This window comes from Sedimentibacter sp. MB35-C1 (assembly GCF_030913635.1).
Taxonomy (GTDB): domain Bacteria; phylum Bacillota; class Clostridia; order Tissierellales; family Sedimentibacteraceae; genus Sedimentibacter.
This window is the reverse complement of sequence record NZ_CP133188.1, coordinates 2,823,983-3,621,605: the sequence shown is the minus strand read 5'-3', so window position 1 is coordinate 3,621,605 and position 797,623 is coordinate 2,823,983. Positions and strand designations below refer to the sequence as shown.

The 797,623-nt window shown below is 35.6% G+C and carries 753 protein-coding genes, 15 tRNA genes, 3 rRNA genes, 10 pseudogenes, 5 riboswitches and 5 other annotated features (1 of these 791 only partly in view); of the genes and pseudogenes, 629 read left to right on the top strand and 152 right to left on the bottom strand.

The window, feature by feature from the left end; genetic code table 11:
- The first annotated feature begins 10 nt into the window (after nucleotides 1–10).
- The 8 genes and pseudogenes from RBQ61_RS17605 (at nucleotide 11) to RBQ61_RS17685 (ending at nucleotide 3,549) form a co-directional block, all read left to right on the top strand.
- Nucleotides 11–301 carry an FAD-binding protein gene (locus RBQ61_RS17605; RefSeq protein ID WP_308138507.1) on the top strand — a complete coding sequence of 97 codons (291 nt, stop codon included), beginning with the start codon at nucleotides 11–13 and terminating at the stop codon, nucleotides 299–301.
- A complete protein-coding gene (locus tag RBQ61_RS17600) occupies nucleotides 273–491 on the top strand; it encodes a hypothetical protein (protein WP_308138506.1) in 219 nt (72 codons plus the stop codon). The genes RBQ61_RS17605 and RBQ61_RS17600 overlap by 29 nt, the downstream gene beginning before the upstream one ends.
- A 70-nt stretch (nucleotides 492–561) precedes the next feature.
- Nucleotides 562–1,023, top strand: coding sequence for a hypothetical protein (locus RBQ61_RS17595; protein WP_308138505.1), 462 nt, complete (start codon nucleotides 562–564; stop codon nucleotides 1,021–1,023).
- Nucleotides 1,024–1,107: 84 nt separating this feature from the next.
- Complete coding sequence (locus RBQ61_RS17590) at nucleotides 1,108–1,233, top strand: hypothetical protein (RefSeq protein ID WP_308138504.1); 126 nt, start codon at nucleotides 1,108–1,110, stop codon at nucleotides 1,231–1,233.
- A gap of 71 nt (nucleotides 1,234–1,304) precedes the next feature.
- Nucleotides 1,305–1,502 (top strand): FAD-linked oxidase C-terminal domain-containing protein, encoded by a 198-nt coding sequence (locus tag RBQ61_RS17585; RefSeq protein WP_308138503.1) that lies wholly within the window; start codon nucleotides 1,305–1,307, stop codon nucleotides 1,500–1,502.
- A gap of 287 nt (nucleotides 1,503–1,789) precedes the next feature.
- Nucleotides 1,790–1,942, top strand: a complete 153-nt coding sequence (locus RBQ61_RS17690) for a hypothetical protein (RefSeq protein ID WP_374049923.1) — start codon at nucleotides 1,790–1,792, stop codon at nucleotides 1,940–1,942.
- 272 nt (nucleotides 1,943–2,214) lie between these two features.
- Complete coding sequence (locus tag RBQ61_RS17580) at nucleotides 2,215–2,454, top strand: 4Fe-4S binding protein (RefSeq protein ID WP_308138502.1); 240 nt, start codon at nucleotides 2,215–2,217, stop codon at nucleotides 2,452–2,454.
- 123 nt (nucleotides 2,455–2,577) lie between these two features.
- Nucleotides 2,578–3,549, top strand: a pseudogene (locus RBQ61_RS17685) (electron transfer flavoprotein subunit alpha/FixB family protein).
- Nucleotides 3,550–3,657: 108 nt separating this feature from the next.
- Here RBQ61_RS17685 and RBQ61_RS17560 read toward each other — a convergent pair.
- From RBQ61_RS17560 to RBQ61_RS17535, 6 genes and pseudogenes are all read right to left on the bottom strand, one after another.
- Entirely contained in the window at nucleotides 3,658–3,855 is a 198-nt protein-coding gene (locus RBQ61_RS17560; protein ID WP_308138500.1) for a hypothetical protein, read from the bottom strand.
- 47 nt (nucleotides 3,856–3,902) lie between these two features.
- Nucleotides 3,903–4,001 carry a hypothetical protein gene (locus RBQ61_RS17555; RefSeq protein WP_308138499.1) on the bottom strand — a complete coding sequence of 33 codons (99 nt, stop codon included), beginning with the start codon at nucleotides 3,999–4,001 and terminating at the stop codon, nucleotides 3,903–3,905.
- A gap of 46 nt (nucleotides 4,002–4,047) precedes the next feature.
- On the bottom strand, nucleotides 4,048–4,188 hold the full coding sequence (locus RBQ61_RS17550) for a hypothetical protein (protein WP_308138498.1): 141 nt from the start codon (nucleotides 4,186–4,188) through the stop codon (nucleotides 4,048–4,050).
- Between the two features lie 62 nt (nucleotides 4,189–4,250).
- Complete coding sequence (locus RBQ61_RS17545) at nucleotides 4,251–4,763, bottom strand: 4-(cytidine 5'-diphospho)-2-C-methyl-D-erythritol kinase (protein ID WP_308138497.1); 513 nt, start codon at nucleotides 4,761–4,763, stop codon at nucleotides 4,251–4,253.
- Entirely contained in the window at nucleotides 4,756–5,118 is a 363-nt protein-coding gene (locus RBQ61_RS17540; RefSeq protein ID WP_308138496.1) for a 4-(cytidine 5'-diphospho)-2-C-methyl-D-erythritol kinase, read from the bottom strand. Before RBQ61_RS17540 ends, RBQ61_RS17545 begins: the two co-directional genes overlap by 8 nt.
- Nucleotides 5,119–5,600: 482 nt before the next feature.
- Nucleotides 5,601–6,537 (bottom strand): annotated as a pseudogene (locus RBQ61_RS17535) (magnesium transporter CorA family protein).
- Between the two features lie 301 nt (nucleotides 6,538–6,838).
- Here RBQ61_RS17535 and RBQ61_RS17530 point away from each other — a divergent pair.
- From RBQ61_RS17530 to RBQ61_RS17520, 3 genes are all read left to right on the top strand, one after another.
- Nucleotides 6,839–7,096 (top strand): Veg family protein, encoded by a 258-nt coding sequence (locus tag RBQ61_RS17530; RefSeq protein ID WP_308138495.1) that lies wholly within the window; start codon nucleotides 6,839–6,841, stop codon nucleotides 7,094–7,096.
- A gap of 140 nt (nucleotides 7,097–7,236) precedes the next feature.
- On the top strand, nucleotides 7,237–7,650 hold the full coding sequence (locus tag RBQ61_RS17525) for a metallophosphoesterase (protein WP_308138494.1): 414 nt from the start codon (nucleotides 7,237–7,239) through the stop codon (nucleotides 7,648–7,650).
- Nucleotides 7,650–8,069, top strand: a complete 420-nt coding sequence (locus tag RBQ61_RS17520) for a hypothetical protein (RefSeq protein ID WP_308138493.1) — start codon at nucleotides 7,650–7,652, stop codon at nucleotides 8,067–8,069. Before RBQ61_RS17525 ends, RBQ61_RS17520 begins: the two co-directional genes overlap by 1 nt.
- A gap of 54 nt (nucleotides 8,070–8,123) precedes the next feature.
- Here the strand turns inward: RBQ61_RS17520 and RBQ61_RS17515 are convergent, their stop codons facing one another.
- Nucleotides 8,124–9,854 (bottom strand): 5'-nucleotidase C-terminal domain-containing protein, encoded by a 1,731-nt coding sequence (locus RBQ61_RS17515; protein ID WP_308140150.1) that lies wholly within the window; start codon nucleotides 9,852–9,854, stop codon nucleotides 8,124–8,126.
- 206 nt (nucleotides 9,855–10,060) lie between these two features.
- Nucleotides 10,061–10,261, top strand: a binding site (T-box leader).
- 142 nt (nucleotides 10,262–10,403) lie between these two features.
- Between RBQ61_RS17515 and proS the strand changes: the two genes are divergently transcribed.
- From proS to RBQ61_RS17475, 8 genes are all read left to right on the top strand, one after another.
- Nucleotides 10,404–11,849, top strand: coding sequence for a proline--tRNA ligase (proS, locus tag RBQ61_RS17510; protein WP_308138492.1), 1,446 nt, complete (start codon nucleotides 10,404–10,406; stop codon nucleotides 11,847–11,849).
- A gap of 229 nt (nucleotides 11,850–12,078) precedes the next feature.
- Nucleotides 12,079–12,705 carry a metallophosphoesterase gene (locus RBQ61_RS17505; protein ID WP_308138491.1) on the top strand — a complete coding sequence of 209 codons (627 nt, stop codon included), beginning with the start codon at nucleotides 12,079–12,081 and terminating at the stop codon, nucleotides 12,703–12,705.
- Between the two features lie 19 nt (nucleotides 12,706–12,724).
- On the top strand, nucleotides 12,725–13,774 hold the full coding sequence (locus RBQ61_RS17500) for a hypothetical protein (RefSeq protein ID WP_308138490.1): 1,050 nt from the start codon (nucleotides 12,725–12,727) through the stop codon (nucleotides 13,772–13,774).
- A gap of 222 nt (nucleotides 13,775–13,996) precedes the next feature.
- Nucleotides 13,997–15,103, top strand: a complete 1,107-nt coding sequence (locus tag RBQ61_RS17495; RefSeq protein WP_308138489.1) for an efflux RND transporter periplasmic adaptor subunit — start codon at nucleotides 13,997–13,999, stop codon at nucleotides 15,101–15,103.
- 2 nt (nucleotides 15,104–15,105) lie between these two features.
- Entirely contained in the window at nucleotides 15,106–18,186 is a 3,081-nt protein-coding gene (locus RBQ61_RS17490) for an efflux RND transporter permease subunit (protein WP_308138488.1), read from the top strand.
- A gap of 26 nt (nucleotides 18,187–18,212) precedes the next feature.
- Nucleotides 18,213–18,797 carry a TetR/AcrR family transcriptional regulator gene (locus tag RBQ61_RS17485; RefSeq protein ID WP_308138487.1) on the top strand — a complete coding sequence of 195 codons (585 nt, stop codon included), beginning with the start codon at nucleotides 18,213–18,215 and terminating at the stop codon, nucleotides 18,795–18,797.
- A gap of 51 nt (nucleotides 18,798–18,848) precedes the next feature.
- Nucleotides 18,849–20,057 (top strand): TolC family protein, encoded by a 1,209-nt coding sequence (locus tag RBQ61_RS17480; RefSeq protein WP_308138486.1) that lies wholly within the window; start codon nucleotides 18,849–18,851, stop codon nucleotides 20,055–20,057.
- 244 nt (nucleotides 20,058–20,301) lie between these two features.
- Entirely contained in the window at nucleotides 20,302–21,324 is a 1,023-nt protein-coding gene (locus RBQ61_RS17475; RefSeq protein WP_374049891.1) for a branched-chain amino acid aminotransferase, read from the top strand.
- Nucleotides 21,325–21,404: 80 nt separating this feature from the next.
- Here RBQ61_RS17475 and RBQ61_RS17470 read toward each other — a convergent pair whose 3' ends face one another.
- Nucleotides 21,405–25,496 (bottom strand): DUF445 family protein, encoded by a 4,092-nt coding sequence (locus tag RBQ61_RS17470; RefSeq protein WP_308138485.1) that lies wholly within the window; start codon nucleotides 25,494–25,496, stop codon nucleotides 21,405–21,407.
- 243 nt (nucleotides 25,497–25,739) lie between these two features.
- Here RBQ61_RS17470 and fusA point away from each other — a divergent pair, with 243 nt between their 5' ends.
- The 10 genes from fusA (at nucleotide 25,740) to RBQ61_RS17420 (ending at nucleotide 36,865) form a co-directional block, all read left to right on the top strand.
- The gene (fusA, locus tag RBQ61_RS17465) at nucleotides 25,740–27,761 is read left to right on the top strand and encodes an elongation factor G (RefSeq protein WP_308138484.1); all 2,022 of its coding nucleotides are present in this window, start codon (nucleotides 25,740–25,742) and stop codon (nucleotides 27,759–27,761) included.
- 794 nt (nucleotides 27,762–28,555) lie between these two features.
- Nucleotides 28,556–28,696: a hypothetical protein gene (locus RBQ61_RS17460; protein ID WP_308138483.1), complete on the top strand. Its 141-nt coding sequence runs from the start codon at nucleotides 28,556–28,558 to the stop codon at nucleotides 28,694–28,696.
- 145 nt (nucleotides 28,697–28,841) lie between these two features.
- Nucleotides 28,842–29,741, top strand: a complete 900-nt coding sequence (locus tag RBQ61_RS17455) for a hypothetical protein (protein WP_308138482.1) — start codon at nucleotides 28,842–28,844, stop codon at nucleotides 29,739–29,741.
- Between the two features lie 10 nt (nucleotides 29,742–29,751).
- The gene (locus tag RBQ61_RS17450) at nucleotides 29,752–30,825 is read left to right on the top strand and encodes a hypothetical protein (RefSeq protein WP_308138481.1); all 1,074 of its coding nucleotides are present in this window, start codon (nucleotides 29,752–29,754) and stop codon (nucleotides 30,823–30,825) included.
- A 1-nt stretch (nucleotide 30,826) separates the two neighbouring features.
- Nucleotides 30,827–31,144, top strand: coding sequence for a hypothetical protein (locus tag RBQ61_RS17445; protein ID WP_308138480.1), 318 nt, complete (start codon nucleotides 30,827–30,829; stop codon nucleotides 31,142–31,144).
- A 274-nt stretch (nucleotides 31,145–31,418) separates the two neighbouring features.
- Nucleotides 31,419–31,649, top strand: a complete 231-nt coding sequence (locus RBQ61_RS17440; protein ID WP_308138479.1) for a hypothetical protein — start codon at nucleotides 31,419–31,421, stop codon at nucleotides 31,647–31,649.
- A 236-nt stretch (nucleotides 31,650–31,885) separates the two neighbouring features.
- The gene (locus RBQ61_RS17435) at nucleotides 31,886–33,106 is read left to right on the top strand and encodes a HEPN-associated N-terminal domain-containing protein (RefSeq protein WP_308138478.1); all 1,221 of its coding nucleotides are present in this window, start codon (nucleotides 31,886–31,888) and stop codon (nucleotides 33,104–33,106) included.
- Nucleotides 33,107–33,377: 271 nt separating this feature from the next.
- A complete protein-coding gene (locus RBQ61_RS17430) occupies nucleotides 33,378–33,659 on the top strand; it encodes a hypothetical protein (RefSeq protein WP_308138477.1) in 282 nt (93 codons plus the stop codon).
- 82 nt (nucleotides 33,660–33,741) lie between these two features.
- Nucleotides 33,742–35,034: an IS110 family transposase gene (locus RBQ61_RS17425; protein ID WP_308137223.1), complete on the top strand. Its 1,293-nt coding sequence runs from the start codon at nucleotides 33,742–33,744 to the stop codon at nucleotides 35,032–35,034.
- Nucleotides 35,035–35,968: 934 nt separating this feature from the next.
- Entirely contained in the window at nucleotides 35,969–36,865 is an 897-nt protein-coding gene (locus tag RBQ61_RS17420) for a hypothetical protein (RefSeq protein ID WP_308138476.1), read from the top strand.
- 57 nt (nucleotides 36,866–36,922) lie between these two features.
- On the opposite strand, the pseudogene RBQ61_RS17415 reads toward RBQ61_RS17420, so the two are convergent.
- Nucleotides 36,923–37,657, bottom strand: a pseudogene (locus RBQ61_RS17415) (tyrosine-type recombinase/integrase).
- A 135-nt stretch (nucleotides 37,658–37,792) separates the two neighbouring features.
- On the opposite strand from RBQ61_RS17415, the gene RBQ61_RS17410 reads away from it, so the two are divergent.
- The 12 genes from RBQ61_RS17410 to RBQ61_RS17355 all read left to right on the top strand — a co-directional run bounded on the left by RBQ61_RS17410 (nucleotide 37,793) and on the right by RBQ61_RS17355 (nucleotide 56,856).
- Nucleotides 37,793–39,520: an ATP-dependent endonuclease gene (locus tag RBQ61_RS17410; protein WP_308138475.1), complete on the top strand. Its 1,728-nt coding sequence runs from the start codon at nucleotides 37,793–37,795 to the stop codon at nucleotides 39,518–39,520.
- On the top strand, nucleotides 39,517–41,277 hold the full coding sequence (locus RBQ61_RS17405; protein ID WP_308138474.1) for a UvrD-helicase domain-containing protein: 1,761 nt from the start codon (nucleotides 39,517–39,519) through the stop codon (nucleotides 41,275–41,277). Before RBQ61_RS17410 ends, RBQ61_RS17405 begins: the two co-directional genes overlap by 4 nt.
- Nucleotides 41,278–41,473: 196 nt before the next feature.
- On the top strand, nucleotides 41,474–44,239 hold the full coding sequence (locus RBQ61_RS17400; RefSeq protein WP_308138473.1) for a hypothetical protein: 2,766 nt from the start codon (nucleotides 41,474–41,476) through the stop codon (nucleotides 44,237–44,239).
- A 233-nt stretch (nucleotides 44,240–44,472) separates the two neighbouring features.
- Nucleotides 44,473–44,895, top strand: a complete 423-nt coding sequence (locus RBQ61_RS17395) for a hypothetical protein (RefSeq protein WP_308138472.1) — start codon at nucleotides 44,473–44,475, stop codon at nucleotides 44,893–44,895.
- 857 nt (nucleotides 44,896–45,752) lie between these two features.
- On the top strand, nucleotides 45,753–46,967 hold the full coding sequence (locus RBQ61_RS17390) for an RNA polymerase sigma factor RpoD/SigA (protein WP_308138471.1): 1,215 nt from the start codon (nucleotides 45,753–45,755) through the stop codon (nucleotides 46,965–46,967).
- Entirely contained in the window at nucleotides 46,960–50,250 is a 3,291-nt protein-coding gene (locus RBQ61_RS17385) for a DEAD/DEAH box helicase (protein WP_308138470.1), read from the top strand. The genes RBQ61_RS17390 and RBQ61_RS17385 overlap by 8 nt, the downstream gene beginning before the upstream one ends.
- Before the next feature lie 423 nt (nucleotides 50,251–50,673).
- Nucleotides 50,674–51,489, top strand: a complete 816-nt coding sequence (locus tag RBQ61_RS17380) for a hypothetical protein (protein WP_308138469.1) — start codon at nucleotides 50,674–50,676, stop codon at nucleotides 51,487–51,489.
- 586 nt (nucleotides 51,490–52,075) lie between these two features.
- The gene (locus RBQ61_RS17375) at nucleotides 52,076–52,513 is read left to right on the top strand and encodes an NUDIX domain-containing protein (protein ID WP_308138468.1); all 438 of its coding nucleotides are present in this window, start codon (nucleotides 52,076–52,078) and stop codon (nucleotides 52,511–52,513) included.
- 85 nt (nucleotides 52,514–52,598) lie between these two features.
- Nucleotides 52,599–53,873 carry a hypothetical protein gene (locus tag RBQ61_RS17370; protein ID WP_308138467.1) on the top strand — a complete coding sequence of 425 codons (1,275 nt, stop codon included), beginning with the start codon at nucleotides 52,599–52,601 and terminating at the stop codon, nucleotides 53,871–53,873.
- Nucleotides 53,874–54,096: 223 nt separating this feature from the next.
- Nucleotides 54,097–54,624 carry a GNAT family N-acetyltransferase gene (locus tag RBQ61_RS17365; protein WP_308138466.1) on the top strand — a complete coding sequence of 176 codons (528 nt, stop codon included), beginning with the start codon at nucleotides 54,097–54,099 and terminating at the stop codon, nucleotides 54,622–54,624.
- A gap of 56 nt (nucleotides 54,625–54,680) precedes the next feature.
- Nucleotides 54,681–55,208 carry a GNAT family N-acetyltransferase gene (locus RBQ61_RS17360; RefSeq protein WP_308138465.1) on the top strand — a complete coding sequence of 176 codons (528 nt, stop codon included), beginning with the start codon at nucleotides 54,681–54,683 and terminating at the stop codon, nucleotides 55,206–55,208.
- Between the two features lie 514 nt (nucleotides 55,209–55,722).
- Nucleotides 55,723–56,856: a hypothetical protein gene (locus RBQ61_RS17355; protein ID WP_308138464.1), complete on the top strand. Its 1,134-nt coding sequence runs from the start codon at nucleotides 55,723–55,725 to the stop codon at nucleotides 56,854–56,856.
- A 39-nt stretch (nucleotides 56,857–56,895) separates the two neighbouring features.
- On the opposite strand, the gene RBQ61_RS17350 is transcribed toward RBQ61_RS17355, so the two are convergent.
- A complete protein-coding gene (locus tag RBQ61_RS17350) occupies nucleotides 56,896–57,609 on the bottom strand; it encodes a hypothetical protein (RefSeq protein ID WP_308138463.1) in 714 nt (237 codons plus the stop codon).
- A 173-nt stretch (nucleotides 57,610–57,782) separates the two neighbouring features.
- Complete coding sequence (locus tag RBQ61_RS17345; protein WP_308138462.1) at nucleotides 57,783–58,328, bottom strand: hypothetical protein; 546 nt, start codon at nucleotides 58,326–58,328, stop codon at nucleotides 57,783–57,785.
- 203 nt (nucleotides 58,329–58,531) lie between these two features.
- Here RBQ61_RS17345 and RBQ61_RS17340 point away from each other — a divergent pair, with 203 nt between their 5' ends.
- The 25 genes from RBQ61_RS17340 (at nucleotide 58,532) to RBQ61_RS17225 (ending at nucleotide 78,309) form a co-directional block, all read left to right on the top strand.
- Complete coding sequence (locus RBQ61_RS17340) at nucleotides 58,532–58,834, top strand: hypothetical protein (RefSeq protein WP_308138461.1); 303 nt, start codon at nucleotides 58,532–58,534, stop codon at nucleotides 58,832–58,834.
- 467 nt (nucleotides 58,835–59,301) lie between these two features.
- Nucleotides 59,302–60,228, top strand: a complete 927-nt coding sequence (locus RBQ61_RS17335) for a DUF2935 domain-containing protein (protein ID WP_308138460.1) — start codon at nucleotides 59,302–59,304, stop codon at nucleotides 60,226–60,228.
- Between the two features lie 183 nt (nucleotides 60,229–60,411).
- Nucleotides 60,412–60,540, top strand: a complete 129-nt coding sequence (locus RBQ61_RS17330; protein WP_308138459.1) for a hypothetical protein — start codon at nucleotides 60,412–60,414, stop codon at nucleotides 60,538–60,540.
- Complete coding sequence (locus tag RBQ61_RS17680; protein ID WP_374049922.1) at nucleotides 60,522–60,584, top strand: SHOCT domain-containing protein; 63 nt, start codon at nucleotides 60,522–60,524, stop codon at nucleotides 60,582–60,584. The genes RBQ61_RS17330 and RBQ61_RS17680 overlap by 19 nt, the downstream gene beginning before the upstream one ends.
- A 644-nt stretch (nucleotides 60,585–61,228) precedes the next feature.
- The gene (locus RBQ61_RS17325; protein ID WP_308138458.1) at nucleotides 61,229–61,735 is read left to right on the top strand and encodes a GNAT family N-acetyltransferase; all 507 of its coding nucleotides are present in this window, start codon (nucleotides 61,229–61,231) and stop codon (nucleotides 61,733–61,735) included.
- 249 nt (nucleotides 61,736–61,984) lie between these two features.
- Nucleotides 61,985–62,164: a hypothetical protein gene (locus tag RBQ61_RS17320; protein WP_308138457.1), complete on the top strand. Its 180-nt coding sequence runs from the start codon at nucleotides 61,985–61,987 to the stop codon at nucleotides 62,162–62,164.
- Entirely contained in the window at nucleotides 62,139–62,612 is a 474-nt protein-coding gene (locus RBQ61_RS17315; protein WP_308138456.1) for a cupin domain-containing protein, read from the top strand. Before RBQ61_RS17320 ends, RBQ61_RS17315 begins: the two co-directional genes overlap by 26 nt.
- 132 nt (nucleotides 62,613–62,744) lie before the next feature.
- Nucleotides 62,745–63,509 carry an alpha/beta fold hydrolase gene (locus tag RBQ61_RS17310; protein WP_308140148.1) on the top strand — a complete coding sequence of 255 codons (765 nt, stop codon included), beginning with the start codon at nucleotides 62,745–62,747 and terminating at the stop codon, nucleotides 63,507–63,509.
- Nucleotides 63,510–63,606: 97 nt separating this feature from the next.
- Nucleotides 63,607–64,170, top strand: coding sequence for a hypothetical protein (locus tag RBQ61_RS17305; protein ID WP_308138455.1), 564 nt, complete (start codon nucleotides 63,607–63,609; stop codon nucleotides 64,168–64,170).
- 78 nt (nucleotides 64,171–64,248) lie between these two features.
- Nucleotides 64,249–64,479, top strand: a complete 231-nt coding sequence (locus RBQ61_RS17300; RefSeq protein ID WP_308138454.1) for a hypothetical protein — start codon at nucleotides 64,249–64,251, stop codon at nucleotides 64,477–64,479.
- A 147-nt stretch (nucleotides 64,480–64,626) separates the two neighbouring features.
- Nucleotides 64,627–65,091, top strand: a complete 465-nt coding sequence (locus tag RBQ61_RS17295) for a pyridoxamine 5'-phosphate oxidase family protein (protein ID WP_308138453.1) — start codon at nucleotides 64,627–64,629, stop codon at nucleotides 65,089–65,091.
- Nucleotides 65,092–65,279: 188 nt separating this feature from the next.
- Nucleotides 65,280–65,684 carry a FosX/FosE/FosI family fosfomycin resistance hydrolase gene (fosX, locus tag RBQ61_RS17290; RefSeq protein ID WP_308140147.1) on the top strand — a complete coding sequence of 135 codons (405 nt, stop codon included), beginning with the start codon at nucleotides 65,280–65,282 and terminating at the stop codon, nucleotides 65,682–65,684.
- 112 nt (nucleotides 65,685–65,796) lie between these two features.
- Nucleotides 65,797–66,324: a hypothetical protein gene (locus tag RBQ61_RS17285; protein ID WP_308138452.1), complete on the top strand. Its 528-nt coding sequence runs from the start codon at nucleotides 65,797–65,799 to the stop codon at nucleotides 66,322–66,324.
- A gap of 315 nt (nucleotides 66,325–66,639) precedes the next feature.
- A complete protein-coding gene (locus RBQ61_RS17280; RefSeq protein ID WP_308138451.1) occupies nucleotides 66,640–67,908 on the top strand; it encodes a hypothetical protein in 1,269 nt (422 codons plus the stop codon).
- 65 nt (nucleotides 67,909–67,973) lie between these two features.
- Nucleotides 67,974–68,684, top strand: coding sequence for an ABC transporter ATP-binding protein (locus RBQ61_RS17275; RefSeq protein ID WP_308138450.1), 711 nt, complete (start codon nucleotides 67,974–67,976; stop codon nucleotides 68,682–68,684).
- Complete coding sequence (locus RBQ61_RS17270) at nucleotides 68,685–69,428, top strand: ABC transporter permease (RefSeq protein ID WP_308138449.1); 744 nt, start codon at nucleotides 68,685–68,687, stop codon at nucleotides 69,426–69,428. It abuts the gene before it with no gap.
- 9 nt (nucleotides 69,429–69,437) lie between these two features.
- Entirely contained in the window at nucleotides 69,438–70,754 is a 1,317-nt protein-coding gene (locus RBQ61_RS17265) for a cell wall metabolism sensor histidine kinase WalK (protein ID WP_308138448.1), read from the top strand.
- Between the two features lies 1 nt (nucleotide 70,755).
- Nucleotides 70,756–71,439: a response regulator transcription factor gene (locus RBQ61_RS17260; protein ID WP_308138447.1), complete on the top strand. Its 684-nt coding sequence runs from the start codon at nucleotides 70,756–70,758 to the stop codon at nucleotides 71,437–71,439.
- A gap of 190 nt (nucleotides 71,440–71,629) precedes the next feature.
- Nucleotides 71,630–72,037 carry a DUF2809 domain-containing protein gene (locus tag RBQ61_RS17255; RefSeq protein WP_308138446.1) on the top strand — a complete coding sequence of 136 codons (408 nt, stop codon included), beginning with the start codon at nucleotides 71,630–71,632 and terminating at the stop codon, nucleotides 72,035–72,037.
- Between the two features lie 65 nt (nucleotides 72,038–72,102).
- A complete protein-coding gene (locus RBQ61_RS17250; RefSeq protein ID WP_308138445.1) occupies nucleotides 72,103–72,462 on the top strand; it encodes a helix-turn-helix domain-containing protein in 360 nt (119 codons plus the stop codon).
- Between the two features lie 162 nt (nucleotides 72,463–72,624).
- Nucleotides 72,625–72,945, top strand: coding sequence for a DUF3870 domain-containing protein (locus RBQ61_RS17245; protein WP_213924888.1), 321 nt, complete (start codon nucleotides 72,625–72,627; stop codon nucleotides 72,943–72,945).
- Between the two features lie 172 nt (nucleotides 72,946–73,117).
- Nucleotides 73,118–74,293 (top strand): DUF819 domain-containing protein, encoded by a 1,176-nt coding sequence (locus RBQ61_RS17240; protein ID WP_308138444.1) that lies wholly within the window; start codon nucleotides 73,118–73,120, stop codon nucleotides 74,291–74,293.
- A 286-nt stretch (nucleotides 74,294–74,579) separates the two neighbouring features.
- Nucleotides 74,580–75,953, top strand: coding sequence for a dipeptidase PepV (pepV, locus tag RBQ61_RS17235; protein ID WP_374049890.1), 1,374 nt, complete (start codon nucleotides 74,580–74,582; stop codon nucleotides 75,951–75,953).
- A 75-nt stretch (nucleotides 75,954–76,028) separates the two neighbouring features.
- Nucleotides 76,029–77,120 (top strand): dipeptide epimerase, encoded by a 1,092-nt coding sequence (locus RBQ61_RS17230; protein ID WP_308138442.1) that lies wholly within the window; start codon nucleotides 76,029–76,031, stop codon nucleotides 77,118–77,120.
- A gap of 157 nt (nucleotides 77,121–77,277) precedes the next feature.
- Complete coding sequence (locus RBQ61_RS17225) at nucleotides 77,278–78,309, top strand: acyltransferase (protein WP_308138441.1); 1,032 nt, start codon at nucleotides 77,278–77,280, stop codon at nucleotides 78,307–78,309.
- A gap of 78 nt (nucleotides 78,310–78,387) precedes the next feature.
- Here RBQ61_RS17225 and RBQ61_RS17220 read toward each other — a convergent pair whose 3' ends face one another.
- Entirely contained in the window at nucleotides 78,388–79,413 is a 1,026-nt protein-coding gene (locus RBQ61_RS17220) for a low specificity L-threonine aldolase (RefSeq protein ID WP_308138440.1), read from the bottom strand.
- A 225-nt stretch (nucleotides 79,414–79,638) separates the two neighbouring features.
- Between RBQ61_RS17220 and RBQ61_RS17215 the strand changes: the two genes are divergently transcribed.
- The 8 genes from RBQ61_RS17215 to RBQ61_RS17180 all read left to right on the top strand — a co-directional run bounded on the left by RBQ61_RS17215 (nucleotide 79,639) and on the right by RBQ61_RS17180 (nucleotide 85,957).
- On the top strand, nucleotides 79,639–80,331 hold the full coding sequence (locus tag RBQ61_RS17215) for a GNAT family N-acetyltransferase (protein ID WP_308138439.1): 693 nt from the start codon (nucleotides 79,639–79,641) through the stop codon (nucleotides 80,329–80,331).
- A gap of 476 nt (nucleotides 80,332–80,807) precedes the next feature.
- A complete protein-coding gene (locus RBQ61_RS17210; RefSeq protein WP_308138438.1) occupies nucleotides 80,808–81,914 on the top strand; it encodes a DUF362 domain-containing protein in 1,107 nt (368 codons plus the stop codon).
- A 48-nt stretch (nucleotides 81,915–81,962) separates the two neighbouring features.
- A riboswitch (TPP riboswitch) is annotated at nucleotides 81,963–82,093 on the top strand.
- 78 nt (nucleotides 82,094–82,171) lie between these two features.
- Nucleotides 82,172–82,468 (top strand): thiamine-binding protein, encoded by a 297-nt coding sequence (locus RBQ61_RS17205; protein WP_308138437.1) that lies wholly within the window; start codon nucleotides 82,172–82,174, stop codon nucleotides 82,466–82,468.
- Nucleotides 82,437–83,213: an ABC transporter permease gene (locus tag RBQ61_RS17200; protein ID WP_308138436.1), complete on the top strand. Its 777-nt coding sequence runs from the start codon at nucleotides 82,437–82,439 to the stop codon at nucleotides 83,211–83,213. Before RBQ61_RS17205 ends, RBQ61_RS17200 begins: the two co-directional genes overlap by 32 nt.
- A gap of 17 nt (nucleotides 83,214–83,230) precedes the next feature.
- Entirely contained in the window at nucleotides 83,231–84,256 is a 1,026-nt protein-coding gene (locus RBQ61_RS17195) for an ABC transporter substrate-binding protein (RefSeq protein WP_308138435.1), read from the top strand.
- Between the two features lie 26 nt (nucleotides 84,257–84,282).
- Nucleotides 84,283–85,023: an ABC transporter ATP-binding protein gene (locus tag RBQ61_RS17190; RefSeq protein WP_308140146.1), complete on the top strand. Its 741-nt coding sequence runs from the start codon at nucleotides 84,283–84,285 to the stop codon at nucleotides 85,021–85,023.
- A 20-nt stretch (nucleotides 85,024–85,043) separates the two neighbouring features.
- Nucleotides 85,044–85,715, top strand: a complete 672-nt coding sequence (locus RBQ61_RS17185) for a class I SAM-dependent methyltransferase (RefSeq protein ID WP_308138434.1) — start codon at nucleotides 85,044–85,046, stop codon at nucleotides 85,713–85,715.
- The gene (locus RBQ61_RS17180) at nucleotides 85,694–85,957 is read left to right on the top strand and encodes a YkoF family thiamine/hydroxymethylpyrimidine-binding protein (protein WP_308138433.1); all 264 of its coding nucleotides are present in this window, start codon (nucleotides 85,694–85,696) and stop codon (nucleotides 85,955–85,957) included. Before RBQ61_RS17185 ends, RBQ61_RS17180 begins: the two co-directional genes overlap by 22 nt.
- Nucleotides 85,958–86,041: 84 nt before the next feature.
- Here RBQ61_RS17180 and RBQ61_RS17175 read toward each other — a convergent pair whose 3' ends face one another.
- The gene (locus tag RBQ61_RS17175; protein ID WP_308138432.1) at nucleotides 86,042–86,815 is read right to left on the bottom strand and encodes an HpcH/HpaI aldolase/citrate lyase family protein; all 774 of its coding nucleotides are present in this window, start codon (nucleotides 86,813–86,815) and stop codon (nucleotides 86,042–86,044) included.
- Nucleotides 86,816–86,994: 179 nt separating this feature from the next.
- On the opposite strand from RBQ61_RS17175, the gene RBQ61_RS17170 reads away from it, so the two are divergent.
- A complete protein-coding gene (locus RBQ61_RS17170; protein ID WP_308138431.1) occupies nucleotides 86,995–88,365 on the top strand; it encodes an MATE family efflux transporter in 1,371 nt (456 codons plus the stop codon).
- Nucleotides 88,366–88,392: 27 nt separating this feature from the next.
- On the top strand, nucleotides 88,393–88,680 hold the full coding sequence (locus RBQ61_RS17165) for a helix-turn-helix transcriptional regulator (protein ID WP_308138430.1): 288 nt from the start codon (nucleotides 88,393–88,395) through the stop codon (nucleotides 88,678–88,680).
- A gap of 66 nt (nucleotides 88,681–88,746) precedes the next feature.
- Here the strand turns inward: RBQ61_RS17165 and RBQ61_RS17160 are convergent, their stop codons facing one another.
- The 3 genes from RBQ61_RS17160 to RBQ61_RS17150 form a co-directional block, all read right to left on the bottom strand.
- Nucleotides 88,747–88,986, bottom strand: a complete 240-nt coding sequence (locus RBQ61_RS17160; protein ID WP_308138429.1) for a thioredoxin family protein — start codon at nucleotides 88,984–88,986, stop codon at nucleotides 88,747–88,749.
- 15 nt (nucleotides 88,987–89,001) lie between these two features.
- Entirely contained in the window at nucleotides 89,002–90,003 is a 1,002-nt protein-coding gene (locus RBQ61_RS17155) for a permease (RefSeq protein WP_308138428.1), read from the bottom strand.
- A gap of 214 nt (nucleotides 90,004–90,217) precedes the next feature.
- A complete protein-coding gene (locus tag RBQ61_RS17150) occupies nucleotides 90,218–90,910 on the bottom strand; it encodes a helix-turn-helix domain-containing protein (RefSeq protein WP_308138427.1) in 693 nt (230 codons plus the stop codon).
- Nucleotides 90,911–91,312: 402 nt separating this feature from the next.
- Here RBQ61_RS17150 and RBQ61_RS17145 point away from each other — a divergent pair, with 402 nt between their 5' ends.
- The 7 genes from RBQ61_RS17145 (at nucleotide 91,313) to RBQ61_RS17115 (ending at nucleotide 99,277) form a co-directional block, all read left to right on the top strand.
- Complete coding sequence (locus tag RBQ61_RS17145) at nucleotides 91,313–91,783, top strand: CtsR family transcriptional regulator (RefSeq protein WP_308138426.1); 471 nt, start codon at nucleotides 91,313–91,315, stop codon at nucleotides 91,781–91,783.
- A gap of 23 nt (nucleotides 91,784–91,806) precedes the next feature.
- A complete protein-coding gene (locus RBQ61_RS17140; protein ID WP_308138425.1) occupies nucleotides 91,807–92,295 on the top strand; it encodes a UvrB/UvrC motif-containing protein in 489 nt (162 codons plus the stop codon).
- Nucleotides 92,296–92,307: 12 nt separating this feature from the next.
- Nucleotides 92,308–93,300, top strand: coding sequence for a protein arginine kinase (locus RBQ61_RS17135; protein WP_308138424.1), 993 nt, complete (start codon nucleotides 92,308–92,310; stop codon nucleotides 93,298–93,300).
- Nucleotides 93,301–93,331: 31 nt separating this feature from the next.
- A complete protein-coding gene (locus tag RBQ61_RS17130; RefSeq protein WP_308138423.1) occupies nucleotides 93,332–95,779 on the top strand; it encodes an ATP-dependent Clp protease ATP-binding subunit in 2,448 nt (815 codons plus the stop codon).
- A gap of 97 nt (nucleotides 95,780–95,876) precedes the next feature.
- Complete coding sequence (locus RBQ61_RS17125) at nucleotides 95,877–97,178, top strand: amidohydrolase (protein WP_308138422.1); 1,302 nt, start codon at nucleotides 95,877–95,879, stop codon at nucleotides 97,176–97,178.
- 224 nt (nucleotides 97,179–97,402) lie between these two features.
- Nucleotides 97,403–97,879: a sigma-70 family RNA polymerase sigma factor gene (locus RBQ61_RS17120; RefSeq protein ID WP_308138421.1), complete on the top strand. Its 477-nt coding sequence runs from the start codon at nucleotides 97,403–97,405 to the stop codon at nucleotides 97,877–97,879.
- A 12-nt stretch (nucleotides 97,880–97,891) separates the two neighbouring features.
- Nucleotides 97,892–99,277, top strand: a complete 1,386-nt coding sequence (locus tag RBQ61_RS17115) for a DUF4179 domain-containing protein (protein WP_308138420.1) — start codon at nucleotides 97,892–97,894, stop codon at nucleotides 99,275–99,277.
- Between the two features lie 128 nt (nucleotides 99,278–99,405).
- On the opposite strand, the gene RBQ61_RS17110 is transcribed toward RBQ61_RS17115, so the two are convergent.
- Nucleotides 99,406–99,759: a helix-turn-helix domain-containing protein gene (locus RBQ61_RS17110; RefSeq protein ID WP_308138419.1), complete on the bottom strand. Its 354-nt coding sequence runs from the start codon at nucleotides 99,757–99,759 to the stop codon at nucleotides 99,406–99,408.
- Between the two features lie 113 nt (nucleotides 99,760–99,872).
- Here RBQ61_RS17110 and RBQ61_RS17105 point away from each other — a divergent pair, with 113 nt between their 5' ends.
- From RBQ61_RS17105 to gatB, 5 genes are all read left to right on the top strand, one after another.
- Nucleotides 99,873–100,433: an SLOG family protein gene (locus RBQ61_RS17105; protein WP_308138418.1), complete on the top strand. Its 561-nt coding sequence runs from the start codon at nucleotides 99,873–99,875 to the stop codon at nucleotides 100,431–100,433.
- Nucleotides 100,434–100,582: 149 nt separating this feature from the next.
- Nucleotides 100,583–100,834: a binding site (T-box leader), on the top strand.
- A gap of 110 nt (nucleotides 100,835–100,944) precedes the next feature.
- Entirely contained in the window at nucleotides 100,945–102,693 is a 1,749-nt protein-coding gene (gene aspS / locus RBQ61_RS17100) for an aspartate--tRNA ligase (RefSeq protein ID WP_308140145.1), read from the top strand.
- A 9-nt stretch (nucleotides 102,694–102,702) separates the two neighbouring features.
- Nucleotides 102,703–102,990, top strand: coding sequence for an Asp-tRNA(Asn)/Glu-tRNA(Gln) amidotransferase subunit GatC (gene gatC, locus RBQ61_RS17095; protein WP_308138417.1), 288 nt, complete (start codon nucleotides 102,703–102,705; stop codon nucleotides 102,988–102,990).
- Between the two features lie 66 nt (nucleotides 102,991–103,056).
- Nucleotides 103,057–104,526: an Asp-tRNA(Asn)/Glu-tRNA(Gln) amidotransferase subunit GatA gene (gene gatA / locus RBQ61_RS17090; protein ID WP_308138416.1), complete on the top strand. Its 1,470-nt coding sequence runs from the start codon at nucleotides 103,057–103,059 to the stop codon at nucleotides 104,524–104,526.
- Nucleotides 104,523–105,947, top strand: coding sequence for an Asp-tRNA(Asn)/Glu-tRNA(Gln) amidotransferase subunit GatB (gene gatB, locus RBQ61_RS17085; protein ID WP_308138415.1), 1,425 nt, complete (start codon nucleotides 104,523–104,525; stop codon nucleotides 105,945–105,947). Before gatA ends, gatB begins: the two co-directional genes overlap by 4 nt.
- Before the next feature lie 630 nt (nucleotides 105,948–106,577).
- Here the strand turns inward: gatB and RBQ61_RS17080 are convergent.
- Genes RBQ61_RS17080 through RBQ61_RS17060 form a run of 5 tightly spaced genes read right to left on the bottom strand, consistent with a single transcriptional unit; the run spans nucleotide 106,578 to nucleotide 111,907 of the window.
- Nucleotides 106,578–107,147: an ANTAR domain-containing response regulator gene (locus RBQ61_RS17080; protein WP_308138414.1), complete on the bottom strand. Its 570-nt coding sequence runs from the start codon at nucleotides 107,145–107,147 to the stop codon at nucleotides 106,578–106,580.
- A 57-nt stretch (nucleotides 107,148–107,204) separates the two neighbouring features.
- Nucleotides 107,205–108,536 carry a glutamine synthetase family protein gene (locus RBQ61_RS17075; protein WP_308138413.1) on the bottom strand — a complete coding sequence of 444 codons (1,332 nt, stop codon included), beginning with the start codon at nucleotides 108,534–108,536 and terminating at the stop codon, nucleotides 107,205–107,207.
- Between the two features lie 39 nt (nucleotides 108,537–108,575).
- Nucleotides 108,576–109,298 (bottom strand): glutamate synthase, encoded by a 723-nt coding sequence (locus tag RBQ61_RS17070; RefSeq protein ID WP_308138412.1) that lies wholly within the window; start codon nucleotides 109,296–109,298, stop codon nucleotides 108,576–108,578.
- Between the two features lie 12 nt (nucleotides 109,299–109,310).
- Complete coding sequence (locus RBQ61_RS17065; protein WP_308138411.1) at nucleotides 109,311–110,816, bottom strand: glutamate synthase-related protein; 1,506 nt, start codon at nucleotides 110,814–110,816, stop codon at nucleotides 109,311–109,313.
- Nucleotides 110,813–111,907 (bottom strand): glutamine amidotransferase family protein, encoded by a 1,095-nt coding sequence (locus RBQ61_RS17060; RefSeq protein ID WP_308138410.1) that lies wholly within the window; start codon nucleotides 111,905–111,907, stop codon nucleotides 110,813–110,815. The genes RBQ61_RS17065 and RBQ61_RS17060 overlap by 4 nt, the downstream gene beginning before the upstream one ends.
- A gap of 350 nt (nucleotides 111,908–112,257) precedes the next feature.
- On the opposite strand from RBQ61_RS17060, the gene RBQ61_RS17055 reads away from it, so the two are divergent.
- The 18 genes from RBQ61_RS17055 (at nucleotide 112,258) to RBQ61_RS16970 (ending at nucleotide 133,861) form a co-directional block, all read left to right on the top strand.
- Nucleotides 112,258–114,348 carry a glutamine synthetase III gene (locus RBQ61_RS17055; RefSeq protein ID WP_308138409.1) on the top strand — a complete coding sequence of 697 codons (2,091 nt, stop codon included), beginning with the start codon at nucleotides 112,258–112,260 and terminating at the stop codon, nucleotides 114,346–114,348.
- Between the two features lie 238 nt (nucleotides 114,349–114,586).
- Nucleotides 114,587–115,870, top strand: a complete 1,284-nt coding sequence (locus RBQ61_RS17050; RefSeq protein ID WP_308138408.1) for a glycoside hydrolase family 18 protein — start codon at nucleotides 114,587–114,589, stop codon at nucleotides 115,868–115,870.
- Between the two features lie 80 nt (nucleotides 115,871–115,950).
- Nucleotides 115,951–117,201 (top strand): hypothetical protein, encoded by a 1,251-nt coding sequence (locus RBQ61_RS17045; protein WP_308138407.1) that lies wholly within the window; start codon nucleotides 115,951–115,953, stop codon nucleotides 117,199–117,201.
- Between the two features lie 71 nt (nucleotides 117,202–117,272).
- Nucleotides 117,273–117,866 carry a hypothetical protein gene (locus RBQ61_RS17040; protein ID WP_308138406.1) on the top strand — a complete coding sequence of 198 codons (594 nt, stop codon included), beginning with the start codon at nucleotides 117,273–117,275 and terminating at the stop codon, nucleotides 117,864–117,866.
- 145 nt (nucleotides 117,867–118,011) lie between these two features.
- A complete protein-coding gene (locus RBQ61_RS17035; protein ID WP_308138405.1) occupies nucleotides 118,012–118,641 on the top strand; it encodes an HAD-IA family hydrolase in 630 nt (209 codons plus the stop codon).
- A 129-nt stretch (nucleotides 118,642–118,770) separates the two neighbouring features.
- Nucleotides 118,771–120,660, top strand: coding sequence for a glutamine synthetase (locus tag RBQ61_RS17030; RefSeq protein WP_308138404.1), 1,890 nt, complete (start codon nucleotides 118,771–118,773; stop codon nucleotides 120,658–120,660).
- Between the two features lie 344 nt (nucleotides 120,661–121,004).
- Entirely contained in the window at nucleotides 121,005–122,501 is a 1,497-nt protein-coding gene (gene nhaC, locus RBQ61_RS17025) for a Na+/H+ antiporter NhaC (protein ID WP_308138403.1), read from the top strand.
- A 160-nt stretch (nucleotides 122,502–122,661) separates the two neighbouring features.
- Nucleotides 122,662–124,758 carry a sensor domain-containing diguanylate cyclase gene (locus tag RBQ61_RS17020; RefSeq protein ID WP_308138402.1) on the top strand — a complete coding sequence of 699 codons (2,097 nt, stop codon included), beginning with the start codon at nucleotides 122,662–122,664 and terminating at the stop codon, nucleotides 124,756–124,758.
- A gap of 136 nt (nucleotides 124,759–124,894) precedes the next feature.
- Entirely contained in the window at nucleotides 124,895–125,794 is a 900-nt protein-coding gene (pstC, locus tag RBQ61_RS17015) for a phosphate ABC transporter permease subunit PstC (RefSeq protein ID WP_374049889.1), read from the top strand.
- Between the two features lie 8 nt (nucleotides 125,795–125,802).
- Nucleotides 125,803–126,681: a phosphate ABC transporter permease PstA gene (pstA, locus tag RBQ61_RS17010; RefSeq protein ID WP_213924832.1), complete on the top strand. Its 879-nt coding sequence runs from the start codon at nucleotides 125,803–125,805 to the stop codon at nucleotides 126,679–126,681.
- Nucleotides 126,671–127,429, top strand: a complete 759-nt coding sequence (gene pstB / locus RBQ61_RS17005; protein ID WP_308138401.1) for a phosphate ABC transporter ATP-binding protein PstB — start codon at nucleotides 126,671–126,673, stop codon at nucleotides 127,427–127,429. The genes pstA and pstB overlap by 11 nt, the downstream gene beginning before the upstream one ends.
- An 11-nt stretch (nucleotides 127,430–127,440) precedes the next feature.
- Entirely contained in the window at nucleotides 127,441–128,088 is a 648-nt protein-coding gene (gene phoU, locus RBQ61_RS17000; RefSeq protein WP_308138400.1) for a phosphate signaling complex protein PhoU, read from the top strand.
- Between the two features lie 9 nt (nucleotides 128,089–128,097).
- A complete protein-coding gene (locus RBQ61_RS16995; protein ID WP_308138399.1) occupies nucleotides 128,098–128,793 on the top strand; it encodes a response regulator transcription factor in 696 nt (231 codons plus the stop codon).
- Nucleotides 128,790–130,511, top strand: a complete 1,722-nt coding sequence (locus RBQ61_RS16990; protein ID WP_308138398.1) for an ATP-binding protein — start codon at nucleotides 128,790–128,792, stop codon at nucleotides 130,509–130,511. The genes RBQ61_RS16995 and RBQ61_RS16990 overlap by 4 nt, the downstream gene beginning before the upstream one ends.
- Nucleotides 130,512–130,580: 69 nt before the next feature.
- Nucleotides 130,581–131,762, top strand: coding sequence for a M20 family metallopeptidase (locus RBQ61_RS16985; protein ID WP_308138397.1), 1,182 nt, complete (start codon nucleotides 130,581–130,583; stop codon nucleotides 131,760–131,762).
- Between the two features lie 197 nt (nucleotides 131,763–131,959).
- Complete coding sequence (locus RBQ61_RS16980; RefSeq protein WP_308138396.1) at nucleotides 131,960–132,787, top strand: DUF5685 family protein; 828 nt, start codon at nucleotides 131,960–131,962, stop codon at nucleotides 132,785–132,787.
- A complete protein-coding gene (locus tag RBQ61_RS16975) occupies nucleotides 132,771–133,370 on the top strand; it encodes a DnaJ domain-containing protein (protein WP_308138395.1) in 600 nt (199 codons plus the stop codon). The genes RBQ61_RS16980 and RBQ61_RS16975 overlap by 17 nt, the downstream gene beginning before the upstream one ends.
- A complete protein-coding gene (locus RBQ61_RS16970; RefSeq protein WP_308138394.1) occupies nucleotides 133,361–133,861 on the top strand; it encodes a hypothetical protein in 501 nt (166 codons plus the stop codon). Before RBQ61_RS16975 ends, RBQ61_RS16970 begins: the two co-directional genes overlap by 10 nt.
- 44 nt (nucleotides 133,862–133,905) lie before the next feature.
- On the opposite strand, the gene RBQ61_RS16965 is transcribed toward RBQ61_RS16970, so the two are convergent.
- A complete protein-coding gene (locus tag RBQ61_RS16965) occupies nucleotides 133,906–135,183 on the bottom strand; it encodes an adenylosuccinate synthase (protein ID WP_308138393.1) in 1,278 nt (425 codons plus the stop codon).
- A 259-nt stretch (nucleotides 135,184–135,442) separates the two neighbouring features.
- Here RBQ61_RS16965 and RBQ61_RS16960 point away from each other — a divergent pair, with 259 nt between their 5' ends.
- From RBQ61_RS16960 to RBQ61_RS16925, 8 genes are all read left to right on the top strand, one after another.
- Nucleotides 135,443–137,215: a putative glycoside hydrolase gene (locus RBQ61_RS16960; protein WP_308138392.1), complete on the top strand. Its 1,773-nt coding sequence runs from the start codon at nucleotides 135,443–135,445 to the stop codon at nucleotides 137,213–137,215.
- A gap of 198 nt (nucleotides 137,216–137,413) precedes the next feature.
- Nucleotides 137,414–138,430, top strand: coding sequence for an aspartate-semialdehyde dehydrogenase (locus tag RBQ61_RS16955; RefSeq protein ID WP_308138391.1), 1,017 nt, complete (start codon nucleotides 137,414–137,416; stop codon nucleotides 138,428–138,430).
- A 134-nt stretch (nucleotides 138,431–138,564) separates the two neighbouring features.
- Nucleotides 138,565–139,797 carry a DNA recombination protein RmuC gene (locus RBQ61_RS16950; protein ID WP_308138390.1) on the top strand — a complete coding sequence of 411 codons (1,233 nt, stop codon included), beginning with the start codon at nucleotides 138,565–138,567 and terminating at the stop codon, nucleotides 139,795–139,797.
- An 82-nt stretch (nucleotides 139,798–139,879) separates the two neighbouring features.
- A tRNA-Leu gene (locus RBQ61_RS16945) sits at nucleotides 139,880–139,962 on the top strand.
- Nucleotides 139,963–140,255: 293 nt separating this feature from the next.
- Complete coding sequence (gene recQ / locus RBQ61_RS16940) at nucleotides 140,256–142,445, top strand: DNA helicase RecQ (protein WP_308138389.1); 2,190 nt, start codon at nucleotides 140,256–140,258, stop codon at nucleotides 142,443–142,445.
- Nucleotides 142,438–143,301 (top strand): 16S rRNA (cytidine(1402)-2'-O)-methyltransferase, encoded by an 864-nt coding sequence (gene rsmI, locus RBQ61_RS16935; protein ID WP_308138388.1) that lies wholly within the window; start codon nucleotides 142,438–142,440, stop codon nucleotides 143,299–143,301. The genes recQ and rsmI overlap by 8 nt, the downstream gene beginning before the upstream one ends.
- A 10-nt stretch (nucleotides 143,302–143,311) precedes the next feature.
- A complete protein-coding gene (locus RBQ61_RS16930; RefSeq protein ID WP_308138387.1) occupies nucleotides 143,312–143,989 on the top strand; it encodes a DUF554 domain-containing protein in 678 nt (225 codons plus the stop codon).
- Between the two features lie 8 nt (nucleotides 143,990–143,997).
- A complete protein-coding gene (locus RBQ61_RS16925) occupies nucleotides 143,998–145,374 on the top strand; it encodes a Na+/H+ antiporter NhaC family protein (protein WP_308138386.1) in 1,377 nt (458 codons plus the stop codon).
- 134 nt (nucleotides 145,375–145,508) lie between these two features.
- On the opposite strand, the gene RBQ61_RS16920 is transcribed toward RBQ61_RS16925, so the two are convergent.
- Together RBQ61_RS16920 and RBQ61_RS16915 are read right to left on the bottom strand one after the other, a co-directional pair.
- On the bottom strand, nucleotides 145,509–146,720 hold the full coding sequence (locus RBQ61_RS16920; protein WP_374049888.1) for an MFS transporter: 1,212 nt from the start codon (nucleotides 146,718–146,720) through the stop codon (nucleotides 145,509–145,511).
- Nucleotides 146,710–147,204 (bottom strand): MarR family winged helix-turn-helix transcriptional regulator, encoded by a 495-nt coding sequence (locus RBQ61_RS16915; protein WP_308138385.1) that lies wholly within the window; start codon nucleotides 147,202–147,204, stop codon nucleotides 146,710–146,712. Before RBQ61_RS16915 ends, RBQ61_RS16920 begins: the two co-directional genes overlap by 11 nt.
- 431 nt (nucleotides 147,205–147,635) lie before the next feature.
- On the opposite strand from RBQ61_RS16915, the gene RBQ61_RS16910 reads away from it, so the two are divergent.
- Entirely contained in the window at nucleotides 147,636–149,429 is a 1,794-nt protein-coding gene (locus RBQ61_RS16910) for a phosphoenolpyruvate carboxykinase (GTP) (protein WP_308138384.1), read from the top strand.
- Between the two features lie 107 nt (nucleotides 149,430–149,536).
- On the opposite strand, the gene RBQ61_RS16905 is transcribed toward RBQ61_RS16910, so the two are convergent.
- Nucleotides 149,537–151,183 (bottom strand): SulP family inorganic anion transporter, encoded by a 1,647-nt coding sequence (locus tag RBQ61_RS16905; RefSeq protein ID WP_308138383.1) that lies wholly within the window; start codon nucleotides 151,181–151,183, stop codon nucleotides 149,537–149,539.
- A gap of 294 nt (nucleotides 151,184–151,477) precedes the next feature.
- On the opposite strand from RBQ61_RS16905, the gene truA reads away from it, so the two are divergent.
- The 15 genes from truA (at nucleotide 151,478) to RBQ61_RS16830 (ending at nucleotide 167,988) form a co-directional block, all read left to right on the top strand.
- Nucleotides 151,478–152,215, top strand: a complete 738-nt coding sequence (truA, locus tag RBQ61_RS16900) for a tRNA pseudouridine(38-40) synthase TruA (protein ID WP_308138382.1) — start codon at nucleotides 151,478–151,480, stop codon at nucleotides 152,213–152,215.
- A 36-nt stretch (nucleotides 152,216–152,251) separates the two neighbouring features.
- On the top strand, nucleotides 152,252–153,841 hold the full coding sequence (locus tag RBQ61_RS16895) for a sensor histidine kinase (RefSeq protein WP_308138381.1): 1,590 nt from the start codon (nucleotides 152,252–152,254) through the stop codon (nucleotides 153,839–153,841).
- Nucleotides 153,834–154,535, top strand: a complete 702-nt coding sequence (locus tag RBQ61_RS16890) for a response regulator (RefSeq protein WP_308140142.1) — start codon at nucleotides 153,834–153,836, stop codon at nucleotides 154,533–154,535. Before RBQ61_RS16895 ends, RBQ61_RS16890 begins: the two co-directional genes overlap by 8 nt.
- A gap of 244 nt (nucleotides 154,536–154,779) precedes the next feature.
- A complete protein-coding gene (locus tag RBQ61_RS16885) occupies nucleotides 154,780–155,952 on the top strand; it encodes an NADP-dependent malic enzyme (protein WP_308138380.1) in 1,173 nt (390 codons plus the stop codon).
- Between the two features lie 36 nt (nucleotides 155,953–155,988).
- The gene (locus RBQ61_RS16880) at nucleotides 155,989–157,275 is read left to right on the top strand and encodes a 2-hydroxycarboxylate transporter family protein (RefSeq protein ID WP_308138379.1); all 1,287 of its coding nucleotides are present in this window, start codon (nucleotides 155,989–155,991) and stop codon (nucleotides 157,273–157,275) included.
- Between the two features lie 101 nt (nucleotides 157,276–157,376).
- Nucleotides 157,377–158,651: a 3-isopropylmalate dehydratase large subunit gene (locus RBQ61_RS16875; RefSeq protein ID WP_308138378.1), complete on the top strand. Its 1,275-nt coding sequence runs from the start codon at nucleotides 157,377–157,379 to the stop codon at nucleotides 158,649–158,651.
- Complete coding sequence (locus RBQ61_RS16870; RefSeq protein WP_213926577.1) at nucleotides 158,636–159,142, top strand: 3-isopropylmalate dehydratase small subunit; 507 nt, start codon at nucleotides 158,636–158,638, stop codon at nucleotides 159,140–159,142. Before RBQ61_RS16875 ends, RBQ61_RS16870 begins: the two co-directional genes overlap by 16 nt.
- A gap of 107 nt (nucleotides 159,143–159,249) precedes the next feature.
- Nucleotides 159,250–159,522: a citrate lyase acyl carrier protein gene (citD, locus tag RBQ61_RS16865; RefSeq protein ID WP_308138377.1), complete on the top strand. Its 273-nt coding sequence runs from the start codon at nucleotides 159,250–159,252 to the stop codon at nucleotides 159,520–159,522.
- Nucleotides 159,522–160,388 carry a CoA ester lyase gene (locus RBQ61_RS16860; RefSeq protein ID WP_308138376.1) on the top strand — a complete coding sequence of 289 codons (867 nt, stop codon included), beginning with the start codon at nucleotides 159,522–159,524 and terminating at the stop codon, nucleotides 160,386–160,388. The genes citD and RBQ61_RS16860 overlap by 1 nt, the downstream gene beginning before the upstream one ends.
- Complete coding sequence (gene citF, locus RBQ61_RS16855) at nucleotides 160,388–161,794, top strand: citrate lyase subunit alpha (RefSeq protein WP_308138375.1); 1,407 nt, start codon at nucleotides 160,388–160,390, stop codon at nucleotides 161,792–161,794. Before RBQ61_RS16860 ends, citF begins: the two co-directional genes overlap by 1 nt.
- Before the next feature lie 13 nt (nucleotides 161,795–161,807).
- Nucleotides 161,808–162,878 (top strand): [citrate (pro-3S)-lyase] ligase, encoded by a 1,071-nt coding sequence (gene citC, locus RBQ61_RS16850; protein WP_308138374.1) that lies wholly within the window; start codon nucleotides 161,808–161,810, stop codon nucleotides 162,876–162,878.
- Entirely contained in the window at nucleotides 162,847–164,253 is a 1,407-nt protein-coding gene (gene citG, locus RBQ61_RS16845) for a triphosphoribosyl-dephospho-CoA synthase CitG (RefSeq protein WP_308138373.1), read from the top strand. The genes citC and citG overlap by 32 nt, the downstream gene beginning before the upstream one ends.
- 129 nt (nucleotides 164,254–164,382) lie before the next feature.
- Complete coding sequence (locus RBQ61_RS16840) at nucleotides 164,383–165,075, top strand: Crp/Fnr family transcriptional regulator (RefSeq protein WP_308138372.1); 693 nt, start codon at nucleotides 164,383–164,385, stop codon at nucleotides 165,073–165,075.
- A gap of 180 nt (nucleotides 165,076–165,255) precedes the next feature.
- Nucleotides 165,256–166,665 carry an ISLre2 family transposase gene (locus tag RBQ61_RS16835; RefSeq protein WP_308138371.1) on the top strand — a complete coding sequence of 470 codons (1,410 nt, stop codon included), beginning with the start codon at nucleotides 165,256–165,258 and terminating at the stop codon, nucleotides 166,663–166,665.
- Nucleotides 166,666–167,103: 438 nt separating this feature from the next.
- On the top strand, nucleotides 167,104–167,988 hold the full coding sequence (locus RBQ61_RS16830; protein ID WP_308138370.1) for a hypothetical protein: 885 nt from the start codon (nucleotides 167,104–167,106) through the stop codon (nucleotides 167,986–167,988).
- Nucleotides 167,989–168,302: 314 nt separating this feature from the next.
- On the opposite strand, the gene RBQ61_RS16825 is transcribed toward RBQ61_RS16830, so the two are convergent.
- Nucleotides 168,303–168,731 carry a DDE-type integrase/transposase/recombinase gene (locus RBQ61_RS16825; RefSeq protein ID WP_308138369.1) on the bottom strand — a complete coding sequence of 143 codons (429 nt, stop codon included), beginning with the start codon at nucleotides 168,729–168,731 and terminating at the stop codon, nucleotides 168,303–168,305.
- Between the two features lie 28 nt (nucleotides 168,732–168,759).
- Here RBQ61_RS16825 and RBQ61_RS16820 point away from each other — a divergent pair, with 28 nt between their 5' ends.
- The 10 genes from RBQ61_RS16820 to RBQ61_RS16775 all read left to right on the top strand — a co-directional run bounded on the left by RBQ61_RS16820 (nucleotide 168,760) and on the right by RBQ61_RS16775 (nucleotide 179,701).
- Nucleotides 168,760–169,242 carry an IS3 family transposase gene (locus RBQ61_RS16820; protein WP_308140141.1) on the top strand — a complete coding sequence of 161 codons (483 nt, stop codon included), beginning with the start codon at nucleotides 168,760–168,762 and terminating at the stop codon, nucleotides 169,240–169,242.
- A gap of 124 nt (nucleotides 169,243–169,366) precedes the next feature.
- Nucleotides 169,367–170,635, top strand: coding sequence for a helix-turn-helix transcriptional regulator (locus RBQ61_RS16815; protein WP_308138368.1), 1,269 nt, complete (start codon nucleotides 169,367–169,369; stop codon nucleotides 170,633–170,635).
- 98 nt (nucleotides 170,636–170,733) lie between these two features.
- Nucleotides 170,734–170,889: a hypothetical protein gene (locus tag RBQ61_RS16810; RefSeq protein ID WP_308138367.1), complete on the top strand. Its 156-nt coding sequence runs from the start codon at nucleotides 170,734–170,736 to the stop codon at nucleotides 170,887–170,889.
- 430 nt (nucleotides 170,890–171,319) lie between these two features.
- Complete coding sequence (locus tag RBQ61_RS16805) at nucleotides 171,320–171,568, top strand: hypothetical protein (protein ID WP_308138366.1); 249 nt, start codon at nucleotides 171,320–171,322, stop codon at nucleotides 171,566–171,568.
- A gap of 111 nt (nucleotides 171,569–171,679) precedes the next feature.
- Nucleotides 171,680–173,044, top strand: coding sequence for a radical SAM/SPASM domain-containing protein (locus RBQ61_RS16800; protein ID WP_308138365.1), 1,365 nt, complete (start codon nucleotides 171,680–171,682; stop codon nucleotides 173,042–173,044).
- A gap of 12 nt (nucleotides 173,045–173,056) precedes the next feature.
- A complete protein-coding gene (locus RBQ61_RS16795; RefSeq protein WP_308138364.1) occupies nucleotides 173,057–173,971 on the top strand; it encodes a hypothetical protein in 915 nt (304 codons plus the stop codon).
- 64 nt (nucleotides 173,972–174,035) lie between these two features.
- On the top strand, nucleotides 174,036–175,346 hold the full coding sequence (locus tag RBQ61_RS16790) for a YcaO-like family protein (protein WP_308138363.1): 1,311 nt from the start codon (nucleotides 174,036–174,038) through the stop codon (nucleotides 175,344–175,346).
- Between the two features lie 25 nt (nucleotides 175,347–175,371).
- Nucleotides 175,372–176,091 (top strand): SagB/ThcOx family dehydrogenase, encoded by a 720-nt coding sequence (locus RBQ61_RS16785; RefSeq protein ID WP_308138362.1) that lies wholly within the window; start codon nucleotides 175,372–175,374, stop codon nucleotides 176,089–176,091.
- A gap of 38 nt (nucleotides 176,092–176,129) precedes the next feature.
- A complete protein-coding gene (locus RBQ61_RS16780) occupies nucleotides 176,130–177,740 on the top strand; it encodes a peptide ABC transporter substrate-binding protein (RefSeq protein WP_308138361.1) in 1,611 nt (536 codons plus the stop codon).
- Nucleotides 177,741–177,886: 146 nt separating this feature from the next.
- Nucleotides 177,887–179,701 carry an ABC transporter ATP-binding protein gene (locus tag RBQ61_RS16775; RefSeq protein ID WP_308138360.1) on the top strand — a complete coding sequence of 605 codons (1,815 nt, stop codon included), beginning with the start codon at nucleotides 177,887–177,889 and terminating at the stop codon, nucleotides 179,699–179,701.
- A 401-nt stretch (nucleotides 179,702–180,102) separates the two neighbouring features.
- On the opposite strand, the gene RBQ61_RS16770 is transcribed toward RBQ61_RS16775, so the two are convergent.
- Nucleotides 180,103–180,243, bottom strand: a complete 141-nt coding sequence (locus RBQ61_RS16770; RefSeq protein WP_308138359.1) for a hypothetical protein — start codon at nucleotides 180,241–180,243, stop codon at nucleotides 180,103–180,105.
- 30 nt (nucleotides 180,244–180,273) lie between these two features.
- The gene (locus RBQ61_RS16765; protein WP_308138358.1) at nucleotides 180,274–180,531 is read right to left on the bottom strand and encodes a hypothetical protein; all 258 of its coding nucleotides are present in this window, start codon (nucleotides 180,529–180,531) and stop codon (nucleotides 180,274–180,276) included.
- 142 nt (nucleotides 180,532–180,673) lie between these two features.
- Between RBQ61_RS16765 and RBQ61_RS16760 the strand changes: the two genes are divergently transcribed.
- The 17 genes from RBQ61_RS16760 (at nucleotide 180,674) to RBQ61_RS16680 (ending at nucleotide 201,338) form a co-directional block, all read left to right on the top strand.
- The gene (locus RBQ61_RS16760; RefSeq protein WP_308138357.1) at nucleotides 180,674–181,642 is read left to right on the top strand and encodes an ISLre2 family transposase; all 969 of its coding nucleotides are present in this window, start codon (nucleotides 180,674–180,676) and stop codon (nucleotides 181,640–181,642) included.
- Nucleotides 181,643–181,807: 165 nt separating this feature from the next.
- Complete coding sequence (locus RBQ61_RS16755; protein WP_308138356.1) at nucleotides 181,808–182,488, top strand: GntR family transcriptional regulator; 681 nt, start codon at nucleotides 181,808–181,810, stop codon at nucleotides 182,486–182,488.
- A 595-nt stretch (nucleotides 182,489–183,083) separates the two neighbouring features.
- Nucleotides 183,084–184,136, top strand: a complete 1,053-nt coding sequence (locus RBQ61_RS16750) for a TRAP transporter substrate-binding protein (RefSeq protein ID WP_308138355.1) — start codon at nucleotides 183,084–183,086, stop codon at nucleotides 184,134–184,136.
- A gap of 120 nt (nucleotides 184,137–184,256) precedes the next feature.
- Entirely contained in the window at nucleotides 184,257–184,736 is a 480-nt protein-coding gene (locus tag RBQ61_RS16745) for a TRAP transporter small permease (RefSeq protein ID WP_308138354.1), read from the top strand.
- Nucleotides 184,736–186,019, top strand: coding sequence for a TRAP transporter large permease (locus tag RBQ61_RS16740; RefSeq protein WP_308138353.1), 1,284 nt, complete (start codon nucleotides 184,736–184,738; stop codon nucleotides 186,017–186,019). Before RBQ61_RS16745 ends, RBQ61_RS16740 begins: the two co-directional genes overlap by 1 nt.
- A gap of 100 nt (nucleotides 186,020–186,119) precedes the next feature.
- Nucleotides 186,120–186,293 carry a hypothetical protein gene (locus RBQ61_RS16735; protein WP_308138352.1) on the top strand — a complete coding sequence of 58 codons (174 nt, stop codon included), beginning with the start codon at nucleotides 186,120–186,122 and terminating at the stop codon, nucleotides 186,291–186,293.
- 46 nt (nucleotides 186,294–186,339) lie between these two features.
- Nucleotides 186,340–187,617, top strand: coding sequence for a lactate racemase domain-containing protein (locus RBQ61_RS16730; protein WP_308138351.1), 1,278 nt, complete (start codon nucleotides 186,340–186,342; stop codon nucleotides 187,615–187,617).
- Nucleotides 187,618–187,787: 170 nt separating this feature from the next.
- Nucleotides 187,788–188,957: a pyridoxal phosphate-dependent aminotransferase gene (locus RBQ61_RS16725; protein WP_308138350.1), complete on the top strand. Its 1,170-nt coding sequence runs from the start codon at nucleotides 187,788–187,790 to the stop codon at nucleotides 188,955–188,957.
- A 23-nt stretch (nucleotides 188,958–188,980) separates the two neighbouring features.
- Nucleotides 188,981–190,642, top strand: coding sequence for a M20/M25/M40 family metallo-hydrolase (locus RBQ61_RS16720; RefSeq protein ID WP_308138349.1), 1,662 nt, complete (start codon nucleotides 188,981–188,983; stop codon nucleotides 190,640–190,642).
- 14 nt (nucleotides 190,643–190,656) lie between these two features.
- Nucleotides 190,657–191,631: a C-terminal binding protein gene (locus RBQ61_RS16715; protein WP_308138348.1), complete on the top strand. Its 975-nt coding sequence runs from the start codon at nucleotides 190,657–190,659 to the stop codon at nucleotides 191,629–191,631.
- Nucleotides 191,632–192,094: 463 nt separating this feature from the next.
- Nucleotides 192,095–192,772 carry a GntR family transcriptional regulator gene (locus RBQ61_RS16710; protein ID WP_308138347.1) on the top strand — a complete coding sequence of 226 codons (678 nt, stop codon included), beginning with the start codon at nucleotides 192,095–192,097 and terminating at the stop codon, nucleotides 192,770–192,772.
- A 367-nt stretch (nucleotides 192,773–193,139) separates the two neighbouring features.
- Nucleotides 193,140–194,231: a metallophosphoesterase gene (locus tag RBQ61_RS16705; RefSeq protein WP_308138346.1), complete on the top strand. Its 1,092-nt coding sequence runs from the start codon at nucleotides 193,140–193,142 to the stop codon at nucleotides 194,229–194,231.
- 1 nt (nucleotide 194,232) lies between these two features.
- Entirely contained in the window at nucleotides 194,233–196,959 is a 2,727-nt protein-coding gene (locus RBQ61_RS16700; protein WP_308138345.1) for an ATP-binding protein, read from the top strand.
- 9 nt (nucleotides 196,960–196,968) lie between these two features.
- Entirely contained in the window at nucleotides 196,969–197,661 is a 693-nt protein-coding gene (locus tag RBQ61_RS16695; protein ID WP_308138344.1) for a metallophosphoesterase, read from the top strand.
- A gap of 252 nt (nucleotides 197,662–197,913) precedes the next feature.
- Nucleotides 197,914–198,948 (top strand): L-threonine 3-dehydrogenase, encoded by a 1,035-nt coding sequence (tdh, locus tag RBQ61_RS16690; protein WP_308140140.1) that lies wholly within the window; start codon nucleotides 197,914–197,916, stop codon nucleotides 198,946–198,948.
- Nucleotides 198,949–198,965: 17 nt separating this feature from the next.
- The gene (locus RBQ61_RS16685) at nucleotides 198,966–200,156 is read left to right on the top strand and encodes a glycine C-acetyltransferase (protein ID WP_308138343.1); all 1,191 of its coding nucleotides are present in this window, start codon (nucleotides 198,966–198,968) and stop codon (nucleotides 200,154–200,156) included.
- Between the two features lie 135 nt (nucleotides 200,157–200,291).
- The gene (locus RBQ61_RS16680; RefSeq protein ID WP_308140139.1) at nucleotides 200,292–201,338 is read left to right on the top strand and encodes a branched-chain amino acid aminotransferase; all 1,047 of its coding nucleotides are present in this window, start codon (nucleotides 200,292–200,294) and stop codon (nucleotides 201,336–201,338) included.
- A gap of 196 nt (nucleotides 201,339–201,534) precedes the next feature.
- Here RBQ61_RS16680 and RBQ61_RS16675 read toward each other — a convergent pair whose 3' ends face one another.
- The gene (locus tag RBQ61_RS16675; protein WP_308138342.1) at nucleotides 201,535–202,077 is read right to left on the bottom strand and encodes a nitroreductase family protein; all 543 of its coding nucleotides are present in this window, start codon (nucleotides 202,075–202,077) and stop codon (nucleotides 201,535–201,537) included.
- A 148-nt stretch (nucleotides 202,078–202,225) separates the two neighbouring features.
- Between RBQ61_RS16675 and RBQ61_RS16670 the strand changes: the two genes are divergently transcribed.
- The 10 genes from RBQ61_RS16670 (at nucleotide 202,226) to RBQ61_RS16625 (ending at nucleotide 212,371) form a co-directional block, all read left to right on the top strand.
- Nucleotides 202,226–202,825: a TetR/AcrR family transcriptional regulator gene (locus RBQ61_RS16670; RefSeq protein ID WP_308138341.1), complete on the top strand. Its 600-nt coding sequence runs from the start codon at nucleotides 202,226–202,228 to the stop codon at nucleotides 202,823–202,825.
- A 298-nt stretch (nucleotides 202,826–203,123) separates the two neighbouring features.
- Nucleotides 203,124–203,597, top strand: a complete 474-nt coding sequence (gene greA / locus RBQ61_RS16665) for a transcription elongation factor GreA (protein WP_308138340.1) — start codon at nucleotides 203,124–203,126, stop codon at nucleotides 203,595–203,597.
- A 204-nt stretch (nucleotides 203,598–203,801) separates the two neighbouring features.
- Nucleotides 203,802–204,746 (top strand): DUF1385 domain-containing protein, encoded by a 945-nt coding sequence (locus RBQ61_RS16660; RefSeq protein WP_308138339.1) that lies wholly within the window; start codon nucleotides 203,802–203,804, stop codon nucleotides 204,744–204,746.
- On the top strand, nucleotides 204,740–205,597 hold the full coding sequence (prmC, locus tag RBQ61_RS16655; RefSeq protein WP_308138338.1) for a peptide chain release factor N(5)-glutamine methyltransferase: 858 nt from the start codon (nucleotides 204,740–204,742) through the stop codon (nucleotides 205,595–205,597). The genes RBQ61_RS16660 and prmC overlap by 7 nt, the downstream gene beginning before the upstream one ends.
- Before the next feature lie 132 nt (nucleotides 205,598–205,729).
- Entirely contained in the window at nucleotides 205,730–206,800 is a 1,071-nt protein-coding gene (gene prfA / locus RBQ61_RS16650; RefSeq protein WP_308138337.1) for a peptide chain release factor 1, read from the top strand.
- A 66-nt stretch (nucleotides 206,801–206,866) separates the two neighbouring features.
- Nucleotides 206,867–207,112, top strand: a complete 246-nt coding sequence (locus tag RBQ61_RS16645; protein WP_213926615.1) for an RNA-binding S4 domain-containing protein — start codon at nucleotides 206,867–206,869, stop codon at nucleotides 207,110–207,112.
- Nucleotides 207,113–207,244: 132 nt separating this feature from the next.
- Nucleotides 207,245–207,781, top strand: coding sequence for a rubrerythrin (rbr, locus tag RBQ61_RS16640; RefSeq protein ID WP_308138336.1), 537 nt, complete (start codon nucleotides 207,245–207,247; stop codon nucleotides 207,779–207,781).
- Nucleotides 207,782–207,928: 147 nt separating this feature from the next.
- Entirely contained in the window at nucleotides 207,929–209,308 is a 1,380-nt protein-coding gene (gene argH, locus RBQ61_RS16635) for an argininosuccinate lyase (protein WP_308138335.1), read from the top strand.
- 101 nt (nucleotides 209,309–209,409) lie between these two features.
- Nucleotides 209,410–210,777: an amidohydrolase family protein gene (locus RBQ61_RS16630; RefSeq protein ID WP_308138334.1), complete on the top strand. Its 1,368-nt coding sequence runs from the start codon at nucleotides 209,410–209,412 to the stop codon at nucleotides 210,775–210,777.
- Between the two features lie 193 nt (nucleotides 210,778–210,970).
- Complete coding sequence (locus tag RBQ61_RS16625) at nucleotides 210,971–212,371, top strand: YfcC family protein (protein ID WP_308138333.1); 1,401 nt, start codon at nucleotides 210,971–210,973, stop codon at nucleotides 212,369–212,371.
- A gap of 68 nt (nucleotides 212,372–212,439) precedes the next feature.
- On the opposite strand, the gene RBQ61_RS16620 is transcribed toward RBQ61_RS16625, so the two are convergent.
- Nucleotides 212,440–213,606 (bottom strand): M20 family metallopeptidase, encoded by a 1,167-nt coding sequence (locus tag RBQ61_RS16620; RefSeq protein ID WP_308138332.1) that lies wholly within the window; start codon nucleotides 213,604–213,606, stop codon nucleotides 212,440–212,442.
- Nucleotides 213,607–213,823: 217 nt separating this feature from the next.
- Here RBQ61_RS16620 and murB point away from each other — a divergent pair, with 217 nt between their 5' ends.
- The 15 genes from murB (at nucleotide 213,824) to rbsK (ending at nucleotide 229,781) form a co-directional block, all read left to right on the top strand.
- On the top strand, nucleotides 213,824–214,750 hold the full coding sequence (gene murB / locus RBQ61_RS16615) for a UDP-N-acetylmuramate dehydrogenase (RefSeq protein WP_308138331.1): 927 nt from the start codon (nucleotides 213,824–213,826) through the stop codon (nucleotides 214,748–214,750).
- A 68-nt stretch (nucleotides 214,751–214,818) separates the two neighbouring features.
- A complete protein-coding gene (locus RBQ61_RS16610) occupies nucleotides 214,819–215,556 on the top strand; it encodes a PHP domain-containing protein (RefSeq protein ID WP_308138330.1) in 738 nt (245 codons plus the stop codon).
- A gap of 14 nt (nucleotides 215,557–215,570) precedes the next feature.
- A complete protein-coding gene (gene rapZ, locus RBQ61_RS16605) occupies nucleotides 215,571–216,425 on the top strand; it encodes an RNase adapter RapZ (RefSeq protein WP_308138329.1) in 855 nt (284 codons plus the stop codon).
- 11 nt (nucleotides 216,426–216,436) lie between these two features.
- Nucleotides 216,437–217,441, top strand: coding sequence for a uridine diphosphate-N-acetylglucosamine-binding protein YvcK (gene yvcK, locus RBQ61_RS16600; protein WP_308138328.1), 1,005 nt, complete (start codon nucleotides 216,437–216,439; stop codon nucleotides 217,439–217,441).
- Nucleotides 217,419–218,501: a SpoIIE family protein phosphatase gene (locus RBQ61_RS16595; RefSeq protein ID WP_308138327.1), complete on the top strand. Its 1,083-nt coding sequence runs from the start codon at nucleotides 217,419–217,421 to the stop codon at nucleotides 218,499–218,501. The genes yvcK and RBQ61_RS16595 overlap by 23 nt, the downstream gene beginning before the upstream one ends.
- 17 nt (nucleotides 218,502–218,518) lie before the next feature.
- A complete protein-coding gene (locus RBQ61_RS16590; RefSeq protein WP_308138326.1) occupies nucleotides 218,519–219,799 on the top strand; it encodes a glucose-6-phosphate isomerase in 1,281 nt (426 codons plus the stop codon).
- A 64-nt stretch (nucleotides 219,800–219,863) separates the two neighbouring features.
- Nucleotides 219,864–220,790, top strand: a complete 927-nt coding sequence (locus tag RBQ61_RS16585) for a S1 RNA-binding domain-containing protein (protein WP_308138325.1) — start codon at nucleotides 219,864–219,866, stop codon at nucleotides 220,788–220,790.
- A 104-nt stretch (nucleotides 220,791–220,894) separates the two neighbouring features.
- Nucleotides 220,895–221,596 (top strand): purine-nucleoside phosphorylase, encoded by a 702-nt coding sequence (gene deoD / locus RBQ61_RS16580; protein ID WP_308138324.1) that lies wholly within the window; start codon nucleotides 220,895–220,897, stop codon nucleotides 221,594–221,596.
- A 9-nt stretch (nucleotides 221,597–221,605) separates the two neighbouring features.
- Entirely contained in the window at nucleotides 221,606–223,012 is a 1,407-nt protein-coding gene (locus RBQ61_RS16575) for an ADP-ribosylglycohydrolase family protein (protein ID WP_308138323.1), read from the top strand.
- Between the two features lies 1 nt (nucleotide 223,013).
- A complete protein-coding gene (locus RBQ61_RS16570) occupies nucleotides 223,014–224,135 on the top strand; it encodes a BMP family ABC transporter substrate-binding protein (RefSeq protein ID WP_308138322.1) in 1,122 nt (373 codons plus the stop codon).
- Between the two features lie 177 nt (nucleotides 224,136–224,312).
- Nucleotides 224,313–225,860: an ABC transporter ATP-binding protein gene (locus RBQ61_RS16565; RefSeq protein ID WP_308138321.1), complete on the top strand. Its 1,548-nt coding sequence runs from the start codon at nucleotides 224,313–224,315 to the stop codon at nucleotides 225,858–225,860.
- Nucleotides 225,853–226,923, top strand: coding sequence for an ABC transporter permease (locus tag RBQ61_RS16560; protein ID WP_308138320.1), 1,071 nt, complete (start codon nucleotides 225,853–225,855; stop codon nucleotides 226,921–226,923). Before RBQ61_RS16565 ends, RBQ61_RS16560 begins: the two co-directional genes overlap by 8 nt.
- Nucleotides 226,923–227,843: an ABC transporter permease gene (locus RBQ61_RS16555; RefSeq protein ID WP_308138319.1), complete on the top strand. Its 921-nt coding sequence runs from the start codon at nucleotides 226,923–226,925 to the stop codon at nucleotides 227,841–227,843. The genes RBQ61_RS16560 and RBQ61_RS16555 overlap by 1 nt, the downstream gene beginning before the upstream one ends.
- Before the next feature lie 21 nt (nucleotides 227,844–227,864).
- Nucleotides 227,865–228,809: a nucleoside hydrolase gene (locus RBQ61_RS16550; RefSeq protein ID WP_308138318.1), complete on the top strand. Its 945-nt coding sequence runs from the start codon at nucleotides 227,865–227,867 to the stop codon at nucleotides 228,807–228,809.
- Between the two features lie 81 nt (nucleotides 228,810–228,890).
- Nucleotides 228,891–229,781 (top strand): ribokinase, encoded by an 891-nt coding sequence (rbsK, locus tag RBQ61_RS16545; protein ID WP_308138317.1) that lies wholly within the window; start codon nucleotides 228,891–228,893, stop codon nucleotides 229,779–229,781.
- Between the two features lie 45 nt (nucleotides 229,782–229,826).
- Here the strand turns inward: rbsK and RBQ61_RS16540 are convergent, their stop codons facing one another.
- Together RBQ61_RS16540 and RBQ61_RS16535 are read right to left on the bottom strand one after the other, a co-directional pair.
- Nucleotides 229,827–230,027 (bottom strand): cold-shock protein, encoded by a 201-nt coding sequence (locus tag RBQ61_RS16540; RefSeq protein ID WP_308138316.1) that lies wholly within the window; start codon nucleotides 230,025–230,027, stop codon nucleotides 229,827–229,829.
- Nucleotides 230,028–230,168: 141 nt separating this feature from the next.
- Nucleotides 230,169–230,369, bottom strand: coding sequence for a cold-shock protein (locus RBQ61_RS16535; protein WP_308138315.1), 201 nt, complete (start codon nucleotides 230,367–230,369; stop codon nucleotides 230,169–230,171).
- A 356-nt stretch (nucleotides 230,370–230,725) separates the two neighbouring features.
- Between RBQ61_RS16535 and RBQ61_RS16530 the strand changes: the two genes are divergently transcribed.
- The 8 genes from RBQ61_RS16530 (at nucleotide 230,726) to RBQ61_RS16495 (ending at nucleotide 239,015) form a co-directional block, all read left to right on the top strand.
- Nucleotides 230,726–231,688 carry an LCP family protein gene (locus tag RBQ61_RS16530; RefSeq protein WP_308138314.1) on the top strand — a complete coding sequence of 321 codons (963 nt, stop codon included), beginning with the start codon at nucleotides 230,726–230,728 and terminating at the stop codon, nucleotides 231,686–231,688.
- A gap of 31 nt (nucleotides 231,689–231,719) precedes the next feature.
- Nucleotides 231,720–232,715, top strand: coding sequence for an LCP family protein (locus RBQ61_RS16525; RefSeq protein WP_308138313.1), 996 nt, complete (start codon nucleotides 231,720–231,722; stop codon nucleotides 232,713–232,715).
- A gap of 74 nt (nucleotides 232,716–232,789) precedes the next feature.
- Entirely contained in the window at nucleotides 232,790–233,971 is a 1,182-nt protein-coding gene (locus RBQ61_RS16520) for a M20 family metallopeptidase (protein WP_308138312.1), read from the top strand.
- Between the two features lie 59 nt (nucleotides 233,972–234,030).
- Complete coding sequence (locus RBQ61_RS16515) at nucleotides 234,031–234,825, top strand: M55 family metallopeptidase (RefSeq protein ID WP_308138311.1); 795 nt, start codon at nucleotides 234,031–234,033, stop codon at nucleotides 234,823–234,825.
- A gap of 416 nt (nucleotides 234,826–235,241) precedes the next feature.
- Nucleotides 235,242–236,447, top strand: a complete 1,206-nt coding sequence (locus RBQ61_RS16510) for an EAL and HDOD domain-containing protein (protein WP_308138310.1) — start codon at nucleotides 235,242–235,244, stop codon at nucleotides 236,445–236,447.
- A 219-nt stretch (nucleotides 236,448–236,666) separates the two neighbouring features.
- Nucleotides 236,667–238,040, top strand: coding sequence for a 23S rRNA (uracil(1939)-C(5))-methyltransferase RlmD (gene rlmD / locus RBQ61_RS16505; protein ID WP_308138309.1), 1,374 nt, complete (start codon nucleotides 236,667–236,669; stop codon nucleotides 238,038–238,040).
- 187 nt (nucleotides 238,041–238,227) lie between these two features.
- On the top strand, nucleotides 238,228–238,491 hold the full coding sequence (locus tag RBQ61_RS16500; RefSeq protein ID WP_308138308.1) for a (2Fe-2S)-binding protein: 264 nt from the start codon (nucleotides 238,228–238,230) through the stop codon (nucleotides 238,489–238,491).
- A gap of 122 nt (nucleotides 238,492–238,613) precedes the next feature.
- Complete coding sequence (locus tag RBQ61_RS16495; RefSeq protein WP_308138307.1) at nucleotides 238,614–239,015, top strand: hypothetical protein; 402 nt, start codon at nucleotides 238,614–238,616, stop codon at nucleotides 239,013–239,015.
- 53 nt (nucleotides 239,016–239,068) lie between these two features.
- Here RBQ61_RS16495 and RBQ61_RS16490 read toward each other — a convergent pair.
- Nucleotides 239,069–239,242, bottom strand: a pseudogene (locus tag RBQ61_RS16490) (IS3 family transposase); the annotation flags it as partial.
- Nucleotides 239,243–239,560: 318 nt separating this feature from the next.
- Between RBQ61_RS16490 and RBQ61_RS16485 the strand changes: the two are divergent.
- From RBQ61_RS16485 to RBQ61_RS16355, 28 genes are all read left to right on the top strand, one after another.
- Complete coding sequence (locus RBQ61_RS16485) at nucleotides 239,561–240,205, top strand: hypothetical protein (protein WP_308138306.1); 645 nt, start codon at nucleotides 239,561–239,563, stop codon at nucleotides 240,203–240,205.
- A 157-nt stretch (nucleotides 240,206–240,362) separates the two neighbouring features.
- Nucleotides 240,363–241,382 carry a hypothetical protein gene (locus RBQ61_RS16480; protein WP_308138305.1) on the top strand — a complete coding sequence of 340 codons (1,020 nt, stop codon included), beginning with the start codon at nucleotides 240,363–240,365 and terminating at the stop codon, nucleotides 241,380–241,382.
- Between the two features lie 19 nt (nucleotides 241,383–241,401).
- Complete coding sequence (locus RBQ61_RS16475; RefSeq protein ID WP_308138304.1) at nucleotides 241,402–242,289, top strand: ABC transporter ATP-binding protein; 888 nt, start codon at nucleotides 241,402–241,404, stop codon at nucleotides 242,287–242,289.
- Entirely contained in the window at nucleotides 242,289–242,432 is a 144-nt protein-coding gene (locus tag RBQ61_RS16470) for a hypothetical protein (RefSeq protein WP_308138303.1), read from the top strand. Before RBQ61_RS16475 ends, RBQ61_RS16470 begins: the two co-directional genes overlap by 1 nt.
- Entirely contained in the window at nucleotides 242,386–243,063 is a 678-nt protein-coding gene (locus RBQ61_RS16465) for a hypothetical protein (RefSeq protein WP_308138302.1), read from the top strand. The genes RBQ61_RS16470 and RBQ61_RS16465 overlap by 47 nt, the downstream gene beginning before the upstream one ends.
- A gap of 29 nt (nucleotides 243,064–243,092) precedes the next feature.
- The gene (locus RBQ61_RS16460) at nucleotides 243,093–243,350 is read left to right on the top strand and encodes a hypothetical protein (RefSeq protein ID WP_308138301.1); all 258 of its coding nucleotides are present in this window, start codon (nucleotides 243,093–243,095) and stop codon (nucleotides 243,348–243,350) included.
- A 22-nt stretch (nucleotides 243,351–243,372) separates the two neighbouring features.
- Nucleotides 243,373–243,471 (top strand): 4Fe-4S binding protein, encoded by a 99-nt coding sequence (locus tag RBQ61_RS17675; RefSeq protein WP_374049887.1) that lies wholly within the window; start codon nucleotides 243,373–243,375, stop codon nucleotides 243,469–243,471.
- A gap of 150 nt (nucleotides 243,472–243,621) precedes the next feature.
- Entirely contained in the window at nucleotides 243,622–244,329 is a 708-nt protein-coding gene (locus tag RBQ61_RS16455) for a response regulator transcription factor (protein ID WP_308140138.1), read from the top strand.
- A gap of 3 nt (nucleotides 244,330–244,332) precedes the next feature.
- Complete coding sequence (locus RBQ61_RS16450; RefSeq protein WP_308138300.1) at nucleotides 244,333–245,745, top strand: sensor histidine kinase KdpD; 1,413 nt, start codon at nucleotides 244,333–244,335, stop codon at nucleotides 245,743–245,745.
- A 56-nt stretch (nucleotides 245,746–245,801) separates the two neighbouring features.
- Nucleotides 245,802–245,936, top strand: a complete 135-nt coding sequence (locus tag RBQ61_RS16445) for a nucleotidyltransferase family protein (protein WP_308138299.1) — start codon at nucleotides 245,802–245,804, stop codon at nucleotides 245,934–245,936.
- A gap of 355 nt (nucleotides 245,937–246,291) precedes the next feature.
- Entirely contained in the window at nucleotides 246,292–246,675 is a 384-nt protein-coding gene (locus RBQ61_RS16440) for a RidA family protein (RefSeq protein ID WP_308138298.1), read from the top strand.
- On the top strand, nucleotides 246,672–247,766 hold the full coding sequence (locus tag RBQ61_RS16435) for a threonine synthase (RefSeq protein ID WP_308138297.1): 1,095 nt from the start codon (nucleotides 246,672–246,674) through the stop codon (nucleotides 247,764–247,766). Before RBQ61_RS16440 ends, RBQ61_RS16435 begins: the two co-directional genes overlap by 4 nt.
- 76 nt (nucleotides 247,767–247,842) lie before the next feature.
- Nucleotides 247,843–248,733: an acetamidase/formamidase family protein gene (locus RBQ61_RS16430; RefSeq protein WP_308138296.1), complete on the top strand. Its 891-nt coding sequence runs from the start codon at nucleotides 247,843–247,845 to the stop codon at nucleotides 248,731–248,733.
- A 22-nt stretch (nucleotides 248,734–248,755) separates the two neighbouring features.
- The gene (locus RBQ61_RS16425; protein ID WP_308140137.1) at nucleotides 248,756–249,409 is read left to right on the top strand and encodes a transcriptional regulator; all 654 of its coding nucleotides are present in this window, start codon (nucleotides 248,756–248,758) and stop codon (nucleotides 249,407–249,409) included.
- Nucleotides 249,410–249,522: 113 nt separating this feature from the next.
- Nucleotides 249,523–249,669, top strand: coding sequence for a hypothetical protein (locus RBQ61_RS16420; RefSeq protein ID WP_308140136.1), 147 nt, complete (start codon nucleotides 249,523–249,525; stop codon nucleotides 249,667–249,669).
- Nucleotides 249,670–249,692: 23 nt separating this feature from the next.
- A complete protein-coding gene (locus RBQ61_RS16415; RefSeq protein WP_308138295.1) occupies nucleotides 249,693–250,562 on the top strand; it encodes a PhzF family phenazine biosynthesis protein in 870 nt (289 codons plus the stop codon).
- A gap of 75 nt (nucleotides 250,563–250,637) precedes the next feature.
- Nucleotides 250,638–251,117: a tetratricopeptide repeat protein gene (locus RBQ61_RS16410; protein WP_308138294.1), complete on the top strand. Its 480-nt coding sequence runs from the start codon at nucleotides 250,638–250,640 to the stop codon at nucleotides 251,115–251,117.
- 661 nt (nucleotides 251,118–251,778) lie between these two features.
- Complete coding sequence (locus RBQ61_RS16405; RefSeq protein WP_308138293.1) at nucleotides 251,779–252,048, top strand: hypothetical protein; 270 nt, start codon at nucleotides 251,779–251,781, stop codon at nucleotides 252,046–252,048.
- Nucleotides 252,049–252,069: 21 nt separating this feature from the next.
- A complete protein-coding gene (locus RBQ61_RS16400; protein ID WP_308138292.1) occupies nucleotides 252,070–252,294 on the top strand; it encodes a hypothetical protein in 225 nt (74 codons plus the stop codon).
- A 20-nt stretch (nucleotides 252,295–252,314) separates the two neighbouring features.
- Nucleotides 252,315–252,608, top strand: coding sequence for a hypothetical protein (locus RBQ61_RS16395; RefSeq protein ID WP_308138291.1), 294 nt, complete (start codon nucleotides 252,315–252,317; stop codon nucleotides 252,606–252,608).
- 53 nt (nucleotides 252,609–252,661) lie between these two features.
- Nucleotides 252,662–252,909, top strand: a binding site (T-box leader).
- 49 nt (nucleotides 252,910–252,958) lie between these two features.
- Nucleotides 252,959–254,734: an alanine--tRNA ligase gene (locus RBQ61_RS16390; RefSeq protein WP_308138290.1), complete on the top strand. Its 1,776-nt coding sequence runs from the start codon at nucleotides 252,959–252,961 to the stop codon at nucleotides 254,732–254,734.
- A 407-nt stretch (nucleotides 254,735–255,141) separates the two neighbouring features.
- Nucleotides 255,142–256,173 carry an NAD(P)/FAD-dependent oxidoreductase gene (locus RBQ61_RS16385; protein ID WP_308138289.1) on the top strand — a complete coding sequence of 344 codons (1,032 nt, stop codon included), beginning with the start codon at nucleotides 255,142–255,144 and terminating at the stop codon, nucleotides 256,171–256,173.
- A 106-nt stretch (nucleotides 256,174–256,279) separates the two neighbouring features.
- Nucleotides 256,280–256,423 carry a hypothetical protein gene (locus RBQ61_RS16380; protein ID WP_308138288.1) on the top strand — a complete coding sequence of 48 codons (144 nt, stop codon included), beginning with the start codon at nucleotides 256,280–256,282 and terminating at the stop codon, nucleotides 256,421–256,423.
- A complete protein-coding gene (locus tag RBQ61_RS16375; RefSeq protein WP_308138287.1) occupies nucleotides 256,420–256,761 on the top strand; it encodes a DUF5677 domain-containing protein in 342 nt (113 codons plus the stop codon). The genes RBQ61_RS16380 and RBQ61_RS16375 overlap by 4 nt, the downstream gene beginning before the upstream one ends.
- A gap of 122 nt (nucleotides 256,762–256,883) precedes the next feature.
- Complete coding sequence (locus RBQ61_RS16370; RefSeq protein ID WP_308138286.1) at nucleotides 256,884–257,870, top strand: DUF1294 domain-containing protein; 987 nt, start codon at nucleotides 256,884–256,886, stop codon at nucleotides 257,868–257,870.
- Nucleotides 257,871–258,171: 301 nt separating this feature from the next.
- On the top strand, nucleotides 258,172–258,654 hold the full coding sequence (locus RBQ61_RS16365; protein WP_308138285.1) for an RNA polymerase sigma factor: 483 nt from the start codon (nucleotides 258,172–258,174) through the stop codon (nucleotides 258,652–258,654).
- Nucleotides 258,654–259,547 (top strand): zf-HC2 domain-containing protein, encoded by an 894-nt coding sequence (locus tag RBQ61_RS16360; RefSeq protein WP_308138284.1) that lies wholly within the window; start codon nucleotides 258,654–258,656, stop codon nucleotides 259,545–259,547. Before RBQ61_RS16365 ends, RBQ61_RS16360 begins: the two co-directional genes overlap by 1 nt.
- Before the next feature lie 127 nt (nucleotides 259,548–259,674).
- Entirely contained in the window at nucleotides 259,675–259,959 is a 285-nt protein-coding gene (locus RBQ61_RS16355) for a hypothetical protein (RefSeq protein ID WP_308138283.1), read from the top strand.
- Between the two features lie 58 nt (nucleotides 259,960–260,017).
- Here the strand turns inward: RBQ61_RS16355 and bcrD are convergent, their stop codons facing one another.
- The 11 genes from bcrD to RBQ61_RS16300 form a co-directional block, all read right to left on the bottom strand.
- Complete coding sequence (bcrD, locus tag RBQ61_RS16350; protein ID WP_308138282.1) at nucleotides 260,018–260,851, bottom strand: bacitracin resistance undecaprenyl-diphosphatase BcrD; 834 nt, start codon at nucleotides 260,849–260,851, stop codon at nucleotides 260,018–260,020.
- A complete protein-coding gene (locus RBQ61_RS16345; protein ID WP_308138281.1) occupies nucleotides 260,851–261,600 on the bottom strand; it encodes an ABC transporter permease in 750 nt (249 codons plus the stop codon). The genes bcrD and RBQ61_RS16345 overlap by 1 nt, the downstream gene beginning before the upstream one ends.
- Entirely contained in the window at nucleotides 261,593–262,510 is a 918-nt protein-coding gene (locus RBQ61_RS16340; RefSeq protein WP_308138280.1) for an ATP-binding cassette domain-containing protein, read from the bottom strand. Before RBQ61_RS16340 ends, RBQ61_RS16345 begins: the two co-directional genes overlap by 8 nt.
- A gap of 153 nt (nucleotides 262,511–262,663) precedes the next feature.
- Nucleotides 262,664–263,278: a helix-turn-helix domain-containing protein gene (locus tag RBQ61_RS16335; RefSeq protein ID WP_308138279.1), complete on the bottom strand. Its 615-nt coding sequence runs from the start codon at nucleotides 263,276–263,278 to the stop codon at nucleotides 262,664–262,666.
- 299 nt (nucleotides 263,279–263,577) lie between these two features.
- Entirely contained in the window at nucleotides 263,578–264,204 is a 627-nt protein-coding gene (locus tag RBQ61_RS16330) for a GNAT family N-acetyltransferase (protein WP_308138278.1), read from the bottom strand.
- 409 nt (nucleotides 264,205–264,613) lie between these two features.
- On the bottom strand, nucleotides 264,614–265,495 hold the full coding sequence (locus RBQ61_RS16325; RefSeq protein WP_308138277.1) for a DUF2871 domain-containing protein: 882 nt from the start codon (nucleotides 265,493–265,495) through the stop codon (nucleotides 264,614–264,616).
- Nucleotides 265,495–266,160: a hypothetical protein gene (locus tag RBQ61_RS16320; RefSeq protein ID WP_308138276.1), complete on the bottom strand. Its 666-nt coding sequence runs from the start codon at nucleotides 266,158–266,160 to the stop codon at nucleotides 265,495–265,497. Before RBQ61_RS16320 ends, RBQ61_RS16325 begins: the two co-directional genes overlap by 1 nt.
- Before the next feature lie 81 nt (nucleotides 266,161–266,241).
- Complete coding sequence (locus tag RBQ61_RS16315) at nucleotides 266,242–266,799, bottom strand: TetR/AcrR family transcriptional regulator (RefSeq protein WP_308138275.1); 558 nt, start codon at nucleotides 266,797–266,799, stop codon at nucleotides 266,242–266,244.
- 319 nt (nucleotides 266,800–267,118) lie between these two features.
- Nucleotides 267,119–268,456, bottom strand: a complete 1,338-nt coding sequence (locus RBQ61_RS16310) for an MATE family efflux transporter (RefSeq protein WP_308138274.1) — start codon at nucleotides 268,454–268,456, stop codon at nucleotides 267,119–267,121.
- Nucleotides 268,457–268,531: 75 nt separating this feature from the next.
- Nucleotides 268,532–269,365 carry a GyrI-like domain-containing protein gene (locus RBQ61_RS16305; protein WP_308138273.1) on the bottom strand — a complete coding sequence of 278 codons (834 nt, stop codon included), beginning with the start codon at nucleotides 269,363–269,365 and terminating at the stop codon, nucleotides 268,532–268,534.
- Between the two features lie 253 nt (nucleotides 269,366–269,618).
- Nucleotides 269,619–270,272 (bottom strand): type 1 glutamine amidotransferase family protein, encoded by a 654-nt coding sequence (locus tag RBQ61_RS16300; RefSeq protein WP_308138272.1) that lies wholly within the window; start codon nucleotides 270,270–270,272, stop codon nucleotides 269,619–269,621.
- Between the two features lie 106 nt (nucleotides 270,273–270,378).
- Between RBQ61_RS16300 and RBQ61_RS16295 the strand changes: the two genes are divergently transcribed.
- Together RBQ61_RS16295 and RBQ61_RS16290 are read left to right on the top strand one after the other, a co-directional pair.
- On the top strand, nucleotides 270,379–271,308 hold the full coding sequence (locus RBQ61_RS16295) for a YafY family protein (RefSeq protein WP_308138271.1): 930 nt from the start codon (nucleotides 270,379–270,381) through the stop codon (nucleotides 271,306–271,308).
- 478 nt (nucleotides 271,309–271,786) lie between these two features.
- Entirely contained in the window at nucleotides 271,787–272,644 is an 858-nt protein-coding gene (locus RBQ61_RS16290; protein ID WP_308138270.1) for a class I SAM-dependent methyltransferase, read from the top strand.
- A 236-nt stretch (nucleotides 272,645–272,880) separates the two neighbouring features.
- Here RBQ61_RS16290 and RBQ61_RS16285 read toward each other — a convergent pair whose 3' ends face one another.
- The 3 genes from RBQ61_RS16285 to aspS (RBQ61_RS16275) form a co-directional block, all read right to left on the bottom strand.
- Nucleotides 272,881–273,804, bottom strand: a complete 924-nt coding sequence (locus RBQ61_RS16285; RefSeq protein WP_308138269.1) for a hypothetical protein — start codon at nucleotides 273,802–273,804, stop codon at nucleotides 272,881–272,883.
- Between the two features lie 350 nt (nucleotides 273,805–274,154).
- Entirely contained in the window at nucleotides 274,155–274,784 is a 630-nt protein-coding gene (locus RBQ61_RS16280; RefSeq protein ID WP_308138268.1) for a CatA-like O-acetyltransferase, family 2, read from the bottom strand.
- A gap of 299 nt (nucleotides 274,785–275,083) precedes the next feature.
- On the bottom strand, nucleotides 275,084–276,040 hold the full coding sequence (gene aspS, locus RBQ61_RS16275) for an aspartate--tRNA(Asn) ligase (RefSeq protein WP_308138267.1): 957 nt from the start codon (nucleotides 276,038–276,040) through the stop codon (nucleotides 275,084–275,086).
- Between the two features lie 17 nt (nucleotides 276,041–276,057).
- On the opposite strand from aspS (RBQ61_RS16275), the gene RBQ61_RS16270 reads away from it, so the two are divergent.
- From RBQ61_RS16270 to RBQ61_RS16240, 7 genes are all read left to right on the top strand, one after another.
- Nucleotides 276,058–276,558, top strand: coding sequence for a hypothetical protein (locus RBQ61_RS16270; RefSeq protein ID WP_308138266.1), 501 nt, complete (start codon nucleotides 276,058–276,060; stop codon nucleotides 276,556–276,558).
- Between the two features lie 200 nt (nucleotides 276,559–276,758).
- Nucleotides 276,759–277,310 (top strand): flavodoxin family protein, encoded by a 552-nt coding sequence (locus tag RBQ61_RS16265; protein WP_308138265.1) that lies wholly within the window; start codon nucleotides 276,759–276,761, stop codon nucleotides 277,308–277,310.
- Between the two features lie 618 nt (nucleotides 277,311–277,928).
- Entirely contained in the window at nucleotides 277,929–278,198 is a 270-nt protein-coding gene (locus RBQ61_RS16260; RefSeq protein ID WP_308138264.1) for a CD3324 family protein, read from the top strand.
- A 177-nt stretch (nucleotides 278,199–278,375) separates the two neighbouring features.
- Nucleotides 278,376–278,789 carry a RidA family protein gene (locus RBQ61_RS16255; protein ID WP_308138263.1) on the top strand — a complete coding sequence of 138 codons (414 nt, stop codon included), beginning with the start codon at nucleotides 278,376–278,378 and terminating at the stop codon, nucleotides 278,787–278,789.
- Between the two features lie 265 nt (nucleotides 278,790–279,054).
- Nucleotides 279,055–280,179 carry an aminotransferase class I/II-fold pyridoxal phosphate-dependent enzyme gene (locus RBQ61_RS16250; RefSeq protein WP_308138262.1) on the top strand — a complete coding sequence of 375 codons (1,125 nt, stop codon included), beginning with the start codon at nucleotides 279,055–279,057 and terminating at the stop codon, nucleotides 280,177–280,179.
- Between the two features lie 173 nt (nucleotides 280,180–280,352).
- Nucleotides 280,353–281,813: a PLP-dependent aminotransferase family protein gene (locus tag RBQ61_RS16245; RefSeq protein ID WP_308138261.1), complete on the top strand. Its 1,461-nt coding sequence runs from the start codon at nucleotides 280,353–280,355 to the stop codon at nucleotides 281,811–281,813.
- A 116-nt stretch (nucleotides 281,814–281,929) separates the two neighbouring features.
- Nucleotides 281,930–282,505, top strand: a complete 576-nt coding sequence (locus RBQ61_RS16240; protein WP_308138260.1) for a GNAT family N-acetyltransferase — start codon at nucleotides 281,930–281,932, stop codon at nucleotides 282,503–282,505.
- Between the two features lie 140 nt (nucleotides 282,506–282,645).
- Here RBQ61_RS16240 and RBQ61_RS16235 read toward each other — a convergent pair whose 3' ends face one another.
- From RBQ61_RS16235 to RBQ61_RS16215, 5 genes are all read right to left on the bottom strand, one after another.
- Complete coding sequence (locus RBQ61_RS16235; protein WP_308138259.1) at nucleotides 282,646–283,101, bottom strand: hypothetical protein; 456 nt, start codon at nucleotides 283,099–283,101, stop codon at nucleotides 282,646–282,648.
- A 430-nt stretch (nucleotides 283,102–283,531) separates the two neighbouring features.
- The gene (locus tag RBQ61_RS16230; protein ID WP_308138258.1) at nucleotides 283,532–285,064 is read right to left on the bottom strand and encodes a histidine kinase; all 1,533 of its coding nucleotides are present in this window, start codon (nucleotides 285,062–285,064) and stop codon (nucleotides 283,532–283,534) included.
- 17 nt (nucleotides 285,065–285,081) lie between these two features.
- The gene (locus RBQ61_RS16225; protein ID WP_308138257.1) at nucleotides 285,082–285,789 is read right to left on the bottom strand and encodes a helix-turn-helix domain-containing protein; all 708 of its coding nucleotides are present in this window, start codon (nucleotides 285,787–285,789) and stop codon (nucleotides 285,082–285,084) included.
- A 328-nt stretch (nucleotides 285,790–286,117) separates the two neighbouring features.
- Entirely contained in the window at nucleotides 286,118–287,968 is a 1,851-nt protein-coding gene (locus tag RBQ61_RS16220; RefSeq protein ID WP_308138256.1) for a molybdopterin-dependent oxidoreductase, read from the bottom strand.
- Nucleotides 287,969–288,064: 96 nt separating this feature from the next.
- Nucleotides 288,065–288,940 carry a MerR family transcriptional regulator gene (locus RBQ61_RS16215; protein WP_308138255.1) on the bottom strand — a complete coding sequence of 292 codons (876 nt, stop codon included), beginning with the start codon at nucleotides 288,938–288,940 and terminating at the stop codon, nucleotides 288,065–288,067.
- Between the two features lie 177 nt (nucleotides 288,941–289,117).
- Between RBQ61_RS16215 and RBQ61_RS16210 the strand changes: the two genes are divergently transcribed.
- From RBQ61_RS16210 to RBQ61_RS16165, 10 genes are all read left to right on the top strand, one after another.
- Nucleotides 289,118–289,996: a helix-turn-helix transcriptional regulator gene (locus RBQ61_RS16210; RefSeq protein WP_308138254.1), complete on the top strand. Its 879-nt coding sequence runs from the start codon at nucleotides 289,118–289,120 to the stop codon at nucleotides 289,994–289,996.
- 26 nt (nucleotides 289,997–290,022) lie between these two features.
- Complete coding sequence (locus tag RBQ61_RS16205) at nucleotides 290,023–291,282, top strand: cytochrome c biogenesis protein ResB (RefSeq protein ID WP_308138253.1); 1,260 nt, start codon at nucleotides 290,023–290,025, stop codon at nucleotides 291,280–291,282.
- Nucleotides 291,279–292,097 (top strand): c-type cytochrome biogenesis protein CcsB, encoded by an 819-nt coding sequence (ccsB, locus tag RBQ61_RS16200; protein WP_308138252.1) that lies wholly within the window; start codon nucleotides 291,279–291,281, stop codon nucleotides 292,095–292,097. The genes RBQ61_RS16205 and ccsB overlap by 4 nt, the downstream gene beginning before the upstream one ends.
- Nucleotides 292,098–292,176: 79 nt before the next feature.
- Nucleotides 292,177–293,187, top strand: a complete 1,011-nt coding sequence (locus RBQ61_RS16195; RefSeq protein ID WP_308138251.1) for a radical SAM/SPASM domain-containing protein — start codon at nucleotides 292,177–292,179, stop codon at nucleotides 293,185–293,187.
- Nucleotides 293,177–293,713 carry a hypothetical protein gene (locus RBQ61_RS16190; protein WP_308138250.1) on the top strand — a complete coding sequence of 179 codons (537 nt, stop codon included), beginning with the start codon at nucleotides 293,177–293,179 and terminating at the stop codon, nucleotides 293,711–293,713. The genes RBQ61_RS16195 and RBQ61_RS16190 overlap by 11 nt, the downstream gene beginning before the upstream one ends.
- Entirely contained in the window at nucleotides 293,698–294,123 is a 426-nt protein-coding gene (locus RBQ61_RS16185) for a staygreen family protein (protein WP_308138249.1), read from the top strand. Before RBQ61_RS16190 ends, RBQ61_RS16185 begins: the two co-directional genes overlap by 16 nt.
- A gap of 260 nt (nucleotides 294,124–294,383) precedes the next feature.
- On the top strand, nucleotides 294,384–295,865 hold the full coding sequence (locus tag RBQ61_RS16180) for a Na+/H+ antiporter NhaC family protein (RefSeq protein WP_308138248.1): 1,482 nt from the start codon (nucleotides 294,384–294,386) through the stop codon (nucleotides 295,863–295,865).
- 35 nt (nucleotides 295,866–295,900) lie between these two features.
- Nucleotides 295,901–296,971 carry an L-threonine 3-dehydrogenase gene (gene tdh, locus RBQ61_RS16175; RefSeq protein WP_308138247.1) on the top strand — a complete coding sequence of 357 codons (1,071 nt, stop codon included), beginning with the start codon at nucleotides 295,901–295,903 and terminating at the stop codon, nucleotides 296,969–296,971.
- A gap of 34 nt (nucleotides 296,972–297,005) precedes the next feature.
- Entirely contained in the window at nucleotides 297,006–298,187 is a 1,182-nt protein-coding gene (locus RBQ61_RS16170) for a glycine C-acetyltransferase (protein ID WP_308138246.1), read from the top strand.
- Between the two features lie 268 nt (nucleotides 298,188–298,455).
- Nucleotides 298,456–300,423, top strand: a complete 1,968-nt coding sequence (locus RBQ61_RS16165) for a translation factor GTPase family protein (protein ID WP_308138245.1) — start codon at nucleotides 298,456–298,458, stop codon at nucleotides 300,421–300,423.
- Between the two features lie 7 nt (nucleotides 300,424–300,430).
- On the opposite strand, the gene RBQ61_RS16160 is transcribed toward RBQ61_RS16165, so the two are convergent.
- Together RBQ61_RS16160 and RBQ61_RS16155 are read right to left on the bottom strand one after the other, a co-directional pair.
- Nucleotides 300,431–301,336 (bottom strand): cation diffusion facilitator family transporter, encoded by a 906-nt coding sequence (locus tag RBQ61_RS16160; protein ID WP_308138244.1) that lies wholly within the window; start codon nucleotides 301,334–301,336, stop codon nucleotides 300,431–300,433.
- 200 nt (nucleotides 301,337–301,536) lie between these two features.
- The gene (locus tag RBQ61_RS16155; RefSeq protein WP_308138243.1) at nucleotides 301,537–303,519 is read right to left on the bottom strand and encodes an FAD-dependent oxidoreductase; all 1,983 of its coding nucleotides are present in this window, start codon (nucleotides 303,517–303,519) and stop codon (nucleotides 301,537–301,539) included.
- Nucleotides 303,520–303,696: 177 nt separating this feature from the next.
- On the opposite strand from RBQ61_RS16155, the gene RBQ61_RS16150 reads away from it, so the two are divergent.
- Nucleotides 303,697–304,284 (top strand): TetR/AcrR family transcriptional regulator, encoded by a 588-nt coding sequence (locus RBQ61_RS16150; protein WP_308138242.1) that lies wholly within the window; start codon nucleotides 303,697–303,699, stop codon nucleotides 304,282–304,284.
- A gap of 99 nt (nucleotides 304,285–304,383) precedes the next feature.
- Here the strand turns inward: RBQ61_RS16150 and catA are convergent, their stop codons facing one another.
- The 5 genes from catA to RBQ61_RS16125 are packed head-to-tail and all read right to left on the bottom strand — an operon-like array spanning nucleotide 304,384 to nucleotide 306,900.
- Nucleotides 304,384–305,025, bottom strand: coding sequence for a type A chloramphenicol O-acetyltransferase (gene catA / locus RBQ61_RS16145; RefSeq protein WP_308138241.1), 642 nt, complete (start codon nucleotides 305,023–305,025; stop codon nucleotides 304,384–304,386).
- A 42-nt stretch (nucleotides 305,026–305,067) separates the two neighbouring features.
- Nucleotides 305,068–305,910 (bottom strand): 4Fe-4S binding protein, encoded by an 843-nt coding sequence (locus tag RBQ61_RS16140; RefSeq protein WP_308138240.1) that lies wholly within the window; start codon nucleotides 305,908–305,910, stop codon nucleotides 305,068–305,070.
- On the bottom strand, nucleotides 305,910–306,062 hold the full coding sequence (locus tag RBQ61_RS16135; RefSeq protein WP_308138239.1) for a CD1871A family CXXC motif-containing protein: 153 nt from the start codon (nucleotides 306,060–306,062) through the stop codon (nucleotides 305,910–305,912). Before RBQ61_RS16135 ends, RBQ61_RS16140 begins: the two co-directional genes overlap by 1 nt.
- A gap of 9 nt (nucleotides 306,063–306,071) precedes the next feature.
- On the bottom strand, nucleotides 306,072–306,692 hold the full coding sequence (locus RBQ61_RS16130; protein ID WP_308138238.1) for a TlpA disulfide reductase family protein: 621 nt from the start codon (nucleotides 306,690–306,692) through the stop codon (nucleotides 306,072–306,074).
- Complete coding sequence (locus RBQ61_RS16125; protein ID WP_308138237.1) at nucleotides 306,676–306,900, bottom strand: helix-turn-helix transcriptional regulator; 225 nt, start codon at nucleotides 306,898–306,900, stop codon at nucleotides 306,676–306,678. The genes RBQ61_RS16130 and RBQ61_RS16125 overlap by 17 nt, the downstream gene beginning before the upstream one ends.
- A 332-nt stretch (nucleotides 306,901–307,232) precedes the next feature.
- On the opposite strand from RBQ61_RS16125, the gene RBQ61_RS16120 reads away from it, so the two are divergent.
- The 4 genes from RBQ61_RS16120 to RBQ61_RS16105 all read left to right on the top strand — a co-directional run bounded on the left by RBQ61_RS16120 (nucleotide 307,233) and on the right by RBQ61_RS16105 (nucleotide 312,806).
- Entirely contained in the window at nucleotides 307,233–308,087 is an 855-nt protein-coding gene (locus RBQ61_RS16120) for an AAA family ATPase (protein WP_308140135.1), read from the top strand.
- 194 nt (nucleotides 308,088–308,281) lie between these two features.
- Nucleotides 308,282–309,682 carry a sigma-54-dependent Fis family transcriptional regulator gene (locus tag RBQ61_RS16115; protein ID WP_308138236.1) on the top strand — a complete coding sequence of 467 codons (1,401 nt, stop codon included), beginning with the start codon at nucleotides 308,282–308,284 and terminating at the stop codon, nucleotides 309,680–309,682.
- Between the two features lie 126 nt (nucleotides 309,683–309,808).
- Nucleotides 309,809–311,341, top strand: coding sequence for a Na+/H+ antiporter NhaC family protein (locus RBQ61_RS16110; protein ID WP_308138235.1), 1,533 nt, complete (start codon nucleotides 309,809–309,811; stop codon nucleotides 311,339–311,341).
- A 40-nt stretch (nucleotides 311,342–311,381) separates the two neighbouring features.
- Nucleotides 311,382–312,806: an amidohydrolase family protein gene (locus RBQ61_RS16105; RefSeq protein ID WP_308138234.1), complete on the top strand. Its 1,425-nt coding sequence runs from the start codon at nucleotides 311,382–311,384 to the stop codon at nucleotides 312,804–312,806.
- A gap of 110 nt (nucleotides 312,807–312,916) precedes the next feature.
- On the opposite strand, the gene RBQ61_RS16100 is transcribed toward RBQ61_RS16105, so the two are convergent.
- The 7 genes and pseudogenes from RBQ61_RS16100 to prdC form a co-directional block, all read right to left on the bottom strand.
- Complete coding sequence (locus RBQ61_RS16100; RefSeq protein ID WP_308138233.1) at nucleotides 312,917–314,317, bottom strand: sigma 54-interacting transcriptional regulator; 1,401 nt, start codon at nucleotides 314,315–314,317, stop codon at nucleotides 312,917–312,919.
- 133 nt (nucleotides 314,318–314,450) lie between these two features.
- Nucleotides 314,451–315,065 (bottom strand): proline reductase cluster protein PrdD, encoded by a 615-nt coding sequence (locus RBQ61_RS16095; RefSeq protein ID WP_308138231.1) that lies wholly within the window; start codon nucleotides 315,063–315,065, stop codon nucleotides 314,451–314,453.
- A 170-nt stretch (nucleotides 315,066–315,235) separates the two neighbouring features.
- Nucleotides 315,236–315,703, bottom strand: a pseudogene (locus RBQ61_RS16090) (glycine/sarcosine/betaine reductase component B subunit); the annotation flags it as partial.
- Nucleotides 315,704–315,814: 111 nt separating this feature from the next.
- Nucleotides 315,815–316,540, bottom strand: a complete 726-nt coding sequence (gene prdB, locus RBQ61_RS16085; protein ID WP_213926394.1) for a D-proline reductase (dithiol) protein PrdB — start codon at nucleotides 316,538–316,540, stop codon at nucleotides 315,815–315,817.
- A gap of 19 nt (nucleotides 316,541–316,559) precedes the next feature.
- Nucleotides 316,560–316,760: a CBO2463/CBO2479 domain-containing protein gene (locus tag RBQ61_RS16080; RefSeq protein ID WP_213926393.1), complete on the bottom strand. Its 201-nt coding sequence runs from the start codon at nucleotides 316,758–316,760 to the stop codon at nucleotides 316,560–316,562.
- Complete coding sequence (gene prdA / locus RBQ61_RS16075; RefSeq protein ID WP_308138230.1) at nucleotides 316,757–318,496, bottom strand: D-proline reductase (dithiol) proprotein PrdA; 1,740 nt, start codon at nucleotides 318,494–318,496, stop codon at nucleotides 316,757–316,759. Before prdA ends, RBQ61_RS16080 begins: the two co-directional genes overlap by 4 nt.
- A 56-nt stretch (nucleotides 318,497–318,552) precedes the next feature.
- Nucleotides 318,553–319,842, bottom strand: a complete 1,290-nt coding sequence (gene prdC / locus RBQ61_RS16070; protein ID WP_308138229.1) for a proline reductase-associated electron transfer protein PrdC — start codon at nucleotides 319,840–319,842, stop codon at nucleotides 318,553–318,555.
- Between the two features lie 443 nt (nucleotides 319,843–320,285).
- On the opposite strand from prdC, the gene RBQ61_RS16065 reads away from it, so the two are divergent.
- The 3 genes from RBQ61_RS16065 to RBQ61_RS16055 all read left to right on the top strand — a co-directional run bounded on the left by RBQ61_RS16065 (nucleotide 320,286) and on the right by RBQ61_RS16055 (nucleotide 322,474).
- On the top strand, nucleotides 320,286–320,600 hold the full coding sequence (locus RBQ61_RS16065) for a hypothetical protein (protein WP_213926390.1): 315 nt from the start codon (nucleotides 320,286–320,288) through the stop codon (nucleotides 320,598–320,600).
- Nucleotides 320,601–320,752: 152 nt separating this feature from the next.
- On the top strand, nucleotides 320,753–321,559 hold the full coding sequence (locus tag RBQ61_RS16060) for an MBL fold metallo-hydrolase (RefSeq protein WP_308138228.1): 807 nt from the start codon (nucleotides 320,753–320,755) through the stop codon (nucleotides 321,557–321,559).
- 93 nt (nucleotides 321,560–321,652) lie between these two features.
- Nucleotides 321,653–322,474 (top strand): 4Fe-4S binding protein, encoded by an 822-nt coding sequence (locus tag RBQ61_RS16055; protein ID WP_308138227.1) that lies wholly within the window; start codon nucleotides 321,653–321,655, stop codon nucleotides 322,472–322,474.
- Nucleotides 322,475–322,680: 206 nt separating this feature from the next.
- On the opposite strand, the gene RBQ61_RS16050 is transcribed toward RBQ61_RS16055, so the two are convergent.
- The 7 genes from RBQ61_RS16050 to RBQ61_RS16020 form a co-directional block, all read right to left on the bottom strand.
- The gene (locus RBQ61_RS16050; protein WP_308138226.1) at nucleotides 322,681–323,685 is read right to left on the bottom strand and encodes an ABC transporter permease; all 1,005 of its coding nucleotides are present in this window, start codon (nucleotides 323,683–323,685) and stop codon (nucleotides 322,681–322,683) included.
- Nucleotide 323,686: 1 nt separating this feature from the next.
- The gene (locus tag RBQ61_RS16045) at nucleotides 323,687–324,679 is read right to left on the bottom strand and encodes an ABC transporter permease (RefSeq protein ID WP_308138225.1); all 993 of its coding nucleotides are present in this window, start codon (nucleotides 324,677–324,679) and stop codon (nucleotides 323,687–323,689) included.
- Complete coding sequence (locus tag RBQ61_RS16040) at nucleotides 324,679–325,524, bottom strand: ABC transporter ATP-binding protein (protein ID WP_308138224.1); 846 nt, start codon at nucleotides 325,522–325,524, stop codon at nucleotides 324,679–324,681. Before RBQ61_RS16040 ends, RBQ61_RS16045 begins: the two co-directional genes overlap by 1 nt.
- The gene (locus RBQ61_RS16035; RefSeq protein ID WP_308138223.1) at nucleotides 325,521–325,673 is read right to left on the bottom strand and encodes a hypothetical protein; all 153 of its coding nucleotides are present in this window, start codon (nucleotides 325,671–325,673) and stop codon (nucleotides 325,521–325,523) included. Before RBQ61_RS16035 ends, RBQ61_RS16040 begins: the two co-directional genes overlap by 4 nt.
- 136 nt (nucleotides 325,674–325,809) lie before the next feature.
- Nucleotides 325,810–326,895, bottom strand: a complete 1,086-nt coding sequence (locus RBQ61_RS16030) for a HAMP domain-containing sensor histidine kinase (protein ID WP_308138222.1) — start codon at nucleotides 326,893–326,895, stop codon at nucleotides 325,810–325,812.
- A 2-nt stretch (nucleotides 326,896–326,897) separates the two neighbouring features.
- Nucleotides 326,898–327,563 (bottom strand): response regulator transcription factor, encoded by a 666-nt coding sequence (locus RBQ61_RS16025; RefSeq protein WP_308138220.1) that lies wholly within the window; start codon nucleotides 327,561–327,563, stop codon nucleotides 326,898–326,900.
- 6 nt (nucleotides 327,564–327,569) lie between these two features.
- Entirely contained in the window at nucleotides 327,570–327,755 is a 186-nt protein-coding gene (locus RBQ61_RS16020) for a helix-turn-helix domain-containing protein (RefSeq protein ID WP_308138218.1), read from the bottom strand.
- Nucleotides 327,756–328,163: 408 nt separating this feature from the next.
- On the opposite strand from RBQ61_RS16020, the gene RBQ61_RS16015 reads away from it, so the two are divergent.
- The 10 genes from RBQ61_RS16015 (at nucleotide 328,164) to RBQ61_RS15970 (ending at nucleotide 336,227) form a co-directional block, all read left to right on the top strand.
- Entirely contained in the window at nucleotides 328,164–328,604 is a 441-nt protein-coding gene (locus RBQ61_RS16015; RefSeq protein WP_308138217.1) for a hypothetical protein, read from the top strand.
- A complete protein-coding gene (locus tag RBQ61_RS16010) occupies nucleotides 328,589–329,122 on the top strand; it encodes an RNA polymerase sigma factor (protein WP_308138216.1) in 534 nt (177 codons plus the stop codon). The genes RBQ61_RS16015 and RBQ61_RS16010 overlap by 16 nt, the downstream gene beginning before the upstream one ends.
- Nucleotide 329,123: 1 nt before the next feature.
- Nucleotides 329,124–329,804 carry a DUF4367 domain-containing protein gene (locus RBQ61_RS16005; protein WP_308138215.1) on the top strand — a complete coding sequence of 227 codons (681 nt, stop codon included), beginning with the start codon at nucleotides 329,124–329,126 and terminating at the stop codon, nucleotides 329,802–329,804.
- Nucleotides 329,805–329,957: 153 nt separating this feature from the next.
- Nucleotides 329,958–330,446 (top strand): deaminase, encoded by a 489-nt coding sequence (locus RBQ61_RS16000; RefSeq protein WP_308138214.1) that lies wholly within the window; start codon nucleotides 329,958–329,960, stop codon nucleotides 330,444–330,446.
- A gap of 92 nt (nucleotides 330,447–330,538) precedes the next feature.
- A complete protein-coding gene (locus RBQ61_RS15995; RefSeq protein WP_308138213.1) occupies nucleotides 330,539–330,970 on the top strand; it encodes an NUDIX domain-containing protein in 432 nt (143 codons plus the stop codon).
- Nucleotides 330,971–331,010: 40 nt separating this feature from the next.
- Nucleotides 331,011–331,535 (top strand): nitroreductase family protein, encoded by a 525-nt coding sequence (locus RBQ61_RS15990; protein ID WP_308138212.1) that lies wholly within the window; start codon nucleotides 331,011–331,013, stop codon nucleotides 331,533–331,535.
- A 422-nt stretch (nucleotides 331,536–331,957) separates the two neighbouring features.
- Nucleotides 331,958–332,584: a methyltransferase type 11 gene (locus RBQ61_RS15985; protein WP_308138211.1), complete on the top strand. Its 627-nt coding sequence runs from the start codon at nucleotides 331,958–331,960 to the stop codon at nucleotides 332,582–332,584.
- A 54-nt stretch (nucleotides 332,585–332,638) separates the two neighbouring features.
- Nucleotides 332,639–333,826: a 23S rRNA (uracil(1939)-C(5))-methyltransferase RlmD gene (gene rlmD, locus RBQ61_RS15980; RefSeq protein WP_308138210.1), complete on the top strand. Its 1,188-nt coding sequence runs from the start codon at nucleotides 332,639–332,641 to the stop codon at nucleotides 333,824–333,826.
- 483 nt (nucleotides 333,827–334,309) lie between these two features.
- Nucleotides 334,310–335,962 (top strand): antirestriction protein ArdA, encoded by a 1,653-nt coding sequence (locus RBQ61_RS15975; RefSeq protein ID WP_308138209.1) that lies wholly within the window; start codon nucleotides 334,310–334,312, stop codon nucleotides 335,960–335,962.
- Nucleotides 335,949–336,227: a DUF4314 domain-containing protein gene (locus RBQ61_RS15970; protein WP_308138208.1), complete on the top strand. Its 279-nt coding sequence runs from the start codon at nucleotides 335,949–335,951 to the stop codon at nucleotides 336,225–336,227. The genes RBQ61_RS15975 and RBQ61_RS15970 overlap by 14 nt, the downstream gene beginning before the upstream one ends.
- 36 nt (nucleotides 336,228–336,263) lie before the next feature.
- Here the strand turns inward: RBQ61_RS15970 and RBQ61_RS15965 are convergent, their stop codons facing one another.
- Nucleotides 336,264–336,587, bottom strand: coding sequence for a helix-turn-helix domain-containing protein (locus RBQ61_RS15965; RefSeq protein ID WP_308140134.1), 324 nt, complete (start codon nucleotides 336,585–336,587; stop codon nucleotides 336,264–336,266).
- A 128-nt stretch (nucleotides 336,588–336,715) separates the two neighbouring features.
- On the opposite strand from RBQ61_RS15965, the gene RBQ61_RS15960 reads away from it, so the two are divergent.
- From RBQ61_RS15960 to RBQ61_RS15870, 19 genes are all read left to right on the top strand, one after another.
- Nucleotides 336,716–337,228: an SLOG family protein gene (locus RBQ61_RS15960; protein ID WP_308138207.1), complete on the top strand. Its 513-nt coding sequence runs from the start codon at nucleotides 336,716–336,718 to the stop codon at nucleotides 337,226–337,228.
- Nucleotides 337,229–337,454: 226 nt separating this feature from the next.
- Nucleotides 337,455–337,793: a hypothetical protein gene (locus tag RBQ61_RS15955; protein ID WP_291954771.1), complete on the top strand. Its 339-nt coding sequence runs from the start codon at nucleotides 337,455–337,457 to the stop codon at nucleotides 337,791–337,793.
- A gap of 4 nt (nucleotides 337,794–337,797) precedes the next feature.
- A complete protein-coding gene (locus RBQ61_RS15950) occupies nucleotides 337,798–338,643 on the top strand; it encodes a DNA adenine methylase (RefSeq protein WP_308138206.1) in 846 nt (281 codons plus the stop codon).
- 45 nt (nucleotides 338,644–338,688) lie between these two features.
- Nucleotides 338,689–339,300, top strand: coding sequence for a hypothetical protein (locus RBQ61_RS15945; protein ID WP_308138205.1), 612 nt, complete (start codon nucleotides 338,689–338,691; stop codon nucleotides 339,298–339,300).
- A 70-nt stretch (nucleotides 339,301–339,370) separates the two neighbouring features.
- Nucleotides 339,371–339,940: a YodL domain-containing protein gene (locus tag RBQ61_RS15940; protein WP_291954779.1), complete on the top strand. Its 570-nt coding sequence runs from the start codon at nucleotides 339,371–339,373 to the stop codon at nucleotides 339,938–339,940.
- A gap of 12 nt (nucleotides 339,941–339,952) precedes the next feature.
- Complete coding sequence (locus tag RBQ61_RS15935; protein ID WP_308138204.1) at nucleotides 339,953–340,333, top strand: SpoVG family protein; 381 nt, start codon at nucleotides 339,953–339,955, stop codon at nucleotides 340,331–340,333.
- Between the two features lie 11 nt (nucleotides 340,334–340,344).
- Nucleotides 340,345–344,034 (top strand): S-layer homology domain-containing protein, encoded by a 3,690-nt coding sequence (locus tag RBQ61_RS15930; RefSeq protein ID WP_308138203.1) that lies wholly within the window; start codon nucleotides 340,345–340,347, stop codon nucleotides 344,032–344,034.
- A gap of 41 nt (nucleotides 344,035–344,075) precedes the next feature.
- Complete coding sequence (locus tag RBQ61_RS15925; RefSeq protein ID WP_374049886.1) at nucleotides 344,076–344,363, top strand: DUF6133 family protein; 288 nt, start codon at nucleotides 344,076–344,078, stop codon at nucleotides 344,361–344,363.
- The gene (locus RBQ61_RS15920) at nucleotides 344,353–344,802 is read left to right on the top strand and encodes an A24 family peptidase (protein WP_308138202.1); all 450 of its coding nucleotides are present in this window, start codon (nucleotides 344,353–344,355) and stop codon (nucleotides 344,800–344,802) included. Before RBQ61_RS15925 ends, RBQ61_RS15920 begins: the two co-directional genes overlap by 11 nt.
- A 33-nt stretch (nucleotides 344,803–344,835) precedes the next feature.
- Nucleotides 344,836–345,654: a Flp pilus assembly protein CpaB gene (locus tag RBQ61_RS15915; protein WP_308138201.1), complete on the top strand. Its 819-nt coding sequence runs from the start codon at nucleotides 344,836–344,838 to the stop codon at nucleotides 345,652–345,654.
- Nucleotides 345,655–346,461, top strand: a complete 807-nt coding sequence (locus tag RBQ61_RS15910) for a ParA family protein (RefSeq protein WP_308138200.1) — start codon at nucleotides 345,655–345,657, stop codon at nucleotides 346,459–346,461. It begins immediately after the preceding gene.
- On the top strand, nucleotides 346,461–347,891 hold the full coding sequence (locus tag RBQ61_RS15905; RefSeq protein ID WP_308138199.1) for a type II/IV secretion system ATPase subunit: 1,431 nt from the start codon (nucleotides 346,461–346,463) through the stop codon (nucleotides 347,889–347,891). Before RBQ61_RS15910 ends, RBQ61_RS15905 begins: the two co-directional genes overlap by 1 nt.
- Nucleotides 347,888–348,817 carry a type II secretion system F family protein gene (locus tag RBQ61_RS15900; RefSeq protein WP_308138198.1) on the top strand — a complete coding sequence of 310 codons (930 nt, stop codon included), beginning with the start codon at nucleotides 347,888–347,890 and terminating at the stop codon, nucleotides 348,815–348,817. Before RBQ61_RS15905 ends, RBQ61_RS15900 begins: the two co-directional genes overlap by 4 nt.
- Nucleotides 348,818–348,820: 3 nt before the next feature.
- Nucleotides 348,821–349,693, top strand: a complete 873-nt coding sequence (locus RBQ61_RS15895) for a secretion protein F (RefSeq protein ID WP_308138197.1) — start codon at nucleotides 348,821–348,823, stop codon at nucleotides 349,691–349,693.
- A 12-nt stretch (nucleotides 349,694–349,705) separates the two neighbouring features.
- Nucleotides 349,706–350,113 carry a DUF4320 family protein gene (locus RBQ61_RS15890; protein WP_308138196.1) on the top strand — a complete coding sequence of 136 codons (408 nt, stop codon included), beginning with the start codon at nucleotides 349,706–349,708 and terminating at the stop codon, nucleotides 350,111–350,113.
- An 8-nt stretch (nucleotides 350,114–350,121) separates the two neighbouring features.
- Nucleotides 350,122–350,667: a hypothetical protein gene (locus tag RBQ61_RS15885; protein ID WP_308138195.1), complete on the top strand. Its 546-nt coding sequence runs from the start codon at nucleotides 350,122–350,124 to the stop codon at nucleotides 350,665–350,667.
- Between the two features lie 124 nt (nucleotides 350,668–350,791).
- Complete coding sequence (locus RBQ61_RS15880; protein ID WP_308138194.1) at nucleotides 350,792–351,355, top strand: DUF6550 family protein; 564 nt, start codon at nucleotides 350,792–350,794, stop codon at nucleotides 351,353–351,355.
- A gap of 64 nt (nucleotides 351,356–351,419) precedes the next feature.
- Nucleotides 351,420–353,105, top strand: coding sequence for a hypothetical protein (locus tag RBQ61_RS15875; protein WP_308138193.1), 1,686 nt, complete (start codon nucleotides 351,420–351,422; stop codon nucleotides 353,103–353,105).
- A gap of 104 nt (nucleotides 353,106–353,209) precedes the next feature.
- The gene (locus tag RBQ61_RS15870; protein ID WP_308138192.1) at nucleotides 353,210–353,551 is read left to right on the top strand and encodes a DUF3852 domain-containing protein; all 342 of its coding nucleotides are present in this window, start codon (nucleotides 353,210–353,212) and stop codon (nucleotides 353,549–353,551) included.
- A 45-nt stretch (nucleotides 353,552–353,596) separates the two neighbouring features.
- Here the strand turns inward: RBQ61_RS15870 and RBQ61_RS15865 are convergent, their stop codons facing one another.
- Complete coding sequence (locus RBQ61_RS15865; RefSeq protein ID WP_374049921.1) at nucleotides 353,597–354,436, bottom strand: helix-turn-helix transcriptional regulator; 840 nt, start codon at nucleotides 354,434–354,436, stop codon at nucleotides 353,597–353,599.
- A gap of 200 nt (nucleotides 354,437–354,636) precedes the next feature.
- Here RBQ61_RS15865 and RBQ61_RS15860 point away from each other — a divergent pair, with 200 nt between their 5' ends.
- From RBQ61_RS15860 to RBQ61_RS15770, 19 genes are all read left to right on the top strand, one after another.
- Nucleotides 354,637–355,077, top strand: coding sequence for a hypothetical protein (locus RBQ61_RS15860; protein WP_308138190.1), 441 nt, complete (start codon nucleotides 354,637–354,639; stop codon nucleotides 355,075–355,077).
- A gap of 162 nt (nucleotides 355,078–355,239) precedes the next feature.
- Nucleotides 355,240–356,142: a conjugal transfer protein TrbL family protein gene (locus RBQ61_RS15855; protein WP_308138189.1), complete on the top strand. Its 903-nt coding sequence runs from the start codon at nucleotides 355,240–355,242 to the stop codon at nucleotides 356,140–356,142.
- A 23-nt stretch (nucleotides 356,143–356,165) separates the two neighbouring features.
- Nucleotides 356,166–356,555, top strand: coding sequence for a DUF4406 domain-containing protein (locus RBQ61_RS15850; RefSeq protein WP_308138188.1), 390 nt, complete (start codon nucleotides 356,166–356,168; stop codon nucleotides 356,553–356,555).
- Complete coding sequence (dcm, locus tag RBQ61_RS15845) at nucleotides 356,555–358,696, top strand: DNA (cytosine-5-)-methyltransferase (protein WP_308138187.1); 2,142 nt, start codon at nucleotides 356,555–356,557, stop codon at nucleotides 358,694–358,696. Before RBQ61_RS15850 ends, dcm begins: the two co-directional genes overlap by 1 nt.
- Nucleotides 358,697–358,699: 3 nt before the next feature.
- Nucleotides 358,700–358,963, top strand: a complete 264-nt coding sequence (locus RBQ61_RS15840; protein WP_308138186.1) for a hypothetical protein — start codon at nucleotides 358,700–358,702, stop codon at nucleotides 358,961–358,963.
- A complete protein-coding gene (locus tag RBQ61_RS15835; RefSeq protein WP_308138185.1) occupies nucleotides 358,960–359,547 on the top strand; it encodes a hypothetical protein in 588 nt (195 codons plus the stop codon). Before RBQ61_RS15840 ends, RBQ61_RS15835 begins: the two co-directional genes overlap by 4 nt.
- Nucleotides 359,540–361,372, top strand: coding sequence for a VirB4 family type IV secretion system protein (locus RBQ61_RS15830; protein ID WP_374049920.1), 1,833 nt, complete (start codon nucleotides 359,540–359,542; stop codon nucleotides 361,370–361,372). Before RBQ61_RS15835 ends, RBQ61_RS15830 begins: the two co-directional genes overlap by 8 nt.
- Nucleotides 361,350–361,871 carry a hypothetical protein gene (locus tag RBQ61_RS15825; RefSeq protein WP_308138184.1) on the top strand — a complete coding sequence of 174 codons (522 nt, stop codon included), beginning with the start codon at nucleotides 361,350–361,352 and terminating at the stop codon, nucleotides 361,869–361,871. The genes RBQ61_RS15830 and RBQ61_RS15825 overlap by 23 nt, the downstream gene beginning before the upstream one ends.
- A gap of 13 nt (nucleotides 361,872–361,884) precedes the next feature.
- Nucleotides 361,885–362,922, top strand: a complete 1,038-nt coding sequence (locus tag RBQ61_RS15820) for an amidoligase family protein (protein ID WP_308138183.1) — start codon at nucleotides 361,885–361,887, stop codon at nucleotides 362,920–362,922.
- A 10-nt stretch (nucleotides 362,923–362,932) separates the two neighbouring features.
- Nucleotides 362,933–363,436 (top strand): gamma-glutamylcyclotransferase family protein, encoded by a 504-nt coding sequence (locus tag RBQ61_RS15815; protein ID WP_308138182.1) that lies wholly within the window; start codon nucleotides 362,933–362,935, stop codon nucleotides 363,434–363,436.
- A 4-nt stretch (nucleotides 363,437–363,440) separates the two neighbouring features.
- Nucleotides 363,441–364,541 carry a M23 family metallopeptidase gene (locus RBQ61_RS15810; protein WP_308138181.1) on the top strand — a complete coding sequence of 367 codons (1,101 nt, stop codon included), beginning with the start codon at nucleotides 363,441–363,443 and terminating at the stop codon, nucleotides 364,539–364,541.
- Between the two features lie 17 nt (nucleotides 364,542–364,558).
- A complete protein-coding gene (locus RBQ61_RS15805) occupies nucleotides 364,559–365,134 on the top strand; it encodes a DUF6329 domain-containing protein (protein ID WP_308138180.1) in 576 nt (191 codons plus the stop codon).
- A gap of 59 nt (nucleotides 365,135–365,193) precedes the next feature.
- Nucleotides 365,194–365,559 carry a DUF3846 domain-containing protein gene (locus RBQ61_RS15800; protein ID WP_308138179.1) on the top strand — a complete coding sequence of 122 codons (366 nt, stop codon included), beginning with the start codon at nucleotides 365,194–365,196 and terminating at the stop codon, nucleotides 365,557–365,559.
- 19 nt (nucleotides 365,560–365,578) lie between these two features.
- The gene (locus tag RBQ61_RS15795; protein WP_308138178.1) at nucleotides 365,579–365,833 is read left to right on the top strand and encodes a DUF6103 family protein; all 255 of its coding nucleotides are present in this window, start codon (nucleotides 365,579–365,581) and stop codon (nucleotides 365,831–365,833) included.
- Nucleotides 365,834–366,280: 447 nt separating this feature from the next.
- Nucleotides 366,281–366,703, top strand: coding sequence for a hypothetical protein (locus tag RBQ61_RS15790; RefSeq protein WP_308138177.1), 423 nt, complete (start codon nucleotides 366,281–366,283; stop codon nucleotides 366,701–366,703).
- Nucleotides 366,703–369,363 (top strand): MobP3 family relaxase, encoded by a 2,661-nt coding sequence (gene mobP3 / locus RBQ61_RS15785; protein ID WP_308138176.1) that lies wholly within the window; start codon nucleotides 366,703–366,705, stop codon nucleotides 369,361–369,363. Before RBQ61_RS15790 ends, mobP3 begins: the two co-directional genes overlap by 1 nt.
- A gap of 145 nt (nucleotides 369,364–369,508) precedes the next feature.
- Nucleotides 369,509–370,453, top strand: coding sequence for a DUF3991 and toprim domain-containing protein (locus RBQ61_RS15780; protein WP_308138175.1), 945 nt, complete (start codon nucleotides 369,509–369,511; stop codon nucleotides 370,451–370,453).
- Between the two features lie 17 nt (nucleotides 370,454–370,470).
- Nucleotides 370,471–372,300 (top strand): VirD4-like conjugal transfer protein, CD1115 family, encoded by a 1,830-nt coding sequence (locus RBQ61_RS15775; RefSeq protein WP_308138174.1) that lies wholly within the window; start codon nucleotides 370,471–370,473, stop codon nucleotides 372,298–372,300.
- A gap of 16 nt (nucleotides 372,301–372,316) precedes the next feature.
- Complete coding sequence (locus RBQ61_RS15770) at nucleotides 372,317–372,580, top strand: helix-turn-helix domain-containing protein (RefSeq protein ID WP_308138173.1); 264 nt, start codon at nucleotides 372,317–372,319, stop codon at nucleotides 372,578–372,580.
- Nucleotides 372,581–372,967: 387 nt separating this feature from the next.
- Here the strand turns inward: RBQ61_RS15770 and RBQ61_RS15765 are convergent, their stop codons facing one another.
- From RBQ61_RS15765 to RBQ61_RS15720, 10 genes are all read right to left on the bottom strand, one after another.
- Complete coding sequence (locus tag RBQ61_RS15765) at nucleotides 372,968–373,621, bottom strand: vWA domain-containing protein (RefSeq protein WP_308138172.1); 654 nt, start codon at nucleotides 373,619–373,621, stop codon at nucleotides 372,968–372,970.
- Between the two features lie 79 nt (nucleotides 373,622–373,700).
- Nucleotides 373,701–374,156, bottom strand: coding sequence for a hypothetical protein (locus tag RBQ61_RS15760; protein WP_308138171.1), 456 nt, complete (start codon nucleotides 374,154–374,156; stop codon nucleotides 373,701–373,703).
- A 4-nt stretch (nucleotides 374,157–374,160) separates the two neighbouring features.
- A complete protein-coding gene (locus tag RBQ61_RS15755) occupies nucleotides 374,161–375,183 on the bottom strand; it encodes a macro domain-containing protein (RefSeq protein ID WP_308138170.1) in 1,023 nt (340 codons plus the stop codon).
- A 17-nt stretch (nucleotides 375,184–375,200) separates the two neighbouring features.
- Nucleotides 375,201–376,970, bottom strand: a complete 1,770-nt coding sequence (locus RBQ61_RS15750) for a DUF262 domain-containing protein (RefSeq protein WP_308138169.1) — start codon at nucleotides 376,968–376,970, stop codon at nucleotides 375,201–375,203.
- 32 nt (nucleotides 376,971–377,002) lie between these two features.
- Nucleotides 377,003–379,519 carry a DEAD/DEAH box helicase gene (locus RBQ61_RS15745; RefSeq protein ID WP_308138168.1) on the bottom strand — a complete coding sequence of 839 codons (2,517 nt, stop codon included), beginning with the start codon at nucleotides 379,517–379,519 and terminating at the stop codon, nucleotides 377,003–377,005.
- Complete coding sequence (locus RBQ61_RS15740; RefSeq protein WP_308138167.1) at nucleotides 379,516–381,822, bottom strand: site-specific DNA-methyltransferase; 2,307 nt, start codon at nucleotides 381,820–381,822, stop codon at nucleotides 379,516–379,518. Before RBQ61_RS15740 ends, RBQ61_RS15745 begins: the two co-directional genes overlap by 4 nt.
- 32 nt (nucleotides 381,823–381,854) lie before the next feature.
- Entirely contained in the window at nucleotides 381,855–383,540 is a 1,686-nt protein-coding gene (locus RBQ61_RS15735; RefSeq protein WP_308138166.1) for a DUF2326 domain-containing protein, read from the bottom strand.
- Nucleotides 383,515–383,751 (bottom strand): ABC-three component system middle component 7, encoded by a 237-nt coding sequence (locus RBQ61_RS15730; RefSeq protein ID WP_308138165.1) that lies wholly within the window; start codon nucleotides 383,749–383,751, stop codon nucleotides 383,515–383,517. The genes RBQ61_RS15735 and RBQ61_RS15730 overlap by 26 nt, the downstream gene beginning before the upstream one ends.
- Nucleotides 383,735–385,168, bottom strand: coding sequence for an ABC-three component system protein (locus tag RBQ61_RS15725; protein ID WP_308138164.1), 1,434 nt, complete (start codon nucleotides 385,166–385,168; stop codon nucleotides 383,735–383,737). Before RBQ61_RS15725 ends, RBQ61_RS15730 begins: the two co-directional genes overlap by 17 nt.
- 31 nt (nucleotides 385,169–385,199) lie before the next feature.
- Entirely contained in the window at nucleotides 385,200–385,412 is a 213-nt protein-coding gene (locus tag RBQ61_RS15720) for a helix-turn-helix transcriptional regulator (RefSeq protein ID WP_308138163.1), read from the bottom strand.
- Between the two features lie 294 nt (nucleotides 385,413–385,706).
- On the opposite strand from RBQ61_RS15720, the gene RBQ61_RS15715 reads away from it, so the two are divergent.
- The 30 genes from RBQ61_RS15715 (at nucleotide 385,707) to RBQ61_RS15570 (ending at nucleotide 411,671) form a co-directional block, all read left to right on the top strand.
- Entirely contained in the window at nucleotides 385,707–385,865 is a 159-nt protein-coding gene (locus RBQ61_RS15715) for a hypothetical protein (RefSeq protein ID WP_308138162.1), read from the top strand.
- A 16-nt stretch (nucleotides 385,866–385,881) separates the two neighbouring features.
- Nucleotides 385,882–386,031: a hypothetical protein gene (locus tag RBQ61_RS15710; protein WP_308138161.1), complete on the top strand. Its 150-nt coding sequence runs from the start codon at nucleotides 385,882–385,884 to the stop codon at nucleotides 386,029–386,031.
- A complete protein-coding gene (locus RBQ61_RS15705; RefSeq protein WP_308138160.1) occupies nucleotides 386,018–386,467 on the top strand; it encodes a sigma-70 family RNA polymerase sigma factor in 450 nt (149 codons plus the stop codon). The genes RBQ61_RS15710 and RBQ61_RS15705 overlap by 14 nt, the downstream gene beginning before the upstream one ends.
- A gap of 363 nt (nucleotides 386,468–386,830) precedes the next feature.
- Nucleotides 386,831–387,040, top strand: coding sequence for a helix-turn-helix domain-containing protein (locus RBQ61_RS15700; RefSeq protein WP_308138159.1), 210 nt, complete (start codon nucleotides 386,831–386,833; stop codon nucleotides 387,038–387,040).
- On the top strand, nucleotides 387,037–388,449 hold the full coding sequence (locus tag RBQ61_RS15695) for a LuxR family transcriptional regulator (protein WP_308138158.1): 1,413 nt from the start codon (nucleotides 387,037–387,039) through the stop codon (nucleotides 388,447–388,449). The genes RBQ61_RS15700 and RBQ61_RS15695 overlap by 4 nt, the downstream gene beginning before the upstream one ends.
- Nucleotides 388,450–388,591: 142 nt before the next feature.
- The gene (locus tag RBQ61_RS15690) at nucleotides 388,592–389,101 is read left to right on the top strand and encodes a hypothetical protein (RefSeq protein ID WP_308140131.1); all 510 of its coding nucleotides are present in this window, start codon (nucleotides 388,592–388,594) and stop codon (nucleotides 389,099–389,101) included.
- Between the two features lie 21 nt (nucleotides 389,102–389,122).
- Nucleotides 389,123–390,091 carry a zinc ribbon domain-containing protein gene (locus tag RBQ61_RS15685; RefSeq protein WP_308138157.1) on the top strand — a complete coding sequence of 323 codons (969 nt, stop codon included), beginning with the start codon at nucleotides 389,123–389,125 and terminating at the stop codon, nucleotides 390,089–390,091.
- Nucleotides 390,088–391,971 carry a hypothetical protein gene (locus RBQ61_RS15680; protein ID WP_308138156.1) on the top strand — a complete coding sequence of 628 codons (1,884 nt, stop codon included), beginning with the start codon at nucleotides 390,088–390,090 and terminating at the stop codon, nucleotides 391,969–391,971. Before RBQ61_RS15685 ends, RBQ61_RS15680 begins: the two co-directional genes overlap by 4 nt.
- Nucleotides 391,972–391,984: 13 nt before the next feature.
- Nucleotides 391,985–392,476 carry a lipoprotein gene (locus RBQ61_RS15675; protein ID WP_308138155.1) on the top strand — a complete coding sequence of 164 codons (492 nt, stop codon included), beginning with the start codon at nucleotides 391,985–391,987 and terminating at the stop codon, nucleotides 392,474–392,476.
- 44 nt (nucleotides 392,477–392,520) lie between these two features.
- Nucleotides 392,521–393,111, top strand: a complete 591-nt coding sequence (locus RBQ61_RS15670) for a DUF4352 domain-containing protein (RefSeq protein WP_308138154.1) — start codon at nucleotides 392,521–392,523, stop codon at nucleotides 393,109–393,111.
- A gap of 24 nt (nucleotides 393,112–393,135) precedes the next feature.
- On the top strand, nucleotides 393,136–395,127 hold the full coding sequence (locus RBQ61_RS15665; RefSeq protein WP_308138153.1) for a hypothetical protein: 1,992 nt from the start codon (nucleotides 393,136–393,138) through the stop codon (nucleotides 395,125–395,127).
- 83 nt (nucleotides 395,128–395,210) lie between these two features.
- Nucleotides 395,211–395,915 (top strand): hypothetical protein, encoded by a 705-nt coding sequence (locus RBQ61_RS15660; RefSeq protein WP_308138152.1) that lies wholly within the window; start codon nucleotides 395,211–395,213, stop codon nucleotides 395,913–395,915.
- 12 nt (nucleotides 395,916–395,927) lie between these two features.
- Complete coding sequence (locus RBQ61_RS15655) at nucleotides 395,928–398,261, top strand: zinc ribbon domain-containing protein (protein WP_308138151.1); 2,334 nt, start codon at nucleotides 395,928–395,930, stop codon at nucleotides 398,259–398,261.
- A 66-nt stretch (nucleotides 398,262–398,327) separates the two neighbouring features.
- Entirely contained in the window at nucleotides 398,328–398,525 is a 198-nt protein-coding gene (locus RBQ61_RS15650) for a hypothetical protein (RefSeq protein ID WP_308138150.1), read from the top strand.
- Complete coding sequence (locus RBQ61_RS15645) at nucleotides 398,518–398,901, top strand: hypothetical protein (RefSeq protein ID WP_308138149.1); 384 nt, start codon at nucleotides 398,518–398,520, stop codon at nucleotides 398,899–398,901. The genes RBQ61_RS15650 and RBQ61_RS15645 overlap by 8 nt, the downstream gene beginning before the upstream one ends.
- Nucleotides 398,902–398,914: 13 nt before the next feature.
- Nucleotides 398,915–400,234 carry a zinc ribbon domain-containing protein gene (locus RBQ61_RS15640; protein ID WP_308138148.1) on the top strand — a complete coding sequence of 440 codons (1,320 nt, stop codon included), beginning with the start codon at nucleotides 398,915–398,917 and terminating at the stop codon, nucleotides 400,232–400,234.
- A 16-nt stretch (nucleotides 400,235–400,250) separates the two neighbouring features.
- Entirely contained in the window at nucleotides 400,251–400,613 is a 363-nt protein-coding gene (locus tag RBQ61_RS15635) for a zinc ribbon domain-containing protein (RefSeq protein ID WP_308138147.1), read from the top strand.
- Nucleotides 400,614–400,649: 36 nt separating this feature from the next.
- Nucleotides 400,650–400,799 carry a hypothetical protein gene (locus RBQ61_RS15630; RefSeq protein WP_308138146.1) on the top strand — a complete coding sequence of 50 codons (150 nt, stop codon included), beginning with the start codon at nucleotides 400,650–400,652 and terminating at the stop codon, nucleotides 400,797–400,799.
- An 868-nt stretch (nucleotides 400,800–401,667) separates the two neighbouring features.
- On the top strand, nucleotides 401,668–402,045 hold the full coding sequence (locus RBQ61_RS15625) for a type II toxin-antitoxin system PemK/MazF family toxin (protein WP_308138145.1): 378 nt from the start codon (nucleotides 401,668–401,670) through the stop codon (nucleotides 402,043–402,045).
- Nucleotides 402,046–402,094: 49 nt separating this feature from the next.
- Entirely contained in the window at nucleotides 402,095–402,256 is a 162-nt protein-coding gene (locus tag RBQ61_RS15620) for an SHOCT domain-containing protein (protein WP_308138144.1), read from the top strand.
- 80 nt (nucleotides 402,257–402,336) lie between these two features.
- Nucleotides 402,337–404,007, top strand: coding sequence for a recombinase family protein (locus tag RBQ61_RS15615; RefSeq protein ID WP_308138143.1), 1,671 nt, complete (start codon nucleotides 402,337–402,339; stop codon nucleotides 404,005–404,007).
- Nucleotides 403,952–404,875 (top strand): recombinase family protein, encoded by a 924-nt coding sequence (locus RBQ61_RS15610; protein WP_308138142.1) that lies wholly within the window; start codon nucleotides 403,952–403,954, stop codon nucleotides 404,873–404,875. Before RBQ61_RS15615 ends, RBQ61_RS15610 begins: the two co-directional genes overlap by 56 nt.
- Nucleotides 404,862–406,508, top strand: coding sequence for a recombinase family protein (locus RBQ61_RS15605; RefSeq protein WP_308138141.1), 1,647 nt, complete (start codon nucleotides 404,862–404,864; stop codon nucleotides 406,506–406,508). The genes RBQ61_RS15610 and RBQ61_RS15605 overlap by 14 nt, the downstream gene beginning before the upstream one ends.
- Before the next feature lie 319 nt (nucleotides 406,509–406,827).
- Complete coding sequence (locus tag RBQ61_RS15600; protein WP_308138140.1) at nucleotides 406,828–407,778, top strand: hypothetical protein; 951 nt, start codon at nucleotides 406,828–406,830, stop codon at nucleotides 407,776–407,778.
- A 33-nt stretch (nucleotides 407,779–407,811) separates the two neighbouring features.
- A complete protein-coding gene (locus RBQ61_RS15595) occupies nucleotides 407,812–408,483 on the top strand; it encodes a hypothetical protein (protein WP_308138139.1) in 672 nt (223 codons plus the stop codon).
- Nucleotides 408,484–408,499: 16 nt separating this feature from the next.
- Entirely contained in the window at nucleotides 408,500–408,733 is a 234-nt protein-coding gene (locus RBQ61_RS15590) for a hypothetical protein (RefSeq protein WP_308138138.1), read from the top strand.
- A gap of 568 nt (nucleotides 408,734–409,301) precedes the next feature.
- Nucleotides 409,302–409,931, top strand: a complete 630-nt coding sequence (locus RBQ61_RS15585) for a TetR/AcrR family transcriptional regulator (RefSeq protein WP_308138137.1) — start codon at nucleotides 409,302–409,304, stop codon at nucleotides 409,929–409,931.
- Nucleotides 409,932–409,946: 15 nt separating this feature from the next.
- Nucleotides 409,947–410,333 (top strand): FMN-binding protein, encoded by a 387-nt coding sequence (locus RBQ61_RS15580; RefSeq protein WP_308138136.1) that lies wholly within the window; start codon nucleotides 409,947–409,949, stop codon nucleotides 410,331–410,333.
- Nucleotides 410,334–410,390: 57 nt separating this feature from the next.
- The gene (locus RBQ61_RS15575) at nucleotides 410,391–410,924 is read left to right on the top strand and encodes a flavodoxin domain-containing protein (protein WP_308138135.1); all 534 of its coding nucleotides are present in this window, start codon (nucleotides 410,391–410,393) and stop codon (nucleotides 410,922–410,924) included.
- 267 nt (nucleotides 410,925–411,191) lie between these two features.
- Nucleotides 411,192–411,671: a GNAT family N-acetyltransferase gene (locus tag RBQ61_RS15570; RefSeq protein ID WP_308138134.1), complete on the top strand. Its 480-nt coding sequence runs from the start codon at nucleotides 411,192–411,194 to the stop codon at nucleotides 411,669–411,671.
- A 272-nt stretch (nucleotides 411,672–411,943) separates the two neighbouring features.
- Here RBQ61_RS15570 and RBQ61_RS15565 read toward each other — a convergent pair whose 3' ends face one another.
- From RBQ61_RS15565 to RBQ61_RS15555, 3 genes are read right to left on the bottom strand one after another with little or no spacing between them, the layout of a single operon-like run.
- Complete coding sequence (locus tag RBQ61_RS15565) at nucleotides 411,944–412,087, bottom strand: hypothetical protein (RefSeq protein ID WP_308138133.1); 144 nt, start codon at nucleotides 412,085–412,087, stop codon at nucleotides 411,944–411,946.
- The gene (locus RBQ61_RS15560; protein ID WP_308138132.1) at nucleotides 412,084–412,698 is read right to left on the bottom strand and encodes a class I SAM-dependent methyltransferase; all 615 of its coding nucleotides are present in this window, start codon (nucleotides 412,696–412,698) and stop codon (nucleotides 412,084–412,086) included. Before RBQ61_RS15560 ends, RBQ61_RS15565 begins: the two co-directional genes overlap by 4 nt.
- 16 nt (nucleotides 412,699–412,714) lie before the next feature.
- Nucleotides 412,715–412,807 carry a hypothetical protein gene (locus RBQ61_RS15555; RefSeq protein ID WP_308140130.1) on the bottom strand — a complete coding sequence of 31 codons (93 nt, stop codon included), beginning with the start codon at nucleotides 412,805–412,807 and terminating at the stop codon, nucleotides 412,715–412,717.
- A gap of 273 nt (nucleotides 412,808–413,080) precedes the next feature.
- On the opposite strand from RBQ61_RS15555, the gene RBQ61_RS15550 reads away from it, so the two are divergent.
- The 17 genes and pseudogenes from RBQ61_RS15550 to RBQ61_RS15470 all read left to right on the top strand — a co-directional run bounded on the left by RBQ61_RS15550 (nucleotide 413,081) and on the right by RBQ61_RS15470 (nucleotide 428,702).
- Entirely contained in the window at nucleotides 413,081–413,773 is a 693-nt protein-coding gene (locus RBQ61_RS15550; protein ID WP_308138131.1) for a Crp/Fnr family transcriptional regulator, read from the top strand.
- A gap of 284 nt (nucleotides 413,774–414,057) precedes the next feature.
- Nucleotides 414,058–414,720 carry a Crp/Fnr family transcriptional regulator gene (locus tag RBQ61_RS15545; protein ID WP_308138130.1) on the top strand — a complete coding sequence of 221 codons (663 nt, stop codon included), beginning with the start codon at nucleotides 414,058–414,060 and terminating at the stop codon, nucleotides 414,718–414,720.
- A gap of 175 nt (nucleotides 414,721–414,895) precedes the next feature.
- The gene (locus RBQ61_RS15540; RefSeq protein ID WP_308138129.1) at nucleotides 414,896–415,393 is read left to right on the top strand and encodes an OsmC family protein; all 498 of its coding nucleotides are present in this window, start codon (nucleotides 414,896–414,898) and stop codon (nucleotides 415,391–415,393) included.
- Between the two features lie 247 nt (nucleotides 415,394–415,640).
- A complete protein-coding gene (locus RBQ61_RS15535) occupies nucleotides 415,641–415,784 on the top strand; it encodes a hypothetical protein (protein WP_308138128.1) in 144 nt (47 codons plus the stop codon).
- 83 nt (nucleotides 415,785–415,867) lie between these two features.
- Nucleotides 415,868–416,848 (top strand): hypothetical protein, encoded by a 981-nt coding sequence (locus RBQ61_RS15530; protein ID WP_308138127.1) that lies wholly within the window; start codon nucleotides 415,868–415,870, stop codon nucleotides 416,846–416,848.
- Between the two features lie 142 nt (nucleotides 416,849–416,990).
- A pseudogene (rlmD, locus tag RBQ61_RS15525) lies at nucleotides 416,991–417,733 on the top strand (23S rRNA (uracil(1939)-C(5))-methyltransferase RlmD); the annotation flags it as partial.
- Nucleotides 417,734–417,785: 52 nt separating this feature from the next.
- Nucleotides 417,786–417,911, top strand: a complete 126-nt coding sequence (locus RBQ61_RS15520) for a hypothetical protein (protein ID WP_308138126.1) — start codon at nucleotides 417,786–417,788, stop codon at nucleotides 417,909–417,911.
- Between the two features lie 136 nt (nucleotides 417,912–418,047).
- Nucleotides 418,048–418,386 carry a recombinase family protein gene (locus RBQ61_RS15515; RefSeq protein ID WP_308138125.1) on the top strand — a complete coding sequence of 113 codons (339 nt, stop codon included), beginning with the start codon at nucleotides 418,048–418,050 and terminating at the stop codon, nucleotides 418,384–418,386.
- Nucleotides 418,387–418,571: 185 nt separating this feature from the next.
- On the top strand, nucleotides 418,572–419,318 hold the full coding sequence (locus RBQ61_RS15510) for a recombinase family protein (RefSeq protein WP_308138124.1): 747 nt from the start codon (nucleotides 418,572–418,574) through the stop codon (nucleotides 419,316–419,318).
- 88 nt (nucleotides 419,319–419,406) lie between these two features.
- Nucleotides 419,407–419,649 (top strand): single-stranded DNA-binding protein, encoded by a 243-nt coding sequence (locus RBQ61_RS15505; protein WP_308138123.1) that lies wholly within the window; start codon nucleotides 419,407–419,409, stop codon nucleotides 419,647–419,649.
- Between the two features lie 61 nt (nucleotides 419,650–419,710).
- Nucleotides 419,711–420,517, top strand: a complete 807-nt coding sequence (locus RBQ61_RS15500; protein ID WP_308138122.1) for a Dam family site-specific DNA-(adenine-N6)-methyltransferase — start codon at nucleotides 419,711–419,713, stop codon at nucleotides 420,515–420,517.
- A gap of 18 nt (nucleotides 420,518–420,535) precedes the next feature.
- Nucleotides 420,536–422,518 (top strand): ATP-binding protein, encoded by a 1,983-nt coding sequence (locus RBQ61_RS15495; protein ID WP_308138121.1) that lies wholly within the window; start codon nucleotides 420,536–420,538, stop codon nucleotides 422,516–422,518.
- Between the two features lie 3 nt (nucleotides 422,519–422,521).
- The gene (locus tag RBQ61_RS15490; protein ID WP_308138120.1) at nucleotides 422,522–423,850 is read left to right on the top strand and encodes a hypothetical protein; all 1,329 of its coding nucleotides are present in this window, start codon (nucleotides 422,522–422,524) and stop codon (nucleotides 423,848–423,850) included.
- 112 nt (nucleotides 423,851–423,962) lie between these two features.
- Nucleotides 423,963–424,556: an anti-phage protein KwaA gene (gene kwaA, locus RBQ61_RS15485; RefSeq protein WP_308138119.1), complete on the top strand. Its 594-nt coding sequence runs from the start codon at nucleotides 423,963–423,965 to the stop codon at nucleotides 424,554–424,556.
- A complete protein-coding gene (kwaB, locus tag RBQ61_RS15480; protein ID WP_308138118.1) occupies nucleotides 424,549–425,538 on the top strand; it encodes an anti-phage protein KwaB in 990 nt (329 codons plus the stop codon). Before kwaA ends, kwaB begins: the two co-directional genes overlap by 8 nt.
- 406 nt (nucleotides 425,539–425,944) lie before the next feature.
- Nucleotides 425,945–427,741, top strand: a complete 1,797-nt coding sequence (locus RBQ61_RS15475) for a DUF4365 domain-containing protein (protein WP_308138117.1) — start codon at nucleotides 425,945–425,947, stop codon at nucleotides 427,739–427,741.
- A gap of 571 nt (nucleotides 427,742–428,312) precedes the next feature.
- The gene (locus RBQ61_RS15470; RefSeq protein ID WP_308138116.1) at nucleotides 428,313–428,702 is read left to right on the top strand and encodes a class I SAM-dependent methyltransferase; all 390 of its coding nucleotides are present in this window, start codon (nucleotides 428,313–428,315) and stop codon (nucleotides 428,700–428,702) included.
- A 391-nt stretch (nucleotides 428,703–429,093) separates the two neighbouring features.
- On the opposite strand, the gene RBQ61_RS15465 is transcribed toward RBQ61_RS15470, so the two are convergent.
- Complete coding sequence (locus RBQ61_RS15465) at nucleotides 429,094–430,590, bottom strand: sigma-54-dependent Fis family transcriptional regulator (RefSeq protein WP_308138115.1); 1,497 nt, start codon at nucleotides 430,588–430,590, stop codon at nucleotides 429,094–429,096.
- A 275-nt stretch (nucleotides 430,591–430,865) separates the two neighbouring features.
- On the opposite strand from RBQ61_RS15465, the gene RBQ61_RS15460 reads away from it, so the two are divergent.
- The 22 genes and pseudogenes from RBQ61_RS15460 (at nucleotide 430,866) to RBQ61_RS15355 (ending at nucleotide 455,098) form a co-directional block, all read left to right on the top strand.
- Nucleotides 430,866–431,741 (top strand): DUF6282 family protein, encoded by an 876-nt coding sequence (locus RBQ61_RS15460; protein ID WP_308138114.1) that lies wholly within the window; start codon nucleotides 430,866–430,868, stop codon nucleotides 431,739–431,741.
- A 53-nt stretch (nucleotides 431,742–431,794) separates the two neighbouring features.
- Entirely contained in the window at nucleotides 431,795–432,187 is a 393-nt protein-coding gene (locus tag RBQ61_RS15455; RefSeq protein ID WP_308138113.1) for a cupin domain-containing protein, read from the top strand.
- A 7-nt stretch (nucleotides 432,188–432,194) separates the two neighbouring features.
- Nucleotides 432,195–433,391, top strand: coding sequence for a tRNA-dihydrouridine synthase (locus RBQ61_RS15450; protein ID WP_308138112.1), 1,197 nt, complete (start codon nucleotides 432,195–432,197; stop codon nucleotides 433,389–433,391).
- A gap of 14 nt (nucleotides 433,392–433,405) precedes the next feature.
- A complete protein-coding gene (locus tag RBQ61_RS15445; RefSeq protein ID WP_308138111.1) occupies nucleotides 433,406–434,404 on the top strand; it encodes a TAXI family TRAP transporter solute-binding subunit in 999 nt (332 codons plus the stop codon).
- Nucleotides 434,405–434,423: 19 nt separating this feature from the next.
- A complete protein-coding gene (locus RBQ61_RS15440) occupies nucleotides 434,424–436,313 on the top strand; it encodes a TRAP transporter permease (RefSeq protein ID WP_308138110.1) in 1,890 nt (629 codons plus the stop codon).
- A 22-nt stretch (nucleotides 436,314–436,335) separates the two neighbouring features.
- The gene (locus RBQ61_RS15435; protein WP_308138109.1) at nucleotides 436,336–436,539 is read left to right on the top strand and encodes a 2-hydroxymuconate tautomerase; all 204 of its coding nucleotides are present in this window, start codon (nucleotides 436,336–436,338) and stop codon (nucleotides 436,537–436,539) included.
- A 41-nt stretch (nucleotides 436,540–436,580) separates the two neighbouring features.
- Nucleotides 436,581–437,381 carry an HpcH/HpaI aldolase/citrate lyase family protein gene (locus RBQ61_RS15430; RefSeq protein ID WP_308138108.1) on the top strand — a complete coding sequence of 267 codons (801 nt, stop codon included), beginning with the start codon at nucleotides 436,581–436,583 and terminating at the stop codon, nucleotides 437,379–437,381.
- Nucleotides 437,382–437,873: 492 nt separating this feature from the next.
- Entirely contained in the window at nucleotides 437,874–438,428 is a 555-nt protein-coding gene (locus tag RBQ61_RS15425; protein WP_308138107.1) for a YdcF family protein, read from the top strand.
- Between the two features lie 369 nt (nucleotides 438,429–438,797).
- The gene (locus RBQ61_RS15420; protein ID WP_308138106.1) at nucleotides 438,798–439,373 is read left to right on the top strand and encodes a restriction endonuclease subunit S; all 576 of its coding nucleotides are present in this window, start codon (nucleotides 438,798–438,800) and stop codon (nucleotides 439,371–439,373) included.
- Nucleotides 439,370–442,579: a type I restriction endonuclease subunit R gene (locus tag RBQ61_RS15415; protein ID WP_308138105.1), complete on the top strand. Its 3,210-nt coding sequence runs from the start codon at nucleotides 439,370–439,372 to the stop codon at nucleotides 442,577–442,579. Before RBQ61_RS15420 ends, RBQ61_RS15415 begins: the two co-directional genes overlap by 4 nt.
- A gap of 76 nt (nucleotides 442,580–442,655) precedes the next feature.
- Nucleotides 442,656–443,792 (top strand): restriction endonuclease subunit S, encoded by a 1,137-nt coding sequence (locus RBQ61_RS15410; protein ID WP_308138104.1) that lies wholly within the window; start codon nucleotides 442,656–442,658, stop codon nucleotides 443,790–443,792.
- Between the two features lie 32 nt (nucleotides 443,793–443,824).
- On the top strand, nucleotides 443,825–445,414 hold the full coding sequence (locus RBQ61_RS15405; protein ID WP_308138103.1) for a type I restriction-modification system subunit M: 1,590 nt from the start codon (nucleotides 443,825–443,827) through the stop codon (nucleotides 445,412–445,414).
- A 439-nt stretch (nucleotides 445,415–445,853) separates the two neighbouring features.
- Entirely contained in the window at nucleotides 445,854–447,164 is a 1,311-nt protein-coding gene (locus RBQ61_RS15400; RefSeq protein ID WP_308138102.1) for a hypothetical protein, read from the top strand.
- Nucleotide 447,165: 1 nt separating this feature from the next.
- The gene (locus RBQ61_RS15395; protein WP_308138101.1) at nucleotides 447,166–447,801 is read left to right on the top strand and encodes a response regulator transcription factor; all 636 of its coding nucleotides are present in this window, start codon (nucleotides 447,166–447,168) and stop codon (nucleotides 447,799–447,801) included.
- Between the two features lie 2 nt (nucleotides 447,802–447,803).
- Entirely contained in the window at nucleotides 447,804–449,474 is a 1,671-nt protein-coding gene (locus RBQ61_RS15390) for a histidine kinase N-terminal 7TM domain-containing protein (protein WP_308138100.1), read from the top strand.
- A 193-nt stretch (nucleotides 449,475–449,667) separates the two neighbouring features.
- Nucleotides 449,668–450,480, top strand: a complete 813-nt coding sequence (locus RBQ61_RS15385; protein WP_308138099.1) for a TIGR00266 family protein — start codon at nucleotides 449,668–449,670, stop codon at nucleotides 450,478–450,480.
- Nucleotides 450,410–451,498: a DUF5067 domain-containing protein gene (locus tag RBQ61_RS15380; protein WP_308138098.1), complete on the top strand. Its 1,089-nt coding sequence runs from the start codon at nucleotides 450,410–450,412 to the stop codon at nucleotides 451,496–451,498. Before RBQ61_RS15385 ends, RBQ61_RS15380 begins: the two co-directional genes overlap by 71 nt.
- A 13-nt stretch (nucleotides 451,499–451,511) precedes the next feature.
- Complete coding sequence (locus RBQ61_RS15375) at nucleotides 451,512–452,297, top strand: hypothetical protein (protein ID WP_308138097.1); 786 nt, start codon at nucleotides 451,512–451,514, stop codon at nucleotides 452,295–452,297.
- A gap of 166 nt (nucleotides 452,298–452,463) precedes the next feature.
- Nucleotides 452,464–452,599, top strand: a pseudogene (locus RBQ61_RS15370) (DUF1016 N-terminal domain-containing protein); the annotation flags it as partial.
- Between the two features lie 316 nt (nucleotides 452,600–452,915).
- Nucleotides 452,916–453,695 (top strand): class D beta-lactamase, encoded by a 780-nt coding sequence (gene blaOXA, locus RBQ61_RS15365; protein WP_308138096.1) that lies wholly within the window; start codon nucleotides 452,916–452,918, stop codon nucleotides 453,693–453,695.
- A gap of 119 nt (nucleotides 453,696–453,814) precedes the next feature.
- Entirely contained in the window at nucleotides 453,815–453,943 is a 129-nt protein-coding gene (locus RBQ61_RS15360) for an IS3 family transposase (protein WP_374049919.1), read from the top strand.
- Between the two features lie 129 nt (nucleotides 453,944–454,072).
- On the top strand, nucleotides 454,073–455,098 hold the full coding sequence (locus RBQ61_RS15355; protein WP_308138095.1) for a DUF5050 domain-containing protein: 1,026 nt from the start codon (nucleotides 454,073–454,075) through the stop codon (nucleotides 455,096–455,098).
- 354 nt (nucleotides 455,099–455,452) lie between these two features.
- Here the strand turns inward: RBQ61_RS15355 and RBQ61_RS15350 are convergent, their stop codons facing one another.
- Entirely contained in the window at nucleotides 455,453–456,745 is a 1,293-nt protein-coding gene (locus RBQ61_RS15350) for an MATE family efflux transporter (RefSeq protein WP_308138094.1), read from the bottom strand.
- 98 nt (nucleotides 456,746–456,843) lie between these two features.
- On the opposite strand from RBQ61_RS15350, the gene RBQ61_RS15345 reads away from it, so the two are divergent.
- From RBQ61_RS15345 to RBQ61_RS15335, 3 genes are all read left to right on the top strand, one after another.
- Nucleotides 456,844–457,632 carry a helix-turn-helix domain-containing protein gene (locus tag RBQ61_RS15345; protein WP_308138093.1) on the top strand — a complete coding sequence of 263 codons (789 nt, stop codon included), beginning with the start codon at nucleotides 456,844–456,846 and terminating at the stop codon, nucleotides 457,630–457,632.
- 25 nt (nucleotides 457,633–457,657) lie between these two features.
- Complete coding sequence (locus RBQ61_RS15340) at nucleotides 457,658–458,152, top strand: GNAT family N-acetyltransferase (protein WP_308138092.1); 495 nt, start codon at nucleotides 457,658–457,660, stop codon at nucleotides 458,150–458,152.
- Nucleotides 458,153–458,584: 432 nt separating this feature from the next.
- Nucleotides 458,585–459,910, top strand: a complete 1,326-nt coding sequence (locus tag RBQ61_RS15335) for an MATE family efflux transporter (protein ID WP_308138091.1) — start codon at nucleotides 458,585–458,587, stop codon at nucleotides 459,908–459,910.
- Between the two features lie 128 nt (nucleotides 459,911–460,038).
- Here RBQ61_RS15335 and RBQ61_RS15330 read toward each other — a convergent pair whose 3' ends face one another.
- Both RBQ61_RS15330 and tnpB read right to left on the bottom strand, forming a co-directional pair.
- A complete protein-coding gene (locus RBQ61_RS15330; RefSeq protein WP_374049885.1) occupies nucleotides 460,039–460,257 on the bottom strand; it encodes a transposase in 219 nt (72 codons plus the stop codon).
- A gap of 220 nt (nucleotides 460,258–460,477) precedes the next feature.
- Nucleotides 460,478–460,714 (bottom strand): IS66 family insertion sequence element accessory protein TnpB, encoded by a 237-nt coding sequence (tnpB, locus tag RBQ61_RS15325; RefSeq protein ID WP_308138090.1) that lies wholly within the window; start codon nucleotides 460,712–460,714, stop codon nucleotides 460,478–460,480.
- Nucleotides 460,715–461,391: 677 nt separating this feature from the next.
- On the opposite strand from tnpB, the gene RBQ61_RS15320 reads away from it, so the two are divergent.
- The 5 genes from RBQ61_RS15320 (at nucleotide 461,392) to RBQ61_RS15300 (ending at nucleotide 470,461) form a co-directional block, all read left to right on the top strand.
- Complete coding sequence (locus RBQ61_RS15320) at nucleotides 461,392–464,310, top strand: S-layer homology domain-containing protein (RefSeq protein ID WP_308138089.1); 2,919 nt, start codon at nucleotides 461,392–461,394, stop codon at nucleotides 464,308–464,310.
- 91 nt (nucleotides 464,311–464,401) lie between these two features.
- Nucleotides 464,402–465,508 (top strand): TolC family protein, encoded by a 1,107-nt coding sequence (locus tag RBQ61_RS15315; RefSeq protein WP_308138088.1) that lies wholly within the window; start codon nucleotides 464,402–464,404, stop codon nucleotides 465,506–465,508.
- Between the two features lie 16 nt (nucleotides 465,509–465,524).
- Nucleotides 465,525–466,076: a TetR/AcrR family transcriptional regulator gene (locus RBQ61_RS15310; protein ID WP_308138087.1), complete on the top strand. Its 552-nt coding sequence runs from the start codon at nucleotides 465,525–465,527 to the stop codon at nucleotides 466,074–466,076.
- 18 nt (nucleotides 466,077–466,094) lie between these two features.
- Entirely contained in the window at nucleotides 466,095–467,360 is a 1,266-nt protein-coding gene (locus tag RBQ61_RS15305) for an efflux RND transporter periplasmic adaptor subunit (RefSeq protein ID WP_308138086.1), read from the top strand.
- On the top strand, nucleotides 467,360–470,461 hold the full coding sequence (locus RBQ61_RS15300; RefSeq protein WP_308138085.1) for an efflux RND transporter permease subunit: 3,102 nt from the start codon (nucleotides 467,360–467,362) through the stop codon (nucleotides 470,459–470,461). The genes RBQ61_RS15305 and RBQ61_RS15300 overlap by 1 nt, the downstream gene beginning before the upstream one ends.
- A gap of 74 nt (nucleotides 470,462–470,535) precedes the next feature.
- Here RBQ61_RS15300 and RBQ61_RS15295 read toward each other — a convergent pair whose 3' ends face one another.
- The 4 genes from RBQ61_RS15295 to RBQ61_RS15280 all read right to left on the bottom strand — a co-directional run bounded on the left by RBQ61_RS15295 (nucleotide 470,536) and on the right by RBQ61_RS15280 (nucleotide 474,514).
- Complete coding sequence (locus tag RBQ61_RS15295; protein ID WP_308138084.1) at nucleotides 470,536–471,108, bottom strand: TetR/AcrR family transcriptional regulator C-terminal domain-containing protein; 573 nt, start codon at nucleotides 471,106–471,108, stop codon at nucleotides 470,536–470,538.
- A 587-nt stretch (nucleotides 471,109–471,695) separates the two neighbouring features.
- Nucleotides 471,696–472,988 (bottom strand): IS110 family transposase, encoded by a 1,293-nt coding sequence (locus tag RBQ61_RS15290; RefSeq protein WP_308137223.1) that lies wholly within the window; start codon nucleotides 472,986–472,988, stop codon nucleotides 471,696–471,698.
- Nucleotides 472,989–473,135: 147 nt separating this feature from the next.
- Nucleotides 473,136–473,579, bottom strand: a complete 444-nt coding sequence (locus RBQ61_RS15285; protein WP_308138083.1) for a winged helix-turn-helix domain-containing protein — start codon at nucleotides 473,577–473,579, stop codon at nucleotides 473,136–473,138.
- Nucleotides 473,580–473,830: 251 nt separating this feature from the next.
- Nucleotides 473,831–474,514: a Crp/Fnr family transcriptional regulator gene (locus tag RBQ61_RS15280; RefSeq protein WP_308138082.1), complete on the bottom strand. Its 684-nt coding sequence runs from the start codon at nucleotides 474,512–474,514 to the stop codon at nucleotides 473,831–473,833.
- 146 nt (nucleotides 474,515–474,660) lie between these two features.
- Between RBQ61_RS15280 and RBQ61_RS15275 the strand changes: the two genes are divergently transcribed.
- Genes RBQ61_RS15275 through RBQ61_RS15250 form a run of 6 tightly spaced genes read left to right on the top strand, consistent with a single transcriptional unit; the run spans nucleotide 474,661 to nucleotide 479,939 of the window.
- Nucleotides 474,661–475,887: an HlyD family secretion protein gene (locus RBQ61_RS15275; protein WP_308138081.1), complete on the top strand. Its 1,227-nt coding sequence runs from the start codon at nucleotides 474,661–474,663 to the stop codon at nucleotides 475,885–475,887.
- 14 nt (nucleotides 475,888–475,901) lie between these two features.
- Nucleotides 475,902–476,825, top strand: a complete 924-nt coding sequence (locus RBQ61_RS15270; protein WP_308138080.1) for an ABC transporter ATP-binding protein — start codon at nucleotides 475,902–475,904, stop codon at nucleotides 476,823–476,825.
- Between the two features lie 7 nt (nucleotides 476,826–476,832).
- Entirely contained in the window at nucleotides 476,833–477,768 is a 936-nt protein-coding gene (locus RBQ61_RS15265) for an ABC transporter ATP-binding protein (RefSeq protein WP_308138079.1), read from the top strand.
- A 15-nt stretch (nucleotides 477,769–477,783) separates the two neighbouring features.
- Complete coding sequence (locus RBQ61_RS15260; RefSeq protein WP_308138078.1) at nucleotides 477,784–478,902, top strand: ABC transporter permease; 1,119 nt, start codon at nucleotides 477,784–477,786, stop codon at nucleotides 478,900–478,902.
- Between the two features lie 12 nt (nucleotides 478,903–478,914).
- Complete coding sequence (locus RBQ61_RS15255) at nucleotides 478,915–479,394, top strand: permease (RefSeq protein WP_308138077.1); 480 nt, start codon at nucleotides 478,915–478,917, stop codon at nucleotides 479,392–479,394.
- The gene (locus RBQ61_RS15250) at nucleotides 479,394–479,939 is read left to right on the top strand and encodes a permease (protein WP_308138076.1); all 546 of its coding nucleotides are present in this window, start codon (nucleotides 479,394–479,396) and stop codon (nucleotides 479,937–479,939) included. Before RBQ61_RS15255 ends, RBQ61_RS15250 begins: the two co-directional genes overlap by 1 nt.
- 138 nt (nucleotides 479,940–480,077) lie before the next feature.
- On the opposite strand, the pseudogene RBQ61_RS15245 reads toward RBQ61_RS15250, so the two are convergent.
- A pseudogene (locus tag RBQ61_RS15245) lies at nucleotides 480,078–480,363 on the bottom strand (integrase core domain-containing protein); the annotation flags it as partial.
- Nucleotides 480,364–480,559: 196 nt separating this feature from the next.
- Here RBQ61_RS15245 and RBQ61_RS15240 point away from each other — a divergent pair.
- From RBQ61_RS15240 to RBQ61_RS15215, 6 genes and pseudogenes are all read left to right on the top strand, one after another.
- Nucleotides 480,560–480,874: a cupin domain-containing protein gene (locus RBQ61_RS15240; protein WP_308138075.1), complete on the top strand. Its 315-nt coding sequence runs from the start codon at nucleotides 480,560–480,562 to the stop codon at nucleotides 480,872–480,874.
- Nucleotides 480,875–480,895: 21 nt separating this feature from the next.
- On the top strand, nucleotides 480,896–481,084 hold the full coding sequence (locus RBQ61_RS15235) for a ferredoxin (RefSeq protein WP_308138074.1): 189 nt from the start codon (nucleotides 480,896–480,898) through the stop codon (nucleotides 481,082–481,084).
- A 257-nt stretch (nucleotides 481,085–481,341) separates the two neighbouring features.
- Entirely contained in the window at nucleotides 481,342–481,533 is a 192-nt protein-coding gene (locus RBQ61_RS15230; protein WP_308138073.1) for a carbon monoxide dehydrogenase, read from the top strand.
- Nucleotides 481,523–481,999 (top strand): annotated as a pseudogene (locus RBQ61_RS15225) (hydroxylamine reductase); the annotation flags it as partial. The gene RBQ61_RS15230 and the pseudogene RBQ61_RS15225, both read left to right, overlap by 11 nt.
- 318 nt (nucleotides 482,000–482,317) lie before the next feature.
- Nucleotides 482,318–483,946 (top strand): hydroxylamine reductase, encoded by a 1,629-nt coding sequence (hcp, locus tag RBQ61_RS15220; RefSeq protein WP_308138072.1) that lies wholly within the window; start codon nucleotides 482,318–482,320, stop codon nucleotides 483,944–483,946.
- 109 nt (nucleotides 483,947–484,055) lie between these two features.
- Nucleotides 484,056–484,513, top strand: a pseudogene (locus RBQ61_RS15215) (HD domain-containing protein).
- A gap of 105 nt (nucleotides 484,514–484,618) precedes the next feature.
- Here the strand turns inward: RBQ61_RS15215 and RBQ61_RS15210 are convergent.
- The gene (locus tag RBQ61_RS15210) at nucleotides 484,619–485,326 is read right to left on the bottom strand and encodes an ATP-binding protein (protein ID WP_308138071.1); all 708 of its coding nucleotides are present in this window, start codon (nucleotides 485,324–485,326) and stop codon (nucleotides 484,619–484,621) included.
- A gap of 88 nt (nucleotides 485,327–485,414) precedes the next feature.
- On the opposite strand from RBQ61_RS15210, the gene RBQ61_RS15205 reads away from it, so the two are divergent.
- The 4 genes from RBQ61_RS15205 to RBQ61_RS15190 all read left to right on the top strand — a co-directional run bounded on the left by RBQ61_RS15205 (nucleotide 485,415) and on the right by RBQ61_RS15190 (nucleotide 491,417).
- Entirely contained in the window at nucleotides 485,415–486,074 is a 660-nt protein-coding gene (locus RBQ61_RS15205) for a Crp/Fnr family transcriptional regulator (protein ID WP_308138070.1), read from the top strand.
- Between the two features lie 308 nt (nucleotides 486,075–486,382).
- Entirely contained in the window at nucleotides 486,383–487,252 is an 870-nt protein-coding gene (locus RBQ61_RS15200) for an AraC family transcriptional regulator (protein WP_308138069.1), read from the top strand.
- Between the two features lie 376 nt (nucleotides 487,253–487,628).
- Complete coding sequence (locus tag RBQ61_RS15195) at nucleotides 487,629–489,140, top strand: diguanylate cyclase (RefSeq protein ID WP_308138068.1); 1,512 nt, start codon at nucleotides 487,629–487,631, stop codon at nucleotides 489,138–489,140.
- Between the two features lie 211 nt (nucleotides 489,141–489,351).
- Nucleotides 489,352–489,506: riboswitch (Lysine riboswitch) on the top strand.
- A gap of 291 nt (nucleotides 489,507–489,797) precedes the next feature.
- Nucleotides 489,798–491,417, top strand: coding sequence for a Na+/H+ antiporter NhaC family protein (locus tag RBQ61_RS15190; RefSeq protein ID WP_308138067.1), 1,620 nt, complete (start codon nucleotides 489,798–489,800; stop codon nucleotides 491,415–491,417).
- 199 nt (nucleotides 491,418–491,616) lie between these two features.
- Here RBQ61_RS15190 and RBQ61_RS15185 read toward each other — a convergent pair whose 3' ends face one another.
- From RBQ61_RS15185 to RBQ61_RS15175, 3 genes are read right to left on the bottom strand one after another with little or no spacing between them, the layout of a single operon-like run.
- Nucleotides 491,617–492,690: an NAD/NADP-dependent octopine/nopaline dehydrogenase family protein gene (locus tag RBQ61_RS15185; RefSeq protein ID WP_308138066.1), complete on the bottom strand. Its 1,074-nt coding sequence runs from the start codon at nucleotides 492,688–492,690 to the stop codon at nucleotides 491,617–491,619.
- A 32-nt stretch (nucleotides 492,691–492,722) separates the two neighbouring features.
- The gene (locus tag RBQ61_RS15180) at nucleotides 492,723–494,144 is read right to left on the bottom strand and encodes a sodium:solute symporter family protein (protein ID WP_308138065.1); all 1,422 of its coding nucleotides are present in this window, start codon (nucleotides 494,142–494,144) and stop codon (nucleotides 492,723–492,725) included.
- A gap of 12 nt (nucleotides 494,145–494,156) precedes the next feature.
- A complete protein-coding gene (locus RBQ61_RS15175) occupies nucleotides 494,157–495,287 on the bottom strand; it encodes a mandelate racemase/muconate lactonizing enzyme family protein (protein ID WP_308138064.1) in 1,131 nt (376 codons plus the stop codon).
- A gap of 360 nt (nucleotides 495,288–495,647) precedes the next feature.
- Here RBQ61_RS15175 and RBQ61_RS15170 point away from each other — a divergent pair, with 360 nt between their 5' ends.
- The 6 genes from RBQ61_RS15170 (at nucleotide 495,648) to RBQ61_RS15150 (ending at nucleotide 505,846) form a co-directional block, all read left to right on the top strand.
- Nucleotides 495,648–496,595: a LysR family transcriptional regulator gene (locus tag RBQ61_RS15170; RefSeq protein ID WP_308138063.1), complete on the top strand. Its 948-nt coding sequence runs from the start codon at nucleotides 495,648–495,650 to the stop codon at nucleotides 496,593–496,595.
- A gap of 277 nt (nucleotides 496,596–496,872) precedes the next feature.
- On the top strand, nucleotides 496,873–497,787 hold the full coding sequence (locus RBQ61_RS15165; RefSeq protein WP_308138062.1) for a class I SAM-dependent methyltransferase: 915 nt from the start codon (nucleotides 496,873–496,875) through the stop codon (nucleotides 497,785–497,787).
- Nucleotides 497,788–497,828: 41 nt separating this feature from the next.
- Nucleotides 497,829–497,999 carry a hypothetical protein gene (locus RBQ61_RS15160; protein ID WP_308138061.1) on the top strand — a complete coding sequence of 57 codons (171 nt, stop codon included), beginning with the start codon at nucleotides 497,829–497,831 and terminating at the stop codon, nucleotides 497,997–497,999.
- 73 nt (nucleotides 498,000–498,072) lie between these two features.
- The gene (locus RBQ61_RS17670) at nucleotides 498,073–498,249 is read left to right on the top strand and encodes an S-layer homology domain-containing protein (protein WP_374049918.1); all 177 of its coding nucleotides are present in this window, start codon (nucleotides 498,073–498,075) and stop codon (nucleotides 498,247–498,249) included.
- 195 nt (nucleotides 498,250–498,444) lie between these two features.
- Complete coding sequence (locus RBQ61_RS15155; protein ID WP_308138060.1) at nucleotides 498,445–499,653, top strand: helix-turn-helix domain-containing protein; 1,209 nt, start codon at nucleotides 498,445–498,447, stop codon at nucleotides 499,651–499,653.
- 109 nt (nucleotides 499,654–499,762) lie between these two features.
- Nucleotides 499,763–505,846 carry an S-layer homology domain-containing protein gene (locus tag RBQ61_RS15150; RefSeq protein ID WP_308138059.1) on the top strand — a complete coding sequence of 2,028 codons (6,084 nt, stop codon included), beginning with the start codon at nucleotides 499,763–499,765 and terminating at the stop codon, nucleotides 505,844–505,846.
- Nucleotides 505,847–506,384: 538 nt separating this feature from the next.
- On the opposite strand, the gene RBQ61_RS15145 is transcribed toward RBQ61_RS15150, so the two are convergent.
- The 3 genes from RBQ61_RS15145 to RBQ61_RS15135 are packed head-to-tail and all read right to left on the bottom strand — an operon-like array spanning nucleotide 506,385 to nucleotide 510,872.
- Nucleotides 506,385–508,319 carry a GHKL domain-containing protein gene (locus RBQ61_RS15145; protein ID WP_308138058.1) on the bottom strand — a complete coding sequence of 645 codons (1,935 nt, stop codon included), beginning with the start codon at nucleotides 508,317–508,319 and terminating at the stop codon, nucleotides 506,385–506,387.
- Nucleotides 508,312–510,111, bottom strand: coding sequence for a peptidase (locus RBQ61_RS15140; RefSeq protein ID WP_308138057.1), 1,800 nt, complete (start codon nucleotides 510,109–510,111; stop codon nucleotides 508,312–508,314). The genes RBQ61_RS15145 and RBQ61_RS15140 overlap by 8 nt, the downstream gene beginning before the upstream one ends.
- Nucleotides 510,108–510,872: a LytTR family DNA-binding domain-containing protein gene (locus RBQ61_RS15135; protein WP_308138056.1), complete on the bottom strand. Its 765-nt coding sequence runs from the start codon at nucleotides 510,870–510,872 to the stop codon at nucleotides 510,108–510,110. Before RBQ61_RS15135 ends, RBQ61_RS15140 begins: the two co-directional genes overlap by 4 nt.
- A 137-nt stretch (nucleotides 510,873–511,009) precedes the next feature.
- Here RBQ61_RS15135 and RBQ61_RS15130 point away from each other — a divergent pair, with 137 nt between their 5' ends.
- The 3 genes from RBQ61_RS15130 (at nucleotide 511,010) to RBQ61_RS15120 (ending at nucleotide 517,978) form a co-directional block, all read left to right on the top strand.
- On the top strand, nucleotides 511,010–516,370 hold the full coding sequence (locus RBQ61_RS15130; protein ID WP_308138055.1) for an S-layer homology domain-containing protein: 5,361 nt from the start codon (nucleotides 511,010–511,012) through the stop codon (nucleotides 516,368–516,370).
- A gap of 211 nt (nucleotides 516,371–516,581) precedes the next feature.
- Nucleotides 516,582–517,004, top strand: a complete 423-nt coding sequence (locus RBQ61_RS15125; protein WP_308138054.1) for a GNAT family N-acetyltransferase — start codon at nucleotides 516,582–516,584, stop codon at nucleotides 517,002–517,004.
- An 80-nt stretch (nucleotides 517,005–517,084) separates the two neighbouring features.
- Entirely contained in the window at nucleotides 517,085–517,978 is an 894-nt protein-coding gene (locus RBQ61_RS15120) for a DUF3658 domain-containing protein (protein WP_308138053.1), read from the top strand.
- A gap of 160 nt (nucleotides 517,979–518,138) precedes the next feature.
- Here the strand turns inward: RBQ61_RS15120 and RBQ61_RS15115 are convergent, their stop codons facing one another.
- Nucleotides 518,139–518,735, bottom strand: a complete 597-nt coding sequence (locus RBQ61_RS15115) for a flavodoxin family protein (protein ID WP_308138052.1) — start codon at nucleotides 518,733–518,735, stop codon at nucleotides 518,139–518,141.
- A 114-nt stretch (nucleotides 518,736–518,849) separates the two neighbouring features.
- On the opposite strand from RBQ61_RS15115, the gene RBQ61_RS15110 reads away from it, so the two are divergent.
- The 3 genes from RBQ61_RS15110 (at nucleotide 518,850) to RBQ61_RS15100 (ending at nucleotide 522,392) form a co-directional block, all read left to right on the top strand.
- A complete protein-coding gene (locus RBQ61_RS15110) occupies nucleotides 518,850–519,665 on the top strand; it encodes a MerR family transcriptional regulator (protein ID WP_308138051.1) in 816 nt (271 codons plus the stop codon).
- Nucleotides 519,666–520,258: 593 nt separating this feature from the next.
- Nucleotides 520,259–521,323 carry a hypothetical protein gene (locus RBQ61_RS15105; RefSeq protein ID WP_308138050.1) on the top strand — a complete coding sequence of 355 codons (1,065 nt, stop codon included), beginning with the start codon at nucleotides 520,259–520,261 and terminating at the stop codon, nucleotides 521,321–521,323.
- A 193-nt stretch (nucleotides 521,324–521,516) separates the two neighbouring features.
- Nucleotides 521,517–522,392, top strand: a complete 876-nt coding sequence (locus tag RBQ61_RS15100; RefSeq protein WP_308138049.1) for an AraC family transcriptional regulator — start codon at nucleotides 521,517–521,519, stop codon at nucleotides 522,390–522,392.
- A gap of 309 nt (nucleotides 522,393–522,701) precedes the next feature.
- Here RBQ61_RS15100 and RBQ61_RS15095 read toward each other — a convergent pair whose 3' ends face one another.
- Together RBQ61_RS15095 and RBQ61_RS15090 are read right to left on the bottom strand one after the other, a co-directional pair.
- Nucleotides 522,702–524,324, bottom strand: coding sequence for a M56 family metallopeptidase (locus RBQ61_RS15095; RefSeq protein WP_308138048.1), 1,623 nt, complete (start codon nucleotides 524,322–524,324; stop codon nucleotides 522,702–522,704).
- A complete protein-coding gene (locus RBQ61_RS15090; RefSeq protein ID WP_308138047.1) occupies nucleotides 524,317–524,709 on the bottom strand; it encodes a BlaI/MecI/CopY family transcriptional regulator in 393 nt (130 codons plus the stop codon). Before RBQ61_RS15090 ends, RBQ61_RS15095 begins: the two co-directional genes overlap by 8 nt.
- A 218-nt stretch (nucleotides 524,710–524,927) precedes the next feature.
- On the opposite strand from RBQ61_RS15090, the gene RBQ61_RS15085 reads away from it, so the two are divergent.
- The 15 genes from RBQ61_RS15085 (at nucleotide 524,928) to RBQ61_RS15015 (ending at nucleotide 540,141) form a co-directional block, all read left to right on the top strand.
- On the top strand, nucleotides 524,928–525,938 hold the full coding sequence (locus RBQ61_RS15085) for a tripartite tricarboxylate transporter substrate binding protein (protein ID WP_308138046.1): 1,011 nt from the start codon (nucleotides 524,928–524,930) through the stop codon (nucleotides 525,936–525,938).
- A 62-nt stretch (nucleotides 525,939–526,000) separates the two neighbouring features.
- Nucleotides 526,001–526,429 (top strand): tripartite tricarboxylate transporter TctB family protein, encoded by a 429-nt coding sequence (locus RBQ61_RS15080; protein WP_308138045.1) that lies wholly within the window; start codon nucleotides 526,001–526,003, stop codon nucleotides 526,427–526,429.
- A gap of 15 nt (nucleotides 526,430–526,444) precedes the next feature.
- Complete coding sequence (locus RBQ61_RS15075; RefSeq protein ID WP_308138044.1) at nucleotides 526,445–527,998, top strand: tripartite tricarboxylate transporter permease; 1,554 nt, start codon at nucleotides 526,445–526,447, stop codon at nucleotides 527,996–527,998.
- Complete coding sequence (locus RBQ61_RS15070) at nucleotides 527,991–528,668, top strand: RraA family protein (RefSeq protein WP_308138043.1); 678 nt, start codon at nucleotides 527,991–527,993, stop codon at nucleotides 528,666–528,668. Before RBQ61_RS15075 ends, RBQ61_RS15070 begins: the two co-directional genes overlap by 8 nt.
- Nucleotides 528,669–528,774: 106 nt before the next feature.
- The gene (locus RBQ61_RS15065; RefSeq protein WP_308138042.1) at nucleotides 528,775–530,415 is read left to right on the top strand and encodes a histidine kinase; all 1,641 of its coding nucleotides are present in this window, start codon (nucleotides 528,775–528,777) and stop codon (nucleotides 530,413–530,415) included.
- The gene (locus tag RBQ61_RS15060; RefSeq protein ID WP_308138041.1) at nucleotides 530,408–531,139 is read left to right on the top strand and encodes a LytTR family DNA-binding domain-containing protein; all 732 of its coding nucleotides are present in this window, start codon (nucleotides 530,408–530,410) and stop codon (nucleotides 531,137–531,139) included. The genes RBQ61_RS15065 and RBQ61_RS15060 overlap by 8 nt, the downstream gene beginning before the upstream one ends.
- 266 nt (nucleotides 531,140–531,405) lie before the next feature.
- Nucleotides 531,406–532,644 carry a sodium/glutamate symporter gene (gene gltS / locus RBQ61_RS15055; RefSeq protein ID WP_308138040.1) on the top strand — a complete coding sequence of 413 codons (1,239 nt, stop codon included), beginning with the start codon at nucleotides 531,406–531,408 and terminating at the stop codon, nucleotides 532,642–532,644.
- 18 nt (nucleotides 532,645–532,662) lie between these two features.
- The gene (gene ftcD, locus RBQ61_RS15050; RefSeq protein ID WP_308138039.1) at nucleotides 532,663–533,562 is read left to right on the top strand and encodes a glutamate formimidoyltransferase; all 900 of its coding nucleotides are present in this window, start codon (nucleotides 532,663–532,665) and stop codon (nucleotides 533,560–533,562) included.
- 96 nt (nucleotides 533,563–533,658) lie between these two features.
- Nucleotides 533,659–534,222, top strand: coding sequence for a cyclodeaminase/cyclohydrolase family protein (locus RBQ61_RS15045; RefSeq protein WP_308138038.1), 564 nt, complete (start codon nucleotides 533,659–533,661; stop codon nucleotides 534,220–534,222).
- A 42-nt stretch (nucleotides 534,223–534,264) separates the two neighbouring features.
- On the top strand, nucleotides 534,265–534,843 hold the full coding sequence (locus tag RBQ61_RS15040) for a HutD family protein (protein ID WP_308138037.1): 579 nt from the start codon (nucleotides 534,265–534,267) through the stop codon (nucleotides 534,841–534,843).
- Between the two features lie 111 nt (nucleotides 534,844–534,954).
- Nucleotides 534,955–536,562 carry a transporter substrate-binding domain-containing protein gene (locus RBQ61_RS15035; protein ID WP_308138036.1) on the top strand — a complete coding sequence of 536 codons (1,608 nt, stop codon included), beginning with the start codon at nucleotides 534,955–534,957 and terminating at the stop codon, nucleotides 536,560–536,562.
- Nucleotides 536,552–537,895, top strand: coding sequence for a sigma-54 dependent transcriptional regulator (locus RBQ61_RS15030; RefSeq protein ID WP_308138035.1), 1,344 nt, complete (start codon nucleotides 536,552–536,554; stop codon nucleotides 537,893–537,895). The genes RBQ61_RS15035 and RBQ61_RS15030 overlap by 11 nt, the downstream gene beginning before the upstream one ends.
- A 210-nt stretch (nucleotides 537,896–538,105) precedes the next feature.
- Nucleotides 538,106–538,561, top strand: a complete 456-nt coding sequence (locus RBQ61_RS15025; RefSeq protein ID WP_308138034.1) for an N-acetyltransferase — start codon at nucleotides 538,106–538,108, stop codon at nucleotides 538,559–538,561.
- Nucleotides 538,562–538,647: 86 nt separating this feature from the next.
- Complete coding sequence (locus RBQ61_RS15020; protein ID WP_308138033.1) at nucleotides 538,648–539,190, top strand: carbonic anhydrase; 543 nt, start codon at nucleotides 538,648–538,650, stop codon at nucleotides 539,188–539,190.
- Between the two features lie 93 nt (nucleotides 539,191–539,283).
- Nucleotides 539,284–540,141 carry an AraC family transcriptional regulator gene (locus RBQ61_RS15015; protein ID WP_308138032.1) on the top strand — a complete coding sequence of 286 codons (858 nt, stop codon included), beginning with the start codon at nucleotides 539,284–539,286 and terminating at the stop codon, nucleotides 540,139–540,141.
- A 90-nt stretch (nucleotides 540,142–540,231) separates the two neighbouring features.
- Here the strand turns inward: RBQ61_RS15015 and RBQ61_RS15010 are convergent, their stop codons facing one another.
- Together RBQ61_RS15010 and RBQ61_RS15005 are read right to left on the bottom strand one after the other, a co-directional pair.
- A complete protein-coding gene (locus RBQ61_RS15010) occupies nucleotides 540,232–540,666 on the bottom strand; it encodes a hypothetical protein (RefSeq protein WP_308138031.1) in 435 nt (144 codons plus the stop codon).
- A complete protein-coding gene (locus RBQ61_RS15005; protein ID WP_308138030.1) occupies nucleotides 540,647–541,729 on the bottom strand; it encodes a sulfurtransferase in 1,083 nt (360 codons plus the stop codon). Before RBQ61_RS15005 ends, RBQ61_RS15010 begins: the two co-directional genes overlap by 20 nt.
- 295 nt (nucleotides 541,730–542,024) lie before the next feature.
- Between RBQ61_RS15005 and RBQ61_RS15000 the strand changes: the two genes are divergently transcribed.
- The 33 genes from RBQ61_RS15000 to zupT all read left to right on the top strand — a co-directional run bounded on the left by RBQ61_RS15000 (nucleotide 542,025) and on the right by zupT (nucleotide 569,017).
- Nucleotides 542,025–542,699, top strand: coding sequence for a TVP38/TMEM64 family protein (locus tag RBQ61_RS15000; RefSeq protein ID WP_308138029.1), 675 nt, complete (start codon nucleotides 542,025–542,027; stop codon nucleotides 542,697–542,699).
- Nucleotides 542,700–542,745: 46 nt separating this feature from the next.
- Nucleotides 542,746–543,678, top strand: a complete 933-nt coding sequence (locus RBQ61_RS14995; protein WP_308138028.1) for a sulfurtransferase — start codon at nucleotides 542,746–542,748, stop codon at nucleotides 543,676–543,678.
- Between the two features lie 11 nt (nucleotides 543,679–543,689).
- On the top strand, nucleotides 543,690–544,406 hold the full coding sequence (locus tag RBQ61_RS14990) for a TVP38/TMEM64 family protein (protein WP_308138027.1): 717 nt from the start codon (nucleotides 543,690–543,692) through the stop codon (nucleotides 544,404–544,406).
- Between the two features lie 3 nt (nucleotides 544,407–544,409).
- Complete coding sequence (locus tag RBQ61_RS14985; protein WP_308138026.1) at nucleotides 544,410–545,201, top strand: (Fe-S)-binding protein; 792 nt, start codon at nucleotides 544,410–544,412, stop codon at nucleotides 545,199–545,201.
- Nucleotides 545,194–545,793: a CDP-alcohol phosphatidyltransferase family protein gene (locus RBQ61_RS14980; RefSeq protein WP_308138025.1), complete on the top strand. Its 600-nt coding sequence runs from the start codon at nucleotides 545,194–545,196 to the stop codon at nucleotides 545,791–545,793. The genes RBQ61_RS14985 and RBQ61_RS14980 overlap by 8 nt, the downstream gene beginning before the upstream one ends.
- A complete protein-coding gene (locus tag RBQ61_RS14975) occupies nucleotides 545,783–546,979 on the top strand; it encodes an ABC transporter substrate-binding protein (RefSeq protein WP_308138024.1) in 1,197 nt (398 codons plus the stop codon). The genes RBQ61_RS14980 and RBQ61_RS14975 overlap by 11 nt, the downstream gene beginning before the upstream one ends.
- Complete coding sequence (locus RBQ61_RS14970; protein WP_308138023.1) at nucleotides 546,966–547,817, top strand: ABC transporter permease; 852 nt, start codon at nucleotides 546,966–546,968, stop codon at nucleotides 547,815–547,817. The genes RBQ61_RS14975 and RBQ61_RS14970 overlap by 14 nt, the downstream gene beginning before the upstream one ends.
- Nucleotides 547,814–548,596, top strand: a complete 783-nt coding sequence (locus RBQ61_RS14965; protein ID WP_308138022.1) for an ABC transporter permease — start codon at nucleotides 547,814–547,816, stop codon at nucleotides 548,594–548,596. The genes RBQ61_RS14970 and RBQ61_RS14965 overlap by 4 nt, the downstream gene beginning before the upstream one ends.
- The gene (locus RBQ61_RS14960) at nucleotides 548,593–549,360 is read left to right on the top strand and encodes an ABC transporter ATP-binding protein (protein ID WP_308138021.1); all 768 of its coding nucleotides are present in this window, start codon (nucleotides 548,593–548,595) and stop codon (nucleotides 549,358–549,360) included. Before RBQ61_RS14965 ends, RBQ61_RS14960 begins: the two co-directional genes overlap by 4 nt.
- A gap of 267 nt (nucleotides 549,361–549,627) precedes the next feature.
- Nucleotides 549,628–550,062, top strand: a complete 435-nt coding sequence (locus RBQ61_RS14955; RefSeq protein WP_308138020.1) for a cytochrome b5 domain-containing protein — start codon at nucleotides 549,628–549,630, stop codon at nucleotides 550,060–550,062.
- Entirely contained in the window at nucleotides 550,059–550,946 is an 888-nt protein-coding gene (locus RBQ61_RS14950) for a hydrogenase small subunit (protein ID WP_308138019.1), read from the top strand. Before RBQ61_RS14955 ends, RBQ61_RS14950 begins: the two co-directional genes overlap by 4 nt.
- A 13-nt stretch (nucleotides 550,947–550,959) precedes the next feature.
- Complete coding sequence (locus RBQ61_RS14945) at nucleotides 550,960–552,369, top strand: nickel-dependent hydrogenase large subunit (protein WP_308138018.1); 1,410 nt, start codon at nucleotides 550,960–550,962, stop codon at nucleotides 552,367–552,369.
- Between the two features lie 5 nt (nucleotides 552,370–552,374).
- Nucleotides 552,375–552,830, top strand: coding sequence for a hydrogenase maturation protease (locus tag RBQ61_RS14940; RefSeq protein ID WP_308138017.1), 456 nt, complete (start codon nucleotides 552,375–552,377; stop codon nucleotides 552,828–552,830).
- Nucleotides 552,823–553,080, top strand: coding sequence for a hypothetical protein (locus tag RBQ61_RS14935; RefSeq protein ID WP_308138016.1), 258 nt, complete (start codon nucleotides 552,823–552,825; stop codon nucleotides 553,078–553,080). Before RBQ61_RS14940 ends, RBQ61_RS14935 begins: the two co-directional genes overlap by 8 nt.
- Complete coding sequence (hypF, locus tag RBQ61_RS14930) at nucleotides 553,073–555,373, top strand: carbamoyltransferase HypF (protein WP_308138015.1); 2,301 nt, start codon at nucleotides 553,073–553,075, stop codon at nucleotides 555,371–555,373. Before RBQ61_RS14935 ends, hypF begins: the two co-directional genes overlap by 8 nt.
- Complete coding sequence (locus tag RBQ61_RS14925; protein ID WP_308138014.1) at nucleotides 555,336–555,557, top strand: HypC/HybG/HupF family hydrogenase formation chaperone; 222 nt, start codon at nucleotides 555,336–555,338, stop codon at nucleotides 555,555–555,557. The genes hypF and RBQ61_RS14925 overlap by 38 nt, the downstream gene beginning before the upstream one ends.
- The gene (hypD, locus tag RBQ61_RS14920) at nucleotides 555,554–556,642 is read left to right on the top strand and encodes a hydrogenase formation protein HypD (RefSeq protein ID WP_308138013.1); all 1,089 of its coding nucleotides are present in this window, start codon (nucleotides 555,554–555,556) and stop codon (nucleotides 556,640–556,642) included. Before RBQ61_RS14925 ends, hypD begins: the two co-directional genes overlap by 4 nt.
- Nucleotides 556,639–557,637, top strand: coding sequence for a hydrogenase expression/formation protein HypE (gene hypE, locus RBQ61_RS14915; RefSeq protein WP_308138012.1), 999 nt, complete (start codon nucleotides 556,639–556,641; stop codon nucleotides 557,635–557,637). The genes hypD and hypE overlap by 4 nt, the downstream gene beginning before the upstream one ends.
- A gap of 30 nt (nucleotides 557,638–557,667) precedes the next feature.
- Nucleotides 557,668–558,084 (top strand): hypothetical protein, encoded by a 417-nt coding sequence (locus tag RBQ61_RS14910; protein ID WP_308138011.1) that lies wholly within the window; start codon nucleotides 557,668–557,670, stop codon nucleotides 558,082–558,084.
- 2 nt (nucleotides 558,085–558,086) lie between these two features.
- A complete protein-coding gene (locus tag RBQ61_RS14905; RefSeq protein WP_308138010.1) occupies nucleotides 558,087–558,371 on the top strand; it encodes a hypothetical protein in 285 nt (94 codons plus the stop codon).
- Between the two features lie 376 nt (nucleotides 558,372–558,747).
- Nucleotides 558,748–559,596, top strand: a complete 849-nt coding sequence (locus RBQ61_RS14900) for an AraC family transcriptional regulator (protein ID WP_308138009.1) — start codon at nucleotides 558,748–558,750, stop codon at nucleotides 559,594–559,596.
- Between the two features lie 13 nt (nucleotides 559,597–559,609).
- A complete protein-coding gene (locus RBQ61_RS14895) occupies nucleotides 559,610–560,080 on the top strand; it encodes a hypothetical protein (protein WP_308138008.1) in 471 nt (156 codons plus the stop codon).
- A 66-nt stretch (nucleotides 560,081–560,146) separates the two neighbouring features.
- On the top strand, nucleotides 560,147–560,794 hold the full coding sequence (locus tag RBQ61_RS14890; RefSeq protein ID WP_308138007.1) for a phage head-tail adapter protein: 648 nt from the start codon (nucleotides 560,147–560,149) through the stop codon (nucleotides 560,792–560,794).
- 254 nt (nucleotides 560,795–561,048) lie between these two features.
- Nucleotides 561,049–561,828 carry a 5'/3'-nucleotidase SurE gene (gene surE / locus RBQ61_RS14885; protein ID WP_308138006.1) on the top strand — a complete coding sequence of 260 codons (780 nt, stop codon included), beginning with the start codon at nucleotides 561,049–561,051 and terminating at the stop codon, nucleotides 561,826–561,828.
- A 150-nt stretch (nucleotides 561,829–561,978) separates the two neighbouring features.
- The gene (locus RBQ61_RS14880; RefSeq protein ID WP_308138005.1) at nucleotides 561,979–562,407 is read left to right on the top strand and encodes a bacteriohemerythrin; all 429 of its coding nucleotides are present in this window, start codon (nucleotides 561,979–561,981) and stop codon (nucleotides 562,405–562,407) included.
- Complete coding sequence (locus tag RBQ61_RS14875; RefSeq protein WP_308138004.1) at nucleotides 562,397–562,846, top strand: chemotaxis protein CheX; 450 nt, start codon at nucleotides 562,397–562,399, stop codon at nucleotides 562,844–562,846. The genes RBQ61_RS14880 and RBQ61_RS14875 overlap by 11 nt, the downstream gene beginning before the upstream one ends.
- A 297-nt stretch (nucleotides 562,847–563,143) precedes the next feature.
- Nucleotides 563,144–564,340, top strand: coding sequence for an MFS transporter (locus RBQ61_RS14870; RefSeq protein ID WP_308138003.1), 1,197 nt, complete (start codon nucleotides 563,144–563,146; stop codon nucleotides 564,338–564,340).
- Between the two features lie 87 nt (nucleotides 564,341–564,427).
- Nucleotides 564,428–565,264, top strand: a complete 837-nt coding sequence (locus RBQ61_RS14865; protein ID WP_308138002.1) for a DUF6544 family protein — start codon at nucleotides 564,428–564,430, stop codon at nucleotides 565,262–565,264.
- Between the two features lie 226 nt (nucleotides 565,265–565,490).
- The gene (locus tag RBQ61_RS14860) at nucleotides 565,491–565,862 is read left to right on the top strand and encodes a NifB/NifX family molybdenum-iron cluster-binding protein (RefSeq protein WP_308138001.1); all 372 of its coding nucleotides are present in this window, start codon (nucleotides 565,491–565,493) and stop codon (nucleotides 565,860–565,862) included.
- A 1-nt stretch (nucleotide 565,863) separates the two neighbouring features.
- Complete coding sequence (locus RBQ61_RS14855) at nucleotides 565,864–566,730, top strand: ATP-binding protein (protein WP_308138000.1); 867 nt, start codon at nucleotides 565,864–565,866, stop codon at nucleotides 566,728–566,730.
- On the top strand, nucleotides 566,702–567,568 hold the full coding sequence (locus tag RBQ61_RS14850; RefSeq protein WP_308137999.1) for an ATP-binding protein: 867 nt from the start codon (nucleotides 566,702–566,704) through the stop codon (nucleotides 567,566–567,568). Before RBQ61_RS14855 ends, RBQ61_RS14850 begins: the two co-directional genes overlap by 29 nt.
- A 77-nt stretch (nucleotides 567,569–567,645) precedes the next feature.
- A complete protein-coding gene (locus tag RBQ61_RS14845; protein ID WP_308137998.1) occupies nucleotides 567,646–568,005 on the top strand; it encodes a NifB/NifX family molybdenum-iron cluster-binding protein in 360 nt (119 codons plus the stop codon).
- Nucleotides 568,006–568,207: 202 nt separating this feature from the next.
- Nucleotides 568,208–569,017: a zinc transporter ZupT gene (gene zupT, locus RBQ61_RS14840; protein WP_308137997.1), complete on the top strand. Its 810-nt coding sequence runs from the start codon at nucleotides 568,208–568,210 to the stop codon at nucleotides 569,015–569,017.
- 90 nt (nucleotides 569,018–569,107) lie between these two features.
- Here zupT and RBQ61_RS14835 read toward each other — a convergent pair whose 3' ends face one another.
- From RBQ61_RS14835 to RBQ61_RS14825, 3 genes are read right to left on the bottom strand one after another with little or no spacing between them, the layout of a single operon-like run.
- Nucleotides 569,108–570,598, bottom strand: coding sequence for a BCCT family transporter (locus tag RBQ61_RS14835; RefSeq protein WP_308137996.1), 1,491 nt, complete (start codon nucleotides 570,596–570,598; stop codon nucleotides 569,108–569,110).
- 57 nt (nucleotides 570,599–570,655) lie between these two features.
- Complete coding sequence (grdH, locus tag RBQ61_RS14830) at nucleotides 570,656–571,972, bottom strand: betaine reductase selenoprotein B (protein WP_308137995.1); 1,317 nt, start codon at nucleotides 571,970–571,972, stop codon at nucleotides 570,656–570,658.
- An 11-nt stretch (nucleotides 571,973–571,983) separates the two neighbouring features.
- Nucleotides 571,984–573,309, bottom strand: coding sequence for a glycine/sarcosine/betaine reductase component B subunit (locus RBQ61_RS14825; RefSeq protein ID WP_308137994.1), 1,326 nt, complete (start codon nucleotides 573,307–573,309; stop codon nucleotides 571,984–571,986).
- 364 nt (nucleotides 573,310–573,673) lie between these two features.
- On the opposite strand from RBQ61_RS14825, the gene RBQ61_RS14820 reads away from it, so the two are divergent.
- Nucleotides 573,674–574,324: a TetR/AcrR family transcriptional regulator gene (locus RBQ61_RS14820; protein ID WP_308137993.1), complete on the top strand. Its 651-nt coding sequence runs from the start codon at nucleotides 573,674–573,676 to the stop codon at nucleotides 574,322–574,324.
- Nucleotides 574,325–574,419: 95 nt separating this feature from the next.
- Here RBQ61_RS14820 and RBQ61_RS14815 read toward each other — a convergent pair whose 3' ends face one another.
- Nucleotides 574,420–575,346 (bottom strand): LD-carboxypeptidase, encoded by a 927-nt coding sequence (locus tag RBQ61_RS14815; protein ID WP_308137992.1) that lies wholly within the window; start codon nucleotides 575,344–575,346, stop codon nucleotides 574,420–574,422.
- 95 nt (nucleotides 575,347–575,441) lie between these two features.
- Complete coding sequence (locus tag RBQ61_RS14810) at nucleotides 575,442–576,362, bottom strand: radical SAM protein (RefSeq protein ID WP_308137991.1); 921 nt, start codon at nucleotides 576,360–576,362, stop codon at nucleotides 575,442–575,444.
- A gap of 298 nt (nucleotides 576,363–576,660) precedes the next feature.
- On the opposite strand from RBQ61_RS14810, the gene RBQ61_RS14805 reads away from it, so the two are divergent.
- From RBQ61_RS14805 to RBQ61_RS14785, 5 genes are all read left to right on the top strand, one after another.
- On the top strand, nucleotides 576,661–577,449 hold the full coding sequence (locus RBQ61_RS14805) for a zinc dependent phospholipase C family protein (RefSeq protein WP_308137990.1): 789 nt from the start codon (nucleotides 576,661–576,663) through the stop codon (nucleotides 577,447–577,449).
- 86 nt (nucleotides 577,450–577,535) lie between these two features.
- Nucleotides 577,536–578,081: a rubrerythrin family protein gene (locus RBQ61_RS14800; RefSeq protein ID WP_308137989.1), complete on the top strand. Its 546-nt coding sequence runs from the start codon at nucleotides 577,536–577,538 to the stop codon at nucleotides 578,079–578,081.
- Between the two features lie 153 nt (nucleotides 578,082–578,234).
- Nucleotides 578,235–579,041, top strand: a complete 807-nt coding sequence (locus RBQ61_RS14795) for a DUF368 domain-containing protein (RefSeq protein WP_308137988.1) — start codon at nucleotides 578,235–578,237, stop codon at nucleotides 579,039–579,041.
- Nucleotides 579,042–579,089: 48 nt separating this feature from the next.
- A complete protein-coding gene (locus RBQ61_RS14790) occupies nucleotides 579,090–579,233 on the top strand; it encodes a hypothetical protein (protein WP_308137987.1) in 144 nt (47 codons plus the stop codon).
- 53 nt (nucleotides 579,234–579,286) lie between these two features.
- Nucleotides 579,287–579,553, top strand: a complete 267-nt coding sequence (locus tag RBQ61_RS14785; RefSeq protein ID WP_308140154.1) for an S-layer homology domain-containing protein — start codon at nucleotides 579,287–579,289, stop codon at nucleotides 579,551–579,553.
- A gap of 95 nt (nucleotides 579,554–579,648) precedes the next feature.
- On the opposite strand, the gene RBQ61_RS14780 is transcribed toward RBQ61_RS14785, so the two are convergent.
- Nucleotides 579,649–580,587 carry an ArsA family ATPase gene (locus tag RBQ61_RS14780; RefSeq protein WP_308137986.1) on the bottom strand — a complete coding sequence of 313 codons (939 nt, stop codon included), beginning with the start codon at nucleotides 580,585–580,587 and terminating at the stop codon, nucleotides 579,649–579,651.
- 8 nt (nucleotides 580,588–580,595) lie between these two features.
- Complete coding sequence (locus RBQ61_RS14775; protein WP_308137985.1) at nucleotides 580,596–580,889, bottom strand: hypothetical protein; 294 nt, start codon at nucleotides 580,887–580,889, stop codon at nucleotides 580,596–580,598.
- A 180-nt stretch (nucleotides 580,890–581,069) separates the two neighbouring features.
- Between RBQ61_RS14775 and RBQ61_RS14770 the strand changes: the two genes are divergently transcribed.
- The 6 genes from RBQ61_RS14770 to RBQ61_RS14745 all read left to right on the top strand — a co-directional run bounded on the left by RBQ61_RS14770 (nucleotide 581,070) and on the right by RBQ61_RS14745 (nucleotide 587,861).
- Nucleotides 581,070–581,573: a hypothetical protein gene (locus RBQ61_RS14770; protein ID WP_308137984.1), complete on the top strand. Its 504-nt coding sequence runs from the start codon at nucleotides 581,070–581,072 to the stop codon at nucleotides 581,571–581,573.
- Nucleotides 581,574–581,627: 54 nt separating this feature from the next.
- Nucleotides 581,628–583,241 (top strand): carbon starvation protein A, encoded by a 1,614-nt coding sequence (locus RBQ61_RS14765; RefSeq protein WP_308137983.1) that lies wholly within the window; start codon nucleotides 581,628–581,630, stop codon nucleotides 583,239–583,241.
- Nucleotides 583,242–583,525: 284 nt separating this feature from the next.
- On the top strand, nucleotides 583,526–585,010 hold the full coding sequence (locus tag RBQ61_RS14760; RefSeq protein WP_308137982.1) for a carbon starvation protein A: 1,485 nt from the start codon (nucleotides 583,526–583,528) through the stop codon (nucleotides 585,008–585,010).
- Nucleotides 585,011–585,148: 138 nt separating this feature from the next.
- Nucleotides 585,149–586,681 carry a cardiolipin synthase gene (cls, locus tag RBQ61_RS14755; protein ID WP_308137981.1) on the top strand — a complete coding sequence of 511 codons (1,533 nt, stop codon included), beginning with the start codon at nucleotides 585,149–585,151 and terminating at the stop codon, nucleotides 586,679–586,681.
- A gap of 41 nt (nucleotides 586,682–586,722) precedes the next feature.
- The gene (locus tag RBQ61_RS14750) at nucleotides 586,723–587,292 is read left to right on the top strand and encodes a chromate transporter (RefSeq protein ID WP_308137980.1); all 570 of its coding nucleotides are present in this window, start codon (nucleotides 586,723–586,725) and stop codon (nucleotides 587,290–587,292) included.
- Nucleotides 587,289–587,861: a chromate transporter gene (locus RBQ61_RS14745; protein WP_308137979.1), complete on the top strand. Its 573-nt coding sequence runs from the start codon at nucleotides 587,289–587,291 to the stop codon at nucleotides 587,859–587,861. Before RBQ61_RS14750 ends, RBQ61_RS14745 begins: the two co-directional genes overlap by 4 nt.
- Before the next feature lie 86 nt (nucleotides 587,862–587,947).
- On the opposite strand, the gene ymfI is transcribed toward RBQ61_RS14745, so the two are convergent.
- Nucleotides 587,948–588,688, bottom strand: coding sequence for an elongation factor P 5-aminopentanone reductase (gene ymfI, locus RBQ61_RS14740; protein ID WP_308137978.1), 741 nt, complete (start codon nucleotides 588,686–588,688; stop codon nucleotides 587,948–587,950).
- A gap of 263 nt (nucleotides 588,689–588,951) precedes the next feature.
- On the opposite strand from ymfI, the gene RBQ61_RS14735 reads away from it, so the two are divergent.
- The 4 genes from RBQ61_RS14735 (at nucleotide 588,952) to RBQ61_RS14720 (ending at nucleotide 596,441) form a co-directional block, all read left to right on the top strand.
- Complete coding sequence (locus RBQ61_RS14735; RefSeq protein WP_308137977.1) at nucleotides 588,952–592,431, top strand: DNA polymerase III subunit alpha; 3,480 nt, start codon at nucleotides 588,952–588,954, stop codon at nucleotides 592,429–592,431.
- A gap of 84 nt (nucleotides 592,432–592,515) precedes the next feature.
- On the top strand, nucleotides 592,516–593,475 hold the full coding sequence (pfkA, locus tag RBQ61_RS14730; RefSeq protein WP_308137976.1) for a 6-phosphofructokinase: 960 nt from the start codon (nucleotides 592,516–592,518) through the stop codon (nucleotides 593,473–593,475).
- 53 nt (nucleotides 593,476–593,528) lie between these two features.
- Nucleotides 593,529–595,286: a pyruvate kinase gene (pyk, locus tag RBQ61_RS14725; RefSeq protein ID WP_308137975.1), complete on the top strand. Its 1,758-nt coding sequence runs from the start codon at nucleotides 593,529–593,531 to the stop codon at nucleotides 595,284–595,286.
- Nucleotides 595,287–595,364: 78 nt separating this feature from the next.
- Nucleotides 595,365–596,441: an AI-2E family transporter gene (locus RBQ61_RS14720; RefSeq protein WP_308137974.1), complete on the top strand. Its 1,077-nt coding sequence runs from the start codon at nucleotides 595,365–595,367 to the stop codon at nucleotides 596,439–596,441.
- Between the two features lie 42 nt (nucleotides 596,442–596,483).
- Here the strand turns inward: RBQ61_RS14720 and RBQ61_RS14715 are convergent, their stop codons facing one another.
- Nucleotides 596,484–597,449, bottom strand: a complete 966-nt coding sequence (locus tag RBQ61_RS14715; RefSeq protein ID WP_308137973.1) for a hypothetical protein — start codon at nucleotides 597,447–597,449, stop codon at nucleotides 596,484–596,486.
- 205 nt (nucleotides 597,450–597,654) lie between these two features.
- Between RBQ61_RS14715 and RBQ61_RS14710 the strand changes: the two genes are divergently transcribed.
- The 7 genes from RBQ61_RS14710 (at nucleotide 597,655) to RBQ61_RS14680 (ending at nucleotide 604,525) form a co-directional block, all read left to right on the top strand.
- On the top strand, nucleotides 597,655–598,173 hold the full coding sequence (locus RBQ61_RS14710) for a peptidylprolyl isomerase (protein ID WP_308137972.1): 519 nt from the start codon (nucleotides 597,655–597,657) through the stop codon (nucleotides 598,171–598,173).
- 52 nt (nucleotides 598,174–598,225) lie between these two features.
- A riboswitch (cobalamin riboswitch) is annotated at nucleotides 598,226–598,430 on the top strand.
- A gap of 223 nt (nucleotides 598,431–598,653) precedes the next feature.
- Nucleotides 598,654–600,021, top strand: a complete 1,368-nt coding sequence (locus RBQ61_RS14705; RefSeq protein WP_308137971.1) for a sirohydrochlorin cobaltochelatase — start codon at nucleotides 598,654–598,656, stop codon at nucleotides 600,019–600,021.
- Entirely contained in the window at nucleotides 600,021–600,575 is a 555-nt protein-coding gene (locus RBQ61_RS14700) for a hypothetical protein (RefSeq protein WP_308137970.1), read from the top strand. The genes RBQ61_RS14705 and RBQ61_RS14700 overlap by 1 nt, the downstream gene beginning before the upstream one ends.
- Before the next feature lie 23 nt (nucleotides 600,576–600,598).
- Nucleotides 600,599–601,744 carry an ABC transporter substrate-binding protein gene (locus RBQ61_RS14695; RefSeq protein ID WP_308137969.1) on the top strand — a complete coding sequence of 382 codons (1,146 nt, stop codon included), beginning with the start codon at nucleotides 600,599–600,601 and terminating at the stop codon, nucleotides 601,742–601,744.
- Between the two features lie 21 nt (nucleotides 601,745–601,765).
- Entirely contained in the window at nucleotides 601,766–602,791 is a 1,026-nt protein-coding gene (locus RBQ61_RS14690; RefSeq protein ID WP_308137968.1) for an iron ABC transporter permease, read from the top strand.
- Nucleotides 602,788–603,936, top strand: coding sequence for an ABC transporter ATP-binding protein (locus RBQ61_RS14685; protein ID WP_308137967.1), 1,149 nt, complete (start codon nucleotides 602,788–602,790; stop codon nucleotides 603,934–603,936). The genes RBQ61_RS14690 and RBQ61_RS14685 overlap by 4 nt, the downstream gene beginning before the upstream one ends.
- A 97-nt stretch (nucleotides 603,937–604,033) precedes the next feature.
- A complete protein-coding gene (locus tag RBQ61_RS14680) occupies nucleotides 604,034–604,525 on the top strand; it encodes an N-acetyltransferase (protein WP_308137966.1) in 492 nt (163 codons plus the stop codon).
- Nucleotides 604,526–604,580: 55 nt separating this feature from the next.
- Here RBQ61_RS14680 and RBQ61_RS14675 read toward each other — a convergent pair whose 3' ends face one another.
- From RBQ61_RS14675 to RBQ61_RS14665, 3 genes are all read right to left on the bottom strand, one after another.
- The gene (locus RBQ61_RS14675) at nucleotides 604,581–607,619 is read right to left on the bottom strand and encodes an SMC family ATPase (protein ID WP_308137965.1); all 3,039 of its coding nucleotides are present in this window, start codon (nucleotides 607,617–607,619) and stop codon (nucleotides 604,581–604,583) included.
- Nucleotides 607,616–608,743 carry an exonuclease SbcCD subunit D gene (locus RBQ61_RS14670; protein WP_308137964.1) on the bottom strand — a complete coding sequence of 376 codons (1,128 nt, stop codon included), beginning with the start codon at nucleotides 608,741–608,743 and terminating at the stop codon, nucleotides 607,616–607,618. The genes RBQ61_RS14675 and RBQ61_RS14670 overlap by 4 nt, the downstream gene beginning before the upstream one ends.
- A gap of 116 nt (nucleotides 608,744–608,859) precedes the next feature.
- Nucleotides 608,860–609,495: a lactate utilization protein gene (locus RBQ61_RS14665; RefSeq protein WP_308137963.1), complete on the bottom strand. Its 636-nt coding sequence runs from the start codon at nucleotides 609,493–609,495 to the stop codon at nucleotides 608,860–608,862.
- A gap of 205 nt (nucleotides 609,496–609,700) precedes the next feature.
- Between RBQ61_RS14665 and pepT the strand changes: the two genes are divergently transcribed.
- Complete coding sequence (gene pepT, locus RBQ61_RS14660) at nucleotides 609,701–610,918, top strand: peptidase T (protein ID WP_308137962.1); 1,218 nt, start codon at nucleotides 609,701–609,703, stop codon at nucleotides 610,916–610,918.
- A 48-nt stretch (nucleotides 610,919–610,966) separates the two neighbouring features.
- Here the strand turns inward: pepT and RBQ61_RS14655 are convergent, their stop codons facing one another.
- Both RBQ61_RS14655 and RBQ61_RS14650 read right to left on the bottom strand, forming a co-directional pair.
- Nucleotides 610,967–612,595 (bottom strand): S-layer homology domain-containing protein, encoded by a 1,629-nt coding sequence (locus RBQ61_RS14655; protein WP_308137961.1) that lies wholly within the window; start codon nucleotides 612,593–612,595, stop codon nucleotides 610,967–610,969.
- 9 nt (nucleotides 612,596–612,604) lie between these two features.
- Nucleotides 612,605–614,479, bottom strand: a complete 1,875-nt coding sequence (locus RBQ61_RS14650) for an Eco57I restriction-modification methylase domain-containing protein (protein WP_308137960.1) — start codon at nucleotides 614,477–614,479, stop codon at nucleotides 612,605–612,607.
- A gap of 112 nt (nucleotides 614,480–614,591) precedes the next feature.
- Between RBQ61_RS14650 and RBQ61_RS14645 the strand changes: the two genes are divergently transcribed.
- The 4 genes from RBQ61_RS14645 to hisS all read left to right on the top strand — a co-directional run bounded on the left by RBQ61_RS14645 (nucleotide 614,592) and on the right by hisS (nucleotide 617,934).
- Complete coding sequence (locus RBQ61_RS14645) at nucleotides 614,592–614,822, top strand: DUF1659 domain-containing protein (protein ID WP_308137959.1); 231 nt, start codon at nucleotides 614,592–614,594, stop codon at nucleotides 614,820–614,822.
- Between the two features lie 75 nt (nucleotides 614,823–614,897).
- Entirely contained in the window at nucleotides 614,898–615,110 is a 213-nt protein-coding gene (locus RBQ61_RS14640; RefSeq protein WP_213926208.1) for a DUF2922 domain-containing protein, read from the top strand.
- A 166-nt stretch (nucleotides 615,111–615,276) separates the two neighbouring features.
- Complete coding sequence (gene dsdA / locus RBQ61_RS14635) at nucleotides 615,277–616,605, top strand: D-serine ammonia-lyase (RefSeq protein WP_374049917.1); 1,329 nt, start codon at nucleotides 615,277–615,279, stop codon at nucleotides 616,603–616,605.
- A gap of 69 nt (nucleotides 616,606–616,674) precedes the next feature.
- On the top strand, nucleotides 616,675–617,934 hold the full coding sequence (gene hisS / locus RBQ61_RS14630) for a histidine--tRNA ligase (protein WP_308137957.1): 1,260 nt from the start codon (nucleotides 616,675–616,677) through the stop codon (nucleotides 617,932–617,934).
- A 34-nt stretch (nucleotides 617,935–617,968) separates the two neighbouring features.
- On the opposite strand, the gene RBQ61_RS14625 is transcribed toward hisS, so the two are convergent.
- Both RBQ61_RS14625 and RBQ61_RS14620 read right to left on the bottom strand, forming a co-directional pair.
- A complete protein-coding gene (locus tag RBQ61_RS14625) occupies nucleotides 617,969–618,436 on the bottom strand; it encodes a nucleoside recognition domain-containing protein (RefSeq protein WP_308137956.1) in 468 nt (155 codons plus the stop codon).
- Nucleotides 618,436–618,864: a nucleoside recognition domain-containing protein gene (locus tag RBQ61_RS14620; RefSeq protein ID WP_308137955.1), complete on the bottom strand. Its 429-nt coding sequence runs from the start codon at nucleotides 618,862–618,864 to the stop codon at nucleotides 618,436–618,438. Before RBQ61_RS14620 ends, RBQ61_RS14625 begins: the two co-directional genes overlap by 1 nt.
- A 239-nt stretch (nucleotides 618,865–619,103) precedes the next feature.
- Between RBQ61_RS14620 and RBQ61_RS14615 the strand changes: the two genes are divergently transcribed.
- The gene (locus tag RBQ61_RS14615; protein WP_308137954.1) at nucleotides 619,104–620,624 is read left to right on the top strand and encodes a glycoside hydrolase family 26 protein; all 1,521 of its coding nucleotides are present in this window, start codon (nucleotides 619,104–619,106) and stop codon (nucleotides 620,622–620,624) included.
- On the opposite strand, the gene RBQ61_RS14610 is transcribed toward RBQ61_RS14615, so the two are convergent.
- Nucleotides 620,596–620,856 (bottom strand): hypothetical protein, encoded by a 261-nt coding sequence (locus tag RBQ61_RS14610; protein WP_308137953.1) that lies wholly within the window; start codon nucleotides 620,854–620,856, stop codon nucleotides 620,596–620,598. The two genes, RBQ61_RS14615 and RBQ61_RS14610, sit on opposite strands and share 29 nt — an antisense overlap.
- A gap of 57 nt (nucleotides 620,857–620,913) precedes the next feature.
- Here RBQ61_RS14610 and RBQ61_RS14605 point away from each other — a divergent pair, with 57 nt between their 5' ends.
- From RBQ61_RS14605 to RBQ61_RS14560, 10 genes are all read left to right on the top strand, one after another.
- Nucleotides 620,914–622,404 carry a hypothetical protein gene (locus RBQ61_RS14605; protein WP_308137952.1) on the top strand — a complete coding sequence of 497 codons (1,491 nt, stop codon included), beginning with the start codon at nucleotides 620,914–620,916 and terminating at the stop codon, nucleotides 622,402–622,404.
- Nucleotides 622,405–622,451: 47 nt separating this feature from the next.
- Complete coding sequence (locus RBQ61_RS14600) at nucleotides 622,452–622,796, top strand: DUF3221 domain-containing protein (protein ID WP_308137951.1); 345 nt, start codon at nucleotides 622,452–622,454, stop codon at nucleotides 622,794–622,796.
- A 134-nt stretch (nucleotides 622,797–622,930) separates the two neighbouring features.
- Nucleotides 622,931–623,623 carry a response regulator transcription factor gene (locus RBQ61_RS14595; RefSeq protein WP_308137950.1) on the top strand — a complete coding sequence of 231 codons (693 nt, stop codon included), beginning with the start codon at nucleotides 622,931–622,933 and terminating at the stop codon, nucleotides 623,621–623,623.
- The gene (locus tag RBQ61_RS14590) at nucleotides 623,595–625,694 is read left to right on the top strand and encodes a sensor histidine kinase (RefSeq protein WP_308137949.1); all 2,100 of its coding nucleotides are present in this window, start codon (nucleotides 623,595–623,597) and stop codon (nucleotides 625,692–625,694) included. The genes RBQ61_RS14595 and RBQ61_RS14590 overlap by 29 nt, the downstream gene beginning before the upstream one ends.
- Before the next feature lie 400 nt (nucleotides 625,695–626,094).
- Nucleotides 626,095–627,009 (top strand): LD-carboxypeptidase, encoded by a 915-nt coding sequence (locus RBQ61_RS14585; RefSeq protein WP_308137948.1) that lies wholly within the window; start codon nucleotides 626,095–626,097, stop codon nucleotides 627,007–627,009.
- Between the two features lie 195 nt (nucleotides 627,010–627,204).
- Complete coding sequence (gene murA / locus RBQ61_RS14580; RefSeq protein WP_308137947.1) at nucleotides 627,205–628,458, top strand: UDP-N-acetylglucosamine 1-carboxyvinyltransferase; 1,254 nt, start codon at nucleotides 627,205–627,207, stop codon at nucleotides 628,456–628,458.
- Entirely contained in the window at nucleotides 628,448–629,332 is an 885-nt protein-coding gene (locus RBQ61_RS14575; RefSeq protein ID WP_308137946.1) for a radical SAM protein, read from the top strand. Before murA (RBQ61_RS14580) ends, RBQ61_RS14575 begins: the two co-directional genes overlap by 11 nt.
- 182 nt (nucleotides 629,333–629,514) lie before the next feature.
- A complete protein-coding gene (locus tag RBQ61_RS14570; protein WP_308137945.1) occupies nucleotides 629,515–630,231 on the top strand; it encodes a pseudouridine synthase in 717 nt (238 codons plus the stop codon).
- Nucleotides 630,232–630,248: 17 nt separating this feature from the next.
- Nucleotides 630,249–631,037: a sugar phosphate isomerase/epimerase gene (locus tag RBQ61_RS14565; RefSeq protein ID WP_308137944.1), complete on the top strand. Its 789-nt coding sequence runs from the start codon at nucleotides 630,249–630,251 to the stop codon at nucleotides 631,035–631,037.
- 82 nt (nucleotides 631,038–631,119) lie between these two features.
- Nucleotides 631,120–631,701, top strand: a complete 582-nt coding sequence (locus tag RBQ61_RS14560) for an SGNH/GDSL hydrolase family protein (protein WP_308137943.1) — start codon at nucleotides 631,120–631,122, stop codon at nucleotides 631,699–631,701.
- Nucleotides 631,702–631,729: 28 nt separating this feature from the next.
- Here RBQ61_RS14560 and RBQ61_RS14555 read toward each other — a convergent pair whose 3' ends face one another.
- A complete protein-coding gene (locus RBQ61_RS14555) occupies nucleotides 631,730–633,007 on the bottom strand; it encodes a homoserine dehydrogenase (RefSeq protein WP_308137942.1) in 1,278 nt (425 codons plus the stop codon).
- A 493-nt stretch (nucleotides 633,008–633,500) separates the two neighbouring features.
- Nucleotides 633,501–634,055 carry a pyridoxamine 5'-phosphate oxidase family protein gene (locus RBQ61_RS14550; protein WP_308137941.1) on the bottom strand — a complete coding sequence of 185 codons (555 nt, stop codon included), beginning with the start codon at nucleotides 634,053–634,055 and terminating at the stop codon, nucleotides 633,501–633,503.
- Between the two features lie 416 nt (nucleotides 634,056–634,471).
- Here RBQ61_RS14550 and RBQ61_RS14545 point away from each other — a divergent pair, with 416 nt between their 5' ends.
- Nucleotides 634,472–635,722 carry a diguanylate cyclase gene (locus RBQ61_RS14545; protein ID WP_308137940.1) on the top strand — a complete coding sequence of 417 codons (1,251 nt, stop codon included), beginning with the start codon at nucleotides 634,472–634,474 and terminating at the stop codon, nucleotides 635,720–635,722.
- Between the two features lie 8 nt (nucleotides 635,723–635,730).
- Here RBQ61_RS14545 and RBQ61_RS14540 read toward each other — a convergent pair whose 3' ends face one another.
- Together RBQ61_RS14540 and RBQ61_RS14535 are read right to left on the bottom strand one after the other, a co-directional pair.
- A complete protein-coding gene (locus RBQ61_RS14540) occupies nucleotides 635,731–636,789 on the bottom strand; it encodes a hypothetical protein (protein ID WP_308137939.1) in 1,059 nt (352 codons plus the stop codon).
- A gap of 87 nt (nucleotides 636,790–636,876) precedes the next feature.
- On the bottom strand, nucleotides 636,877–637,839 hold the full coding sequence (locus tag RBQ61_RS14535) for a D-2-hydroxyacid dehydrogenase (protein ID WP_308137938.1): 963 nt from the start codon (nucleotides 637,837–637,839) through the stop codon (nucleotides 636,877–636,879).
- A 236-nt stretch (nucleotides 637,840–638,075) separates the two neighbouring features.
- Here RBQ61_RS14535 and RBQ61_RS14530 point away from each other — a divergent pair, with 236 nt between their 5' ends.
- The 9 genes from RBQ61_RS14530 (at nucleotide 638,076) to RBQ61_RS14490 (ending at nucleotide 646,741) form a co-directional block, all read left to right on the top strand.
- Nucleotides 638,076–638,996: an S-layer homology domain-containing protein gene (locus RBQ61_RS14530; protein ID WP_308137937.1), complete on the top strand. Its 921-nt coding sequence runs from the start codon at nucleotides 638,076–638,078 to the stop codon at nucleotides 638,994–638,996.
- Between the two features lie 114 nt (nucleotides 638,997–639,110).
- Complete coding sequence (locus tag RBQ61_RS14525) at nucleotides 639,111–639,845, top strand: zinc dependent phospholipase C family protein (protein ID WP_308137936.1); 735 nt, start codon at nucleotides 639,111–639,113, stop codon at nucleotides 639,843–639,845.
- A gap of 72 nt (nucleotides 639,846–639,917) precedes the next feature.
- Complete coding sequence (locus tag RBQ61_RS14520; protein WP_308137935.1) at nucleotides 639,918–640,886, top strand: D-glycerate dehydrogenase; 969 nt, start codon at nucleotides 639,918–639,920, stop codon at nucleotides 640,884–640,886.
- Between the two features lie 77 nt (nucleotides 640,887–640,963).
- Nucleotides 640,964–641,416, top strand: coding sequence for a YgaP-like transmembrane domain (locus tag RBQ61_RS14515; protein WP_308137934.1), 453 nt, complete (start codon nucleotides 640,964–640,966; stop codon nucleotides 641,414–641,416).
- A gap of 184 nt (nucleotides 641,417–641,600) precedes the next feature.
- Nucleotides 641,601–641,832: a binding site (T-box leader), on the top strand.
- 114 nt (nucleotides 641,833–641,946) lie between these two features.
- Nucleotides 641,947–643,110 (top strand): hypothetical protein, encoded by a 1,164-nt coding sequence (locus RBQ61_RS14510; RefSeq protein WP_308137933.1) that lies wholly within the window; start codon nucleotides 641,947–641,949, stop codon nucleotides 643,108–643,110.
- A 70-nt stretch (nucleotides 643,111–643,180) separates the two neighbouring features.
- Nucleotides 643,181–643,984 (top strand): electron transfer flavoprotein subunit beta/FixA family protein, encoded by an 804-nt coding sequence (locus RBQ61_RS14505; protein WP_308137932.1) that lies wholly within the window; start codon nucleotides 643,181–643,183, stop codon nucleotides 643,982–643,984.
- 1 nt (nucleotide 643,985) lies between these two features.
- A complete protein-coding gene (locus RBQ61_RS14500) occupies nucleotides 643,986–644,999 on the top strand; it encodes an electron transfer flavoprotein subunit alpha/FixB family protein (protein WP_308137931.1) in 1,014 nt (337 codons plus the stop codon).
- Nucleotides 645,000–645,060: 61 nt separating this feature from the next.
- Nucleotides 645,061–646,440 (top strand): FAD-binding oxidoreductase, encoded by a 1,380-nt coding sequence (locus RBQ61_RS14495; protein WP_308137930.1) that lies wholly within the window; start codon nucleotides 645,061–645,063, stop codon nucleotides 646,438–646,440.
- Between the two features lie 127 nt (nucleotides 646,441–646,567).
- On the top strand, nucleotides 646,568–646,741 hold the full coding sequence (locus RBQ61_RS14490; RefSeq protein ID WP_308137929.1) for a DUF1540 domain-containing protein: 174 nt from the start codon (nucleotides 646,568–646,570) through the stop codon (nucleotides 646,739–646,741).
- A 49-nt stretch (nucleotides 646,742–646,790) separates the two neighbouring features.
- On the opposite strand, the gene RBQ61_RS14485 is transcribed toward RBQ61_RS14490, so the two are convergent.
- Nucleotides 646,791–647,012 (bottom strand): hypothetical protein, encoded by a 222-nt coding sequence (locus RBQ61_RS14485; protein WP_308137928.1) that lies wholly within the window; start codon nucleotides 647,010–647,012, stop codon nucleotides 646,791–646,793.
- Between the two features lie 212 nt (nucleotides 647,013–647,224).
- On the opposite strand from RBQ61_RS14485, the gene RBQ61_RS14480 reads away from it, so the two are divergent.
- On the top strand, nucleotides 647,225–648,124 hold the full coding sequence (locus RBQ61_RS14480) for a metallophosphoesterase family protein (protein WP_308137927.1): 900 nt from the start codon (nucleotides 647,225–647,227) through the stop codon (nucleotides 648,122–648,124).
- 56 nt (nucleotides 648,125–648,180) lie between these two features.
- On the opposite strand, the gene RBQ61_RS14475 is transcribed toward RBQ61_RS14480, so the two are convergent.
- Entirely contained in the window at nucleotides 648,181–649,761 is a 1,581-nt protein-coding gene (locus tag RBQ61_RS14475) for an EAL domain-containing protein (protein WP_308137926.1), read from the bottom strand.
- A 189-nt stretch (nucleotides 649,762–649,950) separates the two neighbouring features.
- Between RBQ61_RS14475 and RBQ61_RS14470 the strand changes: the two genes are divergently transcribed.
- A complete protein-coding gene (locus RBQ61_RS14470) occupies nucleotides 649,951–650,421 on the top strand; it encodes a VanZ family protein (RefSeq protein WP_308137925.1) in 471 nt (156 codons plus the stop codon).
- Nucleotides 650,422–650,507: 86 nt separating this feature from the next.
- On the opposite strand, the gene RBQ61_RS14465 is transcribed toward RBQ61_RS14470, so the two are convergent.
- Nucleotides 650,508–651,443: a DMT family transporter gene (locus RBQ61_RS14465; protein ID WP_308137924.1), complete on the bottom strand. Its 936-nt coding sequence runs from the start codon at nucleotides 651,441–651,443 to the stop codon at nucleotides 650,508–650,510.
- A 172-nt stretch (nucleotides 651,444–651,615) separates the two neighbouring features.
- Complete coding sequence (locus tag RBQ61_RS14460) at nucleotides 651,616–652,134, bottom strand: sigma-70 family RNA polymerase sigma factor (protein ID WP_308137923.1); 519 nt, start codon at nucleotides 652,132–652,134, stop codon at nucleotides 651,616–651,618.
- Between the two features lie 190 nt (nucleotides 652,135–652,324).
- Between RBQ61_RS14460 and RBQ61_RS14455 the strand changes: the two genes are divergently transcribed.
- The 12 genes from RBQ61_RS14455 to mce all read left to right on the top strand — a co-directional run bounded on the left by RBQ61_RS14455 (nucleotide 652,325) and on the right by mce (nucleotide 663,967).
- Nucleotides 652,325–652,798, top strand: a complete 474-nt coding sequence (locus RBQ61_RS14455) for a competence protein ComK (protein ID WP_308137922.1) — start codon at nucleotides 652,325–652,327, stop codon at nucleotides 652,796–652,798.
- A 119-nt stretch (nucleotides 652,799–652,917) separates the two neighbouring features.
- Nucleotides 652,918–653,190: a sporulation protein YabP gene (gene yabP, locus RBQ61_RS14450; protein WP_308137921.1), complete on the top strand. Its 273-nt coding sequence runs from the start codon at nucleotides 652,918–652,920 to the stop codon at nucleotides 653,188–653,190.
- 6 nt (nucleotides 653,191–653,196) lie between these two features.
- On the top strand, nucleotides 653,197–653,808 hold the full coding sequence (gene yabQ / locus RBQ61_RS14445) for a spore cortex biosynthesis protein YabQ (protein ID WP_308137920.1): 612 nt from the start codon (nucleotides 653,197–653,199) through the stop codon (nucleotides 653,806–653,808).
- Nucleotides 653,762–654,223, top strand: a complete 462-nt coding sequence (locus RBQ61_RS14440; RefSeq protein WP_308137919.1) for a septum formation initiator family protein — start codon at nucleotides 653,762–653,764, stop codon at nucleotides 654,221–654,223. Before yabQ ends, RBQ61_RS14440 begins: the two co-directional genes overlap by 47 nt.
- 73 nt (nucleotides 654,224–654,296) lie before the next feature.
- Nucleotides 654,297–655,925 carry a PP2C family protein-serine/threonine phosphatase gene (locus RBQ61_RS14435; RefSeq protein WP_308137918.1) on the top strand — a complete coding sequence of 543 codons (1,629 nt, stop codon included), beginning with the start codon at nucleotides 654,297–654,299 and terminating at the stop codon, nucleotides 655,923–655,925.
- Nucleotides 655,926–656,254: 329 nt separating this feature from the next.
- Nucleotides 656,255–657,634 (top strand): tRNA lysidine(34) synthetase TilS, encoded by a 1,380-nt coding sequence (tilS, locus tag RBQ61_RS14430; protein WP_308137917.1) that lies wholly within the window; start codon nucleotides 656,255–656,257, stop codon nucleotides 657,632–657,634.
- A complete protein-coding gene (gene hpt, locus RBQ61_RS14425; protein ID WP_308137916.1) occupies nucleotides 657,634–658,170 on the top strand; it encodes a hypoxanthine phosphoribosyltransferase in 537 nt (178 codons plus the stop codon). Before tilS ends, hpt begins: the two co-directional genes overlap by 1 nt.
- Nucleotides 658,171–658,258: 88 nt before the next feature.
- Nucleotides 658,259–660,070, top strand: coding sequence for an ATP-dependent zinc metalloprotease FtsH (gene ftsH / locus RBQ61_RS14420; RefSeq protein WP_308140129.1), 1,812 nt, complete (start codon nucleotides 658,259–658,261; stop codon nucleotides 660,068–660,070).
- Between the two features lie 345 nt (nucleotides 660,071–660,415).
- A complete protein-coding gene (locus RBQ61_RS14415) occupies nucleotides 660,416–662,095 on the top strand; it encodes a methylmalonyl-CoA mutase (RefSeq protein WP_308137915.1) in 1,680 nt (559 codons plus the stop codon).
- A gap of 15 nt (nucleotides 662,096–662,110) precedes the next feature.
- Nucleotides 662,111–662,509, top strand: a complete 399-nt coding sequence (locus RBQ61_RS14410; RefSeq protein ID WP_308137914.1) for a cobalamin B12-binding domain-containing protein — start codon at nucleotides 662,111–662,113, stop codon at nucleotides 662,507–662,509.
- 46 nt (nucleotides 662,510–662,555) lie between these two features.
- Nucleotides 662,556–663,494, top strand: coding sequence for a methylmalonyl Co-A mutase-associated GTPase MeaB (meaB, locus tag RBQ61_RS14405; protein WP_308137913.1), 939 nt, complete (start codon nucleotides 662,556–662,558; stop codon nucleotides 663,492–663,494).
- Between the two features lie 71 nt (nucleotides 663,495–663,565).
- Nucleotides 663,566–663,967: a methylmalonyl-CoA epimerase gene (gene mce, locus RBQ61_RS14400; protein WP_308137912.1), complete on the top strand. Its 402-nt coding sequence runs from the start codon at nucleotides 663,566–663,568 to the stop codon at nucleotides 663,965–663,967.
- 94 nt (nucleotides 663,968–664,061) lie between these two features.
- Here mce and RBQ61_RS14395 read toward each other — a convergent pair whose 3' ends face one another.
- A complete protein-coding gene (locus RBQ61_RS14395) occupies nucleotides 664,062–664,454 on the bottom strand; it encodes a DUF1573 domain-containing protein (protein ID WP_308137911.1) in 393 nt (130 codons plus the stop codon).
- Between the two features lie 227 nt (nucleotides 664,455–664,681).
- Here RBQ61_RS14395 and RBQ61_RS14390 point away from each other — a divergent pair, with 227 nt between their 5' ends.
- The 4 genes from RBQ61_RS14390 to RBQ61_RS14375 all read left to right on the top strand — a co-directional run bounded on the left by RBQ61_RS14390 (nucleotide 664,682) and on the right by RBQ61_RS14375 (nucleotide 668,098).
- Nucleotides 664,682–665,119, top strand: coding sequence for a protease complex subunit PrcB family protein (locus RBQ61_RS14390; RefSeq protein WP_213926160.1), 438 nt, complete (start codon nucleotides 664,682–664,684; stop codon nucleotides 665,117–665,119).
- A gap of 263 nt (nucleotides 665,120–665,382) precedes the next feature.
- On the top strand, nucleotides 665,383–666,078 hold the full coding sequence (gene ftsE, locus RBQ61_RS14385) for a cell division ATP-binding protein FtsE (protein ID WP_308137910.1): 696 nt from the start codon (nucleotides 665,383–665,385) through the stop codon (nucleotides 666,076–666,078).
- Nucleotides 666,059–666,964, top strand: coding sequence for a permease-like cell division protein FtsX (gene ftsX, locus RBQ61_RS14380; RefSeq protein WP_308137909.1), 906 nt, complete (start codon nucleotides 666,059–666,061; stop codon nucleotides 666,962–666,964). Before ftsE ends, ftsX begins: the two co-directional genes overlap by 20 nt.
- Nucleotides 666,965–666,973: 9 nt before the next feature.
- Entirely contained in the window at nucleotides 666,974–668,098 is a 1,125-nt protein-coding gene (locus RBQ61_RS14375; protein WP_308137908.1) for a murein hydrolase activator EnvC, read from the top strand.
- 63 nt (nucleotides 668,099–668,161) lie between these two features.
- Here the strand turns inward: RBQ61_RS14375 and RBQ61_RS14370 are convergent, their stop codons facing one another.
- On the bottom strand, nucleotides 668,162–669,598 hold the full coding sequence (locus RBQ61_RS14370) for an ATP-dependent metallopeptidase FtsH/Yme1/Tma family protein (RefSeq protein ID WP_374049916.1): 1,437 nt from the start codon (nucleotides 669,596–669,598) through the stop codon (nucleotides 668,162–668,164).
- 426 nt (nucleotides 669,599–670,024) lie between these two features.
- Between RBQ61_RS14370 and infC the strand changes: the two genes are divergently transcribed.
- The 8 genes from infC to pheT all read left to right on the top strand — a co-directional run bounded on the left by infC (nucleotide 670,025) and on the right by pheT (nucleotide 677,941).
- Nucleotides 670,025–670,534, top strand: coding sequence for a translation initiation factor IF-3 (gene infC, locus RBQ61_RS14365; RefSeq protein ID WP_308140128.1), 510 nt, complete (start codon nucleotides 670,025–670,027; stop codon nucleotides 670,532–670,534).
- Nucleotides 670,535–670,552: 18 nt separating this feature from the next.
- The gene (gene rpmI / locus RBQ61_RS14360) at nucleotides 670,553–670,747 is read left to right on the top strand and encodes a 50S ribosomal protein L35 (protein WP_213926155.1); all 195 of its coding nucleotides are present in this window, start codon (nucleotides 670,553–670,555) and stop codon (nucleotides 670,745–670,747) included.
- A 28-nt stretch (nucleotides 670,748–670,775) separates the two neighbouring features.
- Nucleotides 670,776–671,126 carry a 50S ribosomal protein L20 gene (rplT, locus tag RBQ61_RS14355; RefSeq protein WP_213926154.1) on the top strand — a complete coding sequence of 117 codons (351 nt, stop codon included), beginning with the start codon at nucleotides 670,776–670,778 and terminating at the stop codon, nucleotides 671,124–671,126.
- A gap of 164 nt (nucleotides 671,127–671,290) precedes the next feature.
- Nucleotides 671,291–672,646, top strand: coding sequence for a TrkH family potassium uptake protein (locus RBQ61_RS14350; RefSeq protein ID WP_308137906.1), 1,356 nt, complete (start codon nucleotides 671,291–671,293; stop codon nucleotides 672,644–672,646).
- Between the two features lie 12 nt (nucleotides 672,647–672,658).
- Nucleotides 672,659–673,309: a TrkA family potassium uptake protein gene (locus RBQ61_RS14345; protein ID WP_308137905.1), complete on the top strand. Its 651-nt coding sequence runs from the start codon at nucleotides 672,659–672,661 to the stop codon at nucleotides 673,307–673,309.
- Between the two features lie 76 nt (nucleotides 673,310–673,385).
- Nucleotides 673,386–674,174, top strand: coding sequence for an RNA methyltransferase (locus RBQ61_RS14340; RefSeq protein WP_308137904.1), 789 nt, complete (start codon nucleotides 673,386–673,388; stop codon nucleotides 674,172–674,174).
- Between the two features lie 62 nt (nucleotides 674,175–674,236).
- Nucleotides 674,237–674,453 (top strand) — a binding site (T-box leader).
- Between the two features lie 62 nt (nucleotides 674,454–674,515).
- Nucleotides 674,516–675,538 carry a phenylalanine--tRNA ligase subunit alpha gene (gene pheS, locus RBQ61_RS14335; protein ID WP_308137903.1) on the top strand — a complete coding sequence of 341 codons (1,023 nt, stop codon included), beginning with the start codon at nucleotides 674,516–674,518 and terminating at the stop codon, nucleotides 675,536–675,538.
- Nucleotides 675,539–675,547: 9 nt separating this feature from the next.
- On the top strand, nucleotides 675,548–677,941 hold the full coding sequence (gene pheT, locus RBQ61_RS14330) for a phenylalanine--tRNA ligase subunit beta (protein WP_308137902.1): 2,394 nt from the start codon (nucleotides 675,548–675,550) through the stop codon (nucleotides 677,939–677,941).
- Between the two features lie 38 nt (nucleotides 677,942–677,979).
- On the opposite strand, the gene lgt is transcribed toward pheT, so the two are convergent.
- Nucleotides 677,980–678,717: a prolipoprotein diacylglyceryl transferase gene (lgt, locus tag RBQ61_RS14325; RefSeq protein WP_308137901.1), complete on the bottom strand. Its 738-nt coding sequence runs from the start codon at nucleotides 678,715–678,717 to the stop codon at nucleotides 677,980–677,982.
- A gap of 356 nt (nucleotides 678,718–679,073) precedes the next feature.
- Between lgt and mraZ the strand changes: the two genes are divergently transcribed.
- From mraZ to RBQ61_RS14220, 21 genes are all read left to right on the top strand, one after another.
- Nucleotides 679,074–679,511, top strand: coding sequence for a division/cell wall cluster transcriptional repressor MraZ (gene mraZ, locus RBQ61_RS14320; protein ID WP_308137900.1), 438 nt, complete (start codon nucleotides 679,074–679,076; stop codon nucleotides 679,509–679,511).
- Nucleotides 679,512–679,522: 11 nt separating this feature from the next.
- Complete coding sequence (rsmH, locus tag RBQ61_RS14315; RefSeq protein WP_308137899.1) at nucleotides 679,523–680,452, top strand: 16S rRNA (cytosine(1402)-N(4))-methyltransferase RsmH; 930 nt, start codon at nucleotides 679,523–679,525, stop codon at nucleotides 680,450–680,452.
- 3 nt (nucleotides 680,453–680,455) lie between these two features.
- Complete coding sequence (locus tag RBQ61_RS14310; RefSeq protein WP_308137898.1) at nucleotides 680,456–680,932, top strand: septum formation initiator family protein; 477 nt, start codon at nucleotides 680,456–680,458, stop codon at nucleotides 680,930–680,932.
- An 11-nt stretch (nucleotides 680,933–680,943) separates the two neighbouring features.
- A complete protein-coding gene (locus RBQ61_RS14305; RefSeq protein WP_308137897.1) occupies nucleotides 680,944–683,076 on the top strand; it encodes a penicillin-binding transpeptidase domain-containing protein in 2,133 nt (710 codons plus the stop codon).
- A 243-nt stretch (nucleotides 683,077–683,319) separates the two neighbouring features.
- Entirely contained in the window at nucleotides 683,320–684,801 is a 1,482-nt protein-coding gene (locus RBQ61_RS14300; RefSeq protein ID WP_308137896.1) for a UDP-N-acetylmuramoyl-L-alanyl-D-glutamate--2,6-diaminopimelate ligase, read from the top strand.
- An 18-nt stretch (nucleotides 684,802–684,819) separates the two neighbouring features.
- Nucleotides 684,820–685,794 (top strand): phospho-N-acetylmuramoyl-pentapeptide-transferase, encoded by a 975-nt coding sequence (gene mraY / locus RBQ61_RS14295; protein WP_308137895.1) that lies wholly within the window; start codon nucleotides 684,820–684,822, stop codon nucleotides 685,792–685,794.
- Nucleotides 685,795–685,830: 36 nt separating this feature from the next.
- A complete protein-coding gene (gene murD / locus RBQ61_RS14290; protein ID WP_308137894.1) occupies nucleotides 685,831–687,192 on the top strand; it encodes a UDP-N-acetylmuramoyl-L-alanine--D-glutamate ligase in 1,362 nt (453 codons plus the stop codon).
- Entirely contained in the window at nucleotides 687,176–688,297 is a 1,122-nt protein-coding gene (gene ftsW, locus RBQ61_RS14285; RefSeq protein WP_308137893.1) for a putative lipid II flippase FtsW, read from the top strand. Before murD ends, ftsW begins: the two co-directional genes overlap by 17 nt.
- Nucleotides 688,298–688,424: 127 nt before the next feature.
- Entirely contained in the window at nucleotides 688,425–689,549 is a 1,125-nt protein-coding gene (gene murG, locus RBQ61_RS14280) for an undecaprenyldiphospho-muramoylpentapeptide beta-N-acetylglucosaminyltransferase (protein WP_308137892.1), read from the top strand.
- 69 nt (nucleotides 689,550–689,618) lie between these two features.
- A complete protein-coding gene (murA, locus tag RBQ61_RS14275) occupies nucleotides 689,619–690,881 on the top strand; it encodes a UDP-N-acetylglucosamine 1-carboxyvinyltransferase (protein ID WP_308137891.1) in 1,263 nt (420 codons plus the stop codon).
- A 34-nt stretch (nucleotides 690,882–690,915) separates the two neighbouring features.
- Nucleotides 690,916–691,746 (top strand): cell division protein FtsQ/DivIB, encoded by an 831-nt coding sequence (locus RBQ61_RS14270; RefSeq protein ID WP_308137890.1) that lies wholly within the window; start codon nucleotides 690,916–690,918, stop codon nucleotides 691,744–691,746.
- Entirely contained in the window at nucleotides 691,739–692,467 is a 729-nt protein-coding gene (locus tag RBQ61_RS14265; RefSeq protein WP_308137889.1) for a DUF881 domain-containing protein, read from the top strand. Before RBQ61_RS14270 ends, RBQ61_RS14265 begins: the two co-directional genes overlap by 8 nt.
- A gap of 262 nt (nucleotides 692,468–692,729) precedes the next feature.
- The gene (locus RBQ61_RS14260) at nucleotides 692,730–693,182 is read left to right on the top strand and encodes a DUF881 domain-containing protein (protein ID WP_308137888.1); all 453 of its coding nucleotides are present in this window, start codon (nucleotides 692,730–692,732) and stop codon (nucleotides 693,180–693,182) included.
- Nucleotides 693,183–693,197: 15 nt separating this feature from the next.
- Nucleotides 693,198–693,542, top strand: a complete 345-nt coding sequence (locus RBQ61_RS14255) for a DUF1290 domain-containing protein (RefSeq protein WP_308137887.1) — start codon at nucleotides 693,198–693,200, stop codon at nucleotides 693,540–693,542.
- Nucleotides 693,543–693,636: 94 nt separating this feature from the next.
- A complete protein-coding gene (ftsZ, locus tag RBQ61_RS14250) occupies nucleotides 693,637–694,722 on the top strand; it encodes a cell division protein FtsZ (RefSeq protein WP_308137886.1) in 1,086 nt (361 codons plus the stop codon).
- A 127-nt stretch (nucleotides 694,723–694,849) separates the two neighbouring features.
- Nucleotides 694,850–696,454 (top strand): ABC-F family ATP-binding cassette domain-containing protein, encoded by a 1,605-nt coding sequence (locus RBQ61_RS14245; protein ID WP_308137885.1) that lies wholly within the window; start codon nucleotides 694,850–694,852, stop codon nucleotides 696,452–696,454.
- On the top strand, nucleotides 696,454–696,717 hold the full coding sequence (locus RBQ61_RS14240) for a hypothetical protein (protein ID WP_213926133.1): 264 nt from the start codon (nucleotides 696,454–696,456) through the stop codon (nucleotides 696,715–696,717). Before RBQ61_RS14245 ends, RBQ61_RS14240 begins: the two co-directional genes overlap by 1 nt.
- A gap of 335 nt (nucleotides 696,718–697,052) precedes the next feature.
- Entirely contained in the window at nucleotides 697,053–697,253 is a 201-nt protein-coding gene (locus tag RBQ61_RS14235) for a cold-shock protein (RefSeq protein WP_213926132.1), read from the top strand.
- A gap of 160 nt (nucleotides 697,254–697,413) precedes the next feature.
- Nucleotides 697,414–698,292, top strand: coding sequence for a methylenetetrahydrofolate reductase [NAD(P)H] (metF, locus tag RBQ61_RS14230; protein WP_308137884.1), 879 nt, complete (start codon nucleotides 697,414–697,416; stop codon nucleotides 698,290–698,292).
- Between the two features lie 39 nt (nucleotides 698,293–698,331).
- Nucleotides 698,332–700,725, top strand: a complete 2,394-nt coding sequence (locus tag RBQ61_RS14225; protein WP_308137883.1) for a homocysteine S-methyltransferase family protein — start codon at nucleotides 698,332–698,334, stop codon at nucleotides 700,723–700,725.
- A 65-nt stretch (nucleotides 700,726–700,790) separates the two neighbouring features.
- Nucleotides 700,791–701,678 (top strand): polyprenyl synthetase family protein, encoded by an 888-nt coding sequence (locus RBQ61_RS14220; RefSeq protein WP_308137882.1) that lies wholly within the window; start codon nucleotides 700,791–700,793, stop codon nucleotides 701,676–701,678.
- A 145-nt stretch (nucleotides 701,679–701,823) separates the two neighbouring features.
- Here the strand turns inward: RBQ61_RS14220 and murC are convergent, their stop codons facing one another.
- Nucleotides 701,824–703,167, bottom strand: coding sequence for a UDP-N-acetylmuramate--L-alanine ligase (gene murC, locus RBQ61_RS14215; RefSeq protein ID WP_308137881.1), 1,344 nt, complete (start codon nucleotides 703,165–703,167; stop codon nucleotides 701,824–701,826).
- 410 nt (nucleotides 703,168–703,577) lie between these two features.
- Between murC and tsaE the strand changes: the two genes are divergently transcribed.
- Genes tsaE through RBQ61_RS14195 form a run of 4 tightly spaced genes read left to right on the top strand, consistent with a single transcriptional unit; the run spans nucleotide 703,578 to nucleotide 706,058 of the window.
- A complete protein-coding gene (gene tsaE / locus RBQ61_RS14210; RefSeq protein WP_308137880.1) occupies nucleotides 703,578–704,048 on the top strand; it encodes a tRNA (adenosine(37)-N6)-threonylcarbamoyltransferase complex ATPase subunit type 1 TsaE in 471 nt (156 codons plus the stop codon).
- Nucleotides 704,029–704,718, top strand: a complete 690-nt coding sequence (tsaB, locus tag RBQ61_RS14205) for a tRNA (adenosine(37)-N6)-threonylcarbamoyltransferase complex dimerization subunit type 1 TsaB (protein ID WP_308137879.1) — start codon at nucleotides 704,029–704,031, stop codon at nucleotides 704,716–704,718. The genes tsaE and tsaB overlap by 20 nt, the downstream gene beginning before the upstream one ends.
- Before the next feature lie 9 nt (nucleotides 704,719–704,727).
- Nucleotides 704,728–705,165, top strand: coding sequence for a ribosomal protein S18-alanine N-acetyltransferase (rimI, locus tag RBQ61_RS14200; RefSeq protein WP_213926125.1), 438 nt, complete (start codon nucleotides 704,728–704,730; stop codon nucleotides 705,163–705,165).
- Nucleotides 705,150–706,058, top strand: a complete 909-nt coding sequence (locus tag RBQ61_RS14195) for a M15 family metallopeptidase (RefSeq protein ID WP_308137878.1) — start codon at nucleotides 705,150–705,152, stop codon at nucleotides 706,056–706,058. The genes rimI and RBQ61_RS14195 overlap by 16 nt, the downstream gene beginning before the upstream one ends.
- A gap of 215 nt (nucleotides 706,059–706,273) precedes the next feature.
- Here RBQ61_RS14195 and RBQ61_RS14190 read toward each other — a convergent pair whose 3' ends face one another.
- The 4 genes from RBQ61_RS14190 to RBQ61_RS14175 form a co-directional block, all read right to left on the bottom strand.
- Nucleotides 706,274–707,728 (bottom strand): peptidoglycan-binding protein, encoded by a 1,455-nt coding sequence (locus RBQ61_RS14190; protein WP_308137877.1) that lies wholly within the window; start codon nucleotides 707,726–707,728, stop codon nucleotides 706,274–706,276.
- Between the two features lie 235 nt (nucleotides 707,729–707,963).
- The gene (htpG, locus tag RBQ61_RS14185; protein ID WP_308137876.1) at nucleotides 707,964–709,841 is read right to left on the bottom strand and encodes a molecular chaperone HtpG; all 1,878 of its coding nucleotides are present in this window, start codon (nucleotides 709,839–709,841) and stop codon (nucleotides 707,964–707,966) included.
- Nucleotides 709,842–710,074: 233 nt separating this feature from the next.
- Complete coding sequence (locus RBQ61_RS14180; RefSeq protein ID WP_308137875.1) at nucleotides 710,075–711,484, bottom strand: peptidoglycan-binding protein; 1,410 nt, start codon at nucleotides 711,482–711,484, stop codon at nucleotides 710,075–710,077.
- A gap of 13 nt (nucleotides 711,485–711,497) precedes the next feature.
- Nucleotides 711,498–712,424 carry a peptidoglycan-binding protein gene (locus RBQ61_RS14175; protein ID WP_308137874.1) on the bottom strand — a complete coding sequence of 309 codons (927 nt, stop codon included), beginning with the start codon at nucleotides 712,422–712,424 and terminating at the stop codon, nucleotides 711,498–711,500.
- Nucleotides 712,425–712,830: 406 nt separating this feature from the next.
- On the opposite strand from RBQ61_RS14175, the gene RBQ61_RS14170 reads away from it, so the two are divergent.
- The 7 genes from RBQ61_RS14170 to RBQ61_RS14140 all read left to right on the top strand — a co-directional run bounded on the left by RBQ61_RS14170 (nucleotide 712,831) and on the right by RBQ61_RS14140 (nucleotide 717,975).
- Entirely contained in the window at nucleotides 712,831–714,330 is a 1,500-nt protein-coding gene (locus RBQ61_RS14170) for an acyl-CoA carboxylase subunit beta (protein ID WP_308140127.1), read from the top strand.
- Between the two features lie 13 nt (nucleotides 714,331–714,343).
- A complete protein-coding gene (locus tag RBQ61_RS14165; RefSeq protein WP_308137873.1) occupies nucleotides 714,344–714,616 on the top strand; it encodes a hypothetical protein in 273 nt (90 codons plus the stop codon).
- An 11-nt stretch (nucleotides 714,617–714,627) separates the two neighbouring features.
- On the top strand, nucleotides 714,628–715,032 hold the full coding sequence (locus RBQ61_RS14160; protein ID WP_308137872.1) for a biotin/lipoyl-containing protein: 405 nt from the start codon (nucleotides 714,628–714,630) through the stop codon (nucleotides 715,030–715,032).
- 132 nt (nucleotides 715,033–715,164) lie between these two features.
- Nucleotides 715,165–716,058 (top strand): DNA-processing protein DprA, encoded by an 894-nt coding sequence (locus tag RBQ61_RS14155; protein WP_308137871.1) that lies wholly within the window; start codon nucleotides 715,165–715,167, stop codon nucleotides 716,056–716,058.
- Between the two features lie 34 nt (nucleotides 716,059–716,092).
- A tRNA-Leu gene (locus RBQ61_RS14150) sits at nucleotides 716,093–716,172 on the top strand.
- 177 nt (nucleotides 716,173–716,349) lie between these two features.
- Nucleotides 716,350–716,856: a GNAT family N-acetyltransferase gene (locus RBQ61_RS14145; protein WP_308137870.1), complete on the top strand. Its 507-nt coding sequence runs from the start codon at nucleotides 716,350–716,352 to the stop codon at nucleotides 716,854–716,856.
- Nucleotides 716,857–716,921: 65 nt separating this feature from the next.
- A riboswitch (cyclic di-GMP riboswitch) is annotated at nucleotides 716,922–717,008 on the top strand.
- A gap of 97 nt (nucleotides 717,009–717,105) precedes the next feature.
- Nucleotides 717,106–717,975 carry a transglutaminase-like domain-containing protein gene (locus tag RBQ61_RS14140; RefSeq protein ID WP_308137869.1) on the top strand — a complete coding sequence of 290 codons (870 nt, stop codon included), beginning with the start codon at nucleotides 717,106–717,108 and terminating at the stop codon, nucleotides 717,973–717,975.
- 33 nt (nucleotides 717,976–718,008) lie between these two features.
- On the opposite strand, the gene RBQ61_RS14135 is transcribed toward RBQ61_RS14140, so the two are convergent.
- Genes RBQ61_RS14135 through RBQ61_RS14110 form a run of 6 tightly spaced genes read right to left on the bottom strand, consistent with a single transcriptional unit; the run spans nucleotide 718,009 to nucleotide 721,935 of the window.
- The gene (locus tag RBQ61_RS14135; RefSeq protein WP_308137868.1) at nucleotides 718,009–719,070 is read right to left on the bottom strand and encodes a type IV pilus twitching motility protein PilT; all 1,062 of its coding nucleotides are present in this window, start codon (nucleotides 719,068–719,070) and stop codon (nucleotides 718,009–718,011) included.
- A 2-nt stretch (nucleotides 719,071–719,072) separates the two neighbouring features.
- The gene (locus RBQ61_RS14130) at nucleotides 719,073–719,570 is read right to left on the bottom strand and encodes a hypothetical protein (RefSeq protein ID WP_308137867.1); all 498 of its coding nucleotides are present in this window, start codon (nucleotides 719,568–719,570) and stop codon (nucleotides 719,073–719,075) included.
- 2 nt (nucleotides 719,571–719,572) lie between these two features.
- The gene (locus RBQ61_RS14125; RefSeq protein ID WP_308137866.1) at nucleotides 719,573–720,070 is read right to left on the bottom strand and encodes a hypothetical protein; all 498 of its coding nucleotides are present in this window, start codon (nucleotides 720,068–720,070) and stop codon (nucleotides 719,573–719,575) included.
- Nucleotides 720,071–720,079: 9 nt separating this feature from the next.
- A complete protein-coding gene (locus RBQ61_RS14120; protein ID WP_308137865.1) occupies nucleotides 720,080–720,562 on the bottom strand; it encodes a DUF4860 domain-containing protein in 483 nt (160 codons plus the stop codon).
- Between the two features lie 11 nt (nucleotides 720,563–720,573).
- Nucleotides 720,574–720,873 (bottom strand): hypothetical protein, encoded by a 300-nt coding sequence (locus tag RBQ61_RS14115; RefSeq protein WP_308137864.1) that lies wholly within the window; start codon nucleotides 720,871–720,873, stop codon nucleotides 720,574–720,576.
- Nucleotides 720,874–720,885: 12 nt separating this feature from the next.
- Nucleotides 720,886–721,935 (bottom strand): type II secretion system F family protein, encoded by a 1,050-nt coding sequence (locus RBQ61_RS14110; RefSeq protein ID WP_308137863.1) that lies wholly within the window; start codon nucleotides 721,933–721,935, stop codon nucleotides 720,886–720,888.
- A 652-nt stretch (nucleotides 721,936–722,587) separates the two neighbouring features.
- Between RBQ61_RS14110 and RBQ61_RS14105 the strand changes: the two genes are divergently transcribed.
- The 51 genes from RBQ61_RS14105 (at nucleotide 722,588) to RBQ61_RS13855 (ending at nucleotide 765,057) form a co-directional block, all read left to right on the top strand.
- Nucleotides 722,588–724,235 (top strand): 16S ribosomal RNA (locus RBQ61_RS14105).
- Nucleotides 724,236–724,442: 207 nt separating this feature from the next.
- Nucleotides 724,443–727,502 (top strand): 23S ribosomal RNA (locus RBQ61_RS14100).
- Nucleotides 727,503–727,684: 182 nt separating this feature from the next.
- A 5S ribosomal RNA gene (rrf, locus tag RBQ61_RS14095) occupies nucleotides 727,685–727,801 on the top strand.
- Together the 16S, 23S and 5S rRNA genes with 12 tRNA genes alongside form the textbook arrangement of a ribosomal RNA operon.
- Before the next feature lie 3 nt (nucleotides 727,802–727,804).
- A tRNA-Asn gene (locus RBQ61_RS14090) sits at nucleotides 727,805–727,876 on the top strand.
- A gap of 55 nt (nucleotides 727,877–727,931) precedes the next feature.
- Nucleotides 727,932–728,007, top strand: a tRNA-Met gene (locus RBQ61_RS14085).
- An 11-nt stretch (nucleotides 728,008–728,018) separates the two neighbouring features.
- A tRNA-Glu gene (locus RBQ61_RS14080) sits at nucleotides 728,019–728,090 on the top strand.
- A gap of 7 nt (nucleotides 728,091–728,097) precedes the next feature.
- A tRNA-Val gene (locus RBQ61_RS14075) sits at nucleotides 728,098–728,170 on the top strand.
- 77 nt (nucleotides 728,171–728,247) lie between these two features.
- Nucleotides 728,248–728,324 (top strand) — tRNA-Asp (locus RBQ61_RS14070).
- 57 nt (nucleotides 728,325–728,381) lie between these two features.
- A tRNA-Thr gene (locus RBQ61_RS14065) sits at nucleotides 728,382–728,454 on the top strand.
- Between the two features lie 18 nt (nucleotides 728,455–728,472).
- Nucleotides 728,473–728,557 (top strand) — tRNA-Tyr (locus tag RBQ61_RS14060).
- 2 nt (nucleotides 728,558–728,559) lie between these two features.
- Nucleotides 728,560–728,634 (top strand) — tRNA-Gly (locus tag RBQ61_RS14055).
- Between the two features lie 15 nt (nucleotides 728,635–728,649).
- Nucleotides 728,650–728,723 (top strand) — tRNA-Gly (locus RBQ61_RS14050).
- A 12-nt stretch (nucleotides 728,724–728,735) separates the two neighbouring features.
- Nucleotides 728,736–728,812 (top strand) — tRNA-His (locus RBQ61_RS14045).
- Between the two features lie 15 nt (nucleotides 728,813–728,827).
- A tRNA-Cys gene (locus RBQ61_RS14040) sits at nucleotides 728,828–728,901 on the top strand.
- A 9-nt stretch (nucleotides 728,902–728,910) separates the two neighbouring features.
- Nucleotides 728,911–728,984: transfer RNA gene (locus RBQ61_RS14035), tRNA-Arg, on the top strand.
- Nucleotides 728,985–729,163: 179 nt separating this feature from the next.
- Complete coding sequence (locus tag RBQ61_RS14030; RefSeq protein WP_308137862.1) at nucleotides 729,164–730,054, top strand: PhzF family phenazine biosynthesis protein; 891 nt, start codon at nucleotides 729,164–729,166, stop codon at nucleotides 730,052–730,054.
- 42 nt (nucleotides 730,055–730,096) lie between these two features.
- Complete coding sequence (locus tag RBQ61_RS14025; protein ID WP_308137861.1) at nucleotides 730,097–730,276, top strand: 4Fe-4S binding protein; 180 nt, start codon at nucleotides 730,097–730,099, stop codon at nucleotides 730,274–730,276.
- A gap of 21 nt (nucleotides 730,277–730,297) precedes the next feature.
- Complete coding sequence (locus RBQ61_RS14020; protein ID WP_308137860.1) at nucleotides 730,298–730,498, top strand: hypothetical protein; 201 nt, start codon at nucleotides 730,298–730,300, stop codon at nucleotides 730,496–730,498.
- A gap of 167 nt (nucleotides 730,499–730,665) precedes the next feature.
- A complete protein-coding gene (locus tag RBQ61_RS14015; protein WP_308137859.1) occupies nucleotides 730,666–731,706 on the top strand; it encodes a tripartite tricarboxylate transporter substrate binding protein in 1,041 nt (346 codons plus the stop codon).
- A 49-nt stretch (nucleotides 731,707–731,755) separates the two neighbouring features.
- Complete coding sequence (locus RBQ61_RS14010; protein ID WP_308137858.1) at nucleotides 731,756–732,232, top strand: tripartite tricarboxylate transporter TctB family protein; 477 nt, start codon at nucleotides 731,756–731,758, stop codon at nucleotides 732,230–732,232.
- A gap of 12 nt (nucleotides 732,233–732,244) precedes the next feature.
- Nucleotides 732,245–733,720 (top strand): tripartite tricarboxylate transporter permease, encoded by a 1,476-nt coding sequence (locus RBQ61_RS14005; protein ID WP_308137857.1) that lies wholly within the window; start codon nucleotides 732,245–732,247, stop codon nucleotides 733,718–733,720.
- A 41-nt stretch (nucleotides 733,721–733,761) separates the two neighbouring features.
- Nucleotides 733,762–734,523 carry a type I 3-dehydroquinate dehydratase gene (aroD, locus tag RBQ61_RS14000; RefSeq protein ID WP_308137856.1) on the top strand — a complete coding sequence of 254 codons (762 nt, stop codon included), beginning with the start codon at nucleotides 733,762–733,764 and terminating at the stop codon, nucleotides 734,521–734,523.
- A gap of 123 nt (nucleotides 734,524–734,646) precedes the next feature.
- On the top strand, nucleotides 734,647–735,066 hold the full coding sequence (locus RBQ61_RS13995) for an OsmC family protein (RefSeq protein ID WP_308137855.1): 420 nt from the start codon (nucleotides 734,647–734,649) through the stop codon (nucleotides 735,064–735,066).
- A 132-nt stretch (nucleotides 735,067–735,198) separates the two neighbouring features.
- Nucleotides 735,199–736,173 (top strand): 50S ribosomal protein L11 methyltransferase, encoded by a 975-nt coding sequence (prmA, locus tag RBQ61_RS13990; protein ID WP_308137854.1) that lies wholly within the window; start codon nucleotides 735,199–735,201, stop codon nucleotides 736,171–736,173.
- A gap of 10 nt (nucleotides 736,174–736,183) precedes the next feature.
- Complete coding sequence (locus RBQ61_RS13985) at nucleotides 736,184–736,921, top strand: 16S rRNA (uracil(1498)-N(3))-methyltransferase (protein ID WP_308137853.1); 738 nt, start codon at nucleotides 736,184–736,186, stop codon at nucleotides 736,919–736,921.
- A 228-nt stretch (nucleotides 736,922–737,149) separates the two neighbouring features.
- Nucleotides 737,150–738,364: a dicarboxylate/amino acid:cation symporter gene (locus tag RBQ61_RS13980; protein WP_308140126.1), complete on the top strand. Its 1,215-nt coding sequence runs from the start codon at nucleotides 737,150–737,152 to the stop codon at nucleotides 738,362–738,364.
- A 109-nt stretch (nucleotides 738,365–738,473) separates the two neighbouring features.
- Nucleotides 738,474–739,613, top strand: a complete 1,140-nt coding sequence (hemW, locus tag RBQ61_RS13975; RefSeq protein ID WP_308137852.1) for a radical SAM family heme chaperone HemW — start codon at nucleotides 738,474–738,476, stop codon at nucleotides 739,611–739,613.
- A 205-nt stretch (nucleotides 739,614–739,818) separates the two neighbouring features.
- Complete coding sequence (hrcA, locus tag RBQ61_RS13970) at nucleotides 739,819–740,883, top strand: heat-inducible transcriptional repressor HrcA (protein WP_308137851.1); 1,065 nt, start codon at nucleotides 739,819–739,821, stop codon at nucleotides 740,881–740,883.
- Entirely contained in the window at nucleotides 740,867–741,487 is a 621-nt protein-coding gene (gene grpE / locus RBQ61_RS13965; protein ID WP_308137850.1) for a nucleotide exchange factor GrpE, read from the top strand. The genes hrcA and grpE overlap by 17 nt, the downstream gene beginning before the upstream one ends.
- 36 nt (nucleotides 741,488–741,523) lie before the next feature.
- Nucleotides 741,524–743,374 (top strand): molecular chaperone DnaK, encoded by a 1,851-nt coding sequence (gene dnaK / locus RBQ61_RS13960; RefSeq protein WP_308137849.1) that lies wholly within the window; start codon nucleotides 741,524–741,526, stop codon nucleotides 743,372–743,374.
- 240 nt (nucleotides 743,375–743,614) lie between these two features.
- Entirely contained in the window at nucleotides 743,615–744,760 is a 1,146-nt protein-coding gene (gene dnaJ, locus RBQ61_RS13955) for a molecular chaperone DnaJ (RefSeq protein WP_308137848.1), read from the top strand.
- A 257-nt stretch (nucleotides 744,761–745,017) separates the two neighbouring features.
- Nucleotides 745,018–745,404: a hotdog fold domain-containing protein gene (locus RBQ61_RS13950; protein ID WP_213924753.1), complete on the top strand. Its 387-nt coding sequence runs from the start codon at nucleotides 745,018–745,020 to the stop codon at nucleotides 745,402–745,404.
- 299 nt (nucleotides 745,405–745,703) lie between these two features.
- On the top strand, nucleotides 745,704–747,392 hold the full coding sequence (locus RBQ61_RS13945) for a GspE/PulE family protein (RefSeq protein ID WP_308137847.1): 1,689 nt from the start codon (nucleotides 745,704–745,706) through the stop codon (nucleotides 747,390–747,392).
- A 12-nt stretch (nucleotides 747,393–747,404) separates the two neighbouring features.
- Nucleotides 747,405–748,454, top strand: a complete 1,050-nt coding sequence (locus RBQ61_RS13940) for a type IV pilus twitching motility protein PilT (RefSeq protein ID WP_308137846.1) — start codon at nucleotides 747,405–747,407, stop codon at nucleotides 748,452–748,454.
- A 48-nt stretch (nucleotides 748,455–748,502) separates the two neighbouring features.
- Nucleotides 748,503–749,708, top strand: a complete 1,206-nt coding sequence (locus RBQ61_RS13935) for a type II secretion system F family protein (protein ID WP_308137845.1) — start codon at nucleotides 748,503–748,505, stop codon at nucleotides 749,706–749,708.
- A 143-nt stretch (nucleotides 749,709–749,851) separates the two neighbouring features.
- Nucleotides 749,852–750,214 carry a competence type IV pilus major pilin ComGC gene (locus RBQ61_RS13930; RefSeq protein ID WP_308137844.1) on the top strand — a complete coding sequence of 121 codons (363 nt, stop codon included), beginning with the start codon at nucleotides 749,852–749,854 and terminating at the stop codon, nucleotides 750,212–750,214.
- 22 nt (nucleotides 750,215–750,236) lie between these two features.
- Entirely contained in the window at nucleotides 750,237–750,971 is a 735-nt protein-coding gene (locus tag RBQ61_RS13925) for an A24 family peptidase (protein WP_308137843.1), read from the top strand.
- Nucleotides 750,972–751,031: 60 nt separating this feature from the next.
- Nucleotides 751,032–752,651, top strand: coding sequence for a pilus assembly protein PilM (pilM, locus tag RBQ61_RS13920; RefSeq protein ID WP_308137842.1), 1,620 nt, complete (start codon nucleotides 751,032–751,034; stop codon nucleotides 752,649–752,651).
- Nucleotides 752,638–753,858, top strand: coding sequence for a hypothetical protein (locus RBQ61_RS13915; RefSeq protein ID WP_308137841.1), 1,221 nt, complete (start codon nucleotides 752,638–752,640; stop codon nucleotides 753,856–753,858). Before pilM (RBQ61_RS13920) ends, RBQ61_RS13915 begins: the two co-directional genes overlap by 14 nt.
- 37 nt (nucleotides 753,859–753,895) lie before the next feature.
- The gene (locus tag RBQ61_RS13910) at nucleotides 753,896–754,576 is read left to right on the top strand and encodes a type II secretion system protein (RefSeq protein ID WP_308137840.1); all 681 of its coding nucleotides are present in this window, start codon (nucleotides 753,896–753,898) and stop codon (nucleotides 754,574–754,576) included.
- Between the two features lie 20 nt (nucleotides 754,577–754,596).
- Entirely contained in the window at nucleotides 754,597–756,672 is a 2,076-nt protein-coding gene (locus tag RBQ61_RS13905; protein ID WP_308137839.1) for a hypothetical protein, read from the top strand.
- A 12-nt stretch (nucleotides 756,673–756,684) separates the two neighbouring features.
- Nucleotides 756,685–759,207 carry a vWA domain-containing protein gene (locus RBQ61_RS13900; protein ID WP_308137838.1) on the top strand — a complete coding sequence of 841 codons (2,523 nt, stop codon included), beginning with the start codon at nucleotides 756,685–756,687 and terminating at the stop codon, nucleotides 759,205–759,207.
- A gap of 74 nt (nucleotides 759,208–759,281) precedes the next feature.
- On the top strand, nucleotides 759,282–759,734 hold the full coding sequence (locus RBQ61_RS13895; protein ID WP_308137837.1) for a PilW family protein: 453 nt from the start codon (nucleotides 759,282–759,284) through the stop codon (nucleotides 759,732–759,734).
- A gap of 181 nt (nucleotides 759,735–759,915) precedes the next feature.
- Nucleotides 759,916–761,490, top strand: coding sequence for a pilus assembly protein PilM (pilM, locus tag RBQ61_RS13890; protein WP_308137836.1), 1,575 nt, complete (start codon nucleotides 759,916–759,918; stop codon nucleotides 761,488–761,490).
- On the top strand, nucleotides 761,480–762,052 hold the full coding sequence (locus tag RBQ61_RS13885) for a hypothetical protein (RefSeq protein ID WP_308137835.1): 573 nt from the start codon (nucleotides 761,480–761,482) through the stop codon (nucleotides 762,050–762,052). Before pilM (RBQ61_RS13890) ends, RBQ61_RS13885 begins: the two co-directional genes overlap by 11 nt.
- Nucleotides 762,053–762,057: 5 nt before the next feature.
- Nucleotides 762,058–762,450 carry a prepilin-type N-terminal cleavage/methylation domain-containing protein gene (locus RBQ61_RS13880; RefSeq protein ID WP_308137834.1) on the top strand — a complete coding sequence of 131 codons (393 nt, stop codon included), beginning with the start codon at nucleotides 762,058–762,060 and terminating at the stop codon, nucleotides 762,448–762,450.
- A gap of 7 nt (nucleotides 762,451–762,457) precedes the next feature.
- Nucleotides 762,458–763,021, top strand: coding sequence for a hypothetical protein (locus tag RBQ61_RS13875; RefSeq protein ID WP_308137833.1), 564 nt, complete (start codon nucleotides 762,458–762,460; stop codon nucleotides 763,019–763,021).
- Nucleotides 763,022–763,033: 12 nt separating this feature from the next.
- Complete coding sequence (locus RBQ61_RS13870) at nucleotides 763,034–763,561, top strand: PilW family protein (protein WP_308137832.1); 528 nt, start codon at nucleotides 763,034–763,036, stop codon at nucleotides 763,559–763,561.
- 106 nt (nucleotides 763,562–763,667) lie between these two features.
- Nucleotides 763,668–764,093: a prepilin-type N-terminal cleavage/methylation domain-containing protein gene (locus RBQ61_RS13865; RefSeq protein WP_308137831.1), complete on the top strand. Its 426-nt coding sequence runs from the start codon at nucleotides 763,668–763,670 to the stop codon at nucleotides 764,091–764,093.
- A gap of 44 nt (nucleotides 764,094–764,137) precedes the next feature.
- Nucleotides 764,138–764,695: an elongation factor P gene (gene efp / locus RBQ61_RS13860; protein ID WP_308137830.1), complete on the top strand. Its 558-nt coding sequence runs from the start codon at nucleotides 764,138–764,140 to the stop codon at nucleotides 764,693–764,695.
- Nucleotides 764,696–764,706: 11 nt separating this feature from the next.
- A complete protein-coding gene (locus RBQ61_RS13855; RefSeq protein WP_308137829.1) occupies nucleotides 764,707–765,057 on the top strand; it encodes a CD1247 N-terminal domain-containing protein in 351 nt (116 codons plus the stop codon).
- 93 nt (nucleotides 765,058–765,150) lie between these two features.
- Here the strand turns inward: RBQ61_RS13855 and RBQ61_RS13850 are convergent, their stop codons facing one another.
- Nucleotides 765,151–766,023, bottom strand: coding sequence for a hypothetical protein (locus RBQ61_RS13850; protein WP_308137828.1), 873 nt, complete (start codon nucleotides 766,021–766,023; stop codon nucleotides 765,151–765,153).
- Between the two features lie 303 nt (nucleotides 766,024–766,326).
- Here RBQ61_RS13850 and RBQ61_RS13845 point away from each other — a divergent pair, with 303 nt between their 5' ends.
- The 10 genes from RBQ61_RS13845 (at nucleotide 766,327) to RBQ61_RS13800 (ending at nucleotide 783,409) form a co-directional block, all read left to right on the top strand.
- A complete protein-coding gene (locus tag RBQ61_RS13845) occupies nucleotides 766,327–766,758 on the top strand; it encodes a C-GCAxxG-C-C family protein (protein ID WP_308137827.1) in 432 nt (143 codons plus the stop codon).
- Nucleotides 766,759–766,817: 59 nt separating this feature from the next.
- The gene (locus RBQ61_RS13840; RefSeq protein WP_308137826.1) at nucleotides 766,818–768,695 is read left to right on the top strand and encodes an ATP-dependent helicase; all 1,878 of its coding nucleotides are present in this window, start codon (nucleotides 766,818–766,820) and stop codon (nucleotides 768,693–768,695) included.
- Nucleotides 768,696–768,776: 81 nt separating this feature from the next.
- Nucleotides 768,777–769,967, top strand: coding sequence for a bacterial transcriptional activator domain-containing protein (locus tag RBQ61_RS13835; protein ID WP_308137825.1), 1,191 nt, complete (start codon nucleotides 768,777–768,779; stop codon nucleotides 769,965–769,967).
- 300 nt (nucleotides 769,968–770,267) lie between these two features.
- On the top strand, nucleotides 770,268–771,707 hold the full coding sequence (locus tag RBQ61_RS13830; protein WP_308137824.1) for an HD-GYP domain-containing protein: 1,440 nt from the start codon (nucleotides 770,268–770,270) through the stop codon (nucleotides 771,705–771,707).
- Nucleotides 771,708–771,764: 57 nt separating this feature from the next.
- A riboswitch (cyclic di-GMP riboswitch) is annotated at nucleotides 771,765–771,852 on the top strand.
- A 220-nt stretch (nucleotides 771,853–772,072) separates the two neighbouring features.
- Nucleotides 772,073–778,792 carry a Cna B-type domain-containing protein gene (locus RBQ61_RS13825; protein ID WP_308137823.1) on the top strand — a complete coding sequence of 2,240 codons (6,720 nt, stop codon included), beginning with the start codon at nucleotides 772,073–772,075 and terminating at the stop codon, nucleotides 778,790–778,792.
- A 176-nt stretch (nucleotides 778,793–778,968) separates the two neighbouring features.
- Entirely contained in the window at nucleotides 778,969–780,321 is a 1,353-nt protein-coding gene (locus RBQ61_RS13820; protein WP_308137822.1) for an FAD-dependent oxidoreductase, read from the top strand.
- A gap of 262 nt (nucleotides 780,322–780,583) precedes the next feature.
- A complete protein-coding gene (locus tag RBQ61_RS13815; RefSeq protein ID WP_308137821.1) occupies nucleotides 780,584–781,477 on the top strand; it encodes a sigma-E processing peptidase SpoIIGA in 894 nt (297 codons plus the stop codon).
- Nucleotides 781,455–782,177 carry an RNA polymerase sporulation sigma factor SigE gene (gene sigE, locus RBQ61_RS13810; protein ID WP_308137820.1) on the top strand — a complete coding sequence of 241 codons (723 nt, stop codon included), beginning with the start codon at nucleotides 781,455–781,457 and terminating at the stop codon, nucleotides 782,175–782,177. The genes RBQ61_RS13815 and sigE overlap by 23 nt, the downstream gene beginning before the upstream one ends.
- A gap of 61 nt (nucleotides 782,178–782,238) precedes the next feature.
- On the top strand, nucleotides 782,239–783,012 hold the full coding sequence (sigG, locus tag RBQ61_RS13805) for an RNA polymerase sporulation sigma factor SigG (protein ID WP_308137819.1): 774 nt from the start codon (nucleotides 782,239–782,241) through the stop codon (nucleotides 783,010–783,012).
- 124 nt (nucleotides 783,013–783,136) lie between these two features.
- On the top strand, nucleotides 783,137–783,409 hold the full coding sequence (locus tag RBQ61_RS13800) for a YlmC/YmxH family sporulation protein (RefSeq protein ID WP_308137818.1): 273 nt from the start codon (nucleotides 783,137–783,139) through the stop codon (nucleotides 783,407–783,409).
- 175 nt (nucleotides 783,410–783,584) lie between these two features.
- Here RBQ61_RS13800 and RBQ61_RS13795 read toward each other — a convergent pair whose 3' ends face one another.
- Nucleotides 783,585–784,736 carry a 1-deoxy-D-xylulose-5-phosphate reductoisomerase gene (locus RBQ61_RS13795; protein ID WP_308137817.1) on the bottom strand — a complete coding sequence of 384 codons (1,152 nt, stop codon included), beginning with the start codon at nucleotides 784,734–784,736 and terminating at the stop codon, nucleotides 783,585–783,587.
- Nucleotides 784,737–784,945: 209 nt separating this feature from the next.
- Here RBQ61_RS13795 and thrC point away from each other — a divergent pair, with 209 nt between their 5' ends.
- The 4 genes from thrC (at nucleotide 784,946) to RBQ61_RS13775 (ending at nucleotide 789,070) form a co-directional block, all read left to right on the top strand.
- Entirely contained in the window at nucleotides 784,946–786,430 is a 1,485-nt protein-coding gene (gene thrC / locus RBQ61_RS13790) for a threonine synthase (protein ID WP_308137816.1), read from the top strand.
- Between the two features lie 73 nt (nucleotides 786,431–786,503).
- Nucleotides 786,504–787,382, top strand: coding sequence for a homoserine kinase (gene thrB / locus RBQ61_RS13785; protein ID WP_308137815.1), 879 nt, complete (start codon nucleotides 786,504–786,506; stop codon nucleotides 787,380–787,382).
- Nucleotides 787,383–787,411: 29 nt separating this feature from the next.
- Nucleotides 787,412–787,849 (top strand): ACT domain-containing protein, encoded by a 438-nt coding sequence (locus tag RBQ61_RS13780; RefSeq protein ID WP_308137814.1) that lies wholly within the window; start codon nucleotides 787,412–787,414, stop codon nucleotides 787,847–787,849.
- A gap of 9 nt (nucleotides 787,850–787,858) precedes the next feature.
- Nucleotides 787,859–789,070: a patatin-like phospholipase family protein gene (locus RBQ61_RS13775; RefSeq protein ID WP_308137813.1), complete on the top strand. Its 1,212-nt coding sequence runs from the start codon at nucleotides 787,859–787,861 to the stop codon at nucleotides 789,068–789,070.
- 67 nt (nucleotides 789,071–789,137) lie between these two features.
- Here RBQ61_RS13775 and RBQ61_RS13770 read toward each other — a convergent pair whose 3' ends face one another.
- Nucleotides 789,138–790,547, bottom strand: coding sequence for an N-acetylmuramoyl-L-alanine amidase (locus RBQ61_RS13770; RefSeq protein ID WP_308137812.1), 1,410 nt, complete (start codon nucleotides 790,545–790,547; stop codon nucleotides 789,138–789,140).
- A gap of 171 nt (nucleotides 790,548–790,718) precedes the next feature.
- Between RBQ61_RS13770 and cysS the strand changes: the two genes are divergently transcribed.
- The 11 genes from cysS to rplK all read left to right on the top strand — a co-directional run.
- Nucleotides 790,719–792,140: a cysteine--tRNA ligase gene (gene cysS / locus RBQ61_RS13765; RefSeq protein WP_308137811.1), complete on the top strand. Its 1,422-nt coding sequence runs from the start codon at nucleotides 790,719–790,721 to the stop codon at nucleotides 792,138–792,140.
- Nucleotides 792,122–792,592, top strand: a complete 471-nt coding sequence (locus RBQ61_RS13760) for a Mini-ribonuclease 3 (protein WP_374049884.1) — start codon at nucleotides 792,122–792,124, stop codon at nucleotides 792,590–792,592. Before cysS ends, RBQ61_RS13760 begins: the two co-directional genes overlap by 19 nt.
- On the top strand, nucleotides 792,579–793,307 hold the full coding sequence (gene rlmB / locus RBQ61_RS13755) for a 23S rRNA (guanosine(2251)-2'-O)-methyltransferase RlmB (RefSeq protein WP_374049883.1): 729 nt from the start codon (nucleotides 792,579–792,581) through the stop codon (nucleotides 793,305–793,307). Before RBQ61_RS13760 ends, rlmB begins: the two co-directional genes overlap by 14 nt.
- Nucleotide 793,308: 1 nt before the next feature.
- Nucleotides 793,309–793,827, top strand: coding sequence for an NYN domain-containing protein (locus RBQ61_RS13750; protein ID WP_308137810.1), 519 nt, complete (start codon nucleotides 793,309–793,311; stop codon nucleotides 793,825–793,827).
- 204 nt (nucleotides 793,828–794,031) lie between these two features.
- On the top strand, nucleotides 794,032–794,685 hold the full coding sequence (locus RBQ61_RS13745) for a sigma-70 family RNA polymerase sigma factor (protein ID WP_308137809.1): 654 nt from the start codon (nucleotides 794,032–794,034) through the stop codon (nucleotides 794,683–794,685).
- 131 nt (nucleotides 794,686–794,816) lie between these two features.
- Nucleotides 794,817–794,892, top strand: a tRNA-Thr gene (locus tag RBQ61_RS13740).
- 42 nt (nucleotides 794,893–794,934) lie between these two features.
- Nucleotides 794,935–796,128, top strand: a complete 1,194-nt coding sequence (gene tuf / locus RBQ61_RS13735; protein WP_308137803.1) for an elongation factor Tu — start codon at nucleotides 794,935–794,937, stop codon at nucleotides 796,126–796,128.
- Nucleotides 796,129–796,626: 498 nt separating this feature from the next.
- The gene (rpmG, locus tag RBQ61_RS13730) at nucleotides 796,627–796,776 is read left to right on the top strand and encodes a 50S ribosomal protein L33 (protein WP_019227378.1); all 150 of its coding nucleotides are present in this window, start codon (nucleotides 796,627–796,629) and stop codon (nucleotides 796,774–796,776) included.
- A gap of 20 nt (nucleotides 796,777–796,796) precedes the next feature.
- On the top strand, nucleotides 796,797–797,009 hold the full coding sequence (secE, locus tag RBQ61_RS13725) for a preprotein translocase subunit SecE (protein WP_213927182.1): 213 nt from the start codon (nucleotides 796,797–796,799) through the stop codon (nucleotides 797,007–797,009).
- A 17-nt stretch (nucleotides 797,010–797,026) separates the two neighbouring features.
- Complete coding sequence (gene nusG, locus RBQ61_RS13720) at nucleotides 797,027–797,554, top strand: transcription termination/antitermination protein NusG (protein WP_213927181.1); 528 nt, start codon at nucleotides 797,027–797,029, stop codon at nucleotides 797,552–797,554.
- Nucleotides 797,555–797,601: 47 nt separating this feature from the next.
- Nucleotides 797,602–797,623 carry the beginning of a 50S ribosomal protein L11 gene (gene rplK / locus RBQ61_RS13715; protein WP_213927180.1) on the top strand. The gene runs 404 nt beyond the window's last position, so 22 of the gene's 426 nt are visible here — the first part of the coding sequence; it begins with the start codon at nucleotides 797,602–797,604; the stop codon falls past the right edge of the window.

Below are 797,623 nucleotides of genomic sequence, written 5' to 3'. Positions count from 1 at the left end.
AGAAGAAATTATGGCATCGGTTAAAGAATGTGCTTCTAAATGTGTGCCTATAACTATACAAGGAGCGCGCACTGGGCTTGCCGCTTCTGCGGTTCCCATGGGAGGACATGTTATAAATCTGAGCAGGATGAACAGTGTAATTGGAGCAAGGTACGATAAAAAGCAGGACAGGTTCTTTTTAAGTGTACAGCCAGGTGTTCTTCTTGCCGAAATCAGAAAATACCTGCTTAACAAGTCATTTATAACGACGGATTGGGGCAAGGAATCAAAAGATGCCTTGGAACATATGGCGAAAAAATGAATGGTTTTATTCAACTGACCCTACCGAGGCGTCTGCATCCATAGGCGGTATGGTATCATGCAATGCTTCAGGTGCAAAAAGTTTTGGTGATACGGTTCCCTTTCAAGAGATCATGTGGACAGCCATAAGAGTGGTTCTTGCGAATGGAGATGTTTTAAGCCATGGCAAGAGGGAGAAATATTGTCTCTGAAGGCTGAGGGTTTACCCTTGTAACCGGAGAGCGGGAAAGGAAAATTTCGGGTGAACTTCCGAAATATAAAATGCCTGATGTGAAGAAGAATACTTCAGGATACTGCAACAAGCCTGCCATGGATATGATAGATTTATTTAGAGTAGGCTCTGACGGAACTCTGGGAGTAATAACGGAGATTGAAATTGAGCTAAACAGAACACATAAATCAAAACTGGGGCAAGTTACTATTTTTATGCCGGATGAGGACAAGGCTTTGGATCCGGGTGAGGGCATTGAGAGGGGAAAACTGTTCGACAACATGGAGCCGCTTAACATCAAACCTTCGGCCATCGAATTTTTTCAGCCCATAAGCGCATTGGAAATGCTTAAAGTGCAGCAGAAGACAAACCCGGCTTTTTCCTCTGTGCAAGAGATAAAGGAAGGCTACCATACGGCAGTGTACACAGAAATTGAAGGAGATTCAGACACAGAAATCTGGGCTGGAATTCGAAAAGCTGGGAGATGTTATTGCAAAGCTATGCGGCGATGAGGATGCAACGTGGGTTGCAAATAATCCTGTCAGTCTTGAGAAGCTGCACGCTTTCTCAGGCATGCATGTCCCGAGTGCGTAAATATGCAGATAGATGAAGTGAAAAAGATAGATCCAAATATAAGAAAGCTGGGAACAGATATGTCGGTTCCGGATGATAAACTTAAGGAAGTTATGGAAAATGTACAACGAAGATATAGAAAAGAATAAACTTCATGCTGCTGTTATATTTGGTCATATAGGGAATAATCATCTTCATGTAAACTTAATTCCGGAGAAATATGGACGAGTATAAAAGCGGAAAGGATTCATTCCTGTTGTGGGCTGAAAAAATTTCCGCAATGGGCGGCGCTGTGTCGGCCGAACATGGAGTCGGGAAGTTAAAGGTTCCTTTTCTTCAAAAAATGTACAGCCACAGTGAATTGAATGAAATGCGAAACATAAAGAAAATATTTCAGATCCGAAGCAGTTGTTTTTAATAGAGGAACAATATTTCCTATGAGAAAGAGGAGGGAAACATATGAAAATTATCGTATGCATTAAACAGTGTCCCCGGAACAAAACGAAGTAAAAATGGACCCCTGAAACAAATACTAACTCCATAAGAGAGAACGTTACCGGCACAATAATTAATCCTTTTGACACATATGCCATAGAAGAAGCTGTGAGAATAAAAGAGAAATACGGAGCGGAAGTTTTTCGGAATAAGCATGGGAATTCCCGCTGCGGCTGAAATGATGAGAGAAGCAGTATGCATTAAAAATCGATAAGGCTATGCTTCTTACGGACAGAAAAATTTGCAGGCTCTGATACTCTGGCAACGTCTTATGCTCTCAGCAAAGGTGTGGAAAAAATCGGTGACTATGATTTGATAATCTGCGGAAAGCAGGCAACAGACGGAGATACATGGCGCAGGTAGGGCCAAGCCTTGCAAAATCCTCTAGGGAATCGCACTTATGCAACAAATATCAGCAAAATAATTGAAATAAAAAAAAGATACCATGTGCTGCATGAAAATAACAGATGATGGATATGAAGAAATTGAAATTAAATTACCGGCGCTTATTACAGCTGTCAAAGAGATAAACATGCCGAGACTTCCTTCCATAAAAAGCTACCAAGAAGTCTAAGAAGGCGGAGATAGAAATTGTTACTTTTGGCGACATCGACGCTGATGAAGAGAGAGCAGGATTGAAAGGCTCTCCGACACAGGTAAGAAAGACATTTGTGCCTGTCTATGAAGTGAACAGCGTCGAAATAAATGGCAGTCCCGGGGGAGAAGGCAGAAAAACTGGCCGAGATACTGCTTTCCATAGAAGTTTAAGGACGGTGAAGATAATGGCAAGTATAAGCATCATAAAGGAAAAGTGTGTTGGCTGCAAAAGATGTATAGGAACATGTCCCTTCTGGAGCTATAGAATTAAAGGATAAAAAAGCTGTTATAGGGTCTAAGTGCACCCCTCTGTGGTTCCTGTGTGGAAAGCTGCAAATTTGGAGCAATTTTGAATTTATAAGAGATGAAAGTACAAAAAGGATTTAAGTGCATACGAGGGTATATGGGTTTTTGCTGAGCAGAGATACGGCAAACTAAAACCAGTTGCACTGGAGCTTCTGGGAAAGGCCGAGGAATTGGCAGCGGAATTAAATACTCATGTTACAGCTGTAATACTGGGTGTCAGACATAGGAAGCCTTCCGGGAGAGCTCATTGCATATGGAGCTGATGAAGTTATGATAATGGATGCTCCATGGTTTAAAGATTTCAATGACCACATTTACGGCGAGGTAATGCTTGATCTAGTAAAGAAATACAAGCCTGAAATAGTGCTCATAGGGAGAGCGACATCAAAACGGAAGGTCTCTTGCTCCTCATATTTCGTCGGCGCTTCGTACAGGACTTACTGCCGACTGTACATTATTAGAAATAGATAAAGAAGAAAGGTTGCTTCTCCAGACGAGACCGGCTTTTTGGTGGAAATTTGATGGGCGGACTATAGTGTGCCCCCAATAACCGACCTCAGATGGCCACCGTTCTGCCCCAAGGTTTTTAAACAAAAGGAACCTGACTATGAAAGAAAAGGCAGAATAACATTTTTGGATGTCCCGTCTCCCGTAGAAAGTTTTGTTAAAAAATAAGAGATATTGACAATGACGAGGGGTTAAATCTTTCTAAGATGCAGATATAATCGTAAGCGTAGGAAGAGGAATTAGGAAGCCAGAAAAACATTCATATGGCTCAGGAACTGGCAGATGCTCTGGGAGGTGCGCTGGGATCTTCCAGACCGGTTGTTGATTCAGGGTGGATGCCTTACAGCCAGCAAGTAGGACAGACGGGCAAGACAGTTGCTCCCAAAATATATATAGCCTGGTGGTATATCCGGTGCTATACAGCACCTTGCAGGTCTTGCAGATATAGAAACTATTGTGGCAATAAACAAATGACCCTGATGCACCAATATTTAAAGTCGCAAAATTACAAAATAGTAGGTGATATCAAAGAAATTCTTCCCATACTTACAGAAAAATAAAGGAAACGAAATAAATTTTTGCGAATAGGTATAAAATGCGGCTGCGATAAATTCGCAGCCGCATTTAAAAGTGTATTATGGATATTACATAATTTTGAATAATTTATATTATTCCTCAAAAAGCCATAAAGCTGTTCCATTTGCTCGTATGAAAGCATTCCTACATATCCTTTGTACGGCTTCGCCTTTTTTATTTATGGATATTGTTGTAGGGAAGGAGCGTACGCCGTATGTGCCTGCAACACTCATATCTTCATCCAGAACTACATTAATGTCAAGTCCATTTTCTTCAAGAAAGCCTTGCACAACCTCTTTGATTCTCCAACGTTGACAGTCAGTACCAAAGGTCGTCCTTATGTGCTTCCTGCAATTTTTTGCAAATCTGGCATTTCAATAACGCAAAAATCGCACCATGTTGCCCAGAAGTTCAGTATTACATTTTTATCTCTCAATTCACTTAATTTAACGGTAGTGCCATCCAGCGATTTAAGTTCGAAATCAGGGGCGATTAGTGCAGCACTTTTTTTCTTGTTCAGATTCGGTTTCTTGTCCGCCTATTTCTTCTTCATTGGGGATTTCTTCAATTTGTTTGGTGCAGCCCGTTGCCAGCAAAGCAATCAGTCCAATAATTAGCAGCAATTTTTTTCATAATTTACCTCAGTCTTTTTATTTATTATGCTGATACCCTCATATAAATTGCTCTAAACAATTATTTGATAACCTTTATTAATTGTTTTAGTTATAAATGTTTGAGGATATATGCTTGAAATGTTTTTATATGCCTCTTCAAGGCTCAATTTGTCAGCAAACAACCCGTACACTGCTGATCCGCTTCCTGTCATAAGTGAATTTATTGCTCCTTTTTGTATCATCATTTTTTTTATTTTATTTATTTCAGGATGAAATATTTCAACAACCTTCTCAAGAGAATTGCATGCAGATTGGGCAGTGCTACAGAAGTTGTTTGAATTAATATAATCTAATATTTTACTGTTTTTATGCAAGTTGTAATGGCGTGGTTCAGTATTGCTGTATACAAACTTCGTCGACATTGAGAAATCCGGCTTTACTACTAAAATATTATCCCAAGTAAAATCATTTAACTTAGCAAGCTTTTCGCCTGTACCTTCAGCCTTATAAGTTCCTCCTGTTAGGCAGAATGGAACATCAGATCCTACTTTGAGAGCTACTGCCTGCATTTCAAGTTCAGACATATTCAGATTCCAATAAATATTCAATCCTCTTATGACAGCTGCTGAATTGCCGCTTCCTGCCTGCCAGCCCGGCTTCGGAAGGTATTGTCTTATTAATTTGTATGACTATTCCTGAATTTATATGATATATTTCTTTTATAGCAGCTGCAGCTTTATAGCATGTATTCCTTTCATCAACCGGAATATTCGGAGTGCTGCATTGTATAATAATTTCATCTTTATCGTAATTACTTATTTGAATTTCATCATGCATGTCTATGGACTGCATGATTGTTTTTATAAGGTGATATCCGTTTTGTAGCTTTCCCTCTATATCTAAAAATAAATTTATTTTTCCATAAGAATAAATTTTCATCACTATAACCTCATCAGAATACAAAGTTAGTGTTTATTATATATTAACCAGCAAATTATAACAACTTAAAAATTTTTTTAATTATTTGAAAAACTGTGATTAATTAAAATTTAATTGGGTATATAATAAATACAGCAAATGTTTTATTTAAATTTATCGTTTAGATTATTTCAAATAAACTTTAAAAGACAGATTTTAGTTTATTGGTAAATGTATTGAGAAGTATGATAAAGATAATTATCTGATTTGTTTATGTAAGATTTAAAGTAAGAATGAGATGAGTTAATACTTTTAAACTAAATTTTGACTGAGTTTGAATTGAATGTATTCTCTACAGAATCTAAACGGTAGTAAATAAAACAGGCGTTAATGTATAGATTAACAGAAGAGGTGATTCCCCCAAAAACAGAAATAGATAATCAGAATGAATAGCACCCGATTTTCCAGTGTGTAATTGAAGAAAATCGGGTGCTATTCATTTGTTAAAATAAATTCTTTTTCAGCAGAACAACCCCAACGATTGCGGCTGTAACTACTGATACTCCTAATACGATCCAAAAGCCGAAAGGAGATGTAGCAAATGGTATGTTTGCAACGTTCATTCCAAAAAAACTTGAGAACATTGTTGGAATAGCCATCAATATTGTTATTGATGTTAACAGCTTCATTACAATGTTAAGATTGTTTGAAATAATTGATGCAAATGCATCCATTGTTCCGCTAAGTATTCCACTATATATGTTAGCCATTTCGATGGCCTGCTTGTTCTCGATTATTACATCTTCAAGAAGATCTTCATCCTCAGAGTACTTTTTAATTATGTTGATTCTAAGAATTTTTTCAAGCACCACTTGATTTGCCTTTAGCGCTGTGGTTATATAAACAAGTGATTTCTCAAGATCTAAAAGCTGAATAAGTTCTTTATTTTTCATCGACTGATGCAGCTGTTTTTCAACGTAATTGCTCATTCTGTCGATTTGTCTCAGATAGAGAAGATATCTCTGTGCATTTTTTGTAAAGTATTTGATACAAGAATCGATACTTTTTATAAGTGTAAAATGTTCGTATGCTGTTCTTTTCAAATTGGTCAAGGACAATAGAATTTTTCAGGCATACGGTAATAATGTTTTTTCCAGTTATAATAATTCCAAGAGGCAGCGTTTCATATATTATGTGATCATCAGTTTTTTCCACATAAGGTGTATCCACAAGTATTAAAACCTGATCATTTTCTGTTTCTAAACGTGCAGATTCTTCCTCATCAAGTGCTGCTCTTAAAAAATCTCTGTCTACTGAAAGTTCGTCTTCAATAAAATCCAGTTCTTCGGGTGTCGGATCAACCAGATTGATCCATGCTCCGTCTTCTATTTCTTCCAGTGTGAAAAGAGTGTCGTTAATAGATTTGAATATATCAAGCATTGTTCACCTCAATTTAATAATAGATTTCCTCTATTACCAAATTGATGATAAGTTCAGTAATAGAGAAGTATTAAGTTTATTTTGTGCAATCTGTTTGACCGTAGGGACCTCGTCCATTACATTCACTTCCTTTTTATATGTTTAATTGCCTTAATTATAATAGTCTATTTTCTTATTATTTGCAAGTTAAAAATAAGTAAATTAAAGAAAAAGCACATATTTTTCATTGTTATGGTAAAGATATTAATAAATGAATAAATTTTACCTGATTTTCATTTAATATAGTGTAGAAGGTGATTTTTTGACGGCAAATTCTGTAGCTAGGGTAAAAGGATTGGTAGAAGGATGTGTAGGCCAAAAAGTTAAATTTAAAGTAAGAAAAGGGAAAGCCAGGTCGCATATTAGTGAAGGGGTAATCGCTGACACGTATCCTTCAGTATTTACGGTTCACGTTGATAACAAAGGATTAAGAAGAGTGGTGTCATTTAATTATATTGATATTTTAACTAATTACGTTGAATTTTTCATATGTGATGAAGAGGAAACAAAAATCGTATAATAGTGTAAAAGATGAAACTCGAAAAATAAAGTAAACTTATATTCAATACATAAATTACTTTTTGTATGAATTAAGTTTCGCTTTATTTTTTTTGCCGAATTTGATATACTTCAACTTGAAATCTCTTATGGAGTGTTACAGTGAAAAAATTTTTAAGATTTATAAGTACTCTTTTGTTGATTGCTTTTGTTGTGTATATATACGCCCGATATGTTGAGACTAACCTATTAATGGTCCACTATATAAATGTAAAGGACAGTCGTATCAGTTCAAGCGATAAAGATTTAAAAATACTTCAGTTCTCCGATATGCATATATCGGAATATTTTGATGAAAAAGACATTAAGAAGGTCGCAGAAAAAATAAATGGCGAAAATCCTGACATAGTAGTTTTTACCGGAGATTTATTAGATGAGTACAGCAGCTACGAAGGTAAGGACAATATTGATGGAATAAGCAAAATACTTGGGTCGATCAAGGCTCCTATGGGTAAGTATGCTATTTACGGCAATCACGATTATGGAGGAGGAGCAGAATACGCATATAAAAAATAATGGAGAACAGCGGATTTGTTATATTGAAAAATGAGAAAATTGTTTTGGATGAGTATAATGTTAATATTATAGGAATGGACGACTCAATATTCGGAAAATTTGACAAAGAAATGCTCATAAGCCTGCTGGATGAGGAATGCTATAATGTGGTGCTGAGCCACGAGCCGGATGTGATTGATTATTTGCTGGAATATGAAATAGATTTGTATTTAGCAGGGCACAGCCACGGGTGTCAGGTTAATCTTCCCTTTATCAAATGGCTTCCGCTTCTGGCGAAAAAATACACGGGCGGAATATATACTTTTAATAATTTCAGACAGACCATGGTATATGTGAACACAGGGCTTGGGACATCACAATTACCTCTCAGGCTGATGGCTCCTCCGGAGCTGTCTGTATTTTTGCTGAATAATCAATAAACAAAAGGATTTGTGCACACTTGCACAAATCCTTTATTACATTTAGTCAGGTAATTATTTTACGGGAATCTTAATTGCCTGGTCAGGGAAAATCAGGTGAGGATTAGCTAAGTTGTTGTATTCAGTCAATATTTCCCATGTAGTGTCGTATTTTTCGGCTATTTTCCATAAAACGTCTCCTGAAACAACTATGTATGTTACTTCAGCTGCAGGTTCCGGAACTGTTTCAACGGGAGCAGGCTCCGGTTCGGGAACGGACTCCGGTTCTTCGGGCTCAACGGGTTCAACAGGAGCAGGTTCTTCAGCAACAGTTTCTTTAACAGTTATTCTTCCTGAAACTTCGCTTCCGGCAGTTCCGTTAGTGTTCAGATAATTTGCAAAAATTTCTTCATATGTACCAAATTCAGCTTCCACGTCATATTTTGACAGCATTTCATAACCGTCTCCACCCACTGATATAAAATCATTTATAGCAACAGTATATTCTGCTGTTAAATCAAGAGGGCTGTCACCGATTTTTACATCTATAACTCTCAGACCTGCAGGCTGTTCGGGATCAAACTCAAACGTCAATCCGCTGACATGAAGGAATGCTCCCTGCGGAGACGGATAACCACTTACTGAATGTTCCAGCATTGCCAATAAATCTTCACCGGTTATTTTCTTAATTTGTACTATATTTCCAAACGGGAATAGTTCTGCTATTCTTCCCAGGGTAATGTCGCCTGGTTGAATGTCTACTCTTATTCCTCCGCCGTTAACGAATGCCACATCTGCACCGGACTCTGCTCTTACGGCATCAGCGGATAAATTACCAAGGTTTGTCTCTTGAGCTCTTACATGCTCTCTTATACCGTCAAGATATACATCTGTTTTTGCAACAACCTGATCAAATGTTTCCTTATTTTTGGAATTTATTTCTTCAATAATAGCTGCTAACTCAGGATCAGCTTCAGTGTTTGCAGCAGCTTCAGCCGAAACAAGGCGAGCTGTTTTTTCTATAACTTCGCCGTCCTGAACACTTATATCAACATAGCCAAGATTCTTATCATAATTTCCGGACTGTGCAATCAGTGTATTGTTTACAATCATGCCTTCCTCTAAAAGAGTGTGGCTGTGTCCGTCTATTATTACATCAATTCCATCTACTTCTTGGGCTATTGCCTTGGAAGTAATAACAGAACTTTCATCAAGACCTATGTGTGCAAGAGCTATTATTACATCAGTCTGATCCTTTAATTCTTCAACCATTTCTTTTGAAATTTCAACTGGATCAGCAAATGTCAAACCCTCAACGTTTAACGGGCTGGTTTTATACATGGTTTCCGGAGTGGCTAATCCAAATATTCCTATTTTTACTCCGTCCATTTCTTCAATGGTGTATGGAGTGAAAACTGGTTTTCCTTCTTCATCTAAAACATTGGCACACAGCATGCCGATTCCGGACATATCTCTAAGTTCAAACAATCTTTCTTTTCCATAGTTAAAATCGTGATTGCCGATAGTCATATAATCATACCCTGCGGCTTCTAAAACATTTAAGGCATTTTCACCCTTGCTTATATTAACTATGGGCATTCCGTGGAGAACATCACCGGCATCTAGCACAAGAGTGTTAGGATTTGCTTCTTTGGCCTCTTTAATCAATGCAGCTATTTTAGCAAGGCCCATTACATTATTATAACTGTCTTCTTCAATCCTTCCGTGAATGTCATTAGTGTGGATAATAGTAATAGCAGTAATTCCTGTTTCGTCTGCAAATGCAAAGCTGAAGCTGCTTAGTATTAATAATGCTACTAAGACTAAACTTGTTACTCTTTTTTCATACTTACTTTCCTCCTAATTATATTATTGTTATGCTTTTACTTATTATAATAATAGTTGGAAACATTTTCAAGCACCTAAAAAATATTATACCCATATAAATATAAGAAAAATATCAAAAATGATTGACAAAACTAAACTTTTTCTATAATATGAGTTATAAATAAATATTTACGATGAAGAGAAGCAGTAGAACTTACATGGCAATAGAGAGAAAACTGATTGGTGAAAGGTTTTTGGCCCTCTGTATATCGAACCCGTCTCGGAGTATTTGGGAGTAACAACCCAAAGGGAAATCCCCTTATTTGAATGAGATGCTGCAAATAATTGCAGCAATTAGAGTGGTACCGCGGAAATCCGCCTCTTGATTTAGAGGCGGTTAATTTTTTTTATACCCTAAATCCATTTTTATTATGGATAACTGAGTAGGGTTACTTCAATAAGTTTCTGATTTACGGGAACTATAGTAATTATATTTTAATGCGAGACTGCAATGTGAAAGGAGAAATTATGGCTAAAAAAGAAAAAGATTTTGTAAAAGAAATAACACCAATGGAAGAAGACTTCAGCAGATGGTACACAGATGTTATACTAAAAAATGAATTAGTGGATTATTCACCAGTTAAAGGGTTCATGGTAATAAGGCCTTACGGATATGCTTTGTGGGAAAGAATACAGGAATTTGCCGACGAAAAATTTAAGGCAACAGGTCATAAAAATATGTATTTTCCTCTGTTGATTCCTGAAAGCTTATTGACAAAGGAAAAAGAGCATGTTGAGGGCTTTGCTCCTGAGGTGGCATGGGTTACTCACGGAGGAAGCCAGAAGCTGGGAGAGAGATTGGTTATCAGACCAACATCAGAGACAATCATATGTCATATGTACGCAAAATGGTTGAATTCATACAGGGATTTACCTTACCTTTATAATCAGTGGTGCAGTGTTGTAAGATGGGAAAAAGCCACAAGACCATTCTTAAGAACTTCGGAATTTTTATGGCAGGAAGGACATACACTTCATGAGACAAATGAAGAGGCTCAGGCTGAAACTCTTCAGATGCTTGATATTTACAGACAGGTGGCGGAAGATCTAATGGCTATACCTGTAATTACAGGACAAAAAAGCGAGAAAGAAAAATTTGCAGGTGCACATGCTACCTATACCATGGAAGCATTGATGCATGACGGTCAGGCTCTGCAGGCAGGAACTTCTCACAACCTGGGGCAGCATTTTACAAAAGCATTTGATATTAAATTCCAGGGAAGAAACGGACAGGAAGAGCATCCGTATCATACATCATGGGGAATATCAACAAGGCTTATAGGAGGACTTATAATGGTTCACTCTGACAACAGAGGGCTTGTGCTTCCTCCGAAGATGGCTCCGACTCAAGTTGTAATCATTCCTATTGCAATGAACAAAGAAGGAGTTATGGAAAAAGCAAACAATCTGTATGATTCTTTAAAGGCTGCCGGAATAAGAGTCGAGCTTGATGACAACAAGGAAAACTCAACAGGATGGAAATTTAATCAGTATGAAATGAAGGGATATCCAATTCGTATAGAAATAGGTCCGAGAGATATAGAAAACAATCAGGCAGTTGCTGTGAGAAGAGATAAGCTTGAAAAAGAAACATTGTCGCTTGACAATATTGAGGAAACTATTTCATCAATGCTTGATTCAATGCAGGTAGATATGTTTGAAAAAGCTAAGACTCACAGAGAGACACATACTTATGTAGTTGATGACTACGAACAGTATAAAAAAGATCTTCCAAACCGCCCGGGATTTGCAAAAATGATGTGGTGCGGAGACAGAGAGTGCGAAGACAAATTAAAAGATGAAACAGGCGCTTCGATCAGATGCATCCCGTTTGAGCAGGAGAATTTAGGGTGCAAATGCCACATTTGCGGCAAAGAGGCAAAGCATATGATTTACGTTGCCAGAGCATATTAAAATAGAAATCCGGCAATACAGGCCAACTAGCCACTAATAGGGATGTAGCAAAAGAACATATAAAAACAGATCATAACGACTTAAAGAACGGTCGCAAAGATCTGTTTTTTTATTTGATTTTAATATTTAAAAAGTAAATATTATGATATAATGAAAAAAATGTGATTTAACTAATACTGAGACAAAGTTATATTTTTCTGTATTTTAACTTGGGAGGTAGATAACTATAATGAAAAGCTTAAAGGATATATACAGAGAATTTCTATCACTGTTTAATTTTCCTTATATATCCGAGGAGATTTTAAAAGAATTAAAAGGGCCTATACTGCTTCATATAAGTGATACTCCTGTAGATATCTACGATTATATTTTTAGAATAATTAATATCATAAAGCCTCAATACGTTATACATACAGGAGATATGGCGGATAATATTAAGTTGGGAATTTATAAAAATAAAATTGATTGCTACTCTAGAGGTGTTACAAAGCTCATAGAAGGTTTAGAGAAGAATGAATTTTCAAAAATCTACTATGTGTTGGGTAACCACGATGATTATGAAACTGTAAGCCAACTGACTAAGAGAGGAACAATTCTTGAGGATGGTTTGCTGACAATAGAGGATTGTAAAATTACAGTGGGACACTACTACAAGGAATATTTTTATGAGGCAGATTTTAATCTTTATGGACATACTATTGAACCCGGACATTACAAGAAAAATAAAACGGTCTGTTTAAATGGGGTGTTGAATATAAATATAATTGATTTATCAAATAAAAATGTATTCCATTTAGAGTATCCTGTGGGGACAAATGAGTCAAGAGGCGTTGTATTAAAAAGAATCGGCTTATAAGTGAAAGGGGGCATGTACTATGCTGTTATTTAGGATGGGACCACGATATTTATTTATTAGAACTGAAGATATTGAAGGAACCACAAAGTTTTTAGAGAAAAGCCTTAATGGAGAAGTTATAGGCTTCCAGCAGGGCATGGGCAGGGCATCAGAGAATAGCACTCTTTGTTTTATAACAGGCATTAATTATGAAAAGACCTACATAGAGGATGCAAGAAAAATTGTGCTCATTAATGATGTTGCTTCAGTGATACTATCTACAATTATTAATAGTCGCGGATATAATCTTTTGCAAAAAATTGACATGGGTCCAACATCAATGATTATGCGTATAGCAGGTGATGAAAGCAAGCTAATAGATAGGGTTAAGGATCTATTTGACGGCAAAGAAGTTGATTGGATAGAGGGCATTGGAATGGGAGAAAAGGATGATACTATTCTGGCCTTTACCAAAAAGTCAATTAACGGTCCATTGGTTTCATCAGATATTTTGGATACAAAGATATTAGTCCCACGCCCATCCATAGAGGTTCGTGGAAAATTGCGATTAGAGGGATTGAGACTTATGACCCAAAGCTTAAAAGACAGCCAGTGGTATGAGCTTAGAATTAACATATATGATTCTATGGGCGAGTATCAGAAGCACTATGACAGGCTTATGTTCATACTGTCAAAGCTGGAAATGGGAATGGTTTTAGGAGAAAGCTGGACTAAGGATTATGCAGTGCTTCTATATTCAGTGATGACCTACCAGGTTAGATTATTTACATTTTTTACGCCCCAGGAGGTTAAACGAATTTTGGCGGCATTGGAATATACAATTGATGGCAAAAGGCTGGTAGATTTTGACTTATATCACAAAAATAAAAAAATTTCTTGGCTTGATGTTAGTCCGGCTAATAGAAAAGTAAAAAAAGCTGATGAAGTTAAAGCCTACAGACAAAGCATGTACGAAAAACTTACACCGGAAGATATTAACACTTTAGAGTCAATGGAAGAAGCAATTGTTTCAAGCCATACAAAGGCACCAACACATTCCGGCAGCAGAAGAAGAAAAGTTACCGATTAACGCTAAAGATACATTGTTCAATGCAATAAATAAATTAAGAGATTGTGGGTTAGTCAATTTAATGGCTTAGTCTAAAATCTCTTATTTTTTACATGATTATGACCTTATTTAATCAAAACATAATTATAATTTAAGAGAAATATAATTAATTGACTTTATAATAAAGCAGTGCTATAATTTTTATAGAACTGACCGGTCGGTCGGAAATTGAGGGAGGAAAACTTGAAGAAATTATTGACATTATTATTAATTACTGCATTCGTTTTAGCAGGATGCAGCGGCACAGGCAGCGAGTCTGCAACGGAAGAAGTATCTTATACGGCAGTAGAAGTTGAAACATTAAAGCCGATGGAACTATACATAGAAAATATCATGACAGCTAAAGCATATGCGGACAAAGATGTCTACGTAGTTCCTCTTACAGCGGGAAAAGTTGAAAAAATAAATGTCAGCGTAGGAGACAAAGTTCAAAAGAATCAGGTTCTATTCGTTATGGATAAAGATGATATTAACAAGCAGGTAAATCAGGCATATACCGCATATGAAGCCGCAAAGGCGGGGTATGATGTAAGCGCCGCTCAAATTCAGACGGCAAAGGATTCCTTTGAGAAGATGAAGAAGCTGTACGAAGAAGGCGCAGTAACCGAGACACAGTATGAACAGGCAAAGCTGGCGGCATCGGACGAATCGCTGGAAGCGGCGAGGATGGGAGCGGAGCAGGCAAGAGTAGCATATGAAAATGCAGCATCCATGCTTGAAAATGCGGAAGTAAAAGCTCCGATTTCAGGAGTTATTTCTAATATTAGCATTGTAGAAGGCGAATATGCAACATCAGCCAATCCACCTATAACAATTGTTGATTCCGACAGCATAACAATTGAGTTTGGTGTTCCGGGCAATATGATAAACAAGATAAAAAAAGGTGATGCAGCAACTGTGGAAATAAAAGCTGCCGAGTTTAAACAGGAATCCGTCATAAACAGTGTAAGTTCATCTGCTGATTTAATGACAAACTTGTATAATGTTGATATAATTCTTGACAATAACGGTATGATTAAGCCAGGGATGTTTGCCAAGGTCTACTTAGACACAGACAGAATAGAAAACGCACTTGCAGTTAAGACGGAAGCTGTAAAGGAAAATGGAGACAAAAAATACGTGTTTGTAGCTGAAGATGAAGCTGCGGTTGAGAGAGAAGTTACAACCGGACTTGACACTGGAGTTTATACAGAGATTATATCCGGTTTAAATGAAGGAGATCAAGTAATCGTAAAGGGCCAGGATTATGTAAGCGACGGCAGCAATATAAAGGTTGTAAGGGGTGAATAGTAATGCTTTCAAGATTTTCGGTTAAAAAACCCGTTACAATTACAATGATGATATTAATTGTCATTGTTTTGGGAGTGGTGTCATTAAGTAAATTGCAGATAGATTTGCTTCCGCAGATGGAACTGCCGTATGTTATGGTTCAAACAGGATATTCCGGCGCAGGACCGGAGGAAATTGAGAATTTAATTACGAAGCCGGTGGAACAGAGTGTGGCTACTGTTGAAAATATTGAAGGTATGATATCATATTCAAATGAAGGAAGCTCGTTGGTATTGATCCAATTTGCATTTGGAACGGATATGGATAATGCAATGCTTCAGCTTAGAGAAAACATTGATTTGATTGAAGGATTCCTGCCGGACGGTATAACATCACCCATAGTAGCGAAACTGGACCCAAGTGCAATGCCAATTATTCAGATGGCTGTTTCAAGCGGCGGAGATCTGTATAATGCTCAAAAAATGGCTGAGGATATTATAGCTCCGCGCCTTGAAAGAATTGAAGGAACGGCTTCAGCTTCTGTTTCCGGCGGTCTTGAAAAAGAGATTGAGGTAATGCTTAAAGAAGAGGCGCTAAAGGGCTTCAATCTTAGTCAGGCCTACGTGACACAAGTGATTCAGGCAGCAAATATCAATTTGCCGGGAGGCAGTGTCAAAAAAGGAAGTAATGAACTTACAGTCAGAACAATAGGGGAGTTTAAATCAATAGAAGACATAAGAAATCTGACAATTCCTCTTACTACAGGGGGAACAGTAAGGCTTCAGGATATTGCCGATGTTAAAATGGCTGATAAGGATCAATCTACTATAACGAAGATGGACGGCAAAGAAGTAGTTCAGATTTCCATTATGAAGCAGTCAGACGGAAATACAGTTAATGTTTCAAAAAAAGTAAACAAAGAATTGGAAAAAATAAAAAAAGAATATCCGGATTTAAATATGATATCCTTTTTTGATCAGGCAGATTATATAAATTTTGCAATTAAAAATATGATAAGAACAGCGATTTTAGGTGGAGTTTTTGCGGTAATCGTACTTATGATATTTTTAAGAAGCTTTAAAACGACACTTGTAATTGCGCTTTCTATACCTATTTCCGTAATTACTACATTTGTTATTTTATTCTTTACAAAGATAACACTCAATATGATGACCATAGGTGGGATTGCTCTCGGAATAGGTATGCTGGTAGATAACTCTATTGTTGTTCTTGAGAATATATATAGAAACAGAAGCCTGGGTATGGACAGAACAACGGCGTCTATAAACGGTGCAAATGAGGTTTCAATGGCAGTAACAGCTTCTTCACTCACCACTGTAGCAGTTTTCCTGCCGATTGTATTTACGGGAGGGTTGGCTGCAACCATATTCAAGGACTTTGCTCTTGCCATAGTAATAGCTCTTATGAGTTCATTGGTCATTGCACTTACACTGGTTCCTATGTTGTCATCCAAACTCGTTACAGTTAGAAACCTTGAATCTGAAGAAACTCAGGAAAAAAAGCATGGACCGCTGGTTGTGCTGTACAAAACTGTTTTAAGCTGGAGTTTAAGGCATCGCTTTATTACAATAGCGGCGAGTATAGGGCTGTTTGTTGCCAGCATTGCTATGCTTTCATCGGTGGGAGCGGAATTTTTTCCTGCCACAGACGAGGGGATAATAAATGTTAGTGTTAGCCTTCCAGCAGGATCTGAGACAGAACAGATTGATGAGACTCTAAAGGAAATCCAGTCATCAATACAGGAAATACCGGAAGTTGTTTCGATATTTACTCAGGCGGGCAGCTCCGGCATAATGAGTATGGGAGGTAGTTCAGGTACCGGTTCTATGACTGTTATTCTGAGCGAGCTGAATGAGAGAGACAGAAGTGCAAAAGATATAAGCGATGAGATTCGAAAAATGGTTAAGGATGTCCCCGGAGCCGAGATAAGTGTTTCGGAAGCATCAATGATGATGATGGGGATGAGTGTTGGTTCCATAAGTATCAGCATCAAGGGAGACGAAATAGATACTCTTAAGGATATTGGAGATGATTTCAAGGAAATAATCGAAAAAGTTGAAGGAACAAGAGAAGTAACTACAAGTTATGATGACGGAATACCGCAGGTTCAGATAAAAGCTGACAGGGGCATAGCTTCTCAGTATGGACTGACTACAGCACAGATAGGTTCGGAAGTAAATAATGTTTTATCAGGGTCAACCGTTACGAAGTTTAAAGTTGACGGTGACGAGCTGGACGTTATATTAAAGGGAGATAATATATACGGACAAAGTATTTCTTTGCTTGAGATGCTTCCAATACAAACACCGCAGGGAGGAAGTGTACCGCTTTCGGAAATAGCAGAAATCAGCATTGAAAAAGGTCCTATCAGCATTATGAGAGAAAATCAGACAAGAGTTCTGACAGTAAGCGGAAGTGTTTTGGGAAGAGATACTCAGTCTGTTTCAACAGAAATAGAAAGCTTGCTCAGCAAGTATGAAATGCCAAACGGATACAGCTATACTTTCGGAGGAGAGACGGAGCAGATGGAAGAGACATTTACAGATTTGGCAATGGTTATGCTTGTTGCAATCATTCTTGTGTACATGATTATCGCAGCGCAGTTTGAATCGCTCCTTCAGCCATTGTCCATAATGTTTTCGGTTCCACTTGCATTGTCTGGAGGATTTATAGGGCTGTTTTTAGCAGGTCTTCCTCTGAATGTAATAGGAATAATCGGGTTGATTATTCTTGTAGGTATAGTAGTTAACAATGCCATAGTTCTTGTAGACTATATAAATAACCGAAGAAACAGGGGTGAAGACAGAACAACCGCTATAATGAAAGCAGGACCCATAAGAATAAGGCCTATTATGATGACTGCCCTTACGACGATACTGGGGCTTGTACCTATGGCAATAGGTATAGGAGAAGGAGCGGAACTTACCAGATCCATGGGTATTGTAGTAATCGGAGGACTTTCATTATCAACTGCGCTGACATTGGTTGTTGTACCGATAATGTATACAATATTTGATGATATAGCGGCATTTTTCAAAAGAAAATTTAAGAAAAACAAAAATAAAACAATAGAGCGGGCATAACATAAAAAATATGAGCAGGAGGAAACATGGCGGGAAAAAATCAAAAGAGAAGCAGGATATTGTCAGCTGCCAGAGTTTTGTTCAGAGAGAAAGGCTACCATGATACAAAGATGGATGACATAGCACAAAGCGCAGGAGTGGGAAAAGGTACGCTGTATGAGTATTTTAAAAGCAAGCAGGATATTTTTGATGAAACATGCGTGGATTTTGTCAAAACACTCAGGGACAATATTGAGGAAATATCCTTAATGGACAGGAGTTTCAAGGAAAAAGCAATGTTGCTGTTTAAAAGGGGATGTGATTCGGGCAACGAGGATTTTGAAAAAAGTCCTCATGATTATATAATGTCTTATAAGAATTTAATCTCTGAGAAGGTACTCAAAACAATGTTTGATTATGTCTCGGAAATTAACAGGATAATAATAGAAATGATAGACCAGGGAAAAAATGAAGGGGTAGTCAATAAGGAAGTACCTTCATACCTGATTTCATGCCTTGTTCTGGGAACTATGAAAGAATATTTCAATTTGAAAATCACCAAGGAGGATAATATATTTAAAGAAGGAGATATAATCTTTGACTTGTTATTTAACGGTATTGGTGTAAAATAGTAATAGGCGGAAATTTTTAAAAACATAAAAAACGATAATCGGAGGTAAAACATGAAAAGAAAAATATCATTTCTGCTTGCAATGGCACTTATGCTTGGCACACTAACAAATGTTGCACTGGCTGAGGATGCTGTTCCGGCAGACACAGATGAGATAAACGAAGCAGTTGAGGAAGAAAGCGGTGTATTGGAGTTGTCTATGGATGAAGCCGTTAAGCTGGCAACTGAAAGTGACAGAGGAATGTGGAAAATAGATGATGGAATTAAACAGGCTCAAGATGCCAGAAGATCAGGCAAAAGCGCCAAAGATCAGGCAGAAATGCTTATGGGTATGTCTTTAGATACAATATCTGCTATGGGTGTTGACATAACAAGTAATTATATTGAAACTCTGCTTGCAAAAAACGGATACTACGTTACATATGCCGATACTCAGATGAAGCAACTTGAAAAAAATCGGGGATTGCTTTTGAAAGGAATTGAAATATCAACAAAATCACTGTATTACAACGTGCTGCTGGCTGAAAAATCAATTGAAATTAACGAGGCCAAGTTAGACAAAGCAAATGAGCAGCTCAGAGTTGTAAACCTGAAATTCGATAATGGCTCTGCTACAAAAGCGGAGGTGCTTAATGGGGAGATGGCAGTACAGCAGGCCAAGACTGATTTGGATTCAGCCATGGATGACTTAAATATGGCAAAGCTTGATTTGTTAAACAAGCTTGACCTGCCATTTGATCAGGAGATAGTGCTTACGGATACGGAACTGACCTATGTTCCCACAGCGGAAATAGATTTAGATGCTGTTATAGAAAAAGCTAAAGAGGAGAGACCTGAAATCCTTAAAGCTGAGAATGATCTGGAGCTTCAGGAAATAGAAACACATGCGTACAAAGCATATTACACTTCAAATCTCAGACAACACAAGGCAGCAGTAGAAAAGTTGAAAGATGCCGAATTAAACGTTCCTCAGGCTTATAAAGATGTTGAGCTGGATGTGAGAAAAGCTTATTTGAACCTGATAAAAGCTGAAAGAAGTCTTGTAAACATGGATAAAACAGTGGAGCTTGCAACAGAAGCTGCGCGCATAAACAAACTGCTGTATGACAACGGAATGGCAACATCACTTGAGGTAATAGATGCAGATACAAACCTTGCCCAGGCAGAAATCGGGCGATACCAGCTGCTGGCTGCGTACAATATCAGCAAGCTGATGTTTGACAATTCAAATTTGATGGGAAGTTCTGGTTTAGCTCAGTAGATAATAAAAAGGAATTCCCTTTTGGGAATTTCTTTTTATTATTGCAAAAAATTTCAAAAATGAACTATATTGCATGCAAAAGTATGCATAAATGATTTTGCGATTATTAAATTATTGATAAATGCAGTATTTATTACAGGTAGAAATTGGAATGAATTTTGCTATATATTAAAGGAGATGGCTGAAATTTATTGCTTGAAGGTATGATATTTGTTATTAATACGATATTATTTAGGAGGAAATTATGAAAAAGAAGGACATTAAATGGTCAGATTTGGGTTTTAGTTATATTAAAACAGACAAGAGATATATTTCTCACTGGAAAGACGGAAGCTGGGATGATGGACAGCTTGTTGAAGATAACAAAATATCCATAAGTGAAGGCTCTACATGCCTGCATTATGGCCAGGAGTGCTTTGAAGGCCTGAAGGCATACAGCACAAAGGACGGAGGAATTCAGCTCTTTAGACCTGATGAAAACGCTAAACGTATGCAGACGAGCTGTGAAAGAGTTATGATGCCTAAGGTTCCGGTGGAAAAGTTCGTAGATGCATGTATGCAAGTTGTTAAGGCAAACTCAGAATGGGTACCTCCTTACGGCTCAGGCGCAACATTCTATTTGAGACCGTATGTAATAGGCGTTGGAGATAACATAGGAGTAAAACCTGCACCAGAATATATTTTCGGCGTTTTCGGAATGCCTGTAGGACCTTACTTCAAAGGCGGTATGAAGCCTGTAAACTTTGCAACAACTCTTGAAGACAGGGCAGCACCTAACGGAACAGGAAAAATTAAAGTAGGCGGAAACTATGCAGCAAGCCTTCATTCACATCACGAAGCAGTAAAAAATGGCTTTGCGGATTGTATTTATTTGGATCCCGCAACACATACAAAAATTGATGAGGTCGGCGCAGCAAACTTCTTTGGAATTACAAAGGATGATAAATTTATAACTCCTAAATCTTCATCAATACTTCCAAGTATCACTAGAAGATCTTTGATGCAAGTTTCAAAAGAGTACCTGGGAATGGAAGCAATAGAAGATGATGTATTTATAGATAATCTGGACAGATTCAAAGAAGCTGGAGCGTGTGGTACAGCTGCTGTTATAACTCCAATAGGCGGTATTGACTATAAAGGAAAACTGCATGTATTCTACAGCGAAACAGAAGTAGGTCCTGTAACCAAAAAACTTTATGATACTCTGTACAAAATTCAGATGGGAGATGTAGAAGCTCCAAAAGGTTGGATATACAAGGTTTTATAATAATATAATGAAATCTGAACAATATAAAATCAAAAATCACGGCGATTGAAAACCGCCGTGATTTTTGATTATAAATGTATTTATTTTTTATCCTTATTTCTGCTTAAGTTAATTAGCTCGGTTAAAATCTTTAGCGATGCCAGTGCAAATCCCACATACATATTTATTCCGAATACAAAACCTCCCAAACCATAAAACATGAGTTTTTTGAAATAACCTCCGGCAAATGAATCAAACATTTCATGTATTTTTTCAGGTTCCATTTTTTCTATTTCTTCAAGGGCAATTTTGTCAAACTCTACAGATTTCAATATTTTATCCATGTTGCGTTTTAAACTGTTGATGCATGAAACAGTGAAAGTATTCAGGATGTAATCTTTAAAGTTCCCATCTATAAAATTAAAATTTTCCGAGACTGCTTCGTCAATTACTGAGCTGATATGACTGTTAACAGCATTTTCAAATTCAGGATTTTCCAGTAGCTTGTGAATGTATAATGCAGAAGAATTTACAAACTCATCTTTATTAAGAATGCTTCCTGCGTCTATATTTAGCTCTGAGATTAATTCAGATGATGCTGACTGAAGTATTTCATCAAATCCGTTTTTATCCAACTCTGCGAAGAGTTTTTTAAATGTATAAGTTATATTTGTTTCGGAAATTCCTTTGAATATTTCTCTAAACTCCGATTTCATGAACTCATCAACTGCCGAATCTGTAAGCTCGGTTATGCGTTCAATAATGCACTCTTTACTTTGGCTCATGCTTGAATGCAATGTATTAGAAAACGAGTTTATTTCATCGTGATAAACATTTTGAAGCTCTTCAAGATTCCCGGCTCTGAAAAATTTCAAAATTTCAGATAATTTTATATTTCCAATTTTGTCGGCTAAGTGATTCACTGAGATGGTTACTTGGCTTTCGGCTTTATCACTGTCAAAGTAATTGTCTGCCAGTTCATTCAACTTTACTGCGCTTAGATTTGAGTACACCTCTGCTGTCTTAACTGTGTAGAATTTTTCATTAAGAATACTGTAAAATACAGTTTGAAGCTCATCTCTTTTTTCTTCAAAAAACTGAGGAATTTTATCATCTATAAATTTCACAAGAAGTTCATCAACTATTACATCGCCGCCCATAACGGTATACATGCCTTTTTCAATAAACCCGAGGTTGTTTTTAATTTCAGACTGCACTGCAAAAGATATCTTTTCCTTGCTTTCTTTAATGCTTTTCACAATTAAGCCGGATACTTTGTTCAGGATCTTTGGCATATGGGAATCCATGTACTGTTTAAGCCTGCCGTCAAAGATTTCACCGAGGGTATTGCTGTCAGCATTGGTGTTAACTACTTCCATCACTCTATAGATTGCTTTGTGCCTTGAATCTTTGTTCAGAATAATACCGGCAGTTTTTTCGGAAACTTTCGTTTCAAGATTTCTTGTAGCCTCCGTGCCTATAATTTCCTTAACGCGCTTGTTTATAAGCAGTTTATACTTATCTTCGTGCTTCAAGATTTCCTTTGTAAGCAATGTATTGTCTGCTAATGTATTATTCAGTTTGTCATAGCAGTTGTTATTGAAGGTTACTAAATTATTCTTTACAAAATCGCCTGAAAATTTACTTTTTAGTGTGCTCTCTGAATTCACAAATGAGCTAGTGCTGCCGATTACTTTTTTAAATTCAAAGCTTATTTTTATTATTGTACTTTTATTTATCAAATCTGATAGCCGAACAGGTGCAATTTTGTTATATAAAAATTCTCCTAACTTGACTGCACTTTTTTCAAACATTCCTTTAAGATAAGAATAAATGTTGTTAGCAATATTGTTTTTATTATTAGTTAGAAGGCTACCTATTGTTTTGTAATTGTTGTCGGCAATTGATTTAGTGAACGCATTTGTGATGTCGTGCTCGTATTTGTCGAACAATTCGCTTATGCTTTTCTTGTTAAGCAGGTTTTTATCTATAAATTGTGCCGTCTTTTGAGCAAAGGTACTCTGGTTTTTTATTATGTATCCCAAAGAGAAATTGCGGAAAAATGGCAGTTTCGAAAGCAGCTTGTTTTTCCTGTAGGGTTTGAAAATCATATTTATTGCAATTACATTTGTCATATATCCTACCAGTGCATATGCTGCCATATTAGCTGTTCTGATTACCGTTGGCCCGGGAGAAACCGTATGGAAAGTGGCAAGAATTAAGCCGGCTACTATACCCAACATACCCCCAAAATACATTATCGGTTTTAACTCTCTGCCGATAAAATCATTTGCAAGGTTCACAAGAGCTTTGTCATCCAGTTTGTTTAAATTGTCCGAAACAATTGCTTTTATTGATCCGTTTAAAATTATTCCAGAATTATCAACTGCATATGTGCGCAGAGAATCTGAACTGTTTTCAACCAGGTCATCTATTGAATTTAATTTATCCAATACAAAAGAAACAGGTGCAGGTCTTACTTTTTCAGCGCCATTTATGTAGGCTTTGTATAAGCTGTCATTTAATGTATCAACAGTCTCCTGATTCAGGTTTTTTGATGTCAAATTTACCGCTAAATTTTCTGCATTTATACCAATCCATTTTTTTATGGAATCTTCCATGGAAGATATTGCTTTACCTATGAGAAGGCTAAGCTTTTCTGCCGAACATTCAGCCTGTTTTTCATTAACTAGGTGTCTTAATTCTTTATCTAATAAGCAGGATGCGCCATTAGCAGCAATCTGTGTCAGATAATTTTTTACAGTTTCAGATGGCAAAAATTCAGAAAATTGCTTCATAAGGCCGGGTAATACATCATCTCTTATTAATTCGGCAGAAAATATATCACCGGCTTTCTTTTCTGCAATATATTCGGTGAAAGAATTAATAAAGGATCGCGAATTTTGCCTGATGTAATTTCTTATGAATAAGCTGATTTTTTCGGGTGTTATATTATTTCTTTCTGCTTCCTCAAATATTTCTCGAATTGTAAGGCTCTCTAATAAATCAATAAGCTTATCACTAAGTATGTTTCCCAGTTTTTCAGAATTTGAAACTTTTCTAATGTAAGATATTATTTTGTCTGCCAGGCTGTATTTTTTGCTCAAATTATTTAAATACACAGTTTTAATTGTAGACAGCATCTTTGCTTTTAATCCGTCTGACTCTTTTACAACTTCATCCATTGACTGTTCAATCAGAGTATCTATCAAATTGCTGTTTTCTTTAATCCAGCCAATAATGTTTTCGGTTACGTAAGGAATGTTGTCTGTGAGGTAAATTTTAAGACTGCTTTCAAAAGATGTATCCAGGAGGTCAAACAGTGATTTATCACAATTTTTTCCAAATGAAAATATAGAACTTATAAGATTTCCGATACGTTCTGTTCCTTCCTTTGAATCCACATACGAAGATATTCTGTTATGCAAATTTTCCGGAATTTCATCAAGCATAACAATTTCTCCGATTTTTTTGTCATAAAACACCTTTTCCGCAGATTTGAAGGATTCATTAATTCCCAAGGAATCTAAAATTTCATCAATTATGGTCTTAAATTTTTCGGGATATTTATTTAAAAGTATTTCAATAATATTTCCTATGATATTTTCATATATATTACGGTCTATTATATTTCCGAGAACCAAGTTACTGTTATGCCTATATACGGACATAAGAGTATCTTTCAGTATATCGGAAGTATCTATTGTTTCATAAACTGCAGAATATATTGAGTTGCTTATACTGCTCAGCTGTTTTGGAGTTAAAAATACACCCGGGTCAAGTTTATCAAGCATAATTTCATATAAATCAGGCATGTATTTGTTAATAATATCTGATATGAAAGTGTCAGTTGATTCTAACGTTTCGTCAAAGCCTTCAATTTGCTGCAGGCGATTACTTCCAACTGCATCATATAGGCAGCTCTTATAAAAATCCGATGTCATTGCATCAAATTCTTTTTTTAAACATTCATCGTTGAGTATCTGCTGAAACTTTTCAGTGTTTATTATGTCGTTTTCAACCATACTGCTGAGATTATCAATAAATTCCGATCTTGTTTTTTTAATGACGCCTCCGATTTTAAGGGGGGTATATTCTTTAAAAAGCATGTTTATGGCATAGTCGTTAGTTATGTAACCTGACGCACCTCCCAAAACTGCCTGCGCTATGTAATTGAGTATTATTTCGTTCATAATGCTGTCCTTAATTGTACTTTTGAAAATTATATCACTGGCATTTGAAATTTGCAAAGTATTATTATGTACATAAATTCAATAATGGTTTAATTATGCATTGACTTATTTTTAACAATAAATTTTTAATATTGTTTGCATAATTTAACAAATAAGTCACATAATTAAAATTATATTGATTAATCATACTTTATAATGTAAAATATAATAAATAAGCAGAATCTATTAGGAGGAATAAAGCGAATGAAAACGTATAACACTGACCAAATTAGAAACGTTGCCTTGATTGGCCACAGTAGCTGTGGCAAAACATCATTAACCGAAGCATTTTTATTTGATACTAAAGTTATAAATCGTATAGGCAAAGTTGAAGACGGAAATACTGTTTCCGATTTCGATAAAGAAGAGAAAGATCGACAAGTTTCTATCAGCACATCAATCATACCTGTAGAGTATGATAATACTAAAATTAATTTCCTTGATACTCCTGGATATTTTGATTTCGTAGGTGAGGTATATGGAGCGTTAAGAGTTGCCAGCAGTGCAGTAATTGTAATAGATGCAAGTTCAGGAATTGAAGTTGGAACAGAAAAAGCGTGGAAATATGCTGAGCAGAGGAAGCTTCCAAGAATAATATTCGTTAATAAAATGGATAAAGAAAACGTTAAATTTGACGTATTGCTGGATAATTTAAGAGAAAAATTCGGAAAAAGAGTTGTGCCATTTGCAATTCCTCTCGGTAAAGGCGATAAATATGACGGATATATGGATATTTTGGAAAGACAATGCTACATCGGCACCGAACCTGTGGAAACATTACCAGATACTGCTGAAAAGGCTGAAAATTTCAGATCAATATTAATGGAGTCCGTTGCAGAGACAGACGAAGAAATGCTGGAAAAATTCTTTGAGGGCGAAGAATTCACCGATGAAGAAATTCATGATGGATTGAAAAAAGCTGTATTGGCGGGAGAACTTGTTCCCGTAGTTCTTGGCGCTGCATCGAAGGGTTTAGGAGCAAGCCTTCTTATGAGCGTTATAAAAGAATACATGCCGACGGAACAGGATGCAGAAGATGTGAAGGCGGATTCATCAGCACCGCTGTCAGCTTTTGTATTTAAAACAATCGTAGACCCGTTTGTTGGTAAAATTACATTATTTAAAGTTATGTCCGGAACAATTAAGAAGGATGCAGATATATACAACGCTAAAATTCAGGAATCTGAAAGGCTGGGAAATGTGTTCTACATGAGAGGTAAAGAACAGCTTGAAGCTTCGGAAATTAAGGCGGGAGATATTGGAGCCACATCAAAGCTGCAATATTTCGCTACGGGAGATACTATTTCTTTGAAAACAAACCTTGTTGAATATGACGAAATAGATTTTCCAAAACCTTGCTACTTTATGGCAGTAAGAGCTAAAACAAAAGATAATGATGAAAAAGTCGGACTGGGACTTCACAAACTCAACGAGGAAGACCCTACCTTTAGTATAGAAAGAAATTCTGAAACAAAAGAACAAGTATTGGGAGGACAGGGAAATATTCAGCTGGAAGTTATAGCAAGTAAACTTAAAAACAACTTCAAGGTTGAAGTGGAACTATCACCGCCTAAGGTTGCATACAGAGAAACAATCAGAGGTAAATCAGATGTACAGGGCAAGCATAAGAAACAGTCCGGAGGAGCAGGACAGTACGGCGATGTTCACATCAGATTTGAACCAAGCGATGAAGAATTCGTATTTTCAGAAGAAATATTTGGAGGATCTGTTCCGAGGAACTTCATACCAGCAGTTGAAAAAGGTCTGAGAGAATGTTTGGACAAAGGAACTCTGGCAGGTTGTAAGGTTGTGGGCATTAAAGCAACATTGTACGACGGTTCATACCACGATGTTGACTCTAACGAAATGGCATTTAAAATAGCCGCTTCATTAGCATTTAGGAAAGGTATGGCAGAAGCTAAACCAATACTACTTGAGCCGGTTGCAAAAGTTGAAATTAACATACCCGATGAATACCTGGGAGATATAATGGGTGACATGAACAAGCGAAGAGGAAGAATCCTCGGCATGGAGCAGCAGACAGACGGAAGCCAGCTTGTAATGGCTGAAGCACCTATGGCTGAAATGTACACCTACGCAATTGAACTTAAATCAATGACTCAAGCAAGAGGAAGCTTTACCATGGAATTCTTAAGATACGACGAAATGCCAACTAATATGGCTGAAAAGGTAGTAGCTGACTATAAAGCTAAGAATGAGAATTGATGATTTTGTGGTTTAAAACAAAAGTCTAAAAATTTAAAACAAAGTTAAAAATTTGCACCTCTCGGCTATAATACCGAGAGGTGTTTTTTGTAGTAAAAATAAATTCTAATTATGGTAAAAAATGCGTTTTATAAATTGTTGGGAATCTTAAATTCTAATATTGAATAAACCTTTTTAAGTTTTTAATGCCGTAAGAATTTCTTTTAAGAATAACAGAGTTCAATAGTGAAGGGTCATAAAATTTGTCGTTGGCATAGAATTGGGTATTAATTTATTATATACCATGCTGAACAAATGCCTAAATAAGTACAGATTATTCATAACAAAAAAAGTCGGTGGAGCAATTTAGAATAAGAGGGTTCAATCAAATAATTAAATCTTTTAGGGAAGATGAAAATCCAATACAATTATAGAAAGTTCAAAAAATATCTGGTGTTGATTCAGCTGATTTTATTATAAAACTAAGGTGCTTGTTTTTTATTAAATATACTAGTAAATATACTGAAATACATTTGAGCAAAATTAGAAATAATGTTATAATATAGTATAATTTGTAAATTTTCAAAGATATACTGGAATAGTTTCAAACTATATTCCAAATTGCCATTACAAAAGCAAAGCATTTAGTTAAAACTATTGGAGATTGTGATCTGTAAAAAAAGTTCTATTTTATGTAAAGAACTTTATGTGAATGTACATAGTATAAATATATTTTATAATTAAAGTACAATCAAAAATACATGATGTGATACTAAGATTGTAGGCTGAATTAGAGCACAAAGTAGGTGATTATAATGTCTAAGCCATTAGATGGAGCAAGAGAATCTAATGCAGGTGATATTTTTCATTTAGTATGGGCGGCGAAAAAAGCATTAGCTTTACTTGAACCAAATACAAATTTTAAGGCCATTTGCGTAGAAGGACCGATATTGTAAAATGTATTATTGTTTGTAAAAATACATAATGAACTTATGAAAAAAGTAATGAAGTTATTGTTTGTTTTGTAGAGAGTAATTTTAATGAATTATATAAGAGTTAATTTATTGTTTTTTTAAGGAGACGAGCACTATAAAAAATGTATTGATAATTACTAGTTCAATTGACTTTACAGTAGATTATATTATTGGAAAGTATAGTGGTATTGTGAATTTCTATAGAGTAAATGTAGATTGTTTAGATAAATACTTAATTTCAGTTGGAAGCGATTTTACATGGAGTATTCAAAATGATGAATGGAATACTATTTTATATAAGCAAGATGTATTTAGTATTTATTATAGAAAACCAAGGTTCCCTGATTTGAGCAAGTTTGAACCAGAATATAGAAATATGATAAATAATGATATTCTAGCTTTGATTAATGGGTTAGTTGATTCGTTTAATGGCAAAGTACTAACAAAACCATCAATTCTACGCAAATGTGAAAACAAGATATATCAACTTATGTATGCATTAAGCAATGACATAAATATTCCTAATTCATTTATTGGAAATAATTCAGAAAGCATGAAATTATTTGAAAAATATAAAACAATAATAAAGCCAATTACAACTGGAAAAATCTATAGGAAAACTGAGTGCGAAATCTATCAAACTAGTTATTTTAATGGATTTCAAGAAGAAATATTGTTAACTCCAATATATTTACAGGAGTACATTGTAAAACTATATGAAGTTAGAATAACAATAGTAAATGAAACAGTATTTCCAATCAAAATAGAGTCTGAAAATATTTTAGATTGGCGAAAAGGATATGATAGTAACTATTATTCAGTTATTGACGTTCCGGATTATGTGCTTAAAAAAAGCATAAAGATGATGGAAGATTTTAATTTAAAGTTTGGAGCGTTTGATTATATTGTTAATGATAAAAATGAATGGGTATTTCTTGAAGTTAACCCAAATGGTCAGTGGCAATGGTTGGAAAAAGAATTAAATTTAAATATTTCCAATGAAATAGTACAATATTTGATTGAATAAGGGGTTGCTTATGAAGGTTGTAAAATTTGCATTGCAAAAAATTGTAGCTTGTATTTTATATATATGGTCATATTTAGGTGTTTTGTTTTCTTTTACTGATGATTCAAATTATGGAACAGTAGAATATAGAAATAAATTTAAAGATGATATTAAAGAACCTAGGATAAGTTTGATCAATTTGATGCTAGGTAATATTTCTATATTTATTTTAACGTATAGTTTTAAATTGAAAAAGTTTAAATTGGTAACTAAAAAATCATTAGATAAAATGGAATTATTTAATCCCTCATCTGATTATATTAATGATATTGTAAATAGATATGAGCAACATTTGATTACAGAAGTATCAGAATTAGACATAGAATATGAAAAAGAATCTTTATGTTATCGAATAAATAATGAAGAGAGTAGGATTGAAAAGAGTAATGAAAAAGTAAATCTATACGCTACAATAATATTAACAGTAGTACCGATATTATTGGCATTCGTAGATTTGAAATATTTTTTTGCATTGAATATATGTGGCAAAATAATAGTTTGTTTAATTATATATAGCATTACAAATGCAATATTATATATTTTACAAGTCGTTAAAATACAGTCTATTGATAAAAGTAGTTTTTCGGAACTAAGAAAAAGTGCTAATCATAAAATTGAATTAAATAAACAATACCATTATGACTGGCAATATTTAAAACGCAAAGCTGATTTGTTTGTTAGCTATGTTAAGAATTTGCAAAATTGGATAGTTGCAAGCTTATTACTATCGTGCCTATTGGTGTTGAATGTATCAAATGTAGATTATATGAGTTTAAATAATAATGAAGTTATATCTCAACAGGTAATCAATGTCTTTACTGATGATATAAATAACCCCTATAGTATTTCTGCTATCAAAATAAGTGAATTAAAGCTTAAGATACAAAAAAATGAAGTAAGAAGACTTGTTGTTATTTCAAGTAATGACAAATGTGAAACTGATATTGCAAAAGAATTTGAAGAAAGATACAAAAATTTGACTATAAAATATTTTTATGATGAAACACTAAAATCAAATGAAGTTAAAATAATTGAGGAGGAATAATATGCTTAGAAAACACATATTAAGCAAATACGCTGAAGTTTGTGATTTGAAATTAAATTCAACAATTACGTCAAGAAATGAGGGCGCTACTCATAAAACTAATGCAATTGAAAATAGTGATCCTGATGAATTTTGCTTTGATTTAACAAGGGAAACTAGAACAATAGAAATATCTGATCCAGATGAATTTGTTTTTAGTGAAAAAACAAAATTAACGTTTGTAGTTGAAAATAGTGATCCTGATGAATTCTATATAAATTCTACAAGAATGACAAAAACTATAGAAATATCTGACCCAGATGAATTTTGCCTTAATTAGTTATGTTATAAGTGTCAAGGTAAAATTCAATTTATAACATGAGACAACCCAATTATATCTAATGTAACTAAAATTAAATTAAGTTTTACTGTAATTTGTAGCACTTTAAGCTAGATGCTCTAGCTTGTAAGATAATTATTCCATGTGAGATAAAAGCAGATATAAGAAATTATTTATAAAATTATGGGTAACATTAAATATATTATTAAAGAAGAATGTTAGAATAGAAGGGCAACATGATATACAACAAATATTTGAAGTAGTAAATGCTAGAGTGAATGAATTCGAATCTGAAAAGGAAAAAAAACAAAAGTTTAAAAATATGGCAGAAAATTTTAATATATATCTTGATGAATTATTTGATAATATTTCAAGTGATGATGGAAATAGAAAAAAGGACAATATGGATTTTTCAAGATATCCATTTGATCAAAAATATGTTTCTCATTTTTATATTAATGGACTTGATAATCTTGTAGTAGATTTCGCAAAATTTTTTGAATAGATTTCAGGAGATAGGAGACAATTCAAGATCTATATCAACGTACTATTTATATGACTGTTTGCAGTATGACGGTCAATAATAATAACATGTCATTCAAGAAAAAAATATTATTTGTCAAGCGATAAACAATATAAAAACAAATAAAATTGAATTCTAACTAAATTAATATTTGAAAAAACTAATTGAATGGAAATTATAACGAACTACATAAATTTTAGGAGGAAATTTTGTGAGTTATGCTTAAAAATAAAATGCTAGAATACAAAAAAAGTGAGTATAAAAGTATTAATAAAAAGGTTTGCTCAAATTGCGTGGGAGAAAGGTACCTTAAGCAATTTGTTATTGACAATGGAAAGTGTGACAAATGTGACTATTGTGGTAGTGATGAAATCTGCATATCAGTAGAAGACCTTATTAGTGAAATAATATCCGGAATTGAATATGAGTATGATAGAGCTGTAGATACAATGAGTTGGGATCATGGTGAATATGTTGGAGCAAAGACATGGGATACATACAACTTAATCTATGATAAATTAGGATGTGAATTGCCGTTAGAAGATGATTTGATAAAAGATATTTATGAAACTATTGATGATGATACGTGGTGTGAAAGAGATCCTTATCAGTTAAGGGAAAGCATAGATAAAGCATTACTATGGGATGATTTTTGCGAAATGGTAAAAACTAAAACAAGATATGTGTTTTTCAGAATGCCTAAAAAAGATGAATATAGAGAAGAAGCAAATTTCAATGTTCTTGATTACATTGGCAAAAAAGTTACTGAGTTGAATTTGATTACTAGTATTCCAGAAAATACAACATTTTTTAGAGGACGCATGCATAGCAGTTCAATGGTGTTAGACGAAGCTAAAAACCTCTGTTCTCCTCCTAGTCATTGTGCAAAATCAAACAGAATGAGTGCAGAAGGAATTTCAATCTTTTATGGTGCGAATGATGTGAAAACAGCAATTGCTGAGATATATAATTCTCAATACAAGTATGCAACAGTTGCACCGTTTGTAAATTTAAGAAATTTAATACTAGTTGATCTCACTAAAGTAGAAGATATAGAATTCCCAAGTCTATTTGATAAAGAAAAACGAAAATACAGACAAGCCTTAGATTTTTTTATAAAGTTAAACGAAAATCTTACTCAACCAATTGAGAATATGGTAAGCATAGAGTACATACCCGCTCAAATCATTGCAGAGTATTTTCGGTATATATATTGCTATAATGGTATTTCCATTGATGGAATAGCATATAGAAGTTCAAAAAATAGTGGAGGAATATGTTATTCATTGTTTTTTAATTATGAACAGTGCCTTGAAGTTGATAGAGATAAACGATGTAAAGAAGAACAAGAACTTAAAATAGATAAATCTGGGATAAACACTTATGCTGTCTCAGTTGATGTCTCATTTAGCCAAAGCTATAATCGATTATTTATATGAATTAATACAGAATGAAATAAAACTATATAGTCAAACTTTGTTTGAAAACGTAAAAAGTATTTAACGAAATTTCAACGTTTTTTGATTTTATATAGTCAAACTTTCTTTTAAAGCTACAATTGCAAGCACCTAATTATTAATAGAATAATTCGTGTAGATATACTTAATGGAATTGATTTAAGAAAGCATTATGTGCAATTCATCAAATAATAGGTTATTGAATAACAGATGGAATTTTAAATAGAATAAAAAGTGAAGGAGATTAGAATTTATGGCATTTAGATTTGATATGCAGGGTAAAACTTCCCAGCAGCAAATTATTGTGGCTAAAAGAGATTCGGAGAATAAGCGATTGCAGCAAGAGGCAGCAAAGAGAGAAGCAGAAAAGAAGATTCCTGATGATGTTAACATTAATATTCGGATATTAGCTATTGATAAAGACACTTGTCCAACTCAAGATAATATTATTATGAAAGAACAGTGCGTAGCTGTAAATATTATAAGGAGCTTCCTGTATAATTCAAATATAAGGAATTCCAAGAAAGAAGGTTGAGAAAAAAATACCTCAGTGTACAATAAGATTACTGACTTTGCCGGTTAGTAAAAAATCTTATTAAACAGAGAGGTATCTAGAAATGAATTATAACACACAGAACGCAAAATTAGGAACTATTACAGAAAAAACTTTAGTGGTTGGTATTGATGTCGGAAGTGAACTACACTATGCCAGAGCTTTTGACTGGAGAGGTTATGAGTACTCAAAGAAGGCCTTCTCATTCAGTAATACAGAAGCTGGATTTAACAGTTTTTTGGCATGGATGCATGAACTGGGAGAAAAGCATGAGAAACAGGCTGTACTTCCAGGGATGGAGCCAACAGGACACTACTGGTTTGCACTAGGAAAGTTCCTACAGGACAACGGCATGAGACCGGTGCTTGTCAATCCTCATCACGTAAAGAAATCCAAAGAACTAGATGATAACAATCCAACAAAGACTGATCGCAAGGATCCGAAAGTAATCGCAGGACTAATCAATGAGGGGCGATTCTCTTACCCTTACCTTCCGGAAGGTGTCTATGCAGAGCTTAGGACGGCTTCAAACCTGAGATTTCAGGCGCAGGAGGAACTTACAAGAGTTCTTAATAGGATTGCAAGATGGTTCAGCATTTACTTTCCAGAGTATAAAGACGTTTATGGGAAGAAAGATGCAAAAAGCGGATTGATGATTTTAGCACAGGCACCATTGCCAGCAGACATTGCAGCGTTAGGTGTGGAAGGAGTGAACAAAATCTGGCGGGACGCAAAGCTGAGAGGCGCTGGACGAAAGAGGGCAAAGACCTTGGTAGCAGCTGCAGAGCATAGCATTGGCAGTCAGGAAGGTTTGACAGCAGCACGTATGGAAATAAAAAATCTGCTCAGTGATTATGAGGTTTATAGTAAAAGAGTCAATGAACTAATGGCTCTAATAGAAGACTTGATGAGTGGAATTTCATACACAGATAAGTTGCTGGAAATTAAAGGTATTGGAAGTAAGACCGTATCTGGATTTATAGCTGAAGTGGGTGACATAAGACGTTTTGATAACCCAAAACAGATACAGAAGCTAGCAGGATATGCACTGGTGGAGAACAGTTCTGGAAAACATAAGGGCGAGACAACGATAAGCAGACGTGGTCGCAAGAGACTGAGATATCTGCTGTTTGAGGTTGCAATGTCATTAGTTGGAAAAAATAAAGAGTTCAGGGAACTGCACCATTATTATACGACCAGACAGAATAATCCATTGAAGAAGATGCAGTCGCTGATTGCAGTTGCCTGTAAGTTGCTTAGGGTGATTTACAAGATTCTAACAACAGGAGTCAGCTATGATCCTGTAAAAATGCTTGGAGACATCAAGAGACCACCGATATCAGCACAGGCAGCATAAAAAGTAAAGCAATAAGCTTAAACCTCTGTTGAAAGATATCGCGGTTGAATTTAATTATCAAGGGTACGTTAGTACCGCTAAAGCGGCAAGCCCTTGACAATTAAATCCAGCCACGATAAATAGTAAACAAGAGGTTAAGCTGGAAACTGCCACAAATGTGGCTATACAATAAACAGAAAGCAACAGGAAAACGTCCGTTGGAAACAACGCTGTTGTAGGAGCAAAATCAGTAATCAAAACAAAGAATGAGCCAGTAGTCGGCAGGAATATTTTCCATAGGGCATAGACCCTGTTAAGGAGCTAAGCTGACACCCTGGTTATGGATAGGCAGGACGAAGGTAGTTAGGACGCATGCGGAAACGGATGGAGATCCTGGTGGATACAGGAGGTTAGCTGCCATAGAGGGATGGGTATACACAAGGCCATGTAAAGCGAAAAACAAAGACGTTTTACTTCGTGTACCCTAATACCACTATTTTAGTACTCGATACAAGAAATATCCATGACTATGGCCATTTATCTGAGATAAAGAAACAAAAAACCTTGATTTTTCAAGGAAAAAAGCTTGACTATATGAGGAGTTTACTATGTATAATGGACAACCATGTATCAAATGTTCATATAAGTTAGGCAATGAAACCATGAATTAGCAGGAAAACAAATATTAATTCGTACAAATATTAACTTCCAATTATGTAATATTCATATTAATTGATTATAGAAATAATGGGAAGGTCAAGTATGTCCTGAGTTAACTAGGCAATCAGCAATTCAAACGATCAAATGAGTTACGTGGTGTTTATATAATACGTAGAGGAGAAAATATGGGGTATAGATTTTCGCTGGAAACTGCTGTAGCGAATCATGGAGACAAGCTGAATTATAAAGTCATATACGATTTATTAGTTTTAATGTATTTGAGGAGGATAAGAAAATGTCACAGATATGTATAAAGAAAAGTAAAATTATTAAATTGCAGTTGCCAACAGGATATAATCCAAAAAAAATTCAGATTGGAATACCTGTAACAGGTGACGAGGCAAAAAAAATAGGTCTTGTTAATGTTGGTGATAACATATTGCCTTCTATTAAATACGGTGTTAGCTGTAAGCGAAATGCAAATGGTTATTATTACGCGGATAAATCACAACCAAAGAAAAAACGTTATATTTCTACCAATTGGATACAACCTTTTGGCAATGAAAATGCTTCATCAATTGCGGTCGACATATATAAACCGTGTTATCCGCGAATCGAAGTCTCTCCTACAGGAATTGAAGTTGAATTATTTGAAGATTCAAGCGAAAACAAATACATAATTGCAAATTTGACTCCTGTAATACGTGAGAATTATTTAAAAGAGACTGTAAATATATTTCTCGAAATTTTTGGACTATGCTATATTTTCAGTAATGAAATTAAAATTAATGAAAATAGAAATAGACGCCGTTGCAATTGGGAAATACTCCCGCCAGGAGAAAAGCCAAGCATACACTTAACTCATATGCTAAAGAAGCAAAATCAAAGTGCTGATACTTTTGATGTAGCAAGATTAGAATTCATTGATAAATATAAGGCAGAACAAGTAGTAGAAGGATTAAATGGTTTTAGCGGATACTATGCATATGTTTTTAAAAATTATTGTGTTTTGGAGTCTGCAGTTTATGGAAATGCAACTTATATTATTCCTAAAGAAAACTGGGAAGTTTTGAGCCAAAAAACGAAACAAGATCTGATACATGATAACGTTGTTGTTGAGAAAATAAGACACACAGAGAAATGGAAAAAAACTATACGTGGAAGCTTTGATAGGCTAAAGATTAGTAAATAAAGATTTCTGATTTCCCATTATGTTTAGAATATGGCAAGCTTTGCGCTTGTCATAAGGCTAATTAAACATTAAAGCAAGTGGATTGGAATTCACAGCAGATTGCAATAATGAATCATCAACATATATTTCTGTTGTGGCAATACTTTCATGACCAAGAATTTGTTGTAGAGAACGGATATCGACATGTCTATATTTGTACATTAAAGTTGCAGATGTATGTCGTAATTTATGGGTAGAAATATTTTCAGAATTTAATCCAACTTTGATAACATGTTTTTTTATGGTATTTTGAATGTATCGTGTAGTTAGGCGTTTTTTATTTCTGGATATGAAAAGCGCATTAGTTGGCACATCCATGTTGTTTCGAATTTAAAGCCAAGTAGCTAAAGACTTTTGTTCTGCAGGTGTCAAAAATATTTTACGTTTTTTATTGCCTTTACCAATTACTGAAAGAATATTTGCATTAACTTGGTTAATATTTAGATTAGCAAGTTCGGATAAACGAAGAGCACAATTTAGAAAAATAGTAATAATACAATTGTCACGAGGAATAGATTTACATTCTATAAGTAAACGAACAGATTCTTCTAGTGTTAGATATTTTGGAATTCGTTTAGGAAGTTTAGGGGTTTCAAGTTCTTCTGCTATATTGCCATCTAGTAAATGAGCTTTTGAATTTAGGTATTTCCAAAATTGTCTTATGGATACTATTTTTCTAGCCCTGGTTCCTGCGGAAGAATTTAAATCGGTCTGGCAATAAGAGATAAAAGTACAAGTTTTATTAGATTGCATATTGATGGAACTCCTTTTATTAAAATTGTTACGAATGATTAAATATTTATGCAAAACTTAAATTTTGTATAATAGCAATAATGAGAAGTTGATTATAAAGATTAAATAAAGATAGTATAAAAGTGAGGCATAATAATGTATGTAAGCGAGATAAAGGAAATTTTAAATTACAGAAATCTATCGGGAAAAATAATCAAGTTTAATGAAACAATGAATTTTCTTATAGGAGAAAATAATATTGGAAAAACGAATGTGTTGGAGCTTATGAGTATATTTTTAGGAATTGGAAAGTTTGGAGAATCAGATTTCACGGATGTTTTGCAACCAATCCAGATAAAAATGACAGTAAATTATTCAGCTGATGAAGTTGGTTTCTTCGAAGATAACTTTGACGTTGATAACAGTAACTCAATTACTCTAATTGCATTACAAGATTCTGTAGATGAAAGAATTAATTATTTTCACGACACACCAAATAAGACGAAGATTAGTGCTGCCGTAATTAAAAAAATGAATATTCTTTATTATTACGCACAGCGTATGCCGTCTAAGGAAGTTGATTTTAGAAAAACCAGTGGATCAGGAAAGGTATTGAATTATCTTATTCAGCACAGCTTGGAATTATTTGGAATAAAAGAAAAGGATATCCTTAAGACAACAAAATTAAAAAGTATTGTAAAAGAAATTAATAAGCAGATTAATAGTTTAAATTCAATCACAGGAGATACAGTAAGCGCTTATCTTTATACAGAAACTGATAAAATAGTATGTAGAATGCTTGGATTGGGAGATGAAAATGGGCGAGAACTGGGATCGCTCGGCGAAGGAATCCAATATGCTTTTAATATTCTGTTACAGATTATTGAAATTATATACAATACAAGGACGACAAGAAAACTAGAAGATTTCGAAGAACGTTTAATCAATAAAAACGGAAAGAAACTGTTTCCATTATTTTTAGTGTTAGATGAGCCAGAAGTACATCAGCATCCATACAGACAGAGAAGCTTGATTAAGAAAATCGAAGCTCTTATGAAGAATGAGAATTTAGTTTTTATTGAATTATTAAAGTCCCTATTTGATATTGATGGTCTTATTGGACAGATATTTATTGCAACGCATTCACCAAATATTTTGTTGAATGATTATAAGCAATTTATTAGAATTTACAGACCTTCAAATGCAGCAACAAGTAATATAGAAATAGTATCTGGAAGTGGAATGACACTGGATGATACGTTGTATAAGCACTTACTCCGTAGCTTTTTGTATTTAAAAGAAGCTATGTTTAGTAAATGCATTCTTTTTGTAGAAGGGGATACTGAAAATGGTGCTATGCCAGTTTTTGCAAGAAGGATGAATCTTGATTTTGATGAATTAGGCATAGGTGTTGTAAAGCTGGATGGAGCGGATAGTGTTGAAAACTGTATGAAACTTTATCAAGAATTTCATATAAAATCCATTGCAATGATCGATCGGGATAAAAAGGCGAAATATGATCATATACCTGACGTTTCATTTACAAAAGGAAAAGATTTTGAAGAAGATATCTATGATAATTTTACCCTTCTTGATTATATGAAATACAATAATTGTGTCGGAAAAATAGGTGCTTTTGTGGGTATTTTAAGACCATATGGATTGTCACTGAATGTTTCAGCATACCGAGCAGATCCTAACAGCATAGTTATAGACAAGACATTACAAAAACAAATAATGTCGGATAAAAAAGCTAATGAATTAAATGTATTGAGAGATACTAAAAATGCATCTAAATCTGCATTACTTGCGGAATATGTTACAGTTATTCCACCAGCCTTTGAAAGAATCATTAAGAAACTTGCAAGAGAGGTAAAAAAATGACATTAGAAGAGATAATAAGAGAAAAACATTCTGGTGATGAAGACCAACTAGAATTTATCTTTTCAGATGATAAAAAGATAATTGTAACAGCTCCAGCTGGATGTGGTAAAACAACAGCTATGGTAAGTAAAATTGCAAGAGAATTAAGTACTGGACATATACCCGCTAATAAGAAAGTACTCGCTATGACCTTTAGCGTTAATGCAGCAATGAAAATAAAAGATTCACTTAAGACATTATTGCCTGATTTTGTTGAGAATACAGAAAAATACATATCTAAAGTAGATATTGCTAATTATCATAACTTTGCTATGAGATTACTTTTTAAGCATGGATATTCTCTTAATCCAGAGTTCTCGAATTTGTTTGAATTTAAAGTCGTAGATGATAGTAGCCACGTGCTCGATGCTTTTATTATTGGTTCTGACAGTGATAAATTAAAGGCTTTAGATGATGCTGTTAAAAAGTCTAATAAAGATAATCTAATGAATGCTTTAGATGATTATTGGGATATACTAAACAAAAAATTAATCACAAACCATGTTATAACATATAATGGAATTTTGGTATCGGCTATAAAACTACTTTGTAAGCGGCAAGTTTCGTCCTTCTATAAAGAATATTATCAGATGATTATTGTCGATGAGTTCCAAGACACAAACCTTCTTGGATATTTACTTATTAAGAAATTGATTGGTGATAATATTGTTGTTTTTTTAGGAGATGATGTTCAAAAAATATATGGTTTTTTAGGAGCTATTAATGGAATTTTCAGTATGTTTATAAAGTCCTATCCTGCCGTAGAGATAGAATTTCATAGTAATTACAGATTTAGAAATAATGAAAGAATGAAAAATCTGGACAGTCTTATTAGAGATTATTCTGAAAATTATGGTCCATCTAAATTAAAAGCGTCGGTTCTTTTGAAAAATTTAGATAGTGACGAAGAGGAAGATGAATTCATTGTTGAAGGAATTAACAGGATGATTTCTAATTTAGATGATAAAGTGGCAGTATTGGTTCGCGCTGGTTGGCAAGGAAATTCAATTGTTACAAAACTAGATCAAAAAGGAATTAAGTATTTTAATGCATTGTTTAGAGAGACAGATCCTGAATATTTAAAATTTTATAGTATAGCAATTGAAGAATTCCATAATACAACATCAGGAAGAGCCGTTCAAAGAGATTTGCAAAAATGTCTTGATGCTGTAAAAAGTAGAGAGCATGAGATATACCAGCAAAACGATAAGAAATTTATTTTTGACGCAATGTACAAATTATTAGAGGTGCTTTTCAATGAATCTAGAAACTGGGAAGGAACTTCAAAAGATAAATACGACAATATCGATTTCACACTTGGCAATAACGGATTAAAGCATATGATGGAGTTTATAGATGAATCTGTAGTATTGACATCAATACATTCAGCAAAAGGGCTTGAATGGGAATATGTTATTATTCCAAAATTAAATGGTTTTGCATTTCCTAGTTCTTATGTATGTAGACCATGCCGAAATGTTTATAGTTGCAACAGTGGATTTGATTATTGTGAATTTTTGTACGAAGAAACAATGGAAAAAGCATTTAAAGAAGAAATAAGTGTTTTGTATGTCGCAGTTACGAGAGCGAAGAAAGACGTTTTTATGACAGTAAATACGGGAATAAATCATTGGAATCATACAAAACAAACTAGCTGTCTACTTAATTTAAAAGGACTATCAACAGAAGATTATGATTGGGAGGATGTATTTGAATAGTTTCTCATTATGTTTATAATAAGTAGATCAAATAAGGAGAAATAATTATGCCAAAGCAATTACGTGATGAACCAATTTATCTTGCCCCTGATATCTAGGACATTTTCAGCGGGTGGTAGTAATAAGCCAATTTCAAGGTGGGCGATGAATTTGATGAAATCACACGTTTGTTAAAATAAATTTGGGGAGGTGTACTATGTTTACATCTGAGCAAAAAATACAAATATTTATAAGCTCTGCATGTGGTAATGAGCCTGAAAAACAAAAATATAATTTCGTGCGTGAAGCACTTAAAGTATTAATTGAATCAACTGGTTTTGCAAAAGCTTATGTTTTTGAATCCGAAGGAGCTTCCACGACTTCGGCGGGACAGCACTATACATGTGCATTAGAAGATTGCGATGTATGTATATTTCTGATCGATAATAACGATGGTGTTCCAACAGGAGTTCAAAAGGAAATTGATACAGCTAAAAAGCATGGTATCAAATCACTTTTCTATTTTTGTGACCAATTTTCAAAAGCAGAAACGCCACTGCAAAAAAGCTTGAAGGGCGCAAAATACGCAAAAAGTGAAACCATACATGATTTTAAAGACCTTATCAAAAGCGGTGCAATGGATTTAATTAACGATTTAATAATAATATATAAGCAATACTGTAAAGGACGCTTAATATGGCGTGAAAAGTCATTGACAGAACAATCTGCTGACATTTCAGATATTGAAACGTCTCTTTATTCAGACAGTATTGCACGAAAAAATGTGTTTGCAAATATGGACTGTTGTATTAAATATTTTACAGAAATGATTTTGGAGTATTCATATGATGAGGTGGAAAACACAGGGAATATGGATAAATTATGTGTTGCTTTTCTCCCCGTTTTATTTGAAGGTGCTACCGTCAATGAATATAACTTGAGTTCATTATTATTAGAAATTGAGAAACATCAAACTTCGAAGCATTTTACTGTAACAAAAAAGCGGTACGAGGCCATCAAGGAATATTATTCCGGAAATCAAGAAGCTTGTATAAACAAACTAGATGAAGCATTGCAAATAGCAAAGCAAAATTGCTTATCTGAATGGCTTATAAAAGATATACTCATTGATTTGCGGAATCAAGATATGTTCTTACAGGAAAGCCGAAATACTTACTCGCCAAAACCGAAATATCAAAACGAACTGGATAACAGTCAATCTATGCTTTATTACCCATTATTGGACAGGCTAGGCAGTAATTATTATGAAGGTATCATTCAACAGGATATTAAATATAAAACTGAAACTCCTGGCACTGTTACTTACGGTCACGGGCTAGGCACACATATTAAATCACTTACAGGCATTTATGTATTAGCGATGTATAATGGCTCACTTACTCATTTAGGGTTACTATACGAACGTATAAAACTTATTTCCTTTTATTGTGCAACCAGGTATTCAAATTGGAGCATAAAAAAACTTCTGCTAAAATCTACAATTATATTTGGCAATCAAAAAGAAACTGATGGAATAATTAGGTGTTTTGATGATTTGTTAAGTAAGATGAATGAAAATGATGCATATGAAATTTATTCTTTTTCGAACAATAGACCGATTGCATATCAACGGTTTATTAGCAGGCTAGATGCGTTTAGAACTACTTGCTATTATATGGATGACGAAAGATTTAGTTTTATTTGGTCTGAGTTATATAAACTTATTTCCAAATGGATTGAAGATGAAAATTCTGTAACTGTATTAGGTTACAAGATATTCCCTGCTCTTGAAGGGAGTTATTTGCGTATATCGCAGAACCAATTAATTGAAATCATATGTAAATGTATTCATAATAATAAACGTCGATTTTATGATGAAATATTTAACCTGATTCGGAAATGCGTAAATCTTGACCAAGTGTCTCCAGAAAATGCAACCCAGCTATTGGAAGCCATTATAAATATAGTGCGAAATCCGGTTGAAAGAAAACACATTCATAGTCTAGAAACATCGCTATTTACACTCAGGAAAAGGCATAGGGAGCTAACAGAAGAACTTGATAAAATAATTGCAGATGAAATGCCTGATTTTTATAACGGTACTTACCGATTGGAGACAACTGCCGAAGAGAACACGGATATGCCAGACTTTCTGAAGTCATATATAACTCAAGTGCAGAAAGACAATGAAGAACAAGGGAAAAATGGGACATTTTTTGGTCGAGGGAATCAGACACATATTATTATAAAGAATATCCTACAGCAAAGTACAGCAGAGTTCTCTAAGGAATTAATTGATTCTGCGTTTAAAGTCTCAATTGAAACTCTATTAAAGGAAAATCAGATAATTGAAACAAAAATGGATGCTATAGAACTATTAGTTTATTTGCTAAAATCTCGATCTAGCATAAAAGAGCGTAACAAAGATAAGATAATTGAATTATTGACGAACAAGCAGAAAGTGGAAATGGCACAGGCTATTATGACGAATTTAAGTGAAACAAATCTCAGATTTTCTTCACTTCTTTTGTATAATTGCTTAGGCGAAGACATAACAGTAGGTTTACTTGATACATTAGCAGATATTGGCGATGATATTTTATCAAATAGAAAAGCTAGTACAGCATTTTTGAATTATCTAGAAGCTGACAACGCCAATGTATCTGACATTTTGTTAGAACATATAATATTACAGCAGGCAATAAATTGGTCTGTGGAATCCGACTTGAATATTCGTTTGAATGCGGTTCAAATTCTGTTTTTATTATTGAAGAACATAGAGAATAAGAATGTTGTATGCAATCAATTAGTTAAGCTAATGGACACAGATAATGTATACATAAAGAATAAAATACTAAGAAATGTTCATCGGTTAAAAGATGTTGATCTTGAAACTTTAAAATACATTATTCAAAAAGCATCGGTAGATACAAACTATGTAGTACGTAAAGTTGTTGATGAAGTACAGGTGGAGCTTGGATAAATAATTATATTTACGTGTACTTGATGCTGAGCTGTCCATTAAGTTTATGATGGAGTGAACTTCACTTAATTATTATTAGTGAAAGACTTTTAATTTTTCAATAAAACAATTTTCTTATTTTTCATGTTAATCAAATATTATAAATGAGAATTTATGTAGCTAAAACACATTGTCGCTTCGTTTAAGCTTGAAGTAGATAAAATATAAGAATAAAAAAATATTGAGGTAAATATATGAGTAGAAATTCAAATTACCGTTCATCTTCGCTTTATCATATATTTAAGCTAATTAGTTATACTATAAGGGCATTTGTTTTGCCAAATCCATTTATTCCATTTATAAAAGTTTTAAGTGCTAAATTTAATTATACAGGAGATATAATTGGGCTTGCCATAGCATTTAATTTCTTATTAGGGAATTTTATATTGCATTATACAACATATGGAGTTGTAGGAACGGCTTATCGTAAAAGTGAAAATCCAATACTTGGTTCAGTTCTGTATTTTATAATATTTTGGTTGAACTCAATGGCTCTTATTGGTCTAGGAATGCTAAGTAGCTTGTTTAATTTATGGATAATGTTTATTGGATTTATTATAACATTATTAATAGAATCCTATATTCTATTAAAGCTTCGTGAAAGAATTATGATTTAGTAATAGGAAAAACTTTTTATTGTGACGTGTAAATCTGCGTTATACATTGAAAAAACAGTATTTATAAAATTTTTTAGTTGAACTTTATTTCGAGTTCATTTTATCTGTTCTTTAGTTTTGATATATGTTTTCTCAAGAAAACTGTTCTATATAAAACAATTAAGAAGAGCGTATTAATGTATTCATAAAAATTCAATTAATTAGTTTTGTTTATTGAGCAATATTATTGTATTTAGTCAAACTTTGTTTTAAAGCTACAGATTTTGTGGTAGCTTTTGAAAAAAGTTTGAAAATTTAAAATAAAGTTAAAAATTTACACCTCTCGGCTATAATACCGAGAGGTGTTTTTTGTAGTAAAAATAAATTCTAATTATGATAAAAAAGTACCATGATGAACAAATGCCTAAATAAGTACAGATTATTCATAACAAAAAAGAGTCGGTGGAGCAATTTAGAATAAGAGGGTTAATCAAATAATTAAATCTTTTAGGGAAGATAGAAAGCCAATGCAATTATAGAAAGTTCAAAGAATATCTGGTGTTGATTCAGCTGATTTTATTATAAAACTAAGGTGCTTATTTTTTATTAAATATACTAGTAAATATACTGAAATACATTTGAGCAAAATTAGAAATAATGTTATAATATAGTATAATTTGTAAAATTTTCGAAGAGCATAAATGAACTATAAGTAATTTTGATTAGGCGAATAATCAGATGTTAGTAAATGTACGTTATAGCAATAATACGAAATTGATAGGTATCATCTTATTGGACAAAGAATTTAACTATAAAATCTGACTGCTCTAACGAATGATAATCTTTATGGGGATGCACATATATGGAGGGGCTATGAGATGAGTAATAATTTGTTTAAAATTATTGAATACATAAACGATAATTATCGGTTTGGGAGTAATTTAAAAAATGACAAGGTGGAGGAATTGTTTAGTAGATATCCAGTATCAGAGAGTGAAAAGGAAACAGTATATAAGGAACTGGATTCGTTAGAAATAAAGATAATAGATGCAAATGGATTGTTTAAAGATAAAATCAATGAAACGGTTATATATATAGAAAAAAATGGAGAAGGCAGAGAATTAAGTTTTAAAGAATGGTATAAAAAAGAGAAAATAGATTCAGAAAAGAAAAGTGATGGGAATGATTTTGATTTTCTAGATGAATTACATTTTGATGATTTAGATTCTGTTTTAGAAGATGATACATTTAATAAAGAATTATCAAAATTTAGGGATATAGTAGATAAAAGTCATAATTTTGAGTATTTGATTGCTCTTCAGTCTAATAAAGAAAATTTTGAAAAGCGTCAAAAAGCTTTAGATAATTTAATTAATGCAAATCAAAAATTAGTATGGGATATTGTATCCAATTATCGACAAGTTTCAACTGTTTCGTTTGATGTGTATGATATGTTTCAAGTGGGTATGCAGGGATTAATGAAGGCAGCTGAAAAATTTGATGTAAATATGGGAAATCAATTTTCGACATATTCAACCTGGTGGATTAGACAAAGTATTACTAGGAATATAGCTGATTGCAGTACAACAATTAGAATTCCTGTTCATATGCGAGAAAAAATCATCAAATATATTAAAGTACAAAATGAGTTTTGGAATGAGGACGAACGTGCTGCAAACGGTGATGAAATTGCAAAGTTGCTTAATATTACTTTGGATGAGGTTAAAAAGCTACAATATTTTGAGCATATAGCAAATTTGACGAGTTTGGATATGCCTGTTGGGGAAGATGGTCAAAGTTGTGTGGGTGAATTTATACCTGATACAAAGCATCAATCGCCAGAAGAATATGTTGAAGAAGTTGCATTAAAGAAAGAAATAAAGGAACTATTTAAAAAAAAACTAACACCAAAAGAAGCAAAAATTTTAGATTCACGTTTTGGATTGACTGACAATCGAACACATACCCTGGAAGAAATAGGACAAGCTGGAAATCTAACGCGAGAACGAATAAGGCAAATTGAAGCAAAAGCAATTAAAAAGCTACAAAAGTCTATAAATACAGAAAGGCTAAAGGATTTTTATTATGATTGAAAATAAGATATTGGAAATAATCAAACAAACAGGTAATGCAATTATTATACTAAAAGGTTTTGATGTGTCTAATCTATCACGTGAAAATAAATACTTTTCATTTGATATGTACTATATAGACAAAGTTGACCTTAGTGAAATCCGAGAACAGGTGACAGATGAAATAATAGAAAATCGTAAATTTGACATTAACTATAAATGGATGACAATTGAGGAGTATCAGTTATTTAAAGAGCAGTCAAATATTAATAAGATGCCAATTGTTATACTAGAGAACAATCTATATGATAAGCAGTTTCCATATAGAGGTACATTATCGAACGTAGATAGTATTTATAATTATTTATACTATCAAGAAGATAATGAGCTAGAACTGGATCAAAAAAGTATTCTTGAGAATGTGTCCTTATTCTACGGTCAATTAGACTACTCAAAACAAAGCGGAAATTATTATGTCACATATCCTGAGCTTGAAGAAAAAATTAATATATTTAAATTTTATGAAGATGTACCATTAGAAGTTAATATTTCGGAAGATTATCCAACAGAAAACGTACAACAAATAGAACTATCTGATAATGAAACTCCTTTCTTGGATTTAGAATTTAATATACTTAATGAAAAAAACGAATCTAATATTGTAATGATACTGTCAGGGGATATCAAAAATTTACCAAACAGATACCTTGAACGTCTGAATATTTTAGAACAGTTAACAGATATAAATTTGTTTTTTACAACACTGTCCATAAGACGAAAAACTATTGAAAATGAAGAAGACTATGCGAAAATTCTAAAAAATGTTTACGGGTATACAGGTTTCAGACAAATTCCATTTTATAGAAATATAGAAAGCCATTCGAAAGAAATTATAGATATTTCACAGGCACAAATCATCGATGATATTGTAACACAAGCAGAAAAAGCAATGCATGGAGAACCGTTTAGAGATGTCTATATTACTGCATCTACAGGGGCAGGCAAGTCAGTGATGTTCCAAATTCCAGCATTATATTTATCTAAAAAGTATACAAATGATAAGCCACTTACTTTAGTGATTTCGCCCTTAATTGGATTGATGAATGACCAAGTTGATAATATGCGTCGTAAAGGGGTGATCTCATCTGCAACAATTAATGGGAATACTCCGCCTTTTGAAAAAGAGAATATTTTAGAGAGAGTCCAAAATCAAGAAGTTAATGTTTTGTATTTATCACCAGAAACATTACAAGCTAGAAGTGATATTAAAATGTTGATTGGGGATAGGAATATTGGCGTAGTAATTATCGATGAAGCACATATTGTTACAACTTGGGGAAAATCATTTAGAGCAGATTACTGGTATTTAGGTATATATCTTGCAAAGCTGAGAAAAGAACATAAATTCCCGATTGTTACATTTACAGCAACAGCTATTTATGGTGGTAGAGAGGATATGTATTTGGATACACGAAATAGTTTAAATATGATTAGTCCAATTTCTTATTTTGGGGATGTAAGACGTGATGATATTCTGATGAATGTTCGAAGTAGTGAAAAAGATTTTGATGCTGAGGGTAGGGATTATAGAAAAACAAAAAATGTATTAGCATTGAAGCATTTACAAAAGGCAACAAAGAATAAGCAGAAGTCATTGCTTTACTTTCCAACTGTAAAATTATTAATAAATTTTTATAATTTCCTAGCACAGAATGAGCCGGAAATTGCAAAAAAAACTGGTAAGTATTATGGTACATTACAGAAGGAAGAAAAAGATGAAGTTTTATCAGAGTATAAATCGGGGGAACTTCAATTTGTTCTTGCAACCAAAGCTTTTGGGATGGGAATTGATATTCCAGACATTACAAATGTGTATCACTACGCCCCAACAGGGAATGTAGTTGATTATATTCAGGAAATAGGGCGTGCTGCACGTGATAGATCAAAAGTCAAGAATGGTTTTGGATTTGGAATTATTGATTTTTTAAACCGTGATATGAATGAAGTTAAGCAACTTTATGGTATGTCAGCGATAAGAAAAACACAAATTCTTGAGGTAATGCGTAAAGTTTTGTCTATATATAAAGAAAAAGGGAATAATCGTAACTTAATTATCAGTCCAGAAGATTTTAAATATATTTTTGTTCAAAATAATCGAGATGAAGATTCTCTCGAAAACAAAGTTAAAACGGTATTATTGATGATTGAAAAAGATTTCGCCTCACCAAATAAATTGGGATATTCTCCATTTGTTGCCCGACCAAGGAGCTTATTTGGTAACGATTTGATTTTTGTAACTCCAGAGCTGCGGTCCCAAATTACTAAATCACGTTTAGGGAATTATTTTTCTAAACGAGTTGACCTCGAAAGTAAGACTTACGTTGCTGTTTATGAAGTGAATCTGTGTGGGATTTGGGAAAAGTATTATAAAAATATGTCGTTTCCAAGCTTCAAATTTGCTCTATTTAATCAAGGTGAACGTGAAAAGCTTCAACATAAAAATTTATTTGAGAAATTTGTATATACTTCTGGTGTAGAGGTTGCACTTAGTAATGATATTTCCGTTGAAAATCTTTTATCTCAGTACAGAATTATTTTAGAATCGTTTGAAAGCTTTGTAAATGAGCAAAAAATAGCAGGTAGTCAGTTTACTGTTGAAGACTTAGGAAATTACTTTATGCGAACATTGAAGATTTTTGATAAATTTGAAGCTAGAGCTTTTGCACAGACTGTTATTAATTCAGCCTTTGAGTTTGGGAAGATAAAAGAAATTAAGTTCATTTCTGAACGCACAAACAGTAATGCCGATAATCTGCGATATATTGTACATAAAGATGGTGATGTTTTTTCTGGATTTATAATGAGTTCAATCACTAATTCATTAAATCCAAGTGATAATTATGTGATGGGTTTAGATAAGATTACAACATTCCACTTTAGAGCGCATGGTGATGACATTGATGCAAAAATCGCCGCTTTAGGTATTGGGGAGGCACGAAAACTGTTAAGTTATCAAGTTATAGGTGGTAATAATCCGCAAATTTATTTACGCATGAACTCGGTTTATCCACTTGAAAAATCCGTGAAACAAGGGGATACTTATCAAAATAATATATTACTAGATATTCAGAAAAAACATTACATTAGTGTCGAAATGTTAAAGTTTTTGTTTGCCAAAGAGCAACCGGAAGCATCGGCAAAAGAAAAAATCCTCAATTACACAAAATGGTTTTGGGATAACATCGAGAATTACTTTATGGGAATCCTTCCAAATGAAGTAAAAGATAGACTATCAAAAAAGTAGAAAGATCATTATCAAGTAATGGAATTACTTTAAACTGAATTAATCAATTGTCAAATGCCGAAATATATGTTGCAGCACAATTAGCAGATGAAGTTGATTAAGAAGGAATGCTTTATCCATGAATTGCTAATATTCATAAGAGCGTATATGGATAATACAGTATAATGAAATATCTTGTCCAAATAAAACTAAACAAATAAGTCGGTAAAATTTCCTTCTAGGCTAAAATGTGGTAGCTATTCAGCAAATCCAAATTGCGCAATATGTTTATAATTTGTATAATCACATTATAGCAATAATACTAAACTTAAAAATAAGTATTAGTGAATTAAGTGGCTTGCATGTTATAGCTAAGGGATTGAAAGATTGTAATTTTAATTGAAGAAGAGATAAAATTCATTGTAGTATTTGTCAGGAGGCATTATGAAGATTTTTTTTAGCGAAAGCGAAATTAACTACAACAATAATCACAAGTATGCATTTTTAAATTGGCGTTTTGATAACGGGCAAGGTTCAAATGACAAACGCAACCCTAAGCAGTCTGTGTTTGACAATTTTGAAATGGGGAAAGCATATTTAGCAAATGCCATTCTGACTCTTTATTCGATCGTTTATACACGCAATGGCTTTGATCAGGCGGATTCGCTAATTTTTCCGGCACTATTTAATGCTTGGCATAGTATTGAATTGTTGCTCAAAAGTGGTATAAATGCTCTTGCAATATTAAGCGATGGAAATCCTGCGGCATTAAATCATGATATTTTTACATTAAAAAATGCCTTTGTCGATGCCCTTAATGGTATTGGAATGAATACCACCGTTACAAACGGACTCGTCAATGTCAATTATTTGCTGAGCGAATTCAGTAAAGTGGGTGCACGCTTCGATTTTGCCAGATACACTTTTGATCCAAAAGGCAATTACCAATTTTATAATTCACCATATTCAGACTCTGAACAGTGGCAGATTAAACCGCCATCAGCTAACAATAATACAATCGTACCTAATACTTGCGTGGACATTGAAGCACTCCTTGAATTGCTATGCAATATAAACTCTTCTTTTAGAGAGTTGATTTTTTATTTAACTTGCTGCATAAGTGAATATGAAAAGCCGTGCAATGCGGGTTTTGACCAATTTAAAAAAACTAAAGATTGCGTTAGTGACAGCGATGGCTTTGTTGAAGAAAAAGATCCAATGATGAAAATAATGAACTATATTTACATGCAAATCTTGTAGCTGAAAATATTGAAAGAATGATGATTATAATTGCAATACAGGGAGATATCACAAATCTGATTATATAGTATAACAGATAAAATTGTTTTTACATAGTACTTTTCAAGAATAAGCATAACCGGAAATTTGGATAAATCAAAACAGCTGCACATTATGTTTATAATATGAAAACTGAGGAGTTTCAATTATATTTCGTTATTAAGCGAATTTGTCCAATATGGACGGTTCTTTCCGGACAATTTTTTAAATACATATGCTATTATTAACGGTGTCTAAAAGGTGTTATTCCTATAAAATTTACCCTAAAATTGAACTTTTTATGATTTAAACCGTCTATTTAAACATAGGCTTCAATGTTTGATGTTTTAACGAGTACTTATTTAGTCAAACCTTGTTTTAAAGCTACAATTTGTAGTTTAAAACCTAAATTTAAATAATATAATTGACTTAATAGACACCTTTTGACTATAAAAACTGAGAGGTGTTTTTTATGGCAAAAGCAACTAAAGAGGTTATAGGGTATGCAAGGCGATACAACCTATAAGTTGGTTTTAATTGACAATAGATATTAAATGGAGGAACTTAATTGAAAGTAAGAAAATGTGCTCGAGCAGTAATTTTTAATGAAAAAAATGAAGTTTTACTAGAAAAATTTGAGTTTCCTAAAGTGAAAGGTAATAAGGTCTTATGGGTTACACCTGGTGGTGGATTGAAAGATGATGAAACATATGAAATGGCTTTAGAAAGAGAGTTATATGAGGAGCTTGGGCTGAAAGTGACAATAAATAGTGACCCTATATTAGTAAAAGATGTATTGATTAAAGGTAAAATTGAAATGTTTAATAGCCATGAAGTATACTATTTATTAAATTTAAATTCTAATCAAGTATTTAGCATAAAAAATATGACTAAAAATGAAATAGATACTTTACAGGGTATAAAATGGTGGGCTTTACAAGAGCTAAAAGAAATAACAAATTTTGCACCACCTGAGATTAAAGAAATACTGGAAAAAAACATTTAAAACCAGAATTGCAATAATATAATTATTTGAGATAAAGTTATTGCCCAATAGAGAGTTGAAATTATAATGAAATTCAGGAGCATTTATGAAAACAAATAATGCAAAATTAAAAACCATATTGATTATAGCAGCATTTTTAGGCGTATCAATTTATATGAAATTAAATCCAGATATATTGGTTTCTTCGGAATTTAAAGAAAGAATGTATTATGATTTCAAGTCTTATGAAGAAGAAATTGAAGGCCTAGATGAAAAATTATCAAGCATTATAATTGCAAATGAATATAATCCAAATAAATTGCTGTTAAATGTGAAAACGTTAAATAATTTTGTCAAATCAAAAAATAATGCTGCAAGGATTGGAAAATATAGTTTAAGTTATGAGTACTATGATATTTACGGCAGATACAACGATAATATAGAGTACATTTTCCAGGACGGTATTATTAATACATCAGAGCAGGAATACATAAATAATCTGTATGACTATAATAAAGAAATAATTCAGGAATTTAACATTATCATGGAGCCTCTGAACAGGGAGGACTATACTTCCAGACAATTCTATAAAAATATTATAAATATTTATGAAGAATTTTCACTTAATGCTGACGAAATTTTGAATGGTGAGAATTACAGCATGCTGAGGAATTATAGTGGTGACTTTTCTGATTTTGACACAGGAAGAGCTGAAAAATTTGTCAAAGACATTTTTTCCAAAGTCGTGCCCGGACGCAGGCTAACTTATAATAATATGGATGATTTAAATGATTACAGACTACTATTTGCAACATATGATGCTGAAGAAGAAATTAACGCTTCAGCAATAAATAATGATCCTCAATATGTAATAGAGTATGATAAGAGAAGCAGCGAGGTTTATTTAAGGTTAGTCGGTAGGGTTACTCCGACTTATGTACTTAAGGAAGATGAAGTTGATTCCATTGCTCAAGATATAATCAAAAGATTAAATTATCAAGGTGATTTATATGAGAAAACTGTTAGCAATTTTAATATTCCGCAGCTGGCAAGCATCAAGTATTCATACATTAATAAAAAAGATGACGTATGGGATAAGCGTCAAGATATGGAATTGGAATTGGATTCCTATGGACTAGTTATTCAATTACATATTTTTGACAATGATGGTAACGTAAAATTAGACTTCATCGAGATAAGTGACATTACTACCCTTATTCAAAAACAAGCAGACATAAATGATATTTATAAAACAAGAAATATTGACGGTGAGCTGGAATATATTATAAATGTTAATTATAAGGACACTGATTATAATTTGATAATTGACGGCACAACCGGAGAATTTAAAAGTTCTCAAATAGATAAGGCTGTGCAGTAATGTACTACAATTACAATAATAAAGAAGATGGATTTTTGAAAGTGATGGCAATGCCAGGGTCATTGACGCTGAAAGCTGTTTAGATGAATTAAGTATGGGTGTAATTAAAGATTATGTTTTCTACGTTGCTACAGGTGGGAAGCAATATTTAAACTTAAATGTTATTAATAAAGATGAACTATGATAGAATAGAAATGAATAATGATAATATTAGGAGGACAATATGGATTTTATAATCAGGCCAGTTGAAATTGCAGATGCTAAAGGAATAAATGCACTTCGCCGTATGCCGGGTGTATTTGAGAATATACTTGGTATACCATCTGAACGGGTAAAAAGCAGTGAAGACTTTCTTATGAATATGGACAGGAATCATCATCAATTAGTTGCAGTAGCTACGTCGCCGGAAGGCGTGGAAGTAATAATAGGTACTATCGGGCTTGAGACTAATGCAAATCCAAGAATGCGCCACAGCGGCGGAATTGGAATCATGATTCACAAGGATTATCAGAATGCCGGTGTTGGAACAGCATTAATGAAAGCTATAATAGACATTGCTGATAATTGGCTTATGCTTATTAGACTTGAGTTATCTGTGTTTGAAGATAACGAGAGAGCAATTCACTTATATGAAAAGTTCGGGTTTAAAAAAGAAGGACTTAAACGCCTTGCAGTTATACGAAATGGGAAATATGAAAATGAATACATCATGTCCAGAATTTTAGAGAATTTAGACAAAGCTTCACGATAACTCTGTAATAATTTTTATAAAGTGTTAAAGACCAAAAATGATTTAGAGGCAATGAAATGAATAGACTGAAATTAGTTTTACCGAATGTTACACATAAAGGAATTATATTGGATTACAAAGAAGAATTTATTATAAATAAAGATAGTATGGATGGGACAGCAGGGTTATCAACTTATAAAACTTTTGAAGAGTGGTATGAGGCTTTCAACGATAATTTACATGATGAAACAGTTAGGGAAGGGTTAGTTTCGGCAACAACATATCTTGCTTTAGATGAAAATGAAAAGTTAATTGGAATGATTGATATTAGACATAGGTTGAATGACAATTTGTTAAATTTTGGAGGCCACGTTGGGTATAGTGTTAGAAAATCAGAAAGAAGAAAAGGCTTTGCAACTGAAATGTTGAAATTGGCATTAGAAAAGTGTGTCGAATTAAATATAAAAGAAGTTCTTATTACTTGCGATAAAAACAATATTGCTTCTGCTAAGACTATTATTGCGAATGGCGGAATATTAGAGAATGAGGTATTTGACCAAAATGATAACACCATGACACAAAGGTATTGGGTAACATTATCATAATTAGACAAATTCTATTTAAGGATAAGTCGTTAGCATATTTACATAATAAATAAATTTACTTTTTCAATACTGGTGAAAATCCAGCCATGCTTACAAATTCAGAGGAGTTTTATCATATAAGTATGGACTTTTTTAAACAGTAAATTCCAATTTGTAATTGAATTGTTTTCTCATTCGTTACAAGTAAAAAGTAAGCTCCATAAAGGAACTTCAATAATATAATTTTAGGGTGTTAAAGTTATCAAGAATAAGAAATGGATTCTTGCAATAGGTATGATTCTTGTTTTGATAATATATGTTGTGATTATAATCGCCTTGTAGCATACGGATATTTATATTTTTACCCATATTTTGTACGAAAAACAATTCTTAGAAATGTAGTTGACGTAGATATCGGTTATCGTAGCGCAATGGCAGTCGATAAAAATGGAATTCTGTGGGGCTGGGGGAGTTTCCCTTATACAGTCAGATATAACCTTGCAGTCCAAACAAAGACATTAACGGAGGTTCGAAATTGAAGAAAAAATTTAACACCTTGACAAATTACTTTCTCATAGGAATTGCTTGTTTACATGTTATTTTATTTTTTATACCCATTGATATTAAACCGGGAGAATATAAAATGATGGCTGAATCAAATGGCAAAGCAGAAACATATTTCGTGATTTCACCAAATGGTACCTTGGTAGGATGGGGCGGAAATGATTATCGCCTTGTAGCAAAAGGGTATTTATATTTTTATCCATATTTTGCGCGAAAAACAATTCTTAGAGATGTTGTAGATATCGATATTGGATGGCGTAGTGCAATGGCAGTTGATAAAAATGGATCTCTTTGGGGATGGGGAGCTTATCCTAGCCCTCTACAGGAAAAGGACACTCTTTTAAGTCAATTAAATAGACATCCAGAGAAGATAATGGAAGATATTCTTGCGGTTGAACTTAATATTTTCACCGCTATTGTAATAAAAACAGATGGAAGCCTATGGACATGGAGTAGCAAAAGAGGAGAAGAGGCACATAATGGACCTACAATGATTATGCAAAATGTGAAATCCATTTACTCAAGTTCCGAAAACTCTTTTGCTATTCAAAATAACAATGACCTTTATGCCTTTACTTTCTCATTTGGTGATATGGTTCGTAATCCAACTCTCATTGCATCGGGGATAAAGGATATCTCTATTGTATTTCCGAATATATATCAGTTTTTGACAACTGAGGGGGAAGTCTTTCTTTATCATATTGAGCCTTTTTACTATGATGAGCCTACCGGATATAGTAATAATCATTTTGAAGTAGTTAAGATATCTCAGGATGCAGCAGTTGACAATGTTCGAAATTTGTGTGGTAGAGGATTAATTAAAAATGATGATTCATATTGGCGTTGGGAGAAGGATGAGATGGGAGAACCAGTATTAATAAAACAGCGAGAAAATGTAGCCTACATTGGGGGTACATACGGTGAAACTGTTATAACGATAACAAGAAACGGAAAGATGTACGCAGAGCCAATGTTTGATAATTTGCCAATGATTCCTCAGTCCATGCGCACAGTATCACCAACTCTAAGAAATTTATTTTTAATGATTGCTTTTATAAAGATAATCGTGAACAAATATTATTTTAAAAACAAGCTAATTGATTAAATAATGCACATAAAGGGCTGCACATGCAGCCCTTTATGTTTAGTTTTTGTTCTTTAGAGAAATAATTTGAGGCACTTCACGAGATAAAACAGAGACATACAGGTTAATGTCTTCTCCACGTAACTGAGTAGATCTACCACCATCAACCATCATGCCATGCCAGTAACCACTGGAACCTCCATCAGTAATACCGGCATATTCCATCATTGCTCTGCGCAAATCAAACACTGCAGTCGTAAGAATTCTACTTGCTATAAGATATACATCCTTGGTGTTGGTATTTATAAGGATACCTGCTCTAGCAGACCCTCCATCTAAATCCTTAACTTGGTCAGAATTGAGTTGTGCTTCGTACTTAGCCTTCCATGAAGTATCGCAGAGAAACAGCGCAACACCGCCTTGAGCCCATGAGCCGCTTGTTTTAGGAACATTGCTAGAAGAATCATAGATAACGTTAGTATAGTGTGCCAAAGAAGTTCCATTCCATGAAATAATGGATTTTCCTACTAGATTTGTAGTGCCCCCAGTAATTGAACCGACAGGATTACCATCTTGATAAGCAATGTTCTGAACATCTTTGTTGGTGGAAGTAGTATCGTAGAAGCTTGCATTCATTCCATAGTAGGTTGTATCACGAATCTTCTCTGGTGGATTAAAGCCTACTAGTTTGATATTGCTGGCTTTTGTTTTGATAATTTTGAAATCTCGACCAGCACTGTCTGTAAAATCTATGCAAGTATGATTAGTTGCCATAATAAATCACTCCTATTATTTTTAGTCCATAGCTTACTTGGACATATATTAAAGAGTGCTTTATAGCGAAGAAGTAAACCTGCAGTATATATTTTGTTATCTTAGTTGTGAAACTTAGAAATAATGAATTAATTATTGATATTAAAAGTACGATATTTAATACTAAAATATTCCTAAATATTGTTTTGGTGTTCTTCTACAAATTTTAATGCGATTCTTTTTTTTATTTTACCTACAGCTTGTTTACTTATTCCTATTAATTTTGATATTTCTGTGTTTGAGTAACCATTTAAGGAATATAAAAAAACTTTTTTTTGATTTCCAACTAAATTTTCAGCCATATAATTAATAAATTCTGAGCCTTCAGATGGTAGTTCCTCTTTATATTTATCGATATAATCAATGATATCTGTATTTATTAATACTTCATGGGAGTTAATATACGAATTTTTTTTTGATAAGCGAATATATTCGTGTTTTATACTGATTTGGATATACTTAACTGCAGTACGTTCTTCAAAATTTTTAAATTTTTCTAAATTCAATTTATTTATTAGTGTGAGCATAAATATAATTAGGTCCGTTTTTGCACAATAGTAATTTAATTTTCTTGCATAATAATCGATTGAATTTCTAAATTTTTCAAGTATTAATAGCTTGCTTTTTTCCTCATTGTTTTTTACAGCGTTTAATATTAACTCATATAAAGGTTGTTTCAATTCTATCAATCCTTTTTTATTCCAATACTAATTTTTATATGCAATATTTGTAAAAGGGGTTTGATATTTGAATAATTAAGGTAACTGTAATAAAGTACAGGAGTATGTATTTGGAGGAATATTATTAAGAGTATACTCCTAGGCAATTCTATAAAAATATTATAAATATTTATGAAGAGTTTTCACTTAATGCTGAAGAAATTTTGAATGGTGATAATTACAACATGCTGAGGGATTATAGTGGTGACTTTTCTGATTTTGACACAGAAAGAGCTGAAAAATTTGTCAAAGACATTTTTTCCAAAGTCGTGCCCGGACGCAGGCTAACTTATAATAATATGGATAATTTGAATGATTACAGACTACTATTTGCAACATATGATGCTGAAGAAGTTAATGCTTCAGCAATAAATAATGATCCTCAATATGAAATAGAGTATGACAAGAGAAGCAACGAGGTTTATTTAAGGTTAGTCGGTAGGGTTGCTCCGACTTTATGTACTTAAGGAAGAGGAAGTTGATTCCATTGCTCAAGATATAATCAAAAGATTAAATTATCAAGGCGATTTATCTGAGAAAACTGTCAGCAATTTTAATATCCCTTAGCTGGCAAGCATTAAATATTCATACGTTAATTTATCTTCTTGCTATGGAAATCCATGACGGAAGCTAAATAAGTCCAGCCATTTTTAATGATATAGTGTAGGGGATATCAGTCTACTGAGCTTCCTGAATTGTATAAATCTATAATCTGTTTTTTAAATTCTTCCGTATAACGGGTACCATTTTTGGACATTGTTTAACACGCACCTTTCATTGTATTTATATTTTATCGTGTCAAACTTTTCGTCTCCAAACTTATATACTAACACCAATACCAGATAGTATTTTAACTAAAAATTTATTCGCGTAACAGTTCATATGTAATAATCATAAAATATATTAAAAAATATATTTTAGGAGGAAATATAAAATGTCTTTAAATATAGACTTTGTCCGAAAATCATTAGAACTGCATCTTTTTTTTGCTCGAATAATGAAAGAACATTCATTTTTTCTTCAACTGGGATTTACGCCAAGGGATAGTATGTATACACAGGAAGCAAATATGTTTAGAAGAGAGTTTGATGATTTGTTAAGTGAAGTAATATTGCTTTCTGATGGTGTTGTAAGCAGTGGGGTTCTTCATTCTGGAGAAGTAGTAACTCCATATACTATGGATGCGGAAAAAGCTTCTTCGTTTTACACAGGAGTAAATATTCCCGTTGAACTAACGATGCAGGAATATGAATTAACGAGTAACTATAATAGAGTTACAAACCCATATTTAGAGGACAGAGTACACAATGTTAACAGAAAAGCAATAGTTTTAATTTCAAAATTAATTCAGTTTAAAAGTGAAATTTTATCAAATGTTTTATCATGCAAAATGTTTACAGTAAATTATCCTCTGTTAATAGACCATATAATGAGGGAAGCTAAGCTATATTTGCATATGGTTCAAAGACTCAACAACAGAGAAATTATTAATTTAGAGAATGAAGCTTTAGAACAGGAAGCATTTTGGAACAGAATTATGGCTGAACATTCTAAGTTTATTAGAGGGCTATTGGATCCTACCGAAGAAGAGTTATTTAAAACAGCCAATAATTTTGGTAATGAATTTGATAATTTAACAACCGAATCATTGGCTGCCATGAATAGAACTATTCCATTAGATAAAGTTACTAAGGACAGTTTGCAGGCAACTCAAGCAATCCGTGATTTCAAAGCACAGGGAACGGAAGGCTTACTTGATTGTAAAATCAAATCTATTATAATACCTCTGTTAGGTGACCACACATTGCGTGAAGCGAATCATTTCTTAAGATTATTAGCATCATATGAAAAAAATGTATAAAAATGTTTCGTTTTACAATACAAAGCTGCTGAATTATAAGGTAGTTTTGTATTGTATTGTTAAGGTTAGAAAAAAGAATCTTAAGGCACAAAATGTTTGTGTATGCTAACACAACTATTTTTTAAAAATTTACTTGACAATACTACTGATTAGTAGTAAAGATAATTTATTATAGGAGATAATATGACAGTTAATAAAGTATTAGGAATTGTAGCTCTGATTAATTATCTTCAGCTATCATCTAAGACTAATGGCCATTTAAATAACAGTGCTTTAAATATTCTAAATGAAAGATATGCCGAGGAGAAATAACAGAAGAAGAATACAATCAGAAAAAATCACAATTAAAAAAATAATATAATTAGTTTATAAAAAGGAAATACCCATATAGGCATTTCTTTTTTGTTGAATCAATTGGAAGTGCTTTATTATGAAAAAATTTCTATTTAAATTTTTAAATACATATACTGTTATATTTAAGTAATGGTGTCAAAAAGGAGCTATTACTATAAAATTTACCTGAAATTGAACTTTTTATAATTTAAACCGTCTATTTAAATATAGGTTTCAATGTTTGATGTACGAAAAAGGATACAATTTTGAAGTCAAATTAAACATTGTATCATACAAGATGAAACAGAAAAGGAAGATGTTGCTGAAGAAATAATTCAATTTACGGAAAAAACAAAGAATGGAAAGTTTCCGAATATAGAGATATCAAATTGCCTTAAGCCCTAACGGGAAATGACAATGGGACGGAGAGATTGTCATTTCAGAATTATTTGATATTTGAGAATGTGCTATAAAATGGATTGAGCATGGCGGCAATGCCCTGGCCATTAATGATAAAATATATTTAGATGAAGTGAGTATGGGTGTAATTAAAGATTATTTTTTCTACGTTGCTACAGGTGGGAAGCAATATTTAAACTTAAATGTTATTAATAAAGATGAACTATGATAGAATAGAAATTAATAATGATAATATTAGGAGGACAATATGGATTTTATAATCAGACCTGTCGAAATTGCAGATGCTAAAGGAATAAATGCACTTCGCCGTATGCCGGGTGTATTTGAGAATATACTTGGTATACCATCTGAACGGGTAAAAAGCAGTGAAGACTTTCTTATGAATATGGACAGGAATCATCATCAATTAGTTGCAGTAGCTACGTCCCCGGAAGGCGTGGAAGTAATAATAGGTACTATCGGGCTTGAGACTAATGCAAATCCAAGAATGCGCCACAGCGGCGGAATTGGAATCATGATTCACAAGGATTATCAGAATGCCGGTGTTGGAACAGCATTAATGAAAGCTATAATAGACATTGCTGATAATTGGCTTATGCTTATTAGACTTGAGTTATCTGTGTTTGAAGATAACGAGAGAGCAATTCACTTATATGAAAAGTTCGGGTTTAAAAAAGAAGGACTTAAACGCCTTGCAGTTATACGAAATGGGAAATATGAAAATGAATACATCATGTCCAGAATTTTAGAATAAGTAAAATTCAAATATTTATCTAGCACTGAACATGTAAAGGAGTGAATAATTATAATGAATTTTAGTACAATTAAATATACTATTACTCTTATTATACTTGGAATAGTATCTATCTCTACAGGAGAAATAGTAACTTTTGTAATGCTATGTTTTATAATAGTAATTTTAACTAATATACATAATGTATTAAAAAGAATTTTAGAGAATTTAGACAAAGCTTCACGATAACTCTGTGTTGTGAAGTGTTCTATGTTGAATATAAAAACCGCAACAAAAAGACCATTTATGATTCTATCTGATTTTATGGCGGTATATCAGTTCGTGATTGATATGGAATATGTGTTTTTTTCCGGGGGCTCAGATAAGACAATGAGTCACGGAAATATGATTTGGGAGGGAAAGTATGAGAGACAATATTTTAATTGTTAATGAAGAAGATATCGCGCAAAAATTCAAAAATGAACATGAACCTTATGCCTATTCAAAACGTGAAGTTGCATGTCGAAAAGATTTTGAACAATGTTGTGTTGCTGTTTATGAAATACCACCTAAAAAATCCAACTATCCGTTACACTACCATACAGCAAATACAGAAGTATTTTATATTATTCAAGGAAAAGGGGTATTAGTTACTACAGATGGTAAAAAAGCAATAAAACAAGGGGATTTTATTGTGTGTCCACCTACTGAAAAATCAGCACATAAAATAATTAACACATCAGAAAATGAAATATTGAAGTATATTGACTTTGATACAATTAATTCGCCTGATACAATATATTATCCGGATTCTGGGAAGGTTGGAATTGTTATTCACAATAAATCAAGTAATTTCTATAGAATTGCAGAAGAAGTAGACTATTACGATGGAGAATAAGTATTAACAGTATAGGAATCATGGAGGAAAGTTATCTTAAAATGGTATTAGTTGAAGGAAAAGTTTAATGCGCAAAGTAAAAGCTTTGCTTATAAATACGATAATGTATGCAATTTGGAAGGATTTAATTATATGGGATATTTTAATTTTAATAACAAGCAAGTATATTATAAGGAATTTGGTACAGGTATACCCTTACTATTTCTTCATGGGAATACAGCTTCCTCAAACATGTTTGCGGGAATTGCGGAGAAGTACAAAAATTGTTTTAAAGTGATTTTGATTGATTTTTTAGGACATGGAAAATCAGACAGATTGAATGAATTTCCCATTGATCTGTGGTTTAACGAAGCCGAGCAGGTTATTGAATTTTTGCGTAAAAGGCAATATTCAAAAGTAAACATTATCGGCAGTAGTGGCGGTGCGTTGGTTGCTATCAATGTTGCATTGGAAGCACCTGAACTTATTAATAAAGTAATTGCCGACAGTTTTGAGGGAGAAAAACCGATTAATGCATTCACAGAGAATGTTAAGGCGGATAGGGATTTTTCTAAGCATGATGAAAATACAAAAATGTTTTATGCCTGTATGCACGGTTCTGACTGGGAACAAGTTGTTGATAATGATACCAATGCCATTATCAGACATGAAAAAGAAATAGGTGTATTTTTTCATAAACCTCTACAATTCTTGAAAGCAGATATTCTATTGACTGGTAGTGAAGAAGATGAATTTGTATCTGCTCTATCTCCTGATTATTATAAAAAAGTTTATGGAGAGCTGATTGAAAAAATCGGACATGGTAAAATTCATTTGTTCAATACTGGTGGACATCCAGCCATGCTTACAAATTCAGAGGAGTTTTATCATATTAGTATGGACTTTTTTAAACAGTAAATTGCAATTTGGAATTGAATTGTTTTCTCATTCGTTACAAGTGAAAATTAAGCGTCGTAAAAGGAATTTAAATAATATAATTTTAGGGGTTAAAGTTATGAAGAATAAGAAATGGATTTTTGCAATAAGTATGATTCTTGTTTTGACAATATATGTTGTGATGTCTCGTCCTCAAGATGCTGTAACTTCAATGGAAAAACTAATCTCAAAAAATATTAATACCAATCAATCGATAACTATATATAATTCGATTGTTATTGATAACCATAGACTCGTGAGCTATATACTAAGTAGCAAAGATGAGTATCAAGGTGTTGGCTATGCACATTTCAAAGTAAATAATAAAGGCAAATATGAACTTCTTAATGTTATTGAACCAGACAAAATTACTGAAAAAGCAAGCAATATTACTATATATGAGTTTAATAAGGTAAGAGAAGAAATTTCGGAGCTCATAACTAATGAAGTTTCAATTAATAAAAGCTTATTTATTATCAGTAATAATCCCAATCTTAGCAGAATAGAGCGAATAATGGATAATGGAGAAATTAAAAGCAAAGAAATTAATGTTAACCCATCTATTAGCTTTTTTGACGATTTAGATGGTAATAATAAAGCTGAATACAATTTTTATAATGAGAGCGGAGATATTATTGAATGACAAGGTGATGGAAAAGTCTTTCTTTATTCGGATGATGGATACGAAAATAAAGCGTTTACAGTTGCAAATACTCCTTATATGACAGTAGTTGATAACGTTCGTACTCTATGCGATGGCGGTTTAATTAAAAATGATGATTCTTATTGGCGTTGGCAGGAATCTGAAAGCGGTGAAATGGTATTAATAAAACAGCAAGAAAATGTAGCCTATGCTATAGGATCTGTTATAATTATAACAACTGATGGTAAAATGTATGGAGCTGGACTATACCTTATATTGCAGGTGTATATGCACTATCTTGTCAGGTAAATCCGGATATTACATATGATGAATTTTGGAATATTGCAATAGAAACAGGTAATTCGGTTGATATGCAATTAAACGGACATGAATACACTATGAAAAAAATCATTAATCCGTCAGGAATAATTGATAGAATTTTAAAGGAGATTGATAATGACCAAATATGAAAAAAGTTTATATATTTTGGAAGAGTTATTTGCAAGAGATTATCAATTTGCTTTAGCAACATCAAATGATAATATTCCGTCGGTCAGGTTTGTTGATACTTTTTATGATGATTGTGCCTTTTATATTGTTACCTACGCAAAATCAAAGAAAGTAAAAGACATTGAAAAAAATCCTGAGATATCAATGTGCAATAAACTATATAGATTCAGTGGTATTGCTCGCAATATAGGGCATCCATTATTAGAAGAGAATCATGCAATCAGACAGAAATTGATAGAAGTGTTTGAACCATGGTATTTTGCGCACAATGACGAAAATGATGAAAATATGTGTTATGTAAAAATAGAATTAAAACAAGGTTTCTTTTATAAAGAAGATATCGGATATAAAGTTGATTTTGAAGAACGAAAAGCTGAAGAATTTCCATTTAAAGTTGATATAATCGATTAAATATTAGAAGGTTCATCAAATTTCATAAATAAGATTTTAGTAAAAAATTGTAAGAGATAATATTTTGATTGTTAATAAAGAAAATATCATGCAAGAACACAAAAATGAAAATGACTCTTATGCTTATTATAAACGTGAAATTTCATGTTGAAATCTGGTTTTATGTAGAAGAGAAAGGGGCATTAAATTTGATATCTGAAATTAGTCATATAACATTTATTGTTGAAGATTTAGATAAGGCAACAACCTTTTTTGAAAAAATATTTGAAGCTAAAGAAGTATATAATAGCGGAGAAAATAAATTTTCTATATCAAAAGAGAAGTTCTTTTTAATAAAAAATCTTTGGATAGCTGTTATGGAAGGCAACCAATGCGAAAGAAGTTATAACCATATAGCATTTAAAATAGATGAATCAGATTATGAAATGTATCTTAAGAGAATAGAAAAGCTCGGATTAGAGATAAAAAGAGGAAGGGACAGAGTTACAGAAGAGAGTCGTTCAATATATTTTTATGATTATGATAACCATCTTTTTGAACTGCATACAGGTACTCTAGAAAACAGACTTCTTCATTATAAGAAGTTTAACTAAAAATTGTTACTGCTGCATTATTACTGCTTGTCAGAGGTTATATTATAACTTTACAAAAATTAAGTGCAAATAGGGGAGTTATATTTGTTTAGTGTTATTTAGGAGGGCTTGTGTGAGAAGAACAGTGATTTCAATAATAATATTAGTATTACTTTCTATAAGCATATTTATATTTAGTTATGAAAAAATGTCCGAAGTAAATAATGAGGTATTTAAGTTCCATAAAGAAACAATAGCCGAAAAAGAAGGACATGATATAAATGATTTTTATATTAGTGAATTGACTATAGATGTGTATAGAGGGTTTTGGCTTGAAGATCAAATAGTAACTACTGATAATCCGGAAATTATAAATAATATTTTGAGTATTATAGAAAACATAGGGGTAAGGAAATCAGTGTTTTCAAATAATATGCAGACAACTTATCATCCTAAGGCTAAAGAGACCTATATATTGCATTTTAAAAGTAACTATGATACTTACTATGATATTTATATTTATGATAGAAAACAATTAGGTATCAGGGGAAGAAATTATGAAGTTTATAAAATTATATCAGGATATGCTTATGAAGAATTATTTAATATAATCACTGGAGAAATTCAAGAAATAAATATTATGACAGAACCAATGAGATAGCACATACTGTTGGCGAAAGTCACCAATGGCAAGGCTTTTGAAAATAAATTATATAAATATGAAGCAGGTAAGCTTATAGAGAAATAGAATTTTAGAGAACTTTTGGGACAGACCTTAGAGCGATATTTTTTTCATCACTCTAAGGTCTGTATTCAAAGTTACTCTCGGTCTTTTTATTTAATAGGAAAAACTTAAAATTAATAAATTGTTAATAATTAGTTTATAGTTATTCAAGACTGACAATGTATTATGTATATACAATTACATAAACGTTTATGATTATAGGGTGATTAATTATATATTGGAGGCAGGAAAATGAATTTTAATAAAAGATCAGCTATATTTGCTGTTTTTATTCTGGGTGTATTGGTTTTTGCAACATCAGCCTTTGCAGATATCATGCTTGGTTCGGGATATCACAGCTTGAAAGATTCTGCAAAGACAACAATGGAAAGATTGACAAACGAGGTTGATAACTTTAATGTTGATGTCATTATATCTTTAAAAGTTGATGGAGAAACTTTTATAGAATCAACTGATAATACAAAATTTGACATTGCAAATCAAGCTCAGGAAACAAGCGGAACAAATCTTGAAAAAGGTGAAATAAGGGATAGATATATGTACATTGATGAAAATCAGTATATATATAAAAATTTCGAGGATGGTTCATATAATGTTATAAAGAAACAAAAATCTGATAATAGTGACAGAAAAATATTTGAAAATCCCTTTGAAGAAGAACAAGTAATGGATGCAGAAAAAATTATGGATGCGTTTGTAGGAAGCCTAGAGGATATTATTCAAATCGAGGAATCAGGCGGAAAGAAAATGTATATGGGTAATATATCAAACACAGAAATCCCTCCTCTTGTGAATGCTGTTTCATCCTTTGCATTAAAATATTCAATAATTAGTGAATATACGGCGAAAAGGCTGGAGGTTCCATACCCTAAATCAAATATCTATGTTATAGAAGCATCAGGCAAGGCAATTGAAAATGAAGAGGGAATTATAGAAAGTGGTATTTTTACTGCAAGTATGTCAGCAGAGGACAATAGCGGTACTGAACACATTTATACTGTTGAATTTTCAATTGACATAAAAGATATTAATAATACAGTTGTCACAGCTCCAAACTTAGCCGGACAAAAAGTTACTTATACTAAAGAAGGCTTTGAATTTGATACGAAATATATCGGAAAATATAAAAACGACATTGTGAAAGAGGTGGATAATTCTTTTGTAAAACAAGGTGAAAGAATAATAGAGATAACCTCTGTTGATGACGACAGCATAAAAGGCAGATATTATGAGACTTATAATGAAGGATATGAACCTGATACGGTAAGAAACTTTGAGTTTACTTCAAAATATGGGGAGTCAAGACATTACACGGTACTGAATTATACGGACAGTAACGGCGAAAAGAAAAATGGAATTATCCATCGTGAAGGATTACAAAATATCAACGTATCATTTGACGTTGAATTTAGTGAAGATGATAATGGAAATGTGGATGGGTATTCATATTCAACTTATGATGATGATTTTGACAGTCGTTTCATCAAAATATTAGAATAACAGTATAATTAAAGGGCGTGAAGACTTTGATCTTTGCGTCCCTAAACCATTTGCGGGAGGTAATTTTGGATAAAGCAATTATAATCGAAAATCTTTCGAAAATTTATAAAAATAATCGCGGAATACAGGACATTAATCTGGAAATTGACCGTGGGGAAATATTCGGATTTTTAGGACCAAATGGAGCGGGGAAGACTACTGCAATGAAAGTTATGGTAGGCCTTATGAAAGCTGACAAGGGTGATGTTTTTTTAAACGGTTATAGAATTTCAAAGGACTATGAAAAGGCAATGAAAAAGGTCGGCTGCATTATAGAGAGCGTAACGCCCTTTCCTTATCTGACTGCATATGAAAATATGAAGCTGTGTGGACGGTTCCATGATGATGTGGATGGAGTGAGAATTGATGAATGTCTGGAGATTACAGGGCTTATTAAATATAAAAATGAGAAGATAAAGCACTATTCTTTGGGAATGAAGCAAAGAATCGGTATTGCTATGGCAATTATATCAAATCCTGAGATTTTAATTTTGGACGAGCCTTTAAATGGGTTAGATGTTGAAGGTATGGTAGAGATGAGGAAATTAATACTTAATTTGTCAGAACAGCACAAAACAACATTTTTCATATCCAGTCATTTAATACATGACATAGAGCTCACATGCAGTAAAGTTGGCATTCTGTATAATGGCAGGCTTTTAGGTGTAGACAGCACACATAGTATTCTAAAAAATTATTCTTCTTTGGAGAATTATTATTTAAGTGAGGTAATATGAATGCAGACTCTTAAAGCAATATACATAAACGAAATATTTAAAATATCTAAAAAGAAAAAGGTCATAGTAGCATTGATATTTTCTTTTTTATCAGTTATTGTTACAGCCATTGCAGTATATGCCTTGAATAATTTTGTAGGAATAGGTATAACGGGAAGCTCAGAATTTTCAATTATGGCTTTGACAGTTTTAAGCTACACATTTTTCCCTCTTTTTACTGTTTTTATCTGTGTTGATATGTTTGCCGGAGAATTTGCAGAGCATACGATTAAACTTACTATTACAGGACCTGCTTCAAGATTTAAGGTATTTTTGGGGAAAATTCTTGGAATTGCCGGATTTATTATGGCTAACCTCATTTTTGTAATGATTTTGTCCCTTATGATTTCTTTCTTTATAAACAGAAGTATGCCAAATTTTTTTAAAATATTAATTGCATATATCATGGAATTCTTTCCGATTTTTATCTTTGCATTGGCGGTTGTCTTGATTTCAAATATTACCAAGGGACCAACAAGTGCTTTTATGCTTTCTATTCTTGTGTTTTTGGTGTTTAATGGATTAGGCTTGGTTTTTCCGTACTTAAAAAGTTTATTATTTACATCCGCTTTTGATTGGTATAGATTGATATTAGGGAGCTATATAAATTTCAGCAAAATACTCAGGATATTTCTAATTTTGCTAGGTTACGGTATAATGTTATTTACAGCAGGATATTATCTGTTTGAAAATAAGGATATTTAGGACAATTTTATGGATTTAAAACAAAGATTTTTAACACAAAGTATGATGACGCTCATAGGCACAATTATTATTACCGGATGTGTCGGTTATGCCTATGTCTGCTTTTATAATTTATTAAACAAGTCTCCTATTTCCGGCGGCTTGGGGGAAACGGCCGTAATCGTTATGGAAGACGATAATATTATATATAATAATGAGGAATTCAGCAGACTGCAAATTAAAGAAATGCTGATGAATATAAGTGTTAAAAATAATTATTATGACAATGGGGATAGAAATTACAGCATAAATGCAGAAAGCTTTACAACATCAAATGGTGGCAAATATACGATAATAACTCTTAATCCTGTTATAAATGCAGATGATAATTATAGGTTCCTTATTGTGTTGGTTTTTATAACTTTTCTGATAGTCTTTGTTTCAGCAAGCACAGTTATACAAAAGCAAAATATGAAAAATATAATAAAGCCCATTACAAATTTAACAAGAGAAACTGAGAAGTTAAGAACCGGCGAGCTTGAAACAGCAATTACAGATTATGGCTATGGTGAGATTAGAGAGCTTGGAAGCGCTGTAGAACAGCTGCGTCTTCAGCTTAAAAATTCCATATACTATCAGCAAAAATATGACGAAAACAGGAAATTCCTAATATCAAGCATATCACATGATCTTAAAACCCCTGTTACATCCATAAGAGGATATATAGACGGAGTTCTGGACGGTGTTGCTGACACTGACGAAAAGAAGAAGTATTATTTATCAAAAGCCGTAGATAAAACAAAGCTGATAAACACCATGATAGAGGATTTGCTGCTATATTCCAAGCTGGATTTAAATCAAATGCCATTTGAAAAAGAAAAAGTTAATATTGTGAAATATATGGAAGGTTGTGTTGAGGATAGCTCAGCAGAATTTGAACGTGAAAATAAGAGTATAATTTTAGAGAATGAACTTTCAAATATATATTTCGTAACAATAGATAGTGAAAAATTTAAACGCGTGATACAAAATATATTAGATAATGCCAAGAGAAACATTGAAAAAGAATCCGGTCAACTGAAAATTATTTTAAGAGAAACAAATTCATCAGTTATAATAGAGTTTAAGGATAACGGCAAAGGAATCAGCAAGGATGACTTGCCCTATGTCTTTGACAGGTTTTACAGGGCAGATACTGCAAGGGCAGTTGAGGGTTCAAGCGGTTTGGGACTTGCAATTGCAAAGCAGATAGTGGAAGTCTCAGGTGGACGAATTTGGGCAATTTCTGAAATTGGCGAAGGTGCTTCCATTATTATTTCTTTAAAAAAGCTAATTGAGAGGAAATAGCATGAAAAGGATATTAATTATTGAAGATGATAAAAGCATATCAGAGCTGCAAAAGGATTATTTGGAAATGAGTGGCTATGAGGTTATTTGTGTTTTCGATGGTGACACCGGTCTTGAGTATATGAAAAATGATAGATTTGATTTGGTTATTTTGGACTTGATGCTTCCTCAAAAAGGTGGATTTGATATATTAAAAGAGATATACGATTCAAAACAAATACCGGTACTTATTGTGTCTGCAAAGTCCGATGAAATATATAAAATTAAAGGATTGAACTTAGGTGCTGATGATTACATAACTAAGCCTTTTAGCATGGGTGAATTGGTTGCAAGAGTAAACAGCCATCTGAAAACATATGAAAGGTTTAACAACAATTCAAAGAAAAAACTCATAAGAATAGGAGCGTTATATATTGATAAAGAGGACCGAAGAGTTTTTATGGAAGACACTGAAGTTTTTTTACCCCAGAAGGAATTTGATCTGCTTTTATTTTTAGCTGAAAATCCAAATAGAGTTTTTAGCAAAGAAGAGCTGTTTGAAAAGGTTTGGGGATATGATGCTTTGTCAGATACAACAACAGTAACCGTACATATAGCAAGAATAAGAGAAAAAATTAACACGAACCCTGAAGGATGCCAGTGTATTGAAACCGTATGGGGATCAGGATACAGATTTAAAATTTAGCATAATATTTTTCGATATAGGTGGAACTTATGAAACAAAAATATATTGATATTTATTACGTTTAAGTCTTGGTGTTTTATTCGCTGTTTACACGGCAAAATATTCATCACTGATCAAGCGTCTTAAAGAAGAAAGTAAAATTTTTGAATAAATAGGTAGGCCGAAAATGAGCTAGAGAAGAGGAAATACTGTGGATACTTATAGAAAAAACAAAGCTGGGAATAGAATAAAATATGCTGTGGCATTTATATTGCTTGTGTTAACAGAAATTTATATTGCGTTATATGTTCATGATGAATTTATTAGACCCTACGTAGGGGATATATTGGTTGTTGGTGTAATTTATTGTGCAATACGGATGGTTTTCTCAAAGAAATTTAAATTGCTGCCCCTTTGGATATTTTTATTTGCAGTGTTTGTTGAATTTCTGCAATATATTGGAATAGTTAATATTTTGGGACTGAATGGAAATGCGTTTTGTAGAGTGGCAATGGGTTCAGTATTTGACTGGAAAGACATTATATGCTACGGAGTAGGTTGCATATTATTGGCATTATATGAGAGAGCAGCAGACATTATCGATTTCAAAAATATTTAGGAACATATTTATTATAATAAGTATTTTTACACTATAAGTTAAATATTATAATGTAGGAGGATGTAATGCTAAAAGAAAAAACGTTTTTGATTGCAGTTATTTGTTTGTCCATATCTATTATTATAAGTTCTTTTATAATATATAAGGGTATGGAGCTCAATGGAATTTATGTTAGTAACGGTATGCATGATATTTCACAAAAGCTTGAGAGCGTAAATGATGCAGCTTACTATAATAAGAGTAACAATGATATTATGGACATCAATACTGCGGCCGAATATTTAGGATTAGATACCAATGATTTATTAAAAGTTATTAACGCAAAAGGTATAGACTTTCCATATGTAAAAGTTGGAAGTAATTTTATTATTAATAAAATTGCATTAGATAAATGGATGGAAAACGCAAGAATAGAAATACAATAGATTAATGTTAATGAGCAATATTATAATATAAACGGGGCAGACGGAGATATAAAAAAACATAGATGAACTCTGTTGAATTTACTAAATTAATAATTGAAATTTTTTTTAAGATAATATATAATGTCATAAGAAAATGATTTCATATAAAGTCGTGGTGATTTAATGAAAGAAACCGTCTATATAATTGGAGAATCCAGAACAAATATGGATAATGCCATTACAACAATTTACAATTCGTTTTATATAGCATTTGAAGTTGATGTAGATACAGATAAAATAGTTGATGTGGGATGTACTCATACAATTAATATAACAGAAGATTTCATCAAGAAAATATTTATAGGTAGAAATATCGGCGACTATTGTCATTTAGAACAGGAAATAAGAAGACGTTATCACGGTACTTCTCAAAAAGCCGTAATTGTATCTTACAAGGATGCCATAAAGAAATATCAAGGAGTTAAAAGCAAATTTTATATGTAGCTGCTTTATTTATATGATGTGGTAACAACTATATCGGAATAAATGAAACCCAGCCTGAGACCGGAAATTTGACGGTCTTTTGCTGGGTTTTGTTTTTTTATAGATGTTCTGCTGAGATCCCGGCTTTGTGGAACAAAAAATAAACGGGAATATAAATTTCTAGGAGGTTTTTATGATTACAAATGGTTTTACTTATTTTGCGGTTCTGTGTGCGCTTTGCGGAAGCCTGCTGGCAGCACAGAAGTACATCAAAAACAAGTATGTGCAAAAATTCTTTGGTCTTTTACCGCCTATAGTTCTTGTTTACCTAATCGGCATGATTCTTTGTACTATTAACTTCTGGGATTTGGCTGAAACTAAGCCGGCTTACAGCGCACTTAAGAATAACATTCTGTATGCGATGATTTTTCTGATGCTGCTGCGCTGCGATATCCGGAAAATGATCAAATTGGGCCCTAAAATGATTATAGGATTTTTTACCGGAAGCTTAACTATCATGATCGGATTCATCGTTACTTTTATTGTCATGAAAGGTGCTTTGGGTTCTGATGCATGGAAAGCAATGGGTGCTCTATGCGGCAGTTGGATAGGAGGGTCAGGCAATATGGCAACCCTGCAGGAAATTTTTAATGTAGGTGAAGTGGACTATGCATATGCACTGGTTGTTGATTCTATTGACTATTCTATCTGGGTTATGTTTCTGTTGTGGGCAACTCGCTTTGCACCCATGTTCAATAAGTGGACCAAAGCTGATACATCTCGCCTAGATGAAGTTAGCACACATCTGGGAGCAGAAATGAAAGAACAGAAGAGGGAAATAACCTTTGTCAGTTTAATGGTTCTGATTGGTTCTTCTCTTTTGGTATCTGCAATTGGGCAGAATATAGGAGCATTGCTCAACGAAAGCATGAGCTTTCTAGATAAAGCTACGTGGTGTGTTCTATTTATCACTGCATTGGGATTGATATGTGCGTTGACTCCTTTCGGTAAAATTGCCGGTACAGCGGAACTTTCAAATGTATTTCTTTATTCGGTAGTTGCTTTGCTGGCATCCCGTGCAAACTTTATGGAGTTAAATGATGCTCCTATGTGGATTTTGGCTGGATTTATGATACTTGCAATTCACTGCGTGCTGTTCGTGATTCTTGCCAAGCTTTTGAAAATGGATCTGTTTACATGCGGCGTTTCTTCTTTGGCCAACATTGGCGGTGTAGCTTCAGCACCGATTTTGGCAGGTACTTACAGTGGATCTTTGGTTCCTGTAGGGGTTTTAATGGCTCTGTTCGGAACTGTGTTCGGCACCTACCTGGGTATGATAACCGGCTATATTATGAAATTTCTTACTTAGTTGCTTATTAGGTCATCCTACTTGATATCTTGCGCTATAAATTGTACAATGATTTTGAATATGTGTATAATAAAAAACTTTTGTGCGTTGAGATATATAGGCGTCACAAAGAGTCTGGTAACAGAGAAACTTCTCTTTTACAGACTCTTAAATTTTCAAGGTAAATAAAGAAAATTTGGTGAAAAGTTACATAGAGGTATGTTTACAACAAAAGGTTATGTAATATTATATAATTTTTTATACATTACTATTAATTGTAAAAATTAAGACTAGGAGTGATGATAAATTGTTAAATGAAAAAATATTGAGTATGAAGGACGAAATTATTAAGAGCGTTCAGGGATGTGTCAAAATTAAAAGTGTTGAAGAGGAATCTAAGAAAGGCATGCCATTTGGTGAAGGTGCACACAAAGCGCTGGAATATTGTTTGCAACTTTCAGAAAATTTAGGATTTAAAACAGTTAATGTAGATAACATGATAGGTTATGCCGAGTATGGTTCAGGTGATGAAATGATTGCTGTTCTTGGTCATTTAGATGTTGTGCCTGAAGGAGACGGATGGACATATCCTCCTTATGCAGCTGAAATACACGACGGAAAAATTTACGGAAGAGGAACTATTGACGATAAAGGGCCTACAATAGGAGCATTATATGCATTAAAGGCTATCAAAGATTTAAACATTTCTTTAAAAAGAAGGGTCAGAATTTTCTTTGGGCTAAATGAGGAAACAGGGAGTAAATGTGTAAAGTACTATGTTGACAATGGTGGAGAAATTCCTGTTGCAGGATTTACCCCTGATGCCGATTATCCCATAATTAACGGAGAGAAAGGTATTGTTACCGGCAAATATACACGAAAATTAAATCAAGACGGTGATTTTATTTTAAAATCTATTAAAGGCGGTATTGCTGCAAATGTAGTTCCCGATTATGCAGAAGCTGTAATTATGGTCCCTGTAAATAAAAAAGAGCAAATAAAAGAAATTTCAGAAAAATTTGAAGAAATAAAAATTGAAGAAAAAGAAGATTTAATAATTGTAAAAAGCTATGGTATATCTGCTCATGGTAGCACTCCTGAAAATGGGAAAAACGCGATAACACATCTGATGATGTTCTTGGGAGAACTTGATTTCACAGGAGATTTAAAAGAATTTATTGATTATTTCAACAAATACATAGGAACAGATTTAAACGGAGAAAAATTAGGGGTTTATTTAGAGGATGATATATCGGGAAAACTCATATTTAACTTGGGAACAATGATTGGAAATAAAGATGAAATAAGCCTTGAAATAAATATCAGATATCCTGTTAAAAAGACATTTGAAGAATTCATAGATACTTTTAAAGAAAAAATCAGTCTGGGAAGATTGGAAGAAGTTTATTTAAGACATAAAAAAAGCCTATATGTGTCACCAGAAACTGAATTCATCAAAAAACTCCAAAAGGTTTATGAGGAACAATTCGGTGAAAAAGCAGAATTGATTTCCATAGGAGGAGGCACCTATGCAAAGGCTATGGAAAATATAGTTGCGTTTGGCCCTGTTTTAAAAGGGGAGCCAATGGTTGAACACAAGCCCGATGAATATATAGAAATTGACTCGCTGATGAAAAACATTAATGTAATGGCGGAAGCTATTAAAGAGCTTGCGAACTAGCAGTGCAATTCAGAATGCTGTTAAATATAGGAAATTTCAATTGCGCAAAATATTAATTCAAAATGGAGGGCGAAAATGAAAATTACAGATATAAGAATTGGCGAAATTTCAGTGCCTCTTAAGACCCCGTTTAAGACGGCTTTAAGGACAGTAAAAAGTGTGGAGGACATAATTGTTGAAATCCATACTGATACAGGAAATATAGGCTACGGTGAAGCACCTCCTACAGGTGTTATAACAGGAGATACAAAAGGAGCGATAGTAGGAGCATTAAAAGAACATATAATTAAAAATATCATAGGCATGGATATTGAAAATTTTGAAGATATTATGCTCAAACTTGACAAATGCGTAATAAAAAATTCCAGTGCAAAAGCTGCTGTAGATATAGCATTGTATGATTTGTACGGACAACTGTACAACGCTCCTCTTTACAAGCTGTTAGGAGGATACAGGAAAGAAATAATTACAGATATAACAATCAGCGTTAATGATCCTGAAGAAATGGCTAAAGACAGCATAGACGCCATAAACAGGGGCTTTAAAACCTTAAAAATAAAGGTTGGTAAGGATGCAGCCAGAGATATAGAGAGAATGAAAGCCATCAGAAAAGCAGTCGGCTATGATGTGAAGCTCAGGATAGATGCAAACCAGGGATGGAAGCCGAAGGAAGCCGTTAAAGCTCTGAGAAAAATGGAGGATGAAGGTCTGGATATAGAATTTGTTGAGCAGCCTGTTATTGCTCACGACATTGATGGACTGAAGTATGTAACAGACAATGTATCAATTCCGCTGCTTGCCGATGAATCAGTATTTTCACCGGAAGATGCTCTGACAATTCTTCAAAAGAGAGCTGCGGACTTCATTAATATAAAATTGATGAAAACAGGAGGCTTGCATAACGCCTTAAAAATTTGTTCGATTGCCGAAATATATGGAGTTGAATGCATGATTGGATGCATGCTGGAAGCAAAGGTAAGTGTAAATGCGGCAGTTCATTTGGCGGCTGCAAAAAGCATCATAACTAAAATAGATTTGGATGGACCTGTTCTTTGCAGCGAAGATCCTGTAGAAGGCGGAGCAGTATTCAATGAATCTAAAATTACATTGAATACCGAACCTGGTCTGGGAATTAAAAAAATAAATGGAATCAGATACCTGGATTAATCAAATCTAAATATAAAAAGTCCCTACTAATTTAATAAAAAAAGAAATAGCCGTTGTGCTGAGCACATTTAGTTAATGATTGCCGGCAGCGGCTATTTTATATTGTAAAATTTTAGAAATTTGTTATAATTAGTATATTAACTAAAGAGGGCAACAAATGAATAATCGTATAATATATGTTGATTTATTGAGAATAACTGCTACATTTTCCGTAGTGCTGCTCCATGTTGCAGCTGGTAACTGGGGTAATGCCGCATTAGGTACATATGAATGGAATGTATTTAATTTTTATGACAGTCTGGTAAGATTTGGAGTTCCTATATTTGTAATGATAAGCGGGATGTTTTTATTGAATCCTGCTAAAAATATTAGCTATAAAGATATTTATTCAAAATATATATTAAGAATTGTAATTGCTTTTATCTCATGGTCTCTGCTGTATGCTGCGTATGCAAATATATCAAACTATGATACTTTTAACAGGCAGGCATTTATAAAAAGTTTCATGTTCGGGCATTACCATTTATGGTATCTATATATGATTGTAGGGTTGTATGTTATTACGCCATTTTTGAGGAAGATTGCGGTGGATAAAAAAGCAGCCGAGTATTTTCTTTTACTTTCGGTGATTTTTACATCTGTCCTGCCCATAACAATAAAGATATTCAATTTAACCGGCTTAGATATATTTATAAATAAATTCGATTTGTTTTTCACATATGGCTATGTTGGATATTATGTAGGCGGATATTACTTGAGTAAGTATACATTTAATAAAAGCATAAGGAATATTATTTATATATTAGGAATTTTAGGACTTGTTTGTACATATGTATTCACCAATATCATTTCATTGCGGACGGGCAAGGCGGACAGTACATTTTACAGCTATTTTGCCCCTAACGTAATGGTTGTAAGCATTGCGGTATTTACTTTTTTTAAATATGAAGTCTCAAAAATAAAATTTAATCAAAACACTTCAAAATTTATATACATATTATCTGACTGTTCTTTTAGAATCTACCTTGTTCATGATTTTTTCAACATGTTTATATTAAAAGCAGGGATTAATACACTTAACTACAACCCTGCTTTATCAGTAATTTTTGTGGCAATAACAGTGTTTATGGGAAGTTTGGCAACAAGCTTCTTAATAGGCAGGACACCTTTGCTAAAAAGGATTTTATAGCATGAAACATCAATATGGTTAGGCTGACTTTAGCCGCCTATCCAAACATAATGTCGCTGTTGTTTATTCTACTTATATTTAGAGCAAAGAAACAAGAGCGTCAACATCTTCTTTTTTTGTTGCCCAGCTTGTGGCAAAACGCACAACTGTATGGTTTTCGTCTGCCTTTTCCCAAAAACTAAAGGAAATTTGTTCTTGCAGCTCTTTCATTTTGGAATTTTCCAAAACAATGAAGATTTGATTTGTAGGTGAGTTTAGATAAAAGGTATACCCTTTTTCTTCAAAAGCATTTTTTAGTATCTCAGCCATTTCAATTGCGTGGCGGCTGATTTTAAAATACAGGTCATCAGTAAACAGTGTATAAAACTGTATTCCAAGCAAACGTCCTTTTGCCAGCAGAGCACCATGCTGTTTTACAATTGTCATAAAATGTTTTGGTGTATTGTTATGAGTGAACATCACAGCTTCACCACACAAGGCTCCAACCTTTGTACCGCCAATATAAAAAGCATCACAGAGTTTAGCGATGTCAGGTAATGTAACATCTGTGTTTTTGCTCATTAGTCCATACCCTAAGCGTGCTCCGTCCAAATATAATGGTAAATCATATTTACTGCATATTTGAGAAATAGATTGAAGCTCTTTCAAACTGTAAAGAGTTCCGTATTCCGTAGGGTGTGAAATGTAAACCATGCCTGGGAAAACCATGTGTTCATGATTTTCGTCTGCGTAAAAAGTTTTGATGTAATTAAGAAGAGTGTCTGCTTGTAACTTGCCGTGCACGTGAGGAATTTCAAGGACCTTATGACCGGTAAATTCAATTGCGCCGGCTTCATGAACGCTTATGTGACCGGATGTAGCTGCAATTACTCCCTCATACTGTTGAAGGACGGCATCAATTACTGTCTGATTGGTTTGTGTACCTCCAACTAGGAAATAAATATCCGCACTAGGACATTGGCAAAGTGTTTTGATCTTTTCTTTTGCTTCAGTGCAGTATTTATCATTACCGTAACCGGATAGCTTTTCCATATTTGTTTCAAAGAGTCTTTGCAATACTTTTTCATGAGCGCCTTCGGTATAATCGCTTTCAAATGTCAACATATAATGTAATCCTCCTTGCAAGGTTTATAATTGGTTTGTATAAAATTTATTTTATCATATACAGGATAAATTATCAACCAAATGACTTGTGGCGCACTTTGCAAACTGAACTTTATGTGTTGTATAATGAATGACGGAAAATATTTCTTTTATAAAACAAAATAAAATATTATAATGATTTTAACAATATAACACAATAGATTAATTTTACACGAGGTACAAAATATGAATGATATAACAATTAAGTACTTAATGAAAAAACCATTGCTTCACATGGGCATGATTGAGGCTATACGAAGAAATACAGCTGACATAATACATTCAGATAATCATGGCATGCTTATAAAAGAGAAAAAGAGCAACGCCTATATGATAACTGCGGATAATTTTGATAAAGGAAAAGAATTGGTTGGGAAAATACCTAATTGCAGCCTTATAGTGTTACATCAGGGGTTTATGGTAGATTATATTATGAATAAGTTCGGCCTAACACACAAAATAGAAGTTGTTCAGGCTGTGTACATGAAAAAAGAAAAGATTCATGAAAATAATGTATTGGAAATAAGAAAGTTTACTCCAAGACAAATATCAGTGGTATTGGAAAACTACCACATGCTGTCTTATGATGAGATTAAAGAAATATTAGACAACGGCAATTTGTTTGGTGGATACAAAAATGGGACACTTGTAGGTTTTGTTGGGATCCACTTGGAAGGAAGCATTGGGCTGTTAGAAATATTTCCCCAATACCGACAGCTTGGCTATGGAACAATACTTGAAAGCTATCTGGTAAACAGAATGCTTGAAAAAGATTTGGTTCCTTTTGGACAAATTGAAAAAGACAATGTAAAATCAATAAACTTGCAAAGAAAACTTGGATTTGAAATATCCCAGGATGTGTTGTATTGGATGGAATAGACTAAAATAATTATTATTCATAAATACGCATATACTTTAGTCCGCATATCGAAAATATAAAACGTTGGAATTGGAATGAAAAGCCGTTTTGATTATTGCTTAAATCATCTAATTTTGCTCCTCGTGTATGTAAAGTATATGTTTTTGAGATTTGCTTTTTTTATTTTTTGAATATTTTTACAGTTTGTTTTCTTTATTTATTTTCAAGTACATACTATGCCATTATAATGGTTTTGTTACGATTGCCCTAAAACCCGGGGTAAAGTTCATTTTGCGGACGTACTTTATTAATAATAGAAGGGTTTAAATTATGGTTCAAATTAACTTTTATGATGGAAATAATTTACTTAATAATAAATAAATCGTTTATTTACTTGATAATATATGGTATTATTAATGTGTATCGGCCGTTGAATATGAATTAAATACAGCGGCTTATTTTACTGAATACAGAAAACTTGGATGGTGGTGCTTATATGGAAAAATCAAAGGTATATTTTACAAATATGCATACGACTTCGCATGAGAACCTGCAGCAGAAGTTGAAGCGTCTTATTGAGGCGGCTGGGATGAATAAAATTGATTTTGATAGAAAGTATGCGGCAATAAAGATACATTTCGGAGAACCTGGCAATCTTGCGTATTTGCGTCCTAATTACGCAAAGACTGTTGCGGATATGGTAAAAGAGCTTGGAGGCAAGCCGTTTTTAACAGATTGCAACACTCTGTATGTAGGAGGAAGGAAAAATGCGCTGGATCATTTAGAATCTGCATATATTAATGGATTTTCGCCGTTTTCAACAGGATGCCATGTAATTATAGCGGACGGCTTGAAAGGTACTGACGAGTCGCTTGTACCAGTAGAGGGAGCAGAATATGTAAAAGAGGCGAAAATAGGGCGTGCTGTAATGGATGCCGATGTGTTTATTTCGCTGAACCATTTTAAAGGGCATGAGCTTACAGGCTTTGGGGGAGCTATAAAAAACATAGGAATGGGTTGTGGTTCACGCGCTGGTAAGATGGAAATGCACAGCAGCGGAAAGCCTAGAATTTCTCAGAGAAAGTGTATAGGATGCGGTTCGTGTGCAAAGAACTGTGCTCACGGTGCTATTACGTTGACCGAGCGCAAGGCTTCCATCAATCATGATAAGTGCGTGGGTTGTGGCAGATGCATAGGCGTCTGTCCCGTTGATGCGGTTAAGTCTGCTTCGGATGAATCCAACTATATTCTTAACAAAAAAATTGCTGAATACACTGCAGCGGTTTTGAGGGGAAGACCTCATTTTCACATAAGCTTGGTTATTGACGTTTCACCTTATTGTGATTGTCACAGTGAGAATGATATACCCATAGTTCCTGATGTGGGAATGTTCGCATCTTTTGATCCGGTTGCTCTGGACGTGGCGTGTGCGGATGCAGTTAACCGTCAGACAGCTGTTGAAGGAAGCATGCTTGCTAAAAAAATACATGAACATCATGATCATTTCAAAAATATACATCCCGAAACAGACTGGATGTCTGCAATAGAACATTCTGTGAAGCTGAATCTGGGAAGCAGTGAATATGAACTGATTACTATATGATGTAAGCATAGAGTAAAAAAGGTTGACAATATTTTTTACATGTGCTAATATCATTCTGCGGGGAGCTTAAAGAATTAGGCTGAGATAGAACTACTCAAATGTTCAAAACCCTAAAACAGAACAACTGTTTGGAACCTGACCCAGGTAATGCTGGCGTAGGGATTGTATATATCATTAGGATATTAACCTTAAAGGTTGTTTACAAACCTCTCCGTTACCGGGGAGGTTTTTATTGTATATTATAAGGAGGATTTAAAATGAACGCAAATATTGCTATTCAAGTTTTACCGCATGTTGAATCAGACCAGGAAGTTATACGTATTGTTGACGAGGTAATTGCTTATATTAAAAGTACGGGATTAAATTACTACGTTGGGCCCAGCGAAACTTCAATAGAGGGAGACTATGACCAGCTAATGGAAATCGTAAAAAATTGCCAGTTGGTTGCAGCAAAGGCAGGAGCGCCTAAAGTATCAGCTTACGTTAAAATTGGTTTTGTTCCGGATGGCGGGGTGCTGACTATTGACCAAAAAGTTACAAAACATCATAAATAAAGTATCGCCTGTAATGGCTATAGCCGTTATTTTAGTACTATGGCAGTTTTTATCATCAGCGGGCATTGTACCTAAGTACATGTTGCCGTCTCCTTTTGATGTTGTACTGGCATTTGTAAATGACTTTGACTTGCTGATGGAACATGCCGAAACTACTTTAACTGAAGCATTTTTGGGACTTACGGCAGGGACTGCACTTGGATTTGTAATTGCTGTATTGATGGATAGATTTAATTTATTTTATAAATCTGTATATCCTGTTATTGTGCTGACGCAGACGGTGCCTACCGTTGCCATAGCGCCTCTTTTGGTTCTGTGGATGGGATATGGTATACTGCCTAAAATAACGCTGATTGTTATAATAACCTTTTTCCCAATAACTGTAAGCTTGTTGGAAGGTTTTCGCTCGGCAGATAACGATGCTCTGAATTTATTGAGGGCTATGGGAGCTAATAGGTTTCAATGCTTTATGCACATTAAACTTCCAAATGCTTTGAACCAGTTCTTTTCAGGGCTTAAAATATCGGTGTCCTATTCTGTGGTGGGTGCCGTAGTTTCCGAGTGGCTGGGAGGATTTACAGGCCTTGGGGTGTACATGACGAGGGTAAGAAAGTCATACTCATTTGACAAAATGTTTGCTGTGATATTTTTTATTTCTCTCATAAGCCTAATATTGATGCTTTTGGTATCGTATATGAGAAAACTTGCAATGCCATGGGAAAGAGCAAAAAAAGAAAATAATTAACTAGAAAGGAAAAACAAATGAAAAGCAAAAAAAGAATTGTATTTTGCATAATATCCATATTAATTTTATCAGCGTTGATGCTGACATCATGCAGCTCTAACGAACCTAAAAATGAGGTGGATAACGCTGGTAATGATGAAAAAACAAAATTGAAAATAGTGTTGGACTGGACACCTAATACAAATCACACCGGATTATATGTTGCTCAGTCAAAAGGCTACTTTGCAGAGCAGGGGCTTGAAGCAGAAATACTTCAGCCACCAGAAGGAGGAGCTGATACTTTGGTTGGAGGCGGCGGAGCCGAATTCGGAATTAGTTTTCAGGATACATTAGCTCCTAACAATGCTTCTGAAAATCCAATACCTGTTACAGCAGTTGCTTCTTTAATACAGCATAACACATCAGGTATTATTTCTCTGAAAGAGAACGGAATAGATTCCCCTGCAAAAATGTCAGGTCATACATATGCTACATGGGATATGCCGATAGAGCAAGCCATAATTAAAAAGATTGTAGAAGATGACGACGGAAATTTTGAAGATATAGAAATGGTTCCAAGCACAGTTACAGATGTTATCACTGCTTTGCAGACAGATATAGACACAGTGTGGATATTCTATGCATGGGATGGAATTGCAACAAAGGTTAAGGGACTGGATACAAATTACCTTAATTTTGCCGACTATGGAAAAGAGCTGGACTATTACTGCCCTGTTTTGATAGTTAACGACGAATTTGCAAAAAACAATCCTGAAACTGTTAAAAAAGCATTGACAGCCATTAAAAAAGGATATGAATTTGCTATAGAAAATCCAGAGGAAGCCGCTCAAATTTTATTAGATGCAGCTCCGGAGCTGGATTCAGAGATAGTTAACGAAAGCCAGAAATGGTTAGCTGATCAATATGTTGCAGACGCTGAAAAATGGGGATACATTGACCAGGAAAGATGGGATGCATTCTACGGATGGCTGGTTGAAAACAAATTGGTGGAAAATGAAATCCCTGAGGGAGCAGGATTTACAAACGAATATCTCCCAGAATAGAAAAATATGATTAAGAGGACTTAATGATGAAAAAACTGACTACTAATAACATAACTGTAAGTTATGGAGGCTCTAAAATAATTGAAGACATTTCAATAGAACTGAACGAAGGAGAGATAGTCAGTATATTAGGAGTAAGCGGTGTCGGAAAAACAACACTGTTCAATGTAGTGTCAGGACTGATAAATCCTGATTCGGGAACAGTTGAGATTGATGGGAAAAATATTACGGGAACCACAGGAAATGTAAGTTACATGCTTCAGAAGGATTTGCTGCTGCCGTATAAAACAATAATCGATAATGTTTCTCTCCCGTTGGTAATTAGAGGAGAAAAGAAATCCAAAGCCAGAGATGCCGCTTCTGTATATTTTGATGAGTTTGGGCTGGAAGGAACACAAAATAAGTATCCGAACCAGCTGTCCGGCGGAATGAGACAGAGGGCGGCATTGCTTCGAACATATTTGTTTTCTGATCAGGTTGCACTTTTGGATGAGCCTTTCAGTGCTCTTGACAGCATAACCAAGAGCAGCATGCACCAGTGGTATCTTGGTGTAATGGAGCAGATAAAGCTGTCAACATTTCTTATAACACACGACATTGATGAGGCTGTTTTATTATCCGACAGAATATACGTTATGGCAGGAAAACCAGGCAAGATAGCGGAAGAAATACTTATAGAGGACCCTAAACCCAGAAACAAGGATTTCGTGGTGAGCGAGAGTTTTATGAGATATAAGAAGCACATTCTTGAGAAATTAGAAAGTTAAAGTTATAAGGAGGGGATAAAATGGCTATTTTTGATAACAGTGCATCTGACTATGATGCATGGTATACAGATAAAAAAGGAAGCTTTGTTGACAAAGTGGAAACTGGGCTTGCGTTTGAAATGATGGAAATCAAAAAGGGAATGAAGATACTGGATGTAGGCTGTGGAACGGGAAACTTCAGCGTTAAGCTGGCGAAAAAAGGCTGCAGCGTAACAGGGATCGACGTTTCCGACGAAATGCTTTCCATAGCGAGAAAAAAAGCGTCGGATTTAAACCTTGACATTGAATTAATGAATATGGATGTAAATAATTTATCCTTTGATGACAATACATTTGACGGCGTAATTTCTATGACGGCTTTTGAATTTATTGAAGATGCTCCAAAAGCGTTAAAAGAACTGCTGAGAGTGGTCAAAAAAGGCGGTCAGGTTTTAATAGGCACCATTGCAGGTGAAAGCAGCTGGAGTGAGTTATATCTTTCCGAGCCTTTCAGGGAAAACACAGTATTTAAATATGCTAAATTCAGAACCGTTGAAGAAATTAAGGACTGGAACAGAGAAAAGCTTGTAGACACAGGCGAATGTCTGTTTGTTTCTCCTCTTGCAGAGGACTGTGATTACAACGATGAAACAGAAAAAAATCTATCAAAAACTACAAATGGAGGCTTCGTATGTGCGCTATGGAAAAAATAGCTTCCTGCCAGATTGCATTTACCCCCATAGTAAGTGATGACTACATGGAGGATGTAGACAAGGTTCTTAAAATCATAGATAATTCAGGATTGGAGTATGAGGTGGGCTCGCTGTCAACCTTTGTTAGAGGTGAAAAAAGCAGGGTTTTGAACCTGATTTCCCAAATATATGATACAATGGACGATATAACGAATTTTTCCATGGATATTAAAATCTCCAATATATGTGGATGTGGGAAATAAAACGACACGAAGTATTTTAATAATTTGCCATATCGATGGTTTTGCCATAAATTTGGGCTGCAGAATATCCTGCAGCCTTTAAGTTTATTTTGATTTTAATGAATTTGTAATGCTGATGAAACTGCTGGTGAGAATTGCAATATCGGAGCTTACTGCAACAGAATCAAATCCCATATCAAAATTTTTTGAAGCACTTTTCATATCATTTGCATATATCATTACCGGTTTATTAGCTTTTTTACACGCTGCAACTATTCTGATGAGCGCTTTTTTAAATTTGTCCGCATCAAATTGGCCTGGTATGCCCATACTTATGGATAAATCATAAGGACCTACAAAAATTGCATCTACTCCGTCAATAGACGCAATTTCTTCAATATTTTCAAGACATCCTAATGTTTCGCACTGAGGAATAATCATGGTTTCATTGTTGCACTTATTAAAATAATCCTCAAGAGGCGATGTGAAATCTTCAAAGCCGTAGCCTGTAGCTCTTCCGAAGAAAAAACCTCTTTCTCCTAAAGGGGCGTACTTGCCGTATTTAACCAGATGCTTAACTTGCTCAACAGTTTCGACGCAGGGTACAATCAAACCTTCTGCTCCTATATCCAGCATTTTGAGTACGGCAGCTCTTGAAATTTCCTTGATTCTTACAAACGGTGTCAATTTGCTCAGTTTAGCTGCCCGGATAAATTCCATTGTACTTTCTTCCGCAAAAGGTCCGTGCTCTGTATCGATTATAATATAATCCAGTCCGCTGTATCCCAACCCTTCAACAGCATTGGCCGTTCCCAGTTCAGAAAAAGTACCTATTGTTTTTTCTTTTTTAACCATTTTTTGTTTTGTGTAGTTAATCATTTATGTTCCTCTTTAATTTTATTTGTATTTCAATGAAGAATGTTATAACTATATACATTTTATCAGACAATAAGGTAAAATCAAATAAAAAATCACACTATATTTCCTTGAAAGACATAATGATGTGATGTACAATGAAATGGATGAATAAGCAGTATTTTTGTAATCATGAGGCGCATATGGCAGAAAAGGTTTACGATTCCAAAACCATAAGAAAACAGATTTTTTTTCTTATTATTCCTGTAATGCTGGAGAATATGTTTCAGATGTCTGCAGGGCTTATATCAGCTGCTATGATCGGAAGGCTTTCTCCCATGCTTATATCAGCACAGGGAATATGTTCAAGGATAACTGGCATACTTTGGTGCTTATTTAAAGGCATAGGGATTGGTGCAACCGTTGTTACCGCAAAAAACCGCAATGAAAATGACATGGCGAAGGCAAGGCAAACATTTGAGCAGACATGTGTGACAGGGTGCATTATTGCATTAGCATTAATCATAATTACCATGCTAAATTCAGGGAGGATAATATCATTTTTTACTTCCAGTCCTGATACATTTTATGCTGCGAGCCAATATTTAAAGATAGTAATTTTAACAGCCCCATTTCTTTTAATAATGTCGGCGGTTACTGCGGCCTTTCAAGCATGCGGCAATACAAAGACTCCTATGTACGTAGCAATAGTCGTTAACATAATAAATGTTGTAGTCGGGTATCTGCTTATATACGGAAAATTTGGATTCCCGAGGTTGTCTCTTCAGGGGGCTGCCATAGCATTGCTTCTTTCACAGGCGTGTGGATCATTTCTGGGAATTTATCTGCTGTACAATAAAAGATATGGGCTGTTCTGCACAGTTCCTGAAAAAAGCAATTTGATGAAAATAGACTTTCTACTTGTCAAAGAGATTTATTCTTTAGGAATTCCTGCTGCGTTTGAAAGTATATTTTGGCAACTTTCGGCCGTAGTAATGAGCAAGGCGATACTATCTTACGGAGAGGTGACATTTGCTGCTTACCAGCTGGGGCTTCAGGCTGAGCTTATGTCTGAGATGCCTGCGGTTGGAGTTGGAATTGCTGCTACATCCATGGCTGCTAACGCAATAGGAAAAAAAGACGGGGTGCTGCTTAAAATTTATTCAAAGCAGCTAATCAGAACATCTATTGCTATAAGTACCTTTACTTCGTTGCTTATAATTATATTTCCCGGTGTGTTTATGGATTTTTTTACAAACAACGCAGAGATAAAGGCAATAGGAATAAAATACCTCATAGTGATGGGATTTATACAGACTCCGCAGAATCTATCAAAGGTGTTAAATGGAATCATACGTTCTGCAGGGTACAAAAATATACCTATGGTGATTTCGTTCTTAGGGATATGGGTTGTAAGAGTTCCTTTGGCTCTTCTTTTTGCATATGTGCTAAAGCTTGATATATTCTTTATATGGCTTTGCATGGCAGCAGATCAGCTGTTTAAATGCCTTGCCAGCGGAATAGTATTTAAAACTAAGAATGTTGATGTTATAAAAGAAGAAAATATATTTTGAAATATAATAAACTGTCCGGAGTGAAATATGGAAAAAAAAGATTTTGAATACAATTATAAAAAAATAAAAGCACTGTCTGATGTTAATAGAATGATGATTTTAAACAGCCTTTCATCAGGCGAATTGTGCGCGTGCAAAATTTTAGAAAGGTTTGATATTACACAGCCTACGCTGTCTTATCATATGAAGGTGTTGTCGGAATGTGGTCTGGTGCATTCGAGAAAAGAAGGGAAATGGACGCATTATTCATTAAATATGGAAAGCGTAGAAAACTTCAAGAAATTTATTTCTGATTTGACTTCTTCTGAGGAGTAATAAGTGGATTGTTTTTATCATGTTAAAAATACGACCTACCATCTTGCTGGCAGGTCGTATTTGCATTTACTTTTGATTTTTTAGAATTTCTGCAATCTGACTTGGCTTTAGTACCTTGCCATATGAAACGACTTTTTCGTCAATGACGATGGCCGGCGTTTGCATCACTCCGTATGAGACAATATCTTTAATGTTTTCAACTTTTACAATCTCTGCCTCAATTCCTGTTTCGCTTATTGCAGCTTCAGTATTTTTTTTAAGTGCTTCACAATTTTTGCATCCTGATCCTAAAATTTTTACTATCATAATTAGCTCCTTTTATTAAAATAAATATCCAATGAAATTGAAACCATATCCTATTATAACTATTCCTACTACTACTATTGCAACAAATATAACCAATAATTTCTTTTTGACAACCTGATTTAGCATAATTATAGAGGGAAGTGATAAAGCAGTTACTCCCATCATAAATGTAAGAACTGTTCCTATACCGACACCTTTTGTAACTAATGCTTCTGCAATAGGCAAAGTTCCAAAAATATCTGCATACATTGGAACTCCCACAGCTGCCGCAATAATCACGGAGTACCATTTATCACTGCCAAGCACAGCAGATATAATTGATTCGGGAATCCAATTGTGAATTAAAGCGCCTATACCTACACCAATTAAAATATATTTCCATACTCTTTTTATTATTTCCAACACTTGATTTTTAGAAAAGTCAATTCTTTCATTTACTGTTAATGTGTATTGATCAGATTCCAGAGCTTTATTTCCGTACACGAAGGGTTCAACGTATTTTTCAAGCTTCATTTTGCTTATAAGAGTTCCTCCTGCAACCGCAAGAATTAATCCCACTACTACATACGCCGCTGCCAATTTCCAGTTAAATATGCTTGCCAGCAACAAAAATGAGGCTAAATCAACGAGAGGTGAAGATATTAAAAATGAAAAAGTTACTCCTAACGGCAATCCTGCGCTTGTAAATCCTATAAACAGCGGAATTGATGAGCACGAGCAAAAAGGAGTAACTGTTCCAAGCAGAGCTCCAAAGATATTGCCGGAAATTCCGTTGAATTTTCCTAATATTTTTTTTGTTCTCTCCGGAGGGAAGTAGCTTTGAATATATGATATAATAAAAATCAAGAAAGATAAAAGTATGAATATTTTTATGGTATCATATATAAAGAAGTGTACGCTTCCACCCAATTTTTCTTCGACATTAAGTCCAAGTACATTTTCCACCAGCATGTTTACAAGGTTTGACAGCCAGTTCATTTTCAAAAGTTGATCGTTAAAAAAGTCAAATATAACCATCTTATCTCCTTTATGGTGCTAAAATTAAAACTAATGCACTACAAAACTAATTATAATCGATATATAGATAGCCGTCAATATGAAAAATATGAAAATTATGAAAAATATGAAAATTTATAAAAAAACTGATATATAAGCGTTCAAATTAATGATAATTCATCAATCTGCAGGCTGTTAAAAAATATGCAGCCTGAACGCCCATATATCAGCATTCCTAGTCATCAACCATAAATATGTGCTCTGTTTTCAATCTTTTTATAGCTTCTTTAGATATCTGAAGAAGTTCCTTCTGTTCTTCAAAAGGCAGCGGGGATTTTGTCAAAATAACTTTGCAACTTGTTGGCCTAATAGAATCAGCGGACAGTCCACTTATAAGACCTGAAAGAGTATCTACCTTTTTCATGGGTACAAAAAAATTAATCAATACTGATTCTGATTCGTAAAGGCAGTTCTTAAGATTAAAGTTTATTATGTTGTCATGATGACTCATATATCCCTGGTATACACATTCACAATTTTTCAGGTCATCATTGTCGTCAACCTTGTAATACAGTGTTGCGGTTGTTTTTTTCTTTGTGTCATCATATTTAAGATGAATTACAGAGCTTGAAATATTTTTTCCAATTTGAAGATACATATGCAGTATGTTGGACTGCCATATGTGAACCTGTTCAATTTCTGCGTTCCCGCCGTAGTCATAATCAATCAGGTTAATAATATTTATATTTAAAGCTTTTGCTATGTCAAACAGTGTTACTATGTCCACGGTTATTTCACCAGATTCATATTTTGATACAGTGGACTTGCTTTTACTTATAACTTTTGCAAGATCATCAATGGTCATTTTTTTTATTTTTCGAAACATCTTTATTTGACTACCCACGTGTTGCAATATCTCGTTAGTCATATGCAGTCTCCTTTGCTAATGTTGCGTTAACTATATTAATATTCTTTAGATTCTAAGTATATAATATATAATTTTTGTTGTCAATAAACCGAAGGTAAAAATGACTATTATTTAACAAATAGAAAAATTGCGGTGACTCATTTATGTTTAATGGCTTTTATTGTATGTACTGGTGTGTTGAAAGATAAAATTCATTAGAGGAAACTTGTATTATTATGCAAAAATAGCAAAAAATAATGAAAAGATGATGCAAACATAATAAATAAACTAAATTTTACGGATTTTTGAGAATAATAAGGGAAATTTTTTGAAAAATAAGTATTGAAATTATTTTAAACAATGATATAATAAAACCAAGGTCAAAGAAAGTCAAAGTTAAAGTCAGACAAAGGAAGTGAGAAAATGTCTAATAATTTAAGTGATATAATAGAAGGTTTTATAAAGGAGCTTCTTGAGGCTAATAATTACAAAGCCGTAGAAATTCAGAGAAATATACTAGCTCAGCAGTTTGACTGTTCTCCTTCTCAGATAAATTATGTTCTGTCAACACGATTTAATAATGACAGAGGATATTTAGTTGAGAGCAGAAGAGGCGGCGGAGGATATATAAGAATTTTCAAAGTTCAGTCATCTATGGAAAATGAACTGGAGAGATTATTGAACGATAGTATCGGAAACAATATTACATTAAACAAGGCATTTGACCTTTTGCATGTTCTGTCAGACAGGGGAGTTATTTCTCAAAGAGAACTCAGAATAATGCAAAGTGTTTTAAGTGACCGCGCTCTAAGTAATGTATCCTATGATGACAGAAATAAATTAAGGGCGGATTTGTTGAAAGAAATGATTTTAACGTCAGTTGATGATGATTAATAGAAATAGAGGAGGGTGTAAAAATGTTGTGCAGTGAATGTGGAAAAAATGAAGCTAAGGTTCATGTAACGCAAATAATAAACGGAAAAAAGACTGAGAGTCATTTGTGCGAGGAGTGTGCAAAGAAAAATCAAACTTTATTAAACTCTAGTTTTTCAATGGAAAACTTATTTTCAGCAATGCTTAACAATGCATTTAATACAACAACATACCTGCCTGCCAAGGGATGTTCAAAGTGTGGAATGACATTTGATGAATTTAGGACTACAGGAAAATTCGGTTGCAGTGATTGCATTGAAACTTTTAAACCAAGGTTGATACCTGTTATTAAAAACATACAGGGATATGATAGACATACTGGAAAAATTCCAAAGAGGGCAGGAGGAAATTATAGAATTCAAAAAGATATTGAAAAGCTGAAGAATCAGTTAAAACAAGCCATAGAAAGCGAAGAATATGAAAAGGCTGCTGAACTTCGAGATAAAATACGACAAATGGAAGGAAGTATGTAGGGGGTGTGCGGTATGGAAAGTAAGGACATAGTAATAACAAGCAGAATAAGGCTTGCTAGAAATTTGAAGGATTACAGGTTTCCAATAAAAATGAGCCAGGAAGAATCAAGTAAGGTGATTCAGGAGGTAAATAAAGCTGTCAGTGGGACAGATTTAAATTACAACCTTATATACTTGAAAGATCTATCTGATATGCAGAGAAATGCGTTGGTTGAAAATCATCTTATCAGCCCTGCGCTTGCGAACAACAAGGACAGAGGAGCACTATTGCTAAGCTCTGATAAGAATGTTTCCGTAATGCTTAATGAAGAGGATCATGTTAGAATTCAGACTTTGGAAAAAGGCATGTCTTTGAAGAAATGCTGGGATTTAAGCAATAAAATTGATGATGTAATAGAAGATTCGGTTGAATATGCATTTGATAAAGAACTTGGATATGTAACTTCATGTCCTACAAATATAGGAACAGGTATGAGGGCATCTGTTATGATTCATTTGCCTGCACTTTCAATTACCAATCAAATTGAAAAATTATTGTACGGTGTTTCTCAGTTGGGTGTAGCTGTAAGAGGCGTGTACGGCGAAGGAACAAAATCACTTGGGCATCTTTACCAGGTTTCAAATCAAGGTACATTAGGAGCATCCGAGGAAACATTAATTGATAAAATTAACCAGATAGTCAAACAAATTGTAGAAAAAGAAGAAAAGATGAGAGAGCACCTGAAAAAAAATAACTTTGAAGATATTGAGGATGAATTTTACAGGGCATACGGGCTTCTTTCAAATGCCAGAAAAATGGCTACGGAAGAAGCGATGAGGCTTTTGTCGCTTATAAAACTTGGCAGAGAGATGGAAATGATAGATGTTGCAGATGGGAAAAATTTATACGATCTTATGGTCAGAATACAGCCCAACAACTTGCTTACGGCAGAGGATAATGAGCTTCTGCCTAATGAAAGAGACAGTAAAAGGGCAGAAATAATTAGAAAAGAATTATTAAGCTGATTAAGTCTATAATATAAAAGGAGATGAAATTATGATAAGTGGATTCAATAACTCTGCAAAAAAAGCAGTGGAATTAGCTAAGGAAGAAGTAAAAAGATTCAGACAGAATATTCTTGGAACAGAGCATATACTTATAGGACTTATGCTTGAGCAAGAAGGCATTGCAGGAAATATACTAAGAAGTAGATTAGATGTTGAAAAAATAAGAGAAATTATTAAAAATTCGACCGGAGTTGGAGAAACCGTACCTGAATATATAGCTATTAGTCCGAGAAGTAAGTATATTATGGAGCTTGCACGACAGTATTCATCGCAGATGGGCGTTCCATATGTAGGAACAGAGCACATTCTCCTAGGGCTGATAGATGAGGGAGAAGGAATAGGAGCTCAAATAATTAAATCAGTTGTGAGCCTGAAAGAAATTAAAAATGAAGTTATTGAAGCAATCAATCAGGGGAGCGGAAATGCAGACGGGAGTATCCCGAATTTTGGAGAAAATGCGTCTCAAACGCAGAACGACGGCAGTACAAAGACAATAGATAAGTACGGTACTGACTTGAACCAGAGAGCGCGTGAAGGAAAGCTTGATCCCGTAATAGGAAGAGAAGACGTTATAGAAAGAGTAATTCAGATATTGTCAAGAAGAACTAAGAACAATCCGTGCCTTATAGGAGAGCCAGGAGTAGGAAAGACAGCTATAGCCGAGGGTCTGGCTCAAGAAATTGTGAATGGAAATGTTCCTGAAACATTAAAAGATAAAAGGGTTATAACTTTGGATATGGCCGGAATGGTAGCAGGAGCAAAATATAGAGGAGAATTTGAAGAAAGATTAAAAAACGCCGTGGAGGAAATTAAACAGGCAGGTAATATAATATTGTTTATAGATGAACTTCACACAATTATAGGTGCAGGTGCAGCGGAAGGTGCTATCGACGCTTCCAACATATTAAAACCTACTTTAGCGAGAGGGGAATTGCAGATAGTCGGAGCCACAACACTTGACGAGTACAAGAAGCATATTGAAAAAGATGCCGCTCTTGAAAGAAGATTTCAGCCGGTAACAGTTGATGAACCGACTGTCGAAGATACAGTGAAAATATTAAAGGGATTAAGAGACAAGTACGAGGCCCATCACAAGGTTGCAATAACCGATGATGCCATAGATGCTGCCGCAAAGCTGTCGCACAGATATATATCTGACAGATTTTTGCCGGACAAGGCAATAGATTTGATTGACGAGGCTGCATCTAGAACGAGGCTTAAAGCTTCAACCACCCCAAAAGGATTAAAAGAAATAGAAGAAAAAATAAATGAGATAAAAACAGAAAAGAAAGCGGCAATAAACAATCAGGATTTTGAAAAAGCAGCATCCTTTAGAGACGAAGAGAAAAAGCTTGCTGAAGAGCTTGATAAGCAAAGAAAGATTTGGGCTGCAAAGAATTCAAAAGATGCTAAAATCGGTTATGAAGATATAGCGGATGTTGTGTCACAATGGACAGGAATACCTGTAAAGAAACTTCAGGGTGATGAATCAGAAAGGCTTCTTCACATGGAAGATATTCTGCATAAAAGAGTCGTGGGTCAGGAACAGGCCGTTGAAGCATTGTCAAAAGCTATAAGAAGATCCAGAGTAGGGCTCAAAGATCCTAAAAAGCCCATAGGTTCATTTATATTCTTAGGACCTACAGGTGTTGGAAAAACAGAATTGTCAAAGGCTTTAGCGGAATCAATGTTTGGTGACGAAAATTCCATGATAAGAGTTGACATGTCTGAATACATGGAAAAACATTCGGTTTCCAAGCTGGTAGGGTCGCCTCCAGGATATGTTGGATTTGATGACGGAGGACAATTAACTGAAAAGATAAGAAGAAAACCATATTCTGTAATATTGTTTGATGAGATTGAAAAGGCTCATCCGGATGTATTTAATATACTTCTTCAGATACTTGATGATGGAAGACTTACTGATGCCAAGGGCAGAACGGTTGACTTCAAGAATACAGTAATAATAATGACATCAAATGTTGGAGCAAGCACAATCAAGAAACAAAGAACGCTTGGATTCACATCAAATGCAACTGATGAAGAAAAAGATGAATATGAGAAAATGAAGGAAAATGTAATGTCTGAATTGAAGAGGACATTTAGACCTGAATTTTTAAATCGAATTGATGAAATAATTGTATTCCATTCATTAAACAAGGAACATATTAAGAACATTGTTTCATTGATGATAAAAGATCTTTCAAAACGTCTTGAGCAGATGAACATTAAAATAGATTTGGATGATAAAGCAAAGGAACTGCTTGCGGATGAAGGATTTGACCCAGTGTACGGCGCAAGACCTTTGCAAAGGGCAATAAGAAGAAAAATCGAAGACAAATTGTCAGAAGAGATTTTAAAAGGAAGTATAGAAAAATCAGATACAATAAAAATAAGTGCCAAAGATAAGGAACTTGTATTTTCTAATGATAAATAGCGATGGTTAACTGTAAAAGTGCCGGATATTCCGGCATTTTTATTTTAAAAAAATATTATTTATAGTATAATTAATAAAAAGCGTTGAAGAGGTGCATATGAATAGCGAAAAAATACTTTTGCGAAATGGCTGCATTATTGATGAAAACGGCAGTGTTTCTGAACAAAAAAACATATATGTTAATGAAGGCAGGATAGAAAAGATTACGGATGCTGAAAGTGTTGAAGGAGAATACAATGAAGTTGACTGCGAAGGACTATACATTACTCCCGGCTTTGTAAATCTCCATACACATTCACCGATGAATATATTGAAAGGAATAGCTGAAGATGTTTCAATTGGCGATTGGTTCAATGAGAAAATATTTCCCTATGAGAGCAAGCTTGAGGCGGAAGATGTTTATTGGGGAGCAGCAATGGCAGCCGCAGAAATGATCGACAATGGAGTAACGGCATTTGCAGACCATTACTTTGCTCAGGAATCCGTCTACAGAGCGGCTGAATATATGGGAATAAGAGCGGACATCGCTCCTACAATATTTGGATTGTCAGAGGATTACGAAAAACAGCTGTCAGATGCGGAGAGCTTTATACATAAATACAACGGGAAAAATTCAAGAATTAATTTAAGGTTTGGGCCTCACGCTCCATATACCTGTCCCGGCAAGCAACTTAAAGAAATAATAGACAGTGCAAAAAAACTTGGTGTAGGCATACACATCCATGCTTCTGAAACAAAGGAGCAGGTGGAGGACAGCGTAAAGCTTACAGGCAAGACACCGATTCAAATTCTTGACGAAAGTGGAGGCTTGGATATCAGTGCAATAATCGCTCACGGATTATGGACTACAGATGATGATGTCAGTCTGTTAAATGATAATGTTTTTTTTGCATTCTGCCCTAAAACTTATATGAAGCTCAGCATGGGCGAAGGAAACATATATAAGCTTAAAAATAAGCTAAACTATTCGTTCGGTACGGACGGAGCAGCCAGCTCAAATACTCTAAGCCCTTTGGAGCAAGCAAGGCTGTTTGCTTTGAACGGCAAGCTCATGCTTGGCGATGCTGCTGAATTTAAAATCCCTGAAATATGGAAAAGACTCATGAACGGACACGGGCCACTAGGATTCAATACAGGTAAAATCAAGGAAGGTTATGACGCGGATTTGCTTATATGGGACTTGAATCTTCCAAATACATTTCCTGTATATGATCCTCTTGCATCGATAATATACAGTTCTGATGCCCGAAACATAAAATGTACAATGGTACAAGGCGAGTTTTTGAAGTATGACGGGAAATTAAAGGCAGATATAAATCTTATAGCTGAGGAAACAGACAAAATATGCAAAAAAATCATAAGAAGAGGAAAAGGAATTAGCAAAGTGCAGTATAATTAGAACTTGAATTGTACACTTTATATAAGCTTAAATAGATTGAAGTGCAAAATAGGCTCGTATCTATGATAACGGGTTTATTTTGTATGCTCAATATTCAATAACCTTATTGTACATACTTTGCAACTTCTGTTGGGCGTATATTCCTTTTGAAAATTTTTTTTATTTATGAAATGAAAATGTCATGTTTCTTACTCTAATAAGTATAAAGGAAGGTAATTAGTGCAATGTTTAATCATAAAATTGACAAAGAAACTTATATCTCATTTATAACAGAAAATAAGGAAATGCTTTATAGGGTTGCATTTAGTTATCTCCATGATGAAACTAAATCGTTGGATGCAGTTGATGAGGCAGTGTATCAAGGGTATGCACACAGGCATGATTTGAAAGAACCCAAATATCTAAAAACGTGGGTTACCAGAATATTGATTAATGAATGCTTAAAAATTATTAGGAAAGGCAAGAGAGAATTAAGTGTGGATGTTCTGCCGGAAGATTCGCAAAATTCGGGAGAAGATTCAATTTATTTAAAAATTGCAGTTAACAATCTGCCGGAAGACCTAAGAAAAGTGATCATACTAAGATATTTTGTAGGCTTTACAATATCTGAAACAGCAGAAATATTGAGGATACCAGATGGTACAGTGTCTACACGCTCAAGAAAAGCATTGGAAATTTTGAAAATTGAGATATCTGATTAGAAAGGAGTTATTATGCTGGATAATAATGAAAAATGGGATGAATTAAGAAATAAATTATTTATATATCCAGATAATCTTTCTGGAGTAGAGGCAAGATTTGAAAATCGTGTTAAGAGAGAAAAAAGGAAAAAGAGAACTATATTAAGTTCTATTACTGCTTTTGCTGCTTCAATACTTTTTGTTTTCTTGATAAATATAAACCCGGCATTTGCTAATGCAGTATCGGATGTTCCTGTTATCGGCAGGCTTGCTGAATATGTTAAGTTTGATAAAAGTTTAAGTAAGGCAATTGAAAATGAATATGTACAAAGACTAGATCTTGTTTCCTGGGATGGTAATAACAGATTGCTTTTGCCATATGCTATAGCTGATGAAAAGAAATTAATTTTATTTTTTCAAATGCCTGAAGAATTTGAACAACAACCAAATCAATGGATTAATATTTTCTTGAAAAGTATGAAAAACAGCGACACAGGAGAGGAAGTTGAAGGATACGGCTATTCAGCCTCTGGTCTATCATCAGAAGGCAGAGATCAAAATTTTGGCTTTATTATGCAAGATTATCATTTCACGGAAGGGAAAATGCCAAGATCAATAGACTTAGAAGTAGAAGTTAAAATTGAAAATACATTGGATTCAGAGGAAGATGTAATATCGGAAAAACCCTATGATGCTAAATCAAATTCTTCATTTGAAACTATGGGAACCTTTAATTTTCACATAGAATTAGAAGATTTTGTTGAGCCAAAAACTTATGAAATAAATAAGAGCTATACAATACTTGATCAAAATATTATAGCTGAGGATATGAAAGTATACCCTACAGGAACAGAAGTGAACTTTTCATTCCCCAAAGAAAATTATGCTTTTATTAAAGGGCTTGAATTAGAAGTGGTTCAGGATAATTATAAAATTTTAAAAGGTAATATCAACGGCTTTAGTTCTACCAATGATGTTGAGAATACATGGATGCGCATTTTTATTGAATCTAGCTACTTTGATGCACCTAAAAAACAAGAGCTGCTGATTAAGGGAGTTCGTTTATTAAATAAAGATGAAGAATTTATAACCGTTGATATAGATAATAAAACAATAACTCCAAATATTGAAGGGTTAGAGTTAAAACAAGTTATTAAGAAGTCCGATGATGCAACATTAGTTTTTTCAACCCAAACAGTAAATGATGATAATTTTCAAATGTTTAATCGTGATTATAAAGATACAGATGGGAATGTTTATAGACTTGATAGCGAAGGGACTTCTTCATACAATTCTCAAATGGAAACATTAATTACAGTAAAATATCCTCAAAGCGGTAAAGTTGTTTTGCAAAGGTCTCTTGCTCCAATAATATTCTTGGATGAACCAATAAGAATTAAACTACCTATAAATGATTAAGTAAAATTAAAAAGCCGCATGTTATTTTTTAAAAATAATATGCGGCTTTTTATGAAAATATTGTTACAAAATGATGGCTGTAAAATAAACTAGCATCTCTTAACAAGCATCTGTTATATTTTAAATGGTTATTTTTTTCTATAGTTTCCCTGTGATTCATTTATTATATCATTTACGATTTCCATGATATCTTCTGTGTACGAGCGGTAAGGTTCAGATAGAATCGGTGAAGCTTCTTTTGTGGCATCTGATAAAGGCTTAGAAGATATTGTTCCGAATAATAAATAATCTGCAGAGATCCTAAAGTTATTGCATATTTTATAAAGTGTTGCCACGGACATTCCTTTTTTTCCGTTTTCTATCTCAGCTAAAAACTGAGGAGAAATTCCGGCTTTTTCTGCGAATACTTCTCTGGTCATATTCAATTTTTCTCGTCGCTTACGCAGGCGTTTGCCAATTTGAAGCGTGATATTTTCTTCCATTAAATCACCTCTTTTATATATTAGCTATTGCTATCAGCGTATTAAATAAGCTATAATTATATAATTACGCTGGTAGCGTATTTAAAAGTTATCTGAGAAATGAGGTGCATTACTTGAAAAATTTTAGTAAACTAGATACTTGCTGTATCATCGGAGGATGCAGTTCCAAAAAAATAGTTGGGCAAGAAGAGGCTTCTTACTATGAACTTATTAAGCCAAAAATTAAAAATAACATTATCGATTTAGTTGAAAATTCACATGTGTCACATTTTTTAAGCGGAATGAATATAGGTTTCGAGCAGTGTGCTGCTGAAGCTGTAATAGAGCTGAAAGAAAAATATCCGAAGCTGACGCTGGAAGGCATATTGCCATACGAAAACCATTCTATAAACTGGACAGGAGGGCAAAGAAATAAATATTATTCAATTATGAATAAGAGCGACAGAGAAGTTCTTCTGCAATACCACTACACCGATGACTGTATGAAAAAACGAAATCAATACATGATAAATAAATCTAAATATATCATATTTTTCGGGGAAGGTACAAGCTTTCTCGATAATTTAATCGAATATGCAAGAACAAAGGGAAGAATAGTAATAAATATGGATTATGACGAATCAGTATTTCCAAGAAAAAAATATATATTTAATGTCAATTTCAACGAACACTGACTATTGGAGTAGTTCAAACAAGCTGATAGCAATATATGTAATATTTATAATCAAGAGTGAAAATATTTTTTGATAGCAAAAATTACATAAAAAATTTACAATAACTCTTGACAAATGAAAAAAAATAAATATAATTAAATAAAAACAAATATCAGGCGATGACAGGAAGAGTAATTTAGAACTTAGGTTACAGAGAGATAGCGTCGGTGAGAGTCTATCACAATGGTTTTAAATGAAGAACATCCTTGAGCTTTTGACCCAAATTGCATATGCAAGAGTAGGCTCAAACGCATCCGAGCGTTAAAGCGGCAAAGACATGTTAGTGTCTTTCGAGTGAGCTTGTACGCAAGTATATGCTAATTAGGGTGGTACCGCGAATGATATACTCCTTCGTCCCTTTGGGATGAAGGAGTTTTTGTATGCCCGTAATATGTCAAGCGAAGAGATTTTGCGGGTCTGCCTGGACTCAAAAGATACGAAAAAATTAAGCATATTGAAAGGATTGAAAGTTATGACAAGAATTAATGAGTACCGTACACATACTTGCGGGGAAATAAGAGAAAGCCATATTGGCAAGGAAGTAAGAGTTGCAGGATGGTTTGAAAATGTAAGAGATCACGGAGGAGTAAAATTTATTGATTTAAGGGACCACTATGGAGTGGTACAGATTGTTGTAGAAGATGAATCTCTTATAGAAGGTATAAGCAAGGAAAGCACAATTTCTGTCTCAGGCAAAGTAGTAAGAAGAGACGATGATACAATAAACGAGAAGATAGAAACAGGAACTGTGGAGATTGAGGCTGACGTAATACGAGTTTTGGGAAAAATAAGATCACAGCTTCCGTTTGAAATTACTTTGGCAAAGGAAACGAAGGAGGAACTTCGCCTTAAATATAGATTTCTTGATTTAAGAAACAGAGAAGTACACAATAACATTGTTTTTCGTTCTAAAGTTATTTCGTACCTGCGAAATAAAATGAATGAACTTGGTTTTCTGGATATACAGACACCAATATTGACTGCCTCATCCCCGGAGGGAGCAAGAGATTATATTATACCAAGCAGAAAGCATCAGGGAAAGTTTTATGCTTTGCCTCAGGCACCTCAAATGTTTAAACAGCTTTTAATGGTATCGGGATTTGATAAATATTTTCAAATAGCTCCATGCTTTAGAGATGAGGATGCAAGAGCAGACCGTTCACCTGGAGAATTTTATCAGCTTGATTTTGAAATGGCATTTGCAACACAAGAGGACGTTCTTAACGTTGCAGAGGAAGTTTTGTATGATACATTCAAAGAATTTTCTGACAAAGAAGTTTCAAAACCTCCGTTTGCAAGAATACCGTACTCAGAAGCAATGCTTAAGTATGGAACTGACAAGCCGGATTTAAGAAATCCTCTTGAAATTATAGATATAAGCGATTTGTTCACGGAAACGGGCTTTGCTCCTTTCAGGAAAAAAACGGTGAGAGCGATAAATGTTCCGGGCTGTGCATCCCAGTCAAAGAGTTTTTTTGAAAAAATGCTGGATTTTGCTATGAAAATAGGAATGAAAGGCTTGGGGTATATTAAAGTTGACAATGAAATGAAGTATCAAGGGCCAATAGATAAATTTTTAACTGACGATGACAGAATGATTATTAGAGAAAGAGCTGGCTTGAAGCCTGGCGATGTAATGTTTTTCATTGCAGATGACAAAGAATATGCTCCGAAGCTGGCAGGTCAAATTAGAACAGAGCTGGCAAGCAGGTTGGGATTAATTGACGAAAATAAATTTGAGATGTGTTTCATAGTCGATTTCCCCATGTATGAAATTGATGAAGAAACAGGAAACATGAGCTTTACGCACAATCCTTTTTCAATGCCGCAGGGAGGACTTGAAGCGCTTACGGAGAAAGACCCTCTTGACATTTTGGCATATCAGTATGATATTGTATGTAATGGAGTTGAACTTTCCTCGGGTGCGGTGAGAAATCACGATACTGATATAATGATTAAGGCTTTTGAAATAGCAGGCTATACTGAAAATGATCTACAGACTAAATTCACCGCATTGTTTAATGCATTCAAGTATGGTGCGCCGCCTCATGCAGGCATGGCACCGGGGATAGACAGAATAATAATGCTTCTTACTGGAGAAGAAAACATAAGAGAGGTTATTGCATTTCCTATGAACAGCAATGCACAAGATTTGATGACAAATGCACCATGTGAGGTAACAGAGCAGCAGCTCAGAGAGGTTCACATAAAAATAAGGTAGGAGGTTACAATGGTTACTCGAGAAGATATTTTAAAAATCGCAAAACTTTCAAAGCTGTCGGTAGACGAAAATGAAATCGAGCAGATTACGAAGGATATGTCGGAAATAATAGGCTTTGCAGATACAATTAATTCTGCTGTGGAAGATGAAGATGTTGAATTCGATGACATTAATGATATAGTCAACGCATTTCATGAGGATGTGGTAGTTGATTCCTATGATAGGGAGGAAATACTTAAAAACAGAAGCGGCGGAGAAAACGGATATTTCATGATCAAAAGAAGGAAAGTCAAATAAATACGATATCTCAATTCTGAGATAATGTTCATATTACAGAAGAATACAGAAATGATGGGAGGTATCATGGAAAGAACATTCAGTAAAATTAAACATATAAAAAAGCTTTTTGAAACAAAGCAGGTATCATGCACTGAGTTAACGTCGGAATACTTAGACAGAATAGAAGAGGAAAATAAAGTTCTGAATGCCTATATAAGGATTACAGGCGAAGAAGCATTACAAACCGCAAAGAAAGTTGATGAAAAAATAGCAAGGGGAGAGAGCCTGATGCCTTTGGAAGGAATACCTATGTCGTTGAAGGATAATATATCGACAAATGGTATTGAGACAACATGCGGCTCCAACATTTTGAAAGGATATGTTCCCATTTATGATGCAACGGTATGGAATATATTAAAAAACCAAAATGCTGTATTGCTGGGGAAAACAAACATGGATGAGTTTGCCATGGGCTCGTCATGTGAGACGTCATGCTTCGGGGGTGCTCTGAACCCTCATGATACGAGGCACGTGGCCGGCGGAAGTTCAGGAGGAGCGGCCTCATCTGTGGCAGGAAATATTGCAGTGTACGGGCTTGGTTCTGATACTGGCGGCTCTGTTAGGCAGCCTGCAAGCTTCTGCGGGCTAGTGGGACTAAAGCCTACCTACGGAACTGTTTCAAGATATGGTCTCATAGCTTACGCATCAAGTCTGGATCAGATAGGCCCCATAGCTTCATGTGTTGAGGATGCGGCTTGTATTTATGATTCAATATCTGTTTATGACAGCAATGATGCAACATCCAGGGGGTCAAGGTCAAAGACTTCCGACAAATTGGATAGAAGCATAAAGGGCATGAAAATAGGAGTAGCAAAGGAATTTTTTGATGGAATAAGAGAAGATATAAAAAAATCTATTGAAAAAGCAATAAAGGTATATGAAGATTTAGGAGCTGAAATTGTATATTTCAATATGCCGCAAATCAAGAACGTGCTTCCGGTTTACTATATAATAGCATGTGCAGAAGCATCATCAAACTTGGGAAGATATGACGGAATACGCTATGGCTATAAGTCTGAGTTGTACAGTGATGTTAACGACATGATATGCAAAACGAGAAGTGAAGGCTTTGGCAAAGAAGTACAGAGACGTATTATGCTGGGAACTTATGTGCTCAGCGCAGGGTATTATGATGCTTACTACAAGAAAGCGCAGAAATTAAGGGGCTCAATAATCAGAGCGTTCAAAAGTGCATTTGAATCATGTGATGTGTTGCTTGCCCCCACAGTTCCTACGACTGCATTTGAATTGAATTTTACGTCAAAGGATCCCATTGAAACATATTTGACAGATATTTGCACTGTTTCGGCTAACATAGCCGGCCTGCCGGCATTGTCCATACCATGCGGCTTTGATGATAAGGGGCTTCCAATAGGAATGCAGCTAATAGCTGACAGCTTTGAGGATGCGAAAATATTAAATGCGGCATATCAGTATGAGCAGCAGATGAACGGAGAAATATATAAACATTGCAACGGAGGTGAGATAATATGAGTTGGGAAATGGTTGCAGGACTTGAAACTCATGTAGAGCTTTCAACTAAGACAAAAATATTTTGCCAGTGTACAACAGAGTTTGGCGGAGAGCCGAATACCCATTGCTGCCCTGTGTGCATAGGGCTACCGGGGACACTTCCGAAGCTGAACAAGGCAGTAGTTGAATATGCAGTTAAGGCCGGACTAGCCACAAACTGCAAAATAAGAAAAATTTCAAAGATGGACCGCAAGAATTATGTATATCCGGACCTTCCTAAGGCATATCAGATATCCCAGTATGACAAGCCGCTTTGCGAGCAAGGATTCATAACATTGTCATCAGGAAAAAACATCAATATTACCCGTATCCATATAGAGGAGGATGCAGGTAAGCTTGTGCATGAACGTGGAGATGTATACGTCGACTACAACAGAGGAGGAGTTCCGCTGATAGAAATAGTATCGGAGCCTGACATAAGGAGCATTGAAGAAGCGATTGAATATATAGAAAAGCTCAGACTCACAATGAAGTATATAGGTGTGTCGGATGTAAAAATGCAGGAAGGTTCTCTAAGGTGCGATGTAAATATTTCAGTGAGGAAAAAAGGTGATGAAAAATTCGGAACCAGGACTGAAATTAAAAATATGAATTCACTGAACTTTATTTCAAAGGCAATGGAATATGAGTTTAACAGGCAGATTGACATATTGGAAAGCGGAGGAGAAATAGAACAGGAAACAAGGAGATACAACTCCGATTTAAATATTACGGAAAGCATGCGCGGCAAGGAAGATGCTGATGATTACAGATATTTTAGGGACCCGGATTTGGTTACCATATCCATTTTGGATGAAGAAATACAAAAATATAAAGAAAGCCTTCCGGAGCTTCCGGGAGAAAAGCTGGCACGGTTCATTGATGAAATGGGCTTGTCACAGGATGATGCCGAACTGTTAACTAAATATAAAAAAGTAGCTGAATATTTTGAGAAAGCTTCAGATAATGTGGAAAACAAAAAGATAACGGCTAATTATATGTTGGGAAGCATATTCAGGCGTCTTTCAACGGATACCGAGAAGGAAGAATGCAATATTCCTATTCCTCCTGAATTTTTAAACGAGCTTGTTATTTTAACAGAAAAGAAAAAGATAAACTCAAGTATGGCCAGAAATGTATTGGAGCAAATGCTTGATACAGGAAAGCCTGCGAAATCATTTATTACTGAAAAGGATATGGAAGGTATAGATGAGGATGCTCTCAGGAGTATATGCGAAAAAGCTATTGAATCGAACGAAAAAGCGGCGATTCAGTATTTGGATGGCAAAGAAAAAGCCATAGGTGCAATAATGGGATACATTATGAGAGAAACTAAGGGCAGGGCAGATGCTGTTCTGGCCAAAGAACTGGTTAAACAGATAATAAACGACAAATACAAGTAATACCGGGTTTTTTAGCAGTGTAAAAAATATTTAAAGGAGTGTCGGATTTTCTGTAACTTACTGTCAGGACAAGAATAGTATATTGTAAGCATAAAAAAAGGATTGATGAATATGCTATGTAGAATAATACCCTGGCTATTGCTCGGATACGGTTTCGGAAGGTGCAGCTGTCCTCCTCCACCACCTCCGCCACCACCGCCGAAATGCGGCTGCCGAAACAGGAGATGCTAGATTTTTTTAGTGTAAAATAAAGTAAGATGCTGCAGTAATTTTATTTGCTGCAGCATCTGATTTTTATTTGAGGATTATAAAAATGGCCGCGGTTAATATATTGAAGGATAATATTTATGATGTTATAATTCTTTATAATATACAGTAAGTAGAAAACGTTATAAAGGAAAATCGCCATGCGTAATAAGAATAATTATAAAGATATTATTATCATAGATAAAGACGGTATAATTTTATATGCAGATATAGGAAACCTTCTTCGCCAACAATACTGTGGGTAATAGTATTTTCTATACTACTTACTGGGGTTAATTTTTTTAACGTAAAGCAGTATGGTAATGTATCATCATTTTGGCTGGCAAGTCCTGGTACTGGCAGCTCGTTTTATGCTGAAATAGTTCATGATTCATATGTTTTTAATATATTTTGGGCTATTACCTGTCTGGATGTTCTCATGTCCATGGCCTGCTTTTCTATATACCGGTGTGCCTGGCTTTCTGTCATGTTTAAATATTGAATGAGCACACACTTGGCTCTTGTCACAATACGTATTTCTTCTATTTTCTGCTGTAAGGAAATATTTTCGCTTTTCAGCCCCATTATTCGTCTATTAGATGCCAGTGCAAATTTCTGAGTCTGCGTAAAAACCTGTCTTATAATAGGTTTTGCAATGATAAGAACTCCATAATTTTCAACCTTTGCCGATATATCATCAACCATTTCGTTGTTAACAATCAATATAACCCCAGATGAACTGATTTCAGTAATAGTGACTGCAAGATTATCACCGAATTCATCGGGAAGAGGAGCATTAATAACAATAATGTCATAGTCTGAATCATTTATTAAACGCCTTGCCTCGGAGCTGCTTTTAGCAGAAGATGTCTGTGTTTTTGCATTGTCATTCATCAGCTTTGATATGACTTGGATTCCTTTATCAGAGCCGCATACAATAAGTGCACTATCCATGAAATCACCACCTCTCGTATTATTTAAGCAAAGTCAGGTGCATCTTTATTTCCGGCGTCATATTTTATAAAAATAAGTAACATGCTCGAAATCATCTTTGTTTTCTGCCATTTCATGCTGCTTGCACTCTTCTAATTTTGCAGCAATATATTTCCCGAGAGTTCTTTTAGGTATACATCTTGCGATAAACTGGCTGTTCATTGCACATTCTATTGCTTTCTCCAAAGATTCCGGAATTGTTTCATAGTTTTTCAGCGTTTCGTCACCCGCCTCAAACAAATTAATGTTTGACGGAGGTTTTAGTTTCATATTTTCATTGATTCCTTCCAGTCCCGCATATATCAGCAGGGAAAATGCATAGTAAGGGTTGCAGCTGGGATCTGATGAACGAAGTTCCATTCTCGAATATATGCCGTCTGCTGCCGGTATTCTTATAAGCTGTGACCTGTTCTGATATGACCATGTTACAAATCTCGGTGCAGAATAGCTTCCCAAACGGCTGTAGGAATTAGTGAGAGGGTTCAAAAATGCGGTGATTTCTCTTATCCTATTCAAAATACCGGCTATAAAGCTTTCTGCCTCATCGGACATAATGTTTTGTCCATCATCAAATAAATTGTCAAACAAATTATTGTTATTTTTAAGCAATGAAATATTAATATGAAGGCCGCTTCCACTGTAATTTTTAAGCGGCTTGGGCATGAAGGATGCGTACAGCCCGTTTAGATGCGCTATTGTCTTAACCACCGATTTGAATGTTACGAGATTGTCTGCCGCAGACATGGCATCGCTGTATTTAAAATCAATTTCATTTTGTCCAGGGCCCTGCTCGTGATGAGAACATTCAGGGTGTATTCCCATCTGCTCTAAAGTCAGACTTATGTCTCTTCGAACATTTTCACCTTTGTCAAGAGGAGCAAGATCAAAATATGCCGCATTATCATGAGGTATTTTTGTGGGGTATCCCTTTTCATCTTCTTCAAATAAATAAAATTCACATTCCGGTCCTATTTCTACACGATATCCTTGTTTCTTCGCAACATCAACAGCTCTTTGAAGTATTTCTCTTCCGTCGCCTTCAAAAGGTGTTCCGTCCTGATATTTTATGTTGCAGTAAAACCTGACTACTCTTCCCTGTTGCGGCCTCCAAGGCAATATAGACAATGTTGAAGGATCTGGATACAGAAAAAGATCAGATTCCTCCACATTCAGAAAGCCTCTTATGGAAGAAGCATCAAATGAAATTCCGCTTTCAAATGCTCTCGGCAGTTCTTCAGATAATATAGATATATTCTTTACAGTTCCAAATATATCGCAAAAAGACAATCGAACAAATTTAACATCATTGTCATCAATAAATTGTAAGACCTCATCCATTGTATATTTCATTGGTTCACCTCCGAATAACTTTTTATTATTATACAATATTTAATTGTCGATATAAAGCTGTTTATATTGATTTTGAGCATTTGGAGTAAGCACATAAAAGTTATGAGAAAAAATTTTATCTTTATTAAAATTAAACTCAACGCAGAATTCATCGATATAGCTTTCTATTTCTCTAAGGTCATTCTTATCTGCAATGTGTGCGTTGATTTGAGATGGAATATCCTTGGGAGGGTTATTGCATCTCAAGTATATTTTTCCTCCGTACATTCCGGCAGCGCAAAAATATCCAACCGGAGGGTCATAATCGGAATTAATGCCGAGAACAATAATAATTCCACCTGCTTGATATTCACCGAGAAAGCTGCCTGCTGATCCTCCTATTACAATGACAGGCAGCTTATCACGGTATGATTTCATATGAATGCCGGTTCTGTAGCCTGCATTGCCTTTTATAAATATTTTACCTCCTCTCATGGCATACCCTGCGGCATCTCCGCTTGAACCGTGAACATATATTTTACCTTCGTTCATTGTGTCGCCGACAGCATCCTGAACATTTGCAAGTACGGTTATATTAGAACCGTTCAAGTATGAACCAAGTGCATTTCCCGGAGTTCCTTTTATAAAAATATTTTTTTCGGATAAGCCGCTTGCAATGTATCTTTGACCTATACAGTCCGTTATATTAATAGTCTTGTCATCTGAATGCTTTATGATATTGTTTAAATCCTTAAAATTGAGTTTTTCAGCATTAATAATCATAGTTGGTCTCCTTTATTCTCCGGCGTGTTTTATTCCTAATATTTCTAATTCTTTTTCGTTTAAACCTATTCCTCTTAGCATAAGGCGGTTGCCCTTGAGGGCTTCAATTGAATTTATTCCCATTCCGCCCATCATTTCTTTTATTTCACTTTTCCATGCAGAAATTAAATTATAAAGTCTTTGACTGCCTTCATCTATATCAAGTCTTTTAACAAGCTCCGGGTTCTGTGTGGCTATACCCCAGTTACAGTTTCCTAAATGACAGCTTCTGCATACGTGGCACCCCATTGCTATCATAGGAGCTGTGGCTGCATATACAGCATCTGCTCCAAGGGCAATTGCCTTTACAATATCAGAGCTGTTTCGAATGCTTCCGCTTGCCAAAATTGAAATATTTCCGCGTATTCCTTCCTCTCTGAGTCTCTGATCCACGCATGCCAGTGCAAGTTCAATTGGTATCCCCACATTATCCCTTATTCTTGTGGGGGCAGCTCCCGTTCCTCCCCTGAAGCCGTCTATTGCAATAATATCTGCACCTGAGCGGGCGATACCGCTTGCAATAGCAGATATGTTGTGAACTGCAGCTACCTTTACTATAATTGGTTTTTTATAATCAGTTGCTTCCTTTAAAGAATAGATTAATTGTCTTAAATCTTCTATAGAATAAATGTCATGGTGCGGCGCTGGCGATATGGCGGCATTTCCTTCCGGTATCATTCTTGTATTTGAAATATCACCCACTATTTTGGAACCGGGCAGATGTCCGCCTATACCGGGTTTTGCTCCCTGACCCATTTTAATTTCTATGGCGGCTCCGATTTCAAGGTATTCTTTATGAACTCCAAAACGCCCGGAGGCAACCTGCACAATTGTATTGCCGCCGTATTTGTATAGATTTTTATGAAGACCTCCTTCGCCTGTGTTATAAAGTATTCCTAATTTTTCAGATGCCCTTGCAAGACATTCATGGGCATTGTAGCTTATGGAACCGTAGGACATTGCACTAAATAGTATGGGAACAGAAAGTTCAAGCTGAGGTTCCATATCTGTTTTTATGTTTCCGTTTTTATCTCTCAATATTTTATCCGGTTTTTTACCAAGAAAAACTTTTGTTTCCATCGGTTCTCTAAGTGAATCTATTGAAGGATTTGTTACTTGTGAAGCATTTATTAAGATCTTATCCCAATAAACAGGGTATTTGCTCGGAGTTCCCATAGAAGATAACAGTACACCACCGCTTTCAGCTTGCTTATATATTTCTTCAATTGCAGTTTCGTTCCAGTTGTTGTTAATTTTGAACGCATGATCAGTTTTCACTATTTTTAATGCTGTGACAGGACACGTGGCGACACATCTGTGACAGTTTACGCATTTTCTGTTGTCAGCGGTTATTTTATTTAGTTTTTCGTTATATACGTGCACATCATTTGAACACTGGTTTATGCAGATTTTACAGCTTATGCATTTGTTATCATCTCTTATGATTTCATAATCAGGGTAGAATAAATTTGTTTTCATTTTGATGCACCTTCCTTTAACGTTGCAATAACAGGCTCTCCGCCTGCAGGCGACCAAATTTTATCTGGATTTTGCTCAATGATTCTTATAGCACATTCTTCGCTGGCTGCATAAAACATATCATTTTTTTCTGCTACTACCATTGAGCGAAGTTTGAGTCTGTCATTAAGCGCCATAATGCCGTTTTCAAATCCGAGAAGTATTGAAAATGGTCCGGTAATCAAAAGGCTGCTGAATGCATTTCTCAAATATTTCAGCTTAGCTTTTTCATTCGAGTTTTTCATTTCTATTGTTGACCAGAATGGCGCAGCTATAACATTTGCCGTTTCAGTTAGCGTAAGGCCCTGGTTTCTGACAAGATAGTCGATTATATATGTGATTACTTCTGTGTCGGTTAACAGAGTGCATTTATAACCAAACATCTCCATAAACCTTCGGTTTGTGTCGTATGATGAAATTTCTCCGTTGTGAACAACAGAAAAATCAAGCAGTGCAAAAGGATGTGCTCCTCCCCACCAACCGGGAGTGTTTGTTGGATATCTGCCGTGTGAAGTCCAGCAGTAGCCATCATATTCTTCAAGCCTGTAGAAATATCCTACATCTTCAGGAAAGCCAACAGCCTTGAAAACACCCATGTTTTTTCCGCTGGAAAACACATAAGCTCCGTTAATGTCGGAATTAATCCTTATTACACAGCGTGCGGTAAATTCTTTTTCATCCAACTGAGAGTCCGCTAATTTAGAGTGCCTTGGATATAAGAAATACCGCCATATAAGCGGTTCATCGGTTATGGAAGAAGTTTTTCTTATAGGTATTTTAGAGAGGTTTTCTATATCAAAGTGATTTTCGAGAAAGTCCTCACATTCTTTTTTTGATGCTATATTTTCATAAAAGACATGAAAAGCATAAAGTTCCTTGTACTGAGGATAAATTCCGTATCCGGCGAATCCGCCTCCAAGTCCGTTGGAACGATCATGCATAGTAGAAATTGATTTAATAATTGTTTCGCCATTAATTTTTCTGTTGTCTTTAGAGAATATTCCGGATATAGCACAACCGGAAGGGATTCTGATCTGGCCTTCTTTTTTCATAATGTCCCTCCTGAGTATAAAAAAAGGCGCATTATAACTAATGGTTATAATGAACGCCTTTGTTCATCTTCATATCAAATACAAGGTTCGCCTGCGGCGGATATTTGTATTGTTGGAATTATAATCTAATTGATATTAAATGTCAAGTTTTTTTTATATATTTAGATGCAATTATTAGAGTAGTGTAGGAATTTTTATTACAGATATTAACTTTTTTATAAATATATTAATATTTTTTTGAAAAGTTATTGACAAATATTTTAGGGATGTATATAATGCATACATAATAAAACAGCAAAGGCGCTGTAGGACTATTCCTACGGCGTCTTTTTGCTTTTCGGGAGGAAATTATGAGCTATATATCAGAGATTTTTGGAAGTATGGTATTTAATGATGAAGTAATGAAGGAAAGATTACCGAAGGAAATATATAAAGCACTCAAAGAAACAATTCAGAATGGCAGCAGCCTGGACTTAAATGTTGCAAATGTTGTGGCAAACGCAATGAAAGACTGGGCCGTAGAGAAAGGAGCTACCCATTTTACACACTGGTTCCAGCCAATGACAGGAATTACTGCAGAAAAACACGACAGTTTTATTTCCGCAACGTCTGACGGAAAGGTAATAATGGAGTTTTCAGGAAAAGAGCTGATAAAAGGCGAGCCGGATGCATCCAGTTTTCCGTCTGGAGGACTTCGTTCAACATTTGAAGCAAGGGGATATACTGCTTGGGACCCAACTTCATTTGCGTTTATTAAAGATTCGGTGTTATGCATTCCAACAGCATTTTGTTCATATGGAGGGGAAGTTCTTGATAAAAAAACGCCGCTGCTAAGGTCAATGGAAGCATTAAATGTTCAGGCGCTCAGAATACTGAGATTATTCGGAGACAAGGATACAAAGAGAATCATTACAACAGTCGGGCCTGAGCAGGAATATTTTTTAATTGATACGGAATTATTCAACAAAAGAAGAGATTTAGTTTATACAGGAAGGACATTGTTTGGGGCAAAACCGCCAAAAGGGCAGGAATTGGAAGACCACTATTTTGGAACAATAAGACCTAGAGTAGCGGAGTATATGAAGGATTTGAATGAAGAATTGTGGAAGTTGGGGATATTGGCCAAAACAGAGCACAATGAGGTTGCACCTGCGCAGCATGAGCTTGCTCCAATATTTACGAATACAAATATTGCGTGCGACCATAATCAGATGACTATGGAATTAATGAAGAAGATTGCTTCGAAACACGGACTTACATGTCTTTTGCATGAAAAACCCTTTGCCGGCATAAACGGAAGCGGTAAGCACAATAACTGGTCTGTTTCCACAAATGAAGGCATAAATTTGCTTGAGCCGGGAAACTCACCGAGAGAGAATGCAAGGTTTTTACTATTCCTGTGCTCTGTTATCAAAGCAGTAGATGATTATCAGGACTTGCTTAAAGTATCTGTTTCCACTGCCGGAAATGATCACAGGCTTGGCGGAAATGAAGCTCCTCCGGCAATTATATCTATATTTTTAGGAGATGAACTGACTTCAGTGCTCGAATCAATAGAAGGCGGTGTGGTATATGATAAGGAATACAAAAGGGAAATGGCTGTAGGTGTGGATGCGATACCGGTATTTCCTATGGATACCACAGATCGAAACAGAACATCTCCTTTTGCCTTCACAGGGAACAAATTTGAATTTAGAATGGTAGGATCGAAACTTTCTATAGCAGGACCAAATATGGTTTTGAATACTATAGTTGCAGAGGTATTGTCTCAGTTTGCTGATGTTCTTGAAAAGGCGGATGATTTTAATGAAGCGTTAAATATTCTTTTGAAGAATACCATAAAGGCACATAAGAGGATTATATTTAACGGAAACAACTATACGGATGAATGGGTTGAGGAAGCGAAAAAAAGAGGGCTGCTCAATCTGAAATCAACACCTGAAAGCCTGCCGTATTTTACATCAGATAAAAATGTTAAATTGTTTGAGAAATTTAAAATACTATCAAAGAAGGAGATATATTCAAGAACTGAGATAGTGCTTGACGAATATTGTAAGGAAATATGTATTGAGGCTCTTACATTAATAGATATAGTAAAGAAATATATAATACCGGCAGTTAATTTATATATTAAGGAATTGAGCGATACTGCAAACTCTAAAAAAGTATTTTTAATAGATGTAGATTGCGAAACAGAAAAAGCTCTGGTGCTAAAATTATCTTTGCTGATGCGTTCGCTGTACAATAAGATAGAATTGCTTGAAAATAAGCTTATAGATATTAAAAATCTGGATAATTCGAATGAATGCGCAGACTTCACCAGGAGGCACATATTTGCAGCTATGCAGGAAGTGAGAGTGATTGTGGATGAACTTGAGACAAATACTGCAAAAAAATACTGGCCATTCCCAACCTACGGAGAGCTTTTATTCAGCGTTTAATAAGCCTATCCTCCTAAATAGGATCTATATAAGGCATGTGTGATGAGAAATCATTGCACATGTCATTTTTTTACCAATAAATTCTTTTCTCTAAATAAAACTAGGATTACAAAGTAAAGTATTCTTACTATCAATATGAAAGATATTAAGATTATTTTGTGTTTGCCAATGATGCTGAAATTTTAACAATTGTTTTTTTTGTGCATATACTAATGAAAGAAAAGAAAGGGGAGAAATTATGATAATTCATGTAGTAAAGCCAGGTGATACCATATATAGTATTGCAGAACAATACAACACTACGCCTCAACAAATAATTGCTTACAATGAACTTGCCAATCCTAATGAGCTGGTGGTAGGGCAGACAATAGTAATACTCGTTCCTGACCAGGTTCATACGGTGCAGCCGGGAGATACCTTAGAAAATATTGCTCAAAGATATGGCATATCGGTTATAAATTTATTGCAGTACAATCCTCAGATTATGTATGCCGATGATATATTTCCGGGGGAACAGATAATAATAAGTCTTGATCAGGAAAAGAGAGGGCCTATTCATGTCATAGGATATGCATATCCCAACATTGACAGAACAGTTCTTATGAAAACTCTTCCGTATTTAACGTATTTAACGCTTTTCACTTACGGCATAACGCCTGAAGGAAATCTAATAGATATAGATGATGAAGAGCTTATAAGGATAGCGAGAGATTTTGGAGTTGCGCCGCTGATGTTGATTTCAACACTGACAGAAGAAGGAAAATTCAGTAATGAGCTTGCACATAGATTACTAAATGACGAAAATATACAGAACAACCTTATAGAAAATGTAGTAAATACAATGAAGGAAAAAGGATATTACGGGCTTGATATAGATTTTGAATATGTATTGCCGGAAGACAGAGATAAATTCGTTGCATTTGTTCAAAAAATGACTGACAGATTAAATGAGGAAGGATTTACTGTATTGACGGCGCTTGCACCTAAAACTTCAGCTGACCAGCCAGGGTTGTTGTATGAAGCTCATGACTATCATGCCCTTGGTGATGCATCCAACAGAGCTCTGCTTATGACATATGAATGGGGGTACACTTACGGGCCTGCAATGGCGGTTTCACCTGTTAACAAGGTAAAAGAAGTTTTAGATTATGCTGTAACTGAAATACCAAGAGATAAAATTTACATGGGAATTCCTAATTATGGTTATGATTTTGAACTGCCTTATGTTCAGGGAGTTTCAAAAGCGAATTCTATTTCAAACGTACAGGCGGTAGAGCTGGCTGATGAAGTTGGGGCGCCCATAGAATACAATGAAGTATCTCAAGCTCCATACTTTATTTACTACGATGATCAGGGGAACCAGCATCAGGTGTGGTTTGAAGATGCCAGAAGCATAGAATCCAAGCTGGATATTTTTTCGGATTATGGCTTTGAAGGAGTAGGGTACTGGAATATCATGAGATATTTCCCTCAAAATTGGCTTGTGCTAAGCTCATTATATGACATTTCAAAACTAATATAATCAAAGCTTGCCATAAAAAAGTAATGTTACAGAAATTTTAGCATATATTTTTGTAACAGGTATTTTGTAGGAGGGAATTCATGAATAATAAAAACTATAGAGTAATGAAGTTTTTTGAACAGATAAATAAGAAGGACAGATCAAGGGGTTATGTTCGCCTTGACATAAGGGGCATAAGGGGAAATATAATTGTATCTGTGGAAAATTTAGGTGATGCAAAAACAAGCAGCGAAGTATATTTGTATAAGGATAGGGATAACAAAATAAAACTTGGCGAAATTAATAACAAAAAAGGTATGCTCAAAAAGCTGTTGACATTTGGAAATAACAATGCAATTGAAGATTACAATGTTTGTGCTGTAGTAAAGGACAAAAAAATATCTATGTACACAAACTTGTTTAATGCAACATCTGTCGAGCATATAAAAAAACTAGAACTGGATGAAGATGATATTGTTATTGAGGGAGATACCGTAGAAGAAAGCAAATCGATTTCTGAAAAAGCGGATGAAGATAAACTTTCCAATAAAACTGCAAATGAGAAAGTAGAAGTTCCTGACGTTGCAAACAAAACAGACGACAGAAAAAAACAAAACGAATTGACGGAAAAACAGAAAACAGAAGAAACCAAAGAAATAATAGAAAAACCAGATAAATTTGATGAAGAGCAATCAAAAATAGAAGAGGCTTCGCACAAAACAGAAGAAACCAAAGAAATAATAGAAAAATCAGATAAAGTTGATGGAGAGCAATCAAAAATAGAAGAAGCTTCACGTAAAAAAGACAATATGAAAAAGACAACCGTAAATTCTGCTATCAATATAGATGAAAATAGTAAGAAAGAAAAAGACATTCCGGCAGAAGCACAGTCGAGGAAGTACAGAAATAAATTTGACGAGAGCCTATATAATATTTTAAAAGAGTATAAACAGGTCGAGCCGTTATCTGTAAAAATAAAGAGCTTTTATTGGTGGTACATACCATATGATGAATCGGGAATTAAAAATGGATTCCTGCCGTATTATAATCAAATAGTCAGCTCGTACTATCCATATCCAATGTCAAATCGTGTAACCACGTGCAGCAGTCTCATGAAAAAATACGGGCATTATATTTTTGGTGTATATAAAGAAAAAGGTGATGTTATCAAGTTTGTATATGGAATTCCTGGCGAATTTTCCAAGGAAGAACAGCCTTACAAAGGGGTGACGGGTTTCAAAAATTGGTCATACAGCAATAAGGATAATTATGACAAACATGGTTACTGGCTTGCATTTGTTAATCCAAAAACCGGAGAAACCACAGAACCTCCTGAGATCGCATTATCATAAATATTACTGTACAAACTTTTATTATTTTGGTATAATATACGAGAATATTTTAAAAGGAGTTAAAAATACAAATGCCGCCAATAAGTACCAACATGCACTTTGGTAAATTGTTTATAGAAAATTTTAAAGCAGGTATTCATGTTCCCAGCTTTATCATAGGTATGATGTCGCCGGACACAATCACCGAAGATGATTTTGAGGAGATGCATACATTTGATGAGGATGGCAATATAGACGTTCGAGAATTTTATGAAAAGTTTAATCTAAATAAACTTAATAATGTTCAGAAGTCATTCATATTGGGATACTACTGTCACTTGTGGTTTGATGAATACTATAAATTTAATGCAAGCAAGCTCACTCTTCACAACAGTGTGGATTTGAGTGATGATGAACTGGGTGCGGCAGTAGGAACAATTTTGAGATATTATGATAATAAAGCTATAAATAACTTCTTTGAAAAGTATATTAAAGAAATAGTTGAATTTAACAGTAATATAAATTTAAAGGAGCTCGGCAGTATTAGTATCAAAAATTCTAAAGAAAAGATAATAGAATTTTTAAACGAGCATGTACCTGAGGTTACTTACCCAAATCTGATTGAAGAACAGGAATATATGAGCTTTATAAAAAACGGATGCAGTAAAATTATGAAATCATTGTAACATAAAAACTCCTTAACAAGGAGTTTTTTAAAATTGCAAAAAAATTTATAAATTAAAAATTGACTGGATAGATAAAATATAATATAGTTGAACAAGTACTTGTATTATGCTATTATTTATGGATAAATTAGATTAAGGATGGATTATGGTGAAATATAAATATGTATTATTTGATTTCGATGGAACGTTGGCAGATACTGAAGAAGTTAATTTTGTTATATATCAGAAGCTGGCGGAAAAATATAATTTGCGAAATATTACCATAGATGAATTAGGGCATATCAAGAAAATGAGCGCAAGAGAATTGATGGCTTATGTGGAGCTTAAGAAAAGATACCTGCCTTTTATTCTTAAAAGAGGGAAAAAACTTTTAAAACACGACATAAGGAACATTAAACCATGCAAGCACGATATATTCAATACAGTTTCAGTACTAAAGTCTATGGGAATAAGTACGGCAATTATTACCACTAATTCAAAGACAAACGTTCAGATGTTTTTAGAAGAACAAAATGCGGATATTTTTGATTTCATTGCAAGTTCATCCATGTTCGGAAAAGAATCTAAGTTGAAAAAAGTAATAAAAAAAGAAAAATTGGATTTGAAAGACGTTCTTTATGTGGGAGATGAAATAAGGGATATACATGCTGCAAAAAATACGGGGATAGATATAGCGTCAGTAGCGTGGGGTTACAATACTGTGGAAAGTTTGAAAAAACATAAGCCGGAATACTTGATATATGAGCCCTGCGAGTTGATAAACATATGTAGGTAAAAAGCAATAACACGAACTTTACTATATAAAAAAGATAAATATTTCGTATATATAACATACAATTTTGTTGCATTATGAAATTTCGTGTGCTAAAATACCTTATAAAAAACAAGGAGGAAATATATTTTTATGATTTATATAATTAAGCCCGAAAATCATGAAATACCGGAACTCACAAAAGTACTTGAAGAGCATCCGGAAATACAGTTTGTGTCGTTTATGGGCGTTGATATAGGCGGCAACGGAACAGATGAGAAAATACCTGTTAAGCTTTTCATAAAAGATATGAAGGAAATGCTGAAATTTGGAATTCAGACAGACGGATCAAGCGTTGAGCTTCAGGGTATCGCAGATTTAAATGATGCAAGAGTTGACATACTGCCTGACTTGGACTGTAACTGGTTTGTTGATTACAATTATGAACATTACAATGATGAAAACGGGCTTCCGGTAGGGACTTTAAAGATTCCTTCTTTTATAATACACGGCGGAAAACAGGTTTGCTCCAGATCAATTTTGAAAAGAGCAACAAATTATTTTAAAACTCAAATATTGGAAGTATTAAAGAAAAATTCAAGAATTCCCGAAAGTTTTGGATTTGAATATGAAGATATCGAAGATGTGCTTTTGACGTCAGCCACTGAGCTTGAAATGTGGGTTAAGACGCCTGAGCAAAGCGCTGATTTTGAAGAGCTTCATACATCACAGGTGCTGAAAGAACAATACTGGAAAAGAACCATGGGCACTGTGAGGACAGTGATTGAAAAAATAATGGAAATGCTTGAGCGCTACGATTTAAAACCTGAAATGGCTCATAAAGAAGTGGGTGGAATTCCAAACAGGATTGATGCAAAGGGAAGAATTACCCATGTTATGGAGCAGCTGGAAATAGATTGGAGATTTTCGGAATCTCTGCAGACTGCTGACAATGAAATATTTATAAGAGAGTTGATTGAAGATCAATTCAGACACCATGGTTTAGAAGTTTTGTTTAAGGCAAAACCCATAGAAGGCGTTGCCGGAAACGGGGAGCATACGCACCTTGGTGTTGCGGTTAAGCTAAAGAGCGGGAAAAGAATAAACCTGTTTGCACCGAAGGATATCAGAAAAGATTATCTGAGCGAAATAGGCTACGGTTCATTAATGGGTGTATTGAAAAATTATGAAGTAATCAATCCTATAGTAACTGCTACAAATGATGCTTTTAACAGGTTGAAACCTGGATTTGAAGCGCCTGTGTGCATAGTAACCTCATTAGGCGGAACTAAAGAGCAACCGTCAAGAAACAGATCCGTACTCGTTGGTGTCATAAGAGATATAAACAATCCTGGAGCTATAAGATTTGAACTGCGTTCGCCGAATCCATATACCAATACGTATCTTGTAATTGCTGCAGCTTATCAAGCTATGCTGGACGGAATAATTAAAGTTACAGATGCAGGATTAAGCTGCGAAGAACTGGAAAAAGAAATTTCCAAAAAATACGGAGAAGATGCGGTATACCTCGAAAAATTCAGAGAGTATAGGAGCGAAAAAGACGTATTTGAAAAGTACACAGAAGAAGAACGCAACAAGCTTTATGGAACTGCTCCTGCTACAGTATGGGAGAATTTAAGCGGTTTTAAATCAAACAGTCTCAAAGAGCAGGTATTGAAATCAGGAGATGTATTTACAGATGAGTTAATTAATTCATTTAAAGAGTCTACTCTCCAGAAGTGGAAAAATGAGCTTAGAGGTAGAATAATTCACGATAATATAATGCTCTTAAAAACATTTGTAAAGCTTCATAACGAACACGACCATGCAACTGACCTTGATGTTGTAAACTGGGAAAGAATAGTTTATTTAAAAACAAAGCTTATGAAGGATAGTATGTCGAAAAAGTGTATTTTTACTAAGATAAAGAATGCATTGAACGAGGGCGATTATGATTCCTCTTCAGATCTTCAGAAACAAATGAATGAAAAAATGACTGAAATACGAGCCTTATATATAGAGTATAAAAATAACATTTTTTAATAAATATTAATTTTTGGAAACCAGAGCCTCCAGCCCTGGTTTTTTCTTGTAATAATTTGTATTATACATTGAAAAATTATAAAATTAGCTAATAAGTAACAATTAGTTAACAAATTTCTGTTTACAAATGCCTGTTCATGTGCTACTATTATAATGCAGGAAATCGAATTCACGCATAAAAATTGTATGTTGTGAAAGCGTTTTATGCAAAAAGGTGTGTATTGTAGAGAGTATAAGGTTAGTAATGGGTTTTTTTAGGGTTTGTCTTAGATTTGTGGGGTTATCATTTATCATCCTTATATTAATACATGCTGCACACAAACAAATAATATTGGAGGATAACTATGAGTAAAGTTCCAAAACAAAAGAAGGAAGCGACTTTAGGAATTTCTATCATACCGGTAGTCATAACAGTGGCACTAATTGGGGTGGGCATCTTTAAGTATGGCGCAGACGTTCATATTCCGCTTGTAATGGGCTCTGCTATAGCAACGCTGATAGCAGTATATGGACTTGGTTTTACTTGGAAAGAGATTGAAGAAGGCATTGTTAATTCAATAAGTGGAACAATGCAGGCAATTTTAATACTTGCAATAATAGGTGTTCTTATCGGTACGTGGATAGGAGGAGGTATTGTACCTACAATGATTTATTACGGGCTGCAGATATTGTCTCCGACGTTTTTCCTGGCGGCATCAGTATTGCTCTGCAGTGTTGTTTCTCTGGCTACAGGAAGCTCGTGGACAACAGCCGGAACGGTTGGTGTTGCTCTTATAGGTGTTGCGCAAGGACTTGGTATTTCAGTCCCTTTAGCAGCGGGTGCGATAATATCCGGAGCATATTTTGGCGATAAAATTTCGCCGTTATCCGATACTACGAATCTTGCCCCTGGAATGGCAGGTGCTGAGCTATTTGACCACATTAAGCATATGCTTTACACAACATCGGTATCATACGCAATAACTTTAGTAATTTTTATATTTATAGGACTTCAGTACAGAGGTGCAGTTCTTGATACAACTGAAATCAACGGTATACTGAATGCAATATCTGAAGTATACATCATTAATCCGCTGTTGCTGCTTGTTCCTGTTATAGTTATTGTTCTTGTTGCTATGAGGGTTCCGGCACTTCCTGGACTTATAATCGGATGTGTTTTGGGTGCAATCTGTACTGCGTTCCAAGGCGGAGACTTAGGTTACATTTTAGATATAGCAGGCTATGGAACAGTTTCTGAAACAGGCCATGCTGTTGTTGACGAACTTTTGACAAACGGCGGTATGCAGAACATGATGTGGACTATTTCGTTAATTATGTGTGCGCTGACATTCGGTGGAATACTAGAAAAATCAGGCATGATGGCTGCAATAGCAAACAAGCTGCTGCTTCTTGCAAAAAGTACCGGTTCACTGGTTCTTGTTACTGCAATTACGTGTTTGTTTGTAAACTTCCTTTGCGGGGACCAGTACTTAGCTATAGCTCTTCCTGGTAAAATGTATAGAAATACTTATAGGGAAAGAGGGTTGTCTCCGAGAAACCTATCTCGTATACTTGAAGATTCAGGTACGGTTACATCGGCTCTTATTCCGTGGAATACATGCGGCGCAACAATGTCAACATTCCTTGGCGTGCCTACGATAAGTTATATTCCATACGCATTCTTTAATATTTTAAGTCCGATTATATCAGTTACATTTGCATTCTTGGGAATTACAATAATGACATTGGAAGAAGATCCTACTTCTGAGCAATATGTAAAACCTATGAAGTATAAAAAATCACCTAGAGAGCTTGAAGAGTATGTACAAAGCTATCAAAATACTCATGGAATGAATGCATAATAAAAAGCAATTAATAGCCCTGCAGTAAATCTTCAGGGCTGTTTTTTTCTTATAAATTTTTGATTAGTAATATCGTTTCGTTTGACATTATGATAAAATCATTATATCATATATATACATATAAATACATATTGCTCATTGATGTGCTAGGAGTGGAAGTATGAACTTTCGGCGAAAGTATGAAGATGAACTGAATAAACTCAAAGAAAATGAGAATAATATTGACTTTTTTCGCAACCTTTTATCTGCAAGACATAATAATTATTTCATGAAGGAAATAATTGAAGGGTTGCTTAAATTTTCGAAAGAACATAATCTTAATAGTGTAAATGCATGGGCTTATTATTTTTTAGGCTGGTATAATTTTGACAAATCCAATTATAATAAGTCTACAGAATGTTTTTTGACTTCATATGATGTATTTGAAAGGATAAAAAATAAAGACGGTTTGATATATGCTTGCAATGGGCTGACAAACGTTTACTGTCAAATTGGTCAATTTAAACTTGCAAATGAATGGGGACTTAAAGGTATTTCACTTTGTGAAGAAATGGATAACAAGGACGCACTGGTGATACTTCTTATAAACACAGGCATAAATTACATTGAGATGAAATATTTCGAAAAAGGCAGGGAAATTTTTCACAGTCTTGAGATAATGGATTATGAATTGAGCAGCACTCACCAAATTTCGTGTAATCTAGCCATGGCCGAGATAGAAATCAATATCGGAGAATCAAGCAAGGCCCTTTCATATATAGAAAAATCTCTGAAAATAGAGAGCGATATTAAATTAATTACTGATATGTGCGAAATATATAAGTTAACGGCAATGGCATACGTGAAACTTAATTTATATGATATGGCAGAAAAGTCATTCAAGAAATCATATGATTTCGCTGTAGATAATAATTTTGTTTATGAAAAATACAGCTCAATGGTTGAATGGTCAAAGCTGAATGTACTGGTGGGAAGGAAGCAGAAGGCGATATATCTTTTGAACGAGGTAATAGAAATATGCCGTTCTAAGGAACTTAATGTACTTCTGAGAGAATCCTACAATATTCTTTACGGAATATACAAGGAATCCGGAATGTTGGATAAAGCATTGGAATGCTTGGAGAATTATATATTGGTTGATGATAAGATGTACGATTATGAACAGAATCAGTTAATGGCAAAAATGAATTTTAAACATACCAAGAGAGAAGCAGATCAGTATAAATCACTTTATGGAAAGACAGAACTTTTGTCTACAATAGGCCAAAAGATAATTTCTAATTTAAATATTAAATCAATAGTTGACATAATTAATGAAGAAATAAATAAGTTGCTTGAGGCTGACTACTTTGGCATAGTTGTATATGATAATGAAAAGGATAAAGCTACATATTATTTTGCTGGCGAAGGATTTGAAATTAAGGAAGTTGTGAGCTACAAGGAATCTGCATATAATTTTTTTGGATATTATTGTGTAAAAAATAAGAAAGATATTATAATAGGAAATTTAGATAAAGAGTACAATCAGTATATTAATAATGAACCTATAGATGTTGGAAAAACATATGAAAACGGGAAGTCGTATATGAATTCTCTCATATATACACCAATGATTATTAACGATAAAGTTGTAGGCGTGATGACTGCTCAAAGCAAGGAACATAACGCGTATGACAGAAATGATTTGCACACGCTTAAAATACTCGCAAATTATTCCGCAATAGCTATAGAGAATGCTATTTCATATAAAAAAATAGAAGACTTAGCTACCTATGACAATCTGACCAGTTTTTTATCTAAATTTGAGATTATAAGGCTTGGTGAAATTATTTTTGATAAATATAAAGATAGCAATTTAGGTTTCAGTGTAACAATGATTGACATAGATAATTTCAAATCAGTAAATGATACGTATGGACATGTTGTGGGTGATAGTGTTCTTGCTATGGTTGCGAGAGTTATTTCCAGCTGTATTAGAAATACAGATTATATAGGGAGGTACGGCGGAGATGAGTTTCTTCTCATATGTCCCGGGCTGGGAGAGCCTGAAGCAGTTGATGTAGCAGAACGAATAAGGTATGCGGTTGAAAACAAGGTATTTGAATTGGGAAAAGGCATAGTTGTTTCGGTAACCATCAGTTTGGGAGTTCATGAATATAAAGAGAAAGATTTATCTTTTATAGATGTTTTGAATTTAGCAGATAAAAATTTATACTGCGCTAAAGGAAACAATAGAAATTTAGTTGTTTGCTGTTAAATTAAATATAAAAAGTACAAAAAATATGTAAAGTTTATATAAAATTTTACATATTTTTTACATTGCAGAGCATGTTTTTTTACTTTTGAAGATTATATTATGGACAGTATAAATGAATTAAAGGAGAAAGAAATAAATGCATAAAAATGAACCATCAGTGACAATGGCATCATATAGAATTAAAGAAAACTTAATGCAGGCAGTATTCTTTTTGTCTGCACTGGTTTCGGTTATTGCGGTAATAGCCATCTGTCTTTTCCTTTTACTAAGAGGAATACCTGCGATAGCTGAGATAGGATTTGTGGACTTTATATTAAATGAAAAGTGGGGTCCTACAAATACTCCGGCTTCTTACGGTATACTATCAATGATTGTCGGCAGTTTATATGTTACGGCAGGAGCAATAGTTATAGGCGTACCGATAGGCCTGATGTGCGCGGTTTTCATGGCTGAATTTTGTCCGCCGAAGGTTTATAAAATAGTAAAGCCTGCAGTTAACCTGCTGGCAGGGATACCATCAATAATATATGGATTTTTCGGAATGCAGATTGTTGTACCATACGTCAGAGAATACTTTGGAGGAAACGGATTCAGCATAATGTCCTCTTCAATTATTTTGGGCATAATGATACTCCCTACAATAATATCAATAAGTGAATCTTCCATAAAGGCTGTTCCTTATAGTTATAAGGAGGGGGCATTGGGACTTGGTGCTACAAAGGAAGAAACTGTCTTTAAGGTTGTGGTTCCGGCAGCAAAATCAGGGATACTAACATCCATAATTCTGGGAATAGGAAGGGCTGTCGGAGAAACTATGGCGGTTGTAATGGTTGCAGGAAATGCAGTTATGCCATTAGATAAAATCGAATTATTAAAACCAATAAGAACTCTTACAACAAACATAGTTACTGAAATGAGTTATGCTTCAGGTCTCCACGAATCTTCACTGATAGCTACAGGTGTTGTGCTGTTCGTATTTATAATAATTCTAAACACGGCACTGGCCCTTATAAAATCAAAATCTGTTAGAAATTAGGTGGGACTATGAAAGAAAAAATTAAAGCTGAGAAATATCTAAAGAAAAGAAAAATAGCATCAATGATTATGAAAGCAATGGTTTGGTTTTGTGGAATTCTGACTGTAGGAATATTAATTTATATACTTTTATTTATTCTTCTGAGAGGGATTCCAAATATTACTATGGAATTTTTATTCGGAGAATATAATTCCGAATCGCTTTCTGCATTTTCGTCAATAGTAACAACAATGGAAATGATTATCATATCGCTGGTGATTGCTGTTCCCATGGGAGTTTTCTGCGCAATATATCTTACGGAATATTCAAAAAGAGGAAACAAGGTGGTCAAGGTTATCAGGGTTGCAGTAGATACACTTGCCGGTATTCCATCAATAGTCTATGGTTTGTTTGGCATGATTTTATTTGTAAATCTGCTTGGATTCAGAGCATCTGTTCTGTCTGGAATATGCACTGTATCTATAATGATACTCCCTGTCATAATAAGTTCATCGGAGGAAGCTATTAAATCTGTTCCGGATACGTACAGAGAAGGAAGTCTCGGATTAGGAGCATCAAGGCTTAGAACAGTATTCAAAATTGTATTGCCTGCTGCGATGCCCGGAATATTATCCGGTGTAATATTGGCAATAGGGCGTATTGTCGGAGAAACTGCGGCGCTGATTTTTACGAGCGGTACGAATATATTCAAAAATCCTACATTTGATTTATTTGCATCCCAGCGAACTCTTTCAATTCACATGTATATGCTTGCAAGTGATGGGCTTCCGCATTCTAAAGATATGGCTTTTGCAACTGGAGCAATTCTAATATTGATAGTGTTTATGGTTAATTACGCAACGACAAAACTTGCGGGAAAAATAGGGAGGATGAGTAATGGCAAGTAAAAGCAAGATTAAAATAGAAAATGTAGATTTATACTACGGAGATTTTCATGCTCTTAAAAATATAAATATGCAAGTTCTTGAAAATGAAATAACTGCGTTTATAGGTCCTTCGGGATGCGGTAAATCAACTCTTTTAAAATCATTAAACAGAATGAATGATTTAATTGAAGGAGTTAAAATTACAGGAAAAATGAGCTTGGATGGTGTAGATATTTATAAGAGCATGGATCCGACTATACTAAGGAAGAGAGTCGGTATGGTTTTTCAAAAGCCTAATCCTTTTCCAATGAGCATTTATGAAAATGTAGCATATGGACCTAAAACACATGGGGTAAAGTCAAAGTCGAAGCTTGATGATATAGTTGAAGAAAGCCTTCGTTCGGCTGCAATGTGGGATGAGGTTAAGGACAGATTAAAGAAAAATGCATTGGGCCTTTCCGGAGGGCAGCAGCAAAGGCTGTGCATTGCCAGGGCTTTTTCGGTAAATCCTGAGGTTATTTTGCTTGATGAACCTACTTCGGCCTTGGATCCGATTTCGACAATGAAAATAGAAGATTTATTAGTTGATATTAAGAAAAATTATACTATAATTATAGTAACACATAATATGCAACAGGCAACCAGAATATCGGATAAGACGGGATTTTTTCTGCATGGTGAGGTTGTCGAGTTTGATAAAACGGAAAAACTGTTTTCTATGCCTAAAAACAAAAAAACAGAAGATTATATAACAGGAAGATTTGGCTAAAGGAGGTTAATATGAGAAACAGATTTGATGCAGAACTTGAAAAACTAAATCTTGAGCTTATAAAAATGGGAAGTCTTATTGAAACTTCTATTGAAGCAAGCGCAAAAGCGCTTATGCACCAAGATTTAGAGCAGATAAAAAAAGTAAAAGAACTAGAAGTAGAAATAGATGAAATGGAAAAGACTATTGAGAGCCATTGTTTAAAATTGCTGCTTCAACAGCAGCCGGTGGCATCTGATTTAAGAATCATAGGTACAGCTTTAAAAATGATAACAGATATGGAAAGAATCGGAGACAATGCGGAAGACATAGCTGAAATATCCGGATTCATGGTAAATCAGAAGTTTATAAAAGACCTCGTTCACATTCCGCAGATGGCTGATGCAACCATAGGAATGGTAAAAAAAAGTGTCGATGCATTTGTAGGCAAGGATAAAGAGCTGGCACTTGAAGTTTGCAGGGAAGATGATAAAGTAGATGAATTGTTCCGAATTATTAAGAAGGAACTAATTGAAAAGATTCAGGAAAAAGAAGAAAATGGAGAACAGGCTCTTGATCTTCTGATGATAGCGAAATATTTCGAAAGAATTGGGGACCATGCAGAAAATATTGCCGAATGGGTTATATTTTCAATAACAGGCGAACACAAGACAAGATAGGAGAGTAATATGAGGCTTGTATATTGCGTCGAAGATGACGCGGGAATAAGAGAATTAATTACACTGGCTTTAAAAACGGCAGATTTTGAGATAATAGGCTTTGAAGAAGCGGGAAGCTTTTATGCCCAAATGAAAAAAAAGACTCCTGATTTAATATTGCTCGACCTTATGCTGCCTAAAACAGATGGTATGACTATATTGAATGACTTGAAAAAAGACGCAAATTACAGTCATATTCCTGTTATAATAATTACGGCTAAATCTATGGAGCTTGATAAGGTAAAAGGGTTGGAGTCAGGAGCTGACGACTTTATAACAAAGCCTTTTGGAATTCTTGAGCTTTTAGCGCGCGTCAAAGCCGTCTTAAGACGCTCGGGAAAAAAAGATAATGAAGACTTAGTATCGGAATACAATGGGCTTGTCTTAGATTATAACAAGCGGACACTAAGCTACAACGATAATCCCATAACTCTGACATACAAAGAGTTTGAACTTCTTCATTATCTAATGCTCAACAGAGGAATTGTTTTGTCAAGAGATAGGATTCTTCAGGAAGTCTGGGGATATGATTATGAAGGCGAGACAAGAACTGTGGATATGCATGTTAAAACAATAAGGCAGAAGCTTGATGTTGCAGGATGCAGTAATTTTATAATTACGGTGAGAGGCGTAGGATATAAATTTGAGGAGACGGTTACCGAATGAAAAAACGACTGTTTCTAATTATAATGCTTCTATCTATCTCAGCTTCAGCAATGGCTTTTGTTTTTACAACTTTGATTCACCATGAATTTTATGTAAAAGATGCTGAAAACCAACTTAAAACAATAGTTAAACTATCCTCTGACAGTGCAAAGTGGAAAGATGAAGGCTCAATAAGAAAATCGGCAGCGGAAATATTAAGCGCTTCAGAATATAACATAAGGTTTACACTAATTAACAAACAGGGCACGGTGATATATGACAGCTGGGCAGAAGAGGATACGTTGGAGAACCACGTAGACAGACCTGAAATTAAGAAGGCATTTGCAGATGGATACGGAGAATATACAAGGTACTCGGATACCATATCTTCAGATATGTATTATTATGCCGTAAAAATAAATGATGAAACAGTATTGAGAGTATCAAGGGAAATTGACAGTATTAATGCAGCATTTGTTGGTGTAATGCCGATGCTTGTGATTTTATTCGTTGTGTTTGCTGTTATAAATTACGCTGCTGCAAGTGTATTTACAAGGAAAATTTTAAGTCCTGTTGATGAGATGGCATGGTCTCTTGATGATATGCTGGACGGAAGTGAAGGCAGCAGCTTGGAAATATATGATGAGTTTGAACCTCTGGCCCGCAAGATTCATGAGCAGAAAATGAAAATAAATCAATATATAGATGAGTTGAAGTATGAAAGAGATACAATAAACATCATTACCGAAAACATGAAGGAAGGCTTTCTGCTTTTAAATAAGGATAAGCAGATTCTTTCAATCAATACAAGCGGTAAACACATGATTAACAATGAAAAGTTTGATTTGAGCAAAAACAGAAATGTTATAGAACTTACAAGAAATGCAGAAATTCTAGATAAAATTGAAATTTCAATAAATGAAAATAAACATATAGTATATGATGTTGATACGGAAAGAAAACATTTCAGATATTATTTCAGCCCTGTAAAGGAGCAGAACAGTCTATCGGTTGACGGACTGCTGATATTAATTGAAGATGTAACAACTCAGAAAGATGCAGAAAAAATGAGAAGCGAATTTTCTGCTAATGTTTCTCATGAATTAAAGACACCTCTTACGACTATGATTGGGTTTGCGGAAATGATTAAAGAGGGGCTTATTACTGATTCTGAAAGTATAAAAAAATACTGCGGTATGATAAATAAAGAAGGTATGAGACTTATATCCGTTATCGAAGACATTATGAGACTTTCAAAAATTGAAGAAAAAATTAATGCGGATGTAAATAATGACATAAATTTAAAGGAAACTGCCCAAGACGTTATATCTCTCCTTAAATCAAAAGCAGATAGCTTAAATATTGGTATTAAGCTCCAGGCTCAGAACCTATCAATGAAGGCCAATGAAAATTATGTAAGTGAGCTTATGTATAACTTAATTGACAACAGTATAAAATATAATAAAAAGGGCGGTAATGTTTCTGTCTATATTGAGAGAGATGGCAAACATATAGTAATAAGAGTTGCTGACACGGGAGTAGGCATAGACGAAGAGCATCAGGGCAGAATATTTGAAAGGTTTTACAGGGTTGATAAAAGCCGATCAAAGGAAACCGGCGGTACAGGATTGGGACTATCTATTGTAAAACATATCGCTGAAATATATGATGGAGAAATTGAACTGAAAAGCAAAGAGAATGAGGGAACAGAGATAATAATCAAATTTCCTACAGTATAGACTCTTGAAGAATATAGTAAAAAATGATAGTATCAATTACTATCATTTTTTAATTTGAGAGGTGTAAGCATGTATGTTATCGATGGAAATGAACTAACAGCCCTAAGGAGAGAATTTCACAAATACCCGGAGCTTGGTGGATGTGAATATAAAACAATGGACAAAATATGTTCATATTTAGATTTATGGGGTGTAGAATATAAAAAAGGCGTTGCGGAAACAGGTGTAGTTGCAATAATAAGAGGTAAAAACAAATTAAAAGATGACTATAAATGCATAGGTATAAGAGCGGATATTGATGCCCTTCCAATAAAAGAAGAAACAGATGTGTGTTTTAAATCTGTTAATGAGGGAGTAATGCATGCTTGCGGTCATGACGCTCACACAGCTGTCGCACTTGGTGCGGTCAAAATTATTAAATCAATGGAGTCAAAACTAAAAGGCGATGTAAAGTTTTTCTTTCAGCCGGCTGAAGAAACTACAGGGGGTGCCGAAAGAATGATTGATGCAGGTTGCCTAAAAAATCCAGAGGTTGAATATGTGTTTGGACTTCATGTTGATCCAGGGCTCGAGACTGGAAAAGCAGGAATAAAATACGGAAAAATGATGGCATCATCTGATGAGATTTTTATTAACGTATTCGGAAAGTCTACACATGGAGCTCATCCCGAAAAAGGAATCGATCCGGTTGTTATTACATCAAATATTGTAGTTGCTCTTCAGTCACTCGTGAGCAGAAGTACGTCTCCGCTGAACTCGGTAGTTCTTACAATCGGGAGCATTCACGGTGGGACGGCGCAAAATATAATATCAGATTCAGTGGAAATGAAAGGAATATTGAGAACTTTGGATGAAGAGACACGCGGGGATATGAAAAAAAGAATTGCCGCAGTCGTTGAAAATATTTCTAAAGCAATGGGTGGAGAAGGAACTTTGGCTATCAGAGAGAGCTATGGAGCACTTATTAACAATGATGATGCTGTAGACAAACTTAAGGAAGCTGCCGAAAAGGTGCTTGGATCGGAAAATGTGGAGATTTTGGAATATCCCAATATGGGAACAGAAGACTTTTCATATTTCAGCCGCCACTCAAAAGCCTGTTTTTTTAATCTGGGATGCAGGAATGAAAACATAGGGGCCGTATATCCCATTCATTCAAGTAAATTTATGTTGGATGAAGGTTGCCTGGAAACGGGTGTGAAAATTCAGGTGGAAAACATATTGGGAATTTTAAATATGTCTCTGGATTAAGATGCAATTTTTATGAAAAGTGCTTGAACATAAAATATTGTAATAATTATAATTTCTTTTAGAATTTAGATAAAAAGGCAAAAATTCTTATTGATATTTTTGCTTTTCTTTTGATTTGAAGGATATAAATATATTGATAAATTGAAGATATATTGATACAATTATATTAATTGTAATTAATCAGAAATGAGTGCAATATGTTTGGATATGTGACTATAAATAAAATGGAACTGAAATTTAAAGAGTATTACAGCTACAAAGGGTTTTATTGCGGTCTTTGCAAGTGCCTTAAAGAAAAGTACAGCAACAAGGCAAGAATGACCTTGAATTATGATATGACGTTTCTTATATTGCTGTTAAGTTCTCTGTATGAACCCGAAAATAAAACATTCCGTGAAAGATGCGTGGTTCATCCAATAAAAGAACAGCTTCTTATACAAAACGAAATAACGGAATATGCAGCATCGATGAATATTATTCTTTCATATTACAATATGCTTGATAATTGGACGGATGATAGGGATTACAAGTCTTTTGCGGCGATGCAGGCCATTAGGGGAGAATTTAGGAAAGCAAGCGCAGAACTGCCTAAAAAAGCAGCAGTAATAAAAGAACGCTTGGATAACATATCTGAACTGGAAAAAAGCAATACAGATGATATTGATGCTGTTTCTAATGAGTTTGGACATCTAATGGAAGAAATAATACTGTACAAAAATGATCAATGGGAAAAAAACTTGAGAAAGATAGGATTTTACTTGGGCAAGTTTATATACTACCTTGATGCGTATGAAGATATGGAAAAAGATGAAGAAAACAGTTCGTACAACCCCTTCAACAATTTAAAATCTGAAGACAAGGAAAAATATGCGAAAGATTTAATAATGCTCAATCTCTCATTTTTAAGCCAGGAAATAGAAAAGCTCCCTCTTGTGCAGGATAAAGGAACAATAGACAATATTATATATTCCGGAGTATTGAATAAATTAGACAAAAGGAGAAATGCAAATGAAAGACCCATATGAAGTGCTCGGCCTTCAAAGAGGCGCAACAAAGGATGAAGTAAAGAGTGCATACAGAAAGCTTGCTAAAAAATACCACCCTGATATGAATGAAAACAACCCTCTTAAGGATTTGGCTGAGGAAAAATTCAAGGAAATTCAATGGGCATACGATGAGATTATGGACGGCGGCTCCGCAGGTTCATACCAGAGCAGTAATGGGAGCGGGAGTTCTTACGAAAATGGTTCAACCAGTTTATTTAATATTAGACAGCAAATACAAACGGGAAGATTCCAAGACGCAATAAGGATGCTGAATGGCATGTCTGTCAGAAATGCTGAATGGAATTATCTCATGGGTGTATGCTATGTAAACATGGGATCGTTAGGCCAGGGGATGAAGTTTGTGCAAACTGCTGTAAAGATGGATCCCGGCAATTTTGAATACAGAAATTTCTTGAATCAGATTTTAAGCACACAGAACATGTATCAACAAAGGACATATAATTACGGTAGAGGAAATTCAAGCGTTGATTGCTGCACTCAGCTTATTTGTGCAGATTGTTTATGTGAATGTCTGGGAGGAGACTTGATTTCATGCTGTTAAAAAGCAAAGATATTGCATATTTGGGAGTGCTTTTGGGATTAAACCAGCTTTTTATAATTCTTTCATCTGTGATCGAAACAAATACAATCATACTTTTTGCTGCGGCTGCTCTTTTAGTAGGCGTTGTGATTGTTGAATTTGGGTTTAAGAGCGGAATTTTGTTTTATGTAGCATCTTGTATACTCGGGTTTTTTTTGACATTCAACAAAGTTGAAATTATTACATATATTATATTTTTTGGGTTATACAGCATAGTAAAGTATGTAGAGGAAATAAAAATAAACAATGCAGTGCTGCTTTACGCAGCAAAGTTTTTGTATTTTAATACAGCCTTGATTGCTATGTATTTTACGGTGAAACTATTTATACCTCTTGAGCTGGCGTGGTGGATGATAATTGCGGCCCAAGTACTTTTTATTATTTATGACTATGCGTTTACCATGTTCATAACGACCTATGTGAACAGTATAAAACCAAAATTAAAACGGTAGGACAATCTGGTGTGTCCTGCCGTTTTAATATTTTTGTTATTTGTTTAGTCGTTCATGATTAGGTAATCTTCTCTGTTAGCTCCTACAGATACATATTTTATTGTGCATCCAACCTTTTTCTCAAGATATTTGACATAGTCATATGCTTTTTTTGGAAGGTCAGATTCTTTTCTGCATTTGCTTATATCACAATTCCAACCGTCAACATATTCTACTATAGGTTTTGCTTTGTCCAGCAAAACTCCCATTGGGAACTCTTCAGTAATTTTTCCGTCAACATCGTATCCGGTAACAACAGGAATCTTATCCAAGTATGATAATACATCAAGTTTTGTCAATGCAAGCACATCAGCTCCTTGCACTGTAACGCCGTACTTAGATGCCACAACATCAAACGGGCCGACTCTTCTCGGACGTCCTGTTGCTGCACCGTATTCTCCACCGGCCTCTCTTAGAGCATCAGCTTTTTCACCAAACATTTCGCAAGTAAACGGTCCTTCACCTACACATGAAGAATAAGCTTTCATAATTCCTATGGTGCTGCTCAGCTTCATGCCAGGCACACCGGCACCTATAGGTGCATAGGCGGCTATTGTCGATGATGAAGAAGTATAAGGATAAATTCCAAAATCTATATCTCTCAATGCACCAAGCTGTGCTTCAAACATAACCTTTTTTCCTTCTTTTACAGCTTCCTTAAGATACAAGCCCACATCGCATATGTATTCTTCAAATTCGGTACCGAATTTAATGAGCCAGTTGTACATGTCCTCACCACTGAATTCAACGGATTTATATCCGCCGGCAATTGTCAGGTTTTTCCATTCAACTACCTGTTCAATGCGTTCTTTAAGTGCTGTTTTGTTAAGCAAATCTCCCATTCGTATGCCTTTTTTAAGATACTTATCTCCATATACAGGAGCGATTCCTCTTCTTGTAGAACCGAATTTCATATCCTTAAGACGTTCTTCTTCCAATATGTCCTGTTTAACATGATAAGGAAGGCAGATAATTGCTCTGTCACTGATTTTTAAATTGTCAGGTGTTATTTTAACACCAGAGCTTCTAAGGTTGTTTAATTCTTTGTGGAGGTGTTCTAAGTCTATAACCATACCATTTCCCATTACATTTACTACATCAGGTCTCAGAATACCTGAAGGCGTAAGGTTAAGTATAAACTTACCTAAATGATTTACAACTGTGTGGCCAGCGTTGTTTCCTCCTTGGTAACGGCATACAACATCATAATTTTCGGCCAATAAATCAACCATTCTGCCTTTACCTTCATCTCCCCAATTTATTCCTACTATTGCAGTTAGCATAAAAACCTCCTTAAGTTTCGCTAAAAAAATTATATATTTTACGAATATTAATGTCAAGAAATACTTTTTTGTATGTATTTTTATATTGCATATTTTGCTAAAAATTACACTTGTCGAAAAAGCAAAAAACCTGTAATGTTTGTTGAACAAAGAATATATTTATGGTAGAATTGTTTTAAATTAGTCATATTTTTATGCCTTATTTTAATAACATATTATGGGTATGGTTTACATATCACAATTACATCAAGGAGGATTTATGATAAATAAATCAAAAAAAATAATATCTTTATTAATAATTGCAGCAGCGCTGGCTGGATGTGCAAATCAAGCCAACGCAAACACACCCATACCCGAGGATGAACCGAAACAGCAGGAAACGGAAGCTATTGCTACTCAAACAGATGAGGAAAGGGCTCAGATAGAGTTGGAAAGCAAACTGGCTGATAGAGAAAAGCTGGAAGAGCAGAGAAAAGAGGAATTGGGCGAATTTTATGTACCCCTTGTTTCAATAGGAAATGAGCAAGAAAAGAAAAGCGTTGAAGTTAAAGCACTGTATGCTACCGGTCATACTGCCGGTAATACTTTAAATAAGGAAAACATTGATACCTATGGAGCATATGTAAAGGCACTGTCCGAAGGAGATACATCAAAGATAAATGAATTTTCGCCTTCAGCCGAAAAAGCAAACAAATTTGAAAGAATTATTGGTATTGCCATAGGCACAGAGATAAACGGGCTTGTAATAAATGTGAAAGATGATAATGGATTTATAACTTATGACAGTGATATTGAAATTGTCCAAAAAATGAACGAAGAAACCCCGATACAAATTGATGATGTAAGTGGTATGCTTCAGATTTTGAAAGAATATGATATTTATACTATAGGAAGAATTGTTGCTTTTAAGGATAAAAATTTTGCAGTTAAAAGCCCGGAACATTCTATTCAATTGAAATCAGGTGGAACGTGGCTTGATCCCAACAGTGGAAACATACCGTGGGTCAATCCTTTTGACAAGTATGTTTGGGATTATAATGTTTCTATTGCAAAGGAAGCTGCACTTTTGGGATTTGATGAAATACAGTTTGACTACGTAAGATTTCCCGACGGCGCAAAAAGATATAATCCGATTACAGAATTCCCGGGAAGAGAAGGAAGGGATAAAGATGAAGCTATTGCCGATTTCTTGGAGTATGCTGAAAAAGAGCTAGAGCCTTACAATGTAAATTTAGGAGCTGATGTATTTGGAATCATCACAAGAACGTGGGATGATTATCCGGAAGATATAGGGCAAACATGGGTTCTTATGGGAGAATATGTGGACAATATGGCTCCTATGGTTTACCCAAGCCATTATTCAACCGGATGGTACAATCTTGATAATCCAAACGCTCATCCTTACCTTGTAGTTAAGGGAGCCATGGAAGAGGCAGTGGAAAAAAATTCTTCTATGGAAAAGCCACCTGTAATCAGGCCTTGGATTCAGGATTTTGATTGGGCAGGAATTGAATACGGCCCTGAAAAGGTGAGAGATCAGATTATAGCAGCAAAAGAGCTGGGTATAGCGGAATACATGATTTGGAACCCAAGCAACTCATATGATCCATATTCTTTCATGTTGACGTCTAAAGAAAAATCAGAAACATATCCTGCGGATAAAGGAGAAATGGACTACAGGGAAAAAACCCCGTCAGATGCTGCTGATAAATACCTGACAGGCATGCTTCAAGGGAGATACAGCTACATGTATTTAATGGAGCCGGTAAGCAAAAGAATACAGGATTTTGACGATTATGCAGAACTTCAGGCTACATCAAACATCAAGCTGTTAAACTATAAGGTTTACGGGTATGAAATGGATAAGGATAACAGTGATTTGGCTAAAGCTGAGGTATATTATAAAATAGAAGTGACAGAAAATGAAACTAAACATATAATAGAAAAAGATAATGTGAAGTGGGACGCTGTAAGAGAACACAACATATGGAAGATAAATGCCGAATTTGAAACTTCGGCCGATGAACTGTAGGAAATTGCAGAGCTGTCTTATAAAGAGACAGCTTTTGCTTTATTAGTTGCACGTATAAGTTATAAGATTTGTTCGCAATATAAAAACTTGTGTAACAAAAATATATACAAAATAGCTTGACAATGAATAATATCTTGTTATAATAAGTTTTATATATTTAAAAGCGTAATTAATTATAAAACGGAAGAAGGTATCATTATGAAATTATACAACTTAGCAATATTAGGAGCAACAGGAGCAGTAGGGCAGGAAATGCTGAAAATACTAGGCGAAAGAAATTTTCCATTCGGTGAATTAAAATTGCTGGCAAGCAAGAGAAGTGCAGGCGAAGAAATTGAGTTCAAGGGGAACAAATATATTGTAGAGGAAGCAACAGAAAATTCATTTAAAAATATTGATATTGTATTGTGTGCGGCAGAAAACAACATAAGCGAGGCCCTTTCGCCGGCAGCGGTAAAGGCGGGAGCAGTTGTAATAGACAATTCTTCTGCATTCAGATTGAATGACGATGTGCCTTTGGTTGTACCTGAGGTTAATGCGGAGGATGTTAAAAACAACAAGGGAATTATAGCAAACCCTAACTGTTCAACTATAATAGCATTAACAGCATTAAATGAGTTGAATAAATATTCTAAAATAAACCGCATGATTGTTTCAACATACCAAGCAGTTTCTGGTGCAGGCATCAACGGTATAAGAGAACTGAATCAGCAGGTAAAAGACATAAATGAAGGCAAGCCCGTGGAAATAAAAACATTCCAGCATCAGATCGCATATAATTTGATACCGCAGATTGGGGATTTCGATGAGATGGGATATTCTCAAGAAGAAATGAAGCTTCAAAATGAAGGAAGAAAGATACTGCATAATCCTGATTTGAAGGTTAACTGCACTTGTGTCAGAGTTCCCGTATACAGAAGTCATTCAGAATCAATTACCATAGAAACAGAAAAAGAAATAACTCCACAGAAAGCAAAAGATCTTTTAGCGAAAGCTGAAGGAGTAAAGCTGGTAGATGATTTGGCTGATAAAAAATACCCTATGCCTCTGGATACATCAGATCAGAACCTTATTTACGTTGGAAGAATCAGAAAAGACATCAGCAAAGACAATTCCTTGGCTCTCTGGTGCTGCGGAGACCAGATAAGAAAGGGAGCTGCAACAAATGCTGTTCAAATTGCTGAAGTTTTGATAAAAGATTGGGAAAACAAATAATATACAACTTTAAATCCCATTAAACTATGACACCATTCTAGTTTTATCTCAGAATGGTGTTTTTTATTTGTTAACTTTCGGCTGGACAAATGTTCGATTATGGTTTATTATTAACTAAGCGACAGGAGGGAATCATGGATTTATTTATAATTGTTATTCTTACAATATCAGTGATAATCAATATAGTTGTACTAATTAAGCTAGGGAGCAGGAATTCAGAAAAAAACATAATTTCTGAAATGAAGTTGAATATGAGCAACAACAACTTCCAACTAATTGATCAGATTTTAAAAAAAATATCTGAATCTGAGCAGAAACAGCTTAGAGAGATACTGACGAATAAGATTGAAACGGTTGAAAGGCTTGAAAAAAATACTGGAAAAATGAATCAGTCCTTTATGAACTTCAGTTCAGAGATATCAAAATCATTAAATGATAACTTTTCATCATTAAATGAAAAGGTCGGTACAAATCTTGAGAAGATTAATATGCGCGTTGAAGAAAGGCTTAATGAAGGATTTGAAAAAACTAACAAAACTTTTATCAGTATATTGGAGCGGCTCTCAAAAATAGATGAGGCACAGAAAAAAATCGACAGTCTTTCCACAAACATAGTATCACTTCAGGATGTTTTAACAGACAAAAAAAGCAGGGGAACCTTTGGAGAGGTTCAGCTGAATCATATATTGTCTTCTGTATTTGGCGAAAACAACAAAAAAGTTTATGAGCTTCAAAAAAAATTGAGCAACGGAACTATAGCTGACGCGGTGCTTTATATTCCGGAACCCGTAGGAATGTTGTGTGTGGATTCAAAGTTTCCTTTGGAAAATTACCAGCGAATGATTGATAAAAAAATTTCTGATGCTGATAGAAAAATATATGAACGGGATTTCAAAACAAATGTAAAAAAACATATTAATGATATTTCATCAAAATACATAATAGAAGGACTAACTTCGGAACAGGCGATAATGTTTCTGCCTGCAGAGGCAATATTTGCGGAAATTAATGCATATCATCAGGATTTAATTGATTATGCCGGAACTAAAAAAATCTGGATTGCTTCGCCTACGACACTTATGTCTGTTTTATCAACATTACAGGTTGTTCTAAGAAACATGGAAAGAGAAAAATATGCCGGCATTATTCATGAAGAACTCAGCAAACTTGGGAATGAATTTAGACTTTACAAACAAAGGTGGGATTCGCTGGCGAAGGACATAAGAAAAGTGTCCGATGATGTTGATAAGATACACATAACATCAAATAAAATCGAGAAAAGATTCGATAAGATATCAAAGGTTGAAATAAGTGATTTTGACTTCGACGAAAATGATGAATCAGAAGCTGTGCTGACGGAAAATTAAAAAATGCAAAAATTTCCACTAAAAATAGTGAAAAACCTCTTGATTTTTATTTTTAGATGTGTTAGTATTTTAAAGCAGTCAAGCCGTAGTGATGGAATGGCAGACGTGACGGACTCAAAATCCGTTGGTGGCAACACCGTGGGGGTTCAAGTCCCTTCTACGGCATTAATAAAAAATCATGTATGAGATTGGAACTCACACATGATTTTTTATTTTATTTATGATAAAATTAGAAAATACATTTTGACGATAATAAATCGATAAAATGTAGCTTTATATAATTTTGCTGCAGAATTTATTTAAAATGCTGCTAATATTTATTATGTTGATTTATAAAAATTATACAAGCGAAGAACCGCCATCAACAATTATATACTGACCTGTTATTGTACAATATATTATTTTATTATATAATTTTAAGAAATATGCTATAATTTAACATTAAAGGGTGTGTAAAATTGGATAAAGCAGTTGAAATATTAAAGAAGTACTTTGGATATGATTCGTTTAGAAATGGCCAAAGAGAAATTATAGAGAGCATATTGGCACGAAGAGATGTATTGGCAATAATGCCTACAGGAGGCGGGAAGTCTTTATGTTACCAGATACCTGCTATTATGATGGAGGGGACGGCGCTTGTAATTTCGCCTCTTATTTCATTGATGAAGGATCAGGTTGATTCACTTCGTCAAATAGGGATACCATCTGCATTTATAAATAGCTCATTATCAATGTCTCAATTCAGAGAAATAATCAATGACGCTCAAAACAATAAATTTAAACTTTTATACGTAGCTCCTGAGAGGCTTGAATCAGAAAGTTTTTTAGAACTGTTGAAAAAAATTAATATTTCTATGGTAGCTGTGGATGAAGCTCACTGTGTCTCGCAGTGGGGTCATGATTTCAGGCCAAGTTATTTAAAAATAAGAGACTTGAGAGGGCTGGCCGATAACGGCGTGAATATTTCTGCTTTTACAGCAACGGCAACACCTGAAGTAAAGCAGGATATAGTTAAGCTTATAGGATTAAATGAGCATTTTGAGATAACAACGGGGTTTGATAGAGAAAATTTAAAATTTGAAGTTGTGAGAAAAAATAAGAAGTTACCTTATTTATTGGAATTTGTGAAGGATCACAGAGATAATTCAGGAATAATATATTGCCTTACAAGAAGGTTGGTCGATGATGTTTGCAACAAACTTGTTGAATCAGGCTTCAATGCTGTAAAATATCATGCGGGTCTGAGTGATGCTCATAGAGAAAAAAATCAGGAGGATTTTCTGTATGATAAAGCTGATATAATGGTTGCAACCAATGCTTTTGGAATGGGAATTGATAAATTGGATATAAGGTATGTGGTTCATTACAATATGCCTAAGAATATTGAATCATACTATCAGGAAGCAGGAAGAGCAGGCAGGGACGGTGAACCCTCCCAATGTATTTTGTTGTTTTCTGCTCAGGATGTTGTTATGAATAATTATCTAATAGATAACAGTGCAGGTGACTCTGGTTCAAAATCAAATGATTATATTAAGCTTAGAGATATGGTTAATTACTGCAATACAGACAAGTGCCTCAGAAAACACCTCATAAGCTACTTTGATCCTTCATATACAAGGGAACAATGCGGAAATTGCGGCAATTGTCTAAGTGAAATTGAAAGACGGGATATAACTGTTGAGGCTCAAAAAATATTGTCTTGCATTTACAGAATGGGCGGAAGATTCGGAAGCGGGATGGTGACAGATGTGCTGAGGGGGAGCGGAAATAAAAGAATAAAATCATTTAATTTTAATAAATTAAGCACATATGGCATAATGAAGGAATATGACCGGAATACATTGACGGAAATAATTTCATTTCTTATTTCCGAAGGATATATTAATGTAGCAGGTGATAAATTTCCCGTGTTAGCTATATCTAATCTAGGTTATTCCGTTCTGAAGGGAAAACAGACTGTTACTATTAGAAAATTAATTTCAAAGGACAAAGAAGCTACAATTGAAAAAACGTATAATATAAACCTGCTTGATAAGCTGAAATCACTTAGAAAAGAAATAGCATCCAGCCTTAATGTTCCTGCCTTTATGGTGTTCTCGGACGCTTCTTTGAGAGATATGTGCATCAAGCTTCCCATAAACAGGAACGAATTTCTTAAGGTATCAGGTGTAGGAGAGATTAAAGCTGAAAAGTTCAGCAGCAAGTTCTGTGATGTAATAAAACACTACATTGAGGAAAACAATATAGAAAAGCCGATAGAAAACAACGAAAGTATAAAGACCAGTGCAGAAGATGAACAGCATCTGGGAACTCATGAAAATAATGCAGACGAATCAAAAAAGGAAGACACCAGGATTATGAGTTTAAGGCTTTACAAAGAAGGGAAAGGTATAGAGGAAATAGCAGCTGTCAGAAAACTGCTTCCTACCACTGTTGAGGGACACCTTGCAGATTGCATAAAACTTGGATATGAAATTAATATAAGAGATTTTATTTCTGAGGATGTTGAAAGACTTATAATTAATACATACAAAGAAATAGGCGGCGCAAAGCTTAAACCTATAAAGGAAGCACTTCCGCCGGAAATAACATATGGTGAAATAAAAATTGCTCTGGCAAACTTATCAGGAGAAAGAAATGAGTAAATTATATATAGTGCCTACACCTATAGGCAATTTAGGAGATATGACCGAAAGAGCTGTTGAGGCTTTGAAAGAAAGTGATTTGGTTTTAGCAGAGGATACCAGACATACACAGAAGCTTTTGAATTTTTTTGAAATCAAAACTCGTATGCTTTCATATCATAAATTTAATGAGAAAAGCAGAAGCGGCGAAATTATAAGCGATATTGCAGATAATGACAGAACTGTGTCGCTGGTAACCGATGCAGGAACACCGTGCATATCGGACCCAGGATATGAGCTTGTTAAAAGCGCAAGAGAGGCAGGTGTTGAGGTAATTGGACTTGCGGGAGCATCTGCTGTAACAATTGCACTGTCTGTATCGGGAATTGATACCTTTGAATTTGCCTTTTACGGATTTTTGCCGAGAAAGAAAAGCGAGCTTGAAGATGCGTTGAAAAAAGTAAAGAATAATCAGGTGAAGACATTTGTTTTTTATGAATCGCCGAAAAGGGTAGTTAATTTGGTTAAAAATATCAAGGAACAAATGCCTGATGCGACTCTGTGTGTATGCAAGGAGCTTACAAAGCTTCATGAAAATACATTTTACGGAAGCGTATCGTCCGTGGAGGAACAGCTTAAAAACCATGAAGATGTTGAAAGAGGCGAGTATGTGGTTGTAGGGTACAATAACAACTATGAGGAAAAAGAGCAAAGCTCTGCCGCTGTAAGCATTCACGGAATATTGTTTGACAAACTGTTTCATAAAGAGTATTCTTTAAAGGAAGCTGTCAGTGAAGTTGTAAGTGAAGGGTTGGCTTCAAAAAATGAAGCATATAAAGCTTCATTAGAAATAAAAAAATTTATAGAAAAATATTGACGGGGGAAATATGTTAGGCACACTAGTGAATTCATTAGCAGTAGCAGTCGGCGGACTGATAGGAGTCTTTTTCAGGAACGTGATACCCGAAAGAATATCAAATGCCATGATAAAGGCTGCCGGACTTGCTGTTATTACAGCTGGTATTAAGCTGAGCCTTACCGGCCAGAATCTTTCACTTTTGATAATGTCGGTAATAATAGGTACGGTAATAGGGGAAGTAATTGATATTGAGGGAAAGCTTGACAACCTCGGGGCAGCTGTGGAGCGTAAGATAAAAAGCAGGGAAAATAATATTGCTTTGGGTTTTGTTACATGCACTCTTATTTATTGTGTTGGCTCAATGGCAATAGTAGGGTCTATACAGAGTGGGTTGACCGGGAATCATGAAATACTATTTTCAAAAGCTCTTTTGGATGGCATAATGTCGGTTACAATGGCTGCATCATTAGGTGTAGGCGTAGTTTTCTCAAGTTTAAGCGTATTAATATATCAGGGGAGCATTACATTGCTTGCTCAGTTTATTCAGTCACTTTTGAGCGATGTTGTTATAACTGAAATGACGGCCGTAGGGGGAACACTAATTATGGCTATGGGGCTGAACTTCTTGGAAATCAAACGTGTTAAGGTTGGGAATATGCTTCCGGCTATATTTTTACCCATAATATATTTTGTTTTTTTTAGTTGAGGTGTAACGTGAATAATAAGAAATTAGCGCTTAATCCGGTAGTGATACTTATGATAAGCCTTGGATTTATAATTTGTTCAATCATATTATCAATTCCTTTATACGCTGCATTTATGGCTGGTCTGGTGTTTACTTCTATTATATTGGTCAAAAGCGGATATAAATTAAATGAATTAGTGAAAACAGTGATAGATTCTGTTCGTGAGATAAAAAATTTAATTGTTGTTATATTGTTTATTGGTGCTACTACATCAATTTGGCTTTCATCAGGAGTTGTTCCCACAATTATGTACTATGGATTCACATACATGGAGGGAGTGAATTTTTTATTTGCGGCATTTTTGATAATGTCTGCAGTGTCATTATTTATGGGTACAGCTATTGGCACAATAAGCACAGTTGGCATATGCCTGAGCGGTATAGGAATGGGATTGGGAATTCCGAAGAATTTAATTGTTGGAATGCTTGTTTCGGGAGCATTCGTTGCTGATAAGATTTCACCGCTGTCAGGTCTTGTCAATCTGCTGGTTACAACAACACACAAAAATTACAGGGAAATTTTCAAGAGTATGATAATAACGTTGCTACCCACAATAATTGTCACGGCGGCTATTTATTTTATTCTGGGACAGAAATATACCGGAGGAGATTACAGCAAGCTGTTGCTTTACAAGGAAGCAATAGCTTCGGGTTTTAACATAACACCGTTTATGCTGATGCTTCCAGTAATAATACTTGGGCTGTCAATAGCAGGATTAAATTCAATTGTGGTATTTTCTATAGGCATAGGCGTAGGTGCTGTGCTCAGCGCTGTATTCCAAGGGTCCTCCATTATGGAGATTGTAAGCTCCATGCTGTTTGGATACAAAGGAAATACGCCATCAGCTGAATTGAACCAGCTTCTTGTAAGCGGCGGAATGGTGTCAATATTAGAGGCTATATTTATAGTTGTGACTGCATACGTGCTTGTTCGAGTGTTTGAAAAAGGAAACATACTCGTGCCTGTTATGGAAAAGATGGTTAACGGAATAAATTCTAAAATGAGTCTTATACGCCGTACTGGACTTATGAGTATATTGCTGACTGTTGCAACTTGCGACCAGACTGCCGGAATTATACTTCCCGGCAAGATGCTTCAGGAAAAATACAAGGAGCTTGATTTGGATTATTCAATACTTGCAAGAACAATATCTGATACGGGGATAGTGGTTGCGCCATTGATGCCCTGGAATATAAATTCATTTTTAATTAAGCCCATTATGGGGATTACCGCTACCCAGTATGCTCCATATTCTGTGCTCTGCTATGTGTGTCCGGTAATCAGTATTCTGATTTCATACTTGGCTATAAACAAACAAAAGGCAAAATGTAAAAATTTAAAATAAAAATAAAACACAGTTAAGCAGGCTGTGCTTGAAAATATAACGTAATTCAAATGTCATTTGGACATATAGTCAAATCTAGACTATATGTCCATTGTTTTTATGGCAAATACAATTTTTGCTGGACTCGATTGATCTTATGATTCAGCGCTGGCATTATGGTTTTTCGAGGAATTTCGATTGAAGAAAACACATAGCAATAAAGCGGATGCTGATGATAGAGCTGCCCCAAAAATGAATGGTGCGTAGGAGCCGATATTATTCCATAGTATACCTGCAATTATGCTGGCAGGTAACAAGGCAATGCCTACAATTGTGGAATGAAGGCCAAGCATTGTTCCTTTTAATTCATGGGGTGATATCTCAGATATGAAGGCTCTTTCTACGCCTGTTACCATTGCAGTGTAGAAGCCGTAAATAATGAAAGAGATAACAAGCATCCACTTTTGAGATGCGAACGCAAAGCCTAGATATACGACTGCAAATAAAATATAACCTTTTATAAGAATTTTTTTCCTTCCAACTTTATCCGAGCGTTTACCAAAATGTATGGCAAGGGATGCAGCAGTTATGTTATAGATAAAGTATAAAAGAATAGTGTTTGTACTTGTAAACCCTATGTCAGTTGCCTTTAGCAATAGAAACGAATTGGAGGAGTTACCCAGTGTGAAAATAAAGGTAACAAGTAGGTAAAGTTTTAAATTGCTATCTAGTTTTCCTACGTTGTTCCAAAAATGTTCCTTCTGTTTTATTTCTCTGTTACCGCGCTTTTCTTCAATAAAGAAAAACATGGCAAGGGCAATCAGTACGGGGATAATTGAGAGCGCAAATACAGTTCTATAAGCATTATCTCCAACTTTTTTTAATAAAAAGAATGATAAAAGTATTCCAATTGCAGAGCCTGCCATATCCAATGCTTTGTGTATTCCAAAGGCCTTGCCCATATGCGATTCTTCTGCGCTTTCAGATACCATAACATCTCTTGGTGCTGTACGAATTCCTTTCCCAAGTCGGTCTATTACTCTTGCTCCCAGAATTCCCACCCATGAACCGGCGAAAATCAATGCCAACTTATAAAAAAGTCCTGACGCATATCCGCAAAATGCAATTGCTTTTTTATGATTGTATTTGTCGCTGAAATATCCGCTGAACACCTTTAAAAGACTTGCTACACTTTCGGCAATGCCTTCAATGATTCCAACCAAAACAGGTGTGGCACCAAATGATGTAGTCAGATACAAGGGTATGAGGGGATATACCATTTGACTGGAAATATCAGCAAAAAAGCTGACAAGGCCGAGAAAAACAATATTTCGCAGATGCTTTTTTGATGTGTTATTATTTTTCATTATTTTCTTTCTCCAATAAATTATTATCTTGCTCAATACGCTTTGTCATATTTGGAAAATCAGCTTTACTCTCTGTTTTTGAACGATGATAAAGAATATCCAGCAATCGCGCAAATTCATTTTGGTCGTCTTCGGTCAATACTTCTAAAAGCCATTCGTAAAACATAGTTTCTATTTCAGTTTTTGAATTTTTTAAGGCTTCAGCTTTTTCAGTTGCAAATAAAATTTGGCTGCGGCCATCATTTGGATTTTTCTTACGTGTCAAAAAACCTTTTGTTTCAAGGTTTGCAGTTTGTCTTGCTACAGCAGCTTTATCAATACCAAGAACCCTGCAAATTTCAGCTTGTGTAACTCCGGGCCGATGTCTAACAACATGAATTAAATCAAATTCAGATGAGCCTACTCCATAAGCTCTTAAAGTTCGTGTTGTAAATTTATTTATTTCACGTGCAATTTTTGTGAGTTTTCTTTTGGTTACATCCATTTAAACAGCCTCCTGCATTTAGTTGTATTATCAACTATTTAGATGATACTACAACTAGTTATACTTGTCAACTGGATGTCAGGCTCTATTTATATAACGTAAATAAGCTTAATTATAATTCTGGTATTAATTTTTGAATGATACATACTTAATGGCGCAAATTCTGCATAATACAGTGCAAATAATATACAAATTTATTTATTGTGTTATTATTAAAATATGATTGCTCATTATGTTAATTAACATTTTCTTTGCATATCCTTAAAAAAATAAGTATAACTTGCAAAAAGCTTAATTTGAAAGAATCTATTTTTAAATGTTGCAAATATAATTAAGAGAATATATAATTGTGTAGGTAGATAAATATTATAACACATATTCAAAAAACGAAGATATAATATAACATAATTAATAATTTTAGGAGTGCTAAAATGCAAAAACTAACTTCGAATGTAAATGTTCTAAAATGGGTAGACGATGTCGTATCATTGACAAAACCAGCTAAAGTTATGTGGATTGACGGAAGCGAGGAACAATTAGACATACTGCGCAGGGAAGGCTGCCAAACAGGAGAAATGATTGCTTTAAATAAGGAAAAATATCCCGGATGCTATTATCATCGTTCACAGAAGGATGATGTTGCCCGCATGGAGGACAAAACGTACATATGTACAAAAAGCAAAGAGAATGCGGGTCCTACTAATAATTGGAAAAGTCCAGAAGATGCATACAAGCTTGGCAGGGAGATCTTTGCAAATTCAATGAATGGTAGAACTATGTATATTATTCCATATTCAATGGGACCTATAGGTTCACCATTTTCAAAGATAGGATTTGAAATTACTGATTCAATCTATGTGGTTTTAAGTATGAATATAATGACGAGAGTAGGAAAGAAAGTATTGGATACATTGGGAGATTCCAATGACTTTGTAAGAGGACTCCACGGCAAGTGCACTCTTGATATAGACAAAAGATATATATTCCATTTTCCTGAGGATAATACAATCTGGTCATGCAATTCAGCATACGGAGGTAACGTATTGCTGGGGAAAAAATGTTTTGCTCTCAGAATTGCATCATTCCAGGGATGGAAAGAAGGATGGATGGCAGAACATATGCTGATCTTGGGAATTGAAAATCCTAAGAAAGAAGTAAAATATATAGCTGCTGCATTCCCTTCGGCATGCGGAAAAACGAACCTTGCTATGCTTATACCTCCAGAGTTGTACAGGAAAAAGGGATACAAGGTATGGACAGTTGGTGACGATATAGCTTGGCTTAAGATAAAAGAAGACGGTAGACTTTGGGCAATAAATCCTGAAGCCGGATTTTTCGGAGTTGCTCCGGGTACAAGCGAAAAATCAAATTATAATGCTTTAATGTCATCGAAGAAAAATTCAATATTTACAAATGTTGCCTATAATTTAGATGATGATACTGTATGGTGGGAAAGAATGGACAACAACCCGCCGGAAAATGCGTTGGATTGGCAGGGTAACCCATGGAACGGCAAGAAATCAGGGGAAAGAGGAGCTCATCCGAATTCAAGATTCACAGCTCCTGCTAAAAACTGCCCATGTATTTCAAAAGAATGGGAATCACCTGAAGGAGTGCCTATTTCTGCAGTAATATTCGGTGGAAGACGCGCTAAGACTGCTCCTCTGGTATATCAATCAAGAAGCTGGCAGCACGGCGTGTTTGTAGGATCAACACTTGCATCAGAAACAACTGCTGCAGCTGCAGGAAAAACAGGAGTTGTAAGAAGAGACCCTATGGCTATGCTTCCATTCTGTGGATACCATATGGGAGATTATTTCGAGCATTGGCTTGAAATAGGTAAAAAATTGAGCAACCCTCCTAAAATATTCCATGTTAATTGGTTTAGAACTAATGATAGAGGCGAATTTATGTGGCCAGGCTTTGGAGAAAACTTCAGAGTGCTTGAGTGGATAATTAGGAGATGCGAAAACAAGGTTGATGCAGAGGCTTCTTCCATAGGATACGTTCCGAAAGTAGAAGATATTAATAGAGAAGAACTGGGTATTTCAAATGAAGTGCTAGATGAATTGCTTACAATTGATATAGATTCATGGATGGATGATGTTAAGAGCATTGAAGAATTTTACAACAAAATAGGAAGCAGGCTTCCAGAGGAATTAAAAGCAGAGCTTAACACATTAAAGAAGAATTTGTCCAATTCAAGAGAACCATCTATCGCATAGTATTTAGAAATCCGGCAGGTACCTGCCGGATTTAGTTTATTGACTAAGTGAATATAAAAAAAGTGGAATGTACTGCATGTACTTTCCACTTTTTTATATTTTATACTTTATATTGCGATTTCGCTGTTCTGTATTATACTTAAATATCTGAGTGCTTCAATTGCGTCCCAGAAAAAACATTCTTCGCCTATGAGTTCTTTCATTCCAGAGCGTTGGAACATATCCATCACATTTTCTTGAACTCCGCAAAACATAATGCAGGCTCCATTTTCAGCTGCCTTTTTCACAACTTCCTTAAATTCTCCAACAGCAGACTCATCGATGCTGGTTACAGCTCTCATTGAAATTATAATGTTGTCTGCATTAAGAGAATTAAATGTAACTTGCTCAAGCTTATCCTTTGTCATAAAGAAAAGCGGCCCTGTAATGTACATAATTTTTGTGGTTTTGTGATCTGACATTATCTTGTGGCCTTTTATTCTGTCAAGATCCACGTCGCTTACATCAACTTTTAGCTGGCTGTTTTTTACTACAAATATCATTATCCCCATGAACACTCCTATTAAAATAGCAACGGTCAGGTCAAACATAACTGTTGCAACCATAGTTATGACAAATTCTAGAATAGCATTTGCAAATTTTTTGCTGAAGATATAATTTATTTCATTCCATTCGTTCATGCGCCAAGCAGTAACCATAAGAACTCCTGCAAGAGCAGACAGAGGAATTACAGACATTACTGAGCCCAGCAAAAACATTGACGCAAGAAGCCCGACAGAATGAATAATGCTTACCAGCCTTGTCTGTCCGCCTGATTTAATAGCGACGCTTGTACGGGCAATCGCTGCAGTTGCAGGAACACCTCCCAGAAAAGGGATAATGGCATTTCCTATACCCTGAGCAATAAGTTCTCTGTCAGCATTGAGCTTCTCGTTTTTCATCTTGCCGGCAGAGGCTCCGCAAAGAAGGCTTTCAATCATTCCAAGCATTGCGATGCTAATTGCAGGGCTTATCATGTTGGAAACATTTGATAAGGTTATGACGTCAAATGTAAGCCTGTTTTCAGACAACAAAGTTTTCGGTATATCACCAACAACAGCAACCGGCAATTTTAAAGCCCAGTTAACAGCCAGTGCAATTATAATACCTGCAAGAGAAGACGGAAATTTTGCATTCCATTTCTTAGGCCATGCAACCATTACTAAAATTACCAGCAACCCAAACATCACTGCGTAAAGATTTGGCGAAAATCCCAACTCTCCGTAAGATAAAAGCTTTTGCAATGCATTTTCTCCCTTGGAAACTGTGCCGAAGAAGTTATCCACCTGTCCCAGCGCTATTATTACGGCAATGCCTGAGGTAAATCCGGTTATAACCGGAGATGGTATGAATGACACAAGCTTTCCAAAACGAAAGGCGGCTGCAATGAGCAATATTACTCCGGATAAAAATCCGGCCAAGAAGACGCCATCCATTCCGTTTTTAACGGCAAGAGACATAAGTATTGCTGACATGGCTCCCGTAGGCCCGGAAATTTGATATGAAGCTCCGGAAAGTCCACCTATAAGAAGTCCGGCTATTATTGCCGTAATAAGCCCCGAAGCTGCATCCGCTCCGGAGCTTACACCAAAAGCCAGTGCCAAAGGAAGTGCCACAGCTGTTACTGTCAATCCTGCCATAATGTCTTGAGACAGTTTTTTGCCGTTGTATCCTTTGAACTCAAGCTTTAAATCTTGAAAATACTGTTTTAACATTTTTTTCTCCATTAGTTGTAATTAATATGATACTAGAATGAATGTTATCACTTAATCAACCTAAAGGCAACCAAAAAAGCTGATAGTTTCATGTTATTTTGCTAAAACGTTTTTTTATAGAGGCTTCCTAATCACTCCGAATCTTAAAGATATCTGCCTAATTTTTTATACATGTTAATAGTTCGAATGGTTTTCTTTGCTGTAGTAATTGATAAACAGTGATCCATCAAATTAGCTATTTGTATTTTTCGTAAAATAATATATAATAGGTGTTACTAAATGACGGAGAAAAATATGAGAAATGTAAAGATGATTATTCAGTATGATGGTTCACGTTACAAAGGATGGCAGAAGCAGAATAAAAATGTTAATACAATACAGGGGAGACTGGAAGATATACTATCTGATATGACAGGAGAAGATGTTCAGCTTATAGGCTGCGGAAGGACTGATGCGGGAGTACATGCTTTAAATTATACTGCAAATTTCCATACGCTTTCAAAACTGAGTGTAGATGAAATGCTGGTGTACATTAATGAGAAATTGCCTGATGATATAGCTCTACTATCTATTAAAAATGCAAGTGAAAGATTTCATTCAAGGTACAATATATTGTCAAAGACTTATATGTACAAAATTAATAACGGTGCATCTAAAAATGTATTTGAAAGAAGGTATGTGCATAATATTGACCAGAAGCTTGATTTGGGGAAAATGAGGGAGTGTTCTGAAGTATTAGTGGGAACCCATGATTTTCAAAGTTTTACAACTTTAAAATCAAAAACAAAATCAACAGTAAGGACTATTAATTATATTAATATAGAAGAACAAGACGGCAGTGTTGAAATAGATGTAAACGGGAACGGTTTTTTGTGGAATATGGTTAGAATTATCCTAGGTACGCTTATTGAAGCGGGAAAGGGTAAGTTAAACAGAGAAGATGTTGCATCCATTTTAGATGCCAAAAAAAGAGAGAAGGCAGGGCCGATGGCCCCTCCAAAAGCACTTTTTTTAAAATATGTAGAATATTAATTCCGGAAGATTAAATTACTAAAGGATGAACAATAAATGAAAATGAAATTAGGAACACAAATAACAATTTTCTTTGTGATAATATTGATTTTTTCATTAGGCAGTATGACATTTCTTTCTTATCACCAAATGAGAATAATTTTAACGGATGAGCTTGAAGAAAAGCTTATGAATATTGCTGTATATGCATCAGAGGACTATATGGTCATAGACTGTTTAGACGGATATGAAAATTTTACAAATGAGGAACTAAATGAGCATATTGAAGAAATTCGATCTGAAACCAATGTAGATTTTATTACTGTATTCGGAATGGACAGATTAAGGCTTACACATCCGGTTAAGGAGAAAATAGGAAAAGAATTTGAAGGGGGAGATGAAGGCAGAGTGCTGACAGAACCTTCTAGGTATATCTCCAGTGCTGTTGGGTCATTAGGCAAATCTTTGAGGGCTTTTTCACCTGTTTATAAAGATGGGATTCAGGTGGGGGCGGTTTGCGTAGGAAGTACTCTTGTTGAGATAAACAAGGAGACATTTGCCAAGACCGAGCAGTTTGTGCCTTTTATACTAATAGGGTTGGTTTTAGGCATATGCTGTGCTTACATATTAACTACCAATATAAAGTATGAAATTCTAGGCATGGAACCCAGAGAAATAACGTTGCTGCTAAAGCAGAATGATGCCATACTTGAAAATGTTAAAGAAGGCATTATAACTCTGGATGAAAAGGGAAATCTGATTCAATTCAATAAGGAGGCAGCAAAAATACTTGGGTTGACTCGAAAAGACATGAACAGAAATATTAATGTGTTTATCAACCTGGAAGATACAAACAGGTTAATGAACGATGAAAATAACATCGAGGATTTTGAAGTTAAAATAAGGCCTGGTGTGACTGTTTTATGCAAGTACAATGTATTGAAAGATGATAAAAATCATATAATAGGTCAGGTAATAAACTTCAGAGATTTGACGGCTGTGAAAAGAATAGCTGAAGAACTGACAGGAATACAAAAAATGGCATGGTCTCTGAGAGCTCAAAACCATGAGTTTATGAATAAACTACACACAATTTCCGGCTTAATTCAGCTTGAGGAATATGATGAGGCCATTAAATATATTTCCAATGCGTCAAGCAGAGGAAATGATGTGACCAGTACAATAACAGGAAGAATTAAAAATATAAATATTGCTGCAATTCTTCTTGCAAAATATTATAAAGCAGAAGAGCTAAGAATTAAATTAGAAATTGATAAGTCATCTTTTTTAAACAAGGTACCGGAACATTTAAATGATGATGATTTAAGCTCGGTAATCGGTAATTTAATTGAAAATTCTCTTGATGCAGTAAGTGTTGACGGAACCGGAAAAATACTTTTTAAAATGTCTGAGGATGATGATAGAGTAATCATTGACATAAAAGATAATGGGCCTGGAGTACCGGAGGATATAAAAGAAAAAATATACGAGAGAAACTTCAGTACTAAGTCTGGGCAGAGAGGGTTTGGACTTTATATAGTCAAAAATATTATTGAAAATGCAAATGGTGAAATAACTTTGTCAACAGATAAAGGCACTTCGTGGCACATAGAAATACCAACAAAAGATGGTGATGAAAATGATTGATGTTTTGATTTTAGAAGATGACCCTATGGTAAGGGACATAAATTCAAAATTCCTTTTAAAAATTAATGGATTTCATTTGGCTAAAGCTGCTGCAAACATATCAGAAGCTCAGGAATATGTTAGGCAAAGCAATGTGGATCTGGTTCTTCTGGATATTTACCTGCCTAAAGAAAATGGTATTGATTTTCTGAAGTGGCTGAGAAGAAAAGAAATGGAAGTTGATGTAATACTTATAACAGCTGATAAGACAAGTAATATGGTTCAAGAAGCATTCAGATACGGTGCTGTGGATTATCTTATTAAGCCTTTCACATTTGAACGATTTGAAGAGGCATTGAATAATTACAAACAAAGGTATAACAAAATAAATGACCTTGATACAATTGAACAAAAGATGCTTGATAGATATATATCAAAAAATGTTGCGTTGAATGATAATAAAAACAGTTGTGAAGAAAGGGAATACGAAAAGGGAATTAATAAATATACCTACAATATTATTTGGAAGGAGATATGTAGTTCATCAGCAGGAGAATTTTTAACGGCTGAAGAAGTATCAGAAAAATCAACAGTTGCAAGAGTTACCGTAAGAAAATATCTTGAGTATATGGAAAAGGAAGGAAAGGTTGAGAAGCTGATTGAGTACGGTAAAATTGGTCGGCCTCAGCATAAATATAAGTGTAAGAAAAAATAACATGATCACATAAAGTTAAAGGTCTGCTGTTCCTTTTGTAGGAACAGCAGACCTTTAACTTTATGTTGAAAATCATAAATTTGAATGCTCACTTAGCTAATATAAAGCATTGTGATAATTTGTCAATAATATATCAAAATTAACTTAATGAACAATACTTTTTAAAATACCGGAATATTTACAACAAGGAATTGGAATGTTAGTATTAGTAGTAATTTTTCATTGAAGGCAAGGAGGAAAACGGTTGAACTATTTTGAAGAAAGCTTAAAGTTACATGAAAAAACTAAAGGAAAAATTGAAGTTATCTCAAAAATTAAGGTTGAGACGAGAGAGGATCTTAGTCTTGCATACACTCCAGGCGTTGCTGAGCCGTGCAGGAAAATCCATGAAAACGAAGATGATGTATATAAATATACATCAAAGGGTAACATAGTTGCCGTAGTTACTGACGGTTCTGCGGTGCTTGGATTGGGGAATATCGGTCCTAAAGCAGCTCTTCCGGTTATGGAAGGAAAATCCATATTATTCAAGGAATTTGCCGATGTTGATGCATTTCCTATTTGTGTTGATTCCCAAGATGCAGATGAAATTGTTAAGACTGTAAAGCTTATTGCCCCTGGATTTGGAGGAATAAACCTAGAGGATATATCTGCTCCGAGATGTTTTGAAATAGAGGAAAGATTGAAAAAGGAACTGGATATTCCAGTGTTTCATGATGATCAGCACGGAACAGCAATAGTTGTTTTAGCAGGTTTAATAAATGCATTAAAAATTATAGGAAAAAAAATAGAGGACTTAAAAATTATAATAAACGGAGCGGGAGCTGCAGGCACTGCAATTGCAACACTGTTAACGGCAGCAGGCGCAAAAAATATTGTCGCTTGCGATAGAACAGGTGCGCTGTATATAGGACGTGAAAGAATGAATGATGCTAAAAATAGTTTAGCTAAGTTTACGAATCCTAAAAATGAAAAAGGAACATTGGCTGATGTTATGGTAAATGCAGATGTATTTATAGGAGTTTCTTCAGCAGATGTTGTTAAGCCTGAGATGGTTAAGTCTATGGCTGTTGACCCAATAATACTTGCAATGGCAAATCCTACACCGGAAATAATGCCAGACCTTGCAAAACAAGCAGGAGCAAGAGTAATAGGAACAGGACGCTCTGATTTTCCGAACCAAATTAATAATGTTCTTGTTTTCCCGGGAGTGTTTAGGGGAGCGCTGGATGTAAGAGCCAGAGAAATCAATCTTGAAATGAAGCTGGCTGCTGCACATGCTATTGCAGACTATATCGGAGCTGATGAACTAAACGAAGAAAACATAATTCCAAGTGCATTGGACAAAGGAGTTGCTTCTGTAGTTGCAAAGGCAATTCAAGAAGCAGCAAAAAAATCGGGATCAGCAAGAATATAATTATTTTTGTTATAAATAACTTAATAGGAGGATGTTATGAAAGAATACAAAATAATGGGAATGAACCTTCCGGTTTATTTTACATTACTTGCAGTAATTATTGTAGCTATAATTTTAGGCGTGCTGCCCAGCGGCATGATCGGAGCATTTGCATTTATGATGGTAGTTGGAGCTCTATTAGATGTAATCGGAAACAATACACCTATAGTTAAAACATTTTTTGGAGGAGGCCCGATTGTTATTATATTCGGTTCTGCAGCGATGGTGTATTACAATGTAATTCCTGAAGCTGTTACTGAAAATGTAACGACATTTATGAAAGGCGGCGGGTTCCTTAACTTCTATATAGCTGCACTTATAACAGGTTCTATTCTTGGAATGAATAAAAAACTTCTTATCAAAGCGGCAATAAGATACTTACCTTGTATACTAGGAGGAGTTCTTGTAGCCATGGGATTCGTTGCACTAGGAGGCCTTGCATTCGGCCAATCGCCGGCAGAATCAATTGCGTACATTGGTATTCCTATAATGGGCGGCGGCATGGGTGCCGGTGCTGTTCCTATAGCAGAAGTTTTCTCCGGAGGACTGGGAGTTCCATCTGAAACAATATTGTCAAAGCTTGTTCCGGCAGTTGCTCTGGGAAATGCTATAGCAATTGTATTCGGAGGACTTCTTAACAGATTAGGGAAAAAATATCCTAAACTCAGCGGCAACGGAAAGCTTATGGACATAGGAGAAGAAGAACTTAAATTCCAAGAAGAAAAAGTAGAGTTTACATTAAAGGATTTTGGAATTGGAGTTGTAATAGCAACAACATTTTTCACATTTGGACAGATAGTGGCATACCTGATGAAAAATTATGTAGGTCTGGATATACACCCATACGCATGGATGATAATTTCAGTTGCTATAGCAAAGATAATCAATCTTGTACCACAGGAATACGAAAAAGCATGTTCAACATGGTATAAATTTGTTGCAGCCAACTGGACTTCAGCATTACTTATGGGAATCGGTATAGCTTACACAGATTTAGGTCAGGTTATTTCAGCTTTCACACCTATTTACCTTGTTCTTTGCTTCTTAGTTATTTTAGGAGCTACAGTTGGAACAGCGCTGGTAGGAAAATTAGTTGGTTTCTATCCAATAGAAGCTGCTATTACAGCTGGATTATGTATGGCAAATATGGGAGGAACAGGAGACGTTGCAGTTTTAACAGCATCTGACAGAATGGAATTGATGCCATTTGCCCAGATTTCATCAAGGCTTGGAGGAGCATTCATAATACTCTTTGCGACATTCTTGATACCTATATTTTTCTAAATATCTACAAAACAATTTTATAATCAAGCTCACCTTTATGGTGGGCTTCTTGCATAGCTTAGAAGCGGTATATATTAACACAAATTAAAGGAGAAATTATTATGCATGCTATTGAAAAAATACTTGCAAAAAATAGTGGAAAGAACGTCGTGAAAACTGGCGAAATTGTGACTGCAAAAATTGATTTTGCGGAAGTAAACGACTTGTATCTTCAAACAATCTATTCGTTCAGAGAAATGAATGGGAAAAAAGTTTGGGATAAAGAGAGACTCGCCTTTGTATTCGACCATTATGCTCCTGCTCCGACTATTAAGTCAGCACAGATTCATAAGGAAATGAGAGAATTTGCAAATGAGAATGATCTGACTTATCATTTTGATATAAATGCCGGCGTGTGCCACCAAGTTATGCCCGAGGCAGGTTTAATATATCCGGGTGCAATTGTGGTAGCTACTGATTCACATACGACGACCCACGGGGCTTTTGGCGCCATGGGAACCGGTGTTGGAGCAACCGACATGGCAACAATTATGATTTCAGGCGAGCTGTGGTTTAGAGTGCCTGAAATAATTGAAATAAGAATTGACGGCACTCCGAAAGAAGGTGTCATGCCAAAAGATGTCGTGTTATATCTTATGGGAAAAATTAAGGCTGATGGAGCTGTTTACAAGGCAATAGATTTTACAGGAAGCTATATAGAGCAGCTGGATGTACCGGGTAGAATGGTTTTATGCAACATGGCTGTGGAAATGGGAGCCAAGACAGCATACATGCAGCCGAACCAAAAAGTTCTTGATTATGTGAACAAAAGAGCAGTAAGACCGTTTGAGGTTCAATGTACGGATGATGATTTCGTGTACAGCGAATGCCATAAATTTGATATTTCGGATTTAACTCCTCAGGTTGCAGTCCCGCACAGTGTTGATAATGTGTTTTCTGTAGATGAGGTGGAAAGAATTAAAGTTAACCAATGCTTCATTGGAACATGCACTGGGGGAAGAACAGAGGATATTAAGGCAGCGGCGGATATATTGAGAGGTAAAAAAATATCAGACAATATTAGACTTATCGTTATACCGGCATCCACGGAAGTTATGATGGAATGCATGAAAAATGGGTACCTGCAAGATTGCATAAATGCAGGTGCTGCAATTTCGACTCCCGGATGCGGTCCGTGTTTAAGTGCTCATGAAGGAGTGTTGGCCCCTGGCGAGGTGTGTGTTACTGCTTCAAACAGAAATTTTCCCGGACGTATGGGGAGCAACAAGTCAAAGGTATTTCTTGCGTCTCCGGCTACAGTCGCTGCAACGGCACTAACCGGATATCTGACTAATCCATGCAATTTAAAGCAGGAGGAATTATGGAAGATAAATTAAGAGGGAAAGTTATTGTTCTGGGAAACAACATAGACACAGACCAAATTTACCCTGGAAGATTTCTTGAACTTGTAAATCCTGAAGAAGTGGGATCTCATTGTCTTGCGGGTGTTGATGAAAATATAGCAAAAAATTTTAGAAAAGGTGATGTAATAGTTGCCGGTACAAATTTTGGATGCGGCTCAAGCAGAGAGCATGCGCCTATTTCGCTTTTGAATATGGGGGCAAGCTGTGTGATTGCAGATTCATTTGCGCGTATTTTTTTTAGAAATTCAATAAATCTTGGGCTTCCGCTGATTGTGTGCAAGGGTATTAGCAGCAGACTTAATGATGGAGACGAAATTGAAGTAAGCATCAAAGAAGGAACAGTTACGCTTGTGAGCAGCGGAGAGGTTCTTAACGGTGAAAAAATAGGGGAATATGCTATGAAAATATTGAATGCAGGCGGCATAAAACCTTTGTTTCGCGCAAAAATGAAAGAGCAGCAATAGCTTTTTTACATGCATGGATAATTTCCATGTGAATTATCATTATTAACAAGTATTTTAACGCATTGTTTTTTGAGTGAAATATAATACATATGAAGGAAGGCGATATTATGAAAATTAATAGAAGTGCTTCAGCTGGAACGCTGGAATCAAGCGATATATATGTAATGGTGGAGCCAAATGAGGATGGGATTGAACTTGAGCTTGAGTCAATTGTATACAACCAGTTTGGTGAGGAAATTGAAAAAACAGTAAGAGAAGTATTAAGCGATATGGATATTCAAAATATAAAAATTCAGCTTAAAGACAGAGGAGCTGTGGAATGTGCCATAAGAGCAAGAGTTGAAACAGCTTTAAGAAGAGCGGAAGGAGCGGATGACTAATGAGACGAAGTATGCTTTTTATGCCGGGAAATAATGCAGGTATGCTGTTAAATGCTGATACACTGGGAGCAGACAGCATAATTTTTGATCTGGAGGATGCAGTATCTCCGGCTGAAAAAGATTCGGCACGTATATTGGTGCGAAATGCAATGAAATATCTAAACTATGGAAATTGCGAGATAATAATAAGAATTAATTCTATTGATACGAATTTTTGGAAAGCTGATCTTGATGAAATAATTCCGCTAAGACCGCATATGATCATGCCTCCGAAGGTATGCAGTCATAAGGATATAGAGGTTGTTGAGGATTACATAAAAAAAGTTGAAAAAAAACACGGCATAGATAATCCTGTGTCTATTATTGCACTTATTGAAACTGCATTGGGTGTTGAAAATGCTTATGAAATAGCTGCTTCAAGCGACAGGGTTAAGGCTATTTTCTTAGGAGCAGAAGATTTGACAGCTGATCTAAGGTGTAAGCGCACAAAGAAGGGTGATGAGATTTTCTATAGCAGAGGAAGAATTGTTACTGCTGCAAGAGCTGCAGGTGTTGATGCATACGACACTCCTTTTACAGACGTGGAAGACGAGGAAGGCTTAAAAAAAGATGCAGAATTTGCTAAAAGCCTGGGATTCACAGGAAAGGCAGCAATTTCTCCAAGGCATGTAATGGCTATAAATGAAGTGTTCAGTCCTACTGTTGAAGAAATTGAATATTCGAAAGAAGTTATGGATATAATCAGAATTGCAAAAGAACAGGGAAAAGGTGCCATATCCCTCAGAGGAAAAATGATAGATGCTCCAATAGTTGAAAGAGCGCGTCAGACTTTGGAAGCGGCAAAGGCATTGGGAGGTGTTTTATAATGAACAAGATTGTAAGCAGCTTGAAGGAAGCGGTTAAATTAAGCGGACTAAAGGACGGAATGCGCATTTCTTTCCACCACCATTTAAGAAACGGAGATTATGTAATAAATATGGTTATGGATGAAATTGCGGACTTAGGCTTGAAAGATATTACTGTAAATGCAAGCTCAGTTTTTGATACACACGCACCGCTTGTGAAACACATTAAAAATAAAGTTGTTACAGGGCTTGAGGTAAACTACATGGGAGCTGTCGTAGGCAGAGAAATTTCATCAGGAATTATGGATAAACCGGTGAATTTCAGGAGCCATGGAGGAAGACCAAGCGATATTGAGACAGGAAAAACACCAATAGACGTAGCCTTTATAGCCGCTCCTACATCTGACTGCATGGGAAACTGTTCAGGAAAATACGGCAAATCAGCATGCGGTTCCTTAGGATATGCGTTTGCGGATGCAATGTATGCAGACAAGGTGGTTGTAATTACGGATAATCTTGTTGACTATCCTCTTTCAGACTTTTCAATATCTGAGACGTATGTAGATTATGTTGTGTGTGTAGATAAAATAGGTGATCCGTCGGGGATAGTATCTGGAACAACAAAAATTACCAAAGATCCGGTGGGACTTATGATGGCATCATACGCTACAAAGGTTATTCAGCATTCAGGGCTTTTGAAGGATGGATTTTCTTTTCAAACAGGGGCCGGAGGTGCATCACTGGCAGCTGCTAAATACCTTAAGGATCTTATGCTGAAAGAAAATATTAAGGGAAGTTTTGGAATGGGAGGAATAACAGGTTACCTGGTTGATATGCTTGAAGCAGGATGCTTCAAAGCATTGATGGATGTTCAGTGCTTTGATTTAAAAGCAGTACAGTCGTTGCGAGACAATCCTGCTCACAGAGAGGTAACGGCGTCCCATTATGCAAGCCCTACAACAAAAAGTGCCATAGTTGACAGTCTGGATGTTGTGATTCTGGGAGCAACACAAATTGACACGAATTTTAACGTTAATGTTCATACAGATTCAAACGGGTATATAATGGGAGGATCAGGCGGACACAGCGATACTGCAGCAGGGGCTAAATTAACCATGATTGTAGCGCCTCTTACTCGAGCAAGGCTGTCAATAGTTGTGGATAAGGTGCTTTGTGTTTCAACACCGGGAAATACTGTTGATGTACTGGTTACACAGCGCGGAATCGCCGTAAACCCACTAAGACAAGATCTAAAGACAAGGCTGGAGGAAGCAAATCTGCCTGTAGTTGACATACATGAGTTAAAGAATATAGCTGAAAAAATTACAGGTGTACCAAAGAATGTAGTAATGGGCGATAAAGTTGTGGGAAATGTAATTTACAGGGACGGAACAATAATTGACACCATTAAAAATACACTTAAATAAAAAAAGGTAAAGTATGAGTTCTGAAATGTTTTATGAAGAATACGGCTACCCTTTTAGTGGGAATAAGCTTTTAAAACTGAAGAAATTCCTAGCTACGGAGCAGCTTAGCTATGATGATGGCATAGAATACACCATAAATTTTTGCGACAGCAAGGGCAATATTGCCGCAACCGGCTCTGTTGAAGGCAATGTATTAAAATGCATAGCGGTTTCTCAAATGTATCAGGGAGAAGGACTGTCTGCCAAAGTTGTTACAAGCCTAGTGTCATATGCAATAAGTAAAAACCACGGCCATCTATTTTTGTTTACAAAGACAGGAAATAAGAGTATATTTAGAGACTTGGGATTTTATATTATAGCTGAGACAGAAGATGTTGTGCTGATGGAAAACAAGAAAAATGGGATTTCAGAGTATGTTAATTCTCTGAAATCCTCAGCTGGTGAAAAATTGGTTATGGATACAGGGGCGATAATAGTTAACTGTAACCCGTTCACCAAAGGTCATTTGTACTTGGTTGAAACTGCAGCGAAACAATGCGATAATCTCCATATTTTTGTTGTGTCCGAAGATAAAAGCGCATTTCCTTCAAGCATAAGGTATAAGCTGGTAAAAGAAGGAGTGAAGCATTTAAACAATGTAGTTGTTCATCCTACATCAGATTATTTAATTTCCTCAGCAACATTTCCCACATATTTTATAAAGGATAAATATAAGGCTGGAGATATTAATTGTATTTTGGATTTGACTATTTTTTGTGAATATTTTGCTAAAGAATTGAATATTAGTAAAAGATTTGTAGGTACGGAACCTTTTGATGTAGTGACGGCGTCATATAATACACAAATGAAGGAATTTCTTAGGAAGTATGGAATAGAAGTCATTGAAATAAAAAGATATGAAGAAAATAATCATCCTGTTAGTGCATCCGGAGTCAGAAAGCTCATGACAGAAGGAAGATATGAGGAGATTAAAAAAATTGTTCCTAAGTCCACATATGAATTTTTAATGAGTAAAAAAGGAATGGAGATTGCCGAAAGAATAAGGAGCGGAGATGTCGGGAATAAACCTCAAAGAAACAGTTAAATGCGAACAAGTTACTATGGCAGAAATGTTAGATGCGAGAGAAAGGAGAGTTTCAAGACAGCAGTATATTTTGGCTCGATACAATATGACTCTTGTCTCATTTACTCTTAATATACCAGGAGCAAATAAAACATTTCCCCTTGCGGCCAGAACATTTAAAGAAGGGAAAAAACTAATCAAAAATCATCTCAGGCGACACAATATAGAAATGAAATACCAAGAAGACTGTCTGTCTAAGACTGGGTTTGAATTTTTCGTTGCCGCAGAAGGAAACTCTGGTTACATTAAAGAACTTATGGTTGAAATTGAAAACTGCTGTGAGTTGGGGAGAATTTTTGACATTGACGTAATTGATAAAAATGGCTGCAAGTTATCAAGAGAAGATGTGGGTTATGAAAGCAGAAGCTGCATATTGTGCAACGACATTGCACATGCCTGTGCCAGGAGCAGAAAGCATTCAGGTAAAGATCTTTTATTAAGGATAATTGAAATAATGACGGAGTATTTCAACCTTCAATTTGCTGATTTGTGCTCAACTTTCGCCTGCCGTGCTTTAATGTACGAAGTTATTGCAACGCCTAAGCCGGGACTTGTAGACAGGGCAAATAACGGCTCTCATAAAGATATGGACTTATATTCCTTTATAGACAGTTCATCTGTGCTTATTCCGTTTTTCAGAGAATTTGTGTTGATGGGAGCTGAATATCATGGGGAAACTCCTCAAAAATTATTTGAAAGAATAAGATATATGGGAATGAGAGCCGAGGATCAGATGCTTGCAGCAACAAATAATGTTAATACTCATAAGGGAATTATATTTTCTATGGGTGTATTGTGTGCAGCCTTGGGATATATGTACGGTAACGGTTCTGCAATAGAAACTGAAGGTATTTTTGAAACTGCAAGGCAGATGACACAAAAAGTTATGGATGATTTTCAAAATATAACACCAGATAACGCAAGGACCTACGGAGAGCGGCTATATGCAAGATATAAAATATCCGGAATTAGAGGAGAAGCCGCGAACGGCTTCGCATCGGTGAGAAAATACGGCATACCTGTATTAAAAATATTAATAAACAATGGTTTTTCATCAAATGATGCAGGAGTTGTGGTATTGCTTAATCTGATTGCTAATGTGAAGGATACAAATATAATTTCAAGGGCAGACATTGAAACACAAAAAAGAGTTCAAATTATGGCAAGGAAATTGATCAGCGAAGGGATTGACAGCATTTCTATGTCTGATATAAATGAAATGGATGTGGAGTTTATGCGTTTAAACATAAGTCCGGGGGGATGCGCTGATTTGCTTGCAATAACATACTTTATTTATTTTATCGAAAAAGAAATGAATCAAAACACTAGTGTATAAGTGTTTTAGCATATAAGAGGTTTGTATAGTGCAAGCCTCTTATTTTTTATTTTCTAAAATACTCTTTACTTACTTAGTTTTATGTATTAAAATAAAAGTAAGATACGTAACATATGTTACGGAGGTGAAATGATGTACGAAGTAATAGATATAATTAAGGACAATCAGCTTTTTAATAATATAAGTAAAGCTGAGATAAGACAGATATTGAAATGCGGCAAAGCTAGAGTGGAGGAATACAAGGATAATCAGATTGTATTTCAAAAAGATGATAATGTAAAAAAGCTTGGTATAATTCTTGAGGGGCAGTTTAATCTGGTATCGTGGAAATTTAACGGAACAAGAGCCATTGTAACTACCCTTGAGCGAAATGATCTGTTCGGAGAAGCCCTAGCATTTTCGTCATCAAAGGAATTGCCCTATGACTTGGTAAGCTCAGGAAACAGCAAGGCCCTTATTTTACCGTACTACGTGTTTTTTACCATGTGCAGAGAGGTTTGCAATTTTCATAAAATCCTTATAAATAATATGCTTTCGATTCTTGCGGATAAAATTGTAGTGCTTAATAATAAAATGCATATATTGAATACGGAAACGCTTAGAGGAAGAATAGCCATGTATTTGTTGACGCTTCATAAAAAGAACAATTCAGTTATGTTTGACATGCCTATGAACAGGCAGGAGCTGGCAGATTTTCTTAATGTTAAAAGACCGTCACTGTCAAGGGAATTTTCGAAGATGCAACAAGAAAATATTATAGAGGTACATCGTTCGACAGTAAGAATAATTGATATGGATACGCTCAAGGAGCTTTCAGATTAAATAAGTGAACATATTAAACTATTATTATTGTGTTCACTTATTTAAAAAATGCTTACGAAAAAGTGACACTTTCCAATTGGTCCTTAGTGTAAAATTACTGTAGGAAAAAAACAAGAAAAGAATAGCCCTTATGTTAAGATTAAGTATCACGCAAAATCTAACAGAAGAAAGGACTATTCTATGGAAACCATTATACACGATATTACAAAAAAAATCACTGAAGAAACAATAAAAAATTTAGAAAATGTATTAACCGGAACTGATAAGATACCAGAATACATTGAAAATACAAAGCGCACACTAAATGATGTAGGAGTAAAATTAATAAAAGTTTTGTTTGATACATGTGAAGAAAGCATACGACAAACGGGGAAGCAAAAAAGAGAGTGGTATGTTGAAAAAAGGAACATGGAAAAAACATATAGCACAATATTTGGAGATGTAAAATATAAGAGGACCTATTACAAGAATAAAAAAACAGGAGAATACAAATATCTTTCAGATGATTTCTTAGGAATAGAAGTACATGAAAGAATGGATATGATGCTTCAATCCCAGCTTATTGAAAGAGCAATAGATGTTTCATACAGTAAAAGTGGAAGGAATAGCGTTCCAGATCAAGAGTTTAGCAATCAAACCGTTATGAACAACATAAGAAAACTAGATGAAATAGAAAATAGTGCTGTAGAAAAGACGGTTTATAAAAAGAAGGCAGATAAGAAATCGGAAGCGAAACTTCTGTATGTAGAAGCGGATGAAGATCATGTAGCAATGCAAGATGGAACTAACAAACAGATGAAATTGATTTATGTACATGAAGGGTTAAAAAACGAAGGTAAAAATAGAAATGCTCTAATAAATCCAAGATATTTTACAGGATTATATAACAATAATAATGAACAGCTTTGGTTAGAAGTAGCTGACTACATATACAAATATTATGATACAGATAAAATAGAAAGGGTGTATTTATCAGGAGATGGCGCTAATTGGATAAAAGAGGGCTTAAATTGGATAGACAAAAGTATCTATGTGTTAGATAGATTCCATTTATCAAAATATATAAAACAAGCTACAGCACATATACCCTATACAACACCTGTAATGTGGGGATACGTAAATAAAGGAAAGAAAGAATGGGTAAGTGATTTATTTGAAGAAATATTAGATTGTACAGAAAACGTAACGAAAAGAAATTCAGTACTTGAATCACGCAGATATATTATGAATAACTGGGAAGGAATAAGAAATCAATACAACCTAGATTATGTTGGCTGCAGTGCAGAAGGGCATGTGAGTCATATTCTATCAGATAGGCTTAGTTCTAGACCTATGGGTTGGAGTGAAGTTGGAGCTGATCAAATGGCCCGATTACGGGTTTACAAGAAGAATGGTGGCAAGGTTTATGACTTAATAAAACTCAAGAAACAATCGGAGTTTAAAGAAAGAAAAATCAAAGAACTTGATAAGCGTGTAGTGAAAAAGAAATTAAATGTTTCAATAAATGAGACACTTGATAATTTAGAAATTATTAATATAGGCAAAAGAACACAAATGAGTGAATTTCTTAAGTCTATTCGTGGTGCTTAATTTTACTAAGGGGATTTATTGTTTTTATTTTCCGAAAGTAACTTGACACTTTCATATTTTTATCAATATTTGCCAATTATTTAAAAATGAATTATAATTTAATGATATGGTAGATTCGTAATTATTATGGGAGGAGTTCATGAAAAGAGGTACTATCATATATTATATATTAATTATTACATGTAGTTGAACTTCCTAATGATAAAGCTAATATAAAAGCTATTCAATTTGGAACTAAGAGTAATGAAATAGAAGTTAAAGACGGAGATATTTTGGAAATAACAACAAAGTGGTACCGAATAAGTTTTTCTATTACGATAGTTCATTTCCTTTGACTAATTTGATTCCAGATTCAGCATATAGAAGGCAGTAATAATCAGGGGGATTTGCACTTAACATGCCTAATATATTGCGAACTAAAAAGAAGGGGATAAAAAGGTGAGTATAATTAAAAAAATGTTTTATTGTTTTTTAATATGTATTTTTATTTCAGGATGCAATTCTAAAAGTAGTAATTTTAATGAAGTAAATCAAGATGAAGGTATTAATAGTTATGATAATGTATATGGATATGACTACATAAATAAGCAAGAAGAAATTGATAAAAAAGGTTATTTTGAAGACAGAGCAGGCAATATATTTAATGAATATCTGGTAAGCGATCATTTTGAGGTGTACTACAACTCAAACAATCAATCGAATAAGTTATATGCATCTAATTCTATTAAAATATTGGAAGAAGAGTATTATAGAGTTTTGGAATTTTTAAATGTAGATGAAACAAAAATGCCTAAAGTAAAAATACATATGTATGATGAATATGAAAAGATTAGATTAGCAGTAATTGATGAATTAAAATTCGACCCTGATGATATGAACATAAACTTTATGGGGGTTTCAATAAAAAGTGATACTATTTATTTTACTATAAAAGATAAATCTGGTTATACAATTGACTTAAAAAGGGTTTTGGTACATGAGTTTACACATATTGCAACAATGGCTTTAACAGGCGGCAATGCCCAAATTGATTGGTTATGGGAAGGAACAGCCAAATACTTAGCTCAGGATAGGGATTATAGTAAAGCGTATTACAAGGAAATGATTGAAAAAGGATTGCCAGACTTATATATACTAAATTTGAGTGAAGGCAGATACACATACGGGTATAGCATGGTTGAATACATTATTAAAACATATGGAAGGGAAAAACTTATAGAACTATTAGTACATCAAGGCGATATTGATGGTGTATTAAATATTAAAGTAGATGACTTTAGAAATGGATGGAAAGTTTTTTTAGAAGAAAAGTTAAACTTTTAATAATGTGAAAAACTTGAAGAACATTGAGTGATAGGAACTTATAAGAGGGAATAAAAGACAGCAAAAATATTACGGCAAGCAGGTAAAGGATTGTATTCAAAATAAATTGATCTAAGTAGAGAAGCACTAGAGATAGAAGAACTTGAGATTATAAAAGATTAAAGGACATTAAGCAAGAGTAGTTTTAAGAGATAAGGAAATTAATTAAATGAAGAAGGTTCATATTGTAGCATACATGTTGGGACAGGGATAAAGAATTAGTTAAATGTTGTCCTAGTCAAGCAAAATTGTAACACCAGTGTATAAAATTTTTGTTAAGCGGCACAACGAGCAGCATAAGGGGTAAGCCCATTGTTATATGAATGAGGCCTTAGGTGGTTATATTTAACATAAATGAAATCATATATTCCTTTATCAAGTTCTGCCTGAGAGCGGAAGGAATACAAATTAAAATGTTCATTTTTAAGCGTATTATAAAACCGTTCCATAGGTGCATTGTCATATGGACAATCTGCACGGCTCATGCTTTGCTGAATATGATATTTTATGCAGAATTCATTAAAATCCTTTGAAGTAAATTGTGTTCCCTGATCGCTGTGAAGAATGATTCCTTTGCCGGGCTTATATCTTTTTAAAGCAATTTTAAGAGTATTAATTGCCAGACCTGCTGTAATATGGCTGTCATTGAGTGTTGCAACAACACTGCAGTCATATAAATCAATTATGGTGCAATTATAGCGCATCGTTCCATCTTTTTAAAAAGCTACCGCCATAAACCAGAAATGGTGCACTGATATAATCTATATATATACCATAAAAAATGGTTCGACCTATTTAGCTTCTGTTATGGATTTTCATAGTAAGAAAATTATTGGTTACGCATACGATACTTCTATGACAGCCGAATTAGCTGTAAAAGCAGTTAAATATGCTTGCTTAAATATTAAAAATACAAAAGGCATTATTCTGCACAGTGACTTAGGTACGCAGTACACAAGTCATTTATTTGAGGACTATTTATCCTCAAAAGAAATTATTCATTCCTTTAGTAGAAAAGGAAACCCCTACGATAATGCATGTATTGAATCTTTTCATTCCATACTTAAAAAGGAAGAAGTAAACCATCACAAATATTTTGATTTTAATGTTGCCCGCAAGGTAATATTTGAATATATTGAATCCTGGTACAACCGTAAAAGGATTCATGGTGCTATAAATTATATGACTCCACAGGCTGCTCATGATGCTGCATGAGTGGTGTCAAAAAAATTAAACTTTTTGTGTCTATTCTATTGACACAAGTCCATGTTTTATATAAAGTCATTAAGATGTGTTATAATATAATAATAAAAATCGCCAAAGATAGAAGGTGCTTACTATGAACGAATTTTTGACTCCTGGGCAGAGAATAAAAAAGATTAGAAAATTATTAAACTTAAAGCAATATGACTTGCAGGGTAAGAAGGTTAAAAGAAATTTTATTAGTATGATTGAAAATGGTAAAAGAGGATTAAGTATAGAGACGGCTAGATATTTAGCCGAGAAATTTAATAACAGAGCAAATGAGTTAAAAATAAATTTACATATTGATGAATCAAATTTATTAATGACTCAAGAAGAAGAGGCTAGGCAATATTGTTTAAACAAGTTAAAAGATAATCCGAATTTAGAAACTATTGATTTCGCCTTTGATGTTTCAGTTAAGTTTAATTTAATTGATGTTGGCATATGTGCTTGCATTAAAAAGGGAGACTATTATTTTAATTATAAGGAATATTCTAAAGCAGCAATTTACTATGTAAAAGCACTAAACAATATTAATATTACTGATAAGAAGAATGAATCTTATATATTTAATCGTTTAGGTTTATGTAAGATGAATGAATTGTATTATGCAGAGGCTTTAGAATTCTTTAATATGGCATACTCTTCAGCAATTTTAAATGATGATTTATTGACACGTAAAAATTCAATTTATAACATATCTTTATGTTATAGAAAGCTATATAATTTTAAATCATCGATTAAATATATTAATGAATTTTTAATTTTATGTGATAAAGACATAGAGGATACTAATTATGTGTATGCTAGCGTAATTAAGGCTAACAATTATAGGGATTTAAAAGAATTTGATAAAGCCTTAAATATTTATGAAAATTTGTTAGTATACTTAAATAATGATAAAAGTTCAGATGCAGCATATGTTTATGATAATATAGGTTTATTATATTGTGAATACTTTGAATATGAAAAAGCTTTAAAATGTTTAGAAGTATCCCAAAAAATTAGAACAGAAATAGATATTGAAAATTTAGCTAAGTCGTTAATTGATAAGGCTAATATTTTAATTATGCAAAATAAAAATGACGAAGCACTAATTTTAATAAACCTTGGAATTGATTTAGCTAAAAAACATAAGGATTTCGAATATGAGCTAAAGGGATATTATTTAATAATAGATATTCATAAAAAAACAGGAGATATAAAAAAACTAGAAAATATTTATTTAAAAGTTTTAAATATTGCAAAAGTAAGGAAGGATTATAAGGAAATAATTGACATATCGAGTAAGTTGTGCCTTATATACTTAGATGAAAACGACATAAAAAAAGCCAAAAATATTTTGACGGGTCACATAATATAATGCATAATTGTGACAAAAACTAGAAAATTATTGAATACAATAAGTGTTTATGTTATAATTTTAAATAATAAAAAAATATAATTTGGGGGATATGTTATATGTTCAAAAAAAAGCTAAAAACAGTAGGCTTAATTGTGATCTGCGCTGTATTGATTTGTTCTATAATTATTGGTAAGAATTCAAAAGAGATTGGAATATTTAGTGACCCACCAGGAATAGGTATAATAATCAATTCAATGAACATTAAAATTTAATATATTAATAAGTGAGCTGCCTAAAATAGGCAGTTTTTTTATCCCAACAATATTTTTGAACCTTTAATATATTATATATTTTGGTTTAATAATAAGTACAATTACATTTAATAAAAGTCACTAAAATGAAAATATATAGTGACAAAAAGTCAAAAGCATGCTACAATTATGAAAACGTTATTAATTCGTTTAGATAAAAGGCATAATTTTTTGGTGGAAACGTAAAAACAAGTAATGCCTAAATTTCAAAGTTAATTTATATAATAGAATTTGACTTCAACATAATGAAATTAAATGAATGTATAATTATTTTCTTAAAAATAAATAATCTCAATTAAAAACTTATTATATATAAGAATCTATTAATTGAAATTATTTAAATACTTTCAGTTTATCTGAAAGAAATTATATTTGAAAGGGGGTGAAGGTAATGAGTGTTAAAGATTATAACTCTAATAAATTAATAAACTTTACAATGGAATCGCTAAGTGAGAATATCAATAATTTGATTGGACCATTAAGTCATGATCCGGATCCATGTGGAGGAGGTTGTTCGGGTGCTTGTACTCCTGGTTGTTGTGATGTGCCGCCAGCATGTTGTGATGGATGTATAGAAGACTGGCCGCCATCAGTATGTCCAAATTCAATTGGAATAACACCAAATGCGCATACATATTAGGACTAATTAGCAGCTGTAAAATTACAGCTGCTAATTACAAATTAAGAAATAGTTAAAGAAGAGGTGATTTATATAAATACTATAGTTGAAACAAATCTGCATTTTTTTAATATGTTTAATAGAAAATATGCTTTTGATTATAATACTAATTTTATATTCAGTATTGATGAGCTTTCTGAGAAAATACTAAATAATACTTTAGATGAACATGATAAAGAAAGATTTGATATAGACATTGTTGAAAGAAAGAAAAAATTTATAAAATTCTTATGTGATAAAGGAATAATCTCTAATGGAAAACCTTCATTAAATAACCATAATTCAAAATTTCAGATTTCGACGATTTCTTTATTTTTGACAAACAATTGTAATTTAAGATGTAAATATTGCTATGAAAAAAATCTATATAAAACTAATAATATGAGTAAAGATGTTGTTAAATCATCAGTTGATTTATTATTTAATAATTTAGATGAAAAGACTGTTCCTACAATTTCATTGTTTGGTGGTGAACCTCTTTTAAATATAGAACTTATTGAATATATAAAGAGTTATGTAAAATTACAGAAGTTAAGTAATTGCAGATTTTCTATAACTACTAATGGTACTGTGATGAATAATAAAATATATTCATTATTAAATGATCTTGGAACTAAAATAATGTTAAGTTTAGATGGTAGTAAAGAAAAACAAGATTATAACCGAAAATTTGAGAATGGAATAGGTTCTTATGATAAAGTCAAAAGTAATATAGATGAATATTTACAGCAGGATATGTCTGATATTGTTATTAGAAACACTATTACAAAAAATGATGTTGATTATAAGAATACTTATGACTTTTTTAAAACAAGTGGTTATAAAAATTTGATTTCTATTCCGATTTCAACAAGTGATGAGGATGAAAAATTAAATAAAGATGATATTAATAAACTTATTGGTAATTGTAAAATGATTGCTGAAGATGTTTTAAATAATATACTGGCAGGAAAAGAGTTTCTAAATATAAACTTTTTTAATTATGGAAAAATATACAACAATATAGATAATTCATACTGTGGAGCTGGCCTGAGATCAATTGCAATAGACACTAATGGAGACATATACCATTGCCATAGATTTGTTGGTGACAGCACGTACAAATTAGGAAATGTAGTTAGAGGAGTAGATAATGATTTAATTACAACAATGCAAAGTTATTATTATAATAGATTAAATGATGTATTAATGAATTGTAAGGATTGTTGGGCATTTAATTTATGTAAGGGTGGATGTATGCATGAAAACTTGTTGGAAGGTAATTCGATAAATAAAACCAATCATGAGTTATGTAACTTAAGAAGGTCATGGTTTGAAATTACAATAGCATTATATGCAATGATATGTGAAAAAGAACCTACGTTAATTGAGAAAGTTTATGGTGAAAGTGTTTTTAACAATAAAATAAATAAATGGATCCCACTTAATATAAATTAATAGGAGGCAAAGATGAATTATATACTTAACAAATTTATTTCAGTTCGAGTTATTGAAGATAATAGAATTATTATTAAAACTCCGTTAGATGTTATTGAAATAAAAACTGAAAATATAGACATTATAGTAGATATTACTAATTTTTTTAAATTAGGAGCGACAAAAGAACAGTTTACAAAAAAGTATAATTACGAAGATATAAATGAATTATTTACTAAACTTGTAGATAAAAAGGTTTTAATTGAGCAAATTGAAGTAGATACAATTAATTCGGATGTGTATGAATTTATGCAACAATTTGCAAAGATTAATCATGATAACATTTTCAATGTGAATGAAATAAAGTTATTAATTCTAGGTAGTTCATTAACAGTTAATTTTTTAAATGAAGATTTAAGAGAAATCGGTTTTAATAATATAATAAATTTTGAATTGAAATATAACACTAATGATTTAGAAGATATATCAAGAATTATAGAAAACAATAAGATTGACTTAGTAATCTGTTATGATAGTGTTTTCAATATAAATTTATGTAAGTTTATTAATAAAAAATGTTTGGAGAATAATATATCCTTCCTCTTTAGTCATTTTAAAAATTTATACGCAATAATAGGTCCGATTATTATGCCACATGAAACACCTTGCCTAAATTGTTTGGAATTAAGAAAAATAAATAATTATGAATTTATTGATTTGGAAAAATATTATATGAAGGAGTATTATAATATAAATAATCAAAGAATATTGTATCCTACATTCTTTTATAAAATAACTAGCAAATTAATATCTTTAGAAATTTTTAAGTTTTACTTTGCTGATGAAAGTTGCAATTTGATAGGTAAAGAACTTGAAATTGATCTAAAAAATTATAAAACAAATTATAATAGAATATTATATAATCCACAATGTCAAATATGTAGTTAGCTAATATTTCAATAATAATTTAGGGAGTTATTTATTATCTAAACTATAAAGGAGACAAAGCGATATGGATATAATAGATAAATATGATTATATAGTAAATAGCAAAACGGGTATAGTAAAAAATGTATCTAGAAAAGTAAATGATGTAATTCCTGAATTTATTCATTACGTAGGAGTTATTAATAATCCAAAATTATTAGCGGATAATGAAGATAGGAATAAACGTTATACTGTAGTATGTGGTGGTACTAGTTTTGATGAAACTGTAGCATTGTCAAAATGCCTAGGTGAATGCTTAGAGAGATATGCAGCGCTTAACATAAATTATGATAATTTAATTCAAGGGAGCTATAATCAGCTTACTGAACAAGGTTATAAATGTACACATATTAAAGAATTCTCATTTTTTTCAGAAGAACAACTACAACAAAAGGATTTTCCATTTAAAAGGATTAATAAAAATACAACTCTTTATTGGATTTGGTGTAAGAATCTATTTAACAACGATGATGTATTAGTTCCAGCTGAATTAGTATATTTAAATCATGTTGAAAAGTTTAGCATTAACTATAATATTTCTACTGGTCAAGCTTGTGGGGAAACTCTTGAAGATGCAATTCTTACTGCTATTTATGAAGTAATAGAAAGAGATTCATTTATAATGACATGGAAAAAGAAGATATCATTTCCACACATAGACATTAGTACAATTGATGATGATGTAATTAGTAATATGTTAGAAAAGTTTTTTAAATCAAATATGGAAGTATGGCTAATTAAAGCTGAAATGGAGTACGGTATCCCAACAATAATTGGAGTGTTATACAATAGAAACTCAAATTATAAAAATATATTAATTGACTCATCAACAAAATCTACATATAGGAAAGCTATAATATCTGTATTAGACTCTTTAGCAAATTTGGTTATGATAAATTTAAAAAACTATAATAGGTTCAATGGCGATACAAATTATAATACAATTAACGAATTGCACGAACGAATTAAGATATTCATGAGTTCTAATGTATGGGATGAGGCTAATTTCTTAATTGCAGGAGATAAAATTAAATATAAAGATTTGAAATTGAGATACGAAGAAAATAATAATAAGAGTAATAAAAAATTAATTGATGAGTGTGTTGAAAAATTAAATATGCATGGCATAACATCTTATTATTGTGATATTACTACAAGAGATGTCAAACACCTTGGTTTCAATATTGTCCAAGCTATTATACCTGATTTGTTAAGTCTGGATATAAGCAGCAATTATATGTACCTTGGTGGTCGAAGATTATTCCAGGCAAATGAATTGTTTAGTAATTACAAACATATAAGTGGCATAAATTATTTTCCACATCCATTTTTATAATATTAAGTTGTTAGGGGGCTTATTAATGAACAATAATATTTGGCGAACATTTCATAAACATACATCTATTTCCGATTTTTACCTGGATTATGACCCAAGTGCTAACTACGAAAAAGAAATAAAAGAAAATTATTATAATTCTAAAGAAATAATTTATTTAAATCAAGACATTAATCATACTAAAGATGATCTAAAAGACGTATTATTAAAAAGAAAAAGTAAAAGAGATTTTGATAATAATTCAATACATTTAAAGGAATTATCAGATTTGTTAATTTGGGCATATAGTACTTTTGATTATAACTCTTCTTTAAATAATACAGTACCGTCAGCTGGAGCAAGATACCCTATTGAAATTCATATTATTAATAATAGTATTAAAGAATTAGAAAAGGGAGTATATCATTACAACCGAAAAAAAAAGTATTTAGAATATACTAATGATATTGAGATGACTATAGATGACATTGTTAATTACTGCTTAAATCAACCATTTATATATAATACATCTGCAATAATTTGTCTTTGTGCGGATTTTAATAGAACTATTTCTAAGTATGGTGATAGGGGATATAGATATGTTTTCATAGATGCTGGGCATATTGGTCAGAATTTATATTTGATGGCTACAAAAAATAAAATAGGTATTGTTGGAATTGGTGGTTTTAAAGATGAAAAGTTAAAAAGTGTTCTAAGGCTGCCAATAAATGAATATCCAATATATTTATTTGCAATTGGTAAATGAAAAAAATAAAAATATGGAAAGAGGAGTAAAAAGTTAATATGAAAAAGATAAAGATATTTTTACCTTTTTTATGTTCAATATTGAGTTTATTTATAACAAGTTGTAATAATAATTATTTTAAGGAAGTTAGTTCTGAATTAAATAATACTTTACTATGGAACTTAACATCAAGCAAGCTTACAACCTGGGATCCACATTTATCTAACAGTAGCGTTGTAGCAGATATCAATCGCCAATTATTTGAAGGATTAACTGTACTAGGTGAGAACGGTTATGAGTTAGGTGTAGCAAAAAAGATTTCAGTCTCTTCAAATTCTGAAGGAATAGAGAATACAATTTATACTTTTAAATTAAGAAAGGATGCAAGATGGTCTGATGGAAAGAATGTAACAGCATACGACTTTGAATATAGTTTGAAAAGAGCATGTGAACAAGATGATAATGTATCTAAATTGTTTGAAGTATATATCAAAGGTGCAGATAAATACATTAACGGAATAGGAAGTAAAGATGACATTAGAGTGAAAGCTATAGATGAATATACTCTAGAGATAGAACTTAATGAACCTGTACCATACTTTCTAGATATTTTAACCATGCCGCAATTTTTACCTGTAAGAAAAGATATAATTGAAAATGTAATAGAAGGATGGGAAACAAATCCAAAAACATGTATTTCAAATGGGCCATTTAAACTTTATTCTTATGAGCCTGATTCGCATGTTCTATTATCTAAGAATAATTACTATTATGATAAAGAAAATGTTAAATTGCAATTTATTAAGTGTTTAATCAATACACATGGTGGAAATTTAGATAAGATGTTTAATAATAATGAGGTTCATATAATGGAGATCTATCCAAATGGAATCATAGAAGGAGATGGAGTATTATACTCAAGATATATAGGAACTTCATATATAGTATTTAATACAAAAATTACTCCGTTTAATGATTTGAATTTACGGAAGGCCTTTTCTTACGCTATAGATCGTGAGTATTACTGTAACAATTTTTATTTGGATAGTGTACAGTCATATGGTATAATTCCACCAAATATGAAACTAAGTGATGACACTACCTTTGAAGAGAAACGTAAAAAAGCAGATTATCTAGATAATGTTGATTTAGAAAAAGCTAAGCAATTATTAAATATTACTAGAACTAGAAACATTAATGCTATTCAGATAGTTGAACTAACTACAGGTAATGAAAATTATGGGAATATCATAAAAAATATGCTTGAAAATAATTTGGATATAAAGGTTAATCTCAAAGTAGTTGAGTTTGAAGAGCTAATGAATATAGGTAACACCGGTAAGTTTGAATTGATTACGATGTCATATACAGCAGATTTTAATGACCCTATGACATTTTTTTTGAATTTTAGTAATAGTTCTAAAGATAAAAACAGGTGGTATAATGAATACTTTGAAAATGAGATAGCAAGTACTTTCATAACACAAGATGAGTTAAGAGACCAACATTTAATAAATGCAGAGAAGATTTTAATTGAAAAATTACCTGCAATACCAATTTATCATTATAGAAACTGTTATTTATTCAATGATAAAATAATAGGTAATTTAAAGTGCGATGCTCTGGGTAATTTAATTCTAAAAAATTGTATTTTAAATATTAATAACTGATTATTATGCTACAAAGTAATAAGTATATTGTAAAAAGAATATGACAGAAAATAAAATTTTTTATTAATGGAAAACTGTACCTATAATTAAAATCAATATGTAAATCAAACTTAAGCTAAATTAAATGAGGAGTAATAAATCTTTTTATGAATATATTAAATAATCTGAAAAATAACTTTTTTTACATGAAATATATTTATGAGTTCAGCAAATCATATATTATAGCACAATCTATTATTTCATTATTAAATGGTTTGTTACCATTAGCATCTATAGTTATACCTAAATTAATTATAGATGAATTGCTAATAAAGGGTAATTTTAGATTGATATTTCAATATATAATGTTTTATTTTATTATTTTAATGACTACATCATTTGTTATATCGGTATTACAAGAAAAATACATAAATGTAAATAATTATTTATATTCTTTACATTTTTTAATGTTAATTAATAAAAAAGTTGCGACTTTAGATATGGCGCAACTTGACCTACCTGAAACACATCAAAAAATTGCTTTAGCTAATGATATTATTAACAAAGGTATTGGTACTAATGCTGTAAATAGTTTTTTTAATTCTTTAACTAGTATAGTTTTAATTATATCTACATCAATTATCATATCAGGTGCAAATATATGGTTATCTTTTATTATAATAGTATTTGCATTACTCTCGGTATTTCTTAATCTTAAGACTGAGAACTGGTATATTTCACAAAGAGAAGATACGATGTATTTAATAAGATTATTAAATTATTACATTAGGCTAATTGGTGATAAGAATTGTGCTAAAGAAATACGATTATACAATTTTTCTAATTTCATTATAGAAAAGCATGGTAAATTATTTAATAAACTAAAAGAAAGATTAAGTAGAGTACACTCATGGAGTTTAAGGATTAAAATTATTAGTATATTGCTCGAAAATATAAAAAGTAATGGAATATTGCTATATTTAGCATTTTTAACTTTTAAAGGTCAAATTTCTATTGGAGGTTTTACACAATACTTTGCAGCCACAAATCAATTATCTGGTTCGATTTTAACATTTGTAAGTTTTTTTACACAATTAAATATAAATGGAAAATATATTGCGTCATTTAAGGAGTTTATGGAATTAGAAGGTAAAATAGAGAAATTAGATTTTAAGAAGGAAAAAAAGAGTTCTGATCAAGATTCACCAAAACTCGAAGCATTCAATAAAATTCGATTAGAAAATATTAATTTCGGGTATGAAGGGTCAAATTGTAAAATCCTCGAAGATATTAATTGTACTTTTGAGTCTGGAAAGTTATATGTTATAGTAGGGGAAAATGGCTCGGGAAAAACAACTTTAATCAATTTAATAAGTAGATTGTATGAACCAACAGAAGGGATCATATATTTAAATGATAAACCGATTAATGAAATTAATTGTATAGAATATAGAAAGAAATTTAGTATGGTTGTTCAAGATTTTAATCATTATGCTTTTACAATTGCCGAAAACATTATTTTAGATGAATATGATGAAAAAGATAAGTTCATTAATGATAAAATAAATAGTTGTCTTATAAGAGTTGGATTATATAAAAAAGTAAAAGCTCTTCCAAATGGACTAAAATCAAATTTAGAGAAAATATTTTATGATGATGGAATAATACTGTCTGGTGGTGAAAATCAAAAACTAGCATTAGCAAGAGCATTATATAAAGATACCGATATACTAATTATGGATGAGCCATCAGCAGCACTGGATCCGATAGCAGAAGATGAACTTTTGAGAAATTTAAAGAAAATATTCCCAAACAAGATTATTATATTTATTTCACATAGGTTGACTTGTGCCTCTTACGCAGATCAAATAGTTTATTTAAAAAACAATAAGGTACATGCGACAGGACTTCACAAAGATCTAATGTATAAGAATAGTGATTATGCCAAGTTTTACGAAGCACAAGCAAATTACTATAAATAAAGTTCGAATTTACAATGGAGCCTAAAAAACTATATTTGCACAAAAGTTGTTGTGGTCAAGCATTTTTGTAACACTTTAGCCTAGGGAGTGTAACAAATTACGTGTAAATGGATTTTTGGATTAAAAAATTCATAAGTGAAAATACTAAAGATACAGCATAAATAAAGGCAACGCAGGGGTGCGACCTAAACGCTTGCTGTTCTTTATACGGTGATTGGGCGGTCAAAAATTGATTGCCCAATTTTCTATTTATCACCGGTAAAGCCAAGCGTGATAAACTGTTGATTGTCAAGTAAAATTGACCCGCTTTTTCACTTAAATTTGACCCATCTTAGATTTGAACTAGGTGGATCAGATTTAGTTGTGATTTCTGTTGTTCACACTTAGAATTGACCCACATGCTAGTACATACTGATTTGATATCCATCTCTTTTTAATGAAGTCTGGTCAATTATCATTGACCTTGATGATGATTCCAATGTAATGTATCTGCTAAGCTCCAATAGGCGATCTCCCAGCAGGTCATGGATAAGTTTTTTCATTTCAGCAGGACGCCTATCAATTGGCGTTTTTTATGGTAAATTAGAATGCTGTGAAGCCATTGGGGAGCAGAGTTTCTCCATGCTCATGAAAACATCGTCAGTCTGTGATTCGTCATGCAGCAGATAGCGGTCATTTTCATTGTTGTACACGAATTTTGGATTCTTCTCGATTCTTTTCATTACGAAGTAGGGATTCTTTATCCCATATTGACTACGCAGCAAATTATATGCTGTAGCCCGTCCTCCATCATTGTATGCCTGAACAACGATTAGTTCTTCATCAGTCACTTTTTACATTAGGCTGTTCCTCCAATAGAATTGCTGTCTTTCCATCTATTCTTGTATTCATTCTGTATCCTTTTTCATATCAACACTGTTTTTCTTAGTGTAAAATTACTGTAGGAAAAAAACAAGAAAAGAATAGCCCTTTATGTTAAGATTAAGTATCACGCTGAACAACATAAGAAAGCTAGACAAAATAGAAAATAGTGCTGTAGAAAAGACGGTTTATAAAAAGAAGTTAGATAAGAAATCGGAATTGAAAATCCTGTATGTAGAAGCAGATGAAGATCATGTAGCAATGCAAGATGGAACTAACAAACAGATGAAATTGATTTATGTACATGAAGGTTTAAGAAGCGAAAGTAAAAATAGAAATGCTCTGATAAATCCAAGATATTTTACAGGGTTATATAACAACAATAATGAACAGCTTTGGTTAGAAGTAGCTGACTACATATACAAATATTATGATACAGATAAAATAGAAAAGGTGTATTTATCAGGAGATGGCGCTAATTGGATAAAAGATGGCTTAAATTGGATAGACAAAAGCATCTATGTGTTAGATAGATTTCATTTATCAAAATATATAAAACAAGCTACAGCGCACATACCCTATACAACACCTGTAATGTGGGGATACGTAAATAAGGGAAAGAAAGAATGGGTAAATGATCTATTTGAGGTAATATTAGATTGTACAGAAACCGGAAGAAAAAGAAAATCAGTACTTGAATCACGCAGATATATTATGAATAACTGGGAAGGAATAAGAAATCAATACAACCTAGATTATGTTGGCTGCAGTGCAGAAGGACACGTGAGCCATATCCTATCAAATAGACTTAGTTCTAGGCCTATGGGTTGGAGTGAAATTGGAGCTGACCAAATGGCCCGATTAAGGGCTTACAAGAAGAACGGTGGCAAGGTTTATGATTTAATGAAACTCAAGAAACAATCAGAAATTAAAGAAAGAAAAATCAAAGAACTTGATAAGCGTGTAGTGAAAAAGAAATTAAATGTTTCAATAAATGAGACACTTGATAATTTAGAAATTATTAATATAGGCAAAAGAACACAAATGAGTGAATTTCTTAAGTCTATTCGTGGTGCTTAATTTTACTAAGGGGATTTATTGTTTTTATTTTCCGAAAGTAACTTGACACTTTCCAATTGGTCTCATTAATTGACAATAGAATAAATTAATGTTATATTATTATAAATATAATATGGATTTTTAAAATTTTATAAAAATTTAGGAAAACATTTTATTGGTGGGGTTATGATTGATATTAAAATAAAAAAAAATAAGGTAAATAGTAATAATTTGTCGGTTACGGCTTATGACATTATAAAGGAGCTAATATTAACTCTTGAATTAAAACCGAAAGAAATTATTACAGAGACTGATTTAAGTGAATTACTTGGTATTAGTCGTACACCTATTAGGTCTGCCTTGCAGAGGCTTGCAATGGAATCACTAGTTGAAATTACTCCTAATAAGAGCACCTTTGTCGCAGATCTTTCAATAGATAACTATTTCGAAATATTTCAGGTAAGAGAAAGTTTAGAATTACTTTCCGTTAAGCTGGCAACATTAAATTGTACTGATAGTGAAATAGAAAAACTTAAAGATATGCTAGAAATGCAAGATTTAATGTCTCAAAATATGGAAGTATATACTAGAGATTTTATGATTATCGATAGAAGTTTTCACTTAGCAGTTGCTGAGTTCTCTCATAACAAGTTGTTAAAAAATGAAATTATGAAAATCAACGAGCTTTATTACCGCTATAACCATTATGCTTGTATAATAAACCGCATAAAATTGACTGTGTCTGAACATAGAAGCATTTTAGGTGCAATTGAAAAAAGAGACAGCATGGCGGCAGAAAAATATATGAAAGAACATTTAAATGTTATCAAGGATGGAATTGTGTTATCTTTAATAAATAGAAGTTAGAATAGCTGGAATCTAAATTGAATGTTTGCAAATTTACTTTATAGGTTTTATAAAATAAATTTGCAAACATTTTTTTATGCAAATATTTAAAAATTTGATAAAATGCATATTAGTATACATTAAAAAACTAAAAAAATAACCTAAATAATACTTATTTTAGAATTAAATGGCTATTTAAAGGAAAAATATGCAAATTTTTATTTAACTAAAAGATTGACATAAAGTACACAATGATTATGGTAATTTGAAACAAATAATAAAATATTAAACCCGTAATCTTAAAAAATAAGCATTTAATTGAAAAATGGAATATGTTAAATAAAAGATATACGTATACTTGTATACAATTGTTGTTGACAAATTATTTAAGCTGGACTATAATTAATGAAAATGTTGTCATAAATAAGTGTATTTATAATTAAAAGATGAAATATTTTTTTAAAAGCAGTAAGAAAACATTTACAAATAGAAAAGTTATATATTTAATTGGACAAGCTGCAGAAGGGAGGAGGAAATTTAATATACAAACGTTTAATAATATATAACTATAAACTATAATTGATAAATTTAAATTTTAAATATTTGGAGGGTTATCATGAAAAAAGTAATATCAATTTTGCTCGCACTTACAATGGTATTTTCTTTGGCTGCATGCAGTCAAGATGCAAAAACAGGTTCGGAGACAAAAAATGAAAGCCAAGAAATAAGCGCAGATGAACCTATAGTATTAAAGATAGCAACTACTGTCCCAGACAGTTCTCCAAGCGGCGCAGTGTTGCATGAAGTATTTAAACCTGAAGTTGAAAAAAGAACTAATGGAAAAGTTAAAGTGGAAGTTTATAACAACGGAGTTTTGGGTGGAGATCGTCAGCTGTTGGAAGCAATGCAGCTTGGTACACTTGAGGCGGATGTTGCACCGCTTTCTGTAGTGGCAAACTTTGATCCAGCATGTAATGCTTCAGAACTTCCATTTCTTTTTAGAAATAAGGAAACAGCATATGCAGCGTTGGATGGTGAATTTGGGCAGATGCTAGCTAAAAATTTACCAAGTAAAGGATTGAGAGTAATAACTTACATGGAAAATTCATTTAGAAACATAGCTACTGTTGATAAAAAGATTAACTCTTTAGAAGATATGAGTGGTGTTAAGATGAGAGTTATGGAATCTCCTATATATTTAAGCATGTTTAAATCGTTTGGATCTAATCCGACTCCAATGGCATTTTCAGAACTTTATACTGCATTACAGCAGAAAACAGTAGAAGGTCATGACAATGGTGTAGTGCTAACATACACAAACAAGCTTTATGAACCAATCAAGTATTATTTACGCTTGGAACAAAACTATGCAGCAACAGCAGTTATAGTGTCAGAGCAATGGTGGCAAGGGCTTCCTCCTGAAATTCAGCAAGCAATTACAGAAGCATCTCAAGTAGCAACAGAATGGCAGAGAGCTGAAAATACTAAATCCGAAAATGAACTAATAGAAGAAATTAAAAAAGCTGGTGTAGATGTTTACGAAGTTTCTGATGAAGAAAAGGCAAAATTTAAAGAAGCTGCAATGGTAGTATATGACGAAATGGAAGCTGTAGCTGGAAAAGAAATTATAGATGCAGCAAGAGAAGTTGACGCAAAATACGGAAAATAATATTCTAGTAAAAATTTAATCTTTTTATAATAGCTACAGCTTTATGTAGCTTGTAGCTATTATTTTATTAATCAAATCTTCTGCAAAGGCAGAGAGCAAAATTTAATTGAGGTGTATATCTTGAAAAAGTTTTTAAAAATATTAAATAATTTTGAAGAAATATTTTTATTACCATCCTTTTGCTTCAGTGTTGCATTGCTTTTTATGCAGGTTGTGTTTCGTTATGTGTTTAAAAATTCATTAACTTGGTCAGAAGAACTTGCAAGATACATATTTATATGGCAGCTTTGGATTGGCATCAGCTATTGTACAAAAAATGGTACACATATAAGAGTTACAGTGCTTAAAGATTTGTTAAGTGCTAAAGCAAATAGGATACTAGAAGTAGTTGTTATAGTTATTTGGTTTGCATTTGGATGCTTTGTAATTTATCAAGGATATGAAGTTGCAATGAGAATTGCTTCATTCGGCCAAAAGTCTCCTGCAATGCAACTTCCTATGGTGTATGCGTATATGGCTATACCGGTAGGGGCTACATTAATGAATATTAGACTCGTACAGAATCTAATTAAATTATTAAAAGAGGAGGTAGCAGTATAATGGAAACCGCATTATTATTTGTCCTTTTATTGGTTTTTGCTACTTTAACATTGCCGATAGGTGTATCGCTGGGCTTAGCTACATTGATAATAATGAAAGAATTTACTAACATACCATTATCTATGATTAGTCAAAATGTATTTGCCGGACTTGATTCTTTTGCATTACTGGCAATACCGTTCTTTATGTTAGCAGGGAATCTAATGGCTTTAGGCGGAATTGCCAAGAGAATTGTAAATTTAGCTGACTATGCTTTCGGTAAAATAACTGGAGGCTTAGCAATTGTAAATGTTGTGTCATGTATGTTCTTTGCAGCCATTTCAGGTTCGGGACCTGCAACAGTTTCTGCTATAGGCTCTATTATGATCCCAGAAATGGAAAATAGGGGATATGAGAAGAGCTTTTCAACAGGACTTACGGCCGTTGCTGGCACAATAGGGGTGGTTATTCCTCCAAGTATACCATTTGTTGTATACGGAGTTGTGGCAGGAGCTTCAATAGGGGACATATTTATTGCAGGAATTATTCCTGGTCTATTGATTGGAATAGCATTAGTAGCTGTAGCTTACTTCATAAGCAAAAAGCGAGGATACAGGGGAAAAGAGAGAGAAAAATCAGATTTGAGTTTCTTTAAAGTTTTTAAAGATTCTTTCTGGGCTCTGATGGCTCCTGTTATTATACTTGGCGGTATTTATGGTGGTGTGTTTACGCCTACAGAGGCATCTGTAGTGGCAATTGTATATTCGTTATTTGCCGGTATATTTATATACAAAGAACTTACATGGAAAATTTGGATTGATTCATTAAAAGCAACTGCAGATTTAAATGGTATGACTGGTCTTGCAATTGGTTTTTCAATGGCATTTGCATCATATCTCTCTGTTGAACAGATACCAGTTACAATTGGAGCGTTCTTAGGATCTGCTATTTCCAGCGATATAGTAATGAAACTGTTAATTCTTGTAATCCTTTTAGTCGTTGGGTGCTTTGTTGACAATATATCTTCATGCTTGATATTAACACCTGTATTTTTACCATTAGTAAAATCAATGGGAGTTGATCCTATTCATTTTGGTATTTTTATGACAGTAGCACTTGCAATAGGTTTTGTTACTCCTCCGTATGGGGCTAATTTGTTCGTAGCATCGGCAGTTGCAAATATGCGATATGAAAATATAGCAAAGGCAGCAATTCCGTTTCTGATTTCCATGGTTGTTTGTCTGTTACTTATTACATTTATCCCAGATATTTCAATGTTTTTAGTATATTTAATGAGAGGGTAAGCGCTGTATAATGTATGGTTAGTTGGAAAGCGGAGAGTTGCTGATCTCTGCTTTTCGTTGACAAAACAAACCAAAATTTTCATTTGTTAGAGGTATGTATATGAACGGAACAAAAAATACAAAACACAGATTTATCTATACTGATGTTTATAAAGATAGGGTAGTTCAATTGTATTATGGCGGAATGAAAAAGAAAGACATAACTGAAGAATATGAAGTTTCTATGTATTTATTGAATAAGTGGATAAAACAATACAATAGAGATATTAATTAAAAATTTTTGTAATTTGGATTTACGAATATATAAAACGGAGAAAACAATGAGTGTTGTATCTAAATTAGCTAGGGATGTAAAGCTACCTAAAATGGTGAAAGTGCAACAAATATTTAATTGTGAAAAGTTGGATACATCTAATATTTCTTCTGAAGTTGATAAGCTGCTTAGTCAGGATAAATTTAATAATTCTATTTCTGAAGGCAAAAGGATCTGTATAACTTGTGGAAGCCGCGGAATCTCCAATATAGCTTTGATTATAAAAAGCATAGTGGATTATTGCAAGAAAGTTGGGGCAAGGCCTTTTGTTATACCAGCAATGGGAAGTCACGGCGGTGCTACAGCAGAAGGCCAAAAGAAGTTAATTGAAGGATATGGCGTTACTGAAAAATATATAGGATGTCCAATTTATTCATCGATGGAAACCATTGAAATATGTAAAAATGAGGAAGGTGTAAGTGTTTTTATTGACAGATATGCAGCAGAATCTGATGGAATCATAGTATGCGGCAGGGTAAAGCCACACACTTGCTTTAGAGGTAATTATGAAAGTGGTTTAATGAAAATGATGGCAATTGGGCTTGGCAAGCAGCATGGTGCTGAGGTGTGCCATGAAAAAGGATTCAAAAATATGAAGAAAAATGTATATCTTTTTGGGAAATCAATTATAGCTAATGCTCCCATAATATGCGGGCTTGCTATTTTAGAGAATCCATATGATGAAACAAGGCGCTTAGTGGCCTTGGGTCCAGATGAAATTGAAGAAAAAGAGCCTGAATTGCTGAATGAGGCACGTAAAAACATGCCAAAAATTTATTTTGAAAAAACAGATGTTTTAGTAGTTGATAAAATTGGGAAAAACTTTAGTGGGGATGGAATGGATCCAAATATAACAGGTACTTTTGCAACACCTTATGCATCAGGAGGTATAAGCGCTGAAAATGTTGTTGTTCTTGATTTGTCAGATGAAAGTCATGGAAGTGCTGTTGGAATTGGAGGGGCTGATGCTATAACAAAGAGGCTTTTCGACAAGATAGATTTAGAAATGACATACCCAAATGCAATAACAGCTACAACAATTAAAGGAAGCAAAATTCCAATGATTTTAAAGTCAGATAAGGAAGCAATTCAAATTGCTCTTAGGACTACAGTTGACAGCGATAAGAATAATCCTAAAATTATTAGAATTAAAAACTCTTTGCAATTAGATGAAATTTATATTTCTGAAGCTCATCTCGATGAAGCTAAAATTAACCCTAATATAAAAATCTTAAGCGATCCAGAGGAATTTACTTTTGACGAAAATGGAAACTTATGTATATAAGTTGTGTGCATGTGAAGTAATTAATATACTGAAATTAATGTTAATGTTGATAAGCAACAGCTTCCTTAGCAAAACATTAGTATACATATCCATGTATACATGTATACAATAATTAATAAAATAGCATTTTCAAAAATATTAATCTATAAATAAAATTAGGAGGAAGTAAAATGATAGCTTGTAATGACAGGTTAGAAGCAATGCCTTTTGGAGGATTGTATGAAATCTTTGCAAAGGCGAACAGATTAGAAGAACAAGGTAAGAGAATAATACACATGGAAATAGGACGGCCGGATTTTGATTCTCCTGACTTTGCAAAGGAAGCAGTAAAGTTAGCATTAGATAAAGGGCAAGTACATTATACTGACATTAATGGGATAGAGCCTTTAAGAAAGGCTATTATAGAAAAGGAAGAAAGACGCTTTGGATTAAAATACGATTATGAAACTGAAATAAGTGTAACGAGTGGAGCTGCCGAGGCTATTGGAGTTATAATGCTTACAATGATGAATCCGGGTGACGAAATCATTTGTCCAAGCCCATACTTTTCAGCATATAAAGAGCAGGCAATTATTGCGGGAGTAAAGTTAGTAGAAGTTCCTGTACTTATGTCAGAAAATTGGGAATTAAATGTAGATAGAATTAAAGACAGAATTACACCTAAAACAAAGATGCTTTTAATTAATTCCCCTAACAATCCTGCAGGATATGTTTTGAATAAGGAAAATTTAGAAAAAATTGCTGATTTAGCAAAAGCAAATGATTTAATTGTTATATCTGATGAATGTTATGATGAGTTTATATATGGCGAAAAACATGTTTCTATTTCAACTTTAGAAGACATGAGGGACAGAACTTTAGTAGTTAAATCAACTTCTAAATCTTTTTCAATGACAGGTTGGAGAATAGGTTATGTATTAGGATCAGCAAATGCTATAAAATATATAAATAAAGTTCATCAAAATTTTTCAACTTGTGCAACAGCATTTGCTCAATGGGGTGCAGTAGAAGCTTTTAAAAATGGTGACGAGTTTATAGACAGCATGGTAAAGGAATTTAAAAGAAGAGGTGACTATTTATATGAAGCCTTTACAAAGATTGACGGATTAAAAATGATAAAACCAAAAGGTGCTTTTTATGCTTTCCCTGATATAACATCATTCGGAATGTCAGAAAAAGACTTCTGTAATTATTTAATGGAAGAAGCAGGTGTAGTAGGTGTACCGGGAACATCATTTGGTGATTATGGAAAAGGCCATGTTAGACTAGCATATTGCCGTTCCTATGAGGATATTATTGAAGCGTGTGATAAAATTAAGACAGCTTTGGGTAAACTATAATTTAAATAAGCGGGGTGCATTAAATGACTATTAATATAAATAATTTAAAAAATACAATTGAAACAAATTTATTAGATTTTGTAGGTACAAGAAGTGATACTAATTCCAAATTGGAATTAAACATAGAGAAATTTTATGAGAACTGGTTTAATAAAGTTGAATATTTTAAGGAAAATCCAGAGAACTGTGGTTTCTATGACATACCTGGTGACTACATAGGCAGAAAGGTTTCATGGTGCCTATTAAAAGGACAAGGTAACGACACTATTGTATTCATACATCACAATGATTGCGTTGAAACTAAGGATTATGGAGTTTTTGAACCGTTTTGCTTAAAGCCGTACGAGGTAGAAAAAGCATTCAAAAATACTACTATTGAGCTTCCTAAGAAAATGAAAGAAGATTTATTAAGTGATAAATGGATATTTGGTCGTGGCGTTGCCGACATGAAGGGCGGTGGAGCGATTCAGCTTTCATTAATAGAGGAATACAGCAAAGATAAAAACTTTAAGGGTAATATTGTTCTTCTCTCTGTGCCAGATGAAGAAAATTTATCAGCTGGTATGAGAGCTGGAGCACTTAAATTAAAAGAATTAAAAGATAAATATGGTTTAGATTATAAACTAATGATAAATTGTGAGCCGCATGAACGCGATGATGAATCAAAACCAACTTGGTACGATGGTTCAATAGGTAAAATAATGCCTGTAGTCTATGTTAGAGGTAAGCTTACTCATGTAGGATACGTTTATCAAGGAATTAACCCTATAAATATTCTTGCTGAAATAATCAGGAAAACTGAATTGAATCCTAATTTTCTTGAAAGAAAAGGAAATACAACAAATCCTGCTCCTACATGGTTATATCACAAGGATAGGAAGACTGTATACGATGTATCTTTACCAAAGGCTACATGCGGCTACATGAGTATTCTTCCATTGGAAAAAACTCCTATGGAATTAATGGGAGAGTTGAAGAAAATAAGCGTTAAGGCTTTTGAAACAGTAGTTGAAGAATTAAATGAAAGCTACAAAAAATATACTGAGATGTCTGGACTTGAGTATCAAAGATTAAATTGGGAGCCAAAAGTAAAATTCTATTCTGAGCTGTATAAAGATGCTTTAAGAGATTCAGGAAAAGAATTTGAAGAGGCATATATTAAGGTAATGGCAGAAGTTAAAGAAAAATTCAATAATAATGAAGTATCAACAATAGAGGCTGCAAACATTATAATTGAAAAAACACTGGAATATGTGAAAGACTTAAATCCATGTGTGATTTTAGCACTTACTCCACCATATTATCCAAGTACAAATAATATGATGCTTGGCGAGAAGTCAAAAAAGATTAATGAAATTATAGAACAATTAAAAGAATATTCTAAAGATAATTTTAATGAAGAAATTGTAGTGCAAAATTATTATACGGGAATATCTGACTTAAGCTACGCAATGTTCGTATCAGAGCAAAGAGATATTGACTATATAGAAAACAACATGCTTATGTGGAAAGATGTTTATTATATTCCATTAGAAGAAATTAAAGATGTGTCAATGCCAGTTATAAATATAGGGCCTTGGGGAGTAGATTTGCACAAATATACTGAAAGAGTTAATAAAGAAGACTTATTCTATAAAGCTCCGTTGTTTATAGACTTATTTATAACAAAATTACTGCACGAATAGAAGGAGAAAATAAAATGAGTAAAAAGATTGTTGTAAGCAGCGTATTAATAACCGATCCTGCTTATGAAAAGGAATTAATAGAAAAAGCAAGCTTTCAATTAAAATTTGTACCTAATGATGATAATGAAACATTTTTAAAAGAAGTAGTTGATGCAGATGCAGTTATTACCGCGGATAAAAAAATTACTAAAGATATAATAGAATCCATGAATAAATGCAAGGTTATTGTAAGACAAGGCATAGGATATGATACCATTGATTTGGCAACTGCTAAGAAAAAAGAAATCGCAGTTTGCAATATACCAGACTATAGTATACAGGAAGTATCTGATTATACCCTTGCTCTTATGATGACAATATTAAGACATACAAATACTTATAATGAACATACAAGAAAAGGCATTTGGGATATTCAAAGTGTTCATACAGTTACCGGTTTTCCTCCGATGAGAAGATTTTCAACACAAACTCTTGGTATATTTGGATTTGGAAGAATTGCAAAGTTAGTTGCTAAAAAGGCAAAGCCATTTGGGTTCAGAATTATTGCAACAGATCCATATGTTGATCCAAAGGTGGCTGAAGAGATGGGAGTAGAACTGGTTGACTTTGATACTGTTGTAAGAGAAGCTGACGTAATGTCTATAAACACTCCTCTAACGCCTGAAACAAAACATATGTTTAATCTGGAAGTGTTTAAAAAGATGAAACCGACTGCATTTGTTATTAATACTGGCAGAGGCCCACTTATCAAAGAAAAAGATTTATATGAAGCATTAAAAAATAAAGTTATAGCAGGAGCTGCAATAGATGTAACGGAGACTGAACCTTTACCAGTTGAAAATGAATTATTTACACTAGATAATCTTATAATTACACCGCACGCAGCTTTCTTTACTAGAGATTCGTTTGAAGAATTGAGAAGAAGAGCATGTGAAGAAGCAATTCGCGTATTAAATGGACAAGAACCTGAAAATAGAGTAAATAAATAATAAATAAGGAGCTGCAGCTATTTTTGTTTTGCTGCAGCTCCCATTTTGCTTGACTGTAAACGAATGCAAATGTATAATTGAGTATATGTGTAATTGGACATTTTATATGCAGGGTTGCTTCATCTGGGTGAAACAGAGTCTGAAAGTTGTTTGTCTGCTATCATTAGGCAAAAGATGGGTTAAACCCTTGACTTTTTGCAGAACGCTTGCTACAGTATTTCTAAAATATGAGCATATAGCTGCTATATAAACTTTGTTGATTTCAAGGCTATCAAGTCTTAAAGAACTTTCTTTAATTGGTCATTCTGCTGACCTTTCAATTTATAATACCATCTTCCAAGAGTGTATAATTTAGAATTGCAGAGTATTAAGAGCTATACTCAATAGGCTGTTTTGCTCAACTCTATGAGGCCTATTAATTAAAGAGAAATATGTATAAAAGAGCGAGAAAGGATGATACATTATGTTGCAACTGCCTCAGATAAAGACAACTGGTACATTGTCTGAAAAAACCTATGAAATATTAAAAAAAGCAATTATTCAACTTGAGCTAAAACCAGGTGAATTAATAACTGTAGAAAGTATTTCAGAGCAATTGGGGGTATCTAGAACTCCCATAAGAACAGCGCTAAATAGTTTGATAAACGATGGTTTGATTGAAATGATACCAGGAAAAGGAACGTTTGTTAAAAGCTTGTCACAAAAAGAAGCAACAGATTTGTTAAATGTCCGCGAATTGTTGGAATGTTATTCGGTTAAATTAGCTGCGGAATTAAGAACAGAAGATGACTTAAAGCAATTAGAGTATATTCTATATAAAACAGAATTAACATGTAAAAGGAAAAATAAAAATAATCAAGAATTTTTAACACTAGATTCGGAATTTCATGAAACAATTGCCAGAATAAGTAGTAATTCATATTTGGAAAGTCAATTATCAATGATAGTAGATAACTGCAGACGATATTTAAATGCCACAACATTTGAAAAGACGATACCTGATGTATTAGTTGAACACAAGGAATTATATGAACAAATTAAAAAACAGGATATCTTATTGTCTGAAGCTTGTATGAAAAAGCATATTACGAATATTAAAGATCGTATGATTTATTACATTAATTTAAATGAAAATATATAAAAAATTATTTAAATAAATTTATAAATACTAGAATTATATTAAGTAACAAGATATTTCGCAAAAAGTGAAAAGTCTTGTTTTTTTATTCAAATTTCAAGATGAATTGCTTCAGTGTGCTTATGCTTTTTAGAATAAACCAATTGTATATTGCGTATCACAGTGTTGATGCCTAATCATGGTATCTCCTTATATTTGCCGATTAAATAGCTATTGAAGCCGCGTACTTAATAAAGGAGTATATAAATTATTGAATGAAAGAATTTTCTGTGATAGAATAATGTGGAAGAAGATTTAGTAAAAAAGCCTTGACATAACAGTCAGACGTATTCTGACTGCGGACAAAAAACATCGGATAAGGGGAGCACCCATGAAAATTAAATTTATTCATACGTCAGACATACATTTAGGGAAAAAATTCGAAATTACTAATTTTAGTTTAAAGGAACGGAAAAAGAGAAGACAGGAAATTTGGGATACTTTTGAAGAAATAGTAAAAACAGCGAAGCTTGAAAAAACTGAATATTTGTTTATTGCAGGAGATTTGACTGAAGGTGAATACATTGATTTCAAAAGCATTAAGCGCATATCGCAGAAATTTGGGTCGATTCCTGATACAAGAGTTATAATAACATGCGGCAAAAGTGATCCATACAATATTAATAGCATGTATGAATATGCTCAGTGGCCGAAAAATGTATATATTGTAAAGAATACGGAATCTATTGAAAAGATTAATTTCAGCGATACTAATGTGTGCATCTATTCCATGAGCTGGGACAACCATGAGTATAACCATAAAACTCAGGCGGTATATGATATTTCTGTTGATGAGGATAAAATTAATGTGCTGTTGCTGTGTTGCGATATAGAAACAGAATCAAAACTGCTTCCGGTAAATATAGATATAATAAAAAATAAATTTGATTATTGTGCTCTGGGAGGGAAACACAACTTCATTGCATCAAGATCCAACGCAGTTTATTGCGGAAGTCCAGAACCGCTTGGGTTTGACGAAACAGAAGAGCATGGTATTGTTAAAGGAACTCTTGAAAAAAAGAATACGGAATACAATATTTGTCCAATGGCAAAAAGAAGATTTATTACGCGTCCCATAGAGTTAGATGTCAGCTACAGTTTCAACAAAATATTAGATTTAATCAAATTTTCTGGTGATACATTTTCGAATATTAAGGATTATGTTAAAATTGAACTTTCAGGAACTGTGAATACAGATGTATCTATGGAAGAAATTGAGGATGAAGCGAAGCAATTTTTTTATTACATAGAATTTGAAGAAAACTATATTTATAAAAATCCAGAAGATAAAGTGTATGAACACAATGAATTCAACATAGTCGAAAGTTATAAGATGCAGTTCGAAAATCAGAATGACAAAATTGAGCAGCAGGCATTCAAACTCGGTCTTGATGTTCTGCGCAAAGAAAAGGTGGTAAATTAGCATGTATATAAATAAATTGCATTTAAGAGCATTTGGAAAATTTGTATACAAACGGCTGTACTTTGAGAATAAATTCAATATTATATATGGTGAAAATGAAGCGGGTAAAAGTACGGTGCATAATTTTATAGAAGCTGCTCTTTACGGGTTTGACGAAGATGAACTAGGGTTCGCCAGGTACGATAAATATAAGCCGTGGGACAGCAATCTATACAAAGGGTCTTTGGGACTAAGGGACTTAAGTGGAGAAAAGTATCTTGTTGCAAGAGATTTTCTTTTGGGAACAACACAGGTTTTCAATAAGTCGACTGACGATTCTGAAATGCAGGAAAAAACAATAACTAGCCCCGGTGAACACTTTTTCAATATGAATAAAATTTCATTCAGAAATACTGTCAGTGTGAGGCAGCTGGGAAACAAGACTGAAAAGGAGCTGGCTGGCGAACTAAAAAACAAAATAATCAATTTGAGCAAGACAAGAGATGAAACTATTTCTTTGGAGAGAATACTTCACAGACTGAACAGTGTTAAGGAAGAAGCCGGAGATGAAAATAACGATAAAACTCTTCTCGGTCAATATTCGTTGAGATTAAACGAACTTAAAAATTCAAGAGAAAACTCAATAAACGCTAAACGTCAGGTTATGTTTCTCGCTATGGAAAAGAAAAAGACGGGAAGCAAAATACAAGAGCTTGATATACGTATACAGGAGCTTAACAGGCAGATTGCGGAGTATGAACTTTCAATAGACAAGGACAAGTTCTTAAGAGCAGAGCCTGTCCAAAATGAACTGAATGACATAAATGATAAGCTATCGCACTTTTCTGAGGAAGAACTGAAGAATTATTCTGATGCTGATTTTAAAGAGGCGGTTAAAATTGAAAGTGCATTAAATTTAATGTACAGCCAGAGAAGAAGTCTTGAAGATGAGCTTGCAGAAAAAAAAGAAAAATTGGATAATCTTAAAGCAGATATTTGCAATAAGATAGATGAGCAATTTGATATTGACAAGATTAATATTGATTATGCAAACTATAAAAACAATACTTCCAAAATAAACGACCTGAAGTTGAAAATAGATGCGGGAAAACAAAGCATCAGTAGCATAAACATAGAAGAAATAGATCGCTTCATACGAAGTTACGGTGAAGTAGAAGAAATTAACAGGAAAATGGAAGCTGCCAATATCTTTCTGGACAAAAGCAATTATGAAAAAATGAAAAGCTACAAATCATTAAAATCAGGAACTTTGATTTTATTGTTTATTATTGCGTCGGCTGCAATTGGAGGCGTATGGTGGGCAAGCTTTGAATACAGTACTTACATAAAGGACTTTATTGACCGATACTATGTACTGAATGAGTCCGTAAATATTTCCGCTGCTGCAGCGACGGCACTTATAGCAATTATATTCATTTTGACTGCAAAACCGGTACTAAACAGAATAAAGAGCGCAAAGAATGAAATTGACAGTATGGAGTGCGAATTTGCTGACTATACAATTTCTCTGAACAGGATGGAAGAAGAAAAACAGGAAATTGTCGATCAGGAAGGATGCGATGATTTTGATGAAATGACAGAACGATACAATAAGCTTAACAAAGAAAAAGGCATGTATGAAGAAAAAAACAGGCTTATCAGCTACGATACAGAGTCATTAAATGCATCAATCCAGGAGAAGAATGATTTAGAGAAAAGCCTTTTGGAAATTCTTGCGAAATTGAATATAAAAGAAGTATCCGCCGAAAATATAAAAGAAGTGAACAATGCTTATGCAAGAGTGGGCTCTGTAAAGGAAGCCATATTAGAATTAAGTGAATCAATAGAACAATTGAATCAGAAACTTGCTAAGTTTGAGAAAGAAATTAAGTTTGAAGAAAAAAGATTAGAAATAATACTTGAAAGTAATGCGATGGAAGATTTGGAAGCATTCAGAGAAGCGGTGGAATACAGCGAGAAATATACCGAATTGCTAAATAATAAGGATTATAAGGAAAGTATACTTAAAAAGATACTTGTTGACGAAGATTTTGAGGACTTAAAAAGCAGAACAAAAAATGTTGAAAGTTATGAAATTAAAAAGATCGAAAAGAAAGAATACCAGCTTAACATATATAAGCTGGAAAATGAAAAATCAAAGCTGTTGGAAAGTGTCGACAATATAGTTAAAGAAATTGATGAAATTGAGAGTAATGCAAGAAATCTCGCGGAAGTAGAGGAAGAAATTGACTTTTACGAAAATAAAATTAATGCATTTAAACAGAAAATAAAAGTTGTTGAAGTTGCGGCGGACAGAATTATAAAAATATCCGATTCTATTAAGGGAGATTTTATGCCTTTGCTTAGGAAGTCCATAAGTGACAATTTCTCATATTTAACCGGAGGCAGGTACAGCGAAGTACTTATTGACGAAAATATGAATATCGCTGTTGTTGAGGAAGATAATAAAGACAGGAGAATAGAGCTTGAAAGCCTGAGTGGAGGTACGCTTGATCAGATGTATCTGTCACTTCGCATAGGTTTAGGGAATATTTTAAGCGGCAACCAAAACATTCCGCTAATATTTGATGACAGTTTTGTTCAGTATGATACGAGAAGGCTTAAAAACTCACTTGAAATGCTTGCAAAGGAAAGTGAAAGAAGACAGATTATACTTTTTACTTGCCAGGAACGTGAGGCAGAACTTACTAAGCAAATGAATATTAAGTTTAATTACATAAAATTATAAGGAAATTATATGAAAATTTTTGCAATAGCTGATTTGCATTTTGACAGTAAAAATGAAAAACCAATGAATATTTTTGGAGACAATTGGATTAACCATGAAAATAAAATCATTGATGACTGGGTAAAAACCGTCAGCTGTGAGGATCTTGTTTTGGTTCCGGGTGATATTTCTTGGGCAACAAAGCTTGATGAGGCAGTTGAGGACTTGGAAAAAATAGACGGACTGCCGGGAACTAAAATTATAGGCAAGGGAAATCATGATTATTGGTGGGCTACTGCCAGCAAATTGGACGGCCTTGGATTGAAAACAATCAAGTTTTTAAAGAATAACAGTTATGAATTTGACGGAGCTGTTATTTGCGGAACTAGAGGATGGGATACATTAAAAGATCATCAGGAGGATATTTCAAACGAAAAAATTTATATGAGAGAAATGAACAGGCTTAAGATTTCTCTTGATGCGACAAAAAAAAGCAAGGGCGTAAAAATAGTTATGCTGCATTTTCCTCCATTTGATTCTAACGGCATTCCAAACGATTTTTTTAATATAATTAAGGAGTACGGAGCCGAAGTGTGCATATATGGCCATCTTCATGGAGAAGAAGGGCACAAAAATGTCAGGGAGGGTATTATTAATGACATTTCTGTTCACTGTGTTTCGAGCGACTATTTAAGGTTTAAACTAAAAAAAATTTTGTGGTAGATACTTGGTATTTGTCCAAAGCATTAAATATATTATATAGGTCTCATATAGACTGAAAAGAGTATGCTGGGTGGATAAATACCGAGTTTTTTTATTATTACGAAAATAAATATGTTGTAATATGTCTAAATACTGTTTATGAATTGTATACAAATTGCTAATCAGGCTCTTGACATGGAAACAAATTTGAAGTATCATTTATTTGATATGGTTACGTTTTTTTATTATTAGGAGGGTAAGTATATGGCTAAAATGGATGCGCTTGTAAAGAAATACAAAGAAAAAGGTTTATGGCTTGAACAAGTTGATGTTCCTACTCCCAAAGAAGGGGAAGTTCTTGTGAAACTTCATAAAACCTCAATATGTGGAACAGATGTTCACATTTATGAGTGGAATAAATGGGCTCAAGATACAATACCGGTTCCTATGACAATCGGTCATGAGTTTGTAGGTGAAATTGTAGAAGTAGGCAAAGGTGTTAAAGATTTGTACGCAGGTGATTTGGTATCGGGAGAAGGTCATATAGTATGCGGCAAATGCAGAAACTGTCTTGCGGGAAGAAGGCATCTGTGCAAGGATACAATGGGGGTGGGTGTTAACAGAACAGGAATTTTCTCCGAATATGTAACACTGCCTGCAACTAACATTTGGCTTTGTGATAAATCACTCCCGGAAGAATTATACAGCATTTTTGATCCGTTCGGCAATGCTGCTCATACAGCCCTCTCATTTGATGTTCTGGGAGAAGATGTGCTTATTACGGGCGCAGGTCCAATAGGTGTTATGGCAGCAGCTATTTCAAAATTTGCCGGAGCGAGATTCATAGTTATAACTGATATTAATGACAGCAGGCTTCAGCTGGCTGCTAAAATGGGGAATTTCAGAACCGTCAACACAGCTAAAGAAAAGCTGAGTGATGTAATGAGTGAATTGGGTATGAAAGAAGGATTTGATGTGGGAATGGAGATGTCGGGTAATCACGTGGCACTCAATCAAATTATTGATAACATGTCTCACGGAGGCAAAATTGCAATGCTTGGACTTCAGGACACAAACACGGCAATTGACTGGAACAAGGTAGTATTTAACGGACTTCACATAAAAGGAATTTACGGAAGGGAAATGTTTGAAACATGGTACAAAATGCAGGCTATGATTAAGGCGGGACTTGATATATCGCCAATTATAACTCATAGATATCATTACACTGAGTTTGAAAAAGGCTTTGAAGCCATGATAAGCGGAAAGTCAGGAAAGGTTATTCTGGACTGGACTGAGAAAAAATAAATATTCAGAGGTGAAATATGTATAAGGAATCAAAACAAATTTATACTGACATTTTACAAGAAATCAAGGACAGCGGGCTTTGGAAGGAAGAGAGAATTATTACAACTCCTCAAAGAAGCAGAATAGACACAACCATGGTGGAAGGCGTATTGAATATGTGCGCAAACAATTACCTGGGGCTTTCGGATAACAAGGATGTTATTGAAGCGGCCAAACAGGCCTATGATTCATGGGGCTATGGATTATCTTCTGTTAGATTTATATGCGGAACACAGGGGATACATAAGCAGCTGGAGCAAAAACTAAGTGAATTTCTTAAAACTGAAGATACAATTTTGTATTCTTCAGCATTTGACGCAAACGGCGGCTTATTTGAAACAATAACAACGGATAAAGATGCAATAATAAGTGATGAATTAAATCATGCTAGCATTATCGATGGTGTTAGACTCGCCAAGGCAAAAAAATACAGATACAAAAACAACAATATGAAGTCGTTGGAAGAACAGCTTATGCAGGCTGATAAAGACGGAGCACGCATGAAACTTATCGCAACAGACGGAGTGTTCTCCATGGACGGAATAGTTGCTGATTTAAAAGGAATCTGTGATTTGGCGGATAAATACAATGCTCTGGTAATGGTTGATGACAGTCATGCTGTGGGATTTGTGGGCGAAAAGGGAAGAGGAACTCATGAGTACAGAGATGTAGTAGGAAGAGTCGATATTATAACAGGAACTTTAGGTAAGGCTCTGGGAGGAGCATCCGGTGGATATACAAGCGGAAGAAAAGAAATAATAGATTTGCTGAGACAGCGTTCGAGGCCGTATTTGTTTTCAAATACATTGGCGCCGGCGATTGCGGGAGCGTCGCTGAAAGTTCTTGAGATGCTTAGTGAAAGTACACAGTACAGAGATAAGCTGGAGGAAAATACAAAGTACTTCAGGCAGGAAATCAAAAAAATAGGACTTGAAATAATCGACAGCGAACATCCTATAGTTCCAATCATGCTTGGAGATGCTGTGCTTTCTCAAAAAATGGCTGAAAAATTGCTGGAAAAGGGAGTGTATGCTATAGGATTCTATTATCCTGTTGTTCCAAAGGGAAAAGCGAGAATAAGGACACAGATTTCTGCAGCTCATTCCAAAGACGATTTGGATTTTGCAATTAATGCGTTTAAAGAAGTTAAGTCCGAGCTTGGAATTTAATTACCCGGGAAATTATTTGACGAAAATTGCTTAAAATATAAAAAACTGCTTCTTGGTGAGAAGCAGTTTTTTTCTATGTTTATACATTTTATTGCTTGAAAAACATGTCCACAAGGGGTATACTAGTTTGTAATTATATTACAAAGGAGGTATAAACAAATGACTAAAAAAGATATTAAGTGGTCTGAACTGGGGTTTAATTATATCAAGACTGATAAAAGATATATTTCACGCTGGAAAGACGGAAGCTGGGATGAGGGACAACTTGTTGAAGATAATAAAATATCAATAAGCGAAGGTTCTACATGCTTGCATTACGGACAGGAGTGTTTTGAGGGGCTGAAAGCTTACGGTACAAAAGATGGTGGAATTCAGCTTTTTAGACCTGATGAAAATGCAAAGAGAATGCAGACGAGCTGCGAGAAAATAATGATGCCTAAGGTTCCTGTAGAAAAATTTGTAGATGCATGTATGCAGGTTGTAAAGGCAAATGAGGCGTGGGTACCTCCGTATGGCTCAGGTGCAACATTTTATTTAAGACCGTTTGTGATCGGTGTTGGTGACAATATAGGTGTAAAGCCTGCAGAAGAATATATATTCGGAATTTTCGGAATGCCGGTTGGACCTTACTTCAAAGGAGGCATGAGTCCTGTTAACTTTACTACAACAGACGAGGACAGAGCTGCACCTAACGGAACCGGAAAAATCAAGGTTGGCGGAAACTATGCGGCAAGTCTTCATTCACATAATGATGCAGCAAAAAATGGATTTGCTGATTGTATTTATCTTGACCCTGCAACACATACTAAAATTGATGAAGTTGGAGCTGCAAACTTTTTTGGAATTACAAAGGATAATAAATTTGTGACACCAAAATCTTCATCAATACTGCCGAGTATCACCAGAATATCACTTATGCAGGTTTCCAGGGAATACTTAGGAATGGAAGCAATAGAAGAAGATGTATTTATAGATGAACTTGACAATTTTAAAGAAGCAGGTGCGTGCGGAACTGCAGCTGTTATTACTCCAATAGGCGGCATTGAGTACAAAGGAAAACTTCACGTATTCCACAGTGAAACAGAAGTAGGACCTGTTACAAAGAAATTATATGAAACTTTATACAATATTCAGATGGGAGATATTAAAGCTCCGGAAGGATGGATTTACAAAGTTCTATAAGAATATATAAAATCAGAACTGAATAAATACCATCAATATGTTCGATCAAAAAGACACAGCAGTAAAGCAGCTGTGTCTTTTTGATTTGAAGCCAAAGCAGGAAAACCGCCGCTTGGCAATGACTAGATGTACAATTTCATTCTAAGTGTTCGATTGCTAAACTACGGTAAGTAAACTCGTTCCATTTAACAAATCATCACATTTGCGAATTAGTACAGTCTACATATTTTTCATACATTATGGTGTTTGAAAGTGGTTTCCTTTCGGTTGCATGGCGTTCAGGATTCAGAAACCCTTTTTTGGGATATCCCAAGATTAGCAATGCAGTAGGTTCTATGTATCCTGGAATATTAAATTCCTTTCGTATTACATTCGGGTCAAACAAGCCAACCATCACACTTCCAATGTTTAACTCTCTAGCTGCCAGCATCATGTGATCGCAAATAATACCGATATCTAAATCTCCTGAACATTTCTGATCAAATGGACGTATCAGCTCATTTCTTGTATCTCGGCATACAATTAGAACACAACGTGAGCCAAATATTTTATATGCTTTCTGAACCTTACATAGATTATTTGGGGTTTGAACAACTATGATTCGTTGTGGCTGTTGATTGCAGGCCGTAGGTGCAACATGCCCAACAGACAGAATTCTTTCTAAATCAAATTTTGAAATGCTTTGGTCTGTAAATCCGCGCGTGGTACAGCGTGCTTTTGCCAATTCAAATAAATCCATTATATTCCCTCCATATAAAACGCGAATAAAACTTCGTGTTTTAATAATAGCACCAATGTGAGATTTCGTCAATAGAACACGAATAAAACTTCATATTCTATTGACCTTCTGTCTGTATAAATATATAATTAGTGTTGAGGTGAGGTGAATGAAGGAAATACGGAAGCCTATCCAAAAGCGTTCAATTGAGAAAATGAACAAAATCTCAGATGCTGGTTTTGAGCTATTTTGCGAAAAGGGCTATCATGGAACAAATACAATTGAAATTGCAAAACGTGCTAATGTATCGACCGGCGCGCTATACAGCTATTTCAGGGATAAGCGCGACATATACATTACCGCCTTTGAACAATATCTTAATTCTTTTTCAAATGCTTTATTTGAAAAATTAGAAGACATGCAACAACCATTTAATCTTTCAATTTTTATCGAGAGATGGATTTCAATATATATTGAAGTGTATGCAACATCAAATCAGGCTTTAGCTCAATTGAGAATGGTAATGATAGAAGATGAAAAAATTAATCAGCATTTTTGTGATTTTGAAAATAAGTATGTGTATGGAATTGTTGATATATTAAACAAAAATAATATTCTCTCTAATAACCTTCCCGAAAAGGTTTATGCTTCTTGTATATTGGTGGACGCATTATGCCGGGAAAAATCCTCTTTTCCACATGACAAGCTGAATTACACAGCCCTAGAAGCCCAAATAAAAAATGCTATATTCCATATGCTGTCATCATGAGTATCCTCTTATATCTAATGGATACTGTAAATAGTGCTTGTTTCCTTAGATATTTTACTTGGCAGTGCCCATATGCATATGTTGGTATACTATTTTATGGCGGACTGTCTTTAACCGGCTTTTTTGTGTTTTAAGATATGTTTTTGCAGGACAATTGTATTAAAGCTTTATTTGTATGGCTTTTTAAGAAACTACAAAAAATATCCTGTTGATTAAAAAATTAGTATTGAAATTTTTTGTTTTTAGTATATAATGTATAGTAAAATTTAAATTAATAGCAATGGGCATAGGTGGGAAAATGGAAAATAAAGAAATACTGGTTACAGAAGAAGGCTACCAAGAACTTCTTGACGAGCTTGAAAACAGAAAAACAAAATTGAGATATGAAATTTCAGAAAGAATAAAAGGAGCCATGAAAGAAGGCGATTTAAGTGAAAATGCCGAATATCATGAATCCAAAGAAGAACAGAATAAAAATGAGTCCAGAATAATCGTTCTCGAATATACTATAAAAAATGCAAAGGTTGTTAAGCACAACGAAAAAACAAAAGATATAATCCAGATTGGCAGCAAAGTTAAACTAAGAGATATTGAATTTGATGAAATTCTAGATTATAACATTGTAGGAGCAACAGAGGCAGATCCTGTGGCAGGGAAAATTTCTAATTTATCGCCCCTTGGATCAGAGCTGCTTGGAAAAAAGAAAGGAACAAAGATTAATGTTTCATCTCCGGGCGGTGTTGTAGAATACGAAATTCTTGAAGTGAATTAAAGAAAGATTAAGCTTTGTGATTTATAATTACAAAGCTTGTATTTTTGTTGTTCATATTCGGATTTATAGATGTAATTTGCAGTAAATGTAGTTGCAATGTGCCGGCAATATGATTTTAAAGCAATATCTAGCAGAAAAACAAAAACTTGAAGAATTTGAGGATTAATTGTATAATACATTGAATGTATATGAAAAGGGGACAAAATGAGCGATATAGTAAAAAAAGAGGTCAAAAAGACCAGCATAGGCGGTCAGGCTCTCATTGAAGGAATAATGATGAAGGGTCCCGGAAAACTTGCAACTGCAGTGAGAAAACCTGATGGTGAGATTGAAATAAAAGAAAGTGAAATAAAACAGTTATTTAAGCATAAATTCTTTAAACTTCCTATAATAAGAGGAAGCTTTGTGCTCATTGACTCTCTTGTAAGCGGAGTGAAAGAGCTTATGTATTCAGCTGAATTTTACGGTGAAGATTATGAAGAGGATGCTCTTGATAAATTTATAAGAAAAGTATTTAAGGATAAGGCAGATACTGCAGTAATTTATGTATCAGTTGCAGTAGCATTGATATTTTCTGTGGTCATATTCATTTTAGGTCCGACACTGCTGACAAATGTACTGAAAAATGTGGTAAAAAATACACTTTTGTTGAACTTGATTGAAGGCTTGATAAGGGTTCTGATGTTTGTAGGTTATGTGTATGCTGTATCTAAGCTTAATGACATAAAAAGAGTTTTTATGTATCACGGTGCGGAGCACAAAACCATACACTGCTATGAGCACGGTGAGGAATTGACAGTAGAGAATGTAAGAAAATATTCTACACTTCATCCGAGATGCGGAACCAGCTTTATGATAAATGTCATGCTGATAAGCATACTGGTATTTTCATTTTTTGGATGGCCCAATCCTCTAATGAGGCTTGTTGTTAGAATTTCAATGCTTCCTGTCATAGCTGGGTTATCGTATGAGCTTAACAGATATGTGGGAAGATGCGAAAGTGATAACATGTTTACAAAAATTATAACTTATCCGGGTTTTCAGATACAAAAAATTACTACCAAGGAGCCGGATGATTCTATGATGGAAGTGGCTATAAAAGCTATGGAAAGAGTTATCCCGGAAAACGGAGAAGATGATACATGGTAACAATTGAAAAATTGTTGAAAGACGGAATTAAAATTATTAGGCAAAGGGAATTTAACAATCCTTTTCTTGATGTGCAGCTAATCTTATCTCATCTGCTTAAGCAGGATAAGATTTATTTGCATGTTAACAGGAATAAAGAAGTTGATGATATTACTGCAGAAAAGTTTTACGATATGGTTGAAAAAAGGAATTCGGGATATCCTCTTCAATATATGACTAATTCTCAGGAATTTATGGGACTGGATTTTTATGTGCAAAAAGGTGTTCTCGTACCTAGACCCGATACAGAAGTATTGGTTGAAAAAATAATTGATACTATTAATACTGGGCAACTGAAGAATAAAAATATAAACATTCTTGATATAGGTACAGGAAGCGGTGCAATTGCTGTAAGCTTGGGATACTACCTTAAAAATGCAGATATTACAGCAATGGATATCAGTGATACGGCAATTGAAACGGTAAGTATTAATATAAAAAGACATGGACTTACTAATGTAAGGGCATTAAAAGCGGATATTTTTAATTTTGATGCCTGCAAAAAGTATGATATTGTTGTATCTAACCCACCGTATATAGAAAGAGAAATAATAAGGACACTTCCCGAAGAAGTTTCTGTGTATGAGCCTAAGCTGGCTCTCGACGGAGGAAAAGATGGGCTTGACTATTACAGGCAGATAATAAGAGTGTTTGATAAAATACGTGGAGAAAATGCAATGCTTTTTGTAGAAATCGGGTATGATCAAAAACAAAAGGTTACAGAAATTTTAAATCGTACAAATATATTTAAAACAATTGAAGGCAGTAAGGATTTGAGCGGAAACGACAGAGTAGTTACCGGTATGACATAGCTGTGCTTATTATAGAAATATCTAAAAACGATTAACATAGAGATGAAGCCATGAGGTTGTTAACAATTATTTAGAGAAGAGCCTTGCGGTAAAAACATAAAAAATTATAAGAATTCAGGAAGGTAGATTTTAATGTTAGAAAAATTGGAAGCTCTAAAAGATAAATATATAGAAATCAGCGAAAAAATTTCAGACCCGGCAACATTAAGCGATTCGCAGAAACTTCAGAAATTAATGAAGGAGCAGGCTCAGCTTGAACCATTGGTTACAAAATACAATGAATATATGGATGTTTCATCACAGCTTAAGGAATCAAAAGAAATGCTCAATGAAAAGCTGGATGATGATTTCAGAGAAATGGTAAAGGAAGAAGTTAAGGAGCTCACAGAAAAAGAAGATGAACTCAGCAATGAAATAAAAATACTTCTCCTGCCAAAGGACCCCAACGATGACAGGGATGTTATTGTGGAAGTAAGAGCCGGGGTAGGCGGTGATGAGGCGGGCCTTTTTGCCGGGGATTTACTCAGAATGTACTTGAGATATGCAGAAAGACAAGGATGGAAAACAGAGTTTATTTCTGTAAATGAACAGGGAGTTGGAGGATACAAGGAAGCTATATTCTCTATAAGAGGAAAGGGAGCTTATTCTAAGCTGAAATATGAAAGCGGAGTGCACAGGGTTCAGCGTGTTCCGGCAACCGAATCAAGCGGAAGAATTCATACTTCATCTGCGACGGTAGCTGTGCTTCCCGAGGTTGATGATGTAGATATTGAAATAAATCCAAATGATGTAAGAGTAGATGTTTTCCGTTCGTCAGGAAACGGAGGGCAGTGTGTAAACACAACAGACTCTGCGGTAAGACTTACACATATTCCGACAGGAATAGTTATATCCTGTCAGGATGAAAAAAGTCAGCTTAAGAACAAGGATAAAGCTTTTAAGGTGCTTAAAGCCAGACTTTATGACTTGTACCAGCAGGAGCAGAATAAAGAACTTGCTGATGCGAGAAAGAGTCAAGTGGGTTCTGGGGACAGGAGCGAAAGAATACGAACTTATAACTTCCCTCAGGGCAGAGTTACGGATCACAGGATAGGAATGACACTGTATAAACTTGATTCATTCTTGGATGGAGATATAACGGAAATGCTGGAAGCTTTACTAACTTCCGACCAGGCAGAAAAACTAAAAGAAATTGCTGAATAATAAATATATGGAACGGATACGGAAATATTTTTTGTAGCCGTTCCTTAAATTCAAACAGGGGATAGTATGAGAATAGATAAATATTTAAAGAATGCTAGAATAATTAAAAGAAGAACTGTAGCTAAAGAAGCCTGTGAACAGGGAAGGGTGCTTGTTAATGGAAAAGCAGCTAAACCCGGAACAGAGGTGGTCGCAGGCGATGAAGTTGAGATAATTTTTGGAACGAAACCTATGAAAATTAAGGTTGAACAAGTTCTTGAGCATGTTGTCAAAGATGCCTATAAAGAAATGTATAGTATAATTAGTGATTAAAGTATTAAATTGTGGGTATATATAGATTGTTATGCTAATGGTTTAATTAAGAAAACTGCTATATTAATTGCAGGCAAAAGAAATCCGCAGCCTTTGGCTTATGGATAAATAAATTATCAGACGAGGTGTATTATGGAACTAAAAGGAAGTAAAACAGAGCAAAATTTAATGACTGCATTTGCAGGCGAGTCACAGGCACATGTAAAATATACATATTATCAAAGCAAAGCTAAAAAAGACGGTTATGTGCAAATTTCAAAATATTTTGAAGAAACTGCCAGAAATGAAAGAGAACACGCAAAAATCTGGTTTAAGCTTCTGCATGACGGAATTGGTGAAACAACTTTGAACTTAGAAGATGCTGCTGCAGGAGAACATTATGAGTGGACGGATATGTATGCAACATTTGCAAAAGTAGCAAAAGAAGAAGGATTTGACAAAATAGCTTATCTGTTTGAAGCTGTTGCTAAAATAGAAAAAGGACATGAAGAAAGATATCTTGCACTTTTGGATAATATAAAAACAGGAAAAGTGTTCAAAAGAGAAGGAGAAACAGTGTGGATATGCGATAACTGCGGCCATGTGCATTACGGAGCTGAAGCTCCTAAAGTATGTCCGGTATGTGCTCATCCGCAAGCGCATTTTGAATTGTATACTAAAGCATATTAATATCATAAACAATAAAAAAATTGTCAGCAAAAAAAAGCTGGCAATTTTTTTTGCTTGCAGTATGAATGTAATATGATATAATAAACAAAATAATGAATAATTAAAAATTATATTTAGAATTTAATATATTAGAAAGGGATAGAAAAATTGGCTAACTTATGGAGTGGAAGATTTGAAAAAGGTATGGATAAGATTGTTGAGGAATTCAATGCGTCTATATTTTTTGATAAAAGACTGTATGACTGTGATATACAGGGAAGTATTGCACATGTGACTATGCTTTGCGAGCAGGGAATAGTATCAGAAGAAGAAAAGGAAAAAATTGTTAAAGAATTACTCAATATTAAATCAGAAGTAGAAAACGGGAAAATAGAATTTAGCGTTCATGATGAAGATATCCATATGGCAGTTGAAGGTTTATTGATAAGCAGATTAGGAGATACAGGTAAAAAGTTGCATACTGCAAGAAGCAGAAATGATCAAGTTGCAGTGGATACAAGGCTTTATGTTAAAAAAGAGATTAAGGAAATAATAGAGAATCTAAAGTACATTGAACATGTACTGCTTAAAAAGTCAGAAAAATATTATGATAAAGTAATGGTCGGCTTTACACATATGCAGCATGCACAACCGGTTACTGTTGGGTTTCATCTTATGGCGTATTTCCAGATGTTTAAAAGGGACGTGGAAAGGATGACGGACTGTTATAAAAGAACAGACTTTAATCCATTAGGTTCGTGTGCTCTTGCTGGTACTACGATTCCCATAAACAGGCACAGAACAACAGAACTACTGGATTTTGCCAATGTAACTGAAAATGCCATGGATTCAGTAAGTGACAGAGACTATTTATTGGAGTTGATGAGCTCTGCTTCCATATGCATGATGCATATAAGCCGCATGGCTGAGGAATTTGTCTACTGGAATTCACAGGAATTTTCATATATATCAATTGATGACAGCTTCTGTACAGGATCAAGCATTATGCCTCAGAAAAAAAACCCTGATATGGCTGAACTGCTCAGAGGTAAGACTGGAAGAGTTTATGGAAATTTGGTTCAGCTTTTGACAGTTATGAAAGGAACTCCTCTTGCATATAACAAGGATTTTCAAGAAGATAAAGAAGGCTTGTTTGATACGGTGGATACTCTTAACAGGAGCCTTTTAATCTTGGCTAAAATGATTGAAAAGACGGAATTTAATATGGAAAATATTAAAAAACATCTTAATAAGGGATTTTTGAATGCAACAGATGCAGCAGAACACTTGGTTAAAAATGGAATGCCATTTAGAGAGGCTCATGAAATTGTGGGAAAAATGGTAATGTACTGTGAAAAACATAGTAAGGATTTTTCTGATTTAACAGAGAATGAACTTAAATCAATAAATGAAAAACTAAGTTTAAATCTCCTTTCAGATTTAAGTATGGAAGGATGTGTAAACGGAAGAATTTCTTACGGAGGTACCGCTCCAAAAGAGGTTTTACGACAAATAGATTCAGGAAAAAATTGGCTGGAATCAATATAGCCATGGTAATTTTCAACTGCATATTTGTAATAAATGTTAAATGAAGTTAATAAAGGTGCGTATGGGATAAAAATTTTATAAATAAATTTTAAGGAGGGCGTATGTTAGATTTAAAAATTGTGAACGGAAAAATAATTGATGTGGAAAACAAAAAAATTATTGAGGGAGACATAGGAATAAAAGACGGATTAATTAACTGCATAGGAAGCGTTAATGAAGAATCAGAGAAAGTGATAGATGCTGACGGGCATCATGTATCGCCAGGTTTTATAGATATTCATATGCATGAGGAGGACTTTTCTCTTACAGGTAAAAAAGAATATGATATTTCCGAAACAATGCTGAGCATGGGGGTAACGACATGCGTAACTGGCAACTGTGGAAACAACAGGCAAAGCATCGAGGAATTATATGACTTTATTGCTGAAAATGGGAATCCGGTAAATTATATGACTTATATAGGTCACAATTTTTTAAGAAGAGAAGCAGGAAACGCGGATATATATCAAAAGTCTTCGAAGAGTCAGATTGAGGCAATGCAGTCTATGGTAAAAAAGGCTGTTGATTTTGGAGCTGTAGGAATTTCATATGGACTTGAGTACTGCCCCGGAATTGATGCAGAAGAAGCTATTGCAATAGCAAAAGAAATAAAAGGGCGGGATGATCTGCTACTAGCTGCACATTACAGAAAAGATTCGTTACACGCGCTTGATGCCATAGAAGAAATGGCATATATAGGCAGAGAATGCAGCATACCGTTTCAGATTTCGCATCTATCAAGCTGCAGCGCATATGGTAATATGACAGAAGCTTTGAATCTCATAGATAAAGTTGCTGAAAGCGGCCAGGATATTACAGTAGATGCATATCCATATGATGCTTTCAGTACATTTATAGGCTCTGCGGTATTTGATGACGGATGTCTTGAACTGTGGAACAGGGACTATGATTCTATAATGCTTACAGAAGAACCATTTAAAGGGATGTTTTGTGACAAGGATTTATTTGAAAAAGCAAGAAAAGAATACCCAAACATGCTGGTTGTGGCCTATGTTATGAATGAAAGTGAAATAGTACAAGCACTGAACCATCCATTAGTTATGGTAGCAAGTGACGGTATTTACAGAAACCACTCTGGACATCCGAGAGGAGCCGGAACATTTCCCAAAGTTATTGGACACTATGTGAGAGATGAAAAGAAGATGGAGTTTTTTGATGCAATTTATAAAATGACCTATATGCCGGCAAAACGTCTTAAGCTTAAAAGAAAAGGCATTATAAAAGAGGGCTGTGATGCAGATATTACAATATTTAATTATGATACAATAATTGACAAGGCAACATTCCAAAATCCTCAGAAAAAACCGCAAGGAATAGACTATGTGTTGATAGGCGGAAAGATTGCGATTGAAAATGGAAGGACAATAAATAATAAGCTGGGGAAATTTTACAAAAAAGGCGAAGCATAAATATTCTTTGTATAAAATTACGTTAAAATGACAAAAAACTTTAAATTTTTCGAAAAAAATGCTTGCTTGATGAATAAAAATATGATAATATGATTAAAAATTAATATAAATCATTAATGAAGCACTGAATGCATTAATATTTATTAATAAAGCAATCTAATAATTTTTCGTAAAAATTTAAAGGAGGACTAATATGGTAACAGAAAAGAAGAAGAAGGGTAAGGTGCCTCATACCTATGTAATTTTGTTTGCAATGATAATTATTGTTGCACTATTGACTTATGTGATACCTGCAGGCCAGTATCAAAAGGTTGAATTGGAAACAGGAAGGATGGTTGTAGATCCTAATTCCTACGCACAGGTGAATTCAAACCCAGCAAAGGTATTTGATGTATTGAAAGCTTTTCCTAAAGGGCTTGCTGCGGCACAAAGCATAGTTTTCTTTATTTTTATTGTGGGAGGTTCATTTAACATCGTGAATAAGACAGGGGCTATAGAGGCTGGGATCAGCAAAATCGCCGTAAGCCTGAAAGGCATGGAAGGTCTTATGATACCGATTTTTATAATTGTTTTTTCTATTGGAGGTGCCACAATAGGTATGGCGGAGGAGGCAATAGTATTTGTTCCCATAGGTATTGCCTTAGCCAGAGCTTTAGGATACGATGCGATTGTAGGTATGGCCATTGTAGCTTTAGGCGCAGCAGCAGGATTTACTTCGGGAGTTATTAATCCATTTACTGTAGGCGTTGCACAGGGAATCGCAGAAATTCCTTTGTTTTCGGGCATCGGTTTAAGGCTTGTTATTTTGGCATGCAGTTGGGTGTTGGTTATAGCATATGTTTATAAATATGCAAAAAAAGTAAAGAGCGATCCTACCAAAAGCCTTGTTTATGATTTAGAGCAAGAAGAAAAACATAATGCAATTGATTTAAGCAACATAAAGAAAATTACTACAAAAGATGTTCTGGTTCTTTTAGTTTTTGCCGCAGGAATGGGTGTTTTAGTATTTGGTGTATTTGAATATGGGTGGTATATTACAGAAATAGCCGCTATTTTTCTGGCAATAGGTATTTTATCAGGAATAGCTGCAAAAATGCCATTTGATGATATCGCAAAGAATTTTATTGCAGGCGCTAAGGATATTGCAATGGGAGCCTTGGTTGTAGGGCTGGCAAGAGGACTGCTTGTAATTATGGAAGGAAGCTTAATCATTGATACTGTAGTTTATGGTCTGGCCTCTGCAATAAATGGTCTTCCAAAAGCTGTAAGTGCTGTAGGGATGCTTGTTGTTCAGTCATTTATAAACTTCTTCATACCTTCTGGATCAGGTCAGGCTGCAACTACAATGCCTATAATGGCACCACTTTCTGACGTAATCGGAGTTACAAGGCAGACAGCCGTGCTGGCTTATCAGTTTGGAGATGGTATATCAAACTCTATAATACCTACTTCAGGTGTTTTGCTGGCGAATCTTTCAATAGCAAAAATTAAGTATGAAAAATGGGTTAAATTCGTAGCTCCATTGATTGCTCTTTGGACATTGATGGCTGCAGCATTTATGGTAATAGCAGTATTGATTAACTATGGGCCATGATTATTCATATAAAAAAATGCTCTCTTAATTTTGATTAAGAGGGCATTTTTTATATGTTTAATTCTGTTTTATTTTTCAGCGTTATCAAATTCTATCTTTATTTTTTTGTACAATTCTTTATTATGCATAACTTCTGCTGCTGTTAAAACAAGTGCTGCAACAGTGTTTTTCATCTGTTCCTTGGCATATTCAGTCAGCGTGTTTTCGGCCATTTCTTTCGTATGCCCTGCTATATTTTTATTGTTAGTAATGTCAAAGTAAGGATGTATTGTCGGGCATACCTGGCTTACTTGACCTGCATCAATTGAGCCTGTATTCTTGGCAGGTTCATTCATCGTTATTCCTGATACCTGAAATATTTTTTCACTGAATATTTCCGATAGGGTTTCATTTGTTACCATGTTGTCGTAGCTGAATTCATACTTTGTTATTTTTAGCTCACAACCGGTAGATAAAGCAGCTCCTTTAGCGCAATTTTTAATTTTTTCCAGAAGTTCAAGATTGTATGTCTTTGATGTAGAACGGACATAAAACTGTGATTTTGAATAGTCCGGAACAATGTTTGCAGCCTTGCCTCCATTAATTATTACCCCGTGGACTCTGGAGTCACTTTTTATATGTTCTCTTAAGGCGTTTATACTATTAAATGTCTGTATTGCTGCATCAAGAGCATTTACTCCTTTTTCCGGAGATGCTGCTGCATGAGCGGTTTTTCCGAAAAATTCAAACTGCACCGGCTCAAGGGCAAGAGAGGATCCACTTTTTGCATACTCACTTCCCGGATGAGCCATCATTGCTATATCAACATTATCAAACTCATGGTTTTCAACATACGTAACCTTTGCTCCGCTCGTCTCTTCTGCGGGAGTACCGAAGACAATTACATTTCCGCCGATTTCGTCTACAAGCTGTTTCAGTACTATGCCGGCTCCTGTGCTTACGGTTCCAAGAAGATTATGACCGCAGCCGTGCCCGATGCCTGGGAGTGCATCATATTCTGCCATGTAAGCAATTGTAAGGCCGGGTTTGCCGCTTTTATATTCGGCTTTGAAGCCTGTTGGAACTCCTGAAAAATTATTTTGAACATCAAAGCCGTATTTCTGAAGAAGTTCTGTATGAAGCCTGCACGCTTCATATTCTTCATATCCCAGCTCAGGGTTGTTGTAGATTTCCAGGCTCAAATTGTTCAGATCGGGAGTTATATTTTTAATCAATTCCAATACTTTTTCTTTCATAATCCCTCCAAAGAAGTTATTTATTTTTGAACTAATTATAAGAATATAATAATATTTATACAACTATACTAATATATTAACAGTATTGAAGGACTATGTCAATTTAAAATTAGGATTAGTCTATTTTATTAATCAACCGCATAAATAAAAAATATATCTTTAAAAAAATCTTAATGGATGTTACAATGTACACAGATGGTTTAGAAAGGGTGAAGTAATGAAATATCAATCAAAAATTAACCGGCTTTATGAGGATATGACTTCTGTTGTAAGAGGCAGTGTTCTTAAGGATGAACCTTTAAAAAATCACACTTATTTTAAAATAGGAGGTCCTGCGGCTATACTTGCAGAACCTGAAGATACGGAAGATTTAATATCAGTTTTAAAACTTGTCAAAAAGTATGAGACTGATTGTTTTGTAATAGGAAACGGAACTAATCTACTTGTTGCTGACGAGGGATTTAAGGGTGTAATAATAAAAATCGGAGATAAATTTAGTTATATTGAAAGAAACGGAAACATTGTAATTGCAGGATCAGGATTATTGCTGTCCGCAATGTCGAAATTTATAGCGAGAGAGGGATTGGCAGGGTTTGAATTTGCCAGCGGAATTCCAGGTTGTCTCGGCGGAGCTGTATATATGAATGCAGGTGCGTATGGCGGAGAAATGAAGCAGGTTGTAAAAAGCGTGAAATGCATTGATCGTGACGGCAATGTGCATAAATTTTCAAATGATGATATGGAATTTACATACAGGCATTCAAAAATAACAGATTCAGAATACATTGTTCTGGAAGCTGAGTTTGAATTTAAGGAAGGTGAAAGAGAAGAGATTTTGTCTTTAATCAGAGAATTGAACGACAGGCGGATATCAAAGCAGCCGCTTAATCTTCCAAGTGCAGGGAGCACATTCAAACGTCCTGTAAACGGATACGCGTCAAAACTTATAGAGGATGCAGGATTAAAGGGATTGATTCACAGAGGAGCGATGGTTTCCGACAAGCATTGCGGTTTTATAGTTAATATAGACAATGCATGCTGCCAGGATGTACTTGAGCTTATGAGAATTGTGATAAGTACCGTAAATGATAAATTCGGTATAACGCTGGAGCCGGAAGTTAAAATACTGGGAACAAGCCTGTAACAACAGTGTAGAGGCGTTCAGATAATTATCATACAACTAACAATATTTATTAATAAAAAGAGGTGTTTATGAGGACAATAGCTGACTATCATGTTCACTCAACATATTCCAGGAGAAACCATGGAAAGTCCACAATTGAAGAAATCGTACAAAGAGCTGTGGAAATAGGGCTTGAAGAAATTGCCGTAACAGATCATGGACCGTCACATTATTTTTACGGAATAAAAATGGAAAAAATTAAAGAATCAAAAGAAAAAATAATCCAAATGAGAAAAAAATATCCTCAGATAAAAATTCTGATGGGGGTAGAGGCAAATATATTAGATTATAAGGGAAATACAGATATATCAGATGAAGTTTTAAAATATTGTGACATTATTTTATGCGGATACCATATCGGCACAGTGTTTTCTTCTCTAGATGATGTTTGGAAATTTACAATTATGAATAAAATTGGCAGGAAAAGCAAGAAAGTTTTTGAAAATATGAGAGAAAAAAATACAGAGGCTGTTATAAACGCTATGAATAAATATAAAATAAATATATTAACACATCCTGGAGATAAAATTCCGCTTAATACAGAATTGATTGCAAAAACTGCGGAAAAAACAGGGACAATTCTTGAAATAAATAACAGTCACAGTCATTTAAACGCAGAAGAAATTAAAATTGCATCGAAATATGATGTTAAGTTTGTAATAAACAGTGACGCTCACATAAAAGATAATATTGGCAGATATGAGAATGGTTTAAAAGAAGCTATGGATGCAAAACTTGATTTAAGCCGAATTATAAATTTAAGATAGAAAGAGGGGAGAATATGGAGTTTGTAATTATTACGGGAATGTCTGGCGCGGGAAAAAGTCAGGCTATCAATGTTTTGGAAGATATTAATTATTATTGCATGGATAATTTGCCTCCGGCTCTCCTTCCGAATTTTGCAGAGCTTTGCAAAAGTTCGTCAAAAGAGGTTAACAAGGTTGCGGTTGTTGCGGATATAAGAGGAGGAATTTTTTTCAAAGATTTGTTTAACAGCCTTGATGAGCTGAAAAAAATGGGGATACAGTACAGCATTATGTTTCTTGATGCATCAGATGATGAATTGGTTAAAAGATACAAGGAACAAAGAAGACCTCATCCTTTAAGTACGACCGGAACCATTGTTGACGGTATACACGAGGAAAGACTGATGCTGGAGGAAGTAAAGAAACGAAGCGACTATATTATTTACACAACAAATATGAAGCTTGGCAGGTTAAAAGAAGAAATTCTTGGTATTTTTGTACGAGGTCAAATAACTCATAATTTGAATATTACAGTAATGTCGTTCGGCTATAAGTACGGACTCCCGCAAGATTCTGATCTGGTTTTTGATGTTAGATTTCTTCCCAATCCGTTTTACATTGAATCTTTGAAGAATTATACCGGCAATGATAAAAATGTTCAGGATTACGTTATGGGATTTGATACAACGAATATTTTTATTGAAAAACTGAAGGATATGCTGCTTTTTCTTATGCCAAACTATATAAAAGAAGGAAAATCGAACCTTGTTGTAGCAATTGGGTGTACAGGAGGAAAGCATCGTTCTGTGACAATAGCAAATAAAATTTCGGAAGTTCTATGTAAGGAAAATTACAGGGTTCTTTCCAACCACAGAGATGTAAATAAGTAAGAGAGGTATTTATGAAGCTGGTTGTATTTGGAGGAGGAACAGGCCTGTCGATTTTATTGAGAGGTTTAAAAAAGTATACCCGTGATATTTCGGCTGTCGTTACCGTAGCCGATAACGGCGGCGGCTCGGGAGTTCTGAGAGAGGACTTGGGGATGCTGCCTCCGGGTGATATGAGAAACTGCATCATTGCATTATCTGATGTCGAACCTACAATGGTCAGGCTTATGCAGCATAGATTTAAAGACGGTTATCTTAATGGACAGAGTTTCGGAAATCTTTTGATTGCAGCAATGTATGAACTTTTTGGAGATTATGAGCACGCATTGAAGGAGATAGGCAGCATTTTCAGGCTGTCGGGAAAAGTGCTTCCTATGACGCTTCAGGATTCACAGCTTAAAGCATACTTGGATAACGGTGAATGCATATTGGGAGAAAAAGATATACCAGAGTTTGTTAGCAAGTCAGGCTGCAGAATAGACAGGGTTTCCCTTGTTCCCGATATGTGTGAGCCTCTGGAAGAGACCGTAAGAGATATAAAGCAGGCTGATATAATAGTACTTGGACCCGGGAGCTTGTATACCAGTGTTATTCCAAACCTGCTTGTTAGAAATATATCGGATTTGATAGCTGAATCAAAGGCTGCAAAGTTTTACATATGCAATCTCATGACACAGCCCGGAGAAACTGATAACTACAATGTATATGATCATGTGAGTGCAATTATCAAGCATAGCAACAGATATGTCATAGACTTTGTAATAGCAAATGATGAGCTTATATCAGAAAAACAGATAGAAAATTATAAGTTTAAGGGTGCAAAGCAGATATTAATTGATGATGAGCAGACTAGACAGCTTGAAGAAATGAATATTAAAGTTATAAGCAGCAATTTTGTTGAAATAAGGAAAAATTATATAAGGCACGATTCAGATAAGATAGGAAGGCTGTTGTGCAGTTATACAAAGGAAAAAATAATGCCTAAGGAAGTGACATATGGAAAACATCAAGCTAAATGAAACACAGCTTAGAATAGTTGACGGAATGATAGACTGGGTAAGGGTTGTAGATAACAACAATACGGTTCTTTATGCAAACAGGAAGATGAGAGAAGAACTCGGAGAAATTGTGGGAAAGAAATGCTTTGATGTTTTCTGCTCGGAAAAAAAATGCGGGAACTGTATTTCGAGAAAAACAATAGAGCACGGTGTTATTATGAAGAAAGAAGCAGCTGTTGGAAACAGGACGTTTATGGTAATTTCATCACCTATTCAGGACATTGACAAAAAAACGGTATGCGCCGTTGAGGTTTTTAGAGACATTACTAATGAAAAAATACTTTCGAAAAAAATCAATGAAAGAAACAGGAAAATGAGTGAAGATATTAAATTTGCAAGAAATATGCAGATAAGAATGCTTCCTCCAAAAGGAATGTACAATGGACTCAGCATCGATTATCTTTACGAGTCGTCAGAATCATTAAGCGGAGATTTTTTTGATGTGTTTAAAATTGATGATGAAAACACAGGTGTTTATATTTGTGATGTAGTCGGTCATGGCGTTACAGCCTCACTTTTGACGGTATTTGTCAGACAGTCCTTAAGAACAATAGCTAAAGGAAACAAGAGTATTGATAAAATTATGAAGGAACTTCATAAGACATTTCTTTCTCTGAACTTGGATTACGACAAATACTTTTCAGTTTTTTTCGGAGTATACAATAAGGAAACTCATGTGCTAAGATATGCAAATGCCGGGCATAACTCTGAACCCATTCTTCTCAGAACAAACAGTGAAATAAGCCTGCTGAAATCAAAAGGATATCCGATTGCCAATATATTTGATAATGTCAGCTATGATGAAAACAATATTAGCCTGAGCGTTGGGGACAAACTGTTTTTATACACCGACGGGATAACTGAAGCAAAAAATTGTGAAAATAAACAATACGGCGTTGAAAGTTTAGCTAATATAATTAAAGGCGGCGGAAGCATTTTAAAGAATTTAGAAAAGTCACTAGTTGACTATTGCAAGATCCATAAGGATGATTATGCCATACTTATGGCAGAAATAATTTAGTTAGAAAGAGGGGTAGTATGAAGGAAATATATCTTGATTTAAAAGGAAGCTTTATAAATGATGCTGATATGAAGGACATTGCGCCGGAAATTATGAAGGCTCAGGAACTTTTGCTTGATAAAAATGGGATAAGTTCTGATATGACAGGGTGGCTGGATTACGCGAAGAATATGGATGTGAAAGAATTTGACGAGATTAAAAAAACCGCCAAATACATAAATGGCTGCAATGCCTTTATACTTCTTGGAATAGGCGGCTCATACTTGGGGGCAAGAGCTGCAATAGAAGCAATAAGGGGAGATTTTCACAATGAATTAAAAAGTCCGCAGGTTTATTATGCAGGGCAGAATCTAAGCGGTTCATACCTTAGAAATTTAGTAGAAGCAATTAAAAATAAGGACATTTGCTTAATAGTGATTTCAAAATCGGGAACAACGTTGGAAACTGCCGTATCCTTTAGAATTTTAAGAGATTTAATGGAAGAAAAATACGGACGAGAAGCTTCTGAACGTATTTTTGTAATTACGGACAGGAGCAAGGGGGCACTGAAAAGCATGTCCGGCCTAAAGGATTACAAGACATTTGTAATACCTGACAACATAGGAGGAAGGTATTCTGTAATCACACCGGTAGGGCTTCTTCCCATGGCTGCAGCAGGATTGAATATTGATGAGTTTATTAGCGGATTGAGATCAGCAGAGGATGAATACCATACAAGAAATTTTAACGACAACATCTGTTGTCAATATGCAGCTGCCAGAAATATTTTGAACAGAAAGGGCAAGGAAGTGGAAGTGCTTGTTAACTACGAGCCTTCACATGCATCTGTTTCAGAATGGTGGAAGCAACTGTTCGGTGAAAGCGAGGGAAAGGAAGGAAAGGGAATTTTTCCGGCATCGTTAAATTTCACCACAGATCTTCATTCTATGGGGCAGTTTGTTCAGGACGGACGAAAGATAATTTTTGAAACAACGTTAATGGTAAATAATTCTAAGTATGATATGACCGTACCTTATGAAGAAAATGATTTTGATAAATTGAATTATATATCAGGTATGAAGCTTAGTGCCATAAATCGGAGTGCTTTTGAGGGTACTTTTATGGCGCACAGTGAGGGAAGTGTTCCCGGCATTATAGTTGGAGTACCTGAGTTGAATGAATTTTGCATGGGTAAACTTTTTTATTTTTTTATGATGGCATGTGCAATAAGCGGATACACTAATAAAATAGATCCGTTCACTCAGCCGGGTGTTGAAAATTATAAAAAAAACATGTTTAGATTGTTAGGAAAAAGGTAAGAAATAATTATAATAACTAAAATACTGGATGAGAGAGTAAAGTTTTGTTTATTGAGGAGAAAATATGATAAAATTAGGCGAAATGCAAGAGTTGGAAGTAGTTAAAAAAGTAGATTTCGGAGTATATCTTAAAAATAAGGATGATGAAAGAAAAGAAGACAGAGTTCTGCTGCCTTTAAAGCAGGTTCCTCAAGATACAAAGACAGGTGACAGAATCAATGTCTTTGTATATAGAGATTCAAACGATAGAATTATAGCAACTACAAAAAAGCCAAGGATACAAATAGGTGAAATTGCTTATTTGAAGGTGGTTCAGCTTACAAGAATAGGAGCGTTCTTAAACTGGGGATTGGAAAAAGATTTATTTTTGCCATTTAAGGAGCAGGTTGGAGAAATTAAATTGGGCGGAGAATATTTAGTTGGGCTTTATATTGATAAATCAGACCGCCTGTGTGCTACTATGAACCTGTTTAAGGTGCTTAGAACGGATTCACCATACAAGGTGAATGATATGGTTAAGGGTACAGTGTTCAGCTTGAAAAGAGGGCTTGGAGCTATGGTTGCAGTTGACGGAAAGTATCTTGGGCTAATACACGAAGGTGAAATTTTAAAGCCTATGCATCCAGGGGAGATTGTGGATGTAAGGGTAAGTCACATTAAGGAAGACGGTAAATTGGATTTAAGCCTGAAAGATGCGCCAAAGCTTCAAATAGATAGGGACGGAGAAAAGATTTTAAACATCTTGTCAAAGAATAAAGGGTTTATAAGAATTAATGATGATTCCAGCCCTGAAGAAATTAAAGAAAAGCTTGGCTTAAGCAAAAGCTCATTTAAAAAAGCAGTTGGCAGATTGATGAAAAAAAATGTAGTAGAAATGACGAAAGACGGAATTAGACTATCAGACAGTGATAAAAAGGCCGAGCAAGGCGGAAATAGAAGGCCAGGAAATAAAACTAAAAATGCAAGATTCAAGAATTCAAAGCGCAAATAGATTAAAACGCCTTAAGAATATTGACTAATTTTAAAAAAGATAGTAATATATTATAGCCTTTCTAACTTAAGTTTAATAAAAATAAAAATGTAAAGGAGAAAGATATGTCAACACCACACAACAATGCCACAAAAGGGCAAATAGCAGAAACAGTTCTTTTGCCGGGAGATCCACTAAGAGCAAAATTTATTGCTGAAAATTTTTTAAACGATGTTGAACAGTTTAATGCTGTAAGAAATATGTTTGGATACACTGGTACATACAAAGGTAAAAAGGTTTCTGTTATGGGTACGGGAATGGGATGCCCATCAATAGGAATTTATTCGTATGAATTGATACATATGTATGGAGTAAAAAATCTTATAAGAGTAGGTTCATGCGGGGCTTATGATCCCAAGCTGAATCTTTATGATATTGTATTGGCAATAGGCGCAAGCACGGATTCAAATTATGCTTCTCAGTATAACCTTCCAGGTGTCTATTCAGCTACAGCATCATGGGAACTTCTCTCAAAGGCTAAAAAAACTGCTGATGAAAATAACATTACTGCGTTTGTAGGAAATGTTGTTACTTCGGACATTTTTTATAATGATAATTCAGAAAACTGGAAAAGTTGGGCTAAGATGGGATGCCTTGCTGCAGAAATGGAAACATATGCACTTTACTGCAACGCTTCCAGAGCAGGTGTAAATGCACTTACAGTACTTACAGTTTCAGATTCAATAGCAAACCAGACAGAAACTACTCCTGAGCAAAGAGAAAAAGGATTTAAAGACATGATGAAAATTGCTCTGGAGATTGCGTAGGAGTTTATTATGGAAAAGAAAGCTTGGGAAATGGCATATGAATTATTTTCAAATGCAAAGCCTACAGTTCTGAAAGAAGAAGAGCAAGGATGGGGACCATTAAAAAAGGTTGCTGATTTTTATGATAACATATTGAACCTTGATTGGGGCAGCAACGTGCCTGGTTCTGGTGCTCCTGAAATTGCTATGGTTGCTGCAGTTCAGGCTCTAGAAAACAGAGGATACTCAGTAAAAAATGCATATGAGCTCCTTGAAAAAGGTTTAGAGGCCCACAAGTCAGGAAACAAGGTTGAGCTTCAAAAAATTTCAGCAGAGCTTAGAAACGAATTTCTTAATGCCAAAAAGAACGAAGAATCACCTTACTGGAAATATACATTTTATAAAAATTTTGACCAATATGAAAAAAGCGTAAAATTCAAGGAAACCGTTGAAGTTGAAATAGGGTCCGACAAATTTAAAGATCAGATAAAAGCAGCTTGGATGTCACAGCTTATTGGTGCGGCAATGGGTACAATGGTTGAGGGCTATACGTCCAAAAACCTTTATGATGCTTTTGGAGATGTTAAGGACTACATAAGAGAGCCGAATACATACAACGATGATATAACCTTTGAAATAGCATTCCTTGATGCATTTAAAGAAAAAGGCTATGATGTGACAAGTAAAGATATTGCTTTGTCATGGATTGGACTTATACCAGTTGGTTGGTCCGCCGAAGAGCTGGCTTTAAGAAATATACGCTCAGGTATGATGCCGCCGGAAAGTGCCCAATGGAACAACCCGTTTAATGAATGGATTGGGGCACAGATGAGGGGAGCAGTATGCGGAATGGTCGCACCGGGTAATCCGAGACTTGCCGCAGAGCTTGCATGGAAAGATGCTGAAGTTTCACACATTAACAATGGCATTTTAGGAGAAATATTTAATGCAGTGATGATTTCCATGTCATTTGTAAACGATGATATAAAGGAAATTATAGAAGCAGCAATATCCATGATACCTTCAGATAGTGAATATTATTCTGTAGTAAGCTTCGCGTACGATTGCTGTAAGAAGCACAGTGACTGGCACGATGCTTTAGCTGAATGTGAAAAAAAATATATAAAATACAACTGGATTCATGCTTATCCAAATGCATGCTGTGAAATAATCGCTCTTATGTTTGGCGAAGGGGATTATGAAAAAACGCTTAACATAATAACAATGTGCGGTATTGATGCAGACTGCAATGCAGGTATGATTATGCCTGTGCTTGGAATTCAAAAGGGAATGCGTATCATTCCAAAAAAACTTATTTCATCTGAATTTGATAAACTTATAACCTATATGAGGCATTATGAGGAAATTAAGTTGGATGATTTAGTAAGTGATACTTTAAAATACATTAAAAAAGCTCAAACAAATAGGAGGATTTAAAATGAAAAAGGTATTTTCTTTACTGCTTGTAGTTGCAATGATTTTTTCGTTGACTGCATGCGGTACTTCTTCTGAAACACCAGAAGGAAACGGAGAACAGTATAAAGCAGCTCTATTGCTGAACGGAACATTAGGAGATAAATCGTTCTTTGATTCAGCTAATTCAGGTCTTCAGAAATTAAAGGATGAACTTGGTGCTGACAAATTTGACTTTAAAGTTGAACAAATGGGTGCAACTCCTGCTGATGAAACTAAATGGGAACCTACATTGCTTGAATACTGCGATAGCGGTGAATATGACGTAATCATAGTAGGTACATACCAAATGTTAGATCCATTAGTAAAGGCTTCTGAACAGTTCCCTGATCAGAAATTTATATTCTTTGATGAAACTTATGATTTTGAAGCAAATGTAAACAATAACAATATTTATAACGTTCTGTACAAACAGAATGAAGTTTCATTCCTTATAGGTGCTGCAGCAGCTATGATGACAACAAGTGATGAAATTGAAAATGTTGATCCTGCTACTAAAAACATTGGATTTTTAGGCGGAATGGAAAACCCTATAATCAACGACTTCTTACTGGGATATATCCAAGGTGCAAAAGAAGTTGAACCGGATATCAAAGTGGCAATAGGTTATGTAGGAAACTTCTATGACTCAGCTGCTGGAAAAGATATAGCATTAACTCAGTATCAGAGCGGTGGCGTTGATGTAGGATATAATGTTGCCGGTGCTGCAGGTCTTGGACAGATAGAAGCTGCAATAGATGCTAACAAATATGCATTCGGTGTTGACTCAGACCAGGCTGCTTTAATGCCTGAAAAAGCTCATGTAATCCCTACTTCAGCTCTTAAAAATGTAGGTAATTCAATATACAGAGCAATAATGCTTGACTTGGATGGAAAACTTGAATTTGGTAAGGCTGAATCTTTAGGTTTTGCTGAAGGCGGAGTTGAGATTGTAAAAGATGAGCATTATGAAGAAATGCTTCCTGAATCAATCAGAACTAAGATTGATGAATTAGAGCAAAAAATTACAAGTGGAGAAATAGTTGTAGATACTGCAATCGGTAAATCCACAGAAGAAATACAGGCTGTTAAAGATTCAGTAAAATAGCATTATCTTGATGACTTTGTCATCAATCTGACAGTCAGGGGTTTCCCCTGACTGTTTCTAGCTGTAAAAATACGGTTATAGTGTTAAATTACTATTAATAGTTAATAATTGATAGCTAATGATAGCTGTTAACTATTAATTATTAATCATTAATAAATTCAATGGAGGATATCCACCATGAGCAATAAAGTGCTTGAAATGAAAAACATTATGAAGATTTATCCAAATGGGGTAGTGGCTGTAGAAGATGTAACACTGGAGCTTGAAAAGGGAGAAATTCATGCTCTGCTGGGGGAAAACGGAGCGGGCAAGAGCACGCTGATGAAGGTTCTTTTCGGGCTGGAGTCCCCTGAGCATGGGCAAATAATGCTGAATGGTAATAAAATAGTTTTAAAATCCCCTCAGGATGCAATAAAAAAAGGAATAGGGATGGTTCATCAACACTTTATGCTTGTACCTTCGCTTACTGTTGCAGAAAATATAGTTCTTGGCGTTGAGCCTAAAAACAATTTGTTTATAGATATGAGCAAGGCGGTGGAGATATCCGATTCGCTGGCAAAAAAGTATAACTTTGAGATTGATGTAAAATCAAAAGTAGAAGAGCTTCCTGTAGGAATTAAGCAAAAGGTTGAAATATTAAAAGCGCTGTACAGAGGGGCTGACATATTGATATTGGATGAACCTACTGCAGTGTTAACGCCTCAGGAAACCGATGAACTGTTTGTACAGTTAAAGAAATTAAAGGAGTTAGGCCATACCATAATTTTTATTTCTCATAAGTTGGATGAAATAAAATCCATATGTAACAGGGCAACAATCATGAGAAACGGTAAGAGCATGGGAACTCATGATGTAAGTAAAATTTCTACAAGTGAAATGTCAAGGCTCATGGTAGGAAGAGATGTTGTGCTTTCATTTGACAAAAAGCCTGTGCAGCTTAAAGAAACGGTAATGAAAGTTAGAAATCTGAATGTGCTGGGATCAACCGGTATAGCCAGAGTAAAGGATCTATCTTTTGATTTGAAGGCGGGAGAAATTTTTGGAATAGCAGGTGTTGAGGGCAATGGTCAGGGGCATCTTGTTGAAGCATTGACTGGGCTTACAAAAAAATATACTGGTGAAATCAAAATTTTTGACAAGGATGTAAGAGGAAGCAGTATATATGGTATACGAAAACTTGGTGTCGCGCATATTCCAGAGGACAGAATGACTTTGGGCTGTGCTGCGAATATGAATATAATGGATAATATTCTTTCCAATCAGTATGACAGTCCGGAATACTCAGGAAGATTTATTCTGAAAACGAAAAAAATAGAGTCAAGAGTTAATGAACTTATTAAGGAATATCTTATAAAGTGCAAGTCCTACAGTCAAAATGTCGGAATGCTTTCCGGAGGAAACATTCAGAAGGTTGTAGTTGCTAGAGAATTTTCCACAGACCCTAAAATTATCATAGCCAACCAACCTACGAGGGGTATCGATGTTGGTGCAGCTTCATTTATAAGGCAGAGAATAATAGAGTTCAGAGATGCCGGTTGTGCAGTAATACTTATTTCGGCTGACTTAAACGAAGTGTTTGAATTAAGTGATAGACTGGCTGTAATGTACAAAGGAAGGTTCGCCGGGGTATTCAAAGATGTAAAGCACCTTACGGAAGAAGAGCTGGGTAAATACATGCTGGGCATAAAAAAGGATGACAGACTGGAGGGAATAATATATGAATAGCACTAAAAAATTCGATATTTTTCGGACCGTATTATCAATCGGTATAGCATTATTAATTTCATTTATAATTATTTTTTTGACAACCAATGAGCCGCTGAAGGCTATTGCTGAGCTTCTCATCGGGCCGCTGAAGACAACAAGGCGTATAGGAAATGTTATTGAAGCAATGATTCCTCTTATATTTACAGGTGTAGGTATCAGCATTATGTTTGCGGCAAATCAGATAAATCTTGCCGGAGAAGGTTCCTTCCATATAGGAGGTCTTGTAGCAACATATATAGCTGTAAACACATTTCTTCCCGGAGCTATAAGCCCGTTGGTATGCATTTTAATGGCAGGGTTTTTCGGGTCAATTATTACAGCGGTGCCAGCAGTGATGAAAATAAAGACGGACTCAGATGTGCTGGTTTCATCACTTATGATGAACTATGTGGTGACATTTTTTGCTTCATATATACTAAGTTACTTTTTAAGAGATCCAAGTGCCGGAGCCGTTGTATCATATGCCATACCGGAAGGTACACAGCTAAATTCCATAATTCCTGGAACAAGGATTCATTTCGGCCTGATCATCGCTTTGGCTGTTGCTGTTTTCGGTTACATTTTTCTTTATAAAACAAAGTTAGGATACGAGATCAGAGTTACAGGAGAAAATGCTAATTTTGCAAGGTATTCAGGTATTAATGTGCTGAAAGTTTCTCTTATTTCGCAGTTGGTGGGCGGATTTATTTTCGGAATAGGAGGAGGAGTAGAAATGCTTGGAATGTATAACCGTTTCTCATGGACATCTTCCTTGGGATACGGCTGGGACGCCATAATAATTACTACTCTTGCCAGAAAGAACCCATTGTATGTACCTTTTGCGGCATTTTTCCTTGCGTATCTCAGAGTAGGCGCTTCGAAAATGTCAATAGCAGCAAATGTTCCTACAGAAATTGTTACAGTTACACAGGGAATTATAATCCTGCTGGTTGTTGCTGAGCAATTCCTGAGCAAGTATAAGCATAAGATGGTAGCCAAAGAAGCCAAAGCTACTTTAAACAACGTTAAGGAGGCCGAATAATGATATTAGATGCTCTTTTTTCACCGGAATTTTTAAATGCGGCTTTAAGAGCCACGACACCAATATTGCTTGCCGCACTGGCCTCGGCAATAGCTTCAAGAGCAGGTATAATTAATATGGCTCTGGAAGGAATTATGCTGTTTTCAGCGCTGTTCGGAGTTTTGTTTTCCGCAGCATTTCAAAATGCGTGGATGGGTTTGTTTATTACTATGATAATAGGTGGAATTATAGGGTTTATGCTTGCGTTTTTCGTGCTGAAATTGAAAACAGACGAAATTCTTGCGGCTATAGCCATAAACCTTATAGCCAACGGTGCAACTGTGCTTATTCTTCTGGCAGTATCAGGTGATAGAGGAGTGTCATCATCTGTGCCATCTGTTCCTCTGCCTAAAATAGATATACCTATTATAGAAAATATTCCGTATTTTGGTGAAGTTATTTCAAATCAAAACATAATAACGTATATTTCGCTTTTAATGGTAGTTGCCGTGCATTTATTTTTATACAAAACGCCGCTTGGACTTAGAATAAGAGCCGTAGGTGAGAATAAAAACGCAGCGGAATCAGTAGGTATTAGTTCTAAAAAGGTTCAGTATATAGCGTTGATATTGAGCGGTGTACTTGCATCCATGGGAGGTTTTTTCCTTTCGGGAGGATACATGACAAACTTTACAACCGGTATGAGCGCGGGTAGAGGATTTATAGCGCTTGCGGCAAGTGCTATGGGTGGAAACACTGCTATTGGATCATTCCTTGTTTCGCTCTTGTTCGGTGCAGCCTCAGCTCTGTCAAATATACTTCAGCTGGGAGCATGGCCGCATGAGATTATACAGATGATTCCTTATATTACAACAATTTTGGGTCTTGGAATATACAGCTATAACAGAATGAAGAAAAGAGAAAAATTAAACGGAAAATAACATGCGTATATTATTGGAGGAATGATGAAAAAAAGAAATATAATAATAGACTGCGATCCGGGTATAGATGATATTGTTGCTTTGTGCTTTGCCGTAGCAAATGAGGATAAATTAAACTTATTGGGAATAACTACTGTTGCAGGCAATCAAACAATAGAAAATGTCACAAATAATGCCTTGGGGCTGATGTCATTTTTAAATAGAGACATAAGAATAGCAAGAGGTGCAAAAGGCCCATTATTGAGAGAAAAAAAACCCGCAAGCAATATACACGGGAGCAACGGGGCAGGGGACTATCAGCTACCGCATACTAAGGAACTTTACTCGAACAATGCGATTATGTTTATGAGAGATACAATAATGAGCTCTGAAGAAAAAACCACACTTGTTCCTGTAGGCCCGCTAACAAATATTGCACTGCTTATTAAGACGTTTCCTGAAGTAGCAGAAAAAATAGAGCTTATCTCAATTATGGGAGGGTCTACAGATGTAGGAAATGTTACTCCTGCTGCAGAATTTAACATATGGGCTGATCCGGAAGCAGCAAGGATAGTATTTGATTCAAAGCTTCCTATTGTCATGAGCGGTCTCAATGTAACACATTCCACGGGACTGTTCAGAAAAGATGTTGACGATCTTATGAAAAGCTCCGGCAAGGTTACAAGAATGTGCGGAGAAATGTTGAATTTTTACTTCAGGGGCGATCATGTGAAGAAAGGGACATTTACGCCCATACATGACGCATGTGCAATAATGTTTCTCATACATCCTGAGTTGTATAAATACAGGCATATGCCTGTGACTGTGGATTGTTCCGAAGAGTTAAGCAGAGGAAATACAATATGCGATACAAGAGAGTGGATTGACTACGGCGATATGTATCCGAAAGTTTTGACCGAAGTTGACATGGAAAAATTTAGGGAAATTTTGCTTAATGATTTGTACAAGCTGGATGAAATTATATAAATAATTATAATAATAACGGGTATTGCTTTAGCACAAAATAAATATAGTGGCATACCCGTTTTACAATATAAGGAGGTTTGCATGGGTAAGGTAGTAGTAGTTGGTTCAATAAACGTTGATATGGTGTTTACTTCTGACATAAGGCCAAAGGCAGGTGAGACTGTTTTGGGAAACACATTCTCCCTGATACCGGGCGGAAAGGGAGCAAATCAAGCAGTGGCTGCATCAAAGTTGTGTGCGGATAGTTTCATGGTAGGTTGCGTGGGAGCAGATACAAACGGCAGCTTTGCGGTTGATAATTTAAAATCTGCAAATGTTAATACCGACTGCATACAGGCAGTGAATGATATTCCTACGGGAGTCGCAAATATAATTGTTGCAGAAGGAGATAACAGTATAATTGTTATTCCGGGGGCAAACTATAAGGTTGACAGAGAAATAATTAACAAATATAAGGATGTTATACTGTCTGCGGATATAGTATTGCTTCAGCTTGAAATACCTCTTGAAGCTGTTGAGTATACATTGGATATCTGCACAAAAAATAATGTGAAAGTACTTTTGAATCCTGCACCGGCAGTTGAATTGAGCAGTTCAATGATAGAAAATGCATCGTATATAACACCTAATGAGCATGAACTGAAAATAATAATGGGGAAAAATACGGATGTGGAAGAAGAAATAAAAAGATATCCGAACAAACTGATTGTAACTCTGGGTTCAAAGGGCGTAAAATACTATGATGGCAGTGAAATGAAGCTTATTCCATCCAACAAAGTTGATGTTGTTGATACTACTGGAGCAGGAGATACCTTCTGCGGAGCACTGGCTGCAGCGTTGGTAAACGGGTCAGATCTTGAAGAGGCAATAATATTTGCAAACAAGGCTGCTGCATATTCCATAACAAAACTGGGTGCTCAAAGCGGAATGCCGACATTAGAACAATTGGAAAGTGGAAATATTGTAAAATAAAAAATTGGCGTTATGCCAATTTTTTTAATTACGAAATGTATCAATTTATGCTACTGTTACATTTGCAGCCTGAGGTCCACGCGCACCTTCAACCACATCATAGTTAACTTTTTGGCCTTCTTCCAAAGATTTAAAGCCGTTAGCTGCAATTGCTGAAAAATGCACAAACACATCTTTACCGTCTTCACCTGAAATAAATCCAAACCCCTTTGCCGAATCAAACCACTTAACTGTACCTGTTTTCATTAAACCCTCCATTTTTTTATAAATATTATGTTGTTATAATGAAAAAGAACTACGACTGTAGTCCTTTCCACGTCTCCTTGAAACCAATATTAATATAAGTAAATGCTATATCTATATTAATTATTATTTCTAAAAACAATACTATGCTACAGTGACGTTGCTAGCCTGAGGTCCTTTTTGACCGTCTACTACATCAAAGTTTACCTTTTGACCTTCTTCCAGAGTTTTAAAACCATCTGAAACGATTGCTGAGAAGTGTACGAACACATCTTTTCCGTCATCGCAAGAGATAAAACCAAAACCCTTCTTGGAATCAAACCATTTAACTATACCTGTTTTCATTAAAAAAATCCTCCGATATTTAAAAAAGATAACTGTATTTTAACAGTTTTTTGCCTAATTTGCAATACATATTTATAAAAAAATATAAAAAATTTTTAAAAATTAAAATACGGCAGAATAACAAGCATAATAATTTTTTTAGCGTTTGTGTAAATGTTTTTGCGAAATGTATAAAAAGTAAATTATATGAATTTAATTTCATAAATACGTTTGCATAAACGGGACGGTTTTACCGAAAAAATAAGATGCAATAATCTAAATATTTTTAATAAAAAATTGAAATATGTGTTAAGCTTTGATATAATTAATCAGTATAATATATTTCTTTTTATGGAAAATTAATTAGGTGACTACGAATGATAAAACATTTTTTGAAAGTTTTTTTTGCATCAGCCTTTTTAATATCATTTATTTTAAGTGTTACTTCGTTAGGATATATTTTTTTTGTAGACAAAGATGTTGTTATAGGTACAATTAAGCTGCCGGAATCAAATCTGCCGGAAAAACTGAAATTTTATGAATCCAGCACATATGATTATAACACGACGTTAGGAATAGCTGCGAAAGATAAGAAAAGATTCAATATTTTGGTTGTGGGACTTGAAGGCCTAAGAACAGATACAATAATGGTGGCAAGCTATGATATGGAAAGTAAAACTGCCGAGTTGGTGTCTGTTCCGAGAGATACATATCTTCCAAGAAATGCGGATGACAGCCCGGATTTAAAAAAGATTAACGCTCTGTACTCACGTGAAGGAATTGAAGCCCTGGTAAAATCCATAGAAGATCTTTTGGGAATTCCTCTTGAAAAGTATGTCTTGGTAGATTATGATGCTGTTATTTCATGTGTCGATTTATTAGGTGGTGTTGAGGTAGATGTTCCGTTCCATATGGTTTATTCTGATCCCTATGATGATCCACCGTTGTACATAGATATTCCGGAAGGAATTCAGGTATTGGACGGAAAGCAGTCACTGAACTTCTTAAGGTATAGAAAGGGATATGCAAATCAAGATTTGGGAAGAATAGAAGCTCAGCAGCAGTTCATAAAATCTGCTATGAAAAAAGCAATGGGGCTTAAGCTTCCGGCATTGATAAAAGAAGCATATTCAAATATAGATACAAACGTAAATATAACTGATGTATTGGGCTTGGCCAATGATATGGTGGGCTTTTCCACAGATAATATTAATGTTAGAACTCTACCGGGAGAAGAAACAACGCTGGAAGGCTTATCTTTTTACATACCCGATGAAAGCGGTATTGCTGAAATGATGGATGGAATATACGGTATCGCAGATGTTGAAATGCAGAATTAGCATTTTATAAAATTGAAAGGCGGAATTATTTATGAAACAATTTTTTAAGGTATTTATATTTTCTCTGATAATATTCTCCCTGGTTGCTTCGGCAGGGATTTTCACATATTTAAAATATTTATCACCGGAGGAAATTGCGGAGGCGGCTCCAAGTGATAATGATATAGATGAAGAAGAGACAGATGATGAATTTAAAACTCCTTTAGAACGAGCTATACATGAAAGCAATAAAATCAATGTTCTCCTGGTGGGACTGGAAGGATCAAGATCAGATACAATCATGCTTGCCAGCTATGACAGGAAAACAAAAAAAGCAAGTTTGATATCCATTCCCAGAGACACATATTATTACAGGGAAGGGTACGCAAAGTATGATGAACTTCAAAAGATCAATGCGATATACGGCACGGAGGATGACGGCATAAAAGCTCTTGTAAAAGCAGTTGAGGACTTGACAGGTATTCCTATTGACAACTATGCCACAATCAAGTATTCAGGGCTAAGAGCAGCAGTAGATGCATTGGGAGGAGTAGAGTTTGATGTTCCTTTTCATATGAGATACACTGACCCATATGATGATCCTCCGTTGGATATAAATGTACCTGCCGGCAATCAGATAATATATGGTGATGATGCCATGGAACTGCTAAGGTTTAGAAAGACAAATTACCCCGGATATCATGGATACCCAAATGGAGATTTGGGCAGAGTTCAGACACAGCAGGCATTTATAAAGGCTGCGGCTAAAAAAGCTATGAGTCTTAAGCTTGCAAGCGTCATAAGTGCGGTATATCCGCACATAAAAACAGATTTTACGCTAACTGAAATGCTTGGTCTTGTTAAAGATGCCATAGGGTTTTCTGCCGATAACATGGAGACTATGACATTACCCGGTACAGACAAAATTATGGGTAAGTTATCATTTTATCTGGCAGATGGTGAAAAAATAATACAAGAAGTATATAAACTATATGATATAAATTTATCTGCAACCAATGATGATGAAAATGCAACGGAATTAAATTAAGGTAAAGAGAGGTTCTTCGGATTACTATTGTAATAGAAGAATCTTTTATATAAGATAAGATTATAGGAGAAATTATGGACATTCAAAAAAGAGTCGATGAAATATACAGGGAACTCGTTGACATAAGAAGGGATTTTCATAAATACCCTGAACTTAGCCAGAATGAATTTAGAACGCAAAAGAAAATCAGAGAATACTTAACTAAATGGAATATAGAAAACTATACATGCGCAGATACAGGAGTTGTAGGAATAATTCGAGGAAAAAAGCAAGGCAGGTGCGTAGGAATTAGAGGAGATATTGATGCGCTGCCTATTTGTGAAAAAAACGAATCGGAATATAGCTCCGTTAATAGCGGTGTTATGCACGCTTGCGGCCATGATGCCCATACAGCCATACTTCTGGGTGTTGGGAAGATATTAAAAGAAATGGCCGATTCAGAAGAGTCGATCAAAGGAAATGTGAAGCTGTTTTTTCAACCTGCCGAAGAAACCATAGGAGGTGGGAAAAGAATGGTGGAAGAAGGCTGTATGCAGAATCCTGACGTTGACTATATGCTGGGACTTCATGTAATGCCTTACATAGATGCAGGAAAAGTTGAGCTTAAGTACGGAAAGTTGAATGCTTCGACAGATTCAATAAAGATAGTGCTAAAAGGAAAACAGGCCCACGGAGCGTATCCCGACAAAGGAATAGATGCGATTGCAATGGCAGGTAGCATAATTACGTCACTTCAGACGATTGTAAGCAGAAATATTTCTCCACTTAATTCCGCAGTGATTTCCCTAGGTAAAATTTCAGGAGGAGTAAAGGACAACGTGGTAGCAGATGAAGTTGAGATGTCTGGAACATTAAGAGTCTTGGACGATAACACAAGAATTTTTGTTAAACAGAGAATTGAAAACGTTGTAAAGAGCACTGCTGCTGCATTTGGCGGTGAAGGAGCTGTAGATTTCTATGACGGATATCAGGCACTGATTAACAATGATGAGGTTGTGGATATAGTAAAGGAAAATGCTGAAAAGGTTTTAGGCAGTGAAAACATTGTATATAAAGAGTTTCCAAGTCTTGGTGCGGAAGATTTTTCATATTTTTCGGATGCTGCTAAGGGAGCATTTTTTCACCTTGGGTGCGGTAATAGTTCAAAAGGTATAACATCGGCAATTCATACAGATACGTTTGATATTGATGAAGAGTGCCTGAAGACAGGAGTAGTTCTGCAAGTTAATAATGTGCTTTCACTTTTGGAAAATTAGGAGAGATTTGTGTTGCAATAAACGGCATATGTCGTTACATTAATAAATGGAGGGATAAAATGAAAGTATTTATAAGTGTGGATATTGAAGGTATAACAGGTGTTACTTCCTGGAGCGAAACAACACTTGGCAACTCTGATTACGCACAGTCGGCTGACCAGATGACTAAAGAAACAGTCGCTGCATGCGAAGGCGCAATTGCTATGGGAGCAAAGGAAATATTTATAAAGGATGCTCATGATTCAGCAAGGAACATAGATATTACAAAACTACCCAGATGTGCAAAGCTCAGTCGTGGATGGACAAATACTCCTGATTCCATGGTAGCCGGAATAGATGAAACATTTGATGCGGCAATTTTTATAGGATACCATTCGGGAGCAGGTACAGACGGAAGTCCGCTGGCACATACCATGAACCTGGGAAATAATTATATTAAAATAAACGGAGAGAGAGCTTCAGAATTTGTAATAAATTCATACCTGGCAGCGGCTTACGGTGTGCCGGTTGTATTTTTAAGCGGAGATAAAATGCTATGTGAAAAAGCGAAGGAATTCAATAAATCCATTGAAACTCTTGCTGTCAAAGAAGGTAATGGAGGAGCTGCTATCAGTATAAATCCGGATTTGGCCTGCGATTTGATTAAAGAAGGAGTAAAAAATGGGCTGAAACGAGTAGGAGCATGCAAGATCGAAATGCCTGAAAAATTTGAAGTTGAAATAAATTACAAAGAACATAAGGATGCAAAGCACGCTTCATTTTATCCCGGAGTTGAGCAGGCAGATTCACACACAGTGAAATATACATCAGACAGCATAGAAGAATTTGCTGTAACAAAAATGTTTATATTATAAAAAACAGTTCAGAGCTTCATTATGTGAAGTGATGTGACCCCAATAAGTTAGACTTTATTGCGTAGTAGTTTTTAACTGCTACGCAATTATTTTAGTTCGCTGAGAGGCTGAACTTGTATTCTACAGTGCTCATCCATTCTAGTTTCTATTTAATTCGCTTCTAACTAAAATCATAAAGATCAATATTCACATTTCTGTAAAACATTTCGTTAAAACCTGCAACGATGAAATTAATGACGTGGAAGCGTTAATAAACCCGGAATTTATGAATATGTATGACGAGATGAACTATTATAAGCATTTTCATAAATTGTAAATAATTGTCTAAAACGGGTTTGAATAATTGATACAAGGGTATTTATATATTTACAAACCAATGCAAGTAAGGACTTGAATATAAAAAAGGAAGGGTTATAATGGATGTTTATGTGGCTAGACAGCCTATTTTTGATAGAAATATGAATGTGTTCGGTTATGAACTACTATATAGAAGAAGTATGAACAATTATTATGAGGGAACCGATGATAATCAAGCAACAGCTGAATTAATTAATAATGCATTTTTAACTATGCATTTCCGTGAACTTACAGGAGGTACAAATGCCTTTATAAATTTTTCGCAGGATATGCTTATTAAGGAAATACCTTTACTACTGCCGTCTGACTCAACGGTTGTGGAGGTTCTAGAAAGAGTTGAAATTAATGAAGACGTAATTGAGGCGTGCAAAAAGTTAAAAGAAAACGGATATATAATAGCTTTAGATGATTTTGTTTTTAGTGAATCATATTTACCGCTTTTAGATATTGCGCATATTGTAAAAATAGAATTTCCTGCAGTGAACTTGGAAGAACAGCATCAGCTTATTAAAAAGTATGGGAATAAAATCAAATTTTTGGCTGAGAAGGTTGAAACAAGAGAAGAATATCAATTGGCACTTAAAATGGGATATGATTATTTTCAGGGCTATTTTTTTAGTAAGCCCGTAATTATAAAGGGCAAAGAGATAGATAGTTTGAGCATAAACCTTATGAAAATATTAGAAGAAATAAATAAGCCAGAGCCGGAATATAAGAAAATAGCAGACATAATAGAAACCGACTTAGGTCTTTCGTATAAATTATTAAAGCTTGCTAATTCAGTGTTTTTCGGATCAAGGAACAAAATACTCTACACAAGGCAGGCATTAGTTCAACTAGGTTTATCAGAAATAAGAAAATGGATTTATGTAATGGTTCTAAAGGATATACAGCATGTTGAAAACAAGGAATTAATAAAGACATGCTTTATAAGAGCAAAATTAATGGAGCATTTGGCAGCAGAAACAGGCAGGGCGGATAGGCATTTTGAATATTTCACGGCCGGAATGCTTTCTTCTATTGATGTTCTGTTGAACAAAGACATGAATGAAATAGTGGAAGAGCTTGTGCTGTCAGATGACGTTAAAGATGCACTGCTTGGGAATGATAATGAAATAAAAATGATGATGGATGTGGTAACTACTCATGAGTTAATTGAACCTAAAGTATTGACGGTCAACGAAGAAGATATCGGAATATCCAGAGAAAGATTTATGAGTATTTATTTAGAAACTCTGATGTGGGTTTTAAAACTGGACTACTAGCTTTTTAACATCTCTATTGTTGAATTTTAAGATACGCTGTGCTAACCAGCCTGAATGGTGATAATTTTATCATCATACGTTTGACTGTTATAACAGCGTTTATTTATGACTTTTTAGCTATAATCATATCATGCATGTTTTCTGTGCAATGCTGTAAAGAGCGTTGACATCAGTTATTATAATAGTATAATTGTACTAATAATACATTAAGGAGATAATATGCTGCAAACAGGAAAAATAATTGAAGCTGAAATAATAGATTTGAATTACATGGCTCTAGGTGTTGCCAAAATAGATAACTTTGTGGTGTTTGTTCATGGAGCAGTTCCCGGAGATATATTGCGCATAAAAATAACAGAAGTCAAAAAAAACTATGCTATTGGAGAAATAATCGAAATTATAAAGCAGTCTGATTACAGAGTAAGCCCTGTCTGTCCTCACTATGAGCAGTGCGGGGGATGCCAGCTTATGCACATGGATTACGGCGAGCAGCTTAAATTCAAAAAATCTCGGGTAATAAACGAATTAAGAAGAGCAGGGATCGATTTTAATGATGCTGAAGTGCATGATACAATAGGAATGGATAGCCCTTTCAGGTACAGAAACAAAACTGCATTTTCAGTTAAAGAAAAAGCAGGTGAAATAATTATAGGGCCATACGAGCAGGGCACATACAATATAGTTAATATAGACAGCTGCCTTATTCAGAGCAGTGAAGCTGATGAAGCAATTGCACTGTTTAAGAAACTTATGATAAAGCACAATATAAAAGCTTATGACAAAAAAACAGGAAAGGGAACAATAAAAAATGTTTTAATAAGGAATAACAGAAAAAATGAGCTCATGTTCATAATAGTGACCGCATCAGAAAATTTCAAATTCGGCGAAGCCTTTATTAAGGAATTGACAGGAGAAAATCCTAACATCAAAACTGTTGTACAAAACATCAACAGCAAAAACACAAACTTAGTTATGGGAAGAAAAAACCTTGTTCTATACGGTGACGGAACCATTAATGATAAAATAGACGACTTGAATTTTACCATATCGCCGGAAACATTTTTTCAAGTTAACCCTGCGCAAACAGAAAAACTGTATAATACGGCAATTAAGTACGCAAATCTTCAAGAAGATGAAGTCTGTTTTGACATCTACTGCGGAATAGGAACCATATCATTGATGGCAGCTAGGCATGCAAAAAAAGTCTACGGGATAGAAATAGTTGAGCAGTCAATCGTAAATGCAAAAGAAAATGCCATTAAAAACAATATAACAAACACAGAATTCTATGCAGGCAAAGCAGAAAAAACAGTTCCAAAACTGTACAGACAAAACATAAAAGCCGACACAGTAATTGTAGATCCGCCAAGAAAAGGCTGTGAGCAAGAGGTTATAAGCACAATAACAAGCATGTCTCCAAGAAAAATAGTATACGTATCCTGCAATCCGTCTACACTGGCAAGAGATATCAAGCTGTTGGAAGCAGGAGGATACAAGCTGAAAGAAGTCCAGCCGGTAGACATGTTCCCGTGGTCGGTGCATGTTGAGAGTATAATTCTGATGACGTATTGTGGTTCGAAGAGTAAAAAGTAGAAGTTGACCACAATATGTAGTGGTTTTGGACAATTTTGGGGTCAAAAAATAGCAAAAAAATGACGTTTGTTGACCCTAAAAAAGGGCAAAAATATAGATGACATAGCTATTTTGATGAGTTAGGGATACTATAAGAGTTTAAATACTCAGGATATTAAAGACTAAAAAGTCTAAAGGAGGATATTCAATGAATGAAGAAAAATGTTGTTCTTGTTGCAGTACGGAGAGCAAAGAGCCTGTTATTGGTGAATATGTTTGTTATTGTAACCATGTAACTGAACAAGATATAATAGTAGCAATTGAGAACGGAGCATTAACTGTAAAAGATGTAATTGAAGCAACTGGTGCTATGAAGAATAGCAATTGTGCAGTTAATAATCCTAAAGGGGTTTGCTGTTATTCAGATATAGTATATGTATTCAATAAACACTCAGATAAAATGAAATTGTAGAATTCTATACCAATCAATGTAAATTAAATAGGTTTCAACACAGGCAGAGTTTTTAGATCAACTTAATGATCTATAGGCTCTGCCTTTTTTATACCTAAAATCAGAAAGAGAGAAAGACGATAATGTCAAAATTATTTATGTACGGCACAAGGTTACAGGAGTTTGAGCAGATGATGATGCTTGTGCCAAACTTTACGAAGCGAGGAAAAGGATTGATTGTATTAAAAGGATTTCCATTCAGTGAAGAATATACCGCCTGTCGGTTTTGCACTGAATATCCAAAATGCAAGAATGATGAAAGTAAGTGCTTAGTCTTATCTGAAAGATTGAAAGCTAACGCAGTATGTTATGAAAGCATAGTTAAAAATACTTTTAAAGACTTCAGAAAATATAATCTCAAAAAAATATTGAGCAAAATGATTTCAGAGTTTAACGGCGATTTCTTTTGCGACAGCGGTCATAGACCGCGATTTGAAAATATTATCAACATAAAAAACAGAGTGGTAAAGAAGATTAATTTGTAGTGACCCCAATAAGTTAGACTTGATAGCGTAGTAGTAAATCTGCTACGCTATTTTTATGCGACTTGATAATTTAGCCTGTACTGGACAGGAGTAAAGTAGCCAAGTTTTTGCTTTGTGCGTTTATTATTGTAATAATCTATATATTTTTCTATTTCTGCTTTTAACTTGTCAAAACTATAAAATGTGTTTCCGTAATAGATTTCTTGCTTTAAGATACCAAAGAAATTGTATTGTTATTATCTACTTAATGTTATATGCCAAAATTTACTTAGATTTTAGATGTTATAACTAACTATTTTTTTGTTAAGAGTTTATTCAAAGTATATGAAATCAATGGAACTTCTATAAGTAATCTATTTTTACATTAGAAATTAGTTCCCAATCATATAAAATTAAATGATTAAGTAGTGTTTTGATTAAGAAAATTTTATTAGGATATAACCATACATTGTGTGTGGCATAATAGATGTTTTTATTGACAAAATGTATACATTTGTATACAATGTAGCATACAAGTGTATACTAAAATCAAAGGAGATGGTTTTATGGCTGAAACATTTAGAATTTCAAAGGTGATTAAATTTATAGATAAACTTCGTGCATTGAGAAAAGTTGAGTTGGAACACACATTAATGTTTAGTAATCATTTACAGGGACAATTACAAAAAATATTAGCAAATAATGAAATACATGAACAAGAAGATATTTATAAGCTTATGGATAATATTACTAAGTATAGTTACAAAAAAGATGGCATTTCTTTTTCACACTCCCAATTTTCCTTCTTTCATGAGACAATGTTTCATTTAGGATGTACCAATATAATTGATAATATAATTAAAGAAATGGGTGAGTTTTTTGATTTGGATATACCTGAACTAGATAAAGTAGAAAGTGACTTAGAAAACTATCATATAAAATCAATAGATACTAAAGATTATAGTAATATTCCAAGAAAATTTTACATTATTGTAGGAGGAGTGGGTAAAGCTTTTTCAGAACAAGTACAAGAAGAGTGTGTGCAACATTGTTTAACTGTACTTTTAAAAAGTCTTGAGAAAAATGAAATTAGCAGAGCAGAAAATGGGTTTATTATTCAAACTGCATTGCAAAATATTCCAAATATATCAAATGATTTAATAAACAATAGTATTGGTATTTATGGAATTATTCCAATTGAAGAAAAATGATGAAAATTAGTATAAGGAGATTATTAAAAGGTTGTATAGTAGAATTTTCTACTATACAACTTTTTTTTTTAAGGTTTAATTAAGGTTTAGTTTATTATGGTGTAAGTTTGGGATTGTATAATAAATTTAAAGAAAAGGACAAGGAGGGAACAGTTTAATGATTCTTTGGGAATTAAAAAAGATATTAAAATGCAAGACAGGATTAATCGTTTTAGCATTATTTATTTTGCTTTCTGTGAGTATGTTTTTTTTAAAGCCTACATTGGAAACAGAAAATGTATATAGGAATGATAAATACGAGTTAATAGTAGATAAAAGACCTCGAAAAGAAATTGCACAGGAAAAATTTAATGAAAAAATAAAGCAAATGGAGCAAATTGCAAATACCTATATTGAGGATCCATCTATCAATAAAATTGTAGAGATTGCACGAGATCATTTAAGATTTATGAAAAATAGAGAATATAAGGATGTGGACTTTTATAAGGTGCTAGATTATAGAGCAGATCATCCTATTATGTCTATCATTATGGTAATTATTGTAGTCCTAATATTTTCAAATATATATACGGATGAAAAAGTTTCGGGTGTAGATAATATTATTCTTTCATCTAAGAATAAGTTGAAGGCTTTATATTCAAAGTTATTATTATCTTTAACATTCCCTATTGTTATCTATGGATTATATTTAGGAATAGTGCTCTCAATGACCTTTTTTCAATATGGGAAACCAGTAAATGGAGAGCTTGAAGCTTTTAGAATATTAGATAATGGACTGCTTCTTAACGGTGCATATACAATCAATGAATATTTGCTTTTGAAAATTGGAACGATGGCACTTATATTTATGAGTATAGCAGTTTTATCAACTTTTTTTTCCTTTATTACAACTAATTCCTTAGCATCTATAAGTGCAACATCAATATTTGTAGGATTTGGTAAAGTTTTTACAGTTATTAAATCGTTACCCGATTCATTATTAAACATATTAAAAAAAGGAAATTATATTGAGCTAATTTTTTATCCTGATAAGTTTGTAGGTATGTATGCTGGAGAAGTTGATATTTTTGGAAAAAGTTTAGATATTATAAAGTTGTGTAATGGGATCTTAATAGGAACTGCATGTATAGGTGTAATACTTTGTGTAGTTACATTTAAGAAGATTTTAACTAAATAATTGAAGGAGGAATGATTTCATGAATAGACTTGAAATAAAAAATTTAACGAAAACCTATGGGAGAAAAAAAGCAAATGATGATATAACTATTACCCTTGAAAATGGTGTATACGGGCTTCTAGGACCTAATGGTGCTGGGAAGACTACTCTTATGAAACAAATAACAACCTTAATCACACCATCTAAGGGAGAAATTATCTACAATGATAAAAATATAAAAGGGTTAGATGAGAAATATAGAGCTTTAATAGGATACCTTCCACAGGAATTTGGTGTATATAAGAATTTTTCCGCAAAACAATTTTTACAGTATGTAGCAGCTCTAAAAGGATTAAGTAGAAAGGAAACTACAAAAAAAATAGATGAGCTTTTAAAACTTGTAGGATTATATGAAGTGAGAAATAAAGCAGTAGGTAAGTTTTCAGGTGGAATGAAGAGAAGAGTAGGAATTGCACAAGCATTATTAAATGATCCTAAGATTTTAGTGTTGGATGAGCCAACAGCAGGACTTGATCCTCAAGAAAGAGCAAGATTTAGAAATCTTCTTTCACAAATTTCTAAAGATAAGATTATAATACTTTCTACCCATATTATTTCAGATATAGAATCTATAGCAAAGGAAACCATTATGATAAAGGATGGAGCTATACTTATGAAAGGAATCCATCGAGATATTCTTAAAGGGATGGAAGGTAAAGTTTATAGCATAAAGACCACTAGTGAGAATGAGGTTTACGAAATACAAAATAAATACAAAACAGTCAACATTCAACGTGGTGTTAATGATATAGCCATCAGAGTTATAAGTGATAAGATGCCTTTATATAAAGAGACACAAGATGTAGAGCCAAAATTTGAGGATGTTTATATGTTCTACTTTGATTTAGAAAATATTAGGGAGGTGTAATGGATGGGAAAACTTATAAAATTAGAAATGAGAAAAATGCTTCTAAAGAAAAGAATGTTCATAGTATGGGCAGGCGTGTTGTTTTTAAGCTGGATTATGATAACAGATATTTCAATACAAGAAACTTATGGGGACCTGTTTAATAAAGCATATAATATAACTCCATTAATGGGACTTATGATGTTTATGATGTTTTCAGGAGCTTATACATTAGAATATAGTTCAAATATGGCAGGATTAATAAAAACGACGAAAAATGGCAAAAGAGAAATAGTGTTTGCTAAATCTGTAGCTGCTGGAGTTTCTGCTTCTATCATAAATCTTTCTATTTTTTTAGCCATGTGGTTATCTGCTTTAAAAAGTCATAAATTTGCTGGATTAGATTTACCTTTGAAAGATTTTTGGTACTTTGGAAAAAGTGGATCAGATATAACTGTACTTCAAATGATTTTGATAATGCTTGTAACCATCATAATAGGCTCCTTCTTCTTTGCACAGGTAGGATTGTTTTTATCAGCTATTAGTAAGTCAGCAGCAGTTCCTTTCATATTTGGAGGAATCTTAATGGGACTGCCCTATATGTTAGAAACACCTTTAGGGTTTATAGGATTACAAAAATATCTATCCTTTACACCCCTTTGGGGAATGATGAGTTGTCAGCTGATAAGGTACAAAACACCTATAATAGCGCTAATTATGCTTATAGCAATATTCACAGCAGGGATTGTATTGCTACCGAAAGTTACTTTAAAGGCTTTCTCAAAGGAACAATAAGAAAACAATTAAATGATTAGAAGGAATGAATGATGAAAAGAAAATTTTTAGCACTGATTTTGGTGTTAGCAGTAGGCGCATTAATAGTAGTTTGTGGTAAAAGTGCAGATAATCAGGGAAAAAATGAAATACAGCAAACAGAAAACAAGGATGAAGCTGCAAAAGGTGAAAGAAACATATATAAGGAGATGGGTCTAGTATATTATATACCAAAAGAATTGGCTGAAAAAGAGGATTCAATCCAATCTGTTAGACCAACTGTTGTTATTCCTGCAAACAAGTTGTAATGTTTGTGTAAGAAAGTGCAAGATGGGTATAGAAGTTTGTAAAAATCCGAATAGTTCGGAATGTATTCGATGTGGGGATTGTATGAAAGCATGTCCTACAAAAGCAATTGAAAAAAGATAAGTATATGATATTTTCAATATGATAAAAAACCTGAGAAAAAATATCAGGTTTTTTATCATATTATTAAATAATAGGAAAATAGTATATACTACAGCTAAATAGCGGTGGGTTTTGAACTTTTATTTAGAGTATTTTTAAGGAGTGTGAATGATGGGAAACGTAATAAAGGAAAAGAAAATATTAATTATAGATGATGAAGAAGATCTATTAAATTTATTATCAACTGTATTAATAAAGGAAGGTTTTAAAAAAATATATACAGCGGAAACAGGAGAGAAAGGGCTGAAGTTATTCAAGAATGTAAATCCTGATTTTATTATTTTAGATATTATGCTTCCGGATAAGGAAGGATATGAGATTTGCAAGAAAATTAGAGAAACCTCTATGGTTCCAATTTTATTTTTATCTGCAAAATCAGAGGAGCTGGATAGAATCCTTGGGTTTGCTTTAGGGGGAGATGACTATGTAACAAAACCCTTTAGCCCAAAAGAAGTTGCTTATAGGGTCAAAGCACACCTAAAAAGAAATATGATACATTTTCACGAGAAAAAGGGAATACTTTTAGGTCCTTTTGAAATAAATGAGGAAAAAATGGAAGTAACAAAGAATGGAGTGATTCTTGAGCTCAAGCCTAAGGAGTTGAAGTTATTTTTATATATGGCAAAGCATCCAAACAAAATTATTAGTAAAGAAAGAATTTGTGATGAGGTATGGGGAGAAGATTATATAGGCTTTGATAATACAATAATGGTACATATAAGAAGGCTTAGAGAAAAAATAGAAGATAATCCTTCTAAGCCTAAGCACATTATAAATGTTAAGGGTCTGGGATATAAACTGGTTGTAAAGGATGAGTAGAAAATGAAATGGAAATTGACATTTAGATTTTTAGCTACTGTAATTTCAGTGGTTATTATTGTAGTTTTTATAAATATAATTGTTGCTATAAGTGTATTTATAGGACAATATTCATATAATCAAAATAATGATCTTTTAAAGAATTTTGGACCAGAGGACTTTGTAAGGAATTTTAAAAATTATGTATTAAGTAGTGAAGAAAATGTATATGTAAGTGAGGAAGGAAAACAAATTCTAGACAATGAAAAAGCATGGATACAAGTTTTAGATGAGTATGGAAGAGAAGTTTATCATTATAAAAAACCTAAAAATGCTCGATTGAAATATACACCTGTTGAGATTGTTTCCGCCTATAAATATAGAGCGGGATTAGATATTCGTTCAACTATGTTTATAGGAGAAAAAATAATTAGAGACAGATCGTATAGTTATATTATTGGACTGCCTATGAAAAAATTTGACAAGAGAGTTTTTGTTTATGATATAAATAGGATGGCAAAATTTATAAAAATTAGTATAATGAGTATTATTTTCATTGATGGTATAATTGCTCTGTTTTTTGGTTATTTATTTAGCAGAGGACTTACAAAACCTTTAACGAATATTATTAATGGAGTAGAAAAATTAGGAAATGGAAATTATAATGTTTATTACCGTCCAAAAGGAATCTATAGGGATGTTTATTCTAACGTAAATAACCTTTCAGATATACTGAAAAATAATGAAAGCCAACGAAAGAAACTAGAACAAATGAGGGAGGAATGGATTGCAAATATATCTCATGATATAAAAACTCCATTAGCATCTATTAAGGGATACGCGGAGATTTTAAGTGATGATGAGTATGAGTTCTCTAAGGAAGAAATCCAATCTTATGCAGAAACCATAAATAAAAAATCAAACTATATAAAAGAGCTTGTAGATGATTTGAATTTAACTACAAAACTTAAAAATAAAGCTTCTATGCTTGATAAAAAAGAAATTAACTTAGTGAAATTAGTTAGGAGAACGGTTATTGATATATTAAATGATCCTAAGTATAGTGATAGAGATATTAATTTTATTTGCAAAGAAAGTGTTATCCATAAGGAAGTAGATGATATTTTAATAAAAAGGGTAATTAATAATCTTTTATATAATGCTCTTATTCATAATAATCATAATGTGAAAATAGAAGTCAAAGTAATTAAAGATGAGAAAGCACACATATTTGTAACAGATAATGGAAAAGGGATGAACCCAGAAGAACTTAAGCATATTTTTGATAGATATTATAGAGGAACAAATACAGGTGAGAGTCATAAAGGCTCAGGACTAGGAATGGCTATAGCAAAGGATATAGTAAAGGCACATGGTGGAGATATAAAAATAAGTAGTACATTAGGATCGGGTACAAAAGCAGAGGTTATATTATAAGCATTTATAGATATAAGTAGCAAACAATGTGTCAATTATTTGAAAAAAATTAGTTTATGAATAAATTCACAAACAAACCGAAAAATTTTTTAATAGAAAAATACCAATGCGATACAATTATACTTTATGGGTCATATGCAAGAGGAGATTTCACAAAACAAAGTGATGTAAATAGACGTAAAAATTTTTAAGAGGTATAAATAAAATATGCTTAGTGATTCATATTCACACTAACATATAGGATATTTTCGTATGTTAAACTTAAGCTTTCGTCAACAAAAAGTCCGATGTTGGACTTTTTTGTTTACTCTACAGGGTATTCCTTATTCAGGAAGAAATCTTTATTCTCTTAATAAAAAGTAGCTATAACAATCTTTTAATGCAGTTTTTATTGACGAAGAAACAAAGAAAATGATATACTTATAAAAAATTATATGATACGTATAAAAAAATATATAGATATATTTATAATTAATGTGATAATTAAAGAGAGATATATACATCAAAAATAATAATAAGAAATAAATAGAGAGGAATTGTACGAATATGGAGAAGATTAAACCTGAATTTCAAAATAAGAATAATGGGCATTATACACCTGGTATTATTTCCAATGGAATGCTTTATGTATCGGGACAACTAGCTATAGCCCCTGATACTAAGCAGGTACCAAAGGGTGGAATAGAGGAGCATGCTAAACTTGCTTTGAAAAATGTTGACAGAGTTTTGAAAGAAGCTGGACTTTTTCGAGATGATATTGTTCAGTGTAGAGTGTATATATCAGATATTGATCAGTGGGATATAGTAGATCAAGTTTATAGTGATTTCTTTGGAAAACACAAGCCTGCACGCATTGTTTTACCTGTTGGGAAGCTACACTATGGAAGCCTTATAGAAGTTGAAGCTATTGCGGAGGTGAATCAAAGATGAAATATATTTGCTTAAAATGCGGTGTAACCGAAAAAGTAACAACTAGAAAAGCAAAGTGTGATTGTGGTGGACTTTGGAAATTAGATTGGAAAGCTCCTAAGTTTGATCTGTCTTTAGTTGATCGTGATACATGGAGTATTTTTCGTTATCGAGCTTTCATGCCTTTAATAGGAGAAAGTTGGAGAGAAATCAGTTTGGGCGAAGGGATGACTCCTGTGATTCAATTTGATGAAGATGTTTTACTTAAAATGGATTATTTTATGCCTACTTTGTCCTTTAAAGATAGAGGTGCGGCTGTATTGATTGCTCATTGTAAATCAATTGGCGTGGATTCTGTTGTGCAAGATAGTAGTGGCAATGCTGGAAATAGCGTCGCAGCCTATTGTGCAAAAGCTGGAATCGATTGTGAGATATTTGTTCCAGAAGGAACATCAATTAAAAAGATTGATATGATTAAATCTCATAATACAAAGGTCAATGTCGTTTCTGGAACTAGGGATCATTGTGCAGATGTATGTAGGTCGAAAATAGTGGAGCGGGGAAGCTATTATGCAAGTCACGTCTATAACCCTTTCTTCTATGAAGGAACAAAAACCTATATTTATGAAGTCTATGAACAACTTAACAGAATTCCTTCTAATATATTCATTCCTCTTGGAAACGGCACACTTTTTATTGGAGTTATAAAAGCATTAGAAGAATTATTTGAAAATAATCTCATAGATAAAATGCCAAATATAGTTGCAGTCCAAAGTGAATATTGTGATCCATTTGCAAAAGCAGTTATTACTGGAAAAATGAATCCAGTTGGAGTAATACCTAAACCGACGATGGCTGAAGGTATTGCTATTGGCATACCGATGCGCGGTGAAGAAATTTTGGAGTATATTTATAAATATGATATTGAAATAATTACGGCACCAGAAAACAGAATAATCGAAGCTAGAAAAGCTCTTTCGGCAAAAGGTATCTATTGCGAGCATACAACAGCGGCTACATATGCTGCATATTTAAAATATTGTGATTTAAATGGGAAAACTTCTGACAGCTTGCTTCCTATGTGTGGAGCAGGACTTAAATCTGATCACTAAATCACTTAATTGTTGATGGTTTTAAAAACCATTGATAAAAGAAATTTAATAAAAAGGGAAGTAGAGGTGATTTCTTATGATTTGTATTGAAAAAGACAAAATTCATTTTTCTTTTGATTCTGAAATAGAGCCTGTTGCTTATGCTGAAAATGGAGACATAGTAAAGTTTTGTTGTCAAGATTGTTATTGTGAACAAATTGTTACAGACGGTTATGATTTTAATAATATAGATATGAAGCGTAATAATCCAGCAACAGGTCCTCTTTATATAAAAGGGGCAGAACCTGGTGATGTTCTTAGAGTAGAGATTAAGGCAATAGATCTTATGGATCAGGGTTCAATGTGTGCACGTAATGGTGCTGGCATTTATGAAATCGATGGTTGTCATTGTCGTAAGTTTCTGATAGAAGATGGAATGATAAAGTTTGATAATGAAATTTGTATTCCGATTCGCCCTATGGTAGGTGTAATTGGAACTGCTCCAGAAGACAGTAGTGTTTCAACCCAAACACCAGGAGAACATGGCGGGAATTTGGATATAAATGATATTGGAGTGGGAGCTGTGTTGTATTTGCCTGTTAATGTACAAGGGGCTTTGTTTTCTTTGGGAGACATACATGCGGTACAGGGAGATGGAGAAACAGTTATTTGTGCATTGGAGATGAGCGGTGAAGTAACTGTAAAAGTTAATATTCTTAAGGGACGTAGCGATATTCCCATACCATTTATTATTGCACAAAATAATTATATTACTACTGCTGCAGATGTATCACTTGATAAGTGCAGTGTAGTGGCAGCGCAGAAGATGCATAAATTTTTGCAAGAGCATTCTTCGCTTACGGATGCCCAAAGTGGATTATTACTTTCACTTGCAGGAAATCTTAGAATTAGCCAAATTGTAAATCCAGATAAAGGTTGTATAATGGAGTTTCCGATTGGTTTGGCAAAAGAAAAATTTGAAAGATAATTTTATGTATAAGGAGTTTAATATGACTATTTCAAAAAAATTAAAATCATATATTCCATTAGCTGATATGATTTCGGAGTCCTTTGGTAATAAATGTGAAGTTGTTATACACGATTTGTCAACTCCACAAAATTCAGTTGTATATGTATCAAACGGATATATAACGGATAGAAGAATAGGTCAGTCTTTTGATCATTTAATCAAAGATGTATTGTTGTCGAAAGATTTTAAAAATGATTATAAGGCTAATTATACATTTCAATTAAAAAATGGTAAAAATATAAAATCATCTACATCATTAATTAGAGATGAAAATGATGAGGTAATTGGAGCATTTTGCATGAACTTTGAAATAGACGAGTTTATCAAAATGCAGTCGTTTCTAAACATATTCTTGTCAGAAAATATTAATGTATCAAATGAACCAGATGTACCAACAATTGATTCATTTGATAATGTCTCTGAGATAATAGATAGTCTCATAGATAATACCATTGGAGATATTGATGTAACTGGAATGAAGAGAAGCGATAATATAGAGTTATTAATGTTTATGTATGATAAAGGCATATTTCTTACAAAAGGAGCTATAGACAAAGTGGCTAATAAACTTCAGGTATCTCCAGTTACAATTTATTCATATTTAGATGAAATTAAGAAAAAAAAGAAAGCATAATGTTGTTAATTGCTTAAATATAGGAAATAGTAAAGACTGAATAATTAGAATTGCGGAGGTTTATATGAGCGATATACGAGTTTTAAATGATGATGATGTAAGAAGTATTTTGGATCTTAGAAGGAAGAAGTGGAAGAAGCTTGGATAGCGATATTACAATTTTTGATAGTACGGGAATTGCATTGCAAGACATAGCAGTTTCTAAGTATTTACTTCATAAAGCTGATGAATTAAATATAGGAACTAGAATTGAAATATAGATGATTTTTTAGGAGGAGATAATATGAAGGTTAAGGTATATACGATAAATGCATTTGCTAAGACAAAGCAAGGTGGAAATCCTGCTGGAGTAGTTTTAGATGCTGATAATTTAAGTGAAGATGTTATGAAAAAAATTGCTAGAATAATAGGATTCAGTGAAATAGCTTTTATCATGAAGTCAAACAAAGCGGATTTCAAAGTAAGATTTTTCACACCAAATGAAGAGGTTGACCTCTGTGGTCATGCGACTATTGCTGCATTTTCAGTATTGTTAAAAACAGAATGTATTAATCCTGGAACATATACTCAAGAAACAAAAGCGGGGATTTTAGCAGTTGAAGTTGATGAAAATGGAATAATCATGATGACTCAGACTAATCCATCATTTTATGAAATTATTGATTATGAAGAGATAGCAGATACATTAGATATTAATGTTCATGATTTTAATATGCTATTTCCTTGTCAAATTGTTTCAACTGGACTTAAAGATATACTTATACCAATAAGGAACATGGAGATTTTAGATACTATCAAGCCTAATTTTGAAAAAGTAGCAGAATTAAGCAGAAAATACGATGTTATTGGATATCATATGTTTGTGCTTGATTCAGTCAGTAATTCAAATGCATACTGCAGAAATTTAGCTCCACTATATGGAATAGATGAAGAATCAGCAACAGGGACTTCAAGCGGAGCTTTAGCTTGTTATCTATATAAATATGGCATTTTTGATGCGTCCCAATGTCACAACATTACTTTTGAACAAGGATATTCTATGAATATGCCATCGGAAATAAATGTAAAACTTAATGTTAAAGAAAGTGATATTTGTGAAGTTAAGGTCGGAGGGAAGGCATTAAATATGAACTTAAGAGAAGTTGAGATTTAGCACAAATGTAAAAAGGAAATAAAGGTTATCCTGTTTAGGTGATTTGTAAATAATATTTTGAAAGGAGAGATGATCATGAAAAATATACTGAAGAAAGCTATTGAACTTAGAGAAAATGGTAAATTAAATGAAGCTAATTCAATGCTTGTTGAATTGGTAAAGACATTTCCAAATAATGCGGAGGTCAACTATCAGTGTGCTTGGAGTTTTGATGTGCTTGGATTAGAAAAGGAAGCTGTGCCTTTTTATGAAAAAGCAATAGAGCTTGGACTACCAGAAAAAGATTTGAAGGAAGCTTACCTAGGACTTGGAAGTACTTATCGTACGATAGGAGAGTATGAAAAATCCAAACAACTTCTACTAGAAGGAATAAGAAAATACGATATTAATTCTCTAAAGGTATTTTTAGCCATGACTCTTTACAATTTAGGGGAGCACACAGAAGCTATGAAACTATTACTTAAAATTATTGCAGAGACATCAGCAGATGAAAGTATATTAGATTTCAAAAAAGCAATAGATTTTTATTCTGATAAGTTAAATGAGTTATGGTAAAATTAGAATTTCAACTATATTAATTACTACAAAAAAATTAATAGAGCAAGTATATGCTTGATGTTTGGGAAATGGATAAATTATGTATATTACAGCATTGTAAGGTAATATAGAAGAAACTATTTTCCCGGGATATGGAGGGGTATCAAAATCAACAAAAGAATTTAGAATGTTGAGATACTTAATTAATAAATTGTACAGGTGATTTTTTACCATATTTTTGCAAGGATACTCTGGACTATACTCGGATTATAACGAACCAAGAGCCATTGCATCGGAATTAAGCTGCAACGGCTCTTGGTTCGAGAGTAGTCAGATTTTATTGTGTAAGGACAAGAGGTATGTACAGAGTGTATTGCTCATATCTCATTCATTTGATTTTTATAGATTTTTTCTTTAAAGCACTATAGTAATATTATTTTGTTTCGTGATGAAACCAAGTTTTCATAGTTTCAATGACTTTTATCAGCTCAGCTTCCTGTATCACATATGGAACCATTGCATATATATAGTTCAAAAACGGACGACTGAATACACCACGCTGATAAGCAAATTGTTGGTATCCTTTTATCGTTGATTTGGAGGTGTTACGGGATATTTAAACGGCGGAGAGGTGCCTCTCGTTATTGATTCCTGTAAAGTTAATAATATAGACTTTGTTTTGGCTAGTTATTTCCATGTATGTGGTGGTGGATTTATATCATATGTAGACGGCGGAAATATATCTAGCGGTTATATAAATTTTGAAAACTGTAAGGCAGATGTTGACATAAGTGAACTATCTATATCAGTCAGTACTGTTGACACAATAGCAAAATTAGGTTTTGGTGGATTTGCCGCAACAATATATAACGCAAAGCTAAGAGATTGCAGTTCAACAAGTGATTTACAAAGTGAAAATCTAGCTGGCGTGGGTGGCTTTTGCATATAAAGCTAAAAACTGCACTATATATTGTTAATTGAACATTTTGAATTTGATTGTTACGAAAACAAAAGAAAAGGTAGTGTAAATCGTCAAGAACAGGCAAGGGTTGAAAGAAAATTTGATAAAATTCCCAATAATCAAGAGGGAGTATATTTACATGATACTATAAAAGGTGTTAGTTCATATTCTAACTATATAGCCAATGTTTCAAATGCTTTTAAAACCATTATCCAAAACTTGATGAATACATAACCAATCTGAAAAGCAAAAATATGATTTCAAATGAAAAAGTTATTAAAATGTTTTTGATTGAGGATACTTCTCCGTTAGGTACAGTCGTTTATGATGAAAAACCACAACCTGTAATATTAGCAATGAGCAAAGAGTTTTTAACTTTAGTAAAATCTTCTTCCAATATTGACTATGTATTGGCTTGCTCTAACTATAACTCTCACAACTATGTGTGGTTAATTTCACAGAAATATATAGATGATTATATTGTGCATAGCATAGATTATGCGAGTATGAACTTTGCAGATTTTACACCTCATGTGCAGAGTAAGTAGAATTTAACATTTGACAAAGAAAAACTTTAGTAGTATAATTATTGGAATTAATAATAAAGGCGAAGAAGAGAAATAGTAAATATATAGGTATTGTTCAGAGAGAAGATGGTTGGTGCGAATCTTCACAATCCATATATTGAAGCAGTCTTGGAGCTTTGAACTGAAATAATGAGTAGGCTTCAACGGAGATCCACCGTTATCATAGGATATAGTATCGGTATTATCATTTACCCGTACTTTATGAGTGCAGAGTTAATCTCTGAATTTAGGTGGTACCACGGATTAAGAATTCGCCCTAAGCTTTGAAAGCTTAGGGTTTTTTATATTATTTTTAAGAAAGGAAGAGGATTATGAAAGCGAATGAATTGAGAGAACTCTACGTATCATACTACAAAAAAAGGAGACATGAAGTAGTCACAGCCACATCGTTAGCTCCTGAAAATGATGCTAGTGTATTATATACAACCGCTGGCATGCAACCACTTATTCCTTATCTTTTAGGACAAGAACATCCATTAGGAAAACGCCTTGTGAATGTGCAAAGATGTGTAAGAACAGGAGATATTGAGGAGGTAGGTGATGATTATCACTTAACTATTTTCGAGATGCTGGGTAATTGGTCCTTAGGTGATTATTTCAAAAAAGAAGCTATTTCTATGAGCTATGAATTTCTTACAGCGCAAATTGGAATACCTTCTTCAAAATTAGCAGTGACGGTTTATAAGGGAAATGAGATTGTACCTTATGACGCGGAAGCGGTAGAGACTTGGCTTGAGTTAGGTCTAAGTAGTAATCAAATCTTTTATTACGGTGATGATGAAAATTGGTGGGGACCGGCAGGTGAAACAGGGCCATGTGGTCCTGATTCAGAAATGTTTTATGTAAATGATACACACGATTGTAGTGAAAATTGTGGACCTGCTTGTAATTGTGGTAAATATATTGAATTAGGTAATAATGTTTTCATGACATACTACAAAGACAAAGAAGGAAATCTGACTGAGCTAGAGCAAAAAAATATAGATGTAGGATTAGGCTTTGAACGGTTACTGATTCTAGCAAATAATCTCCAAAATGTATATGAAACAGATTTGTTTAGGCCACTGATTAAGAGATTAGAAGAACTAAGTGGAGTTAGTTACGACAAAATTAATAAAAATAGCTTCAGAATTATATGTGAGCATATTAGAGCTTCTGTATTTATTCTCGCTGATCCGCAAAAGATAGTTCCAACAAACTCTGAGCAGGGGTATATACTTAGACGACTTATTCGACGTACAATACGGATGATATATAAATTAGGTATTGAAGAGAACATTATGCTTGAATTAGCTGAAAAAGTTATTGAAATGTATAATGTAGCATATCCAGAAGTCCAATCCTGTAAAAATTATATAATTGAAGAACTAAGTAAGGAATATATCAAATTCACCAAGACTTTGCAAAGTGGATTGAAAGTGGCAAATAAGTATTTTGATCAAATAAAAGCTGGTGAATATTTGAGTTCAGAGCTAGCATTTAGATTATATGATACTTATGGATTTCCCATTGAGTTTACTCTTGAACTAGCACAAGAAAAAGAAATACTTGTTGATATAGAAGGTTTTAAAACAAAGTTTGAAGAGCATCAGAATAAATCTAGAAGCGGAGCTGCTGGAAAATTCAAAGGAGGCCTGGCAGAACATAACAGTAACAGTGTTAGACTACACACAGCTACTCATCTACTTAATAGTGCATTACGGAAAGTTCTAGGGAACCAAGTTTATCAAAAAGGTAGCCATATAAACTCTGAGCGGTTAAGATTTGATTTCTCTTTTGATAGAAAGTTATTGAAAGAAGAAATAGATCAAGTTGAAAGTCTGGTTAATAAAGCGATCCAAGAGAATCTTGAGGTTAAATATATGGAAATGAATTTAGATGATGCTAAAAAAAGTGGAGCTTTAGGAGTCTTCGAAGGTAAATATGAAGATATTGTTAAAGTCTATGAGATTCCAGGATATTCATTAGAAATCTGTGGAGGACCTCATGTTTCTAATACATCTGAACTGGGTTATTTTAAAGTCATAAAGGAGCAAAGTTCATCATCGGGGGTAAGAAGAATAAAGGCTATTGTTAATCTGGACTAAGGAAAAGAGGTACCCGGTCAAGGGGATATCAGGTCCAAATGACATCTTTATTGTCATCTCAAGGCACATTGAAACGATAATAATGATGACGAAATGTGGTGCGGAGGGCAAATGAGGAAGCTCAACCACCATATGTAGTGGTTTTGGAGCAAAAAACGGGCAAAAACTGGACCAAAAAAGTGCATTTTTTGACCCTGTATTTTGGGGTGTTTTATAGATGACATTCGGATTTTCAAAGATAAAATTCAAAAATTTTATGTGTCAGGGGATATTATGATATTCTTATAATGCGTCGTAAAAGTAGGAAAATGTTCAATAGTAAAAAATATGGACTAACAATTGTTTATTATAGCGATAAATAGGAATTAATAAGAGGCTTAAAATGATTATACGGAGGTGAAAAGAGAATGTACGATATAATAATTATTGGTGCGGGACCAACCGGCAGTACCGCCGCAAAAATTCTATCCGAAAAAGGATATAAGATTTTGGTTGTAGAGAAGTTGAAAATGCCAAGATATAAATCCTGTTCCGGGATTTTGATCAAAAAAACAATGGATTTGGTAAACCTCTATTTTGGCGAAGATATCCCGGCATTGTCTATGTGTGAACCGATTGAAAACCGGGGAATGATCTTTACAGATGACAAAGGGAAAGAGTTTCGCTTTGAGCAAGAAGGACTTAATGTCTGGCGCAGTTCTTTTGACAACTGGCTTGCAACAAAAGCAAAAGAAAGCGGTGCGGAAATCAGGGATTGCACAACCGCTCTTTCCTGCGAAGAAAAAAATAGTTCTGTGGAGGTCACTTTACACGGTAAAGCAACCTATACTGAGGAAGCAAAATACGTTTTGGACTGTGAGGGTGTTGTAGGAGCGTTAAAGCGGAAAATTATTAAAGGCAGCCCGAAATATATCACTACATTTCAGACATTCAACGAAGGAAACATAGATTTAGATCCTCACTATTTCTATGCGTATTTGCAGCCGGAGTTATCAGAGTATGACGCATGGTTTAACGTAAAAGACAATCTTTTAGTACTGGGTGTATCGGTCAAAGATATGGGGAAAATTGGGTTTTTCTATGAACGGTTTATCGCCTACATGAAAGCTCATCACCACCTACGAATTGATAAGCAAATAAGAGCTGAAAAATGGTTGATGCCACATATTGGCCCCGGCTGTCATGTTGATTATGGTCTTGGTCGAGTACTATTTGCAGGAGAGATTGCCGGGTTCCTGAATCCAATGGGAGAGGGTATTTCCGCAGGAATGGAAAGTGGCTATTGCGCTGCTTGTGCAATCGCAGATCATTTTGATAATCTGGAAATGATATATGCCGATTATCAGCAAAGTACAAGCCAATTGAAAACCTATATGGAGCGCCAATGGAATTTTGTTGTGAGAATGGCTAATACGTTTAATCAGGAATATCTAAGATAATAAGTAGATACAATGTTGGAGAAGAGATTGATGAGATTAGTTTGTCGATTTGTCAAGCCTGACCCCCATGTTTATTCTTAGCATATAGAAAGGCAAAGTAAATAAAATGGAAAAAGATTTATTAAAAAATATTTGTTTAGAAGCATTATGTAATAATACTTCTAAAAATTGTAGTTCACAAGAGAAATTTGAAGAAAAACTTTCTGAAATGGGTACAGAAGAATTTTTTGAGTCACATATAAAAAATTGAAATATGGAATTCCTAAAGATACACTTAATTTTTTTATTAGTCAATGTGAATCTGAGTATGAAAAGTATTTGACAGAGAATATAAATTATCGTAATCATATAAAAAGTATATGGTATAAGGAAGATTTGATTAATAATCAATACAAATGTAAGGTATTACAGCTTTTGTCAAATAAATCTTTACAAACTTATTTAGCTGTTTTTACATTAATCCAAAATGGCTTTTCTGACCAAGCTTTTATGTTGTTCCGTAATATGTTTGAAAATTATGTCATTAGCAAATTTATTTCTGAAAATAATGAAAGGCAGATATTAATATTAAGATTAAAAAAGGAATAAATAGATTTATATATTGTACAGACATGTTTTTTAACAGATGAAGTTTAAATTATGGGGGAGAAGAGAAATTGCAATTAATAATAAACCTGATTTTTTATATCGGCATAATAAAGTTTTTTTTCATGTTTCTCTTATTGACAAATACTTTTACATTTTTCCTGTATGTGACAGACAAACGAAAAGCAGTAAAAGGCAAGCGGTGCATAAGCGAAAAAACGTTATTAATTTTTACCATATTATGTGGAGGAATAGGAGCACTGTTGGGTATGTATTTCGCAAATCATAAAACGAGAAACAGGAAATTCAAATTTGTAGTAGTAATTGGTCTTATTATTACATTTATTCCAGTTATACATATTGCACATGGGCTTACGCTAAGTAAGATAATCCGATATGTGGAAATTGAGTTTCGTTCGGAAAATTGGCCGCCTGAGTTAGATGGTTATCGCATCGCTTTTATGTCAGACATGCATGCTATAACAGAAGAAAATATGCGGAAAGTAGCAACAGAGTTAAATGACAGAGATTTGGATTTGCTGTTATTAGGCGGAGATTTTTTAATGGAGAACAATCATTATCAAGGAACTGTGAGAGAAATAGCTCAAATAAGTACAACAGACGGAATTTTCGGTGTGGAAGGAAATCATGATGACTACAAGAAAGTTTTCAAGGCAAAAAAAGAATATGGGATAAAGCCGTTGGATAATAGTGGCAGGTGTATAAGAGAAGGCTTTTATTTGGCAGGTGTCCAAGATATGTATAACAGAAATCCTAACATAAAAGAGGCTATTGCAAACGCACATACAAACGATTTTGTTTTGCTCCTTTCACACAGTCCGGACTTGTCAATGTTGCAATCTACAGATGGAATTGATTTAATACTTTCCGGTCATACCCATGCTGGGCAAATTACTTTTTTTGGTTATCCGTTTTACTTGCTATACGGAAGCTTGCCAATAACAGATTACGGTACGCGTTTTGCTTATGGGTTTGCCTGTTCAGCAGACGATGTCCCCGTATTTATAACCAGCGGAATAGGCACTTTTTCCCATGTGCCAAGAATTTTTACAAGACCTGAGGTTGTGATTTTCACCATGTATAGTGAGTAGAGGTTTGCCAATACATGAGATTAAACCCACGCTATTAGATTGCCATGCAATAATTGATATATCTATTAATCAAAAATGAAACATATACTGACACCAAGGGAGTATTAGGTGTCGTGGTCATCATTATTGCACACTCAAGGCATACAGAGACTGTTTGCCTTCTAGATCAAAGATAATTATTTAGCAAAACAGAAAAAATATTGATATTTAAAATCTCAAGGTTTTAAAAGCTTTGAGATTTTTAAAAAAATTTTTGTAAGATTATCAAGTCCCATGCGTCTTATAGATAGGAGGTGAAAAAGTGACAGAGCTTGAGGCAATTTTTAATAGTTACTTTAAGGATGTTTATTTATTTATATATAGTTTATCTAAAGATAAATATATAGCGGATGATTTAACATCTGAAACATTTTTTAAGGCAATAAACTCAATTGATAACTTTAAAGGAAATTGCGATATCAAGGTATGGTTATTTCAAATAGCAAAAAACTCATATTATTCATATGTGAGAAAAAACAAAAATTTAGTTAATTTGGATTCAGTACCTGAAATAGAAGATGATAATGATGTAGAGAAATCAGTTTATTCATCTGAGGAGTCAATGAAAATCCATGAAATTATCCATGATTTATCTGAACCGTATAAGGAAGTTTTTTCTCTTCGCGTTTTCGGGGAACTTAGTTTTAAGCAGATTGGGAATTTGTTTGGGAAAACAGATAACTGGGCTTGTGTCACTTTTCACAGAGCCAAAAATAAGATCAGAGAAGAAATGAGGGATAATTGATGAAAATTACATGTAATGTTATTAAAGATATTTTACCTTTATATGTAGAAAATATGGTAAGTAATGACTCACGTGCTATGATTGAAGAACATATTGAACAGTGTCAGGAATGCAAGGTTTATCTTGATGAGATGAAGACTTTTAATAAAATACCAATAGATACTAATATCACTCCTTTATTAAATATAAAGTCTACATTGCGCAAGAAAAAAATACAAACAGCAATATTTTCAATGATGTTTTTAATTATAGTTCTTGTTATAACAACTGCTTTTTTGACTGCACCAGAGTATATTCCATATAGTGAAGGAAGTGTAGCAATTAATGAAATTGGTAATGGGTCAGTACTCGCTACATTTGATGATACAGTATATGGATATGATATCAGTAGTTATCCGACAGATGGTAACACTGGTTATGTTTATCACATAACCACATGGAATAGCATATGGAATAGAAATATAAAAAAATCTAATGTGAATAACACTATTATAAATCCGAATGGGGAAAATGTTGTTTCTGTGTATTATTATCAGACAGATGGAAGTGAAGATAAACTGATTTATGGTAAAAATATTAACTCAAGGGGTGGAGTGATTACATTGCCAAGACTATTTTTATCTTATTATTCACGCATTGCCATGATATTGGCTTTAATCTTTGGATTTATCATTCTTCTATTCAATCGTAATAGAAAAGTGAATAGTTTTATGAAGAAGATTTTCTTATTACCAGTATCTTATTTATTGGGTCAGCTGATTATTAAAGGATTTACTACTTCATCCTATAATGCTACACGAGATTTTTATGCAATATTATTAATTATGATACCGATATATATTGCTTCTCTAATGGCTTTAAATATAATTAGTGCATATAAAAGGGAAAAATAATAAAAGGCATTTTTCGAAGGTTACTTTATAGGGAGAATTTTTGTTATAAGGTTCATAAAATAACTTTCATTTGTTAAATTTTTAAGAGTGATGTTATACCGCATGTGGAGACGGTGCGGAAGTTCGAATGAAAAATTTAGGCATTTTTTCGTCTGATGATATTTACAATAATATGGGATTACTTGTTTCAGGCCAATGCAAGCACTCTATTAAATTTGCAATTTTTCAAGGTATAGATAAGCTAGTGTTTAAAGATAGAAAAGAGCTTACTGGCTCTCTATTTGCTCAGCTTACAGATACTTGCCTGTCTCGTGTTCACCCTGACATCTCCGCTCTATATCTGGACTATTTTGGGAATATAGAGGGTAAAGGCACTGCACTAAAACAAATAGTACAGTGCCTTGCTGCATAATTAGTAAGATTTCATTTAGTAGAACTATTTCTATAAGTTCCGTGAAATTGCTCATAACCTATATCACTATAAAGTACAACAGTACAACAATTCCAAGCACAATTCGATACCAACCAAACACCTTGAAATCATGCTTTTTGATAAAGTTCATTAGGAATTTAATAACAAAGACAGACACTATAAATGCAACAACCATACCAATAACGAGAGCGAGAAGTTCTGCACTTGTAAAATTAAATCCGAATTTTAACAGCTTAAAGGCACTTGCCCCAAGCATGGTTGGTACAGCAAGGAAGAATGTAAATTCCGCTGCCGCTACCCTTAATACACCTATCAGCAAAGCACCTATAATCGTCGCACCCGAACGTGATGTACCCGGAATGAGCGATAACACTTGAAATGCCCCAATCAAGAGTGCTGTTTTATAGCTGATGTCAGAAAGTGCCACAGTAGTAGGGGTTCTGTTTTTATTCCAGTTCTCAATGAGAATAAACAACACACCATATATAATTAACATTATTGCAATTACAATTGGAGTATGGAGATGAGCATCCAAATAGTCATCAAATAAAAATCCCATGATAGCTGAAGGTACACAAGCCACCACTACCTTAAACCAAAGTGAAAAGATATCTTTTTTTATGATAGGCTGCGATTTATCCTTAAATTGAAACGCAAACATTTTGTTCCAAAACATAATGACGACTGCAAGGATTGCCCCAAGTTGAATAACAACAAAAAACATTTCCTTAAATGTTTCGCTCATGTTAAGAGTAAAAAACTCGTCCACAAGAAGCATATGTCCTGTACTACTGATAGGTAGCCATTCTGTAATTCCCTCTACAACACCAAGAGATATAACTTTCAGAATTTCTATAAAATTAAGTGCCATTATTTCAAATCCTCCTTCTTAAAATAGTGAAAGGTCATATAAAATCCAATTACTGATACCAAAAGGATAATAGCAACCGATAATACCATAGGATAGCCCGTGCTTTCAATTCGACCTTCTATCAAAAAGAAAGTAGCTGTCCATGGATATAATGCTCCCCATTCGTGATTAGAAAGAGCTGCACTGCCCATAACGATAACCGCCGAAGCAATCATAGATGCAACAAATCCCTTTGTTTTTTGTGCGATAAAAGCAAAAGGGGAAACAGTTAAAAACATGAGCATATTGCTAAAAAAATACTTTGGAAGCCAGTTGATTGCAACAAGTAAGCTATAACCTTCCATTCCAAACACAATATGATACATCCCAGATAAAATCAAGATGCCTGCCCAAGTTACAATAGTAAGGACAGAAGTCCAGATAAACAGGGTACAAAACTTAGCAGCCATCAACTTTGTTCTTGAAACAGGGATTGGCAATATAGTCTTTAGCGTATTTTCTGCATATTCCCGACTGAATAAGTAAGCGGTAATTGCTACATAAATCATGATGTTTGCCAACAGCATAATATACAGTATGCTATCGCTGTAAATATCTGACAGAGTAAAGACAAGGTCTGGACGTTTGAAATGAGCCTGTAACGATTCTATAAGCATCATAAACGGTATAGACATAACACCTAAAATACTAATAAGCACCATTTTTGAACGCTTTAGTTTTGATAATTCACACGAAATAAGATTAAGCAATGCTGCCACCTCCAATCAATTCAGAAAAATAATCCTCCAAGTTTTCCTCGTCCACATTTATCTTTGTTACCAACAGCTCATTCTCTACGAAAGCTTTGTTTATTTCCCCTGAGTTATGAGTGAAATCATAAATTTTTATTGTATTACCCTGTATAGAATAGTCTGTGATCTGATAGTGATTTTCTAATATTTTTGCGGCTTTTTTTACGTCAGATAAATCAAATTCCATATGTCTGAGGTTGCGCTTGTGAAGTTCTGCTATGTAAACCTCCTCAATCAAGCGTCCCTCATGCATAACACCGATAATATCCGCAATCTGTTCGATTTCACTTAAAACATGACTTGAAATGAAAATAGTAGTACCTTTCTTGTGACTTAACTCAGACAGATACGAGCGGATTTCAGAGATGCCAATTGGGTCAAGTCCGTTAATCGGTTCGTCAAGTATCAATAGTTCAGGTTCGTGCATAATTGCTGCTGCAATACCAAGACGCTGCTTCATTCCAAGTGAATAGTCGGCAAACACTTTGCTCGTTTCCTTATCTAATCCAACAACACGAAGTGCTTCCTGTACCGATTTTTTACTGAGCTGTCCTCTCAGTTTGACGAGGATTTGCAAATTTTCATATCCTGTCAAATTATTATAGAAACCTGGCGTTTCTATAATAGACCCTATTTTTCTATAAAGAGTACGGGTGTGTTCTTTATAATCTGTGTCGAATAATCTAACAGTTCCTCCTGTTGGGGAAACTAACTGTAACATCATTTTCATTGCGGTAGTTTTTCCTGCTCCATTTCTGCCGAGCAAACCGTAGATTTTACCTTTTGGCACATGAATATTGATGTTATCAACAACGGTAGCTGTTCCGTATTGTTTTGTAAGATTTTCTGTTTCAATAGCATATTCCATATACAATCATCCTTTCTGTTAGTTGTGGTTTGTTTTACCGCAATTCAATTATCATTTCCGAAGCTAAAAAAGACAAGAAACCTACCGTCACAATAGAAAAAAGCCCTGACACTTATCGTGTCAGAGCCTATTTTCAAGGATTTATAGAGCTTTTTATTTAATTTTTCCTTGCTTCATCAATAAAAACATTTTTATAACAAATAGCAAAAACAGAAGTGCTATCACATACGGCTCCTTGGCTGCAGCGAAGAATAGAATAGCTACAAAGCTAAGTACGATAGATACTTTCGTAGAAATATTGCCACACGACTTCTTTTCAAAACGAATGAATAAAAGTTTAGCAATACCAATACCCATCAAAGCGACAAAAACAATCCAATAGATTACAAGATTCATCGGTGTAGTGGCAGTAAATGAAAGGAGGTTGACGGAATATATATAACCTCCAACAGGGTTTCCATAAAGCGGCAAAATAATAAATGCAATTACCATTACATCCAGTATCCCAAAAAGTATACTATAAATCTTTTTAAGATTTGAGCTATTTTCTGTTTCAGCAATGGTAATCAGTTCTTCTCCCGATAATAGTTCATCAATCGAAACGGAAAAGAATTTGGAGATACATTTTAATGATTCGATGTTAGGGTATCCCTTGCCACTTTCCCATTTTGAAATCGCTGTTCTTGATACATATAATTGCTCCGCAAGTTGTTCCTGCGTTAAATTTTTTCCAGTTCTAAGTTGTTGTAGCTTTTCGTTAAATTCCAAAAGGAATGCCTCCCTGTGTATTGCTAAATTAACTTATCATATATAAATTCGCTCACCAAGCGTTAAATTTTCGCATTACCGTATAAAAAAAGTTTTACTCGGTAGGTATATAGAATAATTTTACCATATTAAAGTGAGGGCTTCAACTCTAAAATCATGAACAATAGAAAGAGCAAGTAATATGAAAGTAAGAATCCGTTCACCGTCTTTATGCAAGTATTGACTGGACGATTTTGGGGATGTAGTAAAAGTGAAAGCCGATGAACACCAGTTCATCGGCTTTCGTAATTGTTTTAGATTTATACCAGCTGACCGGGCAGCTTTAATTTTGTTTTCGGCGGAAAATGGGCGTCGAATAGCTCCGCTTCTTTTTCGTCCACAAAATATCCGTCGGGTGTATGGTAGGTTCCCGAAATTCCATCTAAGAAGCCCTGTTTCAGCTCCTTAAGCAGAAAATATGGAACCTGAGCATCTTTCGGCTCTGCATAATAATGAATCCCTTTTGTAGAAGCCACCACAAAACCAGACTTTCCATAAAAGTCAATATTTCCTTCCATACAAAGGGCGCCGCATCCCAATGACTTTGCCTGTTCCATGGCATAATCAAGCAGTGCCTTTCCATAGCCTTGTCGCTTATACTGCGGTGCTATGCTGATAGGTCCGAAGGTCATAATGGGCAGTTCCTTACTGTTGTCGGTTTGTATTTTTGCGTGCACAAACATAATGTGACCAATGATTTTGCCGTCCTTTTCCATTACGAAATCAAGTTCCGGCACAAAATCCTTTCTGTCACGATAACAGTGCAGTACATAGTGTTCCAAGCATCCCGGACGATAAACATTCCAAAATGCCTCTCGTATTAAGTTTTCCACCTCCTGATAATCAGCAGGTGTTTCCAAACGGATAATATAGTCATTTGTATTCATTGTTTTTCCTCCTAAAAATTGTTGACTTGCAATGATTGGGAGGCTTGGGCGAGATCGTATTTCGCAAACCTCCCGGTTAGCCTACAATCTCCAAGTTGTTGGTATTTTTCAAACAGCAATCTCCTAAAATAAATTTATATAATCAAGCCTATCGGCAGGATTAACGGTGTAAAATCCCGTATAAAATATTTACTTTTTTTTAGCATATCACAAGAAACCATATATTACAAGTCGCCTTCTGCAAGAAAACAAAAATCCGTTCACCGTCCTTTTGCAAGAATACTCTGGACTATTTTGGGGATGTAAAAGCAAGAGCCGCTGCACCAAAGTTGAAGTGTAGCGGCTCTACTCTGCTTGGGGAGTCAGATATTATTCAGTGGCTGCGGATGTGTGTTTACGGGGGGGTTGCTTATTTTATCGCATTACTCACAACTTGACTCTTTTTAAGTGACAAAAACAGTATAACAATGGCAACTGTCATGATAATATGTGCAATACCTGAAACACCGGAAATCGCTGCGGAAGCACCTTTTGAAAGTTCTGTGCCAAGCACTTGAGTAATACCTCTTACAAAAAACATCGTTACCATAAAAGGTAACCCTATGTTGTAAAGCAGCATAAAACGGCTAAATTGTTTTTGCTCGGTTAAGTTGGTGATACAGCTTAAAATGGCGATCAGCAAAAACATGATTGTACCCAAAACAAAAAAGTGTAGATGGGTAAACGCTAAAGTTGTTTTACCAGAAAAGCTAAGAAATTTTGTAAACTCCCGATAAAATACACCGCAGGCAATCGCAGCAATTGCGTAAATAAACGAAATATTGATGTATTTTTTCATAATCAATCCTCTTTCATAATTATTTTTAGTTGTAGATACAAATTTTTTTAGGAATAAAACCCCTGCACATTCTAACGATAAGCCTATGCCACAATATAAAACACCGATTGCAATAGCAGGTAGAATATGTGCATTTCGAATCAGTAATCCACCTGTAATCATACATATCATAATCAAATAACTTTTTCCATCAAAAAACTGATAGAAGGGAACCTTTTTTTCCTCAATCTGCGATATACGAAGATGATGCTTTTTTACTAAACGGTAAAATATTAGCCCTATAAATGCCAAAAATACAAACAGAACTTCAAATACATATATCAGATGTTCGTGCCAGTTTGATATGAAGTTGGCAAAACCGATTTTAAGAATATTTCCACCGGCAACCATCCATACAATACCGGCAATCAACAACAGGTACTTTGGGGCTACGTGAGGCAAGAATTTTTTCATTATTTTACACACTTTCTCATATCACTGTATCCAATCCACACCGTCCAAACATAGGCGCAAGTTTTTGGAATCATAAGCATACCAATCAGTGGGTTTACATCTGCCCACAACACTACGGGAATATAAAAAACAAAGCTTAATACAATGGTAAGCCACATAAAGCGGAAAGATTTGTCATTGTGTTCTTTTGCACTTTTATAAAACAAAACAATAATAAGTAGCCCCAGGAGAGCAAAGGGAATATTTCTGTAAATTCCCCATGACAAAGGTGCATTTGCACTTGTCCAAGCATTCTGGGGGAATAAACACAAAACAATTCGCATAGCAGCAAGCAGATAAACAGCTATGGTAATACCTTGTTTTCCACTGATGCGATAGCGCTTTCTCCAGACGTAGTAAAGCAAGATGTAAAAAACGGTCATGGTAATCGATGTGATAAATTTACCGATTCCCAGCGGGACAGTATAATTTTCAAGTCCGGTTGTGCACAATGCAATCGCACGGGGAACAAGATGGAATGAATCACCTGCGCCGAGCACAACTGCCATGATACCAAATAGTGTATATTGCCTGTTACCTTTGGAATTTTTTATCATAAGAATTCCAAGGGTAACCACTGTGGTTAAATATACCACATAAAATAAAGTTTCCATAATTGCTTGCATAAGTAAACCTCCTAAAAAGTAGTGAACATTGTTCAGTTTGATTTCTACAAATACCCACCAAAGGGTGGGTATACTGCTGGTTTAATAGATGGTGCGTTTCACTATTTCCAACAATAAATCACATGACGTTGCTTCTTTCATCAACAAAGTAATGATATTGGAGAAAATAAAGTCAACAAAATCCGGTTTTGTAAATTGATTCGAGAAAGCATCTTTTCTTATGCCTTGATCACGTTGGAGAGATTCAAGTAAACCGTTTTTTATGTGGGCGAAATATCGATTCATCGCTTCTCGACCCTTGTTCTTGTCAAGGTTTGCAACACTCATAGAATGTACGGTGAAAAATGATGGGTATTTTTTGCGACCTTTTTGTACGCTATTAAACAAAGACAGAATATTTTCGGCAAAATTGTGTTGTGGGACGCAGCCTGTAGAGCCATGCATAATCTCTGTCCAAACAGACTCAATTGTTGCAATAATCAAATCACCTTTCGATGGGAAATAGTTGTAAACCGATCCCACAGAAACACCGCATTTACGTGCTACATCTCTCATATTCAACCCCTGTATACCTGATTGAACAATGATTTCTTTCCCTGCTGAAAGAATAGCTTCCCTGGAAGTAATAGTTTTATTCATAGCAAGCCTCCAAACTGAACATTGTTCATTATAACGCATATTTTACCGTACGTCAAGGATTAAATTGATTCGCTCTGAAAGCGTTATTTTTATCCACTACCGTTTCGCAAAGATTTTATGAGGTAGATTTTTACTATAGCAAGACGATTGCTTCAACCACCTAAATATGAACATCAGAAAAGGAGAAGAATGATATGAAAACAAAGATCCGTTCACCGTCCTTTTGCAAGGATACTCTGGACTATTCTCGGCTTATAGGTAAAGAGATAGCCACTACACAAGATTAAAGTGTAGTGGCTATCGTCTCATAAGATGCCAGTTATTCTGTGGAAAATCCGTGAGATTTCTTAGTAGTTTCTTTTCCGATAAAGAACAATGTCAAAAATAGTGTTACTATTTCTGTAGTTGGTGCAACCAGCCATACACCCATCATCCCCAGAAATGCTGGAAGTGTGAAAATGCAAATGAGTAGAACAACTAATCCTCGTGCTGAGGAAATAATAGCCGACTCCTTTGCCCTCCCTATAGAGGTAAAGTAAAAAGAAGTGATTGTATTAATTCCTGAAAAGAGAAACGAAACAGCAAAAATCGCTACACCGGAATGTACCATCTGTTGCACCAGATCATTCTTTATGAATAGACCACTGTACCAATCAGCCCCAACCACTACCAGTAAGAGTACCACCACTCCTGCAATCAATACCATCGTGTTGGTAATTTTACGCAGGCTCTTTGACAGAGAGTATTCTTTGGCACCATAAGTGAAGCTAATCAGCGGACTGGCTCCTTGCCCAAAACCAATCAGCACCATGCTAAAGATATATGCCACATAGCCTACGATAGTAAATGCAGTAACACCATCAACGCCGATATGCTTTAGTATCACAAAGTTATAAGCAAACATCGAAATACTAAGGGACATTTCTCCGATAAACTCTGAACTACCATTGAGGAGTGTATTTTTAAGCACATCCTTTGAAAAAGTAAATTTATGGAGCTTGTACACACTTGACTTTTTGATAAAGTAGTAGAGTATGCACAGAAATGTAACAATCGCTGAAAGAAGTGATGCTGCTGCAATGCCTTTCACACCAAACCCCATCCAGCGAACAAATAAATAGTCTAACAAGATGTTGAGTAGCACGTTCAAAATATTAACTTGCATAAAATATTGCGGTTTTCCTTCTCCACGGATAAACATACCAAAGGATGCGTTTATCACCATAACGGGAAGCTCTAACAGCAGAATGCCATAATAGTCTTTGAAAAATCCTGTTACCTGTCCATTGGCATTTAAAAGATAAAGCATGGGATCAAGGCAGAACCAGACAATCACACTCAGCAAAATTGTTGCAACTGTTGAGGTGAACATCGTTTGATTAAAGACGCTGTTGCATTTTTTGATGTTTTTTCCGCCCAGTGCAATTCCTGCGATTGCCACACCACCGACTGAAACCATTAATCCTACTGCAAGGTACAAATAAACAATCGGTAAACCTAAGTTTACCGCAGCAAGTCCCTCTGAACCCACATAGTTTCCGATGAAAAAGCCATCTACTACAGTAATCAGAGAGGTTAGTACCATAGCAATAATCGATGGAATCGAGAATTGCAGAATGGTTTTTACTTTATTATTTTTGATGTTTTCTAAATTCATATTAATTTCCTCCAATCCTTTGTTCACATCCTAAGGATAGCAGAGGAAGCAAAAATAAACTTCTGTATTTGTGCTCTATTGAATTGGGATACAAAGATCAATTTCCATATACATGGTATTGCAATCGATTTTTCTATAAATTTCGAACCCATAGCGGTCATCCATTTCATATTTGCTTTGTGGTAACCACACATTAAAAAGGCTTTGGTAAGCGGTATAGATCTGATCCACTGTCCCCTTAAAGTGATAGACAGCAAACTTGCCACCTATTAGTGTATAGATGTTTTCAAGGGCACAGTCTTGTGGTGCAGTGAGGCACAGGTCATACAAGCACTCATCAATATGGGTAATAGAAGGATCATCATAGGTGCGCTCAATGAGCAGCGTTGCCTCGGTGATATATTCCTTATATTTTACTTGAAAAGCTCCCCAATGCTCTGATAAGTCCCCATAATTTCCTTTATGACGCTCGTATATAACAAGACAATCGTCAAGAACTTCTATGGAAATCTTTTTGTCGCACTCATCAAATGACTCTAATCCTATAGAAGCATTCCTAAAAATTGGGTTTACTAAAGATTTTTGCTTAATGCTGCGACGAAATTCAATTGGAGATAGATTATGATGTTGTTTAAAAGCAGAACTGTAGTTCGATGAGCTGTAACCGTAATCACAGCTGATATCGGTGATGCTTCTGCCTTTCTCAACCTTTAAACGAAATGCACTTTGCTCCATTTTTACTCGTTTGATAAATTCATGGATGCTTTCTCCAGTTTCCATTTTAAACATTCTCGAAAAGTAGTATCTTGAAAAATTGCAATAAGAGGCAATCTCATCAACAGGTATATTTTCATTGATGTGATCTAAGATGTAGTCTATTGCACGATTTATATATTCGTTTGTTATCATTTTTCCTCCCTTTTTTTGAAAGAAATATATTAATAAGTTTACCATAGTAAAGAAAGTACTTCAATTTTTAAATATGAACAAACAGAAGGTATAAGCAATTAGCAAATAAAAATCTGCTCACCTTCATTTTGCAAGGATACTCTGGACTATTTTGGGTATGTAGGTAAAGCAAGAGCCGTTGATCAAGATAAAGATGCAACGGCTCAATTTCGTGATAATCCATTAAGTGCTAACAGTGGGTGTGCTCATATGTTTATGGCAAATGCGGATTGTTTTCATTGCTAGACGGCAAAGTTTGCATGAGGGCGAAGAAATGTTTAGGCTCACCCGTACTAAAATATTCATACCAAGATTCCAGTGTGTTTGATTGAAAAACACCTAAATGTTCAATAATTTGTTTTGCCCACAACAAAGCTCCGGTGGAACTTGCAGTAATAAGGTTGTTATCCGCTACAGATGGCTTGTCTATATAGAAACTTTGCCCTTTATAACCAGGAGAAACCATTTCAAGAAATCCCGGACCATTACTGGTATGCGGACGCTTATCCAATAGCCCAAAGTTGGCAAGCGCAGCGGTAGCCCCACAGATTGCACACACCGTAGCGCCTAAAGAGAGAAATTCGCCTGCCTTTTCGATGATAGCGCAATGCTTTGGGTTATTCCATGTATCTGCGCCCGGTAATAGCAATATGCTTGTTTCACTCACTACAATATCATCAATTAAGCAATTGGGTACTATTGTCATCCCGCCCATTGTATTGATTGGCTCGTTAGAATAACTAACCGTTTTGAGCGATACACGTTGCACGCCCTTTTTGAAAAATCGACCAGAATTCAGCTCCGAAATAACATACCCCAGTTCCCAGTCGGCTAAAGTATCAAGAACGTAAACATAGATTGTAAACATAAATGCCTCCATTTTCATTGTTTTATTGATTTGTTTGCTTTTTTATTGTACCATGTAATTGTTGACAGCAGTATGGCAACAATTATAAAAGGAGAATATTGGTTCAATGAAAATAGACAGACTTGTTAGTATGATTATGATACTTCTCGATAAAGAACGGATAGGTGCACAGGAGTTAGCGGATATGTTTGAAGTTTCACCTCGCACAATTTACCGTGATATAGATACAATTAATATGGCAGGTATTCCTGTCCACTCCACATCGGGAGTGGGTGGAGGCTTTGAAATTATGCGAAACTATAAACTTGATAAAAAGGTTTTTTCGACTGCTGATCTTTCTGCTCTCTTAATGGGGCTTTCCAGCCTTTCAAACACAGTACGAGGTGATGAATTGGTAAATGCCCTTGCAAAAGTCAAGAGCTTTATCCCTGCCGATAAAGCGAAAGACATAGAATTAAAAGCAAATCAAATCCGTATAGATTTAAGCCCGTGGACAGGTAACAGAAATATTCAACCGTATTTGGAAATTATCAAAACAGCCTTACAGGAAAGCAGGTTGATTTCGTTCCAATACTCAGCTCACCACGGAAATAAAACTGCACGAGTAGTCGAGCCGTATCAGCTTGTATTGAAAAATAGTCATTGGTACTTACAAGGCTACTGCCATAAGAGGAGTGATTATCGCTTATTCAAACTATCTCGCATATCAAATCTACAAATAAAAGATGAATTTTTTATACCACGAGATTATCAGAAACCGATTTTAGAATTTTCGGATATTTTAGAAACAATGCAAACAAAAATTAAAATTCGCATTCATAAAGCAGTGATGGATAGGGTGCTTGATTATTGTGCTTATGAAGAATTTGCTCCAGATGGCGATGAGTATTACATTGTTGATTTCCCTTTTATAGAGAACGATTACTATTTTGATATTCTTCTTAGTTTTGGAAATAAATGCGAGTGTTTAGAGCCGTTATATATACGCACAGAAATGAAACGCAGAATACATGATATCGCTGTCTTGTACGAATAAACCACCGCCCTTATGCAAGGATACTCTGGACTATATTAGAAATGAAAAAACATCAAAATTGTGTTATATTTTTTGTAGTATAAAGGCTACATGGCATACAATATAAAGAAACTTAAAGAGAGTTAACTTTACAAAAGGTTGTTAACATGATATGATTTTGCCTAGGTAAAGTAAAAGGAGATGATTTATCCGGTTCATTGTAACAATTGAATGAATTGGAAACGAATATTTAAAACAACATTTTTAATCCAAATAAGTTATTTGAATCCACTAGTCTTTGGTTTATTTGTGATACGTTGTTTTAACTATTCTGAGTGATTATTTAGCGCCTCAGAATTTCTGAGGCGTTTTTTGTTTTTAAAAGTTTTTATTTTAGTTTTTCCTTTTGAGAGCAAACACAGAATAAATACTGTTTATTCTGAATTTATAACTTTACCTAAAATAAAACTAAACATTAAAATAAAGGAGAATTAATATTATGAAAATTATAGATAATAACAAAATTAATCTGTCAGTACTAAAAAATACAATTCAACAACCATATATCTTTGAAAAGGGAACTGATAAATTTTGGGAGGACGAATATGTTTCAGAGCAGATGCTGAATTTTCATTTGAACCCGGATATTGAGGCTGCCAGTAAGACAAAAGAAACTATTGATGCAGAAACAAGTTTCATAATTAAGTCAACGGATATGAAGGAAGGTAAAGATGTATTAGACTTGGGTTGTGGACCAGGACTTTATGTGAAGGAGTTTGCTAAAACTGGAGCAACAATTACAGGAATAGACATTTCTGAAAGGTCTATTAATTATGCAAATGAAAATATTAAAACAGAGTATGAGAAAACATTTTTCATTAGAAAGAACTATCTTGATATTAACTTCGAGAAATCTTTTGATATAGTAACACTGATTTTTTATGATTTTTGCGCACTTAGCACAAATGAGCAAGAACTATTGCTTTCAAAAATTCATAGAGCCTTAAGAGATAACGGGATTTTTATATTGGATGTTGTTACGGAAAAAAAAGAAACCTCAATTTTAACTAATGTTTCTGTGAGCGAAGGGGGATTCTGGAGTCCTAAACCTTATATAGAAATACTTAATACTTATTTGTATGAAGAACCAAAGACAGAGGGGTTGCAATATACAATTATTGATGAAGAGGGAATCACAAAGGTTATAAGAATTTATCATCGATTATTTAGTTTGACAGAGATTACAGAGATGCTTACGAAAAATGGTTTTAAAATTGAAAAGGTCTATAAAAATTTAAAAGGAGAATCATTGACCGAACATTCAGATACATTTGGCATTATAGTTCGCAAAGTATAGGGTCATTTTCAAAGGTTACTACGGAAAGGTTACTACGGATAGATATTTCAAATAAATTTATTTAATGAAATATCTATTTAAAAACCGTTTACCATCCTTATGCAAGGATACTCTGGACGATACTTAGATTATAGGCAAAGCAAGAGCCAATGCACCGACAAAAGTGCATTGGCTCAATTTCATAATTAGTTAGATTAGCTTTAGTAGAACCGAGTTGGGCTCACTGAGGGGTTTGCTCATTTTGTGTGAATAGGTAGATGAAAATCCAATCTATCAAACTTCCTCAATATATCCAAATTGGATGTAATATTATGAGTACCCCAATAATAATTTCCGATTGCTTGCTCAGCGACACACCATCGTTTGCCATCTGGATGTGGGTTATTCTGTTCAAATGCGTTTAATTCTTCCTCTGGTGTTAATTGAATCTCATTTGTATTTTGCAGTGTATCAATAATCGAATCCAGATTTATATCCACAACTTGTTTAAGTTCTGGATAATACTTACTATTTGGCGAACCTACAAAGTACACAGGCAATGGCAGCCAAAAGGGCCATATTGCAGGGTCAAAGGACTGTATTTCCAACGATACAGGGTCATAATCCGGGACGCCATTAAGTAAAAATTGCCCATTCAACTTATACTTGTCTTTTAAAACCACTGCCTTGAGATAGATATCACTGCTTTTGTCTGCATATTTGAGTATAAAGCTTGAAAGGCGCTTGGTTACTCCAATATCAGCTTCCGTGGCTTTATTTGGGTCGAAATGAAACCATGGCAAATGTGCGAAATCATTGTTGCTGGGGATTCCTTGCATTCCCACCCAGCCGTCTTCCAACAAGTATATACCAGAAGCAAGGTATTTAATGATACCCATAATAATCGTATCTTTTGTACAGCTAACATAATCGCCTGTCGTGTCCAAATAATCTAATGCTATGCATACCGTATATGGGGAAGAATTAGGGTTCCAGTTATTGCACTCAATGTTGTATCCAAAACCCCCATCCTCATTTTGATAGCTGGACAGAACCGAAAGGAAATCCTCACAGCTCCCGTGCTCAAAAAGATATTTCCACTTGGTAAAGTCAAGCGGCCTTGCGTTGCGATAAACCAGTTTTCTTAATCTTATAAAATGATCTATAGATAATTTTTGCAAGATAATCCCCCCATATATTATATAAATTCGCTCCCAGAGCGTTAAATGTCTCTACTACCTTTTCAAAAATATTTTATTCGGTAGGATATATAAGAAGTTTACCATAGTAAAGCAGGTTTTTCAACGGAGTAGATGTGAACAATTGAAATGGCAGCGCTATGAAAACTAAAAACCGCTCACCATCTATTTGCAAGAATACTCTGCGCTATTTTGGGTATGAGGTAAAGCAAGAGCCGTTGCATCAAGATAAAGATGCAACAGCTCAATTTCTGTTTAGTAAGATTAGCTTTAGTGGGGTTGATTTTTTTAATTTCCGTGCAATGCTCATAATCTTACCGAAAAACGGTAATTTATCTATACTTCATTCCGTTGATTTCGTTTTGCAAAAATTCTAGAAATTGTGCGGCAGGAGCTCCATCCATTTGTGTATGATGAAATTGAAAAGATATCGGCAGCGTTGCTTTGAACAACTTTTTGCGAAACTTTCCCCATATCATGAAAGGATTATTATAAAATCCAGCGTAGATATTTACAGCACCGTCAATTTCATATCCGGCAAGCGCTGAGGTTCCAATTACCATATAATCTCCCCCAAGATTGTGCGTTTCACAGCTATCGTGAACTTGCTTTGTCAGTTCAAAATAATCTTTATTGAATTTTTCAAGTTTGTCTGAGAAAGGAATATCACATGTATTGATATTATTATCTTTAGTGGTAACGACTGTGTTGATTGCAAGGCGGTCATATTGCATCAGTTTGTCGCCAACAGGCAGCACATAGAATTCTTCTGTTTTAGAAGCCGCCTTGCCAATACACCAGCACATCAGCATATTGAATTTATAACCGTATCTACGGCTTGCTTTTATAAGTGGCATTATATCTAATGTCTTGATAAGAGTCACCATTGGCATTGGCGCATTCATCCATAGTTCGAATGCCACGGCACGCTTTGTTTTCTTTGGATCTATTTCTTTAACCATAATATATCCTCACTTTCAAATTACGAGTTACCGTTCTGTCGCAAAATATAAAATAGTCGTACCCGACTTTTTTGATGTTACTACTATTTCTAAAAACTTTTATGTTGTAGCTTTTATTAACTAATATACCATAATTTGTCCATCAGTTACAAGGAAACATTTCACCATCCTTTTGCAAGGATACTCTGGACGATTTTGGGTATGTAGCACAAAAGGGATACCAAGCCAAATAAATGGTTTGGTATCCATAAGTAAAATTAGCTTTAGTAGAACCAATTTAGGCTTACTAAGGTGTTTGCTTAAGGTGTCAATCTATTTATATCTCTCGGAAACATCGTTGAAAGTCTAATATTTTGGAAGCCAAGAAGCTTACCTGTTAATCGTTCAAGACCTAATCCGAGTCCACCATGTGGAGGTAACCCATACTTATGAGCCATCAAGAAATCGCCAAACTCTTCGACATTTATACCACGCTTTTTCATTTTTTCTACTTGCATATTGTAGTCGTTAATACGCTGTCCGCCTGTTGTTATTTCCATACCTCTAAACAACAAGTCAAAAGATTCGGTAACATTATGATTGTCTTTGCTGTCCATAGCATAAAACGGACGTTTTGAAGATTTATAGTGCGTTACAAATACAAAATCACAATTTGTTTGCTTTTTGATAATTTTACAAAGTAGCTTTTCTTCTTCAGGTTCAAAGTCTTCCCAGTCGGTAATTTCTCGATTATAAGTCTTTGAAATAAGCTCCTTCGCCTCCAAAAACTTAATCGATGGGATTTCTGTAATAACTGGAATATTCGCTTTTAACAATGAGATTTCCTCTGCATAATTATTCTTTAGAAACTCAAAAGTATATGCAAGCATTTTCGTTTCCATATGGCAAATATCATAAAAACTTTCGATAAATCCCATTTCAAAGTCGATGCTTGTGTATTCATTTATATGGCGAGATGTGTCGTGTTTTTCCGCACGAAACACAGGTGCAATTTCGTAAACACGCTCAAAAACACCTACCGTTATTTGCTTGTAAAACTGTGGGCTTTGTGCCAAAAATGCCTGTTTTCCAAAATAGTCAAGTGAAAAGATGTTGGCACCACCTTCAGCACCACTGTAAACAATCTTTGGTGTATGTATCTCTGTAAAATTGTTCTCGTCTAAGAATGCTCGAACACCCTTACAAATACCTGCTTGCAACTTGAAGATTGCTCGTTCTCTTGCATTGCGAAGTGTAATAGGTCGGTAGTCAAGCAAGGTTTGGCTTAATCACAGTGCCGGAAAATTATACACTGACGCAGGTGCGTGAGGGTGTACAGGATGGAGAAAATGTTTTTGTTTTTCGCTATACAAAGAGTGATAATACCGAGCTTCTTGGTGAGCATTTCTCTTTCACCGTTATGGAAAAAAACAATCGACTGCTTGGTGTAACTTGGATGGATAAGCAATTTGAAAAGGGTACAAAGCTTCCATCAAAAGAGGAAACAACGAAAATTGCCAAGGAATACCTTGCGAAAGTTGAGCCAGACTTATGGGGTAAGCTCAAGAATTTGTGGATTGATCTTCACGATGAAACAATCATAGTGGACGGGAAGAATGTCATTGTAACAGGAATGAAATACAAGTGCTTTATCCCAACGGAAGATACCTATGCATGGGTTATTGTCGGACTGGACGGCAAGGTTATCACCTTTGAGCGTGGCATTGTTTGGCAAGGCGGTCGTGTTTCTGAAAAGTGGCTGCATGACGCATGGCTGAAAGAAGGTTCACATTGAGTGGTATCGTTTTATACATTCGTGTTATTTGCCGGAGCAAGTATCTGCCTGATTTTAGTGACTGATATTTTGAAGTAAGGCAACTACTCATTGACTTTTTTCTCATTGGTTCTTTGCTTGCGTGAGCTCTTTTGGCTTCATTCCTTATCCGTGATGTTAAGGATTTTGAACAGGCATGACAAGATTAGGAGGTGAAAATCGTGTCAAAGAATATTCTTGTGTTGACAGGAAGTGCCAAGAACGCTGGAAACAGCGACCAAATGGCAGATGCCTTTATTTTAGGGGCGGAAAAAGCAGGTCACACAGCAGTAAAATATAAAACGGCTGAAAAAACGATTGGAGGGTGTAAAGCGTGTAAAGCTTGTTTTCAAAACGGGAAGGCTTGTGTTTTTGATGATGATTTTAATGAACTTGCCTCGCTATTGGAACAGGCTGACGTTCTTGTTTTTGCAACTCCTGTGTATTGTGCTTCTTTTCCTGCACAGCTCAAAGCAGCCATTGATAAGATGTATGCCTTTTACATTGGAAAGCGTCCACTAAAAATTAAGGAATGTATTCTCCTTGCCTGTGGCGATGGAGAGGGCGGACCGGATAGTTACGATGGATTGATTCGCTCTTATGAGCTAATCGCCCGATACCGTAGTTGGTCTGATAGAGGGCAGATTCTCATTTCTGGCGTGAAGGAAAAAGGCGATATATTGAGCACTGACGGACTGCAGAAAGCAGAAGCACTTGGCAGAAGCTTGATTTAATCTCGTTGGTAGCAATGGACTTGTCCGATTCAATCGCACTGACTTATAAATAAAAATCGTTGTTGCGGTGGCTGTATAGTTATGTGCTAAAAGTAAGTAGCTGAACGGCGGTTTTGAAAAATCAAAACTGCCGTTCTCTGTATATTGGAGGGCTTAGTTAAATTCGCCCTTTTTTAGGACCCGGTGGTATCAAGGGAGGTATCGCCGTGTCTATTTTAAATTGTCATGTTTCACGTATAGCTTATGTGTAAAAAAAGTTCACATCCCCCAACGGGATATTACTATAATAAATATGTTATTTAAGTAAGGCAGGAGAAGAATGGTAAAATTAGGTTGATAAATCAATGGTTGACCTATATACTATAGATGAACACCGGTAATTGAATTGAGTATCGTCTTAATCAAGAATGTAGTTCATTTAATACAAATAGGGAGTGTGATATCATGAATATTAATCTCATGGATAGAAAGATGATTAAAATGCCCTGCGCAAAGTCTGTAGGTATGAATTTGGGCGACAATTTGCACAGGGATAGATATTTAGTCGCTTTTGATAAATAAATTCATATATAGGCTTTGTTTCCTTAATTAAATAATAAATTTAAGGAAGTGAGCTTTATGAAATATATAAGAGTTGATAGAATATTACCAGATGATTTAGTTAAAGAAATTCAAAAGTATATCCAAGGTGAATATATATACATACCTTCTATTCCTGAAAAGAGAAAAAGATGGGGTGAAAAATCTAAAAGCCGAGATTATCTAAAAGCCAGAAATGAAAAGATTTTAAACCAATATATAGCTGGGCAATCAATTAGCAATTTAGCTGAAGAATTCTTTCTTTCAGATAGTAGTATTAAGAAAATTGTATATAAAAAAGATAAGTAGATAAAAGCTACCACTCTTGTAATGTGTGGTAGCTTTTGTGTAAAAGATGATATAGAAATGATTATTATCTTTCTTATAAATTGTAGAAGCCTTAAAATGATATTGAAGATAAAATTCATTTAAAAATGGAATTTGTAATTCTTCTCATAGATATTATAACAAAAGGAGAGAATTAAAGTGAATAAAAAAATATCATTAATTCATTCTACAAATTTAGCTCCAGTAGATTATGCTTATGCTGGACGTGTACCTTCAGGAATGGACTTATTATTTTTGGCGGGTGCATGTCCCATTAATAAAAACGGAGAAGTACCCGACTTGAGCGATTATGAGCTTCAGGCAAAGCTTTGTGTAGAGAATTTAAAGGAAGCACTGAAGGACTGTGGGGCTACTTTAGAAGACGTAGTATATACCAGAGTTCTTGTAGCATCTCACGATCAGTCGGATTTGGTAACTGCATGGGAAACAATAAGAAAAAAATTTGGTAATCATGATGTTCCAAGCATCTTATCTGGAGTTACAGTATTAGGATATACAAATCAATTGGTAGAAATTGAAGCAGTAGCAGCAGTAGTAAATAATACAAAATGATTTAGGTATAGAGTTGAATTAATTTACATCATTCTTATTAGATGTAGCACGTAGATAAGTTAATAATATTTAAAGTACCGTATTATTCAGAAATTAATTGTACGGTATTTTTTATGGTCAAGTATTTATTGAAATTCATAAACAAAACATTGGTTGGTTTTATTTTTTTATTTGGTTGTATTTTCTATGGAAGAAACATGTTAGTATATAGATAAATAGTAAAGGATACGCAATAAAAAAACATTTTAAAACGGAGGAATGAAAAATGAAAATTAATGATTTTAAACTTGAATGTTATTTTGGGCTTTATGAGTTTACTGCACCTTATTTGCTAACTCAATCAGACTGTGAATCTATGACTACTAAGGAATTACTTTCTATGGAACCTGGTGCCGAGGAAGCGTATTTAAATCAATGGCTAGGATATACGGAGACATGGGGAGATCCAGAGCTAAGACAATTAATTGCTAAATTATATAAGGATATGACTGCAGATGATGTACTAGTTTTTCACGGTGCTCAAGAGGCTATTTTTGGATATATGAATGTAATGCTTAATGAAGGTGATCATATGATTGCCATGTATCCAAACTATCAGTCTGCGTATGAAGTAGCAAATTCAATTCCAGACTGTGAATTTTCCATGTGGTATATAAAGGATAACGGTACAAAATGGGTTATGGATTTTGATGCTCTTGAAGCATTAATAAAACCAAATACAAAAGTAATTGCCGTTAATTCTCCAAATAATCCAACCGGATATACTTTTACAAATGCTGAAATAAAGCAATTATGTGAAATTTGCAGAAAACACGATATCTATCTATTCTCAGATGAAGTATATAAAGGACTTGAAATGGATGGTGAGAAGAGAGACTGGATGGCTGACCATTATGATAAATGTGTGTCACTAGGAGTAATGTCTAAGTCATACGGACTTGCTGGGCTTAGAGTAGGATGGCTGGTAACAAAAGATCACGAAACCTTAGAAAAGGTTGTTAAATTTAAACACTATACGAGTATTTGTGATTCAGCTCCATCTGAATTCTTATCAAAAGTTGCACTTAAGCATAGTGATGAACTATTGGAAAGAAGCACCAATATTATTAGAGATAATTTAAAGTTAGTTGATGAATTCTTTGATAGATATCCAAGTTTATTTGAGAAAAAAGCAATAACAGCTGGCCCGGTTGCATACCATAAGCTTTTGATTGATATGCCTGTTAAAGATTTTTGTCAGCTTGCTGTTGATAAAAAGGGAGTATTGTTATTGCCTTCCGATATTTATGGCATGGATGATCAATATTTCAGAATGGGGTACGGGCGTAGGAGTGTCCCGGAAAGTTTAGCTAAATTTGAAGAATTCTTAATCGAAGAAAAATTTGTTTAATAATTACTTGGCCAAGCTTATTTGGTCATAAGGAAGTATCAATGATATCATTCAAGAGAAAAAACGGGAAGATATTTTAAAATAGCGATGCATATCGTATTAGAACAGGAAAAGAAAAGATAAAAGTTAGCGGTTACTCTTGCTACTGGTGAAATCAATATTTAGGAGTAGAGATGAATAAAATAGTTACAGTGGATTGGCTTCCGGATAAAAAATCTAAAGAACCGGTTTATCAGCAAATAGTGAATTATATATCTAAAAAGATATCAAATGGAGATTGGGCTATTGGATATTACTTACCTCCTCAGAGAGTGCTTGCAGAAAAATTAAAAGTAAACAGAAGCACAATATCGATTGCCTTAGACATTTTAAAGTCCTATGGAATAATCGAGGGAAAAAGTGGTAAAGGAACTGCTATCATAAGTAACACCTGGTCAATAATGATTTCATCAAACGAAGCGAATTGGGGAAGCTACGTGAAATCAGGATTCTTTAAGGAGAACCTTCCTACAATTCAATTAATTAATAAACTAGAATTTGTAGAGGGGATAACCAGATTAGGAACTGGCGAAATGTCTCCAAAATTATTTCCTAAGGAAGCTATAACGAAAGCCATGAATTCACTTACACCAAAGATGAGCAATTTAAGCTATTTAGGTCCTTTAGGTTTAGATGAATTAAGAGAAACCTTATCATACAGATTAAAATCCTTTGGAATAAATGCAAGTCCTTCTAATATCTTAATTACATCTGGTTCTCTTCAAGCTTTACAGTTAATATCTATTAGCATGCTTAAGCCTAATTCGAAGATATTTTGTGAAATTCCGTCATATATTAATTCATTGCAGGTTTTTCAATCTGCTGGAATGAGGCTTGAAGGAATTACAATGGATAGTGAAGGTTTGCAATACTGGAATATGGGTGAAGACATGAAATGTGGCGATGCTTCTTCTTTACTGTACACTATTCCAACCCATCATAATCCTACTGGCATCGTAATGTCAGAGCAAAGAAGAAAAGAAGTTTATAAATTCTGCAGCAGAAATGCAATTCCAATAATTGAAGACGATGCATATTGTGAATTATATCATGGAGAAAAACCACCTAAATCTATAAAAGCAATGGATGTATCTGGATCTGTATTATATCTTGGCACAGCATCCAAATCTTTAGCACCAGGCCTAAGGATAGGCTGGGTTGTAGGCCCAGAATCAATAATCGAAAGGCTTGGGGATGTGAAGATGCAGTCAGATTATGGTGCAAGTTCATTGTCCCAAATGGTTTTGAATGAAGTATTAATCAATGGCTCATATGATGAATTCCTAATTCAATTTAGAACGATTTTGGTTAGAAGAAAGAATAGGATGCTTGAGGCATTAAATCAATATTTCAAAGATATTGCGAAATGGAATAATCCTACCGGAGGGTATTATATTTGGCTTGACTTTATAGACGAGGTTCCAGTAGAGAAACTGTTTAATGAGGCACTTAATAAGGGGTTGCTGTTGAACACCGGCAATATATATCACGTAAGCAAGACAAATTCTTTAAGACTTTCATTTGCATATGTTGATGAAGAATTAATAAATCAATCAATAAAAGAGCTCTCAAGGATTGTAAGAAGCTTAGTTTAAATATATAAAAAAGGTCTTGCAGATTTTATAAAATAATACAATAATTTAAATAAAGAGAATTACATAATAAATAAGCTGAAAATAGTATTAATATTAAAGAAAGGCAGAGAAAAGCTATGATAAATACCGAACGCCTCTCAATTGTGGAAGCAGTTGAATCGGAAATTGCTACTATTATTGACATTGAAAGTCATAAGGATAATCGGAACTTTCTTTGGATTGGCACTTATGAGGAACATAAAGCCGAGATTGAAGACATTAACCACCTATTGCTTGTCTTTAAATGTAAAAATGATCATGTTATTGTAGGATATGCACTTATAAGATTGGATTTCAAGTCTGAAATTTTTGAGCTAAGGAGAATTGCTATCTCCGATAAAGGAAAGGGTTATGGTAAAGAGGCAATGCTAGCACTTTTAAAATATGCATTTAAAGAAAAGAACATGAATCGTTTCTGGCTTGACGTATATCCAGATAATATTATCGGAATAAAACTTTACGAAGGACTTGGAATGCATTGCGATGGAGTGCTAAGACAAAACTATAAATCGGAAAGAGGTTATCTCGACCAAATTATATACTCTATGTTGAAAAGTGAATATTTCCTAACATTTGGATCGGTTCAGTTACGCCATGAGCCAGAGGGGACGGTTTTCACTGACATAAATACAAACGTCATTTCCGGGTCATAAATTGCTGATGTATAGATCCATGCAGCATGTTAGATTAAGCAAAAGCCAATGAGAGAGAAATGGTGCCTATCTTGAACTCTCTCATTTTTAATTGTTGTAAACTTCATCAATCTGAAAGCCGAGATTTGCTTTTGTAAGGCTTATTTTGTTATTTCGTAATCTAAATTGTGTTTATTAAATTCATTTAGTATTTTGTCATGAACATTTGTTGAGTATACATGTGTTACAATTTTAGAATTAGAAGTGTTAAAATAGCTAATTTCCATCTTGTCAGTAATTTTTATTCGTGCTTTCTTTATATCGTTCCATTTATAAAGTTCTTTCCCACGGGCAACAACAATTAATCCTCTGTCAGAAACACCCTGCTTTGACCAATCAGCAATCAGCAGAACTACCCCAACACATCCCAATATGTAATGTGTTATGTTTTTTGCAAAAATAACTGTAATAATGACAATAACAAGGATTCCCGCTAAAAGTATCAATACTCCCATTAAGTTCTTTTGGGTTTTGATTTTTAAGTCTTTTATATATAACAATTCCTTTATTAAAACTGTAATAATAAGAAACACTGTAATATAATATACAAAATTCACTATACAAACTCCTTTCGAAAAATATAAATTCTCTCTGTGACTGTAAAAATTAATCGCTATTACTTCAAAAATATTTTGATTGGCAGCATATATAGAAAATTTTATCACACAAAAGTTTGATTTTCAATTGTGAACATATCTGTTTTGCTTTCGAACAGTGTTCAAAGACAGAAAGATGATCAATACCTGTACGGAAATGGAAGAATTCAATAATTACTACAAAAATGGCCAAGATCATTATGGAGCATAAATTGAGCCAATAAAAACTTTGTATAAACAGGCACAAAACAACTCCTTCTTGGAAAAGATGCAAATGTAAAAATTTACATACAAATTAAGAAGGAGTAATTTTGTGTCGAAAGTAGCTTTTAAGAGAGCTATACTTTATATCCACATTTAATTAGTTGGTGATATTTCTATGATTTATTATTTACATATTATTAAGGTGGATGGAATTAATTGTTGGAATTTTAATTGTAACTGTGGACCCCTTATTATAAACAGATGTAAAGTTAAAATCATACGCCGAGTCATAATGAAATTCAAGGTTTGCCTTTATCATTCGTAAGCCATTGCTCTTATTAATATCATGGTTATAAGCTGTCAAGGGCTCTTGCAGTATTTTATTAATATAATTTAGCTTTTTATCGTTAACTCCTTTGCCGTTATCATTAACGACAATTTTCAAATATTCATTTTGTTTATTAATTGAAATATTTAATAAGAAATTAGAATTTTTATCATATTTCTCAAATGCATATTTGAAAGAATTCTCTATAATAGGCTGTAAGCAGTTAGATGGGATAGATTCATCTAAGGCTGAATCATCAATATCATAGATTGTTTTTACTTCTTTACTCAAGTTGACCTGTAATAAACTAACATAACTTTTTATAAACTCTAATTCTTCTTTAATAGTTATATATGTTTGGTTTGTCCTACTATTGTATCGTAACAACTTTGACAAATCAATAATAGCCTGATAAGTGTTTATTGAACCTTCTTCGACTGCTAATGCTCCGATGGAATTTAATATGTTAAAAAGAAAATGTGTCGTTATGCAGTTATTTAAAAATGATTTTTCATGAAAGCGTAATGTCTCTTCTAAATGAACTTTTTCTTTTGATAGATTGTCAACTAACTTTTTGTTTACGCTAAATTCAGTATTCCTATTTTTAAAGACAAGATAGTCTAGTATTTCTTTTCCCAATGCACCTATACTATAGCGCATGGCATTAATGCGGCTTAATGGTATGTTGTATTTAATATCATTTGAAGAAAGAAGTATATGCCCAGCTTTTATAAAACCACAAAGTCTATTCATATAAATTAAAGGTTGGTTTACAACTAATACACCATTTTTACAGATGTCTGCATAAGAAGAGTTATAATGATTAGATTCGAAATTCTTCATATTATAGAGTTCACAATTTTCTATATTCTGGTCAATACTGCAACATTTTTTACATGTTTCAGGGAAATTATGCGCTAAAACAATGCAGTCCCCATTGTAGTTAAAAATTGATATAGGTACTCCTTGGGCAATCAATGCAGATTCATGCATTTTCTTAATTACAGGATCATCAGATATTCCTTGAATCCAACAATTATCGAAATGAGAACAAGAATAATCATAATCAAACTTACTTCTTAAATCATAATATGCTGAAGTAGATATAATAATTCCTTCTAACATTTCATCTGAAATATTATTAATTTCATGAGATTGACCTATGTTGATGTGATAAGTTTCGCCAGGGTGTATTTTAGTTAATTTATTATCAATAAATTGTACACCACATCCTCGAGTTATATAGAAAACCTGATTGTCACCAAAATGTATATGCCTTTTCATTTTTAAGTATGGTAATAGTTTAACGACACCAATACTAATATATTTAGTTGGGGATGGTTCATTAAGCCATTCTATTTCACCCCACTCAAATTTTTGAATGTTATTCATATTATTTTCCTTTCTATTTATACAAACCACAGACTATTTTTTTTGTAGTTATTGGGAGTTGTATTATATTTATTCTTGAAAAGTTTATATAAATAATTAGGGCTATTATAGCCAACCATGGTAGCGATTTCTTCTATTGTATAGTTTGTATCTAAAAGCAAGTCTTTTGCTTTAGTGATACGATAATCATTTAAATACTTTGTAAAAGTAGTATTGCAATGTTGCTTAAATAGCCGAGATATATGATTGGTGCTTGTATAAAATACGTTTGCACAATCTTTCAAAGTAATATTACTATTATAGTTTGTTTGTATATAGTCAATTATACTGTTTAATAATTTGTTTTCTGTATAAAAAGAGCCTAGTACATTTTGAACAGCATTATAAAATTGGCTCTTGTCAACAGGCTTTAAAAGAAGATCCTTGACCCCTAAACGTAGAGATCTCTGAGCATATTCAAAGTATCCATAAGCTGTAATAATAATAAAATTGATGGGTTCAGTAATATCATTCTGTATAGTATTAATGACTTCTAAACCATTATAAATAGGAATATTAATATCCATAAAAACAAGAAATGGATGAGCTTTTCTTATGAGTTGTATTGCATCATATCCATTTTCAGCTTCTCCAATGATTTCCAAAGGCAAGTTGTAATGTTTTATTAAAGATTTGATGAGTTTTCTTGATAATTCGTTATCTTCAACAATTATAGTTGGCTTCATTGATCATTCAACCTTTCTTATTATCTTAGCTGGCATTTCAGCATGCATAGGTACTTTTATGGTTTATCCTGACTGCGATACTGCTTGATAATTTTTGTTAAGCGGATTTTTTTATATACTTATATACTAGCACCACTTAGTAGATTTCTCAAGTTGTTTGCTTCAAGTTTCTACATTCTTAGTTTTTATCTTTACAATGGAAAATGTAGCTTAACATACGTAAGTGCCAAATAAGAAAGTGCATTGAAGTAAAAACCGACCTCCCAAAAGTTGATTTTCGGTCTAACTTTTGGGGGTCGGCTCAAGATGCTAAGCTTTTTGATTTATATTATTTTGCAACAACCATAACTTCTACTGGTTCGTTTGAAACTAAGCCTTCATCAGTTACTGCCCTTGCCATAAGTACATATGCACCTTTTTCGGGTGGAGTAAATACAAAGTTCCAATATATCCATCTTTCTATATCTGCACCTTCTGTACTATATGATGTCCAAGTTTCCCCTCTGTCCATAGAGAACTCAACTGCCACAACATTTTGTTCAAGACCATCTGCAAATCCTTCGAATGTAAATGGTTTACCAGATTCAATGATCTGTCCTTCAGCTACCTGACAAATAGCTATATTTGGCTTATTATAATATCCACCGTTTTCTCTTTCCCATCCTCTGTAAAAATAATAATCTTCAATTGGATCATCTACAATATTCAGTTCTACAACTTGTTTAACAAAACTTGAAGCGGCAGCTCCACCAATCCAAATTTGCACAGGATATCCCAAAACTTGTGCAAGTGGCTTTCCATCAATTTCATACACTATATAAGCATTATGATTTAAAAGATGCTCCATGGATGTTGGAATTGAAAATCCATCATTTGCTATCGGATTAAGAACCGTAGCTCCTTCTTTTACACCAGCTTTTTCTAATAAGTAACTAACAGGAACACCGGTTATTTCACAATTTGATAGTAAAGGTCCTCCCATTGGATTTATAGTGCAATGCATAAGCATGGTTGTAGTCTCGCTTGGGGCCTCTGCTATAAGATCGGGTAGACTAATTTCGAACTCATTTTCCACATGTCCTGTAACCTTTATTTTCCATTCATTAAAAACTTTTGGGTCAAGAGGTATATCTGCTAAATCAGCAGCATTTCTCTTATAGTCTTCATCGTAATACATCCAGTTAAAGTTAAAAGTTTCTTCCTGTGTAACTGTTTTGTCTTGTACATATGAAAAATCACCTGAAACATTAGCTATTGGAACAATTCCTCTTAAAACATCATGCTTTACTAAATCCCAAAGCTGCATTCCTTCTCCATCGCCAGTTGCATTATGGCATGTCATACAGTCACCTTCAAATGCATCGGATTTGTGTATGCCATGCATTAAAGTACCAAAAGCATATTTTTCTGTCAAATATCCTGGCGAGTAACTATGACAGTCAATACATTGTTGAACTGTTGTATCCATACCGTAAGGATTTTCAAGGTTAACATGAAGATATGTCATATCATTTAATTGTTTGCCTAAGCTTTCATGACATGAGTTACATCCCCTATTATCAGCATCAAGATAATATGTATTATATGATATTGATTCTCCCGGATTGTGATATACGCCTGCGAAATATTCATCTGGGGTACGCTGAACCTTTATTCCGTTTGGTAGAGTCGCTATTTTTGGAGCGTAATCAATTGCTCTCTGTGCCATATCATTATAAATTTCTTCTATGACAGGGTATCCTGGATAAGGTTCTGGTTCGGATTGAGTTTCATCTTGTTTTGCCATAAATTTAGTCATATCCCCACCAGCCTTTTCTATAGCTTGCTTAACGGCTGTAATTATGGCTGTTGATGAAAGAGTAGCACCTGATACCACATCTACTTCAACATTTTGTTCTGCTAATATTTTTTCTGGAATCTGTGTTAATGCATTATCTGAGATGTCTTCTGTTTCATTATGGTTTACTATTTTAATAGATTCTATTTTAGTCTCCGAAAGCACAACTTCTACAGTCATATCATTTAAACCTTTTACTGTTTCAGTGTATGTACCTGGTTTCATCTGGACAGATGCGGGAACAGCTGTCTCATCAGGAGCCTTAGATGGTGAAGAACAGCCTACTATAGATAAGACCATTGCAATAACTATAATAAAACAAAGTAATCTACGAATGTTCATATATAATCCCTCCTTATTACTAAATTCCTTTACTTGAATTATATATGAACTAATGAAAGTTAAAATGCAGTTATCACAACAAATTTATGCGTTTTTTCACAGTTGTTTTTTAACTATTGGAATCTGTAGTTTTATCATCATATCACGTCCATCATATAAAAATGCGGGAGTTTCAAATAAAACTTCACCTATATAATCTCCAACTATTTCATAATCATTTTTATTTATATAATCAAGAAGCTGTTTTAAACATTCTGTTTCTCTATATTTACCATTTTCAGATATCATACCATCACAGTAAATACAAAGATAGTCATTTTCAGGAATTATATCAACAGGGGTATTAATATAATCATTATCTATAAAAACAAATGCTTTGCTTACTATTAAATTATTATTTCGTAAATCATCTTTTGATATTATGCATCCAATATTATGGAATAGTGTTAAATTAAGATTGCTTTCTAAAAACTCCTGTTTCACATGTCTTAGACACAAATCCCATGTTAGTAATGTTTCATCTGCGGAATTATTTATATCATCAATTAAAAATTTGATTATATCAAACCTTATGATGGCTCTCTTTTTTATATGCTCCAAAATCACTTCGTTGCAAACAGGTTTTGATTTGTATGCTTTAATAGTTTCAGATATTCTCTGAGCTTCCTGTTTTGATAATTGTAACTTGTGTATTTTATTTGATAGTAGTTCTATCTGTTTATTAATTAAATTTAGTAAGTAGTCAACATCTTGTTTTTCCATTATTTGTTTTATTTCTTGCAGAGAAAGTCCTATGGATTTTAAAAATGTAATCATATCTAATCGTGATGACTGTTCAATAGAATAGTATCTATAACCTGTCCTTTTGTCAATAATATGCGGAATAATAAGTCTATACTCATGATAAAGGCGTAAAGTCTTTTCAGAAATTCCATGAAGTTTTGCCATTTTTCCAATACTTAATTTGTCCATAAAAATCACCCTATAAGTTATTGTAATATTACAACTGTTGCATATTGTACCATATATAACGTGTTTTGTAAAATGTTTCACATATTTTGTCGTAATTACTTGACTTTACCCTTGGGGTAAGATTTAAAATATGAAATAAGTAATAACTTTTAATAATATTAAATGGAGGTTATACATATGGACACCCTAAATTCCAGACTACTTATTGTTACATGCGAAGAATCATTTGTTAAGCATGATTTTGTAACACTTTATGTTCCTTTAGGTAAAAGATTAACAATACAGGTAGCAAATGACAGTATAGATTTAAATGTAAAGGATGTGTGTATGATAAAACCAAAATTAAAGCATAGGTTATTTTGTAGTGAGAAAACAGTAGTTGCATGTATAATGCTTGAACGTTCAATTGCATATAGTTCATTAATGCCTATGATTACAAGCTGTAATATGCTTTTTGAATTTCTTGTAGAATGCCAACATACTGATGAATGTATTGAGTATCTTAGTTTCTCTTATGAAAGTGGAGAGGATGTTATAGAACTTGCCAATTTCATATGTAAAGAGAATATGCAAAAGAAAACATCTTATAAAGCAGCTATAAAGGCTGCATTAACAAGTATTTTTGTAATTCTGTTAAGGAATTATACAGTTAATTCTTCATTAAAAAACATACCATCTAATAGTCAGTTTTCATTGATTATTGGGTACTTATGTGAGAATTATAGAAATGCAACCTTAAAAGAAACAGCCAAACATTTTAATTATCACCCTAATTCCATATCCTCTATTATTAAGAAAAACCTTGGAAAGAGTTTTTCTGAGGTTTTACGTGACATTCGCCTTAAAAATGCATGTATGCTTTTAAAAGAAACAAATTTAACTATATGTGAGATTGCTTCTCTATGTGGTTATGAGCATATGACTAATTTTTATAATACATTCAAGTCAAAATATGGGATTACCCCAAAAGTGTTTAGAAAAAGATCAAAAATGTATTTAAGTGATATACAGAATAACAATAAATTTAAAAAGCCCCTTAAAACTATTTATAATTAAAAATTTTGTGACAGGGAGAAAGACTAATGCTAAAAAAATTTACCAATTTTTTAACAAGCCTTAAATTTGGAATTATCTTGTTCGTGATGATAGCTGTATATTCAATAATTGGTACAGTTATACCTCAAGGAATGGATATAGAGTTTTATTTGCATCAATATAAGACGTTTGGCAGTCTTATGGTTTCTTTGCAATTTGACCATGTGTACAGTTCGAATATTTACATAGTAATAGTATTCATTTTCATAATAAACTTGGTAGGCTGTACGCTGAAAATATTGCCTGTTCAATTAAAGAAAATGAAAAATACGTATGTTCCTAAAAGTGGAAAAAACAATGAAAATCTTTATGAGAATGGGATGGATATTGAAAATGTTAAGGAAATGCTAAAAAAGAAAAAGTTCAAAATTGTAGACACTGAAGATGGTATTTATGCAATTAAACACAGCTTGGGTCATATAGGTTCATCAGTAACTCATCTAGGAATTGTTGTAATAATTTTAGGTGCTGTTTTAGGGAATATGTTTGTGCATGAAGGATATGTAAACTTAATACCTGGCGAAATTAAAGAATTTAAAGAATTTGGATTTTCTCTTGAATTAAATGATTTTTATATGGACTTTAGAGAAGACGGTTCAATTGAGCAATACTACAGCGAATTAACTGTTTATGAAGGTGAACAAAAATTAAAGGAAGAAAAAATTTGGGTAAACAATCCTCTTAGCTATAAAGGTATGTACTTTTACCAGTCTAATTATGGTTGGGCAAGCAATATGCAGATTAAGGATAAAGATGGCAGCGTGCTTTTTGAAAGTATATTAAAGGATAATCCTCATGCTTTTTATGAGCCAGAAAATCTTATAATAGTTTTATATGGTTTTTTCCCTGACTTTAGTATGGATAGATATGGTAACCCCATAACCTTATCTCAGCATATGAAAAATCCCGCTTATGCAGTAGCGCTTTACAATGAAGAAAGTTATGTGGATTCATATATAGTGACTCCGGGAGAACCTATAGAGTACAATGACTTAACAATTAAGTTTGTTGATTCTGTTTTATATACAGGATTACAATACAGACAGGATTTTGGTTATTACTATGTATTGGTGGGAAGTATAATTTTGACCTTGGGAATACTTTTATCATTTTATTTTTATCCGAAATATATATTAATCTCATCTGAATCTGTAATTCCTGTAACAAGACAAAATACTTGGGGATTTACGATAAAAATCAAAAGAATATTGAAAGAACAAAATAAATGTAAGGGGGAAATACAATGAATATAGTTTTCTTTGAAGAAGTAACATTTACCATAGCATTTTATATATATATTGCAGCATCCTTGGGATTTTTCGTTTTTCTTGTGGGAGGCAAAGAGAAGGTTGGTAAATTTGCCGTGAATGCAACAGTAGTAGGATTTATTGTTCACACAGTGGCAATGATTCTTAGAGTAGTAGAATCAGGAAGACTGCCTTTTAGCAATCAGTTTGAATTTGCAAGCAGTTTTACATGGGGCATAGTTTTATGCTATTTGATTATTCATTTTTACTATAAATTTACGTCAGTTGGTGCATTTGTAATGCCACTTGCATTTTTAATGATGGGATATGCATCTGTTCTTCCAAAAGAAATAAAACCCTTAATGCCTGCTCTTCAAAGTAATTGGCTTTCATTCCACGTAGGATCTGCAATTATTTCTTATGGCTCCTTTGCAGTTGCATGTGGTTTGTCCATTATGTATTTAATTAGCAGTAAAAATATGAAAAGTGTAAAAAGTAAAATTTTGCCTGATGAAGAAGCTTGTGATCACTTAAGCTACAGAGTTATTGCATTTGGATATATGATGTTGACAGTTGTAATAGTCTCCGGTGCTATTTGGGCAAAATATGCTTGGTCAAGATTCTGGGCATGGGACCCTAAAGAAACATGGTCACTGATAACTTGGCTAATATATTCAGTATATCTGCATCTTAGATTTAACAGAAACTGGAAGGGAAAACTTGCAGCATGGTTTGCAGTAATCGGATTTATATGCGTAATATTTACTTTTATAGGTGTAAATGTATTGCTACCAGGCCTACACAGTTATAAATAGTAATATTGGTTAGAAGGTGAATTATGCTGTTAAAACATGTTAAGGACAAACTTATTTATAACTATAAAAGGAGGATTACATGAATCATATATCCTGGAATACAACAAAAAAGTGTAATTTATATTGCAAGCATTGTTACAGGGAATCAGGACCGGAAAAGATGGATGATGAACTATCGACTGATGAAGGAAAAAAACTCTTGGACCAAATGGTTAAAGCCGGAATGAAAGTTATAGTTTTAAGCGGTGGAGAACCAATGATAAGAGATGATATATTTGAACTTATAAGCTATGCCAAGTCCATAGGCATGACTATACTTATGGGCAGCAACGGAACTCTTATTGACAAAGAAAAGGCAGAAAAACTTAAAGGTAGCGGCTTAAGCGCCATTGCAATAAGCATAGACAGTTTAGACCCTGAAAAACACAATAGGTTTAGAGGTTCCAACACAGCTTTCCAAAAAGCTATAGAAGGTGTAAATAATTGTGTAGAAGCAGGGATAAGAGTTCAATTAAACTGTACTGTTACAAAACAGAATTTAGAAGAAATAGAAAATATTGCGGATTTTGCTTCAAATTTAGGAGCTGCATCAAGTCACATGTTATTTTTGGTTGACACAGGAAGAGGTAAAAATATAAAGGAAGCTTCGTTGGATATTAAAGAATACAAAAAAGCAATCAATAGAATTATTGATAAGGATTTAGAGCTTGACATGCTGGTTAAACCTACATGTGCCCCCCAATATAAGGTTGAATCATTGTTAAGGGGTATTGAGTCATTAAAAAATACTACCAGAGGATGTATTGCAGGTGTAAGTTACTGCTCAATACTGCCTAACGGAGACGTGCATATATGCCCCTATGCACCGGTAAAGGTTGCAAGCATAAGAGAAGATACATTTGATTATATTTGGGAAAACAATGAAATTTTTAATAAATTAAGAGATTATAAAAACTATAAAGGACAATGCGGTCATTGCCAATATATAAATATCTGTGGAGGCTGTAGAGCAAGAGCTTTCAGCAATACCGGAGACTGGTTGGAAGAAGACCCATATTGTCTATTATCAGGAGGCGTAAATGAAATATAAAATGTTAAATGTAAAAGATTTAGCTACAATTGCAATGTGTGTAGCGATTGCTGTGGTTTTGGGAAAAGTTGTTGGAGTATTCCATAAAATTCTTCCGTTTTCCCGAGGTGTTATCAATGCACCGTTCTTTAGTTTTATCATAGCAATGATGTTGTACAAAGTAAGAAAACCGGTAGCAGTATCTTTGTTTGCGGTTGCGTATGGCTTCATGATGGCAAGAATGTCAATCTTTGCAACAATCTCAATAGCAGCAGGAGGAATTGTGGCTGATATAATTATTAGTATTATCCTTAGAGATTTTAAATCTGATACTAAGATTGCAATTTTTGCACCTATTTATTCAGTATGCGGAATTATTGCAACCTTTATAATGACAACCTTCTTCATAAAAAGTTCCTTGTATAGCTTTGGAGGAACTGTAGCCGTGGTTATAAGCGCTGTATCAGTTTATGGAGCCGGAGCCATAGGAGCATTCTTTGCAATGAAGCTGTATCAGACGAGGCTTAGTAAATGCTTACCAAACTGACAGTAGATTATCAGCTTAATGCTGAATATGAAAATATGGCTGACAGAGTATATACGCTGACTCATTCGGATTATACTGGACAAAGAATTTTATTTATAGGCAACCAAATAGACAAAGATAGACTTAGCAAGTGCAGAGACGAAGTGGAAGGAAGATGGATTAAAGAAAATTGTAAATTTGAACTCCAAATTACATGTAATTTATATTCAGAACACAGCTTACTTACATTACAAGAAAGATATGAAAAATTCAAATCTCACATTGTAAGAGCAATTACTGCAATTGTTAACGGTGATAAGGATTACATACTAAAAAATAACTGCGCAGAAAGTAACGTAAATGTAAGATATATTTCTGATTCAAAAAAATTTGTAGAATACAGAGGAAATGTAAGCGATTATTTAAAATAAGTTCAGTATTTTTATAGACCATCAAATAAAGACACCTCAGGGTGTCTTTGTTTTGTTAAATATTGAATTTCCAAGGTACATATAGTTTTATTTATGTAAGAAGTTTAAGCTGAATTACAATAACATACCATGGATTAGAGTGATTTAGATAGAATAAGGTTAATATAGTAGATTGAAAAAAACTAAGTGGTTGATATAATTGAAATGCAATAAGATATCTACGTAGTATATCAACATTTTAATAATATGGAGGAAACATAATGGAGAGTAATGGTAATATTATGTATGACGACGGAAGAAAGATAACAAATTTAGAATTTAGATTTGGTCCCGTTGGATCAGCTATCCCAATGTTATTTTTCATCGTATGGGCAATCGTTTGTAGTTTTAAGAATATTGCTAATGAACAGAGTTTAATAATTGGAGCTGTAATTGGTTTAGGCTTAGGATTGCTTATTTGTAAAAGTTCTGCCGAAAAATATTTAAAGGCTGTTACTGAAGGAATGACTCAGTCAGTTGCAGCTGTAGCCATTATTGCATGGTTTTGGGCTGGAATTTTTGCAGCGGTGTTACAAGTGGGTGGCTTGGTAGATGGATTGGTATGGGCAGGCGTTTCAACAGGAGTAAGTGGGTCTGTTTTTACCGTATTAACATTTATATTAGCAGCGTTATTTGGAACAGCTGTAGGTACTGGATATGGTACTTTAGTTGCGTTCACTATGTTAATGTATCCGGCAGGTGTTTTAATGGGTTCACATCCTTTAGTTCTTCTTGGCGCTATATTAAGTGGTTCAGCATTTGGAGACAATCTCGCACCTGTATCAGATACGACTATTATTTCAGCTGCAACGCAAGATACAGATATTATGGGCGTTGTTCGAACTAGGTTTAAATATTCTATTGTAGCAGCTTTTTTTGCAATAATTTTGTTTTTTATATTTGGCAGCTCTAAAACAGGGGTTATTGCAGACGCTAATTCATTAGAAATGATTAATGAATATATTAATCCAAAAGGACTTTTATTACTATTTCCTTTTGCACTTGTACTATTGTTGGCTTTCCGCGGAAAAAACCTTATTGTTTCAATTTCGTGGGGAATCGTCACTGCAATAATTATTATATTGGTTGCAGGTTTTGGTACAATGGAAGACATCCTGTGGTTCGATGTTTCAAATGGAACATTAGTTGGGGCTGTAGTTGATGGTGTTAGTGGTTACTTGCATATGTGTGTGCTGTTATTATTAATCATGTCATGTGGCTATTTAATAACTGCAGGAAACCTTATGAGATTAATGGAAGAAGCTATATTAAAGAAAGTGGGAAGTTCAGTTAAAAAGGCAGAGTTGGCAATTTGGACTATAGTTTCTATTCTAAATGCATTGATGAGCGTTAATGCGGCCGCAGAGATTACAGCTGCACCATTTGTAAAAAGCATTGGTAAAAGATTTAATATACATCCCTATCGTAGAGCTAATATGTTAGATGCGATTACTGCAGCAGGAGGATTTATTCTACCTTGGAGCGGTGGAGTACTTTTAGCGACTACAGTAGTAAATGGTATGTTGGATAAATATCCTTTTTTAACAAGTGTAACACCGGGGGAAATTTGGTATTTAGCTTTTCACGGATGGATATTAGTGCTTGTAATGCTGTTTGCAGCTCTAACTAGTTGGGACTTAAAATATATTGGAGAGGACGGCAAACCGTCAAAAGTAAATTCGAAAAAAGAATTATGTAAATAAAAAAAATAATGTAAATAAAATAGGAGTTGAAAAAAATGAAAGGAAAAATGAAAGCTATTGTTAAGACAAAGGCTGCACCTGGAGCAGAATTGAAGGAGGTAGATATTCCTAAAATAGGGCCTAAAGAAGTTTTAGTAAAAGTACATGCAGCATCAATTTGTGGGTCTGATTTGCACATATATCAGTGGGATAAATGGTCACAAAGTAAAGTGAATCCGCCTGTTACTATCGGGCATGAATTCTCAGGAGAAGTTGTTGAGCTGGGTTCTGATGTTACAACGTTGAATGTAGGTGATATTGTATCCTCGGAAACTCATTTTGTGTGTGGGCATTGTGAACAATGCAGGACAAACCAAGCGCATATTTGTCCCAACACTGTCATACTAGGGATTAATGTTAATGGCGTTTTTGCCGAATATGTTGCAATACCTGAAGCAAGCGCATGGAAAAATACATTAGATGTGGATCCTGCATATTTAGCAATTCAAGAACCTCTTGGCAATGCGGTACACACGATTTTATCTGGAGATACAGTAGGAAAATCAATTTCTATTGTAGGATGTGGCCCTGTAGGAGCATTAGCAATTCCTGTAGCAAAAGTAGCTGGAGTTAAAACACTAATTGCTGTGGAGCCAAACGAATATCGAGCTAAGTTAGCTTACAAGCTTGGTGCAGATATAGTTATTAACCCGCTTAAAGATGATCCAATAAAAGCTATAAAAGAAGTTACTGATGGACAAGGTGTAGATATTGTTGCAGAGATGTCAGGCAATCCAATTGCACTAAAACAAGCATTAAAGTATGTAAAACCTGGCGGCAGAATTTCCCTTTTAGGATTAGCAAGTGAAGAAATATCACTGGATATTGCAAATGATGTAATTTTTAAGGGCATTACAATAAAAGGGATTGTTGGGAGACGGCTGTTTGAGACATGGTACCAAGTTAAAGGAATACTAGAATCTAAAGACTTTAATATTATGCCAGCAGTTACTCATAGATTTAAACTTGAAGATTTCGAAGAAGCATTTGATTTGATGCAAAAAGGTAATAGTGGTAAAATTGCACTATATCCAGATAACGAGATATTTAATAAATACAGCAAATAAATGCTCGTTATATATACGGAGGTAAATTATATAAATGTTTAGCCAAAAATTATTTTTGAAAGAAATTGAGGAAAGCAAAGCGAAAGGGATGTATAAGCCGTTGCCAGTTCTTCAAAGTGCAAATGGTGCAGAAATTGTGTTGGACGGTAAAAAAACGATTAACTTAAGTTCAAATAATTATTTAGGATTGGTTGATCATCCTGAGGTAAAAGCAGCAGCTATTCAAGCAATCGAAAAATACGGTGTTGGTGCATCCTCAGCAAGAAATATTATAGGAAATACAGACTTATACGAAGAATTAGAGCTAAAATTGGCAAAATTTAAAAACGAAGAAGCAGCACTGGTTTTTCAATCGGGATTTACAGTAAATTTGGGCTCCATACCAATAATTGCTGGTGAGGGTGATTTGATTATATCCGATGAACTTAATCACGCTAGTATTATTGATGGAACTAGGTTTAGCAAGGCAAATAAAATAATAATACGCCATATGGATATGGAAGACTTAGAAAAAAAGTTAAAAGAAAATCGTGCAAAATATAAAAATGTTTTAATTGCAACAGATTCTGTATTTAGTATGGATGGTGATATTGCTCCATTACAGGACATGACATTTTTAGCGGAAAAATATGACTCTTTACTTTATGTTGATGATGCTCATGGTACGGGAATTTTGGGGAAGAAAGGTCGAGGTGTCGCTGATCACTTTGGCTTAACCGGTAAAATTGATTTTACAGTAGGAACATTATCTAAGGCGATTCCTGCTGTAGGTGGGTATATTGTTGGATCAAATTTAATGAAAAACTGGCTTGAGAGAAACTCAAGACCAATTTTATTTAGTACTTCTATTCCGGCAAGTGCAATAGCTGCATCAATTAAGGTAATAGAACTACTTGAAAAATCAGAGGATATTAATAATATACTATGGGAAAATACAAATTATTTTAAAGATGGGTTAACTAAACGAGGAATTAATATTGGTAATAGCAAAACTCCTATTATTCCAATAATGATTGGTGATGAGGAAAAGGCAAAAAACTTTAGCCAAAAACTTAAGGAATGTAATATTTTAGCGTCATCTATTGTTTTCCCCGTAGTACCAAAAGGAAAAGCTCGCGTACGCTGTATTATAACGGCAAATCATACGAAGCAACAATTAGACTATTGCATTGACAATATTGAGAAAATAGCAAAAGCAATGAGAGTTATAAAATAATTATATAACTTTTATAAAAAGGATACAAATTTGTCAACAGCCGTTAGATACTTTCTTATTGCAGATAGTGTAAATAATGAAAACTGTTTGCTGTAGGAATAAAACGCGTCTTTTGTCAATAACATTTTAAAAAGTCTAGGCATAATAAAAAAGATGATTTCTGTGTTCAACAGGAGTCATCTTTTTGAGTTGAATTGGGGCTAGAATTAAATTGAATTGTTTATAAACATGTTGTAAAATGATATATCAGATGAAAAAAGGAGTTACTATGAAAAAAACAATAGGGATTTTTGCTCATGTGGATGCAGGGAAGACTACTTTCACAGAACAACTTCTTTATAATACAGGCAGTATACGAAATTTAGGAAGAGTTGATCATAAAACTTCAAGCATGGATACCGACGAAATAGAACAGAGCAGGGGAATTACGATTTTTTCTGATCAAGGTATTTTTCAATTTAATAATGATACCTATTATATCATAGATACCCCCGGACATATGGATTTCTCGGCAGAGACTGAACGATCTATGTCTGCCCTTGATTACGCAATTTTAATAATAAGCGGGAGCTCGGGCGTTCAAGCTCACACTACGACATTATTTAACTTATTAAATTCATACAATATTCCTACTTTTATTTTTATTAATAAAGCTGATATAGATAGTTTTAATCTGCAAGGAATAATAGCTGACATTAAAGACAAGCTTACTTGTGATATACTATATCTTAATTCAGTTAAGGATATAAATAATCAATGCACCGCTGAATTTGTAGCAGACAGAGACGATAATTTTTTAGAATCTTATTTGCAAGAAAATTATAATTCAGAAGACTTAATAGTAGCTGCTATCAATATAATAAAAAAGAGAATTTGCTTTCCTCTAATGGCAGGCTCTGCCTTAAAGGGGATTGGAATAGATAATTTTTTAGAAGTATTTTCTAAGCTGACTAAAACTGAATATCAAGAGAAAGAAGACAACAATTTTGTTGGAAAGGTCTATAAGATACGCCATGATGATAAGGGAATACGACTTACTTTTATAAAGGCGCTATCAGGGAAATTGCGCATTAAGGATGAATTTACATTCATAAAAGATGGCCAAGCTTCATCTGAAAAAGTAAATGAAATAAGAGTATATAATGGTAAAAAATATGAAACTAAAAATGAAATATCAGCAGGAGACGTATTTGCTGTTGTAGGCTTCAAATCTCCTGTATGTGGTACGATGATAATTTCAGGTGAAACAATAATAGAGCAAGCTAGTAATTTTCACTTGACTGCAGCTCTTAAGTCGAAGGTAAACATATTAGATAAAACAGATGTAACAATATTGATGGAAAAACTGCGAATATTAGAATCTGAAGATCCGGCGTTATCAGTTACCTATAGAGAGGAAACGGAAGATATATTAATTAGTATAATGGGAAGGATTCAGCTTGAGATATTAGAAAATGTTATGAAGTCTAGGTTTGGGATATCAGTTGGTTTTGAAAAACCGCAGGTTGAATACAGAGAAACAATATTATCAGCGGTAACGGGGTATGGGCATTTTGAACCACTTCGCCATTATGCAGAAGTGCAGCTAGATCTGGTACCAACTGCCCGCGGCAGTGGAATCACCTATGAGAGTCAGTGCCACGTTGACAACTTGATTCTAAATTATCAAAATACAATAGAGAATCATACATTTGAAAGAGTCCATAAAGGAGTGCTGACCGGTTCTCCAATAACGGACATAAAAATAATTTTAATGGATGGACGTTCTCATATTAAACATACTGAGGGCGGCGATTTTAGAGAAGCTACCTATAGAGCAATAAGGCAAGGTTTAGAAAAAGCAGAATCTATTTTATTAGAGCCATTTTACAGTTTTGAGATTTATGCTGAAGAAACTTATATGGGAAAAATTATGTCTGATATACACAAATTAAGGGGCAATTGTGAACCACCAGTTCTTAATTGTGGAAATGTTTATATAAAAGGAAGAGGGCCTGTGGAATCTTTTATGGATTACAGTATAGAGCTAATGTCATTTACTAAGGGTACAGGAAGCATGAGCCTAATGTATGATGGATATGACTTGTGCGAAAATTCAATTGAAGTAATAAATAAAATAGGATATGACAAAGAAAGAGATGTAGAGAATACATCAACGTCTGTTTTTTGTACAAAGGGAACTTCTTATACTGTGCCGTGGTATGAAGCAGAGAAGTACATGCATACGATTAATTAATACCAAATTATATATGGTGATGATTGATAAGTTTTGATGGGTTTACATGAATCATGCAGTGTTTAACTCCAGCAATATTTTTCTCGATTTCGTTATGAATGGAATGGGCAACATTATGGGAATGCACAAAGCTAGTATCTTTGTTTAACGTTATTTCCAAATCAACATATATTTTTGAACCATATTGACGTGTCTTAATAACATCAATAGCCAATACCTCTTTATTGATGTTAATAATCTCCTCTATTGTAGATATTATTTCAGAAGAGCACGAAGTATCTATTACCTTTTTACAAGCATCTACACAGATTTCAAAAGCAGCTTTAAATATAAAAAGAGAAATAATTAGGCAGGCAATTGCATCTACCGCAGGATAGCCTAAACGAATTCCTATAATTCCAATTAAGCTGCCTACAGATGATAAGGCATCAGTTCTGTGGTGCCAAGCGTCAGCCACCATTGAAGATGAATTTATTTTTTGGGCGCATTTTATGGTAAAGTGATACATCCATTCTTTGGTCCCTATAGAAATTGCAGCTATAATAATAGCGGATGTATTGAGCAACAAATTCTGTTTAAGTGTTTCCACAGGATGAAGCAACTTTTGAAATCCATCCCATCCAATCCTGCCTCCAATTACAAAAAGCATAATTCCTAATAAAAATGCTATTATGCATTCAATTTTTTCATGTCCATAGGGGTGACTTTTATCAGCGGGTTTATTAGAAAATTTTATTCCAAGTAAAACGACAAATGTACTGAAAATATCAGTTAGCGAATGAATTGCATCACAAATCAAACTTGTGGAAGAAATTAAGAATCCAAACAAGCCTTTAAAAACAAATAGTAATAGATTTATAATCATACTCTGTAAAGATATTTTATATGCTAAATGTGATTCTTCTGTAGTCATTATTTTACCACCTATTTGAATAGTGAGATTTGCCAATAATTAACGCCATTAATTACTTCCATTATATGAAAATGTAATGTATTAGTGATAGGAAGGATAAGAAGTTTATAAGAAATTGTTATCTACGTGTTATAGAATTTAAGCCCTACAAACTAAAAAGCCATCTCATCAATTTTGAGATGGCTTCTTAATTTTAAATTTTATAACTCTTTGGCAAGTTCATATGCATTCCAAATAGAATACATAATATTGTGAACCTTTTGAGAGTCGCCTATGTTGTGTACAATTAAATCAGTATTTTTCAAACTTTCAAATAAACCATTGTTTTCTTTATAGCCGACAGCTGAAATAACAGTATCAACCGAAATGCTTTTAGTTCCATCTGCATTCTCATAAGTAACTGATCCATTATCAACGGATACAACCTTTGTACTTTCAAGCACAGTTACTTTGTGGAATTTCAGCAGATCTTCCAGCATGAAATGATTCATGTGAGGCAATGCATTGGCACCTCCGAGTATTTCAGGTGCAACTTCAATTATTGTAACATTTGCTCCTTGCTGTGCAAGCCATAATCCTGTTTCACATCCTACAAGTCCACCACCTATAATTGCAATATCCTTTCCGGTTTTTGCTTTGCCCAATAATACTTCATTAGCCAATACTGCTTTGCCATTACCTCCGAAAGGTATTACAACAGGAGTAGAACCGGTTGCTACAATAACTTCATCTGCTCCATAAGAAGATATTGTATCTTCTGTAACATTACAATTCAAATTCACTTCGACATTCAACAGTTCCAATTGTTTTTTATACCAGTTGATTAAAGCTCTGTCATAACGCTTAAAGTGGGGAACACTTCCCGGAATAAGATTGCCTCCAAGCTCACCGCTTTTCTCGCAAAGAATTACCTTATGACCTCTTTCAGCTAGAACTCTGGCCGATTCCATACCGCTGGGGCCACCGCCTATTACTAAAAATTTCTTTATTTTATGTGCTGGAACAAGACCGTAAATTTTTTCTCGACCGCAAGCAGGATTAACCGCACAACTAACCGGACCGTGTCCTATTCTTCCAAGACATCCCTCGTGGCAGCCAAGGCACGGTCTTATTTCATCCAGTCTTCCTGTACGAATTTTTTCCGGATAATAAGGATCTGTTAATAATTGTCTGCCCAGACCAATAATATCGCAGCTTGTTTTTAGTGCTTCAACAGCAAGCTCAGGGTTTTCCATTCTTCCTGCTAAAATAATCGGAACATTTATATGCTTTTTAAGTATTTCTCCAAATTCACGATACATTCCTTCTTCAAAATACATCGGCGGATGATTCCAGTACCAAGAATCGTATGTACCTGCATCAACATTAAGTGCGTCATATCCTGCTTCTACTAAAATTTTAGCAGCTTCAATTCCTTCTTCAATATCTCTGCCGGCTTCTTCATATTCTTCACCTGGAAGACCGCCTTGGCGAAGACCCTTCATACAGCTTTTAAGACTGTACCTCAATGAAACTGGAAAATTCTTTCCGCAAGCTGCTTTGATTCCTTTTACAATATCTGTTGCTAATCTTAATCTATTTTCTAATGATCCTCCATATTCATCGGTTCTCTTATTAAAAATAGGAATTGCAAACTGATCCAAAAGATATCCTTCATGAACTGCATGAATTTCAACTCCGTCAAAACCCGATTTTTTAGAAATAACTGCTGCCATTACAAATTTTTGAATCAAATTTTTTATTTCTTCTTTTGTCATTTCCCTATGAATTATCTTAGGATCAAAGCGATTTTCATTTTCCGAAGGAGCAATACATTTGCTTACAAACCCAGGTAATGCACTTCTTCCCAATCCGCCTGTCAATTGAATAAATATTTTTGTGCCGTATGCGTGAACACGTTCGTTCATCTGATACGCAGCATGAATAAAAGCCAATGGTGTTTGTGTTGGGCAGGGCAGTCCAGGTTTTGATAAACCTTCTATATTAATATCCACGCTGCAAATACCTGTAATAATCAGTCCAATTCCGCCTTTTGCTCTTTCAACATAATAATCTTGGATTCTTTGATTAAATGCACCAAATGCATCTGCATATCCAACAGGTCCCATCGGTGCCATTGATAATTTGTTTTTCAGCACAACATTACCAATTTTAGTGGGTTCAAAAAGCTCAAAATATTTCATATTGTTCCTCCCTTTATTTTTTATATATTTAAGATAACGAATTCGCCGAACCGGTTATCTTAAATATAATATATATAAATTTTTAACAAATGTCAATAATTTATTTTTTGACAATTGAAAAAAATGTTTTTTTATTATATATTAGTCTAGTAAAGAAACAACTAAAGGAGATTGTATATGAAAGAAAAAACGTCTAGGACATTGCAGGCTGAAAATACAAAGAATAGAATTTTAGATGAAGCGTTAAAATTAATGAAGCAAAAAAACTATGATGATATAAGTATTAAGGAAATTTGCAAGAATGCCGGTGTATCTGTAGGGGCATTTTACCATCATTTTATAAGCAAATCTGGAATTGTTATAGCCGCTTATGAAAGAACAGATGTTTTTTTCGAGACAGATGTTATTAAAAGAATAGATAAATCTAATATTAAAAAAGCTATTGTTTTGTATTTATGCGAACAAGCAGCCTATGCAGAATATACAGGAATAGATGTTATAAGAAATATTTACAAGGCACAAATGGATAATGGAAGTATGTTTTTCTTATCCAAAGATAGGGCTTTGCCGAGAGGATTACATGATTTAATTGTAAGCGGGCAGGAAACTGGGCAGCTGTCAAAATCAAAAAGTGCAGATCAAATAACAGATGAGCTGTTAATAGTAGGAAGAGGGGTTATATATAATTGGGCTTTATGTTCCGGTAACTATCCAATATCAAAAAAACTGGCTTCAATTGTAGATGGATATTTAAGCAGCCTATAAAAGGTTTCGAAAAACAATTTGAATTATATAATTATATCAGCACAATATTTTGTAACAAATAACAGCTTTCAAAAATGAATGCTGTTATTTATTATACTACTATATAAATTCGTTCGCCCAATCTTGCAGTTCATTTATAAATCTCGCTAAATGGAACCCGTCGCAAACAGCATGGTGTACTTGAATTGATAGTGGGAGCACAACTTTTTCGTTCTCGGAAAAATATTTTCCGATTGTAAAGATGGGCGGGAAGAAGTCATATCCATTTTGTAAATTTAGATTAAACCCGGTAAATGAAACCCATGGAATACAAGAAACATTGAACAGGTTATTTCCATTTGCAGGCTTTGAAACGTCTGCTCTTTCATTGCCATATGTTTTCATATCGCTAAGGTAGCTATTATAAAAAAGTTCGAAATTTTCTTCGTATTCTGTCCAGACTTCGCTGATTTTCTCTGTTTTATCATGAAATACAGTGAAGCAGGGATTGGTTTTATCATACCATCCGATATTGCCGTTGCTGTCTTTTGCCATGCGAAATTCACTATGACGATTCACAATATAAGAGATTCCATAAAGTATTACGGGGAAGATTTTTAGTTTTTTCCCCTTTATCTGTTTTAGCAGCTTGGTTATATCAAGGTTGACACACATGCTGTATGTGCATGGGACATCAGTTGAGTAATGCTTGAAAGCGTCAGCGCGCTCCCAGCTTTTTATATCAATTTTATTAAAAGCCATTTAATCTTCCTCCGAATATGTTTTTTATTACCTTGTAGTAGGTCATTTTTTGAAGCCACTTGAAATTGCGTTATGGGGGCATATATTTTTACATTCGCTGCATCGTATGCACTCTGTGCTGTTGATGTTTTTAGTAATTTCTACGTTCATTTTGCAGTTTCTCTCACATATTTTGCATCCGGTACATTTTGTTTTATCAACATCCATTTGATAAAAACTAAATTTGTTAAATAATGCGTATAGTGCACCGAGAGGGCAGAGATATTTGCAAAACGGGCGATATGTAATAATGGAAAAAATTATAATCGCAAGCAATACGCCAAGTTTCCAAAAAAATAATGCACCTATGGTGTTTTTTAATTCTTCGTTCATTGCCAAAAGCGGAATGCCGCCCTCTAACGTCCCGGCAGGACAAATCAGCTTACAAAAGTAAGGATTCCCCATACCGTATTGGTTGGTAATAATTAGCGGTAAAGCAATAACAAATACTATTAAAACAAAATATTTCAAATAACGCAAGGGCTTGTCAATATTTTTTGGAACTGTAAACTTTGGTCTTCTGATTTTGTAAAGCAAGTCCTGTACGAATCCAAACGGGCATAAAAACCCGCAGATAAGGCGGCCACACAGAATGCCAAACAGCATAATGAAGCCGAGAATATAAAACGAGAACTTGAAGCTACGATCGCCCAATACCGCCTGTAATCCTCCTATGGGGCAGGAACCCAGCGCGCCGGGGCAGGAGTAACAATTAAGTACCGGGACGCAAATAAGCTTTGTCTTGCCGGTGAAAATTTTTCCTTTTACAAATCCTGCGGCATACCCGTTTATAATAATAGCAGCAATAAGCTGTATAATATGTCTTTTGTTTGTTTTACTTTTCATTAGCCTATCCCTATGCACTCAAGGCAAATGTTGACTGCCTTTTTTAGTACTACAAATTGTTCTTCTCGCATTAGGCCAATGCCGATAAATGCCAGCGCCAACACGAGAATGATATATTTGATATATGGTTGTGTATTATGTGATGCTTTCATATTTGTACCCTATTGTATTGATGCTGTTTCGTCTATAAGTGCAATTCTGTCAAGGATTGCTTGTCTGTAGTCTTCTCCAGTTCTGCCTCCAAAATGGGGAGTACCAACAATTTTTCCGTTGCAATCTACAAATATAGTAGTGGGAAAAATATTAGCTTGATTTGTCAGTGCCGTTTGCAATGTTTCATCTGGAACAAGCGTCATAAAATTTGCGCCTGCATCTTCCATAACCTCTGAAGCAAATTTAACAGCTTTCTTATCGTCTACTGTATCTACGCATATGGAAATAATATTACTTCCTTCTGGTCTGTCATCATAAAGCTTTGCAATATCAGGCATCTCAGCGATGCATGGACTGCAATTTGTTGTCCACAGGTTAATCATTGTTACTTTGTAATCCTTGAAAAAATCAGAAGTTACTTTTTCTCCAGTAACGGTAATAGTATCAAAACCCGATAAATCTACATCGGAATAAAGTTTTGTTTGCTCGGCATTTTGTTCAGCAACTTGCTCGTCAGTGAGAACCACCACATCACTGGGGCCTCTGAGAAGCATAATTGCAAACATAATTACGGCAACACCCAATATTGATCCAACTACAATTCCTGCTATTTTAATTATTTTCTTCATTTTCATTATCCTTTCTATATTCTAAAATATCGCCGGGCTGGCAGTCTAAAATTCTGCACAGTGCGTCAAGTGTGGTAAAGCGAAAAGCTCTAGCCCGCTGGTTTTTGAAATTTGAAACATTTGCCATCGTCATACCCAATTTTTCCGACAGCTCCGTCAATGATATTTTTCTCCTAGCCATCATAACATCTAAGTTTACAACAATCATATTGCGCCTCCTTAAAATACCAGGTCATTATCTTCTTTAATCTCAGCGGCTTTTTGAAAAACGCCGGCAATAACTTTGAAATGATAAAAAACTTTGAAATCTTTTTTCATGAGAAATAGTTCCTTTCTTATATTTGACTGGATCAGTATAACATAGGTTTAAATGAATTACAATAATTATTTATCGTTATTCTTTATATATTTATCGTTATTATGAAGAAAATAGAATTAATGGAAAAATGCTTTCAAAAAATTAGGTTGAATATTATTTTATAATCGGTTACTCTTTGAATATGTTCTATGAAAGGAGAAATTTACGGCAAGGAGATAATAATGGTTTATTTAAGTGTTATTACATTTCCAAATGAGGAAATAGAGTTTGATTTTTTTTTGGAGATAAAGAGAACGTGCTATGATTCATTTTATCCATTTAAAATATTATCAAGGCAGGGTCTTGAAAGAATTGACTTTGAGCCTATTACGATTTTATATGGCGGAAATGGATCGGGAAAATCTACAGCATTGAATGTTATAGCAGAAAAAACAGGTATTAAGCGAGATTCTATTTATAATAAATCCAATTTCTATCCTGATTATGTCAATATGTGCAATATACAGGTTGAAGCTGATATCCCTGCAAATAGCAGAATTATTACCAGTGATGATGTGTTTGATTACATGTTGAATATACGTAATCTCAATGAAGGAATTGATCAAAAGCGAGAAAGGCTTTTTGAGGAATACTTGGATGCAAAATATTCTAATTTTCAGATGAAGTCTATGGAAGATTATGAGCAGCTTCGAAAAGTGAATTATTCAAGAAGTAAAACGCAGTCTCGTTTTGTTAGAAAAACATTGATGGATAATGTTCGAGAGTATTCTAATGGGGAAAGTGCATTTTTCTATTTTACTGAAAAAATAGGTGAAAACGGATTGTATATACTTGACGAGCCCGAAAACAGTCTTTCTCCAAAACGACAGATAGAACTAGTTAAGTTTATTGAGGACTCCGAGCGGTTTTTAGGATGCCAGTTTATTATATCTACACATTCACCATTCCTGCTATCCATGAGAGGAGCTAAAATATATGATCTTGATGAGAAGCCTGTTGAAGTAAAACGATGGACTGAGTTGGAAAATGTGCGTATGTATTATGAATTTTTCAAACGTCACGAAAATGATTTTTAGTAAAAAAACAATAGGCAGGCGCGATAGTGGTATTGGTTGAAATTTGAATGCAAGAAAGCTTCCAGCTTAAAATGGAGTAATTGACACACATAATGAAGCAATGCGTTAATATACAGCAATCGAAATGTTTGCCTCTTCATGTCAATTATGATATACTTTTCTAATATAGATTGGCAGGTTAGCGGGGTGAAGCTATGAGCAATATTAACATTGAAAAGATGCTAAACATCTATAATTATTTCGATGGAATAATCATTACAGATGAAAAAGGTGTCATTCAGTATTATGCAAATTTTAGAACAGATGTGTATAATCTTCGGTTGGATGAAATCATCGGAAAAACTATCCTGGAAATTCATCCGGAAATGAAAAAGGAAGACAGTACTATTATGCGGGTATTGGAAACTGGAAAGCCTATATATGATCATGTGGAGCATTTGACTTCACCTCATGGCGACACAATAACTAATATCTGCAGCACAATACCTATACATCAAGGCGGAAAGATAGTTGGAGCTATTGATTTTTCAAGATGCATAGATGACAGGGTTCATGTAGATGTAGAGAGAAAGAAGATTGTATTGCCAAGTATAAATAACGATACAGATTCCATGTATCGTATCGATAACATTGTAACAACATCTAAAAAAATGAATGAAATTAAGAATATTATCCCATTGATTGCAAATACTGATTCACCGGTAATGATTTATGGTGAAACGGGAACAGGAAAAGAAATGATTGCGCAGAGTATACATACAGCAGGTAACAAATCATCAAAACGTTTTGTTTCACAAAACTGTGCGGCTATTCCGGAGACGTTGTTGGAAAGTATATTGTTTGGAACGGAAAAGGGTGCATTTACAGGCGCGGAAGATAAGCCCGGGCTTTTTGAATTGGCCAACGGCGGTACATTGTTTCTGGATGAAATTATTTCTATGCCTTTAGGGATGCAGGCAAAAATATTAAAAGCTATTGAAGAAAAAAGAGTAAGGCGAATTGGTGGAAATGAGTCCATTTCCTTTGACGTTAAAATTCTCAGTGCACTTAATCAGGAACCGAGAAAATGTATCCGTGAAGAAAAATTGAGAGAAGACCTTTACTACAGATTGAGCACTGTTTTTATAGAAATTCCACCGTTGCGAGATAGAATTGCAGATATACCTGTTATGGTAAATTATTTTATTGGACACAATAATATAAAAATGAATAAAAACGTTATGGGTATTTCTGAAGATGCTATGAAAATTTTTATGAATTATAAATGGCCCGGCAATGTAAGAGAACTTAAAAATATTATAGAGGGTGTTTTCAACATTATTGGTTCAGAGATGATTACATTAGAAGAATTGCCTGCATATATGCTGAACCATTTTCATGATGAACATAGTGAACTGATGGATATAGATGACAATTTGAGTCTTTTGGAGAGATTAGAGGAATATGAAAAAAGGCAATTGGTTATGGCTTTAGATTCTACGCGCAATGTTACAGAAGCGGCAAGAAAGTTGAAAATTTCAAAGCAGTCGATGAGTTATAAAATATTAAAATATGGATTAAAAACAAAAAGTAAAAAGTCAAAGAATTTTGACTAATATAAGTTAAAAAAAATTGACCCCGGTAATTGATGTTGTAGAAAAACATTGAAATTACCGGGGTTTTAATGTTGGCACGAATTATGCTGTTTATATACCTGAAAAATAAAAAAAGGAGATATAATCATGGACACAACATTTGGAGTTTTATGCCTTATCCCGCCGATTGTTGCGGTGGCTTTGGCATTAAAAACAAAACAAACAATCTTATCACTATTTGTAGCCGTATGGGTTGGTGCTACAATGCTGAACGGTTGGAATCCGATTGTAGGATTTGCTGCTATTTTTAGAGACTTCTTCATCCCTTCAATTGCAAGTGAGTGGAACGCAGGATTATTGTTACTTGTAACTCTTTCAGGTGGATTGGTTGCAATGCTGCGAGTGACTGGCTCTGCAAAAGCCTTTGCTAAAGCGATTACGAAGAAAATTAATAATGCAAAGAAAGGTCAAATAGTTACTGCGCTTTCTGCATTTATTTTCTCATACACGGAACCTTGTCTTATTCTTGGAACAATTATGAGACCGGTTACGGATTTAGTAAAAGTATCCAGAGCAAAACTTGCATATATCCTGGACTCGATGGGGTGTAATTTGGCTGCATTCTCACCAATTTCAAGTTATGGGCCTTTTATTGTAGGATTGATTGCAGCCGAACTCGCAGCAGGTAATGTTGAAGGAAATGAATGGTCAATCTGGCTGCATATGCTTCCATTTAATATGTACGGACTTTTTGCAATGATTACAGTTCTTATAGTTGCAATTTTTGGACTAAATATCGGGCCAATGCATAAGGAAGAATTGAGAGCAAGAAAAGAAGGCAAATTGCTTGCTGACGGTGTTGAGCCGCTGGTTCCGGAAACAAAAGAAGAATTTCCAGAAGGATATTTACCTTCTATGTGGAATTTTGCTATTCCAATGATCTGTTTATTTGTTTCGCTTTTCGCAACTATTTTCTGGACAGGAAATATTGGTGAAAACGGGTTTAAAGGAGCATTCTTAAATGGTAATATCACATTGGCAATTTCTATGGGTTTTGTCTGCGGAGGAATCGGCGCAGGTGCAGTAGGCGTAGCAACAAAATTATTTAAGCCTGATAAAGCATTTAACCATTTTGTTGATGGAATGGCGCAGCTGATTTCAGTTCCTTTTATTTTGGTATGCGCTTGGTCAGTTGGAAGTATCACAAGTCAGATGGAAGTTGGCGTTTATCTGGCAGGAATCGTTGAGAACTACCTGACTCCGGGGCTGGTACCTGTAATGGTATTTGTATTTGGAGCTGCAATTTCATTTGCAACAGGATCATCATGGGGTGTATGGTCAATTATGATGCCTATTGCATTTCCAATGGCAATTGCATTTAATCTGCCATATGCTTATATTGTCGGAGCAGTAATCGGTGGCGGATTATTTGGAGATCAATGTTCACCAATCTCTGATACTACAGTTCTTTCATCAACCGGCGCATCTTGTAATCACATTGTTCACGTACAGACTCAGCTGCCGTATGGACTAACGGTCGGAGCTTCTGCTGCAGTCGGTTTTTTATTCGGAGGACTGACAGGACAATATGTTTTGAGTATAGTTGTAACAGCAGTAGTTTTGGCTTGTTTGCTGTTTATCTTTGCAAAAATTTCAAGCAAGAAGGAAGCGATTGCTTAGCTTAAATTAAACATAACTATAAAAATTAAAGAGGTAAAGAATGAAACATGTAGATATGATAGTAAAGGCTCCTCACTTCTATACCATGGAAGGTGAAGGTGTAGGATATAAGAAAGAAGCTGCAATGATTGTTGATGGTGGAAAAATCCGTGATTTTATCGATATCAACAAAGTTAATCAAGAGTATGCTGCTGATGAAGTTCTCGATTTGGAAGAACATGTTGTTCTCCCGGGATTGATCGATGGACATATGCATACAGCGTGCAATGTTATGAGGGGTCTGGCACAGGACACAAATAACTGGATGATGTATGGGCTTCAGCCGTTCGATAATGCCGTAAATGATGATGAGCGTGATGCAGGAAGCAGAGTTGCAATTATTGAAGCGGTAAAGGCAGGAACAACAACTTTAGGCGATTATGAAGCAAACATGAATAATGTTTGTGCATTCATTGAGAAACTTGGGGCAAGAGGAAACATTACTCAAAACATCAGAGCTGCAAAGTATAAAGTCTACAAGCCCGGTGAACTCTATGAATTCGATGATACACAGGGAGAAGAGTTCCTGGCAAGAAATATAGAATTGTTTGATAAATGGAACAACAAGGCCGGCGGGAGAATAAAAATTCTCTTTGGGCCGCAAGGTGCAGATTTTGTAAGCCCTGAAATGTTGCTAAAAGTTCAGAAAGTTGTAAAGGAAAGAAAAACAAAAATCCATATGCATGTGCAGCAGGGTGATCGTGAGACCTACCAGATTGAAAAAAGATACGGTAAAAGGCCTGCTCAGTTTTTATCAGATATGGGATATTTAGATGAAAGTCTTATCGCGGTACATCTTACAGATTGTACTGATAAAGAGACTGAAATTATTGCTAAAAGCGGAGCTTCAATGATTGTCAATCCTGCATCCATAGGTATTATCGATGGAATTGTGTGCCCAAGTGTAGTATTCCAGAATTTCGGCGGAAATGTGGCTCTTGGATCTGATCAGGCACCGGGAAATAACTGTCACAACATTATTCATGAAATGAAAAATGTATGCTTGTTTAATAAAATTAAGTATGGCAATCCGGAAGTTATGCCCGCATGGAGAGCACTTCGCATGGCGACAATCGAAGGAGCGAGAGCTATTGGCTTGGGTGACATTGTGGGATCATTGGAAATCGGAAAAGAAGCTGATTTTATTGCAGTTAATTTGAACCATCCGTCAATGCAGCCGGTTTACACATATCCAATGAGAAATATTGTGCCAAATTTAGTATATAGTGCAAGAGGGTGTGAAGTTGATACTTCTGTTGTTCACGGTGATATTATTATGAGAAACCGAAAACTTCAGCATGTAGAAGAAATGGAACATATCGAGGCAATTAAAGCACATCCGAATAGAATCGGTGAAGCGGCAGCTAAGGAATTTTTTGATATTAACGGTACCAATGCAAGGTTTATGGCAGAAGGAAAACTGTAAAATTTAAAGAAATAAAAAAACACTTCCTGGGCAATATTGGGTCTGAATGCTCGAAGTGTTTTTTTATGGACTTTTATTTTGTAATCTAACTGATTACATTTTTCAGCGGCTCATTTTTGATTTGCAATTTTATATTCTTCCATTTTATGATATAAAGTCGTTCTTGGTATATTAAGAAGCTTTGCTGCTTTAGATTTGTTATAGCTTGCTGCCATAAGAGCCTTTTTTATATTTTCTGTTTCTAATTTCTTAACAGCTGCTGTCAGGTCCAGAGGGTATTTCTTGGAAGCTGCAGAGATATTTTCGTGCTTTTCCAATACAGATGCCGGCAGATGTTCCTTCGTTATGAAGCCCTCTGTATTTATTGCTACAATTTGTTCAATTACATTCATCAGCTCTCGTACATTACCGGGCCACGGATATTCTCTGAGTATGTCTGCGGCTTCTTTTTCCACGCCCTTGATTTTTTTGCAAAGTTTTTTTGAATAAAGCTTTAGAAAAAAGCCTATTAACAAAGGAATGTCATTTTTTCTTTCTCTTAGAGGTGGAATAGAAAGTTCTATTACATTTAATCTGTAAAACAGATCTTCTCTGAATTTATTTTCTTTTACCATCTCTTTCAGGTTTAAGTTAGTTGCGGAAATTATTCTTACATCTAACTGAACGGCTTTTTCTCCGCCTACTCGCGTGAGTGTCTTATCCTGCAGGAATCTTAAGAGTTTTGCCTGCATATTGAGAGGGAGATCTCCTATTTCATCTAGGAAGATTGTTCCACCGTTTGCCAGCTCAAGAATTCCGGCTTTTCCTTTTCTGCTTGCTCCCGTAAAAGCACCCGGAGAGTAACCAAAAAACTCGCTTTCAAAAAGTTCGCCCGGAATTGCACTGCAATTTACGGGAACGAAATGTCCTTTTCTGCCACTTGCCTCATGTATTCCTCTGGCAAATACCTCTTTGCCGGTTCCGCTTTCTCCGATTATCATTACACTGGTGTCAATAGGAGCGATTTGCCTTGCAATTTCTATTTTTTTAATAAGATTGGGATCGGTACCTATAATATTTCCAAAGGAGCCTTCCAGTCGCCGAACTTCATTTTCAAGAAACAGCAGGCGCTTATTTGCGGTTTCCAAATCGCAATATAGTTTTTTGACTTCATTGAAGTCTCTGTCTGTGGATACCGCTCCCATAAATTTATTCCTTACAACTAAGGGCTTGGAGCTTGCCAGTATATGGGAGCTTTCTCTTGGAGAGTGCTGAATATTTTCTGCAGTTGTTCTTGTCAGTCTTACAGTATCGACTATGGCATTAGGGAAAAATTCACGGATATTTTTTCCATAGATTTGATTATAATCTATGTTGTAAAGCTTTTCCGCACTTTTATTCCAAATAACCACGGTTCCTTTTTCGTCGATTACGCATACGGCTTCATATATGCAATCTATTATTGAGGCAAGCAGTTCATAGTCCAGCTGTTCCAGAGTGCTTTTAAGGGACATGCTTTTTTCGATTATCAATTTATTTCCTCCTTCCTTACAAGATTAATCTGATCTAACCGCCGCATTATGATGTTCAGGTAAAATTGATGCAACGATATTTGTTAATATTATATCAGAAATATCTGAATAAGGAAAGTATAAATCATGCTGCTCAGCACAGTGAATGCACGACGCCGTCCTTGTACTGGCTTGGGGTGACGAACAGCGGCATGTTTGAAACATCCATAATTGAACGGGAATTCAAGCAGCCTCCGGGTTCGCCTGGAAATATTGCTGTTTCATACATGCACCCGAGACCGGACACAAGCTTAACTAGGACAATTCTAGGTGAATTTATTTTGAGTGTGTCAAAATATTCTTTGCTTTTGTAAGCAGTATCTGCGCTAAGAGACTTGAGGCAGCTGCGGATATCCTCTATAAACTCGTCAGCTGCCATGTGTGCTGCAATGATTCCTTCTCTTGTCCTTGCATGGCCTTCATTGAAGATAAAATCAAAGTGAAGTATAATATCGGAGCTATCGGGAGTTCCGAATTTGTTGCGTACAACATGATCCTTAAGTTTTCCTTCGGAAGAACCGATGTTTGATGCCTGAAAGCCGCCGAATTCTTTTGCTTCAGCTCCGGTTAACATGACAGTTATCCCAGATGCTGCATGTGTCGTTCCCTCTCCGAGGCATCCTGAAACTTTTACAGCAACAGGAGAAAAATCTAGATTTGCATTTGTAAAGATGCTGTCCTTTCCTGGATTGATTATGTTAATTTTCATGCTCCTTATTTCAGGGTGCTTTTTTAGAATGTTTTGAATTTTTGCATTATTTATAAGAAGCTTGTTATTTACTATTTTCGGCTTGTTGAAAATTGGACCTCATCAATTTGAAAACACCGCTGAATTAGTCTTCTTTGTAAAATCGGTTCATCAAAATTACATGGAGTGAAATTATATTTTCTAAAGATTTTATTCTTAAGTATTTCAACTGCCTTCATTGCGTCTTCATAGGATGTCGTATTTTGACCGACAATGCAGGTTTCAATTCCACTGGTGTTTTTATTTAAATCTATGATTGTATCCATGTATTGATTTGTAACTACAAAGGATGCTTGATTTCCCACAAAGCTTATTCCCACAACAGGAATTCCTTTTTTCCCTATCGCTTCTATTACAGAAGTGAAGTCTACATGGCTGTTGCCCCAGCTGTCAATTGATACTATTGCTCCGTGAGCTCTCATTGCCTGACACCAGCAGCCGGTCATTTCTGCAATAAATTTTTTGTTTCCGTATACCTCCGGAGTTCCCTGAAGAATTATGCCCGGAAAATCAATACCGGGTTCGTTTCTAAGCCTTTCAGTTACCGGGTCGTTAAAATGATGAAGAGTTGTTTCTTTGCTTGACGGACCTATTCCCATAATTCACCTTTCCGGGACTTATATGCGCAATATTCAATACGCATGCCCATATAAAAATAAAGCGCGGAGCACAGCCGGAAAATCCGACCGGCTCTGCGCCAAAATTTTGTATTATACGTTGTGTCTGTATTCGTAAGGAAGCATTTTCATTTCGCCGAATTCCTTCATGGTTGCTACAAGATTCAGAGAATCTTTCAGTATGGAAGTCTGCATTTCTATGTTATTCGGTTCGCCTGCATTGGAGCCGATGGGCACATGTGCCGCCGCTATACGGGGAGCACCCTGCTGCTTAGCTATAGGCGGAAGTGCTGCTATTATTATGGTTGATATACCAACTGATTCAATTGCTCTTTGGACGATGGTTGCTGAGCGGTGGCAGGTACCGCATCCGCCTGTTAAAAGAACTATGTCAACGCCTGCATCCTTAAATTTTTTTGCGATTGCAGGGCCTGTTTCGTTTCTGAATTTTTCGACATTTCCGCCGCCGCCCATGAATCCTATCAGTATTGGAGAGAGATCTTTGATAAATCCTTCTTTTTTAAGCTCGTGAAGTCTGTCGATAGGAAGCATTGCATTAACGTCCTTGTTTATATCGCTGTTGTCAAACCCGCCGTGAGTAACCATAAGTTCTTTTGACGGTGTGTCTATAGGTATTTCCCTAAATGTATTGTCACCGGCAGTGTTGAAAGGTTTTTGAGTTTTCATATGAATTCCGCCTGCAGTAGCAAACCCTACTTTGCATTCACTCAGCGGCTTTTTTAGCGGTGTCCAAACAGGAGCAGGTGTCGTTGGTGCGAAAACTTCGGATTTCATTCCTTCTATTGTGGTAAGTTTCATGATATTTTCCTCCTTTATTTTATAAAACTCGTATATAGCTTATATATAATTCTGCTTCTGCATCAAGCTCTAGGGGTTTATCAGTAATTATGCACCTGAGCGGCAAATTTACGATTCCCATTTTTCCTTTAAGCTCGATTTTTACGCACATTTCTGAAATGTCTACAATTTTACCTGTTAGAAGCTTCGGGGTAAGAGATACATCTTTTGCTGAAATCATAGCTGAATCGAATTAACCAGTCTTTGATTTTCATCTATAACTGACTGATTCCATTTTCTGTCCGCAGGTGCAATGGGAACTCCTGCAATCCTGTTTTTAAGCATTACAACTGCACGTTTAGCATCATTTTTGTCAATGGTGTTCTGGCCCAGTATTTCTGATTCCATACCGTCTTTATCCTTGTTAACTTCTATCATTGCATCTGTGTATTTATTTCCTACAACGAGCTGACCCTGGTAAGCAGCATAGGTAATTCCAACAACCTTTATTCCGCGTTTACCTATTTCCTCTATGTTTTGAGTAAAGTCTATATGGTTGTTTCCGAATCCTTCTGTAGTAACAATTGCTCCATCTATTTTCATTGTGTCAGCCAATGCACCTAATCTCTTTGAAACAAACATCTTTTCATCATTTACCTGAGGGCTTCCTATGAATGCAACTCCTACAAGATCCAGCTCTTCATCGGCTGCCAGAGCTTCCAATACAGGTTCCCTGAAATAATGTCTCGTATCTTCTTTCGATGCAGGGCCTATACAAGTAAGTGCGTGTATTCCTCCGTCACGAACTTCATTTACAGATAAGATTATAGGTACATTACCTAAATCAACGTTCTGTTTTCCTCCTGCTACGCCTGCAGGCTCTGTTGGAAGCATTACATTGTCATGCATTGCACCTTGTCCCATAATTTCCTTAACCAGGAGAACTCTTGGTCTTCCGTTCCTTTTTACTTGTTCGCATGTTTCAACCTTTACTGCTTCGGAGGCAGGAGTTGATTTAAGGACTTCTCTTATTTCCTGAATAACTAAGTCACAAGCTTTATGAGCAGCGTAAGGTCCTCTTCTTTCCATTCCCGTAAGTTCTTGAATAGTTACATGAGCTCTTACTATAATATCATTTTGATCTGGGCATCCCGGCATTCCATAGGTGATTTTTTCATCAAGATAGCCTTCACAAGAACCGAATTCATGTATTTGTACTCCGGCCTCGTCAACTCCTGTAAGCATAAATACCATGTCATTCAATATATGTGTAGTTCCGCTTCCCAAATCTCCTTCAGCCTTTGTTGCAACAGGAGTAACATCCATTATTGTATCAGAATACACATGTCTTTTATCGGGAGTTATAATATCTATTTCCATTTTTTTAACAAGGGGAGTGGCTGCTACAGCTTCTTTAGCCAAATTTTTTCTTATGGTGAGAATGCCGTGCTCAAAAGAAGTTTTTTCTCCCAGCTTAACTTCCTTTACAGAAAATTCTCTTTTTACAAGAGTTCCAACCACTTGATTTTCAACTTTTTCAGGTTCACATGCAGATTCTGAAAAATTTTCAAATTTGCTTCCTAATGAACCTAATGGAAGGCTCAATTTTAATCCGTTAATTTGATCTGCTTCAATATGCAACATACCTTTATCCACTTTGACATTTCCTCCTTTACTGATTGGTTTTTCAGTAATTGATTTTTCTTCTGAAGCACTATTAGCTTCAACTATGCCTTCCATCATTTCTGCGGTCAGAGATGTAAGACCATCAACATCACGCTTAAGCGTTGCGCCTATTACCTGGCCGATTTTTAAAGTGTCGGCGGTAATTGTAATAAGTCCGGATTCTTCCATTTCAGGGAAGATATTAGGATCTTCGAGATCAGAGGGGCTGATTGCAGTTCCTTGTGTAGTTCGGCAGCATACAACCGCCGGAGAATCTTTCAGCTGTTCAGCCAGTTCCTTAGTAATTGACATAATATGTCTCCTTCCTGATTTATATTTATATAAAAGGGTAAACCTTAAATATTCACTTACGGCAATCTTCTTATGAGACGGTGCCCAACTGTTCTCATAACATGGTCGGTGCAGTGGTAGACAGGCATTTTCAATTTTGGAGCCACACACATTACTGTATTTGTACAATCGCTGCAATTGCTGATAAGAAGGCTTTCGGCACCGGCTTTTTTCAGTTTCATTATTTTTTCTGCCTGTCCTGGGCAATTGCCGGGGTTTTCACACTTCAATGCGCCGCGGCTTTCAACAGCTTGCTTGCATCTTTCCACAGCAACTACATCTCCATTCATTTTTTCTGCTATTTCGCGCAGCCTGTCTTCATTTGCTCCGCATGCACATACAAGCAATCCAAGTTTTCCTTTTGCTTTTAGAAATTCCATTGTAGCTATAATTCCGCCGGAGGTTTTTGTTATAGGTGAATCAAGAGTAGTCGAATGACCTGTAAACGGGCCGCCCATAATTATTTCTCCAAATTCACCGTCAATCCCTCCAGCCATTTCAATCAAAGATGATACAGAGGCTCCTATGGGGACATCTAAAAAAGTTTTGGAATCTTTTCCGCTTTTAAGTTTTCCTACAACAGTAATATTTTTTGAAACTACAGGCTTGTGCAATTCAACAGCCTCCGTAATTCTTGATAATGTTTCGACATTTAATATTACTGCACCTGCTGCTGAAGGCAACTGATCAGTTTTAAGCAATTCTCCTAAAACTTCTCTTACAATGGCACGTTCTTCTCCCATCGGGTACAGGTCTTCCAGTTCTGCGATTTCTATGTTATCATGAGGCTTAATTACTGCTTTGAAAGAATTGACTGCTTCTGCATTTTTTCTCTTTATGGCTAAAATTCCTCTCTTAGCATTAGCAGCCTTCATGGCATAGAGTATTCCTCTGTAAATTACCTCAGGATTTTCCGTGATTTGCCTTATGTTGTGTTTGAGAAGAGGTTCACATTCAACACCGTTAGCAATTATCACTCCTCCGCTTAAATCCGTTTCCAGCTTTACGTTAGAGGGAAAACCGGCTCCACCCATTCCTATAATTCCTGCTTCTTTAACTATGTCAGCTATGCTGCCGTTGCAAGAAATTTTTTCAAATTCATCGGGCTGGTTATCATCTGCATGGATTGTTATGCAATTTTCTGTAATTTCTGCTATTGTTCCGTATACACTTGAATGCAGATTTGAGCCCAAACCTTTCGGGACGGCAAGAAGGGTTCCTTTTTTGACGGTATCGCCTGCTTTGACGATTGGTTCCGAGGGACCGCCGATTCCTTGTTTTAGCAATAATTTAATTGTATTGTTCACAATATCGCTCCCATTCTTTAAAATTGTTATTTAATTAACTAAATCTGCCTATATAATAAGCAAGTTGTGTGCCAAAGTTTATTTTAATATTTTAAAAGCTTGTTATTTCAACAAAATAATTATTTCAATGATATATGCCGGTAGTATAAATTGCGACAAAGAACATTTGAATTATAATTTTCTTCATAGAGGATGTATGAAAATTGTACAAAAAATATCAAAAGATTTGGTTATGCGCTGAAAATGGCATAAAACAAAACTGTCCAAAAACAAACAATTGTACATTTTTGGACATTCATGGCATTAATATTCTAATGGTTGATATTTGCAAAGAATTATCCATATGGGAACGAATAAAATAAGAGGTGTTTTTAAAATACAATGTTGTATGCAAATATTTTCCGTGATATAATAATCACAAATTAAGCAAGGAGGAAAATACCATGATAATTTTGGAAGAGATAGTAACAAGTGCAAAGCATGCAGAAACTAACAAGAATGTAAAATTTCCCTTAGGGTTTATAAGAGTATCGGAACAGGAAGGCCTTAGAGAATGGGAAGGCTCAATGCAAGATATAGAAGATTACGGACCGCTGCTTGACCTGTTTAATAGTAATAAACCGTCAGAGTTTGAGTTTGTATGCAAAAAAGGCAAAGTATTTAAAGGGAAAATTGCTGTAACTGGGATATTAGTTTCAGACGTGTTATTTAAAGGTGTAGGAGCACTAAAATATGGCGAAGAATATATTGTGGACTGATATAATTATATTTCGCACAATATAAATAGTTATAGGTAATATGACGGTTCTTTTGATGGCAGCAGAGTGTTTCAGAAGAACCGTCTTTATAATTGTACCGACAGAAAAGTTTTCAGAACAGTGTAAAATTTCATGATAAGGAGATAACTGAAATGAAATTAAAGGTATTGGTTGACAATAATACATATATTGACGAATATTTTCTGGGAGAACCGGCTGTGTGCTACTATATAGAGGATAATGGAACAAAGATACTTTTTGATCTGGGGTATTCGGATATTTTTATTCAAAACGCAAAGAAAATGGATATTGATTTAAAGCTGGTTGATACAATTGTATTTTCGCATGGCCATAATGACCATACAAGAGGATTAAGATATATGGCAGATCATACAGATCTCAAAGATGTAGCAGTTGTTGCGCACCCGCTGTGTTTTAACAGTAAAATGTATGAAAAAGATAATATTGGTGCACCGTTTAATTCGGAGCAAATGAAAGGTATGTGTAGGTTAAAATTAACGTCTTCACCGTTGCAGATCAGTGACAACATTGTATTTTTAGGAGAAATACCGAATATATATGACTATGAAGAACGGAAGAAAATAGGAATGTACAGCAATGATGGAGAATGGAAAGATGACAGACTTGCAGATGATTCGGCAATTGTATACAAAAACGAAAAGGGATTGTTTATTATAACAGGATGCTCGCACAGCGGTATATGTAATATTGTCGAATATGCTAAAAGAGTTTGCTGTGATACGAGAATTACCGGTATTATTGGAGGATTCCATCTGTTTGATATAGATGAGCAACTATTGAAGACAATAGAATTTTTTGAAAGCAATAAAATAGATAACATATACCCCTGCCACTGTGTATCTTTTAGGGCAAAAGCAAAACTGAATGAGAGAATCCGCATAAATGAAGTTGGTGTAGGACTAACACTTATGCTGTAGCCTAACTATATTAATATAACACTGCGAGTAACGTCAAAGCGTCCATATTTGCAAGTGTTTCAGGTAGTATACACCACTATAAGGAGCAAAGAAATGAATAAAGAAGAAATAGAGAAACTTTCATACGATTTTTTTAATAAATCTCATTCTAATTTTGTTGATGAAAAAGAAGCCATTGTTCCGGAGCTTTCCGGAATGAGGCTGTTTGATAATCCTTTGTTTGGATTTGCTTCATCTAAAGACGAGGAGTTTTGGAACTTAAAAAACCAGTCTGTTATAGGAGAACATTTTATGCTCCCTGAAGAATGGCTTACCGGTGCTGTAACTGTTGTTTCATTTTTCATGCCATTTTCCGAAGAAGTAATCAAAAGTAACAGAGGAAATAAGGATGTAATTTCGAATCAATGGCTGCACGGAAGAATAGAGGGACAGAGATTTGTAGCAGAGTTTTGCAGGTATCTCAATTCGAAAATCATCGAAGATGGATTTCGAAGTCTTTCACCGTCTTTGGATAAAAGGTTTTACACTACTAAGGAAGATGATAAAGGTCATTTGTTTTCCAGCAACTGGTCGGAAAGGCACGTGGCATTTATATGCGGCCTCGGAACTTTCGGACTATCAAAGGGGATAATTACAGAGAAAGGAATGGCAGGGAGAATTGGCAGCTTAATTACAGATATGCCTTTAGAACCTACTGAAAGAAAGTACAGCGATATTTATCAATACTGCACCATGTGCGGTGCATGTGTTAAGAGGTGTCCGGCAGGAGCCATATCCCTTGAAAAAGGAAAGATACATAGAATATGCTCGGATTTTCTCGATTATACAGCCGAAAAATATAAGCCCAGATATGGATGCGGCAAATGCCAGACAGGTGTTCCGTGCGAAAGGAGAATACCTCTCCAAAGACGATAACACTTAGCAATAATATCGGTTTTACACATTTTGCAAAACAGTATTGCACATTGAAACCTGCAACTATTACAGTGCTGTCCCATATTCTCCCGCTGTTGAATACAAACTCTTTACTAAATAATATCAGACTTTGATTAGGAAGGCAAAGAGAAAGGGCACATATCAAAATTATATGTGGCCTTTCTGCACACTGCATGGCAGCTACCCTATTTCAGTTTTTTGTGCGTTATGACAAAAAACAACAACAGCCATACAAAACAATGTACAAATAATATGATGATATTTACTCCAACTCTTTGTGGCTGACCGTTTAATACATCCATCAACCCATAAAAAGTTGCACTTGATGGTAACAAATAGGATAAGGCATAAAGCAAACTATCTGACGGAACAGCCAAATAAAACAAAATAGGTGGAGCAAGGAACAAAATCATTACAACTTTGATATATATAATGCCTATCATAAGCCCACTTGAAAGGTATCCTATGAACAGTCCCACTAACGCTGCCACAAAAGCAGACAGAATAATCAACAGCAGTAAAGGCATAGCTTGACTGGCTGTAATCTTTATACAGACGATAGCTGTCAAAATCGTAGAGAGGACACCGCCCGCAAATCCTAAAGCAATTTTTTGAATGATATACTCCTTTTTCGTCATAGGTAAAACTTCGTTAATAAACGAAATGCCATCTTCTTTCTCTCCGATAATACTCATGGCATTAAACGTACAGCCCATGAACATGGCAGTAACCATTGTTATCACAATGAATAGTGATATTAAAACGTCATCATTATTTTCAGTAGGGATAATAGTTATTGCGGATAAATCCACATTGTTTCTTTCTGTGTAAAGGTCGGGGAGCGTATTGCCAATTACAGTATTTATTTGTAATTCGTCGCCCGATAACAGCGTTTTTATCCCCATTCCATCTTGTAACACTCCAATCCCTTGTGTCGAGGGGTTATTTATAGCACTTTCCAAAGAAACTATATCGGGGAATGCGGTAATTCTACCATTCTCTTGTAGCCACTGTGTGGTATCATAAGATAGGTCATTTTCTACAACATAAAAGGCAGTTTCATTTATAGATGAAAAACTCACCCCCGAAAGCAGGGAAATCGCCAATCCCACAATAATCGGAAGTAGAAAAGTCAAAATACATAATTTATCTTGACGTATGTTTTTAAGTTGATACTTCAAACCTTTCACGTTATCCCTCCTTTGCCATTTCACGGATAAGCATCCGGCGCACAAGCAGGAATAACAGCACGATTGCCAATCCGCAGATTGTGTAATAAATGCCGTTTACAGATGGTGTATTAAAATAGGCATTTTTTATTGCCATAAACAGATGATACATGGGGTGATATTTTATAAAGTCCCATGCAATCCCTGTCTGTCCTGCAAGAAAAACAGGTGTTGTGATGAAAACAGCTAATACGAGATATAGTAATGAAAATTGTTTGAAGTCGGGTAACAGTACGGCGCAGAAAAAACCAACTAACGCCATAATCAAAGACAGTATACCCGCTTGCAGTACAACTGCGGGTAATGTCAATAACCCGACAGAAACGCCCAAGTTTATAACGGTCAATAATATCGCAAATACAATATCGGCTATTAGAAATAAGCAAAGTTTTGATATGATAAATGCTGTTTTACTAACGGGTAATATCCCATGTACACGAATAATTCCCATCTGTTTTTCTTTGAACAACATAGAAGCAAGCCCTAAAAAACCAACCGCCGTCAATTCAAAAAACAGAAATTCACAAGTGATTTCCCTGCGGTTTTTCAATTCTTTGTTATTTTCACCTATTATTTCTGCTTTGGCAGAGGTTGATGGAGATAACAAAGATAGTGCATATGCCGCCCGGTATTGGTCTGTACTGCGTACACCTGATGAAACCATGATGATTTTCGGCGTTCCGCTTGAAGCGTAGATACCGACAGCGTAACCGTCCCCGCTTTTTATCTGCAATTCCTCCAAATTATCAACACTTATTATTTCAGAAGATATAACACGTTGCGTATGAAGCGGGTCGTAAAGATATACCGGGTAAATTTCCTGGTCTAAACCTACATAGATAAAGTTAATGTAGCAAGAGTAAAGAATAAGAGAGCCGAGCGCAAGCAGAAGAAACTTGCTTGACAACATTAACTTAAAATCCTTTTTTAGTAAAGCAAGAAAGCCTTTCCACATTACACCAACCCCCTCCCGGTATATTGAATAAACATATCCTCAAGCGTTGGTTCTTTGGAATGAATACTGATAATTTCATCATACGGAATTGAAATACCCTCCTTTAGCTCCGGCATTTCAATGACGGCTGTACTGCGTTTTCCTTTATACAAGTAGTCAATCTCGACTTGATGAGTGCTGTTTTTCTGTTTTAACTTTTTGGGTGTGTCTATTACTTTAATTTTACCGTCCGCAATGAAAGCAACCCTGTCACATAGCAAGTCTGCGTCCATCATGTTATGAGTAGTAAGGAAAACCGTTGTACCTTTTTTTCTTTCTTCCTCAATGATACGCCGAAACAGTACCGCCCCCCGCGGGTCAAGTCCGCTGGTCGGCTCGTCCAAAAACAAAAGGCTAGGGTTATTCAACAAAGCTCTTGCCATACTAACACGCTGCCGCATTCCTTTGGAATAAGAGGACACGGGTTTTTTTACAAAGTCTTTCTTAAACTCCAACATATCTAACAACTCGTCTATGTTGCGCCGCTTGTCTAAGGGGTAAAACGACGCAAAATAGTTTAGATTGTCGAGTGCGCTTAAATTGGTATAGAGATAGGGAAACTCAAATAATACACCGATTTTTTCTTTGAAATCCATTTGCCCCTTGTCTAAAGGTTTTCCAAATAGCCTTACATTTCCTCCATATCCATGCAGAATACCGGTTAAGATTTTTTGTGTTGTAGATTTACCCGAGCCATTCGGTCCTAAAAAGCCGAATATTTCACCATTAGGCACTGAAAAATTTAAGCCATGCAGAATTTGTTTTTGAGCCTGATAGGAAAAAATCAAGTTTTCTACAGCAATCATTCCTCGCCACCCCATTTATCTTTGCGATTTTCTTTTTGCTCCTGCTGACGTTTGCTCCACCATTTCATAAACTTTATCTTGAAAGGGATAGACAGAGCTATGACAACAACAATTATCAGCCACCAATACCATTCCATTCCTAAAAACATATTTGTTTACCTCCTGTATGTTTGATAGGGTCAGTTTATAACAATGCGGTGAAATTGAAGTGCGGCAGTTGTGAAATCGGTGTGAAATAAAAACGCCTTGCTCCATTTAAGAAAGCAAGGCGTTTTTGTTATAGGGTTATGCTATTGTGGGAAAATCAAAGTAAAATTCAACACCGTCCGGCAGATTTTGAACGCCGTAATCTGTATGATACATGGAAAGAATTTGAGTTACAATTGAAAGGCCAAGACCAGACCCGGTCGCTTTATTTTGTGTGCTTTTCCCACGGTAGAATTTTATCCAAACTTTAGCTATATCCTGCGTAGGTATTGGTACACCTTGATTAAAGATAGAAAACCTCACTTTGTTTTCATGGCAGGTAACGGATAAATGGATTTTATCACCGTCGCAAGTATGATTTTTCGCATTCAATATTAGGTTGTTAAGCACCTGTTCCATACGGTGCTTATCTGCATAAAGAAAAGTCTTTTTATCCGGCAATTCATAGGTGAACTGATAACTTGCATTAGGCGTGTCTATCAATAACCGTCCGGCGACTGTTTCCACCAACTCAATAAAATCAAAGCGTTCTTCGTTCAGTTTTGCAGCTCCGGCTTCCAAGGCAGACAAATCAAGCAGAGATACTATCATAGTGTTCATACGGTCTGTTGCAGCTAAAATAACATCCATATACTGTTGCTTTTTCTGTTCGTCTGTTTCCTCTTTTAACCCCTCCACATAGGCACGGACAACGCCGAGGGGTGTTTTCATTTCGTGGGATAAGCTGTCAACCAATTCTTTTCTCTGCGTTAGTAATAAATGCTCTTGAATGATATCTTTTTCAAGCTGTTTGTTTGCAGTTTCCAGTTTTTCAAGTGTTTCTTGAAGATTAGAAAACATAGTGTTTAAGTTTTGCGAAATCTCTCCAAATTCGTCATCTGTACAAATATTACAATGTGCCGAGAAATCCAGTTTTGCCATTTGCCCGGCTGTGTGGTTGATTTCACTAAGCGGCTTTGAAATAAAGCGTCCAAGCATAACATTAACGCCAGTTATAACCGCTATTAACAGTATCAGCCAAATTGCAAAGGACATGCTCCGGCTTGTCGGCAATTCGGAAGTAAACACATAAAACAAAATAATAACGCCACCTGTTAATTTTGAAAGAAAAAAGACCTTTTTCCTAACGGTATTTAACCGAAACCATTCAATTATTTTTTTCATAATCATACCTCAAACTTATAACCGGAACGTATCAGTGTGACAATATAACGCCCCTCTGCTCCTAATTTTTGACGCAGGGTTTTAATGTGGGTATCTACAGTTCGTGTGTTCCCCTCAAAATCATAGCCCCAAATACGATTTAATAACTGTTCACGGGAGAACACTTGATTTTTGTTCTGCATAAAAAAGCGCAACAGTTCAAATTCTTTATGGGTTAAATCAATGTCGTTCCCTGCAACGGTAACGTTGTGTGACGATGGCAGTAACACAAGGTTTCCGACAGTTAAAATATCTTGTGGTGTTCCCGGCAAAGAACGGCGAAGCAAGGCATTAACTTTTGCCAATAAAACCTTTGGACTGAATGGCTTTGTCATGTAATCATCTGCTCCATAGTCATATCCCTTTAATCTATCTTCCTCACTTTCCTTTGCCGTTAAAAAGATGATGGGAAGATTATACATTTCTCTTGCTATCTTACAAACGGAAAAGCCGTCCAAATGTGGCATTGTAATATCTAAAATCGCTAAATCGACGGGGGTGTTTTTCAAAATCGTAACAGCGTCTATGCCATCATCTGCCGTAATGCACGAGTGACCTCCACGCTTCATATACTCAACAATAATATCTTGCATATTTTTTTCATCTTCAGCAATCAAAATAATTGCCATCTATACTCATTCCTTTCCTATACTATTTTCCTTTCGACGCCCATCAACTGGCTTTTTTGCGTCTTTGGGTATCAACCACATATAGCTAAACTTTGCAACACCGGGTATTCGGTTTTCCTCGCAAAGTTTCTGTACCCGACGTTTTGAAATACCCCATTTTTTCGCAGCTTCCGAAGCAGATATATATTCCATATGCTAACCGTCCTTTCGCTTTTTTACACTTTATATTATATACGTAAGTACGAATAATATCAAGAAGCGTTTGTCACAACTAAATGCACATTGGCGAGCGGTGCAATTTAAAAAATTGCGGTGTTTTTTGTACATGTGTATTCGATAATGACAATGCAGCAATTATAAATAACAGCTGTTTGATGTGAAATATATAAGGAAAGGAAATGAAACCTTTCTTTTTTATTTGACAAAAAGTTTTTTTTCGGAACATAAAAATTTTTTAAAAAAATTTTATAATTTCTGTCCCCAAAACCAATTTCAAATTGTTTATATATTATAGATGTAATTTAACTAAATAATATTTATTATAATGACAAATTACATTAATAAAATTCTTTTTCATAAGAAGGGTATGGAGAGCGACAAATGGAAAATGAATTGTACCTGAAAAAGGTGTATTCTGCGGCATATATGCTGACAGGCAAAGAAAAAGATGCATGCGAAGCATCCTCTTTGGCAATTTCCAGATCTGCCAAAGAGGTGATTTCAAATAATCAAGTAACGGAAAGAACATTTAAATCAACTGTAATTGAATTAATTGACATATACCTGAACACACAAAATGTATGCTATAATACGAATGAAGATATAAATAATATTCAAAAGGCTTTATTAAGTTTGGATCCCATCTGCAGAGCCGCAATTATATGGAAGGATGTACTGGGATTTCAAATTGATGACGGCATACCAGCGTCAAATTATACAAGACAGGAACTTCTAAGGGAATTGTCATTAGGTAGGAAAAATTTGAAGAGTATGCTGCAAATAAAGCCGGGATTAAGAGGTAATCGATGTTCGTATATTTAACCCTATTAGAAACTCAGGAAGAAAAAAGTAAATTTGAACAAGTATACAGCAATTACAGGCAGCTTATGTTTTATATAGCTAAAAGTATTTTGAATGATGATTTTCTTTCGGAAGATGCGGTTCACGATGCATTTATAAATATAGCTAAAAGTTTGAAAAATATATCTGATGTGGCCTGTCCACGAACCAGGAGGTATGTTGTTATTATAGTAAGAAATATTTCTCTGAATATGCTGAAGAAACAGAAGCTTTCCGAGGAAATTGAGGGTATGGGAGAGTATATTGCGGATGAATCTGTATTAGAGGATGAGGTTTTGTCTAAAATTTCATTTGATCTTATAGTTAATCAAATTACATGTTTACCTGTTATCTATAAGGATGTGCTTTATTTATCATATGTTGAGGACTTAAATACTAGGGAAATATCAAAACTTATAAATATTTCGAATGAAACGGTAAAAAAAAGGCTTCAAAGAGGGCGAAAGAAATTGGCTGAAAGTATTAAAGAGGTGATCTGACATGTCCGAAGAGAGATTAAAAGAAGCACTAGAAGTTTCAATGGAAAGGGAGCTTGATTCAATGTTTCCTGATAGCGGCATAAATGAGATTCACAGTTTTTCGCTTGAGTTTGAAAAAAATATGGAGTCTGTCATTAAAAAAGCAAAAATAAAGTATGTAAATATAAGACAGTTTACAATAAGGAGAAGCATTATTGCAGCATCTCTGATAATATTTATATATATGGCAACGCTTAGTGTTGAAGCATTCAGGGCCCCGTTAATAAGGCTTACAGAAAAAATTTATACGGAGTTTTCTGAAATATTATTTGATAATGAAGAAAATATTGATACTCCCAGAAAAATTAAGGACTTATATGTTCCGGGATATATTCCTGAAGGTTATACTTTAAAGGAAGAAAGCGAAGAAAAAATGACTATGATGCATCATTTCATGTATACAAATGAAATGGATCAGTTCATATTTGTTGAACAATACACTTTGGGAGTCAGCATGTCTGTGGATACGGAAGGAACAACAACTGACAGAATAATGATTAAGGGAATGGAAGGAATCATATATTCAAAAAAAGGCTTGACAACAATAATAGTCAATGACGACAACTATGTGCACTTAGTATGTGGTTATGAAAGTAGAGAAGAGATAATAAAAATAGTTGAATCACTGTACGTTCCAAAATAGCATTTTTTTCTCCCTTTATAAAAATGTACCGTTAATAATTACGGTGCATTTTTTGTGGAGGGATTGTGATATGTACTTTATAATAATAGAAAAATTATTTGATTATTTGATTAAAATATGTTAAATTTTAAAAAAAGTTTAGAAGGTAAAAGTATGGATAGAAGAGACAAGGTTAATTATTACTTAGATTTGGCAGAGGTTGTTTCGCAGAGAGGGACATGCCTTAGAAGGAGATTTGGAGCTGTTATTGTAAAAAACGATGAGGTTTTGGCTACTGGTTACACAGGTGCACCGAGAGGAAGAAAAAATTGCAATGATTTAGGAGTGTGCATCAGACAAAAGCTTAATATTCCCAGAGGTGAGCGTTATGAGCTTTGCAGAAGTGTTCATGCGGAGGCAAATGCCATTATAAGTGCTTCCAGAGACAAGATGATAGGAAGTTCTTTATATTTAACAGGAATAGAAAATGAAACAAATGAATATGTTAAAAATGCAAGCAGTTGCTCTATGTGCAAGAGGATGATTATTAACGCTGGCATTGAAAATGTTTATATCAGGGATACAAAGGATACTTACCGAGTTGTTAATATTGAAGAGTGGATCAATAATGATGAGTCCTTGGAAGGACAGCACGGATATTAGCAAGAAGTTTAAATTTTAAATTTTAATTTTAAATTCATAATGCTATAATACTATATATAAGAATCGAAAATTAATTCAGCAGAGGTAAACGCATGATTGAGATCACATTTGGTGAAAAATTATCCGATGTTAGCTATAATGACAGAGCAGGGGCATATCTTATTTCTGTTAAGAACGGGAAAATGGCCGTTGTAGAAACTCCTAAAGGATATTTCCTTATAGGAGGAGGAATAAATACGGACGAAAGCCATGCTGACTGTATAAAAAGAGAAGCCATAGAAGAAATAGGACATATTGTAACCGTTAAAAAATATATATGCTCTGCGGAGGAATACATAACACGCGAAAAAAGAGGATATTTCCATCCCATTCAGTATTACTACGAAGGCGAAATAGGTGAAAAAACAGTTAATCCAATTGAAATGGACCATGTATTCAAATGGATTCCAATAGAAGAATCGGAGAGCAAGCTGTTTTTTAAATCACAGAAATGGGCTGTGAAAAAATGGATGTCAGCTCAATAAAAATTGTAATTTAAAATAAGGTGAAGTGAGGAGTTAAAAATTGCTGGAATTAATAAAAGAGAGAAGAAGTATTCGCAGTTTTAAGGAAGAAAAATTAAGTGAAGAAGCTGTAAAGGATATTCTAAGAGCAGGTCTTCTTGCTCCTACGTCAAAAAATAAGAGACCTGTTGAATTTGTCGTTGTTGAAGACAGAGAGACTTTAAGCAGGCTGAAATTCTGCAAGGACAAAGGAAGCAACGGACTTGATACAGCACCATGTGCAATAGTAGTTATAGGAGATGCCGAAAAAAGCGATGTATGGGTAGAAGATGCTTCGATAGCTACGGCCTTCATGCAGCTTCAGGCTGAAAGTATGGGGCTGGGCTCAGTATGGATTCAAATGCGGAAGCGACGCAGCTGTTCAGACGATTCTGAAAAAGAAGTCAGAAAAGTACTGAACATACCTGATAAATATGGCGTTCTGGATATCCTTGCCCTAGGATACAAAAATGAGTTGAAAAAGCCCTATGAAGAAGATGACGCTGACTTTTCAAAAGTTCATTTTGAAAGCTACGGCAGTAAATAGATTAATCGATTATATTTAGTAATACGTCCTGCATTATTTTATTATTATGCGCATATTGTTATAAACTTACGTCTGCTTGCTGAAAATATTAAATTGCGGAATTCCAACAAAAAATCAGAGATATTTTTTTGAAAGTAAGTTAAAATTGTTTCTCGTGTATGTAAAGTATCAATTTTTGAATCTTTTAAATTTATGATATTTGTATATTTATTACATATTAATTTGAGATATCCTTTATTTTATGGAAGACATACCGTGCTTTATATGTTCCCGATACTGCACATATACTATGTTACAAAGGTAATTTTGTTACAGCTTTTATTCATTTGAGGGAAACAGTTAAAATTCCGGGCGGATTTGCTGATATTGTACGGTTGATATATATGAGATAGCAGAATTTATTTTATATTAAGGGGAATTCTATGAATCCATGGGAAGAAATCAATTTGAGTGATTATGAAAATCATATGAAACTGGAATCGGTTTATCAGTTGCAGACATTGAATAAAATGATGTGGGGCCAGCTTAATGATTATGATGTATCATCAGTATTAATTCTTGGAGTTGCAGGCGGTAACGGATTAAATCATGTTGACAGAGATAGAATAAATGTAATATACGGAGTAGATATAAACGAAGACTATTTAAAAATATGTAAAGAAAGATATCCGGTTTTGGAAGATTTATTCGTTCCGATAAGGGCAGATATAACAAATGAATTTTGTGAGCTGCCAAAAGCAGATATTGTAATTGCGGATTTATTTGTAGAATACGTCGGCTGTGAGATATTTGCATCAACAATCAGAAAAATAAAACCGAAATATGTTTCGGTAATTATTCAGGTTAATGAAGATGACGGCTTTGTGTCGGATTCTCCATATATGACTGAATTAAAAAAATTAGAAAAAGTGCATTTTTGCATTGACGAAAAAGAAATATCACTTTCCATGAAGAAAATTGATTATAACTTATCTTATAGAACAGAAGAAAATTTGCCCAACGGGAAAAAGCTAATCAGATTGGACTATTGCTTTAATCTAAAAGATTAAATTTAAAATATATTGAAAATTATTAGTTTTTTAAGTATTGAAATAAGGAGTTTTATGCAAAAAGAAAAAAATAATACTAAAGATATGCTGAGCTGTCCGGTTATGAAAAGATGCGGCGGTTGTCAGATGCAGCACTATAGTTATGAAAAACAGCTTGAAGAAAAGCAGAAGGGAGTAAATATCCTTCTCGATAAATACTGCAAGGTTGAAGAAATTGTCGGAATGGAAAATCCGTATTATTACCGGAACAAAGTTCATGCAGTATTTGATACTGATAAAAAAGGAAATATTATTTCGGGAGTTTATGAATCCGGAACACACAAAGTTGTTCCCGTAGACAGCTGCCTGATTGAAGATCAGAGAGCAGATAATATTATAGTTACAATCAGAGGAATGCTTAAATCATTTAAAATTAAAGCATACAACGAAGACACAAGAGTAGGACTTCTGCGCCATGTTCTGATTAGAACGGGACATGAAAGCGGAGAAATAATGGTTGTGTTGGTGCTTGCCTCACACATATTCCCTTCAAAGAATAATTTTATTAAAGCGCTCTTAAAAAAACATCCTGAAATTACAACAATAGTAATGAATGTTAACAATAAAAAAACAAGCATGATACTGGGAGAAAGAGAACAGGTGCTGTACGGCAGAGGATTCATAGAGGATACTCTGTGCGGAAAAGTTTTCAGAATTTCACCGAAGTCATTTTATCAGATTAACCCTGTCCAGACAGAAATTCTTTATGGAAAGGCAATCGAGCTTGCGGAGCTTAAGGGAAGTGAAACTGTAATAGACGCCTATTGCGGAATAGGCACAATCGGAATAATAGCAGAAGACCATGCCAAAAAAGTACTTGGAGTCGAACTTAACAGAGATGCTTTCAGGGATGCTATAACAAATGCAAAAAGAAATAAATCAAAAAATATATTTTTTTACAACTGTGACGCCGGCGAATTCATGAATCAGATGGCCAGCGAAAAGCAATCAGCTGACGTTGTATTCCTAGATCCTCCAAGGTCAGGCAGCACAGAGCAGTTCTTAGATTCGATGATTTCAATCAATCCCAAAAAGATAGTCTACATTTCCTGCAATCCCGTAACATTAGAGAGGGATTTAGCCTATCTCACAAAAAGAGGCTACGAAGCCAAGACAGCAATACCTGTTGATATGTTCCCGGGTACGGAGCACGTTGAATGCGTGATTCTGATGCAGCGTAGTGGTTCAAAAGACAAAATATAGAGTTTGACCACTACATGTAGTGGTTTAGGGGTAAAAAATGAGTAGAAAAAGGGGTTAAAAATGCACGATTTTAGACCCCTTTTTCAGCGAAAAATACTGATGCAGAAGGTGATTTTTCAGATATAGCCCTCAAAATGATGCAAAATCATTTTATGATAAAAGGAATTATAAAATAAAATAACTATAGAAAAACATATATAGCCGAAGAGTTAAAGTGCATCATTGCACTCTAACTCTCCGGCTTTTTTGTTTTCAGAAAGGACACGATATGCTTGTAAAATACAAACGAAATAGAAAATTTGCCTGTTACGATTCTGAAAGCCTTACAAGTACCGGCAAGCCTGATCCGCCCCCTCGCCTTGTTGGCCCCTTTAAAAGCTGTGGAGAATGCCCTTATGCATCCCACGGCTTTTTATGTTATAGCCGTGAAGGAGATTGCCTAAGAACCGATATGCAAAAAATTAATCAAAGGAGGAAAAAGATATGCGAGCAATGATTCAATGTATGCATGAAAACAATTATCAAAACCTTACTTATCCCAGTAAGGAAAAAGAACTGCAGATTTTATGCGACAGTCTTGGTGTCGCCAATACTACAAAAACAGAGATTAAAATCGGCAGCGTCCATAACAATGAAAGGTTGTCGACCCTGCTCTCTGATAAAACAGTAAATCTTGATGAGTTAAACTTCCTGATGAAGCGATTGGACAGCTTCGATCAAAAGGAGCTTGCAACCTTTTATGCAGCTGCTTATGCCGAAAAAGCTGAAACAATGACGGAGCTTATTAACCTCAGTTTTAATACCCATTGTTACAGCCTTGTAGCCGATTTTAGCGACTTAAATGCCGTAGGCAGGCAGATATACCTAACGGAGCAAATGGCAGTCAGCACAGAGGAATTAGAGAGCCTTGACGGACGAAAATACTTTGAAAGCATGATTGCAGAAAACCCTAATCCTGTGATAACACCATATGGAGTGGTGTATAGAAACAGCAATGAGATTGTACAGACCTATGACGGCAGAAACTTTCCCTATTACCAATATGAGAATACTCCTATTACACTGCTTCTGAGTGCTCAAAATCGTAGCGAATATCTTTATCTGCCTATGGAGCAGAGTGAGATGAACAAGGCTTTAGAGCGATTAGGCGCAAAGAGTCTTGAAGAAATCCACTGGCAGGTAGAAGAACACAATATACCTGATAACCTTGCAGATATGGCAGTTAAAGATCAGTCAGACCTATATGCCCTCAACCAATTTGCCGAAATTTTTAAGGAGATGGGACAGCGTGAGGTTATATCTTTATCTGAACTTGCAGCCTTTGTAAAAATCACTAAAGGAGAGGAACTTAAAACGCTGGCAGGCTGTATGTATGAGTTTGAAAGTTTTCCCGATATCCACACTCTGGAGCAATACGGCAGATATATGATTTGCGAAAGCGGTCGCTTTGAATATGACAAAAATTTGGAGGACTACATCGACTTTAAATCCTATGGGCAGGACAAAATCAGCCGTGAAACCGGGGCATTTACTTCTAAAGGTTATCTACTTTACCACGGATATGACCTGGAAATGCAGGGAATTTTGAATAAAAATATCGGGCTTAAAATTAAAGAGCTGCACGAACCGCAGGAGCTTAAACTGTATATGCCTCTTAGGGCTGTTACCTATCAGGATGAAAATGACTATGGGGATCTTTATCAGGTAGATTATGAAATAGATGTGTATTCTGAAGAACTAAGTTCCTATGAAGATGAAATAAGAACTGCTATTATAAATCATCGTTTGGATGATGAAAAGCGTGGCATGATGGATTACTATGATCAGCCCGATACGGTGAATGCAAAAGTACAAAAGTATCTGTTTGATGTAGAAGTAATTGATGGAGAGCTGATGGGAGTTGCAGTTCTTACTCTTAATGCACCCTTAAATCAAGGAGAGCTTATAAAAATTAAGGAAGCCATCGAGGGTCAATGCTCTGACGGCTTTGGAGAAGGCCTCGAGCAGCGTGAAATTAAGTGTAACGGCAAGGAGGTATATGTAAGTCTTTGGAACTCTCATGATTGGAGCCTGAAAACCGCTGAAGAAATGGGAATTACAGAACAAAAATATGAAATGAAGTTTGAAGGTATGTGAAATGAATGGATTTCCTACAAGACAACAGGTTGAAAGAATTAAAGAAAAATTTCCACCAGGTACTAAAATCCGTATGGAATCTATGTCCGATCCCTATGCACCAATTCCGCCTGGTATTGAAGGGATAGTAGATTTTGTGGATGATATCGGTACACTGCACTGCAGCTTCGAAAATGGGCGCAGCCTTGGTGTTATTGTTGGCGAGGATAGCTTTTCAGTTATTGAACCGGAAGAAGAACAAGGCATGGGTTTAACGATGAAATAGGAAAAACGGCAAGATGCAAAACACCCTGCCGCTTCCCTATTTTTCAAGTCCCTTTATCAAATCAAAAACAAAAATTCTTTTATCCTCCGGCTGTTTGCGTAGGATTGTAAGTATTTCCGCCTCCTGCTCACTTAGTTCAGAAGCCCGAAGCGTGGATTTTATGTCGGTTCTACCAAGAATATAGTCCACCGAAGTATCAAGGGTATCAGCGAGCTTCACAAGCATTTCCGCAGGCGGTACCGCTTTTCCGATCTCGTAGCCGCTGATGGTTTCCTGCGACACATTAAGCTCCATTGCAAGGCGAAGCTGTGTCAGGTTTTTAGCTTCCCTTAGCTGTTTTAAACGTTCTATAAATATCACTCCTTCCAAATATGGATATTATCAATATAAAGTATATCCCTATAAGTTGACTGTGACAGTCATGTTGCTTATACTGTGTATGGAGTATATCAATATGCAAAATGAGCAATATGACTGGAGGATGAAATGTGAACCGGAGACTTATCAGAGAAAAAACAGTATGCTTTACCGGGCATCGAAGTGAAAAGCTTCCAAAAGGAGATGCCTTGAAACATTTGAGAATAAAGCTGTCAGAGGAAATTGAAAAAGCAATACAAGATGGCTACAACACCTTTTTATTTGGAGGTGCCTACGGGTGGGACCTTATGGCAGCGGAGGAAGTGATTAAAAAGAAAACAGTGATTGACTTTAACAATCCACGGTATATTCGGCTGATTGCCGTAATCCCCTTTGAAGAACAGGCAGTGAGGTACTCGCTTTCAGATCATGAACTATATTATGAAATCATGCCTAAATGCGATGATGTCATTATCTTAAATACCAATTACAACAGCCGATGTTATGCTCATCGAAATCAGTATATGGTAGAACGCAGCAATAGGATTATATGTTACTGGAACGGGCAAGCCAGAAGCGGCACAGCACAGACTGTCCGCATGGCAGAAAGAGAAAACCTTGAAATTATAAACCTATATGAATAATGACCAAAAGGCATTACTAAATTTCAACTCAGTAATGTTTTTTACTTTAAATTAAGAAAGCTCATCTATCAGTAAGTAAATAAAAACGAAACGACACTGGTATAACATCCGGTGTTTTTCATATATCAATCAAAAAAACAAGGCCGTTTTCCCCAAAGAAAGCGGTCTTGCTTTTTTTACTCTATCTTGTTTTTCTTTCGGGCAAGCGGTCGGAAAGGAGGCAAGAATGGACAAAGACCAGCTTGCAGAATATCTCAAAGCCCATCATCTCGGTAAGGAAAATGCAATCCTAAGCCGAGAGCTTGAGAAGTTATTTTGTGTAAATGGCAAGGAACTCCGAGACATTATCAATATCCTGCGCCGTGAAGCAACCCCCATTGCCAGCGACCAAAGCGGCTATTACTATGCAAAAACTGAAAGCGAACTGCGAGCCACCATCCGCCATATGAGGCGCAGGATTGCCGGTATCAGTGCCGCTATTCGTGGATTGAACCGCTCTCTTTCAAATTTTGACAAGGCACAGACCCGCCTGCCCTTTATGGAGGGGGGTGAGGACTCTGAATAGCTTCATGTCCTGGATAGGCGGGAAAAAGTCACTTCGTGAATTGATTGTAAGTCTTTTTCCCCTATACTACGAACGCTATATCGAAGTGTTCGGCGGTGCGGGTTGGATACTCTTTCATAAAAATCCCGGTAATGATTTTGAAGTATACAACGATTATAATAGCCTGCTGGTCAACCTTTATCGCTGTGTAAGGGAAAAACCAAATGAGCTGATGGATGCACTGCGGTATTGCCTCAACTCCAGAGAAGATTTTGACTATATAAAAAACTGTCTTGCCCGTGACAGCCCTGTCTCCGATGTACAAAAAGCGGCATGGTTCTATCAGCAAATTCGCTATAGCTATGCTTCGGGGCTAACCAGTTTCGGCAGCCAGCCCCACGATATTTGGAGCAATTTTCCGCTGATAGAGCAGGCACATCGCAGGCTTGCGAAGGTGGTGATTGAAAACAAGGACTTTGAAAAGCTCATCAGGCAGTATGATCGCCCAGTGAGTTTTTTCTATTGCGACCCGCCGTATTTTGAAACTGAAGGCTATTACAAAAATGTCGGGGAGGACGGATTTACAGAAAAAGACCACATTCGTTTAAGGGATTCTCTGATGAAAGCCCAAGGTAAATTCCTGCTTTCCTACAATGATTGTGAATTTATCAGAGAACTCTACAATGCACCGGGTATTCAAATTGATGCTTATACCCGCATCAATAATATCAAACAGCGTTATGACGGGGGTTCCCAGTTTCCTGAAATTCTCATAGCTAATTACGATATGCAGGAGCGAGGCTTAAGCATCCCGGCACAGATGAATCTGTTCGATATAAGAGCGCCCGGTTTTACATCGGATGAGGAATAAGACAGTTTCAATCTAAGGGCAATAATTTAATGGAGGAATATATCTATGAAGAAAAATCAAAGCGAGAAAATAGCAGAAAAAGATATCCTTGACGAAATGCTGGAGGGAACATCCCTTGCTGATGCTGAGGTACTTGATGTCGTAACTGGTGAAAATGTCTGTGTGATTTTAGACGGCAAAATGACAGTGCTGGAACTTACAAAGGTAATAAATATCCTAAGCACACTTGCTTCCGACCTTACAGTGATACTGGCACAGGCCTGTGGTTTTTGCAATAACTGCGGAGATTTACAACCATGTGAAGATTCAGATAACAAAAGTGATTGTGAAGCTACGAGCTGTCATAATACACCGGAAAGCTGGGTAGCTCAGTGCGAGCTTTGCCAGAGCTTACTGGATGGAAGCGGAGATGTTCGTATTCCAGACTATATCCTGGAGGAAGCTGGTATCCCGACAGATGCTAAATTAGAAGCTTATGCCGATGAGGATAGCGGCGAAATTACTGTTGCAGAAGCAGATATCCAAGAAGATATTACTGATGTGCCTTCCGGCATAGTTTCAATTCTTGCCTCATCCGGTATCTGCCTTGCAAAGCTTGATGAACTGATCGTGCTCGATGAAATTGTCTACGGGCAAGGAAAAATTTTCAATAGTTAATGATGCAGAAATCTGAAACTAAGGCTTTAGCTTTCCGGAAGCAAGTTTATATTAAAGGCAGGTGATGAAAATGCAAGGTATAAAAGAGAAAGGCGGTGTCGTTTTTTATTATGGCAATCCTGCCGGATACGTCAATAAAGAAAATGCCATTATGGACTCTATCTTTCAAAATGAAGAACTGGAAAGTTGGCTGCAAAAGAAAGGATTAGTTCCACAGTGGACAGATGGTGTCATGGAACGGCTTCTTGTCGGGGAACAGATTGCAGGCAGTATAGAGGCCGCTGTATCTCTGAAAAATGTTCGTATCTGGCAGCTTAAGCCTGATACGGATGTGTATATGAAATTTATCGGCTTGGATGAAATGATAAGCCAATTTGGAGACCCTTCTCCGGAGCATTACGGCATCGTGTACGATGGACAGCTTGAAACAAACGACCTTGAAGCTATTTACACCCGCTGCAATATAAATCATCCTCCCGGATATAGGGGGCATTCGCTGTCTATGTCCGATGTGGTGGAACTATATGACGAGGAAGGCAGTGAATATCATTACTGCGACCGTTTCGGATTTAAGCAGATTGCTTTTGAAGAAGATGGTCAAATCAAGGGCATGGCAGAGTCCATGTCACAATCATTTTAGGAGGAATAAGTTATGCCAAAAACAGCAGCACAAGCAGCCACTAAGCAGGAGCTGCCGCAAGAAAACCCGATGCAGTTTAATGTGCGCATTTATCCTGTGAAAACAGACGGTACACTGAAAGCCAATGCATCGGTCAATATCAACGGATTTTTTGCCGTATCTAAAGTCCGCATTTTAGAGGGTACAAAAGGCCTGTTTGTATCCATGCCCCAATATAAAGGGCAAAACGGAGAATACAAAGACATCTGCTTTCCCTGCACGAAGGAGGCAAAGCAAGCCTTTGATAAAGCAGTGCTTTCTGCCTATGAGCAGACGATGGCACAAAAGCAGTCCAAGGAACAGGTGCAAGAAGCTCCAAAACAAGAACAAAGCCAGCAGATGGCCGGAATGTAAGGGGGATGTCAATGAGTACAAAGATAAAAAGACCTACCAGCTTTTTGCTGATACTATGTGTAGTGCTTTCGCTATTTGCAGGAAGTGCCTATGCAGCCCATCGGTACTTTGAAGATGCCAAAGGGCATTGGGCAGAGGAAGCTATAAATATCCTTGCGGAAAAAGGTGTAATTGCAGGCTATCCCGATGGTTTGGTACACCCCGACAATATTATTACAAGGGCAGAGTTTGCAACTTTGATAGCAAGGACAATGGAACTGCCAAAGTCCACAGACAAGGATATCACAATCCACTTTACTGACATTCCAGGGCATTGGTCCGAATCGGATGTAGAGGCTCTTGTCATTGCAGGCATTATTCAAAAAGGTGATTTTAGCAATAAGTTTTTGCCTGATGAACCTATCACCCGAATGGAAATGATCCGTATGCTGGTGAGGGCTATGGGCAAGGAAAATCATGATCCCTCCTGTCCCTGTATGCTTGGATTCTTAGATGAGAGCCAGCTTAACGAGGAACAAAAGGCATACATCTGTACCGGCAAGCATTACCACATTATAGATGGATATCCGGACGGCACAGTTCGCCCCGTTAAGAACGCAACTCGTGGTGAAGCCTTTGAGATGCTGGTGGATACAGAAAAGGCTAAGGAACAGATTAAAAATGAAGAACCGGAAAAACCGTCTGTTACAGAACCAGAGGAAAAATCTTCAGGCAGCGGCGGCTCTTCCTATGTACCGACACCTCAGTTTTCCTTCCTTTTGCCGGAAACTGCCTACACAACCGATGAAATTGAAATAAAGCCAAACAGCCGCTATGTCAGTAGCATCTTGTGGACAGTTCAAAGAGATGGTGTCCCTATGGAGCTAACAGATGTTATCAAAGGTGAGCTGACGGCAGATGGCGGAAAAGTGCAGTTTTTACAAGCCGGTAATTTCACCCTTACCGCAACTGTTAAAAACAGTCGTGGTGTTACGGCAAGTCATGAGCAGGCTATTGAAATTTATCCGGTGGTTTCAGCAGGTTTCAAATTGCCTGAGACAGCACACACCGATACAGCTGTTGCCGTAGAGCTTTCAACTGAAAACCTTGGAATTAATGAAGTGGTTTGGTTACTGGAAAAAGACGGCACAGCTATAGATATCACGGAAGGTATCTTAGGGGAGCTAAACTCCCAAGGCGGCACAGTGATGTTCAAAGAAAAAGGTAATTATGTATTGAACGCTGCTATCACTGACGGACTTGGCAAAACAGTTAATGCCTCCGATACCATCAATGTCTACCCTGTTTCAGAAGTAAAGCTTGAATTGCCTGCTGTTTCCCATACAGACAAAACCATTGCTATGCAGACAGAAACCAAGGAAGCAGACGGCTTAACCATAGCCTTCACTCTGAGTCGAAACGGTGAACCTGCCAATATCAGTACATTTATAGAAGGGAATCTCACTAAAGGCAGTGTTCGCTTCAAGGAAAAAGGCGTGTATACCCTGACAGCCTCTGTCACCGATATAACGGGCAGGGTGTTTGCCGATACGGCCACGATCACGGTATATCCTGTTGGCTCAGCCGGGTTTTATTTGCCCGAAATCTTCCATACGGATAAAAGCGTTACGGTGGAGGCAGTCTTTAATGAAATTGGCAGTGATATCGCCGCTTGGTCATTAACTCGTGACGGAAAAGAAATTGCTCTATCTGATGCGGCCATAGGTGCACTCAGTAATACGGGAGGTAGTCTGCAATTTAAGGAAAAGGGCAGCTACTTTTTAAAGGCAGAGTTTACCGATGAAGGTGGCAGAAGTTATAGCTATGAACAAAGCTTCAATGTATATCCTGTGCCAACTGTAAGCTTTAGTCTGCCAAGGTACGCACACACCGATACTGATATTGTAGTCAATACCAATTCCGCTAATCTGGATGGTCTTGCCATTGAATGGCTGGTGGATAACACCTATGGTTTTCAGGATTGGAACACCTTTATAGACGGCTGTCTTGCTAATAACGGCGGTACTATCAGGTTCAAACGAGCCGGTATCTATGAGTTAGTGGCAAGGCTCACCGATGAAACAGGCAGGGTATTCTTATTTGAACCGGGCGGCAAGTGTGAAGTCTTACCCGTACTGACAATCGGATTTGAACTTCCGGGGCTTGCCTATACCGATACGGTCATTGATCTGCGCACCTTCGGAAACAACAATGTGCTTCCGGTGGAATGGACAGTAGAAAAAGACGGTAAGAGCATTTCATTAAGTGAAACATTCAGCGGCAATCTTAATGCCCAAGGCGGCAAAATCAACTTTAAGTCTCATGGAGAATATGTCCTTACTGCTACCATGACCGATTATCTCGGCCGCAGCTTTTCTAACAGCCAAAGGGTAAATATATTGCCGGTGATGAAGTACACATTTACAATCCCTGAAACAATCCATTATGGAACAAATTTCACTGTAGCCGTTAAAGATGCCCAGCATATTGACGGTTATACCGCAGTCTGGAAGCTGCAAAAGGATAGTGAAGATAGCATATTCCAAGGTACACTCGATAACAACGGCGGCAGTATTTCTATCCACGATGTAGGCGATTTTATGCTGACCGCAACTATTACCGACAGTGCCGGACGAACCATCAGTCATTCCGAAAGTATTACCGTTACAAACATCCCTCCCGATGCACCAACGGTGACGGCAACTCCTTCCCGAACTGTACAGGACGGAAAATTCTTTGTGGATATCAAAGCTGATACCACTGATCCTGATGGGGATGCGGTGATCTTGGAATACGATGGAGTATCAGCCGATGGCTACTATATCCCAGGTACCCACACAATTCGTGTCAGGGCAAAGGACATTGCAGGAGCGTATTCTCCTTGGGCAGAAAAAAGCTTTACCATCACAAGTTCAGCCCCTACGGTAACACTGACGGCAACCCCTACCAGAACCGCTAAAGACGGTAAGTTTTTCGTAGATATCACTGCCAAGGCAAGCGATGCTGACGGCGATTCAACCACCTTGGAATGGGAAAACAAAACCGCAGATGATTACTACGCTGTGGGCACCCATACAATCCGTGTCCGTGCCAAAGACAGCACAAAACTATATTCGGAATGGGTATCTAAGACATTCACCATTGCAAACTCTGCACCCCTAACCCCGGTTATCACAAGAACACCAAACGGCAATAGTGTAGCACCGGGAATCCCTGTCACCATCACAGCTGCAAGCTCAGACCCGGATGGCGATGCAGTAACTCTTGTCTGGGAAAACAGAAATGCCAAAACACAAGTTTATCCCCTGGGAAGAAATCTGGTACGAGTAAAAGCGGTTGATACAGCAGGGGTTGAGTCGCCATGGGCAGCCATTGTGTTCTTTGTAGCCGATTCCAACGGCGGCGGAGGCATGACACTTACCGGTCCTGATTCAGTCATATTAGAAAATGGACTTGAAGGTGCTACTATAACCGAATACACATTCACAGTTCCGCCGGTTTCCGGTCACAGCGGCTCTGACTTCGGAAGAGTGAGGGGCTTAAATAAGCTTACAGGACAGTGGGATCAACTGGACTACGGCACTACTTCAAACGGCATTACATTCAGCCGTACCCTTGGTGCAGGTGTATATACTCAGCTGGAGTTTTACTATTATACGAATCACAACTGCATGTATAACAAGAGCAATATCACCTATTCGGTAACTTATCATTTTGAGTAAGCAAAACCGTCCACAAAAATTGAAATATAAAGGAGATTATCATGATGAAAGAATTCATTATCAATATGAAAAAAAGGATCGCCCATACCGCAAACTATATGAACACCGGCATCCAGTCCTTGCCTGCAAAATTGCAGATTTTTAAAATGAGAAGCCAAGCAGTGCTTGTCAGTAATCGTGCGGAAGGCTATATTGACACAGCAGTTAAGATTCTGATTGCCGTTGTGCTTGGGGCTCTGCTCCTTGCAGGACTTTATGCCTTGCTGGAGGGTACTGTGCTTCCGACCTTGGTTCAGCGAATCAAAGAAATGTTTAACTATGCAGGCTAACGGCATCCTTCAGGGGGTGCTTTTTTGTAGCCTCCTTATAGCAGCTGCTGGATGGGATTTAAAGAAAAGAATGATTCCCGACAGCATCTGTATCCTAATATTTTTGACGGGGCTGATTAACTTCAGCCCCGTCAACTTTTTAGGGGCACTGCTTTCCATCCCATTTTTTATTGTTGCATGGATTGATGAAAAGCATATGGGCGGAGGCGATGTTAAATTCATTGCCGCTGCCTGCTCAGTTTTGGGCATAGATGCTTCCATCTGGGCATTTGCCTTGGCTTTACCGCTACCCATAGGAATATGCATATGGAAAATAGCATCGAATCATCTTCACCGTAAAAAGAAACTATGGAATGTCCATATGGAAATGCCCTTGCTGCCTATATTAGTCGTAGGCTTCCTGCCGGCATACATTTTAAAATTTGGTGGATTTATTTAATATCCATAATTAAATATCAAGGAGGAACTGTTCATGAATTTACTGAAAAACCGCACCGTGCTGGGCGTAATCTGTATTTTACTGTCTTTGCTCATCTGTTTCGGTGTGACACCGCTGTTTAATAAAACAGTCAGTCATAAAACTGAAATTGTTAGGGTGACAAAGGAGATTAAAGCCGGTGATGAGATAACCAAGGATATGGTGCAGATTGCCGAAGTCGGCGGATTTGGCCTACCCGAGAATGTTATCAGGCAAAAAGATACCGTGATAGGGAAATACGCAAAAGCGGATCTTTCTATCGGTGATTATATTCTAAATACCAAGCTGTCCGATATACCGGCTGCTGAAAATGCTTATCTTTATAATTTAGATGGGAGTAAGCAGGCCATGTCTGTTACCATTAAAAACTTTGCAAACGGCCTGTCAGGTAAACTGCAAAGCGGAGATATAGTGTCTATTATTGCTCCTGATTACAAAAAGCAGGGATCAACTGTTATCCCTGCGGAACTTAAATATGTAGAAATTATCAGCGTAACTGCTCCCAGCGGCTATGATGCCAATACAGGAGAAATAAAGTCTAATGATGATGAAAGGGAGCTACCTTCTACGGTAACCTTGCTTGTATCTTCTGAACAAAGCAAGGTACTGGCAGAACTTGAGGCAGACGGAAAACTTCACCTCTCTCTTGTGTACCGTGGTACACCAGCAAACACTGCCAAGTTTATTGAAGTACAGGATGAAATTAACGAGGCCTTGTATCCCACGGAAAAAAAGAATGATACAGAGGAACAGAAATCGGCAGATTTGGAATCAAAGCCTGAACAGCCTGTTAAGAATGAGGTGACTGAATAAATGAACTTTAAAAAGAAAGGCATCTTTTCCCGCTCTGTACGGAGTGAGGAACCGGCTGCTGAAGAAGTATTGCAAGGGGGCATCCTTGCAGTTTGGGGCAGTCCGGGCAGCGGCAAAACCGTGACTGCCGTAAAAATTGCAAAATATCTTGCAGATAAAAAGAAAAATGTGGTGCTACTGCTATGCGATATGACTGCTCCGATGCTGCCTTGTATCTGTCCGCCCTCTGAGATTGAAAGCGAGCATTCTCTTGGCAGTGTCCTTGCCGCTACCCATGTGACAGAGCCTTTAATAAAGCACAATCTTGTGACACTAAAAAAGAACAGCTATCTCACAATTTTAGCCATGAAAAAAGGCGAAAATGAATATACCTACCCGCCTTATTCAGAGGTGCAGGCAAAAGAACTTCTTTGTGAACTTAGAAGAGTCGCTCCTTTTATTGTGGTGGATTGCAGCAGTTATATCGCTAATGACATCCTTTCAGCATTAGCGCTGATGGAAGCTGATAGTGTCCTGCGTCTTACCAATGCAGATTTAAAATCCATTAGCTATCTATCAAGCCAGCTGACCCTTCTTCGTGACAGCAAATGGGATGCAGATAAGCAATATAAGGTTTCTTCTAACGTGAAGCCGCAGCAGGCACAGGATCAGACAGTGCATGCACTGGGGTCTTCTGCTTTTACCCTTAATTATTCACAGGAATTGGAACAGCAATATCTTGCAGGGAGTCTGCTTGCAGATTTATCCCTTAAGGATAGCCGCCAGTTTAGAAAAGAAATTGAAAAAATCGTCAAGGAGGTGTTTTGATGTCTGCTAAAAATAAAAATCTTATTGCTACCAGAGAAGAACAAAGACAATCTGAAAATGATCTCATTGATTTAAAAGGCATATCCCGAGCTCATGCACTATTCTTTGCACCGGAAAGCGAGGGCAAGGATTTTTCTACGGTATTAAGTGATGTACAGGAATATATTTCGGAAAATTATAGCACTCTCATTACAGGTAATCGCTCCGATGCCAAGGTACAGATGAAACGATATATAACCAAATATCTGCAGGATAACCGTATATCAGTAAACGGTATAAGCGGAGATGCCCTTGCTGATGCACTCTATACTGAAATGGCTGAGTTTGGTTTTTTAACTAAATATATCTTCGGTACAGGCATTGAAGAAATCGACATCAACAGCTGGAGAGATATCGAAGTGCAATACAGCGATGGCCGCACCGTAAAACTTACAGAACGCTTTGACAGTCCTGAACATGCAGTCAATGTGATTCGCCGCATGCTTCATATCAGCGGTATGGTGTTGGACAACGCAAGCCCTATTGTACTGGGGCATCTATCTAAAAATATTCGTATCGCAGTATTAAAAAGTCCTATTGTGGATGAGGATGTCGGTGTAGCAGCATCTATCCGTATAGTAAATCCTCAGTCAATGCAAAAGATGGATTTTGTAAATAGCGGCACCGCTACTGAACCCATGCTGGACTTTTTATCCCTATGTGTCCGCTATGGTATTTCCGTGTGTGTGGCAGGGGCTACCTCCAGTGGCAAAACCACTGTTGCCGGGTGGATACTTACAACCATTCCGGACAACAAACGTATCTACACCATTGAAAATGGCTCCCGTGAGCTTGCCTTGGTGAGGGAAAAGGATGGTAAAGTGACAAATTCAGTCATTCATACCCTTACCCGTGATTCCGATAATGAGCGCCAGCGTGTGGATCAAATTGCTCTTTTAGATATGGCTCTTCGTTTTAACCCTGATATTGTGGTAGTCGGTGAGATGCGCGGGGCTGAAGCTAATGCCGCTCAAGAAGCAGCAAGGACAGGTGTAGCTGTGCTTACCACCATCCACTCCAACTCCTGTGAGGCAACCTATCGCCGTATGGTATCCCTATGTAAGCGTGCCGTAGATATGAGCGATGCCACTCTTATGGATTATGTGACAGAAGCATATCCAATCGTAGTATTTTGCAAGCAGCTGGAAAATAAGCAGCGCCGAATGATGGAAATACAGGAATGTGAAATTCTGCCTGACGGAACAAGGCATTTTCGTCCGCTGTTTCAGTATGTTATAGAGGAAAACCGTATGGAGGAAGGTAATTTCATCATTGAAGGACACCATAAACAGGTGAATACTATTTCAGAGAGTCTAGCTAAAAGGCTTCTGGAAAATGGTATGCCCCAGCCAATCATCATTGCTTTAAGGGAGGGGGTAAAAACTGCATGATAACCATTTTGCTTGTTGCCTGTATCGGAATGATTGCAGGTTTTTTTATTTTGTTAAACCTATCACCTATGGAGTTCACAGACTCGGTATTTGCAAAACTTACTGATAAGCCCAGATCCCTCCGTGATGAGATCAATGAAAGTACCCGCCGTAAAAAGAAATCCTATCTTCGCCGGGAGATTGCTGAAGTACAGAGCATTCTCAAAGTAACCGGGAGAACGGCAAAGTTTCCTATGATTTGCGGGGCTGCCTTGCTGTTCTTTTGCATTGGTGCATCTATCGCTATCATGATGGGGAATATCTTTTTAGTCCCTGTTATGGCTGTAGGATGTATGTTTTTGCCCCTTTGGTGGGTAAAGCTTACGGCTGGCCATTTCAAAAAGGATATTGCAGCAGAGCTTGAAACAGCCCTTAGTATTATTACTACTGCCTATCTTAGAAATGAGGATATCCTAACGGCGGTGGAGGAAAATATTCCTTATCTTAATCAGCCGGTACTAAATGTTTTTCGCGGATTTGTATCAAGTGTTAAGCTAATAAATCCTGATGTGACAGCCGTTCTACTCGATCTAAAGGAACAAATAGATAACGCCGTGTTTCAGGAATGGTGCGATGCAATCATTGCCTGCCAGCATGATAGGAGTCTGAAAACAACTCTAACACCCATTGTGACTAAGCTCAGCGATATGCGTGTAGTAAACGGTGAGCTGGAGAATATGGTGTTTGAACCTCGAAAGGAATTTATCATCATGCAGCTTTTGGTAGTGGGAAACATTCCCCTCTTATATTTCCTGAACAAAGACTGGTATCATACCTTGATGCACACTCCCCTGGGACAAATCATTTTGACTATCTGTGCCGCAGTGATTTTTATTTCTATGGCCTTTGTAATTAAACTGACTCAGCCTATTGAATACAGGAGGTAGCCGATGACAATCTATATACTTTTATTCGGAGTTCTCCTTGGATTAGGACTCTTTTTTATTGCTGCCGACCTGCTAAAACTGCCTACCCTTGCTACGGAAAAGGCAATGATGTTGGCAGGAAAACAAGCAAAATCCAAGCCTAAAACCATTGATACTTTGCTGCATTCAGCAGCGGTAAAGCTGTCAAAATATATCCCAATGGATGAGTATAAAAAAAGCCGCATGGCTAATGTGCTGTCAGCTGCAGGTTTTTCGGAAACACCGGAACTCTTTACAGTAATGGCTATTGTTAAATCTGCAGCTGTTGCCTTGGCGGTTATTCCCTGCCTTGTGGTGCTGCCCCTTATAGCTCCTATCGTATTGTTTCTTGCCGTTCTTATCTATTTTAAGGAGATTCGCAAGGCAGATGAGGCACTGTCTGTAAAAAGAAACAAGATTGAGCAGGAACTTCCAAGGTTTGTGGCGACCATCACCCAGGAACTAAAAGCCAGCCGGGATGTACTGTCTATGCTGGAAAGCTTCAAGAAAAATGCAGGAGAGGACTTTGCCGCTGAGCTTGATATTTTAACTGCCGATATGCGTTCGTCTTCTTATGAAGCCGCTCTCACACGCTTTGAAGCAAGGTTTAATTCTCCCATGCTATCAGACATTACCCGCGGTCTTATTGGAGTGCTGCGAGGGGATGACAGTGCCATGTATTTTCAAATGCTCTCCCATGATATGAAACAGCTGGAACTGCAAAGGTTAAAAGCACAGGCTATGAAGATACCGCCTAAAATCCGTGTATTTTCCTTCGTTATGCTCATGTGCTTTCTGATGACATATATGGCAATTATTATCTATGAAATTATCCATTCCCTTGGCGGGATGTTTTAGGAGGGCGGTGTTATGCTTAGAAGAACTAAATACATTCTAAAAAACAGACGAGCCGAAGGGTACATTGATATCTGCATTCTAGTAATCTGTGCCATGCTAATTATAGCCCTTGCAGTGAGGGTCTTTCCTGTCTATATCCAAAAACAGCAGACAGATACCTTCGCAATAGAGCTGATTCGAGAAGCAGAAATAGCAGGCCGTGTAGGTACTGAAACCACCCGCCGTGAGCAGATGCTATCTGAAAAAACCGGGCTTTATCCTACCGTTACATGGTCAAAGACAGGTAAGATACAGTTAAATGAGGAAATAAGGGTAACAGTTACCTATCAGGCAAATATCGGGTTGTTTTCAGGCTTTGGCTCCTTTCCCATTACCCTGCGTTCAGATGCGGCAGGAAAATCAGAAGTCTATTGGAAGTAGGTGGTGACATGGAAAAAATCAAAAGGATTATAAAAGATAAAAGAGCAGCATCCTTTCCCCTTATCATAGCCATCACCTTATCTCTGGTTTTGATTTTCAGTGGTATTTCGGAATATTTCCGTCTGATGATTGTAGCACAAGGTGTTCGGGATGCCGTGCAGGCCGCTGTTATTTCGACAGTTAATGATAATTACGATGATGTATATCATGGTGTCCGTGAAGGATATTCGGGAGCTTATCAGCCAATTGCATCTGACTTTGAAGAAAGTCTTGATTATGGCGATATATATAATAGACTGGATAATATCCTTGGGCTCAGACAAAGCAGCGGATATCATGAAAAGCGTACCTCGGAAGATAAATTGGAATTTCGTATATGGGGACTCTCTGTAAATATTAAAAATGCACCCTTTGCGACAGGGGATCAAAGCTTGGCACGGTTTCAAGCTGACAGCACCATTATGCTGGAAGTGCCGGTATCCTTTGGGGGAAAGCTACTGCCGCCTATGCAAATCAAATTGAAAACCAGCGCCGGTTATACCCCAAGGTTTTAAGTACAGAATCTATGTTAATGGAGTATTCAAAAGCTTTTTATAATATTGATAGACTTTTGAACTATCATGTGGTAGGGTGTGGCTTAACAAAATAGATTAAACTATAGACAAGGAGAATGCCTTTATGAAAAATATAAATAACAAAGTGAAGAAATGGCTGATTATTTCAGGCGGGCTGGTGCTAAGTATGGTACTTTTGGTTGTGATCATGAACCAGTTTAAAGCGCCGCCTATAAATGACTTGGATCTGCCTGACCAAAATAGCGACACACAAAAAGTAGCAGTAGAAAGTCCTGATATAACAGAAAAAGAAGATGATATTAAAGTGCCGCCTATTGAAATCGAAAAGGAAACCAATAATGCTAACGGAGTAGATAAAGGCACTGAGCAGACTATTCAAGCCGATCCTATAAAACCTGAGTATACCGATGAACAGCTTATAAATCCAGACCAAAAGCCAAACGGCGAAAAGGTCACCGAACAGGATAAACCGGTTGAGCATACTAAGGTAGAAAACCCAAGCACATCACCTAAAAGTGATAATCAGCCTCAAGGCGGGGATGTTAATAGCAAAGGCGAAACCTACCTTCCGGGGTTTGGATGGATAAAAAACAGCGGCGAGAATCAAGGAATCGCAGGTGAAAGCGATGGAGATATTAACAAGCAAGTAGGAATTATGGGTGAGTAAATAAATATAGCATAAAAAATGCACTGCACAGGCGGTGCATTTTTTATTGCAGAAAGGAGTCTGAATGAAGAAAATATTAATGATAATTTGCCTGTGCCTTGCCCTTATATGCTGTTCTTCCTTGCTGGCTTTTGCAGTTGGTGATGGGAATATTGACGGCGGCGGAGGCGGTATGGGCGATGGCACAAGCACCAACTCATGGACACCGGGAAACGATGGTGTAAGGGTGACAGTGGTAAGAGCCAGTGATCATGCGATAGTAACTACTCCTATTGATCTCACCAACAAAATTCCCCCTTCAACTATAGTTCATTTTGGCAAGGTTAGTAAGTTAAGTTATAGCAGTGGCAAAAGTCTATCCCCACAACAAGGTTCTTTTCAATATATAAATCCTTCTCAAACAATGCCGCGTATAGTAAGCACTAACGGCAGTAACAATATTGAAGCCATAAAAAGGTATTTTTGCTCGGAATATACGGTGAAATTAATTTCAAATCATACAGGTATGGATTATGATGTGCTGATTAATGGTGATTACAAGCTACTCCTCGAACCCTTTGCCTTCTACAAGTTTGAGGGTGTTATGATTGCTACCACGGCTACTGAAGCAGCCTTATATGATGAACAGGTAAGCGGTCTGCTGAGAAAGAGGATGACATCACTATCTCATAAGAACCTGCCTCTTTCTATGTTTTTGGAGGTTTCAGATCTTGGCTATCCGGCATGGAGCGGAAGTAAAACCACTACCGCATCAAATGCGGACATTAAATCCAGCCTCGGTCTTGGTATTGTTCGTTTTCAGGAAGAACCAGAAGCTCCTGTGGTCTCTGCCTATGATTATGAGTATAGGGTAAATACCGAGGTAATCACATCAGTAAGGGTAAGCGGAGGTCAGTCTGATCCCGATAATCCAACTCAAGTAAGCTTCACCATGAACGGCACAACCTATAACGTAGGCAATGTCTATTATCCAAGTGGAGACAGTCAACTTGCCTGGGTAAAATGGAGAACGCCGGCGACTGAGCAGGACATGGTAATTCATGTATCTGTAAGAGGTCCGGGCGGAACCGATAAGAGCATCATAAACTGCAAGATCATAGATTTGGATAAAAATCCCCCGCCTAACCCTGTTGCTGATGATAGAAATAACAGCTTTCAAAAAAGCCATGTACCGCAGCGAGTAGAAAAAATAAGAGCTGATTGGACAGTTTGGAGTCCATGGTGGAGGGCATATTGGGTGTGGCACGGAGATGATGAGGATGGGTATTGGTGCGATCACGGATGGTGGGAATTTGATTTAAACAGATATTATGCTTCTTTTTCTGCGAATATGAGCATCCTTTGCGACAGTAAAAATCCCACAGCTAGTGGCCGCATAATGAAATCGGGCTATGGAATTAACCAGGTAGTATCTGCATCGGTTAGCAGCAATCAATCTACTGCTATAACAAATCCGCAGAATGCTGTAAGCTATTTTCCTGAGTTTAACTACGGCACTTACTGGAGACTGCTGGAGCGAATGCAAAGCGGCAGCACTACTCGCTTTGAATTTCAGAAAAACAATTACTCAACTTATAAGAACAGAACACACTTCAGCCCTGTTTGGATGCCGGATGGAAGTTATGAGGTAAATACCTGGGTTCTTGATAGCTGGACTCCGGTCGGGATGCTCTCAACAAATCTGACCGATAGCCTGACCATCCGTGGATCACTTTGGGATGATTGGCATGTCGCACCGTTAAAGCCATAAAAAGAAGGAAAGAGAACAATAGAAATCCCTGCAAGTGAGAAACGACAATTCTCATCCGCAGGAATTTTGTCTTGATAATATGAAAAGAAAGAAAGGCGGTCTCTATGACGAAAAATAAAAAAAGAGTCTTGATGCTGACTTGTGCCTTTGTGCTCTCCATGCTTTTTTGTACAACGGCTTTTGCAGCCGGTACCGGGGACGTGGCAGGAGCAATTGAGGGCACATGGCGAGATGCTTCAGGGCAGATAAAAACAGTGGTAAACAATGTGGTATTCCCGGCAATCGATCTTATTTTAGCTGTGTTTTTCTTTGCTAAACTTGGGATGGCATATTTTGATTATCGCAAGCATGGCCAATTCGAGTGGAGTGCCCCGGCAATATTGTTTGCCTGCTTGGTGTTTACCTTAACGGCACCGCTCTATATTTGGACAATTTTGGGGATGTAGGCATAAAGTACAGAGCGGTCAAAAATCCCGCTCTGTACAAGTCAACTATTTAATTGGTAAAAGCTCAATATAACCCCTTGTGCCGATGGGTTCGAGCTGTATGCGAGGGTTTTCTTTATCCCATTCTGACTCAATTATAGCAGGGTCATACTTGGAAATCGCTGTTTGCACTTCCTCAATTGCAGCACAGTAATCCTCTTCTGCAAAAGGCTCACCCCTAAACATCAAATAATTTGCAGCAGGGAGTTCAATCACATCAAAGTCATCGGGGATGATACCATCATAAGTAATAGGCACCTCTACACCCTGCACATACTCAGAGGTGCCTGAAGCAATATATTTCTTTGGCAACCATAGACAAACAGGCTCGCCACTGATTGACTTGATGCTTTGCAACAACCCCCACACATCACAGCCAACCTCTTCGCAATAAGCGAAATAATCGGTAGCTTTTACACCTCTTTTGATAAGTACCTTGCGTTCAGGCTTTGCAATAATTTGAACAAACACGTTTTTAATTTCTTTCATAATCTTCTCCTTTCGCGGTGTTCGATATTTTACTCCGTAAGGAATAAAGAGATGGATTGGAACAGGGTTTTTTGCATAATCTTTTGGATTGCAGCCAAACTCACGAAAAAATGCTCGTTGGTAACCGTCTGTACTGCCAAACCCAAGGTTTAATGCAACATCAATAATTTTGACTGTTTCATCCCGTAATCTCAGAGCCGATTTTGATAAGCGTAACCTACGAATATATTCAGCCGGAGTTGTATTCATCTGCTGTACAAAAATCCGATAGGAGTACCATGGCGAAAACAACGATACCTTTGACAAATCGGCAAGTGTAATTGTATCCGCCAAGTTTTCCGCTATATAGTCCTGCATTCGCTGGACAGCCTCAATATGTTCTATCAACTCTTCACCCCCTCGTACTGTCTATATCTTATCGCAATCAGAAAATTAGTTCTCGACTATTTTTGCTAACTTAGATTAAGTATAACATCCTGCAAGAATATAAACATTATTTTGCAAGAATACTTTCGACGATTTTAGAAATATGAAAAATTAACAGTGGAGGTTAAAACATGAACTTTTTTGAACAAAACTTAAGAAAATGCACCGAAGGGTATGAGGATGCAAAATTTATCGGCAATGCCCTATACATTCCCTTGGGCGAAAACAACAGGCTGAAACTGCAATTTGTCACCTTGGGATATGCAGATCATTATGCGGCCATTCGTCTTACCGCACTGGATAAGAACAACGGAACCATCGATAGCACTACACTAAAATTCATGGATATTTGGGGTAAGAAGAGAGTAAACAATCCCAACTTCAGTGATGGGATTATCCCGTATGCGTGGGCATATAACGGTGTAACGGAATGGTATGTATACCAGCCAACACCAAGGGATTTTGAGCTGCTATCAGAGCAGATTGACAGCTATGCCGAGCTTTTTATGGAGCGAAACTATCAGCAGAAAGAAACAGAAGATGCAGGCCTTAGTATGAAGCAATCCATGTAAACTATATATGGGAGCAAAATTCATACTCGAAATATTTGAAAAAGATGACGAACAGATAAGATCGATAACCGGCTAACTGCTCGTCATTTTTTATGCAAAAATCAGGGGCATATCGTGATAAACGGTATGTCCTTATTCTTTTTACAGGGAGGTGATTCACTTTTGTTTATATGGGATTTTATCCTTGGCGATGTAATGAGCCAGCTTATTGACTGGATATATGGTCAGGTAATCGGATTTCTCGGTGATTTCTTTTCACAGATGGGAAACATGGGTGTGGAATTGTTTGAAATGAACTGGGTAGCCTCAATCGTGTTGTTTTTTTCTTATCTGGCTTGGGCGCTGTATGGAACAGGCTTGGTGGTATCCTGCTTTGAAACCGGCATTGAATACCAACACGGCAGAGGTAGTATCAAGGATGCTGCATTAAATGCCATTAAAGGTTTTATGGCAGTATCCCTATTTACCATCGTACCGGTGGAGCTGTTCAAGCTATCGGTCAACCTGCAAAGCAGCCTTACTGCAGGCATCACAGGTTATGGCCAAAGCTTTGGTGAAGTAGCAAACCAAATTATTACAGGGCTTGGCAGCACTCCAGACCCAGGCAGTGCCATAAGCTCCGGTATCTTTGGGGGATTATCAGTTATTACAAGCCCAATCATGCTGCTCTTTATAATTATCATGATGGGTTATTCTGTAATAAAAGTGTTCCTTGCCAACCTTAAGCGGGGCGGTATTCTTCTCATTCAAATAGCAGTGGGCAGCCTGTATATGTTCTCTGTTCCAAGAGGGTATATAGATGGCTTTATACAGTGGTGCAAGCAGATTATCGGCTTATGCCTTACAACTTTTTTACAGGCAACGATTCTAACAGCCGGGTTAATGGTGCTAAAAGATCACGCTTTGCTTGGACTTGGGCTCATGCTTGCAGCAGGAGAAGTGCCGAGAATTGCAGGTGCTTTTGGTCTTGACACCAGTACTAAGGCAAATATGATGAGCGCCGTCTACACGGCTCAAGCGGCAGTCAGTACTACCCGAACCATCGTGCAGGCAGTTGCCAAATAACAATAGAGAAAGGAAAAAGGTCTATGAAAATTATATATGTAGCATCCCCCTATACCGGGGATGTCCAAAAGAATACAGAGTTTGCCAAACGAGCGTGCCGTCATGTAATGGAACAAGGGCACGCCTTTTTTGCGCCGCACTTGTTATATCCCAACCTGCTCTGTGAATCTGTACCAGCGGAGCGGCAGTTAGCGCTGGATATGGGAATAACCATGCTCTCTGCCTGCGATGAATTATGGTGCTATGGTAATCGAATTTCCCAAGGTATGATGGCAGAAATTACAGAAGCTGAAAGGCTTGGCATTCCTATTCGCAGGGTAATGGAACAGGATAATAACTTTGTCATTGGAAAAGTCAAAGGTAATAAACAGGCCGAGGCTCCCATACCGGCAATGGCAATTGGTATGGTCTAATGATGACCATGGGGAGCCTCTTTGATGGGATTGGAGGCTTCCCTCTTGCGGCGGTTAATAACGGTATAACGCCTGTGTGGGCAAGCGAAATAGAAGCCTTTCCCATCGAAGTAACAAAAATAAGATTCCCTGATATGCTCCATGTGGGGGATATTACAAAGCTAAATGGAGCGGCACTGCCGCCTGTTGATGTTATCTGCGGCGGCTCACCATGTCAGGATCTGTCTGTTGCCGGCCAGCGCCGTGGTTTGGCAGGTGAACGCTCAGGATTATTCATGGAGCAGACACGTATTGCAAAGGAGATGAGAGAAGCCGATGAGCAAAGAGGTATGCCAACTCACCTTATTCGACCTCGATACCTCGTTTGGGAAAATGTACCCGGAGCCTTCAGCTCAGCAGAGGGGGAGGACTTCCGGGCGGTTATCGAGGAGATCATCCGCATTAAGTACGATTCCTGTGATGTGCCTCGACCTGAATCCGGACGCTGGCAATCTGCTGGGGCTGCCCTTTTGGGAAATGAATTCAGCCTGGCTTGGCGAGTGCTGGACGCTCAATACTGGGGAGTCCCCCAGCGCCGCCGTCGTATCTTCCTTGTCGCAGATTTTGGAGGATGCACCGCACCCAAAATATTATTTGAGCAAGACCGCCTGTTTGGGAATTTTGCGGAGAGCCGAGGCACGGGGCAAGGAGCTGCCACAGCAACTGAAGGAAGCCCTGATGATTCAGGCGGAGCTTGTCTGACACCATGGGATGTTCAAAGTCGCCGTATTTTTGAGGAAACAGGAACATGGCCTGCCCTTTATGGCGGTCAAGGCGGCGGGCATGGGTATATTCGGACAGAAGAAAAAGAGGCTGTGGGTTTTGATGGTTACAACGGTGATCTCACCGGAGAGGTATCCTCAACCCTCGGTGTTAATTGCGGCATGTCTACCGGCAGAAACGGTATTATTACACAGACACCAATAGCTTTTGCTGCCAATCAACGTGATGAAGTGCGAGATTTAAATGATATTGCAGGGGCATTGCAGGCACAGCCGGGCATGAAACAGCAGACTTTTGTGACTGATGTAGAAAAAATCAGTGCCTTTCATGTCAATCAGCGTGATGAGGTAATTGATTTACATGGTGTATCCGGTGCATTGCTGGCAACCCGTAATATGCAGATGCAGACCTTTGTCACCCAGGAGCCGCTCTTATGCTTAAATGACCATGGCGGTGACCGGATGGATATCACCGAGGAAGTAACCCCGACTTTAAGAGCGGGCATGGGCGGTCATCCACCGCTTGTCACCCAACCAATCACAGCCGGTGCTGGGATGAGCGGCAATAACCAGCCTGTATTGTTTGAAAATCATCCAAAGGACGGCAGGTACAACGGTCCCCTTGGAGTAGCTCCGACACTCGCTGCCCGTATGGGGACAGGCGGAAACAATGTTCCCTTAGTCGGTAATTCTGTAGTGTTCTCCCTTGATTCCAAGGAATCCAATAGCATGAAATCAGCAAATCCCAATTCAGGGTGCAGGGAAACAGAGATAGCCCGAACCATTGATACTACTAATCCTGACCCCAGTAAAAACCAAGGCGGTATAGCTATCCTGCAGGAAACAATCTGTATTGCAGGAAATACAATTGGTCGCCAGCCTAAAAATGGCGGGAACGGACTTGGATGCCAAGCAGATATTGCCTATACCCTTACATCTACAGACAGACATTCAGTATGTGAGCCATATCAAAAAGTGGTCGGGGCTTTATGTCGTGGTGATGAAAAAGGCATTGGCAACCAGTATGTAAGCCAAGATAAGTGTATTGTGGATGGGTTTGGGATATATGGTCAATCCCAGTTCGGGAACTATTCCGAGGGCTGTACCACCTTGCGTGCGCAGGGCGGCGATAACGGCGGAGGTAGCGAAAACCTTATAGCAACTGCCGGCGGAAAGAATAGAAAACTCATTCGCCGTCTTACTCCTCTTGAATGCGAACGGCTTCAGGGCTTTCCTGATGGCTGGACGAATATCCCTGGTGGCTCAGACAGTGCCAGGTACAAGGCACTTGGAAACAGTGTGGCGATACCCTGTGTGGACTTTGTCCTCCGTGGTATCGCTTATTTTTTACAAAGAATTTATAGTGAACAGGAGGATTGAATCTTGTATATTTACCCCGATAACTTAAAATCCAAGGCCACTTTGTGGCTGTGGGAGCTTAGAGATATAGGAATTATTGGTGTAGGCTGCCTTATATCTGTGTTTGCCCTATCTCAGCTTGGATGGCTTTTGCCCATCGTAGCAACAGCAGTCTATGCCTTTTTATCTATCCGCTTTGAGGATACCAGCATTCTCGATTTTATACGATACGCCGCTGTATTTTTCATGGGCAGACAACAGCTTTATGAATGGAGGGAAAGTGCATGAGCAGAAAAAAGAAAAATGAAGCTAAAGAAAAGGCATCTACAAGGCAGCTTATGGGAATTAAAAATATCAGCAGTCATGCACTGGTGACCGGTCATGGAGAACTGGTATTTTTTATGATTAAGCCCACCAACATCAGTGTGCTTTCCGAAAGCAGCGTAGGCGCAAGAATATATGCTTTGATGAATGTTCTAAAAGGCATCGCCGAAATTGAAATGCTTTGCCTTAACAGCCGGGAGAACTTTGAAGATAATAAAGCGCATCTTAGAAGCCGCATGGAACAGGAAGAAAACCCGGTTATACGAAAACTCCTTCAGCAGGATGCTGTTTCTCTTGACCGCATGCAGGTGCAGATGGCCACAGCCCGTGAGTTTCTCATCATCATCCGCCTGCGTGACGATAAGGAATCAGAAGTTCAACCCTACCTTTCCCGTATAGAAAAATCTCTGAAAGACCAAGGTTTCACTACAAAAAAAGCAGCTGAAACCGATATAAAGCGTCTCTTAGGTGTTTATTATGAGCAGAATGTCACGACAGAAAAATATGAGGATTTTGATGGAGAAAGGTGGGTGATTGTTGGTGAGTAAAGTCAGAAAGAAAAAAACTGTAACACCGGCAGAGGATGCTAAAATTAAGGATTTTCTCGACATGATAGCCCCAGGTATTATTAAATTTAATGTTGACCATTTTATTTGCGGGAACACTTTTCGCTGTGTCTGGGTTCTGCGTGAATATCCAACCTCTACAGATGAGCAGGCAATCCTGCGACATTTAGGCGAAAAGGACGGTGTAACTCTACGCATCTACACAAGGCAGGTTACTCCGGGAGAGGAAAAGAAAATCATCCATAACGCTGCCAATAAAAATCGCATGGATAGAAGCAGCACCAATAACCTGCAGCAAACTGTCACCGCCGAGAGCAATTTACAGGATGTGGTGACATTGGTATCAGCCATGCACAGAAACCGTGAACCTCTTCTTCATTGTGCCGTATATATCGAGCTGACTGCCCATGATCTTGATACGCTAAAGCTATTGCAGACCGATGTTCTTACGGAACTTGTGCGAAGCAAGCTCAATGTGGATAGGCTTATACTCCGCCAGAGGGAGGGCTTTATTGCCGTGGGTCCTGCCGGACATAATGTGTTCGGGAGTCAGTATGAACGGGTCTTGCCTGCCAGCAGCGTAGCAAACCTTTATCCCTTTAATTATTCCGGCAAGACTGATCCGGGCGGTTTTTATCTTGGACGGGATAAATTCGGAAGCAATATTATCGTAGACTTCGATAAACGGGATGATGATAAGACTAATGCCAACATCCTTATTCTTGGTAACAGCGGCCAGGGTAAAAGCTATCTCCTTAAATTAATTCTCTGCAATGTGCTGGAAGCAGGTAAAACTGTTCTCTGTTTAGATCCCGAGCATGAATATGTGGAGCTTGCTGAAAATCTCGGCGGGTGCTTTATAGACCTTATGTCCGGTCAGTATATGATCAACCCATTAGAGCCAAAGGCATGGGATGAAAGCGGCAGTCTTGGTGATGCAGATGCACCACAAGCATTTCGCCAGCGGACAAAACTCAGCCAGCATATATCTTTTCTTAAAGACTTTTTCCGCTGCTACAAAGACTTTGATGACCGTCATATTGACACCATTGAAATTATGTTAGGCAAGCTCTATGAGAAGTTTAACATCAGTGACCGCACCAATTTTGCCAAGCTGACTGCCGAAGATTATCCCATCCTCTCCAATTTGTATGAACTGATTGAGGATGAATATAAAGGCTATGACAAGAGCAAATATCAGCTTTATACGGCGGAGCTGCTGCAGGAAATCCTGTTGGGGCTTCACTCGATGTGCATGGGTGCGGAAAGCAAGTTTTTTAATGGGCATACCAATGTGACTTCTGACCGCTTTATTGTATTTGGTGTTAAAGGCTTGCTGCAAGCCAGCCGAAATGTAAAAAATGCTCTCTTGTTTAATGTTCTGTCCTTCATGAGCGATAAGCTCTTAACTGAAGGTAACACTGTCGCCAGCATCGATGAGCTGTATCTGTTCCTTACCAATCTCACTGCAATTGAATATATCCGTAACTTTATGAAGCGTGTCCGTAAGAAAGAGTCAGCGGTTATTTTAGCATCACAAAACCTTGAGGACTTTAACATTGAAGGAATAAGAGAGCTGGCAAAACCGCTGTTTTCAATTCCTACTCATGCTTTTCTCTTTAATGCAGGCAATATTGATAAGCAGTTTTATATGGATTCCCTCCAGCTTGAGGAATCAGAATACAACCTTATTCGCTTTCCCCAGCGAGGTGTGTGTTTATATAAATGTGGCATAGAGCGGTATAATCTTGCAGTTCATGCCCCTTTATACAAGGAAAAACTGTTTGGTAAAGCAGGCGGAAGATAATATAGAAGGGAGAAAAATAATGGATAGATTAAAAAATCATAAGGAGACTAAAACAGGGCTTCTTGAAGATATGCTGTCTTTTATCCACTACACTCCAGACCGGGAAGCGGATATTTTAGCTTTTATGGAGAAATATCAAAAGACAGAGAATGAAGAACGCCCTGCTATTTTAGAAAACCTACGGCACTGTATGGACGGAAAAGAATATCCTAATCCTTATGCTGGGGGCTATCATTATACACCGGAAGATGTGTCTTTGATGGAGAAAATTTTAGACGAATATATCGATGATCTCATATTGGCGGAAGGTGATCCTGCCGCTATATCTGAATGTGTTAAAGATACGGTCTTAAAAATCAATGCTCTCAATGAAGAATGCGGTCGTCATTTAATTGATACTTGGCGAAGGGAGAGGCTTTGCAGTTTCATAAACTCAGCTGCAGAAACGGCAGGACTTACACATGAAAAAGACCATACGCTCCAGCACAGAATGTGGTAAGGGCGGTGATTAAATGGAGATACAAGGCCAGGATTTTGGAATTGAAATTGAGATGACCGGTATTACAAGAAGCCGTGCCGCAGAGGTAATTGCTGAATATTTAGGCACGACTAAGGAATATGAAGGCACCTATTACGATGTTTATTATGCCCGTGACAGCGAAGGGCGAAAGTGGAAGCTTATGAGTGATGCCAGCATTGACTGCCAAAGAAAAGAAGGACGCAGAAAAGTGAGTGCCGACAGAAGCTATAGCGTTGAGCTGGTAAGCCCCATCTGTCAGTACAAAGATATTGAAAACGTACAGGAGATGATACGAAAACTAAGGGGTGCAGGCGCTTTTGTTAATTCCTCCTGCGGAATTCATATTCACATCAATGCAGCTCCTTTTGAAGCCCCTAAGCTTCGCAATCTTGTCAATATCATGGCTGCAAAAGAAGACATGATCTATAAGGCACTTAAAGTTTCAAGGGGCAGAGAAACCAGCTACTGCCAGAAAATTGATCCAATCTTTTTAGAACAGATTAATCGTAAAAAACCGGCTACTTTAGAAAAACTTAAAAGTATTTGGTATAACGGAGGCGATGGCAGCCGGGAACATTATCATTCCAGCCGCTATCGCTGTCTTAATTTGCATAGTGTATTTCAAAAAGGCACGGTTGAATTCCGTGCCTTTAACGGTGATTTGCATGCCGGTAAAATTAAAGCCTATGTTCAATTCTGCCTTGCAATCACAGCACAGGCTCTTAATCAGCGTTCGACAAGTCCGATTAAAACAGAATCAACCAATGAAAAATATACTTTTCGTGTATGGCTTTTGCGTCTTGGTTTGATAGGTGATGAATTTAAAACAGCCCGAAAACATCTGCTGGATCATCTTGAGGGCTGCATTGCATGGAAAGACCCTGCCCAAGCGGAAAGGCAAAAGGAAAGACTGAGAGAAAAGCGTGAAGCGGAAAGGGTGCAGGCAGAAGAAGCAGAACAACAACCAACTGAAGAAATTGTTTTGGAAGCGGAGGATGAGGAATCCCCCGCTTTTACTATGTCGATGTGAGGGAGTGCTTATGGAAAACAAACTATATATTGCCTACGGCAGCAATCTTAATCTGCCTCAAATGGCAAAAAGGTGTCCTACCGCCAAGGTGGTAGGAACATCTGAAATCAAAGATTATGCCCTTGTTTTTAGAGGCAGCGGTCATGGTGCGGTAGCTACCATTGAACCTTGTGTGGGAAGTTTTGTCCCTGTTTTACTTTGGAAAATCAGGCCGGATGATGAAAAAGCACTTGATATCTACGAAGGGTTTCCAAGGTTTTATGAAAAAGAAACCATGGAGCTTATACTGGACGAAAAAACTATTCCTGCCATGGTTTACATTATGACTCCGGGGCACCGTCTGGGCTATCCGTCTGATTATTATTACAATACCATCCTCGAAGGATATAAAAGTGCAGGGTTTGACCCTGCTATTTTGGAACAGGCAATAGACTATACCGAACAGCTTATGGAAAGTGAACCCGAGCCAGAGCAGCAGAATTTGTTTGGATTCGGCAACCTGAAATGGTGGTGATTTTATGGCAGACCCAGCAACGATAACAATGGCAGCAAAAGCCGCTGCTACAGCCCTAACAGATGAACGAGTTCGTAAAACCATTGGCTGGACAATCGGTTTGATTCTATCGCCAGTAATTTTAATAATTGTTTTAGTCTGCAGCCTGTTATCAGGTACATCAGATCACAACAATACAGCAGTAGGCCTGTGCTTTGACGGCGGTGTTATTTCGGGCAATGTTCCCGAGGATTACCGTGGATATATTGAAGATATGAGAAACAGTTTTACTCTTTTAGACGACACCATTGCCACAGTAAATAGTGACACGGAAGATGGAGAAAGCCTCGACTCGGTAAGGGTTAGGGCTATTTTTTATTCTCTGTTTTTCGGCGCAGATAGCCCCTCAAGACTTGAACACAGGCAATTTGTAGACTCATTTGTCACCTATGAGGAACGAAGCAGAACGGTCACTTCTACCGATGCAGACGGCAATGAAACTACAGAGGAAGAAACCTATACCGTGGCGGTTCCCATTAAGGAACTGCCCGTAGTATATGAAAATATTTTGTCGTCTATGAGGATAGCCATCACTCATGAAAGCCAAATCAATGCAACAGAAATTTATTACCGTGTGCTTTATGGCAGACCGGCGCCAACCTATGGCCATGAATTTGACGAATGGTCAAACAGCTTGCCCCTGTCATCCACACCCTTTATCGGAGTAGATGGCTTCTGCTCACCCCTTGGAGAGAATTGGCGCAGCATGGTCACCTCGGAGTTTGGATACCGTAAAGACCCATTCACCGGCATGGGCTCAGGACATAGCGGAATTGACCTTGGTGCGCCCAAGGGCACATCTATTCGTGCAGCACTGCCCGGTACAGTTTATGTGGTTCGTTATACCACCAGCGGATACGGCTACCATGTGATGGTGGATCATGGCGGTGGCTTTGTCACTCTTTATGCCCATTGTTCCAAAATACTAGTAAGCGAAGGGCAGACCGTAGATGCCGGAAGTATTATTGCTGAAGTGGGGTCTACCGGTAGAAGCACCGGAAACCACCTGCACTTTGAAGTGCGAATCAGTGGAGAAAAGCAAAACCCAAGAAGTTATTTACCTTAAAGGAAGGAGTCAAATCAATGAAGTTACAAGTACCCTTCGAAAGAAAAATACCGACTTTTAATTTAAGCGAGGCTTTTATAGAAGCAGTTGTTATTTTACCGGAGCAAAAGTTCAAAGCTTTTTCAGGCGGGCTTCTTAAAGATGAAGATTTTATTAAAGACCATAAGGAGTCCATGTATGTTGATGAAAAAGGTGTTCGGCATTCTCTGCTTTTGCTAAGTGAACATGCAGATGACGGTTTCCTTGTAGAAAGCCAGGGCTATGATTATGCCAGATATGTTGCATGGCTGCCCCGGATAAAACCCTATTTTAATCAGCAAATGCTAAAGCTTGCAGATGCCCTTATTAAAGAGGGATGCTTAAATACGGGGAGCGGAAATTGGATTACAGACTTTGATGAAATCCAAGAACGCTATGGAATTACTATAAAAAACGGCAATGGAATCGGTGAACAGCTGCTTCACATTTTAAACAGTGCAGATGAAATAGCCGAAGTGGAAATGACTGAGGAAAGCTTCGATATGACATTTTATTTAGATTTCTGCCCAAATAGTGTTCAAGACAAGACGGGAATGTCGATGCAGCATATTTAAGTAAGCAGATTTTTGTGAATATGAACTAGCGAAAAACTATAAATTCAGGAGGAAAGTTTATGAGTAATACGATTAAAGTATTAAAAATCGATGTCGGTCAGCCGCCGGTTATAAAGGACATTCAAAATGATCTTGACGGATTGCAGGCTGAGGTTGGCGGTCTTATTCAGGTGATTGGACTTGAAGATGATTGTCTACTGGTCTGCAATGATGAAGGTAAACTCAATGGTATGAAACCAAATCGATGGTTTTATGATGACATCATTTGCGGTCCCTTTTTTATTTGCGGCGATAGTATGGAGGGCGATTTTATTTCTTTGACAAGTGAGCAGGCAGAAAAATATGCAGAACGATTTGCTGACTCTCCTGCCTTTACTGGCGAAGAACAAGAGTTGGAGCCACGTATTACATTTATCAGTTTTTAACGATAGGAGGATTATTATAATGAAAAAGGCTAATATCACACTTAAAATGGAAGCCCAAAGACTTGAGGCTACCAAAAGATATATGGAGAAAAAGGATGTATCTATTGAGCAGGAGCTGGGCGAAGCTTTGCAAAAGCTTTATGAAAAACATGTACCGGCTGCCGTGCGTGAATACATTGATGAAACCGCTGACAGCATGCCTGCTCCAAAAGCTAAAAAACAGAAAGAGAAAAATAACGCAGCGGCACCCAACCAATCGCAGGGGATAATCTAAAGTAAGGTATGAAACGGCAAATGCAGGAGAACAGCACACTCCCCTCTGTCACCCCCCTGTTTGCCCCTGTGTGGGCTTTTCAGCCCACGGGTAGAGTAGTACACCACTTGGCACATTAGAGGGCAATTTGAAGGAACGTTGCGAACAGGCAGGACCCAAAAGCGAGCAAAACAATCTCGTCATAACCGTGAATCCATAGGTTTAAAATACAGCAGGAGAAAGAGAGGTGCTGTAAACGCACCTCTCGGTCACAGCGGACGGCAGTGCCGACCGCCTTTGTACCAAAAATACAGCCTTTTCCCCATAGGATAAAATCTTGCCAAAGGTGCTGTAAATCCCCATTTATGCTCTCGTAGGTGCTGTAACACTTATCTAACCCAAGCAGTGCCAGCATTTTCAAGGTGCTCCCCATGGTGCTGTGAGAAAAATATAAGGAGATTTGATCAAATGAATGAGAATAAAACTGAGCTGAAACAGCGGGTAGTAGCATGGCTCTATCCGGATATGATTCAAAACATGGAAGATATGATTCAGGCAAAGAATATGAAAAACCATACCGAATTTATTTCACAAGCGGTGGATTTCTATATCGGATATCTAAGTTGTCAAAACAGCACATCTTTTTTATCACAAAATTTACTTGGAGCCATTCAAGGTACTTTGCAAAACACAGAAAATCGTGTGGCAAATAATCTGTTCCGCTTGTCGGTGGAGATTAGTATGATGATGCATCTTTTAGCCGCCACGCTGGAAGTCACCGATAATGAACTGCAAAGTCTCCGGGGTAGGTGTGTTGCAGAAGTAAAAAAGACCAGAGGAAAAATCAAACTGGATGATGCAGTTTTATTCCAGCAAGGTGTTGATATCTAATGGCAAGACTGGTTATTAAAAATGGTTATCTTAAAGGCAGAAAAGCTACATCCCATCTAAATCATCTGGTCAAATACATCGCCACTCGTGATGGTGTAGAAAAAGTTTCTAATGCTAAGGCACTTTGGAATAGCACCAAAAAGCAGCAGTCGCTTATTACTCAAATCATTCGAGAATTTCCCGATAGCAAGGAGTCACTGGAATATGAGGACTACCTTGCCGAGCCAAATCGTGAAAATGCTTCTGAATTTATTTCTATCACATTGGAACAGCACATTGAACAAGTCGGTGACAAAGAAAAATATCTTGACTACATCGCAAACCGTCCCAGAGTAGAAAAGTTTGATACCCATGGTCTGTTTACAGTAGGAGAACAACCGCTTATTCTTTCGCAAGTTGCAAAAGAGATCGCAGAGCATAGCGGTAATGTGTGGACACCGATCATTTCCCTTCGCCGTGAGGATGCTGAAAAATTTGGATTTGATAATGCTCAAAGCTGGAAAGCATTAATTTCTTCCAAAGCCATGGAGCTTACAGAAAGCCTTAAAATTCATCCGGACAATTTGAAATGGTATGCAGCCTTTCATAATGAGAGCCATCATCCCCATGTCCATATGATCTGTTACAGTACAAATCCAAATGAAGGATATCTTACTAAGCCGGGGATTCGCAAAATGAAATCAGCTCTTGCAACGGAAATCTTCCGGCAGGAGCTGATACCTTTATACGGAGAAAAAACTCAAAAGCGGGATGATCTTACTAAAGAAGCGCGCATTGCACTTCGAAAACTGCTGATACAAATGCAAAGCGATACCCTTAGAAGCGAAAAAATTGAAGAGCTTATCACCTATCTTGCGGAGTGTCTGAAACATACCACAGGAAAAAAACAATATGGATATCTAAAGGCAGAACTTAAAAATGTGGTGGATGAAATTGTAGATGAGCTTGCCAAGGATGAAAGAGTGGCCAAAGCCTATACTCTATGGCAAAAAGCAAAGGGGCAGATTGAGAGTATCTATACCGAAACACCATCTCAGCAATTGCCGCTTTCAAAATGCAGTGACTTTAAATCTATTCGTAACATGGTTATAAAAGAAGCAATGGAAATTTCACAAGGAGAATTTATCTTTGATGAATCAGAAACAGCAGATTCTATAATACCCGCCCCCCCTGCCGATAGTAGTATGCTGCCCGGCTATTTTCCTCCAGAGAATGCAGACGACATTCAAGATGAACTTGAACCTCAAAAAGAAGCTGGCAGACACCATGGAAAAAGCCGCACCCCTTCATGGTGGAGTGAGAACTATAAGCAGGCAAAGCAATTTTTCTATGGTAATGAGGATGCCGGAATCAGTCAGGATTTTGAAAAAGCCTATAGCCTGTTGCTATTGGAAGCAGAGCGAAATAATCCCCTTGCTATGTATGACCTTGGCAGAATGAATGCGGATGGTCTTGGATGCAGTGAAGATGCTGATAAATCGCATCAAAGGTATGAAAAGGCACTCACAGTATTCCATGCTGCCGAGTCTGAAAAGCCTTGGAAATATGCCCAGTATCGTATTGGGAAGATGTATGCAGCAGGGCTTGGTACAGAACAGAATTATATGAAGGCCGCTCAGTGGCTTACACAATCGGCAAGTGAAAAATATAAATATGCGGAGTATTCTCTTGCTGGTCTTTATTATATGGGTAATGGTGTGGAGCAAGATTACCAAACCGCATTTGAATTGTATCTACGCTCAGCTAAACAGGGTTTTCCCTATGCCAGCTTTAAAGTAGGCAAAATGTTTCGTGATGGCATTGGCTGTGATAAAAATGAAACGAAAGCAGAAAAATATTTCACTAATGCATTTCATGGATTTACTTCCTTGGAAAAACAAAGCCATGATGATAAGCTTCAATATCGTCTTGGCTGGATGCTTTTAAACGGTATCGGCACAGAAAAAGATATATTGCAGGCACGAAGCTATTTTGAAAAGGCGGCATTGGTGGGAAACTCCTTTGCCGCTTATCAGCTCGGCAAGCTGTACTTGGGCGGTGAAGGTATTTTAAAAGATATCCCTGAAGCCTTGCGTTGGCTTAACCTTTCCGCTAAACAGAAAAATCAGTTTGCAGAATATGCCCTCGGTTGCCTTTATCTAAGAGGTGAAGATGTTACAAAGGATGTAGCAAAGGCAATTTCATATTTAAAAAGTGCAGCTATAAAGGGGAATGAACTTGCCGAATACCGCCTTGGAAAGCTTTATCTTACAGGCGAGGATGTCCCGAAGAATGTGGAAATAGCTTTGCAATATTTGACCGCTTCCGCAAATCAAGGTAATCAATATGCCCAATACACCCTTGGAAAGCTTTATCTGATGGGAAAGAATGTTCTGAAAGATAAAGAAGAAGCCGTAAAGTGGTTCATACTCTCGGCAGCACAGGGCAATATCTATGCTCAGTTTTTTCTTGACCATATAGATGAGTTCAAAGAACCGTCTGTGATGCTGGCAGCCACAAGGTTATTGCATCACATGAGCCGTATTATCGGTGATACTGCACCGGCAAGAATGCCGCCGAACCAGCGTGCTGATCGGAAACTCCTGCAGAAGATAAGGGCTAAGAAGCAGGCGCAGGGTCACAAGCAAGATGATCATGAACAGTCCATGCACACATTATAAAGATTGGAGGATCTGTATGAAGAAACGGAAAGAAGAAAATATTAAGCCGCACCTCAAAAAATTACTCATGCCAAAGCAGCACCGGAGCGTTAATCGCCCGGTGTTTTTTCATCGCATCGGCAATCGCCACAGATAGGAGGTACCAATGGGAAACTATATTCATTTTACAGAGGATCAAAAATATCGTGCTAATAATGTTGATCTTATAGATTTTCTATACCGACAAGGTGAAAAGCTCATTGCCAGCGGCAGAGAAAAGCGGCTTGAATCAGACCGCAGCATCACTGTCCGTGGAAACCAATGGTATGATCACTCGTCAGAGAGCGGCGGCTATGCCATAGATTTCGTTAAGAACTTTTATAACCTGTCATTTCCTGATGCGGTAATTTTATTGTTAGGCGGTGAACAGGGTATAGAATATATTCCTGCGAAGAAAAAGAGGCAGTTTGAAGAGCCAAAGCCCTTCAAACTGCCTGATGCACATTCAGATATGCGCAGAGTTTACGCTTACCTTGTAAAAACGAGAAAAATAGACCGTGATGTAGTCAGCTTTTTTGCAAGAGAAAAATTGCTTTATGAATCCTGCGAAAAATCAAAAGACGGCAATAAAAAATATCACAATGCAGTGTTCGTTGGATTGGATGAAAACGGAGTACCCCGCCATGCACATAAACGAGGACTCTATACAGAGGGCATAAGCTTCAAAGGAAATGTGGATGGCTGCAATCCGGCATATAGTTTTCATTATATCGGCAGCAGTGACCGCCTCTATGTTTTTGAGGCACCTATTGATTTGCTATCTTATATCACACTGCACCCACAAGAGTGGCAAGCTCACAGCTATGTGGCTCTTTGCGGAGTGGGCAGCCAATCCATGATGAAAATGCTTGAGCTAAATCCACACCTCAAAGATGTAGCCCTCTGTCTTGACAATGATGAGGCAGGGCATAAGGCATCGGAACGGCTAAAAAATCAGCTTACGGAAAGTGGATATAGATGCTGCCTGCTTATGTCTCAAGGTAAGGACTGGAATGATGATTTAATAAACAGCCAGCAAGTACAGGACGGTTTTGAAATAAAAATGGCATAAGAAGAAAGGAGTTATCCATGCTATCACAAGTTTATATCCTCATAGCAGCGGCCGCCGTGATGTTTTCTGTCATCGGCGGTCTTTCGCTTTTAGCCCACTATTATACACTCAACGGAATCAAGTCTCGTACAGTAGGTGATGGTCAACATGGTACAGCAAGGTTTGCTACCAACAATGAAATCAAAAGCACCTACAAACACATGCCTTTTAAGCCAAGGGAATGGCGAAGGGGTATAGCACTACCCCAAGTTAATCAGCAGGGGTTAATCCTTGGAAGCATTGGTAAGAAAAATGATCTCACAGCACTGGTGGACACCGATGATGTCCATTGCCTAATGATTGGTGCATCCGGTGTGGGTAAAACTGCCTTTTTTCTTTATCCTAATCTTGAATATGCATGTGCCAGCGGTATGAGCTTTCTTACCACTGATACCAAAGGAGATCTCTATCGAAACTACGGAGCCATTGCCCGTGACTACTATGGCTATCATGTGGCTGTCATTGATTTGCGTAATCCCACCCGATCGGATGGTAACAATATGCTTCACCTTGTTAATAAATATATGGATGCATACCGAGCTGATGAAAAAAATCTTGTAGCTAAAGCTAAGGCAGAAAAATATGCAAAGATTATTGCCAAAACCATAATCAATGCCGGTAGTGAAAATTACGGGCAAAATCAGTTTTTCTATGATGCTGCCGAAGGGCTTCTTACTGCTGTAATTTTGTTAATTGCAGAATATCTTCCTCCAGCAAAAAATGGGGATGGCTCAGTCACCGATTGTCGTCACATTATAAGCGTATTCAAACTGGTACAGGACTTACTTGCTCCAAGCAAAATAAAAGGTAAAAGCCAATTCCAACTCTTAATGGATAAGCTCCCCAGTGATCATAAAGCACGATGGTTTGCAGGGGCGGCACTCAATTCAGCTGAGCAGGCCATGATGTCAGTTCTTTCCACGGTGCTCTCAAGACTAAATTCTTTTCTAGATTCCGAGATGGAGCAGATTTTGTGTTTTGATACAGCCGTAGATGCAGAGAAGTTTGTAAATGAAAAATCGGCATTATTTATTGTGCTGCCGGAAGAAGATTTAACAAAATACTTTATGGTCAGCCTGATGATTCAACAGTTATACCGTGAAATTTTAGCTGTGGCCGATGAAAATGAAGGTAAGCTGAAAAACAGAGTTGTATTTTACTGTGATGAGCTTGGTACACTTCCTGCTATTGATTCGTTGGAGTTAATTTTTTCTGCAAGCCGTTCCCGTCGCCTGACCATGGTACCAATCATTCAAAGTTTTGGCCAGCTTGAAAAAAACTATGGGAAAGAAGGCTCCGAAATTATCGTAGATAACTGCCAGGATACTATCTTCGGTGGCTTCGCTCCTAATAGCCAAACGGCAGAAGTCCTGTCCAAAGCACTTGGCAGCCGCACTGTTATGTCTGGGAGCATTAGCCGTGGCAAGAATGATCCAAGCCAGTCTCTGCAGATGATGGAACGTCCACTCATGACAGCAGATGAATTGAAATCCATACCCAAAGGTAATTTTGTTGTGATGAAAACGGGTACTCATCCGATGAAAACAAAGCTGCGTTTATTTTTAGATTGGGGTATTACCTTTGATAGTGTTTATACGGTAGCAGAACGCGCTCACCGAAAGGTTACCTATGCAGACAAACAAATACTAGGGGAAAATATAATGCGTCGTCATTCGGCATTTATCGCGGTTTATACTGAAAGCGGTGAGCTATTGGAGGAAGTGAGTGGTACCGGTACTTTGCATACCCCTGTTACCGAACCACAAACAGATACATCAAAACGCCGTACCCATGTACGGACATCTTAAAAGGAAGGAGTAGAACATGGGATATTTCGATTATTTGTATAAGGCTTCGCCCGATGAACTTCCACATCGGGCTAGAGTTGTTTATATGTACTTGAAAGACCGTTCAGGTAAGGGGCAGGACTGCTGGCCGGCAGTAAAAACCATTGCCTCTGATTTAGATTTATCACGCAGTACAATTAAGAGGGCGCTCCATGATCTTACCAAAGCCGGATTGGTAGAAAAGGAGACTCGCTATCGGGAGAATGGAAGCCACACCAGCAATAGATTAATTTTGAAATAAGATTAGATTTGTAAGAAAAAAGCACATAGTTTCCGCCAAGGGGTAACTATGTGCTTTAGCTGAACCCAGCCTCGGTTCATGGTGAACTGCCCAGAACCTCTCACTCTAAAAGATATTATTACAGAGAAAGAACAAAGTATATCTTAGATTACTTCTCTGTAATATTATTTATAAAAGTACATTGCTTGAAAATATACGCTTATTTTATTCTCTATAAGCCCAAAGCACTTTATCAATTTTTCTTGGTGTCTATTTATCTGTTTGAAATAATTGATTTAATTCTTCTGCTTTTGCACTGCTCTAGCAGGATACCGGCATCCAACCAATCCTTTTGATTATTAGAGATCCAGAGCTTAGAAATATTTGTAGATGGCATTTCATCAGGCTTCATCTTTGTCCACCACGCTTTTTTGCATCCTTTCTTATTTCATCAAAGTGCTTATCCGATATAGTTGTCTTTTCTCGAAATTCAGAGACGACATCACTCATAACAGAGTAGTTAAGGGCTGTTCCTTCGCTATCTGCAATGTAGTCCATTGCCCGATCTTCGCCTATACCAAACTGTCTGGCGGTATGAACTGCGTCTATGTTTGCTCCAAGAAAAATAAATTCCCAGTTATATTTTGATTTTTGTCTTTCAATCTGTGATTTGACTTTTTCAGCGGAATATTCACGGCTGGAATTTTCTTCGCCGTCTGTGATAATAACGAACATTACCTTTTCTGCACGGTATTCTTCAGCCGTATGTTTTTGGGCATTGCTAATTTTATGAATTGTACTGCCTATTGCATCAAGTAGTGCCGTTGAGCCGCCGACTTGGTATTCTTTTTCGGTGATGGGGCTAACGGCTCTAATATCGATGCGATCATGAAGCAGCTCGTAGTTGTTATCATAAAGCACGGTGGTAATATGGCAATCACCTTGTACATTCTTTTGCTTGGCAAGCATTGAATTATATCCGCCGATTGTATCCTTTTCAAGTCCGCTCATGGAACCACTTTTGTCCAGTATAAATACCAGTTCTGTTAATCCTTTTTTCATTGAATTGTCCTCCTTAAGTTTTATTGTGACTTAAGGATAACCTTTAAAGCAGAACCATAGGTCGTTTGAAAAGCGACAATTATCTTTGTGAGGCAAACCCTTCATACCTGGGTTCGTATTTATAGTGCATAATTCCTTCGATTAAATCAAGAGCAAAAACTCCCAAGTCCGCATCAATAATAATGTCAATTCTTCGGCAGTTAGTTTTAATCCAACCCTTCACATTGGAAGGAGTTATATTAAAACTAATCATCTTATCATCTGCAAGCAAAGATTTTGCAAGTGTTGATGGTGCGCTAAGGCTATAATGATGACTGCAGAATCTCGCATTGCTACGATGGTTAGCCTTTCCGATCTTTAAAAAATCGCTATTAAACAAAAACATATATACTGCCATTTTTCCGAAAGGCAACCGTGTAGGTTGTGTATGAGGCAAACCCCTATCAAGTATTTCATATTTTTCTCTGGGAATCGGCTTGCCAATTGCTAAGGAAACTCCCTGAATTAAAGAATCTATTTCATTTGCATAATTCATTTGCTTATCCCCCTAACAAGGGCTGGTCATATTTGAACAATACCTCGTTAATTTCAAAAATATCATATTTGCCGTTGATGATAAAATATTCTATAATCACATCAAATTTTTGACTGCGAGATAAGGCATAACCGGCCCGTTCCAGGAGATCGTCTGTTTCATCAAGGTTAAGCTCTAAGGCAACGGCCAGGGCAATGGCTGTTCGTTTGCTGGGCATGTAGCCTTTACCGGTTCTTATTTTTGAAAACAGCTTCCTATCAAGGTTGGCACGCTTATAAACCTCCACATCAGTTTTGTCCTTGGCATCAATTAAGCGTAGGAGAGTTGTCGAAAAGGGCTCATCGAGATTATCTATTAAGTCATCAATGCCTGCTGGGGCCTTAAGTACCTCCTCTGAAATTTGCGGCATTGGTGAGCCATATTCTATATGGTCAACATCAGATAAGGCTCTTCGCTCAATATCAAGCAGCTCTCGCCGTGATAGTTTATGCTTTTCAATATAGTTGTCATCAATATAGCTTGCAACTTCTCCCAGTAGCTTCTCGCTAACCATAAATGAGTCTTTATCGAATACGGCCAGATAGATATCCATGTCATGATTGCCAAGAAAATCCTTGATTGCAATAGTCGCTACCTTGAGCGCTTCACTCTTCGGATATCCATAAATGCCGCTTGAAATAAGGGGAAAAGCGATGCTTTTGCACTTATAGTCTTTGGCAAGATTAAGAGAGTTTAGATAAGCTGAGCGAAGAAGTTTCTCGCTTACCTTGGGGCTTGAAGGATCATAGACCGGTCCTGCAACATGAATAATGTAGCTTGCCGGTAAGGCAAAGCCCGGTGTAATTACAGCTTCACCTGTTTTTATAGGTGAAAGCTCATTGCATGCTTCTTGTAGTTCGTTTTTCCCAGCCGCTTTAAATATAGCTCCGCAAACACCGCCGCCCATTTTAAGTTCCGTATTTGCGGCATTAACGATTGCATCGGTTTTTATCTTTGTGATGTCCTGCCGGACGATTGTAAAAGGCATTGGTATTCACCTCGCAGTTATTGCAATTCTTTTTTTAGCTTTTCAATAATCAGAGCTTCTCGAGCTTCAAAAAATTCCGGGAAGTTTGTAAATGAAAAATCAATGTCAGAAGGAATTAAATGCCTTTTACAGTACTCTCGTTTGGCTTCTGCTGTGGGTAAATTTGTTTCAAACCACTCTTTATAATCCTTATCCTTTTTAGAAGTGTTATCAAGTCCTTCGAGAAGTTGAAGATTACCAATATAGTTAAAATTGCTAATAAAATCGGTTATATCAACAATTCCTCTTCGGCGTAATTTCCTTTCCGTAAATTCTGCTTTGGGGAATATATGATCAACATGGAACGAATTGTTCATGTCTGCCCAAGGGTAGAGAATGGACATTACAACCAAAGTATCCCCTTGTCCAAATTTTTGGAACAGCAGGTTTTCAATATCTGCATCCGTAAACTCATGGGTTCTGTTTGTACCCTTAAATCTGTCAACAATTTTCTCAAAAGGAAAGTCAGCTTTGTTATTTTTTTGAATAATTTCCCGAATAGGGCGAAGGACACCATCAGGCTGGGAGCTAAAGACACGCTTCAACATGGCACTGACAAACCATTTCTTAATTTTCCGTACATTCTCCGCATTTTTAGGGGATGCAGCAAAATTTGTGGGTAATCCCATATGTTTTATGTAATAGGCTATAGGGATAAATAAATTATTGGATGTTATATTATCTCTATTGAAGCCCAAGCGGGCAACTAAAGTGACTGCCTCCCTGAGGGCTGTTATGATGTTTTCCCACTCATGCTGAATTTTCATCATATTGGTATGATTAAAATTATCAATCTTAAAAGCGATATCCGGAAAATCGCAGAGTACTAAGCAGGCTTTAAGGATAAAATCTTTATTGACATTAAATCCTCGTCCGATGCGATTCAAGTCATCAACCGCCTGATGGATTTCTTCCCGGGCATCCAGCTGGTCCCATTGTGCTGACGCAATAGACAGCAGTAAATCAGAATAACTAAGCTGTGTTCCTCCGCTATTTACCCGTATGAAAATATTGAGTACCTTATCAAGCTCGTTGCTTTTTTCAAGATAATAGCTAATCGTACCGTCACTATGAACGGCTTTCCATAATTTACTCAATGTATCCGTTGCAAAGGTACCCTTTTCTGTGTCATATTCTTTACCTGAATCCTGTGCTGATTTTAGCAAATATGGAACAACCTTTTGCTGCAAGTAAATAACCACATCGGTTAATTCGTTGAATTTAAGTATATCGCCCACAGCAAACCAATAGTGATCTTCATCATTGGAGCATTCATCATTAGTTAAAAATGAAAAATCATAAAACCAGTCATCATCTTCAGACTTGCTAAGTAAATTCAAATACAACTTTCTAACTGGGTAGGCCTTGGGATTATCATAACGGAAATATGGTTTCTTATAAGCGTATGTTCCCATCAGCCCAACATAGAGAGATGTTAGCCGCTGTTGCCCATCTAAAATAGCTGTGATAGATTCACTACCGGTAATACTTGCTTTGGTGTTGTGACGGCAATCCCTTTCATGATAATTCCTGAGAAATTCATAAAAAACAAATTCATTGCCATTTTGTTTGCCGACTTCCCAAAACAGGAATGAGCCTATGGGATAGCCAAGCATAAGGCTATCAAATAATTGGGTAATCTGGTCTACATCCCATACAAATTCTCTTTGGATAGAAGGTAACAAATACTTTTTACTATGAATGCTGGCAATAGCTTCTTTTATTGTAAGTGCAGTTTGAAATGCCATTATTTCTCCTCCTGTTAATAATATCTGAAATATTATTCTTCCGTTATTGCTTCCTCATCAAAAATTCGATCAAGTTCAGCATTGGATGTTACACTACGAACTCTATTTCGAATGCTAAGCTTACTCATGTCTAAACGGTAGAAATGATCTCGTTTGTCCGCACCTTTTGCTTTGCGAATAAGCTGTATCCGGCCAAAATATTCACCATGTTTTTCGGCAAACTTTGCAAGACCAACGGCCTTTGGATAGTTATCCTTACGGCTGGGATCATGGGGCTCCAGAATATCAAAAACATATCCATTTGCATTAGTACGAACAACAATAAGGTCTGGGAACATGGGGGTTGTTACACCACCTACTTCGTATGGAATTTCAAGGGACCATTTTTTGCGATCAAGATTACGAAGCCATGCTACTGCACCTTTTGATTCTTTCATCTCTTCCTCAATAACACCCTTTTCCCAATCGCCCAAGCTAACTTTGAAGTCTCCGCCCTCGGAAGGGATAAAAAGATGATTTTCTAAGGCAATAGCATCTTCTCCTATAGAAAAATCTATAGACTGGGGCAGCTGCCAATCAAGTGCGATTGGAATAGTGGAGGACTGTGCAAGTTTTCTATATGTATCCTTGCGGTCTTCCTTTAAGTGGCGGAAGGCTGATTGATGGGTATCATATAACTCATTGAATAACCTACCGGCAAATGCTTCAAGCCTATCCATTGCTTCACTGTCACTGGCCAGAACAATCATTTCAGTTTTTACATCTTTGGCTTCACGAGTAGCATGACGAATCCAATACTCTTTGTGTAAGCCTTCGCCGAAGATTTTTCCCGCCCGCTCAAATAGATTATTCATATCAAAATCCGAAAGTGAGATAACTTCATTTGATTCCATAATTTTGTTTGCAACATCACTGCCATAATCGATGGTAAGGGAATAGAGGCCAAAGACTGTAGTTGCTTTGGATATGGTCTCGAATTTGCCCGATTCTCTTAAAGCAGTGATTTCTTTTTCAAATTCATCAAGCAATTTTTTTAACATAGTCTTGCGAGCCCCTGGTGCAATCATATCTTGGGTAAGGGCACGAGCAAGGGCAATCAGCCTGCGTAGAGCTGGTTGCTTTCTTGCCGAATCTATGCGATATGTTATTAAATTCATATCGCTAAACACATCTGCAAAAGCAGGATTTCTTTTTAATGTGATTAATTCCCTGTGTGAGCCTGTTTCAGCAGGGATAGATGCTTCACCATCACGCAGGGCTTGCTCCACCATCTTGACAGTTTCCTCATCGAAGAATGGCAGGTAAAGGCTGACATTATTTAATTCAGCATCGGATTCAACACGGCGGGCAAGAGGGGTACGGATCATCCGCCCCAGCAGCTGAGCAATATGAGTATAATCACTGGCGTGCCTAAATGACATCATTGTCTCGGCACGAGGGCAGTCCCATCCGGTGGAAAGGTTCATCTTAAAGAACACGACCATCGCCTTTTCGTCATGTTCAATTCGGGATGCATCCACTTTGTATATATCTACATCACCTACTTTGATGGTTTCATATTTATCAAATGTATGAATTGCCTCACCGGCACGGAGCTTGCGTCCAAGAGAATTTTCAATAACAGTGATACAATTCTCCAAATCTGTGTGGGTGATCAACCGTTCATTACCATCTTCCACCTGAACTACAAGAATAGGGCGAACAGGATTTTTAATTTCCTCATGGTCAGAGTAAGCAGCCCAACGTTCGCATTTATCTCTCCAATTAGCAACAGCTTCTTTAAACATTGTCATATCTGCATTTATTGCAATTTCAGGGAAATGTATTATAATTCTATCTTTCAATAAGCCGGATTCTCGGACATCCTCCGGGGGAACAGCAACTTTTTGGATAGTAGAAGTAGTATCGGCTACAAGTCGTTGAAAACGCTGTGGTGTTGCAGTTACACCTATAACAAGTGGCATGATAGCCATTCCATCTTCTTTGCTGCCTTTAATAAATTTTTGCATAATGGATTGCGCTCTGTTTTCCGCTTGCGGTGTAGCTGTACCTCGGTGTGCCTCGTCTATAACAATATAAAATGATTTTGGTTGGCGCTTAGCTGTATTTGCAAGTGTTTCCCAAATTGTATATTGGCGCAGGTCCGACTTCTGGGTGAGAAGCTTGTCTGTACCAAGTTTTTGTGTATTTAAAAAATAGATTCCGCCCGGTGCAAAATATTCGGAGTCATAGTTGGAATCAATTATGTGGATGTCTCTTGCGCGGAATTTATCTGATTTGCTTTCGATTTTTAAGCGTGTTTGCTCATTTAGCTCAGGCATATCTGAAAGCCAGACAAAAATAGAGTCAGGCTCAGCTATACCGTAAGCATGACCGAAAATAATATCCTCAAACAGAGCGGTCATAATAATTGTCTTTCCTGCGCCCGTGGGAGCGGTAAAAGAAATAACCTGCGGGTCTTTTTCGCTCCAAAGGGTATGTGCTTTTTGTATCTTCTCATGTAAGTCAGCAAGTGCTACTTCTTGAAAAGGAAATAAGGTTGCTCTCATAGACTATTCCTCCTACTCCCAATTACAAAATTATCAATATAGTCACGATATAACTGGTAGGTATAAGTGGCCTCGATACCATCAGACATCTCCCTAAATGCCTCCTCAGAATTCGTGACAAAATACACTGTTTCAATTTTACCGACATCAAGCAAGGCTTCAGAGAACTTGCCATAACAATCTTCATCAAGCAAAACTGCAAAGGAATTTTGCGGCAGAATCAGCATATCCGGTAATTCTATGCCATCTAATTCTGGACGCTCGCCGACAGCTCCTGCCTTTAACCACAGAAGGGGCAGTATTTCATGAAATTGCTGGCCAAGGGAAACACTGTTCTTATCCAAGAAACCAAGCTTAAAGTATTCTACATTGGCGGCAAAACCTTCACTCATTGGCCGCTTGAATGGTTCAGCTATTGTGATTGTACCGAGTAACTCAACCACTTTTGTTTTTATTTCATTAAAAATACGGTTCTCTTTTGCAACAATATAGAAATCAGTAATATGCTCTTGGTCTTCAAGGGCTTCGAGCCATTCGTCAGCTGCTTCTGGATCAAAAAGAATTGAAGCGGTGTATTTCTCCGATACTACAAAACGGCTGTCGGCTTTAACGAGGGATTGTGGCAGCTTATTCTTGCCCATAAGAGCAACAATTTGTTTTTTTGCAGCAAGCACAAGTCCCGTAGGGTTTTCTACGAATCCCAGTTGATAAAAGGAGCGGTTGGTCTCTTTATCGGTTGTCAGATTAGTAAAGTATTCCCCTGTTAAAATTGTGCCATCAGCTCGTTTGCCAAGGATGCTATATTCCGTACGAGGCCAAGTTACCGAGCGGCATATGCCACGGCTTTCCCATTCAGGGTCACCCGGCTGATGACCAGCAGCTTTCAATTCCCGTACTTCAGCCTCTGATACCTCATTGTTGGTGACAAGGATACAGCGGCGCTTGCCGTCATCCTCCGCATTAAGCAAATTAACTGCATGGAGTGTAGTACCGCTGCCTGCGAAGAAGTCGACAATCAATGCATCTTTTTTTCCTTGCACAGCAAATAACAAAGACTCTTGTACGGCATAAAGTGATTTCGGAAATGGAAATGTGAAGCCACTACCAAGTATAGTCTTCAATATTTCCGTGCCATGGGCTTCAGCGTTGAAAAGTCCATCAACCCATACCGTCTTTGGAGGCTCGCTTTCTCTTCGTAATATAACCTCAATCCTTTCGCCACGTTTCTCAATAAACATACGATCCTTAACCGATTCTACAGTACTTCTACTATATCTCCATTTTTTCTCCGTGCCATTTTTATCGATAGGCCAAACGGAATAAGTTCCGTCATCATTAAGTTCAACCTGATTAGATGGGTGCAAATCATCATCCAATAAGTCTCCGAACCCAATAACATTCGATTTGTCATCGATGAAAATTGGATAAAAGCAAGTGGCTCCTTCATAACGCCCCGATGTGCTGCCCCAGCGACGTAGATTATAGACATCACCGCCAGTGTGCGGTTTACGATAAATTACACTTTCTGCTGAGTACGAATAAATAGCATATTCATTTGTTACTGAAAACTTTTTACCCTGTGTACCGCCGGGGTTATGTTGGATGGTAACACAGTTGTGCGTTAATTCGGGGAAAACATCATTAAGAAGAACCCATAAATGGGCATATTCATTGTCATCTATGGTTGTGATTAGCACACCATCCTTTGACAGTAAACGCTTTGCAATCAATAACCGTTTTTTCATCATTGATAGCCATTTGCTATGTCTCCATGCATCTGCAGAATCAACATAGTCATTATTATATTTCCAATCCCTTGCACCAGTGTTATAGGGCGGGTCAATATATATACAATCCACTTTTCCCTCATAAAGGTATTCTAAAAGTTGAAGGGCGTGGTAGTTGTCAGCTTCAATAATCGTATGCCAAAGGTTGTCATCTGCCGCATTAAGTACTTTATCGATAGGCTCAAGGGAGGGGAAAATAGGTTCCCCAAACTGTGCCACAGATACGATTTCGCTAAGTGGGATGGCTTCAATCTCAAGGGTGATTTTATCCATGCAGGTAGCAGTTTCGCCATCTATTTCCTTTACTATGTATATATTATTCATTTTGCCTGTTTTCCGGGCAACAAATGAACCTCGTTTAATGGGTACGCTATAAAGTGGAGTGCATTCAGGAACATGCTCCTCGAAAACTAAGCCGAATTTTTTATTCTTACTTAACCGATTTACTTCCTGTGCAAGCCGCTCACGGAGCACCGGATCGGTGATTTGCTGTAGTAAGTTTTTAATAACCGCCATATAATCTCATCTCCTTAATTGCTGTCAGTGTGCTATTCTGTTTCTTGCTCATCATTTGATCCAAAAGTGGATATAGGTTTATGTTTAGTTTCTGCAGTTTTGCGGCTCCAAGATTTGCCGAACAGTTCATTTCCTATAGAAAGGCGGAGGACAGTTGCCTCATCAAGCATCCTGTAGGTATCATCTGTATATGTATCTGCCTTATCAAATGCAATAAATACCTGTTTGCCCATATCCCCGCATTCTTGATAAAGGCTTAGTATTTGTTCAAAGTCGGCATCTTCTATGCGCTTAACAATGCTTGAATCATGAATTAATGCAGGAAGGGGGGTCAAAGAAAGCATGCTTAAATCATAGACAACAAGCCCTTTATATGCCGTTCCTTCGCTCTTGTCGTTAGGAGTTTCAAACTCAAAGGATTTATCTGGTTTTAATGTCAATACAGGAGTAGCCCTATCACCGCCGGTAATGATATCATTAATTCTTTTCATTTCAGCGTTTACCTCAGATTCTGCACTTTCAAGCGCTTCCTCCTGTTTTCTACGTAGGTTGGCAAGTATATCCTCAATTTCCTTGCGTTTCTTCGATTGTTCCATTTCATTTTGCATAGCTTCATTTTCATCTTCGAGCCTCTCAATCTCACGGGATACACGTGCATATTGTGTGAGAATAGACTGGGAAAGTGTTTTTGCTACTCCAGTGTCCTCAATCTGTTTTTCATAAGAGGTGATGTCGGCATCTATGTATTCAATTTGCGGTACCAGCTGCGATACCTCTTCCTCAATATCTGCACGGAGGAAGCTATTAATTTTAGCGTGGAAGGCTTCCACATCGTTAAAGGCATCAATATTGGCTTCCGGGAAAAAGCGCAAAAGGGCCGAAAAGTCTTTCCTCAGAACACCATCATTTTCAGGCATATTATTTTGTACAGCGTTAAGCTGCGATGTAAGGAGACTTTTTCTTCTGATAAGCCTGCCCAGCTCTTTTTTTATATTAGCGAGCTTTTCAGCTTGCTTGGAATCAATCCCAAGAGCCTGTAAATTAGCTTCTTCATTTTGTTGGCATAGTTTATCTCTGCGCTTTTCTAAGGCTGTAATTTTTTCCTTATTCTCGCCAATTTTAGCTGTGATGTCTGAAACTGACCGCTCAATTTGTTTGCTTGGTTTAATACCATAGCTTTCTTCGGCAATTTTAAGCTTCTGTATATCCTGAAATTTGTCCAATAATTTCAGTAGATACTCTACAGCCGTAGCCATAGTTTCACGTTCACCTTGTAAAGGCTTATGTTCATTGTGGTTGCCGTGTCCATAAATGCGGAAAAAGCGATCGACAATCTCGCTAAAGCTAATACCTTGAAGATGTATCTTATATTCATCAAAAAGAAAGCCCCGATATTTTTGCAAAGGCATTTCTTCAATAACCCGGAACTTACTATCACACCGATTCACAACAGAAGGACGGCTTGTACTTCTGGAAAAGAAGTAGGGTATACCGTCAAATTCAAAGATAAAGTCAATTGTGTGATGGTCAATATGATTTATAACATCCTTAGCAGCCTTGGTATAACCATCCCCACCAAAAACAAAGTCTAGTATAAGTAGGAAGGTAGTTTTTCCGATAGCATTACTGCCATCAGAGCTGCCAAGGACAACATTAAGCCCAGTGCGGAACGCTTCCGGCTGAGTTTTAAATTTATCGCATATTATTTGTTTTAACATAGCGCAGAACCTCCATACCTTCGGGAATTTCAATCTGTCCAAGTTTATATAAACAATCAAGAGCATCAAGAAAAACACTTATTTCCGACACTTTTGTCCGTGTTGCTTCAAGTAACTCATGGGGAGTCATATCCCGTTCCTCCAGTTTCTCAAGGATAGGTGCGAACAAGGATATTACGCTATCTGAGTAAGAATTAACTTTGCTTGGCATTCTCATTGAATAAATCACACCTCTTTACTAAGTATCCTATTATTATCTCACAAGCATCTTTATGCTTTTGTCCAACCTGCAAAAACAGATTGTCTATTAATAAATTCATTATGTATTCCTGGGGATCTGCAATATCCCCATTACTTTTAACCCCGCCATCAAGCATCAATGAGGCAGATTTCATTAATCCACCAAACATATTAGTATCAAATCCAATTTCCTGCTCAAGACGGCCGCATATTCCATTTACTGTTTTATAAAGACGAGCCATACTTGCGTTAATCTTATCTTTAAGGAATGGCTCATGGATTTTGCGTTCAATTTCTACTAAGTCTTTCATATCAGTGCCTTCTAAACCCTTGGTGTTTTTTATTTTATGTACTTCTCGTAAAACAGACTCAATTTGATTTTGAAATTTAATCCCGGATATCTTGTCGAGAAAGGCCTGAGTTGCAGCACATCTTTTTTTACTCTCCAATAAATCTGTTATTTCATCCGCTGACATTTCTGAGACGATAGGGGCACAATCATCCGAACATAATGCAACAGCATTCTCATATTGGTCTCTTTCATTAGAAGGCTGTTTTAAATATACAATTTCATAATTTCCAACAGGTATTTTCCCACGTTTTGGAATGCCAAGTTTTTTGCCACATTTTAAGCAGTTACCGTTTGCTTCTGATAGCAAAGTAACCAGTAGGGAATCCTCCTGTACAGTTGCAGGTTTTAGCAACTTAATTTTATCTACAACATATCCTGCTACATCCTCAGCAAATTCTGTATCGGCCTTACCATTTTTAATATTAGGTAGGGAAAAGCTCGCTGCTTTATCAGCAATTAAATTAATCCCATCAATGCGGGAATTAAATGAAACAATATAGTCGTAATCAATTGACTCTATTGTTTTCTTGCCATATCTGTTTGTTGTTTTTGTAGCGGTATATAGAAAAATACCTGCTAAGAACGAATGAAATAAGAATTCAGTTTGGACTGCCAATTCCCTTTTGATAATCCCATTGACTAATTCAATTTTTGTATCATCCTCAATGCCATGCATTTTATTTTTAATCATTTCAGGCTTATCATTGGCGATAATATCTTTGAAAGCGAGAATTATTTGCTTTGATAAATTTTCATTTAAAAGTCCGAGGACATGGTCTTTAAAATATAAAGCTACTTCTTGAGGATCAGCGGTACGAGCTGGGTCAGTAACATCTTTAGGCAGGTTTTGCTCGCAACGCAATAGTTTGGAGGTGACATCCTCCCGAACCCTGTCGGGGTTTTCCTGTCCGGCAAAGGTGAATTCATAATTTGGGGCAACAGAATGAAGCAGTGCCTCACACAGCTGCTTATTATCAACATTAACTGCCTTACACGAAACAAGCACAGCCAGGTATGAACCAAAACATAACCTCATGCCGACCCCTCCCTTTCAAGTGAAACGTTGTCTATTTATTGTCCTCGTCGACATAGTCGACAATATCTCCAATATTGCATTTGAGTGCCTTACATATACGCGCCAAAATATCCATGCTGACCGGAAGATCCTTGCCTAACTTCGCCATTGTAGTGCTGGTTATGCCGGTTTCAGCCATCAAATCTTTTTTTATCATCTTTCTATCTATTAATAACTTCCATAGCTTATTGTAGCTAAACGCCATAGTATCGCCTCCAAATGAATGTTGCTCCAAAACAATCTGTCTGGAATATTTTATCATATGACATTGCTAATATCAAGGTAAACTTTATTAACGCTGATATTGGCTTTACAAATTACAATATTGCAATAAAAAACTGAATATTCATTAAAAATTAGCTACTCTCACTCTATGATATAGCTATTCCCGCTCCTCCAAGCTTGTCCCATAAATTAGTAAGCTGTTATTGTGCAAGGCAATAGCAGCTTTTTTATATGCCAAGGTAGCACGAATTTAATCGAAGGGAGGGATATTTGTATGAATGAGATTAGGAACCTTAGCAAAAAGCGTGTTGGAGATGTAAGCGAAGATGAGCGAATGTTCGTGATACAAATTAAAGATTGCATTACTCGAATTAGGGCAAATGCTGACGGAACATTAGAAATTACTCATGAACATGTAAAACCAGCAGTGTAAGTACAATCTCAACATAATGAAATCCGCCAGAACGCAAGACGGCAGTGCGGAATCCTCTGACAAAGGGGGTTCTCCTGCCGTCTTGTTTCATTTTGCGGATTCAGCGGCTCTGGCGGATTTCAAAAATTTGAAATCCAAAGGAGTCGATTTAAATGAAGGAACATAGAAAACTTTCAAAACAACACATAGTAAAAAAGAAGTACCAGATAAGAGTACAAGATGAGCTAGTGCCTGTAACAGAGGAAGTCTATTTGACTTATTACCGTATGAGACGCCGTGAACTTCATCTACAAGAAAAGGATGCAAAACATGGTGTGTTCTTTTATAGTGCCCTGGATACAAGTGAAACTAATGGAGAGGATGCAATCCCTGATTTAATCTCGCCCCGTGTGGAGGATATTGTGGTGGACAAGCTTATGGTTCAGCGTCTTCATGACTGCATAAAGCAGCTTACTGATAAGGAGCAGGAGATAATCGATGGACTGTTCTTTCAAGAAAAGAGCGAATCGATGATGGCTACTGAAATCGGTATATCTCAGCAGCTTGTCAATTACCGAAAGCAGAAAATCCTAATTAAATTAAAAAAACTGCTTAATTTATAATATTTGTAGATCCCCTCACGAAATCAGGTTAATAGTGAGGGGTTTTTTTATTCTCCCAACAGTTCTTTGAAAATTTCATATCTGATGGCATGAATATATTAGCTGATACCTACGAATAAGGTGATGTGGAAATGAAAGGGATTGGCATTGTTACCAGGATTACCATCCTGTTTAGTGCAGGTGGCAGGTATTGATTATGGACAGGTCCAATGTCGTACCCACAGTACATAATCATGTGCAATACTACGCAATATTACATAAAACAACAAATAGTAGCTGCCATTTTGACATTATTGTGCTATAATTATTTAATAACGATCAATTAGGATATTTGTGCGAATTTATCAAAGTGAGGTGGCTTCTATGCCTGGAACAATACATAACGACAGATGGATATCCCTGCAAGAAGTTTGCGACTATCTTGGGGTAAAGCGCCACACGGTCATGCGTTGGATTGATCAGCGCGGTATGCCTGCATCAAAGGTGGGAAAGCTCTGGCGTTTCAAAACTGTTGATATAGACGAATGGATTAAAAAAGGCGGATCCTCCGATGAGCGGGAGGTTATAAAATGAACAGATTTAAGACTTTAAATGCCCGCAGGCTTTCTGTTGCCGGATTTTCATTTCTCTTTGCCTATATTCTGTCATTTCAGTTTGAAGGGCAGGTGTTGTACAGCCTGCTGGATTTGCGTGGAACAGACGCCGACCGTTACATACTGGCTGCAATTATCGCGCATTTTGCAGGGCTTTTTACCTGCGGCCTGTTTGTCAAATCACAGGCGGCCGCCAAAAGCATGATGTTCGGCGGTATGGGCTTATGCTTAGCCTCCACTGTCCCCTTCTTTTTTCCTCTCCCTGCTCTATGGATGGGCGGACTGATTGTCAGCGGATACTTTAGCGGCTGCGCGGTGGCGGCATGGGGATTTTTTCTCAGGGCCTTTACTCCCAAGAACGAGCGCATTAAATCCTGTGCCGACGTTCTGATTTATTCCAATTTGCTGATGATTGCAGTTAACGTGGTGGCCATGAACAGGTCAACCTTTATCGGGCTTGGCTTCTCTGTGCTTTGCCTTGTGATTGGCATGGTCTTCATTTGGATGCTGCCGTTGGAGCGGGATAATGAGCAGAACAAAACATTTAGAAATAAGACGCATGGCGGTATTAAAAACCCGCTAATATTGCTGTGTCTTTTTGTCTTTATCATTACAATTAATTCCGGACTGATGTATCAGGTCATCAACCCCGCTTTTGAGCATCTGACGGGGCTGGTGAGTTGGTATTGGGCAGTGCCTTATATCGTGGCGCTCGCCATTATGCGCAACCTACCTATGAAAGCAAAGCGTTCCAGAATTTTGTATATTGGGATGGCAATGATTATAGGAGCGTTCATCAGCTTTATGCTGTTAGGGCGAAACACTTCCGACTATCTGATTGTGGATACGCTGATGCTCGGTGCTTGCGGTATTTTCGATCTGTTTTGGTGGAGCATCCTTGGAGAAATGCTGGATTATAGCGACAACCCTACACATACCTTTGGCATTGGGCTTTCCGCCAATGTATTCGGCGTGCTTTGCGGAGGCGTCTTGGGAATGACCGTAACATCCATTAGGCTTCCCAGTGCGGAGGTTGCGGTGATTGCCCTTACTGTGGTTTGCGTTACACTGGTTATGCTGCCGCCGCTGAACCATCAGCTTGTTTTACTGCTGAAAAGCCATGCCTACCTTGCCGCTTATGACAATATGAGTCAGTCACAGCAAACGGACATTGTTCGTCAAATTAAAACTCTTGACCCGCTGACCGTCCGGGAGCAAGAGGTATTGCAGCTAATCCTTTCAGGAAAATCCAACCGCGAAATTGCTGGGGCTTTGTTTATCAGTGAGAGTACTGTAAAAACACATGCAAGGAATATTTTTTCAAAATATGATGTAGGTAGTCGAGCAGAACTCATCAGTACCCTGCTGAAGAATCAAAGGGTTGAATGATACATAAAATCACATAAATATAGGGTTTAACTGGCCTCTCATACTAAAGTATGAGGGGCTTTTTTCTGCAAATTCATCCTTTCGAACGATGCTTTTTGAGGCATCCTTCCCTAAAATTTATGATAGAGGAGGTATAGTGCAAATGAAATTAATCCGCAAACGACGCAATGGATATGCCTTATTGTTCGCAGCCAGTATTTGTTTGGCGGTGTGGCTCGGTGTAACTTCTATGTTAGAAGTGGTTTTCGCCTTTGGAGCTATCAGCCTTATCTCTCTCCTGTTATTGGTGAGGCAGAGCCGTCTGCTCTATGACGCAACACTCATTTGGGATAATCGCATCCTTGCGGTGCCATCTGCTCTCATCTCCATGCCAGGCCGCCAAATGAAAAAAGACACTGAGGAAACTGTAGTATCTACCTTTGGTATCCTCATCGGCAGTGAAATTTACCGGTGGGGTCTCGATGGGGTACATGGCGTGCGGCTGCACACCGCCCATATTGATCAGGAACGGATGTACCTGACATTTGGCGACGCGGCCCAGACCATGCGGGTAGAGTTGCTGCACGGAATGACTCAAAAGCAGGCGGTACTGGATGCCGCACAAAAGCTGCTTCGTGAAACCGGCGTAACGGCAGACATCACCGGATGGTAACGCAGCAAAAGCGAGTGATTAATGAAAGAAGGAGTGAGTATTATGGGTAAATTCTGCACAAGCTGCGGCACGGCTCTGAATGAGGGTGCGAAATTCTGTGCAAAGTGCGGAGCCAATGCTTTTCAAAGCAATGAATCTGCACAAATAAGTACGGGGACACCGGAGGCCGCAAAATCCGAGCAAGAAATTCCGAAAACAATGAACAGTACAAAGAAGAATCCGCCGATAAACCGGGCTTCGGATAATGCTCCACAGCACAGTCCGATGGGTGCGGGAAAATTCATCATCACATATATCCGCCAGTCGTTGACGGTGCTGAAAAATCCCAAACAGATGCTCCCTACTGCCTTGTTGGGGCTTGTCTGGCTGGTGCTTGCGCTGCTGGGTTCTTTCGGAATCAATCCGCTTCCGGTACGCATTCTTAGTTTCCTTACCTTCGCACAGGGAGGAATGTTCGGTGGCGTATTCGGCGCTGTTGGCGGAATTTTAGGCAAGGTGGCGGTCGCCGCTTTTCTGAACGCCGCCATTGTGCCGCTGTTGCAGAAAAAAGCGCCGTTTTCGGGGATAGGCGGCGGTATCAAGGGCTTTTTCAGCGGGATTGCAGTTAAGAGCATAACCGCTGTTGCCCCGCTTTTGGGCGGAGTAGGCTCTTCTTTGCTGCTGTATGCCTTTATGAACAGCAATCAATCGCTGCAAAACAGCATGGTGGGCATTATCGCCTTTGTAATGCTGCTGCAAAACCTTGGCAGACAGGGCGGGTTTTTATGGGGGCTTGCTTTTTCGGCTGCAAACAGCCTTTCCAAGGGCAGAACGCCGTCCTACATAGAGGTCACGCGCTGCATAAGCGGCATGACGCTGGGCTTTGCCCTCGGCGTGGCGCTGTCGGCGGTTAGATTGCGGTGGTGCGGGTGGCTCGGTGTGCTGCTGTTGATTGCCGCTTTGATATTCGTCATTGTCTCAAAAGGCAAAAAGGAGGTGGCTGCGGCATGAAAAAGATAGGGAAAAAACTCTCCGCAATTTTATTCGTGGCGCTTTGTTGTGTGCTGCTTTTCCCCATAACAGCCATGGCAGAAGAAATAATCGAAGAGCCTATCGCATTGCCGGAAACTATGACAATAACAAAACAATTGTTCGGTGATTCCGGTGAATTGGAACCGGAAAAGATCACCATAGAATCTCACGAAGACGGGCGGTTTTATTTTGAATATCCTGCCAAGACTGTATCTAATATGCGTGGTTGGGGTGATGATCATTCCATAACGGCATTCCGAGTTGAAGGAACCGCTTATTACAAAATGGATAAGGAAATGGAACGCAAATTCGGCGCAACTGACAGCAGGTGGATTGTGGGAGAGTTTTCGGTACCGGATGAGATTGTATATACCATCCTGAAACCATCAGTCTCGGAAAGCTATACCGATGTCAGCAGGTTCAGTATTACTCCTTACGGGGGTTCTTTTGAGACAATAAGCTATGGCGATGATAACTTGGAGCACCATATTTTTTTCAAGCTACAATTTCATTGTACCCGAACCGATACAATTCACGATGTGGAGGGGGGGAGCACAACAAATGAACTTTCATACGACGACGAATGGACTTTTGATATGGAGACAGTTGGATTTTCCGACCCATATCCAATAGAAGATACCGACTCTACACAAAACGCAGGAGCTAAGGGAGAGTGGGAATTTTACAAACCAGAAGGCGGAGGCTGGGGCTGGCGGAAAACATCTGGTGGCAGTGGAAATTCCGACCCCGCCGGCCCGGTGGCCACCATTACCATCAGCACTCTTGCGATTTTGCTGTCCATCCTGTTTGGGAATACGGGCGGCTTCATCCCGACTGTGCCTGTGGGGACAGTCGGCGCACCCGCTCCCGCGCCTGCGGGCAGCGGTCTGAGCCGATGGCTGCGCTTTGACGGCGACGGCGACATCGAAGCCACCGACCCGGTAAACGGTCAGAGGCGCACCTTTGTCAAAAACGGCGACGGCACCTATACCGACCCTGTCAGCGGCGCGACCTATACCCCCGAGGAGCTTTCCGAACAGATGGAGCACCGCGCGGACAATGCCGGCACTATCCGGCAGGACGAAGCGCAGTTCAGGCAAAATGTCAGCGAGGATTCTCAGCGCAACCAAGAGCGTAGTGATGAGAGCCGTCAGCTTGAGAAGGACTTGCAGCGTGAGCGGCAAGAGCGAAGCCGCAAGGAGAAGGTTGAGCGCGTTGCCACCGACCTTGGCATGAGCGGCGCCAGCGAAAAGCAGGTTATAGATGAGCTTAAACGACGCATGGAAAGAGACGAGGAGTATCGTCAGAAGATGAACGATTATGCCCAGCAGCGAGACACAGCTGTCGATATTCTCGAAGCTACCGTGGATATTGCCGATTACACGATGGCGGCAGGCGAAGCGGTAGTTCCAGGCGGAAAGACTGTGTCCGCCACCTATAAGGGAATCAAAAACACCGTTTCAACCATGGCGGAAAAGGGCGCAAGCTGGGGCTCCTTTACAGAGGGTGTAATTAAGGGCGGCACCGAAGCCGCAACCACCGTTATGGATGCGGGTATCGGCAAGGCGGCTACAGCCTTTGGCGGTACAGTTGCGGGCGAGGTTGCGGAGGCTGTCAATGACGGCGGGGATTTGACCGACGCATTGGTAAAGGGCACAGTGAAGGGGACCTTTAACGCAGCCAGTGGCGCAGTCGGTGATGCCTACGGCGATGCCGTCGGCGGTACCTACGGCGAGATGCTTGGCAAAGACAGCACGATAAAGAAGGTGGCAGAAACCGCCGGGAAGCTTGGCGAAGTCGGCTTTGAAAAAAACGTCACAGGAACCATTGGGGATAACCTGAACGGAGAGAACAAATGATGGAGGTAGTATCATGAAAAAGCTTATGGTTTTATTTCTGATGTTTATAATGATTTTCACTCTCGCCGCCTGCGGTGAGAAAAGAGAAGGAGGATCGCAAGCACAAGGTTCTGCTCCGACTGAAGCAAGCAATGCCCCTTCCGGCGAAGGGGAAAAGGGAAAGGCCGGGCTTTCCCTTGACGATGTCGCCGGGACTTATTCTATGAACACCTATTATGACGGCAAAGAACAGCAGCACACTGTCGTGTTTACAAAGAACGAAAATAAATTGGTGGCATCCAGCGATGCTAAAGGTGAAGAACCTTTTGAATTATCCTATGATCCGGCTTCGGGAATAGCTTCATATGTTCAAAAGATTCCCCATGAAGACAGTGAAATCACAATAGATTCAAAATATACTTTTATCCTTGAGGATGGGAGTACAAAGGTAAACGGTGAAACGACTATATCATTTAAAGACGAAACAAAAGATGGACCCCGGTATGAAGGATACAAGATCGACTGACTGGAAGTTGGCTTGCTATAACAAGAATTTTAGGAGGTAATCTTATGAAAAAGACATTAATTATATTTTTATCATTGGTACTTATGCTCACCTTCGCCGCTTGCGGTGAAAAGAACGGCGGTAAATCACCCTCAGAAAGCTCCACGCCCGCCGAATCGGTAAATCCTCCCTCCAGTAAAGTGGAAGCGGATGAAAACAGGTATTACGGTATCGGAGAAGCAGCCGAGGCAAACGGAATTTCCATCACTATTGACGGGGTGGAGCCTTTCGATTATACAGGTATGCTTTCAAGGCCGAAGGACGGATTTGAATATGTGAAGGTCTGGTTTACTTTCAAAAATGTTTCCGATGCGCCGATAGACTCCCCAAACAAGAAGGATCTCTACATCATCTACGAGGAAGGGCCCACCGGGGACGACAGCGATATGACCTCGGAGGAAAATTCAAAGGTGATGTCGGATGTGGCTGACAGGAACGAGCGGTATATGAAAGACATAGAGCTTGCCCCCGGCGAATCCACCGGCGGCTGGATGGTCTATCAGCGGCAGACCGACAAAAGCGAGGTCACCATGCACTATTACTCGGGCTTTGTCAACGTCGCGCCGGATTTGAGGTTCAGATTTGCGGTTGAGTAAGCCGACAGAAAGGAGCTTTGCGCAATGAAACGAAAAATATTATCGCTTTTGCTTGCAGCCGCTATGCTGATGTCCTTAATGGCGGGACTTTCAGGCTGCGGCTTTGGTAATCAGTCTAAGACTCCTGGCACACAAAAAGCCGAAACTTTTACGGTGGAGGACGGACAGACGGCATTGACCTCAGAGGACGGTGCGGCGATAGACTTTGGCTGTCTGCTGGAGGCTGGCGAGGAACTCACCATACAAAAGGTATCGCCCGCGTCAATAGACAGCGATGTTGAAATCTACGCCTACGATTTCAAGCTGTCCTCCGGACAACCGGAGGGCACTGTCGAGCTGACCATACCCTATGACGATGCGGGGCTTGGTGCCGATGAGGAGCTGTTGTCGGTCTGCGGTAAGTATCTCAACGAACAGAGCGGTCAGTGGGAGGATGTCCTTTATACGGTGGACGCTGAAGCCAACAAGGTGCATATTCTCACTGACCACCTCTCCACCTATAGCGTGTTTAAGGTCACGAACGCAGGAAAGCGCAGCGAATACATTTCCGATGTCAACGTCTACGCCGCTTACATGACGACAAAGCAAGCGGAGCTGCTGCTCAAAACCTACGCCGAGCAGGGCGTGTCGTGGCAAGAGGATGTTATATCAGCGTTTTTAAATGCAAACAGCTCACTGCCGATGTTCGATGAAACAAATATCCCCACTCTCGTATCGCTTGGAGGCGCATACGACGATATGATCACCGAACAGTTCGGCAACGCGTTGACGGTTTTGGGCATCGCGACCTCCTGCACCCAGTTCGCGTATGACGCATACAGCAACGGGCTGACAAGCAAAGAAACGTCGATCAGCGGAATGAAAACCGTGTTGAATCTGGGGCTGAATTTGGCATCGTCACAAAAATATCTGTTGGATTCATTTCAGGTGGCCTATGTGGGCGTTGGAGTAATCGACATCGCGCTTACCGATGTGATGAATTTTGCCATCGACACCAAGTATGAAAGCACAAAGAATATGTACGACGCCTATTACGCAAGACCCGAAAACAAGCGCCGTGTCAAGGATTGGTACGATTTATTCAAGAAGATATACGAAGAAAACAAATCCGCCCCGCAGACAGCTCTCGACAAAATGCAGAGCGAGATTGACAACTATGTAAACAAATACTGGGAGGTCGCAGCAAGCGACTGGGATTCATGGATAGACGCATATGAAAAGAACGGCAAGCTGTCCAAGTATCCGTGGCCGTCGGAGAGCGACCGCAAAAAAATATCAAGCAATTACAAAGCTGAGATCTATGATTACCTTCAGGTTATGTTCCAGTCTCTGAGCCGGGATATGTATTTTGATGCCCTAACTCAGCGAGAAAAGGAGTATAAAGAGCTTGCCGCACTGCTAAATAGGGTATACACCTTGAACTTCAGGGAGGATTATGACACTGAGAAGGCAAAATGGGCCAACGCATATGTCAAACTGGCCCCGCTTTCCGATAAAACCACAGCAAAAGAGTGGACCATCCGCCTTGACGACGAAGCAAACGGACAGATGAAGTTCACTCTGGGTGCCCATGAAACGGCGAGATTCCCTATGAAGGTGGAATTCTATAAAACAGAAAAGGACTTGGAAGAGGGTAAGGTTGCCTTGAGTGCCAAGCTCAAACCCTTTGTAAAAACCGAAATGGAGGTCATTTTAAATACAAAAACCAATAAGGTGGACTATTCCGGAACATATACAGGGGTCATGAATGTTACGGAAACAGGTAAGGATATTGATGTGACAACTGTAGTTACATTTGAAAAGGATTTTGGCGACGGCTCTTACTATAAAATCGTCTGCTCAAATAATGAAACCCAGAGCACCTACATCAACGGCAGCTATTTTGTGCGGTGGTCGACAGGCGAGGCAAATATTGCGGGAGCAAAATTTGTATTCTCCGCTGACGGAACATCTTTTACCGCCTCCATGCGGGATCATAACGATAAAGAGTGGGGCGTGATTACCTGTCAGAGGTAAAAACTCCCCCAAGCACAAGATATGTCGGCCAACATGAGAAAACAGCGCACAATAATCGGATCAAACAAACTGGAGGCATATCCATGAGAGATAATATTCCATCTGCGGGCAGAGGCAATAAAATCTTGCCCGCAATACTGATCGCGGCCAATCTGCTGATGCTTGTGATAGGCATTCTCACTATACCGCCCAATCTGCGGTCAGCAGCAGTAAAGGAATCTCCTGCGCCGAGGACGGAGCAAACAGCGCTCGTTACACCGGCATCGGAGAAAGAAACCCCGCCTGCGGCCACGGAAAGCGGCAGTATTCCCGCGCCGGAGGTAACAGGCGTGAGCTTATCCACGGAGGAACGCCCCGATTTGGAGGACTTTCTCTGGTACACAGAGGACGTGGTTTATGACGGAGTTCCATCCGATGCGAATATCATTGATAATATTGACCCGCTGACCGGGAGCTGGAAAGCGCTGATTATTTACGACCCCAATAACGAATACGACGCGGGCGCTATGGAGTTTCTCAATGTCGCCCTTGCAGGTACGGCGGAGAGCCTGAGCCTCACTCTCGACTGGTATCAGATTTTTTGGGCCAACGAAGGAGAGAGCTTCGATGAAACGGATATGGAAGACAGCGTATTTCTGGGCAAGTGGGAAAAGGGCGGCCTGTGGGCGTCCGGTGCGGGAACCATACACCTGACGCAGTTCTACGAGCTTAATGGGAAGCAATACGCCGTCGGTACGATGGATACGCCCGACGGGACACCGGCGCTTGTTGCGCTGGTGCGGCCATAAGGAGGTGCAGATATGGGGAAATATTGTACGAATTGCGGCAATGAACTTCATACCGCCGCTCGCTTCTGCGCCAAATGCGGCGCAGCGGTGCTTGACGCGCCCGCGAATCCTGTCCCCGCAGCACAGCCGAAACCTGTGCCGCAGACGCAGACTAAAACCGAGGTGCAGCCTCAAGAATATACTCCGCCCGTTGCGGCGCCAAAAAGAAAAAGTGCCGCAGCACCGAAAAGAAACGGCGGGCGCAATACATTGTGCATCGGGCTTTCCGTATTGCTTGTCATACAGATCGCGGCGGTGGCGCTCTACGGCTGGCCGGGGTTTATGGTGAAGGACAGACCGCAAAAACTTGGCAACATCCGCGTCGAAAACGGCGTGGCGGAGCTTTCTGGAATGAGCGTGTATTTCGGCGGCGCATACGGCGGGGCGACGCTTGAAAATGCCAAAACCGCCCCTATCGACTTAGATGAGGGGGCTGTCTCCGTCGGTTATGAGCTGGCGTTTGCGGACATACCCGAGGGCGAAGTGACGCTGTCCGCGCCAATGCCGGATGATCTGACCCTTGCGGAAAATGAGCGTTTGTATCTCGATATCGGTTTTTCCATGCAGGACGAGACGGGCGAGAAGGTCATGGTTTACGACCATATCGTGGCCTCGGAGCAGGACGGAGAGCTGACCGCAAAGATAACCCCCTCAGGCTACGGCGAGCTGTCCGGCAACGTCTACTTGAAGGGCAAGGGCTTCGTTTCCCCGACCTACAGCGACAAAATGCGCTTTGACATCCAGTTCAAGGTCAAGCTCGTAAGCGCCTCGCAAAGCCAACGCTTCAATCTCATTTTTGACCGCTCGCGGTTTATGGCAACCACGGTGGAGCCGGGCGACGTAGAGGCGCTGCTCTCGCGTATGGAGCAGGTCTATGCGAAATACGGGGAGTTCGGCTTCGATATGTCGAGGCGCACCGAATGGCCTATGGATATCCATGTAACAACGCTAAAAAGCGCCGACGCCGCCACACCCACCTACGCGCAATATGTTTCAAGCTGGTGGGGCATTGACAGCGGTTACATGAATTTCAGCCGCCTGCTGTTTACGAATTTCAACCTCGATTCGGTCACGAGCATATTCGCACATGAGCTTATGCACTTTGTGCAGGAGTGCTATGTTACGACCCAGTATAAACGCCTCAATTGGCTGGACGAAGCGACGGCGGTATTTCTCGAAAAATATTTCGGCGGCACAGGCGATCACAGTGCCCGTCAATATGAGCTTTACGACGGCATATATCCTGCCTCCGACTCCGCGAGCGCCGGATACGCCCGCGGCGCGCTGGTCGCTTACTGGGCGAGCCGGGACGGCTGGTATGACGGCGCGGACGCCCTTTCCGGCAACGATAAGATGTCGGGACTAATCGACATCTATTCCACCGGCGGTTATTTGCAGGTGAGCAAATGGCAAAGCTGGATAGACGGCTGTGTGGGAGCACCCTCGGAATATGCAATAGATTTCTTCACAAAGCTCCTGATGGGCGAGGAGAGCGTCTGGGCGGAATATGCGTATAAGCCGTATATCCTCCACCAGACCATCGTAGAAAATGCAGGAAAATCCGCAAAAGACTTTTCCTCAAAGCTTGACCCCAACTATGCCGTATCACTTTTTACATCGGTGCTTTCACTGAAAGCCGATAAGCTCATCAGTGAGGATGGGCAGAAATTTGAGCTTAACGTTCCCGCCTGCGGTGCGAGAGTCGTTGCACTTGATATGACTGAAAAGGAACGGGAAAAGCTGGATAAGGATGCTGCAGTCAGCATTAGCGCCAAAAATGGCGAGGAGCTGGTGCTTTTGAAGTCGCTTTCAAAGGAGACGACGACTCAGCAAGGTACAACTGTTTCCGTCCCGGCATTTTCAAATTCATTGGAAAAGAAATATCGCTATCTGGTGTTAGTGGTAAACACTACGGATCGTGCAAAGACAATGGAACTTGTGATTGCAGCGGAAAAAGAACCGGAATTTGATGTTAAATGGTTTGAAGGTTACTGGTCTACGGACCCAGAATATGACTCGTATCCGGATGTAGGCATCAAGATATTGGACGGGAAAAATTGTGCATATTTTATCGGTATTATGAATAGAAAAATGGAACTTGACGAGGAAGATTACAGAACAAGCAGCTATATATTTGATTCGGCAGCACGAACATTAATCATTGAAAACTCTTACGGACAGCCGGGCGGTATTATGCTAATCGCACGCGACAAGTCTGAAGGCGATTATGGAGCGGATTATATAAAAGCAAGAAAAGGTGAAGGATACCAATATATGGCAATGGAAGATATAATTCGCATGAAATAAGTAAAGGTAAGGTAGTTATGCGCTGCCGCCGCAGTAGCCGGTACTGCCGCCGGTTATCCCGGCGCTATGGGACTCGCCGCCACAAGTCAGGGCTTTTACTCACGGTTTGCACAGTTCAGGGTGGTAAAAGCCGTGAGAAGGCAAAACCTGATACGGGTAAACGGCGGGTTTGTGCAAAACAGGATATACGCCCCGCCCGAGCAGTTCGATTTTATCCGGCAGTATATCATAACCCTCTGCCCGAAAGGAAAAATGTATGAATAGCAAACCGAAACGGATTCTTCTGCGGATTTCATCTGTACTGATGCTGCTTGCCGCCCTGCCCATGCTGCTGTGGTGCTTGAATCTCATTGACAATGCGGCGCTGGATTATACTTACGCCGGAGCTGGGTGCTTCGCGGCCGGAATCGTGTACATCTTCTCTATGGTAACGGCCATCGCGGGTCTGGCCTTTGCAGGGCTGCACCACCGATATCGCTGGTGCCGGACGCTTGGCTATATCCAACTGGCGGCGGGAGTGTTGCTGGTATATTCGCTTCGCTCCTATGCCACGATCACGTTACCGCCGCTTTTCCTATCGACCGTCCTGTATTTGGTCGGCGTGGGCTGGCGCGAGAAGCGGGATTGCGAACAACAATGAAAGGAGCGTTGAGATGACAAAGAAGAAAACGAGCAAAAGCATCCCCCTGCCCATCCTCATCCTGATTTACGCCGTGCTGCTGTTTGCCATGTATTTGAGCCTATCTACGCTGGCTCTGGCGATATGGGGCGACAGCGTAATGGGTACGGTGGACAGCTATGACAGCCGTCTGGACGACACAAAAGCGGAGCAAAACCGCTCCCGCACCGTTTCCAAGGGCTATTGGTTCATGGTAAACAGCAAGGAATACCGGGGTTATGTGATATATAGCAGCGACGAGGCGTGGCCGAGCTTGGATGAAGGTGAAACACGCTCCGAGCGCATCCGCTATCTGTCCTTCTTCCCCTACGTCAACAAACCCGCCATGTTGTGCGAATTCAGGGAGATGGGTGAGGTGGCGATCATTTACCATATCCTCGCCCCCATCGGTTATCTGCTTTTGCTGCTGCTTGTCATACGCACAGCCAGAGGCGGGAAAAAGAAGAAAACAGCGGCGAGGAAACCCGCCGCGCCTCAAATATTCGAAGTAAGGAGTGATACGGATATGTTTTGTCCCAACTGCGGAAACAAGCTGCCGGAGGGCGCGGTTTTCTGTTCGGGCTGCGGCGTAAAAACACAGGCCAGCGCCCCCGACGTGTGTACGGCCTGCGGCGCAAAGCTGCCGGAAGGAGCTGAATTTTGCATTGGGTGCGGCAAGGCGGTGAATTTGAGAACGCCGGAGCCGATGGAGGTAAGCCAAGCGGCATCTTCCGCTCCCTCACAGGGCGACGCGGGACTGGTCGGCTTTTCCGATAGGTGTAATTCGCCGGAGATACTGGCCGCCGCGCAGAAAAACAAAAAATCATCCATCGGCTGTATGTGGATATTGGTTTTCGTACCGCTCATCGGCTTTCCCATCGCTGGTCTGCTGATGGATGATTTCCCTTTTGGAGAATCGGCGGTCATAGGTGTCGGTATTGCCCTTGTGATGCTGATCATCAATGTATTTGCTCTACGAAGAGCCAAACTGCCCATGTGGGAGGGCATCGTCACCAACAAATTCAGCAAAGAGAAGTACGAGCATAAAGACGATGCGTCAAAAACTTATACGGAATACACGGTGGCAATCACTACCGATGCGGGTAAAAAAAAGACTATTGTTGAAAAAGACAGCAGGCGGGATATGTATGACTATCTGGATGTAGGCGACAAGGTGCGTTTTCATCCGAAGTTTGGTACATACGAGAAATACGATAAATCGAAAGACCGCATCATCTACTGCAACGTGTGTTCCATGATGAATCCCATACAGAATGATCGCTGCAAGCGGTGTAATAATCTGCTGTTCAAATAAAGAAGGAGGATCTGTAATGGAACAATTCAACACATTGCTGAAGGCGGCGGAATGCGCCGTAACACGCTGTAATAGCTGGAACTTTGCCACTTCCAATGATAGATACGACGTAAAAGGCTTGCTGGTGCTTGCTGAGACAAGCGACAGTGAAAATCCCATCGACGAGGACAGCTTTTATGTGGTATCGCCTGCCGGAGCCATCGGTTTATGCGAGGATGGCGAGGACATTGACTGGCTGTTTCTGACAGGCTCCAGTACAGATGAGGATTTACCCGCCACGCTTCAGACTGCTTCACAAATCAAATTCTGCTTGAAATGTGGAAACGGGGTTATTCTGGGCGCTCGCTTTTGCGGAGCCTGCGGCGTGAAACTTAATTAGAAACACGGAAGAACCGTTATAGACCAGAATAACGAAATGAATACAGCCAAATGCAAACCCATCAAAAGGTGGGACACAAAGCCTGCCCTCTCTCATGGGGGCGGGCTTTTGCGGTTTTTAAGGGATGATTCAGGCGACATAATACCAGCTTTTGCAACTCTCTGTGAAAAAAGGGTACTCCTATAAGCATTGTTTTCTGTTTTTATTTCTTTGCGAGAAAGACGGTGCAGTCCATATATACCGCCTTCTACCAATACAATTTTATATTGCTCTTATAAAAAAGTCAGTATTTTGCCAGGAGTGAAATACTAACTTTTTTTTCGCGAAGAAAACCTATGGAACGACCGTTTTCCAGAAACAGGGAAAAACAGTGTCAAACAGTAAACCATCAGCTACAGGAATCTTCACACTCGATTGAAACCAAAGATTGAAAAAATAAAAATATTTTTTGTAGACCCCCTCACGAAACCGGATTAGTAGTGAGGGGGTTATTTATACCCCAATTGTTCTTTGAAAACTTCATATCCGATAACCTAAATACTTTAGCTGACGGTGCTTTAAAAGGCAAAGCGACTTCCGAGGATGCGCCAAGACCACCTGTAGGATTTTAATGGGAAAATGAACCTACTATCTATCTTTTTTCTTTTCTGTTTTGTTAATTTCTTCCCATTTATAAACCTATCAAAGACGGCCAAATAAGGTGCTAAGCGGTACCCATCCGACGGTCAAACAGGCTGTAGCAGTCTGTTTCGCAATAATCCCGTCAGCCTATAATGATACTTCTGTCCAGTCACAGCCCCCCTTAAATGGGGGATCACGCAATGAGGGCAGTCGGCGGAGATCCCGGCGAGGGTGAAAGTCCCATGATGCGGTATAGCTAACCGCAGTTTAGGTTATTGCCATTAGTGCTTGGGAAGTAGTGTCGAATTAAGCACATAGAAAAAAACTTAATGTCAGAAGCCATGCAAACCGCTCTGTATACGTAAACAGAGTAATCACAAGCAGAGCGGTTTGTATTTTTGTGCCATTAAGCAGATAAAAGGAGGTGAACATTTTGCAGGAACAAAAAAGAATTATAAGACGTGGAGATGTTTTCTATGCTGATTTAAGTCCAGTTGTGGGCTGTGAGCAGGGTGGTATCCGACCCGTGCTTATTATACAGAATGATATAGGAAACCGTTACAGCCCCACGGTCATTGTCGTAGCTATAACCAGCAAGCTTAAAAAGGAGCTGCCCACTCATGTGGAAATTGGGTGTATGGAGCCGTTACAGAAAAATTCGGTGGTACTGCTGGAGCAGATACGCACTATTGATCGCATCCGGCTTTTGGAATACATAGGAAGCCTAAGTGAGTTGCGGATGAATTCAATTGACCAGGCATTGTCTCTTAGTTTAGGGCTAACAACGGCTAAAGTTATACGGACAAAATAATGCGGTTATGAAAAGGAAAAATCACATTAGATACAGGGAGGATATATTTATGTCAAAGGAACAAACAGCTAATGAAGTAAAATATAAAATCACATTGAAGTACTTGGGAATTCTGCTTCGTAACGGCCTAATAACCAATGAAGAATATGAAGAAATCGATGCTTTGAACCGCCAGACCTTTCTTCCCCAACTTGCAAAAGTATATGTGTAATAACAGTAGCTATTCTAAAACTTGTGTGGTAATGTGTGTTGCTAACAGAGGAAAAATCTGTTAGAAAGGAGGAAACGATCATGGCGGGCAAGCAGAAAAAAGTAAAAAAGATAACAAAAATAAACCCTGTAAAACCTCAGGTAATGATGCAGCTTCAGCCTACAAAACGCGTCTGCGCCTACTGCCGTGTCAGTACGGATTCCAGAGAACAACAGAATTCATTTATTGCACAGACAGCCTATTACGAAGAACTGATTAGCAAAAGAAGTGATTGGCAGTATGTCGGGGTTTATGCGGATGAAGCACGAAGTGGAACGAAGCTGCAAAAAAGAGATGACTTTTTGCGCATGATAAAAGATTGTGAAGCAGGAAAAATAGATATGATCATCACAAAATCGGTAACCCGCTTTGCAAGAAATACCGTTGACAGTATAAAGGCAATCCGTAAGCTAAAACTGCTTGGCATTGCAGTGTTTTTCGAGAAAGAAAATATCAACACCTTATTCGAAAGCAGTGAGATGCTCTTGACCATCTTAAGCTCTCTGGCACAAGGAGAGGCAGAAAGCATTTCAACCAACAATAAATGGGCAGCAATTAAACGGTTTCAAGACGGCAGCTTTAAAATAGGAACACCCGCCCTCGGATATATTAAAGATGGAGGGGGTGAGCTGGTTATTGATGAACAGGAGGCAGAAACCGTCCGCTATATTTTCAAACAGTATTTAAACGGCAAAGGCTCCTATGTTATTGCAAGGGAATTGACTGAGAAAGGAACACAAACCATTCGAGGCGCTGAAAAATGGTCAGATGGAGTGATAAAGGAAATTCTTCTTAACCCAATCTATACAGGAAACTTAATATTGCAAAAGACATTTACTACTGAGGTAATCCCCTTCAAGCGAAAAAGAAATAAGGGTGAGCTACCTCAGTATTTTATTTCTGAGAATCATGAACCCATCATCAGTGCGGAGGAAGCGGAAGCGGTTAAGGAAATTTATGAATACCGTCGTAAGCAGATGAAAACTGATACTACAAAATCGCTGAACAGATATGCTTACAGCAGTAAGATTATATGCGGGGAATGCGGAAAGGTGTTTAGAAGGCAGAAAATTTATATCGGGAAGACTTATGAGAAAGTGCAATGGTCTTGTATCCAGCATATCGAGGATAAAGAAAAATGCAGTATGGTAGCAATTAGGGAGGATATTATACAAGAAGCATTTACCCTGATGTGGAATAAGCTCTCCGGCAATTACCTGGAAATCCTTTCTCCCATGCTGGAATCTTTACGAAAGTTGCGTGCAGATGAACAGCAGGAAAAGGACATCAGAGAGTGTAATGAAAAAATAATGGAACTGTCGAAGCAGAGTCATATCTTAAGCGGTGTAGCTGCAAAGGGATATCTTGACTCTGCTATTTTTATAGAGAAACAGACTGCCCTGCAAATAGAGTTGGATGCCATGCGAAAAAAGAGGAAAGCCCTGCTTGATGACAGTGGGTTTGAAACAGAGATTTTTTATACTGAACAGCTTATAGGACTGTTGGAAAACAATCCGGGGATACAGGATACATACCGTGAGGATTTGTTTTTAGAAACAGTGGATCAGATTATTATAAAGGAAGGAAAGACTGTAACCTTCCGACTAAAGAATATGCTGGAATTTTCAGAAGCCTGTGGAAAGGAGGATAACAAAGATGCAAAGACATACACCGATAGGGTTCCGGATGCGAAACGGAAAGATATATGTTGAAGAAGAAAAAGCAAAGGTAGTAAGAAAGGTTTTTGTTGATTATCTTTCGGGGCTCTCTACCTATGCAATAGCAAAGGAACTTACAGCAAAGGGATTTCCAAATGCAAACAACAAACCATCCTGGAACCATGGCTCTGTCGGCAAGATTTTAGAAAACATAAAGTATTTGGGCGATGAGATGTATCCGCAGATGATAGAAACAGAAATTTTTGAACAGGTACAGAACCGAAGGCAAGAGCAACGTAAAAAACTCGGAAGGGTTATGCAGCCAAATAGCATGAACAATCAAAGCTCATCCAGTGGCAGACTTTGGTGCGGCGAGTGCGGAGAGGTATTCAGAAAATATATAGAGAATAGTGGCAAACCCTCTGAAAAAAGCAAATGGAAGTGCAAGCATTATATTTATAAAAACAGAGTTCGTTGCAACTGTGGGGTAATTACAGATGAACAGATCAAAGAAGTTTTTATTCTTGCGGTAAACAAGGTAATAAGAACTCCTTCTTTGCTGCAGAAAAAACAAAGAGAGATTCCAAAGTGTTATTCACCAGAATTTCGGAAGCTTGATCAAAAGATTAAAGACATGGAAGCAGACGAACAATTTTCCTCCAAAGAGCTGGCGACGATGATTTTCCAAAGGGCAGCACTCCTTTATCAAACTGCACAGGTGCATGACTACGAACATCATACGAAAAACATAATGCAAGCCCTTTCAGGCAGGGAACAGCAAACCGAATTTAATGAAGAATTATTTTTACAGACAGTCAAAAAACTGGTCATCTATAAAGATGGACGAGTTGAAATAGAATTTATTAATGGACTGATTGTCCATGAAACTTATAGAAAGGGGGATAAATATGCAAGCAGTTAAAAAGAAAAATGTATCTATCATACCTTCACAACCAGCATATGACAGGAGCATCAAGGTACAGTTAAAAGCATTAAGGGTTGCAGCTTACTGTAGAGTCAGCACTTTGCTGGAACAGCAGGAAAGCAGTTACGATGCTCAGATATCTTATTATACAGAGAAAATTCAGCAGAATCCAAACTGGAAACTGGCGGGCATTTACGCAGATGACGGGAAGTCTGCAACCAATATGAAAAAAAGAGATGACTTTAACTCCATGATTGATGACTGCATGGCAGGAAAAATCGACTTAATATTGACTAAATCAGTCAGCCGTTTTGCAAGAAATACAGTAGACTCCCTGCAAACCATAAGAAAACTGAAGGAGAAAAATATCGGCATCATTTTTGAAAAGGAAGGCATCAATACACTGGAGGCGACAGGCGAACTTTTAATCACCATCTTAAGCAGCCAAGCACAAGAAGAAAGCCGTAACTTAAGTGAAAACACACGCTGGGGAATCGCAAGAAAATATGAAAATGGTGTAGTGCTAGTCAATCACAAAAAGTTTTTAGGATACACAAAAGATGAGGATGGCGAGCTGGTCATCGTACCGGAACAAGCGAAGCTTGTCAGAAGAATCTATCGTCTTTATCTTGAGGGGCTTAGCACACAGCAGATAGCGAATACCTTTATGGAAGAAGGTATCAAGACAGTGACTGGAAAGGATAAATGGCATGATACTGTCATCGCAAAGATACTCCAGAACGAAAAATACATGGGCGATGTACTGCAACAAAAGACATATACGGTGGATTTTCTTACAAAAAAGAGGGTAAAAAATGACGGCATCGTGCCTCAGTATTATATTGAGGATAACCATGAAGCAATTATCCCAAAGGAGCTTTTTTACCAAGTGCAAGAAGAAAGAGCAAGGCGAGCAAGCCTTCATAAGCCGTCCATTGCCAGGCGAGCTAAAAAAGAAAAAAGTAAGTACAGTTCTAAATATGTACTCTCAGACATTCTTGTCTGCGGAGAATGCTCCCACCCTTATCGAAGGCAGACCTGGTCAAGGAATGGAAATCTTACTCCCGTGTGGCGATGTGAAAGCAGATTATTAAATGGAACAAAAAAATGCAAGCATTCCGCCACCTTGAAAGAAAAACCCCTACAGGAAGCAATTATGAAGGCTGTGGATAGTGTAGTTGAAAATCAAAGGGAGCTTGTAGGAGCATTCAGGGAGAATGTGATCCGGGTGATCGGTAACTACACAACAAAAAACATAAAAACAGAGTTTGATGAGGAAATTAACAAACTGCAAAAGCAGCTCCTTAACTTAATCGAAGAAAATGCAAAGCAAGGAGCCGTCAATGAAGATTTTGATGAGCAGTATAGAAAAATTGCAGAAGAAATACAATCCCTTAAGATGAAAAAATTAAAGCAGGCAAGGGAACAGAAGTTGGCCGATGATTATGAGCAAAGGGTGGATGGAATGGACTCTTGCCTTGGCAGGGTAAGCTGCAGGGTCGGAGAGTTTGATGAGAATTTAATCAGACGCTTGATACTTAGAATCAAGGTAATAAATGAATCCAAAATTGAAATCCACTTTAAATATGGCATCATTATGGAACAAGAAATTTCGTTTTATGAAGATTAATACGATGATGAAGGCCTTAATGGATGCTCCGGTGTGTAGAATTAGGCAGGGGTGGGGTTCCCACTCCTGCTGAAAACTACTAAGACTAAAATCCTCGGTCCGCTGAGGGTTTTACTGTTAGTAGTTTTTTCTTTACAAATAATACATCGAGATATGGTAATTATTGTGTTATAATTAATATGGAAATAGTGTAATAAGATTTATCCGTTATAGATTTCAATAAAGCAATTGCGGACATTATCTTTAGAATATTGATTTAATTTTAGTCAAATAAGTTGCGATAATTGTCATTACAGGTGCAAAACTATGAGGTGGAAAAATGGGATTATTTGATATATTCAAAAAGAAAACCAAAGAAAGGAGTTTAGTACCCACAGCACAGGAAGCGTTATTAAAGCAGACAGCTACTATACCTGATTCAGAGAAGAAATATTATCAGCCGGATTCCTATTATAAGGCAAAATCACACGATGGAACACCTTTTGAAAGTGAAGTAGTATCTTTTGAACAGAGGAAAAATACGTCTATTCCATCTAATAACGGATTGTACGTTCCTGAAATCTTGATGCTTCATTTTTGTAAGAAATATCCTAATCCCAAGGGAGGATACCCCGGGTATTGGTGGTATAAATATGGCATTCGGGATGTAGGTTCTGTTTATGAATCCTTAGTGGATCGTGGTTTCCTAATTATTAATGATAAAACAGGTAAATACGAGCTTACAAATCTCGGTAAAACTGAACTTGAAGAGAATGCATATGTACCGTATATGCACCGTCACAGCAAATATACTACATTTACCGTATGGGATTTGAATCAATTGTTAGGCACTGGCAATAAAAGCAATTATATGGAAATCATAGAGAAAAAACATGCTGATATTGATAACGGAAATGAAGATAGCAATAAGTCTTTCATGAAAGAATTGAAAGTGATTGATCCGGAAGGCTATAGGTTGTTGAAAAGTCAGGACAAGCAGATAAAAGCTGTTCAGGCTACTGATGAGAAGTATGCTGAAGATAAAGATATTGATTGGATTATCAACTTTTGGGAGGAAATATGGAAGGATGGTGGTCCCAAGTTTGAAGGCTCTGGATGGATGTTCAGGCTGCCGGATTTGTACATCAAGGCCAAAAGATATGATGATGCTATAGCCATTGTGCAAAAAATAAAGAAAACCAAGGGGTCTTACTATTCAAATAAGGCTAACAGCTATATTACCAAAATCGAGGAACGCAGAGCAAAGGAAGCTACAAAGAAAATTAAGTAATGTGGTGCAAGAAATAAAGGAGGTGTGCCGACTATGATGATAAGTCCAGAAAACTATTGTGAAGAGTATCTAAGAGAAAAGGATGCTAAGCAAATCTTATCCATTATCCGTGGATTAAAAAACGAAATGGGTCATTTAAAGAATATCATGGAACATCCGGATTATGGCACTGAGTCAAAAGTGTGCCCAAGTGAATCAGTCAGATTATCGTGCACCCGTGAATACCTTGAACGAGCAAAACAGGCACTTGTCGAAGTGGGCGGCACCTACAACCCTTCGCGAACGGAACTTCGCACATTGGATTTTATAAGCAATGTTAACCATATCAGCAAGTTTACATTTTCCATTGGAGGATTCTTCGGTGGATATAATACATACATTGCTGACTTATCTGGCAATGAACTAAAATTTGAATCAAAACAAGGAGAGGCTTCAACACCGATGAAGGTTTTCAATAAAGATGGTGAGCCTCTGACAAAGGAAAGTTTTCTCGAAGGAATTCGAAAGCTGCATATGGGAGAATGGAAGAGAAGCTATTCCCCGGAGCGTTTTGGCCACATGGTTTTAGACGGTACACAATGGGAAATTGAAATTGAATATGACAACGGACACAGGAAGGTTCGTTTTGATGGGGATAATTCTTATCCATACAATTTCTTCGATTTGCAGGCTTTGTTTGGTGTCGAGGAAGATTGTGAGAACTAGTTATTAATTTGAAACAGTGTCATCAATAAAGGTTAATAACGAGTTCGATGATTGTGATGAAATCAACGGAAGGGAGTGTGAGAAAATGCAAATGTGTGGGAACTGCATGAAAGTTTATGATGAATCTGAATATGCAAAATGCCCGTTTTGCTCTAATGACAAAGATGAATATACGCATGTTATAGTTTTTGATAAAGATGCTGGTGTGGCAAAATCAGTACCAAAGAAAGATGCACATCTTTATGAATGAACAATTAGTTGGTTGTATTAAAAACTGCTAAGACTAAAACCTTCAGTGCTCTGAGGGTTTTATTGTTGGCAGCTTTTATCTTTGTTAAATCAAATGTCAAAAACAAGAGTTGCCATGTTATAATTAGCAAAACTATTTTGTAAAAACAAGTGTTTAGCGCTGGAGTTATTGGAAATATACCCTGACGCCAAGGGGGTACCAGGCCCGATGGTCATCAGAATTGCAGCAACAAGGCACGTTGAGGTAGCTGTGTTGATAGAGAAGGAATAGATTGGAATTGCTGGTTTTTTAGAAGATTTTGATAAAAATATAGTGTGTTTTTATTCCCTTAGACTATAGGTTTAAGGGAATTTATCTTTAAAAACTATTGTGTACATAAAAGCAAGATTGCAAGGATGAGGATATTGGTTTTAATTAAGGAATCTCTCCTAGAGAAGTAGTAGAATGGGCTGACTAATGCTTTATACCTAATTTTTATTTTGACAATAATCATGTTAAGTGTTATATTTTAGTTATTGAACATCGTACAATAATTAAATGGTGTTAAACAAGAACAAGGAGTGAAACAATGACTATAGAAAAAAGAAGAGAACGAGAGGTAGAGGAAATGAAGGAGCTTATCCTTTCAGCAGCAAGTGACATCATAGCTTCTGAGGGATTTGATAAACTGTCGATTAGAAAAATTGCTAAAAAAATTGAATATTCTCCTTCTATAATTTATCATTATTTCGATGATAAGGAAGAAATATTGAATGTTGTAATGCAAAGAGGCTATAAAAAAATAGTATCAGCAGTATCTTCTATGAAAATAGAGAGTAGCACACCTGAAGAAAAATTAATAAAAATGACCCAAAATTATATAAAAGTAGCATTAAGTATGCCAGAAGAATTTATGGCAGCCCAGTTAAACCAATCAAAAGTGGCATTAAAACATACTTCTTTATTATTTGAAGGTGCCTCAAAAGAAAAGCCAGCTTTGTCCGCACTATACCAATGCTTAAAAGAAATATATAAGGATAAAGATGTAGATGAAAATACAATTGAATTGATCGCTCAAATGATTGTAGTATCGACCTTAGGTCTTATTTTCAAGATCATAATAGAAAAAGACATTGGTGATGAACAAAGAGATAATTTGATTAGCTTTTATTCAAATGAAATAGTATTAAGAATAGCTAATGGAAATACATTAAATTAGGAAGGGTGGAGAGAATTGAAGGGGATATTCAAAATAATAATTGCAATATTATGTGCATTTATACTGGTTTTTGCAAGTGGAATATTTTATCTATCTCGAGGACTTAGAGAGGGAAGGATTATTGAAGTAAACGGAATAAATATATCAGATCTAAATGATGGGGTATATAGTGGAAAATATAATGCTGGAAGATGGTCAAATCTGCTCAATGTTACAGTAAGGGACCATAAAATAACAAAAATTAATATAGAAGATGATGTTACTTTTGCAAAGTCTGATGTAAGTGTTGAGTTATTCAATAAAGTTATTGAAGCGCAAAATACTAAAGTAGATGCAATATCACAAGCCACAGTGACATCTAAAGCTTATCTTAAGTCAATAGAAAATGCATTAAATAATTAAAATTGGGACAATTAAATGAATGTATTAAGTAAATATAAAGATGAGGAGTGAAAATATATGAATAATATAGCTATAGTATATAAGTCTAAATATGGTAGTACTAAAAGGTATGCTCAGTGGATAGCTGAAGAAGCTAAAGCAGATTGTTTTGAATGCTCAGAAATAGAAGTTAAGAAACTAAAGGAGTATGATACTATTATTTATGGTGGTGGATTGTATGCAAGTGGAATTGCTGGAATTTCCATCATAACTAAAAACTTTGAAATTTTAAAAGATAAAAAAATAATAGTTTTTACTGTCGGGCTGGCTTCAACTGATAAAGAGGAGGTTTTTCTTCCCATTATAGAAAAAAACTTTTCAAAAGAGATGCGTGATAATATAAAGTTTTTTCATTTACGAGGTGGAATTAATTATAAGAAGTTAGGAATAATTCATAAATCCATGATGGCAATGCTGAAAATTATAATTTCTAAGAAGGGTTCTGATGAATTATCTGATGATGATAGAGAACTTTTAGCTACATACGGAAAAAAAGTAGATTTTACTGATAAAAATATGATAAAACCATTATTATCATTTTTGGAAAGTTAAAGATATTAATAAAACCTTAATTAATAACCTATATAAATATAAAACTTTCAGTACATTAGAATCAAAAATTATAAGTGACCAAAATGTGTATTGGTAGATATTGTAATGCAAAAATTATATCCCCCCTTGGCGGAAGGGTATATTTGTGAACTTAACTATGAATAAAACAGTGGCAAGAATTATTTCAAGAAGCTTGTATTACGGTTTTTAATTACATTACCAATGTTACAAATAAAATGAACCGATTGGAGAAGGAGATCATATGATATGTTTGTTTTGCGTAGATTAAAAAATGAAGATGTGGTTATTGTGAAAAAATGGCTTGAGAAAGAGTATGTTGCAAAATGGTTTGGTGATGAGTCTGAGTGGTTGTATGAAATCGAGCACCGGGAGGACGAATTTGATTTCATCAAACATTTTATTGTGGAGGAAGATGGTGTGCCGATTGGTTTCTGTCAGTACTACGATTGGAAGAAGGCGTTTAAGGAAGATTGTGAACCAGCAGGAACCTATGGAATTGACTATATGATTGGTGAAGAGCACCTCTTAGGAAAAGGTCTTGGGAAAAAATTAGTTAGACTGATATGTGATAAGCTAATTGAAGACCAACCTGATGCCATTCAGTTAGTCGCTGATCCAACAATCGAAGAAGAAAGAGTAAATGTAGCTTCAATTAAGGTATTGGAGACAAATGGATTTCGATACGACAAGGAGACAGAGATTTATAAAAAGCTGTTGATTGTTTAGGATTTGGTTTCACTTGATTGAATTTGTCATTACTGAAATGGGAGTATAAAATGACAAGCCCCTTAATTATTCAGCAAGATATTCAGCCTTTAAGGGGATACCAGGTCCTTACGCCATCATTTTTGTCACCTCAAGACACGTTGAGACGTGTGTACTTTTGTCCCACAAAAACCCACAAACATCTCCACCGTCTTTATAAACCGGAAAATTAAATAAAATTGACTTCAAAGGCAACTCTGCCTCGTCACATGGAAAAATCTATATTTCTTTGATTAACGAAGAAATATAGATTTTTTCTCTTCATCGCTGATTTTATCAACTCTTGCCTCGCCGCCGTTTTCATTCAGCTCCAATATTATTTTCAAATAGTTTTCCAAAGCAGGAGTAATTATCATTGTGATTACCCGTACTTTCATTGACTTAAAGCAAATATCACCATATAATTGGAGCCCAAATCAATATAATCTGTTTTTGAAAAACCAAACTTAACAAGGCCTTTTTCAAGCTCATTAGGTGAGATTCTAGCTTGTATAGGAGGGCCAAATGAACTATTTTCTTTCTTGCATTCAATAACAGCAAGTTTACCTCCTGACTTTAATACCCGCTTAACTTCAGCAAATAGGCGGTCAGTTTCTGTTTTAAAATCCATTATATGAAGTACAGTAGCAATCAAACAAACATCCATACTGTCATCAGAGAGGTTAATTTTCTTACGAATATCTGAAACCACGGGATGGATATTATGAATTCCCCGTGTCATAGCATCTTCGCAAATTTTATCTAACATTTCCTGCCATAGATCTACCGCATATATGTTTCCGGTTTCTCCGACTATTCCAGCCGCATGAATGGAATAATCTCCGGCACCACAACCTAAGTCTAAAAGTGTATCGCCTTGTTTTAGGGCTAATTTCTCAAATACAAGATCGCAATCCTGCATATGGAAGCTGCTGGGTCCACGGCGCGATCTGTTATTTCGGCAATGCTGCTCTTGTCTATGCCCGTTGTTGCAATTTTTACTATTCATTGATTTTTCCTCCTAATTAAAGATAGCTTTCTTTAGAGTCGATGATCTGAAATCGCATGCAGCTATCATCCAGCAATATGTGATGTACAAGTCCAAGCTTTTCAAACAGCTGCAGGGTACGGTAAACTGTTGCAAGCCCTATTCCGGGATAAGCTTTTTTTCATCCCGAATAATCTCGAGTATTGCCTTTCTCTGTGCTGTCAGCTTATATCCGTATGTATGAATAATTTTCTTGAATTCTATTGTATTGACGTCCAAAGCATTATCACCTCCAAACTACAATTGCGCATCATTTTACATTACATTTGTATTATAGTATACTAAATCCATATAAAGAGTATCTTGAGATACACTATTTGCAAAATTTATAAAGGAGATTAAAATGAATCATAAATTATTTGCACTTCAAAAATGTACTTTGTTTAAGAATAAGAGTTTTGATGAAATTGAAGCTTTGCTATTAAAAATCAATTTTAGGGAAGAAAATATAGCCGAAAATGAAATCATTTTTTCGCCTGTCCAAAATGCGAATAGAATAGGAATTTTACTTTCAGGAGCAGTGGATGTTCAGAAGATTTTCCCCAATGGCAAGGTGGTTATTATTGAAAGGAAAAGAGATTCTGAAGTGATTGGAGAATCTTCTATTTTTTCAAAATATGAATATTATCCTGATAATATCTGTGCATGTAAACCTACAAAAGTTTTATTTATAACAAAATCTGATTTACTGCGACTTTTTGCGCTTGATAGCCAATTTATGCTTAATTTTCTTGAATCGACTTCAAATTCAACATTGATGTTAAAACATAAAATCGGCATATTGTCATTAGATTCCATCCAGGAGAAGATCGCCGGATATTTGGTTCATTACCTTCAGCACGAAAGCGAGGACAAAAATACAAATATAGTTATACTTCCTTTCTCAAAAAAAGCTTGGGCGGAGTATATGGATGTCTCAAGAACTTCTCTATCAAGAGAACTGCGAAAGCTGGAAGCTCAAGGTATACTATCGTTTCAAAAAAGAACAATAACGGTAATGGATATTAACCGATTAAGTAAAATAATTTCTTTATAAATAGATAAAAAAAATGCAATAGCTTTAGCTCCAAATCCGTCGGTTTTGTTATTAGATGAACCTTTTAGTAATTTAGCTGGGAATTACAGGCTAAAATTAGGGAATAATTAAAAAGTATAATAAAACAAGCGGGTATCACATCTATTTTTGTCACCCATGATAGAGAAAAAGCAATTGCAAATAAAGTTGTTATCCTAAAAGCAGGACAAATAGATATAGTTTCCTGCTTTGAAGAAACAAACGAATTATATTTAAAAACAAATGAAATTTAAGGAGAATGCTAGATGAAATATGAAAATGAAGTTTTTCATAATAAAGTTGTTCAATTATTTTTAGAAAACAATTCTAATAAGTGGAAGAACAGTAGTAATGAATTGATTTTCAAAAAAGGTGAATATATTACTGTACCAGAGAAACTAGAGAATGACGTTTTTATTATCAAGGAAGGAAATGCAAGTAAATTTCATATTCATATAGATGGAAAAGAGTGTATTATTGGATTGTTGTGTGTTGGAGATTTTATAGGCTTAATGGATGTTTTTACTTTAAAGGAAAACAGAGAGTTTGTAAGAGCTTTGACAGATGTAACGGTTGTTGCAGTTTCTAAACAAGAAATTAGAAAGTTTGTTGAGGAAAATCCATCAGTAGCAATGGTTTTGCTGAATTATATCTCGGAAAAATATTTGGATATGGTTGAAATTTTGGAGCAAATCGGTTATGGAACAATTAAAAGCCGAATTGTCTTTTTATTAAAAAGTTTGAGTGATCCGCAGGAAGATGATAACGGGTGGCATCCCATTCCGGTTTCTATTGCGCATAAAGATATAGCTGGTATGATTGCTTCGACTCGAGAGACGGTAACAGCAACGCTTAATAAACTTTCGAAAGAGAAGGTAATCCGTCACCACGATGGTAGACTCTGGATTCAAATGCAGGAAGAAAATTGAAGTGTTATACATTATAATTGAGGTGTCATTGCTAACTGTCTTTATATTTAAGTTTATTCAGTATGATAGTAGCAAAAAAATTTAAATATTTACTTGAAATGTAAGCTGCATTACATACATAGGCAGCATCTAATGTTAAAATTTCAATTGTAAAAAACTTAGCTGTTGGAGGTATATGATAATGAATAACATAAATTTTAAGGCAATGGAACAAGTTGCAACTGGAATAAAAGAAAACCCAGAACTTGGATTGAAGAAATGGACTGCTCACCTTAAATGGAAAGATGGCACAGAAAATACAGTTTTTCTAAGAGATTTTGCGCCATTAGTCATTGATGAGCCAAGTCAACTAGGAGGTACGGATAAAGGGGCTAACCCAGTTGAGCACTTAATTGCAGCGGCCGTAAGTTGCTTTGCGATTACTTTTGAGGTTTTTGCTAGTAAGGCAGATATTAAACTTGAAGAAGTATCTGTAGACATTGAAGCGGATTTAAATGTAGCCGTATTTTTAGGAATAGAAGAAGGTGACCTTGGAATTTTGAATCCTGTTGTCAAATTAAAGGCTAGTACTTCTGCTTCTAAGGAGAAGGTACAAGAAATAGCAAATCTTGCTCTTTCAGCATCACCGGTTATCAAGAGTCTCAATACAGAAGTAGCATTAGTTATTGAATAATTTAACATTGAATTTCGAAAATTAATGCCTTTTTAAAATTCAAAGTTATGAGCATAAAGAGAAACCGAAAAGCTTCCGTAATAAAGGAGGAGAATCATTATTGCTGAATATAAAACTAAAGGGGTAGAACCTATTAATTATGAAGATGTTGCAAAGCATATATATGTGTTAAGCTATTATTTTCATAGAACATTTGGCTTAGTGACTGGTATTACAGCTAACGAATATTAGGAATAGAAGATTATCTATGGCTGGGCAGGAACTATCTAAATCTGATGAAAAGGTAATTGATGTCCAACAGGACCGTCCAACAGGGACGGTTCTTTTTGTCATTAACGAATGTCTAAAAATTATTGAAAAAAATTACCAATTTGATATAATAACAAAGTAGTGAATTATGGTAAATATAAGCATGCATTACATTGGTAAAGCGCTCAATGTCAAAAGTATATGAAAGAAAGGTAAATGAAATGAATGAAGAAGAAAATTAAGATTTCAATCAAAGCTATTTTATTAATGTTTGTAATTACTATAGTTGCTATAGGTATCTATATTTTATATTCATCTCTTCAGTTAACTAAAATCAATCCAGATTCCGATTCAAGTTTTAAATGGCCGTATTATCTATATATAAATAACAATGTTAAGAGACAGGCTTTGTCAGGTGAAAAGGTCAATATATTAGTACTTCCCAATAATAGTATGGGAGTTACGGATGATTTCAAAAAGGATGATTTTATGGCGAAATTTACTGCTATTTTTGGGAAGACAGTGTTTGGAGATTTGAATACAATCATTCTTGTACCCATATTTCCAAGGCCGATGGAGCATAACTTAATTTATACGCATGCTCTGGATAGAGATGTATTTACTACTGACGTTTCAGAATTATATAGATTGGATTTGCAATTATTAGCTATGATAGATGATGTGACAGAAATATATAAAAAAGATGGTTGGAATATTGAAAGTAAAGTGTTGATGTGGGGGTTTTCAGCCAGTGCTATGTATGTAAACAGGTTTTCAATCATTCATCCGGATAGAGTACAGGCTGTATCAATCGGTTCACCGGGGGGCTGGCCAATAGCTCCAAGTAAAACATGGGAAGGAAAAATATTGCGATATCCGGTAGGAATAGCTGATTTGGACATTTTAACTGGTGACAGTATAAATCTGGAAGGATATAAAAGAATACCTCAGTTGTTTTTCTTGGGCGATGAAGATACAAATGATTCTGTACCTTATGATGAAAGCTTTGATCAGGCAGACCAGGAACTGGTAAATGGTTTATTTGGCGATACTCCTGTGGCACGGTGGGGCATAGCGGAGAGTATTTATGAAAGTATTGATGCGAATGTACAATTTAGATTGTATAAAAAAGTTGGTCATAGGCCAACGCTTAAATCAATCATTGAAACAAAGGACTTGTTTAGAAAAGTAATGAATATGGAGTAATTCTTATCTATCTATGTCTTCATAAGCCTATAAATTGATGCTCCGCCAAGGAATCATTAGTTTTAAGAGGCATCATTATCTCCCGCTCAACACATGTAGAGACGGTAGTATTGATAACAAGGTTAGGTAAATAGCGGGGCTGAAAATAATGGTTGTGTTGGTGCTTGCCTCACACATATTCCCTTCAAAGAACAATTTTATCAAAGCGCTCTTAAAAAAACATCCTGAAATTACAACAATAGTAATGAATGTTAACAATAAAAAAACAAGCATGGTATTGGGAGAAAGAGAACAGGTACTGTACGGCAGAGGATTCATAGAGGATACTCTGTGCGGAAAAGTTTTTAGAATTTCCCCAAAATCATTTTACCAGATTAATCCCGTCCAGACAGAAATTCTTTATGGAAAGGCAATCGAGCTTGCGGAGCTTAAGGGAAGTGAAACTGTAATAGAAGCCTATTGCGGAATAGGCACAATCGGAATAATTGCAGGAGACCATGTAAAAAAAGTACTTGGAGTCGAACTTAACAGAGATGCTTTCAAGGAAGCTATAACAAATGCAAAAAGAAATAAATCAAAAAATATATATTTTTCTACAACTGTGACGCCGGCGAATTTATGAATCAGATGGCCAGCGAAAAGCAATCAGCAGACGTTGTATTCCTAGATCCTCCAAGGTCAGGTAGCACGGAGCAGTTTTTAGATTCGATGATTTCAATCAATCCCAAAAAGATAGTCTATATTTCCTGCAACCCCGTCACATTAGAAAGAGATTTAGCCTATTTCACAAAAAGGGGCTATGAAGCAAAGACAGCAGTACCTGTTGATATGTTCCCGGGTACTGGGCATACAGAGGTTGTAGTCCTGTTGCAGCAGAAAGTATAATACAAAAGAGATGAGTATGTGCGATATCAAGAAGTTAAAATGGGAGAAAATATTGAAAAATAGTATACAATGCGAATGCTGCGGTGATATCATTGAATCGAAAACTGTGCATGATTTTGTAACGTGTTCTTGTGGCAGATGCAGTGTAGACGGAGGAATATTTATGCCGATCCGCTGAGAAAGGCAGTTATGTTGATTTATCAATAGTTGAAAATGAATAAAGATTACTTTGAGGCGTAAGAGTTTTTTACTTTTACGCCATTTCTATATTATTAAGTCACTAAAAAGATTTGAATGTGAAGGAGGATATGATTTTGAAAAAGATTACGTTTATTCCCGCAAGAAGCTCTTTAAAGAATATCGGAAAACTAAAGGTTACGGCATATTGCAGGGTCAGTACCGAGCGTGAAAGTCAGCGAAGCAGTATAGACATTCAAATCAGGTATTATACCGATTTGATTCAAAAGAATTCTGAATGGGAACTTTCAGGCGTGTTTTATAATTATGAAAGTGGGCTTAAAAAAGAGAAACGGAATGGTTTGGATACTATGCTTAAGAAGGCATATCGTGGTGAAATTGATTATATCATTACCAAGTCTATCAGCAGATTGTCCAGAAATGTGTTAGATACGTTAACTATTAACCGAAGTTAAAAGCAAAAGGTATAAATATATATTTTGAAAAGGAAGATTTAAATTCACTTGAAGCAGAAAAAGAAATAGATATTGCATTTAATGGAGTTTTAGCACAGGAAGAGAGCAGGAATTTAAGCGAAAAGGTTCAATGGGGATACAAACGCAAATTTGAAAGCGGGGATGACTTTGTAGGCAAAATACCTATGGGCTACAAGCGTGACAATGATGAATGGATGATCGTGCCGGAAGAAGCCTATATGATGAAGAAAATCTATCAGTTGTATTTGGAAGGCAGCACACTGCAACAAATAAAAGAGTATCTGGAAGAACATCAGATTAAAACTGCTACAGGGAAAGAAGCATGGGCAACAGCTGTTATTCAAAAGATACTGAAGAATGAGAAATATAAGGGTGATTCTTTATTACAGAAGACCTATACGGAAGATTTTATAACAGGAAGCAAAAGCAAAAATGCTGGTCAAAGAGAACGTAACTATATAAAGAATAGTCATCCGGCTATTATTACTGCCGAAGTATTTGATAAGGTTCAGGAAGAAATGTCTAGACGCGCAAGGCTAGTCCGTAAAGAAGATGGCACAATGGAATCCAGCACCAGCAAATATAATGGCAAATATCTTTTGGGAAATTTGCTTGTGTGTGGTGATTGCGGGGCATCTTACCGGAGGCGAACGGAAAGAGGTAAGGTAGTTTGGAGATGTTCTACAAGAATTGAGAAAGGGAAAGAAATGTGTGCTGATTCTCCCACATTGAATGAGGAGTGGATTCAGAAAGCTTTAGGCGAAATAGTTTGTGAGAATAGCACATATAATGAAGGGATAGTTAGAAATAATGTCGTAAAGATTTTGATTTTTAATGAGCATTTAGAAATATGTTGCAGGAATGAAAACAAACACAGCATCAAATGTTCTGTAGATATGTGTCTGAAATAATATTTTAATGTTGAAATGAAACAGGAAAAGTTATACAATTAGAATAACAATGTTGTTTATAATGTTATTCTGTTTTGGAGGTACACTTATGCAGAATGCTAATGAGTTGTTAGAAACTGCGAAAGATGAAATAAAGAATCTTAAATCAGGTGAAGTATTTTTGCTTCGTGATCTTTTTAAAGGCTATGAATGGAATCGAATATCACGTAGTAATCGGCTACTGTTAGGCACCTTATTTCTAAATTATATTAAATCGAATGACATATGTGTTGTATCTATTGAAAAGACTTCTTCAGGGCAACAAAAATACAGGAAAGAAAATAGTTTATGAAAGGAAGTATATTTGATGAAGATTTTTTATTTTCAATCGAATTTAGGAGCCTATTATCAATATGGATAAAACATTTTTAAAATGGGCAGGAGGAAAAAATTGGTTTATAAGTCATGAACAACATAGACTTCCAGCACAATATCATAGATACATAGATCCATTTTTGGGCGGAGGTTCGTTATATTTTTTTTTAGAGCCACCTATTGCAATAATAAATGATATAAATCGAGAATTAATTACGACATTTTCTGCGATACGAGATGATTGGCAAAGGGTAGAAAGAGCTTTAGTAGTTCATAGTAGACGTCACAGCCAAGAGTATTATTATCAAATACGTTCTATGCGTCCTAGAACACCAGCTACAATAGCTGCAAGAATGATTTATTTAAATAGGACTTGCTTTAACGGGATATATAGAGTAAATAGGAGCGGGGGATTTAATGTACCAATAGGTACTCATAATAACGTGATACTAAGTACTGATAATTTTGAACAACGATCAGCAATTTTACAAAATGCACAAATATTTTGTCAGGATTTTGAAGAAATCATTGACATGGCAGAGGCAGAGGACTTTTTGTTTTGTGATCCTCCATATTCAGTACAAGATGAAAATAATAGGTTTGTTAATTATACTGCCCAGCTATTTAATTGGAATGATCAAGTTAGATTAGCTCAATCACTTCATAGAGCAAAAGATAGAAATGTAAAGATCATTATGACAAATGTCAATCACCCAGCTGTCCGAGCATTGTATGAAAATGTGGAAGGCTATTATTTGGCAGAGGCTAATAGATATAGTTCAATTTCTGGTTTGGCTAGAGGCCGACAACAATATAACGAATTAATAGTAAGTGCTAATATATGATTTGAAGGAGGAATTATTATGGCAGGGTTACAAAATTTGGTTGACAGTTCAAATGTAGAGAATAATCCTATTACAAAAGTAAAGGAATTTATGGAGAGGCAAGAAAAGTATAAAATCGCGAATGAATATGGTAAATGGCGTTTTGTGGGTTATGTATTAGAATTAGGCTATAATGGAGCTAAAATAATAACTAATGACACATATAAGATGGAAGTTGGAGGGATACCAAGAGGCTCTTATTTGATTTTACTTCCATCAAATTATAAGCAAACTAAATCACATTTTACATTGCTACGGGTAAAAGGTATTGCTCCTACACCATTAACTGCTCAAGTACAACAGACTTATTTTGAAATGCATAAGCGATCTATGCCAGAACTTGATTTATGGACACAGTCTGATTTGCAATGGGGAGCACTTGAATGTGATGTTCTGGGAATGTTTTATGCAGACCCATTTAATGTAGATAAGCTTGCTTTTTCAGGAGATGTAAATAATATAGTAAGTCCACATCGATATGAAGTATATGCACCGGACGAAGAACTACTTAATATCATAGTTAATGGAACTGTTAAAACAGAGTTTAGGGAGAATATAGGAAAATTACGCACAATGGAATGTCAATTTGGGGTTGAAGAACAAGCTTCCGAAAATATTCCTGTAGATATTTCTATGAAAGATTTTATGGGTTGTAGAACGGCAATGTTTGGAAAAACAAGGCTAGGTAAATCTAATGTTGTAAAGCTACTTGCACAGGGTATGTTAGATGCTACAGCAGAAACTAAAAATGTAGGCCAACTCATTTTTGATACTAATGGTGAATACGCAAATGACAATAATCAAGATGGAAACTCTTCAATTTATTCTGCCAATAGGGATAGGTGTGATGTCTATGCGTTGACTCCACGAGCAGAAACACCTTCTAAGCAATTAAAATTGAATTTTTATGAAAATCCAGATACTTGCAAAGATATACTGAGTGGATTCCTAAAAGAGGATAATAAAAATTCAAACTATATAAATAATTTTTCAAGTGTAACCTTACCCTCTTTTGAAGAAATAAAAACTATTTCTGATAATGGTGATAAAACGAGAGCAATTAGAAGAATACAAATATATTGGGCAATATTATTTGAAGCTGGTTTTAAAGCGGATGAAAAAAGACTTAAAGCAAGTGGATTGGTATGTAATTATATAAAGCCTCTTGAGCCTCATTTTAATAAAGACTTTAGAAACAAAGCGTATAAGGGTAATGTTCCTAAACAACCTATTACGTTGCCTGAGCTAGTTCAAGAGCTCCGGATATTTGTTAATTACATAAGAGAAAGTAATGATCAACTTCCCAATAGTGATAAGGAACCTCTTTTTGATAAAGAAGACTGGGCCTTACTTAATTTCTTATTTCCCTCCACAGGCAGTAGTGGGCCAATTGTATTGGCGAAATATAAAGAATACCATTCATCACAAGCAACCGATTTTTTAACCGATATTGTTAAATTATTGAATGCTGGTAAAACCGTTATATTAGATTTGGGAAATGCAACAGATCGTATTAGAAAATATTTCTCAGATATACTTTCTCAGGAAATATTCTCAGCTCAAGAAAGAAAATTTGTTGAAAATAAACTTGGTGATAGTTATATTCAATTATATTTTGAAGAAGCACACAATCTTTTTCCACCTGAATCTAAAGATTTAACAGATGTTTATTCAAGATTTGCAAAAGAAGGAGCAAAATTCCATATTGGAATGGTTTATTCTACTCAATCACCATCTACAATAAATAGAGAACTTTTAGTACAAACAGAAAATTTCTTTGTAGGACATTTATCTTCTCAGGATGAAACAAAGGCATTAACAAGAATGCAGATAGCTTTTTCGGGAATAGAGGAAGATATTTTAAGGTCAAGAACTCCTGGATACATGAGAATGCTCACAATGTCACATAGGTTTGTTATCCCTGTATATGCAAAGTTATATCAACCTAAGAAAGGGGAATAAATCATGGCGTATTCAGCTGGAAATAGGTTGCCTTTTGAATCTGCTTCAAAATTAGGACATCTAAATGTTATCGAAAGCGAATGGGTAAAATCATTAATTGATGATTTTGAAATTGACGATCTAGGTTTGGGTAGTGATATAAATGATAGTATATGGGATACATATGACAGAAATAAAGAAAAAGTGCTTCAGCACATTTGGGTAGTTGATGGTTCATATGTTCCTGTGCAGGAGAACAATAAAGAAGTTGCGTTTGTTAAAACTGCATTGATGACTATCGAGCAATCCAAAATCGCAAAAATAGATAAAGAATTTCCGCACCCATTACAGCTCCAAGATATTATGAAGAATAGTGCACTTTTTCACTCAACTGTCTTTCCTTTAAAAAACATTAAAAGCGGTAAGGGAAACATATATGATACTGTAAGACATTCTATTTTTGACTCAATTAAAATTGAAGAACAAGGATTATATTTTGAGACATTGAAGTGGCTTGTATATGAAAAATGGAATATGGTTCATAAAAACTCGCCAGATTTTCAATGTCCACATTGCGGACTCAAAATAGATGATGGCATAGGCTATGATAAGGATGTAGATAACTGTAAATTCTGCGGTAAAGAAGTTCTTCTCACGGATATGATAGGTTTTCATTTAGATATGAGCGAGGATAGTGCTCCTGTAACTGTTGCATCCTCGTACATGATGATAATGGAAACGTTAATGCTATTCACAGTTATTCGTTTACATTGGGAAAGCAAAGATAAAAATCTTGTGTCGGAAACATTATATATCAAGGATGGTCCGATGACACTTGGTGGACAATATGCTAAATTGGTTCCTTGTATAAGAAATTTTCTTGATCATGCTAAACGGATAGGGCGTCCTATACATATAATGGGGTGTGAAAAATCAGGAAAGTACTTTGATTATTTACATACGATAGAAAGGTTTATACCATTAAATGATGGAGAAATTAAATATGCCGTATTAAGTCATGATTATATTAGAAAAGAAATTCAACGGGCACCTGAACATATAAACCCTTATGGTTCAAGAACTAATTATGGAGAAAAAGTATTTGTCATATTAGATAAAAACACTCAAATGGTCTTAAATATGTCGCCGGGTGAATATATTTCATCCTCAGATTTTCCTAAATCAGAAGATATAATGGGATTAGGTAGAATATTGGCTACATTGCCATCGTTAGTAAGCAGAAAATATGAGGGGGCACTATATCCAATAGAGTTGGTGAACGGAATCGCCTCCATGTCTAATTATCCATCTGCAAAAATACTTCAAGATTTTGTAAGAGACACATTGAAATAAGCTTAACATGCAATCTCATAAAGATATTGAATTTCTGTAGATGGAGTAAACATAAGTCCAAGAGGATAAAACTTGCTATCAAATTTATAGAATATATTAAAGGAGGACGTAAGTGTATAAGAATACTTGGATGAAATTTCAAATGTATTTATCATCATTATGGCTTCTTTTTTTAATGCTAATTGTAGTCAATGTCGATATTCCGATTGACTTTAGCAAAGAAGCTAGTTTTATAGGATTAGTCCCACTTTTAAAAAGAAATATTATTCCTTGTATAAGTATTATAATGTTAGGAATAAGTACAACATTTATAAAAACTTTTAACCATAAGATATCTTCTGGTACACAGGAGTATTTTGAGATAAAGAAGATAAAAAATAAGACTTATGAACATTTAACTTTCTTAACTACATATATCATCCCCTTAATATGTTTTGATTTATCCAAATTTCGCTATACGCTGGTACTCTTATTGCTTCTTATCGTCATTGCAATTATTTATGTAAAGACTGACATATACTACACGAATCCAACATTAGCAATCTTGGGATATCATCTTTATGAAGCAGATGTAGAACTTAGAGACGAAAAAGTACATGAAAGTTGCATTTTAATTACACGAGATAAAATTAAACAGAATAGTAAATTGGAATATTTGCAAATAGATGATGAAATATTTTTTGTGAAGGAGAAGGTACATGAGTGAAAACAGCACTAATAGTCGTACAAAATTATTAAATTTAATACAGAAGATTGAAGTTAACAAGGTAAATGGAGAACTCTTTTTCTTGTTAAAAAAAGATGATCGTTTAGAGATAAGAAAAGGAGATTTGGATGCAGGGACACAAGTAAAATTAACAGAAAATTTTTACAGACATACTGTTAATTATTTATTAAATGATGAGCTAAAGATAATGGGACTCACAGAGGCTGATGATAGAAAAGATGTTCTGTACAAGTACGATTATGAGCAACCTATTCAAGAGTTTGAACTAATCAATTCTGTTCAAACTGAAACTTCAGTACAAGAGTATGATATAAAGAAGGACAAGCTATCTGAAATTAAAGGTTTTATATTTGCATATGTACATAAAAATATTCGAGTTACTTTATACAAAGAAAATTATGAAGTTATGATGGTAAAAAAGAATACAGGTGAAAAGCCTTCAGAGAAAATCAATATATTGCTTACAGGTTCTAATCAGTTAAAGGAATTTGATGATTCAATTTTTAGACTAAACTATGACTTTGACTTTATGGTGGTTGAGGGAGAGTTATTTGTGAAGGACTTGAAAAAGTTAGAATCAAAATTCGGTTTTGTCGAAGTTGTCAAAAAGAAAGCAATCGAGAGTATTCACGAAATTGGTGTGCTTGATTTGGTGCAAGATATTACTAAGCTAGAACAAGGAATAAACGATGTGAGTTTTGCGAGAAAAGTGGTGAAAGTAGCTTCAAGATCTGTGGTATTAAGAAAATGTGATAAAAAAGATATAATTAATTTTATCGATACCTATGATGAAACATTAAAGAAAAAATTTAAATTCGATGAATCAGGACAATATATTAAGCTTGATACTAAAGTGTCAAGAACAGTCTTTTTGCAACTGTTGGATGATTCGTTCTTATATTCTCAACTAACATCAAGTAAATATCTTTCAGGATCAAAAGATGACATAAATAAAATCTAAAAAATAATTATATATATAGTGCCTTATAAAGTTTTTAAAAGGCACTATATTTGAAAGTTTTATTGCGTGCAATTAGAAACTAAGTGAAAATAAAAGCAGCAAGGAAAGTGGAGCAGAATATTGGTGATATTGCTTTTTATTGGTGAAGCAAAATCTTTGAAAAAAAGATTTCAGAGTCAATTATTCATAAAAGATATTACACTGCAAGGAGGCTACCAACTCCCTATGGCATCATTTTGTCTCCTCAAGGTATACAGAATGTATTGTCTAATTATATTGTAAAATTGGACTATAAACCAGTAGAATAAATATTAGGTTTCATCAATAGTTAAGGCTTTACCTATTTGGTGTTTATGAAATATCAAAAATATCTTAGATACAAAATAATAAAAGGCGGGTGAGTAAGTTGAGTAAAGATGTTAAAGCATTAAATAGTTATTTTACAGGTAATATTGGCGAATTGTCTGTAAATTTGATATACCAAAAGAATAATATTGTTTGCACTCCTTTAGGAACTTCTGATTTTGGCGAGGATTTACTATGTGATATTTTTTCTCTATCTAAGGATAATAAAGTAAGTATACGAACACAATTTTCTTTCAGAACACAAGTAAAAACAACTGAAGATATAAAAAAAGAGGGATATATTCGTAGAATAGCCAAAGGACTTTCAATATCTTTGCCGACGGGTCTCTTAAAAATATGGGAGCAAAGCTATTATCCTGTAGTTTTAGTTATGTGGGAAAGTTCAAGCGACACTGGATTCTGGTGCTTTCCAACAGAGCAAATTGAAACCTCTGGTTTAGAAAATGAAACTTTAAGCATTTCAGTAGAATTAAACAATGCCTTTAACAACAGTGGCGTACAAAGGATTAGGGAACAAGTAGAATTATATTATAACAATATGTATAAAATTGATAAAGCTAAATATCAATGTAATATTTATCCTGTTTGGATGCCTGGATATAGACTTTTCACTTCAATGGAAACTTATAAGATTGTTTCAGACAATAATACTAAAGCAAAAGCTGTATATCATATGGCTGATATGCTTCCAGCATTTTTATCTTCATATCATAATTGTAATCTTGGAAGTTTTCATGCTGGTATTGAATACTCTAACAAAGCTCAATCTCTTGAGCAGTTTTGGACAGAAGTTAATGACTTTATAGCTGGAAGTAAATTGACTTTACCTGGTAATGAATGGATATCATATATCATCAGCCCTGTAGAATTAATTTCAGAAATAGATAATAGAAAAATTTCTAATATCACGGATTGGTCGTGTTTTTCTGTAGTTGGAAATAATATTGTTTCAGATTTTGATTATACTTATAATTTAAGCCCCAACTATATTTATAGCGAGAAGGTACGAGCGACATCAGATGATCAAGAATTTTTTGTACATAGCAGCGGCGATTTTGCGGTAGAGGTTTTTTCAACTGGATTTTCATTTTTTACCCGGAAAGCAGATTTTCAACTGATGGATACTTTACACAGCAAATCTTTTTGCATATTAGATATTTCTAAATATAGTCCAGTAGAAGTTGGTGCTATTGCAGGTTGGTGTAATGAAAGCAATTATCGTTTTATAGAACTTGCTGATGATAAAGATAGAATTGTAATTTCTCATATGTTTTTTGAACCAGGTAGTTTCGGAACATTGTTGCCAGGAACCTCAACATGGAAGGAATGGGACGCGCTTAATTTTGATTCTGAAGAATTTTTTAATAAGTTACCACATGGCAATCCAGTAGACATAATAGAAAAGCAAAGAATCTTTAACAAGTATTTTCAGCATAACGAACGAATTTCTGATCTATGCTTATTGCGCTATTCTCAAGCATTGCATTCAGAAGCACTGTGTCATAACGAAAGACTTATTCGATTTATTACATATATCGAGCCTACTAATATAGTTGAATATGATGAAGGCTTTAAGGTAGCTGAGCAAAATCTAAAAGAGATATGCAAACACTTTAATCTGTATTATGATCCATATGAAGATATTACGGATGTAATTTTAGAAGTACAACCTTTAATAACCCAATCCACGCAAGAAGTAATAGCTAAAGTAGAAAATATCTATCATAACCTTATTAAGTCTATATATTTAGATAACAACCAACGAAAAAATATGGCATTCTATGTTAAATATCGGCTAGATAGATGGTTGCCTGAAAGCTTAGTACACCAAGATTAACATAGTAAGAGGACAAGGGAGAACTATCGTCCTGCGGTTTGCTTGCAACCTTTCCGCCAAGGGTATACCAGAGGGATGCGACATCTTTTTTACACACTCAAGGCACGTTGAGAGTATAATTCTGATGACGTATTGTGGCTCAGAGGACAAAAAGTAGAAGTTGGCTCAAACATATAGTGGTTTGAGGATGATTTTGGAGCAAAAATAGGGGTCAAAAAACACCGTTTTTTGACCCCTATTTTTGGCGTGATTTATAGATGACATAGGCTAAATTGAGTGATGACAAGGTTAAAATGGGTAAATGAAGGTTGAATAAGATATAAAATATTTTTCTGATTTGGGGAAAATTAATATAATCTTTGAAAGGAGCGAACTCGTCTTTAGAATACAGCTAATTAATTGCTCGGGGCAGTTAGTATAATCTTATAGCAGATTGCACAGAGGATAAATAAATTTGTTATCAGTTAACTGCACCGTTTATCGGCTTATACTAAATAAAAGGAGTAGTTATAATGAATTTAAAAGAGTTAAGAAGTAAGTGGAAATCTGAAGAAGCACATGCGTTCAAGGGATGGGATTTTTCATATATTATGATAGATGGGATAGTGAGGATTTACATTGGGATTATCATTCAATTGTTTTATCGTTTCTTAAAGATACTGATAAGATTTTGGATGTGGGAACTGGAGGTGGAGAATTTGTGCTAACACTTGAACATCCATATGCCTTGACTTACGTTACTGAGGCATATCCACCAAATGTAAAAATATGCATAGAAAACATTGAGCCACTTGGAATTACTGTCAGACAAGTATATGAAGATGATAAATTGCCCTATGAGAATAATTCCTTTGACATAATAATCAACCGTTATGAATCGTTTGATGCTTATGAAGTAAGTCACTTATTAAAAAAAGATTGCTTTTTTCCAAATCATACATTGGATAACAATGTTAGATAACTGGAAAACAATGGTTTTACAATACTGAAATCTGGAGAAGTATTTACTCCAATGTATTTTTATGATGTAGGTGCATTGGTATATTTCGCAAAAATAATTGAATGGGAATTTCCTGGATTTTCAGTCGATGCTTGTTTTGGAAATTTATGTAAATTACAAAAAGAACTAGATGCAAATGGTTTTATTAAATGTACCGTGCTTTTTTATTGTCAGTTTATATTTTACATCAATCAAAAAGAACCGTCCCGCAAATTGTCAATCCAACTTATTGACCAAGATCACCAATAAAGGCATAGAGGATTCCTTCCTTGTGGTTATGTCACTTAGTTCTAAGGTGTCATGACGTAAATTTAAGCAACATAATGCATAATGATTAATTATTGTAATTTCTTTATTGCTCCCAAGTTTTTTCAATACCAAGCTGTTTTGCTTTTCTTACTATAGTTGGTTGTGTGGTTTTTAATGCTATAGCTGCTTTATAAGTGGTTTTATATTTTTTAAGGGCATTTTTTATTAATTTTCGTTCTAATGACTGCACTGCTGCTTTAAGTGAAATGCCTTCTTCCTCTTGAAAGCTATCTTCAAATTCTAATTTAATTACTTCGTTGGGATTTGTGATAGCAAGAACTTGATTTGCATTTATTACGTCTTTTTCTCCAACTATAACTAATCTTTCGATAGCATTTTTCAACTCTCTTATGTTACCTGGCCAGTCATATTGTTCTAAATAAAACAACGCTTTATCATTAAAAAAATTATTTTTATCATATTTTATGTTGAATTCCTCTAAAAACTTTAAACAAAATAGTTTTATATCTTCTTTTCTTTCTCTTAATGGTGGTATTTTTAATGGTAATACATTTAATCTATAATATAAGTCTTGACGAAAAGCTCCCGATTTAATAGAATTAAATAAATTTTCATTTGTTGCAGATATTACTCTTACATCTAATTTTATTTTTTTTGTTCCTCCTACTCTCATGAATTCATTTTCTTGTAACACTCTCAACAATTTAGGCTGCAAGCTGAGTGGCATTGAGCCGATTTCATCAAGCAAAATAGTACCACCATTGGCAAGTTCGAACAATCCTTCTTTTGATGTAACTGCACCTGTGAATGCACCTTTTTCATATCCAAACATTTCAGATTCAAGGAGATTTTCTGGAATAGCCGCACAATTAACTGTAATAAAAGGTTTGGTATTTCTTGAGCTATTTGTATAAATTTCTTTTGACAACACCTCTTTACCTACACCGCTTTCGCCTAATATTAAAACAGATGCATCTGTTTTTGCAATAGACGGAATTAATGATTTAAGCTCTTTGATTTTTTTAGAGGTGCCAATTATTTTGGAGTTATCTTTGCTTTCCTTAAGAAATTTAATTTTTTCATTTAGGATTTTATTTTTTTCTATTTCAGAATCTAACCTCTCCTTCCAATCTGAAATTTTAGTTAGGTCTTGCACTAATGTAAATACATATTCTATTTCATTTAATCCATTAAATATAGGTGTACTGGTAACCATTAGTTTTCTGTCGTCAGACGAATTTGTTACCATTGACACTTTTTTTCGGTCTTTTAATGCCAATATAGCAGTTGATTGAGAAGAAGTTTCATCAAACAAGTGATAATCTACAAAAAAATCATCATTCATATGATTTTTTTCATTAATAGAAAGAAAATATTTTAATTGAAGACTCATTATATCCTGAATATGTTTTCCGAAGGCTTCTTCCTTTTTCATATTATAAGTTTTACACCAAGCTTTATTAACAAATATTATTTGGCCTTTATTATTTATTATATGTATAGGATGATCAACTAAATCAGAAACCAAAAAAGCATTTAAGTATTTATAACTTTCAGGAAAACTATAATTATATATCAAAATACCAACCTCCTAAGTTATTATAAGTTATTTATTAAAAATAACAATACAATATTATATCAATAATACAAAAATGAATCAACTGAATTATTAAAATAAATTGTCAGATTGCTTTTAGTTTTAACTAATCTATATATTGTGTTCATTTCTTCCGAAAAACACAACATACAGTGCTTTTTGTTTTAAATAACATAATTATACTTTAAATTATAAAATTGGCACACCGATTGCTATATATAATATTGTAAAACATTTTTAAATGAATGGAGAAAAGTATGAAAAGAGATATACTTAAAGGCATTATAGACATACATGTCCATGCAGGACCCTCAGTAGCCAGTCGGTCTGTCGATGCTGCAGAGATGCTTAAGCAAGCTGAGGAAGCAGGATATGCCGGATTTTTGGTTAAAGATCATTATTTTCCAAGTATGCTTGGTACTAAGATGATTGAAAAACACTTAGGTAAAGGAAGTTGTAAAGTATATGGTTCTATAGCTTTAAACAATTCAATAGGTCTTTTCAATCTAAAGGCATTGGATACTGCAAAGCAAATGGATGCGAAAATTATATATTTTCCGACTGTATCAACAAAAAAACATATAGATGATCATAGTAAAGCAGCTTTTGTGGGAGCAGGAAAATCAAAAGTTGATGAAAAACCTGTTGTTTATGTAGATGAAAATGGTAAAATGGATGAATTTGCTGTTGAGTGTTTAAAATACATAGCTGAAAATGATATGGTGCTGGGAACAGGACATGGTACTTTGTGGGAAGTAGATCATTTAGTTCATAAGGCGGTTGAATTAGGAGTAAAAAGGATACTTGTAAATCATCCTCATTATAACGTAGGAGCTTCATATGAAGATATGCTAAGATGGGTGAATTTAGGCGCTTTTATTGAGCTGAATGTATGTGTGTTTGAAAGTGGCTCAAAAATTGGAAACGTAGAAGACATAGTAGCAAAAAAAATGATTGATATTTGCGGTGCCGAACATATAATTTTAGATTCGGATTTAGGACAGTATGGAAACACTATGCCGGTGGAAGGAATGTATAACTTTATTAATTTGTTAATGGACAAGTATGGAGTAACTGAAGAACAAATCAATCTTATGACAAAACACAATCCTGCTATTTTGTTAAATTTATAAATTATAATTAGATTTTATATATTAAATGATATTACATTATTAGGAGGCATATAATGGCAAGAATCGAATCAGGAAATTGGAATAAACTTCCTTGGCAAGAAGTAAGAGAAGGAATTTCAAGAGTTGTATTTGGTACAGGAGTGGATAATATTAGTTGTACAATTAATAAAGTGGATAATGGCAATGAGGTTAGACCTCATAGTCATCCAAATGAACAGATTGCATTAGTTGTGAAAGGCGAATGTGATTACTATGTAGATGGGAAAGCATACAGATTGACACCGGGTTCATGGGTTAGTGTACCGGCAAATATTGAGCATTATATACATGTTTATGACAGTCCGGTTCCATGTATGCAAATGGACATTTTCTTTCCCGTTAGACCTGAATATACGGTGTCATATAGTAATTTTATAGCAGAATTAAAAAATAAAAATGAGGAATGAGAATAAAATGAACAAAATGTTCCAAACGAAATTCTTAGGAATTAAATTTAAGAACCCAATCATTGTTGCATCAACAGATATATCAAGAGAAATGGACAGCTTTAAATTGTTTGCAAAATCCGGAGTAGGGGGTATCATAACAAAATCTGTTACTGATGCTAAAGCTTTACAAACTGCAAAGATAACTATGATGGATATCCGCGACATGAATCAAAATAAAATATACGGAGAAATACCAAAAAGTTATTACTTTTTTTCAAGGGGTGGTTCCATGCTTACCATGGAAGAATATATTCCCAAAGCTATTCAACAATTAAAATTTGCAAAAGAAAATAATGTTGTACTGATTGGAAGCATATCAGCAAGTAAAGTTGAAAATTGGGTGAATTATGCAAAAACTTTTGAAGAATTAGGATTTACCATGATAGAACTGAATTTCGGAAATCCACATGGTGAAGCTGCAGACGGGAAATTAGGTTTTTTAATAGGACAATCAAAGGAATTATGTGTTGAGATAGTTAAAGAAATAATGAAAGAAGTTAAAATTCCTATCATTGTTAAGTTAACTCCTCAAATATCAGATATGACATCTTTGGTAAAAGAATTAAAGGATGCCGGTGTTAAGGCAGTTACTATAATGCATAGATATCAAGGATTGATGATTGATGAAGAAACGGATGAGCCTATTATAGGGGGGTGGGCTGCAATAGGCGGACCCTGGATGAAACCTATTACATTGGCTAATTTATCAAAAGTTTACAAAAACACAGGCATTGAGATTTGCGGAGGAAATGGAGTTGATTCTGCAAGAGACATTATTGATTTTATATTGTGTGGTGCAGGCTTAGTGCAAATAGGTTCAACTTTAATGCTCCGGGGAGCTGAATATGTAAATGTTTTGTTGGATGATTTAAAATGTCAGTTAACAAAAAGAAATGTTAAGAACATACAAGATTTGAAAGGTAAAACTGCAGATAAGATAATTTCATATAAACATCTTTGCGACATACCAAGCAGAAAGGCATTGTTTAATAAAGAAGTATGTGATAGTTGTGATGAAAAACAGTGTATAAGCAGATGCTATTTTGGTGGTTTAAAATTGCAAGATGGGAAAATGCAATATAATGAAGATTTTTGCAGCGGTTGTTGCATATGTGAGCATGTATGCGACAAAAATGCTGTTCAAATAAAAACAATAAACTAAAGAGAGGTAATTTTATGAAAATCAAGAGAATTTTATCAGCTTTATTGTTAGTGATGTTAATATTTACGGTAGTTGGATGTTCTGCACCTTCTGATACAGAAGGTAATAATCAATCAAGTCAATCAACATCAGAAGATATAAAAATTAATATTGTTTCAGCAAGTTCTGGAGGTGCCTGGTATTCAATTGGAGGTGCGCTTGCTGAATTATTTAAAACAAATATTTCTAACTCTGTAACTTCAGTTGGCCCAGGCGGAGGAATTTCAAACATATTTAGTGTTTCTAGTAATGAAGCTCAATTAGGTTTTGGTTTCCCGGATGATGTATTGGATGCAGAAGCAGGTGTAGGGGATTTTGAAGGCAACAAATTAACAAATGTAAAAGGTGTTACTGCATTATATCCTGGAGTATTGCACATTGCCACAGCTGAGGGCTCTGATATTAATTCAATAGAAGATTTAAAAGGCAAGGTTTTATGTACACAACAAAAAGGTAATTCTGCTGAAAAAATGATTCGTAAAGTATTAGAAGTTTATGATATGTCATACGATGACTTAGGTAAAGTTAACTTTGTAGGTTTTACTGATGCAGTAGATTTAGTTAAGGATGGACATGCGGATGCAATTGCCTACATGAGCACTTACCCATATGCCGCAATGCAGGACTTAGCTGAATCTAAAGGAGTTAAACTGTTAAGTTTAGATGATGAACACATAGAAAAATTATTGGAAATAAGTCCAGCTTATGATAAGGTAGTGATTCCGGGAGGTATATACAAGGGTTCAGATGAAAATGTATCAGCTATAGGATGCAAGACTATATTATTTGCAAATACTGAAACATCAGAAGATGTTGTATATAATATGACTAAAATAATGTACGAAAATTATGATCAATTATTGACTGTTAACAAGTCTTTAGAACACATGAAACCTGAATATGGTTGTAGCACAGGAATTGGATTGCACCCTGGAGCAGAAAGATATTATAAGGAAATAGGTGTGATTAAGTAAAACTTGAAAGGATATAGCAATGAAAATTGAAAAACAAAGTTTGAATTTTAAGTCTATAATTAAAAGCGTAGCTATAGTTATGAGTTGCTATCATCTATATACCGGGGCATTCGGGATTCCCGAATCCCAGGTACATAGATATATACACTTGCTTTTTGCTTTAATATTGAGTTATGGATCATTTTCAATAAAAAGAGATAAAGTCAGCAAAGTCAAAATATTTGATATAGTTTTGATTGTATTGTCAGTAGTTACTTTAGGTTATTTAATAGTAACATACAAAGTGCTGCAAAATAGAATTTTATTTGTAACACCATTAACAATTATTCAAAAGGTTACTTTTGTATTAATACTAGTTCTTGTTTTGGAAGCAACTAGAAGATTAACCGGTTGGACTTTACCGATTGTATGTATAGTATTTTTATTATATGCTTTATTTGGAGACAGATTACCAGGTATGCTGTCCCATACCGGATTTTCGTTTACTAAGATATTAGAACAATTAGCACTTACTTCAGAAGGGATTTTTGGAAGTGCATTAGGCATTACCGCAACATATGTAATTATGTTCATTATATTCGCATCATTTTTGGAAGTAACAGGTGCGGGACAATTTTTCATCGACCTTTCAACAGGAGTAACTGGTTCTAAGAGAGGAGGACCTGCAAAAGTTGCAGTAGTAGCAAGTGCACTTTTTGGAAGTATATCCGGTAGTTCTGTAGCAAATGTTGTAAGTACTGGAACATTTACAATACCATTAATAAAAAGCGTGGGTTATTCACCTGTATTTGCAGGTGCTGTTGAGGCAGTTGCTTCTTCAGGGGGACAAATAATGCCACCGATTATGGCGGCTGTAGCTTTTATAATGGCAGATTATTTAGGGGTATCTTATATGGCTATAGTTAAAGCTGCATTGATACCGGCACTGTTGTATTATTTTTGCTTATTTTTTATGGTTGATGCAAGAGCTGTTAAGTTGAATATTAAAGGTCTTTCTAAGGAGTCTTTGCCAAATACCAAGGATGTTTTATCTAATGGTTGGTATATGTTAATTCCTTTTGTAGTTTTGGTTGGTTTAATGATGGCAAAATATACTCCTATGATAGCAGGTTTTTACGCCTTGGTTACTTTAATAGCAGTTTTTTTAGTAAAAAACAGAAAAATTTTAACGTTGCAAAAGATGTTGCTGGGTTTAGAAGGTGGCGCTAAAAGCATATTAAGTGTTTCAGTAACAAGTGCCTGTGCTGGTATTATAGTTGGAGTTATAATGTTAACAGGTTTGGGATTAAAGTTTACTTCTCTGATAGTTGTATATTCTAATGGCAATTTAGTATTAGCTATGTTTTTCTCAGCGATTGTTGCCATAATATTGGGTATGGGTCTGCCAACTGTTCCTGCATATATTGTAATGTCTTCATTAGTAGCTCCTGCTTTAATTCAGATGGGGGCGATTCCAATAGCGGCACATATGTTTGTTTTGTATTTTTCAGTTATATCTTGTATTACCCCGCCAGTTGCCATAGCATCATATGCGGCTGCTGCCATATCTGATGCAGATCCAATGAAGGTTGGTGTTCAATCTGTTAAATTAGGTATTGTTGCTTATATAGTGCCATTTTTGTTTGTCTTAAATCCGATACTATTGTCGCAGGGGAATCTTATAGCTGTATTATGGACTTTTTCCACTGCACTTTTGGGCTGTATGGCTTTAACGTGGGGAATTGAAGGTGTTGTATCAAAACCAATAAGTGTTGTAAATAGAATTATTAATTTTATAGCAGCTTTCTTATTATTATATCCAGAGGGAAATACCGATATAATTGGTTTGCTGTTATTTATATGGATTATTTATTCATGTAAATATAAAGTGTATAAAGAAAATTTAAAATTAAGCGTTACAGAAAATTAAAAAATAATAATGGGGTGAATATATGCCGATAATTCAAGTTAATTTGGTTGAAGGTAGAATTTTAGAACAGAAAGAGAAATTAATTAGAAAAATGACAGATGTTGTTTCCGAAGTGTTAAGTTGTCCCACATCAACTATAAGAATTATGATAAACGAAATGAAATCGGAACATTTAGGTATTGATGGTGAATCAATGCGTATAAGAAGGTTAAAAAATAATTCGTGACATAATATTTTATTCCGGTATTTTTAATAGGTGGTGAAAGTATGAATAAGCAATATTCATTAAGACAAAGGATATTCAATAAAGAAGTAGTAGTTGGGATGTTTGTTAAGTTTAATAGTCAAGCTATTGCTGAAATGATAGGAAATTCAGGATTTGATTTTATTATAATAGATGCTGAACATTCAAATTATTCTAGCTATGATGTTGAGGGTATTATCAGAGCTAGTGAATGTGCAGGAATGAGTACTGTGGTTAGAGTTAGAGAAGCTATACCTGAAGATGTTCTACATGCACTTGATTCAGGTGCTGATGGTATTCAGATTCCAAGTATAACTTCAATAGAAACAGCAAAAGTGGTATGTAAATCGTCAAAATATTATCCTGAAGGGAACAGAGGATTTACAACTACTCAAAGATCAGCAATGTACAGTTCATGGAATAAGGATGAACCTTATATTGAATATGCAAATAAAAATTCATTAGTTGTAGTACATGTTGAAAATAAAGAAATGGCTGATAAAATAGATGACTTATTGGAAATTCCACAATTAGATGTAATTTTTGTAGGTCCGGCTGATCTAAGTCAATCTATGGGTAAACCAGGTAAAGCAAATGATCCTGAGGTGCTGTCAGTTATAGAAGATGTTTTCAAAAAAACTCTGTCAAAGGGAAAAGCTGTTGGTATTAATTGTACATCTCCAATAGAATTAAAGAAATATGTTAGCCTTGGAGCTACATATATAGCTTATGGATCTGATACAGCTGTTGTTGCAAATGCATTTAAGAAATTAAAAGAATTAGCTGATGGGCTTGGGTTACCCCTGTTAAGACTTCGAAAATAGCGGGTAGAGTAATTGATTCTGCTCGGCTTCTTCTAAGCCAATTGAAGGATAATTCTAAAATCTAATGATAAAGGAAAACTCCAAAACTATTTATAGCATCATGCAATCAATTTAAATATTTAGATATTTTAGCTGAAACAGAAAAAAAAGTATTGAAACAGAAAATAAATATAGTACCAAGAATTCTTGGTACCATCAGAATGTAGACAAAGTCGTAAAATTTTTTGCTAAATCTTACGACTTTTTGTATATAAAATAATAAAAACGTTGAAATTATGGACTTTTTGAGAAGTTTATATATAATAAAATCATAAAAATTCGGGCGGTGCTTACCATGATGAGTAAAGATAAAGAAAAGAAAAGAGAACAAGTACAAATAATGTTTTAAAATGGACCCTATGTCAAGGACAATTAAAAAAAGAGTTTAAGCAGCTATCAAGACGAGAGATAATAAGCTACAAAATATCAAAGAGACCAACAGCAGAAAATATAATGGAGGCCTTAAAAGATCTCATCAGCATAATAACATTAAATGGAGGCGCTGACATGGGGATAGTGTGGGTTGCTATCATTATTGGAAGTCTTGTATTATCCTTTAAAAAGCCATTTCATTTTTTGTTTTCCAATAAATATTTTAAGCTATTATTTTTGGGGGTATGCTTAATATTTGTAATCATTGAGGGTGTTATTGTGTTTCAAGGTATAGGATTTAATACAGTTAATAACTGCGATTACCTTATTGTTTTTGGCGCAAGAGTACGGGGAGAAACACCTTCATTAACACTTAAATATTGTTTAGATGTAGCTTATGATTATTTATCTAAAAATCCAGATACTCAAGCTATTTTATCAGGAGGACAAGGAGAAGGTGAAAATATCTCAGAAGCCGAGGCAATGAAGCGCTACCTTGTTAAAAAAGGCATCTCGGTTGACCGGCTTATGTTAGAAAATCAATCAAGAGACACTGTAGAAAATCTCAAATATTCTTTTAGAATGATAGACATATCAGAAAAAGATTTGCAATGGATTATAACTATATGTTTCTAATATGAGTCTTTTTTTGTACCGCCAAGTGATGTGAATTTTGAAGAAATGAGCATGGAAAAAATGATGGAAAATTGGTAAGAAACTTGGAGCCAAGGCAGTAAAACATATGGAGCAAAGTGGAACGGACTAGTATATAAAACACCTGTACTCCACCATATAGGAAGTCAAATATTGATACAATAGAAAGCCCTGATTTCAGGGGCTTTTCGTGATTTTTGGGGAGAATGAGTGTTTAAAAAGCAAGGACTGAGTATAAAGTTTAAAAATGTAATTTTAAAAAATTACATTTTTAACAGTTGCAATAAAATTCCTTTTGTGATATGATTACATTATGGTAAATAAAGTAATTTTAGAAAGGCACGATATTTTATGAAAAAGTTAAGTGAATTAGTTGAGTTAGTAAGTGGATCGCCTCAGTTTAGAATTACTGAAGTGTTTGATGAAAAAACACCGCTTTTTACTTATTATAGTCAGACAGATTTAACAGATGATTTGGTAGGAATTATTTCAAAAACTGTGGACAACAAACAAGTCAGGACCAATGATAAATTAAATACCTTGTGCGATGGTGATGTAGTATTTAGTTTAATCACGGGAGTTTCAACAATAGTAAGAAAAGAGCATGAGGGATATATTTATACGCAAAACTACGTTAAGTTATTACCTAACAATAAAATTGATTCAAAGTTTTTGGTTTATCTTATTAATGAAAATAAAACAATCAAGAAACAGTTTATGCTGGGACTGCAAGGCTCTCAAGTTTTAAAATATACTCTAAAGCAACTTAAAGAGCTTGAAATACCCAAAATACCTTGCATAGATAAGCAAATAATTATAGGACAAGTTTATTTTAATCAGTTAAAGCTACAATCCCTTAGAAATAGAGCAGCAGAACTTGAAACAAAAATCAGATTATCCAAGTTAGAGGAGGTATGCGAAAGATGAATGAAGAGAAATTTGAAACTGAGTTAATACAGTATATTACAAGTGGAACAATAACTAAACCTGAACACTTAGAAGGAATCAGCGATTTTATTGTTGGAGAAAAACCTGCTGATTACTGTATAAAAACAAAACTGTGGAAGTATGAACCAAAAATTAAAACTACAGAAAAGCTTTGGGATAACTTTAAAGAGATTCTTGAGAGGCACAATCAAAATACACTTGATCATCCTTTAAGTACTGTAGAATTTAATCAAGTCAAAAAAATTATATCCAATATTCAAACACCATATGAAGCTGGACAATTTTTATATGGACTTAATGGTGTATCGCAAATCGAAATTGATTTAGATGATGGTCGTCACGTGTTCTTAACAGTTTTTGATCAAAAACAAATTGGTGCTGGAGATACAGTGTATCAAGTAGTTAATCAGATTGAACGTCCTGCAGTTATCACTGGAAAACAAAATCGTCGTTTTGATACGACACTTCTTATCAATGGTCTACCTATAATACAAATTGAAGAAAAACGTGATACACATGATGTCAATGAAGCACTAAATCAAATGCATCAATATTCCAAAGAAAATCAATATCGAGATATTTTTTCTACTCTACAAATATTGGTGGCAATTACACCAAATAACGTTAAATATATGGCTAATACCACATCAGATAAGTTTAATAAGGACTTTGCTTTTAACTGGCAACGTAAAAGTGATAATACGATTGTACGTAATTGGAAAGAGTTTGCTGATTCAATGTTAAGTATTCCAATGGCACATCAAATGGCTACTAATTATATGATTTTGGATGGTACAAAAAACAAACAAATGCTAAAGGTAATGCGTCCATATCAAGTATATGCTACCCAGAATGTAATTGAAAATTTAAAACGAGTTGATTTTGAGCTTAGTATAAATAAAGTAGGGTATATCTGGCATACTACTGGTTCAGGTAAGACAATCACTAGTTTTAAAACAGCTTGGCTTGCAAGTCGTATGCCAAAAGTTGATAAAGTTGTATTCTTAGTAGATAGAATTGCTTTAACAAAACAAACAAATGAAAATTATAGGGCCTATGATCCAGATGCTAATGAAGATATGATAGGTAGTGTTCAGAATACATATAATACTAATGATTTAAGTCGTAAATTAAAGAGCAAAGATAATAATATTGTTGTTACTTCTGTTCAAAAGCTTGATACTTTAGTAAAACGTAAATCTTTTAAATCACCTGATAAAAATATTGTATTTATAGTGGATGAGGCACATCGTTCAACTGGTGGTGAAAGTTTTGAAAAAATACAAAAAGCTTTCAAGAAGTCTGCTTGGGTTGGCTATACGGGAACACCAATGTTTGATGAAACTACTAATGGCTTACGCACTGAAGATATTTTTGGGCCATTGTTACACGCCTATACCATTCGTGAAGCAATAGCAGATAGAAATGTTTTGGGATTTAAAGTAGATTTTGAAACAACGATTGATGAAAAACAAATGAAATTAAAATATCTACCAAGTTTTTATAAAGAACGCTATCCAAAGTGGACAGAAAAACAAATTCAAGAGAAGATTAATAATCTAAGTCAAGAGGATATGGATGATGCGGTTGAACCAAGTTTTTATGATGAAAATTCGGAACACATCAAGTTAGTAGTTAAAGATATTTTCAAGAATTGGCGAAATCGTTCAAACGAAGGAAAATATAATGCACTTTTTACCACTCATGTTGGTGGTGGGAAAGCTAGTACTCCAATGGCAATGATGTATTTTAATGAATTTCAACGAGTAAATGCTGAAAATAGGAAAAACGGTGGACGAACATTAAAAGTAGCAGTTACATTTAGCCAAAATTCATCCAATAATGATAGCATGCTTGCCACTAATCAAAATTTACATGATGCCATTAAAGCCTATAACAAAGAGTTTAGTACAAGCTTTGGTATGGATGATGTAGCAGGATATACACAAGATGTTACTAGTCGTCTGAATAAAACAGCTACAGATAAAAACTTTCTAGATATTGTGATTGTGGTAGATCAACTTTTGACTGGATTTGATGCACCAGAACTTAATACCCTTTATGTTGATAGAACACTTAAAGGAGCTGGACTTATTCAAGCTTATTCAAGAACAAATCGTATTGCTGATATGCAAGAAAAACCTTGGGGGCGTATTGTAAACTATCGTTGGCCTGCTCAAAATGAGAAGTTGATGAATCAAGCTCTTGCAATTTATGCTAATAAAGCTTCTGCAATTTTATCAGAAGATGAGAAGCGTAAATCTAACCAAGAGGATGGAATTATTGCTAAACCTTTTGAAGAGGTATTTAATGAAGTTAAAGATGTTGTTAAGAAATTAGACAGTTTAACTAATAAATTTCAACAGTTACCACCTTCTGAGAAGCAAAAAGAACATATGCTTGATTTATTGCGTGATTATAATGTTGGTGTGGCTAAATTAAAACAATATGCACCTGAAGAAGTTAATGGAAATGCAGTAGGCTTTGATTACGAAAATCCTGATGAGTTAGTTGAAAAATTAGGCATGACAAGTGAAGAGGAAACTATGCTTACTACAGTTTTAACCAATGAGCTTAAACAACATATATCAAAAGAAAAGAAAATTCCTTTTTATCAAATTGAGTTAAAAATGACTCATGTTAAGGATGTGAAAATAGATTATGATTATTTAACTGAATTGGTAGAACAATTATTAAATCAAGTACATGAGGGTAAGAACCAAGAAGCACAAACTACAAAAGAAAAAATTGATCAATTTGCCAATGGTTTAGAAGATAGAAATTATGCTATGAAAATTATGAATGCAGCAATGGCTATTATCAAAGGGTATTATCCGCCGGAGGGTACTAATCTTAAATATCCAGTAAATCTTAACGATAGTGAAGAAATTATTCAAGCGGCTAACAATGTAAGTCTTGATAGACTATTCTTAGATTTTAGAGTAAAGTGGGGAATCACAGATATTATCACAAGTGCTCAGATGCGCGAATTATTTAGTTGTCATCGTTATGGTATGCAAGATTTAGATGATACTGGCCAAATTCGAGATATAATTGCAAAAGCAAGCTTGGATTACAAGACATTAGCACATGACGAAGATATACAGGCTTTATCTAGAATCAAGTACCGCAACGGTTTGCGTGAGGCTATTTATGAATTGGCTGATGATCAGGCTGAAAGTTAAATTATATCTAATTATACTTTTCAAAATTAATTATTAAGCCGTCAACTATGAATTGACAGTTAAGATAGGAGATAAAATGGATAATAATAAAGAGAATGTACCTAAAATAAGGTTCCCAGGATTTACTGACCCTTGGGAACAGCGTAAGTTGAGCGATGAAACCAATTCTATTGATACTGGTAAAAGCAAGTTTTCATCTAAAAATGATGGAAAATATGAAATCTTAGGTTCAACATCTGTTATTGGATATGATAATAACTATGACTATGAGGGAGATTTTTTACTAACCGCCAGAGTTGGAGCAAATGCAGGAGAATTATATAGGCACTCTGGAAAGGTTAAAATAAGCGATAATACCGTATTTATTCAGGGTGAAAACTTGGATTTTACCTATTATATGCTTATGAACTTTGATATCAAAAAATTATCTTTTGGAACCGGACAACCACTAGTTAAAGCTAGTGAACTGAAAGAGCTTAAATTGACGTTACCGGTATCAGAAGAAGAAAAAATTCAAATTGGCAAATTCTTTCATAATTTTGACAACCTTATCACCCTTCATCAGCGTAAGTTAAATCACTTACAAGATAAGAAGAGAGGTTTGTTGCAAAAAATGTTTCCTAAAAATGGTGAAAAATTTCCAGAACTTCGTTTTCCAGGATTTGCTGACCCTTGGGAACAGCGTAAGTTAGGAGATGTTTTTGAGGAATATTCGGAAAAGAACCATGAAGAACTTCCTCCGCTAACAATTATTCAAGGCAAGGGAACAATAAGGAGAGATGAATCAGATAGAAATCTGCAATTTGATAAAAAAAGTTTATTAAATTATAAGATGGTAGAAAAAGATGATTTCATAGTTCATTTAAGATCATTTGAAGGTGGATTAGAAAAATCGAATTTTACTGGAATCATAAGTCCAGCCTATCATACATTACATGGTAATGGTGCAGACTCTCGCTTTTATTATGCATATTTTAGATCTCATAACTTTATAAATGTTAAACTAAAACCACATGTATATGGTATTAGAGATGGGCGAAGTATTGATATGGTAGGAATGAAGACTATAAACATTCCGTTCACTTCCCTAAATGAACAGAAAAAGATTGGTGATTTTATAGAGAGTCTCGACACCCTTATCACCTTTCATCAACGTAAGCTAGAGCATTTACAGCAACAAAAGAAGGGACTTTTGCAACAGATGTTTGTATAAAGCAAATTAATAAAAGAGAGGAAATAAAAATAATGAGCAATAATATACAATCAATTACTAATAAATTATGGGCAATGGCAAATGAATTACGTGGAACAATGGATGCATCAGAGTACAAAAATTATATATTGGCATTTATGTTTTATAGATATTTATCAGAACATCAAGAGGAGTATTTGTTAAATAATAATGTTATTGATGTTATAGAGGGGAAGTCTATTAATGAATCCTATAATTCACAAGTAGATAAGTCGGAGTTAGAAGATTATTTACAAGATATTTCAGCAAGCTTAGGATATGCCATTGCTCCAAAGGATACATGGCAGTCATTGATTGATAAAATTAATGATTCACAAGTTATTCCTAGTGATTATCAAACTATTTTTGATAACTTTAATAAAAATGCAGAATTAAATAAAGAAGCAGTAAAAGATTTCCGTGGAGTATTTAATGATATTAATTTAGGAGATTCTCGTCTTGGAAATTCTACAAACGAACGTGCTAAATCACTTAACAACATAGTAAAATTAGTTGATAGTATTGAATACAAAGGTGATGATGGGAAAGACATTTTAGGTGAAATATATGAATACCTAATTGGTCAATTTGCGGCTAGTGCTGGTAAAAAGGGTGGAGAATTCTATACACCACATCAAGTAAGCAAGATTTTAGCCAAAGTAGTAACAAAAGGTGTAGAAAAATCAGATGAACTATTTAGCGTATATGACCCGACAATGGGATCTGGTTCTTTATTACTTACTGTAGGTCAAGAATTACCAAAAGGAATTCCCATGAAGTACTTTGGTCAAGAATTGAATACAACTACATATAACTTGGCACGTATGAATTTAATGATGCATGGTATATCTTATAACAATATGGTATTAAGTAATGCTGATACTTTGGAAAGTGATTGGCCAGATGGTCCAGATGCAAAAGGTATAGATCATCCACGTAGATTTGATGCAGTAGTTGCAAATCCACCATATTCAGCAAAATGGGATAATGATAAAACTAAATTAAAAGACCCACGTTTTAGTGAATATGGAAAGTTAGCACCAGCTTCAAAGGCAGATTACGCTTTTATATTGCATAGTATTTATCACTTAAATGAGACTGGAACAATGGCTATTGTTTTACCTCATGGAGTTTTATTTAGAGGTGCAGCAGAAGGAAAAATAAGAGAAACTTTAATTGGTAAAAATCGTATTGATACAATAATTGGATTGCCAGCAAATTTATTTTATGGAACAAGTATTCCAACAGTAATTTTAGTGTTAAAGAAGAATCGTGAAAATAAAGATATACTATTTATTGATGCAAGTAATGATTTTGAAAAGAATAAAAATCAAAATAATTTAAGAGATAAAGATATTGATAAAATCATAAAAGCATATAAAGAACGCAAAGATGTAGAAAAGTATGCTCATTTGGCATCGATTGAGGAAATTAGAGAAAATTATTTTAATTTAAACATACCACGTTATGTTGATACTTTTGAGGAAGAAGAACCGATTGACTTAGAAGAAATAAATAAGCTGTTGGAACAAGATAATAAGGAAATTGCAGAACTTGAAGCAAAGATTGATGAACAATTGAAAATTTTAGGTGTAAAAAATTAAATTTATTGATAGAGGGAAAGTGAGGTATTCACTTTCCCTCATTTGCTTGGGAACAGCGTAATTTATTGTGCTAATTTTGATAGCAAGCTTTGTCAAGCTTGTCTCGCAAAGATCTCCGGCGGTTGTTAATAAATTATCAGCAAAAGAATAATATTTTTTTATCATTCTCCTTTTGTAAATTGACTAAAGTTGTCAATTTATATATAATACCGTTAACAATGCTGTTGATATGGTTCTTCAAATCAACAAAAATATACAAAAGTTTGAGGCAAGATGCAAACGTTTATAAATGGCAGGGAAGATATGTAGATTCATAAGCATAGATAGGAGAGTGAATGATTTGCTTGATTTAAGGTAGATACGATACCGGAAAAAGCAGTAATTATTGTTAATCTAGCGTTTAAACTTTACCAGCATAAATATATTATCTAAGGAGTTTATGATGGGTGACGGAAGATATTATACTTTTTATCAATTTTATAGTGTTGTAGTACTTGTTTTTATTGTGATGTTTACATTAGCGGTTATCATCACCGCTTATTATAAACATTTGAATAAAAAAGAGGAATTGACCATCCTTTCTCTCGCTTTTGTAAATTTGATTCTTAGAGTCATAGAGGTAGTTATTCCGAATAAAGGTTTAGCTAGTAGCTTTAAATGTATGGCATCTATATTATTTTTAGTTGCCTATTTTTTGCTAATCAATTATTTGTTTGGCAAAAAAATTCAATTAATAAAAGAGATAAAAAATATTTTCTTTGGAATAGTGGTCATTATTTTTGCTTTGATTAGCATTCTGATACAGAACAAAATGTTGATAGAACATTATGAATTTTTCTCAACGAGTTATAGTTTGTTTTATAAGGTATGTGTTATAATGCTCTTAATAAGAGTTTTATATGTTATTGTGAAATGCCAAAGTGCCAAAGAAAATATACATAGAGTTTATAAGAACAAGGTGATTACTTTATGGACATTTATTGGAATATTTATGCCGTTATGTATCTATTTTGTTGGTGTAATCATTGAATTTTCCTATCTTGATTTCATAGAATATATTTTGATGTTTTTGGTGGGATTGCTATTAAGTCTTGGAAGTGATGATCAAGTGCAAATTGGGGTCACAGGCATATTTTTTGATAAAATTGGAGATATGGTGACAGATTTCATTTATGTAACAGATGTGAATGGAAGTATAATATATAAAAATTATTGTGCTAGTAAGTCTCAATATTTTAAAAAGCTAGATAAAATTAATGTGCAGGATATCGATACTTTGTATGAAGGAAATATTCAAAAACGAAAAAAATATTTTGAAAAAGAATACGTTTATCTGACTATTGGAAGTGAAAAACATTATTTTTCTCATAAGATTTCTTTTTTACAATCCAATGATGAAACGCTGGGACACATTATAACAATAACAGAAATCACGCATCTGATGGAGATGCTGTATCAATTGGAAGAACAAAGAAAAAAATCCAAAGAAGCTAATGACAGTCTGAAAAATTATGCTCAAGTTGTGTATCATTTGGAAAAGGAAAAAAAGATTAATTCTATGTTGCAAGAAATTATTGCAACAAGAGAACAGGATATGGAAAATTTAATTTTTCAGATTGTTAACCTTGAAAAAGATATTGATTCCGAAGATTTAGAAGATAAAATTGATGAAACGATTCAATATAATAGTCAAATATTAGAAGATGTAAGAAGTGCTGTATCAGCGTTTAGAGAACACTATGGAGGTTAAAATGATAAACGTAGTACTTGCGGATGATCAAAATTTATTTAAGGAGTCTATTGCGTACATACTAAATCATGATGATGAAATCAATGTAGTCGGGCAAGCCAGTGATGGAATTCAGGCAATAACATTGTGCGAAAATTTAAATCCGGATGTTATACTTATGGACATAGAAATGCCAGGTTTAGATGGCGTTAGTGCTACCAAAAAGATTAAAGAAAAGAATAGCAATATTAAAATTATTATCCTTACCACGTTTGAGAATCCAGACAATATAATGGAATCTTTCATTGCAAGAGCGGATGGATATATTGTAAAAGATATTAGTTATAAGGACTTAATTTTGACTGTAAAATGTGTTTATAGTGGGCTAACGGTAATACATGAAAGTGTGAAACAGATCATAATTGATAGATTTAAAGGGTTAAGCAACTATAAATCACAATACAAAGATATTTTGACTGAAAAGGAAGTCGAGATTATTAAGCTAATAGCCACAGGTAGCAGCAATAAAGAAATTGCTGTGAATCTAAATTATTCAGAAGGAACTATAAAAAACTATGTAAGCAAAATACTATACAAATTAAATATGTCGGATAGAATGCAAATTGCAATATTTGCAATGGAAAATGGGATTGTATAGATATGGAATATAGCGTAGGTGTTAAGGTTGCAACAATTACGCTGTGGAATTTTGCAGCAATAATAGTAAATATCATAGCGTTCATGATACTTTATATGAAAGCAAATAGAAATATTTCTTTAAAGGCTTTTTTTCTTGTACAATTTTCTATGATCATATGGTTGATTGGAAAAGTGTTTAAAACAGTTTCACCAACGGTAGAACTGCGATGGGGGTTTATTGTTTTGTATTACTTTGGTATCTGTTTGTTAGGAGCAAGTTTCTTGGATTTTGCTTATATTTATAACAAAGGAAAACCATTGAAAAAAGGAATTAGGGTAGGAATTTATATTGTTGCACTCGTACAATTTATTATAGTATTAACAAACCCATATCATTATTTATTTTATCGAGTATACCATTTTTGGGGCGATGATTTTGGAAAGCTTTTTTATTTTTTTATAGGGATTACTTATTCGTTTACTTTCATAGGTATGATATTGTGTGGAAATAAATTTAAAAAGCAAATTAAAGATAAATCAAGGATAGAAAAGAGTATTATATATATTGCCATACTGCTACCACTAGTGTTTAATTTTATTTATATTACCCGAATACTAGGATCGCTGTTTGATATTATAGGGATACAGATATTTGATATTACACCAATTGTATACACCTGGTCTATTTTAATATTTATATATGCTACGTTTAAATATGAGTTTTTTGACCTTACACCGTTAATGAAGCATGAGGTAACCAAAAGGTTGGATACACCTATTGTGATTATGAATCAGGACAGTGTTATAATTTATGCTAATGAGAAAGCAAAAGAAATTTTTTTGGATTTGCAAGTGGTGGTAAAATATTTTACAAAAAACATTGCATCTCAAGGAGAAAAAATATTACAATACGAAAATAAATATTATCGATATGCTATCAGCAATTATCAAAGTATTGGCGGTACCAAATTTATTATATCTTTTCATGATATTACTAGTTTGCATATGATTAGTGCGGAAATGGAAAAGGAGAATTATGAACTTACCAATGCCAATAAAAAACTGAAAGAGCAAATAGAAAATCTTAAACAAACCTCACATATTAGTGCAAGAAACTATGTTGCTAGGGAATTACATGATATTATAGGGCATTCGCTTGTTATAACAATGAAACTTCTCGAGGTGGCAAAAATTTCTCTAGAAAAAAATAGAGATAAAACCATTGAAAGTTTTGAAAAAGCTAAATTTTCTGTTAAAAATGGATTTGATGAAATGAAACAACTTAAAAGTAAGCCGACAATAATTATATGCACATCTGCTATTTTAGAAAGAGAAATAAAAAGCATGTTAAAAACTGTTGAAATTAGTGGGGTTAAGACAAATTTCTATTTTAGAGGCAAACAGGATAATATCGATGAAATAGTGTTTGATATTATTAAAAAGATATCTACAGAGCTTGTTACCAATACATTAAAACATGCCAATGCCACCAGTATATTGTTATCTATTACTTTTGACGGTGAAAAAGTTATGATACAGTTAATGGATAATGGAACAGGATTCAAAAATTTGATGAAAGGGAATGGACTAACAGGGATTGATAGCAGGTTAGCTCTTGTGGGTGGAAAAGCGAGATATAGTAGTGAGTTAGGAGAAGGGTTTACTGCAAATATTACCATACCACTTCCCTAATAAATTATATTTATTTCAGACTCAGCTTATGGCGGGGTCTTTTTTTAATTAGAAAAAAGACATTCGGCTAATTGTTTAGTAAAAGAGATTACAATCGTCACTTTTAAAGTGACTACTAGTATATTACACTTTTTACCAATTTCAAGTAAACTTAATAGAGAAAGGTATTTTATATTATTTAGGAGGGGATTTCATGGCAAAATCACACGAAATTGATTTTAATCTTTATGGAGATGATATGCAGTTTGTAGAAATCGAATTGGATGGTGGAGAAAGCGTAGTGGCAGAAGCGGGCGCAATGATGTATATGGATGAAAAGATAAGTATGGAAACTATCTTTGGAGATGGAAGTTCTAACAGTCATGGCAAGGGACTTATGGGGAAGTTAATGGGTGCAGGTAAAAGAGTCATAACGGGGGAAGGCCTTTTTATGACAGTGTTTACGAATACTGTGGGGGAAAAGGCACATGTATCTTTTGCAGCACCATATCCAGGAAAGATAATACCAGTTGTACTAACAGAATTTGGAGGAAATCTTATTTGTCAGAAAGATGCCTTTTTGTGTGCAGCTAAAGGAGTTTCTATTGATATACATATACAAAAGAAAATTGGTGCAGGTTTCTTTGGTGGTGAAGGATTTATTATGCAAAAATTAGAAGGGGATGGTATGGCATTTTTACATGCGGGTGGAACTATTATTCGTAAAGATTTGCAGGAAAACCAAGTTCTAAAATTGGATACAGGTTGTCTTGTTGCTATGACGTCTGATGTGGAGTATGATGTCCAATTTGCAGGAAGTATTAAATCTGGATTATTTGGTGGAGAGGGGCTGTTCCTTGCGACTCTAAAAGGCCCGGGAACTGTTTGGTTGCAGTCTTTACCATTTAGTAGAATGGCTGATAAAGTATATTCTGCGGCAGGCCGAGGTGGTAAAGGTGAATCCAAAGGATTTAATAATCCAATTGAGGAACTATCCGGACTTACAAATTTATTTGGCAGAGATTAAAGGGATAAAAGGAATAGGTAATTATGATGTTTTATTGCAAAAGGAGTGTTTTATGAAACGTAAATTTTTGTTGATTTTAGTGATTTTGGTACTAGGAATGACTATGGTTGGATGTTCTAGTCAAAAAGATGCTATATCGGAAGAAGCTGAAGAAGCGGGAAAAATTGAAGAAGCGGAAGAAGTTGAAGAACAAGAAGATGCACAACCTAATGAAGGAGAAAGTCAAATATTTGGATTAAAAAAATGCGGAGAAGTCTATAAAGGAGCGCAATTAAGTTACAATATTATTGGTGTTAGAACAAAAGAGTATAGTGATGGCGTAAAAAATCTTATTTTAAAACTTGAAGTGTTTAATCATAGTAGCGAGGATATTAACTTCTCTGCTTTTGATAGACTCACGGTATTTGATAAAAACGATGTTGAATATGGCCTTAATATCTTGGCAGATGTGGAAACAGATTTGATTGGAACTATCACCCCAGAAAATAAGATTATGGGTGAAACAGCATTTGAAATTACAGATAGTAATGAAGAAGATTTCGTTTTGAATATAGGTAATAATTTTGAATATAAACCAGCCATTGAGATAACAAAAAATGATATCGATAAAACTTTTTTAGAACAATTTGCTGGAAGTGGCACAAAAAGTGAATATACCATAGGAGTGCCATTAGAGTCAAAACAACTTACTATTTTATTGAAAAGTGCTAATGTAAAATCCAGTGATAAAGAGGGAAAAGAAATTCTTTTGTGTGAGCTTGACATTACAAATAAGACAAAAGAAACGCAAAATTTTATGCTGGGTTTAAATTTTAATGGCGTATATACTGCTGATGGAGTTCGATTAAATGAAGCGGTGAATGATTATACGTTACAAAATACAATTGAGGAAAACCAAACAATAAATGGAATTGCTTCATTCTATATTGAAGAAGGCCGAAAGGATTTCTATATGACAGTAACGCCGGATTTAAATGATTTTGGGAACAAAAAAAATATTGTATTTAGTGTTGAGTAGGAGGAAGTAAATTATGAAAAAAAAGTTCTTAGCAATATTTATAATTGCTATGGTTTCACTGAGTTGTGTAGCATGTTCAAACGATAATAAACAGGCAGAAGAACCAGCAGAGCAAAAAATTGAGGAGAATATTTCCAATAGCAATGAAACAGAAGTTTCTAAAACTGAAGAAAAAGAGGATGTTAACGAAAATTTAGAGGGTATTGATTTAATTAATTCCATAGATAACAAAAGGCCAGAAAAGTTAATGATAAAATCTGAAATGACATCTTATGGGACTACGACCAAAATGGCTACTTATTACAATGGAGATATGACAAGGACAGAAATGGATGTTCCAGGAATGTCAAAAAGTATTTTAATCTTTTTGCCGAATGAGAGTGTAATGTATAGTTATGTTTATGGAGAAACAGAGGGTGTAAAAATGATTGGTGCTAATACTACGTATGCTGAAGAAATGGGGCTAATGGTAGATAATAGCGATTTTTTGACAGAAGTAGTTGAGGAATCTTCAAAAGATGTCATTGCAAGGGTAGAAAAATTGGAAGGAGAAGAAGTTATTTATATAGAGGCAACAGAAACTGATGAAGAGATAGGCGATGTGCTTGTTAAAATGTGGTATTCCAAAAAATATGGAACACCTCTAAAATATGAAGTTGCTATTGGTGAAAAAACCATGATGCAATTAAATGTTACGGAAATCAGCGATAATGTAAACATTGATGAGTCTCTTTTTGTACCGCCAAGTGATGTGAATTTTGAAGAAATGAGTATGGAAAAAATGATGGAAAATTGGTGAGAAACTCGTTGTCAAGACAGTAAAAATCATACTCAAAAAGATACTCCTTCGCCAAGGAACCACAAATTCACACAACATTATTATTGTCCACACAAGGCATGTGGAGCGTGTAGTTCAGATGCAGGATTGCAGTTCTGAGGGAAAAATCGGTATTGATTATAACATGTTGTCTAAAGAACTGATAAAAGAGTTTGGAAGAGGGTTTTCCAGATCAAATATGAAAAATATGAGGGTACTTTATTTAAAATATGACATTTGCCAGACAGACACTGTCTGGCAAATTGAATTGGTCTCATTATTGCTAGTTATTAAGCGTTTGAGCATTGTAAAATTTTGGTGTATAATGTTTTTATACGATTGTATAGGGGGCGTGTATCTTCTTTTTCCTTGCTCAAGCATGTAGAAGCAAAAGCTGTCGTAAATTGGATATATCAAGCGTAAGAAGAATTTTTTAAAGTTGAATACTGTATGTGATCATCTAAGAGTTGCTATATAGATAAATTTTACTAGTAATGTTAATCTCCACATATCCTTAAAAACAGTACAAAATATCAAGTATTTCTTTAAAAATATAGTTATAATTATATAAATTAAGAAAAAAAGGGTGAGGAGCTACAAATGAAGATAATAAAGTTTTTATTAATGTTTTTATTATTACTAAATTTAAGTGGGTGTAATAATAGTACGGTGACCCAAAATTTTATAGATGATAATAATATAGATGCAACAATTGTTGTTTCTTCTCTAATTGCCGGAAAAGAATTCATTATTAATGAAGAAAGATCAGAACAAAGGTTTTTGCCAGCATCAACATTTAAAATTCCAAACACGTTAATAGTTTTACAAGAAGGTATCATCAATGATGAAAATGAAATTATCAAATGGGATGGTAAAGATAAGGGACTTCCTGAATGGAATAAAGACCAGAACTTGAAAACGGCTTTACCCTCAAGCTGTATATGGTTCTATCAGGAGTTAGCTAAAAAGGTTGGCATTGAAAAGTATTCAGAGTACTTAAATCAAATAGATTACGGTAATAAAAAGGTAGGAATAAGAGCTGATAATTTTTGGCTTGAAGGTGATATTAGAATATCCGCAAAAGAACAGATAGATTTTTTAAAAAAAGTTTATACTGAAGAGTATAATTTCAAAGAGGATTATTACAAGATTCTAAAAGATCTTATGATTGAAGAAAAGAATGCTGAGTATACTCTTAGAGGGAAAACAGGATGGGTACAGCGGATTAACCCTCAGATTGGATGGTATGTTGGATATGTAGAAACAGCAAATGACACTTGGTTTTTTGCATGTAATTTAGATATTCACCAAAACTCAGATGCTGACTATAGAAAAGAACTAGTTCTTGGGTATTTAAGAGATCTAAAAATTATTAAATAACTTGAAGTGGTGTATAAAAAGTACAAGTCAAAATGAGAAAATCCTAAATAAAAACATTAAGTATGATACAATGAAAGTATCGTAGAGAAGAAGGAACTCATTATGGCAATAATGCCTGCATTGAATCGTTTTATGCCATAATTAAACGAGAATGGCTAAATAGATTTAAAATTCAGGGTTACCAACAGGCTTACAAGTTTGTATTTGAATACATAAAGATTTGGAATTGCACAAGAAGATGTATATAAATTCTCATTACTATTAAAGAATAATGCTGAACTTTATGAACAATATAAATGAGTTACTAAGTATTGAGTATTAAGTAAGTATAAGCCAACCCTTGTCGGTCGGCTTATTATCTAATGGAGGAATGTACAATGAGCAAAACTATGTTTTCTATTATAATATTGGTATCATTGCTTTTAGGTTGTAGTGCTGATGTGGATGAAAAGATGCCTCAAACTGAAACTTATCAAATGAATTTAAGTTCAAATGCTGCAAATCTAAGTATGTTCACTTCTGATGGTCAGTTTGTGTACTATATTAATTATAATGATGGATGTAAGTTGTATAAAATTAATGAAAATGGAAGTGGTAACCAAATTATTGCCAACAACAGTTTTATAAAAATATTTTATTATAACGGAGTAATATACTTTACTGAACGTTTGAATAATAATTCAAGTTCTGCCTTTTCTTGCATAAATACTGATGGCACAGGCTACAAAGTACTCATAGACGAAGAAGTTGACAATATTAGTATATGGAATTTTATTATATATGAAGATAATATCTATGCAATAGGCGATAAAGGCGATGTTGAGCCTGATGCTGGATTCTCACTAGGATACTTAATGAGTATAAACATCGATAGCATGGAGATCACCATACTTGACAACGAAAATTCTGGATATATAATGGGGGATTTTGTTATATGTGAAGATAAAATATATTATAGAATGAATTACACTAAGTTTATGTATGACATAAGTTCCAAAGAAATAAAAGAAGTACCAATAATTGGTTCACAACTACAAGAAATTGATGGTAATGTTTATAGTGTTGATATGAATAAAATATATAAATTTGATGTAAATAACTTTCAAAATAACATAATTTATCTAGATGATAAAGGATTAGAAATAAGGAGTTTATATGTTACTAATAATGGAATTATCTTTTCAACTAAAGAATCTAATAACTTGAACGTTTTTAAAATGAATCATGATGGAAGTGATTTACTTGAGATATGCAGCATACCTTATTTAAATTTTCGTCAAGAAAAACAAGATATATTATATGTTATAAATGACAAAATTTTTATAGTTAATATATTTGTTGTAGAAAACAAATCATTTTTAATAGTTGTAGACCTAAAGGGAAATAAATTGTGGAGCTTGTAAACTACAAACTAAACCTTATACTATAATTCTTCGAAAGAAAAAAGAGTACCTGATGCAAAAGCATAAAAGTACTCTTTTTAATTACTCCTTATTACTTGGTTCATAGTCTTACTCCTTGTTTCTCGTTTTACAACGAAGCCGATTGTTAAAAAACAATCCTTGGTGTTAGAATATAAAAAGTACAAGTCAAAATGAGAAAATCCTAAATAAAAACATTAAGTATGATACAATGAAAGTATCGTAGAGAAGGAGGAACTCATTATGGCAAAACAATATGATAAGCAGTTTAAAATTGCCGTATGGTGCAGTGATATTACATATATTTGGACAACAATAAAGGGATCTCCACCATCTTTAGGCCACCCTCCTTTGTAAGCGACTGATTATCATTGCGACAAATAGTACCACAAGCTCTGCCACAATCATACCTGCCCAAATTGTGTTTACTCCAAAGAGTGCAGGAATGAGGAAAATGAAAGCAATGTTTGCCACAAAACTTCTCAGCACTGAAATAATAAGGGCTTGCCTTGTCCTTTTGGTTGCAAGGTAATAAACCGTATAAACAATATTGCATGCTGCAAACAAGAAGCAAATGCCGTATACCTTAATACAATCATAGCCTAAAGAAATAAGCTGACTGTCACTATTAAAGATAGAGATAATTCCCTTGCCGAATAAAAGCATGATTCCGTAGATAACTGTTGCGAGGAATATGTTCAGTCTTAACCCCTTACAGAAAAAGAACTTTTCGCTTTCGCTGTCTTTCTCACCAAAGCTACGGCTTAAAAGAGGTTGGATACCCTGTGCAAGACCTGTAAATACACCGATGACCACAACCAAAATATAGGAAATCACAGAAAATGCAGAAACTCCTATTTCACCAAATATATCTAACACAATAAAGTTATAGCACAATATAATGACAGGTTGGCTCATTTGTGTGATAAATTCGGGCGTTCCCGTTTTTATGATTTGACCAATGATTTGCATAGAAAATTGGGGCATTCCAATGGTAAGGTTGTTTTTTTTGTGTATAAAATGTGTGGACAATACAAGACAGGCAAGCACTTGACCAAGTCCCGAGGCAATGGCAGCTCCCACAAGTCCCATTTTCAGTGGGAAGATAAAGAGCCAATCTAAAAATACATTGCTGACAGCACCGATAATCATACCCCAAAAAGCAAGACGAGGATTGCTGTCATTTCTTACAAAAGCCGACAAGGTATTGGAACTACAAAAGAAAATGCCAAATAGTACAAAATACTTAATATAATTGGCAGCCCCCTCCAAAAGCAAATCACTTGCACCAAGCAATCTTGCAAGATTTTTAGAAAAGAAAAAGCTAACAATGGTCATAATAAGAGAGAAAATTAAGACCATCACAAGGCTTAAACGAAAGCTCCTGTTAGCTTCTTCATTTTCCCCTCTGCCAAAATGAATGGAAGTGATGGTTGCTCCGCCCATGGTAATCATCATACTGACAGATGTTAAAATTGAGATAAACGGAACAGCGATGTTAATAGCGGCAAGTGCCTCGGTTCCAACTCCTCTGCCCACAAAGATACCATCCACCACGAAATACAAGCCCGTGACAAGCATTGCGCCGATGGACGGTATGACAAACTGATAAAACTGTTTATTTTTCAAATGCAAAAACCTCCTATGGAATAAAAAATAATCTTATGTTATACTGCAAAGTATAAACTGTACCATAATGGCAGAGTCAATAGGAGGTGTACGCTTTTATGAAAAAATATTTATCGATCGGAGAAGTCAGTAAAATCAAGGATGTCAGTGTGAAATCCTTGCGATACTATGGCAAGCTTGGAATACTTCCTCCCATCTACATCAACGAGGAAACAGGCTATCGCTACTACAGTGTGGAGCAGCTTGTGATTGTGGATTTGATTATGGTGTGCCTGGATTTAGGGATACCACTTAAAAACTTTAGAGAATATTTAACCGAAGATGGCTGTGTGGATATTGGAAAACTATTTGCTGACGGGGAAAAGATTGTGAAAGAGAAAGTTGAAAAATTAAAAAATTCGGTTGCATTTTTAGATAACATGTCAAAGCATATTGATAGAACAAACAAAGTGAAAAATTACAAAGAGGAATTTACACAGCATATCCCCAAACGATATTTTTTAACTGTAGATTGGAATGGTGATATTACCGATTATAGAGAAATCAGTGGTAAGTATTCTAAAATATTTAAGCAATGCAGTGAGCTTTGTATCCCCGACACCTTCAATCAAGGTGTGTTATTCTTAATGCAGGAGCAAGAAATTATTAAAAAGGTTTTTGTCGAAATCCCATATTTTATAGAGAGTGTGGAAAACCTTGTGATAATTAACGAGGGGGAATTTTTATGCAAAGTGATGAAGGATACCGACTTAACCTCTATTTTGGAGCAAGAAATCACAGACACTCTCATTATCAAGGAACTGTTTGACTTAAAATTGGAACCTCAGTCGGGATTGGTTGAGGTGCAGAAACGCACCTTACTACTTGACTCTGCCATTATGGCATAGTATATAATGCCTTAGTGGAGGTGAAATGATGAAAAAGGAAATTATAAAAGTATGTCATGGCGATACATCATATATCGACACTATTACAAATTGGATTTATAACTGGTGGGGTACGATAGAAGGATATTCGAAGGAGGAAATATATTCTTTTTGTAGAAACGCCATATCAAAAGATCAAATTCCTCAAACTTTTCTTGCGTTGGTTGACGGTGAACCGGCCGGAATGTACCAGATTCTAATGAGCGATTGCAAATCACGACCTGATATTTACCCTTGGCTTACTGATGTATTTGTTGATGAAAAATTCCGAGGACAAGGAATTGGTAGTTATCTTTTGAAATCCGTACCTGAAAAAATACAAGAATTACATTTGAAAGAAATATATCTCTATACCCATATTGATAATTTTTATGAACACTTCTCTTGGGAATTTATAGAATATTTCAATCCGTACACTACCCCGACAGGCATTCAAAAGTTGTATAGACTGAAAACAAAAGAAACTACCCGAACATTGTAAACTACAATATATATATCAGCCACTTGACATCAGTTTAAAAATCAAGAGGCTGATTTTGTTTTGTGCGTTATATAATAAAAATCTTTTTATAATGCTCAAACAGATCTATATTTCTACATGTGCGTATGATGGTGAGTAAGCTGCCAAGGAAATATTCAAGCAAGGCATTTGCTTGGAGGAATACCTTGAATAAAAATGGTAAAACAAAATTAGAAAAAACAGATATCACAAATAATAAAATCATTGTAAATATCTTGACAAAGATGTTTTATTTTGATATTATATGGCAAATATAAAATGAATAGATTTCATGGTATTGTTCTCGCCGGGGAATAATACCTCTTTAAAGAGATAAAACAAAATTGCATCGGTAGGCCTGAGGTTGCATCAGGTCTACCTTTTTTTATATGCATTTTAAGATGTGGAGGAAGTATGAAAAATAATGAAGCTGCAATTAAGAATCAATCAAAAAATTTGTTTAGGAAATTATTGTCCTATATTGTTCCCGGAATAGCAGGTCTTATATTTAACTCGCTATATATTGTAGTTGACGGACTTTTCGTGGCAAGAATGCTTGGGAGAGAGTCACTTGCTGCGGTAACCGTAGGTGTACCTGTTGTAGAAATATTGCTTGCTTTAAGTATGCTTATATCAGTAGGAGCAGGTGTGCTGATTTCTAACAAAAATGGCAGAGGAGAACATAAAGAAGCAAGAGATATTTTTAATATATCTGTTAGACTATTAGCTGTAGTGACTGCACTAATAGCAATGGTAAGCTTGATATTTATACATCCTATTGCAAAAATGCTGGGGGCAACTTCGGATATAATGACTTTGGTAGTTGAATATTTGACTTGTTTCTTTACATTTAGCCCTTTTTTTATGTTTAGCTACGCTATGTGCACATGGCTGAGAAATGATTCACAGCCGAAACTTGTAATGATTGCTCAGATTGTTGGATCATTATTAAATGTATTTTTAGATTGGTATTTTATGGGGCCTTTAAAAATGGGAATTAGTGGAGCGGCATTAGCTACTGGCATAGGCCCTGTATTTAGCATAATAATGATGCTACCGCATTTTATATCCAAAAAAGGCAACTTATATCTTAAAAAAGTAAAAATTGATTTAAAAATCATATCAGAGATGTTATTAAAAGGAATACCATCATTTGCTATGGAGTTTGCATTGGGTATAACGACTTTATGCGTTAATATTGCAATTGGAATGCACATGGGATCTTTACAATTTGCAGCGTTTGGTATAGTTGGATATATAGCTTTAATAATTTTGTCAGTATTTTTAGGTATGGCGGAAGGTTTACAGCCCTTAATAAGTTTTTATCATGGAGCCAATGAAAAAAACAACATGAGAACAATTCTAAAAATTAGTTTGTGTATATCCGTAGCAACTGGAATAATAGCATACGTATTATTGACCAAATACAAAGAAATTTTAGTGAATGTATTTGCTGATAATGATGTTGAGCTTGTTAAGACTGCTGCGACTGCAACTATTTACTATTTCCCTGCTTTATTTGCATCAGGTATAAACATTCTTTTAGCATCGTATATGCAGTCTATAGGACATTGGAAGGAATCCGTAGCTATATCATTATGTAGGTCTTTAATTGTATTACTTCCATTGTTGTTAGTATTACCTAAGTTTTTAGGAGACAATGGTATATGGATGTCAGTGCCATGTGCAGAAGTGTTTACACTGCCTATAGTTTATTTATTATGGAAAGCAAAGAATTAGCATGCTTAAATTAAGCATTATATCCTTTAGTTTACTGTTGACAATCCAGATATGATTTTAATGAGAGTGAGAATATATCCTTCCGGCATATTACCACCATCAAATTCCATATATGGTCTTCTATATAATCAATCGCCATTGCGACTATTTCCACTGCCTATTCCTTCTGCTGAATGTTTATCATATCCTAAATGTTCATCCATCTCTGATTCAAGCATTCCTTCAATTGTTCCTTTAAAAAGTTCTTTTAAAAGACTTTGTACATCGCTTAAGCTTTCGCAATTCTTTGCTAAAAGTTTTGCCAATTCCTGTGTTTTTTCTTCGCGTAAAAAAGTTTCGTGTTTCATGATAATATATCCTCCCTTTTATGGTTAGTATTACCATTTACACGAAACTTTATACAGTCTCTATTGCCACCTATTTGCCACCGCTTTTTTTACTGGGTGGCAAAATTAAAAAATATCCCTTGCATTCGTTATGGACACAAGGGATATTTTTACTTTTCTTGATTAACTGTTTTTGGTTCAATGGTTAGTCCTTGTAACAGCCATCTAAGCTGTTCTAATGTTATATCTTTACTTCTTCTTCGTTCTTCGACCATTGAAATTTCATTTCGCCTGCGTCTATTAATTTTTTATGTGCAAGTATAAAACTGTTGTCTTCAAATCGCAATACCTTGATTGCGTTTCTCTTTTTATTGCAAAATATGAATACACTGTTTCCTGTATACGGATCTAAGCTAAATTTATTTACTACCATATGTACTAAGCGTTTCCATTTGTTTTCTAAAAGCTGTTTTTCCACAGGCTATGTATATGTGTGCTGCTTCCTTTATGAACGCTTCCATCATAGTTGCTTTACCACTTCCAATATGTTCTTTAGTGTCAATTGATTGAATTCATCTCCTATTTGCAAGACGCATCCGTTCATTCCCAATACTATTAAAGTATTCTTCGGTTGTTCCTTTTGGCTTGTTAATATTTTTTCTATTTTAACTTCTACTTTTTTTTCTACATCATTAGCTGTGGTATTTTTAGCTTTTTTTGCCTTTACCCATTTTAATAGTGTTATCCTATGTACTCCGATTTCTTTACCAAATTCTGTTGCTGTCTTCCCTGATTCTTCGAATTTCCTCAGTATTTCTTCTTTCTATTCTTCTTTGTATCTTCTCATTTTACACCTCCTCGTTTGCTACTTTAGCACACTTAGATGTGTCTTTCTATTCGGCTTCTTTTTTGGCGCTTACCTATTAAATATTAAGTTACATTTGATACTTTTGTTCTCAATTTTCTATATTACATTTTTATTACAAAACAACAAAAAAGTGATTTACATTTACGGTAATGTGTAAGAACACCTTACAATTACACATTCATTGACTATTGTATTTGTTATACAAAAAAGCTAAATTTAATACACGGTGAACGCTAGAGTCCTTGCTCTTAATCACTAAACTTAAATTATTTTTATAGGAGGATAAGATGAAAAGAGTTTTATCATTAGTTTTAGCAATGGCTATGATTCTTTCAAGTTTCAGTTTTGCCTTTGCTTTACCATCTGATGTTGAAGGAACTGACTACGCAGACGCAGTAGCAAGACTTACAGCATTAGACATAATTGTTGGTTACGAAGACGGAACATTCAAACCGGACAATTCAATTACAAGAGCTGAATTTGCAGCAATTGTAATTCGTGCATTAGGTATGGAGGATATTGCAGTAGATTCAGTAGATAACACAAAATTTGCTGATATGAGAGGAACTCACTGGGCAAGCGGATATGTTAACTTAGCAACTGCACAAGGAATAATAGTTGGATATCCTGACGGAACATTTAAACCTGAAGCTCAAGTAACATATTCGGAAGCAGTGGCAATGTTGGTACGTTTATTAGGTTATGAACCTGCTTTAAACAGCAATGTATGGCCTTCAAACTATTTAACAAAAGCTTCTGAAGTCGGATTAACACTAGGTGTTAAATTCAATTATAATGATCCAGCAAAAAGAGGCGTTGTTTCAAATTTAGTTAATAAGGCATTAGATATTGATTTAATGGACTTAACTGAAGTAACATCTGGAGATCAAACTTGGAAGATTACAGATGATACGCTTCTTACAAAGTACTTGAATGTATTTGAATTAGAAGAAGCGTATGTAGCTGAAACAGCATCACATTCATTAACTAAGTTAGATGCAGACGAAGTTAAAATTAAAACTGAAGCAGGCAAGACATACACATTCAAAAAGATAGATTCTATTGATGCTGATGCAGTTCTTGGACATGAAGTTACTGTATTTGTAAGAGATACAGACACTGATGGGAAAATTGAAGATGATGAATTAGTAATATCAATTCAAGATACTACTGATGCAAGAGATGTAATTGCATGGGACTGGATTGTTGACATTACTGAGAGTGATGAGGATAATTACAAAATCAAAGATGGTGGAATAGAAATTGCATTAGATGAAATAGATGATGAATTTGAAATAGCTGAAGATGCTATTGTATTCTACAATTATGAAAGAGTTACTGATCTTGAAGATATGGCTTCATCAAAAGTTGGAGTAGGCTATGCAGAATTAGGTGAAGTAGCAGGTAAAGTAATATTAAATGATGATGATGATATCATATTTATGGATATGGTTAACTATGATTCTCCTGTAGTTATTACAGATGTTAATTTAAAAGACGAAAAAGTTAAATACTTTATGTATAGCGACAGTGAAAGCACATTGAAACTTGATGGCGAAGATTATGTTGTAATGAAAAATGGCGAAGTTGCAGATTTAGAAGCTTTAGCAGCTGATGATGTACTTTATTTCTGGGAAGTATCAGGAGCATATGTACTTGAAGCTTATGACTATAAGATTGAAGGTATATTGGATTCTGTAGATTCTGATAACAATATGTACTGGGATTATACACTTGTAGTTGACGGCAAGAGCATATCAGTAGGTCCTGCATTTACAATGAGTACTGATGAAAATGATACTATAGATTCATTGGCAACTAACCCAGGAGCTTATGAGTGGGTTGCAGATGATGACAGATTATCTGATTTGGAAGATATGGTTGGCGAAAATGTAGTAGTCTATATTGGTAAATACTATGAAGAAACTGAAGGATGGAATTACGGACGTCACGTCACAACTGCTGTTAACACAGGAGATGATGATTATTACGTAGTAACTGTAGAACCATGGGCATCAAGAACAGCAGGCTATAAATATTATGTTGAACTTATCAATCAGTTTGGTGATGATATAACATATGAATTTACTGAAGATGAAACTGAATTTAATGGAGCAGAAGAAGATTTATCTGTGAGTGCAACTATGAATAATGTTACTGCTATGTTACCGCAAGGTACTTTGGTAGATGTTGAATTCAACAGTGATGGAACAATCTCAGCTATCGATGTAGTTGAAGAAATTGATAATTCAGAAACTTTTGACTACAAAGATATCGATGACGATTACGACAGAATAAAAATTGGTGGAAAAATATACTATGTAAGCGATGAAACAGTATTTTATGGTGTTGCTGTAAATGATTTAGATACTATGAAATTTGTTGATGCAGATGCTTATACTTGGGCAGATATAGCTGATATTAATTCAGGATCATTTAAAGCTGTTTCAAGCAGTGATGATAATGAATTAGAAGCCATGGTATTCTACTATGAAGATTCAGAAGATTTTGCTTTAGGCAAAAATGACTATGGTTATGTATTAAAACGTGAAATTAGAAAAGAAGGATTGTATGTATTCATGGCTGTAGAAGATGAAATTGTTGAATACTATGCAGGTGATTTAAGTAAATCAACTCAAAACAGCTTACAAGAAAAAGTTCTTGTTAACTTTACTGCAAGCGGAAATGATTTAGATAAGGCAAATAAAGTAGATAGAACAATATTCTATGCTGATGCTGATGAAATGACAAACAACATGTTTAAAGTAGTTGCAGGGGTTGAAGTAACAACAGGTTCAAGCATTAAGGCTGCAACAGTTGATAAAAATGACATTAAATTAGATGATGTAGTAATTGCAAAATGGAATACAACTGATGGAAAACTTGATAATATAGCAGAAGGATACAAAGCTTCAGACTTTAGTTTTGAATTTGACAAGTTTGAAATAGTAAGTGGTGGAGTTGACACTAAGAACGGAATTATCGAAGTTATGGCAGTGGGAACTGATGAAGACGAAGATATGACTTGGTTCGTAGATGTTGACAAATATGGCAACGAATCATTCTACTACGATGTTGATATATCACACAGAAATCTTGAAAACAAGATATTATCTCTTGGAGATTTAACTGATGGAGATATGCTTCACATCTATGATGTACCTGAAGAAACAGTTACTGAATATATCTCAGTATACGACAGATAAAATTATTAAAAAACCTGCCGATGAAAGTCGGCAGATTTTTTTAAAATATATGTAAGTTAGTACTTACAAAGCTTAAAATGAGGTGATTACATTGATTAAAAATATAATAGTATTACTGACAGCAATGCTTATATTAACATTTAGCATCACTTATGCTGAGGAGCAGTCTCAAAATAAGATATACAATCTTTCTATGGAGGAAGCTGTAGAGCTTGGGTTAAAAAACAATGAAGCCTTAAAAATTGCTCAGCTTGATATTGAAAAAAATCAAGTCATTTCCAAAAAAGCTTCATTATTATGGTCAAAAGCTCCCGAAAATTCCATGATTGAAACTAAACTGTTGTCAAAGGGATATTACAAAAGACAATCTGAGATGGCTGTTAAACTGTCGAGAAAAAGCAAAGAATTAATAGAGCAAAAAATAGAGCTTGGAATTAAGAACGGCTATTATGAAATTAGCAGAAGTATAAAAGACATTGAAGTAAAAGAAGAAAATGTCTTACGTTTTCAGGAGCAACAAAGAATTGCAGAGGTAAAATTTAAGATTGGCACAGGCATAAAACAGGAAGTTTTAACAGCACAGGCAGCAGTTGAGGAAGCTAAATTAGCATTATCAAATGCTAAGGATGATTTAACATACAAAAAAATGGAATTTAACAAGCTATTAGGACTTCCATTTGATATAAAAGTAAATTTAACTGACGATGTTATAAATAAAATGAGCTTGAAGATGTCATATAACATCGATTTAACAGATAAAGTTTCAGAAGCACAAAAAAACAGAATTGAAGTAATTCAAGCTCAGGAAAACACTGAAGTTTCAAGATTGTATTTTGATATAGTTTCAAATTACAGCGCAGAAAACACATATGATTACAGAGCAGCAAATTTTGAAAAAGAAAAAGCTATTAATGAATTAAGTGATGCAATGCAAAGTGTTGAGCTAAGTGTCAATAATGCTTATTTAAATATGCAAAAAGCTTCTAGGGCTGTAGGTGTTTATGAAAAAAATATAGCAAGTCTTGAAGAAGCATACAGATTGTCACAACTTTCCTACGAAGCAGGAGTTGGAATTCAAATGGATGTGTTAAATGCTCAAAATATGCTTTATAATGCAGAATTGTCATATGTTCAGTCTCTCCACAACTATAATCTGGCTAAGCTAAGTTTTGAAGCATCATATGGAATCGGTTATTAGAAATGATGGTCCAGCTATGAAAGAAGAAGATACAAGAGAAAGAATTTTAAATGCAGCTAGAGAGGTGTTTTCTAAAAAAGGATATGCCGGTTCTACTACAAAAGAAATTTCTTCTTTTGCAGAAGTGGCAGAAATAACATTGTTCAGGCACTTTGAAACAAAGAATAACCTGTTTTGTGAGACTATATCTAAATTCATTGTCAAACCAATGTTAAACTTCAACTCATCAAAAACTAAGCTAAATTCAGAGCAGGTTATTGAGAAAATCATAGAAGAAAGAACAAGCACATTGAGAAAAAACAGAGATTTATTTATTTGTACCATATATGAAGCTCAATTTAATGATGAAATAAAAAATATGCTAAAAAGCATATTTTCAAAAGTTTTTGATGAACTTATGCATTATATGAGAGACGGGTATATGAAGTCTGGCGAAAAAACAATTGAGTATATGGCACAAATTATATTGTCAACTATTGTGGGTTTAATTATTTTTGAATCTCTAACAGGCAGCGATACCTTCAAAGATACAATTAAGTTATATGAAACAATTAAAACATTAGTATAGTAAGATTGGAGATCATCTATGAATAAAAAAAAGCTTATATTGATTGTTATATTTTCATTAGTAATTTTAGCTGCAGTTGTTAAAAACATCAACTCAGCTTCAGGCAGCAAAGAAAGCGCCGCAAAAAATTCAGATCTTGGTATTCCCATAAAACTTGAAACTGTTGTCAAAGGCAATCTGACAGAAACAATAAACTATGTAGGTACAATTGAACCTAAAAGCTCTACAACCATATCACCTTCCATAGCAGGGCAGATCGTTCAAGTCTATGTTGAAGAAGGAAGTATTGTCAAATATGGAGATTTATTGATAAAAATTGATGACAGCCAACTAAAAGCAAGTCTTGAAACAGTACAAAAGAAACTTGAAACATTAAAAACAAATTATAATTATCTAGTCAATGAAATAAATGATTTTTATGAAACAAATCCGCTTCTTAAACAACTTGAAACAGCTCAGTCAAATTATGAATATTTGAAAAGCGAAAAAAGTAATTATGAAGGTTTGTATGAAGAAGGAGCAATTCCTAAAACAACATTTGACAAATTAGTGCAAGAAACAAACAATGCTTATCTTAAATTAGAGGAACTAAAAGCAACAACCCAAAATTCTTATGAAAACTTAGTTCATGAAAAAGACATGGCATTAAAGCAAATGGAAGAATTAAATTCATCAATAAATGAACTTAATGTAAAAATTGAAGACACAGTTATTAAGGCGCCAATAAGCGGTGTGGTTAAAATGATTGAAGGAGACGTGGGGGATTTGGCTGTAGTTGGAAAACCCTTAGTTGCCATTGATGACAATAAAGAATTGATAGTTAAGGTTAATGTATCTGAACGTGACATTAACAGAATATTTGTTGGCAGCAAAGGTGACTTAAAAATAAACGGTTTAGAAGGTGAAATAACTACAGCAGTAAGTAAAATTGTTCCTAATGTAAATCCCAACACGAGGATCGGACTAATAGAATTAGGTCCTATTCAAAATGAAAAATCATACATGCTGTTTTCAGGTAACAGCGCAGAGGTTAAAATTATTGCAAACGAAGCGAAAGATAAATTAATTATACCAAAAAATTCTATAAAAAATTTAAACAACAAGAATATAGTCTATTTGTATATGGACGGCATAGTTAAAGAAACTGAAATAACAACAGGCATTACTATGGGGGAGAGTACTGAAGTAACTAAGGGGCTTAAAGGAGGAGATAAAATAGCAATCACAAATTTATCCAAACTTTATGAAAATGCAGTTGTTTATGTTTTTAAAGGAGAAGAATAATGAATATAGGCAGATTTTCAATTAAAAACAAATATTTCATATTATCTGTTGCTATAGCAATAGTGATTTTTGGAATATATTCAAGGATTTCATTAAAGACACAATTGTCTCCAGATACTAACGCCCCTACAGTAACCGTAATTACTCAGTATCCAGGCGCTTCTTCTCAAGATGTTGTCAAAGATGTTGTTGAGCCAATGGAAGATGAATTTGGAAAGCTGGAGGGTATTTCCAATATAAAATCCACAAGTCAGGATAACATTGCAGTTATAACGCTGGAGTTCAGCTATGCAACAAATATTGACGAGGCAGCAATTGACATACAAAATGCTATCAGTAGAATAAGAAACAAATTGCCTTCAAATATGGGTGAGCCGAAGGTATTAAAATTCAGTACTTCAGATAAGCCGGTTTTAACATTGAGCTTAAACAGTAATTCAGTTGACTTAAGAACAGTAAGACAAATAGCTGAAGATGAAATAGGTTTTAGTTTGCAACTTTTAGATGGAATTGCTTCAGTTGATATTTTTGGCGGATACAAATCCTTGGTTAAGGTTAATGTGGATAAAAACAGACTTAATTCTTACGGACTTACTTTAGAACAAGTATCTTCCTTACTTGCCCAAAATAATATTAAGGCACCTGGAGGAAAATTAACAGATGCCAATAAGGAAGTATTAATAAGAATTGAAGAAGATTTAAAAACCACTAATGATATTGAAAACATAAGAATTCCGTTGAAGGATGGAAATGCAATTTATTTAAAAGATATAGCAGAAGTAGAATTTACTACAGAAGATTTGGAAAGCAATTACAGATACAACGGAAATGAAGGTATTGCGCTATTAGTATTAAAAAGAAGTGATGCCAATACAGTGGAAGTTGTTGAGGACATCATAAAAGAAGTTGAAGTATTAAAAGATAAATATCCTTTTATTCAATTTGAAATCGCACAAGATGACTCGATTTTTACTAATCAGATGGTTGACAATATGTCATCTAGTGTATTAATGTCAATGGTTTTTACAATAATACTTATAATGCTTTTTATATCCAATGTCAGCCAGTCGTTGGTAGTCTCCATGTCAATGCCGCTGGTATTTTTAACTACGTTGGCCCTTATGAAGTTTTTCGATATGAAGTTAGATATGGTTACTTTGTCAGCGTTAATTCTCAGCATAGGATTTGTTGTTGATGCATCCATAGTAGTTGTTGAAAATATCGTATCTCATAGGAATCAAAATAAAGATATAATTGCTGCTGCCATTGATGGAACTAATGAAATAGCGATGGCTAATATAGCAGGTGCAACAACAACATTGGTTGTTTTAATACCTCTTTTGTTCATAGAAGGTTTTGTAGGGGAAATTTTTAGACCTCTTTCTTTAACAGTAATATTTGCAATAGGTTCCTCTATATTGATTTCATTATTAATTATACCGTTGTTTACGGTAATGCTCAGTAAATTTGAATTTGCAAAAGCTGAAAAATTAATTGATAAGATTTCATTACCGTGGAACAAATTGATGGCTAAATTAAGTGAATTTTATATAAGTGTATTGAAATTAGCTTTGAAAAACAAAGTAAAAACCATATTAATTGCCTTGGTTCTTCTTGTTTTAAGCGGTAGATTTTTAGCTAATAACGGAATGGAAATGCTTCCTCAATTTGACAGCGGAAAAACATTTGTATCTGTTGAAATGGAGCCAGGAACAAGAATAGAAGAAACAAGCAGGGCTGTAGAATATATTGAAAATTTTTTAGCAAAAGAAGAAATCGTTATAAATTATGATGCACAAATAGGCTATGAAAGAGATAGTAACATGCTCAGTGATTTTGGAGTAATGAGTACTAATCAAGCATTACTTACCATCAATTTGACAACTAGGATTGAAAGAGATGAAACTATATGGGAATTTCAAGAAAGGTTGAGAGATGAAATTAAAAAAATTCCAGGCATAAAAAGATATTCCGTTAAAGAACAAGGAGGAACTGCTTCATCCAGTGCTGCTGCTCCTATAGACATAAAAATAAGCGGTGCTGATCAAGAGATACTTTATAACATTGCTGACAAGCTGCAGCAAGAAATTGCTAAGGTTGAAGGAACAACTAATTTATACAAAAGCTTCAACGTGGATAACTTACAAATGAATATTATAATGAATGAATCCCGTATTCAGGAACTTGGGTTGACAAATGCTCAAGTTGCTAATCAAATATATAACTCAATGGAAGGAATTGTAGGAACTGATTTGGATATTGACGAATCTGATAATGTGGGAATTTCAGTTGAATATATGGATGAGTACAAAGAGTCAGCAGACAGTCTTTTAGACACATATATTAATGCTCCTTTGGGTGTGAAAGTTCCTTTAAGAGAATTGGCAGATATTGAGTTAAATGAAAGAGCAAATTTAATTACAAGAGAAGATTTGGAATACACAATAGACATATTGGGATACACTCATTCAAGAGCATTCAGCCATATAACAAAAGATATTAACAAGATAATAAAAAACTATCCTGTTCCAAGCGGTTACGCAATAGAACTGACGGGAGAACAGCAAAGTATGTCTGATTCAGCAAAAGACATGATGTTTCTTTTATCGTTGTCTGTAATATTGGTTTATTTGATACTTGTACCACAGTTTAAATCATTTATGCAACCTGTTACTGTTATGGCATCGATACCCTTGGTAGTAATCGGTATAGCCCCAGCCTTAGGTTTGACGGGAAAGTATATTTCTATGCCGGTTCTTTTGGGATTTATACTTCTGGTAGGTACAGTTGTAAATAATGCAATATTGCTGGTTGAGTTTATAAATGAAAGGAAAAAAGAAGGAATTGAACTTAATGAAGCCATAACCCAAGCAGTTAAATCAAGATTCAGACCAATTATGATGACTGCTCTGTCAGATATAACAGGTATGATTCCTTTGGCTGCGCAATTGGCACTGGGTTCGGAGAGGTTTTCACCTCTGGCTATTGCAGTTATAGGAGGTATGACTGCCTCAACATTCTTGACAATGGTTATTATTCCAGTTATCTATGCATCATTTGAAGGAACAATAAATAAATTTAACAAAGCTTTAGTAAATTAATTAAAACCCCCTAGATATAATATACTAGGGGATTTATATATCTAGAGGGTTTGAATTACTTCTAGAGGGGGACTCTAGTTAGCAGCTTCATATTCTTTTAAAACATTCAGCGTAGCTGAATTTAATGTCTTGCCCAACATTTTTACAATTTCTTCAGGGTTTTCTTTCATGCCATTGTTTGCCCATTGGACTATGACTGATGTTAATGTAATTGTCTGCAAATTAGCTAAAAAATTAATTTTTTCTTCAGGGATATCTGATTTGGAAGATACTTTAGATATTTTACTTTTACAGAATTCATATAAATCTAGATAAAGGGCTTGTTCGAAATGTTCTCTGCCAACAGATTGAATTGTATAGGAAAACATAGATTTATTCTCACGAATATAGCTTAAAATATTATTGATAACTTTTTCCCAACTGTTATTTTTAGAATCATTTAAAAAGTGACCTATTTCATTTTTATATGTCCAATCTAATAATTCATAAATATCCTGGAAGTGGTAATAAAAAGTCTGTCTGGTTAATTTGCAATCATTGACAATGTCTTTTACGGTTATTTTATTTAGAGGTCTTTTACTTAGTAATTTTTTTAAAGAATTGCTAAGCAATATCTTAGTCATTTCCGTCATAATAGAATGTGCCATATTATCCTCCTCATATAGTCAAGCTTTTTTCCTTGAAAAATCAAGGTTTTTTGTTTCTTTATCTCAGATAAATGGCCATAGTCATGGATATTTCTTGTATCGAGTACTAAAATAGTGGTATTAGGGTACACGAAGTAAAACGTCTTTGTTTTTCGCTTTACATGGCCTTGTGTATACCCATCCCTCTATGGCAGCTAACCTCCTGTATCCACCAGGATCTCCATCCGTTTCCGCATGCGTCCTAACTACCTTCGTCCTGCCTATCCATAACCAGGGTGTCAGCTTAGCTCCTTAACAGGGTCTATGCCCTATGGAAAATATTCCTGCCGACTACTGGCTCATTCTTTGTTTTGATTACTGATTTTGCTCCTACAACAGCGTTGTTTCCAACGGACGTTTTCCTGTTGCTTTCTGTTTATTGTATAGCCACATTTGTGGCAGTTTCCAGCTTAACCTCTTGTTTACTATTTATCGTGGCTGGATTTAATTGTCAAGGGCTTGCCGCTTTAGCGGTACTAACGTACCCTTGATAATTAAATTCAACCGCGATATCTTTCAACAGAGGTTTAAGCTTATTGCTTTACTTTTTATGCTGCCTGTGCTGATATCGGTGGTCTCTTGATGTCTCCAAGCATTTTTACAGGATCATAGCTGACTCCTGTTGTTAGAATCTTGTAAATCACCCTAAGCAACTTACAGGCAACTGCAATCAGCGACTGCATCTTCTTCAATGGATTATTCTGTCTGGTCGTATAATAATGGTGCAGTTCCCTGAACTCTTTATTTTTTCCAACTAATGACATTGCAACCTCAAACAGCAGATATCTCAGTCTCTTGCGACCACGTCTGCTTATCGTTGTCTCGCCCTTATGTTTTCCAGAACTGTTCTCCACCAGTGCATATCCTGCTAGCTTCTGTATCTGTTTTGGGTTATCAAAACGTCTTATGTCACCCACTTCAGCTATAAATCCAGATACGGTCTTACTTCCAATACCTTTAATTTCCAGCAACTTATCTGTGTATGAAATTCCACTCATCAAGTCTTCTATTAGAGCCATTAGTTCATTGACTCTTTTACTATAAACCTCATAATCACTGAGCAGATTTTTTATTTCCATACGTGCTGCTGTCAAACCTTCCTGACTGCCAATGCTATGCTCTGCAGCTGCTACCAAGGTCTTTGCCCTCTTTCGTCCAGCGCCTCTCAGCTTTGCGTCCCGCCAGATTTTGTTCACTCCTTCCACACCTAACGCTGCAATGTCTGCTGGCAATGGTGCCTGTGCTAAAATCATCAATCCGCTTTTTGCATCTTTCTTCCCATAAACGTCTTTATACTCTGGAAAGTAAATGCTGAACCATCTTGCAATCCTATTAAGAACTCTTGTAAGTTCCTCCTGCGCCTGAAATCTCAGGTTTGAAGCCGTCCTAAGCTCTGCATAGACACCTTCCGGAAGGTAAGGGTAAGAGAATCGCCCCTCATTGATTAGTCCTGCGATTACTTTCGGATCCTTGCGATCAGTCTTTGTTGGATTGTTATCATCTAGTTCTTTGGATTTCTTTACGTGATGAGGATTGACAAGCACCGGTCTCATGCCGTTGTCCTGTAGGAACTTTCCTAGTGCAAACCAGTAGTGTCCTGTTGGCTCCATCCCTGGAAGTACAGCCTGTTTCTCATGCTTTTCTCCCAGTTCATGCATCCATGCCAAAAAACTGTTAAATCCAGCTTCTGTATTACTGAATGAGAAGGCCTTCTTTGAGTACTCATAACCTCTCCAGTCAAAAGCTCTGGCATAGTGTAGTTCACTTCCGACATCAATACCAACCACTAAAGTTTTTTCTGTAATAGTTCCTAATTTTGCGTTCTGTGTGTTATAATTCATTTCTAGATACCTCTCTGTTTAATAAGATTTTTTACTAACCGGCAAAGTCAGTAATCTTATTGTACACTGAGGTATTTTTTTCTCAACCTTCTTTCTTGGAATTCCTTATATTTGAATTATACAGGAAGCTCCTTAACTTTTGTATTTTTACATATCTATAAGTATGTATCCCTTGCCTCTAATTGTTTTTAAATATTCGTTGTCAGGATCAATTTTATTTCGCAGTCTTTTGATTGCTACTCTAAGCATTCCGGCATTAGCATATGCTATGCCCCAAACACAGTTTATAATTTGTTCATTTGTTAAAATTTTTCCTTTATTATCTATGAAAAGCTTAAGCATTTTATATTCTCTGGGAGATAAATCAATTTTCATTCCATCTTTATATACTTCCGTACTGTCAATATTTATTGCCAAAGAGGCATAATTTATAATATTTAACTTTTTTCTTATCTTTATTTCATTGTTTTTTAATTTTTCTATAAATTCTTCAATGGAAATTTGCTTATAAGTATTATCCTTGTGGGATATTTCGAATATTACAATATTATCTTTTATTTTATTTAAATTTTCAGGTGCTGCACTTTCCACATAAATCCCCTCATTAAACTTTTAAATTATGTTCTTTAAAATCATAATAGCGAGACTATGTTTAAGTACTAGCTTATTCATAGCATCGCTATTAAGTCCCCTTAAACATTTTCATAGGAGTTTTGGGGAATTAAAGAATGTTATACTTTATAAGTATTATCTGTCTAAAGTATATATTTTTAGTCAAAATTCTACAATAGACAATGATTTAGAAATGTAAGTGATTCTTACAAAAGTGAATATTTGTAAACTTAATTTTCTATATGAAGCTTACTAAGCAAATCTATATCTTTAATGAAGATGAATTTTGCATTGAAGTCTATTAAGCCGTCTTTTCTCATTTTATTTAACTCGCGGGAGAGAGATGAACGCTGGACACCAATTTTTTCGGCTAAATCCTTCTTAGTCATGTTTAATTTGATTTTTGTGCTGTCTTGAGCGTAGTATTCAAACAATAAATATTCAATAATACACTGTCTTAAGGTTTTCATTGTTAAAGATTTTATTTTGTCAGACAATATTAGTGCTTTACTAGATAGGGAATGTAGAAAAGAAATTAAAAAACATTCATTACTTTGACATAGTTTTAAGATAAGTTCTTTTTTTATGTTTAATATTGTCACATCATTTTTTGCAAATACCGTCATAGGATATTTGTTATCTATGGAGAAAACTAGGCTTTCACCTATGACGTCACCACTCATAAAATCGTTTATGGTCAGAACGTTCCCCTCTGAATTTATTTTTTGTACAGAAACGATTCCTTCCAAAATAATATCTAGGCTTTTACATTTTTCATTTTGCATATATATTATGGAATTTTTATTATAATTTTTTATATTATAATTGTTATTACTAAGGACACTTTCTAATTCATCTTCAGACAAACACTTAAATAAATCCATATTTTTAATTAATTTTATATAGTTTTTCATTATTTCACCTTTCCTATGGTTAGAATCACAATATTATAATTATAGTTTAATAATAATTTTAAAAAAGTTACCGTGGTAACTGTTTTTATTATTAACATATATTATATTTTTAAAATAACAACTAATCAATATAAGCGGAGGAAAAAATGATAAAAATATTAAATCATATTAAAGGAAAAGGAAAATTAATAATTATGCCTGCTGTTATAATTCTTGTGCTTATTTCAATTTATATTTTTAATGGCTTGCAAAAAAACGACTCAGCAATTGTATATGCCGATGGAGGCACATATATTGAATCTTCAGGTGTTGTAAAGAATGGTTCCATATCCTTAAGCAGTGAAATTACTGGTACAGTAATAGAAAACAAGGTAAAAGAAGGCGACAATATAAAAAAAGGTGCTGTAATAGCAGTTATAGATAATACAGCCTTAAAAAATCAATATGATCAAGCTTTAACAAATTTCCAAATAACAGAAAAAAACATAGAGGCGCTTGAAAATAGCATAAGCAGCTTGTCTTTGCAAAATACTGACGTTATTCAACAAGCTCATAATGCTTATTTAGTATCAGAGGCAGAATATCAAAAAGTGATGGATGGAGCTAGCGCAGATGAAATAAAACAAGCAGAAGAGGTTGTTAATCAAGCGAAAACAAATTTCGACTTTATGAAGACAAATTTAGAGAGAAGTACTGAACTATTTGAGCAGCAGATAATTTCTCAAAGTAAGTACGATGAGGCATTAAAAAGCTATAATGTCAGTGAAGCACAATACAATGCTGCAGTTTCACAGCTGAATTTAATAAAATCCGGACCGACAAAAAATACTATTAATGCCGCTGAAAACAAAATGCTGCAGGCAAAAGCAGGATACGAACTAGCAATTTCCAATGGTAATACCCAGCTCAGTCAGTTACAAGGTCAACTAGAAATAGCTAAGGTACAACTAGAACAATCAAAAAATATTGTAGAACAAACTAAAAGAGAATTAGATAAATTAACAATAAAATCACCAATTGACGGAATTGTTAATTCGCTGTTAATAAAAAATGGTGAATTTGTTTCCATGGGTAAGCTAATAGCTGAAATATATAATCCTGAAAATGTTGAAATAAAGGCATATGTATCTGAAGCAAATATAGGACATATCATAGTTGGTCAAGATGCTAACATATTTATTGATTCTCATAATGAGAAGGCTTACCATGGGAAGGTAACAAGAATAAATAATACAGCAGAATTTACGCCTAAGAATATTCAAACTAAAGAAGAAAGAGTAAATACAGTGTTTGAAGTTACAGTTGAGGCTTTAGATTCCAAAGGGGCGATAAAGCCAGGCATGCCAGTGGATGTAAACATAAAGATAGATTAATAAAGGAGCAAATAATGGAATATGATATTCAAATATTTTCTCTCACAAAAAAATTTGAGAATATTACTGCCGTAGATGATTTAAATATACAGGTTAAAAAAAACACGATTTTTGGGTTAGTGGGACCAGATGGAGCAGGCAAGACAACTACAATGAGGATGTTGTGCTCTTTATTAACTCCAGACAGCGGAACAGCTCAAATAGGCAAATATGATATTTTAAAAGAAAGTGAAGTAATAAAACAACACATTGGATATATGCCTCAAAAGTTCAGTTTATACGGGGACCTTACTGTTCTAGAAAACCTTGAATTTTATGCAGAAGTATATCAAATACCAAAGAAGGAAAGAAAAGAGAAAATTGAATTTTTATTGTCATTCAGTAATCTTACAAAGCACTCATATAAATTAGCAGACCAACTTTCAGGAGGAATGAAACAGAAATTGGCATTGTCATGCAATTTGATTCATACTCCCAAATACCTGCTGCTTGATGAGCCTACTATTGGTGTTGATCCAGTGGCAAGAAGAGAATTTTGGAAAATACTTTTCGAACTGAGAGAACAAGGCACAACTATATTTGTCAGTACACCTTACATGGATGAAGCTGAAAGATGTGATGAGGTGGGGCTTATGGATAAAGGCAGAATAATAAAGACGGATACTCCTTCCAACATTATCAACAATTTTGATAAACACATTGTAAGTGTTTGTTCTGATGAAAATCACGTTGCTAGAAACTTAGCTCAAAAAGAAGAATACGTCTTGGATGCATATATGTTGGGCGAAGAACTTCATATTGCAGTGGAAGATTTTGATTATGCTTCTAAGAAATTAAAAGAAAAGTTCAAAAACAAAATTGTAGTAAATTCTATAAAGGAAGTAGCTCCATCTTTGGAAGATGTTTTTGTCAATATTATTAAAAGTGAAAAGAATTGAGGACGTTATGGAAAATGTTATAGTAATAAATAATTTAACTAAAAAATTTGGTGACTTTACAGCTGTTAACAATGTGAGCTTTAATGTAAAAAAGGGAGATGTGTATGGATTTTTAGGTCCAAATGGCTCCGGCAAAACAACTGTAATAAGAATGATTATGGGATTATTAACTCCCACTTTGGGAACAGGAAAGGTTTTAGGATTTGATGTTTCAACTGAAAATGAAAAAATCAGGTCACACATTGGTTATATGTCCCAAAAATTTAGCCTTTATGAAGACTTAACCGTAGAAGAAAATCTTGATTTTTATGCCGGTGTTTACAATGTACCAAAAAATAAAATAAAAGATAAGAAAAAAGAAATATTGGAAATGGCTGATTTGGTAGGAAAAGAACATATGATTACATCGAATTTGTCAGGGGGATGGAAGCAAAGACTTGCGCTTGGATGTTCTATTATCCATGAGCCTGAAATATTATTGTTAGATGAACCAACAGGTGGGGTTGATCCCATAGCCAGAAGACAATTTTGGGACGTAATATATGATTTATCTAAAAAAGGTGTAACCATATTAGTTACTACGCATTACATGGACGAAGCAGAACACTGTAATTTTATAGGGTTCTTGTATTATGGAAACATATTGTCATTAGATACGCCAAATGCCATGAAAGAAAAAGTAATCCATGGTGACATAGTAGAAATTAAAGTTAATAATACATTAAAATCAATAGAATTATTGAAAACTAAAGAAAATGTCAAAGATGCCTCTGTCTATGGCGCAGGAATTCATGTCTTGACAGAGCCAAATTTGGATTTAAATGAATTGAAAGTATTTTTAATAAAAAATAACGTGGATGTTTACGGAATAAAAAAGGTAAAACCTACATTAGAAGATGTCTTTGTTTTTCTTGTAGAAAAGGAAAACAGCAAAATAAATTAACATGGAAGTGAGTATATGAATTATAAAAGAGTTCTGTCCATAATAAGAAAAGAATTTTTTCAAATAAAAAGAGACAAAAGAACTATAGCAATAATAATTTTAATGCCTATCATGGAATTATTGCTATTTGGTTATGCAGCATCTACAAGCGTTGACCACATTCCAACAGTTGTATATAACAATGATATAGGAGGTGAAAGCAGTGAGCTATTAGACAGCTTTGTAAATTCACAGTATTTCGATCTGGATTACAATGCAAATAGTATACAAGAAATTGAAGAATATATTGACAACGGAGATGCAAAAGCTGGAATTGTTATTCCACCTGAATATTCTCAAGATTTAAAAAATGGAAAGACTGCGCAAATTCAGCTCATAGTTGATGGTTCCGACCCTACAACGGCTCAAACCATATTATCAAGCGCTGGAGGAGTAGTTCAAGCAATGTCTGTTGAGATTATACAAGAAACAAGAGGGATTTCCATGCCCCAGGTTTTAGACTTAAGAAGCAGGGTTTGGTATAATCCTGATATGAGCAGCATTAACTTTAACATTCCTGGGCTGATTGGAGTAATATTGCAAACTGTAACTTTAATGCTTACATCTTTTTCAATAGTAAGAGAAAGAGAAAGAGGAACTATGGAACAGCTTATTGTTACACCTATAACTAAAATGGAGTTAATGGTAGGAAAAATTGTGCCCTATGTAATAATAGGATTTGTGGATATAGTTCTTGCACTGGCTTTAAGTGTGTTTTGGTTTAAGGTAACTATTGCAGGGAGTATTACATTGCTTTTATTATTTTCTGTTATATTTTTGTTTGGTTCTCTTGGCGTGGGACTTGTTATATCAACAGTATCAAAAAGTCAGCTTCAAGCAATGCAGCTTTCAATGTTTATGATAATGCCAAACATATTGCTTTCTGGATATATGTTTCCAATTGAGGCAATGCCTGAATTTATCGGTAAAATAAGCACAGTGTTGCCATTGACATATTTTATAGAGGTGCTAAGAGGTATAATATTAAAAGGAAATGGATTTGCACAGTTGTTTGATGAATTTATTATCTTGACCCTATTTGGTTTAGGATTTTTGATGCTTGCAACTGTAAAGTTTAAAAAGAAAATTGAATAATAGGAGGATTTTATGGCGTCAACAATAGCATTATACGTAATAGCCACAATAGCTTTAACCATATCTTTTATGAAAGATAAGAAGAATACAAAAATTGCACTGAAAAAAGCATGGAAGTCATTTGAAAATATCTTGCCTCAATTCCTTTCCATATTAATATTAATTGGAATAATATTGGCGATAATGACTCCGGAACAAATCTCTCATATTATCGGAAAAGAGTCAGGATGGATGGGTGTAATTCTTGCATCCATAGTAGGAGCAATAACGCTTGTACCTGGTTTTATAGCATTTCCATTAGCAGCAGCTTTGATAAAAAGCGGTGCCGGATATATGCAGATTGCAGCATTTATCTCAACTTTAATGATGGTTGGAGTTGTGACCATTCCTCTGGAAATGAAATTTTTAGGAAAAAAAGCAGCAATAATCAGAAATATAGAGGCGTATATTTTTTCTTTGATAGTAGCTTTGATAATGGGGGTGTTTTTATAATGGATAAATTAATTAATGTAATCAAAAGATATAAAATATTTATTTTACTCATGTTAGCAAATGCATTAATAGTTGTTTTGTATCCCGAAACAGGAATGCGTTCAGTTGAAATTACAATTAACAGCACCATGGAAATGCTATCTATCTTACCTCCCATATTTATTTTGCTGGGGCTTTTAGATGTGTGGGTTGAAAGGGAAACAATGATGAAATATATGGGTGAAAAATCGGGGATTATAGGAGTACTTATTGCATTTTTATTAGGCTCAGCTGCTGCTGGTCCTTTATATGCAGCTTTTCCTGTAGCAATGGTTCTTCTTAAAAAAGGAAGTAAGTTTTCTTATGTATTGATTATGATTGGTGCCTGGTCCACAACCAAAATACCTCTTTTGTTGTTTGAAGCTTCATCAATGGGATTAAAATTTACAGTTTTAAGATTTGCTTTAAACTTTATAGGAATTGGAGTAATTGCTTATACAACTGAAAAATTGTTGTCTAAAGAAGAAAAAGATAAAATATATGATAAGGCTTCCTTAATGGAGTAAATATTACAATCATGTAAGAAATAGGGGGAGAATAAATTGGAAGAAAATAAAAATAAGTATAATTTAGCAAAAATAATGTTAAGGATTGTGCTTGTGTCAATAGAGTAGACACAAAAAGTTTAACTTTTTTGACACCGATCAGGCCGCATCATGAGCAGCCTGTGGAGTCATATAATTTATAGAACCATGAATCCTTTTACGATTGTACCAGGATTCAATGTATTCAAATATTACTTTGCGAGCAACATTGAAATCAAAATATTAGTGATGGTTTACTTCTTCCTTTTTAAGTATGTAATGGAAGGATTCAATACACGCATTATCATAGGGGTTATCTTTCCTACTAAAGGAATGAGTGATTTCTTTTGAGGATAAATAATCCTCAAATAAACGGGCTTGTGTACTGTGTACCTAAGTCGCTGTGCATATGTATTTATCAACCGAAAATTATCTTTATCTTTAAGCACAAACCTATAAAGCGAATATTTATTATAGCAAAAAAAATGAGTTTTGTTGTATTTGCAACATATTTTTGCAAAAGTTAACAGTATAATAAATGTACGATTTGTAGTATTAAATTCTAAATTTTGAAACAATAATTGAGTTGGAGGTGTTAAATATTGATTGAACAGATATTTGAACTGGCTAGAGGCAATGAAGAAGCTGTTGAGAAAGTTGTATTTGACGAAAATATACATTATCTTCACATGATTTTTAATAAAGATGAAGGGCTTCCTGAACATTTTTCTAATTCAAACGTTTATATGACAGTTATTAGAGGAAAACTTTCAATAGGACTTAATGATCAGGATATCCATGAGTATGAGGCAGGTACTTTATTAAAAATACCGTTTCAAACGAAGATGAATGTGAAAAATTTGCATCATGAAACATTGGAGCTTATTGTTGTAAAAGCACCAGCTCCCAAAATGTAAAAATATGAAAGGGTGAATGAGATGAAAGCAGAAATTGATAGAGAAGGTTGTATTTCCTGTGGTCTTTGTGTGTCTATGTGTCCAGAAGTATTTCGTATGGGTGATGATGGTCCGGCTGAAGTTTATGTTGATCCTATACCATCAGATGCAGAGAATTCAGCATTAGAAGCAAGAGACGGTTGTCCTGTATCTGTAATAACAGTTGAATAACAATGTAATAATTAATATGTATTGCCTCATCATAAAATTCATTGATGAGGTTATATTTATAATGAGAGTAAATAATATTTAGGTGTATTAGAGGTGTACAGGATTAAAAACAATTCGGAAATTTTTATATGAAAAAAGATTATTATCCTAATAAAAACTGAACTCCGCAGCATTTTTGCGGGGTTTTGATATTTTATAATATATTTTATTCATTCTGGAAATAATATAACTATCCCAAAATATTAGGAGGTTTAATTATGGAAAATTCAATGTTTTGTTATCAGTGTGAGCAAACATTAGGTGGAAAAGGTTGTGTGAAGTCAGGAGTATGTGGAAAAAATCCAATTGTTGCCAATTTGCAGGATGTATTGATTCACGAATTAAAAGGTATCGGATTCTATGGTCAAAAAAATTTAGAAAAAGGGCTAAAGATTAGGAGATGCAGTTAAAAATGGTGGAATTAAACATTTCTTCTTAATTGGAGGTTGTGATGGGGCAAGACCAGGCAGAAATTACTACACAGAATTTGCAGAAAAAACTCCAAAAGATACTATTATTTTAACTTTAGCCTGTGGTAAATTTCGTTTCAATAAACTTGATTTAGGAACGGTAGCAGGTTTCCCAAGAATACTTGATTGTGGTCAATGTAGTGATTCATATTCAGCTATTAAGGTTGCAGTTGCATTAGCAGAAGCATTTAACTGTGGAGTAAATGAATTACCACTTTCCTTAGTTCTTTCTTGGTATGAACAAAAAGCAGTTGGAATACTTCTTGCTTTATTATCCTTAGGAATTAAGGACATCCGTCTTGGACCAACACTACCAGCATTTATTACACCCAATATACTGCAAGTATTAGTTGACAAATTTGATTTAAAACCTATTTCAACACCGGAACAAGAGAAGAAATTTTAGGACAATAACAATAATTAATATTATGGTTTGAAATTGTCGTATAAAGGGAAATAATAACAATAAATTATTAGTTAACTAGGGAGCTTTAAAAAGTCATTAGTTTATTTTATAGGCTAATGATTTTCTGAGGCTTTTTTGATTCTGTATTTATATTATATGCTAAATTGATTCGACAGCCCATATTTTTATAAAAATTTGTAGATTAGTTCTATATTGTTGCTTTTGCAACATACTTATGCAAAATTTAGCAGTATAATGGATATGAATAAATTTGTAATTCTAATTTCTAAAATTTTAATAATAAAAGGAGGATTTCAAATGAGTATGTTTTGTTATCAATGTCAAGAAACAGCAAAAAACACAGGTTGTACAGTGAAAGGTGTTTGCGGAAAGAATGAAGAGGTTGCAAAGCTTCAGGACCTTCTGATATACACACTTAAAGGCATTTCGGATATTGTTGTAAAAGGAAAGGTTGATGTACATAATTTGGACAAGACTAATTATGAGGTTCTAAGCAGCTTGTTTATGACTATTACCAACGCAAACTTTGATGATGATCATATTGATGCACAAATCAGTAAAATGATTAAGCTAAGAGATGAACTAAAAAATTCTGTTAACCTTAACGATTTCCACGATGCATCAACATTCACGGTGGATTCAAGAGGAGCTATGCTTGAAAAAGCAACATCCGTGGGTGTTCTTTCAACAGAGAATGAAGACATTCGTTCCTTGCATGAAATGATTATTTATGGACTTAAAGGTATGGCGGCTTACGGCGAACACGCAAAGAATATTGGAAAAGAGGATTTAGACATTAATGCTTTTATTTACGAAGCATTGGCAGCAACACTAGACGATTCTCTTACAGCTGAGGATCTTGTGGCATTAACACTGAAGACGGGAGAATATGGTGTTAAGGTTATGGCTTTGTTGGATGAGGCACATACAACGAGATTTGGGAATCCTGAGATTACCGAGGTTAATATCGGGGTGCGAAATAATCCTGCCATTCTTATTTCAGGTCATGATTTAACTGATTTAGAGCAACTTCTTGAGCAGACTAAGGGTACTGGTGTTGACGTATATACCCATAGTGAGATGCTTCCTGCACATTATTACCCTGCTTTCAAAAAATATGACAACTTTGCTGGGAACTACGGAAACGCATGGTGGAAACAGCTTGACGAATTTGTATCCTTCCGTGGTCCTATTCTTTTTACAACGAACTGTATTGTTCCGCCTAGGAGCGAAGAAGTAAGGGGCAGAATCTTTACTACTGGAGCTACCGGATATCCTGGCTGCACGCATATTAAAGCCGATGAAAATGGCAAAAAAGACTTTTCAGAAATAATAGCACTTGCTAAGACACTGCCTTCGCCAGAAGAAATTGAGACAGGAAGCATTGTAGGCGGCTTTGCTCATAATCAGGTGATTGCACTTGCGGACAAAGTAGTTGAGGCCGTGAAGTCTGGCGCAATTAAAAAGTTCTTTGTTATGGCAGGGTGCGACGGAAGAATGAAGTCAAGAGAGTATTATACAGAATTTGCCAAAAATCTTCCAAAGGATACTATAATACTTACTGCGGGTTGTGCTAAATATCGCTATAACAAGTTGAATTTAGGTGATATTGGTGGAATTCCAAGAGTACTTGATGCAGGTCAGTGCAATGACTCTTATTCACTAGCAGTTATAGCACTAAAACTTAAGGAAGTTTTCGGTCTGGACGATATCAATAAGTTACCTATTGCCTTTAATATTGCTTGGTATGAACAGAAAGCAGTAATTGTCCTTTTGGCATTACTGTATTTAGGTGTGAAAAACATACATCTAGGACCAACACTACCTGGCTTCTTGTCTCCTAATGTGGCAAAGGTTTTGGTTGAGAAATTCGGTATTGCAGGTATTGGTACAGTTGAGGATGATATTAAGTTATTCATGGCATAAAATAGTAAATAAACAATATATAACTCCTGACAATCAATAGTCTTTGTCAGGAGTTGTTTTTTAAACGGAGGGATATAGCATGGATAAAAAATCTGTTTTAATAAATTAAATGACTAAATATTATGCAAGTGATGTGAAAAGAATTAATCATTTTATGAAAGTATATAGCTTTGCAAAAACAATTGGAGAGATGGAGAAGGTAGATTGCTTAAACCAAGAAGTTTTAGAAATTACAGCAATTGTTCATGATATTGGAATTAAATTAAGTGAGCAGAAATATAATTCGAGTTGAGGAAAGTATCAACAAATTGAAGGCCCTGCTTAGCAAAGGAATTACTTGAAAAGCTTGATTATGAAGACACTATAATTTCAAGAGTGTGTTTTATTGTAGGACATCATCATACATATACAGATTGATGTCATAGATTTTCAAATTTTTGTTGAAGCAGATATTTTAATCAATATATATGAGGATGAAATTTCGAAGGAAGCAATTTGCAAAATAAGTGACAATTATTTTAAAACGGATGCAGGGCAAACTTTTTGAAACAAATGTATTTGCCATAGCCTAAACTAAGAATTAAGACTACTTTTTGATATAGAAAAAATTAGAACACCCGCAAGATTTAGGTGTCCTAGCATTTGCAGGTGTAAAAATAAATGGTTTATGAATTATGCTTTAAGAATTTTGCCATCAGTTGAAATTGTTATGACTTGCCAAGGAATGAGTTTCCCACTATTTTGAAGGGCTGTTTTAACAGCATTTTCAATACCACCACAGCATGGAACTTCCATTCTTACTACTGTCAAAGACTTTATATTATGCATTTTTAGTATGGCAGTGAACTTTTCGCTGTAATCACCTTCATCCAGCTTTGGACAGCCTATAAGGGTTATTTTGTTTTTCATAAACTCATTATGGAAATTGCCATATGCATATGCCGTACAGTCGGCTGCAATTAGCAGGTGAGCATTATTAAAGTAGGGTGCGTTTGGTGGAGCTAGTTTAATTTGTACTGGCCACTGGTTCAATTGGGTTTGTATTGTTGCAGGTGTTTCTACCTTGGCTTCATTAATAACATTACGCATGAACGTTTTTGATTGAGTACCAGGACAACCACAAGCCAAATTTTCAGGCTGCTTATTTTCCATATTCATCTTTACCGCCGTCTCATCATATGCTGCTGCTTCTCTTTCTTCAAAACTGATAGCATTGGTTGGGCAAGCCGGTAAACAGTCACCAAGTCCGTCACAATAATCATCACGAAGAAGCTTTGCTTTTCCGTTTACCATACCAATGGCTCCTTCGTGACAGGCAGTAACACATAATCCGCAACCATTGCATTTATCTTCATCTATTTTTATTATTTTCCTAATCATTTTAAAGTCCTCCTTGTTTTTTATAATCTTAGTATAGTATAATGAACATAAGACGTCGGTTGCATTTGCAACACATAAGAGGTGAATTATGAAGAAGTATCTTAAGCAATTACAAAATAATGAATTGTTCAATAATTTTAATTTAAATGATTTGGAAAGAATTTTAAATTGCCTATCTGCAAAGGTTAATTATTATAAAAAAAAGGATGTGATAATACAGCAAGGAGCCCAAGTTCACTATGTTGGGATAGTTTTGTCAGGAGGTATTCAAATAATAAAAGAAGATATAGAAGGTAATATAAATATTATTTCTCATTTAGGTATCAATGATATTTTTGCAGAAGCATTTGCATATGCTGATATTTATGAATGCCCTATCACAGTGCAAGCCACTGAGAATTGTGAAATAATGTTTATTGATTGTAAACGAATCATCAAAACTTGTAATAATGCCTGTGCATTTCATTGGAATATGATAGAAAATATGCTTTCAATGATTGCAAGAAAAAATATAATGCTGAATCAAAAAATGGAGATATTATCAAAACGTACTACAAGGGAAAAGTTATTAGAATTTTTCAATACACAAATTCAAATAAATCATTCTAAAAGATTTTCAATACCTTATAACCGAGAAGGACTTGCATTTTATCTTTGTGTAGATAGAAGTGCACTGTCACGTGAGTTATCTAATATGCGGGATGAGGGGTTATTAAAATTTAATAAGAATGAATTTGAAATTCTTTAAACGAAAACAAATATGTTAATGTTTATTTGTCAAATACATTTGTACATGACATTACACATATCCCCACAACCTTTCGGCTGTCAACGATATGTCTTAGTTAGTTAGGCTGTTTAGATAAGATATGATTTTAATGAGAGTGAGAATATTGATTCGCATTTTTGTTAGAAAGAATTTAAGCTTTTATGGTAAAGTTGTTGTGAAATATGACGAAGTAAAGGTTATTAATATTTAAATAGACAAATCAAAGCAATCTAGGATAGGAAATAATAGGTATGCTTTAGTACAATTTATATATGGAGGTGAGAAAAATGGATTTTATTCAAAACTTGCAAAAGGCGATTGATTATATAGAAGACCATATATTAGAACCTATTAATTATGAAGATGTTGCAAAGCATATATATGTGTCAAGCTATTATTTTCATAGAACATTTAGCTTAGTGACTGGTATTACAGCTAACGAATATATTAGGAATAGAAGATTATCTATGGCCGGGCAGGAACTATCTATATCTGATGAAAAGGTAATTGATATTGCTTTAAAATATGGTTATGAGTCACCTGAGAGTTTTACAAAAGCATTTACCAGATTTCACGGCATTACACCTAATGTAGCAAGGCGTGCAGGTATTAAGCTAAAATCCTTTAATCGACTTCTTATTAAAATAAAATTGGAAGGTGGTACTATTATGGATTATAGGATTGAAAAAAGAGAACCATTTAAATTACTTGCTAAGGTTGAAAAGTTTAGAAATGAATCAATTTCAGAAGAAGGAAACACCGAAATTCCAGACTTTTGGAAAGAATGCGGCGTCAATGGCACATTTGAAATACTAAAACAAAACACTAGTAAACATAGTATTTATGGAGCTTGTGCACCTATTTCAAAAGAAAGCTCATATTTTGATTATGGGATTGGTATGGAATTTGATGGTGGTAATATGCCGGAAGGATATACAATATGGGAGGTAAATCCTACTTTATGGGCTGTATTTAAATGTATTGGTGAAAATGGAGATTGCATAGGCGAAACATGGGGGAAAATTTTTTCAGAGTTCCTTCCAAGTTCAGAATATAATATGATTGATGATACCGATTTTGAATTGTACTCCCAAGAGCCTAATGCAGACTGTTTCTGTGAAATATGGATTCCCGTTGAGAAGAAGATATATGTATAATTGATAATATTAGTTATGAGTATAATTTTTACTTAATAATATAAATGCAAAACTACATAAAGAAATCCAAGAGGTGAAGTCTTCGATCAGCTTATATCGATAGGCTTCGCCTCTTTTTTGCTTCCTATCCGGACAAGAAGGCAAGAACTGGACAAGATTATTGATAATGTGAATGGCATCAAATTGCAGTTATTACTTAAACGAGTTAATAATGAGTACATCAGTAGTCAAAGACGTGGCAACCGGTGAAAAGGTATAAAATTCAGCTTAAAAAATCGTTAACATATTCTTGCTTGAGTAGTAGAAATAATATATAATTTAATGATAAACATATCGAATACTTCAAATACTGTTTACTTAATCTAAGGTGGCGTCTATGGGGTTACTGCAAAACATATTGTTAATATCCTCTTGCTTGTTGCTTATGGCTTTGGCAATACACACAGGAGCAAAATTTAATATCATGGGCATGCCAGCATTGTTTGCCATGGTTGTATTTTTTATGGTATGGGTGATAGGAAATTTAATTGAGGTCAATGCATCAACATTTGAATGGATGCTGTGGGGAAGAAATATTCAACAAATTGGTGTTTTTTTTACTCCGCTGTGTACATTTTATTTCAGTATTGAATACACGGCAAATAGAAAATTGAGGGTGCTTGCATACATAATAAGTGTTGTCCAAGTAGTTTCTGTTCTTCTTATTTTTACAGATCAATACCACCATATCATGCGTATAAGTGTTGAACTGCAAACAGATACTGTGTTCGGGCATGCAATTGTTGTTCAATCAACAACAATTGGGTCAATCTTAGTTGCTTTCAATTTCTGTATTCCTTTGATAGCTGTTGTAATTCTTATACTTTTTGTGAGGTCTGTATCAAATAATCTGCGGCGTCCGTTGTGGCTGATTATCATAAGTATATTTGCAACTTTTGTCATTGCAACTGTACAATCTACAGTATTAAGTGATATAGGTATCATTATACCGATATCGGTTTTAAACCTTCCGTGTGTTGTGCTGCTGTTCTACGCGGTTCTCAGTGGCGGATTCCTTGGAATCACGCCGATAGCTCTCAATAAAGTGTTTGAAGTTATTGATCAGGGGATTATTGTTATTGATTACAATGGTAATGTTATCGAATATAACAGACGTGCCTCAGAACTGATGAATGATTTGGACTATTACGACTCTCTTGAAATTGGTTCTAATATTTTGGAACGCATACTTGGTGAACCAAAGCACCCCGGAAAATTATATATTTCGGTTGATGATTTGCCTGCCGAACTTCCAAAATCACAAAGCGGAAGATATATTTCATTAGCCCGTCATACGCTGGAGAGGTCTGGAGGAAGATTTTTCGGGTACGTTCTTGTTTTGACCGACATAACATTATTGAAAGAACGTGCGGAGCTTGATCCTCTGACTGGCATTTATAACCGCGAAGGTATGACAACAGCTTATTCGCAATTGCAAAAATATTCCCAAAGCAATCCTAATGTATCTGCAATAATTATCGACTTGGATAATTTTAAAAATATTAATGATACATATGGTCATTTTGGGGGAGACATGATTCTTAGGGACTTGGTCAATACAGTACAAGCCTTTTTGGAAGGAAAGTATGTTTTTGGGCGTCACGGTGGTGATGAATTTGTTGTGCTTTTGCCCGTGGAGATTGAGGAAGCTTTTGATTTTGCTGAAAATTTACGAAAGAGCGTTTCTGAAAGAATTGTTCAATACTTAAATCATAAAATTTATTATACCATCAGTGTCGGAATTGCAGGTTGTAATTTTCAAGAGAACTCTTTAAGTGATCTTCTTCATAAAGCTGATCTAGCTTTATATAAATCTAAGCAGCTTGGGAAAAACACGATAAGCATATAAGTTTTAGTTGCATCACGAAAAATGGGTTGAAATCAATAGTTTATAGAGATTTCAAATTAATTTAATAGGAATATTATATGTTCCCTCAGACAATTGTTTGAGGGACTTTTCTCTGCTTTTATTTTTCCTTCAGTGTTTTGATAAAATTAATCACATAATATGCATTGACTTTATCAGATATATCTGTTAGTATTTACTTAAATTGAATACAATGTGTTACAGAGGCTGCGACTTGTAAAGAGTACTAATTAAGGAAAGGTACAGTCGCCGAAATGTATATTATTTATATACATTGGGGTCATGTAAAAAATACATGGCACTGTCTTTAGCAGTTTACCCGACTGTTCGAGGAGTGCTGGAATACATTTGGGTAAGCAATATGTGGAATAAATGCCATGAGTCTTACTCATGGCATTTTTTTGATTTTTGCAATGAGTAAGATTTACTAATAAGAAAAATGAAGTTGCTTAACGCATTATATTTGATGGAATGAATATTAGGAGGGGAAAATAAGTATTACGGTCCTAGGATACAGCTTAGGACACATGATTTATCAAAATTAGCAGAAATACTTTGTCAGGGTGACTCAATTTTTTTGCATATAAATGTATTGGTGTAAAAAAATAACCCTGCTCATCAGAAAAGGAGAATTTTAAAATGAATTTTAATAAGAGACACATTTTTATTGTAATTACATTAGTTATGATAATAAGTATGCTGTTCACTGTTGTAGCATTTGCAGATGAAGCAGAAGAAACACTTCCAGCTGTATATTCAACAGCTTGGGCATTGCTGCCGCCGATTATTGCTATTGCCTTAGCATTAATTACAAAAGAGGTTTATAGTTCATTGTTTATAGGTATAGCAGTAGGTGCTTTACTTGTAGCAAACGGAAATCCGGTTAATGCGCTTGATACAATGATTATTAATGGATTTATTGCCAGTTTAGCTGATTCTTGGAACGTAGGTATTCTTATATTTCTTGTAGTACTTGGAATTATTGTAGCAATTATGAACAAAGCCGGAGGTTCAAAAGCTTACGGTGAATGGGCTAAGAAAAAAATTAAAACTAGAAGAGGTGCAATGGGGGCTACTTTTGGTCTTGGTTGCTTAATATTCATTGATGATTATTTTAACTGCCTGACAGTTGGTAGTGTTATGAAGCCAGTGACAGATGGGCATAACATTTCAAGAGCTAAGTTAGCGTACCTGATAGATGCTACTGCTGCTCCAATATGTATGATTGCTCCAATATCATCATGGGCTGCTGCAGTATCAGGCGTTTTAGAAGGTTACAATGGTTTAGAATTATTCATAAGAGCTATTCCTTATAACTTCTATTCACTACTTACTATAGTAATGATTTTGTTCATTATATTTACTGATATGGATTTCGGTCCAATGCTTAAGCATGAAAAAAACGCCAAAGAAAAGGGAGATTTGTTTACAACTGCTGATAGGCCATTTGAAAATGCAGTTCCGGATGCAAGCTCAGACAAAGGTGGAGTTATAGACTTGGTTCTTCCTGTAATTATACTTATTGTATGTAGTATAATCGGTATGATTTATACAGGAGGATTCTTTTCAGGAACATCATTTGTAGAAGCTTTTGCAAAATCCGATGCTTCAGTTGGTCTTCCAATGGGATCTTTGGTATCATTGATTTTGATATTTATATGGATTGTTGCAAGAAAAGTTTTATCATTCAGTGATTTTATGGAGTGCATTACCTTAGGATTTAATGCAATGGTTCCGCCAATTCTTATTTTAACTTTTGCATGGACGTTATCTTCAATGACAGGTGCCCTAGGAGCAGCTCCTTATGTGGCTGGTCTTGTAGAAGGAAGTGCGGCTGCGCTTAAACTTCTTTTGCCTGCAATTATCTTTGTAGTTGCTTGTTTCCTCGCATTTGCTACAGGTACGTCATGGGGAACTTTCGGAATTCTTATTCCTATTGTTGTAAATTTGAGTGGAACTATATCTGCAGATATGCTTATTATAGGAATTTCGGCTTGTCTTGCAGGCGCTGTGTGTGGTGATCACTGTTCACCTATTTCAGACACTACGATTATGGCTTCATCAGGAGCTCAGTGCAACCACATTAATCACGTATCTACTCAGCTTCCTTATGCTTTAACAGTTGCAGGTGTTTCCTTTGTAACATACATTATCGCAGGTTTTGTACAAAGTGTAATGGCATTACCAATAGGCATTGTTCTAATGATTGGAACATTAGTGGTAGTTCAGAAAATATACAGGGCAAAAGTCGAAGCATAAAAAACCCCGATAAAAGATAAACCAGGTGGTTAATACCAGTGCATAAAGTGTGTACACTAAAGCTATATGTACAAATAATTTAAAAGTAAAGAGGTTACCTATTAGATTACGGTAACCTTCTTTTTACGTTTTTCATTCTTAAAGGAGGCTGAAAAACTTTTTGTTTTATAAATAGAAGAATATGCTAAGCTTTAGATAATTAACCCCTACACATTGCAATAAATTTTTCCTTGGATACATTTTCAAGGCCAAGGTTTTTCAGAGTTCTACCTTCTTCAATACCATCAATCATAGCTCTTGCAATTACAATTATCGCGTCCGTACAAGGAGTAGGCACTCCAGCAATTTTGCCCATTGTTTGAATTGCAACTAAAGAGCATGGAATGTCTTCCATAACGTATCGAGTATTCAAAGATGTTTGACCTTTGATTCCATGGTAACCTTCACAATTAATAATAACTTCGTGGAGAGTATCACCATGAGTTTCATAAATATCTGAATATTCTTCTTTTAGAGTTATGCAGTTTACTCCGAAAGCTTTAGCGATTGCCATCCTTTCTTCATCCAACTTTTCTACAAACTTTGCCTGACTTGGAGTCATATCCAGATAGTATTCAAAAGGTGTTTTAGATTCAATTCTACCTGTATTTAAGATTGTAGGGCCAGGATGCATAAATGCATTTAAGTTATCTAAACTTACACGTATAATATCTTCACAAAAATCGAATTGAGGCAATATACCTGCAAAGAGCTTTTTTGCTTCTTCATTTCTGCTGGAAGGATATGTAGATGCAGTAAAACTTGTTTTTTGACCTGCTATTACAACATGTCCAACTTCTACAGCACGGCAAGCGAACAATAAAGTCGCAGTACAAGCTAACATAATGTTTGCGGTACAATTTAAATCATCCAGCTGCTTCTTGAATTCAACAGTACCCAATGATGCGTTGGGATTTAATACAACACATTGGCCATCTTTTAAATAAGGCATCATTTTCTTTGCCATATCTTTGTGGTAAAGAGACGGCAATACTACTAAAATTATTTTTGCGCCTTCCATTACTTCGCCAATATCTGTACTAGCCAAAGCAATTTTTCCAAAGCCGGTTATATTGCTGTTGCCTTCGATTAAAACGCCGCCTTTTTCATTCAATATATCAACAGTTTCTTTTACAATATCAAATATTTTTACTTCGTGACCGTGCAAAGATAGGTAGCCTGCAAATGCTTGACCGCCGTTTCCCGCTCCAATAATTGCAATATGTTCTTTCATTTTTATCACCCTTTTTCTATAAATTTTAATAATTAGTTGTTAAGGTTTAAATTTTTTACTTTATTTGATACCTTACTTGTCATTGCACTTACAACGATTAATGTTATAAATGATAAACAAACACCGATTGCAGCATAATTTATGGTTGTTTTAAGAATCAAACCGGTTGTTGCACCAATTGCCCCTGCTATCATGCTTGCGCCAATTCCTTTAGAGGTAATGAAATTTTTATTGCGAAACGCATAGCCTACATAAATAGGACAAAGCAAGGTTGCTGCAGAGAAACCGTAGGTTACGGTTAGCCATCCTAATGTATCTGTAAAAACAAGACACATTAAAAGTGCTACTACCATTGTTACGCCTGAAAGCATTCTTGAAATTTGCAACATCTTTTCAGGAGGAATATTTTTTTTAAATGAGGGGATAATGTCTCGTGTAATATTAACTACAGCAGATTGTACACCACTACTTACAGTAGACATTAATGTTGCAAAAACCAGCGCGGCAAACGCTGCCAGTAAAGGCAGAGGTAATTGAGACATGAACCAGCCTGTCTGACCGTTGTCTGCAATATTAGGGTTAACAGAGTTGATGGAAATGCCCATATAAACTGCCCATGTGAAACCGATTAAAGATACAACAAAAGAAATAAATAGGCTGCGATTTACTTTCGATTCATCTTCCATTGCACATACACGTTGGAAGTATAATTGATTTGTAACACCACCGGGAAGAATAGCAAATATCCACAGGAAGATTGTGCTCCAACCTATTTTTTGTAAAGAGCCGCCGATTGATACTAAATGAGGTTCTGCATTGTTAACAATTCCTGTTGTTCCACCTGCCATATTTGTAGCATAAAGTAAACTTGCAATCATAAATACTACAATAAAGCAAGAAAAAATGAAGTCTGTCCAAGCGACGGTTTTTAAACCGGCAGGCATTATAAATAGCAAGCTAACTATAGCAAAAATTATGCAAATAGTATTATAATTTAGGCCTGTTAGTTCTGAGTAAATGCTACCAAAGGCTGTAATTTGTGATGTTACCCAACCAAATGGAACAATAATGGTCATAACCGCTGCAATTACTTTAATAATTTTATTTTCACCGCAAAAATTATCAAAAATTTCAGGGATCGTTGTAAAGTTGTTATGTCTCAACCATCTAGCGATTAACATAATAACTAAGAGGGGGGAGCAAACTAAAACGCCATAAACCATGTGACCAACACCATTGCGGTAAGCGCTTGCAACATGTCCTACTAATACACCTCCACCCATGATACTGGCAAATTGTGTACCAATAACGACAAACATTGGAAGGCTTCTACTTGCTACCGCCCAATCTTCTTCAGAAGTTTTTTTCTTTCGGTTCATGATGAATGTAGGCAATAGGGTTGCTATAATAACAAAAAGTGTCGCAATGATAATTGCAATTGTTGTAATATTCATTTTACATACCTCCTATATAACTATATATTGTGCTACTTTGTACTTTTGAATTGCTGTATAGTTCAATTCGATACCTAATCCCGGTGATTCAGGAACTTCAACAGTACCATTTGGACGGATTAGTCTGTTAAAATTTGTAATGTCTTCAGCCATTCTTTGAACTGAGAAATACGCATGTCCCATGGGTACCAATGCTGAGGCAGTTGCACCAACAGCTAAGCTGGCCGCTTGTGTTATGCCTTCTTCAATCATAGAGTTAAAAAAGAGTCTGATGCCATTTGCCTTTGAAAATTCGCATAATTCAGAAGCAGGTAAAATACCGCCATTTTTTGTAACTTTTATACTGAAAATATCTACAGCCTCAGCCTGAATTAATCTTCTTGCATCCGCCATACTTACAATTCCTTCATCAGCAGATATAGGCATAGAAACAGCACGACGAACCTTAGCAAGACCGTCTACGTCCCAATATTTAACGGGCTGCTCAAAGAACATTAAGTCACAATTTTTAACCAGTTTTCCATAACGAATCGCTGTATCTACATCCCAACCTTGGTTTGCATCAGCGTTTAGCATAAAATCAGGGCCTGCTGCTTCTCTTGCTGCAATAGTACGAGCGGCGTCTAATTTATAATCTTCACCGCCAACTTTAATCATACAACCACGATAACCCATTTCTTTTATTCTTAAAATGTCTGCAACGCTTTCCTCTGGGGTTTCACCACCGAGAGACCACATAACGTCTATTTCTGATCTTAATTTACCGCCAAGTAGCTTATGGACAGGCATATTTGTTGCTTTTCCCGTGATATCATACATCGCCATATCAACTGCAGATTTTGCAATGTGATTGTTCAAGATGAGCGCATCCATTAATCTATGGATTTCTCTAATATTTGTAGGATCCTTACCAATTAAATAAGGACAAATTATGTTTCTTAGCAATAATGTGCATGTATCAGATGTATCCCCTGTAAAAAGTGGCCAAGGATCACATTCTCCATAACCGATGAAACCTTCATCAGTATGTACTTCTAAAACAATTATAGAAGAATCAAACAATGTGCCGTATTCTTTAGATAATTTATAGGGCTTTTTTAATGGTATTTTTAATTGATTAATTATGATTTTGCTAATTTTCATTCGAAACCTCCAGTCTTGTACTTTTTGAAAGTTACTTTTGCTTGGATGTTATTTTGATAGTTGTTTTTTCCATGGAATGTTATAGTCAAATAGAAGCAAAAATTTTAGTAAATTAAATAAAATTTTATTATAATTTATATAATCAGATTAGCACAACTCTTTGTTTTTGTATAATATAAATATGTATATATATTTTATAGATGCTTATTTATATATTTTACATAGTTTTCGATAATAGATTGATCTGTTATAATTAAGTTGTATCACTAGCGTAAGTTTGATAAAATAAAATTATTAAAAAAAGATGCTACATTATGATATTATTCAAAAAAAGATTTGAAATAAAAAGGAGGTTTTTTTTTGTTTTCTGCAAAAGAATATATATTAGAAGTTTATAAAACGCATAATTTCTCTAAGGCAGCACAAAATCTTTACATATCGCAGCCTTCTTTAAGCGCAACAATAAAACGTTTGGAAGAAAAAATTGGAGAACCTATTTTTGATAGAAGTACATATCCAATAAAATTAACAGAATGTGGATTGAAATATATTGAAGTAGCGCAATCTATTTCTTCTGCGGAGTCGGATTTTAAAGCCTATTTAGAAGATGTTCATAATTGTAATACAGGAAATCTTTCTATTGGGGGAAGCAATTTTATGATTTCGTATGTGTTACCAAAGGAGATTAGAAAGTTTAGATCGCAATATTCAAATATAAAATTGAATATTGTAGAAGGAGATATTTCTCCAATGCTGGAAAAACTATATTGTGGGGAAATCGATTTACTGATCGATGCTTGTGAAATAAATTCTAAGAAATATGTTGAATTTAAATACACACCGGAAACTCTTTTGTTGGCTATACCGGAATCGTTTTCTTGCAATGAGCAATTAAAATCGTATGGTTTGACGAAAAATGATATATTGAAAAATATTCATTTATTAGAAAAAACACCAATATTACCTTTACACCTTGTCAAAAATGAACCCTTTATATTTATGAAACCTGATACAGATACATATAAAAAATCAGTTAAATTATTTGAAAATGAAAATATAAAACCTAATATTATTTTATCCTTTAGCCAGCAGGTTACAACCTTTAATATGGCATGTAATGAAGTAGGATTGGCGCTGATTAGTGATACTTTGATAAAAAATATTGCTTTTTATCCATCTCTTGTTTTTTACAAAATAGGTGATTCAGACATTAGGCGGGATATTTGTTTTTATAAAAAGCGGGGCAAAAGATTGACTTGTGCTATGAGAGCTTTTTTGATGAGCTTACAGATTACCTTTGAAGAATAAGATTTAGAATTATGATATATAAACTAAAGTTTTGAATTATAGTTTATAATATTAAACAATTTGGTAAGAAAAATATATCAGTAATATTTACCGGGGGTATTGCATGTGCTTGCAGGTTTGTTTTGTAGTTTAATTTTAAAATAAAAATTGGTGACAAAATATGTAATGTAAATAAATTTTATTAATTTTCTATACTTACTATACCATAAAATGAGCAAAATTTCAAGTCTTGTAGTTTTTGAATTTTAGGTGTATTAAGTATAAGAGGTGATTTAAAATGGAACAAAAAAGTATGACGGCACTTGTTAGTGCATTCTCAAGAGCGTACCATGTTGAAAATAATAAAGTTAAAATTTTTGATGACAGCATTGCCAAGATGCTTTTGAAGGATGAAGAATATCTTCAAATTTCAAAAAGTATGGCAGACGGTATTGGTTTTTTCAATCCTAATTTTACAGGAACAAAAGATGCTGCTCTAAGATGGGTAGTAGACAACCAATTGTCCCCTTCACCGCTTGGTAGAGCAGCTTTTGCAGAAAAAGCACTTCAAACAGCTGTATCGATGGGAACAAGGCAATATTTAATTTTTGGTGCAGGTTATGACACATTTGCTTATCGTCAACCTTCTTGGGCGGATAAAATACAGATTTTTGAGATTGATCATCCTTCTACTGCAAATGATAAGAAAATGCGTCTTGAAGAAGCTAAGATTGAAATACCAAATAATGTTCATTTTATTGCAGCAGATTTTACAACTGAACAGTGGATGACAGCGTTGACTCAAAATACTGCATTTGATGAAAATTATATTAGCTTTTGCAGTATTCTCGGGGTTGCATATTATCTTTCTAAGCAAACATTTGAGGAATTGATTACTGTGCTCAGCTCAATTTTACCAAGTGGGAGTTCTATTGTATTTGATTATCCTGATGATAATAGTTATACTGAGAAAGCAGGAGAGCGTGCGAAAAAACAGGTTTTGTTGGCAGGTTCTGCAAATGAAAAGATGCTTGCAAGCTATTCGTACGAAGATATGGGTAAAACTCTTTTAAAACAAGGATTTTTAATTTATGAGCATTTAACACCATTGGAAATTACACAACAATTTTTTGAGGCCTACAATCATGTTAATCCTACACATCTTATGACGGCGTTTGATAATGTAAATTATTGTCTTGCAGTAAAAAAATAGTTAACACCTATGCAGATAATTAAAGAACTGACTACAACTGTGTGAACCCAGTTTCTGACGGCGGTACACTTACCTATCAATGGTACCGCAATGATGAAAACAGCACCGAAGGAGGAACCAAGATTGACGGTGCTTCTGGTACATTGACAGGTGAAAATATGTCAGGCGGCTATACTCATCCTGTAACAGAGGAAGGAATGAAAAACAAATAAATTTCTCGGACGTAAAAGAGGGTCTATATAATTATGCAAAGTATAAAGGATATAATGTAGATAAACTGCAAGCATTGATAATTATAGCGATGCCGATGATATCAGCAGTTGGGCTAAAACCTCATTTGACTGGGCTTGTGAGGCAGAATTAGTAAAGGGCACTACCAATACTACTCTTGAACCTCAAGGCAGTGCTACTCGTGCTCAGGTTGCAACGATATTGATGAGATTCTGTGAAAATATAATATAAATACGATATAAAATGAGGACAGATGCGTTAAAGCGTCTGTCCTCATTTAAAAATTGTGCCAGGATGACATTCAATATTTAAATAGAAAAAGTGAGTTTAATGTTAGTAAAATTTTTTTATATCCTAATTGATTCTATTCGCTATTGCGTATATAATGAAGATGATTAAAATTATTGAAAGTTGGTGAAGTGGGTTATGGAAAATGTGGGATATATCACTGCCAAGGAAGTGGCAGAAAAATGGAATATATCATTGCGCAGAGTGCAGAAACTTTGTGAGCAGGGGCGAATTCCCGGTACCAAGAAGTTTGGCAGAGCCTGGATGATTGCTGCCGATGCAGAAAAACCTGTAGACCCACGCAGAAAGAAAAAACGTATTCAAGATGGTATGTCTTCTGAACCCTCTGATCTGGAACGTTTAATCGATGCCACTTGTGTACCGATGCCCATTCATAATCCCGATGCGATTTTAAATATTGTAAAAGAGGAGCAACATCAGCTGCAATATGAAAGCGAGCTTGCCTATCTGCGCGGTGATTTTGAGCAAACTATACGCTGCTGTCAAAGAGCCGAAGGGAATGAAGCAGCAAAGCTTCGATCATCCTTGATTGCAGTTGCAGCATTCATTAGTTTGGGAAATTACCATGCTTACACGGAAATTGAAAGCTATCTCAAGAGATGCATAAAAACTAATCGAGGTAGCGACATAGTCGCCATTGCAGAGTTAGCTCTTGCCAGTGTCGCTGTAAGTGCAACACTACCCAATATGGTTCCTGATTGGTTGAAAGAAGGGGATTTTAGCGATCGATCGGTGTTGAAAAAGCCTTACACATCCTATTTGCAGGCTAGATATTTTTTTTGCGTAGGCAGGTATGAAGCCATGCTAAACGTGGCGCAAACTGCATTGACCTTAAGTGCGTCGGAGCAAGAAATCACATTTGCCGATATCTATTTACGAGTAACTTGCGCCATCGCCTGTTACCATCTCGAACGTGAAGAGGAGGCTAGACGTTGGCTCCTGGAGGTTATGCGTATTTGTCTACCTCACGGGTTTATTACACCCTTTGCAGAGGTTATTACCCAATTGGGCGGACTGATTGAGCAGTGCCTGAAGCAGGAATTTCCTGACTATTACGACGCTATAATCAGCCAATATAATCGCACTGCTAAGAACTGGATTACCTTTCATAATAAGTTCGCACAGGATAACATCACGCTTGTTTTATCTCTGCGAGAATACCATATTGCTATGCTTGTGGCGCGACACGTTCCATACGCAAAAATAGCTGAGAAGCATTATATTTCCGTGGGAAGACTCAAAAATATTATGATGGAGATTTACGATAAGTTAAATATATCTGGTCGTGACGAGCTTGCTGCATACATCATGGAAATAAAAAGGTGACTTTTTATGAGATAAAGGTCACTACCAAAAAAAGGAATTTTGCCCTATAATAGTATTGAAAACTATAATAGGGGTTTTTTTATGCCCTTTCACGAAAGGAGCAAATAAGATGAAACGAAAATTTATGTTTAGGAGGATAATAGCAACAGTTCTGACTATAGTTATGGTTGCGGCCTTGTTACCTGTTTCTGCATTTGCCTATGTGGGAGCGATGGACCGGGATGTAGGTGGAATTACAGCGGGAAACAAGGACGGTTACTATTATCTTCAAAACTCTTACATCGGATTTTATATTAGACAGCAGGACGGCAATTTAATTACTGTGCCGTCTCAGAAAACATTGAATGACGTTAAGGGAATGGGTGCAACGGAAAGCTACGCATTTTATGCCCAGACAATTAGGGAAGTAGAAATTGATCCCATAAGTACGGATATGAGCCGTGAGATATTTCCACTCAGTAGAAGTATGACTATTAAGTCTGACACGGAAAATCCCAAGTTAGTGCAGAACTTATATTTTGAAAACGGAACAATAATTAAGATTACGTACGAGCTGGTGCAGATTGACAAAGGAGCACCAAATGGAACTAGTGGAAACATAACAGGCCATGATGATTATGATTCGGGAAAAACCTGGGGAGTACTTTCCGAAGCGAAAATCATCAATGTTCCCGAAGGCTCAAGCATACGCGTAATGACTCGCCATAATAGTTTTGGAAGTGCCGGTCACAGTGTTGCGGGCAATATTCGTCTGGGCCGCAGTACATATGCCTATGACTATATTGATCGTACCGGAGGCTATACTCATTATTCGGCTCCGCTATATTCAACTACGGATAATATGGATCCATCGTATGATGGCTATTATATCACCGAAGTATTTACTGATTCCTTTTCCTATGCAAACCAGTTTATAGCTCTTGATGGATATGCGACGGCTGTTGCGTGGGCCAGTGACGGTCAAGGGGGTTGGATACCCACTCTGCTTTCCGGTGTGAGTGGACACTTAAACAGATATGCTGATTCGCTAAGTTATTCGCAGAATAATTCTTCGGTAAGTGTCAATCATGATTTTTATTTTAACGAATCAACATGGGCACTGTGGGGATTCCGCGATTTGTATGAGCTTGGAGCTTCGAATATTCCCGCTGATCCTGTGTCTATTCCGGCAGATGCGGCTTGCTTGGGTATTGTTAGTAGCGGAAGCACATTTTCGGCTCAGCCCGGGAAAAATGAGACTGAATTGAAATCCAGTTACGGCGATAATTTGGTTGCGGTTTTCCGCGGTACTTTTGAGCAGGTTTCCGGCAAATTTATCTTTAAAAATAATGCGGTTCAGCTTTCGCCTTCGCTAACTGCCACGTGGACGGAAGGCGGAGGGTTTTCTGTAGCATCCAACGGAACGGTAACTGTACAGAATGTCCATCTGTCTGCACCTACCTTTAAATTCTATAAGCCCAAATCCATTTCTGATGACAGCCTGAGATTTTCGTATATCGACGGAAAGCTAAAAATTGATATTGACCCGGACAAAAACGGTGCGATTCTTCATATCGACATACCAGGAGCCAAGTGCAGGTTAGAGACTGTCACGGCAACTACGGGTGGCAACTTAATTTTCACTGGCGAAATGGGTATTTCCACACCTTTTATTGATGCGGCTAGTATAGATATGAAACGATTGGGTATGGGAACTAAAAACAATACCTTTGGTATTACTGGAGTGGAGGCATCCGGTAATGTTGATATGGAAAAACTTTTAGGGCTTGGAATAGGCAGTGCTTCAGCAGAAATTAATACATTTCCCGGAGAGGAACGCTATGCCTTCGAGCTTGAAGTTAACGTGTTCGACATGTTAGAGGCAGAAGGAGAGCTGGAGCTGAAGCGTATTTATACAGGTGCACTTATTCCTAATACATTGGAACTTAGTGTGGCATCTGAAGTTGGTGTCCCAATGGTGCCTCCGGTTGTGGTTGCCGAGCTCAACGGATTGAGCGGCGGTTTCAGCAATCTGGCAGAAACTATCAACGGCGATTATTCTGCAATTCCACCTATTAAGCTTACAATTGGTGCAAAAGGAAGCGTGCTGGAGGTAATTGAAGGTTGGTATAAAGTAACCCTTGGAGCTGGCTATTACGAGGCAACACTTTCGGACGGAACAATTCTGGAAATTCCTATTATTGATAAGTATAGCTGGTATATGGGGCTTTCCGGAGATGTGCGCAATTACAAGGGCATAAATTATACCGGCCTCATGGTTAATGGTGGCATGAAGCTGGATATTGTAGTTACAAAGAATAAGCCTTTCATTAAAGCCGGGGGTGAGTTCAATGCTTCGGCATTTGCCGGAGTAGGCAATTCTTCAGGGGGCAAGAGGATGTACGTAGTGCTTGGTGCAGACGGCAAGATTTATGGACTGGTGCAAATTCCGAAGGAGGCATGGGCATTTGGTGATCTTAAGCTGCTCAGTGCGGAGATTGCACTTGCCATGGGCGGACAGACTGATTTTGCCATTACAAATACCTCGGTGAGCGATGCAGCCAGAAGCGCCTTTCACAATATTTCTGGCTATGGCGGCGTGGCTTATACAGGAAGTATTATAGGCCTTCCTTTCCGTGTTTATTATATCTTCCAGGATAAGGATGTGGGAATTAGGGTTGGAGCCTGGTGGGATGAATTTGAACCCTTTGATCCCAGCCCTTACAAACAAGCTCTGCTAGATGAAGACACCGGGGAACAGGTTGGAATTCTTGTAACTAATGATAATATTATTCTGCTTGCTTCAAGCACATGGGACGGAGAGCTGGGTATGATTGCTGAAAAATCCGGCAGTACAACTCCAACTGGCATAGCAGGCAGAGGTATATATGATTCTGGAGTTACAGGTGTTACTATAACTCAAACAGACGACACAGAAAAAAGATATGAGGTTGAATTTGCAGATGGCATTCTTGACTCTGATCATCTTGCATTATCTTTGATACTGAAGCAGGGTTCAAGTGCAACTCCTCAGCAGCTGTTAAGCGGCATGAGCATTAGGAGTTCAGGAAGCACAACATTTTCAGCCATACTTGCCGAGTATAACGAAGATGGTGAGATAACCAACCCGGACGAGGTAAACACAGTCTTGGGGGATGATTATGTGACGCTGAAGCTGCCAAACAGAGGAACATGGAATTTTGATTCATCTGAAGAACCGTTTGATATTGTTTGCTATTATGCAAGCCCTTATGCCTCTATTACGAGCATGAATATTAATCTTGCAGGGGAGCTATCAGGTACTGTACAGGATATGGACATTAGTACATCATACGTTCTGCGAATCTATCTCGGAGATGAAAAGGGTGGTACAGATTATCTTATTTCGCAGAGCGAAGTCCCGGATAACGGCGAAATCAGAGAAGTTATTTCACTTTCCGGCGGTGCAGTTCCTTCAGGAAGCTATTATGCAACCACAGTGCTGCTGGAGCAAATTAATGAGGATTTTGACGGTGACGGAAATGTAGAAGATGATGAAATTGCTTTCATAAAAACAGATGATTATGAACTTGGTGATAGTCAGAAAGTTATTTATACTAACACCCTCCAACCGCACATGGCTGAGGATGTTGAGCTTAAATCCGTAGGTAGCGAGACTATGCGCGCAATCTGGAAAGAGCCTTCAAGCGGACCTGAAGCGGATGGTTATTACGTCAGGCTGTATCAGAAAGACGGTAGCGATTGGATTACCACAGGAGCGAATTATTTATTGAAGTCAGAGGAACTGATTAAGGATGCAGATGGTGCATATAGTCTCGATATGGCTGTCACGGCGGGAAATAACAATGACATGATTTCTCCGTTGGATGCAAATAAAGACTATAAAATCGGCGTAACAGCCTTCAGATATCTCATGGACGAGGATGAGGACGGCAAGAACGAAAGCTTTCCTGCTGAAAGTGCGGAAGTGCAGAGCAGCGAACAATATTTACCTAAGGCGAGCTTCCCGCAGCTTACTTATATACCGCAGCCTGTCAATGATGGCGAAAACACTATGAAGCTTCTTTACATTAAGGATAAGACTGAAGTCATCATCGAATCTGATGTAAATGCAAAAATCGTTGTATCACGTATGGATATTGACGAGGATTCGGCCGGAGCTGTGCTGGCACAGTCGAATGATATGAGCAGCTCCACACTTATCTTTGAAACCCCTGAGGACTTTGAAGGTGCACTCAATCTGAAAGTTACGGTGACAGACGCAGAGGGGGACGTTGCGGTGGATTATCTGGGGCTGAGGCTTGATAATGTGCCACCGTTGATTACGTTGGACAGCGATTCATTCCGGGCGAATTATAATACCGGTACATTTAGTGTTACCGGCGTTACAGAGTCCAATGCGAAGGTAATGCTGGCAGGACCGATTATCACGGCGGATGAAACAAACGGTGCTGAGCTTAACAACCTCGATGAAAACAATCAGGTGATAGCAGACGAAAATGGAGAGTTTACCTTGAATGGGCAATTAATCCCGGCGGATTTATGGCGTACCGCAGCAGAAAGTGCTACCATTCTGCTTCAGTCAAAGGATTCTGCAGACAATATATCTACCACTGCCTTTGCGCAGATAATACGAGAACAGCAATCGACAGGGACAAATTCCGCGGGAACATCTGCCGTGCCGGTTGTATCAAGCATTTTGATTGCGCCGGAGGAAAATCCGGGACAGCCGGTAACAGCAGTTATTTCTGTTACAGAAAATGAAAACATACCAGATAATGTTATTGCGGATGCCATTGCCAAGGCACAGGCATATGCAAAGGATTATGGTAAGACATCAAACGGTATTTCAGTTGCATTGGATTTCACTATGCTTCAGCAAGACTCATTGGGGATAACATTAAGCAGAGCTGCTTTGAACAGCCTTATGAGTGCCGGAGTAACTGAGCTTGAAATAAACGGCACAACAGTTTCTCTTGGCCTTGATCTTAAAGCCCTGAAGGAAATTCTGAACCAAAGCTCGGGGGATGTAACTATAACCATTGATCCGGCGACAGGACTTTCTGAACAGGCGCAGACACTTATAGACAGCCGGTATGTGTACGATGTAAATATAAGCTATATCAATGATGGAAAAATTGTCAGTGTAAGTGATCTTGGCAGTGGAACAGCAACTCTTTCAATCTCTTATATGCCATATGAAAATGAGGCGGCAGGATATCTGTTTGGTGTATACGTTGATGCGGAGGGAAATGTAAAACGAATACCTGGGTCTGCTTATGATACCGGTAGCAGCAGCTTGATTATTACTACTGATCACTTATCGCTATACGGTATAGGCTATACAGAACCAGGTGCAAAATTTACCGATATTGTCAGTCACTGGGGGAGGGAATACATTGATTATGCAGTCGGGCGTGGACTTCTCTCCGGAACTTCGGATACCACTTTCGACCCAGATGCTGCAATGACCCGTGGAATGCTGGTTACTGTGCTAGGAAGGATGGCTGGCGCAGATGTTAAGGATTACACTGCGAGCAACTTCGACGATGTGCCAAAGGATAAATATTATCAGCCATATGTGGAGTGGGCATATAAAAATGGTATTGTTAAAGGAATTGGAAATCAGCAGTTTGCACCTGACCGGTCTGTTACCCGTGAGGAAATAGCGGTAATTTGCGCAAACTATGCCAAAGCTATCGGTTATGAGCTGCCTGTAATACGCGAAAAAACTACCTATGTGGATGGCAGCGACATCGGTGACGTTTATAAGGATGCTGTTACAGCAATACAGCAGTCGGGTATCATGACGGGTGATAACGGAAATAAGTTTAATCCTAAGTTAAGTGCAACACGTGCCGAAGTTTCTGCCATGCTTTACCGCTACATCAAGTTAACCATTAATCCTGCCACCGCCAATGGATGGGCAATGAATGATGCCGGACAGTACTTCTATTACAAGGACGGGAAAGTTTTATCCGGTTGGCAGAACATTGGTGGTGTGAAGTATTTCTTCAACATTGATGACACTTTAAAAACCGGCTGGGTTAAAGACGAAGAAAACTGGAGATATTATTCCGACAATCAGATGATCACAGGCTGGTGGGATATCGGAGGTAAATGGTATTATTTCTATGATGACGGTTCACTTGCAAGAAGTGCTACCATAGATGGTTACGAGCTAGATGAAAACGGCATGAGAAAAACAAAATAAGCTTCTATCACTTGTTTCAATTTTGGATTTGGTTTTAGACTTTTTAAATCTAAAAATAATTAATAATGTTTAGGAAATAAGCAAGGATATCAACTAACTAATAAAATTTATTTTTATTAAATAATGTCCTTTTATAAACTATTTAAACGTTAAATATGAACATCTTAAGCAAACTATTAAACAACAAATCATCTACAAATTAAATTACATTTATTAAAATATAGCAAAAATATAGATTATGTGAGATAATTTTAATGAAAACATATAAAGAAATAAATTGTACTTCTAAATAGAATATATCAGGAGAATTTGTAATGTCTGCTAAGGAAGAAAGCTCTTAATTCTCTTGCTGGATTCTGGGGAATATTCTGTAAATTTGCAACTGGGTAAATAAATCATAGGCATATTAATCACTCCTTAGTTCACATTTATTTCCATACAATATTTAGTGCATTACTATTTTATGATTAAAATTGTATGCAATCAAGGGCAAAAATGTATTCAATACATTTTACCTATGATTTTATTACGAACGGGATTACACAGGCAAAGGAATTCTTTCTTCAATTCCAAGGGGGAGGGACACCTCTGCGTGGAAGCCATTTTCATCGGTATACAGATTGATTACGCCTCCATATCGATCTACGGTTTCCAAAACGGAGGAAATTCCAAGGCCGAAGCCGTTCCTCTTGGAGGATAAATATTTTTTGCCTATGGTTTTAATTTTTCCGTCAAAGCTGTTATCTACAACAAATTCAAGCTGTCCGTTCTGTGTGCGTCCGGCAATAAAGATAGCATTATCCTTATTTTCCTGGCGCTGGCAAGCTTCCACTGCATTTTCCAGCAAGTTTCCAAGAAGACCGCATAAATCAACAATGGGAAAATGCAGCTTTGCGGGAATCTGCAGCCTTGCTCGGAACTGGATGCCGCTTGACTGTGCAAGGTTGCTGTAATACTGCACCACCGCATCCAACTCGATATTGTCAGTGAGACGGCCAATCCGGGTGCCATCGTTGATGGCTGTAATGCTACGAATATAGTTTTCAAGTTCATCCCGGCGTCCCTCCTCGGAAAGCGTCATTAGGGTGCGTAGATGATGACGAAAGTCGTGGCGCAGTTTGGTGCTTTCTTCCACTTTCTGGTTCGTTTGTCGCAGATGTTCCACTTGCATTGTAAGCTGACGCTTCATCTGCCGCTGTTCCTCAGCATAGACGAGACTGTGCCGATATCCCATGGCTATGTCGTACCAAAGAACCATACCTGTTGCGAACACCAGGATTAAACTGCCCCATTCCTGAAACCAGCCACTAAAGACAGGCTCGTAATTTGGCAGGAGGCGGTCCCATACAAAGGCGCAGGCATATACAATATCAGCGTAGAGCAGTATCGAAGCTTTTTCTATATTTCGGTGTGCAGCTATCGCGGCAGTAAACAAAAGATACACGGCTGTCAGCAGCTTGAAGCAAAAAACCAGATTGGAAAAAGCTAGCATCATTGACATCGTCAGATGTGCGGCAAACAATCCATAAAGCAGCGCCAGTATACAGACCACTCCTGCTAAAGTGCTACTGATAATTTGCGCATATATTTTTGTATCGCAAATTCGGTTGTGAAGAATAATGACGAGCAGTGTTACCAGATACCCGCTGACAAATTCAATGGAATACCATGGTTGAATGGACAGCGTCAGGATACCATGTACCACGGAATAGGATTTGAACACTGCGGTTGCCATGCATAAAAGGAAAAAAAACCATATATTATTCATGCGCCGGTTACGAATGGCAAGATAAAAGCTAAAAATGGCAAGCATCAGTGTCACAGTGACTAAAATAAGGCAAAGACCAATTCGAATTCCACGAGTGGTGTTTAGATTCAGCGGTTCACCAAAGGCCGGAGGATAAACAAGACCGCTATATATCCAAGAATGGTTGCTGACTGCCAGCAGAAGTGTTATCTTGCCGGAGGCTTCAAAGGTAATCATACGGCATTGGGTCTGATCGTGATATTCTATTATGTCCGGCTCGCCTATCTGAAGCTTCAGCTTATCATCAATGTAAAACCGGTAGGCGGAATAGATTTCCGGAAGCTCAATGGTATAGGTGTGCACTTCCTCCGGCAGATACAGTGTTAAGGCGTAGCTTGCGCTTCCATGAGGGGAGCGTCGGCGTTCACCCATAGAAAAGTTGGAATTATTTCCTATGGATAGGTACTGATAATTGTCACCCTGTTGCTGTAGAGTTTCTGGTGTCAGCAGGCGATCCGCATAGTAACGCCAACCGTCCATAAGATAGCGTATGGGCGTATTTGTCCAGTCCGTCTCTAATACATAAAGCGCGCCGTTAATAGCTTGGGGTGCGTTTTTTGTGTACTTGTTGTCAAAGTGATATAAGGCAAGAAACATAGTGGAGGAAAGGACAATCGTCAGAAACAGCGCAAAAGACCGCCGTAATAAAAATGTTTTTTTATCCATGGCGTTTCCTCCTGAAAAATATAATTCCTCCTGCAGCCAAAATCAATCCGCCTGACATGGGAAGTAGAGGCGACATATCTTTCTGCGCCTCCTGTGTATTTGATGGTTCTATAATTGTATAAGTTCCTGTCACATCTGCTGCAAAGCGCAGAAGCTCGCCGTCATAGAAAACATTTGTAATCTGTTCTCCCGTTTCATTCTGGACGGTTATATCTGCGTTTTCCGACTGTGGTATATATTGAAGCCGCAATACCGTTCCCGTTAGGTTTGTAACCAATTTGCCGGAAGTCTCTACTGAAAGCATAATTTGATTGCTTTCCGGCTGGGTTAGTTTAACGGATATAGTATCCGAATCCGACAGGTTCAGAGCTATAAGCAAATCGCTTGGAATACTTACAGTTAAATTGCCGGCACCAAATACGACACTTTCTCCATCGGCGCAAAGATCTCGCAGACGAAGACCGGAAATGACAGTTTTGTTTGGAGAATATGATTCTGCAACAGTGGCGAATACTTGAGCTTTGGAATGATTCTCCGGCGGCATATTGTTATCATTAGGAACCTGCTTTATAACTGCTTTGTCGCTGCCATTTGATTGTGACACTGAATAGTTAAACAGCTCGGGTGAAGAAGCACCCTCTGCTTCATGTGAAAGAGAGGTGTCAGAATATATTGATACTGCCGATCCGGATGGAGTACCAGGAGCTTCGGCTTCCGATTTTTTTACTACAGCAGACTGAACCAATGAAGTATTATTACTGTTATAATTTTCGTTATTTTGCGAGCTGTCTGGTGTCTTGGGAGCGGTTAAAGAAGGCTGGGATTCACCGAATGAATAACCATGTTCCTCCTGCAAATGGGAGTCTGAATTCGGCAGTGTTTCCTTTTCTTTGGATGACGAATTATCCTTCACAGATCCTTTATTGCTGTTGTCAGAATTATCATCCTCGGGAGAATCGACCGGCATCTGCGGAATGGTTGGAGCCGGTTGTGTGCCTGTACCGGAATCGCTGCCTTTTACGTCGCCGCCATCCCGGTCACCTCCTGAATAATCAAGGATACTAAGCTCTCCTTCATATTGAAAGGACAAAACGCTGGTCTGACCGCCTGGATAGGTTACCTTAAGCTCATAAGTGCTTCCGTATGTAAGGATTCGTTGAGAAAGCTGAAAATCTCCGGAAGTAAACGAGAAGCCATCGCCTAAACTTGTCCATTCTCCTTCATTTTGCCGAAGCCATACAACAAACTCATCTAACTGTTCATCCTGTTCTAATGAAAGCACCCACGGAAAGTGTAGAAAGCCGCGTCCTACTACGCAGCAGTTGATATCTGGTTCGCCGGGCGCTTGGATGGAAACAGCACATAGCTGCCGTGGCAGAGAAACACCGTCAGTCAGAATATATTCTGCTCCAAGGTCGGGTGCCGTCGAAGCATAGTACACACCGACTGTGTCGGTATCAACTGCATCCAAATACCATTCGCCTGATATCAAATCATAGGGGTTTCCGTCTGCATCATAGCCGGTAAAGCCTGTAACAGAATCAGAGAACCAGTCTGACAGCTCATTCTGTGAGGTTCCGACGGCAAATGCCACTGCATCAGTTCGGTCAGGTTCATCAAAGCCGGTTAGGGTAATTGCCGCAGGTGTTACGGTAAGCACCGGAGCGGTTACCTGTACGGAAATGTGTATGGTATCATCCAGATCATCTGAGAGTATCGCTCCCAGTGCGTAAGGAGCGGGCATGACCAAAAGCAGCATGGCAGTTAAAATCAATGAAAGTATCTGCTTCATACCATATCACCTCTCAGCGAACCGGCGGAAAGACTCAGACGCTTTTGCTGTACCTGCCTATGCAAACGCCGGCTGACTGGCAGCTGCTCTCCGTTTTTCAGGATCAGATAATTACTGCCAAGTCCCTGCACCTCATTTAAGTTGACCACAATGCCCTTGAAGCATGAGATGAACTGCGGATAATCGCTTAGCTGTTCGGAAAGCTCAGAGAAGCTTCCTGATACCGAAATAAGGCAGTACTTTAAATGTATACAGGTGGAGCGGTTCTGGTAATCGGCATAAAGAATACGGTTCAGGGCAATTTCCAACGGTTGATGTTTTGCGGTAACTGTGATGGAGGTTTCGCTTTGTGATTCTGCAATTTTGCAGTAATGCAGCGCCCGAGAGATCTTTTCAATCGTGGCTGGTTTTACAATGTAATCTGCTGCCCGGACATCATAGCTTTTTACGCCGAATTCCGAGCTGGTGGTAAGAAAAACAAGGTTGACATTATCGTCAAGCTGTCGTAGCTTTAGTGCGCAGTCTACGCCGTTCTCATTGTTCATAAAAATATCCATAAAAACAACATCGTAGCTGCCAGGTATGTAATCATGAAGCAGTTCCCTGCCGCTGTAAAATTCTTTGATTTGTATCGTTTGCTGCTGTTCAATTTCGTATTGCTTCAAAAGGCTGCGGAGCACTTCACACTCGTCCGCCATATCATCTATGATTGCTGCGATTATTTGAAATCCCTCCTTTGCATATAATAATCCATTCAACATTATACCACAAATTCTAAAAAAAGTATGACCACTTGTGCAAATTTTCTACCGCTTGATCATAACATCTTGAAAATACCTTGACAAAATGCTACCTTAATACACAAGGTTATTTTAAGAGGTAAACAGGAGGAAAAATAATGAATCAAACACTAAAAGGTTTGCTTTGCTTTAGCATTAGTCTAATTCTTTTGCTGGGCTCAGCGCTATACGCAAATGCTGCGGAACTGAACACAAATTTATTAGCTAATCCGGGAGGAGAGGGTACAAACGACAATGGCAAGCTAACCAGCAATTACTGGAGCGGTAGTGATCTAGGATATTCTAATAAAAGTGTTAATGATTTTTCAACATTTATTGAGATAGAAAAAAAGTATAATGGTAATGATATTACTTCGGTGTTAAGTATTGTGCCGCATAGTGGAGAATATTACATGGGGTTTGCCACAACAGTATCAGCATCCGTGGGAGAAGGCACTCATAGCTGTTTTCAAGATATTGACATTAGTGGAAATGCAGCTGATATTGATAATAATGCGATGGTTTTTAACTTGAGCGGATGGCTTAGTGCCACAGGCGGAAACATAGCAAAAATAAGTGTCGAAGAGCTTGATGAGAACAAAAATGTTGTAAGTACACCTGTATATGAAAAATCCACTACAGAAGAAACATGGACACAGGTAACACTTTCCGGTGCAGTTGCATCAAATGTTAGATATTTGAGGGTGATTATTACTGGTACTTATTCTGCTTGCGGACTTGCTGCGTTTGACGACCTTTCTTTAACAATTTCACCCAACATATCATCTCTGCCAGTTATTTCTTCCATACCTGACCAAAGGATGGTATCAGGTGAAACACTTGGACCCATTCGCTTTTCTGTAAGTGATGATGATACGAATTTTGCAGATCTTTTAATATCTGTGGCTTCTTCAAATACGTCGCTTATTCCAAACTCTAATATTTCAGCAAGCCTTTCTGACGGGCATGGAGAATTAAGTCTTACTGCAGTCAGCGGCAAGGAAGGGCAGTCTACGGTGACGGTTTCAATATCAGACGGTACAAAAACTGCGGTTACACGCTTTTCTGTTACGGTGAATAGTGACGTGCAAATGGATACAAATCTTATTGTTAACGGTGTGGGGAACTCTCTGAATGGCTGGACTGATCCTAGCGGTCGTTTTTATATTAGCGGAGGAGCATTTACACACGTTTATAATTCGCCTTATTTTATGTACCAGACCACTAATGTAAGCAAGTTTAGTGAAATGATTGATGCTGGCTTTCTTACTTATACGACATCGTGCAATCTTACAAATGGTGGAGCCATAAATGTAATTTTTACGGATTCTTTCGGTAATAAAATTTCATCAGGCAGTGTAGGCAGTGGTTTAATTCCTACCGGCACACGTATAATTCGTGTGGAAGTGGGCGGAACATCTGGATGTAAAATTAGCAATGTAAATCTTATGATTAACAGCGCCGGATTGCCTAAAATGACACCAATCGGAGATCAGACAATTAATGACAGCACGGGAGACATTCCTTTTACGATAGGTTATGCTGGGGAAAGTGTTACTCTTTCAGCAACCTCATCTGACACTACTTTTGTTCCAGATTCCCAAATAATCTTTCACGGAAGCGGATATCAGCGCACAGTTTGTGTAACCCCTGCAGATGTAGAGCCGGGCAGCTCAAGAATAACCATTTTCGCCAATGGTACGGAAGTAACCAGCTTTATAGTAAAAAAAATTCCTTCTGTAGAGAACATATCTGTATCTGCTGAAGATAATGCTACCAGCGTTTTAAAAGGAGGAACACTGCAAATGGCTGCGGCTGTGACTCCATCGAGCGCAACGGAAAAAGGTGTCACATGGAGCGTAATGAACGGAACAGGAAGTGCGACTATAAATGATACAGGTCTTTTAACTGCTGTTGGAGCAGGTACTGTAACCGTTAAGGCAGTAGCAAATGATGGAAGTGGAGTATATGGAACCATTTTAATTACGATTAACGCTATACCAGTTAGTGATATATCTGTATCCAGTGAGAATACAAGCATATTCAATGAAGAAACATTACAGATGATTGCTACTGTGGAACCAGCAAATGCAACAGAAAAAAATGTCATTTGGAGCACAGAGAATGGAACAGGAAGTGCTACTATAAGCGATACAGGTCTTTTGACTGCTACTGGAGTAGGTACCGTGACTGTAAAAGCAGCTGCAGCTGACGAAAGCGGGATATATGGGACTCTGTTAATAACTATAAAGGCTATACCAGTCAGTGGGATAACTGTATCTGGTGCTGAAAATGCAAAAGATGTTCTGGATGGTGGATTGCTTCGGATGATTGCTGCTGTGGAACCATCAAATGCAACAGAAAAAAATGTCATTTGGAGCGCAGAGAATGGAACAGGAAGTGCTACTATAAGCGATACAGGTCTTTTGACTGCTACGGGAGTAGGTACTGTAACTGTAAAAGCAGCTGCAATTGATGGAAGCGGAGTATATGGAACGCAGATAATAAATATTAATTATGCTCCAATAAAGATTGTAGAGCAGCCTAAAAGTATAGCTTTGACATATGGTTATACTAATTTTCCTACACTTGGCGTGAAGGTCCAAACTCAACCCGTTGATTCAGGAAAAACAGTTACCTACCAATGGTATAAGGACGGTATATCTATTGATAATGCAATAAATTCAAATTATGCTATTTCGCCAGATCTTGATGCGGGCATATATTCATATTTTTGTGCCGTAACTTGTGACGGTTATACCGTTAATAGCGATGCTGCTATGGTAACGGTAAATAAGCTCACAGGTAGTATTGTAAATAAGGATTATGAAACTCTATATACATACAGCGGTAACTGCATTGCTATACCGGCAAAAAACAACTTTTTAACTAACAGTAATGGTGTTGTGACATTTTTATGGTATAAAGGAGATTCTACACAAGACATTGACAAAATGAATAAAGTTCCTGTTAATGCAGGTATTTACACCTTGAAAATCGATTTGGGGGAAACGGATAGTGTTACTTCTGCCAGCACTACTTTTAGGGTAAATATATCCAAAGCAGAGCAAGTTCCGCTAATTATTTCTGAAGTGACAGATAAAAAATATGGTTATGGGGAGTTTTCGCTTTCCACTACGGGGGGCAGCGGAACTGGTGAAGTGGTATATATTGTTTCGGAAGGTAACGGTATACTATCTATAAGCGGTAATACTGCAACTATTATGGGAGCGGGTAAAGTTTCTGTTACAGCCACCAAGGCGGAAGATGATAACTATAATGCCTCGAGTGCAACTCGTGAAATTACCATTGCTAAGGCGGAGGCACCAAGTATAGTCTTTCCTACAGCAACAGATATTACCTATGGACAGAAGCTGTCCACAAGCATACTGAAAGGCGGCAGCACTGAATACGGGCACTTTGATTGGGAAGATAGCGATGAAGTTCCTGAGGTAAATGGAGGCACCAATACATCTAGCGCAATTTTTACGCCAAGTGTTGAAACCATTAAGAATTATGAGCCTATTGATGATTATTATAAAAGAAATACAGTAACTTTTTCTGTAAGTAAGGCAACACCGGAGGTAATAGTGACCGCTGCCATCTCAGAAGATGATGGAATCCGCAAGGCGGTACTTACGGCTACAATGTCTAAGGTTGATAATGGACATATACCAACTGGTTCGATAAAATTTGTAGACAGCACCAGCGGAACGGCTATAAAGATTTTGGGAGCAGAAGCTGTCCCAATCAATTATGATACAGCAATATATATGTATACAGGTATTGGAGATCAAATATATAAGATAAAAGCTATATACAGCGGAGATAACAATTATGAAACCGCGATAAGCAGTGAATTAAGCTTTGATAGTCGTAAGCAGGACCAAAAAAGCTTTAACCTAAATCAGATAGGAAGTAAAACCTATGGTGACAACAGCTTTACACTTTCTACTACTGGTGGAGACGGTAAAGGAATTGTGAGCTTTGAAAGCTCAGATTCTAGTATTATCAGCATAGAGGGCAGTACAGCTACTATTCATAAAGCTGGCACGGTAAACATAACTGCGATAAAAGCTCAAGACTTAGATTACAACGAAGCAAAGCATACCGCTTCTATAACAGTAGCTAAAAAAGCCGTTATTGTTAAGGCGGATGACAAAGAGGTAGTGAAGGGTTGTAAATTTCCTAAGTTCACCTTTACTGCAAAAGGACTTGTAAATCAGGACAGCTTTACTTTATTACCCGAAATTTCTACAATAGCAATCGATACTGGTACTTTAGGTGAATATACAATCAATATCAGTGGCGGTGTGCTTAAAAATGCTGAAAATTATACTGTAAGTTACGTAAATGGCAAACTTAGCATAGTAAATTCATCCACTAATAATGAGAAAGCTCCATCTGAAGCGAATGAGTCTAGAAGCAAAATTGAAGCATCAACTGTATCTGCTGGAAAAGACGGCAATCTTTCAAAAGAACTTATAGATAAGCTTGTAAAAGAAGAAGTAAAGGAGTTTAGCATTGATAGCGAAGCAGGGACAATTATCCTTGATCTTGAAACGCTTAAAATTATCCAGAAGCAAATAAATGGAGATATAGTTGTGTCTGCTAAAAATGCAGATAAAACTACCCTTTCAGCCGAAGCAAAGAAGATAGTTGGTGACCGTCCTGTATTTGAGTTTTCCATTATAGGTACAAACGGTACTAAGGTAACAAACTTTGGCAAAGGTAAAATTGCAGTCTCAATTCCGTATGTTTTGGGTGAAAATGAAAAAGCTGAAAATATAGCTGCCTACTACATCAATGCAGATGGCGATATTCAGGAAATGCCAAACTCTGCTTATGATGAAAGAATCAAAGCTGTAAATTTTGTGACAGACCATTTTTCAAAATTTGCAGTGGGATATAAATCGGATATAACAATTGTTTTTACAGATATTGAAGGTCATTGGGCAAAGGATGCTATTGATTTTGTAACTTCAAGGGGAATTTTTGATGGGACAGCCCAAGACAAATTCTCTCCAAATATGTCTATGACAAGAGGAATGTTTGTTACTGTGCTTGGAAGACTTGCAGAGGCTGATGTAAGCAGTTATAAAGATAGTCACTTTACAGATGTAAGTTCAAATGCTTACTATATGCCGTTTATAGAATGGGCAAGCAAAAATGGAATTGTAAGAGGTACATCAGATACTTACTTTGAACCAGAGCAAGCTATTACCAGAGAACAAATGGCAGTGATTATGGCAAACTACGCAAAGGCAATAGGCTTGGAGCTTCCACAATTACAAGCAGAAAACAGCTTTGCAGATAATGAAGAAATAAGCTATTATGCCAAAAATGCAGTTAAACAGATGCAGATGGCAGGACTGTTCTCAGGAAGGGAAGACAACAGGTTTGACTCAAAAGGTACAGCGACAAGAGCTGAGGTTAGTGCAGTAATAAAGCGTTTTGTTGAGATATCTGAAAATAAATAGAAATATTTCAACTATGTGAGTCCTTGTAAATGATTAACTATTGGAATATATGACGTGAGTATATTTTAAAAAATGCAACTTTAAAGAAGTAAAGTTTGAAGATAGAAAAATGTGCTAAGTTCACCTAGCATTTTTCTATCTTTTTTATTGCATTTATGGTAAAATAATGTAAAAATTCACCTGATATATAACATATAATTTGGAGGTAAAATTGAATATAAATATTAAATTTGAAACAAAAGGTATAGACTGGAATACAGTGAGCTCTCTGCTGGGAGCTGCGGGGTTAAGCGGTACAGATTCGGAAATTTGCAAAAGAGCTTTTTTAGGAAGCCAGGCCGCTGTATTTGTATTTGATAATGATAAATTAATTGGAGTTTCAAGAGCAATTTCTGATTGTGTAAAGCAGGCGGCTATTTATGATGTTGCGGTACTGCCAGAATACCAGGGAAAGGGAATAGGAAGAATTTTAATTGAAAATATAACAAATAAGTTTCCAGGCTGCAATTTTATTCTTTATTCAAATCCAGGCAAAGAAGATTTTTACAGAAAATTTGGTTTTAGGATTATGAAGACAGGTATGGCTAAGTTTGTCAAAGCAGACCGCATGGAGGAAAGAGGATTTACAGAATAGAAATAAAAAAGTTGACTGTATGAAGTTGTAATACTTAAATGTTTTGGGGTAAAATAAAGCTAATATAAGGAGGAAGAACAATGCTTGAGGTCGTATTTAGTGATAGCACAAAAGGTTCTATGAAAATAGCAAAAAACTATGATGAAAAAAGCATGATTGTTGGCGGAGCTGTCGGATATATTGGGAAAAAGCCACCCAAAGCTGAATTAAAGAAACACTTTGAAGGTCAGGCTGTCGGCGGAGATTCAAAAGATGTTGTTTATATAGGATTTGCATTGGATATAGGGGATATATCCGGCGAATTTGATGGGATTGAGCGTCAAACTGTTTTCAGAAAAATATGGAAACAGTTTGAGTTTGGAGATGATGAGATGAAACAGTTTTTTCAAAATCAACGCGAAGATATGAAAAAACTTTTGTCTGCTGCAAGCAACGGCGTTCCAGTACGAGTTTGGAAGAGTAACACCCCTTATTCGACTTGCGGATTTTACTTCATTTGCAATGTGTTAAGAAATATTGATTGCCAATTAAGCGTTGTTTCATTACCGGAATATAAGCAAGTATCTGAGAATGAAATTGTTAGTTATAGCGACTGGGGGCAAATAGAGCCAGGGAAATTTTATCAATTCCTGCCTTTGGAAAGACAATTATCTCAATCTGAAAAAATAATGTTTAGTACCCGTTGGTTCGGCTTGGTAAGGGAAAACGCCCCATTAAGAGCTGTTGTAAACGGAAAGTTGATTTCTGTTCCCGAAGATTATTATGATCACATTATTACAAAAAATATTCCTGACGATGATTTTCTTATGGCTCGTTTAATTGGTAAGATTATGGGAAATTACGAGTTGGGTGTTAGTGATAGTTGGTATGGTTTGCGTATAGATAAGATGATTGAGGAGAACAAACTGGCTATTGTTGAAAATAAGAATATATCTCATCCTTATAGAAAAATTTTAAAGAAAGTAATTGTGTGAACAAATAACAATTAAGTCGAGATCAGAAAAGTCAGCAGATTGTGTCTATAATGAAAATATTCTAAGCCTTAAGTAGATTACAATCTACAGGCTTAGAATATTTTTATTCAAAAAAACAGTTCTCAATTTCTTTTGCAATAGCAGTCGCCGATTTTACGGCTTACATTACACTAAGGTGTTGAATATCATCAATTATCTGTTGCAAGGTCTCAACTGCATATTTAGATTGCTTAGCAGTTGAATCACACCATGGAAAAATATATTTACCAAAGCAATGAGCTAAAGATGATTCGCAGAATTTATCAAACTGAGCTTTTATTAACTCTGTATTTTGCTCTTCCGGACCCTGACAAGATACAATTAATCCAACTGGTTTGTCACTGATAAAAGAACGTATTTCCATTTCATTTACAGCTTTATCGCTGCCTGATACAAATTTGAAGAGTGCAACATGCCTGTCCATAAAGAGCTTTAATTGACCTGAATAGGAATGGCCATATAGTGGTGTTCCATATAAAATGATATCTGAATCTATTAGTCGGTACAGTAGCTTTTCTGCATCATCTTTCTGTATGCATCCCGGTTTATCAAAAACCTCTTGACAATGTGAACAACCCAAACAGCCGTTGACTTGGTAATCCGCTAAATAGCATATTTGGACATCAAATTTATCCTTTATTTTGTTGCTTACCAGTTCTAAAATCTTTGCGGTATTACCTCGCTTTCTTGGACTTCCTGAAACTAATAAAATTTTCAATTTTATTTCTCCCTTAAATTTTAATATGGTTAAATACAAGTATTTATCATTGTGAAATGATAACAGATTTAGTATAATCTATAGGGTAACCCTACGGTCAAGAGAGGTTTTTATATGAAAAATAAAAAAATGCATTTATCTACAGGAGAGTTTGCGAAGCTTTGCAATGTAAGCAAGCATACACTATTTCACTACAATGACATTGGTGTCTTTGTGCCACAATATATAGATGAAAACGGGTATCGTTACTATCATGTACTTCAATATGATACTTTTTGCACTATAACTCAACTTCGTACAATTGGTATGCCTTTATCAGAAATTAAGTCATATTTGAGTCATCGTTCACCATCAAAACTGATTTCCTTATGTTCAGAACAAGAATCTTTAATTGATATACAGATAAGACAGCTTCGACAAATAAAAGCTAGCTTGTGTGCCACGCGTAAGGGTGTGGAACAAGCTATTGCATCACAAAGCAAATTCTTTATTCGAAAAGAATTGCAAGAACATCTGCGGTTATCCGAAATTCTTGAGAATGCGGATGACGCTAAAATGACATTTGCATTTGGTAATTTAATGCGTTCTGTAAGAGATACAATGTTTCGACCAGTTTCTGGCATGATTCATCGTACTTGTGACATAAAGCAGGAAAATTATAACCAGCAATGTATATTTTATTTGCGCACACCTTGTAATAAGAAAAATTGTGATTGTACTTTAAAACCTTCTGGAGATTACCTTGTTACATATCATTGTGGAGGATACGAAGATTTGGTCAACACTTACAAAGAAATTCTTACATATGCCGGTAATAACAATCTAATCTTAGGTGAATGGTTTTATGAAGAAATGGTAATTGGGGATTGGGCAGTAAATAATAGTGAGGATTATGTGATTAAGGTGTCAGTACAAATCATATTAAAATAGAGAAAACAACATTTACTCACATTCTAAATGATGATTTATTTTGGATAAAATTGATTTTGATGAAAAAGAATAATCTTTGGACAAGGAACCAGTCGATTTTTACACACTATTTTTGTCTAATCAAATCACGTTAATGAGTTGCGGAACTACAAAAATCAAACAAAGAGCAAGGATCTGTCATATAGAGATAGAATATTGGATAATACAAAAGAAACCTACAGTTGGTTTCTTTATTATGATGTGAATTTTTAAAATACTAAACAACGATATTTTGAGTGTTCGCTATTTAGCGTTTTCCTCTTGAGAAATTACAAAAATTTGATATTATTATATATAACATTGTCACAATTGTGTTAAGACGACAGAAAGTGATAACATCAATCCTCTGCCAGTGGGTGAAGATTTATTGTTATATGGGCATCAAATATCTGAAAGCTACAAAAAGTTTTTAAATTGCTCATTGCTAAGATTTTAAAGAAAAAAAGATGTGACATTCTGCTTCAAATACTCAAATGGGAAAGTAGGATATGTGCTACCAATTTTAAGAAAAAAATTTGCAAAATTTTGGACTGTAAAATAGAGGAGGATAAAAGATGAGTACTAAAGTTTACAACAAATTAGTTCGTGATAAAATCCCCAAGATAATAAAAGCTGACGGCAAGGCTTATAACACGGAAATTTTATCTGATGAACAATACATAAAGATGCTTGATGAAAAGCTAAACGAGGAACTCGCCGAATATCAAGAAAGCAAGGACATCGAAGAACTTGCCGATATGCTTGAGGTAATGCGTGCAATCATAAAAGCAAGGGGTTTTTCCATAGAGCAGCTGGAAACAATCCGCCAAGAAAAGGCGGATAAGCGTGGGGGATTCAAGGAGAAAATACTATTGAAAGAGGTATATGAAGAAAAAGACTACTCATTTCTTCTCACAATGCGTAAATATCTTTTGCGAAATAATCTTTTGCATTCGAATTCATTCCCAAACTATGTGGCTGAGCGAAGAAATGGAAGAGTTTTTACTTTTCAAGAACATTTGCGTGGGCTTATTTACTCTCAACTAAGCGCGCAAGTTCAATGGCAACGAGTGGAGCAACATCTAAAAGAAATAGATAATTTGTTTTTTGACTATGATTGTGATGAAATTCTGAAACATAATTCCGATTATTTTATAAAAGGAATTAAAATGCTAAAATGCGGAAGCCGATGTACTGCCAATCAAATGAACAATCTTGCAAAAAATATTTGCATGTTACAGCAAATAGAAAAGGAATACCACTCTTTAGACGCTTATGTTACCTCAAAGCCCGCCATTAAAATCGTAGCTGATTTATCTTCCGGGATATATAAGCTAGCCTATATCGGTACCGCTTTAGCTTGGGAATATTTACGCAATGTTGGGATTGATGGAGCAAAACCTGATATCCACATTTGCCGCTTTCTTGGTTCGAACAGAATGGGGATTTGCCAATCTCCCATTGCTACAAAGCAAGAGGTTGCAGATATTATGGAGGAAATAAGTAATGTCCTTCATATAACCATGGCAGAAATTGATTCTATTATCTGGAGTTACTGTGCTACCGGATTTGGCGAAATTTGCACAGCTACTCCAAAATGTCAGCGCTGTATTGTTTCAGACTATTGTAAAAAGAGGTGACCAAAATGCCCATCTACCTCAGTGCCTCGGCGAGCGTTGCCGAGACTTGATAATAATCTAACCCATTAGAATTTTTGCTTTTAGAAGAAAAGATTGATAAAATCATATGTGAGAAAAAATATATATGCATAGCAAGAAATATGAAAAAATAAGTAGCTTGTGCTGGTATTCTATAAATGGGGAGGTGATACTCATGGATAATAATAAACAGGTGATCAAATTTTTAATTGACTATATAGAAGAACATATTACCGAAGGAATAAACTTGGAAAGTCTTGCGTATGCAGTGGGATATTCGCAATATCATTTGCATCGTATGTTTACAGGGTTAGTTGGTATAACACTACACCAATATATTAAACGCAGACAATTAACAGAAGCAGCAAAAAAATTGATTTTTACAGATAAACAGATAATTCAAATTGCCTTGGATGCTGGGTATGAATCGCAACAGGCATTTACGCTTGCATTCAAAAGTATGTATAAACAGACTCCGCAAAAATATCGTCGCAAAAACCAGTTTAATCCGATTCAGTTGAAATTTGAAGTGAGTGGAAACCTTAAAAATTTAAAGGGAGACCGAATTATGGATATTGAAATGATTACAAAAGAAGAAACTTATCTTGTGGGATTTAAGGCAAATACAAAAAAAGGCTTTTTTGTGATTCCGAGACTATGGAACAAGTTGCACAAAGAAAAGAGTAGGATTAAAAATAGGATAGATTTAGATTTTGTTGTGGGGGTCAACGACTATTCTAACAATTCCATGTTTAAAGAGGAGAATCTAGCTTTTGATTATTACGCTGCAGTGGAGGTAAGTGAGCCCGAAGGAGTAGCTTTGGATATGAGTGTGTTGGAAATACCGGCAGGCAAATATGTTGTTTTTATCTATAAGGGAAAAGTAAAGGATTCTATGCAGTCAGTCATGGACTACATTTATAAGGAATGGATTCCACAGTCGAATTGCCAACTCAATGATAAAGCGCGAGTGGATTTCATTCGATATGGTGAAAAAATGGATGAGAAAGGGAATAGTAGAATTGAGGTATGGGTTCCAATCATTTCGTAGATATTTCCTTTAATTTAATATATTCATGAATCAAGAATCAGAAATCATAAAAACGAGGAAATATCTTTATTTATTGCTGCAGCTTTTTCAAGTGAGATATTAGATGAAAAATCCAAAAAAGAAATTATGAAATTAATTACGGCAAAGCTTTAGGTCTATTTAATGGGCTGCAAGCTTTGCCGCTTTTTATTAAAAAATTAGAACCACTGTATTGTAAAGATATATTGAAATTTACTTTTTGCGGTATGTAATCTGTATTTATATATGCTTTTTTATATAAATAACTGTCTTTGTTTCAATTATAGAAGTTTAATTCTCTTCAGAAAGATTTTCAACATTCAAATATTCCATTGGATTCTTTATTTTATTATCCATAACAATACTGAAATGAACATGAGGCCCTGTAGATTGGCCTGTAGATCCTGACTTAGCTATTTCTTGTCCCTTAGTTATAACTTCGCCCTCTTTTACTAGTAATTTATTGCAATGAGCATATATAGAGTAGTTTTCTTCTTCATGGTTTATAATTATCGTTTTGCCGTATTCGTTATCAAATCCGCTGTATAAAATCGTCCCGTTTTCAGATGCAACAATTTTTTCATCAATTGGTGCTTGTATGTCGATCCCATTGTGAAAAGCAACTCTGTTATCTAATGTATCTTGTTCTATTTTAGGTGCCAATATTTTTATATTACCAATTTCACATTCTTCATATACAATATTTTCTTTCCCATCGATTTCTTCTGTACAATAAACCGAGCGGGATCTTAATCCATAATTTGATGTAATTGTTTTATAGCTCGGAACAGGCCATGTAAAAGTCATTTCCTGGGTGCTTTTATCAGCATTGCTCTCATTAGTTATATTGCTTTCAACTGCATCTTCAAAATTATTTTCAGCATTATTAAAAGCATATATTGTTGTGATACTCACGCCGGCTATTAAAAAAGCTACTAGACAACTGGCAAATCTCTTTAATTTTGTTGGATTTTTAAAATCATAGATCATGTTAATTCTCCTTTCTATTCTCTTTCTTCCATTAATAATTGACACTGTTGTTAATACATATCTAGTTTTTAACGCTGAATCTAACAAATCTATTATTGTCATTGCATATTTTTGATGTTCATTATAATTAATATATGATAATGTTAGAGCATCACAGACTAATTCACAGTCTTCTTTCATTCTATTAATTGCATATCCGATAATTGGATTAAACCAATATACTATTCTCAGAGCAATTAACAGCCAATTAGTCAAATTATCCTTTCTTAAATAATGTGACAGCTCATGTATACAGATATATTCTTTTTGACTAAGAGATAATTTTACCAGACATTTATTCGATAATAAAACAACAGGTTTGAAAAAGCCGTAAATACATGGCTGCTCAATAGCTTCAATAGACGCAATAGTGATTTCCTTTTTTATTCCCATCTTATGTTTGCATTTATTAAATACATTTAAAGTATCAGAATCTAAATCTTGTTTAGATTCTGCAATCATTTTTCTTATTTTATAATTAACAGCACACATATAAATAAGATATACCATCACGCCGCATAGCCATATTGAAGCATAAACGTTAATATCAAAGTTGGTTTTATCCCCTAGCACTATTTCTTTATCATAAGCATTCTTGTTAATATTATCTTTAGCTAATTGAACAATTTCAATTGCATTAATGTTCTTCACAATATTGTCAACAGGTGCTTCTGCAGCTTTAGGGGTGTTATATTTTATAAAATCTGGTGCATTAACGGGTATAAAGGGTATCAGAAGACACAGTATCATTAAAAACCAAAGTCTATAAGAACTGGTAACGTCTAATAGCTTTTTTAAAAGCTGTTTCATACAAGAAATAAAGGCAAATAATATACTCCCTATAATAGAAGCAAGAAATATTTCTTTAAATAATATATTAATCATTTTTCTTGCTCCTATTTAGTTCTTTTTCTTCAATTAATTTTTTTAAGTACTCTATATCATCTTGTGATAAATTATCCTGATTAATATAGCTTGATAAAAACATCTTAATTGACCCGTCGTATACTTTTTTTATAAAAGATTTTGTTTCTATAATCTGGCATTCTTCTCTGGACACAAGGGGATAGTATTCCTTAAATCTCGATTTTTTTTCTACCCCTATGATCTTTTTGTTCTCCAATCTGCTTAGAAGCGTATGAATTGTGTTAGGTTTCCAATTATTCGCTTCTAGTCTTTGAATTATTTGGCTGGACATCAGTGGATGTTTCTCCCAAAGCACACACATAACCTTCCATTCTGAATCAGATATATTTATTTGCTTATTCATTCTACCACCTCCAACACTACAAGTGTAGTGTGGAAATTGTCAAGTATAAATTTCTTTTTATTACCAGTAATGTTACTTGTAAGGAAATTATTATGTCATTGGTAGGTTAATTAATACCGCTTGTAGAGAAATAATGCTCATGGTCAATTAAATTAACTACGTTTTTGGTTATAGTGCTATACTTATGTAAATTAATTGAAGATTTTAGGAGGAGTAATATGAAAAGGTTTATTTCAATTTTATTAGTTTTGATGCTTACGTTGTTTGTTGTTGGCTGCGGAGCAAACGATGGAGGTGCAGATGTTGAAACTTCTGGCGATGCTGAAGGCACTGTTGAGGAGGGCTACCCAAACAAGCCGATTAACGTTATTGTATCTTTCTCGGCGGGAGGTAATACAGATATAGCTGCAAGAATTTTATTGCCATATGTTGAAGCTGAACTTGGAGTGCCATTGAATGTTATCAATAAGCCTGGTGGCGGAGGCTGGACAGGATGGACAGAGTTTTTAAATGCTGAAAAAGATGGATATACTATCGGGTATATAAACACTCCAAACCTGATGACTGGTTATTTGAACCCTGAATTTGGAAGAGATAACAGCCTTGATGATTTTGAACTTATTTCTAATCATGTATTGGATTATGGAGCAATTGCAGTTAGAGCTGATGATGAAAGATTTGAAACTATTGAGGATTTAATTGCTTATGCAAAAGAAAATGATGTAACTGCAACTACGACAGGTTATGCAGGGGATGACCACATTGCACAACTTAGAATTAACGATGCAGTTGGAACGAACTTTGTACCGGTTCATCAAGGTGGGACAAGCGAGATGCTTGCGGCAGTTATAGGCGGTCACGTGGATGTATATTTTGATAATGTAGGAAGTGTAGCAACAGCTGTCAAGAACGGTGAACTTCGCGCGTTGGCTGTAATGGCGCCTGACAGAAGTCAATTTTTGCCTGATGTTCCAACTTTAAATGAGGCAGGATTGCCTGAGATTGTAACATTTTCTGCTAGAGGATTATCTTTTGCAAAGGGTGTAGATGAAGAAAAAGTTAAAATTGTAATAGATGCTTTTGAAAAAGCTTTAAACAATCCTGAACAAATTAAGAAAATTGAAGAATTGGGATATATGGTATATCCGATTTCAGGAGATGAGTATCGAGAGTTTTTAGAGGAAGACGAGAAAAATATCATCGAAATAAAAGATGTACTTGAGTGGTAAGAGTGTTAAACAAACTTGGGGTTTTTCAATATGAAGAACCCCATAACAAATAGGAGATTTTTATGAAGAATAGGATAGATTTTTTTTCAGGGCTTGCAATTATAGCATTTTCCATTTTGCTTTTCAGTATGACGGGAAATTTGCCAGCTCAAAGTTCATTATTTCCTAAAGCATTATCAGTTTTGTTCGGAGTGCTAGGATTGATGCTAGTATTTAATGGAAGGAAGATTAATAATAGCGAGGAAAAAAATCCTTCGTTTGGCAATAAAGAAATGTGGATAGGCTTAGGGTTGATAATTACTTATATAGTTTTAATGAATGTTACTGGTTTTTTTACGGCTACGGCGTTATTCATAATAGCATTCATGCTTGTAAACAAAGTGCGGTCTGTAATTAAAATTGGAGTTACTGTAGTAGCCTTAAACATTTTTATATATTTCATTTTTGTTGCTCAGCTCAATGTGCCTTTGCCGCAAGGATTGCTATTTTAAGAAAGGAAGATTAATATGACGTCTAATATAATTATGGATGTAATGATACAACTATTAGAACCAACTACAATTATAGGATTGATCACAGGAGTTGTTGCAGGTATGATTGTAGGAGCACTGCCCGGACTAAGTGCTACTATGGCTGTAGCTCTGCTGATTCCTCTGACTTTTAGCATGGGAGCCGTTCCGGGACTTGTTATGCTGACAGCCATATATACTTCGGCAATATACGGCGGATCTATATCAGCTATTTTGCTTCATACACCGGGAACACCTTCTTCGGCTGCCACGGCACTTGACGGCTATCAACTGACAAAGCAGGGAAGAGGATTGGAAGCTATAGGTGTTTCTACTGTTTCTTCTATGATAGGAGGTGTTGTAAGTGGATTTGCATTATTGTTTTTAGCTCCTCCGTTGTCTTTGGTTTCATTAAAATTCAGTAATCCCGAATATTTCCTTATAGCTGTCTTTGGGCTGACAATCATTGCCAGTCTGGCTACAGATTCAATAGTGAAAGGGCTTTTATCAGGTGTTTTTGGACTCATAATAGGTTTGATAGGAACGGATATGCTGACCGGATTTCCCCGTTTTACATTTGGATTAACAAATCTTGAGTCAGGCATAGCTCTTGTTCCGGCAATGATAGGTCTCTTTTCCCTTTCACAGGTGTTGACACAGCTTGAAGTAATCAAAGATAAGAAAAAGGTGAAGATAGGTGAAATAGAGGGAAAGGTACTTCCTTCGTGGAAAACTCTCAAACAGATACTTCCAACAATAGGTATTTCCTCACTGATTGGATTATTCGTAGGAATGTTGCCTGGAGCAGGTGGAGATATTGCATCATGGGTCGGATACAATGAAGCAAAAAGACTGTCAAAGAATCCGGAAAAGTTTGGTAAGGGGTGCATTGAAGGTGTTGCGGCTCCAGAAGCTGCAAACAATGCAGTTACCGGTGGAGCACTTATTCCTCTGCTTGTTTTGGGAATACCGGGAAGTGCTGTTGCGGCAGTTCTTCTTGGCGGCCTGATGATTCAAGGCCTCGTGCCTGGCAGAGAACTCTTCACGACGCATGCCACTATAACTTACTCAGTAATTATTGGATTAATATTTGCAAACATCCTAATGGGAATTCTGGGACTTTTATCAGCTAAGCATATAGTTAAGGTTACAAATGTACCTTTGGTAATACTGCTTCCAAGTATAGTTATTTTCTCCATTGTTGGTTCATACGCAATCAATAACCGCATGTTTGATGTATACGTAATGTTGGTGTTTGGTCTAATAGGTTATGCTATGAAGAAAACAGGATTTCATCCTGCACCTGTAGTGTTGGCTATGATTTTAGGCCCATTGGCTGAAAGCAGTTTGAGAAGAAGCATGGTTATGGCAAAGGGATCCCTAATACCTTATTTGCTGGGAAGACCAATTTGTGTTGTACTAATGTTGATGATCGTGTTGGCTGTAGTTTCGCCAGTCATTGCAAATCATAGAAAAAGGGAAAAAATAAAAAATGGCTTTATTACCGGTGAAGCGGAAGAGGATAATTATCAAGGAGCCGAAAATGAATAATGTAGGGAATCAAATAATTATGGAGTTTCAGCGCCCGCCAAAAGAGTTGGTAGAAGCATTTCGAGGAATTCCTGTGGCTAATATTGGAGATTGTATGAATCGACTTTCTGCCATTGACGCTGACATTAATTCAATGAATGGATTAAGCCTTTGCGGTACGGCTTATACGATACGTGTGCCGGCAGGTGACAATTTGTACTTTCACAAAGCGATGGACCTTGCCAAACCAGGTGATATTATCGTTATTGATGCCGGCGGTGGCAAAGAGCGCGCAATTCTAGGTGAATTGATGGCATCATATTGCCGAAGCAGAGGTATTGCGGGGATTGTGGTGGATGGTTGCGTCAGAGATGCAGATGCTATTGGAAAGATGGATTTCCCTGTTTTTTCAAGAGGCTGTACGCCTAATGGACCTTATAAAAATGGCCCGGGGGAGATTAATGTTCCGGTAGTAGTAGGCGGGAAAATTATTAATCCAGGGGACATAGTTGTTGGAGATAGAGACGGGGTGATTGCAATAAACCCTTCAGAAGCGCCGGCTATTCTAAAAGCGGTAAAACAACTGGAGGAAAAAGAAGCGAAATTGCTGGAATTGATACAAAATGACGGTATTTACGACCGTCCTTGGGTAGATGAAAAGCTTAAAGAAATAGGCTGCAATTATAAATAGACAGGAGAGTCATTGCAGCCCGACTCCAAATATTGATTTATAATAATACCTGTGATATAGTTAAACCAATGAATGCAGATATTTCACTTCAAGAAAGGTGGCAGTCGTGGAAAGAATTATTGAAAACTTAATGATAGTAGCATTGATTTCATTAGCTGCATATCCAATAATCAAGTTGAAAAGTTTTAAGCGTACAATTCTGAAAATAGCTGCCACAAAAGAAAAGGCATTAATAGGTGTTTTCTTCGGTGGGTTAACCATGCTTGGAACGGTAACTGCAATGGAAGTCTTTAGCGGTATTAAAATTCATAGCAGCTTCATAGGGCCTTTGGCAGGTGGAATGATTGGCGGCGTAATGGTAGGGGCTATTTCCGGTATCATCGGAGCTTTGTTTCGCCTGACCGTTGAGAATGCTACTATTGCACCTGATGCTTTGACAATTCTGTTGGCTGGGTTGGCAGGAGGACTTTTCTTTGAAGTGCATAAAAAAAGGAAAGTAAAACTATATATGGTTTATTTATGGGCCTTGTCAATAGAATTGATAAATCTTTTTATGATTCTTTTTTCTTTGCAGCCCAGAATACTATCTGGTGTGTATTTTTCAATGGTAGGTATAAATTTGATTATCATTAACCCAATCGGTGCTGTGATGTTGATATCATTAATCAAGGACATTCAGTACAACCAGAACCTAACAGGTGCCAACTATGCTGAAAAATCCTTGGAAATAGCAAAGCGTACTTTGATATTTTTGAAGGAAGGATGCACAAAAGAAAGCATGGAGAAGATTGCTCAGATTATATATGACTATGTTGGCATACCAGCTGTAGCTCTTGTAAGTGTCAGCGGTGAAGTTACATATACAGGACATAAGTTTTCTACCGATAGTCATATTGTTTCAAGTCAATGGGACAAGGGGTCGGAAATCAATCATTACCAGGATTTTTCAATTATTAGGGCTCCTTTGTGGCTCAATGACGAAATAACAGGAGAATTACATTTTTATAAGCCTACTAATGAAATCGTACCGACAGATATTAAAATGATAGAAGGTATCGCTGGGTTGCTGAGCCTTCAGATTCAGAACTCAATAATATACGATCAGGAAAAGCTTTTGATTAAGTCAGAGTACAATGCATTGAAAGCTCAAGTAAATCCTCATTTTCTATACAATACTCTTAATGTTATTAAAACCATGGTGCGAATGAACCCGAAAAAAGCCCAAGATCTTATAATCGATCTGGCTGATTTTTATCGAAGAAGTCTTAGTGAGCGAGGGGATATGATTCCTTTTATTGAAGAACTGAAGCTTATTAAATCATATATGGATTTACAGGAAGCTAGATTTGGAGATAGAATTAATTTATCTATAAATGTACAGGAAGAAGTATATGATGTTTTATTCCCTACTTTTGCAATACAGCCTCTTGTGGAAAATTCAATAATTCATGGTATGATGGAGAGCGAGAATCATATGCTTGAGATTAAAATCTCAGCAAAAATTGCAGCAGAACGTCTTATTGTAAACGTTACGGACAATGGACGGGGATTTAACAGTGAAATTATAGGGAATTTTAGAGAACATATGATAACAAAAGATGCAAGAATTGGATTGAACAATATTAATTCGAGATTGAAAAGTATATATGGTAATGGCTATATATTTGATATTTCAAATAATAACGGTGCAAATGTCGTTATTGAAATTCCTATTCATACAGTAGGGGAGGAGGCCAAAAATGATTAATATCTTGATAGCTGATGACGAAGAGCATGTACGTGAAGAACTAACTTACATTGTCTCAAAAATTCAAGACTTTAACGTTATGCCGCCTGTTAACAATGGAACTCAGGTGTTGAAAATGCTCACTAATAACAAACCAGATGTTCTTTTGTTGGATATAGAGATGCCAGGTATGGACGGTATTGAAATTGGAAAGATTATTAAGGAGATGCAAGACCCGCCATACATAGTTTATGTTACAGCATATGACAATTATGCATTAGATGCTTTCAAGGTTAATGCGGTTGGCTACATCCTCAAACCAATTTCAGAAAAAGATGTAAGAAAAAAACTTGACCTTGTAAAAAGGATGATTCAAACGGTGGAAGCCAAGGAGCATGAATCTAATACAGAATCCGCAAATAATAACAGGATTGCATATAAAATTGATGAAAAATATATTTTTTTCGAACAGTCGGATTTGATGTTTGCATACGCAAAAGATAGAGAGGTATTTTTGCGTATAAAGGAAAAGGATTACCTGTATAATCAATCTCTTACAAAGTTAGAGAGCAAGCTTGACCCTTCAAAATTTTTCAGATGCCATAGAAATTATATTGTTAATATAAATGAAATTACGGAAGTGACGGCATGGTTTAATGGTGCATATCTAATAAAGATACAAGATATGAATATTACTGTAAGCCGGAATAGGGTTAAAGAATTAAAAAGAATACTTGATTTTTAACAGGCATAGAAACCGAACCTTCTATGCCTGTTTTCATACAAATACCCTGCAAAATTTGCACTGTGCAAATTTTGCAGGGTATTTTTTGCCTGAAATTAAGCGAATTATATTTTCTAAATATTTAAACTAACTGAAAAATAGAGGTTTTTCAGAACACAAAAAAGTTGGCCTGTATTTTGCTAATTATTATAGAGAAAGTATGGGTGAAAGAAGTGACGAATGAAATCGTTAGCCCGAATCTATATGATAACTAAAAGGAGGATATTATGAAGTTTGAATTAATTGAAGGACTTATATCAATTAGCGTTGATTCAACAGTTACTTTGGCATTTGCTGCGGCATTATTACTTTTGGGATATTTTGTCAAGAATAAAGTTAAATTATTAGACAAATACTGTATCCCGGCACCTGTAATCGGTGGATTCATATTTATGTTTATTACGTGGCTTGGACATTTGACCGGAACTTTTGCTTTTAGCTTTGACAACATGTTCCAAAATGCATTTATGTTAGCTTTCTTTACAACAGTAGGTCTTGGAGCAAGCTATAAGCTGCTTGTTAAGGGCGGTAAATTACTTGTTGTGTACTGGCTTATTGCAGGTGTGGTTTCAATATTGCAAAATACAATGGGCATTGCTATATCCAAGGTAATTGGTTTGGAAGCTCCGTATGCTTTGTTATCCAGTGCTATTTCTATGATCGGGGGACACGGAGCAGCGCTTTCTTACGGAAATACATTTTCTGAAATGGGATATGAAGCTGCGCCGCTGGTAGGAGCTGCAGCAGCAACTTTCGGTCTGATATCAGCAGTCCTTATAGGTGGGCCGCTGGGTAGAAGACTTATTGTTAAGTATAACCTTAAGCCTGAGGATGATTCAAGTTTCGATACCTCTGTTACAGATATAAATGCAAGTTCTGGGAATAAACTTAGTTCACTTGATATAATTAAAAATGTGGCAGCTATTTTAGTCTGCATGGCATTTGGTTCTATTATTGCCGGTTGGATAAGTAAATTGATAAACATGGGATTCCCAACATATGTAGGTGCAATGTTTGTAGCCGTAATTCTTAGAAATATTAACGAAAAAGCAAATTTATATAGATTCGACTTTACTCTGGTTGATGAAATTGGAAATGTAATGCTTAACTTATACTTATCACTGGCATTAATGACTTTAAAGCTCTGGGAGCTATCAGGATTGATAGGCGGAGTATTTGTAGTTGTATTCTCACAAGTACTGCTTGTATCGCTGTTTGGATATTTCGTAGTATTCAGAATCCTTGGGAAGAACTACGATGCTGCAGTTATGGTATCAGGTCTTGCTGGACACGGATTAGGAGCTACTCCTTCAGCAATAGTTAATATGACAGCTGTTAATGAGAAATACGGTATGAGCAGAAAGGCAATGATGATTGTTCCAATAGTCGGAGCATTCTTAGTAGATATAATTTATCAGCCACAAACAATTTGGTTTATTAAAACCTTTGTGGAAAATTTAATGTAAAATCAAAGAGAGGTTATTATGAGAAAATTAATGGAATGTGTGCCAAACTTTAGTGAAGGAAGAGATGAAGCTTTAGTTGAAAAAATTGTTGATGAGGCAAGAAAAATTGAAGGTATTACAATTTTAGATTACTCATCTGACAAAGATCACAACAGAACAGTTTTAACAATGATTGGATCACCGGAAAAGATTAAGGAGGCTGCAATTAATACAGCGAGAAAAGCAGCGGAACTTATTGATATGACAAAGCATGAAGGCGCTCATCCAAGAATGGGAGCTACAGATGTTATTCCTTTTACTCCGGTTTCTAATGTGACTATTGGTGATTGTATTGAAACAGCTAAAGAGGTAGGAGCTGAGCTTGGAAGCTGGGGGATACCTGTGTACCTGTATGAGGATGCATGCACAAAGGAAGATAGAAGAAATCTTGCATCTGTAAGAAAAGGACAATATGAAGGTTTCTTTGAAAAAATTAAAGAAGATAAATGGAAGCCGGACTTCGGGCCTCAAGAAATGAATTCAAAAAGCGGTGCTACTGCCGTAGGAGCGAGAGTTCCTCTCGTGGCATTCAATGTAAACTTGGATACACCAAATGTTGAAGTCGCAGATAAAATTGCAAAAAAAGTAAGACATTTAGGTGGCGGACTTAGATATGTAAAGGCTATAGGACTTAAGCTTGAAGAAAGAAATCAAACACAGGTTTCAATGAACCTTGTAAACTATGAAAAGTCAGCTGTATATCAAGCCTTTGAAATGATAAAGATGGAAGCGAGAAGATATGGTGTGAATGTAGTTGGCAGCGAAGTAATCGGAACTATACCTATGAAATCTCTTCTTGATGTTGCTGAGTATTACTTGCAGATAGAAAACTTTAGCATTGATCAAATATTGGAAAAGAGATTGCTGGACGAGCAATAAATAATTTGCATATTTTATAAAATTATAAAACTTTTGGGCTTGCATTTTGCGAGCCCTTATAGTATTAATTTAGTAGAAAGAAAAGAGGAGAAAAGCATGGACTATAAAAGTGTATTAGAGCTGATTTTAGATACAGATGACGTTACAGTTGGAGGAGGCAGTGCCTCAGCCTTATCTGGAGCTTTAGCCTGTGGACTTATAGGGATGGTTTGCAAGCTGTCCACAAAGAAGGATTTTGGAATATCTTCTGAAAGCCAATTGGAGTATGCGAAGGAGCTTGAAGAATTAAGAGAAAAGCTGTTGGCCGGGATAGTGGATGATGCCAATGCGTATGGTGTTATAATCAATGCGTACAAGCTTCCTAAAGGAACTGAAGAAGAAAAAGAAATAAGGAAAAAAGCAATCGCTGATGCAGGAGTAGTTGGAGCTACTGCTCCAATGGAAAATGCAAAACTTTGCCGAAGGATTTACGATATTGGAGCAGAGCTGGAAGGCAAGACTAATCCAAACTGTAATTCCGACATAGTAATCGGACGTGAGATGGCGAAGATAGGAACCAATGGATGCTTAATAAACATTGAGGCTAACCTTCCGCTGGTTAAGGACGAAGAGAAACTAGAAGAGTTCAATAGAGTGATAAAGGAACTTAAAATATATTAGGCTTTCGATGAGTATTAAATTAACTTTTGAGAGGGTGAAGGAATGAAAGAAAAAATTATTAAAAAGGAAAACTTTGTGACCACAAAATGGGCCGGCGGAGAAACTACACAGCTGGCAATTTATCCGTATGATTCTGTGTTTTCTAATAAGGATTTTTTGTGGAGAATTTCATCTGCAACCTTTACTTCAACAGAATCTACATTTTCGGATTTTACCGGATACCAGAGATATATTCTGCCCTTAAATGGAGAGCTTAGCTTGAAGCACAGCAGACTTTATGACAGAAGCCTCAGAAAATACGATGTTGAATACTTCGACGGATCATGGAACACTTTTTCAAAGAATACTCTGGACTGCAGAGATTATAATTTCATTGTAAAAAGCGGATTTCTTTCTAAAATGCAAATACTTAACGAGAAGGAAGAATATCTTCTTAAAAAATCAGAAGTTGTAACATTCTTCTCTGTAAATGAGTTTACTTTAGAGCTGCCAGAGCATGGTGGCAAAAGGAAAGTAGATGGATTTTCATTATACATTATAGAAACTGATAATGAAGACAAAGTAAAAATTTTAAACGCTAAGTTACCTGTAATTATTACTGAATTTGCAACAGGTAAGTAAAGAGATAGAAGATACCTCTGTTAAATTGACAGAGGTATTATTTTCTTGTTGGAAAACATTTTTTGTAGAATTGATTAACTTCGTGTGGTAATATAGAAACTACTGGTACACATGTTTAGAAGGGTAGATAAAATGATTAAAAAAGCTACTGTTTTACTTATATTGATACTTTTTATGAATACAGCCATTGCCTACGGCTTCTCAGATACAGATACTTTTAGAGTAGCCGGAGATATCCAATTTCCCCCTTATGAGTTTTTGGACAGCGACGGTATTTACAAAGGATTTAACGTAGATTTGCTTAAAGCGATAAGTCTTGTAACAGGCATGGAGTTTGAATTTATGCCGATGAAATGGGAGGATGCCTTTTATTCCATAGAAAGAAACCAGGCAGATATTATCCAGGGTATGAAAGAATCTGACGATAGGAGGGCCAGGTTTAATTTTACAGACTCTCTACTCCTTAATTCCCAATCAGTTTTTGTAAGGAATAATAATTACTCGATTAATGATAATTCTAACCTTGTAAACAAAGTTGTGTCTGTACTGAGGGAGGATATTGTATATCTTGAATTGAGCATGATTAAAGATATAACAATAATTCAGTATGATACCATGGAGGAGGCAACTGAGGCCCTAATTAACGGTGAGGTAGAAGCCATGGTTGGAAATACCCTTACTGTTAATTATATTTGCAAGGAAAACAACTGGATTGACCAGATTAAAATTGTTGGGCAGAAGCTTAATGAGCAAAAGTATTCTATGGCGGTTTCAAAGGACAATCCACAATTATTAAGAAAGCTGAATGAAGGATTAGATGAAATACAAAATAATGGTATGTATGATGTATTACACAGGAAGTGGTTCGGGACACCTATAAAAAATACAAGTAAAGAAACTGAAATGAAAATTAAAATGCTTTTATTTTTTTTATTTATACTTTCATTAATAGTTCTCAGCGTTCAATTGATTAACAGGAAGCTAAACAGAATAATAGAAGAAAAAACCAGAGAGGAAAAACTCCTTATAAATGAGCTGAGAAATTATGACAAGCTTCAATTTATGGATAAAATAATATCCTCTCTTGCGCATGAAATTAGAAACCCTTTAACATCAATAAAAATTTATACAACTCAAATGAAGAATAAAATGGATAATAAGGAATTTATGCTTGCAGCTGCAGAAGATATTCCTGAAGAAATAGACAGAATAGATGATCTGATTAAAGAGTTTATGGAGTACACTTCTCCGAGAAAACCGCAAATTAAAGTATTGAATCTTAAAAACGAATTAGAAAATGCTATTAAATTTATTAAATTGCAAATTAGAGATATTAATATAGATTTGAAAATCCCTGAGGATATTTATATTGAGTTTGATTTAAGTCACTTTAAGCAAACTATTATAAATATTATTCTAAACAGTAAGGATGCACTTATTGGTACTGAGAATCCAACTATAAAAATAAATGGATATGTTGATGGCAAAAATGTAAATATTGAGATTGTAGACAATGGATGTGGGATGGATGATGAGTCCTTAGACTATATATTTGAACCGTTTTATACCACAAAAGATAATGGAAATGGTGTAGGTATGTTTATTGTTAAAAAACTTGTGGAAGAAAACGGAGGAAAAATTGTAGCTGGAAATAATAAGAAGACCAGCGGGTTATTTGTATTTTTAACAGTAAGGATGGGAGTAAAAAATGAAGACTAAAATATTGATAGTTGACGATGAAAATAATATATTGCGAGCTCTAAAATTTCTCCTTGAAGACAGCTACCATGTATACACAAGCGACAACGTCAGTGATGCAAAGAGGATATTCATAGAGGAAAAAATCAGCTTAGTATTGCTGGATTTAAGACTGTCAGAAGGCAGCGGTCTCATTCTTATGGACGAGTTGCTTGCTGTGGATCCAAACGCTGTAGTAATTATCATGACGGCCTATTCAACAATTGAGAACTCAATTAAAGCTATAAAATCCGGGGCATATTACTTTATTACAAAGCCAATAGACAACGATCAGCTTTTAATTTTGCTCAATACAGCAGCTGAAAAACTGAACCTAAAAAAAGAACTGGACTTATTGCAAGGACACTTGCGGAAAACACCTATCGGAGAATCAAAAGCAATTCTGGATATTAAAAGCATAGTGGATAAAATAAAAGATACTGACGCAACAGTCCTGATAACAGGTGAAAGCGGAACCGGCAAAGAATTAATAGCTCAGACAATACATAGTAGCAGCAACAGGGCAGGCAAACCTTTTATAGCAATAAACTGTGCTGCGATGCCAAATGAGCTTTTGGAGAGTGAATTGTTTGGATATAAAAAAGGATCATTTACAGGAGCTACTAAGGATGATATCGGTTTAATCAGGAAAGCTGAAAAAGGCACACTGTTTTTAGATGAAATAGGAGAAATGAATATTAAGCTGCAATCTAAACTCCTTAGGTTTATTCAAGAAAAGGAAATAAGACATATAGGTGATGAGAAGAATTACCCTGTAGATGTCAGAATTATATGTTCAACTAATCGTAATCTAGAAGAAGAGATAAAGTCAGGGAACTTCAGAGAAGATTTGTATTACAGAATTAATGTAATAAATATTGTTGCTCCTCCTCTTAGGGAAAGGATTGAAGACCTTGATTTATTGGTTCCTCACTTCATTGATAAGTACAGAATTTCATATAACAAAGAGATCAAAGGCATAACAGATGATGCTATGAATCAACTTAAGAACTATGAATACTTAGGGAATGTAAGAGAACTTGAAAATATTATTCAAAGGGCAGTCTTACTATGCGGAGATGAATACATTGGCGTTGATTCTTTGAATTTTAATAATCATAAGATGATAAGAATAAATGATAATGTAAGTGATAATTATATAAAAATATACGAAGGGGAGACGTTGGAGGACATAGAGAAAAAGGCGATAGAATTTGCCTTGAAAAATAACAGGCAGAATAGAAAATGGACTGCTAACAGTCTTGGAATAAGTGAAAGATCTATAAGATATAAGATTAAAGAATATAAATTATAGCTATGAAGCTTACGAAATTACATAAAAGAACCTGAATATGAAAAAGGTGATTAATACATGAAAATTAAAGTGTTACAAGGAGACTTGTATTTATATAGATATCAATTTTTGAAAGGAGATGTTCATTATGAAGATAATTTATATAGTGATTGATATATTGAGATGGAGGGTTAACTCTATCTAACCCTCTTAATTAAGAACGGAGGAATTATGAATAACATTACATTGAAAAGAATTGATGAATCAAATTTTATAGAGTGCTTTAATTTAAAATTAGGTAAAGGACAGGAAGATTACGTTTCTCATCCTATTCGCAGCCTGGCTCAAGCTTATGTTTACTATGCTCAATGTATTCCATTCGGCATATACAATGCTGAAAAAATGGTTGGATATGTTATGCTCATATATGACTATGATGAAGAAACATATAATATATGGCACATGATGATTGACGAATCAGAGCAGGGAAAAGGATACGGAGAAAATGCCATGAGGTGCTTGTTAGAGCTTATTCGAGAAAAACCATTTGGCAAGTCGGATATTGTGCTGTTAACATGCAAGCCTCGTAATTTACAGGCGTATAATCTATACAAGAAACTAGGTTTTAAGGAGACAGGCAGGTCTGATGAAGATGAGGTCGAATTAAAAATATTCTGTGTTAATTAGTAATTAAGGAGTCCGTATTGTGAGCTTCACTTTAAAAAAATAAATGACCAATTTAAAGAAAATTAGTAAGAGTTGGAGGATGAGTTATGATTGACGAAATGTTGCAGTTTAATAGGGCTTTCGTAGAAAATAAAGAGTATGAAAAGTATGTAACAAGCAAATATCCAGACAAAAAAGTTGCCATAGTTTCCTGTATGGATACGAGATTAACTAAATTACTGCCTTCGGCCCTGGGACTTAAAAATGGTGATGCAAAAATAATTCAAAATGCAGGAGGAGTCGTTTCACATCCTTTTGGAAGTGCAATGAGAAGTCTTCTCATAGGTATTTATGAATTAAATGTGAGGGAAATTTTGATAATTGGCCACACGGATTGCGGTGCTAGATATACAGATAGCAAAAAAATGATAGAAAAAATGAGAGAGCGTGGCATAACAAATGAAAATATTGATATGATTAAATATTTTGGTGTTGATTTTGATTCATGGCTGGGTGGTTTTATGGACTTGGATTTTTCTATTAAGAAATCTGTGGATATGATTCGCAATCACCCTCTTATACCGAAGGATATAAAGCTGTATGGACTTGTAATTAACTCTGTAACAGGAGAACTGAGAAGAGTAGTTTAATATTATTTTTTATATTAGACAAAAGATAACACAAAAAGTCGGGCATAGCCATTTAAAAAGAGTTAATCTATATTAGTAAGCAGGAGTGATGATATGGGTTGGATTGAAGAAATAAGTGAAGTTGTAAGCTATATTGAGGAGAATATTACAGAAGAAATAACTGTGGAGGATGTTGCGAAAAAAGCGTTTATGTCTCTCTTCTATTTTCAAAAGGGATTTGCAATGCTCTGCGGCTTTACAGTTGGAGAGTATATAAGAAAGCGCAGGCTTACACTTGCCGGCAGTGAGCTTGTTTCCACTGACAATAAAATAATTGATATTGCAATGAAATACGGATATGATTCACCGGACAGCTTCACAAAAGCATTTACCAGATTTCATGGTGTCACACCTACTTCTGTTCGTAAAGACGGAGCAATGATTAAATCATTTGCTCCTCTAAAAATCAAATTTTCATTGGAAGGCGGTTATGTTATGGATTACAAAATTGTTGAAAAAGATTCTTTTGTTGTTAGGGGTGTATCAAAGATGTTTAAGTATGAAGGTGCAGTTGCAGAAATTCCTAAGTTTTGGGCAGAGTATTATCAAGAGGGAAAGAAAAATCAAGTATGTGGAATGTACGGTATATGCATAGATGAGAGCATGGGCTCAGATGAATTTGAATATATGATTGCAGACAGTTTTAATGAAGCTGAAGAATTGCCAGAGGGGGTTATAACAAAAACTATTCCAAAGTACACTTGGGCTGTTTTTCCATGCACAGGTGCAATGCCAAAATCCTTACAGGATGTGAACAATAAAATTTATTCGGAATGGCTACCTAACTGTAGAGATTATGAAATTGCAGCAGGCCTCGACGTTGAAATGTATACAAATTCTGAGGATTATCTAAATGGAGTTAAGGATGAAAATTACTACAGTGAAATTTGGATTCCTGTTAAGAAAAAATAGATTGCGAGAGATAGAGTTTATAAATTAGCATAAAAATGAGACGTTCATGCACCGAACGTCTCATTTTTGCCAGTTAATTTATTAATCGATTTAATTTTTGATTTGATAAAGGCAATAGTATAAAATATGCTGAAATAGGGTCATTACTATGAAGCACATACTTACAATATAATAGGCACGATGAATCACCGTATTGTAAAACAGCAAGTAGTATACTGTCCATAAACTTATGGCTGTAGTTATTATGGCTGCTACTTTCACAGTTATGGAATTCTTCCTTTGTTTTTTATAAAGAATGCATGCAAAGATTATGAGAATAACTACGATTACCAATGCAATCCATTTCATTGCAGGAATATTTACTAGTCTTTCCCATTTTCCATTTAGATAAACAACGTGGCGCAGCATACCCATGCGAGTTTTGGTGTAGTAATGAGCTGCGTATGCTCCAATAACTGCAGCAATTTCTAATGCGCCGAACAAAAATATTAATATATAATAAATTTTATTTCGCTGCTTTATCATTAGGAAGTTCACCTACCGTTGTGTAGACTACTTCACCGGCATTTGGATCATTAAGTTGTACTGGAAGTTCATCATTCATTTGCCATTGATACCATCCGCCATCAAATACACTAATATTTGTATATCCGTTTTCATACATAATCAAGAACGGAATTGATGCTCGCCAGCCTGTTCCGCAGTAAAAAGCAAGGTGGTTATCTAAAGTAAAATCTAGGCCTTCCCATAGTTCTTTCATTTCATCCATTGTTATGCAAGTTCCGTCTTCATGGGTGTAATCTTCCATGTGATAAGGATCGCTTCCTGCTTTTCCCCAAACGGCGCCTTTTGGTTCGCCGGCTTTGTCAATGTATGAATAGCCACTTGTTTCCCCTTTGAATTCTTCATATGAACGAATGCTTACCAAACGGAAATTAGGATCTTCACTTACTTTTTTTGCGGCATCTTCAATTGATGTCCAGTATTCCGGATGTACCGGAACGGTTGCTCCAAAGTCTGTTGCGGGTGTTGCAGTGTTTGCAAATGTTTCTAATTCATATCCGGCATTTGTCCACGCATCCAGACCGCCGTCTAAAACTTTAACGTTTTCTACTCCTGCCCAAAGGTAAGCATACGCAACTCTTGCAGTTCCAGAAACATCAGCACCGTAAAGAATTACTGTCCTATCTTTTGTAATTCCAAGGTCAAGCATTGCCTGCGCAACTTCTTCGGGAGTTTTAATATTCCAATATGGTTCACCTTCGATACTTGATATGTCTACATGTACAGCGCCGGGTATATGGCCTGTATTGTAATCAGGGCTGTCATCAACAGTTCCCCAACTAGCTTCCAAAATAATATAATTATCTGATTCATTTTGATTTCCACCTATTACACTTTGCAACCATTGTGGTGTAACGAAAACTTTTTCTACATCAACAGCTTCTACTTCTTCTAATTGTTCCTCTTCAGCAGGTTTGTCAGTTGTAGGTTCATCGGTTGAGTCCTTCTGTTCTTGGCTGCATCCTGAAAATACACTTACCACTAGTATAAGAGCAAGAAACAGAGATATATACCTTTTATTCATTTTTAGCCTCCAAATAGTTTTTTTATAGCGTTAAAATACTAACAGTTAATAAATGTTAAGTCAAGCGAAGTAACCATGAATAAAAGTTATAAAAAAATAAAAAATATTTCCAAACTTTTATATGGTTCCAATTTTATCTAAATAATTAAAATTATTGTAATGGTATTTATAGTATTAATATAAAAAAAACTTCTATACTGCCTATTTCATATGAATTTATATTATTAGAATTAACTGTCTAATTGTGTTAATATAAGTGATAGACTTTGATAATTTATTAATTAAAGGTATGATAATGAAGAAAAAAATTTTTATAATACTTACTTTTTTAGTATTAATAATTGTAATTAAGCAATATAAAATATATGATTTTTTCAGTTTTGATAACATTAATGAGCTTAAGCTGTACATTAAATCATTTGGTATTATGGCACCTTGTGTGTTTATTGTAATGTTTGCTTTAGCCACTGTTTTATTTGTTCCCGGACTTCCAATAACAGTGTTGGCGGGAATAATATTTGGGGCATTTTGGGGTACTGTCTATGTGGTTATTGGATCAACAATAGGAGTTTCTTTGTCTTTTTTAATAGGCAGATACATAGGCAGGGATTCTGTAAAGAAAATGTCTGAGAAAAACGAACGTATGTCAAAACTTGATAGTTACATTAAGGAACACGGCAACACAATATTAATTATAAGCAGATTGATTCCATTGTTTCCGTTTAATTTGCAAAATTACGTCTACGGGATTACGGACATAAGGTTTAACACATATTTTTGGTATTCATTGATTTTTATGGTGCCAGGCACATTTATATACACTTGCTTTGGAGCGTTGGCTTACAGTTCGATGGCAATGGATAAAATAGTATTATATTCTAGTTTTTTATTAGTTGCCTTATGTGCACTTATTATACTTCCAAAGAAAATTTTCAACTTAAAATCTGAAATTGTGAACAATAATGAGTAATTAACATGAGAAATGTTAATATAAAAAACAATAGGAGAGAATGAAAATGAAAATTTCAAGGATTCTAGTATTAATTTTAGTGTTAAGTATGGTTGTAGCCGGATGTGCTGCTAATGAGCAGCCTGAAGTCACAGAACCTGTTGATTCAAATGAAGGCTCAGCTTTTGAAGGAAAATATCTGGTTAACGCTGAATATGTTAAATCAGCTTCAGGCAAAGATAATGTATTGTTAATTGATGCAAGAGGTGCAGATGCTGCAAAAGAAGGTACTGTTGAAGGTGCAATTGCAGTTGTTTGGCAAACGCTAGCTGATGTGGAAGGAAAACCGGGAGACCCAATGTGGGGGACAATTCTTGAACCTGCTACATTAAGCGAAACACTGAGCAATCTTGGAATAAGCAAGGATAAAGAAATAATTATATTTGGAGCAGCGCAGAAAGGCTGGGGAGATGAAGGAAGAATAGCTTGGGAATTAATAGCTGCGGGTTTCGAAAATGTAAAAATGGTTGACGGCGGATTTGCTTCTTTAAGTGATGCGGAATTAAATATAGTAAAAGGGGCAGCAGAACCTGTTCCTGCGGAAGTTGTTGTTTCTGAAATCAATAATGCACACAATATAAATACAGATGCATTAGCCGCTGATTATGACAGTTATAAGGTTGTTGATGTTCGTGCAGATGAAGAATACGAAGGGGAGGTTCTTTACGGAGAAGCAAATGGCGGATATTTACCGGGAGCTATCCATATTAAATATACAGACTTATTTAAGGAAGACGGCACTTTAAAATCCAACGAGGATATTACAAAAATATTTGCAGATGCAGGATTAAGCAAAGATGATAAAATTGTTACATACTGTACAGCTGGAATTAGATCTGCATATATGCAGCTTGTTCTGGAAATGGCCGGTTTTGAAAACTCATACAACTATGATGAATCTTTTTACAGATGGAGTGCAGTTAACGAATTAGAAAAATAATTAGGTGGAATATGAACAGTAATACATCGTTAAAAAACAAAAGAATAATTAAATATATACTTATTGCAATATTGGCATTAGTTGTGATATCTTATTTATTGATACCAGAGGTTAAATCTAAAATTAACTGGCTTTTCATGCTTTTCAGCTCTATGAGCGTTGACATGATAATTGGATATGTAAGGTCCTTTGGTGTCTATGCTGCTGTTGTATCATTTTTTCTGATGATGTTTCAATCATTGGCAGCGCCGTTGCCTGCGTTTTTGATAACATTTGCCAATGCAGCAGTATTCGGATGGTGGCAGGGTGCAATTTTATCTTGGACCAGTTCAATGGCAGGAGCAGCGCTGTGCTTTTATATAGCAAGAATATTGGGACGAGATGCAGTTGAAAAAATTACGAGTAAGTTTGCTCTTGAAAGTGTGGATGGATTTTTTGATAAGTACGGGAAACACACCATAATAATTTGTAGGTTGCTTCCTTTTATATCCTTTGACTACATAAGTTATGCAGCAGGACTTACATCAATAGGTTTCATACCGTTTTTTGTAGCGACAGGTATAGGACAGCTGCCTGCAACAATAATTTATTCCTACGTTGGTGGAATGCTTACAGGTGGGGCGCAAATGTTTGTAACTGCCCTGTTAATATTGTTTGCACTGAGTATTTTAGTTATTTTAGTGAAACATTTATACAATGACAGACAAAATAAAACGAAAGAACTATAAACTATGAACTACAGAGAATTAATTGTTAAAAATCATCAATTGATGAGCTATAGTAAAATATTTGCTAATATACAACCGGGCCGGGATATTTTTTGGCCCGGCTGTGCTGTTTTATCTCTTGGAAAAGAAATAACCGAGAAATCGTATAACCTTCTTAAAAAGAAAGTGCCCGGACTTGCTTACAGCACATATTGCTGCGGTAAGCCGTCAAAGCATATATATAATGGCGATGGCTATAAAAAAATAGAAGATAATCTGCACAAATTGTTTGAAGAAAACAAAGTAAAAAACATATACACACTGTGCCCAAACTGTTTTGTAACACTGTCAGAATACAAAGAAGTCAATGTGCATTCAGCATGGGCAATAATAGATGAAATTTTCCCACAGGAAAAATACAATATTTTGAAAGGCGAAGCTTATTCACTTCATGATCCCTGTCCAATAGTCAATGACATAGAGGCAGCGGAGCATGTTAGAAATATTTTAAATAAACTTGGAGTTGAAGTGCTGGAATTTAAAAACAACAGGGAAAATACAGTTTGCTGCGGCAAGAAAAATATGCTTATGGCACTGTATCCTGAAAAGGGCAAAAAGCTTTTTGAACTTCGCGCATCACAAGCACCTTCAAAAAAGATAGTTACTTATTGCGCTTCATGCAGGGATACTTTTAAACAAAACTCCTACGATTCTAAACACGTACTTGAGCTGTTGTTTGAAACGGAATCCTCATCGTCTTGGGTGAATAGATTTAATGCGGTAAGTTTTATTAAGAAGGAGCAAGGCAATGCTTGACACATATGGCAGAAAATATTTAGATAAATATTTTGACATAACATCGAAGTTTTTTATTAATTCAAAGTTTAAACCCACACAAGTCACATGCATTGCTTTGGTTGTGGGAATCTTAGCAAGCATAATGTATTATTTTAATAACATTCTTGCAGCAATAATACTGTTGTGGTTTTCAGGATTTTTAGATGCTGTAGACGGGGCAATGGCAAGAAAAATGAATTTAATTACTAAATCCGGAACGTTGTTGGATATTTGTTTTGACAGAGTGGTTGAACTAACTTTTATAGTTGTGTTTGCACTTAAGCACCAAGAATCTACCTTTGCATTTCTCTGTCTGACTTGTGCAATAGTTCTTTCAATGTCAGTATTTTTAACTTCAGGCATGTTGATGACGAACAATGGGAAGAAAAGCTTTCGCTATCAGGCAGGCCTCATGGAAAGAACTGAAGGATTTATAATGTTTACTGTTATGATGATATTAAATTCCTTTATGAAAGAAATAGCATTTATATATGCCGGATTGGTATTGTTTACTGCAATACAAAGACTTATAGAAGCTATAAAAGCGTTGGAGGAAATTCATGAGAAATAAAATAATAATAATTGGATTAATAGTGTTTATTATTTTAGGAGCAATATTTGCTAATAGGCCCAAAGAAGATAATACAGTAACCATATACGGTTGGGGCGGTGATCAGAGAGTCAATGAATGGATTGACAGCAAACTGGCGCCATATGCATTGGAGAACTACGGTGTTGAAGTCGTTCGTGTTCCAATGAATATTGATGAAATTTTAATGAAGCTTACTAATGAGAAAAATTACAGCAACAATGGCTCTATTGATGTTATATGGATTAACGGAGAAAATTTTTATTATGCTAAACAGTATGATTTATTGTACGGGCCATTTTTGGATAAAATAGAAAACGCGCAAAAATATGTGGATTTAAAAGGACCTGAGGCAACTGTGGATTTCGGATATCCAACAGAAGGATACGAAGCGCCTTGGGGAAAAGCTCAGTTTGTTTTTGTTCATGACAAGGAACTGTTGCCTGAACCACCAGAAAATTCTCAAGAGCTAAAAGAGATGCTTATAAATAATCCGGGTGCATTCACGTATCCTGAAGCTACTGATTTTGTGGGTTCTGCTTTTGTACGAACTGTTATATACGATATTGTAGGCTATGAAAATGTTAAGGATCTTCCAGCAGATTATGAAACAGTTAAAGAAGCTGTAATGCCTGCAATGAACTATTTGAATGAAATAAAACCATATCTTTGGAAGGAAGGAAAAACATATCCAAAGGATTCTGCTCAGCTTGACGGCTTATATCAGGATAAGGAAATTTATATAGCAATGGATTACAATGCAAACAAAGCATTGAGTAAAGTGATGGACAAGAGCTGGAGCGAAAGCACAGAAACATTTGTGTGGGAAAATGGAACACCTTTCAATACTCATTATCTGGCAATAGCAGCTAATGCACCACATGTTGAAAATTCCATGAAGCTAATTGAAGCTGCGCTTTCTCCGGAAATGCAAATATCAAAAGCAGATTTGAGCGGATGGGGAGACCTTCCGGTTTTAGAATATGATAACTTAAGTGAAGATGAACAAAAAAGTCTTGATGAATCATTAACACCTTCAGAGCAATATAAAAATAGTATTTTAGCCTATGATGAACTGTCCGATCACAAGCAACCTGAATTAAAAGCTGATTTGGTAAACATTATAGAAAAAGTTTGGGAGGATGTGGTTCTTTTTGGAGAACAATAAAATAAGTAACACAATTTTAGTAATGCCTTCATTTTTAATTGTGTTTTCCATTACAGCATATGTTCTAATAAATACTTTAAAGGAAAGCTTAGGTTTAATTCCTGAGCTTTTTTTAAATGAATTAACCTTTAAATACTATGCAAATCTTTTTACGGACAAGATATTTGTGAGTAGTTTTTTGTACAGTATTTTTGTTGCTTTAACATCAGCTTTGTTGTCGGCTGTGTTTGGCACATATTTAGGATATGTTGTTGCTAAATCAAAAAATTCATTTGTAAATGTTTCATACAGGTTTCCGATTTTTTTGTCTTATGTTGCTGCAGCGGTTTTAATTTACAATACATACAGCGATAAAGGACTTTTGTTTCACATGTTTCAATTTTTGGGGTTTGAAATAAAAAATTTAAATATTATTTATAATTCAAAGGGATTGGCCGTTATTTTGCTCAATGTGTTTAAAGGAGTTCCATTTATTGCACTTTCTGTTTATCCCATATTGTTAAAAACCGATGATGCATATAAGGAAGCTGCAAGAAACCTTGGCTGTACAAATATTATGTATGTAAGAAAAATTTTACTGCCCCTTTGCAAAAGAGCAATACTTTCTTCTGCTTTAGTTGTATTTAATTATAATTTATTTGCATACGAAGGTTTTTATTTTTTAGGACCATCAAATCCTCCTTCAATGGGAGTGCTTGTATATAATAATTATATAAATCCGGATATGACATACCGTGCCTACGGCATGACAATGAACATGGTTATGATAGCAATTTCTTTATTGCTTTGTGTTTTATACTACAGGCTTTTAAAAAGTGAGAATGAAGGTGCAATATGAAAATATTAAATAAAATTATATTTATTGTTATTATGATATTTCTTTTGTTACCTCTTGTATCAATGATTTTATGGTCGTTTTTTTCAAGTTGGGGAGCTGAAAATCTGCTTCCGCAAAATTTTACAATAAGAGGTTTTGCATATTTTTTTAATTCTCAAGACTGTATAATTGCATTAAAGTCAGTGGTGTATTCATTGCAGGTAGCATTTATTTCTTTGATTTTAAGCATAATGCTTTCTAGATTTTTTATAACAACGGATTTTAAATATAAAATTCAGCTTGAAAGCTTGTTTTACCTTCCAATGCTTCTACCTGTTGTCAGCGTATGCATTGGAAGCCATAAAATGTTTCTTAGCTTATTTTCCGGATGCAGTGGACTCATAGTAATATTGCTTCACATATATTTTTCTCTGCCTTATTCCTTTAAAATAGTTTATTCATGCTATGAAGTTTGGGGAATTGAGCAGGAGCACATAGCCAGAGGTCTGGGTGCTTCAAGGTGGAAGTCTTTTTATTTAATCAATGTGCCAATTTATTTAAAGGGTTATGTTACAAGCTTTATTATGGCATTTATAATTTCGTATTCACAGTACTTTATAAATTTCTTCATAGGAGATTCAAGGTTTGTAAATTTCTCCATGATAATGACACCTTACATTACAGGTTCTGACAGAAACATTTCATCAGTGTATACTTTAATGTACATATTGTATGGTATAATAGTAATGGCACTATGTTCGCTAATTGAAAAATCATTTAACAAAGGAAAAATACTATGAGCTTTTTAGCTTTAGAAAATATAAATTATTCTATAGGAAAAAATAAACTTTTAAAAAATATCAACTTAAATATTGAAAAAGGACAGTTGTTTTCCATATTAGGGCCCAGCGGAGCAGGCAAGACAACTGCACTGAGGGTAATCACAGGAGCTATTGCCCCTGACAGCGGCAGGGTTATATTGGACAATAACGCTATAAATCATGTGCCCATGGAAAAAAGGCAGATTGTTATGGTTCATCAATCAAATAAACTGTTTCCTCACTTAAGTGTGCAGGATAATATTCAGTTTGGAATGAAGATGAAGAAATTAAGCCAAAGCCGTATTGATAAAAAGACAGATGAATTAATGGACTTTTTTAATATGAATGGACATTTAAACAAATATCCTTCACAGCTTTCAGGCGGTCAGCAGCAAATGGTGGCTTTAATGAGGGCAGTGGCTGTTGAACCAAAGGTACTGCTCTTAGATGAACCCTTCACAGGTCTTGACAATAATCTGAAAATTTATATTCGTGATTTTATTTTAAAAATACATAAGAAATTTAATACAACCATTGTTATGATCACCCACGACAAAGAAGATGCATTTTTAATGAGCGACAAAATAGCTTTTATGTTTGATGGTGAAATAGTGTTAACAGAATCGCCTGAGAATTTGTGCAAAAAAACAAATGTAAGTGCGGTGAACAATTTTCTTGGGGACATAATATTGCTAGATGACGGAAAAATTGTGTTTTCTGATAAAATAGTTAGCATAACGTAAGATTTATAATTTAATCGCCTTGTACTAACATAAAAAAGACTGTCTAAATAAAGAAGGACAGTCTTTTTGTTCAACTATTTAGCTTAGAACAACCCTTCAATTGAGAGGTTGTTTTTTATATTTAGGAAACCTGAATTATTTAAACAAGAATTTCACTCTTAATGATATCATCTGCGGTAAAACGGAAAGGGCAATTGCCACAAACACATTTAAATTTATATAGAATATAATGTACTAATTTTGAATAAGCATATAAGGAGATTATACATGAAAAATAGTGAAATTTTGATAAATTTAATAAACGATAATTTAAATGAAATAAATGACATAATCGATTGTTTATATATAACCCCAAATTCTTGCGCTAAAAATAAGCTTTTAAATCGCCTGCGCAAAAATATATCCAATATTACCACTCTGGTTCAAGGTCTGGAGGATAGTGATAGTACTAATATTTTACAACCAGATACAACCAGAATATTTACGGAAGCTGAACTATCAACATATAACGGCAGGAACGGAAATCCGGCGTATGTGGCAGTAAATGGCGTTGTATATGATATAACGAATAATGCGGCTTGGGGAGGAGCGACTCATTTTGGACTTTCGGCCGGTACTGACGTAACCAATCAGTTTGCTTCATGTCACGCAGGTCAGCCGGTTCTAAATAAATTGAAGGTGGTTGGGAAGATGGTAGAATGAATGAAAAAATTAGTATTTGTCCGAATTTTTACACTAGGTTAGAGACGACATCTTTGCTTGTTCATAAAGTAATAGATTCTGTTAAACAAAATAAAATAAAAAAAAGAAATTTAATATGGTTTGAGCTTACAGGATGTTCAGGAAATATTATTTCCCTTCTGGATGGGGCAAACCCGGATTTTAAAAGTCTGGCCACTCAAATGGTAAATTTTATTTATGACAATAGTCTAATGGCAGCTGAAGGTGAAGACGCCATGGAAAAATTGTTTAGTGTTATCGATGACGACTACATATTAGCTGTTGAGGGCGCTGTTTCGACGAAGAATAACGGATTGTACAATATTATCGGAAGGTGGAGAGGCCAGCCTGTAACTGCATATGACGCAATTAAAAAATTTGGGGAAAAGGCTGCTTATGTTATAGCTGTGGGTACATGTGCTTCCGACGGAGGTATTTCTGCGGCAAGGCCAAATCCGGCTCAATGTGTGGGCATTCAAAGCTTACTAAACAAAAAGGTTATAAAGCTTCCGGGTTGTCCATGTCACCCTGACTGGTTTATGGGAACACTTGCTTACATAATGCTTTTTGGAGAACCGGAATTGGATAGCAGGCAACGTCCGATTATGCTTTATAGCACGTTAATTCATGATATATGTCCAAGGAGAAAATATTTTGACAGCGGGATTTTTGCATCGAAACTTGGAGAAAAAACCTGCATGTTTAAGATTGGATGCAGAGGTCCGGTCACAAGAGTTGACTGCCCCGTCAGAAAGTGGAATGAGGGTGTAAACTGGCCTATTGAGGATGATAGTCCTTGCATTGGCTGTGCCATGTTTGGGTTTCCTGATAAAATGGAACCATTTATTAGTTACGATACTACATAGGAGAGCTGAAAAAATGAAGAGAGTAAAAATTAGTCCTGTTACCCGAATTAGCGGGTTTATGGAAATCGATGCGATCATTGGCAATAATACTGTAACAGATGCAAAAACAGAAGGTTTGCTTTTCAGGGGCTTTGAAAAAATGCTGGAGGGGAGAAGCCCCTTTGATGCCGTATATTTTACTCAAAGAATATGCGGTATTTGTTCAGCTGCTCATTCAATGGCATCAACTCTGGCGCTGGAGGATGCTTTTGGTATTATTCCTTCTCAACAGGGCAGATATTTGAGAGATATAATTCATGGATGCGAATTTCTTCAAAACCACATAAGACATTTTTATCAGTACACGGCACCTGATTTTATAAAGCTGCCTGAAGGCAATACGCTTTTTGAAACTAACCACAATGACTTTAGGTTGCCAAAACAAAAAAATGATTTAATTGTACAGCATTATTTTGATTCTCTCGTGTATAGCAGAAATGCGCATGAAATGCTGGCTGTTTTAGGAGGAAAAGCTCCGCATAACCATGGAGTTTTTATCGGCGGAATTACATCGCAGGCAACGCAGGAGAAAATATTGCAGTTACGATCTCTTCTGCAAAATATTAGAGAATTTATCTGCAATAAAATGATACCCGATGCTTATACCATTGCTGAATACTATGAAGAGTATTTTAGAATTGGACGAGGTTACGGAAATCTTCTCAGTTTTGGCTGTTTTAATGAATATGAAAAGCTTGGAACTCTTTATGTTAATCCTTTAGCGTACAGCGGAGGCAAGATTGTGGAACTTAATCCGGCAGAAATTACTGAAAATATTTACTCATCATGGTACATAGCAAACGAAGATACTTATACGCCATATCAAACAATTCCTGAACCTGATATGGATAAAATTGATGCATACTCGTGGGTGAAAGCTCCAAGGTATAGAGGACTTCCTTATGAGGTTGGGCCGTTGGCAAGAATGTGGCTTTGCGGCGAATACAGAAACGGAATATCTACAATGGACAGAACTTTGGCCAGAGTTCTTGAAGCCGCAAAAATAGCAGATATTATTCTTACGCTTCTTAATAACGTTATTCCAGGAATTTCTGTTCAAAAAGAATATGAAGTCCCTGAGAATGCTAAAGGTGCAGGTTTGATTGACACTACGCGAGGGGCTTTGGGTCATTGGATGAAAATTGAAAACAGCGTAATATCGCTTTATCAGATTATCACTCCATCTGCATGGAATCTTTCAACGAGAAGTGAAGATAATTTACCTGGCCCTGGAGAAAAGGCGTTGATTGGTACAATAATACAGAACACAGACTCTCCGGTAGAGATTGGAAGAATTATACGCTCCTTTGACCCATGTGTTTCTTGTGCTACTCACGTTTATACAAATGGTAGTTTAATTAAAACTATGAAGGTAGTGCCATGAAACGGATGTTTGTGATAGGTATTGGAAGCTGTGTTATGCGTGACGATGGAATAGGATCAAAGGTTGTTGGTGCTATTCAAGATAATCTCAGCACGCGTGGTATTGATTCATTAGTTGGAGAAACAGATTTTCAATGTTGTTTTGATGAAATTAAGCCTGAGGATTTTTTAATTATAATTGATGCTATGACACAGGAAAAAGAACCTGGCAGTGTTGATATAATGCTTCTCAGTTACGCATTAAAAAATCGCCGAAGGTTACGTACACAACACGAATTCAGCCTTTTTGACTTAATTGACTTGTATCATCCGAAATCACAAGGTTATTTAATTGGTATTGAAGCAGCTGAAATAGGCTTTGGATTTGAGCTAAGCGAACCGCTTCAAAAATCATTTGATAAGATTTGCAATATTGTTTTAACAACAATTTTAAATATAAAGGAGGAAATTGACAATGCATGATACACACTTGATAGAAAAAATATATCAATCTATTATTACTCTTTGCGAACAAAATGGAATTGTTAAAATAAATGAAATAAATATTGAAGTTGATGAAGGCAGCCATATTGAAGGACCACATCTTTTATCTCATTTGAAAGATCGTGACAGTGTTATGTTTGGTGAATGGACAGTCATAAATGTTGAGCATAAACCTTATGAAAAACTTACGGCTATTATTAAAAATATTGATGGGGATGTCTTTGAATAATATAAAAAGGTACGTTATAACTCTGGCAGGAATTGTACAAGGGGTTGGATTTCGCCCTTTTGTATACAGAACTGCAGAAGGGCTTCAGCTCAAAGGATGGGTTGAAAACCATGGCTCAAAAGTTATAGTAGACGTTGAGGGAAATGAAGGAAGTATCAAAGAGTTTATTCGAATACTTCAAAATGAGTATCCTAGTAATGCTGTAATTGCAGATTTTCAGATGAGATTACAACAAGTTTGTGGATACACTGACTTTTCAATTAAAACCAGCAGGGCTGATGACAATACAGCAAATTTTTTGTCTGCTGATATAGCTGTGTGTGAAAGCTGTTTAAAAGAATTTAACGCATTAGGCAACAAACGGTTTAAGTATCCTTTTATAAGCTGTACAGATTGCGGGCCAAGATACTCTATTATAAACAGCCTTCCCTATGACAGAGAAACCATTTCTATGTCTAAGTTTAAAATGTGTTCACAATGCCAAGGTGAATACAGCGCTAAAGATAACCGACGGTTTCACGCACAAACAAATTGCTGCTCTGACTGCGGGCCAATGCTGGAGCTGCTAGATGATCAAGGTAACAGGGTGGATTCGCTTGATTGCATAAGTCTTGCCAGGGAATTGATTCATAAAGGTAAAATTCTTGCTGTGAAAGGAATAGGAGGATATCACCTATGCTGCAACGCAGAAGATTCAGAGGTAGTGCAAAAACTTCGAAAACTTAAACACAGACCACATAAACCGCTGGCAATAATGGCTCGCAATATGGAATCAATTCATAGAATTTGTGAGGTATCAAAAAAAGAAAAAGAAATCTTAACAGGAAGCAAGAAACCAATCTTATTGCTGCGCAAGAAATCACCGGAGTATTTACCTCAAGATATTGCACCGAATCAAAAAAGTCTTGGAGTTATGTTGCCTTATACACCCCTCCATTTTCTTCTTTTTCAAGATGAAATTGACTATCTTGTTATGACTAGCGGAAATATCAGCGGCTCTCCCATATGCTACCAAGATGATATTGCTGTAAAAACTCTTAGTGCTGTTGCAGAATACTTTTTGGTGCATAATCGTGAGATAATTGTGCCGGTGGATGATGCGGTAGTAAAAGTTGCAGATGAGCATGAGGTGCTTGTTCGATGTGGGCGCGGGTACGCCCCTTTGACAATACATATAGAAATAAAGAACAGGATATTGGCAGTGGGACCTGAGCAAAAATGTTCTGTATGCATTACTGAAAATGGTTTTGCTACAGCAAGCCAGTACATAGGGGATCTAAACGAGTATAAAACGTATAAAGTTTTTAGCAGGCAAATTGAGCATTTTAAAAGTTTGTTTAATTATCATCCAGATATTTACGCTTGCGATTTAAATCCGGATTATATTTCTACACGTTATGCAAAGGAACAAGTAGGCGAAAAAATAGCAGTTCAGCATCATCATGCGCACATGGCTGGCTGCATGGCTGAAAATAAATTGTCGCATAAGGTGATTGGCGTAATATACGATGGAACAGGCTTGGGTACAGATGGTTCGGTATGGGGAGGAGAATTCCTTGTAGGTTCATTATCTGAATATAAAAGGGCAGGCCATTTAAATTATGTAACGCTTCAAGGAGGCGACAGTGCAGTAAAAGAACCGTGGAGGTGCGCCGCATCCTATCTATTATCTATTGGTGTTGATTCTCATGAATTTTTACGCAAAATAGATCCCTTTGTTTTGGATGCGGTTAATTCTGCAATTAAAAATAAAATTAAATGCTTTGAATCCTCCAGCATGGGAAGATTTTTTGACTGTGTTGCAGCACTATGCGGGTTTCAAGCACAAATAACTTATGATGCACAAGCTGCTATTGAATTAGAAAGCATAGCTGATAAAGAAGTTTGTAACTTTTATAAATATTCAATTAATGATACCGAAGATGGTTTTGTGCTGGAATATGAAGATATTCTAAAAGATATTATAAGAGACATTAGAAATAAAGAACCAAAGTTCATTATATCATCAAAATTTCATAACACCTTAGTTGAAGCCACAGCTGAATGTGTATGCAAAATTTACGAAAAAACAGCAATAAAAGATATTGTGCTGAGCGGAGGAGTTTTTGAAAATACATACTTACTTGAAAAACTTATATTTAAGCTTAGAAATTTGAAATTTAACGTTTATTATAATCGGCTTACACCATCAAATGACGGAGGAATTTCTTTCGGACAGGCGGTGGCGGCTGGTGCTATTTTGAAGGAGAATAATTATGTGCCTTGCGATTCCGGCAAAAGTAATCAATATTAATGAACCCCATGCGGAGGTAGATATAATGGGGGTTAGAAAAGAAGTAAATATTTTGTTAATCGACAAGCCAAGAGTTGGTGATAAAGTCATGGTGCATGCAGGATTTGCTATAAATAGAATTGACGACGAGTATTTTAATTTTCTTAAAAATGCTCTTCAAGATATGTTGAGGGGTATGCAATGATAGAAGAAGATAAACTGTTAATTGGAAAAACTGTTGAAAAAATTAACAAAACTATTACCGAAGATATTCGCATAATGGAAATTTGCGGCACACATACACATCAAATTGCCAGATTTGGAATCAAAAAAATTCTTTCTCCAAAAATCCGCCTTGTTTCAGGGCCCGGCTGCCCGGTATGTGTAACTGAAGCAGGTTATATTGATGCGCTAATAAAGCTATTAAACTATGAAAATGTTGTAGTAGCTTCATTTGGAGATCTTTTGAGAGTCAGCGGTTCATGCGGCAACTTGGAAGAACAGATCACTTTAGGGAAAAAGGTGGTAACAGTCTATTCACCTGAAGATGTGCTTAATCTTGCACAAAGGCGAAAAGGTGAAAATATTGTATTTGCAGCGGTTGGCTTTGAAACTACAGCACCTTTGTACGCAGCATTAATTAAAATGGCGCGGAAACAAAAAATTAATAATTTATTTCTGCTAACGTCACTTAAGCGAATGGAGCCTGTAATAAGATTTATTTTGGAAAAAGGCAGCGTTAATTTTGATGCAATGCTTTGTCCCGGCCATGTTGCTGCCATAACTGGCACAGCTCCTTTTTTGCCAATAACCACTGTTTATAATATGCCCGCAGTCATATGCGGCTTTGAGGCAATGGATATTATTGCATCCATAAGCATTTTATGCAGGCAGCTTACAGGAGAAGTGCCTGTTCAACTCATGAACACATATAAAAGATGCGTATGTGATGCAGGAAATACGCTGGCTCTCCATCTTATAAACGAAGTGTTTCAAATATCTGATGCAAATTGGAGAGGTATTGGAATAATAATAGATTCTGCTTTTACAATAAACAGTGACTTTGAAGAATATGACGCTTTAAAAAAATTTAATATTGAAATACAATCAAGTCCTAATGTTTTCCTCAATCAATGTGATTGTGGGAAAGTACTAATAGGAGAAAAAACGCCGGATATGTGTGTGAACTTTGGACGCAAATGTTCTCCTGAGCATCCTATAGGACCATGTATGGTTTCTTCAGAAGGGGCATGCGCAGCGTACTACAGATATGGAGGTAATAAAGTTTGAATCAACGAATTATGCTTCGACACGGCGACGGAGGCCTATTAACAAATAATCTAATCAGGGATATTTTTTATAAGTATTTTGACAATGAAATTCTTACAGGATATCAAGATTCTGCTATTTTTCAAATGAAGGCAGGACGGCTTGCGTTTACCACAGACAGCTTTGTGGTAAAGCCAATTTTTTTCCCGGGCGGAGATATCGGAAAGCTCGCCGTATGCGGGACAGTCAATGATCTGACATCGGCAGGAGCGGTTCCTCTGTATCTCAGTGCGGGTTTTGTCATAGAAGAAGGGTTTGAAATTGAAAAACTGGATTTGATTGCTTCATCTATGAGCAGTATTTGTAAAAAAGCCGGAGTCAAAATTGTGGCTGGGGATACTAAAGTGGTGGAAAAAGGGTCGGCAGACGGAATCTATATCAATACCTCTGGTATTGGAAAAGTACATAAATTTTTTAACCCAAGAAAAATAACATCAGGTGATGAGATTATACTTACGGGAACTGTAGGCGAACATGGGACCGCAATTTTACTTAAAAGATATGAGCTTGGTTTAAAGGGAGACTTTACAAGTGACTGCAATCCTCTTTCAGAGATTGTTTCTGTTCTTGGCGATGGTATTAAGCATGTGAAGCTTATGCGAGACCCTACCCGTGGAGGTGTTGCAAATGCGCTTTGCGAAATATCCGACAGTTATAATATTGGAGCTATAATAGAAGAGGAGAAGTTACAAATAAGACCGGCTGTTAAATCTGTCCATGAACTTCTGGGTACAGATCCCCTATACTTTGCCTGTGAGGGCAGGATGATACTCGTTGTTGAAAAAGGGTTTGGTACAAAAATCCTTAATTGTATTAATATGTTAGATGATTGCCAAAACTCACAAATAATTGGAAAATTTGATGATTTATACAGTAAGGTATGTGTAAGGACGTGGCTCGGAGGGGAACGGATACTTGCTATACTTGAGAATCAAATGATATCGAGAATTTGCTGATTATTAATTTATCTTAAAGGGAGGGATATTATGGCGTGTTTTTTAGTGCCGGCAGCTGAAGCTGTTGTCATAACTGTTATAAAAAAGAGTGTAAAAAAGAAAGAGATTTCAAAAATTAATTTAAAATCTGATGATGGAGTTCCTGACATCAAGACTGAAACAGGGTTATCATGGAGCCGTAAATTAAATTGGTTGACGAATCTTTTATGGGGAGGAGTTTTTCTTCTAGCCATTGAACATATTTGGCACGGAGAAGTAGTTCTCAGACCACCATTTTTGACTGCAATGAACAACCCTGAAAATATTGCACCTATGCTTCATGAAATTGCTACGGTAGGTGTTTCTATGGCGATTTTTGTTACTGCAATATGGAGTGTTATGGTGCTTGTATCAGATTACTTATATAAAACAACAGCTGCTTTTAAGCATGCTATGGGGGAGGAGTAAAAATGTATCTATTAATTACATTTTTTGCTGCAATTATTGCTACTATTGTTTGGTATGTACAAATGCCAAAGGACCCTTACAAAGTCAGTACGCTTAGCTTTATGTACTGGGGAGCTTCACTTATGTGGTTAGTGGATGGATTTTTCTGCATTGCTGAAGGAGAGCCTTTTTTAGAAATGAGTTTTAAGGATGCTTTATTAGGTTTTACCGCAGTTATCTGCGGGTTAATAGCGTGGATGACTATTCTTTTGGTTAAAGGTGATAAAATAAATTTTTTTTATAAGTAAATATTACATTTAATTATATTTAATAATATATAATTAGCTTTGAGTTAAACTGCCAAAAATAAAGACATTAGGATGTTAATGGCTTTATTTTTGGCAGTACTATTTTTGCTTGGAATTATACTGGTGTCTATTATGACGTTCCGGTGTTGTAAAATATGAGGAAAAGATATACAATTATAATAACGATATCCTGTACAATTGCCGAGATTATTTCAGGGGACATTTTCTCGCCGGCAGTGCTTGAAGCCTAATATTTATTTTGATTTTAGAATGATGTTTCATACTTTTAACATAATAAGCTCTCTTTTAAATGCATTAAAAGAGAGGAACTAAAGAGTAAAATAAACTACTATATTAACTATAAGGAGCAAATTATATGGAATGGATAGAGCGTCTAAACAAAGCAATAAACTACATCGAAGATAATATTTCAGAAGAAATCAGTTATGAGCAAGCGGCGAAGATAGCTTGTTGTTCTACATATCATTTTCAAAGAATGTTTTCGTATATGGCTGGTGTTCCTCTTTCAGAGTACATTAGGCGCAGGCGTATGTCGTTAGCTGCTGTTGATTTACAAGGTAAAGATGAAAAGATTATTGATGTTGCACTTAAATATGGTTATTCTTCGCCAACGGCATTTAATCGTGCATTTAAAGCCATACATGGAATAGCTCCATCATCATTAAAAAAGGATGGTGTAACAATGAAATCATATCCGCCTATAAGCTTCAAAATTACCGTTAAAGGAGTAGAGGAATTGAACTATCGAATTGAAGAAAAAGAATCATTTAGAATTGTGGGAGTTTCTCATCCGCTAAATAAAGAAATTGAGAAAAATTTTGCAATTGTTCCGCAAATGTGGCATACAGCAGCAATGGATGGTACCATCTCTAAATTGGCTGCCATGATGAATAATCAACCTATGGGACTTTTGGGAGTAAGTTTATGCAATGATTGTGAAGAGTGGAAATATTTTATTGCAGTTTCAAGCACGACTGAGATTGATGAAACTTTAGAAGAATACATAGTGCCTGAATCTACTTGGGCAATATTTGTTGGTAGCGGAACAAATATATCAATTCAAGAGTTAGAGCAGCGTATTATAACAGAATGGCTTCCTACTTCAGGATATGAGTATGCAAATGCCCCGGATATTGAAGTTTATCTAAATCCTGACCCTAATAATGCTCAATATGAAGTGTGGATACCTGTTACAAAAAAATAAGGAGGTGACAATAATGCCAGAGGTTTCATTTGAGGATTTTCTTGAAAATGTAGATAATAATAACAAAGATTTTGCATCTGAGGTAAATAGCTTCCTTTTAGAAAGTGGATGTAAGTGCAATATCAAAAGTGCTAAAAGTGGATTTACGGTTTCTTATCTATTTAACAAAAAAACGTTAGCGACTTTTTTATGTAGGAAATCAGGCGTGAAATTGCGCATATATCCACAGCATTTAGAGGAATATGAAAGTTTTTTAGGTACCCTTCCCGAAAAAATGAAGAAGGAAATTAAAAAAGCGTCTGTATGTAAAAGATTACTAGATCCAAATGATTGTAATCCGAAATGTGTAATGGGGTATGACTTTTGTTTAGATGATGAGCGCTACAAGAAATGCCGTTATGCGGCATTCCAACCTACACTTAACCAGGAGAACAACGTGTTTATTAAATCATTTTTAGTGCATGAATTGTCATTTTTTAAATAGCATAGCTGCTAAAAAAACTACATATGTATTTTCAGAATTTATACCTATGAGATAGAAGGAGAGTAAATGAAATCGAAACAGGAACGTTCTAGTTTATTTAAAACTTTTCAATCACAAATAAAGTGTAAAGATAAATTTGAGGAGGGTAAGATAAATTTACTTCAGCTCCGCAAAGAATTAAAAGAAATTGATGATTATATATTTGCAAACTGTGAAAAAAAAGACTACTGCATAATGCCGCTGAAATCGGATAAAACAATTGCATATTATTTATATCATCTAACCAGGATTGAAGATATTACATCTAACACTCTTATTTTAGGTAAGAAACAAGTATTTTTTGAAAATAAATATGATAGTTTATTAAGCAGCCCTATTAAAACTACAGGCAACGAGCTAAAAAGAGACCAGCTTGTTCAATTTAGTCTTTCCTTAGACATTAATCAGTTAAAACATTATGTAGATGATGTTTATGCAAACACAAATCAGTTAATTAACCAAATGAATTTTAAAGAGTCAAGGTTAAAGGTTAAAGATGTCAGGAAAAATGATTTAATAAAATTAAATGTTGTTTCTACAGATGAAAATGCTTTTTGGCTCGTTGATTATTGGTGTAAAAAAACATATGCAGGACTGTTTTTAATGCCGTTTTCAAGGCATCAAATGTTACACCTAGATGGCTGCTTAAGAATTATGCATAAAATAAAAAAGTAATTATTGAATTGATTTAGCAACACATAAATTCTTATTAATTCGGGTCTTTCTGTTGAAGAAATAGCTGTTCGCATGGATGTACCGATTGAATATATCAAAGAATCATTATGAAAAAGAATGCTTGAAGCTTATCAATCGGTATGAATGACGTTGCTTATTCTTACCTGTTAAAATAATTTTAGAAATTATTTGTCTACAATAATAGTATTTCATGATATAATGCATTTACTTACAATATGTGACAGAGGTGTATTATGATGAAAATTCTATTAACCAACGATGACGGAATATTTTCAGAAGGAATAAAAGTATTGGCTGATATTGTGAAGGACTTCGGAGAAGTTTATGTGGCGGCGCCAGACAGACAAAGAAGTGCTGTGTCTCACGGTATAACCATACATGGACCGATAATCGTCAAGAAATATGATTTCCCGGTTAAGGTAAAAGGTGCATGGAGCATAGGAAGCACCCCTGCCGACTGCGTACGTTTAGCACTTAACAATTTGCTTGACGAAAAACCAGATCTTATACTCTCCGGCATTAATAACGGTACAAATTACGGTGGTGACGTACTATATTCAGGAACTGTAGCCGGAGCCATAGAGGGCTACCAGTACAAGATACCGTCACTGGCTCTTTCATTGGACGGCAATAATTTTGATGTGTGCCGCATGTACCTTGGTGCTTTTTTAGAGAAGTATATTAAAACTTCGATGAATAGAAATTATATACTGAATGTGAACATTCCTTCCTGTAAACCGGATGAATTTAAGGGAGAGGTTTATGCAAGGCTATCTGCGCCGGGACAATATCCTTTCTATTTTAAAGAAGAAAAATTAAATGAGGAAACAAGTAGTTTCGCGCTTTGTATGAAAGATGCATCTAATGTTGAGGAGGACTCGGACATAGATTATGTAAAACAAGGATATATGTCAGTTACGCCTATAGCTCCCAACTACGAAAGTTCTAATTATGTGGAGCATTTGATAAGTACAGGTTTGGTGCAGAGGGCTACAGCGCTTGAAGCTGAATAGACCTTCGCATAGAGTTTTTAGTAAAAACAAAATCAGAATACCGGCATGTTAAAAAAGAACACAAGGTATTCTGATTTTGTATTATTAATTAAATTTTTAAAAATTATGCCGATATACTATATTAAGTTCTAAGAGAAGGGAAGGAAAATTATGCTTTGGAAAGACAAATATGAACTTGGTGTTCCTTTGATTGATAATCAGCACAAGGAGCTGTTCAGGCGTGTGGAGCTATTCATTCAGACAGTGAAATCATCTGCAGATTGGAATGAGAAAGTTAGCAAAGTAAATGAGACACTAGAATTCATGAAAGGATATGTGGTAGAGCATTTCAATGCTGAAGAAGGATACCAGAGAAGCATCGAGTACCCTGGATATGATATGCATAAAAAAATACATGACGACATGGTTAGTTATGTACTTAGTGTTTCTGAAGAATATGAAAAGAGCGGGTGCGATGAAAAATTAATGTTGCAGTTTGCAGGAAAGCTCTTGGCATGGCTCATAAACCATGTTGCAGCAGATGACCAAAATATTGCTTCTTACGCAAAGGAAAAGGGGGTGGACGGCAATGAGCGCTAATCTTTACAACTCATTTGTTAAAGCAACCCGTGATGTGTTTAAACTTATGCTTGATCTTTCGGACATAGAGGATAATCCTGCAGATGATTTTGTATGTGATGATTCCTTGGATATATCCATCGGAGTAACAGGAGACCTTGAGGGTGAAGTTATTTACAGGTTCCCTCCATCAACCTCACTAAGTATGGTTAATATTATGGTTGGAATGGATTTGGATTCAGTTGATGAGTTTGTTACATCAGCGATTTCTGAAATTGCAAATATTATAAGCGGAAATGTTCTTACGATGCTTTCTGATAATAAACTTAAATGTGACATATTGCCGCCAAAGCAAGGTTCATCTGATGAAGGCAAAGAGTATGATATACACCAGACAAGTTGCCTAACTACCTCTGTTGGCGGAGTTTGCCTTGATATAAAGTTAAATCAGGCTAACTGATAGTACTGGTATATTATACAATTATAAGATATAAAAGAAGGACTTGTTTATATATATTAACAAAAGCTTAATACTTTATAATCGGTTTCTGAAATATTGAGATTAAATCTGCATGCCAGTTCGCGTATGCAGATTTTTCTTATTATTTACAAAATATATATGCAATAATCTTCTTTATTTGTTGAAAAGTAAGCTGTATATGGTATTATGGAAATATAATTATTATATCTAAATAAAGAGGTGAGGGACATTATTTCTTCTAAAAGTAAATTAACATCGCTGGAAAAGCATTGGATCATGTATGATGTGGGAAATTCCGCATTTATATTGCTCGTATCGACTATTATACCTATTTATTTCAAGAATATTGCTACTGGCAGCGGCATATCGGCTTCAAATTCAACGGCTTATTGGGGATATGCAGTATCAATTTCAACGCTTATTGTTGCAATAATAGGGCCTATACTGGGAACGCTTGCTGACACGAAAGGATATAAAAAACCTTTGTTTACAGCATTCCTTTTGATTGGTGCAATAGGATGTGCCGCGTTGTCCATAAGTGCGTCGTGGTTTGTATTTCTTTTTATATTTGTAATTGCAAAGATAGGTATATCAGGAAGTTTGATATTTTATGATTCCATGCTGCCGGATGTAACGGCTGAAGATAAAATGGACTTGCTCTCTTCCCTTGGGTATGCATGGGGGTATATAGGAAGTTGTGTTCCCTTTACATTGAGTTTGGTTATTATACTTTTTTCAGATAAACTTTATATTACTGCTTCAAATGCAACAAAATTTGCTTTCATATTGACTGCAGCGTGGTGGGTTGCTGCTTCTTTTCCTTTGCTTAAAAATTATAGACAAATTTATTATGTGGAAACAAAAAAGAATGCTATACGGGAAGCACTTGTTAGACTGAAAAATACATTTATGGATATAAAAAACCAAAAAGAAATTTTTATATTTCTTATGGCGTTTTTTTTCTATATTGACGGAGTATATACAATAATTGAAATGGCAACATCCTATGGAAAAGATGTGGGCATAAGTGACAACAATTTACTGTTTGCTCTTTTGCTGACACAGGTTGTTGCATTTCCATTTGCACTAATGTTCGGAAAACTTTCTAAAAAATATAAGACAAAAGATTTAATAAATGTCAGCATAATAGGCTACTTTTTAATAACTATATTTGCGCTTCAGTTGGATAAGGCGTGGGAATTTTGGTTCCTGGCCGTGTGTGTGGCAATGTTTCAGGGAGCAATACAAGCTCTTTCCAGGTCGTATTTTGCTAAAATTATTCCTAAAGAAAAATCAAGTGAGTACTTTGGTTTCTTTGATATCTTTGGAAAAGGAGCATCATTTACCGGAGCGTTTATAATGGGATTAACCACACAAATCAGCGGAAATTCAAAGACTGGGGTTGCATCTATCGCAATAATGTTCATAATAGGTTATTTTATGTTTAATCGTGCTGTTAAAATGAATAGATAATATTTTAGAAATAGTAATTCAAAGCAAAATAACATTTGTATTTTTAAAGACAAAGATTTGGATAATATGAAAGGGGAGAAAAAGAGTATGTGGTATCTACTATTATCAGGATTATTTGTGATTGTATTATTAATATTATTTCTTTACATGCCGTATTCAAAGACAAAAAAAGAGTTTAATAATGTGATTGAAAACAGAGTTAAATCAATGAGCAAGACATTAGAAGTATTTACTGAAAATGATATGATAAATCTTCCGGAGCCTGTACAAAAATATTTTAAGAAATGCGGGTATATTGGTAAGCCTAAAATGAGTTATATGAAGGCATATTATAAAAATGTAAATTTTAAGATGTCACCATCTAAGACAATAAAGATTGATCATACTCAGTGCAATTTTGTAAAACGCCCTGAGCGCTTTGCGTTTATAAATTCTAATTTGTATGGTATTCCATTTGAGGGGCTTGATTCCTATGATTGCGGAATAGGAAGAATGAAAGGAGTTATTGCAAAGATTATAACACTATTCGATCAGAGAGGAGCTGAAATGGATAGGGCATGCTTAGTGACATATTTGTCTGAAAGTCTGATTTTCCCAAATGCAGCGTTGCAAGATTTCATTACGTGGAAGGAAATCGACAGCACGCATGCCGAAGCAGAGATAAGTTGCTACGGAATATCAGCTTCAGGTGTATTTACATTTGATGAGGACGGGTTATGGCGCAGTTTCAGAACAAATGATAGAATATCGGTCTCTATGGACGGCAGCGAGAGGAAGGCGCCATGGTCGGCAATAGTTGAAGACTATCATCAGAGCAATGAAATATGGGTGCCAAGAGTTGTTAGCTCTGTCTGGCATTATCCTGAAGGAGATTTTATATATTTTAATGAAAATGGTTCGAAAATATTAATTGAGCACTATTAAAAATTTTTTGTATTTATACTTTAAATAAATTGCAAAGATATAAAAACAAATTTTTGGGAAACCTCTAAAATGTTATTGACATATGTCAAATAAGGAGTATAATTAAAACATAAATGACATATGTCGATAACAACGATTATTTTATGCTGTAAAAGTTCAATAAGTACTTTGAATTAACATTTGACATGATGTACAAATGTGCGGTAAAGAAAAAATGGAGGCTTTTATGAAAATAGCAATACCCGTAGATAAAAAAGACATTAAAACAGAGGAGTGCGTGTCATTTGGCCGAGCACCTTACTTTATGATTTATGATACCGAAGCAAATGAAGCTGTGTTTCTTGACAACAGTGCGGCAGCTATGACAGGAGGAGCTGGAATTAAAGCGGCTCAGGCAATAGTAGACAGCGGGGCTGAATCGGTACTTGCGCGTCGATGCGGAGAAAATGCAGCTGAAGTACTTAAGGCTGCTGATATTAAAATATTTAAAACAAGGAGTTCTTCTGCAAAGGAGAACATTGATGCATTTATTGCGGGAGAGCTTTCTCAACTTGATGAAATACATGCCGGATTCCACGGACATCACGGAGGCAATTAATATGAAGATTGCTGTTCTGAGCGGTAAGGGCGGAACGGGAAAAACTTTAGTTTCGGTTAATTTGGCAGCCGTATCAGGTAATTCAGAATATATAGATTGCGATGTAGAGGAGCCAAATGGTCATCTCTTTTTGAAACCGGATAACGTTCAGGAAAAAGGAATTTATGTGAAAGTTCCTCAGGTTAATTATGATTTGTGTAACGGATGCCGTAAGTGTGTTGATTTTTGCAAGTACAATGCGCTCGCCCATATAAGAGACAGATTGATTGTATTTGAAGAGGTATGCCATTCATGCGGTGGATGTGCAATGTTATGCCCGGAAAATGCGTTGACGGAAAAAAACAAGTCAGTAGGTAAAGTGCTTGAAGGAAATTCCGATCAGATAACCGTGCGTACAGGGATGTTGAACACAGGAGAAGTTTCAGGTATTCCTATTATAAAAGATCTTCTTGATGAGAGCAATTTCGGTTCATGTAAGAATGTTTTTATTGACTGCCCGCCCGGAAGCGCATGCAGTGTAATGGAGAGCATCAAAGATGCGGATTATTGCATATTAGTTGCAGAACCTACCTTGTTTGGTGTGCACAATCTCAACATGGTTTATGAATTGGTTAAAATTTTTAAAAAGCCTTTTGGCGCAGTTTTAAATAAATGTACAGATGGAGAAAATCCCGCGGAAAGATTTTGTCATGAAAATAACATTAAAATTTTAAGCAAGATTCCATTTGACAGTGAGCTTGGAATGCTGAACTCAAATGCGGAAATTGCCGTATTTAAAAGTAAGAAATATAAAGAATTATTTTTAACTTTGCTCGATAAAGTGACACAGGAGGTGCAAAATGAAGCAGCTATTAATTCTCAGCGGTAAAGGCGGCACCGGAAAGACTACGATAGCAAGTGCATTTATAAAGCTTTCCGATGCTAAATCATATGCTGACTGCGATGTTGATGCGCCTAATTTACACCTTATAGCCGGACAAAACACCAATCCGGAAATAACGGATTATTATGGCCTCCCAAAAGCGGAAATAGACCCGGAAATATGCATTGATTGTGGCAAATGTGCCAGAAGTTGCAGATTTAGTGCCATATCTAAAACAGAAATGTATAAAGTCGATCCTTTTGCTTGTGAGGGTTGCGGTGTTTGCGAACTTGTTTGCCCTGTCAATGCGGTAAGCTTGAGACCATCTGTTGCCGGAGAGCTTATGTTGTATTCCGAAAATGAAAAAGTTTTTTCAACAGCACAGCTAAAAATGGGAAATGGTACTTCTGGGATGCTGGTAAGTGAAGTGAAAAAACAAATGAGATCAGCAGCTCCTAGTGCTGAATTATCAATAATAGACGGCTCTCCTGGAATAGGGTGCCCTGTTATTGCATCACTGAGCGGTGTTCACATGGTACTGATAGTTGCAGAGCCTTCTGTTTCAGGTATCAGTGATATGGAAAGGATAATAAATACCGCAGCTAAGTTCGGTGCAAGGGTTGCAGTCTGCATAAATAAATATGATATTAATTATGAAAATTCTGAAAAAATAGAAAAGTTTTGTAAGGAGAACAAAATTCCGTTTGTAGGTAGAATACCTTATGATTCAGAAGCTGTTAAGGCTGTTAATAATGGCCAAACCATTGTCGATGTAGAATGCAAATCCGGCACGGTTGTAAAACATTTATACAGCAAGACTATGGAATTGCTGTACAGCGAATGAAGTAGGAATAAAATAAGTTTAGGAAATGGTTGAGGCTAAATACCTTTTACCAGATAATATATATAAAGGAGATAAAAATGATAAAAATAGCAGTTGCCAGCGAAAATGAAAGAGTAACAGAACACTTTGGACATTGTATAAATTTCAATATTTTTGAAACTGAAAATGATGTTATTACAAAAGAAGAGTCAATTCCAAATCCGGGACACAGGCCGGGATTTTTGCCAAACTTTTTAAATGATATGGGAATTAATGTAATCATATCAGGCGGAATGGGAGGCGGAGCCATAGATATTTTTAATGAAAAAGGGATAGAAGTAATTGTTGGTGCCAGCGGTGATGCCAAGGCAGCAACGGAAGCATATCTTAAAGGTTCATTAAAATCAACAGGTTCAGTCTGCCATGAGCATCAACATCATGATGAATGCGGCGAATAATACGCCTACAATAAAGAAGTATTGATTACAGCGCACGGCATAGTCGGTTTCGGCTATGCCGTGTGTTTGTTCATTTTATGCTCTGCAGTATTTTGGCTGCCATTAATAACAAAAAATTAAAAAGCTGTTTATAAACAAGTTTATATTAGGATATTTCGGTGTATAATTAATTGTATGGAAATGACATTGAAAGGAGTATTATATGGAGCTATCTAATGTTATGTTTGCCTTTTTACTGACGCTTTTTGCCGGGCTTTCCACAGGGATAGGAAGTGTACTTTCGTTGCTTACAAAAAGGACTAACACTAAATTTTTATCTGTTGCATTAGGTTTTTCAGCAGGTGTAATGATTTATGTTTCATTTGTTGAAATCTTTGTTAAAGCAAAAGATTCTTTAATTGCAGTAATGGGAGTAAAAATGGGTGCTTGGGCAACTGTGGGAGGATTTTTTTTCGGTATTCTTATTATAGCTGTTATTGATAATTTGATTCCATCAACGGAAAATCCTCATGAAGTACATACGGTGGAAGAAATGGACGGAGAAAGTGAAGAACATAAATCCAGTTTGATGAGGATGGGTATGTTTACTGCACTTGCCATAGGTATACATAACTTTCCGGAAGGGCTTGCGACATTTACAGCTGCACTGAATGATCCAAGTCTTGGAGTGCCTATTGCATTTGCGATTGCAATACACAACATACCTGAAGGAATTGCGGTTGCTGTTCCTATATTTTATGCTACGGGCAGCAGGAAAAAGGCATTTAAGCTATCATTTTTATCAGGATTATCGGAGCCGATTGGGGCAATTATAGGGTATTTGATTTTATTCAGATTTTTTAATGATGCTATGTTTGGATTTATATTTGCATCAGTTGCAGGAATCATGGTATATATAAGTCTTGATGAACTTCTACCTTCAGCAAGAGAATATGGAGAGCATCATCTAGCAATATACGGGCTTGTTGGGGGAATGGCTGTGATGGCTGTAAGCCTCTTGTTGTTTATCTAAGAAATTTGTGGTAATAATGCAGTTAAAAACTCTTCCTGGCTAGGGGAAGAGTTTTTTATGGGTGAGTTTTTATATTTAAATTAGTTATTTTTATATTTCCGTTTTTAAAGCTTTCATTAGAGAAACCATTGCAAAAAGCATTACAAAAATAAATGGGAATGCTGCTGCGACTGAAGCTGTCTGTAACGCTTGCAATCCTCCTGAAAGCAGTAATGCAGTTGCAAGGAATGACTGAATTAATCCCCACAGAACTTTTCTATTTCTATTTGGATTCAAATTTCCTTCAGACGTTAACATGCCAAGTACAAATGTTGCAGAGTTAGCAGATGTTATAAAGAATGTACATAACAATGCAACTGTAACTAGTGACAATATGTTTCCAAGAGGATAGTATTTTAATACTTGAAACAAAGCTGTTTCAGGAGCTTCGGTCATAACTGCAATACCTTCAACCCCAACCTTATCAATTAAATTCAGTCCAAGGCTTCCAAAGGCTGAAAACCATACTATTGATGCAAGTGCCGGAGCTACTATAACCCCGCCTACAAATTCTTTTATAGTTCTTCCTTTTGATATTCTGGCGATAAAGCTTCCTACAAAAGGAGCCCATGCAATCCACCATGCCCAGTAGAATATTCTCCACCCTTCAAGCCATGAATTGTCGCCGAATGCACTTATTCCAAGGCTGTCTTTCAGGAAATCATTTAAGTATAATCCCAGGCCGTTAGTCATGTTGTTTATTATTCCCAGCGTTGGCCCAACAATTATAACCAATGAAAGCAACCCAAACGCAAGGTATAAATTTATATCTCCCAATGTCTTAATTCCTTTATCAATACCTGTTACAGCAGTCCAGATAAACAATACAGTGATAACTGATATTATTATTATTTGAACTACTGGTGTTTCTGGAATGTTAAAAAGATAGTTTAATCCACTGTTTATCTGTAAGGTTCCTAGCCCCAAAGACGTTGCAACACCTGATACTGTAGCAAAAACTGCTAAAATATCTATAAGGTTTCCTATTGGACCTTGAACCCTTTTTTCTCCTAGAAGTGGAATAAATATGCTACTGATAAGTCCCGGCTTATTTTTCCTGAACTGAAAATAAGCGAGAGCTAGACCTATGATGCTGTAATTAGCCCATGGATGAAAACCCCAATGCATAAAAGAGGTTTTTATTGCAAAGTCAGATGCCTCTAAACTTCCGGGGGCTATATCTCCCAGAGGCTTCACAAAATGAGATATTGGTTCTGCTGTACCCCAGAATACCAATCCAATACCCATTCCAGCTCCAAACAGCATGGCAAACCATGACGCTGTACTATACTCGGGTTTTGAGTCATCAGCACCAAGTTTTATATTTCCATACTTGCTGAATGCCAGAGCAACAGCAAAAATTACGAATATCAACATTGACAATAAGTATGACCACCCGAAGTATTTTGAAAGGAAGTGCAGCAAAGAATTTGCAGCACTGGCAAAGCTCGTTTGTCCTATAATTCCCCATAATACTATTGATGTTGAAAAAATGAGAGATATGTAAAACACTTTATTATTTTTTTTATTTATATCATTCATATTTCCTCCGCACCTTTAGAGTGGGGATGATTTTAATACATCCCCATATTAAATTAATTATATTTGAACCTTGAATACAGTTTGATCTGCAACATCAGTTGTCAAAGCATCTAAAGCAACGCCAACTCTATGATAGCTCATTTTCCATTGCTCTTCCTTACTTCTAGAAGGGTCTCCAAGCGGGTAAGGGATAGAGAATGTAGGAACTATTTTGTTCGCTCCCACTGTTTTAGCAACAGGAACAAGATTGCACATCTGAACAACAGGAAATCCTGCTCGTTCTATTTCTTTTACCATCGTTGCACCGCAACGTGTACAGGTGCCTCAGGTTGATACCATTATAACTCCGTCAACGTGTTCTTTTTGCAGATAAACAATCATTTCTTTTGCCATTCTTGCAGCCTCTCCCTGAGTAGTTCCGGTACCGACTGTTGAATAGAAATAATCATGAAGTTTTCCTATTTTTCCTTCTTTTTCATAAACTCTCAATACATCAAGAGGTACTATAACGTTTGGATTTCCGTTTGCAACTTCAGGGTCAAATCCAGCATGTATAGTTTTAAATTCGCCGCTTTCCAATTTATCCATACCTGCAATATTGTATCTTCCCCATCTTGTAGCTGAAGCAGACTGTATTCTGTCAGGATTATCAACAGGCACAATTCCACCAGAAGTAACTATTGCTATTGTTGCTTTTGATAAATCTTTAATAGGAGGAGCAATTTCAACAGTGTCCTTCGGTGGGATTGGAAGTTCTGTTGCAAATGGTTCGCCGTTTACTTTTTTAATAAGCATGTCAACAGCTCTGTCAGCTGCATATACAGGAGGGGTGGTCCATGTTACACTTCTTACACCTCTTCCGTAATATCCTTCTTTTTCTGCTGGAAAGAGCTCTTCGCCGTCTAGTATTTTCTTGCCGAAAGCTGCCATTTTCGCAACATCTTTTCTCATTGCAGCTGCACTAGCGCCGCCCTTGAAAATATATATATCCTTACGGAACATTTCAACTCCAGGGTTTTCTTCGTTCATTGAAGAAATAACAGGCACTTTGAACTCATTTAAAACTGCTTTTCCTATATGACCGCATGCACTACCGTACCTTCCTGCTCTAAATGCTGGTCCTGCAAAGAATATGTCAAACTCTTTGTCTTTTAAGAAACCTAAGATAGTTTTAACAGCTTCCTCTGTGTTAGATCCCATGAAATTATCGCCGCAAATTATTGTGTGGGTTACTTTTACATCATCTCCCAATTTTTTCTGCAGCTCTAAAGCCGGACCTACAAGTCCCTCTCTTATTTCAGGAGCGAAATCTGCCTTGTCTTCTCCGCCTATCTGACCAAAAAACTGATTTATATAAAGAATTGCCTTTTTCATTGTACACCTCCCTAAAATTCTTTTACTGTCTTAGGTGACCATCCGACTACCTGGTCTCCGCAGAACATAGAATTGTTTTCCATTATTATAGAACCGTCTTCTCTAACTGATGGTCCAAGAATTTCATCTACAGCCCATCCTCCGGCAAGTCCGTCCCTCTTCAGTGCATCCAGTTCTCCAAGAACTGTTTCCATAGGAGGAAGTTCAATCAACTGAGAAACATCTCCTGCTGATACGATTGCATCAGCTTTTTCATCCAGAGTAACCAACGGCTGTGATTTTCCGTCTCTTCCTGTGCATTCAGGTGTAAGGCCGACTGTCTTAACACCAGCATCTTCAAGCGCAACTATGCATGCAATGAAGTCAGCATCAGGATTTCCGTATCCTTCCTCTGCAACGATAGCGCTTTCAGCACCGATTGTTTTTGCAATTTGAGCTACAAACAGAGCTGATCTTTCTTTTTGCTCCATTGCAACATTTAAGTTTGATGTGATGATTCCAAGGAAATTAATTGTTTTGCCATGTTCCTTGTATAATCTTCTTATTACAGGGAAATTTTGAATATCATACGTAGACCATTTAGATGAACAAGGCATAAAGCTTCCAGAAATAACTGCTCCGTCCAAAATTTCATTTGGGTGCATTAAAGTAGGCAGCATTCTGTTGGCGTCCCATCCATATACCAAATCATTGTAGCCTAATGCTTCCATCTGTGATTGAAGTTGAAGAACCAAAACAACAGAAGGCAAATCGTTTACATTGCCTGTTCTTTTTGTCATAGAATCAAGCTCAAATACTTCTGTTTCTTCAGGAACTAAATCTTTAACGCATGAGCCTACATACTCAGCAAGTCTCATACCTGCCCATCTGAGCGCTTTGTTTTTCTTTTGCTGCTCATTTTTTTCGAAGTCTTCATCAGTATCAGCAACTAAAACAATGTTGTTCAATTGAGAATAGTAGGTGTACTTGGCGCCTTCACCGCTCATATCAATAAGTCCGTCCTGGAATCCTCCCCAGTGCTTGCCTACAGCTAGCACACTGCAGTTTTTTAATGCCAATGTTTTTCCGTTCCCTGCTTGCATTAAATCCCCTGTAACTCCAGGGAAAACAGGACCGCCACCTATTCTTGTCCTTGGTTCGATTGCTTCCTTAACAGGTACTATTCTGATTTTATCGCCTGGTTTTGCTATGTACAATTCTGCTTCTGTTATGTGTGCGTCCTCTTTAACAACCTTCAATGCTTCTTCTTTACTGATTGTTAAAAGGCCGTCTTTAAAGGATGTTTCACTTCCAAAGACGATGTCTTTGACATAAAAATTACCTAATTCGAGTTTCATCAATTACACTCCCTTCAATTTTTTGTTTTTAGGCAAACCTTTTTATTACTAGTTTTGCAACTATTGATTAAATCTAATTAATCACTCCTTCCTAGAATAAAATAAGTTGCAATTATAATGGATAGTTATATTGCCTTTACTAACTATTAATTTATATTATAACATAATCATGATTATATTTCAATCATGATTTGTTAAAATATTATCTATTTTTTGATTTTTTTATTTTACTAAAGTTAATAATAACCAAAATCGCATAATAATATCCAAAAACTCAGTAATTATAAAATTACAAATTATGTTGTTTATGAACATAAATTAATATATAATTGACATAAGTTAAATGGCAAAGGAAAGGTACATAATGGACAAAAATATTAAGAAAAAAAGGATGATGACGTATTTTATAGATGCGACAGATGAAATAATTAAGAATGAAGGAATTGAATATGTTACCATAAGAAAGGTTGCAAGCAATGCAGGATACAACAGTGCTACAATTTACAATTACTTTAAGAATTTGGATCATTTGATTTTGTTTTCTTCTCTGAAATATTTAAATGATTATACAGCGGCTCTTCCAAAATATTTGATGAATGCCCACAATTCTGCAGAAAGGTTTCTAAAGGTATGGGAGTGTTTTTGCTATTTTTCTTTTAAGAATCCGGAAATATATCATTCAATATTTTTTGCAAGGTTAAACGATGATCATAAAGAAGTGGTAAAGGAATACTATAATTTATTTCCTGACGATCTCGGAATACATTCCGAAGATGCTACAACTGAGATGCTCTTAAAATATAATATTTATGAAAGAGATATGATTCTGGTTAGTGAGTGCGTCAAAGAAGGGTTGATAAGAGCTGAAGATATGGAATCGATGAATGAAATGGCAACTATGATATATGAAGGAATACTGTTGAAGGTTTTAAACGGAAAAATTGATCCTGAGTATGCTTTGGAAAAAACTATGAAATACATTGTACATATTACGGATTCATTTTTAATAAAGTAAGTTATGTTTATGGTGTGCATGAGCAGGCGGAAGCCGGTAATATTCCGCCTGCATTTTATTTATAATAGCAGCACAACTAATTCTCTTTGCATTTTTTAGGTTAAGCTTACTGTAGGCTCTGTTATAATCAGTGTGTTTTCGAAAGTATTTAAATTGGCGTGAGCACCTATAGGAATTGTCATTTTATAATATCCGTGGCCTGAAGCGAGATTAGTCATCAATGGTTTTCCAAGCGGAACCAGTACGTCGTTTATGAGATCTTCATATGTTTTGCCGTAAGCATCCGGGCAGTTTGTGCACTCACCAACAATTATTCCTGCACAATCACGGAATTTGCCTGCATGAATTAAATGGGTTACGAGCCTGTAAACACGGCTTATTGATTCGTGAGTTTCTTCGATGAACACAATCCTGCCTTTAGTATCTACCTCGTAAGGAGTTCCAAGGGTATCCACAAATGATTGAAGATTTCCTCCTACTATGGTACCGCTTACGTTTCCGGGGACTCTGCTTACCAGTGGAATACCAGGCGGATTTTCCATTAATCTTGGAGATGTGAGTGTTGAAGTTGCGGTAAAAAATTGATTAAAATTATAAGCAGGAGTTGTGCTTCTGAAATCAATCAAAAGCAAACTGTGGAAAGTAATTAGATTTGACCATATATATAACACATTCAGCAAAACCGTTATATCACTGTATCCAGTAAATATTTTAGGATTTCTATTAATAAGGTTGTAGTCTAAGTAAGGAATAACATCCTTAACTCCAGTTCCGCCTCTTACAGGAATTATAGCTCTTATATTTGGATTTTCAAACATGCTCATTAAATCAGAAGCCCGTTGCTGTGGTGTTGCAGCCAAGTAACCCTCTGATGAGTATACATAATCTCCAACTAGCACACTAAAACCAAGATTTTCAAGAAATTGTATTCTTTCATTAATGGTAGCTTCATCTCGGGGACTACCAAGTGTCACAACACCGATGGTATCCCCGGCACGCAAGATTGGTGGTCGTATTGCCATTTTTCTGCCTCCGGAGAATTAATAAATTAGTATCACATATCAGTATATGAAAATAATTTATTTTTGTTAACCGCTGGTTTAAATATATGATTATATCATACTCCTTCGCAATTAAATTCCGGAATAAAGCTTTCGGATTGCGTTTCTCCTTCTTGTAAAAAACCATTTTCAATACCTATACTGATAGCATAATTTATCAAATCTTTATATTCTTCATCGGTTATTTTTCTGTCAATCTCAGGATGTTTTTTGACATTGTTCAGCGGAGTGTATTGATTCATAATACTTATATAAATTTTGCTGCCAAAAGTTTCATGTAAGTATCTTATTATATTCTTAGAATCTTCTAGATATCCTGGTAGCATCATATGGCGTACAATTACGCCTTTTAGCAGCATGCCTTCAGAGTCAAATTCGCATTCGCCAACTTGTCTTACCATCTCAGAAATCGACTTGGATGCAAAATTGAAATAGTCTTTGCAGTTTGAATATCTTTCAGAAATATTTGAATCCATGTATTTCAAATCCGGCAGATAGATATCAGCAATTCCGTCCAACAGTCCTAACACATCAGGTTTTTCATAACTTCCGGTATTATATACAATAGGAATATTCAGACCGTTTTTACGGCTGGAATTGACAGCTTCTATAATGTGGGGGACAAAATGGCTTGGAGTTACCAGGTTAATATTGTGTGCTTTTTTGTTCTGGAGCTCTAAAAATATCTCTGAAAGTCTTTCTGTTGTAATAATTTTACCTGCAGTACCATCAGCAATATTATGATTCTGACAGTAAACACATCCTACAGAACAGCCGCTGAAAAATACTGTTCCCGAACCTCTTGAACCGGAAATACATGGTTCCTCCCACATGTGAAGAGCAGCTCTGGCTACTACCAACCTGCTGTTTTCTCTACAATATCCTTTTTGCCCGTTGGTTCTGCGGGCATGACATTCCCTGGGGCAAAGCGTACAATCATCATATAGTTTTTTATAGTCTGTTAATTTAGCGTTCATGGCATACCTCTGATAAATAATAGAAATTATACCATTGAGCCGCTAATCCAGCAATAAGTATTTATTTATGACTAATAAACTGTTAAATCAATTTCAACAACGTTTGTCGTGTTGTAAATACCGTTTAAAAGCGGGAATAAATTTTTTAGAAATTGATAGCGGAAATGTTTGACTGAAATATTGAATAAGAAAGAAAATTGTATTAATATAATATTGACAAGTTAAGTAGGAGAAAACCATAATTTGAAAGAGAAACTACTTGCTTGAAAATATGAAAGTGATATAAGGGTGAAGAAAAATGCCTACTACATATGCTCATTACACATTTGGACAGGAAGTCTTAAAATTGATAGATGAAGACATTAATAAGATTATAAATAAAAATAAGGATTTGTTTAACATCGGACTCCATGGACCTGATATTTTGTTTTATTATAAGCCGCTGAAATCAAACCGCATAAGCAAGGTAGGACACAATTTACATGAAAGAATCGCCGCAGATTTTTTCGGAAATGCAAAGGATGTTATAAACGCTTCGTCTGATTATGAAGCTTCATTATCATATATATTCGGATTTATATGTCATTTTGTGCTTGACAGCCATTGCCATCCGTACATAATAAAAAATGAAGGGCGGATAATTACTCACAGCCACATAGAAACGGAATTTGACAGGGTGCTCATGCTTAAAGATAATTTAAATCCTGTTTTATTTAGACCAACCTCTCATATTAAATGTGATTGCGAATATTCGGAGGTAATATCATCGTTTTACAAAGAAATATCTAAGGGAGAAATAAAAGATGCGTTGAAGTCTATGAAACAGTGCCTGAATTTTCTTGTTGCACCTGGCAGGGTAAAGAGAAATCTTCTAATGCTGGGGTTGAAGATTTCAGGTAACTACGAAAATATGGTCGGATTGTTGATGAGCTATAGCCCCATTGAAGAATGCAATGAAATGAATGAAAAATTATATGAGATCTACAATGAGTCTACCAACTTAGCTGCAGAGATGGTTGACTATTATTATAGAAATCTAAAAGCCGATGGAAAGCTCGATCAGCGCTTTAACAGAAATTTTTTATAATGCTCCTCAGTGATATTTACTTAGTTCTCACACCTTATAATATTTTCTACATAAGATAGTGTATACTTATTTAAGGATGTGAACATATGGTTAATGATTTTATTAACAGCCAGACATATAAAAATCTACTAAATGCATATAACCTAGAATCGATTGAAAGCACACGTTATAGAATAGACGGTGAAATGGCCAGAAGGGAAGGATATCAACAAATTGCAGATATTTTTGATTTGACTGCAAGAAATGAACAGCAGCATGCACATATATGGATGCGTTTTATGTTTCAGGGAGTTATGCCTACAGTGTTGCAAAGCCTGTTTGAGGCGGCAGAAACAGAAGGATACGAAGGAACAGATTTATTTATGCAATACGCTGAAGTTGCCCAATCAGAAGGATATACAGATATAGCTAATATGTTTGAAGGAATAGCTGTAATAGAAAGGCACCAGCAGTATAGATTTAATCAATTGGCGCAAAATATGGCGAACAATCAGGTGTTCTGCAAGGAGAGCAACACTGTTTGGGTGTGCCTGATTTGCGGAAATCTGGTATGGGGAGACTGTGCTCCCGAGAGGTGCCCTATATGCGGATATCCTCAAGGATATTATGAGATTAACTGCGAGAATTACTAAAGAACATAAATAAAAGGGCAGATTTTTAACTGGAGGCAGTTTTAATATCTGTCCTTTTTTTTATGAGATTTTGCACCGTTTGTAAAAATAATGTTGATATAATGATGGAGTTTCTATATAATTAAAAAAAAGATGAAGAAGCTGGGGGAATTTATGGACTTTATATATGGGTTTTTGAAGGGTATGGCCCTAGGGGCAGGAGCAATTGCTCCGGGCGTGAGCGGAGGAGCTTTAGCTGTTATTTTTGGGCTTTACGATAAAATAACTAATTTTATTGCTCATTTGAACATAAATTTTAAACGCAATTTAATTTTTTTTATTCCCATTGGAATCGGAGCTGTAGTCGGTGTCTTAGCATTTAGCAGAATAATAGAATTTTTGTTTGCTAATTATGAAGTTGAGGCAAGATATGCATTTGTAGGCTTAATGCTTGGCACGTTTCCTATTGCTGTGAAAGAAGCAAATAAAAAAGGATTTAAAAAAGCATACATGATTCCGTTTATAGCATCATTTTTATTAACAATTGTTCTTACATATATAGGAAATAACTCCGTTAATGCTGTAATGAATGCTGGTAATGAGCCTGTTCATTTAATCCTATATGGATTAATAATTGGCTTTGGAACTATAATCCCTGGCGTCAGTGCATCTGTTATTTTAATGTATATAGGAGCATATGAACTTGTGATAGGAGCCATATCTAACTTTAAGATAATGTTTCTTTTCTTTTTAGGTATTGGATTTATCCTTAGCGTATTATTATTTGCAAAGTTGATTTCAATGCTTTTTGCCAAAATGTATGGCATGATGTACTATACGATACTCGGGCTTGTTTTAGGTTCAATTATTTCAATATTCCCGGGATTTGAAATGACATTTTTCTATATGATTAACATAATAATTCTGATTTCATGCTTTATTTTATCATACTCATTGGGCAGATATGCCGGTAACAGGTAAAACAATGAATCAAAAAACACCGCAGGGCTATTCTCACCGAATACCTCAATGACAAGAGGAATGTTTGTAACGGCTCTTGGCAGACTTGCCGAAGCAGATGTAAGCAAGTATACAAAAAGTAGTTTCACCGATGTAAAATCTGATGTCTATTATATGCCTATGTGGAATGGGCAAGTAAAAATCGCATTGTAAACGGAACTTCTACCATCAGCTTTGCACCAGACAGTGCTATTACCCGTGAGCAGATGGCGTTGATTATGGCAAACTATGCAAAAGTAATTGGCTTTAAGTTGCCAAAGGTACACGCTGAAAATACCTTTGCAGATGGTGCAAATATCAACACATGGGCAAAGAACGCTGTGAAGCAAATGCAAATGGCTGGTGTCATCAGTGGTAAAAATAATAATAAGTTTGACCCACAAGGGAAAGCAACACGTGCAGAAGTTTCCGCAGTATTAAAGAGGTTTGTACAAGTTGCCGACACTGCCGTTTTCTTTAAAACATTTTCATAATTTCCATGTACTCAAAATCAGAAAGCTCACCCCGTTGATTACTCAATATATTACACAAATTTTATCACGAGAAAGAAAGTACCTGCGGCATTTTTTTAAAAGTCACATTTGTCAAATCTATCTGCAATAATTTTTATGTTATCTGATTTTATATCCTCCTGCTGAAGAGGAAGCTTTAGTATGGCCTTGTCTTTAAAAGTTTCTTCAATAACATGTAAATATTTTTTTTCCTGTTCTTTTTTGTTTTTCCAGAACTCGTCTGCCATGTCTTCAGGAAGTATTTTATTAACTATGATGCCTCCCACGGGTATATTATATTTTTCCAAAATTTTCACAGCTTTTTCAGTCTCATCAATAGGAAGTTTTTCTGCATTTATTACAAATATAAATGTCAGCATTTTGTTATCTACCATTATTTTTTTTGCTTTTGCTACTTTGTCATATCTCTTTTTCAGAACTTTAATAACCTCGTCATTTTCCAAGTCATTTTTGGAAGCTTTCTTGCCTTTTAATGCCATTGACATAAGGTTTACTGATTTGCTTCTTTTAGCAATCAAGCTGTCAATCCAAGAGCCTAAAAGTTCTGGAAGAGACAAGAGTCTTAATGTATGGCCGGTTGGAGCCGTATCAAATATAATTCTGTCGTATTCTTCAGACTTTTCGGTAATAATTTCAATCATCTTATCGAACAAAGCAGCTTCTTCGGTTCCAGGAGATATGGAAGCAGCGTCTATTTGCTTGTTTATTTCCTTAACAATAACAGGGCTGACAACTCGCTTAAGGTTAAGTCTTACACTGTCCATGTAAGCCTTGCTTTCTTTTTCTCCGCTTATCTCCAGTGCATCTAAATTTGGCATAATGTTGGTTATTTCATCATTTATCTTCTTTTCAAAAATATCTGAAGTTGAGTGAGCAGGATCTGTTGAAACAATCAGTGTTTTCAATCCGCTGCCTGCTTCGTGTACTGCATATGAAGCACTGCAAGTAGTTTTTCCTACTCCTCCCTTTCCGCCGAAAAAAATAATTTTATTCATAACTCCTCCTAAGCATCAAAGCCATAATCAGACCATTTTTCCTGCCAAACGTATAGTCTGCTGATCATTCGGTTTTGCCAACCATCTAAATCTTCTGAAATTAAGGGCAGGAGTTCCAGAGAATAATAAGTTGTGGGAATAGGTATTCCCAACAAGTCTCCAAAGCAAAGAAGAATGAAATCGTCCATTTCATTATGAGATTCCTTTATTAAAAGTGCTTTGGATTTACTGCTGACGTCTGTGGCGGCATGGAGGAAAAGCTTAATATTGTTAAATAATTCTTTAAGGTTATTATTTTTCAATTTTACGCCCCCTTATACGTGTTTTTTACAAATTGTAATATACTATTTACTAAATTATATTTTAGTTTACAATAAATGTCAATAATAGAAAAAATGGCGTTGACTAAAGTTGCTAACAGTGATAAAATACAGGTGTAAGGCAATTAATGCAACGCTAAATCACTTGAAAAAGAGGCACAAATGGAGACTTTTCAATATTTAGATGCTATCGAGACAAAGTTGCAAAACAGTTTTGACATTTGTAGAAATTATAAAATAAATGACTTAAAATATGATTTATTTGCAGAATACCATTTGAGAAGTGAAAGGTATATAGCTGTAAAGAAAGCGATAGTGTACGCCTTTGAAAACAATGAGTACTGTTTAATTAAATGTTATAAGGAATTAAATTCAGATATCTGCAATACATTCGTAAATTCTTTGAAAGATTCAATCGAATCAATAGTAAACCCATCTAATGAGCACATGTCAAGTGCCATAACTGGAGTTATGGTAACGGAAAAAATTCATGAAGAAAATTTAGAGCACATAAGAAAAAAAATTGAGCAATTCAAATATAATAAAGGTTTCGCATTTGGATTTAAGGGTTGGGCTGATATAAGATTAATATTGGTCTCTCTTAATGAAGGTTTAATAATAACAAATAAAAAAGGAAAGGAGGTTATGGAGGTTTATAGCTTCTAATTCCATATGCAAACAATCTGCAATCGTTTTATTTAATTAAAAGGAGGTTATTATATGAACGCATTGCTTTTAGTTTTACTTGGTATTATTGTTTTTGTAATAGCTTATGTGACTTATGGAGCCTGGCTGGCTAAACAATGGGGGGTTGATCCAACAAGAAAAACACCGGCACACGAAATAAATGACGGGGTAGATTACGTTCCGGCAAAACCGGCTGTATTGTTAGGACATCATTTTGCTTCAATAGCAGGCGCTGGGCCTATAAATGGTCCTATTCAGGCAGCTATATTTGGATGGGTACCTGTACTTCTTTGGATAGTTATTGGAAGCATATTTGTAGGAGGAGTTCATGATTTTGGCTCACTGTATGCTTCTGTTCGTCACAAAGGAAAATCTATAGGTGAAGTAATACACACAAATATGGGAAAAAGAGGAATGCAATTATTTTCTATATTTGCCTGGCTTACATTGATATTGGTGGTTGCGGCTTTCACTAATATAGTTGCGGCAACATTTTCTTCTGTTCCTGCTGCAGCTTCTTCTTCCTTAATGTTTATAATTTTAGCATTAGTATTTGGTTATGCTGTATACCGAAAGGGACTTTCATTGAAAATTGGTACTGTTGTTGGAGTTATTCTACTTTTCACATGTGTATATTTAGGTCAATTGTTCCCTTTGCAGTTAAGTGTTAATACTTGGATATTAATTTTAATGGTTTATATTTTTGCTGCTTCAGTGGCACCTGTATGGATTCTACTGCAACCGAGAGATTATCTTAATTCATTCCTGTTATATGCTATGATAGCCGGTGCTGTAGTAGGGCTTATTGTATACAGACCTGGTATTCAACTGCCGGCAGTTACCGGATTTTACGTAGGCAACCAGTATATGTTCCCTATGTTGTTCGTAATAGTTGCCTGCGGTGCTATTTCCGGATTCCACTCACTTGTTGGTTCTGGTACTACGTCCAAGCAGGTAAATAATGAAAATGACACCAAGCTCATTGGATATGGTTCGATGCTGATAGAAGGCCTTTTAGCTATAATAGCCCTCATTACAGCTGCATATATTTCCAGTGGAGAATTAACCGAACTGCTGAAGGGCGGGCCTGTAAATGTATTTTCAAGTGGTGTAGGAACATTTATGTCTAAGTTTGGCATTCCTTTTGAAGTAGGAAAATCATTCGTTGCATTGGCGGTATCTGCATTTGCATTAACAAGTCTTGACACTGCTACGAGATTGGCGAGATTTATATTCCAAGAGTTCTTCGATAACCCTGAAAGCGAAAAACAATCAGTCTTGTCAAATATGTATGTTTCAACAGCTATAACTGTCTTGATAGGCGGATACCTTGCTGCTGGCGGATATTCTAAGATTTGGCCTATATTCGGATCAGCTAACCAGCTTTTAGCAGCTTTGTCATTGCTTGCTATAGCAGTTTGGCTCAAAAAAACAGGCAAGAATTATCATATGCTGACTATTCCTATGATATTTATGCTGTTCGTTACACTTACTGCACTAATTCTGTTGATTAAGTCAAATTTGGCTGCGGGAAATTATATATTGGTAATATTCCCTGTTCTGCTGTTTGTACTTGCGGTTGTTCTTGCTAAAGAGGGATACTCAATTGTATTTAAAAAAGATGAGTTAAAAAATACATCTGAATAAAAATAGGAACTATCTTTAATAATTCTAATAGATAATATTATTATGCATAGGGTGTTGCAGAGATCATAGCTGCAGCACCCTATTATAGTGCTTTAAATTACACTGCTTAGGCAGTATTTAGCGCAGGAAAATGTTTTACATAATTTTGAATAAATAGCAATTTAAATTATTGACGAAATTTGTCATGTGTGTTAGTATTAGATACAAATCAGCCTTTTCATTTTTTTGAAATTTTCTTCATTATACTAAAGGTTGAAATGTAATACACATATTTAGGAGGAAGTATGACAACATTTTTAATCGGAATTATTATTCTTGTTGTTGGTGGTTATTTTTACGGTTCATACTGTGAAAAAGTATTTGGACCTGATGATAGAGAAACACCAGCAATTACTAAAGCTGACGGAGTGGACTTCGTTGTAATGAAAAAATGGAAGAACTCATTAATCGAATTATTGAATATTGCTGGAACAGGCCCTATATTCGGACCTATTCAGGGTATTCTGTTCGGACCTGTGGCATTTATTACAATACCTATCGGTTGTGTTATTGCCGGTTCTATGCATGACTATTTTTCAGGCATGATTTCCATGAGAAACGGCGGAGCACAAATGCCTAAGTTAATCAAAAAATATTTGGGAAACAACGTTATAAAATTTTACAATTTCTTCTTGTGGATTTTGATGTTCCTTGTTGGTGTTGTTTTTGTATACACACCGGGAGACTTAATTGTAACTCAGGTTTTCAGTCAGGAAGCAGCAGTAAGCAATCCTACAGTGTGGATAGTTTACGGAGCTATATTTGCTTATTACCTGATTGCTACACTGTTCCCAATTGATGCAATTATCGGAAGGGTATATCCTATATTCGGAGGATTCCTTATAGTTTCAGCAATAGGTATTTTTATAGGAATCTTGCTTGACGGAGGTGCAAACCTAACAAACCTTTCACTTGCAGGAATGTTCAGTCAGCATCCACAAGGTCTTCCGTTTATACCGGTGTTCTTTATAACGGTTGCCTGCGGAATAATGTCAGGATTTCATGCTACCCAGGCTACATTAATTTCCAGAACAGTTAAATCCGAAAAAGAAGGAAGAATGACATTCTTCAATATGATGCTGGTAGAAGGCTTTATAGCTATGTGTTGGGCAGCAGGAACAATGGTATTGTTTGGAAGAGGAACAGACGTTGGTACAGCGTCTACACTTATAGTTGGTATGGTGTCAAAAGAATTCTTGGGTTCAATCGGAGGTATGATAGCAATTGTAGGAGTTATAGTACTGCCTATTACATCCGGAGATACAGCATTCAGATCACTGAGACTTATGGTTTCTGAACAGTTTAACATTAATCAGCAGAGTCCCAAAAACAGAATTTTAACATCTGCTGCATTGTTCGTACCTGCTGCAGTGGTGTTATATATTTCAAAATTAAGCCCTCAGGGATTTAATATTTTGTGGAGATACTTTGCGTTCACAAACCAATTTGTTGCTACATTTGCATTAGGAACAATTGCAGTGTACCTTTATATTACAGGAAAGAACTATTTTGTCGCATTATTGCCAGGCATGTTTTACTTTTTTATAACATTAAGCTTTATATTCCACGCTCCTATAGGATTAAGGCTGGATGAGCTGGTAGGACTTGATCCTTCAAGCTACACTGCTTCATTTATACTTGCTGCGGTTATGTGCATAGGATATGCATGGTTTATTAAAAGACGTGCGGAAACAAATAAAGAGCAAATTTTAAAGAATGTCGTGTCATAAGACATTGAAGGGCTGCGTAGGCAGCCTTTTTTAATCTCAATTTTAGAATTAAGACAAACTTTACAAACAAATAAAAATTTGGTACAATCAAGCAGATACAGTATTTGAAATGATAATAAGCATTTGGTTGGTGAGAGTATGCAGAGAATTAGAAATATGTTGTTTAGCAGAGTTGTGCTTGTTGCTTTATCGATTTTGCTGCAGCTTTTGACATTTGTTATAATGATCAGAAAATTCAGCGATTATTTTGTTGTATTTGATGTAATATTTACTATTATAAGTATTCTGGCCGTATTACATATACTGAACAGTAGGAGTGATCCGGCTTATAAAGTTGCATGGATTATTCCAATTATGCTGTTTCCCATATTCGGGGGGCTTTTTTATTTGACGCTGGGTGGAACAGGATTATCTGGAAGAATGAAAAGAAAGATGTCACGTATTTCTGATAAAATGAAAGAGTGCATGAATCAGAATCAGGAAACTCTGAAACTTTTGAAGCAAGATAGCAATGTTGCATTTAATCAGGCTAAGTATATTGAAAAATATACTATGTGTCCAGTCTACAATAATTCATATACAAAATTTCTACCGTCAGGAGAGGAATTTTTTGAACATTTGATAGATGAATTAAAAAATGCGAAAAGATTTATCTTTCTTGAATTTTTTATTATTGACGAGGGCGAGATGTGGAACACTATTCTTGACATATTGAAGGATAAAGCTAAAAATGGTGTTGACGTTCGTGTCATTTATGATGATGTGGGATGCATGTTCAAACTTCCTTTCAGATATAACAGGCGATTGGAGGAATATGGAATTAAATGCTGTGTTTTCAATCCATTTATTCCTGTTTTGTCCCTAAGGCTAAATAACAGGGATCATAGAAAGATTGCTGTTATTGATGGAAAGACAGCTTTTACGGGAGGAGTTAACATTGCTGATGAATATATCAATGCAGTGGAAAAATTCGGACATTGGAGAGACTGTGCCATAAAAATAAAGGGAGATGCAGTCTGGAGCCTTACAGTGATGTTTTTATCTATATGGACTTTTCTCAAGGATACGGAAGAAGATTATAAAAAGTTTATGCCGGACTCGTTGGACGAAAACCTTGGGTGCTGTGGTTATGTTCAGCCGTTTGACGACAGTCCGCTGGATGATGAGCACGTAAGTGAAGCGGTATATTTGAATTTAATTAATCAGGCGGAAAAATATATTTATATCGAGACTCCTTATCTTATTGCAGACAATAAAATGATGATTGCATTAAGTCTTGCAGCAAAAAGAGGTGTGGATGTAAAAATTCTTACTCCAGGTATCCCTGATAAAAGGTATGCATTTGCCGTTACCCAATCAAGCTATGAAGAGCTTTTAGATTCAGGAGTGTCCATTTACCGGTATACACCGGGATTCAATCATGGAAAGACTTTCGTTATTGATGACAGATATGCTGTTGTAGGAACAATAAATCTCGATTACAGAAGTTTGTATCTGCATTTTGAATGTGGAGTATGGATGTTTGATACAGATAGTATAAAGCAGGTTAAAGAAAGTACATTGGATGCTCTTGAGAAGAGCAGAAAAATAACTCTGTATGAGGTTAAGAAAATATCAAGAGTAAAGAAAGTTATAAGAACCATTCTAAAAATATTTGCACCTTTGATGTAAATATTTATCATATTGAAAGTAAATCAAAAAAAGGAAGAGAAATGGAAAGAAATTATAAATTTTACTTGAAGCTTTTCTGGTCAACATTCTCATTGAGCGCTTTTACTGTAGGAGGAGGATATGTAATAGTTCCTCTTATGAGAAAAAAGTTTGTTGAGGAACTTGAATGGATAGATGAAGAAGAAATGCTAAATCTTGTGGCTATTTCTCAATCAGCTCCCGGACCGATTGCAGTCAATACTTCAATAATGGTAGGATACAGAATTGCAGGGATCGTTGGAGCATTTGTAACCATACTAGGGACAATACTTCCTCCTCTGATTATAATTACTGTGATTGCTCATTTTTATTCATTTATTAAGGAAAATAGAATTGTTAATTATATGCTTCTTGGAATGAGAGCCGGAGTTGCAGCAGTTATTTTGGATGTAATTATTAGAATGGCTATGGATATTTTTAAAACTAAAAATATAGTGTCAATAATGATTATGGCAGTAACCTTTTTAGCAGCGGTAGTTTTTAATATTAATGCTGCATTGATAATTATATTCAGTGGTGTATTTGGGGGTTTTTATTATAATCTCTTTAAGAAGGAAGGTATTAACAAATGATTTTGATTGAAATATTTTGGAGCTTCTTTCAAATTGGCCTTTTTGCCATAGGCGGTGGTTACGCCGCTCTTCCTCTTATAGAATACCAAGTGATTGAAGTGCATAACTGGCTTACCCTTTCTGAGTATGCGGATTTGCTTACAATTTCTCAAATGACACCGGGGCCTATTGCGTTGAACGCTTCAACATTTGTTGGAATTAGAACAGCAGGGATTCCAGGAGCAATAGTTGCGACTATAGGTTGTATAACACCTTCTTGTATTATAGTGCTGACTTTGGCATATTTTTATTTTAAATATAAAAATCTTTCAGGTATTCAAGGTGTACTAAAAGGACTAAGGCCTGCGGTTGTATCATTGATAGGGTCAGCCGGATTATCTATCCTGCTTTTAGCAGCTTTTAAATCTGAAGGTGTTACTTTGATGACTATGAATGCAGGTGACATTAATTATATTTCCTTGCTGCTGGTTGCAATAGGTTTGTTTGTTTTAAGAAAGTACGGTGCAGATCCAATAAAGGTAATGATAGCAACAGGTGTTATTGGAATGGTAGTATATTCGATAGTATAGTTTGATGTACATATGCTGGATTTTTAATTATTAAACTGATATTTCCAAACCTGTGCTTATGTTTTGCACAGGTTTTAATAAAATGATTAAATTACGAAACCGCCGTTTGGGCTGATTACCTGACCTGTCACAAAATTAGAGTACAAAGATGCTAAATAAAGTGCACATCCGGCTATATCATTTGGATTTCCAAGCCTCATTAATGGAGTATGCTCTTTTAGCTCACCTAATTCATTTTCATTATACGAAGAGAGCATTTCTGTTTGTATTACTCCAGGAGCTATGCAATTCACCTGAATATTTGAAGGCCCAAGCTCTTTTGCCAACGCTTTAGTAAATCCAATTATTGCTGCTTTTGTTGCTGAATAGTGCACTTCACATGATGCTCCTACAATTCCCCATATAGAAGAAATATTAATAATTTTTCCCTGTTTATTGGGAAGCATATGCTTTAATGCACTCTGAGAGCAATAAAATGCACTTTTAAAATTAGTATTCAACATGTGATCCAGATCCTCATCTGTAATATCAGTAAACAGTTTTTCCTGACAAATTCCCGCATTGTTTATAAGAATATCAAGACCGCCGAATTCTTCTATACAAAACTTTGTCATTAAATCAACTTCATATCTGTTTGATACATCCGCTTTGTAAGTTTTAACAAATAATCCTTCACTCTTAAGCTTATCATATAAATGCATGGCACTTTCTTTGGAATGGTTATAATTAATTAAAACATTATATTCTTTATGGGCAAATAATTCTGCAATTGAATGACCAATACCTCTTGATGCTCCGGTTACAATAACAGTCTTAGAACTTAACATTGAAATCTCCTTTTTATTCAGGTTCTTTTTATATTTTATGAATTCAACATGCAGAAGGCATGATTTTAATCAAACTTATTGTACTATTAAATTAATTGAATTGCTATTTAAATAATAAAAATATTTTATGAGGTGAAGATAAAGAAGCAGTTTCCATGGCTTGAGAATATTGGAATTGTACTGTGTTGTTTGTTATTTATAAATTTATTAAATAAATTGAATATGCATATGAAAAGTGTTAAAATACCGCTAAGGAGTATTATATGAACAATAATTTTACACATTTACATGTACATACTGAATACAGCCTGCTGGACGGAGCGTGCAGGATTAAAGAGCTAGTAAATAAAGCGAAGGAGCTCAACATGTCTTCATTGGCAATTACGGATCATGGAGTCATGTACGGAGTTGTGGAGTTTTTTAAGCAGGCAAAAAAAGCGGGAATTAAACCTATACTTGGATTTGAAGCATATGTTTCACCAAGAAGGCTTACTGACAAGGATCCTCAAAGGGATAAAAATCAGTTCCATTTAGTGTTGCTTGCAGAGAATGAAGAAGGATGGAAAAATATTATAAAGCTTTGTTCAATAGGATTTGTAGACGGTTATTACTACAAACCCAGAATTGATCATGATACAATCAGAAAATATAGCAGTGGTGTAATTGCACTGAGTGCATGCCTTGCTGGAGAGGTGCAATCGCATATTCTTGACAACAATTATGCTGAGGCATTAAATACAGCACTGATGTACGAGGACATTTTTGGAAAAGATAACTTCTTTCTTGAAATGCAGGATCATGGAATGAAAGAGCAGCAAACCGTGAACAAGGAGCTTGTCAGGATCAGTCGTGAAACTGGTATCAAACTTGTGGCTACAAATGATGTTCATTATGTAAACAAGGAAGATGCATATTTCCATGATGTACTCTTGTGCATACAAATGCAAAAAACAGTTATGGATGATGACAGAATGCAGTTTCCTTCGGATGAATTTTATCTTAAATCTTATGAAGAAATGCTGGAGTTGTTTCCGGAGGATGCGCTTAAGAATACGATGGATATAGCTGAGCGGTGCAATGTTGAACTGGATTTTGACACTGTACATCTTCCGGAATTTGAGATTCCAGAAGGACATACAAAATCAGAATATTTCAGGGAAATATGTCAAAATGGTTTAATAGACCGATATAACAAAATTGATAGCGAACTTCAAAAAAGGCTTGATTACGAAATAAGCGTAATTGAGCAAATGGGTTATGTTGATTACTTCCTTATTGTATGGGATTTCATAAAATATGCCAAGGACAATAAAATAATGGTGGGGCCTGGAAGAGGTTCGGCTGCCGGAAGTTTAGTGGCATATTCAATGAAAATTACAAATATTGATCCAATGAAACATAATTTGATTTTCGAAAGGTTTCTTAACCCGGATCGTGTTAGCATGCCGGATATTGATGTTGATTTTTGCTATGAAAGACGTGAAGAAGTAATAGAGTATGTCAGAAATAAATACGGTGAGGAAAGGGTAGCACAAATTATAACATTCGGAACAATGGCAGCCAGAGGATCAATCAGAGATGTTGGAAGGGCTCTGGATATGTCTTATGGTGAAGTTGATTTTGTCGCAAAGAAAATACCAATGAGCCTTGGAATGACTATTTCAAAAGCTCTTGAAGTAAATAAGGAATTGAATGACTTATATGAAGGAGATTCGAAGGTTAAGAAACTTATTGACCTTGCTCTTAAGGTAGAAGGACTTCCCAGACATGCTTCAACCCATGCTGCAGGAGTTTTGATATCTAAGGAGGATGTTACCGAATATGTACCTCTTTCAAGAAACAAAGATGTAATAACAACTCAATTTAACATGATAGAACTGGAGGAGCTTGGACTTTTAAAGATGGACTTTTTGGGTTTGAGGACTCTGACTGTAATACGTGATGCGATTGAGCTTATTGAAAGTAACCATCATGTAAAGGTGGATTTCAGTAATTGCAAGTATGATGACAGCAAGGTTTACAAAATGTTTGCTAATGCGGAAACATTGGGAATATTTCAGTTTGAAAGCTCAGGAATGAGGGCGTTTTTAGGCGAGTTGAAACCAACAGAATTTGAAAACCTGTCAGCAGCAAATGCTCTGTACCGGCCTGGGCCTATGGGGCAGATTCCCGTATACATAAAGAACAAGCTTAATCCTGAAAATGTAACTTATCTTCATCCAAAACTTGAACCCATATTAAATGTTACATACGGCTGCATGGTTTATCAAGAACAAGTAATGCAGATAGTGAGAGACATAGGCGGTTTTACAATGGGACGTTCCGACTTGTTGAGACGTGCCATGGGTAAAAAGAAAATGAGTGTTATGCTTGAAGAAAGAAAAAACTTTATATATGGAAAAGAAGCTGAAAATGGTGAGGCGGCGATTCTTGGTGCTGTTAACAACGGGGTGGACGAGAAAACAGCCAATGACATTTATGATTTGATGGTTGAATTTGCAAAATATGCGTTTCCAAAGGCACATTCTGTTGCGTATGCAGCATTGGCATATGAAACTGCTTACTTGAAGTATTATTATCCCGTTGAATTTATGGCAGCACTTATTTCAAGCATTATGGGCAGCTCGGGAACAGTATCGTTGTATATAAGAGAATGTAAGAGACTGGGAATACAAATCTTGCCTCCTGATGTAAATGAAAGTAGGGACAAATTTACTGTTGAAGGAGGAAAAATACGTTTTGGCCTTTCTGCTGTCAAAAATGTAGGAACAAATGTAATTGCCGAAGTTATTAAAGTAAGAGAGTCAAAGGGGAAATTTAAGAGTTTTACTGATTTCTGCAAAAAGGTTGATCAGAGTGTATTGAATAAAAGACAGATTGAATCATTGATTAAATGTGGCGCATTTGATTTTTTGGGAATTAAGCGTGCCCAGCTTATGGCGGTTTATGAAAGGATAATTGATGATGTAGTTAACCAAAAGAAGAAAAATATAGAGGGCCAATTCTCATTGTTTGATGAAATTTCGCCGGGAAGTATGGAAATGGACAGAGATGATATACCTGATATGCAGGAATATAATGAAAAAGTGCTTCTTGCCATGGAAAAGGAAATGCTTGGCATATACTTAAGCGGTAACCCGCTGTCGGAATATGAAAAGGAGCTTGAAAAATCAGCTACAACTAATACCAATGAAATATCAGAAATAAGAGAATCCGGTGAAAATAGCAGACTCTCAGATGGAAGTAGGATTTCAATAGGCGGAATAATTATAAAAAAACAAAATAAAATAACTAAAAACAATAACATGATGGCATTTATAACTTTAGAGGATTTATACGGAACAGTGGAGGGCATAATTTTTCCTAAGATTTACGAAAGCTGCAAGGATATTTTATACGAGGACAATATTGTAATGGTAGAAGGAACAATAGATGCATCGGAAGAAGAAGCTCCAAAGCTTATATGCAATAAGGTCTACGAAATCAGAAAAATTGATACAGGTAAAACTTCATCAAAGAAGCTGTATTTGAAGGTTGAAAACAAGGAGCACTATAAGAAAATAAAAAAAGATCTTTTTAGCAGTATATGCAAATATCCGGGAAGCGACTGCGTTATAATATATAATCACCAGGAAAGAGCCAATATGGTTATGCCTGTAAAGAATTGGGTGGATGCTAACAACAGAGAACTAATTGCTTTTCTCAAGGTAATGTTTGGTGAAGGCAATATTGTAATAAAGTAAGAAATGGTATATTCAGTAATAGAAAATTCATTATATTATAGTCGGACATTATGACGTCAAATTTGATTGAGGAGGTAGATTGTAATGAGAAAAATTGGAGTGCTTACCAGTGGTGGAGATGCACCGGGGATGAACGCCGCAATAAGATCCGTTGTAAGGTATGCAATTTATAATAATATTAATGTGGTAGGTATAAAAAGTGGATACAGAGGGCTTGTGGAAGGTGAAAGCGTTGAAATGAGTTTATCATCTGTGGCGGACATAATTCATAGGGGAGGCACCGTTCTTGGAAGTGCTAGAAGTAAGGAGTTCCAACAAAAAGAAGGATTTGAAAAAGCACTTAAAAATATTAAGTACCTAGGAATAGATGGAATTGTTACAATTGGAGGAAACGGAACGTTTAAAGGAGCACTGGAGCTTGGAAAAGCTGGTGTACCGGTTATAGGAATTCCGGGAACTATAGACAATGACCTTCCATATACTCAGTACACTCTTGGATTTTTCACGGCTCTTACAACAGTGCTGGAATCTGTTGAAAAGATACGCGACACATCTTCATCTCATTCAAGGACAAATGTCATTCAGGTAATGGGGAGAGATTGCGGAGACCTTGCTCTTTATGCGGGGCTGGCAGGCGGAGCCGAAATGGTTATTATCCCTGAAGTTGAGAATAATATGGATGAAGTGTGTGACAAAATAATGCAAGGAAGGGCAAGAGGAAAGAGACATAGCATAATCATACTTGCAGAGGGAGCTGGAGACGCAAAAGATATTAGTGAAATAATAGAAAAAAAGACAGGTGTAACTACGAGATATTCCGTTTTGGGATATACACAAAGAGGAGGCACTCCGTCAGCGTTTGACAGACTCATAGGTAGCCAGATGGGCGCAAAAGCAGTTGAGCTTTTATTTAATTCAAATAAAAATCGGGCACTTGGAGTGCGAGGCAATGAAATATTTGATATGGATATGGAAGAAGCACTTTTGGTTGAGAAAAGATTTGATGAAACAACTTATGATTTGACTAAGATATTATCAATATAAAAAACAAAGTTTTATTTACTAATAATTGACTGTTTGAAAGGGAGATGAAAAAGATGCGCAAAACTAAAATTGTATGCACAATAGGGCCGGCTTCAGAAAATGAAAAAACATTTAAAGAATTAGTTCTAAGTGGATTAAATGTGGCCAGACTGAATTTTTCTCATGGTACACATGAAGAGCATAAAGAAAAAATAGAAGTAATTAAAAAAGTAAGAGATGATTTAGGGGCTTGCACTGCAATTATGCTTGATACAAAAGGTCCGGAAATAAGGACTAAAGATTTTGAAAATGGCGGAGTTGAACTTGTAAAAGATCAGGAATTCATTATTACTACAAGAGATGTTCTTGGAACAAATAAAATAGCCAGCGTTACATATGAGGATTTTGCTAAAGATGTAAATGAAAATGATATGGTTCTTATAGATGACGGGCTTATAAGACTGGAAGTAGTAGAAAAAATAAATGATACGGATTTAAGATGTATTGTTAAAAACGGAGGAACGGTCAAGAATAAAAAAGGTGTCAATGTTCCAAATGTAAAAATAAATCTTCCGGCGCTTACTGAGAGAGACATTGATGATATAATGTTCGGTATTGAAAATGACGTGGATTACATAGCAGCATCCTTTATTAGAAAGGCTGAGGATGTTATTTCAATCAGAAGGATACTTGAAGACAAAAATGCAGACAATATTATGATTATTTCTAAGATTGAAAATAGACAGGGTGTAGAAAATATCGATGAAATAATTGAAGTGTCGGACGGAGTCATGGTTGCCAGAGGTGATTTGGGGGTGGAGATCCCTGCTGAAGAAGTGCCACTTGTTCAGAAGATGCTTATAAAGAAATGCAACGATGCAGGGAAACCTGTAATTACTGCAACGCAGATGCTTGACTCCATGATACGAAATCCGAGACCTACAAGAGCGGAAGTTTCAGACGTTGCAACAGCTATTTTTGAAGGTTCAGATGCTATAATGCTTTCAGGAGAGACAGCATCTGGAAGTTATCCTGTTGAATCTGTACAAACAATGGCAAGAGTTGCACAGATGATAGAAAATTCGCTGGATTATGAGGAAATACTAAAAACAAAAAATATGGGCTTTAACAACAGTATAACAGATTCCATAAGCTATGCTACATGCAGGACTTGTCTTGATTTAAAGGCTTCTGCAATTATATCTGCAACATCTTCAGGTTATACGGCGGCTGCAGTATCCAAGTACAGACCGCTGGCTCCAATAATAGCTGCAACTGAAAACGAACATGTAATGAGAAAAATGTCTATTTACTGGGGAGTTTATCCTGTTAAAATAAGCAAGATGCATTCAACAGACGAAATTATAGAAAAATCTGTTGAAGGAGCTTTGGAACTTGGATACATTGAAAACGGAGATCTTATAGTTATAACAGCCGGTGTTCCCGTTGGAATATCAGGAAGCACTAACCTTCTTAAGGTTCATATAGTAAGCGAACTATTGTATAAGACTGTGGGAGTAGGGAAAGAAACAGTTATAGGAAGAGCAATAATTGCAAAAAATGCTGCCGAACTTAGGGATAAATTTGAAGATGGGGATATAATAGTAATGTCGGCAACTGGAAAAGACGTAATTGAATATATGGCACGAGCATCAGCCATCATTGTAGAAGAGGGCGGTTTAACATCTCACGCATTTATTGCTGGATTAAATCTCGGCAAAGAAGTTGTAGTTGGAGCCGAAAATTGTATAAGAGAAATTAAGGATGGAGAAATATTAACGGTAAACGGAAAACAAGGAGTTGTATACAGGGGGCAGGCAAAAGTAATGTAGAGGGGTGGTAGCATAGGAAAATATAAAAGCATATTAAGGTTGTTGTTGCCGATATTATTTGTAATTTGGATAATTTTAATGTTTGTTTTCAGCCTGGACACAGTTAATTGGCTGAAAAATTCATTTAAGCCTGTGCTTTATGCACTGATTATGGCGTATCTCTTGGATTCTGTCGTTACCCTCCTTATGGGAAAATTGAAGGTAAGACGGTGCCAGGGCATATTGCTGGCGTGTATAATTTTAATTGGCATGATAGGTTTGCTCATATACAAGCTGGTTCCTCAGATAGTAGAAAATATAAACAATATAGTATATTTTATAATGGAAGGCAATGTTGATATAACTAAAATTGTGATGGATTTAAAAAATAAGTCTGACAGTGAGTATATCCATCATATAGCTGATTATATCCTTCATGCTAGCGAATTGGTCAGGAATCTTATAAATAATGCTTTTACTGAAATATCCGTTGTGCTGATGCGTATGGTTGGAAACTTTGGTGCAAGTGCCGTGACAATAATAACAAGCTTTATAATCAATATTTACATGCTTATTGAAAAGGAAGATATATTAGCCAGAGGGAAAAGATTTATATATGCATTTTTTGAGCAAAGTAGAGCTAAAAAGATGCTTCGTACCTTCACTGAGGCGAATAGAATTTTTAAGAGCTTTTTAAACGGCAAGCTTCTTGATTCTACAATAGTAGGAATTGTATGCGTGATTTTATTTTTTATATTCCGTGTTCCATATGCGCCACTTATGGGGACAATTATTGGGACGTTTAACATAATTCCTTACTTTGGACCCATTATAGGATCTGTTCCTGTGATTGTAGTGTCTTTTTTCGTGGACCCATCCAAAGCAATAACGGCGCTAATTATAATTGTTATAGTGCAACAGCTGGATGCTAATTTTCTTGACCCGCGCATTGTGGGGAAAAATGTGGGAGTAAGTCCGCTATGGATTATTACATCAGTAACGGTAGGAGGAAATATGTTCGGAGTTCTTGGAATGATTCTTGGAGTTCCGATTGTGGTACTTATTAAAACTGTTATTGAAGAATCCGTAGATGTATTGTTAATAGAAAAAGGAATAGGGGACATAGAGAAAGAAAAGCTGAGAACAGATGTAAAAAGACGTAGATTTAGACACTGAATATATGTAAAAAAACCTGCCTTATAAGCAGGTTTTTGAATATTATTCTTCAGCTGATTGGCACCTTGGTCTGCATCCGGAGCCGCCGCCTGCTCCTCCCACAGAGTTTTCATCAATCTGTCTCGGGAATAAGCGAGGGAATGTAGGACAAATGCTTGCTTGTTCAGGAGAGAGCTGCACAAATCCTGTTGACAGAACACATAGTTGTACGGGAACAACTATTTTCTTTTCGCAGGAGATGCAAAGTGAAATTATTAAGTTAACGGATAATTCACCTGTCCTCGGATCGAGAGTGAAATCTCTTTGAATGCTATTTGTTGCAAGTCTTACCACACAGTCTAAATTGCAGAATTCAGTAAATCTTGGCAGGAATGCTGTGTCATATACTGAAGGTACGCAAATTTCAAAGAAGTTCGTTAGTACTAAAGGATTACATGTAGGAGCAATTTCAACTACAGCTGTCAATGTAATAATGCTTTCACTGTTTGAATCACATGGTGTTACAACTAAATCCATTTCTACTTCAACACATCCGGAAACTTCAATGTTTTGTGTTCCGAATACAGGTGTTCCCTGCTCTTCATCATCACAGAACTGAGTGTCTGCCCAAATTAATTTTTGACTTAATGTACCATCAGGACCTATAACCTTATAATCGCAGCCATCTTCTTTCTTAACAAATTGACCACCTGATAAAGTTGTAATAGGATTAATTTTCATATTGCATTCGTCATTAATGTTTTCGGGATTGAAGAATTTTCTGCATCTTATTTCTGATATTCTTATTACATTTGTTCCGCATCCTAATCTTGGCTCAAAGCAAGTATCGGGAGCAGTTTTAAGCCCTTGTAAATTAAATAGTACTGCATCGTATACTTTTTGAACATATATTGGCTCTGTTACTACGTTTCTCAGGGTTCCGTCCCAATCACAACCTGACTGGCCGGTGCAGCATCTTTCAGCTACTCCGCCGGTACCTAGAACGTTGTTTCTATCTGAGCATTTCATGCTTATATAACCTCCTCATATTTACTATAACTTTACTTTAATATATTCCGGTGTATAGATGTTGTTACAACCTTAAAATTAAAATATTCAGAAAGAATATGCAAATTTTATTATTTTATCAACATCATTGCAGCAATTACGTCTTGAATAATTCTGCATGATAGTGTAAAGTATAGTAAATAATAACATAATAAATGGAGGATATATGAAATTACCGGTAGTAACATTTGAATTTGAAAACGGCGATACAGTAAAGGCAGAGCTTTATCCCGAAATTGCTCCTAATACTGTGAAGAACTTTATATCATTGATCAATAAAAATTTTTATGACGGCTTAACATTTCACAGAGTAATTAAAGGGTTTATGATTCAAGGAGGATGCCCAACAGGAAATGGTACAGGAGGTCCTGGATATTCAATCAAAGGTGAATTTACATCCAATGGTTTTAAGAATGATTTAAAACACACTGAAGGTGTTTTATCAATGGCAAGAGCTATGGCTCCCAACTCTGCAGGTTCTCAGTTTTTTATTATGCATAAAAAATCACCACATCTAGACGGACAATATGCTGGATTTGGCAAAGTTACGGAAGGAATGGACATAGTAGATAAACTTGCAAATTCAAAGACTGATTACAGAGATAAACCTATGGAAGATGTGAGATTAAAAAAAGTAACGATAGAAACCTTCGGAGAAACCTACGAAGAACCGGAAAAAGCGTAAACACATTATGAAAAAGCACCAATGCAATGACTAAATATTATTGACAAAGTGTTTCTTATGGTGCTATACTGATTTAAATTGAATATAGGAATCAGGTTATGGAAGTTGGGTGCAAATCCCACGCAAGACCGTTGCTGTAATTCACTGATGCTTTGACTAATACCACTGGAAATTATTCCGGGAAGGTGTCAAAGATAGCGTTCTATGTAAACGCAGGGTGATAAGCCAGAATACTTGCCGGTTTCCTTGCTGCACTTACAGTGCAGTGCGTACAGCCCTGCGGACTACCATGGCTATGGATGCAATACAAACATATTTCATTTTGTATGAATATGTTATAGTCTCACGTTTTATTTACGTCTGCGAGTTAATCGCAGACGTTTTTTAGTTTCGGTCTTATTAACGCCGGCGGATTTTTCTAAAATCCACCGGATATGACATAAAGCAATATATAAAAACAATTAAAAAGGAGTATTAATAATGAAGAAACAAATTAAAAAATTATTTACGCTTATACTGGCACTGTCGTTATTGCTAATAATGGCAACAGGATGTTCAAATTCAACAAATGCTGCAGACGAAAATCCTCTGGCTGAAAACCCTCCAGTTGAAAATCTATCAGAAGATTCCCCGTCCAAAGTTATACTGGCAGTAAGTTTTGGTACAAGCTACAATGACAACCGTGACTTATCCATTGGAGGCGTTGAGAAAGCGTTGCAAGAAGCTTATCCTGAATATGAGGTTCGACGTGCATTTACAAGTCAGATTATCATTGACAAGCTTAAAGATCGCGACGGTTTAGAAATTGACAATGTAACAGAAGCAATGGATCGTTTGGTAGCAGATGGTGTAAAAGAGGTTGTAATACAGCCTACACATGTTATGAACGGTTTTGAGTATGATGATATTATCAACGAAGTATCAGCATATAAGGACAAATTTGAAAGCTTTAAGGTTGGCAAACAATTGCTTGCCTCAGATGAAGATTTTAAAGAAATTGTCTCAGTTATAACTGAAGAGACAAAATCATATGACACAGAGGGAACTGCAATTGTGTTCATGGGTCACGGAACAGAACATGAGTCAAATGCTGTATATTCAAAGGTTCAACAATACATTACCGATGCAGGTCATGATAATTATTTTATGGGCACAGTGGAAGCAACTCCATCTTTAGATGATGTTATTGCTCTTGTTAAAGAATCTGGAGCAAACAAGGTTGTCTTGCTACCATTTATGATTGTTGCAGGAGATCATGCTAACAATGATATGGCAGGTGATGAAGAAGATTCATGGAAAAGCGCATTTGAAGCAGAAGGATATGAGGTTGAGACTGTGCTTAAAGGTATGGGTGAGTACACAGGTGTTCAGAATATGATTGTTAAGCATTTGGGTGAAGCCATAGATCAAAGTACTAATGAGGAAAATGTGCCTGCTGAAGATACGGATGACTTAGAAGAAGCCGAAAAAGCTCAAACATTACAGGGTGACCAGATTAAGGACGGCACGTATCAGATTGAAGTTTCTTCCAGTTCCAGTATGTTTCGCATAATTGATGCACAACTAACTGTAGCAAAGGGTGAAATGTCAGCAGTAATTACTCTCAGTGGAACGGGTTATGAGAAATTATACATGGGTACCGGTGAAGAGGCACTTGCCGATACTGATGATAAATGTATTTATTATGTAGAGGACAGTGAAGGTAAGTACACATATGAAGTACCGGTGGTAGCACTTAACCAGGATATTAACTGCGCTGCATGGAGTATAAATAAAGAAGCATGGTATGATAGGGTTCTGGTATTTCAATCCTCAATGATACCAGAAGAAGCTGTGACAGTGGAATAATGTATGCAAAAAATGCACTAGGTTTTGTTTATAGTAAAATGAAATATGAGATGAAAAAAATTATAGCTTTGGTTATTCTTTTATTAATAGCAATATTGCCGGTTAAAGCAATTGCTGCGGATTTTCCGGCAGACGGCAGGTACACTGTGGAAGCAACTCTCTCTGGAGGGTCGGGCAGAGTGAAGATCGAATCTCCGGCAGAGTTGACAGTTGCAAGCGGTACTATGACTGCTTCTGTAATTTGGAGCAGTCCGTATTACGAGTATATGCTGGTAGATGGAAATTACTATTATCCCGTCAATACTGACGGGAATTCCACATTCGAGATTCCTGTTTCACTGGACAAGGATATGGCTGTAAGTGCACAAACTGTGGCAATGAGCGTACCCCACGAAATTGACTACACGATTCGTTTTAATTCCGATACACTTAAGCCCTTTAACGGTGGTGGGGCAGCTGAAATCCTGTTTGACATCAGCATCGCAGCTGTAATCATAGTTTTGATAATAGGGCTCTTTTCATATGTTACTGTTAAATCAAAACAAAAAAACTAGATAAAAAAAATAAGGATTAAAAAATGATAAAAAAGCAAAATATACTCATTACGATATGTGTGATGATTATTTTTCTGGTTACAGGATGCACCGGTAGCAAGCATGTAAGCAAGAAAGGGCTTGGAAACGGATGGGAGCCAGAAAGTAGTTTAGAGCTTAAGTATGCAGAAAATTTTAGTGTAGACTATTACAACGGCGGGTATGCCCTGATAACCATATCAGATGGTGGCAGATATCTGGTTGTACCGGAGTCCATTGATATACCAGAAGGCATAGATTCAGACATTGCGGTTCTGAGGCGGCCCATTGAGGATATCTATCTCGTTGCCACTTCTTCCATGTGTCTGTTTGATGCCCTGAATTCCTTAGATAGTATCAGCCTATCAGGAACAAAATCGAAAGACTGGTATATTAAAAATGCAAGGGAAGCAATGGAAGCCGGCGATATTATATATGCGGGGAAATATAATGCGCCGGACTATGAGCTAATTATGTCAAATGGCTGCAGCCTTGCAGTTGAGTCCACAATGATAAACCATAATCCAGAGGTTAAAGAAAAACTGGAAGAGCTGGGTATTCCGGTGCTTACAGACCAGTCAAGCTATGAAGTTCATCCTCTTGGACGTACTGAGTGGATAAAACTTTACGGAGTCCTAACAGGAAAAGAATCAGTTGCAAAACAGGTTTTTAACGAACAGGCAAGTTATTTGGAGGAAATTTCAAATAAGGAAAACACAGGTAAAACAGTAGCGTTTTTTTATATAAGCTCTTCAGGCAATGCCATCGCCAGAAAATCAGGTGACTATGTAACAAGAATGATTAAGCTTGCCGGAGGTGATTATATATATGATGACCTTGGAGATCCAGAAAGCGCCACCAGCACAGTTACACTTGAGATGGAGAAATTTTATTCCACAGCAAAAGATGCAGATTTTATCATATATAACAGCACTATAGACGGTGAGCTTTCTTCCGTAGAAGAATTGATAAATAAAAACAGCTTGATGGAAGATTTTAAGGCGGTTCAAAACGGAAATGTATGGTGTACAAGCAAAAATCTGTTTCAAGAAACCACACAGTTTGGCCTGATGATTTCAGATATACGCCAGATGCTAACTGATGACGACAAAAATCTGACAGAATTAAATTTTATGTACAAGCTGCATTAATAACTCAGCGGGGAAAGATGAATGGAAATAGAAAACAAAAGCGCAAGATATTTAAGGTACTTTATCACACTGACGATATTAATTGTTCTCTTTGTGGTTTTGTTATTATTGAATATTAAGTTAGGAAGTGTAGACGTTTCGGTGAAAGATATTATCAAAATATTGTTTAACCGTGGCGGAAATGAGGCTGATTACAGCATAATATGGAAAGTTCGACTACCAAGAATAGCAGCAGGTATTATACTGGGAGGGGCATTGACTCTGTCAGGATTCTTGCTCCAGACGTTTTTCAATAATCCTATTGCGGGACCATATGTGCTGGGGATTTCATCCGGTTCAAAAATGATGGTTGCCATAGTGATGATAACAGTACTCAGTAAGTACAATGCTGTCAGCTCCGGAGTCCTTATAACTGCAGCATTTGCAGGAGCTATGATTTCCATGGGTTTTGTCCTTATCATATCAAGAAAGGTTAAGAAGGCGTCAATGCTTATTGTCTGCGGCGTTATGATTGGCTATATATGCTCTGCGGCCACAGACATAATGATTACATTTGCCAATGATGCAAACATTGTAAATCTTCATAATTGGTCTCTTGGCAGCTTTTCGGGAACTTCATGGAGGGACGTACGTGTAATGGCTATGGTGGTAATGACTGCCTCGGCAATAGTGTTTCTTATGTCTAAATCTATAGGTGCTTATCAGATGGGCGAAAGCTATGCGCAGAATATGGGTGTAAACATCAAATTGTTTCGCATCATGCTTATATTGCTTTCCAGCTTTCTGTGCGCTTGCGTTACTGCTTTTGCCGGACCTATATCATTCGTAGGTATAGCAGTGCCACATTTGGTAAAATCATTTTTGAAAACATCAAAGCCGCTTATTGTCACTCCGATGTGCTTCTTAGGCGGTTCTGTTTTCTGTTTAGGCTGTGATCTTATAGCAAGGGTTTTATTTGCTCCTGTGGAACTAAGCGTAAGTTCAGTGAGCTCAGTATTTGGGGTTCCTATTGTAATTTACATTATGTTAAGAAAGAGAGTACAATGATGACTACGGAATACTTTTTCAGCACAAAGCAGCTGACGGTAGGCTATAACGGTAAGCCTATGATAAAAGATATTGCAATACGTTTAAAAAAGGGGCAGGTACTGACTTTGATCGGTCCTAACGGCTCAGGCAAATCCACCATTCTAAAAAGCATAACAAAACATCTAAACAGTATATACGGAACAGTCTATATTGACAATAAATCAATAGATACTATGAGTAACAAAGAAATGTCCTATCTATTAGCTGTCGTGTTGACAGAAAAGCTTAAAACGGAGCTTATGACCTGCAAAGACGTGGTCGCAACAGGGCGGTACCCATATACTGGAATGCTTGGCATACTCTCGGAACAGGATAATATCGAAATTCGAAAGGCTATGGATCTTGTGAATGCATGGGAATTGCGAGATAGAGATTTCAATGAAATCAGTGATGGACAGCGTCAGAGAATACTGATTGCAAGAGCAATTTGCCAGGAACCTGAAATAATAGTTTTGGATGAGCCAACTTCTTTTTTAGACATACATTATGAGCTTGAGCTTCTTAACATTTTAAGAACCTTAGCAGAAGAACGCAATATAACAGTCATCATGTCCCTCCACGAGCTGGATATGGCTCAAAAGGTATCAGATTTAGTGATGTGTGTAAAGGGAGAGTATATTACCCACTTAGGCACTCCCCGAGAAATATTCCAAAAGGACCTTATAAGTGAACTTTACGAATTGACTAACGGAAGCTATAATCCTTTGTTTGGCAGTTTCGAGATGGAGAGGTCAAAGGGGGAGCCAAAAATATTTGTAATAGCAGGGGGCGGAACAGGGATTGGGGAATACCGCGCACTGCAAAAAAAGAGAATACCTTTTATAACAGGTATACTTCACGAAAACGATATTGATTATCAACTGGCGTGTGATTTGGCAAGCGAAGTATTTTTTGAAAAAAGCTTTGAGCCTATCGGAGATGATGTCTTCCATAGTGCCCTGCGCCGTATGAAATCCTGTGACACGGTAATCAACTGTTTGAAAAAATATGGTGAAATAAATAAAAAAAATAAAGCTCTGTACGAAATTGCTGTGTCCGAAGGCATAAAAGTTGTGGAAAGCACTGATGCACTTGAAAATATTAACACTAATCAGATATATTAGTGCTTTTTTATAAATATTTATGTCATTTATGTAAAGACATTGAAATTTAAGTTTTGGTTTAGTATACTATTTATAATAAAGGATAAGGAGATGAAGCATGTATAGTATACGTTTGGCTAAATATGAAGATTTAGATAAAATTATGGGGGTATATGCAATCGCCAGAAGGTACATGGAGGATAACGGCAATCCTACACAGTGGGGTGATTCATACCCAGCACTTGAAATGCTGAAGGATGACATAGAAAAAAAGCATTTGTTTGTATATATTGAAAACAATGAAATACACGGAGCTTTTGCATTTATCATTGGATCGGATGAGTCATACGTCTACATAGAAAATGGTTCATGGAAAAATGACGATCCTTACGGTACAATACACCGCATCGCCAGTGATGGTAAAGTTAAAGGTATTTTTTCCCGATGCTTGGATTATTGTAAGGAACTTATACATAACTTGCGCATAGATACCCACGAAAATAATAGTACTATGAGGCACTTGATAGAAAAAAACGGTTTTGAAAAATGCGGTATTATATATGTAAAGGATGGCAGCCCCAGAATAGCTTATCAATATACCAGGAATTAGTAGTATTGGATATTCTGTGCTGGCTGCCTAATGGTACTGTTGTTTCTTATTGGTCTTAACCGTTAACTCTCAGTGTGCTACCTTTTCGGCTCTTTTCAACTGATATGGATGATTCAATTGTCTCCTTAAGCATTTGTACGTGAGATATTATTCCTACAAGCCTTTTGGAGCCTTTGACAGAGCTTAATATGTTCATGGCATCTCCTATTGATGAGCTGTCCAGGCTGCCGAAGCCTTCGTCAATAAACATAGTATCAATCCTTATTCCTCCGGACTGTGCTTGTACTACTGCAGAAAGTCCAAGAGAGAGTGCCAGGGACACAAGGAATTTTTCTCCGCCGGATAAGCCTGTAACACTTCTTTTTTCACCTGAATAGGCATCATAAACCTCTAACTCCAGACCTGCTTTTCTTGTCCTGCCGCTTCCTTCAAGAGTTCTGCATAGCTGATATCGTCCATCGTGAACATTTTTCAAAAGACGATTTGCCTCTGACGTTACTGATGAGAGCATGACTCCTAAAACATATCGCCTAAGGCTTACGCCTCTGTCACCTCGCAGTGTTGTTCCAAAATTGTAATACATGTCGTATTTTCTCATCATTTCTTGGAGGATTTTTTGGATCTTTTCAGCTTGCTTGATTGTTTTATTGATTCTTTCTTTTTTATCTGCTTTCAGCGCAATTTGTTTGTCATATTCTTTAATAGTATTTTCAAGTGCAGCAATTGAACTTTTTATTAGCTCAATGTCAGGTTTTTCTTTACCCGTTGTAAGTTTGATAAGGCGCTCAAGGTTTTTGGCAACGGAGCCTTTTTCAATTATATATGCCTGTACTTTTTTATCCCATTCGTCAATTTGCTCCTGTGGTACTAAGAACTTCTTAAATTCAGAAGTGTCCGCAAATCCATTTTCTTTTAACAATAAATAGTACTCATTTTTTTCTTTTTCATATTCAATGTTTTTATTTTCAAAATCCTCTTTTAAGAAAGCAAGGCTTGTATTTGACGAGCTTAGTAGCTTGTCTGCTGATGCCTTCTTGTTTGTCAGAGCGTCTAATTCATTTACATACCTGTCTATTGAGAGTTTGTACGAATTTATTTTCTTGAGCAATTCAGTTTCGGTTTCTATTCCGCTTATTTTTTGAGAGTTCATTGAGCTGTATATTGCAGCTGACTCTTCTTTTAATCTGCTCTGCTCGTTCAGTTTTAAGCTTAATTGGTTTAATTCTGTTTCCGTATTGTTGATTTTTTCAGACAAGTCTGATTCCAAACGGATAATATCATTTAATCTGCTTGATTCTTTTTCAGCTTTTCTCAATTGAGCAAGTACATCTTCTTTGCTGTCTTCGCCGAGAGTTTTCTTTATTTCATTTTTTTCCTGCTGAAGCTTTTCAAGGCTTTCAACAGACGACAGTTTTATGGCATCCTGTTTTGTTATTGCATTGATTGTTGCATTGAACTTTTCATTTAGTTCATCCAGTTCTGTACTGAGCATTTTGACTGTTGCAGCATCTATGTTCGAATTAGTATTTATAGCCTTTTTGGGATGATGCACGCTTCCGCATACAGGGCATTCATTTCCTTCTTTCAGGCTTTCGCTTAACAGGTATGCGGTTCCTTTTATATAACTGCTGTAAACAGATTCGTATTCTTGTTTCTTAAGTGTTATCAATTCTTTAAATTTTCCAAGTTGTTTATTCAGCATAATGAGCTGTCTGTCTGTTGTATTAATATTTTTATCAAGCAAGCTAAGTTCATGACTTTTCTTTTCAAGCATTGCGAATTTTTCTGATTTTTCCTTTAGCTCAGGCAGCTTCATACTGTATGTGTTAAATATGTGATCTTTAAGCTCCTTTTGTTGCTTGAGTTTTTCCCTAAGGGAATTATAAATCTCTTGTTTGCTCGTATTTTCTTTTTTTAATGCTTCAAGTTTTTTATTTTCTCTTTCAGAACTTGTTTGAGCTTTTGTAATTTCCTTGTATACAGTAACCAGAGCTTCGGATTTAATTTTATTTTCCTTTGATTTTTCAATGGCTTGTTCATTTTTTTTAAGTTCACAAAGTTCGTTGTCGTTTTTTTCCGCAGTAGATTTATATATAGAATTGTTTTCTTTTTCTTTTGTAAGTTTTAAATTTGCAGCTTGCATAAGTTTGTATAAATTCATAACTGTTGAATATTTTTGTGAAACATTTAGTGCTTTTCTGCCATTTTCGATCTTTGCCATCAGTTCATTTATTTCTTTTTCCTGTTCCTTTATTTTTGCCAGTTCTTTTTCTGTCCTTAACCTTTCTTCAAAAAAATTAAAAATTTCTGATTGAAGTGAGAATTTGTCCTTTTCTGCAGACAGCTGACTTGATTTCTTATTTATTATTTCAGTAGCGCTATTGACTGATTTTGTAATTTCATTTATTTGTACATTTAAGTCATCAATGTTCTCAGCATTTTCTGATTTAAGCAGTGTATTTATATTATCTCTTTTTGCGGCTATGTCTCTAGCCGTTTCTTTTGCCTGATCACATATCCATTCAGCAACTTCTTGCCACTTTCCGGCATTAAAAAGGGTAACAAGTATTTCTTCCTTTTCATCTGATTTTGCCATGAGGAACTTTTCAAATTTACCTTGGGGAAGCATTATTACTTGTACGAACTGTTCGTGGCTAAGTCCTATAAGTTCACATGCTTTTTGTTCAGTTTCCCTGATTTTAGGGTTTTCAAAAAATGGTACAAATATTTCTTCGCTATTTAAAAATAGAGCGTTTTGTGTAACATTGTAATGTTTGGAGCCGTTCCGTCTAGTTTTCACGGCTATGCTTCTGGTAAATTTATATGTTTTATCAGCAATCTTAAAAACGAATTCAACTTCAGTAGGTATATGCTCGCTTGCGGTTTGGCATCGCATAGAAGTAATGTCACCTCTTTGACCGCCGCTTGATTTTCCGTACAGCGCGTATGATATTGCATCAAGTATGGTAGTTTTTCCTGAGCCTGTGGCTCCATGAATTAAAAATATGCCAGAGTCCGCAAATTTTTTGAAATCTACTTCCTGTTTATTTACATAGGGACCGAATGCTTGGAATTTTAAAGTTATAGGTATCATTGCGCTGCGTCCTCCTTACCTTCAACAGAAAACAAAGCCTGATTAAACAAATCATTTTGCTCGTCAGTCAGGTCATTTCCTGTAGCTTCTTTGTAAAATTTCTCCAAAATATCATTAGGAGAAAGTGTGTATAATTCATTGACTGTTAGCTCATTTTCTTCGGCCTCATTAACTTTGCCTGTAATATTCAGAAGGTTTTCGTAGTAACTTCTGAATACTTCAACAGCCTCCATGCCTGCATATTTATCAGTCATTTCTATTTTTATATAGTCATCCTTTTTTAAGTCGTTTTCTGCAATTTTAAGGATTTCTTCATAGGTTCCCCGAATAACTCTAATATCTCTTGAAGGAACAACTTCCAGTTCTTGAATGGTTATTTCATCTTCTATGTTCAATATAGTAACGGATTTCTGATGATCTGCTTCGCTGAATGAGTATTTTAGGGGAGAGCCGCTGTATCTGGCATTAAAGCCTCTATTTTGCGGCTTGTGAAGATGGCCGAGAGCAACATAATCAAAGCCTTCAAAAATCTCCGAAGGCACTACGGAAGCGCCGCCTACCATTGCGGAACGGTCGCTTTCTGAAAGAACAGATCCGCTTACGAAGCAGTGACTCATAAGAATATTTTTTCTGCCGCTACGAAACTTAAGATTCATATTATCCAAGACACACTTCATTGCATCTAAATAGCTGTTTATTTTTTCGTTGGGGAAGATTGCTCTCGTTTCATCAATGTTGAAATAAGGAAGGACATAAACATCTGCATTTTTTAATTCCACTACTGCCACTTCATTTGTCAGTTTCCCAAATACATAAAGTCCGGTTTTTTTCAGCAGCTCGCTGCAAGAAGCAAGACGTACTGCTCCATCATGATTTCCTGCAGATATAATTACAGGAATTCCTATTTCATTGCATAATTCTGTTACAGCGTAATTATATAAAGAAATAGCTTCAGCGCTTGATACCGAATGGTCAAAAATATCTCCCGCAATCATTACTGCATCTATGCCGTTTTTCTTTACTGCTTCTATTAAAAATTCTATAAAGTTTTTTTGCTCTTCAATTAAACTTGCATTGTGCAGGCTTATTCCTAAGTGCCAGTCTGATGTATGAATTATTTTCATTATATACTCCCTCCAATAATACTGGACTGTCAATTAAATGGGCAGGCAAAAATTCTGCCTGCCACACATTAACTGTAAAGTAAAGTCCGATACAGTGTCATTCAGTTGAATTTAAACTAAAATCCTAAATGTTCCCCAACAAGTATTACTTTAATTCGGTTCTGCGGTTTGCAGAATCTTGTAATCAATATTTGGCTGCATAAAGTGTCCTTGGTTGTACATTCTGAACATTTTCCTGTAAATCTGCACGGTGTCTGAGCATTGAATCTTACTGCATTTGGAACCGTTGCATCTGTCCTTAATTTTGCCAAAGCATAGTCCAGCTTCGGGACTACTTTGTTCATTCCGGCTACAACAATTACTGAGTCGGGGCCGTAGCAGTAGGCGGCAACTCTGTTTCCGTTTCCATCAACATTCATTAATTCGCCGTCCATTGTTATTGCGTTTGTACTTGTTAAAAAAACATTCGCAGTTAAAGCCTGCTTCATGAATTTAACTCTTTCTTCGGGAGATTTTGCCTTTTCACGGTCAATAACAGAGATACCTTTTTTTTCAAGAAGCTTCTTAACTCCCAATTCATCAATAGTTAAAGAGCCCCCCCATGATACAATATCATCATGACCAATTAATGACATTACCAGTTTTACAGCTTCTTCCTTTGTATCAGCATAGTAACCATCCATAAATCTTTTTTTTAGATTTTTAATTATGGTCTCGCTTTTTACCTTATATGCTTCTTTTACAAAATCCATTTTATACCTCCGCATTCATTTAATCATTTACCCAATTATATTATATTTTATTTTTAAATTCAATTGTTAAATAAAGCTGAAAGTAATGACATGCTTATAATGGTACAATTAAGGGCTTTTAAAAATAAATTGATATGGCAATTTAGCAGTGATATGATATAATTATTAATAAACAAGCAAACAAATGTAGAAAGGATACGGAACTATGAAAATAGAAGATAGATTTTTAAATTATGTTAAAATTGATACTCAATCAGTTCCTGATTTGGAAATTGTTCCAAGCAGTGAAAAGCAAAAAGATCTTGGCAGATACTTGGTTGAGGAAATGAAATCACTGGGAATAAAAGACGCTTTTATGGATGATCACGGTTATGTATACGGCAATGTTCCTTCTAATACAGGTAAAAAGGTTCCTGCCATTGGTTTTATTGCCCATATAGATACAGCTCCTGATATGCCGGGCAATGATATTAAGCCTAAAATAGTCAGAAATTATGACGGAAGAGATATTGTTTTAAATGATGAAAAGAAAATTGTAATGAAAACAGATATGTTTGAGCATTTATTGGATTATGTCGGCGATGATCTTATAGTGACTGACGGAACAACATTGCTTGGTGCTGATGACAAAGCAGGCATAGCTGAGATAATGTCAATGGCTGAATATTTTATAAATAATCCTGATGTAAAGCATGGAGACATAAAAATAGCATTTACGACAGATGAAGAAGTGGGCAACGGAGCAAAAATGTTTGACATAGATGGATTTAAAGCTGATTTTGCGTATACTGTCGACGGAGGAGAGCTTGGAGAAATAGAGTATGAAAATTTTAATGCCGCAAGTGCAAAAGTTGAGGTAAGTGGAGTGAACATTCATCCTGGCTCAGCAAAAAACAAAATGAAAAATTCAATATTGATAGCTATGGAGTTTCAGGCTATGCTGCCTTCTAGAGAAACACCGGAAAATACGGAAAATTACGAAGGGTTCAATCATTTGGATGATATTAGCGGAAACGTTGAAAAAACGTATTTGAATTACATAATAAGAGATCACAATCTTGATAAATTTAATGTCAAAAAGGATAGATTCAATAAAATATCTGAATATTTAAATGAAAAATATGGAGAAGGAACCGTCAAGGTTGAATTGAAAGATTCGTATTATAATATGAAAGAAAAAATTCTTCCGCATATGCACATTATTGAAACTGCTGAAAAAGCTATGAAAAACATAGGAGTTGAGCCTGCGGTAATTCCAATAAGAGGGGGAACTGACGGTGCAAGCTTGTCGTACAGAGGGCTTCCTTGTCCGAATTTGTGTACAGGCGGGCATAACTACCATGGTAGATATGAGTATATACCTGTACAGTCTATGGAAAAAGTTGTTCAGATACTAATTGAAATAATTAAGCTGTATGCATAATACATAAAAAACAAACCTCAATGGAGAAGAAACCATTGAGGTTTTTGTTTATTCTTTTACTTTTTTCAAAATTCCGGTGTAGGTATCATCAATAACTAATTTGTTTGTTTCATAGATTTCAAATGTTTTGATAATTTCATAATCATTGATTCCTTCTACAAAGGCTCTTTCCTTTTCGCCTATGAAGTTTAAAACATATAATCGGTTCAAGGAATATTTGCTGAAAATGCTTTCGTAGTTTGTCAAGCTTTCAGTAGAAGGTTTGACAGACTTCTCAATCATAAGCAGATTAACAAGTTCAACAATTTTCGAGCTGCTGCTGACAGGCATTACCGGGCTAAGTGTATACCTGTAAAGCGTGGTATCTTTATAAAGAGAAAAACTATAACTACCGAATGTATAATTTCTAAAATCAGTTTTTTCCGATCCAGCTGCTAAACCCCAGTTGATGTTCAGGAGAGAAGGTATGTTATTTGCTTTTTTTAGATCATCATAAACTAAGGTTTTAAGCATTTCTTCGTTATTATTTTTAATGTAAAAAGCATACCTAAAAAATAATATATTTGCTTTTGCGTTGTTGCTTGAAGTAAGACTATCCCATTTCTCCAGTGCGCTCATGTACAAATCTTCCTGAACAGCATACTTGCTGGCCATAGCAAATATTTGCATCAGTTCTGAATCTTTCAGATCATTTCGTTCAATAACATTTGCAAGCATGTCATTGGCAAACTGTGATTTTTCATCATCTGAATAATTACCGAAAGTAATAAGGTAAAAATTCGTTCCGGTTATATTGGAGTATCCTTCTGAACGCAATGCCTCCATTGTTTCTACAGCATTCAAGTCGTATAAATGCTTATCTTCAGGAAAAATATACCCTCCGAAAGAAACATACTCCAGAGTATCTTTAGCCTTTATATACCTTTTATCATTATTGTTTGCGGTATTCCAATTATAACTGCCAAAATATGAATATATTTCTTCTCCTTTTATGGGGAGAAATTCAAGTTTGGTTAAATAATTGCTTTGATCACTGGTTTTAATATCATAATAAACTCTTTTAATTAATGCAGCAGATTCTGCTCTTGTAATATTATTATTGCCTTTAAATGTACGGTCTTCATATCCTGAAACTATTCCTGCGTTATAAAGTCTTTTTATTTCATTATAATATTTGCTATTGTTGCGAATATCATTAAAATTTAAAGGATTATCATATATTGCATCTTTGCAGAAGGCAGCAATTAATGCAACGGATTCTTCCCTTGTAATCGCTTTGTCAGGGTAAAAATTCGATCCCGGGAATATGTCTTCAAATGTATAATCCTGGTTTGGTTTCAGGTGCTCATACATTGATATAATAAATGTATAAGACCAGTGCTGATTTGTCATATCGCTGTATGGCATATCGCTTGTGTAAATTTCATTCATTTTGTTTTGTCGATAAGCTGTTTTTGCAAGGATAGTTATAAATTCAGCCCTGGTAATATTATTTTCCGGTCTGAACGTGAAGTCTCCATAGCCCTTGAAGACTTTCAATGTGTTGGACGTAAAATCAATATCACTTGATGCCCAATGATTATAAGTATCGTAATATACAGTTTTCGCCATTGCAGGCTGAACGGATAACACAATAAAAACAGTAATTAATAATAATAGCTTAATAAATTTTTTCAATTTGCATTATCACCCTTCATGAACGTATTTATAAATTATATTTACCTCCTCTTCGGATATATTAAACACCTTTTTTAGTAAAATATCAATACTAATTTTTCCTAAATCAGATATATTTTGTTGAGCTTTTTCAAGGGGTAAATATATTTTAGCTTCACTTAATTTATTGGGATAATATTCATAAATATTTGTCCCTACTTTTTTTGCCAGACACTTAAAGTAAAATTCAAAAACATCCGAATTCAAGTATGACAAAAGATAATTTACTGGAATATGTGTGTTGAAATTATTCATAATATATACATCTGCACTGCAGTAATATTTATTTGTGTCAAAATAAAAATTGCTGCCTGTGGATTTGAACGGAAATATTATTTTTGGATTATCAAAATCAGATTGAATACGTCCCCATTGAAGTTCATACCATTTTCTATATCCCTTCAGACATTCTCTTCTATTTTGTAATTTATCCTTATAGAAGGAAAGGTACTTAATAGCATTGGGATAATTTTTTTCTTCATTAATTATATTGGAATATATCAAGTATAAGTTATTATATTGCACTTCTGATTTTGATATGTTGCTGTTTTTTATCCATTTTTTGAGTAAATCACTTTCAATGTTATATTTTTCGATTGTTTTTTTATCAACAATAAAAGCTTTATCCAGCCCGGTTATAATTCCCTGCTTAATCTTACATGCATCCTGAATTTTTATGTTTGATTTTTCTTCTATCTTATTGAAAAGCTGTTCGTCAGCATGCTTAAGTATAGTCCATCCGGTATCTTTAAGCTTGTCCTGACTATATGAGAATTTTTCTTCAATACTATCACTATTAATTATGACGTATGAAAAATCGCTTTTGTTCCATCCATTATTTTCCAATGTTATTAAGGCCGGACTTACCATAGCCCCTTTAAATATATTGTTTCCGCTGAAATCAACAAGAGATATTATGTTGAAATTATTTTTTATATATGCTCTTATTCTGTCTGCATATAGGGCTTCCATAAAGTATCTTGAAGTTATAAATGATATTACTCCACCCGGTTTAAGAATTTCCCTGCTTTTTTTAAAAAAGCAATATGATATGTCAGCCTTGTTGTAAAACACCTCAGAGTACTTCTCATACAGAGCTTTCTTGTACTCACAGGTAGAATTTTTGTGACCAACATAAGGAGGGTTTCCGACTATTATGTCAAAATTATTCATTTCAAAAGAATCAGTTAAATAATCTAACCTGAAAACATTAAAATCAGCTTCTATTGAGAATCCTGCAAACATTAAGCCGGCCTTAGTCATAAATATAGAAAAATCGTCTATATCAATACCGAACAGCATGCTTTCAATAATATGTTTATCGTCAATTTCATCTCCAAAGTTAGATTTGATTTTTTTGAACGCTTCTATTAGAAAATATCCGCCTCCGCATGAAGGGTCAAGTAATTTGGTATTTTTGCCTATTAAATTTAAATCAAATAATTGATCCAGCATTCTATTGATAATGCTAATAGGTGTATAAACCTGCCCCAAAACTTTCTTTTCACCAGCGGTAAGCATGGATTCATATAACTCTGCAGGTTTAAAATTATTGAAATCAATATTATCTTTGTTGGCTTTGATTAAATTAAATATTGATCTCTCTACACCGGAAATGTTGAGATTAAAGATTTCATATTCATTAAATATATTCTTATTGTTGTGCAAAAAATTCGGGGTATGATTTAAAAGAAATAATTCTTTTGAAACATTTGATTCCGATGCCCTGCATTGGTATATAATTTTTGAAAAAATATAGATTACGTACTTTACCTTTGTTATATAATCGTGCAAATCTATCTTTTTTATTAAGGAAATTAACTCTTTCAGCAGTGTTTTATGCATAATTACCTCTTGAGTTGATATATTTAGTTCATATTAACATGAGGCGGAAATTAAATCAATATAATCGGCGCTTAAATGCTATATAGAGGTAGAATCATTTGGAGGTGATATTATGGCAATAGCTGTAAACCAAGCAAATTCAAAGCTAAAGATGGTTTTCAATGTTGGTCTTGATGAAAATAATAAAAATATTACTAAAAGTAAGACTCTTGCAAGCATCAAGCCAACGGCAACTAATGAAGATTTATATGATTTAGGAACTGCAGTAAGTGATATGCAGTCATTTTCACTTGAGAGTCTTGTAAGATACGAAGAATATGAACTTGTAAATGAAATAGAATAATAATTAAAATGAATATTTAATTTAGGGAGCAGAAAGCTTCCATCATAACAATAAATTTCTGTAAGGGGTGATATAATGTCAAAAAAACTATTAATGAAATTTAAAACTGCCGGCGGATCAACATTATCATTGACAGTTGATGAACCTAAGAGCGAGTTGACCGACATTGATGTAAGAACTGTTATGGATAATATTATAGATAAAAATTTATTTAATACAAACAGCGGAGATTTAGTGGAAGTAAAATCTGCCGAAATCATAACCACAACTGAGCAGATTTTGATATAAATGATAATAATTCTAATATAAAAAATGGTAATAATATGATATAATAACCATTGAATGGGCGGAGAAGTAAAGCTCCGCCCCTATATAGAAAATATACGCCTATTGTGAAGCTGTGACAAATAAGTAAGGCGCATGATGATTCGCGAATTTTAAGGAGGGTTTCATGATAAACAAAGATGAAATAATAAATAATAATTTGACATTGAAAAAGGCAGCTCAATTGAAGGAAGTATTTTGGCTTAATCCAGAATTAAGCACATATAGAGAAGCTGCAAAAAATACACCAGTTGATATATCGGCAATAGACGATGCAGAAATGCGCCTTGCCAAATTTGCACCTCTAATAGAAATTCTTTTCCCTGAAACAGAGGCATCTCATGGTATTATCGAATCTCCGCTTAAAGAAATAAAGAATATGAAAAGCCAACTCGTACAAGATTGTGGTACAAAAATCCAGGGAAGACTGCTTTTGAAAATGGACAGCCACCTTGCAATTGCCGGAAGTGTTAAAGCTCGGGGAGGAATATATGAGGTGCTGAAATATGCCGAATATTTGGCTCTAAAGAATAACATGATTTCTGAAGATGATGACTATTCTATAATGGCTCAGCAGAAATACAGAGATTTTTTTAATCAGTATAAAATACAAGTTGGTTCTACAGGAAATCTTGGATTGAGTATCGGCATTACATCTGCCGCAATGGGTTTTAACGTTATAGTACATATGTCATCAGATGCAAAACAGTGGAAAAAGGATTTATTGAGATCAAAAGGTGCGCAGGTGGTTGAATATGACAGCGATTTTTCTAAAGCTGTTGAAGAAGGAAGAAAGATGTCAGACCAGGATACCATGAGTTATTTTGTTGATGATGAGAATTCTATGAATTTATTTTTAGGATATTCAGTAGCTGCAAGAAGATTAAAGAAGCAGCTGGATGAAATGAATATAGTAATAGATGAAGACCACCCTTTGTTCGTATATCTGCCATGTGGGGTAGGAGGTGCGCCGGGTGGAATCACCTACGGGTTGAAATCGGTTTATCAAGACAATGTTCATTGCTTTTTTGTTGAGCCTACACATGCACCGTCAATGCTGGCAGGTATGGCTACAGGGCTTCATAATGACATATGTGTGCAGGATCTTGGAATAGATGGCAGAACTCACGCAGACGGGCTTGCGGTGGGAAGGCCTTCAAAGCTTGTGGGCAAAATGATGGACAATTTGCTTAGCGGAATTTTTACTATTGAAGATTACAAACTATATGACTATATGAGAATGCTTCATAATACGGAAAGTATTAACATTGAACCGTCAGCATGTGCAGCATTTGAGGGAATAGTAAAAATAGAAACAACTGATGAAGGAAAAGAATATATAAGGAAGCATGATTTGGTAAGCAATATTAAAAATGCAGTGCATATATCTTGGGCCACAGGAGGGTGTCTGGTGCCTGAAGAAATAAATAAGGAATTTTTAAAAACACATTTAAATTAAAGGTTGATAATCAATAATTTATTTGTTAACATTAATAAAAATACAAATGGAAAAAATACGGGAGGAAAAATGAAAGTTAATACAAACCCTGCAAAGGGGATGCGAGATATAACACCTCAGGAAAAAGAAATAAGAGATTATGTTGAAGGCGTTATAGTGAGTACATATAAACAAAGCGGATTTGAACTTATAGAAACGCCTGTTGTTGAAAATATAGAAAATTTAATCGGAAGCAAGGGCGGAGAGAATTTAAAGCTTATATTTAAAATATTAAAAAGAGGAGAAAAGCTTGACTTTACAAAAGCAGATTTAAACGAAGATGATTTGGCCGATTTAGGGTTGAGATATGACCTGACAGTTCCATTAAGTCGTTTTTACTGCAATAACAGATCGAACCTTCCTTCAGTTTTTAAAGCAATGCAGGTGGGCAATGTGTTCAGGGCGGAAAGAGCACAAAAAGGAAGGTATAGGAGCTTTAAGCAATGCGACATAGATATTATAGGGGATAGCACCAACGCTGCAGAACTTGAATTGATAGCCACAACTGCCAAGGCGCTGAATGCCCTTGGAGTTAAGAATTTTGCAGTTAGGTTTAATGACAGAAGAGTTTTAAAAGCGGTAATAATGAATTGTGGATTCTCAGAAGAAGAGTTTGACAGTGTGTGCATTGCAGTAGACAAACTGGACAAAATCGGATTTGATGGAGTTGAAAAAGAGCTTAAGGGTAAAGAGTATAAAGAAAATTCAATCTTAAACATAATGGAGGCTCTTAGGAACATAAATGATAAGGGAACCGAATGCCTATTGGAATACGGTGTTTCTCAGGATGTCGTAAATGAAGTTAAAGATGTTTTAGACAGCTCAAGAGAATATGCGAACGGAAAGTATGATATTGAGTTTGATTTTACTTTAATAAGAGGAATGGGATATTACACAGGTTCGATTTTTGAAATTGCATACAAGGACCTTGGATATTCAATAGCAGGAGGTGGAAGGTACGATGAAATGGTGGGTAATTTTATAGGAGAAAAAGTTCCTGCCATAGGTTTTTCAATAGGGTTTGAAAGGCTTGTTAATCAGCTGATGGATGAAAAATTCAAGGTGCCTGCAAAAGAAAAAGTAGTGCTGCTTTATGAAAGATCGAGCAAATATATTGATGTTATGAAGAAAGCTGATGAATTCAGAGAAGAGGGATATTCAGTATCAGTATATGAAAAGGCTAAGAAACTTGGAAAACAGCTGAATCAGTTTGCTGGATTTGGATTTAATAAATTTGCGGTTTATAGTGGGAACGAAGAAATAGAATTGAAAGATTTATCTTCCAACTAGAAAAATAGGGACGGTTTGTATTGATTTTAGTCAATCAATACGAGCCGTCTTTTTGAATATCATTTAAAGGAATATCTTTTTTAACGAATCGGGAAAGAATAAAAGTAACGAATATGGCAGATAAAATTCTTGCTGCTAACACAGCAAATGGGTTTGCTCCTGCTGCCCCCATAATCATAGAGTCTTCAAATACTGCATGACACATTGAAAGAAACATTGTTACCAGAAATACGCTTCTTTTGTCAATATTATAATCCTTAACACTTTGAATAACTGCGCCTGCTCCTATTGTCAGGCCGAATATCAGCCCAAAGACAAGTGAAATTCCTGAATCTTCGCTTATGGTGAAAAAATTGGTGACAGGCTTTATCATGTGTGATATTTTATCTATCATCTTTGTATCCTTAAATATTTCAATTATTATCATCAAAGGTATCAGAACTTTTGCTATGCTCCATATGAATAAAGTTAAATTTAATAATATTTCTAAAACCGTTTCCATTAAAATCCCCCAAACATCCTATAAAATAAGAATCCCAGTATAAGAGACATTATTATTCTTAGTGAAATACTGGTAAACATACTTACTCCTAATTTTTTGACAACAGCCCCTTCGGTTATAAGATTATGTGCAGTTGATATCATAATAGCAATAGTTGTTATTTGAATTCCTGTAAGATTTATGGCAGCAAGTGCGCCTAGCGCTGCATACGTACCGGAAGCCCATCCTAAGATTAATACAAGGGATGTTTCTCCCGGAAGGCCGAAAACAGACATTACAGGTGAAAAAAATTGTGCCATTACATTTAAAATTCCTGAAACCGAAAGAATCTGCACACCAACATAAACGGGCGCTAAAATTTTTGTAAGATCAAGCAGAGTTTTGACTCCATTTACGAATCCTCTTTTAAGTGTACCTATAGAAAGCATTATTTCCCTCCAATATAATGAATGAATTATATCATAGCGGTCATTTTTAAACAATGTGCATTTTATTTCCACGTATAATATATGAGAATGTATTTATAATGGTTTTGAAATTGCTTTTAAGGCTGTTTGAAATTATTGACATACATTACCACATTTGATAGAATTGCATATTGGCATTTTTTATTAATACTGCTTATAACGATTTGAATGTTTTTTAAAATAACATCAGGAGAGTAAATATGAATTTCAAAAAAATATTGATTTTAATTTCAGTTCTTATAGTGATGACTGCTGGCAATGCATTTGCAGAAGAGCTTTCGGAAAGCACTGTTTTAGTTCCGTACTCTGATAATTACTATAAATATGTAAACAATGCCTATGGATATGAAATAGTGCTTTTGAACAATCTGAAGCTAAGCGAAGATATTGTAAGCGTAAAAAGCAGGTTTGAATCAGATGATATTGTTGTGGATGTTTTATATGACAGCTTCTATAATGACTTGAACAACAACATTACAACTTATATCGACTACGGAAATAGAGGAATAGGGAATAACCCGGAATTTAAAATAATCGATGAATACAATTATAATTTTAATGGATTGAACGGCCATATAATTCTTTATGAGAGGGCCAAAATAGAAGGCAAAGGGCATGATCGAAATTATTATGCGATGATTACATTTGCCAGATCCTACAAGGAGCTTATAACAGTATTTATGAAGTCTTCGCAGCAGATATACATAGAATACATAATGCCATCTTTTAAGTTAATTGATAAAACATCTGAAATAAAAGAAGATGCCGTGTTCGAGCCTGTTGAAAAGAAGTTTGATGAAAAAACTCAGGAGTTTTATGATAAATATTTTATAAACAATGACAAAATGCATTTTGGGATTTTTGAGCCAACGTATCCTACATACGCATACAGATTGAAGCAGCTGGAGAATATGTTTAATTATGAATTTCCCGTGGTGTTGCTTTACAACTCTTTTCAGCTTCCATTTAAAACTGAGCATATGAACAGAGCAAAGCAGGAAGGGAAGGTAGTGGAATACGGATTGTATACTACGGACTTAATTGACGGAGAAGAAAAAGACATTACTCTTGAAATACTTAAGGGCAATTATGATAATTATCTTGATGAACTGGCAAAAAGCTTTAATGAGTATGATTACCCAGTGCTTTTTAGATTAAATAATGAGATGAATGGAGAATGGGTTTGGTATTCAGCTCACAAGGTTGGCAAGGACACGGATTTGTTTATTGAATGCTGGAGATACATATATGACAGATTTGAAAAAAATGAAGTAGATAATGTTATTTTTGTGTGGAATCCTAACGAAAAATCATTTCCGAATTTTGCATATAATCACTATTTAAATTATTACCCGGGAAACGAATATGTGGATATAGTAGGATTGACTTCTTATAATACAGGTAATTATTATCAAGGAGAGACGTGGAGAAGCTTTTCTCAGGCTTATGATCATTTTTATTACGATTATGTACGCCATTTTAAGCATCCTATGATGATAACAGAATTCAGCGGTGCTTCCTTAGGAGGTAACAAAGCTGAATGGTTTAAGGATATGTTTGAGAGAATATCCGGCTACGATAGAATTAAGCTTGCTGTTCTATGGAACGGACAGGACTATGATATGACAAAGCCGGGAAAAACAATTTCTAGAAATTACAGGCTGGATTTAGAAAATGATGTTATTGAAGCAGTCAAAGAAGGGCTGCAGAGTTATAAATAGGAAATGGGCTTGCATCAATCGGTGCAAGCCCATTTCCGTCTGCACCACTCAAAGTCATGTCAAATGGCAGAGATGAAATATTTGTGCATACATCTTGAGGCATACCGTTCGATTCAAGATGCAAGTATGGATCGTAGCAGTCTAAATATATCGTACCGTCATCATAGTAATTACCGTTCTCGTCTTTCAGGCGTATATAATATGTGTCAATTTTGTTGACGTATGTTGTCATATGGAGTACAATATTACTGAGGTGATGATAATGTTTTCCTACAAGCTTAATTTCCTGATGAATATAACAAATACGTCAAACAGCACTATTGCGCATAACGTATCTCTTGATGCATCACATGTCAGCCGGCTTAGAAGAGGGGAGAGAAAGCTTCCCAAAAAACAGAACTATTTATTGCCAATGTCAGAATATTTCGCACGACAAATTAAAGAAGAATATCAAAAAAATATGATACTTGAGGCAATTAATTCGTATGATTATTTTCCGAATGATTATAATATGGCTGCACGGATGATTTGCGAATGGTTGATGGAGGAGAAGGAAATAAGCGAGCCGTCTGTGGAGAAAATTCTTAACAGTTTTACTGCGGGAACAACCAGAAATGATGCAATGGTACACGGAGAAGGTGCAGACAGTGAAAATTATATTGACAAGGAATATTATTACGGCTTGGAGGGAAAAAGAGAGGCTGTAGTACGCTTCCTTTCTATGGTTGCAGATGCCGAAAAACCTCAGACTTTGCTGCTTTTTAGCGACGAAGAGTTGTCATGGCTTTACGGAGACAGAAAATTTTCAATTATGTGGGCAGAAATGCTGAAAAGAGTTCTGTCAAAGGGAAATAGAATTAAGATAATTCATACTATAAACAGAGATATAAACGAAATGCTTGAGGCATTGGCTAAATGGCTTCCAGTATATATAGGAGGGGCTATTGAACCTTATTATTATCCAAGAATCAGAGACGGGGTCTTCAAGCGTACGCTTTTTATAGCTCCTAAAACCGCAGCTGTTGTTTCAACATCAGTTCAGGATAAGTTTCAGGACATGGTGAATTTTTTCGTTACCGATAAAGTTGCAGTAAATTCACTTACAATAGAATATAACAATTATTACACATTGTGCAGACCTCTAATGAAAATTTTTAATACGGTTAACTACAATAAATTTTGGAATTTATTTGAAGAAATAGAAAAAGAGAAATGCACGTGTATTATTACAGGGCAGGTGCCTTTCATTATGACAATGCCATGTAGCATGGCGGAAGAAATTATGAATTTGACAAAAAATAATTTATTTGTAAAAATTTATAACAAAAGTAAAGAAAGTTTCGAAAATATCATCAATGATGCAAATATAACTGAAATACTTTCTATACCTTCAATTGAAAAGATATTTGAAGGAACGGTTACTCTTCCTTATTCAGATATGATTTTCGGAAGAGAACTATATTATACAAAGGAACAATTTTCAGAACATATTGAAAGTCTCATATACAATCTAAAAAAATATAAGAATTATAATGTTTTGCTGAATAGAGGCAGAAAAGATGATATTTTTCTTTACGGGAAAGAGGACAGGGGCATAATCGTCTCAAAGTCGGGTCCGCCAAGTTCAGCATTTGCAATAAATGAACCTAATATGTCCGCCGCGTTTTGGGACTATCTGAGCAGACTCTCGGATGATGCCCAGATAAAAGATAAGAAAGAAGTAATTCTTTATCTGGAAAAACTGGCCGACAAATTATTTATGGTAGCAGAATCGGTATAATGAACTTTTTAAAATATATTACGTCTGATATAAAAGGAGGTAATTATATGAATAAGAAGTTAATTATTATAATAACGGTTCTGCTTTTGGCATTAATTGCTGTAATAATTGTAAACAATTTAAAGGGCAGAGAAGTTGCTGATGTAGAGAACTATTTTACGGCAACAGTCCTGGAAAATAAAAGGACATCAATCATGGTTCAACCTGATGAAGGACAAAGTGAATTAAACTCAAGTGATAAAATAGTTGTAAGGGTAGCTATAGATGGTGCTGTGCTAGATGATTTATCCGAATTTGTCGTAGGAAGCAAGGTAAAAATAACCTATGGCGGTGAAATTATGGAAAGTTATCCGGCTCAGATAAATGCTTATAGAGTGGAATTTGCTGAATAAAACAGGTGTTTACTACTTAAGAACAACGCAAGGCTGCTTTTTCAGCAGCCTTAATGGTTTTTTTGACACAGTACATTTTTTTGTTGATTTATTATAAATAATGTTATAATGTATTATCAACCAAGGAGGACATTATGAACATATTAGTATGCGATGATGATAAAGAAATTGTTGAGGCCATAGAAATATATTTAAAAAATGAAGGTTATAATATATTGAAGTGCTATTCTGGTCTTCAGGCAATAAAGACAGTTGAAGACAATGACATTCACTTAATAATAATGGATATAATGATGCCTGAAATGGACGGAATAAAGGCAACTACCAAAATCAGGGAAATAAAAAACATTCCCGTAATAATGCTGTCTGCAAAATCTGAAGAAACAGACATTATTCTCGGTCTGAATATGGGAGCGGATGATTATATAACTAAGCCGTTTAATCCTTTGGAGCTGATTGCAAGAGTTAAGTCGCAGCTTAGAAGGTACACCGCGCTGGGCGGAGCTATAGACAGTGAGAAAAGTAACTTTTATAAAACCGGAAACCTTGTTATAGATGACGAAAGAAAAGAAGTTATAATCGATGGAGAATTAGTTAAACTGACGCCGGTTGAATACAAAATTCTTCTGTTCTTAACCAAGAACAAAGGAAGGGTTTTTTCTATTGACGATATTTATGAAGCGGTATGGAACGAACCGTCATTTAATCCCGAAAATACAGTAGCTGTTCACATAAGAAGAATAAGGGAAAAAATTGAAATTGATCCTAAGAATCCAAAATACCTGAAGGTGGTGTGGGGTGTTGGTTACAAAGTGGAAGACATATAGCAGAAAAGCTTTAAGCAAAATTTTGGCCTTCATACTGCTTGTCGTATTCTTGTTGATTGGAGCAGCATCAGCTTTGACAGTATATGAGAATGTGAAAAATTATGAAAGTATTACAGTCAAAAACTATATGAAAAGCAACACCTTAAGCAATGAACTTCGCTATGTGGCAAATCGACTAGAATATGTGCTCAGAGTTTATAAAAGCAAGGATTATATACTGAGCGGAGGTACAGTAAATAAACTTGATATTGAAGATAGCTGGCAGCTTAAAAATCTTTACAATAATTTTATTGCTGAGAAGGGTTTGGATGACAGCGGTGAGGCAAGAGATATTTTCTGGGCTGAAAAAAGAGAAGCCATAGAAGATATTAAAACTTCCATAATGAAATCTGATTTAACTACTTATGAGCAAATTATGGAAAATCTCGATGAGTATGGAGGGTTAATTTATTATGCTGCTGACGGAAAAAGAGAAGTAACAAATACAAATAACCCGGGCAGAGATTACTATAAACTACAAAATGTATATATTCTTGTAGACGAAAAAGGAGTAGTTCTCTACCCGGAAAACGGATACAGCAGCTATTCAGCTTCGCTGATTGATACGCTGGAAGATATAGAGGACGGTACAAATAAAATTTCAATTTATGCCGCTATTACTGAGGAAGGACTTTTGAAAAGGGTTGAGCAGTGGAATAAAGATAGAATTATTCTTATAAAAAATTCTTTTGTTATAGCTTTATCGGTAATCATAGTCCTGATGTGCTTTGTTTATTTGACGGTGGTTGCAGGCAGAGTAACAGGTGACGAAGAAGTTCATATGCAATTTATTGACCGGATTTATTCAGATATAAGTCTTATTTTAATTGTGGGAATAGTCACACTTGGATTTACTCAGTTTTATGCCGTATTAGATTTGAGGTATACAAGTGAAAATATCATGAAATTTGTCATGCTGCTGTCTACGGCTGTATTATCATCGTTGTTTTTAATGATGTTTTATTCAATTGTAAGGCACATTAAGAGTGGAACAGTGGTTAAACATTCTTTCATATACTTGGTGTTTTTATATACAGCAAGAATGTTTGTAAAGATTGCATCAGGCGGACCGCTTATGATTAAATCAATGGCTGCAGTTATTATTTTAATTGGTACTTCATATTACTCTTCAAAAGCACCGGTATTACTAATTCCTTTATCAGCAGGCACAGTTTACTATGTGTATACAAAGGTAAGAAAGTTCCAGACTGTACAAGAAGGACTTAAGGTAGCGAAGACCGGAAATTATGATTATAAAATAAAGCTGGACGGACCTGGTGAGTTTGGATTGATGGCGAAAGATGTTAATGATATGACGAGCGGACTGAAAGCAGCCGTTCAAAATGAGGTTAAAAGTGAGAGACTTAAAACTGAATTGATTACAAACGTGTCCCACGACATTAAAACGCCGCTTACATCAATTATATCATACGTAGATCTTTTGAAAAGAGAAGGCCTTACATCTGCTAATGCACCTAAATACCTTGATGTGTTGGATCGAAAGTCAAACAGACTTAAAACATTGACAGAGGATTTATTTGAGGCGGCTAAGGCAACAAGCGGAAGTATTGAACCGAATTTTTCACGAGTGAACGTTAATGCTTTAATTTCTCAAATATTAGGTGAATTAGATGAAAAGGTTCAAGAATCAGGGCTCATGCTAAAAGTCAGTACTGAGAATGACAGAATTTATGCCAGAGCTGACGGAAGGCTGTTGAGCCGTGTAACAGAAAACCTTCTGTCAAACATATTTAAGTATGCTTTAAAAAATTCCAGAGTATATATAGATATTTTTGAAAAGTATAAAGAAGTTATTGTCAGTTTTAAGAATATTTCTGCACATGAGTTGAATATACCTGCAGATGAGCTATTAGAGAGATTTAAAAGAGGAGATGAATCACGAAGCTCTGAGGGCAGCGGGCTTGGTCTTGCCATAGCAAAAAGTCTTATGGAAATTCAGAATGGAGTTTTGAATATAATTATTGATGGAGATTTATTTAAAGCGGAAATAAGACTTTCAAAATTCGAATGAATTTGTAATGATACTTATGTTTATAATACTTAAAATTAATGAAGAAAAATTTAAAAATTAAGTGAATAATAAAATGAATACTGCCAATAATAAAACAAAAGAAAAGAGCGTGTAACTTTTAAATATAACGTCCCCCTTTATTTTAATCATACGCTTTTTTCTTTTTTTATTGAAAAAAATCAAACGATAAGCCATTTTTTACATTTGAGTCTCGATGTAATTGAGTTTATATTGAAAAATTTGCAAAAAGTGCTATAATAATGTAATAAATAAATCTACTGGTTTTTATGGAATTAATTTATCTGCTTTTGAACTGTTAACTGCAGTTGCTGTAACAAATATAATGTTTGGATAATTTAAGCATATAATAAAATAATCATAAAAAAATTAGGAGTTAAATATGATATTTCCAGAAAAATTAAAAAAAGGAGACAAAGTTGCAATCGTTGCCCCGTCTTCTCCTGTCACACAACAAGAGGCGGATCACAGTAGAAAATTCTTGGAGAATATGGGATACAAGGTAAGAATGGGCAGGTCCACATATAAAAGCCTTCACGGTTATAAGGCAGGAACAGGAGAGGAAAGAGCTCGTGATATAAACGAAATGTTCTCGGACAAGGAAGTAAAGGCCATATTTTGTATCAGAGGTGGAGATACCAGCAGCCATGTTATTGATAAGATTGATTTAAATATAGTGAAGAACAATCCAAAAATATTCGTAGGATACAGCGACGTTACCAATTTAAATGTATATTTCAACCAAAAGGCAGATATGGTGACATTTCATGGCCCAATGGTAAAGTCAAATATGATTAACGATTTTGACGACTTTTCAAGGGAAAGCTTCAAAAATGCAATTAATATGGGAGATGAGCTTTATTTGAAGAATCCGGAAGGTCAGGATTTCAGAGTTATATGTGACGGGACGGCTGAAGGAACTATTGTTGGAGGAAATCTTTCTTTATTAACATCTATGATCGGAACCCCATATGAGATAGACACAAAAGATAAAGTTCTGTTTTTTGAAGATATACATGAAAATATCACAAAGGTTGACAGAATGCTGTATCAATTAAAATTTTCAAATAAAATAAACGATGCTGCTGCAATTATTATAGGTGATTTTTTAGAGTGTAAAAATCATCGTGATCCTTCCTATGGAATCGATGATTTGATGAAAGAATTCTTTGAAGGACTTAGCAAACCTGTTATGTACAACATAAAATGCGGGCATTGCATTCCTACGTCTACGATACCATTAGGTACAATGTGTGAGGTAGATAGTCTTAATAAAACAATTAAATTTAAAAAATAAATTAGCATACGCTGCTATTTGTTTTAATGTTTTGCTCTGTTAATAAATATGAAGTTATTTTTAAAATAAAGTTAAATATTTTTCAATTGAAATATTTTTGAATTAATGATATTATGAACAAGTCAATTTGATTACTTTATTAATTATTGAAAAATAATTGATTTTCATTATATAATTCAGGTTTTAAGGAGAAAAATGGAACGAATATTGGTAAAAAAAAGCCTTGGGCTTAATGGTAATATAAGAGTGGATGGTTCAAAAAATTCGATTTTGCCGATTTTGGCGGCAACGTTATTATCACAGGAAGATTGTATAATTCATGACATTCCTAACCTTGAGGATGTTAAAATAATGTGTATGCTCCTCGAGGAACTGGGAGCTAAAATAGAAGAGCTCGGAGAAAGTACGCTGAAGGTTTCGGCAGAAAATATAAAGACGTGTGAAGCGCCCTATGAACTGATTACTAAAATGAGGGCTTCTTTTCTTGTTATGGGTCCGCTTTTGGCAAGATGCCAGAACGCAAAGGTATACATGCCCGGAGGATGCGCAATAGGAACAAGACCGATTGATTTGCATCTAAAGGGATTTAAACACATTGGTGCTGAAGTTAGATCAGAAAGCGGATATGTGCATGCAACAGCAGAAAAATTGGTTGGAAATGATATATATTTAGATTTTCCAAGTGTAGGGGCTACTGAGAATATTATAATGGCTGCAACACTGGCAGAAGGTGAAACTGTGCTTGAGAATGCTGCTGAAGAACCAGAAATAGTAGATTTAGCAAATTTTATAAACAGTATGGGCGGCAATATAATTGGTGCAGGAACAAAGACAATACGAATTAAGGGTGTGAAGAAGTTACATAAGACGGAGCATACCGTTATTCCTGACAGAATCGAAGCCGGAACATATATGCTTGCGGCTGCATCAGCAGGAGGGGATGTAACAGTAGAAAATGTTGTCCCAAGCCATCTGCAACCGGTTATTGCAAAGCTTAGGGAAGCTGGCGTGAAGGTTGTGGAATTTGATGACAAAATAAGAGTGATTTCTGATAGAAACATTAAGCCTGTTGATATAAAAACCCTTCCTTATCCGGGATTTCCGACTGATATGCAGGCTCAGTTCATGGTTATGCTCTCAATGGCTGATGGTACAAGCATAGTGCATGAAACAATCTTTGAAAATAGGTTTATGCATGCCAATGAACTTTCAAGGATGGGTATGGATGTTAAAATAGAGGGGAGCAGCGCAATACTAAAAGGCAGAAGCATGCTTAGCGGAGCAAAGGTCAAAGCTACGGATTTGAGGGCTGGAGCCGCACTTATAATAGCAGGGCTTATTGCTGATGGAGAAACTGAAATTACAGAAATATATCATATCAAAAGAGGATATTCAAATATAGTGGAAAAACTTCAAAACATTGGAGCAGCTATTAGATATGAGAAATAGGAGTGAGGAAATGTATTCAATGCCTTTATTCAGACCGCCAAGTGAGGCGAGGAGTCTTATAATACAAATTACGGAAGGATGTTCGCATAATAAGTGCAGGTTTTGCTATATGTATAAGCACAAGCAGTTTAGATTGAAGTCGTGGCAAGAGATTACAGAGCATATTGCTGCTCTCAAATCTTATTACCATGAACCTGAAAGAATATTTCTTGCTGACGGAAATGTGCTGTGTTTAAAAACTGAGGAACTTATTAAACTTTTAGAATATATAAAAAGAGAATTCCCGTATGCTCAAAGGATAAGCTCGTATTCTGGACCGCTTGATTTAATACGTAAAACAGACGAAGAGCTAAAGCTGATACGCGAAGCAGGCTTGGAGCTCCTATATATGGGTGTTGAAAGCGGATCTGACAGAGTTTTAACAATAATGCAAAAGGGTGTAAGTCAGAAGCAGATGATAGAAGCGGGACAAAAAGCAATGAAGGCAGGATTTAAATTTTCATGCATGATTATTTCAGGGCTTGGAGGAACAGAACATATGAAAGAGCATGCGTTGGATTCCGCTAAGGTAATATCGGCAATTAACCCTAATTATTTCTCGCTTTTGAGGCTTGTTGTTGAAGAAGACTCAGATCTGGCTGAAGACATACGGCAGGGGAAATTCCATCTGCTTACACCGTTGCAGATACTGGATGAAAATATTATGATGCTTGAAAATATGGAACTGGATAACTGTATATTCAGAGCAAATCATGTTTCAAACTATGTCAATCAGGCTGGAGTTCTTAATAAAGATAAGGATGCACTGATTGAGAGGTTAAAGAAATTTAGAAACAGCAGCAACTTTATACCCATGGGAAACGATCGGCTTTAAATTATATGGTATGATATTTGTTAATTGAAACAAATATCATACCATTTTTGATATCTAGGTATATGTAATAATTTTGAAGCCATATGTGCGTTCTTGCATATGTATTGATACTAAATTATTATTGACATTGACACTGTTTTTTAGCATGTTATAATACTATAAAAGGAAAACAAGAGGTGTGTATGAAGCTTCGAATAGATAAAATGCTTTCTAACATGGGATTGGGATCAAGAAAACAAATTAAGCAGGATGCAAGAAATGGTTATATTAAAATAAATGGCAAAACAGAAAAGGACAGTTCCAGAATTATTGATTCTGACAAAGATTTAGTTAATTACAAGGGTCAGACGGTTAAATATGTGCAGTACATATATTTAATGATGAATAAGCCCGGTGGAGTTGTTTCAGCAACAGAGGATAATTATGACAGTACTGTTTTGGATTTGCTTGACGATGAAGATAAGGTTTATAATCCATTTCCCGTGGGAAGACTCGATAAGGATACTGAGGGCCTGCTTCTTTTGACAAATGACGGGCAGCTTGCCCATAACCTTCTCTCACCTAAGAAGCATGTGGATAAAACATATTATGCCGAAGTTGAGGAAGAATTGACAGAAAAGGATGTTAAAACATTTGAGGAGGGAGTAATCCTTACAAATGAAAATTATAAAACATTGCCTGCCAAACTTGAAATAATTGAGTCCGGGTACCCATCAACATGCTATGTCACAATCAAAGAAGGGAAGTTTCATCAGGTCAAAAGGATGTTTAATGCAATAAAAAATGAAGTGATCTATCTAAAAAGAATTTCAATGGGCCCTATCAAGCTTGATGAAAGCCTAAGTCTGGGGGAATACAGACATTTAACAGCATATGAATTAAGTTCACTTCTACACTAAAAACAGGAGTGGGAAAAATGAAAATTGGAATGCCGGCATTAGTAGAATATAATACTTTAAGTGAGCTTGTGGATTTGTGCTTAAAGCTTGGATTGAATTTCATAGAGCTGAACATGAATTTGCCATATAATTTTATAGAAAGAATAGCTCCTGAAGAATTAAGAAAAATTAAAAGAGAGACAAAAATTGAATTTACCATGCATATGCCTGACGATGCAGATTTAGGAACATTTTATGAGAGTGTCAGGAAAGGATACGTATCGTTGTTCAGTGATACAATTGACTGGGCTGAAGAAGCAGGGGTTGAATTATTAAATATGCACATAATAGAAGGTGCGAAAATGACTTTACCGGACAGGAAGGTATATATTTATGAACAATATTCGGAGGAATTTCAAAATAATTTTGTTAAATCTATTAAAACCCTTTCTGAAAGAGCAAGAGGAAAGAATGTTCTCCTTGCAATAGAAAACAGCAGTAATTTTGGCAAGAGTCATATTCAGAAAGCATTGGATAAATCAATACTTTATCCTAATGTTAAACTGACGTGGGATATAGGGCATGATGCTGTAAGCAATTTTACCGACAAACAGTATCTTATGAATTATAAAAATGAAATATGTCACATGCATATGCATGATGTTATAGGCAAAAAGGATCATCAGTCTTTATTCGAGGGAGACTTAAACATATGTGGATTTTTAGAATTTGCGCAGACAAGAAATATAAGGGCTCTTGTTGAGGTTAAAACTTCTGAATCTCTAAAGAAATCCATTAATTCATTATTGGAAAGAAAAATTATATAGTTAGCAATGCAGTTGAAATTAGTGCAGAGATAGTAGGGCATACTGATAGAAATAATGTTGATGAAATGAAAGGAATATAAGCATGAAGATTGTATGTTTGGGTGACAGTCTGACATATGGCTACGGAGTAAGAAGGTCAAGGTCTTGGACTAAATTATCACAGGAAAAGCTTGGAATTGAAGTAATGAATGAGGGAATTAACGGAGATACAACAAGCGGTATGCTGAGCAGATTTCATAGTGCGGTATATGCTAAAAAGCCTGATGCAGTTCTGATAATGGGCGGAGTAAATGATATGATTGTTGGAGCAGATTCGGGAAATGTTAAGTCAAATATAATGGCGATGGCTCACCAGTCTATTTCAAAGTACATAGATCCCATCGTAGGAATTCCCACAAGAATTTATCCTGAAAATGTGAGAGAGGACTGGGCTGGATTTTCGGATTTCGAGAAAGTTGCCAATGAAATGAATACACTTCGGTCTTGGACTAAAGAGTTTTGCAGGACGTTTAATATTAAATATATAGATTTTTACAGCGAATTTGAAAATGAGGCCGGCGGCAACACAAAAGAATTATATCTAGACGGACTTCACTTTAACGAAAAGGGAAATGAAATAATGGCAGAAATATTTTGCCGCTCGATAAGTTCATTTAAAAAATAAGGAGTGCAATTTTGCACTCCTTATAAAATTATTTAAAGTTTTCAACCAGCATTATGCTTGCAATTTTGGTTACACAATCGTAATTGCTAATTTCTTCAAGTGCAGCATCTATATTTTTTCGTTCAGTTTTATGAGTAATAAATATAAGTGGTGCAGTAGAGTCACCGTTTTTTTGTCTCTGAACTACCGATGCAAGGCTGATGCCGTTTTTTCCAAATATTTCGGCGATTCTCCCTAACACACCCGGCTTATCTATAACTTCAAAACGTATATAGTATGGCTTGCACGCTCTGTTAACAACTATATTTGATGATAATTTCTTTGGTGACCGTCTTTCAGTATTATTACGTTTTATTATACTCATTATATCGCCAAGTACAGCGCTCCCTGTTGGCAATGACCCTGCACCTTTGCCATAAAGCATAAGCTCCCCTATTGCGTTGCCTTTTAAAAATACGGCATTAAATTCATTTTTAACTGTTGAGAGAGGATGATCATGCGGTATAAATGCAGGATGAACTCTAAGCTCTACTTCGTTGCCATTTTTCACGGCAGAAGCAAGTAGCTTAATTTCATATCCCAATTCTTTCGCGTAGCTGATATCTTCCTTAGAAATTCTTTTGATTCCCTCTTTAGGTATATCGTTAATATTGACTCTTTGTCCAAAGGCAATAGTTGACATGATTGCTATCTTATAAGCAGCGTCATCACCGTCCACATCGGAAGAAGGATCTGCTTCTGCAAAGCCAAGATCTTGGGCTTGCTTTACAGCTTGTTCGTATTCAAGGCCATTTTCAGACATTTGAGTAAGAATATAGTTTGTGGTTCCGTTTATGATTCCGACTATCTGGTTTATTTCATTTGAAGAGAGATAATCGGACATAGTATTAATTATTGGGATGCCGCCGCCGACACTGGCTTCATACATTAATTCAACATCATTATCATCAGCCAGCTTTTCAAGTTCATCACCATATGTAGCTAAAAGAGCTTTATTAGCTGTAACAACATTTTTTTTATTTTTCAGAGCAGCTTTTATATATTCATAGGCAGGATTTATTCCTCCAATAAGCTCAACAATTATCTGAACATCTGGATTTTCAATTACTTCATAAGCATCTGTAGTGTATATATCTGCAGAAAGATTTGAGTTTCTTGATTTATTCTTATTCTTAACCAATACCTTTTCTACGGTTATTTTTTTATTCAAATTTCCTGTAATTTTTGAGCCGTTCATATCAAGTATGTTTATTAGTCCTGTTGCAACAGTGCCCATTCCTAAAATTCCTAATTTTATTTCTTCCATTGCGTTCCTCCTAGCTGTTTTCAAATTAAAAACAATTGTGTCTTGTTTAAATACTACACCAATATATCACAGCTTTTAATCAAGTTCAATAAAATAATTATAATTTTTCAAATTTTTTTGAAATATGACAATTATTTTATTGAACAAGTTTCGATTGGGAACAGAAAATATAAATAGCACCCGATTTTCTTTTTTATTCAAAAATCGAGCGCTATTTATTAGGATTTTCTAGTTCGAAGCCTGTTGGAATCACCCCTTTCATACTTCCCTATTTAACTGTTTAGCTGCCACATACAAGTCTATATATTTCATTTGCCGATATTTTTTAACTGCTGTTTGAGCTTTCATATAGAAATGCTCCCATCTTCAATATTGTTACAGTATATCACTATCAAATTACTAATAGATTTTGTGTTTTTGTATATTTCAGCTAACTTAAGTTGTATTAATAATATACCCATAAGTATTTACCTTAAACACTAAACAATATAATTTATTCTACTCTGCCGAATTTCATTTCGATTCCGTTCTTATCAAACTTCTTTCTTTTACCTGTGATAGTATCTATATCAATTCTAATAACATTTGTTATATCAATACTCTTACTTACATATGCTTCAAAATACGGCATGTCCAAAGGGGTGTATTTTTCACTTATAAGCCTGAGCCCCAACATCTTTTCGTCCTTATCATTAATTTCGCATGCTGTTCCGAATACAACGGCAGATTCAAATTCCGTTGTAAATCTTGTTTTAATAAGTTTGTCCGAGTCCTCAACAGATGACTTGTCATTAAATTCTACTGGAACATGCACATCTCCCACGAATGACATGCATACCTTTGAATTATGCTTTATATTGATAACTTTTGTTCCTGTTTTTGCACAATGAATATATATTGTATCACCTTTTCTTGCCGCGGAAACGGGGATGCAATAAGGGGTCCCGTCTTCGTTTACGGTTGCCAGCGTAGCATACTCTGATTTATCTATTATTCCAAGTGCAAATTCCTTTTTCATTTCTCGGTCTTTTCTTCTCATTTGATTCATAGTTTCCTCCTGTATTGTCTGGATTAAATTATACTTCAAACTTATATCCCATGCTTCTGCCAGTTGAAATTAGGCATCTGAAAGTGTTTCCTATGTAAGCATGATATTTCTTTTGTATATGTTAATTATATTATAACATGCTTTTATAGTATATAAATAATAAAAATTATTTATCATAGAATTGTAATGAAGAGGGCCAAAACATAAGAACCATATCATTTATGGTACAAATACAAGATGGAAAATATAAAGTTGTTTGGCCTTTAGATATTCAAGAAAAAGAGCCTCAGATTTTAGGGGGAAATCTGAATTAACAAACTAGAAATTTACACTAAATATATAATTTTGTGTTTTGTTTTGTAAAATTTTGTTATATAATAAAAATAATATATTTTATGAAAATTTATGGTGGGGACATGCGAAACAGAAAGAGTATATTGTTAGTTGAGGACAGTCATTTTATTGCAATGGTTGTGGGAGGTTTTCTCAAAAAATATGGGTTTGATATTTATAATACTGTTTCAGGTGAAGAAGCAGTAGAAAAAGCGTGCGGGGAACTGCACCCGGATTTAATTCTTATGGATATTGAACTGGCAGGTAGAATGAACGGAATAGAGGCTGCGCGTGCAATCATCAAATGTAAGGAAATACCGATTATTTTTCTTACTGCTAATGCAACAGACGAAATTATTGAACAGATAAGAAATGTTAATGCATATGGTTTTATAGAAAAAGGCATGGACAATGCTGCCCTTTTGGCAACAATAGAAATGGCACTAAAGCTTCATTCTGTTAAAGAAGAAATAAAAGAAAAAGAAACTATTTTGAATGCTGTAATTAATTCGGTGCGCGATGCGATAGTCATGGTTGACAGGAATGGCGCTGTAACTTTGTGGAACCCTGCTGCGAACCAACTTTTCGGATATACAAAAGAAGAGATGATCGGAAAGGACCTTCATAAGGTTATGGGCTTAAGTGAATTAAGTTACAACAGATATAAAGTTAATTTTGAAAAGCATATAGTTCTTGATGATTATGAAGTGACTAAAGAGCTTAAGGCTTTTCACAAGGATGGTCACGAGTTTGAGGTCGAAATTTCCATATCCAGCCTTAAAATAAAAGATGAAAATTATTTTGTAGGAATTGTACGTGATATAAGCGAGAGGATTCGTGCAAGGGAAGAGCTTGAAAAGTTATGTGTTACTGATTTTCTTACAAATACATACAATAGAAGATATTTTATCGAAAAGCTTGAAGATGAGATTGAGAGAGCAAAAAGAACGGGAAGAGAATTTTCTCTTGCAATGCTTGATATAGACAGATTCAAAAGCGTAAATGATCGTTTTGGTCATAGCGTTGGAGATTTGGTTTTAAAAAGTATTGCCGATCTTATAAAAAAAAGAATACGAAGTGTAGACTGTCTGGCACGCTGGGGAGGAGAAGAATTTGTCATACTGCTCGTTGATACACCAATTGAAAAGGCGTATGGTATTTTGGAGGAACTTCGACTAGGAATAAGTAAAATAAAAATTACGGGAGTAGACAGCTTTACAGGAAGTTTCGGTGTTGCCGGATACATTGAAGGAGATACATCTAATTCAATTATTATGCGGGCAGATAAAATGATGTATCAGGCAAAGGCTGACGGGCGTAATTGTGTTCGCTGATATGCCTTTTAAACTTTCCCTCGAAACTTTATTGCAATAAGACACAATAACAGCATAATTCCAACATATCCGATTAAAGGATATAAAAACTTCACAAGGTTTGAAAATCCGAACTGGCTTGCAAGTAATGCAGCTATGGTAATTATTAAGATAATTATAATATTGCCGGATGAAAATTCCTTTATGTCGGTTATTCGGGATACAAATCCATATAGTGAGCCGACTGCGGTAGTATAAATTTCGGCTATTAATACTATTGCATAGCACGTTTGAGCTATATTACCCATTTTACCTGAAATGTAAACCATGGGTACTTCGAGGGAAGATGCTTCTGCAATATTTCCTATCAAAGACAAATATATCATGGCAGCTCCTATGCCGAGCCCTAGACCGCCAAGAACAGCCCCTTTTTTCACAGCCTTTTCATCTATAGCTGCATGCCCTAGAGAGCCTAGGACGGCTACAGATAGAATTATGTTATATGAAACATACAACACAGATGATAAAGCCCAATTGCTTATAAGGTTGTTATCTGCAAATAAAGGGACTGAAGCTGCCAAGTCGGGAGGAGATTCTAAGATAGAAAATATACTTGTGCCGATGACAGCTGCAAGCAAAAACGGCACAACAAAACTTATTGAATTAATAACACCGTTTATTCCTGTTAACACTGTTGCAGCAGTAAGTACTGACATCAAAATATTTCCCCACAAAGCAGGCATATTAAACTGTTGTGCAAATAAAGCTCCGGTGCCGGCTATCATTGCAGAAAATGATCCAAAAAGAAAGAATGTAATTATGAAGTCCATAATGGTTCCTAATTTTCCCCCACCTATGTGCCTTACTATTTCCAGATGAGATTGTGCATTAAGTTTTCTTCCCAGACTCATTATGATATATCCGAATATAATGAACATTATTGTGGCAGATGCAAGTCCGAAGATTCCCAATGCTCCAAATCTAGTAAAGAATTGAAGTATTTCCTGGCCGGTTGCAAAGCCGGCGCCAACAACAGTTCCGATATATGTGGCTGCAACCTTTGATGGGGATACACCTTTTCTGTTCACCGCAACACATCCTTTCAATCTATATAGATATTGTATTAGAGAACATGTATTATATTACATTCATTTTAATAAGATATTTCCTATGCATTATTGTCGGTTCACCACGTTAATAGGATTTCCGTCAATAAATTTGCTCAAGTTTTTTACAGCTAAGTCCATCAGCCTTCTTCTTGATTCGATTGGTGCCCATGCAATGTGAGGTGTTAAGATAATATTTTTAGCCGTCAGCAGCGGATTATCGTTTTTTATTGGTTCAGCAGAAACGACATCGCATGCTGCAGCAGCTACTTTTCCGCTGTTTAAGGCATCTCTTAGATCTTCTTCAACAATCAGAGGACCTCTTGACGTATTAATTATAATTACGCCATCCTTCATTTTTGCAATAGTATCCTTGTTTATGATTCCATGTGTAGAAGGGGTAAGCGGGCAGTGAAGTGCCACAACATCAGATTCTCTTACCAATGTTTTAAAGTCAACATATTTACAATTTTCATTTTCCAACGAAGGATCAGGGTGATTGGCATTTGCCAGTATTTTCATACCGAGCGCCTGTGCGATCTGACCTGTTTTTTGGCCTATTCGTCCGTATCCTATAATTCCCATTACTTTACCTTCCAGTTCTGTAAGGCGATAGTTCCAGAAGCTCCAGTCATTGCTTGCTGTCCAGTCTCCGTTCATGACTGCTCTGTTATGCTCGCCTATATGGTGGCATATTTCAAGCAATAACGCAATAGTAAATTGTGCTACTGCCGCTGTTCCGTAAGAAGGTATGTTTGTAACAACAATATTATTTTCTGTAGCAGCATCTACATCTACAATATTATAGCCCGTTGCAAGAACACCAATATATTTAATGTTTCCGCATTTTTCTATAGTTTCTCTTGAAACAGGAGATTTGTTTGTAAGAACAATTTCAGCCGATCCTATTCTTTCGGCTGTGAGATCCACAGGTGTCCTGTCATATATGTCTGCATCACCAATTCTTTTTATTTCATCCCAGGACAAGTCTCCCGGGTTTGTGGTATATCCATCTAAAACAACTATTTTCATAAGTACCTCCTATGTACTATTTTAAACATTATATTAAATATTGCTGGGCTTTGCAAGATAACCAGATACTTGTCATGTAGAATGCCAATATTATAAAAAAATTGTCAGATAAACAGACTAATTTTTTCAGATGGTGGTAATTATTTTTATAACTTACATATTTAGTGTTTTGACTTTCAATGTTGAACGTGCGAAAATAAGAATAAATTAGATAGATTGTTTGTAAGGGGACATAAATGATTAATAGAAAATTTATGATGTTAATAGGAACAGCCATGATTGTATTATTAATGTTAACAGCTCCTGCTTTTGGATTTGATTATACTGATCATTGGGCTGGAGAAACTATACAAAAATGGTTTAATGAAAAAAGAATATCAGGGTATGAAGATGGTTCTTTCAAACCGAATAATTCTATAACTAGAGCTGAATTCATTACCATGGTAAACAAAGCATATGGTTTTGAAGAAACTGCAGAAGTAGAATTTAATGATATTGACGGGAGTGAATGGTATTACTTAGAAATACAAAAGGCTGTTAAGGCTGGATATATTGTGGGAGATGATAATGGAGAAGTAAGACCTTCAGATGAAGTATCAAGACAGGAAGTTGCGGCTGTTATCTGCAGAATAAATAACATTTCAGGCAGTAGAGATGTATCTGTGTTTTCAGACAAGAATTATATTGCTGAATGGGCGATTGATTACGTTGGTGCAGTTGCAAGTAATGGATACATGATCGGAGATAACGATAGTAACTTTAATCCTAATAATTACATAACGAGAGCAGAAGTGTTGGTAACATTAGACAGATCGATAAATAGGGATGTTGAATATGCCGTAATATCTGAATTATCAATAGAAGGTGCAGAAATGAACCAGGCTTTTGATGAAGAAAAAACTGTATATAATGCAAATGCATCACAAGATACTTCAAAGATTGTATTTGTAGCTGACACGGTGAAAGGAACGGTAATTAATTTTGATTCGGATACAGAAGGTTCAGAAATAATTGTGAGTACAGCATCAGATATAGAAGGTGGTATTGTTTGTACGGCAGAAGTCAAGCTGGCTGAATTGGAAAGTACGGTTGTTAAAATAACAGTGTCCAAGGAAGGAATTCAAGACAGAACATACTCAATAACAATAAACAAATAAAAACAATAATTAAGAATTTTTTGTAAATGCGGAAAATTCTTTTTTGATTATATTAGAGGATAATAGAAAAAAACATGAACAAAATAATCATAAATTAACATATGGAAGGCAGTTATGGGAGCTATTGAAAAATCATACGGATATTTGTACAAAAAGGTAGTTAAGGCAGTCAATCCTTTAAAAAAGAAAGTTGTAAAAACAGAATGCATAGTACATAAATTTATAAACAATCAGGCATTAGAAATATTAAAAAAAGACGGGCATGAAAATATTTACAGGATGCTGAGCAAGTATGCTGTAAATATAAATGAAGGGGTTGTATGGGCTGATCAGGATTTTAAAAGCAGTAATCATTTTTTTAACCCTAATACTAAAAGAGGGTTGTATGGAAACAGCAATGCAAAAATAGAATGCCTGTCATATTATAACAGAGCAATAAGGGAATATATGGCTGGGGATGTGAAAACTGCAATGTTTTTTCTTGGAGCATCATGTCACCTTATACAGGATTTGACTATTCCTCAGCATGCTAATGTGGAACTTTTGCACAGCCATCGATCTTACGAAAACTGGGTTATAAAAATGTACAATAAGCATCAGAAATTTAAAGTTGAAAAAGGGGGAATATATCTAAATACGGTTGAGGGGTATATATTTTTTAACACTAAAAAAGCGCTGGAGACATATCGTAAATATTCCTGCATTAATAATGAACATATAAGATTCAATAAAATTACTTCCATAGTGCTGGTTGTAGCTCAAAAGACAACAGCAGGTTTAATGCATAATTTCTTTTATGACATACAGAGGTTGACCGCACTTAATATGCGGAGAAGCTTTATCAAATAAATTTGCCAAAATATTGAGAAAATTACATTAAAATGTTATAATAAGCTACATTAAAATCATAAGGGGTGGACGATGAAACCAAAGGTATATATTGCAAAAAAAATACCACATTTTGTGGAAGAGTACATAGGACAGCACTGTGATTACGAAAAGTATGAGGGAAACGGCATAGAAAGCTACGACGAACTTATTGTTAAGCTTAAAGACAAGGAAGGGCTGCTTACGGTAGGTACAAGGGTAGATGAAAATTTTCTTGAACATGCACCTAAGCTGAAGGTAGTCAGTAATATTTCTGTAGGTTACAATAATTTTGATATACAAGCCATGAAAAAAAGAAATATTATTGGTACTAATACTCCTGGCGTTCTTAATGATACTGTTGCTGATTTGGTTTTTGCACTTATTCTTTCAACTGCCAGAAAAGTTGTACAGATGGATAGATATGTAAGAGAAGGAATGTGGAACTCGGCTGAATCTGAAGAAATGTTTGGAAAAGATGTTCACCATGCGACCCTGGGCATCATAGGAATGGGAAGAATAGGAGAAGATGTGGCCAAAAGAGCACGTTACGGATTTAATATGGATGTATTGTATTACAACAGGTCAAGAAAGATTGAAGCTGAAAAAACAATGGGCGTAAAGTATGCAGATCTTAACATGCTTCTCCAAAAAAGTGATTTTATTTTGATAATGACAGCCTTGACAGATGAAACTTATCACATGATTGATAAAGAGCAATTTAACATGATGAAGGACGATGCTATATTTATTAATGCGTCGAGAGGATCAACCGTAAATGAAAAAGCATTAATAGAGGCACTGAAAAATAAGAAAATATTGGGAGCAGGTCTCGACGTATATGAACAGGAACCAATTGATAAATGCAATCCTCTGCTTAATATGGACAATGTTGTTTTACTTCCTCATATAGGGTCTGCCACAAAAAAAACTAGGGATGATATGGCAATGCTCGCAGCTCAAAATCTGGTTAAAGCGCTATTTAAAGAAGTTCCGCCAAATGTAGTGCCTGAGCTGAAGTAAAAAAGGATTTTTATGGCAGAAATATACGCGTATTTTATCTTTTTTTCGTAGAATACTACGTAAAAAGGAGTGATTATATGAAAAAAATATTTCCACCTACAACAAAAAGAATAGCATTAAATACAAATTCAGCCACAAATGCAAATATAAAAAATAATACATTAAGAAGGATAAACATATATAAAAACAGCAGTGACAAGATATTGTCTGACAACATTGATAAGTTAAATAGCGAATGGGACATAGACAGGATTATCGAAGTACGTGCAGCAAGTATAGTTCTTGCAAGCACTATTATAGGACTAACAACAAATAAAAAATATTGGTTTATGCTTTCGGGAACAGCAGGTTTATTTTTGATGCAGCATGCTTTGCAAGGATGGTGCCCTTCTGTTCCTATAATAAGGAAATTGGGAATCAGAACTTCTGAAGAAATAAATAATGAAAAAATCGTATACAAGATGTTGAGAGATGACTTTTCTGTAAAATCAGCAAATGTTGAAGAATTGCACAGCGTTGCTGAAAAATAATAAATTTATTTAATCGCCGGTATCGATATATGACTTTTACATAAAAACCCACAGGGAACCTGCAAGACTGGAGAAAATTAAAATGTCAGCTTGCGGGTTCTTTTTAAATTAATTTTAATAATAATAAAAAAACATATTGACAAACAAAAGCAAATGAATTATTATTACAAATATCAAAAAAATATTATATGCGTTGAAGCAGAGAAAGATATTTTAGTCGTTTACAGAGAGTCGGTGATGGTGTGAACCGGTAGCGGAAGAAATATGTAATATTCACTGTTGAGCATGTCTGTTCAAAGGGGAACCGAGTAGACGGATGCGTGAACTCACGTTACAGAGTTAGAAGTTGTTAGACTTTGAAGTGATGATATTTATATCATAATAAGGGTGGTACCGCGGAATCTTTCGTCCCTATAAGCACAGTTGAATTCAAATGTGTTTATAGGAATGAAAGATTTTTTTTATTCAATATATAGACTTTGGCCAAAGTTATTATATAAATTTATAAATTTAAATTAGAGGAGCAATAAATGGATATCAATTTGGGAGACAAGGAAAACATCACACAAAAAAAGCGAAAGTCTATAGTACCGACATTCATAGGTATTGCTGCTGTGTGGTTCGGAACACATGTGGGTCCTGGTGTGGCATCAGGAAAACAGGTGGTATCATATTATGCAGCTTATGGTAAACTGGGCATATTTACACCTATAATAGCAATGTCATTGCTGGCATTGGCAATATATTTTGCATTGGAATATTCAAGAGTGAACAAGATACATGATTTTAAAACTTTTACAAATAAGTTTTTTCATCCCTACGAAAAATTATTCAGTACTTTTTTTGAAATCTGCTTTCTCGTGACATGTCTTTTGGCGCCTGGGCTTTGTATTGCAACAAGTGCCAAGCTGCTTGAGCAGTTTTTCGGACTGAGTATGTGGACAGGTACAATAATATTGGTTATAGTTTCGGTTGCGCTTGTTATTTATGGTGCAGAGCTGGTTAAAGCAGCATCTACAGGACTTACACTTGGAATTCTTGTTATACTTGCAATCATAGTTACACTTGGGATAAAGCTAAGCAGCGGAACTATCGCATCTAATTGGGCATCTACATCTTTTTCAGACTTCCACATTGTAGGAGGCATTTGGATTGCAATTTCTTATGCGGGGTTTCAGTCAACTGGCATAATAGGGAACTGCATATCGGTATCTGAAGGTTTGGATTCAAGAAAAGATTCCATGAAGGCGGCGGTGCTTGGAACGGTTTTGAATGGATTAATGCTGGCTTTTATAGCGCTTGTTAACTACGGATTTCAGCCGGAATCAATTAATAGTCTTCTTCCTAATTTCTATATAGTACAGCAGCTGGGAATGCCCGTTCTTGAGAGTGTATATGTATTGTTTGTTGTTATGGCTTCAGTGTCAACGATAATTACTTTTGCTTTTTCACTTGTAGTAAGGTTTGGAGGAAAGCAGATCCTTGTAAGAAATATAAAATCCGAAAGGAGCAGAAATTTGTTTATAGTTCTGGTAATGTTGATTTTGGATGTCATTGTTGCCAGCTTTGGAATAGCTCAGATAATTAATGTGGGATATAAGTACCTTGGATATTTTTCAATATTTGTAGTAATGTTTCCGTTCATTGTTGTTGGAATAAAAAGAAATAAAGAGATGAAATTATTAAACAAGTAAATCAGTTTCAGGAGGAATTTTTTGATAGTTTAGAGATTCCTTCCTGATAACTATACATCGGGAGGTTCAAATGAAAATAATAGTACTAGTAAAACAAGTACCTGATATGGAAAAGGTCAGATTTGACAGAGAAAAAGGAAGAATTGACAGATCTTCGGCGGGCACAGAAATTAATCCCTTTGATCTTAATGCGCTGGAGGCTGCGCTTCAAATTAAGGAAAATATAAATGCCAGCATTACAGCACTGACAATGGGACCTCCTCAAGCTGAAGAAGCATTGAGAGAAGCAATTGCACGAGGCGCAGATGAGGGAATTCTTCTTACAGACATGAAATTTGGCGGATCAGATGTAAAGGCCACATCGTGTATACTGTCTTCTGGTATTAAAAAAATAGGGGAATACGATTTAATAATTGCTGGCATACAGACTGTTGACGGAGATACCGGTCAGGTAGGACCTGAGATTGCAGGTTATCTAGGAATACCCCATATAAGCAATGTTGAGTTAATAGAAAGGTGCTCCGAAAAAAGCATAGAAGCTGTAAGTGCAGTTTGGGAAAGTCGGTATTTAAAAAGAGGAGCTTATCCCATATTGCTGACTGTAACAAAAGACGTAAACAGTCCCAGACTTCCGTCATTTAAAAACAAAATGAAAGCACGCAAGGCTGAAATAGTCAAATGGAGCTATGAAGATATAAGTGAGTTTATTAATAAAGACAAAATAGGAGCTAAAGGTTCACCCACAAAGGTGAAGAAAATAGAAATGCCTCCTGAATCAACCAGAGAAGGCAGATTATATTCCGAATGTGATGAAAAGGTAGTAACGGATATATTAAACGTTTTAAAAGAAAGAAAGATTCTTAAGGAGGCATAACATGACAGAAAAGCAATATAGCGGAGTATTAATTTTTGCCGAACAGAAAAACAAAAAAATTCATAAGATTTCATATGAGCTTCTTGGGAAAGGAAGATTATTGGCTGATGAGCTCAAATGCAATCTAATTGCATTGATAATGGGACCGGGGGAAATAGATGTTCAAGAGCTCATATACAGAGGAGCCGACAAGGTATACCACATATCAGATGAAGAAATTTTCAGCATACCTGACGAGGTGTTGTATGCAGAAAATGCAGTCCACCTAATAGATGAAATAAAACCTGAAATTTGTCTGTTCGGTGCAACGGCATTTGGCAGAAGCCTGGCTCCTAGAATCGCAGCGTTGACAGGTACAGGTTTGACCGCAGATTGCACAGATTTAAGAATAGATGATGATAAAAAATTAATACAGATCAGGCCGGCATTCAGCGAAAATATTCTGGCTCACATAAAATCTGATGCATATCCTCAGATGTCGACGGTAAGATACAGAGAATTCAATGAAGCAATACGTGATGAGAATAGGAAAGGCGATGTAGTTGTTGCTGAACCGGTTAAATCGGTTCAAAATGCAGTTGAAATATTAGAAGAAATTGAGAAGGACAGTATAAATATAGCTGATGCAAATGTTGTGGTTGCCGCAGGAGCATCTGTAAAAAACTCAGAGGATCTTAACATGATTAAAGAGCTTGCAGAACTGCTGGGAGGAGAGGTAGGAGCATCAAGAGCATTAGTTGAATCAGGAATAATATCAAAAGAGCACCAGGTAGGATACAGCGGAAACCGAGTGAAACCTGCGGTTTACATTGCTTGTGGAATATTAGGCGCGCCGCAGCACATTGCAGGAATGAAGGAATCAGGAATTATAATTGCAATAAATAATGACCCATCAGCGCCAATATTCAATATTGCTGATTATTCGATTGTAGGAGATATGTATAAAATAGTGCCGGAAATTATAAATGCGCTAAGAGATAAAGGAATTCATACCAGCCTTTCAGGCTCGGAATAATATAAATAAACGTGGCAAGTAAACTTTTAATTAATACGATGGATATTACTGGAGGAAAAAAATGGATCAAAAAATCATAGAAAAAATGCATGAAATTGTGGGAGAAACTTGGGTTGTAACTGATACGGAAAAAGTTACTGTTTATTGTGAAGATCAAACTGAAAAGGCTGTTATGCCAAAGGTATGTACAGACTGTGTGGTTGCAAAGCCTTCGTCTTCAGAAGAAGTATCTGAAATACTAAAATATGCCAACGAAAATAAAATCCCAGTTATAGCGCGTGGAGGAGGAACTTCACTTTCAGGAGCTGCAGTTGCAATTATGCCTAGTATAATTATCTCAACAGAAAGAATGAATAAGATAATAGAAGTTGATGAAACTGCCTTGACTGTTGAATGTGAAGCAGGAGTGACGCTGCTTCAGCTGGTTGAGCTGTTCAGCAAGCATGAAAGTTTATATTTTCCTATACATCCTGGTGATGAGGGAGCTCAAGTAGGAGGACTTGTTGCAATGAATGCTGGTGGCGTAAGGGCCGTAAGGTACGGGGTAATGAGAGACCAGGTAAAAGAAATTGAGGTTGTGCTTCCAACTGGTGAAATTATTCATTTCGGTGGAAAGCTCATAAAAAACAATGCTGGGTTGGATTTGAAAAACCTAATTATAGGAAGTGAGGGAATATTGGGGATAGTTACAAAAGCAACATTATCTCTTAAACCTAAAGATAAATATACCGGAAGCCTTTTAGTGTCATTTAATGATGAAAGTGATGCGGTTAAATCTGTAACTGAAATTTTTAAAAGAGGAATCAGACCTTTGGCGGTGGAATATATGGAGAAATCATCTATTTTGAGAGCAGCAAAGGATATTGGAATGACATGGCCTTCAAAGGAAGGTAAAGTTGACTTGTACTTTATTGTTTCAGAGAGAAAAGAGGACGACCTTTATGACATGTATGAAACGATAGTAGGTATATGCGAAGAAAATAATGCAGCTGATAGTTTTGTAGCTGAAAGCACAAGAGATCAAAAAACCATATTGGATATAAGAAGCCATGTTTATCCCAGCATGCATGATGAGATGGTGGATGCTATAGATGCTGCGGTTCCAATCAGCGAATTGGTGAAGTATGTAAATGGAATTGCATTTATAGCGGAAAAGTACAATGTAGAAATTTCAACCATAGGACACATTGGTGACGGTAATATGCACAACAGCATTCTTAATAAGGGAGCAGTTAAGCCTAGTAATTATGATGAATTGGTAGATGAAATTTTTTCTCTTATTATTGAGTGCAATGGAGCGCTAACAGGAGAACATGGCATAGGAAAAGTTAGAAATAGCAAACTAAAATTTCAGTTCTCTGATGTGGAGCTAAGATTAATGAATGATATTAAAAAGATTTTTGATCCGAACGGAATTTTAAATCCGGGAACGGCTCTATAATGTTTTAATTAAAAAATTGCTTTAATTTCCAAAGTTTTAAAAATTTTAAATTTATAAATGGTGTCAAAAAGGTCATAATAATTGAAGAAAGTTTTATAAAACTTTTAAATAAAAAAAGGAGAACATTATGGAATTTAAAGCACAAAAAATGGATCACCACAACCCGGGCGTGAAATGTGTTGTTAACACATGTCATTATTATGCACAGGGAGATTATTGTAATGCTGACAGAATTGAGGTTCATCACCGCAATGCAAAAAACTCTCAGGAAACAGACTGTGCAACATTCTCTCCTAAATGAGTATAAAATGAGTATAAAAAAAGCGACGGGTAAATCCGTCGCATTACTTTTAACATCTTCTGCAGCAGCATGGACAACAGCAATGGCAGTTATTATTTCCGTTATCTCCGGCATCTTCAAGCAATTCTTCAAGACATTCATAAACGAAGTCACATCTTCTTCTTCCATTGTTATCCGATGCTTCCTCTAATAACTCCAGCAAACACTCATATACAAATTCGCAGTTTCTTCTTCTGCCTGTTCCAGCTACATTATTATTGTTTAAACCCATAAAAACACCTTTTTCTATTTAATTTAGGGGCAAGCCTAATTATATCTTATTCCTTTATGTTCAATGTGTGACTACATGTCCGTTTTTATAAATAAGAGGCGAATTTAATCAAAATGCGTCAAAAAGAAGCTGGTTACTTTTATATTAAAGGAGTATAAATTTTAACAATTAAGTTTATACTGAATATTCTGATACATAAGGATGTGTGTCAGATGAGATATTTAAAGCGGTTAACAAAGGTCTATAAAAATTCTCCGAAAATAAATTATGACGAAGATTCAAAATTTATTATTATGAGTGATGTACATAGGGGAGATGGAGGTTGGGCAGATTCTTTCTCTAAGAATCAAAACACTTTTTTTGCTGCGTTAACATATTACTTCAATGAAAATTACACTTACATAGAGCTTGGGGATGGAGATGAACTGTGGGAAAACCGAAATATAAATGACATAATAAATGCACACAGCGATGCCTTTTGGGTCTTAAAGAAATTTCATGAAAAAAAAAGGTTACATATGATATATGGCAACCATGATATTGTCAAAAAATATCCATTTTATGTTGAAAAAAACTTGTTTCAATATTTTAATCAGAGAGACAATGAATATTGTGACCTGTTAAGAGATATTAAGATACATGAAGGATTAATTTTGCAGAATAAGAAAAATCATAATGAAATTATGTTGCTGCATGGTCATCAGGTAGATTTTTTAAATAGTGATATCTGGAGGGTTGCAAGGTTTCTGGTAAGATATTTTTGGAAACCTCTCGAAAATTTTTGCCTTCATGACGTAACAAGGACGGCAAAAAACTACAAAAAGAAAAACGATGTAGCGATGAAGCTTAGTCGGTGGGCGTCTAAAGAAAATAAAATAATGGTAGCTGGACACACCCATAGGCCTATGTTCCCAAAACCGGGGAAACCGCCATATTTTAATGATGGGAGCTGTGTACATCCAAGATGCATAACAGGAATAGAGATAAGTGGGGGAGAGATTACGCTGATAAAATGGGCTATAAAATCAAATAGCGAAAAAATGTTGAAGGTAGAAAGAGAGATATTAGCAGGCCCAAACAAGATAAATGACTATTTTGAAAAAGCAAGATAATAATATATGAGCGAATTAATTATCAGTGTATGACCTTCATGAGTCATACACCGATTCTACAATATGGTAGGCTTGTGGAAATAGTATCCCTGCAAATAGTCTATTTCGATATCCCTACAGATATCTGCAATTTCTTTCGTTTCTACACCTTCACCAACTGTTGTAAAATTGTGAATTTTGCAGAAATTAATTATTGATTTAACAACAGATTTGGAAATGTTGCTCACTGCGATTTTTTCTATAAGAGACTTGTCAATTTTTACAACATCTATTGGAAGCTCGCTTATATACTGGTATGATGAATATCCTGTCCCGAAGTCATCAATAGCAATAACTATTCCTATGCTGTTCAGCTTAATAAGATAATTGTATATAGTTTTTTTATCGATAAAGTGACTTTCTGTTATTTCAATCTGTAAACGCTCTTTAGGAATATTGTTTTTTCGGACTGCAGAGATAATGTATTCCATAACATTGTCATTAAAGTCTACGGCAGAAAAATTAATTGATACGATATTTTGAAATTTACCTTTGGATATTCCATCTACAGCGTAATCAATAAGGTGCTTTGTAAGTTCACTCATCAATTCGGTTTTTTCGATTACCGGAATAAATTCATTTGCATATATTCTGGAGCCATCTTTAGTTACCCATCTTGCAAGAAGTTCAACGCTGTGAACGTTACCGGTTTTAGATGAATAAATATTCTGAGAAGCTATTTTAATATCATTATTTACTAGAGCATGTCTGAAGCTGCTGGCAATCATCTGTATTTTTTTGTAATGGTTTTCAAGAGATTTATCATATATCAGGTGTTTAATATTTTTGGCCTTAGCATGTTCCAAAGCCATCAGAGAGTGCCTGACCCCTTCCGAAATCATCTCATCTTTTCTTAAATTAGCAATACCTGTAGCTATTTCAATATATATTGGAATTTGCTCGACAATCAGTGACTCACTGCTTATTTTTTCAACCACTTCAAATATTTTTTCGGTTACATTGCTGTTTTCAGGATACATGTCCTCGGTTAATATAAAAATAAAATCCATCCCTTCATGTTTATACAATTCTATGCCGTCGTAATCTAGAAAAGCGGATTTAAGAATTTTGGAAAATTCAGATACGATTTTACCTGTAAAATCGCAGCCAAATACACTGACCATTTCGCTATAGCCTTTTACAGAAATTGAAACAATAACTTTATCTCCGAATTTAATATCGTTTTGTTTTAGAGCCTGCATATTTTTAAGTTTTGTTACGGGGTCATGAGTGAGTATATCAGTTATATATACTTCATATTTTTGATTATAATCATAAATGAGACCAAGTATAAAGGATATAGTAACATATATAAGCATTCTTATTATCCAATTTTGAGGTTCTTGGGCTTCTCCTGACGATACATCCAGAGGCATAAGAGGCCCGACCAGCAATGAGCTGAACAAAGCATGAACAATACCTCTTTTTCTTCCATTAGTCGAGGATGCTGTGGATATGGTAATATACATTAAGTTTGCGTATACCTTGGCTGTGCCTCCGGTATAATAAACGAGTGCTGCTATTATAGCAGACAATAGGTAAGAGAAAATAAGAAAAAACTTTTGAAAATTTTTTAGTTTTTTTATTTTTAGAAACATGATTTCCCCCGATGATATATTATAAACTGCGGCATGCTTGTGATAATACAGTGTGTGCAATAATTGATAATTTTTGTCATTATAGATAATTTCGTCAAGAATACGAATAATATTATACTAAATCTATATTTTATTATATAATTATTTTACATATGTTATAATAATATAAATTTTAATAAGGAAGTAGCGATGCTGGTAAGTAGAAAAAAATTAATAGGTTGGATTCCCAGTTTAATATGGATGGGAATAATATTCATGTTTTCATCGCAGCCTGCATCTCAGTCAAATGATTTGAGTACGGGTTTTACAAAGTTTGTTTTTGAAATGCTTGGAAAAGTGTTGCCTTTCAATGTAGAAATAAGTACGATAAATGATTTTGCTGTGCGGTTCAATCACATTGCGAGAAAGTCTGCACATTTTTGTATTTACCTTATTTTAGGGTTGTTGGTCTCAGGTGCACTTACTAAAAATAAATATAAAGGTAAATTAATGCTAGTTTCACTAATTATATGTGCGCTGTATGCTGCGGGAGATGAGTTTCACCAGAGTTTTGTACCAGGTAGAGGATGTCAGCTTAAGGATGTATTTATTGACAGTGCTGGAGCTTATACAGGTATCTTATTCAATAAGGTGCTGCGAAGTGTGATAAAGAGCACATGATAAGATACTGAATGTTACAACATTATTGTATAGATGGCGTAAAAAAAGGACAGTGTTGATTTTAGCGCTGTCCTTCTTATTTGAATTTATTTAGCGGTATCCTTGTGAATATCCGGGGTTTTCCTTATGTTCTCGTATTGAGTTATAAGCATTCCCAAAAGCATTAGAGCGCAGCCCATGTATCCTCTTGCGGGAAGTACTTCATTAAGCAGCAAAGCGCCTCCGATTGCAGCAAACACTGCTTCCATACTTAGTGCTATGGCTGCGTGTGACGGTTTTGCCGACTTTTGTCCTATGGCCTGAAGAGTATATGCAACTCCGGCGGACATTACACCTCCGTATAAAATAGGTATCAATGCATCAGATAAACCTAAAAGACTTACGTCTTCATATAAGAAAGCAACTATAAAGCTTAATACAGAACATGTTGCAAATTGAAAGCTTGAAAGCTTAATTACATCAACTTTTTTTGCAAACCTATCTATCAGCTGTATATGTGCTGCCCAGAAGAACGCACCAATAATTTCCAATAAATCTCCGAACTCTATTTCAAAGCTCTCGTTTATACTTAGAAGATAAAGTCCTACGACGGCTGTAAAAGCGCCTATCCAAGTTGTATAATGAGTTTTTTGTTTTAGAAATATTCCATAGATAGGAACAATTACTATGTAAAGACTTGTTATAAATCCTGCTTTTCCCACAGTTGTGTAAATTAGTCCCACTTGCTGAAGTGAAGCACCCATAAACAAAACACTTCCTGCAATCATGCCGGCAATTATTGTCAATTTTAAATCCGATTCTTTAGGTATTGATTTATTGTCGGATTTATCGCTATCTTTTGATTTTTTTCCAAAAAAATAAATCACTGGCAGTAGCGATAAACTTCCCAAGGCAAACCTGGCTCCATTAAATGTAAATGCTCCAACATGCTGCATTCCAACTCTTTGGGCAACAAATGCAAATCCCCATATTGCGGCTGTCAGCAGCAATATAAGCACTGATCTTACTTCTCGAGTTTTCATTAAAATTCTCCCTGCTAATATATTTCTGTGAGATACTTATGTCTTCACATGCTATATATTATCATAAATGCAGAAATTTTCAAAGAGAATTTAATGGTATAATAAAACCTGCCATACCAGCTATGTTTTTTGCATCATGCAGGTATGACAGCGAATTATTGGGGATTCTATTTTATTTCTGATATCTTGCAAGGTTATATAGTTTTTTTATTGCCGATTTTTTTCTGCCTGAACAAGTGCTGAGCGGCATTTCGAGTCTTTCAGATACTTCCCGTATAGTAAGCTGCTCATAGTAATACAAACGAAGAATTTCTCTATCTATTGCTGAAAGGGTTTTTATATTCTCATACAGTTCGTTCGAATTCTCTTTTTCCAATAAATTGTCTAAACAGGATGGAAATTCACCGCAAATCAAATCATCTGAATAACTTTTATTATTATCTTTTCTTGTTTTTCGAAAATAGTTTTTATAAAAATAATATATTTTTATTTTTACATACTGAAGAAAGTGAACATTTCTTTTTTGGTTATAGGCTTTTAGAGATTCTAAGATTAATACATAACCTTCCTGTTCAAGATCTTCTGCTATGGGGTCCATAGGATCCCAATACATATAAATGTTTTTAAAAATAAGCGGTTTTAACCTGTCTAATAAAATTTCGTGATAATTCTTGTCCCCATTTAAACTCATTTGAATAATATAATTAATGTCAGAGCCCATGACTACCCCTCTTTCTTTAAGGCTAATATGATTATATATATAGATTTGTTAGCTGTAAAAAGCGGAACTTGGTTGAAATGACTGGGCTGTTTGGCATAAAACATGAAAAAGCATAACATTAGAATTTCAATGCAAACTTTAATTAAAGGATTTGTGTAATATGAAAAATAAGTTGGAATTTAACCAAATCGACGCTATGCTGCCAGTTTATGTAAAAGATAAAGGGAATTGTACTGAAGTCATAACGACAGAGGCTTCTTATATAAAAAGTACAACAGTTGAAACATGCATAAAGCAATTAGCGGATTATTATAATATAAGCCTGTATCATAACAGGATAAATTACGGTAGAGAGCTTGGCATTTCTAATAAGGTGCCGGTTGTTGTAAATGAAAATTCAGTATATATATATGTTAATGTGAGAGAACCTATGTTTAAGCATGATGCGGCGTACGGATATGTAGACTTAAATGCTGTTGATCAGGTTGAGCAGGAAAACGGACTTGCTGTAATACTAATGAATTCAGGCAAAACTATAAAAACGAGGCAAAGCATAAAGTCGCTAAAAAGGAGCATGTTGAACGGCAGATTGGCGAGAGACATATATAAGGAAAAGCATAAGAAAAATAATTAGCAGAGGAGGGCGAAGTCCCTCCTTGTATTTATTTTAGGCAGGCATTTATTCATAATTACAAATGAAATACATATAATTAATAATAAAAATCGAATGTCTCAATTTCGGGGGGAATGCAAATGGATGAGAAAGCCGTACAAAGCTTAACGCTTGAAAACAAGGAAATATTAAGCGTAACTGGAGTAGAAAATGTAGACAACTTTAACGATGAAGTGGTTGTACTTATTACTAACAAAGGAAAGTTGACCATAAAGGGTGAAAAGCTCAATATAAATAAATTGAACGTTGATGAAGGCAAGCTTATTGTAAAAGGAGTTATAAATTCCCTAGTATATTCCGAATATGAAGGTCAAAGAGAAAAAGTAAGCTTGGTTAAAAAATTATTTAAGTAGGATTATATGGATTACTTACCTTACTCTCAAGAATATATGCTTGCAGTTTCTGTAATGGGGGGAATGCTTCTCGGATTCATTTGGGACATATACAGACTCGTAAGGCATTATACTAAACTAAGTGCGTTTGCTACTGCTATAGGAGATATTTTATATTGGCTGATAAGTATATATATTGGAATACAGCTTATTTTTGATATAAGCTTCGGCAATGTCAGGTTTTTTATTCTTATTGGATTTATTTCAGGCGCTCTATTATATTTTTACGGAATCAGTCGATATATTTTAAAAGCAGCTATTTTTATTGTGGATGCAATTTTAAAATTTATAAAGAAGATAATAAGCTTGTTGATTGACCCCATTAAATATGTTGCAAATATGTTGATTAACAAATTTAAAATATTGTTGTACCCTATAAAACTTAAATACGAAAAAACAAGAAATACAGCAAAAAAACGATATAAATTCTTTAAGTTCAGGGTAAAAAAACTTTCAAAAAACAAAAAAATGATATATAATAAAAAAAGGCATCTACGCAAGATGAAAAAGAGAAAAAGGGGGAAAAGAACAATTGAACGAAGATCAAAAAATTATAGAACTAAAGAAAAAAATCAATAATGAAGACTTCCGTATGCAAGAAAAAGAAATAAAAAATCAGCATAGGATGCAAAAGCTAATAAAATCTGCCCCCAAAAAGAAAAAAAGAAAATTTAATATATTAAATTTTGCTTTTATGGTATTCATATTTTATTTTGGATATACTGCATTTAATCAGTACCAGATGATAAACGAACTAAACAAGGAAATAGATGAAAAAAATCATAGCAAAGCTAAAGTCGAAAAGGAAGTTCAGGATCTTAAAAAAGATGTTGAAAAAATTAATGATGAGGAAGCATTGCTGGAGCTTGTTGAAAAAATAGCCAGAGAACAGTACAAAATGGTTAAACCGAATGAGACTATATATATAGATAAGAATAAAAATGACAATAAATTAATTCAAGGAATAGGGCTTGAAGAAGAATTGGAAAACTGAATAGATATCGCATAGTTTGACAGCATTTTACATTCTGTTTCTGCTACCATTATAAAGTGAAGGGGTGGAAATCATGATTGGTCAAACAAACGATAAAAGATACATTACAGGTATTATTGGAGAGTTTCTAAAAAATGAAATTAAGCACATCAAAGAAAACTGGATTGTTTTTATGATGTGTTTTTTTATTGCAAGGCAAAATATCATTGATGAAATATTTCCATTTGCAGTAGTGGTATTGAGTTCGTATTGCTATGCGCAGGGAAGCTCTGTATCTATGCTGCTTACTGCAATATTTGCCGTACTTTTTGCACAGTCAAGCTTTGTGTATGTTATTATTTTGATTGCCGTCTATGCATACTTTTTAAATTTTAAGGATGAAAGGCATTCCATTCTTATTGCAGCAGGATATTCTTCAATTGTGCTGCTTGTTTCAAAGACAACAATATTATTAGCAGATGGATTCAGTGTAAATGGACTGATGTTAAATACTTTTGAAACGATTTTTGTTTTTAGTGCAATAATTATTACCAATGAAATCATAAAAGTAATAAAAAATATAAAATACGGCTTTAAAAAAGAAAATGTTCATAGGATAAAAAATAAAAAAGCAAAAAAAATAAAGAAATCTGAAGAAAAATCATATGACAAGGTTATTAAATTTGCAAATAAAGAAAGTGAAAGGAATGTGGATGCAAAAGAAGAAGCGGCTTCAACAGCTTCTGCGGAAAATAACACTGAGTATCAAAGAGAAGCCGGAACTATAAAAAACATTGCTGAATTTAGAAAACCCAGAAATGTGAGTATATTTACGGATAAGGCAAAAACGAAAATAAAAGAACAGCTGTTATGGCAGAATATAAATGTTAAATTTTTTGAAGTCGTTTCCTCTAATAAAAACACAATTTCTTTAAGCGTTACTGTAAAGACAGAAAAATCATGTGAGGAGGCTGAAAGCGCAATCGAGCTTATAGTAAGAAATGTTTGCGGTGTAAAGCTTAAATGTACTGAAAGAGTAGTCGCATCTAAAGATTACTATGTCTTGAAGTTTAAAAATATAAAAAGAATAAAAATAAGGACATACAGCGCTTCTGCAGTTAAAGAGGGAAGTGAAGTGTCTGGAGATAATTTTGCCTATGCAGGAAGGGCTGATAGATATTATACTGTGTTGTGTGACGGGATCGGTTCAGGAGAAGAGGCATATAACGAAAGCAATGGAGCGGTTGACTTGCTTTCGAAATTTCTATACACTGATTTTTCAGAAGCACAGATATTGAGAACACTTAATTCTATCTTAATGATAAAGCTCGGAGAAGAAAGATTTGTAACGTTTGATTTTAATATAATTGATTATAGTTCCAGAGAAATACGAATATATAAAGCAGGAGCCGCGCCTTCTTACCTTATAAGTGGAAAAACCGTGGATAAAATATCCGGTAAAAGTCTTCCGCTGGGTATACTGGATAACTTTGAATACAGTTCATTTAAAAAAAAGGTGGAAATTGGAGACCTTATTATTATGGTATCGGATGGTATAATAGATTCAATAGGTATGGATACAAAAAAATCTCTGGATAAATATATTGAATACTTAGTTAATAAGGATCCTCAAACAATCGCTAATTCTATATTAAGCTATGCTTTAAGAGGGCAGGACAAAATTATCGATGACATGACGGTGCTGGTTACAAAAATAGGTTAAAAACAAAACTCTTCTGTCTGTTTGTCTATTGCTAATGTGTTTTCATTGCAAGAAGAAGCTAACTTGTAAATAGCATTTCTCATTTTATTCAGCATGTATAAATTTTGAAATTTAATAGGATTGAGATGAGCTGAAATTGATAATTTTATTATTGAGTTCAGCTCATTATTTTAATTATTCAATTTATATGTTAATTATATATATTAGAGGCATATGCCGGTATACGCAATGGAAGATTTTTTTGTATATTTTACGAAAAAATTAAAAAATATTTTTAAATTGATAAAACCGTGGTATAATCTATAACATGTAATAAAATGAGGGAAGATATGTATAATTTAGTAAAGCAGAATGTATTGCAAAAAAAATTGATATTTAAAGGAGAAACCATCCTTGTAGCGCTATCCGGAGGACCGGATTCCGTATTCCTGTTTCACAATTTGAGAAAACTAAAGGAAATTTTAGGCTTTAATTTGTATGCTTCTCATATAAATCATATGTACAGAGGCGAAGATGCGATGCATGACGAAGAATTCGCAAGAAATCTGTGCAGAAAATATGGTATAAGACTTTTTGTCAAGAGAAAGCATGCCGGCGAATATGCTCGAGAGCTTAAAGTCACTGAAGAAGAAGCAGGACGAATACTAAGATATGGTTTTTTTAATGAAAATCTTGATGAACTTGGCGGCGGGAAAATCGCAGTTGCGCACAATTTAAACGATCAGGCGGAAACTGTGCTTCAAAGGCTCATAAGGGGTACAGGAGTTGACGGATTAAGTGCGATGAGCTTTGAAAATAATAATATAATAAGGCCAATTCTAAATGTTCCGAAGTCAGAGATTTTAAAATACCTGCATGATAACAGTTATGAATATTGCATAGATAAAACAAACCTTCATGATATATACGGAAGAAATAAAATAAGATTAAATCTGATTCCTTATTTAGAAGAAAGTTTCAATCCGAATATCCAGAATGCGTTGTACAGAATGTCTGAAGCAATGCAAAGGGACAAAAAAATAATTGAAAAATATACAGAACTTAAATTTCAGGAACTTCTGGTGGAGAAAGATGCTAAAAGAGTTGTGTTAAATCTTCCTAAGCTAAAGTCTCTGGAACCAGGTGAATCTGGAAGGATAGTAAAGAGGGCAATAGAGGAGCTTAAGGGAAATACAATAAATATTGAAATGAAGCATATTAATTATATGCTTGGATTTATGCAAGCTGCTGATACCGGAAAAAAAATTAATTTGACGGAGGGCTTTACAACAGAAATCAGTTATGATAATTTTATAATCAATAAAAATGTTGAAAACATTCCGAATTTTGAATATAATATTATACTAAACGATTCTTTGTATATTCCTGAGGTTGGAAAGACACTTACTGTAAAGATTTTGAATATTACGGAATTTGACAGAAAAAATAGGAACAGCATAAGCTTGGACTATGGTTTACTAAAAGGGAACCCGATTGTCAGGAACAGACGTCCCGGTGATTCGATGATTCCTTGCGGCATGTCAGGAAAAAAGAAAATAAAGGATGTTTTTATTGATTTGAAAATACCTGCCGCTGAACGAGATAAAAAACTCATTATTGAAGCAGGCGGTGATATATTGTGGTTGGAAGGCTTCAGAATCAATAACAGCTACAAGGTGTCGGATTCAACAAAAAAAATACTAAACATTACAATGGAGGAACAGCACTGATGAACGGAGATATCAAAGAAATATTGATTACGGAGGATGTATTGCAGTCCAAGGTAAAGGAGCTTGGAGCAAAAATTACTGATGATTACAAGGATAAAGACTTGCTTTTAGTTTGTGTTCTTAAAGGTGCGGTAATATTTGTAAGCGATTTAATGAGAAATATAAATTTACCATTAGGTATTGATTTTATGGCCATTTCAAGTTACGGATCAAATACTCAGTCATCTGGAGTCGTACGTATCCTTAAGGATTTGAATACATCAATCGAGGGTAGACATGTACTTATAGTCGAAGACATAATAGATTCGGGATTGACGCTGTCTTATCTGGTTGACAATTTAAAATCAAGAAGGCCTGCGTCGGTAGAAATATGCACAATACTCGATAAACCCGACAGAAGGGAAGCCAATCTTGAAATCAAATATACAGGATTTCGGGTTCCTGATGAATTCGTAGTTGGGTACGGTCTGGACTATGATGAAAAATATAGGAATCTGCCGTATATAGCAATTTTGAAAGAAGAAATTTACCAATAAATAATTGTAAAGTATTTCAATATATGCTACAATTTTATCATTACAGTGGTCTTTTTAGACAAAGAGGAGGCTTTAATTGAAAGGATTTATGAGAAGCATCGCAATGTATGTTCTTATATTTGTCGTAATTATCATGCTGGTTCAAAGCATGGTTGAACCTGCGAAGGATGAACAAAGTATAAGTTACAGCGAGCTTATAGTTCAATTACAAAATAATAACATAAAATCACTATCCTTTACTGAAAGTGAGGTAAAGGGTGTTTACAAAGACGATACGAAATTTACTTCATATGTACCAACTGTCTTTTTATTTAATTCAAGTTTTTATGACAAATATGTTGCCGACAAAATTGAATCAGGGGAAATAGAAATAGTGGGCGAACCTGTACCTGCCACTCCTATATGGGTAAGCGCACTGCCTACAATCGGAATGCTTGTCCTTTTGGCAGTTTTGTGGTATGTATTCATGAAACAGTCTCAGGGGGGAGGAACAGGAAAAGCAATGTCCTTTGGCAAGAGCAGGGCAAAAATGGTTAAAGATGATGACCCGAGCAAAAAAATTACTTTTGCGGATGTAGCTGGACTTGATGAAGAAAAAGAGGAGTTAAGCGAAATTGTTGATTTCCTTAAAAATCCAGCAAAGTTTGCAAGGCTGGGAGCCAGAATACCAAAGGGAGTCTTGCTGGTTGGCCCTCCGGGAACAGGAAAAACGTATCTGTCAAAATCCGTGTCTGGAGAGGCAGGGGTTCCGTTTTTCAGCATAAGTGGTTCCGACTTTGTTGAAATGTTTGTGGGGGTTGGTGCTTCACGTGTAAGAGATTTATTTGACCAGGCAAAGAAAAACGCACCATGTATTATTTTTATAGATGAAATTGATGCTGTCGGAAGACGGAGAGGAGCCGGCCTCGGCGGAGGAAACGATGAAAGAGAGCAGACATTGAACCAACTTCTGGTTGAGATGGACGGGTTTTCAGGAAACGAAGGTATTATAATAATTTCAGCTACAAATAGACCTGACATATTAGATCCAGCGTTGATGAGACCGGGACGCTTTGACAGACAGGTTCATGTAGGACTTCCGGACGTAAAGGCGAGAGAGGCAATATTAAAAATTCATATAAGAAAAAAACCTCTTGCAGATGATGTAGATCTGGAAATTGTAGCAAAAAGGACTCCAGGATTTACTCCTGCAGATTTGGAAAACGCAATGAATGAAGCTGCTCTTTTGACTGCAAGACAGAACAAGACATTAATAACTATGGACATAATTGAGGAAGCGATAACTAAGGTTATTGCAGGGCCTGAAAAGCGCAGTAAGGTTATCAGCGAAAATGAAAAAAAGCTTACTGCATATCATGAAGCCGGGCATGCAGTTGTTGCAAGGTTATCTTCAAATAAGGATCCTGTGCACATGATTACAATAATACCAAGAGGCGGTGCCGGAGGATTTACGATGTATCTGCCTGAAGAAGACAGGTCATACAGATCAAAGACAGAAATGGAAGAAAGTATTGTAAGACTTTTGGGAGGCAGAGTTGCTGAAAAACTTGCTCTTGATGATATTTCAACTGGAGCATCTAATGATATTGAAAGAGCAACAAAAATTGCGAGAGCTATGGTTACAACATACGGAATGAGCGATGAGCTGGGCCCGATGACTTATGGAACAAACGAAGAAGAGGTATTTTTAGGAAGAGATTTTAACAAGATAAGAAACTACTCAGAAGAGGTTGCTGCCAGAATAGACAATGAAATGCGAAGGATTATTGATAGCGCATATCATAAAACAGAAACACTTTTAAGTGAAAACATGGAAAAATTGGACCGTGTAGCTCAGGCCCTTTTAGAAAAAGAAACAATTTCAGGCAAGGAATTTGAAATGCTGTTTGAGGAAGTTTAAACTAATAGTGATGAGATTCTTCACATAACAAATGAAATGATTACTTTCGTTGGTGGAGGATCTCTTTTTTTATTCTAATGAATCTCGTAATATTTCCAATGAAATGCATGACAGAAAATAATTAATATCTTTATTTTGATTTTTTTTGAAAATAACAATATGAAATGCAAATGATTGAAAAATCAATGCTTTATTTCTTTTTAATATTGTCACCATATAAATTTTGCAACTTTTGCTGCAAGTTTGAAAAATATACAGTCTTTTTGGGTAAACGTCTTGCAAAATTAAGGTTTTTGGATTATATTTAATGATTGTAAATACTTGTTAATCAAAATGGAGGATTTTATGTTTGAAAAAGAAAAACTCGACCAATTAAGATCGGCTCGCCAGAATTGGGAAGATAAAGTGTTAAGCAAGTCTTTAAGTAAAGCGCCTGAAAATAAAACAGAATTTAAATCAGGTTCCGGTGTGAATGTGGAAAGGCTGTATACTCCGGAGGATGTTGCAGATATTGATTATGAGACAGAAATAGGATATCCGGGACAGTATCCTTTTACAAGAGGGTATCAGCCGACAATGTACAGGGGCAAGACATGGACAATGAGAATGTATGCTGGCTTTGCAACGGCGGAAGAATCTAATGAAAGGTATAAATATCTTGTAGGGCAGGGGTCTACAGGGTTATCTGTTGCTTTTGACCTTCCTACGCAGATAGGGTATGATTCAGACCATTCTCTAGCACAGGGTGAAGTCGGTAAGGTCGGCGTAGCCATAGATTCTCTAAAGGATATGGAAATTCTTTTTGACGGCATCCCTTTGGATAAGGTTAGCACATCAATGACAATAAATGCTCCGGCTTCTGTATTGCTTGCAATGTATATAGCTGTTGCAGAAAAACAGGGTGTATCATCAGATAAATTAAGAGGAACAATACAAAATGACATATTGAAGGAATACATAGCAAGAGGAACATACATTTTTCCTACAGAACCGTCAATGCGTCTTATAACAAATATATTTGAGTATTGCTCAAAAGAGGTTCCAAAATGGAATACAATCAGTATTTCAGGATACCACATCAGAGAAGCTGGATCTACGGCAGCTCAGGAAGTTGGATTTACTCTGGCTGATGGTATTGCGTATGTTGATGCGGCAATTAAAGCCGGGCTGGATGTTGACACATTTGCACCGAGACTTTCATTCTTCTTTAATGCACATAATGATTTGCTTGAAGAAGTTTCAAAGTTTAGAGCTGCAAGGAGACTCTGGGCTAAAATAATGAAGGAAAGATTTAAAGCAAAAAATGAAAAATCAATGATGCTTAAATTCCATACTCAGACTGCAGGATGCACATTGACTGCACAGCAGCCGGATAATAACATTATAAGAGTTGCAATGCAGGCATTAGCTGCAGTGCTGGGAGGAACTCAATCTTTGCATACAAATTCAAGAGACGAAGCTTTGGCTCTGCCTACTACGGATTCTGTTACAATAGCATTAAGGACTCAGCAAATTTTGGCTAACGAAACTGGGGTTACAAATACAGTAGATCCATTGGCAGGTTCGTACTACATTGAAGCTAAAACAAAAGAAATTGAAGAAAAAGCCATGGAATACATCAGCAAGATAGATGAATTGGGTGGAGCTCCTAGAGCTATTGATATAGGATATATTCAAAAAGAAATTTCTGATTCTGCGTACAAGTATCAGATGGAAATCGAATCGCTTGACAGAATAGTTGTAGGAGTTAACAAGTACCAAGTTAATGAAGAACCTCCAAAAGGATTGTTGCGGGTTGATCCTATAGTTGGTGAAATGCAGAAGAAGAAAATTGAAGATGTAAAAACTGCAAGGAATAATGAAGTAGTTAAAGAGAAGCTTGATTTGTTAAAAAAGGCCTGCCAGGGAACAGAAAATGTGATGCCGTTTATTTTAGATGCAGTTAGAGAATATGCTACACTGGGAGAAATATGCGGAGTTATGAGAGAAGTTTTTGGCGAATATGAACAAGCAGTATTGCTTTAAATTAGGAGGAATATTATGAGACCAATTAGAGTTTTAGTTGCAAAGCCTGGGCTTGACGGGCATGACAGAGGTGCTAAGGTTATAGCAAGAGCATTGAGAGACGCAGGCATGGAAGTTATATATACCGGATTAAGGCAAACTCCTGAGCAAATAGTTGCCGCGGCAATTCAAGAGGATGTAGATGTTGTGGGAATGAGCATATTGTCCGGAGCACACAATTATCTGTTCCCAAGGGTTGTTGAGCTACTTAAAGAGCAAGGTGTTGACGATGTATTGATAGTAGGCGGAGGTGTTATTCCGGACGAAGACATTCCCGGACTTAAGAAGGCTGGTGTTTCTGAAATATTTACACCTGGAACCACTACATCAAATATGATAGAATTTATTAAATCAAATTTAAAAAGAGAGTTATAGAAAATATTTTGCATCATAGTTGCAGTAAAGTAAAAGAGGTGATTTAGTGGAATTAATTCAGCGGATGCTTGCAGGGGACAAAAGAGCGTGTGCAAGGTTGATAACAACAGTGGAAAGTAACCCTGAAGAGGCTGAAAAAATATTGAGAGAAATTCATCCTTACACTGGCAGGGCAAATATTTTAGGTATTACAGGTCCGCCTGGTGCTGGAAAAAGTACGCTCACCGATAAAATAGTAAAAAAATTCGTAGATGAAGGTAAAAAGGTTGGGATTATAGCAGTTGATCCAACCAGTCCGTATTCCGGCGGGTCAATCCTTGGAGACAGGATACGAATGCAGGATTTGGCTCTGCATCCCAATGTATTTATAAGGAGTATGGGTACAAGAGGATATCTCGGAGGACTTTCAAAGCATACTAAAAATGCATTAAAAATTTTGGATGCTGCTGGTTATGATTACATAATAATTGAGACAGTAGGAGTGGGGCAGTCTGAAGTGGACATTGTCAAGACTGCAGATTCTATACTGATGGTTATGGTGCCGGGGCTTGGAGATGACATACAGTCCATTAAAGCTGGTATTATGGAGATAGGTGATATATTTGTCATAAACAAAAGTGACTTGTTTGGTGCGGACAGGACTGCAACAGAAGTAAACATGATGCTTGATTTAAGTTCAAATATGGATAGAAGGCCTCCGGTTGTAAAAGTTACCGCATCGAAAAATGAAGGCATTGATATTTTGAAATCTGAAATAATAAACCATTTAGTGTACTTAAATGAGAGTGGTAAACTAAATGAGAGAAGAAAGAATAATATGAGGACGGAGATAGTTGAGCTTATTGAAGCAGAACTGAGAAAGATTGTAATTTCCAGCGCAGCAAGTGAAAATAAGCTTGAATCTGAAGTCGGTAAAATCATAACTAAAGAAAAAAATATTTATGAAGTAAGAGATGAGTTTCTAAAAGCAATAAGAGAAGAATAACGTAATTTCACCTATGATAAATGCGGTAACGGTGAATTAAAAATATAACTATTTTGAGTGGGAGGCGACACATGGTTAATAAAATAGATCATATAGGAATAGCAGTAAAAAGTATAGAAGAAGCATTGAAATTCTATGAAGGTGTTCTTGGATTGAAATCAACAGGAACTGAAGTGGTTGCTGAGCAAAAGGTTAGGGTAGCTTTTTTGCCCACAGGGGATTCTGAAGTTGAGTTGCTGGAAGCTACATCAGAAGACAGCCCTGTTGCAAAATTCATAGAGAAAAACGGCGAAGGAATTCAACATATGGCTTACAGAGTCGATAACGTAGAAGCTGCAATATCTGAGATGAAGGCAAAGGGAGTTAGAATGATAGATGAAACGCCTAGATATGGTGCAGGCGGAGCCAAGATTGCTTTCTGCCACCCGAAAAGCACGGGAGGAGTTCTCGTAGAGCTTTGCCAAAGAGGTTAATTTAGAAACGGCCGCCTTACATTAAGTACAGGCGGCCGTTGTTATTTTTGCGTAATTATTAGCATATATTTCTTAAAGACCGGACATCCGGATATTACAAAAGGTTATAAATTCCCAATGTTTTTAAATGATCAAGCTTTGATGACATTATCTCATCTAAATCCAGATTGAGTGCGGAGCACATTGATGCAAGATAAAACAGCAGCTCGCCCATTTCTTCTTCAATTTTTTCTTTGCATTTCGGACAAAGCTTGCCTTCTACATGATTATCTACATCAGTCTGATTTTCTTCAAGTGTTTTGTTGTGAGAAAATAATTGCTTAGTCGCATGTATTTCGATGCATCCGCAATGAGTTGCAGATTTGAAAACTGCTCTGTTGAGTACGGATGTTTGTACATCAAGCTTTGTTACAATATCTAAAACGCTTTTATTCAAAAGCTGCAAATCGCTGGTTATATTTTGAAATTCACTGCAATTACATGACATGTGTTTCCAACTCCTTTCTGAAACAAGGTTATTAAAATACTTTTGGTAAGATTTTTTATATAATTTTTACCGCCAGCAGTTTCTTGTTATAATAAAATTATACTTAAAGACAAGCTCAAATGTCAAACACTTTATTAATACATTTTGTAAACAAACTCTTTACTATTTAGCATAATTTTGGAACGAAAGAATAAAATATAAAGAAGTACATATATAGGGGGATTTTTATGAAAAGAATTGTAACCATAGTTGCGATTGTTGTATTTATAGCCGCACTTCTGTTTTTCTTCAGATATTTTAAGGGAAAAGGAGCTGAAAATGTTTCGTTTGATACAGTAGATCCTGAAAATATGCCTAGACAGATTGCAGAGGTATTGCCGAACTACAGGATGAAAGAAAAAGCTTTAGTTGCAAAAATTAATGATGAGATTTACGTTGTAGTAACAAGAGGGGAAAAGAATACAGCAGGATATGAGGTGGAAATTGACAAGCTGACGCTGGATGATGAAGACGGTGAAAAAGTATTGACTGTTTTTGCTAAATATACTGATCCTAAGCCCGGAGATGTAACAGCTCAGATCCTAACATATCCTTTTGCCGTAGTAAAGACTGACATGACAGAACTGCCTCAGAAAGTTGTTTTAGAGAAGGAATATAAAAATTAAGAAATGATTAATTAAATTACGGTGAGTAGTATAGCATTAGTACTAATACCTTTTAAGCATAAAAAAGAAAAATGAAAATAAAAATTCATTTTTCTTTTTTTGTTTAATATGTTGCTTTTGCTGTTTTGAATGCTTTACAATATTTTAAGATATAGGCAAAAATAAACATTTATTTTTATTATAAAATAAAGTAAAATAAGATAATAATGGTTGTAATTTTGTCAAAATGTGTTATATAATAGTAATCGGTAAGAGGTGAGGCAGTGATAATATTTAATAACGTATCTAAAATTTATAAAAAAGAATTTACAGCAGTTAAGAATATTAACTTAAAGATAAATGACGGCGAATTTTTATTTATAGTCGGTAAAAGCGGAGCTGGCAAAAGCACTTTGATTAAGCTTTTATTGAGAGAGATTACTCCCAGCGAAGGAATAATTACATATAATGATCAGGACATTACAAAGATTAGGAAAAGAAATGTAGCCCAATACAGAAGAAATATCGGCTTTGTTTTCCAAGATTACAGGCTTCTGCCTAAGATGACGGTCTACGAAAACGTGGCATTTGCAATGGAAATGATTTGTTGCTCTTCTAAAACAATCAGAAGGGAAGTGCCTCTTGTTCTCAGCATGGTGGGACTTAGCGACAAGGCAAAATATTATCCTGATGAGTTGTCAGGCGGTGAGCAGCAGAGAGTTGCGATTGCGCGCGCGGTAATAAATAAGCCGGAAACCATAATAGCGGACGAGCCTACTGGAAACCTGGACCCTGAAACGTCAAAAGAGATTATGAAAATCCTAAAGGAGATAAACAAAAGAGGAACTACAGTAATAATGGCTACGCATGATATGAACATAGTTCAAAATTATCAGAAAAGAATTGTTGAGCTGAAGCGCGGTGTTGTTATCAGAGATATGAAAGCAGGGGGAAATGACAATGAACCTAAAAAAGCTTAACTATATTTTTAGACAAGCCTTCAAAAGTATGTGGAGAAATCGAATGATGGGGCTTGCATCAATTGGTTCTGTAACCGCTGTGTTAATGATATTAGGATTTGTATTAATAATAGTGCTCAATGTAAATAATGTTGCAATGGTTACAAAAGAAAGTTTTGATGAAATAGCAGTTTATTTGCTGGACGATGTGGAAGAAGAGCAAATAGATGAGATGGGTAAATCGTTCCGGGAAATAAACGGTGTTATTGGCGTCGCTTTCCAGACGAAGGAATATGCTCTTGAACAGTTGAAAGAAGACTGGGGTGAAAATGCTTTTTTGTTGGAAGGGCTTAGAAAAAATCCTCTTCCAAACACATATGTAGTTCAGCTTGATGATGTAAGTAAGTCAGAAAGTGTTATTAAGAAGATACAAACCTTTGAAGGTGTCGAAGATGTTATGTATTATAAGGATGCGGTAAACAGTCTTATAAAAATTGCTGATTTTATTAAGAGAACCGGCGCCGGCATCATAATAATATTGTTGTTTATAAGCGTGTTTATTATTTCTAATACAATTAAAATAACTGTATTGAACAGACAGAAGGAAATAGAGTTGATGCAGTATATAGGAGCGACGAACGGATATGTACGAGGTCCCTTTATGATTGAAGGAATTATGCTTGGGCTGATAGGGGCATTTGTTTCAATAATATTGATTTTTGTGGGATATAACTACATTGTAAATTATTTGGCAGGTCGTTACGTTGCCTTGTTGTCCGGAATGTCCGGATACTTGGTAGGAGTCGAAATGATACTAAACGACTTGATTATAATATTTTTAACTATAGGGATAGGCATAGGAATTCTTGGCAGCTTGATTTCCTTGAAAAAATTCTTAAGTGTGTAGGAGTGGTGTATGTTTAAAAAAAGTGTTATTTATACTCTGATTGCAATAACTGTCTTAAGTATTTTCCCTGTGACTGCCGGGGGGAGTATAGCTGATTTGCAATACAAACAAAAGCAGGTGGAAAATCAAATTAAGGAATTGCGCAATCAGGCTGATGAACTTAAAAATGAGAAACGCAGTATAGAATCGGAAATCAAAATACTTGACAATGAGCTGAGGGCTTTAACTTTAGAAACTGAACAATATGAAATGCAAAAGCAGGAAATCAGCATGAAAATAGCTGAATCTGAGCAAAAAATCCTTGAACTTACAGATGAAATTGACAAAAATAATAAAACTCTGGAAGATCGTTTGAGAGTTATGTATAAAAACGGTACAGCCGGATATATGGAAGTCATTTTGAATTCTGAGAATCTAATCGACGCCTTAACCAGAATAGATATGATTCAGCTGATAGTTGAAAGCGACGTTGATCTGCTAAAAAGCATAGGCGAGCAAAAGGTTCAGGTGGAACAAATAAAAGAGGATCAAGAAATAAAAAGGATGGAATTGACTGCTGTAATCAATAATTTAAATGTAAAGCAGAATGAAGTTGTGATTGCTTCCAGGTCCAAGGAAAATTATATGACCAGTTTACAAGGCAATATAGAAGAAATTCAAAGACAGGAAGCAGCAATGGAAGAGCAGTCAAAACAAATTGAAAGAGATATACTGGCTGCGCAGCGTGCGGTTGAATACGCAGGCGGAGAACTGGCTTGGCCTGTTCCCGGGCACACAAGAATTACTTCCGAGTTCGGAGGAAGGCCTCATCCCATCACAGGAGTTTGGTCAACCCACGGAGGCACCGATATTGCTGCGCCTTACGGGACTCCAATTGTTTCAGCCAACGATGGTGTTGTAATTTATGCCGGGTATCATTATTCATACGGAAACTACATCATAGTTGACCACGGCGGAGGAATTGCTACGTTGTACGGGCACTGCTCAAAATTGTTGGCGAGTAAGGGACAAGCGGTATCCAGAGGAGAAAGTATTGCGCTTATAGGTTCTACTGGAGAATCTACAGGCAATCACTTACACTATGAAGTCAGAGTGAATGGCGTCAGAAAAAATCCGATGTCCTACTACGAATAAAATTAAGGACAGTTTTTTGAGGTGTATGGCCTCAAAAAACTGTCCTTTTAGATTTTTGGAATTTCATATCAGCACCTTTTTCTTACATTCACGCATTATCTCATCAAGCTGATCTGAATTCATGGTTTCGTTTTTGATTAAGTATTCGGCTATTCTTTTTACGGTTTCTTCGTTTTCTCTTATAATGGATATAGCTCGTTCATATGCTTCCTTAGCCATATCGGATGCTTCGTTTTTTATATTGTCAAGATAATATTTGAACAGTTTTTCATCAATACATGTGTTTTGTGTATTTTTTCCCATACCGTAGCTGCATATTATTTCATATATAATGTTTGTGGATTCTTTCAAATCATTTGAGGCTCCTGTGGACACTTCTCCAATAAATACTTCTTCAGAAGCCCTACCTGCCAGAAGTACAGTAACTTTGTTGCAAAGCTCCTTTTTTGTATAAAGATATTTATCTTCTGTAGGAAATTTCAGTACATATCCTAATGCTTTGTCTCTAGGTATAATGGATATTTTCTGAACTTTATCAATATTAAGTATTTTAGCAACTGCTGCATGACCTGCTTCATGATATGCTACAATTCTTTTTTCCTTGTCAGAAACTGTTGAATGTTTTATTTCCAGACCGGCTGCTATTTTTTCTATGGCAAATTCAAAATTATCTAAATTTATTTTTTTGGATTTTTCCTTTATTGCCCTCAAAGCTGCTTCATTGGCAATGTTAGCAAGCTGAGCACCAGAAAAGCCATGCGTCTTTGTTGCTATATCCTTCAGCTGGACCTTTTTATCCAATGGCTTATTTTTTGTATGAACTTCTAATATCTTTAATCTTGAATGATAGTTTGGGTTCCCTACATAAATTTTTCTGTCAAATCTTCCGGGCCTTAAGAGAGCTTCATCAAGAAGGTCAATTCTATTAGTGGCAGCTATTACTATTACATTGCTCGTATTGTTAAATCCGTCCAGTTCAATTAACAGCTGGTTAAGAGTCTGATCTTTTTCGTTATTACTTTCGCTGTTTCTTTTTGCTCCAAGTGCATCAATTTCATCAATAAAAATAATGCTGGGCGATTCTTTACGTGCTCTTTCAAAAATCATTCTTACTCGTTTTGCTCCGACGCCAACATATTTTTCAACAAATTCCGAACCACTGGAATAAATGAAGGTTGCTCTAGCCTCACCGGCAATTGCTTTTGCTATAAGAGTTTTACCTGTTCCAGGTGGACCATAGAGCAATATTCCTTTTGGAACCTTTGCATCCATGGAATGGTATTTTTCTTCGTTATTTAAAAAATCAATTATATCAACCAAGTCTTCCTTAATCTCTTCCAAGCCTGCGACATCATCAAAGCCTATTTGAATTTTTGGTTCTTCTGATTTTCTTTTTTCAAAATATGCCGTCGAACCTACGGCTTCTTTAGATTCTTCGGTAAATGTGCTGGTTCCTCCGCTTTCGTTTTTTTTATTTGATGAAGCGAACATTTTTACCATGAGTATCGCATAAAAAAGAAGCGGTAAAAAAAACAATATTGACAAAGAATATTTATCTGATATTATTAAAATAATAATATTATACGCAATAAAGGAAATTGCCAACAACAAATATTTATTTTTCATGTTACCTCCTGAGCTAGTAAATTTTTTTTTGATACAATTATCTTTACCATAACAAAAAAAGTTATGACAGTATAAAAAAAATAATTGTTGACATTTATTGTTAGGTTGTATATACTGTAATAAGTTCAAGAAGAAGTGACCGCTTCTCACCTTACGGCGTTTAATTGCTGTTAGACTGTTAGTAGGGTTAATAAATTAATGCAATAATTTTGTATTGTTTAAAGATAGCGGTAATTTGGCTGTCTTTTTTATTTTGCATATACATTATAAGGAAGACAAGAGAAATCATTGGAGGTGTAAATTATAAAAGAACTTCAAATCAACGAGCAAATTCGTGAAAAGGAAGTAAGAGTCATTGACTCTGATGGAAGTCAGCTGGGCATTATCAGCACTAAAGAGGCTTTGAAAATTGCTGAAAGCAAAAAATTGGATTTGGTTAATGTATCGCCTACCGCGAAACCGCCGGTATGCAGAATTATGAATTACGGAAAGTATAAGTACGCTCAGGCTAAAAAAGAAAAAGAATCTAAAAAGAAACAAAAGATTATAAACGTCAAAGAGATAAGAATGACTCCGAATATTGAGGAGCATGATTTGGGCGTTAAAGCAAAAAATGCATGCAAATTCCTTGAAGATGGAGACAGGGTAAAGGTTGTTATTCGTTTCCGAGGAAGAGAGCTCGGTCATATGGATGCGGGCAGGGAAGTGCTTATGCAGTTTGCAGAGATTACAAAAGAACATTCTATTATAGATAAGCAACCATTAGTTGAGGGCAGAAACATGATTATGTTTTTGTCACCCAAAAAATAACGTTAAGGAGGAACTGTTATGCCAAAATTAAAAACTAACAGATCAGCAGCGAAAAGATTTACTAAAACTGGAAGCGGCCAGATAAAAAGATCAAAATCAGGAAAAAATCATTTTACAGGCAAAAAAGCTTCCAAATCAATTAGAAATTTAAGAAAGAGCACATTGGTATCTAGTGCTGACGCAGATAGAATAAACAAATTATTACCATATTAATTAATAATATATACAGGAGGACAAGAAAATGGCAAGAGTTAAAAGAGCTGTAAATGCTAAGAAAAACCATAGAAAAGTATTGAAACTTGCTAAAGGATATTACGGAGCAAAGAGTAAATTATATAAAACAGCTAACCAAGCTGTAATGAAGTCACTTTCATATGCTTACGTAGGAAGAAAGTTAAGAAAGAGAGAGTTCAGACAGCTTTGGATTGCTAGAATAAATGCAGCTGCAAGACAAAACGGTTTGTCATACAGCAAATTCATAAATCTTTTAAAGCAAAACAACATAGAAATAAACAGAAAAATGCTGTCAGAAATGGCGATTTACGATCCGGCAGGATTCACAAGCCTTGTAGAACAAGTAAAAGTAAACTAATATTTAATAAGACTGTAACTTTTACAGTCTTTTTTATATTAAGTTCTCTTTCTAGTATATAATCTGCTGTATTGATTTTGTACCACAAAGTGTTATAATCAACTAACAGCGGACAATGCATAAATTGATATAATTTGTGCATTATTTATGTTAAGAGGTTAATTATGAAATATATTGTAACAAAGATAAATCAAATCAAGAAAAATCCTTACATGGTATTTTTTATTTCCTTTGCATCTATTATATTTTTTGGAGCGCTTCTTTTGGTTCTCCCTCTTGCGTCACAGAATGGTAAAAGTGTAGGATTTGTAAATGCACTTTTCACTTCCGCATCAGCTACGTGTGTAACAGGTCTTACAGTTGTCAATACAGCTTCTCATTGGACAGTGTTTGGTAAAATTGTCATTATAACATTGATTCAGATAGGAGGACTTGGTGTTATGACAATGACAGCCATGATATCATTCTTTATTGGTAAAAGAATATCACTGAAGACAAGGATACTAATAATGGAAGAGAGAAATGTCAATGAACTTCAGGGGGTTGTCAGGCTTACAAAGAACATACTTCTCTTTACTTTTGCTTCTGAATTGATAGGAGCAATGCTGTTATCTACTGTATTTATCAAAGATTACGGTGTTTCAAAAGGGATAGGTTTTTCTATATTTCATGCTATATCTTCTTTTTGTAATGCGGGGTTTGATATTACAGGAAACAGTATGGTAAGGTATGTGGATAACTTTATAATAACATGGTCTGTTTGTACTCTTGTAGTAGTAGGAGGAATAGGGTACTTTGTACTTTGGGACATACATGCAAGCAAGAACTTTCATAAGCTGACTTTGCATTCAAAGCTGGTTTTGGTTACAACCTCTGTGTTGGTTGTTTTTGGAGTAGTTATAATCTTTATTTTAGAACGAAACAATCCTGGAACTATGGGAAGCCTTGATATATCAGGCAAAATAAATGCTTCTCTGTTTCAGGCAATAAATCCAAGGACGTCCGGTTATAATTCAGTGCCTTTGGAAAATCTAAGAATGGCTACAGTGGCGATAATAATTGTATTTATGTTTATAGGAGGTTCTCCTGCTTCTACTGCAGGCGGCATTAAAACAACAACGATGGCTGTTCTGATAGTATCTTTTTACAATTTATTCAGGGGTAAGAGGGATTTTGAGGTGTTCGAAAGAAGAATAATGCCGGAAACAACTATAAGAGCTGCTGCGGTATTGATGGTTTCGCTTATGTTGGTGATAATATGTTCAATTGTGCTTTCAATAACTGAAGAGTCGGCAGGCTTTAATTATACGGATATACTGTTTGAAACAGTATCCGCATTTGCAACTGTCGGATTGTCAAGAGGATTAACACCGTATTTAAGTGATGTGGGGAAAATCATGCTGACAATAGTTATGCTTATAGGACGAGTGGGGCCAATGACAGTGGCGTATGCATTTTTAAAGCAAAACAGAAATATAGGAAATTATACCTATCCTGAAGGAAAGGTAATAATAGGATAAGGAGGACAACATATGAAACAGATAATAGTAATCGGATGCGGCAGATTTGGTGCTTCTGCTGCAAAGACACTTACAAAACTTGGACATGATGTTATGGTGGTTGACCAGAATGCAGACATTATAAAAGAAATATCGGAGTTTGTTGCGCATGCTGTTCAAATGGATGCCATTGATGAAGCATCGTTTCGAACCATAGGGCTTAGAAATTTCGATGTTGCAATAGTAGCAATAGGCTCCGACACTCAGGCTTCAGTTATGGGAACTCTGATAGCAAAGGAAGCGGGAGTACCGATTGTAATAGCAAAAGCAGCAAATGAAACTCATGGAAGAGTGCTGAAAAAAATCGGGGCAGATAAAATTATTTATCCGGAGAGAGATATGGGTATGCGGGTTGCATATGGACTGGTTACTCCCAACATATTGGATGTAATAGAATTTTCGCCTGACTACAGCATAGTTGAAACGGTAGCTCTTGCAGAATGGGAAGGTAAGTCTCTTAAAGAATTAAACCTTTCAAGAAAGTACGGGATGACTGTAATTGCATTAAAAACATATGATGAAATAAATATTGTTCCTTCTTCTGAAACAGTAATAAATCATAATGACATTGTTGTTATACTTGGAAGCAACGATAATCTGAAAGTTATTGGAGATATTAAGTAATTGTGTTATAATTTATCTAACTTCAGATAAAAAACTTAATGTTTATAAATTGGCTTTTCGTAAATGGAAGGTATATATGGATATAATAAAAAGCAGAGAAAACAGTAAAATTAAATATATCCGCTCACTTGGATCTAAAAAGAGCCGTGACGAAGAAAATGCGTTCATCGTTGAAGGAATTAAATTTGTAAATGAAGCATTTATAGAAAGTGCTCATATAATATATTTATTATTTAAAGAAAGCGCATTGAATAAGCCAGAAGTTCAAAAGCTATACAATTTGTCAAGTAGCATAGGCACCGATATATTAATATGTGAAGAGAATGTATTTAACTCGGTATCAGATACGATTAATTCTCAGGGTATTTTGGCAGTGATACAAAAGGATGAAAATCTAAATAAAATTGATAGCTATAAATTTGCTGTGATGTGCGATAAAATACAGGACCCGGGTAATCTTGGAACGATAATAAGGACTGCTGATGCATTCGGCCCTGCAGTTGTAATACTCAATAAAGGCTGTGTGGATGTGTATAATCCAAAAGTGGTCAGAGCTTCAGCAGGAGCTATATTTAGAGTTCCTTTTAAGTACGCGGATTCCGATTTGAAAATATTAGATTTGTTGAAAATTTCAGGCTTTAAAATTATTTCTGCTGTTGTTGATTCTAAACAATCATTTGACGATATAGAGCAATCAGATAAGATATGTGTCGTAATAGGCAATGAAGGGAATGGAGTTTCCCGGGAAATACAAAGTTGTTCACACATGAATATAACAATAAAAATGTCCGGCAATGCGGAATCGTTGAATGCATCTATTGCAGCAGGAATCAGTATTTATGAAATTAGAAAAAAATTGTTGTAATAAAAAAGAGCTTTTGATATAATCAAATGTAATGCAATGTATGGTGTACTTAATAATTTAATACTATAGCAATGAAGAAGTCCAGTAGGCATAAATAGGTGCTGTTAAAGAGAAAAATCATCATGGCTGAAAATGATTTTAGGCATTTGTGCTGAACCTTCACTTTGGAGCTTGCAGAATGAAGCTAGTAGTTCTGCACGGTATTTACCGTTAAAATAAATGAGGCCCTGAACTTGTTTAGGGTGAAAAAGAGTGGTATCGCGAAACTTCGCCTCTTAATGAGGCGGAGTTTTTATATTTATTTGATATTATAAAAATATTTATTAGTGAAAGGAGCATGTATGAAAGAGCAGCTTTTAAAGTTAAAAACAGAAGCGGTGAACAGACTTAAAGAATGCAAAGACAATGCAGATATTGAAAAAATACGAGTTAAGTATCTCGGTAAAAAGGGAGACCTGACATTAATATTGAGATCAATGGGAAACTTGTCAAAAGAGGAAAGACCTGAAATGGGAAAACTGGCAAATGAGGTCCGTTCAATTATAGAAGAGGAAATAAAAACGATTAAGGAATATGTAAGTGAAAAGGATCAGCAAAAAAAGATTAAATCAGAAATGCTGGATATTACATTTCCGGGCAAGGTTCCTGAGATTGGCCGAAGACATCCTTTAATTCAAGTTAAGGAAGAATTGGAGAGTGTATTTATGCGCATGGGATACGACGTTATAAGCGGCCCTGAAATTGAAACAGTAGGGCATAATTTTGACGATTTGAATGCTCCATATGACCATCCATCAAGAGACAAATCAGATACATTTTATATCTCGGATGATCTTGTCCTGAGAACACAAACATCTCCTGTTCAAATCAGAGTGATGAAAGAGGGGAAACTGCCTATAAGAATGGTGTGCACCGGAAGAACATTTAGATTTGATGATGTTGATGATACACATTCTCCAATGTTCCATCAGATGGAATGCCTTGTGGTTGATAAAGGCGTAACCCTTGCAAATTTAAAAGATTCAATTGATCAGTTTGTTAAGGAGTTATTCGGTAGCAAAGTGGAAACTCGTTTTCGTCCGCATAATTTTCCGTTTACTGAACCAAGCGCAGAAGTTGACGTATCGTGTCACTTGTGCATGGGCAAGGGATGCCCTGCTTGCCATGGAACAGGATGGAGTATGGAACTTTTAGGATGCGGTATGGTTCACCCTAATGTTCTCAGAAACTGCGGAATTGATCCGGAGGTATATTCAGGTTATGCATTCGGCATGGGAATAGACCGTGTTACAATGGTTAAGTATGGAATCCCGAACATAAGGTTATTGTTCGAAAATGATGTTAGATTCTTAAAACAATTTTAGGAGGTTAAAATGTTAGTACCTATAAAATGGATGAAAAAATATGTCGATATTAACACTGATGACAAGACATTATCAGATAAGTTAACACTTACGGGTTCACACGTTGATGCTGTAATTGATTATACAAAGGAAGTTGTAAATGTAGTAACAGGCAAAATAGTTGAGCTTGTAAAGCATCCTAATGCCGATAAGCTGGTGGTTACTCAAATTGATATTAACAAGGAAGAGCCGGTACAGATAATTACGGGAGCAAAAAATGTCAAGGTTGGAGATATAGTTCCAGTTTGTCTGGAAGGAGCAGTTCTTCCCAACGGACTTAAAATTAAAAAAACAAATTTTAGAGGCCTTCCTTCATACGGCATGATGTGCTCTTATGAAGAACTTGGGTTTGACGATAAAGTAATTCCAAAGGAAGCAAGAGATGGCATAGCTATTCTTCCAGCTGAAACTGAATTAGGAAAAGATATTAAAGAAGTACTTGAGCTGGACGGAAGTGCTTTAGAGGTTGAAATAACCTTTAACAGGCCAGACTGCCTGAACATAGTTGGTATGGCTAGAGAAGCAGCGGCAACTTTGGGAACAAAATTTAAATTCCCGAAAATAGAAATCAAAAATGAATCAGGAAACATTGAGGATTATTTAAACGCTGTTGAAATAGATGATGAAAATTTATGCTCGCGTTTTTACGCAAAAGTAATTAAGGATATAAAAATAGGGCCTTCCCCTCTTTGGATGCAAAGAACTCTTATGGATGCAGGCATGAGGCCTATAAACAATATTGTTGACGTAACTAATTTTGTGATGTTGGAGCTTGGGCAGCCTTTACACGCATATAACCTTGAAGCGCTTGAGGGAAGAAAGCTTGTGGCTAGGAGAGCTAAAAAGGATGAAAAAATAGTTACGATAGATCAGAACGAAAGAAAATTAGATGAAAATATGCTTGTAATTGCCGACGGAGTAAAACCTGCATGCATAGCCGGTGTTATGGGAGGTTATCATTCTGAAATAGGCGATGATACAAAAATAATGGTTTTGGAAAGTGCAAATTTTAATCCTAAATCAATAAGAGAAACTTCCAAAAAATTAGGCATGCGTTCTGAAGCATCCGCACGAAATGAAAAGCCTATGGGATATGTTATGGTGGAACTGGCAGCAAAAAGAGCATGTCAGCTTATTGAAATGATAGGTGCTGGAACTGTTGTTGGAGGATACCTTGAAGCGGGGAAAAATAAATATGTGCCTCCGGTAGTTACACTGAGACCGCATCGTGTCAAATGGCTGCTGGGAATAGATATACCTGTGGAAAATATGCTTAGCTATTTAAATAAGCTTGAAATTGAATCGGAATTTGACGGTGAAAAAATTGTAAGTAAAATCCCTTACTTCAGAACTGATATTGAGCAGGAAGCTGATTTGATTGAAGAAATAGGAAGACTTTACGGATTTGAAAACATTGCTTCGGAACCACTGAGAGGAAGTACAAGGGTAGGCAGAAAATCTGATATACGCATGCTGGAAGACCAGATAAAAGAAATATTGTGTGGAATGGGACTGTATGAGATTACTACATATTCGTTCATAAGTCCTAAATCATATGACAATATAAATGCTTCACCTGACAGCGAATTGAGAAATTATGTGAGAATATTAAATCCTTTAGGAGAGGATTTTAGCTCTATGAGGACTACATTGATTCCAAATATGCTGGAAGTTGTACAAAGAAATTCAAACAGAGGCGTTGAAAGTGCTAAGCTATATGAAGTAGGGAGCATATTTATACCAAGAGAGCAGCCTGTTGTACAGGAACCTTATGAAAAATTGAAAGTCTGCATAGGAATGTACGGAAATTATGATTTCTATGATATGAAAGGCATAATAGAAGGAGTCCTTTCAAGAATGGGAATAGCCGTAGGTTTGAAATCTGTATCTGATAATCCCATATTTCATCCGGGCAGGACTGCGGCAATGTATGTAGACGATGAATATATTGGAATTTACGGCGAGGCATCTCCTAAAGTTCTTGAAAATTACGGATTGGAAGGAAAGATATATATTGCTGAAGTAGATGTCGAAATGCTTCTTAAACATAAAAATACAGGCTGGAAATATGCGCCTCTTCCGAAATATCCTGCTATGGTAAGAGATATTGCGGTAGTAGTGGATGATAATGTCTTGGTAGGCGATATGATAACAGATATTGAAAAAATAAATCCTCACTTGATAGAAAGTGTTAAGTTATTTGACGTATATAAGGGCGATCATATAGAAGAAGGATACAAGAGCTGCGCATTCTCAGTTACCTATAGAAACAAGGAACGCACATTAAAAGAAAAAGAAGTTGAAAATATTCACAAAAAGATACTAGAAGAGCTTGCAAGCAAATATGAGGCAAAATTAAGATAAGTGAAAAATAGAGATTCTTCGGGTAACCGAAGAATCTATTATTTTATTTCTTTTTTCTTTTTTAAATACGTGAGAAGTAAAAAGCCGGCTATGATGGAAGCAAGGCTTACCAACTGTGCTATTCTCATTCCCATGAACATAAGGCTGTCTGTTCTTAGCCCTTCCACAAAGAACCTTCCTGCGGAATATAAAACTAAGTAAATAGCTAAAACCTGTCCGTCTGTTGTTTTCTTGTTTTTTCTGTACCAAAACAGAAAAACAAATATGCAAAAATCGATTATTGACTCATATAGAAATGTGGGATGCACTTTTTGACCATTTACCACTATTCCCCACGGAAGATCTGTAGGGCCTCCATGAGCTTCCTGATTAATGAAATTGCCCCATCTCCCTATTGCCTGACCTAGAGCCACGCTTGGTATAACAATGTCAAGAAGTTCAAATACATTAATTTTTCTTTTCTTGCAGAATAATATGCCTGCTATTATACCGGCAATCAATGCACCGTGTATTGCCAGCCCGCCGTTTCGTATGTTTATTATTTCCGATGGGTTTAGGCTGTAGTAATCCCATGAAAATGCTACATAGTACAATCTTGCTCCTACAATCGCTGAAGGAATTGCGATTAAAAGAAAATCAAGAAGATTATCTTCCTTGAAACCAATCCTTCGGCATTCTTTCAAAGCAAAAAATATTCCCAACAATACTCCAAGGGATATTAATACACCGTACCACATTATATCAACACCAAAAACTCTAAATGCTACCGGATCCATAAATCCTCCTACCTGTTTTACTTTGCAGTTAACTTCCTATGCTGCTTTTACAATTATATAGTTATATTACCGCCAAGTCAAATAAAAGATGGTGGAACGATAAACGTGATGATTATCGAGAAACTAACTTCAAATAATAAGCTTTTTCTACAAAAATAATTCGTATTTTATACGAATTATCTCATTTTTTGTTGGTTCAGGAAGTAGGTAATGTGGATTATTTATTGCATATTGGTTGTTGGGCATTGAAATTACACACAAAATTATGGACAAAAATATATTTTTTTAAATTTAAAAAATAATAGTGGAACATTTAGCCCACAATGTGGTATAATATGCCCAGTAGGTGGTAGAAAATGTTTACTGGTGAATACATACATTCATTTGATGAAAAAGGAAGAGTTATAATACCTTCAAAATTTAGAAATGAACTAGGGGAAACATTCTATATCGGAAAAGGACTGGATAAATGTTTATTTGTTTATCCTATTGAAACATGGACAGAATTTGTTGGTAAACTAAAAAACCTCTCAACATTCAATAAACAAGAAAGATTCTTTCTCAGAAGATTTGTTTCGGGTTTTAGTGAATGTTCTTTTGATAAACAGGGAAGAATATTGATACCGCCTAATTTAAGAGAATTCTGTGAATTGAGTAACGAAGCTACTATTATAGGGGTTATAGACAGAATAGAAATTTGGAGCAAAGACAGTTGGAATGATTACTCCAACAATGACGAATTTGATTTTGACAGCATTGCGGAAAAAATGTCAGATTTGGGGATAGGACTATAAGGAGGAGTCACATGGATTACAAGCATACATCGGTTTTATTGGATGAATCGATAGAAGGATTAAACATTAAGACTGACGGAATTTATGTTGATGCAACACTGGGAGGGGGAGGTCACACAGAGGAGATACTTAAAAGAACCACAAAAGGAAGGGTAATAGGTATTGACCAGGATGACTATGCAATTAAAAGAGCAAATGAAAAACTAAAAGAATATAAAAATTTTACAGCGGTGAGAAATAATTTTAGCAATATTGAAGAAATTTTAGATGATTTAAATATAGATAAAATTGACGGAATTTTATTTGATTTGGGAGTTTCGTCTTTTCAATTAGATATACCTGAAAGAGGATTCAGTTATAACAATGATATGCCCCTTGATATGAGAATGGATAATAGTCAGACGACTACTGCAAGACATATTGTTAACGGATATGAAGAGCATGAGTTGTCAAGAATATTGTGGGAATACGGCGAAGAAAAATGGGCTGCGAGAATTGCTAAGTTCATTGTTCAGGAAAGAGAGCATGAATTTATAGAAACAACCGGACAGCTTGTAAGTATTATTAAAAAGGCGATTCCGAAGCAAGTTCGTCAGGATGGAGCTCATCCGGCTAAAAGAACATTTCAGGCTATTAGAATTGAAGTGAACAGGGAACTTGAAATTCTTGAGAACACATTTAAACATGCTGTTGACAGGTTGAATCCCGGAGGAAGAATTTGTGTTATAACATTTCATTCCCTTGAGGATAGAATTGTTAAGAATACATTTCAAAACTTAAACAAGGATTGCATATGTCCTCCAGAGTTTCCAACATGTGTATGTGATCACAGACGAAAATTAAAAATTATAACCAGGAAACCTATTGTTCCTACGCAAGATGAAGTGGAAACAAATAACAGAGCACACAGTGCTAAGCTAAGAATAGGAGAAAGGGTGTAAGAAATGTCAGCTTTAAGAAAAGAAGCCATTGATTTAGATTATGGACAAGGATCGGTAAAATATTCTCCAAAGAAAAAGCGAATAAAAAAAGCTAAGAAAAATATTAATGTTATAGAAAGCTTTAAGAATACTGCTATGCTTGCAGTAACATTTATACTTGGAATATTAATAGTCTATAATTATGCTGTCATAACGGATAAACAAATGGAGATTCACAATTTAAACCAGGAAATTGCCACGCTTAAAAATGACGCAGACGCTTACAACATAACATTGGAGAGTATAAAAAACACTAATTCAATAGAAGAAATGGCAAAAACGTATCTAGGGATGAATTATCCTACAAGAAAACAAACCGTATTTGTCGACTTTACATACGGAAGTACAGAAACTTCGGAGGATGAAACTAAATCAGCAGAAGAAAAAAGCAATAACATACTGGTAGGTTTAATTGACAAGGTTGTCAGTTTCATTCAGTAAGGGGGTTTCGTATGAAAAGACGGGTGAAAAGCATTACTAACCTTCAAAATAAAAGAAGAATGTTGGTATTTTTGCTTTGCTTTTTTTTAGCTACGATTGCACTGGTAGTAAGATTAGGGTTTATTCAGATCATTCATGGTGAAGAGTATAAAAAGCAGGCCATGGAAAATTGGTCCAGGGATATTACAATAAGTGCAAAAAGAGGAACAATATATGATGCGAGAGGGAAAAAACTTGCAGTAAGTGTAAATTCAAGCACTGTGACTTGTATACCAGCGGATGTGAAGAAAGGCATGCAGTCGAGTGAAAAAGAAAAGGAATCAGAAGAAGATGAAGCAGGAGGGTTCATAACATCGATTCTCAAAAAAATGAACAAATCAATGTTTGGGTCGGGTAAATCCACTGCAGCGGAGTCAATTCCGATAAATACTAAATCACCTGAAGAAACAGCTAAGATTTTATCGGAAATTTTAGAAATGGATTATGAAGATGTTCTAAAAAAAATAACAGCTGATTATTCATCCGTTATTTTAAAAAGGTGGATAACAGACGAACAGGCGCAAAAAATAAGAGAAGCTGAATTGAGCGGAATAACTGTAATTGAAGATAATAAACGAGTATATCCATACGGAAATTTTGCTCCGTATGTGCTTGGATTTACAAATACCGATCAGGATGGTCAATACGGTGTGGAAGCTACATTCAATGAATATTTGACGGGCATCCCCGGAAGGACAGTTGTAAACACAGACGCATCCGGCAGAGAACTGCCATTCGGGTATAATGAATACTATGAACCCAAGGACGGACTTGGAGTCGTGGTTACAATAGATGAAGTAATTCAACACTATGCGGAATCAGCGGCGCAAAAAGTACTGAAGGATTATAATGCCAAGAGGGCTACTATAATAGCGATGGACCCAAATAACGGAGATATCCTTGCAATGAGTTCAAAACCGGATTATGACCCAAATAATCCTAAAGAGCCTCTTGATGAAATGATCAAACAAGAGTGGGATCAGCTTTCTAGTGAAGATTTGATGAAAGCTTGGTATGACATGTGGAGAAATCCTGCTGTTAATGATATATATGAGCCCGGGTCCACATTCAAGCTTTTGACTACAGCAATAGCGCTTGAAGAAAATGCTGCAACTCTTCAGTCAACATACTTCTGCGACGGATTTGTCAGACAGATTCCGGGAGAAAACATTAAATGCTGGAGATATTACCGCCCTCACGGGCAGCAGACACTATCCGAGGCAATACAAAACTCTTGTAATGATGCCTTGGCAGAGATAGGTCTGGATATTGGAAAGGATGCATTTTTTAAGTATCTTAAAGCTTTTGGTCTTGAAGAAAAATCAGGAATTAAATTAAACGGAGAAGCTCTTGGTTTACTCAAAAAACCCTCATATATGAAAGATGTAGATGTAGTAACGCAATCATTCGGGCAGGGGGTCGCGGTTTCTCCCATACAGCTAGTTACGGCAGTTGCGGCAATTGCAAACGGCGGAAACCTTATGGAACCCAGGATAGTTAAACAAATCATTGATGAAGACGGCAATGTAGTTGAGAACTTTGATCCTGTATTAAGAAGAAAAGTTATTTCAGAGGAAACTTCAAAGACTATGCTTTCGATTATGAAAGATTCAGCAGAGGCTGGTACAAAGCAGGCATATAGAGCAGGTTACCGAATAGGTGGGAAATCAGGTACAGCGCAAAAAGTTATCGATGGCAAGTATGTAGACGGCAAATTTATATCCTCATTTATAGGGGTGGCACCTGTTGACAATCCAAAAGCGGTAGTATTGGTAATGGTTGATGAGCCGGACAGAAGTATAGGATATTACGGAAGTATTGTAGCAGGTCCTGTTGCAGCGGACTTGATTGAAAATATCATGAAATATTATGATGTTGAACCTATTTATACTGAAGAGGAATTAGGAAAGGTTGAAGCTCAGACTGTTGAAGTGCCAAGTCTTCTTGGACTTACAATTGCCGAGGCAACAGATAAGCTTATACATGCTGGGCTTGAAAGTAATATAACAATCGAAGTAGAGGCTGACAGAATTGTAAAATCTCAATTCCCTAAGGCTGGCGAAAAGGTAGCTAAGCATTCTATGATAACATTAATTTTAAATTAAAAAATTATTTGGCTTCGCCTGGCAAAATAAAATACATCTTAATAGCGGCGGAACGCATTATTATTGCGTTCCTTTTTTCAAATTTTATGGCAATGCAGTCTATATGTTAAATACTTCACATTCTATTAGTTGAAATATATGGAAAAGTACCAATTATTATAACAATTCTGTTTATTGTATTTGAATTTTAATTATGATAAAATTGCATATAATAACATACAATTAAATAAAGGGAGCAAACAAATGGATATTAAAAGCCTTCTTCAGCAAATAGATTATGAAAGCTTTTCGGGAGATGAAAATACTACAATAAGAGGAATTACAAATGATTCAAGAAAAGTTTCCGGCGGTGATGTCTTCGTTGCAATTAAAGGCTATACTTCAGACGGTCACAAGTATATACCTGATGCGCTAAAAAACGGAGCATCAACAGTAATATGCGCCGAAGTTCCTGACAACAGCCTCACATTAGGTAATTTTATATGTGTTAATGATCCCAGAAGAACTCTGGCGTCAGCGGCTAACATTATATACGGGAATCCTTCGGAAAAACTTAACATTTCTGCAGTTACCGGAACTAATGGGAAAACAAGTACCACATACCTATTAAAGGGAATCTATGACTACCTGGGAGATAAATCCGGAATAATAGGAACCATTGGAGTATTGGTAGAGAATGAAAAGGTAAAGGTTGACAATACGACTCCGGAAGCTTCAGACTTACAAAAATACTTTGCAAAAATGGTACAAAAAAATGTTGATCATTGTTTTATCGAGGTGTCTTCTCATGCTCTTGAGTTGAACAGAATTGATGATATTAATATTGATGTTGGAATTTTCACTAACCTTACCCGAGATCACCTTGATTTTCATAAGACAATGGAGAATTATTACCAAGCTAAGAAGAAGCTCTTTTACATAACTAAAATTAATAATATTATAAATGTGGATGATCCCTACGGACTGAGACTTTACAAGGAGCTTAAAGAAGATGGAATCAATGCAGTTTCTGTAGGTATAGAAAATGATGCAGATATAAAAGCGTCAAATTTAAAAACAACCATGAAAGGCACTTCGTTTGATTTGAATATCTGCGGAACTGTTAAGAAAGTTCATGTCAATACACCCGGAAAATTCAGTGTGCTGAATTCCATAGGAGCATTAGGAGCAGCTTATGCATTGGGAGCAGATATTGATAAAATAATTGAAGGCCTAGCTAATATAAAGGGAGTAACGGGAAGATTTGAAATGATTGAAAATAATCTTGACTGTATAATTGTACTAGATTTCGCCCATACACCTGATGGACTGCAAAAAGTTATGGAAACAATAAATGAATTTGCAGAAGGAAGGAAAATTGTGATGTTCGGAGCGGGAGGAGAAAGAGATTCCGCGAGGCGTGCACCAATGGGAGAAATAGCGGGAAAGTATTGTGACCTAAGCATCCTGACGTCAGATAATCCGCGCTTTGAAGATCCTTATGAAATATGTTCGGAAATTGCAACTGGGGTGAAAAAATATAACGGTAAGTATGAAATAATAATAGAAAGAGATAAAGCAATTTATTACGCTATTGACAATTCAAAGAGCAAGGATGTAATATTGTTAGCGGGCAAATCAACTGAGCCTTATCAGGATATGGGAGTAGAAAAAGTTCCGTACGACGAGGGCACAATTGCAAAAAATGCAATTATTCAGGTTGAACGAAAAAGAGGACTGAGATAACAAAACAAGGAGTTAAAAATGCACGAAGCAGGACAAATAATCAGAGTAATAATTGTATCTTTTCTCATTGCACTGTTCTTGGGACCGGTTGTAATACCGATATTAAGGCGTCTTAAAGTGGGACAAAGCATCCGGGAGGAGGGGCCTAAATCCCATTACACAAAAGCAGGCACGCCAACAATGGGAGGCATTATAATTATTTTAGCAGTAATAATTGCGACATTTACCAGTGGATATTATACAAAAGAAGTGTGGGCAGGACTGTTTTTTATGGTTAGTTTTGGACTTATAGGATTTATAGATGATTACATAAAGGTTGTTCTTAAGAGAAATTTAGGTCTCAAAGCCTATCAAAAGATCATATGTCAGTTTATTTTTGCATTAATGCTTGCAATGTACGGTTCGAGATACAGCGCATACGGAACAAAACTCATAATACCATTTGCAAATGCATATATTGATTTAGGTGTTTTATATATACCGTTTGTATTATTTGTAGTCGTAGGCATAGTGAATTCGGTAAATTTGACAGATGGATTAGATGGGCTTAATACAGGTGTTACTCTTATAGTAATGGCCACATTCAGCCTCATAACAAACAGCATGAAGGATATAAGTTTGGTGTTTGAAGGAGTTTCAATAATAAGTGCTGCTGTCGCGGGAGCTTGCCTTGGTTTTTTAAAGCACAATGCAAATCCAGCGAAAGTTTTTATGGGAGATACAGGTTCATTGGCTTTAGGAGGGGCGGTTTCCGCAGTTGCCGTGTTGTCCAATACTATATTGCTTATTCCCATAATAGGTGGAATTTACTTTGCTGAAGCACTGTCGGTAATTATTCAGGTGCTTCACTACAAAAGAACAAAAAAAAGAATATTTAAAATGGCGCCCCTTCACCATCATTATGAAATGAGCGGATGGAAAGAAACGAAAGTTGTGGGCGTATTCTGGATTGCAACAGTGATACTGGCATTTATAGGAATTTATTCAATATAGGCGACATAAAATAATAATGGGCTGGGAGAGGCTAACATGAAAAATAAAAACATACTTGTTGTAGGGCTTGGGGTTTCAGGAATTGCATGCGTAAAGAGTTTAAGCAGGCTTGGAGCTAACATATATGCTTATGACGAATCATTTGAAAAGGCATCCGAAAAAATGAATGAACTGAAAGGCATAAAAGCAGAATATTTTTTCGGAGAAGATAATATAGAAAATATAAAAATGGATATGTTGGATCTGGCGATAAAAAGTCCCGGAATTAAATACGAAGTACCTATCATACAAAGGCTGCTGCACAAAAAAATTAAAATAATCAGTGATATTGAAGCAGCATACAAGGTTGCAGAATCTAAAATAGTTTCAATAACGGGAACAAACGGAAAAACAACTACAACTACACTGATTGGGGAAATAGTTAAAGCGGCTGGTAAGGAGTGCAAAGTTACTGGCAACATAGGATCGGGAATGCTTTTTGATTCTGTAAATTCAGATAGAGATAGTATTTTAGTTGCCGAAGTCAGCAGTTTTCAACTTGCAGGAACATATGAATATAAGCCTTCTGTTAGTGTTATTACAAATATTACTCCAGATCATTTAGATTATCACAAAACAATGGAAAACTATATGGAGGCAAAATTTAAAAATGTTATAAACCAGGATGAGAATGATTGTGCTGTTTTAAACTATGAAGATAAATATATAAGAGAATTTTCAGATAAGATAAAAGCACGAAAAATATTTTTTAGCTCAGAGAGAGTATTGGATGAAGGTATTTATTCTGATAATGAAAAAATGTTTTTCAAACATAACGGAATAACTGATTTTATAATTGATATAAAAGATATCTTTATACCTGGCAAACACAACTTGGAGAATGCTATGGCAGCTGCAGGAGCAGCATTATGCTTAGGCATAGGTAAATCAGAAATTGCTTATGTGCTTAAGGAATTTAAGGGAGTTGAGCACAGGCTTGAATTTTGCGGAGACTTTAATGGTGTTAAGTTTTATAATGACTCAAAAGGAACTAATCCTGATGCATCTATAAAAGCAATTCAAGGAATAGAAAAGCCTATTATATTGATAGCAGGAGGGTATGATAAAAAATCACCCTACGATGAATTTATAAAGTCGTTTGATAATAAAATAAAAGCTTTGGTTTTATTGGGGCAGACGGCTGCAGATATAGACTCATGCGCAAGAAAATACGGATTTGAAAATATATACCACGTAAAAAATATGGATGAGGCAGTTCGTAAGTGCTTTGATTTAAGCAGAACAGGCGATAATGTAGTTTTATCTCCTGCATGCGCAAGCTGGGGAATGTATCCTAACTACGAAGTTAGGGGAAGAGATTTTAAGGAGAGGGTAAATTATTATGGAGGAAGCAGTTAAGAATGCCGGTAAGAAGACTATTGACTGGGTATTAGTTTTTATAGTTATAGTATTGATACTCTTTGGTTTCCTTATGGTTTACAGTTCCAGTTATCCTGATGGATATTACAAATTTGATGGTGATCCATTTTATTTTTTAAAGAAGCAGGTTATAGCCGCGGTTATCGGTCTTGTGGGAATGATTTTTTTTGCAAGTATTCCGTATAAAATATATGCAAGATTTAATAAAATGATTTTAATTGCATGTGTAGGGTTTGCTCTTCTGACAGTTGTGCTGGGAATTGCTTCAAACGGTGCACAGAGGTGGATAAGCGTAGGAGGTATAACATTTCAGCCTTCAGAAATAATTAAAATAGGCGGTGTTTTGTACATGGCTGACTATTTTAATAAAAACAGAAAAAACATGGGATCACTTAACAAGGGATTTTTTCCTTCGCTAATATTAATTGGTTTGTTTTGCCTTTTGATAGCCATGCAAGATGATTTGAGTACTGCTATAATATTGGGTGGTACACTTATGGTTATGTTTTTTTGTGCAGGTGCAAGGTTAAGTCATCTTATTGTATTATTTCTGCTCGCTGTGGCAGGGGTTGCTGTATTAATAGCAATGCAGCCGTACAGAATCACAAGAGTAATTGTTTTTTTTGATCCATTTGAGTATAGTCAGAATGAGGGGTGGCAGATTATTCAGTCACTATACGCTTTGGGAACTGGCGGCTTGTTTGGAATGGGTATAGGAAAGAGCAGGCAGAAGTTTTTTTATCTTCCTGAGGCATATAATGATTTTATATTTTCAATAATAGGAGAAGAACTTGGGTTTATAGGTTGTGTGTTTTTAATATTGGCGTTTGTTGTTTTTGCATGGAGAGGGCTGAGAATATCCATGAATACTGAGGATTTTTACGGCAGTCAAGTAGCTTTAGGGTTAACAACACTTGTGCTGGTTCAGTTTTTAATTCACGTGGCAGTTGCTACTTCGTCAATGCCTCCTACAGGAAGAGCTCTTCCGTTTATAAGTGCCGGCGGGTCATCATTGATGTTCTTGCTGTGTTCAATGGGTATTTTACTAAATATATCGAAATTTTCAAATACATATAGAAATTGAAAATGATAATAAGTCATTTTCAATGAGTTCCAGAATTGTATGGGCGAAAGCCAATTGCAAACATGTGAACATAATTGCACCTATGGTGTAAAAAAATATATACAAATTATAAGGATTGGTTAATTTTATGAGAGTTCTTATTACGGGCGGCGGAACAGGAGGTCATATAAATCCTGCACTTGCAATAGCTCAAAAGATAAAAAACGAGAATCCATCCAATGAAATATTGTATGTTGGAACAAAAAATAGCCTTGAAAGCGAATTGGTTCCAAAAGCAGGATTTGAGTTTGGATATGTATCCGCAAAATATTTAAGAAGAAAGATTAGCTTAGAAAATATTAAAACATTGTTTGCTTCTGCTAAAGGGGTAGTAGATTCATTAAAAATAATAAATCAGTTTAAGCCTGATATTGTAGTAGGTACTGGAGGATATGTCTGTGGACCGGTTGTTCTTGCGGCAAGCTTGAAGAAAATTCCAACTATGATTCATGAGCAGAATGTATTTCCTGGAATTACAAATAAAATTTTATCAAAAATAGTAGATGTTGTTGCAATTAGCTTTGATGAAGCTGAAAAATATTTTCCTGAGGATGCAGTTAAGAAGCTTGTGCTTGTTGGTAATCCTGTGCGCAAGGATATTTTAACAGCAGACAGAAAAAAGTCAAGAATAAAGTTAAATCTTTCAACGGATACAATATTGATCTATTCTTTCGGAGGAAGCGGTGGACAGCCGAGTTTGAATAAAGCTATAATAGATGTAATAAAGAAATATAATAAAAAAAGGGGCATAAGGATTATCCATGTTACCGGCAAAAATCATTACAGTGACTTTATGGATCAAATTAATGAAGACAACATAGATATTGGTGATAATATAGAGATATTAGATTACATGTACGATGCTGCGACGGCATTATCGGCATCTGATATTGTGATAGGGAGTGCAGGGGCTATTACTATTGCGGAAATTACTGTTACAGGAGTTCCGGCTGTTCTTATACCTAAGATGTATACTGCTGAAAATCACCAGGAGTATAACGCCAGAGCACTAGAAAAAGTTGGTGCAGCAAAGGTAATTCTAGAGAAGAATTTAAATGGCAGTGAGCTAATAAAAGCTATTGAAGAAATTATTGAAAATAAAAGTGTATTGAGAACAATGTCACTTAATTCAAAAAAAATGGGAAATACAGATGTTGAAAATAAAATATATGAATCCATGCTTAAACTAATCAACTTAAAATCCAAAAAGTAACAAGTAAGTGAACGCTGCATAACATATATTATGATTACCACATGTAATACTTGTTGCGGAGGGATAAAGATGGGGAGTTTTATTATTCAAGGAAGTAGCAGCCTGGAAGGAATCGTTGATATCGGCGGATCAAAAAATGCTGCTCTTCCTATTTTAGCCAGCACGGTAATAAACGGGAGAGAGTATCTTCTTGAAAATATACCTGACATTGAGGATGTCAGAGACATGTTTGATATCCTAAGAACAATGGGGTGTAAAGTTCAATATGACAAGGGCGTCGCATTAATAGATACCAGAGAGCTTAACACACACAAAGTTCCTGATAAAATTGTAAGAAAAATTAGATCATCTATAATTTTAATGGGAGCGGTGCTTCAAAGAACGGGTAATGTAGAAATTGCATATCCGGGAGGTTGTGAAATTGGGCTTAGACCCATTGATCTTCATTTGAAGGGATTAAGGAAGCTGGGAGTTGAAATATTTGAGAAAAGCGGGCTGCTGGTAGGAACAGTGAAAAAAGCTGAAGGCTGTGAAATTTCATTAGACTATCCAAGTGTTGGAGCTACGGAAAACATAATGCTTTTTGCTGTTGGCTCTCCAGGAAATACGGTTATTTATAATCCAGCCAAAGAGCCCGAGATTGTGGATTTGCAAAATTTTTTGAATACCTGCGGTTATTCGGTGTATGGAGCCGGAACCGGTACAATAATTATAGAAGGAAAAGATATTAAAAATACTGACACTGTTGAATATAAGATAATATCCGACCGAATTGAGGCTGGAACTTATTTAAGCGCAGCCGCATCGATGAAGAGCAAAATATACATAAGAAATATTGAAAAGTCGCATTTTAAATCAATTACCTCAATTTATGAAGATGCCGGATGTGAGATAAGAGAAACTCACGGCACTATTGTTATTTCAAATAACGGTAGAATAAAGGCCATAGAAAAGGTGACTACACAGCCGTATCCGGGATTTCCGACAGACATGCAGGCTCAGTTTATGTCATCCATGTCGGTTGCTGACGGAATTTCAATAATAGAAGAAACTGTTTTCGATAGCAGATTCAAGCATGTGCCTGAGCTTCAAAAGATGGGAGCAAACATTACAATTATAGGAAGAGCAGCTGTGGTTGAAGGAGTTGAGAAGCTGTACGGAGCAGAAGTTGAAGCGAAGGATTTAAGAGGAGGAGCAGCACTGGTTGTAGCAGGATTAGGAGCTGAAGGAACTACAAAGATTAATAACATACATCACATAAGCAGAGGATATGAAAAGCTTACAGATAAATTGCAAAATTTAGGTGTAATAATTACACAAATTGAACCATAAATAAAAGATGAAAAATAACGGCGTGTGAGCGTTGTTGTATAAATATAATATAGGTACTGTAATGGCAAATGAAAAAATAACTAAAAAACGAAAGAAAAAAAGAAGAAAATTTAGAAAGCTATTTGTCAGTACAGCAGCTTTTATAACGGCTGCTGTAGTTGTTATTTTTTGTGTTTATTACGTGTACTTTGAAACTGATTACTTTAATGTTGCAGAAATAAGCGTATCTGGTAATTCGAGTTATGACAGTGATTATATAGTGGACAAGTCACAGATAAAAAAAGGGCAGAAGATTTTCAGCGTTGAAAGAAGCGAGATACGTGAGATTATCAGCAGAGAAACCTATGTGAAAAGTGTAAGAGTTATTTATGAGCTACCAGACAAAATACTTATTAAGGTTTCTGAGAGGCAGGAGAAGTATCAGGTGCATTTTAATAACGAGTACATAGTAATTGACGATGAGGGAATAGTACTTAGAAACGGACCGGAAAAAAACGAATTAATAACTATTGAAAGTTTGACAGATGTATTATACAATATAGGGGAAACTATTCAATTCGCAGGAGTTTATGACGCAAGTGAAATACTCCGTGCGGCTGATTATATAAATGAAGAATTCGGAACCGACGCAGTAAAAGGATTATCTGTTGATTCAGATGACAGTTTTTTGCTAAAAACGGAATACGGAACATGTGTAAAAATAAAGCTGAATGAAGACATTAAATATCAAGTTGTATTTGCAATGAAAATAATAAATGAGAGATTAAACAACAACCTTGTTGTATCAAACGGGTTGATTGATTTTACAAAGGGGGATAGTCCGGTTTATATAGAGGACTTTAAAGCGGAGGAAAATAATGAGTAAATTGTGGCAAAAAATAATGTTATTTGTAATCAGTATAGTGTTGGGAATTATTTTAATGACGCAGATCCAAACAACAAACAGTGTATTGGGTGGTGACACTCTTCAAGAGAAAGCGTCAAACCTTAATAACGAGCTTGCAAGACTCTCTGTTGAGAAGAATCAACTTAGAGAGGAATTGGATGAACTTAAAAGAACGTCTGAAGAAAATAAGGAGCTTTTTGAATCAAGAGAAGCTGAAATACAAAGACTAAATGAGGAACTTGAAACTCAGAAAATACTGTCAGGCTATTATGATGTAAAAGGAGAAGGAACTATTATAACCATAGATTCAAATCCAGACTCACCATACAGCATTGCAATGAGCCATCAGTACATACTTGCACTCATAAGCTACTTAAACAATGCAGGAGTGGAAGCAATATCAATAAACGGGCAAAGATATACAAACTACACAGAAATAGTTCCGGTTCTTGACCATATAAATGTCAACGGTGTTGCCATGGTTTTGCCTCTTGAAATAAAAGCGATAGGTTTTTCGAACACAATAGAGGCTTCATTGAATTTTGTCGGAGGAATAGTGAGTCAGTTGAACAATATAGGATATACTGTTGAAATAGAGAGCTCTCCTGAAATATTTATTAATGGATTTGATGGAGAAAAAGAATTTAAGTATGCAGAACCTGTGACAGGCGAAGAAGATACTATGAACGGAGGAGATTGATATTAAAGTCAATACCTATATTATTGCATTATTATCTTTTGTTGCAGCTTTTTTTATCGCTTCAGGGGTAGATGCAAATGTAAATGAAAACACAATATATTTAGTTAGGGATTTAAATGAATACGAAAATAATATTAATGATGTAAGAAACGTAGTTGAAGGCCTCAAAGAAGAAATAATTAATGAAAAAAAATTCATCTACGGATATGAAAATAAAAGCTATTTAGACGATATAATAAGTATAAGCTCACAAATTGAAGAATTGAAATTTTATAATGGATTTACTGACGTTAGAGGACCGGGAATATATTTTAAGATCTCAGACAGTACAATTGAAGACGATAGTTTGGATATAATGCAAAAGATTGTTCATGATGTAGATATTACAGTTTTGCTGAACGACTTAAAAGCTGCCGGTGCTGAGGCTATAGCTGTAAATAGCAAAAGGATTATTAACATATCGGAAGTAGTGTGTGCTGGACCACTTATAAAAGTTAACGGAGAAGGAGTATCAGCCCCATTCTTTATAAGTGCCGTTGGAGATATGGAAGACTTGTATACGGCCGTAACAGAAGAGGGAACATATGCTTATGATCTGAAAAACACATATGGAATGGCGGTGGATGTTATAATGAGCTACAACGTTCCGATTCCAAAATATAAAAGAAACAATGAAACAAATTATGAAGTTAAATATGCGGTTAGTGCTGAATGATAAGGGGTTGATTAAATGATTTATGTAGTTACAGGAGTTATTCTTGGCCTGCTGGTTGGATTGAATTTAAATTTAGTATACAGTCCTGAGTATGCAGTTTATATTTCAATAACTGTCTTGGCAATTTTGAATACAATTTTTAATTTGCTAAATCTAAACACAAAGGGCGAGTTAACAATCGTTAAAAGTTTAACGCATTTATTGGCGGATCTAGTGTTTGGTTTGCTGCTTGCATATGTGGGAGAACAGTTAGGGCTTCCTATTTATTTAGCCGCAGTATTTGCATTTGGCAACAATATTTACCAAAATATGAGAGCATTAGTTAATTTTATACTAGAAAAGTATAATAAAAATGAGTAAACTATTTAAAAATATATATGAAATTCAACATGTATATGCTATAATAGAAGCATTACGAATATGAAAAATTTTCTCTTGTTTAGGAGGTCAATATATGTTTCAGTTTGAAGAACCAACAGAAAGACTCGCGAATATTAAAGTTATAGGTGTAGGCGGCGGCGGAAACAATGCTGTAAATAGAATGATAGATGCCGGTGTGAGGGGTGTTACTTTTATAAGTGTAAATACGGACAAGCAGGCATTATATACATCAAAGGCAGAAATAAAATTTCAGATAGGCGAAAAATTAACCAGTGGTTTGGGGGCAGGTTCCAAGCCGGAAATTGGTGAAAAAGCTGCAGAGGAAAATAAACAGGACATTGCCGAGCTTGTGGAAGGCGCGGACATGGTTTTTATAACTGCAGGAATGGGAGGCGGAACAGGAACCGGAGCTGCACCTTACATAGCCGGAATTGCAAAGCAAATGGGAATACTGACAGTTGCTGTTGTTACAAAGCCTTTCATATTTGAAGGTAGAAACAGAATGAAAAACGCCGAAATGGGACTTAAGAAATTAAAAGACAGCATAGATACATTGGTTGTTATTCCCAATGATAAACTTCTAGAAATATCGGATAAAAAAACAACTATGCTTGAAGCATTTTCGCTGGCTGATGATGTTTTGAGACAAGGTATTCAAGGTATTTCAGATTTGATTGCCATACCTGCAATTATGAACCTGGATTTTGCTGATGTTGAAACCATAATGTCGGGCCAGGGCCTTGCACATATGGGAATAGGAATGGCAACAGGTGAAAACAGAGCACTTAACGCAGTTAAACAGGCAATACAAAGTCCGTTGCTTGAAACTTCTATAAATGGTGCAAGAGGAGTGCTGCTAAACATTACAGGCGGAGTTAATATGGGTATACATGAGGTTAACGAAGCAGCGAAGCTTATTGAGGAAGCTGCAGATCCTGAAGCAAACATCATATTCGGAGCGAATATAGATGAAACTGTAGGAGATGCTGTTAAGATAACTGTCATTGCAACCGGTTTTGGTGGAACAGAAAAAGAAAGCGAAACAGTCAAAATTTCTAGGAGTGATAACAAAAATAGTAATAACGGCGGGGATGCTGCGCAGAAAGAAAATCCGTTTGATTTCCAGATTCCTTCATTCCTAAACAAGAGAAATAATTAATTTACCAGGAAAGTCTTGAAAGACCCGAACGGTCTTTCTTTTTTCTTGCATTATTTATATATATATGATATTCTTTTAAAGGTTTAATTTGAATATAAGCATAATAATATACAGTAAGGATGATTAAATGATTACAGTAACAAATTTAAGTCTCCAATTTGGCGGGAGCAAGCTTTTTAATGATGTTAATTTAAAATTTGTTCCGGGTAACTGTTATGGTGTTATCGGAGCCAACGGGGCAGGTAAATCTACTTTTCTAAAGATTTTGTCGGGAGAAATCGACTGCACAACAGGAGAAATAGCAATACCGAACAATGTGAGGATGTCTGTTTTGAAACAGGACCATTTTATGTACGATGATTTTTCAGTAATGGAAACCGTAATAATGGGCAATAAAAGACTCTACGAGATAATGAAAGAAAAAGATGCCCTCTATGCAAAAGAAGATTTTACTGACGAAGATGGTGTCAGAGCTTCGGTGCTTGAAGGCGAATTTGCAGAGATGAATGGATGGGATGCTGAAACAGAAGTTGCACAGATACTTCAGGGGCTTGGCGTCGGATCGGAGCTGCATTATTCATACATGAGAGATTTAAACGGAGGCGATAAGGTTAAAGTTATGCTTGCACAAGCATTATTTGGACGTCCCGGAATAATTCTACTTGATGAGCCTACAAACAATCTGGACATCGATTCGATAAATTGGCTGGAAGATTTTTTGCTGGATTTTGAAGGCCTTGTAATCGTAGTATCTCATGATAGACATTTTTTAAACACTGTATGTACTCATATAGTTGATATTGACTATAAGAAAATTAAGATGTATGTTGGTAATTATGATTTTTGGTATGAATCAAGTCAACTCATGCAGCAATTGATGAGAGATCAGAACAGGAAAAGAGAAGATAAAATAAAAGATTTGCAAAACTTTATTCAGAGGTTCTCTGCTAACAAATCTAAATCAAAACAAGCGACGTCAAGAAGAAAGCTTCTTGAAAAACTGGAAGTCGAAGAAATGCCGGCTTCGTCGAGAAGGTATCCGTTTGTAAAGTTTACGCCTGACAGAGAAGTTGGAAATGAGATTCTCACAGTGGAAGGTTTGTCAAAAAATATAGACGGCATAGATGTGCTTAAAGACATTTCCTTTAGGGTAAACAGGGGAGATAAAATTGCATTTGTAGGGGAAAATGAACTGGCTCAAACAACACTTTTTAAGATACTTGTAGGTGAAGAAGAGCCGGATAAAGGTACTATCAAGTGGGGGCAAACAATCACTAAATCTTATTTCCCAAAAGACAATTCGGAGTTTTTTGATGGGGTTAATTTGAACTTGGTTGACTGGATGAGACAATTTTCAGAAGACCAGTCAGAAAGCTTTTTAAGGGGATTCCTTGGAAGAATGCTTTTTTCTGGAGATGATGCATTGAAGCCTGCTAATGTATTGTCCGGAGGAGAAAGAGTGAGATGTATGCTCTCGAGAATGATGCTTTCAGGATCAAATGTGCTGGTTCTTGATCAGCCTACAAACCATTTGGATCTTGAATCCATAACCGCACTTAATAACGGACTAATAGACTTTAAGGAAATTGTACTGTTTTCTTCCCATGACCATCAATTTATACAGACAATTGCAAGCAGAATAATTGAGCTTACAGAAGATGGGATGATAGACAGAGCGATGACATATGATGAGTATTTAGAAAGAAAAGAAAAGAAGTCGAGGGTGAGTTAATGAATAAGAAGTGTGCTCAGGAAATGAGCTTTGAGGATTTTTGTGGTGCTATCAACCATGAGATGCTCAATGAACTGACTAAGATGAATATTTCTTACAACAGGGCATACAGCATCTTTAAAGATATAATTAAGGAATCTCAATTGACTGAAAATGAAGACATGGGTACCATGGACAGCATTGTCAGGAACATTATTTTGGATTATACCGATGAAGTATTGGCAAATGAATTTTCTAAGTATGAGCCTAGGGAAGATCAATAGCACGGAAAGTTATTTTGAGTTAAGGCGAGGAACATAATTGGTGATAGATTGTGATTCCTCGTTTTATATAGCAATTTTAACTAAAAAATTTGAACTGCAGAATTCGACAAAATGTGTCATGCTGTTTGTGATTTTTATTTTAATCTTATTATTATTTTCCATAAAAAGTGTTGACAAATACATAAGTGTGTGCTATTCTTAAATAGTATTACAGAGTATTTATAGATTTCACATGTTTTTAGATATTATATGTGTTGCTGTATATAATATGTAAAAATATGTGAATTTTTTTATATACAATGTCAATATAAATTTTAATATTTTAGGAGGTACTCATGGTTAAGGGTACAGTTAAATGGTTTAACTCAGAAAAAGGATTTGGATTTATTACAAAGGAAGATGGAAATGATGTATTCGTACATTTTTCAGCTATTCAAGGAGATGGATTCAAAACTTTAGAGGAAGGTCAAAAAGTTTCTTTTGACGTTACTCAAGGTGCTAGAGGAGACCAGGCAGCTAACGTAGTTAGATTATAATTATTAGCGGCTAAACAAGAAACCGGGAATTACTTCCTGGTTTCTTTTTTTAATTATATTGAATTATATAATTATAATAGTTTAAGTTTATTTATAGATCCTTGTTTACAATTCCCAACATACTGTGTTATAATGTTCAGAAAAATTACAAGGAGAAATAATGTTTATAAAGGACATATTTAATAAAAAAAAATTTGTATTTTCATTTGAAATATTTCCGCCTAAGGCGACATCACCTATAGATACCGTATATAAAACCATGGAGGCACTGAGTGACCTGAGACCGGATTATATAAGCGTAACATATGGAGCTGGTGGAGGAAGCAACCAGAATAAAACAAGTGAAATTTCATCTATGATAAAAAACAGGTATGGAATTGAGGCTTTAGCTCATCTTACATGCATCAGCTCAACTGAAGATGATATAAAAGAGGTTTTGAAGGAGCTAAAAAAGGAGAATATTGATAACATACTTGCACTTAGAGGAGACATACCGTTAGAACAGGATATAAAGGGAGATTTCAAGCATTCATCAGATTTGGCAAAATTTATAACAGAGAATGAGTGTTTTGATCTCGGAGGTACATGTTACCCAGAAGGACATTACGACAGCAAGAATATCGAGGAAGATGTGATTAATCTTAAGAAGAAAATTGAGGCTGGCGTTACACATCTTACTTCTCAGCTTTTTTATGACAACAATGCCTTTTATGAATTCATGAATTTAACGGTAAAACATCACATTAATGTACCTATTCAGGCAGGAATAATGCCCGTCACGAACAAAAAGCAAATTGAGCGTATTGTAGAATTAAGCGGCACCAAAATGCCGGAAAGATATATAAAAATTATGGATAAATTTGAGTATGACAAAGATGCAATGGCAGATGCAGGGATTGCATATGCCACCGATCAAATTATAGACTTAATGTCAAACGGTGTTGCCGGAGTCCATCTTTATACTATGAACAATCCATATATAGCAAGAAAGACTCATGACAATATAATTTCTTTAGTACACTCTATTAATAGGAAATAGTAAAAGGGTCAATACATATTACATCATGCAGAGGTTATTATGAATTTTAAGGATTATATAAGAGAAAAGATAGTTGTTTTAGATGGTGCAATGGGAACTCAGCTTCAAAAGAAAGGGCTTGAGGTTGGTGAGGTTCCCGAAGCAATTAATATAACAAACAAGGAAAACATAGTTGAGATACACAAAGAATATATAGAAGCAGGTTCTAACGTAATAACTACAAATACCTTCGGAGCAAATGAACTGAAGCTTCAAAGAACCGGGTATGAAGTTGAGGAAATTATTGAAGCCGCAGTTTCAGCAGCAAAGGAGGCTGTGGGTTCAAAAGAAGTATATATTGCTCTGGATATAGGGCCTATTGGAGAACTAATAGAGCCTCTGGGCCATTTGTCTTTTGATAAAGCCTATGAAATATTTAAAAGGCAGGTATTGCAAGGTGTTAAATCTGGCGCAGACATTATATTAATTGAAACTATGACGGATCTTTACGAAGCAAAAGCGGCAGTGCTGGCAGCAAAGGAGAATTCGGAACTTCCTGTGCTGGTGAGCATGTCGTTTGAAAAGGACCATAGAACGTTTACTGGGTGCCTTCCTGGAAGCATGGCTTTGACTTTGGGAGGGCTGGGCGTAGATGCAATTGGCATTAATTGTTCTTTGGGCCCTAAGGAAATTAATCCAATAGTTAAGGAGATTCTCAAATGGACGGATGCTCCAGTGCTTGTACAGGCAAATGCTGGGCTGCCGGTTATGAAGGAAGGGCATATGTTTTATGATGTTCGCCCATCAGAATTTGCAGATGAAGTTATTGAATTTATTAAAATGGGCGTCTCTCTTGTGGGAGGATGCTGCGGAACTACACCTGAATATATAAAACAAATTGCTGATAAGATAAAAGGTGAGAACAAGGTACGCAGGCAGTTTGAACATTTTTCAGCTCTTTGCACTCCTACAAATACCGTATTGATAGATGAAATCAGGGTGATAGGGGAAAGGATAAATCCAACAGGAAAGAAGCTTCTAAAGGAAGCTTTGAAGTCCGGCGATGTGGACTATATAATTCAGCAAGGTGTTTCACAGGTTGAAGCAGGTGCCGAATTATTGGATGTAAATGTAGGGTTAAGGGAGATTGACCAGAAGAAAATGATTATTGAAGTGGTAAAGGCCCTGCAGACTGTTATAAATGCTCCTCTTCAAATTGACTCATCACAGGCTGAAGTTATTGAAGCGGGATTGAGATACTATAACGGAAAGGCTATAGTTAATTCTGTCAACGGTGAAGAAAAAGTTCTTGACAGAATTCTTCCAATAGTAAAAAAATATGGCGCTGCTGTTGTGGGGCTTACTTTGGATGAAAAAGGAATTCCGGATAATGCTGCTGATAGATATAAAATTGCGGAAAAGATAGTGAAAAAAGCAGAGAGTTATGGTATAAATAAAGAGGATGTTTACATAGATGCCTTAACATTGACTTGCTCGGCGCAGCAGGAAGAAGTTGTTGAAACAATTAAAACACTTGAAATGGTAAAGAAAGGATTAGGAGTAAAAACAGTTCTTGGAGTTTCAAATATTTCATTTGGCATGCCAAACAGAGGCCTTATTAATGAAACTTTTCTGACGATTGCTATGGCCGCAGGGCTGGATTTACCTATTATTAATCCAAACGACAGCGCTATGATGGACAAAATTTTTGCATTCAATGTATTGTTTAATCATGACAAAGCTTCAAAAAAATATATTAAAAGATACGGAGAAGAAAAGAAATTAAAACCATCTGACGGAAAAATTGAGCATGTGAAGAACGAGGCTAGTCTTACTGAACTTGTTATCAAAGGACTTAAAGATAATGCTGCAGTTGCAACGGATTTACTTTTGAAAACAAAGGATGAACTTGAAATAGTCAACGAATACCTGATTCCAGCTCTTGATAAAGTGGGAGATGACTTTGAAAAAGGTATAATATTTCTTCCGCAGCTTATTCAGTCGGCCGAAACGGTGAAGGTTTCGTTTGATGTCCTTAAAAAGAGTTTAAAATTAAAAGACAACTCTAAAATAAGCAATGGAAAAATAATTCTAGCTACAGTAAAAGGCGATGTTCATGACATAGGTAAAAATATTGTCAAGGTCATACTTGAAAATTATAATTATGAAATAATAGACCTAGGTAAAGATGTTACTGCTGAAAAGATCGTAGATGAAGCAAGAAAGCTGTGCAGTGAGCCACTAATGGTAGGATTGAGTGCATTGATGACAACAACCATGAAAAGTATGGAAGATACGATAAAAGAGTTAAGAGACAACAATGTAGATTGCACAATAGTAGTGGGTGGTGCAGTTCTGACTCCTGAATATGCGGAGAATATGGGTGCCGATTATTATGCAAAAGACGCCAAGGAGGCGGTGAAAATTGCAAAAGAAGTTTTTAAAGAAAAATAGAAACGCGCAAGCCATATGCTGTTATGGAGTAGTGACAAAAAAAGGATTGCGCTATGGGGGAGTAAATGGATCATATAACATGGATGAATGAAAAAATAGAAAGTGTTGAAAAATATCTTAAAGATATTGTTGAGGAAAAAGAAAATCCTCAGAAGTTGATTTATGAAGCTATGAATTACAGCTTATTATCCGGAGGAAAAAGGCTGCGCCCTGTGCTTTTGCTTGCAGCCTATGAGTTGTTCAAGGATGAGGAAGAAAAGGCATTGCCTTTTGCTTGTGCAATGGAAATGATTCATACATACTCTCTGATACATGATGATCTTCCCGCTATGGACAATGATGATTATAGAAGAGGGAAGCTTTCAAATCACAAAAAGTACGGAGAGGCTGCGGCAATTTTAGCGGGAGACGGTCTTCTGAACAGAGCTTTTGAAACGGGTCTTGAAGCGGCAATGAAATTTGAAGATAAGAATAAAGCAATAAGAGCCTTGCTCTATATATCCAAGTCTTCAGGTCCAGAGGGCATGATAGGTGGTCAGGTTGTAGATATATTTGGTCATGATAAAATTTCAACGCTTGACGATCTTAAGTACATGTATTCGCTGAAAACCGGCGCAATAATAAAAAGCAGCTTGGTGGCAGGAGCTATTCTCGGAGGAGCTGATGAAGCTGAATTAAAAGCTTTGGAGAGTTATGCAGAAAAAATAGGGCTGGCATTTCAGATAGAGGATGATATATTGGATGTAACGGGCACTGTTGAAAAGCTTGGAAAAATGACGGGAAGTGACGAAGCAAATGATAAAGTCACATATTTGGTATTTGTTACTTTGGAAGAAGCAAAAAAACAGGTTCATAATCTTACCAATGAAGCTGTAAAAAGCCTTGGTATTTTTGGGGATAAAGCGGTATACTTAATCGAACTGGCTAAGTTTCTTACCGACAGAGATCACTAAAATAAACTTAGCACCAACTTTTACAGCAAAGATATCTTGTAATTTGCAAATTGTGTTTTGTATGGGGTAAGAACTTTCCTAATATATAAGAAGATGAGATTTTTCATTCGGCAGTTATACTGAATATGAAAAATCTCATTTTTATTTATTTTATATATTCAATAACATCATTCACATTACCTGCACCCATTGCTATTATTGTGTCTCCTTTACAGGCTAAAGATTTAATTATTTCTGCAGCTGATTGAAATGAATCTGCATAATGCCCGGATTTATTGAGCGAGTTCATTTTAACAAGGATATCTTTTGAGTGGATTTCACCTGTATCTTTTTCTCTTGCCGGATATATATCTAAAAGTATTGCTTCATCTGTATGTGTTAAAGCCTCTGCAAATTCGTTCAGAAGTTTTTTAGTACGGGTAAATGTGTGAGGCTGAAATACTACTATTACCTTTCCGTAGGTGTAAGCTTTTGCAGTCTTTAATGTCGCTTTCATCTCCGACGGATGATGTGCGTAGTCGTCAATTATTGAAGCTCCATTATACTCACCTTTATACTCATATCTCCTATGAGTGCCTTTAAAATTTAAAAGACCGTTTTGAACGGTTTTGCTGTCAATGCCTAGGCAAAGGGCTGCGGCAGCCGTTGCAGCGGAATTTAAAATATTATGTTCTCCTAATACTTTAAGCCTTATATCTTCAACTTTTTGCCCATTATGCATCAACGTGTATGAAGGGAATGGCTTTAAATTTATATTTTCAGGATAGTAATCGGCGTTGCTGCCAGCTCCGAATGTTACTATATTACAGTCTATATTTTTAAATAGTTTTTTGTGTTTCTCGTTGACTATCAGATATCCTGTTTCAGGAATTTTTTGTGCGTATTCTACAAATGCATTTTCGATATCTTCTAAGTCCTTGTAATAATCAAGATGATCTTCTTCAATGTTTAAAATAATTTCCATAGTTGGATTGAATTTCAAGAAATTCCTTTTATACTCGCATGCTTCCGTAAGCATTATATCATATGAGCCGCGAAGCAGATTTCCTCCTAGTGAATCCATTTCACCGCCTAAGAATATAGTTGGTTTTATATCTGTTCCTATCAATACGGAAGAAAGCATTCCTGTAGTAGTTGTTTTTCCGTGAGTGCCTGATATACAGACAGAATTTTTGTAGTTTTTCATTATCAAGCCTAAAAATTCGGCTCTGTCCATTATATTAAGGCTCAATTCCTGCGCTTTCAAAAGCTCAGGATTGTCATCAGAAATAGCAGATGTGTACACTACTAAATCAATATTTTCGGTTACATTTTTGCTTTCATGGCCTTTGTATATTTTTGCTCCCAATGATTCCAGTTTTTTTGTTATATGTGAGCAGCTTCTGTCAGAGCCTGAAACCTTAACTCCTTCGTCAATCATTAATTCAGCCAGTGCACTCATGCTGATTCCGCCTATGCCTATAAAATATATATGATTAAATTTTTGCATACCATTCTCCCTAAATGTTTCTTTGTTATGTAATAATATTATTCATAAAAAAAGCAATTAACACTTATTTAAAAGCAATAAAGAAAATAATTCATAGTCCAAGCCTTTAAATAATCATAACATTATAACATGTCTCCAAACATTGTTCAACGTTTTTTACTTTTGCTTTTAGATTACACGTAAAACAGCCTTGCGATATACTAAGTAGTTTTAGGCGAAGAAAGTATGCTTTTTATTTAGGTTTTTAATATCATGGAATGAAAATTATTTTTCCCGAAGACACAAACTAAACATTCCTTGATTTTTTAAACCTGCAAATGTATAATGAAACGGTAAATAAATATCTGCGATTTTATTTAATAGCAGCCATAGGTGAAAGCGCAGGGATAAAACTAATCTAAGGAAGCATTATGAAATTAACGGTAAACAATTTAAAAGATACTGAGGTTGTAGGCAGAATTATAGGACGCAGTTTGGAAAAGGGAAGCGTGCTATGCCTTGACGGTGACCTGGGCGTTGGAAAGACGGCACTTACGCAGTTTATAGCATCGGAACTTGGTGTTAAAGAATACATAACTAGTCCAACATTTACAATTATTAAAGAATACGAAGGAAGACTGAAGCTGAACCATATGGATGTATACAGGATAGACTCGGAGGAGGCTATGTATGATTTAGGATATGATGAATATATTTATTCAGAGGGGGCAACAATCATTGAGTGGTCACATAAAATAAAAGGTATACTTCCAAAGGAGAGAATTGATATTAAAATAGAACGGCTTTCCGATACTTGTCGCATAATGAATATAAGCGGTAATGGGAAAAACTATGAAAAAATAGCAGAGGAACTGAATAAATATGAAAGTACTGGCAATTGAATCGGCATCTATAGCTGCATCATGTGCAGTATCTGAAGACGGTAGTTTGTTGGGTGAATATACTTTAAATCACAAAAAAACACATTCAGAAAAGCTTATGCCTTTAATAGAAGAGTTATTGAACGAACTGAATATTAAAATACAGGATATTGATGTAATTGCAATATCAGAGGGCCCCGGATCATATACGGGATTGAGAATAGGAGCTGCTATTGCAAAAAGCCTTGCATTTGCTGTTGATATTCCCATAGCCAATATCCCGACGACAAAGTCGCTTGCAGCAAATGTTTTTGACGTAAGTAAGCTTATTGTTCCTGTAATGGATGCGAAAGCAGGCAGAATTTATACAGGAGTTTACAGATGGAACGAAGGAAAGATCTCAACCGTCAAGGAGCAGTATCCTTGTAATATTGACGATATGCTGGAAATGATGAATGAATATGAAGAACCCATTATATTTAACGGAGATGGAGCAGTTAATTACAGAGATATAATTGAAAAAAAATTAAGGCAAAGGGCGTATTTTGCACCTGGAAGGTATAATTTTTTGAATGCTTCCACCTTGGCGTCCATAGGCTACGACATGGCATTGATGGGGGAATTTGTTCAGGCGTCTGATTTTAGACCTCAGTATTTAAGGATGTCTCAGGCGGAACGAAATAAGAAATAAGGGGGATTTATGGTAGTAATCAGAGGTATGCGCAGCGATGATTTGAATCAAATAACTCAAATCGAAAAGATGTGCTTTTCCCTACCCTGGTCAAGAGCTTCTCTTGAAAAGGAATTAGTAAATGAACTGGCATATTATCAGTGCGCAGAGGAAGATGATAAAATTGTGGGTTACATGGGAATGTGGAGAATTTTGGATGAATGCCATATAACCAATGTTGCAATATTACCGGAGTATAGAAATAGAGGCATAGCCGGAATGCTGATAAGCAAAATGGTGGAAATATGCAGATGCTCGGAGATCAGTTCTATGACTCTGGAGGTTCGCGAGACAAATATACCGGCAATAAACCTCTATGAAAAATTTGGATTTGTATCAGTAGGAAAGAGACCTCGTTACTATTCAAAGCCGATTGAAGATGCAATTATAATGTGGAAAAAACTTTAGAAATTATAGAAGGAAAGAAAATGAAACATAAAAAGAGAATTAGAGTGGATAGAGTTTTAATTTTAGTTATAGCATTGTTACTGATTTTATTTGGATCTATAATGATTATAAAAAAGATATCAGCAGATAATAATACACCAGGTAGTAATAATATTCCCAACGAACCTGTGAATGAGGAACCGTCAGATAATGGTATCGAAGAACAGGAAGGGATTCCTGTTGAACAGCCTGATCCTGTGGAAGAACCGGAAGAAATCCCTTCAGAGTCTGAGGAGAATCCAGATGCCGAAGAGTCATTAGAGATTGAAGAAGTAGTAACAGTAGGAAATCCCGGAGCAATAGATGTGCTGGTAAATAGGGTCAATAATCTACCCAGCGATTATGTGCCGGAAGATTTGACGGAAATAACAGAGCTTCCTACGGTGCTTTTAAATCCTGAGGTGAATCAGCTTAGAGAGGCTGCATATGAGGCTTTGAAGAATCTTTTTGCTGCTGCAAAGGAAGAAGGATACGATCTATATGCACGCTCGGGCTATAGGTCCTACAATACACAATCATCGCTGTATTCTTCTTATGTTGCTAATCACGGTCAGGCGGCTGCGGACACATTTAGTGCAAAACCAGGGCAAAGCGAACATCAGACGGGGCTGTCTATGGATATAACTTGCGAGGCAATGAATTTTGCTTTAGATGATACTTTCGGAGAAACGGCCGAAGGCAAATGGGTATCAGAAAATGCACATAATTATGGATTTATAGTTCGTTATCCGAAAGGAAAGGAAGATATTACCGGATATATGTATGAGCCGTGGCATATAAGATATTTGGGAGTGGAGATGGCTACGGATGTATATGAATCAGGGCTAACTCTTGAAGAATTTTTTGAACAATAAAAATATACAGTTTATTAAAGAAAAGCAATTTTGAGCAATTTACGCTTAAAATTGCTTTTCAGTTTGCTTGATTTTTTACCGTAGAAAAATTTAATAGCTTTTTATGTATGCATGTATATTATTAACAGCCTTGAATTATGCACTGAACAAATTACGGAAGCTTATTGATTGGTGCTAATAAGTGTTTTTCGAAGAACTTATCGTTTGCATTACAATTAAACCGTATCTTGCGGGGCAATTATTCCCGAATATCTTTGTTCTCTGTAGACTCGGCTCAATTCATTCCAAGTGGCTTCATTGACTGTTCCGGTTGGTTCAAGACCAAAAAGATTCTGAAAAGCTATAACTGCTTTTTCTGTTTCTTCGCCAAATATTCCGTTTTCCGGTACAGGAGGTATCGATGGTATCGTCAATGATATATAAGACAGCATTTGCTGTATAAATGAAACACCTGGCTGTTCCAGTCCCATTCCTTTAACAAATTCAATGCTTGGGTATCTGAAATATGGCAAGTAAACTTCTTCAGGAGGAAGTGTATTAAATACGCCGCGGATTGCTTCGTACAGTTTATTCCATGTTTCTGTATCTACAATACCTGTGGCAGGAAGGCCTACTATTTTTTGAAATTCTATTACTCCCAGTCTTGTCGGTTCATCAAATATGCCGGTAAGATTAATTGACGGAATGCTATTATAATACAAAGATAAAACATACAAAAAATATTGCAAATATGTTGCCCTTGGGCGTATATCGCCCTGAAGCAAAGTTCCGATTGTTATGCCGTAAATTTCTTCATAAATTGATCCTGCCGCAGTTAATTCGGCTAATTCAGTAACAGCTACATAAATCTCCCGTATTTTATAAAATGTTGCCTGGTCAATGATACCTGTAACCGGCAAATTAAATATTCTCTGGAATTCTTTGACTGATGTTTCGGTATACTCATCAAAGTATCCGCTGGTGACGGGGATTTTTGGAATAGCAGGGAAATTATCAGATATTCTGTTTAATGCTAATTGATCTCTTAGTACGATAATACTTGAATCACCTAACATAAGAGGTTTTCCTGGGAAAGTCAATCCTATGCCTCCTATAGGAGTGTCTGTTTTGATTGAAATATCTTCGCCATAAAAATATTTTAAAATATCTAATGCGGAATAACCGTTGTTTGCCAGGTCAACCGTAGCCCACTGAGATAGTCCGTCGCACTGTGAGATTCTGCCATCACAATATTTAGTTGAAAATGGTATAACTTGTTCGCCCTTTACTACATAATGATTGAATATCTCATCGGTAATGTTGCTTATGTTGTCATAGATGCCTCTGTTTTCAACATATGCCTGGTCATGCTGGGTTGAATTTGTAATGTCAAAATCATACCCTCTTGAACGATACCATTCAAGACCCACTTTGTTAAGAGTAAAAGATATTATGGCGTAAATATTAGCTCTCAATGCCTCCTCAGGCCATGTTGGATAAAGCTCAGAGGATGCAACATTTTTGATATAATTAATATAAGGAACAATTATATTTTCTGCCTCTTCATCAGGATTGCCAAGATGAACTGTTATATATTCTGGAATTATAACAAAATTAACAGGAGGTCCGCCTGGTATGAAATTTTGATATTTTACATCTATATTACTGATTTCAGAATTTCTGTATATCATTGTTTACCTCTAAAATTTATTTTACTCTATTAATATATGTTATGAATAAAATATTGAGATTATTTTGGTATAATAATCCATAAAAAATAAGATATTTAATAATTGCTCAGCAGGAGAAAAAAAGAGCATTTACATCATTAATAAAATAATGATGTCTTGCAAACGGTAAAAGATTGAAATTTAAAAGAACCTAGGTCAGCTTCAACCTAAGTTCTTAATTTATAATGTAAGATTATTATTTTTCAATAAGCTCATATACGTTATTTGCATATTGTACAGGGTCTTCAATTGCTAATCCTTCAATAAGAAGTGCCTGGTCATACAATACATTAGACAGTACTTTCAGCTTTTCTTTGTCATCTTGGTAATACTGTTTGATTTTTTCAAACATTTGATGGTCTGTGTTTATTTCCAGTATTTTTTCCGCGTGAACATCACCGGCCATATTGTCTGGCATGGCGTTTAGCACCTTCTCCATCTCAATCGACAGTTCGCCTTCGGTGGCCAGGCACACGGGATGAGTTTTTAATCTCTTGGAGGCTCTTACTTCTTTAACCTTATCTGACAGAGCTTCCTTCATATAATTAAATATATCCGTATTTTCTTCTGAACTCTTCTTATCATCATCTGATTTTAAATCTAAATCTGCATTTGATACATTTTTGAATTCTTTTTCTTTATACTTTGCGAGTACCTTAATTGAGAATTCATCAATTTCATCTGTGAAGAAAAGTATTTCATATCCTTTGTCTGTTGCAAGCTCTATTTGAGGAAGTTTTGCAATGAGGTTTACATTTTCTCCGGAAGCATAATAAATGTATTTTTGGTCTTCTTTCATTCTGGACACATATTCATCTAATGTTACCAGTGCTTTCTCTGTTGAAGAATAGAACATAACCAGATCTTGCAGAGTTTCCTTGTTTGCTCCCCATTCACTATACAACCCGTATTTTAAGGATCTTCCGAAGTTTTCAAAAAACTTCAGATAGTTTTCTCTATCGTCCTTTAGCATTGCCAGAAGCTCACTTTTTATTTTTTCTTTTATTTTCTTGGCAATGAATTGAAGCTGCCTATCGTGCTGCAAAGTTTCTCTTGAAATATTAAGAGACAAATCAGCCGAATCCACCAGTCCTTGAACAAATCCGAAATAATCTGGAAGAAGGTCGCTGCATTTATTCATTATAAGCACTCCGTTTGAGTAGAGCTCCAGACCCTTTTCAAATTCTTTTGTATAGAAGTCAAAGGGGGCTCTTGACGGAATATACAGTAATGCATTGTAGCTGGTGATTCCTTCAACGCTTACGTGAGTGTATTTTAAAGGTTTTTCAAATCCAAAATGTTTGTCCATATAGAAATTTTCATAGTCTTCAGGTTTTAGCTCACTTTTGTTTTTTCTCCATATAGGAACCATGCTGTTTAATATTTCATCTTCAAAATAATCCTTATATTCGTTCTCGGTTCCTTCTTCCAATTTTCTTTTCTTCATCATCATTTTTATAGGGTATTTAATGAAGTTGGAATATTTTTTTACAAGCGATTTTATATTGTACGGATCAAGAAATTCATCATAATTTTCATCATCTGTATTTTTCTTTATTGTAATTATTATGTCTGTTCCTGTTGTTTCTTTTTCGCATGAAGTTATCGTATAGCCGTCTGTACCGTTAGACTGCCATTTATACGCTTCCTCTGAACCTAGTGCCTTGCTTATTACGGTTACTTTTTCAGCAACCATAAAAGCAGAATAGAATCCTACTCCAAATTGCCCTATGATGTCAACGCCTTCTTTTGCTTCACTGTTTGACTTGAAATCAAAAGATCCGCTTTTTGCAATTGTTCCAAGGTTTGAATCCAATTCTTCTTTTGTCATGCCTATTCCTGAATCAGATATTTTTAGAGTCCGGTCATCTTCATTTAGAGAAATTCTTATGTAAAAATCATCCTTATTAAATTCTATACTGCTATCTGTCAAAGATTTATAGTAGCTTTTATCAATTGCATCGCTTGCATTTGAAATAAGCTCTCTCAAAAAAATTTCCTTGTGTGTGTAAATTGAATTAATCATAAGATCAAGAAGCCTTTTAGATTCAGATCTAAATTGTTTTTTTGCCATAATACATCCCTTCCTTTATCTATAGCTTGTTTGTAATTAAATCGTGCATTTGTTAGCACTCGATATAAATGAGTGCCAGCTACACTATTATTTTAGCAAATGATTTATATTTGTCAATAGCTTCAATATAAAAAAGTTTACGTCATGGAACTTTGTATTTTGATTCCGCATGCCATATAGGGGGGCTTTTCTAATAAAAAAAGAGCGCTTAGCACTCTTGTTACTGAAAAATATTAAGTTTCAGCATATCTGAAATTTCTGTATATATTCATTATCATGTTCCATGTTTGGGCATCTACAACCCCTGTGGGTTCTAAACCATACAGCTCTTGAAATACTCTTACAGAAGCAGCTTTATCTTCACTAAAATTTCCATCTATTTTGACGGCAGGTATTTCCGGTATTTTAGTAGACAGATAATTCAACATTATGTCTAATATAAGAATTCCCGGATATATTTTATTCATGCCTTCTCTATATTCCATTCCCATAAAATTGATGAGAGGAAGGTAGATATCTTCTACAGGAACACTTGTCAAAATTGCATAAACAGCCTTGTAGATCTCAGCCCATGTTCTGAGATCTACTATACCGGAAGGAGGCAAACCCATTATTTCTTGAAAAACTTTAACAGCATCAGTAGTTTCGGGGCCATAATAAGAGTCAATTGTTACAGCAGGAATTGCAGGATAAACAGAGGAAAGTACATTTAAAAAATATTGGAGCAGTCCGACAACAGGACGATTTCCTTCCTCTAAAATAACATTCGCATACAAATCCAACAGTTCTTGTTGCGATAAACCCTCTGTATTTAATTCATACAGCCTTTCGACAGCTACATAGATTCTTCTGATAAAGTACCACGTTTCCATGTCAACAATTCCTGTAACGGGAAGACCAAAAACTTCTTGGAATACCTTTACTGCTTCTTCTGTTTTTTCATCAAAGTAACCGGTAATATCCACGGTGGGAATAGCAGGATAGTTTTCGGAAATTTTATTTAACGAATGCTGCATTCGGAATACTGATATTCCAGAATCGCCAAGCTTCAATTGTGAACCGGGATATGTTTCTGTTGTAGTTGTAGGAATATTGCTTTCAACAAGAAGAATATCATTACCATAATAGTACTTTAAAATATCTAAAGCATCGTAGCCTTGATTTGCTAAGTCTACGGTTCCCCATTGAAGAAGGCCATTACATTGGACCTGTCGTCCATCACAAAATACGGCAAATAAAGGCTCCACGTGTCCGGACCTTGTAATATATTGGTCGAATATTTCATTAGTTAAGTCTGAAATATTGCTGAATATACCTCTGTTTGGAACGTATGCTTGATCATATTGAGGAGAACTGGTAATGTCAAAATCGTAGCCTCTTGATCTGTACCATTCAGTAAAAACCCTATTCATAGTAGTTGATATTATAGCATAAATGTTTGCTCTGAGCGCTTCTTCCGGCCAGGTAGGATACAACTCGCTGGAAGCAACGTTTTTTATATAATCTATATACGGCACTGTAACATTTAACGCACTTTTATCATCAGGTGAACCCAGATGTACAGTTATTTCCAGTGGAAAAGGAACAATCACATGAGGAAGAGTTTGTGCAGGTATTATTATATTAGATTCAGGTGTGCTCATAAATTACCTCGTTTCATTCAGTTTGTTCAAGAACAGTGTCTGTAAATTGACTTGTCGGTCTATTGTCTGAAAATCTAAGCTGCCTGTATACATCCACAATTTTATTCCAAGTTTGCTGTTCTATTATACCGGTAGGTGTTATCCCGTACAAAGTTTGAAAAGCAATTACAGATTCAGTTGTGATATAATCAAATATACCAGTAGGATCTATAGAAGGAATGTCAGGAATAGCATTTGAAATAAATTCTAAGTACTGTTGCATAATATAAACTTCGGAGCCTTCTGAACCCTCGCTGTATGTTTCACCCGGATATAAGAGCGCGGGAAGCGAAATAGCAGTAGGCGGCAAAGTGTTAAGTATCCCCTGCATGCTGTAATACATATTGTTCCAGGTTTCACAGTCGATTTCTCCGGTTGCTGGAATATTAAATGTTTTTTGAAATTCTGTTATCGAATTTATAGTCATGGTATTCAACATGCCATTTATATCTACGGCAGGTATGGATGAATGATAAGCTGAAAATACATTTAAGAAATACTGCACAAGCTGAACTTTTGGAATAACTTCAAGAGATTCATTGCCATTCCCTAAGTTTGGCAGTATCTCAGCAGCCAGAGAGTTGTCTGCAGTTGTTTGAGCAAGTTTCTTTACAGCAGAAAATACTTTTCTTATTTCATACCATGTTATTTTGTCTATTATTCCTGTTACAGGTAGATTAAATATGTGCTGAAACTGTTTGACGGCAATCTCCATTGACTCATCAAATGTAGGCGTTATGGGAGATATTTTAGGAATAGAAGGAAAATTAACAGATATAGCATTCAAAGCATTTTTTGTATTTAGGACGGCTGGGCCACTATCTCCAAGAACTAATGGACTGCCCGGAAAAGCTTCTTCATTTATTGATTTATCGACGAACCCGGGTACTTGAAGTTCCATTATATCACCTTCCGTTCTTTTCTTTTAAGGTTATTATGAGTGCCATATTTTCTAAAAATCATATTTATATTCCTAGATGGTTTTGTTTTGGTATATTGATTTTTCTTAATAATCACAGGAACACACCTTTCTATTATAATCCTTGTATTATCAATATATGCAGTACAACGGAAATTGATTTATTGTATATAGTATTAAAGAAATAAACATTCTATGAGTATAAAGATATTGACAAGAATTTTATAATATAATATACTTTGAAAGTCAAAGTAATAAATTTAATGTTTGACTTTATCGTTGAAATTTATTATTTTATATATTGGCAACCATATATGTAAAGAAAGGCAGGAGAAAAAAATTGCCAAACGAAAAAATAGCGGAACTCAGAGAAAAAACAAAAAAAATAATGCTTGGCGGCGGTCAGATGGCTGTGGATAAACAGCACAAAAACGGAAAACTTACAGCTAGGGAAAGAATAATAAAGCTGCTTGATGAAAATAGTTTTGTGGAACTAGATGCGTTTGTTGAGCATAGGTGCGCAAACTTTGGAATGGAAAAGAAATCTGCACCGGGTGAAGGTGTCGTTTCGGGTTATGGAACGATAGACGGTAGATTAGTATACATATATGCACAGGATTTTACTGTCATAGGCGGCTCATTGGGAGAAATGCATGCAGCAAAAATAGTAAAAGCTCAGGAAATGGCAATAAAAGTAGGAGCTCCATTGATCGGTATAAATGATTCCGGCGGAGCCAGAATTCAAGAAGGAGTGGATGCTCTGTCAGGATACGGAAAAATATTTTATAACAATACACTTGCTTCTGGGGTTATTCCTCAAATATCTGTCATATTAGGTCCGTGTGCTGGAGGGGCGGTTTATTCTCCTGCATTGACTGACTTTATATTTATGGTTCAAAATGTAAGTAAAATGTTTATTACCGGACCGAATGTAATAAAGACTGTTACAGGTGAAGTTGTTTCCGGTGAAAAATTGGGAGGCGCAATGACTCACAATTCAATAAGCGGTGTTGCTCATTTTGTTGATGATTCAGAGGAAGAATGTATGAGACATATAAGAAAGTTATTGAGCTTTTTACCGCAAAATAATTTGGAAACAGCACCTGCTAAGGAAGTTAACGATGATTTAAACAGAATAGATGAATCCTTGAATGATATAATACCTGAAAATCCAAATAAAGCATATGATATGAAGGATGTAATTTATTCTATTGCTGATGATAAAGAATTTATGGAATATCAACCTTGCTACGCTTTGAACATAGTAACGGGTTTTATGAGATTAAACGGAAGAAGTATAGGAGTAATTGCAAGCCAGCCAAAAGCATTGGCAGGATGTCTTGATATTAACGCATCTGACAAGGCGGCAAGATTTATAAGAACCTGTGATGCTTTCAATATTCCTCTTCTTACATTAATGGATGTTCCTGGATTTTTACCAGGCACTCACCAAGAGTACGGAGGGATTATCCGACACGGGGCAAAGATGCTGTATGCATATTCAGAAGCAACAGTTCCCAAAGTTACCATAATTACAAGGAAAGCATACGGCGGTTCTTATATAGCAATGTGCAATAAAGAATTAGGTGCAGATATGGTATTGGCGTGGCCGACAGCGGAGATAGCAGTAATGGGACCTGAAGGTGCTGCAAACATAATATTTAAAAAGGATATAGAAATTTCAGAAGATAAAGATGAAACGCGCAGAAATAAAATAGAGGAATATAGAAATACCGTTGCAAATCCTTATATTGCTGCAGCAAGAGGATATGTTGATGCAGTCATTGAACCCTCACAGACAAGGAAAAGAATAATAAGTTCATTTGACATGTTAACAGGTAAAAGAGTTTTAAAGCCAGAAAAGAAGCATGGCAATATTCCCCTGTAGAGAGGTAAAATAGATGAGTTTTTTAAATAAATTATTTAAAAATAAAAATGACGAAAAGTTTGAAATTAATGACCATACTGCTGCAGAAGAAGATGAAATAACAGCAGCAATAGCTGCAGCATTATCATTAATGGACGAAGAAGAAGAGGTTGTTGCTGCCATAACTGCTGCCATTGCATGTATGTTAGGTAAGAGCACTGATGATTTTATTGTAAAAAATATAAAGAGAACTTCTGAAATTGACTCTATATGGGCATTAAGCGGAAGAATTAAGTTAATGAGATAACGGAGGATAAAATGAAAAAATTTAATGTAACTGTAAACGGAAAAGCATATGCAGTAGAAGTTGAGGAGGTTGGTGCAAATCAAGGGGCATTTACATATCAACCTGTACAGCAGCCTGTACAGGTTGAGAAAGAACCTGCCAGCAGGGTTGAACCTGCGCCGCAGGTAGCACCTGTAAAAAAAGTACAATCTGATAGTACAGAAGGTGAAACGATATCAGCTCCAATGCCGGGCACTATACTAGATGTTAAAGTGTCAGAAGGCCAAAGCGTTAAATCCGGAGATATTTTATTTATACTTGAGGCAATGAAAATGGAAAATGAGATAGTATCTCCTAAGGACGGAGTAATAAATAAAATTTATATTTCTAAATCAGCAACGGTTAGCACAGGAGATTCACTGGTAACAATAGGATAAATAATTAAATTTTCTTAACTCTTCTTTTAAAAAGAAGAGTTTTTTTTTGAAGTAATATGTGATAAAATGTAGAAACATGACTATGCTAGGGATTAGGGATAGACCTTACATTATTGAAATAAGGGGAATGAGATGGTAAGCAACGAAGATATAATCAGATTACAGCTGGTTAATGGTTTAGGAAGAAAAACAATAACTAAAATTTTAAGATACATTGAAAACAAGAAAATAAAGTTAAATAACTTTCACGATATAGTAAAGCTGTTGAAGGATATGGGAGTTAAGAGGCTTAAAATTGACCTGGAAAAAATAGAAAGAGATGCATTGGAAATTTTTGAATGCTGTAAAAAAAATAAGATTAAAATTATAGGCATATATGATGAAAGATATCCGAAGAGGCTTAAGACTATAGAAGATAAACCATTAATTCTTTATGTAGATGGTGATCAGAATTTACTTAATCAGGAAAACATCATCGCTATAGTAGGATCAAGGAATCCTTCACAGGAGGGATACGAAGTCAGTTCAATCTTTGCAGAGAGACTTACAGAGGAGCAGTGCTGCATAGTAAGTGGTTTTGCATCAGGTTGTGACGAGTCTGCTCATAATGGATGTCTACAAGCCAGAGGAAAAACAATAGCAGTTATACCTTCAGGGCATCTTCATGTAATTAAGAATAACAAAGTTTTGTATAATATGATAATTATAAACGGCGGCGCAATAGTATCAGAGCTGCCTCCAAACGCAAAGACAGAAAAACATGCCTTTATAGATAGAAATAGGATTGTTGCTGCTCTCTCTGACGGAATAATTGTGATAGAAGGAGGACAGAGAGGAGGAACTTCGCATACTGTTAAATTTGCGAACGCTTATAACAAGCCTGTTGCGTATACAACGAGCTTTTCATTTGCAAAACAAACATCAATATTCAGCAATAATATTGAGATAATAGATAGCTTTGAAAAACTTGTAAATTTTAAAAAAAAATCGTGTAAAAAAAATCTTGACAAAGTAGCAGCGCAGTAGTATAATCAATTTTGTTGCTGACGAAAGCGACTTCGCGGATGTGGCGGAATTGGCAGACGCACTAGACTTAGGATCTAGCGGGATACCGTGGGGGTTCGAGTCCCTTCATCCGCACTAACAGATGAACCTATCAAATTATGGTAGGTTTATTTTTTTACTCTAAATCGTACAAAAACCTCACAAAATTATTTGAATATTAAGTCATAAAAAACAGCCATTCAAAAGAATAACACAATCAACTCCTGTTAACATAATATATTACAAGAAATAAATTATGGAGTGAGGTAAGAAATGAATATTGTTGTGGAAACTGACAGGTTAATTATAAAAGAATTTGAGGAAGCAGATGTTCCAAGCCTTTATAAAATAGAAAGTGATAAGAAAATTATTGAATTTTTACCGTGGGTTAAATTAAGTAATGAAAAAGAATGCCGAAGGCAGATAAAGAAATATATAAATGAATATAAAAAAAACAAATTGAACAGCTGGGCGGTAGCAATAAAAGAAACAGGTGAAATAATTGGTATAACACGTTTAATATATTCAAATAAAATAAAAGGAGTCGAACTGGGAACAAAAATTCTACCAGAATACTGGAATAAGGGATATGCATCTGAATTAAGCAGAGCAATTGTTGATTATGGATTATATGAATTGGGAATTGATGAAATTACGGCGGTAACGGATATAAATAATGTAGGAGCCATAAAATCACTGATAAATATGGGCATGCAACTTAAGAAGTACGGCTATTATAATGGAACAGAGGCTGCGTTTTATAGCATAAAAAGAGAATAGTAAATATAACGTCATATATTCAACTATTTTGTTGACAAACATATGAGGGTATGATACTATTAACTTAATTAAATAGGCAAAATTTTCTAAAGGAAATGGCGCAAAGCTATAGGGTCTAACCCATGAAAATGGTATGACAGCCAGTTGCTGTACGTTGGTACATTTATGATTGTTAGCTTTGCTGTCTCCAGCAAAGCTTTTTCTATGCCATTGAATATGAAAAGGCCTACATACAGGAGTTGACGAGCTATGAAAATATTAAGAATATTGATTATTTCATTGATTATGATAATTGCTTTTTCATCTGCTGCATATGGTGAAGATTTGTACAAAGGATCAAAATCGGAAATTGATGTATCGGATTCTGCTGATGGCTATATAAAAGTAAGATATTTAGATGAAACTACAAAAAAGCTTAAGGTAATAATTGAAAAAGAATCTGAGCAATATACATATGACTTAAACAATAAAGGAGAATATGATACATTTCCACTTCAGATGGGAGACGGAAAGTATAAGATCAAAGTGTTTGAAAACATTAGTTCAAACAAATATGCTACGAAACAGACCATAAGTATTGATGTTAAGTTAACTGATCCAAATGCTCCATATTTAGTATCAAATCAAATGGTGAATTATTCAGACGAATCTGACACTGCAAAAAAAGCAGAGGAGCTTACTGAAGGGAAAGCAACAGATATAGAAAAAGTAGATGTTATATATGATTATGTAATTTCAAACATTGTATACGACAACGATAAGGCAAAGACAGTAAAGAGCGGGTATCTTCCTGTTCCGGATGAGATACTTAAAAGTAATAAGGGTATATGCTTTGATTATTCGTCTGTAATGGCAGCCATGCTTCGATCACAATCAATTCCTACAAAGCTTGTAACTGGGTATTCGTCAAATTTAAGCGCATACCACGCTTGGAATGAAGTTTATACAGAAGAAACAGGGTGGATAACCTTAAATGAGATGTATTTTGACGGAGAACATTGGAAGCTTATGGATTCGACAATTGCTTCGACAGCGAAACAATCCAATAGTCCTAGGGTTATAGAACAGACGAACAAACTAATAGATTCAAAATATTACACAAAAAAATATGAATATTAAATGCATGGGAGGGCGTAAGCCCTCCCTGAATTTTTATATTAATTTTCTTGCCATTGCATCTGGATCCATGGCATAGAGCAAGGCATTCTCCTTTGTTATCATTCCGCTTCTATATAACTCTAAAATACTTGTATCCATAGATTTCATTCCTTTTCCGTCCAAAGAATAAATGACACTGTTTAGTTGATGCACTTTAGAGTCTCTAATTAAATTTGAAACAGCATTATTAACTACCATAACTTCAAATGCAGCAGCTCTGCCTAAAACAGGAGAAGGAATCAAGTGCTGGGATATTACAGCTCTTAGCTGCATTGACAGTTGTATTCGTATTTGCTGCTGTTGGTTAGAAGGGAATACGTCTATTATTCTATCCATAGTATTTGCGGCTCCTGTTGTGTGAAGGGTTGAAAGAACAAGGTGCCCTGTTTCAGCTGCTGTAAGAGCAATTTCTATAGTCTGCAGATCTCGCATTTCACCGATAAGCATTACATCAGGGGCTTGCCGAAGTGCAGAGCGAAGGGCGGATACATAGTCTTTAGAGTCTGTAGTTATTTCCCTTTGACTTACTATAGATTTTTTGTGCTTATGTATAAATTCAATTGGATCTTCAAATGTCATTATGTGGCAGTTGCGTTCACTGTTTATTTTGTCGATTATGCATGCAAGAGTAGTAGATTTACCGCTGCCTGCCGGCCCTGTTATTAAAATCAGTCCTTTGGTCTTTGTGTATAAGTTCATTACATCATCAGGTATACCTAATTTTTTTGGATCAGGAAGATCAAAAAAAACAGACCGTATAACAGCTGCATATGAATTTCTCTGCATGTATGCACTTACTCTGAATCTTCCGAGCTTTGGTACAGAAAATGAAAAATCAGCATCTCCGATATTATATAATTCATCAATGTTATCTTTTTTTGCTATTTTAAAGACTTCATAAATAATTACATAAGTATCTTCTGCAGTCAGAGGAATATCATCAGCCGAAACAATTTCTCCCATTATTTTATAAGAAAGAGGTATTCCTGCTATAATAAAAATATCCGAAGCTTTTTTTTCAATAGCATATTTAAAAATATCTATAATTTTCTTCATGTTTATTCAAATCCTTCCCATAGGTTGTAGTTTTCTTCTTCGTAAGCCGGCAGCTCAATTGATGATAATTTCCATTTTTCAATATAATAATTTGGCTGCTGAGTGCTTTCATCGAAGCTAATGACTAATGTTACACAGATTTTTTGATTTTTTTCACCAATTGATTCATAATAAATTCTCGCTGAATCATTAGTTTGATCAACTATTGAGATGTTATTAACTTGATCAAGTAAAAGTACAGCATCAGATATATTCTCTATGTCTTTATCTGAAATAAGCGTATCATATATTTCAGCCAGCTTTTCCTCAGCATTTCCGTGAACCTTATAGTAATCAAAGTTCATTTCAGCTGTTTTTTTTGACAATTTTAAATCAGAATAAGCAGTTGTAAATGATAATACGGAAAAAATTGTAAGGCATAAAGAGACAAATATAATTACTATGAGAGATCCTCCCATACCAATTGATACACTGGAAGATTTATGTTTTCTGTTTTCCACAGCTACCTCCTTACATCGTTAAGCGGGAAGAATTTCTTGGTTTCGATTTTATATACGACTGTACTATTGTGCTCCCTGTCAATAAATGGATATGGTTTTGATTTTAGAGCGGTTATTACAATATCTTTTAGAATTCCCGAGCTTCTGTGTGAACTGCTGATTTCAATCATTATGCTGTATTCACTGTCATGCTCTGAACATGCAGTCCAGGTATTACTTAAATAGTTTATATAACTTATGTTATTGCCATTTGATTTAATTGCATTGAAGTTACTATCCATATAATCGTTCATTTCATCTATGTTATTAGAAGACTTAATAATTTCTGCAGTTGATTGTATTATATTACCGGCTGTAACCATATCATTTGCTTTTAATTGGGTAAATTTTGCTGCTGCAAAGCAGTTTAAGATTATTACTCCGGATACGGCGAATATTAATATGGATATAATTATTTCAACCAGAGATAATTCTAAGTTTATAGAGACCTTGTTTTTCATTTTAACCTCTTATTCAGAATATAAATTTATTATAAGTTCAGAAGTTTTATCATTTTCAGATGTAGTAAACTTGTACAAATCACTAGAAAGTTTTTCTATTTCGAAGTTTTCTACATCCATTATCCTCATTCCGTCATCAGGATTAAATTTCATGCCTGCATCTGTAAACATTTCGTAAATGCTGTTATCATAATAATAAATCCATGTTTCGTAATTTTCTGTATCATATGTTTCAGTTATGACTATTGCATTATTGCCATTTATATCTTCAATACGGATATTGCCGTTCTCGTCATTTTGACGTATTTTATTTGAAACATATGACAAAGAAACTCTTTTTGTATAATTAGAGTTCCTATTGCAATTAATACCCAAGTATACATCTTTTCCAAGCAATATAATCATTACTGATAAAATAACAATCATCAGGAAAAGAAGCATAATAAAAACAAATTGAAACGAAAATTTATTTGAATTTTTTTCTTTAATCATTTAGCTCTTCCTTATTTTAAATATATTTCTATATCAGGCATTATATTTGAAGCAAAAATAGAGTAGCTTATTACATACTTGTTATGATCAATAATTAATCCGTATTCATTTTCCAGATACGTAATATCAGGTGGATAAAATCCTTCAATTGCGTAACACTGAACAGCACTTCTCTTAATCGCATCTGCTAATATGTCGTACTTTTCCTTTTCAGCTGAACTATGAACATTTTCAACAGAATTATAAAAATAGCAGATAAAAAAAATAATAAAAATTATTGTAAAGATTTTTAATTTAATATTTTTCAACATAGAAATCCTTTCTTAAGCAATTGAAGACATTATATTCATTAAAGGAAGCATGACAGAAATCAATATAAATCCGATTACAATGCACAAGGTACCTACAAGAACTGGTTCTATCAACGAAACCGCTCTATTTATAGATTGATCTGCTTCAGATTCGTATATGTTTGTAAGTTTTCTCATTACAACGTCCATTTCTCCTGTTCGCTGACCCATATTGAGCATTTGTAAATGCATGCTCGAAAACAATGATAATTTTGAAACTGATTCAACAAAGTCATTTCCCGAACTTAAATAATCACTGCATTTTTTGATTTTGCTTTTTAGTTCGAGTTCTTGTACTATGTCGAGAAGTGTGTTAATTGAATTTTCAACATTCATTCCGCTTGATAACAGCAAAGACATGCTTGAAGCAAATCTGTAAGCAGTAATTTTTTTCATTATTGATTTTGAAAAGACAAAATTATTTAAAAGTTTATTTAAAATTGTTTTTCCGCTGTCTGTACGGGAGAGTATGTATGCAACAGCAATTAATATCATTGATGCGAGCACAGTAATTAAGACAACCTTACCTATAATGACACCTGTTGAAAAAGATATTGCAAACGAGTTTTTAGTATATCCTAGCTCTTGGATCATGCTTTCAAATATTGGAAATATTTTTGTGACAAGAATAATAATTACAAAAGACATCATAATAAACAGCATTAAGGGATAAAATACAGAATTTCGTATCTTTGATTTTAAATACGATTCTCTATCATAGTATTCTGCTAAAGCGTTTAATACATCATCCAACCGCCCTGTCATACTTCCTATCTGACACATATTTATTATATATGGAGGAAAGCAACCGGAATTTTCCATTGCCTTATACAAAGGAACCTTGCCAGAAAGTTCGGATCTTAACAAGCCAAGAACCTGCTTAATATTTCCATCTTCCATGTCAGTGTACATCCAGTTGATACCGTCAGAAATCAGCATTCCCGATTTCAATATCATTGCAACCTGAGTACAAAAATAAGATAATTCAGATGAAGAAAGATTATTAACTGATGCGTTTTTCATATATCCACCATCCTGTATAATTTGTAGCATTTAAATAATTATATTATAATTAGGTTTTAAACTCAACAATATTATCTATAATTTTACATAATTCGTTAAAATTCTCATAAATATTGAAATTTATAATGATAAGCATATGTTTTGAATGAAACATTAGCCGGTGACTTCATATAATAGATTTGTTCGCTAACAATTAAGCTACAAAAGTCCAAATATAAAAGGAAAACTAAAAAGATAAAAAGGGGATTGACAAAGGCAATCAAGTAAGCTACAATTATTAAGCACTTCGAATTTGGAACACATAGACTGAATATAAGATAAAAAAATATAGAAAAAACAGTTGACATCGAATTCGAGTTATGCTAAACTAACAAAGCTGTCGATGAGGACGGCAAACAAAATGAAAAACATACTTGACATTAGTTGTTAAATATGATAAGATTTCATTCCGGTTTATAAAGATTTGGAAATAAAAAAACAGTTGACAACATTGATGAGATGTGATAAACTACTTAAGCTGTCGCAAAAAACAGCGAAGAACCTAGACAATAAAACAGCATAAGAAACCTTTGAGAGTTCAAAGAAAAAAAGAACTAAAGAACCAAAGTAAAGAAAGACAAAGATAAGCTAAGCGCTATCTTGAGCAAGAATATAAAACGAGAGTTTGATCCTGGCTCAGGACGAACGCTGGCGGCGTGCCTAACACATGCAAGTCGAACGAGATTTACTTTTTCACTGAGAGCTCGAACATCTACATCAAGCACAAAAGTGTATAATATAATAAGATGTAGAAAAACAGTGAGTTGCACATTTGTGCTTCACGCTAAATCCAAGAGACAACACACTTGAAATTCGAGAGCTAAGTGAAAAGGTAAATCTAGTGGCGGACGGGTGAGTAACGCGTGAACAATCTGCCCTGTACAAAGGAATAGCCTCGGGAAACCGGGATTAAAACCATATAACACTTGATGACCGCATGGTCGATGAGTCAAATCGTTAGAGGTATAGGATGAGTTCGCGTCTGATTAGCTAGTTGGTGGGGTAAAGGCCTACCAAGGCGACGATCAGTAGCCGGCCTGAGAGGGTGAACGGCCACACTGGAACTGAGACACGGTCCAGACTCCTACGGGAGGCAGCAGTGGGGAATATTGCACAATGGGGGAAACCCTGATGCAGCGACGCCGCGTGAGTGAAGAAGGTTTTCGGATCGTAAAACTCTGTCCTTGGTGAAGAAAAAAATGACAGTAGCCAAGGAGGAAGCCCCGGCTAACTACGTGCCAGCAGCCGCGGTAATACGTAGGGGCGAGCGTTGTCCGGATTTACTGGGCGTAAAGGGTGAGTAGGCGGTAGTATGTGTCAGATGTAAAAGGCTAAGGCTTAACCATAGTTAGCATTTGAAACTGTATTACTTGAGTGCAGGAGAGGTAAGCGGAATTCCTAGTGTAGCGGTGAAATGCGTAGATATTAGGAGGAACACCAGTGGCGAAGGCGGCTTACTGGACTGTAACTGACGCTGAGTCACGAAAGCGTGGGTAGCAAACAGGATTAGATACCCTGGTAGTCCACGCTGTAAACGATGAGTGCTAGGTGTTGGCCAGCGATGGTCAGTGCCGAAGTAAACACAATAAGCACTCCGCCTGGGGAGTACGGTCGCAAGACTGAAACTCAAAGGAATTGACGGGGACCCGCACAAGCAGCGGAGCATGTGGTTTAATTCGAAGCAACGCGAAGAACCTTACCAAGGCTTGACATCCCCTTGACCAGTGCAGAGATGTGCTCTCTTCTTCGGAAGCAAGGGAGACAGGTGGTGCATGGTTGTCGTCAGCTCGTGTCGTGAGATGTTGGGTTAAGTCCCGCAACGAGCGCAACCCTTATCCTTAGTTGCCAGCAGGTAAAGCTGGGCACTCTAAAGAGACTGCCGATGATAAATCGGAGGAAGGTGGGGATGACGTCAAATCATCATGCCCCTTATGTCTTGGGCTACACACGTGCTACAATGGTCGGTACAAAGGGAAGCGAAAGAGCAATCCGGAGCAAATCCCAATAAACCGATCCCAGTTCGGATTGTAGGCTGCAACTCGCCTACATGAAGTCGGAGTTGCTAGTAATCGCGAATCAGAATGTCGCGGTGAATGCGTTCCCGGGTCTTGTACACACCGCCCGTCACACCATGGAAGTTGGTAATACCCGAAGTCGCTGAGCTAACCGCAAGGAGGCAGGCGCCGAAGGTAGGATCAATGACTGGGGTGAAGTCGTAACAAGGTAGCCGTATCGGAAGGTGCGGCTGGATCACCTCCTTTCTAAGGAGAACTAAAGGACTTATGCTGTTTTATTGCTTGCTTTAAATAAAAGTAAAGCAAGACTGAAGGATACAGTATAAAACCACAGAACTTTGAAAATTGCATAGGAAAATGAAAAGAGAAGACATTAGTTAAATTCAAATTTTAAATAAAACAAATACAATTTAACCAAAACAAAATGTTATGAAGACATAACAATGACAAACAGGTCAAGATAGAAAGGGCTAAGGGCGAATGCCTTGGCACTGGGAGCCGAAGAAGGACGTGGCAAACTACGAAATGCTGCGGGGAGGCGTAAGCAGCCGATAATCCGCAGATATCCGAATGAGGAAACTCACATAAGGTAAACCTTATGTATCATACAGTGAATAAATAGCTGTATGAGGGGAACGAGGGGAACTGAAACATCTAAGTACCCTTAGGAAGAGAAAATAAAAAATGATTCCGTAAGTAGCGGCGAGCGAAAGCGGAAGAGCCCAAACCAAGTAGAAATACTTGGGGTTGAGGACATATCAAAGAGACAGAAAACTGTAGCCGAAGAGAGCTGGAAAGCTCCTCCAAAGAATGTGATAGACACGTAAGCAAAACAGTTTGAAGCGAGGATATGATCCAGAGTACCACGGGACACGAGGAATCTTGTGGGAAGCAGGGAGGACCACCTCCCAAGGCTAAATACTACCCAGTGACCGATAGAGAACAGTACCGTGAGGGAAAGGTGAAAAGAACCCCGGGAGGAGTGAAAAAGAACCTGAAACCCTGAGCCTAAAAACAGTGGAAGCACAAAAGTGTGACCGCGTACTTTTTGTAGAACGGGCCAACGAGTTACAATATGCAGCAAGGTTAATAACCAAAGGTTAGGAGCCGAAGAGAAATCGAGTCTGAAAAGGGCGAAAGTTGTATGTTGTAGACCCGAAACCGGGTGACCTATCCATGTGCAGGTTGAAGCTAGAGTAAAATCTGGTGGAGGACCGAACCCATTAGCGTTTAAAAGCTACGGGATGACGTGTGGATAGCGGTGAAATTCCAATCGAACCCGGAGATAGCTGGTTCTCCTCGAAATAGCTTTAGGGCTAGCCTCAAGTAAGTATAGTGGGGGTAGAGCACTGAATGGTCTAGGGGCGTTATACGTTACCAAAACCTATCAAACTCCGAATACCATATATATGTTGCTAGGGAGTCAGACTATGTGAGATAAGTTTCATAGTCAAAAGGGAAACAGCCCAGATCACCAACTAAGGTCCCAAAATATAGATTAAGTGGAAAAGGATGTAAAACTACACAGACAACCAGGATGTTGGCTTAGAAGCAGCCATTCATTAAAAGAGTGCGTAATAGCTCACTGGTCGAGTGGTTTTGCGCCGAAGATGTCCGGGGCTAAAATCTATTACCGAAGTTGTGGGATGTCGTAAAGCTCTTCATCTGTTCAATGAAACGATAACTGAGGACATCTCAGTTCAAAATCCTTCATTAATTAAAATAGATAAAAAGGAAGGATTTTGAAAAGCTCTAACGGGGCTAAAATCAAAATTGAGCGAATGAAGAGATTTACGACATCGGTAGAGGAGCATTGTGTACGGATAGAAGCACTACCGAAAGGAGTCGTGGACTGTACAGAAGAGAGAATGTTGGCATGAGTAGCGAAAGGTGAGTGAGAATCTCACCCATCGAAAGCCTAAGGATTCCTGAGGAAGGCTCGTCCACTCAGGGTAAGTCGGGACCTAAGCCGAGGCCAAAAGGCGTAGGCGATGGACAACTGGTTGAAATTCCAGTACCACCTTTAAGCGTTTGAGAAATGGGGTGACACAGGAGGGTAAGCTGGCGCACAGCTGGAAAAGTGCGTCTAAGTAAGTAGGGAGACGATACAGGCAAATCCGTAACGTCAATCCTGAGATACGAATGGGAGCGAAAATAAGTAGTGAAGCAGCTGAGCCCACACTGTCAAGAAAAGCCTCTATCGAGCAAGAAGGTGCCCGTACCGTAAACCGACACAGGTAGGCAAGGAGAGAATCCAAAGATGAGCGGAAGAACTATTGTTAAGGAACTAGGCAAAATGACCCCGTAACTTCGGGAGAAGGGGTGCCCTTCAGAGTGAAGACAGAACTGTTGGAGCTTAGAAGGGCCACAGAAAACAGGCCCAAGCGACTGTTTACCAAAAACACAGGTATCTGCTAAATCGAAAGATGAAGTATAGGTGCTGACACCTGCCCGGTGCTGGAAGGTTAAGGGGAGAAGTCATCGAAAGAGAAGCTTTGAACTTAAGCCCCAGTAAACGGCGGCCGTAACTATAACGGTCCTAAGGTAGCGAAATTCCTTGTCGGGTAAGTTCCGACCCGCACGAAAGGTGTAACGATTTGGGCACTGTCTCAACAATAGATCCGGTGAAATTGTAGTACTCGTGAAGATGCGAGTTACCCGCGGCAGGACGGAAAGACCCCATGGAGCTTTACTGCAGGCTGACATTGGAATTCGGTAGCAATTGTACAGAATAGGTGGGAGGCAGAGAAATCGGTACGCCAGTATCGGTGGAGCCAACGTTGGGATACCACTCTATTGTTACTGAATTTCTAACATGATACCGTGAACCGGTATATGGACACTGTCAGTTGGGCAGTTTGACTGGGGCGGTCGCCTCCGAAAGAGTAACGGAGGCGCTCAAAGGTTCCCTCAGCACGGTCGGAAATCGTGCGAAGAGTGTAAAGGCAGAAGGGAGCTTGACTGCGAGAGAGACATCTCGAGCAGGAACGAAAGTTGGACTTAGTGATCCGGTGGCACCGAGTGGAAAGGCCATCGCTTAACGGATAAAAGCTACCCTGGGGATAACAGGCTTATCTCCCCAAGAGTCCACATCGACGGGGAGGTTTGGCACCTCGATGTCGGCTCGTCTCATCCTGGGGCTGAAGCAGGTCCCAAGGGTTGGGCTGTTCGCCCATTAAAGAGGCACGCGAGCTGGGTTCAGAACGTCGTGAGACAGTTCGGTCCCTATCCGCCGTGGGCGCAGGAAATTTGAAGGGAGCTGTTCCTAGTACGAGAGGACCGGAATGGACAGACCGCCGGTGCATCAGTTGTCACGCCAGTGGCATAGCTGAGTAGCTGAGTCTGGATTAGATAAGCGCTGAAAGCATCTAAGCGCGAAACTAGCCCTAAGATAAGATTTCCCATCACGCAAGTGAGTAAGACCCCCGATATGTTAACGGGTTGATAGGTTGCATGTGTAAGTGCAGCAATGCATTCAGCTGAGCAATACTAATAGGTCGAGGTCTTGACCTCAAAGATGCCCTAACCCAATTTTTTCGACTAAAAGGAGAAAAAAATTGAAGGTAGGTCATTCGCAACGAATTCCCAATTTATGCGACGCAAGGAGCAAGTAAATTGGTGAATGAGACTGCGCAAAAATGTCTAATCTAAAAATTCCTATGCGATTTTGAAAGTTCTGAAAGAACTTTTATATATCTGGTGACAATAGCGAAGAGGACACACCCGTACCCATCTCGAACACGGAAGTTAAGCTCTTCAGCGCTGATGATACTTGGCGGGCAACTGCCTGGGAAAGTAAGACGTCGCCGGGTTATTCCGAGGTAGCTCAATGGTGGAGCAACCGGCTGTTAACCGGTAGGTCGTGGGTTCGAGCCCCACCCTCGGAGTCAGTAATAAGCATGATAATAGGGCCATATATGAAGCTTTGGCAAGAATTATCGTCGCGGGATAGAGCAGTTGGAAGCTCGTCGGGCTCATAACCCGGAGGCCGTTGGTTCGAATCCAGCTCCCGCTACCAAAAAATATGATGGCCCTATGGTCAAGCGGTTAAGACACCGCCCTTTCACGGCGATAACCCGGGTTCGAGTCCCGGTAGGGTCATAAATATGGAAGCTTAGCTCAGTTGGGAGAGCATCTGCCTTACAAGCAGGGGGTCATAGGTTCGAGCCCTATAGTTTCCACTTAAGTCCTAACTTCATTAATCAGAGTTTTCTGAAGAATGTTTGGTAGGTCAAATGCAGTGATTAACTGCAAAAGCGGCCTGGTAGTTCAGTTGGTTAGAATGCCAGCCTGTCACGCTGGAGGTCGAGGGTTCGAGCCCCTTCCAGGTCGCCATTTTAAAAAAGAAGTATAGCCGAAGAGGTAAATTATTGGCGTAATATAATTATATATGCTGGTGTAGCTCAATTGGTAGAGCAACTGACTTGTAATCAGTAGGTTAGGGGTTCAAGTCCTCCCACCAGCTTTGTAACATTAAAAATAAGGAAGAGTTCCCGAGTGGCTAAAGGGGACGGACTGTAAATCCGTTGGCACCGCCTTCATTGGTTCGAATCCAATCTCTTCCACCATTGCGGAAGTGGCTCAGTGGTAGAGCATCGCCTTGCCAAGGCGAGGGTCGCGAGTTCGAATCTCGTCTTCCGCTCCAATATAAATTTATTTTGCGGGTGTAGCTCAATGGTAGAGCCCCAGCCTTCCAAGCTGGTCGCGAGGGTCCGATTCCCTTCACCCGCTCCAAATTATATTTTGGTGGATATGGCCTAGTTGGTTAGGGCGCCAGATTGTGGCTCTGGAGGTCGTGGGTTCGAATCCCACTATTCACCCCAAAAACTTAATATTAAGGCGCTATAGCCAAGTGGTAAGGCACAGGTCTGCAACACCTAGATCTCCAGTTCAAATCTGGATGGCGCCTCCAAAATATCTTGCACCGTTAGCTCAGTTGGATAGAGTGTTCGGCTACGAACCGAAAGGTCGTGGGTTCGAATCCCTCACGGTGCATTTGATTTTAGCAAATAAAAGTAATCCTATCTTATGCTGATAGGATTTTTTTATTTAAAATATTACCGACATAAAAGTTTGTGAGGAAAATAATGGTGAAACAAATATTAAATCATGGTATAATAAAATTATTGACTACATAATATTTTAAGATTATCTATGCGGAAAGGATGATTTAAATGAAATTTAGTATTGTTGATGCATTTACAGACAGGCTGTTCGGGGGAAATCCTGCAGGAATTGTGATGCTTCCGGATGGAGCGGATTTTCCTTCAGATGAAATTATGATTAAGACAGCGGCGGAACTTAGATATTCAGAAACGGCATTTATTAAAAAATTGGGAAATGAAACATTTAATATAAGGTATTTTACGCCTGTGTCGGAAGTTGATTTATGCGGTCATGCTACAATAGCTTCCTTTCATGCATTACTCAATCAAGGAATAATCAAACCGGGTAAATATATAAATATAACTTTGGCAGGGGAATTGGAAATTATGGCAGATAACGACTTAATATTGATGGATATGGCATATCCTAAGATATTTGATACAATTTTCTCCGAAGAAGATATAAATGAGCTTTACAGCGTTATGGGACTTGATTCAAGGGCACAGGGAATATGTAGTAAATATTCTGATATTGAATTGATTCCTAAAAAGGTATCTACAGGACTAATAGATATTATGCTGCCTGTAAAAAATGAAAATGAACTTGAAAAGATTAATCCTGATTTGGAATCTCTTACCTCGTTGTCTGAAAAGCATAAGGTGGTCGGAGTCCACGCGTTTACAGTTAACTCTGATGATGGAAAAATTCATTCAAGAAATTTTGCACCATTGTATGGAATAGATGAAGAAGCTGCAACCGGGACATCAAATGGAGCATTGACCTATTATTTATATGATTATGGTATTATCAGATTAGATAGTTTAAATAACATTGTTCAAGGAGAAAAGCTTGAAAGACCTTCAAGAATAGTTACTCAGATCATATTGGAAAATGGGAATGAAAAGATAAGAGTAGGAGGCTCAGCCGTTATCCTTGCAACAGGTAAAATAAACATTTAGTTTGGATACAGTTAAATATCGGATACCACAGTGGAGATTTTTATGAAATATAAGATAAATACAGAAAAATGTAAAATGTGCAGGATGTGCTTCAGAACAAGATGCAAGGCGCTGAAATTTGAAGAAAAAGTTATTATTGATTCAGACAAATGCAATGGATGTGGGATGTGCTATAACTTATGTCCAGCTAATGCAATTATTATGATTGATGAAGGAAAATAAAATTACTAGGAGGCTGTATAAATGATTACCAAAGATATGACAACGTTGGATATAGTTGAAAAGTATCCGAAAACAGAAAAAATTTTTCATGAATATGACGAGATTACTGGAAAATGCCTGCTTTGCAACAACTTGTTTGATACTGTTGAAGTTATTGCTGCGAATTATGAATTGAATTTGGCGGAAATGTTAGACAGATTGAATAGTGCAGATTTTAAATAAATAATTATAACAATGAGAATCTGTCAAAAGGCAGATTTTCTAGATTTGCTATTTTTTTAATAAAACTGTCCTTAAGGGCTTTCGATTAAACAGTCATATTTATCCCATCTGTACCATATGATATGCTTTTTATAACTATAAATTTATACAGAGTAATTGGAGGAAATATGAAAAAAATATTAGCGGAATTGTTAATTATTATCATGATGCTTTTATTACTGACAGGATGTATGCATGAACCAAATAATGAGCAACTTGCTCCATGTGAGGAAGAAGATACTCCTGCTTTTCCTGAACATGATATAAAAGGCGTTGTTCAGTGGGGTGCAGGGGGAGGAACAGATTCATTGATGAGACCTCTTGCTTCCATTGCAGAAAAGATACTTGGTAAAAGCATTGTAGTTCAGAACAAGCCAGGAGCAACAGGAGCTATTGCAACACAGTATGTATACGAACAAAAAAGCGATGGATATACACTGCTGATGGGAGCTGAAAATCCTCAGCTTTATACAATATTGGGTATATCGGAACTTACATACGCAGATTTTGAGCCGGTATTTGTTATTGGTGATGAAAAGGTTGGAATTATTGTAAAGAAAGGTTCAAAATATTTAACATTTACAGAGCTCATAGATGATGCTTTAGCTAACCCGGGTAAGATAAATATTGCAACAACCGGTGTGGGAGGTATGCCATGGTCTGTAAGTGCATTTATTACGGCTATAACAGGAGCAGAGTTTAATCAGATACCATTTGATAGCGATGCGTCAGCATTGGCAGCAGTTCTAGGAGGTCATGCAGATTTTACAATTTGTAAAGTACAATCGGGTATAGAATCATATAAGGCAGGGTATATCGAATATCTGACATTATTATCGACTGAAAGTGTAGGCGTTCTTCCTGAAGTTCCATTAGTAACCGAAGAATATCCGGATTTTTCTGATTATTTACCATGGGGGCCTTTCTATGGTATATTTGTTAATAATGGGACTCCTCAAGAGAAAATTGATGTATTAAGTGCTGCATTTTCGGAAGCGTTTAATGATTTAGAGTACGTAAACCTGATGGAAGAATTAAACATAAGCCCATTAGGGTTGACAGGTGATGAAGCAAAAGAATATCTTGAGAGATGGCAAAAAGATACTGCGGAAGCATTTTATAAGAGTGGAACAATAGATAAATCTCCGGGAGAACTTGGAATAAATTAGATTTCAATCGATCCTCGTATGATTTTCAATATATTAAGGATGTGAGTTAATGTCAAGTAAGATTAAACCGGGGGAAACAGTTTTTTTGTTTATGCTGTTAGGAATAGGGACAGGTGCATTTATTGAGTCTATAAACATGTATATGAATGATCCTGCTCCTTCATCATATGGAGCACTGCCTTTGTTTTTAAGCAGTATAATAGTTTTATTTATGATAAAAATAATTTTTTTTGAATCTAATAAAACAGTTTCTGAAAGTGAGAATTTTGTTCTGAAAGAGAAATTTAAGCTTGCTGTCGAATATATTTTCACCAAAGATATATTGTTAATGTTATTGATGCTTATAGGCTATTGTCTGCTGCTTGTTTTAGGAGTCGGATTTGAACTTGTAACTCCGATATTTTTATTTACATCGATGAGTTACTTAATGAATGGCAAGTATTTACAAAGCCTTATTTTTACAGTTGTTGTAATGGCTTTCATTCTTATTATATTCAATACAATTTTTCAGGTTATTCTGCCATAAGGAGGATAAGATATGGATTCAAATGTAATTTATATGTTGGCGCCTTTTGAGGATCCAATTCTTACAGCGCTTGTGGCAGTCGGTGTTTTTTTAGGTATCTACATAGGTTCTATACCTGGATTGTCAGGAACTATGGCGGTCTCCCTTCTTGTATCTTTTACTTTCGGATGGGAAACAAAAAGCGCATTAGCACTTATGATTGGAATATTCACAGGAGCAGTATATGGAGGCTCCAGATCAGCAATACTATTGAATATCCCTGGGGCTCCTGCAGCTGTTGCGACAAGCTTTGACGGCTATCCGCTTGCAAAAAAGGGCTTGGCAGGTCAGGCCATGGGTGTTGCTACAGTACAGTCGGTTCTTGGAGGAATAGTAGGAATAATAGTTTTAGTATTTTTTGCGCCAATTGTATCAGATTTTGTGTTAATATTTGCTCCTAGAGATTATATGCTTCTTGCATTCATGGGAATGATGCTGGTTGGAAGTCTTGGATCAAAGACTTTATCCAGAGGAATTGTTGCCGCTGCAGTTGGAGTGCTGTTGGGTACAATTGGAATGGACCCGATAAGTGCACAGCACAGGTTCACATTTGGAAATACTTATCTGCTTGCTGGAGTGAATTATATTACTGCAATGATAGGTCTTTTTGGAATATCTGAGGTGTTTGTACAAATAAGACAAAAAGACACTCCGATTATAAAGCAGAGGGTTGATAGGATATTACCATCATTTTTTTCAATTAAAAAGTATCTGCCATTAACAGTAAGGTCATCAATCGTGGGAGTTATTGTCGGAGCGCTTCCCGGCGCTGGCGGAGATATTGCAGCGTTAGTTGCTTACGATCAGGCAAAAAGAACCGTTAAGAATACGGAGGTTCCTTTTGGAGAAGGGGCAGTAGAAGGTATAGTTGCTCCGGAATCTGCAAATAACGCAGCAATAAGCGGGGCATTTATACCAATGCTTACAATGGGAATACCTGGTGATGCGGTTACTGCCGTAATACTTGGAGCTTTATACATTCATGGACTAAGGCCAGGGCCCATGCTTATGACAGAAACGCCGGATTTATTTTATATAATCGTAAGCTTTTTGCTTATATCAAATATATTTTTATTAATATTCGGTTTAACAGGGGTAAAAATATTTACAAAAATAGTTGAAATACCTAAAGGAATACTTCTTCCTATCATAATAATTCTGTCGATTGTAGGTTCATATGCGGTTAATAACAATCTATATGATATATTTTGGATGACAGCATTTGGTGTTATGGGATATTTCTTTAAAATGTATGACTTTCCGGTTGCTCCTACGGTACTTGGAATTATACTGGCTGACTTAATTGAAACGAATTATAGAAGAGCTGTTATATCCTCAGGTTCTATTATTGGTCTTATTGGAAGTATATTTACAAGTCCGATTTCAATGTTTCTGCTGGCAATAATTGTTTTATCGTTTATTGTTCAAACAAAGCAATTTATGCAGTAGCAAACTAAACGAGAACCCAAAAAGTAAAGGAGATGAACTTATTGAAAAACATAGAAATTAGAGGTGTAAAAATAGGTGAAGGAATGCCTAAAATAATAATACCATTGGTTGAAAGTACCGAAACGGAAATAATTCAAAAGTTAAAAAGTTTTAAGGAATTAAAATATGACGCTGTTGAGTGGAGAGCGGATTTTTTTGATGAGGTTCTCAATTTTGAAAAAGTAACAGAAGTACTGAGCGAAATAAGAAATTTGATACCAGATAAAATTGTATTTTTTACATATAGGACGAAAAAGGAAGGAGGGAACAAAGAAATATCTGTTGAAAATTACTGCGCACTAAATAAGGCTGTGGCTGAGACAGGTGATGCAGATATAATAGATGTGGAAATTTTCATAGGATATGAAGAAGCTGAAAGAAACATAAATAATATTCACTCCTGCAATGTACTTGTGGTTGCTTCAAATCATGACTTTTACAAGACACCTGATAAGGATGACATAATTTCACGAATGTGTAAAATGCAGGATGTTGGTGCTGATATACTAAAAATTGCTGTAATGCCTCAAAGTCCGGAGGATTTGCTGACTTTGATGTCTGCTACATACGAAATGAGACAAAAATATACAAATAAACCCATAATAACTATGTCAATGGGAGCCTTAGGAATGATGAGCAGACTGGCAGGAGAAATTTTCGGTTCTGCATTTACATTTGGAGCTGTAGGAGAGACATCAGCTCCAGGGCAGATACCTGCAGATCAGCTACATACAGTTATTAGCATTATACATCAAAATATATAAAATAAAAACTAAGAGGATTATTTTAAATCAAAGGTGCTGACATTTATACTTTAAGAAAATTAATTTTAAAAAAGAATTTTAATGCTATATAATTAAGACAATTACAAAATTTAGGAGATTTAAATGGAAAAGACGAAAATAAATGCTAATCTAAAAGGAAACATGGCTTTTGAAATGAAGATAAACGGCCATACTGTAATAACGGATACGGTCTTTGAAAACGGAGGAAATAATTTAGGCCCCAGTCCAAAGGCATTGTTATTGGCGGGTCTTATTGGATGTTCAGGAATAGATATAATGACTATTGTTAAAAAAATGAGGCTCGATGTTAAGGATGTTCATGTTGAAATTGAGGCTGAATCTAGAGATGAGGATCCGAAAATATATAATTATATTAAAATTATTTATAAATTTATAGGAACCAATCTCGAATATAAAAAACTTGAAAGAGCTGTTAAACTTTCACTTGAAAAATATTGCGGGGTTGCAGCAATGCTTGAAAAGGCTGTTCCTATTTCATATGAAATACAAATTATTGAGTAATAGAATATTTATGTCACCACATAAGTAATTGTAAAGCACTGTATCTGTTCAACGGTGCTTTTTCATTGATAAAATACTATAATTAGATTATAATAAATAATGCTGTAAAATTTTGTTTATTTGGGAGGAATAATGAACTGGACTGAGGTTTCCATATATACAACAACAAATGGAATAGAAATAATAAATGGCGCTTTGATAAAATTAGGAATAAATGATGCGGTTATAGAAGATGCTGGAGTTTTTGAAGATTTTTTAAATAATGACACATTGAATTGGGACTATTATGATGAAGAGCTTGCTGAAATGAAAAATTGTGAAAGCTGTATAAAGGTATATTTAGCGGATAATAGTCAGGGAATGGAACTTTTTAGAAAAGTAGAAAAATACATTGAAGATTTAAAGAAAGAAAGCAATGAAATTGATATGGGCAGACTGGAAATAGCTACAAGGATTTTAAATGATGAGGACTGGGCTAACAACTGGAAACAGTATTTTAAACCTTTTTCTGTTTCAAATAAAATAATCATAAAGCCTTCATGGGAAAAACTTGACGAATCTGCAGAAGAAAAAATTGTTCTTAATATTGATCCAGGCATGAGTTTTGGGACAGGTCAGCATCATACTACAAGGCTTTGTATTGAGCAGATAATTAAGCATCTTAATGATGGCGATGAAGTGCTGGATATGGGATGCGGAAGCGGAATACTTTCCATAGCATCTTTGCTTCTTGGAGCTGTTAAGGCAACAGGTGTGGATATAGATGAAAATGCAGTTAGAATTGCTAAAGAAAATGCCGAATTAAATAACATTTATGAAGACAGGTTTGATGTTCTTTGCGGTGATGTAACCGATGATAAAAATCTGCAGGATGCAATAGGATACAACAAGTATGATATTCTTGAAATAAATATTATTGCTCAGATTATAATGGGTATGAGTTTCACATTCCCAAAATTTTTGAAAAAAGGAGGACTTGTAATAGCATCTGGTATTATAAAAAAATATGTTGGTGATGTTGTAGAAAACTTTAAATCTTTAGGATTTCAAATACTAGAGATAAATGATAGCGAAGAATGGGTATGTGTAACAGCTCAACTAAGATAGTGAGGTAAATATGTTCAGATATTTTTGTGCTGATGACAATATAAAAAATAATACTGTCAAAGTAACAGGCGGAGATGCAAGACATTTAAAAACCATACTTCGTGCAAAAGAAGGGGATAATATATCCTTAGTTACTGAAAGCAGTGAGTATGATGCGAAAATAATTGAAATTAATCAGGAAAACATAATTTGCGAGATTATAGAAGAAAAAAATACAAATAATGAAACAAAAATAAATGTTACTTTGTGCCAGGGGATACCAAAGCAAACCAAAATGGAAGATATTATTCAGCAGAATGTTGAATTGGGAGTGAAAAGTTTCATACCTTTGATGACTGAAAGAACAGTGGTAAAACTTAATGACAAAGATAGGGAACAAAAAAAGCTTGAAAGATGGCGAAAAATTGCCAAAGAGTCTTCTAAGCAGAGCAAGCGCAATATAATTCCTACAGTAGAAGATATAGTTAATGTCAAGGAGCTGCTTGAAAGGTTAAAAGAAGAAAATGCTGAGATAATTGTTCCATATGAGCTTGAAGACATGAAACTATTGAAGGATGTATTGTCTGTGCCTAAAGAAAATTATTACATAATAATAGGGCCTGAAGGGGGATTTGATATTAAGGAAATAGAAATGTTCAAGGAAGCTGGTGCGCATATAGTTACTCTTGGAAAAAGAATACTGAGAACAGAAACCGCAGGAATTGTTACCGCTTCAGTTATAATGTATGCATGTAATGAAATGTCTTAGCTGCCATCACAGGCAGCTTTTTTTAATAGAATTAGGAGAATTAGGGAAAATTTTTACTGGTAAATGGGATTCGATTAAAAGTATAACGCATTTAATATTAAGTATGGTATATATATGTAATACAAAGAAAAAAACATGTATTTGTTAAAAATACAGAGAGACAAAACGAAGAAACTAATGTATAATATAAATACATTTTATTAAAAGGAGGAATTTAGAATGAAAAAAATGCAATTAACAACCAAAATTTTCATTGGCTTGGCTTTGGGTATACTTGCAGGAATTATTTTTCAATCAAATCCCGAAATTGCTAAGTCATACATCAAGCCTTTCGGTACATTATTTTTAAACCTTATTAAACTTTCAATAGTACCGCTGGTATTTTCTTCGCTTGTAGTTGGTGCATGCAGTATGGATGATGTCAGAAAGCTTGGGAGAATAGGCGGAAAGACTGTGGCATTTTATATGTTAACCACCGCGTTTGCTGTTACAATCGGACTTATTTTAGCAAATATTTCGAACGTAGGCGGAGATTTTAGCATACCGGCAGATCTGGAGTTTGAAATTTCTGCAGCTCCAAGTATTACTGAAACATTATTGAACATTATTCCTTCAAATCCTTTAAATGCTTTAGTAGAAGGAAAGATGCTTCAAATTATAGCGTTTGCATTGATTATTGGGGCAGGAATCATAGGTATTGGCGAAAAGGGTAAGATTTTATTTAATTTCTTTGATGCATTTGCTGAAGTAATGTACAAAATAATTGGCAAAATAATGGAGTTTGCTCCTATAGGAGTTTTTGCGCTTATTACTCCCGTAGTTGCTGAAAACGGACCTGCAGTATTGCTTCCGCTTCTTAAGCTGATTATTGCTGTATATATTGGATGTGCTTTGCATGCACTGCTTACATATTCATCGGTGGTAAGTATTTTTGCAAAAATTAGTCCTCTGAAATTTTTCAAGGGAGCTGCTCCTGCGATGATGTTTTCTTATTCAACTGCCAGCAGCTCGGGAACTCTTCCAATTACGATGAAGTCTGTAGAAGAAAATCTTGGCGTTTCAAAGTCAATATCAAGCTTTGTTCTGCCTTTGGGAGCTACCATTAATATGGATGGAACAGCTATATACCAAGGTATATGTGCAATTTTTATAGCAAATATTTATGGGCTTGATTTGTCAATCAGCGCCCAGCTTACAATAATTTTAACAGCCACACTTGCATCAATAGGAACAGCCGGAGTTCCAGGAGCAGGTATGATAATGCTTGGCATGGTTCTTCAATCTGTTGGGCTCCCTATCGAAGGAGTTGCGTTGATAGCAGGAGTTGACAGAATTCTCGATATGATGAGAACAATGATTAACGTTACAGGTGATGCTGCATGTTCGGTAGTTATTGCTTCAACAGAAGGAGAATTGAACAAGGAAGTCGTTGCAAGTAAATAACCAATATCAAAAAAATTGAACAAATGCGTAAATAATGATATAATCGGAGCTGGAAACAGCTCCTTTATATTTTTATAACAGGTGCAAAAAAATTATGATATGAGGCAGTATGAAAAAACTAGGAATATATATACATATTCCGTTTTGTAGGCAAAAATGCAATTATTGCGATTTTTACTCTATGAAATGGAACGATGAGTCAGAAAAGAAATATATAAAGGCGTTAACTAATGAAATAAAAACTCAAGGCAAGGAATTAAAAGATAACTATATTGCGAACACTATTTATTTTGGAGGTGGAACGCCTACTATTATTAAGCATGAAAATATAAAAGAAATAATTGATAGCATTTGTGAAACAATGGAAATTGACAAATGCGCAGAAATCAGCATAGAAGCAAATCCCAACACCTTGACATTGGAGAATCTCAATGCATATAGGGACATGGGGATAAACAGGCTTAGCATTGGAATTCAGTCGTTGAACGATGAAATTTTAAGACAAATAGGAAGAATACATAACAGTGCAGAGGCATTGGATGCTATTGATAGAGCGTTAGAAAGCGGATTTGAAAACATAAATGCTGATGTTATGTTCAATATTCCTGGTCAGAATGTTTGTGACATAGAAGAAACTATCACAAAAATAATAAACAGAGGTGTGAAGCATATCTCATTTTATTCTCTAAAACTTGAAAAAGGTACACCTATGTACAACATGGAAAAAATAAATAAAATTATAATGCCTGATGAGGAATCAGAGCGTGAAATGTATTATGCAGGAAGAAAAATTATGGAAAGCAATAATATGTTTCAATATGAAATTTCTAATTTTTCCAATAGAGGTTATGAATGCAGGCACAACCTAAAATACTGGGAACAGGAGGAATATGTAGGTTTTGGACCGTCTGCTCATTCATTTATTAATAGTATAAGGTACAGCAATCCTCCAGATTTGAAATCATATTGTGAAAACGGACTTTCAAATAATTATGAAAGAATAATTCACGAAAAATTAAGTGATCAGGATCGGATGTTTGAATATATCATGCTTAGGTTGAGATTAACGGAAGGTTTAAATTTAGATGAATTTAACAATAAGTTTGGTATAAGCTTTGAAAAAGCTTTTAAAGTTCAGATAGAGAGAATGATAAATAATCTATTAATGGAATACAGCGGAAGAAATGTACGGCTTACAGAAAAGGGAATGGATATTTCAAACTATGTGATAGAAGAATTTTTACCGTAAATAAAGATTGTAAGGTTTGGACATAAAAGATTTCGATGTAAAAACAAGAGTAATTTTGCGCTGCTGTGTGACATAGATCACACTGTAGGAATTTGTGTTATAATTTTTTTAATAATATCTATTGACAAAGTAAATTTAAAGTAGTAAATTATATCTATAGATTTAGCACTCAATCAAAGAGAGTGCTAACAAAGAGGTGAACGAAATGTCTTTGGATAAGAGAAAAGTAAAAATTTTAAAAGCTATTATCTCAAGCTATATTGATAATGCGGAAGCAGTCGGCTCAAGGACAATTTCAAAAAAATATGAGCTTGGCGTAAGCCCGGCTACAATTAGAAACGAAATGTCTGATCTGGAAGAAATGGGCTTTTTAATTCAGCCCCATGCTTCAGCAGGAAGAATACCTACGGATAAGGCATACAGATATTATGTTGACGGCCTTTGGAAAAAAGTCATGGGCTCTGCAAATTCAAATGCAAATATAAATGAATTGAGAAGTATAATTGAAGATAAAGCAAGTGAGATGGATTCTGTATTTAAAAATTCCGTCAGAATTTTGTCTCAATTTACAAAGTACACATCGTTTATAGTGTCACCTCATCTGAAGCAATCTGAAATTAAGAGAATTCAGCTGGTCCCTATAACCGATAGAAAAATCCTTCTTGTTTTAATATTGCAGAGCAATATTGTAAAGCAGGTTGTCTTGAGGCTTAACAGTTCTATACCTTTAGATCAGATGGATAAAATATCAGTATCGCTATCAGAAAAATTAAATGGCTACAAGCTTGAAGATATTGAAACAATTAAGGATAGCTTAATAGAGCAGCTTTATCATTTAAAAGAAAGTAGCAGCGACTCATTGTTAGAGCTATTACCGTTCTTGGTTGATCAAATAAGCAAATTAGAAGATTTCAACGTCTACTCAGACGGTTTGACAAGTATTCTTGATTTGCCTGAATATAATGACGTTGTCAAAGCAAGGGAGTTTATTTCATTTGTTGAAGATAAGGACAGCATGGCAAAGCTGTTCCAATATACCGGCGAAAATGATTTTGACATATGTATTGGCCGTGAAAATGAATACGAAGAGCTTAGGGATTGCAGCTTAGTAACAGCAACATATAGGCTTAACGGTAAATTGATTGGGAAGATTGGTGTTATAGGTCCCATGAGAATGGATTACAGCAAGGTTATTTCAACGGTTAAGTCAATGTCGGAAGCAGTGAATGAAATAATAAGTCGGAACTTTGACGATGAAAATAAGGAGTGAAGAAATGGCTAAGGCAAAAAAACATGATGAAGAAAAACTGAAGGAAGAAGAGCTTAAGCTGAAAGAGGAAGAAAAAGAGATGGATGCTTCAAAAGAGTCTAATAAAAAGGTTCAACAAGATAATTCAAAGGAAAATGAAGCGGACAAATCAGAAGATACAAAAGAACAAGATGATTTACAAATGGAAATTAACAGCCTTAATGATAGGTTACTTAGGCTTCAAGCGGATTTTCTGAACTACAAGACTAGGACTGAAAAGGAAAGAGTATCTGCATACGGAAATGCTATTTCAGATTTTATGTTGGATTTGCTGCCGGTTATAGACAATTTTGATAGGGCACTGGCATCAGACTGCGGAGACAGCACTTCCTATAAAGAAGGAATTCAAATGGTTTACACTCAATTAATGGGAATACTTGATAAAAAGAGCTTAAAGGAAATTGATGCTCTTAATAAACCATTTGATCATAATTTCCACTATGGTGTGGGATTTGAAGCGAGTGATGAGCATGAAGATGGAACAGTTATCGATGTGCTCCAAAAAGGTTATACTGTTAACGACAAATGTATAAGACCTGCAATGGTAAGAATTTGCCGTAAATAATAAATAAAATTATTCTATAAATTGTGGAGGAAAAAAATGAGTAAAGTTATAGGAATTGACTTAGGAACAACAAACTCTTGCGTTTCTGTTATGGAAGGTGGAGAAGCTGTTGTTATAGCAAATGTTGAAGGTAAAAGAACAACTCCTTCAATTGTAGCATTTACAAAAGACGGAGAAAGATTGGTTGGTGAAACTGCTAAAAGACAGGCAGTTACAAACCCTGACAAAACAATAGCATCAATCAAAAGACATATGGGTTCAGACCATAAGGTAAATATAGACGGAAAGGCATATTCACCTCAAGAAATTTCAGCTTTCATTCTTCAAAAGTTAAAAGCGGACGCTGAAAGCTATTTGGGCGAAAAAGTAACAGAAGCTGTAATTACAGTTCCTGCATACTTTTCAGATAGCCAAAGACAGGCTACAAAAGATGCCGGAAAAATTGCAGGCCTTGATGTAAAAAGAATAATAAATGAACCAACAGCTGCTGCACTTGCATACGGTGTTGATAAAGAAAACCATATGCAGACAATTATGGTATATGACCTTGGTGGTGGTACATTTGATGTTTCAATTCTTGAAATTGGAGAGGGAGTATTTGAGGTTAAATCTACAGCAGGAAATAACAAGCTTGGCGGAGATGACTTCGATCAGGTTGTAATGGACTATTTAGCAGATCAGTTCCAAAAAGAAAATGGAATAGATTTAAGAAAAGATAAAATGGCACTTCAGAGATTAAAAGAAGCTGCAGAAACAGCTAAGAAAGAGCTTTCTAGTGCAATGACTACAAATATTAATCTGCCTTTTATAACTGCAACTCAGGATGGACCAAAGCATATGAATATGGATCTTACAAGAGCTAAATTCAACGAGCTTACAGCATTCTTAGTTGAAAAAACTGTTGAACCTGTTAAAAAGGCTATGTCAGATGCTAAGTTAAGCGCTAATGATATAGATAAAGTATTGCTGGTAGGTGGTTCTACAAGGACGCCATCAGTGCAGGAAGCAGTAAAAAGATTAACTGGAAAAGATCCTCATAAGGGAATTAACCCTGATGAATGTGTTGCATTAGGAGCAGCTATTCAAGGTGGTGTTCTGACAGGAGAATTTGGCAATGACATACTGTTAGTTGATGTTACTCCTTTATCATTAGGTATTGAAACATTAGGCGGAGTATTTACAAAATTAATTGAAAGAAATACAAGAATTCCTACAAAGAAAAGCCAAGTGTTCTCAACAGCTGCAGACAATCAGCCTGCTGTTGACATCCACGTATTACAGGGTGAAAGACAGATGGCACAAGACAACATAACACTGGGAAGATTCCAGCTTTCCGGAATTGTTCCAGCACCTAGGGGAATTCCTCAGATTGAAGTAACTTTCGATATAGATGCCAACGGTATTGTTAATGTAAGTGCTAAGGACTTGGGAACAGGAAAAGAGCAAAAAATTACAATTACATCATCAACTAAGATGTCAGACGATGAAATAGATAAAAAAGTTAAAGAAGCAGAGCAGTATGCAGAGCAAGATAAGAAAAGAAAAGAAGATATAGAAGTAAAAAATAATGCTGATACTCTAGTATACCAGACAGAAAAAACTTTGAAAGATTTAGAAGGAAAAATTTCTGACGAAGAAAAGGCAAAAGCACAGTCAGCTGCCGATGAGTTGAAAAAAGCAATTGAAAGCAACGATTCAGAACAAATGAAGGATAAGACAGAAAAACTTACTGCCATATTCAATGAACTTGCTCAAAAACTTTATGCTCAAACAGGAGCACAGGGAGAACCTCAGGCTGATCCTAATGCAAGTCAAAATTCATCAGCAGGTGATGACAATGTTGTAGACGCAGATTTTGAAGAAATTCACGACGACGAAGATAAATAAATTTTGCCGGGAAATTTTGAAAAATCTTGAAAAAGCATTGAATAAAATATATAATAGCTACGTTAAGTCCAAGCTAAATCCTGTTGGGGTTTAGCTTGGTTAACGTATAGGAAGCCATACCGCTGTTTTTCATGAACAGCGGCAGGTATTTCGCAAGTGGTCTATAATTTGCTGAGCAGTGGCAAGCAAATAAATGTAGAAATAGGCTGCGAACATATAATGTAACAAGGTGGTGAAAGAGTGGCAAAGCGAGATTATTATGAAATATTGGGAGTAAGTAAAGATGCTGACGATAAAACAATTAAATCGGCATTCAGAAAGCTGGCAAAACAATACCATCCTGACTTAAATCCTGACAATAAAGAGGCGGAAGCAAAGTTTAAGGAAATAAATGAAGCTTATGAAGTGTTAAGCAACCCTGAAAAGAAAGCAAAATATGATCAATTCGGTCATGCTGCGTTTGATCAAAATGCTGGATTCGGTGGAGGCGGTGCCGGTTTCAGCGACTTTGGAGATATATTTGGAGACATATTTGGCGATTTCTTCGGCGGCGGTTTTGGCGGTGCTGGTGCAAGAGCACAAAGATCAGGTCCGAAAGCAGGGTCGGATCTTAAGATTAAGCTGGATATATCATTTGAAGATGCAGCTTTTGGTACTAAGAAGGAAATAAAAATAAATCGTGTCGAAAAATGTCATGTATGCGACGGTTCGGGAGCCAAGAAAGGAACCAGCAAGAAAACATGTCCTACGTGTCATGGATCAGGAAGCGTAAGAACGGTTCAAAGAACTCCGTTCGGTCAATTTGCAAGTACAAAATTATGTTCAACATGCGGTGGTACAGGCGAGATCGTGGAAGAACCATGTACATCATGTGGAGGAACAGGCAAGGAAAAAAAATCAAGAAAACTTTCTATCAACATCCCTGCAGGGGTGGATACAGGCTCGGTAATTCCTTTGAGGGGTGAAGGAAATCACGGTGAGCAGGGCGGCCCGTCAGGAGATTTATACGTATATATAAATGTACTGCCTCATGAAATATTTGAGAGAGACGGAAATGATGTCTGGTGTGAAATCCCCGTTTCATTTGCAAAAGCTACATTGGGCGGTTCCATCCAGGTTCCGACTATAGAGGGCAAGGTTAAATATGATGTTCCAGAAGGAACACAGACAGGAACGGTATTCAGACTTAAAAATAAAGGAATAAAGAATTTACGAGGAGCAGGTAAGGGTGACCAATACGTAAGAGTAAAAGTTGAGGTTCCTAAGAAACTTACTGAAAAACAAAAAGCAATACTTCAGGAGTTTGCCCAAGAAATGGGAGAACATAACGATAAGGATGATAAAAAAGGCTTTTTCGGAAAGATGAAAGATGCTTTTAAAGACTAATAGTATAACAGAATTTTGATGACAAAACCAACAAGATAGCAAGTTTATTGCAGTATGAGACGCCTTTGATAGGGCGTCTTTTTTGTACTACATACTAATGCAAGGCAAAATTGTTGGACTTTAACTGGAAGAAGTTATGCTCGGTCTCGGCATAGCCGTCAATAAAATGATTGAAATTGACAATTTTGCAAATCAGTGCTAGAATAGGCTTGTCACAGGGCGAACGACAGAGGAAAGCAAAAAATTCGGAGGTAGTAATGAAATCATTAATCAGAATGAGAATGAGTGCGCACGATGCGCATTATGGCGGAGATTTGGTTGACGGGGCAAGAATGCTGGGACTTTTTGGAGATGTGGCTACAGAACTTCTTATTAGAAATGACGGAGATGAAGGGTTGTTTGTAGCGTATGATGACGTTGAGTTCTTGGCACCTGTTTATGCAGGTGATTATATTGAAGCAGAGGGAGAAATTACTTCTGTGGGAAATTCATCCAGAAAGATGAAGTTCGAGGCAAGAAAGGTTATAGTACCGAGGAAGGATATAAATGACTCCGCATGCGATTTTCTTGATGAACCTATAATTGTGTGCAAAGCGAGCGGAACATGCGTGGTAACTAAGGATAAACAAAGAAAAAATAAATAATTAAATAAATATAAATATTATGATAAGAACAGATGCTTAAATATCTGTTCTTATTTTATTTTATGTAATTAAAGTGTAATTAAAATAAAATTATAATTAAATGAGTAAATAGTATAATGTAAGTGAATTCTTATGCAGCGGCATTGCAAAATATAATATTATTTTTATATTTTTAATATTTACTTTAAAGTTACAGGCTTTAAATATAATAAGTTGACGATGACATTTTCTTTTTAACATAATTACTAAATTACAAATATTTTTAAGTTAGTGTTATTTTATACAGCAAAGGAGAAAACATGAACAAATACAGCAAGACTGCAAGGCTTGGAGATATTCTTCTGCAAAAAAAGGAAATAACACAGGAACAGCTGAATGAAGCACTGAAATCACAGGCAGGAAGCGGCAAAAAATTAGGTGAAATACTGATTGAAAAGGGATTTGTAACTCAGAAATCAGTAATGAATACACTGTCTGAGCAGCTGGGACTGGATATAGTAAATTTAGACAATTATCATATTAGCCTTGAGGCAACAAAGCTTATATCAGAAAAACTTGCCAAAAGAACCAATGCCATACCGTTAAAAATATTCGGCGATAAAATGATTGTAGCTATGAGCGAGCCGCTTAATATTTTTGATATAGAAGATATTGAGATGGAATCCGGCAAAAAAGCGGAAATTGTACTGGCGTACAGATCTCAAATAACAAGTGCAATAGAAAAGTACATGAGCCGGAGAAGCGCAGAGAAAGCAGTAGAAGATTTTAACAAAGAAAATTTGTTTTATGATGATTTTGATGCATTGAATGAAGAAACCGATATAAATGTTAGCAATTCACCTGTCGTAAGGCTTATTAACTCCCTTATCAGGCAGGCACTGAAGATGGGTGCAAGCGATATACATATAGAACCGCTGGAAAACAGAATAAGGGTAAGAGCAAGAATAGACGGAGATTTACAAGAAATTCTTACGCCGTCCAAGCATACGTTGTCCGCTATTGTAACGAGAGTAAAAATAATGTCGGGTATGAATATTGCAGAAAAGAGAATACCTCAGGATGGCAGAATTGAAATAAAAGTTGATGATTCAGAGGTTGATTTACGTATTTCCGTACTGCCGACTGTTCATGGTGAAAAAATTGTAATGCGTTTGCTGGACAGAGGAAATTTTTTGAAAGAAAAGAGCGAGCTTGGTTTTACAAGAGAAAATCTCTTTATGTTTGAAGAAATATTAAACTCTCCAAATGGAGTTATTCTAGTTACAGGTCCTACGGGAAGCGGAAAGACGACTACATTATATGCGGCGCTGAACGAGTTAAATAAAATAGATAAAAACATAATAACAGTTGAAGATCCAGTGGAGTATAAAATAGAGGGAATAAACCAAGTTCAGGTAAATAATAAGGCAGGACTTCACTTTTCAACAGGTTTGAGGTCCATACTGAGACAGGATCCGGACATAATAATGGTCGGTGAAATAAGAGATGAAGAAACGGCAGAAATAGCTGTAAGAGCAGCTATTACAGGACATCTTGTCATATCTACAATACATACAAACGATGCTCCATCCACAATAATGAGACTGCAGGATATGGGTGTTAAGCCGTTTTTGATTGCTGCTTCATTGAGAGGAGTTGTGGCTCAAAGACTTGTGAAAAGAGTTTGCACCAACTGTATGATTGAATATCAGGCAAGTGATATGGAAAAAATTCTGCTTGAAGCAGAAGGTAAAATTACACTTCGAAAGGGCATGGGATGTCCAAAGTGCTACAATACAGGATACAGCGGAAGAATTGCAATACATGAAATACTGAAGGTGGATAAGGCTGTTAGGGAAGCCGTTCAGGGCGGCAAGAGTATTGATGAAATAACACAGGCTGCTGAAAAGGGCGGAATGAAGACACTGAAGGATAACTGCAGAGAATTGGTATTATCGGGCATAACAACGGTTGAAGAATACTCACAGATAATATATAAAATGGATTAGCGGGGGGAAGAAATGAATATAAATGAAATGCTGAGCAAATTAATGGAAGTAAAAGGATCAGATTTACATATATCTGTAGGATGTGCACCCATTTACAGAGTGAACGGCATGCTGATAAGCACCGGAAATGAAAAGCTGACGCCTGATGATACGGAAAAGCTGACTAAGCAGGTAACTAATGAAGAGCAGTTGAGAGAAATAAATGAGATAGGAGATTTTGATATGTCCTATGCTATACCCAATCTCGGACGTTTCAGGATAAACATATTCAAGCAGAGGGGAAGCTACTCCATAGCTGTTCGAGCTGTGCAGATGAACATACCCACACTAAGAGAAATTAATATGCCTGAAATTTTATATGATTTTACTCAAAGACAAAGGGGGCTTGTTCTTGTAACAGGGCCTACAGGCAGTGGAAAATCTACAACTCTGGCATCGATGGTAAACATAATAAACAATGAAAGAAAGTGTCACATAATAACACTTGAGGATCCTATCGAGTATCTGCACAAACACAATAAAAGCATTGTAAATCAGAGAGAGTACAGAAGTGATTTCAAATCCTTCGCCGGAGGACTGCGCTCATGCCTGAGACAGGATCCGGATGTAATACTTCTGGGAGAAATGAGAGATTTGGAAACTATGGAAATAGCACTTACTGCAGCAGAGACCGGTCATCTTGTTTTTTCCACTCTGCACACGACAGGAGCAGCAAAGACCATAGACCGAATAATAGACGTATTTCCTCCTCACCAGCAGCAACAGGTGGTTATACAGCTTGCCAATGTGTTGGAGGGAGTAATATCCCAGCAATTGGTACTGGAAATAGACGAAAAAAAGAGAATGGCGGCGGTTGAAATTTTGGTTTCTACACCGGCTATCAGAAATCTTATAAGGGAAAAGAAAACTCACCAGATTCAGAACCAGATTCAAACCGGATCAAAATTTGGTATGCAGACGATGGATTCAAGTCTTTTAAACATGTATGCGGACAAAAAAATATCAAGGCAGACATTATTAAAATCAGCAGTGGATTTAGAATATGTTATGAAGCAGATATAACGGCTGAAGCAGCTATATAATTACATTTTTATAAAAAGGAAGGCAGACATGGCAGTATATAAATGCAGTGTGGTGGATCAATCGGGGAAAAGGCAGAGAATCAACAAGGATGCGTCAACAAAGGCGGAAATGATTGACTACCTGAAGCAAAACAATTATGTAATAATAGATATCAAACAGTCGGCAGGTTCGGTTGATCTGAGCAGTATTTCCGGCAAACGAATCAAGTCAAAGGATCTTGCGGTATTCTGCAAGCAGCTGTATGCAATGCTGAAGGCAGGTGTGACTATAGTCAACAGCCTGGACATCCTGAAGCAGCAGACAGAAAACAAGCGGCTTTCAAAAATAATTTCACAGATGTATGATGATCTGCAGAAAGGGAATACCTTTTCCGAGGCGTTATCACATCACAAGGATACCTTCCCTGCGATTTTTATTAGCATGGTTGAGGCGGGAGAATTGAGCGGAAACATTGATATTATAATGAACAGGCTCGCAAATCACTTCGAGAAAGAATATAAGATAGAAAACAAGGTAAAAGGTGCGATGACATATCCTATAATTCTTGCTGTGGTATGTGTGGCAGTGGTTATATTTCTGCTTACAACAATAATGCCTACATTCGTTGAGATGTATTCCAGTTCCGGAGTAGAACTTCCAAAGATAACACAGATAATGATTGCAATCAGCGAGGCGCTTAAATCTTATTGGTACATAATTGTTATGGTTGCAGTGGGTTTAGCATTTGCTGTATCTGCAATGAACAAAAACTCAAATATAAAGCTAAAAGAAGACTATTATAAGCTTCAGATACCTGTTGTAAAAAACCTTGTGCTTAAGGTAGCAACTTCCAGGTTTACAAGAACTCTCTCGACTCTAATGGGAAGCGGAGTGCCTCTTTTACAGGCGCTTGAAACTGTAGCGGGAGTAACGGGCAATACATACATAGGAAGTAAAATCATGGAGGCTAGGGAGGATGTAAGACGAGGGTTGGCTCTTTCACAGCCGCTTAGGCAGCAGGGGGTATTTCCACCCATGGTTCATTCAATGATTAAAATAGGAGAGGACTCAGGTTCCATAGAAGAAATTTTAGACAAGACGGCAGATTTTTACGATGAAGAAGTGGATACAGCCGTAACAAGGCTCACAACAATGCTGGAGCCCGTAATGATAGTGTTTATGGCAGTAATAATAGGGTTCATAGTAATATCAATGGTAACACCGATGTTTGATATGGTTAAGACCGTGCAATAGAAATTCTTATTAGTAAGCTAAGGGTGAGTAAATAAGTGTTTTAATCTTCAATAGCAGGTATATGGAATGTTAAAAGATTTGATTTATAATTAAAACCGGCTATAGAAGGGTTAAATAAAAAAATAAGAGAAGAGGAGAAAAAAATGTTTAGATTAATTAACAATTTAAAAAACAAGAAGGGGTTTACATTAATTGAATTGATTGTTGTATTGGCAGTGCTGGCTATTATTATGGCGATTGCTGTGCCGAGGTTTTTGGGAGTTCAGGAGAATGCTAAGGTAAAAGCTGATAATTCTACTAAAGAACAAGTTGCTAAAGCAGCAGAATTATATTACTATGCTACTAATTCAACATCTTTTACGATTAAAAGTTTAATTGATAATGGATACATGGAGCCATTTACATTGCAAGCAGATTCAAACTATGATACAGCTGCTGAAGTCGAAGCAGTAGATATAACAGTTAGTGTTACATCGACAAGTCAATCGATTAGTGTTGATTGGTAGAAAAAATATTACAACTAAAATAATGACACTAATATTTTTAATCTACGGCCTATTCATAGGCTCATTCCTGAATGTATGCATTTTTCGCATACCTTCAGGAATCTCAATAGTGAAACCGCCGTCATCCTGCGGGAGCTGCGGTCACAGACTTAATTACATAGACATGATACCTGTTTTTAACTACATAATTAACAGAGGCAGGTGCAGGTACTGCGGTGCCAGTTACTCAATACAGTATCCCGTGATAGAACTTTTGAACGGATTGCTGTATGCATTGACATACTTAAAATTCGGCTTAACAGTCAATTCGATTTTGTGTTGCGCAATGATAAGTATACTAATAACCGTAAGCATGATTGACATGAAGTACAAAATTATTCCCGACAGTCTCAATATTGCCGGGGCAATGGCAGGAATTATATTTATCTTAGTAAATAAAACATATTTAACAGGAATTATAGGAGCACTGACTGGATTCGGACTTTTTGCTGCAATTGCAATTTTAACTAATGCCATGGGTGGTGGAGATATAAAACTTATGGCTGCTTTGGGGCTGATGTTCGGCTTAAAGGGAACATTGTTTATAACATTGTTTTCCTTCGTCATCGGAGCCGTGGTGTCAGTATTTTTAATAGCATTGAACATTAAAGGCAGAAAGGACGAAATACCTTTCGGTCCGTTCATATCCTTATCTGCTTTAATATATATATTTTTTGGCTTTGAAATTATAAGAAGCTATCTTTCTTTATTCATGTAATACAACCAGCTTCAATATTTAGTAATCATAATCGCAAATATATTCAGAAAGGTAAGAGACATGGGGAGAATTTTATCTGTAGAGATCAACAATCGAAATATTAAAATACTTGAAGGCTCCAGAAGCGGGTCATCCATAGCTGTATACAAGAGCTTGTTTTTAGACATTGAATCCGGAAGCGTTGATGATGGAAAAATAATCGATATGGATTTAGTTGCAGCAAATATAGAAATGGCACTGAAAAGCAACAACATTAAATCAAAAAAAGCAATTTTTATCATCAATACAAATGCAACAATAACAAGAAACATGGAACTTCCTGTTCTTAAGAAAAATTCAGAGACATTTTCCATGATAAAAAGCGAGTTGGATCAGATGCTGCCGGTAGATATCGATCAGTACAAAATAGTGTACAAAAAAATCGACAGCATAAAATCTGATAAATCAGAAAAGGGAACATATATTGCATATGGTCTTCCTGCATCTATTTATGAGCAGTACATAGAGCTTGCGGAAAGGCTTAATTTTGAGCTTGTAGCAATAGATCTGACTTCAAGCTGCCTGGATAAAATAGCATTAAAGAAACTAACGATAAATAAAAAACATTTAAGCCCTGGAACGTCAGTTGCATTTATAGACATAGGTTTCACAAATACTTTATTCAGCATTGTTAACAACGGTAAGGAGGTTTTTTCAAGAATTTCCTCAAATGGGTTGAACGATATAGTCAAAAATTTTGAGGCGGCATTTAATTTAACACGGGAAGAGGCATTAGAGGAAATAGAACGCTTATCTCTCGCCGAATACACTGATGATACATCATATATATCTAAATTAAACATTCTTGAAAACAATGTAAATATGTGGACAGATGAATTTTACAGATTTATCAGATACTACAATTCAAACAACAAGGACAGACAGATAGAAAATATATATATTTATGGCAGCTTTGCAAACATCAACGGCCTGGAACAGTTTATAGAGTCAAGCTTAAGCGTAAGCACGGAAAGAATAAACGAAATTTCAAATGTGGTGTCAAAATCTGGCGAAGTTGTTGAAGTAAAATCATATTTGAACAACATTCTCTCATTGTACATAGATAAAAAGGATATTAACTTTCTTTCAGACAGAAGGAAGGAGCACAGCAATAAGTTCAGAACTGGAGTGTTCCTCATGGCAGCAGGCCTGTCAGCAGTATTGCTCGTATCCTTTTATGCGTATTCATATATTGTGGAGAAAATTGCCCTTGAAAGGGATATAGAAACACTGGATGCTTATCTGGAAAATCAGGAGAATATAAAGCTTAATGATGAAGTGCTGACAATGAAAAAAAAGGTATCCTTGATGGAAAAATATTTGTCGGAGGCCGATAAATTAAAAACGGCAATAAAAATAGAAGATGCAGTTAATACGGTTATCTTTGAGCAGGTTTCATTGGCAATTCCTCACGGCACAAGGATTAATGCAATGTCTGTAGACAAGGAAAGTATACAGTTGCAGTGTACATCCGCATCAAGGCAGGAAGCTGCACAGTTTGAAAGAAATTTAAAGCAGGTTGAATTTATAGATAATGTATATGTGCCGGCGGTAGTAGATTCAGCAGATGGCGGCAGCATTAGCTGCACTTATTCGTTAGTATGTAGCATAAAGGATGTGATAACAAATGAAGCTGAGTAGAAGAGAGAAAGTATTAATAGTAATATTAGTTATAGCCCTAGCGGTGTATGCCGGATATATGTTTATTCCATCATCAGGTATGTTTAACCTTGATGAGCTGAGAGCGGAGCACAGTCGGAAAACACTTGAATACGCAACTATGTCACAGAACATTACGCTCAAAAACAAGTATGAGGAAGATGCTCTGACACTAATAGAACAAATAAATAATCTGCCTGTAATATCCGACCTGCAGCAGGAAAAGCTCATAGTTTTTTTGAATAAATACCTTGCAGACAATAACATCGACGCAAGCAATATAACCTTCACTGATGCAGCTGCTGTTCCGATGAGTATCGTTGTTTCACAGCCAGCAGAAAAAGCAAAGAGTTCTATGGACTTATTGATGTACGATATAGACAATATCTATGTCTATGCCGATGAAAACGAAGACGATGAACAAGCTGTGGCTGTAAACACTGAAGAAGCTGATAAAGAAGAGCAACCCTCCATGTCAGCTGAGTCAATATCTGTGAACATAGAGTTTTTGGCTTCATACAATGATATGATCAAATTCATTGATTTAGTGCAAGCCAATCCTGTAGATATATCAATTACCAATATAAGTACCGTTGCTTCCGAAGTAGGCACGCTGCAGGGAACAATGACCATGAATTTCTATGAAGTTCCAAAGCCTGTTGGATTTAAGGAAAACAATGATGAATGGTTATGGAATGATCTTGCCGAATCGGGAAAAGCTAACCCGTTTTCCATTGGCGGAGCGTGGGAAACAATCGGAAGCTTAAATACTAAATTCGATTTCTTTGTTAATTTAGAGCCGGAAAGCTCAGATTTGCCAACAATATTAGTAGGAAAAACAGAGGATATAGCAAGAAGTACATATATTTCTGAAAATACCAATACTGTTGAAAATATCAAGTTCAGTTTTAAATTAGAAAATAACAAATACTATTATAGCTATAATACAAAAAACAATACATATCCAAAATCTGGAACATGGCAAGAATTTTCACCTTCTGAAGAAGGGAAAATAAAAATTAAAGTGTATTCAAGCGATAGAAATTTAAAAACAGATTCTGTAGGTGCTATTATCGGGGTGACAAATACTTCAGGTCTGAAGGTTTATTTTGAAGTTGAAAATGACAGCAGCACAAATCCAAGGGTTACTTTAAAGGATGCTAAATCTGCAATTGTAACCAGAAAGTAGTTAATATGAGGTTAAGTTGCTTTATAGAGGTGGAAGCATGAAAAGAAAATTAAGTACTAAAGGATTGACGCTAATTGAAATTATAATTACTCTAGCTATATTGGGAGCTGTTGTTACACCGTTAATGTCAATGTTTATAACCTCTCAAAGGATAAACCGTGAAAGCGAGACAAAATATAAGGCGATTCAGCTTGCTCAAAAATACATGGAAGATATTAAGTCTGAAAATATTTTGGATCTTACATTTAGCGGTTATTCTGGTGAAGACGGTAACTATTCTAAGACTATAAGCGACGATGATGGGTATAGACTTGAAATAAACCTGAAAGAAAATGACGTAGTAGAACTGGATGGTGATATAACTGCAGTGAAAATTCCTGGAGATGAGGACTATGATTTGATTGTAAATATTGATTCAGGTACTGAAACAGAGATTAATACTATAAAGAATGATGAAAGTATAAAAGTGATTCTCTCTGTTGATAATGGTAAGATTAAGGTAAGCAACTCTTATTCTGGAGTTAAGCTATATTTGTTTAAGGCCGAGGATAGCTTTAGATATACAATATCGGGCAGTGCTACTTTAATTGAAGTTCAGGAAGATATGGAAATGCCGGACAATATATTATACTACATAACAATAAAGGTATTCGATGGTAGCAGGCTTATTGAAACAGTTAAAGGTTCAAAAGTTTTTAACAGCATCATAACAGATTAGTCAACGAAAAGGGTGATATTATGTTTAAAAAAATGAAAAATAACAATGGTTCAACTCTTGTATTGCTAGTTATGACAGTTGCGGTAATTTCATTGCTTGGAACATCAATTTTAGGTGTTACAATGATGAATTATAAAATTAAAAAAACAAATTCAGATATGAAATATTCATTTTATATGTCTGAATCGGGGCTTGATAGGGCGTATGCAGAGGCATATTCGGTTGTTCTTGAGGCTGTAAGCGAGGCAAATAATGCTGCAAAGAATAAGATTAATGAATTCGATATTGTTAAACTTACTGAGCTTTCTTTAAGTCCTGATTTGTATTCCGACATTATTGAGGATTATGATGGAGACGGAGTCTATGAATATAAGCAGGATGCAATTAAGGCATTGTCAAAAAAAGTATTTGAAGAAAAGTACATAGATATAGTTAAGCAAGATATGTATAAAGCCCTAATGGGTGTTGATCCCGACGGATCAGTTTCAAATGGCATTCTTGTTGATGATGAAGAGGAAAAGCTCAAATTATATGTAATTAAAAAGACATTTGATGATTTTGATATGGATACACCTATGGAATTGAGCATAAGCTCTGAATATACCAAAAAGAAAGAAGGAATTATAAGAACTACAGATGTTGATCTTATTGTTGAGGTTCCTGATTATAATGAATCATATACAGTTGAGACTGTCAATCTTGAATTGAATCCGTTTTGGTCAAAAGTTATGACCGCAGAAAATATTAATATCGATAAACAAGGAGAAACAATATTTAACGGTGAGGTATTTATTAATAATAATCTGAATCTCGAAGGAAGCGGAACCGTGCTATTTATGCAGGACCTAGCTGTAAAAAGCAATATCAGTATATTTGGCGACAAGGAAATGATTTCTGGTAATGTGTATACCAGTAACATACTTATGAATGGTGAAAATGCAAAATTCACAGCTACCACAAAAAATGATAATACAGTTGATTATGAAGGCGTAGTAGTACAGGATGATTTAGAGATGAATGCAGCCGGTCAAGAAATAACAATAAATGGCTCATATTATGGATTTGGATATGGTGGTGGAGCAAAAGATAATACATTGAACAGTTCGATAATTATAAACAATAATAACATTAAGGGTATCACAATCAACAAAGGCAATTTTGACAGAGGCAATTTATACTTGCTTGGTACATCGTATATCAAAGGTATATCACCTTACGCTACCGGCGAGTCGTTATCTGTTAGAGGCAATTACGTAGCATACACAAAGGCTCTCAATTATACTGAAGGAGGTGCAGCGGGAAAGTACGACTTTGGGAATGTTATATTTAATTACGATGACTACTTACCTTATTTTCCGCAGCTTGTCGAATGGTTTGTTGGAGAAAGCGGAGTGAAAACTGAAATAACTGCTTATGAAAAAGCAGAATATATAAAAAAGTATCAGCAGCTAGGAGGGAGTTCGCTAGAGCTGTTGGGAGGTAAGATTAAAATTAATAACAGTGATGTATATACTCTTGGAGCTTATATAAACGGTGAGAGTATTATAACATCACATGCACCTTTGGAGGATTGGCCGGCATTGAAAGCAGGTATTGGGAAAACTTTTAATACGAAGGTAAAAAAACTCGGATATGAGCATTCCTCTAATGGAAATGATGAGTATTCAATTAATGAAATATTTGATAACATACCTTTGAACTTTAACACAGAAATAATGAATGGCAGTGAGCTGCTATATGTAAATAAGGTATCTAGAACCTATGGAGACAATAAAAAATATTCTCTTGGATCAGATGTCAAAAGCGGATTAATAATAACAAATGAGGATGTGGAAATTTCAGGAACAGTTGATTTTACAGGTGTTATTATTTGCGCAGGAGATATAAATATTTTGGATGACGGAGCGGATAAGACATTTAATTATAATAAAGGTGTAGTTTCTAAAATAATTGCTGAAAATGGCCTGCAGGAGGTTGTATTCAAAAATACTACAAATGTCGGTTCAGTAAGCATAACAACCTTCGGTTCAGGAAACGATGAAGTGAATGTGGACTTTAATCCACTATTAAAATTTAGTAACTGGAAAATAAAATAAGGGAGGGTTATAATGAAAAAAATATTTTTAAAAGTATTCTTCTTGCTGGCAGCAATGATTATAATAGCTCCGGCACTGCTTAATTTTGAGGCCGAGGCCGGAACATCAGACAAAGAATACGATACGTATTCAAACATTTGGGTGCTTAGAACAAATAAAGAAAGAAATTCAAATGGCAATTATAAATTACTAATAAAAACATATATAAAAAATAACGAAGGCGAGTATGTAGAAAGTCAATATGTTGAAGAAACAGTAATTTCTTACAGCAGTCAGCCTGGAGATTCCTCACTTACGTTAGAAAGCAGCTATAATTTGAATCGTATTGAGTTATGGAAAGGAAGCAGCAAGGAGATTGATACAAGCACTACTTCCAGTCTTAACACTCTTAATATTCAACTGCTGAGCAGTACAACAAAGACATTGAAAATATTTGTAGAAGAAAAACATAACGATTTAGGTTATGTTAATACAAATACGAGCGGCGGTGATATTGAGTTTAATAAAACAGTTGAACCTGTAAATGGTAAGCCAAATGAATTTGATTTGAAATTCTCTGTACAAGGTGAGGCTATTACAAAAGGTAAAGATGCCGATATAATACTTGTGCTGGATAAATCAGGAAGTATGGAGGATAATATTAGTGGCAGGGAATCAAAAGCAGATGTTCTCGAGGAAGCGGCGAACAGATTTATAGATGCGGTTCTTGCAACTAACCAATCGGGTAACAACAGAGTTGCAATAGTTACATATTCTGATGAAGCGCAGATTAAGCAGGCATTTACAACTGATAAAACTGCTGCCAAGAATGCGTATAAGAACTTTGAAGATATGGTTAGCGGAGGAACGAATAGTGAGGCCGGCTTCATAAAGGCAAGAGAATTATTTGGTACATCTTTCAGAATGGGAGCCGAAAGGTATGTTATATATATGACCGATGGTGTGCCAACTCAGTATTACAATATAAACGGTGAAGTTGATGGCAAGGGTAATTCATATGATATAAATGCCAAAGATGCAGCCATTTCTGAAGCAAATTTATTAAAGAACTATGGTGGAAGTGGAGTTAAAATATATACTGTTGGATTTGCTTCAACCAATACATCTGACATGCAGGCGTTGTTAAACCCGTCAGAAAATACTTACCAAGAGGCTTACTATCATGCGACAACTGCAAATGATTTAACTAACATATATGATATAATCGCAGATACTATAATTGACACTATAGCTACTAATTCAGTTATTACTGATATATTGCCGGAAAGTTTTGAATTTGTACAAGAATCTTTACCAGAAGGGGTAACGGTGTCTGAAGAAGGTGTTATGTCATGTGAACTTGGATCAATAACTGCATCAGAATCATTGAAAACAGTCAGAATTAGGTATGTAGGTGAAAACTATGGAATTAAGTATGCAAATGAAGATGCTCAAATTGAATATAAACATGTTTTAACTCCAAATGTGATTACAGAAGAAAAATTTGAAAATCCGCTTGCCATAGTTGCTCCAAATATAGCTGAATATGTTTATTATACAACCGAAGGAGAAAGCATTGTTATTACTCCGCCGGACTTGATATTTGCAAATGATGCAGGATCTGATTATCAAATAAGTGATTTAAAAATTAAAGTTGATGAAAAACCAGTTAAGCCTAACAGCACTGCAACAGCTAATTCTGATAATACTGAAATTACTTATGTTCCGCAACCTCATGATTATGCTGAAGACAAATTTAGCTATATTGTATATTTTACAATAAGCAGTAACACTGATCCAAAAAATATAATTGAGGGTACTTCTCAGATAATCGAAAAAAAGGTTAATGTGATTGTCAATCCTAAACCAGATGTTAAACTAACGATAAATTACTACGAAACCCTTGACGACAAGAATAGAGCATTATCGATAAACGGAGCTACATCAATTAATAAATATTTACCGAATAATGGTTTTATTGATGAAATTGCTCCATCATTAACCGGGTATAATTTGATTGATATTAGCTATGAAGGCATTATAAATCCGCTCAAAGTAGGGAGAAGACTGACTGGGCAGGCAGGAAGCAACAACGTAACTATCAATTTTTATTATGAAAGAGACAGCAGCATAGTTTTTGATAATATATTACAAAAAAACTCAATGTACGCACAAAACGAATTAAAGCCTATAGGTAACAGTTTACAGCCTTTTGAGGTTGTTATGGGGATAAAATATAGATTTGGATTTAAGTTTCAGAACGGACAGAATGTAGATAAAATCAGTGTATCATTTACAGGAGATGCAGATGACTTTATATTGTCAGACTTCATGCTGTATGATCAAGAAGACAACTTAGTCGGAGGGCCGTTTAATGACTTTAATAGCCTTGATTCTTTGACAAGCGCAAATAATATTTATACTTTAACCTATAATGTGAAGCCGGTTGCGTCAAATTCTGTTCTAAATGTTTTGATTGATAATGTTGTTAAGCAAAATGATAATGTAGTTCAGCAATTAGAGATTAATTCAATTAAGACGTTTGAATTGGAATAAATACAAAGCGTTTTTGCTTGAATTTGAGCTTGAATTTTTAAGCTCAAATTTTTCTTAATGGTGCGAGGGTAAATATGATAAATAAAAAAGGGTTTACATTAATTGAAATAATAATGGTACTTGCTTTGGCAGGAATAGTTATGTCTGTTGTTATGTCATTTTTTATAGCAAACTACAAAAGTTATGAAACCATAAATGCTGAGTCTGAGGTGCAATATCAAAGCCAGTATATTATTAACTATATGACAAATAAAATTTTGGAAGCAAAATCATATGACGAGTCAGCTAATGAGTTTGAGTATGTTGACGGAAGCTTTGCTTCTTTTGAGAAATATGATGAAAAGATAAAATATACATACGGGACTACTACTGATAAGGAATCCGTTTATATAGGTAATTATGTAGATAATTTGAAAATTGAAACAAACGGTACGAATGAAGTGAGAATTACACTTGTGTTATTAAAAAATGGAAGCGTGCCATATCCTGCCGAACAGGTTGTGTATATGAGAAACTCACAAAATTAGAAGATACAGAGATAGAGATTGGCGTAAAGTCAGTCTCTGTTTTCAAATAGAGAAAATAAACCTTAACTATTCTTAACAATTTTATTAAAACAAAAAAATAAACGATGATATTTTCTTAACAATAAATATTTTGACATAATTTTACATATTTTATATAATGATTTTATACCAAATTATGTAAATGATCCGAATAGGAAAAATTGAAAGGATTATTATGTGTTTGTTTTTATCGTTGGAAATTTATGATGAAGGTATTAAGATTGTTGAAGCATTAAGAAAAAGCGATTCGGTGACCGTAATGAAGTGTGATGAGTTGACGGGTACAGATATAATTGAGAACGGAAGAATTGTTGATGTAAATGCTGTGGCAGTATTGATAAAAAACATGATTGCAAAGAATGGTATCAACACAAGAAGAGCTGTATTTACAGTTAACTCTGCCAGCGTGATAAGCAGAAGAATAAAGCTCCCTATGCTTGATAAAAAGCGGGAGATATTGTCAATGATAAGAAACGAGCTAGAACAGCTTATGCCGGTTGATTTAAACCAATATAAAATAATATATGATATTACTGATATAGTTAATGATAATGACGTAAAATATGCTTTTTACGTCATTTATTGTCTCCCATGTGATATTTATAAAGACTGCAAAGAATTGGCAAAAATATTGAAGTTAAAGCTTGCATCAATAGATGTATCTTTTAACTGCCTGAACAAAATAAGTAAGTACGAAGCTGAAATTAATTCACATGCTATTAAAAACGACTCTATATATGCTTTTTTAGAAATAAATAATAACCATATTTCATTTTGTGTTTTAAAAAATGGTGTAACCGAGTTTTCAAGGATTTCTTTGTTGAATGAAGATATGGTTATAATTGAAAAAGCTGCGGAGGAATGCGCTCCTTATAACACTACAAAATTCATTGGTTTAACACCGTTTGTGGATAAACTGATGGATGAGTTAAATAGATATATAAGGTATTATTATTCAATGTATAGTGCAAATGTTATTAATAAGATATTTATTTATGGAGATATTCCTCATAGAAATATCGGTGTTTTTTTGGCAAGTAATTTGGGTATTGAAACAGAGATAATTGAACATATCCCATGTATCAAGCTAAATGCAAAGCTAGATACTCCGTACATAGTAGAAAAATATTTTATTTGCCTTTTATCTCTTCTAAACAATAAAACTAATATGTGGCTTTCATATGATAGCAGCTCAGATTTTAGACCAAATTACAAATTTTTTGCTGCAGCCATTTCGGCAGCATCGCTGGCTGCAATTTTGGCAGCTATTACATGGAAAAATTATAATGCTATGCTTGAAACAAACATACAGGGCATGAAGCTTTACATTTATGATGAAGAAAAGGCTGAAATAAATACAGGGATAGAAGATCTAAAGAAAGAAATCGGCTTAAGGGAGGCCTATATTGAAAAAGTCTCCAAACTTAAAGGTGTGATTAGAAATGAAAATACCGTTAATTCAATTATTATCAGTGAATTTTTTGAATCTGTTCCTAATAATACTAGGCTGGTTTCCATGTCCGTAAATAGAAATAGTACGCAGATTAGTTGCGTTTCGAAAACTATTGGCGAAGTAACTTTGTTTATACAAAATCTCAGACAACTTGATTTTATAGAGGATATATATTTTTCAGGTATTGATGTTAAAAATGAAGAAGGAAGCTACTCATTTTCTGTTATGTGTAGATTAAAGGATCTAGATAAAAATGAAAAGTAAGAAATTCAAAGTCTTATTAATAGTTTTAGCATTTATAATTGCTGTAGTTATATTTTATGGATTTTTTCCGCACAAACAATTTATAAGTTTATATTCAAAGAAAGAGGCTTTCGAAAGAATAAGCGAAGAATATTTCAATATGAAGGAAAATTTTGATGTTGTAGATTCTTTGGTTGAAAAGAAAGTGTTTCTTAAGAATGAGATGGAAAAAATAGAGATACCAGCAGAAATTTATCCTGAAGAAATAATTTCCGACTTATCCTTGTATGCACAAAAGAGCAAAATAGATGTTTCCAAGATTGTCTTTTCAGAATCTATGCCTGTTTCATTGGATAATCAGAGTACAGACGAAATTATCGAAGAAAAAACAGAGAATTCTGCGTTAAAAATAGGTGCTATGATTGAGTTCACCGGTCATTGCGACAGTTTAATTGAATTTATAGATAACATTTCTAACAATAATAAAAATATTGCTATAACAGATATAAATTTATTGTCATGGACTGGTGATAATGTTCACGGTACTATGAATCTAAATTTCTATGCTGTTTTGTGGAATTAAGTAAAATGAGAAAGTGTTTATTAAAAGCTTGTGGATTTACGTTAGCTGAGGTCATTATATCTATTGCTGTGCTTGGTATGGTGATAGCGCCTATAATGACATTGTTTGTGATGTCAGCAAGATTGAACATAGAAAGCAGCAGGGAATATAAATCATTTTTGGCGGCTCAAAAATATATGGAAGAGATAAAAGCAATGGATGAAATTGAACTTTCGGGATATATATATGATTCTGACGATGGTTGTTATAAACGGATTGTAGCTCAATCTGGCGAAGACTACGGTGCTGTTATAATAATTGAACCAGAAAGAGATTTTTTATATTCAATAGAGGTCTATATAACTTATGAGGGAGAAGTCGTAAATTCATTAATAGGGAGCAAGCTTATTTATTATTGACAAGATTATGAAAAATAAAGTAATTGAAAACAGAGGCTCTGCGTTAGTGCTGATAATTATTGTAACAGCAGTTATAACGACGCTTGGATTAACATGTCTGAGCATATCAATGGGCCAATTCAGGATAAGGAAAAGTAACAGCGAACACAAACGAGCACTCTATAAATCTGAAGGCGGCTTGGATTATGCATATGAAGAGATTTATGATTTGATTTGTTCAGCGGTAGAGGATTCTATCAGCAAATCTGATGAATATCTTTTGGCGGAACCAGGCGATATTTATGGAGCTTCGGATGTATTTAAAAATAATTTTAAGCAAGTTGTTGACTGCAGGATAGTGCATGAAGTTGAGAATTGTTTTAATGCACAAATATCTGTTTTAAATGGAAGCAGACTTATGTTTGTAAATGATGAGCTTATTGCTAGAGTAAGTTCAAAATATATTTCGGAATCAGGTATTATAAAAATAACATCGGCGGATATTATTGTATATGTTCCTGATTATTTAGACATTATTTCTAATACTGCCGATATTTCTGATTTGCTTCACATAACAAATTTTGATATGTAATTAGAGGTATAAATGCTTGGATATAACAGAGGATATACATTAATAGAGCTATTGATATCTATGGGTATTATGTTTGTGGTCATTATTCTTGCTATGGCTCTGTTTAATGCTAACGTAAGTAATTTCGAGATAATCTCAAATGAATCTGAGCTTCAATTTCAATCACAGTATATATTAAATTTTATTTCCACAAGGATAATGGAGTCAGTAAAAATTGAACTTATTCGAATAGAAGGGGCTGCAAGCGTAATTAATTCAAAGAGAGAATTTAGTATTTCAAAAATGGCGTTGTTATATAACGATCAATTGAATTTATGTTATATCTTTGTGGTGAAAAATAATAGAATATATTATGGCAATGGAAACTCGCATGATGCAGCAACTGTTGAGCTGGGTAGATATATAACAGAGATGAAAGCTGCTCCGTATCCCCAAGGAAAGACATTCGCAGAGGCTAGAGCGTTAAGAATAACTATAAGGCTGAGAAAAGGTAATCAGTCGTATGAAGCAGACCAGATTATTTATATGAGAAATAGCTAGATAAGATATTTTTTAAAATATACCATATTGAAGAATTAAAAGATTGACAAATATTGAATTAATTTATAAAATGGGATATGTAATTATATCCTTTGAAGGATGAACTGTGAAAAATTATGGCTTTACTCTTTTCGAAGTAATTACAGTGCTTTCTCTGATTGGCATTATTCTGGCGTTTTGTGTTCCGCATATAGCTGCAGATTTTGGTTATATGGACAAAATGTCGGGGGAATTTTTGTCTGATGTTCGTTTCATTCAAATGGAAGCAATGAAGCGCCCTGTTCCGCAATATAGTTTGCTGGTGGATTCTGATAATGGAAAATATTATTTAAGGAAGAGTTCTTCGGATATTAAGGTTGTTTCATTTAAAAACAGATATTCGATTAGCTATACCGGAAGAGGTGTTTTGTATTTTACAATAGAGGGAATACCTGTTCATCCCGGCACTTTTACAATAGTGGATAAAAAAACTAACGATTCGAAAAGTGTTACCATTGTTCCCGCTACGGGAAGAACGATTATACTGGAATAAGCAGCAAACTGCTGGTTATAATATACATAAGGAGGAGACAACTAATGATTACAGCAAGTGATTTTAAAAAGGGTATTACTATATCTTGGAATAATGGGTTGTGGCAAATAGTAGACTTTCAGCATGTTAAACCTGGTAAAGGCGCAGCTTTTGTCAGAACTAAATTAAAAAATATTATAACAGGAGCTATAAGAGAAGAAACATTCAACCCAACTGAAAAATTCCCGCTAGCACGTATAGAAACAAAGGATATGCAATATTTGTACAATGACGGAGAATTATATTATTTTATGGACCCTGAATCATTTGAACAAATCCCATTAAATCATGATCAGGTTGCGGAAGCTGTTATATATATCAAAGAGAATGATTTTGCCCAGATGAGGTTCTATGAAGGCAAGCCATTTGAAGTAACAGCACCAAACTTTGTTGAGCTTGAAGTAAAGGAAACAGAACCTGGCTTCAAGGGAGATACAGCTACCGGTGCCAACAAACCTGCTATAGTCGAAACAGGGGCAAAAATAAACGTACCTCTGTTTGTTGAGATAGGTGATAAAATCAAGATTGACACCAGAACAGGTGAATATCTATCAAGAGTTTAAGGAGGTAAGTCATGGATTTTTTGTATGAAAAGATTTCTTATTTAAGAGGGTTGGCTGATGGATTGGATGTTAAGGCTGACACAAAGGAAGGCAAATTATTCAATGCTATGATGGATGTAGTTGAAGAAATTGCCGATGCAATGAGTGACATAGTTGAAGAACAAGATGAAGTTAACGAGTACTTAGATTTATTGGATGAAGATTTATCAACTGTAGAAGAAGAATTGTTCGGTGACCTTGAAATCGGAGAAGAAGATGACGATTATCAAGACTACGATGATGACTATGATTTTGATTTTGATGATGAATATGATGATTACGATGACTTTGAAAGTATGGACACAACAGAAAAAGAAGATTAATATAGCATAAAAAAAGGCATTTCTTTATGAAGTGCTTTTTTTATGCTTTACAGTAGCTGCATAATGCTGTAAATAATTTGAAGGTTAAATCGTTTAAGGCCAAATCTCTTTGGGATCGACACCGTATATTTGCACAACTTCAAACAAGTCACTGTTTGCAATATCTTTAGGTGTTACCAGCCATGATCCGTCAGAGTCGGTATCATATCCAAATTGCATGAAAGGGTACCACACAAGGTGTGAGCACTGTGTTGAACTTATATCTTTAGGACTGGGATTTTTTTTGCTGGTTAGCCCTATAGTGAGGCCGTAAGTAATATTATTTAAATTTTTCTTTGCGAATTCAGCTATTTCATTTAGAGAATCTTGAGATGTATCTTTCAATTTAAGCATTATAAATGACGGATACACTCTCCATTTGTTTATATTTTGAAACCTTGTATTGCTTCCAAGGATTACAGCTTCCAAGGTTTCATTGTTTTCTGCATCTGTTACTATGGCTGCGTGTCCATGACGCCAACCTATGGAGTGGGTGGCTTTTGTTATAAGCACATATCCATTTTTAAACGGAGCCAGGTCAAAGCCGTAAGCCGGATTGCCCTCATCATTAACAATAGATTCCTGACTGGTTATTATTCCTATTTTTTCACATAATACATTAATATTATTAAAAAAATTCTGCTGAAATTTAATTAATTTTAATTTTCCACCTTCAGATTTTAGTATTTCATCTACGGCAGTTTTTCCAAGCCCTGTTTGGTAGAACAGTTTCTTGTAGTCCTCCTGGGTTAAGCTATCCTTTTCTAATATTGATGAAATATCAGTTTCAGGATAGTCCGGTCTTACATATCCTTCAGGTTCGATTATTGCTTCCATTACCGAGATGATAATAAATATCGCAATAACTACGATTAAAGCTGCTGTTGTTTTTTTACGTTTTGACTTCTTTATTTTATTATATATCATAATATATTAACCTCGAATATGCTCTGCTGAGGGCTTCCCTTCAACAGGTTCAGACTGTATACTAACAATTATACACTAACAAAAATAAATTACAAATAAAATTAATTAAACTTCAACCTATTAAAATTAAAATTAATATGATAAAATATATATCATTAATATGTAAAAATTATGGAGGGATAAAATGAACAAGTATAGTAAAAGATCAAATACATTTATGAGAATTGTCTGCCTTGTATTGGCGGGAGGAATGATTATAACAGCATTTATGAGCATGCTGATATATCTTATGTAGAGGTATGTATGAAGAAAACAGTAGACAAATTAAATAAGCTTGAGCTTGCTTATCCCGAGGAACAAAGACCATTTTATCATAATAATTGTGCTGAAATTATTATGATGGCTGCAAATGAAAGGTACAAGCTGGAGCTTGATGAGAAAATTATAAAGGCCGTATGTCCATTTGGCGGAGGGTTGCAGTCAGAGAAGACTTGCGGAGCACTTTTGGGAGCTGTTGCTGCACTGGGAGTTATGTTTACAGAAGATAAACCATCAACGAACGATACAATGAAAGAAGTAATTAAGTCTTTTGTTCAGGATTTTGAAAAAGAATTTGGTTCCCTGGAATGCACATGCATAAAGGCTCACCACAGAAGTGAAACTGAAGGTTGCTATCCGGTAAAGATAAAAACTGCAGAACTATTTGATGAATTAGTAAGAAAATTTGAAGAATGAACTGACAATAGAACTTACAGCACTTTATGAGGTGTAATTGAGATAAAAACGGGAGCTATATGGATTACTTTGATTTTTTGAATACTATTAACGGAGTAAAATTAAACAATCAGCAGATTGAGGCTGTATCCTTTGACAGAGGCAATGCTCTGGTTCTTTCAACTGCAGGATCAGGAAAGACGACTGTTGCTATTGCCAGAGCTGGGAAACTGCTTTATGAAAACAGATGTCACAAAAAAATTCTTACCATAACATTTTCAAAGATGGCCGCTAATGACATGAAAGAAAGGTTTCAGGATTTTTTTGGAGGTAGATATAAATCAAGAACCGAATTTTCAACAATTCATGCCTTTTCTTATAAAATTGTGAGAAGTTTTTATAAAAGAAAGGGCATTGATTTTGATTTGTTGACAAATAATTACCAAGTACTGGGAGAAATCCTGAAGCATCATTATTCAAAATCCTATTTTAACTTTGTCAACGATGAAGAAATAGAAAATCTTGCATCAACAATAAGTTATGTGGATAACATGATGATTAATCCTGCTGAGCACAAGGATTATGGAATAGAAATAAAAGGTTTTGATAAAATTTACGAAGCGTACAAAACATATAAATCCAAAAAGGCGTTGATTGATTTTGATGACATGCTGCTGTATGCGTACAAGATTATTTTGAACTCTGAATATTTCAGAGAATATATAAAAAATACATTTCAGTATATTCAGATAGATGAAATGCAGGATACTTCCAAAATTCAGCACGAAATCATAAAATTGATTTCAAATAACAACCTATTTATGGTTGGTGATGACGACCAGGCAATATATTCATTCAGAGGAAGTTATCCTGATTTTATGCTTAATTTCAAAGACATGTACAAGGATGGTCAAATATTTTATCTGGATAAAAATTACAGATCGGATAAAAACATAGTTGAAGGAGCCAGCAACTTTATTGAAAAAAACAAAGGAAGATACAGGAAGACTATAGATACCAACAACGAGAGAATAAATGAAATAAATATTATAAAAGTAAGTTCGAGAGCAGAACAGGCTAAGCTTATAGCAGATGAGTTGTCGGAGATGAAAAGCGAGTCAGTGGGAATACTGTATAGATACAATATGTCATCAATGACTCTTGCTATTAATTTTAATGAAAGTAAAACGGACTTTTATATAAAAGAAGACAGAACTAAATTTTTTAGCAGCCCTGTGCTGCATGATATCATTGCATTTTTGAAACTGTCACTTAATCCCAAGGACAGAGAGTCCTTTGCAAGAATTTACTATAAGAGTTATACATATTTTACAAAAGGTATGTGCAAAATTGTTATGGAAAGTGACAGAGACGATCTTACTGTGTTTGATATTTTAGATAATTACAAGTACTTTGATTATTATGTATACGATAAAATTAGTCAATTTAAAAATGATATTAACTATATAAATAAATTAAGGCCGGATGATGCTGTAAGGTTTATTAAGCTGGATCTAGAATACATCAAATATATTGAAAGAATGCAGGATGAAGGTAGAAACAATATGGCAAATTCACTGCACATAATAGAAATACTCGAAGAAATAGGCTCGTACTGTTCAAACATCAAAGAATTTACAGAAAAAATCTATAATTTACAGAGCGTAATAAAAGAGGCTTCGGAAAATGAAGGCTCGAACGTTACATTGTCAACAATCCACAGTGCAAAAGGGCTGGAATATGATATCGTATATATAATTGACAATATTGAAGGAGAATTTCCTTCCGAAAAACGCAGTATGCCGGTTGAAGAATATGAAAAGATGCTGGAGGAGGAACGGCGTGTATTTTATGTTGCAATGACAAGAGCTAAAAAGAAATTAAATATTCTTGTGCCGGGAAAACCGTCCTTGTTTGTAAATGAATTAATAAAATGTAATAAGAAAAATTATACCTAAAATTTTATCTTTTTTGTTGAAAAATATAAAAATAACATTTATAATGGAATAAAATGTAAAAGTTGCACATGGGGGAACAATATGAAACTTTGCGTAAATACATTGGGCGGGTTTGATTTGAAAATGAATGGCAAATCTATTCTTAAGAAATCAAGCCGTACCTACAAGCTGAACAAATTATTTGAATATTTTCTCACATTCAGAAATAAAAAACTGTTGCCCGAGACAATTATTGATAACTTATTTTTTGATAGTGAATCTGACGACCCTAAAAACATGTTGCGGACTCAAATATTCAGACTGAGAAAAGCAATAAAGCTAATGTTGCCTGAAGAGACAAAGGAAACAGGCTATTTGACAATCAGTTTCACGAGCGGATACTATTGCATGGAAGTGGGAGACGAGACAGTTATTGATATTGAAGAATTTGAAAGCCTTATTAAGCATGCTGATGATGAATACGAATCTAATGCCAGCAGGTCAGTTGAATTATATGAAAAAGCAATTTCAATGTATAGTGGACTGTACTTGTCAGATAATGCATATGAAGTCTGGCTTGTGCCTACAAGGAACTACTACCAACGCCTTTATTTAAAAACACTGTACAAGCTGATAGATTTGCTAAAAGAAAAAAATGATAATGAAAAAATCACTACATTATGCGAAGAAGCTATTCTTGTTGAACCTTACGAGGAGAATATACATATAAGCTTAATGGAAGCAATGCTTGCACAGGGACAGCAAAAAAATGCATATAATCACTATGAGTATTCATTAAACCTCATAAAAAAAGAATTGGATGCAAAGCCCTCGGATCACTTTGTGGAAATGCAGGGAAAAATACAAAATTATTCCGGCAGAGAAAACCGCGCTGATATTAACAGCTTAGGAAAAGACTTGGAAGATCAAAATTTATTAGGTGCAATGCAATGTAATATTGAATCATTTAAGTTTTTATACAGTTTGCAGAAAAGAAAGTCTATAAGAAATAATGAAAACGATTATTTATGTATAATTGATGTTAATCGATATAGGAATATTCATATGAGAGAATTGTCTGAGCTTTTAAGAAACTCTCTAAGAAAAGGCGATGTGTTTACGTTTTGGAATAAAAATCAAATACTTATCATGCTCCACAATGTCAGATCAGATGGTACAAGAATAATTGAGCAGAGGATTTATAATAATTTAAAGGACTATACGAAGCTAAGTTTACATGACATTGATATAGATTTTCAACCTGTGTTTTCGGAGAAAATGAAGCAGATGTAAGTATTTGATAACCATGCAAGAGCAATTAATACTTATAACAACTTATCTTTTACTAATAAGTTGTGATATATTCATGCAAAACATGCACAATTAATAGAAAACATCATGCCTACATCAATTTGTTATATAAATTTATCCATACTATAAACGAGAGCTTTTCATAATTTGTGAAAAGTTTTTTTGTGCCTAAAATGTAATTGAAATGAAATTAAAATGTAATCTTTAAAAAATGCAAATGTAATTCATGTAATTTATAATGTGAATACTTAGTTGTTTGTAATAACCGAAAGGAGTGCGGATGTGGAGTATCCTTCAACAGATTTTTATTTGAAGTTTAAAGTAATATACAATAAAGAAGGCAATTTTATCGATTATGTGTTGCAATATATCAGTGATGCATTTTACGATGCTGTCAAAATTGAACCCAGAAGACTTCTTGGCAAAAAATTTTCTGACATAGTTGTAGATTACTCCGATAAGCTGTATCTTAAAGAGGTCTACTTTAGTATGCTTCCTAACAAAACACTAAAATTCGATATGTATATTGATGAACTGAACCGCTGGTATTTAATTAACATATTTACAGACAAGGGCAATGACGAAGACTTAGTTGTAGCATACTATGCTGATGTTACTGATATTAAAAATTGCTCAGAAAAAGAATTAGTGTCTGATGGCATCGAGAATGAAATAACTGATTTGAAAAATAAGGCAAGACAGTATTATAGAGATAAACTAACGGGGTTATATAATAAGAACTTTTTTGAGGAAGAACTTTCAAGATTAGACACAAAAAGACAGTTGCCTATTAGTATAATTATGGCAGATATAAATGGTCTAAAGCTGATTAATGATGCATTCGGACATAGTATGGGAGACAGAGCTTTAATAAAATCTGCTGAAATAATGAAAGACTCTTTAAGAGATGAAGATATTATAAGCAGAGTTGGAGGAGATGAGTTCATTATTTTTCTTCCTAAAACAGAAGAAGAAGTTGCTCATGACATTATTGACCGAATTAAGAGTAAGTGCGAAAGCAGCTCTTTGGACTACATAAAAATAAGTATAAGTATGGGAGCCGCAACAAAGACGGATAAAAATGAAGACATTAAGAAGGTGTTAAAAAAGGCAGAGGACAGGATGTATTTCAAGAAGCTTAAAGAAAGCAAGGAAGCAAAAACAGCTATGATTAGTTTTCTTAAAAGCAGGCTTGAAATAATTACATATGAAACAAAATCTCATTACGAGCGTCTTAAGTATCTTACTATGATGGTGGCTGAAGAATTGAAGCTGTCAATTTACGAAAAAGAAGAACTCAGACTTTTGTGCGAGTTTCATGATATAGGCAAAATAGGCATTTCGAAGACTATTCTTCAAAAAGAAGGAGCATTGAACGGTGAAGAGTGGGAAGATGTTAAGCGTCACAGTGAAATAGGATACTATATTGCAAAAGAGTTCAGAGATGTAAATTCAATAGATGAATTGATTCTCATACATCACGAGCACTGGGATGGCAAAGGGTACCCCGGATTATTAAAAAAGGACAGTATTCCCATAGTTGCAAGAATATTTGCAATTGCAGACGCATATGATGTTATGGTTAATGAAAGGCCATACAAAAATATAATGACCAAAGAAGAAGCACTCAATGAAATAAGAGAGCAATCAGGAAAGCAATTTGATCCGTATATAGCCGATTTGTTTATACGGCTTATCGAAAAAGAAAAAAGAGTTGTTTAATCAAAAATGTGTTTACAGTGTTATTCTGGTGGTATAAGTATATAACATATAACTAAAATTACATATAGGCAAACCTGCCGAAAGGTTGGGACGCAAAGCCATGAAGTCTAAAGCAGGGTACTGCCATGACCGTTCAGCTGCAAAATATTGAATTATTTTGCAGCTTTTTTAATTATTAAGTACAAACTTATTGAGCTAGAACTCAACTGCCTTTTTTCAAGGGGCTGGTTGTTTCTATATAAACCCATGAAATTAAAAATTAGTAACTATATAGGGAAGGGGGTGATACATATCAAATGGTTATTAATAACTCGGACAAAAAAAGAAATAAAGAAACAAAAATTCTAAAGAAAGGAGGACGAATCATGAAAAAAAACCTGTTTAAGAAAATTTTATGTTTTACAATTGCATTGCTGATGTTGATGCCGGGAATGCCGGAAAATTTGGTGAGTGCTGCTGAAACGGATGAGAATGGAAATATTCCTTGGGATCAACCGGGCTCTATAAATTTAACAAAGTCAGAAACTAAGGTCGATGATGGAAGGTGGAAGATTGATCTTACCGTAGAAGGTATTAATCTTGAAACCTCTTCTGATATAGTCTTAGTTATTGACAGATCCGGGAGCATGAAAAGTGATGATAAAATGTTGGCAGCTAAAAACGCGGCAAAATCTTTCATTAATTCATTATTGTCAGATGAAAATGACACTGGAACAAGAATTGCCTTAATATCATTTTCCAGTGATTACAGCTATGACGGACAATCATCAAATAGAATTACAGAGCATTCAGGATTTGTTGACTCTTCAGAGAAAGATACATTATTAAGTTATCTTGATGGAGGCAATGATAGTGGTACAATAGTACCGTTTGGAGGCACATTTACACAAGCGGCTCTGAAAAGGGCAGAAGAAATGCTAGATAGTAGTGTTGCTGAGAGTAAAAATATTGTACTTCTAAGTGATGGTCAGCCTACGTATGGATATGCCATGGCAGATGATACAAAATATACTTTACGCTACCCTGGTGGAGATGATCAAAGTTGGAGATATAAGGATAATGGTGACTGGTACAGAGATGTTTATACAGCTTATGAAAATCCAACTAATACCTCATATGAAGATTTTGACTATGATAATTTTGAAGGGACAGGAAATAATCTGAGAGAGTATTTAGAAGATGTATATATATCAATAGTAGGAGGAAACGGCTCGCGTGACAATCCATATCTAAAAAACTATAACAGTTATTATCACAATTCAGGAAATGCCGCAATTTCTGAAGCAAAAATTGCTAAGGATAAAGGCCAAATTATCTACACGATTGGCTTGGATGCAGGTAATTCAGGAAATGCCGTATTAAACTCCATAGCTAGCCCTGATAAAGCATATACTGCAAGTACTCAAGATTTAAATCAAGTTTTTGGAGAAATTGCTGGAAGCATAGCTTATGCCGCATCAGATGCAGTTATAGTAGATCCTATGGGAGATATGTTTGATCTTAAAAAATCTAATCCTCCAACATGGGCGGTTCTAGGAACGCCTGAAGCTGATACTGCTGATGTAGTTATATCGCAAGGAACTATTACGAGTATTACGACTACACAGCCTAATACAATTACATGGAATGTTGGTAACATTGCAGAAGGTTCCCCTGTAACTATGAGCTATTATGTTGATATCAAACCCGAAGCATTACCGGATACGTATTATCCTACTAACGATACAACAACCATAACTTATACAAATGCAAATGGTGATAGTGCAAATAATGATTTTGAAGTTCCGGAAGTGTCGGTTGGTGATACAGGAAGTATAAAGATAATAGCATATTTAGTAGATGAAGATGGTAACCCTATTACAGTAAGCGGATCAATAGCTAGCAGACCTGATTTAGCAGAAAAACTATATGAGAAGAAATATTCTGATAATGGCAGTGAAATTTTGCCATTTGGTTCATATAGTATCAGCAAGGATTATTTGTCTGGCAGTACTGAATTGCTAGGGTATGAATATTTGCAAGAGTCAAGTAACCATGGTGGAAATGAAGATCCATCAAATGTTGTTATTAATGCTGTAAAACAAAACCATACTGTGTATTTTGGGTATGAGGTTGGAAAGTACACAGTAAACTATGAGCCTGGAACCCAGGGAACATTTGAAATACAATCGACTCCAGATTTAGTATATGGAACTGCCACACCTGAATTTGAAGGTGAGACTACAGGAAATCCAGGATATACATTTACAGGATGGAGTCCGGAAGTATTGGCAACTGTAACAGGAAGTGTAACATATACGGCACAGTGGAGCCAGGATAAGTACACAGTAACATATGATCCTGGAACCCAGGGAACATTTGAAGCACAATCAACTCCAGATTTAGTATATGGAACTGACACACCTGAATTTGAAGGTGAGATTACAGGAAATCCAGGATATACATTTACAGAATGGAGTCCGGAAGTAACGGATACTGTAACAGGAAGTGTAACATATACGGCACAGTGGAGCCAGGATAAGTACACAGTAGCATATGAGCCTGGAACCCAGGGAACATTTGAAATACAATCGACTCCAGATTTAGTATATGGAACTGCCACACCTGAATTTGAAGGTGAGACTACAGGAAATCCAGGATATACATTTACAGGATGGAGTCCGGAAGTATTGGCAACTGTAACAGGAAGTGTAACATATACGGCACAGTGGAGCCAGGATAAGTACACAGTAACATATGATCCTGGAACCCAGGGAACATTTGAAGCACAATCAACTCCAGATTTAGTATATGGAACTGACACACCTGAATTTGAAGGTGAGATTACAGGAAATCCAGGATATACATTTACAGAATGGAGTCCGGAAGTAACGGATACTGTAACAGGAAGTGTAACATATACGGCACAGTGGAGCCAGGATAAGTACACAGTAACATATGATCCTGGAACCCAAGGAACATTTGAAGTACAATCAACTCCAGATTTAGTATATGGAACTGACACACCTGAATTTGAAGGTGAGATTACAGGAAATCCAGGATATACATTTACAGAATGGAGTCCGGAAGTAACGGATACTGTAACAGGAAGTGTAACATATACGGCACAGTGGAGCCAGGATAAGTACACAGTAACATATGATCCTGGAACCCAAGGAACATTTGAAGTACAATCAACTCCAGATTTAGTATATGGAACTGGCACACCTGAATTTGAAGGTGAGATTACAGGAAATCCAGGATATACATTTACAGAATGGAGTCCGGAAGTAACGGATACTGTAACAGGAAGTGTAACATATACGGCACAGTGGAGCCAGGATAAGTACACAGTAACATATGATCCTGGAACCCAAGGAACATTTGAAGTACAATCAACTCCAGATTTAGTATATGGAACTGACACACCTGAATTTGAAGGTGAGATTACAGGAAATCCAGGATATACATTTACAGAATGGAGTCCGGAAGTAACGGATACTGTAACAGGAAGTGTAACATATACGGCACAGTGGAGCCAGGATAAGTACACAGTAACATATGATCCTGGAACCCATGGAACATTTGAAGTACAATCAACTCCAGATTTAGTATATGGAACTGGCACACCTGAATTTGAAGGTGAGATTACAGGAAATCCAGGATATACATTTACAGAATGGAGTCCGGAAGTAACGGATACTGTAACAGGAAGTGTAACATATACGGCACAGTGGAGCCAGGATAAGTACACAGTAACATATGATCCTGGAACCCAAGGAACATTTGAAGTACAATCAACTCCAGATTTAGTATATGGAACTGACACACCTGAATTTGAAGGTGAGATTACAGGAAATCCAGGATATACATTTACAGAATGGAGTCCGGAAGTAACGGATACTGTAACAGGAAGTGTAACATATACGGCACAGTGGAGCCAGGATAAGTACACAGTAACATATGATCCTGGAACCCAGGGAACATTTGAAGTACAATCAACTCCAGATTTAGTATATGGAACTGGCACACCTGAATTTGAAGGTGAGATTACAGGAAATCCAGGATATACATTTACAGAATGGAGTCCGGAAGTAACGGATACTGTAACAGGAAGTGTAACATATACGGCACAGTGGAGCCAGGATAAGTACACAGTAACATATGATCCTGGAACCCAAGGAACATTTGAAGTACAATCAACTCCAGATTTAGTATATGGAACTGGCACACCTGAATTTGAAGGTGAGATTACAGGAAATCCAGGATATACATTTACAGAATGGAGTCCGGAAGTAACGGATACTGTAACAGGAAGTGTAACATATACGGCACAGTGGAGCCAGGATAAGTACACAGTAACATATGATCCTGGAACCCAAGGAACATTTGAAGTACAATCAACTCCAGATTTAGTATATGGAACTGGCACACCTGAATTTGAAGGTGAGATTACAGGAAATCCAGGATATACATTTACAGAATGGAGTCCGGAAGTAACGGATACTGTAACAGGAAGTGTAACATATACGGCACAGTGGAGCCAGGATAAGTACACAGTAACATATGATCCTGGAACCCAGGGAACATTTGAAGTACAATCAACTCCAGATTTAGTATATGGAACTGACACACCTGAATTTGAAGGTGAGATTACAGGAAATCCAGGATATACATTTACAGAATGGAGTCCGGAAGTAACGGATACTGTAACAGGAAGTGTAACATATACGGCACAGTGGTCAGCAAATGACTATAACGTGACCTATGATGGAAACGGAAATACAAGTGGATCAGCACCTGAAGACAGTGCGGATTACAATGTAGGAAACACAGTAACAGTACTTGGTGAAAATACTCTAGCAAGAACAGGATACGAATTCCTTGGATGGAGTACGAATGCCGAAGCAACAACAGCAGATTATGTAGAAGATGCTACATTTACAATGCCAGCAGATGATGTAACCTTGTATGCAGTATGGAGATTAGATTCTGATGCCAAAAGAGAAATCGATGTAATAAAATATTGGATTGATGGTGAAGGGCAGCAGACTCAAAATGAAATTTACAGTATAAAGCCGTTACTAAGGCCGGAAAATATTACACTGAGCTTGGTTGATGAATATGGCAAAGTAGCAGATACAATTACATTGTCGTATGAAAATGGTTGGTTGGGTTCATTCACAGTTCCAATGTATGATGACGACAACAATGAAATTGATTACTCCAAGCACACAGTTGTAGAGGAAGTTCTTGACGGATATATTTCAGTAGTAGAAAACTGGGGTATAAGTGATGGTTTTGGAGTATACAATATTGAAGCTATCAACGTACCTGTAGCAAAGGTATGGGAAGGCCCTGTTGGAAATGAAGTAACAGTTAAATTATTGAAGGCTGAAGGTGAGTCAACAGAATACGAACTCACTTTAAACGCAGACAATGATTGGAACAGTTCGTTTAAGCTGCCTAAGTATGAAAAAGATTTTAGTCCAATAAGTTACTCTGGATACCAGATATCTGAGGTTGCAATGGAAGGCTACAATACTGAAATCAGCGGCAGCATTTATGAAGGCTTTACAGTAACTAACACAGCTCAAGTTGTTGAATACACTGTGAATTACTGGGAAGTTGGAAAAGAAACCCCTATGGAAACAGTTACAAAGAGTGCAATATATGGTACTAAGGTAACTGAAGTTTCTAAGGATTTCTCAGGTTATAACAAGGTAGGTCAAACAGAAAAATCTATAACTTTGGGCATTGATGATAATGTAATTGATTTCTATTATGCAAAGTATGAGGAAATCAAATCCGACAAATTTGTTGTTAATTGGAGCTATGAGCAGGATTTCGGAACCGAAAATTATATAACTGAAGACTCAACCGGAGAAATGGATGATTCTGAAGTAGTACATGATGGTGAAGGAATAGATATCCAGCACTATGTAGTTCTAGGAAATAAAAACGGGTACACATACTTTGATTATGAGAAGCATATCGATACTGTAGAGGTTGAAGAAGTAGTAGACATCACTACAGGCTCGGCTGTAACAGGGTCAGCGGTAACAGGAACAGCCATAAATGTTATAACAACTACAACAATAGATTTATTATATAACATGGATAATGTTAATAGAAATATTGCTGTAACTAAAGTATGGGTGGACGGTCCTTCAAGCAGACCTTCAGTTACAATAAATCTTTTGGCAGATGGTATTAAGGTTGATGAGATTGTTTTAACCAATGGTAATACAAACCATACATTTACGGTTCCTAGATATGATGTTGAAACCGGAGATGAAATAACCTATACTGTCACTGAAAATGCAGTTTCTAATTACAAAGCAAGCATTAATGGCTTTACTGTAACAAATACCTACACCGGCGGCGGTGGCGGTGGTGGAGGCGGAGGAACTCCGACCATCATCGAAGATCCGGAAGTACCGTTGGCGGATCTGGAGAAAAATGACCACTTCGCATATGTTATAGGTTATCCTGACGGAGAAGTTAAGCCTATGGGATTGATAACAAGAGAAGAAGTTGCCATGATTTTCTACAGACTTCTTACAGATGAAAGCAGAAACGAGTTGCTGAGTGATGTGAATCCGTTTACGGATTTGGAAGGCCATGACTGGTCTAACCGTGCGATCTCGACACTGTACAATGCGGGTATAATAAAAGGATATCCGGATGGAACATTCAGACCGTCAGATCCTATATCAAGAGCAGAATTTGCAACTATCGCAGCTAAGTTCGACGAGCTCGAGCTACAAAATACTACGAAATTTACAGACATAACCGGACATTGGGCAGAGAAGTATATAACATCTTCGGAAATCAAAGGATGGATTAAAGGTTATCCAGATATGACATTTAAACCTGAAAAAGATATAACAAGAGCTGAAGCTATGACATTGATAAACAATGTATTAGAAAGAGCAGTTCCTGAAGAAAATATACATCCTGACGCTATGTTCTGGCCGGATATGACAAGTGATGATTGGTACTATGAAGCTGTAATGGAAGCAACCAACAGCCACGACTATATCTATGAAGAAGACAATGATGAGCTTTGGACCGGAATGAAAGCTAATAAAGTGTGGCCATAACAGTTAAATAAAGCATAAGGAGGCTATCTCAAAAAATGAGATAGCCTCTTTTTTATTGTCAAATGACCTATTTTATAAATAGAAAATTATTGAAACAAAAAATGTGGCGTTTAAGTACTTTAAAAAAAGGGTATAACATATCTTAGCAAAACTTTATGAAATCTTTAGGAGGAAATATGTTATCTAATAGTGAAAAGTCGAAGGTATACAAATGGAAGTGTACAGTATGCGGTGAAATAGTTGAAGGTGTTGAACCGCCTAAGACCTGCCCGGTGTGCGGTGTAGGCCCTGAATACTTTGTAAAGCTTGAAGATACTGAGGATGATACGTTGGTCGAATCAAGTAGCGATGAAAAAATTGTCATTATAGGTGCTAGCGGTGCCGGAATGAGCGCTGCTGCTGAGATAAGAAAAAGAAATAATAAGTGCGAGCTTACAATTATTTCTAAAGAGGATGTGAAGGGATACTACAGACCTCAGCTTTCCAAGATGCTGGGCAATGAAAGCATAGATGTAGGATCGCTAGAGATTAAAAATGATAAATGGCTTAAGGAGAACAATGTTAAGCTATTATTGAATAAACTAGTAGCACACATTGATGTTAAGAATAAAAAAGTAATTATGAATGATAAAGAAGAGTTGGATTATACTACTCTGATAATAGCATCTGGTGCAGAGGTATTCGTGCCTCCTTTTGCAGGAAGAGATAAAAATGGTGTGTTTACATTAAGATATGCAAAAGACAGCAAGGCTATAAGAGAATATGCAAAGGATAAAAAGACAGGAGCTGTTATAGGTGGAGGGGTTCTTGGACTTGAAATTGCAAACGAGCTGAAAAATTTAGGGCTTAATGTGACGGTTGTTGAGGTTGCAGACAGAATTCTTCCAAGACAACTTGATCCGGAGGCTTCCAAAATTTTAGAGGACATTGTAAAAAAAGCGGGAATAGTTTTTAAAAAAGGTATTGGTACAAAGGAAATTACCGGAGATAGTATGGTAAAAGGAATCCTTTTGGACAACGGTGAAACTGTAGACGCCGATGTTGTGGTTGTTTCAACAGGTGTAAGAGCAAACAGCAGTATAGCGGAAGAAAACGGAATTGAAATTAAAAGGGCAATAGTCGTAAACAATAAAATGGAAACAAGTGTTGATCGCGTGTATGCTTGCGGAGATTGCGCAGAGTATGACGGGATAAATTATGCACTTTGGAGTGAAGCAATTGAACAAGGGAAAACAGCAGGCATTAATGCAGCAGGCGGAAACTACATATACAATACAATTATCCCTTCAACAACACTGAATGCTTTTGGAACTAAGGTGTTTTCAATAGGAGATGTTGGATCTGATCCTAATACTGAATATGAAACTTATGAGGAATTTGATGGAAATAATTTCAAAAAACTTTATTTCAAAAACAAAATTCTGGCAGGAGGAATACTCATAGGAGATACCTCTAAAACTGTTGCTTTGACAGAAGGATTTGAAAAAAGCAAAAATATGGAAGAAATGATAGAAAAAATAAAATCATAATTTTATAACAATGCTATATAGAAATGCATGGACATATTCATAAACCATGCATTTTTTTTATTTTCAAAGACAGGTTATGACAAAATATTTTTGTTAAGTACATTATAATGAATATCATAGTTGCTTAAATAAACATGCGGTTCTACCAGCTATTTTTATTTTATTACAGGCGGAATACCTCTCTTTCGCCTGTAATGTATCAATAAGAGTTATTTATGGGAGGTAAGTAAACTACCACTATTAATAACTATGCGAGGTATATATGGTTTATTATGTTGAATATGTCTTCGCTGAAAATTTTCTAATTGATTTTATACTGCTGTTTATTACAGGTAAGCTTATTAAGAAAGTAATTGTCTATAAGAGGCTGGTTGCCGCATCTATTGTAGGCGCGGCATATGTTATATTGGCAGCCTATATTAGCAAAGATTTCATGATCGGATTTATTGTTAAATTCAGTGTTTCCATTTTGATGTTAACAATAGCATTTGACTCGAAAGGAATTCTTAATACCATCAGGGTTGTGCTTTGTTTTTACATAATATCATTGATAATGGTGGGTGTCATAACTGCCTTATATTATCTGACATATGATAGGTTAACTGTTAATGCAATTATAATATCCTTATTTTTGGGATACATAGCATTGCATTTCTTTTTTAGAGAAGTTAAAAGTAGAATTGATAAAAGCAATTATATGAGAACAGTAACAATAAAAATCGGAGAATGTGAAAAAAATCTAAATGCATTTATAGACACAGGTAATGAACTTGTAGACCCAATGACAGGAAAACCTGTAATGGTAACTAATATTAACAGTATAAGAAATATTTTAGGTGAAGAACTATATAAAGCAATTTTACATTTTTATAATGAAAAAGAATGCAACTATGAAAAACTTTTAAATGAGTATGGCAACAAGAAATTAAAGATAATCAGATATAATACAATCAGCAGCAAGGGAGAAAAGTTGGTTATACTTACTCCAGATAATTTGAAAATTAAAAGTAAGCATGATGAAATTGCTAATGTTAATGCTGTTATTGGAATATATCCTGAAAAAATAAGTCAGAAGGAGGATTACGACGCGTTGTTGTTTAACAAAATACTAGAATGGGAGATGGAACAAAATAATGAGCTTGCTAAATCACGTTAAAGATTTTTTGAAAAAAATATTTAACTTTTTTATAGATAAGCTGGGATTTGCACAGGATGTATTTTACATAGGAGGAAGTGATACACTGCCGCCTCCATTATCCCAGGAAGAGGAAAAGAAAATAATATCTAAACTAAAAGATTCGGAAGATGCCAAGACAATATTAATTGAGCATAATTTACGGCTGGTTGTATACTTGGCCAAGAAATTTGAATCCACCGGTATTAATGTAGAAGATTTAATATCCATAGGAACAATTGGACTTATCAAAGCAGTTAATACATTTAAAGTTGAGAAAAATATAAAACTTGCAACGTATGCTTCAAAGTGTATTGAAAATGAAATTTTGATGCATTTAAGGCGTGTGGGAAAGGCAAAGACAGAAATCTCACTGGATGAACCATTGAATATTGATTGGGATGGAAATGAACTTTTACTGTCTGATATTTTAGGGACTGAAGAAGATATTGTGTTTAAAGATATGGAAAATGAAGTTGATTTAAACCTTTTAAATGACTCAATCAAAAAATTAAATAAAAGAGAATATACAATTATGAAATTGCGTTTTGGGCTTAATAATTCAAAGAGTTTTACACAGAAAGAAGTAGCTGATATGCTTGGAATTTCTCAATCTTACATATCTCGCCTTGAAAAGAAAATACTTAATAGACTAAAAAAGGAAATCAATAAGGCAGTATAAAAAGCATATACCGGGAAATAATTTTTAAGGGGGATAATATTTTTAAAGGGGAAAAACGAAGATGATGAACAAAGTAGTTATATGTGGCGTTAATACTTCTCAATTGCCAACAATCAAGCCATCTGAGATGAGAGGTATGATACAGAAAATACAGGAAGGCGACAATGAGCTTAGAGATCAGTTTATTAAAGGAAATTTAAGATTAGTTCTAAGCGTAATTCAAAGATTTAACTCTAAAAATGAACCTGTTGATGATTTGTTTCAAATCGGTTGCGTTGGTCTGATAAAAGCCATTGATAACTTTGATTTGTCTCTTGACGTAAGGTTTTCTACATATGCTGTTCCAATGATAATAGGAGAAATAAGAAGGTATCTAAGAGACAATAATTCCATAAGAGTTTCCAGATCAATGAAAGATACAGCGTATAAGGCATTGCAGGCCAGAGAACGACTTACATCCGGTAGCTCGCAGGAGCCTACAATAATGGAAATAGCTAATGAAATAGGGGTGGATAAGGAAGATATCATTTTTGCTCTGGAATCTATACAAGAGCCCATATCATTGTTTGAACCCATATATAATGACGGCGGAGACGCACTTTATGTAGTGGATCAGGTAAAAGATGAAAAAAACATAGACGAGAAATGGATTGAGAAAATAACATTGGAGGACAGTATAAATAATTTATCTGACCGTGAAAGACAAATAGTTGACATGCGTTTTTACAAAGGCAAAACACAAATGGAGGTTGCCGAAGAAATAGGCATATCTCAAGCTCAGGTATCTCGTCTCGAAAAATCTGCCTTGACACAGCTTAAAAAAGGGTTTAAGTAGTATAAATTAAATATGAAGGATTTGTGGCAATCATGAATCCTTTTTTATTTGATATGTCATAAATAAAAGAAAGTGTACATACTCTATAAATAAATGGCATTATTTTATAAGGGTGGTGGAAGCGTTGACTAATTACTGGGACTTGATGGAGAAAGATGTTGTTAATATAAAAAATGGTGAAATTATGGGCAGGTTTGACGATGTAGAAATAGATACAAAAGCAGGTAAAATTCAGGCTTTTTACATAGAAGAAGCCGGTAAATTTATGGGGATGCTTGGAAAATCAAAAGCAAAAAGAGTGAAGTGGGAAGAGATATTAAAAATAGGTATGGATGTAGTAATAGTTAATGTTGATGATGATATAAACAACAGGGCGATAAAAGATATGCTTGAATAGGTTTCAAAGTTATAAAATACTTAAAAAATAGAACAACAGGTTTTTCAGGCTGACGAAAAAAAATTATCAGGCTGCTATGAACAATATCCTCACGCACATAGTAAGTATGACAGCAGTATGCTTTGATTTGGCTTAATTTTTCCAACAGCCTGACTTTTCATGTCTTTAATGTATGTTAGTTTATAATTTCTATAATCCTCTTTTTTGTCCATTCTTCTGCTTCTAAAATGGATTCAACAGAATCAATTTCATAAGGCTTGTGTGAAAGCATTACTTTTTCATTAATGTTTCCTATGTCGAGGAAACTTATTTTTTTACTTAGAAATAAGTTGACGCATATTTCATTTGAAGCATTTAGTACTGCAGGCATTGTACCGCCTTCAGCTAATGCGTTAAATGCGAGTTCCAAACATTTAAATGTTTGAATATCTGGTTTTTCAAAAGTCAAATTTCCTATTTCAGTTAGGGAAAGACTTTTGTAGCTGTTATTGACGCGCTCAGGATAAAACAGAGCAAATTGAATTGGAACCCGCATATCAGGCAGGCCAAGCTGTGCGATTGTTGAATGATCTATAAATTCAATTCCTGAATGAATTATACTTTGCGGATGAACGACAACCTCTATTTGTTCAGGTTTAACGTCAAATAAAAACTTAGCTTCAATAACCTCAAGTCCTTTGTTCATTAATGTAGCAGAATCAACTGTTATTTTTTTCCCCATTGACCAGTTAGGGTGTTTTAATGCATCTTCGATAGTTACACTTTTTAAAAATTCGGTGTTTTTTCCTCTGAAAGGTCCGCCTGAGGCTGTCAGAACTATTTTGTTAATTGATTTTTTGTCATTAGCCATCAGACTTTGAAAAATTGCGCTGTGCTCGCTGTCAACAGGGATGATTGGAGAATTATATTTTTTGGCAAGATTCATTATGTAGCTGCCGCCTGTAACCAGTGTTTCCTTGTTTGCCAATGCAATAGTTTTATGTTTTTTTATTGCGGCTGTGGTTGGCCTGAGACCAATCATTCCCGATACAGCGGTTACCAGTATATCGCTTTTGTGAAGTTCTGCAACAGCAATGAGCCCTTCCATTCCATGGACAATTTCAGTCTTTGCATCAGATGGGAGAATGTCTCTAAGATGCATTGCTTTTTCTGGGTTCATTACGCAGCAAATTTCAGGATCAAATTCGATTATCTGTTTTTTAAGAAGCTCTATGTTAGTATTGCCTGATATGGCGCATACTTTAAGCTCATTCGTATGTTCTCTTACAACATCTAATGTTTGTGTTCCTATTGAACCAGTAGATCCAATTATACTTATATATTTCATTTCGGCACCTCATAAACCTAGTAATTAAATATGTTTGAAGTCATTTTATCATAGATTGCAGTCCTTGAAAACCAGAACTTTTAAGCTTACTAAAAAGGTGCTGCACAAAATATTTTTTGTATTAGTTTTGTTTTATTTTAAAAAACACTTGTAATAATTTCAAGAACAGTGTATCATAGAATATTATTAGAAAGACAACGGAGGAAACGATGTTTCAAGCTTATGAAAGTACAAGAAATTCAAATTTAAAATCATCGGCATCTATTGCAGTTCTAAAAGGCATTGCTGATGACGGTGGTCTATATGTAATGAGGAATCTGGAAAGCATAAAAATTAATATAGAAAAACTTAAGGATATGAGTTATAAGGAAATGGCTGAGACTATCCTTAAGGAAATGCTGGATGATTTTTCGAAAGATAAAATTAAAGAATGCGTTGATAAAGCATATACGGGAAAATTTAGTACAGATGAAATTGCACCTGTGGCAAAGGTTGGAGATAATTATATCACAGAGCTATTCCACGGCCCAACGTCGGCATTTAAGGATGTGGCGCTTTCCATACTTCCTCATTTGATGACTGCTTCATATGGGATGAATAATATTAGCAATGAGGTAATAATACTTACTGCAACGTCAGGAGATACAGGAAAGGCTGCACTAGAGGGTTTTAAAAATGTTGATGGAATAAAAATAGCCGTGTTTTACCCTGAAGGTGGAGTGAGCGAAGTGCAGAAGACGCAGATGGTAACACAGGAAGGAAACAATACCTACGTATGTGCAATCAGAGGAAATTTCGATGATGCGCAAACAGGCGTAAAAAAGATGTTTACAAATGAAAGTCTTATATGCGAGCTCAAGAAAAACAACAAAATATTTTCCTCCGCAAATTCTATAAATATTGGAAGGCTGGTTCCTCAAATAGTATATTACTTCTATTCCTATATGAAACTTGTGGAAAGAGGATCAATAAAAATGATGGACAAGGTTAATTTCTCAGTCCCAACAGGAAACTTTGGCAATATATTGGCCGGATTTTATGCAAAAATGCTTGGGCTACCTGTTAACAAGCTAATATGCGGTTCTAATGAAAATAATGTATTATATGACTTTATAAAAACAGGGATTTATGATAGGAACAGGAAATTTTATAAAACAATATCTCCTTCCATGGATATATTAGTTTCAAGCAATTTGGAAAGGCTTTTATACTACATGAGCGGTAAGAATAATGAAGAAGTTAAATCGCTTATGGAACTGCTAAGCACAGAGGGCAGGTATGAAGTGTCTGATAAAATTAAAAAAGAGATAAAAGATTATTTTTATGCTGAATGTGTTTTTGAAAGCGATACTGAAAAGACAATTAAGGAAACATTTGAAAATTACGGTTATCTTCTAGATACTCATACCGCTGTTGCGTACAAAGCACTTGAGGATTACAAGAAAGAAACGAAGGACAAAACTGTAAGTGTAATTATGTCTACAGCAAGCCCTTACAAATTTTCAGGGAGTGTTTATGAGTCTTTGTACGGTAAGTCTGACAAGGATGAATTTGAAATAATGGAGGAACTTTTTAAGAAAACAGGAGTTTCAATTCCCAACAATTTAAGGGGGCTGAAAAACAAGAAGGTAATCCATACAGCAGTGTGTGAAAAGGGAGAAATGGAAGATTTCGTAAAAAAAATAGCAGAATAGAAATTTCGTTATAAATAGCCAGAATAACGATGTTATATGCATTGTTTGTGATTGGCTGCAGCAAGGAGATAAAATGATTAAAGTAACAGTTCCAGCAACTACGGCTAATATGGGCCCAGGGTTTGATACGTTAGGGCTTGCACTTAATATGTACAACATATATAGATTTGAAGAAATAAATGAAGGCCTTATTATTGAAGGCTGCCCGGAAAAATATATAAATGAAGACAACTTAGTCTATAAATCATTTATGATAGCTGCCGAAGAAATAGGCAGAACAGTTAAAGGCCTGAAGGTAAGTATGAATACAAACATTCCTGTTTCAAGAGGCCTTGGAAGCAGCTCTGCATGTATTGTGGGGGGGGTATTTGGAGCGAATGCACTTCTAAAAGGAGGGCTGTCTAAGGATGAACTCTTCAAAATTGCAGTAAATATTGAAGGGCATCCTGATAATATAGCGCCTGCGGTTTACGGCGGACTTACGGCATCAATAATGGATGGTGGAACTCCGTTCAGCATGCATTACAACATTAGCGAGAAGCTAAAATTTTGCGCTGTTATACCAGATTTTGAAACATCTACATGTGAGGCAAGGAAGCTTCTGCCAAAGGATGTACCATTCCAGGATGCGATTTTTAATGTTTCAAGGACGGCAGTGCTTTTAAAAGCATTGGAGGAAGGAAATATTGATGTTATCAATGTTGCATTAAAGGATGTTCTTCATCAGAAATACAGAAAGGCTATGATACATGAGTTTGAAGACGTTGAAAAAATATGCAGGGAAAACGGAAGTTCTGCGTTTTTTATAAGCGGCTCAGGACCGACATTGATGAATATTATTGTAAACTCAGATTTTACAAATGCTATAAAACATAGTATAATGAATTTGAAATATAATTGGGAAATAAAGTATTTATCGGCAGATAAAGAAGGTGTAATAATAGAATATTAATTCAAAATATAAACTCAAGAGGTGGGCATATGTTAAGGAAGTATTTGATAGTAAGCAAGAAAATTTTACCTGATGTTTATGAAAAAGTTATTGAAGCTAGAAATTTGATAAACAACGGAAATGTTAAAGGCATCAGTGAAGCAGTCAAAATGGTCGGTATAAGCAGAAGCACTTATTATAAGTACAAGGATTATGTTTTTTCTCCTTCGGAAAACTCAATTGGAAGAAAGGCTGTCATATCCATGATGCTCAAGCATGAAAAAGGAGTGTTGTCAATTGTGCTAAACTGCATGTCTTCAGAAAATGTCAATATTCTTACAATTAACCAGAGTATTCCCATAAATGGAAAAGCGTCTGTTAATCTGTCTCTGGATATATCTGATATAAGCAGGTCAGTCGATGATGTAATTGCAGAACTCAAGAAGATCAAGGGTGTAAGTGCTGTAAAATTATTATCTATAGAGTAGGAAAATAAAATGTATGGATTAGTTTTAGAGGGCGGAGGCGCCAAAGGTGCATACCACGTCGGTGCTTTTAAAGCGCTGAAGGAGCTTGGCATAGAAATAGGTGGAATAGCTGGAACATCAATAGGTGCCATAAATGGTGCAATGATGGTTCAGGGAGATTACAATTTATTGGAGAAGGTTTGGTACGGCATCAATTCCTATGAATTGTTTGATATAGACGAAAAAGCAATTAAGGATTTGAGAAAGCTTAATCTGCAAGAAATAAATTTTTCATATCTTCTTCATCAGTCCAGAGAAATTTTAAATAATCGAGGGCTGGATACATCTAGGATACGTGAATTGTTTGATACTTATATAGATGAAGATGTTATCAGAAATTCAAAGGTTGATTTTGGAATTGTAACGGTTGATTTAACAGATAAAAAACCTTTGGAGCTTTATAAGGATGACATCCCTAAGGGAAAACTTATAGATTTTTTAATTGCAAGTGCAAATTTGCCTGCTTTCAGAATTGAAGAGATGGATGGCAAAAAATATCTGGATGGAGGATTTTATAATAATCTTCCTATTGGCTTGCTATATAAAAAAGGTTACAAGGATATAATTGCTGTGCGAACAATGGCTATGGGAGTTGTTCGAAGAGTAAGAGAAAAGGACATAAAAATTACATATGTGCAGCCGGCTGAAGGAAGTTTGGGCGGTATGTTAGGAGCGCTGGATTTTAACAGAGAAAAAGCTGATCAGCTCATAAAACTTGGATACTATGATACAATGAAAGTTTTTAAAAAGCTGAAGGGATTTAAATATTACTGCATTCCTCACGAGGGTAGTTTTATAGAGCTGATTCTTAATTATATGTTAACTAACAGAAGCAAGATCGAAAAAATTGCTGAGACACTTGGTTTTGGAGATGCAAGTTTTGATAGGGTTCTGTTCGAAAAAATTATGCCTAGAATTGAAAACATACTTGATATGAAGGGAAGAGCTGATTATGAGGATATATGCATAAGATTTTTCGAATCTATAGCTGAAAAGGTAGGAATAGAAAGGTTTAAGATGTATGATTCATTGGAATTTTTTAATCTGACAATAAAAGCATTCAGAGAAAAGCCAATTAGCTATACGAAAAATTTGCCTTCATTCATTAAACACAATAAAATATTGTCGCTGGCTGTAAAGGAAGACCTTATGGTTGAAATATTCAGCGAACTATTCTTATAAAAAAAGATTCTTCTATCTTGCATCAGAATGGTAAAGCCACTGGAGTAAGTGAAGAATCTTTTTTACATTATTTGAAATAATCAACGATACCATTAGCTATTTTCTGAACCATTATATTCTGAAAACTTCCGTTGTATATATTCATTTCCTCCTGCGGATTGGTCATAAATCCGATTTCAATAAGGGCTGCCGGCGTATTTGTTTCTCTAAGCACTTCATAGTTTCTGTCTAGAATTCCATCTCTATACACTCCGTTAATAGTTACAGCATTAAGATAAATCGCCTTTGCTAGGTCGAATCCGTGAGATGGGCTCTTGTATTTTATTGTGTTGTAGTACGTTGACAGTCCAAAATAATCCTTATTGTCCAGGGCGTTGTGGTGTATTGACAAAAGTATGTCTGTACCAAGAGTATCTGCCATTTTTCCTCTTTCTTTGTTTGTTATGTAGTAATCTCCCGTTCTTGTTAAGTAGACTTTTGCTCCCATATTTTCCAAAACTGCTTTCAAATTTACCGCAACTTCAAGATTAATATACTTTTCATATTTTCCAGAATAACTTATTGCTCCGGGATCTTTTCCGCCGTGACCGGGATCAATTAGAATGGATTTTCCAGCCAGCGGATTTACCTCGTTTAAGTAATAGGAGTAGCACCACCCAACTATACCGTTTTCTGAAATGATTTTATTCCACCCGTTTTCTTCCCCAACTATTTTTACTATGGAGCCTTTACTTAGCACGTCTGCTACTTCGTGTTCCATGGAAGGGCCTGATCTGATATTCAAATCATCTGTGGTTCTTTTGTATTCCATATTACTTTCGGAATAATAATTTTTGTTGTAAGTTGTGAGCCAGCCGGCTACATATCCGGTTGTCCCTTCTGGAGTTTTTATCTGGAACCATCCATTTTTTTCAGAGATTACTTCGTATGAGTCATATCTGTTTCCCGTTGCAATTACACTGCTGTTTGTACTTGCTTTGTCACGAATGTTAATTTTGTCATACAGCAGGTATATTTGAGAAGACGCCTCATATTCTATGTCAGTAAGCCAGCTTGCCACATAACATTCTTCTTCATTAAATTCTATTATATGCCAGCTGTGATATGTATCTATGTATTTTGCCTTTTCTCCCGGTACAAGTTGTCCGACATTTTCGGAAAGTGTTGTGGCAGATGTGCGAACATTTACTTTATAAGAGGTATTGTTAACAACATATTTTTCCGCAGGTACGGTAACGAAATATTTTTCAATCCATCCCTCAGTTCCCGAGTCTGTTTTTACATTGTACCAATCGTTTTTTTTATCTATAATTTTGAGCTTAGTGTTTAAGTCCAATGCTTTTGTGACGGCTGATGTGTAATCAGTATTTTTGTACAGCGCAATGCCATTAATGTTCGTATAGCCAACCTGCATCGCATAAGCAGTAGAAATGGAAAGAATAGAAATGATGATAATCGTGAACAGTGTTTTTTTCATGCCGACCCCCTTTGTGTATATTCATAATAACATTATACTAACATTTTTCGACAAGTTATCCGTTACAGTATTATTACATTAGAAGATGCAATGGTAAAAAATAGCTTGATACTATCATTTCTGTATTATATAATAATTCTAAAATAGAATAAAAATTGGGGAGAGATTCGAATGAAACTTTATAATACTTTATCAAGATCTATCGAAGATTTTAAACCTATAGATGAAAAAATGGTAAAAATGTACACATGCGGACCTACTGTATACAATTATGCGCATCTGGGAAATTTAAGGACGTACATACATGAAGATATACTGGTAAAAACATTGAGATATTTGGGATACAACGTTAAGAGAGTAATGAACGTAACCGATGTTGGGCATCTGGAGTCGGATGCAGACGAAGGTGAGGATAAGATGCTCAAGGGAGCAAAAAGAGAAAATAAAACTGTGTGGGAAGTAGCACAGTACTATATGGATGCTTTTTTTTCCGATATTGAAAAGCTCAATATTAAAAATCCAGATGTGGTGGCTAGGGCAACTGACTACATAAAAGACTACATAGAGTTTATAAAAGGTCTAGAAGAAAAGGGTTATACTTATATTGCAAATGGCAATGTATATTTTGATATAACTAAAGTAGATGATTATACAAAGTTGTCTGGGATGGATTTGGATCAGCTTAAAACAGCTTCCAGAGAAGACGTTTCAGTAGATATACATAAAAAAAGTCCTCAGGACTTTGTTCTGTGGTTTACAAAGTCAAAATTTGAAAACCAGGCTATGAAATGGGATTCTCCTTGGGGAGTTGGCTATCCGGGTTGGCATATTGAATGCTCCGTAATAAGCCTTAAGAATCTTGGGGAGGAGATGGATATTCACTGCGGCGGCGTTGATCATATTCCTGTGCATCACACTAATGAAATTGCTCAGACAGAAAGTTATACTGGAAAACCTTGGGTAAAATACTGGTGGCACGGAGAATTTTTAATTGACCAGGAAGGGAAAATGAGCAAATCGAGAGGCGAGTTTCTGACTCTTTCTTTGGTTGAAAAAAAGAGATATAAACCTTTGTCATACAGATATTTTGTGTTGAATTCTCACTATAGAAAGCAACTTGCATTTTCGTTTGATTCGCTGGCATCAGCTGAAAACGCATATATGAAGTTAAAGAGCAGGGTAAAAGCAATAAAGGATAGTGCCGGAAGTGACTTGAGCAGTGTAGAATTATCAGAATCAGCTAATAAATTTAAAGAAGAGTTCAAGAGCTGCCTTGAAGATGATTTAAATACGGCAAATGCAATTACAATACTGTATAATATGCTTAAATCAGAGGACATTAATAATGCGGAAAAAATTAAGCTGGTTGAGAACTTTGATCAGGTTCTATCATTGGATTTATTAAAAGAAGATGAAGTGGAAGAAATTCATGATGATATGGTTGAATATGTAGAGGAAATGATAGCTAAGAGGCAGGAAGCAAAGAAAAATAAAAATTATCAATTGGCTGATGAGATAAGAGCTGAACTTTTAGAAAAGGGCATAGCGTTGGAAGATACAAGACAGGGTGTAAATTGGAAAAAAATAAATTAGAAAATAAAGAAAATGAATTCTTGAAAAAAATGAATGAAAAAATACCAAAAGAAAACCATTTGATGTATTCGCCTGCACAGCTGGCATATGCGGGTGATGCGGTTTATGAACTTATGGTCAGAAGCTATATTATTCACAGCCGGGATGTAAATGTGAATAAAATGCATAAACTATCAGTAAAATTTGTTAAGGCTAATGCTCAGGCATATTTAATCAATAAGCTTGACAGCGAGCTTAGCGAGGAAGAAAAAAGAATAGTTAAGCGGGGAAGAAATGCTAAGGTTACATCTTCGCCCAAAAATGCAGAACTAATGGAATACAGGTATGCAACAGGCTTTGAAGCACTGCTTGGATACCTGTATCTAAGCAATAATATTGACAGGCTGATTTTTTTGTTTAATAAAATTATAGAAATAATAGATGAAAAGGATGAAAAACATGAGGATAATTGAAGGAAGAAATCCGGTTATTGAAGCGTTGAGAAGTGATGCGCAGATAGATACAATTTTAGTTAGCAGGGAAGCTGCTCAAGGATCATTAACGAAAATAATCGAGCTTGCCAAGAATAAAAACATAATTGTAAAGAATGTTGATAAGTCTACCTTGGACAGATTAAGTGAGAACAAAAGACACCAGGGAGTAATTGCAGAAGCCATGGAATATGAGTACAAGGAAATTGACGATATACTTAACTGCGCCATAGAAAAAGGTGAAAAGCCTTTTGTTATAATTCTTGACGGTATAACAGATGTTCATAATTTTGGTGCAATAGTGCGTACTGCTGAGTGCATGGGAGCACATGGGGTAATAATACAAAAAAGAAGAGCTGCGCAGGTCAACGGTGTTGTATCAAAATCATCAGCCGGCGCCGTTGAATATATCCCAATTGCCAGAGTTACAAATATTAGCCAAGCTATAGATGAATTAAAAGAAAAGGGCTTGTGGATATACGGTGCAGACATGAACGGAAAAGAGGTTTGGGAGGAAAAGTTTGATTCTCCTGTAGGTCTTGTAATAGGAAGCGAAGGCTCTGGGATAAGTCGTCTGGTTAAGGAAAAATGCGATAATCTTGTGAAAATTCCAATGAAAGGCAAAATTAATTCATTGAACGCATCATGTGCCGCTTCTGTAATTATATATGAAATAATGAAGCAAAGGACAATCTGAAATGTCTAGAACAAAAAAAGAATATCTATTCATTGATGGTTATAATGTTATAAATCAGTGGTGGTATTACAAGGATATATCAAAAAATATTGCTAACAGCAGAAATAAGTTTATTGAACTTCTAGTTGAGTATCAGGCCTACAGAGGAATAAAGGTGATTGTAGTCTTTGATGCTCACCTTGTAAAGGGAAGTATCGAAAAAATAGAAACAACAGCTGGGGTTAAGGTTGTGTATACAAGGGAGCATGAAACTGCTGACAGCTATATTGAAAAACAGTTGGATAAAATAGGCCGCTACGAAATTGTGCAGGTTGCCACGTCAGATAATGCCATTCAGCAAATCGTACTGGCTCGTGGCGGAACAAGGATATCTGCTCAGGAAATGCTTCTTGAACTTGAAAAAACAAAAAAAGATATTAGGACAAAAACCGACAAAAGAGAACAAAAGGGAACAAATATTGACCAAATATTGGACAAGGAAACTTTGAATAAGCTTGAAAAAATCAGAAGAAACATTTAGCGTCTTGACATATTATGTAAATATTAATATAATTTTCTTGAAACACGTATAAATTTTAACATAGTTTTGGGGGGATGATTTATCTTCTGCTTAAAAAGCTAAACAACTTTTGAAGCTATAGATAGTGGAGGATATATTCTGCTCTGTTTATTATAATTTCAATAAGGATTTATAAGATATTATTAATAGCGGCGGAGTGTATATATGATAAGTTCAATTAGCATTTATAACAATTTGAATTATTATAAACAGGAATATGACAAATTTTCTGACGAAGAGCTTATATGCTTGATTAAAGAATGCAATGAACAAGCAGAAAGATGTTTGTTTAAAAGGTATTCATTTATAGTTAAGAGAATAGCAAGCTCCTTTTTTATTATTGGAGGAAGTATCGATGATTTATTTCAGGAAGCTATGATAGGGCTAATAAACGCCATGAACAGCTATGACGAGGGTAACGGGAGCAGTTTTAGAACATATGCCGAGATATGCATAAGAAGGCAGATAATATCTGCTATAAGAAAGACTAAGTCTTATGAGATGATAATAAGAAATACTTCCTTCTACGATTTTTCAAATGAAGTAGAAGAAATTATTCTGGCGAACGAATATACCGATTTAAATAGTAATCCAGAAAACGTTTTGATACATGAAGAAGAAAAAAATCAATACAGCAGTGTCACTTCAGAAATATTAAGTAATTTTGAAAGGATTGTACTGGCTGAATATGGGAAGGGTAAGTCTTATGAAGAAATTTCGGCTACACTTAACAGAAATATAAAATCAATTGACAATGCGCTCCATAGAGCTAAGAAAAAGATCATCTGCAACAGAAAAAAACTGTTAAAAGATATGTGATGTTAAAGCTGATTACTTAGCCATTATTACCCCGTTGTTATACAATTATTCTTTATCCTAATTTTACTATTGATTTATTTTATTTTTGTTGGTATAATTTACATTGACAAATTTAGACTATTTGACATAATGCTTGCGTAGCTCAGGCGGTAGAGCACTTCATTGGTAATGAAGAGGTCGGCAGTTCGAGTCTGCTCGTAAGCTCCAACTAAATAAAAACTATATTAAATATTCCAGGAGGAAGCAAATATGGCAAAAGCAAAATATGAAAGAAGTAAGCCCCATGTTAATATAGGAACAATTGGGCACGTTGACCATGGTAAGACTACATTAACAGCGGCAATTACTAGAACACTGCATGATAGATTTGGCACAGGAGAAAGCGTAGCATTTGATAATATCGATAAGGCTCCGGAAGAAAGAGAAAGAGGAATCACTATATCGACATCACACGTTGAGTATGAAACTGCAAACAGACACTATGCACACGTTGACTGCCCAGGCCATGCTGACTATGTAAAGAACATGATAACTGGAGCAGCACAGATGGACGGAGGAATACTTGTTGTTTCTGCAGCTGATGGTCCTATGCCTCAGACAAGAGAGCACATCCTTCTTTCAAGACAGGTTGGTGTTCCAAGATTAGTAGTATTCTTAAACAAAGAAGATATGGTAGATGATCCAGAATTAATCGAATTGGTAGAAATGGAAATCAGAGAATTATTATCTGAATATGAATTCGATGGAGACAACACTCCAATAGTAAAAGGTTCAGCATTAAAAGCTCTTGAAGATCCTTCAGGAGAATGGGGAGACAAAATTATCGAATTAATGGCAGCGGTAGACGAATGGATACCAACTCCAGAAAGAGACATAGATAAACCGTTCTTAATGCCTGTAGAGGATGTATTCTCAATAACAGGAAGAGGAACAGTTGCAACAGGAAGAGTAGAAAGAGGAGTTCTGAAGGTACAGGATAAAATCCAGATAGTTGGATTAGCAGAGGAGCCAGCAGAAACAGTTTGTACAGGTGTAGAAATGTTCAAGAAATTACTTGATCAGGCACAGGCAGGAGATAATATCGGAGCACTGTTAAGAGGAATTCAGAGAAATGAAATCCAAAGAGGTCAGGTATTAGCAAAACCAGGTACAATAACACCACATACAAAATTTAATGCAGAAGTTTATGTATTAACAAAAGAAGAAGGTGGAAGACATACACCATTCTTTAACGGATACAGACCACAGTTCTATTTCAGAACAACAGATATAACAGGCCAGATCGACCTTGAAGAAGGAACAGAAATGTGCATGCCTGGAGATAACGCAAGATTTATAGTAGAATTAATCCACCCAATAGCAATAGAAGAAGGATTGAGATTCGCTATCAGAGAAGGCGGAAGAACAGTTGGTTCAGGTGTTGTTACAAGTATAATAAAATAAGAAGCCCTAACCCTATTTTTCAGAGCGGTTTTTTCTGAAAAATAGCGGTAGGTCTTTCGCAATGAGTTCCCAATTAATGCGAGCGAAAGCGAGCAAATGAATTGGTGAACGAAACTGCGCGAAGCCCTAACCCTATTTTTCAGAGCGGTTTTTTCTGAAAAATAGCGGTAGGTCTTTCGCAATGAGTTCCCAATTAATGCGAGCGAAAGCGAGCAAATGAATTGGTGAACGAAACTGCGCGAAGCCCTAACTCTATTTTTCAGAGCGGTTTTTTCAAAAAAACTATTGACAACTTAGAAACAATATTGTAAAATAAACTGTAATTTTTTAAAAAAGCTTTTGCTTTGCAGGAGCTTTTTTTAGTGGATAAAAATTTTATGAATTAATTGTAAAAATAAGGTAATCATAAAAATAAAATTATTGACAGTGAAATTGTTTTGTGATATCTTATATTGGATAATGAGTCTTATTAACTAATAAGGGTCTGGAGGTGTTGAAATGAGAGTAGCAGTTAAACTGGCCTGCACAGAGTGCAAACAAAGAAATTATGATACAGAAAAAAACAAAAGAGAAAACCCTGAAAGAATAGAGTTGAACAAATATTGTAAATTCTGTAAAAAACATACTCTTCACAAGGAAACAAAATAACCGTATTGAGGTGTTGGTAAATGTCAAATAGAGAAAATGAAAAACCAAAATTTACAGCTCGTGTAAGTAATTATTTTAAAGGCGTAAAAGCAGAATTAAAAAAAGTTAATTGGCCTACTAAAAAGGAATTAACAAATTATACCGTTGTAGTGCTGGCTACTACTTTTACTATGACACTTGTAATTTGGGGACTAGATCTCATATTCCAAAATTTGGTTGCGTTGATTGTATAAGAAGGAGTAATTCGGGTATGAAGCAAGAATCACAAGGACCAAGATGGTATGTTGTTCATACATATTCGGGACATGAGAACAAAGTAAAAGCAAATATCGAAAAATTAGTGGAAAACAGAGAAATGCAGGATACTATTTTCGAAGTCAGAGTGCCGGTTGAAGAAGTTGCAGAAGTTAAAAACGGCAAGAAGAAAATGAAAGAAAGAAAAATGTTCCCGAGTTATGTTATAATTAAAATGATAATGACTGATGAATCTTGGTATCTTGTAAGAAATACAAGAGGTGTGACTGGCTTTGTTGGTCCTGGATCCAAACCCGTTCCATTGACAGATGAAGAAGTAAAAGCACTTGGTGTTGTTGATAGGCTTCCTGCAATTGAACTTGTACCTGGAGATACCATCAAGGTAAAAGAAGGACCTTTTGAGGACTTTATCGGTGCTGTAGAAAGCATCAGTCAGGAAAAAAGAAAAATTAAAGCTTTTGTATCAATGTTCGGAAGAGAAACTCTTATTGAACTTGATTATGAACAGATTGAAAGAGTGTAATACTTTTCAATAGATACATGCGTTTCGTATGAAGGAGGTGCAACAATATGGCTAAAAAGGTAACAGCTA

Bases quoted from the DNA above. Each gene is read 5' to 3' on its own strand.
- RBQ61_RS14875 (WP_308138004.1), top strand. From the start codon at position 562,397: ATGAGCGCTAATCTTTACAACTCATTTGTTAAAGCAACCCGTGATGTG.
- prdB (WP_213926394.1), bottom strand. From the start codon at position 316,540: ATGAAACTTACCACAATAGAAGGAATGAAATCCGAAGTTTTCGCACCA.
- hrcA (WP_308137851.1), top strand. From the start codon at position 739,819: ATGTCTTTGGATAAGAGAAAAGTAAAAATTTTAAAAGCTATTATCTCA.
- RBQ61_RS14515 (WP_308137934.1), top strand. From the start codon at position 640,964: ATGAAAAAAATATTTCCACCTACAACAAAAAGAATAGCATTAAATACA.
- RBQ61_RS14610 (WP_308137953.1), bottom strand. From the start codon at position 620,856: ATGACAACATACGTCAACAAAATTGACACATATTATATACGCCTGAAA.
- htpG (WP_308137876.1), bottom strand. From the start codon at position 709,841: ATGGCAAAAAAACAATTTAGATCTGAATCTAAAAGGCTTCTTGATCTT.
- RBQ61_RS14925 (WP_308138014.1), top strand. From the start codon at position 555,336: ATGTGCCTTGCGATTCCGGCAAAAGTAATCAATATTAATGAACCCCAT.
- RBQ61_RS16970 (WP_308138394.1), top strand. From the start codon at position 133,361: ATGCTGTTAAAAAGCAAAGATATTGCATATTTGGGAGTGCTTTTGGGA.
- RBQ61_RS16875 (WP_308138378.1), top strand. From the start codon at position 157,377: ATGCATGCTATTGAAAAAATACTTGCAAAAAATAGTGGAAAGAACGTC.
- RBQ61_RS15605 (WP_308138141.1), top strand. From the start codon at position 404,862: ATGCAAGCAGTTAAAAAGAAAAATGTATCTATCATACCTTCACAACCA.
- RBQ61_RS13885 (WP_308137835.1), top strand. From the start codon at position 761,480: ATGAAAAGTAAGAAATTCAAAGTCTTATTAATAGTTTTAGCATTTATA.
- RBQ61_RS17195 (WP_308138435.1), top strand. From the start codon at position 83,231: ATGAAAAGCAAAAAAAGAATTGTATTTTGCATAATATCCATATTAATT.
- RBQ61_RS14960 (WP_308138021.1), top strand. From the start codon at position 548,593: ATGAGCTTTTTAGCTTTAGAAAATATAAATTATTCTATAGGAAAAAAT.
- RBQ61_RS15135 (WP_308138056.1), bottom strand. From the start codon at position 510,872: ATGTTGAATGGATTATTATATGCAAAGGAGGGATTTCAAATAATCGCA.
- RBQ61_RS14500 (WP_308137931.1), top strand. From the start codon at position 643,986: ATGACAGAAAAGCAATATAGCGGAGTATTAATTTTTGCCGAACAGAAA.
- RBQ61_RS14520 (WP_308137935.1), top strand. From the start codon at position 639,918: ATGAAACCAAAGGTATATATTGCAAAAAAAATACCACATTTTGTGGAA.
- RBQ61_RS16010 (WP_308138216.1), top strand. From the start codon at position 328,589: ATGTTCGTATATTTAACCCTATTAGAAACTCAGGAAGAAAAAAGTAAA.
- RBQ61_RS16150 (WP_308138242.1), top strand. From the start codon at position 303,697: ATGAAAGAAAAAACGTCTAGGACATTGCAGGCTGAAAATACAAAGAAT.
- sigG (WP_308137819.1), top strand. From the start codon at position 782,239: ATGATGAACAAAGTAGTTATATGTGGCGTTAATACTTCTCAATTGCCA.
- RBQ61_RS15435 (WP_308138109.1), top strand. From the start codon at position 436,336: ATGCCGATAATTCAAGTTAATTTGGTTGAAGGTAGAATTTTAGAACAG.
- rlmD (WP_308138309.1), top strand. From the start codon at position 236,667: ATGCTGCAAACAGGAAAAATAATTGAAGCTGAAATAATAGATTTGAAT.
- RBQ61_RS15090 (WP_308138047.1), bottom strand. From the start codon at position 524,709: ATGAATAAGCAAATAAATATATCTGATTCAGAATGGAAGGTTATGTGT.
- RBQ61_RS15730 (WP_308138165.1), bottom strand. From the start codon at position 383,751: ATGCCAAGCAAAGTTAATTCTTACTCAGATAGCGTAATATCCTTGTTC.
- RBQ61_RS16980 (WP_308138396.1), top strand. From the start codon at position 131,960: ATGTTTGGATATGTGACTATAAATAAAATGGAACTGAAATTTAAAGAG.
- RBQ61_RS15185 (WP_308138066.1), bottom strand. From the start codon at position 492,690: ATGAAAGAACATATTGCAATTATTGGAGCGGGAAACGGCGGTCAAGCA.
- RBQ61_RS16695 (WP_308138344.1), top strand. From the start codon at position 196,969: ATGAAAATTTTTGCAATAGCTGATTTGCATTTTGACAGTAAAAATGAA.
- RBQ61_RS16705 (WP_308138346.1), top strand. From the start codon at position 193,140: ATGAAAATTAAATTTATTCATACGTCAGACATACATTTAGGGAAAAAA.
- RBQ61_RS16410 (WP_308138294.1), top strand. From the start codon at position 250,638: ATGAAAAATATACTGAAGAAAGCTATTGAACTTAGAGAAAATGGTAAA.
- RBQ61_RS15610 (WP_308138142.1), top strand. From the start codon at position 403,952: ATGCAAAGACATACACCGATAGGGTTCCGGATGCGAAACGGAAAGATA.
- RBQ61_RS13795 (WP_308137817.1), bottom strand. From the start codon at position 784,736: ATGAAATATATAAGTATAATTGGATCTACTGGTTCAATAGGAACACAA.
- RBQ61_RS17595 (WP_308138505.1), top strand. From the start codon at position 562: ATGCCTGATGTGAAGAAGAATACTTCAGGATACTGCAACAAGCCTGCC.
- RBQ61_RS15310 (WP_308138087.1), top strand. From the start codon at position 465,525: ATGAAAGAAGAAGATACAAGAGAAAGAATTTTAAATGCAGCTAGAGAG.
- RBQ61_RS16575 (WP_308138323.1), top strand. From the start codon at position 221,606: ATGGAAAAGAAAGCTTGGGAAATGGCATATGAATTATTTTCAAATGCA.
- RBQ61_RS15915 (WP_308138201.1), top strand. From the start codon at position 344,836: ATGAATTTACTGAAAAACCGCACCGTGCTGGGCGTAATCTGTATTTTA.
- RBQ61_RS13870 (WP_308137832.1), top strand. From the start codon at position 763,034: ATGCTTGGATATAACAGAGGATATACATTAATAGAGCTATTGATATCT.
- tsaE (WP_308137880.1), top strand. From the start codon at position 703,578: ATGAAATTAACGGTAAACAATTTAAAAGATACTGAGGTTGTAGGCAGA.
- tdh (WP_308138247.1), top strand. From the start codon at position 295,901: ATGAAAGGAAAAATGAAAGCTATTGTTAAGACAAAGGCTGCACCTGGA.
- RBQ61_RS15715 (WP_308138162.1), top strand. From the start codon at position 385,707: ATGAATGAGATTAGGAACCTTAGCAAAAAGCGTGTTGGAGATGTAAGC.
- RBQ61_RS17400 (WP_308138473.1), top strand. From the start codon at position 41,474: ATGTTTACATCTGAGCAAAAAATACAAATATTTATAAGCTCTGCATGT.
- RBQ61_RS17220 (WP_308138440.1), bottom strand. From the start codon at position 79,413: ATGTTGACATTTGAAAGCGATTATACCGAAGGCGCTCATGAAAAAGTA.
- RBQ61_RS16040 (WP_308138224.1), bottom strand. From the start codon at position 325,524: ATGATTGCTGTAGAAAACTTGATTTTTTCCTATCAGGCTCAAAAACAA.
- RBQ61_RS15175 (WP_308138064.1), bottom strand. From the start codon at position 495,287: ATGAAAATTAGCAAAATCATAATTAATCAATTAAAAATACCATTAAAA.
- RBQ61_RS14945 (WP_308138018.1), top strand. From the start codon at position 550,960: ATGAAGAGAGTAAAAATTAGTCCTGTTACCCGAATTAGCGGGTTTATG.
- RBQ61_RS15190 (WP_308138067.1), top strand. From the start codon at position 489,798: ATGAATTTTAATAAGAGACACATTTTTATTGTAATTACATTAGTTATG.
- RBQ61_RS16720 (WP_308138349.1), top strand. From the start codon at position 188,981: ATGACTATTAATATAAATAATTTAAAAAATACAATTGAAACAAATTTA.
- RBQ61_RS16905 (WP_308138383.1), bottom strand. From the start codon at position 151,183: ATGTTAAAACAGTATTTTCAAGATTTAAAGCTTGAGTTCAAAGGATAC.
- RBQ61_RS16320 (WP_308138276.1), bottom strand. From the start codon at position 266,160: ATGCAAGCAATTATGGAAACTTTATTTTATGTGGTATATTTAACCACA.
- RBQ61_RS14455 (WP_308137922.1), top strand. From the start codon at position 652,325: ATGAAAAATAAGTTGGAATTTAACCAAATCGACGCTATGCTGCCAGTT.
- rplT (WP_213926154.1), top strand. From the start codon at position 670,776: ATGGCAAGAGTTAAAAGAGCTGTAAATGCTAAGAAAAACCATAGAAAA.
- RBQ61_RS16210 (WP_308138254.1), top strand. From the start codon at position 289,118: ATGGACACCCTAAATTCCAGACTACTTATTGTTACATGCGAAGAATCA.
- RBQ61_RS14175 (WP_308137874.1), bottom strand. From the start codon at position 712,424: ATGGAACTTCAAGTACCCGGGTTCGTCGATAAATCAATAAATGAAGAA.
- RBQ61_RS15740 (WP_308138167.1), bottom strand. From the start codon at position 381,822: ATGGCGGTTATTAAAAACTTACTACAGCAAATCACCGATCCGGTGCTC.
- rimI (WP_213926125.1), top strand. From the start codon at position 704,728: ATGGTAGTAATCAGAGGTATGCGCAGCGATGATTTGAATCAAATAACT.
- RBQ61_RS14235 (WP_213926132.1), top strand. From the start codon at position 697,053: ATGGTTAAGGGTACAGTTAAATGGTTTAACTCAGAAAAAGGATTTGGA.
- RBQ61_RS14720 (WP_308137974.1), top strand. From the start codon at position 595,365: ATGTTTGTTTTCAGCCTGGACACAGTTAATTGGCTGAAAAATTCATTT.
- RBQ61_RS17230 (WP_308138442.1), top strand. From the start codon at position 76,029: ATGAAAATTACAGATATAAGAATTGGCGAAATTTCAGTGCCTCTTAAG.
- RBQ61_RS16470 (WP_308138303.1), top strand. From the start codon at position 242,289: ATGGATGGGAAAACTTATAAAATTAGAAATGAGAAAAATGCTTCTAAA.
- RBQ61_RS17600 (WP_308138506.1), top strand. From the start codon at position 273: ATGCCTTGGAACATATGGCGAAAAAATGAATGGTTTTATTCAACTGAC.
- RBQ61_RS15680 (WP_308138156.1), top strand. From the start codon at position 390,088: ATGAAAAAGATAGGGAAAAAACTCTCCGCAATTTTATTCGTGGCGCTT.
- RBQ61_RS14665 (WP_308137963.1), bottom strand. From the start codon at position 609,495: ATGGATTTTGTAAAAGAAGCATATAAGGTAAAAAGCGAGACCATAATT.
- RBQ61_RS14950 (WP_308138019.1), top strand. From the start codon at position 550,059: ATGAATGAAAAAATTAGTATTTGTCCGAATTTTTACACTAGGTTAGAG.
- RBQ61_RS14255 (WP_308137887.1), top strand. From the start codon at position 693,198: ATGATTTATGTAGTTACAGGAGTTATTCTTGGCCTGCTGGTTGGATTG.
- RBQ61_RS15850 (WP_308138188.1), top strand. From the start codon at position 356,166: ATGAAAATTATATATGTAGCATCCCCCTATACCGGGGATGTCCAAAAG.
- RBQ61_RS13745 (WP_308137809.1), top strand. From the start codon at position 794,032: ATGATAAGTTCAATTAGCATTTATAACAATTTGAATTATTATAAACAG.
- prmC (WP_308138338.1), top strand. From the start codon at position 204,740: ATGGTAACAATTGAAAAATTGTTGAAAGACGGAATTAAAATTATTAGG.
- RBQ61_RS16895 (WP_308138381.1), top strand. From the start codon at position 152,252: ATGAAAATGAAATTAGGAACACAAATAACAATTTTCTTTGTGATAATA.
- RBQ61_RS15875 (WP_308138193.1), top strand. From the start codon at position 351,420: ATGAAGAAAATATTAATGATAATTTGCCTGTGCCTTGCCCTTATATGC.
- RBQ61_RS14680 (WP_308137966.1), top strand. From the start codon at position 604,034: ATGTATAGTATACGTTTGGCTAAATATGAAGATTTAGATAAAATTATG.
- RBQ61_RS15195 (WP_308138068.1), top strand. From the start codon at position 487,629: ATGGGGTTACTGCAAAACATATTGTTAATATCCTCTTGCTTGTTGCTT.
- RBQ61_RS15665 (WP_308138153.1), top strand. From the start codon at position 393,136: ATGAAACGAAAAATATTATCGCTTTTGCTTGCAGCCGCTATGCTGATG.
- RBQ61_RS17425 (WP_308137223.1), top strand. From the start codon at position 33,742: ATGAATTATAACACACAGAACGCAAAATTAGGAACTATTACAGAAAAA.
- RBQ61_RS17170 (WP_308138431.1), top strand. From the start codon at position 86,995: ATGGCAGAAAAGGTTTACGATTCCAAAACCATAAGAAAACAGATTTTT.
- RBQ61_RS16005 (WP_308138215.1), top strand. From the start codon at position 329,124: ATGTCCGAAGAGAGATTAAAAGAAGCACTAGAAGTTTCAATGGAAAGG.
- RBQ61_RS14390 (WP_213926160.1), top strand. From the start codon at position 664,682: ATGAAAAGAATTGTAACCATAGTTGCGATTGTTGTATTTATAGCCGCA.
- RBQ61_RS15260 (WP_308138078.1), top strand. From the start codon at position 477,784: ATGAATTATAAAAGAGTTCTGTCCATAATAAGAAAAGAATTTTTTCAA.
- rsmI (WP_308138388.1), top strand. From the start codon at position 142,438: ATGAGTAAATTATATATAGTGCCTACACCTATAGGCAATTTAGGAGAT.
- RBQ61_RS15670 (WP_308138154.1), top strand. From the start codon at position 392,521: ATGAAAAAGACATTAATTATATTTTTATCATTGGTACTTATGCTCACC.
- RBQ61_RS17320 (WP_308138457.1), top strand. From the start codon at position 61,985: ATGTTGAATATAAAAACCGCAACAAAAAGACCATTTATGATTCTATCT.
- RBQ61_RS16780 (WP_308138361.1), top strand. From the start codon at position 176,130: ATGAAAAAGATAAAGATATTTTTACCTTTTTTATGTTCAATATTGAGT.
- RBQ61_RS16370 (WP_308138286.1), top strand. From the start codon at position 256,884: ATGTTTCTCTTATTGACAAATACTTTTACATTTTTCCTGTATGTGACA.
- RBQ61_RS15725 (WP_308138164.1), bottom strand. From the start codon at position 385,168: ATGAGGTTATGTTTTGGTTCATACCTGGCTGTGCTTGTTTCGTGTAAG.
- RBQ61_RS15415 (WP_308138105.1), top strand. From the start codon at position 439,370: ATGAATGAAGAGAAATTTGAAACTGAGTTAATACAGTATATTACAAGT.
- RBQ61_RS13940 (WP_308137846.1), top strand. From the start codon at position 747,405: ATGAATATAAATGAAATGCTGAGCAAATTAATGGAAGTAAAAGGATCA.
- pstC (WP_374049889.1), top strand. From the start codon at position 124,895: ATGCATAAAAATGAACCATCAGTGACAATGGCATCATATAGAATTAAA.
- RBQ61_RS15000 (WP_308138029.1), top strand. From the start codon at position 542,025: ATGAAGAAAAAAATTTTTATAATACTTACTTTTTTAGTATTAATAATT.
- RBQ61_RS14785 (WP_308140154.1), top strand. From the start codon at position 579,287: ATGGCGTTGATTATGGCAAACTATGCAAAAGTAATTGGCTTTAAGTTG.
- RBQ61_RS17040 (WP_308138406.1), top strand. From the start codon at position 117,273: ATGCCGCCAATAAGTACCAACATGCACTTTGGTAAATTGTTTATAGAA.
- RBQ61_RS16870 (WP_213926577.1), top strand. From the start codon at position 158,636: ATGGAAGATAAATTAAGAGGGAAAGTTATTGTTCTGGGAAACAACATA.
- RBQ61_RS15950 (WP_308138206.1), top strand. From the start codon at position 337,798: ATGTCCTGGATAGGCGGGAAAAAGTCACTTCGTGAATTGATTGTAAGT.
- RBQ61_RS16555 (WP_308138319.1), top strand. From the start codon at position 226,923: ATGATATTAGATGCTCTTTTTTCACCGGAATTTTTAAATGCGGCTTTA.
- RBQ61_RS16215 (WP_308138255.1), bottom strand. From the start codon at position 288,940: ATGGACAAATTAAGTATTGGAAAAATGGCAAAACTTCATGGAATTTCT.
- RBQ61_RS15800 (WP_308138179.1), top strand. From the start codon at position 365,194: ATGAGTAATACGATTAAAGTATTAAAAATCGATGTCGGTCAGCCGCCG.
- RBQ61_RS14605 (WP_308137952.1), top strand. From the start codon at position 620,914: ATGAATATAACAAATACGTCAAACAGCACTATTGCGCATAACGTATCT.
- RBQ61_RS16510 (WP_308138310.1), top strand. From the start codon at position 235,242: ATGGATGTTTATGTGGCTAGACAGCCTATTTTTGATAGAAATATGAAT.
- RBQ61_RS15655 (WP_308138151.1), top strand. From the start codon at position 395,928: ATGGGGAAATATTGTACGAATTGCGGCAATGAACTTCATACCGCCGCT.
- proS (WP_308138492.1), top strand. From the start codon at position 10,404: ATGGCTAAAAAAGAAAAAGATTTTGTAAAAGAAATAACACCAATGGAA.
- RBQ61_RS15450 (WP_308138112.1), top strand. From the start codon at position 432,195: ATGAACAAAATGTTCCAAACGAAATTCTTAGGAATTAAATTTAAGAAC.
- RBQ61_RS15510 (WP_308138124.1), top strand. From the start codon at position 418,572: ATGGGCTACAAGCGTGACAATGATGAATGGATGATCGTGCCGGAAGAA.
- RBQ61_RS17445 (WP_308138480.1), top strand. From the start codon at position 30,827: ATGCTTAGAAAACACATATTAAGCAAATACGCTGAAGTTTGTGATTTG.
- RBQ61_RS16755 (WP_308138356.1), top strand. From the start codon at position 181,808: ATGATTGATATTAAAATAAAAAAAAATAAGGTAAATAGTAATAATTTG.
- RBQ61_RS14140 (WP_308137869.1), top strand. From the start codon at position 717,106: ATGAAAATATTAAGAATATTGATTATTTCATTGATTATGATAATTGCT.
- RBQ61_RS16130 (WP_308138238.1), bottom strand. From the start codon at position 306,692: ATGAAGAAAATAATTAAAATAGCAGGAATTGTAGTTGGATCAATATTG.
- RBQ61_RS16890 (WP_308140142.1), top strand. From the start codon at position 153,834: ATGATTGATGTTTTGATTTTAGAAGATGACCCTATGGTAAGGGACATA.
- RBQ61_RS17080 (WP_308138414.1), bottom strand. From the start codon at position 107,147: ATGGATAGTGCACTTATTGTATGCGGCTCTGATAAAGGAATCCAAGTC.
- RBQ61_RS15955 (WP_291954771.1), top strand. From the start codon at position 337,455: ATGGACAAAGACCAGCTTGCAGAATATCTCAAAGCCCATCATCTCGGT.
- RBQ61_RS15710 (WP_308138161.1), top strand. From the start codon at position 385,882: ATGAAATCCGCCAGAACGCAAGACGGCAGTGCGGAATCCTCTGACAAA.
- RBQ61_RS15940 (WP_291954779.1), top strand. From the start codon at position 339,371: ATGCAAGGTATAAAAGAGAAAGGCGGTGTCGTTTTTTATTATGGCAAT.
- RBQ61_RS14135 (WP_308137868.1), bottom strand. From the start codon at position 719,070: ATGAAGAAAATTATAGATATTTTTAAATATGCTATTGAAAAAAAAGCT.
- RBQ61_RS13925 (WP_308137843.1), top strand. From the start codon at position 750,237: ATGACACTAATATTTTTAATCTACGGCCTATTCATAGGCTCATTCCTG.
- RBQ61_RS14435 (WP_308137918.1), top strand. From the start codon at position 654,297: ATGATTGGTCAAACAAACGATAAAAGATACATTACAGGTATTATTGGA.
- rapZ (WP_308138329.1), top strand. From the start codon at position 215,571: ATGGAGTTTGTAATTATTACGGGAATGTCTGGCGCGGGAAAAAGTCAG.
- prmA (WP_308137854.1), top strand. From the start codon at position 735,199: ATGAACTGGACTGAGGTTTCCATATATACAACAACAAATGGAATAGAA.
- RBQ61_RS17115 (WP_308138420.1), top strand. From the start codon at position 97,892: ATGCTGGATAATAATGAAAAATGGGATGAATTAAGAAATAAATTATTT.
- RBQ61_RS14225 (WP_308137883.1), top strand. From the start codon at position 698,332: ATGAATTTTAAGGATTATATAAGAGAAAAGATAGTTGTTTTAGATGGT.
- RBQ61_RS14855 (WP_308138000.1), top strand. From the start codon at position 565,864: ATGAAGATTGCTGTTCTGAGCGGTAAGGGCGGAACGGGAAAAACTTTA.
- RBQ61_RS16225 (WP_308138257.1), bottom strand. From the start codon at position 285,789: ATGAAGCCAACTATAATTGTTGAAGATAACGAATTATCAAGAAAACTC.
- thrB (WP_308137815.1), top strand. From the start codon at position 786,504: ATGATTAAAGTAACAGTTCCAGCAACTACGGCTAATATGGGCCCAGGG.
- RBQ61_RS17070 (WP_308138412.1), bottom strand. From the start codon at position 109,298: ATGATTATTAATGCTGAAAAACTCAATTTTAAGGATTTAAACAATATC.
- RBQ61_RS14735 (WP_308137977.1), top strand. From the start codon at position 588,952: ATGAACAATAATTTTACACATTTACATGTACATACTGAATACAGCCTG.
- RBQ61_RS15500 (WP_308138122.1), top strand. From the start codon at position 419,711: ATGGATAAAACATTTTTAAAATGGGCAGGAGGAAAAAATTGGTTTATA.
- RBQ61_RS15265 (WP_308138079.1), top strand. From the start codon at position 476,833: ATGGAAAATGTTATAGTAATAAATAATTTAACTAAAAAATTTGGTGAC.
- RBQ61_RS14460 (WP_308137923.1), bottom strand. From the start codon at position 652,134: ATGAGTTTAAATGGGGACAAGAATTATCACGAAATTTTATTAGACAGG.
- RBQ61_RS15765 (WP_308138172.1), bottom strand. From the start codon at position 373,621: ATGAAAAAAGGATTAACAGAACTGGTATTTATACTGGACAAAAGTGGT.
- hemW (WP_308137852.1), top strand. From the start codon at position 738,474: ATGAAAAAACTAGGAATATATATACATATTCCGTTTTGTAGGCAAAAA.
- RBQ61_RS15895 (WP_308138197.1), top strand. From the start codon at position 348,821: ATGACAATCTATATACTTTTATTCGGAGTTCTCCTTGGATTAGGACTC.
- gltS (WP_308138040.1), top strand. From the start codon at position 531,406: ATGAAGTTTGAATTAATTGAAGGACTTATATCAATTAGCGTTGATTCA.
- RBQ61_RS15110 (WP_308138051.1), top strand. From the start codon at position 518,850: ATGAAAAATAAAAAAATGCATTTATCTACAGGAGAGTTTGCGAAGCTT.
- RBQ61_RS15085 (WP_308138046.1), top strand. From the start codon at position 524,928: ATGAAAAGGTTTATTTCAATTTTATTAGTTTTGATGCTTACGTTGTTT.
- RBQ61_RS14820 (WP_308137993.1), top strand. From the start codon at position 573,674: ATGGACAAAAATATTAAGAAAAAAAGGATGATGACGTATTTTATAGAT.
- citD (WP_308138377.1), top strand. From the start codon at position 159,250: ATGAAAATTAATAGAAGTGCTTCAGCTGGAACGCTGGAATCAAGCGAT.
- RBQ61_RS17140 (WP_308138425.1), top strand. From the start codon at position 91,807: ATGTTGTGCAGTGAATGTGGAAAAAATGAAGCTAAGGTTCATGTAACG.
- ymfI (WP_308137978.1), bottom strand. From the start codon at position 588,688: ATGTTAAGTTCTAAGACTGTTATTGTAACCGGAGCATCAAGAGGTATT.
- RBQ61_RS14940 (WP_308138017.1), top strand. From the start codon at position 552,375: ATGTTTGTGATAGGTATTGGAAGCTGTGTTATGCGTGACGATGGAATA.
- RBQ61_RS15685 (WP_308138157.1), top strand. From the start codon at position 389,123: ATGAAAGAAGGAGTGAGTATTATGGGTAAATTCTGCACAAGCTGCGGC.
- RBQ61_RS15635 (WP_308138147.1), top strand. From the start codon at position 400,251: ATGGAACAATTCAACACATTGCTGAAGGCGGCGGAATGCGCCGTAACA.
- RBQ61_RS13910 (WP_308137840.1), top strand. From the start codon at position 753,896: ATGAAAAGAAAATTAAGTACTAAAGGATTGACGCTAATTGAAATTATA.
- RBQ61_RS15145 (WP_308138058.1), bottom strand. From the start codon at position 508,319: ATGGATAAAAAAACATTTTTATTACGGCGGTCTTTTGCGCTGTTTCTG.
- RBQ61_RS16815 (WP_308138368.1), top strand. From the start codon at position 169,367: ATGAACGAATTTTTGACTCCTGGGCAGAGAATAAAAAAGATTAGAAAA.
- RBQ61_RS15585 (WP_308138137.1), top strand. From the start codon at position 409,302: ATGACTATAGAAAAAAGAAGAGAACGAGAGGTAGAGGAAATGAAGGAG.
- RBQ61_RS14620 (WP_308137955.1), bottom strand. From the start codon at position 618,864: ATGCTTTCTATAGGTACACTTAAAAGAGGATTCGTAAATGGAGTCAAA.
- deoD (WP_308138324.1), top strand. From the start codon at position 220,895: ATGTCAACACCACACAACAATGCCACAAAAGGGCAAATAGCAGAAACA.
- RBQ61_RS16105 (WP_308138234.1), top strand. From the start codon at position 311,382: ATGAAACATGTAGATATGATAGTAAAGGCTCCTCACTTCTATACCATG.
- pyk (WP_308137975.1), top strand. From the start codon at position 593,529: ATGCGCAAAACTAAAATTGTATGCACAATAGGGCCGGCTTCAGAAAAT.
- RBQ61_RS13770 (WP_308137812.1), bottom strand. From the start codon at position 790,547: ATGAAAAAAACACTGTTCACGATTATCATCATTTCTATTCTTTCCATT.
- RBQ61_RS16015 (WP_308138217.1), top strand. From the start codon at position 328,164: ATGGAAAATGAATTGTACCTGAAAAAGGTGTATTCTGCGGCATATATG.
- RBQ61_RS14625 (WP_308137956.1), bottom strand. From the start codon at position 618,436: ATGGAAACGGTTTTAGAAATATTATTAAATTTAACTTTATTCATATGG.
- rbr (WP_308138336.1), top strand. From the start codon at position 207,245: ATGGAACTAAAAGGAAGTAAAACAGAGCAAAATTTAATGACTGCATTT.
- RBQ61_RS14850 (WP_308137999.1), top strand. From the start codon at position 566,702: ATGAAGCAGCTATTAATTCTCAGCGGTAAAGGCGGCACCGGAAAGACT.
- RBQ61_RS15720 (WP_308138163.1), bottom strand. From the start codon at position 385,412: ATGGCGTTTAGCTACAATAAGCTATGGAAGTTATTAATAGATAGAAAG.
- RBQ61_RS16240 (WP_308138260.1), top strand. From the start codon at position 281,930: ATGATAAATACCGAACGCCTCTCAATTGTGGAAGCAGTTGAATCGGAA.
- RBQ61_RS17410 (WP_308138475.1), top strand. From the start codon at position 37,793: ATGTATGTAAGCGAGATAAAGGAAATTTTAAATTACAGAAATCTATCG.
- RBQ61_RS14180 (WP_308137875.1), bottom strand. From the start codon at position 711,484: ATGAGCACACCTGAATCTAATATAATAATACCTGCACAAACTCTTCCT.
- RBQ61_RS14815 (WP_308137992.1), bottom strand. From the start codon at position 575,346: ATGGCAATACGACCACCAATCTTGCGTGCCGGGGATACCATCGGTGTT.
- RBQ61_RS13840 (WP_308137826.1), top strand. From the start codon at position 766,818: ATGGATTACTTTGATTTTTTGAATACTATTAACGGAGTAAAATTAAAC.
- ftcD (WP_308138039.1), top strand. From the start codon at position 532,663: ATGAGAAAATTAATGGAATGTGTGCCAAACTTTAGTGAAGGAAGAGAT.
- RBQ61_RS16180 (WP_308138248.1), top strand. From the start codon at position 294,384: ATGGAGAGTAATGGTAATATTATGTATGACGACGGAAGAAAGATAACA.
- RBQ61_RS16245 (WP_308138261.1), top strand. From the start codon at position 280,353: ATGAATAAAATAGTTACAGTGGATTGGCTTCCGGATAAAAAATCTAAA.
- RBQ61_RS15100 (WP_308138049.1), top strand. From the start codon at position 521,517: ATGGATAATAATAAACAGGTGATCAAATTTTTAATTGACTATATAGAA.
- grpE (WP_308137850.1), top strand. From the start codon at position 740,867: ATGAAAATAAGGAGTGAAGAAATGGCTAAGGCAAAAAAACATGATGAA.
- RBQ61_RS14715 (WP_308137973.1), bottom strand. From the start codon at position 597,449: ATGAAATGCTCAGATAGAAACAACGTTCTAGGTACCGGCGGAGTAGCT.
- RBQ61_RS14505 (WP_308137932.1), top strand. From the start codon at position 643,181: ATGAAAATAATAGTACTAGTAAAACAAGTACCTGATATGGAAAAGGTC.
- RBQ61_RS16495 (WP_308138307.1), top strand. From the start codon at position 238,614: ATGTCAAAATTATTTATGTACGGCACAAGGTTACAGGAGTTTGAGCAG.
- RBQ61_RS17305 (WP_308138455.1), top strand. From the start codon at position 63,607: ATGAAGAATAAGAAATGGATTTTTGCAATAAGTATGATTCTTGTTTTG.
- RBQ61_RS15230 (WP_308138073.1), top strand. From the start codon at position 481,342: ATGGAAAATTCAATGTTTTGTTATCAGTGTGAGCAAACATTAGGTGGA.
- RBQ61_RS15645 (WP_308138149.1), top strand. From the start codon at position 398,518: ATGAATAGCAAACCGAAACGGATTCTTCTGCGGATTTCATCTGTACTG.
- tsaB (WP_308137879.1), top strand. From the start codon at position 704,029: ATGAAAGTACTGGCAATTGAATCGGCATCTATAGCTGCATCATGTGCA.
- RBQ61_RS17260 (WP_308138447.1), top strand. From the start codon at position 70,756: ATGAAAAGGATATTAATTATTGAAGATGATAAAAGCATATCAGAGCTG.
- RBQ61_RS16910 (WP_308138384.1), top strand. From the start codon at position 147,636: ATGCAAAAACTAACTTCGAATGTAAATGTTCTAAAATGGGTAGACGAT.
- RBQ61_RS16530 (WP_308138314.1), top strand. From the start codon at position 230,726: ATGATAAAACATTTTTTGAAAGTTTTTTTTGCATCAGCCTTTTTAATA.
- RBQ61_RS14465 (WP_308137924.1), bottom strand. From the start codon at position 651,443: ATGAAAACTCGAGAAGTAAGATCAGTGCTTATATTGCTGCTGACAGCC.
- RBQ61_RS14350 (WP_308137906.1), top strand. From the start codon at position 671,291: ATGAAATATATTGTAACAAAGATAAATCAAATCAAGAAAAATCCTTAC.
- RBQ61_RS15795 (WP_308138178.1), top strand. From the start codon at position 365,579: ATGAAAAAGGCTAATATCACACTTAAAATGGAAGCCCAAAGACTTGAG.
- RBQ61_RS14870 (WP_308138003.1), top strand. From the start codon at position 563,144: ATGTATGATGTGGGAAATTCCGCATTTATATTGCTCGTATCGACTATT.
- RBQ61_RS15180 (WP_308138065.1), bottom strand. From the start codon at position 494,144: ATGAATATTACAACAATTGCAATTATCATTGCGACACTTTTTGTTATT.
- RBQ61_RS17545 (WP_308138497.1), bottom strand. From the start codon at position 4,763: ATGTCTGAACTTGAAATGCAGGCAGTAGCTCTCAAAGTAGGATCTGAT.
- RBQ61_RS14765 (WP_308137983.1), top strand. From the start codon at position 581,628: ATGAACGCATTGCTTTTAGTTTTACTTGGTATTATTGTTTTTGTAATA.
- RBQ61_RS15390 (WP_308138100.1), top strand. From the start codon at position 447,804: ATGGAATATAGCGTAGGTGTTAAGGTTGCAACAATTACGCTGTGGAAT.
- truA (WP_308138382.1), top strand. From the start codon at position 151,478: ATGAGAAATGTAAAGATGATTATTCAGTATGATGGTTCACGTTACAAA.
- RBQ61_RS16880 (WP_308138379.1), top strand. From the start codon at position 155,989: ATGAAAGAATACAAAATAATGGGAATGAACCTTCCGGTTTATTTTACA.
- RBQ61_RS14905 (WP_308138010.1), top strand. From the start codon at position 558,087: ATGTATCTATTAATTACATTTTTTGCTGCAATTATTGCTACTATTGTT.
- RBQ61_RS13950 (WP_213924753.1), top strand. From the start codon at position 745,018: ATGAAATCATTAATCAGAATGAGAATGAGTGCGCACGATGCGCATTAT.
- RBQ61_RS13780 (WP_308137814.1), top strand. From the start codon at position 787,412: ATGTTAAGGAAGTATTTGATAGTAAGCAAGAAAATTTTACCTGATGTT.
- RBQ61_RS15140 (WP_308138057.1), bottom strand. From the start codon at position 510,111: ATGAAGCAGATACTTTCATTGATTTTAACTGCCATGCTGCTTTTGGTC.
- RBQ61_RS16825 (WP_308138369.1), bottom strand. From the start codon at position 168,731: ATGCGCTATAATTGCACCATAATTGATTTATATGACTGCAGTGTTGTT.
- RBQ61_RS16065 (WP_213926390.1), top strand. From the start codon at position 320,286: ATGATAATTTTGGAAGAGATAGTAACAAGTGCAAAGCATGCAGAAACT.
- RBQ61_RS15490 (WP_308138120.1), top strand. From the start codon at position 422,522: ATGGCGTATTCAGCTGGAAATAGGTTGCCTTTTGAATCTGCTTCAAAA.
- RBQ61_RS17430 (WP_308138477.1), top strand. From the start codon at position 33,378: ATGGCATTTAGATTTGATATGCAGGGTAAAACTTCCCAGCAGCAAATT.
- ftsZ (WP_308137886.1), top strand. From the start codon at position 693,637: ATGTTTCAGTTTGAAGAACCAACAGAAAGACTCGCGAATATTAAAGTT.
- RBQ61_RS15270 (WP_308138080.1), top strand. From the start codon at position 475,902: ATGGAATATGATATTCAAATATTTTCTCTCACAAAAAAATTTGAGAAT.
- yabP (WP_308137921.1), top strand. From the start codon at position 652,918: ATGGATGAGAAAGCCGTACAAAGCTTAACGCTTGAAAACAAGGAAATA.
- RBQ61_RS15445 (WP_308138111.1), top strand. From the start codon at position 433,406: ATGAAAATCAAGAGAATTTTATCAGCTTTATTGTTAGTGATGTTAATA.
- RBQ61_RS16500 (WP_308138308.1), top strand. From the start codon at position 238,228: ATGAATGAAGAAAAATGTTGTTCTTGTTGCAGTACGGAGAGCAAAGAG.
- RBQ61_RS17485 (WP_308138487.1), top strand. From the start codon at position 18,213: ATGGCGGGAAAAAATCAAAAGAGAAGCAGGATATTGTCAGCTGCCAGA.
- RBQ61_RS15040 (WP_308138037.1), top strand. From the start codon at position 534,265: ATGAAAGAAAAAATTATTAAAAAGGAAAACTTTGTGACCACAAAATGG.
- RBQ61_RS16485 (WP_308138306.1), top strand. From the start codon at position 239,561: ATGGCTGAAACATTTAGAATTTCAAAGGTGATTAAATTTATAGATAAA.
- RBQ61_RS14020 (WP_308137860.1), top strand. From the start codon at position 730,298: ATGATTACCAAAGATATGACAACGTTGGATATAGTTGAAAAGTATCCG.
- RBQ61_RS14575 (WP_308137946.1), top strand. From the start codon at position 628,448: ATGAGAAATAGGAGTGAGGAAATGTATTCAATGCCTTTATTCAGACCG.
- RBQ61_RS16810 (WP_308138367.1), top strand. From the start codon at position 170,734: ATGTTCAAAAAAAAGCTAAAAACAGTAGGCTTAATTGTGATCTGCGCT.
- RBQ61_RS16380 (WP_308138288.1), top strand. From the start codon at position 256,280: ATGGAAAAAGATTTATTAAAAAATATTTGTTTAGAAGCATTATGTAAT.
- RBQ61_RS14475 (WP_308137926.1), bottom strand. From the start codon at position 649,761: ATGTTTCTAAAAATAAAAAAACTAAAAAATTTTCAAAAGTTTTTTCTT.
- RBQ61_RS14795 (WP_308137988.1), top strand. From the start codon at position 578,235: ATGGACTTTATATATGGGTTTTTGAAGGGTATGGCCCTAGGGGCAGGA.
- RBQ61_RS13900 (WP_308137838.1), top strand. From the start codon at position 756,685: ATGAAAAAAATATTTTTAAAAGTATTCTTCTTGCTGGCAGCAATGATT.
- RBQ61_RS16700 (WP_308138345.1), top strand. From the start codon at position 194,233: ATGTATATAAATAAATTGCATTTAAGAGCATTTGGAAAATTTGTATAC.
- RBQ61_RS15745 (WP_308138168.1), bottom strand. From the start codon at position 379,519: ATGAGAGCAACCTTATTTCCTTTTCAAGAAGTAGCACTTGCTGACTTA.
- RBQ61_RS17360 (WP_308138465.1), top strand. From the start codon at position 54,681: ATGAATAGACTGAAATTAGTTTTACCGAATGTTACACATAAAGGAATT.
- cysS (WP_308137811.1), top strand. From the start codon at position 790,719: ATGAAACTTTATAATACTTTATCAAGATCTATCGAAGATTTTAAACCT.
- blaOXA (WP_308138096.1), top strand. From the start codon at position 452,916: ATGAAGATAATAAAGTTTTTATTAATGTTTTTATTATTACTAAATTTA.
- RBQ61_RS17175 (WP_308138432.1), bottom strand. From the start codon at position 86,815: ATGATTAACTACACAAAACAAAAAATGGTTAAAAAAGAAAAAACAATA.
- RBQ61_RS16455 (WP_308140138.1), top strand. From the start codon at position 243,622: ATGGGAAACGTAATAAAGGAAAAGAAAATATTAATTATAGATGATGAA.
- RBQ61_RS16915 (WP_308138385.1), bottom strand. From the start codon at position 147,204: ATGGATGTAACCAAAAGAAAACTCACAAAAATTGCACGTGAAATAAAT.
- RBQ61_RS17160 (WP_308138429.1), bottom strand. From the start codon at position 88,986: ATGATAGTAAAAATTTTAGGATCAGGATGCAAAAATTGTGAAGCACTT.
- RBQ61_RS15300 (WP_308138085.1), top strand. From the start codon at position 467,360: ATGAATATAGGCAGATTTTCAATTAAAAACAAATATTTCATATTATCT.
- RBQ61_RS16125 (WP_308138237.1), bottom strand. From the start codon at position 306,900: ATGATTGTTGTAAACTTAGATGTTATGATGGCTAGGAGAAAAATATCA.
- RBQ61_RS14790 (WP_308137987.1), top strand. From the start codon at position 579,090: ATGACAAGAGGAATGTTTGTAACGGCTCTTGGCAGACTTGCCGAAGCA.
- RBQ61_RS16165 (WP_308138245.1), top strand. From the start codon at position 298,456: ATGAAAAAAACAATAGGGATTTTTGCTCATGTGGATGCAGGGAAGACT.
- RBQ61_RS14160 (WP_308137872.1), top strand. From the start codon at position 714,628: ATGAAAAAATTTAATGTAACTGTAAACGGAAAAGCATATGCAGTAGAA.
- RBQ61_RS17110 (WP_308138419.1), bottom strand. From the start codon at position 99,759: ATGGAAGAAAATATCACGCTTCAAATTGGCAAACGCCTGCGTAAGCGA.
- RBQ61_RS16960 (WP_308138392.1), top strand. From the start codon at position 135,443: ATGATAAATAAATCAAAAAAAATAATATCTTTATTAATAATTGCAGCA.
- aspS (WP_308140145.1), top strand. From the start codon at position 100,945: ATGACAAGAATTAATGAGTACCGTACACATACTTGCGGGGAAATAAGA.
- RBQ61_RS14170 (WP_308140127.1), top strand. From the start codon at position 712,831: ATGCTTGGCGGCGGTCAGATGGCTGTGGATAAACAGCACAAAAACGGA.
- RBQ61_RS15900 (WP_308138198.1), top strand. From the start codon at position 347,888: ATGATAACCATTTTGCTTGTTGCCTGTATCGGAATGATTGCAGGTTTT.
- yabQ (WP_308137920.1), top strand. From the start codon at position 653,197: ATGGATTACTTACCTTACTCTCAAGAATATATGCTTGCAGTTTCTGTA.
- RBQ61_RS15375 (WP_308138097.1), top strand. From the start codon at position 451,512: ATGAAAAAAAAGTTCTTAGCAATATTTATAATTGCTATGGTTTCACTG.
- RBQ61_RS17060 (WP_308138410.1), bottom strand. From the start codon at position 111,907: ATGAAAAAAGAAGGCCAGATCAGAATCCCTTCCGGTTGTGCTATATCC.
- RBQ61_RS17225 (WP_308138441.1), top strand. From the start codon at position 77,278: ATGAATAATCGTATAATATATGTTGATTTATTGAGAATAACTGCTACA.
- RBQ61_RS16760 (WP_308138357.1), top strand. From the start codon at position 180,674: ATGTTAAGATTAAGTATCACGCTGAACAACATAAGAAAGCTAGACAAA.
- RBQ61_RS15650 (WP_308138150.1), top strand. From the start codon at position 398,328: ATGGGACTCGCCGCCACAAGTCAGGGCTTTTACTCACGGTTTGCACAG.
- RBQ61_RS15130 (WP_308138055.1), top strand. From the start codon at position 511,010: ATGAATCAAACACTAAAAGGTTTGCTTTGCTTTAGCATTAGTCTAATT.
- RBQ61_RS15385 (WP_308138099.1), top strand. From the start codon at position 449,668: ATGGCAAAATCACACGAAATTGATTTTAATCTTTATGGAGATGATATG.
- RBQ61_RS14980 (WP_308138025.1), top strand. From the start codon at position 545,194: ATGCTTGACACATATGGCAGAAAATATTTAGATAAATATTTTGACATA.
- RBQ61_RS14650 (WP_308137960.1), bottom strand. From the start codon at position 614,479: ATGCATAAAACACTGCTGAAAGAGTTAATTTCCTTAATAAAAAAGATA.
- RBQ61_RS14895 (WP_308138008.1), top strand. From the start codon at position 559,610: ATGCCAGAGGTTTCATTTGAGGATTTTCTTGAAAATGTAGATAATAAT.
- RBQ61_RS14690 (WP_308137968.1), top strand. From the start codon at position 601,766: ATGGAAATAGAAAACAAAAGCGCAAGATATTTAAGGTACTTTATCACA.
- RBQ61_RS14510 (WP_308137933.1), top strand. From the start codon at position 641,947: ATGGATATCAATTTGGGAGACAAGGAAAACATCACACAAAAAAAGCGA.
- citF (WP_308138375.1), top strand. From the start codon at position 160,388: ATGAACAAGATTGTAAGCAGCTTGAAGGAAGCGGTTAAATTAAGCGGA.
- RBQ61_RS16465 (WP_308138302.1), top strand. From the start codon at position 242,386: ATGATAACAGATATTTCAATACAAGAAACTTATGGGGACCTGTTTAAT.
- RBQ61_RS16435 (WP_308138297.1), top strand. From the start codon at position 246,672: ATGAAATATATTTGCTTAAAATGCGGTGTAACCGAAAAAGTAACAACT.
- RBQ61_RS16660 (WP_308138339.1), top strand. From the start codon at position 203,802: ATGAGCGATATAGTAAAAAAAGAGGTCAAAAAGACCAGCATAGGCGGT.
- pstA (WP_213924832.1), top strand. From the start codon at position 125,803: ATGAAAGAAAAAATTAAAGCTGAGAAATATCTAAAGAAAAGAAAAATA.
- RBQ61_RS15935 (WP_308138204.1), top strand. From the start codon at position 339,953: ATGCCAAAAACAGCAGCACAAGCAGCCACTAAGCAGGAGCTGCCGCAA.
- RBQ61_RS14005 (WP_308137857.1), top strand. From the start codon at position 732,245: ATGGATTCAAATGTAATTTATATGTTGGCGCCTTTTGAGGATCCAATT.
- RBQ61_RS13820 (WP_308137822.1), top strand. From the start codon at position 778,969: ATGTTATCTAATAGTGAAAAGTCGAAGGTATACAAATGGAAGTGTACA.
- RBQ61_RS15075 (WP_308138044.1), top strand. From the start codon at position 526,445: ATGACGTCTAATATAATTATGGATGTAATGATACAACTATTAGAACCA.
- RBQ61_RS16000 (WP_308138214.1), top strand. From the start codon at position 329,958: ATGGATAGAAGAGACAAGGTTAATTATTACTTAGATTTGGCAGAGGTT.
- RBQ61_RS17050 (WP_308138408.1), top strand. From the start codon at position 114,587: ATGATAATTCATGTAGTAAAGCCAGGTGATACCATATATAGTATTGCA.
- RBQ61_RS16565 (WP_308138321.1), top strand. From the start codon at position 224,313: ATGAGCAATAAAGTGCTTGAAATGAAAAACATTATGAAGATTTATCCA.
- RBQ61_RS14370 (WP_374049916.1), bottom strand. From the start codon at position 669,598: ATGGTAAAAATGTTCGCTTCATCAAATAAAAAAAACGAAAGCGGAGGA.
- RBQ61_RS15930 (WP_308138203.1), top strand. From the start codon at position 340,345: ATGAGTACAAAGATAAAAAGACCTACCAGCTTTTTGCTGATACTATGT.
- RBQ61_RS14265 (WP_308137889.1), top strand. From the start codon at position 691,739: ATGAGTAAATTGTGGCAAAAAATAATGTTATTTGTAATCAGTATAGTG.
- RBQ61_RS15660 (WP_308138152.1), top strand. From the start codon at position 395,211: ATGAGAGATAATATTCCATCTGCGGGCAGAGGCAATAAAATCTTGCCC.
- RBQ61_RS15595 (WP_308138139.1), top strand. From the start codon at position 407,812: ATGATGATAAGTCCAGAAAACTATTGTGAAGAGTATCTAAGAGAAAAG.
- RBQ61_RS16230 (WP_308138258.1), bottom strand. From the start codon at position 285,064: ATGAATAACATTCAAAAATTTGAGTGGGGTGAAATAGAATGGCTTAAT.
- tilS (WP_308137917.1), top strand. From the start codon at position 656,255: ATGTATAATTTAGTAAAGCAGAATGTATTGCAAAAAAAATTGATATTT.
- RBQ61_RS14670 (WP_308137964.1), bottom strand. From the start codon at position 608,743: ATGAAAATAATTCATACATCAGACTGGCACTTAGGAATAAGCCTGCAC.
- RBQ61_RS17020 (WP_308138402.1), top strand. From the start codon at position 122,662: ATGAACTTTCGGCGAAAGTATGAAGATGAACTGAATAAACTCAAAGAA.
- RBQ61_RS16860 (WP_308138376.1), top strand. From the start codon at position 159,522: ATGAGACGAAGTATGCTTTTTATGCCGGGAAATAATGCAGGTATGCTG.
- RBQ61_RS16675 (WP_308138342.1), bottom strand. From the start codon at position 202,077: ATGGATTTATTTGAATTGGCAAAAGCACGCTGTACCACGCGCGGATTT.
- RBQ61_RS16205 (WP_308138253.1), top strand. From the start codon at position 290,023: ATGCTAAAAAAATTTACCAATTTTTTAACAAGCCTTAAATTTGGAATT.
- RBQ61_RS15355 (WP_308138095.1), top strand. From the start codon at position 454,073: ATGAGCAAAACTATGTTTTCTATTATAATATTGGTATCATTGCTTTTA.
- pheT (WP_308137902.1), top strand. From the start codon at position 675,548: ATGTTAGTACCTATAAAATGGATGAAAAAATATGTCGATATTAACACT.
- RBQ61_RS14975 (WP_308138024.1), top strand. From the start codon at position 545,783: ATGAGAAATAAAATAATAATAATTGGATTAATAGTGTTTATTATTTTA.
- RBQ61_RS16590 (WP_308138326.1), top strand. From the start codon at position 218,519: ATGAAGGAAATATATCTTGATTTAAAAGGAAGCTTTATAAATGATGCT.
- RBQ61_RS15890 (WP_308138196.1), top strand. From the start codon at position 349,706: ATGCTTAGAAGAACTAAATACATTCTAAAAAACAGACGAGCCGAAGGG.
- RBQ61_RS15345 (WP_308138093.1), top strand. From the start codon at position 456,844: ATGAAAAAATATTTATCGATCGGAGAAGTCAGTAAAATCAAGGATGTC.
- RBQ61_RS17480 (WP_308138486.1), top strand. From the start codon at position 18,849: ATGAAAAGAAAAATATCATTTCTGCTTGCAATGGCACTTATGCTTGGC.
- RBQ61_RS15425 (WP_308138107.1), top strand. From the start codon at position 437,874: ATGGAGGCCTTAAAAGATCTCATCAGCATAATAACATTAAATGGAGGC.
- RBQ61_RS14375 (WP_308137908.1), top strand. From the start codon at position 666,974: ATGTTTAAAAAAAGTGTTATTTATACTCTGATTGCAATAACTGTCTTA.
- RBQ61_RS14300 (WP_308137896.1), top strand. From the start codon at position 683,320: ATGGATATTAAAAGCCTTCTTCAGCAAATAGATTATGAAAGCTTTTCG.
- citC (WP_308138374.1), top strand. From the start codon at position 161,808: ATGAGTTCTGAAATGTTTTATGAAGAATACGGCTACCCTTTTAGTGGG.
- RBQ61_RS15815 (WP_308138182.1), top strand. From the start codon at position 362,933: ATGGAAAACAAACTATATATTGCCTACGGCAGCAATCTTAATCTGCCT.
- RBQ61_RS16120 (WP_308140135.1), top strand. From the start codon at position 307,233: ATGGTTTATTTAAGTGTTATTACATTTCCAAATGAGGAAATAGAGTTT.
- murA (WP_308137891.1), top strand. From the start codon at position 689,619: ATGGGGAGTTTTATTATTCAAGGAAGTAGCAGCCTGGAAGGAATCGTT.
- RBQ61_RS14530 (WP_308137937.1), top strand. From the start codon at position 638,076: ATGATTAATAGAAAATTTATGATGTTAATAGGAACAGCCATGATTGTA.
- RBQ61_RS13915 (WP_308137841.1), top strand. From the start codon at position 752,638: ATGAAGCTGAGTAGAAGAGAGAAAGTATTAATAGTAATATTAGTTATA.
- RBQ61_RS16520 (WP_308138312.1), top strand. From the start codon at position 232,790: ATGGACATTCAAAAAAGAGTCGATGAAATATACAGGGAACTCGTTGAC.
- RBQ61_RS14745 (WP_308137979.1), top strand. From the start codon at position 587,289: ATGATTTTGATTGAAATATTTTGGAGCTTCTTTCAAATTGGCCTTTTT.
- RBQ61_RS16620 (WP_308138332.1), bottom strand. From the start codon at position 213,606: ATGAAAGAAAAAGTATTGGAATTGATTAAAAATATAACTCCCGATCTG.
- RBQ61_RS16440 (WP_308138298.1), top strand. From the start codon at position 246,292: ATGGAGAAGATTAAACCTGAATTTCAAAATAAGAATAATGGGCATTAT.
- RBQ61_RS17150 (WP_308138427.1), bottom strand. From the start codon at position 90,910: ATGACTAACGAGATATTGCAACACGTGGGTAGTCAAATAAAGATGTTT.
- rbsK (WP_308138317.1), top strand. From the start codon at position 228,891: ATGGGTAAGGTAGTAGTAGTTGGTTCAATAAACGTTGATATGGTGTTT.
- mce (WP_308137912.1), top strand. From the start codon at position 663,566: ATGGTTAATAAAATAGATCATATAGGAATAGCAGTAAAAAGTATAGAA.
- RBQ61_RS15550 (WP_308138131.1), top strand. From the start codon at position 413,081: ATGAATCATAAATTATTTGCACTTCAAAAATGTACTTTGTTTAAGAAT.
- ftsH (WP_308140129.1), top strand. From the start codon at position 658,259: ATGAGAAGCATCGCAATGTATGTTCTTATATTTGTCGTAATTATCATG.
- RBQ61_RS15410 (WP_308138104.1), top strand. From the start codon at position 442,656: ATGGATAATAATAAAGAGAATGTACCTAAAATAAGGTTCCCAGGATTT.
- RBQ61_RS15530 (WP_308138127.1), top strand. From the start codon at position 415,868: ATGAAGAAGAAAATTAAGATTTCAATCAAAGCTATTTTATTAATGTTT.
- efp (WP_308137830.1), top strand. From the start codon at position 764,138: ATGATTACAGCAAGTGATTTTAAAAAGGGTATTACTATATCTTGGAAT.
- RBQ61_RS14480 (WP_308137927.1), top strand. From the start codon at position 647,225: ATGAGATATTTAAAGCGGTTAACAAAGGTCTATAAAAATTCTCCGAAA.
- RBQ61_RS16540 (WP_308138316.1), bottom strand. From the start codon at position 230,027: ATGAAAACAGGTACAGTTAAGTGGTTTGATTCGGCAAAGGGGTTTGGA.
- RBQ61_RS15455 (WP_308138113.1), top strand. From the start codon at position 431,795: ATGGCAAGAATCGAATCAGGAAATTGGAATAAACTTCCTTGGCAAGAA.
- RBQ61_RS15340 (WP_308138092.1), top strand. From the start codon at position 457,658: ATGATGAAAAAGGAAATTATAAAAGTATGTCATGGCGATACATCATAT.
- RBQ61_RS15250 (WP_308138076.1), top strand. From the start codon at position 479,394: ATGGATAAATTAATTAATGTAATCAAAAGATATAAAATATTTATTTTA.
- RBQ61_RS13995 (WP_308137855.1), top strand. From the start codon at position 734,647: ATGGAAAAGACGAAAATAAATGCTAATCTAAAAGGAAACATGGCTTTT.
- RBQ61_RS14560 (WP_308137943.1), top strand. From the start codon at position 631,120: ATGAAGATTGTATGTTTGGGTGACAGTCTGACATATGGCTACGGAGTA.
- RBQ61_RS17585 (WP_308138503.1), top strand. From the start codon at position 1,305: ATGGACGAGTATAAAAGCGGAAAGGATTCATTCCTGTTGTGGGCTGAA.
- RBQ61_RS14485 (WP_308137928.1), bottom strand. From the start codon at position 647,012: ATGGGTTTAAACAATAATAATGTAGCTGGAACAGGCAGAAGAAGAAAC.
- RBQ61_RS17165 (WP_308138430.1), top strand. From the start codon at position 88,393: ATGGAAAAAAAAGATTTTGAATACAATTATAAAAAAATAAAAGCACTG.
- RBQ61_RS14780 (WP_308137986.1), bottom strand. From the start codon at position 580,587: ATGAATAAAATTATTTTTTTCGGCGGAAAGGGAGGAGTAGGAAAAACT.
- RBQ61_RS16950 (WP_308138390.1), top strand. From the start codon at position 138,565: ATGGATTTATTTATAATTGTTATTCTTACAATATCAGTGATAATCAAT.
- RBQ61_RS16770 (WP_308138359.1), bottom strand. From the start codon at position 180,243: ATGAAAAAACTTATCCATGACCTGCTGGGAGATCGCCTATTGGAGCTT.
- RBQ61_RS17470 (WP_308138485.1), bottom strand. From the start codon at position 25,496: ATGAACGAAATAATACTCAATTACATAGCGCAGGCAGTTTTGGGAGGT.
- pepT (WP_308137962.1), top strand. From the start codon at position 609,701: ATGAAAATAGAAGATAGATTTTTAAATTATGTTAAAATTGATACTCAA.
- RBQ61_RS16115 (WP_308138236.1), top strand. From the start codon at position 308,282: ATGAGCAATATTAACATTGAAAAGATGCTAAACATCTATAATTATTTC.
- rlmB (WP_374049883.1), top strand. From the start codon at position 792,579: ATGAGGATAATTGAAGGAAGAAATCCGGTTATTGAAGCGTTGAGAAGT.
- RBQ61_RS16930 (WP_308138387.1), top strand. From the start codon at position 143,312: ATGTTAGGCACACTAGTGAATTCATTAGCAGTAGCAGTCGGCGGACTG.
- RBQ61_RS13905 (WP_308137839.1), top strand. From the start codon at position 754,597: ATGTTTAAAAAAATGAAAAATAACAATGGTTCAACTCTTGTATTGCTA.
- RBQ61_RS17390 (WP_308138471.1), top strand. From the start codon at position 45,753: ATGAGTAATAATTTGTTTAAAATTATTGAATACATAAACGATAATTAT.
- RBQ61_RS16155 (WP_308138243.1), bottom strand. From the start codon at position 303,519: ATGAAATATTTTGAGCTTTTTGAACCCACTAAAATTGGTAATGTTGTG.
- lgt (WP_308137901.1), bottom strand. From the start codon at position 678,717: ATGGATCCGGTAGCATTTAGAGTTTTTGGTGTTGATATAATGTGGTAC.
- RBQ61_RS17395 (WP_308138472.1), top strand. From the start codon at position 44,473: ATGAGTAGAAATTCAAATTACCGTTCATCTTCGCTTTATCATATATTT.
- RBQ61_RS17265 (WP_308138448.1), top strand. From the start codon at position 69,438: ATGGATTTAAAACAAAGATTTTTAACACAAAGTATGATGACGCTCATA.
- RBQ61_RS16560 (WP_308138320.1), top strand. From the start codon at position 225,853: ATGAATAGCACTAAAAAATTCGATATTTTTCGGACCGTATTATCAATC.
- prdA (WP_308138230.1), bottom strand. From the start codon at position 318,496: ATGTCAATTACTAAGGAACTGGCTGAACAGCTGAAAGATTCTCCGGCG.
- RBQ61_RS17420 (WP_308138476.1), top strand. From the start codon at position 35,969: ATGTCACAGATATGTATAAAGAAAAGTAAAATTATTAAATTGCAGTTG.
- RBQ61_RS16625 (WP_308138333.1), top strand. From the start codon at position 210,971: ATGGTAACAGAAAAGAAGAAGAAGGGTAAGGTGCCTCATACCTATGTA.
- RBQ61_RS14805 (WP_308137990.1), top strand. From the start codon at position 576,661: ATGCCTACTACATATGCTCATTACACATTTGGACAGGAAGTCTTAAAA.
- RBQ61_RS17035 (WP_308138405.1), top strand. From the start codon at position 118,012: ATGGTGAAATATAAATATGTATTATTTGATTTCGATGGAACGTTGGCA.
- RBQ61_RS16550 (WP_308138318.1), top strand. From the start codon at position 227,865: ATGATGAAAAAAAGAAATATAATAATAGACTGCGATCCGGGTATAGAT.
- RBQ61_RS16080 (WP_213926393.1), bottom strand. From the start codon at position 316,760: ATGATTTCAGCAAAAGATGTATCTCTTACCCCGAAGCTTCTAACAGGT.
- RBQ61_RS17155 (WP_308138428.1), bottom strand. From the start codon at position 90,003: ATGGTTATATTTGACTTTTTTAACGATCAACTTTTGAAAATGAACTGG.
- RBQ61_RS15200 (WP_308138069.1), top strand. From the start codon at position 486,383: ATGGATTTTATTCAAAACTTGCAAAAGGCGATTGATTATATAGAAGAC.
- RBQ61_RS16515 (WP_308138311.1), top strand. From the start codon at position 234,031: ATGAAAGTATTTATAAGTGTGGATATTGAAGGTATAACAGGTGTTACT.
- RBQ61_RS16195 (WP_308138251.1), top strand. From the start codon at position 292,177: ATGAATCATATATCCTGGAATACAACAAAAAAGTGTAATTTATATTGC.
- RBQ61_RS16300 (WP_308138272.1), bottom strand. From the start codon at position 270,272: ATGTTTACAATCTATGTTTACGTTCTTGATACTTTAGCCGACTGGGAA.
- RBQ61_RS16035 (WP_308138223.1), bottom strand. From the start codon at position 325,673: ATGTTTTTAGGAATGGAATGGTATTGGTGGCTGATAATTGTTGTTGTC.
- RBQ61_RS16965 (WP_308138393.1), bottom strand. From the start codon at position 135,183: ATGCTAACTGCAATAGTAGGAATAAATTGGGGAGATGAAGGTAAAGGC.
- RBQ61_RS17210 (WP_308138438.1), top strand. From the start codon at position 80,808: ATGGAAAAATCAAAGGTATATTTTACAAATATGCATACGACTTCGCAT.
- RBQ61_RS15755 (WP_308138170.1), bottom strand. From the start codon at position 375,183: ATGCCTTTTACAATCGTCCGGCAGGACATCACAAAGATAAAAACCGAT.
- RBQ61_RS17315 (WP_308138456.1), top strand. From the start codon at position 62,139: ATGAGAGACAATATTTTAATTGTTAATGAAGAAGATATCGCGCAAAAA.
- RBQ61_RS16095 (WP_308138231.1), bottom strand. From the start codon at position 315,065: ATGAAAATTAACATAATCAATCCAGGAAAGGACAGCATCTTTACAAAT.
- RBQ61_RS15575 (WP_308138135.1), top strand. From the start codon at position 410,391: ATGAATAATATAGCTATAGTATATAAGTCTAAATATGGTAGTACTAAA.
- ccsB (WP_308138252.1), top strand. From the start codon at position 291,279: ATGAATATAGTTTTCTTTGAAGAAGTAACATTTACCATAGCATTTTAT.
- RBQ61_RS15095 (WP_308138048.1), bottom strand. From the start codon at position 524,324: ATGATTAATATATTATTTAAAGAAATATTTCTTGCTTCTATTATAGGG.
- RBQ61_RS16055 (WP_308138227.1), top strand. From the start codon at position 321,653: ATGAATAAAGAAGAAATAGAGAAACTTTCATACGATTTTTTTAATAAA.
- mraZ (WP_308137900.1), top strand. From the start codon at position 679,074: ATGTTTACTGGTGAATACATACATTCATTTGATGAAAAAGGAAGAGTT.
- RBQ61_RS15290 (WP_308137223.1), bottom strand. From the start codon at position 472,988: ATGAATTATAACACACAGAACGCAAAATTAGGAACTATTACAGAAAAA.
- RBQ61_RS16385 (WP_308138289.1), top strand. From the start codon at position 255,142: ATGTACGATATAATAATTATTGGTGCGGGACCAACCGGCAGTACCGCC.
- RBQ61_RS17180 (WP_308138433.1), top strand. From the start codon at position 85,694: ATGTGCGCTATGGAAAAAATAGCTTCCTGCCAGATTGCATTTACCCCC.
- RBQ61_RS15780 (WP_308138175.1), top strand. From the start codon at position 369,509: ATGGGAAACTATATTCATTTTACAGAGGATCAAAAATATCGTGCTAAT.
- rpmI (WP_213926155.1), top strand. From the start codon at position 670,553: ATGCCAAAATTAAAAACTAACAGATCAGCAGCGAAAAGATTTACTAAA.
- RBQ61_RS15430 (WP_308138108.1), top strand. From the start codon at position 436,581: ATGAATAAGCAATATTCATTAAGACAAAGGATATTCAATAAAGAAGTA.
- RBQ61_RS14165 (WP_308137873.1), top strand. From the start codon at position 714,344: ATGAGTTTTTTAAATAAATTATTTAAAAATAAAAATGACGAAAAGTTT.
- RBQ61_RS14415 (WP_308137915.1), top strand. From the start codon at position 660,416: ATGTTTGAAAAAGAAAAACTCGACCAATTAAGATCGGCTCGCCAGAAT.
- RBQ61_RS15255 (WP_308138077.1), top strand. From the start codon at position 478,915: ATGGCGTCAACAATAGCATTATACGTAATAGCCACAATAGCTTTAACC.
- RBQ61_RS14810 (WP_308137991.1), bottom strand. From the start codon at position 576,362: ATGAACGCTAAATTAACAGACTATAAAAAACTATATGATGATTGTACG.
- RBQ61_RS15320 (WP_308138089.1), top strand. From the start codon at position 461,392: ATGAAAAGAGTTTTATCATTAGTTTTAGCAATGGCTATGATTCTTTCA.
- RBQ61_RS16985 (WP_308138397.1), top strand. From the start codon at position 130,581: ATGTATGTTATCGATGGAAATGAACTAACAGCCCTAAGGAGAGAATTT.
- RBQ61_RS17240 (WP_308138444.1), top strand. From the start codon at position 73,118: ATGATTACAAATGGTTTTACTTATTTTGCGGTTCTGTGTGCGCTTTGC.
- RBQ61_RS15735 (WP_308138166.1), bottom strand. From the start codon at position 383,540: ATGTTAAAACAAATAATATGCGATAAATTTAAAACTCAGCCGGAAGCG.
- RBQ61_RS16190 (WP_308138250.1), top strand. From the start codon at position 293,177: ATGAAATATAAAATGTTAAATGTAAAAGATTTAGCTACAATTGCAATG.
- RBQ61_RS14695 (WP_308137969.1), top strand. From the start codon at position 600,599: ATGATAAAAAAGCAAAATATACTCATTACGATATGTGTGATGATTATT.
- RBQ61_RS14760 (WP_308137982.1), top strand. From the start codon at position 583,526: ATGACAACATTTTTAATCGGAATTATTATTCTTGTTGTTGGTGGTTAT.
- RBQ61_RS15395 (WP_308138101.1), top strand. From the start codon at position 447,166: ATGATAAACGTAGTACTTGCGGATGATCAAAATTTATTTAAGGAGTCT.
- RBQ61_RS17500 (WP_308138490.1), top strand. From the start codon at position 12,725: ATGCTGTTATTTAGGATGGGACCACGATATTTATTTATTAGAACTGAA.
- RBQ61_RS15440 (WP_308138110.1), top strand. From the start codon at position 434,424: ATGAAAATTGAAAAACAAAGTTTGAATTTTAAGTCTATAATTAAAAGC.
- RBQ61_RS14955 (WP_308138020.1), top strand. From the start codon at position 549,628: ATGAAAAATAGTGAAATTTTGATAAATTTAATAAACGATAATTTAAAT.
- RBQ61_RS16045 (WP_308138225.1), bottom strand. From the start codon at position 324,679: ATGTGGAAAGGCTTTCTTGCTTTACTAAAAAAGGATTTTAAGTTAATG.
- ftsW (WP_308137893.1), top strand. From the start codon at position 687,176: ATGGAGGAAGCAGTTAAGAATGCCGGTAAGAAGACTATTGACTGGGTA.
- RBQ61_RS17385 (WP_308138470.1), top strand. From the start codon at position 46,960: ATGATTGAAAATAAGATATTGGAAATAATCAAACAAACAGGTAATGCA.
- RBQ61_RS17215 (WP_308138439.1), top strand. From the start codon at position 79,639: ATGAATGATATAACAATTAAGTACTTAATGAAAAAACCATTGCTTCAC.
- hpt (WP_308137916.1), top strand. From the start codon at position 657,634: ATGAACGGAGATATCAAAGAAATATTGATTACGGAGGATGTATTGCAG.
- RBQ61_RS16805 (WP_308138366.1), top strand. From the start codon at position 171,320: ATGAGTGTTAAAGATTATAACTCTAATAAATTAATAAACTTTACAATG.
- RBQ61_RS17030 (WP_308138404.1), top strand. From the start codon at position 118,771: ATGATTTATATAATTAAGCCCGAAAATCATGAAATACCGGAACTCACA.
- RBQ61_RS15120 (WP_308138053.1), top strand. From the start codon at position 517,085: ATGCTTGAGGTCGTATTTAGTGATAGCACAAAAGGTTCTATGAAAATA.
- RBQ61_RS17450 (WP_308138481.1), top strand. From the start codon at position 29,752: ATGAAGGTTGTAAAATTTGCATTGCAAAAAATTGTAGCTTGTATTTTA.
- RBQ61_RS13825 (WP_308137823.1), top strand. From the start codon at position 772,073: ATGAAAAAAAACCTGTTTAAGAAAATTTTATGTTTTACAATTGCATTG.
- RBQ61_RS15600 (WP_308138140.1), top strand. From the start codon at position 406,828: ATGGGATTATTTGATATATTCAAAAAGAAAACCAAAGAAAGGAGTTTA.
- RBQ61_RS15335 (WP_308138091.1), top strand. From the start codon at position 458,585: ATGAAAAATAATGAAGCTGCAATTAAGAATCAATCAAAAAATTTGTTT.
- RBQ61_RS14240 (WP_213926133.1), top strand. From the start codon at position 696,454: ATGAATAAGAAGTGTGCTCAGGAAATGAGCTTTGAGGATTTTTGTGGT.
- RBQ61_RS15690 (WP_308140131.1), top strand. From the start codon at position 388,592: ATGAAATTAATCCGCAAACGACGCAATGGATATGCCTTATTGTTCGCA.
- RBQ61_RS17460 (WP_308138483.1), top strand. From the start codon at position 28,556: ATGTCTAAGCCATTAGATGGAGCAAGAGAATCTAATGCAGGTGATATT.
- RBQ61_RS17120 (WP_308138421.1), top strand. From the start codon at position 97,403: ATGTTTAATCATAAAATTGACAAAGAAACTTATATCTCATTTATAACA.
- RBQ61_RS15005 (WP_308138030.1), bottom strand. From the start codon at position 541,729: ATGAATAAAAGGTATATATCTCTGTTTCTTGCTCTTATACTAGTGGTA.
- tuf (WP_308137803.1), top strand. From the start codon at position 794,935: ATGGCAAAAGCAAAATATGAAAGAAGTAAGCCCCATGTTAATATAGGA.
- nhaC (WP_308138403.1), top strand. From the start codon at position 121,005: ATGAGTAAAGTTCCAAAACAAAAGAAGGAAGCGACTTTAGGAATTTCT.
- RBQ61_RS13985 (WP_308137853.1), top strand. From the start codon at position 736,184: ATGTTCAGATATTTTTGTGCTGATGACAATATAAAAAATAATACTGTC.
- RBQ61_RS16360 (WP_308138284.1), top strand. From the start codon at position 258,654: ATGAAAATTACATGTAATGTTATTAAAGATATTTTACCTTTATATGTA.
- RBQ61_RS15865 (WP_374049921.1), bottom strand. From the start codon at position 354,436: ATGCAGGACTATATAGCGGAAAACTTGGCGGATACAATTACACTTGCC.
- RBQ61_RS14305 (WP_308137897.1), top strand. From the start codon at position 680,944: ATGAAAAGACGGGTGAAAAGCATTACTAACCTTCAAAATAAAAGAAGA.
- RBQ61_RS14470 (WP_308137925.1), top strand. From the start codon at position 649,951: ATGCTGGTAAGTAGAAAAAAATTAATAGGTTGGATTCCCAGTTTAATA.
- RBQ61_RS16710 (WP_308138347.1), top strand. From the start codon at position 192,095: ATGTTGCAACTGCCTCAGATAAAGACAACTGGTACATTGTCTGAAAAA.
- RBQ61_RS15165 (WP_308138062.1), top strand. From the start codon at position 496,873: ATGGAACAAAAAAGTATGACGGCACTTGTTAGTGCATTCTCAAGAGCG.
- RBQ61_RS17605 (WP_308138507.1), top strand. From the start codon at position 11: ATGGCATCGGTTAAAGAATGTGCTTCTAAATGTGTGCCTATAACTATA.
- pstB (WP_308138401.1), top strand. From the start codon at position 126,671: ATGGCAAGTAAAAGCAAGATTAAAATAGAAAATGTAGATTTATACTAC.
- RBQ61_RS14985 (WP_308138026.1), top strand. From the start codon at position 544,410: ATGAACTACAGAGAATTAATTGTTAAAAATCATCAATTGATGAGCTAT.
- RBQ61_RS15565 (WP_308138133.1), bottom strand. From the start codon at position 412,087: ATGAAAGTACGGGTAATCACAATGATAATTACTCCTGCTTTGGAAAAC.
- RBQ61_RS17185 (WP_308138434.1), top strand. From the start codon at position 85,044: ATGGCTATTTTTGATAACAGTGCATCTGACTATGATGCATGGTATACA.
- RBQ61_RS14995 (WP_308138028.1), top strand. From the start codon at position 542,746: ATGAAAATTTCAAGGATTCTAGTATTAATTTTAGTGTTAAGTATGGTT.
- RBQ61_RS16260 (WP_308138264.1), top strand. From the start codon at position 277,929: ATGAAATATATAAGAGTTGATAGAATATTACCAGATGATTTAGTTAAA.
- RBQ61_RS14550 (WP_308137941.1), bottom strand. From the start codon at position 634,055: ATGAATCAAATGAGAAGAAAAGACCGAGAAATGAAAAAGGAATTTGCA.
- RBQ61_RS16535 (WP_308138315.1), bottom strand. From the start codon at position 230,369: ATGAAAACAGGTATAGTTAAATGGTTTGATTCCAAGAAGGGTTTTGGT.
- RBQ61_RS17365 (WP_308138466.1), top strand. From the start codon at position 54,097: ATGGATTTTATAATCAGGCCAGTTGAAATTGCAGATGCTAAAGGAATA.
- RBQ61_RS15545 (WP_308138130.1), top strand. From the start codon at position 414,058: ATGAAATATGAAAATGAAGTTTTTCATAATAAAGTTGTTCAATTATTT.
- secE (WP_213927182.1), top strand. From the start codon at position 796,797: ATGTCAAATAGAGAAAATGAAAAACCAAAATTTACAGCTCGTGTAAGT.
- RBQ61_RS15330 (WP_374049885.1), bottom strand. From the start codon at position 460,257: ATGAAACACGAAACTTTTTTACGCGAAGAAAAAACACAGGAATTGGCA.
- RBQ61_RS13750 (WP_308137810.1), top strand. From the start codon at position 793,309: ATGTCTAGAACAAAAAAAGAATATCTATTCATTGATGGTTATAATGTT.
- RBQ61_RS15235 (WP_308138074.1), top strand. From the start codon at position 480,896: ATGAAAGCAGAAATTGATAGAGAAGGTTGTATTTCCTGTGGTCTTTGT.
- RBQ61_RS15030 (WP_308138035.1), top strand. From the start codon at position 536,552: ATGAAGACTAAAATATTGATAGTTGACGATGAAAATAATATATTGCGA.
- RBQ61_RS14705 (WP_308137971.1), top strand. From the start codon at position 598,654: ATGAAGAAACAAATTAAAAAATTATTTACGCTTATACTGGCACTGTCG.
- RBQ61_RS14860 (WP_308138001.1), top strand. From the start codon at position 565,491: ATGAAAATAGCAATACCCGTAGATAAAAAAGACATTAAAACAGAGGAG.
- RBQ61_RS15295 (WP_308138084.1), bottom strand. From the start codon at position 471,108: ATGGCACATTCTATTATGACGGAAATGACTAAGATATTGCTTAGCAAT.
- RBQ61_RS13815 (WP_308137821.1), top strand. From the start codon at position 780,584: ATGGTTTATTATGTTGAATATGTCTTCGCTGAAAATTTTCTAATTGAT.
- RBQ61_RS15910 (WP_308138200.1), top strand. From the start codon at position 345,655: ATGAACTTTAAAAAGAAAGGCATCTTTTCCCGCTCTGTACGGAGTGAG.
- RBQ61_RS17300 (WP_308138454.1), top strand. From the start codon at position 64,249: ATGACAGTAGTTGATAACGTTCGTACTCTATGCGATGGCGGTTTAATT.
- RBQ61_RS16525 (WP_308138313.1), top strand. From the start codon at position 231,720: ATGAAACAATTTTTTAAGGTATTTATATTTTCTCTGATAATATTCTCC.
- RBQ61_RS16140 (WP_308138240.1), bottom strand. From the start codon at position 305,910: ATGAAAAGTAAAACAAACAAAAGACATATTATACAGCTTATTGCTGCT.
- RBQ61_RS15640 (WP_308138148.1), top strand. From the start codon at position 398,915: ATGACAAAGAAGAAAACGAGCAAAAGCATCCCCCTGCCCATCCTCATC.
- RBQ61_RS15045 (WP_308138038.1), top strand. From the start codon at position 533,659: ATGGACTATAAAAGTGTATTAGAGCTGATTTTAGATACAGATGACGTT.
- RBQ61_RS13935 (WP_308137845.1), top strand. From the start codon at position 748,503: ATGGCAGTATATAAATGCAGTGTGGTGGATCAATCGGGGAAAAGGCAG.
- RBQ61_RS15880 (WP_308138194.1), top strand. From the start codon at position 350,792: ATGAAAAATATAAATAACAAAGTGAAGAAATGGCTGATTATTTCAGGC.
- RBQ61_RS17350 (WP_308138463.1), bottom strand. From the start codon at position 57,609: ATGGCAACTAATCATACTTGCATAGATTTTACAGACAGTGCTGGTCGA.
- RBQ61_RS17250 (WP_308138445.1), top strand. From the start codon at position 72,103: ATGCTAAAAGAAAAAACGTTTTTGATTGCAGTTATTTGTTTGTCCATA.
- RBQ61_RS17135 (WP_308138424.1), top strand. From the start codon at position 92,308: ATGGAAAGTAAGGACATAGTAATAACAAGCAGAATAAGGCTTGCTAGA.
- pilM (WP_308137842.1), top strand. From the start codon at position 751,032: ATGGGGAGAATTTTATCTGTAGAGATCAACAATCGAAATATTAAAATA.
- RBQ61_RS15620 (WP_308138144.1), top strand. From the start codon at position 402,095: ATGTCAAAGGAACAAACAGCTAATGAAGTAAAATATAAAATCACATTG.
- RBQ61_RS16460 (WP_308138301.1), top strand. From the start codon at position 243,093: ATGATGAAAAGAAAATTTTTAGCACTGATTTTGGTGTTAGCAGTAGGC.
- fusA (WP_308138484.1), top strand. From the start codon at position 25,740: ATGAAAACGTATAACACTGACCAAATTAGAAACGTTGCCTTGATTGGC.
- RBQ61_RS16280 (WP_308138268.1), bottom strand. From the start codon at position 274,784: ATGGTTAAAGAAATAGATCCAAAGAAAACAAAGCGTGCCGTGGCATTC.
- gatA (WP_308138416.1), top strand. From the start codon at position 103,057: ATGGAAAGAACATTCAGTAAAATTAAACATATAAAAAAGCTTTTTGAA.
- RBQ61_RS15700 (WP_308138159.1), top strand. From the start codon at position 386,831: ATGCCTGGAACAATACATAACGACAGATGGATATCCCTGCAAGAAGTT.
- gatB (WP_308138415.1), top strand. From the start codon at position 104,523: ATGAGTTGGGAAATGGTTGCAGGACTTGAAACTCATGTAGAGCTTTCA.
- RBQ61_RS16220 (WP_308138256.1), bottom strand. From the start codon at position 287,968: ATGAACATTCGTAGATTACTTTGTTTTATTATAGTTATTGCAATGGTC.
- RBQ61_RS17190 (WP_308140146.1), top strand. From the start codon at position 84,283: ATGAAAAAACTGACTACTAATAACATAACTGTAAGTTATGGAGGCTCT.
- RBQ61_RS17065 (WP_308138411.1), bottom strand. From the start codon at position 110,816: ATGAAAACAAATTTATTCTACCCTGATTATGAAATCATAAGAGATGAT.
- RBQ61_RS14120 (WP_308137865.1), bottom strand. From the start codon at position 720,562: ATGATTAAAGAAAAAAATTCAAATAAATTTTCGTTTCAATTTGTTTTT.
- RBQ61_RS15570 (WP_308138134.1), top strand. From the start codon at position 411,192: ATGTTTGTTTTGCGTAGATTAAAAAATGAAGATGTGGTTATTGTGAAA.
- RBQ61_RS15020 (WP_308138033.1), top strand. From the start codon at position 538,648: ATGATTGACGAAATGTTGCAGTTTAATAGGGCTTTCGTAGAAAATAAA.
- RBQ61_RS16685 (WP_308138343.1), top strand. From the start codon at position 198,966: ATGTATAAGGAATCAAAACAAATTTATACTGACATTTTACAAGAAATC.
- RBQ61_RS13895 (WP_308137837.1), top strand. From the start codon at position 759,282: ATGATAAATAAAAAAGGGTTTACATTAATTGAAATAATAATGGTACTT.
- RBQ61_RS16390 (WP_308138290.1), top strand. From the start codon at position 252,959: ATGAAAGCGAATGAATTGAGAGAACTCTACGTATCATACTACAAAAAA.
- cls (WP_308137981.1), top strand. From the start codon at position 585,149: ATGCAGAGAATTAGAAATATGTTGTTTAGCAGAGTTGTGCTTGTTGCT.
- murG (WP_308137892.1), top strand. From the start codon at position 688,425: ATGAGAGTTCTTATTACGGGCGGCGGAACAGGAGGTCATATAAATCCT.
- RBQ61_RS14010 (WP_308137858.1), top strand. From the start codon at position 731,756: ATGTCAAGTAAGATTAAACCGGGGGAAACAGTTTTTTTGTTTATGCTG.
- RBQ61_RS16670 (WP_308138341.1), top strand. From the start codon at position 202,226: ATGAAGGAAATACGGAAGCCTATCCAAAAGCGTTCAATTGAGAAAATG.
- RBQ61_RS17310 (WP_308140148.1), top strand. From the start codon at position 62,745: ATGGGATATTTTAATTTTAATAACAAGCAAGTATATTATAAGGAATTT.
- RBQ61_RS14310 (WP_308137898.1), top strand. From the start codon at position 680,456: ATGTCAGCTTTAAGAAAAGAAGCCATTGATTTAGATTATGGACAAGGA.
- RBQ61_RS14615 (WP_308137954.1), top strand. From the start codon at position 619,104: ATGAATTTCAAAAAAATATTGATTTTAATTTCAGTTCTTATAGTGATG.
- RBQ61_RS17370 (WP_308138467.1), top strand. From the start codon at position 52,599: ATGAAAACAAATAATGCAAAATTAAAAACCATATTGATTATAGCAGCA.
- RBQ61_RS14190 (WP_308137877.1), bottom strand. From the start codon at position 707,728: ATGATATACAGAAATTCTGAAATCAGTAATATAGATGTAAAATATCAA.
- phoU (WP_308138400.1), top strand. From the start codon at position 127,441: ATGAGAAACAGATTTGATGCAGAACTTGAAAAACTAAATCTTGAGCTT.
- RBQ61_RS14245 (WP_308137885.1), top strand. From the start codon at position 694,850: ATGATTACAGTAACAAATTTAAGTCTCCAATTTGGCGGGAGCAAGCTT.
- RBQ61_RS15080 (WP_308138045.1), top strand. From the start codon at position 526,001: ATGAAGAATAGGATAGATTTTTTTTCAGGGCTTGCAATTATAGCATTT.
- RBQ61_RS15775 (WP_308138174.1), top strand. From the start codon at position 370,471: ATGCTATCACAAGTTTATATCCTCATAGCAGCGGCCGCCGTGATGTTT.
- RBQ61_RS14410 (WP_308137914.1), top strand. From the start codon at position 662,111: ATGAGACCAATTAGAGTTTTAGTTGCAAAGCCTGGGCTTGACGGGCAT.
- rlmD (WP_308138210.1), top strand. From the start codon at position 332,639: ATGCAAAAAGAAAAAAATAATACTAAAGATATGCTGAGCTGTCCGGTT.
- RBQ61_RS16030 (WP_308138222.1), bottom strand. From the start codon at position 326,895: ATGAAAAAAATAATTGAATGGTTTCGGTTAAATACCGTTAGGAAAAAG.
- RBQ61_RS17540 (WP_308138496.1), bottom strand. From the start codon at position 5,118: ATGAAAATTTATTCTTATGGAAAAATAAATTTATTTTTAGATATAGAG.
- dnaK (WP_308137849.1), top strand. From the start codon at position 741,524: ATGAGTAAAGTTATAGGAATTGACTTAGGAACAACAAACTCTTGCGTT.
- RBQ61_RS14990 (WP_308138027.1), top strand. From the start codon at position 543,690: ATGAACAGTAATACATCGTTAAAAAACAAAAGAATAATTAAATATATA.
- RBQ61_RS14025 (WP_308137861.1), top strand. From the start codon at position 730,097: ATGAAATATAAGATAAATACAGAAAAATGTAAAATGTGCAGGATGTGC.
- RBQ61_RS15630 (WP_308138146.1), top strand. From the start codon at position 400,650: ATGAATACAGCCAAATGCAAACCCATCAAAAGGTGGGACACAAAGCCT.
- RBQ61_RS16795 (WP_308138364.1), top strand. From the start codon at position 173,057: ATGAATTATATACTTAACAAATTTATTTCAGTTCGAGTTATTGAAGAT.
- RBQ61_RS16800 (WP_308138365.1), top strand. From the start codon at position 171,680: ATGTTTAATAGAAAATATGCTTTTGATTATAATACTAATTTTATATTC.
- RBQ61_RS14750 (WP_308137980.1), top strand. From the start codon at position 586,723: ATGGAAAGAAATTATAAATTTTACTTGAAGCTTTTCTGGTCAACATTC.
- RBQ61_RS15460 (WP_308138114.1), top strand. From the start codon at position 430,866: ATGAAAAGAGATATACTTAAAGGCATTATAGACATACATGTCCATGCA.
- RBQ61_RS15810 (WP_308138181.1), top strand. From the start codon at position 363,441: ATGGCAGACCCAGCAACGATAACAATGGCAGCAAAAGCCGCTGCTACA.
- RBQ61_RS13855 (WP_308137829.1), top strand. From the start codon at position 764,707: ATGGATTTTTTGTATGAAAAGATTTCTTATTTAAGAGGGTTGGCTGAT.
- RBQ61_RS16475 (WP_308138304.1), top strand. From the start codon at position 241,402: ATGAATAGACTTGAAATAAAAAATTTAACGAAAACCTATGGGAGAAAA.
- RBQ61_RS15695 (WP_308138158.1), top strand. From the start codon at position 387,037: ATGAACAGATTTAAGACTTTAAATGCCCGCAGGCTTTCTGTTGCCGGA.
- RBQ61_RS14835 (WP_308137996.1), bottom strand. From the start codon at position 570,598: ATGAATGATATAAATAAAAAAAATAATAAAGTGTTTTACATATCTCTC.
- RBQ61_RS14495 (WP_308137930.1), top strand. From the start codon at position 645,061: ATGGATCAAAAAATCATAGAAAAAATGCATGAAATTGTGGGAGAAACT.
- RBQ61_RS16025 (WP_308138220.1), bottom strand. From the start codon at position 327,563: ATGGCAATTATTTTGATTGCTGAAGATGAAAAAAATATGCAAGATATT.
- pfkA (WP_308137976.1), top strand. From the start codon at position 592,516: ATGAGAAAAATTGGAGTGCTTACCAGTGGTGGAGATGCACCGGGGATG.
- RBQ61_RS16330 (WP_308138278.1), bottom strand. From the start codon at position 264,204: ATGAATACAAATGACTATATTATCCGTTTGGAAACACCTGCTGATTAT.
- RBQ61_RS16480 (WP_308138305.1), top strand. From the start codon at position 240,363: ATGATTCTTTGGGAATTAAAAAAGATATTAAAATGCAAGACAGGATTA.
- RBQ61_RS17280 (WP_308138451.1), top strand. From the start codon at position 66,640: ATGAATTTTAATAAAAGATCAGCTATATTTGCTGTTTTTATTCTGGGT.
- RBQ61_RS14145 (WP_308137870.1), top strand. From the start codon at position 716,350: ATGAATATTGTTGTGGAAACTGACAGGTTAATTATAAAAGAATTTGAG.
- RBQ61_RS15280 (WP_308138082.1), bottom strand. From the start codon at position 474,514: ATGAAAAACTATATAAAATTAATTAAAAATATGGATTTATTTAAGTGT.
- RBQ61_RS17505 (WP_308138491.1), top strand. From the start codon at position 12,079: ATGAAAAGCTTAAAGGATATATACAGAGAATTTCTATCACTGTTTAAT.
- RBQ61_RS17125 (WP_308138422.1), top strand. From the start codon at position 95,877: ATGAATAGCGAAAAAATACTTTTGCGAAATGGCTGCATTATTGATGAA.
- pheS (WP_308137903.1), top strand. From the start codon at position 674,516: ATGAAAGAGCAGCTTTTAAAGTTAAAAACAGAAGCGGTGAACAGACTT.
- RBQ61_RS14700 (WP_308137970.1), top strand. From the start codon at position 600,021: ATGTATGCAAAAAATGCACTAGGTTTTGTTTATAGTAAAATGAAATAT.
- RBQ61_RS14535 (WP_308137938.1), bottom strand. From the start codon at position 637,839: ATGAAAATAGTTGTTTTAGATGGATATACCACAAACCCGGGAGACTTG.
- RBQ61_RS16020 (WP_308138218.1), bottom strand. From the start codon at position 327,755: ATGGAATATATATCTGCTTCGGAAGCTGCGAAAAAATGGGGTATTTCA.
- dcm (WP_308138187.1), top strand. From the start codon at position 356,555: ATGATGACCATGGGGAGCCTCTTTGATGGGATTGGAGGCTTCCCTCTT.
- RBQ61_RS14710 (WP_308137972.1), top strand. From the start codon at position 597,655: ATGAAATTACCGGTAGTAACATTTGAATTTGAAAACGGCGATACAGTA.
- RBQ61_RS14865 (WP_308138002.1), top strand. From the start codon at position 564,428: ATGTGGTATCTACTATTATCAGGATTATTTGTGATTGTATTATTAATA.
- RBQ61_RS17075 (WP_308138413.1), bottom strand. From the start codon at position 108,536: ATGAAATATACAATGGATGAGGTCTTACAATTTATTGATGACAATGAT.
- RBQ61_RS16835 (WP_308138371.1), top strand. From the start codon at position 165,256: ATGGAAACCATTATACACGATATTACAAAAAAAATCACTGAAGAAACA.
- RBQ61_RS15750 (WP_308138169.1), bottom strand. From the start codon at position 376,970: ATGGCATTTCAAACTGCACTTACAATAAAAGAAGCTATTGCCAGCATT.
- kwaB (WP_308138118.1), top strand. From the start codon at position 424,549: ATGAGTGAAAACAGCACTAATAGTCGTACAAAATTATTAAATTTAATA.
- catA (WP_308138241.1), bottom strand. From the start codon at position 305,025: ATGGCTTTTAATAAAATTGATATAAAAAGCTGGGAGCGCGCTGACGCT.
- RBQ61_RS16170 (WP_308138246.1), top strand. From the start codon at position 297,006: ATGTTTAGCCAAAAATTATTTTTGAAAGAAATTGAGGAAAGCAAAGCG.
- yvcK (WP_308138328.1), top strand. From the start codon at position 216,437: ATGAAGCTGGTTGTATTTGGAGGAGGAACAGGCCTGTCGATTTTATTG.
- RBQ61_RS14565 (WP_308137944.1), top strand. From the start codon at position 630,249: ATGAAAATTGGAATGCCGGCATTAGTAGAATATAATACTTTAAGTGAG.
- RBQ61_RS17245 (WP_213924888.1), top strand. From the start codon at position 72,625: ATGAAAGAAACCGTCTATATAATTGGAGAATCCAGAACAAATATGGAT.
- RBQ61_RS16310 (WP_308138274.1), bottom strand. From the start codon at position 268,456: ATGAATTTAGAAAACATCAAAAATAATAAAGTAAAAACCATTCTGCAA.
- RBQ61_RS16725 (WP_308138350.1), top strand. From the start codon at position 187,788: ATGATAGCTTGTAATGACAGGTTAGAAGCAATGCCTTTTGGAGGATTG.
- RBQ61_RS14600 (WP_308137951.1), top strand. From the start codon at position 622,452: ATGAATAAGAAGTTAATTATTATAATAACGGTTCTGCTTTTGGCATTA.
- RBQ61_RS16340 (WP_308138280.1), bottom strand. From the start codon at position 262,510: ATGGAATATGCTATTGAAACAGAAAATCTTACAAAACAATACGGAACA.
- rpmG (WP_019227378.1), top strand. From the start codon at position 796,627: ATGAGAGTAGCAGTTAAACTGGCCTGCACAGAGTGCAAACAAAGAAAT.
- RBQ61_RS16570 (WP_308138322.1), top strand. From the start codon at position 223,014: ATGAAAAAGGTATTTTCTTTACTGCTTGTAGTTGCAATGATTTTTTCG.
- RBQ61_RS14490 (WP_308137929.1), top strand. From the start codon at position 646,568: ATGGAATTTAAAGCACAAAAAATGGATCACCACAACCCGGGCGTGAAA.
- RBQ61_RS15885 (WP_308138195.1), top strand. From the start codon at position 350,122: ATGGAAAAAATCAAAAGGATTATAAAAGATAAAAGAGCAGCATCCTTT.
- RBQ61_RS14110 (WP_308137863.1), bottom strand. From the start codon at position 721,935: ATGAAAAACGCATCAGTTAATAATCTTTCTTCATCTGAATTATCTTAT.
- RBQ61_RS16730 (WP_308138351.1), top strand. From the start codon at position 186,340: ATGAGTGTTGTATCTAAATTAGCTAGGGATGTAAAGCTACCTAAAATG.
- RBQ61_RS17380 (WP_308138469.1), top strand. From the start codon at position 50,674: ATGAAGATTTTTTTTAGCGAAAGCGAAATTAACTACAACAATAATCAC.
- RBQ61_RS17130 (WP_308138423.1), top strand. From the start codon at position 93,332: ATGATAAGTGGATTCAATAACTCTGCAAAAAAAGCAGTGGAATTAGCT.
- RBQ61_RS14115 (WP_308137864.1), bottom strand. From the start codon at position 720,873: ATGTTGAAAAATATTAAATTAAAAATCTTTACAATAATTTTTATTATT.
- RBQ61_RS15035 (WP_308138036.1), top strand. From the start codon at position 534,955: ATGTTTAGAAGGGTAGATAAAATGATTAAAAAAGCTACTGTTTTACTT.
- prfA (WP_308138337.1), top strand. From the start codon at position 205,730: ATGTTAGAAAAATTGGAAGCTCTAAAAGATAAATATATAGAAATCAGC.
- RBQ61_RS16135 (WP_308138239.1), bottom strand. From the start codon at position 306,062: ATGAAAGCATCACATAATACACAACCATATATCAAATATATCATTCTC.
- RBQ61_RS16415 (WP_308138295.1), top strand. From the start codon at position 249,693: ATGAAGGTTAAGGTATATACGATAAATGCATTTGCTAAGACAAAGCAA.
- RBQ61_RS16290 (WP_308138270.1), top strand. From the start codon at position 271,787: ATGAAAATTATAGATAATAACAAAATTAATCTGTCAGTACTAAAAAAT.
- RBQ61_RS16785 (WP_308138362.1), top strand. From the start codon at position 175,372: ATGAACAATAATATTTGGCGAACATTTCATAAACATACATCTATTTCC.
- RBQ61_RS17205 (WP_308138437.1), top strand. From the start codon at position 82,172: ATGAACGCAAATATTGCTATTCAAGTTTTACCGCATGTTGAATCAGAC.
- RBQ61_RS17490 (WP_308138488.1), top strand. From the start codon at position 15,106: ATGCTTTCAAGATTTTCGGTTAAAAAACCCGTTACAATTACAATGATG.
- RBQ61_RS15150 (WP_308138059.1), top strand. From the start codon at position 499,763: ATGAAACGAAAATTTATGTTTAGGAGGATAATAGCAACAGTTCTGACT.
- RBQ61_RS15505 (WP_308138123.1), top strand. From the start codon at position 419,407: ATGCAGAATGCTAATGAGTTGTTAGAAACTGCGAAAGATGAAATAAAG.
- RBQ61_RS14525 (WP_308137936.1), top strand. From the start codon at position 639,111: ATGGGAGCTATTGAAAAATCATACGGATATTTGTACAAAAAGGTAGTT.
- RBQ61_RS15905 (WP_308138199.1), top strand. From the start codon at position 346,461: ATGTCTGCTAAAAATAAAAATCTTATTGCTACCAGAGAAGAACAAAGA.
- RBQ61_RS14640 (WP_213926208.1), top strand. From the start codon at position 614,898: ATGTCAAAAAAACTATTAATGAAATTTAAAACTGCCGGCGGATCAACA.
- RBQ61_RS15025 (WP_308138034.1), top strand. From the start codon at position 538,106: ATGAATAACATTACATTGAAAAGAATTGATGAATCAAATTTTATAGAG.
- RBQ61_RS17045 (WP_308138407.1), top strand. From the start codon at position 115,951: ATGAATAATAAAAACTATAGAGTAATGAAGTTTTTTGAACAGATAAAT.
- RBQ61_RS17335 (WP_308138460.1), top strand. From the start codon at position 59,302: ATGTCTTTAAATATAGACTTTGTCCGAAAATCATTAGAACTGCATCTT.
- RBQ61_RS15405 (WP_308138103.1), top strand. From the start codon at position 443,825: ATGAGCAATAATATACAATCAATTACTAATAAATTATGGGCAATGGCA.
- RBQ61_RS16790 (WP_308138363.1), top strand. From the start codon at position 174,036: ATGGATATAATAGATAAATATGATTATATAGTAAATAGCAAAACGGGT.
- RBQ61_RS16445 (WP_308138299.1), top strand. From the start codon at position 245,802: ATGAATAAATTCACAAACAAACCGAAAAATTTTTTAATAGAAAAATAC.
- RBQ61_RS17325 (WP_308138458.1), top strand. From the start codon at position 61,229: ATGGATTTTATAATCAGACCTGTCGAAATTGCAGATGCTAAAGGAATA.
- RBQ61_RS15920 (WP_308138202.1), top strand. From the start codon at position 344,353: ATGCAGGCTAACGGCATCCTTCAGGGGGTGCTTTTTTGTAGCCTCCTT.
- ftsX (WP_308137909.1), top strand. From the start codon at position 666,059: ATGAACCTAAAAAAGCTTAACTATATTTTTAGACAAGCCTTCAAAAGT.
- bcrD (WP_308138282.1), bottom strand. From the start codon at position 260,851: ATGGCACTTAATTTTATAGAAATTCTGAAAGTTATATCTCTTGGTGTT.
- RBQ61_RS14910 (WP_308138011.1), top strand. From the start codon at position 557,668: ATGGCGTGTTTTTTAGTGCCGGCAGCTGAAGCTGTTGTCATAACTGTT.
- RBQ61_RS16585 (WP_308138325.1), top strand. From the start codon at position 219,864: ATGATAAAATTAGGCGAAATGCAAGAGTTGGAAGTAGTTAAAAAAGTA.
- RBQ61_RS16735 (WP_308138352.1), top strand. From the start codon at position 186,120: ATGAACGGAACAAAAAATACAAAACACAGATTTATCTATACTGATGTT.
- RBQ61_RS16395 (WP_308138291.1), top strand. From the start codon at position 252,315: ATGATTTCAAATGAAAAAGTTATTAAAATGTTTTTGATTGAGGATACT.
- murD (WP_308137894.1), top strand. From the start codon at position 685,831: ATGAAAAATAAAAACATACTTGTTGTAGGGCTTGGGGTTTCAGGAATT.
- RBQ61_RS15105 (WP_308138050.1), top strand. From the start codon at position 520,259: ATGAGTACTAAAGTTTACAACAAATTAGTTCGTGATAAAATCCCCAAG.
- RBQ61_RS15010 (WP_308138031.1), bottom strand. From the start codon at position 540,666: ATGATAAAGCAGCGAAATAAAATTTATTATATATTAATATTTTTGTTC.
- RBQ61_RS17520 (WP_308138493.1), top strand. From the start codon at position 7,650: ATGGAGAACAGCGGATTTGTTATATTGAAAAATGAGAAAATTGTTTTG.
- RBQ61_RS16595 (WP_308138327.1), top strand. From the start codon at position 217,419: ATGGAAAACATCAAGCTAAATGAAACACAGCTTAGAATAGTTGACGGA.
- RBQ61_RS14340 (WP_308137904.1), top strand. From the start codon at position 673,386: ATGGATATAATAAAAAGCAGAGAAAACAGTAAAATTAAATATATCCGC.
- RBQ61_RS17675 (WP_374049887.1), top strand. From the start codon at position 243,373: ATGGGTATAGAAGTTTGTAAAAATCCGAATAGTTCGGAATGTATTCGA.
- RBQ61_RS13930 (WP_308137844.1), top strand. From the start codon at position 749,852: ATGTTTAGATTAATTAACAATTTAAAAAACAAGAAGGGGTTTACATTA.
- RBQ61_RS17270 (WP_308138449.1), top strand. From the start codon at position 68,685: ATGCAGACTCTTAAAGCAATATACATAAACGAAATATTTAAAATATCT.
- mraY (WP_308137895.1), top strand. From the start codon at position 684,820: ATGCACGAAGCAGGACAAATAATCAGAGTAATAATTGTATCTTTTCTC.
- RBQ61_RS13945 (WP_308137847.1), top strand. From the start codon at position 745,704: ATGAACAAATACAGCAAGACTGCAAGGCTTGGAGATATTCTTCTGCAA.
- RBQ61_RS15705 (WP_308138160.1), top strand. From the start codon at position 386,018: ATGAAGGAACATAGAAAACTTTCAAAACAACACATAGTAAAAAAGAAG.
- RBQ61_RS16110 (WP_308138235.1), top strand. From the start codon at position 309,809: ATGGACACAACATTTGGAGTTTTATGCCTTATCCCGCCGATTGTTGCG.
- RBQ61_RS13835 (WP_308137825.1), top strand. From the start codon at position 768,777: ATGAAACTTTGCGTAAATACATTGGGCGGGTTTGATTTGAAAATGAAT.
- RBQ61_RS14890 (WP_308138007.1), top strand. From the start codon at position 560,147: ATGAAATCGAAACAGGAACGTTCTAGTTTATTTAAAACTTTTCAATCA.
- RBQ61_RS15615 (WP_308138143.1), top strand. From the start codon at position 402,337: ATGGCGGGCAAGCAGAAAAAAGTAAAAAAGATAACAAAAATAAACCCT.
- RBQ61_RS16955 (WP_308138391.1), top strand. From the start codon at position 137,414: ATGAAATTATACAACTTAGCAATATTAGGAGCAACAGGAGCAGTAGGG.
- pilM (WP_308137836.1), top strand. From the start codon at position 759,916: ATGATCCGAATAGGAAAAATTGAAAGGATTATTATGTGTTTGTTTTTA.
- RBQ61_RS15060 (WP_308138041.1), top strand. From the start codon at position 530,408: ATGATTAATATCTTGATAGCTGATGACGAAGAGCATGTACGTGAAGAA.
- nusG (WP_213927181.1), top strand. From the start codon at position 797,027: ATGAAGCAAGAATCACAAGGACCAAGATGGTATGTTGTTCATACATAT.
- RBQ61_RS16750 (WP_308138355.1), top strand. From the start codon at position 183,084: ATGAAAAAAGTAATATCAATTTTGCTCGCACTTACAATGGTATTTTCT.
- RBQ61_RS15870 (WP_308138192.1), top strand. From the start codon at position 353,210: ATGACGAAAAATAAAAAAAGAGTCTTGATGCTGACTTGTGCCTTTGTG.
- RBQ61_RS16250 (WP_308138262.1), top strand. From the start codon at position 279,055: ATGAAAATTAATGATTTTAAACTTGAATGTTATTTTGGGCTTTATGAG.
- murC (WP_308137881.1), bottom strand. From the start codon at position 703,167: ATGCAAAAATTTAATCATATATATTTTATAGGCATAGGCGGAATCAGC.
- RBQ61_RS15155 (WP_308138060.1), top strand. From the start codon at position 498,445: ATGGAAAATGTGGGATATATCACTGCCAAGGAAGTGGCAGAAAAATGG.
- RBQ61_RS14345 (WP_308137905.1), top strand. From the start codon at position 672,659: ATGAAACAGATAATAGTAATCGGATGCGGCAGATTTGGTGCTTCTGCT.
- RBQ61_RS14880 (WP_308138005.1), top strand. From the start codon at position 561,979: ATGCTTTGGAAAGACAAATATGAACTTGGTGTTCCTTTGATTGATAAT.
- RBQ61_RS16425 (WP_308140137.1), top strand. From the start codon at position 248,756: ATGACTATTTCAAAAAAATTAAAATCATATATTCCATTAGCTGATATG.
- RBQ61_RS14965 (WP_308138022.1), top strand. From the start codon at position 547,814: ATGAAAATATTAAATAAAATTATATTTATTGTTATTATGATATTTCTT.
- RBQ61_RS16610 (WP_308138330.1), top strand. From the start codon at position 214,819: ATGAGGACAATAGCTGACTATCATGTTCACTCAACATATTCCAGGAGA.
- RBQ61_RS14800 (WP_308137989.1), top strand. From the start codon at position 577,536: ATGGTTAATGATTTTATTAACAGCCAGACATATAAAAATCTACTAAAT.
- RBQ61_RS13845 (WP_308137827.1), top strand. From the start codon at position 766,327: ATGAAGAAAACAGTAGACAAATTAAATAAGCTTGAGCTTGCTTATCCC.
- gatC (WP_308138417.1), top strand. From the start codon at position 102,703: ATGGTTACTCGAGAAGATATTTTAAAAATCGCAAAACTTTCAAAGCTG.
- hcp (WP_308138072.1), top strand. From the start codon at position 482,318: ATGAGTATGTTTTGTTATCAATGTCAAGAAACAGCAAAAAACACAGGT.
- RBQ61_RS14545 (WP_308137940.1), top strand. From the start codon at position 634,472: ATGCGAAACAGAAAGAGTATATTGTTAGTTGAGGACAGTCATTTTATT.
- RBQ61_RS16715 (WP_308138348.1), top strand. From the start codon at position 190,657: ATGAGTAAAAAGATTGTTGTAAGCAGCGTATTAATAACCGATCCTGCT.
- RBQ61_RS14675 (WP_308137965.1), bottom strand. From the start codon at position 607,619: ATGATACCTATAACTTTAAAATTCCAAGCATTCGGTCCCTATGTAAAT.
- zupT (WP_308137997.1), top strand. From the start codon at position 568,208: ATGGAGCTATCTAATGTTATGTTTGCCTTTTTACTGACGCTTTTTGCC.
- RBQ61_RS15985 (WP_308138211.1), top strand. From the start codon at position 331,958: ATGAATCCATGGGAAGAAATCAATTTGAGTGATTATGAAAATCATATG.
- RBQ61_RS15770 (WP_308138173.1), top strand. From the start codon at position 372,317: ATGGGATATTTCGATTATTTGTATAAGGCTTCGCCCGATGAACTTCCA.
- RBQ61_RS15400 (WP_308138102.1), top strand. From the start codon at position 445,854: ATGATGGGTGACGGAAGATATTATACTTTTTATCAATTTTATAGTGTT.
- RBQ61_RS17330 (WP_308138459.1), top strand. From the start codon at position 60,412: ATGACAGTTAATAAAGTATTAGGAATTGTAGCTCTGATTAATTATCTT.
- RBQ61_RS13980 (WP_308140126.1), top strand. From the start codon at position 737,150: ATGCAATTAACAACCAAAATTTTCATTGGCTTGGCTTTGGGTATACTT.
- rsmH (WP_308137899.1), top strand. From the start codon at position 679,523: ATGGATTACAAGCATACATCGGTTTTATTGGATGAATCGATAGAAGGA.
- RBQ61_RS15495 (WP_308138121.1), top strand. From the start codon at position 420,536: ATGGCAGGGTTACAAAATTTGGTTGACAGTTCAAATGTAGAGAATAAT.
- citG (WP_308138373.1), top strand. From the start codon at position 162,847: ATGTCGGGAATAAACCTCAAAGAAACAGTTAAATGCGAACAAGTTACT.
- RBQ61_RS15070 (WP_308138043.1), top strand. From the start codon at position 527,991: ATGAATAATGTAGGGAATCAAATAATTATGGAGTTTCAGCGCCCGCCA.
- tdh (WP_308140140.1), top strand. From the start codon at position 197,914: ATGGATGCGCTTGTAAAGAAATACAAAGAAAAAGGTTTATGGCTTGAA.
- thrC (WP_308137816.1), top strand. From the start codon at position 784,946: ATGTTTCAAGCTTATGAAAGTACAAGAAATTCAAATTTAAAATCATCG.
- RBQ61_RS16630 (WP_308138334.1), top strand. From the start codon at position 209,410: ATGTTAGATTTAAAAATTGTGAACGGAAAAATAATTGATGTGGAAAAC.
- RBQ61_RS15205 (WP_308138070.1), top strand. From the start codon at position 485,415: ATGAAGAAGTATCTTAAGCAATTACAAAATAATGAATTGTTCAATAAT.
- RBQ61_RS15820 (WP_308138183.1), top strand. From the start codon at position 361,885: ATGGAGATACAAGGCCAGGATTTTGGAATTGAAATTGAGATGACCGGT.
- RBQ61_RS13775 (WP_308137813.1), top strand. From the start codon at position 787,859: ATGTATGGATTAGTTTTAGAGGGCGGAGGCGCCAAAGGTGCATACCAC.
- RBQ61_RS14935 (WP_308138016.1), top strand. From the start codon at position 552,823: ATGCATGATACACACTTGATAGAAAAAATATATCAATCTATTATTACT.
- RBQ61_RS17055 (WP_308138409.1), top strand. From the start codon at position 112,258: ATGAGCTATATATCAGAGATTTTTGGAAGTATGGTATTTAATGATGAA.
- RBQ61_RS17145 (WP_308138426.1), top strand. From the start codon at position 91,313: ATGTCTAATAATTTAAGTGATATAATAGAAGGTTTTATAAAGGAGCTT.
- RBQ61_RS15860 (WP_308138190.1), top strand. From the start codon at position 354,637: ATGAACTTTTTTGAACAAAACTTAAGAAAATGCACCGAAGGGTATGAG.
- RBQ61_RS15760 (WP_308138171.1), bottom strand. From the start codon at position 374,156: ATGAATTATGCAAATGAAATAGATTCTTTAATTCAGGGAGTTTCCTTA.
- RBQ61_RS16920 (WP_374049888.1), bottom strand. From the start codon at position 146,720: ATGAAAAATAATAACACATCAAAAAAGCATCTGCGAAATATTGTTTTT.
- RBQ61_RS14015 (WP_308137859.1), top strand. From the start codon at position 730,666: ATGAAAAAAATATTAGCGGAATTGTTAATTATTATCATGATGCTTTTA.
- RBQ61_RS17475 (WP_374049891.1), top strand. From the start codon at position 20,302: ATGAAAAAGAAGGACATTAAATGGTCAGATTTGGGTTTTAGTTATATT.
- RBQ61_RS14900 (WP_308138009.1), top strand. From the start codon at position 558,748: ATGGAATGGATAGAGCGTCTAAACAAAGCAATAAACTACATCGAAGAT.
- RBQ61_RS16840 (WP_308138372.1), top strand. From the start codon at position 164,383: ATGATGTACGAAGTAATAGATATAATTAAGGACAATCAGCTTTTTAAT.
- RBQ61_RS16740 (WP_308138353.1), top strand. From the start codon at position 184,736: ATGGAAACCGCATTATTATTTGTCCTTTTATTGGTTTTTGCTACTTTA.
- RBQ61_RS16775 (WP_308138360.1), top strand. From the start codon at position 177,887: ATGAATATATTAAATAATCTGAAAAATAACTTTTTTTACATGAAATAT.
- RBQ61_RS16185 (WP_308138249.1), top strand. From the start codon at position 293,698: ATGCTTACCAAACTGACAGTAGATTATCAGCTTAATGCTGAATATGAA.
- RBQ61_RS16990 (WP_308138398.1), top strand. From the start codon at position 128,790: ATGAAAAAACGACTGTTTCTAATTATAATGCTTCTATCTATCTCAGCT.
- RBQ61_RS14155 (WP_308137871.1), top strand. From the start codon at position 715,165: ATGGTAAGCAACGAAGATATAATCAGATTACAGCTGGTTAATGGTTTA.
- RBQ61_RS17590 (WP_308138504.1), top strand. From the start codon at position 1,108: ATGCAGATAGATGAAGTGAAAAAGATAGATCCAAATATAAGAAAGCTG.
- RBQ61_RS13875 (WP_308137833.1), top strand. From the start codon at position 762,458: ATGAAAAATAAAGTAATTGAAAACAGAGGCTCTGCGTTAGTGCTGATA.
- RBQ61_RS15975 (WP_308138209.1), top strand. From the start codon at position 334,310: ATGCGAGCAATGATTCAATGTATGCATGAAAACAATTATCAAAACCTT.
- metF (WP_308137884.1), top strand. From the start codon at position 697,414: ATGTTTATAAAGGACATATTTAATAAAAAAAAATTTGTATTTTCATTT.
- RBQ61_RS14395 (WP_308137911.1), bottom strand. From the start codon at position 664,454: ATGTCATGTAATTGCAGTGAATTTCAAAATATAACCAGCGATTTGCAG.
- RBQ61_RS14125 (WP_308137866.1), bottom strand. From the start codon at position 720,070: ATGAAAAACAAGGTCTCTATAAACTTAGAATTATCTCTGGTTGAAATA.
- mobP3 (WP_308138176.1), top strand. From the start codon at position 366,703: ATGGCAAGACTGGTTATTAAAAATGGTTATCTTAAAGGCAGAAAAGCT.
- RBQ61_RS14825 (WP_308137994.1), bottom strand. From the start codon at position 573,309: ATGAAACTCGAATTAGGTAATTTTTATGTCAAAGACATCGTCTTTGGA.
- RBQ61_RS16160 (WP_308138244.1), bottom strand. From the start codon at position 301,336: ATGACTACAGAAGAATCACATTTAGCATATAAAATATCTTTACAGAGT.
- RBQ61_RS16305 (WP_308138273.1), bottom strand. From the start codon at position 269,365: ATGATAACAAACGAATATATAAATCGTGCAATAGACTACATCTTAGAT.
- RBQ61_RS16645 (WP_213926615.1), top strand. From the start codon at position 206,867: ATGAGAATAGATAAATATTTAAAGAATGCTAGAATAATTAAAAGAAGA.
- greA (WP_308138340.1), top strand. From the start codon at position 203,124: ATGGAAAATAAAGAAATACTGGTTACAGAAGAAGGCTACCAAGAACTT.
- murB (WP_308138331.1), top strand. From the start codon at position 213,824: ATGAAATATCAATCAAAAATTAACCGGCTTTATGAGGATATGACTTCT.
- RBQ61_RS13880 (WP_308137834.1), top strand. From the start codon at position 762,058: ATGAGAAAGTGTTTATTAAAAGCTTGTGGATTTACGTTAGCTGAGGTC.
- RBQ61_RS17295 (WP_308138453.1), top strand. From the start codon at position 64,627: ATGACCAAATATGAAAAAAGTTTATATATTTTGGAAGAGTTATTTGCA.
- RBQ61_RS14770 (WP_308137984.1), top strand. From the start codon at position 581,070: ATGGAGACTTTTCAATATTTAGATGCTATCGAGACAAAGTTGCAAAAC.
- RBQ61_RS15210 (WP_308138071.1), bottom strand. From the start codon at position 485,326: ATGATTAGGAAAATAATAAAAATAGATGAAGATAAATGCAATGGTTGC.
- surE (WP_308138006.1), top strand. From the start codon at position 561,049: ATGATGAAAATTCTATTAACCAACGATGACGGAATATTTTCAGAAGGA.
- hisS (WP_308137957.1), top strand. From the start codon at position 616,675: ATGAAAGTTAATACAAACCCTGCAAAGGGGATGCGAGATATAACACCT.
- RBQ61_RS15305 (WP_308138086.1), top strand. From the start codon at position 466,095: ATGAATAAAAAAAAGCTTATATTGATTGTTATATTTTCATTAGTAATT.
- RBQ61_RS15945 (WP_308138205.1), top strand. From the start codon at position 338,689: ATGAAGAAAAATCAAAGCGAGAAAATAGCAGAAAAAGATATCCTTGAC.
- RBQ61_RS15835 (WP_308138185.1), top strand. From the start codon at position 358,960: ATGAGCAGAAAAAAGAAAAATGAAGCTAAAGAAAAGGCATCTACAAGG.
- murA (WP_308137947.1), top strand. From the start codon at position 627,205: ATGGAACGAATATTGGTAAAAAAAAGCCTTGGGCTTAATGGTAATATA.
- RBQ61_RS16295 (WP_308138271.1), top strand. From the start codon at position 270,379: ATGAAAATAGACAGACTTGTTAGTATGATTATGATACTTCTCGATAAA.
- RBQ61_RS14030 (WP_308137862.1), top strand. From the start codon at position 729,164: ATGAAATTTAGTATTGTTGATGCATTTACAGACAGGCTGTTCGGGGGA.
- sigE (WP_308137820.1), top strand. From the start codon at position 781,455: ATGAGCTTGCTAAATCACGTTAAAGATTTTTTGAAAAAAATATTTAAC.
- RBQ61_RS17435 (WP_308138478.1), top strand. From the start codon at position 31,886: ATGCTTAAAAATAAAATGCTAGAATACAAAAAAAGTGAGTATAAAAGT.
- RBQ61_RS16995 (WP_308138399.1), top strand. From the start codon at position 128,098: ATGAGGCTTGTATATTGCGTCGAAGATGACGCGGGAATAAGAGAATTA.
- RBQ61_RS15540 (WP_308138129.1), top strand. From the start codon at position 414,896: ATGATAATGAATAACATAAATTTTAAGGCAATGGAACAAGTTGCAACT.
- RBQ61_RS14595 (WP_308137950.1), top strand. From the start codon at position 622,931: ATGAACATATTAGTATGCGATGATGATAAAGAAATTGTTGAGGCCATA.
- RBQ61_RS16315 (WP_308138275.1), bottom strand. From the start codon at position 266,799: ATGAATAAAACTATTACTTCCAGGGAAGCTATTCTTTCAGCAGGGAAA.
- RBQ61_RS16355 (WP_308138283.1), top strand. From the start codon at position 259,675: ATGAAAAATTTAGGCATTTTTTCGTCTGATGATATTTACAATAATATG.
- RBQ61_RS15560 (WP_308138132.1), bottom strand. From the start codon at position 412,698: ATGAATAGTAAAAATTGCAACAACGGGCATAGACAAGAGCAGCATTGC.
- RBQ61_RS14585 (WP_308137948.1), top strand. From the start codon at position 626,095: ATGATATTTCCAGAAAAATTAAAAAAAGGAGACAAAGTTGCAATCGTT.
- RBQ61_RS16060 (WP_308138228.1), top strand. From the start codon at position 320,753: ATGAAATTAAAGGTATTGGTTGACAATAATACATATATTGACGAATAT.
- RBQ61_RS15995 (WP_308138213.1), top strand. From the start codon at position 330,539: ATGATTGAGATCACATTTGGTGAAAAATTATCCGATGTTAGCTATAAT.
- RBQ61_RS15275 (WP_308138081.1), top strand. From the start codon at position 474,661: ATGATAAAAATATTAAATCATATTAAAGGAAAAGGAAAATTAATAATT.
- RBQ61_RS16975 (WP_308138395.1), top strand. From the start codon at position 132,771: ATGAAAGACCCATATGAAGTGCTCGGCCTTCAAAGAGGCGCAACAAAG.
- RBQ61_RS15925 (WP_374049886.1), top strand. From the start codon at position 344,076: ATGATGAAAGAATTCATTATCAATATGAAAAAAAGGATCGCCCATACC.
- RBQ61_RS14845 (WP_308137998.1), top strand. From the start codon at position 567,646: ATGATAAAAATAGCAGTTGCCAGCGAAAATGAAAGAGTAACAGAACAC.
- RBQ61_RS16325 (WP_308138277.1), bottom strand. From the start codon at position 265,495: ATGAAAAAATTCTTGCCTCACGTAGCCCCAAAGTACCTGTTGTTGATT.
- RBQ61_RS15470 (WP_308138116.1), top strand. From the start codon at position 428,313: ATGGGATTTTTCATATATTATGATAGATGGGATAGTGAGGATTTACAT.
- RBQ61_RS17405 (WP_308138474.1), top strand. From the start codon at position 39,517: ATGACATTAGAAGAGATAATAAGAGAAAAACATTCTGGTGATGAAGAC.
- RBQ61_RS15805 (WP_308138180.1), top strand. From the start codon at position 364,559: ATGAAGTTACAAGTACCCTTCGAAAGAAAAATACCGACTTTTAATTTA.
- RBQ61_RS15675 (WP_308138155.1), top strand. From the start codon at position 391,985: ATGAAAAAGCTTATGGTTTTATTTCTGATGTTTATAATGATTTTCACT.
- RBQ61_RS14570 (WP_308137945.1), top strand. From the start codon at position 629,515: ATGAAGCTTCGAATAGATAAAATGCTTTCTAACATGGGATTGGGATCA.
- RBQ61_RS14220 (WP_308137882.1), top strand. From the start codon at position 700,791: ATGGATCATATAACATGGATGAATGAAAAAATAGAAAGTGTTGAAAAA.
- RBQ61_RS16430 (WP_308138296.1), top strand. From the start codon at position 247,843: ATGATTTGTATTGAAAAAGACAAAATTCATTTTTCTTTTGATTCTGAA.
- RBQ61_RS15535 (WP_308138128.1), top strand. From the start codon at position 415,641: ATGGCTGGGCAGGAACTATCTAAATCTGATGAAAAGGTAATTGATGTC.
- RBQ61_RS14685 (WP_308137967.1), top strand. From the start codon at position 602,788: ATGATGACTACGGAATACTTTTTCAGCACAAAGCAGCTGACGGTAGGC.
- RBQ61_RS15015 (WP_308138032.1), top strand. From the start codon at position 539,284: ATGGGTTGGATTGAAGAAATAAGTGAAGTTGTAAGCTATATTGAGGAG.
- RBQ61_RS14555 (WP_308137942.1), bottom strand. From the start codon at position 633,007: ATGGAAGAAATAAAATTAGGAATTTTAGGAATGGGCACTGTTGCAACA.
- RBQ61_RS15790 (WP_308138177.1), top strand. From the start codon at position 366,281: ATGAATGAGAATAAAACTGAGCTGAAACAGCGGGTAGTAGCATGGCTC.
- hypD (WP_308138013.1), top strand. From the start codon at position 555,554: ATGATAGAAGAAGATAAACTGTTAATTGGAAAAACTGTTGAAAAAATT.
- RBQ61_RS14645 (WP_308137959.1), top strand. From the start codon at position 614,592: ATGGCAATAGCTGTAAACCAAGCAAATTCAAAGCTAAAGATGGTTTTC.
- RBQ61_RS16450 (WP_308138300.1), top strand. From the start codon at position 244,333: ATGAAATGGAAATTGACATTTAGATTTTTAGCTACTGTAATTTCAGTG.
- RBQ61_RS15420 (WP_308138106.1), top strand. From the start codon at position 438,798: ATGAAAAAGTTAAGTGAATTAGTTGAGTTAGTAAGTGGATCGCCTCAG.
- RBQ61_RS13850 (WP_308137828.1), bottom strand. From the start codon at position 766,023: ATGATATATAATAAAATAAAGAAGTCAAAACGTAAAAAAACAACAGCA.